Genomic DNA, 867097 nt, shown 5'->3' with positions numbered 1-867097 from the left:
ACAAAAAAGAGTTGCATCATTAAATATCATGTCAAGCAAATATCTTTTAAGTAAGCCTTTTTGGCGTTCAGGTTCGTCAGTCTCAGGAAACCCTCGAAGGTGAGACACTCACTCCCTACACGTGACGGCCTGAATCAGTCGCACGATCGGACGTTTTATGGGACAAACAACTCACGCTATAAGAAATGACGGTTGCGATAGGTTCAAAAGTTTAAGTTGTTTAATTTAACCAACTATCAACTAATAAAAAATGACGGCCCTTAAAGCACTTTTAATGTTTATCTGGATGATTTGTTTGTCTGGATATTCACATGCCCAAGATTTGTCTCCGAAACGCAAATTTGAGGCTGTCGATAGAAGATCGAGCAAAATAATGGACTTTGAAGAATGGGTTCAGGAAGGCTTGTCTAATGGTCGGGAGAAGCCGTGCGAGCCAACTTTCGGCTATTTCATATTTATAGTGAAGAATTCAGGCGAAGTTGATAGTCTTCAATACTTTGGTACCCTGGAGAAAACAGTTTCTGAGCATATTTTGAATCGAATAAGACAGTCAAAGGGCGGCTGGATAACCAAAGGTAAAGCTGACCAGTCAAAATACGAATGGTTTTTATATCCTTTCTTTGATTTTGGAAATGAACGGTATACTACTTCAAATTGCTCACCGGAAGAGAAGGCAAAGCAGAAATTGTTACTTGAAGTGGAAGCTAACCTATCAATGGTCTGGGTAATGACAATGGGGAAAAATATTAGTTTGATAAATACCTCAAAAAATGGAGGTGGATATATCAAGCTTTGACCACAACCTGGCGCAGTTTCTACTCCAGAACGAAATAGAAAAATGCATCCTCCTTGTACAAAACCAAGAACATCGCATAAACCGCTTCTAGGATTCTTGTTCTGTGTTTCGTTCGTTAACAAAAAATGGGCTGCTTGAACAAAATAAGCCAAGTTTAAACTTGCGCGTTTATTGTAATCGTTAGCATCTAAGTGTGTCGCAAATATTCCTTGAAAAAAAATGAACAAATTTGCTCGGTATTCTTTTATCGCATTGGCTGCATTTCAAACGATATTTTACGCGTGCAAATCCGACTTCCCGTCTGCTCCGACAACAATATCTGGGATCCTAACCGACTCTAATAATATTCCCGTCCAAGGGATTGAAGTTCGCTTCGCAGGAATTAGGAACAAAGGGCTGTCTGGTATAACTGTCTTCGAAGAATTTGTCTTAACTGACAATGAGGGGAAGTATCGGTTAACGAAGACCGTTCCCAACGCTACTGATTTTGCGTCATGCCAGCCTACCTCAGACAACATTAACGCATTTTTCTTAATAAGAAATGGTCGACTGCATCATATCACCGCTCCCTTGGTGATTGAGCCAAAGGATTACGGAACAGCCATTACCCGCAATTTTATTCTTAAACGATTACCATAGTCAACCAATCCTCTGTGTTATGAATTTGCAATAATCAGAATGGAAGAAACAAATTTATCGCGAATGAGTGAAGTCCTTCAAAGCATTCTGCTTACGCGCAAATCACCTAAAATCTGATTTTACGCTCACTTTATCAATCCCTTTACTAAGGATTTCGACAAAATACGTTCCAGCGGTGCCCGTCTAAATCAGCAAAAACCAAATTATAACCCTCGGGTATTTGCTTTGGCTCAGTAACTATCACACCCCAGCCTGTTTTACTTTATCGTACCATTCGTCCACTGCAGCCTTGTTATCTGCCGCGATTGTAAACATTATTTCAGAAGTTTTGGAAGTATCTGGGCTTTCATTTCTTGCAATTTGTATAAACTTATCTTCCTTAAAAAAGTGGATAACAAAGTGATCGTCGCTGAAAATGAAACTAGCGATATCGGCGCTTTCATGAGGACCATTTACTTTAAATCCCATTTTTTTGAAAAAATCGCGTGTTCTTTCAACATCTTTAACGGGCATGTTTGCCCAAACTTCTAATTTGGCCACGTCTCTCTAGATTGGTTTAAGGAATTTATATAAAAAACATGCCGTCAACCAATCTCACAAAACCCTCCAATCGAGATACTGGGTTGGATATGTCAATTTTAGGTATCCAAATGCATCAGATTTCGGACGTGGGTGTTGCACAACTCGACTACGACATAATTCAGCATCCGTAGTATTTAGACTTCGATTACAATATTAGGCGCGAGGCGATCCGTCGTAATTGTAATCTTCTAAGGCCCAACCAATCAAAACTTCTTGTAACCAATCGCTGAAACTATTGTTGCAGGTTTCTACCTGATCTTCGTTTTCATATTCCAAATCGTGTTGCCAAAAAACAATTTTACATATGCCATTTGCCAATGTCGATAGGTCCAGACAATAGTGATTCCCTGCCCCGTCTGGGGAGAATGGAAGGTAAGTATCTGGCATTTTCGAGCCAGCATGTTTGTGCTCAAATTCATAAATTTCATCCATCGAGGATCCGCGTAAGGCCTTGTCGAGACCAAATACTTCAATCCCACCAAGTGAGATACCATTGTGTCGACTGACAATAAATCGGAAATCCTCGGGAAAAGAAAAGCCAATTTTAGCTTCAAAGTGAAGTAAACGGTCATCTTCAATCGGAGGGCCTAGATATATAATTTCATCTGAGAATCGGTTAAGCTCTTCCAATATACCGTTAGAAACTGCTTGTAATTTGTTATGCATGCTTCGTGAAAGATTATTAACTAATTGGCTCTTTACCAGTCGAGTAAATTTTTGTAACTTCAGGAATGCAAGGAAAGAAAAATTACTCGGAAAAGCTCTTCGTCAGCTTCCAACTTTCAGATCGCGTTCCTAAAGAAAATTTCTATCGAAGGCTTAGCGAAACGCTCGATTTACAGTTTCTATACAAAGACACCCGCGAGCTGTATGGCAAAACTGGCAATCCATCAATCGATCCGGTTGTGTTCTTTAAGTTGATGCTAACAGGATATCTGGAAAACATCACATCTGATCGCCGTTTGATGGAGCACTGCTCTATGCGGATGGATGTTCTTTATTTTATCGGTTATGATATTGACGAACCGCTGCCATGGCATTCCACTGTTAGCAGGACCAGGCAACTATATCCCGCCACACTCTTCGAGTCGTTGTTTGACAAGGTATTTACCAAGTGTGTTGAAAATGGAATGGTTGCAGGTCACACTCATGCCATCGATTCGGCTCCGATAAAAGCAAATGCTTCAATAGAAAACCTTGAATTAAAGGTTCCGGCACAGTCGATTAAGGCGCATTTTACAGGAGTTGATGACGACAATCCGGATGTGAGAGCAAACTACCAAGATGGCAAAACCGTGATGACTGCCAGTACAAGTCAACTCAAACGCCTGGCAAAATACCAGGACAACTTAAATGCTGACAGGCCAAACCGACCGAAAGCCAGTAATGAGAAAGCCCAATTGCTAAGTAATAAAACGCACTACAACCCGCATGATCCGGATGCCAGGATCTCAATTAAACCAGGCAAAGCCAGAAAACTCAATTATCATTGTTCAATGTCTGTTGATGCTGCCATTGGGGTAATAAGTCATATCCAAGCCGACTTTGCTGACGGTCGTGACAGCCAGTATTTACCTAGAATCGCAAGTGTTTTGCAGGATAGACTCAAAAGAAATTATCTGAGATTAACAGACCTGATGGCTGATACAGGTTATTCCAACGGATACAATTATCAATTCCTGGAAAAACGGAAAATCACGGGATGGATTCCAGTCTTTGGAAAGTTCAGACCGCAGTTGGATGGCTTTGATTACAATAAGGAAACAGATTCCTACACTTGTCCTAATGGAAAGAAGTTACCGTTTCGGTCACTCGAGTACAGCACAGAAGGCAAGCCCTTAAAGGCATATTGGACTACCAGGACTGACTGCGCGACATGCCCATTAAAACAGAAATGTATTCCGAAGGCTGGCACGAAGAGAATTGTAAAGACGATCTATGAGGAAGAATACCAGCGCGCTTATCTCCGCCAACAAACGACAGCCGGGAAACGCATGAAAGGTTTAAGGCAGGGAACAGTCGAACCGGTCTTTGGAAGCCTGACGCAATATTATGGGCTTAACAAGATTTCAGTACTTGGAATCGATGGTGCACATAAGACGATGGTGATGGCGGCGATTGCCTTTAACATAAAGAAGTACTTGAAGTTCTTTAGCAGAAAAACAGCCCAAGAGGCCATGTTTAAAGGCCAAAACAACCTTATTGTGGTGTTGAAACGCTCATTGGTCTTCTAGCAGCGAAATTCCATTTCTTCGTTAAGATAAATACGATCCATCACTGTCATAAACCTCCAAGCAGACAGTTGTGCAACAGCCACAGACGTTATTTGAGACTAGATAGAACAGCCGTAGGATGAGGAGATTTGTATCCGTCCGATGAAAATTCAGTTTATACAACAACGCCCTTTTTGTTGATAATTGCCAAATATACCAGGACGCTAATCAGTAGTACATTGAACTCCACGCCATTTCTGCCAGCGCCTACCACAAACCACCCTTCAGCCGCATGAATCATAATAATACCTGCCACCAAAATCGGAATGGTGGTGAGTGCAGCGACTCGCACGTAACGATTTAAAATAAGGAGTACCGCGTATGCCACATGCGATAACTTAATCACCCACGCCAACGGCATACCAATCGGAGCGAATCCCACTTCGTTAAGATAAAGATTACCAAAGTTGTTTATGGCTCCTGTGAAAATGCTACTGCCATGCATAAAAAAAACAGCAGCCAGGGTAATGCGCAGAACGAGTGTGGGTGTGATGATTCTATCCATGATGCGGTAAGTTTAAGTTTAACGCAATTTAAGTAGAACCTGACTTATCAGAATTGTAAAAAAACGACAGCTACTCAATCGGTATGTATAGAAAGGATGAGCTCTCCCCGCCTACACTTTTGTTGCACACAAAATTGTAAGGTGGCATCTCGGCAAATTCCTGAAACTCTCTAATGAAATTGATCCGTGTAGTCGAGTTCGAAGGCAATGGAAGTCAATTCTCCATAGTCGACTCTAGTGAGTCGTTTAAGCGCCAGCATACTGCATGGGTCTGCTCGTTTATTTCATTGATTTTCGCTTCCAACTTGGTGAGCACAGTTTCTATAGCTATATATCTCAAGCTATATATTTCATTGCCAAATTGTTTTTTAATCACGACTCACATTCATCAGAAAAAGTTGTTTGCGTCTCAATATATAACCGGTTTCTTATATTTTTCCGGAAATGAGATCACGAGTGTTGAGTGTTATCAATCTCATTAAACCCTCCGATTGTGAGATTGCCCCATAAGGCGCTGCGCCACTGTGCTGGTTCATCAAATAATGGGCATTTCATGAAACGGATAATCTACAAGTAGTTAGTTCGACGTTTCGAACTTTGGCTAACACATTCAAGATTATACAACAGATTACTCTATTTAATGGCCAAGTGACTGAGTACAGCGTGACCGGAGTTGGGAACTATCCATAAATACGAATTGGGAATCGACTCGGTAATAAGTAAGCTGTGTTAGGCGATAGTACATCATAATCGCCGCCAATGACCAGGATGGGACAATTGATCTTCTTCAATTGTTCAGCTTTTATGTGTGGCTCATTGATTATTAAGCGAGCTAGCTTTAGACTTTTTGACCATTGCCCCCAGATTTTGGAGCGGATAGGCAACGTTGAGGCTCCAGACGCGGTTCATAACTTTATCGTAAGGTCCGCCATTGGGAACGAGATTCACTAAGCCGAGTTCGTAGGCCAGACTTACGCGCAGACTTTGTGGAAGTTGATACCCTGTCGTAAGCAGGAGTCCCGCATCGAAGTGTTTATAGCCGCTGTTTTTGTCGAATGCCGATACCGACCCCGGGAAAGCCGAATCGCTAATGTTTCCCCATAATCCGTAAGCCAGGTAAAAGCCCAGGCCACCGAACACCTGCCCTTTCCCATTGGGCAGGTCGTGATTGTAGAGTATGTAGGCTGGAACTTCGAGGTAAGTCATCCGGGTTGTGGACGTACCCATCTTGCCGCCCTTGCCAATCAGTTGAAGGCCGTAGGCCAGATCAAGATGATTCAGGAACGAATCCTTGTCAGCGGGTGCTACGGGTTCCCATACTCCATCGGTAGAGGCCATCAGCGTAGCAGGGTTGGATGGAGTGGGGCTTCGGTACGTATGTGGCGAATTCAGAAAGTCGCGCCAGTTATTGATTATTTGTTTGACCCCAGTCAGTAATAAAATAGCCGCATTGTATCTAAGGCTGGTACCTACTGCGTCACGATTTGCATAGGGCGTACCGGCGGCGGAAGAGTTTAACAGTTCCTGTTTGGCGAGGTCGACGGACACGTTAAACAATATTTTCAGGGCCCTGTCCCCTTGTGGGTCCGATAGCGGATTTTGCGGTGGTGGCGGCACTTCGGGGCCAATCAGCGGAGGATTCTGACCCCAGCCTATGGCGGGCCACAGCGCGGCCATTAGGATCAGCACATACCTAAAGGTTTTCATAATCATAAAACTTTTTGGGGTTTGACAGGCCAAAAGTCGGTTACAGCAGGGGATGGGGAAATAGTTAATGCTAACTAATTTGAAGAGCGGCAGCGGTGCCTGAGCCGTCTATCTCTTCTTAACCAGTCCGGCCAGTTTTTTGAGCGGATAGCCAAAGTGCGAAACTTCAGGCTAACTGCTTATCGATTAGGTATATCTTTAAAGACTCGTTCGGAACGAGGACTAATGCTCTGTTTGTCATGTTTTTTACTATATGAACGTTCCTTCATTGATTTTTGCGGCGACTCAATATTTATGCACCTCACGCGAAAATCGGTACCGTTTACATCGGCTTCTTTTTCTCATAGCGGCGTGGTCGTTAGGTTTAGGCTATCAATCAGCAAAAACATGATTAATAGACCTTATGAAAAGATTTGTCCGCTTATTCAGCATTTTCGTGTTTGCCCTCGGCCAGCTAATCCACGACACGAAGGCCAATCCTTTTTCGGGATGGCATCCCAAAGCCGAACTCGCTAATACCGGAAGTATTGATCAAAATCCCCGGCTGACCAGAAAGGATACTGCGAACACATGGATTGTCAGAGCGTATCTTGAGGAACTGATCCACGGCGATTTTAAGGCTGCCAGGGATAAATTAGCCAATGATTTCAAGGCCTATGGCCCAGGGTTTTCGGACTTTCTTGGAACGGATGACTTGCTCGAGCAATGGCGCAGAAACTTTCTTCTTTTTACGGATCAAAAACTGATTTACGAAAACACAAGGTTGGCTAAGCCTGATAAAGGGCAAAACAGAGGGCAATGGGTTTATTTAAAAGCAGTCTGGTCAGCAAAAGACCAAAGGGATCAGGGTAAGCCGATTCAGATTGTTTTCCATCAACTGGCGCTTATCGTGGACAATAAAATCCAACAGACTTACACCAGCTACGGCAACGATCAGCTTTTTTTCGATCTGGGCTTTGCTATCTACGGCGAAAAAAACCAACCACTAAAAATTCGTGACGAACCTTAGGAAATAAGAAAATGAGACGAAAAACCATATTTCACCTCATCGCATTGTTGCTTTTTATGATGCTTAAAAAGGATGCATTTGCGCAGCAAGCAGATTTTATCATTACTAATGGAAAAATTTTTACAATGCCAGCTGAACAACTACCAGCAACAAAGTGCGTACTGACGATGATTGACGGAAAGATTGTATATGAGCAATCCAAATGATTGACTCATATACAATCTATTTCAGTAAATTACTTATCTAACTCTGGTATTATGCGGTTGGTCATTTTGATTGTGCTTGGCTTAATTGCGCTCGTCGATAGATCAAGAAGTCAGTCAAGCACTTTTTACGGTCAGCCTTCCGGGTCATCCGGGATAGATATTCGAGAGCAAACTTGGGTTTATGAAAATCTGCTCAATGATACGCTTGCAGACATTGCGGCTGTGAGTAGAAAATCATTTACTCCATTGGTATCGATTCCAGAAAATCTTACTTACAATGATTTTGATAATGCCACAAAAATTGTCTGGAAAAGGTTTGATATTAAAAACCTGCATCCGAAGGACACCCTACAACTATGGTATAATGCGGGAGCTCACGCAATACTTTCTGTCTACAACAACAAGGGTAATTTAATAGCGAAAGGTGGATTGTTCGCCGGGGGAGGCGCTGGTGCGGGCACAATGCCGTTGACTGTCTTGCCCAATTCAGAAAGCCGGTTTTATGTTCGTGCCATCGATTATGTTCGAGTATTCAGTTACCCATCTGATATTCTCTATACACCAGAAGGCTATTCCACCTTTCTGGCACAGGAAGTAATTCAAGTGAAATGGATTTCAATTGCAATTTCGATGATTGCCGGATGCCTGTTATTGATGGGATTATTTACGTTATTTCAGTATTATCTGAATCGGGACCTTACCTATCTATACTATGCGATTTACACATTTGTGTCACTCGCCTGGATCGTAAAAATGGTAGATTACCGTCTTTTCCTTGGTCTGGCCCCTGCCACTTTCCCCCAGCTCACCCATCCTTGCCTTGCGTCTTTATCATTTTCAGTCAGTTTTTTCTATGGCTTGTTTTTATCAAAATTGCTGGATTTGCGTATTCGACAACCCAGGATCTGGCGACTGGTCATAGCAGTCATGACCCTTTTGTTATTGCAGCAATTAATGTCTTTGATCGAGATTTTTACCGGACTTTGGCTAACAGACAATGCATATTATTTGCTGTGTGATCTTTCAGGGGTTGTGACAGGTTTGATTTTGATGCTGTCGATTTACAAAAGCAATTCTTCTCTGAGATCCTACCTGTTGGCTGGGTCAATAAGCCTTTTCATTGTTTCAATAGCCCCCATTCACTCTCTATTTCTGTTTCCCGATGCGTCCGAATTGGAAAAGACATTTATTAGTTACCCACCGTTTTTCATGGCATTAGGGCTACTGATCGAATTGTTTTTCTTCTCTCTTGCGCTAGCGTATCGCAACCGGCTGACCGAACTGGAAAACAAAACCATGCACGCAAGCTATACCCGACAGCTGGAAACAGATTTAATGAAACAAACGCAGGAAATTCAAACGCAGAACCTTCTTTTGGAGCAACAACATATCAGGCAGCTGGAAACCGAATTTGAACAAAAACTTGCCAGTACGGAGATGACAGCATTACGGGCTCAAATGAATCCGCATTTTATTTTCAACTGCCTTAATTCTATCAAATTATATACACTTCAAAATGATGCGGAAAAAGCGTCAGATTATCTGAATAAGTTTTCGAAACTAATACGCCTGGTGCTGGAAAACTCGCGCTCTGAGCTGGTTACGTTACAGAATGAGCTGGATGCCTTAAGATTGTACATCGAGCTTGAAGCAATGCGTTTTAAAGAAAAGGTCCGGTTTAACATCATTGCTAATGAGATTGATCAGAGGTACCTGTGTATCCCACCATTACTTCTACAGCCATATGTGGAAAATGCTATATGGCATGGCCTTATGCACAAGCCAGAAGGCGGCCTGATCGAAATAGAGGTCACACAAACCGATGAAAATCTGCTAACAATCGCCATTGAAGATAGCGGAATAGGCCGGGCTCGCTCAGCGGAGCTTGAAAGCAGGTCGACAGAGAAACACAAATCATTCGGAATGCAGGTTACTGCCGACAGAATTAGGATGATCAACCAACTTTACAACATCAGAACCGACGTTCAAATCGTCGACCTTGTGGACAGTTTCGGCGAGCCATGCGGAACCAGAGTGATTTTAAAAATTCCTGTTTAACCATGCGAACAATCATTATTGACGACGAACCAGATAATGTCGAGCTTCTCGCGTTTCAACTTGCACGAAATTGCCAGCAAGTCGAGATCGTCGGAAGGTACACGGAAAGCACGGAAGGCTTAGAGGGTATACGTTCCTTAAAACCGACGTTGGTATTTCTTGATATTGAAATGCCGGTAATGAACGGTTTTCAACTTCTAAAAAAGACCGCAGATTTGAATTTTAGCGTAATATTTGTCACAGCATATGATCAATATGCTGTGCAAGCGTTCCGCTTCAGTGCGCTGGACTATCTACTTAAACCCATCGATTCAGATGACCTTATCGCTGCAGTCCGGCGGGCAGAAAATCTTACTAAGATAAATCCGCACCAATTAGATATGCTTAGAAGCTATCACCCTAGTACAGGTGTTAGTCTTCCCGATCGTGTTGCAATGCCGCATAAGGGCGGGCTGACATTTATTGAGCTGCGTCAAATTATTTACTGTGAAGCTGACAGCAATTATACCCGCTTTCATCTTTCAAATGGTGAACAGTATATCATCTCAAAGACATTAGGTGACGTACAGGAAGTTTTGGAAGTAAGGGAGTTTATACGCGTCCACAGACAATTCATGGTTAACATACACCACATTATCAGGCTTATTAAAGGAGAAGGAACGTATTTGCAACTAACCAATGGGATCACTGTACCGGTAGCACGCCAACAAAAAGAGCGTTTACTGGAACGTTTTGGCCGACTTTAGTCAGTACGCAGTGTGTATTTTGCGTTGAACTTTCCATCTCCCTAGTGCTGATCAAACGCTGCTAATTAGTCAAAATGGAAATATGGGCTGGGTCCACTGAAACTGTCTGAACAAGCCCGTATAAAGGGTTCTGAATGGGTGTTGACAAATGCTGTAACCTTTCAATTCACAGAGCTCCACTGGAAATTCAATGGGATAGTTCTTAATTAAATCATAAAGAGCTTAATGTTATAACTTCTAAGTTTGTTCAAAAAATATGCTCATTGGCTACGCACGGTTTTCAACGGCAGCGGCCGACCGCCCAGGACCAAAATTTAGCACTGCAATTGGATGCCCTTAAAATGTTGGGTTGTCAGAAAATCTTTCAAGAAAAGTGTCCTCAGCAAAATTGAGACCGCAACTACAAAAGATGCTGGACGCCGTTCGTGAGGGGGACACCATTGTGGTTTGGAAATTGGATCGACTAGGTAGGTCTCTTAAAGAATTATTCACATTGATAAATGACTTTCAGAACAACGGAATTGGATTTCGAAGTCTGAATGATGCTATAAGCATACCAATTTGAAAATACCGGATTATTCACTCAACGGAATACCTATGTCTCTTGCCCTGGGTTTTTGACCGACCGCAAATTGACATGTTAAATTTAGAATTAACAAGGTTACTAAATGGGCGGCATAAGAAGACATTTTCATTGTTTTAGAGGGTTCGAATTATTTTGACTGAGTATTAAGTGAAAATAATTTAACGATACAATTCCTGGTAAAGAATCTTTTTGTAGTGCTCCGAAATGTAGCACAGATTAAATTTTAAATTTAGTTGCTTGAACAATTTATTAAGCAATAAATTATAGTATCCACCTTCTCGAACAGACATGATTTTGAAAGTCTGTCTATATGCCGTCCTTCAATTGAACAGCCAGGGAAAAATTGCGTTGGATAGTCCTTTGGTCGAGTATGTTCCGAAATTCTATTTAGAAAGCAAGTTTCTAAAGGGCCTCTTGCCGATGAAAGGATCAGCTTAATTACGGCCCGAATGGCGTTGAATCATAACCGATCAGTTTTTTTAAGGATCTCGGCAGGCCTCCTAGAATTGAATCGGGGGTACTTATTAAAGTAGCTCTTGCACCAGTTTCAAGTTGATGGTTTTTGTCATAGCAAGTCAATCATTTCTTTAATTCAATTTTCCAATATAAAAAGTAAACATTTGGCAGTGAATGAAAAAGGCTGATCAGATTGTGACCAGCTATGGTGCTAGCCTTGAGAATGTGTCGGAATGCAGTCCCTTATTGATCGTCCGCTTCCACATGGACATGGATCAATATCTCGTAATATCCTTTCTTAATGGTGAAGACCCTTTAACTGGGATCTATAACCTGATGTATGGACTTCTGAAAAACGGCTTCCGGGTTTCAACGCTGTATTTACAAGCTGAACCTGAGCTAATAAATTCATAATATTCGAAATATAGACTATGAGCGTCATCTGCTCTAACTTTGCCCCATGGATGATCTTACAAGCCACAGCGATTTTAATTTATTAGTAGCTGTACGTGCGGGTGACAGACAATCGTTTATCATACTTTTTGAGCGTTATTGGAAAGCTTTGTATATCCGCGCCTGCAAAAGTGTCGACGAGGATGAGGCAAAAGATATGGTGCAGGAAGTGATGGTATCACTTTGGAACAGACGGGACCAGATCGAGATCAATGTCGATGATGACTTGGGAAAATACCTTTTTACTGCGCTTAAATACCGGGTGATCCGCTTTTATGCCTACACCGAAACACAGATAAAAAAAGCGGCTCTTCTGGAGAAGCTAACCGAAGAAAATCCGGAGAGCCTGTTTGAAGACAAGGAATTGGAAACAATGCTCCATGCTGCGATTGAAGCATTGCCAGAGCGAATGAGGCTGATTTTCAGGATGAGCCGAGACGAAAACTTCTCTTTATCCGAAATTGCTGTCAAGCTGGGCATATCTGAACAGACCGTCAAAAACCAGACAACAGAAGCTTTGAAAAGGCTGAGATCAGCATTGCTTGATCACTCGGAAGGTTAGCCAGGTACTAGCCCTATACAATCCTACCTGCGCCCGACTTAACAATATCTTAACATACCTGGTATAGTACCAAAAGTTGTTTGCTTAGATAATAGATCAAAAGCAATAACAATGGACAGCGCTAAGCTCAAAGAATTATTAAGGAATTACCTGAAAGGAAAAAGCTCCGTTTCCGAAAATAAAGCCGTCGACGACTGGTATGAAATTCTGGAAGGTGATGATCCGGTGTCCCTGGATGACGCAAAAGCAGAAAAGATCAGAGCGGAGATGTGGCTTGCGATATCAACGGAACTCTCTCCAAAAGCTGTCCCAATCAAAAAGCTTCATTACAACTGGTTAAGGGTCGCCGCCTCGTTCTTGCTTTTTGGAGCCATCGGTTTTCTGATATGGACTAAAAGCAATCCTGTTCCATTGCCCGGAAATATTTCTTCAGCGGAAATAACCTACACTTACATTACTTCCAAATCCGGTGAACGGAAATTGATTACGCTTCCGGACGGCTCCCGGTTAACGCTAAACAGCGCCTCTTCCATTCGTTTCCAGAATAATTTCACAAAAGCCAGAAATGTTCAAATCATTGACGGTGAGGTGTTTTTTGATGTAAAACATGATAAATCCCATCCGTTTATTATTAAAAGTGGGGCATTGACGACACAGGTTCTCGGTACTGCATTCAACATCAGGGCTTACGACGCGCTTGACAAAATGTCCGTTGGGGTTACCAGGGGGAAAGTGAGCGTAGCGGTTGAGGGCAAGCCCGCGCATTTTCTGACAAAAGGCCGGCAACTGGTATTTCAAAAACGCGGTTCGCATATCAGCTTATCTCCGTTCAATGCGAACACTTTATCCTGGCAACAAGGCTACCTGCTGCTGAATGACGCTTCATTTGAAGAAATGGCCGTGTTAATGAATAAAAATTACGGTGTCCAAATATCGGCACCTGAACGATCTGTAAAATCCAAACACTTTACAGCATCAATAAATACATCCATGCCTTATATGCAAGCATTGGAGGTAATTACTGCAATCCATCATTTAAAAATTAAAGAAAGGAGGGAAACAATAGAAATCCGCAAATAAACAAAAAGAGACGGTTGCTGTAACAACCGTCCCCTGGACATGCCGCTGTAACGGCAAAGCTTCAAATCATTTCACAATAAAAAGCTTTACAATTTATGAAATTAATTTTTAACAGAACAATCCACAGAAGGAGGAATTTTACTTTTGTGTTGATAGCCATTCTCTCGGCACTGACGTACGCCCATGGATCTTATGCTTCCAATGATGGCAAAGTATTGGAAAAAAGGGTTTCTATCACCTTAAAAAACAAAAGCCTGGAGGATGCAATCCTTACAATTCAGGAGGAAGGCAAAGTTGGTTTCGCTTACGACAAAGCCGCGCTAAGCGGATACAATGCAGCAGATTATATCTTCAAAAATGAGAAGATCGAAACGGTCCTGAAAAAGTTATTTGAACTAACCCCGCTAGGATTTCAGGAAGTTAATGGCATTATCGTGATCAACGCGCAAAAAAAGGACGCCCCGAAACAGGTGCAGCCTGGCAAACTGACCGGAAAGGTTGTCGATGCAGATGGTGCAGCGTTGCCTGGGGCAACGATCAGGGTCGCGGAGATTAACATGGGTGCACAAAGTGATGACGCCGGAAACTTTCAGCTCGAAATCCCTGCCGGAAATTACAGCGTGGAAGTAAGTTACATCTCGTATCAGAATCAACGTCTGGAGGCGGTCCGGATAAAGGATGGAGAAATAACAAACCTGGACATCAAGCTGATTCCGGGCCTTAATGGTCTGAACGAAGTGGTGGTTATCGGTTATGGCACGCAGAAAAAGGTCAATCTCACCGGCGCCGTTACCCAGGTTGATTCGAGGGTTTTCGATGACAGGCCCGTTGCTGGCATCGCCCAGGCTTTGCAGGGTGCCGTTCCGAACCTGAACATCACGTTCGGGGACGGACATCCGGGCAGTAAAGGCAAGTATAATGTACGCGGATATGCTTCGGTCAATAATGTCAGCGGCTCGCCCCTGGTACTGATTGATGGAGTACCCGGGGACATTAATATGCTCAACCCGCATGACGTCGAAACGGTGTCCGTACTGAAAGACGCCGCTTCCTCAGCCATTTACGGCGCAAGGGCTGCGTTTGGGGTGATTCTGGTTACGACCAAAAAAGCGAAAGACGGTAAAATATCGATTAACTTTGGAAGCAATTTCAGTACACAGCAGGTCTCGACCAAAACTGACTTTATAACAGACGGGTACACCCATATCAGGTTGGTTGACGAGGCTTTTTCCCGCAATGTCGGTAATAGTTACAGCGGGTATAATGCGGAAGACTATGCGCAGCTGAAATTAAGACAAACCGACAAATCGTTGCCAACGGTAGTGGTACAAAACCGAAATGGTCAGGACCAATATGTGTATTACGGCAGCACCGACTGGTGGAAATTCCTCTTCAAGAAAAATACCCCTTCTACGGAGCATCATTTGAACATCACCGGCGGGAACGACAAAATTGATTTCCTGGTTTCGGGCAGATATTACCAGCAAAAGGGGATATACCAGTCCAATCTGCGTGAAGATGTGTACAATGCCTACAATTTCAGGGCCAAGGTGAACGCCCACCTCGCCAAATGGTTTACTTTATATACCAATACGCAGTTTGCCGCAAACAGCTATGTGTGGCCTGCCAAAGGGTATAACACCAACAATCCGGGGCTTTACAACCATGCAATGGCGGCGTACGTACCGCAAAACCCTGACGGCACATTCACGTACCGCACCAACCTTAATAACTACGGCGCAAATGAATATGCGGACCTGCAAAATGGCAAAACCTTTGGCGGCACAAAAAACTATGATTTTACCAACACAGTAGGGTTCAATGCAAATGTGCTTCCGGGCTTGGTTTTAAATGGTAACTACGCATTTCAATTGAGCCCGTATTCTGATTTTCAGCGTATGACCCGTATTCCCTGGTCGATTAATCCGGGAGTGGTGAACTACGAAGGAAATGACCAGCTCAGTGAAAGCACCCGTCTGGACCAGCATCATTCGGTTAATCTGTATGCCACTTATGAGAAAAAGATCGGGGCGCACACTTTCAAAGGAACAGGCGGATATAACTACGAATTGCAGCGTTACAAGACCAACACCGCCATGCGCCAAAACCTGCTTTCGGAAGAGCTGAACCAGATTGACCTGGGAACCGGGACACAGCAAGCCGGCGGAAATGCAAGCGAATGGGCGCTTCTGGGTTATTTCGGGCGGGTTAACTATGATTATGCGGACAAGTACCTGCTGGAAGTCAATGGTCGATACGACGGAACATCCCGCTTTCCAAGCGATAGCCGCTTCGGATTTTTCCCATCCGTTTCAGCCGGATGGAGGATTAGCGAAGAAGACTTTTTTTCAGTTCTGAAACCAGCCGTATCCGAATTTAAGTTCCGGGCCTCTTACGGAACATTAGGAAACCAGGATGTTGGTGTAGGGAACAGCAACCTGTATCCTTACATCCCTGTCATTAACTCCACCCTGTCCAAGTGGATCGTCGACGGCAATCAAACGCAGACATTAAGCTCCCCTGCCCCCGTGGTACCGGACTTTACCTGGGAAAAGTCAACTTCGCTAAACCTGGGAGTGGATATGGCTTTCCTTCGCAACAGGCTGCAAACGTCCTTTGACTGGTATAGCCGCAAAACGACCGATATGCTGATCAGCGGGAAGACGTTGCCTTCCGTTTATGGAGCAGCGTCACCCAAGCAAAACGCAGGTGACCTGCTGACCAAAGGCTGGGATATTGCCGTAAACTGGAGAGATAACATTACACTGGCGGGAAAACCATTTGGCTACAATGTGGGTATTGTTCTTTCTGACTATACCGCAAAAATCACGAGGTTCGATAACCCGAATAATCTGTTGAACAACTTTTACAAAGGCCAGCAGCTCGGTGAAATCTGGGGATACAGTATTGACGGTTTCTTTAACTCAGAAGAAGAAGCGCAAGGCTGGAAAATCAACCAGGATTATGTGGATGAGCAGCGGACAGGCTCTCCGGGTGAATGGAGCAAGTTACATGCAGGTGATCTGAAGTTTAAAGATACCAATGGTGACGGAGTGGTCAATAATGGAAAAAATACCCTGGATGACCACGGGGATTTACGTAAGATCGGTAATTCTCTGCCTCGATATTCCTTTGGTGTCAATGCCGGGTTCAACTGGAATAACTTCGATGTTGCTGTATTCTTCCAGGGGATTGGCAAGCAAAACTGGTATCCTAACACCGAGGCTGGCATGTTCTGGGGAACGTTTGGCAGGCCCTACTCTTCTTTCATTCCTGAGGATTTTGAGAGCAAATTATGGACTCCGGAAAATCAGAGTGCTTACTTCCCGATCAACAGGGGATACTCGGCCTATTCCGGTGGTGCACTTTATTATAACAATGACAAGTATTTGCAAAATTTGGCTTACGTCAGGCTAAAGAATGCAACTGTTGGTTATAATGTCCCTTCGTCCATCATCAAGAAATGGAAAATGGAGCGGTTACGGGTTTTCTTCACCGGACAAAATCTGTTCACTTTGACCAAATTGAAATCAAAATACATCGATCCGGAGCAAATTACACCCGATGGGTCCGATGTTGGCGGAAGGGCTTATCCTTTCATGAAAACCTACACCGTAGGACTGGATATCACATTTTAATGATCTTAACTCCAATGAAAAAGATACTATATTCTGTAATGACCGGGATGATGCTGTTGTCGGCGTGTACCAATTCACTTAATCTGGAACCGCTTTCACAGATTTCACCAAATAAAAGCTTTGCGACAGAAAATGAATTAAGACTATTTGTACTATCATTTTACGATAGCATGCTTCCTAATTCGGACAACGAAGAGAAGGCTTTTACAAGCCTTTATACTGAAAACAGCGACAACATTGTCCTCACTGGCCTGGACAATAGACTTACCGGCAATCGCACCGTTCCGGTTTCGGGCGGCGGATGGAGCTGGGAAAGCCTGCGTAATGTCAATTACTTCTTGCAAAATTATCAGCGCGGCGGGATCAGTCCGGCTGTCGCTGAAAAATATGTGGCGACCGCCCGGTTTTTCAGAGCCTACTTTTATGCTAATATGGTGGCGCGTTACGGCGATGTGCCGTGGTATTCCAAGCCGGTAGAAGCCACAGATAATGAGGGGCTGACCAAAGGGCGCGACTCTCGTACCGTGGTGATGGATTCTGTATTGCTGGATATTGATTTCGCAATCGCCCATTTACCCACAAACCAGTCGTCTGCCGAGGTGAACAAATGGACTGCATTGGCGCTGAAATCGAGAATGTGTTTGTTTGAAGGAACATTCAGGAAATACCATACCGAATTCAATCTGCCGGATGCTGAACGCTTTTTAACGCAGGCGGCGGATGCAGCGGGACAGCTTATTGACAATGGTCCGTATCGCGTTTATGTCAGCACGCCCGACAAGGCCTATGCGGATTTGTTTCACGCCCTGGCGGTGAACCCTACCGAAGTAATACTTGCCAGACAATACAGTTCAAGTCTTCAAATTTTCCATAATGTAAATTATTACACGGTTTCTCCTTCCTTCGGTAAGCCGGGGCTGGAAAAGAAACTGGTGGACAGTTACTTAATGAAGGATGGCACCCGCTTTACGGATAAGCCGGGATATGATAAACTGGGATTCTTTGACGAGACCAAGGACAGGGACCCGCGCTTGTCGCAAACGATACGTACCCCCGGCTATAAACGGGTGGACGGCGCTAACGTGTTGCCCCCCTCGTATAGCGGGACGGTAACGGGTTACCAGCTAACCAAGTTTGTCACGGCTGCTCCCAACGATGCCAACGGAAAGTCACCCAATCCATTGCCTATTTTCAGATATGGCGAAGTACTGTTGAATTATGCCGAAGCCAAAGCCGAGCTGGGAAGTCTTACCCAGGCTGACCTGAACAAATCCATCAAACGTTTGCGAGACCGCGCGGGAATGCCAGGGTTGAATTTGACCGCAGCGAACGCAAAACCCGACGCCTTTCTTGCCGCGCAATACAAGCAGGTTAAAGGCGCGAATACCGGTGTGATTCTGGAAATCCGCAGGGAACGCCGTATAGAACTGATTATGGAAGGGTTTCGCTGGAACGACCTGATGCGCTGGAAAGAAGGCCATTTACTGGCTCAGCAGTTTAAAGGCGCGTATTTCCCCGGGGCAGGCAATTATGACCTGGATAATGATGGGAAAACGGACCTGGTACTTTATACGGGCACCCAGCCCAGCCTTCCGGGTGCGCAGTTTCTGAAAATTGGGACAGATGTGAGCCTGGAAAACGGGGTAGCAGGCGGCAGCATTACCATTAATCCGAATACGCCCAAGAAATTCAATGAGGAGCGGGATTATCTTTTTCCGTTACCGACACAAGATCTATTGTTGAATCCTAATTTAAAACAGAATCCAAACTGGTAAACCATTTTAGCAGCTATACGGACCATCTGTATAGCTGCTGATTTAATTAAAACAAAAATGGAAAGAAGATCAGCGCTTAAAAATATCGGAGGCTTATTGTTAGCCCCATCCCTGACGTTCGGTGAAGCTGCAAAACAGGTTGCACCTGTGCTGCGAATTGCCCATTTAACCGATGTTCACCTGAAAAACGAGTTCGAAGCACCTGCGAAATTTATCAAATGTCTGCATCATGTGCAGCAGCAAACGCCAAAGGTGGATCTGATACTGAATGGCGGTGATATTGTGTTTGATATGAACAAAGAAAATATCTCCACCATCAATGATCAGTGGAAGCTTTTTAATAACACCATGAAGTCTGAATGCAGCGTTCCGGCCAAATACTGTCTTGGCAATCATGACATTTGGTGGAATGAAAACAACAAAGGGCAGGCCGTATATGGTAAGCAGTACACCCTGGATCAGCTAGGTCTTTCAAAACCCTATCACAGCTGGACACAAAACGGCTGGAAATTTATCGTGCTGGACAGCGTACATTTAGATATTGACGACACCTGGTACATAGGCAAACTGGGCGAAGAACAGTTTGCATGGCTGGAAAATGAATTAAAAACAACAGATTCAGGAACGAACGTCCTGATACTATCACACATCCCGATTTTGACGGCAACGCTGATGGTAGAGGACAATGTAGTCAACAAATGGCAGATGCTGGGTGGTGAAATGCACACGGACACTTCCCGCATTATCAACCTGTTCTACCAGCATCCAAATGTCAAACTTTGCCTGAGCGGCCACATTCATTTACGTGACAAGGTGCTTTATAACAACGTAAATTACATCTGTAATGGTGCGGTCAGCGGAGCCTGGTGGAGAGGCAACAACAGGCAAACCGCGCCTGGTTATGGTTTAATTGATCTGTACGCGGATGGAAGCTTTAAAGAGGATTACATCAACTATTAATGCCTTTTCGTACCTGATCAGCGGATGCAATGGCGCAGCCAGATTTAAGAACCAGTGAAATTCACTTATAACCTCAGTGAAAAAGATGAAACAATTGATAAGATCCTTTATCGCAGCAGCCATAAGGTACAACTTACGCCTCTATCGTATGTTTACGAAAACCAATCATTTAAGGACGCTAATGGGAAGCCATTATCTGATCACCATCCTGTAAGTGTCCAATTTGGATGGATTATATTGCCCTGTTTAACAAAACATACAACATATTGAAATGATAATACCTCACGCCTACCATACATTCCCAAATGTGAAACTTTGCGTAAGCGGGCATCTGCATATGCGCGACAAAGTGGCCAACAACTGAGGCGTTGAAAATCCTCCACCCATAGGGCCAAGCAGGATAGGATATTTAATCCCTAATAGTCTGGTTGTTTTCGATTCGTTCCACCTAGCTCAGGCGGTTACATTTGTCATTAATTTGTTTACGATAACCCATTCTCCATTGATCTTGTTCAATGAAAGGAGATCATAATAATTAAAATCAAACATAGGCACATGTACCCTGGCAATTGCTATTGAGTTGATGATTTCTATTGCCAGTATTTCCATCCTGAATTCCTCGTTCAACTCAAACGGGCTTTTGCGGTTTTTAACGCCGTTAAGATATTCGTCAAGTTTTTTGAAATAAGATGTGCCATTTACATCGCCGGCTACAAGGGCCTGTGGGTGAAATACCTGTTTAAGCAATTCAATATCTCCTTTAAAAACGCCGTTAAAGTAATTTGATAATACGGCTGATACCGCCGCTGAATTATCTGTGTAATTTTCCATTTGTTTTCTATTTTTTTGGTGGAAAGGCATGCGTTGGTGCATAACGCATCTCCGCACACCTTTTAACTTTTACTGAATATCAAGCCATTACGAAATATGATGACCAGCAACGTGGCCTCCATCCAGATTGATAATCTCACCGGTTATAAAGTTGCTGCCTGCCAGATACAGCGCAAGTTCGGCAACGTCATTCTTTTCGCCGATTCGGTCGACCAGGTGAAGACCAGCAAGGCTGTCTGCGTTATTGATACCGATTTTTGCCTGCAGGGGACTCCGTATTATCCCTGGCGCAATTCCATTGACCCGAATATTGTTTTTACCAAATTCAGTTGCCAACTGGCGCGTCAGAGCGTGAATGCCGCCTTTGCTTGAAATAGGCGCAGTTGCCGGAAAACCGCCGATTGCGTGGTCGACCAATACGGTTCCGATATTAATAATCGAGCCTTCGCCTTGTTTGAGCATCTGCCTGATCGCAGCCTGACTAGTAAAAAAGGTACCTTTTAAATTGACGTTTAAAAACTTGTCGAGATAGGCTTCATTGACGTCCAGAAATGGTTTTGGTTCGAATATGCCAGCGTTGTTTATTAGTACATTTACAGCGCCAAACCGTGTTATTGCCATATTTACCAGTGCTTCGCCGGTATTTGTATTACTGATGTCACCAGCGACCTGAGCTAGCCGGTCGTGATGACCAAGTTCCTCAAAGGCTGCTTGTAAATTATTTTCATTGGCCGCGTTGATGACCACATTATACCCGTATTTCAGGAATAAACCTGCTATCGCCTTACCAATACCTGTCGATGCGCCGGTTACGATGATGGTTTGTGTTTTCATGATTGTTTGAATATTTGATGCTGTTATTATCTGTTGGCAGTGATTCCCTTTTCCCGAAGTACAGATACCTGCTCACCTGCGTAGCCCCAGTCATCCAGGTCAATTTCCTGTATCACTACATGTGTGAGCTTCGGATCTTTATCCAATACTTCCGTGATCAAATTAGTCACTCCTGCAATAAGCGCCTGTTTTTTAGCCCGGGTAACGCCTTCTCGTGTCAGCTCAATTTTTATGTATGGCATGGCTTTTAAATTAAAGGGTAGCTGAAGCAGTTAATTTCACGTCCAATTCAAATTCATTGTAGATCAATGTGTCGCCAATGGTACCATGATGCGCGCCGGTTACTTTTTTCCCGGTCCAGTCGATGTTGCTTTGTACGCTTGCGACTTCAAATGTTCTAGTTTTCATGTTCTTTGTTTTATCAATTGTTGTTTAATTTGATAAAACAAAGGACATCAGGAAATTTCAGCGCGTTACGTGATGTAGATCACATTTGTAAATGACGTTATCTATGGGTATTGTAAAGTCTGCTGAGTGTCTCACGCGATACACCGAGGTAGGAGGCAATGAGGTGTTTGGGGACCAGGTTGTAAAGCTGTGGGTATAACGCGAGCAATTCTTCATAGCGTGCTTTTGTGTCGTTGTTCATAAACGACAACAGCCTTTTTTGGGAAGCAAGATATCCTTTGTTAGTACGCCAGCGGAAAAAATGTTCAACTTGGTGCAATTGGGAACAGAGTTTTTCGCGATCCTGATTGGAAAGGCAAAGCACTTCCGCGTCGGTAATGCTGTCGACACCGATCGTGGCCTTACTTTGATTGTATAAAGCGCCGTAATCAGAAGTCCACCAGGTTGTCATAGCAAACTGCAGAATATACATTTTAATCTGATCGTTGATAAAAAAAGCCTTCAGACATCCGGATATCACAAAGTATTCATGATCTACCTTTTCCCCTTCACTGATTAAAACCTGCCCCTTTTTTAAAGATTTTGGTTTAAAGTGAGAAAAAAAATGTTCGAATTGCTCATCAGTCAGCATTGCTGTTTTACTAACATGTTGTTTCAATATTTCCTTTGCTTCCATAATTAGGGTGGGCTGATGCTAATTTCTATATTAACCCTTTTTTTGTTGAAACCCTCAAAATAAGGATTGGTACCGAACTCATGTTAAGTAGAAAGGCAATGAGGTACCTTCTGTTCCTATTGGTGGATCAAAAAAACAGGTTGATCAACGTCGGTGCCGTCGACGGTCTCTTTCAAGAAAATGTACCTTCGTTTTACGATAGTATAAAAACAAAATCTTAAAAGTAAAGTAAAATTTCATTATTTATCTCAACCACCGTATTTTCAAACCAATAAACATATGATCCAACCTAATGGCTCTCGTTTGTGGTCCCTGGGAGTATCTGATGACGGTGCCATTTGCTGGTGCTTGACTTTTTTAAATCATATTGGCTTCTATCCTGATAAAATCATCACAATTCACGCTAAATAGACGCTGGTTAATATACGACAATCCGCCTTACAATTCCTCAATTTTCCTGATCAGCCTCGTCATCATATCAATCAATAAAGTTTTGTCGCGTTCCTCAACGGTGTAGCTTTTTATTACCTTTTTTGGACGAAACTTCATTCAGCGCACTTAAAGCAGGGCTAGCCTTTTTAGACAGAAAATCAATTTCCTGAATAAACCAGCTATTAATGGCCAAGCTCATATCGTCGTAGCGATCGCTGAAAATAATGTCTTTCATGACAGGCACCTGATTAAATGTTTTCTGTAGAAAGCCCAGGCGTTCCATCACCGAGGACGAATCGCCTACATTATCAAGTTCAATCAAAAATTTCGATGTCAAATATTTGATAAACCATGGCGAATTGAAATTCCTCTCTATCATGATCAATTCCAAACGTTTGAATGTCTCGCTGACCACAACGGGATTCGATTAACCTTCATCACCTCTTGGTTCGCTAGTTTGCGAAGATCGTGGGCGCCAGGATCGACGAGGACCATATTTAAAGAGAGATCCCGATCTACAGAACTTCGATAACGGTAAGCTATAAACGCTGTTACCCCTCGAAGACATCTGGCGAGCTTTCCATTTTTGGAACGCAATCTGTCTGAACAAAACGATAAGTCGCTTTTCTTCTTGCTCGGCTTTGTCGATAATAGAAATTGATTGATAGTTGTCCAGACTTTCAGGTTCTGTTCTTAGCGGATCCAGATCATTGACCATCTGGTCTAACCAATCCAATGCATACTCGTGTCCCATGCGATTTCTGTTTAGTTACCAAACTTCCAGTATCATCAACGCCAACTGTCAGGTACAAAACTCAGGGATTTTGATCAGCAAGGAAATACGAGAAAACAACTATTCACACATTTAGCTACGCAAAAGGACGTAATAACCTATACGCGAAACTACGTGTATCTTGTTTTTGACCTTGCCTACCCACTTTCCCAGATATCCAATCGATTTAGCAACTCTACTCGGTTTGACACCCAAGCTTCTCAGAAACATTCTGAATACCGAATAAGTGCCCGGAGGGCCGGCGGCGTATCGTACCAAGGCCTATGCAACAAAAAAAGCCGCCATTATGCCGTAAGCTTTTGGCGGCTTTAAAAAATTCTCACGCAATAGGGACACTTATTTAGCTGCCCTTTTGCCGAGTTTGTTTGTCAAACAACTATCTATGGAGTACCTAATACCTCTTTTAACCTTCTCATATCGTCCCCAATTTTGTTATCGACGATCTTCGCATAAAGCTGAGTCGTTTTAATATTTCGGCGCCCCAACATTTTTGAAACGCTCTCGATTGGCACTCCATTCGTCAAGGTTACGGTTGTCGCAAAAGTATGCCTGGCCAAGTGAAAAGTGATTGCCTTGGTAATCCGGCATAGATCAGCGATTTCTTTCAGGTAAGAATTCATTTTCTGGTTTGACAACACCGGTAGCAGTCTATCCTGATTTATACATTGCGGATGATCATCATATTCGGCGATTATTGACAGCGCTTGGGGTAAAAGTGGAATGCGTGAGGGCGAGTCGTTCTTTTGTCTTTTTATCACTACCCACTTTTCACCATCACTGCCATAAACTTTGGACTGAAGGGTATCCAAATAGGCATTGAGAAGCTTTACATCTTCTTTGGCACCATTCTTCCTGCCGGCTGACGAGTTCCATTTTTCAGGCTCGCACTCCCTTTTTGTGCTTATTTCAATCCGTTAACCGTCAACTGTCAAATCTCATGTAGATTGGCAATTCACCTTTGACGTTATTGTTGCGCTTTTTGAGATAAAAGAGCAATGTGAAGCTTTTTGTTAACATAGCAATCAGTTGAGTCATTTTAAATATCCCGAAATTTGAGGATAGAGAATCATGAAATATCGGTATTTCGATATCTTGCATAATGTGTGAATTTTGAAATGTCAAAATCTATCGAACGTCAATAATTTCATGCGCATACTAGTAGCGGAAGATCATAGAATTTTACTGGATAGCCTGGCCCTACTTCTGCAAAGTATCGATGGTATTGAGGTTGTTTCGAAGCACGTCAATGGACAGCAGGTTTTGAATGCCTTGGAATTGGACGACAATATTGCGCTTGTTGTTTCTGATCTTCAAATGCCGGTCATGGGCGGCATTGATTTGACTTTACAATTGCGACAGCGGTTTCCGCAGATTAAGATCTGTTTATTGACAGTCGCCGATCAGCCCGATACAATTAAAGAAGCCATTCGTGCGGGAGCTGATGGATATGTGTTGAAAAGTGCGGAACGTAGTGAACTCGAAAATGCATTGAACACAATTGCCCGCGGAAGTAAATATTACAGCGAACAGGTTTTAATGTTATTAGCAAATGATACAAAACTAGAATTTGTCCCGGATATTGACAATCCTCAAAAAATTGCGATCACAAAACGGGAGCTGGAAGTATTACAGCTGATCGCGCAAGAATACTCAGGAACAGAGATAGCCAAAAAATTATTTATCGAAGCATCCACAGTTGAAACGCACCGGAAGCATCTCATCCAGAAATTAGGTGTTCAGACAACGATTGGACTAGTAAAATATGCCATAAAATTTAAGATCGTTTAACTATTTTTTTCACTTAACCCCCCAAACTAAGATTATGCCTACCGAAGCAGAAGTATTAACAGATTGGAGATATTGCGATTTAAAAGGACCCGCGACTGTATCGAAATTAGGAGATATTGTTCTGGTTTTACTTGAAGACTCAAATGTAAATCCGGAAAATGATGTCCTAAAATTTAAAGATGATCAGGATAGTGGTGATTTTATGAGAATATTTAAAAGAGACCCCTCGATAATATTGACATCAGGTGATGTAGTTAAACTTGACAAAATCGAGGAAGTTATCGCCGGATTCGACGAAGCATGGTTCAATTTTACATTTGCCAACGGATTTCGATTCAAAAATGACGCTGGCGCAACAGTGATGAAATTCACAGAGCTGGAATTGCCTACACCCGCTACTGTAAAAAAAATGAATCCAATTGTGCCGTAAATTTCAAACGTCAAAATTGAAAATTAGAAGTTAAATAATCACGTAAACCCCTAAACGCCGGCAATATTTTGTCGGCGTTTATAGCATACCGACATTCCTGTTAATCCCCACCGTTTCAATGGGAACGCTTATTATAATCTGAGTGCCGCGCTCATCTGGATTTAAGACATTGAAATCCCCTCCCAGCGATTCCAGTCTTGCCTGGACATTTTGAATACCCACACCCCGCTTTTTCTGATTAGGGTTAAAACCAATACCATCGTCCGTTACAGATAAATTGATACCCAATTCATCCCTGATAACGCTAATAGATGTAGTTGTGGCCTGTGCATGCTTAATAACATTGTTGAGCAATTCCAGCACAATACTGTACATATTGTATTCGATCTCAACCGGCAGCCTTTCCTGCAGACCCAGTATTACAATCGAGAATTTTATCGGCAAACTTTCATTCAATCTTTCAACCAGCTTCGTCAGGGTTATCGACAATCCTTCCTGTTCCAATTCGGCTGGAAGAATGTTGTGAGAAATGTTCCGTACCTCGGCATAAGCATTTTGAATAAGGTGCTTCACATTCAGGTATACCGACTGTTCAGACTCCGACAAATGCTGCGTATTGATGGATTGTACACTCATATTAACTGCGCTCAACAAACTACTGAGGTTATCATGTAATTCAAGAGCGACCCGCTTCCTCTCAATTGCCTGACCTTTGAAATGTGCCTCCTTGATTTCCTTGTTTTTCCTTATCAGCTCCTTGTTTTTTTCCCGGAGTCGCCGGTTGTACCGGACAAGCAGAAGGGAAACAAGCAGAACTCCAGAAGCTCCCATGATCAACCAATCCCTTATCTGGGCCAGTCTTTGATTTTCATTTTCCTTTTTGAGTAGTTGCACACTTTGCTGTAAATTATGAGCTTTCTGCTCGGTATTGTACTGCTCTTGTATTGCCGCGATACGCTGCCGGCTTTTCTCCGCCTGCAGGCTATCTCTGATTGATGAAAATTTCTCATAGGCTTCTAGTGCCTGCGCCTGTTTGCCAGTATTTTTGAAAATCCTGTACAAATTCTGCTGCACCTCCATGATGATACTGGCATTGTTTAATTGTAAAGCCATGCGCTCAGCCCTAGCCGACCAGTTCAATGCTTTGATCCATTTTTTTTGAAGGATCAGTATATCAGCCATATTGATCACAATATTCGCCTCCAAGAATGTACTACCTATTTTATTGGCTAATGCAAGCGCATTTTCGTGGTATTTAATAGCCTCTGTTAATTTCCCTTGCTCCTTGTAAACCAATCCGATGGCGTGCAATCCATGCGCCTCGTACCATTTGTAAAAAGGCCTGGTCCGCGCCAGCGTATACATACCCTGGTTAGCTTTTAAGGCTTCATCCAATTTGCCCGTTTCACGAAAAATAACGCCCTCTGTATTCAGCAGGGCCAACTCTTCATTATAGGCTCCCGAACCCGGGTGCGCGTGCAGAATACGAAGCCCACGCCGGCATAATGCAAGTGCCTCAACGTATTGCAAAAGGCTTGCATGTGAATGCGCCAGAACGCCTAAGATGGAAGCTATTAATACATATTGTTTTTGGTTTTCTGCCAGTTTGAGCGTTTTATAATTGCTTCTGATACTTTCATGATGCTTTCCCTGCATTTCATAAATAACCCCGGTGTAGTATTGGGCATAGGTCATTTGATTTTGCAAACCCCTATCCTTACAAAACCTGATCAAATATGAATTGTAGTAAATAGACGAATCGATGGACACATCTCCGTACGCCCTCATCAAAGATTTCAATATATTGAAGCGAAGCGTATCCTGTGTATAGCCTATTGGAATCTGTGCCAAATTTTTCAATTCCATTTTCAGGCTATCGATGCGATTGGTCTCGCAAAATCCCGAATGTGCCAGGAAGCACAAAAAAATAAGAAGCTTATTCATTTATGAAAAGGGTTGATAAGTAAACTTAGGTAGTTTGCTATTCTTTTCAAAGCGGCGATATCCATAAATTACAGGATGCAAAGTCATCATATTCAAGGATTTATTACACAGTTTATTTCGACCAATTTTGTCGACTCCGACGGACAAGTTTCCGTTAAGAGCTGCACTAACGGCGCGAAGTAGAGCATCTTCTATTTATTGGCTAATTAATTAAAATTCAACCTTAATCATTTTTTTTATGCTACAAGTAGACCAGTTTGAGAGCATTCCATTTCTTGACGGGATTCAAGGCAACATTCTTAAATCCCACGGACGTCACCACACGGCCAACCTTTTCATTATCGGAGATGATGGCAAACAGGATTTGGTAAAAGCCTGGATTCACAGTTTGGTTGTCGGCACGAACCCAATCATCAGGTCGGGTTCGGAGCAGATACACAACAACCTCCGATGGAAAGCAGAGAAGGTAGACAGTGGCGTTTTTGCCTGTCTGCACATTAGTGCTGCCGGATACAAATATCTTTTTGGAGACCAAAAGGTAGAAGACTTCGAGGATGAAGCATTTAAACTTGGGATGGCTCATGCTCCGTTAAACGATCCTCCAGCTGATTTTTGGGAAGAGGGTCTTCAGCAGCCACATTTTATGTTGTTGCTAGCACATGCTTCGGACGACAAGGTAAGGGCACTTGTCGTTGAAATTCAGAAGTCTATCATGTTCTTTACAAAAATTGCCAGCGTGGAGAAAGGGCATGCTATATTCAACAATATGGGAGCTGGCATTGAGCACTTCGGCTATGTAGACGGCATATCACAACCCTTGTTCTTTGATGATGAATGGGAACGTTACAGAGCGGATAATGAGATCACGTCTGATGATGACATCAAATTTGACCCGCGCGCCAACCACGACCTGGTATTGGTTCCTGACCCGTTTTTCCAGGATGAAAATGCCAAAGGCAGCTATTTTGTTTTTCGTAAGCTCGAACAAAATGTAAAAGGATTTAAACAGGCAGAGGAAGCTCTGGCATTTCAGATTGGATTGGAGGGAGAAGACGAGGAACGCGCTGGCGCAATGCTGGTAGGTCGATTTGAAGGCGGCACGCCGGTCCAGGAAAGTCCGACGGACTCCATGGTCAATCAATCTGTGTTCAACAATTTTGATTTCACACGCGGGGACGCGTCCAAATGTCCTTTTCATTCACACATACGAAAAACCAATCCAAGGTCCGACTTGCCAGCCGGTGAAGCGGCAAAGCGACGAATGGCGCGAAGAGGCATCCCTTTCGGACATAGGAACGACGATCCGGATGATGGCATGATCGATAACAAGCCAGAAGGAGGCGTTGGTCTGCTTTTTATGAGTTATCAAGCGAGTATTGTCAATCAATTCCAGTTTATTCAGCAGAGTTGGGCCAACAACCCTACTTTTCCCAATTTCAATGATGCCGACCCTGATGGACTTGATCTGATTATTGGACAGGGAGGACCCAAATATCCAGTTACCTGGGGCGAACCAAATTTCAGGCCGGCTACATTTGGCCAATTTGTTCATATGAAAGGTGGCGAATATTTCTTTTCGCCCAGCATGCGCTTTTTACGAGAGATTCAGGAGATCTGAACAGACCACAATCAGCCTTTTATGCGTCACACCAGCATGAAACCAAACCCAATCAGTGGGGAGTTTCATGCTGGTGTGACCATGCTTTGGATTCAATTGGCCGTGTTTCTTTTATTGCCGTAAAACCGGATCTGCTGCTGATCTCATTGAACCAACATGGTGAACAGATTATTGAGCAAGCTGGCTAAAAACGGGGACACTACAACCAGCAAATTTTTTAAGCTTTCCATCTGAAAGTTCAAGAGGCTCGACCATTTGGACTTCGGAGTGGTCTCTGCTGTCTCCTCTCCGGCAGCGACTTGATTGAAAAGCCCTTCCAGCTCATCAAAGCGCAGCTTGGCAGGTAAATAAACGATCAATACAATGGTCGTGTGTAAAGCACCATATAGATAAACAAACTCGGACCGGGCCGGGCTGTATCCCCAATCATTAGCGATCAGTTTCACAAAATCCAATGAGTTCACCGCAGAAAACAAAGTGCCGGTACAAAGCACCATTAGGGATAGCACAATCGATATTAAAATAAAATAAGTGTTGAATATCTCCAGTACTTTCAGGAACACCACTTTAGTTTCCGGATCGTAACCTTTGGCAAAAGCGAGCATCTTTTTTCCATTTTGAAGCTTTTGCAATTCGGAATCGGCTTGCACGAAGTTGGTTTTGAACTGCGTGGCAAAGGACGCCAGCAGCCCGGATGTTAAGAGAAATCCGGCAATGCAAAGGGAACCAGTGATATAGCCCAGGATAATTGTCAGATTCATGGAGGTGCGAAGCGTGTCCATGAAAAAAATGTTTTTGATAATATCAGAGTCGATAAACGTGTGCTCCCAGATCTGCGATAAGCATAAAATGATCACCAGTGAAAGAGTTGCGTACAAATAGTATCGATATTTTTCAAGTTGTGAAACCGACTCCTTCTCGAAAAGCTCATATATTTTTGTCTTGAGGTCGTAGGACGTTCCTATTGTAATAAAGCAAAACCCATAAAACACCACAATGCAAAATATCCATACACCAACAGCCGGATGCCTGGCGATAAAATTGATGTTGTGATTATTTGAAGTGTCGATTGCAAATTCACCTTTTGCATTGGTGCTGTCAACCGGAAGCGAAGCATCCTTGATGAAATACGAGAAGGAAAAAGTTTTACGGCCCGGATAATTTTCACTCCATGTCTCGACTGAGTCCGAGGTTATATTAAAAAATAGATTTCTGTTTAATTTATCGAAAGCAGCTGTATCAGCCTGGCTGCTGTAAATATATCTGGATTGATATATCTGATATAAATTGTACATTTTATACAATGAATCCTTAAGGGTAGTTTTTGAGGTATCCTGAGAAGGTGGAGATCCCTTAGTTCCGTTGCTCTTGTCTAAGCCCATAGCTACATCCCTTGCTTTTCCAGCTAATTCCTCAGGTGTTAGAGCTGAACGTTTCTTTACTCCATCAGGGGCTTTTTTCGCTAGATCTGCACCGGTACGAACAGATGTGCCCATTTCCCCCACCTCGATCTTTCTATATTTGTCCTGAAAAATCTTGATGCGTGCGGATACAACCTCGTCTGCCAGCTTTCGCGGATCGTAAGAAATTTCATGGAATACGGAACCTCCCTGGTTGCAGAGCATCGGATAAAATATGCTCAGGCAACCGATAACGGTACCTAATATACCGACTAGTGATATTTTGGCATTCTTGTAGTCTAAATCGAATTTGGGTTGCATCTGAGTAATTGATTTAGATGGGAGAGTGAACTTGAACGTTGAGCTGTTTATTTTTCTAGGGGCGCCTTTTCTCCACCTGAATTTATTCCCCAATTGACTCCAAATAGAGATATCAGGTTATTCTTGGAATCGAAATTTTTACCGAATGAGCCGGTAACATAGAAGTTGTTTGTGATTTTGTATTTGATTAGTCCCGTCGACCGACTGGTGTTGCCGGTTTGCGTCAGTATATTTTTATCATCATTCTGTTTGTTTCTCGCGATCGCTTCAAAACTCAAAATCAACTTATCGAACTCCAATTCGATCTTACCTCCTAAATCCAGATATCTGACATTTCGTTGCGCATTGTCATTGGCAAGTGTGCCGTCCGAGAGATGACGAAGGAATCCATAGATGTTGAGATACCTGTTCTCTACTGGTTTGTTGTCCTTCATGAACCTTGGCGTGAATCCTACAACCAGCCATTGACCAAAGCGACCTGTGCTTCCGCTCGAATATTGCTGATCGGTAAAAAAGCGGCTGTAACCAATTGCGCCATCGACTGTCAGAAGTGGCCTTCGATTGAGAATTTCGAAGATGTTTATTTGGCGATCCTTCTTATAGTTTTTCAGCAAAGAATTGGCTATCGAATCCCTTTGCGATGGGCTAGCTGTTATAAAATTTGGATCCAGCGCTAGCTTTTTCGTAATCTTTTTAAGTGAATCAAGTATATCCTTATACGCTTGAAGTATAAGCTTCTGGTCTTCAGCAGTACGCAATCTGAATAGCGTCGTTTTTGCACCGATTGCAATGTTAGATACATTCTTTGCGGCGCTGTCACCGCTTGTGTTCACAAATGCCCCGGAAACCGATACCATTCTCATCGCTGAAAATGGAAGTTGCTTTCCCTTTGCAGCATTATACCCCATGTATTTCAGTGCCGTCATATTTTTGGATTTAAGAAACCAAAACGGGGTGAATTCGAGCGCGTAGTTTTTGGGTATGCCATTGGCTTCTTCGACTGAATTCAGGATGCTTACCGCAAATGCTTTTGGATTGGCGGGTCTGCTGATAATGGTTGGGGCCTGATCCATTAAAACAAAAGCAGGAGAGGTCGGGATTTCCATGTCCTTCAAGGATAGGGTATCACCTTGTGCAAACGATGAGGCGTAAGCAAGAGTGAAGCAAAACGAAAGTATAATTTGAGCTCTCATAGCAGGATAATTACTTTGGTTACAATAATTAATTGACCGTCAAGGAACACTGTAACATCGTCTGTATCATGGTTGTAAACCTGAGCCCCGGAGAGTCCGCCCGACATGCCGTATCTGGTAAAAAGGTTTTGCCTCGCACTTTCCCAATTAGCCGGGTCAATGTCAGAGAAATCAATTGCCGTGACCACAATGATCTTGCAGTTTTCAAGATCCGGAGCCGTCCCAAAAGCTGTTTTGGGTATGTTTCCGCTATCTATGCCGGATTCTGCAATGATCAATTTCTGGCCGGTTCCACGGTGAAGCGCCACGGATGTGTGCGCTATCCCTGGTGTGCCGATGGTTGCTGCAATGGAAATTTCGTTTGCCGAATTTCCGCGGGTGTAATTTCTTGTAGCCATTGTTTTGCGATTTGATGGTAATGTTTGAACTGCCTGGTAATTGCCTGACCCTCGCATGATATCGAACGGTTCGGCATTACAAAGCTCCGCAGAAAGAATAGCCATCTAAATCCTGAAATAGCATGATATTTTATCCCTTGATTTAAGGATATTCAGGTAATGTAGGGCAGTTACGTTATCGAACACATCGGTTACAATAGACAGAGCAGTAACGCTTGCGTTTTCAATGCGGTGTGATTGGATGCCCACCCGGTAATCCAGCATGAGATTGCGATACGAAACCCCCTGGTCCACGACACTGTAAAACAAAAAAGGACTGTCGCCAACAGTCCTCCAATTCCTAAACTTTCGCCCCCATCTTCTCGAAGCCTTCCCAAAGCACCTTCAAATCAAATAGCGCCGACTTCTCAGCCATATCAAACGGAATATCCGAATGATAAAGCGCCAGATCGTGGACCATTTTGAGCGAGTGTGCCAGCTCCTTACAGCCCTGACATTCTACAAGATACCAAAACTCGGCTTGGGACTCTGTCAGCGGGTCGCCGACATTTGATGCGTGACGTGCATCATTCGTTGGGTTGACTGAATTTGCATTTGAGTCAACACCGTTTCCATTTGACGTTTGCATTGTTTAATGGATTTGGATGAAAAGAAAGGAGAAGTCACTGCAAACGTCAACAAAGCGAACTTTGGCAGGTCCCGGGACTTTCACCCGTCTGCTTCTCCAGTGCCATTTCTGGCCTGCGTTTTGGTTGTATGTTCATAGAAATTTTGTTAATCGTTTGCGTGGCAAATATAGGGGAAAGTTTTGATGGGTGGTGAACGGATAAACTAACGGTAAGTGAAGGTGTTTGAAGTAATGACGTAATTGAAGACAACCTGCATCCAGAGTGCCGCAATGCTTGGCTAGTCCTTCTGGCACTCAACCGGGAAATGGCATTACAAAATAAGGACTAGATCAATTCTAGATATTTTGGTAAGTTCGTATGGTGCGAATCAATACAATCTAGATTAAAATGGATATTACCAGGTATCATGCAAAATATTACGCCTACGAACTTACAAACAGAAAGCCATCGGATGATATCAATAAATTTACCGCTTCTCTACAGAACGCTCAAGTAGACCTGAACCCTCATCAAGTTGAGGCGGCTCTATTCGCCTTTAAGTCACCTCTTTCAAAAGGGGCTGTACTCGCAGATGAAGTGGGACTGGGTAAAACCATCGAAGCCGGAATTATCCTCTCTCAGCTCTGGGCTGAAAGAAAAAAGAGGTTGCTTATTATTGCGCCGACAAGCCTTAGAAAGCAGTGGAATCAAGAATTGCTGGATAAGTTCTACTTGCCTTCTGTGATTTTAGAAGCAAAATCATTCAATCAGGATATCAAAGATGGAAACCCAAACCCTTTCAATCGCGAAGAGGGAATAGTTATCTGTTCCTACCATTTTGCCAGAAATAAAGCAGAGTATCTATCTCGAACAAACTGGGATCTTGTCATCATTGATGAAGCTCATAGGCTCAGAAATGTCTACAAGCCATCCAACAAGATTGGTAACACAATAAAATCTGCCCTGGAAAAAAGTAAAAAAATTTTATTGACGGCAACGCCATTACAGAACTCAATACTTGAATTGTATGGGCTTGTCAGCATCATTGATGAATACACCTTTGGAGATTTAAAAAGCTTCAAGAGTCAATTTTCGAGAATGACCGATGAGAACAATTTTATAGAGCTTCGAGAAAGACTTCAACCCATTTGCAAACGCACATTGCGTAGGCAGGTTGTTGAGTATATAAGTTATACGAAACGAAATGCTATTGTTGAGCCATTCTATCCAACCCAGGAGGAGCATCATCTTTATCAGGTGGTATCAGAATATCTTCAAAGGGAAAAGCTGTACGCACTACCGGTTGGACAAAGACAATTAATGACGCTCCTTTTGCGAAAGCTACTTGCCTCATCTTCCCACGCTATACATGGGACATTGGATTCTTTGGTTCAAAGACTGGAAGGGAAGCTGAATGACAGCACTTTAAATGAAAGTGTGTCCAGTGATTACGAGGTATTTGACGAAACAGAAGATGAGTGGACTGATGATGATTCAGTCGAGAATGAAAATCAGGATCCAAATACTATCAATGAGGACGAAAGGCAAAAAATATCAGCAGAATTAGAGGACCTGCGAAGATTTCGGCAATTGGCTGAGTCTATTAAGCGAAATACCAAAGCTGATAAATTGCTGACAGCTCTCAAATTGGGCCTCATGAGGATGCAGCAAAATGGTGCAAATGAAAAAGCATTGTTATTTACAGAATCTCGGCGTACACAAGATTTCCTTTTTAAATTTTTAGAAAAAAATGGCTATTCAGATAAAATCGTCTTATTCAATGGCTCAAACAATGACACTAAATCAGCGGACATCTATACAGCTTGGCTTAAAAGACATAAAGGAACAGACCGCATAACGGGCTCCCCGACTGCTGATAAAAGAGCCGCCTTGGTTGAGTATTTCAGGGAAACGGCGACATTGATGATAGCGACGGAAGCAGCTGCTGAGGGAATTAACTTGCAATTTTGCTCACTGGTGGTCAACTATGACCTACCTTGGAATCCGCAACGCATTGAACAGAGAATTGGTCGCTGCCATCGATATGGACAGAAACATGATGTAGTGGTCATAAACTTCCTGAACAAAAGAAACGAAGCAGATCAACGAGTTTACGAACTTTTAGATCAAAAATTCCAGCTTTTCGACGGCGTATTTGGAGCGAGCGATGAAGTGTTGGGTGCTATTGGCAGTGGAGTCGATTTCGAAAAACGCATAGCCGCCATATATAATACATGCCGAGACTCTGATAGCATTCAAAGGGCCTTCAATGCATTGCAAGAAGAGCTAAAAACCAGCATTTCTCAACGCATAGATGACTCAAGAAAATCTCTGCTGGAAAACTTCGATGAAGAAGTTAGGGAAAAGTTGAGGATGAATCTTACGAGAAGCAAGAAATATCTAAATCGCTACGAAGAAAGACTCTGGTGGACTTCACAATATTTTCTAAAAGATTTCGCAGAATTTAGTCACACAGATTATTCTTTCACATTAAAACGCAATCCATTTGCCGAGGAAAGGATACATCCAGGACCTTATATGGTTTTGAAACCAAAAGAAGGTCAAAAGAAATCTGACATTTTCATTCCGGATGATACAAACATTTATAGAGCTGGACATCCATTGGCTAGGCGCATTCTTGAATCTATAAAGGAAGCCGAAACGCCAATCAACGAACTAACGTTTGACTATGAAAATACGCCAACGCAAATTACCCTGTTGGAAAAATATAAAGGCCAATCGGGATGGATGAAGGTATCTGTGTTTACCATTTCGTCTTTTGAAAATGAGGATTGGATCATTATTGCCAATCAAACTGAAAGTAAAGAGGTTATTGATAGTAAACTATCGCATCGATTTTTCTCGGTAAAGGCAATAGAAAATAATATTCCGCTCGATATCTCAGCAGAATTCCAAAATAGCTTGCTTGACATCGAAAAGTTGGAATTGGGAAAGGTCTTTGAGGATAATTTATCCAGAAACAGAAAGTTTTTTGATACCGAAATGGATAAGCTGGATCAATGGGCCGAGGATATGAAAATAAGTCTCACACGCGAGATTGATGATTTGGATGCAGAAATAAAACTTCGCAAAGCTGAGGCTAGAAAAATGATCGATTTAGAGCAAAAAGTAAAGGCGCAACGACAGATCAAGGATCTTGAAAAAAAACGAAGTGAAAAGCGTATGATTCTTTACGAGGCGCAAGATGATATTGACAACAAAAAGGATGACCTGCTCACGGACGTAGAAAGGCGTTTGAAACAAAAGACGGAAATAAAAGAGCTATTTACCATTAAATGGACAATGATATAAGCATGGCCAAATTACCCTTACAAAAATTAGAACTTACCTGGATAGGAAAAGGCGAAGAGCCAAAGCTTGAACCACGCATACTTATAGAGAATCCTGAATATAGCTATGGTGACCCGGATATTGGAAATATGCTGATCCATGGTGATAATTTGCTGGCTTTGAAGGCCTTGGAGCAGGATTATACCGGAAAGGTAAAATGCATTTATATTGATCCGCCGTACAACGTTGGAGCCGCCTTTGAGCATTACGACGATAATTTGGAGCATTCCACTTGGCTAAACCTAATTGCTCCGAGGATTAGACTTCTATGGGCTTTGCTCCACAAGGATCATGGTTCGATGTGGGTTTCGATCGACGATAAAGAAATGCCGTATTTGCGCATTTTGATGGATGAAATTTGTGGACGGAAAAACTTCATAGCTTGTAATGTTTGGCAAAAGAGATATTCAAGAGAGAATAGAGAAGCTATTGGTGATGTACATGAGTACATTCTCGTTTATTCTAAAAACCCCCAAGTTTTTAAAGAAATGCGGAATAAAATTATTCCCACTGGAAAACAGACGGCTGTTTATCGTAATCCTAATAACGACCCAAGAGGCCCTTGGAGACCTATTCCTCTGACAGCCCAGGAGGGTCATGCGACTGCTTCGCAGTACTACGAGATTGTGACTCCTTCCGGGAAAATACATCGCCCTCCACAAGGCAGGTGCTGGGGCGTAAGTGAAGATACATATAAGAGATTACTAACAGAGGATCGAATATACTTCGGTAAAAAAGGTGATGCACAGCCTAATCTAATCCGATACCTGTCAGAAGTTGAAGGATTTGCCCCGTGGACTTGGTGGCCAAATGAAGAGGTTGGACATACAGATGAGGCAAAGAAGGAAATTCATCAGTTATTTGGAAAGGAGAAGGCGTTTGATACTCCTAAGCCTGAAAGACTTATTGAAAGGATACTGCATATTGCTAGCAACGAAGGAGATCTAGTTTTGGATAGTTTTTTGGGGACAGGGACCACTCTCGCGGTTGCTCATAAAATGAAAAGAAAGTGGATCGGAATTGAATTTGGGGAACATGCCAAAACTCTATGTTATCCAAGGTTAAAACTTGTCGTAGATGGAGAACAAGGTGGCATCAGTGAAAATGTTGAATGGAAAGGCGGTGGTGGTTTCAAGTTTTATTCACTTGCTCCCACCCTCTTAAACAAAGATAAATTTGATCAGTGGGTTATTAGTAAAGAATATAACGTCAATATGCTGGCTGCTGCTATGGCTAAGCATGAGGGATTCCGTTTCAGTCCTAATGAAACTGTTTATTGGAAACAGGGAACAAGTAGTGAGCAAGATTTTATTTTTACTACAACGCAATTTATCACTATTGAGGCACTAGATCAGATTAAACAAGAAATGCAGGGAGACGAGAATCTGCTAATATGTTGCAAATCTTTCCAGCCGGAATGCATGTATAGGTATCCCAATATTTCTCTCAAAAAAATCCCTCAAATGCTGCTTGGTAAATGTGAATTCGGAAAGGATGACTATCGTCTGAACATAATAGATACCCCCTCCGACGATAAAAAATGTGAGTTACAAAACGAGGAGGATTTCTTGGTTGATGTTCCACAACCGAAAAAAGAGAAAGGCAAATCCGACCAAACAACATTATTTGATTAAGTTATTACAAAATGAATAGTACCTCCACGTATTTAAAACAACGGCTTTCCCTCCGTGAGCCGTTGCAACAGTCATTAGATATCCTGGCCTCGCTGGCCGACGAACTTGAATTACAAAAAGATGTAAGTCTGCCCAGCGAACTTCAAAAAGTTAAAGCACTTTATCCAACTTGTACGGATTTTGAACGAGAGTTCCCCTCACTTGCCTTCTCCATAGCTACTGGTGTAGGTAAAACCAGATTGATGGGTGCATTCATCGCATATCTCTATCTGCAGAAAGGTATTCGCAACTTTTTTGTATTGGCTCCGAATCTCACGATTTACAATAAACTGATTGAAGACTTTGGAAATCCGGCTTTTCATAAATATGTGTTTGCCGGAATATCTGAATTTGTGCACAATAAGCCCGTGATTATTACGGGTGATAATTATGCGCAACAAGGCGCATTATTTGGAGATCAGGAGATCAGGATTAATATTTTTAACATCTCGAAGTTCAATTCAGAAACCAGAGGAAATAACAAAGGTGGCGAAAGTCTTGCTCCAAGAATAAAAAGGCTTTCCGAGTACTTGGGGCAATCCTACTGGTCATATCTGTCAGGGTTAGATAATCTTGTGATCCTGATGGACGAGGCACATCGATACCATGCCGATTCTTCGGCGAAAGCAATTAATGAACTCAAACCAGTCTTAGGTCTTGAACTAACAGCCACTCCGATTGATGAAAAGGGAAAGCCGTTTAAAAATGTGGTTTATGAATACTCACTTGCGCAGGCGCTGACAGATGGAAAATATGTCAAGAATCCGTCCATAGCCAGACGTAAGAACTTCGATCATAAAGGCATTGATGAAAAACAGTTGGAAATTATAAAGCTTGAAGATGCGATTAGCGTTCATCAAGATACCAAAACTGAACTGGAAGCTTATTCCTTAAACGAGGGCGTCAAAAGTGTTAAACCTTTCATATTAGTAGTTTGTAAGGACACTACTCATGCAAGAGAAATATTCGAATTGCTAAATTCTGATGATTTTTTTGATGGAAAGTATACAGGCAAGGTTTTACAGATAGATTCAACAACGAAAAAAGACGGAGGTATTGAAGAGCAATTTTTAACACTGGAAAGCCCTGATAACGAGATTGAAATTGTGATCCACGTTAACATGCTGAAAGAAGGATGGGACGTAACCAATTTGTACACGATTGTACCGCTACGTGCGGCAAATGCCGATATTTTGGTAGAGCAAACCATAGGAAGAGGATTACGACTGCCATTTGAGGGAAAGCGTACAGGCGTAGAGAAGTTAGATAAACTTACTGTTATTGCGCACGAAAATTTCGATGCCATTATTAGCGCTGCCAAGAATCCAAATTCGATATTAAACAAAGTAAACTTTGTCGAGATACCAGAAGAAGACCTTCTGACAAAAACGGAGGTGGTCTCTTCTAAACCTGTAACAGAAGTTCGGTTTGAATTAGAGCAGGCTAAGGTAAATCAACTGACCGATCTGCATCGAAAGCAGGCTTTGCAGAACAATCTAGATGCAAAGCGAGCCATTATCAATGTTCTTCCCGACTTCAATTCTATTCCCGGAGTAGCCAAAGTCGCTGATCTAAATAATGAAGAGGTCAAGCAAAGAGTACTTCGTAAGATTCATGAGAACCTTAATCAAGGTCAGACGAATATTTTTGCCGCTCAAATCTTTGCGGAGGCCGAAACCACCTATAATGCGATGGTAACGGAATATCAAAATAATATTATTGAAATTCCCAGAATGGTACTTACCCAAAGTGATGCTGAAATATCATTCGCAGACTTTGGACTTGATACGAAAGAGTTTACCTATCAAGCTTTGGATCAAGAGATTATCCGCATGGGATTGAAAGACAATTTGGTAGACGTTGTAGCTGCTCAATCAAGTGGGCACTACGGTGACCCAATTGAGCTTATCATATCCGAATTGCTCAACTATTCAGATATTGACTACGACGAAAATTCTGAGTTGTTGCGTAAACTAGCTGCGGAAGCTTACGAGGCATTAAAGGCAAATTTGACCGAAGTCAATAAAATCAACAATGTCGTTTTCCAATTTAAACGAGCCATCGCGGAGAAGATTTACAAGCAAATGAAACAGAATTACACTGTTTCTCAGCCAGATTACATTGCGCCTAATGTGCTCTCATTTACCAAAATTGAGTCGTGGAATTTCTCAGCTTTAATTAATGCAGGCACCAGGGATTACCGTGAAATCATCAAACCGATTAATCTCATTCCCAAGTTCGTGTATCGCGGGTTTGAAAAGGCGGGTCATTTAGAGTACAAATTTGATTCGAAAACCGAGCAGGATCTTGCTTATGTACTTGAAAATGACAAAGATGTATTGAAGTGGCTGCGTCCGGCGCCTAACCAGTTCAGAATATATTGGGATAACAACTCTAAAAAATATGAACCCGATTTCGTAGTTGAGACAGCTGATCATATTTTTCTGTTAGAAACCAAAATGTCCTCACAACTTGAAGACAGGGATGTTCTGGCCAAGCGACAAGCTGCTGAAAAATATTGCGGCTATGCCACTGAGTACGCATTAATACATGGAAAAAAACCCTGGAAGTACGTTATCATTCCTCACAATCATGTAATGAGAACTACTGGCTTCAACTTTTTAACTGCTCAATTCTCGTAAGAATGATTGTAACTGCCTACCAGACATTAGAAGATAAGGACAACCTTGACGAGATAGAAACAGAAGGGCCATTCAAGTGCACAAGAAGTGACGCATGGCTTGGATATGGATTTTACTTTTGGGACACTAATATGAAATGGGCGATTGCGTGGGGAGAAAATTCTTACACAAGGAGAGGAAAAGGTTATGTTGTCGGGCGCTGCGAAGTAGATTTGAGCAATAGGTGTTTCGATCTGCATGGTAATGTTGCGCATCAGTTGGAATTAAAGGAGATCATCGAAGTCTTAAAGAGAAGTGGTAAGTTCAGAACAGGTAATCGATTGATACTATCTAGTATTCTCGAATTCTTAAAAAATGAAGGCCTTTTTGAATATAAATCGATTCGCATCGGTGATAATAACGATCCTCTAAAAATACATTTTACTGAGCGCAGAGGGGAATTCATGGTTATAAACCAAAGAGTACATATTTGCGTTATAGAACGGAAGGATGTAATTTTGCATCCTTTCAGTATAGTCTATCCTGAAAGAAGTAGTTTAGCAATATGAAATCAGAAATGGCAAAAAAACTGAAAGAACTTCTGGACAATATGTCTCAAGACGAATTTGACCAGAAATGGGCTGCCGTGGACGCCTTGGACCAAAAAGGGCCATCTGCGGATGAAGTTTTAGAATACCTTTCTCTTTCGTATGATACGACGGTTCAATACGATCTTTCAGTCGTTGAGAGAAATACATCGGGCTATTCGTTAGAATTTAACTTCTCACTTGCAGCGTGAAAGAAGAAAATGTTGAGGCAAAAATTCAGTTTGTAAATTTCGTGGTAAACGAAAGTCACATTGTTTTTAATGAACCTGGCAAGCACAAAATCACCATTAAGTTTACTCCCAAAGGGTTGGTTTTAAAAGAGTTAAGTCAGTTCCAACTAAACCTTGGTGTTAATATCTTAGACGAAGGCCATAAGTTTAATATAAACTTAGAGACAACATCAATCTTCAAATATCCAGAAGATGCCAATCTACAAGAATACATCGATGGTTACTTTATTTTGAATGCTCCTGCGATTGTATTCCCCTACCTAAGAGCCTACATATCAAGCCTTACTGTTTTATCAGGAATGCCAGCTCTGATCTTGCCTACTTTAAATCTATCTAGTTTAGGAGAAGAGCTAAGGGATGCGATTCAGGTTGTTGATTAATACTCAAACTTTTTACGACGCTATTCCGCCCGCTCCTGATACTCATCCAGCACCTTATCATTCATATATTCAAGCCTTTTCTCCAAATACAGTTCTGTAACCGCCTCATAGGAAATAAAAGTACAAGACTCTTTCAAAGGCCCTTTCTCTAAAAGCGCGAAAACAGGCCGGGAGATTTCTTGCAGCACCTTTTCGCGCCGCTCGGCTGGGGCTACGATGTGGGCTTTGATGTCGAGATTGGGCTGCAAGGCCATCAGATCGGCCATTCGGAGGATGCCGGAGTAAATTGAAGTCGTATGTTCCACTTCAAAAGCACGGACGATCGACCGGCCTTTGATCCAGAGAACATCATATTTTTCAATGGTTCGAAGCGTGATGGTATCATAATTCAATGGCAGCGTGGTAAGGAGTGAGTCGGTTTCTGGTTTCCAAACCGCCAGGACTCTTTGCCTGTCGCTTTTCGGCAGCCAGATTTTCAACTTCATTCTTTCGCCAATTCTGGATAGCATTGCCTGAACCCGGATCGACTCGCGAACATCATCTTTTCAGACTTCGGAGAAAATTCCTGCTCTTCCTTCGTCGGTACCGACACTTCGACTTCCTTACTTTCCTGCGTTTTGACGGTCAACGTGACCAGCTTCCGATTATCACTTTCACTGAGCGGAAAACGCTTTGGGAGTTGATAGTTGTCTTTTTAAATAGGATTCGATCCAATTCCCATCCTCCTCTTCAAAACGGCGTAAGTTTCCCCGCACCATATTGGTCCATGCAGTGCTCTTTTTGGGTAAGTTTTTGGTAAAAGAAAGGCTGGTCCAACATTCCTCATCATCTACCGGAAGCGCCTGATCGAGCGAGAGCCATACGATTTCTTTAACCGGGAACCGCAGTGTATAAATGTCCTCTGAGCTATAAACCGGCGTGTTGCTGATGAAGTAGTCGCCCGTAACTTCCAGGATGCCAACCCAGCGAGACAATTTGGTCACATAAGCAATGAGCTTATCACCTTTTTTGATGGCATTTGCCTGCGTTTTTTGCGACTCAAGAAATCCGGAAATCGATCGCTCGGTTTCGGTGAATGTCTGGTAGGTGTCGGGAGAGAAGAGGGTGATGTAGTAGGCCATTTGCGTTTTCAAAAGAACAAGATAGCAGCAAATGGAGGATTTGGCAACTACCCATGCTGCCGATGAGCAATCCGGAAAATGGGCTTTGTAAGAAACGAAATCAACTAGAAGCGGTTATGGGAATTTTTAGTTGTCTTGGTGAAGCCTAAAAATCAAAAAAGCCCCGTTTAAACGGGGCTTTTTTGATCAGACATCATTTGCAGAGAGAGAGGGATTCGAACGGCATCTATAAGAATCTGACCGCCAACACTTTAATCTTTTCTCTATTCTTGCTCCATGATTTCCGCAATCGGAAAAACCCTGAAAAGCGCGATAAAATTAACTTACTGATTATCAATATAATCAATTCTTTGCCAAGGTAAAGTTAATTCATAGGTTTTTGAATTCAAACGTCCGCGTATGGTTTATAGAAATCTCCACCAAATTGGCCAAAATAAAATAGTTTCCAATCCTAAAACAGTATTCTTGATCCTTGATCACTTTTTATTTGTGCCTACAAACAGAGCAATTGAAGGCCTAAGCAAATTAATATTTATAGCGAATCCGCATCTCAAACGCTTGAATGATTTTTGCCAATGACTCTTCTCCTGTTTCAATTCCTGTATCTACTTGGATATCAAACTGTTTGGGGGGCTCATATGGCGCTGTTATTCCTCTGAAATGTTGTATACTGCCATTTCTTGCCTTTTTATAGAGTCCTTTGACATCTCGCTTTTCACAGACTAGTAAATCGCAATAAACATATACTAAAAAAAATCGATCACTGCCAACTACAGCTTGGACCGCAAGTCTATCATCCCCGTAGGGTGAAATAGTTGCACAAATTACAATAAGACCAGCGTTCAACATAAGGCTAGCAACTTCACCTAGGCGCCTAATATTCTCTTTCCGATCATCCGGCGTAAATCCTAAATCACTACACAATCCATTTCTCAAATTGTCACCGTCCAATACAACTGTCTTGAATCCCTCGTGAAACAGATAATGTTCTAAACCATAAGCCAATGTACTTTTGCCAGAACCTGACAACCCAGTTAGCCATAGTAATATAGGCTCCTGCATCATCACTTCCTTTTTTTCTTGAAAAGATACCAAAGATCTATTTTCTAAATTGCCGCCATTCATGAGAACACAAAAGTCAATTCAATATTGAGTTCAGACAGTTTAAAATACGCAAAAACACAGATGTGATAGATATAAAGGCCACAATAAATATGTCTGAACAGGTGTATCATAAAAGATTAATGATCGGTACTTTCGAATATTACAAAACAACTAATACTTAACCAACATACCATGTGATAGCACTGACATAATTTTTAAGTTGAAAATCTAGATCCCTGGTGATTGCTCGTCCAGTGCTGCCTGAATTGATCAAAAATAAGTCCACTTCGATATTTGGGGAAAGTGATGCCATAATTTTTGGCATCGGGTAGCTCAATCCCTTACCAAGATATTTAAGCACTGATTCCTTGCGTGACCAAATTCTGTAAAAGGCTTTATTCTGGTCGTGAAGAGGCAATTTAGAGAATTCTGACATTTCTTGTTTATCCAAAATATTGTGTAACATTCTGTAAAATAAGATATTGCCACCAGTAAATTGTATGTCGATCCCAAGTTCGACCTCGCCAATAGCAAGAATAAAGTAATCCCCTGAGTGAGAAAGATTAAATTTTTTGGATTCCGCGCTTGGTGATGTTAAACAGCTAAACCGAGGTTTTCCATCACTTGAATAAGAAAAATCAAGAGAATTATTATCTAGTTGGAAATTGCAACATATGATTTTTCGTAGCAAACCTCTCGAAGCGATATACGCATATTTTGCTTCTTTGCTTTTAATCAGATCTAGCCTCAGTAGTTCATCTTCTGATAGTAGTTTATGAAAATCTACGAGATTACTACTCTTTATTTCTGAAAATCTAGTAAGATAAATATCGATTTCAGCCAACGAAAGTATGGGGGACAAAATCATCGGCATGGCATCTGTAATTCGGTATAAGTTTCAATCTGGCCGAGTATCTTATGAAAATTATTCAAAAAGCAAGGTATTGATTCAACTTCTACATAAGCTTTTTTCGCATGTGTTACTTTTAGATAATTGGAAGTTAGCCTATTTCTGATGAGCACTATGGGAATTCCAACACTATGACATAGATGAGAGACTCCACTATCAATTCCGATGAAGAAGTCGCTTGATGCTGCAATTTTAATATTCTCTTCTAAGGACATATGATCACCTAGACGAATAGCTTCAAACTTTAGGTAGGTCAACTTTTCCACAAGCAATTCGGCCTCGCCGGGTTGACAAGATGTCGGACCAAATGTACTTGGAGATAGGTGATAAACGATTCTCTTTCTACATTGTTGCTGCCGCCACGTAACCCTGGTGGGAAGATACGGCCGAGCAAACATCGTTCTCCATGGAACAATAAATTTAGGTTGATAGCCCCGTTGAGAAAAGAAATACGTTGAATCGCTAGGTGACATTATGGCGACATCCGCAGGCTGCCGAGTATAGATAATTTGCGGTATGGATGTATCAAATTGAGCGATAATCTTTAATATGCGAGGATCGACCGTCTCTAAAAAAACTTCTTTGGTCTTTCCCTCCGTTGCAAAGAAACTAGCGGTCGCCCAACAATCGCCAAACCCGCCACCAAATGTTGTAAAAACAGAAGTTTTATTACCCATTGTAATCACCGAATTTGGTAGTACTCCCAAAGTTCTCCAATAGTGAAACCGCAGAAGTAACCACTGAATCTAGATTAAAATTATCTCTACAGTCCAAACATTCAATGCACTGCCGTAAATAGCAACATTTACACTTCAAAAGGGTTTCAATTTTTATGCCTCTATCATAGCAATCTATCTCGCTACTAGAAGTCGGACCAAACAAAGCTATAAATGGTTTAGCCTGGGTATTGGCCAAATGCAATGGCAAGCTGTCTGTTGTTATCAACAAATCAGATATAGATATAATCGTGGCTAGCTCAGAGATCGAGCTAGCACCCAAACAACATGATTCACTGGACATTTTCGCTTGTATGTCCAATAACATCACCTCTTCATTAATACCACCTAAAACTATAATATTACATAGAATTCTTTGTTTAATATAGTCAACCAGCGTTAACACCTGTTCCGGAGTGAACGGCTTTCTTGCCCATTTATTACTTCCACCCATAAATATGCATATAACTGGAACGGTCGTGTTGCTAAAACAGCTTTCCAACCTTCTTTCAATAGCGGATTTTTCAAAGGCTCCGACGTTAAAAACAGGTCGATATATAGGATAAGATACAGCTAAGCATTCATATAAGATCTCCAGATACGACCTTTTATTAGCCCGCTTGATCAAATTTATTTCTTCCAACGAGTGACCCTTGAAAAGAGCAACCAAACTCATTGAAAACCAATCAGTCATATCCGTCGTGTAGTTTAGCTGACCATTCAAATCGATGTAAACACCCGAGAATTTTTTGGTATCTAGTTTGGTAGCGAGGCTGGCGGTAATTGTGTCCTCCTCTAGCGAGATAACCCAATCGTATTTCTCCGAAAGTATTGCGTCAGGATATAGATCTATGGAATAAACACTTTTAATTGAGATGTTATGCTCTAATAGTAACACAGAGTCACCCCTCGCAATCCAAATTATCTCACAGTTAGGATATTGCTGGAATAAACTTGTGGCTAACGGCGTGGTTCTCAACACGTCACCAAGTGCCTCACATTTTAGAATTACAATTCTCATATTTTCCAAATGTTTCGACAAAAAGACCCGTTAGTTCTAAGAAAGTGTTTAAATCCAATAATTGCAGTTGGTAAAGATCTGTACCGGGCAATTCAACTTCGTGAACAACTTCCCAACTATCCAGAGATACGACAATTAGTCTAGCATTCATATATTTGTTAAACTCTCTTGTGGGCGTGACTCCGATGTAAACCAAAGTTTTAGATACCTGCAATCCTCTTGTCCATCCATCTAGAAACAATGATCTTAGAACTATACCATCTTTGGATATTTCCATCAAAGTCCCGTCGCCTGAATTGCAAATCAACCAAGTGTTATTTGCAGTTAACAGGGGCGAGTGCGGGCAATGTAAATTAGTAATAACTGGACGCTCTTCCAAAATTGAATATACGACTCCTGTACCAACACAACTATTCTCCCACCCTCTAAAATGCGAGGAAGTAGTAAATGCTGAGACATATAAATTTTCGCCTGACGAATATAGACAATTAAGATGCCAGGAATCGGGATCTCCCGAAGGTGCCCAAAATACTTCAAAATTACCCAAACTATCTATCTTGAATACAGAGTTATTTCGAGTACCAACCAACAATACTTGATCCCCGGTGACCAAAATATCGTGCGGACCATTTATTTCTTCAAATATCTTTACAGTGTGACGCCTTTCCTCAAAAAAATGCACTTTTGGATAAAATACATCATTTTTTCGTGCTACTTCGCAAACCACCCACTTGTCCCGCACTATAGAAATCCCCCGCACCGATCTAGTAAATAATTGTAACATTGTACGATCCCTAATAGAATAGATAAAAATGCCTGATGGATTAGATGGCTCATAAAACGTCATCAATAAATGGGTATCTTCTAAAAAATCTTCCATTCGTATTAACTAATTAATGTCGACTAGCAATTCAAAATTTCCAATTCTCCCAAATGTCATTAAAAAAGTAGCTTATATTTAAAACTTATCGATTTTTATTACACATTTACATCCGATTTTGGTTGTGCAAATTGTTTCGAGAACGACCATTGCGGCGCGTGTGACGTCCGGCAAATTCATAATACCACCGATAAACGCTGTTCTATCTGAGGAATAAATTGGCAATCTCAAAATTACCAACCCTGCATTTGGCAAATTGCTTAGGTAGTCCATTAGAATATTTTCGCAGCGCAACTTTAAATTCGTATATCGAATATTCCAAGAAGAGTTTGAATTGATCAATGCTGTTGAGACGTAAATGATGTTACCGCGCCATTCTTCATAAATATTGTGAAGTGCCTTAAGTGGCGCGAGTGACATTTTTATTGCCTGCTCTTCCGACTCAAGGCTATCATCTAATAATGAAAATTCAGGAAATGCTGTTAAGACTATGTTTGTCGTTCTTGAAAATTGCTCTTTGAGTAGATATATCTCGGTTTCTAGACTTTCTTGATTTGAGCAATCTACTTGCCTCATAGTGATATTTAGCTTGTTTACTCTACCGACATGCCGTATCATATCTGCGGACTTTGAGCTGGTTTTATAAAACCCAATTGTTGTTGCACCTGACTTTGCGGCAATTATGGTTAAGCTAGCTCCTAAGCCTCGACTGGCTCCTAAAACTATAAATTCTCCATTCAACTGCTTATTAAGAAAGGGATAGTTTTCATAAAGTACATGACGTCGTACCGGTGCTGATATTGCTTTGTAGTGGCCAGAGGCGATTATATTACTATCACATAGAGAAACGAAGGCTACCTTTTGATAGGCTCCGATTCCATTATTATCAAATAGACTAATTTTTAATTGCTTAGTTGATGTTAAGGCCTTTATATGTAGTCTAAAATCTCGCAATATGCTGCTTTTACCAGGATAAATCATTCCCGAAAGGTAACTTATCAGACATATCATCTCTAGCCATACCGTAAGACCCGCAGATGGCGTTTGAATAAGAAAGGGTGTCAGTTGACTTATTATATTTGGCGGAAATTTTATATTTCGATAAGTATGATTATTATCCGCCATTTGAGTTGTGGAAGAAATATGTGTATTGAGGAATAGGCAAATTTCTCTTTGAGATCGAACAGTAACTTGCTTCTTTTGCGGCAACCATTCAACAGTATACCATAGGCAAGGGAAAATAGGGTGTAAGAACTCGACTTCAACAACTTCAAATGCAACGTTGCTTATTCTTGAAACCCACTGCATTATAATAAGACTTACAAGTCCACCTGGTACTATTGTATCATGAAAGCCCAACTTTTTGGCCGATTCGATGTCTAGATGTATCGGGTTTTCATCACCGCTTATACTTGCAAATATGTCTAAATCCTCCTGATTAAACAAAATTGCACCTGTCGTTTCAGAGACATACTTGAGGTTCATGTTCTATCAATCTTTTAAGCTATACAAACAGGACTTTAAAGCCTAAATCTTTATAATATTCTGAATATTTTCTAGGGTGCATGAATTGTGATATTGCCGAGCAAGAAGTTTTGATTCTTCAGCAATTTCTAAATATTGATGCTCGTCAGATGCTAAAAGGGTAATGGCTTTTGTCCAGGGCTCAACGTCTTGTTTAGGAACAATCGGTATCGGAATGCCTCTTTCGTCTAAGGCTCGTTCATAATGAAATATTTCATTTACTTCGAAAAGAAATCGAGAGCCGCATTTTGCTTCAACCAAACCACCAACCGAACTCGCCAATACGGGCCGACCAGCAAGCATAGATTCAACTGCAATACATCCAAATGCTTCATCCCAAAGAGAAGGAACTAATAGTATATCTATATCCTCAAAGAAATCACATGGATTAGCAAAGGACTCGGCTAACTCAATGTTATGCAAGAATGCAATTTTGTTTAGGTCAGTGGTGGTTGTAGCCCAACCAGGAACGACTTTAAATAGCACATTTGGTAAAGATCGGGCCAATTCTAATAAAATATCGACTCCTTTTATGAGGCTTGGATTTACCATCCCACACACAAGAGTAGAGCACCTTTTAGCCCTAATTGGCAATTTTAGAAGTTGATCGGCGTATGGCAAAGGAACATTAAGTTTTATTGCATTAACAGTAAACCAATTTTTTAAATAGTTTCGCATATAATCGCTATGAACGTATACTTTGAAACATCGCCTTACTAAACTAACACTACCAATATGACTATATGGTAAACGTTCCCCCCAACATAGATCCCAAGTACATCTAGGCATATAGATGATCGGAATTTGGAAACTTAGCACAGTCTTTAAAATTATATGTCCATGATCCGTTCCTGAAACAACAATGGTATCAGGTCGCCAAGTCTGAATTTGTTTAACACACTCAGCGCGGAACAATCGACCCTGTTTTTCACAACCGTTGCTAACCCGAATCAAATCGTAAGATGCCTGCCCTTTCTCTTCATTACATTTACTTGCTGCAAATGCCTCATCTCTATCATCCCCGAAATTTGGAATTACCACAATACATTTATGTCCATCTTTTGCAATAATCTCCATTATTTGGCGATCACATTTACTTCCGCCACCCCTAGCGAGGACAAATGGCCCATAGTGAACAAACAATATCTTTTTCATTTTATAACTTGCTCAAACCATTGTGAAGCCGCAATTTATACTTAGATAATAATATTTTTCTTTGGGTCGGTGTCAAAGTTCTCAATCTGTCCAGCATTAACAGCTGGTCAAAATTGTCTTCGTAGGACGACGGGGCTTGATTGGAGTGTGCGCGAACGTGGTGGCTCTCCAACAATTCAATGATTCGACTTATCGGATCATTGGAAATTACATCCGAAGCATAAAATTCGTGTTCCTTCGTAATCTCACGTGAATCCATTAGTTTGTCTATTGCCGATGAAATTCTATCTTGTAACCAGTCTGATTTATCCAACGCGATACCAAGTTTAAGATCCTGCACAATCTTCCCATTTTGGGGTCTGTCACCACCATCTGCTAAAATTAACTGTGGTATTGCCTGAGCAATGCACTGGCCAATGGTTCCCATACCGCCATGATGTATAACTAAGCTGCTCCTGGCAATGTTATTAAAAAGACTATCAACCTCACTAATGTGACAACCGAACTCCTTGATAGGGAAAGATTCCCATATTTGTTTTTTAGCAATAACTTTAAAGTGTTTTCTGGCAGTTAAGCATGCCCGAATTGCAGTTTCGAAAAAATGTTTTCCAGCAAAAGTAGCAGACCCACCAGTTATCAAAATTTCATTTTTAACCTCTGAATCATTTTTTAATGCTATTGACCTATTCTCAGGAAGTATAAATCCAACATGGTAGGTGATAGACATAGCTGCATGCGCTTGTGAAAACCAATTTGGCCACGTGGCAATGAAGCAATTTACTTTATGCCACCACAGTCCATAGTCCCCAATTTCCGGTAAATTAAATTCTTGTCGGATTCCCGTAATCGCAGAATGAAGCTGAGATGAAAGCAACATCTCAAGGTAGGAAAATGCAGTAAAGTGATTAGGATACGTAACTATTGAAAAAATTGGAAGGTTAAGGTATTCTGCAGCAATTCGTGCGGATATACCAGGAGCATCATTCATTATAATCACACTTTGACATTTTTCTGACAACCGAATAATTAAATTTATTTCCTCAGATACCATTGGCAAGTAAAAATCTCGATAGATATTTGCTATTGTGCGCGGATGATTTAGCTCGTCTACCCTAGACAAATAGTTTTCATATTCTATTTCTGTGTCTATCGGATAAGAGACGATGTTTAGCTTATCAAAATGCTTACAATGTGATGCGTTTGTAATCGCCACGACATTATATCCCTTGCTATGCAGTTCACAACCTAGTCTCAAAAAAGGAACAATGTTTCCGTAACTTCCAATTGCTGTCAATATATATTTGATAGTCATAAAGTAGAAATTGTATCATTCAATTCTTCGAGTGGTATTTGCAATAATGTCAAACATTCAATTAAAACGGCTATTTCTGTAATTGAAAAAGTCGATTCAAATACTGAATAGGCAGGAATCGATATCTTGAATTCATCTTCGATTATGGATATAAAAGCCATAGCAAATAAGGAATCGCGTACTTCGTTGAAAAGGTCACTATCTGGCTGAATAGTGTTAGGGCCTCCATTTGTGACCCACAAATTAAAGACTATCTTTTCTAGCTTACTCCAACTTACAGGTATGTTTGATTCCGCAAAGATGCTAGCCATCCTGAGCGAACTTTTATATACCTTATCAAAAGAAGATAGATCCGAGAGTTGACGTGCAACCCATAATGCTTTATTATCAATCCTGCCAAAATTGGTACCATCAACTCTATGCATTTTACCTTTGCGATCGGAATCTAACGACGTTTCTAGATCATTTATAGTGCGCAATTCAAAGTTTCTTATATCCATGGGCTTAAAAAGTTCCTTCGAACAGCGAAAATCAACAGCGTCAATTAGTTCAAAGGTATTAGTTAGCCATGCACCCATTTTTGTATTTCGCTCCGTAGGCTTAAACCTCACTACAATTTGTCTAAAGTCTAATTCACCTTCATCCTCAATCACGTGAGATAAGAAAACATGCTCAAGACCTTTATAAAGCATTCGGCAACTCATTGCCATTTTTTCAACGATGAAATAATGATCTTTGATAGAATAAAAAATGTACCCAACTAATCCATAATCTCCGAATTTATCGGTTGCAGTCAATACCCTGACAGCGTTGTTTTCTTGCTGTATCCATCTGAGTACAAAGTCATCGGTTATTGAAGAAAATCCATTATTCCACTGTCTGGCTCGATGCGACAATTCGACAACCCTAGGAATATCCTCGAGTTCTAGTTTTGAAACATTCCATTTTAGCCCGAGAATCTTATGGAGATCTTCTTTAGGGTGCATTTCAATAAATGCATTGCGACTAATTTGCTCACTATGATTCAAACTTCTTTGGTAACTATCATTATAAGAACTATGGCTGTTATCGAACCCCCATACCCAATCCGTCTCCAACAGATCTAACACCTTAGAAGAGTCTTCAGGAATGCAGATACACGTTACCTGAGGCAGATTCTGCTGAATGTCATAACACTCTCGAATGTCATTATCAATAACCATAACGTTTCCTAAATCAATAGCGAGTCGAGTAGCCTGATTCTGTATGGCTTCCGGCTTTGAAACCACATTAAAGGATGATGCTAGAAAATCATCGAAATCAACCGGTAACTTCAGTGTGGAAAAGGACTCTACAACATCGGATTTTCGAGACTTTGTACAAATGGACAGGATAACTCCATCCGATTGTCTCCGTTTCAAATACTGAAGGATTCTCCGACTTGAATCTGTGGTACAGAGCACATCACCTTCAATAGCGTTACCCATCCAAAGAGTGTCATCACAATCTGTAATAATTAGTTTGTATGGACTTTTCTGTTGGTGCCAGATATACCTCACGAAATCTAACGATGCTAATGCCAATAATTCAGGCGAAAATGGACAACCCAAAGCATGCAATCCTAACAAAAATTTATTATTGACTGAACAGTACCCAGATATTTGATCTATGGCTTTATATCTGATCCAACTTAGCATAAGCATGGTTTCCACAGAATTTTTCAAAAGAATTGTTTCTGTATTTTCTTCCGGTACAGGGAAAGAATAGATACTAAAACTTGCATAATTTACTTCTGCTTTTAGGTTTTCAGCAAAAGCAGCTATGGCTCCACATTCAATTTCACATTCTCGCAAAGAATCAAAAGATGACCAATCGATTAAAATACACACGTGAGAGTCGTCAACTATATTAAAATAACTCATCTCGAAAAAGGAACGGCAATAGACGTCATCAACAGGTCCTGCACCAATATAGCTACTATCGATTAGCCATTGCACCGCAGTCTTAAAAGAACTAGCTTGGAAATTAGTGAAAATGAATACGTTTTGTGCTGGACTTATCATATTAATCAAGGTTTATATGGCCCTTGTGATTGATGATTTTGAGGAATGCTATTGTATAGAACAATTTGACTTGGGTTGAGAAATATTCGATCGCATCCAAAGTTTCGAAGATTATTATGTAATTCTACATGCTCGCAATCTGGTCCCGAGTAATTCATAAACGGTAAACAGGTACTGTTATAAATAGCCAAGCCACCAAAGCATGACCATAATGGTATGAGCGCCGATCCCTTTGCCCACATTAACCGATTAATTATTGCATTTTCATGAGACTCTACTCTACCTTTTTCCCTGAATGCCCACGCGTCGAAATGTACTATTTCACTCACCTTAGATTTCCTAAAAAATAATCCTTGCGAACCTATAACATCCCAATTACTATGACTAAATGAATGGCATATACCCTGTATACTCCAGCCAATCTCAATATCGGTATCTAATACAATTAATACATCGAAGTCGTGACATTCACCCGATACTGCCTTCAGATACATATTTCTGTGAAAAGCAAGCATAGACGCACGTGTGTTGTCTTTTATTTGCTTGAATCTTGGGTGCCCAAAAGTATTGCAAATTACTTTCACTCTTTGGTTTTCACTCGCCCATGCTTTGAGAATACTAGGAGTTTGGTCTATTGAGTCATTCTCGACGATATAAACTCTGTAATCAAGAAACAAACTACCAAGAGTTTCAATAAACAGTTTTGTTCCGGGTAACATATCTTGTACATCACGAGCTAGTCCACATATGGCTACTCTAAGTTGACTCATTTTTGAACTTCCAACTTCTATCCGCTTGCAATAGGTACTTTCGCTACTTCCTAAAACTGGAAAGATCGATTCTGGAAACATGTACGAGATCATCTGAAAATGGGCGGTAAATTTGAGATATGAACGTCAAATTAGAGTTTGTTACAAATTATAATCTCGTGTCCAACAATCCAACGATCAAACTGTATTCGAGAAAAATAATCAGGCAATATATTTTCTAAAAATCTTTGAGTAAATATCCAAATATGTTCTGGTGCAATGAAGTCTCTTTCCCTGAATAACCCATCAGACATTATGATTGGGCTCATAAGGATGAGTTTTCCTCCATACTTAAGGAGTCTTTTGCAAGTTGAAAGGAATGATGAATGATCCTCAATATGTTCGAAGACATCCATTGCAATTATGTGGTCAAAATAGTTATCTTGAAAGCTTTCCATGCATTCTGGAAAATACCCGTTCATTACAATTCCAGCATTTTCTGATATTCTTTTTATATCCTCATTATACATTTTGTCTGGTTCGATACCTATCATCTTGTGACCTCTATCACGTAATTGACCCATTAATATGCCTGGGGCACACCCTATCTCCAAAATGTTTCCTTTATTATTAACTAATCCAAGAACCTTGTCGATTTTGGAGATAGTATTATTTTCTGAGTAACTCGTTAAATTGATTATTTGCTCATCTATTGTACTTCGGCCATTTTTATGACTCCAGTAGTTGTTTTCATAGAGATGTTCAGCAGATAGCGGATCTTTACTATGGTAGGTTCCGCACAAAATACATATTTCATAACCCGCCTTCTCGGATTCTTGAAACTGATGAAAATGCTCCATTTTAGTAACTTTTAATAGTTCTCAATTTCGGACTACACGCTAACTACTTGGTAAGTTATGTATCAAAAAAATATCTTGTGAATAGCTAGCACTCGTAGTGCCTATGCCCACTCCTATCATCTGTCGATTGCGCTTATAAATAAAAGAAACCCACCAATCACACTGAAATTATTCGGTTCGACATACCATTTCCAGATGGTATCTTATTACGAAATAATACTCAGATTAGAGATTGGAAATCAGAACATTCCTTATTGTAAAGTATTGCACTTATACGTCTGTACACGAGCAACCCCACATAACAGAAAGCACTTAGCAATATTCCATAATAAAGCATATCACTAGGCAAAATATACTAATGATTGATCTTAGATTTTATTAACCGGTAATTTTATACCCTTCGATAGAGATTATACTTCGTTGCATACCAATAATAGCAGATTTCAACACTCGGATGATCTCTGCGCGTAAGAAGTTTTTCACTACAGTTTTGCGAACTCAGTTACATACGAAAAAAATTCAGTGTTGAGCGAGGGATTAGAACGGAAAGGGCAATCGCCTATCAACCAACTAGTTTAGGCGCCAAACTGCTCACTAATCCATGAATTACGCCTCAGCTTGATTTTGACTTATTACCTGCCAACACAATTAGCTATTTACCAAGGAGATAACCGACTTTTAGCCGGTTATCTCCTTGGTAAAATTTAGTAATCAGCAAACACATGCCCATCTAGTTCTGAATACCCTTCCAAAAACAAATCCCGAGCGAAAGCCTCATAATCAAAATATCGTTCAAGTACCGAAGGTGCATCAGCGAACATTCCAGTTTCATCAATGTACTTACAAGCATACTCTATCTTCGCATCCTTCATCGATCCTCCAAAGTACCCGCGGTAGCCCTCCTGAAAACTCTCGAGTTGTTCGCCTAGTGCTTTACCATTCCGGGGCCAGCTGCTGATCTGTTCGCAGTAAATTTTGAAAGCTTCCGCTGTATCATCATCCATCTCGTCCGATGCCTGAAAGTATTGAAATACGCTATCATCCAAACTGCATTCCGAAATCAAAAAGTCCGGAATGTTTTCCCAGTCCTGAAACATAAGCTCTGGATCAAATTCATTCCTATGTTATTCATAACAATCCTGGTAAAACTCTTTTGTCTCAGCGTAGTCAGTCAAATCAAACCATTTCCCAAAGAGTGAACCGCTGTTGTACGTTCCGTAAGTGCCTACATAGATTTTTGGAGCATTTTCTGATTGTTTCATGATTGAAAGTCTTTAAAGTGGCAAGCGCCCCAGCTCTGTGCTCAGGGCAATCGCCTTCTCCACTCGAAGAAAAAGTGACGGGGCTTCGCCCCTTGGGTGCAAAGTCGGGAGGCGGTTTAAGAAGCGGCGATAGCCGTGGTAAATAGCCGGAGACTTTGCAGCCGTCACTTTTTACTTCGTAACTTTCGTTGCACTGACTGACAAGTGTGCGCGTGATTTTGAACTCAGGAAAACATATTGTCGTCTGTTTCCGTATTTGACGTTCGTTAGATACTCAGTCCTTGTCGTTTCCGCCGAGACTTCTTCTTCCGTTTTATAGGCACAAAAGCTTGCGACATCTCCATACCCATTCGCTGTTCAAGATTCTGCAATGAGTAGTCTTTCCCCAAATCAGAACCTTTCACTTTCATCCGATTTTGCATATTGAAAAAAGTTACACCTCTTCCTATATACGTCTTGAATCCGTGCGTTTGCATTTGCCTTCCGAACTCATCGATTGAAGATGCTTTTGCTAATACTTGGTCAACCAAAGTCTGGAGGTTGATGATTGCTGTATCCTGCCTTGGTGCTTGCTGCTTTCCTTTTTGATTCAAGCTCATGTCAGAAGTTATAGTTAGTCCAAGTTCCAATTCCATTCGTCTTGAGAATTCGCCCGTCCGCGCATAGTTCTTAAAATGATCGGCGGTGTTTTTGCCGTTGTAGTTGATCCGGTTTGCGACAATATGAATGTGCTTATGCTTCGTGTCGTTATGCTTGAAGGCAAGCATTTGATTCTCCGCAAAACCAAATTCCTTTGCAAACTCTACGACCAAGTTGGTGAGCTTCTCTGTGGACGGATCTTCCCCTGGGGGAAAGCTGAACGATTGATGCCAAACATATTTATTGAGATTTCTGTTTTTGTCCCTGTTATCCAGCATTTGCTTGGCTAGATAATCCAAGTCCAGCCTTCCGTCCTGCATTGTATTTATGCCAAGATGCTGAATGTAAATAAGCTCTCCCCGAACGTCGTCAATCGTAACTTCTTTCAATTGTTTTGCTGTCAACTCCTTTTCGTAATAACAGTAGCTCAATATTCCCTTCGCGAAGTTTCCCAAACCCACTTTCCCTATCATAAGTCTAAACGTTTAAGCATTGCCGTGACCTTCTCTTCAATGATCCTATGCACTTGATCGGGATGATCCGACACATCCGACTTCCATACCCGAACCTGTCCGGTCAGCTCACTGGGCTGATAGTAGCTCTCATACTTTGCCAGTAGCTCTTGTGCATTACGAAAGATGTTTTCAGTTGTTTTAAGAATGCTTGTCTTGTTTTGAGATTCTGGCAGGATCCTCTGAATGTATAGCGTCAGCTGGTGCATCCACTCCTGCACATTGTTGAGCGTCTTATGAAATGTCCTGATCTCAAAATCTTCAAATATCCAGAGCGTGATGATCTGCGAAAGTAAGCGCAGGTGCTGACTACTCTGCATCCATTGCCGACTTTGCATCTGATGGTCTTTCGTTTTCAAAACCGCAAGCGACAGAATGCCGCTGAGCTGTTCGAGCGTCCGGATCATCTCCGCCGTTCGGGCGGGCAACGTTTTCTTTTGTGGCCGTTTGATTGGCGTGTCAAGTACCAATGTCAAAAAGAATTGGCTTGCTGAAAGTCCGCTCTTTTCAATTAGCTGGTTGATCTTGATTTTTTCGTCTTTGGTAACCCATACAGAAAAGTGATCCCTTCGCACAACCTTCTCCTCTTTCGGTGGTCTTCCTTTCATTTTGCTTTCCATAATGTCTGCGATTTAAGCTATGAGCCGCGAGGCGAATAGCAGGGGTCCAGGGGTTTTCCCATGGCCAGCCGCCGGGGAGTCGCTTTTTGCGACGTACCGGCGATAGCTGGCTGTGGAAAAACCACCGTGGTTCCCGAAAATGTTTGAGTTTGTTTGTCTTTGTTTGAAAATATCCGAAACCTGTTCTCAGACTTGCAAGGCGTTACTTCCGTCCCAGTGGAATACGCATCTCCTTGCTCTTTTTGTCAAAAATATACTCTCGACCGATCAACACATCCCCCTTTTTTGCCTGAAGTCGAAGCTTTAAATAGTTGTTGCCATCTTCCTGCACAATTTCTCCATTCTCCATTAAGAGACGGTACTGCGGCGCATTCTCATAGGCGTTTACAATCCTGCGACGCTCTTGGTACTCCTCGCCGGTTGATATCAACCAGGAAAACAAACACAATGAAACAATAGCAACAACAGACCACGGAAGACTCACCGCCAAACCATAATAGAAAGCTTGCTTTTTGTCGGAAAAATGAATTGGTCGCTGGCTGCTTTTAATTGCAGCTGCCGCTTTGTCGATTGTGTCTACGGATTGGTCAACAGCTACCTTCATGCGGTCAAAATTTTCCTCAACCTCTGCAAGCAACATAGCAGACCAGTCATCAATTTCCTGAGCATACTTCTGCCCGTACTTTCCTTTGAAATAATTTAATTCGGCTCTATCAGTCATGGCAAAAGTTTTCGCGGATTTCCTTTTTCAACCTCAACCTTGCTCCAGGCCCGTAACTTTCCAACGCAAACCCTTTTCTAATGCCATCTAAAATCTGGCTACCGAGCAAAGAGTTAGCTTCGAAATCGCCGAACCGTACATGCTCTAATCCCAGCGTCGCGCAATTGGCAGCTAATTCATCAGAGAGCCTTGGGAATTGACGGAAACTAAAAACGTTCTCCCATACAAGGATTCGAAACTTGCCACCCAGCACCTCGATCATCCTTTGCAAATATTCGACACTTGGCCGATATGCACCACCGCCGCCAATTACGATATGGAATATGGCTTCGGCGTTAACTTCCTCGCACCATTCCTCGAAATCTAAGTCACGTGAAATAAGCGCTGGAAATTGTTCACTCTCTGGTGCTCCAAAATCAAAGTAGATTTCATTGTACGGTGCCTCCATTAAGCTCTCAATATACCCGACAAAAATATCCCGAACGAGCATATCGCGATTGTCAATCAACGAAACGGTTTCTAGCCGGTCCTCGCCCAGAAAGGCGAGCTGACGCGTTGATGTTTGTGTAGAACTGTCGAGATCGACAAAAAGTGAAGTTTTGTCTTTTTCAGACAAGGCTCGCAAATAGGTGTGCAGGCTTTTACCGACACCACCTTTGGCTTGGAGTATTAAATTGAATTTACGTCTCATTTTTCTTACCTAGTTTGGTTCCCCTAAAAAAATTGTCTTGCATATCCATCGTCTCCCCATCCGACCATACCGTCTTGGATAAGTCTTTAACTTTTTCCTGAGTAACCAGCCGTTCTCGTTTTGGAGCTGGTGAAGAAAGAGGCCGCTCTTCTCCCACTGGAAGACTTGAAAGCGGCTTTGGCTTTTTGCGGAAATAGAATCGACAATAACGCACGTCATCAGCATCGACCAGCTCTGGCCTTCCCAAATCTGAACAGATCATCTCGGCGACGTAGTAAGCTGAAAGTGAGCTCTGCACCATCTCTGAATAGAGCTCGTATAGAATCTTTCGCCGCTTTTTATCCTTCCGTTCGAAAAGGTCAATCAGGATTTCCTTATTGATCCTCATAACGCAGAATCCATTCATACGATTGGAAGATTCGCTTAACAGCGATGGTGAAGGGACAATTGACGGTAATGGGCGTGTAATTTGTTCTCGCGTCATCTACAAATTTGACGCGTGGGATCTTTAAGTAAAAGATCAACTCGAATTTGTTTCCTAGCATAACCTTGTTGTTTAGAGGAACAAAAATCGAATTGATATTATTGAAAATCAAGATGTTTACCTGGTGAACAGGTTATGATTTAATCGGTTGAAATAATAAAATCATGGGAAATTGACCTCGGAGCTAGTCGCTCTGGGCAAAGGACTTCTATTCTTATTTTCAAAAAGCTTTAAGAGTTGTCAAATAGATGGACGGTTGTCAATCGTTAATGCCAACAAATCATGAAAGATTCTCCAACCCTAAATCCGCTGATTTAACCACTATAATCATTCAAGGCTGTTTAAGGTCCTGGATAATGTCCTGACGCTCACTGTTCTATTTAAGATAACCTTCATTTTTTGTAAGGGCTACAAATCCAAGCTAACAATTAAGTTTGTTGAATAGCCGATCGAGTCCTCGTTTACTTCTATTTCTGCCAATCATTCTCCTGTAATTTCAACGAAATGAACTTATCTGTATCTTCCTCAGTGAGGATCAAAACAGAAGTTATGTCTAATCAATGTGACCTTGGGATCGTTCTTAGATGCTTTGTTTCAATCAATAAAAATTGTAATTACATTGTTAAGGATTTTAAAATATAGCATAAACAACAGAATGTTGCCTAGCCAATGATAGAGGAGAACAATTCAGAAATATCTCATTCACGTATAGATACGGCCGATGATTATGAGCGTCAGTCGGAGCAAAACGACATGAGACAACATGCTAACAAGATTATCCAGGGCATTAAAAAGCTAGATAGCAACGATGCGAGTCGGGCTATATGGGAATTGTTTCAGAACGCTGTCGACTTAAGTAGTGAGTGTCATGTTCGAATAACACTCACTGACCATTCATTTGAGTTCAGGCACAATGGCGAGCCATTTACACCCATGACGCTAGACTGTTTATTTAAACAGGTGAGCTCAAAGACACTAGAAGAGAAAAAGGACTTTTACGATGAAAGTGACCCTGTCGGTCAATATGGAACAGGTTTCATAACCACGCACGTCTATGGAAAGGAACTAAGGATAGATGGTGGTCTTGCTAAAGGAGAAGGTTACGTTCCGTTGGAGCAATTTGTAATTAACCGATCGACAGACAACTGGCGAGAACTTGCTGACCGGATTAGTCAACTGAAAAAACGAGTATCCTCTCTCCTCAAAACGGACCAACTCCTTAGACCACCATATCCTGATACTTCGTTTATTTATCGCACTTCCACTGACCACAATAAGGAATTAGCGAAAAAAACACTAACATCTTTAAGGCTCATTCTTCCATATGTGATGGCCTTAAACCCAAAACTGAGTTCAGTGACCGTCACCGATATAGATGGCAGTCAGACATTTTATGAAAAGAAGAATGCCTATTCGGACGGTTCGTTCACAGTAAGGCCGATAAGTATCAATGACATTGTTCAAGAGATTTGCTATATAGAGGATGAAAACGAGAAGATAGTTATTATACTACCGCTTACACGTAAGTTTGAAGCCTTTGATCTTGACGAACAACTACCGCGTTTATTTTTATATTATCCCCTAATCAGTAGCCAAACTTTTGGCTTCAATTTTATCATCCATTCACGACAATTTCGGCCTACTGAACCCAGGGATGGCCTCTACTTAAGTTCGGATTATGATTCAAATCGTGACGAGGAAGCAGGCAATAGATTGTTAATTCAACGAGCATCTGGTTTGATATTTGACTTCATCAGCTCAAAAGCTGATTTCATAAATAACCCTATAAAGTTAGCAACAATTAATTTTAACGTTAACAGTGATGACCTTTTACTAAATGAGTATTTTATCGAATTGAAATCTACGTGGGTTAATCAGTTTATGACATATCGTTTGGTTGAAACAAAAGATGGAAATCGCCGTCCGTCGGAAATTTTGTTTTTTCATGAGGAGCTATTGCTTGATGAAAATAGTTTTGACGCTATTTTTACTCTTGCTGAACAATTCTGGAGCAATATACCTAAACGTCACCTTATTAGGGAGTGGACCAAAAAGATGGGCGACTGGTTTTTTACCGAGACAACATATATACGCATCATTGATATCGTGAACAAGATTCAGGAGTTCGAAAATTTAGACTTTTTCAAAGAGCCAAATGACCTAAAATGTTTTTACACCTACCTCATTGAACATGGGCATGCCGATTTGTTTAATACTAATAAACTGCTTCCTAACATCCAAGGTGAATTCAGGCAGTTGTCAGGCAATGGTGGTCTAAATAATAAACTGAATCTACCTGACGAATTTATTGAGATAGCTAATGTAATAATGCCTCATGTTCCGAAACGACATGTACATGCCGATTTTAAGTTTACTCTTGAGTTTCCCGACTATAACAGAAAGAATTATTCTACTGAGATCAACGAACATATTGCGGCTGTCTTGACTGAAAAAGCAATCAGTAGCAAAATTCCAAAAGAGTTTATCGAACAGTTGATCAACTATTGCAAAGTGACAATGACAGTTGATTCTTTCAGTGTGCCTAGTAGAATGCTGAAATTGATTTGCCGGTATTACAGTTATAGCGAGGATATTCTAGTTATTCCAACAGTGAAAGAAGATGACCTTGACCTAAGGCCGCCACAAAGAAGATTGGTAAGGTTATTCTTAAATGATATTAGTATGGAAGGAAACGATTGGGTAGTTGAAAATATCGACTTTCTTAAAGACGTTATTGCAACCGGCGCGAACTACGAGGCCTATGAAGAGATGTTCCTGACATTGCCGGTTTTCCCCAACCAGTTGAGAGAGCTGAGCGAACAAAGTAGACTAATTGTGGACGACAATATTCTTGAAGAGATTAAAAATCTATACGACTTGGTTATCAAGCCAAATTTGCCGATTAGGGCTAGCTTAGTAGATGGGGATTTTAGCCAATTCCTCAAAAACAAACAGAAAAGAACCGCCCGGGACCTAACTGAAAGAATTGAAAGTGCATTTTTTACTGAACAAACAAACGATTCGATCAACGAGCATCCCTTTAAAAAGGAAATTCTTAATATAATAGAACAGACAAAAACATCGTCCGAAATAGGAAAACTGTTTCCATTAATTTTTAGTAGACGCTCTTCAATACTTGTTGAGCTCGCGGATGGTGAAGATAGTTTTTCTATTCTTAGCTTGGATCCATCGCGAATCAGGAAATTGGCCGAGCTAGGAAACAGCGTCCTGTTTGAAACGATAATAAAGCTTGGGGAAGAAGCGGTACAAAAGCAGCAACAAGAAACTGCGAATTTTCAACATAAGTATGCTATTGGAACCCATATTGAAAATGTTCTGAGAGAACGTTTGGTAAGTATCATTTCTAGTGAAATCAGAGCCGAAATTGAGAATGAGCAAGATGGACAAGATATCATCGTCAGGGTCAAGGGAAATGAGGCTTATTTTATTGAAGTAAAGTCAAGATGGGATGTTAGTACTCCTATCCGCATGTCAAAAAATCAAACTCTCAAAGCTGATGAGCAGAGAAACAACTACGCCTTGTGCTTTGTTGATATGACAAAATATATGGGAGACAATAGATACAGTATTCAAAATATTACGGAGATCGAACACTGCATAAGATTTAATAAGGATATAGGTTATGAAGTAACTCATCTGGTCGACGTTTTAAACCAAACGAAAGAACCTGACACAATCCGTTTAGATGGTGACTATCGAACATTAGTGCCCATAAAATTTATGGAGAACGGACTAAGTATAACAGATTTTGAAGATTTTCTGAGCGAGTTCGTTGAAAGGATTATAAATTAAACTTCGTTCTTCAAAACAAATGCCATCGGTACTTAGCAATTCGCTATTTTGAACATTATTATGATAAGTTCGCAAAATTGCTCCCTTATTGATATCAAAATGTATGTCACTTTTAGTTTTTGTTTTGGACAATCTCTTAACTGCTAAGTTTACCAAATCAGCATACCTTGAGACAATAGAAACTCTCAGTGAATTTTGAACTCAGGATAATCGAAGTTTACAAATATGCAGATTGTATTATCCTAAAAAAACTTGCAGATTTGAGATCAAAATATCTCTAATTGGTTAGCCGGAGGTTGAGAAACTTCGATTAGACCATCTGATATCAGCGTAATTTGTTTGAAGATAACCTCGGCAAGTAACGGTGGGACAGCATTGCCAATTTGTTGTTGAATACGCATTAGTGAACCTTCAAATTTGAAATGATCGGGAAAACTTTGGAGCCGTGCAGCTTCGCGAACTGATAGCCCCCGATCTTGGTAAGGGTGGATTAACATATTTTTTCGGTAGTTAGATATAACAACTGATGGTGCTTGAGCGCTAAGACGCTTATAAATTCCACTATGACAGTTGTTTCTATCAGTATAATTAGACATCAAATCAATTGGGATCGCCCTCCAATTTTGACCTTGACCGATGTGCTTGTACCGTTCGAGAACGTAGTCTTCATTTCTCGATACAAAATTTTGAAGTGAAGAGCTGGAGTTTGCTCTCATCATCTTAGCATAGTCGCTAGCTTCGCCCAACGTTTTTTTGTAAGGGAGTTCATTGTTTATATCTCCGTTTTGAAGATCAGGCAAATCAGAAATTGCTTCTGCCACAGTAACGCGTTGGTCAATTTTGTCCGGAAATGCAAAACTTTTTCCAATTCGATTCCCAACCATAAAAAAACGATTGCGATGCTGCGGCACTCCATAATCGGAAGCATACAGTACGTCTTCAACAGTTTCATAGCCAATTGCCGCAAAGCATTTTTTAATCAGTCGTACTGTCTCACCTCGTTTAAAAGACTTGATACCCTCAACATTCTCAAAAAGAAACCAAGCAGGCTGAAGGGCCTCTACAAACCGTACAAATTCATTAAATAGCAAATTGTTTTGATTGTCTACTGTCCGAGTTTTGGTGTTTGAAATACTGAAACCTTGGCAAGGAGGTCCACCAAAGACGATAAAAGGACGCTGATCAACATACGCCATAGGATCAATACTTGTAATATCCTGACATAAAACTGTGACACCAGGATGGTTCGTCGAGAAAGTCTTCGCGGCAGAGGCATCCTTTTCGACCGCAAGGCGGATTTTGATACCAGCATTTTCTGCTCCCCAGCTGAGGCCGCCCGCGCCACTAAATATATCTATTCCAATTTTTTGCTCCACTTTACACTAAATAGCTTGTTTACAGGATATTATGACCTGCTTTGAAACTGGCGTTCAAACACCAAGACTGTCTTAAAACAAAGATAACAAATCCGGTTAAAAGTTACGAAGGATCAAATCCGTCACTTTGAGCATCGCGGAAGATCTCATATAAAATTTTTGATTGTTTTTCAGAAGGAGTTGTGATATAACCTGAAGCCATTTTTTCTAGCATGTCGAGTTGCATGCCGCTCAGTATTCGTCTACCATTTCGTGCTGTGTAAAAGTTGAAAAGCTTTCGCCAGTCCTCTCGCGATCGCTGAATCACAAATATCTGTTTATCAATCCCTTGGTCGATTGATTTGATATTCTTGCTCTCCTTTTGCTTATACTTGCTAGTCTGTCGGTCAATAAACAATGATGAGTCCAATTCAGGTAAGTCTACATTCATAAGCTTGACACTTTCCCAGCAATTGGAATTCTTTGTCCACTGCGCAATATTTGCGTAACCTGACGCTGGATGCGTTATTGTAGCATACACCCTCTCAGCGATGATGCCAAGTACACTTTCGAGCTCGGCGGGAACCGCTTGCAGCTCCCATATAAGATCAAAATTCAGAAATACGTTGGATGCTTGAACAACTGCCGAAAGATAAGAAATCGAATACGCCACAGTTTGTGCTCGGAAACCGCCGTCATACCAAGGAGCCTTGCTAACAATTCGTTCCATTGTGCGGAACAAAATAATCCGTGCAATGGCTTCATTGTAAAAGGACTCGGTGATAGCCAAATCGTCCTTTTCCAGTAAGTCACCAATGTATTCCGCAAATTTTTTAAAACTTTCTTGTGCACCTTTGGACACGATATCTGGTCTTTGCAGCCACAAATTTTCTGTCTTCGATAGTAGCGTTTTATCAAATACCTGATTTTTAGGATTCTCTATCAAGAATCGTCGTTTTACATCTGCTTTTAAATAAGCTTGACTGTTAAGGTATTCGCCACGAACTCGCTCGTAGAACCAATGTGTTCGGCGTTGTGCTCCCCCGACTGCAGGTGCAAAAATTCTAGTCGAATACTCTTTAATGTCCTTATGAAATGGGCTGTTTGAGAAGAAATCAGAATTGTTGATTTTATTCTGTGTGTTTGCATACTCGGCTACACGCGAAATAAACTCGTCCTGGAGCCTTGCATCTTTCACAACAGATAGTTTCATCTGAACGGATACATCATCAACACTGAGCCCTGAATTCTTAAATGCCGCGTAAATTGCGGACGTAGTTTGTCCGCCGTTCACAATCTGGAAATTTGCTATTTTCCTTATATTTCCGGTCTTTTCATCCAGTTCTACATCAGATGCGGTCGCCGTTATACCATTGTTATACGCGAAAAACATCTCTGGCTTGTATTCAATTGTATTTCGTAGACCTTTATTTACATTGCCTTTAAATTGGAGAAATGTTCTAACGTTTTGCTCAAAGAGTTTCTGACCGAACTCCTCATACACTTGGACTAGTGTTTTCCCATTTACAACCGTCAGATAAGAAAAATAGTCATGACGATTGTCATTCACCCTCAGGCAAGGCAAATTAACTTCTACTTCAAAACCAGCGCTACCCGATGCAGTTTCGTATATTTTATAGAGGTATTCAAGGTCAATCACTCTACTTTCGTAGTCGATACCACCTTTTTGTTCTATGGGGATATCTAGTAAGTTTCGAGATATCTTGCCGTCAGTCAAAACAATAAATCTTACTCTCCGGACTTGATCTCGTTGAGCGTATCGATAGATGTTGTATGCCATGCCATAGGCTTCAGAGGTTTCTTCAATATTCTTGAACAATCCGTCTACGGCACTTGTGTAGAATTTTCGAAGCCTAGCAAGCTTGTTTTCAAGTACACTTTTTGTCAATGTCTGCAGCTCGTCATCTTGAAAAAATTGGTGATTTAAGATTGTTAGTACTTTCCTTTCTTCATCATAATCAAAGCCCGAAACTTCCATACCTTTTTTTGAGTAGTCTGCTGTGGTATAGTTTCCAGTAAGATCACCGGTGCTTACTAAGTCCTCGCATGCAATCTCAAAAAAGGATTGTGATTTAAGAACGCCCCTACTCTCGGAATCGGAAAGTATCGATTGTAAAAAATCTTGATGAAATTCTTCTAAGCTTGGCATGTTATAAAGTTATTTTCGCAAAATCCGTTTCGAAATCTCGACAATTTGATAAATCAATACGATATATCACATCCGAAATTTGGTAGGCGATATTTTTAGCTAAAATTTTAGGAAATGAATCAACCACTGAATAAAACGATACGCGATCAACAAGCCATTGAAATAAAGGAATCTCCGGTGGACCAAATAGATATCCATAATCAGATAGTTTGTCTAAAAGCAGACGTTCCGATTGACTATCGTCTCCTATTTTCTCAAGCAGGGTACTGGCAACATCGGAGATGGATTCTCCAATGCTATTCTCACTTATATAGTAGACTGCAAGCCATAAAGGTTTAACTTCGGCATCAAGTTGGGTTAGTGAGGAAATCATAATGTTCGACCCCTTGCTAGATATTAATGATTTGACTTCAATAAAAGACCTATGGGTAGAAAAGTCTTTTTTGTCGAAATCGGGCCCTGTCCAGCATTCCAATGCGGCTCGTATGCCAATAGACGGAATTAGGTAGTCGCGCAGGATCATGAGCTCCGAGAATAGCCCCATCTGGCGTTCTTTGCTAAGAATTAAAGCGGAGTTTTTGGCGAGGAACCTTTGCCACCTATGTAGTCGGCCAAAAACCTTATGCAGTAAATTGGATTCACTCTTGCATTGTGATATTGTTTCAATTATGTCGATGCATAGAATGGAAAATATGTCCAAATTGCCAATGCTATTGAGCAAAATGTGCAACTCCGTCTTATTATCAGAACGTTTCGTAACAACTGTTATGCCCTGGATCTTAATTATACTTCGATCGAAAGCATTTGTGTTAGGATAGCAAATCTTTATTCCATACCGTGACTGAGTGTCTTTAATGCAAAATATCTCATGTAGTGTATTATTTAAGCGTCTTTGAGAATCCGGGTGCATCAGCTGCCAAAGATCAGTTAAATTCTTAGTCGTCAAATCCTTCATTTTGCTCAATATCTTTCAAAATATTTTGATAGTAGACAGTATTTATTCTTAAAGTAATCGACTCGCCTTTTTTAGCGGCATTTCCAGGAAAACTTACTCCAAAAGCGGCAATCTCTTTGATAGGAATGTTTAAATCATTCACAGTATTTGCCTCTTCTTTGGCATCGCTTTCTTCTAAAATATGGAGCATAAGAAGTGGCCTTGAAAGCAATATTCTTGTCTTGCCTCGGCTGTTCGCAACTGATTTACGCAGTTCTGGATCTTCGATTCCAATTGCTTCTGCTGATCCTGATGAAACTTGCCGATTTTGAAGTTCCAAATGGCCTGAATGTCTATTGAAGCGTCTTTTTTGTTTCTTAACCTTATGTGCACCAATGTGGAATTCGTCACCTTCTCCGCTGTGAAGCGAGATATCCCAATCAGTATTCCTTTCAAGGGCATATTTTTCAATAAACGCTATGGGCATTCGTGATGTTAACCCAAGTCGGTCATTGCCATATGTACGATAAGTTCCTAAAAACTCTAAAATACGCCCTTTATCGATTTGTCGCCAGATTAAGCTTTTTTCTACCTCTTCCGGAGTACCGAGTTTCATAATAAGCTTCTTTATTGCATCGACGTTATGTTTAATATCGGTCTTTGTCCAAAGAAGGTAACTGGTTTCCTTTAAACGCCCATCAAGCTGCATGGAATGGTTAAGTACCTTGACATTCTTTAGTTTATTTCTTGCGGTTACTTGAAGGAAGCTGTTTGGGTTTTCTCGCACCGCTAGTCCAAAATCACTGGGAGTCATTTTTGCTTCCGACATAACCTTAAAATCATCGAATAGCTCCTCAGTACTACTGATGACCTCGGCAAAATCGTCCATTCTAGTTTTTGGCATAAAGACTCGGCATAAATCCTCGAAGCCTGGTCGATATCCAAACCATCTTGCCATTTGCATTAGAGTGTCATAAAAAATAGTACTCCTGAGAAAATAGCTTACTGATAAATCGACTAATGTAAATCCTCTGGAAAGACTTGTGCCGCCTATCACGATCGCATTAGTTGGTGTGTCTTTGCGATATTCCAGTGGCACAGATGTTTTTTGATGTACCTCACGAACTACGATAGTTTCCGCTATCTCCGCAAGCTTCCCCAACACTTGGTGGAAACTGAGCTCAATATATTTATAATGTGTATCAAATGTTTTTTGAAGGTCTTGCAGTAGGGCATTTTGCGCCACTGCGTTAGGAAGCTTTCCGTAGACTGTCACCGCCTCTTTTATTGATGTGAGATAGTCTTCAACGCGTTTACTTAGCCTTATGTGTACATCCGTAAATCGAGTCGCATGTATCAGCATGCTGTTATGTTTCTCATCTTGCCCCCTGAGGTGTCTGATTGAAATGACCAATGTAAATGCCCGAATCGCATCTAACATACTTTCAGGTAAAGAAACGACTTCGAAATCACTTTTGTGCTTTAGAGGTAGTACTTCGGCCCAATCGGATATCTTTACTAAGTTACTTCGCTTCGGATCTAGAAAGAACCTCCTAGCTCCAAAATAATTAGATGGTGCATCTAGAGCATATATAAAATCTTTTGGGAATAGATCTCTTCCGTATGCTGCCGTTTCCACTTCATGGTCAATGAAGATGTTAGCGTAGGGTGTAGCCGTGTAAGCTACGTAAGCGCTTTTATGAAATAAACTGATTAGTGTTCGCAGTTTTCTGTTTATTGCGGTAGGATCTTCATTATCTTTTGTATTTATCGAAGCGTAATCGGACTCATCGTCCACGACAAGCATCGCATGATCAATAACGTTGTTCCGATATTGCTTTTGAAGCCACTCTATAACACTGTTTAACGTGCTCGTGTTTTTCTTAATCACTATAAGAATTGGAACACTAACGTTGTCAAAATTTAGTCCTTGCGCAGATTTGTCTGCGTCACGTTTATTGAAATCTCGTTCAATAGTCGTTAGGCTAATGGGTAAGAGCTCTTTGCTTGCGTTACCTTTTCCAGCGCCGACTTGAATGCCTTCTGTTTGCCCGACAAATGTCTCGTTAAGTCGCTCCTGTGTCTGAGTCCTTAAGATATTCTTATCGCCGGATATTACTACGATAAACTTGTAACCAGAGTCTGCCGCCTTGCAAATCAGGGCTGAAAAGTTGCCTGTCTTTCCTGACTGAACGTGACCTACAACCATTCCATAACGAGAAAAATCCGAAACGCTTGGACTTTCCAAATTGTTCATAACCATATCGGTATCTACATCAAGTGTTCTGATAACATCTGGCGGCAGACTGGTCTCTAAGTATTTCTGTAAACGATTCCAATAGTAATTTTTTGATCTTTGCTTTGATATACTTGTCCACCATGTTGTATCCCTTTCACGCTGTTCCTCCCCTTGTATAAGGAAACCACTATCCATCTTAACGTCAAAATGTGTTTCAAGCTCTCTCGAAAGTTTAAGCAAATCGTCTGTTCCAGGAACGGTGAAATTTGACAATGAAAGTAGTATAGCAAAATTTTCGGAACCAATGGCATCGATTAACACCCTGGTATTCATGATCTCCTCGGCTATCTTGCCTTTTGGCAAGACACCGTCAATTTTACGTAGTTTAGCAGATATAAATTCAAGCAATACTTGGTAACTCTTGGTTTCCATTAGATTAGGAGATCTCGTCGATTAGTGAATATGTCAGTTTTAAGCAGCTCCTCCATGTAGTTAAGGGGGAGTCCCGCAGAAAGTATCCTCGTTGCTAGTTCTTGAATGTCTGCTTCCGTCAAAGACGCTTCTTGCTTTACAGAATAGGGACTTACCTGAAGATGATATTGAATGGCATCGATTGGAAGGTATGCCTCGATGCTTTTTAGATACGTTTCCAAGGCAGCAGAAGCAGTAAGGGATTCTAAAAGTGACTTGTACAAGGGATGCGACCGATTTAAGACAAATCGAATTTCATTGTTACTGGCAATAAGATCCCACGTTTGTATTACATCTTTACTTTCAATTCTTTTAGCACGTGTGACAAAAGGTTTAGATCCTCGTTGAGTAGCTAAGTCAATGATTCTCTTCAGGTCATTTCTAATTTCATCGCACGGTCTAGCAATAGATTTTTTGACATCAATACCCCACAGGTGATCGATGTCGTTTTCGATATCAATTTTAATTCGTACAAGTTTGTGTGCATCGAGTGCTTTATGCAAGCCCCACCATGTCCCGTGAATGAGAATACGATTTCGTCGATACAAATAGAATCCCTGAGATTTGAGATACCCTTCCTCGGTCGCGTAAAGATTGTATTCCTGAAGGGATAACTTGGAATGGTGTGGGAGAATATACGGTTGCACCTTGATTAGTGACCGCTGTAGCCATATTTTCTCTACTGGTAGCTCCTGAGTGTAGTCATTTGCGGAATTAAATGGGTTAAACGGAACAACCGGATTATTGTTTACTAGTATTTTCAGTGCCTTGATGCCCTGGCCGCCTTCGAGATATCTATGGAAAACGAGGGCAAGATGTTTCCTGAGTTTATCTATCACATAGGCATGTTCGTTTTTACCGAGACGGTCTAATGTTTCCCAGCAGACCAGTGTTCCGGATTGTTGCTTCGAGATAACGTCATAGTAGGGTAGCGTTGAGCAGTTGGATGGATTTATCAGAAGCCACTCATTTTTCTCAGAGATAAAGTCAAGATCCCACTGACGTGCCGAAATCACCCCACCTTTTTTTGATATTACGGTCAACTTTTTACATTGTGAGAAAGATGCGGTCTTCAGTCCCAGCCCAAATCTGCCAAGGTCACTTTTATCACGACTGCCCAATGGACTTTTAGACGAAAGTCTCATAGCTTCAACGAGTTCCTCCTCGCTCATGCCAAAACCATCATCTATCATACAAAAAATTGGTGCGGGATGTACTATCGAGTGAATTTGGATTGTCGAAGCTCGCGCAGATACGCTATTGTCAATGAGGTCGGCTACCGCAACCTCGAATGAATAGCCGATATCCCTTAAAGACAATATGAAGTTGGCAAGGTTAGGGTTTACAGTTTCGGTATTTAACATCAATAATATAAAGAAGAGGGGATGCAATATAACTTTTTTTTAATGCTACGGACTACCCCTATCGAGAAACTTTACGATGTCATTTACAGTATCAACCAAGAACAAAACTTTTGTTCGACATTCCCACACGACGAATACTCGCCATCCCAGCGTTTCTAATTCGTGATAGTGGCGTTGGTCGCGAAGAGTATTGTTGGTTATTTTCGGGATCCAGTAGTCAATATTGGATTTAGGTATTGTTGCCCTTTTGCAGCCTGGATGTGAATGCCAGAAGCATCCATGGACAAAAATGACGGTTTTCTGTTTTGAAAACACGATATCTGGCTTGCCTGGGAGATTGCGGACATGCAATCGAAATCTCAAACCTTGTTTGAACAAAGCTTTTCTTATCGCAATTTCAGGTGAGGTGTTTTTCGCTCGAATGCGGGACATATTGTAACTTCTAGCAGCACTTGTTTGCTGAATTGGCATGCAGTCAATCTTAAAAAGTGTTTTTGGGTAAAATAGCGAACCTTTTGTTCAAACTGGTATTCTCAAATAATATAAAATTATAATTCATGCTGGAACAAGTCTATAAACACGTAAGTAAAGATTTGCTGTAAAGGCGTCACGGTCGACAGATAGATGGCATCGCCGGTGGCAGTTCGGGCATAAGGCAACCACGTTCTCTACAACGTCCGGCCCTCCTTCGGCAAGCGGCTTGACGTGATGCACCTCCAAGTAGGGTTGACCGTTAGTTAAGTTGAACGGTGCAGGTGTGTCGCATCCTTCGCATATACCTGACGCTGCCTGTAAGATCCAGGCCTTTACAAGTACGGACCTGTAAAATGAACTTTGACCCGTCATTTCACACCTAGCCGGTTTCAAAACACCAATTGGTTTCTTTATGACGCCTGACTGGAGTAATATTCCAACATTATTCTCTAGCTCTGCTTCATTCGATGTCGGAGCGACAATGGTACTATCTAACCCAAGTCTTGTGCTCAAAATCGATTTGATTATTTCTGCGTTTCGACCAATGTTTGACGCTGGAAGATATCCGGTAACTGGCAAAAGTCCGAAATCGGCGATTACAGCCGATATGTTTTGCATTCGATATTCGAATGAGGCCGACGAACGATTTTTTAGACCGCCCTCTAATGTCTTTCTACGTATCTCGGCCTTCGAATAGGTTTGCTTGCTTTTTTGAAACGCCATCATAAGCAAATACGCATCCACAGCAACTTCAAGTTCATGATAGGTCCATCCTATACGTAAGGTTTCTCCCATAAACAGCAATGTTAGGTGTTGGTACCTCAATGTTAAATCAAAAATCTCTAACGTCTAGTTTATCAGTATTAAAACTGGATCTAGTTGATAAACTCCTGGATACAGTAACTTAGGTGCTCGAGCTTATGCGGCTCATTGGCTTGTATTCGTAGACCAGCTATTATAGTAATTAGATAAAACGGCACTGTCAGAGAGGGGACGGCCTTTTTTAACTTGTGCTAATCCCCGCTTTCTACACGATAAGTTTCCAAAAATTCAATTGTATTAGTAAGTAACTCTTGCACTCTGGGAGAGTTCACAGGCTTATTATCCGCAGAGAACCGTGCCTGTATCCGATTCCTAAAATTATCGAAGCTGTCTCCGTTCAGTTCCCTATTAACGATATTCAGTACATATTCTGGGATGCCGAGCTCATGTCCGGCTTTGTAAGGAGTATGATATGGTTTGGCGAATGGACTTAGCAGTTCTCTGGCGCCTATATTCGCTTCCAAACTATTTATTACAGATTCATCGATTACACATCCGGCAAAATTTAGTGACTCAGCTTTCTCATGGGCTTTTAGCAATCCTTGTCCATATATCAAATTGTTGCTGTAGATAGCACCGTGTGCATTCACTTCGTGGCCTCTGAGCATTTCCATTTCCCCGGCAATGACCACTCCTCTTAATGGAATGCCAAAATAAATCTGAAACCAGTTAAAGTAATGAGCTACGGCGAGTAGTTCTTTTAAACTCCTAACACTATCATCAAGAGTCCAAAATATTATGGTGTCAGATATATTCAAGCAATTTATCACCACATCTTCCAAATCGGCAATGACTAACCCTGGCCTTAATTCCCTGTATTTTTCCTGTGATAAGGCCATTTCAATATCACGTAAAATATGACGGGCTCGTTGTCTTAGATATTCACTTGTATTGTTTAAAATGAACTGTTTGTATCCTAGAAAATCGAAATAGGCTATGTATCGATTCATGACATTGGGTGTTTCAAAACATTCAAAATGAGGTTCCTGAATTTATTTGTTTAACAGTGACTTCTAAACACAAATTCACACTTTCATACTGCAAAAACCTGATTACTTAACGATTAGCGCTCGAAGTGGGGAGCTACATAGGCCAGATCAAAAGTATTTACCGCCCTTTCATCTCGACGCCAAGATCTGGTTGCCGTAGCAGTCAAAATAAAAGAACACTTAGGTTGTAAGCTAAGTGTTCCGCTTTGCAGCAATGGTATGCAAGCGATTAAACCAGGTACCTAACTATTGTAAGTTGCCAAGGAAGATTTAGCAACTAACTTAGTTAAATCTATTGTTTTTCCATAAGGATCTCTTTCAACCTCGCCATATCATCACTAATCTTCCTATCAACAATCTTAGCATACTGCTGAGTAGTCTTAATATTCCGATGCCCCAACATCTTGGAAACACTTTCAATCGGTACTCCGTTGGTCAGAGTCACTGTGGTGGCGAAAGTATGGCGAGCCAAGTGAAACGTAATATTCTTCTTAATCCCACACAAATCTGCAATTTCCTTCAAATATGCATTCATCTTTTGATTCGAAAGCACAGGTAGCACTCGATTCTCATTCTCGCATTGAGGATGATCTTCGTACTTCTCCAAAATTTCCAACGCCATTGGTAAAATAGGTATGCGGGATGGAGTGTCAGTCTTTTGTCGCTTAGTCGTTATCCACTTTCCTCCGTCAATCCCTTCGGTAATCTCGGTTCGCTTCAATTTATATATGTCCGCATATGCCAGTCCCGTATAGCAACAGAACAAAAAAATGTCCTTGACAAGAGCAAGCCGGCCGTCACCCATATCTTTCTCCCATACTTTCTTCAACTCGCCTTCGGTCAATGCCTGTCGGTCTACCTCTCGCTTCGAAAATTTGAAAGCATAGAACGGATCACGTTGCAGCCATCCTCTCTTAACACACAGAAGCACGATCTTCTTAAAGTTAGCCAAATACTTCATCGTAGTATTATGGCTGATTTTCTTGACCGCTTTTAGCCAGAACTCGTATTGTGATATGAACTCGTAGTCTAGCTTCTTGATTTCAAAATCGTCCGCTTGGTACTTCCATTTGATGAAATCACTTGTGTGTTTCAAACATGTCTCGTATCGCTCCAAGGTACCTGGCGCAAAATCGGCTCCGATTAAAGCGGCGATCTGATCATTGTGCTCACGGAAGATGGGCAGGATAGTTTTCCCACCTTCCGTTCTGCCGAGAAGAATATTCTTGATAGCTTCCGAGGTTACCTCTTTGTTTGTCTCAATCAATGACCGCTTTGCCTCGTAAATCTTCGAAGTCAACGTATCAAGGTACGCATTCAATGTTTTAGTATCCTCCTTGTTTCCGGTCGCCCGACCAGCACCCACGCTCCACTTGGACGGATGCCAAATGCGTTTGGTAGAGATGTCCTTGGGAACGCCATTGACGGTAACGCGGCAATATACATAGCGCATTCCGTCCGCTAATTCTGGATTGGGTCTTTTCAAAAAGAAAATCAACCCGAAGCTTGTTTCTAACATAGTACATAATGTTTAAGATGAACAAAAATCGAATTGTTACCATTGAAACGCAAGATGTTTACGGGGTGAACATCTTGCTAACCAGCTAGTTAAGTACCTAATCGTGGAAGTATTTTGGAGTTGTCTTACTTCCACGAATCGCTACATTTTTATTGGGAATTTTTGAATATTTTGGTGTAGACCAAAAACGCAAAAACCCCGTTTAAAGCGTTTAAACGGGGTTTTTGAATGTTTTGACATCATGTCCTGCAGAGAGAGAGGGACATGAAACTCGTCTATATCTAACTGAAAATCAGAATCTTACGACAACACCAAAAAGTCTGCTCACCGAATTGCTCACCGAGATTTTGGGGGGCTGCAACTATGTACAAATTTAGAGAGAAATCCCGCAGAGAGCAAGGGCATAGTCGCTAATCTGTACAGTTCTGGAACGATGACCATCCGTGGCAAAATGAACACCGGCCCCAATTCCCTTGTTTTCCTTTAACTCTCTATGAACAAATGTGGTATTCCGGTCATTGAAACCGATCATTGATTGTCAGCTCAAAGCGAATTATGTTGCTCCTAATTCCAAGAAAATAGATATTCATCAGAAGCAATAGTTATCACAAAAAATTTACTCAACTCTGCGTCCGCCAATAGAATTGCTTTAACAGGAAAATAGCTGAGAAAAAGAAAAAATCAGCAAGTTTACCTTAAACCGGTAAAAATGAAGCTTGTATATTGCGGCTCAAAATAACGTTGAAACATAGCATTCTAAAAAACTCTATCAGCGGCTCTTGTAAGCCCAGTTATAAATCTTTGCCTTGCCCTCATTTTCGATAACTAGCCTGTCCACTGTGAGCAGGTCGGTATAGACAGCAGTTTCGTTCAACACGATCTTCCCATCAATAACAATTGTCATTCTATACTCATTTTTAATCCCATTTAGAACCGGGACAAATATGAAATCTATTTTATGCTTTCTGTTGTCAAACAAATCAACGGAAGGAAAACTGGTATCGGCAATTCGATAAAAAATGGGCAACTTGCTTTCTATCGGGGATATAATAATGGAGTTCAGATACTGCTCCTTCGTGGCTGACATGTGCAGCGTCATCTCAAATCCGGAAGTAATGGGAACATTATTTTTTGTTAGTAATTTGCTGGATCCGTACCCACCTTCTAATAATGCGTAGTCCTCTACAAAGCCAACATTCTCACTCCAGTTGTACAAGCTCCGGTCCGGATTTCCCAAATTGATGTTAAATGCCTTTAATACCCTTTCATCCTGCAAATCCTTACTCCTGTCGGCGTACTTGTTATCACCTGTGGCCACGACGTCATTGATACAACCCTCTAAAAACGGTGCAACCACCCCTGCGCTTTTACAAGCCTGCTCAGCGCGTGCCCGCTGAACATTTGAGATCTCCAGAGCCGACCGGGGAAACTTTCTGTCGGTATAGCTTTCCGTGTTTTTACCTGCATCGTATACGAATAGCGACTGGTTCTGGGGTATGCGGTAACTGTCGGCAAATTCGGGATACAGCGTATTATAAGATCCGCTGATCTGCGCCCCGTTCCTGATCTGCAGATCATTGTCCTGCCGGTTATCATAATTCCCAAAAATTCCGGTCATTTTAGCTTTCCGTTTGGCGTCGGGAATAATGGAATAGTCAAATGCGTCACCGTGGTTGAATACTTTGATAAGATCACCGTTTCCTGTACTGATAACAATCGTCTGTTGATCTCCCTGGATACTGCCACCGTTTTGCAAGGGAACATCCAGAATAGACGGATACCTATATACGTCTTGATTAACATAGTATTTGCCGGGGTAGAAACATAATTTATCGGCGCCGGTATGTATGGCCAGGCCTGTATTCCAGGACACACTTCCGGAGTTGTTTCTGTCGACCAGCTCCTCCTGCCTTACCTGGATCTCGAAATTGTCGGTCAGGGATTTGGCAGCCATAAATTCCCCCACCCCATTAAATCCATAACTTTTACCGTCAAATGTGATGATGTTAGGATCACCGAAGCTTTTACCGCCGTAGTAGGTGTCGGCGGTATTTGGCGAATCTGTGCAATACAGTACATTTTTAGGGTCAACCCGGATGCAAAATTCATAGTAGGGCTTGTCAGAAGCGATGCTGTTGAGCTTTATCATAATGTTCCAAACACTACCAATCTTGGATGCAACGTCGACTAATTTGAAGAATGTCTTAAGCAATCCGGTGGTATAACCTCCATACGAAACGATTCCTGCTTCCAGTACACAATCATTTAAGCCTTTTAGGGTGTTATTGGTAAACTGTACCAGTTTAAAAGAGAGCTGATCATTTGAATAGGACGGGTTATCTTTCATGCTTTTAGCTTCAATCTTAAAGAAAGATTTTAATTCTTTACCCAAAGCCTTTTTGCATTTGGGCCCTATTTTGTCATATGTATTTTTAACGACGCTAGCTTTGACCAGCACAGAAATCAATTGAATAACTAAATCTTCGGAATTCTCCTCCAGTGCCAGCTCGTCTATCTCACTCCGGCCGTCCAACCTGAATCCATTGCTAATTTTGACAGTATAATCACCATTTTGTTTGAATACATAGAAATTAGGTTCGGGCATTTTTAAGCTAAAAAATTGTCCCGGTCCATCACACAACTTATTTTCAGCCAGTCCTCCGCGGATCCGCCTCTTTGCATCCTCATAGCAGGCTTCCATCCGATCCGGATCTTCCGCAAAATAAACGGCGGCATCCACAACGGATGTGTTTCCGAGGGTTGCAGCAGGAAGTGTAAAACTGGCCACGTTTTCACCTTTCTGCTGGTCATAAATCTCTACCTGATAATACAGTGCTGACCCCAAATTCGTGACTTTAATTGCCCGTGGTTGTTCAAGTGACAGGTCGATCCTTTCCTCATTCTGTAAAAAATCAGTTGTTCCCGTTTCCCGGTTGCCAATTTTTACCGGAGTACGATGAATTTGGTTTATAAGCCTAAATAATTCCGAATTGGATTCGTCAGAAATATCTGTTCGTTTTTTGACCAGCTCCTCTATGCTTTTCACAAGCGCCGGAAATTCGGGTTGTATTTTGTAAAAATCAATCAGCTTTACCCTAGCGCTATCCGTTAACATCATCGCCACAGGACTTATCATCAGCAATGTCACAGCCGTAGAGGTGGCACTCATTTCCACCTGCGTCTGTCCGCCCACCATGGAAGCGGCCATTGCCAGTTTTCCGTCTGGATGTACCGCATAGATCGTATTGTAACCCGAAAGATCAAACTGGGACAAACGAAATGCACTATTCCGCACATTCTCTTTCGCATCTATACTGACTATGCCCAGCTCATCCGCCGCCCAGGATGTGCCTGCCGGCAATATCACAACCCCATTAACCTCTCCACGCGGAGTCAGTTCTGACAGCTCCTCAATGATTTCACGTTTACATGAACCGGAAACGGTCACCAGAAATCCGGCCGCCATTGCCCGCCATATAAATTTTTTGAATTGGCTTTTCATAATCCGGTTTCGTCTGAATTTATTTTTTTAATCCAATTCCAATCCTGCCGCCCACATAATGTATCGGGTCATTCACCTTCGTGTAGGACTGGAGACCAGCGAAATTCCGGGCGACAATCCCATAGAGAAGTTCAATGCTGTACTGACGCGCCCTGGAGGTAATTTCATAGCCCATACGGCCTCCATATCCAAAACAGAAAGCACTTTGTGTCTCACCGGGAGATACCGCCAATAAAACATAAGGATGAGAATCACTGTACCTTCCTTTTAGCACAATCTGCTGTATACCCACATAAGGCGACAGGTAAAGTCCGTCCAGCAAATACAGGTTAGGTGCTATTTGACAGAACATTTGCTGCAATTTCTGGGAAGCACTATAAACCGTCGTGCCGTTTTCCCTGGATATTTTTTCAGTTTCCCACTGAAGATAACCTACTCTCAGGCTAGCCCCCAAACGCCTGCTGAACCGCTTTGATAGCTGGAGAGATGCTCCAAAACCCATCTTCAATCCAAGCCCCCTGGTGTCATCGGCCCAAAGTGCACTTTTACCAGCCACTATCTGTGCCATATCCAGGCCAAAATTCAATGCATAGTATGAATAATTTGTGCCAGAAGGTTGATTTTTTGGAAGTACATTATCCGCAGTACTGGTCCGCTCCACCCTTAAAATTTCCTTCCGTCTGATACTCCGGACCCGTCGTGAGTTGTCAGTAGCTACCACATACTTTACTTCTTCCATTCCATTCTCAATGATATTGCATTCGATAACCCGTCCATCTTTCAAATAAATGCGATCAGGACGCGGACCCTGATGTCCGATGGATGAGAAAGATTTTTTGAGTGACCCATTGGACAATAATGGGGGCGCGGGCAGCAATTTGATCGTTACAAATTCCTCTTTTCCATTACTGTATCTGATCCGGCTGATCTCACTTTTTGGTACACGAATGGTTTTTGATTTAACCGAAGGAATTAAATGATAGGTAACCTGGCTGCCCTGCAATTTTATTCCATATACTTTTAACTGCGTTGAATCGACACGGAAAACCATCGCCGGTGCAAGCTTTTGTGCAAAACAGATGTGCAGCAGCACAAAATGGAGTGCAATGGATAATAAAATTGTTTTCATGGCTATTGAAAGGGTTCCTTTTATTTTTGAAACTTCACTTTCGCTTTCCAGATATTGTAGTTATTTTCTGCATTGGAACTGAAAAACAACATATAGTCATCGCCCCAGGTGGGGTCACTTTCATCGGTTTCGCCCTGGGTGATCTGGATGAGTTCGGAACCATCGGCTTTCATGACGTAAATGTGTTTGTTTTGTTTTTTAGGGTTTTCCCGGTTGCTGGCAAATGCGATATATTTTCCATCCCTTGAAAATGCGCCGTCGCGGTTATTGTATTCACCAGTGGTCAGCTGGTTTTTTTCACCGGTCTTAATGTCCATTGTAAATACCTGGAATGTTTTCCCAACCTTGATATTGTATATGATCTTGTTATTATTCAAAGGGTTCAGACTGAGGTGCGCGCCTTCGGTGATGACCGAATAATTCCCTCCCTTCATATCCATTGAACAGATCATCCGACTATTGCTCATCCGCGTTGTAAAAAGGATTTTAGAATTGTCTTTCAGCACAATAGGTTCCGCATCATCCTCCCCCATCGCCCCGGCCGAAATGTAGTTCAGTCCTACACCGTTGATGTCCGACCGTACGATCACCGACCTTTCGGGTTTGATATAGCTGAAAATAACCCCTGAACTATTGGGCAGCCAGGTTGGATAGGCAGCATTATTTACCAATGGGTTGGTAATGGGTTTGCCAATTTCTTTGCGAACGATCCGGTAACTTTTGTTGGTCTTCACCTCCATTTGCCCATTGGTCAGGTTCAGGGAATATCCTATATCGATGGCATTGTATAAAAGGAACTTACCATCTGGGCTAACCCTTGCGAAAAACTCCTGGGAAGGATCGGAGGTTTCGCGGGTCAGGTTTTCAGCATTTCCTGTGACCCCGGGGACACTTGGGATCTGGGCCATTGAAACGTTTGGCAGCGTGAAAATTGCGGCTGCCAGCACGCATTTGTTGAGTAACTTAATTGGGTTCATGAAATTGGAAGTAAATGGTAATGGCATACGATTGATTGCTTATTGGCGCTTGAAGTCTTGAGTAAAAGGATCCGGATCTCTCCTTTGCATTCTGTGTGAACCACCATGTGGAGCATGTCACCCGAAAGTTTACCCTCCCCTTTAATTCCGCAAAAGTCGGCACCCACTGCTGCAAGGTTGGTTTCAACAACCAGCGTGTTCTTGTCCGACATCCAGGCCGTATTCATTGCTGCCTCAGGATAGGTATCGCTTCTGTCATTGTTATTCAGGTCCGGCCAGATCGTCCGGGAAACTTTAATTAATACCGTTTTATCGCCGGTCTTTTCGATTTCCCAGGTACCCTGGGTCCTGTACGTTCCGACTGTTAGTATTTCGGTTTTCCAGGTACCTTCAATACGTTCAGCCCAATCAGGGCCAATGCCGTCTCCTGAGCAGGAGGATACGATGATGGCGATAAGTAAAAGATACCTTTTCAAAGGAGGTAGAGTTGTGATTTGTCCCATTTGATGTTTTGTTTTTAGATTACTACCTTGTACGAAGTCCATTTATGACTGCGCTCAACTGCTTTCTTCCTCTGTATCGTAACCGAGTTTTTAAATGTTACCCTCGTCAGGATCTTTTTTATCAAATTTTCTTTGCTCCATTTCATCAGTGCTCCGTCTGCTGGTGGTTACTCTTTTCTGCTTGTCGTTGTCCGGCACCAGCGCCGATGCGCAGCCAGCTGAATTCTGGCAATTCGTAGATAGCAGTATGTATTACAGTTCAGTCAAATACGACTTGCCGAAGTCATTAAATTTTGCGGAACAGGCCCGGCAGCTTACCCATAAGGTGTATGGGGAGAATAGCATCTGGTACGGCAGTACTTACATCTTGTTCTCCCAGGCGTATTACAGTGCACGTGATTTTGAGCACGCTGCCAGGTTTGCGGTGGAGCATAATGACAGAATGAAGGCATTGTTAAAAAATGGCGGAGATTCCGCAGTGATTGACCAATACTCCATTGGCCTGATGACTGCCGCAACGATTTACAGCCATTTGAAAAGGACCAGTGATTCTGAACAGGCCTGCCTCGAATGTATGGAGATCAATCGTCCTCCTGAGCATCCTTCTACCAATCCATACCTGGGCACGATCGGCAAGTATATCGAATGCGAGCGGAAATTAGCGGACGTTTATTATCTGAATGGGAAAAAGGCGGAGAGTATTCCGTATTATGAAGAAACCTTCAGATTATTAAAGCAGGAATATGCCAAAAACCCCATCCGCCAGAAAGAAATAGCCGTTGAAATATGCATAACATTAAATAACCTTGGCTATGTGCATGGCGATATGAACAATTATCATTTCGCTGAGCTGGCATTAAAAGAAGCCTGTGATTATGGAGAAAAAGCTTTGCCCACAGGTGCCGGATATTACAATGATGCGCTCGTGAACCTGGCTACCGCACTTGCTACCATGAACCAGCATACCGAGGCTGAGATCTATTTCAAAAAGGCCGAAAAAATCACGCGCGAGCTGAATGAGGATTTTAAGCTGGGTCTTTTAAAGGCTAATATGGCTTCGCAATTAACCAATATGGCCACCACAGACCGGATCCAAATGCGTTTGCAGGCGATCGACCTGTTTACTAAGGTGAATGGAATTGAAAAGCTGCCCATCATCCAGGAGGCACTGGCACAGGACCTTATTATTTTAGGTGATTTATCAAAAGCAGAAAAATACCTCCACGAGTCCAGTCAGCTTTATTTTAAGATCAACAAAACACAGCGCACCGGCAATATTACCGCACTGTGGAGCACGCTGGCAGCCGCCCGGCATAAACCCGAGGAAGCACTTCGGCTGAATGCAAAGGCATTGACAGAATATTCAAGTCAAAATCCTGAATATCCCAAATTGTTTCGTAACAGATCCATCCTCCTTACGCGATATGGCAGGATAACTGAGGCCCGGTCTGCCTGGCTGACGACTTTGGCACGCATGAACGAAGACGTAAAGTCCAGCTTTTCCTATCTGAGCGAATTCCAGCGCGAACAGTATCTGGACAATTATGATACTTACCGGGAACAATTCCTGTCGTTCAGTGCTGCAAACAAACCAAATGCAGCCACAAATGGGGACATATATGATTTGTTATTAAAGTCAAAAGGCATGCTGCTCGAAAGGGTTCAGCAAATCAAACAGAATATGGCGGGTAGCAGCGACACCATACTCCTCGATAAGCAGAAACGCTATGTCGATATGAAGACAACGCTTGCCAGGTACTACCAGTCGGATCAGAATAAGGACAGGTTACATATCGACAGTCTCGAAAAAGAAGCTGAAATACTCGAAAAAGAAATCTCCCGGACCTCTGCCCGTACCCAGCATCCCGAGCGCAAATGGCAGCAAATCCGGGCGGCTTTAAAGCCCGATGAAGCTGCGGTGGAAATTGTTCGTTTCAGGATCTGGGATACCAGGGTGAACCGGGAGAAATTCTGGGGAACATGGGACGATTCTGTTAATTATGCTGCGTTGATCTTACGGCATTCCTCGAAAACACCTCAAATGATACTGTTACCTAATGGTAAAGCATTGGAAGGCAAACATTTAGAAGCTTACCGAACCGACATCGATCGCCGCACTTACGATGCCGATAGTTACCGCAGCTTCTGGGCCCCACTCAGCGGCGCGTTGACAGGCGCCAAAACCGTTTATTTTTCACCCGATGGCGTCTATCATCAGATCAGTCTGGGCACCTTGCGAAACAAAACCTCGGGCCGCTTCCTCAGTGAAGAAATGGATATACAACTCGTTGGCAGCACGCGGACCCTAGCCGACACTCTAAAAATTCAGACGCAGGCCAATACCATTGCTTTATTCGGATATCCGGATTATCAGAAAGCGGACCATACGCAAAAGAAAGATGCATTGACGGAACTCAGTTATCATAATAGCCCTGACCTGGATCGCGGGGCATTTGATTTTCAACCGCTGCCCGCAACGAAGGAAGAAGTGGAAGCAATTGGGAAAATTGCAGCTAAACAGGGCTGGACTTCTCAATTGTACACGGATGGCAACGCCTCGGAAGAGAATCTGAAACGAGTATCAAGCCCCACAGTCCTGCATATTGCCACGCATGGCTATTTTTTGAAGGATACCTCCAAAGTCACCCTGAGCAGGAAGGCATTGCTTAATGCCGGACTGGTATTGGCTGGGGCACTGGATAGCACCGGCAGGGACAATTCACAGAGAGATGATGGTTTGCTCACAGCTTATGAAGTAGGGCAACTACCATTGAAAAACACAAAATTGGTAACATTGAGTGCTTGTGAAACAGGATTGGGACTGATCCGGAATGGCAATGGCGTTTTTGGTTTACAGCGGGCGTTTATGACTGCCGGTTCAGAATCGGTACTGATGAGTTTATGGCGTGTGAACGACCGGGTTACGAAGGAGTTGATGGAAAAATTCTATGGCTACTGGATGGGCGGTGCAACCCGTCATGAGGCCCTGCGCAAGGCACAGGAAGATATCCGTAACACCTCAGAACAATTAAGTCACCCTCATTATTGGGGAGGTTTTGTATTGACCGAAAGATGATTAAATCCCTATATTTTTGCTTCCTGTTCCTCATCGCAAGCGTCGTGCCCCTGGCCGCGCAGGAGTTGCCGGTTGCGCATTACAAATACCAGGTGACTTCCGGCGTGATCAGGCAGGTATCGCTGGGCTTTGACGACCTGCGACAGGTACCTAAACTGGTGATGCCCATGGGTAAGTCAAACCGGATCGCGCGGTTCAGCCCGGAACCCGAAGCACAATTGATCATTGATGAAAAGCTTTATGATGTATGCCGCCAAATGGGTAGAGATTCCTTATCGGCTCTGGCGTTTATCATCAGCCATGAACTAACCCATTTTTTTGTCAATCATCGTCATCCTTTTGGCTTTGCCACACCTGGAAATGAATTAAGTGAACGCAATAAGGAAATGGAAAAAGAAGCCGATCTGTATGGGCTCATCCAGGCGTTCGCAACCGGATACCAAACGTTCAAAGTGGCCAGGCCCCTTTTGAAAAAAATATACACGGCCTACCAGCTTCCCGACTCTTTGAAGGGCTACCCGACCAGGGAGGAAAGGCTCGTATCCATCGATCTGTACGCGCAGCAGGCACAGCAATTGGCATCCACATTTGAAGTAGGGAAATTTTTATATCTGAAAGGCGAATATGCCGCAGCAGAACACTGTTTTTCAGACCTTTCGAGCCGTATCCCTGCAAAGGAGTTTTTGAATAACCTTGGCCTTTCTCAATTGCAGCAGGTGTTGACCGGCGCCTGGATCAAGACGAGATCAATGCCATTTAAACTGCCCGCAGAGCTCGATACGGAAAATCGTTTGTTGGGTAAGAACAGGCAGGGTAACGAAGAGGAAGGCAATGAATTTGAAGCTTTACTAGAGGGCGCCATCAGGAATTTTGAAAAAGCAGTTGCACTGGACAAAACTTATATGGCAGCCCATATCAACTTGGCAACATCCATGCTGTTGCTTAACCGCAATGGAACTGTCCGCGAAATGATCGACCAGCTTCAGCAAACCCGGACCACCATTTCTCCGGATGCTTTTTTGCTGAGGGGAATCGCATTGGTGCGCTTAAAAGAATATGAGGCGGCACAAATTGATCTGGCCAACGCGGACGGCGCTTTTGAGATTGAGTTCAATAGAAAAATAGCAGCTCTTCTACAAAAGCGGGCCAAAGAAAATGAGATCATTGACTGGATAGAAAGACAAACACTGGCAGGCTCCCGAAGTATTCAACGATCCGCTCCTGTCGGCATTGAGCAAAGCATGAACGGGTTATCATTGCCCCTGCCCGATAACCTCCCTGTCGACCAACGGAAAAATTTACCTAAACCCAATCTGGTGCATTTTCAATACAATGCATTTAACGGGCTGCATGTCTATAAAATCCTGCTAAAAAAAGGCGCTTTTCAGGTTATTCAGGGGCATTCGACCGTCAACGGCCTGGCTACGGCCCAGGGTATCCGCCACGGCGACCCGATCCGGAAAATGAAAGAGAAATACGGCAACCCTTCGAGACTGGTCCCCGTTTCAGGCGGTCATTTTTATTGTTATGATAAGGTCCAGATTTATTTTAGGACGCGTGACAATATCGTGGAAGACTGGCTGATCTATCAAAAAAACACTAATTCTGAATAGGCTTATTGAGAGACCTTAGTCCCTCCAAACCCTTGATAACCGAAAACTTTTCCTTCCGGTCGCCCAGCCAATACTGGTCTTCGGATTGGTTATAAATTAGTATCCACTGCCGACCCCATTCGGTTTTCGGAATGTAAATTTTAAGCGTGTCCTCAAATTCATATTGCCATTGTTTCCCTGGAAAAAACAGCACAGGCACAACATTAGCCGACTTTTCATTTTTCCCAAAACCCAGACTTACATCATTGGTTTCATATAAGGAAAGCTCCTTCATTTGGAAACGATGGTCAGGTTTCGGCACATCTGGCTTTTTTGAATCAGAAGCGATGTGCATCTTATGAGCTTTGAGCCGGAGAGAATCTTTGGGCACAATAGTGGTATCTGCGGCTGAGATGGATGCTCGATGATCGGGCGTAAACGAATTCCTGAACACTACGAAAACACCAAGTAAAAGCACAACAGATGCTGCAGCAACCACCCATCCCCGTTTCCAAAGCGGAATCACACGCAGATCATCCTGCAACGACTCCCCCCTGTCCATCTCCTGCCTGATCTGTTCGAAAGTCAGTTTAAGTTCATCCCGTTTTTTCAGTCGCAACTGTCCTCCCAGATGCTTCCGAAATTCAAAAGTTTCTTTAAACTCTGAGTCCGTAGTCATCCATAAATCAAAAAGCGTCTGGTCTTCTGTTGTGGCCGTTCCAAACAGGACCCGGTGGATCACGTCATCCTTTTCCTGGCTTGTCATAGCTCCCTGCTTCTCAAAATTTCAACAGTTTCTTTTAACTTCCTTTCACATTCCTTCACCTTTCTTCGAATATAACTTTCGTTCATCTGCAGGTTTTCCGCGACGTCTTTTAGTTTAAGTCTTCCCCAATATTGAAGATTGAAGATATTTCCGCAAATAGACCCATCCATTATATGGAGCGCTTGCCGTAAAATCTTATCAGCCTCCTCTGTGTCGAATGCAAAAGTAGTATGGTCAAAAGTTTGCGAACTCCAATCGTTGATCTCAGCCTCCGCATCATCCAGATCAATCGAATTTTTTAACATTTTGACCTGCCCCTTTCTCAATTCATCAATACTCTTGTTTTTTGCGATTTTATATAGAAATGTGGAAAGCAAACCTTCCAAGATAAACGTCCTCTTTTTTTCATTTAAAACAATCATTGCCTCATCGAACATCTCTTCGGCCATTTCAGCAGATATGCCCAGGTTCTGAACCAACGCCCCTTTAACCTTCACATAATTCTGTTTGTAGATTTCTGCAAATGCCCGCTCATTACCATTCTGCCAGGCGTTGATAAGCTGCAAGTCCTTTTGCCAATGCTCCTTAGCCATATAATCCTTCCTATTTTCTATCTAAGAAAATACTAAAGATCGACTGTACCCATCACTATCGTTTCTTTTTTCGGAATGTTACCTTCAAGCAGTTTAGATCTTTTACTACTTTCTTTTGATTTAGCACGTCACTATTACCTGATGATCGAATCGGAACAAGTGGGATTTCGTTGAATTGACATTTACTGTAAATTCACTTGTTATCAAACCACGCTACAATAACTGGAAGAAAAGATTTACTTCACTTCTGTTATGATTGGAGGTGGAGCAACTGCACTAGGCGGACTGCCGAAATCATCGCTTCGGGTACTTCCAATAAAAAATGACTTTTTACTGGATCGTAATTGATGCTACGGTCTGCGCTTGCTATTCACAGCATAATAATATCCGCCGTCGCAAGCCATTACAAGACCACTGAATTTACACTCTGTCTCTTCATGACTATCCACTTTTCACCATCGCTACCATCGATAATTTCCGAACGTTTCAGCTTGAAAACATCAGTATACGCCAAACCAGTATAGCAGCAGAACAGAAATATGTCGCATACCTGCGCCAATCGGCCTTGCCTGAAATCGCGAGTTGTTATTGCTTGCAGTTCAGGACCGGTCAGCGCTTGCCTATCTACCTCGTGCTTCGTCAATGACTGTTTTGCCTGCTTCAACTGTTGCCAGATTTGGACAGAAGTAGCTAATCATTGGGTTCAATATAGATTGGTTTAAAAATCAGAATGTGTTAAGGCCGTGTTCCCAACCAAAGAATATCTTGCAAGTCACACGATAGCCAAAGAAATCAAAAGTCATCAGCTCGCAACGATCTCATACAAAAATCTGAAATCAGTCATTTAAAATCCCCGATACGCTCCATTATCAGACAACATTTGCTCAAAGTGGGATAAAACATAAAGCGCAAGGTTCATTCCTCGGTTCAAAATGAGTGGAACAGTAATTGTTGTTTCGGTAAAATCAGCTACGAATTGTTCAATTGGGTATTCAAATAATTTTATCATTTTTCAACTAAATTCCATAACTATGAGGCGCGCACTTTTTCTTCTTTTGTTTTCTGTCGTACTCTTTTCCTGCACGGACCACGAGAACCCAACTGTTGGTACTGACATTCTTTATATACAAACCAATAACTTCGAAGACAACCAAAATGCTGTACTTGCCTATAAGGTCAAGAGCGATGGGTCATTGGAACCTTTGATGGGCAGTCCTTTTCTTACCAAAGGATCAGGCGTTGGTAACCCCATGCAAATATTGGGACCACTTGATTCTGATTATGAGTTAAGGGTATCCACAGATGGGAAATTCCTTATGGCTGTAAATTCGGGCAGCAATACGATTGCGGTATTTAGCATAAAAGTCGATGGGGCACTTGAGCATGTTCCCGGATCACCCTTCCCATCCAATGGGCAAACCCCTGTGGTAATAGACGTTTCCGGCAATTTTGTATTTGTACTCAACAAGAGTCAAGACCCCTTGCATGCTACTCCGCAGCTTCCAAACTATTCTACATTTACAATTGATGGTGTGGGAAAATTGACGCCTATTCCAGGGGCGAAATTTGAAACGACAGCAGGTACTTCTCCTTCCAACGCACTGGTATCCCGCGACGGCAAATTTTTGTTCGGCACCGACTTCCTTGGTTTTATGTTAATGCCCCCGGCTGGCACCCTACGCACTTTTACGATCAGCGGATCGGGTAATTTAACCCCGGTAGCAGGTTCGCCTTATGTAGTACCAGGCATGAACGGCACAGCATTGGGATTATGGCAGCATCCGTCAGGATCCGTATTATATGTGGGTAACCCGCTACAAGGAATGGTGAATGTGTATGCAATCAATGGTATTACTGGCGCTCTGACCCTTCAAACATCCGTAGCTGCTGGAAAAGCGGCTTGCTGGATCCGCACGAATAAAGCAGGAGATCGCATGTACGTTCTTAATTCAGCCGATAATACCGTACAAGTATACAACACTTCAAACCCCATGGCTCCTTCGTCCATACAAACGTTCGAGCTTAAAAATTCAGGGCCTATCTATCCGGGACCCGGAGGTGTAGCGTTTAAAACAAGTCAGGATTTCTCCATTGTTTTTTCTTCCGCAGAGGACAAGTTGTTCATAGTTAATCAGCATACCAATGTGGACTTCAGCATTGGCAACTTCAACTTTTTGCATTCTTTGAAAATTGCCGCTGACGGAATGGTAACCGAAGAAATGGAGCCGGTTCAAATTCCTGTTCCTAATACCGTCAGGCCAAAAGGGTCTGTCATTGTAAGCAGATGATTTAGCAATATCTGTCCCGCATTTGGCCTGCCTTCGGAAATGGTTATCGAATCATTCGGTACGATTACGTCGGCAGGGCAAATGTGATATTCTTTGCGTATAATTATAAGCGTTAAAACAATCTTAATGCTGCGATACACAGGAAAGAATTTTTTCCGTGGTCCAATATCCTAAAGATCTACTTGATCCGTCTATGGATATGGTGAATTCAGTTTTTGACCACATTTAGTCATTCCGCTTTTAATGATTGGACCGGATTGGCCAGCGCTGCGGTTATGCTTCGAAAGCTGACCGTAATTAGAGCGACAGTAAGGGAAATAAGCCCGGCCAACAGGCATCCCCACCAGCTTATCTCAATGTGATATGCAAACTTGCAGAGCCACAGGTTCATCGCATAAAAAGCAAGCGGACTTGCAAGTAAAATTGCCAGCACGACGATATACAGATATTCTTTGATTAATAATGCTACGAGCCCTAAGACTGACGCGCCAAGCACTTTTCTAACGCCTATTTCTTTTATTCTCAGGCCGGTCGAAAATGTAACCAGGCTTAGCAAACCCAAGCAGGATACAAAAACGGTCAGGAATGCAAATATGTTAAACAGCGTCATCATGACGTCGTCCCTTCTGAATTGAGTTTCAAAAACGCTGTCCAAAAACCTATATTCGAATGGGAAATCAGGATAGTGATTCTTCCAGGCGCCTTCAATTAAAGAAAGGTTTTCAGGGTTCGTTTTTATCATAAGGGAAGCAACAGGAGAGGTGTTATAAACCATAACCAAAGGTTCTATCGGGCTGTGCACCGACTCGTAATTAAAGTCTTTGACCACACCAATAACCTCTCCCTTATGACGAAAACCTTCGATCGCTTGTCCAACAGGGTTTTTCCACCCTGACATTTTTACAAAGGCTTCGTTTACAATGAATGCGCCATTTTTATCCCAAACATGGCCTGAGGATATGTTCCTGCCTTGCAATAATTTAATGTCCAATAGGGGAATAAAATATTCATCAATAAAAAAATAGCTGCTGATGACCTCTTTTCTCTTACCATTGGATTTGAAGATCGTTGTAGCCGCCGGATATGTTGCGTCCATCTGCATCACATCTGTGCCAGCTGTGACCCGCCGCACACTGCTTTGTTGGCGAAGCATTGTCGCAAAAGCATTCATTTTGGAGCGTGCAACAGAATCGTCAGGGGCCTGAACTGCCACTACTTGGTCTTTGTCGAAACCGGGATTGTGATTCCGTAAAAATTTCATTTGCTGACGAATGACCAAAACTCCAAACACCATTGCCACCATTAGGGAAAATTGAAAAAGCGTGATGCCTTTTCTAAGCCAAATAGAATGCCCATTCGTGGTTAACGTCCCCTTTAAGGCCTGAACCGGCTTAAAAGCCGACAACATCAATGATGGGTAAACACCAGCAAAAATGGTAATCACCAACAGACTTAGCGCAGCAACAAGAAGCATGTTACTCCATTCCACTATAATGCTTATTTGAAGCAGGCTGTTCAAGAACGGTATTGAGATTTTCAGGATCAGCGCACCAAGTATCACTGACAGTGTGGTAATGATAAAAGACTCGAAAAGAAACTGGAAAATTAGCTGACCGCGCCTGGCACCATTTGCCTTTCTAATACCTACTTCTCGTGTTCTTTCCACAGCAGTGGATGTCGTCAGATTGATGTAGTTCAAAACGGCGATGATGAGCACGAACAAGGCCAGCAATGAGAAAAGATAGCCATATTGCTTATTTCCTTTTGGCGTATCGCCCATTTTGCCGACATTATAGTGGACATCCTTTAATGCCTCAGTCTCGAAAATGAGCTTATATCCGTCCGCTCCCTGCGCTTTAAGTTCCGGTTGAATATATCGCTGGCTAAGGGCGAATAGCTTTCTATCGAAGGACTTTAAATTAGGGGCTTTTGTGAAAAGTGCGAAGGTGTAAACTGGAAAATCATCCGTTAGCCAATCCTTGGTATCTAAAAAGTTGCGCGACAACATAACCGATATCTTTAAGTCCGAATTTGAAGGTAAATCGGCGATCACCCCGGTAATTTCATAATGCGTTTTATTAATCTGAATAGTTCGTCCCAATGCATGAGCCGTGCCAAAATATTTTTCCGCAAATTTCTGGGTTATGACTGTGGTATTAGGTCTTAGTAACGCATCCGCCATACTTCCTTCTAGAAAGACAAAAGAAAATATCTCAAAGACCGATTGCTCACAAAAATAAACATTCGGCTCATTCTGTAACCACTGGTTGTGTTTCACAGCTGCCTCTGTTATTTGTAGGCGCGCCGTTTTTTCTATTTCACTGTAGTCCTTCTTGAGATAAGCGGCCAGCAAAACAGGAGTACTTGCAATTAACATTGGTTTGTCAGGCGTTTCGAACTTCGATGTAATCCTAACAATCCTATCCGATTTATCATTATGATAATCGTATGTAAATTCATGTTTTACATAAAACACAATAGTCAGGGAAACCGCCAGTCCGATTGCCAGTCCGCCCACATTAACTGCGGCATAAAACTTTCTGCGCCGAATGTTCCTGAATGCAATTTTTAAATAGTCTTTTAGCATCGTCAACGCACTTTGGTTAGTAGAAAGATTGCCGTGTAGACCAATACGCCTTTACAATCAAAAGTGTTGATACAAGTATTGCAGATGCTACTAAAGTCAGCCCAAGTCAGCCAGATCACGTTTCCCCATAATGCTCGCTTATGTGCCAATGCACCTATGAAGAGTGTGACCTAAGTCTATTATAATGGCCACTTCATCAAAAGAGCACGCAAACCTGAGCTTGGTCAGCGGCAGTAGCTGGTTAATGGAAGGTTGTACGGGTAAGGAATTTAATGTTCCAAAAGTCTTTGAAGACCAACTTTCCTTTTCGTTTGAAGGACGCTTTGAACCTAATTTTGACAATACGGCTTTGGTAATATCATTTGCGTCTTGATCTAAATGTTGGTTTAATTAAAAGTTAGAACGGCAGCGGCCACCGCTAAATGTACCGTCAAAATGGACAATTCGAATTAAAGGCTATTTTCCAGAGAACATGATAATAACGTCAGCCAAGGTAGCTGGTTGGATTGTGAATGTGTTTGATTTCGATTAGGAAGAAATGGCCTATCCTGTAGTTTAGTTTAACACCCTACCATCAGCCAGATGGATCACATGGTCAGATTTCCCTGCAAAATCATCATCATGGGTCACGATGATCATAGTCTGTCCGTTTTCTGCGGCGAGTTTCCTGAAAAGATCGAAAACGATAGCGGTATTTTTGCTATCTAGGTTTCCGGTCGGTTCATCACCCATCACAATCAGCGGATCGTTGATCAGTGCCCTGGCAATAGCTACCCGCTGCTGCTGTCCGCCGGAAAGCAAGGCTGCACGCTTATTGGCCTGATCTTCAACGCCCAATAATTTCAGAAGTGTATAAGCTTTATGCTCAACTTCTCCCGGGGAATATTCCGCCCTTTTCAGGCCGGGAAGCATTACATTTCTAAGTACAGTGAATTCAGGAAGCAAGAAATGGAATTGAAAAACAAATCCAATGTGATGGTTCCTGAATTCGGCCAGCCATTTATTGCTCTTGCCCTGCATTTCTTCACCCTTAATTTTTATACTGCCTTCAAATTGGGTGTCCATCGTGGAAAGCAGGTACAGCAGTGTCGATTTCCCGCTTCCGGATTTCCCTGTAATGGATGTAAACTGACCTTTCCGGATAGCGAAACTCATGTCTTTGAGCACATGAAACTTTGCTGGGTCATGGAAGTACTTATTGATATGGCTTGCTTCAAGTACATTCATAGCTTTTATCCTCGTAAAATGGCAATGGGGTCCATCATGGCTGCTTTTCTGGAGGGCAAATATCCTGACAGAGACGTTGTCAATATTCCAAAAGTGAATCCTGTAATGTAATAAATGGTCTTGAAGCTGACCGGAAGATGATCCAGCGTAATCATCACATCACTGTGAAAAGGCACCTTTGAAACGGCATATGAAAGCAAGAATCCGAAGAATAATCCCATGATCGCTCCCACAGTCCCGATCACAAATGCCTGTGTGAGAAACACCCAACGAACATCCGTATCAGAAAACCCAGTCGCTTTTAGAATGGCGATATCCTCCATTTTTTCATAGATCATCATCGTCAGGATATTAAAAATACCAAAGCCGGCTACAAGCAAAATCGTACCTGCAACCCCGTAAACGATCATTTTTCGCAATACATCACCTTCTAGGAGTGAAGAATTGTCCTTTTTCCAATCAGATCCGTAACAGGCATATTTCCTTTGAAATTCTTGTGAAATCTTTGGTGCCAACTCTTTGTCGTGGAGCTTTACTTTGATCTCCGTCAGATATGAAGATGGTACTTTTAAAAAACGCTGAACTGTTTTCAGGCTCGCATAGCTTTGCTGCTTGTCAATATCAGTCAGACCAGTTTTAAACAATCCTACTACCGTGATAATGAAACTGTCGCCCCGTTCGGTTGTGATCCGAAGCTGATCGCCTGTTTTGACATTTAACTTTTGGGCCAGACCAACGCCCATCAGCATACTGTTAGGTTTGGTTGAAAGCTCTTCAAATCCACCATCGACGATCTTATTACTGAGGTTAAACAAGATGTTCTCACTTTCGAAATTTATCCCATTTACCTTTCCGTTCAACGAACATGATCCAAGCCGGTAAAAAACCTGGGCGCTGAGTGATCCTGAAGCTGCAAGAACCCTGGAATCATTTTTGAGCTCATCCAATACATGGTTTGCATCTTTCAGATTAAGCAGGATATCTTTAGGCTTTTGATGATGTATTACATTGACCATACCGGGGTATGCTCGGTCCAGTCCATTTTTTTTGTTCAATTGTACTTCGTTATAAAGTCTCAAATGAGGTGATTGTTCAAATACAATATCCTGTGTGTACTCATTGGTACCTTGTATGAAGCTCACCATGAAAATAAAAACCGTGATACCAAAAGTGACCCCTGCCGTGGCGATGATGGTTTGTTTTAACTTCGCCCGCATATAGGTAAAGGCAATAGAAGATGCCAGCCCAATCTCCGACAATCTTTTTTTCATGATGATAAAACATTAAGGTTTTACGATAATGACTCCTTTTTTAAGGCCAGCAGTCACCTCGGTCCATGCCTGGCTTCGTATGCCGGTCGAAATGCCAACACGATTGTTTTCTTTTCCGGATTTCACAAAGACACTATCGCCTGCGGTGAGGTAATCGTTTGGAATCACTAGAACATGACTGTTTTCCCGGATCATGATACTGGCTTCCACAGAAGACTGCGGAAAAAAACCAGTTGAATCAGTGACGCTTGCTTCTACCTTGAAACTCCGGTTTTCCTTTTGAAGGACCGGGATGATCTTGCTAACGGCTGCTAAAAATTGTTTTCCGCCAAACGCGTCGGTCTCAAACAGTACTTTCTGTCCAAGTTTCACTTTACTGATATCCCTTTCATCGACTAGCAGTTCGAGCTTGAACTTATTCGCTGTCCCTGTCAGCAAGACGGCTTCACCAGGGCGGGCCAAAGACCCTTCCTGCTGATTCACACTGTAAACTTTTCCGGTAAGGTTACTATGCAATTGCTTGCCTTCACGAACCTGACTGAACTGTGCCATTTGGTTAGTCGTACTAAGTACTTTTCCTGATAACTCCTTTTGCCGGGCGAAAAATTGCTGTTTCAGGTTTTTGTATTCGGACAGGCTTGTCTCTGCATTCAACGCAGCATCATCCGCATCCTTTTGAGAAACAGCCTTATCGATAGCCAGCTCCTTATAGCGCTGCGCGTTCTGGGCTTCATGCTCGTATTTCTGTTTGGCCAGCCTAATCTTTTCCTGAATTTCTGCGAGTGGGGCAGAAGTCTGGGCAGCATTCCCCCGAGCCAACGTTATTTCGTCGGTCAATATACGCTGCTGGGTTGCTTGACTGGGCGTACCCAAAACTACCAGGAGATCTCCCTTTTTTACCAGGTCACCTTCTGCTACCAAAATCTTCATGATCCGCTCCGAATTGTTTGTTTGGATGTACTCATACTCCTCAGGGAATATTTCCCCCGACGCGTACACTGCCTCGTTAAGCGGCCTTTCAGTAACTGTGTAGGTTTCGCTCTCCTTGTTACAAGCAGAAAGGACCATAGCCCCGGTCAAAAGTAAATATGTCGCTCTCATTGTTGGTTGTTCTGCAAATGATGTAGCTCTATGTAGTGTTTCAAATATTCCAGTTTAGCGCTGTTTAGTTTACCCTGCACCTGGCTTAGCTCGTCCTGTAGCTGTTTGAGTTCAATAACACTGATGATCCCATTTTTAAGTTTTTTTTCAGATAGCTGCTGGTTTTCACGGGCAGAATCCAGGTTTTCTTCTTGTACTGCAACCGAATTGATCGCTTCTTTTAATAAAATTTCTTCCCTTAACCACACTCTTCGTTGCTCCTGCTGGTACTGCAACCGCTCCAGCTGGGTAGTCTTCATCATCATCTTTTGTCTTTTAGGCTCAAAGACCATTTTGTTCAAATCCAGAATAGGTATATTTAGTTTGAGTCCCACAAATCCTGAGGAAAACCAGCCGGAGTTACTGATAAAATCAAACTTTTGTCCAAAACCTAAACGGCTGTATCCGCTTATTAACGAAAGCTTTGGATACCATTCGGATCGGGCCAGGCTATACTGCCTGCCTACAATTTCGGTTTTTAGTAAATAGGCCTCGTCGTCTGGTAGTAGTTTGGGGTCAAATGGGCCTGAAACAGTATCCCCGAATGAAAAGCTTTCACTGCGATCAATTAAAATAGAATCCGACATCGGGTAACGCATCCAGAATTTGAGATCCAGTAATGCCAGCCGGAAGTCTGATTCAGCCTTATTAACTGTCTCATTTAAGTTTCGCATAATATTGGCCGACTGATTCACCGTTATTTTATCAGTAACCCCTTTTTCGAACTGGGCAGAAATCAGTCTATGGCTTTCCTGGTAGTCCAGATATTGCTGCGTTGTGCTGGCCACATTCATTCGGCTCAACTGCGCCGTCCAAAAAGCCATCTGTACGTTTTTAAATAATTCCCCTTTTAAGGAACTCCATTCGCTCCCCACAAGCTGTTTCTGCAATGCTTTCAACCTGAGCTGCTGCCATGAGGAAGCATCAAGCAGATCAAAGGTCGCGTCCACACCATAACTCCCTGTCCAAGGGGTTCCCAGCCTTACCGGTACATAGCTACCTTCCGGCTGGCCTAATAACTGTCCCGGGAAAACCTGGACAGGAATTTGCCAGTAATGATACAAAGCAGCACTGCCTTCTAGCTTTGGCAGAAAGCGTGATTTAACAGCTTTACTTTCCAGCTCAGCTGTTGAAAGCCTGCTTCCCTGAAGCAGCAGCTCAGGATTGTGTAACTCTGCATATTCCAGGCACTGCTTCATGCTGAATTGCTGTGCCTGGCCTATTGTCGATAAACAAATGGCGATCAGATTTAGAACGAGCGTGACAGGTCTGTACATGGCAAATGAGTTTTTTAAGTTCCTTACTAAAAGAACTAAAATGACAAATGTTATACTTTGACAGAATTCAGTTCAATTGTTCTTCTCCAGCGGTCCAGAATGATGGGAAATTCAATTAAAAGCATTTTGTAGAGCACAGAAACATCGTCCAGGTCTTTGTCAAATTTATCCTCAATATTTCTGGCCCGCCGTACGTCATCGAGAATGTTGAAAAACTGCCTGTATTTTTCAGTCATTTCGTTTTCATTGAAAAGGCTTCGCATGTTTACATAGAAAAAACGCCTTCTTTGCCCGCCAATCGTCTTTGAACTCACCATCCCGGATGCCGTAAGTACCTTCAAAGCATTGGAAACGGCACTTTTGCTTACACCGAAAAACGCAATCATATCATCAAATATAGCCCCTTCACCACCACACAACATTAAATATACAAATATTCGGGATGCAACTGGCGTCATCCCCATATGCTCCATCACCACGCCGTGCGTTTCAATTCTGCTTCGATGTTCTTCCAATGTATTTCACATTTATGGCAGCAAAGTTACCTCTAAATTTTAGTTCTCCAATCGGAGAACTAAAATTTATTCTATCGCTTCCCAATTCTGATCACCGGGCAAATTTTTGAGAGAAATATTAGTCTCTATCTTACTGATTTTTAGTTTTTTATGATTATTCTCCGTCCTGCTCAGCCACAAGTAGCCTAGTATGCCTGAGATAATAGATGCAGTAAGGATTGCAAATTTGGCTTCTGAAAGGATTAATTGTTTTCCTGAGAATGACAGCAGAGCAATAAAGATGGACATAGTAAATCCAATTCCTCCTAACATGCCGACCCCTGCTATGTGCATCCAGCTGGCATGCTTTGGCATTTTGCCAACACGGGTTTTTACTGCCAGCCATGAAAACAGGGTGATACCAAAAGGTTTTCCCAGTACCAGGCCTGCGATGATTCCTAGCCCCAGAACGGTCGTTAAACCGGAAACCATACCAGCTTCTAATCGAATATTAGTATTGGCCAGCGCAAAAATGGGCATAATGACAAAATTGACCGGGTTTACCAGAATATGTTCCAGTTTTTCAAGTGGAGATTCGATCGAATCAGGTGTGGTCGGGATCGCAAAAGCTGTCAGAACCCCCGCAATGGTGGCGTGTACACCTGAATGATGGACGAAATACCAGATGAAGATCCCGGGGATCAAATAGGCAGACAAGTTTTTTACTCCCAATTTATTGAGCAACAAAAGGAAAATGAAGATACCAACGGCATACATAAGATACGTATAATGTATATCGTTGGAGTAAAATATCGCAATGACCAGAATAGCCATAAGATCATCAACTATAGCGAGCGCGGACAGAAATATTTTAAGTGAAGAAGGCACTTTTTTACCAAGCATGGATATGATTGCAATCGCAAATGCAATATCAGTAGCCATCGGTATCCCCCAACCACCGGCTGTTTCAGTACCTTGATTGAAGGCAAAATAAATGGCGGCAGGTGCAAGCACCCCGCCTAAGGCAGCTATGATTGGAAGGGATGCTTTCTTAAATGAAGACAGCTCCCCTTCAACCATCTCCCGTTTAATTTCAAGGCCCACTAATAAAAAGAAAATGGCCATCAGCGCGTCGTTGATCCAAAGAAGGATAGGATAGCGTAGGCGAACATTTCCGATGTGGCCACCAATTTCTTTGGCAAGTAAGGATTCAAATCCGTTCCCTGCACCAGTGTTTGCAATAATTAAGGAGGCTATAACACAAATAATCAGAATAATCCCGCCTGTTGAGCTGGACTGAAAAAATTCCTTGAACGTTTTTAGGTTTATCAGTTTGCTCATGTGAGTAACGCTAAGTAAAAATTAAAATGAGGTTCCATAGGCAATAATGCGCACATACTGTGACGTATCATTCTGATTTACCGATGAAACGAAGATTCCAGAAGTACTGATAATTTTAATCAGCACCTTTTTGAAGGCCTGTTTCACTATGAGATTCAGATTGTAGATCTGTTTTTGTATTCAGGATTTTATAAACGGTTGCTGTCGAAGGAATAGAAAATGCCTGCATAATATTCCGAATTGAATTACCCTCCTTACAAGCATTTAATACCAAGGGCGCAATTTTTTCGTTAAGGACTTTCAATCCCTTTTTCCTTCCTCCGATCCGGCTTCTCGATCTGGCTGCTTCAAGACCTGCATTTGTTCTACGAATCAACCGTTATCGCTCATGTTGAGAAAGAATTGCAAACAACTGAAATATAAATTCACCATGTGGTGTAGTCGTATCGATCAGTGGCTGATTGGCACTTTTGAACAGGATACCATTCTGATTCCAGGTCTTTATTAGTACAATAAGCTCCAGCGTAGTACGCCCCCAGCCTGTCCATATCCCAAACGATCACTTCATCAGTTGGTCGTAACTGTTCAAGCATTTTATCATATTCATGCACAGGCTTGGTCGCCATCCGCTCAACATCCTCCCGCACCTCAGCACTAACTTCGTCCAGAAGATATAACTCCGGCATTCCAGACTCAATCATTTTTTTGGATGCGCTCATGGTCATTGTTTACATTCTATTTACCTAGCAAAAACACAGTAAATCTATAAAGATTTCTGCTTGACTTGATTGAACACCTTCTCGCAAAGCTGTGACCAAACATATTTTAATTTAGCCTAATCAAAACAGGTATGGTAAACTTAGCAATACTGGTAAGGCTTGAAGCCAAGCCCGGTAAGGAACAAATCGTCGCGGATTTTATTACAGGCGCGTTGCCTTTGGCGATGGAGGAAACAGGGACAATTAACTGGTTTGCCTTGCAAATAGGCCCCTCCACTTTCGGGATCTTCGATACGTTCGAAACCTCAGAAGCCCGGGCAGCACATTTGGGTGGCGAGATCGCCAAAGCACTGATGGCAAATGCACCGGACCTGCTTGCAGTAGATCCAGTCATTGAAATGGTCGATTTACTGGCCGTCAAGTAAAACATGGCAATACTACCCTCCACAATATTTAGTTTTCGTTTCTTCAAATCCCCACCATGCTGCCCACAGATCAAATCGGAGCGAGTAAGATGTATAAATACCTGAATATTTTGATGCTCTTCTGATGGATTTTGACCTTAATTTCAAGGATGATAGACATTATAAATTTGGGTTGGTTGAAGGTTCGGGCACGAGTAGGTGCTGCAAATTTAATTAGTTTAAAATAAAAGATTACACCGCAGTACCGCCAGAAAAAGTGCCACCCTTTAAATGCACATTTACTGGCGGCTGATTATCTATGGGTCACCCCACCCCTTTGATCCTGGATATCAGTCTTTGCCTGGCTTGAAAGCCTGTCAACGCTGCTCTTTCAAAGCCTGGCACACGTTTTGATTAGAAAGTTGGGAAATAGCATCTTCTTAAACACCGCCGCGGGGTAATTCGCCTATGAAACTAAAAGTTTTACTCTTTCCCCTACTTTTTTGCACATCAGTATCCGCCTTTTGTCAGGCCCTTATATTCGAGGGGTTGAAGAGGACCAAAGCGGAGTATCTGCAAAAGATCATTGGTGTACGTATGTATAACCAAACAGATAGCACCGGCATTGAGAAAACCATCCAAAGCTTGCGCAATACACAGCTGTTCAGCGAAATTACCTATCGGAAAGCAATGCGAGCGGGCGATACGGTCACCATCATAACTTTTGCCGAAGTCCGCTCGCTTCTTCCCGTCGCAGAACTAGGCGTTACTAAAGGCAATCAATGGTTCAGACTGGGTATCAAGGACGAAAACGGAGTTGGACGGGGTATTAAGACAGTAGCCTATTATCAGTACAATGACAAACATTCTTTTTATCTCAGGCAAAACTTTCCTTTTATGTTTAGATCCTGGGGTGTAGGTTATTCACTTCGCAAATGGTCGTTTTTAGAACCTTTCAGGATACAAGGGCGACACCAGTTTTACGTTTATGACAACCACAGCGCGGAAGTGAATTTCAATTATCCATTTGCGGTCAACAAACACGACCTGGAATTTGGATTTGGCGTCATGAAGGAAAAATTCATGCATACCATGCGTGCACGATACATGGATGGGCCGGGGCTTATCACCCAAACCAAACTATCCCTTAAGGTCGTCCATAATGTACGGCGTATGGATTACAAACTTTTTTATCAGAACGGCTGGGCTAACACTTTTAACGCCATGGCAACCTACGAGGTGAATCTGAAACAACCCTTTATATCGCTGTTCAATGACTTTAAGTTTTTCAAAATGCTGCCTTACAGAAGCAACCTTGCCATTAGAAACCGTCTGGGCATATCCACAAACAGCACTGTGTTTTTTGCACCTTTTGTGCTGGACAGTTATTATAATGTACGGGGAGTCGGCAACAGGATCGATCGCGGAACGGCCTCAGTGGTGCTTAACGCTGAACTGAGAACAACGGTGTGGGAAAACGAGGCCTGGGGCGTGCAGGCGGTAGGTTTCTGTGACTCGGGTACTTGGCGCAAACCCGGAGGCATGCTGATCGACGTATCCAGAAGAGAGAATGTGCTGGTATTTGCCGGTCTGGGCTCGCGTTTAATCTATAAAAAGGCCTATGATGTCATTTTCCGGCTCGATTATGGCTGGAAAATTCATGGCCTGGGACGTGGGTTTGTTTTCGGTATCGGGCAGTATTTCTGATCCATTACCTGTTTTCTTCCACGAACTTATTGACCTCTGCATAAAAAGCCTCAGGTTCGTTACTCATGCAGATGTGGCCGCTATGCGGCAGGATCACCAGCCTCTTTTGGGTTGATGCAACCCTTAACATCACCTCATCGGCCAATCCTTTCGGACAAGTAAAATCATATTCTCCTGTAATACAGATCAACGGAAGCTTGATTAAATAGAGTTTGCTGGAATATTCTGCAAACATAATCTTGTCATTCAATGCTGAAAAATACGTAGCACCCGCGTTAGACAACATCCACGTCAATGAGAATGCCTTTTTTTTCTGGAACAAAAGACTTGATAAGCCCTCTCCCGATGCATGGATATCACTGATGAGGTTTTCGGCATCACCGGCACAGGCGTTCAATCCGATGGAAGTTTCATAGGTATAGTCGGGCACATGCACCTGGGCATAATCAACGATCTTCTGCCAGTCTGCCTTCCGGTTTTCTTTCAATATTTGCTCTCTGCCATAACTCAGCAGATAGTCCCTGGTCAGGGAATCATTTTTGATGTAATTGTGCGCGCCGGCCACGTTAATCCACCCGGCGATCATGTCCTGGTTATTTCCTTCGGTTAAGAAAGCGGGCGCGATAAGTCCTCCCCAGCTATGGGAGAGCAGGAAAATTTTTTGATTGGCGCCGTAGCGGGATTTAAGAACCAGCACCACTTTTTTCAGGTCTTCAACATACTGGCTCAGATCGAGTTTTGGGCTGCCGCTTCCCTGCGAGCCTCCCGCCGCACGCTGGTCCCAATACGCAACGGCATACTTTGGCTCCACCTGGGCTGATATGAATTCGTCATTCTGAAAACCAATCGCTGTACCGCCGGGGCCACCATGAACCCACAATAAAATTACCCCTGAATCTATATTCCCTTCCATCAGCACCGGCATTTTGGCGCCTTGGTTTTCAACATAAAACAGATCCTGAATAGCCGTACCGGAGCCAACATCTTCCTTTTGGCAAGCAATGATCGAAGCTGCCAGGATGCAAAGAAGCAGCAGCAGTAAAATCTTATTTTTTTCCATTGCTGTATTTTAGTTTGATTCGTTTATTTACGTGCGTTTGCATCTTGCTTAGTTGCCAGGCAGTATTCAATTCCAAATGCGGTTTGAATGCGATAAAGCGAAAATTTGGATAAAATACCTGGGTAATCAGTTTAAGGGAGATTGTTTTTAGAGGTCCGCTATTAGTAAAATATTTTCCCGCACCCAATCCAAATCCCCCTGTTAATGTCCAATTTCCCGCGAGCTTGAGAATGCTTACATTTCCTGCATCATCCACTTTGTAGGTTGTTCCTGGTAAAAATGTCCTGCTAACGCCTAAAAGTGGGGTAAATTCAGTGTAAAATCCTTTTTTATTAAAACGGTACATATCGTATTGTGCCGTCAGCATCCAGTTCCGATGCAAACCGGGGTGATCATAATACACCATGTTTCCGTACAGAACCGTCTGTTTACTGGTAATCTTCTGCTTTCCTGAATGCTTGGAAATGTGTTTTTCTTTCCATGACAGCATCCTGCCCAACCCCACCTGACCGCCAATAAGCCTATTGGAAAACAACAAAGACCCTTTCAAGAGTAGGGGTGACCGCTGCGCAACGATCGTGTCCGGTCCTGGACCGTTACATCCGTACAAAAACGCAGGTAAGCCTGTAATCAAAAGCAAGACAATAACGGCCTCTTTCATTTCAATTCAATTCACGAGTTTGGACATTGCCCGGTTCCCCCTGGCATTGTGTTTGGGTTTTCTGTCCCATCTGAATTACCTATCAAATATCTGCCCAGTTAAATAACGTTCTATTTCTACCATGAAAAAACCTCACCGTCCTCCGAATTTAAATTTGTCTACCTGCCCCGGATTGGCGTCAACTTGCCTGTCCTACGGTATTTCGAAAATATCCCGAAATATCGTAAGTTAGGCTCGGCTATCACCGGGGCATCAATAAACAAATTCTAAATTTTAAACACCATGAAAAATGATTTACCCGGCGTAGTAGTGAACACGGTCCTGATCGTGGACGACACGCCCAACAACATCAGCATTCTCTTTGATGTACTAACCAAATCCGGCTATAAAGTATTGGTAGCGACTGAGGGCAAAAGTGCCCTGGAACAAGCCGCCTATGCCCTACCCGATCTGATCCTGCTGGACGTGATGATGCCAGGCATGAGTGGTTTTGAAACCTGTCGCTTATTGAAGGGCAAAACGGAAACACAAGGTATCCCGGTCATTTTTATGACAGCATTGACCGAGACAGTTAACAAGGTAAATGGCTTCAACATGGGCGCAGTCGATTACATTACCAAACCCTTTGAAATCCACGAAGTGCTGTCGCGCATTGGTACACACCTCGCGCTTGCCACGCTCAGACAAAAATTGGAACAACTGGTTACAGAACGCACGACCGACCTGAACAAAGCCCTGGTGGAAGTGGAGGGGCTTAAAGACCAGTTACAGGCCGAAAATCTATACCTGAAAGAAGAGATCAAACAGTCCAAAAACCCGGATGATATCATCAGCCAGAGCAAAATATTTGAAAAAGTCCTGAACAAAATCCGGCAAGTAGCGCCCACCAATAGTACCGTGCTGATCAACGGCGAATCGGGTACAGGAAAAGAGTTGCTGGCGCGAGCCGTACACAACCTCAGCAACCGCAAAAACCTGCCGCTTATCAAGCTCAATTGTGCAGCATTACCGGCGAGTCTGATCGAAAGCGAATTATTTGGGCACGAAAAAGGGGCATTTACCGGTGCTACTGCCCAGAAAAACGGCCGGTTTGAGCTGGCCGACGGCGGTACCCTATTCCTGGACGAAATCGGGGAAATGCCGATTGAACTGCAGCCCAAGTTGCTGCGCGTATTGCAGGAAGGGGAATTTGAACGCGTAGGCAGCACCAAAACATTGAAAGTAAATGTCCGTATCATCGCCGCCACCAACCGTGATCTGGAAAAAGAAATTACAGAAGGGCGTTTTCGGGAAGACCTATACTACCGGCTCAATGTATTTCCGGTACTGAGCATTCCATTGCGGGAGCGAAAAGAAGATATACCCCTGCTGGTCAAGCACTTTTGCCAGAAACACGGTGTAGACCAAGGCAAAGTTATTGACCAGGTACCTCAAAAAGTGATAGACGCACTGGTTGCCTATCATTGGCCGGGCAATATCCGCGAGCTTGAAAATGTCGTGGAAAGATCCATCATTATGTCGCCGGGGAGAACGTTGACGCTCGACGACTGGTCTCCCAGGAAACCGGCCATTGCTTCGAAAGGCAACCTGATGACCATGGAAGAATGTGAGCGCGAGCATATCATTTATGTTTTGAATAAAACCAACTGGAAAGTGAGCGGCAGCAATGGCGCTGCCCATATCCTGGATATGGTACCAACGACACTGGATTCCCGGATGCGTAAACTGGGCATCAAGCGGCCGGAACAATTTCCATTTTAAAAGAGATTTCACGAAATATCGGAAAATTTCTTGTTAGAAAATCTGGCGAAACCGATCATATTAATTTGATTTACAGTTAGTTAATCACAAAATCCGTCTTGGAACAGCTTTTTGATACCCTTTGTAAAAAAGGAAATCAAAATGTGCACAGTAAGTTATCTTCCAGGCCAAAGCGGTTTTATCCTCACGTCCAGCCGGGACGAAAAAATAACGCGCCCAATCGCCCGACTTTCTGATCCGGTCATGATCCACGATCATGAGGTAACATTTCCGCAAGATCCGCTCGGTCAGGGAACCTGGATAGCCAGCTCCAATACCCGCACGGTATGTCTGCTCAATGGTGCATTTAAGTCCCATAAGCCCAGGCCTCCTTACAAACATAGTCGCGGCCTGGTTGTGCTCCACGCTTTTGACTATTTCTCCCTGCAAAGCTTCGCCGAGAATTACAATTTCAACGGTCTTGAACCATTTACGCTGCTCTTGATCGAGGTTGGTGAATTGCTCGTCCTTCGCTGGGACGGAAGCCAGCTTTTTGTAACAGAAAAAAATCCCTCTCAAAAGCATATCTGGTCGTCCGCGACGCTTTACAAACCCGAGATCATCAAAAAAAGGCAGGACTGGTTCGATCGCTGGATATCTTCTACCGAAGAACTTTCATTGGACAGCATCCGAAAATTTCATCTGACTGCCGGCGACGGCGACCCTGAGAATGCCATCCGGATGCGGCGGGACAATCTCTACGAGACCGTGAGCCTAACGAGCGTGGTACGCTCCGGGACCGAAATGGACATGATCTACGAAGACCTAATTCACTCTGAAACAACATATAAAACGATGTCGCAAAGCTATGTATCCAATTAACCAAGTCGAAACCGAAGTTGAAATACCAGTTGATTTGATACCCGAAAAATCTGCGACATTTAACCCTTCTAAAAGCGCAAGGCTGATCCGTTTGAAAAGCTGGGAGTACTGGCCTTTTTCGGTGGTTTATATGCCTGTATTTGCGTACTGGCTTTGGCTATCGCTTAAAGCAAGGTCCTTCTTTTTCTTCTCCGCTTCTAATCCCTCCATTGAATCAGGAGGAATGCTGGGCGAGTCGAAAATTGATATTCTGGATTTGATTGACGATGACTACAAGCCGGTAACGGCGATTGTTAAACGAGGCCTCAGCGAAGCACTTTTAATCAGCAAGTTTTTTAATGCAAACCTGAATTTCCCTGTGATTGCAAAACCCAATGCGGGGGAACGCGGCTGGGGCGTGGAAAAGATCGGAAATATGGCTGCATTATATGCCTACCATCGGAAAAGCCCGGTCGATTACCTGATCCAGGAATATATTGACTATCCTTTGGAGTTTGGTGTATTCTATTACCGCATGCCCGATCAACGGCACGGAACAATATCTTCCATTGTGCAAAAGGAATTTTTGAGTGTTACTGGGAACGGCCATGATACTCTTGCAGAGCTGATCCTGGCCAACGACCGTGCAGTATTGCAATGGGATTTGCTGAAAATAAAATATGCAAACTCATTGCGTCAGGTCCTAGCAAAAGGTAAAAAGATGACCCTCGTCACGATAGGTAACCATTGCCTTGGCACGAAGTTCCTCAATGCCAACCATTTGATCACGCCGGAACTCACGGCAGTTTTTGATAAAATAAGCATTGGAATTGATGGGTTTTACTATGGCCGGTATGATCTGAGATGCAGCAATCTCGATGATTTTTATCAGGGTAAAAACATCAAAATCATGGAACTGAACGGTGCAGGTGCCGAACCCGCCCACATTTACGATCCCGCATTTTCGATTTGGGAAGGGTGGAAAGTATTGCTGCATCACTGGAAAGTACTTTATGAAATCAGTATTCTTAACCACAAAAACGGCATGCCCTATATGCGGCTTTCAGAGGCACGCGAAATCTTGAAACGCATTAAAACAGACAAACTTCAAAACCCATAACCCATGATCTCACTGCCATTGAATTTTATCACGGGGTTGATCGTGAGCTTCTTAGGAACTTTGCCATTGGGTGTACTCAACATTACAATTATGAACGTTTCCCTGAAAAAAGGGATGAGCTCGGCGCTCAGGTTTGCATTAGCCTGCGCACTGGTGGAACTGGTTTATAGCTACGTTTCCGTGCAGCTTACCAAAACGATCATCAACTTCCCCGCCCTGAGGCCTGTTACCGAAGGGGTTGCAACAATCACTTTGCTGGGAATGGGCATTTACTATATCCTCAAACAAGGCCAGTTCTCTGCCGACAAGCAAAAAACGGTTTCTTCATTTTACCTGGGCACCATGCTCAGCATCCTGAACGTAGTTGCTTTTCCTTTCTGGATCTTGTATACCACGCTTTTGCAGGGAAAAGGCATCGTCGGGATATCGCAACATTCGCTCATTATCATTTATGTGATCGGCATTTCCATTGGTACTATCGCCGGATTGTTACCATTCGCCTACGCGAGCCGTTTTCTGGTCAGGATCGTAGCACGGCATAGGCACCGGATGGATCGGATAATCGGCATGCTTTTTATTTTCCTCTCCGTTTGCCAGTTTGTTTCGCTGATCATTTAAACTAAAATCAATGAAAACCTTATGACCAATATCAACCTCTTTACCGGCATAAAAGTGATGATCACGGCGGGGCCGACACGGGAAGCCATTGATCCTGTGCGCTTTATTAGCAATCATTCGACAGGCAAAATGGGCTATGCTATTGCAGAAGAATTTTGCTCCCGCGGTGCGGATGTAACATTGATCAGCGGCCCTGTTAATATTACGACTCAGAATGCGCGGATCCGCAGCGTGCAGGTGACTACCACAGCCGAAATGTATGAAGCCTGCTGCCTGCATTTCCCCGAAAGCAACATCGCCGTGCTCTCGGCAGCCGTGGCAGATTATACGCCTAAGTTTGTCGCGTCTCAAAAAATCAAGAAAAAGGATAATGAATTCAGCATTGAACTTGTCAAGACGGTGGATATAGCAGCTGAATTGGGCAAACGAAAACAGCCAGGACAGATGACGATAGGATTTGCGCTGGAAACTGAAAATGAGCTGGAAAACGCCCGAAAAAAGCTGCGCTCCAAAAATCTGGATATGATCGTTCTGAACTCGCTCCAAAATCCAGGCGCCGGGTTTGGTCATGAAACCAATCAGGTAACCATTCTCAACCGGGACGCGACGGAGAAAAGTTTTGCGTTGAAAAGTAAAAAGGAAGTTGCCAAAGACATTGTTCAATGCATTATGCACGACGTTTTCAGTCATTTCGACCACGGACTTGTTTTGTGCTAAATCATAACGTCAGCATTCAGCAAGGTCAAAAGAATATTATCGGGTGCAGTGATTTTCCCTTTCCTGCTCCTATCCTTAAAAAGTTGGTCTCAATTGCTCAAACGTACAATTTTCCCCGCGACTCGCGTAAAATCACTTTGATGTAGAGTTGTTGGCAAATAACCAATTCTCAGCCCGTAAAAAGATTCAAAATTGCTTCCATGTCAAATGCACGTGTGGTTTGTAGCTCGCTGAAATCAAATTCACGATGTAAATTAATATGATGCCAGGTATGTGTAGATGTCCGGGAAATTACCTTTATTAATTCTTCCTTTTGTTCGGCTGTTTTACAATTACATATTTGTTGAGAGAGCAATAGTAAATTACGATAGTTAATCGCATTGATGATCAGTCGTTTACATCCTTCTGCAGTAGGCTGATCATAATGCGTACTCCAGTTAAACTCCTGTGGGTTTCCAACCATCACTGCTTTGGCAAAATGATTCGCGTTCTCTACTTTGGATAACACCGACTCAACAGATTTACGAAGGTCTTCCTCACTGATGTACCGTAGTATATAAATGGTTCTGTAGATTTTACCCAATTCTTTCAGCGCTTTGTACAAGGGATTCTGGCGGGAATAGGACCGGGTCGCCGGTGCGATTTAATCGTCTCAGCAAAACGGACGCTTTTTCATAGCCAAGTTTAATCGTTGTAACCAGCCTCAAAATATCGTCCCAGTACTCAATAATCAGTTCATAATCTACTTTCTGGTTTGGCAGTACCTGATAACTGAGTTCTTTAAAATTGGATATTGCATCAATAGAATAAAGCTGTAATTTATGGATGGTTGCCTATCTGGGACGGGATATATTCCCCAAAGGCCAATTATACTACCGATTGCTTCGATAAACCCGTGTGTCGGTGGAGTGCGCATCATCAATAATTATTTCGTCATGTGCCAAAGCATCAAGCACGTATGGCGCTTCCCGTTCTTCGGCACTGAAAACCGTCGAATATATAAGTTGCCCGCACCGGCGGCCCGGCGGCTTCGTCCAGATGGGAATAGATTGTAATCCCCTTTCCATCTCCGCACGGGCCGCCCCGCAAAATTTTAAAAGAAGCAGAAGCCCTCAGTGAAGAAACGGAGACATCAAATTTTTGCCCGTCGCTTCGGCTTGAATAAATTCGGATTGGTAACGGAACAAGTCAATGATGGGCAACTGATTGCTTTGTTTCAAAATCAAGGCATTGGCTTACAGTGTCAATTCCGGTGAGAAATAATGAGTAACTACCGATTCAAGCGAATCGACAGTAATGTCTTTATACTGGACAGCTGATAAGAAACCTGTAAGCTCATTGACCTGGCGGAGAACTTCCAGGACCGAAATTACTTTTCGTTGTGGACCTAAAGTAATCTGGCTAACTTCCTTTTTCTCCTTTGCCTGGTAACGGTGTAAATGCCACCGTCCATCTTTATCAAAATAAACAGAAGAATTTGTTTTGATTTCCGCATTAACGTAATCAAATAATCCTGTAAAAATTACCTACACATCGCAATTTGCGACCCTTCATCAAGCTTGGTTTTTGCCAGGGCGCGTACCGAATCGGTGTAAAGAATTAGCCAGTTATCGGCCTTTTCGAGCCGACCAGATAGCTGAACTGGTCGGCCTACATCCTTCAAAATACTCGCGTTGAGGGGTTGGCCGTCTGGTTCGACAATGAGGTAATAGTTAGCATGATCCGTACCATTACGTACAGACAACAGTGGTGGTATTCCACCTGCAATGCAGCGTACCGCACATGAACGGTGCGGCCGACCCTCACCCGGTTTCATCACGCCAAGCATACATTTCGGGTCAGTAATTTCGCCAGAAAGTGTTACCATGCCAAGATTGACTGGGCTTGCCGAGGGCGAGAGCTGAAATCGGGCCATATTATGCGTTGGTACATCAGATTCTTTTAAGGCTGACACACGTAGCAACGCGTCGTTTTCTTCAGTCAATTCGAGCGCTGCTTTGCCGTCGTGGTAAATAAGCGTTCCTCGTACAGTCAGCGTTTTATTTGCCAATGTGCCACGTTTTGCTTCCCATTGATTCAGGGTTGAATCAGCCCCGCGTTTGTTGTAGCCAATGAGCAGTATTCGCTCGAAAAGAGGGACATTTCCAACGGTCTGCTTAACCGGAATTCGAAGAAATGGTACCGGTGTCCGGATCAACTCACCTTCGAGAATAGTCAATTTGCCGTACTCGAATACGCCCCCCGAAAAGCCGCGTTGTTTCCATACGAGCAACCCTGCCAGTATAGGCACAGTCACAGCCATCGTAATTATGGCTCGTCGAACCGCTCTTCGGAACGGGAGTGGGGCTTTGGCTTGCCAGCCGATATAAAAATCAATTTCTGTTTTCATCTAAACTAAAGAGCGAATGATCTGACTGTCTTATCCATTAAAAAAACGCAGTTGTCTGGGGTGTTCCGGGGAGACTGGGCGTTGGATTAACCCAAATGGTTGTGCCAATACATTTCACCGCATAGGTCTCTACTTTTTCGGTAAATGGCGGGGGCGACTGTCCATTTTGCGGTTGATACTGATAGCCATGCCACGGGCAGGTGATACAGCCATCAATGATTTTCCCTTCACCCAATGGGCCGTTCTGGTGCCTACACTGATTGTTCACCGCCGACACCTTGCCATCGTATCGAAAAATGGCAATGTTCTGGCCGTTAATCAGCATTGTTTTGGCCCGATTTTCATGGATATCATTTACGTCACAAACCGACACAAAGCCATCAGTTCCGGTTTTTGGTGCAGGTTGATTGGGTTGATGGCTGACAAACGCGGCTGCCAGATGCAAGCCTACTATCGTCACTACGCCACACGCAAGTAGAATAACATACAGTGATGAGGTTTCCTGTTGTAACACACCCAAAAGTACATGCATGACAATAAGGCCGTAAACCACATAGACGCCCATATGCAGCGTTTTCCAGAGACGGGGTGTCAGGTTTTTTAGCCAGAAATCGTGGCTCGTAGCCGCCATCACCAGCAGAATGAGCAGGGCAAAAAAGCCCAGTGTCTGAAACGGAAATTGAGAGAAGTGACGATAATCGGGTTCCGATGTGAACAGCGACTTTAGCATGCCAACGTTCCCCCGCGAATGAAACTGAAGGAGGCTGAACACGCTATGCACCGCCGATATCAAAAACATAGATACGCCCAAATGCCGACGGTTATAGAGCAGAGGCAGAAATCGCGGATTGAGCCGACAGAGTGGCCCGATCATCAGGATGACGTGTAGCATCAGAAAGGCCAGCGTACTCGTCGCTCGAATGATGACCGTTTCGGCAGTAACGTCGGGGAATAGGATTGCCTGTAAGCCGCAGAAAATGAGTAGATAAAGGCCTACGAAACCCGCAATAGCCCAGTCGTACAGAGTTTTCTGGCGATTCCAGGAAACAGCTTGGTAGTGCAGCGCCATAATTGTTTAAAAATGAATGGTTTGAAGAACAACATGGTTCACCTCATCCACAAGGATTATAGTTGGGTGATCGGTCGAATCAGGTAACATAAAGTGGTATACGCCTGCAACATCAAGCGTACCAATTGCCAGCTCGTTTGTTCTACTAACAACCCGAACGACCACTGAAGGGACTTCCAGTGATTGTCGAACAATGATTTCGAGTTGCCGATCGGTCGATTGTCCTTCCCGGCGCAGATTGGCCTGCAAGCCAGTATTTTCAACCGACTTCACCAGCACAGGAAGCGGAGCCGCCAAAGGCAGGCTAATCGGTTGTTCCCATACGATTGAGTCGGGTTTCAACTGTAGTGCCGCTACGAAACCCATTGGCAGGATTATGGCGAGTAATAGCCAGGCGACGCGGTGTGTCTGGCGAAGTGTTGGGGTCATGGCAATAAAGGTTTAGAATCAGTTCGGGATGGAGAATGAGGTTGCACTAACTTCCACACGAGTAAAGGCCAGAGCGTTATCGAACCGGGTAGCAGCAATAGCCGAACAGCCGGGGTCATCGTTTTCGCTTCTTCGTCAAGTCGGGCGGCTCCCCAGCCCACGAAGTACAGTCCAAACACGGCTCCCAGGAGCCAGTAGCCGTAAAACATTTTGATCAAAGTATCAATCATCAGTTAGGCCCGGTTATAGAGTTTTACGACGGTTTCGCGGGTCATGCGGCCCGTATCGCTCACTAAAAACGAAATTAAATCCGCTATTTTTTCGGTCGGCACCCAATGCTCCGGGTTCGCATCGGGCATGGCCGACCGGTTAGCAGGCGTATCAATCGTACTTGGGACAACCACCGTTGCCGTAGTGTGGTGCGACTTGCCTTCGGCATTGATGAGTTTGGCAAGTTCAAAAATTAGTGCCTTGCTGAGGGCATAGGCAAATACGCCCCTGCCTTCGGTGGCGTTCAACGTGGGTCGCGCACCAATCAAAATAAATTGTCCATCGCCCTGCTGCTCGAATCGAGTCATTAGCGGCTTGACCAGATTGAAGGCCGACATAAAATTAAGGTCAATCATTTTTTGCAACAACTGAGTATCGGTTTTCTGCATCGTCCCTATCGCAAACGAGCCGACAAGCAACACAGCCGCCCGCAAATCTGTATGGGCAATATCAGCCATAAAAACCGTTACACTGGTTTCATCCAACACATTCACCACAAACGACCAAACGTTCGGCAGATGGTTAAAAAGCTTGATGTCGCGGTCGGAGCTAAATGTAGCCAGTACGTGGTATCCCTGCTGATGAAGGTGTTCAACAACGTCTTTGCCGAGATTGCCCGAAGCGCCGGTAACGAGAATTGTTTTCATAAGATTTTGATTAATAGTTAACTAACAGGTTGTTTGGTTGGGGTATCATCTGTGCTCAGTTGACGAGAGTTGCCACAGCGACCAGTTTTTGCGAAATGTTTCGAGCATAGTGCTATTCATTTACTGCGCCGGATAATCTGCTAGCAGTTTGATAATGGCCCCGACCGACCAGGCTTGATTTGCGGTTCCCCGACCTTGTTTCGGGTGTAAGCCGTCGAAAATCTCGGAGATACCGAATAGGCAGTCGTGCTCGTAAAAATGCTGTTTGAGCGTAGCCAAGTCGGTATACATCCGTTTCCGGGTTTTTGCCGAGTCGCCATGAACGCGGAAATACGCAGGCCAGTAATCGCCCAGCAAAAACGGCCAGACCGTTCCCTGGTGGTAAGCCGTATCCCGCAGCCACTGATCTCCGCCATATACAGCCGCGAAGGCTGGATCGCTCGGGGCAATTGTACGAAGGCCGTATGGCGTGTATAGATGCTCATCAACCGTTGCCAGAATTTGCTGTTGGTCGGCTTTATTCAGTAACGGGAATGGCAAACTGAGCGCGTAAATCTGATTGGGTCGAATGCTGCTGTCTGGCGATCCACCGGGAATCACTACGTCGTTCAGGTACCCTTTTTCGTTCCAGAAGGCAGGCCGGAAACTCTCCTCAAACCGCCGGAGCATGAGGGCATATAAATCGGGTTTACGACCTAGTTGTTTCGCGAAATAAATCGTGATTTTCAGGGCGTTATACCAAAGGGCATTGATCTCGACCGGACAACCGTGGCGGGGCGTTACAACATAATCGCCCACACGGGCATCCATCCACGTCAGTTGAGCGGTGCCTTTGCCACCGTAAAGCAGTCCTTCATCGGTAACGTGGATACCGTAGCGAGTGCCGCCTTTGTGCGCGTCCAGAATGGTTATCAACTTCTCGAAATGCTGTTCGACAAACGCCAGATCATTGAACCGTTGATGGTATTCATAGAGTGCGACAAACAGCCAGAGGGTCGCGTCGATTGTATTGTATTCGATCGGGTCGTGGCGGTTATCGGGGAATCGATTGGGCAGCATACCGTCGTCCAGGTACCGAAAAAAAGTTGCAAGAATCCGTTGCGTCGTTTGCTGATGGCCCAGCGAAATACACAGACCACGTAGCGCGATCATGGTGTCGCGCCCCCAATCGGTAAACCAGTGATAGCCCGCAATAATCGTCTCACTTGGCGCAGTCGGCGTTCCGGTGGATTGTCGCCGTACGATGAACTGATTGGCTGCAATGACCAAATCCTTCATAAATGGGTCAGTCTGGCTTTTGCGTAGCTCTTCGGTTCGCTTGATTTCTGAGGTTCGTAGGTCGGCGGGGTCCGGGATCAGGAGTTTCTCGTCAGTTGAAAAGGTCAGAAAACACTCCTCGCCCGGCTCTAAGCAGGTCTCTAAATGGCCAATTGCGTAGGCATCTTCGATAAAATCCAGCCCGCGCTCTTGTTCCTGCCGGTACGTCAACCGATTATACCAGGCCCGATTTTCGGTAAATGCTCCTGATGAAAACGCCCAATACAGAGGCTCTGCACCATAATGCGCATAGATTTTCAGATAGGGGATAGTCTGAGCAATGTAGAAATTAGCGTAATCACTCTGGTGAAACAGGCTATGGTAATCGCGATGAACGAACAAGGGCATCAACTGAAGCGTAACGGCTTTTTTGCCAAGGTTACGATAAACCACTATCGTTGTATTGGCTGTTTGTACCATAAACACGGTTTTGGCAATGCTATACTCACCTGCCTGATATACCCAGGTCGGCAATGGCAACCGCTCGAAGGAAACCAGATACTGCCAGCCCTGCGGATGAACAAATTCGCCATAGCGATTGCTCGACAAAGCAACTGCGCCCTGCTCTGTCAACAGCGTTTCTTCTACTTTGGAGACCAGCACCTGCCGGTCGGTGGGCGGATTTTGGGCGGCAACCAGTAACCCATGATACCGCCGGGAATTAGCCCCCGATAATGTACTGCTGGAGTAGCCCCCCAGTCCATTGGTAATTAGCCACTCGCGCTGGGCAAGGTCATCAAAAGTACTGGTTATGAAGGATTGCATGAGCAAGGGGGTTTTTGGTGTAAAGGCTATGAACCAATCAAATCCGCTACTACGCCTGTCCAGCCGGTTTGATGGCTGGCACCCACACCTTGCGAATTATCGCCGTGAAAATATTCGTAGAATAACACGAGGTCTTTGAAATGCGGATCGGTAGCGTAGCGGCTCTCCTGGCCATTGACGGGCCGATGACCATTGGCATCGGGTTGAAAAATTCCGACTAATCGTTGGGCCAGCATCGAAGCCGCTTCGCCCAGTGTGATGGGGTGGCCCGATCCAGTTGGAAACTCAACCTTTACCTGATCGCCGTAGTAGCTGTTGTAAGTGCGGAGGGCGCAAATCAGCAGGTAATTCATTGGCATCCAGATGGGCCCTCTCCAGTTGGAGTTGCCGCCAAAAAGGCCGCTCGACGATTCGCCGGGTTCGTAACGAAGGCCAAATTCCTGCCCGGCAATATCAACCGAGTAACCGTGTTCGTGGATTTTTGAGATGGACCGAATGCCACCCGGAGCCAGGAACTCCCGTTCGTCGAGCATGGCATGAAGCAGTCGCTCCAACCGAGCTGGCGGAATCAGCGATAGCAGTAGATCTTCGTTTTCGGTAATGTCATCCACCACTGCATACATTTTACCCTGCTTCTGGTACTGTTGAAACCAGCGCATTCGTTTGGTGAAATCGGGCAGTTTGGCATAAATGCTTTTCGGGATCTTCAACACGGCAAACAGCGTCGATAGGCCCACCAATGACCTGATTTTTAGTGGGATGTACTGCCCGCCTGGCAATTCCAGAATATCGTAGAAGAAACCTTCGTTTTCGTCCCAGGAGCCGTCCCAGTCTTCGCCCATGCGGTTCAGCGATTCGGCGATATACACAAAATGCTCAAAAAACTTCGTCGCTACGTCTTCGTACGTTAAGTCAGTTTTGGCGATTTCGAGTGCCATTTCCAGCATATTCAGACAGTACATGGCCATCCAGCTTGTGCCGTCGGCCTGTTCGAGTAGTCCCCCACCGGGGATCTGGTTGCTGCGGTCAAATACACCGATGTTGTCCAGTCCTAGAAATCCCCCTGCGAATACGTTGTTACCTTTCGCATCCTTGCGGTTGACCCACCATGTAAAATTGAGTAGCAGCTTCTGAAATACGCGCTTCAGAAAATCGACGTCCCCAACGCCTGTCCGTTCGGCATCGAGCTTGTAAACTGCCAGACATGACCATGCATGAACTGGCGGATTTACATCGCCAAAAGCCCATTCGTAGGCGGGTAGTTGGCCGTTGGGATGCATGTACCACTCGCGCAAAAACAATATCAGTTGATTTTTAGCGAATTGCGGATCAAGTCTTGCCAGCGGTACGCAATGGAAGGCCAAATCCCAGGCTGCATACCAGGGGTACTCCCATTTGTCGGGCATCGAAATGATGTCTTCGTTATTGAGCGTTCGCCACTGGTGATTGCGCCCGTTTTTGCGTTCGGCAGGAAGGGCTGGCTGGCCAGGATCGCCGTCGAGCCACTGTGGCATATCGATATGATAAAACTGCTTCGACCAGAGCAAGCCCGCAAATGCCTGTCGCTGAATCTGTTTCGTTTCAGCATCGGCTGCCGGCGACTGAATGTCGGCATAAAACTGTTCGGCTTCGGCAATACGTTGAGCAAAAAGGTTATCAAACCCACTACCAAACGGCTGACTGTTCGTACCCCGCATCAGTCGTAACTTTATCGTCATTGATTCACCAGCAGGAATGGTAACCTGATAGAGCGGGGCTACTTTCGACCCTTCGGCTCGCTGGGTTACGTCATCAAAATTTCCACTAATAACAGTCCGATGGAACGCATCTTTTGCGAATGGCTGCTCTTCTCCTTCCGAACCATCGGACCGCCCAAATACCTCTTGCGTATTGGTCTCATTTTCGGTAAACAGCACCCTGTCTGGTGTCTCGAAGTAAAGTGTATAATCGCCTTGTTCGGGATGCTCGGTGGTTACGCTACCGAAATCTTGGCCATCTGTGCCGCGCCGGATGCGGGGCTTTCTGTCGAGCCGCCCAAATGACCAGCCGTTTCGAAACCAGAGCGTGGGCAACAAGTATAATGGAGCTGCGTCGAGGCCGCGATTATGGGCCGTAACGCGAATCAGGATGTCACAGTCGGAGGCTTTGCCGTATTCGGTAAACACGTCGAAATACCGGTTTTCGTCGAAAATACCCGTGTCCAGTAGCTCGTATTCGGGCTGATTGCGGTCGCGAGAACTATTCGTCTCAACAAGGTCGGCATACGGAAAAGCCCGTTGTGGATACTTGTAGAGGTGTTTCATGTACGAGTGCGTGGGTGTGCTGTCCAGATAATAGTACAGTTCCTTCACATCTTCGCCATGATTGCCCTCATTACCCGTTAGCCCAAAGAGTCGCTCTTTCAGGATCGGATCTTGACCATTCCAGAACGCCAGTGCAAAGCATAGCCGTTGTTTGTCGTCCGAAATACCGGCAATGCCGTCTTCGCCCCAGCGATAGGCCCGCGACCGGGAATGATCGTGTGAGAAATACTCCCAGGCGTTTCCATTCGGACTGTAATCTTCTCGGACGGTTCCCCACTGCCGTTCGGACAGATAAGGGCCCCAGTGGAGCCAGTCGCGTTGACAAGCGTATTGTTCCTGCAACCGAAGCTGTTCGGGCGATGGAAGCGGTTGTTTTTTTTGCGTTTTCATCAGGTTTTGGGTTTAGTTTAACACAGAAGAAGTGAGATGAACAAAGATCATAGCGACATATTGACGAGCCTCCGTTTCCTCTCTACGGCTCTCTGTCTACTTTGTGTTTGAAGAATTTTTCCGTTACCCGTTATCTTCAAAACCGGGTTTGTCCTGACCGAGTCGGACCGCCATCGGGATTAGGAATGGTTTCAGTCCCGTCCGCCGAACGTTTTCGTACAGTTCTTCCGCAAACGGTTCGGGGCGAAATCGGGCAAAACGGATAGGATTCGTTAGCTGGCGGCTCGGTGGGGTCGCTTCCTTGTACACCATGAACGCTGAATAATTCTTCGGCTTCAGCATAATATTGCGCAAAGTCGGCGTAGGTCAGAGGCCAGGCTGGTGAGATACCTGTTTGATGTTGCGTTTCCTGAAAATCAGACTCGCGGAGTCGGAAACTGGCCGTTCCATGCATCTTGCTGTTGCCGCCAACAACGTAGTGGGTGAACGGCTTAAATGGCTGGTTACCTTTGTCGTACCAAACCTCATCGGTGCGATAACGCCCATTGACAACCACCTCCGTAACGTCCCAGTTTTCTTTTTCTTTCGGGATAAAGTCGACCCGTTCGAGAATTAATATTTGCTTACCAGACGGGGCAACTCGCTGAGCAATTGTTCCTCCACCAGAACCAGTTCCGATGATAATGATATCGTAGGTATGCCTTGTCATGCTTGGGTGTTTCGGGCTTTTAAAAGTTCGCTTTTTAGTCATCCCGAAAGCCAATGTGTATCAGCAATCGGTTGACTATTTATTGACAACTACCATACTAGCCAGAAAAAACCAGATAAAACGGCCTCAGTTTGGCAGGAAAGACCGTTTGCCGTCAATGGCTTACTGTGCAAGTCAATAGGCTTGTCCTGATATTTCGGGAGCATTCTGAAATGTCAGGAAGAATGACGATTGTCATTGACCAGTTGTTCCGGGCGAAATTGACCACCCGAATTCGGAGCAAAACTGACCACTCAGAAGAGCAAAAAGTGCTTTGGAATCAACATTACATCGAAACTAGTCCAAATCCCTTGGAATGTACAGTATCGAGGTAGCATTACCTGTACAGGGTCATTTGGGACAGATGATATTAGTTTCAATAAATAATAAATTTAACTTTTTAAACTTTCAGGCAGAATCTTGAAAAAAAGTAATGTTTCGTCTGAACCATTTTATACCGTGGCGGTGGCCTGATTTGATCCGGGGTGCGATTTTGGAGCAATTGCGGTAATATGACCCTAGGAAAATCAGGTAGGTCTGCTTTTTCGGGCCTTTATTAATTTCAGAAAGATGCTATCGAACCACTCATGGCCTACGACATTAATTTGGCAACCCGCATCCGCGAACGGCTTTCAGAACTTCCGAACATCGAAGAAAAAGCCATGATGGGCGGATTGACATTCATGTACAACGACAAAATGTGCGTCGGGATCATCAAAGATGAACTGATGTGCCGTATCGATCCTGCCTTTCACGAAGCAGCCGTCGAAAAACCGGGATGCCGCACGATGGATTTCACAAACCGGCCTATGATCGGATATGTGCTCATTGAACAGGATGTCCTGAAAACAAAAGCCGAATTTGACTATTGGATTGAGCTTTCTTTGGCTTTTAATAGTAAGGCAAAGTCTTCGAAGAAGAAGAAAAAATAGTGTGCTAATCGATCAACATCTTTCGCATCACATCTTTCAATGCTGTGATTTCCTGTTTTGACAAAGCGCTGATTTTCGATCCTATACGAACCTTGTCAATGACTTTCATCTTATCCGTGGCAATAGCACCTTTGCGGCCACCAACCATGCACTCGACACGCCATGGGTAGCTTTTTATCGTAGATGTTATCGGTGCTATAATTATTGTTGGTAAAAACTGGTTGAGTTCATTTGGGCTAACAACCACGCAGGGACGGGTTTTCGCAATTTCACTTCCCAAAGTCGAGTCCTGGGATATCCAATAGACTTCATATTGCAGGATTTCACTCACCATGTCCACTCTTCATTTTCAAATTCATTCGGCGAATCACCCAATATCAATTTATCATCTCCTTCGGCCCGCACCTCCTGCGCTGCCTCGGTCCAACCGCACCTTGTATAACCCAGATAAGAACTGGTTTCAAAGTCATTCAATTCCACACCGCTTCATTCCTTCAATGCATTCACTTGATCCAGATGGCCCTGGATCATAGGGATGTAGGCATCGCCAAACTGCTTTACGCTTTTATCATTTAATGTTGTGGCTTCTTTGAATTTTTTCAGGTCTCTCTCATGGTCAATCCGCATCATCTTAATGAATTTTGAATCAAAATCTTTCCCTTCTTTTTTGGCCAGATCTTGAAAACCATCCTGCTTGTCCGCACTGATTGTTTGGGGTAACGTGACATGTCGGGATTTGGCCAGCTTTTTGATCGCATCCATCATTTTTCCCTGGTCTTTTTCCATCAGCTTTCCATAAGCCCTGATTTCGGGCGTAGTCCCGTTCGCGACAGCCAATGTACCCTCCTTGATACCCATCATCCGCGCATCTGCCGCGTCCACCAGAAACGCCGCCACTTTCTCATCCAGCAGTCCCCGACTTGCTTTTGCTTCGTTCTCCTCAGCTGTCTTTTTTTCGGATGCATTTGGTTTCGTCCCCGAACACCCCAGATTAAGGCCGTAAACGGCTAAAAAAATACATAATATCCCTGCTTTCATGATGGTTTATAGTTAAGTTGATTTTCCTTTATCCTTTACAGGTTGCAGTCCTAGCTGGTCAGAGTATCACTATTTGTTTTGACAATCCCCTCCAAATACCGCCGAATCCTCCTTATATCAAATTCCACCGCCCACTTACGCACCTGTTTTACAAAAGCAAAACTCTCGGAATTCTCCGATTCTATTTGGCCCAACGAATCCAAAATCCCCTGAATGTCGCCTCTCATGGCAAAGTCCCTAAGGATTTCCAATGCTGCATTCGGCGGCAGTTGCATGGCTGATTCCTGAAAATCCTCCGTTTGCGTCGCGGAAACGGGCGTGTGCAGGTTCGCATAAGCCCAATCCAGGTTCAGCAGCTTTCCGATCGAGCAAAGCAATGCAGCTACATCGATGGGTTTGGACACAAAATCGTCGAAACCCTCATTCAGGCTGCGTTTTTGGTTAGGTTCGAAAACATTGGCCGAAAATGCGATCATCTTTGTATTGGCCAATGCCTGGTTTTGCCTCATTTGGGAAACTGCCTCAAAACCATTCAGGCGCGGCATGACCAAGTCCATGATCACCAGATCGGGGACCGAAGTAACCGCAAGTTCCACCGCGTCCTTCCCGTCAGAAGCTTCCAGCACGAGGAACCCAAGCGATGCCAGCAATTCATGCACGACCATCCGGTTCTCGGCATGATCATCCACAATCAGGACTGTCTTTCTGGCCCCGGCGTATCCCATAATGTCCCGTTCCGACAATGCTGTTTCGGACTCTCCCGCTACCTGTCTGAACACCAGCCCCAAAGTGAAGACACTGCCCTGCCCTACCTTGCTTGTCACATCCAGCGTTCCGTTCATTAAGCCCACCAGATTATTCGCGATCGCCAGCCCGAGACCCGTTCCTTCCGAAAACAGCCGCCGGTCCCTTACCTGGTGGAAAGGAAGAAATATTTCACCCAAATATTCCTCAGAAATGCCGATGCCCGTATCCTCCACTTCGAATTTCGTCTTATTAAAATCAGCATTCAGTTTTTCGCCGGTAACCCGAAAGATAACCCCTCCTTTTTCTGTGAATTTGACCGCATTCCCGAGCAGGTTGTTCAATACCTGGGTAACACGTTTTTCGTCGCCCGCTACCATTTCGGGCAGGTCTCCGGCCATGATCATTTGAAAAGAAAGCCCTTTTTCTTCCGCCCTGGATTGGAACAGACTGGTCGTATCATGGAGCAAGCCTGTAAGACTGAATGTATTGCTTTGAATTTCAAGCCGTTGCGCTTCTATTTTTGAAATATCCAGGACCTCGTTGATCAGGTTCAGCAAATGTTCACCGCTTTTCCGGATAATGGTAAGCCCCTTTTCCTGGCTTGGATTTAATGTTGGCTCACGCTGAAGTACCTGCGCAAACCCCAGGATACCGTTCAGCGGTGTCCTTAATTCATGGCTCATATTCGCCAGAAACTCACTTTTGGCATGATTTGCCTTTTCTGCGGTTTCCTTCGCCAGTTGAAGGCGTGCAGCCTGCTCCACCAGCTCTTCTTTTTGCATGACCACCTCGGCTGTCCGGCTATCGACCAGGTTTTCGAGTTTGGCTTTTTCGTTGCTTAAACGCCTGGTATACCACCAGATCAGTATGTAAACCATTATAGTCGCTCCAATTACGTACAACAGATACGCCCACCAGGTCCGAAACCAGGGGTCCAGAATGTCGAATGCAAAGCTGCTTTCCTGGCTTAGTTCGCGGTACGGATTTCGGGCCATCACATGGAAAACGTAATGTCCCGGAGGCAGATTGGTGTAGTCCTTCCAGCTTTCCTTAGACCACCGCGACCATACAAGGTCCGTGGGCATAACACCGTCTCCGATAAGCTTGTAGCGAAACTCGTTACCGGTTTCACCCACATAACTGGTGGCGGCAAACCGAAAAGAAATGTCGCGCAAATTATAAGGCAGTGGTGTTCTCAGCACATTCGCCTGATTCACTTTTTGATCCGAAATATTTAGTAATGAATCGTTTAAGAGCAAACGAACTTCCCTGATTAAGACCGGATAAGAGGGGTGCATCGCCATTTGGATACCGTCATACCTGTACAGGCCTTCGTCATTTCCAACCCATACAATGCCTGTTTTTTCAGGATAAATGCAGTAGCCTGTCCGCTGGATCGGCATCAGGCTCAGGCTGTCCCACTCTGTTTTTCCATCGGGCATCTGCCTCAAAACGCCCAGCGGGCTTGCAAACCACCAGTTTCGCGCGCTATCTTCCACAAAGTAAGGTGCACTGTTCACCGAATCACGGAGCAGGTTTTGAAAACTGGCTATTTCCACAAACTTTTTGCTTTCGCGACTGAATTCGTAGAGATGATTTTTAGAAGTAAACCGGGGCGCTCCGGCGGTCGGGAAAACGTAGTTCCATGAAAGGTCATTCAGCCCTTCACCGATGCGGATATGGGATAAATCCGCTTTCGGGGCATTTTTTAAATCAATCCTAAAAAAGCCGTTCTTGTTTGTACCTGCCCAGATCGTACCATCCGGATCTTCCGCCAACGACCTGCAGTCAGCAGCCAGTCCTTTAATGCTGCCTACTTCCTGCCAGGAACCGTTTTTCATTCGATATAAGAATACCCCATTAGAAAGCGCGGCAAAAAGCATGTCACTTTGAGATTTTGGCCTTAATAACGCATAAACAGACTCGCCGCCGGTTGAAAGTACCTGAACTACTTTGCTGTCGCGTATCCTGAAAATACGCTCCGAAGTACCTGCATAAAGGTCTGTGCCATCCGAAAGCAAAGTCCGGCATGCAGAACTAATGGCGGCCACGGGCTCGAAAGAATCCTTCGAATCGTTCCAGCCAAGCAATCCGATCCCGGTACCGACATATAAGCGACCTTCATGGCGGGTAATGCCCCATACCGTCGAATTAATATTCTTGCTGTACCCAAACTTACTGACCGGCAGGTTATATCCGATCTGGCAGATCCCGCTGCCAGTCATCGCCCAAAGGGAAAGCTGCTTGTCCAGGTACAGGGAGGCGATGCTGTTCTGGTTAAACCCTGTCGACGCGTCCAGCTGCATTTGTACTGCCCCATGTTCATTCAGGATACGGATGCCGCCAAACTGGCTTGCAATGAAAAACAGGTACGATTTCGACTTGGCATTGTAGGAGCAAATGGCACTGGTTATACCCGAATTTTTGAGCCATTCGTCCGATGCCGTTTCTAATGGCTGCAGCCTGGAAGCTGGTTCTTTGGGTGAATAAATAAACAGACCGTTTTTCTCCATTAAAGCCAGCAGTCGGCCCCCAGGATATTCAAGCACTGCCTGAATTCTGAGATTTACAAACTGCTCACTACCGGGTGCCGGTTTGAGCTCATCGGAAACCAGTTGCATGAGCTTGCCTCCTGACTCCTGCACATACAAGGTATTTCGGATAAAATTCGCTGTCAGAAACCGGTCTTTGGCCGTCCAGATCCTGAAATCATTTTTCCCTTTGTAACGGTATATTTTTTGGGATGTACAAAAATAAATGCCTGTTGAATCGCTGAATAAACGGCTGACAGGCAAAATGCTGCGTTCCGCCACGGACAATTTCTGACTAAGCGATATGTATTGGATTTGTCCTCCAGGCCTGGTCTGTAAGTAACCGAAGTCTGTGGAGGTTCCCACATATACGACTCCCTCCTTACTGACACCGATTGCTTTAACTGCCGTCCCCGGCACTTCGATCAGCTTCCATTTGCTTCCATCATATTCCAATACGCCACTTTGGTTGCCCACATAAAGGATACCTCGCTTATCCTGTACGATCGCCCAATTCTCGGGATGTCCGTTATACTGTTTCGGGCTAAAATGCTGGATTATTGGTGTTCCAACACCCTGCGCAACAACGGCCTTACAAAAGACCGGCGCAATGAAGAGTAATACTAAAAACAACCTTTTAAAAATTTCCATAAAATACCAGAGTCCTGGTGGATCACTCATCTTAATATACGATAACTAACTCAATATCTGTTCCTAACCTCTTTCCGCAGTGGCTTCTCGCGAATATCGCTGATTAAGGCGCACATTGCTGCAATTTCAAATTCTCAGCGACCTCTGCATCCCCAGAAGTATTGCTGCTTTGTTACGAAACAGCAGGAAGGTTACGAAATATCGTAAACCTGCTTTCCTGGCACAGCACCAGAAAATCTGTAAATATTGCGAATTCAGCTTCCAAAGGCCTTTTTCAATCGCCTGGACTTTACAGGCATATCCTTTGAAGTAAAGGATTCAAAGAACGCAAGTCAAAACATATTTTGAAGCTATGAAATTACAAGATGTTTCCATCGGGATTTTGAGTCAGCTCATTGAGGTGACGGAACAATTTTCGCGGGATGAATACACTAGAAACCTGGATTTGCTGTCAACCAATTCGGTTGGACGCCATTTGAGGCATATCCTCGAATTTTATGATCTGGCCGTGCGGGCAGGTAACACCGGCAAACTGAATTACGACAAACGGGAACGCAATCTGCTGCTTGAAAACGATCCGCGTGAAGCGATTTCCAAAATGAAAGAGCTTATCGTGCTCATGAGGATGATGAAAGAAGACCTGGTGCTCAAACTGGAAGCATCTTACTCATCCGATGCCAGAAACGATGTGAAGATCACGACAACTTTCTACCGCGAGCTGCTTTATAATGTGGAGCACGCGGTGCACCACATGGCGATTATGGCGATTGCAGTGAAAGTCGAGTTCCGGCATATCCGGTTATCCGAAAATTTCGGGATCGCGTATTCCACGGTACAGCATAAGCAAACAGCATAAACAAATTAACCTAACCTATGATAAAGTACTTGTTGCTTACCGCCTGCATCGTCGCCCCAATCCTGCTGAAGGCGCAAACATGGAATGTGCAAACCGCCAGTACGGCGTTTCAGGCCAGCATGTTTGGGGCCGATGTGGACGGAACCTTTAAAGGATTTAAAGGAACCATCGTTTTTGACCCCACCCATCCGGAAGCGGCCAGCATTTCGGGAAGTGTGGACGCGGCTACCCTGTCGACCAATAACAGCCTGAGGGACCGGCATTTAAAAGAGAAAGACCAGTTTTTCGAGGTAGCCAAATATCCCCGAATTGCGATGAAGTCTACTAAAATTGAGAAAACGGCTGCGGGATATACCGGAACATTTGATCTGACGCTCAAAATGGTCACCAAAAAAGTTACAATCCCTTTCACATTTACGAAAACGGGGCCTAATGGCGTCATCAAAGGAACGGTCGAAATCAACCGGAAGGACTGGAAATTCGGCGGAAATACGCTTGGAATGTCCGACAAAGTGAAGCTAGACTTTGAGCTCAACCTATCGGCCCCGGTCTCTGAAAATAAATAACCAACAAGACCCAATACCATGCAAAAGTTCATTATTATTCTATTTCTGGCGATCATCACAACGCCCGTTTTCGCGCAGGAGGATACCAAAAAACAAGGTAACATCTCCAAATCGGGACTTGCTATCGAAGGCTATGATCCGGTAGCGTATTTCACGGCAGGGAAAGCGACCGAAGGCAAAAAAGATTTTACAGCTTCCGACGCTGGTGTTACCTACTATTTTGCGTCGGCCAAAAACCGGGATCTATTCAAAGAGGATCCTGCGAAATACACGCCGCAATATGGCGGTTGGTGTGCCTATGCCATGGGAGCAAGTGGCGAGAAGGTTGAAGTTGACCCGGAAACCTTCAAGGTGCTCAACGGAAAACTCTATCTCTTTTACAACAAATACTTCAACAACACGCTCAAAACCTGGAACAAAGACGAGCCCGGCCTGAAAAAGAAAGCAGACGCCAACTGGGTCAAAATATCCAAATAGCCATTCCACTCTTTCCAAAAAACATTCTTATGAAAAATTCAATTTTATTAGCACTGTTCTTCTTTTTTACAGCCGCAACAGCATTCGCCCAAAAATCAGAAATTTTTGAAAAAGACGGCATGGCGATCAAAGGATACGACGTCGTCGCATTTCATACCGAGGCAAAGGCCATGAAAGGCAGTGAAAAATTTACCTACAACTGGAAAGACACCAATTGGCTTTTCGAAAACCAGGCCAACCTGGACATGTTCAAAAGCGATCCTGAAAAATACGCCCCCCAATACGGCGGCTACTGCGCCTACGGAACTGCAGACGGCCACAAAGCACCCACCGAAACCGATACCTGGACGGTAAAAGACAACAAGCTTTATTTCAATTACAACAAGAAGGTACAGGAGATGTGGAGCAAGGATATGCCGGGGTATATTGAGAAAGCGGATAAAAATTGGGTAGATATCAAAAACAAACCATAAGCTGAAATGTCAAATAAACCGAACAAAATCGTATTCTGGATGCTGCGTATAGTAGCGGCGGTTATCTTACTTCAAACACTGTTTTTCAAATTTACGGCGGCCGAAGAGTCTGTTTATATTTTTTCAAAACTGGGGATAGAGCCCTGGGGACGGATCGGCTCCGGGGTTGCGGAATTGATCGCGGCCGTACTTATTCTCATTCCCGCCACTACCGGCATTGGCGCTTTTATTGCATTGGGAGTAATCTCGGGCGCATTGGTTTCGCACCTGACCGTATTGGGGATAGAAGTAAAGGGCGACGGTGGCCAGTTGTTTATTTACGCGCTCATTGTCTTTGTCAGCTGTGCCCTGCTTGTATTTTTTGAAAAAGACAACCTGTTGTTTTTATTAAAGGGCCAAAGGGCCGGGATACTCAAAACTGAATCAATCATCACTTCATCAATAGTATGAAAACAAGTATCGCATGCCTTTTTTGTTTACTTGCCGGCCCAATGACTTTGCGCGCCCAGCAAATTGAGCCTGCCAAAACAAACCAGTTTATCGACCTCGCCGGAACGATTGGCAGCTCCCAGGGTTCCGGGGCATTGTCCTATGTTTACAACTGGCGCATTGGTAAAAAGAGAAAAATCGAGGCTGGCCTGGGCCTGCGGTTGACGAGCGTCGCAGGCACAAAGCTCACTTACACTACCGCTGGGCCAGCCAGGCTTACCCGCTCATTTACAACACCATTTGTGATTTTCTTTGCCGGGCAAAAAACCGAAAACTGGGATACCCTGACCGTCCAGCGCCCGTTCGTCAATGCACTGAATGTAACCATTAACCTGGGCTACCGATTCAGCCCGAAGTTGAGTGCTGGGTTTAATATTGATCTGATCGGGGCGACATTCGGGCAGAAGTCTTCCTCCGTTTTTCAAAGCAATGGCCGGACCAGCACCGATGCGGCCTCAAAACCAACTGCATTCAATCTTTTGCTGACGGGCGACCATGACCAGGGATCATTGAATTCCGAGTTTTTCCTCAAATACCAGATCAATAACAAATGGGGAGTAAGGGCGGTTTATCAATTTTTGTTCACCGAATACACAGCCGGAAGTGTGAGGCAAACTGCTGCCGACGGCACTGTAATTGACCGTTTTAGAAACAAAGCCAATAATTTTGGTGTCGGCGTTTCCTATTCTTTTTAATTTTCAAACTAAAAAATCTGAAAGCATGAAAAATATTATTTTCGTTTTTATACTCGGGCTCATTTTTGTCAGTTGCAAAAGAGAAGAGAACACGCCGGTCGAGCCTTTAATGGAAACGGTGGACAGTATGGCGGTCGTCAATGTAAAAGGAAGTTTTACGGGAATAGGCGGAGAAACTGTGTCAGGTACGGCCCGGATCATTACTGCTGACGGAAAATATAGCCTGGTCCTCGACCAATTCAGCACTAATAATGGCCCTGACCTGCACGTGTATTTGTCGAAGCAGGCGACGCCAAAAGACTTTATCGATCTGGGCCCATTAAAATCGACGCGCGGAACGCAGGTTTACGAAATAAACGGAGCGCCTGATTTCGTCGAATATAAATATGCATTGATCCATTGTCAGCAGTTTAATCATTTATTCGGATCAGCGCTTTTGAGTAAACCAAATTGAATAAATTACTATCCATCTCGGATACTAGTCTGGCCACATGATCATTTCGTTTAATTATTACTAAAACTTCATAACAATGAAAACATTGGCAGTTTCATTTTTCATATTGGGCCTCGGTCTTTTCTTTGCAGCCTTTAACCCACACAGCGGCACACCTAAAGTCGCAAATAGCAGTGAAGGTTATCCTGGCTTTGCCGTCGTAGAATTGTTCACCTCGGAAGGTTGTTCTAGCTGCCCGTCCGCTGACAAACTGGCTGCCCGGATTCAGAAAGAATACGCGGACAAACCAGTATATATCCTCGCTTTTCATGTCGATTACTGGAACCGACTGGGCTGGAAAGATGTATTCAGCGATCCCGCATTCACCAAAAGACAACGCCAATATGCAAGTTTGCTGAAACTTTCTAGCGTTTATACCCCGCAGGCCGTCGTGGATGGACGGACTGAATTTGTTGGGTCCCAGGAAGCGACAATGCGCAAGGCCATAGCCGAAGCATTAGCCCGAAAAGTCTACTCAACAATCCTTTTGGAAAACGTGAAATCAACCGGCGAGCTGGTTTCTGTTAATTATAAAATTAACGGGCCTATAACCAATTCATCGCTGATACTTACGCTTGTGCAGAAGACGGCGGAAAGCAAAGTGAGAAGCGGCGAAAATGCCGGACGGACATTATCGCACGTGCAAATTACCCGGGCGATCCAAACTGTTAATCTCAATGGAAAAGCCAGCGGAACCGGACAAATATCCATTCCTGCCGGAGTAAAAACGGCAGGTCTTGAAGTGATTGCGCTCCTGCAGAATAATGAGAGTGGCGAGATCATTGCAGCAGACAAAAGTGTATTGGAACCGCGTATTTAAAAAGGCAGGTTATGAAAGTCATCAAAGAGAAACATGCTTTTGCGATGCGGTTGACGCATTGGGTCAACTTTCCGGTCCTGGCGATCATGATATGGAGCGGCCTGCTCATTTACTGGGCAAGCGGTGTTTACACGATCAGCATTTTCGGGTACACTTTGATCAAGTTCTTTCCTCCTAAATTTTACGAATTCTTCAATCTGCGCAGGCGGCTGGCGGAAGGAATGGCTTTCCACTTTCTTTTTATGTGGTTCTTCGCCGTCAATGGTTTTCTGTATATCCTTTACACGATCATATCAGGGGCATGGCGCGAGCTTGTTCCTAAAAAATCGTCTTTCAAAGAAGCCTGGCTGGTCGTTCTGCACGATTTGCATATCAGGAAAACTACGCCGCCGCAAAACAAATACAATGCTGCGCAACGAATTGCGTATACTTCAATCATCATCATGGGGTTTGGGTCGCTTTTTACCGGTCTTGCGATTTACAAACCCGCGCAGTTTTACTGGATAACCTGGCTTTGCGGCGGGTATCATTTTGCGAGAATCTTACACTTCGCGCTGACGATGGGCTACCTGCTGTTTTTTGTCGTGCATGTGGTACAGGTGATCCTGGCCGGATGGAACAACTTCCGATCGGTCATTGCCGGATTTGAGGTTTTAGAAGTGTCAGCCGTGCCGGAGTTCCAACAACTGCCGGAAGAACCCCATCTTAAAGTTGATCCCAATGAACCAGAAAAATAGCACCGTCGAGCAAAAGATAAAAAGACGAAATTTCATCTCCTTTGGCACTTTTGCCCTCCTGTCTGCAGCTGCGTTCGGAGGGTGGAAATGGCTGTACAAATCCGAAAATGAGGAAATGGGCATTACTGCTCGTGCACGCCTGCCTCTGCGCAAAGCAATGAATAAAACCGAGGTGTTTTTCAGGAATTTTTTCAGCGATAACAACCTGGTCAAAACCTATCCCAAATCGCGGGCTGCGAAAAATGTGCGGGTCAACAGCCGGATTGGCCTGGAAACGGATGGCTTCAATCCGGAAGAATGGGAGCTTTCAGTCGTAAAAGGCGACAAGGATATGCTCAAACTGAAAATGGCGGATCTCAAAGCGCTGCCTAAAACCGAAATCATTTTCGATTTCAAATGTGTCGAAGGCTGGGACCAGATACAACATTGGGCCGGTGTGCGTTTTATTGATTTTGTGTCTCACTACCATCTCGAAAACCAGACGAAAATGCAGTATATCGGCATGAAAACGCCCAATTCGAAATATTATGTAGGACTGGATATGCCCAGTGCAATGCATCCTCAAACCATCCTGGCCTACGAAATGAACGGCGAGCCACTGACGCTCGACCACGGCGCTCCGCTCCGCCTGATCATTCCCGTCAAGTATGGCATCAAGAACCTGAAACGGATCGGGACCATTTCGTTCAGCGACAAGCGCCCCGGGGATTATTGGGCCAGACATGGATACGATTACTATTCAGGGCTATAAATGCGATTTCCAAACAGATTTAAAACAAACACTTTAATCAGCAGAATTATGAAAGTCTTACCGATTATTTTTTCACTTACCGTATTGTTCGCAAATATTGCCTGCAGCCAGAACCAGCAAAAAAAGGCAGTTGAAAACACAAAGTACCCTGTCTCAAAAACAGACGAAGAATGGCAGAAACGGCTATCCAAGGAAGCCTATGCCATCATGGTTAAAAAGGGGACCGAGCGGCCTTACCAAAACCCCTATTGGGATAATCACAAAAAAGGATATTACGTAAGCGCAGCAACGGGAGATACTTTGTTTACTTCAGACACCAAGTTTGAGTCGGGAACAGGCTGGCCAAGCTTTTTCAAACCTTACAATGAAAAAGCGGTGAAAGTGGTAACCGACAATACGTTGGGAATGATCCGCGATGAGGTGGTGGAAAGCAAAACAGGCTTGCACCTGGGACACGTTTTCGACGACGGCCCCAAGCCCACCGGCAAACGTTATTGCATGAATTCCTATGCACTGAAATTTGTGCCTGCGAAATAACGGGCTTTCCAAGTCTTAAATTCCTGACACTTATTTTGGCGGAATTATGACAACCTGGCCTCCACCCGGAGACAGGTTGATTTCTAACAAATCTCCCTTTTTGACACCCAGCACTTTTTTGTCAGATGGTTTGGATGCTCACCTGCATCGGGCGCATCCGAAAAAGTCTGTTCCTACTCGAATAGCCTCAGCGGCACGGCCAGCGCCCCGTCACGTTTCCTGACTTTGATGACCCAGATATTGCTGGTTTGCAAATGTTTCAAAATCAATAGCGAAAACCCGGTGAGGAATCGGCCGCTCTGTGGATGGGGTTTCCCAAGAATACCCTATAACTGAGTTAATCAGCCAGCCATTTTTCCACAAGTAGAAATCGAGGTAGTCCAGGTACACGAAATCAATTTCAAGCACAAGTCTTTTTGCTGACCCAACAACTTTTGAAGATGCTGGAAATGCTCCGGGAAGGCCAGCATACACCCCAGCAGAATGCTGCAGTCGCCCCCCAGCACCACCGGAAACCGCCCGCTGGCCAGCACCGGCAGCAGGGCAGCGGCCAATTGGCGGGCGTATCCGGCTATGCGTTCGGCATTTAACACATCGTGCCGGGTGGCGCGTTGCGGGGAAAAGTCCGTTACATCAACCGGAACTGAAACTTTATCGTTGGCCTGTAGCAAAAAACCGCTTCGCTGTACCGCATATGGCATTAATTCAACGCCGGCGGGCTTTAAACCCAGAAATGGTGGGCGTTTCGATGAGTTGATAGTGGGGTTTCATGGGCGAAGGTTGGCTATTCGTTGCGTGGCTATTCGTTTTTCGTCGGCCCGCCACGCATACCAGCCCCGGACATTGAGGGCCAAATAAATCAGGCTGCCAATCAGGGTAGCCGTGCTTTGGGTAAGATACGCCATCGCCAGGCCTGTCAGATCGGAGACAATCATGCTCACAAAACCAAGCTTGTTTTTATTGCCCAGCAGATACACCGCCAGAATGGACGTGCCAAACCACAGCCAGTCGAGGCAATAGTATCGGAATAAGTCAGTTGTCATAATAATGCATATCGTTGAGTTGATTTACTGATGAGTTAGTGAGCGGATAATGCTGAACTGGAAAACGCGGGTTGGTCGGCCCCAGCGGTCAACCCGCCCAGGGCCTATACCGTAAACTTGGCGGGCAGGCGAAAACTGGCACCCATGCCAAAACGGAACACCCGGAACTCGCCCGAGTCGGTTCGGTTGCGCGGCAATCGGACGTTTTCAAGTTGGGCGTAGACCAGGCCGATTCTGATTTTTTTGGACAGAATCCGGCCAGCCTGAAGGCTGTAAAAGGCGAATCGTAGGTATCGGCGGTCTTTCGTTTCAACGCACCATAATACCCGCCGTATCCTTCCACAAACCAGTTCGACTGCTCGTATTGAGCCGCCAGCGAACCCGTGTACCCCTCGGCAACGGCAAACGAACGGCCCTCGACAAACACACTGCCACTAACCAGCCCCACGCCCGGCACTACCGACCAGTTTTTAAGGGGCGGGGCAACACTAAATCGCAGGCCGGTTTCGGCCCCGAAAAAGGCGGGATCAGTGTAGAAAAATGCCATAGCCCATCATGGTATGTACCGAATCCAGTTACGTGCTGACGGTGATCGACGGGTAAAAGCCAAAGAACGTGTCGTAGTCTAACCGGCCCTCCACCGTAACCGGGCGATGGTAGCGGGTGGCCTGCGCTTGGGCTGGCGGGATACGGATACTAAACCAGCCTAAGAGTCCAAAAAGCAAAAAACGGTTCATAGGCTTTTCAGGTAGTTTCCGCAACCGGCTGGTTTTGTGACCGTGGATTGTTAGCCAGCTTACTGCTTGCTAATGCCGCTGCCCCGTTGTACAGACAGAAGCCCAACAGTACGATGTCTTTGGCTAGAAATCCGTCCGGCACCCATAGCCCGTCGTGGAGTTGAAACATACCCGGCGTGGTGAACAGGAACGTAAGCGTGGAGGCGAAGATACTGCTGCCCAGTACACTACCCGCCAGCGAAAGCATCGGTTGCCAGATACCGGCGATGAGCAGCACGGCCGTAAGCAATTCAAACGTGCCAATAAAATTCGAGGCTCCCCGTTCGCCAAAAACGGGCAGCATCCAGCTTAGAAACGGGCTGAACTGGAGTAAGGGTTTGATCGCAGCAGCTTCGGTCGGGGTGAATTTAAACAGGCCAAACCAGGCCAGAAGCAGAGCTAAACCGACGCGCATCAGACCGTAGCCAATTGACGAAATATTCAGGTTATTCATGTGTTATTATATTGTTAATCAGTGTTTTAATCTCCGCACTTATGGCACGATTGCCGAACTTACTGCTGAATGTTTTCCGGTAGATGTCTTTGACCGGATAAACCAACTGGATCATCGGGCCGGCATTCGATTCGAGAATCATGGTCTGAATCAAAAACCCGAACGACTGGATAATGAACCCGGCCTTCAGTTTCGGAATCAGTACGGCGTTGTTGTCGGCGTGGTGAATACTGGTGATGAACTGAAACCCGGTATTCACTGCCCGCCCGATGATGTATTTCAGGAAGGCCGAATAGATTTTCCGGTTCTGGTACTCAGGCAAAATCCCAGTGTTGGCCATGAAGTATTCGAGGTCGCTTTTCTGAAAGCCGAAGTGCCAGCCGATGGGCGTTTCTGATTCATAGATCAGGAAATACCACTGCAACCCGCCCGCCAGATTTGCCCGCAACGCGGCCAGTTTTGTCTGCTCGGCCCCGCTGAAAATCGGGTCGAAGGGAATAGAAGCTTCATCGGGAAAAACAGCGGCCTGATGCTGGCCAAAGAAGTCTTCCCATGTCTCCGCGCTCACGTCTTCGACGGAATAACGGGCGAATAAACTTACCTTACTCATAGCAATTTATCGATTAACTATTTATGAATCAGCAATCTGTCCGATGCCAACAACTCTCGCCCTACCCGTTCGCGCTGACGATAGAGCGCGTAGGAACCGACAATGAGCATCAGCGCGAGAATGGGTGGAATCCATGCGGCAGGTGCGTCGCCAACCGCGATACTGGAATACAAAGCTCCCGTGACATCGAAGACCAGACCGTCGTAGACCCATTCCCGGAGCAGGGGCGGGGTCATCGGCAACAGGATGACAACCACACCGAGCAGTTTCAAGACGCCGATAAACGGCAGGAAATAAACCGGGTAGCCGAGGTGTTTGATGAGTGCGACGGCCTCGGGCATCAGCATTACATCAGGGATGGAGAATAAGCCCAACATGGCTCCCATCAGGCCTGTCACAATCCAGTATAGGGGGGTTAGACGCTTCATTGAAATGGCAGTTTAAGTAATTCAGATAGATTGTCTTCATGCCATGCTGACCTACCCCCCTGAAATAGGCTTATTTTTGGTCAGCAGCCTGTTTCAGGAGACAATGTCGAGCGATGATCACGGATGGATGACGTAGTGCTTACTGAACGACAGGTGAATAGGGCGGCATGGCCCCAAATTGATTCCGTATCACTTGCTTTCCGGTTGTCAGTAATAGTTGATCCCGTTTTCCAATGAACCGAAGTACTGTTGGGCACCCGGAAGTATCTCCGTTTTATAGGCTTCGGCTTGTTGAGTCGCCGTTGATCCGTCTGGATATTTAGCCCGTTCAGTGATGGTAAGTTCACTTTGGGTTTTTCCAAGTGCTTTTACACGAAACGACACCTGAGCTATCTCTGCCCGGTTCGTTAATTCATATTCGACCAAGTCATATCCCTTGCCAGGCAACCACGCCAGAATCTTCCGTTCGACGGATATACCTCCGTAATAATCAAGCATATCCATCGAGCCTTTTCCCGACCAGCCGGTGGTCGTATTGCCTTTGGCGAAGGCATGAAGGTTGGCCAAGTGGCCAGGGGTTGCCAGCAACGCCCAGACTTGCTTTGCCGACGCGTCAATGACGCGGGTCACAGCAACAGGACGGGAATACTTAGCAGGAGCTTTTGACTGGGCGGAAACACCCGGTACGAGCGCGACGGCCGATAGTAATACAGCGACAAGGCTCACGGGGCATGTCCGGGTAAAAAATTGATTGCAAAACATGGTTGAACTTGCTTAAAAATGAACTGATTAGTCAATGGGTACTGAAAGCATCGTCCTGAGTATGCATCGGGCAGTCGGCACGAGAGCATAAATCAATGTCGCAATAGCGGCAGATGCGCCCGTCGTTTTCGTGTCCGTCGGGAAAGTTGGTAAGCATTTTGTTTACTAATGCGGCCAGCGTTCGCTGCTCATCGCCGGTCAGCACGTTCAAAACAGTCTGCATCTGGGTATCGCGCTGACGGTAAAAATCGGTCAGGATGTTTTCGCCCGCCGGGGCGATAAACAGGGCGTTGGAACGGCTATCTTTGCCCCGTTTTTTCTCCAGCAGGGCCATTTGCCGCAACTGCTCTACTACCCGTACCAGATTGGAATGCGACAAATCAAGGGCCTGACTCATATCCTCGACCGTTGCGCCGGGAAACGAATGCAGAATCACTAGTACCGACAGTTGCGAATTACCGACCGTCTGCGTCGGGATCAGATCGCGCTGCAGACGGTCAGAGATGGCGTTGGCTAAGGCACCCAGTCGGTTGCCGAGTAAAAGTTGAGTATCAGTCATACGATGTGCAGTCAGACTATAAAGGTTGGCGTAAAGGCAATCGTGGAAAGGACCATTCACAAGTTTATTATATGCATAACACATACATATAATTTTTTGTTCCAATGACGTGTGATTTTAGGGTCATTTTACTTCATATCCATCCTGGGGTACATTTAGCAACGGATTTTAATCGATTTCATCGCCTTCCATAGCATATCAACAAAAAAATTACAGCACCCTGAACTTTTTAACCGAACGTTCGGTTAAAAAATCATAAATCTACTATTGGCATGGCTTCGGTAAAGGTGACAAACGATGTGGTAATTGAGCAACTCCTATCCGTTTTCAGAACGGTGGGGTACGACGGGGCCTCGATGGCTCAACTCGCCGAGGCTACGGGCTTGCAGAAGTCCAGTCTCTACCACCGGTTTCCCGATGGCAAACAGGCCATGGCCGGCGCCGTGCTGGATTATATCGACGAGTCGAGCAAAACCGACGTGGTGGCCGTGTTACTGAACACCACATTGCCCCCAGCTCAACGGCTAAAAACGGTACTGACGGCGATCAATAACCTGTATAATGGCGGACAGTTGAGTTGCGTGTTGCGGGCCTTGTCGCTGGGATCGGCGGCTGAGGTGTTCAGGAGCCAGATTGCGGGAATCTTTACCGGCTGGATCACCGGCTTTACCCGCTTAGCCCTTGATCTGGGCAAGTCCCAACCGGAAGCCAGCCAACTGGCTCAGGGTGTGGTTATCGGGGTGCAGGGTGCCCTGATTCTGGCCCAAACCCTGCAACAGCCTACCGTATTCGGGCAGACGCTGGCCCGGATCGAAGCTGATTTTTTAGCCCAACTATAACCCGAATTTTTCTGTAAAGGGATTTTTGCGGCCAGAATATTTACCGAATGTTCGGTAAAGTTTAGTTATACTTTTCACCAAAACCACTGATACGCCATGAAAACGGCTTTAGTTATTCTCTCCGCTCCCAAAGCGGGAACCGATGATGCCAACGGCAAACTTTTTAATGCCCTGGCAGCCGCCTACGATTTTAAACAAGCGGGCGAGGACGTTTCGATCCTCTTCCAGGGAGCCGGAACGCGCTGGCCGGAGCAACTCAAGAATCCCGAAAACCCGTTCCACGCGCTGTTCAATGCCGTTGAAGACAAGATTCAAGGTGTTTCCTGTGGCTGTGCCGATGCGTTTGGAGCTAATCCATCGGGCTACGATCTAGTGACGACCAACGCCGTGCCGGGCACAACGGGCCTGCCCAGTTTTGTGAAACTGCAACAGGACGGCTACCAAATTATCACGTTCTGAACCCGCCTGCCCGACAGCCTTCAAAGAACCCCTTACTCACTTTCAGTCATGAACACAACCAATCCTTTTCATCCCGGCGAACGAGCGGTGCAGGCCCGAACCGGCGAAGAACAGAAAGCGCGACGAAACGGGCTGATCATCGCCGACCGGATTCCCAACGGCGCGCTCAACTTCGTCAATAAACAGCCGATGGTTGTGGCCAGTAGCGTCGATGGCGACGGGCAAATCTGGACCTCGTTGCTGGCGGGTAGGCCCGGCTTTATCGTTGCCGAAACGCCGTTGCTGGTCAACCTTGATACGAACCGGCTGGTATCGGCCCGCGACGATATTTTCTGGGCTAATGTCGCCAATAAACCTGCTGTGGGTCTGCTGTTTATCGAACTCCGGTCGCGCCGACGCTTACGGGTCAACGGCCGGCTGGTGATGAAGGGAAGCCAGTGGCGGCTGACGGTAGGCGAGGCTTTTGCCAATTGTCCGCAGTACATCCAACGGCGCGAGATGGAAATAACGGCCCCGGTTAGTTTGCTCGATGCGCCAACCGCCACCGGCCCCGAACTGACCGATGAGCTGACCCGCTGGATCGAACGGGCCGACACGTTTTTTGTTGGATCGGCCCACGATGCCGAGCACATTGATACGTCGCACCGGGGCGGTAATCCGGGGTTTGTGCGGGTCGAAAACGCCCGGACGTTACTCGTTCCCGACTACCGTGGCAACAGTATGTTCAACACGCTGGGCAATCTGGCCGTGAACCCTGTTGCCGGGCTGCTCTTTGTCAACTTCGACACGGGCGAAACCCTGCAACTCACAGGCCGGGCCGAACTGCTGTTTGGCCAACCGGGACAGGCCGACGATACCGGCGGCACGGGCCGGCACTGGCGGTTCCAAATCAGGAGCTGGCGACAACAGGCCAGTCTGCGGAGCATCGAATGGACGTTTGGCGACTACTCGCCGTATAACGTTTAAAATCAGCACTATGCCATTCCGGAAATTCATTGGTTTGGCTTAGTTCAGTGCGCATTACCTGTTCATTTTTTGCTCATATAAAACCAGTGTCAAATCAAATCAAAACCATGACAACATTCACCGTTCCAACCCGCGACCAGGTATCGCCCGCATCGCAAACCGCCTTCGACGGACTGCAAAAAGCCATCGGCTTCGTGCCGAATCTGTACGCCACCATTGCCTATTCAGACCATGGCCTGCCGAAATACTTAGCCTTTCAGGGGGCCAAAACATCGCTCTCGAACCGGGAGAAAGAGGTGGTAAATCTCATCGTGAGCGAAGTCAACGGCTGCCGCTATTGTCAGAGTGCCCACACCACCCTCGGGAAAATGAATGGCTTCTCGGACGATGAAATCCTGGCGTTCCGGCGTGGCCACAGTGCCGATGCTAAACTGAACGCGTTGGTGACGCTGACCAAAGACATCACCGAAAATAAGGGCCGGGTGTCGTCCGAAAACCTCGATGCGTTTTACGCGGCTGGCTACACCAATGGTAACCTGGTGGACGTGATTTTGCAGGTAAGTGATAAAATTGCCATGAACTACCTGCACAACCTGACCGAGGTGGCGATTGATTTCCCGATGGCATCAGTTTTGGAGACCGAAGCTGCATAACTGTCAATACCGATTGCGGTACACCATCCAGTATAGTGTACCGCAATCAATCTATATAAGAATCAAATGGAGCCAACCGATGGATTTGATGATGTCCCTTTCGTAAACGAAGAATGTGGCGACACGATGTGGGACGAGACTTTACTAAACCAACTCACTAACCCAATGGAACAACGACCACCCTTGCCGCCGTTTACACTTGAAACGGCCCGCGAGAAAGTACAAAAGGCCGAAGATGCCTGGAATACCAAAGACCCCGAACGGGTCAGTCTGGCCTACACGCCAGACACGGAATGGCGCAATCGCACCGAGTTTATTAACGGGCGCGACGAAGTCAAAGCCTTTTTGGCCCGTAAGTGGGAAAAAGAACTCGGCTACCGGCTCAAAAAAGAACTTTGGGGATTCCGCGAAAACCGGATGGCGGTGCGCTTCGAGTACGAATGGCACGATGCCGACGGGCAGTGGTTCCGTTCCTACGGCAATGAACTCTGGGAGTTTGACGAAAACGGCCTGATGGCCAAACGTTTCGCCAGCATCAATGACGCGCCGATACTGGAAACCGAACGGCGCATTGGGTAGCACCAGTTTTGGCATCTGATACCAGTTGAGAGTAGGAATAGTTTTTTGTACAGCACGCGCATCTTCCCTTGCCATCAGACCGAACGCCCCATGACAGACCCCAAAAACTTATTTGGCAACCGGCTGGGTGCGTTGGCTAACGCCATTTCGGACCGGCTTAAGCGCGAATTGATCCCCACCGTGGCCGTGGCTAACTCACAGGTGTCGATACTGGTTATTCTGCACCCATTTCCCGGTTTGAGTATCGAAGACCTTAGCCAGGCACTCGATTTATCGCATTCCAACTTGGTGCGGGCGGTGGGGGATGGGTAGGTGCGCGTGCTGGACAAAAAACCGGGACGCGATGCGCGCTCAAACGCGCTATTCATCACCCTGAGCGGGAAGCCATATTGACCGATTTCTACCGGCAGCGCGACGCGCAGATGCTGACCGTGCTGGCCCCACTCACGAGCAGGAAACGCTGGCCAACAAGATGCTTACCAACTTCCACGATGGCCCGGAAAACGACGGGCTCGTCTGCCGCTAGTGCGGCATTGATTTCTGTTCCCGAGCCAACTGCCAGATGCACACCCAGGACGATCTTTCCAGTACCCATTAATTTATCCGTTTATTTTTAAATCAACGTCAACCATGTTCCGTTATCAATCGCTTACCCAAGTAGGCATTAAAGTGCCTTGAAGTATCAGGTCGTTTGTCCTTTGATGATTTTCCGGATGGAAACTAAGTGCCCAAATAGAGCAAGGGGCACAATGAATGTGGGGAGCCAACTGAACGGGAAGTAAGAAATGGCTACATTAGGTTGATCGAACGCAAATCGCTGAAAAGGCGTAGGGGCGGACAACAGCCCATTAATGACAATGTTCTGCAATAGGGCTAAGCATATGAGATTCCAGATTAACAACAGGCCCCTACCCTGCTTGCTCTTTACCCTTGCCAAACCAAAATAAGCTACAAATGGAGCTGTAATGCCAGAAAAGATATCGGGGTTCCTGCCCTCAAATGTCATTAGTTCTGGGATTGCTTTGTGCCAGGAAAGCCATAGTAAAACTAGTTCCACGGGAATTCTAATCACAGTTAGATAGGTAAGGTTTACTAAGGGCAAACTGTCCATAAACTGGCGTCCGGCCGAGATAACCATGATGGAGAATATCACCAACATGGCGGGCAAGATCACGGTGAGTCAGCAACACTTATCAGAACTGCTCGCGCTGGATGGGGCCAGCCGTGCGCAGTGGGCCTTGCTGACTGGTGGCAAAGCCTTTGTGCTCTACGAACGCCTAACGCCGGAAATGAGCAGTATAATCACATTCCTGGTGCAGCTTGATACTGAGGCTCCCCTGGCGCTCTTGGTATGTAAGACCAAAGCCCAGGAATTATTTTACCTCTTGTTGCGTAGTAGTAGGAATACGTGACTTTTTTCGACTTTTTTATAACGCAAAGTATCCTATGAAAGTGCTTGTAGTAGGTGCCACGGGCCACTATGCTCATCTAATAGTGCCCGCCCTGGTAGCCCAGGGAGTAGAAGTACGCGCTCTGGTGCGCAAGCCCGACCAAGCTACGGGTGCCCGGCAGTTGGGAGCCGCCGAAATTGCAGTGGGCGACTTGCGCGACACGGCTAGCCTGGCAGCCGCCGTCCGGGGCGTGGACGGGGTGTTTCACCTCGGACCAGTCTTCGCACCCGACGAGGCGGCTATGGGAGAGCGAATGGTAGCGGCGGCCCAGGCGGCGGGTGTGCGCAAGCTGGTGTTTTCCAGTGTTATGCATCCCTCGCTGCCGCTAAGCAATCATGCCGCCAAGCGCCCGGTTGAGGCAGCGCTTTATGAATCGGGGTTGGAATTTACGGTGCTCCAGCCGGCCATGTTTATGCAAAACCTGGCCGACAGCGTGCATCAGGCGCGCACCAGCGTGCAATTGGTGATGCCTTATTCGAGCCAGGCCAAGATGTGCTACGTCGACTACCGCGACGTGGCCGAAGTAGCTGCCCTGGCCTTTACCACCGACCGGTTGCGCTACGGCACGTTCGAGCTAAGTGCGCCCGGCTTACTCGACCGACCGCAACTGGCTACCCTGCTCAGTGAGGTGCTCGGGCAGCCGGTGGCGGCCGGCGAAGTGTCGCCCGAGCAGGGGGTAGCGCAAATGGGCCTGCCGCCCGGTCCCCAGCACGAGGGGATGCTGGCCATGTTCACGCATTACAACCAGTACGGTTTTGCGGGCGGCAATGCGCTCGTTCTGGAAGCCATCTTAGGCCGGCCGCCGCGCTCCCTCCGCCAGTACTTGCAGGAACTGGCTGGACAAGCTGCTTGACCTAAGCGGATTTTTATCGCTGTTCCTGCCGCCGGGCGACAAGCGCTTGCAGGCTAACCGCCCATCACCCGATTTCTTACCAATTCCCCTCACCCTATGACTACCCCTGCTTCCATCACTGCCTTGCAAGCTGCCCTCACCGGGGCGCTGCTACAGCCGAGCGATGCTGGCTACGACGAGGGCAGAGCGCCGTGGCTGCGCATCATCGACCAGCACCCGGCCCTGATTGTGGAGGCCGCTACTACCGATGATGTAATGCTGGCCATTACCTACGCCCGCACTCACTCCCTGCCACTTTAGAAATAAATATGGAATAGATAGTTTAAGCCGTTTCAGAAATTTTGGTCAAACGTCTTTCAATGAGGTAATTACTTTTATAAATGCCGTTGAAAGTTTATAAATTTAACGCAAAAACAAAAAATAGCCTGAACAAAATAGCGATCTATTTTTCATAATTGACACTTCACATAAACTCTTGCAATCCAAAGGGTTACAAATTAATGTTAACCAATTTTTGCACAATCTGCGTTGTCAGATAACTTTTCTTATGTTAAATAGAAGTTTCGGAGAGCTGAATCTTTTCCTACCCTGGCTGATAGATGTACACGCATTTAAATTGGTCTTGGAGCAGCAGATCTGAATCATAGCCAGCTACTTAAACCATAATGAGCATTCAGCAAGTGAGTGAAAATTTTAAAGAAATGTTGCTCTGTTACTTCTTTGAGCCCGCTTATCGAGGACAGTTCAAGGGCTGACGCGGTGCGCTGGATCACATTGAGCAATTCCTCATTTACCTCAAAACTTCCATCAAGCAGCTCGATCCTAACCATGGCATCTTCGTTGAAAATAATCGGTTCTGTTTGTGCTTCCATTTTGAGTGGTTAATATAGGTGTAAGTTAAGAAACCAAATCAATTTCTGGTTTACCCCGTGTTTCGTTACGCTGTTGTTCCGAATTAGATCACGCTTTCCTCACGGTCAGGCCTTAAAATCTAACAACTGATCAAACAGCGCAGTTTAGTTATCATCAAACATTTAACCGTCCAAACCCGCACAAATCTGTCCGAAAGCGAACACATCCAGAATCCTTAAAATTAAAAAAGGGGCCTAACGGCTCTCAATTGACGTTTATTAAAGGTGGCATGTATTTAATATACAGAAATAGATAATATAAAAACTAAAACGCTGCCGTATGAGACGAAGCGATCTGGGAGAATTTGAGGAAATCGTATTGCTGGCTGTCGCGGCGATGTCGCCAAAAGCTTATGCTGTGGTGATTGCAGAAGAATTGGAAAAGGAGACAAAATATCCTGTCAGCACGGGGGCCGTTCACGCGGCTTTGCAACGATTGGAAGATAAGGGCTATTTGAGTTCATCATTTGGTGAAGCAACCCCTGAACGTGGCGGACGAAGAAAACGTCTTTTTACCGTCACAGGATATGGTGTGCGCATTCTAACTGAGGCAAGGGCGGTACGCGATAATTTATGGGACCGTATACTGCCTGAGGTTTTGTCAAAAATAGGGCTTGATCTTTCCTGAACCCACTTTAAACCCGCTGGACATGTCATCTAAAAGTTATATAGGATCTGAAATGCCGCAGCCACCCAAATGGCTGGACCGGCTTGCCCGATGGATTTGTGCACCGCATCTTCGCGAAACGCACATTGGAGATCTCCAGGAACGATATGCTTTACGCGTGAGTCGATTTGGCATAAAAAAGGCTAGCTCTTGGTACAGAAGAGAAGTGCTTGGCCTCATCAGGCCATCCATCATGAAGAGGCAAAAACCATCTCATTCTTCGCAAACTTTTTTCAACTTTGATATGCTGGCAAATTACTTTAAGATCGGTTCCCGTGTTTTGATCAAAAATAGGGGCTATTCATTTATACATCTGGTTGGGCTGTCTATTGGCTTATGGGCTTGCATGATGGTGGCAACAGTAGTGATCGACAGCCTCTCTTATGACAGACAATGGACGAGAAGTAAGGATCTTTACCGGATCGTGACCGTCAATAAACGAGGAGAAGGTCTATACGAGCGTGCATCCAGCTCCATGCTCAGTTTGGCTCCTGAACTGATGAAGAACTACCCGGAGGTGGAGAGTTATTCGCAACTCTATGTAGGGCCGGTGCATTTGAAGTTCACGGAAGACGAGGACAATGGCATTAAAACCAACGTGCTGCACATGGACACCACCGCGTGGAAAATGCTGGATGTAAAGATTTTATCTGGTAATCCAGGCCGATATCAATCGGGCAACAACAATATCGTTATTTCAGAAACTTTTCGCGATAAGTTTTTTAAAGGGCTGGACCCTGTCGGGAAAATCGTAGAAGACATTCCGGATTACGGAGATAAGGCAAATCCCTATTTGATAACCGGTGTGATAAAGGACCTTCCCTATAACTCACACCTGCGGGCCGATATTATTTTGCTTCACAAGAACGCGGCCGAGTCATTTACCACGGGTGGCGCTTACACACTTACACAGAATTACCTGCTGATGAAGACAGGTACGGATATGGGCGAATTTCAAACAAAAATGAATGCATGGTATAAGGGTCTTAAGGTAAACGACCGCGATGATACCTATGAGTTTCAGCCCATGGAAGACATTTATCTGCATTCGGATTTTGCCCAGAGACAAAGTGTAAAGGGAAGTGCGAGAACGATATATATTTTTGCAGGAGTGGCATTGTTACTGTTGTTTATTGCTTGTGTCAACTTTGTAAACCTGAGTACGGCACGAGCATTTTCCAGATTAAAGGAAACGGGTGTGCGGCGGATTCTGAGCGGCTCGCGTTACCAATTGATGATGCAGATTCTAACAGAAACATTCCTTCTTTTTGGTGTATCGGTTTTGATGGCGGCTCCCGCTTACTATCTTTCTCTACGGTCCGTGGAGTCTTTTATGGGACATAAGCTGGTGCAGACCTTCACGTCCAATCCGTCACTGGCGGCGATTGCCTTCGGTATTATACTTTTTACTTGCCTGTTTACAGGTCTTTATCCCGCATGGATGATTTCAGGATTAAAGCCGTCGGACACCATACGCGGAGTATTTTCTTCATCCACATTAAGGCAAAACTGGCTTCGGAAAGGACTGGTTGTCTCACAGTTTTCAATTTCAATTGTGGTGTTAATTGCTACGATTGTGGTGAGGCAGCAACTCAGTTATATGAAAAATAAAGACCTGGGTTATAATAAAAATAACCTTTTAGCAATCAGGAGTGTATCTTGGGAAGGTAAAAGCGACACATTTAAAAGTGAGGTAAACCGGATTCCCGGCGTGACCAGTTCCAGCATAAGTCAATGGTTGCCAACCGAAGGAGGCGGATTCATGACCACCGAGGTGGAAGATCCGACGAATCCGGAAAATAAAGTAAAAATATTTTACATTGCCGGAGATCTGGATTTGCCGCAGACGCTCGGTCTACGTTTGATAAAGGGAAGATTGTTGAATTCAAGATTTGGTTCTGATGCCATCAACGCAGATTCGCTGCAGAGTGTAAATTGGAAAAAATATATAGAGGCCGAGTCGCAACAAAACTCTCTGATGACGGAATCCGCAGCGAAAGTTTTGCAAATAAGCGAACTCGGAGAACAGATTAACAATGCAAGCACGGTTCCGGTTGGTGTTGTTGGGAACTTTAATAATGAATCCCTATACGAAGCCATCAAGCCGACTATTATTGTAGCGCAGCGCTCCGCCCGGCACGGCGGCATGCTCATTAGAACTGAGCCGGGCATGGAAGCGAAGGTCACTAATTCTCTACAAAAGCTTTGGAAGCAATTTCACACAGTCAAACTTTTGGAAATCAATTGGGTGAAAGATTTATTAACCAAACAGTACGAAACTGAAAGCAAACTTCACCAACTGTTTGTGTTTTTTAGCAGTCTGACGATGTTTCTTTCTGCTTTGGGAATTTTCGGATTAGTGGTTCAAGCAGCAGAACAGCGAGCGAAGGAGGTTGGCATTCGTAAAGTACTCGGCGCATCCATTGCCGGAATTGTGGCATTGCTGTCAAAAGATTTTGTTAAGCTCGTAGGAATGTCCATTGTGATTGCATCACCGATCGCATGGTACGGTATCAACAAGTGGTTACAAAATTATCCTTACCGGATCGGCATAAACTGGTGGATATTTGCAGTGGCTGGTTTTGGTGCTATTTTCATTACAATGATCACAGTGGGCTTTCATGCAGTTAAAGCTGCTATGAAGGACCCTGTGAGGAGTTTGAGGAATGAGTAGGGCGGACTGACAGCCCTCTTAGATATAAATAGGCATTGCCGCTGGTTAAAACGGATTTACGCTGATCCGAGGATTTTAGCCTTAAATTTTCAGTCATGAATCTCACGAATTTACCTGAGGGTCCGCCGTCAAGCGAATTCGTGAAAGTTAGTGTAATTCATGGCAAAAAATACCTTTAAGTCTACGATTCTAGGGGCAATAATTTGGCAACCTGTGAATCAGAGTTCCCAGTCAGCGTCATTTACTAATCCTTTTTACCCGTACTTTCTAACGCCCACCACACAAGGACAGGCTGAAAGAATAACCGCAAAAATCGCTTGCTATCTGTGTCTAGGCCAAACCCGTCTCGGTGGTTGAAAAGCTGGGGAGGCCTTTGGCGGGAAAGCGGATCTGCCCATGTTGAAAATCAGTGATCAGCGTAATGAGATCCTTGAGTGAACGACCAAGCCTATCCAATTCCGAGTATTGTATCGCCTGCTCGCGTCAATTCAAGTAACTCCCTGAGCTCACGCCTCTCTTTAGCAGAATAAACTTTTTCTTGAGAGATTCTATCATACCCTGCCTTTCTCAGACCTTCAAGTTGAAGATCTAAGTTCTGATCATGAGCGCTCGGCCGCTGCCGTCGAAACCCTGGCGTACCGAATATCATTTTCACTATCTCAAAAATTCAACTCAAGATCATAAATTGAGACGTTGATTTTTGAGATAACATTTTAAGACTGATATACATGAAGTTCGGGAATTCGCATTGAATTCATTGCATTTCTCTAAAATCCGACGTTTCGTGAGACAAAATTCTTCGGCAGTATCTTTCATTTGTACCTATTTAAAACAGGATGGTCGTTGCTCAGATTTGAACTGGCAAGCTAGCGTTTATGAAGATATTCAGAAAATCAGTTGTAATTTGTCCAAACACTCATATGAACATAATCTAATATATTGGCATGGGCAAATATATGAACCGGATTCAAATTGGAGCACATTATACACGAAGTCAGCATCCAAACATCCGGGAGTTTCGTTCAGCTTCAGGTCTTGTCAACAATCTACTTTGGCACATGCAACCTAGAAAATTGACCTATGAGAACATCAGTGTCCTAGGTATCACTGTAAGCGACCAGGGTGTAGAAAATTCCCGGGAAGACCCTCACATATATCGGTGGTTGAACGGGGTAGTGGAATGTCAATATCACAATTTTGACTTTGTTGCCTTTTCAGACCTCTCCGTCTTCGACCGCAACACTGCAGTATTGAATTTGGTACGCAAGTCATTAAGCGCGGTATATACAACGGATAGCGATCAATTACACACCCTGATATTGATGACCAACAAAATTGAGGAATCTAATTTCAACTATGAAGCAGAATCAAAAAAACTATCAAAAAGCAACAAAGCCTTAAAATTGAGCTGTATTTTAGTAGCTCGTGTAGATCACAATGGACAAAACGCATTTCTTAGAGTTAAAAATGATTCTGGCGAGATAATATCAGAAGTTCATCTATTAACAAACAATATAAACGAATTTCGCTACAATCTGCATAAAACAAAGTGGGTTGGTAGTCAATTTCATATATACCAAAAGACTGGTCAACTCTTTAAAAGCTTTTCCTTTTAACAAGTTTGAGGAGCTTTGCAATATTAGTTTTCATAATTAGCCTATAACGTAATAATTTTTTAGGCGAGACGATCAGAGAAGACGGTCCAACGTGAGACAATACACGCTCTCATGCCTAAAAGGATATTACCGCAATTTTCGAAATTTTTTGAGACAGCAGGAACAAATGACCCATCCTGAAAATTTGGCAATTTGTTGATAATCCTGCTTATTTTACAAGCGAAGTATTAATTTTTGGGTCTTCAAATAGCCTTCCTATGCTTTTCGTGGCCGATTGGTATTCTGATAAAATGTGCCCAGGCTGTTCAATATTCGCGAAATCTTAGTGCTCAACTCGGCGACCTTAAATATCTAACTAAAATGGGTAGAAGACTTGACCATAAATTACTGATTGATCCAACGTGTACACAGGAAATATTATCTATATCTTGAAGTGTTGCACGTTTGAAAGGATCAGGCGATGTTTCATCGTCCAAATGCCCAACGAAAGTATGACAAACTTACCCATTTCAATTTTGTAGAAAAGATGCCTTGTAATTGGTTTCAGTTGTATCTCCCAGTCACCAATCAGAGAGAGGTCAGGATCCAATGTGAAACAGTACGTGGAACGGTAGAGTTTTCAATCAGTCTCAAAAAACGAACTTTTGGCTTTTAAAGTGAAATAAAGCCCTTAAACCAATTTTTCTAAAATAAATTTGCCATCTCACCCAACCTAGCTCCTGCTGGTTGTAGTTTATTTTATTGACAACAGTAGCTTGTCTTTGTTCTCTAAAACTTCAATACCAATAGTCATGACACAAAGAAAAATCGTAATTGGAATTATTTTGCTGGCATTTTTCCAACTGGTAGCTTGTGAAAGAAATGATGTTGATTCGACAAATTCGACAGATAAAATCGACACTTCTCAACAGGAAGGAATATTCGTGGCTGGCCTTACAATCGTACAAGAAGGAGAACCTGTTCTTTTTGCATTAGAAAACTATTTATCCCCACTCGATTTTCAATGGAAAATTTCTCCAAAACAAAATGTCCGGGTAGAAAAAACTAACACCGTCGCTGAAGTTTATTTCCCACAATCAGGTAAATACACCGTTACTGCACTCGACAGTATTTCACAGGATTCCGTTTCGTTAATAGTAGATGTCGTCATTTATGAACCGGGATACAATAATATACAAATACTTCACCATTTTGATGCAGACGATATTTTAAGTTTGACTCCCATCACATTTGCCGATTCCACATTTCACTTGGAAATTTTGGCAGAAACAAAAAACAGTTATAAATGCAATAACAATTACCTGCTCTTTTCCAGCAATAAAGTTCACGATACGTTTGTATACAATTTCCTCAGAGTGATTAGTCCGGCAGGTTGTACAACGGAAAATGCAAAATCAAAACGATACATTTATACCAATGAACCGATAGTAGATGGCAAGATTTACAATCTCGAAATCACTTTTAACAAAAAAAATTATAAAGGATCTTTTACAAGAAATGGAGGAAAATACCAGTTCACATGGCCTTATGATGATGGAGTAATTTTTACTACGAAGACATTATAACGTCAACCTAACAAAATCTAACGCCGGCACGCACTCACCTTTGCCGGCGTTTAGAGCATAAGCTTGGACGATTTAAAGGAAATATTAGCCGGTTGCCGACGAAAAGAACGTCAGAGTCAGGAGAAATTGTACCGACAATTTTATCCCGTCCTCTTTGCTTTATGCAAAAATTTTTTTGAGGATAAACATGAAATCGTAACGGCAATCAATAACGGAATGATGAAAGTTTTTAAAAATCTGGATCAATATGATGCTGCACAAGGCGAATTTTTTAATTGGATGTATACAACGGTTAGAAATGCCGCGCTGACATTACTCCGGGATAAAAAAACACAGCATTTTGATTATGATGAAATTGATGAAAACATGTTTTTTGAAGCCAGAGAAAATCCGTTTCAGCAACTGGATTATGATGATATTGAAATTTACATGAGCCAGCTACCAATGGCGACGCGCCGCGTTTCAAGTCTTTATTATCTGGATGGGTTTTTAGTGAAAGAGATTGCAGAAGCACTAAATATAAGTGAAGGGACGGTAAAATGGCATTTGAGTGAAAGTCGCAGCAGACTGAAAATTATATTTGAAAAGTCAATTTAACAACTTTTGAGCAAGAAAAACCTACATATTAAAAAGTACCTCAAGGGTAAATTTCCTGAACCGGAAGTTCGGGCAGATGACGGGTGGGCGAACATGAATGATATGTTAGGCCGAAATCTTGTTCCAGATACACAAATCTCATCTGTCGATAAATTAAAATTTCTTCTTAAAGGCGGATTGGGAAGTATAGCTGTAATTGGAATTGCGACATCAATTTGGCTTTCGGTGCCCGAAGAAAAGAAGAAAAGTATAGAGCACAGAGTTAATATAATCGGTTTGGACAGTTCTAATTCTGTTCAAAGTGTATCTGGCGTCACACAGAAAAAACTAACTTCAGCCAAAATAGACCTGAAAATAGATAGTCCACAACAATCCATAATCATAAAAGAACATGAGGAAGGAAAATCGGGTCCACAACATTCTGAAAGACTTACCTTAACAAATAGTGCTGCTAGCATTTCGCAAGAACCGGTCAGGTCAAAAACGGAATCAAGCGGTTATAACCATAGTCAAAAACTACATAACGGGGGGAACGATCCCTCAAAAAGAGAATTTACCAAGTCATCTTCTTTTGAACATACGAAAGCGGATTTCAACGTAAATCATGGCCAACCAAAAAAAATAGGCGAATATTCCGGTATAGCGGAAAGAGTTGAAAATATGGATTCAAACAGACAACAAAACATAAAAACTCTCACCAATTTGCCTAACAACCTGACCCGATATAAGCCTTTTAGTTCGGGAGAAACGGAAGAAAACAAATCAGAAACAATTATTGCTATTTCAGAAAACAGGCTGCTATTTTTCGCTAAAAACTTAATTCCTAAATCTGTTCGTTTCCATAATGCTGCAATAAAACAGATTCGGCCAGTTTCTTATAATCAGCCTGTTTCGACTCTTGATCAAAAATCTAACGAAAGTATAAAGTCATTATCTCAAACATTGCACGTTGGTTTGGAATGGAATGCCTCGTCATCCTTTCACAGTACCAAATATATTTTGAAAGGAACGGATAGTTTAAGCAAGCCGTATTTGTTATTTATCCCAGGAATATGGATAAGTAAGGACATCACTGAAAAACACCTACTTAGATTTAGTTTTTATGCCAGCCAGCCTTTTTACGGAGGATTTAAAAGAGTTCAGCGTACTGGTTCTGATTCCTTATTGTTTCACAATAATATTGATTTGATTAAAGCAACAGGAATCAATTTGGCATTACAGTATGAGTATTGCGTTTTCCAAAATATAATGGCATCTGCCGGCTTCTCTTACAGTCCACTCCGAAAAGCCCTTGCGCAGAATAATTACGAAAATTATCAGGGAGAAGAACGTCCATTGCAAAAACTTGTCTTGAACAAACAGAACATAAATCAATACATGCGTACAAATTTGATTAGTTTTAAAACAGGTTTAATGTTTTCTCCTGGCCGGTATCAGATCGGGATCAATATGCTCATACCAATTTCAAATCTATCCCTGACGCCAACTTCTTCGCTAAAAACCATAAATGGCCAATTCTTTTTAAGGTTTACAGTCAGATAATATTGTTTTAATAATCAAATTATTTTTGAAATAGCATTCTCACAATATGATGGTGGGTTGTCTGGAATACTACATGTAAGATTACTCCTTCTTGCAAGCACAGACCTTCGAAGAAGGAAACGAAAAGGTATTTTCAAAGCTTGACCAACTGCTTTACAATTCTTTGGAATCGCAGATGGTAAAGAACGGGGAATCTTGGGTGCTGTATCCTTTTAGCTATCAAATTCCGTCAAGATTTGGTTGGTAAAAGTTTTGAATCATAATTTATTGATCTAATGAAATATCTTGCGCTGTTACTTCTGTTTTTTTCCTGTAATTCGACTGAAAAGCAGAAAGAAGACTTCCCAACAGAAGAAGGATACTTTGGAGTTCATCGAATATAGGGATTTTGAAGTAGCTTTCAAATCCGGTAAAGACGTCAAGCAATTAAGGAACAGTTTCGATTTTGAGTCAATTCTGGTGCTAGACTCAACCCGGGCAAAAGTACTTTTTGAATTTGACCCGCAACTAAGGGAGAACTTAAACTACGCTTCGGCCGCGGCCAAATTGCGCGAGTCAACAGTTGGGTTTGTGACTGACTTTGAGAGTTTAAGAGATGTGTTGCAATGAGAGAAATCAAGGCGTATAATCTTCAACTGTATATATGGGGAAGAAGCCTTAGAATCCAAAAGATATAAGGTAAATAATCCTATCTATATCAAAGGAAATGTGGCCATTGTCCAAATTGTCGATATAAGTTCGTTTTCTATTTCTTATATCAGCTTGGTTAATGGAGTGGTACAGATAAACTTGTTGGAAAGTGTGATAGAGGACTAATTCGTACCAGATTTGCGTTTAGTATCAGCAATTAACTACATCGGAGGAGCGTATCCAGCCTTAACAGTAGTAATGGTAAGCATGTTCCTATGGGATATGTCTCAGAAAACCCTCGAACGTGAGACAAAACACCCTTTGACCTGCCTGTTCAGATCCATCGCAATTTTCGGACCTTTTGTGAGTTTGTCAAATAGGCCCTACGAGTATATTCTCCAACATACTTACTCTACAACAATACAAAATACGTAATGCGCATTTTGTATTGAAACTGCGTCAATCGGCGAGTTAGAGGTGACTGTGCTGACCCTGCCCTACAAGTACGACACATACCATGAAGAATTTAAAAAATTGGAAAGGACTTATTTATGGTATTGCCTACGGACTTGTTTCAAGAGCAATATTTGCATTAGAGGACTTTCGTGGCGGCAATCCAATATTTCCAACATTTGGGCTTATGACAATGTCGTTTATGTTTGTAGTTCCGTTTGTTGTTGGACTTATTACAGCTTACCATCAAGACAGTATTACAAGTTCAAGAAAAATTGCAGCGATAACAATGCCTGTTTTTGCTATTGTTGGACTTATAGGCATTTCAGTTCTTTCAGGACACGAGGGAATTATTTGTGCGTTGATGGCTTTGCCAGTCTTTTTGTTTATGGTATTGATTGGCGGACTTTTCGGAGTAAGAATCTTTAAAAGAAACCGAAAAAAATTATATGTTTCTGCATTTGCCTTACTACCTTTTCTATTTGCACCATTAGAAAATCAGTTGGGATTAACAGATAAAATATTTACAGAACACACAACTGTTGAAATCGACGCAACCAATCAACAAGTTTGGAATAACATTACAAGGGTTACAAAAATATCAGAAGAAGAAAATAATCATTCCCTCTTTCAATTTATGGGTTTTCCAAGACCTATTGAAGCAGAACTTGACACCATCGCTGTTGGAGGAATCAGAAAAGCAATTTTCGCAAGAGGCTTGTTTTTTACCGAGACCGTAACAAAAGTAGAACGCTTAAAAATATTAGCGTTTGACATTAAAGCTGATCCAAACTCAATTCCACCAAAAGCATTAGATGAACACGTTTTAGTTGGTGGAAAATATTTTGATGTTTTAGAAGGAAAATACGAAATTGAAAAAATAAACGACAGCAAAATCATTTTACATTTAACATCACAATTTAGACTTTCGACAAGGTTTAATTTTTATAGCGGACTTTGGAGCAAACTAATAATGAAAGACATACAAGAAAACATTTTAGACATCATAAAACAAAGAAGTGAGGCAGGCCAAAACAGCAGCCGCTAACAGGGGTTTTGCAATAGTGGGGCTGACAAACAAAGGCTCAACTATTGTAGCTTTTGTGCAAGGGGTGGGCTGACAGAATTCTATTGCATCGCAAAGTGCTAATCTGTTACCTGCAAGCGTAGCGAACCACACAACCACGACTGAGAAATTGCTCCTTAGAGCAGTCTTCACTACACTTGTACTATCCCAAGAGTTTCTCCAAAACTGCTTTCCCCCCTCTTGTTCTGTGTTTTCTCACTTAACATACAAAGGGTTATCCGAACGTAAATTCTGACAATCTCAGAAAACCCTCGTTTCGGGAGTCAACGGCGTATAAACCAACGTGACGCAGAATCGAAATATGGAATTTCACATTTTTGGTGAGATGTTTTCGTCAATGCACCCGTTTACACCTGCCAAGGATTTGTTTAAGCTTATGTAATGTTGCGATAATAATACAGCTGCTTCTATGGCGTATCTTTGGAAAGCGATAGCATCTGGCACGACAAACAATTAACCTAAAAATTACTTTTTCGCTGTGAGCCTTTTTCTGGACTATCTGGACACCCTAGCCCCGCTGGATCAAAGGACGAAGGCGTTGGTCGAATCTGCCGTTAAAGTTTCCGTTGTAAAGAAGAAAGAATTCCTGCATAAGGCAGGCACGGTATGCCGCAAGTTTCATTTTGTCGAAAGCGGGATATTAAGGGTCTATTATTACAAGGACGGAAAAGAAGTCACAGCGTGGTTCGCTTTCGAAGGAATGACCGCCAGTTGTATCGACAGCCTTTTCACCGGGGCTGAAACATCTTATTACATTGATGTAGTAGAGGACGCGAAAATCCATACTGTTCATTATGACATCATCGAAAGGTCGTTTGTTGACTACCCGCTCCTAGAACGGCTTGGCAGGCTGATGGTAACCGAAAACTACCTGCTGCTTGACCAGCGTATGAAAATGATGGTGTTTCACTCCGCCGAAGAACGCTACAAAAACCTGTTGGGCGATGAGCCGCTCGCTTTGCAAAAGATTCCACTCAACTACCTGGCCTCTTACCTTAACGTAACACAGGAAACGCTGAGCCGTATCAGGGGTAAAAAGTAAATTTCATGATGCAAGGCGCTTTTTGATTTTTGTCAAATGAATTTTCATGGTATGTTAGCAGCTTTGGATTCAAATCTGTAAGCCGTCTAATGAGAAGTCTCATACTACTGTTTATCGTATTCATCATTGTGGATCGGATCGGACTTATGGCCAATGTCGCCATCATGAACCCGGCAACGGCTAACATCCCGTACAGTGTGGGCGGAATGCTAGAAGCTTTTGGTTTTATGCTAATGTTGGCCTTCTGGTACTGGATAGCAATCTATTCCGGCTGGATAATCGCGAACTTAATGCTAGTCTTTTTCTTCGAACATTCTATTGTCAGGTCGATCAGTGCAGGGTTATCCCTCCCAATTGCATACCTATTTTTCGGTACAACATGGTTTTTAACTGTTTGGCACTTGTTAATGGGAGCAGTATTCGGTTTCCTGTTTCACAAATTTGTCAACAACGGTCAGTGAGCGAACTTATCATTTACCAAACATTCAGATGCTAAATACTTTGATTCTGGTACATGGGTTCATGGACACAGGGAGAAGAATGGCTTGGATGTCAAGGCGTTTGCGGGCGTTAGGATGGAAAGTTTTAGTCCCCTCCTTGCAGCGTAGTAACGGAACTGAGACCATCGAGAAGCTTGCCGAACATCTCCGTCTTTACATTATCGAAAATACACTAGAAAGCGAACGAACTGATCTTGTTGCTTTCAGCATGGGAGGCCTTGTGTGCAGATACTATCTCCAGCGCCTGGGTGGATTGGCTAGAACGGACAGGTTCATTACCATCGCGACCCCACATAACGGCACCTTAGCTGCCTATTTTCTTCCAATCGTTGGGGTTAAGCAAATGCGGCCCCAGAGCGCTTTTTTGGACAACTTAAATTCTGATATCAATCAACTACAGCGACTTGTTTTTGTTTCATATTAGCCCACTCGACCTCATCGTTTTCCCGGCGAAATCTTCGGAAGTACAGATCGCCCGGAATTTAAAAATATTTGCATTATTGCACCCTTGGATGATTTTTGATAGCAAATTATTAAGTAAGATTGTCTTGGTTTTGCATAATCCGGTTAATAGCATGGTGATTGAATAGTGGGAGGATAACTACATACTAGGAGAGAGAAATTATAGGTTTAGATTTTTATTGTAACTCTCCTTTTGTCAGACTTAGGCGTACAAACCTCCGCCAGTCTGAAATCGGTGTGAATATTGAACGGGGTTTGCGGCTATGAATTTATTCGCAAGACGGCCTATACATTGGATATATGGACAAATCGTAAGAGGTACAATGCGTCGCAAAACCCTCGAACGTGATACTGTGTGTCGCCTGGCCGTGTTAGCAATCGCAATGAAGCAAATTTCGGACGTGGCTGTTGCACAACTCTGATTGTTAAATATGCTGGCATTTTCTTCACTTGAAAGCCCATGACATTTTCATAGATGGGTATGCAAACTTTCGCTCTGCCATATGAAGCATCCTGGTTACGATCTTCGGTGATCGAACTACCGAAGGTCTTGTACAAATGAGTTGTGCAACAGCTACGGACGTCATTTGAGACGAATAACTCAGTTCATAAGAAATAACAATTGCAGTAGGTTCAAAAGTTTAAGTTGTTTAATTTAACCAACTATCAACTAATGAAAATGACAACCCTTAAAGCACTTGTAATGTTTATCTGGATGATTTGTTTGTCTAGATTTTTGCATGCCCAAGATTTGTCTCCGAAACGCAAATTTGAGGCAGTTGATAAGAGATCGAGCAAAAGAATGGACTTTGAAGAATGGGTTCAGGAAGGCTTATCTAATGGCCGGGCTAAGCCGTGCGAGCCAACTTTTGGCTATTTCATATTTAAAGTAAAGAATTCAGGCGAAGTTGATAGTCTTCAATACTTTGGTACCCTAGAGAAAACAGTCTCTAAGCATATTTTGAATCGAATAAGACAGTCAAAGGGCGGCTGGATAACCAAAGGTAAAGCTGACCAGTCAAAATACGAATGGTTTTTGTATCCTTTCTTTGATTTTGGAAATGAACGGTATACTACTTCAAATTGCTCACCGGAAGAGAAGGCAAAGCAGAAATTGTTACTTGAAGTGGAAGCTAACCTAGCAATGGTCTGGGTAATGACAATGGGGAAAAATATTAGTTTGATAAATACCTCAAAAAATGGAGGTGGGTATATTAAGCTTTGACCACTACCCGGCGAAGCCGCTTCTCCAGAACGAAATGAAAAAAAGTGTCTTCTCCTTGTACTTTCCGAAGAACTTTCACAAACCAACATCAGGCCCTCGTTCGGTATTCTGTCATTTAACATAAAAAGGGTTATCCGACCTTCAAGTTAGTCAGTCTCAGGAAACGCTCGAACGTGAGACGCCACCTCGCCAACCTGTTCAGATGCGATGCAATTTTCGGAAATTAATTGCGACTAAGTCGATCAGTCTGACTTACAACAAGGTTGACACCCTAGTTCTTTGGCTTTACCTGATAATCAATCTCAACCTCGCGCTCCCCTTTTGGTCCGATTGCTCCGATGGCCACACGTTCAATTTTGACGGATCGCTCGTCTAGTTCTTTTTTGGCTTCCTTTTGCTTTTAACCTGTCTGCCATTAAGATAGTACACTGTGCTATCTGCTGGATAGTTGAATGCATTCCAATATCTGTCTAATATCCTTGTCTCGGTAATCACCTGCTGATAGTCACTACTCGATTTACGCGGTGCCACATAGTCAATGATTTCACTTTTATTCCCTCGAATTTCTTCATATCTAGGGAAATGAGAACTATCCTTTTTATTCTGTGCAATACAATTTGTCAGTATTGCTAAAACCATCAAAAGAGCATTCGAAATGATGCTTGATATTGATTTCATATCAAATTGAAGATGTTTTTAAACAAAAACGGTTCAGCTTCATCAAACAATGTAAAACTTGCAGGCTTCTCTGATCCGTAGCTTCTCCGGAACGCAATAGGAAAAGTGCTCTCTCCTTGTACCTTGGTAAGAACTTTCACAAATCGGGACTTAGGGTCTTGTTCTGTGTTTTCTTTATAATGGGTTAAATTAAAAGATTGTACAAAAAGTACCGCGATTGAACTGTACGTCTAACCTTCTGATTAGGAAATAATTAGCTAAATGGGGTGAAGAAGGACGTACATTAGCAAACTGATATTTCTCCAAGCAGACGGCTATGAAACTATACTTTTTAATGGGGTTGCTTACCCCTTTCCTATCATATGGCCAAGTCGATCAGAAGGCACAATAGATATTCCTGCGAAAGTACTCCGGTGTTCCTGGGCAAAAGACGCCATTAATTCCTGAGCAAAGTACGCCACTGGTTTGCTGAAAAGTGTCGGATTTTTTGACAGGATATATACATGGGTCCACGGCTGAAAAACCCGTAAAAGCATGTATTCCTGCGCAAAGTACGCCACTTATTCCTTGGCAAAGTACGCCACTGAGCAGAGAGTTTAACCGCCCATTACCATATTGTTTAGGTGTTACCTAACCCCTTATGGAATGGCCAATAGACTCCTGAGCATGCATAAATTACGACAGATACTTATTTTTCTGGAACGAAGGGTATCGATTCGCAACATCGAAAAAGAAGTAAAGATATCAAGGAAGACCATTGGCCTTTACCAACAGAAATTCCTGCAAACTGGCCTTGGGTTCCAGCAGCTTCTGCTCGTCAAAGATCAAGAACTGGAACGTCTGATCAACGTTGAGCGGGCTAGCATACCAGAGGATACTGACCCCAGGAAAGCCCAGTTTTATGGTCAGATCGACTATTTTACCCATGAATTGAAAGATACCGGTGTTACCCGGTTACTTCTGTGGGAGGAATATATCAGGGAAAATCCGGGGGGCCTTCAGTACTCTAGGTTCTGCAAACTTTTACAGGAACATCTCAAAATTGCCCAAGCCTCCATGCATTTTGAGCACCATCCGGCAAAGATGATGCAGGTGGATTTTGCTGGCGACCCTCTATATTTTGTGGATACTTCAAGCGGTGAGCTTATCGCATGCCCTGTCTTCGTGGCTGTATTGCCTTTTAGCGGATACGGATATGTAGAAGCCTTGCCGAACATGAAACTGGCCCAGGTCGTCAAGGCATTGAACAACGCATTGGCCTATTTTGGAGGCGTGCCCTTGGGGGCCAAATCCGACAATATGAAACAGTGGGTATCGCGTAGCTCGCGTTATGAGCCCGCGTTTACTGACATGCTGGAACAATGGGCAAGCCATAACCATATTGCCCTTTACGCTGCCCGCCCACATAAACCCAAGGACAAGGCAGCTGTGGAGAACTTTGTTAAAATCACTTACCGTCGCATTTACGCTCACTTACGTAACGACACCTTCCATAACTTGGCCAGCCTCAATGCAGCCATTAAAGAAAAGCTGGCATTGCATCACCAGATGAACTTCCAGAAAAAGACATTCAGCCGCCTGGAATTATTTATGGCCCAGGAAGCCCCGCAGCTTCAACCTTTACCGGAATCACCCTACCAAGTCAGGCACTATACCAAAGCCAAAGTCCAAAAGAACTACCATGTGGTCATTGGCGAAGACTGGCACTTTTATAGCGTCCCGTTCCGCTACATCGGCAAAGAGGTGCGGATAGCCTACTGTGAAGACACCGTCGAGATTTATCATGACAATCAGCGCATAGCCCTGCACAGCAGGAATTATCGGAGCCATGGATATACCACCTTGAAAGAACATATGCCGCAGTCTCATCAGGAAGTGTCAAGGCAACAAGGCTGGGACCCGGAATACTACCTGAGAAAAGCCAGTGAAAACGGACCCTGCACTTTTGAGTTCTTTAAAAAAGTCATGGACAGCAAACTGATCATTGACCAGTCCTATACTTCGTGTCTGGGCCTGTTGAGACTGATCAAATCCTATGGGGCCGTCCGGATGGAGAAAGCCTGCAAGCGGGCTTTAACGGGTTATAAGTTCAGTTATATCGCTGTGAAAAACATCCTGGACCATAACATGGACCTGATCGAGGACTTGGAAAGCAAAGAATACCGTATTCCTGAGCACCCTAATCTAAGAGGGCCCGAATCCTATCAAGAATAATTATTATCACTATAACCTGTTCAAAATGAATACACAAAACACTCTGGACCTGTTAAGGTCCCTTAAACTGGCCGGGATGGCCAAACGCTATGAGGCGGTTCTCTCATTACCTGTCCACGAACTGGTCGATGTCCATTCCCTGGTTGGCGTCATCACGCAAGCAGAAGTCGAATATCGGCAACATGCAAAAACCTCAAAGTACTTGAAGGCCAGCAAACTCCGCTACAATGCCCTGCCGGAAGACATCCTGTGCACACCCGACAGAGGGATTACAAGGGAACAAGTTCTGAGGTTATCCGACGGAATGTTCATCGAAAAGGGAGAGAATATCTTGATAACGGGTGCTACCGGATGTGGCAAGAGCTTTTTGGCCTGCGCCTTGGGCCGTAGTGCTTGTCTGCTGGGATTACGGACCCAGTACTTCGGGATGAACAAATTCCTGGACGCCCTGGCGCAAGCCCGGCTTGACGGCACCTATCTGAGATGGATCAGGGCGATATCAGCAAACAAACTGTTGATCCTGGACGACTTTGGGTTAAAGCAACTGACCAACGATGCTAGGATCGCCCTGCTGGATATACTGGAAGACCGCTACGGCAATGGTTCTACAATCATAACCTCGCAACTTCCAGTGGACAACTGGTACAACTTCATAGACGAGCCAACGCTCGCTGATGCGATCATGGACCGGCTCTCAGCATCCGCTCATAGAATTGCTTTAACTGGAAAATCGCTGAGAAAAAGAAAAAATCAGTAAGTTTAAATCATCACTCTCGCTCAGTGCCATTAAGCCACTTTTGGGTGGCGTACTTTGCTCAGGAATTAATGGCGTCTTTTGCCCAGGAACACCGGAGTACTTTCGCAGGAATATCTACTTGACTACTCGTTGGAAGATGAAGCAGGATAAATTATCGCCGCGATACAGCACTCGTATGCAAGAGATCATCACTATTCACGCTAAATAAAGGCTCACACACTGATTCTTCTAAAACCGCTGCAAAGGCGAATAAAAAGGCTAGGAAAATTCCTAGCCTTACGATAGTTGCATCCGACATTCTTCAAGCAGTGAAAAAGCTAATCGCCTTTTTTATGCTTGTGCGGTTTTAAGGAAGGCGTATTGCCCGGAGATTCTTTATTATCCCTTTGACGTTTGTCTGGCTCTTCCGTTGACTTAGCAACTTTTTTAGGTCCTGTCTTTATTCCCATTTCGATAATAGCTTTATGTACAATTAGATAATTGTTTAAGACAAAAAAGCTATGCCATCGATTGCCATAGTCAATGGCATTACCTTAGTTGTTCAATCACCCAAAAGGAATGGCTGCCTAAGATCATAAATCCCTAATTTGCTCTGTCAATCTGGTCATAATGTCAATCAGCAACGATTTATCCCGTTCCTCAACCGAATAGCTTTTCACCCTCAGGCTGCTATGGGAAATGTCTGTGCGGTGTGGGGTAGAAAGGTAAGGAGCCACAGATTGGAAAATTGCTGATAGTGATCGCGCCGAAATAATGTTCGATAAGTCAGCGGCTTTAAAAAAGATTGAAAGTTGATCAACAGTAAGATTGCATAAGACTTTATCGGAAGTCTTTCTTTCATACTTCTTACTAGCCTTTTGGGTCTGCTCGCCAAGGTCTGAGAAAACAGTGCCGCTTCTTTCAGAATGGAAATTAATCTCCTGAATGAACCAGCTATTGATGGTCAAGGTCAAATCCTCGAATTGATTATTAAAAATAATATCCTTCATGACAGGAATTTGATTGAATGTCTTTTGCAAAAAGGTAAGGGCTTGCACTCTTGATGAGGGATCTTCAGAATTGGCGATTCCCTCAGAAAATTTGGAAACTAAATACTTCACGAACAATGGAGAATTGAAATTTCGCTCTATCATAATTAGTTCTAGCTGTTCGAATGGTGTAGTCATTTCCAATAAACCGTTAGGGTAAGTGACTGCATGACTTACACTGACCCAATAATCAAGCTTACGCATTGTAATTTCGCCGCCTCGATGATCAGAAAATATGTCGCTGAATGCTTCGGTTACTAGCTTCGATAATTTCAGGTTACTTTTCATGGCATCACGATTCCCTAGCGTGCGGAGATCGTGGGCATCGGGAGTGATGTTGACCAAGTTTAGCGAAATGTCCCGATCGACGTGACTTCTATAACGGTTTACAATAAACGCAGACACTTCGCTAAGGCATGAAAAGACGCTTTCCAGCGCGAGACGAAAGTTATTCGCTTTGGTGGGAATTTGATTTAAGTTGTTGTTAGCAATTTTCATCAAACTCACTGCCGCAGATAGATAATGGTTAACTGAATTTCTGATCTGCCGCGTTTTCTGTTCTCGAAAGACAAACTGTTTGAACAATAAGATAAGCCGCTTCTTTTCACTAGCAGCTTTTTCCACAATCGCAATGGATTGATAATTATCCAAACGTTCTGGTTCTGTTCTTTGGGGATCTAGCTCATGAACCATTTGGTCAAGCCAGTCAAAGGCATACTCGTGTCCCATACCATATAAGTTAATATCACAATAGCACTGAATACTGTGACAAAACTCAAAGATTTAGGGCACTAAGTAAATACGAGAAAACAACTATTTGAATGCTTAACACCTACGCAAAAAGACGCAAATCATATACGCATAAACACGTATTTCCAGCTGAAACCCTGTTTTACCCACTTTCCCAAATATCTAAGCGATTGAGTAGCTCAACACGATTCGATACTCCCAGCTTCTCAAAAACATTCTGAATGTGTTTACTCACAGTCCGCTCAGATATAAACAATTCCTCTGCTATCATCCGATATGTCTTACCCACCCGAACCAAACGTACAATTTCCTTTTCCCGGGAAGTGAACCCGACAGTCCCCAGGTTTATCTCAAACCGCTGTGCAGGCGAAATGTCGGTTGCTTGCAACTGGCTGATCATGTGCTCTATTAAATCCAGTTTTGAAAGCGACGCTTGCCCATCTGCGCTAGTCAGCTTTATTAATCGTTCGTACTCTTCTCTACTTTCCCGAATTGACCGTCTGATGAAAAGTATGGTAATGACGACGAAACCAATGTTTGTCAATAATGCTTCGGGCACCTGGTGGATTCGAAAGAAGGCGAAAAATGGAAGAGATGCCCAGGGTATCACGGCCATATAGACCGCCGTGACCTCGAAGAAACGGCGATCTTGAATTTCTTTCTTGTATTTTGCCTGAATTGATTGCTGAATGATATAGAGTAGCAAAAGAGCATAACCAGCAGGAATAACCATTCCATAATTGATGGCCTTGTCTATGTCGCCGTCAAAGATAAATTTGCTGGGAAATATGACTGCGAATGGCAGTAGAATGAATAAAGGAACACCATACAAAGCATGCCATCGTAAACGCGCCAGTTCAAATGCCTTATAAAAATAGTAAGGAAAATAGGCCCCCATCAGAAATCCCATGCCGTATGCTATGGCATATTGAACAACCAGCGACGGGCTTTTGAGGTTGGGATCAGGAAAAAACCCGCTGGCCACATTCTTCAATATCAAAAATAGCAGCAAACCCACATAGTACTTCCTATGCTTATCCTGAGGATGTGCTAAATAATAAAATACCTGATACACGAACATAATGAGTTCGAGTATGATAAACAAAAATGTAACAACGTGCATGTCCGTCCCCCCAACCCGCATACTTACCGATCATTTCTAATGAGAAAAAGATTGTATCCAAAGTCCAGCTGATTGTATACATCAAGGCCGAACTTCTTATACCACGGGATGTTTTTCATCGTGGATGTCTCCAGATAAATCGGTCGTTTCATTCGCTCTGACTCTTTAATTATCTCAGCCATGAGCTTCTGACCTACTCCGTTGTTCTGGCTATCCGGGCGGACCCCGATAAACCACAAGTAAAAAATCTTACTTTTGGGATAGTTCTTTGAGATCTCTTTTTCACGCTTTATCGCCTTAGAGACATTACTAAACCCAATACCATTCAGGATAAGTTTCACCTCCAACCATAGCGATTTAAGGGTCATTTTCTTTCGCTCGGGAAATGAAATCAGAGCGCATCCACTCTTATCATCCGATACGTACACCTTCCCAAAAAGCTTACAAGTTTCGTACGAGTAATCCATCAAGGCTCGAATTCGTTTGAGTCTCCGGTTGTCGGCTGGAATAAGATAATTTACGCTTTGGTTGTCTTTAAATGACTCTGTCAGGATGTCTACGATCAACCCTTTGTCGTCTGATGCTGCCTCTTTCATAATAAGAATTTTGGTGTAACAAAGTGCCATTATTCAAGAGGAGGTGCTGCGAACATAATAAAAATCGTCCAAAATAATTCTGTAATATTTACGAATTTATTGGAATCAGATAAGAAAATTTGACACATAAAATGCCATCTCATTCATTTTCAATGGAGTACATTTTAATATTTTTAGATGAATCTGTATCAACTCTTGTTAGTCCGATGATTTATTTATAAGCAAATATCTCAGCGATGAATCCTCCATGATCCTCTCCATTTCCGACTGAACAATGCCTTCCACATCGCGCTTTATTTGCAGATAATTTTGCTGAATAATTCCTGAATCGACCTTTCGGACTATCGGCAAGTCGATCTTTTCATATGTCTTTTTTGAGTTGCGCTCATTGGCGATAAACCGTGCATGGAAGCCCTTTAGATCAATCTGCTCATTGGGATTATCAGCAACAAAGCCAACAAATTCTCCGGAACTCAATGAGGAAATTGTTGATTGCGGAATTGCTGCATCCAACTGATGAGATTTGCTTACTGAGGTGTCCATGCGGTTGATCGACAAACTGGTTCGGCGCTGCATTATCTTCCCAAAACGATCAGACAACTGCTTGGCGGTTTCACCACTTACTTGTCCACTAATGATATTTCCCGTAATGTTCATGATTACCTCCGCATAGTCTTTCCCATAATCCTTTTTCAACTGGCTAAAATCCTGTATACCAATCGTCGTTGCTACTTTATTAGACCTTGCAGTAGCAATTAAAGTGTCCATATTATTGAGGTAAACGGTTGGAAACTCATCAAACACCAGACTGCTTTTCAACCGGCCGGGTTGATTCACAAGCTTGACCAGGCGGGTAATGTATAGGGAAAGAACGGCACCGTATACCTGGATTTTTTGTGGATTATTCCCCATACAGACGATCTTCGGATCATCCGGCGTGTTGATATCTAGTGTAAAATCATTGCCTGATAATACATAGTATAGTTGTGGAGAAGCGAGCCTGGCAAGCGCAATTTTCGTCGACCCAACTTGACCTTCCAACTGCTGCATAGCGTCGTTTAAATATGCAGTAACAAACGGGTTAATCAGGACTTCAATCTCTTTTTCTGCTCGAAGGATTGTAAAAAGTCGGTCGTAATCCGTCTGCATTAATTCAATCACATGCGGCAAAGAACAGAATTCTCCCTCTTGGTATCGACGCAAAAACCAGATGATTGCAGTCATGAAGTTGATTGAAGATTCCACAAAGAAATCACCTTGCCGCTTGATCCATTCTCTGTTCAATCCCATAAGTATAGTGCGGGCAGACTCCACAGCATCGGTGATGTCGACCATCCCTGAACTATCCAATGGATTACAGCGATGACTACGCGATAAGTCGTCAAAGTTGATCGTATAGAATTTCGGTTCAACAGCATAATTTGTCTTATTTTCCAGCCATGCTGTGTAGGCAAGGGAGGACAAATCGCTGTACTTAAAATCATAAACAAACATTGAAAACCCCTTTTCAATGTGCTGTAAAATGATGTGCCGAAAGACAAAATACGTCTTTCCAGATCCTGGCGATCCGCTAACAAGTAGCCCTCTGAAAGGATTAATGACGTTGATCCAACTTTGTCTCCATCTGTTTTTGAATCGATATTCTGCGGGGAGATTGATCGAATATTCATTCTCCAAACATTGCTCGAATTGAGGAAATGTCTCGTTCTCCTTGTTAAAAATATCTTGGCTAAGACGGGCCGTAATCAGCCTTGAAAATTTGCTTCCGCCAGATAAAACTAACAAGAAGCCAGCCGACGAAACTACGATATATAATGTCGCTGCTACGTTTTGCGGGACTACCATTTTCAGAACAAAGACGCTCAAAAAATAAAGCAAAAGCCCAATAGATATATTTATTAATCCATGCTTTAACCTGACCTCCTCCCCTTTCTTTCCCTTGACACCGACCAACGAAACAGTCAGGAAGATGAGGGCAATGATCTTGGTTCTATTGAGTGTAGAGAATAGGCCTGTTTTTGAAATTTTATCCAAAATCCGGTCTGACATTACTGATGTTAGATGCCAGTTCTGAAACACTTCATAGCAAAAGTAATAGAAGTGAATTGCTAAAATCAGCAGGCTTATCAGCCGGGTCATATCCGTAATTTTGCGAAGACTTACGTCATTTTCGCCAGTGTTAGATGCCATAATACTTTAATTTTTATAGTGATTGAGACAATGATTTTTTCTTTTTACGTCTGCTTGAACGTAACCTGCCAGGCGTGAAGCCATCCTGTTTTACCGGATCAAACAGGGCATCCGGCCCATCTGAAATCCCATTTTCATTGTGCTGGCCTAGCGGATGCATAGAATAGTTTTCAGATTTTGGAGCATTCAGATTACCTAATCCAGTTTGTGACTGGCCTAATATTAGATTATGCAAAAGGACATTTTCTGTCTCCGGGTTTACAGGAAGGCACCGCTCTTGAATCGCCTTCGCGCTATAATTCTTTCCAAGCGAACTACCGTTAAAAACCGCCTTTGTCCGGTGATCCACATAGGTTATTCCGTAAATTAAGCCCGTCTCGTTTTTCCTCAATACAGTGTCAATACCATCCCGTCCCAACGTGCTCATTAGCCGATCAATGGTAACATTCGCCTTTCCATACAGTGTAAAATCGATGGCATTCTTGACTCTTGTCTTGTCTGATTGGCGCTGTTGCTCGTTTATTTCGAACCGGTTTTGCAGGTATTTTAACGTTGGCTTTTGGTGAAAATCACTGGCCTTGATAGGCACCCCCACCCGCTCGCCTTTGGCATTTAAAAGACGGTAGTGGAGACCTCCTTTCTTGAAAGTCCGTGAGTCCTCGCTACCTCGATCCGCCGCCACATTATACTGGTTGAGCACTGCATTTAACTCCGGAATGGACGTAAATTTGTACTTGTCGATCACTCCCGCCAGCACATTCGCAATCGCTCGTTTGGTTTCCACTTTCCCGTAATTGGCGCTAACCATCGCCGGTTTGAGGTGTTCGTTTTGCTGTTTTCGTCCGTCTGCTTTCACGAGATTGAAGTCAATTTCGATTTCTTTTCGCGCCTTCTCTGATTGATTTCTGCCTAGGTTATGCAGCGGTACCCTACTCCCATCAGTTCTGATATTGGTTGTCAGAAGGTGGATATGCGGATGTCCAGCATCCCGGTGTTCGTACACCAGGTACGGCTGCTCTGCAAAACCGATCTTCTCCATATAACTTCCAGCAATTGCCCTCAATTTCTCCGGGTCGTACTGCTCGGAAGGATCGAAATTCAACGAAACATGTACGCTATTGATCTTTGTTCGAAGGTTCAGAGAAGCTTGCTTTTCGAGCAAATTTAGTTTCTGATTGAAGGTCAAATCGACAGCCTCTTTTGGGTAATTTTCCGCAGCCAAACACACTGCTTGCTCCTCGGCAACCTTCCTCTCATTGTAGGTCAAAACAGCCCTTAGGCTGCTGCTTGTATGGATCACCGCAACCATTGATCAGCCAGTTTATTGATGACCGATTTGACCTGCTCCAACACTGCAAGAATCTCCTCGTTTTGTGAATTCTGTTGCTCTAAATGGCTCCGAAATTCCGAGATTTGACTGAGTGTATGAAGCCTTTTCGTTGCCTGATTGGAGTTGTTGCCGAGGCGGCTAACCTCCACGCGGACCCTGGTAACTTCACGCATTAAGTCGTCTGCAGATTGGTCACGCGTAACCACAGACACAGGCTTGTTTAACAGCACCAGGCGCATGTACTCGCTGAGCTTTTTACATGTTGAAGATTTGCACTTTTTTTCGATCCGTGCTAACTCGCCAGGTGATAGGCGTATAGTTACTCTTTTCGTCTTGTTTGATTCTTTTCCTTCCATCACATACCTTTTTCACGTTTTACATATCTCACACAAACCGGCCCCGACTTCGGAGGGGGACGGCCAGATCGGTTCACAGAACCGACAATTGTCCGACAATTGTACATCTGGCCGATTGCGGGTAAGAGGCAATCCAGCCAGATTTTTCACAAGTCAGATTCGGCAAGTCTTCCATTAGACTCTTAGAGTTCTCAAGTCTTAAAAACTGCTGATAAGCCATTCGTTGAGATCCTTAAAGCCTTCATACAAGCCACTGGCGTCATTGTATTTTTCGCTGATGGCCATAGCGGATGAAGTACACCGAAAACCTGCTAGGTCTCTATCGAAATAGAGATTGATGTGGTCATGGCGTTCCAGGAAAGGCCGCGCGCGCTCAAACATGGAAACTGAGTTTAGTATCACATGATTCTCCGGCGCTTCTACCGTTTGCGTCATGATGGTTTTGTATGACAGGAAATCAAACATCCCTTCGAACACAGAGACAGTCGATGCATCTGTATCAATTGTGGTTATATCTTTCGGACTGCTTCCAACCTTTGAAAACGAATTGCGCAGCTCGTAACCTCCCGAATCATTTTGCAAACCCAAAGCGAAATAACGATGGTCTCCGATCCGGTAATTAGCCTGCTTGCAATAACGCATTGCGACTTCCGTAAAAACGCATCTCGACGATACGTACCTGATCAGTGATTTACTACTTAATTCCGCTGTCGATAAAATCTCGATTGGCCTTTGGGTAACATTCCAGATTCTGGGGATGGGTCGCGGTCGGGGTTTGTAAAAGGAAAGATAGTCCGAAAATATATCGATTACCTGGCGGACGGTACATTGGTAAAACATGACTGCAAAATCCACAAGGTTGCCGCCTCTTCCCACACCATGATCATACCATCGATTGAGATTTCGATTGACTTTGAATGACGCGGTTCGCTCATTCCTAAATGGAGACAGATACCAATGGTCAACGTTTCTGATTTTGTTGGGCTGAAATCCCAGCTCCAAAAGATAGTCAACAATGTCCAATTCCTTGATTTGGGCTAATGTAATCAGTCCTTCATTACCCCTCGTTCTCTCGCTCATCTCCTTAATGTTTTGGTACGCGACGGCGAAATTAAAGAACCTGATTGTCAGACACCTATCCTAGGTAAATTCTCCTTAGGATCGTTTCAAGGGCAATTGGTAGCTTTGTACAGTTCCAATTCTAAAACAAAAAGACATGATGAACGTGAAAGATTTGACCAGTGTGTATGATACCATCATGAGTATCCCAGGAATGAATGACCAAATCAAAATTGATTTGAAAATCAGCAGACGAAATGTTTTGCTGCTGACCCAGGCAATCAGAAGGGCACTTAGAATTCCTGGTGATGAAAGCAATCCCGACTTGATCGACATAGCTTCAAATGAGTCGAAGGATGAACTATTGGCATTTTCAGCCGATTGTTTGCAAAAGTCTGGTCTGGTGGACTTGAATGACCGGCTAGCGAAGTTGTAAGAAATTTTGGGTCGTAATGGCTACTCAGTCAGAGGATAACATCTCAAACTAATATTTAGATCTACATAATTTCTCGCAGCCACTTGATTTTAAGACGCCATTTGGATATTTTTGAAATCATTAGTTTGATACTTAAAATATCTCAACTGTTCATTCATCAACAAACTGACTTTTCGCCATGACTACCAAATTCCCAATGACTACGCGAGAACTTTATCATAGCGTGGGACTTTCAACTTCTGACATTACTAAGATTGACGATCCAACATTTATATGGGTGATTGCCGCATTCGCTAAAAGGTTAGACGAACCAGCAGCTGCATTTTCTGATTTCGGTTGTGCTCTGAATTTGGTCAAACGAGTGAATGCATTTGTTGAGGGTGGTGTTGGCCTCAGGCCAATTTTGAGATCCTCAAACAAGCTCAAAACGGACAAGTATAAACGTTTAGTTGACGTAGGCCTAACACCTTACATGATTAACTTTAACATGAATCGAAACGGCATTGAACTGGTAGATGATCTTGGTGCGGACCTTGATGAACTAAGTGTCGACAAGTTGATGCATAATTTGAATAGGATTGGCGAGATAGCGCCAGTTAATCTGGACGATAATCTTCACGGAACATTTTGGGCACCAAATGGACACCTTGCAATCAAAAAGGCCAGAGTATTTAAAGCTGTATTAGATTCTTTAAAAGACAAACGACTAGCCGACCTCGTTTAAGACCGGGAATACCCATAGTGACCAAGTTGTAATCTCTAAATTTCTAAATCTCATTATGAGCGCAGACATCAAACTGAACATTACACCGTTCCTAGTAGTCACCGATGCTTCGGGCGCATCCGCTTTCTACGCAGCGGCATTTGATGCTGCTTTATTGGAAAAGTATACCAACAATGGCAGAACAAATGCGAGAATTAGAATGGGCAATGCAGATTTCTGGATTGGGGATGAAGAATCGGAATTTGACAATCTTAGTCCGACAACAATAGGAGGAAACCCAGTTCGCATGATTTTGACAACTTCGGATCCCGACACAATATTCGTTAATGCATTGAAGGCCGGAGCTACCCAAATTTGTCCAGTCACGGTTCAAGAAGATTGGAAGATTGGGAAGCTCAAAGATCCGTTTGGGCACATTTGGGAAATTGGGTGTCCGTTACAAGGATGAGAATTGAGAAATTACTAACCTGGATTACTCCGCTGATGCTGGGAGCATTAGTGGGTTTTTACGAAATTTTGCATGGACTGTTTTATGTGGTTTATGGAACGCTGGACCAAAAGAGAGACTATCCACTTGAAATTGTTCTGGGGCTGCTCATTGTGGCTTTATGCCTTGGGGGGCACTGGCTGATTCGACGAATCTCTCATTCAATAATCGCACCATCTGGATCACGGAATTGATACTGGTAGGCTTTATTATATACGGTTTTTATCGTTCGTAACAAAAGCTGCTCGAAAATCTATCGTTGCCGTTTCAATTTGCCCCTATTATCTCGCACTAGCATTCGCTAAGATACATCCTTCTGGCAAAGTATTTGAAATGCAGTTCGCATGAAAACACTATTCGGAATAATGATTATCAGACTCATCACAACTGAGTCTCCGAGACAGATACTGGTTTTCTATACAAACAGCGGTTTAGTAAAACAAAAATCGCAGATGGCGATCCTGGATGCGCATCAAAAAGAGATGATCGAGCGCGATATTAATGTGCAACGCTTTCCTTCTTCAGGGAAGGATTTGTCTGCTTGGAAGAAGTGGGACATCGATAGCTCCAGTTCATTCACCTTGATATTAGTTGGCCGCGATGGTGGTGAAAAGTTAAGATGCACCGGGGTAGTGAGTGCCGAGAAGTTGTTTGGCTTGATTGACGCTATGCCGATGCGAAAAGATGAGATCAAGCGCAGTCGAAGTAACAAGCCAAAGTAGCAACAAATGGGTAAGCGACTACCAAAGGAAACTCCATCTTACTTAAACTTTGACGAGGAAGCCTATTCCTGGAAGCCGGATGTTGACTACAAAAAGCATCCGGAGGTCTACCGCGTCGGCAAAGGTGAGCAGGGTGTTTTGATCTGCGAACCCTACAAATCAGAGGTCGGCCAGTTCTGGCGATTTAAGACCGAGGCTGTTGCTGAGGAAAGCAGCAATAAGATTTATGAACTGTTCCTTAGCTATTTGGAAAGACAAGACTTTGTAGGTGCAGATATGGCGCGTAAATATCTGCAAATGGGTTTTACCAGGGCACGCCGCTATGCTAATTATAAGGGCGGAAAGAAGTACGATAAGGAAAATGATTATCAGCCTTTACAGAAAGGAACTGGTCAGCAGGAAAAAGCAGATGCTGCCGCAGTGTAGTGGCGACAGGCTGAGGGCAATGCTCTTTATGCTCAGATGAAAACGGATTGGAAATACAAGTTTGGTTGAATTTGCCCAACGCTAGCTGTTGAAGGGGAAAGTCCTGATAAACTGCCCACGGCCCGCCAAGGTATCTCCACAAATGGATGCCTTCGGCCGTAAAGCAAAATGGCTCGAAGGTCGATCTAAGCTCGGCTTGCAAGTCCTTCGCATTAGAGCCCTCCACCTTGTTTTGAACAGTTATATGAAAATTCCTTTTCTGTTTATCCTGATTGGTAAGAGACTCCTGAAAATGTGTTTGCAAATTCCGATGCAGCACACTCAGTTCTGGTGAAATAACCTTGAAGGCCGTCCCGCCCCCAAGTGAAACAATCTGATCGACCTTTACATCAAATACAGCCTGACCTGTGGTTAACATTTGCATCTTATCAAAGATCCACGGCTCGTCGGGCAATGCATTAAATAAAGTCAGATGTGCATTCAGGTAATTCCTTTCCTTTGGAAAATTCTCCCTTCGCAAATCATCGAAATACGCTTGTGCAGCCGAAGCGATGGCTAACGTAGCGACTAGTGGCTGGTTCATCAAATAGGGCTGGTATTGGAAAGGTGTTTAGACTTGTTGTCATCAATTTCACCAGAAAACCTGATCAGCAAAATCTTCAACTTGGGATCAATGAACGTCTTGCAGAAAGGCTTGTCAGGATTTTTCGAATAATAGTCCAGATACCTTTCATCATTCAGCCTGAACTTTCCGAATGGGATCACCTCAGTAATAATCCTCTCATCAAAGTCCGCCTGCAATTTCTCAATCGCCTGGTTTGCCCAGTAAAACTGTTCGTCGGAGAATGTATAAATCGCAGATCGATACTTGGATCGCTTGGAGTGGTCGGACGTACAGCTATGTGTATGAAGGTGAATTTCGATCAGTGTTGGCAGGAAAATTTGCGCCGGGTAGGATTCGACAACGACAGCCTCGGAAAATCGGGCCGGATTGTCATCAGACGCGATCCACCCCTGGCTGACATGGAGTACGCCTTTCAATGATTGAAATATGGCTTCGGTACACCAGTGACAGCTTCCACCCAATCCAATTTTTTCAAATGCTGTCATGAGATCGTTACAATTAACAGATATGCTGCTAACTAAATTGGTAGAATTTACGCAAGAAACGGGTTTTCACCGAGCATAATAATGAAGTGTTTTGTAAAAAAACACAAACGTATGCATCAAGTAAGCAATCCTTCCATATTATATTTTGGTACCCCCGTAGTTTTGGTCGGCACCACTAATAGCGACAACACCTTTAATTTAGCGCCCATTTCATCTGCTTTTTGGCTCGGTTACCGTTGCATGATCGGGATTGCGGCGCATTCCAAAACGACAGAAAATATCCTTAGGACACGTGAGTGTGTATTGAACCTGCCGTCGGTCGATCAGGTCGAAGCCGTTGACAAACTCGCACTTTTAACCGGGAGCAATCCAGTTCCTGCCGGGAAAGTTGCGAAAGGATATGTACATGAACCGGACAAATTTTCCAGGGCTAATTTGACGCCAGGCAAGTCTGATATAGTAAAGGCACCACGCGTTCTCGAATGCCCTGTCCATCTCGAAGCCCAATTTGTTGCAATCCATCCTTTTGCAGCTGAAACAGGAATTGAAAACATCCGAAGCGTAACATTGGAATTGAAAATCGTTCGCGTCCATTTAGACGACTCCATCCTTTCTGAACGAAATGGCGATCATGTTGATCCTGAAAAGTGGAAGCCGCTGATTATGAGTTTTTAGCAATTTTACGGGCTTGGCTCTCGGATACACCCTTCAAAACTCGCATCTGTCCCTGAGAAATTGTACAGAACGCCGGATACTGAGACCGCGGATAATTTTATCAATATTCATGGTTGATGTTCTGGAGGATCACGTCGTTTGATCCAACTCAGCTGCAAGATCAAATCCGGATTTTGTTAGGGCGAAGCTCTTACTACTGTCATACCTGATCAAACCCTGACTTTCAAGTTCATCTACGACCGCCTGCCAATGTGCTGCTATTTTTCCTGTTGGATTCGGCATATAGTTGTGGCCGTTCACAACCAAAATAGGCTTTCGCCCCGTCGTACGGTATAGTATTTCTCCTTTATCATTACTGGCCGCCCTGATTAACAGTTCAGCAGCATCGTCGGTCAGTTCTGGAATTTCCTTTGTTATATTCGTAAGCTCACTTGCCAACTGATCACAAACCTCAAACCCCAAATCGGTTACCTTATAAATTGATCCGTTTTTTGTCACAACCATATTCATGGTTTCCAATTCTGACAGCGCTGACTTCCATTTAGCCTTCATACGAGCTGACTGCATTTCAACAAAATTTTGACTCCCCGCTATAATATTGAGACCGTCACGAGTTTCACTATGGAGGATTTCTCCATGATCTGAATTCGCTGCGGCCAATAATAATTCCTTTGCTCCGACCGATAACGCCGGGTCTTCCTGTTGCTGATTAGTTTCGCTGCTTCCCATTAAAAAAAATTGAGAAAATTGCGAATTGTTTAAAGTCAATGCCAAATGAGTTCGAAATGAGTTTTCAAACTCATACTGGGTGGCGAAGGAATGAAGTATGCCCTCATTTTGGTACTGATTCCTTAGATCTTGAACTGCCTTGTATTGATCGTGATTAACCCGTTGAGGTTCGACAAGTTCATTTGAAAAGTATAGAAGTGTGGGCAGCCCCTTGCTTACATGCAATTCAATTTCTTCAACAGTCCCACTTGAATGCGTTCCTGTTGGGGTACCTAGTCGTGTCCAAAATATTCCAACGAGAATGTCTGCGTTTGCCAAGACCTGTTGGTTAATTAAGCTTTGCGGTCGTGCTCCCATATTAGGGGAAGAAGTATGCTTCCAATCAATCGGTAATAATACTATCGCGCGATTTTTTGAATGAACAATATTCCACTCGTAAATCAATCTTCTAGCAATTTCTTTGACTTCATCTACATCACTAGGTGAGGCGATCATCACATTATAAACTTGGGCAGTATATGACATATCCTGAGATTTGGGTTTCAACGTCTAGCAATTTTTTAAAATAAAAAAATCCAAGCAAATAGAAATAGCGAGAATATACATTGAACTACGGGAATAGTAAGCGATATAAGTGGCCTTGCGCCTCAGATAGCCTGAACATCGAGCTGGACGCTTTACATATGCTTACCGTTTAATCAATTCTCTTGCGCAAGAAGTTAGGATGATTACTCCCGATACTTATCCCAAAAGTAAACCCAACTCAACCTCCCATGCTCGACACCTCTTATTTCAACACTTACGACAGCGGCTCATTCCGCCAATTCTGCGGGCCGGCTCAGGTTCACAAAGATTTGAACACCCTTTACGGGCTAATCGCTGGCATTCAAGCGGACGGCCATATTAATGACAACGAGATTGAAATGCTCCGCGCGTGGATCAGCTCTGTTTCCAGCTTGCAGGCCAAGGCTCCTTACAACAAGTTTGTCACCAAGATCAATGCCGTTATCAGCGATGGCGTTGTCACAGAGGAGGAGGCTGAGGATTTGATCTGGCTTTGCAAGAATTATCTGGATTACAACCGGAATCCATATTATGATGTGATCACATCTTCTACGCAACAGCTTGGCGGGTTTCTGGCTGGGATCTCCTCGGACCAAACGATCAACATTGAGGAGCTTACCGCTTTGGGCAATTGGACTTCCAACAATGCGCCCATGTTTAAGACCTGGCCATTTGATACCCTGCTGCCAGCCATTGAGCGCATTCAAGCAGAGCGACAGTTATCGGCTGACGATCACAGCGAGCTGCTTACATTCTGCCAATCCATTACTTCCATCAGACCAGCCGAACAAGAGAAGGTCACCATTCCTGTCAAGCTTGCTGAGCAGCAGGTTTCAATCCTTATTCAGGAATGCACAGCGCCGGCTGCCAGCTTTTGCTTTACCGGAGAGTCTTCGAGGTATTCACGGAAGGAACTGGCGCAGATTGTCGAAATGTACGGAGGACTTGCCGCCGACTCAGTAACCGCAAAGCTTCACTATCTGGTCATTTGCGACGTGCGGAACCCTGCATGGGCATTTGAAATGTACGGCCGAAAGGTGGAGAAGGCCATGAATATGAAGAAGAAAGGTGCCGGGCCGGAAGTGATATTTGAGGAGGATCTTTTTAATTGTCTAGTTGACTTTGGCTTCACTCACAGGTAACTGGGTCCTGCTGCTATTTCCATTCATTAACTATTTCTCAAAATTATGGCCGAAGTCACAACCATCGAACTGGATAACTATACAGTCGATAAACGCCCGAGCATAAAGGAACCCGATAAAGTCAAACTGTGGGTAAGATCCGGAGGAAGGTGCGCATACTGTAATAAATATCTACTTGATTTAGAATATGATGTAAACATTGGAGAGATGGCCCACATTGTTGGCTGGACAACTAGCAAGAAGTCCCCGCGAGGAGAATCTGAGATGCCATTGAATGAAAGAAATCTAGTTGAAAACATGGTTCTGTTATGCGCCGAGCATCACAAGATAGCGGACTCAAAAGAAACATTGGAAGTCTTTACTATTGAGCGTTTGATTCAATTGAAGACAAGTCATGAAGCTCGAATTTTTCATCTAACTAATCTCGAGAATGATTCAGAGTCGGTAGTTATACGGCTATTAGGAAAGATTCGCGGGACGACTGTTGAGTTGTCTCAACAAAGAGCTAGGCTCGACTTGCTGGATTCTGAGAACAAATTTGCGCGGTTTTTAGATAGCTTTGATAAACAAGGTATTGAAATTGATTTGACTGGTCTGTCGGAGCCGGAAGATAGTTGGGACGCTTACTGGTCAATGGGAAAATCAATAATCGATAGTTCTATTCGAATAATCGAAGAGGGGGTGCGAAAAGGTGCAATTCGCCATCTCGCGATCTTTGCATTTTCACGAATTCCTCTGCTAACCTATTTCGGTTATCGGCTAGATGACAAAATCCCGACATCATTGTTCCAGAAACATCGAGGTAACTCAGAAAGTTGGGTTTGGCCAGAAGATGGCGATGATATTGAATTCGAAGCTATTCAAACGCGAAATTCGACCAGCTCTAATGTCAGCCTAGTTCTGAACATAAGCGGTACAATAGATTTATCCACAATTCCGGATTCGCAAGACCAAAATATTTATGTTCTTCGTCCCAAAGATGTGTTACCAACTCGGGATATAGTGAGAAAGCGTAAATCTCTCGAGAATTTCACTAAGACCTACCATGATTTTCTAAGCCAGATTGAAGTAGATCATAAATCCTGCTCAGAAATCAGGCTATTTTTGGCTGTGCCTCTCACCGTCGCAATTGTGTGTGGAAGAGGCATAATGCGTAATGTGCATCCCCCTCTCACAATTTGGGATTATACCGGCCAAACTTATGCACCAGCACTAACCATCAACACTCGTGAAACTAACTAACTACTTCAAACATTTTCTTGAAAATGAGGTCAATCTTAATTCTACCAGGATCGACACCTTAGACGATCGAACTGAGGCGATCACTAATTTTCTAAAAAACTCGCAACAATTCAAGGATAAGTTCTTGGATATAATCCCCCAGGGATCATACGCTCATAAGACAATAATCAAGCCCTTAAAGGTGACAGATGAGTATGACGCGGACGTTTTACTTTATATCAAAGAGTTTGAAGATTGGGAAGCTTGCGATTATGTTAATAATCTCTTCAAAACATTCAAAGGAAGTATCTACGAAGACAAGGCAAGTCGCAAGACACGCTGTGTGACCATAAAGTATGCAAATGATTTTCACCTTGATATCGTTCCTTACTTAGAAAGGCATGGTGAGAAATATGTGACTAATCGCCACGAAGATCTGTTTGAACTAACTGATCCTGAAAAATTCACAGAATGGCTTGATGATAAAAACCGAATTACAAAACACCACTTTGTCAAAGTTGTCCGTCTGATTAAATTCTTGCGAGATTACAAGCGAACATTCAGCATTAAATCGATCATTCTAAGCACGTTACTTGGTGAGCAGGTTAACGACATTGCTCTTCTGGAGGATCCAAAATGTTATGAAGATGTCCCAACAGCTTTGTATACAATACTAGGAAAATTACGCTCCTACATGCAAAACAATTACTATATGCCGACAATTTCTGATCCCGGAGAAACAGGTGAAAACTTCGGAGATCGATGGGATCAAGACGGATGGTTAGTGTTTCGAAACAAGATCATCGATTACTCTGAAAAAGTGACTGATGCCTACGAGGAAACTGATTTACAAAAAAGCCTTTCAAAATGGCAAAAAATCTTTGGTGAAGACTTCAAAAAACCTGATGAGAAACGAAGTATGGAGCGAAGGCTGCCCGATGGCACCTTGATTCAATTCGATAATACCGAGCAATATCTATCTGATGTCGGTTTGAGAGAACAAATAAATGTGTCTTATACTGTCCAGATATTAGGTAGAGTTGCAAAGAAGGACGGTTACATGGATTACAAACTAGCTAATAGAGGAAGCAGGGTGAAAGTTGGGCGTTCACTATCTTTCGGGATTAAATGCAATGTACCGTGGCCTTATGAGGTCTATTGGAAAACCTTAAATCGTGGACAAGAAGCACTGCGGCACAATTCAATACGAGGGCAAATTGTAAAAGGTAGCATTACGCATTCTGAGGTAACAAAATTCCGAGGTAATCACTTTGTAGAGGTATATATTGTAAAAAACGGCGTTTGTGTCGCAAAGGACAGACAATCAGTTATGATAGTCTAAGAATAGGTCATAGCAGCAAGGGGTCAACTCGCGCGTAGCGAGCTGCGACCATAGGCGCGGTAGAGCTGGTCTGCCAAGCAAAGCCTTCGGAATCATTGTCTGAGTGTGGATGTGTGTTCATTTCGTTGATTTTTAAGTGTGTAGAAATTCTTGCATTTACGTTTTCTGCAAAGCACGGACTGCCGCGGCCTGATCCCAACACATTCGCCCGGTAATATACATTGCAATGCCTTTAAGATATCCGAGCACTTCCCGGCAGATTTATATAAATTGCTTTTTTTAACCAAACACCCTTTCCACATGGCACATACTACCTCCAATCCGAAGATCCACGAAGGCCGTAACTTAAAAAGATTCAGGGAGATGCTCCAAATAAAGCAGGATTATTTGGCGTTTGAGCTCGGCGAAGACTGGAACCAACAAAAAATCTCACTCCTCGAACAAAAAGAAAAGATTGACTCCGACATTTTGGAGCAAGTTGCGGCAATTCTTAAAATCCCGGCTGAGGCGATTCAGAATTTTGATGAGGCAAAGGCGATTAATATTATTACGAATACTTACCACGATCATTCCAATGATAACTCCTTTAACCAGGGCACCATTTATTTAAATCCTGTCGAAAAGATAATTCAGCTTCATGAGGAGAAGATTGCTTCGTATGAGCGGATGTTGAAGTAGAAGGATGAGATGATGGGGCGGTTGGACCGGTTGATAGCAAGTAAATAACATTTGCGCCAAAGATTTAATGAATCAACCTAAAAGCAAAAGGTACGTATGGAAATATTAATAATTGTATTGTTCATTCTAGGGATATTCGCAATTTTATTCTTAATCGACTTTGTAAAGAAAATTATTGATGTCACTAGAAGTAGTGAGGAAATACTTGAACTGTTTAACAAGGCGGAAAACTTTCATGTTGAGAAATTTATTCTTCATTCGAGGCCACCAAATTTTCAGTTAGAGAAAATCAACTTATTTAAGGTTGATAGTCTTAGTAAGGCATCTCAACTCGCCTGCAAAGTTCAAAAAGATAACGAGCATTTAAAAAAAAAGCATATTCACAGAGCTATCACTGAAACAGAAATTTCAATAAAAACGTATAAAGAGATGTCCGACATTTTTAGAATTAAATAAATATGTTCTACTCATCCCTATTCAAAAATCTTGAAAAAAAAATCTCACTGTTATTTAATTATAAAAGTGAAATTCACTCAACTATCAGTGCTAGTACTGCCGAAGCTCAAAAACTCTTATTAGAAAACAAGGGAATATGTGAAGAAAACAAAACAGTTCTGGCAACAATATTAGATCGAGAAAAATCCATCCAACGGATTGTCTCGGAAAAATCTATTGGCTTTCCCTGGTTAGCTGATGCTATAAGTGAGTTTCATAAATATCAAGATTTTGAAATCGCCCACTACTTAGAAACCAAGAAACATCCGGCTCGTAAACAAGCGGAAGATATTAGAAATTTAGCGATAGAAAATAAAGTTTTACGAAAGCAGAAGAAAATTGCGGAGAACTTTGTGAAATACTATGAATCTCTATTCCCATGGATTCGAGAATATGTTGGCGAAGATTTGGAACATCTTCTATCGCTTGTCGGACAGACCAAGGAGATTAGTGAAGAAACAACCGATCCAGTCCAAAAATTTATCACTAATGAGCAATATAAGAATCTTCCTTCAAGTGAAAAAAATCAGTTGGCACTTGATAGATATCTAGTTTCACGAAAACAATCCCAGCAGATCGGCCGAGATTACGAACGATATGTTGGATATCAATATGAAATGAAGGGATATGCGGTTGAGTACATCGGGATCGAAATGGGGCTGGAAGACCTAGGGCGTGATCTTATTTGCAGAAAGGATGGGAAAGTTGAGATTGTTCAATGTAAGCATTGGGCACAATATAAAGATATTCACGAAAAACACGTAAATCAACTTTACGGGACTGCTGTTAAATTTTACATTGAACAGTTCCAGAACTCTGGTAAAGAGAATCAATTATTTCTATTTCCTGAGGTGTTTGCCAAAGGAAATATTTCCGCAGCTATATATACTTCAACGACATTATCTGAGACTGCTAGAAAATTCGCGGCTGCCTTGGGAATCAAGATCCATGAAAAGAAACCATTGGAACGATATCCAATGATTAAATGTAATGTTAGCCCGAAATTTGAAAAAATATACCATCTTCCATTTGATCAGCAATATGATCGAACAACGGTTAAGAACAAAGGTGAATTCTACGCTATGACAGTGAAGGAAGCCGAAGAAAAAGGTTTTAGAAGAGCATTTAAGTGGAAAGGAGACAAAGTGTAAGAAGAGCAGATAAATTCACTAACATTATAAATCATGATGGAGTTGAATTCTCGTGAAATTGCCAGTTTAATTTTGATTGGGCTGGCATTCATATTTTGTGTTCAATATGCCGGATCATCACTTTTTGAGGTTTTAAAAAGACTCACTGCGAAACCAATAATTGTCGTCTTACTTCTATCAACTCTATGGACAGCAGGTATTGTGACGCTATTGGAGAAGGTAGGCATTTGGAATCCATCATTACTAAAAGCGACTGTGATTTGGTTTATTACAACCGCGCTTGTCACCCCGTTCAAAGCGGTCATAAATGAGTATTCCGTTTTCGATAGAAGAGTTATAAGTACGACACTTCTCGATAGCATAAAATTAACTGAGCTTATTATTCTTGCTATATCAGCATACACATTAAATGTATTTTATGAAGTAATTCTGGGAGCTGCACTCACCCTAACTGTTCTCTTATCTGAGACTGCGAAACTGCAAGGAAATAAATCTGTCACTACTTTTTTTTCTGTTATACAAATTATTCTAGGTTCTATTTTAGTAATCAACTCAGTATTTGGATTGATTAATAACTTCGACGGATTTTGGAACACAACAACGCTTTACGAATTTGCAATACCAATTGTACTAACTTTCTTGTATTTGCCTTTTATTTATTCGGTAATTGCATATGTTACTCTTGAATTTATCTTGATTAGGGTGCCAAACCATATCCCTAGAGAAATTTTGCGTTACTCAAAGTTCAAGGCTATCATGGCATTTGGATTTGATAAAACTCAGTATAAAAGGTGGATTCATAATTTGATTGTAAATCCGGTATCAACTAAACAAGATGTAAATAAATCTATTGCAGACTTATTAAAATACAAGCTAGAAGAACGTAATCCGACGCATATAGATGCCAGATTTGGATGGTCCCCTTTTGTCGCCAAGAAATTCATGGAGGAAGTTCATCTTGGAACAGGTGACTATTTGAACAATTATCAGGATGTTTATGGCGCAACCTCAAATCCTATGCAGGTAACGAATACTGTACAAAGTAAGATTCACTACTATATTGAAGGGACATCAGAAGTAGTACAGATGATTCAGCTGACTCTAAATTGTAATTATGTAAAAGACAAGAGTCAGTCTTTACAAACCTTTGCAGATTATTCAAAACGCTTAGTGATTAATTCATTAAACATTGGCCTAGATGAAAACATCGAACAGGCAATTTACAAAATGAGGAAGCATAGCATATCTCATGAAGGAAAGTCCATCACTTTGACAGTTACCAGATATGATCCCGGAAAGCAAAATGAAATATTTGATATGAGAATAACGATTAAGACATTATCAGTAAACAATTAACAGATCGATCAGGCGATCCTTTGCTGATATAAACATTGATCTCGTTAACCATCTCGATCAGGCGATTTTTATCAACATCCTAAGCTTCCAACCAGCTTAGGAAATCGGCAATTTGCGAGAGCACATGCTGTCTTTTGACAGCTCTTTGAACTTTAATCTGCACAATCTGATTTTCATAGTACTCTCGAAGTACTTCACAGTAAGATTTGAATAACCTTTATATGCATCCATCATTCGAGAAGGAATAGAACCCTTCCGCCGTTACGATCAAATGATCCAAAACCCGGATATTAAGCACCTCACCTGCCTTTCTCATATTCTCAGTAATATACTTATCTGCATCACTCGGCACGAGCTGCCCGGAAGGATGATTGTGTGCCAGGATAATCCCTGTTGCATTGGCTTTCAAAGCTGCTGCAAAAACGATCCTTACATCAGCACTTGCACCCGAAATCCCACCTTTGGAAACTTCAAAAATACCTAGCACGCGGCTGGCATTGTTCAATAGCAGTATCTTGAACTCTTCAATAAATTCAAGTCTATCGGGGTTCCAGCTTTGCATCAGCACATTGTATGCATCTTTGGACGATGCTATTTTAGGACGCTGACTTGCTTGTACATTGGTTTTGTAGATCAGCTGAATTTCTGCCACCTGATACAAGTTTGAGACATTTGCGAAGCTTTCCATAATTACCTTGATTTTGAAGTGATTGAATGAATTATGGCGCTTCATTCTGGCACTGGGCAAGCAAGTAGTGGAAGCAACGGAATAAAGGAAAGCATGTGCGCAGGTAGGCATTTATGCCCGTGTTTATGCCGGAATTTCCACTACGCCCCGCAGCCCTGTGCCTACCTTGGTGGCATCATTGATACAAGAAACTCTTCAGGGCATTTCAGCGGTCTTCATAAAATTTTGGGCGAGGCTTTTCATAATATCAGTTTCTATTCCATTGATAATCAACGGGGTACAATGGTCGTGGCGTGGGTACAAGAAAAACTTGTACTTGAAGCGCCTTGATTTTGAGTGTTGTTTTGTCAGGTAATCAATGCAGCAGCAACCTTAAAACAACATGAGTTATGGCAACGCATTTATCATGGACAGGCTACTTTCTGGCAGTGGGTGCCGCGGTAGCGATCTACTATGTGATTATCGGAATCCGGTACTATCGGCAGGACATCAGGGCACTGCTCAATTCAAAATCCTGGTTCTGGGATCGGCCAGAAAAGCCGCCGCCGATAACCAAACCGCAGGCAAGTCAGCAGGAAGAAACCGCTGAACCTGTTGATGTAAAAAAGCAGCCCTGGCAAAGTGAAGCCTTGTTTGCCAAGGTCGAGGAGCTCAGCTCACAGCTCCGGAACAGTATCCGGGAAGCATACCAAAAAGGCTACGAAAAGCGGGATCTGATTTTCCTGATCCAAATGTCGATCAAAGATTTTTCTGCCGTCAAAGGCACGCCGTTCCGTGAGGCGATCAACAACGTGATCACTTCGGAATCTGCAAAATATGGCTTCATCAACCTCAGTGCTGTAGAGCTAGAGGAGTTATGGAAGGAGGTTTAATGATGAGCCCGCTCTCCTGCGCTCCCGGGCCTTCGGGCTTTGGGAGCCGCAAGGAGACAAACCGAGTAGACAAGTTCAAAACAATAACCAACGAGGCGTATGAAATGTGGAAAAACAGCCCCTTCAATCAGGGCAAAACAAGTATGGGCAGCAGCGCTGCTGTCAGTAATGACAACCATCACCAAAGCGCAAGACGGCGCGGCGGGCATCTCCGAAGCCGACAGCCAGGTGCGCAGTTACTTCGAGCCAGGTACGCAGCTGATGTATGCCATCGGTGCGGTGCTCGGGCTTGTAGGTGCAGTGAAGGTTTTCCAGAAATGGAATGCCGGGGACAATGATACCGGAAAGGTCGCTGCGGCGTGGTTCGGTAGCTGTATTTTCCTAGTGGTAGTCGCTACCGTGCTGCAATCTTTCTTTGGCCTATAAGGGTAAGCGTTATGGCAAGCACGAGCATTTACCAAATCAACAAGGGCATCAACACTTCTATTGAGTTCAAGGGGCTCAAAGCGCAGTACATCTGGTACATGGGCGGCGCGGCGATCGTTTTATTTGCGATTTACACACTGCTGTACATCTGCGGCATCCGCTCTTATATCTGCGTGGGCATTGTGGTTTGCCTGGGTATCCCGATGATCATGGGCATTTATCACCTGAGCTCAGCCTATGGCGAGCACGGAGTCACCAAAATGCTCGCCAGGCGAAGTGTGCCAAAATACGTGAAGTCCAATTCAAGGCGCATTTTTAAAACCAGCACCAGCAATGGAAAAGTTACTCGATGATTTGATCCCGATCATGGATGTGGAGCACGATTGCATCCTATCTAAGCAGGGGGACATCACGGTGGTATTTCAGGCAGATTTGCCTGAAATATTCACCCTCTCCGACAACGACTACGAGGCTTTTCACCAAACCTGGGTAAAAGCACTCCGCGTGCTGCCAGCACATTCGGTCTTTCACAAGCAGGATTGGTTTGTCGACAGCCGTTATGAGCCCGACTTTTCCCCTCAAGACAAAAGCTTTCTGTCCATGCAAAGCGAGCGGCATTTCAACGAACGGCCGTTCCTAGATCACACCTGCTACATCTACATTACCAAGAAGCCAGCAAACCGGAAAGTTTCCAGCTCACTGGTTTCAAACCTGGTGAGGCCGACGCTCATGCCGGAGGAAACGATGGATGAAAAAGTGTTGCAGGACCTGCTCAGCTGCGTCGGTCAATTTCGGCACATTATGGAAGACAGCGGATTTGTGAAGCTGCGCAGATTAAAGGACGATGAGCTTTGGAGCCACAATGCAAAGTCGGGTATTATCGAGCAGTACTGTTACCTGTCCCAGGGCGACGAGCCGCTGATTAAGGATATGCAGTTTGAAGAAAATATCCGGATCGGCAGCCAGCACTGTCAGCTCTATACGCTGGCCGACACCGAGGACTTGCCAGGCACGTGCGGCTCACAAATAAACTTCGGTCGCTACTCGACGGACAAGACCAAATTCAGCATTGGATATTCGTCTTCACTCGGCCAGCTATTGAGCTGCAACCACATTTACAACCAATACATTTTCATTGACGACGGGCAGAAGACGCTCCGAAAGATGGAAACCAAAAGGTTGCGCCTCCAATCCCTGGCAGCATACTCGCGAAAGAATGCAATTGCGCTCGATGCGACAAACGCGTTTTTGAATGAGGCAATTTCTGGCCAGCGGATGCCGGTGAGGGCTCATTTCAATCTGCTGGTGTGGACAGAGAAAAAGGAAGAGCTCAATGAGCTAAACAACAAAGTCTCAGCTGCACTCGCTCAAATGGAAGCTGTCGCAAAAAAGGAGACAACTGGCGCACCACAGATTTTCTGGGCGGGCATTCCGGGCAATGCGGCGGACTTCCCGATAAATGAGACTTTCGATTGCTTCGCCGAACAGGCTTCGTGTTTTCTAAACCTGGAAACAGGTTACCGCTCTTCGATTAGCCCGGTCGGCTTGCGACTTGGGGACAGGCTTACTGGCAAACCGGTTCATGTAGATATCAGCGATGAGCCGATCAAAAAAGGGATTTGCACCAACCGGAACAAATTCATTCTTGGGCCGTCGGGCAGTGGTAAGTCGTTTTTCACCAACCACATGGTTAGGAGCTATTATGAGCAGGGTTCGCACATTGTACTTGTCGATGTTGGGCACTCTTATAAAGGATTATGTGATTTGGTCGGCGGATACTATTTCACCTACCAGGAAACAAATCCAATCAAGTTCAACCCGTTTCACATCGCCGAGGGGGACGGGCTCGATACAGAGAAGAAGGAGAGCATAAAGACACTGATCCTCGCACTTTGGAAAAAGGATAATGAGGTTTTCAAGCGAAGTGAATATGTAGCTCTATCCAATGCGCTGACGCTTTTCTATGCTCATATAGCTGAAACAGGGAAGTTCGCGTGCTTCAATTCCTTTTACGAGTTTCTGCGTGACAAGTTCGTTGCGATCCTTGATGAGGACAAGGTGAAAGACCGAGATTTCGATGTGGCTAATCTGCTTTACGTATTGCGGCCTTACTATCAAGGTGGAGAGTTTGATTATCTGCTCAATGCAACCGAGAACATTGACCTATTGAACGAGCGGTTCATTGTCTTCGAGCTGGACAACATCAAAGACCATCCAATCCTTTTTCCGGTAGTAACGATCATCATTATGGAAGTCTTCATCTCCAAAATGAGAAAGCTGAAAGGGATCCGCAAGATGATATTGATTGAAGAAGCCTGGAAGGCGATTGCCAAGGAAGGTATGGCAGACTACATAAAGTACCTTTTCAAGACAGTCCGTAAATATCTGGGAGAAGCGATTGTGGTAACGCAGGAAGTGGAAGACATTATCAGCTCACCAGTTGTTAAGCAAGCGATTATTAATAATTCAGATTGTAAGATCCTTCTTGATCAGAGCAAATACCAGAACAAGTTTGACCAGATACAGGAACTGCTCGGACTGACCGAAAAGGAAAAGACGCTGATTCTTTCGGTCAATAAAGCCAATGATCCACTTCGTAAGTATAAGGAAGTCTTCATTAGCCTGGGCGGAACTTTATCAAGGGTCTACCGGACAGAAGTCAGCTTGGAAGAGTATCTGTGCTACACCACCGAAGAAACCGAGAAGATCAGGGTAATCGAATACGCGAGCCGGTTTGGAAGTATGCAAAAGGGAATCGCGGCCCTGGCCAGTGAAATGAAATCAACGGCGGGAATATGAGAAAGCACATCCTATTTTTCACATTGATATTTGCACTGGTGGCAACGCCCATTCAGGAAGCCCAAGCTGCAAATCCATGGGCCGCAGTCATCAAGGCAGCGATCAAGAAAGTGGTGAAGGCGGTGGATCTAATGATCCAGCGGCGGCAGAACAAGGTGATCAGGCTTCAAAACGCACAAAAAGCGATCGAAAACACAATGGCAAAATTGCAGCTCGACGAAATCACCGACTGGGTCAAGAAGCAGCGTGATCTTTATAAAAAGTATTACGATGAGCTCAAAAAGGTCAAAGCGGTGATTGCCTATTATTTCAAGATCAAGCAGATCGCTGACAAAAACTCCCGGCTCGTTGATGAATACAAAAGGTTTTGGGGAATGATCTCTGGCGACAAGCATTTCACAGCTCAGGAGCGCAACTACATTTTTCAGGTCTACGTGGGTATTCTTGAAAATTCAGCAAAGAATGTGGACTTGCTAAAAATGGTTGTCGAATCCCTAACGATGCAAATGACGGATGCGAAGCGGATGGAACTGATCGAAAACGCTGCCGACAAAACGGATCAATTGTACACGGACCTGACCCGGTTCAATCAGGAAAACGCAATGTTGAGCATCAGCCGGGCGAAAAATCAACAGGAAGTGGATGTTGTGAAAAAGCTTTATGGAATCAACTAGCAAGTTTATGAGAGTAATTTATATCGTACTCGCCATGATTTTCATCAATACGACTTTGCAGGCGCAAACATTCAAGGAATGGTTTCGGCAGAAAAAGACGCAAAAGAAGTACCTGATCGAGCAGATCGCCCAATTAAAAATCTATTTGGAGCTGACGGAAAAAGGCTACAAAATCGCTAAGCAGGGATTGACCGCCATCGGAGATTTAAAGCCGGGTGAATTCAAATTTCACAAAAATTACTTCGATTCACTCAAAATTGTCAATCCGAAAATTGCCAGCCTCCCAAAGATCAAATGGATCGGCGCGTACAACGGTGAAGTTAGAAACATTTGCTCGACATGTCTTTCCAAAAATGGCCTGACTGAATATCTCAATGGCGACGAACTAGCTTACCTCCGGGCTGTGTTTGACCGGCTCGATGCTGATTGCGACAAGATACAGGTCACACTCAAAGAAGTGACCACCGACGGCAATCTGGCAATGACCGACGATGAGAGAGTGAAAAGGATTGAGGCGCTTTACCAGCAAACACTGTTTAATCTGACATTCTCAAAAGCTTTTTGTAGCGAGTCGGCGGTGCTGGCAGCAGCCAGGATGAAGGAGAAAGAGGATGTGATAACCGGCCGGGCACTACGCGGCATAAACTGAAAACAATGAGAAATGTATTGATACTATTTCTATTAGGCGCAATGCTTATTCCCCCAAAACAAGCCTCAGCACAGACACCGGAAGTCACTCAGCTGATCCTTAATATTCAAAAGCTGAACCAACTTCGAAAGATCCTGAAAGAGTTAAAAGCAGGGTACGATATTCTCTTCAAAGGATATACTACCATTAAGGATATTTCGAAAGGGAATTTCAAGCTTCATGAAGCCTTCCTGGACGGTTTGTTGGAAGTAAGCCCAGCTGTAAAACGCTACAAGCGGATCGCCGAGATCATCGACTTTCAGCTAAGGTTGGTCTCCGAATATAGAACAGCGTTCGGGCAGTTTCAGTCCGGAAAATATTTCGACAAGGATGAGCTTGATTATATGGAGCGAGTCTATGCCAGGTTAATTAATCAAAGTCTGAAAAATCTGGATGCATTGACCATGGTGGTAACTGCTAAGAAAATGAGAATGTCGGACGATGAACGATTGTCAGCAATCGACAAAATCCATGAAGAAATGCAGGATAAGCTTGTCTTCCTGCGTCACTTCAATTCAACAGCTGCAACACTTGGCTTGCAACGTGCCAAAGTTTCTGTTGAAGTTGAAACCAGCGCAGACTTAAACGGCATCCAGCTCTAATCTCAAAATTATGAACGCATTTACAAGAGCCGCTATAATAGCGGTCTTAGCTACCGCTTTGCCACAAATTTCTTTCGCGCAGGGCTTTCCCGAGCAGATCAGTGGCCTGCATAGTGTGCTGGACGAGCTTTACGATGAAATGATGCCGATGTGTGCAAAGTTGATCAGTGTGGGACGCGGAATTGCTGGCTTTGCTGCGATCTGGTATATCGCTTCGCGGATTTGGCGGCACCTGGCAAACGCAGAGCCGATCGATTTCTATCCTCTTTTCAGACCGTTTGTGATAGGTTTTGCTATCCTTATTTTCCCATCAGTTCTAGCCATGATTAATGGCGTGATGTCACCAGTTGTTCGCGCTACTTCTGCCATGGTCGAAGGCTCCAACGAGGCGATCACCTTGCTGTTGAAGAAAAAGGAAGAGGCGATCATGAAAACCAATGCCTGGCAAATGTATATCGGTGCAACGGGGAATGGGGACAGGGACAAATGGTATAAGTACACGCATGGGAATGAGGATCCGTCGGGCGAAGGCATTATGGCCAGCGTCGGCAACGACATCAAATTTTCGATGGCAAAGGCATCCTACAACTTTCGCAATTCCATCAAGGAATGGATGAGCGAAATACTCAGGCTGCTTTTTGAAGCCGCAGCACTTTGTATCAATACACTTCGGACATTTCAGCTCATTGTCCTTGCCATTGTTGGCCCCATTGCATTTGGCATCTCGGTTTTTGACGGTTTTCAGCATACGCTTACCGGCTGGATTGCCCGCTATATCAACATCTTTCTATGGCTGCCGGTCGCCAACATTTTTGGCGCAATCATCGGCAAGATCCAGGAAATGATGCTCACACTGGACATCAGCCAGGTGGAAGGGGCTGGCGAAACGTTTTTTAGCTCGACAGATATGGCTTACCTTATTTTCCTGATTATCGGGATTGTGGGATACTTTGCTGTTCCAGCAACTGCAAACTTCATCATCCAGGCAGGGGGCGGCAATCCATTCCTTTACAAAGTCACCACACTGTTTTCGCAGACTGCGACAGGCTTTGGAAATAGGGCGTTTCCTCCCGGCGGTGGCTTTGGTTCGCTGCCAAGAAGTACCGCAATGCCAAAATCTTAAAACTGATAACTACCAACAATCATGTTCACCAAGGCAAAAAATCTTGAAACCGCATTCCGGCATGTCCGCAGTTTCACCATGTTAGTTATAGTCGGCTGTATGGGCTTTTGCTGCTTTGCTGTCTACAAAAGCTATCAGCTGGTCGATGAAACGCAGGACAAAGTTTACATCCTGGCAAGTGGCAAAGTGCTTGAAGCGTATGCTTCGGAACGAAAAGAAAACATCCCGGTCGAAGCCCGCGATCACATTGCATCTTTCCACCGCTTCTTCTTTACACTCGATCCTGATGACAAGGTGATCCAGTCCAATCTGGTCAAAGCACTGTATCTGGCCGATGGATCAGCGAAAGCACAGTATGAAAACCTGAAAGAATCAGGGTTCTATTCAAGCATCATTTCCGGGAACATAAGCCAGCAGATCAGCGTCGACACAGTAGAAGTTGCAACGGACGATTATCCATACCGCTTTCACTGCGTGGCTTCCCAGCGGATCATCCGCTCAACCAGCGTCGTAACCCGCAGGCTAGTCACCGAAGGATTTCTTAGAACCGTATCCCGCAGCGATAATAACCCGCACGGATTTCTGATCGAACGCTGGACAACACTTGAAAACAAAGACATCAATGTACAAAACAGATAAGCTATGTTTTATGATTTTAATAAGCACAAACGCCAAATCACCGCGCCACTACCTCCCACAGACGACGACGTCATAACAAGATTTCGTCAGTACCATAAGGCAGCTCGGCAAAAGCTTGCTGATCAAGCTAGCGCGAGGGTTTACCGTCTTCCTTTGGGATTGCAACGAGGGATATTTATTATAGCAATAGGTATTGGGATTATTTACTGCATCTATTTGATCCTCCCAAATTCGGTTTTGACTTCTGCAAATCCCCTACTCTCAGGTATCATACAATCTCACCAAACCATTCAGGCCGCAACACCAAGCCCCAAACAAGAAGCCTTCGAGCGATACCTGGACAGTTTGGAAAGAGCTTTCGAAGCCGACAGTATTTTTCAGTCACAACAAACAATTGACAACCATGCAAAAAATAGCATACACCCGTAAATTTTTGCAGCAACGCAAATTCTACACCTTCCTGCCACTCTTAGTTTTGCCGTTCCTTACCCTATTTTTCTGGGTGCTCATTGGCAGGAACAAAGGCAGCGTTACATCTGATAAAGATCATAAAGGACTTATCTTAAGCTTGCCCGAGGCGTTCTTCAAGGATGATAAGGATTTTGATAAGCTTAGCTATTATCAGAAAGCAGCAGCCGACTCAGCCCGGCTTCGTGATCTGATCGAAAAGGACCCTTATTATCAAGATACGCTACTCGCGTCCAAATCTGGTCCATTAGGTGTTCCGTTGAAAGATCTAAACGGTCCGGGGAAAAATCGGAGGACTTTCGGAAATACTTCCGACGCGAACAGTATTAAATACCCGGACCAAGAAGTTCATAATAAGCTAAAAGAGCTTGAGAAAGTGCTCGCGCAAACCAGTCAGCCAAAATTTGACAACGAAAAGGCAGTCAGAGATGATGATACGCAAAAAGCGGTGAGCCCAGAAATGGCCCGGCTGGAACAAATGATGTCAGGCATTGATTTACAAGAACCAGTCGAGGAGGAAGATCCGGAAATGACCGAGCTCAATGGGTTGATTGATAAAATCATGCAAATCCAGAACCCCCAACTCGTAGAAGAGAAAGTTAGAGAACAATCATTAGCGAATGGAAAGCAGGTTTTCCCTGTAATGCCAGCAGGTGACCAGATAAATTACACCTTACTGACCAGCAGCACACAAGATTCCCTGCATTCTGCTCAAAGCAACGCTACAAACACTTCTGGGTTTTACGCACTTGACGATCATAGACAGGCTGGCGTCAATCAAAATGCAATTGAGGCTGTAATTGACCAAAACCAGACCTTGGTAACAGGTGGGACAATCAAGCTTCGGCTGACCACCGACATATTTATCTCAGGCAGTCGGATACCAGCAGGTAGCTTTCTTTTTGGAAAAGCGAGCCTTAATCAGGAAAGGTTAAGGGTAAACATAGAGTCTTTACGGTCGGGAAATTCCCTTTTTCCGGTGAATCTAACGGTTCATGATATGGATGGGATAGAAGGCATTTACATTCCAGGTGCGCTTTCAAGGGATGTCGGCAAACAATCCTCAGATCGGGCGATCCAAGGCATTAACATTCCAATGATAGACCCGTCCATCGGTGCTCAGGCGGCCAGCGCTGGTATAGAAGCGGCGAAAACCTTTCTAGGCCGAAAGACGAAACTCATCCAGGTCACTGTGAAAGCCGGTTACCGCGTGCTGCTCAAAGACGCTAACACCAAGACTATTTAATCCCATCATTTATTTAAGCATCCATCATCATGAGAACTTTTCTTTTGTGCCAGCTATTGCTATGTCTATTTTTTCGTTCAACAGGTATTTGCCAGGGAGTTGAAAGCAGTGTTATCGCACCGTTTCCACTTGAAATTACTACAGGTAAAACCACCCATCTGATCTTTCCATTCAGCATTAAAACAGTCGATCGGGGAAGCCCGGATGTCCTAGCACAGAAGGCTACCGGGATTGAAAATATCCTGCAGGTAAAAGCCGCAAGACCTGATTTTGACACAACAAATTTGACGGTTATCACTGCCGATGGTAAACTGTTTTCATTTCTCGTCGCTTATGCCGACCAGCCGCTTTCGCTGAATATTCAGCTAACTAATTCTGCTTCTCAGTTTGCGCAAATGAGATCAACCGATGTAAATGAGGCGAAGGTTATCGATGCAGCGAACCGGGCAAATGCGATTCCTCCCGGAGGTGTCTCGCTTAATGACAAATCATCAAAAGCAGAATTTTCGCTAGCTGGTCTGTATGTCGATGAAAATTTGCTCCTGTATAAAATAGACCTGGCAAATCACTCCGCTATCAAATACGACATTGAAAATCTCCGATTTTTTGTCAGGGACAAAAAGCACCCTAGACGGACTGCTATCCAGGAAACAGAAATAAAGCCGCTCCAAATACTTGGCGATACAAATGCTGTTGCTCCTCACACCTTGCATTCGTTCGTTTATGTGCTTCCGAAAATGACAATTCCTGACAAAAAGTACCTGGCGGTTCAGGTTCAGGAAAAGAATGGCGGCAGGCATCTCACGCTAAAAGTCCGCAACAGGCACATTTTAAAAGCACTCACATTAAACCATTGATTATTCATCATTAACATAGGAAATCATGAACGAGAAAAACTTTGAATATCTCCGCGACCAGGTAAAGTATTCAGGCTTCGGCGAAGGCCTCGAAAGCCAGCTGAAAGAAAATATTAACCGTCAACCACCTGAATTTTCACTTCAGCACCAGGCAACTTTCGGCAAAGACGAATTAAATAGCTCATTGCATTTCAAACGGTCTGCAACAACTGACATGTACTTTTTCAACAGCTACATGGCCTCCATGAAACAAGAGCAGGCGACAGAAAAAATGAACCAGACATTTTACGTCGGCAAGGATAACAATATCACTTTGAAAGAAGGATATAATTTGATGAGCGGCCGGGCTGTCAACAAGGATTTGACCAATAAGGAGGGGAAAATTTACAATGCCTGGCTTCAAATGGATTTCAAGCAAACCGATAGTGCTGGTAATTTTAAGCTCAAACAGTTCCATGAAAATTACGGTTTTAAACTCGAAAATGAGCTCGCAAAGCATCCAATCAAGGAACTGCAGAACGATCAGGACAAGACCAAATTGATGGATTCGCTTCAAAAAGGAAACCGGCAGGCTGTGACATTTGTGGAAAATGGCAGCGAGCAGCGTAGGTACATCGAAGCTAATCCACAATTCAAATCGGTGACGGTCTTTGACTCAAACATGCATCGCCTCGGCAATAGGCAATCGCAAGAGGCTTCCCAGTCAAAAAGTAAGCAACAGGGACAAAAAGCTGACCAGAGTTTGGGAGGCGATGATGGCAAAGATCATCATTCTGGAAAGAAGGCAAAGAAAGAAAAAGGGATGGTAATCGGCCAATAAGCCATGGACGTTGCATCTCTCCTTGACCGCTTTTTCAAGGAAATCAGTGTAGACGCCCGTGTAACAATGACTCACATTAGTGTCTATGCTGCTATCCTTCAAAGCCTTCGTAAAGCAGGTACAAATGACCTCTCAATGTTCAGTTTCGAATTGATGCAGGTCGCTAAAATTTCCAGCGGAAAAACCTATTACAAAGCCGTTAGGGAGCTCAACGAATTTGGCTACATCCATTACGAGCCATCATTTAAGAAAAACCAGCCCAGCAGGATTTCGCTTTCCAAGCCAGACTAAAATAAATTCAAATTTCAGGAGATGAATATAGAGGTAATAACAAAGGAGGACTTGCAAGTCCTGCGGCGTGAACTGCTTGAAGATTTAAAGCAGCTCATGTCGGGTTCGAAACACGAGCCAAAGAAATGGCTCAGGAGCGCGGACGTACGAAAGATGCTGAACATCTCAGCTGGTACGCTTCAAAATCTCAGGATTAACGGACAACTGCGGCCCAGTAAGATTGGGGGATCATTCTTCTATGCATTCCAGGATATACAATCGCTTATGCAAGCTGACACAAAACGTAGGAAATAATGGAAAGATCAATAGGAAAATTCATACACCGTATTCTGATTGATCAGAGGGTTAGGATTTGGCATGTGGGGACATATCTGGCATTAGTTTTGCTTTGGGAGAAAAACCGTCAATCGAGCCCTTTCCAAGTGACACGGCGAATGATTATGCAGATGTCTAGGACAAAAAGCACTAGGACATACCATAAATATTTAAAAGAACTGGAAGTGCTGGGTTATATCAAATACTTGCCTTCGTACCATCCTAAGGAGGGCAGCACAGTCTGGCTTATTGAATGAATGTAAAATCTGTGTAGGCTTGTATATAACCTTGAAAGTGTTGCTGCTCCTGCCTAGCTTTCGAAAAAGTCATCACTAAAAACTACAACTATGGCTCTATTAATCAGCATTACACCGGTGATATCTTACGGAATAATACTGCTTCTAATTGGTGTTGGAACCCGGATTTTTGTGGGATTGCGGCGATTCAATAGGCGCGGGTACGGCGGGGCGCAGCTATATACTAGCTATTGGTCGTCAGTTCTGGTATCAAATATTGAGGGTGTCTTGATGATTATCTCAGCATTATCCATCGTGGGTGGTGCGCTGTTGGTGTTAGTAGAATTATTCAATCAGCATTAAAACTATTATTTTAATATCCTTGTAACATACCGCCTGCGGTTCGAAGCTGATGAAAGCTTCGAGCCGCAGGCGAATTTTTAAAAGTCAACCCGTCGACAAGAATTGCCGACGGGAATATGCGACACTTAATTAAGGGATGCTTGACCGCGCAGGGCAAAGTCAGTGCATAAGTTAAAAGCTGTTTGTGATCTTATCTGAGCAGTCCCGCCAAGAATGATAGACTTCAATTTAGCTTCTTCGTCCTGGAATTTGCGAACGTTTTGAAAATAACCGGTCACCGCATTGTACGCCCCATACACGGTGCCCATTGTCGTTGACATCTGCTGGGTTGGATTTGATAAGGCATATTCATAAACATCTTCAACAATGTTGATAAACTGCGTGGATAGAGCATTGACTTTGCCATCTTTCAGATTTCCCAATACTTCCTTGTTTGGTGCCATTGCGATTTCGATCAACCTTCTGAGTTGTGGGTCGGTGATAGGCTTCATTGCCCATTGATTGAATATTTGTCCAACCTCATCACTAAACCGGCTTGCGATGCCCATAACCTTGTGAGCTGTCCTCAGCCTTTCGGTTGCATTACTAGTGTGCCGGATCTTAACCACGTTTGTCATGTTTTTCAATGCGGCGTTGAGTGTGTTTGCGCAAACAATGCGAACGGGCGTAAACGCGGCAGTAATACTTCCACTTCCATCGTGCGAAGTAGTGAGGAAGAGATACTTTTCAATCAAATCGTTATTTCCGACCTTGATGTACCCAGGTAACTTGGCAGTAATGAAGATCCGCTCACCTTTGCCAAGTGCGCCAGCTGTTTCGTACATAATGCCGTCTCCACCTACAATGCTATCGAAAAATGTAAATGCATCCCGGTTTTGAACTATCTGGTAATCCTTGCCGACGACTCCCAGGACTGCCCCATTATCGGTGCGCATAGTTGCATAGAAATTTGGTACAGGGACATTCTCATTGGCATTTGGGCTGCTCAGATCTGCGGCAGATAACCCGGCTTTTTGAACCCGATAATTAAGCCCTGCATGCTCAATCGCTTCGCCGCTTGTTGGGTACTGATCAACTATTTGACCAAGCCCATGCCATGCTTTTTCTTTTACCGAAAAAAAACTGTCTTTTTGAGTGTTTTCATTAAAATTGATGTTGTGAGCCATGATTACTGCTGTTAGAAGTTAGAAAATGTTTTCTTTCTCCTTCCTCTCGCTCTTTTTGAAATGAATGTTTGACAAAGAAAAAACGAGAAAAAAGAAAGCCCTTCTAACAGTGGCCCTCTATTAGCCAAAAGGAAGCGGAATAAGTGCCCGGAGGGCTGGCGGCTGTATTGGGGAAAAGCTAGGATATAGAAAAGCCGCTATTATGCCGAACGCTTTTGGCGGCTTCTCACCATCCTCAGGTGATAGGGCCACTTATTTAGCTGGCCTTTTGCCGAGTTTGTTTGTCAAGCAATTATTATGAATTACCTAATACCTCTTTCAGTCTTCTCATATCGTCCCCAATTTTCTTGTCGACGATCTTCGCATAAAGCTGAGTCGTTTTAATGTTTCGATGCCCCAACATTTTTGAAACGCTCTCGATTGGCACTCCATTCGTCAGGGTTACGGTTGTCGCGAAGGTATGTCTGGCCAAGTGAAAAGTGATCGGCTTGGTAATCCCGCATAGATCAGAAATTTCTTTTAGGTAAGAATTCATCTTCTGGTTTGACAATACTGGTAGCAGCCTATCTTGGGCTAAACACTGCGGATGCCCATCATATTCAGCAATTATTGACAGCGCTTGGGGCAATAGTGGAATTCGCGAGGGCGAGTCAGTTTTTTGTCTTTTAATCACTAACCACTTCTCACCATCACTACCATCGATAATTTCCGAGCGTTTCAGCTTGAAAACATCAGCATACGCCAAACCAGTGTAGCAGCAAAACAGAAATATGTCGCGTACCTGTGCCAATCGGCCTTGCCCGAAATCACGAGTGGTTATTGCATGTAATTCAGGACCTGTCAGCGCTTGTCTGTCTACCTCATGCTTTGTCATTTTGTAAGCATGAAAAGGGTCACGTGCAAGCCATCCACGCTTGATACACAGAAGAGAGATCTTTTTGAAGTTTGACAAATACTTCATCGTCGTGTTATGACTGCATTTCCGGACAGCTTTCATCCAAAATTCATAGTCGGCAATGAAGTCATAATCCAGCTTTTCAATTTCAAGGTCGGCAGTTCGGTATTTATACCTTATAAACTCTTTGGTATGCTCAAAGGAGGTCTTATACCGTTCCAATGTTCCGGGAGCAAAGTCCGTACCTACCAGTTTCGACATCTTATCATTATGCTCGTGGAAGATCTCCAAGATCATCTTAGGTTTTACCGAACTTCCGACGAGAACATTTTTTACCGATTCGGCTGTTATAGGCCGACCTGCTTCAATTAGCTGCCTATGCACATCGTAAACTTTGGTCTGAAGGGTATCCAGATATGCATTGAGAAGCTTTACATCTTCTTTAACACCATTCTTTCTTCCAGCCGATGAATTCCATTTTTCCCGCTCGCATTCTCTCTTGGTGCTGATTTCAATCCTTTGACCGTCGACTGTCAATCTCATGTAAATTGGCAATTCACCTTTGACATAATTGTTGCGCTTTTTAAGATAAAAGAGCAACGTGAAGCTTTTTGTTAACATAGCAATCAGATTTTAAAGTGATTAAAATTATGATTGCAGCCTATCTAAATCAAGATGTTTACGCCGTAAACAGCTTCATAAACAAAACGTTACGTCTAATTCGGTGAGCACATTTTTCTTCTTCCAACTGCTCACCTAACTGCTCACCAACATATTGGGATTTTTTGAACATTTTGGCATAGCGAGGAAAGAAAAAAAGCCTGCAAATCGTTGATTTGCAGGCTTTTGATGTGTTTTGATATTGATTTCCGCAGAGAGAGAGGGATTCGAACCCCCGGACCTGTAACAGTCAACGGTTTTCAAGACCGTCGCAATCGACCACTCTGCCATCTCTCTATTTGTCTCGCCGTACGCGAAACATGGTGCAAAAATAGGAACAAAATCTTTAAGCGCAACAAGTAGCCCTAAATTTTGTCGAGATCGGATCGACTATATATTGAGAAAGTAATGAAATTTTTGGTTTGCTCATCGACCTTGTATCTTTCATCGGGTCTAATGCCGATTACCCAAATAATGTCTCCATTACCATTTACGAGCAATCTAATTTTCTGCTTTTGAAATAGATCCAGCTTCAAATCAGTGAAGAGATCGCTCAATTTTTTACTTTTCCCAAGCATTCCAAGTGGGCAAAACCTATCGCCTTTCTGCCAGCCTCTAATTTTTAATGGAAAAATCAATTTTTCTTCATTAACGACAAGAATCTCGCCGTCCTGTAATGTTTCAAAACGCGGAGCCGCGTCGAGTTTCTCCAATGAAAGCGGCTGATTTTCAAAGTTCACCGGATTATCATGAGTCTCAATTATCCACTCAAAACCTTTTTCGTGGTTGGTTCTCGCCTCTAAAATAATTTCCGACCGATCAACCAAAAGCATGTGTGTAGGAGAGAAGAAAGTCTTACCAGGGATTCCGGACAAGCTCTCAATTATTTGCGCCACTTGGCGATACGCAAATCCGTATTCTTCCAAAACGTACCAAAGCCTATAACCCGGCTCACTACTCGAAAGCAGGCTTGGAATATTTAACTTGATTGTATCTCTCTCAATCCTGAGTACCGTAGCTTTCCAGGTTTGCAAAAATTCATTAAGCAAAGTGTTTGCAGAGCTTAATTTTTCGGATGTAATCTTAAATGTTGCTTCAAGTGCGGGATTTAACCTCTGGAAAACCGGTATGGCTTCGTGCCTGATCATATTTCGCTTATACTCGTCTGTATTATTGGAGCGGTCCTCACGCCATTCAAGATTATGGTTTTTTGCGTAAGCCAAAACCTCTGCCTTTGTTACGTATAGCATCGGACGGATGAGTGTATTATGTTTAGCTGCAATGCCATTTAGGCCAGATAAGCCGGTTCCACGTGTCAGGTTAAGTAGTACGGTTTCAAAAGAATCATTTGCGTGATGGGCAGTTGCGATCCATTTATACCCATTAGCCACCCTAATCTCTTCAAACCATTTATAACGCAGTTCCCGAGCGGCCATTTGGATAGAAATCGAATGCTTCTTCGCGTAGAATTTGACATCAAATTTTTTTAAATAAAAATTGAGATTGTAGTCCTGCGCCAACTTTCGCACAAATTCCGCATCACCCTCAGATTCATCATCCCTTAACCCAAAGTTACAATGTGCGATCCCAGCTCTGAATCCCATTCTATGGAACAAATGAACCATGGTGACAGAATCTACGCCTCCGCTTACTGCCAGTAAAGTCGGCTCCCGTTTTAACTCAAGCCCCAGTTGGTTAATTAAAGTTAAAAACGAATCCAAAATGAACGTGAAAAACGTATTTGATGTAGTTTTGGCATATAACGGACCAGATTGAATTTTAGCCAGGCCTGCTGGGACACCTTTTCAAAGGTAAATGAAAGACAGCAACATGAACATAAAAAAATATTCTAAAAACTGCAACCCTTTTAAACTTTTGCGCGTCATCCATATCAAACACAATATTTTTAAACTTACGTTCTTTTCTTTACTGATTTTTACACCTTACCTGTTCGCACAGAAGGTTTTACCAAAAACGCAGGGTGGTCAGACCGACGATTTAGTTGAAATTCTGAAGTCTGATGAGCTTGAAATAATCAATGAAAACGGGGTTGATTCCAGAAGGGTTACCAATGGTATTTTCAAGCATAAAGGAGCGCTTTTGTATAGCAGACTTGCCATCCAAAATATCAATACTAATGTGATCGAAGCCTTTGGTAATGTCAAAATCGTACAGGGCGATACAATTATAGTAACCGGAGATACGCTTTTTTACTATGGTAATACCCGGCTCGCAATTGTAAGCGGACGCAAAACGGTTCTTAAAGATCGAAAGCGGACTCTTACCACCAGGAAAATTGAATATGACATGGCCAATGGAATTGCCAATTACAAAGTCCCCGGAAAAACGGTTGATGAAGAAAACGTCCTGACCAGCAAGGAAGGGATTTATAATACGACAACCAAGGAGTTTACCTACTATAAAAGCGTAAAACTTGTTAACAAAAAGTACACATTAACCACCGACACGCTACTTTATAATTCTATTACAAAATGGTCTTACTTCAACGGAGCTACTAAAATTGTAAATAAAGATGGGGTTGTAGTGGGAACCAAAGGGCAGTATAATACGGAATCTGCCGAGTCATCATTTCATAGAAGAACAACGGTTGATAATGAAACGTATACTCTTACCGCAGATTCCTTGGTGGTTGACGGAAAGAGCAATAATGGCCAGGGAAAAGGCAATGTTGTAATAGTCGCCAAAAAAGATAAAACGGTATTGAATGGTGACGAAGGCTTTTATTGGAAGTCGGAGGGATATTCCAAAATCTATGGGCATGCCTTCGTTAGAAACGTGGTTTCGGAAGACACTCTTTACATTCGGGCAGACACATTATATTCTTACGAAAACGCAAAGGACAGCACGCGGAAGCTGATAGGTAATAAAAATGTCTATATCTATAAGTCTGATTTTCAGGGAAAATGTGACTCAATTAGCTATAATACAGCCGATTCCATTATCAGGTTTTTTCGTCAGCCCATCCTTTGGAGTGACCAACATTATCAGATGGAGGCAGATTCAATTACTGCATTCCTTGTCAACAATGAGATCAACAGAATGCTGTTAAAGGGCAAATCCTTCGTGATCACTGAGGATACATTGGTGAAGCAGTTTAATCAGGTCAAAGGCAGGACGATCAATGCCTATTTTGAAACAGGGAATAAGCTAAAACAGGTCTTGGTCGATGGAAATGGTGAAAGTGCTTACTATGCAATAGATGATAAAAACAAGAGCATTGGGTTGAACCGTGTAGAGTGTGGAAGGATGAATTTACTTTTTGTAGATAACCGTGTACAAAAAATCTCATTTGTGGGAAAACCTGATGGTAAGCTCATTCCTCCATCAAAAATAAAACCCGCCGAGAGGCAACTAGATGGTTTCAATTGGAGAATAACAGAGAAACCGACGAAGAATAAAACAATTTGGGCTGAACTATAAGTTTTTCGCGAAATTTTGGTAAAAAGTTTTTTAGCGGCATGATTATTTAAGTTCCAAAATAAACATGACCGTTCGCACAATATATTTTGAATATACAATTATTTCTCTATATTTTTGCTGTGTACTTTTTCACTAAATCATCTAAAAATTAGTCAGAAGTATCTCATTGACGCTATGAAAAGAACTATACTTTGCTTGTTTGTATTAACTGCGCTTTTCCTGGGAAATTACAGGACAAGTGCCCAATCGGTTCCTGGCGGTAGCCGGCTGAACATGGTTGGCAAGAAGAAGCCAGCGACTGCTGAAAGTCTCAAATTTGTTGCGCTTACCTCAGGTATTAAATACAAACCATTGTCTTTGCAAAATCCAAAAGCACTAAATAGTTTTTATACATCATTTTTGTTTTCAGGTGTAAGTTCATCGGATAACAGTAATGTGCTTGCGTCTGAAATAGTTGAGAAGAGTATTGACAGAAGGTCTCCTGGCCTGGAAGCTCAGATTAGAGCGGAAGAGCTTTTATTTGTAAGTGACAAAATTTCAGTATCGAATATTTATCCAAACCCTGCCAGTGAGTATGCAGAATTGGATTTTAACATTACCTCAGGTTTACGGGATGCCAAGCTGATTATTTACAATGTGCTTGGTTCTCAAATGGCTGAATTTACAATGAATAAGAATGACAAGAAGCTCCGGGTCAATACGAAAGATATGCCGACAGGACTTTATTTCTACCAATTATCACTTGATGGCAAAAAAGTGGCAACCAAAAAGATGCTTGTTCGTCATCAGCAATAGCCTGGTTTTCGACACTATAACAGCTACGCATTCGTTATGGATGATGTAGCTTTTTTTATTACCTTTGCAGCCAATATGCGAAAAAACAGTCGAGCAAGCTATTTCTTGCTATTTATTGCAGTTATCGTTATCACATCCTGCAGTAAATTTTCCAAATTACAGAAAACAGGTACGGATCAGGAGAAGTATGATGCCGCCATGTCCTATTACAAAAAGGGTGATTTTTATCGGTCAGGTTTACTGTTTGAGGAATTGATCCCTTTATTGAAAGGTAGTACGGAATCTGAGTTAGCTCAATTCTATTATGCCTACACACAGTACCATCAAAGCCAGTACAATACCAGTCAGTTCCTGTTCAAAAAGTTTTTCGATACCTATGCTCGCAGTGATTATGCTCAGGAAGCATTTTATATGCATGCATTTTCACTTTACAAGGACTCATCGCCTTTCAACCTGGATCAGACCAGTACTTTCACTGCGATTTCAGCAATGCAGGATTTTATCAATACTTATCCTGAGAGCCCGTTTCGGGAGGAATGTACCAAGTATATCCTTGAATTGAGATCGAAGCTGGAAAAGAAGGCTTATGAACGGGCCAGATTGTATCATAAGATTAGCGACTTCAACCCATCTTCGATGAAATCTGCGGTTATATCCATTGAGAATTTCCGGAAAGATTTCCCTGACTCCAAATACAATGAAGAACTCGCCTTTTTGAAAGTTGAATCGCAATACAATCTGGCATCGAACAGTTTCAGCGACAAGCAAAAAGACCGGTTCCAGGATGTTGTAAAGTTTTATAAAGAGCTGATTGATAAGTACCCTACTGGTAGATTCAATAGGGATGCGGAGAAGATGTTTGATGACAGCCAAAAACAAATCGAGGTGATAGCAAAACTCGAACAGGACAGGCAAAAGCTTAAAGAATTGCAACCTGAACCGTCAAACAAGCCGACGAAGGTTACAACTCCTGCAATTGCAGAACCGAAAGGTCAGTAAGATCTGCTGATGCAGTATTTCAAAATTTTAAACAATATAAAAATAGGTATGGCAACGAATCCATCGATTATTACCCGGGACACTGACAAGATAGCGGACGTAACCGGCAATTTATATGAGTCTGTATCGGTCATTTCCAAAAGAGCTCGCCAGATTTCAAGTAAAATGAAAGAGGAGCTTAATAATAAGCTTGCTGAATTCGCATCAGGAGTAGACAATTTGGAAGAGGTTTTCGAAAACCGGGAGCAAATTGAAATTTCCAAATTTTACGAACGCATGCCTAAGGCAGGGAGCATTTCAATTGATGAATTTATTGAAGGAAAAACGTATCACGCGTACCGGGAAACAGACGAAGAATAGCATTCAATTCAAAGAGCCAGCCACAAGTCTTCATTTGTGGCTGGTTTTTCATTTCCAACGCCCAAACTATTTTTGATCAAAGTTATCTCCGTAACTTTATAATCAAATTAAGCTCCCATCCTAAATTGAATCTCAGGAATAAGAAGATACTAGTTGGCGTATCAGGAAGCATTGCTGCTTATAAATCGGCTTTACTGGTAAGATTGCTTGTTAAAGCAGGCGCGTCAGTAAAAGTGATCATGACGGAAGCTGCCACAGAATTCATTACGCCCCTTACACTTTCCGTACTTTCTCAGAATCCCGTTCTTAGCTCATTTAGCGGTCACGAAAACGGTAATTGGAACAACCACGTCGAACTTGGGCTGTGGGCGGACTTGCTCGTCATTGCGCCTGCAACAGCCAAAACACTTTCAAAATGTGCAACGGGCTATTGTGATGATCTGCTAACCGGCGTGTACCTATCTGCAAGGTGCCCGGTCTTCTTTGCACCTGCCATGGATGTGGACATGTTTCATCATCCTTCAACAAAATTAAATAGGGCAGCACTTACTAGTTTCGGAAACTATATCATCGAACCGGAGTTTGGTGAATTGGCAAGCGGACTTGTTGGGGACGGTCGTCTGGCAGAGCCGGAAAACATCATGAATGAATTGGATCATTATTTTGCCAAAACACCAGTGGCCCAATCAAAGAAAGTCCTCATTACAGCTGGACCCACCATAGAAGCTATTGATCCTGTGCGTTTTATCAGTAACCGATCGTCAGGTAAAATGGGATATGCTTTGGCAGAAGCATTTGCGGCAGCAGGTGCATCGGTTACTCTCGTCAGCGGTCCGACAAACTTAAAGCCCATTCACAATAACATTAATCTTGTGAAGGTGGAGAGTGCCAAAGCAATGCTTGAAGCGACTGAACAGAATTTTGAGAACGCCGACCTGGTCATTTTCGCTGCTGCAGTGGCTGATTATACCCCAAGGGAGATGGCTACGCAAAAGATCAAAAAGCAGGGACAGAACATGTCTTTAGAACTCACAAAGACCATTGATATTGCCAAAACAATTGGTCAGTTTAAACGAGAAGGGCAGTTGCTGATCGGTTTTGCACTGGAAACAGAAAATGAATTGGCATATGCGACAGATAAACTCGTTAGCAAAAACCTTGATTACATTGTATTAAATTCACTGAATGATCCAGGTGCCGGATTTGCACACGATACGAATAAAATAACCGTTATTGACAGGGACAAGAATATTTTGCATTTTGATTTAAAATCCAAAACAGAAGCCGCTGCGGATATTCTCCAAATTGTTTTAACCAAATGGAAGCAAGCATGAAAATGAAATTGGTTATAATGGCTTTTCTGATGGTTTTAAGCTTTACCGGAAAATTAACTGCCCAGGAATTCCAATTTACTGTCAACCTGAATTACGAGCAACTTGTAGCTCAGCAAAAGACAGATCCGCAGTCAATGAATCAGCTTCAGACTTACATGAATGATTTTCTGAACAATACGCGGTGGACCAATGATCAGTTCAACAAGGAAGAAAAGATCAAATGCAAGTTGAATGTCAACCTAACTCGTTCTGTCAGCCAGGGTAATTATGAAGGAAATGCCCAACTGGTCGTATCGAGACCGGTTTTCAACTCCAATTATGAGACAGTTTTGTTTACTTATGTGGACAAAAACTTTACTTTCACGTATTTGCCAAGTACCCAATTGTACTTTAATGAAAATAGCTACACAGAGGAGTTACCCTACATTCTGGCCTACTACGCCAACGTTGCATTGATTTTTGACTATGATTCTTTTAGTAAAATGGGGGGCGCGCCTTACGTCCAAAAGGCATTTAATCTGGTAAACCAGGCTCGAAATTCTTCTCCAAACAAAAGAGGCTGGGATTCTAACGGTGACTCGCGCAACCGCTATTGGCTGATCGAAAACCTGATGAGCCAGCAGTTTACTCCTTTCAGAGAAGGATTGTATAAATACTATCGCGAGGGATTGGATGTTGCTACACAAAATCCTACTGAAACACGGGCTAAGGTTCTGGAATTTTTAACGACATTAAAAGAAGTCAATCAGTTAAGGCCTGCCAGCGTCGTAATCAATTCATTTTTTGATGCTAAGTCCGACGAACTTTACCGGATTTTGATTGAAGCACAACCCGAAGAACGTACGCAAGCTTACTCACTGCTCGTCAGTCTCGATCCAACGAAAACCCAATTGTACCAGCGACTGTCATTATAGAAAATGCAACGGCTGTAATTCTTCGCAATGAGTAAAAGACTAATTCGCCTTGGTTCCGAAAAAATTCATGCTGCATTGAACGGGCTCTTGACACACGAAATAAATGCCGTTCTTCAAAATGGAAACACCTATTTTGGTAAGTTAGTATCGTTTACAAGCGATTATTTGATCTTGAATGATAAGCGCAGTCACCCCCATCATCTCGCACTTGCGGATCTTTACGAAATTATCTACGACGCTACTCAGCAACGAAGAATTAAATAATCTGCGTCGTCCTCTTATATTTCCTATTTGTTGATATCATAACTATATTCGTATCGGAGACCGAACAAGATTTTCTTCTTACCAGCCGGTTGCATGGCCTCCTGTAATCTGCTCTTAAATTAGATATGCTTTCTAATTTATTAATCAAAAACTACGCTTTAATAAAGCAACTGGAAATGTCTCCCAATCCAGGGCTGAATATCATAACTGGCGAGACGGGCGCAGGAAAATCTATCATGCTTGGGGCAATTGGTCTGCTTTTAGGTAATCGTGCCGATGTTAAAACGTTGTACGATTCCTCAGAAAAATGCATCATCGAAGGTAGCTTTGACCTTACCGGTTACGACCTAAGAGACAATTTCGAAAACGAAAATCTGGATTTTCTGGAAGAATGCATTATTCGGCGAGAAATTTCAGTAGCGGGAAAATCTCGTGCGTTTATTAATGATAGCCCCGTCAACCTGGAAACACTCAGAAAAATTGGTAGCCAGCTGCTTGACATACATTCCCAACATGACTCCATTCTGCTGGGGAGCAATGATTTTCAGTTGCAGGTTGTCGACTCTTTTGCGGATAATGACAATATCTTAAAAGCCTACACGCTCGATTATCGCGCATTTCGAGACGCAATCAGGACATTAGAGGAGCTGAAAAGAAACGCACTCCAATTGCGCAAGGAGTTCGACTATGACCAATTTTTATTTCAGGAGCTTGAAAACGCAAGTTTTAAGATCGGTGAACAGGAAGAACTTGAACAAGAACTCACAATTCTCGAAAATGCAGTTGAAATAAAGGAGAGATTGCAGCTCGCATCGGCATATCTTGACAATCCTGAAAATTCAATTCTCGACCAACTTAAAAACACAGTCAGTGCGCTGGCTCAGGCTTCGCGGCTAGTAACTGGGTATGGACCATTGCGCCAAAGAGCACAAAGCGCTTTTCTTGAACTTAGGGATTTAGCTGACGAAATTGAACAGGTAAACGGTCACGTCGAGGTGGATAGCAGCAGAAGCGAAATAGTTCAGGAACGGCTTGATCTGATTTATACATTATTCAAAAAACATCAGTCAACATCCTTGGAGCAACTGCTTGAAATAGAGAAGGGATTGCAAAAGAAACTGACTGTTGTCCTTAACCTGGATGAAGATTTGATTGTTGCGGAAAAAAACGCCTCAAAAGCCAGGGATCAAATGCTTAAATCGGCAAGTACTCTTTCGCAAAGACGCAAATCGGTTGTTAAGCACATTGAATCCCTCATTTTGGAACGACTGATCGAACTAGGTATTCCAAATGCCTCATTCTCAGTACACATAACCGAAATCGCTCCGTCTGACAAAGGAATTGATTCCGTTCTGTTTCTATTCAGTGCAAATAAGGGAATTGCCCCGCAGGAATTAAAACAGGTGGCATCTGGTGGTGAGTTTTCCAGATTAATGATGGTTATCAAATACATTCTCGCGGACAAGCGGAAACTTCCTACCATTATCTTTGACGAGATAGACACAGGCGTCTCCGGTGAAATCGCTCGGAAAATGGGGAAGATGATGCAAAGAATGGCAGGCAATCATCAGATCATCGCCATAACTCATCTGCACCAGATCGCAAGCAGCGGCGACGCGCATTATTTTGTCTATAAAGATGACTCGTCCGATAAAACCGTGAGCCGTATAAAGAAGTTGACCGTCGACGAGCGCGTACAGGAAATTGCTCAGATGATCGGTGGTCATAATCCGTCAGAGGCTGTTATCACTAATGCAAGAGAAATGATTCTAAAAGATTAGCTCTCAATAAGATCTAACATAACCCATCCAGAACATTATGAAATCTTTAATACAGTTGCTGGTAATAGTAGCCATTTTACCAGGGTGCGGGCAGGATGCAAAAAAAGATAAGGCGACTGACCTGGAAGCCGAAGTGATGACCATTCACGATGCAGTTATGCCGCAAATGGATGATATCATGAGTTTGAAATCAAAGCTCTCCAAGGAAATCCAGCATATTGACAGCTTGCAGAATATAGGCATCAGCAGTAACACCATGGCGGAACAAAGAATCAAAGCTGTTGATCTCAATCAAAAGTTGAATGATTCGGACAAGCTGATGATGAACTGGATGCACGAATACCGGGGCGACTCGGCAAAGAAATTGAAATCGGAGGAAGCAATTGCCTATTTTGAAAAGGAAAGAGAGAAAATTTTGTTAGTTAAACAAACAACCGCAAAGTCCATCCAGGAAGCCAAGACATTTTTAGAATAACATGAAATTAAATACTCTTTTATTTAATATTTTGTACCTAACCCTACTAGCCTTAGGGATCTTGAATTGCAATAATTCAGATAACAAACTACCCATACTGGGTGAACGGGATTGGACGAAAAAAACCGTTGATGGCAAGGAAGTTGTTGATACCATTTATAATACAATCCCCTCCTTTTCTTTTGTCGACCAAAATGGGGATACGATTTCAGAAGCATTCGTAAAGGACAAAATCTACGTTACAGATTTTTTCTTCACAACCTGCCCAACAATTTGCCCCGTTATGAAGCGGCAGATGATTAAAGTATATCATGCATACGAGGGAAATCCTGAACTCAAAATACTCTCACATTCCATTGATCCAGAGCATGATACGCCGAAGGTATTGAAGCAATATGCCACGGACTTAGGGATTCAGGGGAATCAATGGTTGTTCCTGACCGGACAAAAGGAAAAGATTTATGAGATAGGCCAGAAAAGTTACATGGTTACTGCAAAGAAAGAACAGTCTGCCGAAGGAGGTTACATCCATAGCGGCGCGTTCATTTTAGTTGATAAAGAAAGGCATGTAAGAGGAATGTACGATGGAACGACAGAGGAGGGCACACAAAAGTTGATAGCGGATATCCAGACTTTACTCAGTGAATACAAGAAATAAGGTTAGGGTGTTTGTTTTTGTGAAAAGCATTGCAATGTCTCTCCTAATGCTAGCCGTTTGCTGTCAGAGTGCAGAAGAATTGAAAAGTGAGCAATACTTTGTTGAGGGATACCAATTGTATACCACGAATTGTTCCAATTGTCACCAGGTGGATGGAAAGGGAATGCTAAATCTGTATCCGCCTATTTCAGGCTCTCAAACGCTGTCTGATAAAGCACTATTAGCCTGCATTATTAAGAATGGGATGAGAGACACAATTCTTGTCAATGGCAGGAAATTCAGTCGTCCAATGCCCCCGAATGCTAAACTAAGCGATATCGAGGTGGCTGAAATTGTAACTTACGTAACAGTGAAATGGGGGAAAGACAGTATTTATACCAAGATTGAAGCGGTTCGATCGTCCCTGGCAAACTGCAAAAAGTATTAGGGCCCGGTAAATTTATAAATGCCCGTTGCTTTCCTGAATTTAATCCTCGTGAAATCTTGCTCCGCATCCATACCAATCGCATTGGTAATTTCAGCTGTTCGCTTATTAATCACTGCAAGTGGCTTTTCTGTAAATACCTTTCGCGTGCGCGGACTCCAGTTCAGCTCAGAAGTTGTCAATATTTCATTGGTTTCTGATTTCACCACACGCACATTCCCTTTCACAATATAAACGTCTGCATTTTTATCATATCTCCCCGAATCAGATCGCAACCGCGTAACGACAGTTCCAAGCGTGTCGAAAAAACTAATATTGACGGTATCCGGAAAAACCTGTGTCTCATTTTGAAAACGTCGTGATTTTGGCGTTCTCATAATTACTTTCATTTTTCCTTGTTCGCTGTATTTCAGCTCAACGTTGTTCACGATTTCAACGGGTCCGGTGTAAAGCGCCCCTTCTTTGGTTTTCTTTCCTTCACAAGCGAGAAAAAATACCAAAATGCCTATCATACAAAAAGGAGATAAAAATTTATCTCCCCTTTTTAAATATCTCAAAGACAATCGGATTAACATTGTTTTAGTCAATTTTCTGCTTCACAAACCACCTCTCAAGCAATGTAATGCCAAGAACTGCACGGCCATATCGCTCACGAATTAAACCAGCACCCGCATTACCACGCTGACCCGCAACCAGCGCCAATGAAATGAAGTTTTGATAACCTCTCCCCATCGGGAATGTAAAACCCAAACTAACATTCGTGTCGTTCACGTCATTACCGTTAATGCTATAAGGTGTTTTACCATGGCTGAATCCGACACGGTAGCGAACAAGGTCAAAATAATTTAGGGAGGTAAAACGAGGTAAATACTCGACGCCGACGTGAATGCGGCCAACGTCGTTTAAGTTGTCGGAACTGTTAGCAAAGCTTCTGTATTTGGACCACGACTGATGGCTGTAGTCTGCGGAGACAACCAGCTTAAAAGGCCATTCAAGGCTAGCTCCCACCTGGTATTGCTCGGGAACCGTAAGTCCGCCGGATAGATTATTCTCCAAAGTATCCGGAGCAATGACAGGAAATGAAAGCTGGGTGAGTTCGAATGATGTCGTCTGAATCGAGTTAAGGGTTGTGCTGAAACTATATGCACCTCCCAGGTTCAGGTTGAGTTTATTCTGCTTTTTAATAGGGATCCTGGCAGCTACTCCAGCGCGAAATGCAATATCAGAATAAGTGGTCCTTTCATTAAGGCTTACCAGATAATCGTCGCCATTGTTCGATATCGGGAGCATAACTTCGGATGCCTTCCGAACATTACCAAAGAAATAACTGCTCTCCAGCCCAAGGCTGACATACCTTCCGATCTGAACCGAATTGGTTATCGAAGCTTTATTAATTCCACCTTTACCAGACGTGACATATTGAGCCTGAAAAGGAGTTCCCGGAACGGTTCGTGATGATACATTTTGATAATCAATGAAGCTGTAAGGCTTTAAATTGACGCCAATCGCCCATTTCGGGCCAACTGGAAATGACAGCGAAACATAAGCAAGGTTCCCACCCGCATTGCGCTGCGACTGATTTCCTGAAACAATATTTTTGTATTGACCAATTAGCCCAACATCCAATGTAGTAAACCGGTTGCGGACCCACAGCGCGGGATTCAAATTATTAACCTGGAAGCCACTGCCGTAACTCACACCGGACTGCCCCATTCCTGTATTGTCAGAAAATGACTCTCCGTAAAACTCACCCATGCCTAATGAAGAATAAGGGGAATTACCTAAGCCTTGTGCTTTTAGTTTCGTTGTGAGATGCGTACAACTCCAGCTCAGTGTAATTGCAAGTGTAAGAATTAAGATTCTACTGTAAAGAGACATTATATGTTAAAATTCTGTTCAATCCTATTAAAACCAGTTCCGGCACCGCAAAGATGGGTGGTTTCAGGCTACTTTCAAAAAAAGCTGCATCGCCACCACATATTAGTACGCGTAATGAAGGGGATTTGTGCCGGTATCTTTGAATAATTCCTTCAATTTCTGCCAGCACCCCGTTCATCACGCCGCTTTGCATGGATTGCTTTGTACTTTTTCCTATTAAGGCGGGATTTTGTTCCGGATCAACAAGTGGAAGCCTTTTAGTGAACGAATGCATCGAATTGAATCGCATTTTCACTCCTGGAGAAATTATACCTCCCTGAAAAGTGGCTGTATGATCAATAAGGTCATAGGTTATGCAGGTTCCCATATCAATGACGACCAAATCCTCGTTGGGAAACAGAAAATTGGCCCCTATACAGGCGGCGACTCGATCCGCCCCAAGTGTAGCCGGGGTATCATAACTTTTGCTAATCGGGATCGGCGTTTCGGAAGACAGATTGAAAATGTTCAGCTGCAAGTTTAAAGCTTCCCGAAATTCCTCTGCGCTAATGCTAACCGAGGAAAACATGATATTTTCAGGAATATCCAACCAGATCGCTGCAAGCAACTCGTCGAAACTCAGACGCGTCGTATAGCGTATAAGTTTCTCTTTTTCGAACCAACCAATTTTCGAATACGTGTTCCCGGCATCAATGACAATGTTCATATATTTTGCAAAAATCTCATCCTTAGGATTTCAAAACTAGCTATTTTAAATATGCCAAATTGCTATAAAATCCTGTAAATGTGTGTCTTCAAGATTTAACGGATCAGGATTATTGCTATTTATGACCAGGCATTTGTTAAAATCAATAAATGTTTGGAATTTAAAACCCTTATCATTACCTTCGCTCACCTAAGTCATGTATCGGCTTTAAAATCCAAATCCATCTCGCGGTAACTCCCTATCCCAACGTTATCGGGTCGTAAAAAATCTTTCAGATTTATTGTCATTACTCCTAGTGTGTCAAATTGCAAACTTTTCACAGTTGATCCAACAAAGTTTTTCAGTTAGCAGGGTCATATTCTCAGGCTTCTATAATCAATTCTTATTTTAATAACCGTCTTATGACTTCGGGACATACTTTCCTGATTTTGTATCCAATTACATTCACAAACTTATTATCCAATTGGTAAAACGTTACTTTACCTTCCATTCTCTTTATGCCTACAATTGATGAATTAAATCTTAAGCTTCTATCCGAGCTTAAAGAAATAGCGGGGACTCTTGGGATACCCGATCATACAAAACTCCCAAAAAAAGAACTCATTAACAGAATCCTTTCGCAGCAGGAATCCTCTTCCCAGGTCATAGAAGCGCCCGTTTTAGAAACATCCATTGATGATGCTGACGGCAGCAAAAAGAAACGGGCCCGCAGACCGGCGGAGTCAACGCCTGTCCCTGCAAAGGCGAATAATAACCGCCCAAAAAACAAGAAGGAAAATGCCAAGGCGACAACTCCATTTTCTCCGTTGTTCGATACCTCAGCACGCAATGAGCCGCCCCAACGGAATGAAGAATTAATGAAAAATCTGGGCATAAACGAAGAGCACGATTCCGATAACGATACTTTAAACGATTTGGGGCTAGAAGAAGTCGCTTCTGCTCCGGAACCTGAAAATGCGCCTGTTGTAACAGCGGAAACAACCGAAGAAAAATCTGAGTCTAATGGTCAGGAGTCGGATTACGCTTCAAAAGAGGACAAGTCTTTCAAGCAGAATAACGAAAATTCCGAGCGGCAGGCCCAGCCACAACCACAACGGGAGGATCCTTCGACCAAAATCAAACGTAATTACAATAATTATGTAAGGGAGTTTGATGGATTGATTGTCAATGAAGGGGTTTTGGAGATTATGCAGGATGGCGGATATGGCTTTCTTCGCTCCGCAGATTATAATTACCTGGCAAGCCCGGATGATATTTATGTATCTCCCTCACAAATCAAACTTTTTGGTCTTAAAACCGGAGATACGGTAAAAGGTCAGATCCGTCCACCGAAAGAAGGTGAAAAATATTTCGCATTGCTAAGGGTTGAGACCGTTAACGGCAAAACAACTGAGGAAATCAGGGACCGTATTCCATTTGAATACCTTACCCCTCTTTTTCCTGATGAATGCCTGAGACTAAGCTCACGTCCAGATCAGTATTCAACCAGGATTCTGGATTTATTCGCACCTATTGGAAAAGGTCAGCGTGGTATGATTGTAGCGCAGCCAAAGACAGGTAAAACTGTTTTGTTGAAGGAAATAGCCAATGCGATCACCCGCAATCATCCCGAAGTATTCCTTCTTATATTATTGATTGATGAACGTCCGGAAGAGGTAACAGATATGCAGCGCAGTGTTCGCGCGGAAGTTATTGCTTCCACGTTCGATGAACAGGCCGATCGCCATGTTAAGGTAGCCAGTATTGTTCTCGAGAAAGCGAAAAGAATGGTTGAATGCGGGCACGACGTTGTGATTTTGCTCGATTCCATTACCCGTCTTGCACGTGCATATAATACAGTTGTACCTTCCTCCGGTAAAATTCTTTCAGGTGGTGTGGATGCGAATGCTTTACATAAACCAAAACGCTTTTTTGGTGCTGCCAGAAATGTGGAACACGGCGGATCGCTGACGATCATCGCTACGGCATTGATAGATACAGGTTCCAAGATGGACGAGGTGATTTTTGAGGAATTTAAAGGTACTGGTAATATGGAATTGCAGCTTGATCGCAAGCTTTCCAACAAACGTGTATTCCCAGCCATCGATGTAATGGCATCTGGTACCCGTCGCGAAGACCTTCTGTTAGACAAGGAAACATTGAAAAAAGTGTGGATCCTTCGGAAGCATATGTCCGATATGAATGCAATGGAGTCCATGGATTTTCTGCTTGAACACATGAAAGGGACCCGAAATAATGAAGAGTTCCTGATTTCAATGAACCGATAGATAAAAAGGGCCTGGGTAGTCACTCAGGCTCTTTTTTCATTCAGCCCCTCCTATTGCATCTTGTTTTCCGAAAAGGTACATTTAAACGAATATCTGACTTTCCGGAAACAGAAAATTAAGGCTTAAACATGTTCAACGTCAAGGCACTCTGGTGGACCATTCTAACCGTCTGGATCCTTGGTTCAACTTACTGGCATGTTTGCAAAATACAGCAGCTCTGCGATGTACTTTACGACTCTCCGCTTTTTCTCACCGAAGTCGTTCCGGTGGCCGAAAATGTGGACATTTCCGAAAATCTCCGTTTAATTTCCAATTATCCCATTGATATTGCGGAGGCATGGCAACATGCAATAATGGTAAGTATCACATTGTTGCTTGGCTTTTTTACCGGAAATAGTTATGAAAGCAGGAAAACCAGAGAGCTCAGGTACAAGCTCAACAGGATTAATCGGGAGCTCATATACTACCAATCGAAAAGATGAACCTGCCAGCCTTTCCATTTAATTCTCAAAGTGTGCCGATTGCAATAACAGAGATATTTTTACTGCTCTGCTTTGCTTCCACTTTGGGCTGGCTGTTGGCGAAAATAATTATCAAACGACGAATGCATATCTTGCAGGCGTTAATCGAAGAAAAGAAATTTGAACTTGCTGAACTCCGAATGTCAATGCACAACCATAATGATCAACCTGTTGCAACCAATGCTTCCAAAACGGTATACCCAATTACAAGCCCGGACCATGCTCCCGACGACCTGAAAATAATAGAAGGGATCGGGCCGAAAATTGAAGAACTGCTTAATAAAGAAGGCATTCACACATTCGAGCAACTTGCGGAAACTTCTGCGATAAGAATAGTGGGTATCCTCAAAAAAGCTGGCCCAAGGTTTCAAATCCATGATCCTTCATCCTGGCCGAAACAAGCCGGGCTGGCAAAGGATTACAAATGGGAGGAATTGAATCAGCTCAAAGTGCTCCTCATCTCAGGCCAAAAATAAATAAGTTGCTTATAAACGATAAAACCCGCAAATGCGGGTTTTATCGTTTATAAGCAACTCTGTACTTACAGGTTTGTAACAGTCCTTTGAATAAATTGGGTCAAATCACTTCCTGACAACAATCCTTGCGAAAGCAGCGCCAGATCATAAACCTGTTTAGCCAAAACTTTCTGATCAGATTCGTCCTCAGATTGAAGTATGCGGCTGATAACGGGATGATTTGAATTCAATGAAACCGTATACATCAACGGCATATCACCAAACATGGAACGTTGTCCGGATGACGCCTGCATATCGGTCATACGGCGCATGAATTCCGGAAATGTAATCACTACCGGCAATTCATCCACTGGCATTGCTTCCACCTGAACATTGGCGCTCTTATTCCCTGCGATTTCTTCAAAGATTTTCTTCGCCTTTTCCTGGTCGTCAGAAGAAAGAATGCTTTCTAATTTCACATCCTTTTCAACCAATTTATCCAGCGTATCAGCATCAACTCTTTTGATGTTGACTTTTTCAAGCTTTTGCTCCAATGCATTAATAAAGTGAGAGTCAATTACAGTCGTAAGAGACAAAACATCATAGCTCCTTTTCTTAGCTGATTGAATAAATGCATCCTGTTTTTTCTCGTCCGTGGTATACAGCCATACCTGCGTATCATTGATGTCGGTTTGATTGTCTTTAACGGCTTCACGGTATTCATCAAATGTGAAGAATTTCCCGTCGGTGTTTTTCAGCAAACAGAAATCTTTCGCTTTATCGTAAAACTTATCATCGCTGATAATGCCATATTTGATAAACAAACCGATGTCATCAAATTTCTTTTCGAAGCCTTCACGGTCATTTTTGAAGATCTCAGAGAGCTTGTCTGCCACTTTACGGGTAATGTATCCATTGATTTTCTTCACATTTCCATCCGCCTGCAAATAGCTTCTGGATACATTCAATGGAATATCCGGAGAGTCAATCACACCGTGAAGCAATTGGAGAAAATCGGGAACAATGTCCTTTACCTCGTCTGTAATAAACACCTGGCGGCTGTAAAGCTGGATCTTTTCACGCTGTCCCTGAAAATCATTACGGAGTTTTGGAAAATACAGAACTCCGGTCAGATTGAAGGGATAATCCACATTCAGATGGATCCAGAACAATGGATCTTCGCTAAAAGGATATAATTCTTTATAAAATGACAGATAGTCTTCGTCTTTCAGGTCCGCCGGACTTTTAGTCCATATAGGATTAGGGTTGTTGATAATCTTGTCTTCAAATTCGATTTGAACAGGAAGAAATTTACCATATTTTTCAAGAATACCTCTTAGACGGTGTTCGTCAAGAAACTCTTCGGAATCAGGCGCAATGTGAAGGATGATCTCCGATCCCCGATCTGCCTTTTCTGCAGGAGATAACTCAAATTCAGTGGAACCGTCACATTGCCAGCGAACTGCCTCAGCGTCTTCTCTGTAAGACTTCGTAAGGATTTCCACATTCTCTGCCACCATATAGGCGGAGTAGAAACCCAGACCAAAATGTCCGATAATGCCCTTATCGCCCTTTCCATCTTCCCCTTTGTCTTTGTATTTTTCAACAAATTCGGTCGCACCCGAGAAGGCAATCTGGTTAATGTATTTTTTAATCTCATCGGCTGTCATACCAATACCATTGTCACTGATCGTGATCGTTTTGGCATCTTTGTCGAGCTTGACAACAACCTTTAAATCTCCAAGTTCGCCATTGAATTCGCCATAAGATGCCAATTTTTTGATTTTCTGCGAGGCATCTACGGCATTGGAAACCAATTCTCTTAAAAAGATTTCGTGGTCCGAGTAAAGGAATTTTTTAATAATCGGAAAGATATTCTCGGTATGTATGCTGAGATTTCCTTTTTCCTGAATCACTGACTCCATAGTTATGATGTTTTGGTTTTATATTTTAGAATTGTTTTCTGCTTTGCAATACACGATAGAAATATGCGTTCCAACTACAATCAAAACGGTTTTGGCTGACACATTGTCAGTTTAAGTAAAGTTATTAAACTGGGCAAATCAATTGGCTGGTGAAACTGAAAGGCTTTTTTGTTAATATTGCGATTGGTAAACTACCCAACTAAAATCATCCACTCATTCGTACGAGAACACCAAATCAAGACATGAATCTTATTAAAAAAATTTTTGCAGTAGTGCTTTTTCTTAGCGTAGCATCTGCTTGCACCACAATGAATTCCGTTCCCCTTTCCAATTACACCGTCTTTACAGAAGATCTTCGGCGGGACCTGGAAACCGCCAATATTCCGCTTGGCAAAGTGCAGTTTTTCAATGATAAGGGCATTAACATTCGCAGAGAAGTGTCTGACCCTAATGACATTAAGGTGAATCCTGAAGGTCAGATCACCATGAGCAACGGTAAAAGTATTCAAACAATCAATGTGCTTCCATTTACACCAGGCGTTTCGCTGGGCTCTGATAATGGAAGTATCTTTGTTTCCTGGGACGACACGCAGCAGGATACAAAAGGAATGAAATTCAACCTGAGCGGGCAAAATTACTTTCTGGATATCCTGCCAAACAATAAGTTTGAATATAAGGACAGAACATTTGATCTGCAGGGCGGAAATGGCTCTCGCCTTTTCGTTAAGAAAGATCTTTTGAAACAGGTTAAAAATTCACGTGAGACATTGAAGGGGAGAAAAGTAAATCAATAGCTACGTCTTTCATCTTACAGCATTATAAAGCGCTTCAAAACACAAGGTTTTGAAGCGCTTTCTTTAATTAGCACAAAATTCCTCGATATACAGGTAATCTGAGACACATTGAGGCTCTCTGGTATAATTTTATTAAAGTGTGTTGTTACAACAATATTGTTACTTAATTGCTGATTAATACGCCTCTATTCATGAATGAAGTTGCCATAGATTTCAGTAAAGTGCACCAGGTCCAAGTTTTTGGGATCACTATTATGGAGCCTTCGACGGTCCTTTCAAGCCTGATGTTGACAGTGATATGCATTTATGCATTTTTTCATTTAAACAGACTGGGACGCGCTCACAGGATGTACAAACAAATCCAGTACTTTTTTTTATTTATGGCGATCGCCACTGCCATAGGCGGTGTCTTGGGACATGGATTTTTATATTTGACAGGTATGCGGGGGAAAATTCCTGGATGGTTTGCCAGTATGATTGCCGTTGCATTATTTGAACGTGCAGCGATTTGGCACATTAAGCCATTGCTACCGAAGCGCAACGGACTGATCCTCGGATGGTTGAACTATGTGGAGCTTACGATATTTTTTGTACTGACCTTTATCACATTGAATTTCCTGATCGTGGAAATTCATGCGTTCTACGGACTCTTTCTGATGCTTTTCTTCATCGAGATTTATGTTTACAAAAGGCGAAAAGATCCGGGCAGTAAGAATATTTTCATAGCAACTTTTATGGGTGCATTAGCGGCTGGTCTTCACGCATTGAAGTATAGTGTTGGCCCCTGGTTCAATTACAATGATATCAGCCACATTGCCATGGCAGCGTCTATCTGGTTCTACTACCAGGGCGCGCGCCACATGATTTATTATGGAGAGGAAATGATTATACCCGAAGAGCTTATCGACAGTGAAACTTAATGGTTTAGGTCAAAAAAATAGGGCTCCTGTTCGGAAGCCCTATTTTTTTGACCTAAAAGATGATTACTTATTCGGCTGCGGAGTGTAGCGCAAATATGGCTTAACAATATTCAGCCCTTTTGTAAATTTCTTCTGGGCATCTTCTGTACTCACAGCAGGAACTACAATTACATCTTCACCGTCTTTCCAATCCGCAGGGGTTGCAACCGAGTAATTGGCGGTAAGCTGTAAAGAATCCACAACCCTTAGGATTTCATTGAAATTACGTCCTGTTGAAGCAGGGTAAGTAAGTGTCAGTTTGATTTTCTTGTCAGGCCCAATGATAAACACCGAACGAACCGTTGCTTTTTCGCTCGCATTAGGGTGAAGCATATCATACAGCAATGCCACTTTGCGGCTCTCGTCCGCTATTAGTGGAAAATTCACTTGTGTATTACTTAATTCATTGATATCAGGAATCCAGCGATTATGGGAATCTAAATCATCCACGCTGATTGCCAGCACTTTTACATTACGCTTTTCAAATTCGCCTTGCAAAAGTGCAGTTTTACCTAATTCAGTGGTACACACCGGAGTAAAATCAGATGGATGTGAAAAAAGCATCCCCCAGCTGTCGCCTAACCATTCGTGAAAATTAATCGTACCCTGTGTTGTATTTGCCTCGAAATCTGGGGCAATATCTCCTAGTCGAAGTGACATAATTTATAGAATTTTGATGTGGAACATTTAATCTACTAACATTGTAGAGTTAACACAAAAATAGCTAATTAGTTTCAATTAACCGTGAAGTATGTCCCGTATCCTACCCCCAAATCTTCCGGAGAAATGGCTTACTGATCCTTGTATTTTAGTTAACCTGTTCGTTTAAGTTGCCGAACCACCTCTTGCTTATAATGAGGTGGTTTTTTGTTTAATTTGAACTATCAGGGAGATTTTTGTTTTCTTGATTAAAGACGAAATTAATGCTTCTGAAACTCCCCGTTTATCTGGATTACAATGCAACTACGCCCATGGATCCGAGGGTGGTGCAGGAAATGCTGCCTTACTTTTCAGAAAAATTTGGCAATGCAGCGAGCCGCACGCATTCCTATGGCTGGGAGGCAGAAGAAGCCGTGGATATAGCGAGGGAGCAAATTGCCGGGTTAACTGGTGCGCATCCTCAGGAAATTATTTTCACTTCCGGCGCGACAGAAGCCGTTAACCTCGCTATCAAGGGCGTATTGGAAAATCATGCAAACGATGAAAAGCACATCATTACGGTCACAACGGAGCACAAAGCTGTTTTAGACACATGCAGAAATCTTGAATATAAAAAGGCAAACGTCACTTATCTTTCAGTTTTTCCGAACGGTTTGATTGACCTGGACGAGTTGGAGAAAGCAATCACCGGCCACACAGTTCTGATCTCCGTCATGTATGCCAATAACGAAACTGGATTTATAATGCCAATTAAAGACATTTCGGAGATTGCCAAGAAATACAACGTCCTTTTTATGACAGATGCTTCACAGGCTGTCGGTAAAATCCCGGTCAATGTCCAGCAGGATGGGATCGACCTGATGACTTTCAGTGCGCACAAAATGTACGGACCCAAAGGTGTTGGTGCATTATATGTCCGGAAAAAGAACCCGACTGTTTCAATTACCTCTCAAATTGATGGTGGCGGCCATGAAAGGAATATGCGAAGCGGCACCTTAAATGTGCCTGGAATTGTCGCTTTTGGAAAAGCATGCGAAATTTGCGCTGATGAAATGATGTTGGAAAGTAAAAGGCTGAGTATGCTTCGGGATGATTTCGAAGCTAAATTGCTGTCGCTAAAAGATATTATTGTGAACGCGGGAGACACTGGTCAAAGACTTCCCCATACTACTAACGTTTCTTTCAACGGCATTGACGGGGAAAAAATGATTTTTGAAACAAGCAGCGACCTGGCGTTTTCCAGAAGTTCTGCCTGCACCTCGGCCACATTGGAACCAAGCTATGTGTTGAAAGCAATGGGCCTGTCCGATGAAACAATCCATAATACTTTCCGCTTCAGTTTTGGCAGGTTTTCGACCCAGGAAGATGTGGAACATGCCGTTCAGGTGATTTCTAAAATTGTGAAGGAGCATCGTCATGAAAGAAATTAATGACATTATAAAGTCCTATGAGCTCGCAATAATTGCCGGCAAAAAGATGGCGCTGGCCACGGTTGTACACGTGGAAGGTTCATCTTACCGACGTCCCGGTGCGCGTATGCTGGTTACAGATGATGGTCATTTGACGGGTGCCATAAGTGGAGGATGCCTGGAAGGCGATGCATTGCGTAAAGCATTACTTGCAATTTCTCAACAAAAAAACAAACTGGTAACCTACGATACCACGGATGAAAATGATACTACTTTGGGTGTACAGCTTGGCTGCAATGGAATCGTGCATATTCTTTTTGAACCCATTCATACAGACCAAAATAACAATCCTATTGAGTTATTGAAGCAGGTTTTGGTCAGGCGACAAAATGCTGTTTTGGTCACATTGTTTTCACTCAATTCGCGGACAGGTTTGCAGCCGGGCACATGCTTTCTGCATTTGGAAAAAGATGAGTCCGTAATTCATCACAACACCGAACCCCACATTATTCAAGAGTTATTGGCAGAATCACAAGTTGCATACGCGAAGGCTGACTCATTCTTCAAAACCTTCGGTTTCAGCAGTCAAAATCTGACTGGTTTAATTGAATACCTGAATACGCCGCCGTCGCTGGTCATTGCGGGCGCTGGTAACGATATCATTCCGCTGGTGGAAATGGCAGACATCCTGGGCTGGAAGACAACGGTGGTCGATGGTCGCGTTGCGCATGCTACCCGCCAACGCTTTCCAAAAGCAACCAAGGTGATCGTTACAAAAGCCGAAGATGTACTCAATCATGTCCAAACCGATGACCGGACATTCTTTTTGCTCATGACCCACAATTACAACTACGATTTGGCCCTTTTGAAACAGTTGATTACCCTTGAAGATTGTAGATACACAGGCGCATTAGGACCGAAGAAGAAACTAGAGAGAATGTTCTCAGAGCTGAAAATTGACGGTATTGAAATAACAAATCTTCAAAAATCAAAAATTTACGGTCCTGTTGGCCTGGACATTGGCGCAGAAACTTCCGAAGAAATTGCATTGTCGATACTCGCCGAAATAAAAGCCATTTTAAGCGACCGGAAAGGATCTTCACTCAGGGAGAAGCCAGAGCCCATCCATAATCGCAAGGATCAGCAAGTGGATTACACCAAATCGGAAAAGGAAGATTTCCTTTGCGCCGTATCTACAATCGTTTCGGAAGATGAATCGGTATAATGCTTACGGTATCATCATTCTCGCTGCCGGCAACTCCTCCCGACTTGGTGAGCCCAAGCAACTCTTGAGATACCAGCATAAGACATTGATCCGCCACATTACCGAAGCCGCATTGGCAACTGACGTTTCAGATGTAGTTGTTGTAACCGGTTCAAATGCTCCGCTTATTGAATCTGAATTATTCGGATTATCTCATCATTTGGCTCATAATGGCGGTTGGCAACAGGGAATGGGTTCTTCAATTCAAACTGGCCTTTCCAAATTGAAATCGCTTCATCCTGCATTGGATGGTGCCATCATTGCAGTAAGTGACCAACCATTTGTGACTGCTCCCCTATTTCAATCCCTTATCGAACAAATAAATGCTTCGAAGACAGGAATCGCGGCTTCTTCTTACGCCGACACATTAGGTACCCCAGTTTTATTTAATAAAAAATATTTCAATGCGCTTCTCCAACTTAGCGGTAACGAAGGAGCTAAAAAGCTGCTGCTCAAATATTCCCAGGATGTCACTTCAGTCCCATTTCCACTCGGAAATATTGATATCGACACAAAAGAAGACTATAAAAATTTTCTTCTCAATCAATTGCCGTCGGCCTAAGCCGACGGCAACTAATAAATAGTTTCAACTACAATTGCTTTATTCAAATGCTTCACATATGTTTGTAGTGTACTATTTAACTAGAACACTAATCTCTCTCAGTCTATGATCCATTTTGACCAGGTATCCTTTGGATATAGTAAGCACAAAATGCTCTTTGAAAACCTAACATTGCATCTTGAACCGGGCCACATTTATGGTTTGCTCGGAAAGAACGGCGCGGGCAAATCCAGCTTACTTAGAAATATGGTCGGCTTACTTTTCCCCCTCGACGGCCAGATCCGTGTCGCTGGTTTTGAGCCGGCAAAACGTCTGCCTGCATTTCTGCAGGACGTATTTTTTATTCCCGAAGAAATATATCTACCATCGGTAACTGTGGACAAGTACCTGGATATGCTTGCTCCTTTCTACCCGAAATTTGACGAGAAGCAGTTCAGGGGATACATTGCTGAATTGGATATTCCTGAAAAAAACAAGCTTACAGGAATGTCTTATGGTCAAAAGAAAAAAGTACTGATTGCCTTCGCGCTTGCCACGAACACCCGGGTGCTCATCATGGACGAGCCGACAAATGGTTTGGATATACCCTCCAAAAGTCAATTCCGGAAACTGGTTTCGTCTGTTTTAGATAAAGACAAGCTCATCCTGATCTCAACCCACCAGGTTCGCGACCTGGACAATCTGATCGACTCAATTATTATTCTGGAAGACAGTAAGATTCTCCTGCAACATAGCCTCGACATTGTGACCGAGCGACTTTGTTTCGGAACGCTAAGTAATGTTGAATTTGACAACCGGGTTCTTTACTCAGAACCTTCTTTACGCGGTTACAGGGCTGTTTTCGAAAATTCTGAGCAAGTAGATAGTCGGGTCGATCTGGAACAATTATTCAATGCGGTCATGGAAAATCCGGGGCGTATTCAGAAAATATTTAACTATTAGCCATGAAAATAAACTAATCTTATGAACCAGACATTTAACATTCACCGGTTTGCATTGATGTTGCGATTCGATGTGGCCGAAAGGGGAAAAACCTTTTTCTTCACAGCTGCCCTTTTGCTTTTCCTGCTCATCCTGCTCATGATGCCCGTCGGACTGGCAACATCTTACAGCAACATGAAGGAAATGATTCAGATACTAGGGCTTTTCATGATTGTACTTTTCGGAAGCAGTCTTTACAGCAGCAGCGCTTTTACGCAATATTCCTCACCACCCACCGGTATTGCTGCAATCATGATCCCTGCCTCCCGAACTGAAAAATTCCTTTCTTCCCTATTATTGAATCTCGTTTTTGTCATTCCATTTATAATTATTTTTTGGGAATTGCATTTTAGCACGGTGGCCTACGCCAATGCTCGGATACCGGCCAGCGGACAAAAATTCAATACGCTACCCGTGTTTGTTCTTGAATACGCCATTCAATATTACTTTCTCATTCACGGATTCGTTTTTTTTGGATCGCTATATTTTACCAAAGCTTCTTATCTGAAAACGGCATCCGTCGTCATCGTAAGCTTTTTGGCAATTGGCTTATTGCATCTTGGCCTGGGCTATTATTTCACTTCATTCCCGTCAAAACTGGTGACATTCCCGATCACAGGATGGAGTATCTGGTATTGGCCCGATGGCACCGAAACCGGACCTAAAGTGACGGAATTTTACCAGGTAAAATTGCCAAATAGCATATACACGTTCATCCGATTTTTCCCTGCGATGATCGTAATGATATTATGGTCAGTCACTTACCTAAGGCTGAGAGAAAAGGAACTTTAACCCGATTGAGAAATGGAATTTAAAGATAAACAGTCTATATACCTGCAAATAGCCGATTATATATGTGAGCGGATCTTGCTTGGCAAGTGGCCGTCTGGTGAGCGCATTCCCTCAGTAAGAGACCTGGCGGCAATGTTGGAAGTAAATCCTAATACCGTGATGAGAACTTATGATTTTCTTCAAAACAAGGAGATCATATTCAACAAACGGGGAATCGGCTATTCTGCGGATGACAATGCTGCCAACAAAATCCTTCGCTATCGCAAAGAGCGATTTCTTGAAACCGAACTGCCCGACGTTTTCCGCACACTTTATCTATTAAATATCACCATGGATGAGCTTAATTCCAGATATACCAAATTTATTACAGATACATTTCCAGTCACCACATAAACTTTTTTCCTAATGAAACGCAGCAACATTGTCCTCATCGGGCTATTTGCCCTGATACTTATTGTCACAGTAGGTTCCAATCTAATCCTCAAAGCAGAATACGAGAAGATGGACAAAACAAATCCATTGGCTAGTTATACAAAGGTGACTTTGCCAGCATTTCGCTACTTGAAACTGGACGGGAAAGCTTTCGCTGTTACCCAGATACAACCCGGAAAAAATCATGAATTGCGGGTGATCGCGGAACCGCAATACCTGAAATGGAAACTGGAAGGAGATACTTTACACTTTACTTACCTGCGAGATTGGCAGAAAAATGATATGCCGAAGGAATTTGAGTTGCGGGCAACGCCGACCTTTTATATTATGGCGCCGTCATTAGACGGTATTGTATCTGATGGGGTGGTTTTGAAAGTCAATAACTGGGATATTAAAAAGATGTCCGTTCAGCTAAATGGAGGCGCTATTCAGTTTTCAGAAAACAAGATTGAAGATTTAAAGCTAAATCTGAATGGGGATGTATTGAGCAAAATAGATGAAAAAAACTCTTTCGGCAATGCCAGTTTCTACGTTTATGACCACAGCACATTGAATATAGATAATGATGTGTTTCAATCTTTTGAAATGCAAGTCGATAGTTCAGCGCATATAAGCCTACCCGGAAGTCTTTTAAAGAAATTTCCTTAAGATTCAATTGCCCCGGGGCTGTCCAAATAAAAAAGCGCATCCGGCGTGCGCTTTTGAACCAATAGGTAAAGCTGAATTACTTTGTTAATAAACTTGCAGCAGCTTCGTCTACAAACCAATGCAACTCCCCTTTTTCTGGCTTGATGATTTGAGAAGGATAAAGATCAACATTTGATTCTCCTTCCAAAACTTCTTTGAGGACCTTGGCTTTATTTTCTCCTACTGCCATAAATGCGACACAAGCTGCTTTGTTCACTACGGGAGCTGTGAGCGTGATCCGATACATATCCTGAATGCTTAGAAAAAAAGAAGTAACCCACTTTTCAGTTTCGTGAATAACTGCTGTACCCGGAAACAAAGACAAAGTATGTCCATCATCTCCCATGCCATTCAAAACAAAGTCAAAAGTGGTTTCTGCATCTCCGAAGTAGCTTCTCAAGATGGCCTCGTATTCCTCCGTAGATTCTTCTGGCGAAATATCAGTGCGCATGATGTGGATATGTTCAGCTTTTACCGGAACTTTATTTAGTAACTCCTCGAAACACATCCTGGCATTGTTCCTGAGATCTTCATAAGGTACATAGCGTTCGTCGCCCCAGAAAAAATGAATTTTCTCCCACTTGATTGCCTCCTTATACGGTGATTTTGCAAGTTCAGCAAACAGTATTTTGGGTGTATTACCGCCCGATAAAACAAATGTAAACCGATCCTGATTTGCCAAAACCTCCTGAATGTAATCGGTAATCCAGCCGGCAAACTTTACGCTCATTTGTTGAGCATCCCTCTCAATATGTAATTTCATCAGTTAAAGAGCTGGGGGTAAGTTGATCCAAGTGTGACCGTCGCGGGCTAGCAATGCATCTGCCCCATCAGGTCCCCAGGAGTCTGGCGCATAGTTAGGAAAATCCTGGGGACTCCGGCCTTCCCAGGTTTCCAAAATCGGCGTAATTACCTTCCATGCTGCATCTACCTGGTCATTACGCATGAAAAGCGTAGCATTGCCTTCCATAACGTCTAACAGCAGCGTCTCATACGCCTCGGGTGCGTGCTCGCCAGCAACTTCGTCGTAATCGAAAGTCATATCAACCGGATCAAGCTCCATAGTCTGCCCCGGACGTTTTGCCTGGAAGCGAATACTGATGTCCATACCAGGTTGAATGCTGATAGTCAGACGATTAGAATGCCAGGATTCTGCGGACTCTGTCGGAAATGCATAATGTGGGGCCGACTTGAACTGCAGCGTGATATTAGTTGCTTTTTGATTGAGATACTTTCCCGTACGAACATAGATTGGAACTCCCTGCCAGCGCCAGTTATCAATATAGAATTTGACAGCGGCGAACGTGTCAATGTGCGAATGCGGATCAACGCCTTCTTCCTGTCGGTAACCAACCACTTTCTCCCCTTTTTTCCAACCACCTGAATATTGGCCCCGTACCGCGAAATCGTGTACCTGTTCCTTTGTAATTCGGCGGATCGCATTTAGCACGTCAACTTTTTTGTTACGTATTTCATTGGCGTCAAATGACACAGGCGGTTCCATTGCAATCATGCAAAGGATTTGCAGAATGTGGTTTTGAACCATATCCCTCAATGCTCCCGCATGTTCAAAATACCCGCCTCTTCCTTCGAGACCTACACTTTCTGCCGCGGTGATCTGGATATGATCAATGTAGTTGCGGTTCCATAATGGTTCAAACAAGGCATTGGCAAAACGCAATGCAAGAATATTCTGCACGGTTTCTTTGCCTAGATAATGGTCAATCCTGAATATTTGCTCTTCCGCAAACATGCTCGATAACAATACATTCAGATCATGCGCACTTTCAAGGTTGTGGCCAAATGGTTTTTCAACTACAATCCGCGTTGTACTTTTCTCGGAACATATCTTCAATGCACCCAATTTTGTGGCAATGGAAGGAACCAGCTGAGGCGCCACGGCCAGATAAAAGATGACATTGGGGTGAATTCCCCACTCCTCTTCCTTTTGTTTGACAAGATCTGTAATCTTATGATATGCCGCTGCGTCGTCACCGTCCATTTGGAGGTAGGAAACGTGTTGGCTGAATTCTGCCCAATGTCCATTCTGCTTTCCTTTGCGCCGCGAGAATTTTGTTACCCCTTCCAGAAGATGTCCATGGTATGCGTCATCGGTGTAAGCACTTCTTCCAATGCCTGCAATTGCAAACTGTTCAGGCATCCAGCTGTCTAAGAACAGGTTGTAAAGAGCTGGCGTTAATTTTCTGTAATTCAAATCGCCGCTTCCTCCGAAAATAAAAAGTACGGAGGCTGGTGGGCGTTTATTGGTTTGCATAAATTTCTGATTTATGGTTGGCCCCACTCTGTATGAAAGGTACCGGGGGTATCAATACGTTGATAAGTGTGCGCTCCGAAATAATCGCGTTGTGCCTGGATCAGGTTGGTAGGCATCCGTTCAGATTTGTAGGCGTCGAAGTATGCAAGTGACGACATTAAACCCGCAGCTGCAACACCTGATTTGGCCGCAAAAGCGATCAGAGAACGCGTGTTATCCTCTGCTGATTTAACGAGTGCAGCGACTTCCTGGTTCAACAAAATGTTGGACAATTCGGGGTTTTGCTTGTAGGCATTGGTAAATACTTCCAGTAACGACGACCTGATAATGCATCCGCCACGCCACACACTAACCACTTGCGGCAACGGGATGTCCATCTTCAAATCCTGCGAAGCCTGGAAAAGCATCGCCAAACCTTGTGCATAACTCAGGATCGTAGCAAAATACAATGCGTCGTAAACCTGATCGGTCAATTCCTGTGACGCGGTATCTCCCACTGCATTCTTACCATATATTTCTGAGGCTTTTATACGCTCATCTTTGTAACCCGAGAGCGTGCGCATGGCCACGGCTGTATCAATAACCGGCACAGCCACAGGCAATTCCATTGAATCCTGCGAAGTCCATTTTCCAGTCCCTTTTGAACCTGCCTTATCAGAAATCACGTCGACCAGATCGCCTTCGCCCTTATCATCTTTTTGAAGAAAAATTTCGGCAGTGATTTCCACCAGGAATGATTGAAGCTTGCCTTCATTCCAGGTTTTAAAAACTTCATGAAGCTGTTTGTTGCTCAATCCGCCATGTTTCAGGATTGCATATGATTCACTGATAAGCTGCATAATCGCGTATTCAATGCCATTGTGCACCATTTTCACATAATGTCCAGCTCCCTCTTTGCCAAGGTAAGCAACGCACGGAGTATCGCCGACTTTCGCCGCAATTGCTTCCAGCATTGGCCTGACGTGCTCATAGGCCGTTTGGTTACCACCCGGCATAATACTTGGCCCGGAGCGAGCGCCTTGTTCACCGCCCGAAACACCAATACCCATGAAGTGAATGTTTTTTTCATGCAGGTATTTTACCCGGCGGAGCGTATCGGTATAGTGTGAATTTCCGCCGTCGATTACCACATCCCCTTCTTCCAAAAGTGGTAGTAACGAAGCGATTACATCGTCAACAGGCTGTCCGGCCGGAACCAGCATCATTACCTTACGGGGCCGTTGCAGCAGATGGATCATTTGCGCAAGTTCTGGTACACCTTTGACGGTCGTCCCCGGAGTTGCTGCAGCTTCCAATGCAACATTTTTTGCTTCGTCTTTATCAAAACCGATAACAGAGAAGCCGTGATCGGCCATATTGAGCAAAAGGTTCCTACCCATTACCCCAAGCCCGATCATTCCAAAATCGAATAAGCTATTTGACATGATATTTCAATCGTCTTAATAAGAGATTGCAATATTAGGACTTTTGCCAAAGCAATGTACTCCCCCTGGGAAGCTTTTATTGCTAAATCATCGATTCGTATGGCCTTAATTCAAATTGCCGAAATGTTTCACTCAAATGGTAAAATAAATTTACATCACGCATAAATGACAAGCCCCCTGGGAGGGACCGTAAGCCGGACCGCTTTTCCATTCCGGTCTTCAACATTTAATTCTTGGGGACTTGCAGCTGATGCATATAAGCAGTTCATTTTGGAACCGCTAAGATGCATACTGTCATCCAACGTAACGTAAACGGCCGTATGGTCTTGGGTATGCAGGTTGATTGCACATAATACTTCCCGTTCATTTGAAATACGGGAGAATGCAATTAAGTTACCAATACTGCCATCGTTATCCGACGGTAGGTTAAAATCAATGCCGTTTTGCGAAATAGTCCGCCAGTAATGATCGCCAAGTAACAGGTCAGGCTGCTGTTCTATCAGTGATTGCAACTCTCGCATTGAGGCAGGAGTATGCATGAAGGCTTTTAAAAAATCCTGCAAAGCAGTTTCTTTTTGCTGTAAGCCGGAACTGGGTGGCGATATCTCGGTATTCATTGATTCCCTGTTTATAAGGTTTGATGCTTTTATCCATCATACTGTCATATATGAGATGCAAGGAAACGTTAAAATATAGTGCCATCAATGTACTGTTAACGATTCTGAGCTTCCACCGAAGCGTTTCTGGCATGCTTTTATATCCCGCCCAGAAAGGTCATAGGACCGAACATAACTCATCAATTGAAAATCAAATATTATGAACAAGCCAATTATTTTTTTCTTAGCCGTCATGTTGGGAGCAGCAACAATGTCGTACTCGCAAAGTACCACCAATTCTACCAATCCGGCTGCCAGTCAGAATAAGCAGGGCAAGGGTACAACTGCTGCTGACGCGAACAAAGGAAACCAAAGCTCCCCTGCTGTCGATCAGAAGCATAACCCAAGCACGAATTCGACAAATCAAAACAGCGAAAATAAAACCCAGTCCACTGACAAGACGGGGAATACAGGTACGCAGACAACTGGTCAGAATAGCAGCACGCAATCAACGGGTCAAAATAGCAGCTCGCAATCGACAGATCAGAATAAAGGAAACCAAACTCAATCCGCCGGGCAAACAGGAAGTACAGGCGCCCAACCCGCTAACCCGAGTACACAAGGCCAAAGCAGTACTCCGCCTGCAAGCCCATCCAACCCAACACCTTCCCCTTCCGGACAAAGCGGAGCAAATAGCGATAGTGAAAAGTCTAGCAACCGTCCCGGAGGCGCTACAAATGATAATGCAAACGACGTTGGCAAGTATTCTGAAAGTGGAGATTCCAAATCGCTTTTGAATTCGAAAAAGGCGATTGAGCAACGCAGGAAAAACCTAACCGAATCGGACACGACGCTTAAAGAAGGTAGTGGCTCTGCGCCAAAAAATATGAAAAATAATACAGGGAAGACCGGTAATTATAAAAATGAAGACACGAAGCATACCGGCGTTCGTCCCTGACCAGCGTACGGGATCAGTCGTTTCTAAGCTTATACTCATCAATAAACATTGAAGATTATGAAAACCAATAAAATTGCAAGTGCCTTTTTATCATTGTTAATTTCCTTGACAATACTATCATGTGGGACAGAGCGAAATGATACGGAAGGAAGTGAAGGCTCCGGAAGTGCCACACAAACAACCCCTAACGACAGCAGCGGTGCGTCGAGCAGGGCGGCCACTGGAGTTGGCGATGATAATCAGGATGACAGCCTCGGTTACCCTTCCAATCAGTCAAACCTGAATGCCGATTAGACTAGTAAGAAGCACGACGATAAGTTGCCAAAATAGAAAAGAAACCATGCCTAAAGAGACCGTCTTCACTAGATCGACGGTCTCTTTTTTATTTGAAGCCTTCGATCCGCATCATTGGCTGGTAGCATTAAGGACAAAGAATATAGAAAACTTTGTTTTGGCACAATTTTTAACGGAAAGATGCACTTTTTCTGCCCCCTTCGGACGTTACTGTTACTAGTAGGATTATTCATATTCATCAACCCATCAGCTATGCTCAAATCTTTTACCCTGTTTCAAATCCTGATTCTCTTTCTTTTTTATGTAGACACTGCCTTTGCCCAAGGCAGGGATGTAACCGGCGTCGTGCAAACTACCACAGGCGAGACGCTGCCGGGAGCAACGGTGCTCCTTGCCGGTACCAACACTGCTACGATCGCCGATGCGGACGGAAAATTTTCTATTTCCGCGCAAACCGGACAAACATTGCGGGTTTCTTTTATCGGCTACCTGGCCGCCGAAGTACCCGTAACTGAGCAGACGACTTACACCATCCAGCTGGCAGAAGACGCGCAGAACTTGCAAGAGTTTGTCGTGATCGGCTACCAGTCGGTGAGGCGATCGGACCTGACGGGTGCGACCGGCATTATTAATGCACAAAATACAAATAAGCGTATTGCGCGATCGCTGCCCGAGGCATTGCAAGGAATGACTCCCGGAGTTGCGGTGCGTAATGGCGGTGCGCCCGGCCAGGAAGCGGTAGTGAACATACGCGGGCTGAGTACGTTGTTCGGGAATGCAAGTCCATTATATGTGATCGACGGCATGCTCGCCGATGCAAATACAACCGTTAACCCCAATGATGTTGAAACGATACAGGTTTTGAAAGACGCTTCAGCAGCGGCCATTTACGGCTCCCGGGCTGCTAATGGAGTGATTATTATTACAACCAAAAAAGGGAAAGAGGGCCCGCTCAAAGTGGACGCCACAGCCCGTTTTGGTCTTTCATCACTTCCAAAACGTTGGGATATGATGAACGCCCAGGAATATGTGGCGACCAATACCCGCGCATACCAGGCAGCGGGTTACGCATTGCAACCTTCGGTTGCCAATTACAATGGCACAATAAACACCAATTGGGCTGACCAGCTGTTGCAAACAGGTAGCATTCAGGATTATAATGTCAGCTTGTCGGGTGGAGGAAAAGAAAGTAAGTTTCTTATCTCGGGCGCCTATTTTGCTGACGAAGGTGTGCTGAAAGCCCGCAATTTTCAGCGGGCGTCTGTGCGGATCAACACCGAAGCGACGCGTAATAAATTCACTTTCGGCGAGAACATGATGATTTCCAGCACCGAGCGCAATACACCATTTCAGGGTGGCTTTGCAGAAGGAAACGCATGGTATGATATATGGACCAGCTTGCCGATCATTCCTGTGCAGAGCACGGATCTAATAAGTAATTCCAATCCGGGTGGCTGGGGTTATGGCTCTTTCAATGCACGCTCATTTGCCAGAAACCAGGTGGCGATCAATGATAATACCAGGACCACCTTCAACTTCTTCAAGGTTTTGGGAAACGCTTATCTCGATTATAAGATTCTGGATGGTCTCAGTTATCGTTTTAATGTGGGGCTGGAAACCAGTTTTGATAAAACCAATGATGTGCGGAAAGATGGGCTGTGGTACTGGAACCAGTCCCCTGATTTCAGCAGCGTAGGACAAAACCGGTCTCAATTCCTGAGCTACCTGTTTGAACATACACTCAATTTCGCCCGCACTTTTGGTAAACATAATTTCAATGGCGTCGTTGGTTACACCCAGCAAACGATTAAAACCGATGGCCTCGGCGGGCGTCGGTTGCAGCTTGGCGTGTATGGCGGCGACTATTTTACGACCATTAACTCGGCCAGCGGCGGAATGACTGCTTCCGGAACCCGCTCACAAACCTTGATCAACTCCGCACTGGGCAGGCTAAACTACAATTACGCAGAAAAATACTACCTGACATTCACATTCCGGGCCGATAAGGATTCCCGCTTCTCACCTGCTCACCGCACCGGATACTTCCCATCCGCCGCAGCGTCCTGGAAAATAAGCAATGAGGAATTTTTTAAATCAGACATTATAACCGAACTGAAACTTAGAGGATCTTACGGCATATTGGGCTCCGCTAACCTCAGTAATTATCAATTCACAGGCTTTCTCAACCAGGCGCCACGTGCGGTTTTCGGGTCGGGACAAACAGAGTTTCCCGGTGCGACGCAAGCAAGGCTGGTGTATGAAGATATTAAATGGGAACAAAAAGCGACGACCAACATTGGTGCAGACCTAGTGGTTTTCAATAACAAGCTGGCGATTACAATTGATGCCTTCCGCTCGGTAGCGAAAGATGTGTTGTTATCACTACCACTTCCGCTCTACATTGGAAACTTGCAGGGCGACCCGCTCGTGAACATTGGCTCCATTGAAAACAAAGGTATTGAGCTTGATTTTACGTATCGCCACTCTTCAGGGCCGTTCACATGGAGTGTTGCGCCCAATTTCAGCTTGATCCGGAATAAGGTACTTGCCCTTGGGAACCTGGGTGTGGACGAGGAAACCGGGGAGCCAAGAAATTACATCCAGTCTGGTAATACCCGCTCGCAGGTTGGACGCTCGATTGGCGAATATTATCTGATCAAAACCGACGGGCTTTTTCAAAGTGATGAAGAAGTACAATCCCACAAAGCGCAGGCAGCTTATGCTAAACCCGGGGATGTCCGTTATGTAAACAGGGTCGACCAGGGAGGCAATGACGATATCAACGACCGCGACCGGACTTTTACCGGGAGTCCATGGCCGAAGCTAACCTCCGGGCTGATCCTGAACGGAACTTGGTCGGGTTTGTCGCTTAATGTTCAATTTTACGGCGCATTTGGTCAGAAATTATATAATGATGTAAGAAGGGATATTGACGGGATGGGCTATTCCAATTACCGCCGCGATATCAACCCCTGGACACCCGAGAATACCGATACTGATTTTCCCCGACTTGGGGTTTCATACTCGACGGGAGCGGCTGGCGACCCTGCCAGTGCCGACCGTGGTATTGTTTCCAACGTCCGCGGCAATACCGATCGCTGGCTGGAAAATGGTTCTTATCTAAGGGTAAGGAATGTCGAGCTATCCTATTCGATCCCTCAAGCGGTAACCGGAAAACTCTCTTTAAGCAATGCACGGGTATATGTAAGTGCGCAAAACCTGGCGACATTTTCCAAATACACGGGACTTGATCCGGATGTGGTTGGAGCGAACTTCAACCTCGAACCCGGTGTGGACCTGGGAGGTTATCCTTCTTCACGCATTATTTCTTTCGGCCTGAACCTGGGCTTCTGATTTATCTCAAAAGACATCAACATGAAAAAGATATTTTTGCTTACGTCAATGATTTTATTGGTTGCCAGCGCCTGTAACCGCGATTTTGACCAGCCCAATCCGAATAGTCCCACGATCGCATCTTTCTGGAAAAGTGATACGGATGCAATTAAAGGCATCAATGCAGTGTATAGTACTTTTCACCGGACGGCTACGCTCTATTCCAGGTTTTTGTTTTATCACGGAATGCTTCGCTCAGACGAAGGTTATGGTTCTGGTGGTGACATTACGCTGAACAACATTATGAGCTTTAACCAAACTAACTACAATGAAGGTCTCACTGCCGGAACCTGGCAAAACCTGTTCATTGGCGTTTTCAGGGCTAATCAGGTAATCGCTTATGTGCCGACAATCGACATGAATGAAGCTTTAAAGAATCGCATTATCGGCGAAGCAAAATTTTTGAGAGGGTTATTTTATTTTAATCTGACATTGTATTTCGGCAGACCCCCGTTGATCCTGGAACCTTCCGAGCCAACTGACCGGCCATCGAGTGCATCAAACGCCGAAGCTTGGGCACAGGTTGAGAAGGATTTGTCCGAAGCAGCAGCAGCATTGCCGCTCAGCTATACCGGCGACGATCTCGGTCGGGCAACGCGCGGTGCGGCCATGGGCTTGTTGGGCAAAGCCTATTTGCAGCAAAATAAAAACCAGGAAGCTATAACTGCGCTTGCCTTTTTCATTACTGGTGAAGGAAAAGGGTTATATACTTTAACAGCCAACTATCAGGATAATTTCAAAGCTGCGACAGAGAATAACAGCGAATCTGTCTATGAAGTACAATTCCGTTTCAATCCCAATGAAAGTACCGACGACGATGTGGACGAAACGCGGATTAATAACACCGGAACATCCATTGCGCAGTTTTATGCGCCACGGGGTGTAGGTTTTTCTGATGGCGGGGCACGGCGATGGCTGATTGGTGAATTTAAAAAAGAAAATACCGCGGCAGGTACCCGCGACCCAAGACTTGCCGCAACATTATTATTCGATTCTACGGACGTTCGTGGTCCGCAATCGAGTCTGGTTTACGGGCAAACCTTTGCCAGCCGGTATGGTACCAATACCGGCGAAAGCAGCGCGGTTTGGTTTAGAAAACAGTTAAATGACAATGAGGCCGGACGGACTGAGGAAGGTTTCAGATCACCGAATAATCTCCGTTTGATAAGATATGCTGATATTTTGCTCATGTACGCTGAGGCGCTGAATGGCATCGGGCAAACGAGTCATGCTTATCCTTTTGTAGATATGGTACGTGTGCGTGCAGGGCTCAGGCCGATAAATCAAGCGGCTGGGTGGAACCAGGCTCAATTTTTAGGTCAGATCAAACATGAACGCATTACCGAGCTCACCGGCGAGGGCTGGCGGTTTGCCGATTTGCAGCGCTGGGGTGATCTGGGACCTGAATTGTCTGTGCGGGATCCCGAATTTACCAATTTCGTAAAAGGTAGAAACGAATACTATCCAATACCACAATCGGATATTGATCTAAATCCAAACCTTACCCAGAATCCAGGGTATTAAGCTTTCAATGATGGAAAATATTTTATTTGAATTAACCGCTCATGATGCGATATAAAACTTTCTATAAACCTGTCATTCTCTGGTGCGTTTCAATGACGCTCATCAGCGCATCCTGTAAAAAGGAGTCGCAGGCTCCAAAACCGGGTGAGCAGCAGGCAACCACATTCACAAATCCATTGCTGAATGCTGCACCTGATCCATTTGTTTTTCAAAAAGACACAACTTATTACTATCTGCATACCATTGGCAACCGGATCCAGATATGGAAAACAAATAAAATGAGCCGGTTGAAGGATGTAGCGCCAATCACTGTTTTCACTCCCCCGGCTTCCGGGGGCAATTCCCGCGATATCTGGGCTCCGGAGTTGTTTTTTCTGGATGGTAAATGGTATATCTATTATACGGGTACCGACGGAAACGATCGCGAGCACCGGATGTGGGTATTGGAAAATGCAAGCGCAGATCCGACACAAGGCACCTGGACCGACAAGGGTAAGCTTATCACCCAGCCAGCCGATTTATGGTCAATTGATGCCACTGTATTTCAGCGGGATAGTAGCCTTTTTTTAATCTGGTCGGGTAGGCCGTTTGCTAGCGGCGCAACAGATTTAACCCAAAACTTGTACATATCCCGCATGACCAATCCCTTTACGCTTACCGGCCCGACAGTTCTGATTTCTTCGCCGCAATATGATTGGGAAAAACGCGGGTTTGCTGTAAATGAAGGGCCGGAAATTTTGCGTAATGCGGCAGGCCAGGAGTTTTTGGTATTTTCCGGAAGCTATTGCGGCGATGACCGATATTCACTCGGGATTATAAGTTTGAAAGCTGCAAGTGACCCGTTGGATATAAGAAGCTGGACGAAAGCGCCTGCGCCTATTTTTACAGGCCTTGCATCAGCCAATGCATTCGGGGCAGGTCACAATGGGTTTTTCAAATCACGGGATGGAAAGGAGGATTGGATCATTTATCACGCGAATTCAGCTGCCGGGGAAGGCTGTGACGATTCAAGAAATGCGAGAATGCAAAAATTCACCTGGACTGCGGACGGTTTGCCCAACTTTGGGGAGCCGGTTGCAACGGGACAAGCGATTAAAGTCCCCTCCGGCGAATAGCTTCATTAAGTTTTAGGGCAACAGCCAGTTAGTCAATCCTTCCAAGATCCTTTTTCATTTCGGACCAAACATCGATGTTGCTCTCATCAGCATCGGTGTAATTGGTTTTAAGGTAATTTATAAACGAAAACTTAGTTTCGTCTGAATCAAGATGAAGGCTATCTTCCATTCCTTCCGCCTTGACCAGGTACTCGTAACCGTCATTAGTAACCTCTTTGGAAGTGTAAAATTTACCTGACTTCTCAAAATTGCTCACAGAGTTATATAAGTCGTATATGTCTTCGTTGCCTTCCAGAGTAACGCCGGACAGCCAGGTTTCAAAATTTTCTGTTTTTCCCATTTTGGTTTTTTGTTGATTAAAATTCAATTCAAAATTGAACTGCCTTTTGGTTTGGGGTACCGATTTTGGTACAATCTATCGGAATGGGTTCAACCAAAACCATTCCAGATATGATTACCCCGATATGGGACATTGCGGTGTTGGCACACATCTCATGGAAATAACGTATAGTAATGATCGTTTAAGCCGTATAGTTAATTGCCATGCAAGATTCATGAATTGTACACCGCCGTGCCTACATAAAGCTGCGTGGCATGATTTTTAGAACCGGCTGATGTTTCTGAAAACCAATATGTTACTCTAAACCAATATGATATGGAATTTATCACAACTGTTGACACGTTCACTTATCCCATGAATAGGCTACCGCATTTCAGGGATCAGATTGATAAGATGAGAGAATTGGCAGAAGTTTACAATTTTGATAACCTGCCGGTGAAGTTATTTTTCCTGGGGGATGAGCGGTCAGGATTACGTTACCGCGTCGATTGCACCGATCCGAACACAAAGGATAGGATAGAATATGTGCTGCGCCAGTATAAACAACAAAATAGTGTATTGGTCTAACTTCAAAATTTGACCCCCTACCGCCTCTCTTTTTGGGAATGGTTTTTTACTAAGCGCGCATCAAAGGCGAAACAAATCATCAACAAGCTAGAAAGGAGAAAGTATGTTAGCAATGAATTACCGCGGGCCTTACCGCGTTAGGGCAGACCGCAATAAGGCTATGCCCGAAATTGAGCATTCCGGCGATGCAATTGTGCGGGTAACCCGCTCTTGTATTTGCGGATCGGATCTGCATTTATACCATGGATTGGTGCCCGATACCAGGATTGGCACCACTTTCGGACACGAATTTATTGGTGTTGTTGAAGAGATTGGAGAATCGGTACAGAACCTGAAAGTGGGTGACAATGTGCTGGTACCATTTAATATTGCCTGTGACAAATGTATTTTCTGCCAACAGGGACTATTTGGTAACTGCCATGAATACAATCCGCAGGCTACTGCGGTGGGCGTATTCGCATAAAGCAGGCGGTTTCGACGGCGGTACTCTTTCTCAAGAAAACGACTGATTGGATGGGCGCTGACGTCTGCATTGACGCAGTGGGATGTGAGGCGGCAGGAGATGCATTGCAAACCGTCACCGGTCGAAAACTGATGTGCAGGCGGGGCCCAACCGGAAATTTGATCCCCATCGGTAATGTGGTGAACAAGGGAATTACGATCCGGGCCAATCAAGCTTCTGTGAAACGTTTGCTCCCAAGGCTTATCGAACATATTCAGGCAGGCCGGTTAGATCCGAAGGCAATCATTACGCACAGAATTCCATTGGAAGAAGTGGGCGACGCTTATCATATTTTTTCAGCCAAACTCGACAATTGTATCAAAACGGTCCTCATTCCACCTTCAGCTAGAAAATAATTAACATTATGAAAAAGACACTAGAAGATTACAGCCACATTAACGGATGGGGAATCGATGCTGACCCGCTGGATTTGCCCAATTACCCTATAAAAGAAAGAACGGAAAACGACAACAAAGGAATGATCTGGGAGCGGCCAGCCCAGCAACCGGCATTGGTTGAAGTGCTGCACTCCAATGAGCGCCCCGGACTTACAGCGGTATTTGGCTCACCCAATCCGCCGTCAGGTTTGAGTGGGCGGCTTCGGCGTTTTGCATTTAAATACAGCGAATCAACATGGACGCATTGGTTGGCGCTTTTAGTTGCGGACCGGATCAATATGATGGAAGGATTGGGCGACGACTTGAATAACGGGCATATTCCGAACCTGTTTGCAGAGCATGGCGCAAAGGCAGAATTGCAGTTTAATAAAGCAGGGCTTGCTAAAAAGGTGTTCACAATAGGTGCCATCATTATGCTGGTTGTCACTTTTAGCAAGGCGCGTTCCCGAAATAATAGCTAGTAATAGCGTTCAATTGTGCCAGATCATTTTCGCGCCTAGTGCCTCGAAAATGGTCTGGCACAATTCTTATCGAGGGGGAGTTTTTTTAACATTCGACACCTATTTCTTATGACCACAAGCTTTCATAAAAATTTGCTTTGTTTTTCCCACCTCAGGTGGGACTTTGTATTTCAGCGTCCACAACATTTAATGACACGTTTTGCCCAAAATGGGAATGTGTATTTTCTGGAAGAGCCGCTATTTGACAATCCTGATGGACCCTATCTCAAGGTTGAGAAGAAGCTTCCGGGACTCTGGGTTTGTGTGCCGCATCTCCCAGCTGGCGGCACTCAGGAACAGATCAACGACCAGATCAAGTCGCTTTTAGAATTATTTTTTGAGGACCGCGAGAGTGCCGATTTTATATTTTGGTATTACACGCCTGTTGCCTTTGAGTTTTCAAGGACATTCACGCCGGGCTTGATCGTGTATGATTGTATGGACGAACTTTCAGCGTTCAAATTTGCACCGCCACGCCTCAAATTCGTCGAGCAGCAGCTTCTGGCCAAAGCGGACATTGTATTTACCGGCGGGGTCAGTCTGTATGAAGCTAAAAAGGCCAGTCATCACAACATTCACCCATTCCCCAGCAGCATTGACAAGGCGCACTTCCAGGCTGCCAGGACAACCGTAGCCGAGCCATTGGACCAGGCCTCCATCAACGGCATAAAGCTGGGCTTCTACGGTGTAATCGATGAGCGGTTCGATCAGCAATTAATCAAAAGAATAGCTAAAAAAAGACCTGAATGGCACATGATGCTGATTGGGCCAGTTGTGAAAATTAATCCTGCTGAACTTCCCGTTGCCGATAACATTCATTATCTCGGGGCAAAAACCTACCAGGAACTGCCTGCCTACCTAGCGGGATGGGATGCGGCTTTAATTCCATTTTTGCTCAATGAGTCTACGCGCTACATTAGTCCAACCAAGACGCCGGAATACCTGGCTGCAGGAAAACCTGTGGTGTCCAGCGCTATCAGGGATGTTGTATTTCCTTATGCAAAACTTGGCCTGGTAAGTATTGGGCACGACATTGATTCATTTATTTCCGCTATTGAGCACGAGTTAACGAATTTAGGAAACCGGAAATGGCTAAAAGCAGTAGACAAGTACCTTGCTGATAAGTCGTGGGAAAATACATTTAACTCAATGCAACGGCTTATGCTGTCTGCTAAAAAGCAGGATACACCAGTTGTTCTGACCAGAGCGCTCAAAAGTGCCAGTTAGCCACTATATTGCAACTGTTGGTACAGAAAAAATGATCAGTAATGCCAAAACATATTAATTACGGTTCTTCCAAAAGCAGGGAAGCGGATTTTGAAGAACTGGCTGTTCGGGACGATCTTCCCCGGGCTGTTCTCAGGCCCAATGAATATGTACTGCTTGATGGCGAATGGAAGTTTGCAGTTGACCCTGAGGATCGCGGAATTGTAGAAAACTGGTTTATTCAGCACACATTTTCCCAGACTGCGCATTGGCCCGGAAGTGTTGAGCAGCACTTGGCAGCATACCAGGTTGACGGTTCATCGTGGAAAGACAAGATCGTAGTTTGGTATGAGCGTGATTTCCATTCACCGGATTATGCATCAGCAGTCCACGAAAGCGAAACGATCCTGCAACTCACATTTGGCGCTTGCGGATACGAGACGCAGGTTTGGCTGAACGGACATCCATTATCGACCATTGAAGGCGAACGTGTGCATATTGGCGAGTATACATCCTTTTCGTATGAATTGGAAGTGCTACGGCCGGTTAACAGGCTTACCGTTCGAGTTGCGAGCAGTATGGATGCGGATATCCCGCGTGGTAAACAGGAGTCGCATGTTTACAAACGCGGTGGCATTTGGTATCAAACCTTTACCGGTGCAGTCCGCAGCATCTGGCTTGAAAAAGTCGAGCGAAACCGGTTGCGTTCCAGAGTTGGCGTTGTGAGTATTATTGAGGATAATCTGGTGCGGTTCACACTAACTACCCGCATTCACGACCCAGGGCCTTACAAAATTAAGTTGTCCGTATTTGAGGCGGGGTCGGGAAAATATGATAATCTGGTAGCGGAAGATGAATTCCCACTGGTACTGGTAGCGGGGCAAAAGGCACAGCGTTTGGTGCTTGATATTCCCGATGCGCTGTTATGGTCGCCTGATTCCCCGAACCAATACCGTTTGGTAGCTCGACTTATTAATGAAAAAGGTGCAATTTCAGAAATCGAGACGAAATTCGGGCTTAGGAAATTTGAAGCCAGGGGCAGCCATCTCTATTTGAACAACGAGCCGGTATATCTGGATGGAATTCTTTACCAGCCTGGTAACGCCACTTATGATCAGATCAGGAAGCATTTGTTGGCTATGAAGGAGCTGGGATGCAACCTGGTGAGAATTCACATCGCTGGCGTCGACCCGCGTATTTACAAACTCGCCGACAAAATTGGAATGTTATTGTGGGTAGAAGTCCCCAGCCCGCACCAGTCAACGAAAAAAAGTCGTGAAAACCACCAGGCTGAACTTATGCGCATGCTCGCGCTGATCGGAACGCATCCTTCTGTTATCATCTGGAGTTTGTATAATGAAGATTGGGGTGCCCAGGACATTGCACATAACATAGAAACCCGCCAGTACATTATCAACATGTACGATTTCATGCATCTTGCCTATCCTCAATTTTTGGTAGTCGATAATGATGGTTGGCAGCATATTTCATTTGAAGGAAGGCTCAAATCTGATCTTCTCACAGCGCATTTATACACACCCGACCTAAGTCACTGGCAATGGATGCTCGATGAACTGACATCCGGAAACCTGGATACCGTTGCCGCATTCCCGCTTGTGGTAGGTGACCCTTTCTTTTACCGAAAACAAGTGCCCCTGATCGTCAGCGAATGGGGAGGTTTTGGATTTGAAAATTACGGCGGACCAACCAGTGACTCTGCACGCGCAAATCAAATTGCGCTCTTTAAAAAAGAACTCAGAAAACGGTCCGTTTCCGGAGACGTTTATACCCAGGCAACTAACATTGAGGATGAACGCAACGGGCTGATCGATTTTGAAACTGGTGTGCTGACTGTCCCACCAGGATTACTTAATTCAAAGCCGGATCTTCGGTAAGACACACTAATGGAGTTAGCTATGGATCACAGAATACAAAATGAAATCCTTGAAGCACCCGACTCACTCCAAATCAACGTTCGACCGGGAATGCCTTATCCGCTGGGTGCGACCTGGGATGGCGAGGGTGTCAACTTTGCAATTTTTTCGGAGAATGCGACAAAAGCTGTGTTGTGCCTTTTTGGAAGTCAGGAAGACAGTCAGGAGAATGTAAAAATTGAAATTGAAGAGGTAACCCATCATATCTGGCACGTGTATGTGCAAGGTATTGGCCCCGGTCAACTGTATGGTTACCGTTTTGAGGGGCCGTATGACCCAAAGGCCGGGCATCGCTTCAATCACAACAAATTGGTAATTGATCCTTACGCAAAAGCGCTATCGGGATCGATAGACTGGGACGATTCTCTGTTCAGCTATCAGACTGGCAGTAAAGAAGAGGATTTATCTTTTAGTGAAACGGATAGTGCGCCGCACCTGCCCAAATCCATTGTCATCGATCAAAACTTTGATTGGGAAAATGACCGGCACCCCAAAATACCTTACCATGATACGATTATTTATGAAGCCCATGTAAAAGGTTTGACCATACTTCATCCCGGAATTCCGGAGGAAATCCGAGGAACCTATGCCGGGATCGCGCATCCCGAAATGATCCGCTATTTGCAGCAGCTGGGCATTACAGCTATTGAGTTAATGCCTGTTCATCACTTCGTTGCAGACAGGCACTTAATCGAAAAGGGACTTACCAATTATTGGGGATACAATACGCTAGGTTTCTTTGCACCGGAAATTACTTATGCAAGTGATCGTGAAAACGGAAACCACGTGATCGAGTTTAAACACATGGTGAAACAATTGCATGCGGCTGGTATTGAAGTGATTCTGGATGTTGTGTATAACCATACCGCCGAGGGAAACCATCTGGGGCCGACTTTTTCATTTAAGGGAACAGATAATGTTTCCTATTATCGGTTAACCGAAGGCGATCCGCATCATTACATGGATTACACCGGTACTGGAAACACCCTGAACACACGATTGCCCTATGTTCTCGCTATGATCATGGACAGTCTGCGGTATTGGATCACCGATATGCACGTGGATGGTTTCCGTTTTGACCTGGCATCTACATTGGCCCGAACGTTGAATGACACAGACACATTGGGATCGTTTTTCAACATTATTCACCAGGATCCTATCATCTCACAAGTCAAACTGATTGCCGAACCGTGGGATATCAATGATGATGGATACATGGTCGGCAAGTTTCCACCTGGGTGGGCGGAGTGGAACGATAAGTACCGCGATTGCGTGCGTGATTTCTGGCGGGGAGCAGAAAGTAAGCTAGCTGAATTTTCAGAGCGTTTTACGGGCAGTCCTGACTTATATCAGGGTGACTACCGCAGTCCAACAGCGAGTGTCAATTTGGTGACAGCCCATGATGGTTTTACGCTTCATGACCTCGTAAGCTATAATAAGAAGCATAATGAGGCCAATGGCGAGGACAATAAAGACGGGTCGAATAATAATAATTCCTGGAACTGCGGGGTAGAGGGCCCTACTGACGATCCTGAAATCACTGCATTGCGTAAGAAGCAGAAGCGCAACATGTTAACAACCTTATTTCTTTCTCAGGGAGTGCCAATGCTTGTTGCGGGGGACGAATTGGGCCGCACTCAGGGTGGCAATAACAATGCTTATTGTCAGGATAATGAAATTTCATGGATCAACTGGGAGCAAGCCGATCAGAAACTTCTTGAATTTACAAAAGGGTTGATCTGGTTTTCCAAAAAGCACCCCTCATTCCGTCGCCGGCGCTGGTTTCAGGGGTTGCCAGTGAAGGGTTCCGAGTTGGATGATATCCGCTGGTATTTGCCGGAAGGTACTGTTATGTCTGATGAAAACTGGGAGTATGACTTTGCGAAGTCCATGGGTATCTATTTGAATGGCAATGGGATCCGGTGCGTCAACTACGATGGACAGAAAATTACCGACGATAGTTTTTACATTATTTTTAATGCGCATGAACAGTCGCTGGAATATAAATTACCAGCGGATAAATGCGGCCTATCGTGGCGAAAAGCAATCGACACCAGCGATGGTTTCATTGGAGAAGGAAGTGAAGGATTTTCAAAAGACAACACCGTCATAGTGCAGGGCCGTTCTGTGCTTGTCATGAAATATCATTTGAATTAATCGTGATGTGTTGGCACGTTTTTCGCTTATGGCGTTATTCAAACCAAAACAATAATACGATGAGCTCAAATTATGAAGATGACGAAAGAGAAGATTCTAACGGCGGCGGTTTTGCGCTAGGTCTTTTGATTGGCGCTACGGTTGGTGCCCTGGCTGCAATGTTATTTGCGCCAAAGTCAGGATACGAAACCCGCCAGCAGCTGAAAGATATGGCGGATCAGCAAAAGGACAATCTCAAAAATCAATGGGAACAGACCAAAGTAAAGGCTGCTGAAGCCGTGGATATGGCGAAAGAAAAACTGAATACGGTTGCCGAGCAAACAAAAGGTACCGTTGACGCTGTTGCGGAGAAAGCAAAGGGGACAGTTGACCACCTTGCTGACGAGACAAAAGCCACTGTTGACAAATTCCAAAAACGTTATTGATGTCAATCGGGGAACTTGATTCAGAAGCGATCAATGATGGATTAAATGCTGGCGAGACGCTTAAAATTCCTGTCATCGCTGAAAAGCTGGTAGTTACTTCTGAGCGCATTGAAACTGGCCGCGTTCTGGTTTCAAAGCAAGTTTTTGAAGAAGAAGCTCTTTTCGAAGGTTTCGTCAAAACTGAGGAAGTGACTGTGGAGAGGAAAGAAATTAACCAATATGTAGAAACGGCCCCGGCAGCTGTGAGGCAGGAAGGGGACGTAACAATTATTTCGGTAATTAAGGAGGTGTTGGTGGTTGAAAAGCGCCTGATGCTGGTAGAGGAAATTCACCTTACAAAGCGTCAGTATCAAGATCCGAAGACATTTTCTGAAATGCTGAGAAAAGAAGAAGTTACCATTGATAGAAACACTTCAGGCACGGAAATTTATAAATCGGCCGAAAACCAACAAAGTTAACAACCTTTTAAATTAACAATCATGTCAAATACAGTAGTAGGAATCTTCGAATATGAAAGCGATGCGCAGGAAGCGCAGAATTATTTATTGGCGAATGGATTTGCTGATGGGGATGTGGACATTAAAACGGCATCTTACAAATCGGAAACTGATACTGCGCCAGTGAAAGATGATAATGATGATGTAATGGACCGCATTGGAAACTTTTTCAAGGACCTTTTTGACGGTGATGAAGAAGAGACAAAGCGTTATTCAGAAGCTGGAAAGCGTGGCACGATCGTAACGGTACATGCGGCCACAGCAGCCGAGGCAGAGGCCGCAGCAGCAATTCTAGACGAATATGGCGCAGTTGATGTGAATGAAAGTGCCGCTAATTATTCTTCGAACCAAGGTTACTCTGGAACAGTTACTGGTAGTTCAGTTGATTCTTATGTGGAGAATACCTCAGACACATATGAGGACAAGACATTGGATAACTATGGAGAAAAGACATTGGATACATATGAGGATAAAACATCAGATACTTATGGAGATAAGTCACTGGGCACATATGAGGATAAAAACCTTGAAACTGTTACAGACCGTTCATTTGTTTCCGATGATTCCGATGATGATTCCAGGTCACTGCCAGTGATCGAAGAAGAACTTCAGGTTGGAAAACAAGAAGTTGAAACGGGCGGTGTGCGTCTCAGAAGTCGCATCATCGAACGTCCTGTCCAGGAAAGCATTCGTTTGCGTCAAGAGCAAGTAACCGTCAACAGGACCCCTGTTGACCGCGCTGCTTCTGACTCGGATTTTGCTACTTTCAAGGAAGGTACAATAGAAATGAAGGAATATGCCGAAGTACCGGTGGTAAGCAAGGAAGCGCGTATCATTGAAGAGGTGAGTTTGAACAAAACCGTGGATGAACGCGATGAGATCATCAACGAAACCGTGCGGAATACAGAAGTGGAGGTTGAAGACCTTACTGATGAGGAAAGAGTACGACGGACTGGTTTGGATTTGTAACCAGTGATGATAAAAAAATGGTTGCAGATATCGTAAAGATACCTGCAACCATTTTTTATTGTTAGACCATATCTGCAATCAAATCTCCGCTGTCCATTAGGTCGACCTAGTAGCCACCTTTCTGTAAATAAATAAAAGGATCACCGCTCCCAAGATGGCTACAAATAGGCTGCCGATGTTGAAACCATCAACAGTTCCATAACCAAGCATGGACGAAATCCAGCCACCAATCACAGCTCCGACGATACCAATAATAATAGTAACGATGAAACCGCCCGGGTCTTTACCAGGGTGAATTGCTTTCGCGATCGCACCAGCGATAAGTCCGATAATAATCCAAGTGATAATTCCCATAAGTCTGATAAGTTTGTTAGTTCTTCATTGAAGCATAAAAAACTATGCCGTCTCAGTACAGACTTGCTATTGGGATAGGTGTTTTTATTAAGATTTGTGTTGAAGAGTTATCTGATTTTGGCTTACAAAAAAAGGCCTTCCGATTGGAAGACCTTTAAGATTATACTTAGCAGTGTGTGGAGAATATCGGATTCGAACCGACGACCTCTTGCATGCCATGCAAGCGCTCTAGCCAACTGAGCTAATCCCCCGTGTTCAAACAGAGCTCCTTTTGAGGAGTGCAAAGATGAACCAGAGAATTTTTAGAAGCAAGCATCGCGATAATTTTAGTTTCAGGTATTAAGTGTGCTTATTTATATCACCGTCGTCCACCACCAAAGGCTTTGGACAGCGCCCAGATCACCACGGCAACAATTCCTACAACCAGGATCACCCCGGTCCAAACCCCTGTTTGGAAGATAGAACCAATTGCTTCACAACTTGTAAGCGTAAGTGTTACGAGAAGGATTACCAGGTAATTAATAAATGGTTTCATCGGAAGGAAAGTTTAGAATGGAAAATTTATTCCAAAATCATAAAAAATCATTCCAAGTAAAAATGTGGAAAGCGTTTACTGATAAAAATCGGTTGGGATGTGTTTTTGCCGATCATTTAGCAGAAGCATTTCGAAAAGCCGAACCGTAGCTTTCGCGTCGCCATGGGCTCGGTGACGATCTTCAATGCCTATCTCGAGGCTCTCACAAAGATTTCCAAGGCTGTATGACCGAAGTCCTGGAAAGATTTTTCTGCTCAATTGCACGGTGCATAAGAGGTCTCTCTGAAAATATTCATCCAAAGCGCCGAATTCTCTCTTGATGAATCCATAATCAAACCTGGCATTGTGGGCTACAAACCAGGCATCCTTGGTCAAAGCTCGAACAGAATCCTGGACATCGTAAAAGGTAGGGGAATCGGCCACCATTGCATTGTCTATTCCGGTAAGACGGGTAATAAACGGTGGGATATATATTTCGGGATTGACGAGGGAATGAAATACATCAACGATCTTCACCCCGTCATGCCTGAAAACCGCTATTTCGGTAATGCGTGCCGCTCCGCCCCCTCCCGTAGTTTCTATATCAACAATAGCGTACATGCAAACAAGCAACTGTCTTTGATTGTAATACAAAAAAACGAAAAAATCCCCGCCGAAGCGAGGATTTCCTTCAAATAACGGGAGGCATTTACGCAATACCGGAAATCTAATTGAGCTGAAAAGCGATAGGTAAAGTAAACCGAACACGAACTGGTACACCTGCCTGACGGCCCGGTAACCAACTTTGCATCAGCTTTACAACCCGCACCGCTTCTTCATCGCAGCCAAATCCAATTCTTTTCAATGCTGTTGCATTCTCCACTTTTCCATCAGAACCTACTGTAAATTGTACGAAAACCCTTCCCTGAATTCCGGCCCTTAACGCCTGGGACGGGTATCTAAGATTTTTTTGCAGAAATGCGGTCATCGCTTCTACCCCACCCTGGTATTGGGGCGCCTGCTCAACATTTAAAAATGTTTCCTCTTTTTTGACCTCCACTTCCGCGATTGCCGATTTTGCAGAGCCGGTTTCAGGAGCAGGTGGCACTATGATTGTGATATCTTCAATACCGTCTAATGTTCTTGCCGCTGGCTGGGCCTTTTCCAACTCCTCCATCAAAGGCGGAAGATTTTCAATTTCAACCTGATCGTCCGGCAGTACTTCTGGTGGCAGGGACCGGATCGTTTTTGGCGCTGGTGATGGCTCTACCTCCTGGACCGGAAGTTTTGGAAGCATCTCACGAATATTGATCGGGTTTGCCTCAACAATGTATGCAATGTCATCGGGCTTGGGATCCGGGACGAGACGCGCATATAAGTTGGGAAACATAACAATCATCAGGAACAAGGCAACCCCCATCATTACAGACCTTTGGATAGTCTGACCGTAACCTCTCCTCAAATCATAAGCCCCGTAAAGCTTATTACGATTTTCAAAAACGATGTCATTCAAAGATTTTTCCATGGCTAACAGATTTTTATGATCAACACTTAAGTCGAGCAGGATCTGACCATCGGCAGCTTCTTTTATATTGGTAAAGATCTGCTCAAAAGGTTTACCATCCCACAGACGCTCTTCTGCCTCACAAGCCAGATGATCCAGGATTTCCGGAAGCAACTCCGAATCCAGCTTGTTTGATTTTAAATATTCATTTATCAAATCAATGCGATCTTTCTGAAGGCGTTTCATAGTTGATCTGTTTAAATATTTGCCATTTAACTGATGCTATTCGGTTGCAAGATTCCTTGGTGCCAGCAGTAATCTTACTGCTTCCATAAAACGTTCAAGATCATTGGTTTTATTACGCGCAGCCTCGTTACCAGGGGTCGTAAGCGAATAATATTTTCTTAACCTTCCGTCCACTTCCACTGACTCGGTAATCAGCATGCCTTCTTGTTCTAATTTATGAAGGACTGGGTAAAGCGCCCCAAATGTGAGGGCAATTGCGCCCCCTGTCCTTTCTTTTACTTCCTGTGTTATTTCATATCCATACATCCGTTCGTGTTCAGCCAGCAAATTCAGTACAATGGTTTTTAATGTACCCCGGACATATTCGTTGCTCGTCGTGTTATTCTCCATGAGTTAAAATTTGATTGACCAAATATATATAAGTTTTTTATATATACAACACAAAGATAAGTTTTTTCTGGCCCTGTCGTCTGGAATTTTCAGCTTTCAGCCAAGGGAATGGAGCGGTTAATTCTTTCCTCCAAGGAAATGAAGGTTTCGGTACGTTGTATCCCGTTGACCTTCTGTATTTTATCGTGCAAAATTTCACGTAGGTGACCAGTGTCACGACATACGATTTTCAGAAATATGCTATATATACCCGTCGTATAGTGAATGTTTACTACTTCGGGAATTCCCTCCAATGCGGTCGCTACCTGTTCATATAATGAACTTTTATCCAGATAAATTCCGAGAAATGCGCTGATATCCCAACCAAGTTTGGCTGGATCAATAACAAGCTGGGAGCCTTTTACAATTCCCATTTGTTCCAGCTTCTTCATTCTGACATGAACCGTACCTCCCGAGACAAAAACCCTTTTCCCAATCTCTGTGTACGGTAACGCAGCATTTTCAATGAGCAAGGAGAGAATGCGCAAATCCGTACTATCGATATCTGAATATTTTTGCATTTAGTACATTATGTTTGAATATTTCATAACAAAACAATTCAATTTATGTAATGTTTGTAAATTTTGACAATTTTTAATGAAAAAATTTTATATTTATATTCAGAATTTTTAGTTTTGCACAACCAATTGTGGAACTAGTTGCATTTACTACGTTTATAATTTGGAAATCACATTGTAGGGTGATGAAATTGGCAGCCATGCCCTCCTGTCTCGGGGGTGGTGAATAAGGGATAAACGCGGCATAATGCCGACTTACGTCGACTGGGGTGGACCACCAACAGTATTTGTACCGTAGCTAACCGCACCGTGGGTGGTTCGAATCCCCCTCCTACAGCAAAAAAAAACTTGACAAGCGAATATTTTCGTATTAGATTTATTTGGTTTTTAGTTTGTTGATGAAGTGTAATTTGACACGCGGGTTCATCTTGAAACCTGCGTGTTTTTTTGTGGGCAGCTCACGAATAGGCCATCTTATTTTTGACGATCTTTTTGCTACATTCGGCTCATATACAATCCAATATTGTCCAGATGAACCGAAAACAAATACCTAGACCGAGGTTGGCATTTTTTAAAAATTGCGGACTGCTATCCCTGATTCTCTTATTGTCGTTTACAATATCCTATGATAATTCCAAGGGCAAACTGCTTTATAACACGAGTAAAAAATCCTTCGACCTCAACCTGAACTTTGTGCACTTCATCGTGGGTCCCGATTCTTTTGACCCCAATAAGAAAATCAGAAGGTTAATTTTCACGGAGAAAAGTCTGGATGCCAAGATAAAATCCTGTGACGTTATGAATTGTACAGATCCGGAAATTGAGGGGATACAGGTGGATCTGGATGCGGCGCACCGTATTTTGTACTGGGTAAATCTGAATGGACAGCTCGTCCAGTACTCAGGAACTGCACCTTATGAGGAACTTACCTTAACCACCGATTCAAAGGAACAACTGGCCGGTACACTGAAATTTGATCACTCGGTGGCAGGTGGACCGATGGTAGATGTTACATTTAATGCAAAAATATTGAAGACATTTGCCAAGGTAAGGTAGAATTCCTGGGCTGGGTTACAATGAAAAAAGCCCGGACAAATCCGGGCTTTTTTGCGGTCTGGACGGGACTCGAACCCGCGACCCCATGCGTGACAGGCATGTATTCTAACCAACTGAACTACCAAACCAGCTTATTCTACGGCACTTTTTCGTAAAACGTGATGCAAAACTACCATTATATTTTTCCGTTGCAATACTTGGCTCATCAAATTAGTTATTTTCTTTGCAAAATCAGATAGGCCAAAAAGCAAATATTCTGAAAATGAAATAGTTGTAGATAATACGAAATGACATATATAAAGGACATCACGAATGAACTTGAAAAACTTGCCCCGCTTGCGTATCAGGAGGGGTACGATAACGCTGGTTTGCTGGTAGGTTCTTCCGAAACAGAGGTTCAGGGGATCTTATTCACACTGGACGTTACCGAAAAAATAGTCGACGAGGCAATTGAAAAACAATGTAACCTCATTGTCGCTCATCATCCGATCATCTTCAAAGGGCTTAAAAAGCTAAACGGGAAAAATTATGTAGAGCGCACAGTAATCAAGGCCATTAAACATGACATTGCCATTTACGCAACCCATACCAATCTCGATCACGTTACAAACGGTGTTAACTGGAAAATCGCAGAACAGCTCGGTCTTACCAATGTGAAGGTCTTAGCACCAAAAAAGCAGTGGTTGACCAAACTCACTTTTTTTGCCCCAATTGAAAACACGAATTCGATCCTGAATGCACTTTTTCATATAGGGGCGGGGAAAATTGGGCAGTATGAGCAATGCAGCTTCCGGACCAAAGGTACTGGCACCTTTTTGCCAGGCGAGTTTGCCAATCCAACGATTGGCACGCAGGGAAAGCTGGAAGAAGTGACGGAGGAACGTATCGAAGTTATGTTTCCCTCCTACCTTGAATCAAGAATTCTCTCTGTTCTTCGCTCGGCACACCCTTATGAGGAGGCAGCTTATTACCTTTCTTCGCTGGAAAATGAGAACCAGGAAGTGGGAGCCGGCGCAGTGGGTGAATTGCCTGCTGAAATGACAGCCCAAGATTTTCTTAAACATCTGAAAAAAGAAATGCAGGTTAATGTTATTAAACATACCAAAGCCGTTTCTGGCACCGTAAAACGCGTTGCGATTTGTGGTGGAGCGGGAAGTTCTTTATTATCAAATGCGATCGAGGCTAAGGCGGACGTCTTTGTTACTGCCGACTATAAATATCATGAGTTCTTCGATGCCGAAAACCGGATTATGATCTGCGATATCGGACATTATGAGAGCGAAGTCTTCACGAAAAATTTACTGCATCACTATTTATCAGGAAAATTTAGTAATTTTGCACTCTGTTTGTCAGAGGTCAATACCAATCCGGTTCAGTATTTTGTATAGAAAGCAATTTCATCAACTTATTTGTCTGATTATCTGTTGAAAATCCTGCAAGCGACCTTCACTTATTACGCATTGAAACACGTCCATTAAAGACATACATGGAAAACACAATCGCACAAAAATTAGATGCTCTCCTGAAATTGCAGGAAATAGACTCAAGCCTTGATGAAATACTAAAAACCCGCGGCGACCTTCCAGAAGAAGTTCGTGACCTGGAAGACGAAATTATCGGTTTTGAAACCCGTCTTAGTAAATTTAAGAGTGAAATTGCCAATCTGAATACTGAAATTGACAACTTCAAAAATGCTCAGAAAGACGGCGAAAAATTGATTAAAAAATACAAGGATCAGCAAATGAATGTTCGCAATAACCGCGAATATGATGCGATCACCAAGGAAGTAGAGTTGCAAGAATTGGATATGCAGCTTGCAGACAAGAAAATTAATGAAGCAAAAGCCCGCATTCGCCTGATCGAAGAAGATGCTAACCGGGCAGAATCGGTTTTGAACGAAAGAAATGAAGATCTGAAAGCCAAAAAAGGCGAGCTGAACGTCATCACCAGCGAAAGCGAATCGGAAGAAAAAGGGTTAATCGCGGAAAGAGAAAAGCATATCAAGAAGATTGAAGATCGCTTATTGAAATCCTATCAAAAAATCCGGGATAACTCGATGAACGGACTTGCCGTTGTGCATGTTTCCCGAGGTGCTTGCGGTGGTTGTTTTAGCATCGTCCCGCCGCAACGCCAGGCTGATATTCGTGAGCGTAAAAAATTGATCGTTTGCGAACATTGCGGTCGTATTCTGGCTGACGTGGAAAGTGTTGAACCAGTTCATCAGCGTAGATAATATTGTTTTAGTTAGATAAAAAGGTTGTCTTACCCGGACAACCTTTTTTTATGTCCCGCTCATATGATTTGGAAAAATGTACGAAAAACCAGTTATCATTTATATTTCGGCATAGTTTCGATTCTCCTGCTTATCTTATTTAAGGCAGACATTCGGGCACAACATTCGGCCGTAGAATTCTCTCCAAAACTTCAAAAGGCATATTTTGAAATTCAAAGGCTAAGAATCAATACTGCGCGACAACTCATTGACGCTGAAAGGTCTGCTCAAAATAGCAATGCATTTATTCCCTACCTGGACAATTACGCTGATTTACACTATCTTCTAATCTCCGAGGATGTCAATGCGTACAGGCAGCTTTCCAGCCAGCAAGACAAAAGACTCGAGTTAATTGGGAAATTGCCGGATAGTTCTCCTTATAAGCGCTTTTTCCAGGCTGAAATACGAATGCACTGGGCGTTTGCCAAATTGAAATTTGGAAACGAAATAAGTGGCTCATGGGAGATTATCAAAGCCTATCGACTGCTTGAAGACAATCGAAAAAGGTTTCCCCAATTTCTTCCAACATTGAAATCCCTGGGCCTCCTCCATGTCCTTATCGGTTCAATACCTGATCATTACAATTGGGTAACCAAAGTCCTTGGATTGAAGGGAAATATAAAATTGGGTATTAAAGAAATTCAGGCGGTTGCAAACACACAATCTCTTTTCCAACAGGAAGCCGAACTAATTGACCTTCTATTACATGCCTATACTTTAAAGTTATCAGCTGCTCAGCAAAGCAAAATACGCGCTTGGCCCCGTGAGCAACCCGATAATCTGCTGATTCATTTTTTTGCAACGACGGTTTTGATGAAAGAAGGAAATGGTGAAGAAGCAGCCCATTACTTAGCGGATGCGCCGTCGGGCCCTGCTTATATCCTCTTTCCTTTCCTGCATTATTTGCAGGGAGAAATTGAGTTACAAAAGGGTGAATATGAAAATGCGTCCGCGGAATATATCCTATTTCAGAAACAGTACAGAGGATTCAATTACTTGAAGGACAGCAATTTAAAGCTATTCATGTGTAAATGGCTCGCTGGAAAGGATAGTGACGCGAATGTATTTATAAATAGAATTAGAACATCCGGCAAGACCATTGTGGAGGGCGATCAGTTCGCGGCGGCATTTGCGGACGACTTTTTAAATGGAAAAATTAACAATCAGCAAAAGATCCTTTTCAAAGCCCGTTATGCAACAGACGGGGGTTTCTTAACCAAAGCCGCAGACTTAACCGAAACCGTTTCTGAAAAGTCCTTCAACTCATTAAAAGAGAAGGCTGAATATAATTATCGCAAGGGTAGAATTTTGCAAAAATCAGGGCGCACTGAACAGGCAATCTCTTATTATGAACGTGTTATGGAATTTACCGATAATAGCGCTTCGGGCTTCTCTGCTTCGGCTGCGCTCCAGTTGGGATATATTTATTTTGAAAAAAGTGAAAACCCAAAAGCTAAAACCTACTTCAAAAAGGCCATTTCTTTCAAAAACCACGAATACAAAAATAGTATTGATAACAAAGCCAGGGCGGCACTTACAGATTTGGGGGAATAAGTGACGTGACTTTTCGGCAGGTAATACGTCTAAGGATTATATCCGATCTGAAACTACCGAGTATGTCCAAACCTAAGAGTGAAAACGCAAGGAATATCCTTAATTGGGCCGAAGACGACAGGCCCAGGGAAAAATTAGAGTTAAAGGGCAAATCGGCCTTATCAGATGCGGAACTTATTGCGTTGCTAATTGGCTCAGGTACTTTCGACATGTCGGCAGTCGACGTCGGCAAAGTGATTATGGGCCTGGGTTACAACAACATTAATGAGTTGGCAAAGCTGGATGTAAAGGATCTGACCAAAATTAAAGGTATAGGCGTAGCCAAAGCGACCACAATTGTAGCTGCCCTTGAACTTGGACGCCGCCGAAGTGATACAATCCCGGACCAAAAGAGAAAGATTACAAGCTCAGAGGCTGTTTATCGGGAAATGAAACAATATCTTTTGGATAAGCCAAATGAGGAATTCTGGATATTGCTTTTAAACCGTGCGAATTTCGTGATCCGTGCTTTGCAGGTCAGTGTGGGTGGTATCGCTGGGACAGCTGTGGATATTAAGCTAATTTTCAAGTTGGCGATTGATCATTTGGCCAGTTCGCTGATCCTAGTCCATAATCACCCTTCCGGCCAGCTGGAACCCAGTCACGCGGACGTACTGCTTACCACACAAATAAAACAGGCAGGTCATTTGCTTGACATGCCTGTTTTGGACCATATGATTTTTACCGATGAAGGATTTTACAGCTTTACAGATTCAGGTGAAATGTAATCCGCCATGCAATTTGTTGTTTATCAAAGACTCATCAATTCTTTGAAACGGATGGCCTGACGTCGGGAAATCTCAATTTTATCTCCTCCTTGTAGGGTTACCAGTAGTCCGCCGCTAAACCAGGGTTCTATTTTTTCAATCCAATGTAGATTAATAATATGCTTGCGGTTTGCGCGAAAGTAAGTATTGGGGTCCAGGCGCTCTTCCAGGTTATTAAGTGATTTCAGTACCAATGGTTTCTGGTCGTCGAAATGCAGGCGAACGTAATTTCCCATGGATTCAAAGAGACGGATTTTGCCGAGTTTAACGAACCAGCATTTTTCACCATCTTTTACAAAAACCTGATCTGTCGCACCTAAAACCTTTTCAACCCGTTCATGTGGATGCGCGGGTGTTTCCGGCTGGGCCTGGTTTTCTTCAATGCGGTGAATGGTATCCTTTAACCTTTCCGTATCAATTGGTTTAAGCAGGTAGTCCAATGCATTGTATTCAAATGCTTTGATCGCATATTCATCATAAGCTGTGGTAAAGATTACCTCAGGGCTTTTTCCTTCAATAGACGACAACAATTCAAATCCATTTTTCCCAGGCATTTGGATGTCCAGGAATAGCAATTCGGGCTGTAATTCTTCGATCAGCACCAATGCTTCTTCTGCATTGGCCGCTTCTCCCACTATTTCAATCTTAGTGTACGGTTCGAGCAATCTTTTCAACTCATTTCTGGCTAAACGCTCGTCGTCAACAATTAAAGTTCTCATGGCAGATCAGTTAGGAATATATGTAGATTAATTAATATGCACTTCAATTACCTGTCCCCGACTCCTCTCCCACCAGCAAAACTCCTTCCGACAACATTGGTATCTTCACCTCCGAGCAAACCACACCTTCCTTCATCTGGAAAATCCTGAAAGTGGCGCCCTTCCCGTATAGGATCGATAAACGCTCGGCAGTATTCTTCAATCCCACACCACCGGATTCAGTAGCGCCCAGATTTCCGGAATTCAGTATGTTAATGACCAGCAAATCATTGATAATTGCTGACTTAACTTCAATAAATCCGCCACCCATTTCTTTGGAAACACCATGCTTAATGCCGTTTTCAACCAATGTCTGAAGCATCATGGGCGGAACCTGCCAATAAATCGCTTGCGGATTTGTAATAATCGTGTACCGCAATCGATCTTCATAGCGCACTTTTTCCAGTTCAAGATAATCTTCTACCGTCCTCAACTCTTCCTGAAGATCGACCGTTTTACGTCGGTCGGCAAGTAATGAATTTCTTAAAATATTGGACAGTTGGGTAATGCTCAACTGTGCTTTGGAAGGATCTTCAAAAACCAGCGCCCGGATGCTATTCAATGCATTGAAGGTAAAATGCGGGTTTAGCTGAGATCGCAGCACTTTCGCTTCCGCTTCCCGCATCGACATTTTCAACATAATTTTTTCATAACTCGCCAGTCGCGTCTGTTCCACGTAATGGTAAACCGTGTAGGATAAAATCCAGGCAAGCAGGTTTTTGCACCAGTTTGCATAATAGCTCCAGAAAACAAGCGGTTGATTTAGAAGATTATGTTCTAACATTTCTCGGTCCATGGGCTGATTGATCATTGCCATAATCAATCCTAACAATAAAACGGATCCAATTACCCGCAATGCAAGCCGTGGAAGCGGAAGGGAAGACCAATTCCATTTACGGATTACCAGCCTGTAAACGTGTGTTAAACAAATACCTAACAGAATATTGGCAAGCGCAGTGTAAAATTCGCTTATCTGAAACCCGTATTCGAGCACGTAAGGAACATACTCGAACATGATCAGCAATGTCCAACCCAGGATTTGTAAAATCCAATAAGTACGTTTCTTGGACATGAAATTAATTATTGTGCTGAGTGGATTTGAAGAAATCGCAAATGTATCGATGCGTCAAAAACCCCGGTGTTTTACTACACCAAAGGAGACGAATCTACACAAGCGGCTCTTACAAAGTTTGCGGAATTTCTAAGGAAAGCAAATGCGTGATGTCGTTCGAAACTTCAAGATCAAATTGCTGGGTGTCATATGAATAATTGATCTTATAGAGGCACAAGTTACTGTGCTCGTAATCATCCATTTTGACAAGAGGTTGCCCAAAAAGTGTCGTAAGGAGCACCCTCATTGCACGGCCGTGCATGGCAATCAGAATATTTCTTTCGTGAGGACGTGATATGATCGTTTCAATCACGGGAATCTGACGTTCCCTAACCTGTACCGGACTTTCGCCTTCTTCTGCGGAAAGCTCCACCTGGCCGGAGCGCCATGCTGTTACAAGATCTCTGTAATAATTATTGTCACCCGTATTGGGTTCGCGCCCTTCGCGGATGCCCCAGGAGATTTCATTCAGGCCTGAATAACTTTCATGCGGGATGCCCTGGCGGATGAACCCACGAACTGTTTGATGTGTTCGCTTTAAGTCGGAAGTATATATTTTGTCAAAGGGAACATGTTGGTAAGCATTGAAAAAAGCAGCTGCCTGGGCTTCACCCCATTCGTTAAGCACGGAATCAACACCACTTCCCTGAACAACTCCTCTTCGATTAAAATCTGTTTCACCGTGGCGAATGATATATATAGATTTTCTTTTCAAGATAAATAGTACTATTTAAATATTATTTTTGTAAATACCTTGTTTCCGCTCAATAAAGCCAACACAAATTTATATATTTTTTAGATATGTTTACCAAAACCGCCTCAATAGATCAACTACATACTTTTAGCCAAAATACCATCGCACACCATCTGGGAATAGAATTCTTAGAAATTGGCAGTGACTATGTTACGGGACGAATGCCGGTGGATAAGCGGACCCACCAACCCTTCGGTATCCTTCATGGAGGAGCATCCGTTGTACTGGCCGAAACCCTGGGGAGCATTGCTTCTTTTTTGTGTATAACAGATGAAGAGCAGCAAGCGGTCGGGCTTGAAATTAATGCGAACCATTTAAGACCGGTAAAGGAAGGCTTTGTTTATGGTACTGTAAAACCGATTCACATTGGCAGGACAACCCATATTTGGGACATCAGGATTACCAATGAACAAAACAAACTGGTGTGCATAAGTAGACTAACGGTTGCTATTGTTAATTCGAGCCGTCAAGGCTAATTTGCAGGCAAATCGAGCGAGGATCATTATAACTTTAATAAATGCTCTCATTACAAACCGATCATCAAATTTCCATCTTTGACGGTCTCAAAGTTCAAGACTTGTGGGCCGCATCCAAACAATTGGGGTTTCCCTCTGCGCTATGGCGACTTCCTCATACCAATGAAATAAACCTTCTCATATCTGTACGTGAGGGAATACGAAAATGTCAGCCTGAGCTCGAAAAACTTTCTCCCGGATTTATTATTAGCAAATTCCTTTGGGAAGATGAACAGGAGGTACTTTTCCTTGAAGGTGACATTATCCTCACGTTTGCCGAAGGAGGGCTGCTAGATAATGTTCGCAACAATTTGGGCGAAGAACATTCCGAGGTTAAGAGACTGGTTCAGCTTACCGAAGATCTTGCTTTGGAAAGCGTAAGTCCTTCCAGAAATGAATTGTATGAAACGCCTAATGCAGACAGCATCGATCCAAAAACGCGATTCAAGAGAACGGTGGAATTGGCAGTGGCAGCGATCCGACAAAATCAGTTTAAGAAAGTCGTTCTTTCCAGGACCAGGGAGCTTTCCTATTCGGACGATTTTCAGCCTGTAAAAGCATTTCAAAAACTTGCCAAAGCATATCCACATGCTTTTGTTTCGCTGGTAAATCTGCCTGAACAAAAGGAACAATGGCTTGGCGCAAGCCCTGAACTACTCACCCGCCAGAACTCAGGTGGTGCATTCACTACTATGTCCCTGGCCGGTACCCAAAGTTCGCACGACAAATCGGGTCACCTGATCCCCAAATATGACATTCGCTGGGGCGAGAAAGAAATTGAGGAGCATGCCCTTGTAAGCCGTTATATTGTAGAATGCTTTAAAAAAATACGGCTCAGGGAATACATAGAAACCGGCCCCAGAACAGTTTTAGCAGGAAATTTGTACCACCTCAGAACTGATTTTGAAGTTGACACCAACGCATTGAATTTTCCCGAGCTGGGATCAGTAATGCTGAAATTGCTTCATCCTACTTCCGCAGTTTGTGGAGTTCCCAAGATACCTAGCATGAAATTTATTGCTGAAATTGAAAGCTATGACCGGTCATTTTACAGCGGGTTTTTGGGCCCTGCGCAGATCGGGGGCAATACAAGTCTTTTTGTAAATCTAAGAACGGTAAGGTTTAAGGACGGACTGGCTACTTTGTTTGCAGGTGCAGGAATTACGGAAGATTCAGTTCCGGAAAAAGAATGGGAAGAAACCGAGCTAAAATGTGAAACACTCCTCCAAGTCATCGCTGCGACATTTTAAAATATTTTTCAATATTAAACTTTTATAGTACAAAAAAGTCTAATCCGTCTAAGATTAATATATAATTTTGAAAATTACTCTTCGGAGAAAATAAGTTGTTTTTTTAGAGCCTAAACCTTCAGTTTGGAATATTGCCAACCCTATGAATTCGATCACAAAGTCCTCTGCGGACAGATTACCAGTCGTTAAAAAATCATTCTCCTATATTTTCCTGGCGGGTACATTCTTCCTCACGCTTTCATGCGGTGAGAAAAAAGATACTTTCCAGCAAAAGGCTGGTGGTGGCCCAACGACTGTTGACGTCATTGTTCTCAAAGAAGAGCGGATCAGTGAGAAGGTTGAGGTGAATGGAACAATCGTCGCTAACGAGTTTGCAGAGTTAAGACCCGAAGTAAGTGGTTTACTTACGTTTCTGAATGTTCCAGAGGGGCGTACAGTTCAAAAAGGAACGGTTATTGCAAGAATCAATAGCGCGGATCTTGTAGCGCAGCTGGACAAATCAAAAATTCAATTGGATCTTGCGGAAACAACTGAGAAAAGGTTAAAACAATTGGTTGCTATCAATGGAATCAATCAGGCTGATTATGATTTGGCAGCCAACCAGGTGAATACTTTAAAGGCTGATATGGTTTATACACAAGCACTTATTAATAAAACGATTGTGAAGGCACCGTTTACAGGTGTGATTGGGTTGAGAAAAGTGAGTGCAGGATCTGTTGTATCACCAAATAGCGTAATCGCTACCATGCAACAGCTTGCCAATTTGAGAATTGATTTTACAATTCCTGAAAATTACCAGAAGTACATTACAAAAGGGGGGAATGTGGAAGTTTTGCTGGATCAAAATGCCGGGAAAAGAGAGACGGCCCGGATCATTGCGCTGGAACCTCAGGTTAACCAAACGACCAGGAACATAACCGTACGAGCAATCCTGAATTCAGGTTCGACTAGTCCGGGATCATTTGCAAAGGTTTATCTGAATGCAAGTTCCAATAAAAACAGTATCATGATTCCAACCAACTGCATCATTCCCGAAGCGATGGGAAAAAAGGCAGTGACTGTGAAAGGTGGTAAGGCCGTGTTTGTCAGTATTGAAACCGGAGATCGGAAGGAAGACGTGGTTGAGGTAACAAAAGGCCTTTCTGTGGGTGACACGGTGGTCGTTTCCGGTGTGCTTTTTACCCGTCCCGATGCGCCAGTAAAAGTGAGAAGTGTAAGAGCCTTAAATGTCGCAAGTAAGTAACGGAGTTGCAATGACTATTCCCTTGAAACCTGTCTTATGAATATTTCCGAACTATCCCTTAAACGGCCTGTATTGGCCGTCGTCATGAACCTTCTCATCATATTATTTGGTGTAGTTGGTTATAACTTCCTGTCGTTGCGTGACTATCCAGCCATTGACCCTCCTATCGTAAATGTACGGACCAGTTACACGGGTGCCAATGCTGATATCATTGAAAGTCAGATCACCGAGCCGCTTGAAAAAAGTATTAATGGTATTCCCGGGATTAAAAGCATCAGCTCTTCCAGCCAGATCGGTTCCAGTAACATTACCGTTGAATTCAACCTGGAAGCAGATCTGGAAGGTGCTGCCAATGATGTACGTGATAAGGTAAGTCAGGCACAACGAAACCTTCCGCAAGATGTGGATGCGCCTCCGGTTGTCAGCAAAGCCGATGCAAATAGCGATTTCATCTTGCTGCTAGCTGTACAAAGCCCTTCAAAAGGTTTATTGGAGCTCAGTGAATATGCAGAGAATGTTCTTCAGCAAAGCCTGCAAACGATCGATGGGGTAAGTGCTATCAATATTTTTGGACAGAAACGTTATGCAATGCGCATCTGGCTGGATCCGGATAAAATGAGCGCGTACAGCATCTCTTTTAATGATATTACCAGTACGCTCAGTGCCGAAAACGTTGAACTCCCCGCTGGAAAAATATATGGCGACAATACTGAGCTCACGATACGGACGATGGGCCGTCTTACAACCGAAAAGGAATTCAGTGATCTTGTAATTCGTAATGATAGCGCCGGAATAATACGCCTGGCAAATGTTGCAAAAGTTGAGCTTGGACCTGAAAACGAGGAACAAAGTTGGAAATACAATGGCATGTATGCGGTTGGGCTAGCAGTTATTCCACAACCAGGCGCCAATTATGTCGAAATTTCGGATGAGTTCAACAAGCGCCTTGCAGAAATTCAGAAGTCAAACAAATCAGACATTACTTTCAATGTCCTCATTGATAATACCAGGCTGGTACGTCAATCCATCGAAGAAGTAGAGGAAACGCTTTTCATTGCATTTTCTCTGGTTGTCATTGTTATCCTGTTCTTTTTCAGAAGTTTCGTAGTGGCAATACGGCCGCTTATCGATATCCCGATTTCATTGGTCGCGACATTCTTCGTCATGTACCTGTTCGGTTTTTCAATTAATATCCTTACACTTTTAGGGATTGTACTGGCCACAGGACTGGTGGTGGATGATGGTATTGTGGTCACGGAGAACATATTTCGAAAGCTTGAAAGTGGCCTTCCAATCAGGCAGGCCGCGTTGGAGGGTAGCCGGGAGATCTTCTTTGCGGTTATCTCCACATCACTTACCCTTGCCGTTGTGTTTCTTCCTGTTATTTTTCTAGAAGGGTTTGTGGGAAGTTTGTTCAGAGAATTTGGGATAGTTGTTGCCTCTGCGGTTTTGATCTCTGCATTTGTTTCATTGACGATCACACCAGTTTTAAATGTTTTTTTAAATCGTAAAAGTGCAGGCCATGGGTGGTTTTACAATAAAACTGAGCCCTTTTTTACCGGCATGGAAGACGGGTACAACAGAAGCCTTCGTGGATTTATGAAGGTACGCTGGATCGCCTGGGTGATTGTATCGGCATGCGGTGTTATCATTTGGTTCACCTACACCAACTTGCAGAGCGAACTGGCACCCATGGAGGACAGGAATAGCATTCGCTTCAACTTATCGGCTCCCGAAGGTACCAGCTTCGACGAAATGCAACAGGTTTCAGATCAGCTGTCTAATTTCTTAAATGATTCTGTGCCTGAACGAGCATTCACTTTTTCCGCGACACCCGGCTTTGGAGGCGGTGGTGTCAATAGCGGTACAGCCCGTATTGGACTGGTCCCCGCAGGTGAGAGGAAGAAAAGTCAGAATGATCTTGCACAAGAAATCAATAAAAAGCTTTCCAGGTTCAATGATGCAAGGATTTTCGCTACGCAGGAACAGACCATTGCTGTGGGCCAAGGATCAAGAGGCGGCTTGCCGGTTCAGTTTGTTCTTCAGAATCTTGACTTTGGTAAGTTGTCTGAGGTGTTGCCCCAATTTTTAGAAGCTGCGCGGCAAGATCCCACATTCCAGAATGTTGACGTTAATCTTAAATTCAATAAACCAGAGATAAGACTTACTATTGACCGTCTGAAAGCACGTGACTTAGGGTTATCTACGTCTGATGTGGCAGCAGCAATACAATCTGCATTCAGTGGCAGAAGACTCGCCTATTTTATCATGAATGGTCAGCAGTATCAGGTGATTGGTCAGGTGGAGCGCGCCGAGCGAAACAAGCCAGCGGATATTGAAAAACTATATGTACGAAATACCAGAGGCGAAAATATTCCGCTTACTGCTGTAGTTCAAATGAAGGAAGAAAGTGGCCCTCCAACCATTTATCACTTCAACAGGTATAAAAGCGCAACCGTCTCTGCCTCACTCGTCGAGGGAAAAACCATCGGCGATGGCGTAGCTTCAATGAGACGCATAGCCACAAAGCTGCTTGACGAATCATTCCAAACTTCCCTTGTTGGTTCTTCGCGCGATTTCGAGGAGAGTTCGTCTAACACAAGCTTTGCGTTTGGGCTCGCGCTGATCCTGGTTTACCTGGTACTAGCAGGACAGTTTGAAAGTTTTACAGATCCGTTCATTATTATGATTACGGTACCACTAGCGCTGGCAGGTGCATTGCTCAGCTTATATCTGTTTGGACTCACTATCAATATCTTCTCGCAGATCGGAATGATTATGCTGATTGGGCTTGTGACAAAAAATGGTATCCTGATTGTGGAATTCGCAAACCAAAAAAGGGAACAGGGAATGAGCCGAATGGCCGCCGCGGTAGAATCTGCGACCCAACGTCTAAGACCAATATTAATGACCAGCCTCGCGACTGCATTTGGAGCATTGCCGATTGCCATGAGCCTTGGGGCCGCGGCAACCAGCCGGGTTCCATTGGGCGTAGTTATCGTTGGTGGGTTAATGTTCTCCCTCATTCTGACGCTATTTGTTATTCCAGCAGTCTATACCTTTATTTCGCCAAAAAAACACAAGAAAACCCAGGAGCAGAAAATGGCGGAAGAACTTGCTGCTTAACTTTGGATTTCGCTGCTCACTAATTCATATCAATCCTCATTGTCTTTGCATGAACCCGCTAGCAATCTTTAAGAATACAAAAAAACTAACCCTATTTCTTTTGCTTTGCGGTAGCAATGCTTATTGTTATCAGGCATCAGACAGCCTGACCCTAACATTGGATGAAGCGATTGCAACTGCTTTAAAAAGTAGTTATGAAATAGAAATTGCTAAGAATAATGTTGAAATCAATACACTTCTAAACAACTATGGCGTGGCCGGCGGCCTGCCAGTTGTTGCTGCAAACGCTTCCAATACCGAGCAGATTACTCAGGTAAACCAGAAATTGAATGATGGGACGTCCATTAACCGTAATGCCGCAGCGGGTAATAACACACAAATCAATGTATCGGCAGGGATACTTCTTTATAATGGGAAAAGGGTCGTCTCCACGAAAAAGCGGCTTGCAGAATTACAATATCAAAGCGCTGAGTTGCTCAATTCCCAAGTTCAGAATACCATTGCATTGGTAATGACAAGCTATTATGATGTAGTCCGTCAGCTTAGCTATCTCAATACCGTCCGAACTTCGATACAAGCATCGGAAAAAAGACTTGAAATTCTTCAGGTGCGTAAGGAAGCGGGAATGGCTAATAATGCGGATCTATTTCAGGCGCAAATTGATTTGAATACCCTAAATCAAACTTTCCAGGACCAGTTAATGGTAGCGCAGGTTGCGAAGACGGAGCTTTTGAGAATACTTACTCTGGATCCCAAAGCTGCGCTGACAATCCGGGACACGATCACAGTGGACAATGATTTAAAACTGGATACAATTCTCGACCGGCTTACATTAAATGCGGATGTGAAAGCGGCGGATCATCAGATCCGTATCAACGAACTCATTGTGAGAGAAACAGCTGCATTGCGGTACCCGACTGTCCGGTTTAATACCGCTTACAATTACTCCCGCAACCAGGCTGCTGCTGGTTTTACGCTTCTTAACAGGTCTTTGGGACCAAATGCAGGTTTGACATTGTCTATTCCCATTTACAATGGTTCCGCTTTTAAGAGACAACAGCAAGCTGCAGAAATAAACACTTCAAGCGCCGAATTACAAAGAAGTTCAATTCTTCGGGATTACAATGCTGGTGTGGTGAAGATGTACCAAACCTACCTCAGCTCGCTGCAACAGCTTGAAACCCAAAAGCAAAATTATGCATTGAGCAAGCAACTACTCGATCTTACCTTGCAACGCTTTCAACTGATACAGGCAACGATTATCGATGTACGTGAAGCTCAACGAAGCTTTGAAGATGCTGGCTACCGAATGATCAACCTGAACTATGCAGCGAAAGCTGCCGAGATTGAATTGAAAAGACTTAGCAATACGCTGCAATAACAATCCCTCGCCAATAAAGCATTCACCTTAAAAGGTATCGCAGCAGGCAAAACCTGTTTTCTACCCGAAAACATTACCTTTGCAAACAACCTTTGTTTAGTCCAGAATGCTTTTTATAGGAAAATACAATCACCTGACGATTGAGCGGGTAACCAGTGTAGGCATGTTTTTAAGTGATGTGGAAGGCGAAGAAGTTCTGTTGCCCAACCAATATCTGACCGACGAAATGCAGGTCGGGGATAACATCAAAGTTTTCGTCTACCTCGACTCCGAAGACCGTCCGGTCGCAACTACCGAAACTCCCAAGATCATCCGTAATGAATTCGCATTCCTTGAAGTAAAGGATGTATCCGAATATGGCGCATTCATGGATTGGGGTTTGATAAAAGACCTTTTCGTCCCATTCCGCGAACAAAGCAAGCCCATGGAAATCGGTGAATGGTATGTGGTTTTTCTTTATATGGATCAAAAAACTTCGCGTTTACTGGCTTCGACCCGGATAGATAAGTTTGTTGATAACGAACGGTTAACCGTAAAAGAAGGCGACGAAGTAGACCTCTTGATCTGGCAGAAAACTGACTTAGGTTATAATGCTGTTGTAAATCAATATCACAAAGGCCTCATTTACGGAAATGAAGTTTTTCGAGAATTGAAAGCTGGAGATTCTCTGAAAGGCTATGTTAAAAAAATTCGGGAGGATAACAGGCTTGATATCAGCCTCCAAAAAGCGGGGATTGAAGTAATAGAGCCCTCTGCAAATCAAATACTGGAAGAGGTCAAAAAAGGCAACGGCTTTCTCAACCTTTCTGACAGCAGCTCGCCTGAAGAAATTTACAAGCGATTACAGATCAGCAAAAAAGTATTCAAAAAGGCCATCGGCGCACTTTACAAACAAGGGCTGATCAAGTTGGCGAACGATGGGATTTATTTGGTTGGAGAGGATTAAGCCACCCTATTTTTTCCCTTCGGCAAACGCTAAGATTTCAATGAAAGAGCGTGAGGTATTTATTTTGCATCTTTTGACTCGTTTTTTTGCACGTTCCTTCATTCATTTTAAAGCTTATGACCTACGAACAATTTGAAGAATCCCTATCCATGGCATCACCTCCCGATAGCCTTACAGTTCTCCTAAAAGCCCTTTGGCATGACGCAAACGGCAATTGGGAGGCTGCCCACAACATTGCACAAAGCAGCGAAGGAACACCATTATTCGACCATCTACATGCATATCTCCACAGGGTCGAAGGAGACACCTGGAATGCAGGGTACTGGTACAAAAGAGCTGGTAAAGAGGTATTTAAAGGCTCTTTAAAGGAAGAATGGGAGGCATTGGTTAAAATACTGCTTCAAAAAGTATAAGGCTTTTACCTTATATTCGCTAAATATAAGGCTTTTTGCTTATAATCTTATGATATAAGCTTTTTACCTTATATTTGTTAATTATAAGGTAAAAGCCTTATGTCAACGTATGAAAAAGTATCCGGCGGTAGTTACAGCTGACATGGTTAATTCTACTCTTTTTTCAAGAGACGAAACTACTCAATGGCTTGAAAGCATGCTCATTATGCTACGCCAGCACCAATCCCTACACTGGGCATTAAAGCCGGAAATTTATCGGGGAGACAGCTTTCAGGGCGTTTTAAAGAATGCCTCCGAAGCTATGAAAGTAGCAATACTTGCGAGGGCAATCATGCGCCGGCATTCGCCAAACACCGACTTGCGTATTGCGATAGGAATTGGTAAAATAGAGCCGCTTACCGATCGGGCCGGAACCTCGGACGGAGAGGCATTCCGCTTATCCGGCCATCTAGCGGATAATATCCGTAAACAAAAAGCCAGGATCGGTATTGCTTTACCAATCTCATCGGAACCATTAAACGCCACGTTGGATCTGCTGGAAACCCTGATCGAAAGCTGGACACCTGCACAAAGTGAAGTAATTGTAGCATTAATGCATGGTCATAATGTGACACAGATAGCCGAAAAACTTTCAATAAGCCAGCCTGCCGCAAGCCAACGAATAGCGGCTTCAAAATGGTGGGCAATTGAAAATTTTCTTACTACCTTTCCAAAGCATTTAGCACTATACACAAAATGATTATCACTATGACGGAATTTCTGCTCCTGCTTCTGGCCCATGTTCTCGTAGATTTTTACTGGCAGCCCACCTCCTGGGTCATTGACAAAAAACAAAAGTCATTCAAGTCCAAATACCTGTATTTCCATGTAATCCTGGTCATTTTCGTATCCTACCTCCTGCTCGGCCAATGGAATAATCCGTGGCCCGCGCTTGCCCTTGGCCTTGTCCATGGTATTATTGATATCCTCAAAACAAGATTTGATAAAAAAGGCACACTTACCTGGTTTGTGGCAGATCAGACTGCCCATTTAATAAGCATTATCATCACCGCACTGATTATCAACGACAATTTACCCGCTGGATTTGATACATTCAAAACCTGGCTTTACACACCCAAAACATTGGCCGTACTAGCGGGCGCACTGGTATCCCTCTCGCCTGTATCGTTTTTGGTTGGCATTCTTACCAAACCATGGCGCGAAGAATTAACCAGACTTGCGCCGGACGCTAACGACAATCTCGCCAATGCAGGGCGCTGGATCGGGATGTCCGAACGACTGCTCATTTTTGTATTCGTATTAGTCAGCCAATTCGCAGCCATCGGTTTCCTTATTGCTGCAAAATCTCTGCTGAGGTATAATGATAAGGCAGCGGCGGGTGATATTTCACCTGCCTACATCAGCAAGAAGTCAGAATATGTGCTGGTGGGAACACTTATGAGTTACACTTGCGCCATCGCAGTCGCGCTTGCAGTTAAAATGTTTTATTAAAAGTAGCGGGTACGTTTAAACCTGCGCACGATTTTATACTCTAACCCTGGTATCTAAACTTTATAACCATGAGGAAAGGATTGTTTGCCATCATATTGGCATTTATAAGTGTTACTGCTTTCGCACAACGTCAGGATTCGAATATGACTCCGGAAGCGCGGGCTGAAAACCAGACCAAAACTTTGACCGAAAACTTGAAACTTTCGGATGATCAGCAAAAACAGGTTTATGCATTGAGCCTGGCCCGTGCGCAGAAAATGAAAGAGGCGCGGGATACACAAAGTCAGGACAGAACTCAGATGAGGGCATCCATGGAAACTTTCAATACGGAGCTGGCGAAAATCCTCACCGTTGAGCAGCAAGACAAATACAAAACAATGCTGGAAGATCGTCGCGCTAACCGTGGCGAAAGAAAGGCCGAAAATTAGGCCGGATATCTGAAAGCTATTAACATAAAAGGCGCTGAGGTGACAAACCCAGCGCCTTTTTGTATTTGTACCCAAATCCTAAATTGCCATCTCCGTTTTAAATTCGGATGTGAAATGGAAATGAATGGCCGGGTTATTTTCGCGATTCATACGGATCATCCATTCTGAATCGGCTAGAAAAACAGGGTTGCGATCTTTATCGTATGCGATTTGGTTACCTTTTAAACGGATAAATTGATCCATGGCGGGCTTTTCGTCCGATGTAAGCCAGCAGGCGCGTGAAGTACTCATCGGGACCCAACGACATTTCGCGCCGTATTCATGTTCCAGACGATATTGGATCACATCAAACTGAAGTTCACCAACTGTACCTACTATTTTCCGGTTTCCAAGATCCAATGTAAAAAGCTGCGCAACTCCTTCATCTGTAAGCTGCTGAATGCCTTTCTCCAATTGTTTGGATTTCATCGGATCCATATTGATCAGCTCTTTAAAGATCTCTGGCGAAAAGCTGGGAATCCCCGAAAATTGAAGAATTTCACCTTCAGTCAACGTATCTCCGATTTTGAAGCTACCCGTATCATAAAGACCAACCACATCACCAGGGAAGCCCTCGTCCATCACGCTTTTGTCGGAAGCCATAAATGTAAATGGGCTGGAAAAGCGCACTTCCTTATTTAGCCTAACATGCTTATAAAACTTACCTCTTTCAAACTTACCTGAACATATCCTCAAAAACGCGATTCTGTCCCGGTGTCTCGGGTCAAGGTTTGCATGAATTTTAAATACAAAGCCGGTGAACTTTGGCTCAGTGGGTTCAACCTCCCGCACATCCGTTGGCCTAGGCTGAGGAATGGGTGAAATTTCACAAAAGGTATCCAGAAGCTCCTTAATACCGAAGTTATTGATGGCGCTTCCAAAAAACACTGGTGCTAACTGGCCTTTCTGATATGCTTCTTCGGAGAAAATATCGTATACGCCTTCTACTAATTCCACATCTTCAATGAGTTGCTCCGCATCCTTCTCACCTACCAGATCGATCAGCTTTTCATCATCCAAACTTACCTTTGCAACATTACTCTCAATCTTAGTTTTATTGATTTTAAAGAAATACAGCATTTGTTCATATAGACTGTAAACTCCTTTAAAATTCGCACCCATATTAATCGGCCAGGTAAGCGGACGAACACGGATACTCAGCTTATTTTCAAGCTCATCCAATAATTCAAATGGATTTTGGCCTTCCCGGTCCAGTTTGTTGATAAAAATGATAACGGGTGTATTTCTCATCCGGCACACCTCCATCAACCTTTCGGTCTGCTCTTCCACGCCTTTTACACAGTCCACAACCAGGATTACGCTATCAACAGCGGTTAATGTCCTATAAGTATCTTCTGCGAAGTCTTTGTGACCTGGTGTATCCAAGATATTGATCAGCAGATCCTTATATTCGAAAGTCATCACCGAAGTGGCAACGGATATACCCCTCTGCTTTTCAATTTCCATGAAATCAGAGGTAGCAGTTTTTTTTATTTTATTGGATTTAACCGCTCCCGCAGTCTGGATCGCCCCTCCAAAAAGCAATAGCTTCTCAGTTAAAGTCGTTTTTCCGGCATCCGGGTGACTGATGATCGCGAAGGTGCGGCGTTTCCTAATCTCTTGTATATTACTCATGAAGAACTGGTGTAAACTATCAATAATAGGAATGCTTGTAATCCTCCACGGATGTAAGGATTACTTCGTGCGCTTCCTCTTTACCATATACATTGGTGATTTCAATTTTGGCTTTTTCACCCGGGAGGTTCTTGTAAGTAAGAAAGTAATGTTTCAGACGCTCTACAATCCCTTCTGGAAGTTCAGTAATATCTGAATAACTCCCATAAACCTCATCTCCTTTCAAAACGGCGATAATTTTATCATCCGCTTCGCCGCCATCAAGCAAACGAATCCCACCGATCGGCTTGGCTTCGCAAAGGATATTACCATGTGAAATGATTTTTTCACAAAGAACAATGATATCGAGCGGGTCACCGTCGCCCTCTGTTACATCGCGTCCGGAACGTTCTCTCGCTAGTTTTGCGATTTTCTCCGAACAATAAGTCTTTGGAATAAATCCGTACAGTGCAGGGACAATGTTTGAATATTTCTGTGGACGGTCAATTTTAAGATAACCAGTCACTTTGTCAATTTCGTATTTAACAGTATCAGTAGGAACAATCTCGATAAAGGCGGTAACCAGGTCTGGTGCATTATCACCCATTGGAATCCCATGCCATGGATGTGCTTTGTGTACGTTTGCGATCATTATTTATGAAATGGATAATAACTTAATATACTAATTTTTGTCATGTTTTCACTCATCCTCCCACCTGATCCGAAACATTATAGTCACCTGTTTTGGAAACAGATTGCTTCACCAAAAGTTCTCCTAAAAACCCGGCAAGAAATAATTGTGACCCAACCATAATTGCAACCAGAGCGAGAAAAAACAAAGGATTTTCGGTGACGTTCCGGTAGGGCTGCAAATTGTAAATATTGTAGATTTTTTTCCCTAAAAGCCAAAAGGCGATAACACTTCCCAGGAAAAACATAAGGGTTCCCAAGCTGCCGAACAAATGCATTGGGCGACGTCCAAACTTATTTACAAAGGCGATTGAAAGCAAGTCCAGAAAGCCAAAAATGAACCGTTCCAAGCCGAATTTCGTGTAACCGTACTTCCTGGGCCTGTGCTGGACGACCTTCTCTCCTATCCTTGCAAAACCATTCCATTTAGCAATAACCGGAATGTAGCGATGCATTTCACCATAAATTGTAATGTTTTTTACCACTTCTTTTCGATAGGCCTTCAAACCGCAATTAAAGTCGTGGAGCGCCACTCCCGAGATACTCCTGGTAGCCGAATTGAATATTTTGGTCGGGATTGTCTTTGTGACCGGATCATACCGCTTTTTCTTCCACCCTGATACCAGATCAAATTGATCCTCCCTGATCATTTTGTAAAGTTCAGGAATTTCGTCGGGGCTATCCTGCATGTCGGCATCCATTGTAATGATCACCTCTCCTCTCGCCGCCTGAAAACCGGTTTGTAATGCAGCGGTCTTGCCATAATTTCTTACAAAACGAAAACCGCGGATATAAGGATTTTCGAGTGAAAGTCCGCTAATGACATTCCAGGAATTATCCCGGCTGCCGTCATCAATAAACAGTATCTCGTACGAGAAATCATGATCATTCATTACTCTTACTATCCATTCGCTGAGTTCCGGCAATGACTCATCTTCATTAAAAAGCGGAATTACAACAGAAATCTGAAGAGCTGAATTGGTCATGAATGTTTAAAGCGATGTCTTTGGATCAAGGCGCAAAGGTCGTGGTTTTCCCTTTCAAAATTTCAAATAAAAGTCTTTCAATAAATCTTTGAAGCCCGCATGATACGTTTTTCCATCCGGTTCATAGATATATAAGACTTCCTCATCAACTGGATTGTGAACAGGTTCCTCTCGACTAAAAGTCATTAATTGCCGAAAAGCCCTTTTTCCCTCATAGTGGTACAATGTCAATTTTCTTACGAGGAACCAGCCTGATAATTGGGCTTTTTCATAAAACTCATTTCCCTCACTGACCGGAAAAAGAATATTAAATATCCCGTCCGGCTTCAATAACTTGTCTATGGACCCTAATAATTCAGCAAAATCCAGTGCGCTGGCATGATGGGCAATGTTTATTTTTTGAATGGGCGACAATAGGTCGGATTGAAAAAAGGGCGGATTGGTAATGATCACATCATATTGATGCTCCGACTCAAACTCCTGAACGGCGGAATGGAACAAGGATATGCGCTGATGAAACGGACTTTTTTCGACATTTTCACCAGCCTGGTAAAAGGCCTCCGCATCAATTTCCACAGCATCGATCATGCCATATGAATTCCGCTGCGCTACCATTAGCGAAAGCAACCCGGTTCCAGTTCCTATATCCAAAATCCGGTCGGCATCATGCACATCTGCCCAGGCACCCAATACGCAGGCGTCCGTGCATACTTTCATCGCACATTGATCCTGCTGAATGGTAAATTGCTTGAACTTAAACGTTGTATTTCGTGCCATATGCATTATTTCCTTCCAAAATCGGCTGGATTTTCACCCCAGTATTCCGTTTCCCACTTCAAGATTTTATTATTAAAGCTATTACTTGCCAGCCAGCGTTCGGCGCGTTGAAGCATTTCAAAAACAGGCTTATTTCGCGGTGTTAACACCAATTTTGTATTCGCATGCTTCTTTTTAATCCAACCAATCGCAGTTCGGGAGTCACTATAAATAGGTAATTCGCTTTCTTTTTTCTGAAGATAAGCCAATGCATGAACGATGGCCAGAAATTCTCCAATGTTATTTGTCCCATCTTTAAAAGGCCCTTGCAGAAAAATACGTTCACCTGTGGCATAATAAACGCCTTGGTACTCCATATCTCCGGATGATGTATTCCAGGCGGCGTCAACCGCAATGCTGTTTTTGATTGGCTTGCCAATGTTTACAGGAATATCTTTAATTGCAGGTTTACTTTCTTTTTTTGATACAAAATCCCAATAATCCCGCTGGATAGCCGTCTCCGCTTCCTGGATCGATTCAAAAGATTTGTACCGTGCGTCTTCAAAACCCTTGATCTGGGCCTCACACTCTTTCCAATCGGTAAATATCCCCGTTTTTCGTCCTTGCCAGACTACGTAGAATTTGGCTTTTTTCGCCATGGAGGTGATGAGTGAATGTTATACTTTTTCTTCCCAAACTTGGCAGAGGTTGACGATTACTTCTACGGCTTTTTTCCATATCCTGGACTGAAACCCATTCTAATTTGGAATGAAAAGCATGTTCTCCAGCGAAAATGTTGGGACAGGGTAAACCCATAAATGACAGCCGCGAGCCGTCAGTACCTCCGCGAATGCTTCTTTGGATTGGGTTAAGTCCGGCCCGTTCCATTGCTGTAAGTGCGTTTTCAATTACAGAAGGATGCTGATCGAGAATCACTTTCATATTTCGATACTGCTCATGCACATCAAATTCTGCCGTTGAATGTGGATAATTTGCAAGAACCTCGTCTGTTATTTTTCTAAGCAAATCTTCCTTTTCAACGAGTCCGGCAGTTGTAAAATCACGAATGATGAACCCTAAGACGACTTTTTCCTGAATCCCTTCAATTTGGACAGGATGGATAAATCCTTGCTTACCTTCTGTCGTCTCGGGTGAAAGCGAACCTTTTGGCAAGCGTGCAATAATATCAGATCCAATTTTCACCGCATTTTCGAGCTTTCCGATGGCATATCCTGGATGGGTACTGACACCGTAAATGGTTATTTTTACTGCATCTGCCGAGAACGTCTCGTCTTCCAATGTCCCAATCGCCTCGCCATCTATGGTATACCCAAAATCTGCCCCTAGCTTCACCAAATCCACTTTTTCGGTACCACGACCCACTTCTTCGTCAGGTGTGAAAAGAATTTTAATTACTCCATGCTTAACCTCAGCATGTTGCATCAAATACGCTGCGGCGGCCATTATTTCTGCTACACCTGCCTTGTTATCTGCTCCCAATAAGGTAGTGCCGCTGGCTGTAATGATATCATTACCAACTTGTTGATCCAGATCATTCATTTCGCTCATGCGAAGTACCTGCTTGGAATCATCAGGTAAAACAATGTCCGATCCGTCCCATTTATAATGTATGATAGGCTGCACATTGGCCCCTGTAACGTCCGGTGAAGTGTCCACGTGGGAACAGAAACAAATTACGGGAACATTGATCTTCTCTGAAGTGGATGGTATCGTCGCATACACATATCCATGTTCATCTACATGCGCATCCTTGATCCCCAATTCCTGCAATTCAACAGCCAACTGGTTACTCAGATGTCTTTGTTTTGAAGTACTCGGAAAACTGACAGAGTTAGGGTCGGACCGGGTATCGATTTGCACGTACGTCAGGAAACGTTCAAGAACAGATGTCATATTCAGTTTGATCCAATGATGGAGCTCAAATCGGCGGGTGAATAATTTATATTTTTAAGGGTTTTGTCATCAGATGTTCTGTAAACCAGATACTTGCCATTGTCTTCCTTAAAATAGCATTCTGTTCCTTTTGCCTGGTAATGTGCTACGGTTGCTTCTGCCTCGGCAATGCTAAGGCAGGCTTTGGACATATTGGACCGCTGTACTTCGTCAAAAAGATCCCTGAATTTTTCCCCCAACCCAAATTCAAGCACGGCACCAGATAGTACATATTGTAAATCGCAAAGCGCATCGGCCACCTCTACAATGTCCTTTTCCAAAATAGCAACTTCCAGCTCTTTCAACTCCTCAGCGAGCAAAGCTACGCGCAACCTGCTGCGGTCCTCAGAAGGAATAGTTGGGATTGGCAGTATGGGATGTTTAAATGTCCGATGAAATTCGGCGACCTGATTAAGGCTGTCCAATTGTTGCATTTTTTATTGGGTTAAATGAATATCGTGTAAATCAGGTAGCAATCGAGCAATGATTTTAGGAAGTGCTGCCGGGAAGGAAGTTAAGGAAATTGTTAAAGTGCTTCTTATACTTTTCTTCGTCGATTCTATAAAAGTAAGCGCCTTTTTTAGAGTAACCCTTCTGCTTTTCGGCGAGCTTTATCAATAGATTGGTGGAAAGCAGCTTACGGCTGAAATTGCGTTTATCAAGCTCAGTCCCAAAAATCGCCTCATAGAGCTTTTGCAATTGTGGAATCGTGAACTTTTCGGGAAGTAGCTCAAATCCGATCGGATGCTGGGAAGCTTTATACCGCAGATTTTCTATCGCCATCTCAACCATGGATCCATGGTCAAACAATAGTTTGGGAAGTTCCTGCATAGAAAACCAATGCGCCTCAAAGTTTTTGGATATCTTATGATCGTAATCTTCTACATTGATCAATGCAAAATAAGCGACCGAAACCGTTCTCTCGACCGGGTCACGGTGAGGACTTCCAAAAGTGTGAAGTTGTTCCAGGTAAATGTCCGTAAGGCTTGTCAGCTCGTACAGAATACGTGAAGAAGCACTTTCCAGGCTTTCCTCTGGTTGTACCCAGCCGCCCATGAGGGACCAGGTATGAGTTTCATCCTCAATCCCTCTTTTAACCAGTAACAATTTTAATTCCTCACCATCGAAACCGAAAATAATCGAATCCAGGGCGACAAGACATCTGGTTTGGGCCTGGTATTGTTCTAAAATATCTATGCGCACAATGTAATGAATGCGGTGTTAAGAAATTGTTTATTTATTAAATACAAACCTTAACGTTTACTACTCATTCACGGTTTTTAAAGCCATTCGGGCCAGGAATTCCCTTAAAGTGGCAATTTCATTATCGTTGATTGCAGGGAAATTGGCAATGCGGAAACTGGTATCTTTTTCTTTGCCATACCCATTACCGAGAATAATGCCTTCCTGTTTCGCAGCTTTTTTCAAAACCGCTATCCGTTCCTTTGCATCGCGAACGGCTATCACTGTATCCGAGCGGACCGCTTCGTTTTCCACCATCAGCTGGTAACCATTATGTTCAAGAAATGAGTACCAGCTTTTCGCTCTTTCCTTTGTCCGAAAATCCACTTCGGCAATAGCAGGTACTTGTTGCATTACCTTGCTTATCAGATAAATCCCCAGCGTATTGGGCGTGTAGGGTGTCTGAAATTTGAGGAAGTTATCGCGCGTAAAAAGGAGGCTATTGTAATGTTTCCTTTCGCCGACCATAACAGCTTGCTGAATTGCCCTTGGAGAAACAATCATAACGGCCATTCCTGCCGGAAGTCCAAAGCATTTCTGGACGGAAGCATACCAGACATCCGCATTTTCCCAGGGAAGTATCACGCCTGCCATGGAGGATGTAGCATCTACGGCGATAACATTGGGAAGCCTCTTACGAATATTTGCGAAGAAATCATCAGAAACCTTGGTACCATTGGAAGTCTCATTATGTGTGATGCAAACCACCTCATTTTTCCGCACCACGGATTCATGTAAAACCAGAACCTCATTCAATTCAAAAGGACTTTCCGCTGTATTACGTGATATTTTATTTGTATAATCCATCCACTTTTCACCGAAAGCACCATTGTAAATGTGCAGACTGGACTCAACGATCAGTGACTGGGCGATAATTTCCCAGCATTCCGTAGCGGATGACACGAAATAAACTTCATAATCATCCGGAACGGCAAGCTTAATTTTCAGATCATGGATGGTTTTTTCCAGCATCTGCATGAATTCCTGGCTCCTGTGATTCGCACTGATCACGCCACTTTCAAATGCTTCCTGAAGATATTGGCCCACTTCGTCATACACCTTCGACGGGCCGGGATAAAAAGTGATCATTATAGAAATCCTTCACGGATCATTGCCTTTTCAAGTTTCTCGCCCAATTCTTTTGAAGCCTTCAAAAGGGGCAACCTCACATCTGAACCACATATCCCTTTTATTTCCAGACATTTCTTTATTCCTACGGGATTCGATTCGATATAAAGTAAAGTATCAAATTCGAGAAAGGCCAGTTGCAATTTCGCAGCTTCTTTAAACCTGCCTTCCAATGCATGCCAGGTCAATTCTACAAATTCCTTTGGAAAAGCATTGGCAATTACGGAAATCACGCCGTGCCAGCCCACACTTACCATAGTCGTAACAAGGTTATCATCACCGGAAAGCAGCAGGAAATCATCAGGTACGCGAGCCGCCAGTTCCATACTTTGTTCCAAACTCCCTCCGGCGTCTTTAATACCAATAATATTCGGATGAGCCGACAAATGGACGATGGTATCTGGCTTCATGTTGATCACAGTCCGTCCCGGAACATTGTACAACAACATTGGAACAGGTGAAGCATCTGCAATGGCTGTAAAATGTGCGATAATCCCCTCCTGCGTAGGCTTATTGTAGTAAGGGCAAACCGAAAGTATTGCGTCAACACCCGTGAGGTTAGTTTCCATGATATTTTCCAAAACTGACAGGGTATCATTGCCGCCCATGCCATAGACAATAGGTAGCGACTTGTAATTATTCTTTATTGTAAATGCCAGAATGTCAAACTTTTCCCTTGAAGAAACGGTAGGTGACTCGCCGGTTGTTCCTTGTACAACAAGGTAATTGCTACCACCTTCAGTAACCAGGTCGATCAGTCTTTTGAGACCGGGATAATCAATTTTATTTTGTTCATCAAAAGGTGTAATCAGCGCGGCGCCTACCCCTTTGAAACGTTGGTCCAATGGCATTATTTACTTATATAACGGTTAGATCTTGAATCGCAAAGTTAGCTTTCTGTGCCGTTTTTCTTTAAGAATCGCCAAGCATTGCCAAAAATTCTTCTTCTGACAAAATCGTCACACCCAATTTTCTGGCTTTTTCCAATTTCGAAGGCCCCATATTGGCACCGGCCAACAGATAATTAAGCTTTCCCGATACGCCGCTAAGTATCCTGCCCCCGTTTACCTCAATCTTATCCTTCAAATCGTCGCGTTCAAAATTTTCAAAAACGCCGGAAATCACAAATGTTTTTCCTTCCAGCAAATTGCTTTCAATCACGACAGGCTTCTCATTACTTTCCATTTGCAGGCCTGCCTGTTCCAATCGTGCGACCAGCTGCTGATTTTCAGGAACGCTGAAATAGGATTCAATGCTTAATGCGATCCTGCCGCCAATCTCAGGAACAGCAGTCAGTCGCTCATACGTGGCAGTTCTCAGGTTTTCGATCGATTTGAAATAAATCGCCAGCTTTTCAGCCACGGTAGCACCTACAAAGCGGATTCCCAATGCAAAAAGCACATTTTTAAAAGGGACTGTTTTTGATAATTCAATTCCATTGAGAATATTTTCGACCGTTTTTTCACGAAAACTTATCTTTTTAACCTTCCCTGTTTCTTCATTGGTAATGTTCTTTTCCAGGCCCAACAACCTTTCATAGGTCAGATCATATAAATCGGCAGGTGTGCGAACGAGGTCCAGGTCAAAAAGCAACTCAATTTTACCTTCACCCAAACTTTCAATGTTCATTGCCTTGCGATGAATAAAATGCTCAATCCGCCCTTTCAATTGCGGCGGACAATGGCTGTCGTTAGGACAGAAAAATGCTACCTCACCATCGTTCCGCTGCAATTCCGAATTACATTCAGGACAGTGCGTCGGAAAAATGATGGGTTTAGTAGGGAAAAGTTCACGCTGGGTAATGTCCACGCCCGTGATTTTAGGAATGATCTCACCGCTTTTTTCAACAAAAACAGTATCTCCAAGCTGCAAACCCAATCTTTCAAGCTCATTGGCATTATGTAAGGTAGCCCTCTTCACCCGTGTACCCGAAAGATGAACACCTACTATTTTGTTGAAAGGCAGTGCGCGCTCCGTCAGGTCGCAAAGATTAGCAACCGGCGTGATCGCACCAGTCCGGCCCACCTGGTAAGTTACGAGACGCAGAATTGCCGGTTTGTTTTCCGCTTTATATTTGAATGAAATGGCCCAGCGGGGACTTTTCGCCGTGAAACCAAGCTCCCGCTGCTGTTCAAATGAATTAACCTTTATAACTATACCGTCCGTCGCCAGCGGCAGGGTTATCCTTTTTTCTTCCCACTCATGAATGTATTCAATGACTTCGTCGATGTTGACAACCTTTTTCCAGCCGGGAGAAACATTGAAACCCCAGGATTTCAGCCCCAAAAGACTATCCTCATGACTTTTGAAAAAATCCTGATCGGACAGAAAAGAATAAATGTAGCAATCGAGCGCGCGACGTGCAGTTTCCCCAGAATCCTGCAATTTAAATGAGCCCGAAGCGGCATTGCGAGGATTGGCGTATTGATTTTCACCCAATGTTTCCATTTCCTCATTCAATTTTTGAAATGAGCTGAGTGGCATAAAACCTTCTCCGCGTATCTCAAACATAGGCGGCACATTTTGGGATTTTACTCGCAATGGAAGCGTTCGGATCGTTTTAATGTTGGTGGTAATCTCGTCGCCACGCGTTCCATCCCCTCTTGTCACACCTCGTACCAAAACACCGTTTTCGTAGGTAAAACTCAATGATATCCCGTCAAATTTCAGCTCGCAGATGTACTCATAAGCCTCTCCATCCAATCCTTTTCGAACCCGTTCGTCGAAATTCCTAAGCTCTTGTTCATTATAAGTGTTGTCGAGCGACAACATGGGGTAACGGTGGTATACTGCATTAAATGACTTGGTAATGGTCCCACCCACCCGTTGTGTCGGGGAATCTGGCTGCCTGAATTCCGGATTTGCATCTTCCAGCGCCTTCAATTCCTTTAATAAAAGGTCAAACTCATAATCCGATATTTCTGACACGCTATCCTGATAATAACGGTCATTATAATGATCTAGTTTTTCGGTCAACTCCTGGATTTGCTGTTCGGGACTCATGGATTTGGCGGCTGCTTTTAGTGATTATGTCCAAATTTAAGATTTATTCGAAATTTTGAGAATCTAAAATAATTATGTGACTTTTTGAGGAAAGTGACGTCTAAGTAATGTATCTCCCCTAAATTCTGCAAGATGATTGTTTTACCCAATTTATTTATATTCGTAAAAAACGGAGGCACCTATGGAAATCATCGAAGGAACAATCTTCTACAATCCAGAACGGATTCAAATTATAAACGGGGAGGAAATTATGGCTCCTAGCCCGTTTTTGCCACATCAGCGAATTTCTGGTGAATTGTTTGCAATTCTCAGAGCTTATGTGAAGAAAAATAAGCTGGGAGAGGTTTTTGTGGCCCCGCTGGACGTTATCTTGGAAGATGGACTCAATTCACTTCAGCCAGATGTATTTTTCGTATCGAAGGAAAAATACAGCATTTTGAAGGAATGGGTAAGAGGTGTTCCGGACCTCGTCATTGAGATTGTTTCCAAAAACAGCGTCAAGTTGGACACTGTGATTAAAAAAGAAGTCTATGAGCATTATGGTGTACAAGAATGCTGGATCGCATTCCCCGGAAAAGCCTTAATAGAAGTTTTTGAACTAATCGATGGAAGGTATCAGCTTTCGGGAACATACCAGGGCGACCAAGAAGTTTGCTCCCCCTTGCTGAAAGGACTTCATTTCAAGGCTTCGGCCATTTTTTAGCATTCAACAAGTATTTCACTAATTTCGCCGGGATTAACTTACTATTAAGATTTCCATGGCTGAAATTGCCCCTTCCATTCTTGCCGCTGACTTTGCAAACCTTCAACGCGATGTTGAAATGCTCAATGCCAGTTCGGCGGATTACATTCACGTGGATGTCATGGATGGTATGTTCGTTCCCAACATATCTTTTGGAATACCTGTTTGCAAAGCGGTTTACAAGCACGCTAAAAAACCGCTGGATGTTCATTTAATGATAGAACAACCTGACCGCTATCTCGCAGATTTCAAAAAAGCAGGTGCCGCCGGCCTTACAGTTCACTTCGAAGCCTGCCCCAATCTTCACCGTACCATTCAGTATATCAAAGAACTAGGGGCCGCGCCGGGTGTCGCTCTAAATCCGCACACATCCGTGGAAAGCTTGTTTGACATTTTAAGTGACCTTTCCCTCGTGCTCATCATGTCCGTTAATCCGGGTTTCGGCGGACAGGAATTCATCGAAAACACCTATCAGAAAGTTGCCAGGCTTAATCGACTGAGGGAAAAATTTGGCTATTCGTTCAAGATTGAGGTGGACGGCGGCGTTAACCTCGACAATGCTCAGCTGCTCATCCGCGAAGGAGTTGACATTTTGGTAGCAGGCAGTTCCGTTTTCAATTCACCCGATCCTGTTCAAGCCATTGAGCTGCTAAAAAACAGCTAGCGTGCATTTAGGACCTATCATTTCCATCCGGACTCAATTATGAAGCTGGTCAAATACCTTTTCTTCACATTCTTTATCATTTTCTGCACTTCCAGGAGCATTGCTTCTTCTGGCGCACAGGTTGATGCCAAATTTCCTTTAAAGATCAGCCCAAACGGGCGGCACATTACGGATAGCAACGGTGTACCCTTTCTAATGGTAGCCGATGTCGCCTGGCAAATGCTGCGAAAGCTTAATTATATTGAAGCAGTACAGTACATGGACATTCGTAAATCGCAATCCTTCAATACTTTCCTCGTTCAAGTCCTGCCTGCATTGCCCAATCAGAGAAGCTATTCAAAAATTTCTCCCTTTTCGGAAAACAACGACCTTACCAAACCCAACACAGCTTACTTTGATCAATTGGAGAAAATAATTACAGCCGCCCGTGAGCGCCATCTTGTTGTTGGAGTTGTGGTATCCCGAAAAAGCTGGAATACAGTATTCGACTCCCAGGATGAATTTGCGTGGAAAAGTTATGGGACTTATATCGGAAAACGTCTTTCAAAGTTTTCCAACATCATTTGGATAGTCAGTGAAGAAGAATACCAGAATACTTCCCAATTCAAAGCCATTGCGGAAGGGATACGATCAGAGTCAGATGACCAGATCCTGGCGTCCCTGAATACTTGTTCGCCAACAAACAGCAACGATAAGTCGCCGAACCGGTCGGATCTAAAATTCATTATCCCCGACTCCACTGTGACGCCATCTGAATATGCAGCACTGGCAAACTGGCAAAAAAACTCCGCTGAGGCTGCATTAAGGCCATTTTTGATAGCTAATTCCGAATTCCCAAAAGAAATAACCGACCAGTCTGCGCTAATCCGGAACCAGGCTTACCAATCCATCATGAGTTCAGCGGCAGGGTTTTGTCACATGAGCACAATCAAAAATTTCAACCCGACCTGGAAAGTGAACATTACCAAGGACGGAGCGGAATACATTCACGAGCTGGTAAAAATCCTGAAAGGCATTCCCTGGGAATATATGCAGCCCGACAATCCGGAAATGCTGTCCGATTCATTGGATAAGGCCGAAATCGGCGTAGTATCCTTGTCCAACAAACGGTTGTCCATGTTGTATCTGCCTTCCTCACGGCCCATAAAACTGAATTTATCTTACCTGAACGGAACCGCATTTGGAGCGGTTTGGTATAGTCCACGCACCGGAAGGCGGTGGGACGGCGGATTGTATAAGGTTTCTGAGGAACCCGTTGTACAGCCACCCGATTCTCAGCCTGGCTGGGACTGGATTCTCTTAATCGGCACCAAACAGTAGGTTTGACTTTCAGCCGTATTCTTAATAATATTACTCTGTACAGCATTGCCGGGCGAGAAACGGCCACGATTGGAGCACCCCATGATTTCTTTCATTAAACGTATTGCGTTTTGCCTGTTTTCTGCATGTGTGTGGGGCAATGGTTACGGCCAGGAAATATTGTGGGCAAGCAAGGTCCTTGGTTACTCCTCCGAATACAGGCCCGGGCAATTTGGTCAAGCTTTTCGCTCCAAACAGATCCTCGGGCGACCCAGTAAACTTCCAGATTTCGGGAACAGCCCCTGCGCCTGGTCGCCTGCCGAAGCAGACGGCAGAAATGAAGAATGGATCAAGGTAGGCTTCGAAAAAACGATCCCGCTTAGACAAATCGCTATTGCTGAAAACTTCAATCCGGGCGCGATTGCCAGGGTATATGCCTACGATGAATCGGGAAAGGAATATTTGGTACTGGAAGCACCGGCGGGCCAGCAAATGGTCAAAGGAAGAATGCTGCAGGTTTTCCCAAAACAGCAAAGCCTGCTTGCAAATGCTATCAAAGTCGTTTTACAGCCAGGGAAAGTTTCAGGGTTTAATCAGATCGACGCAATTGGAATCTCAGAGCAGACTGCGCCAATCGAGGCCGCGATCAACTTTGCGCCTGATATGAAGTTAAAAGCCGAGAAGGAGAATATGGGTAAGGCCATCAATACAAAAGGGCAGGAGGTAGCTCCAATCATATCTCCCGACGGAAAAACAATTTATTTTACGCGAAGCAATTTCGAGGGAAATATTGGCTATCCGGCCAAACAGGATGTGTGGTTTTCGACATTAAATGATAAAGGACAATGGACGGACGCATTGAATATTGGTGCGCCAATCAACAATTCTGGCGATAATGCCATTACCAGCATTTCTGCGGATGGAAAAACAATATACTTGATCAATATCTACCGCCCCGATGGCAGTATGTATTTTGGTTTTTCCAAATCATTCAAAACTAAAACAGGCTGGGGTTTTCCAAAAGAATCGAAGATCATCAACCTTCTGGGAAATGCTACTACCATTGAAATTACGGTTTCGCCTTTTGAAAATGTGTTGATTATGTCGGTTCAACGCGCCGACACAGAGGGCGGGAAGGATTTATACATTTCATTTTTGCAAAAAGACAATACCTGGTCTGAGCCACGCAACCTGGGCGGCGTTGTGAACACAGCTGATTACGAAGGAACGCCGTTTCTGGCGCTTGACAACAAGACTTTATATTTTTCTTCCCAGGGACATAGCGGATACGGAGAAGGCGACATTTTCCTGACGCGGCGGCTTGATGATACCTGGCTCAACTGGTCAAAACCGGAGAATCTGGGGCCTAACATCAATTCTCCACTTTGGGATGCATTCATTAATATTCCTGCAACGGGTGATTATGCGTATTTCAGCGCGAGTGAAAAGGTATTGGGACAAGAGGATATTTTCAGGATTAGAATGTCGCCGGAAATCAAGCCAGAACCTGTGGCGGTGGTGACTGGCAATGTATATGAAGCGGAAACCAACAAATTAGTGAAGTCGGATATTGCTGCGGACCTTAAAAAGGACAACAGTTCCTTTGCCAATGTTAGTTTTGATCCTGAAACTGGCGAATATCGGCTAATACTTCCTTTAAACGAGATTTATCGGATTTCTGCTTCTGGTGAAGGGTACTTCCCATTTTCCGAAGACATTGACTTAACCTCTGAAACCGGTTTCCGTACCATCAAAAAGAATATTTACCTGCAACCCATCAAATCGGGACAGCAGATCAGGCTGTCCAATACCATGTTTGCACAAAGCAGTGCTGATGTGGTTCCATCCTCCTATTCCGAGCTTGACAGGATCGTTTCTGCGATGACTGCCTACCCTACCATGGAAATCCTTTTGGAAGGCCATACGGATAATCAGGGCGAGGTTCAAAAGAATGTACAGTTGTCCAAAGATCGGGTTGAGCAAGTTAAGAAGTACCTTTTATCAAAAGGTATCGAGTCTAAAAGAATCCAAACCAAGGCCTGGGGCCCAGCTCGTCCGATCGCAAGCAATCAAACAGAACAGACTCGCCAAAGGAACCGCAGGGTGGAATTTACAATTCTTAAAATCTGAAAAATATCCTATAAGACGAAATTTGCTTAATTTCGCGATTCCATGATCTGTTGATCTGATTCAGTGATTTGCTGAACCTACTCCAGAATCACCCGCGAATAAATTTGATAATGTCCTCAAACCTCACACAAAAAAGTCTGCAATCCTGGTTGATTTTATCAGTTATATTGGTCGGAGCACTTGCATTAAGGCTTTATCATCTGGACCGGTACAGTATTTTCTTTGATGAAAAAAGTACACTGGTAATTAGCCAGGGAATCGTTCTGGAAGGGGCTAATCAAAAAAATGTTTTCTCTACATTAAAATTATCCAATTCCGAATTCTGGAAAACGCCTGTACTGGATTACAAGCCTCCCGTTGTTTCGAGGTCTTTTACCTATACAGAAAATTATAGTCCCCGCGCATTTACCCCGGCGGAATTCTGGTCACCCAAGACCCTGGCCGATTACTTTGAAGCTAATAATCGCAGCGACATCGGAAACAGTCCTTTTTACTACCTGCTCCTACATTACTGGACGGTGCTTTTTGGCGTCGCTGATTTTTCCGTCCGCTTCTTTTCGGTGATTTTCAGTCTGGCCATCATTGTGCTTACCTATCTTTTTGGCAACAGGTTTTTTGATAACAAAACAGGATTGATATCAGCGGCAATTGTAGCCATTGAACCGTTTTTTGTTGCTTATAGCCAGCAGGCCAGGAATTACTCACTTACCTTTTTTCTCACACTGCTTGCTACCTATTTTTTTCTTCAAATCATTGAAAATAAGGCTGATAAGCGACATACTTTCTGGTTATATGTGGGATATATTCTTACCGCAGGGTTGGGTTTGCTCTCCCATTTTCTTGTGATTACCGTTTTGATGGCCCATTCGATTTACGCTGTCATGTTTTTGAGGTCAGTTAAAGGTTGGATCAGAATGGCTATTTCGGCGGTGCTGGCATTGTCTGGCGTGACGTTATGGATGGTTTTTGGGGGCGGACAGTACACCTTATCCACATTAAGCTACCAAGCCGACCTTTATAAAAGAATGGCAGAAACCAGGCCGTTCAACAATCCATTCGGCACCATTCTTCCAGCGACTTTTAAGAATGTATTTCATGAATCCCTGCCCATTTTCACCGATCTGGTGATTTTTACCCATGGGTTAACGGACGCCCTCGACGGGAATAAATATGTGCTGCTTGCCATTTCTGTGGGTATTCTGCTCATCATTTGGTCGAGATTTAAGAAACGGGTGAGCATGCCCCGATGGCTGACCAAATATTTTCCATACATCATTACAGTACTTAGTCTGGCTGTATATAATAACCATCGGATTCAGTTCGGCATTTTGTCAATCGGCATTTTAGCGCTTTCCTATATCCCTGATATTTATTTAAATGCAAGCGATACACAGCGCAAAAGATTCTGGATGCTGTACATGATGGGGCTGTTTCCGACTTGCTTTTTGGTTGTTATGGCATTCAAAGGAGGTCATACACATGGGTTAACGCAACGTTACTCCGGATTTTCTTTTCCATACATTATCATACTGCTCAGCCTGCTTTTGCAATATTTCAGCACATTGAAGACCGAATTCAAGGTTTTGCTTTATGTCTTTTTGTCCTTTCAATTATACTTTGTGGCATTAAAGTTGAACGAGCTTTATGAGGATAAGTCCAAATATGCCTATTATATCCCGGCGCGTTTGCCCAACCCCTATGCTGCGGCTGCCAAAAAAATTGAAGCATTGTACCAAAAAGGAGATACCATTTTCTATCCGGCCCCGCGCTATGAGATTATATCAGAAATGGACCGTACATTTTTGCCTTATTCCATTCAGGACGCGCAGTTGACCAACCTTTATTTACCTAAGGATGCGCAATATGTCCAGGCTATGGATGTCAGTCAAACGGAAAGGATCTGGCTCAAAAAACCGAATAATGCCAAGCCTATTCAGATCGTGAACCTTAACGGGTTGCGGTACGGATCTGAATAACCAGCGACTATCTTTCAAAAGCCGTGAAATAAGATTTCGTATATTGCGTGCTTAAAACCGAAGTTTTGACCGTTATTTTGTGAGCAAATTTTCACATTGACATACACAATTGGCATGACCGCAGAAGATATATTAAATGATCCCCGACAGATTAGCGGAACGCTCCGTCTGAAAATTCTGGGCTTATACAACAAGGCAAATGCCGGACATATAGGCTGTTCGTTAAGCTGCATTGATTTAATCATTGCGGTTTTATTTCTTCACAAGTCTGAGGAAGATACATTCATTTTATCAAAAGGTCACGCTGCGGCAGCCCTTTACGCCTGTCTTAATACATTGGGTGAAATTACAGATGAAGAACTCGATACATTCTATCTGGACGGTACAACACTACCGGCTCACCCGGCTCCCCGACAATATAAAGGTATCCCGTTTGCAACCGGCTCATTGGGCCACGGCTTACCAATAGCGACTGGAATTGCCCATGCTGCCAAGATTGGCGGTGAAGAAAGTTTCTCGTTTGCACTTCTTTCTGACGGCGAAACAAATGAAGGAACGACCTGGGAAGCAGCACATTATGCCATTCAAAACCAATTGGATAATCTGTTCATGATTATTGATAAGAATGGTTTGCAAGGTTTTGGTTTCACGGATAAAGTACTTGGCGAAACCGCTTCTGTAGAGAAATGGAATGCAATTGGTTTTGAAACCATCGAAATAGATGGGCATGACATTATCGCCATCAGTTTGGCAGTTGATGAACTCAAAACCCATAAAAACGGATTACCCAAAGCGATTATCGCCAATACAGTGAAAGGTAAAGGAGTTTCTTATATGGAGAATAAGCTGGAGTGGCACTACTTGCCAATGAATAAGGATCAATATGAGCAAGCTACCCAGGAAATTAAGGAACGTTACTATAAAGAATTGACGAATGCTTGACCATTTACCGGTTTACCGCGATAAAATTGAAAGTTTAAAAGGACCAGTTTTTGTTTTTGGTGCAAGTGGCTTCATCGGTGCCAATCTTTTCAATGATATTTTCAAAATCCGCAAGGATTGCTACGCGCTGACCCACGACGCTACAAAAGCATGGAGGCTCAAATTGCTCAATGTCCCTTTCGAGAACATTATACATTGCGACATACTTTCCAATAACTCCGTACTCGAAGTTTTTGAAAAGTATAAACCCCAGACGATCTTCAACTTAGCTGCTTATGGAGCTTACAGCAAGCAAAGCAATGTGAATCTGACGTATGAGACCAATGTACTTGGTACGGTCAACATTCTTCAAAGCTGTACACGCGAAATGGTTTACATCCACGCCGGCAGCAGTTCAGAATATGGGTTTAATTGCACCACTCCAAAGGAAACAGACCGTGTTGAGCCAAATAGTCATTATGCCGTTTCAAAGGTTTCCGCTGCCTATTTACTAGAATACTACGCCAAGGTTTTTGACCTGAAAACCCTTAATCTCAGGTTATATTCTATTTATGGCTATTGGGAAGAACCTGACAGACTAATCCCAAAACTAATTGAGAATGCCCGTAAAAAGCGGCTTCCTTCATTGGTTTCACCGGAAATAAGTCGTGATTTCGTTTTTATTGAAGACTGTGTAGAAGCGTTCCTGGATGCCGCATTGAATATTACCAGCGCTACCGCAGGCAGATCATACAACATTGCGACGGGCAGGAAAACAACGATGGGTGACCTGGTGGAAACTACCCGTAAAACTTTTGATATTACATTGGAACCGCAGTGGGGAAGTATGTCAAATCGCAAATGGGACCTTGCGGAATGGTATGGCGACCCTGCGGCGTTTGAAGATGATTTCAAATGGAAAGCGCGGACTTCGTTGGAAACCGGACTTTCCAAATATAGTAGGTGGCAGGAAAAGGAACGTTACGAAAGCCGGGTTATTCCCGCTTTTGAAAATCCAAAGTTAAACCCAATCATCACTGCTATCATTGCCTGTTATAGAGATGCGCAGGCAATTCCCTTCATGTACGAAAGGCTGGTCAAGACCTTTAATGAGTTAAAAGTCCGCTACGAAATTATTTTTGTAAACGACAATTCTCCGGATAATCAGGAAGAAGTGATCAATGCCATTTGCGACAAAGACCCAAATGTGGTTGGCATCAGCCATTCCCGGAATTTCGGTTCACAGTCTGCATTTTTGAGTGGAATGGAAATCGCCACCGGCGATTGCGTGGTGTTAATGGATGGCGATTTGCAGGATCCGCCCGAAATTATTCCTGCATTTTACGAAAAGTGGATGGAAGGAAATGATGTGGTTTACGGGGTCCGTGTTCAGCGCGAGATGAAAACCCACATTCATTTTTTCTATAAAACTTTTTACAAAATTTTCCAGAGCCTTAGTTACATTCCAATCCCCCGCGACGCAGGGGATTTCTCGATGATCGACAGAAAAGTAGTAAAGGAATTGGTGGATTTGCCTGAAACCGAGCAGTTTTTGCGTGGATTACGTGCCTGGGTCGGTTTCAAACAAACGGGCGTACCTTATATTCGTCCGGAAAGAATGTTTGGCGTTTCTACAAATAATTGGACAAAGAATATCTGGTGGGCTAAGAAAGCGATTTTTTCATTCAGCTTTGCGCCGCTTGAAATCATGAGTTATGCGGGTTTTGTGCTGACGGGCTTATCCATTCTAGGGATACTCTGGCAGATTTTCTCCAAATTGTTCTTGTTCCCGGAAACACCGCAAGGTATCAGCACAGTCATCGTTTTGATTGTATTTTTTGGCGGCTTAACGATTCTCGGCATTTCATTTCTAGGAGAATACATTACCAAGATCTTTGAAGAAACCAAAAAACGGCCCAAATACATCCGTACCCGAATTCGTCGTGGTTCCAAGGCTTATAAAACCGCAGATGAGATCAGGACTTTGGTGAAGCAATTGCGGAAGTAATATTTTATTAACTCAACATTTGAAGATTTCAAATTTAATTGGAGAAATTCAAATTAATGTTGTAGTTTAATGGTCATCATCAAACAGAAGACACTTAATAATTATTCTGCTAGCTACCCGGTTGCCAAGGCTGCGATTTACGAATGGGCCACTAAAACCGAGGATTCTGACTGGAAAAACTTCTTGGAAGTTAAATCAACCTTCGGTAGTGTTGATTACGTTGGAGACAACCGCTATGTTTTTAATATAAAGGGAAATCAATATAGGCTGGTGGCAATGATCTTTTTTGGTGTCCGAACAGTTTATATCAGGTGGTTTGGTACACATCAGGAATATCATAAAATCAATGTGGCAGAAATTTAAAGACTTGTTATGGAGATTTCAACAGAAAACCAATACAACGAGGCTTTTAGAAAAATAGACAGTCTAATCGCCGATAATTTCGAAAGCAGCCAAGCTAAGCAAAAGGAATTTTTGGAAGTGGCAAAGGCTATTCAGGAATATGAGAAAAAATACTATCCAATTCTCAAACCTGAGACTGTTGTGGAAATGGTTGAGCTGAAAATGTATGAACGTAAAATTACTCAGAAGCAACTATCAGTACTTTTAGATATCACAGCCGATAAATTGTCTCAGATTTTGAATGGAAAAAGGGAACCTGATGTAACCTTTTTAAAAGCCGTATATCTGAAACTGGGAGTGGATCCCGGTTTTTTATTGAGGAATGCCTGACAATTTATAATTAATAATCATTTGAGGGTATCTGATAAAAGAATTTCAAAATGAGAAAAGAATTTTCGAACGCGATGGAAAAGTTGGCAATGGAGGATGATTCCATTGTTTTCATTACGGGTGATTTGGGATATAATGCGTTGGAAAATCTGCAGGCAAAGCTTGGTAAGCGATTTATCAATGCGGGCGTCGCCGAGCAAAATATGATTGGCGTTGCCGCTGGATTTGCGCATAAAGGATATAAGGTTTTTTGTTACAGCATTGCGCCATTTATCGTTTATCGCTGCCTGGAGCAATTTCGCAATGATGTTTGCTTTAATAACCTCCCGGTATTTCTGGTTGGGAATGGTGGTGGTTACGGATACGGGATCATGGGAAGCAGTCATCATACCATCGAAGACCTCGCATGCCTGAGTGGACAGCAGAATGCAAATGTGTGGGTTCCAGCCTTTTCGGATGAAGTTGAACCGATCGTTGCGCAAATCGTAAAAGATGCAAGGCCAGCCTATCTTCGCCTCGGCGCTGGGAAAACCACTCCTGATCATAGTTATACAACTGGCTCATTTAAAGTCATTAATCATTCGGATACCGCGGAAATTACCGTTTTTGCATTAGGTCCAATCGCCAATAATGTAATGACCGCCTTATCCCTTTCACCAGATCTGGAAAGCAAGGTAAATGTGATCACCGCAATGCATTTTCCCTTGCAAATCCCCGATGACCTGATCAATCTGATCAAAAAGGCGCCGTCTATTCTTGTGGCGGAGGAACATATCAGCATTGGCGGCTTAGCGCAGCAGCTTTCAGTTCAACTTCTAGAAAAAGGGATTGCACCTGCCGGTTTTAAAAGTTTGCGGGCCGAAGGATATCCAAACGGTCTCTACGGAAGTCAGGGTTACCATCAGAAAATTTCTGGTCTCGACCCGGATTCTATTCTATCGTACATCAGCCAATTAATAATTCCGGCATGACGAAAAAGGCTTTAACCATCATTCTGAGCCTGATCCTGTTTTTACCGGTCCTGATTTACTTTACTGTCTGGAATTATTATGCCATTAACATTCCTAAATGGGATGACCATGCATTGAAGACTTTCATTGAAGAATTTGCAAAAGCTACTGATTGGCAGCATAAAGCAAAGGCGCTGTTCAAACAACACAACGAGCACCGGATTGCAACGACCCGTTTTTTTGCCTGGCTGGATTATTCAATATTCGGCCACCTCAATTTCCGGCATCTGATGACGGTTGGCAATTTACTGTTGCTCTGTATCATACCGCTCTGGTATGACCTCTTGAAAAAGAACAAGAAACCACTTTTTGCACTGGTACCAGTCCCTTTCCTTTTACTGACGCTCGCCTTTTGGGAAAATATGTATTGGGGAATGTCTGCTATTCAGAATTTAGGAGTCGTAACGCTGACTTTATGGACACTATACCTATGTATTAACCCAAAAGTATTCCCTTTCGCACTGTCTCTGTTTCTCACTGGAATTACAGTTTTGACGAGTGGAAACGGGCTCCTGGTATTGCCATTGGGAGCCTTATTGTTGTTTTTAGGCCAAAACCGAAAACGTTTTGCCTTGTGGATGATCGTTAGTGCCGGCGAGATTTTCTGCTATTTTTATTGGTATACCAAACCCGAATCGAACCCGGTTTCCAAGGCGTCCTTTTTCCAGTTGGTAAAAGGTTACATGGCTTTTCTGGGTTCATTTGCAGAATCTATTCCCATCGCAAATAATTTCAGGGCTTGTTTTCTATTGGGAATTGTGCTGTTTTTGGTTGCGATTTCCACTGGATTTGCCACGCTATTCGGGATTCTCAAAAATAAGTATAGTAATAAATTTGAGCGTACCACGGATTTATTTTGTCTCGGAGCTATCCTCTTCATCCTCGGCACAGCGTTGATCGTCGTTTACAGCCGGGCCGGATTTGGGTTGGACGGACTGTTGCACAGCCGCTACAAAATCTACTCCGTTCTCCTTTTGATCGTTGCCTATCTATATATCGTGATCCCGATACGCGGCAGTTTTCTCTCGCCTTATATCACTGCCATTGTTTTTTTGGCTGTCACTTTCAATGTGTTCAGCTATCATTATCACCTGGTTGAAGCTTACAATCTGCGAAAAGATTTGACAACCTCTCAATTCAACTGGACATTTAATGACAAGTCCCTGAAATATCCGCCAGATACATCATTCGCGGCTAACATTGTTGAGAAAACTCCAGTTTTTTACGACAGCCTGCTCTCGCTGATCTCCATTGCCGATAAACAAACCTATGCGGGCGATTCGCAGGGAATGACAGACTTGTTTGATAACACAACTTTTAGTGCCGAAGAAGGCTCTTTGACAGTCACTAACAACTCGTTTACCAGCCAACGGTTGCAGGATAGCGGTGTTTACATTTTACTGAGCTCAAAAAACCGTTACTATCTTTTTCCCGCATCCCGTACCCGCAACAAGAGCAGGAAAGAGCTTTTTTTGAAACAATATTATTTCGCGCCCGGATTTCAAGCCGACATCCCGTATACTGATCCATTGGAAAAAGGAGTTTATGACATTGCCCTAGTCAGAAAATTGGGAGGTAAAACGGGTATCCTCTTCAAAAATCAGAAGATCACGGTAAGTCAAATCAAGAGTAACAAAGTGAAGGTGAATTGGTAACCATGCGTACTACATCAGAGGGACATATCATACAATTGGACGGGGTCCGCTTCATTGCAGTTGGATTGGTGCTGGTCGATCACTTGTTTGTGACAGTCAATAACATTCCTTATGGTGCATTAGGGGTGACCATTTTCTTTGTATTAAGTGGATTTCTTATTTCAAGGATACTTTTAAAAAGCAAGGAAAAGACTCAGGGAACACCGGGCGGTTTTAAAAAATATTTACGCAAGTTCCTGATCAGGAGGACAATACGAATTTTTCCTGTCTATTACCTGATTATCGCATTACTACTTGTATTTGATGTCCCTCCTGTACGGGAAAAATTGGCCTGGCTGGCACTTTACGGAACGAACATTTACATGGCGATTCATAAAACCTGGATGGGATCCGTGGATCATTTGTGGTCGCTTGCGGTCGAGGAGCAGGTTTATCTGGTCTTTCCATTTTTGATTTTCTTTATTCCAAAAGACAGGCTGATCCCGGTCTTGGGCGTTATGGGCGTTTTAAGCCTTGCATTTCGTTTCTTCTATTTTTTCTCTATGAAAGATTTTGGGGCCGAAGACTGGATTGTAACCTATGTGAGTACCCCCGCGTGCCTGGATTCATTCGCGCTCGGCGGCTTAATGGCGTGGCTTCAGCTTTATAAGGGTGATTTGTTCACAAAACTATTCAATAAGTCCTGGCCTGTGGTACTTGCTTTGCTGGCCTGGATTCTGATACAATTCTGGGCAAAATCCGTAGATCAAAAGTACAATATAGCATTTGTGGTGTTCGATAGAACCATCGCTTCCATCCTGGGTTTCTTTCTGATCGGCAGGGCCGTTATTGGCTTTCATGGATTGATGGCCTACTTTTTGGAAAATCCTGTCAGCATTTACCTGGGAAAGATTAGCTATGGCCTTTATCTATACCATAACTTCGTTTACAATCACTTCCACAGCGGTCCAATGCACCTGACCGTGCGTCTTTTCAGGAAAATTTATCAATATATTCCCGAGCTGCGGGGTTCAGTTGCTTTCGAGGCGCTGATTGTTGCGGCACTGACAATTCTTGTTGCATCCTTGTCCTGGCTTTTCTTCGAAAAACCCATCAACGCGCTTAAAGACAAGTATGCTTACTAAATTATCATTGCTGATAGCCCGGTTACAGGCTTTATTTATTAATTTTGCGCATTCATACCAAATAAGATTTTGATGTACCTTCTTAGTATAGTAATGCCCGCATACAACGAACAGGATTGTATAGAAAAAGTAGTACATAATTGGACCAGCATCCTAAAACATAAATTTCCGAACGACAATACAACACTTATTGTAATCAACGACGGCTCCAAAGACAATACAAAAGTTCTCTTAGATCAATTACAAAAAGAAGTCACCAATCTTACCGTAGTTAATCAGAAAAACGGCGGACACGGTAATGCAGTCGTAAATGGCTATCGCAAAGCACTTGAACTTGGCTCGGAATATGTGTTCCAAACTGACAGCGACGACCAGTTTGTATCCGAAGATTTTGACAAATTATGGGACAAGCGTAACCAATCCCAATTTATCCTCGGTTATCGCGAAGTGCGGCATGACGCAGGCGTAAGATTGTTTATTACCAAGTTTCTTCGCGGCACCATTTCCATGATTTACGGCACTTTCATCATGGACAGCAACATTCCTTTCCGTTTGATCAAAGGTACTTTCCTGAAAAAATTAATGGATCAATTGCCTGATCCTGAGCCGTTTGCTCCAAATATTTTTCTTTCTGTCATGGCAAAAAAATCAGGGCAGGAACTGTTTGATATCCCTATTACCCACAAAGACCGCGAAACCGGCACTGTCTCTATTGTGAAATGGAATTTGTGGAAAGTTTGCATACGAAGCTTTAAAGAACTGCTGCGTTTCCGCCTTGAACTCAACAAACACGTTAAGGCGATACGTGCTTAATAAATAGGCTTGTGTCGAAAAAAAATATTTTTATTATTCTGCTGGTCATTCTGGTTGGATCCGCAGGATATTTCCTTTTCAGATGGTCGCGAGGATCTACTGCGGCCTGGAAATTTATTCCTTCCAATGCAATCGTTGTTATTACCAGCGAACACCTGCAGGATTCTGCTTATCTAGCCACTGATGCAAACCTGGATATCAAGCGGTTACCTTTACTCGACATTGCCAGTGATAATCTTACCCTGCTCAACCTTCTTACAACCGACCAGAAACGGCTTAGTAAATTCCTGACAGGAAAATCACTCTCTTACTCGTACCATCCGCGAACCAGCACTGAATGGGGGGTTTTGATGTATATTCCAATAAATGAAGAGGAATCAAAATGGTTGGCCAGTCCACAAAATGCGAACATCCGCGCCCTTCACCATAACTTTCAAAATCACCGCATTACAGACATTATCGATAACAATTCCAGACCACTTTTCTCGTATCTGGTAAAGGATAACTTTCTGATTTTAAGTTACTACGGCGACCTCATTGAGGACGCTGTGAGAGCATCTTCCCTGAATATCGAATTGTTCAAACTAAGGTCGCAATTCGCAAATATTGACGACGCCGACTTTGGCACTAGCATTTACATGCGGATCGATGCCTGGAAATCAGTTGTTTCTGCTGAAAGTGCAAGTGGTGTTTTTGGGCAGTTTGCCAGAAATTTTCCCGCTTACCAAGACTTCCACATTGACAATGCAAAGCAAAAAGGAAACCTGATATTGAAATCGTCGGGAACAGACGCGCCGGATTTTTACCTGGCTAATATTCTAAAAGCTATTCCGGGTGTTCCCTTCGCAGGCCACAAGCACATATCTCAACAAACGTCATTTCTTTACCGATCGGCTGTGGTGGACAAAGCCGCGTTTCAAAAAGAATTTTCGGCATGGCACAAAAAATATAAGTCCGCAGCCTGGGACAAGCTTAAATATTACATTGGAAATGAAAGCAATCTGCTGATCGATAATCTTGGCTCCGAGCTGATCCTCTGCCAGTTAGAAGAAAATAATAGCATTAGCGACGGCAAAATATTGCTTGCTGAATTTTCAAATTATGATAAATTGAGGCCGGTTCTTCAAAAACTGGCGCGTCTGTCCAACCAGGAAACCAATGCTTCCGTCGATCAGTACCAGGGATATGACATTTATTCTGTTCCCATTGCAGAATTACCTTCCGGCCTTTATGGGCCTGTTTTCTCGGGCTTTCCACGAAGTTATCTGACCTACATTGCCCCCTATCTGGTAATTAGCAACAACTCTCAGGTTCTGCAGAATTACATTGTTGATTACGAAAACCAGATTACCTGGAAGCAATCGCCGGAATATGATAGTGTTTTGACCAATGTGAATTCGGAGGCGCAGCTTTCCATGATTGTAAATCTTCGCAAGGCGCAGTCTCGCTCCAATGAAGGCATTATGAAGTATGTTGATTTAGTTTCCAAAATGGAATCCATCACTTTTCAATGCCGGTATGAGGGAAATGATGCCTTTCCGGAAATAACCCTTCATCCTAAAAAACGGCAGACTGCCAGCAAGGTACTCAACCGCACATTTCTAAATATAGACATTGAATGGCCAGACATTTATGATTCGGAACTGGCGGCTTTACAAAACCCAATCGATGGAAGTTCGGAGATACTATTAACAGACGAAGAACACAACCTACTCAGGACTAACAATTTACGAGAAGGAAAAACGGAAGTGATTGCCAGGCTCGACGGTCCGATCAGTACCGCGGCCTATAAAGTGGATTTCCTGAACATCGGCAGGCAGCAAAGGATTTTTGCTACGAAAAGAACCGTTTACGCTCTTGATGAAGATGATTCGACCACGGTAACGACATTTAAAGGCACACTGCCATCTTCGGAAGAAATATCGGCATTATATACAATTGATGGTGGGGACGATGGCAGTAACCGGTTCATCATTAAAAATACGGCAGAGGAATTGTTTCTTTGGGAAAGCGCGACAAAACCAGTGCGACGGTTAAGTCATTCGGCAAGGTATGAAAATATTCAGAGCCCGGTTGTGGCACTTAACCAGATTGGAAACCGCGGTTTTATTGTCACCCAAAAGAATGGTAAGATTTATGTTTTAAAAGAAAATGGAACAGTGAGGCCAGGCTTTCCAGTCGACATTCTCACCCGTGCGGAAAGCGCTTTCACGTGGGCACAAGACCCAATGACGGGCCAGCCTGAGATTGTTGGTGCTAGCGTTTCAGGGGAGTTGGTCCGCATTAACCTGGATGGTAAAGTGACTTCCCGCAAGCAGCTGCTGCGCCCCGAGCCGGGTTCCCAATTCCGCGTACTTTTCGATCGAAATTCATTGGATTGGATCTTGATCCGCTCGGTGAATTCAAAAATAGCCATCATTACCAAAGACGGTAAAGATCTTTTCGAGATCAAAGACATTTTGCCCAATGCTGCTATCCAGTACCATTTCTTTGGCGTAGATAACCGCTTTATCAGTATTAATTCCGGCAATTACACCACGTTATTTGATATGACAGGCAAACGGCTCGGGGACAAAGCCATACCTTCTGAAATGCCGGTTCAGCTGACTTATCAGCCGGGATATTCTAAGTTGCTGATATTCAGCCGTTCGGAAAAGAAAATACAAGTTTGGTCGGTTAAGTTGCGCTAACAGATATGAAAGTTTCGAAATATCTATTTCTGATTTTAGCCTGTATCATCTGGATCATCGGGCTCAGTCCGTCTTTGTATTCGAAGATCGTCAGCCTTGGTTTCATAGAGGACGGATATCAGTATGGAGATCTTTATCGACTTTCCAACCTCTCAGCTTTCAGGGATCCGAGAGAGCAATGCACGGATTATGTCCCGCCAACAAAGGCCAGTGCTGGCAAAAAGGTACATTTATATACCATTGGCGACAGCTTCACGGAAAAACAACGCATAGGAAAACAGGATTTTGTGGTGGATAGTTATACCTACGTCAAGTGGGACAATTTCCTTCATATTAAACTGGATACAACAGAAACCAATATTCTTTTACTCGAATCAGTAGAAAGGCATTTTAGGCAGAAAATGGCCACGCCAATACGTACACTCATTGCCGACACTGCAACATTTGAGGCCAAATACGAGGAAGCCAGAGTGATGCAAAAGCTTGATAATGCGTTCAAAGCAAGTCTTACTCACGATCGTCTGGATGGATTGTTATTTCAAAATGAAATTTTCCTGACCTTAAAACAATGGAAAGCAGACTTTAATCGTGCCGTTTTTGGCAGGGTAAATAATTCTGTCACGGCGGTTAACGGCGGCCGTGACTTAGTTTATTACATGGATACCGACACGACAATTACTTCTTCTTTTTATGAATTGTCCCAATCAGAGGTTGATACAATAGTTACCAATGTGAATAAGAGTGCAGATTTCGCTGATTCACTGGGATTTAATCAGGTAATTCTCTCCATCATTCCAAATAAAGTTTCGGTTTTAGACCCTGAATATCAGCATTACAATGGCTTGATTGAGCGGGTTTATCATCATCCCCGTCTACAAGTTCCACACATTGACGTGCTCGCCGATTATCGGAAAATGGGCAGAGCGGCATACCTTAGAGGAGATTCTCACTGGACCTGTGACGGGCGAGCTTTGTGGCTTAATAGAGTTAATACTCTGATAAATATGCTGGTTGCCCCTGATTAGTGATCCAATCAAAAGCCATATCCGGATAGTTTCCTATTTTTAGGAAATGGTATTTCTATCCAATTCACCAATATTCCAAGTTAGTATGAAATATATAAGTACTAATTTTCAAAGCTTTGCAGCTAGGCTGACCGGCCTGCTTTTTCTAATTGCCCTTTTATTGGATACTGGTTCTTTAAAAGCCCAAAAAACCAAGTTGAAACCTGGGTTTGATAAAGCTGAATACCTCGAATTGATGTATATGCATGTTCTCCTATACGATTCTAGCATGACGGATTCGACGAAACCCAAATTTGTCGCTCCAATGCCTACCCATTTTAAATCTGCTTACAAATCTCCGGTCATGGGCCTTAATAATCGCTGGGGATTGTGGACAAATGGCGAATCTGTGGCTGCTATTAATGTAAGGGGAACCACCAAAGATCCGGTTGGCTGGCTAGAAAATTTCTATGCTGCGATGGTACCAGCGAAAGGAGAGCTCAAATTGAGCAATTCGTTCACTTTTAAATACGATCTGGCTAATCACCCTAAGGCAGGCGTACACATTGGCTGGTTGATCGGCACCGCTTATCTCGCCAGAGATATTCTCCCGAAAATCGATTCCTGTTATAAAGCAGGTATTAAGGAATTCCTGATCATGGGCCACAGCCAGGGAGGCGGGATTGTGTTTTTGCTCACATCTTATCTCCATTCTCTTCAAAAGCAAAATTTATTGCCCAAAGATATACGGCTGAAGACGTACGCAAGCGCAGGGCCAAAAGCTGGCAATACTTACTATGCCTACGAATATGAACATAGTACAGACGGAGGTTGGGGCTATAATGTTGTTAATTCGGCTGATTGGGTACCTGAAGTTCCTTTTACCGTGCAAACATTGGATGACTTCAATGAAACCAATCCCTTTAAGAATATCGATAAGGTTATAAGCAAACAGAAACTGCTGGCCCGGGTTGCATTGAAACATGCCTACAAAAAAATGAAAAACCCGAGTGTAAAAGCCCAGAACAATTACGAAAAATATCTGGGTGGATATGCTTCAAAGGCGGTTATGAAGGCGTTACCAGAGTTTCAAGCTCCCACTTATATGAAAAGCAGCAATTTCGTGCGCATTGGACCAACGGTCATGCTTTTTGCAGATGACGAGTATTTCAAGCTATTTCCCGAAAAGGATAAAAATCCCTTTGCGCATCATTTGCCTCAGCAATACCTTTTTTTAATGAATAAATATCAACATTAGCATTCCCTTACCGATCGACTAATGAGAATTACTACACTCCTGCTCCTATCACTTTGCACATTTTCCGTTCAGGCTCAATACAAAACACGCTTTGAGATAAGTGGCGGGAAACAAACACCGACTTACGAAGAGGGAATCGCATTTTATAAATTGCTGGCCAAAAATTTCCCTCAGATTCAAATGCAGGAAAAAGGTTTAACGGATAGCGGATTACCACTTCATCTTGTTTTGTTTTCCAAAAACAAGCAGTTCGATATCAAAAAATTAAAGGCCCAGGGGAAAGCCATCCTGCTGATCAACAATGCCATTCATCCGGGGGAGTCGGATGGTGTAGATGCATCCATGATGTTGTTAAGAGATATTGCTGCTAATCCGTCCAAATATCCCGAACTGGACAGTGTGGTTGTCGCTATCATTCCCTTTTATAATATTGGGGGAGTTTTGAACCGAAACAGCACCACCAGAACCAATCAGGAAGGCCCGGAAGAATATGGTTTCAGAGGAAATGCCCGTAATTATGATTTAAATCGTGATTTTATTAAAAATGACACCCGTAATGCAAGGAGTTTTGCGGCGATTTTCCATGAACTGGACCCCGATCTTTTTGCTGATACCCACGTAAGCAATGGCGCGGATTACCAGTACGTCATGACGTTGGATTACGCTCAAAAGGACAAATTGGGCGGAACATTGGGAACATTCAACGACCAGGTTTTTCTCCCTTATATGCACAAGCATTTAAAAGCAGCAGGCTTTGAGGCAACTCCCTATGTGAATGCCTGGGGACAAACTCCTGATAAAGGCTTTGTGCAATTTCCGGATTGGCCCCGTTACTCGACCGGTTATGCCGCATTGTTTCACACGATTGGCGTCATGACCGAGACGCATATGTTAAAGCCTTACGACCAGCGGGTTAAATCCACTTATGCATATTTGCACGGGAACATTAAATTTCTGGCGAGTTATCGCATCGGGTTGTTGAAACTGAGAAAAGACACCAAAGAATCGGTTAAATCCCAGGCAAAATTTGCCATTAGCTGGCAGGTTAACAAAGAGAAGAATACGCAGATCCAATTTAAAGGATACGAACCCGAATACATCCTAAGCGAAGTAAGTGGCTTAAATAGATTGCATTACGACAGATCCAAACCATTTACCAAAACAATTCCTTTTTACGATACCTATGTTCCGCTGGACGAGGTAACAAAGCCGGTCGCCTACATTATCCCACAAGGCTGGCATAATATCATTGAACTTTTAAAATTGAATCAGGTTGAAGTGAAGCAATTGGAAATAGATTCGGAAATGGAAGTTGAAACCTATTACATTGAAAATTACGACTCACCGAAACAGCCATTTGAAGGACATTACTGGCATAATTCCGTGACATTAAGAACTGAGAAAAAGAAAGTCAGCTTTAAAAAGGGTGATTGGTATGTTCCTGTTAATCAGTGGACAAACAGATACATTATTGAAACGCTGGAACCGAAAGCGGTAGATTCTTTTTTCAAATGGAATTTCTTCGATACCATACTTCAAGCCAAAGAACATTATTCAGGCTACGTATTTGAGGACCTGGCCAAAAAGCTATTAGAAAAATCACCTGAGCTAAAAACGCAATTAGAACAAAAACGACAGGCCGATCCTGAATTTGCAAAAAATGCTAATGCACAGCTGGATTTCATTTACGACCATTCTCCTTATCGCGAAAAAGAATATCTGAGATATCCGGTATTCAGATTGATGAAATAATAGGATTAAAAACGCAATCCAAAACTGAAATTGAATTCACCGGTAATGTTAATTCCTCCCCGGTTCGTAACATTGGACGGAGTAGTTTCCCTATCTACATAGCGCGAACCTAGTCCAGCGTTTAATCCGAGCTGGAATCTTGGGGTAATCTGGAAATTGATATAATTATTAACCATTACGCCCAATCTAAAATTGGTAACTCTTCCCTGTACGGTTTTATATATCCCTGTAACAGGATCATAAATAGAAGAGTTTGTGTAGCCTCTCCCAAAACCTGTAAAAACATGCGGCCCTACTGCATAAGTGACTTTCCGCTGTCCAAACGGGTATATTTTCAATCCGGGAGAAAAATAGTACATCTCCGAGCGATTGCCGGCCGAATCAAAAAGATAGTTATAACGATCAGGAAATGTCATAGTAAATGGCAGGATAACGCCGATGTACTTGCGTTTGTCAACCAGAAACTCATAGCTCAGTCCAATACCTGGTCCACTGTCCAATGCCTTAAATGGTGAAAAGCTGACCATACTTCTGCCATAATCCTCGGTATCGACTACCTCCGCCCGTTTGCCGCCTGATTCAATACGGTCATTGAGAAAAACTGTCTGCCCGTTTTGAAATTCAATCCGGTTTAACTCACTCTTTCTGATTACAAAAACAGCGCTGTTCGCATCATTGCTAATTTTATAAGAAACCCGGTCAATGCCGACTTCGGTGACTTTTCCATCAATTGTTTTGCCATTTCTTTTTACGAGGATATCCTGTGCTTTGGCAGAAAAAATAAGCAGGGATAATATAACGGATAGGGTAATTGCTCTTAACATATTTAAATAAAGTTGATGAATGAAGATCAAATTTAATCATTCCCTCAAAATCGTGCGAAGTATATTGACTGAACGTTTAAAAACTTAGTTCTGTTATGAAACCGGTCATAAGACCGTTTTATATATTCAGACTGTTTGGATTCGATCTTGAACAGTCATCAAAAATCAAATGATATTTCAAGATTTAAGACTCATTGAGCCTATTATTAAGGCTCTGAAAGAAGAAGGTTATACAACACCTACGCCAATTCAGGCAAAAGCCATCCCCATTATTTTAGATCAAAAAGACTTACTGGGCTGCGCACAAACGGGCACCGGCAAGACTGCTGCTTTCGCAATTCCAATGCTTCAGTTACTTTATAATAACGCGGAGAGAACGTCGGAAAAAAGCAGGATTCGGGCATTGATTTTAACGCCAACCCGTGAGCTGGCTATTCAGATTGGTGAAAGTTTTGCAGCTTACGGCCGTCATACTGGTATTAGACATACTGTCGTTTTCGGTGGTGTTGGGCAAAAACCGCAAACCGATGCATTGCATAGAGGTGTTGATATTTTGATTGCAACTCCCGGTCGCTTGCTGGATTTGATCAACCAGGGTTTTATCAAGCTCAATCAACTGGAATTCTTTGTCCTTGACGAAGCAGACCGCATGCTGGACATGGGATTTGTGCATGATGTAAAAAAAATAATAAAACTTTTACCTGCGAAAAGACAGTCATTGTTCTTTTCCGCAACCATGCCTCCTGCCATCGTCACATTAGCTGATACGATCCTCAGAAGCCCCGTAAAAGTGGAAGTAACTCCTGTTTCTTCCACTGCTGAAACGATTCGTCAATCATTATTTTACGTTGATAAATCGGACAAAAATTCATTGCTGCTTCACATTCTGGAAGATCAGTCCATTGCTACTGCCCTGGTTTTCACCAGAACAAAGCATGGTGCTGATAAAGTGGTAAAGGTTTTACGGAAAGCAGGTGTGAGTTCCGAAGCGATTCACGGCAACAAATCCCAAAATGCGCGTCAGAATGCATTGAAGAATTTCAAAAGCCAGGCAACCCGGGTTTTGGTAGCGACAGATATTGCGGCACGCGGAATTGATGTGGATGATCTGACGCACGTGATTAACTACGAAATTCCCAATATCCCTGAAACTTACGTTCACCGAATTGGCCGTACAGGACGGGCGGGAGCAAAGGGTACCGCATTCTCATTTTGTGACAGGGAAGAAAAGGTATTTTTGAAAGACATTCACAAATTAATCGCGAAAAATATCCCGGTCGTGAACGATCACCCATACAGCATTCGCTAAAAAGGGCGACAATTTCGACTTTTCATTGCCGGCCATTTTTAAAAAATGGCCGGTAATATTTTTATATCACGTTCCTGATGAGAAATACCTATTCTGATATTGACTTGAAGACTGCAATTGAGTTGAGCCAGAAACCAGATTCAATGCTGATAGACGTACGGGAAATCTGGGAATTTGAAGAATTTAATGAAGGTGGGATTAACATTCCTTTGGCTGAAATCAGGGAGAAGAGAAGCTTATTGGACTCTTATCAAAACCTCATTGTAATTTGTACCAATGGCGTGCGAAGTAAAGTTGCCGCGATGGACTATTGCCGAGTTCCGGAGTGGATGAGCAAGAAAATTTTTCACGTAAAAGGCGGCATTATAGAATCGGAGTAGAAGGAATATCCAGGCTCCCTTCAAAAACTCTTACCGCTGGACCTTTTAGGATAATGTCGCCGAATTCACCTTCTGCCGTTTGAGCGAACGCTACTTCTAATGTTCCCCCAATTGTTTCGACGGTGATCGGGCTGCTCCAACCGTTTCTTATGCTGGCCGATAAAGCGCAAGCCGTAACACCCGTCCCACAACTGAAAGTTTCATCCTCGACACCACGCTCATAAGTTCTGACGCTCAGGTGATTTTCTTCGATCACTTCCACAAAATTCGCATTCGTGCCTCCCTGCGGGCCATAAACTGACCCATAACGTATTTCGCTGCCAATGTTTACAACATCTACATCCTCAACCTGGTCTACATAAGTAATGTAATGAGGCGAGCCGGTGTTTATAAAGTCATAATCCTCATACTGCTGAACATCTGTTACACCAGTCATTTTTAATTCGATCACTTCATTGGAAACGGTAGCTTCATGTTCACCATCGACCGCAATAAATTTTGCCATTCCGGAAAACAGGCCAAGATCGCTTGCAAATCGGGCAACGCAACGTCCGCCATTGCCGCACATGCTGCCTTCTCCTCCGTCCGCATTGAAGTATACCATTTTGAAATCATAACCTTCTGCATTTTGCAAAAGAATGAGTCCATCGGAGCCTATCCCAAACCTGCGATGGCAAATAGAAGCAATCAATGATTTCGAAACTGGAAAAGTCTGCGAACGATCATCGATCATCACAAAATCATTCCCCGTTCCCTGATACTTATAAAATGTAATTTCCATAAGAAATAAGCGCATAAATAAAACCGATAGTACTAGAGCTAAAAGCTAACAGCTAATAGCTTCTTTTACCTGGCTACAAAACAACAAAACCCTGCAAGAAAAAATCGCCTGCAGGGTTTTAAATTTTTGTCCGAAGAAAACAATCTTACTTCGAAACTTTAAGCTCTTTAATACGAGCGGCTTTACCTTGACGTCCACGAAGATAGAAAAGGCGTGAACGGCGTACTCTACCGCGACGAATCATTTCGATTTTAGCGATACTTGGCGAAAGGATTGGGAAAACACGTTCCACCGCGATGCCATTTGAAATTTTCCGTACTGTGAAAGTCTCGCCGCTTCCGCTAAGATTACGACGTTGCATGACAGTACCTTGAAATTGCTGAACACGTTCTTTGTTACCCTCACGGATCTTCACGTGTACGTTAATCGTGTCGCCTGACCCGAAGTCAGGATACTCGGATTTACGATTTTCAATCGTAGCTTCTACGAGTTTAATAAGTTCGCTCATGACGAATGCTTTTATGGATTAAAATGATAGCTTGCTTCCAGCGGACGGGGTGACGCCCCTTCATTCAAAACAGCCTTGCAAAAAACGAGTGCAAAGCTAAGATTTTTTCCCCTTATCTGAAAGTTTAAAAGGCTTTAATTGTAAAAATCCCGGACTACTATTATGAAAATTCTGAATGTCAGCCAAATTCGTGAGCTGGATGCATATACCATTAAACATGAGCCGGTTTCATCCCTTGATTTGATGGAACGTGCTTCCAATGCTTTTGCAGGATGGTTTACTAATCAATTTGTCAACACCAGACCGGTTCATATTTTTTGCGGAAAAGGCAACAATGGTGGTGACGGACTGGCAATTGCGAGAATATTGAGCATCAAAAGTTATGACGTAAGGGTTACCATCATTGATTATACTTCCAACGCTTCTGAAGATTTTCAGAGCAATTTGCTGAGATTAAAGGATCATTTGCAGCCGATTCATTTGCAGTCAATGGAGGATTTTCCTGGTATTCCAGCAAATGTTGTTTGCATTGATGCCTTATTGGGATCGGGATTATCCAGACCGGTGGAAGGGATACTGGCTGAGGTAATTATTAAATTGAACGGCCTGCCCAACAAACTGGTTTCGATCGATATCGCAAGCGGCCTTTATGCCGATCAGCCCAACCAAAAAGAAGATATCATCATTGAACCCGATTTTACCGTGGCTTTCCAAGTCCCAAAACTGGCTTTTATGCTTCCGCAAAATGCGAAATTTACAGGCGATTGGCATTTGGTGAACATTGGTTTAAGTCAGGAATATATTGAGAAGACCGAAACACCTTATCATTATACCGAGAAAAGTGATGCGGAAACCATCATCCGGCCACGCGATAAATTTTCCCACAAAGGAACCTTTGGGCATGCCTTGCTCATTGCAGGAAGTTATGGCAAAATGGGCGCTGCTGTGTTGTCAGGAAAAGCATGTCTGAGATCAGGCGTTGGTTTGTTAACCATGCATTTGCCATCGTGCGGCAATGATATTATCCAAATCTCTATCCCGGAAGCCATGGCTTTGACAGATAGCGATGCTAAATTCATTACAGAACTGCCTGATTTGGAGACGTATTCGGCAATTGGTATCGGCCCTGGCATTGGCCAGAATATAATGACTGCCAAAATGCTTGAAACATTGCTGGAAACTGCAAAAGTATCTGTAATCCTTGACGCCGACGCCCTTAACCTTTTATCGCAGAATAGAGCTTTGTATGATAAATTACCTGAAAACACGATTTTAACACCGCATCCAAAAGAATTTCAGCGACTGGCGGGAGATAGCATAAATGAATATGATAGATTGGAGATAGGAAGAGATTTTGCGCTAAAATACAAGGTTATCATTTGCTTAAAAGGTGCTAACACTGCGGTAATTCTGCCAAATGGCGACGTACATTTCAATTCCACAGGCAATCCCGGAATGGCAACAGGCGGAACAGGGGATGTTCTGACCGGAATCATCACCAGCCTTCTTGCCCAAAAATACAGTCCCGCAGAAGCCGCAATCCTGGGCGTCTACCAGCATGGCTCGGCAGGCGACCGGGCCGCAGAAAAAAAAGGACAAAGCGCACTGATTGCATCGGATGTGGTTGATTATTTGGGGTGGTGATGAGTTTTGAATTTCGGTAAACCTTACAGAATCTTTAAAAGCAACTCTTTTGGGTTGCTTTTTTTCATGCTCCTACGTCATAACTATTTACATCCTTAGCATACCGTCTGCTAATTGCTGTGACCGCTGGATAATTGCGATCTCTCCTCACTTATTTTGTAACCAATAGTCAAATAACTTACACAAAAAGTCCCACCCCTGGATTGGTCTCGAGAGGGTGGGAATACACAATTTAAATAATTGAAAATCATTTAAACATTAACAATTTATGCATTTTAACTTTAAAATCGCAGTCCTTTCATCTGCAATCGCCTTCATCATCTTCTCTTGTAAAGAACAGGAAGTAGCAAAAACTTCAATCCAGCCCGAAATTGTAAAAACCGAAATCATTGATTTCATGGGCGAAAAGGCAATCGTCACAACTGACTTTCCAAAAGAGCTTTTTAATCAGTCAGAGGAAGAATTTGCAGATTACTATAATTCCTTAAAAGAGAATGGCAATGCCCGTGAAACCGGGGAAGAAGGTGGACTTTCCTACGAAGAATTAAACGCCATTATTATTCCGCACTTAAAAAAATATCCTGACCTGAGTTGGGAGACAGATATTTCAGAAAAGGATTTAAGGAGGATATTCAAGGACTTCCCGGAAATAACAACGACTGAACAAGTGCGGGAAAAGTCTGAGATCATTTCCGCATTTTATGAGACATTTCTGAACGTGATATCGTTCCCAAAGTAGCAGAATATATAAGGAAGAAAAAGAAACAAGGCGAAAAAACAACTGGAGCCGATGTCACCTATACCAGCACACCTGAGATGGAATACCTCCTACTGCATCCTGCAAGGGCCAGTTTCTACTCGGCAGCTGCTATCATGGCAAAAGTATCCTTCAACGGCCCGGACGGAACCAAAACCAATGCGAAATTACATGCCGTATGGACCTGCTTTGCAATCCGTCAGATCATCCTTGGCGCAGCCGTCGGAGAAGACAATGCCCTGGCCTTCGTGCGAACAGCAACTTCGAAGCATGAGTTAACGAATCAGGGCGTTCAAAATAAATTTGATAACGCTGCCATGGACCTGCACAATAATATGTCAGCCAGAGAATGGATGAAAAATGAGACAAAATGGGGGATCGGTCCGTTGAGAAAAATGCCTACTGATGGACAGATCATTGACAATATGAATGGCAAAGGTAATTCCTGCGCGATGCATCCCGTTAATGATATCCTTTCCTGGCATGGTAGCATCAACACACAACAAGAAGTTATCGATGTTTGGAACAGATTATACAATGATTTATCAAGTCCCAATCAACACCTAGTTCATATTAATAATTAGCTAAGAATATGGAGATCGACAAAATAAAAGCCTTCCTTACTACTCTACTTTTCGGGCTGGCTTTTTTATCGTGTGACTTTCATCCCTTTTATAAGGAAAATGAAACGGTACTTTTCCAAATCAACAATGTGGGTAACAGCGCCTACGCACTTATCCTAGTCTACGCCAAAGACAGTTTGAACAATTATGTTGATTCAACGCCATCACAAGGCAACTTACCAAGCTCAGACGGAGTTTCGCTCGGGATCACTTTATCAAAGCTTAAAGATGTCAAAGACGGGGTATTTGAAGCACAGGTTACTATGCTAAGTGGCAAATTCCTAAGTAAAGAATTTGGTGTGATTGATGGCCTGAAAACACGACAGAAATTTAAAGTGGATTTGAAAGATTCCACGATTGTAATCAGGTAAGAAAATGGGGATGCTCTGAGACCAGCGTCCCCACTTTTTTACCTGATTAATAATTGATCTACCATGAAACGAAAAAATTTATGAAAAAGACTCTTTTAGCTATTTTAATAAATCTGGCATTTTTATCGTGTGACTTCCATCCCTTGTACAAAGAAAATGAAACGGTCTACTTCCTAATGCATAATGCTGGTCAGAGTAAATATTCAAGAATAATTGTCTACGCGAAAGACAGTTCACGAATCTATATTGACTCAACATCTCCAACAGGATATTCACCTAACTCATCGCTTAACACCGCATCCGCACCAAATTCCAAAGATGTGAGCATGGGAATCACACTCTCAAATCTAAAAGATGTAAAGAATGGAGTGTTCGAAGTCCAGGCGACAATACTAAACGGAAAAGTGCTCAGCCATGAATTTGGTGTGATTGATGGCCTGAAAACACGACAGAAATTTAAAGTGGATTTGAAAGACTCCACGATTTTTATCAGGTAAAGTTACGGGTAGGCTCGTCAAATAACATTCCCTAATTTTCCCTGAATCTTAGTTTTGATTGAAACCCATTTTTACCTCAACTCAACAGCTGATAAGCCGCAAAAGCCGAAGCATAAGCCAGCGCCATCAGATACGCCAGTTGGATCAAAGGCCATTTCCAGCCGTGGGTTTCGCGATATACAACGGCAATCGTACTCATGCACATCATTGCGAAGACGTAGAACATGAGGAGCGAATAGCATACTGCGGTTGTGAACATTTGTCCGCCGGTATCGGGATTTTTTTCCTGACTTAGACGCTGTTTTACTGTAGGCACATCTTCCGAATCTCCGCTGATGCTGTAAATAGTCGCCATTGTGCCGACGAAAACCTCTCTGGCTGCAAATGATGCGAGTAATGCAATCCCTATCTTCCAATCATAACCCAATGGCTTAATTACCGGCTCGATGAAATGGCCAAATTGTCCTGCGTAGGAATTTTCAAGACGGGCTGAACCCACTGCGGCATCAATTTGCTCCTGGGAAGCAGCTCCCATTTCCGTTAAGACCTTATTTTCAGCATCCTGCATCCTATCTCCGGGACCATATGACGCCAGAACCCAAAGGATGATAGATATAGCCATAATGACTTTCCCGGCTTCTAGTACAAAAGATTTAACACTTTCATACATTGCAAATCCTACATGTCCCAGACGTGGCAACTTATACGAAGGCATTTCCAGCATAAAATAGCTTCGCTCCTTTCTGGGAATGAAAAGGGATAGCAACCAGGCAGATCCCAGCGCTCCAATCAGCCCAAGAAAATACAATCCAAACAATACCAGGCCCTGCACACTGAAAACGCCCAGCACCTGTGTCGAAGGCACAACCAATGCAATCAGTATGGTGTAAATGGGCAGACGGGCGGAGCAGCTCATCAAGGGTGTCACCAAAATCGTAAGCAAACGTTCATATCTGCTGCTAATGCTCCGCGTAGTCATGATAGCAGGCACTGCGCAGGCGACGCCGGATATCAGCGGAACAACACTCCGGCCATTCAAGCCAAAACGCCGCATTAGTTTGTCCATAATAACCATTACCCTCGCCATATAACCCGATTCCTCCAAAATTGAAACCAGCGCAAAAAGGATCGCAATCTGAGGCACAAATACAATGATACCCGCAATACCAGTCAATATCCCATCCGTAATCAGGTCATTCAGAACGCCTTCGGGTAGAACTGACTTTACCCACTCAATACCCTGAGCGGCGGATGCATCCAAAAAGTCGCTGAGAAACGTTGCCCATGCGAAGATGGCTTGAAATATAAGAAGCAAAACCATCGCAAAAATGATATATCCCCAAACGCGATGCAATAGAATGCTATCCAGTTTCCTCGTCCAATAAGGCGGCTCGGTAACGCCTGCCGATTTCACAGCTTTGGATACAATCGGTTTGATTTTGTCGTACCTCGCTATCGTTTCAGAAACGAGAAAATGATGTTCGTCAAATGAATACTTTTCAATTAATTCATCCAGCTTAGTCCTGGCTGGCTGTTGCAGGAAGGAGAAATTGTCGTGCTGACAAACGTATTGGAGCGCAACATAGTCGTTGTCGAGATTATATATGTGCTTGACCTCGTTAATCAGCTCAATTTCAACACCTTTTGGTTGATAAAAATACTGGATAGCAGGCCTCTCTTTAATTGCAAAAACCTGCTTTATAGCTTCCTGTAAATGATTAATGCCTTCCCCTGTCCTCGCATTGATCCTGGCCACGGGCACACCTAGTTGCATAGCAAGCTGAACGGCGCTGACAGTCAGATTCATACTAAGCGCCACATCGAGCATATTCAGCGCGATGACGGTTGGGATACCCAAATCATTGATTTCTGTAAAAAGAAGCAGGTTTCGCTGCAGATTGGAAGCGTCCACCACCACAACAATTACATCGGGGAAATCGGGATGTGCGGGGTTGGCCAGAATATCCATGACCACCGTTTCATCCCTGGATTTGGGATAAATACTGTATGTTCCTGGCAGATCCACAAGCGTAACCTGCGTTTCCAGCCCTGAAATCCGAAATGTACCTGATTTTTTTTCAACCGTAACGCCCGGGAAGTTTCCCGTTTTTTGACGCAATCCGGTCAATGCATTGAATAATGTAGATTTGCCGGCATTTGGATTACCTACCAGCGCAACTTTAATATTTCCTTGTTTCAATGGAGAGACCTGTAAACGGAATATACTGTTACTCTAACTCAATGACGGAGGCCTCATTCAGGCGAAGGGATAAACTATAACATCCTCCCACGTTGATACAAATTGGGTCCCCGAAAGGAGCGACCGCATCAAGTCTCACTTCACATCCGGGCAAGCAGCCCATTTCCAGTAATTTGAGGGACATAACCCGATCGTTAAACGATTTGATCACGCCTTTCTCACCTTTCCGAAGCTGGGATACTGTACGAGCAGACATACGCCCTTATTTAGATTCAGTTTATTTAAAGTACAAATAAAGCATTCTCAAACCGGAAATCAAATATTCCATTTGCATTAAAAGCCTCACGGGTTATCTTTAAGTCGAATTCATTAGGCTTTTATTATTTCCCTCAGCCTTTATACCGTATTTTTGCAGCTTGAAAGGAGTGCGGTTTAGGATTGACAATGTTTCCTCCCGCGAAATGCTGACAGCGATCACCTATTATTTTGAACGAGATCAAAACCCTTATCTGGAAAGAAGTCACTCTCGAATGGCGTCAAAAATATGCGTTGAGCGGAATGCTGCTTTATGTCGTCAGCACGATCTTCGTCTGCTATCTCAGCTTTAATCTTCGAAGAAATCAGCTCACTCCGATCGTCTGGAACACCCTTTTCTGGATAATTTTGCTCTTTACAGCCGTAAATGCCATTGCGAAAAGCTTTTCTCAGGAAAGGCACGGACGCCTGTTGTACTATTATAACCTTTGCAGCCCTCAGGCAATCATTATCTCCAAAATTATTTACAACTCACTCATTATGTTGATGTTGTCAGGTATGGGATTTATTTTCTATGCTTTTGTAATGGGAAATCCTGTGGGGGATATGTTGCTTTTTGCGGTTTGCGGTTTGCTTTCTTCCATTGGTTTTGCCTCGGTGCTTACGCTGGTGGCGGGCATTGCCTCCAAAGCCGATAATAGCGCCACATTGATGGCGGTACTCAGCTTTCCTATCATACTACCCATGCTTTTAATGACCATTAAACTGGCAAAAAATGCATTAGACGGTCTCGACTGGTCGGTTAGTACCGACGAAATCAGCACACTATTATCTATTGATCTCATAGTAATTACACTCAGTTATCTGCTTTTTCCTTATCTGTGGAGAAGCTGAATTTTAAAGTACAAATGATTTAAAATGAGAAAGATCTGGTGGAAAATCCTGTGCATTGTAATCATATTTTATGTGATCATTATAGGTTTGACAGGACCGGTCCCGCGTCTGGCAATTATCAACGAAAGTATCCGGAACACCTACTTTCACGTAGCGCTCTGGCTGGCTATGACATTCCTGTTGTTTGTATCGATGATTTTCTCAATCCGATATCTGAACAAAGGAAGGATCAATGATGATGACATTGCCAGTGAACTGACGAAATCAGCAATATTTTTTGGAATTCTGGGTTGCCTGACCGGCTCGGTTTGGGCGAACTATACCTGGGGCGATCCCTGGCCAAATGATCCAAAACTAAATGGTGCCGCGGTAGGCATTCTGATGTATCTGGCTTATTTGTTGCTCAGATCGTCGTTTGAGGACGATCAGCGTCGAGCCAGAATTTCCTCAGTCTACAATATCTTCGCATTCGCGGTTTTTATCCCTATCATTTACATTCTTCCGCGCCTTACCGATTCCCTGCATCCGGGTAGCGGCGGTAACAGCACGTTCGGATCTTATGACTTTGATAATAACATTAGAAAAGTATTTTATCCCGCAGTGATTGGATACATTTTGCTTGGGCTCTGGCTCGCAGAATTAAGAATAAGGATAAAACGGATCAATAGAGTCAGGGAAGAAACAATGATTACGGAGCATCAATCCCTAAAATGAGCGGGTGCTATTTTATGCGTTGCTAAACATTTCAATCTAAAATTTCGTTACAATTTAGTCTGCAAGAATAAAATGAAAAGGATTTCTATCATTCTCTTATCAATGCTTTCGCTGTCCGGAAACCTGATCGCCCAGGCGTCAGAAAATTCCGTGGAAATGGCTGATAAGCTTCGCGCAGACGGTAAGATCTGGGTAGTTGTTGCTGTGATTGCTGTTGTTTTTGCAGGAATTGCGATCAACATGTTAAGGATAGATTCCAAGCTTAAAAAAATCGAAAAAGACTTAAATATCAAGTAATTCCCATGAAGAAAATTCACATATTCGGTTTGGTAATCATTGCAGTGGCTATTGGGATCATCGTTTCAACAGCAGGGGACGCAAGTACCTATGTTGATTTTACCAAAGCAAAGGAAATGGCGCAGGAAGGCGACAATGAAAGCATTCATGTGGTCGGGAAATTGAAAAAAGGCGCTGGCGGACAGATCGTTGAAATGCAGTACCAGCCCGAAGTCGACCCCAATTATTTTGTCTTTACATTGATCGATAATCAAAATGTAGAACAAAAGGTCATTTACAAAAACTCCAAGCCACAGGATTTTGATAAATCCGAACAGGTTGTAGTTGTGGGAAAAATGAAAGACGGCACTTTTTCGGCTGAAAAAATATTGATGAAATGCCCCTCGAAATACGAGAATGGCAAAATGGAAACTACGGAACATACTGCGGCGAAATCATGATTCACAGTACCATTGGAAGTGCAGGCCACCTACTGGTCATTATTGCGTTTGTTACAGCCCTGGTGGCCACTTTTGCATATTTTAAATCCGGCATGGCAGGCGGGTCTGTTGAAGATACCCTAACCTGGAAACGGTTCGCGCGAATCGTATTTTATACTCATGTTGCGGCTGTGCTCGGGGTGGTATTTTCATTGTACTGGATCATTGGAAACCATTATTTTGAATACCATTATGCCTGGAAAAACTCCTCCTTATCACTTCCGACAGGCTACACCATTTCAAGTTTCTGGCAAGACCAGGAAGGCAGCTTTCTGCTTTGGATATTCTGGAATGTCGTTTTAGGGTGCGTTCTTATTTTCACAAACCGTTCGTGGGAAGCACCTGTCATGACGGTTTTTGCGCTGGTTCAAGCATTTTTAACATCCATGATCCTGGGTGTTGTGATTCCCGGACTAGCTATTAAAATTGGTTCAACACCTTTTTTATTGTTAAAAGAAGTAATGCCGGATCTGCCTGTTTACAAGATGGATCCGAACTTCATTCCCAAAGACGGAAACGGGCTGAACCCACTTTTACAGAACTATTGGATGGTAATCCACCCTCCTACCCTTTTTCTCGGGTTCGCCACGACGCTAATTCCTTTTTCATTTGCGATTGCAGGTCTTTGGACCAAGAAAATTCAGGATTGGATTCGTCCTGCGCTTCCTTGGGCACTATTTTCTGCTATGATATTAGGGGTAGGAATATTAATGGGCGCTTATTGGGCCTACGAAACGCTCAACTTCGGCAGTTACTGGAACTGGGATCCCGTTGAAAATTCCTCCATTGTACCCTGGCTGATACTCGTTGCGGCAGTTCACACCATGATCATAGGACGTAGAAATGCCACCGCGCTGAAAACGGCATTTATCTTAACTATTGCCACATTTATCCTGATCCTCTACTCCACATTCATGACCAGGAGTGGTGTGTTAGGAAATGCCTCTGTCCATTCTTTTACAGATTTGGGTCTTTCCGGGCAGTTGCTTATTTACCTACTGACTTTCACCATTGTATCGGTTGGTTTGCTCATTTATCGTTGGAAAACATTGCCGAGCGATGAAGAAGAAGTCTCGACTTACTCACAGGAATTCTGGATTTTTATTGGCGCGACATTGCTTTGCTTGTCGGGTTTCCAAATTCTGGCTACTACCTCGATCCCGGTTTACAACAAGATTGCGGAAGCATTCGGGACAGTCCTTAATATGGCTTTACCTGCTGATCAGATTGGTCATTATAACAAATTCCAACTCTGGTTTTTCTCGCTGATCATTGCTTTAACTGGCATTGGTCAATATTTCTGGTGGAAACGAGTTGGCAAAGGCAATTTGCAATCGCTCTACAATCCATTACTGATCGCTTTGTTAATTAGTGCTGCCGTGATCACCCTTAAAGGCGTGAAGGACATTCAATACATTGTGCTTTTGACGACGGGTATTTTTGCAATTGTAGCAAATGGTACCATTCTGCTCAATATTATTCGCGGGAATTACAACCTGTCGGGAGGTGCTATTACCCACATTGGCGTAGCGCTAATGCTGATTGGGATCCTGTTTTCGTCTGCTTACACGAAAGTTGTTTCAATCAATAATTCAGGGTTAATGATCTCCCGAAGCGAAGAATTCACCAGCAACGACAATAAGGAGAATAAAGAAAACATTACGCTCTGGCTGAACAAGGCCGAAAAAATGGGCGATTATATGCTTACCTGGCGTGACGTGCGGGTTGAGCCGCGTCACATTCCCGGATATATTCCTAAAAGCTGGGTTGATATTGTGGAAAATGACTTCCATGCGGTTGCCTTACGCGACATTATTGTCGATGACAAAAAGTACAATTCCAAAGGAGATACCATCGAGATTTTCCCAGAAAACTTTTATTACGAGATCGAATACCGCGAGCCATCTGGTAAAATATTTACATTATTCCCAAGGGTTCAGATTAATCCGAGAATGGGTGGCATTGTCTCCTCGCCGGACATTCAAAGGAAGATTGATAAGGATTTATACACTTATGTCGGAATGGTAACCAACCCAACCGCTGAGCCTGTGTGGAGCAAGACGGAGAATTTCACCATCAATTTGCGCGATACATTTTTTGTAAATGACTATGTTGCCATTTTGGATAATGTTGTGAGAACGGATAGCGTGGAAGGGGTTACGTTAGGTGCGGGAGATGCTGCGGTAAAAGCGATTATCCGGGTTTTGGATAAAGACAAAGAATTTGTAATCACTCCGTCATTTGTGATCCGGGATCGGATGGTTGCGAGAAAACCTGAGGTGAGTAATGATTTGGGAATGCGTATCCAATTTCAGGAAATCAATCCGCAGACCGGCAAGTTCACATTTGCGATTAATACTACCCAACGTGATTTTATTGTAATGAAGGCGACTGAAAAGCCACTGATCAACATTCTGTGGCTGGGTACCTTCGTGCTGGTCATCGGTTTTATAATGGCCACCGTCCGGCGATTCAAGGATTTTATCAAAATGAGAAATAAAGAGGCGCTGCCCGCAGGTCAGGCTAAGCCGAAAGCCAAGGTACAGGTGGTTTAGATTTTATTAAGTATATAAAAAATGTCAGCCCGGAAAGCTGTCATTTTTTTGCAGCATGGATTACGTTCCCAATAAAATCAAAACCGGAAACCAAGTCTGGTAAAAAAGAAAGCCCCATTGTAACCCATCTGCACAGGATCCCAGCTTCCGCCCGACTCTGTCAATGCAGGAGACGATTTATCCGGATAAACATTCAAAATATTACTTCCGCCCACCGACAGTGAGAATTGCTTGGTAAGCCGGTAATTCAAGGTAACATCACTCTGAACCCTGGACTTGTAGGTATCAACCTCATAATCCCAATTGGTCAGCCTAACCTCTCCAAAACGGATTATCCGCAGCATGACGCTGAACTTATCCACCGTATAGTCAAAGGTGAGATTGACTTTGGATGGCGGTGCGGATGCAAGTACAAACCGACGTTCGCGGTCATCAAAATAAATATCCTCTTTACCTGCTAATTTAGGGCTGGTATTGACAGGCCCAAGATCCATCCAGTTGAAATTTGCAGCGAATGTTGTGCTCAATCGGCCCATGCCAACCGGTGCCGAATGCGCTACAATGATGTCAACACCCTTGGTTGTCGTATAAGAAAGTGCATTGGTAAAAAACTGCGCTTTGCCGACCCGCAATGTTTTTAACAAATCGCCAATCTCGTCATCGTCGTCACTAAACTGACCGGTCAGAACCACACGATTTTTAACTTTTACATAATATCCGTCCACGGTGATCGAAAGCCTGGAAGCGGGCGTGAATGTAAATCCGAGGCTGGCATTTTGAGAAGTTTCCTGCTTCAATTTCGGAATTCCCAATGCTTTGGTCACCGCGCTGTTGTTGTTGGCGAGTAAAACCTCCACTGCCTCACCGTTCACAAAGTTGGTGAATGTCGAATTAAAATATTTTTGAGCAAGAGATGGCGCCCTGAAACCGGTACTTACTGCACCACGGATTGCAAGTGCGTCAGTTACCTTGTACCGCAATCCCACCTTACCATTTAATGTACTTCCAAAATCGCTGTAACTCTCAAAACGCACCGCCGCGTCAATTAAAAATTGCTTGGTAAGATCTGCCTCTACGTCCGCATAAGCGCCCACATTGGACCGTGACTTACTGGTGGCGTCTGTTGGACTATATCCTGGAAAACCTTGTGAACCACCCGGAAACTCAGGATTATAATTGTAATACGAAGGCCGTTCACCCGCGAAGATTTTATAACGCTCTGTTCTCAATTCGCCTCCAAATGCGACATTAAGCCCTTCCATAATGCCTTTGTAGAAACGGGTAACATTCAGGTTTGAAACATTTTGCGCAAGCTGAAAGCCACCTGCATCAAAACTGGTCTGCGATAGCTCGCCAAGTGATCTGTTCAATGAATTTTCTACCCCAAAATGAAATTTGTTAAATCCGTAAGTATTGCTCAAATCGATATCCCAGGATTTCCAAACACCTCTTATCCCCGCAGTAACTGCCCGGTCGCTGATTTTACTCGTGATAAGCGGGTCAAAGCCATCGGGATAAACGGATGGAATGTTCCTGTCGTCATCGGGAAAGCGCGTCCAGGCATATGCATCCCCCTTCCGTTCATTGAAGCCCCCGAAACTGTAAACCTGAATTCTCCTGCCAATCGGAATCTTAGCATTGTAGTACACCGCCGCATTGTTGATTTTCGGGTCACCAAACCGGCGTCGCGCGAGGTCTGATTCGCTGGCAACTGAATTGGCCCGATTGGTGTGATCCCTGAAATTATAGTCAGCCGTAACATTGATAAACCCTTTTTTAGCAATAGCGAGACCGTAATTCAGGTTTACATTGTAATTTAGTCCATCATATTTCTTGTCGTCAAAACGATACTTAGCTTTGAAAATCCCCGCATTCACATTGGCGGTCAATTGATTTACTGATTCTTTCAAAACAATGTTAATCACCCCTGCAATCGCATCCGAGCCATATTGTGCAGCCGCTCCATCTCGAAGGATTTCTATCCGTTCAATCGCAGCAGCAGGGATCGCATTCAGGTCGGTTCCGGTATTTCCCCTTCCCCTGGTTCCGAAAAGATTGACCAGTGAAGATTGATGTCTTCTTTTACCATTAATCAAAACCAATGTCTGGTCAGGTCCTAACCCTCGCAGCGACGCCGGATCCACGTGATCCGCGCCATCAGAGCCGGTTTGCCTGTTTGAATTGAAAGAAGGTGCTGCAAATTGGAGTAACTGGTTCACGTCCAGCTGGCCTTGCTTGGTCGTAATCTCACGGATATCAATCACGTCCACAGGTACTGGCGTATCCGTCGACGAGCGGTTCAGGTTTCGCGAGCCGACAACAGTTACCTGACTCAGTATCGTAGCATCTGACAAAGCAAAATTCAGGGTTGACGCTCCATTAATTTCCTTTTCGATTTTATTGTAACCCACATAAGTTACAATCAATGTCGCATTGGAATAGGTAACCGACAAGCTGTATGCTCCATTACCGTTTGCTGTGGTACCGTTATTTGTGCCCTTTTCAATTACCGAGGCCCCAATTAAAGGGTCGCCTTTTTCATCGGTAATCTTACCCGAAACTTGGAGGCTTTGAGCGAAGGCAAAGGAAGAGATAAAGAATAAAACTAAGATAATGTAGATTTTTGGCATGTAATGAAAGTTGAGTTTTGCTGGCAAATTATGTAATATTAAATGATCTATTCTAACCTGCTGTCGTTTTCCATGATTTCCGAACTTATCAAATCTACCCTGGGCCGCTTTCGAATTGTGGCTTTTCTTGAAGGTGTTTCTTTTCTCATACTTCTGGGAGTAGCAATGCCCCTCAAATATCTTGCCGGGATTCCTCAGGCCGTTCGGGTAGTTGGCATGGCACATGGGGTTCTTTTCGTGCTTTTTGTTATTCTTTTGATTCAGGTCGCGACGGAAAAGAGCTGGTCTTTCAAAAAATCATTCTTTTCATTTTTCTCTTCCCTGATACCTTTCGGCACTTTCTATGCAGATGCCAGGTGGTTTAGAAGCGAACGTCCCTGACCCGATTATCCATCTCTTCCTATTCCCGATCCTGTGCTCCGAATTTTTACCCTAACCCACCTTTTTTTCTGTTTAATAGTTTTAAAAAGTATTGCGCAGAAACCCAATGAAAATTATCAGTACCACATTCATTCGGCAGTATCCCCGCTGAATGTTGATGGCATTGCCGACGATCCAGCCTGGGCAGCCACTGAAACTGCGAAGGATTTCTTCATGATTACCCCAATGGACACGAGTTTCTCGCGTTCGCTGACGGACGTAAAGCTTTGTTATGATAAGGATAACCTCTATATTCTTGTGGTCAATCACAAAGTCATAAAAGGCTCAATCATCGTTGAATCGCTGAAAAGGGACTTTTCTTTTGGAAAAAACGACAACTTCCTGTTGTTTATGGATACGTTCGATGATAAGACGAACGGCTTCTCTTTTGGTGCCAATGCAGCGGGCGCACCCTGGGATGGCCAGCAGGGCGACGGCGGTACGGTGGATTTGAGCTGGGACAACAAATGGGTAAGCGAGGTCAAAAACGATGATGATAAATGGGTTTGGGAAGCGGCCATTCCATTCAAAAGCATCCGATATAAGCCAGGTATTACACGGTGGGGAATCAATTTCAGCCGCCAGGACCTTACTATTTCTGAAAAATCCTCCTGGGCACCGGTGCCACGGCAATTTCCATCTGCTTCTTTGGCATACACCGGCGTACTTGTCTGGGACACTCCGCCACCTAATCCCGGTCCGAATATTTCAATTATCCCTTTTGCGGCAACCCGCATGACCAAAGATCATCAACGGGATACCCCTACCAAATACAAACCGACCATTGGAGGCGACGTCAAAATTGGTCTGACGCCTTCTTTAAACCTTGATTTAACGGTTAACCCCGATTTTTCACAAGTTGAGGTCGATGTGCAGCAAACCAATCTCGACCGTTTCGAGCTTTTTTTCCCGGAGCGTCGGCAGTTTTTTCTGGAAAATGCGGATCTTTTTGCCAATTTCGGGTACGCTACCATAAGACCATTCTTTTCAAGGCGCATTGGTTTGGGAGTACCGATCCAATTTGGCGCACGGATGAGCGGGAAGATTAATAAGAACTGGCGAATTGGTGTTTTAGATGTGCAAACCGGTTCTTCCGATACACTTACTCCAAGAAACAATTATGCTGTTTTCGCATTGCAGCGACAGTTGCTGGCCCGGTCGAATGTGCGTTTTATTTTTGTAAATAAAGATGCAACCAATTATTCCCTGGAAAGACATTCGGCCAACAATCGTTATAACCGGAACATTGGGGCGGAATTTAACCTGGCCAGCTCAAAAAATCTCTGGACAGGCAAGGTTATGTTCCTCAAATCCTTCACCCCGGGAAAGTCTTCCGACGACGTTACGCATGCTGCAGATTTGAAATTCAATCAAGCCAATTTCTTCTGGCAGTGGCAGCATGAGTATGTAGGTAAGAATTACAATGCAGAGGTGGGTTATGTGCCCAACGCGGTTCGGATGGGTTATTACAAGATCAGTCCGAATGTGGGTTATCTGTTTTTTATCAAATCCCCTAAAATCATCAGCCACGGCCCAAAGCTGGTTAACAATACGTATTGGGACAAAAAACGTGACCTGAGCGACCGGGAATTCATTTTATCCTATAACCTTAATTTCATAAACCGCGCGACGGTAGCGATTTTTGGAGCGAGCAATTATGTGCGGTTATTGCGTCCATTTGATCCAACCAACCTGGGAGCCAGCACCTTACCAACCGGAAGCGAGCACAACTGGAAATCGGTCGGTTTTGATATTGTTTCAGGTCCTCAAAATCGCCTGACATTTCTTACTTCCGGTATTTTTGGGGGCTATTATCAAAATGGTCACCGAAACAACCTGCGCGTAGAGCTGGGTTATCGCGTGCAGCCTTATGTGGCGATCACGATGGCTGGGAATTACAACGATATCCGCCTGCCCGAGCCCTGGAAACGCACACAGCTTTGGCTGGTCGGGCCGCGGGTCGATGTGACATTTACAAATAAGCTTTTCTTCACCACTTTTATGCAATACAATAATCAGGCTGACAATATTAATCTGAATGCGCGTTTGCAATGGCGATATAAACCGGCTTCTGATTTATTTATCGTGTATACAGACAACTATCTACCCGAGAATTTTCGTGTGAAAAACAGGGCGATTGTTTTGAAATTTACTTATTGGTGGAATTTGTAGACATTAATAGAATACTTCTATACTCTTGCTTTTCAACAAGCCAAGCTGCTGACCATATTTAATTTCCGTATTTTCCTTTAAAAATGGATTGCCCCGCAGATAAAGCTTGTCCAACTGCCTGATTTTCAAAAGCTGTTGGGGGAATTCGGAGAAGTTATTGGAAGAAAGGTCCAGCTCACTCAAATTGGTAAACGACGTCAGCTCAGAAGGGAAATTAGTAAACCAGTTGTAACCCAGATCGAGGATTTTGAGATTTTGCATTTTGACGATCTGCTCAGGTAACCAGCTCAGGTGATTGTGATGCGCATATAAGGTATGTACGTTTTTCAGTCTATTAATCTTTGCTGGCAATGCTGCGATCTGATTGTGGGAAACAGCCAGATGCGTGAGCTGTTTCAACCTGGTGATCGATTTGGGTAATGTTTCAAGCTTATTATAGTAAAGATCTATCACTTCCAGTTTGCGAACTTTTTTGATCCCTTTTGGCAAAACAGCCAGATCGGAGCGATAGAAATTCAGATCACGCAGTTGTTTCAGCCCTTTAAAACTTTTGGAAGATAAATCGGTAAGCGGATTTCCGCCAAGCCACAGACTGGTCATTTTCTTGCAATTCTTTGCAGCGTCAGGAATGTTAGTGAATTTGTTTTCTTTCAAATTCAAAATATTCACGGACGAATTCTCCGTTAGAGTCAATGCTATATTGGTAAGCTGATTACCCTGCAAATGCAATTGTCTGAGCTTAGGCAATCTCTTTAAATCAATGTTTACCGATTTCAATTCATTTCCCCCGAGGTACAGTTGTTCCAGGTTCCTGAACCTATAAATTACCTTAGGTACCTCTTTTAGTTCCAGTTGATTGAGATAAAGGTATTTTACTTTCAATGTATCAATGGTCGCAATAGCCGATTTCAAGTCCACGATTGAACTATCTAATCTCCGCACCTCGCGCCGGACGATAGGTTTGCTGACATTTTCAGCTTGGTCGTTTTTTTGCTGAGTAGCCTGGGTTTGCGCACCGGCAAAATGTAATGATAGGCTTAACAGAAGCATCACAAAAAGTCTCATAGCAAAACAGGATAAGTTGATAATTATGCAACTAAGAACTTAGTCATATTATTATACTTACTTATATAAAAAAGAATTTGCTATGTATAGTTTAAAACTACTTGCTGCGGTCGATTGTATATTGGACAAGCTGTTCCAAAGAAGTGCGATGGGGTGAAGCAGCAAATCCAGCCAAAAGGCTCCGGGCTTCCTCCACATATCTTTGCATTACTTCCTGCGCATAGCGTAGCCCACCCGACTCTTTTACAAAAGCAATTACCTCATTGACTTTGTTTGGCTTATGACTTTCGTTGCGGATAATATTGATGATTCTTCTCTTTTCAAGCCAGGGAGCGTGATTTAAAGCATAAATCAATGGAAGGGTCATTTTTTTTTCTTTAATATCAATCCCCAGCGGTTTACCGATCTCATCCTCCCCATAATCAAACAAATCATCTTTGATCTGGAACGCCATGCCTACTTTCTCGCCGAATGCATGCATCCGTTTCACCATATCTTCGCCCGCTCCGACCGAACTCGCGCCGACCGCACAGCAGGAGGCAATGAGGGAAGCGGTCTTTTGCCTGATGATTTGATAATATACTTCCTCGTTGATATCCAGTCGGCGTGCTTTCTCAATCTGAAGTAATTCTCCTTCGCTCAATTCCCTTACCGCAGTGGAGACGATTCTCAGAATGTCAAATTCCTGATAATCGACGGATAACAGTAATCCTCTTGACAAAAGGTAATCGCCCACTAAAACAGCAATTTTATTTTTCCACAAAGCATTAACTGAAAAAAAACCCCGGCGGTAATTGGAATCGTCTACCACGTCGTCGTGGACCAGCGTAGCCGTATGAAGAAGCTCGATCAAAGCGCCTCCTCTATATGTTGATTCGGTGATCGCGCCACAAACTCCCGCTGAGAGAAATACGAACATGGGGCGAAGTTGCTTGCCTTTCCGACGTACAATGTAGTTCATGATCTGATCCAGGAGCATTACATCGCTTTTCATAAATTGGCGAAACTTATGCTCAAAGGCTTTCATTTCATCCGCAATAGGAGCCTGGATATCCTTTATTGAAAGGGTCATATTCATGTGCAGGGGCAAGTGTCCCCTCCTGAAATTAAAAGGTAGTTCAGGGCAGCGAAGGTATACAATGAGGTTGCAAAACGCATCTGAACTCGAATTCTCAAATTTGGAATAAAATCTTCTGTTTATACCAATTTTATTTTGAAAATGTTTAGAATTGAAAAAAATGGAATAACGGATTATGAAAGCACTTGTCCTTGGTGGAGGATCCATGAAAGGCGCTTTTCAGGTGGGTGTGATCCAGGCGGTTCTGGAAAACGGTTTTGAGCCTGAAATGATCTACGGAATTTCGGTAGGCGCATTAAATGCAACATTTCTGGCCAATGACGCCGGGAGGCAAACAGAGGAAACGGGGGAGCTCAAATGGCCAGTTGCCAGCCGAAGGCTGCTTGAATTTTGGATCAAAAATATAACCCAACCCCAGGACATATCCATGCTGCGATCCCGAGTAATGTTGGGAGTAAGCACCCTCATGAGCCGCTTCGATGGCATTGTGGATCCGCTGCCGCTTCATATGCTGATCAGAAAGCATTTAAATGAGAACCATCTGACAAAAACACCCGTAAAAGTCAAAGTAGGCGCAGTAAACATCGCCAGCGGTGAAATCAAATATGTGGGGCCGAAGGACCCGCATTATATAGAATATGTTTTTGCCAGTTCCTCTATACCCATGTTGATGCCAGCCGTGGAAATTGACGAACAGCTTTACCTCGACGGCGGGATCAGGGAAGTAGCACCCATCAGACAAGCCATTGAAGACGGGGCGACTGAGATTGTGCTGATTGCCTGCCATTCCCCTCTGCTTTATCAACCGGAAGATCTGAATACCCAAAATTTGATCACATTGATTGAGCGGGTAAGGGATATCACCGTCAACCAGATCGCAAACAGCAACATTGTCTGGGCGGAATCTTACATTGATCGCTCGATTTTGCGCGGTAAAGCCATGAAATTGACCGTCATCCGTCCTGCCGCTCCCCTATTCCTTGATCTTCAGCATTTCAATTCTGCTGATATTTCCAGACTAATCATTGAAGGTTACCGCGCTGGAACGGAGTCGGTTTTGAAGAAAGAAAAAATTTCGGAATAGGTTGTATACTAAAACGGGCCGGGTATTGCTACCCTGCCCGTTTCCATTTTATGCATTAAGTTGTTTTAATTAAAGATATAACGCACACCAACTTGCGCCTGCCAAACACTGTTGACATTGACGTTGGGGATAAATGAATCTCTTAATAAAATCGTTCTGTTGACATTACCATCTCTAACAACCTGAGTAGCAATCCGATAAGAAGGAACACCTTCCGAGGAAACGCTCGCCAAAGCAACAGGGTTAAATGTAGTTGACTGGTTGCCCAATCCCCATTTATCGTTGATCAGGTTACCAATGTTAAGCATATCACCTCGAAGCTGAATGATATTTTTCTTATTGTTTTTACCAACTGCCACGTAAAATTCCTGGATCACCGTCAGGTCAAAACGGGTTAACCATGGAAAAGCGCCGCCGTTACGCTCCGCAAATTGGCCGCGACGCGTTTTCAGGTATTCATTGCCTTCAATGTAAGTGTTGAAAGCGGCTTGTTGTTGTTCCGGAGAATAAACGACCGCATTCGCACCAGTTCCTACGGTAAGCGGAGCAAAAGTCAGTTCAGAAGCGTTTCTTGGCACATAAATCAAATCATTAGTAGTCTGACCGTCTCCGTTCAGGTCCTGATTCAATGTATACGATATCTTACCACCGCTGGCTGAAACTGCACCCAGTGTGAATGTGGTAGAACCTCCGATTTTGCCGCCGTAGTTGATCCGGTAGTTGATAAGACCGACGATACGATGACGCAAATCATTATCAGAATAGGCAAGCGGAAGGTAATTCTGGCCCAATGTACTAGGAACGTTTGCCTGAACAGTGCTACCTACAAAAGCGATGTCTTTTGCCTCACCGTAAGTGTAAGAAACAAAACCTCCGAACCCGCGGGCAGCAGGTTTTTCAAGCTTCACTGTGGCGATATAAGAATTTCCTTTTTTCGTGTTTTTCAACACAAATACGTTAGAAACATTTTTCGGATTGTAATAACGGGCAGCCGCAACTTCCGCAGTCGGTACGCCTGAGGCAGGGAAACGGGGACGACCATCAGACAATGTACGATCAGGAGCTTTCAGGTTGGCGTCGATGTACCGCAAACCATTCAATGTTTTGTTGTAGATAAATTCAGCCGTTCCAATTAAACCCAATGGCAATCTCTGGTCAATCGCAATATTCGATTTCCAGATCTGCGGATATTTCAGGTTTTCGTCGGACGCGTTGATTACGTACGGAGGAAGCTTATCAATTGCGGTAGATTGCGGAACGAAACGGCTTGGATCTAATGTAAAAGGAAAAGCTGTCGAGTTTGTAGCACTAAGCACAGCCGTATTTACCCCATTGTTACCCAGCTGATTGGAAACCAAAACTTCCGGAATTCTCGAAACAAAGATCCCGGAACCACCGCGGATCTGTGTGGTTTTATCTCCCTTAACATCAAGGTTAAAACCGACACGGGGAGAAAGTAACAATCTCGCATTCGGAAAAGTACCTGTGCTCACTTTGTAAGGCTGTCCTTCTTCATCCCTGAATGTTAGGGCCGCTACAATCGGGTTATCAAAATCTGTCGCTGTGGCGTTGTCATAGACAAACACATCTCCGCGAACACCAGCGGTAATTTTGAAGTTAGGGCTTACCTGAAATTCATCCTGGATGTATCCGCTGTAAAGGTCCCTTTTCAATGTTTGCAAAGGTTCACCACCGCCTGGCAGCAAAGAGTAGCGCAGGTTATAACGCGCAACGCTCACGGGAGATACTGCATTGGTCGGGTCATTCTTCGAAGCTAATGCTGCGGTTTTGAAGTCTTCTATGGAGTTATAAACATAAACTCCGTTTGAAGACGGGAAGAACACATTATTTGATGTAAAATGCTCATAAACAACCCCAAATGTAAATGTGTGCTTTCCTGCGAAATAGCTCAGGTTGTTGGTAACATTGAAAGTCGAATAGTTCAGCTTGTTATTAGGAGTAAATGGGTCAAATCCCACAGATGTGTAGGTACTTCCGTCCTTCAGGATATCCACGGTTGGAAAAATACTCGTTTTGTAAGTACGATCTTCAACTTGCTTATTGTAGGTGACGATCAGGTCATTGGCGAATTTACCTCCGAAATTAGAAGTAAGTTCCGCAGCAATGGAACGGGTGTTGTCAGCGATAAGGTAACCCGTGTTTTCGCCCGATATGGCCAAACTACTGTTGTTCCGGTTACCATTACCAGCCGTGTTACTACTGTTACTATTGCTGATCACCTGTCCTGATTCTGAATCATGGTGCGAGTAACGAACCGACAGCTTGTTCCGGTCATTGATGTTATAGTCCAGGCGAATAAGACCCTTAGTACTTTTTACATCATTATTATAGCCATCCAGTGCACCCAGCGAATAATTGAAATTTGTTGTCAGAAACTGATCCAGATCCTGCAAATCAGATGCGAGAACGCGGGAAACATTGCTTCCGCCTGCGCCACGGTCCAGTGACCAGGTCAGTGCGGGTGTGCTGCTCTTGAATTGTTCTGCATTGATGAAAAAGAAAAGTTTATTCTTGATAATTGGTCCACCCAGGCGGAAACCATATGTGTTTTCTTTGACATTTGGTTTAGGCGTAATGTCAATCCCGTTTCCTGTTTTACCAACCATATCTGAATTACGGAAGAGCGTGTAAGCGGATCCCGATAATTCATTGGTTCCCGAGCGCGTTACCGCGTTGATACCCGCGCCTGTGAAGCCCGACTGACGAACGTCAAATGGTGCAACATTCACCTGCACCTGGTCAAAAGCGTCCAATGATACTGCTGAGGTTCCCGTACGCCCTCCTGCCTGGGCCGAGTTTCCTAACCCAAAACCATTGTTGAATACCGATCCGTCAATGGTAATATTGTTAAAACGTGCATCCTGGCCCGCAAACGACTGGCCATTGCTGTAAGGATTATACTTGGTAATGTCGTTGAGCGTACGACCAATCGTAGGAGTTGTATTGATAGTCTCGCGTCCAAAAGAAGAGGATGCCCCATTCCTGTCAGAACTAAAAATGTCGCTTCTTGCTGCTGATACGACGATCTCTTTCAGATCAGTCCCACCGTCAAGCATTTTGAAAGAAACATCGGCGCTATTACCTAATTCCGCGAAAATGTTGTCGCGAACCTGCTCCTGAAAACCTACAAATGATACGGTAACCGAATACGGCCCGCCTACCCGAACTGCTGGAATCGTGTAAAGTCCTCTTTCATTTGTGATAGAGCCATACTTTGTTCCGGACGGGACGTGAATTGCAGTGATGGTTGCGCCCGGAAGCACCTCGCCTTTGCTATCGGCAACGCTACCCGTAATGGCTGATGAAGTAACCTGGGCCTGCGCGTCTGGCCCCAAAAAAGTCAATAGAAGTGTAACCAGCGCAAGAAACGCTGCTTTGAAAAGTAAACTTTTCCCGTTCATAAAATTTGGTGATTTGGTTTGTAAATATTGGTAGGATCATCGATACCGATGAGTAAATATTTGTTGCAAAATAATACGTTTTTTCCTTTAGAAACAAAATTGCAATTCCCATTAAAATGCAATACCAATAAACGTAACTACCTGATCTAATGGAATAATAAAAAAAATTAAACCAATACTTCAATATTTTTAAAGTTAAGAATTTATTAAAATTTGTTAATAACCCGTCCACGCATTTTAAACCTATTTTTAGGCAAAAATTCTGCTATTCTCGAAATTTCCTGCCCTCTTATATACCGTATAATATAGGGTAAGTTATGTTATTGTTAATTTTTCGAAAGGGCGTTTGTTTATTTGTACAAAATACCAATCCTGTCATGCAACTCAATTACAAACAAATCGGAGAAGTAGGTAAGCCAATGATCATCCTGCACGGCGTTTTTGGCCTGCTGGACAATTGGCTGGGCATCAGTAAAACGCTTTCGGAACATGGCTTCCGGGTGTACCTGGTAGATCAGCGAAACCATGGCCGCTCCCCGCACGAAGGCCCGTTGGACTTCCCCACATTCGCGACCGACCTCAGAGAATTTATGGAAGAACACCACCTCGAAAACCCGATCCTGATCGGCCACTCCATGGGCGGAAAAACGATTATGGAGTACGCAGTAACCTATCCAGGCACTTTTGCCGCATTGGTAGTCGTAGACATTGGCCCAAAAGCCTATCCCATTCACCACACCAAAATCTTAAAAGGGTTGAATGCGATTCCAATAGACAAAATAGATAATAGAAACCAGGCCGATGAAATTCTGGCCGAGTACGAACCGATCCTGAGCGTGCGCCAGTTTTTGTTGAAAAATCTTTACAGGAAAGATGAAGGTGGGTTTGGCTGGCGTTTCAATTTGCCGCTGCTTACTTCGGATATGGCCAGTGTAGGGGCTGAGATAAAATCTGATGAGCGTCTTGAAACGCCAACGTTATTTATCCGCGGAGCCAAGTCAAACTACATTCTTGATGAAGATATGGAAGGAATTCAGGACCTTTTCCCAAATGCCAGGCTTGAAACCATCGCGGATGCGGGACACTGGGTCCAGGCCGAGCAGCCAAAAGAATTCGTATCTAAGCTATTAAACTTCCTGGACGAGGTTATCTGACGTATTTGGTTTTGGAACCCAGGCAGGAAGATACGATCAGTACGTCGTCGTTCCAGGACAGTTCCCAAGTGGGGCAGTAAACACAATTTACCAAAGCACAGATAGGATTTGCCGGAATTGCAAACTGAGGTTTGATATCCATCAGCTCACCGTTGATGATTAACGATTTTGGTGCGCAGCATCTTGGGGTCCCGTCGGGATTAAGGATAACGCCATCGGCACGGAAAACCAGTGTATCGGCCTGGGCAGCGGGAACGGGCTCCCAAACACTTGCATTACTAAGAGAAAGCCTTTCCACTTCGATCAGCTTCCATGAACCTGCTATTGAAGTTAAATCATTAGCGTGCATGGCATCCATACTGTCTTTTTTACAGGCAAGTAGTAGTGTGGCAACAAGGGAAAAATATAAAAGCCTTTTCATTGTATTAATTTTGTACAATGGCAGGAGTAAGATTCTCTCGATTTGGTTGGAAGAAATTGAATAATTCAGAAAACATATGAATGAATCCGGAATAGTGCTGTACATGATCCCGACCATTGTAGCGGAAGGGACTGACCAGGACGTGATAAGTCCTCAGATCAAAGACATTATAAGCAATCTTAATGTATTTTTTGTTGAAAATATCCGCACCTCCCGTCGCTTTATCAGCAGTCTCAAGCTAGGAAGAATAATCGACGAGATGATTTTCATTGAGCTAAACAAGGATACACCGGAGTCTGTTACGGCAGAGGAATTGAAAAAGCTGAGACAGAATGCAGGTGTTATTTCAGAAGCTGGCTGTCCGGGGGTTGCCGACCCCGGCGCGGTTGCTGTTAACATTGCGCATCAGCTGGGTATTAGGGTCGTGCCCCTGGTTGGCCCATCTTCCTTATTGCTCGCGTTGATGGCATCGGGAATGAGCGGACAATCTTTTGCGTTTCATGGATATTTACCAATCGACAAAGCGCAAAGGAAAACGAAGATCCAGATGCTGGAGCGGGAAGCGAGGCAACGGCAGCAGACACAGCTTTTTATGGAAACACCATTCAGGAACAATCAGCTGCTGGAAGCATTACTCGAAAACTGTATGCAGGACACGCTCCTGTGTGTTGCATGCAATGTAACTGCGGAAGATGAGTTTATAAAAACAAAAACCATAAAAAGTTGGAAAGCCGAACTGCCTGATTTACACAAGAAACCAACTATTTTTTTAATTGGTTGAGTTTTAGCTTCCAACTTTATCTTAAAAAATGCGCTCTGACCGGTAATAACTAATCTAAAATCACTCAACTTTTAATGCCATGAGAAAATGGATCAACTTCGCCGGTTTAATGCTAGCAATTGGAATAACTTCCTGCAATGATGATGGCCTGGATGCCATTACCACCGTCGATTCCAATTTCGAAACGGGATTGGACGGATGGAGCGCTGAATTTGCGGACTACTCTACTGAAACCGACACGGCCATTCTCGATTTCGCTTCCGGCCAGGCTTTGCTGCCAACCGGGCTGGATACAACCCAGCATGCTTACGCTATCCAAAGCATGAACCGATCGGACGATGTTTTTATGTTCCTTAAAAAACGCATTAAGGGCTTGGTACCGAATGGCACTTACAGCGTCGTATTCGACCTAACCCTTGGCACCAACTATCCCGAAAACAGTTTTGGGATTGGCGGCTCGCCGGGCAGTTCCGTTTATTTGAAAGCTGGTGCCTCAGGAATCGAGCCCGGCGTGAAGCTTGTCAACAAGTTTTACGAATTTACGCTTGATAAAGGCCAGCAATCTGAGCAGGGAGAAGATGCCCTTGTGTTAGGGAATGTGGCAAACGAACGGGAAGATGCGAAATATGCTTTGGTTAAGAGAACTAATGCTGATAAGCCTTTCACGGTGAAGGCAAATGCGCAGGGTGAAGTTTGGCTGTTCGTGGGGACAGATTCCGGTTATGAAGGGCTTACCTTGCTTTATTACGACAGGATTGTGGCCACAATTAAGGAAGTCCAGGTTAATTAAATCTTTGCATTGATATCCATAGCCGCCTTGTTTGCAAAAGCATGGCGGCTTTGTTTGGCGCTTAATACCATTTGTGGACAGAACGATTGCAAAGTGTTTTGTAACTTCGCCTAACATTGCAAACAGGAGTTAACAATCCATTAAATGGTCCAAGTAAAGAGTTTTGCCTTCAATCCTTTTTCAGAAAATACTTATGTAATTTATGACGAAACAGGCGAAGCGGTTATTATAGATCCGGGTTGCTACGACAAAGCGGAAATAAAAGAGCTAACCGATTTTGTTGACGCGAATGTGCTGAAACCGGTTAAGGTCCTCAACACCCACGCGCACATTGACCATGTTCTGGGCATTGCTGCTTTGAAAAGAAAATACAACATTCCTTTTCTGCTGCACATTTTGGATGAGCCTTTGCTTAAAGCCGTGAAAACGTATGCCTCGAATTACGGCTTTTCGTTTTTCGAAGAACCTGAGATTGAAGGTTACTTGAAGGACGGCGAAACGGTAACATTTGGGAATACAACATTGAAAATCATATTTGTCCCTGGCCACGCGCCCGGGCATGTTGCCTTTGTAAATGAGGAAGATAAATTCGTGATTGGCGGCGACGTACTCTTCAGATTAAGCATTGGGCGTACGGATTTGCCGGGCGGAAACCATAGTACATTGTTGAACAGCATCCGTACTCAATTATTTACCTTACCTGAAGATTACAAAGTTTACGCGGGACATATGGAACCTACCACTATCGGATTTGAGAAAAAGAACAATCCATTTTTCAAATAATCCGCGATAATTAATTACAAACCTGACATGATCCGTAGAAACATCCCGAATGCCCTTACCTGCGGAAACCTGCTCTGCGGCTGTGTAGGAGTTGTAGAAGCCTTTCATAACAATCTGCTCCTTTCCTGTGCATTGATCGGCGTCGCACTCATTTTCGATTTTCTGGACGGTTTTTTGGCGAGAACGCTGAAGGTAAGCTCCGCGATCGGCAAGGATTTGGACTCATTGGCCGACATGGTCACTTTCGGCTTGCTGCCCGCTATCATCGTCTACCAGCTGCTCATGCAAAGCATTCCCGATCTATTTGGGATTTGGAAAGCCTATCCCGCATTTATCATCGCTATTTTTTCCGCATTAAGATTGGCAAAATTCAATAATGATCCCCGCCAGTCCGATTCATTTATTGGTGTACCTACACCCGCCAATGCAATGCTCATTGCTTCCCTCCCGCTGATTGTACATACCCAGGATGAATTTTGGAAAGATTTGATCATTAATACCAATAACTTGCTAATCCTGAGCGCGGTAATGTCTTTTTTATTGGTGATGGAAATGCCAATGATCGCACTGAAGTTTAAGAATTTTGCATGGCGCGGAAATGAGGCAAGGTTTTTACTAATTATACTGACAGTTGTTTTACTATTTACATTAAAAATCCTGGCGGTACCCGCGATCCTGATCCTTTATATCCTTTTATCAGCTGCGGAGAACCTCAGAAAAAAAAGAGCCTGAATTGGAACGCATGTTTTTTAGTGCAAATTTGTAGTTTAACATGGATCATATTGGATTTTTAGTACATCTTCTAGTTAGTTAGTATATGGCATTGTCGCGCATTACCGGCCTGGGCTTTTATGTTCCGGATCAAATTATAACCAATAATGACCTGACCCAGTGGATGGATACTTCCGACGAATGGATACAGGAAAGGACCGGAATTAAGGAGAGAAGGTATTTCGAATTCGGGAAGGATACGAATTACAGCATGGCGGCAGCCGCGTCGCGCCAGGCGTTGGAACGGGCTGACCTAACGCCCAATGACATTGATGTCATCATCTACGCCACAATCACACCTGATTATTTCTTCCCTGGCTCCGCATTTCTGATGCAGCGCGAGCTGGGTATGGACGGCAAGCCCGTTATCGACATCAGGGAACAGTGTTCGGGCTTTGTTTATGCGCTTTCCATTGCCGATCAGTTCATCAAGTCTGGTATGTACAAAACCGCACTGGTGGTTGGCTCCGAAATACAATCTTCTTGGATTGACAGGACAACTGCCGGCCGGAACACGGCTGTCATATTTGGCGACGGTGCAGGTGCGGCCGTTTTGTGCGCCACCGAAGATCCCCAACACTGTATATTATCTACACACCTGCACGCGGACGGGCGTTTTGCCGAAGAACTTTTCGTGCGTGAGCCCGGCAGCAGCCGTCACGGACGGGCAGCAACCAAAGAAATGCTTGATGAAGGAGGATTTAATGTTTTCATGAACGGGAATGCCGTTTTCAAACACGCCATCGTGCGTTTCGGAGAAGTAATTGGTGAGGCGTTGAATGCAAATGGCTTCGGACCGGGCGACCTTGACTTACTGATCCCGCACCAGGCCAATATGCGCATCAGCGACTATGTCAGACAGCAACTCGGGTTATCTGAATCTCAGGTAGTTAACAATATTCAGCGTTTTGGAAATACAACCGCTGCATCCATTCCGATTGCATTGTCCCAAGCATGGGAAGAGGGAAGATTGAAAGATGGAGATCTGATTTGTCTCGCAGCCTTCGGAAGCGGATTTACGTGGGCGTCGGCACTAATTAAATGGTAATCAGATACTAGTATTGGCCAATCGAGAGCATTACTAGCGTACAGGCTTCTATTGGTATGATATTTTTATTAAGTAGGATGTTTCTAAAATCAGAGTTTTCAGTACCGGGATTAAAAATCACGCGTTTAGGATTTAAAGAGATTATATAGTCGTAATATTCGGGTTGGTGGCTGGGGTTAATATATAATGTGACCGTATCAACATCTTTCCAATCTGCTTTATCAAGATGAATTTCCTCTCCCAGCGCAATTCCTTTTCGGCGGCCAACTAGTATTATTGGATGTCCGTAACTCTTGAGTTTCTGAGCTGCCAGATAAGCGTATCTGGATGGATTTGATGAAGCCCCGATGATTAAGGTACGTTTCATAAACTTTGGTTTTCTTGAATTTAGTAGGCAAGGTTAGCTAATTAGGTAGCTAACAATAGGTGAATATAAAATTGTTTCCCAGAAAATGTTTCCCAGAAAATGTTTCCCAGATTATTATCCTTATCAAAATGAATGAGTTAAACGTAAGTCGGAGTTACTGGAACGAGAGGTGGGCTAAGATCAAATTCGACGAAATCGAGAATGCTCCTCATTATGAAGTATCCAGTTATGGCAGGTTAAAGAGTTTTCAAAATAATCCGAAAGACGGTGTAGTGATCAAGGGGTCCGTAATACAGGGTTACAGGTCTTTAAATATTCGGGTTGCAGGGGGAAAAACAATTAATCGTTATGTTCACAAGCTCGTAGCCGAGTACTTTGCAGAACGGATTGATGTCGAGCATAATTTCGTAATCCACATTGATTTTGAGAAGCAAAACAATCACTTCGAAAATCTCAAATGGGTTACAAAGGCTGAAATGATTGAACATAACCGCGAGAATCCGGCATTTATTAACCGCGTAATCCCTCGACGGACTAAAAATTATAAGTTAACCGAAAGTAAGGTCCGTATTATCAAAAAACTATTAAAGAATGATAACAACCGCCTTAAAATGATCGCAAAGCAGTTTGGGATCACACACACGCAACTCAACCGCATTCGTTCCGGAGAAAACTGGAAACATGTAACCATCGAAGACTAGTTCTATGGCCTACCTTTCTCTGTCAGCAGTGGAAACCGTATAACCGTTTCCGTTCGCTCCTTCTTCGTAATCCACTGATACGCCAATTACATACATCAGGTGGCGCTTATCAATCAAAACTTTGATCCCTTCGATCTGATAAGTTTGGTCATGTTCGGTAACAGTATCAAATCCTAATAAGAACGTCCCGCTACACGCCCCACCTCGCAGGCCTACCCGAAGTCCGTATGTCTCCGGAATTTTATTGGCTTGCAGGGTTGTTCTGATTTCCAGTTTGGCCTTCTCAGTAAGTTGAATTGGACACGCTATCATTGTATGGCATTCACTTTTTTTGCTAACTAGCCTAACGCATTTTGCCTTACTTGCATTCGCTAATTTTGACAAATATCGCGTTAATGACCGCAATCCCTTAATTTTGTAGTTAGTTTCTAAAAAATTACAATTGCTTAAAATGGAATACTACTTCATACTCACGGTACTGCTGCTCGGCGCTCTGGTCACTTTCGGGGTGTATCTTACGATTACAACAGTCGCTGACAAAATTTTTCAAAAGCAGAAATGGGACATCAGGAGTAAGAATATAGAAATCACATTGCCACTACGTTTGCAGGCTTATGAGCGCATGTGCCTGTTTTTGGAAAGGATAACCCCGAGTAACCTGCTGCTCCGCCTTGTACCGTCTGCGATGAGCTCTTTGGAATTGCAACAGATCCTTTTGCAGGAAATTCGTGATGAATACAACCACAATGTGGCCCAGCAATTATACATCAGCAGTCAGGCCTGGGAACAAATCACCAATGCGATGAATGAGACCGTCGCAGTGATCAATCAATCCGCATCAGAAGTAGCACCAGAAACGCCTCCCTCCGATCTGGCAAAAAAAATATTTTCGCACGTCATAGAAAAAGAAGTACAGCCAGTGGCACATGCATTAAAGGTTTTGAAAGAAGAAATCAGAGAATTATTTTGAAATGTTATACCCTGAATCCATAGAACAAAAATTAGGTTTTGATAAATTAAGGGAAAGGTTAAAACAAGCCTGTATCAGTCCTTTGGGGCAAGGTTTTGTGGAAAAGATAAAGTTTTCAGAAAACTTTGGACTGGTTGAGAAACTCGTCAGCCAGACTGCCGAAATGCAGCGAATCCTGGAAATAGGTGAAAATTTCCCTTCCCAGAATTACATTGATGCCACTTCCTATTTGAAGAGAGCTGCCATCGAAGGCATGCTATTGACGCAGCCTGAGTTTTCCGACATCAAGGTGTCGTTACAAACCATAAGGCTTATTCTGCGATTTTTCGAAAACCAGGAACCGGAGTCTTTTCCGATCCTTACTGATTATGCCAAAAATATCAGGGTCGAAAAAAGCATTACCGATTCCATTGACCGGATTATAGACGACAGAGGGCAAATTCGCGATTCCGCATCCTCCGAACTTTCCCGCATCAGAAAGCGGTTGATTTCCGAGCAAACGGGTATCCGTAAAAAACTGGATACAATCCTTAAATCTGCAAAAAGCAATGGCTGGATCGGCGACGATACCTCGCTGACGGTTCGCAATGGCCGGATGGTGATTCCGGTTGCGGCTGAACATAAAAGAAAGCTGCGGGGATTTATCCATGACGAATCGGCCACGGGACAGACGGTATTCATTGAGCCAACCGACGTCTTCGAATCCAACAACGAGATCCGCGAGCTTGAATATGAAGAGAGGCGCGAAATTAATAGGATACTTCTTGAACTGACTGCCCAGCTCAGACCTTTTGTACCAGATCTTCAAAAAGCGTATCAATTTTTAGGATTGATGGATTTCCTGAGGGCCAAAGCCAAGCTAGCAGCTGAAATGGGTGCAATCAATCCGCCTTTTTCCAATCAGCAATTTATCAGCTGGCGGGATGCCCGACACCCACTTTTACATTTATCATTTCAAAAGCAAGGCAAAAAGGTTATCCCTCTCAACATTGAACTGAAAGAAAAGCAGCGCATCCTGATCGTCTCCGGCCCCAATGCAGGTGGTAAGTCGGTTTCGTTGAAAACGGTTGGACTAATCCAATATATGTTCCAGTGCGGCCTGCTCGTGCCGGTTGCAGAAGGTTCCTCCATGGGTTTTTTCCAAAACATATTTATTGATATTGGCGATGAGCAATCGCTTGAAAATGATCTCAGTACATATAGTTCACACCTAACCAATATGCGGCATTTCCTGACCTTGTCCAATAGGCGCACTTTGTTTCTGATCGATGAATTTGGTACCGGCACAGAACCTGGTTTGGGCGGGGCAATAGCCGAAGCAATCCTAGAAAACCTAACCAGATCGGGTGCATTTGGCGTAATCAATACACATTATACCAATCTCAAAATCCTGGCCGACAAAACCGACGGCCTTGTAAATGGTGCCATGCGATTTGATGGCGAGCATTTGGAACCACTTTATCAACTCGAAATCGGAAGGCCCGGAAGTTCATTTGCATTTGAGATAGCTTCCAAGATCGGTTTACCTGAGGCTGTTATTAGCCGTGCGAAAGAAAAGCTTGGAACCCAGCAGGTGAGTTTTGAGAAGCTTTTGAAAGAACTGGACATTGAGAGACGGGTTTTTTCTGAGAAAAATATTGAAGTAGGAATCAAGGAACGAAAGCTGGCCAGGCAGCTGGCTGACTATACTTCTTTAAAGGAAAATCTGGAAAACAATGAAAAAAAGATCGTTAATGAGGCCAAGCAGAAAGCGAAAAATCTGATCTCGGATGCCAATCAGCTCATTGAAAACACCATCAGGGAAATCAAGGAGAATAAAGCTGAAAAGGAAAAGACAAAAACGGTAAGGAAGGAAATTGAAACTTTTGGAAAGAAGAACCTGGAATTGGAAGTTGTGGTTGAGCCAGTCCCGGCGGAAGACGTCTATGAGCCGGAGAGTGGCGACATTGTACCCGGAAGTTATGTAAAAATCATTGGGCAGACTGCCATTGGCGAAGTATTGTCATTAAAAGGTAAAGATGTTGAAATCAGGATCGGAGATTTGAAATCGAATGTGAAGCTCAACCGGCTTGAAAAAGTCTCCAATAAAACTTACCGTGCTGCTACCGGCGAGAAAAAGGTGAAAATCGCTGCCAAAGGTGTGGACCTGAATGAAAGGATGATGAATTTCAGCTTCAACCTGGACATGCGCGGCAAGCGGGGCGAAGAAGCATTGGGAATGGTCGATCAATTTATGGACAATGCCATTATGCTTGGGTACGACGAGCTCCGCATTGTTCACGGAAAAGGGGATGGAATTCTACGGACATTGGTCAGAAATCATTTGAGAGGTTATTCGCATGTGAAAGAAATGCAGGATGAACATCCCGATCGCGGCGGGGCCGGGGTAACCATTGTAAAATTAAAATAAATAACTGGTACTTGTAATAGAAGAGGCCGTCTCAATTGAATTGAAACGGCCTCTTTATATGATAATGTGAAGTTTTACAGCAACGGTTGTTCTGCCATTCTTGCCTCAGCAACCTGACCGGGTTTCGGGTTACCAGCCCAGAACCATAAAACGGCAAATGCTACGATTAAGATGATTGGGAATGTAAGCATGGTCGACAGTGTAGCCTGGCCAGCTGCCAGTTCCAATGCAGGTCCTGAGACACCTTTTGCTGCGTATTCGGCATGGGCATCATCAATCCATTTACCAATAAATGGCTGGAAGATAGCAGTTGACAACATACCTACCCCACCAATGATGGACATACCCAATGCTCCACTTAGCGGAACCCGCTGCGCAACAAAACCAATAACGGTAGGCCAGTTAAAGCATACACCAAGACCAAAAATGACAGCTGCCAGATAGGCGATCGGACCAGTTAATGTGCTGAACATATAAATACCAATAGCAGCCAAAACAGCTCCAAACAACAAGATCCCCGTTTGACCGACTACATCTACAACAGGACCAGTGAAAAGTCTTCCAACTGTCATCACACCGAAAGTCAATGCCAGAACTAACATTGGATCAGCACCGCTACTGCTCAAAACAACATTTACCCATTGGTTAGGGCCAAATTCGGTAATGGCGGTTAACGCCATGCAGACGAATATGAAAATGTATAGCGGGTTTAGCATAGCCTGGAAATTCTTAGCCAGCGAGGTAACGCCCTCCACTTTGGGTCGTGGAAACGCTTGACCAAAAAACAGGAATGCGTAAACCACTGTTGGAAGCATAAGGACCCAGATCTGTGTCTGCCAGGATGATCCGGCATCGGTCATGAACTTGGATATCAAACTACCAATCACGATTCCGCCGGGAAACCACATGTGAAACCTGCCCAGCATTTTGTTCAGCTTGCTGCTTGGGTACATATCTGCGATCATCGGGTTGCAAGCGGCCTCAGTACAGCCATTTCCAAAACCGATTAACAATGTCGAAATCAGCAGCCCCATATAACCGCCCGCATAGATCGTTAACAGAATCCCCAGCGTGTGGGCAAGCAAGGCAACCTGCATGATGATTTTTGGCCCTATTGTATGGTAAACAATACCTCCAATGATCATGGAAATCGGAAATCCGAGAAAGAACATTGAATTGATAAAGCCCAACTGCGCGGCGGTTAGTCCAAATTCGGTTCCCAATTGAGGAAGAATTCCGGCTCTGATGCTAAAAGAAAAGGCTGTAGTGATAATGGCAAGACAGCTGGCAATAAATAACCTGTTGCTGTTAACGGTTTGAGTCATAAGACTAAAAGGGTTTAATATTGAATTAGATGATTGAAATAGTGGGCAATGTTTTGTTAAAGATTTTCTCAGAAAAAACAAATTGCACAACATTCTACTGCTTTTACTTCTGTCCGAACAGCGTATTTGAACCGTTAAATTTATATTTGTAAGAAGTAAGAGTGATGTATACTACTCTTTATAACTGTAAAATCTTTTCAAACTTAAACCAACTCGAATGTCAAGAAAGATCAGAATGGGTATGGTTGGTGGCTCACTGGATGCATTTATTGGTGGGGTCCATCGCCGTGCAGCGATCATGGATGGAGAAATTGAACTTGTTTGCGGAGCATTCAGCTCTGATCCGGCAAAGTCAAAGGAAACAGGAAAGGCATTGTATTTACCGGAAGACCGGGTTTACAATGATTTTGAGGAGATGATTTTGAAAGAAAAGCAATTGCCGGATGGCGAAAGAATGGATTTCGTAGCCATTGTTACACCTAATCACGTCCATCACGCTCCAACCAAGCTCGCGCTGGAAAATGGGTTTCACGTGGTATGCGACAAACCAATTACTTTAAATACCGAAGAGGCAGAGGAAATAACAGCACTGGTGAAGGAAACAGGCCTTATTTTCTGTCTGACGCATAATTATACGGGTTACCCCATGGTGAAAGAGGCGCGCGCGATGATTGCTTCCGGTGCCATTGGGAAGATCAGAAAAGTGATTGTAGAATACCCTCAGGGCTGGCTCGCTACATTGGTGGAGGTAACTGGCAATAAACAAGCTGTCTGGCGTACAGATCCAAAAAGATCAGGTGCAGCAGGCGGACTGGGAGACATTGGAACACACGCGGAAAATCTGGCAGAATACATCACAGGCCTGAAAATAACCCAGATATGTGCAGACCTTACGATTTTTGTGGAAGGTCGGTTGCTGGACGATGATGCCAATGTTTTACTCCGGTTTGACAATGGCGCAAAGGGTATCCTCCAAAACAGCCAAATTGCCAATGGGGAGGAAAATGATCTTAATATCCGAGTTTATGGTGAAACGGGTGGCTTGCAATGGAAGCAAATGGAGCCTAATACGCTGATCCACAAAACCAATCAGGGTGCACGCATGATCCGTACGGGTGTGGGCAATTTGTCCAAAGCTGCGCAGGTTCATACCAGAATCCCTGCTGGACATCCCGAAGGCTATTTTGAAGCTTTTGCCAACATTTACCGGAATTTTGCGATCCATGTCAGGGCTTATTGGGAAGGCCGGAATGCTGATCCTGTTTATGATTTCCCTGGCGCAGAAGAAGGATTACGCGGCATGAAATTCATCGACGCCGTGATTGCTTCCAATGCTACGAACACCAAGTGGACCGATTTCTAATTAAGTTTTCTCACCTATCTCCAATACCCATTTATGAACAAAATTAAAGTTGGCGTCGTCGGTACAGGTTTCATTGGGCCCGCGCACATTGAAGCTCTGAGACGTCTTCCTAACGTCGAAGTGACTGCGCTTTGTGAAGTAACTGCCGAGCTGGCAAAGCAAAAGGCCGACGGTCTGGGAATTTCCAGGTCCTACACTTTTGACGAATTGCTGAAACAGGAGGATATCCAGGCGATTCACATTTGTACCCCGAACTTCCTGCATTATTCACAGTCAAAGGCTGCTTTGCTTGCAGGTAAGCATGTCATTTGTGAAAAACCGCTGGCTAAGGACCTGGTGGAAGCCGAAGAACTGGTAGCGCTGGCCGCCCAAACGGGTTTAGTGAATGCAGTCCACTTTAATTTGAGATATTATCCATTGGCACGCCAGATGAAATCCATGCGTGAAAAAGGTGAATTGGGAGAAATATATTCTTTCATTGGCTCCTATCTCCAGGACTGGCTTTTTTATGAGACAGATTACAACTGGCGTCTTGAACCAGACAAATCCGGTGATTCCCGCGCTATTGCAGACATTGGATCCCACTTAATGGATATTCTGGAATACATTACAGGTTTGAAAACAGTAGCTGTAATGGCTGATTTCAACACCATCCATAAAACGCGCAAAAAACCACTCAAAGCAGTTGAAACCTACTCCGGCAAAATGCTGGCGCCGGAAGATTATGCCGATGTACCCATTACAACCGAAGATCACGCCAATGTTTTGCTTCGTTTCGACAATGGAAGCAAAGGAGTGATCACCGTTTCACAAGTTTCTGCCGGACGTAAAAACCGCATGTCGCTTGAAATATCCGGTTCGAAAAAGACCTTCACCTGGTGCTCTGAGTCACCAAATGAAATGTGGATCGGTAACCGCGACAAAAGCAACGAAATCCTGATGCGTGATCCGTCACTCGTTAATGAGGACGTCCGCTCGACCATCACATTCCCAGGCGGACACAACGAAGGCTTCCCGGACACTTCAAAGCAAATGTTCAAAGAAGTGTACGCCGCAATCACAGAAGGCAAGCAACCCGAGAACCCTACGTTTCCGACTTTTGCCGATGGGTATCGAGAATTGCTAATCTGTGAGAAGATACTTGAAAGTAACAAGGCGCAGGCTTGGGTAACTATTTAATTTTGAATGAGTGAATGAGTGAATTTTGAATGAGCGAATGAATTTTGAATGAGTGAATATTTTTGGCTTTTAATTGCACACACGGCTTGGAAAATGTAAATACGAAGGGAGACTTTGCATCTGCCATGCGTCAGAAAACGAAGCAGTTTGTTTTGCGAAGTATCAAATTGTTCCAGGCTTTGCCAAAAAATGAGCAGGCCAGGGTAATAGGAAACCAATTCCTTAGATCTTCGTCATCTGTGGGAGCTAACTATCGGGCAGTTTGCCGATCTAGAAGTCAAAAAGAATTTTATGCCAAAATTAGTATCACAATTGAGGAAGCAGATGAATCCTTATTCTGGCTCGAAATCATTTCCGAATCGGGACTTTTGCCAACTGACAAATTGAAAGGTCTGATGCTTGAAGCCGAAGAAATTGTCAGAATCTTATCAAAGGCAAGAAAAACAATAAGCTGAAATTCATTCACTAAATTAAAATTCACTCATTCGGAACATTCACTCATTCACTCATTCAACATTAAAAACATTCACTCATTCTCTCATTCACTCATTAAAAACATATGAAAACAATAAAAGGCCCTGGAATATTTTTGGCGCAATTTCTGGGAGACGAAGCACCTTTTAACACTTTGGATTCCATTGCGGATTATATGGCCGATCTTGGATACAAAGGCTTGCAGCTTCCAACCTGGGATCCTCGGGTAATTGATGTGAAACAGGCAGCGGAATCGCAGACTTATGCGGACGAATTGAAAGGAAAACTTGCCGATAAAGGGTTAGAAATTACGGAATTGGCATCCCATATTATTGGACAGCTGGTCGCTTCACATCCGGTTTATGACGAAATGTATGATGGTTTCGCAGCACCAGAAGTTCGGAACAATCCAAAAGCAAGAGCCGAATGGGCTATGCAGCATTTAAAATATGTTGCCCAAGCCAGCCGCAGGCTAGGTTTAACTGCCAGTGCAACATTTTCAGGCGCATTGGCGTGGCCATTCCTATATCCATGGCCGCAGCGCCCGGCCGGGTTGGTGGAAACTGCATTCAAAGAACTTGCTGCGAGATGGAAACCAATTTTGGATGTTTATGACGAAAACGGCGTCGACGTTGCTTACGAGCTGCATCCCGGCGAAGACCTTTTTGATGGTTCCACATTCGAAATGTTTGTGGATTATCTGGATGGGCATACCCGCGCAAATATCAATTACGACCCGAGTCATTTCGTATTGCAGCAGCTCGATTATCTGCAATTCATTGATCTGTACCACGACCGCATCAAAGCTTTTCACGTAAAAGATGCTGAGTTCAACCCTACTGGCAAGCAGGGTGTTTACAGCGGATTTGCAGGCTGGGCCGATCGTGCCGGACGTTTCCGTTCATTGGGAGATGGTCAGGTTGATTTCAGCAGCATTTTTTCTAAATTATCCCAGCACAATTACGGTAGCTGGGCGGTTTTGGAGTGGGAATGCTGCATTAAATCTCCTGTGCAGGGAGCTGCGGAAGGCGCTCCTTTCATTGAAGGCCACATTATCGAAGTCACCACAAAAGCCTTTGACGATTTTGCTGGTACGGGCGCCGACGAGGCATTTAACCGTAAAGTTTTAGGCCTGTAATCGCCCATTTACCAGTATAATAAAAACCTGTCTTTCTTATGGAAGATAGGTTTTTTAGTTAACCAAATTCACCAACACTAATAATGCGTCAATTCTCTTTTCTTAAAATAACATGCAGCATTTTGTTGCTTGCTGTCACTTTCCTGACCTTACTCAGCTTCTCTGTATTGGCTCAAACCAACACACCCCCTGAGGAAAATCGTTTTACAAAAAAAACACTGGCTACCAAGCTCGACGAGCCAACTGAACTGGTCGTATTGGATGATCAGCGCGTTTTGTTTACAGAACGCAAAGGGAAACTCAAACTTTACAATCCAAAAACCGGCAAGACAAAGGTAGTTGGGGAAGTTCCTGTTTATACCAAACAGGAATACGGTTTAATGGGATTGAACATTGATCCGAATTTCAAGACTAACAAGCTCATTTATCTGTATTATTCTCCTCCTTCGTCAGAGGCTGATACAGCACAACATTTGTCTAGATTTAAGTATGACGATGTGAAGGACACATTAATGCTGGGTACCGAGGAACTTCTCCTAACTGTTCCGGTAAAACGCACCGATTGCTGCCATACCGGTGGATCAATCGCCTGGGATAGTAAAGGGAATTTATACCTTTCCACTGGCGATGATGTAAATCCGTTTCAGTCAAACGGTTACGGCCCAATCGATGAACGTCCGGGACGCCAGGGTTGGGATGGGCAGCATTCTTCATCCAATACTAATTCGTTAAGGGGAAAAGTTCTGCGCATTAAACCGCGATACGGTGACAGGAGAGCCAATATGCCTGGCGGAACCAATTTGTACGATATTCCTGAAGGTAATCTTTTTCCTGCCGGTAATCCAAAGGCCAGACCCGAGATCTACGTCATGGGAACTCGAAACCCGTATCGCATTTCGGTGGACCAGCATACCGGCTACTTATATTGGGGTGATGTAGGACCTGATGCCTCTGTTGATAGTCCGAAACGTGGGCCAAGAGGTTATGATGAGGTTAACCAGGCGCGAAAGGCGGGATACTTTGGCTATCCGTTGTTTATTGCTGATAACAAGCCTTACATTGATTTCAACTTTGCAGATAGCACTTCCGGCAAGCCGTTTGATGCTGCGAAACCAATTAATAATTCTCCACACAACACCGGTTTAGAAGACCTTCCTCCTGCACAGCCAGCATTCATTTTCTATCCTTATGCCGATTCTCCCGAATTCGGTCCGATTGTTGGTAAAGGTGGCCGTAATGCTATGGCGGGGCCGGTTTATTATGCTGCTGATTTTAAGGATAGTAAGGTTAAATTTCCTCAATACTATGATAAAAAATTCTTCGCTTATGACTGGATACGTGACTATATCAACATTGTAACCATGAATGAACAAGGCGATTTAACGAACATTGAGCGCTTTCTGCCGGGCACGAAATTCAGCCACCCGATCGATATGCAGTTCGCCAATAATGGATCACTATATACATTGGAATACGGACCAATCTGGTTTGCCCAAAATGATGAAGCCAGCTTATCTCACATTACCTACAATGCCGGTAACCGGGTTCCTGTTGCGGCAGCTACTGCCAGCAACACCATTGGCGCCAGTCCTTTGAAGGTGGCGTTTTCGTCAAAGGGTTCAATGGATTACGATGGCGACCCGATTAAGTACGAATGGTCATTTGGCAAAGGCTTGCCAAAAAGCACATCACCGAATCCGGGCTTTACTTATGCAAAACCGGGAGAATATACCGCGGTATTGAAAGTGACGGACAATGCTGGCAATTCCAATACCTCCGAGGTTGTCATCAAGGTTGGAAATGCCGTACCACAGGTTGATGTTGCAATTAAAGGTAATAAGACCTTTTATTGGAATGATAAACCAGTAAACTACGAGGTATCTGTGTCCGATAAGGAAGATGGTAGTCTGGCCAGCAAAAAGATCCCGGATGAAGAGGTAACCCTTACTATCAACTATCTGGAAGGATTTGACAAAACCCAGCTGGCGCAAGGTCACCAGGCCAATACCGGTTTCGAAACCGGAAAACGGCTGATTGAATTGAGCGACTGCAAAGCATGTCATTCCAATGACAAAAAATCAATCGGTCCAGCGTATAGGGAGGTGGCTAAGAAATATAAAAGCGAAAGAAATTCCCTTAAAACGTTGACTGACAAGGTACTTAAAGGAGGCAGCGGCGTTTGGGGCGAACAGGCTATGCCAGGTCACCCGCAGCATAAACCGGAAGAAGTAGAAGAAATGGTGAAGTACATTCTAGCTCTTGCAAACGAAAAAGCGGTGGACAAAAAACCGTTGAAAAGTACTTATGTAACCGAGGCCAAAAAGAAAGATGGATCCTACATTTTTACCGCAAGCTATACGGATAAAGGAAACGGCAATATGGGCCCGCTGACCGGTTCAAAGACAATTGCATTAAGGCCTGCGAAAATCAGTGCCAATACTTATGATGACGGTAAGGACGTAGCAAAATTTAAGCTGCCCGAAGGAACTGAGGTCGTTCTTGGGTCAAAAAACGGGAGCTATATCGCTTTTGATGATATCGATCTGTCGGGAATCAGCAATATCGAATTGGCAACCGGATTTAGTGAAGGCGTGAATTCCGGAGGAATCCTGGAAGCGCATTTGGATACGCCAACTGGCGCCAAAATCGGTGAAGTAAAAGTTGCATCGGCAGGAACTGTAAGTATTCCCGTGAAAGCCGCGGATACTCGTCTGCACAAGCTTGTTCTGGTTTTTAGGAATCCGGAAGCAAATGCTAAACCTTTATTTTCTATTGACTGGATTCAGTTTAATAGCGCTTTGCAATAAAAGAGAAAGCTAAAAACGCAAGAAGGAGGCTTCGTGATGTAGCCTCCTTTTTGCTTTATAATGTGTGTTAATGTTATTTCACGACCATTTTCTTGGCACCATTGCTTTTGCCGTCGGTAATCAGATCATAAACAAAAACGCCGCTGCGGAATTCGGTTGCTGAGATTTCCAATGCACCTTCACCACGCTGGCTAACCGGGTAAGAATTCACCTTCACCCCATCCACGGAATAAATATTGACCAACGCCTCTTTCACAGATTGCGGAATGAAGTATTTGATGGATGTCTTTTGTGAAAAGCCATTCGGCGCATTTTGCAAAAGGATCACACCATTCTCATTCGGTTCGCCATCCTGGCGTGCAGCCGCGTTTCCATTTAACGATTTCGGGGAACCAGTAGCAACAATGCGCTCTAATTGGGCCAGGCGCTTGGTCAGTTCATTAACCTGCGCACTCACTTCCTGGATTTTGGCTTCTTTTTGCTCAATGATCACCTGCTGTTCTTTGACGGAGTTGATCAACAAATAAGTAACCGCGTTAGCGTCATAGTCGAGGTATTCGGTTTTATTGCCAAGAGAATCCTGATAAACAGCAGAACCAACGGTATAAGGAGCAATTTTCTGCATATCCTGCGCAATCACACCTACAAATTTCTTATCAGTTTTGATCCCTGCTTCTCCGTTATAACTAAACCAAACTGGTTTGATTTGCTGCAAAAGGTCCAGACCGTCTGTGAAATCTGAGATATCCTTTTTTAGTCGCTGATCGGACCATATAGTCCAGGTAGATGAACCTAGTTTAGCCGCGTCAGAATAATCTAATTGTAAATGATAGCTAGGTGCGGAAATTCCAATTCCCACGTATGCACTAGAAGAACCTAACACCAAACAATTATCCTTAGTTACTTTAGCAAATGCACCTATTGCTGTCGCATTTTCCAAGATTGGACTACCATCCGCCCAAGCACCTAAGTAGGTATTAAATCTGCCACTCGTATTACTTGCTCCTGCACTAAATCCAAGTGAACTGTTTTGATCCCCTTTTATGTTGGATTTACCAGCCCAAGTACCTATAAACGTATTTTGCGATCCCGTACTTGAGTATCCGGACTCGTAACCAACGAATGTGTTAGCACCGGAATTATCGCTATTAAAACCTGCCTTTGATCCCAAAAAAACGTTCCATAGCCCAAATTTACTGTTCCTCCCAGACTGCGATCCAAAATAAGCATTTTCCTTTCCATCATCATTGTTCGCACCTGCCTCAAAGCCCACAAAACTGTTGAACGAGCCTTGGGCATTCCTTATCCCAGCACTGGCGCCCATAAAAGTATTTTGCACACCTGAAACATTTCTGAAACCCGCTAAGGCACCCGTAAAGGTATTTTCGCTACCGTTGTCATTAGACGATCCAGCATATGATCCGTTAAATGTATTGTTGTTACCCGCAACATTTTTAAGCCCTGCGGCTGATCCGACAAACGTGTTGGATGCACCAGCTGAATTGGCTAATCCTGTTTGATGGCCAATGAATGTGTTATCTTTTGCTGTATTTACCTTTCCTGCGTCTATGCCAAAAAAAGCGCGATATTGCCCGCCAACCCCGGCACCAGTTCCATATTGCGTCCCCTGTGCATTCATCTGCTCAACCGAGCAAGCAATCATCATCAGCACCAGCGCTGTTTTGTGCCATTTTTTCATTTTGTAAATGTTTTGTTTTAAAATTTGTTATCTGCTATTGTAGCAGCTACAAATCTGACGTCTGGGGAGAGGAATAATGCAAAGGAATGAACAATCGGTTAGGCGAATTATCCACCGGGAAGTACTTATAACTTATTGTTAATTAGAATATTACGAATAAAATTGCCGTATCTGTAATGGCTTTGAAGAGATATAAGCGTATTAGTTCGAATGCTATCTCTCAGCCAGGTCAAACAAAAAAAGGGTCTCCGAAGAAACCCTTTTATCATTCGTAATAGAATCACATTCTCTATTTAACCAACATCTTTTTAGTCCCGGAACTTTGTCCATCTGTAACGAGCTCATAAATGTGAATACCACCTTTGAACTCGGTTGCAGAAAGGGTTAATTCTCCTTCCCCACGTTCCTGAATGTTGTAGCTTTCTGCTTTAACGCCATTTGCGGAGTAGATATTAATCACTGCCGTTTTCACAGATTGCGGAATGAAGTATTTGATGGAAGTCTTTTGTGAAAAACCATTCGGAGCATTTTGTTCGATTCTTGCAGCTACATTTTCACCATTGCCATTGTTCAAATTTGGCCCTGAGGATGTAGTTAACCTTTCCAGTTTTTCCAGACGGGTTAGCAGCTCCTGTTGAAGTTTATCGGATTTGGATAGCCTTTCAGACAATGACTGGATTTCTTCTTCCTTCTGGTCAATGATGACCTGCTGTTCTTTGACGGAGTTGATCAACATATAAGTAACCGCGCCAGCGTCGTAATCTAGGTAGTCGGTTTTATTGCCAAGCGAATCCTGGTAGGTAAAAGTACCAATCATATAAGGCGCGATCTTCTGCATATCCTGCGCAATGATCCCTACGAATTTTTTGGTGGTTTTAATGCCCGCTTGTCCGTTATAAGTAAACCAGACCGGTTTGATTTGTTTGAGAAGCGACAAGCCGTCGGTGTAATCTGATATATCTTTTTTCAGTCTTTTATCAGAAAATATGGTCCAGACGGAATTGCCCGGCTTCGCCGCAGTCGGTGAACTAAGATGCAGCTGATAATTCGGTGCGGATATTCCAATGCCAACGTTATCAATCTGCCTTCCTATTACAATGCTATTGGATTGAGTTACAAGAGCTCCCACACCGATTGCAGTGGAATTGGTGACATTGGCGGTCCCATCCGCATAAGCTCCTAAAAAAGTATTGTATTTGCCGTTCGCGTTGTTCATTCCGCTTGAGTAACCGAAAAAAGCGTTGTATTCACCTGTCAGGCTATTAGCGCCCGAATAAGATCCGAAATAAGCGTTATAACTTCCCGTTTCATTGCGCTCGCCTGCTTCATACCCGAAAAAGGCGTTTTCCTTCGTGTTCTTGTTATAATTTCCTGCTTGGGTCCCGACGAACACATTATTCTTGGATATGCTGGTATTTACCGAGGCAGTATTTAATCCAATAAAAACGTTTCCATCTCCGCTGGTTAGGCGACCGGCAGATGTACCCATCACAACATTACCATTTCCGGTACCCTTCCAGGCGACATCCTTCCCTATCAATACATTACTGCTGCCTTTGTACTCCATCCCGCTATTGGTGCCCACAAATACATTTTGATCACCCCCTTTTGTTCTGCCAGCCTGAAATCCGAGATAAACATTGTTAGATCCGGCATCGTTGGCATAACCGCTGTAATATCCCAGGAAGGTATTTGCGCTTCCTGCTACGCTTGTTTGTCCTGAACTTTTGCCAATAAATGTATTGAAAGCCCCACTATTCATGTTTCCAGCCAAACCGCCAACAAAGACACGGTCCTGTCCCGTAGTTCCCGACGAAGTTCCGTAATTGAGTTGTGCTTTTACCTCGCTGATCATGCATACTACAGCCAAGATTGCTGCTGCTGTTTTGTACTGTTGTCTCATATCTACATTGATTTAATAAGGTAAGTACCTTGTTTACAATGTTTCAAATATGAGATTTGATAGGCTCAAAAGGTAAGAAGAATGACTCAACGGTAGGCTGAATTGAATAACCGGCTAAGCGATTTATTTGATTATAAATAGTTCTATATCAACAAAATATACTATTTGGCAAACCCTTCAATCCCCAGCCCAAATAGTGCGAAGTCGTATTTCACGGGGTCGTTCGGATTAATTAGCCGCAGAGAGGCGGTTAGTTCTTTTGCAGTTTGCCAGTCGGTAACAGGTCTTTTGATCAGACCTAAAAGTCTGGCGACCCGGTCGACATGTACGTCGCAGGGACAAACAAGTTGAGAGGGTTTGATTTTGTTCCAGATGCCGAAGTCGACGCCTTTGTTGTCTTTCCGTACCATCCATCTGAGAAACATATTCAGCCGTTTGCAAGACGATTTCCGCATTGGGCTAGCAATGTGCTTGCGTGTTCGGGTGGGGAAATGTTCGGAATCAGAGAATAAATCGTGAAAGCCGATCAAGGCATTTTCAATCGTCTCATCATCCGGTTCCAAGTGCGCGCTAAACGCGTGTTCAAGCGAGTCGTGTTTACGGTAGTATTGTTGAAAAAAATGGATGAAGTATAAGGTGTCAGTGGTATTGAATGTTCTGTGCTTGAAATGCAGCAGGCGTTTTAAATCATTTTCCTGGTGATTTAAAACAAAATCGTGAGGGGCATTGTCCATCAATGCGGACAATTCGAGACATTTGTTGATAATGGTTTTTCTCTGTCCCCAGGCCAGAATAGCTGCCCAGAAACCCATGATCTCAATGTCCTGCTTTCTTGAAAAACGGTGAGGAATCCCGATTGGATCGAAAGGAATAAATTCTGGCTTGTTGTATTGTTCCGCCTTTTCTTCCAGTAAATCAATGGTATAAGAGGAAACAGAAGTGATTTCTTTTTCAGTGCTTGGCATGGCTACCTCCAAACAGGTAAGCCAGCACGCGTGAGATACCTGAAAAAAACATGACTATTCCCGAAAATAGAAAGGTGAAAATTGCAATGAAAGGATACAGGATGGTAAACAGGACACTCCATAATTTGTAGCCGGTAGTGTTTTTAAGTGCTGCTCTCTCCTCTTCCCGTTTAGAACGGAACTCTGGTGCGTGTTTCATATTTTTGTGTTCGTCCATTTACTCGAGATAACTGACTACCGCACGGAAACGTTTGCTATTGGGCGAAACTTTTTCGAAAGCGCGGGATGATAATTTGATGACGATATCATCATTGATGCTGGTGTCCGGTATACGTCCAATGATCCGCACAATGATCTTTTCCTGATTATATTCATTCAGTACCTCTACCAACGCGCCTATTGGTGCTGTACGGTGAAGGCCAAGAAATTTGCTGGTACTCTCGTCAGTTTCAATAACCTCTGCAAGTCCGGATTCTGATTTCTTCTTTCCCCTTACCACTTTCGGGGGTGCAACTTCCTCAACCGGTTTTAAAACTTTCTCAGGTACGACAGCTTTGGCTTTCACAGAGTCCTTCACAACCACCGTTGAAGTAACTTTTGGAGCTGGTGGTGTGACAACTGCAACTGGTTTTTCAATGCCTTTTTCACTCACGATCAGATCCTGGCCATCCGTTAAATTATCATCAGTCAGATTATTCCATTTTCTGAGATCGGCCATTAAAACGCCATATTTAACAGCTACACGATATAGCGTTTGTCCGGGTTCGACTTTGTGGATTCCGCTTGCTGGGATTGAAACCGCAGATCCTGCAATAGGTGCGGAAGTAGTGGGCGTTGGGGTTGGGGCGACTGTAACTTGGGTATCTACCGGAGGCTTAACGTCCTTTACTTCCGCTTTTTGAAGTTCCCTCTTCTCTTCCTTTTTTTCCTCTTTTTTAGAGTCTTTCTTGGATTCTTTCTTAGAAATTTTGGCGGTATATGGGACTCTGATTGTTTGTCCGAACTGAATTTGATCGCTCATTCCTGGGTTGGCATCCCGAAGAGCCTGAATTGTTGTGCCGTACCGACGGACAACCGCAAACATGGTTTGTCCCTGATTTACCTGATGCAAGACAAATATTTTGTCTCCCACTCTTTCGACTCCCACTGAGTCTGCAGCATTCAATTCCCCGCCCCGGACACGCTCCATTCCTGACAACAATCCTGCCATGAGGGCCAGGCAAAAAATATATTTCATTTATTATGAAAGCGTTAGACTCGAAAACTCATTATTATTTTTCAGATAAACCAGCGTCGACGCCTTCAGTAACATCGTTGAACGACCTATACCTTCACGTCCTTCCGACAGTTTTTCATGAAGAACCGTTTCCATTTGATCGGTCACAATGAGGAGGTATTGCACTGATTTATCTTGCTGGTAAATATAGTAAGAAAAGATCACATAGGGTTTGCACTCCAGATAATCGATACTGGTGGCGACATGCCCCAAAGTTTTATTTTGAATAAACGTCTGTAATCTTTCAAAGTAAGCATTTCCCTGCTTGTAACGAATGGGTTCTTTTAAAATTATTTGATTTTCAACATCACCAAAATTTCCCGATAACACGGTTATCTCGTCCGTATCGACGTTATATTCTTTATGTACGAATCCTTCCCCCTGCTTTGTTGCAACTTCGAGGATATTGTGATTCAATGTTCTAACTAAAATATAATTGGGAACCACCCTGATCATTTCACCAGTACTTGCAGCTAAAATGAGCAGATCCGTCGGTTCAGGTATTTCAGGATTTCGATAGCCATGCAAGTAGACGTGCCCTGCTGAAAAAGCGGTTAGTGAAGACCACCATTCTGCTCCTTCGGGATTTTCCTGCCAGAGAAGTTGTCGGCTTTGTGTATCGATCATTGCAAATGAGACCTGCTTTTCGGTAACGTCACGTAACTCAATGACCCACAGATTACTATCAGGAGCAGCGTCCGGAAGTATCCGCCAGATATTTTGTGAAAACCCGTGAGAAATAAGTTTTTGCAAGTTTTTAGTTCTATTTTGAGAGTTAATTACAAAGATCAAACCATCTACGACCTCGTGCGAATATTAGGAATAATTCCTGCCAGATATGCTTCTACACGTTTCCCCGCAAAAGCTTTGGTAGATATTGGTGGTAAAAGTATGATCCAGAGGGTCTATGAACAATCCTCCAAGACAAAACATCTCGATCAGGTTATTGTTGCCACAGATGACGAGCGGATTATGCATCATGTCCTGGGTTTTGGAGGAAAAGCCGTTATGACATCGCAAGACCACCACAGCGGAACAGACCGGTGTTTTGAAGCATTGACAAAAACTGAGGGCACATACGAATATGTCATTAACATTCAGGGTGACGAACCTTTCATTAGTCCTGAACCGATTGATCATCTGGCGGCGGTATTGGATGGGGAAACCAAATTGGCAACTTTGGTAAAAGTGATTGATAATGCGGAGATACTATTTAGTCCTAATGTTCCCAAGGCCATCCTGAACAGCAAAAATGAAGTAATGTATTTTAGTCGGCAGACTATCCCCTACCTAAGGAATTTAGAAAAGGCAGATTGGCTCAAATCGCATACTTTTTACAAACACATTGGAATTTACGCATATAGGGCAGATGTTCTCGCTGAAATCACCAAACTATCTGTTTCGTCCCTTGAAAAGGCAGAAGCATTAGAACAATTGCGCTGGCTTGAAAACGGATATGCTATAAAAGCTGTGATCACATCAGACGATTCCCACGGGGTAGATACGCCAGATGACCTGGACAGAGTCACCAAAAAGTTTCTTCAATAGCAACCTGACTTGGTACACATTTTTAGCCTTTATATAAACGTATATTTAATATTTTACAACTCTCTTAAAAAACGTTAAAAGAGCCATTTTTATACAAGGCTTTCTGATTACCTCGTTACCCTTATACGCATTTTAAGTTAACATTGAAAAATCAATCCTATGCAATACAACATTCTTTGGGCCGATGATGAAATAGATCTTCTCAAACCACATATCATGTTTCTGACAAATAAGGGTTATAATGTCACCCCTGTAAACAGCGGAGCAGATGCCTTGGATCGGATAGAAAATGACAGATTTGACATTGTATTCCTCGACGAAATGATGCCTGGGATGACTGGATTGGAAACACTGGCACAGATCAAGCAGCAACAGCCTAACCTTCCTGTTGTCATGATCACCAAGAGTGAGGAAGAACATATTATGGAAGATGCCATTGGATCGAAGATTGATGATTACCTTATTAAACCTCTGAATCCCAATCAGATATTACTTTCAGTAAAAAAGATTTTAGATAATAAAAGGCTTGTTACTGAAAAAACCACGCTTAGTTACCAGCAGGAATTCCGTAATCTGGCCATGCAATACCAGGACCGGATCGGTCATGAAGAATGGGCTGACATTTATAAAAAACTGATATACTGGGAGCTTGAACTGGAAAGTTCAGAAGATCAGGGAATGGCAGAAGTATTCAGTATGCAGAAAAGCGAGGCGAATGCCAATTTTTGTAAGTTCATTGAAGACGAGTACGAAGATTGGCTGAATGATCCCCGTTCTGACAAGCCCATTCTCTCACATCAATTAATGAAACAAAAGGTTTTCCCACATCTGAAAGGGGCTGATGGGCCAATCTTTTTCCTGTTAATAGATAATTTCCGCTATGACCAGTGGAAGATGATCCAGCCGATCTTACAAGAGTATTTTAATATTGAGGAAGAATCGTCATATTATTCTATCCTGCCTACAACAACGGGTTACGCCAGAAATGCAATTTTCTCAGGCATGATGCCGAGCGAAATGGAGCGTAAGCATCCACAGTGGTGGGTGAGTGACGAAAACACGCCGGATGGAGAGGAAGGTCTCAACAATCACGAGCATGACTTTCTTCAAAAGCAACTTGAAACGAACCACTTTAACATTAAGTCGTCCTATCATAAAATCTTGAATACGAACCAGGGAAAGGCGCTTATCGACAATTTCAACAACATGCTAAACAACCAGTTGAATGTGATTGTCTATAATTTTGTAGATATGCTATCCCATGCACGTACTGATGTTCAGATGATTAAAGAATTGGCACCAGATGAAGCGGCGTATCGCTCGATTACCAAATCATGGTTTCAACATTCACCGTTGCTTGACTTTATTAAAAAGATAGCTGAGAAAAAATGCCGCCTGATCCTAACCACCGACCATGGAATGATCCGTGTTCAAAAGCCTGTGAAGATTATTGGGTATCGAGAGACAAACACCAATCTTCGCTACAAGCATGGCAAGAATCTTGGATTCGATGATAACCACCTGATGGTTTGCAGAAAACCTGAACGTATATTCCTACCGAAACCACATGTATCTACTTCTTACGTCTTCACAAAAGAGGATTATTTTTTCGCTTATCCAAATAACTATAATCAGTATGTGAACCTATATCGGGACACTTTTCAGCATGGTGGAGTTTCACTGGAAGAAATGATTATCCCTTTTATAGATCTCAAAGCCAAATAATTGGAAAGACTTATAAACACGGAAAGCGGCACAAAAATGTGCCGCTTTCCGTGTTTATAAGTTAAAATCTAAATGATCGTTACCCCCCCATTTTCACATTTCAAGACACGAGCCGGAAAGCGTTTGAGGAAGTCATGATTGTGAGTTGCCATCAAAATAGCGGTTCCGGCATTGTTAATGGTCCTAAAAACCTGCATAATCTGATCACCTACTTCCGGATCAAGGTTACCTGTTGGCTCATCAGCGAGGAGTATGGCGGGCTCATTCAGCATTGCCCTGGCGATAACGACACGCTGCTGCTCACCGCCGGATAATTGATGGGGCATTCGCTTTTGTGCGGTACCCAATCCGACCTGCATTAAAACCTCGGCAATTCGCTTCGATATTTTCGCCTGCTGTTCCCAGCCTGTTGCGCGGAGTACAAATGATAGGTTATCCTCTACTGAACGGTCTGAAAGCAATTGAAAATCTTGAAAAACGATACCGATCCTCCTGCGCAGGAATGGAACGTCAATCCTTTTAATGTTATGCAACTCATAACCAGCCACTTTCGCAGAGCCTGTGTGCAACCACAAATCAGCGTAGAGCGTTTTTAAAAGAGAACTCTTTCCACTGCCGGTACGACCGATCAGATAAACGAATTCGCCTTTGCTGATATCAAAATGCACATCGTTCAGAACAGGCCGGTCACCCTGATAAATATCTGCCCTTTCCAGTATGATTATTGGCTCCGTCGACTCGGTCATAAGCATTTAATAAGACTACCGGGTGAATTAAGAATTTCCTTTGTTGTAATCGGCAAGGAATTTCTCAAGACCAAGATCTGTTAGCGGATGTTTCAGCAATGCTTCCATCACGTTCAAAGGTCCGGTCATCACATCTGCACCAACTTCGGCACATTGGATAATATGCATTGGGTGACGGACAGAAGCTGCAAGTACCTGTGTATCAAATCCGTAATTTCTATAAATTAATAGTATTTGCTCAATCAGCGCGATACCGTCTGTGGAAATATCATCAAGTCTGCCGATAAAGGGAGATACGTAAGTTGCGCCTGCCTTTGCAGCCAAAAGAGCCTGACCGGCGGAGAATATCAATGTGCAATTTGTGCGGATGCCTTTTCCAGAAAAATATTTGAGTGCTTTTACACCCTCTTTTGTCATGGGGATCTTTACAACAATCTTGTCATCAATTTCAACCAGTTCTTCACCTTCACGAATCATGCCTTCCAAATCAATAGATATCACTTCGGCACTTACGTCGCCATCCACAATATCACAAATAGCTTTATAATGCCGCATTATATTATCCTTACCAGTAATCCCTTCCTTAGCCATTAATGATGGATTTGTAGTAACACCATCTAAAACGCCAAGTGCTTGTGCTTCCCGAATATCATTCAGGTTAGCTGTATCAATAAAAAATTTCATATTGGGAATGTATTGGTTAGAATATTCCACAAAAGTAGAAAACCCTGGTCAAAAGCAAAAAGAATGAGAAGAATACAGCAGGAAGGAAATAAAAAAAGGCAAACCGAGAATCTCACCGCATCGACCACCTACCCTTGCTTCCGTCAGGACCTGGGGGATTCGGAAGGAGCTGGTAGTTCCGATTTGCCGGGTGCAAAGATATGGACATTTTATTCACAAAAAGAAAACATTCATTTAACGTTTCAACTTACTTTTGTGCGAATCAACTAGCAGTGAAGCGATATGCCCCGATTTATTTTTTTATTTTTCCTGTTTCTCATCGTTTCGTGCTCCCAATCTTCGGATGCTTTTTTGAAGAAAGGCAAGCAATTAATGCAGGAAGGAAAATCGCGTGAAGCCATAGAATTCATCAATCAGGCCATTGAAAAAAAGACCGAAAATGCCGAGGCCTTTAACTTGAGAGGCGTTGCTTATTATGAGTTAAAAGAATTTCCCAATGCGCTTCTTGATTTTGCCCAAGCGATCAGGTTGCAGCCATCCTCATATCGTCCCTACTTTAACCGCGCATTATTGTATAAAGACGAAAATCGGTTGGATTCTGCATTTTCGGACTATAACAAATCTGCTTCTCTGGCTCCCGATACTGCCGATATATTCTTGAACAGAGGCCAGTTGCTGGTGCTCATGGAAAAGCTCCCTGATGCGATTACAGACTTTGAAAGGGCCACAAAATTGGACGTGGACAATAAATTGGCCTGGTATAACCTGGGTTTCACCTATTACAAGTTGAAAGAATATGATAAGTCGGCGCTGGCTTTCAGACAAACAGTCCGGCTGGACGGCCAGTATGGTAAGGCCTTTTATGGTCTTGGGCTGGCGCAATGGTATAATGGAGAAAAGGATCTTGGATGCTCGAATTTGAAGCAGGCGCTTAGTCTAGGATATCAGGATGCAGGATCTGCGCTGGCTCAGTTTTGCCAATAATTTTCGAAGAATCACATCGTTCAAAGTAAATAACAATCCTATCAAGACTTATTATCCAATACATTCTAATATTAAATGACCCTGACATCATGAAACTTTTCAAAATCGCTTTCGGAATCATTTTTGTCATATTCGCATATTTCCAATTGAATGATCCGGATTCAGGAATTTGGATTGGTGTTTACAGTTTTGCTGCTCTTGCTTGCTTTATGAGCATCAGAGGGTTATGGCCGAGTTGGGTATTTTATGTACTTGCAGCAGGCTACATTATTGCGGGTGTCCTGCAATGGCCACCGGAATTTGAGGGAATCTTTTTTGGCGAAGCTGCCATGAGGAGTTTGAACATTGAACTTGCCCGGGAATCGCTAGGCTTAGGAATTTGTGCGATCGTCATGATCATACTGGGAAAATGGGGGCAGGCACCATTAGTTGATTAACCATTGAATTTGTTTCAATCCCAGCTCTAATACTTCATCCTGGTCTGATAAATTGAGGCCAAGTAGGCCCTCACTGCTTACATAAGCAATAGTCCCTCGCCTGGCTTTATTTTCATATATGAATTCTAATTCCTTCCCGTAACCGTGAAGCTGGCTTAGATATTCTGCTCTAATGGCTTGGTTAAAGGACTTTTGGCGTAAGCGAACGTAATATTTATCTAAAAAGCCTAATAGCTTTTGAAACTCATCCGGCAGTGCGAACGGTACGCCGGTTTCCAATGATAATGATGTAGCCCTATCTTCTTTAAAATCTAATTGGTTAACATTGAGACCAATTCCGATTACAGAACTTTTTAGTTTCATCCCCTGAATACCATTTTCAATCAGGATACCGCATATTTTTTTTTTATTGGCTAGAATGTCATTTGGCCATTTAACTCTTACATTCTCTATATAATTATGCACATAGGACCTGATAGCCAATGCCGTTATCTGACTAATTAAAAATTGATCTGAAACAGGTAAAAATTCAGGTGTAAGTATGATTGAAAAGGTCAGATTTTCTCCCGGATTTGCGACCCAGGTAGTACCTCTTTGCCCTCTTCCTTTTAGCTGATTATCGGTTATGACAACAGTACCTTCGGTGAATAAACCCGCGTGCACTATTTCAGCCGCTATGTCGTTTGTTGAGTGACAAGATGGCAGATAGATAACTTTTTTACCGATTATTAGCGTATCTTGTATAGAGTTGTACAATTTTTTTACTTTACTTTAGGGTTTAGAAAGGAATTAACTACGCATGAAAGAACGCAAAAATAAAGAACTATCCTCAAAAGATCTCTCCGAGCTGGTCGCAAAAGGAATGACAGAAAAGAAAGGCTTGGACATTGCAATTCTCGACCTCCGAAAAGTAAAAAATTCAATAACCGATTTTTTCGTAATCTGTTCGGGTAACTCCGACACTCAGATCGATGCTTTGGCCAATTCGGTCGAAGATGAAGTATATAAAATGTCCAAAACCGAGCCTTGGCAAAAAGAAGGAAAGGCAAACGGGGAATGGATTTTAATTGATTATGTGGACGTTGTAGCTCACATATTTAATAAAGAGCGCCGCAAGCATTACGATCTGGAAGAACTTTGGGGAGATGCGGTGGTAACATACCTGGAAGATTCCGTGGTATAAGGGCCGGCGGGTGAACATTCACCGTACCGGAAATGTTGTTTATTATATTTCCTCTTAATTTAAAACAAAGAATGTCCGAAAACGATAACAAAAGAGGGCCGCTCAGTCCAAAAAGTCCTCAAAAGGGATATCAAGGCTGGATAATAGCTGCTTTGATCGCCACTATACTTGGAATAACCTATTTAAACAGAACATCAACGATTCGCGAAACAACTCAAAAACGTTTCGAAAAGATGATGGTTGAGAAAGAGGTGGAGAGAGTAACCATTGTAAATGATAAGTCTGTTGAAATAACCCTGAAACCTGAGGCACTTACCCAGGATAAACATAAAGTCGTTGCCAAAGAAAACAATTATTTTGGCGGTGAAAATGCTTCTCACTATCAATTCCAGGTAACCTCAGCAGAAACATTCAAAAAGGATTTTGACAAGATGCAGGAGAAAATTCCTGATGATGACAAAGTTCCCTTCGTAGTAGATACCCGCAATGACTGGACCAGCTTCCTCGGAACCTGGGGCTTTTTCATTGTAATGATACTGGTTATGTATTTTATTCTCGGCAGAATGTCCGGAGGAGTTGGCCCAGGTGGCCAGATATTCAACATTGGCCGTTCAAGGGCAACGTTGTTTGATGCTGAAAATAAGGTTAAGATTACATTCAATGATGTTGCAGGCTTAGATGAGGCAAAAGAGGAGATCAAGGAAATTGTTGAATATCTGCAAAGCCCTGATAAGTTTAAGAAATTAGGTGCGAAAATTCCGAAAGGTGCATTGCTGGTTGGCCCTCCCGGGACAGGTAAAACATTGCTCGCCAAGGCTGTTGCAGGGGAAGCAGGTGTTCCGTTCTTTTCACTTTCAGGTTCCGATTTTGTCGAAATGTTTGTTGGTGTAGGTGCTGCACGTGTTCGGGATTTGTTTAAGCAAGCCAAAGAAAAAGCACCTTGTATCATTTTTATCGATGAGATCGATGCAGTAGGACGTTCACGTGGACGTGGTGCAATGCCCGGATCGAATGATGAGCGTGAAAATACATTGAACTCATTATTGGTTGAAATGGATGGTTTCGCGACAGATTCAGGAATTATCATTGTTGCTGCTACAAACCGTCCAGATGTACTTGACCCAGCGTTGCTTCGTCCAGGCCGTTTCGACAGACAAATTTCAGTTGATAAACCGGATGTAATTGGTCGTGAGGCAATTTTCAAAGTGCATTTGAAACCTCTGAAATTGTCAACGGATGTTAACATTCAAAAGTTGTCATCACAAACTCCTGGTTTTGCAGGAGCTGAAATAGCAAATGTTTGTAATGAGGCTGCGCTCATTGCCGCCCGTCGTAACCGCGACGAGGTGACCATGCAGGATTTCCAGGATGCAATGGACCGTGTAATCGGTGGTTTGGAAAAGAAAAACAAGCTCATTTCACCTGAGGAAAAACAAATTGTTGCATACCACGAGGCTGGTCATGCAGTGGCTGGATGGTTTCTGGAACATGCGGATCCGTTGGTTAAAGTATCCATTGTTCCCCGAGGTGTCGCTGCATTAGGCTACGCGCAGTACTTGCCAAGAGAACAGTATCTGTATCGTACGGAACAACTTTTTGATGAAATGTGCATGACCCTGGGTGGCCGTGCAGCTGAGGATGTTGTTTTTGGAAAAATTTCAACCGGTGCGCTAAGTGACCTTGAACGCGTCACCAAAGTGGCTTACAGCATGGTTACCATGTACGGTATGAACGATCGAATCGGGAATATCTCCTTTTACGATTCCAAGCAAAGCGACTACGCATTCACAAAACCATATTCCGAATCGACTTCGCAAGCGATTGACGAAGAGGTTAGAAAACTGGTTGATCAGGCCTATCAATTTGTAAAGAATTTGCTGATTGAAAAACGTGAGGCACTGGAAGTACTAGCAAAGGAATTGCTTGAAAAAGAAATTCTGTTCCAAAGTGATCTTGAAAAATTGATTGGCAAACGTCCTTATGAAAAGGAAACCAGCTATCAGGCTTATATAAACCGTCGCTCTAATGAGGAAGCTGCCATTCACGAAGAAGTGGTGAAGCAAACTTTGGAGAAAGAAAAAAAGGAGGAAGAATTGGCTGAGGCGGAAAAAGGAGCTTCTAACGAATAGACATTTGTAATTGGAATATAATATTGAGGGTAGCCGGACAGTAATCATTGTCCGGCTATTATTTTTACAATCCTATCAAAACCTAACTGCACAATCATGCCATTTGAAATTTTCAAACAACAATTTGGAGATCTAACCGAATACGTTATCCACGAAAGTACCACCGAAAACAGATGCGTTATCATTCCAGAACTAGGCGGGATCGTCCGTCAACTTTCCCTGCGCAAAAACCTGACACTATTTTCCATCTTAAAAAGCCCTCCTACCCCCCAATCCCTGGTTGACGACACGCAAAGTGCAAATGAATTACTATTCCCATTTGCCAGCCGCATTCCCAATGGAAAGTATAAGTTCCTGGGCAAAGAGTATCAATTGGAAAATAATGAAACCGGCGGCCTGAATGCGATCCACGGTCTTGTCAGGAAAAAACCGTTTGTGATTGGTGAACAATCGATTGAGCCAGACCATGCCTCAATAACGCTTTCATATAACATTGAGAAGTCCGCCGGCTACCCATTTTCGGTGTGGTTCTCGGTAAAATATAGCCTTCATTCAGATGGTAGGTTTACATTAGAATATCACGCGAAGAATATTGGCTCAGAACTTTGTCCTGTTATGTTTGGATGGCATCCCTATTTCGTCCTTGGCGATGAACAGACCGACGCCTGGAAAATTAGTATCCCGTCCAGCCAGATTGTGGCCTTTGATTCCAATCAGATCCCAATTGGCAAAGAACCTTTTTTCCTGGAAAGGCCGACGCTGCTTTACCGCAAGGCCTTTGATAATTGCTTTATCGTTGATAACGGAAGCAGCAACGCAGTTACAGAATTAATTTCCGAAAACCAGCATGTCACATTGAGGATTGACCAAGAGGCTGGTGAGGGTAAGTTCAATTATCTGGTTTTATACACACCTCCTGCGAGAGACTGCGTTGCCATTGAACCTCTGACCGCCAATGTCGACTCTTTTAATTCGGGTGATGGACTCAACATTCTTGGAACCGGAGATGTCATTGAGGGGAAAATTACGGTTACGCTCGTTTAACGGTTTCTTCGATACCAGAAAAATTTATTCAGGATGAGTTTCCAATGCGCGAAGTAATTTAAGTGTGCGAACGCTATTAAAAATTTAAATTTCCAACCATCCCGATAAATCATATTGTATCGAAAAATCCGCCAGGTCTTCGTCTCCGGCAGTTCACGTGTGTTTTCCCAATGATCGGTAATAGCTTTTAAAAATGAATTGGAAGGGTAATGCTGGTTTCTACTATCCCGTATGTTCACGAAATAATCGGAATCTGTTAACGCCTTAACCATACCGAGGGATTCCAATAATAATCGATGAAAACCTTTGGCTTTGGTTACATCACTGATATAATCCCAATCTAGTGAATGACCATATTTCAGAAGTAATCGGGTAAAATCGGCGACGTATTTCAGTTTATCCCATTGCTCAACGCCGCCGTGGTGAATCAACATCATCAGAAGTTGATTTTCCATCCCGGGCACTTTGATATGCGTATTGGCTATTTTAAATTCCAACATTCCTTTCGAAAGTTCCGCCCAGGTAAAATCGTAACAATAGCGGGGATAGCTCGAATTCCACTGAATTTCCAAAGAGCGCAGAGAACTTTCGCTGGTAGGCAGCATTGGAAGCTGGTAATCGGTTTCCAGGTATTGCTGAGAAATGTTCGACTCTTCCATCAAATGCTTCCGATACGGGTCCGGTTCAAAACCGCAGCCCGCCAGAATGCTCAAACTTTTCGTAATGTCCTTTTTATCAACGAAATAATCTACATCCCCAAACTCCCTGGAACCAGGCTTATCATAGAGCATCCACGCCCAGAGCGCGCCTTTCATCAGGAAAACATTGACTCCACGATCCATTAACTGCTTATATAAATCAATCGAAACTTTGAGAAAGGACATATTGGTCACGGCCTGACCCAATGTAAAATTTTTAAGCAGTTGAAAATGTGGCTTAGGAACATGAGAGAGATCAGCTCCTTCAATGTAGTCAAATAGCAAAGGCCTGATCTGATGGTATCGGGAAAGTGAAGTAACCCTATCCCAATTGAGGTTTTCTAATTGAGGTGGAGATTGCGTAGCACGCTGATTTTCAAGAGCTGCCTGAATTAATAACGCTAGTTCGGGTGATACTTTCAAATTGAGCATCTTACCCGGCAATTAATTGTCTTGCAATGCTTTCCTCAACCCATTTCTCCAGCATTCCAAACCCCTCGGGTCGTCTTTTATTCCACATTCGTGCAGCTTTGGCACATTTAAAACTTTGTAGAAAATGTTTTTTTAATTCGTCACCTGTTAATAAAGGAACTGGAAGCGGAAAATTTTGTAGTGTCTTCGTCGGGACCTCTGAACTGGTCAATAGCTCCATTGCCTTCCGATTTCTTGCCTTATGTAAAAAGAAAATTTCGCGCAACTTTACCGGCGCATCCGGAAATTCAGATTCAGGCTTGTACGAATATTTATTAACCCCCTCACTGACAGGCTCCAACAATGCTTTATCATAACCAAGGCCATTCACTGTATTGACCCAAATTTTTAGCTGTGGGTAAGCGGGGATTACATACGCAATGCCTTTGGCGTCGAACATAATAGCAGTTAAGTCATCGCTCAGCAATTTGCACCCGGCCTTAATAAATGCGGCGGCAGTAGTAGACTTACCTGCGCCTGGATTACCCATAAAACACCAGGATTCATCGCCAACCTGGACTGCGCTTGCGTGAAGCAAAAAATATCCTCTTTGAAATAATATTAACCCCAATGCTTCACTAACTGTAAATAAGCTGATCAAATCACGGTCTTCTGTAAAAGTTGATACGATTAGCTCAGTACCCCCAATTGCCTTGAATGAGGCAACCCCGTTCCAGTTCAAATACAGGTGATTGTGATGATCCTGCCCAAAGTCAGCCCGGATAGCCCTTCTGTAAATATTTGTCTTTTTGGTAATTGGCAGGTTAATTGCCCCTTTTCTGATTTGAAGATCGACAGCTGCTTGCTCGTCGCCCTTAATAAGCTCAGGCAACTCAATTTCTGAGCTGATATTTAAGCCGAATGCTTTATAAAAGTGTGTTTCTGATTTCATTCCCAAACCCAAAGTCTTTGATACGAAACTGTTTTGGGCCAATCGCCAATGATGATATTCCCATTGCTTTCGACCCAGGCATGAGCCTCGAACTGTTTGGGTGGGTTAATCTCCACGCCAATTTCGAGGGTCAGGGCTGGCGTCCTTCTCAATAAATATTTGGTAGCAAGGGCCCGTGGTAGGCAAAGCAGTTCCATAGGCAGCAAATTGGCGGCTGTGTCGACAGCCCAGACAGTCAGGTCTATATCAGGTTTGGGAGTTTCCCTATATGTACCTGTAGAGATAAACCTGGCGAACAATCTTCGGAATTTATGAAAAGGCAGATAGCTCAACCCTAATTTTATAATTACAAGGCATACCACCGATTTGAGTAAAAGCATTTTTCCTTTACCGGACAATTTTCTCCATGTGCCTATGAATCTGCGAATCTTGCCCAAATTATTAGTCGGTTATTTCTACCAATTTTTCCGAGACCAGGTCTTTGAGAAGGACATCAATGTCGGTTTTGCAAGTATCAATATCCACATCATATTCATTTACAACAGCTGCACAAAGCGAATCAAGGGTTTGCGGCCCGGTTTCGAGCGTGTCCCATATCAGAACTCCTACCTCGTCCAATCCGTAATAAGCGCCTTTGCTGTGATTCAGAATAACGGTCTCACCCGCTACTTTGGAAGAGATTTGATCGGTGGTTAATTGATATTTCATACTTTAACTTTTCAGTGGATTTATAATGTGCTGCTTCCACAAAGTTAAAAATTATAATCAGTCGAACTCAAACTTTATTCCCTGGGCAAGCGGTAATGCAGATCCGTAATTAATCGTATTCGTCTGGCGCCGCATATATGCCTTCCAAGAGTCCGAACCCGATTCCCGTCCACCACCAGTTTCCTTTTCACCGCCGAAAGCGCCGCCTATTTCGGCACCTGATGTTCCTATGTTTACATTGGCAATGCCACAGTCTGAGCCGACTTGTGACAAGAATTGCTCTGATTCACGGACATTATTGGTGAAGATTGCCGACGATAACCCTTGCGGAACATCATTCTGGATTGCTATAGCTTCTTCGATGTCCGTATATTTAATCAGGTAAAGAAGGGGTGCAAAAGTTTCGTGCTGGACAATTGCATAGCCGTTTTCAACTTCGGCAATGCTTGGTGATACATAGCAACCGGATTCATATTCCTCTCCTGAAAGCACATTGGGCGCTACGATAAAATGACCTCCTGCCTCTTTGACCTTTTCCACGGAAGCTTGATATTGCTCCACCGCCATCTTATCAATCAAAGGGCCGACATGATTTTGCGTTTCAAGGGGATTTCCAATTTTCAACTGAGAATAGGCCTTAACAAGTCGGTTTTTAACTTCTTCGTAAATATCTTCCTGCACAATAATTCTCCGGGTTGACGTACATCGCTGACCAGCAGTACCTACCGCACCGAAAACGATTCCGGGAATTGCGATGTTCAAATCCGCCGATCGGGTAACAATGATTGCATTGTTACCTCCCAATTCCAGCAAACTCCGCCCGAGCCTCCGGGCTACGGCTTCTCCAACAGCTCTCCCCATTGGTATGCTCCCCGTTGCCGATATCAATGCAATGCGAGGATCATCCGCCAGCCATATCCCTACTTCCCGACCACCGGTTACTACGGAGGAAACGCCCTCGGGAACATCATTCTCCTTCAATACGGTTTTAATGATTTGCTGACATGCAATTGCAGTCAAAGGAGTTTTTTCGGAAGGTTTCCAGATACAGACATCACCGCAAACCCAGGCAAGCATTGCATTCCAGGACCATACGGCTACCGGGAAATTGAAAGCCGAAATGACCCCAACTAATCCAATTGGATGCCATTGTTCATACATGCGGTGCATTGGCCGCTCGCTATGCATGGTCAATCCGTACAATTGCCGGGATATGCCGACGGCAAAATCGCAGATATCGATCATTTCCTGCACCTCGCCAAGACCTTCCTGCAAACTTTTGCCCATTTCATAACTCACGAGGGTGCCCAGATCCTGCTTCATTTTGCGAAGCTGGTCACCCATTTGCCGCACAATATCCCCACGTTTGGGTGCAGGGATAAGCCTCCAAACCTTATATGCTTCAACAGATCTGGCAATTACCTGATCGTAATCATACTTTCCCGCCTGACCTATCTCCGCTATTTTCTTCCCATCGACAGGAGAGAATGATGTTAATATTTCACCATTGCCTGGCCAGCTAACTTGCCCGGTCGTTACACCATGATTCACAGGCTCGATCCCCAACTTATCCAGAATGTTCTTTATATCAATCATTTGAAAAACTTTAAGAACCGATGACTAGTTGAAGTATTGACCATTCTGGGTCTTCAAAAAATCAGCCAGGATAATGTCTTCCTGTCGGATAAAACCCTTTTGCGGCAAAACGCCATCCGCAACCATTTCAACAACGGATGCAATGGATGCCGCAGTTGTCCATGAAATAGCCCGCCAATTCAATCCATCAATTTCAATCGGGTGATATGCTCTGTAAAATTCCTCTCGTTCCAGCCGGTTTTCTTTCCATCCTTCCACCACCGCATATACATACACGACGTCCTGCTGCACCGGCGGCTTTGCTTCCGTCAGGATCTGTTCCACCAGTTCTCTTTTGTCCTTAAGGCAAAGTTCATACAACATAAAGCGCATCAGGCTGCAATGCCCCGGGTACCTGATGGTTTTATAATTCAATGTATCTAGTTTCCCCTCCAATGTTTCGCACATGGTTCCCAGCCCGCCGGAGGTGATAAATGCTTCAAATTCCTGGCCTTCAATGTTGATCATTTCAGCGCCTTCCAGCGATGGTACCATTTTCCGGACGCCGTTATGGATGACCTCAGCATCGTTAATGTACTCATTCACAACACCTGCGGGAGACCATGTAAAGGAATACCCCATCAGTCCGTTTGGGTAGCGCGGCAAAGCGCCAACCCTTAATTCAATATCCCTTAATTTGGTAAACCGTTTTGCGAGATCCATGCCGACAATACCAATAAAGCCGGGAGCCAGGCCACATTGGGGAGCGAGGACACTCCTGCTATCTTCTGCCATTTTCCTTATTGCGGAGGTTGTGCCAACATCTTCGGTAAGATCAAAATAATGGATGCCTTTTTCACAGGCTTTCTGTGCAATAGGAAGGTTCAAATTATAGGGCATGCAGGATACAACCGCGTCGAATCCAAAAAGTGCCTGATCCAGAAAGCTAGGATCGCTGATATCACCGGCCAAAACGGGAAATGGCAACAAAACGGCGGGTTGTGATTTATCGACTCCGGTAACTTCGAAATGCTTGTTAAGCAATGTCCCGACCAAAGAGCCAACTTTGCCTAAGCCGATAACGAGGATTTTTTGCATGTATAGTTATGTGAGGTTTTGTTTAAATTTTTTTAAGCGATTTTGAAAGATATGAAAAGATTTTGCAGTTTTTAAAACTAACATTTCAATTTTGTGTGATTTAAAAAGGTTGATATGCGGATTGTAATTGTAGGTGGAGGGGCTTCCGGATTCATGGCAGCCATTACTGCGGCGGAGTATTTCCCGGATGCACAGATCCTGATTTTGGAGAAAAGCAGAACGGTACTGAATAAGGTGCGTATTTCAGGAGGAGGCCGCTGCAATGTTACGCATGACCCGTCTGATATGCGTTTTTTTATAAAAAATTATCCTAGAGGCGAAAAGTTACTTCGTAAGCAATTACCTCTTTTCGACGCATTTTCAACGGTTGAATGGTTTGAAAAAAAAGGGGTTAAGTTGAAAACTGAGCCTGATGGACGTATGTTCCCAATATCTGATTCATCCCATACCATCATTGAATGCCTGCTGAGAACTGCAAAGCAGCATAACGTTGAAGTACGTACGAGCACCAGCATCAATTCATTTGTAAAAACGGATAACGCATTTTCCCTTAATCTAAATGACGACGAAACGTTATTCGCCGATCGGCTGCTGATTGCGACCGGCGGATATCCCCGGCTAAGCAGTTTTGACTGGCTGCACGAACACCATCATCAAATCGTGAATCCGCTTCCCTCCCTCTTTACCTTTAATACGCCCGAAAACTACCTGCTGCCGCTGGCCGGTGTTTCGGTTCAGGATACGGTTGTGAAAATTATGGGGACAAAACATGAATGGCGCGGGCCGCTGCTCATTACGCATTGGGGTTTCAGCGGGCCAGCAATTCTCAAATTATCGGCATGGGCTGCCCGCGACCTGGCGGAGAAAGAGTATCAGTTTACTTGCAGGATTAACTGGCTTCCGGAAATGAATGAGCAGCAGGTGAGGGAATTTCTGGTTCAGGAAAAGGTAAAAACACCCAAGCAGCAGATCGCTTCCCATGCCCGTTTTGGAATTCCTTTGCGCCTTTGGAAAGCATTTACCGAAAAAGAAGAAGTTCCTGAAACATTACGTTGGTCGGATGCCAGCCATAAAATACTTAACCGGTTGACTGAACTGCTTATCAACAGCCAGTTTGAGGTAAAAGGGAAAACTACTTTTAAAGAGGAATTTGTGACTTGTGGGGGAATTGCATTAACTGATGTTGATCCCCAAACATTAGAGAGCCGCTCGGTTCCGGGCCTCTTTTTCGCGGGAGAAGTACTTGATGTCGATGGCATAACGGGCGGCTTTAATTTCCAGAATGCCTGGACCACGGGTTTTATTGCCGGAAAGAATATCGGCACTATACCTGGTTAATCGCCATGGTATCGAAGTAAGACCTGACCTTTTTCGCGCGGTCTATTCCAACCAGGTCAATTAATTCTTCAAGTGTACTTTCCCGGATCCCCCTCACCGATCCGAAGTGTTTCAACAATTTAGCCGCCGTGACTTTACCAACACCATTCACGCCCTCTAACTCGCTGATAAGGCTACCCTTGCTGCGCTTATCCCGGTGAAATGTAATGGCAAATCTGTGGGCTTCATCCCGGATTTGTTGTATTAATTTTAATGATTCTGACTTTTTATCAATATATAGAGGCAAGGAGTCTTCCGGGAAATAAATTTCTTCCAAGCGTTTTGCAATGCCAATAACAGGCACCTGACCATAAATTCCAAGACTTTTCAATGCGTCGCAGGCTGCACCAAGCTGTCCCTTGCCCCCATCGATGACGATCAGGTCTGGTAGCGGTTGCTCCTCAGCAATCATTCGAAGGTAACGTCGGCCAACGACTTCGTTCATAGAAGCAAAGTCGTTCGGGCCGATGACGGTTTTGATATTGAAATGGCGATAATCCTTTCTCGAAGGCCTTCCTTCCTTAAAACAAACCATTGCCGCAACCGGGTTGGTACCCTGAATATTAGAGTTATCAAAACATTCAATATGACGTGGCAAAGATTTCAGCTGAAGATCCGATTTAAGTCTGATCAATATCCGGTCTTTTCTCGAAGATGTTGCCGATGCCTCCACTTCCCGGCGCTCCGCCTTTTCTCTCCGGAAATACATAACATTCCTCATCGACATATCCAGCAGCTTTTTCTTGTCGCCAAGCTGAGGTACGGTCAATGTTAGGCGCATTTCAAGATCAGGTTTAATGTTGGATATCAGCTCTTTGGCTTCGCTTCCATATGTGGTGCGCATCTCAATGATCATCAAAGTCAAAATTTCCATGTCACTTTCATCCAGCTTCTTTTTGACTTCCAAAGTCTGGGTGGCAACCATGTATCCCTGTTTTATTTTCATAAAATTCAGGTAGGCTGCCTCTTCGTCTGATACAATGGTCAGTACGTCAATATTCCCAATTTTGGGATTGATAACCGTTGCTTTACTTTGAAAATTGGAAAGATGTTCAATTTTTGTTTTCCATGAATGTGCCCGCTCAAATGCCATTTGTTCTGCGGCTTCCAGCATCTTCTCCTTAAAATATTGCTGCGGCGATGACAGATCACCTTTTAAGATATTATGCACCTGCTGGATTTCTGCATTGTATTCCTTCTGATCCTGAAACCCTTCGCAGGGGCCTTTGCAATTACCAATGTGAAATTCCAGACATACCTTCCATTTTTTGGCAGCAATGTTGTCGTCATTCAATGGAAGCTGGCACGACCTGATCTGATATAATGATTTGAACATATCCAGCAGCGTATGCATGGACCTGAGATTGGCGAAAGGACCGTAATAAGTCCCTCTGGTCTTGTCCATGTTCCTGGTTGGATAAACCCTTGGATAGGGCTCATCAGTCACACAAATAAAAGGGTAAGTTTTGTCGTCTTTGAGAAGGATATTGAACTTGGGCTGCAATTGTTTGATCAATTGATTTTCAAGCAGTAATGCATCCCACTCGCTCAAAACAATAGTGTATTCTATCCTACAAACCTGGCTCACCAACCTCCGCGTCTTACGGTCGTGCTGGTTATTTTTCAGAAAATAACTTGAAACCCGATTTTTTAAGTTTTTGGCCTTACCCACATATATAACTTCCCCCGTTTCGCCAAAATACCGATATACCCCCGGATCATGCGGAATTTTAGAAAGCTCGTCTTTGTAATTGAATTCAGGCATCGGGTAATTAAATTCTTTGGGCAGTTAGCTTTACTTGTTTGAAAAAAACAAGCGCACTAAATGAAAAGTTGCGTTTGTCACCAGGGTAAAAGCTTCTTTCTGCGCGGTGTCGAGATCCATCGGCCTGTCTAGCACAGAAACCACATAAGTTATGCCGGCTTCATGAGTTTGCTCGGGCGTAATTTGCAATGTGCCACAAACCACCGCGAGTGGCACATTATACTTTTTGCAAAAATCCGCCAATCCCTTTACTAACTTGCCATTTAGGGTCTGCTCATCCACTTTTCCTTCACCCGTGATAACCAGATCAGAATCCTGGATTAATGCGGACATATTACTTTGCTCCATTACAATGCTGACACCATCTTTCAGGACGGCATTTAAAAACCACATGCAGCCCGCTCCAAGTCCGCCCGCAGCGCCAGCGCCGGGTTGGGAACTTACATCTCTCTTGAATGTGACAGTTGCAACTTGTGCCAGATTTCTTAATCCTGCATCTAATATCCGTACCATTTCAAGACCTGCACCTTTTTGAGGCCCGTAAATGTAGGCTGCACCCTGGTCTCCAAATAAAGGGTTAGTCACGTCACAGGCAACAAGTATGGACACTGTTTTCAATCTCCTGTCACTTTGAGAAATATCAATGCGGCTTAAAGATGTGAGCGCCTCGCCATTTGGATTTAATTCCCGATCATTTTTGTCATAAAATCGAATCCCTAATGCAGCAGCCATTCCAATTCCGCCTTCGGTAGTAGCGCTTCCTCCGATCCCAAGAATTATCTTTCTGACATTCCTGTCCAATGCATCTTTGATGAGCTCGCCGGTTCCAAAGGTGCTTGTAAGCAATGGGTCACGCTCACCGAGAGTTAATAACCTCAGGCCAGACGCAGCCGCCATTTCTATAAAAGCAGTATTCCCGTCCTGGGATAAGCCATAAGTTGCATTGATTTTCCTGCCCAGAGGATCACATACCTCCACAGTTATGAGTTTTCCGCCTGCCTGTTTGGTGAGGATATCCGATGTTCCTTCGCCGCCATCTGCAAGCGGGACTGTGGTAACATTCGCATTGGGAAAAGCTAGCAGGATACCTTCCTTCACTGCCTTACAAACGTCGGCCGCCTCCAGGGAACCACGAAATTTGTCAGGTGCTACAAGAATATTCACTGGCCGGAGGCTTACAAAGTATTGTTAGAATAAAATCCCCTCGTCGTCGGACCGGGATGGCGGAACGTATGTATCTGTGCTATCGCTGGTTACGCCGCCGCATTCACGCACGTAATTTTCGGGCTTGTTGAAGGGACCTTTGCGATATTGTACCAATGTCTGGTCGCTGTAAACTTTTTGCATAAACATCCCCCAGGCGGGCATTGCAACACGACCACCCTGGCCCAAAGCAATGGTTCGGAAGTGAATGCTTCTGTCTTCGCCTCCAACCCAGATTCCGGTAACCAAATGCTGGGTCATTCCCATAAACCAGCCGTCCGAATAATTGGAAGTCGTACCTGTTTTTGCAGCAATCTCATTTCCGTCCGTAATGCCATATTGTCTTAACCGCCCTGCCGTTCCACCCGGGTCTTCCACAGCGCCCCGCATCAGATATAGCATGTTATAAGCCATATTCTCACTGATTTCCTGATTTTGTTTTTGAAAAAATTCCTGCAAAACATTCCCATAACGGTCTTCAATGCGGAGAATGGTCATAGGATCCGTACGATGTCCTCCATTAGCGAAGGAGCAATAAGCGCCAACCATCTCATAAACCGAAACGTCGCTGATACCCAAACAAAGTGACGGTACTGATTGCAAATTGCTGGTAATCCCGAGTTTGTGGGCATATTCAACGACTGTCTTGGGCCTTACCATTTTCATCAGATAAGCACTTACGGTATTAACAGACTTACCTAACGCTTGCCTAAGCGATAATGATTGGTAAGAATATTTATTGTTTGAATTGTGAGGGGACCATCCGCCAGGAACGCCGTCAGACAGACCAAAGTAAACCGGCTGGTCTGTTACGTGGTCGCAGGGTGTCAGGAAATTTTTATCCAATGCCGACACGTATACGAATGGCTTAAAGGTAGAGCCAGGCTGCCTTGAACCTTGTTTTACGTGATCATATTTGAAATATTTGAAATTAATCCCTCCTACCCAAGCCTTAACATGGCCGTTACGGGGATCCATTGACATCATTCCAGCTCTTAAAAAACGCTTATAATAAGCCAGGGAATCCATGGGGCTCATGGTCACTTCCTTTTCTCCATCCCAGGTAAAGATCTTCATCTTATAGGGTCGTCGCATAACTTTCCACGCTTCGTCTTCGCCAAGATCTCTCTTTAAAGAAATAAAATGAGGTGTTTTCTTGCCAGCAGAAATCAGGAAGCCAGGAATTTCTTTGCCATTATCAAAACTCCACGGATTGCGACTCTTCCAATGATCATTAAACAACTTTTGCTGTTGTTTCATATGTTCTTTCAGCGCATCCTCCTGATAGCGCTGCATGCGCGAATCAATGGTGGTATAGATCCTTAACCCACTCGTATTTAGGTCAAAATTGGTATCATGCTCTTCATTGTAGATCTTGACCCAGCTCTTTAGATAGCCTCGCATAGATTCCCGGAAGTAGGGCGCCAAACCGGTATTGTGACTGTCTATGGTGAATTTCATTCCCAGCGGCCTTTCCTTAAATCTTAAAAAATCCTCTTCCGGAATGTACTCATACTTCGTCATTTGGGCCAAAACCGTATTCCTGCGATTTAATGCGTTAATTGGAAAGCGAAGCGGGTTGAATAATGTTGGATTTTGCAGCATTCCTACCAGCAGCGCCGCTTCAGTCACATTCAGGTCCCAGGCTTCCTTATCAAAATAGGTTTTAGATGCGACCTTGATTCCATAAGTGTTATTACCAAAAGAAACCGTGTTGAGATACATTTGCATGATCTCCTGCTTGGTATACTTCGTTTCCAGAACAACTGAAAGCACCCATTCCTTCGTTTTTGCGATTATAATCCTGACCAGTGGTATCTTTCCTAATAAGCCTTCAAATTCTTCAGAACGTGTATTGAAAAGGTTTTTAGCAACCTGTTGTGTAAGAGTACTACCGCCACCCGAGCTGGCATTACCGGAAACTACACCTTTGAATACACGCAACAAACTCCTAGGATCAATTCCCGAGTGGTTTACAAAACGGGCATCCTCAGTGGCTACGAGCGCGTCGATAAGATTCGGCGAAATTTGAGAAATTTCGATGGGTGTCCTGTTTTCAATAAAGTATTTACCCAATGACTTCCCATCTTCGCTGATTACCTCAGAGGCGAGTTCACTTTTGGGATTTTCCAGCGTTTTCAGATCAGGCATTCCCCCGAACAGCCAGAGAAAGTTGAAACTTACTGCAACAATGTACAATATAATCAGACCCAGCCCCAGTCCAACATACCGCCAGAGACGGATAATAGTGCGTCGGTACTTTCCGGGTTGTAACTCAATCATATATGCGGGGTTATTTGGTGCGAAACGAACAAAGATACAATTTCGGGCAATTATCTCTTGCCCATTGAAAGTGCATTCAATTCCTGCATTTCTTTGAGACGGGGCAGGTATATGCTTGAAGGATATAATCTCATAAACTCGGTAATGGCCTGTGCATAGGCCTCTTTACCTCGTACTTTACCAATTAAAAAAACGCGTAACAGAGCAAACTTATCTTCCATCATACCACCTTTATAAGCCGGTAAGTTGCTTTCAATATTTTCCAGCGCCTGTGTATGATTGCCATCTGTATATAATTGATAAACAGACTCATACTCCTTAACCGCGTTGCCTGAATTACCACTATCATCGGTACTTTTGCTAACCAGCCTTGCATAAGTAGAATTGGGATATTCACCCGTCAACCGATCCCTCCAAACCGTTTTATTAGCATTATTATCCTCATAGCTCAAATAAAGAAGATAATAAATTTCATCCTTGTGCTGTGTTTTGGGGAATTCGACAAGCATACGCTCGAAAGTGGTGATGCCCCGCTGCGATTCTTTGAGATCAAAGCGGTATATCTTTCCTAAATTATAAAGCGCCTCTTCCTTTTTCTTCTGGGATTCGGTGAATTGTGGTTCGGTCAACGGGACATCCGATTTAAGTTTATCGTGGATTTGCTGCCATTCAGGAGTACCCTTTTTGAGGGTGTTATTGGCAACAAATTCGGGAGCCAACCCTGAGCTGTCCGAACTCGCAACATTACCATTGCCTGCAAGCGTGCGCAGCGGCCGGCTGCTTCTTCTCCAGTCATCTTCCAGCGGACGATTCCCCCAGGCTCTTTTAAAGTCAATTTTACCCTGATTAATCAATGCGGGATCGTACAATTCCCACCTCCGCTCATTTCCATTCATCATTTGGTTGGGAATGTTGGCCACACTTGTAATCTGAGAAGCGATCAATGCTTTTTTTGCCCTTTCTGCCTCGTCTTCAAGACGTTTTTGTTCCCTGGCTTCTATAATTGCATCAATCTTATTGTCCAATGCAGCCGGGTTCATTTTAGATAATTTTTGAAGACTGTCCTCAGTTGTAACGATTGTATATTCCGTCACAAAGTTATCCAGCGCTCTTTTCCTGTCGGCAACGAGCGTATATTCAGGAGCTTCACGGGGAAGGATCACCAGCGCACTATCATAGTAAGCTTTTGAAAGCTCGAAGTTTTCCAAAGATTCGTAATTGATCCGGGCTAATTGAAGATAGGTATATGCCTTTTGCTGTAAATTTCCTTTTGAAGCGGCGGCGGCTTTTTGGAGATACCCAACTGCCTCCGGAATTTGCCTGCGATGTTCGGCCAAAAGTCCCATCGTAAAATAAACCCTGTCACGCAGATCATCATTTTTACGGTCGCGCAACATTTTGTCAAAGCCTATATCGCTTAAATCCTTCTTAGGATTAAGTACCACTTCGTTTTGCAACGAATTCATGGAAGAATAAAAACCCAAGTCATAATTGGGCCGGTTCTTTTTCACACTCCGGTAATGCTTGTTGGCCAATGCGTATTGTCCGAGCCGGTCATACATTTGGGCAGCAGCGAAATGGATCCTGGCGGTTTCAATCGACTTTTTTAGAACCGGGAAAGTTTCCTCCAGAATGGCGACAGACGTAAGATATTCTCCGTTTTGCTGATGCAAATAAGCTTTTGTAAGATAAAAATCCCTAGCAGAAGATTTGCTGAGTGGCTGCTGGCTCAAATGTTCTGCCACACCCAAAGCATTTGAATAGTCTTTCCTGACAATATAAGCGCGCATTAATAGAATGAGCGCGTTGTCTTTATCATTATCATCGCGGCCATTGGCATACACATAGCGCAGTGCTTCCAGGCCATCAGCCCATTCGCCCAGGTATAAGCGAGACTTACCTAGGATAACGTAGCTATTGTCAAGCCATTTGCTGTTTTGGTGTTTTTCCGCAACGATTGAAGCTTTTTTAATTGCGTCGTCCAACTTCGGTTTGAATGGAAGTGACAATACCGAATCGATCGGCAATAATATCGGGAGCAGTTGATTGTAATCTTCTTTGTAAGCCTTTTTCATTTCAAACTCTGCCTCAAGCATATCCTGCTCGGCCATGAAGTAGGCATTGTATCTCGCCGAAATATTGTGAAAGTTTACGGCACTTGGTCTGGAACTGAACTGCGAACAGCCAGCAAGAAGATAGATTAAAAAAAGGTAAAGCGCTGGTCTTATAATATGGGGGGCAAAACTTTCGATCACAAAAATGACGTTAGGGATGGTCTTTATCTTCTGTAAGCAAAACTAAAACGGTAATTCGAATAAATCCGTATCGAAGATAATGTCATTTGTAAAATTTGGAGCAATTTTACCTTACTATTATACCCCGATTAGATGAAACAAGACAATTACGAACCGGCAGACGAAAACAAGTCTTTTCGTGGCAGCAATGCTCCATCCGGATTTCTTAAATATTCCGGGTTAGCGATGCAAATGCTGGGTACCATCCTGATCTTTACGTATTTCGGGTACAGGCTGGACGGATGGCAGCAAAACAAAGTTCCGGTGTGGACGCTTGTCCTTTCCATGGCATCTATCGGTGCTTCTCTTTACCTGCTCATCAAAAGTTTCACCAAACAATAGAAGATTCCAACCCTCTTATATGTTACGTACTCTGGCTGCTACGATAATCTTAGGAATTGCATTTTTCCTTGTTGAGCAATTCTATCCCAGCACCTTACTTCATCCCTATATCTGGTACATTCTTGGCTTCTTTTTCGGACTCTCGTTCTTTGCTCACAGGCTAATGGAATTTGGATTAAGAAACAACCGTGAGAAATTTGTCACTTTTTACATTTCAACCATCGTTGTACGGATCATTTTAAGCCTCGTTTTCATCGCACTATTTTTATTCAATGGGCTAACTGATTCACTGCTATTTGTGATCAACTTTTTTGTACTCTATTTATTTTATACATGTTTTGAAATATATGGTTTGTATCGTAACTTGCGCCGCGATTGACAAAGCAAAGCATTTCAAGCATTTATGTATACCCATTTGAGACGGTTTTTTACGATTGCCCTGGTGGCTTCAGCCTGCGTTTTTAATGTTCCCGCTACGGCGGATGAGCCTGTTCAGCACGAGGCTGAAAAGGCGGTTCAGGACATTAATGAGAAGGAGCATAAAATTGAACATAAGCTTGAAGAATCGGAAGCGAAGTTCGACATTGGTGAGATGATCATGCACCACATTGCCGACTCTCATGAGTGGGAAATGACACACGGCGTTGTAATTCCTTTGCCTGTGATTCTGTACTCTGCCGACCGCGGCATCGAAGTTTTCTCTTCCTCTAATTTCCACAACGATCATCACGAATACAACGGCTATCACCTGGTTCACGGTGACTCGGAGCAAGTTGTTCCTGTTGATGAATCCAGAAAAATTTACGACTTCTCGATTACCAAAAATGTAGCTTCTATGTTATTGAGCGCGGTGATCCTTATCCTGGTATTTACCAGCATTGCCGGTTTTTATAAAAATAGTAAGGGTAAAGCACCAAAGGGATTTCAGTCGGCGATGGAGGTTATTATTTTATTCATACGCGATGATGTGGTGAAACCTAATGTTGGCCCGAAGTACGAGAAATATCTGCCATACCTGCTTACACTTTTCTTCTTCATCCTGGTTAACAACATCTTAGGTCTTTTACCCGGATCGGCCAACCTTACCGGAAATATCGCTGTAACATTGACGCTGGCAGTTTTGACATTCATCATTGTCCATCTGAATGCAAACGGAAATTATTACAAACACTTGGTTAGGCCAACTGGTGTTCCGGTTCCATTGTTACTGATCATGATCCCCGTTGAGATTGTAGGTGTATTTATGAAGCCTTTCTCATTGATGGTCCGGCTTTTTGCCAACATTACCGCAGGCCACATCATCTTGCTTAGTCTTTTCGGCTTGATTTTTATTTTCCAAAGTTTCATGATCGCTCCTGTTATTTCACTGTTCGCCCTGTTTCTGAACTTCATTGAAATCATGGTAGCCTTTATTCAGGCTTTTATCTTTACCCTTTTATCGTCCATGTATATTGGTAGCGCTATTGAAGAGCATAGCCACGCGGATCACGGACATTGATTTGAATCTCTTTTTTTATTAACTATATATTTTAAAACAAACACAATTATGTTGCTTCAAATTTTGCTTCAGGCTGCTGATCAGAGCGGTGCAGGTCTTGCGGTTTTCGGTGCTGCTATCGGCGCAGGTCTTGCTGCTATTGGTGCAGGTCTAGGTATTGGTAAAATCGGTGGAAGCGCTGTGGAAGGTATCGCCCGTCAGCCAGAAGCTGCTGGTGCTATCCAGACTGCAATGCTTATTATCGCGGCTCTTATTGAAGCGGTAGCGTTATTTGCAGCAGTAATCTGTCTGCTGATCTCGTTTAAGCTTTAACAAAACCATTGGACAAAAGTCCTTACTTCTAAGGCAATAGGCCGGGAGGTGACAAGAAAATTTTCGTGGAAGCATTAGGCTTCCACGATACTACACTCAAACTCATTTAACTATGTCATTGCTTACTCCAAACCCAGGTCTTATTTTCTGGATGCTTGTAGTATTTCTATTGGTTGTTTTCATTTTGGCAAAGTTCGCCTGGAAACCAATCATTAAAGGTCTTAAAGACCGTGAGAACGAAATTCAGGGAGCTTTGGATCTGGCCGAAAGAACGCGGGCAGAAATGATCCAGCTAAAATCTGATAATGAAAAATTGATTGCTGAGGCAAATGCTATTCGCGATCAGATCTTGCGCGACGCCAAAGACGCAGCAGATCGGACGATTCATGAATCAAAGGATAAGGCTGTGATCGAAGCGCAGAAAATCATGGAAAACGCCCGTGAAGCAATTCGCAATGAACAAGAACTTGCCGTTTCCAAAATCAGAAAAGAGGTTGCAACCCTTTCGCTTGAAATAGCTGAAAAGGTTTTGAAACGCGAATTGAAAGACAAGGAAGCCCAGGAAACATTGATAGCAGAACTTGCTTCATCTGCACGTCTTAATTAAATATCTAATTTCGGATGTCAGTAAGTATAGTAGCTTCCAGATACGCAAAGTCATTGATCGAACTCGCCAAAGAGAAAGATGTTCTCGAAGCGGTGTATCAGGATATGATTTTATTTAAAGATACAGCCGATAAGAACAGGGGATTGATGCTCGCATTGAAAAGCCCTGTTGTTCGGCACGAAAAGAAATCAGGGATTTTGAAAGCACTTTTCGAAAGTCGCGTCAACCCTGTTTCATACGCCATTTTCAATATCATTACGAAAAAGAACAGGGAGTCGATTCTCGACGAGATCGCAGCGGAATTTATTAAAGCTTATAATCTGTTTCAGGGAATCCAAAGAGCGACCGTTATTACGACCACTCCTTTGACAGAAGAATTGCGGAAGCAATTTACTGATATCGTTACCGAAGCTACCGGCAGAACAGTGGAGCTCGCCGAAAAAGTAGATGAGAATTTGATTGGAGGGTATGTTCTCCGGATTGATGACCGTCAGATTGATGCTTCTCTGCGCAGCCGCTTGAATGAACTTAAATTACAGTTAGTAAACTGATATTTTTATCTGTATAATTTGGAAGACCTGGCTGCTATGCGGCCAGGTCTTTTTTTGTGTCTATACTTTCATCTTAGTTACATTTTTGAAGCTAATGTCGATTGCCTCAATTGCTGGCCGTTTTGCAACATCTTGTTCCACGAAAAAGTGGGTAAGTCCTGCGAGTTTACGTGCCTCAAAGATTTTTGCAAAATCAATTGAACCGGTACCAACCTCAGCAAAAGATTGATCGGTCTTATCCATATCCTTCACGTGCCACAACGGGAAACGTCCCGGATATTTCTTGAACAATGCGACCGGATCCAATCCTGCCTTCACGATCCAATACAGGTCCAATTCCAGCTTAACAAGTTTTGGATCTGTTTGTCCGGCAATGATATCATAAGGAATCTGGCCGTCTATTTGCTTAAATTCGAAGTCGTGGTTATGATAACCAAACTGCAAGCCCGCTTTCTTAGCCACCTCTCCTGACTTGTTAAACAGGTCCACATAGCTCTTATACTTATCCAATGTATCTCTCTCTTTTTCCGTCAGATATGCACAGTTCACGTACTTCTGACCAATTTCAGCGGCGTCATCCACTGCACGTTGCCATTCGTTACTCAAGGTTCCTTTCGATGTTTTATTGTCTACGCCAGCCCCGTAATGTCCGCTTACCGGATCAAGCCCAAGATCACCCAAAATAGCCTTAAATTCCTTTGGCGTTTTTCCAAAGAATTTGCCATCATTATATCCGAAGAGTTCCACTTCCTTATATCCAATGGCGGCTACCTTCTTCAACGTTCCAAGCAAGTCTTTGGAGATGTCGTTTCTGAGCGTGTAAAGCTGCAACCCTATTTTAGAGGCTGCTTTTGTTTCCAGACTTAATTTGGAGAACACGGGAATTGTCAAAGCAAACGCGCCAGCTTTGATAAATGACTTCCGGGAAATCTTTTCGTTGTAATTCATTTTCTAGGTCAAAAAAGTAAGAGTAATGGTTATTTGGTAATGCTGATAACTCCTGATGATGTGAGTTTATTTTTAGTATCCTCACTTAACTGCCAGTTTTCGGTAAACGATGTATCGGTAATAAGGTTTGTCGAAGAATCTTTAAAAAACACCAGATCTTTGAATTCTGAAAGTTTCCGATGCATTACAGGCACAAATGGATAACCCTGATCCGGCGCGCCCGTCCACCAGGGCAAGCCTGAACTGACAGCGACATAATGTTTTTCTATCGGAAACACATAAAAAAGACCATGTGACTTATCCGACGGGCTTAAATGAACCGGAAGCTTATTAGCGTATTTTGCTATAAGTGAATTACTTTCCTTCGTACCAAACAAAATCAGGTTACAGCTTTCCAGGTCACTTGGCCGTACTTCCTTATCCGACATTACACGTGGGAAAAACATAACCCTGCCCAAAAACGGCCCGCGGTATTGCGACCATTCAGCCGCCTTGTTGGCTATGTCCAATCTATTTCTAAGTTCATCTCCGGCTGGATTATCTGCCGTGCCGTAAACGTAAATATGCCGGGTAGAGAATGCATCAAAAATAGGCCCCTCCGCTCCCTTCATTTTCGTAAGGGTTGATGATGGCGCAGCGGGCGTGGTCGCTACCAATGACCATCCTGTGGCATTTTTTGAAAAAGATAGTGTGCTGTCAGTTTTGGCAGAAACAGCTTTTCCATCGATGGTGAAAGCAATATTGGAGCCTGGCTTAAATTTTGGATGTCCCTTAAGATTGACTGTAAACGCCTGCAAATTTTTGGTAGTGATTTCGGCAGTGTTCACTTTTGACATTTTCGCATCTATTTCCGCAAGTGATCCATAGTTGATCTTATCAAAAGTCACCCAAAATGCTTTGTTGTATTTGTATTGCTTACTCACAAAATTTACCCGATCCGGATGTGGGTTTCTTTCAGCATGGCTAAACCATTCAAATATAAATTCATTGTCGTAAGCGCTCACCCAACTATCATGTTTCACATCGACAAATTCTTTGTAACTCACTTCTACGCCAATATCCTGAAAATGTGAGACCCATTTTTGAGTTCCTGCAACCGGGACGACAGGATCGGCGTCGCCGTGGAAAAGATGAATAGGAAAATTCAGTGCATTGGATGCGAGATCAAAAGTTTCGGCGGGAGGGGCTGGACATACCGCTGCAATTGCCGCCCAAATGTCTGGCCGGGTAAGTCCAATCCACAATGTTCCGCCTCCACCCATAGACAAGCCGGTGAGATAAGTCTTATTTTCGTCAATATTGAACCTCTTTTTAACGTCTGCAAGCACATCATAAACATCTTCCTCTGGTATTCCCTGATAACCCGCCGTACCTCTTGCATAAGGCGACGCAACTATAAATTCCACATCCTCCCATTCCGGGAAATAACGACTGGCTTCTACATCCGTTTCTCCTTCTGCGTTACTTTTTCCAAATACTCGACGCAAAGCAAGCCGATGATTAGAGCCAGCCCCATGAAGCATGATTACCAATGGATACTTTTTATTTGGATCATAACCCTTTGGCAGATATAGTCCGTAAGGTTGTTCGGTATCGTCCGCATCCGAGAAAAAATTCAATACCTGCGGGCCGGGAGAAAGTTTTTGAGCAACCAAACTTGCAGAGCATATGAGCAGGCCAAAAATGAGCATGCAAAGCGATTTCCAAAAATATTTGGTCATTATGTTATTTCAATTTTCAATGTCTAAATATAAACTAATTCATAACGCGATCTATAAAACGGCCTTTCCTTTTGCATAGTGTTGACAAGAATTGAAAACAAAAAAGGCAGATCTTGCGATCTGCCTTTAAGCATCATTATCACTTTCTTTCGGAGTTACCGATTAATTGGCAAGTTCCTCTTCCTTTTTACGAACACTAATAACAAGCTGTTCACTGTTTTCTTCATGATTAGCAACCAAAACATCGCCCTCACGCAGATCACCTTTCAATATTTCTTCCGCAACTGGATCTTCAAGATATTTTTGAATCGCACGGTTCAAAGGACGAGCACCGTATTGCGGATCATATCCTTTCTCGGAAAGAAAATCTTTGGCTGGAATGGTCAATTCAATTTCATATCCCAGACCTTTTACCCTATTGAACAACTTGCCCAATGAGATATCGATGATCCTATGCAAATCTTCACGTTGAAGTGAGTTAAACACAATTACATCGTCAAGTCTGTTCAGGAATTCCGGCGAGAAAGCTTTCCGAAGCGCACTTTGAATGGTACTCTTCATAATATCATCCTGATTTTCAGATTTGGCTTTGGTAGAGAAACCAATTCCTGAACCGAAATCCTTCAAATCGCGCGCTCCAATGTTTGAAGTCATGATGATGATCGTGTTTCTGAAATCGACTCTGCGACCTAACCCATCCGTCAGAATTCCATCGTCCAATACTTGCAAAAGGATATTGAATACATCCGGATGCGCTTTTTCAATCTCATCAAGCAATACGACGCTGTAAGGCTTACGACGGATTTTCTCAGTCAACTGACCGCCTTCTTCATAACCCACATATCCCGGAGGTGCTCCAACTAAGCGCGATACACTGAATTTCTCCATGTACTCACTCATATCAATGCGCACCAGTGAATCTTCTTTATCAAACAGATAGGAAGAAAGTACTTTGGCTAATTCCGTTTTGCCTACCCCGGTTGGGCCAAGGAAAATGAAAGAACCAATTGGTTTCTTAGGATCTTTCAATCCTACCCTCGTACGTTGAATTGCTTTAGTAAGTTTTTCAATCGGAGGATCCTGGCCTATCACTTTTGCTTTCAGCTCCTCACCCATGTTAAGCAATTTCTTGCCTTCATCCATTGAAACATTGGTAACCGGAATTCCTGTCATCATTGCTACGACTTCCGCAACATTGTGTTCAGTTACTGTATAGCGCTTTTGCTTTGTCTCCTCCTCCCAGGCCAGTTTAGCGCGGTCTAGCTGATCAATCAATTTCTTTTCACGATCTCTAAGCTGCGCTGCCTCTTCGTATTTCTGGCTTTTTACAACCCTGTTTTTCTCCTGCTTGATGTTCTCAATTTGCTCCTCCAGGACAAGAATATCCTCTGGAACAGTGATATTACTAATGTGAACTCTGGCGCCCACCTCATCCATCACGTCAATTGCCTTATCCGGCAAAAACCTGTCGGTAATGTATCTTTCAGACAACTTTACAGCAGTACTGATCGACTCCGGCGTGTAATTAACGTGGTGATGATCTTCGTATTTGTCTTTGATATTTTCCAGGATCTGAATTGTTTCCTCAATAGAAGTTGCATCCACCATGACCATTTGGAAACGACGTGCAAGTGCACCGTCTTTCTCAATATACTGGCGATATTCATCTAATGTGGTAGCTCCGATACACTGTATTTCTCCGCGGGAAAGTGCTGGCTTGAACATGTTGGAAGCATCCAGCGAACCTGATGCACCACCTGCGCCAACAATGGTATGAAGCTCATCAATGAACAGGATCACGTCGGGCGACTTTTCAAGTTCATTCATTACAGCTTTCATTCTTTCCTCAAATTGCCCGCGGTATTTAGTACCAGCAACCAATGAGGCAAGATCCAGGGTAACAACGCGTTTCCCAAAAAGAACCCGGGATACTTTCTTCTGTACGATCCGAAGTGCGAGGCCTTCTGCTATGGCAGTTTTACCTACACCTGGCTCACCGATCAGAATAGGATTATTCTTTTTACGGCGGCTGAGTATCTGTGCAACGCGTTCAATTTCTTTCTCACGCCCCACGATCGGATCAAGCTTGCCGACTTCGGCCATTTTCGTTAAATCGCGTCCAAAGTTATCCAATACTGGTGTACGTGATTTTTCTGCGCCTTTTGATTCTTTTCCGGATGCTGAGCCTCCACTTCCAAACATTCCACCTCTTGCCTCATCATCACCGTCTTCGGTCTCCGGCCCCATATGAGGTCTGGATCCAGATGATTGATATTCTAACATTTCCTTAATGACTTCGTAGTTAACATTAAATTTATGTAATATCTGGGTGCCTACATTATCTTCATCCCTCAAAATGGAAAGCAGTAAATGCTCCGTTCCAATCAGGGTGCTTTTAAATATCTTGGCTTCCAGATAAGTAATTTTTAAAACTTTCTCCGACTGCCTGGTGAGCGGGATATTTTGAAGATTTTTAACATTATTGGTTGCAGCACCCTTGGTTGCCTGCTCAATGGTCTGCCTCACATCATCGAGTGAAACACCGAGCTTTTTAAGTAAGCCAATCGCCACACCATCGCCCTCACGAATCATTCCCAACAATAAATGTTCTGCACCGATGTAATCATGTCCGAGACGGAGGGCCTCTTCCCGGCTCATTGAAATTACTTCTTTCACTCTATTCGAAAATTTTGCTTCCATTGTGTAGCAATAAAAAAGTGTTTAATAGTCTAAACGCTACTTGATCCTTGTTTGTTCAAAATAGCCTGATCAGTATTTACAGGATCTTAACAAAACACTTTTTGCTTCCGGCCCCATGTTAAAAAGTAAGTCTACTATGCTCAGGTTGCTGATAAAATCATTCCCAAAGGTCTGATAGTAGGGCACTGGTTGATAATATTTAGGCGATTTGTGGCTTTTCTGATTGTTTATGACCGAAACAGCGTCGACAAGCCTTTTTACACCTTTTTCATCACCTGACAAATTGTACTTAACCTCCTTTTTTATACCTACCAATCTAAGACAAATTGTCAATAATTCATAATTCAAATCGACAAGAAATGGCAACCTCTTATGATAGATATCAATTAATTCGGGGGCGTAGAATTCGTAAAACGGGGATTTTCCGTACGCCGATTTAAAACAACCCAAGTGACGCCTGATCCAGTCCTGGTTGTAATCAATTAAAATGTCTTTTGTGGGGCTGGCTGCGTCGTATCCTCTTACCGGAACAGTTAATACGTCTATCTTATTAGTGGTGAGCACGTTGCACCGGTTTCGATAGGTCTGCTTCACATACCTTTCATCCACATCAATGAAAATCCGGTCGTGCTGAAGTATGCAAGTAAAATATTCCAGGCAAGGCAGGTACTGTAATTCGATCCGAACCTCGTTGAACTGATCATCTAAACTCAAAAATTCCGGCACTATCAAATATGGTAAAGCCTTATGATATTATCAAAAAATTTATAATAATTATTTTCTCTGGCTAGCAATGTTCAATACTGACTTAAATCATTACAATTTTGCTCAGAGGAAAACGCTCGTATCCCCAAGGCCTTCCCGTACTATCTCGAAGGTATCGTTGTCAGCCCTTACAATCGTTGATGGAATATTTCCGCCATACCCACCATCAATTACCATATCTACCAAATGCTCAAACTTCTCATAAATCAACTCTGGATCAGTTGAGTACTCGATAATTTCATCGTCATCTTTGATGGAAGTGGTAACTATTGGATTCCCCAATTCTTTAACCATCAGCCTCGGGATCATATGATCCGGAACACGAATACCGACCGTCTTCTTATTGGTATTTAAAAGCTTGGGAACATTGCTGTTAGCATCCAGAATAAATGTATAAGGGCCAGGCAAGACCCTTTTCATCAATTTAAAAGCAGTATTTCCGACTCTCGCAAAATCAGCGATATGACTTAAATCGAAGCAAATAAATGAAAAGTCGTTCTTCTGTGGTTTAATTCCTTTGATCCGGGCGATCCGTTCAACGGCGCGGGTATTGTAAATGTCACATCCCAAGCCGTAGACGGTATCTGTTGGATAAATGACCAAACCTCCATTGCGAAGGCAATCAACTACCTGACGAATACGCCTTTCATCAGGGTTTTGGGGGTAAATTTTAATAAACTCAGCGGGCATAAAAAAAATACAGCTTTCAGGGTTAACAACATCAAAAGCCAAATCCTTCCTGGGCAGGTGCTTTTTTTAAGTTTTTAATGTAAAACCTGTAAGCAAAATTAACAGGAAGATGCAGCCTGCACAATAAGACAATGAACTCGGTCTGCCAGCCCGGATTTTCGATGTAATTCAGCAAACTCCTAAAACGGATAGCTAAATCGAACTCCTGCGCGTACAAACATTTCCGAATGAATGTACGTATCCGTGCAGCCAAAAGATCAAATTCCTGCTGGTCCCTGTTGAGATCGTAAGCCTTGTTGCAAACTGCGTAATAGGAAGCAAGCATTCCGCTGCCCTTGCGATAAACCATAGAAGATAGTGATGCGGGAACGACTCTCTTTAATGTCAGAATTTCATCCAGATAATAATAGCTGAAACGCACCGAGGACCTGATCCAAAAGTCAAAATCTTCAAATAACAAAGCTTCATCATAGCCACCCAGCTGGTTAAGAATGTCTGTCCTCATCATCATTGTCGGCGTGCATATGAAATATCTTTCAAGGACATTTTTATAGACATCACCGGAGGGGATGTGCGCCACAGACCTGCCGTTTTCATCCACCCGGTAATGATTATTTAGCCGTCTGCCCAAGTTATCAATGTAGCATCCATTTGTAAAAATTACACCGTAGTCTTCAGAAAGGTTTTCAAAACACTCAACCTGCCTTTCGACCCGATCGGCGATCATAATATCATCTCCGGAAAGGTCAATCACATACTTACCCTTTGCAAGCGCGAGACCTTGATTGAATGCCTTGCATAAACCTGCATTGATATCATTCCTGATAATTTGAAATGCCGGGGCAGTACTTCTGAGGCAATCAATTATAGCCATTGTGCCGTCGGTGCTGGCATTGTCAATGACGATTAATTGAATGAAGGGATATGTTTGATAAAATACTGAAGTAAGGGTTTCCTCAATGTATTTTTCCTGATTATAGGTAGTCAATATTACCGTGACCAAGGGTTTTTCATGTTCTTTCATTTCAACCCATAATGCTGATCCAGTCAGTTTGATGATGTTTTTTTCATGCCTAAGAGCACAAAATTAGCAAGTATCAAAATATGCAGGGAAGAATGTTATTTTACGGTATGTCAGGATTTCACGTAATTTTTCCTGCCCGAAGCGGCCGCAATGCTGGCATTGATTTCAAAGCCGAGGATGATTACAAAAGCCAGTAAATAGAGCCAGATCATCAGCGCGATCATTGTTCCAATCGAACCGTAAAGCTTATTGTAGGAGCTGAACCGGGAAAGGTAAAAAGAGAAGCCATAAGTGGCGGCCAAAATCAGTACGGAAGCCACAATAGAGCCCACATTCACAAAATTATTCTGCCTGCCGTGGGAAGGTGCAAAACGATATATGATCGAAATAGTCAGCATTAATGCTCCAAGGCTGATCAGATACCGCGTTACATTCAGAACAGGGATCAGCGATGAGTCCTTCACCACATGCCAATCACCAAGCAAATTCATCACTGCATCTCCAACAATAAGCAGAATCACAGAAAGAAAAAGTACCGCAATCAGCAGCAAAGTAAGCAGGATAGCAATCCCTCTTACTTTGAGAAACCCACGTGTTTCAGAATCATCATAGACCATGTCGAAGGAGCGCATCAGGGACATCATTCCATTCGTGGAGGCGATCATCGCAAATATAAACCCAAAAGACAATACACCTTTCCGCGGCCGGCTGAGAATATCCATGATCGTCTGGTCCGCGTCGTCGAAAAGTCCACGGGGAAGGTTTTCCCGCAGTAATCCCATGATCTGCTGATCCAGGTGTTCAATAGGAATGTAGGGAATGAGGGTAAATAAGAATATGATGGCCGGAAATAATGCCAGGGTAAGGCTGAAAGCGACGGCTGACGCGCGTTGGTCAATGTCATACTTTCGGTTGCTGCGTACCAGATTCACCAGTATATCATAGAAAGAAGCCTTACTTCTTAACATAGTAGTCTTCTGCAGCCAAATGATAATTCGCTTGATATGGCGGTTTTTCAACAGTTTTTCAAGCATAACTTTCCGATTGGTTATTCCTTAATGTCAAAATAAGGTTTAAGCTTATTCAAAAGCTTATCAGGTGCAAGGCATAGTTTTCCATTATCACGCCTTTGAAACACTAATGTGGTGTCGCCCGTATTCAACAGCACATTTTGCTGATTCCGTATCTCGTATTGAAAGAAAATACGAATGCCCGGCATGTCCTTTATGGTTACCTGAATGTTCAGCTCATCATCATAGCGGCCTGGTTTCAGATAGCGAAAATGACTTTCGTAAACCGGCATCATCACACCTTCGTCTTCCATCACTTTATAATGAAAATCCAGGCTGCGCAATGCTTCCACCCTTCCAATCTCATAGTATCGGGCATAATTTCCGTAGTACACATAACCCATCTGGTCTGTGTCCGCATAGCGCACCCTTATACCTTTAACCTCGTAAACAAACATGCCTATTTCATGATTTTGAGCCTGTTCAACTCCGCCTGGTATAACCGCGCATTATTGAGATGGTCGGTATAATTTGTTGCAAATGCGTGATAACCGGACAAATCCGCTTTGGCACACATATAAATGTAATCGTGCTTATCATAATTTAAAACGGCATCCAGTGAATTGAAATCTGCCACGCGGATCGGCCCGGGAGGAAGTCCGGTGTTCATGTAAGTGTTATAGGGAGATTTGATCAGCAGCTGACCGTTAAGAATCCGTTTGATCGCAAAATCCTGTAATGCAAATTTAATGGTGGGATCAGCCTGCAACGGCATTTGCGCCCTTAAACGATTGACATACAGGCCTGCCACGCGAGGACGCTCATCCACTTTACGCGCTTGCTCTTCTTCTACAATGGATGCCAGGATCGAAACCTGTACGGGCGTTAGATTAATTTCCTTCGCTTTTGCCAATTTTTCGTCTGTCCAGTATTTTTTGTACTCACTGTGCATTCTATCCAGAAATTTTTCCGTACCGGTTGTCCAGTAAATGTCATAAGTATTGGGCAGGAACATGGAAACAATGGTGAGCGTGTCCAAGCCATATTTATCGCAGACGGCCGGATCATTCAGCGCTTTCCGAAACTGGTCTTCTCCAAATTCAAAACGGCTCCCAATTCTTTTGATCAGATCTTCTTTTAGCCTAATGTTGTTAAAAGTCAGCTTCACCGCATCCTGATCACCAGAAACCAGTTTCTTAATGGCTGCATAATTGTTGGTGCCTGGTTTGATCACATACCGTCCAGGTTTTACTTTTTCAGGATATTTCAAAAATTTGGCTAAAAATTGAAACGAGATATGATCGTTGATAACGTCATGCTTATTCAATGTATCGAGGACGGATTTATAAGTGGCCCCCTCGGGGATCAGCAAAGCAAAACTGGATTGTTTATCGGCCTGAAGATTCGGGGTTTTAAAGATTTGCCAGAAGTAAAATGAGAAAGTGGTGAACAGGATTGCGATGGTGACGAATAATCCAACTTTAAAATTACGGGACATAGTGATTTGGGCTTTGATGGCTTATTGGCTTTTAGCTTTTTAGCTGTTAGCGTTTGGCTGTTAGCTTTCTTTTTTTATAGTTAAATATTTAAATATTCTTTTCAAATGGGATATTAAATCGGGTTGCGAGTTCGGAGAGGGAATGAATGACCGGTTCTAATAGTGAAATACCATTTACTGCTCTTTCTGCTTCCATTTCACGCTCGGGATCTCCCGGGATGATTACTTTCTGGCCTTCAACTGCCCTTGCGCCACGGAATGCCCGGATCCATTTGTCCATATCTTTTTTGAAATCTTCGGCGGGACGGAACCCGTCGACGCGCATTGCGCCCAGAAAATGTCCGGTCCCCAACCCTACGCCTTCCTGCGCCGTCATGAATCCTGCGGTTGCAAATGGCGGAACCCAGGGGCCAAAATTAGCGCCCGATAATACGCCCGAAAAAATATCGACGATCGCGCCCAATCCATAACCCTTATGACTTCCATGCTCCCGGTCCGAACCTAATGGGAGCAAACCTCCGCCGCTTTTCACAGCATTGGAATCGGTGGTAGCATTACCTTCCGCATCCTGCGCCCAGCCCAACGGCGCGGAAAGACCTTTGCGCTGCAATATCTCAAACTTACCATATGCCACGGCAGTAGATGCGAAATCTGCCACAAATGCTGGCTCCTCAAAAGCGGGTACTGCCACAGCAATTGGATTGGTTCCCAATAACTTATCCAGTGAAAATGTTGGGGTGACAAGCGGCGCTGCATTGGTCATTGTCCAGCCGATCATATCCTTTTCCAAAGCCAACATGGCATGATATCCTGCAATTCCGAAATGATTCGAATTCCTAACCGAAACCCACCCCGAACCAACCTTTTCGGCCTTTTCCATTGCAATTTCCATCGCTTTTGGGGCGACTACCAACCCTAACCCACGATCTCCGTCTACGACAGCCGTACTGGGAGTTTCGTAAACAACTTTTACTTCCGGATTCGGGTTAAGCCTCCCATGGTCGTACAGACGCACATAACCCGCCAGACGCGCAATTCCGTGGGAATCTACGCCGCGCAAATCGGCGCTCACGAGCACTTCCGAAGCCAGTCGTGCCTCCTCGGTCGAACATCCTATCGCTAGAAAAACTTCCTCCGCGAAATGTTTCAAATAACTGGCCTGATACATATACGTCAAATGAATGAGCTTCTTTATAATTTTACCAAAGGGCATATTTAGATTGCCGGGCGCCGCAAATATCCTAATTCAATTGGCATCGTCCAATACTTCTCTTAATAAAGCCATCCGCCTGCCAGTAAGCCCGATGCTCAACAGCCTAATATAATTAAAATCAAAAACCCAGCATTAAAACGGTTAATCCGCTACCTCGTCCGCGGGTTGGTGCCGGTCGCGAACAGGATTAATTCATCGCCTTTAAAATGAGCAACATTGCAACACTTTCACCCGTTTAAAAGAATGATTCCCTATATTTGAACCATTCTTTTTACATTATGAGACAACTCGTTCCAATTGTCGTTTTGCTTCTTTTAGGGAATCTTTCAGCATGGTCGCAAGATCATTATGACCCTAAGAAAGCCCTCACCAGCGAAGAGCTTTTTATAAAACAAGGCAATACAAACAGGATTATCGCAACGCCCGGACAAAAATACCTTGTATTGGACGCCTCGCCTGTAATTGGCGGATTTCACAGATATCGCTTTTTTCCCGGAGATAACATTAAATTCAGGATGCATGATGAGACCATCCGTTTCAACGAGTCCATTGCAAGCGTTACCGATTCTTCTTTTAGCATTGCGATTATCAACGAAGCCGTTGGCCGGATGGATTACCAGGAAATTTTGCTAAAAGATGTTCGCCTGATGAAAGTATCCAGAAGGATCCCATTTATATCACAGCTCGCTCCGCTGCTTCCCTTAGCAGGCCTTATTTACATTGGCGCAGATTTTTTCAACAAAGGCGTTGATAACAAACGATTTACAACCGATACTTCATCATTTATCGTGGGAGGTTCATTGATGGCCGCAGGTTTTGTTTGTTATAAACTTACATTCGCCTCCCTCAAAATCAATGGCCGCAACAAACTGAAAGTGCTGGAAACATACTGAGTTATTATCTGATTTTTTCAAAGTGAAATCCATTTTAGTCAATCCCCCAAAACAACCTATACGGGCAGAAATACAACTGGCTGCTTCCAAAAGTGAGTGCAACAGAGCTTTGATCATCAATGCATTGACTGGCTTCCAATGCGAACTTTCCAATATCTCAGAAGCACGCGACTCCCAAACCATGCTGCGCCTGCTCAATTCCGACGATGAAATTGCAGATGTAATTGATGCCGGAACAACCATGCGTTTCTTGACCGCATATTTTGCGGTTACCAATCAAACCAAAACCATGACCGGCACTGCCCGAATGTGTGAAAGACCTATAGGGATTTTGGTCGATGCATTGCGTTTCTTGGGAGCAGATATTAGCTATGAAAAAGAAGAGGGTTATCCACCATTGAAATTGAATGGATTTTCTTATTCAGGAAACAGGGAAATCAGCATGCGGGGCGACGTCAGCAGCCAATATATTTCTGCTTTATTAATGATTGCGCCGGAGTTGCCCAGCGGTCTCACCATTAAGCTCCAAGGCGAAGTTGGCTCGCGGCCTTATATTGAAATGACGCTTAATCAAATGGCGCATTTCGGCATCGATTACAAAGCCGACTGGCAAACCAATACCCTGACAATTCCTCCCATGAAATACCAGCCGCATCCTTATGCAATCGAATCCGATTGGTCTGGGGCGAGTTACTGGTATAGCATTGTCGCGCTGGCCGAAGACGCGAAGGTTGAATTACTGGGTTTAAAAAAGGATTCTTTGCAGGGAGATAGTGCCATTGTGCAGATTATGAAGCATTTAGGTGTCGATAGTGTTTTTACAGAACGTGGCGTACTGCTTACCAAAATTCCGCCGGCTGCATCCATTGGCTGGGATTTTACCGATTGTCCCGATCTCGCACAAACCGTTGCCGTTTGCTGCGCCGTGAAAGGGATCCGTCTTTCGCTTACAGGTATTGAAAGTTTAAAAATCAAGGAAACAGACCGGATTTTTGCATTGCAGCAGGAACTCCAAAAGCTTGGTGCTGAATTAATGGAAATCGAAAAAGACCATTTGTACGAAGTTCACGGCATAAAAGATCCTGGCCCAATCCTATCCCCTTCGATCCATACTTACGATGATCACCGCATGGCAATGGCATTTGCGCCTGTTGGAATGGTTTTCCCCGTGATTATTGAAGAGCCTGGCGTTGTCGTAAAATCTTATCCGGGGTATTGGAAAGACCTGGCGAAAGTCACCGCCTGGGAGGAAGTATAACAAACATTGCTGCTTTTTATGGACACCACTATGGCTTTTCTGGCATCCGTTCCCTTTTGGGTTTACATTATCATTGTGTTGGTAATCATTGCATTGCGGGATATTTTGCAGCGAAAGCATACCATTCAGCATAATTTTCCCATTGTAGGCCACATTCGTTACTGGCTCGAAACCATTGGCCCTGAATTACGGCAGTACATTGTCGCCAATAACCGCGAAGAACTTCCCTTCAACCGCCGCCAGCGTTCCTGGATTTATGCTTCATCGAAAAAAGAAAACAATTATCAGGGCTTTGGTACGGACCAGAATATGCAGGAGCCGGGTTATGTTTTTGTAAAACCGGCTATGCTGCCTTTAAAGCTGGATTCTACCCATAACCATCATGTCAAAAACGGCAATGATCCGCATCATTATACCATTCCTTCCGTTAAAGTTATTGGGGCATATCACAATAGAAAACGTCCATATCGCCCCCGCTCGGTCGTAAATGTAAGCGCGATGAGCTTTGGTTCCCTTTCTTCACGGGCCATTGAGTCCCTCAACAAAGGATCTTTCCAATTCGGCAATTATCATAATACAGGCGAAGGAGGTTTATCCCCTTATCACAAATATGGTGCAGACGTTGTGTTCAACATGGGTACTTCATACTTTGGCGTCCGTGATGCGGAGGGAAATTTTTCGATGGAAAAGCTCATCAAACTGACGGAAAGCAATCCTTTTGTCCGAATGATCGAGCTGAAACTTTCTCAGGGTGCCAAACCGGGAAAAGGAGGTGTGCTTCCCGCAAGCAAAATAACTGCTGAAATTGCCGAAATCAGGCACGTTCCAATGGGTGTTGACGTGGTATCCCCACCCTATCACAGTGCTTTTTCCAATATCCCAGAAATGATCGATTTCATCGAGCTCATGGCTGAAAAAACCGGCTTACCTGTCGGGATCAAATCTGCGGTGGGTAAAACGGATATGTGGGAACAGCTGGCAGATCTCATGGTTGAAACCGGAAAAGGGCCAGATTTTATTACCATTGACGGCGGTGAAGGTGGTACAGGAGCCGCTCCGCCTTCTTTCGCGGATCACGTCTCCCTTCCTCTGGTATTTGCATTCAGTACGGTTTATAAAATTTTCCAGAAACGGAGCCTGACGGAAAAAGTTACTTTCATCGCATCCGGCAAGCTGGGACTTCCGGCACAAGCAGTGATGGCATTCTCCATGGGTGCCGACGTAATCAATGTTGCGAGGGAAGCCATGATGTCCATTGGCTGCATCCAAGCACAGATCTGTCATACCAATCGCTGCCCGACCGGCATTACCACCAATAACAAATGGCTGGAAGCAGGCATTGATCCAGTATTAAAAACGCAGCGGTTTAACAATTATATGACGACGCTGGCCAAGGAAATCATTGAAATAACCCATGCAGCTGGCTACGAGCATCCCTGTCAGTTTGGAATGAACGATGTTGATATTTCAATGGGTGACCACAACAGCATTATCTCGCTGGCAAACAATTACCACTATTTGAAAACCATCGTACCTTATCCCGGGATAAAAGCACTTCTTGAATGTCCGCATTTGGGTGGCAGGGCCATTTCTGGTGAAAAGTTTGCCTGATTATCAAACACTAACACATGCTTGGAAGAAATTTCACCTTATTGTTTTTCATATTCCTCCTTTTCTCCTGTTCTTCTGAAAATCCTGAAAAACTAGACGATCAGGAATATTTTCCATTGGAATCAGGTCGATATTCAGACTTTGAAGTTGGACTAGCGCAGTACCGCATTGACGAACCGGATCAAATAGCCCGCTACCACTACAAAAAAACGATTGCAGATTCATTTTACAGGGCCGACGGGCAAAAGGTTTTTCCATTTCAATATTCTTCCCAAACTGATGGGACTTTTTGGAAAACCGATTCAATTACTGCTGGCTGGCGCGCTTCTAACCGTTTCTTTGAACAGGAAAATGGAAAGCCCGTAATCAAAATCAGCCTCCCGGTTTTCGAGGGTTCGCATTGGAATGCCAATACTTTTAATGTCAATAATAAGCGCGAATGCAATGCCGTGCAAGTAGACAAATCTTACCAAATCCGCTCATTATTTTTCCCCAATACCATCACGATAGTAATTCAGGATGACTCAACACTTTTGTCGAGAAAGAAGTATATAGAAATATATGCTAGAAACGTTGGTCTGATAAGGCGTGAGCGGCTTTACCTGCAATATTGTTACACAGCAGATTGTATTGGAAAAGGGGTTATCAATTCAGGCTGGAAAGAAATCACAACTATTCAAAATTTTAGTAAAAAATGATCAAAAATCTATTACTCACACTGCTTGCAACTTTTTTGACCGGACAAAGCTTTGCACAAAGTAATCCGAGATATCTTGTGCTTTTCAAAGACAAAACCGGCTCCCCTTATACAGTTGAAAAACCTTCCACCTATCTTTCTGAAAGGTCTATTGCAAGGAGAGCAAAACAAAATATCTCAATTACAACCAGGGATTTCCCGGTTAATCCTACCTATGTCGCTGCCGTGAAGCAAACCGGCGCAGCTGTTATTTATTCATCCCGCTGGTTCAATGCCTCATTGGTCGAAGCTTCTGATGCCCAATTGGCGGCCATTAAAAAGCTGGCTTTTTACAAAGGAATTGAACTCGATCTGCCTGTTGCGAACCTTACTTCCAAATCCGCTGGTATTGAACGGATAGAGGGGGTTAAAGAGAAATTTGAGACGGTCGAAGACCTCGATTATGGCAGCATGAATGCTCAGCTGGCATTAATGGAAGTGCCGGAAATGCATAAAAAAGGCTTTCATGGTGAAAATATGCTGATCGCAGTGCTGGATAATGGTTTTGCCCAGGCTGATGTTGTCGGGTATTTCAAACAATTGAGAGACGAAAAACGGATTATTGATACCCATGATTTTGTGGGCAGGGACGGAAACATTTACAATGACGGCTCCCATGGACTGAATGTATTGTCCACGATTACGGCTTACGAGCCTGGGACGATGATCGGTGCTGCATTTAAAGCCTCATTTGCACTTTATTGCACAGAAAACAATTTTGGAGAATCACCTTATGAGGAAATTACCTGGCTTCTGGGTGCCGAACGTGCCGATAGTCTGGGTGCAGATGTGATCAACTCGTCATTGGGCTACTCCGTTTTCGACGGTGAATTCAACAATGCTGCTTACAATCACACTTATGAAGATATGGACGGAAAAACAACCATTGTCAGTCGTGCTGCCCGGTTTGCTACCCGTACCGGAATGATCGTCACCAATTCAGCGGGGAATGATGGGAACAAAGCATGGCATTATATTGCTGCTCCCGCAGATGTGGATTCCGTGCTGACCGTTGGTGCGACTACATATGACAGAAGCTACGCCGCGCTTAGCTCGGTTGGGCCAAATGCGGCTGGCCAGGCAAAGCCGGATGTTGCCGCGGTAGGCTCGGGAACTGCGGTAGGTACTGTGAACGGTACTGTTGCAAATGGCAGCGGGACTTCATTTTCATCCCCACAAATTGCAGGACTGGCAACCATACTCTGGCAGGCGCATCCAAATCTCACTGCCCAGCAGATCATTTATGTATTGAAAAAATCGGGGCACAATGCAGCTACTCCCGACAATATGTTGGGGTATGGTGTTCCAAGCGCCTTAAAAGCAGAAGAAATCATAGCTAATGAATTTTCGCCGCTAGGTACCGAAGAAGAGTTGCTCAGCTCGGTCATTCTTTCACCCAATCCGGCCAATTCACAAATAACGCTTTCCATTCCCGGGGCACTGGTGGGCAAAACTGCTGAATTGAATATTTATGGCATCAATGGGATGTCCCGGCACAATTCAATGGCGCGGTTAGCGAGTGTACAAACCATTGCTACTGATGACCTCCCATCAGGACTTTACCTGGTCAAAATCAAGGTAGATCAGCAGGAGAGGACATTGAAATTTATAAAGCGCTAGTTTTCCGGACCATTCGCATAATCGATTCCGAATCATGGAAATGATGGACTTCGGCGAGCGGAATCCATCTTACATCCCTGGATTCGCTGTTGATCAAAATAGTTTGCTCATCTATCATTTGGAAAACAAACCGGATGTCATAATGGTGATGTGCTGGAATATCGTTGTTTGCCGGGATCAAATGAACATCGATATCGTAAATGCTCCTTTTCAACAACTCCAGATGTTGGATCCCGGTTTCTTCCCAAACTTCTTTTCTGGCAACAGCTTCCACATCCGGGTCACCGTCGCAATGTCCTCCCGGTTGAAACCATCGGTCGAGTTTGCGATGGTGCATTAGCAGCACTTCGTTTTTATTGGCAGACAGTACCCAGCCGGACGCGGTCACATGTCCTATTAACAATGTTCTTTCAAAGCATTCAGGGTTTTCTTTGACAAATGCGATTGTCTCCCGATGCATTTGCTCCTCCTCACCAGTTTCAGGAATATAAGTTTTGAGTAAGGCAATTAAACGGTCCCTTATCATTTAGGCTATCTGATTTTTTCATTCTAATTTCACCACAAGTTTAATACAGAAGCTATAAACCACTTAGTAAAAATGAAAAAGTATATCCTCACAATTGTCCTCGCTACTTTGCTTCTAACCAACTCTATCGCCCAGCGAACTCCCGCAACAAGCCAGGGAGCCACTGTGGTTCAGACTATTGGCATCACGGATTTCACCATCAAATATTCCCGGCCTTCTATTAAAGGCCGCAAAGTTTTTGCCGACAGTTCGCTGTTAGCACCTTATAATCAGCTTTGGCGCACCGGTGCCAATTCTCCAACTACCCTTGAAGCCAGCACAGAATTCACATTCGGTGGCAGAACGGTACCAGCAGGAAAATATGCATTGCTATCCATTCCGTCCGGAGCTGCGTGGACGGTCATTTTGAATAAAAACTATGAACAGGGCACTGAAGCTTACAATGAATCCGACGACGCGGCGCGGGTTATGGTTATGCCAACTTCTTCGGAATTTAATGAGGTTTTCAAAATCGAAGTGGATCCATCAACCGACAGCACGGGTTATCTCTGCCTTGAATGGTCCTCAGTAAAAATTCCAGTACCGATTTCCCTGCATACGGAGTCGCTGACCATGAATGCATTGAACAAAGCCATTGCCGAAAAACCGGAGGACGTTCAGACGCTGGAAAGTGGCGCAGGATATCTCTTATTCAAAGGAAAAGATTTGCAGGTAGCGCTTGCCATGGCGGATAAAGCGATCGGCTTGAAGGAAGGATACTACAATTTATGGTTGAAAGCGTCGATCCTCAGCAAATTGGGCAAATACAATGAAGCGCTTCCGGCAGCCCAAAAAGCATTGACACTGGGAACTGCTTCGGATCAGGCTTTTACCAGTTTTTACAAAGGTCAGATTGAAAAAACAATTGCAGAAATACAGCCAAAGATTACTCCAAAAGCAGCCATAGCCACTGTTTCGAGAAGCAAAAAAAAGAAGAAATAACCTGTGATATTTATCTAAAAAACCGCGGTACGCTCCACTGATAGCGTACTGCCAGGATCCGGATAATGATGATGATCAATGATGCCGAAATGAATGCGACATTCCGTTCCGCTCCCAATTTATTAAGCAATAGATAACTGCATGCTCCTGCAAAGCATGCAGTTGCATATACTTCTTTCCTGTAAATAATCGGGATTTCATTCGTCATCACATCCCGGATCACGCCGCCCATTGTGGCAGTAAAAACACCCATAATCACCGCAATTTCGGGCCTCACGCCCAAATGCAATGCTTTTTCAGTTCCCACAATGGTGAACAAAGCAATTCCGAAAGTGTCGAAAAGAAATAAGGTTTTTCTCAACCTTAACAAAGGCTTGTAGAAAATAAAAGTGGCCAGAATTCCCGCCATGATAGCGTAAATAATATTAATGTCGCTGATCCAGACCAACGGGTAGCTATCGAGCAGAATATCACGGAGCGTTCCACCTCCGATGGAAGAAATAAAGGCGGTGAAGCTAGCGCCAAACCAATCCTGATATTTCTGATCTTTTACGGCCAATGCGCCTGAAATGGCAAAGGCGAACGTGCCGATAATCTCTAAAATATATTGGATGCTCATCCCTAAACAGCAACTGGCGCTTTGATACCAGGCCAGGAATTATAATTCTGCAATTCAAAATCCTCGAATTTAAAATCAAAAATGCTTTTAACATCGGCATTTATAGCCATGGTTGGAAGCGCCCTCGGTTCACGGCTTAATTGCAGCTCGACCTGATCGAGGTGATTGAGGTAAATATGCGTATCGCCACCTGTCCAGACAAAATCTCCTAAATCCAGATCACATTCCTGTGCGATCATCATCGTAAGCAAAGCATAACTCGCAATGTTGAAAGGCACACCCAGAAAAACATCCGCGCTGCGCTGATAAAGCTGACAGGAAAGCTTGCCTTTTGTTTCGCCCATATCCGCATCGGGAGGAGCAACATAGAATTGGAATAACGCGTGACAGGGTTGTAATCTCATTTCAGATAATTCGGCAGGATTCCAGGCGGAAACAATGATGCGCCGCGAATCCGGAGAATTTTTAAGCTGTTTTAGAATCTCCTGCAACTGATCCACCGACTTACCATTTGCCCCTTCCCAACTCCGCCACTGCTTACCATAAACCGGTCCCAGGTCCCCATTTTCGTCCGCCCATTCATCCCAGATCGACACATTATGGTCTTTCAGATATTTAATATTCGTATCGCCTTGCAAAAACCAGAGCAGCTCATAAATGATCGATTTGGTATGCACTTTTTTGGTGGTGACCAAAGGAAAACCTTCTTTCAGGTTGAAGCGCATCTGATAGCCAAACACACTAATGGTACCCGTTCCGGTCCGGTCGGTTTTGCGGACGCCGTTTCGAAGAATGTGACGTAATAAATCCTGGTATTGCTGCATTAAAAGGATCCTTAAAGGGTAAGCAGGTTAAACGCTTGCAATTTCAACACTATAAGTAATTTCCGCCAATGCAGCCATTTGCGCGGTGGCAGAGCAGTATTTATCCATCGACAAACCAATGGCACGGTTGATTTTATTTTCATCCAATTGGTTTCCAGCAAATTTGAAGACCAGGTTGATTTTCCGGAACGGTTTCCGCATTGTACCTTCTTCCTGCTCACGGTCGCCATCAACAGAAATGCGAAAATCGGTGATATCCTGGCGTTGCTTTTTAAGAATAAGCACTACGTCAATGGCGCTGCAACTTGCCAAACCCATTAATAACAATTCCATAGGCCTTACCCCGAGGTTACTGCCGCCAATATCCGGCGAGCCATCGGTATGTACTTTGATTTCTGAGGAGCCACTGCCTTCAAAATGGAAGGCGTCGTTCACGCGGACGAGTTCTACTTTCATAAAATTGGTAAGGAAATCTGCCAAAACAAAGTTCAAATATACTGACCAAAACCGGTTTGGCGGCTCACTTATAAATTTAATCACAACCATAAACCTTGTATATTCGCTAGACAAAGTTGCACCGGCCAATCTGCAAAATATGCCTCCGATTGACCAGAATGTTTAAAATGAACTAAATGAACGAATTATGTGGAACGAGGAAGATAACAAACTGAAACGCAGCTTCACTTTTAAGGATTTCAAGGAAGCTTTCGCATTTATGACCGAAGTTGCTGAAACCGTGGATGAAATGGATCACCACCCGTTTTGGACCAATACCTACAACAAAGTCAATATTGAATTAAATACCCATGATGCCGGTGATATTGTAACGGAAAAAGACAGAAAACTGGCTGCTGCGATTGACGCTATTTTTGAAAAATGAAGCTTTATATCGTACCTACCCCCATCGGCAACCTCGAAGACATCACGCTTCGCGCGATCAATGTCCTGAAAAGCGTGGATGTAGTTTTGGCAGAAGATACCCGCACTTCGGGCACCTTGCTGAAACATCTTGGGATTTCCAAACCGATGCAGAGCTACCATATTCACAATGAACACCAGACAGTTTCCAGGGTCGTGGACCGCATTCAAAAAGGAGAATCCATTGCCTTGATTTCGGATGCGGGTACGCCCGCTGTTTCTGATCCGGGCTTTTTATTGGTAAGAGAATGTATTAAGAGAGATATAGACATTGAATGCCTTCCCGGGCCTACAGCATTCGTCCCCGCATTGGTTAATTCGGGCTTACCCAGCGACCGCTTCACATTCGAAGGTTTTTTACCCCACAAAAAAGGCAGACAAACGCGTTTGCAAAATCTGGTACCGGAAGAAAGGACCATGATATTTTACGAATCGCCGCACAGGCTGATCAAAGCTTTGACGCAATTCACCGAATATTTCGGCCCGGATCGTCAGGTAAGCGTTTCCAGAGAGTTAACTAAGATTTTCGAGGAGAACATAAGAGGTACTTTGCAGGAAGTAATTGCTTATTTTTCCGAGAAAACCATCAAAGGCGAAATTGTAATTGTCCTGGCCGGCCGGGCAGAAGAGAAAAAGAAATCCGACAAATATGAGGACGAGGATCCTGAATAATATGAACCCAAACAACCGCAAGTTTTTTAAGTATTTAGTAATTAGTATTTTACTCATAAGCCAATCTTTTTCTGCATTCGCCCAGTTTGCGACATTAAGCCCGCAAACGAAGGTAAGTCTCGTGACTTTTGGTCCCGGCGAAGAATTATACTCCGGTTTTGGCCACAGCGCGCTCTGGATTTACGACCCTGTATTGGGACTTGATGCCGCCTACAGTTATGGTACTTTCAGTTTCGAATCCGGTAATTTTTATATCAAATTTTTGAGAGGAACATTGCCTTACACGATCTCTGTCGCGCCAATGGGCCCGCAGGTGGCTTTTTACAGATCCGAAAACCGGTCCGTATCCGAGCAGGTATTGAACCTTTCACAAGCCCAGAAACAGAAGCTATACAATTACCTGGAAACCAATTACCTACCGCAAAACCGAAAATATCAATACCAATATTTTTACGACAATTGCGCAACCCGTCTGGTCAATGCATTGAAGGCAGCTACTGCCGATAGTCTCGTTTATACAGGATATACCAAAGAAAAACTCAGTTTCCGACAATGGATCGACCGGTATGCCTACAAGCAAAATCCATGGGCCGATTTTGGAATGGATCTCGCCATTGGCGCACAGTCCGACGAAATTGCTACTGCGGAACAGGCTACTTTTTTACCTGATAACCTCGCCACAGCATTCGGTAATGCAAAATTGAAAACGAGCTCAGGCGTTCAGCCGCTGGTTATGGGCACCAATGATTTTTTTACCGCCGAACCGATCAAGTACAAAGGTACCTTCACGCCAATGGTTACCTTTTGGACAATGGCAGTGCTCGTCCTTGCATTCACTGATTGGCAGACCAGGAAAGGAATGGTGAATTTTGCATTGGATAAAATTCTTTTTTCTATCGTGGGCCTGGCGGGCTGGATATTGGTTACGCTTTGGGTGATCAGGAATGATGATACAACCAGCTGGAATTACGATCTGCTTTGGGCATTCCCGTTGTGGCTGCCGCTGATTTTTTTCATTTCAAAGCACAGGAAACCTTACTGGTTCCAATTTCTGTTGATTTTATATGGATTTCTCTTACTTTGCGCAACGGGCAATGTTTTAAAACACAACTACGTGGTCATACCTATCCTGCTGACGCTGATCGTCAGGGTCTACTACATCAATAACTCACTTTCTAAAATTCCTCAAAGGGCAAAATAGTATGGATCTGGAATTGCTGACACGAAAAACGATAGAAATAGTAAGGCAGGCTTCTACATTTATTCAGCAGGAAGCGGCTCTTTTTTCAAGAGATAAAATTGAATATAAGGATCTAAACAATCTGGTTTCTTATGTAGATAAAGAAGCCGAAAAGCTATTGGTGACCGGCTTAACAGAACTTTTGCCGGAAGCCAGCTATATCACCGAAGAAGGCACAACCGGCATCGAACCAGATCCGACCGCCCTAAATTGGATTATTGATCCGCTGGACGGAACGACCAATTTTATTCACGGCATTCCGGTTTATTGCGTTAGCGTGGGCCTGGCAAGAGGCAAAGAGTTATTGGTCGGCGTTATTCATGAACCAAGCCTGAATGAAATGTTTTACGGCTGGCAGGGCGGCGGGGCCTGGTTGAATGACAAAAAAATCAGCGTGTCCAGTGTTCCACTTTTGCAGGATAGCCTCATTGCGACCGGATTTCCCTATTATAAATTCGAAAAGCAAAAAAGATATATGTACATTCTTGAACTGCTCATGCAAAAAACGCATGGAATCCGCAGAATGGGCGCCGCGGCAGTGGATCTCGCCTATGTTGCTGCTGGACGTTTTGATGGTTTTTACGAATATAATCTCAATTCCTGGGATATGGCCGCAGGCGTGCTGCTCATCAAAGAAGCAGGAGGAAAAGTGACCGATTTTAGTGGCGAGGATAACTACCTTTTCGGAGGCGATATCATTGCAACCGCTGGCAAAGCCCACCACGAATTAGTAGGAGTCATTAAAGAAAACTTTTAAAACTCACTAATTCACTCATTCACCCATTCACTCATTCAAATTGCAATGACCCTCGAACAACTCAAATATCCCATCGGTGAATTTGAATCCCAGGATAGCTATACCGCTGCCGAAGTAAAATCCAACATTCAGATCATCAGCGCATTGCCTTCAAAATTCATCAACCTCCTGTCCAATTGGGAGGACGATAGGCTAAATACGCCTTACCGGCCAGATGGCTGGACCGTCAGGCAGTTGATCCATCACGTAGCCGACAGTCATATCAATGCCTACACCCGTTGCAGGCTAGCTATGACCGAGGACAATCCGACCATCAAGCCGTATGAAGAGCAATTATGGGCCGAATTACCCGATGCAAAGACTGCTCAAATTGAATTGTCACTTCAATTGATGCGGTATGTTCATTTAAGGTGGGTTTTGCTTTTGAATTCAATGGATGAGACGGATCTGGCAAGAACTTACACGCACCCTGCGACTGGGCGTGTTTTCAGGCTGGATGAAGTCATTGCGAATTACGCATGGCACAGCGAACATCATTACCAGCATGCATTCACGCTGGCAGCCAGGAACAATTGGTAACCGCTTCACGTTTTTGAAATGATGGCAGCGCAACAGATTATTGTTTTTATTCTTTTCCTGATGGCAGGTGGCTATATCGGCTGGCGGATCTGGAAAACATTTGATAGCCGCAACAGCGGTGGCTGTGCGAAAGGATGCGGCTGCGCCGCGGACAAGGCCTCATTAAATGCGTAACATTACTTTTTGGCATAAAAAAGGTAGCCTTAAACCAGCTACCTCTTTTATGCATTCCCTATTACAATGCACCCTTTTTAATGTCATCCACAACTGCCGGATCCAGCAATGTTGAGGTATCTCCCAGATTGTTGACGTCCCCTTCCGATATCTTCTTTAAAATCCTTCGCATGATCTTGCCGGAACGTGTTTTAGGTAATCCCGTCACGAACTGGACTTTATCCGGTTTTGCAATCGGGCCGATAATCCTGGAAACGGTGGCGGCAATGTCTTTTTTGAACATCTCGGGGTCATGCACACTTTTTTCCGCGATTACATACGCGTAAATACCCTGACCTTTAATGTCATGCGGATACCCTACCACAGCTGATTCCACCACGCCTAAATGCATATTGATGGCATTTTCAACCTCCGCAGTTCCAATGCGGTGGCCCGATACATTCAATACATCGTCCACGCGTCCTGTAATGCGGTAATAGCCATCTTCATCGCGCAAACATCCGTCACCCGTGAAATACATACCCGGATAAGCGGAAAAATACGTTTGCTTGGCGCGTTCGTGGTCGCCATAGGTTGTGCGGATAATGCCTGGCCATGGAAATTTGATGCAAAGGTTACCGCTTACGCCATTTCCTTCGATTTCATTGCCGCTTTCATCCACTAAAACAGGCTGAATGCCCGGTAACGGTAGAGACGCAAACGTCGGTTTTTCTGGCGTGATCCCCGCAAGCGGAGATATCATAATACCCCCGGTTTCAGTTTGCCACCATGTGTCTACCAATGGACAATCGTCGGCACCAATGTTGGTTTTGTACCAATGCCAGGCTTCCTCGTTGATTGGCTCACCGACTGAACCGAGTTTGGTTAAAGACGATAGATCGTGCCCATTCACATAATCCAGGCCAAAACTCATTAAAGAGCGGATGGCAGTCGGGGCGGTATAGAGGATGTTAACTTTATGTTTTTCAATGATTTTCCAGAAACGGCTTGCGTCCGGATAGGTAGGTACGCCTTCAAAAATGACCGAGGTCGCGCCGCAGCAAAGCGGGCCATACACAATGTAGCTATGCCCGGTAATCCAGCCAATGTCGGCCGTACAAAAATGAATTTCTCCCGGCTCGTATTGAAAAACGTTTGTGAAAGTATAGGCTGCAAAAATCATGTACCCGCCGCAAGTGTGAACAACGCCTTTGGGTTTTCCGGTTGAACCGGAAGTGTATAAAATGAATAGAATGTCCTCAGCATCCATAGGTTCGGCCGCGCAAACCGAATCGACCAGTTTCACTTCATCTTCCCACCACAAATCCCTGCCTTTCAGCATGGAAACCGGCGTACGGGTGCGGGTCATGACAATGACGTGTTTTACCGTATCGCATTGTACAAGCGCTTCATCCACAGTAGCTTTCATTGGAATTACCTTGTTGCCACGGAACGCACCGTCGGATGTGATAACCATTGTGCATTCAGCATCGTTGATCCGGTCGGCAATAGATTTGGCTGAAAAACCCCCAAAAACTACGGAATGAATGGCTCCTATCCTTGCGCAAGCCAGTACGGCAACGGACAACTCGGGAACCATCGGAAGATATATGCAAACCCGGTCGCCTTTCTGGACACCGTGCTTTTTCAAGACATTGGCAAACCGGCAAACCTGATCAAACAATACGCGATAAGTAATGGAAATTGCTTTGTCTTCGGGATCATTGGACTCCCAGATGAGCGCAACCTGATCACCTTTATCAGCCAAATGACGGTCCAGCGCATTTTCGGTGATGTTCATTACACCGCCTTCAAACCATTTTATATTCGCCTCGGTGAAATCCCAGCTCAGTACTTTTTTCCAGGGTTTACGCCACACAAATTGTTGGGCCACTTCCGCCCAGAAACCTTCGGGATCGTCTACGCTTTGCTTGTAGGCAACCTGATACTCTTCAAAGGTCTTAATTCTCATAATAAATAAAGGTTAAAAACTAGGGAAATAGGATATGAGCAGACAAGTTATAATTTTCATCTGGTTACTCCTACCTTGTCCGTTTGTAAGCGCTGATCAGTTGCCAAATTGCATTAATTTCAGCCTCTCAAAACGTCCGAGAAGTATTTACGAATGTCTATTGATAAAATGGAAACAGACGAACCAGGCTTTTCGAGGGATGAAATCAGTTTTATTCAAACGCATCAATATGAAAATGCAGGTCAGCTGATGTTGAAGGCAGGCCAGTTTAAAGGGTTGGATCTTAAAAAACTGGCGGCTCAAATCGTATCCAGACAGAAGGCAGTCAAGAAGCTTCCGGAATGGTACAGCAATGAAAAACTGGTTTTCCCACCCGCATTATCAGTCGAGCAATGTTCGTCGGAAGCTACCGCCCGCTACAAGGCGAAACTGATCTCAGGTGGAAAACTCGTTGACATTACCGGTGGAATGGGCGTCGACAGCTTCTATCTTAGCAAGAGCTTCGAAAAAGTGGATTATTTCGAACAGCAGGAAGTTGTTGCTGAAACAGCCCGTTATAATTTTGAACAGCTTGGGGTATCTAACATTGAGGTTCACGCCGAAGATTCACTAAATGCACTCAAGAATGGACGCATAACTTGCGATTGGATTTATGCAGATCCTGCACGCAGGGACGTAAACCGGCAAAAAGTGGTAAAACTGGCCGATTGTGCCCCTGATATTCCGTCCAAACTGGATACCCTGTTTAATTGCGCTCCAAATATCTTGCTAAAAACCTCCCCGCTCCTGGATATCGCTTTGGCTTGCAGTGAATTGCAATGCGTAAAAGACGTTTATACTATTGGATATGAACAGGAATGTAAGGAATTGCTCTTTGTTTTGGCGAGAGATTTCAAAGGAGACTACAAGATAAATGCTCGAATTCTGGATCAGGATGGTAGCGTGAGGCAATCGCTGGATTTTGACCTGGAAACCGAGCGGAATGCAGCGGTATCCTATTCGGATCCGCTGGCCTATTTGTATGAACCGCATCCAGCCATTTTAAAAGCCGGAGCATTCAAAACCCTTTGTGAAAAGTACGGCGTAAACAAATTAGCTGCTAACAGCCAGCTATACACGTCAGCGCATTTGGTGGAAAATTTCCCTGGCCGATCCATGAAAGTGGTGGCTATTTGCAAGCCCGATATGCGGGAGATAGCGCAGCACATTGGTGGAGACAAGGCCAATCTAACTGTCCGTAACTTCCCTGCAAAAACCGATGAGCTCAGAAAAAAGTGGAAATTAAGGGAAGGAGGCGACTTTTACCTCTTTGCCACCACTCTTGCCGACCAATCAAAAACGGTGATTGTAACCATCAGGGCATTCAACTGAGAAATTTTTCTTCGTACATTTTTTCAGAGAAGCCCAGCGTCACCGCTTTTCCCGAAGCATCTTCAATAACCGGCCTTTTCACCACAGTCGTATGCTGAACGATCAGCTTGGCGGCCGATTTCTCATCCACCACCGCTGCCCGTTCTTCATCCGAAAGCTCTTTCCAGGTAGTCGAGGCTTTATTCACAACCTTATCCCAAGGAAAAACTTTAAACCACTTCTTCACGGTCGCGGCTGGTAATGCTTCTTTTCTGTAATCGTAAAAAGTATATGCAATGCTGTGATTATCAAGCCAGGTACGTGCTTTTTTAATGGTATCGCAATTCGGGATTCCGTAAACGGTTAACATAAAGTTGTTACGCTAAAAACTAAAAAACTAAACTTCTGCCGCAATCGGCTCCTCCTGAATACGGTCGGAATTATGCATTTTTTCATCATCCAGCTCACCTTCCCAACGGGCGATCACAGCGGTAGCGAGGCAATTTCCAGTCACATTGACGGATGTCCGCGCCATATCCATCAATTCATCAATACCCATAATCAGTAGCACCGGCCACTCTGGCATACCAAAATTGGCAATCGCGCCTAACAAAATAACTAGGGTCGCACGGGGAATGCCCGCAACTCCTTTGCTGGTAAGCATCAGCAATAATACCATCGTAAGTTGCTGACCAAAAGACATTTCCGTACCCGTCGCCTGGGCGACGAAAACCGTGGCCAGAGCCAGATAAAGCGTGGAACCATCAAGATTAAAACTGTATCCGGTTGGCATTACGAAGGAAACGATTTGCCGGGGAACGCCAAATTTCTCCATTTTTTCCATCGCCTTGGGCAATGCTGATTCGGAGCTGGTGGTAGCAAATGCAATGGATACCGGTTCGAAAATGGCTTTGGCAAACTTGATCACGGGGATCCTGGCTATCAATGCAATCGGGATAAAAACAATGACGATGAATACAATCAAAGCACAATATAGCGTGGCCAGGAGCAGCGCCAGGTTTCTAAGAACGTCAATACCCATATGTCCCACCGTTTCTGCAATGGCAGCGCCAACGCCAATTGGGGCGAAATACATGATGATCTTGGTAAATTTGAACATTACCTCCGCCAGCAATTCCACGCCATGTACAAATTTTTCCTTTTTTGCAGCAGGCAAAAGCGCAAGACTTATTCCGAACAAAACACTAAAAACGACGATCTGAAGTACTTCTCCGTGATAAATGGATTTAGCAACGTTCTCTGGAAATGAATGTAATACGATATCCTGCCAGGTTTGGTCAGCTACTTTTGGCAAAGTCACATTAAGCGCTTCCGGCGGAATGATACCTACACCGGGTTTGAACCAGTTGGCAAAAAACAGCCCGATCAGCAAGGCAAATGTGGTTACTACTTCAAAGTAAAGCAGTGATTTCCAACCCATTCTCCCCACCTGTTTCAAGTCTGAATGTCCGGCAATACCCGTTACCAATGTCGCGAAAAGCAGCGGTGCTATTACCGTTTTGATCATTTGCAAAAAGATCTGACGCAGGAAATGCAGCTCAGTTCCCATTTTCGGATTATCAAATCCGATCTCCGTCCCTACCAGCATCGAAATCAAAATCGATGTTGTTAAATTCTTTTTTAATATGGCAAATACGATCAGTCCGGCCAGAGCAAGCCATCGAAGCGTAATCAGCACATTGGCAGAAATGGAAACAATATTGTAAGCATTTAAAACTGTGGCGATGGCCGCAATGGTAACCAGCGCAATGTTGATGATGGTAATTTTGCTCTTCATACTGAAAATTGAAGTGGAGAATAGTTTGTGGTGGTAAGGTAATACACAAAATTAATAATATGCTTTAAACCGACCCATTTATTGATTGTATCAAACTGTTTCTGATTTTTGAAATAAAAAACTGTTTAGGTTGGGCTGGCTGTCGGGAGATAAATACAAATTATAGTCCAAATCCTTTGTTTCATTCCCTAAAATGAATAGGTTAGGAAACTGCATTTTCTAATATCGCTAATCCAAAGAACATGAATCAAATCCTCATTCCCATTGACTTTTCTGAAAATGCCGAACGGGCACTTGCCGCCGCCAAGATCATCGCCGAAAAGGACGTCACCGAGTTGCTTATCCTGCACGCTTATCAGCCTTATATTGCAGATGTAAACTTAACGCCGGGCAGCGTTTCGCCTGGTATCGGAGGTTCGGATTTCCTTTCCATGACCAATGAGCTGGAAGATGAATTTAAAAAAAAGCTGGAAAGCTACTCCCAAAATTTAATCGCTGAGGGTTACAAGTCCAAATCAATCTGGACACTCGGTAGCATTCAATCCGGCATTGAAGAGGCCATGGAGGAATATAACCCGGGTTTGATCGTGATGGGACGCACCGGAACAGGTGGATTTTTGGATAAATTAATCGGCAGTTCCGCAACTCAGATCGCATTGCATGCAACCTGTCCGGTTTTGGTAATCCCGCCGCAGAGCCATCCGGGCAAATTCACAAAGGTTGTGTATGCTACCCAGTTTGAATATGACGAGAGTGATATCCTGAAAGAGGTTTTTGTACTCATGAACCATTTGGGGGCAAGCCTTACCTTGTTAAAAATCCATTCTGATTCGCAGCCCGATATCCAGCCCGATAACCAGTACATCGACGAGATAAAAGCTGAATTTGACGTGAAAGACGATCAGATCGTAGTCCGTGAGGCCAGACATGTTTTGGACGGCATAGAAGATTACTGCGACGAGGTAAAGGCGGACTTACTGATCATGTCCTCCCGTGAACGCTCTTTTATTGAAGAATTTCTGATCAATCCAAGCGTTACCAGGAAGCTGATCATTGACACGCATGTTCCATTGCTCGTTTTTCATCTTAAGTAAATATTCAGTTGAATAGTACAGAAACTAACGCTAACCCGGAACGGGATGATTTGAAGCCGGTTCTCAAAAAAACGAAGCGTTATAAAAGGCGCAATTTACTGACCTCCCCAGGCACATTAACCTACATTGGGCCTGATATTCAGTTGAAAACCAAGATCCGTCGTATCCAATATAATGATAAAATTTTCCGTGATGAGCCTGCACATTCGTTAAGCGACTGCGCTCCTGCCGAAAATGACCAATCGATTATAACCTGGCTGGATGTGGATGGGATCCACGAGACTTCAACCATCGAAAAGCTGGGAAACTTATACGACCTGCACCCCCTTTTGCTGGAAGACGTTGTAAATACCGAGCACAAGCCCAAGCTGGAAGTTTATGACGACGGCTATCTGTTTCTCACGTTGAAAATGCTTCACGTCGAATCAGAATCACCCATTTGCATTACCTCCGAGCATGTGAGTTTTGTGGTAGGTAAAAATTATTTATTGTCTTTTCAGGAAGAGTTGAGCAGCGATATTTTCGCTCCCGTTTTAAACAGACTGGAGGCTTCGGTCGGCAAAACCCGCAGGAATGGTCCCGATTATCTCTTATTCGCCCTTTTAGATATAGTTGTAGATAATTATTTCATTGTCCTCGAAAAATTGGGTGACAGCCTGGACATGACGGAAGATCAGGTGATCAGCGGCTCGGAAGAATTATCATTGAAGGAGTTATATGCATTAAAACGCGAGCTGACGATGGCCCGCAGGCAGATTTGGCCGGTTCGGGATATGCTCAACCAGCTGATCAGAGAAGATAACATTCAAATCCAAAAAGATGTAATCCCTTATTATCGGGATCTCTACGATCATGTCATGCAGGTTTTGGATACCATCGATTCATACCGAGAACTCGTCGCCAGCCTTGCCGACGTACATTTATCGACCATCAGCAACCGAATGAATTCTGTCATGAAAACGCTTACAATCTTCTCTGCCGTTTTCATGCCACTGACATTTATCGTCGGTATTTATGGGATGAACTTCGACTATATGCCTGAACTCAAATGGCATTATGGCTACTTTTACGTCTTGGGCCTGATGGTCGTTGTTACCATTGGGATGATTTTTTATTTTAAGTCAAAAAAATGGATGTAGGTTTCAATCCGCAAGCCGCTTACCTTCTCACCGACAGCCGTCAGATCTCTTTTCCTGAACAAAGCATATTCTTCGCCATCAAAGGCGACAGGCACGACGGTCACTTATTTCTTCATGATTTATATCAATCCGGCGTTCGGGAATTTGTTGTAGAAGAAGCCTCCTGGTCCGATTCATTGCGGCAGGGAACAGCCGGTTGGAGTGATGCAAAAATCTGGGTTGTGCCATCCAGCATTAAGGCTTTGCAAGAACTGGTTTCTGAACGAAGGAAGCAATTCAACATTCCGGTTGTGGGCATTGCGGGCAGTAATGGTAAGACGATTGTAAAAGAATGGCTGGTTCAACTGATGGCGCCCGGGCAACGCATTGTGGCAAGTCCAAAAAGCTATAACTCTCAGATTGGCGTCCCTCTTTCCGTTTGGAATCTGAATAAGGAACATACATTGGCCATTTTTGAAGCTGGCATATCTCAGGCACATGAAATGGAGTATCTGCAGCCTGTTATGCAGCCAACAATTGGCATTTTCACCAACATTGGTCCTGCACATGATAACGGCTTCAGGAGCCGCAAGCAAAAGATAACTGAAAAGCTACGTCTCTTTACAAAGGTTAAAAAACTGATCTACCGAAAGGATTACAAAGACATTGATGAGGAAATCGACCTGATCCTGCGGCCGGTAAATCCGTTTTTACAAACCATCAGTTGGGGAAGCTCCAATTCGGGCGCAGATATCCGGGTTACCTATCAATCCAAAAAAGATAACACCGTCATTTCCCTGATCGGTAAATCCGGAGCGTTCAATTTCGAAACCGGATTCCGCGATCAGGCGTCGCTTGAAAACCTGACGCATTGCATTGTTTTCATGCTCGATTTTGGAATTGCCTCGAAGGTTATTCAAGACAGGATTTTGCTATTGAAACCTGTTTCCATGCGGCTGGAATTGAAGGAAGGCATTAATCATTGCTATATCATTGACGACGCGTACAATAATGACCTGAACGGGCTTTCGATGGCGCTTAACTTTTTGTCCCAGCAGGAACAGCGGCAGAAAAAAACCATCATTCTTTCCGACGTTCTCCAATCCGGCCAAACGCCAAACGAGCTTTACGGAATGGTCTCCAAACTTTTGAAAGAAAAAGCGCTCAACCGGCTGATTGGCGTCGGCCCCCAGATAAGCAGTCAGGCTAACCTCTTTGACATTTCGGAGCAGGAATTTTTCTTGGATACCGAGTCGTTCCTAAAAGAATTCCCCTTCAATACATTGTCCGACTGCGTTATCCTGGTGAAAGGTGCCCGACCGTTTTCATTTGAAAAAATCGTTCATCGGATTCAGCAAAAAGCACATGGTACTGTGTTGGAAATTAACCTGGATGCATTGGTACACAACCTGAACTATTACCGCTCTAAGATTGGCCGAAAAACCAAAATCATGGTGATGGTGAAGGCTTTTGCTTACGGAAGCGGAAGTGCGGAGGTGGCCGCATTGCTGCAATACCATCGGGTCGATTACCTGGGTGTGGCCTATGCGGACGAAGGTGTAGCGCTGAGGCAAAGTGGTATCACATTGCCTGTTATGGTTATGAATGCAACTTTGCCAGCATTCGATTTGCTTTGGGAATATAAGCTGGAACCCGAATTATACAGCCGGCGCATGCTTTCAGACTGGCTTTCATACATTCTCAAAAAAAATGATGCCGCTAATGCACCATCAGTGCATTTAAAACTGGATACGGGCATGCATCGGCTGGGGTTTGAGGAAGATGATTATGATTGGCTGATCAGCCAGTTACAACAAAATCCGGCTTTGCGGGTATCCAGTATTTTCTCCCATCTGGTTGGCGCCGACGAAGGTATTCACAACGAATTTTCGAAAAATCAGTACCAGCAGTTTGTAAAGGGTGCAGGATTGCTGGAAAAGGCATTGGGATACAGCACCTTAAAGCACATTCTCAATTCGGCTGGAATCGTTCGCTTTCCTGATTACAGGCTTGATATGGTACGGCTTGGGATCGGACTTTATGGCGTGGAAGCAACCGGGCAGGAGCAATATGCATTGCAATCGGTGGGTAGCCTCAAAACCATTGTTTCGCAAATTAAGTACTTGTCCTCGGGCGAAACGGTTGGTTACAGCAGAAGCGGCCAAATAACCCACGACTCCGCCATTGCAACACTCGCTATTGGTTATGCCGACGGCTACGATCGCGGTTTGGGAAACGGAATTGGTAAAATTTTGGTAAATGGTACCCTTTGTCCGACAATTGGAAATGTTTGCATGGACATGACGATGGTGGATGTCACGGGCGCAAAGGTTGAAGAAGGGGATGAAGTGATCATTTTTGGAAAAGAACTTCCCATTACCGAACTGGCAAAAAGCATTCACACCATCCCCTACGAAATTCTAACGGGTATTGGGGACCGCGTCAAAAGGATTTTTTATAAAGAATAATCAGGAAATTCCGTTTTCGGACTGGATTTCCGCTTCCAATTGCTCGGATTCAGCTGGAACGGGCGCTTCTTTTGGCTTATCTTCTTCCTGAAAAAGGTGGGTTGCCATGACTTCATCAAGCGTCACATTGTAAAATGCTTCATGGACATTTAAACGGGCTACTCCTTCGGGTATCTCACACTTTATGTAATTGCCGTCTTCCTGCAATTCATACGCATTGAAATTGTCCTTTAAACTATAATAAAGTATGTGAATGGCCTCCTGGCGTACACGCTTGTCCACCAGCTTGAAAAGGGACTCAATCCGTCTGTCAAAGCTACGCACCATCGCGTCAGCGCTACCGCCATATACAACGGGATTCCCATTTTGATGAAAATAGAAGATCCTGGAATGCTCCAAAAAGTCACCGACAAGGGACCTTACCGTGATATTTTCACTCAAACCCGGTCGCTTCGGGCGCAGGCAGCACATGCCGCGAACGATCAACCGTATAGGCACACCGGCTTCGGAAGCTTTGTACAATTCGAAAATGGTATCCCTGTCTTCCAATGAATTGATCTTGATACAAATCCCGCTTCTCAATCCCGCTTTGGCGTTTTCTGACTCCTGCTGGATCATCTCAATCAATTTCGCGCGCATATAGCGTGGCGCTGTAATCAGGTTTTGATATTCGGAAGGGATTGAATGCCCGGTAATTACATTGAAAAACTCGGAGATATCGTGGGTATATTCTTCATTGGATGTCAACAGGCCAGTATCTGTGTACAATCGCGATGTGTCTTCATTGTAATTTCCGCTCGATAAATGCGCGTATCGCAATACCCTGTTTCCCTCATTTCTTACAATCAGCAGCAGCTTGGTATGTGTTTTCAGCAAGCCAATTCCGTAAATCACAAAACAGCCTGCTTTTTGCAGGCGCTGTGCCTCTCTGATGTTATTTTCTTCATCAAAACGCGCTTTTACCTCAAACAAAACCGCGACGTGTTTCCCGTTTTCGGCCGCATGCAATAAGGCTTCTGTCACACGTGAATTTTTCGCAAGACGATAAATGGTCAGTTTGATAGACAATACCTTCGGATCTTCAGCCGCTTGTTCTAGAAGCTGCAAAACTGGCTCGAAGTTGTTGTAGGGATGGTGCAAAAGGATATCTCTTTCGCGCATTAATTCAAAGATATCGGGGATACGTTCCCTGTCCATGCCCAATGGAGGTACGGGTGGGTGAATAGTCGGGATCTGGTCTTTGAATTCAGGATGCTTTACGATACCCCAAAGGGCGGTATAATCAATCAGCCCATCAATCGGAAAAACATTGTAATCGTCTATTTCCCAACGCTTTTTTATGAGGTTCATCAAATCTGGATTGGTATCCGGCTCAATGTAAACCTGCACCACACGGCCTAAGCGCCTGTTTTTTATCTTTTGCTTGATTTCATCGATGAAATCAACGTCGATATCATCACTTTCTTCCAGCGTAAAGTCCCCGTTCCGGATGATCCTGAACAAGTTTGTCGAAACGATATCTACATTTCGGTAGAGCTTATTGATGTAAGCACGGACAATGCTCTCTATCGGCAGGAAAAGCAGCTCATCTTCCCTTTCTATCACATAAAACCTTGGCAGGTTAAGTGGCAATTGTACAAAAGACAATTTCCGGTCTTCTTCTGAGGTAGTACCCTTGACCTGCGTAATCACTCCCAATACCAGCGTTTTGGCCAGCAGCACCGGAAATGCATGCGTGTAATCAAAAAGCATTGGAGTAAGCATTGGATAAACCGTCCGCTCAAAATATTCTTCGACCGCCGCTTTTTCGTCGGCTTCGACAGCTTCTAATCCTACGATCCTGAAACCATGGCTACCGAACAATGGAAGTAACTGGTTCTTGTAACATTCGTTTTGGCGACGGACGGAATCGTGCAATTCGCGCATCAGTACTTTGCGGAAAGGGATTTCACGCAAACCGGAATAATCCAGCCGCTCTTTCCCAAAATCGAGATAATTATAAAGGCTCCCTACGCGAATGGAGAAAAATTCGTCCAGATTAGAGGAGTAAATGGCAAGGAATTTCAGCCTGTCGAAAAGATTTCTCTCTGGATTGGTCGCCTGATCCAGCACCCGCTCATTGAATTTGAGCCAGCTCAGGTCCCGGCTGATCAGGTCGCTCTGCTGGGCCTGCGTGATCGCCTTTTCCGTAGAGCTTACGGCCTTATTGTCCTCAGCGGGGACGGGTTGATTAGAGCTTTTGAAAAAGGCTAAGAGATTGGTCAGCTTCCCTTTTTTCTCATTGCTATATGTGTTATCAGACGAGCCAGACATAACTTAAATTCAATTAATGTGCCTTTATAAACCCTATTAAAATTCAACGAATCTAAACAATCTTATGTTTTCAGTTCCGTGAAGTTTCTGTTAAATTTTCACTTCAAAAACAGGAACGGATGACTGCCATTGACAACCATCCGTTTCTAAAATCTTATTGGAGTGCGGCTCCCGGAGTGCGACTCCCGGAACGCGACTCCCGGAACTAATGGCTAGACGTCAACACGTGCATACTTTGCATTTTTTTCGATAAACTCACGCCGGGGAGCAACTTCATCACCCATCAGCATGGAGAAAAGGTGATCTGCCTCTGCCGCAGAATCGATAGAAACTTGTTTCAGGCTTCGCTTGTCCGGATTCATGGTCGTTTCCCATAACTGTTCCGCATTCATCTCACCTAAACCTTTATAACGCTGCACGTTCACGGACTCTTCGCGTCCTGCGGCGATCTCGCGGATTGCTTCTTCGCGTTGCAATTCTGTCCAGCAATATCTCTCTTCTTTTCCTTTTTTTACCAGATACAATGGCGGTTGTGCAATGTAGATATAACCGTGATCGATCAGGATCTTCATGTAACGGAAAAAGAATGTGAGGATCAATGTCCGGATATGGCTGCCATCAATATCCGCATCGGTCATAATCACGATTTTGTGATACCTCAGTTTGTCAATGTTCAAAGCTCTTTCATCGCCGTCTTTTCCGATCTGGACGCCCATTGCAGTGAACATGTTCTTAATCTCTTCATTTTCATAAATGCGGTACTCCTGCGCTTTCTCCACATTCAGGATTTTACCACGTAATGGCAAAATTGCCTGATATGCGCGGTTGCGGCCCTGTTTTGCGGTACCACCCGCCGAATCACCCTCGACAAGATATAATTCGCAAATGTGAGGATCGGTTTCGGAGCAGTCAGACAACTTTCCGGGAAGGCCGGTACCTGTCAATATATTTTTACGCTGCACCATTTCACGGGCTTTTTTCGCCGCAATGCGTGCTTTTGCTGCCAGGATCACTTTATCGATAATGACCCGCGCCTCTTTGGGATGCTCGGCCAAATAAGTATCCAGCATCTCGGAAACAACCTGGCTTACAACACCGGTAACTTCGGAGTTACCCAGCTTGGTTTTTGTCTGACCTTCAAACTGTGGTTCCTGTACTTTAATGGAAATAACGGCGGTAAGTCCCTCGCGAAAATCGTCCCCGCTGATCTCTATTTTTTCTTTTGCAAGAACACCTGACTTTTCCGCGTAATTTTTCAATGTCCTGGTCAACGCCGCCCGGAAGCCGGAAACGTGTGTTCCTCCTTCGACGGTATTGATATTGTTGACGTAGGAAAACACATTTTCACTGTACGAGGTGTTGTACATCATCGCGACCTCAACAGGAACGGTTCCCTTGTTGGTTTCCATGTGAATTGGCTCAGGGATAAGCGCCTGGCGGGTTGCATCCAGATAGGTTACGAATTCATTCAGACCAATTTCTGAATAGAACTCCTCGCCACGAAATTTCCCATCTTCATCCTCTTCGCGCTTGTCTTCCAGCGTAATGCGGATGCGCTTGTTCAAATAGGACAATTCTCTGAGACGGGTAGCAACCGTTTCGTATTTAAATTCAGTTACTGTGAAAATGGTTGCATCGGGCAGGAAATGGATAAAGGTCCCGGTTTTTTCGGATTCTCCGATTACCCTTGCGGAGTACAGCGGCTTACCTTCGCTAAACTCCTGCTCAAATATTTTTCCTTCGCGGTGGATCTCGGCGCGGAGGTGTATGGAAAGCGCATTCACGCAGGAAACACCCACGCCATGCAAACCTCCTGAAACTTTATAAGTGTCTTTATCGAATTTACCACCGGCATGAAGTACGGTCAGAACGACTTCCAGGGCAGATCTTCCCTCCTTTTTGTGCATTCCGGTCGGAATCCCGCGGCCATTGTCCTGAACAGTAATCGAATTATTTTTTTCAATTGTTACATTGATGGTGTCGCAATAACCGGCCATTGCCTCATCAATGGAATTGTCAACCACTTCCCAAATTAAATGGTGAACACCTTTAAAACCCGTGTCACCAATGTACATCGCCGGACGTTTCCGTACAGCTTCTAAACCTTCAAGAACTTGGATATTTTCGGCTGAATAACTATTTACTTCAATTACTGTTTCGTTTGACATATAGTTTGTTTTTCACTTAGATAAAAAGAACCATTTTCAGGCCTTTTAGGAGGGTAAAGTTACGATTTTTTTGTCGTTCAACCTAGTGTTGCGGCGAAGGAAATACGGCATAAACCAGGTATTCCCGAGCAATCAGCGCAGGAGTTAAATCAATGAATCAAATAGGAAAATTTTAATATTGTTGACGGTAAATTACCTGGGGCAGATATCAGTAAGCTTATTCGAAAGCCAATACTTATGAGCCTGGATTCTCGATGGTAATTACCTTCTGGGTCCAGGTAAAAACATTATTTTTCAGCATTCCGACCCGATATTTTCCCGGAGCCATATTTTCTGTGAGAAACTCCAGTTTGAAGCCTTTTTTAAACCATTCGCCCGTGCTCAACAATTGCGCCACGCTATTGCGGCTGTATTTGCAAGGCAGCCAGTAACCTTTGCTGATGTCACCGGATTTTAAATAAATGAAAACATTGCCTTCGGGGATCTGATCATTGGATAGGGTCCCGTAATTCTTTAAGTAAGAACTGCTGGCGTCGCTTTCTTCCTTTTTTACAGATACATAAGTCAGCCCAATGTTCTCGGTACGAGAAGAATCTTTCATTAAAGCAGAGAAACGGTCTGAGGATACGCAGATGCCATCGTTCACTGCCTTTTTATATGTTGCGTTTATATTCTGGTTAAAAGGCGCGCTATAATTGAGGAAATTCTGATGATTAACCCAGTTCGCGTCATCCGCCAGCAGCCAATTCCTTCGGTAAATTAATTCCTCGGTATAGCTGAAATAGCTTAACAAATTGAAACCTAATGCAACCACAATACCTGTAATACCTAATGCTTTCCTGAATTTCTGAGCACAAAGAGAGACCATTACGATGTACACCAGGCAAATGATAAATGGGGAATAATGCTGGTAGCGCGGTGCAATGATTGTTTCTATTCCACCCCAGCTTCGCGAGATGCTTACCAGCGCTGCGGTGATGCCTAAAAAGATGATGATGCCTGCCAGCATTTTGTCAAACCAGGGTAAGGGGAGCCTGCTTTTCTGCGCCTGAAAAAAGCGGATTAGAATGTAGATAGCCAGGGTAAGAAAACAGATTGCGCCAATCAGAACAGCCATCATGGAGTTGGCGAAGTAAACCTTGCTGATCGAGCCGAAAAAAGCAAAAAATGATGCTATCAGCCTTCCCGGATCCGACAGGCTTCTGCCGAAATCCGCATTCTGTCCTTTATTAAAATTCATGAAATACAATACCCCTATTGCAATCCACACCAGGCCCCAAATGCCTGCCCTTCTCCACTGCCGATCATTCAACAGGAACAAGATCCCAATCAAAAAGCTGAATATGCCATTTCCATGTGTAAATGTGGCGATAACGCAAACGATCAATGCCGGTGCATAGCGGCCTTTGGCACATAAGTAACTCAGTAACACGTACCAGAACACGATTACCGACTGCTGAAGAATGCTTATTGACCAGGTGACATTGTCGTAATACTGAGGTTGCAGAAATATCAATGGGACCGGAATGAAAAGCCATAAAGCCAGATTATGACTGCGGAAACCTTTCCAGAGAAACCAAAGGACCGAACACCACATTGCATTTCCCAGCAGGATGAGGAATGGCCAGCTAATGTGCCCGGCAATCAAATAAACGGCATAGGTTATTAGCCTCGGAACAACAATCCTGTGCTCATTGTGCTGCTGTGTGAACAACTGGAACTTACCAGGTAAATCGGACTCATCCTGGACCCAAAGCACTGTTTTGAGCAAATGAAAATCATCGGAAAAAAAGATGGGCACCGAATAGTGCCAACTGTAAGCGAGGTAGAAGCAAATGGGCAATAAAATGAAGAGAACGGAAAGTTGAAGCTTAAACTTGGGGGACATACTGATGCTGATTTCAACAACAATAAACTACTAATTCATAATAATATTCTAATTCAAAAAGAAATTTGTTGTTTAAAGGAATAATAGAAAAAAATGCGGCAGGTAAAAAATAGTATAGTGGCTGCCGCATACTTAATCTATGTTATGAAGGGTATTGTAGGAGCGGCGATTAATTCATCACCGCTACTTTATGCCTGACTTGTTTCAATCCTGACCCGGTGGTAAGAATATATAATCCTGCCGGAAGTTTTGTTTCAGGCTTTACGAGCAGCCCACTCTGACCTATTTGCTCAGTATCTGTTGGTATGAGTTTGCCTGTGACGTCAAAAAGTGAAATCTCCGGCAAAGTACCAGTAAAATTCAATCTAATCATACCTGACACGACCGGATTCGGAAATAAAATAATCTTTTCCATGCCCTCAAATCCCAATGAAACAATTCTGGAATAGGCAAAGGTGCCGTCCTGATCGATCATTTTTAATCTATAAAGATTATCTCCGGAAACGGGGGTTTCGTCTGTAAAGGAATAGCTCGTCAAAACCTTGCTTTCCCTGGATGAGCTAACATTCCCTATTTCTGACCACTGCTTTCCCTCATGGCTGCGCTGAATTTCGAAATGGTCGCTATTGGTCTCATCCGAAGTCTGCCAGGTCAATGCGGTGCTGTTTTCTACTTTCCTGGCGTTGAAATTGACCAATGTCACAGGCAGCGCAGTAGCATTGGCAGCGGTGACGAAAAATGATGAAAATCCGTTGACAGCAAATGTAATTTTCCACAAACCCAATACCGAATCCCATTGGATATTGCTGTCGTCAGGATCAATGGTTGCGTCAGCAGCTCCGGATAGCGGAGTTCCATGCCATTGCCAGATTCTGATATTGTCCTTGGCATTGTCGGAATCCCCGGCATTTTTCGGAAGCTTCACGGAGCTTACCGTATTGAAGGCGGTAAACTCATCCTGGCTGACATAAACGGTCAGCGTGGCCTGGGAAGGGTTTGTTCCGCCCGGAACAAATTCAAAGTGGCGTTGGACATACGGCTGGCTATTGTAACTGGCTACCGTTGGATCAATGTCCACGGAAGCAGTAAATGGGGTAGTTCCATTTGTGAGATCAGCACCCTTAACGGTACCGATGACGCGGCAGTCCGGAGCAGTCAGGTGATAAAATTGATTGTTAGGTATGATCGCACTCGCCTGATCATTATTGTTTGAAGGTTTAAGATTTTTGTAAAAACAGCCCGGCGTTGTGATATCGTCTGTGAGATAAATATTCACTGGATTGTTAGCCGCATTGAAAGCACCGCGCCAGTTTTTGTATGCGTCACAATCGTTGGAATAACTATCCCGGTTGGTCAGACATCCGTTTGCATTGATCATACTCGACAATGTAAAATGATCTGTGTTAGACGCCGAGGGCTTGCTCACTTGCTTATCTTTAACCCAGTTGTCGGTTAAGTTTTTCAAAGCAGTCACAGCAGTTGGTGAATTCAGCGCGTTGTCAAGATGGAACACGGTTACCACATTTGCCCCGTGTCTGAAACTTTCCTCGGCCAGGTTTACTACATTCCCAACTCCTCCTTCATAATACGCGGCTTCATTGACATATAATTTTCCTGGCAAGTTGGTCCGGATCAAGTCCAGAGCAAAACGGTGGTCGTAGTCAATATCATCATTAATCTTTATTCCGTCCAGATCCGCCCCTATTTCATTGAATGGTAACGTACCCCTAATTTTGGAAAGTTTGTCATAAACAGAACCATGGTGGGTAATGACTTTGATATTGGGATCAACACCTTTTACCGCGTTCTTGAAAAGTTGGTTAGCCTCTTTGAGGATATGGGTCCGAAATAGAAACCAGTCTGATCCATCTGCACCCGTAAATGTAGAACCGGAAGGTATTTTTGGATTTACATTGTTAAATGAAGAATAATTGGAACCCCATTTGGAATTTAAATAAGCTATTGTTCCATATTTCCCTGTCAGCCATTGTCTGAAAGCCGAAATCATAGGAACTGAATAGTCTGTTAAAGCATCAGACATATCCAGTTGCTGATCGAAATGGAATTTGGTAGAGCCAATTTCAAACTCACCTTCCCCCGACCTGCTGAAAATCAGGTTGACATATAATAGGTTGTTACCATCCTGAAGGTATTTGTAACGTTGCATGACTTTGGTTGTAAAATCTGTAATGCGGTTACGGGTTGATTGTGCTGCAAGAGATGTCATCACAAACTGAAGATTTAAACCCGGCCTGATCGGTCCGCCCTGCTTTTGAAATACGGCTCCATCCCCGGCGTGGTTGATCACAATCATCCTGTCTTGCTTTAACCAGCCATCACCTGTGTCAATACCATACCGGTCTGAACTGCTGTTGGTTGCATCATCGCCCGAACTTACTGCGATATTAAGCCCTATCTTCATTCCCAGGGAAAGGGCCAGACTGATCTGGTCGTCATACTGTTTCCAGACATTATAAGATTCTCCCTGCTCCTGTTTAAGAATTCTGGAGATCTTCCCTTCAATTGCGCCCCATTGGACAGTCAGGGCGACTGCATTACAACCCACATCCTTGGCTCCCTGTATGGTCTCCAATGCCGGATTGTCATTCTCATTCACCATCGAAATGGCAAAATAACGTTGCTGGGCTGAAAGATTGGTTAAACAAAGAACAAATAAACTGGTCAAACACACGCGCAGATCATTCCACTTAGCCGGTAATTTTTGTTTCATAAAATAAATTTGTGACAACCTAGATCGGTTATCAGCAGTGAGTGATAAAAAAATTCTACAAATGCATGCCTATGATAGAAATATATTCTATAAATATGGCTAAACTAATGCGAAGTTATGTAGTATTTTTTCATTATTTGTAACTTATCGTAACATTTTTTTAAAATAAGAAAGGCTTTATGCGAAACCAGGAATGGTTCAACATAAAGCCTCAGATGCTTTTTAACGGTTTATACCGCAACTTACATTTGTTCCAGCGGGTGCTCTTTTAATAGTTGCTCGGGAGAATAAAAATCTTTCTTGGTTTCCGTAGATGCCCTAACCTGCTTCACCTTCTCCGGAGAAATCGCAGGACCCTTATTGCCAAATGAATTTCTGACATACGTAAGAACAGCCGCTACTTCTTCATCCTTCAATAAGCCGCCAAATGGGGTCATTGGAACCTGCCCCGGATATTTTTGTCCACCGACTTCAATCGGACCAAGCAGCCCTTTAAGCGTGAGCTTAATCAGTCTTTCATCACTTCCTAATATCCATTGATTGGCAACAATAGGCGGAAATCCGGCTGCAGCTAAGCCTTTCCCGTCCGGTTGATGGCAGGTAGAACAATATCCTTCCTTCGCGTAGATTTCTTTGCCTGTGTTAAATAGTGCCAGTTCAGTCCCTTTCAAAGTTGTTTTCGCTACCTCCACTTTCACCTTTTTCACGTTCTCTCCTTTCAGGTGCGCCTCCGAAGCATCGAATGCATAAATCATCCAGTCGTCAAGCGGCATCTTTTTTGCTTCTGCCAAAATGGGCAGTCCTTTTTCCTTGCCAATCCAGGAAGCCGCTACGATCGCGACCAATCTTACCCTGCTGTTTTCGTCTTTCACCGCCTGCATCAGCAAATCAGCCTGATCAGACACCTGATGGCCGGTATAACGAACCACTTCCACCGCAGCTGCCCGCACGTGATAATCTTTTGCATTCAATGTTTGTCTAAGGAGCTTTTGATCTACTTTATTCAGCCCCCAGCTTACCCAGAGTCCTTCCAAAACGTGATGCTCATACCTTGGATCTTTTTTATCCAAACCGGCTGCCCAAGCGGTTAGCTTTGGCAAAACCTGTGCGGCGTCTTTGCCTCTAAGCTCACGTCTGGTACGGTAGCGGGTGCGGTACTCCGGCAATTTCAGGTTATCAAGAAGTTCTTCAATTCTTGCCCCAGCGACTTTGGCCGCTGTTACCAATGGCCTGGATGGGTAAGTAATGCGGTAAACCCGGCCGTGCGAGTGGTCACGCAAAGGATCACGTGCATTGTGCTGCATATGGCCGATCAGGATATTGTGCCAGTCGATTACATAAAGAGACCCGTCCGGTGCGAATTCCATATCTACGGGACGGAAATTCCTGTCTTCGCTTACAACCAGGTCCTGACGATGATGACTTTTATAGCCGGTGCCATCGTCGGTCAGCGTGTGTTCTTTGGTACCCAGGAATCCAATGGTGTTATTAATCAGGAAATCACCTTGCAATTCATCCGGAAAATGGCGGCTTGAAACGAATTCCAGCCCGGAAGTGGGTCTTACCCGATGTTTTTCTTCGATCAACTGTACCGATTTGTGGGTAGCTTCCCCATATCTTGGCAAAACTGACCCAGGAAGCATCCAGCGAACATCCGGACTGGAAGTTTCAGCAAAAAATGGCTGTCCCCAATCATCGAAAGCGATTCCCCAGGGATTAGGGATTGACAATTGCGCGGTACGTTCCAGTTTCCTGCGCTGTGGAGTATATCTGTAAAAGCCTCCGTTTGTTGCGCGGACAGGCCCGTATGAAGTTTCCACATTGGTATGTAAAAACACGCCTTCTCCTGAATAAATCGCGCCCGAAGGATCCACGGTAAATGCATGACTGTTATGGTGCGTGTCATGATCGTCAAATCCGCTTAACAAAATTTCACTTTTATCAGCCTTATCGTCACCATTGGTATCTGTAAAAATTTTCAGATTGGTACCCTGCGAAACATACACACCTTCTGGCGCGATCTCAAATCCAAGTGGTAAGTGCAGCTTATCTACGAAAACAGTTTGTTTGTCCGCCTTACCATCGTTGTTGGTATCTTCCAGAATAATAATTTTATCATTGGGCTTTGTATCTCCCGGCTTGTAATGCGGATAGCTAGGCATGGTAGCGATCCATAACCTGCCTTTATTGTCAAATGACATTTGCATTGGTTTTGCGAGATCCGGAAATTCCTCTTCGGACGCAAAAAGTTCGATTTTATAACCTTCCGGCACTTTGAGCTTTTTGAGCGCATCCTGTCCGTACAGATATTCAAGGCTCCCGTTTTTATCAGGATTGTAATTGGTCTTGACCTCAGGAAGTGGTTTCGTACTCTTATCAGCAACAGCCACGTCCATTTTCTCTCCCTTGGAAGCTGCGAGCCATACCGCTTTGTCTCGGATGTCCGTCATTTCGCGGATTTTTTCGATCTCAGCCGGGTAATTATCCTGGCCAAAAGGGTTGTAGCGACGGCCATAAACGTGTACGCCGTTCGGGATTTTAAAATCGTTGTGCCACATCCAGTTTTTTTCTGCGACGGCATCATGCACCAGCTTGCGGTTGGCTTCAGCTTTTAATGAAGATTTACCAAAAACCTGATCAGCGAGTAAAACGCCCAACTTTTTGTAACCCTCTTCATTCAGTTGTGAACCATCAATCGTTAGCGCCTCTTTGGTGTCAGCATACCATTTTTGAGATGGGGTAAAAGCGTCCACAAAAAGCACTCCTTTATTTTGATCCACCACCTCTCTCATTGCCTTCGAATACAGGGAAAGGTTTTCGTTTTCCTTCCTACCGTTCGGAAGGTCATATTGCGCCGACAAGTCTTCAAAAGCAATGGGAGAAACGATTGCAAGCTGAGGGGCTGTGCTGCCGTTGTATTTCTGACTTAAAGTATATTTGATGAATGCGTCCAATTCGGCTTTGTAATTGGCAAGTCCTTCTTTGCCTTGAAACGATTCGTTATATCCAAAGAATGCAATGATCACATCGGTTTTCAGCCGGGTAAGCCATTGATCAGGGGTTTCAAAATGTCCTTCGCTTTGTGAAGGGTTAGCCAGTTCTGTCTGAAATTTTTCGGCGCCGGGAAACGCCCAGGGGGAATTCCTGCTCGCATGCGGACGGAATCCGGGCGTATCCCCGCCATCGCACATATTGCGGATATATAGATTGTTCTCGGGATAGCGAACATGAAGTTCCGTTTCAAAATTGTCGTAGTTCATCATCCTCGAACCCAGGTTGTTGCCTAGCAAAACAATGTGGGAACCTTTAGTGATCGCAATAGATGCGGTTTGATTGAACTTGAAAGCACTGAACGCGATGATGGCAAGTCCAAATGCAACAAGCGATATGTGGACGCTGATTTTCCTGGGTTTAGACATTTTGATGTTATTCTTAAAGTTTGGATTTAGGAAAAATTTGGGGTCTTATTTTGCTTCACGGTACGGAACCTGAATGTCCATTTTGCCCGTCCAGTTTTTAGGCACTTTCATGCCCAGCTCCCAGTGAATGGCATTGATCACCAATCGCTGAAAAGGTTCAAGCCTGAAATCCTCGGGATGGCCCAATGTGGTCATGAATATTTTTCCGCCAAATGAGTTAGTTCCGGTCCAGGCGACAGGATTTTCTATTGCCTCCTTATCCGGATTCACCGATTTACCCATTAAAAGCCATGTTGATTCCTTCACCGGATAATCAGGCAAAACGCGGTAGAGCCAGGACCGGGCATGAAATGGCCCTGTGACACCAGTAAGGATTGGATTTTTAGCCTGTTCAGGAATTATAGTTACATCTGTGCTGCTATTGTGTCCGTAATGCGTGTGCTTGGCCGCACCGCCCCAGCCGGGAGGAGAATTTAAAGCGAATTCCCCAAATGCATTCCACTTTTCACTTGCGTCTCCTTTGGGGAAATTAAAAGCATGGGTTGTTGTCCTGAAACCCATTACCGGCTTTCCTTTTTTAAGATATTCATCTATTAGAGCAAGCTGATCTGCGGGAAGTTGTCGCCAGCGCAGGTAAAAAACGGCCAGATCAGCATCTTTCAGCGCTTCGAGGCCGGGAATGTTTTTTTCGCTATTGTGGTCGGGAGAAGCTTTCAGAAAAATGGTTTTCATACCATAATTCTTTTCAATCTCGGCGGCTATGATCGGCAATGTCTCTTCTCCGCTATACTCGTGGTCGCCGGTAACAAACACTACAAGTGGTTTTTTGTCCTTTGCTGACTGTGCGACCGCCAGCTGGGAAAATTGATAGGGAATGAGGACGAAAAGAACGGATAAAAAAAGATGCCCTATCTTCATAAGGAAGGATTTAAGATTGTAAGTGGATTAGGAATATAATGCAAAACTCCTGGCAAACTACTGCAAACACCCGGGTTGTCATTGATAATAATATGTCATCCCAATGCAGCTTCAAAAACAAGACTGTTTTGTCCTACTTTTCCCTTACTTTCTTATAAACATTTCGAACGACCGTATCCTCCCTCTCACTAGCTTATGCATGTGAGAGGCAGCGAATTTACCCGTTATAATTTGAGTCAAATTCCACAATCCATTCTATACCATATTTGTCCCTAAACATTCCGGCGTATGTACCCCAGGGACTGTCGCCCATGGGCCCTTCAATAGCTCCGCCTGCCGATAGTCCGTTAAATATATTGTCTGCTTCTTCACGACTTTCAGCACTAATTGATATTTTAGACCTGTTTTCGTTTTCGCTTACTCGTCCCATAAATTCCGGAACATCATTGGCCATTAATACATTGTGTTTTCCAATAGGCAAAGCAATGGTCATTATTTTATTTGCTTCGTTTTCCGGTACCTGAAATTCAGGGCTTGATAGGTCTTTGAAACGAATGATCTTTGCGAAATCTCCGCCAAAAACTGATTTGTAAAAAGTGAATGCCTCTTCAGCATTTCCATTGAAGTTGATCCAGGGATTGATTGTTCTCATAACTTTATTTTAGGTTTTAATTTTCTTCTTGTAATTTCTGCGATAAGGCTGTTAACAGATCTTCCAGGTTTTTTAAAGTCATGGTAAACCCGATTTTAAAGCCCATTTCAATCATCTTCTCCATACGGGCAAGAGATTCATTAAAAATGGTGATGTTCACTTTCGTTATACCATTTTGCTCGCTGAAATTGTAATCCCATTCAGAACCCGGCAATTCACGATTTTCGTCTTTGTCTGCAAAAGAATTATACATTTTAAAATTAGTTTTTGGACTAATGGAAGTATACTCCTGGATCGACCAGCGCTCCTGTCCCTCGGGACTTATCATCGCATAAAATCGCCGCCCCCCAACTTTGAAATCCATATATTTAGTTTTGGCGCGCATTGGTGCAGGTGCTCCCCATTGGTCCAGTAGTTCTGGCTTAGTAAAAGCATCCCATACTAGTGAAAGTCCGGCATTAAATTCCCTGGTTATGAATACCATTTTTGCTGCCTTGTCAACATTAAAATCAAATAGCAAATCGTTGTTCATTTTTACTGTTCTTTAATTGTTGACAATAGTTCGTCAAGTTGATTAAATTGAATTTCCCAGTTCTGCCTGAATTGGGCTAGCCAATTGTCAAATTCCTGCATTTTTTTCGCATTAAAGTGATAATAAATCTCCCTGCCGCTCTGCTCAGGTCTAATCAATTCGCATTCGTGCAATACTTTAATATGTTTTGATACTGCCTGGCGGGTCATATCAAATTTTTCCGCCATTGCATTTGGTGTTAATGCCTGGATAGCGACTAACGTTAAAATAGCCCTGCGTGTCGGGTCTGATATGGCCTGGAATATATCTTGTTTCATTTTCGATGATTTATTACGCAACCCTCAGGTTGCAAATATATGTGCAACTTTTGAGTTGCGCAAATATATTTGCATTTTTTTGTTGCGGTATACGGACAGGAAGTTTGGGGGTAATTGTAAGGCTTGTCGTTTAACTCAGGCCCGCTTCGACCGCATAGCCTTGGTATGCTTCAAATTTTCGTCCTCGGAAAACTTCTTATATTCTTCCGACTCAATCGGATAAATGGCGATTTTGCCATCCTGGTCGCTATGAACGCCCCAGCCGTATCTTTTACCCAATGGAGAACATCGCATACAAGGCTGGCCTTTGGAAAAGAATTTCTCACGTTCGCCCGCGAGCTCGCTGCGGCCTATCTTATTCTTGGAAGCGTAAACCCCGAAAATCACATCGTCAGACGTGTGTTTGTATGGGTGTTCATAAATCAAATCAAATTGAAGACCTGCAACCGTTTTCTCATCCCCTTTTTGCAAGGGAATTTCAGCTTTATCAATCGGGCTGTCCTCTGCCGTTTCGATGAAAGTATTAATGTAATTCGTGGTATGTGTTCTCTCAGCTTTCATTCTCAACTCCGATTTTAGTATAGTTTTGATGATGATAAACAGGTACTAATGTCAACCGTTATTTCAAAAACGCAAACCCCAGGGTAAGTGAAAACCGGGAAAGATCTACGCTATTGTCTTTGGATAAATGCAATGTGGCTGTACTGATGTCGGTTTTTCTCTCCATTCGGTAGATAGCGCCCATCATCGCCGTCCCGGTCAGGTTAAGCCCGAAATTTTGGCCAAGCCGCTGTTCGATACCCACACTTACCCCCCAACCCATTGTCTTTCCGGTGAACGTAAAATGCTCGTCACCCGAGGTAGCTTTATTTTGATAGGGCTGATAACCCATTAGCAGTGAGGTCAGTACGGTAGCATTCCGTTTTCCAACGATGGAGCGATGGGTCAGCAAGCCACTTAAATGCTGGATCGTCACGTCTTCTGTAAGATCAACTGTGGAAGCTTTGCTTTGGTACCTGTCATATCTCAACCCAAACCCAGCTCTACGCCACGGGAAATAAGCCGCATTGCCACCAAACGAAATTCCTGATTTAAAATCATTAAGATACTTTTGATTAGCAGCAGTTGTGATGATCCTACCCGTCCGAAATAACCGGTATCCCATCCCACCATTCAGCCCAAAACTCCATTTTGACAGTACAGACTGAACTTCCGGCTTTTCCTTTTGCACAGATTGCGCATTGGATAGCAGAATATTAAAGACTGAGGATAAAAATAAAAGGGTGAGTTTTCTGATCATTTTTAACATTTTCGGTCCCATTGCTTTCTCAAATAACAGGTTTTATCCCATTACTCTTTAGTTTCTCCACAATAAACTGACCAATTGCTTTCCCCTGGGCCTGGCCATTCTCGATGGCGTCGCGGTAATGTATGCCGCCGTAGAGTCGCGAAATGGCGGCTTCTTCGGCTGCGTGGCGAAATGATTTGAAGTCGCGGGTAGGGAGATCAAAAATGACTTCGGTATCGTCGCGGAAGGAAAAATTGTCGCCTAATAAATAGGTTAACGTCTCCGAAACAGCTGTTGATATTACGCTATGCCCACTGGTATACTCGGGAAATGGCGGCGTCTGCAAAAGCGGTTGCCATTTTTGATCGATGGATCGGGTGATGACTGTTTCAGGCCGTACCCTGCTGCTGCGGTATTTTTCGTCCCAGCAACTGATGAACGCATCCATTAATGTTGCCGCTGCCAATGCATGGACCAGAATACCCTGATCAACGTCCAGGTTCGCCTTTGTGGTGGCAATGCCGGTAATGTTCATCCAATGTCCGCCCGGGCTGATCTTTTTAAAACCGATCGACATATGGCCGGAAGTATTGATCGCGAACGGGTTGCAATCCCAATACGAGGCGATGAACCGTTCTTTTTCCGTCAGGTTTTTTCCCACCAGATACACTTCCTTTGTCATTTTATAAAATTCACTGGAAGTATCCTTACTAAAAGCAACCGGAGGTTTTGGAACAAACTGGCCGCTCGAATCGATCATCATCGGGCGGATCGTTTTCCAATGCGGCTCAATGCCTTCTATATATCCGGGCGGTGTTGGAAACCAGTAAGCATCGCCTTTTTTGGGCCGGTACCTTACCCGGGTGCTCAGTTTCAGATATCCGTCGGTGGCAGCATTGGCGGCAAGTTTCTTTGCAACTTCTTCGGACACTGCGATGGCCAGGTCAATGGTTTTTTGTGAATAGCCTTCCCGCAGCAAAGCAATGATGAGTTTTTTCTGGTCTTCTTCCAGCATAGATCCCGACGGAAGGATCAGCCGACCGGTTTCCAGGATGCAATACAGCGCTGCAATCCGGTAGTCGTATTCGCTGCCCGCTTCAATGGTAATAGGTTTGATGCTGGGAATGAATGTGGTGGGGGAAAGAATTTTCTTATTGTTCTGCGCCACGATTTCGTAGGCGCCCATCATGCAATATGTGTAAAAACGGGAAGCTGCGGGCGGGTTCACAACATCATGGATCATCACCATTGTAACCGAAAAAACAGCCGGCTGCAAATGCGTACGCAACTCGTCCTTCCATACATTTGCAAATGAAAGCTGGCAGCAAAGCAATAAGACGGTCAGTATTTTATGCATTACTTTTTTTCATTTTTATAAAATTGTAGGGTCTGGTTAAAAGCACCAACCACAATATAAGGATGCTTTCCAATGGTCATGTCGATGGCCGACTTAACATCCCCAACTACTGACAAGCCGGATACTGGCTGGCCTTGATAGGTAAATGCCCCTTTTCCGTCCCCGGTAAGCAAGCAGCCGTAATTGGCATCCATGCTTCCCAATTTAAGGCGGTTATCCATTTTATTACCCAACAAAAGCAAGTCTTTTTTGCCATCATTGTTATAATCCTTTACCGATATAGAAGTTACCGGGGCAAATTGCGCTTCAATGGGCAATCCCTGTTTTTCAAAGCCAGCGTCCTTGTTCCGGAACATAACCGTTCTTATTTCTTTGGCTTCGAGCTTGGTTGCATTGTCCAGCTCCGTCTGTGAAAACATTTCTTTGATGGAAGCATTCGCGTAATCTCTGTAAAAGCCGAACTTCTTCCGCATCGGGTAAATCTGATCGTTAAGCTCATCCCGGCTTACAAATGGATAGGATTTCCCCTGAACATAAAAACTAAAAAATGGATCAATAGAGCCATTTTTATCAAAGTCGGCAAAATATAGTTCAGCTGGCTCGTCCTTCGATGCTTTGATTTGGGAGTTCAATCCAAGATTTCCGGCTACCATATCTGGTTTTCCATCCCCATCCAGGTCTTCTATTTTCAACGCGGACCAAAAACCAGTTTCTTCGTCTTTGAAATACTGCGCTGTTTTATCCTCAAAATCTTTTCCATTGAAACTGAATACCTTAACCGGCATCATTTCTCCCACAATAACCAGTTCTACTTTACCGTCCGCATTCAGGTCCGACCATTGTGCATCCGTCACCATACCTACCTTGAAGAACGGCGATTCTTTTATTGTAAAATTGGCTTTCCCATCATTCACAAGCAGGAAAGAAACCGGAGATTCGGGATAACGGCCCGGAATAATGCGTCCTCCGACAAAAAGGTCCAGGTCGCCATCCTTGTCAAAATCAAATGGCCGCACACAGGACTTGCTGCTGGCTTTCATGTTGGGAATGGAGAGCACGGATAAATTCAGCTTGCCTTTTCCATCATTTAGGTAAATTTCATCCTGTAAAGAATAGGTATTGGGTTCAAAAAGCGAGTAACCGCCTTTTGCGACATACAAATCATCAAAACCATCGCCATTAGCGTCAAAAAAAACGGCGCAGGAAGTGGCGGAAACATTCTCGTCGCCTATCGCGAAATCGGGCATTTCTTTGAATGTCCCTTTTTCATTCTGCAACCAGATCTTCGCCTGCTTGTTCTGGTCGCCGCTCACAAAAATATCGTCCAGCCCATCCTTGTTCACATCTCCTTTTGCAATAATCGGCCCGGTTTGCGAATACATGGTCAGCATCAGCGGCTGTCGCTTGAAGTCGTTTTCATTAAAGCCTTCATGCTGGTAGGTAACCAGATTTCCCTCTTTCTGAAACAATGTTGACGACTTAACGGACGCTGTTTTCGCAGGTTTTTTACCATCTTGTTTCTCAATTACCAGCAACTGATTGGCCTTTACCTCTTTCCTGATTTCTACACTTCCATCGGGCCAAATAATCTTCACCGAATCCGCAGCAGTTTCCTTACCCAATCCAAAATGCAGTCGCAATGGTGTGCAGGAAAGGTAACCTCTGTTTGGATTCAGCTCCTGGTATTGCAGTTTCCCTTTATTAAAAACATAAACCCTGGCCCCAATGCTATTCCCGTTCCCGGATTTCTGTTTCAAACTCAATTGCAACCAAGAACCGCCGCCCTGCTCCACGGCCATATTCTGATATACAAAAGCAGGATCATTAATGTTGTTCACAACCAAATCGAGGTCGCCGTCATTGTCCAGATCGGCATATACGGCGCCACTTGAAACGGCGGGCTCCATTAATCCCCATTCCTGTTGTTTTTTAGCGAAAGTAAGATCCTGATTATTCCGGAAAATGTAGCTGGCAAGTTTGGTGGAGGGCATCGCCTTAATCAGGTCCATCAATTGAAACGGAGCCTTATCAACCGCTCTTTTAAATTTGTAATCCCCCCAGTATTTTAAAAAATCCTTATTGGTGTAATCCCTCAGATAGCCATTTGAAACAAAAAGATCCTTGAAGCCATCATTGTCAAAATCAGCAAAAAGCGGACTCCAGCTCCAATCGGTATTGGAAACACCCGAAACCTGCGCGATCTCACTGAATGTGCCGTCGCCGTTGTTCAGCTGCAGCATATTGCGCATATATTGCTTGTGCAGGTTTTGCTGCTGCATCAGCTCAAACGACTCGTAATTTTCCTGCAATTGCAACAACTTCTGCCGCTGATTGTCCTCAGGCAGCATATCCAGCGACATGATATCAGGAAGACCGTCATTGTTGAAATCCGCAATGTCGATACCCATCGAGAATTGGGCGATATGCCTGAAATATTGCTGGGTAACGTCTTTAAATGTCCCGTCCTGGTTATTGATATACAGGTAGTCGGACTCGTTATAGTCGTTGGTAACGTAAATATCTTCCCAGCCGTCCTGATTCACATCTGAGATTGCAATACCCAGCCCGAATGTCAGCGGGTACTGGTGAATGCCCGCCTTTTGCGTAACTTCTACAAAATGGTTTTTCTGGTTTTCAAAGAGCTTGTTCCCGGCCAATGCGTCGGTTTCGGTTTTGAACTTGGCCAACTCCATATTGTCAATCTTCTTAACACTATGGTTCAGCAGCATCATATCCAGGTCGCCATCATTATCATAATCAAAAAATGCGGCTTGCGTGCTGTAACTAATGTTGTCCAGGCCGTACTGCGCTGCCTGTTCAATAAATTTCAGATTTCCCTGGTTGATGAAGAGCTGGTTCTTGCGCTTTTCATCATCCACTTTTCCCGAATAGCAAATATGAATGTCCAATAACCCGTCGCCATTAACATCGGCCATGGTAACCCCGGTTTTCCATCCGCCTTTGCGGCCTTCAAGCCCTTTTGCAGCACTGGAAGTAATGTCTTTGAATTTCAAAGCCTGATCTTTCGTCGCTCCGAGATTCAGGTAGAGCTTATTGGGCCCCATGTTGGAGGTGAAGAAAAGATCGTCGAAACCGTCATTATTAAGGTCCCCAACCGCCACGCCGCCGCCGTTGTAAAAATATTCGTAGGACATGACGTTCTGGCTCTCGTCTTCATTAATGCTATTGATAAACTCAACGCCGGTTTGCTTTGGCGGAAGAAGCCTGAACAAAGGTTGCTGCGCCCAGGCTGCCGACACAGCAAATGCCAGAATAAACGAAAAGAAGAGGTAACGAAGGCGCCCGTTGGTATTCATTCAGTACTTATGCCGATCAGGGGAATTTACTATAAATAAAAAAACTTCAACTTTAGGTTGAAGTTAAAACTTAGCGTAGTCATTTTATTTGAAAGCGGTAAGAAATTTACATTCCTTACCGCTTTCATACCATTTATTTATCCCACCAAACGCGTGATTGCCATTTGTCGCCGCCGGAAAGTCTTCCAACTGCTTCATTGTAATTGGCACCGTTCAATGTTGCTTCACCGGTTGGGTAAAGTTGTCTTCTCGGGATCATACCGCCGGAAAAGTTGCCGACGTAGTTAACCGGGGTAAGGTTAGGAAAACCCGATCTTTTCCAGTTATTCCACGATTCAACAAAGTTGAACAGGATACCAGTTGTTGCCCAGTATTCCGTATTGATCTGTTCCAATGCATTGCCAGCAACCAATGGATGGGCTGTTGCAAATGCATCCGCAACCGCAGGCGTAATCTCAGCTGCTGCGCCAAAGCGGCCCAATGCCTGGATACCCGCAGAAACCGCATTTTTATAGTGAACTGCCGCTGTTGTTGTGCCAACTGCGAAACCACGTGTCGCAGCTTCTGCCAAAAGCAATTCAGTTTCAGCAAAAGTCAGTACGAAAAGTGGACCCCCTCTGGCCCTGTAAATGCCAGTTGGTCGGGAATATTTTCCGATTGGAGTCGCATCACCGCCAGTTCCGTTAGCACCCGGGAACCCCGCGGCTTTCGTAATGTCTGTCGCTCCACCATTCAGATCATAACCATTTGGCAAACCCATTTGTATGGCCACGTCAGAACTTCCTGCTGCTGCATTCTGGTTTCCTGCCAATCCGGCAATGGGTACCTCGGCGATTTTTGAAAGCCTTGGATCACCTTTTGCTTTTAGGAAGTCGATCAGCGTTTTGCTCCATCTCACCTGATAGAGATCCGCTGGCGTAGCCAAAGCAGAAGCATTTCCATTGGTATAACCATTCGCATCGTCACCGATCACGTAAGCATCGTCTGCCATGCTGGCAAATGTTCCGCCTGCTGCTGCTTTTTCTGCATAGGTTTTAGCAGTTGCTGGATCCGTTTTAACCAGGCGCATGGCCATTTTAAGCATCAGTGAATAGCCGTACTTTTTCCACTTGCTGATATCTCCCTTGTAATTTGCAAATGCATCGTTGGTAGGGATTGGCTTTGAAGCATCCAATGCGGCTGTTGCTGTTTCCAGCTTGGCAAGCAATGATTTGTAAATGCTCTCCTGGGCGTCGTAAACCGGCAGTGTTGTTCCGCTTTTAGCCTGAAGTGCCTCAGAATAAGGAATGTCCCCGTAAACATCCGAAATGGTTGCCAGTGACTGTACCTGCATAATGATCGCAATGTTGCCCAGGTTCGCCAATGCTGGCTTGTCCTTGGTAAGCTGCTCCATTTCATAGGCAAAACTTGCCGCGCTATAATCCCCGTTCCAGGTACTTGCCAGGTAGGAATTGGTATTGCTGGATATCACGTACTTATCCGCATTGGAATAATAGTTGGCAGCGCCTGAGGTCGTAGAAGCCAGGATCTGAACCCACATGCTTTGGAAAAGGATTGCACCGCTATATCCCGCAGTAGAACTTACATATTTCCATTGAACACTCGGCAACAACAGGTTAGCATCAAAAGTCGTCGAGGATGACTTCGTCGGGTCTGTGTTCAGCGCATCAAAATCATCGGTACAGGCAACCGGAAGCAGTCCAGCGGCAAGTATTATTGTTATGAATTTCTTTTTCATTGTGTTTTTCATTTAAACTTAAAGTTTACATTGACACCATAGTTACGTGTTGAAGGCAAGCTGGTGCCCTCGATACCTGAGTAGTTCAGGTTGGCACCAAATGTTGCTTCCGGATCAATGTTTGTTGTTTTCTTCATGATGTAAAACAAGTTCCGCGAAACCAGGGAAACGTTTACAGCACGGATCAGCTTCCAATTTTCGATCAGTCTGCTTGGGATACTGTAACCGATCGTGAACTGGCGAAGTTTGATAAAATCACCGTCCACCACACTCAGCTTGGTAATGTTGTTGGCCAAAGCCGTGTAATATCCCTGCGCAGTTGCCTGAACCGTGTTAGCCACCCCGCCTTCGGAAACACCTGTGGTAATCCCATCACGTCCTTCCAATGTAGCCTTATGCAAACCTCTTCTGTAAGCATAGTTTTCGGTAGCTGAAAGGATTTTGTTACCATAGTTATAGTCTATCAGGAATGAAATATTAAGGTCTCCCAGATTGAATTCGTTGTTCAAACCACCATATAATGTAGGCAGAACAGTACCCAGGTCAACGAGGTTACCGCGAACAGGATAACCCGACGGATCTACCACGATTTCGCCATTGCTTGCATACTGATAATCATAAGCGCGGATCTGAGGTCCTGCTTTGCCTACTACGAACGCAGTAACAGCATTACCCAGCGTAGCCCGGTTTGAACCCAATGTGATCGGGCTGTTGTCCGCATCTGTCTGAAGTATCTTGTTTTTAACCGACGTCAGGTTGAAGGAAACATTCCAGTTCACTTTTGAAGTTTTGATAGGCGATCCTGTCACCAGCACTTCCAAACCGCGGTTTTGAACTGAACCCGATCCTACAACACCTCTTACGTAACCTGTTGAGCTACTGTAATTGGCTGGCATGATTTCGTTTTCTGTTTTCTGATTGTAGTAAGCAAGATCAAGACCCAGGCGGTTGCCAAAGAATTTAAGTTCAAGACCTACTTCAACTTCGCTTTTTGTAAATGGTTTCAGGAACAAGTTTGGAAGCTGATCGCTGAAATTACCAGTTGGCACCCCGTTGAATGCATTACCAACGCCATAATAAATCGCGGTTCCGTAAGCACTTGTAGGCTCGCCGCTGGTACGCGCGTAGGATGCACGAACTTTACCAAAGCTCAGGTTTGGAACGTCGAACAAATCATTGAAGATGAAGGAACCGGTTACAGAAGGAGTGAAAATGCTTCTTGCTGCACTTGGCAAAGTGGAGTAAGTATCATAACGTCCCGTAGTGCTTAGGTTCAAAAACCCTTTATAACCTAAATCAACGCTATAATAGGCAGACTGTACCTCGGTGTTGGAAACGCCGTAATCCCTGCTGAAATTGACCACGTTGTTGAAACTGTACAGATAAGGCAATACGAAAGGACCACCGCCGACCTGAATTTTTTCATACTTGTTCCTTCTCAAATTGGCCCCAACGATCGCATCAATCGTGAATTCATCATTGTTCAACGACTTATTGAAACCAATTAGACCGTCCACGTTCAACTCAGTGCGCTGTGTGTTGGACAATTCATCCAAACCACCTTTTCCCTGAGAAGAATATCCTGTTCCCCAAGGTGTTACCCTGAAAGTACGGTCATTGGCGTTGTCATAACCAATTCTTGCCTGTGCATAAAGCCAGCTGGTAAACTGGAATTTGGTAGCCAATGCAGAGATCAGACGTTTACGATCGACATTGTTAACATATTGGTTTGTAACAAAATAAGGGTTCGTCACGTATTCGTCATCGCTGAAAACGATTTCTTTGCCTGTCACAGGATCATATCCAGGTGAAAGTATCCTTTGGTCAATGTTGGTAGCCAGGAACATTCCGTTGTTTGCATTCATCGGACCGTCGCTAAGCTGTGGCTTATTTTTAACGTTCTCGATCACGTAGTTGCCCATCACATTGATGCTCAACTTTTTGGTAATGTTCTGGTCCGCAGTAAGGTTGAAGGTTTTTCTGCCCAAACCGCTGTTTGGAATAATGGATTTGGTATCCAGGTTCGCAACCGAAAGACGGAAAGAACCATTGTCACCTCCTTTGGTTACCGATAAGCTGTTTGTGAAGTTGGTACCTGTCCTGTAAAAATTCTTCACATTGTCTTTTTGCGCCGAGTAGTCATACATTTTACCATCAAACTGGATTACCTGAGAGCCATCTAATTTGGCTCCCCAGCTCATACGTCCCGTTTGTTGTGCCAATGCAGCAGTAGTTGGCTTTACACCGCCAATTCCCTGACCATACTCGTACTGAAAATCAGTCATATCCCTTGGTGCATCGGCCGAGTAGTTCAGGTTGTAATCCACTGAGAAATCCCCTTTTTTACCCGATTTGGTTTTAATAAGGATCACACCATTGGAAGCCCTTGCGCCAAACAAAGCAGAAGCTGCCTGACCTTTCAAGACGGTCATGCTTTCCACATCGTCCGGATTAAGGTTACCAATACCGTCGCCGCCATCTGCGCCACCCCATTCTCCCGCACTACCTCTTTGCGTATTGTCCATTGGAACTCCGTTGATGACGATCAGTGGCGAACCTGCTGAGTTCATACTTGGCATACCGCGCATCAGGATCTTGGCCGTTCCACCCGGACCACCGCTCGTTCCTTTTACATTCAAACCTGCAACCCGTCCTGCAAGCGAATTGGCTACGTTCGTTTCACGCGCCTTCGTCATCAGCTCACCGCCAATAGTCGTCACCGAGTAGCCCAGTTTCCTGGTTTCCTTGGAGATACCCAATGCAGTTACCACTACTTCCTGAAGATTCGCTACATCGGGTTCGAGTTTCAAGTCAACTACACTGCGGCTGCCCACGCCGATTTCTTGTCTGAGATATCCAATTGAACTGATCACAAGGATATCTGAATCATTCACTCCAGGAAGGCTGAAATTTCCTGCTGCATCAGCATTGGAACCTTTGGTCGAGCCTTTGATCGTAATTGTAGCACCAGGCAAACCCTGGTCTTTTTCGTCTGTCACTTTACCGGTAACTGTCCTTTCCTGAGCGAAAGCCGATTGTGATGCAAAAAGCAGAAATAACCCGAGTGGGATAATACCCTTACCCAAGGCTTTAAGTAGCTTTTCTTTCATAGATTGATAAATTAGTAAAATTAGTTATTAGTTAAATTTGGCATCGCCGAATATTACAACGTATAATATCCGTTCCGGCAAATATCTTAAAAAAATTTCTAATTAAATAATTTTAAGAATAACACCATTTTAATTTGTTTTTTTAATTTTTTATTAATTAAAAGGTTGGAGATTTTAGAATTGCGATGCTCTTTATGAAAATCCAAAAAATACTTTAAATTCATTGATAATGAATAATTCTAGTCTCTGACTGTTGTAACCGCCAAACACAAAAAGTCCCGAAGTCATGGATTCAGACTTCGGGACCTTCCAAAATTTTAATTAAAAATTAATTTTTATCTGCTCGCAGTTTATAGCCGATCACATCTGCATTATTTACAGCGCCCAGCAGAAACGTTTGCCCGGCCGATTTGAAAATCATCAGATCACGAACATCTCCGTTGACGTAAAAGCCACTTTTTGCCTGCGGGAGGTAGTCAAACTTCATCGGACCCTTGTTGAGGAACACTTGTAAAAGATTAGCATCATTCTTCCCGATCCTGACACGGGTTTGTTTCAAATTTCCACCCAATACAATGTCGGGCTTGCCATCCGCATTCATATCAACAATCGAAATGGCATATACCGGTGCAAATTGCGCCTCAACAGGTAACGGACGAAAAACGAGCTTGCCCGATTTGTTTTCCAGGATACCGCTCCTGAATTCCTTAGCCGAAAGCTTTTGGGCCGCTTTCAACTTGTCAGCAGGAAGCATTTCGGCCAGGCTCGCTTTAGAATAGGATATATAGTCGGTGTATTTCTTTTTGAGGGATGGGATCTGGTCGAGCAATTCATCCCGGCTTGCATATGGGAACTCCTTTCCATTTTCAATCACGCTGACAATCGGCACGATCCGACCCAGATTATCGAAATCGCCTGCATATAGTGATAACCCTTCCGGCGAAGTGAGGTTCCACTGCCAATTGCTGCCCATATTGCCGATCACAAAATCGGTATCCCCGTCTCCATCCAGATCGGCGGAGCGCAACACATTCCAACAGCCATTTAAACCAGACGTGCCCCAGGCTTTGCTTGCATTAGCTAGCTTCCCATTATTATTATTAAAAACTTGCACAGTATTCCAATCGTTAGTCAAAACCAATTCAGGGTATCCGTCTTTGTTCAAATCCACAAACGCGGCGTCGGTTACCATGCCCGCATTCGTCAGGTGCGAAGCCAGTTCCTTGGTTTTGTCGGTAAATTTGCCCTTTCCATCATTGATCATCAGAACGCCGCCCGGGCTTTCGGGAAAACGGCCGGGCGTAACCCGCGTACCCAGAAAAATGTCCTGGTCACCATCCTTATCCACGTCGGATATTGCCAACGCACCGGCATTAAGCCCGGCAGCGGGTAACGTCGATTTCTTCCAGATTCCCTTTTCATTCATGTACAGACGCGGCGAAAGCAACGGGTCATTTGCATTAAGCTCGTAACCAGCACTGGTCACAAGCAGGTCGTCGTCGCCGTCATTGTCGGCATCAAAAAACGCCATATCTGCATCCTCAAATGCCGCATCCTGCTCAAAAGCGGCCTGTGCGGATTTTTGGAATATACCATTGGAACTGATGAACAAAGCACCTGCCTGCCCTCTGGCACCTCCGATATAAAAGTCATCGGTACCGTCTTTATTCAAATCCTTTTGCGCGAAATGCGGGCCCTGGAAAGAAAGCATGTTAGGCAGCAAAGTCTGAATTCGAAAATCATTGCGGATGTCCTCGGTATGTTTAAAATCGATGACGGTTGTCTGTTCCCAAAGCGCAGTACTCGATGCTACGGCTGCCTCCGGATACTTCTTTGCGTCAGTATATTTCAATGTAACCGTCTTATTGACTTCCAGATTTTTCAAAGTCTGCCGGTTTCCATCAGCCCAGGTAACTACCAGCGAATCAATGTGCTTGTCATTTCCCAAACCAAAATTAATTAAGTCCCATTGGGCAGATTGAAACCCACGCACCGGCATAAACGTCTGGGTTTGAAATAGCGAGTCTGAGTACAAGTCCAGCTTTGATCCTGCGAGGAATGCGTATTTCGGTGAGTCAAGTTTTACTTTAAAATACTTATTGGTAAGCTTGGTTTCGGCATTATTCCTGTAAACAAAAGCCTTTTGATTCACATTACTGGCTACAAGATCCAGGTCGCCATCATTGTCCAGGTCGGCATAGATAGCACCATTGGATTGATTGGTTTCGTTGAAACCCCACTCTTCCATTTTTTTGGCAAAAGTCTGGTTTCTTTGATTTTGGAAAATATAATCCGGCTCGTTAATCGGCGGCATTTGAGCAATTACCTCCATTTGGGTCGGCGTTTTACCACTTTGCCCGGCTTCCAATTGCTTATCGGTCGAGTATTTGAGGAATTCCATATTGGTGTAATCCCGCGCATAACCATTGGAAACGAAAATATCTTTCCAGCCATCATTATCGAAGTCAGCCATCAATGCTGCCCAGCTCCAATCAGTATTGGAAACGCCAGCGAGCTGCCCTATCTCACTAAAAACCGGGACACCATTTGCATTGACCCCATTGTTCATTTGCAGCATGTTGCGCATGGTCTGATCATGGAAACCGGCCTTCAGTAATTGCTGGTATTTATCATAATTATCATCACCGGAAGTCAGCTTGATCCTTTCATTGGAAGCCGGAAGCATATCCAAAGTGAGTATATCAGCCAATCCGTCATTATTCAAATCGGCTGCATCTGTGCCCATGGAATAGAGCGAAACGTGCCCGGTTGCTTCCCGGATCACTTCTCTAAACTTGCCATCTTTTTGATTGAGATACAGGTAATCGTTCTCATTGTAATCATTGGAAATGTAAATGTCCTGCCACCCGTCATTGTTAAAATCATGGATATTGACGCCAAGCCCAAAGCTTAGAATATTGGAAACGATGCCTGATGAGTCTGTCACATTGGTAAATCTGCCGCTATCATTCCGCAAAAGTTTGTTCCCAAAAGCATCATTACGTTGCTGGCGATAATTGGCAATAAGGTTGCTGAAACCGGCATATTGCTGTAAGGAGTGATTGAGTAAAAAACAATCCGTATCGCCGTCGCGGTCGTAATCAAAGAAAACAGCCTGTGTCGTGTAGGACGGATCATTCAGCCCATATTCCGCAGCCTTTTCGGTGAAAGTAGGGATGCCGTCAGCGGTTTTGCCATTGTTGACATATAACAACTTGGTCCTGAGCCTCGGATCCTGGGCGCCTGCCCGGCAAACATAGATATCGATCCAGCCATCGTCGTTGATATCGACCAGCGAAACGCCTGTCTTCCATCCTTCATTCAATGCAGTGCCCGATTTTGCGGAAACGTCTTCAAATTCAAAATCACCTTTATTCAGGTAAAGCTGATTGGCGACCATATTGCCGGTGAAATAAAGATCTACGAGGCCATCGCTGTTGAAATCGGCTGCCGCCACGCCGCCGCCATTGTAAAAATAGCCGTACTGCAGCACATTGTTCTCCGCGTCTTCGTCGACAAAATTATTGAACTGAATATCAGTTTTGCCTGAATCCAGAAGGGTAAAGAGGGTTTCCTTTTCTTTACATCCGACAAAAAGTACCAACAAAAAGAAATAGGAACATTTCATGTATTAAAAATGATGGGTCGGATTTAAAAACTACACATTACGCATGGTTAAAATAGCAAAAAGGCAGACAAAAGTCTGCCTTATGCATTCGTAAAAAGTCGGGACCACCGAATTTCTTCAACTACGTCAAGGCTTATCCCACCAAAGTCTGGTAGCAGAATTATCCGGACCGCCTAGCTTGATAATTGCCTTATCCATTTCTGCCTTGTTCGTCTGTAATTCACTGCTGACGTAAGGTGTGCGGCGAACCACGGCTTCTTTTGGAGAATCTGGATTGTCAGAATTAATCCGGGCATATAGTTTCGGGTAACCTGTCCTGCGGTATTCAGCCCAAGCTTCATGTCCATTCGGATAATTGGCCAGCCATTTCTGGGTAATAATCTGTTCCAATTGCTTGCTTGGATCTGCCGAGAACTTCACAGGGACATTGGTCAAAGCTGGTGTTTTAGAGAAATCAGCCAGTGCAACAGGAGGTGTAGTTCCATTGATGTAAGCTGCAATTGCGGCTGCATCAACAATACCCCACTGCTTCATAGCAGTTTCGATTCCTTTATCATAAAATTCCTTGGCAGTACCAGTGCCCATATTCCATCCTTTCAGCACGCCTTCTGCTTTCAGAAAGTATGCTTCCGAAGCATACATAATCGCAAATGGGTTTTTATCCTGAACAGCTGGGAGAAACGCGTCGGCTACATTTGATGTTGCATTCGCATTGTTCTCGGGAGCACCAAGCTGACCCTGGGTATAGCCATTTCTTATTCCTTTAAAAGTATTCGTTGTTCCCGCTATCGGCGCGTAGTATTTACTGATACGAGGATCTGCATACCCCTTCAAAACGCTTTCCATTGCTGCGCTCATCCGGAATTCATTCCAAGCAGTGGCCTGGTTCATCGGATTGAACGAATTAGCAGTCACTTTGAGGAAAGCGTCATCTGCATTGGTAGCTAATGTTCCACCTGCAACCGCCGATTCCGCCTCCGTTTTTGCCAGCGCTGGCTCAACTTTGGACATACGCATGGCGATACGCAAACGCAAAGTATTAGCGAACAAGATCCATTTGTTCACGTCCCCGGCATAAACCTGGTCAACAGTACCAAAAACTTTTGTGCCTTTAAGCGATTCCAGAGAAGCCGCAGAAGCTTTCAAGGTTGTTAAAAAATCCTTATAAATGAATTCCTGCGAATCATATTCAATCGAAGATTCACCGCTTCCTACTTTGGAGTATGGGATCGGACCCCAGTAATCTGTTCTTGGCAGGTACATATACACTTTCCAGATATTTGCAATTGCAAACTTTCCGGCATTTTCATATTCTCCACCAGGACCTGTATTTTCTAAAACACCTAGCAATGCTGGTATCGCAGTGCCGTAGAAACCTGTCCATGCACCATTGAGCCAGTTACCCACCATTACGTTCCGGTCGGAAGAAAAGTTTTGGGCAATGTTTGCAAAGTACTGACCCTGCAAATCGGCAAAAAGGCTTTGATAAGTCTGCCAGCTGGCCTGGACAGACCGGTACTGTGCTGCAGCAAATGCATTTTCAGTTCCCAACTCGTCCAAAGACGTCAGTTTGGTTTTGTTTGTATTTATCTCCTCAAAATTATCTGTACAGGAATATGTTCCAAATGCAACAGTTGTTAGGAGAGCGAATGATAGTAATTTATAGCTCCTTTTCATGTCTTTCATTTTTACAATTAGAATGTCAAGTTAAGGTTCAAGCCTAGAGAGCGTGTGGAGGGCATCGAGAAGGATTCCAGCCCCACAGTAGTGTTACCAGAACCTGCAACAAGTTCAGGATCAAATCCTTTTGCCTTATTCATCAGGAAAAACAAGTTACGTCCCACAATGGAGAGAGAAGCCCCCTGGAAAGGTGATTTTCCTACAATTTTCTGTGGAAGGCTGTAACCCAATGTAGCCTCTCTCAACCTGATATTGGAAGCGCTGTATGTAAATGCCTCTCCAATTGGTGTATTGCGTCCGCCAACAAATTTCCAGTAAACTTCCGCTGTGGTGGAGACTGTGTTTTTGCTTCCGTCTGCCTGTACACCATCTACTACCATACCTTCACGGCCTGCCAGTGTCTCCTCGGTTACGCCATCTGCGTAAATTACTGCATTGGTGAACGATGTAACCACACCGCCGATCCTTCCGCTTATCAGGAAGCTCAGGTTAACTCCTTTGTAGCTGAAACGGTTGGAAATACCACCTGTCCATGTCGGGCGGGAAGTTCCCAAAGGTACGGTCGTACCCGGAGTTACTAATGGAACTCCATTGGTACCAACTTTAATACGGCCCTGATCGTCTCTTTGGAAACCACGGCTGTAAATTTGACCCAGCGCTTTACCTTCTTCTGCCCGTACAAAGTTCATAAAGTCACTGGTGAGTGGTAATATAGAAAGCCGGTCCGACAACTTGATTAACTTGTTGGCATTTCTTGCATAATTCAGATCAATATTCCAGGAAAAGTCAGAAGTTTTTAACGGAACGAGCGTCAATGTAAGTTCTACACCCTTATTCTCTACATTACCTGCATTGATATACTCAGAACTCCATCCTGATGCATTAGTCAACGGCACCTGAAACAACTGATTTTTTGAATTACTAATGTACATAGTCAGGTCAAATCCAATGCGGTTCTGTAGAAATTTCGCTTCCAGACCAATTTCTTTCGCAGTTGTCAACTCCGGTTTAAGATCCGGAAAAGGCTTGATGGCGTCGCGAACAATGTAACCTGTATTTCCACCTGCTACGTATGAATAAGTCTGGGTCAAAAGGTATGGCGAGGCGTCATTACCTGTCAAAGCATAACTTGCTCTCAACTTAGCAAAAGAAATAGCTTGCGGAAGGTCAAACAAACTTGACAACACCGCGGCAGCTCCCACCGAGGGGAAGAAGTAAGACTGATTGGTTGTCGGCAATGTAGACGACCAGTCATTTCGAGCCGATGCGGAAAGTGTCAACGCGTCTTTCCAGATCAAGTCAGCAGAAGCGAACACACCTTGCTTACGTGTTTGTGTTACCGTTCTATTGGTCACCGAGTTTCTTGCATTGGTTGTCACAAACAAGTTATCACGGTTCAGACCATTGTTAAGGGTTTGATGGTTGAGGTAATCACGCTGCAAAATGTTACCTCCTATTGTTCCGTCCAATTTGAAGTCAGCACCAAACTGTTTGCTCACAAGAGCAAACAAATCCAGGTTTAACTCTGCATTGTCTCTCCAGTTAGTCTGATAATCGCCAAAATCAGCAATGGTGTAGGTATTGGTATGCCATTTGCCTTCAAACTTATCAATGTACTTATCGTATCCTGCACGTCCCATGACAGTTAACCATGGAGCCACCTTATAATTAAGAGAAGTGAATCCGTAAATCCTGTCTCTATTGTCAAGGGCGAGTACTTTATTTTTGATCCAGTAAGGGTTTTGACCACCGTTAGATCCCGGGTTCCAATAGTTTTGCAAGGTTTTACCCGTCGCTGGATCTACATATTCATAACTCTGGGCTTGTTCCAAAGAGATACTTCTTGGCAAACGCAGAATGTGACGCTGCAGGTTGGCAAAAGCTTCACCAGTTTGCTGTCTGTTTTCGATTTTTTCGCTCAGATAAGTCACTTTACCGTCAAAGCTAAGCTTGCTGGTAATCTGGCTCGAAAGGCGAAGGTTGAAATTGTGTCTGCTCAGTTTATTGTTGGATACAACTCCTTTTGCAGCTGTATTGGTGTAAGAAAAATAAGTTTGAACTTTCTCGTTACCTGCTGTCAAAGAAACCGAGTTGGCTATGGATGTTCCGGTTGAGTAGAAATCCTTATAAGAATTGGGATTAGGCGAATATGCGTAGGTTTTGCCTTTATTTGCAGGATCAGGACCCCATGCAGCTACCTGCTGGCCATCCATTTTAGGCCCCCAGCTAAATTCGCTGTTTGGAAAAAATTTGCCTTCAACACCTTGCCCGTATATATTTTGGAAGTTTTGAAGCTCCATTGCCTGCTCCATCTGGAACGTGCTGTTAATGTTTACACCAACCCCTTTTCTTACAGCTCCCTTTTTTGTTGTGATCAATAAGGCGCCGTTCGCAGCGCGGCTTCCGTACAATGCTGTCGCTGACGCTCCTCTCAGTACGTTGATAGACTCTATGTCGTCAGGGTTAATGCTGGAAAGACCGTCACTCGCGTCACGTCCGCCATTTGCATTACCCGGGCTGAAGTTGGAGTTATCAATAGGTACCCCATCCACAACGATCAACGCCTGGTTGTTACCCGTAATGGAACGGTCACCACGCAACACGACACGGCTGGAACCACCCACACCCGAAGAAGAACGAACAATATCGAGACCTGCAACCCTACCTGATAGTGAGTTAGCTACATTAAGCTCCCTCGCTTTGGAAAAGCTTTCGGTATTAATTACCTGGGTGGCATAGCTCAGCGTCTTTTGCTCTTTGGAAATACCGAGCGCTGTTACGACCACTTCTCCCAGATTACGCACATCCGGTTCGAGACCAACTGTGATATTTGAAACGGCCGGAGTGACCTCGATTTCTTTTGTTGCGTAACCAACCGACGAAACAATGATAACCCCACTTCCTCCGATCGAAATGCTAAAATTACCCTCAGCATCCGTGTTTGTTCCTCGCGTAGTACCCTTAATCAGGATGTTTGCTCCCGGTATTCCCGAACCGGTTTCATCATTGACCTTACCGGTAACCTGCCGGTCCTGGGCCTGTGATGTGTACATGAAAAATACTACCTGCACCAACGTCAGTAGCATCAACCGTAAAGTTTTTCTCATAGGTAAAAGATGGGTTTATTGAATTTTTATGAAATTTATATCAAAATCAGAAACATTACAATTTATTTCGTGAAATTTAATTGCACTAAACTAATATTCCGAGATAAGCATCATTTCAGGTAACAAAAGTCCAATTAATCAGCATAAAAGAAATATTATTTGTCCGTTGTACATTTATTGGAACAGAATATATTTAGTGCGTGTTCGAAGACATGAGTTTAGAATATACTGTTGCTGGCAAATTGAAGCCAACAATCGGATTGCCAAACAACCACGAGGACAAACAGGAATAATCTTGTAAACAAGGGTACATTGCCGGGACCGGCAAGCGAGGAACTAGTATTATAATAAGATGAGAATTTGGCGGCGGCTATTCGTATTTGCGCCAAACACCGAGAATACTGCCTGTGATCGCATAGATGATTACGCTTACGCCGCCATCAATCAATGATAGCAACAGGGGTTTCAGGGAAAACATGTCTTTGACAATTATTCCAAAAAGCACAAACACAACACCAAAAAGCAATCCAATAAGAAATCCGGCAAGCAGTGATTTTACATGAATTTTAGTAAACACCCAGCCGAGCGTGTAGGCCATAAAGGAAGAAGAAACAATGCTGGCAAGATAGGGAGCCGGGCTGTTGGCTGATTTGACCTGATCGATTGTAAAGCCATTTAATGCCATCCATTGTTCAGAAAAAGCGCTGTACCACAAAGCAGGAATCACTTGTCCAATTACCACACATACCAATACCGCCCAAAGATTGACAGATTGTTTTCTCATATTTTGAGTGTTTTATTCAGTCATCGAAAGGAACTCCCGAATTTCAAATATAAAAGGTTTAGGAATTAATTGTGCTTTTTATTTAGACGATATAACAAATTCGATATTGCGCTTCAAACCCTCGAATTTGGCCCTTCTGATGGGGGAGCGTCTGAATATTTCGCGAAAAACTTCCTCGGTAATGTCCTGCCAGTCGCTATTTGTGAAGCCTGCCAACGTTTCCGGCAAGTCGAGTTCTTCGGTCACATGCGGTTTTGAAAACCGGTTCCAGGGACATACATCCTGGCAGATATCACAGCCAAAAACCCAGTTATCGAATTTACCGCGCACGTCCTCTGGAATAGCTTCCTTCAATTCAATGGTGTAATAACTAATGCATTTGCTGCCGTCGACCACAAAAGGATCGGTAATGGCATCGGTCGGGCAGGCATCGATGCAGCGGGTGCATGTTCCGCAATAATCACCTACTGCCCCGTCATAAGCCAGGTCAAGGTCACAGATGATCTCACCGATAAAAAAGAAACTGCCCATTTCCCGATTGAGCAGATTGGAATGCTTCCCGATCCAACCCAGCCCACTTTTGGCGGCCCAGGCTTTGTCCATCACCGGAGCTGAATCAACAAATATCCGCCCGTTCACGTCGCCGATCTCTTCCTGGATGGCCAGCAGGAGTGAGCCAAGCTTTTCTTTCAATACAAAATGATAATCTGTGCCGTAGGCATACTTGGAGACTTTGAGGTCATCCGCTTGTTCAGGGAGTTTCTTTTCAGGATAATAATTAAGAAGAACGGAAATTACACTTTTCGCGCCATCAACCAGTTTGCGGGGATCAAGCCTTTTATCGAAATGATTGGCCATATAGCCCATTTCACCATGGTGATGCTTGTTGAGCCAGTTTTCCAGTCTCGGGGCCTCGTTTTCAAGAAAGTCGGCTTTTGAAATACCACAGAAATCGAAACCATTTTCCTGTGCTTTGGCTTTAATAAACTGACTTCTTTCCTGCTTTACGAGATCTTCGGTAGTCATTCTACAAAGTTACGAATTGATTGTAAAATGCCATCTTGTCAGTATTTTAGCTGTGGCAAAATAATTTAGGGGTAAAGTGGTCGCTACAAAAACCAATTTTTGATAACGAGTTATGGCGGAAAATACAGAATTCAACATTGATCAAGACAAAAAATACGATATGAACGAGGAAAATGCGCCATTGGAAGCTGACAGTTTGGAAACTGAGGAGATTTTAGATTCCCTGCCTGTTGATAATGCTGGCCAAGAGATTACCGGTGAGGCGCCCTCACGAGAAGTTCCATCGGCAGACCCGCTGGATTTGGCGAAAAAAGAAATTACAGAGCTAAAAGACAAATACCTGCGTCTTTACGCTGATTTTGAGAATTTTAGAAGAAGAACAGCGAAGGAAAAACTGGAAATGATTTCCGGAGCCAGTGCTGATACAGTTAAATTAATCCTTCCTATTGTCGATGATTTCGAGCGTGCCAAAGTCTCTTTTGATTCATCCACAGAAATAGACGCGTTGAAAGAAGGCGTTGACCTTATTTATACAAAGCTTTTCAAAACACTTGAATCAAAAGGTTTGAGGCCGATGGTTTCCAAAGGTGAAACTTTTGATGTTGAAATACATGAGTCGATCGCACAATTTCCCGCACCTTCGGAAGAATTGAAAGGAAAAGTGATCGATGAGATTGAAAAAGGGTATTATCTTAATGATAAAGTCATACGCTACGCCAAAGTGATCGTAGGCTCATAATATAACGTTAACCTCTGATAGGATTCACTCGCAATATAAAATGGCAAAGAAAAGAGATTTTTACGAGGTTCTTGGCGTAGACCGTGGGGCAGCAGCCGATGACATTAAAAAGGCTTACCGTAAGCTGGCAATCAAATTTCATCCGGATAAGAACCCGGATGACCCAACCGCAGAAGATAAATTTAAAGAAGCAGCAGAGGCTTACAGCGTTCTGAGTGACGATAACAAACGCGCCCGATATGATCAGTATGGTCACGCAGGTGTGGGCGGAGCCGGTGCGGGAGCTGGCGGTTTTAGCGGCGGCGGCTTCTCAATGGATGATATTTTCTCACAATTCGGCGATATTTTCGGAGATAGCAGTCCGTTTGGCGATATTTTCGGGCGCACTGGCGGTGGAAATGGCCGCAGGGTACGAAAAGGTTCTGATCTGAGGATTAAACTGAAATTGAACCTCGAAGAGGTTGCCAATGGTGTTGAAAAGAAAATTAAAGTAAAACGTCACGTGACCTGCAATACCTGTGGTGGCAACGGCGCGAAACACGGAACTTCACTCACCAATTGTAATTCCTGTAACGGGACCGGCCAAGTTCGGAAAGTGGTTAGCACTATGTTGGGCCAAATGGTTTCTACTAGCACTTGTCCAACCTGTAATGGCGACGGCAAGATCATCAGCGAACGCTGCGATTCCTGCGCAGGAGAAGGAAGGTTGCTACAAGATGATCTGATTACGCTTAATATTCCCGGTGGTGTTGCGGAAGGCATGCAGCTTTCAATGTCCGGAAAAGGAAATGTTCCGACCCGGGGTGGGGTTGCCGGCGACTTGTTGATCGTGATCGAAGAAGAAGAAGATGCGTTTTTGAAAAGAGATGGCAATAATGTGATCTTTGATATGCACCTGAGTTTTGTTGATGCTGCATTGGGCACTTCGGTTGAAATCCCTACTATTGATGGAAAAGCCCGAATTACGGTGGAACAGGGAACGCAGGCAGGTAAGATACTTCGATTGAAAGGTAAAGGCGTTAAAGATTTGAACGGTTATGGCAAAGGTGATCAGCTGGTTCACATCAATGTTTGGACGCCACAGCAACTTACTACCGATGAGCGGGAAACGCTTGAATCACTCAGGCATTCCCCAAACTTTCAGCCCAAACCAGGTAAAAACGAAAAGGGCTTTTTTGACAAGATGAAAGACTTTTTCCATTGAAATGAATACTGACACCAATGAATATATGAGTCGCTTTCAAAAGAAGCGGCTCTTTTTATTTGCCTTGCAAACCGCTATTTTTAGTATTTTCAAAAGCATCAACATTGAACAACCATATGATCCGGCTACAACTTTCACTTCTAATGCTTTACACAAGTTCCTTATTTGCCCAAACCACAACCAAATCGGCAGAACTTACATTCGCTACCTATAATGTAAGTATGGAAGCTGAAAATTATGTCCCGCGCGGCACAACGGGTATTTCGGAGCAGGTGCTGGTTAAAGAACTGGCCTCCGGACAAAACCAGCAGATCCGCAATATTGCCAGCATTATCAAGACGGTCAGGCCCGATGTGATCTTGCTAAACGAATTTGATTATATCAAAGATCCCCAGGCTGGTGTCATGCAGTTTGTGAAAGCTTATTTAAAAGAAGATTCGGGTAATTTAAAAGGCATTGATTATCCATACTACTATTACTCCACGGTCAACACCGGGCAGCCAAGTCCTTACGATTTAAATAATGATGGAAAGACCGAGCAATTTGGAAATGATGCCTGGGGTTTTGGAAAGTATCCGGGTCAATATGGAATGGTGTTTATATCCAGATATCCCATTGATACAGAGAACGTAAGAACGTTCCAGCATTTCAAATGGAAAGATATGCCCGGCGCTTTAAAGATCACGAAACCAGATGGTTCCGATTGGTATGTGCCAGAAGCGTGGGCCCAGTTTCCGCTTTCATCCAAGTCACATTGGGATATTCCGGTTAAAGTTGGAAATGAAACAATACATATTCTGGCCAGTCACCCTACCCCTCCTACATTCGACGGCCCGGAAGATCGGAATGGCAAAAGAAATCATGATGAAATACGGTTTTGGAAAGACTACATCAGCGATAAAAACAGCTCCTATATTTACGACGACAAAGGAACCAAAGGCGGCTTGAAAGCAGATTCTCGCTTTGTGATTCTCGGAGATCAGAATGCTTCTCCGGACGAGGGCGATGCCATTTCACAAGGGATCAGGTCGCTGCTCGCAGATCCTAAAATTAACAGCGAGACGCCGCCATCGAGTAAAGGTGGTGCGGAACACAGCAGCACCAATGTATTCGCAAAAAATCATACTGCTTTTTGGAGAATGCGCGCCGATTATGTTCTACCTTCCCGAAAAGGCTTTCAGATCATCGATAGCGGCGTTTTCTGGCCTGGAAAAGGCGAATCGATGGCTGAGTTTGTTGAAAAGCGTGAAGCTAGCTCAGACCACCGGCTGGTTTGGGTAAAAGTTAAAATGGAGTAACGTTGTCATGCTGAGCGGAAGGGGCCGCTCAGCATGACAATTTTATTACTGCCCGCCGTACATGTTCATTGCGGTCATGTGTTTTTGAAACAGCGCTTCGTATTTTTTGGTGGCGGCTTCCTGTTTGGCTTCACGGCATTCCTGCACAATGATCTGTAAAATGTACAGGTAAACATTGCTGTCCCGACGCTTGGTAGTGCCATTGTCTCTCGCCCAGGTCAATACTTCATCCGCACGGTTGGACATCGTTTCTGCAATATCCAATGCTCTTTTGGTTTCTCCCAGATCAAATAATGGTCCAATAAAATTGGCAGAGAACTGATCATACGGAATGCTCTTATCCGGCATGGTCGCCAGCGATTTGTCGATCGCTTTTTTGGCTTCGTCCTTCCGGCCGTCCGCGATAAGCTGGCCAGCTAACCGCAGAAATGCAATGCGCGCCGTAGCTACCGGAGAACCCAGGTAGGTGTTATCATAATAAGTATTTGGATTATCCAAGTCGCGCCAGAACATCTTGGTCATCAGATTATTATACATCACATCTGAGTTCACATAACCATCGCTCGCCCCTGGCACTTTCACCGGCAGCAACCGATAAGCATAACCTTCCAATTGCATATACTCTTTCAAATTCAGATAGCTTGATCCGCCTAATGTCGATGAAAAATAGATCGGGCGTTTCCAATCATTGGTAGCAATGATGTCCAGCATGATCAGGTCGGATTTATATAGATCGCCTTTCCCAATTGTCCAACTGATCGAGTCACTCACAAATGGCATCAGATCGCTTTTGATAATGTTCATTTTCCGGATCGCGTCTGCATTTACAGGAAGGAAAAGTACAGACGATGGAAGTATTGACGTCATATCACCACTGGTAAGCGGCACCTGGATCGCCTTATTTTCCTGCCTCACCAAACCAAGATATTCTTTCAGATTGATACCATTCTTAACACTTGGAATTTCATAGAAAGGAACGATGTCATTTTTACCAAAAGCATAATTGATCTTTTCCAATGAAATCGGAAGTGCCTCAGAGAGATAGGTTTTGCGCTTCATCTGGTCAATATACCAGTCGGTACCCAGTAAGCTTAGGTTACAAACCCGCACGTCGGTCCGAAAACCTTCCACTTCCTGCACATACCATAAAGGGAATGTATCATTATCGCCGCCCGTGAACAGGATTGCATTGGGCGCACAGGAATTGAGCAGGTTTTTAGCAAAATCAACAGAATGATATCTATGGTTACGGTTGTGATTATCCCAACCTTTTACCCCCATAATAACCGGGACGATCAGACTTATGCCAGCTGCAACGCCTGCCCTGGTCGCCGAATTTTTTACAAATTTGCTGATCGCATCTGCAACAGCAATAACCCCATAACCAATCCAGATACAGAAAATGTAAAAGGACCCCACATATATATAATCACGTTCGCGAGGTTCTGTGGGCGGGGAATTGAGGTAAACTACAAGGGCAACGCCGGTAAGGACGAATAACAATCCGAGCACCAGTAAATCACGTTTTTGACGGAAATAAATAACCACCACACCGAATAAACCAAGCAGAAATGGCAGCATAAAGTAGTTGTCATGCGCTTTATTTTCTAGAATTGGCTCCGGATATTTCTTGGCCATATCCCAGGGAAGCATATTTCCTGCACCTTCCTCATCACTTTCCCTGCCTACAAAATTCCAGAGAAAATACCGCCAGTACATATGCCCGATCTGGTAAGAGAACATAAATGATAAGTTGTTCCCCATACTCGGCTTTTGTCCTTCCGCCAGCCCGGTCATCTGCTGATAAAGCTGCGGGTGACCCGATTGGGTGCTGTACATCCTTGGCAATAACATACTGCTGCCTGGTTCATACTCATATTCCGGGCGGTAGTCGTAAATCGCGTACTTGCCATCTTGCTTGCGGTACATGGGTGCGCCGCGTTTCTGACTGATTGGGCGGGAAACAAATGAAGGACCGTAAAGCAAGGGACGACTTCCGTATTGCTCCCGTTTCAAATAAGAAACAAAACTCAGTACATCATTCGGATTGTTCTCATTGATTGGCGGATTGTATTCTGCACGAACAAGCACCATTAAATAACTGGCGTATCCGATCAGGACGAAAGCGAGTGACAATAAACCTGTGTTTAATAACACCTTACCTTTTTGATGCGAATAGCGAATGCCCCAAATGAGCGCACCAATAAAGATGATGATAAAGAAAATAACCCCGGATTTATAAGGCAGTCCAAGGGAGTTCACAAAGAATATTTCAAATTTTCCGGCTACACTCGGCAAGCCCGGAATGATACCCGAATTGATTATTGCCAGAATAACGAGACCGCCGACAAATGCGACCATACCACCAAAAACCGTGTTTTTAGGATATTTCTTAAAATAATAAACAAGCGCAAGGGCGGGAATGGTAACGAGGTTCAATAAGTGGACACCGATTGAAAGACCGACTAGGTAAGCGATCAGGATCAACCAGCGGTTTTCGGTTGCCGGATCTTGCACCCGCTCCCATTTGAAAACAGCCCAAATCACAATGGCGGTAAAGAACGACGACATCCCATAAACTTCGGCCTCCACAGCGGAAAACCAAAATGAATCGGACCAGGTATATGCCAATGCGCCTACGACTCCGGCACCCATCAAAAGAACGATCTCCCCTAAATCCAACTCCCCATCGGTTTTGGAGATCATTTTACGAACAAGCAGCGTGATCGTCCAGAACAGGAACAAAATCGTGAATGCGCTGCTCAGTACAGAAACCATGTTGATCCAGTAAGCTACATTACTAAGATCACCGAGTGCAAAAAGAGAGAAAAGCCGGCCAATTAAAAGAAAAAACGGTGCTCCCGGAGGGTGAGGCACCTGTAATTTGAAAGCGCAAGCTATGAATTCCCCGCAATCCCAAAAACTGGCTGTTCGTTCAACTGTAAGTGCGTAGGTAATGAGTGCTATTGCGAAGACAATCCAACCCGTAAGGTTGTTGGCTCGGTTGAAACGGGTCATTTGAAAGTTGGTAGATTTGAAAAATTTATATGCACAATGCGCAAAGATGGTGACTCTCTGGGAGCAGTTTTTATCAATGATCGGCCAAAATTAGCAAAATTACCACAATGGCAAGATTTTCCGTCTCTTAAAAAGTGTTAAGAACTATTTGTAGAATATCCATTTGGCCAGCTCTTTATAGCTTACTTTTTTGCCGTACATCAGGATGCCGACCCTATAAATCCGGGCTGCAAGCCAGGTGGTGCCCATGAAGCCGAGCACCAAAAGCACCATGGAAAGGGCAATCTCCCATGCTGGTACACCAAACGGGATCCTTACCATCATAATTATCGGTGAAGTGAAGGGAATAATGGATGTCCAGAAAGCCAGGTTACCATCCGGGTCACGTAATACGAACTGCGCGAAAACGAAAGAAAAAATGATTGGCAATGTGATGGGCAGCATAAATTGCTGTGTATCAGCGTCATTGTCAACGGCTGCTCCCACAGCTCCAAACAATGCACTGTAAAGCAGATAACCGCCGAGATAGTAGAATAAAAAGCATCCGATGATTAAAGGAATGTTGAGGCTATTTACGGCGCCCAGCACTTCTGCAATCGGATTTTCAACAGTACCTCCTGGCATTTGGCGGTTGGGCATTCCATCCTGGATTTTTTTCATTTCTTGCTTCATCTGGGGAGAATCCTTTGGCATTTGGCTGCTCAGAGCCGCTGAGGTGGCGCTGGTCAATGCGGCTGTAAGAAAAATCCAGAGAACGAATTGGGTAAGACCTACCAATGCGACGCCAATGATTTTGCCCAGCATCAGATCAAAAGGTTTTACTGATGAAATGATTACTTCAACAATGCGGCTTGTTTTTTCTTCCGTGATACCGCGCATGACCTGAGTTCCGTAAATAAATACGGACATGTAAATAAGAAAAGCGCAAATTCCACCAATTACGGTTGCAGCTCCGGAGCTGCTTGTTTTCTCACCTTCATCGCTGAGGCTTATGGTTTCAGAAGTAACATTAACCCGCGAATCCTCTAAAATCTGATGGGTAATTCCCGCTGCTGATAGTTTGATATCTTCAATTTGCTTTTCAATGACCTTTTCAATGTCCGATTTGAGGTCCATACTCACGTTCTTAGCAGCGTAAATGCGGACGCTTTTCGGTTCATTGATGACATTTTTAGGAATGAATACGAGTGCATTGGCTTCACTTCCCTTAAACCTGGCTTTCGCGGAATCAAGGCTTGCATCCAGATAAACAAATTTCAGCGTTTCTGAATCTTTGAATTCCTTTTTAAACAAGCCGCTTTCATCGAGTACCTGAACCGTTTTGGTATCCACAGAGCCGATTGCAACCCAGATTACCACTGCGTAAAATCCTACAAAAAGCAATGGGGCCAGCAAGGTCATGATCAGAAAAGATTTTTTCTTTACCCTGACCAGATATTCTCTTTTGATTACCAGAAAAATATTACGCATTTTAGAAATGTTTATAATTGGGTAAGTTCAGTCGTCTAACCTTCGGGAACTTCATTAACGGAGCGCATGAAAATGTCGCTCATGCTCGGAATATTTTCGCCGAAAGACCTGATTTCAACTTTGGGCAACAAGCTGGTCAGCAGTTCATTTGGACTTATGTTTTGGCCTAAGTGGATGTTCGTGCGCTTGTAGCCGCTTTCCAATTCTTTCTCATCAAGAATCTCGAAAGTATTTTCCAGCCCATCCAGCTCTCCTTTGTATTCCACAAAATAGGTGTGGGTCTTGAATTGCTCTTTGATTTCCTTTTTCGGGCCGTCTAGGACTTTTTTTGATTTATGGATCAAAGCAATGTTGTCACAAAGCTCTTCCACGGTTTCCATCCTGTGGGTGGAGAAGATGATTGTGCACCCTTTTTGTTTGAGTTCGAGGATCTCATCACGGATCAAATTGGCATTGATCGGGTCGAATCCTGAAAACGGTTCATCGAGAATGATCAGATCGGGTTCGTGCAGAACAGTGGACACAAACTGTACTTTTTGCTGCATTCCCTTAGAAAGGTCGGACACACTTTTGTCCCACCAGGTCTTAATATCAAATTTCACAAACCAGATTTTCAGCTTTTCCATGGCCTGTTTCTGGCTTAAGCCTTTCAATTGGGCAAGATATAGCAGCTGTTCACCGACTTTCATCTTTTTGTAAAGTCCGCGCTCTTCCGGTAAATACCCAATCCTGGAAATATGGCTGGCATTAAGGATTTCGCCGTCGAATAAAATTTGTCCTTTATCAGGCCCCGTAATTTGATTGATTATTCGGATGAGAGAGGTTTTTCCGGCACCATTGGGCCCTAATAAACCAAAAATGCTGCCTTTGGGAATTGAAATACTGACATCGTCGAGCGCGACATGATTGGAATACTCTTTTGTGACATTCCTGACTTCTATAATATTCATATGATCGAATGCAATGAACGTTGGCCAAATATGCGAAATATAAGCAGCAGGAATAAAGTTACAAGTAAGAAAGCACTATTTGGCTGATTAGCGGCAAATAAAAAAGCGAGCGGAAACCGCTCGCTTGCACTCAAATGTGTGTATAAATAACTATAAAATATACTTTTCCCTAATCTGGAACAGCACCCAGAACCCGATGACGCCTCCGATCAAAGCGCCGAGAATACTTAACTGAATCAGATTACTTACCAGTCCGACAAGCAATGCATAGTAAAGTAGATTCCAGCCAGCACGTTTCCGTGCTTTTAATGGTGTAAATGCCATCAAATACATAATAAGAGTGACCGTGCCAAGCACGATGCCGAGATAAAAGTTGAATCCGATACCAGGTGAGACGGCACCAAGTCCAAGCGCAGCGCTGCCAACTCCAAAGGCGGTCAGCAAGCCAAAAATGCCGATTACGGACAATACAAGTAAGAAATACGGACCGTACTTGACCAGAAATTCTTTGACCGTGTCTGAAAATGGGGGGAATTTTTGAAGAAAAATGGGTTCTAACTCTTTTTCGAGGGGTAGTTTCGATTCCATACGGAGAAGTTTAAGCTGATTATCAATAAAATAATTAATAAATCTAGAAGTTTTTCGCTTAAACGTCTTCCAAAAAATAACTTAGCGGGAAAATAGTTTATCTACCGGCGGAGGAGAATGATGTTTCGGTTACAACCATCCTGGAAGCTGGAAAATCAGTCTTCGGGATACGGTACAAATACAAAACCCGAAAACTCACCAATCAAGGCAAACAGACAGCAAAACTCATCCGGGTTTTTGTAATTTTCAGTAAACATGAGTACCGACTCTTCCCCAATCAATTTGCGGTCAACAAATTCCTGCATATAGGACGCACGGTAGGAATAAAGGTTGGTCAGTTCTTTTGCATCGATTAATAAAGCACCCATTTGAAGGTCGTTATTGGTCACGGTAAAGATGGGATATTCAGAAAAACCGCGTTTTCTGATCTGATAGGATGCCTCTTTAAGCTGGTCTGCAACTTTGATGAAATCCTGTGATATGTATCCCATCAGTTTCTGGTTCAACTCCGGGGAGTTGGCATCATCCATCAGGGTATTTTCATTGCTATTGTTGATCATTCGTTTGGGGTTGGGCGTCGTAAGCTGTTAGCTATTAGCTGTTAGCTTTTTTTACTTTAAATGTCAGTTTTTAAGCTTGGTTCCCAGTTGTTAGCAGTTTTAGATAATGTTGCTGCGTGGGAAAATGAAGTTAAAAGCTAACGGCTAATGAGCTAACAGCTCCTCTACATCCTGGCTGCCAGCAACAATGTCAGATCCTTATACCTCATATTGAAGTTTCTGGCGATGTGGGAATTGGTTAATGTTCCTTTGTGGCAGTACACTCCTTTCATAAACCACCGATTTGCATAAATCATTTCTTCGATGCCCCCGATTGTTCCGGTTTGGAGCAAAAATGGGAGAAAAACATTGCTTAAAGCTGTGCTGGCCGTATGTGCGACCCTGGAAGGAATATTGGGAACGCAATAATGGATTACATCATTATATTTAAATATCGGATGCTTATGGCTGGTCATCCTTGACGTTTCGAACGATCCGCCCTGATCAATGCTGACATCTATAATGACGGAACCAGGCTTCATTTGAGATACCATTTCCTTGGTCACTACCAGCGGACTTATGCCATTCTCGGCGCGCATTGTCCCGATCACCACATCTGCGCGGGCAATCGCTTCGCCAAGCGTATCTGAATCAATGATAGAAGTATATAAATTCTGCCCAATCGAATATTTAAGTCTTTGCAAACGATAAATATGTTTGTCAAAAACTTTGATATCAGCGCCAACGCTGATTGCCGCGCGGGTAGCATACTCGGCTACCGTTCCGGCGCCGAGTATAACAATTTTAGTCGGTGGCACGCCTGTAATACCGCCCAGGATAATGCCTCGACCGCCGTTTGGAGTGGACAAATATTCCGCAGCAATTAGTAACACGGTACTTCCTGCGATCTCCCCCATTGCACGTATAATAGGCTTGCCCCCAACCTTATCCTCAATCAGTTCATAACCGATACCTGTTGTTTTGAGCTCATTCAGCTTTTCGAAATAATGTTTTTCCAGCGCAGGCAGGTTGAGGGCAGAGATGAGTGTCGTGCCTGACTTAATATAACGGAATTCGTCTTCGACCAGTGGTTCTATTTTAAGGATCACTTTTGCCTGATAAACCTCCTCAGCACTCTGAACAATTTTTGCGCCTGCTTCGCTGTATTCATGATCCGATAGATTTGCTCCTTTTCCCGCATCATTTTCTACCCAAACCTCGTGTCCGTGCCTGACGAGTATTCCGACGGCGTCAGGTGTAAGCGCGATCCGGTTTTCCTGCAATGAAACTTCTCTTGGCAACCCAATGTGTAAGGAATTCTGATCCTTACGAACTGCCAGCAATTTTTCCTGTGGATACAGCACAGATTGTTTGGCAAGTTCTTCAAAACCGGTAATCTGAGGTTGTGCCATTAATAAGCAAAAAATGAAAGTGAAACCAAGTTTTTAAACCGCTATACCTTTGAAATTTCTAATGTTCTCATGCCACTTTCATCGGCCTGAAGATTTAATCGCAAGTAGGTCAGCGGCCATAGATATTCAATTTTACCGGGCCATTCAACGAAGCAGTAGTTCCCCGAATCAAAATACTCCTCCACACCCATATCCAATGCCTCGGTTTCATCCTTTATGCGGTAAAAATCAAAGTGATAAATCGGCTTTCCGCCCGCATCATATTCATTGACCAGCGAAAAAGTAGGGCTTTGAATGTTGGATTTCACACCTAATTTTATGCAAAGGGCTTTGATAAGTGTTGTTTTACCGGCTCCCATGTGACCTTCAAACAGCCAGACAGGTACCTGCCCGCCGATTTCCAAAAGATCGGCAGCTACTTGTTCCAACTCATCCAATGCTTTGAAGTGTATTACGGCAGGCCCCACGGTCATTTTGTAAAAATACACAATACTGAATGATTGCCTTCTCGGCGGAGCTGTTATAAACGAATTTTAAATCACTACTGCGGTAAAAAACCCATTTTGCTCACTTATGATCCTAACGCATAAAAGCAAAAAGGAAAACACCGTTTTGTGATTTAAATCTATAACCATGTCTGAACATATTTCCAGGCGCAACTTTCTCATTAACAGCGCAATTGCTGGGGCAATTGTCCCAATTATCGGTAGTGAAGTTATTTCGAAGCCTGTGACAATGCTTGCCGAAGTTCCCAAGATTAACATATTCTCCAAGCATCTGCAGTTTCTGAATTACCAGGATATGTCGGAGATCGCGAAGGAGATAGGTTTCGACGGCATTGACCTTACTGTTCGCCCAAAAGGCCATGTACTTCCTGAAAAGGTTGAAGCGGATCTTCCTATGGCAGTGGAAGCAATGAAAAAAGTAGGTTTTACACCATTAATGTTCTGCACAGCCGTTGAAGATGCCTCCAATCCAATTGATAGGAAGGTGCTGGAAACGGCAGCCAAGCTGGGGTTCAAATATTACCGGATGAACTGGTACAAATACAACGACCAGAAATCAATCCCTGAACTCCTGAACGAATACCAGGGCAAAATGGCCGGACTAAGCAAATTAAACGGCTCAATTGGTTTGAATGGTTGTTATCAGAACCATTCGGGCAGGATGGTTGGCGCTTCGATGTTTGAGATTTGGAATATTTTACAAAAGGCGGATGCAAAAACAATGGGTGCACAATATGACATCAGACATGCCACAGTCGAGGGTGGACTGTCCTGGCAAACTGGCTTTAATCTGATACGCCCGCACATCAAAACCATCGTGTTGAAAGATTTTATTTGGGAAAAGAACAATGGAAAATGGGCTGTGAAAAGCGTTCCTATGGGCGAAGGAATGGTCGATTTCAAAACTTACTTCAAGTTATTGAAGGAATTTCAAGTCGATGTACCTGTTTGTCTTCACCTCGAATATCCGCTCGGCGGCGCAGACCAGGGTGCAGATAAGATCACCGTTGATAAAAAAGTTGTTTTTGACGCTATGAGAAAGGATCTGCAAAAAGTAAAAGAACTATGGACCGAAGCTTAGTTCATGTATAAATTTTTGTCCATGAAAAACTTAATACTTATTATTTTAAGCTGCTTATTGATCATTTGCAGCTTTATTTTTATCCCCGCTCATAATTCCAACGACTGGCCCGAATACAACGGTGACGGTGCACGAAGCCATTATTCCGCGCTCAATCAAATCACCAAAGAAAACGTTGGTCAATTGAAGGTAGCCTGGACTTATGCGTCGGGTGGAGCAGACACCCTCAGAAACCGGAGCCAGATCCAATGCAATCCAATCATTATCAATGGCATTTTATACGGCGTTTCTGCTGACATCCAAGCCTTCGCAATTGACGCAGCAACTGGCAAAGAAATCTGGAAAACAAATGTCAGTGAAAACGGCGGTACATTGAGCCGCGGTGTTACCTATTGGACTGACGGGCAAAGCAAAAGAATCTTTTTCGGAGCCGGAAAGTGGCTTTACGGGATTGATGCCCAGACGGGGAAACTGATCGTAACTTTTGGTGAAATCGGAAGGATTAACTTGAAAAATGGCATTGAACGTCCGGGTGCCGATGACTATGTCACATCCAATACGCCCAACACTATCTACAAAAATCTGATCTTGGTCGGTGCACGCGTCGCTGAATCCGAAACTGCATTGTTAGGCGATGTTAGGGCGTTTGATGTGATTTCAGGAAAGTTGGTCTGGACTTTTCACACCATTCCTGCGCCCAATGAATTCGGCTCAAAAACTTGGTTTTCTCAGCCTGCAAGGCAACACTTTGGCGGCGTGAATGCCTGGGCAGGCATGGCGATTGATCGGGAGCGCGGCATTGTGTACATTCCAACCGGCTCAGCTGCCTATGATTTTTACGGAGGTAACCGGCCAGGTGCAAACCTGTTCGCCAACTGCCTTATCGCATTGGATGCGGCTACCGGCAAAAGACTCTGGCATTTTCAATTGGTGCATCACGATATCTGGGACCGGGATCCGCCTACCACTCCGAACCTGATTATGGTAACCCACAAAGGAAAGCGCATTGACGCTGTGGCCCAAATCACCAAGCAAGGTTACACGTTTGTATTTAATCGGGTTACTGGTGAGCCTCTTTTTCCAATCAAGGAAACTGCTTTCAATTATAAGGCGATCAGCGGGGAAAAACCGCACGCTACCCAGCCTATCCCTACTTTACCCGTTCCATTTACCCGCCAAAGCTTTACTTCCAAAGATTTTAACCCGTTTGTCGCAGACAGGGATTCATTGGAAACTTTGTTAAGCAAGGCGAATACGGGCAGCGCATACATTCCCATTACTTCAAAAATGACTGTCTTTTTCCCAGGTACTGATGGTGGTGCACAATGGGGCGGAGCGGCGGCGGATCAGGATGGGATTCTCTACATTCCTGCGAAAGAGATCCCGGTCTATACCTCTTTAATAAAGAAGGAAATGCCAAAAAATCAAAATGGCGTAACCGGGTCCGACATATATAAGCTCAACTGCGCTTCCTGCCACGGTGCGGACAAAGCAGGAAACCACGATGGATCTTATCCTTCTCTGGCCAACATTGGTAGCAAACTATCTGTCTTGCAAATCAGCGCCATCCTAAAAAGCGGAAAAGGAATGATGCCCTCTTTTTCACACATATCCGAAGCCGAAAGAAACGCGGTCATTGAATTTCTCAACAATAAGAATTTAGGTGAAAGTGTAGTAAGCAGCTCCGAAAGTCAGGTTCCTTATCAACATACCGGCTACAACCGTTGGTATGACCGAAATGGTTATCCTGTCAGCACACCGCCCTGGGGAACGCTTACAGCCTTGGATCTCAATACGGGTCAGCGCCGATGGCAGGTTCCGCTGGGAGAATACGAAGAGCTTACAAAAAAGGGCATTGCGCCAACTGGCACGGACAATTACGGCGGCCCTTTGGTAACATCCAGCGGCCTGCTATTTATAGCAGCCAGCCGCGACGAGCAGTTCCGGGCGATGGATAAGGTTACCGGAAAAGTGCTTTGGACTGCACCATTACCTGCAGCCGGCTATGCTTCGCCAAGCACCTATTCAGTGAATGGTAAGCAATATGTCGTCATAGCTTGTGGTGGTGGCAAGCTTAACACCAAATCAGGGGATAAATATGTGGCCTACGCATTGCCTTGAATAAAAATCAAATGCAATTCCTTTCAAAAGTTAACTTTGTGAGCTTCCATATTTACAGATTATTCATTTCAGAAAACTATGTCTTCAAAAATATTAAATGTCGGGCTGATTGGTTTTGGATTGTCCGGACGATACTTTCATGCCCCGTTTCTAAGCACCAATCCAGGCTTTAAAATCAAAACGGTTGTTGAAAGGACAAAAAACGACGCTCAGGAATTTGACCCTGAAATTGGCAATGCCAGGTCCATCGAGGAGCTTTTAAGTGATGAAGAAATAGACCTGGTGTTCATTTGTACGCCCAATGATACCCATTTTCCGTACGCCATGGATGCGCTCGAAAATGGCAAGCATGTCGTTATCGAAAAACCATTCGCTGCAACCGAGCAGGAAGCCCGACAGCTTGTTGATCTTGCAAAAGAAAAAGGGTTGATCCTGACAGCTTACCAGAACCGCCGGTGGGATTCCGATTTTTTAACCTTGAAAAAATTAATCTCAGACAGCAAATTAGGGGATGTCATTGAATATGAAAGCCGCTACGACCGCTATCGCCAGGTTGTACCTACCGAATCCTGGAAAGAAAAAAGCGTTCCGGTCGGCGGTAATGTTTACAATCTTGGCCCTCATTTGATCGACCAGGCGCTGGTGCTATTCGGCGAACCAGAAACTGTAACGGCTGACATTCGTGCCGTAAGGCCGAATAGTGAAATCGACGATTACTTTGATATTCGCCTCGGGTATAAGGATAAGCTCGTGATATTGAAATCAAGTTTGATGGTTTTTGAAAATCAGCTCCGTTACGTTTTACATGGCACCAAGGGATCCTTTATAAAAGGCGGACTTGATCCTCAGGAAGAAACCCTACGCAAGAATATTTTACCAACCGAAAAACCGTGGGGTATCGAACCGGAAAATCGCTGGGGGAAGTTGTATACCGAAGAATTCAGCGGTACTATTGCAAGCGAGGCGGGAGACTATGCCCAGTTTTATCAGAACGTGTATGACGCCATCGTAGACGGAGCCGAGTTGGCAGTAAAGCCCGAAGAAATAATCCGTACCACCAGAGTGATTGACCTGGCATTCCAAAGCAGCAAAGAAAAAAAAGTAATGACTTATTAGTCATTACCTTACAAGATGAAAGGCAGTCCATACGGGCTGCCTTTCATCGCTTCCAGAGATATTTGCAATTATTTAACTACTGCAATTACCTGACGTTTCGTCTCAGTCGAGATAGAAAATGGCTTTGTAGAAACTTCGTTACCATTGCTGATAACGAATGTATAGTTACCATCTGAAAGATTCGAAAGATCAAAAATCTTTGAGTAGTTTTCCGATTTAGGGATTGAAGTGCTGTAAACAACGTCTCCACCAAAATCTTTAATGACAACTGAAGATCTTTCAGTTACATTTCCCAGAGTCAGTTTAAATTTCAATTCACCTGTTGAGACAAGCTCAATGCTACTATTTTCCTTTACTTTATCGCTAGCGACAGAAAGATTTGCAGCTGATACTCCCACCAAAACTGCGATTGTCAAGATTACTTTTTTCATTTTATTTCTAGTGTTTAATGTCCAATTAAAATTACCAATTGTACTTTTTAAATATTTATAAGTATTACATTTTCCGCTATTGAAACCAGCTTGCCAGATGAGGCGTAAAACCGATTTGATGATTCAAATGTAGACAACATATAGAATATAAGTCAATAATGCAGTTTTACAATCATGAAAATTCTTTTTCCAGTTATCTATAAATATAGGAATAGTTATACGTTTATTTTAAAAGTACAACAAGTCGTTTGAAATTTGACACGTAAGTAGGATTAGTACAATTATGCTTCAATTGTACTTTAAAAAGAAATAACAACAACAAAGTTTCTTTAAAGAAAAAGTGAGAGAATTAGTTTATTAGTGAGATTGGCAGTTAACAACAAATTCGTGCCTCATTCGCGGTCCGCCGCTGCGGTGTATTCGTGGCCAAAAAACCACCCCCATTTAAAGTATTTTGCAAAACAATCCGTCTATAACCCTGCATCTATTAGCCATTTCGCTTGTCACAGAAAAAGCCAAATATCATTCAAACCGTCACTTCTTATAGTAAGCAGTTACTGGGATTCATCCGGCAGCGTGTCAATACAGATGAGGATGCGGAAGATATATTGCAGGATGTCTGGTTTCAGCTGAGCAGTTTACCAGAGATTGAAGCGATCGAGCAAATAGGAAGCTGGCTTTACCGCGTAGCACGAAACCGGATCATTGACAAATACAGAAAGCAAAAACCTGATTCTCTTGAAGATTTTGGCTATGAGGACGAAGAAGGCGAGTTTTATTTCAAGGATATTCTTCTCGCAGACGATAATACACCCGAAACAGCTTATATGAAGGAGCTTTTCTGGGAACAATTAACCATTGCTTTGCAGGAACTTCCTGAAAATCAGCGTCAGGTATTTGTCTGGAATGAATTGGAAGATAAGACCTTCCAGGAAATTTCCGACAGGACTGGGGAAAACATCAAGACATTGATTTCCCGTAAACGGTATGCCGTCAAGCATTTACGCGAACGACTGGAAACTATTTATCGGGAATTCGTAAATTACTAAATTTGCTTACCATGAATCAGCACAACAGATATAAAAAACGTTTCGGGCTATTTCCAGTTTTTGCGCTGGCTGCTGCACTTATATTGGGGTTGGTTATCCGCCTGTTATGGAACGCTATATTGCCATATGCCTTAAATGCCAACCCAATATCCTACTGGCAGGCCGTGGGTTTATTTGTGTTATGTAAAATTCTCTTTGGCGGTTTTAGGGGTCCTATGGGAGGCCCCGACCGGTGGAATAAGTGGCAGAATTTTGATAAAGGCGGTATGCCCGGCAAAAGCCCATTTAGCGACTGGCGCAATAAATGGATGGGCATGAGCGACGAAGAGCGTATCAAATTCCGACAGGAAATGCGAAGAAGATGTGGAAAGCCTCCCGAAAATACCTAACCAACAAGCCCGGCCCGAAAGCCGGGTTTTATTTTTTTGTAGCGTTTAAAGTATTTATTTCTCTCGCCCGTCTGAGAATATGTGCACGATATTGTGTGCGAAAAAAAAACAGATTTAAAGCGCCATGATAACACCCATTTTAAAAGTAATCGTAGCAGGCATATTAGGAGGGATACTGCTGTTTGCAATACCATTTCTCCTATTCAAAGCCTTATTCTTTTTCCTTTTCATCGGATTGATATTCCGGCTGATTGCGGGAAGACGAGGATATGGCAGATGGAGAAGGTATCATCCAATTCACGACAACTATGATGTCCACCAGTCGTCTCGCGGCAAAGAAGGACTTCATGATCATTTTAATCAAAATCCTAAAAATATCTAACCATGAGAAGAGGAACAAGAGTGCTGCTTGGGTTCAGCGTTGCGTTGATCACAGCTGCGAGTCTCCACCTGACGGTCGGTGACCGATTTCACAAAAGAATGCACGGAAATTACGCTGGCTTCGGTTGCGGACAGCATTGGAGGAGTCATTACAACGAGGGTAATAGGAGGCAAGCCGAACCATTAGAAAGTCCGGCTGAAAATTTAAACAGTAACCAATAAACAAAACATAAGATGTGTAATAGATATGGAAACCGTGGCTTTGGAATGCGCCACGAACATTTTGGAAGGGGCTTCGGCGGCCCGGGAGAATTCAGGGTACCGGTCAACATTGTGAAAAATGATGGTAGTTACGACTTGTTCATTTTCGCACCGGACCGGGCAAAGGAAGAATTCAAAATTAATGTTAAAGGCCACGAACTGAGCATTTCTTATGCGCTGAAAAGTGACCCGGCTGAACATAAAAATTGGATCCGGCATGAATTCATCAAAACGCCGTTTGAAAGGAGTTTTATGATCGATGAAACCGTAGATGCCGAAAACATTCGGGCTGAATACGTCAACGGGATTTTGCAAATTACCCTTCCGGTTATTCCTGGTTCAGAAAAACCGGCACACGCAATCCCAATCAACTAGGAGCCGGTAAATGAAGAAAGCCTCTGTACTTAACTGTACAGAGGCTTTTCTAATTACAACGCTTAACAAATATTGGTATTAACTAGCCAAAATTATTTATAGGCAGGATCTTGTGTAAGTGTCGCTGCACCTTCCTTGTATGAACGGTCAATTGCTTCCTGCGGAATTGGGAAATATTCATTTTTGCCTTTTGTAAAGACAGCTCCCTTTTTGTAAACGCGCTTGGTTGCTTCAACTGTCACATATTTGTTCAGTGTTTCTGCAGCAATTCCCCATCTCTGCAGGTCGAAGAAACGGTGACCTTCCATAGCAAATTCCAGACGGGATTCAAACCTCACTGCCTTGCGAGCAGTTGCAGCATCCGCCCAGGCCTGATCGTAAGTTTTAATTACATAGTTGGCAGCGGGCTCATTCAGTACCGTATAATCATCTCTTGACTTTGGTCCCTGAACTGCTTTCTTCACAAAGCCGGCAGGATTGGCAGCCCGGGTACGAATCTGATTGACAAGTTTTCTAGCGTTTTCAAGATTGCCGAGTTCAACTTCTACTTCAGCCAGCCAAAGCAGCACCATTCCGTAGCGCATAATCCGGTAATTGTTACTGGAAAGGTTACCCCAACCGTTAACTCCAAATCCCGCTTTCTCAGAAATATGCTTTTTAGGAGAATAAGGACCAGCGTAAGTTGGATCCCGGATAAAATCACTTCCATGAATTTTGAAATCTTTAAAAAGAATGCCACGGCGTCCAACAGTCACGTCCAACCGCGGATCCAAAGTTCCGGTATAAGGTTCGAAGGGATCCGAATACTTGAGCCCTTGGTCATTCTTAACATCCGAATCGTTAAAAGCATCCAATAGAGGTAGGCCGGTGGCGGTGGTCTTGAAAGCATTTACAAGGTTTTGAGACGGCTGGTAAAACCCACAGCATCCCCAGGGATCGATGTAGGGATGTGCCAGACCTACTCCTGCATCTGCGGCATCGCCTGAAGCACTTGAAACAGAATACTGGATTTCAAAAATAGATTCAGCATTATTACGTGTACCTATCAGGAAGTTATCTTCGAATCTCGGAGCAAGTGAAAATTTGCCGGATGCAACAATTTGCTCCAAAACAGGCTTGGCCTTTTGAAGTGCTGGCAGATTTGGAGCCCCTGTTGTTACATTCCAACCTTGGTACATATAAGCCTTTGCAAGGAACGCCAAAGCCGCAGATTTGGTTGGACGCCCAACCTGGCTTTGGGTCACTGGAAGAGCATCTGATGCAGCTTTAAAATCCGCTTCTATCATCGGCCAAATGTCTTTGTCATTTGGTATTTTGGTGCTTTCCAGATCATCGAGTTTATAAGTGTTTTCGTCAATGTAAGGAACGGTCTTCCACATTTTTTTTGCCTCGAAGTGAAACAATCCACGCAAGAATCTGGCCTCCGCTATGATTTGCGCTCTTCTTGCTTCTGACATTCCTTCGACTTCCGCCAAAGTATTGATCACATCATTCGTACGGGCGACTCCTTTATACAGTCCTCTCCATTTGTTTTTAATGTGGTTGTTGGTTGGCTGAAAATCATATTTTTCGATAAACGACTGCTCAGGCTGATCACCCGCATCCGTTCCCTTGTACGAATCATCTGATGCAAGTCCGCCAAACACCCAGCTCTGGATATCATTGTTCCAGGGATCCTGACCGTCAAGACCTTGGCCGTCGATCATGGAGTAAGCTCCAATCAGCAAACCTTCAACCCCACTAGGGGTTTTTAAGGCAGTGGGGCTATATTGTCCTTGTGGGTCTCTTGTAAGGAATTCATCCTTACAAGCAGTCACAATACCTATTGCCAAACCTACTGAAACTAAATATTTTAAAAATTTCCTATTCATATATCTGAAGTTTTAAAGTCAATAAAATTATGGGCTGTCAGAAAGAGAAATTTAACCCAACCAGGAATGTTCTGGACACAGGCATAAAGCCTCCGTCAAAACCCAGCGTATTATCCTGACCTGTCTGGATCTCCGGGTTTAGACCCGTATATTTGGTGACAGTCAGCATGTTCTGACCTTGCAGATAAATCTGTGCATTGCTAAATCCGATTTTTGCAGCCGCAGCCTTTGGAACCGTGAATGTCAACTGAACATTTTTCAGACGGAAGTAAGTACCCTTTTCAACGAAGTAGCTGGATGGCCGGCTGCTGATCTGGTCATCTGCATCCATAATTGGTACAGTACCTTCTTTATGATCTGGCTGCCATGCGTCATACAATGCGCGTTTTGCCCTGTTGCCCTGAAAAGTATTAAAATCAGTGAAATAACGCAGGTAGCTGAAAATCTCATTACCCACAACACCGTTTCCAAATACAGTTAAGTCAAACATTTTATAACCAACATTCACATTGATACCATATACAAAATCAGGGTGGGGATTTCCAATAACGGTACGATCATCATCCGTGATTTTTCCATCATTGTTAATATCGGCAATTTTAAACTTCCCGGCCTTGTTATAAGAACCATAAGGCGCCCACGCTTTAGCTTCTTCGTCCGATTGGAATATGCCTAAAACTTGATATCCATAATAGGTTGACAACGGCAGACCTGCTTGAGTAAGCGTTACAGCAGGAACACGTGATCCCGATCCGAAATACTTGGTAGCGTCACTTTCATCAAGTTTATCAACCGTATTTCTGTACATCGAATAGTTCATGGATACGCCATACCGAAGGTCACCCTTCATCAACGTATTGCGATAACCTATCCCCAAATCAATCCCTTTGTTTGTCATTGCACCAACATTAAAGGACGGTGCACTTGCATCTCCAGCAGTAAAGGTGATTGGCGTTGAAAACAACATGTCAGCTGTCTTACGGTTCCAAAAATCGATTTCAAATGTCAATGCGTCGTTCAGGAATGTTGCGTCCAAACCAAGGTTATTGGAAGTCGTTGTTTCCCATTTCGCCTTTGGATTACCAAATGAGGAAGCATCATAACCGATTGTTGGCTGGCTGCCTGATCCGTCGATTGGATAACCTGCGTGGAAAATATCGGCGCGGTAAGTGGTGAAGGCATTGTAATCCCCGATCTTCTGGTTACCTGTTCTACCCCATCCGTAACGGATTTTCAAGTCATTTATAAATTCAGCTCCTTTCAGGAAGTTTTCTTCTGACAACCTCCATCCCGCACTGAAAGCCGGGAACAAGGCGCTTCTGGAAGCTTGTTGAAAACGGGAAGAAGCATCATTCCGTAGAATAAATTGGAGCAGATATTTATCTGCATAAGAGTAGTTGATTTTGCCGAACTGAGAATAAAGGCTGTAATCCCTATTCACTCCTCCAAAGTTGGTTGCTTTTGTAGCATCTCCCAAATTCAGATAATTAATGATAGAGGGAATTTCAAAAGCATAACCTTGGCGGCTTGCACCAAACTCTTCAGCAAATTCACGAATGGACTCTATCCCAATGTAGGCATCCACCTTGTGGTTTGTCCCAAAATTTTTGGAATAACTTAAAGTATTTGTCCAAACCCATTGGTAAGAATAGTAATCGGTAGAAGTTGAACCATTATTGAAGCTACCTTCAACGTATTCAGGATTGGCGCGTCCAATGTAACGGCCTCTTTGGCTTACACCGTCAATTCCAAGACTTGTCTTAATGGTGAGGTTTGGAATGATATCAAATTCACCGTAAACATTACCGAAGGCACGCAAACGATAGGTAGTATTATCTTTTTCACGAAAAAGCGTAGCATAAGGGTTAGAGTTGTTACCGAGATTGGCACCGCGTGAACCTGCGAAGTTGCCGGCAATGTCATAGACAGGAAGTAACGGATGATGCTTATAGCTACCTGAAACCGCATTCTGTTCCTGATTGTTTCCAAAACCTCCTTTTCTGTTATCAAATGACACAGCAAGGTTCTCTCCTACGCGTAGGCGTTTCCCAAGTGCAGAAAACTCTGTATTCGCGCGAATCGTATACCGGTCATATCCGATGAATTTTACAACTCCATCCTGGCTGAAATACCCAACAGACAGTGCATAGCGGCTATTTTCGGTACCTCCTGAGGCTGATAGCTGGTAGTTCTGAATTGGAGCAGTGGTAGTAAGTTCTTTCCACCAATCCGTATCGGCTGATTTGGTGATCGCGTAGATGTTACCAGGAACTAGTGAATATTTGGCTGGGTCCACGTCAGGGGTACCTTCCTTTCCTTTGCTTGGAAAAACATAGTCAGGAATAGTAACCTCTCCGTTCGGACCAAATGTATATTGGCCGTGCGAAGGCGTCTTTCCTGCATACTTGTCTGCCAGATAAAGATATCTACCCAATTCTTGTGAATTCAAGGCCTCTACATCTTTATAGGTTTTCTGAGTTCCATAGTACGCATTGAATGAAATCACTGGCTTGCCAATCTTTCCTCGCTTTGTCGTGATAATTACAACACCATTCGCTGCACGTGATCCGTAAATAGACGCGGAAGATGCGTCCTTTAAGATTTGAATGGTTTCGATATCATTTGGGTTAAGGTTACCCTGGTTTTCGGTAGGTACACCATCAATGATAAAAAGGGGATCATTATTACCAATGGTACCAAAACCCCTGATACGTACTGTGGCATTACCGCCTGGCGTGGCATCATTAACAATGTTAAGTCCTGAGGCACGCCCCTGCAGCTGCTGTGCGAATGTTGTAGCGGGAACAGACTGAAGATCTTTGGCATTTACTGTCGTTACGGAACCCGTAATGTCGCGTTTTGACTGCGACCCGTATCCTGTCACGATTACCTCTTCCAATGCGCTTACGTCGCTCACCATAGTTACATCAATAACCGTTCTGTTTCCGATCGCAACTTCTTTGGCGGTGTAGCCGATGAACGAAACGACGATTGTTTGTGCACTGGATGGCACTTTGATTGAATAGTTACCGTCAGCATCTGTTGTGACACCAATAGTGGTGGATCCTTTCAAAGTTACCGAGGCACCAGGTAAAGTAGTCCCTGATTGTTCATCCGAAACTTTCCCGGAAATGGAGATATCCTGGGAAAATACATTTTGGCAGATGAGAAATAGAAGCGTAACCAAGAGGAGCCTACTTCCCAAAAGAAGGTAATTTTTTTTCATAATGTTTAGTTAGGTTAATAATATTAAACCGCCCAAAAATACCACTTTTCATCATCAAAAAATCTAATTATCCGATAATATATTCAAATCAATATTTAATTGCATTTTTTTACCTCAACCTAGGTATGATATTTGTACTTTTTGAATATTTGATGCAGCAACAAATCAATTTTTAACCTCATTTTAATCTCAACGTTTTAAAGTGTCAATTGCACATATAACCTTACATTAGCTAATTTTAGTAACTTTGTGGTTACTTAATCGCGTTGTGCCCTGTTTAGACCGTTTGTTTTTAATTAAGAAAAGACGTCTTTAATCATATCAATACCAATAAAAATAAAGTGACATGACATAATAAAATAATTATAAATGTAAAGTTGACAATTTATGAATTTATCGGAATATTCATATAAGCATCTCCCAGATAGCAAATTAAAAAGAGCCTGGAAGCGGATGGTTCCAGGCTCGTTAAATTATAAATTTGAAATCACTTTACTTGTCTTTTCGAGCCATTTGCAGACGTAATTTCCACTCCTTCTACATATTCCGGCAGGAAAAGGGAATGTGAAGATTGGGATAAGAAGGAGGATCCAAAATTGAGTTCTTCTTTTCTGCTCTTTCCATTTTTAAATTTTAGGGTTGCGAAGATTTCACTGCCAGCCAGCGGAATTTTTCTGACCTTTTTAAGATTCAGGTGAAATCTGATAGAGTCGCGATTTTGGGACGTAGCCGTCATCCAGTTATCTTCCCCCATACCTAACCTTACCAGGCCTTTGGCATTCCCATTGGTCATATATCCACTTTTCCCGAGACTTAATGGTTCAAAACCTCCTTTGCCATTGCCTTTGAGAATGAGCCCATAAAAAGCATCATACCGGCCTATTGAAACTTCCGAGCCATAATCATTCCCTGCAAGCATTACGTCAAGATTTCCATCCTGATCAAAATCGTCTGAAATCATTCCAAAGATTGGTGCGAACTGCGCGCGGAGCGGCAACTCGTGCATTACAAACTGACCATTACCTCGATTCTCAATATAACTGCTACGCATATACGTCGCCGTTACATGCAGTGCATCTTTCAATTCCTCTGGTTTAAGAATGTCAGTCAGTGCCGACTCCGCAAACTTTCCATATTCCTGAAAACGTTGCCGGACCTGGATAATCTGCTTTCCCATATCGTCCCTTGTATTGTAAGGAAACTCTTTGAAGGTTTCATCTGAAGCCTTATAAAACACCGTAGGAATGGCATCAAAGAACCCGTCATTATTGAAATCTTTCGCATACATACTCACAGGCTGATGCTCGGAAGCGCGGCTCAATGAGTTTATCCCAAGATTACCCGCTATATAATCCATGTCGCCGTCGTTGTCGAAATCGCCGGTCACCAGACTGCCCCACCAGCCTTTTTTATTTTCCAATCCTGAAATGGCTTTTCTGAGTTTACCCTTATCATTCTTAAAAAAAGTAAGCGGCATCCATTCTCCCGCAACCATAAGATCCACCCACCCGTCATTGTCATAATCTGTCCATAATGCATCGCATATCAATCCAATATTGACCAACCCGGGCGCTATCACGGATGTTACATCTGAAAACTTTACCGAATTGCTTTTAGTATCGTTTCTAAGGACAACGCTTGACACTGGCTTAGGATACGCTCCCGACTCCACTCTTCCCCCAATAAACAAGTCGAGATCGCCATCTTTATCATAATCGGCTGCTTTGACACAAGATCCATTAATCTCAAACTGCGGTAGAGCGGCGGAGGCGATGGTGAATTTTCCCTTGCCGTCATTCAGATACAAGATATTTTTCAAGCCGCCAGAGCCAGCCTTGATTTCATAACTGCCACTTACGATATACAGGTCCAGATCTTGATCATTATCTGCATCAAACAGCATTACGCCCATGTCTTCTGTCCGCTTTTCCAGCCCCTCAGGGCCTGGAAGCAGATCCAGAACTTTAAAACGGCCATTGGGCTGCTGTATCATGAAACGGCCTTTGTGCGCAAATGCTCCTCCCACAAAGAGGTCGTCCCTACCATCTCCATTGACGTCTCCGGCTGCCAGTGCGGGGCCGAATTGGGAAAGTTTATGAGGTATTAATTTTTGCAGATTGAAATCGATGATGTCCATTTCCTGATGCACAAACGGTACCGCCAAATCGGAAGTAATATCACTGAATAGAGCCTCTGGACTCGCGACCCCATCCGGTTTGATTGTTTCCAAAGCATTTTTTTCATAGACATCCAATACCTGATTGGCCCTAACATCTTTCAGAAACTGGCACTTGCCTCCCGGCCAGGTAATTTTTACCTGATCAACGCGCTTAAACTTCCCCAAGCCAAAATGCGTAAACGGCTCAACTGTTGACAGATAGCCTCTATAAGGGGAGTTTTCCGAATATTGCAGCAACTTGCCTTCATATTGAATCTCCGCGATAGCACCTATCCCATTTCGATTGGTTCTTTCGCCATGAAACCTGATCCGAAGATAATTGCTCTCATCCGGTTTGAGCTCAACTGAATTGTTGCGGTATACAAATGCCGAATCATTGATGTTATTAACGACATAATCCAGATCGCCGTCGTTATCCAGGTCGGCATACGCGGCTCCGTTCGAAAAACTTGGTGTTTCAATACCCCAATCTTGCGTGACGTTCTGAAATTGCAAATTACCCAGATTTTTAAATGCGTAGTTCCTGATTTTAACAGAAGGAATGTATTGAAGCATTTCCATTCTGGGGACAAGGTTCGTTACCTCTGCCCGGTAAGCCATGAAATCCAGATCAGTAATATCTTTGGGGAACCCATTGGTTACAATGACGTCCCGAAAGCCATCATTATCAAAATCGGTAACCATCGGTGTCCAACTCCAGTCTGTCTCCGCAATACCACTCAGAAGCCCAATTTCGCTAAAAATAGGGTTTCCTACCTTACTATTAACTTTTCCGGCATTTAGCTGCAAGGTATTTCTCGCTACCTGGTACTGGTATCCATATTTATCATTGTTCTGATAAGTAACGTAGCTGTTTGCCGGTGTCATCATTTTTTTCCTGAGATTCGTTTCAGGCATCATGTCCAGCGCAATTACATCAGGTAGCCCATCATTGTTAATATCCGCTACATCATTTCCCATAGCGGAATAAGACGTATGCTTGAAGTAAGAATCCGCTTTATCGGTAAATGTGCCATTCCCATTGTTGACATAAAGTATATCATTTGTGATATAATCGTTCGTAACATAAATATCTTTCCAGCCGTCCTGATTAATATCTGTTACATTAACCCCCAATCCATACCCCTCAATCAGGATGCCTGCTTCCCTGGACACGTTTGTAAAAACAGGATGACGCAGTATTCCATTCCAATCATTTTTAAAAAGTCGGCTTGTTCTTTTGGATGATCCGTCTTTTATTTTTTCATGAAATTTATTTGGCAGGGTAGAGTCATCCATTTCATTGACAACTAAGAAAAGGTCAAGGTCCCCATCGTTATCATAATCGAAGAAAGCAGCATTTGTGGTGTGTGTGGTGTCAGCGATACCATATTCCTTTCCCATTTCCTTAAATATCGGAACATTGTTGCGATCCTTTCCCTGATTGACATAGAGCAAATTAGCCCGTTCCTCGGCAACCTTTCTTACAGATGCACAAACATAAATGTCTTGCAAGCCATCGTTGTTGATGTCAACAACCGCTACGCCGGTAGACCATTTTTTACTTCCTGATACGCCTGATTTATCGGTAACGTCTTCGAACTTAAAACCGCCCTTATTCAAGTATAATTTGTTAGCAACTGAATTCCCCGTGAAATAGATATCTGGTAAACTGTCATTGTTGAAATCAGCCAACGCCACGCCGCCGCCGTTGTAGACATACTCAAAGCTGAGGATATTCATGGTATCGTTTTCGGCAATACGATTGGAAAACAATACGCCGGTATCGTCACTATCAAGTTGTGTGAAAGTCTTGAGTTTTTTTTGACAAGAGGAAAGCAGTATTGCCAGAGAGCAAATTAAAAATAAGGGCCTTATAAACATTGTTACTAGTATTTTAACACTCGAAAGTACGGAACTTATGCAATAAAAAGAGATGGTAAATGCTACCATCTCTTTCATTAGACTTGCTAGATTTCGATTTAATAGCCTGGATTTTGCTTGATATTTGGTTGACCATCAACTTTACTTTGGTTGACAACAAATTCCGGAATAGGCAAGTATTCATCCTTTCCTTTTCTAAATTGTGAACCTGCCAAATGGGTCCTTATTTTAGATTCTTTTTGAATAAATGAATTTCGCTGCGTATCGGCAACGCCCCAGCGCACGAGGTCGAAGAACCGATGTCCTTCCATCGCCAATTCAATGTAACGTTCGAACCTGACTGCCTTTCGGGCCATTACTTTGTCAGACCATGCCGCGGTATAGTTAACTATTTTGTAATTCGCTACCGGTTTTCCGCCATCCATAACCACTGTTGAGCCGGCGGCTCTTGAACGGATTCTGTTTACGTACTCTTGTGCTTTCGCCAAACTTCCAACCTCTACCTCACATTCGGCGGCCATCAAAAGCAGATCCGCATATCGCATCAAGAGCTGATTTTTGCCTAACTGAGTCTGACCCCAGCTACCCGCAATGTAATAAGTACCGACTTCGTCTTTCCACTGAATATGTTTGTTTGGCAACCAAGGCCCACCATTGGCCAACTGCCTGATCCATGTTTCCTTAGCTAAACCAAAATCCTTATAAGGGACACCAACGCGACCTACTGTATAATCAAGTCTTGGATCAAGCTCACCACGATCCGGGAAATCCTTTGGATTTGACTCCTGATTTTTTACATCAACACTATTATAGGTGTCGAGCAACGGCAATCCACCGCTGGTCCTGTAAGCATTCACCAAACTTTGAGATGGTTGATAGAAACCGCAGCAGCCGCCAGGCCCATCGTTGTGCGGGTTGGTAAGTTCGCCCTCGGTATTACTATTCGCGCCGCCGGTTCCGTCACCCGTTGTGTATTGGATACCAAAAACGACTTCCACACCATTTTCCTCTTCACCTCTGAAAACATTTTTAAATTGCGGCACTAACCCAAACTTATTGCCCTTGTTATTTACTCCACTGGCAATGATCACGTCAAAAACGACCTTTGCCTCTGTGAATTTGCTCTGGTAAAGCAACGCTTTTGCGTAATACGCACCAGCAGCCCATTTATTGACACGTCCGATCTCGGTTTGAGTAACAGGCAAATTATCATAACCAAATTTTAGATCCGCTTCAATCTGCGGCCAGATACTCTGGTCATTCTTGAGAGATTTGTATTGTTCGGTCGTTTCAATCGTCTCATCCACATACGGTACATTATTATATACACGTTTTGCTTCGAAGTGTTGAAATCCTCTCAGGAAGCGGGCCTCCGCAATTATTCTGGCTTTGTTTTGCTCAGTCAGATCCTCTGCCTTTTCCGCAAGTCTTAGTACAGTATTGGCCATTCCAATGCCATCGTAAAGAGCTTTCCATTTGTTAGAAACAGAAGGTCCGCTAGGCAATACTTCGAAACGTTCAACCGGGTTGATTTCCGTTGCCTGGTCAAGTGACTCGGAGCCCTTGTAAGAATCGTCTGAGCGAATTCCGCCCCAGAGCCAGTTATTCGGACTTGTATACCAGGCTCCAATCGATTTGCCGGTTAGCCCTCTGTAAGCCACGATCAAAGCACCATTTACGCCATTGGCGTTTGAGATAGCCGTTTCCGAGATTGAGCCGAGGGGTGGCCTGTCCAGATAACTATCTTTACATGAGAACGTGAGTCCCAGGCAAAGTCCCACCAACACTAAAATTTTCTTTATATGAGTTTTCATAGGTCATTGTATCAAATTATGTAATAATAATTACAGTCCCAGATTCACACCAAAAATAATTGTTCTGGGTGCAGGTGTACGGAACTGATCCACACCCATTTGCAACTCATTACCCAAAATCCCAATATCCGGATCCGGGCCAGAATATTTGGTGATCGTAAATACATTTTGCCCTTGCAAGTAAATTCTTGCCCTGCCAACGCCAATTTTTTTAAGCAAACCCGCTGGCAAAGTATATCCGATCTGCATTTGTCTTGCTCTTAGGAAAGAGCCATCTTCTACGTAGAACGATGTGGATATTGCGCCTGAATAGGTGTCATTGGCATTCAAAATAGGCAATGACGCACCAGTGTTTGTAGGTGTCCATGAGTCTGTGAGGACATCTGTGCTATAACCTCCAACAAAACCTCTTAGATGGGTGGACCATTTTGTGTAGTTATACAAATCGTTTCCGTAGTTCCAAAAAAGGAAAGTCTGGAAATCGAAATCTTTGAATTTCAAAGAAATATCTGTTCCCATTTGAAATTTCGGGATTGGATTTCCAATGTAAGTCTGATCATCTCCATTAATCGTTCCGTCATTGTTAATGTCTCTTAGTTTCCAGGAACCGACTCTTTTATAGCTCATTGCGGCATGCGCATCCACTTCTGCCTGGGTTTGAAAGATCCCGTCAACCTGCCATCCCCAGAATGACGCAAGTGGTCTTCCTCCTTCTACCTTCTGGATATTGCCAAGCCGTCCTGCTCCGAAAAGTAAGGCGGAAGATCCGTCAGCATCAATTTTGATCGCTTCATTCACATAATGTGTGAAGGTCAAGCCAATGTCAAAGCTCAGGTCTTTTGTTATTTTCCCCTTGGTAGAGAGCTGGGCATCAACGCCTTTGTTAGACATAGTACCTACGTTAATCTGAGGCTGACCAACAGTTGGTTCCAAACCATTAGGCTGGCGACCTACAAGCAGATCTTTGGTAGTGTTATTGAAATATTCAACACTAAAATCTAACCGACCGCCCCAAAGGCTACCATCAATCCCCACATTAACCATTTCTGCGGCCTCCCATTTGGTGCTCGGGTTACCAATTACTGTTGGACGGTAACCAATAACAGGCAAGCCATTGGTTCCATTAATATCGTAAGCGGTTCCAGTAAGGGTAGCGCCGTAGAATGAGTACGCATTGGAAGAACCAACATTTCGTTGGCTACCCAACTGTCCCCATCCGGCCCGTATTTTCAAATCGTTGATGGCAGAAATAGATTTCAGGAACCCTTCTTCGGAAATTCTCCACCCGAGTCCGACGGCAGGGAAAATACCTACCCTGCTTTCAGGTCCAAACACTGAGGAAGCATCTCTTCTCAAAGTTCCGCTGAATAGGTAACGATTGTTCAGCTGATATTCCACTTTACCAAAAATAGAGTACAACGTACGCGGCGTAGATGGCGAACCGTTGTTCTGAGGTAAGTTTTTACCGGTATTCAAAGACCAGAAGCTGGGGTCATTGAAGTCATAATCTGTCCGGTTTCCGCTGATACTCCTGAATTGATCAAATATCGACTCTGTGGCAGCGAAAAGTTTTAGGGAGTTATTTTCGTTAATTTCCAGCTTGTACTGCAAGCTGTTGGTCCAAGTCCACGAACCTCCCCTGAAGAAAAATTCTGAAAAAGCATTGTTCCTGATCGGCTCAGCCTTTTCAGGCGTGATAAAATTAAAATTATATCCATTTCCAAATCGCTGGTCGATCCCAAAAGAGGAAGACAAGGTTACATTTTTGATGACTTCGATCTGTGCATAAATATTACCAAGAAGTGTCAGTCCTGAAAACTTATTGTCTTTGTTTCTGGCTAAAACGACCGGAGATGTAAGATTGCTTCCCGCCTCACCAAGTGAAGTACCAGCAAAATTGCCTTGGATGTCCCTAACTGGGATGAATGGAGGGACGCGGTAAGAGTTGTACCATGGCGACCCTTCTCCTGCGAAATCAAGACCACCACCTAAATCGAGCGGATTCCCCGAACTTCCACTTGATCTGGCAAAGGCCACTTGCAGATTTTGACCAACGGTTAACCACTTTTTAGGCTTAAACCGGGTGTTCGCCCGAACAGTTACTCTGTTGAAATTGGTCTCTTTAAAAATTCCGTCCGAGCCAAAATAATTGACTCCAAGCGCATAAGACCCTTTTTCAGAACCGCCTGTGGCTGTCACCTGATGGCTTTGAACAGGAGCATTTCTGGTAATTTCGTGAAACCAATCCGTACCCTGGCTCAATTCGGCTATCTGATATGTCTTATCATAGCTATAAGGGTCATAATTGTATTTATCAAAATTAGGGTTTGTTGCATCCCCGGGGTTCTGGTTAACATTCATATTTGTTACCAGATACTTAGGGATACCGTTTTGAAATACATTGCTTTTGAACGGAATACCAGCACCTTCGGCAGCTTTCTGTAAATACTCATAGTATTGTTGGGTATTAATCATCGAAGGATATGCCCGCTTGGGCAACGCCTGAATACCATAGTAGCCGTCGTAGGAGATTTCAGTCTTTGTACCACCTTGCCGGGTCGTTACTACAATTACACCGTTGGCGGCACGAGAACCATAAATGGAAGCAGATACGGGGTCCTTCAGTACTTGAATCGATTCTACATCCTGCGGATTGAGCGCATTAGCATTATCGGTAGGAACACCGTCGATAATATACAAAGGATCATTGTTACCAAAAGACGTAAATCCTCTGATCCGAACTTTCGCCGCTCCACCAGGAGCTCCTGTACCACTTACGGTAACCCCGGAAGCCCTACCCTGTAACATATTTCCCAGATTGGAACTTGGCTGTTGAAGTGTAGTTTTGGTATTGACAACAGAAACAGATCCGATAATGTCCTTCTTCTTTTCAGAAGTATAGCCCGTTACAATCACTTCCTCCAGTGCATTAACGTCTTCAACGAGCGTCACATTCACGATCGACTGATTTCCGATTGGCACCTCTTGTGTTTGGAAACCTACAAAACTGAAAACCAGAATGCTGCTTTCACTATTTACATTTATAGAATAATTACCGTTTTCGTCGGTATTGGATCCAATCTGGGTTCCCTTTACAAGTATTGTTGCACCAGGAATACCGGAATTGGAACCATCAAGAATACGACCAGTGACTTTTCTTTCCTGGCCAAAAGCTGCGTTAGATAGAATAAAAAGAAGGGAACAGCAGATAAGTGTCCTGCAATAGAACAAGTAAAGTTTTCGCATGTCATTAGTTAGGTTAATATTCAGATCCAATGTATCATTATTCGCTCAAATTTTTACCTTATTCTTTTAAATATTTTTAAAGGGCCAATTTTTAGTATTATAAAATGATAAAATAATGTCAGACCAAATAACCTGAATCAAACCAATCAACTAAACCGGTCTTCTCTTTTAACAAACGCACGCCAATGAATTACCTTGATCCACTCTCATTTTTCTCCAGAATTTTCGCGTCTATCATGATTGTAATCCTGACAATTGCCTGTCAGCCGACCAATAGTGATAAACAGGAGGTTCGCGATGGGGAAAAACTGGCGAAGAAATATTGTCAGAATTGCCACGATGCGGTAGAACCCGGATTGCTGACCAAAGATGTATGGGTGGATTTTGTTCTTCCTGCAATGTCCAAACACTTCGGACTGGAACTTTGGAGCAAGAACAGCTATCAACAAACACCCAAATCTACCATTACCTATGTTGACTGGATGAAAATGGTAAAATACTATGAATCAGCTGCGCCAGACAGTCTTACATATACTCAGCCCACCAAATTAAAACAGGGTTGGTCAGTTTTTGCTTTAAGAAAACCTGTCGAAGATTCATCCAGAATTGCTACCACAGTGATGGTCGCTATAAATTCAAGTGATCGCCTGATCTATACATGCGATGGCGATAGTGCTGACCTGTTCAAATGGGACGATAATTTCAAACTCGTAGGTAATTCCCGTTTGCCATCTCCTGCGACCCATATCCTATTTAATCAAGGCTTAGACCATGTTGACATCCTGACTTGCATTGGCGGGATGAAGGCTTCGGATCAAACAAGAGGAGAGGTACTTGCAATGGATCGGGAAAAGAATATCCGTCTGCATCCAAGCCCGGTCATGTCTGGCCTAATCCGTCCAATTCACACCATACAGACTGACTATAACAAAGATGGCCTGACGGACTATGTTGTTTCGGCATTTGGACATACACAGGGCGGCTTGTACCTGCTGAAACATCTTGCTGATCACTCCTTTCAGAAAATTCCTATTCGTGAAGTGCCCGGGGCAACCCAGAGTATCACGGAGGACTATAATGCGGATGGCTGGCCGGATATTATGACCTTGTTTGCCCACGGAGACGAGGGGATCTGGCTGTTCCTAAATGATCGGAAAGGCGGATTTAGTGCCAAAAATATTCTCCGTTTCCCACCTGTTTATGGATCGAACAGCTTTCAACTTGTGGACATGAACAGGGATGGTAAGCTCGACATTGTTTATGCCGCCGGTGACAATAGTGATTATTCCAAAATTCTGAAGCCTTACCATGGCGTTTACATATTCACCAATTTGGGAGATTTCAACTTCAAGCAATCCTACTTTTTCCCGATCAATGGCTGTACCAAAGCAACTGCCTCAGATTTTGATCTGGATGGTGACATGGATATTGCGACCATTGCTTTTTTCGCCGACCTGAAAAATAAGCCCGCGGAAAAATTCATATATCTGGAACACCAGAACGGCACTACCGGTAAATTTGAACCAATATCCATTCCTGTTCAACAATATGGCAGGTGGATTTGTATGGACGTTAATGATTGGGATGCCGATGGGGATCTAGACATTGTTTTAGGCAATTATTCAAAGGGCCTGATCAATCAGGAAAATGTAAAACCGACCTGGAATACGCACTTACCCTTTATCGTATTGGAAAACAAAACGATACTTACCAAAAACCGCTGATTTAATCATCGCGTTTCCAATCAGCAGGCAATAATGTTGAAAATCGGTCATTTCCAAGATCACCTGCGATTTCAAAACCCATGGGCATTACTACCCAACCTTGCGGTGTAATCACCATATAACCCTGAGGCATTGTGATCTGGGTGTATGCATAAGGCATATCCGAATATGGCGAACGTCCTTTTTTCTTTGTGTTAAAAATTTCCAGTTGGGTCATCGAGACAACTAAACGCTCCGTCACTAATTCACCCGGGCTGACCAGCCGAAAACCTCTCACCGCCTCAATCCGGTTATGCAAATGATTGGATAAAATGTTAAAACCGTTCGGGTTACGTACTTGTTTGAAAAGCCGAAGCGAATCGGGAATGACCTGATAAACTTTAAACCCCTGCTCTTGCAAACTATCCGAAACCATACTCGCCAGTAAATGTTTTAACGAACCCTGATAAGCAATTTTCTGATTGCTTCGCCATTGCTTTTTCTGAAGACTGTCTTTGGGTACTAAAAGCTCAAACCGTGTGCTGCCGCCATAGTATACCTTGCCGCTGAAATAATCAAAATCATCTAAATCCTGGTGGATCCGATAACCGAGCGCAGTATTTTCAATGATCAAAGGACTGGTGGTTTGCGCACCCAAATGACCGTCATCATCTTTCGATATCCGGAGCACTTCCGGATTCATAATTCTGCAATGTTTGCTAAATGGCGTGTTGCCCAGTAACTCACGCGTGATGATCTTGAGATTTTTTTCACGCTTCTTGTTCTTTTTCGCATAGATGGTCACGCCCTGCAATTGCTGGCCTTCCCGCAGTTTGAAAAGAACTGTTTTAACGCCTGGCTGCTCGAAACGCAATGTCTGCTTGTCCGTTTCAAAGCCGAGAAAAGACACGACCATTTCCAGGTTTCCTACGGCCAGATTCCCTAGTTTATAATTTCCATTTTCATCGGCATTGGTGCCAATAGTGGAGTTATTGATAAAAACATTCGCAAAAGGCAGTGGTTTTCCTGTTTTATTATCCGTCACCTTTCCTGTCAGGGTGACTGTGCCAGCCTGCTGGGCGTAAGCGTGGCTGAGGGTAAAGAATACAATACATGCGATTAGCCGGAGTGTAGGAATAAAACAGTTCTTCAAAATCACTTTCGGATGCATGTTGAGTTTAAAAGCTTTTCATATCAAAGATAAATGAGGAGTTGTAAACATTCGGAATATGACCTGGGAATAAACATTAAAAAGCTTTCCGGCTTTGGAAATTGAGTTATTCCAAAACCGGAAAGCACATTAATATTTAGTAATTACTAAGGCTTCGTTTTCAGCGTGACATTTTTTTGCGACGAGGCAATGCTATTATCCGCTATCACTTCGGCAAACAAAACGAGCGTAACATTTTTGCCTTTTGGAGCCGTAACCGGCACTTTCACAACATAATTCCGGAGCTCATTATCATATTTTTGCGTACCCGCCGGAAATTTGGCGAGCAGCGTTTGCACGCCGGTCGTTGTAGCAGCGGAATATATCTTAAACTCCTTGACCGCCACTTCGCTGGTATACTCCATGTTGACATTTACCTTGCTCAGGGAATCGACCGTTACGCCAGGCTGCAAAACGCCTGCTGCTGAAAACACTTTGGTATCTCCCAGCCAAACGACTGAAATCTGAGCTACTTTTCCATTGCTGATCAGCAGATCTCCAAAAAGGTCAGGCTCTTTCTAACAGCCTGTCATGAGGAAGATAGCTGCTATGGATACTATTGTTGTTTTGATATTTTTCATCTCAATTAATATTAAATCTGTGTCTGATCATTAATTTATTTCACCAAAAACCACATTGGAATTTCAGGGTTCTTCTGATTGGCCTGCACTGTTTTCGAATTACGGGTAACTTCCGAATCCGGGTATTTCATCCGCTGGATCCGCTTCCCCTGCAAATCGGGATTAACGTTGGAAGGCATTGGGAAGTCCAGATAATTGTACTTCCGGATGTCCGTCCAGATATCGCCGATCAATAACATTGATTTGAATTTTTCAGTAATGATGTGCTTCAATGTCAATTTACCCAAACCAACATTCACCGGCGCTGCGGCCAGATAAGCTGCAATGTCCGCCTCGGTCACACCTACCTTTTTCATATTGTTTGAAATGATTTCCTGGTAAGCCGTGTAAGCCTGAGCCGTGGTGCCTGCCGATGTTGCCGTGCCACCATTTAAAAGAAAACGCGCCTCCGCCTCAATCGCCTTAACCTCGGAATAAGTCATCATGACCAATGGCGAGTTGACATTGGAGTGCCACGCTTTTGCGGTAAGGTCTACCGTCGAACCGCTTCCCGAACCGGGAATTACACCTGAATAGACGGTCTGATTATTTTTGAGAGAGATAACCTTAGACAATCGCGGATCTACGACTTTTTGGGCCGTTCCGTTCGTAAGGTCAACAAATGTGTTGGTAAAGGTTACCGATAAATTGCTGGTCGTATTTGGGATCGCCACCCGGCTGTACCATGGACTGAGGTTCTTGGAGTTGTATTGAAGCTGAAAATCGTCCGCATTGCTGGCCATTGCATTGGGTAAAGCAGCAATTGCAGCCTGCGCAGCCTGTTGCGGGTTCTTCACTGAAAAATGCATGGCATAACGGGCTTTGAGAGAATACGCCAGTTTTGTCCATTTCGACATATCCCCATTGTAAATCAGATCGTCCGCGGCTGGTTTGGCACCCGTATTTTTTGCAAGTTCCGCGACAGACTCATCCAGTAATTTTGAAATGATTAAGTAAATCTGCTCCTGAGTGTCATAAGCTGGAGAAAAGTTCTTCAGGTCTGCTTGTGAATAGGGTACATTTTCCCAATTGACCGTGGCAATACCGAGGTTATAAGCCATGAGTACCTTCGCAATCCCCACATAAGCGGACGCATTTTCCTCCTGACCTTTGCGAATGATCAAGTTTAATTGGGGAATGACATATAAATACAGATTCGACCAACCAATTGTATTATCGGTTTCGGCATAAGTATCTATCCCATTGGAGCCAATGGCGTTACCAATCTGCTGCGCATACTGACAAGCAACAAATGCCTGCTGGTAACTGGCTTCACCCGTGTAAAATTCTGCGGTCGGCAGCAATTCTTGCATGGAGGCATCTCCTTTCAATGTTTGATCCACGTTCACATCCAGGAAATTTTCACAGCCGGTAAGCGTGGTCAGAAAGAAGATGAATGCCAGGGCTGCTATTTGTTTTATATTTTTCATAAGATCTTAGAAATTAGCATTAATACCGAATTGAAAACTCCTTGTGGCCGGGTTGTTTCGTCCGACAAAACCAATCAGGTTGGTTCCCGAACCGAAAGTCAAAGCCTCGGGATCATAACCTCTGAATGGTGTGTTTAAAAATAAATTCGTAGCAGTGAGACTGAACCTGACGCCGCCCGCAAAAACCGTTTTGGCAATAATGTTTTTTGGCAAAGCATAATTAAGGTTGACCGTCCGCAGCCTGAACCACGAACCGTCCTGAATGTTGAATTGGGCCGAATTACCGAGATACCGAGCCGTGGAAGGATTATAAAATGCATCGTCCAGGACAACTTTCTTAGTATTGGGCACATAGGTAACTTGTCCATCTGCTGATTTTTGTTCAACAACACCTTTAAAAACAACCTGTTCATAACGCTTTTCGGTGATCTTGATAGAGCCGGCGCGGAAAGCATTTCGCTCACCCAAATCTACCACATCGCCTCCCTGCCGCCATTCAAGCAGGAGTGACAGTCCCAAACCTTTGTAATTGAAACTATTTGTCAACCCGGCTGTCCAGTCCGGCAATGCATTACCGTATTGAGTGGTGGTAAGGCTTGTCAATGGATAACCGTTGCCCTGGATCAGCAATTGTCCGTCCGGTGCGCGGAGGTAGTCGAGTCCCCACAAATCGCCAACTTTGCTTCCTTCCCGTACTTTCAAAACGCCTCTACTACCATTGTCGAAGTAGGCGATCTCTTCAAGTTCGTCCGGCATTTCAACTACCCTACCTGACATTTTGGTGAAATTGAGGGACATATCCCAATTGAATTTGGCCGATTGGACGGGTTTGAGCGAAAGCAGCAACTCTAGTCCCTTGTTGCGGATGAGACCAATGTTGGTATAATAAAAAGAGTATCCTGAAACATTGGAAACCGGGGCGCGGACGATCTGATCCTTGCTATCCATCTTGAAATAAGTTGCATCAACCATCAGCCGGTTTTTGAAGAACCTCAATTCGGTACCAAATTCAATGGAAGTTGTTCGTTCGGGTTTGAGATTATCGGCGGCTGTGGTAGGACGACGCACATAACCCGGCACCGAATTCCCGAACGGAAAATTATCCGTCAGTTCGTAATAAGCCCCGATCACATAAGGATCCGTGCCTTTTCCGACCTGCGCCCAGGAAGCGCGCAGCTTGCCGTAAGACAGAATGTTGTTTTTAGGAAGGTTTTCGGTAAAAATGTAACCCGCGCTGAAAGAAGGATAGAAGAATGAGTTATTGGCTACGGGCAATGTCGAAACAATGTCATTTCTGCCCGTGACATTCAAATAAAGCATTTCCTTATAACTCAGCTTGGCATCGCCAAAGAAACTGACAATACGGTATTGCAATGGCGAATACAAGCGTTTTTGCTGATTCCGATAACTGCTGATTTCACCCGTAAAAGGTGGTTTCCAGCCTTCTCCCCTTTCATAATAACTTTCAGGCCTTTTGCTATCCACAATTGAATTCCCTACCATCAGCGAACCTGTCCAGTTTTCGCCGAAATGTTTGGTTGCGGTAACATAAAGGTTAGAATTGATCTCTCGATAATTGATGAATTCCTTAATCAGAAAACCCTTAACCGCCGTCCCGACATCAAATGTACTATCGACCTGCCTGCTTCTACGCTCATTGAAGCCGTCAAAGGTAACCTGGTACTTGGCTGTAAGCCAGTCGGTTATATTGTAATTCAGCGTTACATCCGCTATGTAACGATTGACTTTGTCAACCCGCGGGCTTTTTTCGACCAAATAACGTGGATTGTCTGTGAACCCGGGCAGCAGGTTTTTGTAAGTTCCGTCTGCATTGAGGTAATCGTTCACATCATACGTATTGGGCCAGTAGGACAATGCGCTGAAAATGGATTTATCACCAGCTGGCGGTCTTTTTCCGCCGGATCTGATGTAATTTAATGAGCCCGAAACCGAGAATTTGTCGGTCAGGTTGTAAGTCCCGGCAATCTTACCGGATGTTCTTGCGAAGTCTGTTGTGGGCACAATTCCTTGCTGATAGTTATGGCCAATGGAAAAATAAATGTTCCCTTTTTCACCTCCTTTGGTAATCGAAATATTGTTATTGGTCCGGAAACCAGTCTGGTAAAATCCGCGAAAGTTATCGTAAATTTTATCCGTGGTATTGTCAATAACAGAAGGGCCAAATGATTGATAAGGAGTGCGTTGCCTCACTTCTGTCGGTGAGATAAACTCCCCGAACCTGCCTTGCAGAAAGCGAGTTTGAATATCCGGTGATTTGCCCAAAACATCCACGCCACCGGATGCGGAAACAGAAATGTTCAGCTTCCCTGATTTCCCCCTTTTGGTAGTGATGATAATGGCCCCATTGGATGCCCTCAGCCCATACAATGCGGTTGCTGCCGGCCCCTTCAAAACCGAAATGCTTTCAATATCATCGGGGTTGATATCTGCGGCACGGTTGGTATTTGCGAATTGCTCCGATGCGCCGGGGGAAGCTGTTCCTGCACTTGGAAGCGGATTTCCGGCGGTGGTTGAATTGCTGATAATGATCCCATCGATTACGAAAAGAGGCTGATTATCTGCGCTTCCGCTTAAAGACGTGATCCCGCGAAGGATAATGTTGACGCCTGCGCCCGGTGCACCACCAGAACCCGTGATGATTGCGCCTGCTACTTTGCCCTGCAACGCGCCGACGACATTAGGATCTCCTGAATTTTTGATTTCATCGGACTTGATAGATTGGACCGAATAACCAATCGACCGCTTTTCCTGCGTTTGTCCTAATGCGGTAACGACTACCTCATTAAGTACAGAAACGTCGGGTTCCAGCCTGGTATTAATGACCTTTTTGCTGCCAACCGCCACTTCCATTTTTTTAAATCCAATAAAACTGAAAACCAACGTCCCTGCAGAACCAACGGAAATCGTGTAGTCGCCCTTTTCATTCGTTAACGTGCCTTGCGAGCTGCCCTTGACACTCACGCTAACCCCCGGAATTTCAGTCCCGCCGGGGTCTGTAACCTTCCCGGTGATCGTTGCATTTTGCCCTTTTGCCGCGTTTGCAATGAAAGCTAATGCCAGCAAAAAAGCCCATAACTTGTTGTGAAGTAGTCTGTTCATTATCAATAATTAAGAGGTTGTGGAAAAATAAACTGTTTAAGTTGCAATGAATTCTTAAAAAAGTAACAAATAATCGGAAGTTTACATAAACTGCTAGTAGCAACATATACCTACCGTTATAAAAAATCCGGATTTCTTACTTAGACGTCAGGTCACAAAAAAAGTAACGCTACTAGAAAAATAGTTTGTTAACTATAAAAATAGTTTTTACTATTGCGGTATGGAATTAGAAAAATTGACGAATAAAGAAGAGGAGGTAATGCAGGTGCTTTGGAATTTAAAAAGTGCTTTTGTCAAAGATATGTTGCCCCTTTTTACAGAGCCAAAACTACATTACAACACTTTATCGACCATTATTCGCAACCTGGAAGATAAGGGTTATGTGGATCACAGGCAGTTTGGAAACACCTATGAATATTTTCCGACGGTCGATAAAATGGCTTATCAAAATCATTTTGTGCTTGGTAAAGTAGTCGGAAATTATTTTAACGATTCGTACAAAGATCTTGTCGCCTACTTTGCAAAAAATGAAAAAGTGACACCCGACGAGTTGCGGGAGATTGCCAAAATGATTGAAAAAGGAGAGTAAATATCAATGTTCCACCATTCATATGCTTGACTATGCTGTTCCCCTATCTTTTGAAAGTCAGTCTTTTGCTTGGCGTCCTTACGCTGGGCTACCGCTGGATGGTCCAGTTTGAAACCTACTCTAAATTCAATCGGCTATTGCTTTGGCTTAATGTACTGGCGGCCTGGTCGTTACCTCTTATTCCGCTGCCCAATTGGGGCCCGACCCGCATTCAGGCGGAATTCCATCAATCGATCCCAAAGATTGCACAAGCCGCACCGGCAGTGAAGCATAAAATTGCTGCCTACAATCCGGCGCCGACGGTGGTTAGCCACCAACGCCTTAGCTCGTTGAATCAGAAGTTAAAATCGCTTCATGTAATGCAATGGCTATTGGTCGTATACATTTCGGGCGTTCTGGTGCTGGCATCACATTTTTTTTATCAGGTAGGTGGGCTTGTTTGGGTACTCTTGCGATCTCCGAAAGAGAAATCGGATCGCAGAGTGGTTTTTGTGCGGAATCTGCGGAGCAATTCACCTTATTCATTTTTCCAATGGATCATTGTCAATCCGGAAAAGCACCAGCCCGGCGAGCTGCAACACATCATTGCCCACGAAACTGAACACGCATTGCAGTGGCATAGCCTGGACCTGCTGCTTGCAGAATTGCAGCGCATTGTGCTCTGGTTCAACCCATTTGCTTGGTTTCATCAAAAACTTGTACAAGCTAATCTGGAATATCTTGCTGATCGTGCTGTGCTGGATGGTGGTTTTGAAAGAAAGCAGTATCAATACAGTCTTTTAAATGCAATACTCTGCACAACAGAAGTTCCACTGACGACTTCATTTGCTCAATCTCTTCTTAAAAACCGGATCAAAATGATGAATAAGAAACCGTCGCATTACCTGGCCTGGGGTAAATATGCGCTTTTGCTCGCTGTGTTATATGTTTCATCAGCCTTTGTAGCTCCTTACACATTGACCTTAGTGAAATTGCCACCTTCCATTTTGCGACCTGCATTAAAGACATTGGCGACAAATGATAAGGTGAATTTTAAAGAAGTTTCATCGAAAATTCTTTCGCTTGGGCCGTCCAAAGCAGAGTCTCTTATTGAGGAATTAAAAAAGAAAACACCTGAAACAACTAAGGCAATTCAGCCATCGCGGAGCAAATGGGTTATAAAAAAGAATGATGCGCTCTTCTGGGTAATATCGCCATTGGCCACGTTGGATGATATTAATGAAATACGTAATGAAGTGAAAAGTTTCGATGCGGAATTGAATATCAATAGCATTGAGTACGACCCTTTGCAGAGTTTTATCGCCAGGATTACGGTTCATGTTAATGTAAAATCCGGAAGTAGCAGCACTGCAAAAGAAGGCACGGATAGGTATTCCCCAATGAAAGGAGAGTCGGGATATCTAACCAAATCCGGGTCCCTTGGAACGGGCAGCGTCCCTAACGAATTGGAAAAACAATTGCAAATGGATTATGAGAAGGCGCTGGCACTATCAAAGAAAAATGAGCCATACTATTTCGAAACACGATTGATGGAAAAGATCACTGCCCTGGGAAGTTCGTCTTCACATGCATTCGACAAAAATACTTTGAACGGCGCGGCAGCGGAATCTGCTTTTAGATACGATGGAGTTGGTAAATCGACAGATAATTTCCTGAAACTTGAACCGGAACATCGTAATTCTGAATTGTATCTCAATAGTAAACCTGCCACATTCACCGAACTTAATTCGTTATCCTTTGATCTTGTTAGGAGTATTAAGATCATCCGGGATGCGAGAGGGAAAAAGTATATGATTGTTTATACCAATTAAGCTTGTTTGTCAAACGTTTCGATTAGCCTTACATTTACAACAAACAAATTTGATCATATGGAAACATTGATTTTTCGACCAGATAGTAAAGAAAAATTGGAAGCTCTGAAAGCTTTTGCCAAAGCTTTGAAAATATCGTTTGCTACTGAAAAAAGCACTTATAACCCTGAATTTGTATCAAAAATTAAGGAAAGCAGGAAGCAATTTGAAAATGGCGAGCATAAGGTCATCGAGATCGAAGATCTTTGGAAATGATTAGAAAGCTGGATTTTTCCAAAAAAGCACAAGAAGATTTGCAATACTGGAAAAAGACCGGTAATCAAAAAATCCAGAAGAAAATAGAGGAAATATTAATATCCATGCGTGAAACGCCATTTCATGGTATCGGGAAGCCAGAGGCATTGAAGCACGAACTTTCGGGATCCTGGTCAAGAAGAATAGACCGTGAACATCGGATAGTTTACCAGATATTAGGCGATGTTATAAAAATTGAATCTTTAAAAGGGCATTATTAACAGAAAGAGGTCGACAAAAAATTGTCGACCTCTTTCAATGAATAAACTCTTTATTTCAAACCTAGCTCTTCACCGATCGCCTTCACTTTTTCTTTCAAACTTGCGTAGACATCATCAAAATCTTCATTCTTCTCCAATGCAGCACGAACGCCAACATAAAATTTGATCTTCGGTTCGGTACCGGAAGGGCGGCAGGTAAACTTGGTACCATCTTCGGTAAAAAACTGCAATACATTGGAAGACTCAATGCCCATTTCCCCGGAAGGGATGGAATGTGTTGTGTTACTGGTAAAGTCAACGGTGCTTAATGCTTTATAATCGTCCATTCGGATGACCGGTGATCCGGCCAAAGTTTTCGGAGGATTAGCCCGGAAATCTGCCATCATTTGCTGGATCTCATCCGCGCCGGATTTTCCTTTTCTGGTAAGTGAAATAAGACCTTCGTAATAGAAACCAAACTGCTTGTAGATTTCCATTAACATATCAAAAAGGCTCAGGCCTTTGTCTTTTGCATAAGCCGTAAGTTCCGCGATCATCGCGCAAGAAGCAATCGCATCTTTGTCACGAACTGCATCGCCGATCAGGTAGCCATAGCTTTCCTCCCCGCCTCCAATAAACTGCTCAATACCCTCTTTTTCCCTGATAACCTGGGCAATGTATTTGAAACCGGTCAGCGTGTTATAACATTTCACATCGTAAGATGCAGCCATCTTATCTATCAAATCGGTCGTTACAATGGTTTTGCAGACGAATTGTGAACCGGTCAACTTACCGGCATCTTTCCATGCATTCAGTAAATAATAGATCAGCACGCTGGCAGTCTGGTTACCATTAAGCAACTGGATTTCCCCGTGATGATTTTTAACAGCTATGCCAACACGGTCGGCGTCCGGATCAGTACCTAATACCAGATCGGCGTCAATTTCCTTTGCTTTTTCCACTGCTTTGGACATAGCTTCGCTTTCTTCGGGATTGGGATAAACCACCGTCGGAAACTGACCATTACCACCTGGTTCGGCCTGCTCCTCAATAACTGTAACAGCCTCAAAACCCATTTTGGCAAGAAGCTGCGGCACCAATGTAACTCCGGTTCCGTGCAATGGGGTGTAAACGATTTTTAAGCCTTTCTGACGTTCAATTGCATCTTTCGAAATGGACAGCGACAGAATATGGTCCATATATTTTTCATCGACGTCGGATCCGATTTTGATGATTTTGGAAGGATCACCCTCAAATTTCACATCATCAATAGACTCGATCGCATTTACTTCTCCGATAATGTTGGTATCGTGCGGCGCCACTACCTGCGAACCGTCATCCCAATACGCTTTATAACCATTGTATTCTTTTGGATTATGCGAAGCAGTGACCACTACCCCGCTTTTGCAGCCTAGCAATCGGATCGCAAAAGACAATTCAGGAGTTGGACGAAGCGCTTCAAACAAGTAGACTGTTATGCCATTGGAAGAGAAAATGTCTGCGATAATTTTAGCAAACTCGTCGGACTTAATACGGCTATCATAAGCAATAGCCACTTTTTTCTCTTCGTTAGGAAATGCTTTATTGAGGTAATTGGCCAATCCCTGTGTGGCAGTTCCAACAGTGTAGCGGTTCATGCGATTGGATCCAATGCCTATCAGACCGCGCAACCCACCTGTTCCAAATTCAAGGTCTTTATAGAAAGCATCGTTCAATTCTGTATCATTCCCTTCATCAATCAATTGTTGAATGGATTGTTTTGTATCGATATCGTAGTCGCCGTTGAGCCAACTATTCACTTTGGCCATTACACTCGTGTCCAATTGTGCAGTCATAATAAATGTTAGTAGATTAATTTAGAATTGAAACCTTAAATGTAAATATATACTGGAATTATTTACTTATTTCCAGTTCCTGTTTCTGCGTTTCTTTAACCGTTTCACTGGCAGTTTTGAGGATTAGTTCTGCAACAAGACCTGTCCAGCCAGTTTGGTGGCTCGCTCCGCAGCCTCGACCATTGTCTCCATGAAAATACTCGTAAAAAAGAACGTGGTCGTTGAAGTTGCTATCTCTTTGCATTTTCTCATCATGCCCATACACAGCGCGGTTACCCTCGGTATCTTTTTTGAAAATATCGATTAAGCGGCACGCTATGGCCATTGCTGCGTCCTTGATTGTAGCCAAATTCCCCGAATTCGTGGGATACTCCACCATAAAATCCTCTCCATAATAAGCATGGAATTTCATCAGCGAATCGAAAATCAGGTAGTTCAATGGAAACCAGATCGGGCCGCGCCAGTTGGAGTTTCCGCCCATAATGTCGGTCAATGCCTCGGCAGGAGTATAATCTACCTGCAACACTTCTCCATTGATATAGAATTTGTATGGATTGTCTTCATGATATTTGGACAATGCCCTTACGCCAAAATCGGATAGAAATTCGGTTTCGTCCAGCATCCGCTTCATGATCATTTTCATACGGTGACCACGCAGGATGGATAGTAAACGGTTCTCACCTTTTCCGGATTCAAACCAACGGGAAATTAACCGGGCCAGGTCGGGACGGTTCGCCAAAACCCATTCTACCCGACGTTTGAACATCGGTAATTTATCCAGATTCTGAGGATCAAGGATTTCGACGGCAAACAATGGGATAAGCCCAACGATGGAGCGCACTTTTAACAGGATACTCTGCCCGTTTGGAATATGGATCACATCATAGTAAAATTGATCTTCCTCATCCCAAAGACTGATGGACGAATTTTTACCGCCAATGGATTCCATAGCTCCCGCAATGTGCAGAAAGTGCTCAAAGAACTTGGAAGCCATATCCTGGTAAACTGGATGCACCAATGCAATTTCAACCGAAATCCGGAGCATATTGAGTGTATACATCGCCATCCAGCCGGTAGCATCGGCTTGCTGTAATTTTCCGCCAAATGGCATGGGGGTCGAACGATCGAAAACGCCAATGTTATCTAGGCCAAGAAAGCCTCCGCTGAAAATATTGTTTCCGGTATCGTCCTTTTGATTAACCCACCAGGTGAAGTTCAATAATAACTTGTGGAATATCTTCTCCAGGAATTGGATGTCTCCGATTCCGTTGTTTTGTTCGCGGTCGATCTCATAAACTTTCCAGGTTGCCCAGCCGTGAACAGGAGGATTAACATCCGAAAAATTCCATTCGTAAGCGGGAATTTGGCCGTTTGGATGCATGTAATATTCCCGCAACAGGATTTCAAGCTGTCGTTTCGCAAAATCTGCGTCAACTCTGGCCAACGGCACACAATGGAATGCAAGGTCCCAAGCTGCGAACCACGGATATTCCCACTTATCTGGCATGGAGATAATGTTGGCCGCATAAAGGTGTTTCCAGCCGGAATTACGCCCCCACTTTCTTCCCTGATTGGGCCCTGGTTGTGCGGGATCGCCTTTAAGCCATTCATAGACATTATAATAATAGAATTGCTTGCTCCAAAGCATTCCAGCGTACGCTTGCCGCTGGATCGACCTCAGATCAGAATTAGAAACATCTTTTTGAATATCATCATAGAAGTCATCAGCTTCACGGATCCTCTTTGCAAAAAGATCTTCAAAACCGCCGAACGGCTCTGATATTGAGTGATTTACATAGCGCAAACGAAATACGGCGCTTTCTCCTGCCTTAATGGTTTTGGTAAAACGGGCAGATGCCTTGGTGCCTATGTGGTTCGGATTGACGGTATTGCTTTTTCCTGAACTGACAATGTAATCGTTGATGCCATCTTTCGGGTAAGCCGTGTTATTGGCAGTTCCGTAAAGCTTTTTAAAGTTTGTTTCATTTTCACAAAACAACAACTCATCAGCATTGTCCAGATACATGTTGTACTTGCCGTGCTTGCGATGGGTAACTTCAATCAAACGGTTGGAGATACCGTTCATGATGGGCTTGTAATTGAAAGCCTCATATCCCCACGACCAGGTATTGCGAAACATAATGGTAGGCAAAACCGTAATCGGGGCATCCTCCGGACCGCGGTTGAAAACGGTCACTTTCATGAGTATATCCTCTTCGTCGGCCTTCGCATGTTCGATGAAAATATCAAAATATTCGTCTTTTTCGAAAACCCCGGTATCCATGATTTCATACTCAGGATCCGCCTTGCCTCTACGCCCGTTTTCCTGACGCAACTTCTCATAAGGAAACAATTCCTGCGGATACTTATAAAGCATTTTGGTGTAGGAATGCGTTGGCGTGCTGTCCAGGTAATAATACATTTCCTTCACATCCTCACCATGATTGGACTCGCGGTTGGTGAGTCCGAAAACACGCTCTTTAAGAATCTTATCCTTATGGTTCCAAAATCCGAATGACAGACAAATATGCTGCTTATTATCAGAAAAGCCGCCGATACCATCTTCTCCCCAGCGATAGGCTTTTGAAAGCGCCATTTCGTGCGTAATGTAATTCCAGGCATCCCCATTTCCGCTATAATCTTCACGTACTGTTCCCCATTGGCGTTCGGACAGGTAAGGACCCCATTTTTTCCAGCCCTTATTTTCTTTCTGAAGGCTTAACCTTACTTTTTCAGCGCCGTGTGCCATTAAGATCTCTTTTTTCGATAGGAATGAAATACAAAATACAATCTACAACATTTACGAAGGAAATGCCATCGAAGAAATGTCAGAATAAACGCTTACCTGATACGATACTTCGCCTGCATAAAACGCGGTGAGCGCTTTCGCTTTTTCAGAAGTCTCTACCAGTAGCGGATGTCTTTCAGTAAGTAATAATGCTTCTACATCAGCTACATACTCTTTGAACATCAGCGGATTTGTAAGCTTATAATATTTACCGTCTTCGGCATGCAGGACCGGTATTGGCTGAACTCTCCCAGCTGCATTCAGCTGGCCATATTTAAGCCTGGCTTGCCCATATTCCTGGTCATTTGATTCAAAAACAATGACTTTGGTCGGTTTTGTGACCGAATTGTTTGATATGATACTCGCATCTAATGTCTCTAAAAGGCTTCTGAGCCGCCAAGTGTTTTTCCCTGTCCGGATCCTTTCCCTGATGGATTGTCTCACCAAATACGTAAGTGCGTGGGTAACATTCAATCCAATTTCCGCCATTTGTTTGAAAATAAATGACGTTGGCGACATGCCGGGAATGGTATTGGGGTCGTGCAGCACAATGATGCCTTCCGGCGTCAGGAATCCATCGATACGGACACAAACGTCGATGCCCAATTGCTGGAACACTGCCGCGATTACCTTTTGAATTTCCTGGTTTTTTTCAAGTGAAGTGTCAACAGGAATACGTTTACGACTGGCCCCAGGTTTATATTTTGCATTAAAATCGAAAACCTTTACCATTTTGATCACTTCGCTTGGTGGTAACGCGAGCGGTTTTCCATCGTCAAACTGGATGCATCCACACGAAAATTCCTGCCCATTCACAAATTCCTCGATCAGAACCTGATCCTCTCCATTCAAGCTACTTATAAATGCATGCTCATTGTCATTGGTAAAATAAGTGTCCAGCTCACTAATCAGACTGGAAGGGTGATGGACGATCTTTCCATCTATTACGACCGGAAAACCAATTCCTTCATCCAAATTGGCTATTTTCTGTCCCCAGGCCAGTTTTTCAGCGCTATCCAGTGATTTCCAGGTTGTCTTATCTAATTCAATTTGAAAAAAACATTGGTTAACCGCAGAAATAAACTCTTCCAAAGAATCGTCTTTTACAATGGCGACCCCAATAGAGGATCCTTGATGCGGCGCTTTAATCACCAGTGGAAGACCTAGGTGTTTTTTAAGCACCTGAAAAAGGATCGGATACTCCCGCGGTACCCATTGTTCGTAACGCAAAGTCCAGCTTTTCTTTTGCTGCCCGTTCACGAGCGCGATCATTTCATTTTGAAGGATCTTATCGATCCCCACCGCGGAGCCCATTAAACCAGGCCCGCTATATGGAATCTTATACCATTCAAGCAATCCCTGAATAGCCCCGTCTTCACAATCTGGTCCGTGCATGGCGAGAAACGCAAAATCGAAATGTTCTTTGAACTGCGATGGAGTTAAAATAACCCCGATTTCAGCGGGTATGGGCTGGTCGACGAGTTCAGGAAAAGATTCAATATATGTTCTAAAACCGTCCTTTTGATTGCTTTTGACAGGATAAAACTCCCTTATCTCAGTTGCGTACATCAGCTCATTTTCGAGCAGGATGAAGCGGCCAAAGCTATCTACAAAAACAGGAACCGGTTCAAAAAGAGATTTATCTAAATATTCAAAAGCTGTTTTTCCTCCCGCAAATGAAATTTCCCTTTCACGGGAAGGACCTCCAAAAAAGATTCCGATACGCATATTTTAGATTCCGGATTGATGCATTTTATTCGTTGTTGCAATATAAGCCACTAATCAAGACGAATCAATTTCTGAGGTAAACCCAATGGATTTTTAAGCAAAAAAAGCAGTTACCTGTTCAGGAAACTGCTTTTTGAGTTATTATACGAACTATTCGAAGTTTTAAGCCAACTCAGGAATGTTAATCGATACCACTTTTGTAACATAAGGAACTGCCTTTCTGATTGATTCTTCAAGGCCTGCGCGGAACGTCATTGCGCTCATCGGGCAGCTTTGACAAGATCCCTGCAATTCTAATTTAACAATTAGATCATCCGTCACCTCAATCAATTTCACATCACCACCATCCGCATGCAAATACGGACGTACGGTCTCGAGCGCCTGCTCTATAAGCTCAATCGTTCTCTCTTTTGAATCCATTTTTACGAAAATCTATTTGCTAATATGCATGAATATATTCAAAAAATCAAATACAGCGACAGTCCGCTAAACCTGAATTTCCACTGCCCTTGTTTTCTCGCGGGATGCATTTCTGATAGCTACCTGCTGAGCAAGTGACTCTGCTGCATCACGAAATGCGTCGTTCACAACCGGATTGGTGTCCATTACAGCCGGTCGGCCTTCATCTCCCGCTTCCCGGATTCCCTGTACCAATGGAATCTGGCCCAGTAAAGGAACATCAAATTTGTCAGCAAGAGATTGTCCACCCCCTTTTCCAAAAATAAAATACTGATGATCAGGAAGTTCCTCGGGCGTAAACCAGGCCATGTTTTCAATGATACCTAAAATAGGAACATTGATCTGCGGTTGTTTAAACATTGCTAAACCTTTAATGGCATCTGCCAAAGCGACTTTCTGAGGGGTAGTAACAATTACGGCACCAGTTACGGGCACGGTTTGAACAAGCGTTAAATGGATATCACTCGTGCCGGGAGGAAGGTCGATTAGAAGGTAATCCAATTCACCCCAATCTGTGTCACCAAAAAACTGTTTCAAAGCCTGACTAGCCATGGGTCCCCGCCAAACTACCGCACTATCTGGTGGTGTCAGAAAACCAATGGAAATCATTTTGATCCCGTATTGCCGGATCGGATTAATGTAGTTTTTGCCATCTTTTGGTGTGATCGTTGGCTGCATATCCTGCGCACCGAACATTATAGGAATAGATGGACCTGAAATATCGGCATCAATGATCCCCACTTTTGCCCCTGAACGGTGTAAAGCCATCGCAAGATTAGCGGTCACCGTTGATTTCCCAACACCGCCTTTTCCTGACGATATAGCGATTACATTCTTAACTCCCGGAATCAGCGGCCCCGAATGCCTACTCGTGGTCACATTGGCTGTTAAATTGATAACAACCTCAACATCAGGGCTTAAATGCTCGTGAATAGCAGCTTCACAATTTCTTTTGATCAATTCTTTGAGGGGACAAGCCGGGGTTGTGAGCACAACCGTAAAACGGACCTGGTTAACGCCGACCTCAATATCCTGGATCATTCCAAGCGTCACCAGGTCCTTTTTAAGATCCGGTTCTTCTACGGTGCTTAATGCTTGTAAAACTTTTTCTTTATTGATTGTAAATTCTCCCATTATATTGGTTGAGGACTTCGACTGATACTATGCAACACTAAATCTGGTCAATGAGTTTGATCTTATACGGGAAATTCGGCCACTCTTCTTTCTATCTCTGCCAGCTCTTTGGAAACATTCACATTTCCGGAAATTGAATTCAGCTTGTTCCGGATCGACAACAGCAGATTAAGTTGTCCTGGCGTGGGGCCATGTAGCGGCCTGTGTTCCATTGCGTGAATGATGTGATCCCATTCCTTCATAAAATCAATCGCTTCCGGACTCAGATATGTTTCAGCGAATTTATTGAAAATATAGTCTTCAGCCGTCTTGCTTGGATGAATGAGGTCTTCCTTATAGAAGCGATAGTCACGCAATTCATCGAGCAAGATTTCATAAGAAGGGAAATAGTCATTATGCTTGTATTTTTCAGATAACCTGTGGCAAACCAATCTTAATGTTGATTTACTAACCTGATTTAATGCTAGTGTGTCTTTTGTGTGCCGTACGGGACTCACTGTCAGAATGATCCTGAGTTCGCGCCGGAACGCTTGTAGTTTCTGAAGTATTTGCTCTAATGCAATGCTGATTTGATCGGGATGAAGTAATTCTTTCACAAATTGATCAGCGGCCAGTTTATGGCAGTTTCCGATGATCTGATTGGTTTTTTTATGTCGGTAGGCGTATGCTGTTCCCAGCGTAATGACCATTACATTCGCTTCTTTCAAAAATACCTTAACCGACATCAATTGCTCTGTCAACTTCGATTCAAGGGCTGCTCTATTTGTGCCCCACTGCGATGAATGAAAATCATGGTGGAGCCATATTTGATCTGAACTTTCAACAAATAAATCCGAATTCGGTTTTCTGTCCTCAATTGCAGAATCTAAAATTTTACTGATTGCCAACGGATTGAAGACCGTTCCGAATGGGTTGTTCTGAACATTTAATTTGTAATGTGATAACTGCGCTCCCAATACTTCGGCAAAGCAAGAACCGATGGTCAGAACCTTGGAATGATGGCTGATCTTCCAATCGGATGGCTTTATGTTAACCTCGGTTGTAAACTTAAATTCTTTCATTGGTTGAAACTTGATTACCAGCAAAAGTAACAGGTCGATTCAACCTCCGGACGTATTTCCATTTTTGTCTAAAATGTTCTAAGTTTGGTACAATTGTTACGCACACTTACCTCCAACAGAATGAATGAAAATGGTTATCCTTTTAAGCTATCACGTGAACAGCTTTATTATGAGTTTGTCAGTGTCAGTAAAGAAAAACAAGTTCAAAAGATCGTTTTGATAAGTCGCACAGATGTCGCCGGAATATATAATTTGGCTCTGCTTGATGTTCTGTCTGATGGCAGCTTGTGCGATATTTCGGAAACAAACAACAACGACCTGCGGATAGTTATTGCCACAGTCATTAAAATAATGGGTGATTTTTTAACCAAAAATTCCAATTCCTACGTAATTTTCAGAGGGAGTGATTCCAGGAGACAAAGGCTTTATAGTATTGTAATAGGAAGAGAGTTAGTTGAATTTTCTAAAGTTTACGAAGTATATGGTGTAAAAGACGGCGTTCGGTATCCGTTTTCTGTCAATAATTCCTACGAATTTTACCTAATTAAAAAGAAATTATGAAAGTTTCAAAAAAGAATCTGCCCCTGGAGAAGCGTAAAGGCTATGAGATTGTTCAGAAAAAACTAGATGAGTGTAATGCTATGCTAAGAACCCTGGATCTTTCCTTTCTGGATAACAAGCCTGCACCAAACCAAGATAATGACAAGTCCTAGACATGTATTAGCAGCAATTCCGATAGTTGTAAGCAGCTTTTTAACGTGCTGTTCGCAACCTTCCAGCGCGCCCGAAACTGCGGGAATTATTCAATACCAATTCGCCGCAACCCCTTCCTGGCAGGACGAATTTGACTACACCGGCAAGCCTGATGCTTCCAAATGGAGTTATGATTTGGGCGATCATGGCTGGGGCAACAACGAGCTGGAAGATTATACCAGCAAAATCGAAAATTCCAAAGTCGAAAACGGAAATTTGGTGATTACCGCCATTAAGGAAAAGTCAGGAAAAGCCAATTACAGTTCTGCGCGTCTGGTTTCGAAAGGGAAAGGTGATTTTCTGTACGGAAAATTTGAAATTCGCGCAAAGCTCCCATCGGGACGTGGTACCTGGCCTGCCATTTGGATGCTATTCAGCGAAAACAACTATGGTAACAAAGGTTGGCCAGACAATGGCGAGATTGATATCATGGAACATGTCGGTTTTGATCAGAACCGGGTTCATGGCAATGTTCACACCAAAGCTTTCAACCATTCAATCCATACCAACAAGGGCAATAATCTGATCGTGCCGAATGTATCAGATGACTTTCACATTTATTCCTGCGAGTGGACGCCAGATACTATTTCGATCCTAGTCGATGGTAATTCATACTTTAAATTCGCAAAAGAATCGTCGTATCAATGGCAGGAATGGCCTTTTGATAAACCACTGCATTTAATTTTAAACATTGCCGTTGGCGGCAATTGGGGGGGCCAGAAGGGGGTAGATGACAGCATTTTCCCACGAAAAATGGAAATCGATTACGTCCGTGTATACCCCTTGATCACCAAAAAGTAGCTTTGAAAATCCAGTGCACGGGAGTATCTTGCGGCATGGATCATTTCGTTGTTTCAGCCAGAAAATACCGTCCGGTTACCTTCGACTCCGTTGTTGGGCAGTCACACATCACCACCACTTTAAAAAATGCGATCCGTACCAATCACCTGGCGCAAGCCTTTCTTTTTTGTGGTCCAAGAGGTGTCGGAAAAACAACCTGCGCGCGAATTCTGGCCAAAACCATAAACTGTCAAAACCTTGGAGATGATGTTGAGGCTTGTGGAGAATGTGAATCCTGTGTGAGTTTTCAAAACAATGCATCCTTCAACATTCATGAATTGGATGCAGCTTCCAATAATTCGGTCGAAGACATCAGAAACCTGATCGATCAGGTACGTTATCCTCCTCAAACCGGTAATTATAAAATCTATATTATCGATGAAGTCCATATGCTGTCGCAGGCAGCTTTCAATGCTTTTTTAAAAACACTGGAAGAACCGCCTGGCTATGCGATATTCATCCTCGCAACGACCGAAAAGCATAAAATACTTCCAACCATTCTCTCGCGCTGTCAGATTTTTGACTTTAACCGTATCCAACCCAAGGATATCGCCTATCATTTAGCAGATATCGCGCAAAAAGAAGGAATATCCACAGAAAAGGAAGCACTGGAATTAATTAGTCAGAAAGCGGACGGTGGCCTTCGGGACGCGCTTTCTATGTTCGACCTGAATGTTACTTTTTCAACGGACAACCGCCTGACTTATGAGGCTGTTCTTGAAAACTTGCACATTCTGGATTATGATTATTATTTCAAAATTACAGACGCACTTACTTCGGGAAGCATTGCAAAGTCATTAATCCTTTTTGATGAAATCCTTCGAAAGGGTTTTGACGGACATTTGTTTGTGGTCGGACTTTTAGAGCATTTCCGGAACTTACTGGTTTGCAGGGATCCGTCTACCGTAACGCTTCTGCAGGTCTCAGAATCCGCGGAACGCAAGTATATCGAACAATCTGGGTCGGCTGACATGAGTTTTTTATTGTCGGCTTTAAGTGTCGCTGGTCAATGTGACATTAACTATAAGTCTGCTAAAAACCAGCGACTTCATGCAGAGCTTTGCCTTATAAAGCTCGCCAACTTACCTCATATCCTTCAACTGAATTCTCTTTCAGCCGTTGATGAAACGGCAAAAAAAAAAGTTGAGCCTGAGCATTCACTGAATGTACCGGCTTTGGTTCGGGAAGAAAGTTACCCTGGCAAGCCTCTATCCAATGGTACATCCCACCAATCCAGCCTTCAGGTGTCGCAACCAGTACCGGCTTCATCAAAGTTAAAAAATACCATTTCCCTAAACACGGCCTCGATCTCGGTTACAAAGGAGCATAAGGAGTCGCTTGTTCAACAGGCGGATAAGACTGACAATACTTTTGCAAATGAGATTAGGAAAGAAGAACTATCATTTGAGACGCTGCAAAAGAATTGGACAGAGTTTGCCGAAAAACGAAAACAGTCAGGGAATTCAACTTCGGAGGAAATTTCATTGGGGAGGAAATTCAATCTCGAAGGATACACCATTGAAATTGTATTGGACAATGCGCATCAGCTCGAAGCCATTCAGAACGTCCGCTACGATTTACTTGGTTATTTAAAAAGCCGGATCGATGCACCCAAGCTGGATATCAATGCTCGTGTTGCTCCTGAGGAAGTGAGCCGGATGCCCTACACGCCCGCGGAAAAATTTAATTATATGGCAGAAAAAAACCCTTACCTGCTAGAGTTAAAACAAGCTCTGGGATTAGATGTTGACTTCTAATTTTTCTAAAATCTTTCGCAGGAACAATTGGTGTAGCTCCAAGACCTGTGGTATCAATTCGGAAACTTCATTATTTGCTACAATAAAATCTCCAATCCGTCGTCGGGATTCATCCGATACCTGCCTCTGAATGATCGACTTAACTTCCTCCTCACTGCGCTTATCCCTTTCTAAAATCCTTTCTATACGGAGATCAAACGGAGCTTCGACCACGATCACATAGTCCAACGCATTGCCTTCACCCGCGGCCTTCATAATAGCAGCTTCTTTAATTACATAGGGCGAGGCCGAGTTTTGTATAACCCAATTTTCTGTATCGCGGAGAACAACCGGATGAATAATCGCATTCAGCTGTTTGAGTAATTCCTCATTTTTGAAAACCACAGATGCGACAAAAGACGTGTCATAAAAACCTTGTTCATTATAAGCCCGAGTGCCCAGTAATGTCAAAACCCGTTCTTTAATTTCAGGATCATGATTAGTAAGCCATTTTGCTCGCCTGTCGGCATTGTATACAGGAATATCCAAACATGAAAATAGCTGACAAACCACACTTTTTCCGGACCCAATCCCACCGGTAACACCTATTTGCAGAGGTCGTGACATGAGATCGGGAGAGGGATAATATTGATTAAATAAATTTACAATGGAGGTATAATCAGGTACTGGGCAACTTCAAAACTAATAAAAACGTCTCTGTGACTAACCTCTACCAATGGAGAAACGGGAAGCGGGATCGGTAGGCTTTCGTCGTAATTATTCTGGATTTTGGGAGTAGCTATCGACACGACAATGATATCCGGATACAGCTTTACCAACGATACGGGCCCATCGACCGAAATAAGAGAGGGGGATACATTAATGAAACTGGAAATAACGTATCCCTCCTTCATATTAATCCCGACGCTATCTACCCGGATAGGTATGATTTTCCTGATTTTGGGCTCAAAACTTAATTCGAACGTGTCAGCGACTACGTAATTGACACGCATATTGGGGAAAAGCTCCGTAATCTGGTCTGTCAATGTAGTGGAGTTGATAATGCTGGCCTGATTTGGATTCTGAACCCTATAAACTACTGGATTTGCATTAAAATTCAGCCATGACTTTTGCAACAGGCTCCATCCATCTCCAGTAACATTCACCGAAATCCTTTTAGGCAGCGGCTGCATAGGAACGAAGGCTGACTGATCGTATTCAACCGACAACGGATAATTCAATTTGAGCGAATAATTGTCCTTGTTCAGCACATTCATCAACCAAAAAAAAGAAGCCGCCAAAAAGCATCCGAGAAAAGTTTTGATTTTGTTTTGGTTTGGTGGAACGTAATTCACGACAAAATTGAAATAGATTTAAGCGGTGACCGTACGTGAGACAGCAGATTTGTCTACTGTTAACTTGACACCTTTATCTAATTCCAGCGTGATAGTGGTTTCTTCAACGGTGTAAATTCTAGCGTGGATCCCTCCAATGGTAACAACCTGGTCTCCTTTTTTCAAATTAGTAAGCAGCGTCTTTTGCTCCTTCTGTTTTTTTTGCTGCGGACGGATCATGAAAAAGTAAAACACGCCTATGATGCCAACCCACATGATCACCTGATAGATCATCGCCTGTGAGCTGCCGGCTGCCTGTGCTAAAATAGAAAAATTCATTGTAATAGATGGATTAGTAAAATTTGGAAGAAAGGCTAGTTTTTCATTTCCGGCTTTGGAACAGCATTCACGATTCCCCTGAGCCTCAATTCAGAATAAGCCGGTTCGGTATTAGCGTAAACTGTGATGGTCTTGACCTGCGGTCCTGATTTATTTTTGCTGTCGAAACGAACTTTAATGCTGGATGTCTCTTTGGGACCAATTGGCTCCTTAGGCCATTCGGGCGTCGTACAGCCGCAAGATGATGTAATGTTGTTAAGAATTAACGGATATTCCCCATCATTGCGAAATCTGAAATCATGTTCCACGACTGCTCCCTCCTGAATTGAACCAAAATCATAAGATGAACTGTCGATCAAAGCAAAAACAGGCATTTTTGCATCTGCCTGTTTCGCGTCATCTTTCTTTTCAACTTTCGAGCAGCCCAAAATTATAAGAGCGACTCCAAAAAGGATGAAGATGGATTTTTTTCTCATATAACTATATCAACTAGCCTGACCTTTGATTTGTGCCATCAAACGATCGACATCTTCAAGTAGTTTTTCAGCTTTCTCGCGGGCATCAGTGACGACCCTTTCGCTTTCAGTTCTTGAAAAATTGTCCGGCTGATCTTTCTTATCTACAAGATCCTGAACTACTTCCTGCAATTTTTCGCGGTATTTGGACAATCTGTATGTGAGCTGTGTCCGAAGCACTTCTCCTTTGTTTGGTGCATAAAGAATTCCTAATGCAGCACCCGTGACACAGCCGGTCAGAAATGCAATTAAACTATTACTGGTTTTACTCATGGTTTCTAAAAGGTTTTAGCTCTTGCAATGGCTTTCAGCAAATCGGTTTTTGAGTTGCTTTCAAAAATTATTCCATGATCTTAAACCCGCAAATCCTGGAATTATTACTTATTGTCAATTAATCCTCGGCCGCTTTTTCTTATCACACCTTCTTTTGCAAGTCTAACAGAAAGAACGTCCAGAACGCCATTTACAAACTTACCACTTTTTGGTGTACTGTACCTTTTCGCAATCTCAATAAACTCATTGATTGTAACTTTCACTGGTATTCCTGGGAAATGAATCAATTCGGCAAGTGCAGTTTTAAGGATGATCAAGTCAACCAAAGCGATCCTTTCCAGCTCCCAATTTTTCAATTGATCATCAAGATAAATATCATACTGATCCCCTTCTGCTACCACAATCCTGCAAAGCTCTTCCACAAAAAACCGATCTTCTTCCCAATCTTTTGTGAGCGGGGCCAACTGAAAAGTATGGCTATTATCGGCAGATTTCAAAGTTTTGATTGCAAGACTGCGGATCAGTTCACTATGGTCTACCCAGTAGAGATCCCGCTGTTCAAAATATTCCAGCGGTACCTCGTGCTTTAAAAGAATCTGCCTTAAAATGTGTTGGATAATTGCCTGGTCTTCCTCTGAAGTATGGGAAGATTTTTTACAGTACGCTTCATATTCACTGTCTTTCCTGAGCGCCTCGCGGTAGACTTTACGGAGCAAGTTCATTTCATTGCCCCAACTGACACCGTTTCTAATAATTTCTTCTTCAAGGGATTTGTCTTCAATCAAAACCTTAATCACCTGATTGCTATCAAGACCTGAGTCTTTCGGAAAAGGTGCCTCAGGATCGTCATACTTCCTTTCCCTGTCAAGTTTAGCTTGATGCGATAGCTCGATCAGCATTGACAAAACCCTTATAAAATCGGTATAAATGGATTCCGTTTCATTTAAAACTCTCCGAACCATTTTCTCTCCGTCGGAGATTGTATGTCTGCTATATGCTTCAAAAGCACTTCTTGCAACCCTGATCACCTTTTCAGGCAGATCATTATCTTCCTTTGGTTTGCCATTTTTGATCAGTTCATCCAAAGTCAGACTTGCCAGCTTTTTCATGCCTGACAACTCCTGGCGGTTTTGGGGCTCCATGGAATTCAGATCCGGCGCAAAGGCTTCGTCAATGTTGTCAAGCGCCAGTAGCCGGTTGGCATCTGTTGTCAATTGTCGTGCGTAAAGCGCCTGAACCGCTTTTGTTCGTAATAATCTTCTATTCAGCATAAGCCGGAACACTAAATTGATAAAAGGTACAGTAAATCAAAGAACGAGTCAGTATTGGGCAGGGTCGTTTGTTTGTTACTCCCCTGCATATGTTTAAATTGAGCGCAAAATTAGACTATTTTGTTCAGACTAGGAAAAATGGAATGCCTGCTTTTCATTTTGCAACGTTTTGAAGAAATAGGATGTTGCCTATAAAGTCTCCAATTCCCCTGATCTAAAGTCTCAACTGGTGAAAGCATTAAAGTACCTCAACAAGTACTTATGGAAATACAAGTGGTATCTCATTCTAGGCACCATTTTTACCATTATCTCCAACCTTTTTGGCATTATTCCGGCCCAGCTCGTTCGCTATGCACTCGACCTGGTTATTGAGACTTTGGACATTTATTACCTGTTCAACGGCTCCTCGCTGCAAAGCGAAATGTATGACATTTTTGCGTTCAGCATTTTGCTTTTCGGGTTACTAATCCTGTTAATGGCTTTGCTAAAAGGGATTTTTCTCTTCCTGGTGCGCCAGACAATTATTGTTATGTCGAGGCACATTGAATTTGCTCTCAAAAACGATATTTACCAACATTACCAGACACTTCCTGCGAGCTTTTTCAGAAGGCACAGCACAGGTGATATGATGGCCCGTATTTCAGAGGATGTAAGTAATGTCCGCATTTATGTGGGCCCGGCATTGATGTACGGAATCAACTTAATCGTGCTGTTTTTTCTGGTCATCTCCTACATGGCGTCAGTCAGCACCAAACTTACTTTCTATGTTTTGCTTCCGCTGCCAGTCCTTTCGATCAGCGTGTATGTGGTGAATAGCATGATTATGAAAAGGTCGCAGGAAATCCAGAAACAGTTGTCCGGACTTTCCACCTATGTACAGGAGGCTTTTTCAGGGATTCGGGTTATTAAGTCCTTTGTTCAGGAAAAACATTCATTTTCTAACTTCGAGAAAGAGGCTGAAACATTTAAAGTAAAATCACTGGGGCTTACCAAAGTAGATGCATTCTTCTACCCGGTCATTCTTTTACTGATTGGCCTTAGTAACATATTAATCATATATGTTGGAGGCCAGGAAATTATTAATGGGAACCTGACTCCCGGGAACATAACCGAATTTATCCTTTATGTCAATATGCTGACCTGGCCGGTTATGGCGCTCGGCTGGACCACCAGCCAGATCCAGCGCGCAGCATCTTCACAAACCCGGATCAATGAATTTTTGAACGAAAAGACAACGCTGGTGTCCGAAAAAAATCTGGAAAAATCGCTGGAAGGCAAGATCACATTTAAAAACGTAGATTTTGTTTATCCCGATTCAGGCATAATAGCATTGGAAAATTTTGATCTTGAAATTGAAGCCGGTGAAACGGTTGCAATCCTGGGAACGACTGGCTCTGGAAAAAGCACACTGGCGCATTTAATGTGCCGACTTTATGATCCCACAGGCGGACAAATCCTAATCGATAACATTCCTTTGAAGGATTACGACGTGCATGGTTATCGTCGTCAGATTGGGTATGTACCTCAGGATGTGTTCTTATTTTCAGATACCATTGAAAGCAATGTCCGCTTTGGAACACTGGATATGCCATTTGAAAAAATAGAGCAAGCGGTCAAAGATGCTGATCTCTACAATAATATCATTGATTTCCCCAACGGTTACGAAACGATGCTGGGTGAACGAGGTATTACACTTTCAGGCGGACAAAAACAGAGGCTGTCAATTGCGCGGGCTATTGCCCGTGACCCTAAAATTCTTGTTTTAGATGATTGCCTATCCGCTGTCGATACCAATACTGAAAACATCATTTTGAACAACATGAAGCGCATCATGGACCACCGGACGTCTGTGATCATCTCCCACCGCGTTTCATCAGCCAAGCTAGCCGACCGGATCGTAGTCCTGGACGAAGGTAAAATCATTGAACAAGGAACCCACAGCGAGTTGATGGCAAAAAATGGAGCGTATAAGGAATTGTATGAGAAGCAATTGGTCGCGGAGGAGGCTTAGGCCGGACTAATACCCAAAGCGCTGATCAACATTTTAGAGAAAGGCAAAAATCTATCCATTTTCAAAGCATAGTAATTGAATCCGATATGTATTGATTGGTAATACTCGGTTCTATGTTGTGCATAATACTTCTCTGTTTCAAAATTCCAGGCATTTTTACCAATTTTTTCTACTAAAAACCATTTCTCCAATAACCTGCCTGCCCTCCCGTTTCCGTCCATGAAGGGGTGTATCTTCTCGAATAATAAATGAATCATGGAGGCATAGTATAGAATTTCGGACATGTCCATATCTGTTTCAAGCAGTAAAGAAATATCGCGAAATAGTTTATCCATTTCTCTCTGGACAAACTCTGGTTCTACCGCCAGGTATTCAAGCTTACCGTCGCTGTAAATCCCAACCGGCTGTTTTCTGTACTTTCCCCTTTGAGACTTTAATGCTAAAATTGTTTTGCTTAATATTTGATGTGTTTGTAAAAAGGATTTTTGTGTAAGCGAATTCACGGTTGCATAGTTGTAAGCTTCAAGGAGGTCCTCGATTTCAGCTGTTTCCTTTGGTTTGCTTTTTATTTTAAATGCTTTGTTTTTGAGCCAGGTGTCAAAATCTATCGTATTTCCTTCAATGTTTGAAGAGTAAACAGAAGAGGCCTGCAGGTAATATTCAAAATCCTTTGCAGTGAATTCCTTTTGTAAATTTAACGAAGGTAAAATTAGCGCAGCATTGATCAGTTTGCGGTAGTCTTCAAGATACCGATCTGTTAACAATTCGAGTTGCTTCCTCATACTTAAAATTGGTTTTCCAAAAATCAATTAACATTATCTCACCAACTTCTTCATCTCCTCCTTCATTTCCTTCATTTCCTGATGCAAACTTAGCAAGCTAACTTGTTGTGTATCTGCTTCGAGATCAAAGGTTAACTTGCTATTCACCAACCATACTTCCCGAACTTCATTTCGGTCTATCCTGATGGGTGCATATTCCGGATTGAGGGAGATTAAGTTAATATAATTGGATTGGTTCTCACTTTGCACCTTCTTGACAAGAATACTATCCACAGTTACAATCACATACATTCGTTTATTGCTGAGATTTTCCCAATCCTCTACCGCTTTGCCCACAATCCACTCGCCTGAGTGAAGCGCAGGCGACATACTGTCACCATCCACCTGAAATCCCCTGAATGACGCATTGCGATACTCGGGTAAAGGAATGCTGAATGCCGGTAACTTTTCAAACCATTGCGAATCGCCGATATTATTGGGATAGCCTGCGGCGGCTTTCGCATTGACCAGCACAATATTCTCTTTGCCGGAATTGTCGACGGTGACAACTTTCGGACTGATTGAAACCTTATCCGAATGAAGGTATTTTTGCGAGCTTTCGCCAAAAAGCCACAGCGGATTGATATGAAATTTCTTCAAAAGCTCTTTGACAACCTGCCCGGGAATCCGCGTCCGCCCACGCTCGATATCCGCAGTTGTAGCGCCAATACCAAGCTCATCGGCAAATCCCGACTGCGTTAAGTTTAACTCCTCTCTCACCTGTTTAAAGCGTCTGAATTCTTCCTCGATCTGCATATATATCTTCAAAAAAATGTTGATCTGCTCCTAACTTCCACACTTCCAAATATATAAAATTTTTTGGAAATATTCCTTTTAACACATGGATTTGTTCCATATATTTGGAATTAATCCATTAATTAGTAAATATTCCAAAATGGATCGTACAATATTACATATGGATCTGGATACATTTTTTGTATCTGTTGAACGAAAAAATGATGACAGGCTTCGCAACAAACCCGTGCTCGTTGGTGGCGTCGGTGATCGGGGCGTGGTGGCGGCATGCAGCTATGAAACGAGATCTTTCGGGATACGTTCAGGTATGCCAATGAAAATGGCAAGAAATTTGTGCCCCGAAGCCATTGTGATCAAAGGCGATGCCGGCGTCTACTCCGACCATTCAAAAATAGTATCCGAAATAATTAAGGAGACGGTACCTGTTTTTGAAAAAGCCAGTATCGACGAATTTTATGCCGATCTGTCCGGAATGGATAAGTTCTTCAATAGTTATCAGATGTCGTCAGAGCTCCGGACACGCATTAAAAAAGAAAGCGGTCTGCCGATTTCCTTTGGCCTTTCGACCAGCAAGGTGGTTTCCAAAGTGGCAACGGGCGTTGCAAAGCCCGACAATCAGCGGAAAGTGGACGCAGGCACAGAGAAATCGTTCCTGGCACCGATGCACGTTCAAAAAATCCCAATGGTTGGTGACAAAACCAATAAGATACTTTACGATATGGGTGTGAAATACGTAAAGACCATTCAGGAAATGCCTATTGAAATGATGACACAGATCCTTGGCAAAAATGGCACATTGCTTTGGAACCGGGCCAATGGATTGGACAATTCACCCATTGTTCCATTCCACGAGCGCAAGTCCATTTCCAATGAACGCACATTCGGGAAGGATACGGGCGATGTGAAACGCATGCGGGAAATGCTGCGGGCAATGGGAGAAAACCTCGCTTATCAACTGAGAACCGGGAATAAGTTAACCTCCTGCGTATCCGTCAAAATTCGTTATTCCGATTTTAATACCGTCTCCAAACAGGCTAAAATTCCCTATACATCCGCTGACCACCTGCTCATCCCGCAAATTGAACGGTTATTCGACCAGCTTCATAACCGGCGGATGATGGTGCGGCTGGTAGGGGTGCATTTCAGTGACCTTGTCAATGGTAATTATCAGATCAATATGTTCGATGATACCGAGGAAAGGCTAAACCTCTACATGGCAATGGATTATATCCGGAACAGGTACGGCACGGATAATCGCGGCAATTCGATATTAAGCTGGGGGACAACCATCGGTATTCCCAACATTGCCAGCATGGGTAATCCCTTTAACGGAGAGCCGCCGATTATTCCCGCGCATAGGAATGCATAACATTCTCTTTCCAATACAATGCTACTCAACTGTCACTCATTTTTTAGCCTGCGTTATGGCATGATCAGCGAAGAAGATCTGCTTCGGATCAGTCGTGAGAATGGATATGGCTGTGTCGCACTTACAGACATCAATAACACCTCCGGCTGCCTGAATTTTATAAGGATGGCCGTCAGTTACGACATTAAGCCCATTGTCGGAATTGATTTTCGCAACGGGATTCAACAACAGTTTGTAGGCGTTGCAAAAAATAACGCAGGGTTCCAGGAGTTGAATGCCTATCTATCCAAACATCTGCACCAGAAGCAGGATTTCAGTGATGTGGCGCCAGCGCTTGAATCGGAAAATGCAGTTTTCATTTATCCATTTGAAAAACTCATCAAGAGCAAGAAAGACAGTTTTCTTCCAAATGAATACATCGGTATTTCCACCAAAGACCTGACAAGGATCCCGTTTTCGCCCCTTTTCAAACATCGTGACCGGCTGGTTATCTTGCAGCCGCTCAGTTTTCGGTCTAAAAAGGATTTCAATGCGCACCGCTTGCTGCGTGCGGTTGCCCAAAACACTTTGTTAAGCAAGCTTTCCACTTCTGAAACAGGTGAAGATACCGAGCATATCCTGCCGTCAAAGGTGCTTCGCTACCACTTCAAAGACCTGGACCATGTCATTTATAACACCGAAAAACTGATGGCCGAATGCAATATCGATTTCCTTTTTGGGGATAACAGAGAGCATCAGAACTTACAGCTATTTACAGAAAGCAAAAAAAATGATTATCAGCTTATTTATCAGCTGGCTTGTGACGGGCTGCGGTACCGGTATGGCTCAAATGTGGATGACGTGATCCTGGACCGGTTCAACATGGAACTGGAACTGATTGAAAAACAAAACTATATACCTTTTTTTCTGGTCAATCATGACATTGTAAGTTATGCCCGCCAAAAGGGATACTATTACGTTGGGCGAGGGAGTGGCGCAAATAGTATTATTGCTTACCTGCTCAATATCACCAATGTAGATCCCATTGAGCTGGACTTGTACTTTGAGCGGTTCATGAATTTATACCGCAAGAATCCGCCCGATTTCGATATTGATTTTTCATGGCGCGACCGGGAAGACGTGACGCAGCATATTTTTGACAGATTTGGAAAAAATGGGCAGGCATCACTGCTGGCCACATATAGTACTTTCCAACATAGTGCAGCCGTGCGCGAACTTGGGAAGGTTTTTGGTCTACCCACTTATGAAATCGATGCATTGAGCGATGGCAAATATGACCCGAGAAAACTGGATCATCTATCAACATTGATTTTAAAATACGCGCGTTACTTTCAGGAAAATAACCAGCCAAATCATTTAAGCATCCACGCGGGCGGGATCCTGATTTCGCAGCGTCCCATCAATTATTTCACAGCCACTGACCTCCCACCCAAAGGATTTCCCACCACACAATTTGATATGGTGATTGCGGAAGACGTGGGTTTGAATAAATATGACATTCTCGGGCAACGTGGATTAGCGAAAATCAAGGAAACGCTGGATGTGATCCGCTATAACCGTCCGGACGAGCCGGAAATTGACATTGATAATGTTAAAAAATTCAAGGTAGATCCGAAGATCAATAATTTGATTAAACAGGCGCAATGTATCGGCTGTTTCTATGTGGAATCGCCTGCCATGCGGATGCTTTTGAAAAAGCTCGAAGTGGATAATTACCTCGGATTAGTAGCTGCGAGTTCAATTATCCGTCCGGGGGTTGCTAAAAGCGGTATGATGCGCGAATATATTTTGCGGCACCGCCACGAAGACCGGAGAAGTGAAGCCCATCCTGAATTGCTGAAATTAATGCCTGAAACTTACGGCATTATGGTGTACCAGGAAGATGTGATCAAAGTGGCGCATTATTTTGCCAAACTTACACTGGGCGAGGCGGACGTCATACGCCGGGGGATGAGCGGAAAATTCCGTGGCAGGGATGAATTTGACAGGGTCAAGAAAAAATATTTTAAAAATTGCGATGATCTGGGTTATGATCCAAAGACTACCAAAGATATCTGGGAGCAAATCGCCAGTTTTGCGGGATATGCTTTCGCAAAAGGCCATTCTGCATCCTATGCCGTCGAGAGTTATCAAACACTTTTTCTGAAAGCCTACTATCCCCTTGAATTCATGGTAGCGGTACTGAATAATGGTGGCGGGTTTTATGCACAGGAACTTTATATCCATGAGGCCAGGATGCAGGGCGCGAATATATTGCCGCCCTGTGTCAATCATAGCCTGGCCGAAACAATTATTGAAGGAAAAGACATTTACCTCGGCATGCAGTTCCTGAATGAAATGGAGGAAAAAAGCATTACCCGGATTGTGGAAGCACGCCGTGCAGAAGGGGTATTTACTTCATTAAATAATTTCCTGGACCGTGTGTCCATTTCCATTGAGCAATTAACGATCCTGATCCGCATTGACGCTCTGAGGTTTACAGGAATTGATAAGAAAACCTTACTTTGGAAAGCGCATTTCAGGCTTAGCAAGACACCGGTCAAATTCCCACAGAAGCACTTGTTTCAAACAGAAGTAAAAGATTTCGACCTGCCAGTCTTTCATTCCTCGCCGGTGGATGACGCTTACGATCAGATTGAATTATTGGGTTATCCGCTTTGCAATCCCTTCGATTTGCTAAAATATCCGCTGCCGCCAAGTGTGATGTGCGCCGATCTGCACAATTATGTAGGTTGTGAAATCATACAATACGGATATCTGGTTGCCGTGAAAAATACACGCACATCAAAAGGCGAAACCATGAATTTCGGAACATTTCTGGATCAGCGCGGAGAATTCATCGATACTGTCCATTTTCCTCCGGTAGCCGAAAAATTCAAATTCTCGGTGAAAGGAGTTTACAAGATCTACGGAAAAGTGACCAGCGAATTCGGCTTTCTAACATTAGAAGTCATTGAAATAACCCGGCTGGATTCGGCTGGAAGATAAAAATTGCTACATATTCGTTATTTGCTTATTCCTATTAAAACTGACTCAAACTATGAGACATATTGCCTCTATTTTTCTTGTGGCCGCTTGCATTTCATCTTGTAATAGAGATTCGGGAACCAGCAATTCAAAAGCGAATGACTGCTTTGTTTACAAAATGGACAAAGACTCTGCATTTCTCCAAATTGATATACACAATGACATCGTAAAGGGAGAACTGGCATACCACCTCTTTGAAAAAGATAACAATCAGGGAAGCATTGAAGGCAGGATCGTTGGCGACACAATTTTTGCAAAATACAAATTCATGTCGGAAGGAGTAGAATCAATTCGTGAGGTCGCATTTCTAAAAAAAAGCAGCAACTGGGTCGAGGGATTTGGGGAAGTTGAAGACAAAAATGGCTCAATGGTTTTTAAAGATCACTTGGGTCTAAAATTTGAAAGCGGCTTGCTGTTTAAGGAAGTCCCGTGCCCAAAAGCCGCGGATTAAATTGGATTCTATTTCTGTTCCTGTACTTCGAGCGCATCGAAGATGAAACATTTGCGACATCCGCTTTGGAATCGCGATCTTTAAATATATCTTTCGTTTCTCCGGAAGATCATCAAATTAAAGTCAGAAAAATGAAAAAAGCGTTGGCCGCTCTCTGTTTGGCGGGATTAGGAATTTGCTGCACCGTGCCAGCTTATACGCAAAATCTGAGCACTGAAAAAATCCCACTTGATCCCGGCGTTAAAATGGGAAAACTGAAAAACGGGATAACGTACTATATCCGAAAAAATGCGGAGCCAAAAAACCGGGCAGAACTCCGGTTGGCGGTTAAAGCAGGTTCTGTCCTTGAAACGGATGCGCAGCAAGGCCTGGCCCACTTTATGGAGCATATGAATTTTAATGGGACCACCAATTTCCCCAAAAACGAGCTGGTTAACTTTCTTCAAAAAACAGGCGTACGTTTTGGAGCTGACTTGAATGCTTCTACCAGTTTCGATGAAACGATCTATATGTTGCCAATTCCGACCGACTCGGCGGGATTGATCGATAAAGGACTCCAGGTATTGGAAGATTGGGCGCACGGTGCATTGCTGGAACCTTCGGAAATCGAAAAAGAAAGAGGGGTTGTTTTAGAAGAATCGCGGATGGGCCGCGGTGCACAGCAAAGAATGCGCGACAAATTCCTGAAAGTGATTCTGAATAACTCCCGCTATGCCGAGCGTCTGCCGATTGGTAAGGACAGTATCCTGAAAACATTTAAACCGGAAACCATCAAAGCGTTTTACAAGGATTGGTACCGTCCCGATCTGATGGCAGTTATAGCAGTCGGGGACTTTGATATAGCGAAAGTCGAGGCCACCATTATCCAGAAATTCAGCTCAATAGCCCCACCGGTCAATCCTAAGAAAAGGATCAAGTATGACATTCCACTGGACGGCGCGACGAGGGTTGCGATCGTGACAGATCCGGAATACCCGCAGAATCTTATCCAATTGATCTACAAACAGCCCAATAGCAAGGAAAAAACGTTGCTGGATGTCCGTAACAATTTTTCTCAGGAACTGTATAATGCCATGATGGGCCAGAGGATGCAGGAGTTAACGCAGAAGGCTAATCCGCCTTTCTTATATGGTGGTAGTCAGTATGGCGATTTTCTTGGTAACCTGGATTCTTATACTTCAATTGCGCTCGCCAAAGATGCATCGTCCATGAAAACTGCCTTAACAGCACTTCTGGAAGAGAATGCGCGTGTTCAGAAATTCGGTTTCACGCAGCCTGAGCTGGATCGCGCGAAAAAGGACTTTTTCAACAGCATTGAACAGTATTATAAGGAACGGGACAAAACCAAATCTTCGAACTATGTGCAGGAATACCTTGACCACTTTCTAAACGACGAACCTTATATGTCGGCTGAGACTTACTTCGAGTTTGTAAAAAAACATTTGGAAGGTGTTACGCTGTCGGAGATTAACCTTTTGGCAAAAAAATATATAACCGACAAAAACCGTGCTGTGGTGGTAATGGGCCCTGATAAAAGCAAAGATGCATTGCCGACAGAAGCTGAAATAAGGAAACTCTTGGTTGAAGCAGGCAAAGATGTGACTGCATATGTAGATGATGTGGTCGATTCCCCGCTACTCACGACTGAGCCCAAAGCCGGGAAGGTTACAGCGGAAAAGAAATTGGAAAAGTTGGGCGTGACAGAACTTACGTTGTCCAATGGTGTAAAGGTTTTGCTTAAACCAACGGATTACAAGAATGATGAAATACTGATCAAAGCGACTGCAAAAGGTGGTTACTCGTTGTTTCCTGATGAGCGTGAAACGGGAATATTTGCGAGCTATCTGATCCAATCAGGCGGTGTGGGGCCTTACAACCAGACCCAATTGCAAAAATTTCTTGCGGGAAAAACAGCCAATGCCGGGCCGTACCTGAGTGAGCTAACAGAGGGTATAGGCGGCAGTACCAATCCAAAAGATCTGGAGATTACTTTGCAGCTCATTTACGCCTATTTCACCGAGCCGCGTAAAGATGCAGATGTTGTGACGGGGATCCTTGCCAATCAGAAATCTTACTTAGAGAACATTCAAAAAACTTTGACTCCTGAAAAGGTCTATTCGGATTCACTGAATGCGATTTTAACAAGCTATAACCCAAAAAGGCGGCCATTGAAACCAGAAAGTGTTGATAAGGTCAGTCTTGACCGTGCGGTTACGATTTACAAAGACCGCTTTGCTGATGCCTCGGATTTTGTTTTTACAATCGTAGGTGCATTCAAACCGGACGATATCAAATCGCTTCTCGAAAAATACCTGGGCAGCCTGCCATCAACCGACCGGGACGATACTTTCAAACATCCGAACATTTTCCCTCCCAAGGGAAAGATTGAGAAAACAATCTATAAGGGTCTTGAACCAAAAAGTCGCGTTACATTGATTTCGAGCGGCGAATATGATTATAGTCCGGAGAACAACATTCAGATTGAAGCATTACAGGAGGTATTGCAGATTAAGTTGATCGAGGCATTGAGGGAGGAAGAAAGCGGCGTTTATGGCGTTGGCGTTTCGGAAGGAACGGATAAATTCCCGACCGGACATTATCGATTCAGCATTGGATTTGGATGCGCTCCGGAAAATGTAGATAAATTGGTAAAACGTACCCAGGAAGAGATTGATAAGATCAAACAGAATGGCGCTGACCCGAAAGACATCGAAAAGTTTGTAGCCGAAACCCAGCGCAAAACAGAAACTGCATTGAAAACCAATAACTTCTGGCTCGATTACCTGGATGACAATACATACCTGGGCGATGACCTAGACGAAATTTTCCAGCAGGATAAATTGCTTAAATCAGTTACAGTCGCAAGCAGCAAAGCTACTGCACAGAAATATTTCAGCGACGACAACTTCATCAAAGTTGTGCTGATGCCAGAAAAGAAATAATCAATTTTTCAATCCCCGGGCTGAAGCCCGGGGCAATTGAATTGCTGCCAGTTTAACTAATTAATGAAACTCACTGATCTTTTTCTAACCTTTTACACGTATGTCTTCTAATTCATGCGTTTTTCATTGAACAAATACGACTTTTCATGAATCAGACGATGGAGTCCAGAATGAGATCGGTTGCGATGAATATTAGGAAAATCAGGGAGTACAGAGATTACACTCAAGAATATCTTGCAATGAAGCTGGGTATTTCCCAAAATGCGTATAGCAAGATAGAGCTGGCTTACACCAAGATCACTTTGGAAAGGCTTATTCAAATCGCGCAAATCCTTGAAATTGATTCGGTTGACCTTTTTAAAAGTAATCCAGAAGAGCTCGTCCGCCTGCACACTACTAAATAAGCTAAAACCCAGGTATAAGTAAAAGGGCTTTTTCTCGCGAAAAAGCCCTTTTACTTATCATATCGCGATATCAAATGGCTTCCAGAATCCGCTCCATAGCAACCTGGTAACCAATTTTTTCTTTCAATTCGCTGATATGCACACGCTCCTGCTCCATGGTGTCGCGGTGGCGGATCGTCACCGTATCGTCTTCCATCGTCTGATAATCAATGGCCACGCAAAATGGAGTTCCAATCAGATCCTGACGTGTGTAGCGCTTTCCAATGGCGGCGCCATCGTCATAAGTTGTCCTGAAAGAGGATTTTAGAGAATTGGCAATCGTTTGTGCTTTCTCAGCTAAACCATCCTTTTTAACCAATGGAAGTACAGCTACTTTAAACGGCGCCAATGCCGGATGCAATTTCAGATAAGTCCTTTCCTTTGCATTTTCACCTTCTCCAACGGTTTCAGAGGTATAGGCATTACAAAAAGTCGCCAGGAAAAGCCTGTCTGCTCCTACCGAAGTCTCCACAACATAAGGAATGTAATTGCCGTACGGCTTGCCATTTTCGTCCAGATCGGAGTCGAAATACTGTTGTTTCTTTTTCGAAAGTTCCTGGTGATTGCGCAAATCAAAATCTGTACGCGAGTGGATACCTTCCATTTCGCGAAAGCCGAAAGGAAACTGATATTCAATGTCTACGGCTGCATTGGCGTAATGTGCCAGCTTGTCATGATCATGGAATTTGAGTTTTTCAGCAGGTAACCCGATCGCTTTATGGAATTTCATGCGAGCTTCTTTCCAGGTTTCATACCAGGCCATTTCAGTGCCAGGACGGATAAAAAACTGCATTTCCATTTGTTCAAACTCCCGCATACGGAATGTAAACTGTCGCGCTACGATTTCGTTTCTGAATGCTTTGCCAATTTGCGCGATACCAAAAGGTATCTTCATTCTACCGCTTTTCTGCACATTCAGGAAATTCACAAAAATCCCCTGGGCTGTTTCAGGACGCAGATATATTAAGCTGGACTCTTCCGCAACCGAACCCACCTGCGTGCTGAACATCAGGTTAAACTGCCGCACTTCTGTCCAGTTGGTAGTCCCCGAAACAGGGCATTTAATGTTTTCGGAAATAATCAGTTCACGGACACCATTTAAGTCCTCAGCGCTAAGCAACCGGCCCATTTCGGCCAATAAGTCTTTTGCTTTTTCAGGGTTACCATCCGCTTCATATTGTTCTGCTTTCGCTTCCAGCAGCTGATCGGCGCGATACCGTTTTTTTGAATCTTTATTGTCGATCATCGGATCATTGAAACCATCCACGTGGCCTGATGCCTTCCAGGTTAACGGATGCATGAAAATCGCCGCATCGATCCCAACAATGTTATCATGTAATTGCGTCATGGCTTTCCACCATGCCGACTTGAGGTTGTTTTTAAGCTCTACGCCGTTTTGACCGTAATCATAAACAGCCTGTAATCCATCATAAATTTCGGAAGAAGGGAATACGAAACCGTATTCTTTGGCATGCCCTACAATGTCTTGCAAAGAGGTAGCAGGTGTTGGGTTCATTCTATTCGGTTAAAAATCAATTCGAAAACACGATTTGTACATCCAAATCGCAAATTTGGCAAAATTAGGTAATTTGACCGGACATACAGAAATGCAATGTTCGAAACCGAACATATTATCAGCACAATTTTTCCTAAAAGATTGATTATCAGATCAAACGCTCAATGGCATACGTTTTTATAAAGTGTGTTTAAAAAACCTGACTAGTTATGCTGCTCAATTACATCAAGATCAGTGTCCGCAATTTTAGAAAACAGCGTCTATTCAGCGCCCTTAATATTTTTGGCCTTGCCATCGGTATGGCTGCCGTGTGGTTGATGGTATTGTATGTCGCCGACGAGCTAAGCTACGATCGGTTCCATGCAAAAGCCGATCGGATTTTCAGGGTGGTGCAGTCTGCCAAATGGGATACGGGCGAAATGAACATTGCATTAACCTCCGCGCCTTTCGCTGCTGCATTACAAAACGATTATCCCGAGATCGAGAAAACGGTTCGCGTTAGTATGGAAGGCGGCGGGGTCGTTAGAGTGGGAGAAAAAAAGGTGAAAGCCAATGACATTGCTTTTACCGACGCCACGATATTTGACGTTTTTTCCTATCCCTTTCTTTACGGAGATCCAAAAACGGCATTAAGTCAGCCGGAGAAAATCGTTCTGACGAAAACGCTCGCAGAAAATCTGTTTGGTGACGCATCAAAAGCGATTGGTCAGACTGTTTTTTTTAGCAATAATTATCCTAATACCGTGACGGGCGTCATCGAAGACGTTCCTTCGAATTCTCACTTTACTTTCAGCGCATTACGCTCTCTAAGTCCGAACTATACTGCTGGCTGGCAGCAGTCGGAACTTTACACATACATTCTCCTGAAAAACAGCACAGATTACACAAAACTGGAAAGCAAGCTGGGAGGCTTTTTTCCAAAATATCTAAAAAAAGAAATGGGAGACCTGCAATACAAAATGGATCTGCAGCCCATTACGTCCATCCATTTGCATTCAAATCTGGATTTCGAAATAGGTCCGAATGGCAAGATTAGTACCATTTATGTTTTCTCCGCAATTGCCCTGCTCATTCTGGTTATCGCCTGTATCAATTATGTAAATCTGTACACCGCGCGTTCCATGAAGCGTATACGCGAAGTGGGTGTACGCAAAGCGATCGGGTCGGAGCGTTTTCAGCTCATCGCCCAGTTTTTTATCGAATCTTTCCTGATGACCTTTATTGCAGGAATGGTCGCCTTTCTTTTGGTAGTAATGCTGCTTCCTTTCTTCAATCAACTGGCAGAAAAATCGTTGACCATTGATCATAACAATGTGCTGGTCACCACCATTGCGGCATTATCGTTCATCATTTTAGTAGGAACATTAAGCGGTCTGTATCCCGCGATCCTGTTCTCAGGGTTCCGACCTATTACCGCATTGAAAGGTCAGTTTGGCAGCCAGTCAGGTGGTAATTATATGCGTAAGTCGCTGGTTGTGTTCCAGTTCATGGCTACCGTCGTGATGATCGCCTGCTCCGCCATTGTCTACAAACAAATGCGGTTTGTTAATACCAAAGACCTTGGTTTCAACAAAAGCCAGGTGCTTACCTTTCACGTTGATAAGGATGAGGTCAGAAGCCAGGTGGGGTCGATAAAAGAACGACTTACCCAGAGCCCGTTGATCGAAAGCGCTTCGTCCGCCAGCAATCCGATCGGATCTAACAACATTGGTAATGGCGGGATGATCATTGAAACAGAAACCGGCCAGATGCCCGCGACGACGCAGAATGTCCAAAAATTCTCGGTCGATAACGATTTTATTAAAACAATGGAGATCAAGTTATTAGCAGGGAGAGACTTCAATGCTGAATCTGAGGCCGATCTCAAAAATGCCGTAATCGTGAACGAATCGTTGGTAAAAAAGCAGGGATGGAAAAATCCTGTCAGCAAAAGGATCAGGTATTTTATTGATAACAAAGGCACCACCCAGGAAGCACAGGTTGTAGGTGTTGTGAAGGATTTTCACATTTATTCTTTACAGCATAAAATCGAACCGCTTGTTTTGCAACTACCTGCTCCCGCAGACCGGGATAATATGTACGTCCGCATTCAGGCTGGAAAAACACAGGAAGCGCTGGCATATCTGAGTAATGCTTACAAAAGCTTTGATCCGGAAGCAACGCTGGATTTTCACTTTCTCGACGAGACTTTCGCCCAACAATACCGGTCTGAACAAAAACAAGGGGATATCATGATGACTTTCGCAATACTGGCCGTTATCATTGCCTGCCTGGGGTTATTTGGTCTGGCCGCATTCGCAGCAGAGTCCCGTACGAAAGAGATCGGTGTGCGAAAAGTGTTGGGCGCCAGTGTGCAAAGCGTTGTGTTTCTGTTATCCAAAGACTTCATCAAGCTGGTAATTATCGCCATTATCATTGGCACACCCATAGCAATATACGCAATGACCAAATGGCTCCAAAACTTCGAGTATCGGGAAAATCTATCCTGGTGGGTATTCGCATTATCGGGACTGATCGCAATGGTTATTGCGGTAGCTACTGTGAGTTTGCAGGCATTGAAATCGGCTTTGATGGATCCGGTGAAGTCGCTGCGGACGGAATAGGTGGGGCTTAGGGAGTTCCGTTTGTTTTTACCAAAAAAGTGGGTTGGTTTCTAATAAGCAGTGTATCGGACTGGCCAGTACTCCTCCCCATTGCATCTACTTCTTCAAAAGAAAATCCGTAATCCACCAGTTTTTTGAGTGTTGCTTCATCCACATCCTTAAATTGTGCACTCCAACCACTTCCCGCATCACTACATAATGTGAGCAATTTCAGCGAAGGCGTAAAGTTTAGGATGAATCTTCCAAATTTTGAGATAACCTCATAAACCTCTTTATCTTTTTTACTATTTGTGTAATGTTCATAAAGCTTTGGAACCGCTTCTTGGTTTAAAACTTTCAAATCTTTGCCTTTCAGGTAAAATGTGTCAATCGCAGGGTGACTTATTTCCATGCAAGCCGCTGGAAAAATAGTTAAGATTATAAAGATTGCAATATTTCCTATTTTCATATTAATGACGTTTTTGGCATTCTGAGATGCTGACGGATTGGCTCGCCAGCATCTCAAAATGTGGTTAAATGGAAGGCTCGCCATTGGTCTTTACCTCAATACGGGGCTTATTTCTTACAAGAAGGCTATCAAATTTGCTACCAATCGAACCAATTGATTCAATGTCCTGGAATGAGATCCCGTCTTGAACAAGCTTTTGGAGTACGCTTTCATCAACATCCTTAAATTGCTTACCCCAACCGCTCCCAGGGTCGCCGCATAACGTCAATAACTTAAGAGAAGGCGTAAAATTTAATATAAAATTTCCATTGCCGTTCGAGATAACTTCATATGCCTCTTTGTCCTTTATGCTACTAACATAATGCTCATAAAGCTTCGGAATAGCTTCCAACCTTTCCGACTCCCGATCGCCACCCTCAATGTACAAAGTGCTTACATTGGGATCGATCTTTCCGTAGCAACCTGAGATAAAAAGCATTGTCAGAATCGAAATTACATTTCTAGCTTTCATGTTTCTTTTCTAATTATTTAGCTGATTGATTTTCAATTGAGTGATCGTTTATTTTGATAGTAGCAAAATCACGGATCTACATGCACCAAATGCTGATGTGCGCCATACATATTATTGTATAGATTACCCCATGTAACAGCATTATCGCCTCCATGCCAGCTTAGGATTGTGGACATTGACTCCAAGGCGCTTGAATTCGCTCTCGAAGACATTGTATTCACTATATCACCTATGTTGGGCATATTCCTAAACGGGCCGATCCCCCATTTTGTTTCTTTTTCCATCCATACTCTGGCTGACATGTTGTTATGCAAATCCATGGCTGAATGTTTGTCATATATTTGACCCCCAGCATCATTCTGTTCATGCTTCGAAGTGCCATCCTGGGTAAAATCAATCGCTTGGTTTTCACTGGCTGGAGATCCTTTTAGTATAAAGCGGATGGAAAGTGCATTCCAGGTAGAATGTTTGAATGCATTTGCTTTGTCACCTAGATCTTCATCTATATACAGCCCCTGAGTTAAGGAATTTGCCTCATTAGCAGCCTGTACATACCACTGCGCATAACCCGGATTTGCTAACAAATGATTTTTTTCAGGTGTGGTTAAAGATGCCGGGGATATATCCGCTACACGCCCATTTCTGCCAGCATTTTCCAATGCTATCACATCCTTCACAATATCCCGTTTGGCCAATGTTTGATAAAAATCAAAAATCACCATTCGCCTGTCATCTGCTGCCTGTCTTGTCCGTATCTCAGGAAAATCCTGAAAAATACGGTGGAGGTCTTTTTCAGAAATTTCATCTTCCGAGTTGATCCTCGGGAATTTGGACAAGTGCTTTACCAGGATTGGCAGCAGTTCTTGATAGGTAATGTGGACATCCTCACCGCTCGTCCGAGACTTTGCTACGCCTGCAATAGATTTATAGTAGCGGTCAAATCCCTCCTGCGACTGCTCAAACAGTTCCTTTGGAAAATCGGATTGCACAGCTACTTTTTCTCCTTTGAAGTCAATGATTTCAATTTTGCTCGTTTCGTTCTGATGGATTACAACCTCCATTTCCGGCTCACGGCACGAGAAAAGAGTAAATGCGATTACCAATAACAGTAATGCACTTTTTACTAACTTTTTCATAAATTTAATTGGGTTAAATAGTTAATAAATTATTTAATCTGCTTTTCCATCCCACCCTTCCGACTCCAATCTCGGGGTGGGATTTTATTTTGCTAATAATCCCCGAAAACTATTGAGCGGGGCAAACCAATTATTTATCGGAACAGAGTGAGTTATCAAACGGTATTAGTTCGAAAAAGAGGACCGTATTGGGCTTACGTTATCTACAAATGAGTTAAAGTATGTCAAACCGCCGGCTTTGAAATTCGGTCCCTAAATATTTTCCCAATTTCGAACCATGCTGCACAACTACTTCAAAATCGCCTGGCGTAACCTTATGAAACGCAAATTTTACGCCCTTGTCATGATCTTCGGCTTGGCGGTCGGGATGTGACATTTAGTTCCGCCTGAATCCATCGGATTAAAGCAAATCCATGGGAACCATTGAAAACAAATGGAAGCAATTGATGCGGGACGCACCATTTGAATATGCTTTTCTGATGATACCATTCAAAAACTATATCAATCGGAACTGCAATTGCAGAAAGCGGCACGGATCGCCACTGTGCTTTCTGTCATCATTGTTTTGCTGGGCATTCTTGGATTAGTTTCACTGAATGTGGCGCGACGGACACGCGAAGTAGGAATTCGCAAAGTATTCGGTGCATCAGGAGCGAGTGTGGTAATGCTATTTCTGAAAGAATTCCTGATCGTCATGGTGTTTGCCATCTTCGTCGCATTCCCGCTGATTATTCTAACCATGCAAAAATGGCTGCAAAACTATGCTTATCGGATTTCAATCAATTGGATAACTTTCGCCTGGATCGGACTTGGCCTCGGCTTAATGGTTAACATTTTAGTGTTAGTGCAGACTTACAAAGCAGCGCTGATGAATCCGGTTGAAAGTTTGAAGAGGGAGTGATGAGGCTAAGATCAAATTTGCTTAAAGACCTCATAAAGAAAATAGTTTTCGTCTGCCAAAAAGGCTTGAATTGCATTAGCCTTGGAAATCAATATTTCAGAAAGATAGTGCGTTGAGCAATTGCCTGTTCTAACCCAAATGATCTTATGAGGTGCCGAAAATATATCTAACAGCTTTACAAAATCATCGTCAATTGTAGTTATCGCAGAATAATCATTCTTTCGGGTAAACATAAAAATCTCGTAGTCATCAACATTAATCATACCCAGGTCTTTTACATGACGCAAATCCCTGAATTCTGACCCAAGAAGTAGCATTATGCGATGGGAAATATTCTGATCGATCAGTAGCTTCATGCCGCTACATCAAAAAATATTCGTTTTTGCTGATTAGCGGAAGATTCCAAAGCAACAAAAACATCTTCTTTTGTAAGCTCTGGGAAGTCCAGTAAAATTTCTTCTGTTGACATTCCAGAGGCTAACCACCTGAGAATGTCCTCTACCGTAATTCGCATTTCACGAATGCAAGGCTTGCCGCCTCGTTTCCCGGCTTCTATGCTGATGATATTTTTGTAGATATACATAAATTCGAGCCTGTTTTCAGGCAAAAATAATGAAATGTTGATACTTTCCTGATAATGTGGGATCCTTCAACTCAACCGCACAGAAAACAGATCCTTTGACTTCAAATAAATCCAAAAAACGACAATCAATGTCAAAACCCCTCCCATCATCACGGAGGGCACGGTGCCAAAAGCCTTAGCCATGACGCCGGATTCGAATGCGCCGAGTTCATTGGAAGAACTTACGAACATACCATTAACCGAGGCAACGCGCCCCCTCATTTCGTCGGGGGGATAAATTTGCAAGATCGTTTGTCGAACAATGACGCTCACACTATCAAAAACGCCTGTCGCGAATAGGGCTGAGCACGATAAAAGAAAATTGGTAGATACCGCAAAAACAATCGTAAAAATGCCAAATCCAGCTACTGCAATCAGCATATTTCGCCATGCATTGACAGTCGGAGGATAGTAAGCCATCGCAAACATAGTAAGCAACGAGCCAATAGATGGCGAGGCCCTCAATAAACCCAATCCTTCCGGCCCTACTTTCAAAATATCTTCCGCGAAAACAGGCAGAAGGGCTACTACACCGCCAAAAAGCACAGAAAACAAATCCAGCGAAATCGCGTACAGAACAATCCGTGTTTTGAAAACAAACCGAAAACCCTCTTTTAAACTTTCCAAAAGCGGCGTGACGATTTTCGGGAATTCCGGACGTGTTTTGATCATTCCCAACAAAACCCAGCACACCAGAAAACTTACAATAACGCATAACAATGTGTTGGTAAGCCCGAGATAGGCGTACATAAATCCCGCGATGGCTGGCCCGGTGATTGAACCCGCCTGCCAGAACGAACTACTCCAGGTAGATGAATTATGATAGATTGTCCTCGGCACCAAAAATGGCTTCAAAGAACTGGAAGCCGGGGAATAAAAGCCCTTTGCAAATCCAATTAAGGCAAAAACGCCGTAAATGACGATGAGATGCTGTGTCTGCGTCAACGCATTGTAAATACCCGGCTGGAAGGCAACATACAAAATCACAGATCCCAAAATAATCACCACCAAACTCAGGTGCATGATCGTGATCTTATTCTTTTGATCGGCAATGTGGCCGCCAAAAAGTGAAGTAATAATGAAAGGAATGACCTCCGCAAGTCCCACCAATCCGAGAGCCAGCGGGTCGTGGGTCATTTTGTAAAGCTCGTAGCCGACGATCACTTCCTGAATAAGGATCGTAGCCGAAAAAAGAAAAGTATTGGATATAAAAAACCTGAAATCAGAATAGCGTAGGGCTGCGTAGGGATCTTGTGCGGATAATGTTTTCAAATCGATGTTGCGGTGTTCCTTTTGCTAACACCTTTGCTAGGGAATTATGTTCTGCCCTACTGAAAATTAATGGTAAATATGATCTTTTACATTTCGTTTACAATGTTTTACCGGGCCAAATATTCCTTTCGTTCTGTGATTTCTACATTTGATCACTTTCTGAAACCACCGAGATTTTCAACCCAAGATCATGAAAAATCAATTCGCCCGATTTCTCGCCGTCATCATTGTCCTTTTTACATTGCCTACTTCGGTTGCTTTGCCGCAACATTTGCAGACTCAGTTTTTTTCCAATCCCTTGCTGCTGAATGGCCATGCCGTAAGCTACCAGCAACTTTCCAGCCTCAGCCGCGGGATCATTACATTAGTGAACGGAAATCCTGGATCCAAAACCGCAAAGAAAGTCCCGTTCCTGATTTATCTGATGCGGGCCGGAAAAATTGTCGATGCGGGTTCCCATACCCATGCCGTATCGGAATTTGAACTAAGCAAAATACTGGGTTATGCAAGAGTGGATGACCAAATTGTGATCGATCCGACAGATAAAAACGATCGGATCGGAAAAAGAACTATCACTGTAGGCCGCATGCAGCTTATCCCGCAATTCAATTGGCTTATCGGGTTTGTGAAGAACCAACCAGGTTGTTGAAAATAGTTAAATTTGTGAAAATCAATCTGTACCTGATTGTGATGATTTCATTCAAAGCGTTTTCCCAAAAAATGACGTACCGGATTTATTTGGTTAAAATCACTTTGCTCGCTATCGGGTTATTGCTTTGCTTTCAAATGGCTTTTGCAAAAACTGATGATTTCAGGTTTGCCGAAAAAGTCAACATTGCGCTCAGACGTACCGCTCATCACCTGCTGGTGTTAAACGCAGATTCCACAACTACGATCCAACCAGTTCAACAGAAAGATCCGAACACGTTTTCCATCCGGGTTGAGAATTTGCTGACTTATGAAAAATTGCCGGAGCTTTTGCAGCAATCGCTTCAAATGCAGCACATTGAGCGGGGTTACAATGTCGCAGTTTTAAGGTGTGACAGCCCAATCATTCAGCTAGGTTATAATTTTCTAGATTTAAACCAAGAAGGAGGCGTTCCCTGTCAGAATCGTGCTCAGGAAGGAGGTTGCTATACACTGCAAATCAGTTTTGTTCCTGAAAACTCAGCGGCGGTTGGCGGCTTTTCCTCCTGGTGGATGCTGCCTTTTGGAAGTGCACTGGCCGGATTAGGCTTCATGGCCTGGACCCGTTCGCGGCAGAAAGGACTTGCCAAAACTACATCCGAATCTACCAAACCAACATTAACGCCCGGGTTAAAATTCGGCAATTCAAGCCTTGATCTGCCCGGGCAAATATTGCAATGCGGAAGTACCATACACCAGCTTACTTACCGTGAAGCCAAATTGCTGAGTCTTTTCGTCAGAAACCCCAATCAGGTACTGGAAAGGGATTTTATCCTGAAATCGGTTTGGGAAGATGAAGGCATTATTGTGGGCCGCAGCGTGGATGTGTTTGTATCCCGCCTTCGCAAAATGTTATCCAATGATGCTACGATAAAAATTGCGGCTGTGCATGGCGTAGGCTACAAAATGGAAGTTCTTCTCTAAATTATATGTTCAAAAATTTCCTGAAAATCACCGTTCGCCACTTCTGGCGGACCAGGTTATATGTGTGCATTAATGTAAGCGGACTGGCTATTGGCTCTGCCTGCCTGGTACTTGCGGCATTATACATTTCCGATGAGACCAGTTTTGATAATTTCCATCAAAACAATCCAAATCTCTATCGCATCACCACAAGTTTTACCAATCAGGGAAAAGTAGTTAACGTAGGTGGCACCGGCCAGGTGCAAGGGCCAGCATTTAAGGAACAGGTACCCGAAATTTTAGCATATAACAGGATCATGGGCGGCGACATTCACGGGGATGTCCGATCTGCAAACAATGCCTTTAAGCTCAGAATGCTGTTTACAGACGATAACTTCTTTGCCGTTTTTACTTTTAAAATGCTCCGGGGCGATGCCCGAAGCGCCTTAAAAAACATCAATTCTGTGGTGTTAACTAAGAAAACAGCACTTAAACTTTTCAATCGGCTCAATATTGTAGGGCAGGTTTTGCAAATGGACGCAGATCCTTCCGCTATCAGAATTCGAAAACCGCTGGTAATCAGCGGCGTTGTTGATGATCCGCCCGTCAACTCTTCCATCCAATTTGACATTCTCTTCCCTTTCCGTTTTTTGCAGGTATCATTTGAGGATCAAAACTGGCTGAATGCCTATCTGGGAACGTTCGTAGTCTTACATCCCAGCTCGGATCTCAGGTCCATCATTTCAAAATTTGACCAGATCCATAGTATCAATGCCAAAGATCAGCTGGTAACCGCATCGAAATCCGGAGAACGTGCGCCGAAAATCTATTATGGTTTGCAGCGCATCACCGACATTCATCTCAACCCACAGGAAGTTTCCAACCAGAATAGGGAAGCTGGAATTATCAATGGCAGCAAGCCGCTTTATTCTTATATTTTTTTCGGGATAGCTGTTTTTGTACTGCTCATGGCAAGCATTAACTTCATCAACATCAGCATTGCCAACTCCATGAAACGGGCAAGGGAAGTGGGTATCCGAAAAACAACCGGAAGTAATCAGGCGCAGATCCTGTTTCAATTTCTGGGTGAACCGGCATTTCTGAATATCGTGGCTTTGACGCTGGCAATAATTCTCACAATTCCTGTTTTGCCCGTTTTCAATCAATTATCAGGGAAGCAGATCAACATTTCCGACATTTTCAGCCAGCAATTGCTGATGTTGCTTTTTGCGATCCTTTTGTTTAATACCGTGGTTTCAGGACTTTATCCTGCCTATATGCTTTCTAAACTGAGCCCGGTGGAAGTGCTTTATCAGCGAATTAAGTTATCGGGTTTAGGCGGGTTTGGACGTGGATTGGTAGTATTTCAATTTGTGGTAGCGATTTTGCTGGGTATCGCAACCTTTGTCTTTTATGCACAAATGCGTTTTGTAGAAGACAAAGATCTGGGTTACAGTCCTAGCCAGATTATCAAAATTGGCATTTCGGGCGTTCGGGACGTGGAGAGGATCACGGAAAATTTCAGGAATGAATTGGAAAATGATCCACACAGCAGTGATCTTTCGCTGGTTGGTGAATTTGGTTTCAGGGATGCTAAGATAAATGACCGGAAGATTTTCACTTATTACCGAACAGTTGATGATCATTATCTTAATCTTCTGGATATCAAACTAAAAGAAGGCAGGAACTTCTCTTCCCAATTCCCTTCCGACAAGAAATATGGCGCGCTGGTCAATGAGGCATTTGTAAGAGCAGCCGGGCTAACCGATCCTATTGGAAAACAATTCCTCCCAGACTCTCACTTTGGTAGTGAAGTATTTACCATTGTGGGCGTAGTCAAAAACTTTCATTACAGTTCGCTCAGGGACAAAATTCAGCCCATGATCCTGCTCGCGAGTGAGCAATATGGCGGGGATGCACTTTGGGTCAAAAATGAAAAATCAAACTCGCAGGAATCGCTGGCGCATTTTGAAAATATTTACAAAAAAGTGCTGCCAGCAACGGTTTTTGATTACAGTTTTCTGGATGAGCAAAATGCCCTGGATTATCAGCAGGAACTCAGATTGCAAAAAATGATCACCATTGTCACGGCCCTTTCCGTATTCATTTGCTGCCTGGGATTGTTCGCATTAGCCCATTTATCAACCACGCAACGAGCCCGTGAGACGGGTATCCGCATCGTACTTGGCGCGACGGTTTCCAGTATTCTTGTACTTTTTTCAAAAGATTTCTTAATAATGATCGGCATAGCGATTCTGATCGCCTTTCCGGTCGGTTTTTACGTAATGAATGCCTGGCTAGAAAGTTTTGCCTACCGGATCGAAGTACCTGCGCAGGCATTTATTTTATCCGGAGGTTTTGCGATTCTAATTGCTTTGTTGACCGTTTCCTCCCAAGCATTCAAGGCCGCATTGGTCAATCCTGCACGGTCTTTAAGATCGGAATAGCCTCCTAAAAAACCATTGATTAACTCCGTTCAATACCGTACACATTTTGTACGATTTCGGACGCTCGCCCCTAAACAATAAAACTTAATTAACTATAAATCAAAGCATTATCCTTTTGGCAAGCCTTTTTAAAATAGGACTGGCATAAGAGGTTCAGGAATGCCTATTGTTTTTCAAAGACGTTGTCTGTAACTATACCTGAATCTCAAACCCAAAATTTTTATGATTAAGTTAGAAAAGATATCAAAATATTACCCGGCAGGATTTGGCAAGACGTATGTGTTGCGCCACATTGATTTGAACATTAAAGAAGGCGAGTTTATATCGATTATGGGACCATCGGGTTCAGGTAAATCGACATTGTTACATATTCTTGGATTGCTTGAAGAACCTTCCGAGGGCGAGTATCTTTTTCTGGATGAGCCGGTGCAAAAGTTGACAGAAAAAAAACGGACTGAGCTGCACCGCCATCATATCGGGTTTGTATTCCAGGCTTACCACCTTATTGATGAGCTTACTGTTTATGAAAATATCGAAACGCCGCTTTTATACAAAGGAACACCGTCTTCCGAACGTAAAAGCAGGGTAGCCGAATTGCTAGACCGCTTCAATATGGTTGCAAAAAAAGATCTTTTTCCGCACCAGCTTTCAGGCGGACAACAACAATTAGTAGGTGTAGCGCGTGCGATTGTCCATAATCCAAAAGTAATATTTGCAGATGAACCAACGGGTAACCTGCATTCGGAGCAGTCGATTGAGATTATGGAGTTGTTTCAAAAATTAAACCAAGAAGATAAGGTAACCATTGTTCAGGTAACCCACTCAGAGATCAATGCCGGATACGGAAACCGGGTCGTGCGGTTGAAGGACGGTTGGTTAGCATAAAAAATATCTATTAGCCATGAAATACTTAACTTTACTATTGACCATTTTTGTGTCTTACGCTCAGGCACAGAACACATTAAGTCTCGCGGAATGCGTAGACCTTCTTGCCAAAAACAACCTTATTTACCAGCAGAGTAACCTTCAGGCGGAAGCTGCGCAGGCACAATTGAGGCAAACCAGGTCGCAGATGCTCCCACAGATCGGCTTTGGAGCAAGCCAGAGTGTCAACATTGGCCGGAGTATTGATCAGTATACCAATGCGTATATAGATGAGGTTTACGGCTATAATTCCATGGGCCTCAACTTTCAGACACCCATTTTTCAGGGCTTTAGAGTACAGAATCAGATCAGACAAGGCACTTTGCTTAAAGAATCTGCCCAGGAAAATCGTACCGCAGTCTTGAATGCGCAAACAGTATTGCTCATGCAGGGATACGTGAACGTATTGGCCACAAAAGCACTTTACGAGTCGTGGACCGACCAGGTTGAATCGTCAGTAACGCAAGTAGACCGGGTTTCCAAACAAGTAAATGCCGGAACAGTGGGCGCAAACTTGCTATATGAGATCAAGGCGCAACTGGCCAATGATAAATTCAGCCAGGTAACGGCACTCAACAATTACCGTACAGCAAGACTTGCTCTTTTTCAGAGGATGAATGTTAACCCTGACGACAAGGTCGAATTCGCACCGCTAATGACAAGAGATTCCACATTGAATGCTGAAAATGCCCTGGACATTTATGAGGATGCGCAAAAAAATTTCCCTGAAATACGCAGCGCAGAATTATATCGCCAGAGTTTCATTTATCAGGTGAAATCGATAAAAGCACTTAACTATCCTTCGTTGAGTCTCAGCGGTGGGATCGGAGCTTTTTACGCAACCAGTAATAGGAGCCTAGATTATTTCAACCAATTAAATGCGACACGTAATGGATCGTTACAGATTAATCTGAACATCCCCATTATGGGCCGTTGGCTGACCCGCCCGAGAGTCGAATACGCAAAAGTGCAGGAACGTCTTGCACAGAATTCCTTGGATGTTTCAAACCAGCTTCTAAGACAAAACATTGAACTAGCGGTGTTGAACTTACAGTCAATGGCAGACAGAAATGTGTCCGCACAAGGTCAAGTAGAGTCACTTACAGCAGCATTTGCAGTCATAGAAAGCAAGATGAATGCTGGTATCGCCAACTCATACGAATATTCGCTGGCCAAAGCCAATCTGGCCAAAGCCCAGGGCAACGCAATCCAGGCGAAATACGATTATCTGATGCAACAGAGATTATTACAATATTACCGTCAGGGAAATTGGCAGGGGGTTTTTTAGCGAGCTGTTAGCTATTAGCGGCTAGCTTTTAGCTTTCAAATGATTCAAAATATTCAAACTAGAGAAAAGGCTAATAGCTAATCGCTGACTGCTGAGAGCCATAAAGATTGTTAGGTTAAATTTGGTATCGGTAATACTTAGAGGCGGTCATCAATTGGCTGCTTCTTTTTTGTGCACAATTGCGAATAAATAATTGCTTTATATACATTAAGATCGGGATAGATATGCCTTTTCAGGGCATATCTACTTAATTTGGAATGAAAAAATACCTGCTGGTTTTTGTCATTATTGGACTGAATGCTTGCCAAAAACAACCCAATTCTACCACCCTATCACCGCCCTGGGAACCAGACTATAAGCTAGACAGATCGGAAAATACCATTATCGATTACGAGAAAAAAGACGCTGAGAAAATGCCCGCAACGGGTGGGATTGTTTTCACTGGCAGTTCCTCATTCACCAAATGGCTCACTGCGGCTGAGGACCTTGCACCCCTTCCCATCATCAACCGCGGCTTCGGCGGTTCAACATTGCCGGAAGTAATCTATTATGCCGACCGCACAATTCTGAAATACAATCCAAAAACAGTAGTGATCTATTGTGAAAATGATATGTTCGGCTCGAAAAAGAAGACGCCCGAGCAGGTAAGGGACGCCTATGTCCAACTCTGTAAACTGATCCGCGAGAAGCAACCGGATGTAAGATTATATTGCATTTCCCTTAAACCATCCCCCTCACGCTGGGCCCGGAAAGATGAGACTATTAGGGCAAATCAGCTCATTCAGGAATATATCAAAAAAGATAAGAAACACGGTTATATTGATGTGTGGCCTGTTATGATAAAAGATGGGCGGCCAGACGGAAGCATTTTTGTAAACGACAGCCTTCATATGAACCAGGAAGGTTACCGCCGGTGGGCGCAGGTTTTGAAGCCGGTTCTTGAAAAAACTGCCTAGCTCTAATCCTCCCGGTCAGGCAGCCGACAAACATTTTACAAACAACGAATAAGGGTATAGGTTTTAACGTAAAGTCACTATATTAACCGAAAAATACATTTCCGGATAATAAGTGAAATAGATTTCCACTAATGAAAGTAACAGCGGTTTTTGACATTGGCAGGACCAATAAAAAGTATGTACTTTTTGATGAAAAGTATGAGATAGTTGAAGAGTATTCCGAATATCTTCCGGAGATAACAGATGAAGACGGATTCCCGACAGAAGATTGCGAGTTGCTGACGAATTGGGTGAAGGACCGCTGGGCAACATTGCTAAAAGATCCCAAATACGATATCAAGGCTGTGAATGTTGCAGGTTACGGCGCAAGCATGGTTCACCTGGATGCTGCTAATAAACCACTTACCCCACTTTATTCTTATCTCAAGCCCTTTCCTGAAAATTTATCCCGGCAGTTTTACAGTACCTACGGCGACCCGACACGAATTTCATTGCAAACCGGCTCGCCTTCCATGGGCATGCTTAATTCGGGAATGCAACTGTATTGGCTGAAATATACCCAGCCGGATATTTACAAGCAGATTGTTACCACACTGCACCTGCCGCAATACATTCTTTACTTACTCACCGGCCGTAAGGTAAGTGACTATACCTCATTGGGTTGTCATACTGCGCTTTGGAGTTTTGAAATGTGGGATTACCACGAGTGGGTAAAACAAGAAGGTATTCATAAAAAGCTTGCACCTGTGCTCGCCTCTTCTTCTTTTATATACCGCGATGGGGATCGAGGAATTCAGTCAGGCTTTGGCTTGCACGACAGTTCTTCGGCACTTATACCCTACCGGATGGCTGTTAAAAAACCATTCGTATTGCTTTCCACGGGTACCTGGTGTATTAATTTTAATTCCTTCGCATCCAAGCCGCTTACCTCCTATCAGTTGGAACGGGATTGCATGAACTATCTTACGCCCGAAGGCAGCGGCGTTACTGCGTCGCGTTTGTTTTTGGGTCGTGAGCATGATTTTCAGGTTGCACGCATTGCTGAATACTTCCGTGTGGAAGCTGACTTTTACAAGTGGGTTCCATTTGATGAAGCAATTCTTAAAGCAGACACGCCTCCATTTTATACGGCTTGTATGACTGGCAACGGCCCTTTCCCAGAAGCAAATACCAAGGAATGGCAGATCAGCGCTTTTGCCTCTGCAACTACGGCGTATCATCATTTATTAGAGGGACTTACCGAATTGCTTTTCGTTTCCCTGGATCTGGTAGGGGTTAAGGATGTCCAGGCCATTTATATCGACGGTGGTTTTGCCCGAAACGAAATTTTCACCCGTCTGATCGCCCGTCATTATCCTGATCATAAGGTATATGCGACAGATCTTCCATATGCTACTTCATTAGGTGCGGCATTGCACGTGACACGCCCACAATCATTTGACTTTTCCGGTGAAAATCGTGAAATAATTCCCTGATCATCAGCTAATCCTGCCCCAGTTTGTTTCTTCCGTTCGTAGATTTTGCAAATGTGTGCGAATAGGTTGATTGACAGGCTGGAGTAGGTCAGGATCTTCGGTCAATATTTCTTCCGCACAACTTCGCGCCACTTTCAGTATCTCTCCATCTTGGGCCAGATTGGCAACCAGCAGATCCACCAAACCGCTTTGCTGGGTTCCCGACATATCGCCCGGTCCCCTTAACTGCAGATCCACTTCTGCGATTTCAAAACCATCATTAGTCCGGCATAAGGTTTCAATCCTGAGCTTGGTATCCTTACTAATTTTGTAATCGGTGATCAGAATGCAATAGGACTGCTCCGCACCCCGACCTACCCGGCCGCGTAACTGATGCAATTGCGACAAACCAAAACGTTCAGCATTTTCAATCACCATCACCGATGCATTCGGGACATTTACACCTACTTCAATAACTGTGGTAGCGACCATGATTTTTGTTTCGCCACGAACAAACCGGCCCATTTCATAATCCTTATCCTGCGACTTCATTTTGCCATGTAGAATGCTAAGCGGCACTTCCGGGAATGACCTTGAAACACTCTCATAACCATCCATCAAATCTTTCAAATCCATTTTTTCTGATTCTTCAATCAATGGATAGACAAGGTATATCTGTCTCCCTTTGGCTATTTCCTCTCTCAGAAACCCAAAAACGGATATCCGGTGTGCGTCGTAACGGTGTACCGTCTTGATCGGCTTTCTCCCGACTGGCAACTCATTAATCGCTGATATGTCGAGGTCGCCGTACAATGTCATTGCCAGTGTGCGGGGTATTGGGGTGGCTGTCATAACGAGCATATGCGGATAGATCCGATCGTTTTTTGCCCACAATTTCGCACGTTGTGCTACGCCAAAACGATGTTGTTCGTCGATGATGCAAAGCCCAAGGTTTTTGAACTGAACAATATCCTCAATCAACGCATGTGTCCCCACTAGGATGTGCAGCGATCCGTCCAAAAGTTGTTTATGGATGATTTCCCTATCCTTTTTCTTGGTGGAGCCCGTGAGCTTGGCAATGTGAACGCCCAGCAGATCAGCAAATTTTTTCAATCCCTGGTAATGTTGATCGGCCAAAATTTCGGTGGGCGCCATCAGACAAGCCTGCGCATCATTATCCAATGCAAAAAGCATCGTAATAAACGCCACAATGGTTTTCCCTGAGCCTACATCGCCCTGCAAGAGCCGGTTCATTTGCTTCCCCGTTTTCAGATCTTCATGTATTTCATGTAACACCCTGATCTGCGCATTGGTAAGTTGAAAAGGTAAATGACGGTCGTAGAATGTTTTTACCAAAGCAGCATTGCCGAAAACCATCCCGGGATATTCTGTCTTATGAAGCAGCTTGTTTTTGATCAGGCGAAACTGATTGTAAAACAACTCCTCAAATTTAAGCCTGCGCTGTGCCTGGTGTAGCCATTGCTGGCTTTGCGGCAAATGAAAATTCCAGAGCGCATCCGCTTTGGATATCAGCCGGTATTTGGTCACCAAGTTTTCAGGAAGCGATTCTCGGATGTGAGGTCTCGAAATTTCAAGCAGGTTGCGTACCATCCTGCTGAGGGAACGGCTATCCACAAAACGTTTGCGCAGCTTATCGGTGAGCGGATAAATCGGCTGCCAATAGCCGCCAGATTCGTTTTCAGGCGTTACCAATTCTATCTCAGGATGGGTAATGCTCCACCTTCCGCCAAAATAAAGCGGCTTGCCAAAAACAATGTATTCGGTATTTGCGCGGAGATTTTTTTGGTACCAGGCAATGCTTTGAAACCATACCAGTTCGAGCAAGCCTGTTCCGTCGGTAAAATAGGCGACCAATCGTTTTTTTGAGCCTTCCCCAATGGTAGTCCATTCTTTTAACCTACCTCTGATCTGTGCCGCAGAAAGCTGTTCGTTCAGGCTTCTGATCTGATGAAATACCGTTCGGTCCTCGTGCCGGAAGGGGTAATGCTGAATGAGGTCACCAAAAGTAAAAATGCCCAGTTCCTCGTTAAGCAACGCCGCTTTCTGAGGCCCGACACCTTTAAGTAATTCGATTTTTGTATCGAAGAAACGGGTGCTTACCGATGGGTTTGTTTCCGGGACCATTGTTCAAATATAGTGTGAATTGGCAAAAAACAAGGGTTTGCGGAAGCCTATATGTTAATCAAAGTTAATGTTGTGGGCGAACACCTGATTTGGCAAGTACGCGGCTTGATTAACAACTTTTGAATTACTTATTTCGTTGAAATTTTAGCTTTTTACTACCAAAAACAATTTCTAAATTCTTACTTTTTTATGAAAACAACATTTTTTTCGCTTTTCCTGACCTTGCTTGCATTGACCTGGGCTTCCGCACAAAGTCCGCACGTGAGTGCAGATGGCAAAAATTTAAAGATCGATTATGGTCAGCCTTCGAAAAGAGGCCGGGTCCTTTTTGGAAAAGGAGGCAGCGGAAGCCTGGAACCTTATGGCAAAGTATGGCGGATTGGTGCAGACAGCGCAACCATGATTACATTTAAAAAGGATGGCACATTCGGCGGTAAACCCGTAAAAGCAGGAAGATATACATTCTTTGCATTGCCTACCGAAAAGGATTGGACCATTATCTTGAACAGCGAATTGGGACAATGGGGCGCCTATAAATATGAGGAAATCAAAGGAAAGGACGTTTTGAAAGTTACGGTTCCGAACAAATCATTCCCAACTTCTCAGGAGAAACTAACATTTGATGTAAAAGATACGTCACTGGATTTCCAATGGGATAAAGCTGGATTCTCGGTGCCGGTGAAGTTTTAAAAGAAGGCTTTGAAGAATGCTAAAAGGCTGTTTGACAATCGTCAGATAGCCTTTTTTTTGCGAAAGCCCGTTTACAAATTCTCCCGGATCATGTTTTCCAGTACTTGCAAATGTTCTGTAAAGGCCTTATGCCCCGATTCTGTGGCTTTATAAGTTGTCAGCGGCTTTCGTCCCGCAAATTGCTTTTGAAATGCAATGTATTTAATCTCTTCCAGGGCTTTTAGGTGTGAAGCGAGGTTACCGTCCGTTAATTGTAGCAAATCCTTCAATTCGTTGAAACTGAGGGAGTCGTTTACCACCAGCACGGACATAAGCCCGAGCCTGATTTTACTTTCAAAAACTTTATTAAACTTTTCTAACCATTCCATTTACCAACCTCCTTATCTAACGGAAACTTATTGATTGGCTTCCATAAAAAGCAACGCATCGCGGTTTCGCAGCCAAACCGCCTGATCCCGCATATTATTGGCCTGCATCGTCAAAACCGAAGATACCACGCCGGTTCCTACCGACACCCAAAAAAATTTCTTTAAGTTATCTCGGTTGCCCGACAGCAACGAAATGACCGATCCTGCGGAGCCAGCCAGCGAAATTACCAGCCCTATACTTCTTGTGCGACGCGACCTGAGATACAACCCCATCCCTTCTTGTGAAACTGAAAACTCCTTCAAAAGTGCCTTTTGGCCCGCATACATGACATTGTTTTTTACAAAACTGTTACCACTGCGCATATAGATCGTCTCTTTATCATACCAATTCCTGGTTGCGCTCATTGTGGAATCAGCCTGAATCTGCGAATAGCCTGAGCCTGCTACCAACATGAGCAGAAAAACCATCACGCCTTTCGACCTGATTTTATTGTCGGGCAGCTTTTCTCTATCGTAACGATTATGCATCGTCAGACCATAGACGATGTGCAATACGCCAAATCCCAGCGCCCAAAAAAGCAGCGAATAGCCAGTCAGAAAAAGGGCGACGCAACCGATGGTAATGTTGGATATGCCAAGGTAAAAAACTTCGGGATAGGTGAAACGGCTTGCGTTGACAAGTGCCAGGCCGTAAAATAATAATGTAGCAGGGAAAACCAGCCAGATGAATCCGTAAGAAAGCATCGCCAGACAAAAGATCCCGCCAGTGGCCAGTGGAATTAACATATTTACCAGAAGGCGTTTTGAGCTTCCATTCCACAAGGTCAGTCCTTTCTTTTTGCCTTTTCGCACAGTGAAAATAATCCCTACAGCAAGCGAGAAAAACAGTACAAGCAAACCATCCACCAACAGGAAGGTAATCAGGTCCGCCCTCGAATGTCCGTTAAAAGTTGTAAAAGGCATCAGGATTTCGGACAGCAAACCTGTTTTGAAACGGATGTAAGCTGCTGCAGCACCAATTAGAGCAAAAACACCTGCAAAAACACCGCTTAGACCGCTTAAAGAAAGAAACTTGGAAGACCGCTCCATTAAGTCCCGTATTTCAGCCAATGTGTGCAAAGAATCCTGATTGGGGTTCATAAGTACAATTAAATGTAAAAGTGAAGGTCAGATATGAAAGTTTGCAGTACTAGAAATACAAAAGCACTTTGGGAATAAAAATAATAACGCCGATAATAACAGCAGATATGGCGAGAAGGAGCACCGCCGCGGCCGCGGTATCTTTTACAATTTTGATAACAGGGTGATATTCTGGAGAAACCAGGTCTGCTAGCTTTTCGATGGAGGTATTAATTGCTTCGGCTGCCAAAACGAGCGCGATCTGGATTACAATCAATGCCCATTCAATTGAGGATATCTGAAAGAAAATCCCCGCAATGACCACAAGGATACAAGCCATGAAGTGAATTCGCGCATTGTTCTCGTACCGGAATAAATTATAAATCCCAACGCCTGCATAACGAAAGCTGCGAAGCGCTTTAAGAATATCGATGGGTCGGTTCATTCTGTTTCAATTCGGCGAAAATATGGAACGCAAAGTACAATAACATCAGCACGAACGAAAACGAAAAAGTGTGTTTAATGGCCAGTGGGTCAGTCATACTCTTCAAAATGCCACGCGCCAAAGATCCTGGCTGCGTTACAATGTCCCAGCTGTTCCACCTGCCATACCGACCTAGAAAAACACCAAAACCGCTCATGAACATGGATACTGTTACCACCATCCAGGCAAGCCGTTCGTTCCAGCGACCAGCCACAAGTCTGTGTACAATGCGAATGCTGTAAAGGCCTGTCAGAAAACCCGCTACCGAAAATGTAAAGATCATCAGCGCATCATACCAGATCATATGTTCGGGCACTGCACGGAGGTGTTTCAAATCGGTGATAATATATGGGGCATTGGGAAAAAACAGCAGCCAGACGCACAGGTAGATGGCTAAGAGCCAGAAAGGAAGTTTTTGCCTGGACTCTTGTTCCCATACCCATTTGATAAAAATTAAGGGTATCCATGCCAAAAAGAGGTTCCAGGCAAGGAAAATGAAGCCCCAATTCTCAATCAATACCCGCATTGAAAGGAGGGTCATGGCTGCGGCGGAGACGAATGCAAGCAGGGCCACCTTTTGGTTACTCTGTAAATAGCGCGATAGTTTTTCTAATGTCATAGTTGAAAATATTAAAAGTACTTTGAGTTACAAAGTAAATGAACAAGATGTTAGATTCAAAGTGATCAACCTTTGATCTTCAGATTTTTAGAAATTATTTTTTGTTGTTTGCAGCGAATGCCTTCATCATCGCCCATTCCCTGCCAGCAATTTTGGCATTGAAACTTTCGAGGCAGCCCCGGTCCTGCAGGGTGATGTAGCAGGTTTTTCCATTTTTGCCCCCGAAACAGATATTGGATACCTTTTTTCCGATGGTTTGGATGGTCTGAATTACCTTGCCTTCGGGTGAAAGCACGGCAACTTCGCCTTTACCGTGGCGGGCAATGTATAAATTGCCTTGCACGTCGCAGCGCATTCCGTCCATTCCGCCGTCTTCAAATTGATGTAGAAGCTTTTTATTGGATAGCGTACCGTCAGAAGCAAGGTCAAATACCCATATTTTCCGTTGCACACTTTCATTCACATAAAGTTTCTTCTCATCCGGACTGACATCTATCCCATTGGTCGTACCCATGTTCCCTTCCGCCAGGCTTACTTTACCTTCCGGGGTAATGTGCCAGATCTGTCCCGTTCCCTCCTTCCAATTTGGGTCCGAACAAAAGATGTGGCCTGATGCGGTAATTGCCAAGTCATTCGGCTGGTTCATTTTAGGTTCGTTGGCAAACACCGAGATATCCTTTGTTATCATATTGACTTTAAGGACATTATGGCCTGTAAAATCTGCTACATAAAAAGTATTTTTATCCACGAACCGGATCCCGTTTCCAGTGCTGCCTTTGGGTAATGTCACAAAGAAACTGGCATTCCCTCGTTTATTAATCTGCGCGATCGTACCATCCCGGGCGAAGTTTACGGCATATACATTGCCTTCTTCATCTACAGCCGGGCCTTCACAATTACTCGTGAATTCGCCCTCATTTGAAAATTTCTTGCTTTTGGTTTGCGCTAAACCGATTTGGATAAAAATGAAAAGCGCTGGTATGAGTAGAGTAATAATTTTATTCATAAGGACTTAAAAGTCAATCGATTGTTAATTTTTCCACTTGATGGCGCAACCCACCGGTTTGGTAATGGTGGTTACTACAGGTTTACCTCCGATTAGGTTAGTGACGGCCTCATCCACATAAAGTTTGGTAACCCCCAGCGGATCCTGCGGATTGTCATCAATCATACCAATATACCTGACCGTGAATTTTGCTCCACTTTTTTGAAGTACATAAACCTGAGGCGTACGGCCTACTCCAAACACTTTGGCTACCTGCTGGGAATCATCTACAAGATATGGATATCCGTAACTTTTTGTCAATGCCCTTTCCTTCATTTTTTCAAAAGTATCGTCCTGGTGTGTTCCCGGGTCGCTCGGATTAATGGCAATAACCGGGAAACCTTGTGAGGCAAACTTGCTGTTCAACGCGATAATCCTGTCTTCATAGGCCTTTGCAAAAGGACAATGATTACTTGTAAAGATTACAATGATACCTTTCACATTGCTATAATCGGCGAGGGAAACCATATTGCCATCTGTGTTTTTCAAGCGGAAGTTTGCAGCCGCGTCACCAATTTGATATCCCGACTGATTTTGCTCATAAATGGATGATTTTAAATCAATTGAGCTGGCGTGAACAGAAAGGCAAGCGCAAGAGATCATTAAAATCCACAGACCAATTTTCATTTTTTTGTTTTTGTTAATCATTCTATAGTCAGACTCTTTTTATGAGTAAAAGTAAAAGATGCTGCTGTTAAAGTTTGTTAAGCCGTCAACCCGTCCAACCTCACTAAACGTTTGCGCCGCTGGTTATCACATAAAGGTAAGATTTTGCCGTGATTATTTTCGCCGCGCTTTTATAAGGATAAAACCGGGCAATATTCTTGCTAATCCGTTGTAATTCTGCGTTTAGCTAATTATCTTTGCACCTCGTTTTTGAATCCAGTATACAATCAATTATTAACATGTACGCAATCGTAGAAATCGCAGGTCAGCAATTTAAAGTTGAAAAGGGTCGCGAAATCTTCACGCATAGGCTTGAAGGTGACGTGAACGCTGAGCTTGTATTTGACAAAGTCCTCCTCGTTGACAACGAAGGCACAGTACAGGTAGGTCTCCCAACAGTAGCAGGTGCTTCTGTTAAAGCAACTGTTCTTGAACACCTTAAAGGTGAAAAAGTAATCGTCTTCAAGAAGAAAAGACGTAAAGGTTACAAAGTTAAAAACGGCCATCGCCAGTATCTGACTAAGATCAGTATCGACGAGATCGTCGCCTAACTTTTTCATTTGACCATCCAAACGGGTTGTCTGTTTTAATCAATCAAGAAATTATCATTAATAGTTAAGATATCATGGCACATAAGAAAGGTGTAGGTAGCTCAAGAAACGGACGGGAATCAGAAAGCAAGCGTCTGGGCGTAAAATTATTCGGTGGCCAGCTTGCCAAAGCAGGAAATATCCTGGTTCGTCAGCGTGGAACAAAACACAACCCAGGCAAAAACGTAGGTATCGGTCGCGACCATACGCTCTTTGCATTGGTTGCAGGTAACGTGGTTTTCCGCAAAACCCGCGCTAACAAGTCTTTTGTTCACATCGAGCCGATCGCAGCTCCTGTTGCAGAAGTTGTTGTTGCAGAAGCATAGTCATCAGGTTGGATAACCAACCAAGTAAAAAGCCCGTTGGACTAATCGTCTTGCGGGCTTTTATTTGCCTGACAAATCCGGGTTCCTCAAACCAAAAGTTACTTTAGGTTGTTTGCCCATTACAAGTTTACCTACCATCTTTGAAAAAATAGAAAAAATGCTGACACGCCCAGTTTTCGTATATACCGAATTAAGTCCCAATCCTAATTCTATGAAGTTCGTCCTGAACTTCGAGCTTGTTCCAGACGGTCTTTCATTTGATTATCCTTCCCTGGAGTCTGCTCTTGAAGAAGGAAAAGCGTCTCCACTAGCTTCCGATCTTTTTCAGTTTCCACATGTAAAAAGAGTTTTCATTACAAGTAATTTCATTACCATTACAAAGGATGATACCAATGCATGGGAGGAAGTTTTGCGTGATACAAAGCAGTTTATCAAAATTTACTTCGAAGAAAATCACCCTGTTTTCGAGCAAAAAACAATTGACACGAACACTTTAATCGTAGATTCAAGGGATTCGGATACGGTACAAAAAATAAAGGCAGCATTAGACCAGTATGTTCGTCCGGCCGTAGAATCCGACGGGGGTGCGATCAACTTTCACTCGTTTAATGAAGATTCTGGTGTGGTAAAAGTCTTATTACAAGGATCTTGCAGCGGCTGCCCTTCTTCTACACTGACATTGAAAGCGGGTATAGAAAATCTGCTGACCCGAATGGTACCCAATGTAAAAGAGGTGGTAGCGGAAGGCGTTTGATCATTCAGCAGTCCATGCAGCAGTTTATTGAACGAATTGAAAACTTGCAATCCAAAGGAAATAACTTGTTTCCCCAAGGCATATTCCCTGCTCGAAGAGTTAATCCGCTCATTGGTTACCAAAGGCCCGACACGACCATTTTTTTCTCGTCGATCATTTGTTTTACTCTGCAATCCATTCGAAAAGATGCGACTGCTGAAATTCAGGCGAAGATTGATTCGATTTGTGCGAAAGTCATCCTGAACTATCCGGATTTCAAAAATAAAGACGGGCTCAAAACTTATAATTTTTGGAAAACCAAGCCGTCGAAACATTTCCCAAACGGCTTTGTTTTCCGCCATTTTGATCATTTCAGAATACCGGATGATGTGGACGACACGGCATTTGTATACATGACAACTAATCCTTCACAGGATGAACTTGACTGGCTTAAAGGCAAACTTGCCGTGCACGCTAACGGAAGCAAAAAATGGATCAGCAATACACTTCCTGAATACAAATCATTAAAGGCATATTCAACCTGGTTTGGAAAAAATATGTATGTTGAATTTGATATCAGCGTCCTGAGTAATCTGCTGTACTGCATTATGCATTACAAACTTCCTTTCAATCAACACGATAGCGACAGCTTGGCATACATTCGTTCGGTGATTGAAACGGGTCGCTACTTACAATCCCCTTTCCGTTTTGCACATCAATATCCAAGAGCTCCGCTGATCATTTACCACGTAGCCCGCTTGATTGGCACCTTCGATCCGGAGCATTTGAGAACAGCCCGTGTAAAGTTTGTGAATGATATCATTCGGCTGTCCGCCGTAACAGAAAATAGGATGGACCGAGTGATTTTAGCTTCATCCTTAATCCGGTTGGGTGTAAAAACAGAAAGGATTGAGATAGAAAAATTCAAAACAGCGGATTTCAAGGGTTTCTATTTTTTTATTGCCGGCTTGCTCACGGCATATCAAAATCCTTTGCTATACCGGCTATCAATACACCCGTTATTTCACATGCATTGGATCTGCGAGGCACATTGCTGGACTTTGCTGGCCGAATACCAGACATTATGGAACGGTTTTGAAAACGATCAGTCCATCTCACCATCCAATGCCTTTTAATTCGTATGTCGGAGTCATCGATAACGCTGCATATCAGGCAGATAAGGAATGAGGGAAGTGATACCAAGACTTTTATTTTGGAAAGAAGCGATGGAGCACGTTTGATCTACAAAGCAGGACAGTTCCTCACTTTTTTAATTCATATACACGGACATGAAGTAAGGCGCTCCTATTCTATGAGCTCAGCGCCGGACGTAGACGAATACCCGGCTATCACAATTAAACGCATCCCTAATGGTGAGATTTCGCGCTTTTGGATAGATCATGTTCAGGTTGGAGATTCATTCAGTGTATTGCCACCGTCTGGGCGCTTCGTCTTGGAAGAATCAGAAAACAAAAATAGGGATATCGTTCTCATAGGAGCTGGGAGCGGCATTACACCCCTTTTTTCTATTTTAAAACAAGCATTAGCAACAGAGGATAGCTGCCATATTATTTTAATCTATGCTAGCAGAAATGTGAATAACACATTGTTTTGGCACGAAATTGAAAGTTGGGAGGCACGGTTTCCAAATCGGCTGCAGGTGGTTCATATTCACAGTCAGCCCTCGGACGAATGGAACGGTATACGTGGGCGGATCAATAATACCAGATTGGAACAGCTGATCAACAAATCATTGCGTTACAAGCGTGAGGATGCGCGCTTCTTTATCTGTGGTCCGTTCGATCTAATGCGCTCCGCAGAAATTACGCTGCATTTTCTTGGGTATTCCAATGCGCAGATCAGAAAGGAGAATTTTGTAATTACCTCTCCCCCGCCACCTCCACCCATATCATTCCCGCATAAGATACTGCTTCATTTTCGAGAGCGACTGCAAAATCTGTTAATCCCTGCCCATACCACGGTTTTGGAAGCTGCGCTGGCCGCAGGTATTCAATTGCCGTATAGTTGTAAGGGTGGAAGGTGCTCTACCTGCGCGGGAATCTGCAAAAGTGGGAGAATTCACATGAGCGTAAACGAAGTATTGACGGATCGTGACCTGAACGATGGGTGGATCTTAACCTGCTCGGCTTATGTGGACAGCGACGATGTCATCATCGAAATTCCCTGAAAATGGAAAAGCGCACGAGTAAATGTCGTACGCTTTTCAGGATTTAGGATTAGTGGGATCTAGAAAAGCAAAATTACTTTTAATATTGATATATCCTAGTAAACTTAATAATAGTGTTCGAACACGCACATCAAAAATTATGGCGTGACCGTACACGTTTTGTAACGTAAATGTGTCAAAGAGATAAGTAAAACTAAAAGGTATAATTGATATTCTCAAATAAATTATAAAATTAGTTTGAGAAATATTATTAAGTAGCTCAACAAGAAGCATATTCCAACTTTCTGACATCTTCGTCATTAGTTATTAGCTTTGCAGGCTTTTTAAAAATGTCTCAGAATAAGTTTGAAGTGAAAAAGAAAATCGTAAGAATAAAAGATATAGCAGAAAAGGCCCAAACATCCAAGGGGACTGTCGATAGGGTATTGCATAATAGAGGCAGAGTTGCGGATGATGTACGCGAGCGGATCCTGGGAATTATTAAGGAATTGAATTACGAACCTAACTTCATTGCCCAGTCGCTTAAATCGCAACGCACATTCAATCTGGCTGTTCTGATCCCCGATCCAAGTCTTGACGCTTATTGGGAAGCACCCAAAACGGGGCTTGAAAAAGCTGAAAAAGAGCTGCGTCAATACGGCGTTTATATTACTCAGTTCATTTTTAACTCCCACGATGATGAGTCGTTTATAGCAAAGGCGCGTGAGGTAACCCTAGAGCATCCCGACGGCTTACTGATTGCCCCGATCTTTTACAAAGAAGCACTTCCTTTTTTTAAAGAATGGACCGACCTGGGAATTCCTTTCGTGCTTTTCAACACCCAAATTGAACATGTCAATCCATTGTGTTACATCGGGCAGGATTCATATCGTAGTGGTTCCCTGGCGGCGAAAATCCTGAGTTTTGGGCTACAGTCGGCTGGAAGTATATTGGTGGCGCATATTAATGAGGATATTTCCAATTCAGCGCACTTGATTACCAAGGAAGAGGGGTTCAGGGATTATTTTCACAGCAAGCAAACAGAGCCAAGCTTTAACATCATCAGCCAGGAAATTGACTTTCCTGAAAACGAGTCACATGACAAACCCTGGGATGATATTCTGGCCCAATACCCCGACCTGAGGGCGGTGTATGTCACGAATTCAAAGGCATTTGAATTTGCTGCTTATCTGGAGAGAAAACAGATCACTGATATCAAATTGGTAGGTTATGACTTGGTGGAGCCTAATTTGAAATATCTGAATAAAGAGATCATTAATTTTCTCATCAACCAAAACCCGCTTGGACAGGGTTATTGGGGTATTCATCAATTGGCTAATCACCTGGTCTTTAAAAAGGAGATACAACCTATCAAATTCCTACCCCTGGACATTATCACCCGGGAAAACCTGGATTATTACCTGGATCCGCAGTGAGCAGGCTGAAGTTACAAATTGTTATTATTGTTCGGAGGGGTTCAAGATAGTTCGAGGTGGTACAGGGTAGTTCGAAATAGTCAGTAATGGTCATGAATTGTCATTCTAGATAGTTATTTTAAAATCGCTCAGAACTATACAAACAATCCCGAACTACCTTCGAACAATCCCGAACAACCCCGAACTAAAAATGACAATACTTGACCGCAGATGACCCCTATCCCTGTCTGATTTACAACTCCCCGAACTGGCTGTACATTTCTTTCAGCTTAGGCTCAGTTTCCTTGGCGCGAATATCTTTTCGCAGTGCGGTTACGCCCTGAATATCCGTTAACAGGCCCAATGCCTGAAAAGCACCAAATCTTACGAAATAGGACGGGTTATCCCTTGCCAGACCTTCCAAAACAGGAATGCTGCGCCTTTGAATGTCCTGCTTGGACTTAATGAGGTATTTCCCGAAAACTTGCAGAAAATTATACTTTTCGGTTGGCTTCATTGATTTCATTTTCGTCAGAAACCAGTCAAACCGTTCAGGTTGTGCGAGTCCGGCGTAGTAGTTAGCCACAGAGGTAACAATGGCATCATTGGGCGAATCTTCAAACTGCGCTGCAATTTCATTTGCATCGGTAGGCTGTCCCATCAAATATTTTTCGATCGCAACAGAAACTACCTGGTATGAACTATCACTTAATGCTTCTCTAAAAATCGGATCACTGTTATTGTCCCCGAAAGAGGCTAATGTAATGATAGCCTCCGAACGTACCTGCGGATGCGGGTCCATGCGTGCGCGGGTCTGAATGATCTTTTCAATATCGACAAACCCAACACCGTCATACTCAGCAAAGTTACTAATCGCCATTTGCCTAAACTTCCAAAAAGGGTCACCCATGGCTTTTTCCAGGATATTTTTAACAGTACTATCCGCTATTGATCCTTCGAGCTGAGACAACGCGTCATACTTATGCAGGAATCGGTCTTCGTTCAGATATTGAAATTCCATCTCCGGGAGGCTTTTCTCGTGTTCAATCACTCCCAGCAGCTGCGCTTCCGAGTCAAAAACAACCAGATCGGGTTTCTTTGCGGCAGCAAATTCCAGCGTTTGACTTACCTTGTCAACCAAAACCTCATATTGGTTCTTTTTCCCGCTCACCCAAACATCGACTTTTACAGGCAAACGATAAACGGTCGAAGCCAACGTATCCTGCACTTGCCTGATCTTTAATAAAACCTTCCCACTCGCCGCAACATATTCCTGCTGGATTTTCAAAGATGGATGGCCCGGCCGGTGGAACCATTGATCGAAAAACCAATTAAGGTCCTGCCCGGTAATTTTCTCAAATGAAACCCGAAGATCACCGATTTCGGTAGTCCCGAAAGCGTGGGTTTTCAGGTAATCCTGCAAGGCAGCGAAAAACGCATCATCTCCCACATAAGTCCTGAGCATATGCAGGATACGTCCACCTTTGGAATAAGAGTGGCTGTCAAACATATTTTCCCGATCCTTATAAAAGTAGCGGACCATTGGGACCTGCTTGGTTTCAGATTCGAGCAGGTAGGTTCTCATTTCCTGTAAATTACCCCAGTCGGCCTCATATTTCCCATCATTGTATTCGCTCCACAAATATTCGGCGTAGTTTGCAAATGATTCATTCAAGGGTAGTTGACCCCATTCTTCGCAGGTTACATAATCTCCGAACCAATGATGTGCAAGTTCATGCGCAATCACTGCGTCAGAATTCCCATCTACCAATGAACGGGTATCATTTTGTACGCCTTCTTCATGAACCGTTGCGGTTGTATTCTCCATTGCGCCTGCGACGAAATCCCGCACGACAATCTGGGCGTATTTTTGCCAGGGATACTCGACACCAAAAATGTTGGTAAAAAAGCCCATCATTTCAGGCGTACGTCCGAATATTGCATGCGCATCCTGCCCATATTTTGGCTCAACATAATAACTCAGTTCGAGTCCATTTGGCATCATATCTTTGGCAATTGCATAGTCACCAACCGCCAACATTGCCAGGTACGGCGCATGCGGTAAAGTTTGCCTCCAATGATCCGTCCGCATCCCTTTTTTTAATTTCTGCTGATCGACCAATAATCCATTAGACAATGTCTTATAAGTGCTGTCAACTGTAATATAGAAGTCCTGAGTGAATTTTTGATTTGGCGCGTCTATAGTCGGGAACCAGCATGAGCTACCCTCTGTCTCTCCCTGCGTCCATATCTGGCGTGGCTTTTCTTCATCCATTCCGTCCGCATTGATGAAATACAGCCCTTTGTCAGTGGAACTATCCTCCTGTTTGCCTCTTGGTATATCATTAGGCCGAGCTACATAATCAATTTTGACAAATAGCGTGTCTTTCCTTGAATAGTTCTGGCCGAGTTTGATAACCAGTTTCCGCTTATCATAAGTGAATTCTAATTTTTTGGTAACCTTCGCCGCAATTTCCTCTTTTGTCAGCATTCCATAATCCCCTACGGTATCAAGCAATGCGATACTTTTAATTTCAAACCCTTTTGCATCCAGTTCAAGTGTGTTTTGAGGATAAAAATGGGATTTAAATTTTAAAATTGCGGAAGCCGGAACCTGCTGTTTTGCCCAATCAAACTGAACATCAAGCCTGGTATAAAGAATTTCACTCTTTTTCACGTTCTCAGGCCTGTAAGGTCCTTTTGGGGTTATTGTTCCTGGATTTCTTCGATAGACTGTGTCTGCCGGAGCAGTGAAACCAGATGCAATGTTTGTGAGAAGTAGACTAAGAGATATTGTAAATAATGCAGATATAAATCGGCTCAAAAAAAGTGGCTTATATTCACAGGCCATACCTGATTTCAGATTGATTGCTAGGATTTTGGTCAAAGTATTTCAGTTATAGAGCGTTGTGTATATGAATGATGCTTTTAAACTCGTAAAATCAATCCTGCGTCCGCTGCTCTTCTGGCAGGAATATAGGATACAAGCACGGTTATGATAACGACAATGACGCCAGTGTAGAGTATATCTCCCCATATTAATTTGACCGGATAGGCATCCACCAGTGACGTCGACATTCCCATTGAAACAAATCCGTACTTAATTTGCAGCCAGCATAGCATTACGCCGCCGAAAAGGCCGACAATTGCTCCCGACAATGCGACAATGGCGCCTTCTGCCAGAAAAATTTTCCGTATCAGCGATGGTTCCGCCCCAAGCGAATAGAGCATTGAAACGTCATTTTTCTTTTCAATGGCAAGCATGCTCAATGAAAAAAAGATGTTGATTGCAGCAACTAAAATAATCAGGGAGAGCGTCACTGCCACAAAAAGCTTCTCCATTTTTATAGCACGAAGCAAGTCTGAATTTAATGAATCCCTGTCTTTTACAACATAATTTCCGCCCAGCTTCTGACCAATGCTGTCACTTACACGCTTTTCCTTATAGCCCGGAGCGACAACGATTTCAAGTGCCGATCTTGCCCCTCGATATTGCATAAGCGAATCCGCCAGCGCAACAGGCGCGATCACGTAATCATCATACCTGTTTTCAATAAAAAAGATGCCTCCGGGCCGAAGCGCCAGCTGCTTAAATGCTTCGGGGGATGTCAGATTCAAGACTTTGGTATCCAGTTTCGGGTAAAGTACTTCCAGGGGTGTAATGATATCTTCGAGCGAAATCGACAAAGCATTGCGTATACCTTCGGAAATAATGGCATATGGCGTACCATTCGGTCCATACAATTTTAGCGATCCTTCTATTAGCGCGGTATCAAGCTGTTTTTGAACTTCAAATGTGTTGTCTACCCCTTTGAGACGAATATAAATTTGCTGATTGCCGTATCGTGCTAATGCATTGTCCTCCACGACCTGTGTCACCTGCTTCACACCCTCCACCGACCGGATATCCGCAATAAGCTGATCAGTTACCTTGAATCGTTTCCCCGTGACCGGTGTAATTTTCACGTCGGCATCAAAGGTTTTGAAAATTTTACGGTTCAAATCCTCCATACCATTAAAAACCGAAAGTACCACCACCATCGCCATCGTACCGACAGCAACGCCAGCCATCGCAATGCGGGCTATCAGACTGATAAAGCTTCGTTTATTTTTTGAGAAGAAATAGCGGATGGCAATCCGGTAAGAAAGGTCCATGACGATTTACTTTATATCAATGGGTTTCCTCTTCCTCGTCCGGCTGCAAAGGCGGGATCACAATATCTGAAAAAAGAAGATCCATTTTCGCCGCGTACTCTGCGGTATCATCAATGTAAAATTGCAGATGCGGAACAATCCTGAGTTGGTGACGGACCCGTTCCGCAAGCTTTAGACGGATGAAACGGGTATTTTCCTTGATCGTTTCCAGTAAAAATGTTTTCTTGTTTTCGGGCAGAAAGCTCAAATAGGCTCTTGCAATGCTCAGGTCTGGCGTCACGCGTACTGCAGTAATTGTAACAAAGGATCCATTGGTGAGATGCTGAGCATCCTTTTGAAAAATTTCGCCCAGGTCTTTTTGTATTTGCCTGCCTACTTTCTGTTGTCTTTTTGATTCCATTTCTAAATTCCCCCACTCCTTTTTAATAAGCACAAATATCCGTACTTATTTTGTTTTTGTAGAATGCGGAGTTGTAATTTCGTGAAAGTTATTCCGGTAAGTTACATAATCTGCATACCACTTGCTCAGTTTTTTTCGCGTCAACGCACGGTATCAAACCATCAGTTTAGTAGTTTTTTTTCTACTGCTGCGGCTCCCGTTTTTCCTGGGCGGAGCACCCCTGCTGATACCCGAACTGAGCTGGATGCTGGTAGGAGAACAAATGGGCAGGGGTTTTATGCTTTATCGTGATGTTTGGGATAATGTCAGTCCTTTTTCAGGGTTGACTTACTGGTTGATCGACACGCTTTTCGGCAGGACCCAATGGGCTTATCAGCTTGCGGCGATGACGGTCTCCCTTGTGCAAATCCTATATTTCAACTATGTAATCCATTCCAGGGAAGTTTTCCCGGAACGTACCTTTCTGCCAGGCGCACTGTACGCATTGTTCCTGAACATCTCCTTTGATATGGGCACCTTATCACCGATGTTGATTGCAAACACTTTTCTGCTGTTCGCCTTTGGATCAATTGTCAAAATACTCGTTCGGCGTGAAGTGACTACCCAAGTTTTTGAAATGGGCCTTTACATTGGGATCGCCACCTTATTCTATCTTCCGGCTTCGCTATTCATGATCTGGGCATTCCTGGCATTGTTATTCTATACCGGTTCGAGCGCAAGACATCATTTGCTGGGGTTATTTGGTTCTATTTTCCCGTTGCTGATGGTTGTGCTTTTCTTCTATCTCAACAATGGCGTCGAGAGCCTTAACCGAAACCTTTTGACGTCCGTATTTCAGGTAAAGCAATATAACCTCAATGATTTCTCTTCATTGCTCGCCTCCCTACTGCTGCCTTTGGGTTTTGGGGTAATGGGCTTCATGCGGATTTTCACAACGCTGCGTTTTGTCAACTATCAGACCCGTATTCAGCAGGTGATGGCATTATGGTTTATTTCTGCGGTGTTTACCATTCCGCTGATGCAGTTTTTGGCACCGATGCAATTTGTGATTTTTGTCCCGCCAGCCGCGTTTTTTGCGACGCATTATTTTCAAAGTTTCAAAAAAAATAGCTGGGCTGATGAATTTCAGTTTACATTGATGGGGGCCGTCATCATCCTGATCCAATATCAGGGACTAAGAAGTGTTATTCCAGGAATTGCAATGGGGAAGCTGGAAAATTTGAGGGCTAAACCGGCTGAGTTACCCGACCAAATCCGGGACAAACGGATACTCGTGCTTGGGCAGCATTCGGGAGAGTACATTAATAATTTCACTGCCACGCCCTATCTCAACTGGGAACTAGCCAGCTATGACTTACAAAATCTCGACAACTTTGATAGCGTGATCCATGTCTATGACAATTTCAAAAAGGATCCGCCCGATTTTGTGATCGATAAGGTGAATATCATGCCGAAACTGCTAAAACGCGTTCCTGCGTTAAATAAGCATTACAGTTTGAGTCCGTGGAAAGGAATTTACCAGCGAACCGATTAATAGGAAATTTTGTCAACGCGTGTCTGGTGCCTGCCACCTTCGAATTCGGTACTTAAAAATGCTTCCAAACTTGCCAGTGCCGTTTCAAGTTCAATAAATCTTACCGGAAAACAGATCACATTAGCATCGTTATGCTGACGGGCTAGCGCAGCGAGCGGCAAATCCCACACCAATGCCGCCCGGATTCCCTGGTGCTTATTGGCGGTAATGCAAACCCCCTGCCCGCTTCCGCACAGCAAAACCCCTTTTTCAAATTCTTTGCTTTCTACCACGCTCGCAACCGGATGCGCAAAATCCGCATAGTCTGTCGAATCAGGGCCATATGTGCCGAAATCCTTTACTTCAAATCCATTTGTGGACAACCACTCAATGATGGGTTCTTTGTACGGAAACCCTGCATGGTCTCCTCCGATAGCAATTTTTCGCATTATTTTTCTGTTAATTGTAACCCGCCTCTCCTTAAAAGCCCATGGCAATGTAAGCAGGTATTATAATTTAGCGATAATAACAAAGTTACTATTATCCAATTCAACAACTAAATCAAGTTTTATAAAAAATGAGTGACCAGATAAAACCAACCAATGCAGAATTAGTGGACATTTCCCTCCTCAATCCTGCTGTTCCTGAAGATGAAAAAAGAATAAAAGAAGCATTCGAAGATAGAAACTGGAATGAGATAAAGAGTGCCGATTCCTGGGTCATATTTAAGGTTATGGCCGAATTTGTAGAAGGTTTTGACAAGCTGGCTAAGATCGGCCCTTGTGTTTCCCTCTTCGGATCTGCGCGGACATTGCCCGACAACCCGCACTATAAAACAGCAGAAGAAATTGCAGCCAAACTGGTAAGGCACGGCTACGGCGTCATTACAGGTGGCGGGCCGGGAATCATGGAAGCTGGTAACAAAGGTGCTTTCGAGCAGGGCGGAAAATCTGTCGGGTTAAACATTAAGTTACCATTTGAGCAGCATAGCAACATTTACATTGACCATGACAAGAGCATTAATTTCGATTTTTTCTTTGTTAGGAAAGTGATGTTTGTCAAATACTCTCAGGGCTTCGTGGTAATGCCCGGCGGGTTTGGAACGCTCGATGAAATGTTCGAAGCGATGACGCTTATTCAAACCAAAAAAATTGGCCGCTTTCCTATTGTACTTGTTGGCAGCAGCTATTGGTCAGGATTACTGGAATGGATTAAATCGACGATGCTTACGGAAAGCAATATCAATGCCGAAGACCTGAAATTGATCAGCATAGTGGATACGCCCGATGAAGCCGTGAAAGTCATTGATAAATTTTACTCAAAATATCTCCTGAAACCGAACTTCTAATCTGATTGCCATAAAAAGGGCCTTACCTCAATGTCAGAACGACAGGTAAGGTTCTACTTTTTTGATCCAGCTTTCTTCCAGAACCTTCGTCTTCTTCAAGTCATCACTTCCTTGAAAATAACCATGCTGATCACGATAATTAATAATAACATTGACTATTTTCCTGTCCCTGAAATAGCTATGTTTCCCCAACTCGGCAGCACTTATTGTATTGATATTGACCTTTTTAACCGGGCCAATCACTTTTGCGTAATGATTCAATTCGGATAGCGCCAATGAATCGAGGCCGAAGATCTCGGAATATTGATTGATGGAGTAAAAACCCCCCAATGCATCCCGAAATTTCAGTATCCGTTGGGAAAGTTTTGATCCTATTCCCTTTAACTTGATTAATTGAGTCGTATCGGCTGCATTGATATCAAATGTCTCAATAACCGGCTTTGCAAACCGAGGAGTATTCGATGTTTCAAATGTTCTGGTCGTTGTTTTCGGACTCGCAATCACTGGTTCACGGTCCGACACCTCAGCAGGTAGGACGATGTGTTTTTCCAGACGGAGATATAGATCTTCCGGAAAGTCGTAGATTTTCAAAAGATCATCCTTCCGCCGAAATTTGCCACCCTTCATTCTGAACTTCTCTATTCTATTTGCAAGAAAAGCAGGGATACCCAAATCCGTAAGAATATTAACAGATGCGGTGTTTGGGTTAAAATCAAAAAGCCTAACATCTAATGCAGGTATTTTTTTAAAACTTTTGCTTGGATAGGCAGTCCGGTTTTTGAGTTTTGCCTGATTTGCTCTCTCCAGACCAGCGGCAATGCTATCCAACATTTTCATATCGATTGGAGCAGACATTGGCGGGAAAAGCGGCAGCATCCAGCGGCGAAAAATGAATGGCATCCATAATACAACAAAACATAGGGCAATCAATAGGATAGCGCCACGAGCCTCTTTCCTTGAAATTCCAAAGTAGTCCTGCAGACGGTCAACGATTTTTTTGAACATAAGTCAAAGTGGTTTATTTCTACTTTGACGACTGCATTTGCTTTTGGTAACGGCTTAAAAATGAAAAAGGCATAAATAAAGCGATTGCTTTACCTATGCCTTTAAAATATGGCAATTGAGTTTGTTATTGATTCACATACACGCTGCCGCTGCTTGCAGAAAGTGTTATTGGAATACCGCCGCCATTCATTTTTCCCTGAACGCGATCCTTTTCAACCTGTCCGTCAAAATTTTTCAGCGGAATAGAGACCTTGTTTCCTTTAAGATCAAGATCAACGCCTTTGTCAAGAGGCATCGTCACGCGGACGCTTCCAGCCGAGCTATGCAGCTCAACGAATTTTCCCAATTTCGACAACTCCACTTCTATACTACCTGCGCTGGTGCTGGCCTTCAAACTACCCGAAACATCCGCCAGGCGCACTGAACCTCCCGACGTCCCGGCGTCAAGGTCTCCGCTGATGTGATCTCCCTTAACGCTTCCACCGCTGGTGTGTGCATAAATCACACCATTAATGCTTTGCAAGTCAATGCTCCCTCCGGAAGTTTTCAACTCGATTTTTCCTTTCAAATCTTCTGCCTTAATGCTTCCACCGCTCGTATGCAAATCGATTTCTTTCTCACAATGAGAAACCTCAATGCTTCCACCGGAAGTCTTTCCGCGAATCACTCCGCTCAAATCATTGATTTTTAAGCTTCCGCCGCTGGTCGCGAAATTTTGCTCCCCGGTTAGTGACGCAATGTTGATGCTACCTCCACTGGTTTTCAGATAGGTAGCTACATTCCGGGGTGTAGAAACCTTGAACGCAATGGAGATATTCTTTTTGTCATCCCACCTTCTATTGGCTTTCCTTTTCGCAGTAGCGACTACCCTGCTGCCTTGGGTACCGATCAGAATGTCATAATCTTCCAACCGATCTTCGATTTCTTCTTTTGTAAGGTCTTTCTTGCCGTTCCAGTTATTTTGTCTCACATACATTTCAACTTTGAAGCCGCCGCTTTGCCCACCGGTAACGGCAATTGAACCGCCGGAAGTCTCCACGGAAAGCTCCGTAAGGGATGAACTTGTAAAATTTTTAGTCACGTAAGGCTGATCGTTATATGACTGGGCATTCGCAGCCAGAGACACAAACAGGCCGAGCATTATCAGGAGTAAATTGTGCTTTTTCATGTTTATAGATTTGTTTTCGTAATGATGCCAATTTCTGAGAAGAAGTTGCGTAGTACTTTGCTTAATTCCTTAAAAAACAGAACCAACGTCTATTAGATCTCATAATCAATATGTTACCTGGATTTCATTGTTCAAATTCGGACACGATGAACAGTGTCAGGCCTGATCTTCATGGCAGGTATGGTTTTTGAAATTCTACTTTAAAAAATCAAAAACATGAAAACATTTCAAGTGACCGTTACCAGTTCTTCCGTGGAAAGTGAAATAAAAAGTTTCCTTGACTCAATGGCGCAGAGGGGCGTTATTACCTTCAAAGAATTGTCGGACGACGATAGCCCTGAAGCAGCTACACCTGCTTCGGAAGAGCAGGTGCAGGAAATGATTGATGAAGCGGAATTAAAACCTTATTACTCAGACAGCGAAGCAAAAGACATTCTTAAACTGTAAGTTTCACAAGCTGTTTATTTTTTATGAATATCAATGACCTTGATTTCGTCATAGGTCGCATGTTTGCCCCAGCCGCACAGGATTGTTCCTTTGTTGCCGGTTTTGCTGTATTTTAAGTGCACGTCGGTAAAGCTGTAATAGTCTGTAAGCTTACCAAGTTCTTTATCAATTTTTTGCTGTGAACCTTCGTCAGGAATAAAGGATAAGGTTGAGTCACCTGAAACAACCGAAAAATGCCAGGAACATCCGTCTGCCGCCAGCATATTCACCCAGGTAGCATCCGCCTCAAAAACTTCTTCGTTCAACACTTTGCTTTCGTCATGACAACCAATCCAGGCAAGCAATCCCATTACAACGATTAATATCTTCATTTCCGGAAAATTTATAAGTTGTCAAAAAGATGCATTTACAGATGCAATAGTTGGAACATTACTACGCTTCATTTGCTTTCAATAAGTTTGCAAACCATTTACCCGAATTTTTTATAATCCGCTGCTGGGTTTCAAAATCAACGTATATCAGCCCAAAACGTGCTGCGTAACCTTCTGCCCATTCGAAATTATCCATTAATGTCCAGGCCAGGTAGCCCTTTACATTGACACCTTCTTTTTTTGCTTTCAGGACGGCGGCCAGATAGTCCCTGAAAAATTCTACACGTTTGATATCAGCAATCTGATTTTCCGCTAAGGTATCTTCAAAAGCCGCGCCACTTTCAGATACGATGATTTCCCGGATGCCCTTGTATTTTTCAAATTGCTTTAAAATCAGGTACATACCATCTGCATTCACTTCCCAGCCCATATGCGTAATGGGCACATTTCTTAGTATTGCAGGAACTTCTTTAAGCCATAATACAGGGGCCAGATAGGAGTGCTCCACTACAATGCTGAAGTAATTTTGCAACCCAATGAAGTCAAAATCGAACTTCAGCTTTTCATCGTCTCCGGGCAGCTTATATATGTCTAGCTTTTTCAGAAATGCAAACGCGTCACTCGGGTAACCCAGACCAAGCGCAGGTTCGATAAAAAGCCGGTTCATCAATGCATCGGCCCGTTGAGCCGCCCGCAGATCCGCTGCGCTGGTACTATTTGCATGAACATACGAACAAGAGATGGCTGTACCGATGTAGGATTGTGAAACATGCTGCCTCACGACCCGGCCTCCTTCCGCCTGGCATAATGCCAAATGATGAACCACGGGGAGAAAATTCAAAATACCCTTTTTCCCAGGTGCATGCAGGCCGGTAGTATATCCAAGCCCCGCAGTTGCCATTGGCTCGTTCAGGATGATCCAGGATTTCACGCGGTCGCCAAATGCCTGAGCGCAGACCTTCGCATAGGCGCTGAACCAATCCACAATTTTACGGTTTTTCCAGCCGCCGACTAATTCCAGCGCCTGCGGCAAATCCCAGTGATATAATGTGATCCAGGGTTCTATGTCGAGGGAAATACATGCATCAATGAGCCTGTTGTAAAAGTCAATGCCTTGCTGGTTCACTTCCCCGTGACCATCAGGGATAATGCGTGACCAGGAAATGGAGAAACGGAATTTTTCAAAGCCCAGCGATTTCGCAAGCCGCAGGTCTTCTTCATATCTGTGGTAAAAATCGCAAGTGTGGGTCGCATGGTCTCCGTTCTTTATTTTACCCTTTTTCTGGGCAAAAACATCCCAGATACATTTCCCCCGGCCATCTTCATGAACAGCGCCCTCTATCTGATAAGCTGCCGTAGCAACTCCCCACTGAAAATCAATTCCAAAATCACTCTTGGAAAATCCGTACCGGTCCGAAAACTCCTTGTCTTTAACGTTCAGGGTCTCGATGTCTTTATCGTCTGCCAATGTTCTGATTGCGCTTTTTTTATCTTTCGCAGAAAGTTAGGAACATATAATTAAAGAAAAACCCTCCATCCGCTATAATGCGAACGAAGGGCCTTTACCAAAAAACTAATTAAGCTATTTCAACAATTATCTAACTACCAGGATCTTGCGAACCGAAGCACCATCATTAATTTTCACAAAGTAAGTTCCTTGCGCTAATCTGGTCAAATCCACTTCATTAGCTGAATCCGGCAATGTATTCATTACCAACACACCTCTTTGATCGTAGACCTTAACATTACTTACTTTTTGATTGCTGGTAAGCTTGATACGATCCGAAGTCGGGTTAGGATAAATTTTCATTTCCTCGTCTCCCGAGAAATTCAGGCTTCTAATCGCGCTGTAAGCAAATGTCGCATCCAGATCAACCATTTTCAGTCTGTACAAATTGACTAAGAATGGGCTAGTGTGCGTATAGCCGTAGGAGATAACATTGGTGCTTTCACCCTGAGCCTGAATTGTAGCAAGGTCTGTCCAGTTTTTGCCGTCCTGGCTGTGCTGAACATCGAAGTGGTCGGAGTTCGTTTCCGCAGTGGTAGTCCATCTCAGCAAAGCTGTGCTACCTTCTTTTTTCACATCAAATGTTGCCAGTGTTACAGGAAGTGAAGGTCCGGAAACTGTCATACAAGTTCCGTCAGCCCTAAGTACTCCATCTGTGGATATTCCCTGGATGCGTACCACTTTCGTACCTTCAGGAACAGGACCTGTCAATGTATATTTTTCCAATCCAACGGGCGCATTGCCAAAAATTTTGACAATGTCCTTTTCAATTCTGCCCAACTCTTTATTGGAAGCGTCGTAGAAGAATATCTGGAATTTCTGAGTTCCCGCTCCGTCTTTTGCGGCCCATACATTGAATGTAATGATGCTTCCCCATGCCGGGTCAAACGTCACGTCCTGCCAGAATTTTCCAGCACCAGTTAACTTCGCACCTTTATCCCCACAATTTTTCGCATCTGTCGTAGCGGCAAACGTTCCCTCAGAACTCCAGTTGTTTGTACCATCTTCAAAGCCGGAATTGACGATCCTGTTGTTGTCACAAGGTTCACATTGAGCCGGAGGTGTTACGGTCATACAAGCTGCATCAAAGTACAAGTCGCCACCTTCTGAATAAGCTCCGAATACCACTTTCACCGCACCTGCCGGAGCTGTTCCTGAAAGGCTGTACTGCTCTAAACCAGATAATGCATTGCGATTGACATCCCTTTCAGAATTGTGAGCGCCGCTGATGATATTACCAGAGCCATCAATGAAAACAAGGTAAAACTTGTTGGTTTTGGATGGATCAGAAACCCCTCCGTAAACTGACAAACTTACTGCCGTTCCTGGAACAACCGCAAACTCCTGGTAAGCAATACCAGCGCCGCTTACTTTACCTACTTTGGAACCGCAAGCGAAATTTTTAGCAACTGAGCTGAAATTTGTTCCACTTGTTGCAGACCAATCGGTCGTTCCGTTTTCGAGACTTGGGTTTTTCAACACTGTCTGCGCATCAGCACAAGCAGTACAGGTTGTAGGTGTAGGTGGTGTAAGGCTCATACAAACCACGTCCACTTTGAAAAAGTCGCCGGCAGAATAAATGACGAAACGCACTTTGGTAGCTTCTAACGGAGCCGTTCCACTTATTGTGAACTTTTTAAGCTTGTTATCGGCAAGGACCTTGTAGTCCATTGTGGTTTGTACATCACCGCCCAGCTTGGTATTGCCATTGTAGAATTCCAGCTTGAAAAGGTGCTGCGTAGCAGGTGCGTGTGTTCCACCATAAGCTGAAACATTCACGATGCTTCCTCCGATAATAGCCACATCCTGGTAAACCGAACCCGAACCTGTGATCAAACCGCTCTTTTCACCACACATTTTATAGGTACCCTCAGTTTTGAAGTTAGTACCTCCTGTCACCCAGTTGGTGCTGTTGATTTCAGTCTCAAAACTTCCGTTTTTGATGGAGTTGTCCTCATCCCGGCAGCAATCCACAGCCACTGGCGCCTCTTCTACGGACATACACGCTACGTCCACTTTGAAATAGTTTCCGTTAGAAATCAGTGAGAAGCGCACTTTGGTAGCGCCTGCTGGAACCGTTGCTGACAAATTGTACTGTTGGAGCTTGTGCTTTTGAGTTACCTGATAATTCATGTCGACGGTATTGTTCCCGTTTTCATCAATTGGCACTATTTGGTTAGAGTTATTGTAAAATGTCAGCTTAAATGTGTGTCTGAACGTCTTGTCATGCGTTCCACCATATACGGACAACTTGACAATTTTTCCTGGTACCATTCCGCTTACTGTTTGGTAAACCTGGCCAGCACCATTCATTATGCCATTTTTGCTTCCGCATACACTGTACTCAGTGTCTGTTCCGAAATTGGTATCGGGTGATGACCAATATTCGTCACCCGCTTCAAAGCCTCCATTTCTTAATAAGTTGTCTGCGTCTCTACAACCACAATCAGTGGTAACATCGGCACCTAGGCTGACGCCCAGATTTAGTAATAACAGCGTAAGTAGTAAAGTAAAAGTTTTCATAAGGTAATTGATTTGTAAGTAATTAGCTTGGACGGTTGAGTCAATAAAATGTACTTACAAAAGTATGTTTTAGATTAGTTAAAAATATAACTTTTTTTATATGACAAACGTGGCAAAATTAGATCGCGCCAATTTTTTTAAATACTTTGATTAAAAAAAAGCGAAGTATTTCTAGATTTGGATTCCTGCTATTTTGGGTATATCGGGTTCTTTTTGAAAGATATTTCTAAAAATCTAGTTGAATAGTTATGTAAAAATCCTTAAACTAATAATATAATTATTCGAATATCACCACAAATGTACCTATGGACCAGGGAAGCCATGGAGCTTTCCATCAAATCCATAAAATTCTGAAACTGAAGCAAAAGAAGCAGGAGTTATGTCCTGTGGGGAAGAAATGAAGTCGGATATTTAGTGCTTTTCCAAGAATAAGTAGACAAAAATGCAGTAGTATTCATTTTACATTGGAGTTTTCCAATTTTAAGACAGCCATTACCTATACAGGCTGATACCTACTGAAAATACCTTCTAGCCAATGAAGCGGGATGCGTGGACAAGGCTTAGCCCACACTGAAGAATTTCGACAAAATTTTTTTTCAGAAAAATGGCGCTTCTACAAATGTTATTTTGGTTTTGTAGGCTTTGTAAAAGCGTAGTTAACCATTTACGGTATTCTAGCTACAAAAAATTTGGATTTTAAGGGAAATTGTCGTGCAGATCTTGCGGTATTACTACAATGCACGATTGATCTGTTTGAAACAGAATCTGTATGAGAAGATTTTTTTAGGGAAATTGAGTTACCAATGGCAATTCAACCTATTTCTACAGGAACGAAGAATAACATGGAGGAATGTCAGGCAAATATTACTTCGTTTTGTTGGACTGAGAATACTTCTCTCAATTCCTGCAATGCTTTGCGTATTCTTGACTTCACCGTCCCTAATGGAATACTTAGATTTTGAGATACTTCCTCATGCGTGTAACCCTGAAAATAGACGAGATCAATTAGAATTTTTCGTTCGGGAAGTAATCTTTCAACAATGGATCTTAGATCAATGGTCGCAGGTATCGGGTTAAAAATGCTGGCGCCTATCAGCTGGCCATCCGAGACACTATCCAAATGCAATATTTTGTCGGTTTTAAATTCATACCGTAATCTGTCTATTGCGGTATTGCGGGCAACATTCAATATCCAGGTAAATAAGGTCCCTTTTTCAGCATTATAACTTCCAATATTTTTCCAGATTTTTAGAAACGCATCCTGCATCACGTCCGCAGCAGAATCCTCATCCTTTACGATCTTTAAAATAATCCCGTAAAGCGCGGGAGAATAATGGTCGTATAAATATTCAAAGGCTTCACGGTTGTTGCTTTTGAGCAATGAAATCAGTTCTTGCTCTGTGTAGGTAGATTTAGTACTCATTATGCTATTGACAATTAAGATATGTAGAGGTTTACTGTAGTCTGGTATGCGAGGTTCAGTTACTAATCCTATTCCAATCATTGAACAGATCCTATTGGGTATAATTCTCACAATTTGGGGATCACATCTTCTGATAGCCTACATTTGGAACTAACGGCTCCACAATTTTCAGCTTCTGCCAGAAAATCTTACTTTTAGGATCATATATAATGTGCCGTCTTATGTCCTTGAAAACCATCCTTTTTGCAATGATCCCGTTATTCCTGTTTGCATGCACGTCCGGAGAAAAAGAATCTGAAGAAAGTCAATCCCTTGATCAGATTGCCCGAAAGTATGTCACCCTTGGCCTGAAGATCGGCCAGTATGATAGTGATTTTGTGGACGCATTTTATGGCCCTGATTCGCTGAAACCAGCAGCAATTACCGATTCACTTTTCCTAAAAGATAAGTTTATTCAAGAAGTGGAAGCATTGAAAAAAGCGCTGACTGACCTCAAATCGAAATCTAAAAATGACACCGTCTCAGGACGGGCAGGTTTTCTAATTTCGCAGCTGACAGCCTTTGAAAGAAGAATCAGGATATTTTCAGGGGAAGAGGCAGCATTTGATATTGAATCAAAAGAACTTTTCGATGCCGTAGCGCCGGTTTACACAGAAACACATTTTAAGGAACTGATCTCAAGGCTCGATAGCATTCTGCCTGGCAAAGGCACATTACCTGAACGTTATCAGAGCCTCGCCAGCCATTTCCTAATTCCCAAAGAAAAAATTGACACCATTTTCAGGGCTGCGATTGCCGAAGCACGGAAAAGAACACTGCAGCATTACAAGCTTCCTTCCAACGAAAAATTCACGCTTGAATATGTTACCGATAAGCCTTGGTCGGGCTATAACTGGTACAAAGGAAATTACAATAGCGTCATCCAGATCAATGTCAGCCAACCCATTTTTATAGAACGGGCTATAGACCTGGCTTGTCACGAAGGGTATCCGGGCCACCACGTTTTCAATGCAATGCTGGAACAAAAACTTTTCCGCGAAAAAGGCTGGACTGAAATATCCCTTTATCCATTATTTAGTCCCCAATCACTTATTGCAGAAGGGAGCGCCAATTATGGCATTTCCGTGGCATTTCCCGGTGATGAACAAAAGGAATTTTGCAAAAATGTTCTTCTGCCGCTGGCCGGGCTCGATTCTGACAAAACAGACGCCTATTTTGAAGCCCTTGAAATCAGGTCCAGTTTGAGTTATGCCAGAAATGAAGTAGCCCGAGGCTTGCTCAACAAATCTATGAATGAACCAGACGCAAAACGCTGGCTGACCGATTACTGCCTGCTCACCGAAAAAGGCGCGATCGATTACTTACGATTTATCAAAAAGTACCGCAGTTATGTAATCAACTACAATTATGGTCAGGATCTGGTGAAAAATTACATTGAAAGGCAGGGCGGAACTGCCAACGCGCCAAAACTTCGCTGGGAGCTTTTTGAAAAATTGCTGAGCAATCAGATTAAAGCAAGTGATCTTTTGGATAAAAAATAGTCGCAATCCATGTTTCAGATCATTCAGGCTACAACGGATGCTGATTACCAGGCCGCAGCAGCACTTTTCAGGGAATATGCCAATTCTCTCGATTTCACACTCTCTTTCCAAAGCTTTGAAAATGAACTAACCATTTTGCCGCAAATGTATGGTCCGCCCAGGGGTGCGCTTTTTCTGGCGCAAAATGCCGGCGAATTCGTAGGTGCGGCCGGTTTACGCCAGATAGAAAATGCAAATACCTGTGAGGTGAAGCGAATGTATATCCGGCCAGATTTTCAGGGAAAAGGGATTGGAAAGGCATTGCTTCTTACATTGATAGAAAAAGCAACTCTCCTGAACTACAAACTTGTAAAGCTGGATACACTTGGCCCTAAGATGCCTGCCGCTGTTGCATTATACAAATCATTTGGCTTTGAAGAAACCAAACCGTATAATTACAATCCGCACGAAGGTGCGGTTTACTTTGAAAAAGACCTTTGACTCGATCTGCGCTTATCGGCATTCGATCGACAGTGCCAAAATCGTATTTGCAGGCAGTCTTTCTACGCAACAGCATGTTTCAGTAGGTTCCTGCTTTCCTTTTTTACAAAGGTAATCGGGACGAAATCGTCGGTTGGTGCGCCGATGTAATATACTGTCCACTCCGGGTCATGGTGTGAAAGCATTTCGCTGATGCAATCGGCACGGTGCCCTACCGGATTAGAACAATCCTCCCAGTAAAACAGCTCAACGCGATAAAATAAACTTTGCTTAATTCCATTGATGGTAACTTCAACTTTGATCTCCTGCTTACCTGGAAGCGGCGGGATAGGGATAGCAATGTGACTCATGGGATAGTAAATTTAAAAGTTCATGCTGCTGGGTTTCGACTGATGGCTTTTGGCCTTTTCTTTACAAAAAAACCTAAATTCTGCGGTAACAAAGCAAAATTAACAAAGTTATGCCAGACGATTTAAACTACTGAAAATCAAATCAGTATCCCTCTATTACAGGCTAGAAATGTCCGTTTTCGGACAGCTCTGTTCAGCGTTGGACAATGTGTTAAAAAGGCCTTTTGAGTACTACCAATGCTTGCGAATACCCAGGTAGCCGCCGGTGCTTTTTGTGAAGATATCACCGCGGTCAATGGAAAGTTTGGCTATAATGCTCGTGTTTTTCAAATGTACAAACTGGTATTGGGCCGACAAAAGAGAAGACAATTGGTGCCTTACCGGATTGAAACCAAAACCTGGCGTGCCATAATTCCTGCTGAAAGAACTTCTTAATGTAATCAACCATGATTTGCGCACCGCGCCTTGCACCCCAACATACCACATATTGAGCCGGTTATTCGGAAAAGGCCGTCCAGCAACATCATAAGCTTTGACCATGTCTTGTCCCGGGTAAATAAATGGAGTACCGATCGTCCGTCCATAATACGACCACCCTTCGGTATATTGACTATGATTGAAATAATTGTCCGCCCCTTGGTAAGTACTTCCTGGAATGTAAAATGAAGATCCCGACTGGTCCTTTGTCGTCAGGAATTCCAGCGTGAGCGCAGTTACATGAAAGCCCGACCGAAAAGTGGATGCATTGGGTTTGAAGTTAATGCCATATAATCCGTCCGGTAAATTTTTGAAAAGCATGCTCGAAACATCTTCAAAGGGATGCTGATGATAAACAAAAAGTTTTGAATTTTTCAGCTTCGCTTGAATGGCAAAATCGTAGCTGCCCAAATGATTTCCCAGCCGGTAGCTATCAAATGCACCATACCCGTTTTTTTCAAACCAATTCTTGGAAGTATAAGCGAAAACAACGTTGGGATAAAATTTCCAGGAGGATGGCAATTTCCCGTCTAGTGCAAGTTCAGGATGCTGTTTCAGATCTTCGGAATGCCCCGCCCACATTACATTGTGATTAAGACCGAAAAGGAATTTAACATTCGATTTGGGTTTACCTAACCTGAAATAAAGAAATTTTTGATGCAGCCTGACCCCGTCCAGATTGGACGCGTGAAGCCAGCCATGCGCAAATCCGGCGTGGACTGCAAGAAAGTTGCGGGTAAATTTCAGTGGTGTAAAACCAATAGTACCGATCTGGATTTTAGGAATGGGAAGCGCATTGCCCGATCCCGAATAAAACCCGGACGACAAAGTGGAGTCACCCAGCCCCATCAATTCTTTCCTCCTGCCCACATATAACTCGGTGTTTTTAAAACGGACACTTGCAAAAGCTTCGGGAAGGATGACCTGTAATTTATTGCGCTTATCATAACTACCAACCGGGTTAATGCCAGCGCTCCAATCCAGCTTTCTGGGGCGATTGGAAAGGCTGTCGAAAAAGACGTATCTCTTTTTAATTGCGCCTTGAAGAATTCCTGCAGGTGAATAAAAAGGAACTACTCCAAACTGTCCTGTCCGAAGCCAGAAAGGCGTGTAGGGTGAAGAAGAGTAAATCGCACCTGCCTCTAAGTCAGCTTCCAGCCCTGCTTTTGATAGATTTTGCTGCCCAAATGCTACTTCGAAAGATACAAACGCTAGCGAAATGGCGGTAACAATGAAAACTCTGAACGCAAGCATGTTAAACATTGAGATTACCTTGCAAGTTAAACAGGTTGCAAGTAATTCCTTATACCGGGACAGGTAATTTCAATGCAATCCTCATGGCTTTGTTGGCTTTTTAGCTTCTTAGCTTTTAGCGATTAGCTTTTAGCTTTAATTATATCAAATCATTACTTCGTAACCTGGTTAACAAAATTTTAGCTAACAGCTAATTGCTATTCACTCCTCAACGACTTCACCGGATTCATCAATGCCGCCCTGATAGCCTGGAAGCTTACGGTTAGCAACGTGATTCCCAATGCGCCGAGGGCGGTTGCAGCGAAGATCCACCATGAGATTTCGGTATGATAGGTGTAATTTTTCAGCCAGCCATTCATGAAATACCAGGAGACCGGGCCTGCTATAAAGCATGAAATGATTACCAAAACCACAAAATCTTTTGAAAGCAGCTGCCACAGGTTCGCGACGGTCGCACCTAATACTTTTCGTACACCTATCTCCTTGGTACGTTGTTCTGCCACGAATGATGCCAGGCCGAAAAGCCCGAGACATGAAATGAATATAGCCAAAATCGCGAAGGAGGTGGCCAGCTTGCCGATCCTTTCCTCATCCCCGAATTTCTTTCCAAATTCCTGATCCACAAACTTGTATTCAAACGGACTGGCCGGACTATATGCCTTGAAAATCTTTTCAACTTTCGAGATGGATTCACTGGCGCTTTTCTCCGGCGCAAGCCTGAGTGTTACCACATCCACACCTTTATAGTCAATCACAAAAAAAGATGGGCTGATCTCCGCAAATGGCGACTCTTTGATCATATCCTGCACAATTCCAATCACTCTATATTGCTTCCCAGCCCTTCGAATAAGTGTTTCCAATGGTTTTTTCAGGCCCATGACCTTCACAGCGGTCTGATTCAGAATGATCGCCGCCGAATCCGTAGAGAAGTTACGCGAAAAGTCCCTTCCGGCTACCAATTTCCATCCCACCGTTTTTCCATATTCATGGCTGACTGAATTGGCTTTCATAAGCGGATGTTCGTCGGGCTTTTTGCCCGGCCACGATATATCAGTTGTACCTCCATATTGTATTGTAACCGATCCCGACGATTCGGCCAACTCTTTCACGGAGCCGGTATTCAACAGATCATTTCGCAATGCATCAAAGTGGCCATAAAGATCGTCCGTGCTCATAGAAACCTCGATCAACCCGTTCCGGTTGTAGCCGACCGGCCTGTTTTTAGCGTGATTAATTTGTCGGAAAATAACGATCGTACCAATGATCAGTGTGACGGAGACTGTGAACTGCAATACCACCAGCACTTTTCGCGGAAGCGCTGCAAACCTTCCGAAACTGACCCGGAGTGATGACCCGCCCCCTTTTAATACCCTGATCGGCTGAAATGAAGATAGATAGAACGCAGGATAACTGCCGGCTACAACGCCTGTGATGAAGCTGAAACCGAATCCAGCCAGCCAGAACCAGGCATTAGACCAGGGAATGCTTATTTTTTTAGCTGCTACCTCATTAAAAAATGGCATAATGAGCAATGCCAGCAAAAGCGAAATGCCAAATGCCAGCAATACGACCAGAAAAGATTCACTAAAAAACTGCTTAACCAACTGCGCGCGCATGGAACCGACTGCCTTGCGGATACCTACTTCCTTCGCTCTTTTTTCCGAACGCGCTGTGCTCAAGTTCATAAAATTGATGCAGGCCAGCAGCAAGACAAAAACGCCAATAATCCCAAACAGCCAGACATATGTGACCAATCCGCCGGTATTTACGCCATTTTTAAATTCCGAGCGAAGATGCCATTTGCTCATCGGTTGCAGGAAAAACTCAGGCCGGTAACCAGGCGGATTGTCCTGTTTCATACGGACGTCCTTGATCTTCGCAGAAACCTTTCCAAAATCCGCCCCTTTTTTTAATTGAGCATAAACCTGATACGAGTTTTCATCCCAATCTGTTTGCGCCCGTCTGGCACCGCCATCCGTTGATATCAATAATTCCCACGGCAAAAGGAATGTCAGATCATTGAAACTGCTGTTATCCGGAAAATCTTCGTAGGTGCCGGTTACCCTAACATCGATTTTATTATTGAATTTAATCAGCTTGTTCAATGGATTTTCTGTTCCAAAAAAAGCTTTTGCCATCGATTCAGAAAGCAAAATCGAATTTTGTTCCTCCAAACTATTATGAGAACCCGCTAACATTTTGAGGGTCATCATTTCTAAAAATGCGCGCTCCACATAGAACCCTGACTTCTCAAATTTTTTCTCCCCCAAACCGAGTACGCCCTGTACGCCTTTCAGCAAACTGACCTTTTCAAATTCCGGATATTTGTTTCGCAGTTCCTCGGCCATAGGTATAGGTGTCACATCAAAACTCACCTTTTCCACATCAAAAGTGACAAACTGCATTACTTTGGCAATGCAGTCATAGTTTTTGTGGTGTTTATCAAAAGAAAGCTCATCATGGATCCACAGACCGATAAGGATAGCCACCGACATACCCAAAGCCAACCCGCCAATATTTATGGCCGAGTAACCCTTATTCTTCACAAGCCCCCGCAGGGCAATTTTTAGATAGTTTCTGAACATGGTTCTTTGGCTGATTTAGCTGTTAGCTGTTAGCTGTTTTTAGTTTAAATTGAGACTATATCATTAAAAAAGCGAGTAGGCTAGTCGCAAAAAGCTACCAGCCTACTCGCTTCTCATACTCTTCACCGGATTCATTAACGATGCCCGGATAGTTTGGTAACCTATTGTAATTAAAGACATTAGGATAAGTAGAAAACCTGCTATTGCAAAAGTCTGCCATGTGATTGCCGTTTTGAATGCAAAATTGGAAAGCCACTTATCCATGACCCACCAGGAAAGCGGCGAGGCAACGAGGATTGCAATAAAAACCAGTTTCAGAAAATCACCCGATAGCAATTTGGTAATGCTTAGCACCGAAGCGCCCAATACTTTTCGCACACCAATTTCCTTAGTACGCTGCTCGGCTGTGAAGGTAGCCAACCCGAACAGTCCGAGACAGGCGATGAAAATTCCGACAAATGCGAAATAGCTGATCAGTTGGGAAGTCCGCTCTTCTTTTTCGTAATTTTTCTGAAAATCCTGGTCGAGAAATGAATATTCAAAAGGTGTATTTGGATTGATTTTTTGCCAAAGCTTACTGATTTTTCCAATCATTTTCGAATAGTTACTTGTCTTCACATTGACGATCAAATAGCTGCTTGCTGCGCTGAAAAATGGGGAAATGGTGAGTGCGAGCGGCCTGATCTCTTTTTGCAAACCATCAAAATGGTAGTCTTTCACAACACCAATGACGTTCATGGCGATGCGTTGATTTTGAAAATCATAAAACACCTTTTTTCCAACCGCATTGTCGAGCGTGTAGCCTAGCTTGGTCAACGCAGTTTCATTCAATACTACCGCATTGGAATCGGCCTTGAATTCTTCTGAAAACCCTCTTCCTCTCAGCAACTGAATGCCCAATGTCTTGATGTAATCACTCTCTATGCTTGCCGTACTTAATTCAATATTTTCGACGGCCGATTTCCCTTCTCCGTAGAAAAGCATTCCCTGTATATTCTCAATACCCGGATATGTTGAGCCTTTTGCGGAAGAAACCACTTCCGGATCGTTTGCAAGTTCATTTTTCAGAGCTTTCAGATGGTCGGAAGACTCAATGCTCTGAATGGGAAAAATGAGCTTTTGAGTTTTGTTAAAACCTAAATTCCGGTTGCTGAGATAATCCATTTGGCGGCCAATCAGCAGGGCGCCGAGAATGAGTATCATCGAAATACTAAATTGAAAAACCACCAACCCTTTCCGGATCAATACCGCAGAGATATTAGTTCTTAATCCTTTTAAAACCGATATTGGGGTGAAAGAGGCCAGATAGAACGCCGGATACAAGCCTGATAGCAAACCGGTTAACAACGTGAGGGCTAGTAACCAGGAAAATATCTCAGGTTGGTCATAAAGGGCAAGCGTCTTGCCTGTGATCTGGTTGAAAACGGGCATTAGTGATTGTATAAGCAGAAACGAAATCGTCAGCGCCAGCAGGCTCATTAATAAGGATTCACCCAAAAACTGACCGACCAGGCTGCTTTTCACTGCACCGATTGTCTTCCTTAACCCCACCTCCTTTGCACGCTTTTCGCTTCGCGCGGTACTCAGGTTCATGAAATTAATGCAGGCTATGAAGAGTAAAAAGGCCGCAACCGAGCCGAAGATGTAGAGGTATTTGATATTCCCATTGGGCGCAATCTCAAATTCGTAGTTGGAATGCAGATAGATGTCTTGCAACGGCTGAAGAAATAGCGTTTTAACGAAGCCAGCCGTCTTAAATTCCTCTACGCCATTCCGTTCAAAAAAATCTTTCAGTTTCCTTTCAAATATGGCCGGGTCACTTGTTCTGTTCAGTTTGACGTAAGTGTGAAAAATGCTGTTGTTGGCCCAGCTAGTCTGCCTTTTCACCCATTGACCCGCATCGCTGTTATTCATTGAAAGAAACATATGCGCCGGAATGTGCGATTTGCCGCCGTGAGTTTCAAACACCCCTTTTACGGTATAACTGTTTTCTCCAAAAGGTAGCATTACTTTAATCACTTTGTTGACAGGATCGGCATTCCCAAACAGCTTGGAAGCGATTTCCGTCGAAACCACAATGGTGTTTGGCTCATTAAAAGCAGTTAGCTTGTCACCAAATTTGAAGCTGTAATTAAAAAGCTGGAAGAATGTCGAGTCGACGTAATAACCATTGGTCTCATAAAATTTCTTTTGATTTGGCTCATAGTTGAGAAGGAATTTATCAACTCCCGGCATTCTCAATAGCCGCGTTACCTGTTCTACTTCCGGATAATCCTTTTTCAATCCCTCTGCAACCGGAGCCGCTGCTGCAACCCACTTTTCCCCTTTCACATCCGACGCAACCCTGTAAATACGCTCACCGTCGGCAAATTGTCTATCATAACCTGCCTCGTCAATTACGTAAAGGCTTATAAGCGTGCAGGTAGTAATCCCAATCGCCAACCCAAGAATGTTGATCAGGCTGTAAACTTTATTATTGGCCAAATTCCGCCAGGCGATTTTTAAATAATTTCGAATCATGGGTGGATGGGGGCTAAAATGTTTAATGAAGGAAAGGGAGGAAAGGGAAAAGGTTAGTGGGTTAATGTTTTGCTACTTCTTCTTGGAAATTGAGAATTTTAGTATGCAAGAAGAAAATTCCGACCCTTTCCTCCCTCCTCCCCTTCTTCCCCTTATTCCAATTTTTCATTCACTCCTAAGCGACTTCACCGGGTTCATCAACGCTGCCCGGATTGCCTGGTAACTTACTGTCAAAACCGTGATCAGCGTGGCGCAGAAGGCGGCTGATGGGAATATCCACCATTGAATTACCGTATGGTATTTATAGGTTAATAACCAGTCGTTCAGGAAGTGATAGGCGATCGGGCTGGCGATCAGACAGGAAATGATAACCAGTAACACAAAGTCCTGGGACATCAGCTGCCACAGGTTAAGAATAGAAGCGCCAAGCACTTTTCGTACGCCAATTTCCTTGATCCGCTGCTCGGCAACGAATGAAGCCAGGCCGAAAAGGCCTAAACAGGATATGAAAACGGCCAGTCCGGCGAAAATGGCGGACAGTTTACCAATGCGCTCTTCTGAAGAAAATTTCTTTCCATACTCCTCATTTACAAACTGATATTCAAATGGCGCGGCGGGAACATGCTTTTTCAAAACAGCTTCCACAGCAGCAATGGATTCGGTGGCGCTTTTTGTTGGACTGAGCTTCACGTTCATAAAGCTGCTCGCCTTGCCTGTGAAATAAAATATCTGCTTCACCGGCTCATAAGGCGAGTCCATGATCATATCCTTGATAACCCCGATGATCGTATAATATTCCACCTCTTTTCCGAAACCCCATTGGACTACTTTACCCAGGGGCTCTTTGATCCCCATAAATTTAACTGCCGCTTCATTAACTACCAGCGCGGAAGAATCGGTACTAAATTCCTTTGAGAAATCACGACCTTCTTTGAATTTCCAGCCCACCGTTTTCCCGAAATCGCGGGTAACCCATATCGTTCCAAAGTCTGCCTGCAGATTAGGGTCCTTACCCGGCCAGCTAAATCCCCCGTTGTTGGACCATACGCCGGTCAGCGGACTGGAAGACAATGCCACCTCAGCAATTGCTCCCGAATTTTTCAAGTCAGACAAAATCAGATCTGCCTTTTCAGAAAATTCCGGTGCAGTGACCGAGGTCATGATTAGACCGTTGTGATCATAACCCAGCGGACGGTTTTTAGTATGCTGTATCTGCTGGTAAACAATGACGGTACCGATAATCAATGTGATGGAAACGGTGAATTGAAGAACAACCAATGCTTTCCTGGGAACCGACGCAAACTTGCCAGCCCGAAATGTTCCTTTAAGAACTTTGACAGGTTGAAAAGAAGACAAATACAATGCGGGATAACTTCCAGCAAGAAGGCCTGTGACGAAAATAAAAGTTGCGCTGATAATCCAGAAAACGGGCTGTGCCCAAGGGAATTCGATTTTTTTGAATGCAATTTCATTGAATGATGGTAGCAATGTAGTCGCCAGGATAACGGCGCAGAAAAAGGCGATAACCACGACCAGGTAAGATTCACTGAAAAATTGGTTGACGAGCTGGCCGCGAAGCGATCCGACTGCCTTGCGTATCCCCACTTCTTTGGCGCGTTTTTCAGATCTGGCTGTGCTGAGGTTCATAAAATTAATGCAAGCCAGCATCAGCACAAATACGCCGACAATTGAAAAAAGCCAAACATATTGGATGAAACCGCCACTATTAATCCCCTCAACCCAATTAGAGCGAAGGTGCCAGTTTCTCATTGGATGAAGGAAAATCTCCGGTTTCGATGCGATCTCATCCTTTCTCATTCTGTTGCGTTTGGAGAACTTAATCTTGGCGCTCAGCTTATCCATATTCACATGCTCGCCAACTTCTGCAAAAAGCTGAAACGAATTATTATCCCACTGGTTTTCGTCCCGCGCCCGTTTCACCCAGGGTTGCGAAGAAACAAACAGTTCCCAGGGTATGATGACCGCAAGGTCACGGAATTCTGTATTAAAAGGCAGGTCTTCATAGATACCAGTTACCCTGACATCCATCTTGTTATCTAACCGGAGCGTCTTGCCCATTGGGTCAGCAGTTCCGAAAAGCGCTGAAGCAGTTCTGGCGGATAGCATGATAGAATTTGTCTCTTTAAGCGCTCCATAATCGCCTTTCACCATTTCCAGCGAAAGCATTTCGGGCATCGCCACATCCATGAAGTGTCCGGATTTGGAAATTTTCTTTTCCCCATAAGCCAAAATATGCCCGCCTGCCCAGCTTACCATGGCCAAACGCTTGAAATCCGCTCCATAGCGGTTTTGCAATTCAGAGGCCAAAGGAATGGGGATGGACTTTTCAGTTCCCTTTGTGCCATTAAAAGATTGATGCTGCATCACCTGGGCCAGCCGATCGTAGTTGCGATGGTACCTGTCGTAAGTAAACTCATCATAGACCCAGAGGCCAATCAGCATTGCTATGGCCATACCCACAGCGAGCCCGCCAATGTTAATAGCAGAATAACCCTTGTTTTTCAAAAGGCTGCGGAAGGCGATTTTGAGGTAGTTGGAGAGCATATTAGAAAAGGGGAATAAGGAGTAAGGGGAGGAAAGGGATGAGGGAAAAAGGTTAAATAATTTGATCGACTATAATTAAAGGTTGGGTGATTAAGTGGCTGCCGGATTATAGGTGGCGAAAATTGAGAAAATAACCCTTCCTCTCTCCTCCCTTCCTCCAAATTTCCTATTCACTCCTCAGCGCCCTCACTGGATTCATCAATGCTGCCTTGATACTTTGAAAACTGACAGTCGCTATTGCGATCAGGACTGCTGATATTGCTGCTGCTGCGAACATCCACCATTCAATGTCAATACGGTAGGCAAATCCTTGCAGCCATTGGTTCATCAGCCACCATGCAACCGGCGATGCAATTACGATTGCGATGGCTACCAGTTTTAGAAAATCTTTGGATAACAAGCCGACAATTCCCGCAATGGAGGCCCCCAATACTTTCCTGACGCCGATTTCCTTGGTTCGCTGTTCAGCAGTGAATGTTGCCAGGCCGAATAAGCCCAGGCAAGAAATCAAGATCGCCAGCATTGAGAAATTCAGTACGATCTCTCCGGTACGCTGTTCGGTTTTATATAGCGTTTTCAATTCCTGATCTACAAAACCATAGCTGATCGGGTAATTCGGGTCATATTTTTTATAAACTTTCCCAATTTCCGCTAATGTGTTTTTCAAGGAACCTGGCTTTGTTTTGATTAGCAAACTGAAATAAAAATTGACAGGCCGGTACCTGAAAATAAAAGGTTCAATAGCTACTTGCAGCGGCCTGAAATGGAAGTCCTTAAAAACGCCTACAATCTTCCCCGCCGATCCCCAGAATTTAACGGTCTTGCCCAATGCGGATTCTGAAGTCCAGCCCATCCGTTTTGCAGCAGTTTCGTTTATGATGTAGTTGCCATTGGCGCCAGAGGTATCTGCGCTGATCCGATCAGAAAAATTGCGGCCGGCTGCGAGTGACATACCGGTGGTTTGGAGAAAATCTCCGTCGATGTTCATTTGGGTAATCAAAAACTCATCTTTAGGCGCCTGTCCTTCCCATTCAATTTTGGTGGAATTGGTAACGTCCACCAGATTGCTGGTTGTAGCGGAGGCACGTTCCACACCCGCCAAATGCATCATGTCCTGTTTGAATGCGATCGCCTTGCTTTTTAATTCTCCCTTCAGGCTGACAAACATCAATTGTGACTGATCAAAACCCAGCTTCTTGTTCTGGATAAAATTGAGCTGCTGGTATATCACAAGCGTCCCAATCGCCAATGCAATTGATAATGTGAATTGTCCGACGACCATCGACTGGCGAAAAGATTTTCCTGATTTTATATCAAAAACACCTTTTAAAACGCTCACGGGGCGAAATGCGGAAAGGAAAAAAGCGGGGTACAGTCCTGTCAGAAAACTAACCACCAATGTGATTGCGGTAAGTGCCAGCCAGAAATTTACCGATTCTATTGGCAAGCTTAACTGCTTACCCGACAATGTGTTAAAGGCAGGAAGATACGCCTGGGCTAAAATCAGCGCGACGCCCACCGCCGAAATCGTCATCAAAAAAGATTCGCTTAGAAACTGAATAATCAGGCTCGACTTTTGTGCGCCGACGGTCTTACGCACACCTACTTCCTTTGCCCGTTTGGAAGCACGAGCGGTGGCTAGGTTTACGAAATTCACAACTGCAATGAGCAGGATAATCAGGGCAACCGTCAGAAATATCCGCACATACAAGATTTCGCTGCGCTTCCCCCAATCGGTTTTAAAGTCGAATTTTGATTTGAGGTAAATGTCCGCCAGCGGCTGTAAAAGCAGCGTTACGTCATTTCCGTCCGTATATCGGTTAACCTGTAACTTGATTTTCTCTTCAAAAGATGCCGCATTCGTCTCCGGGCGAAGACGGATGTAGGTATGAAAATTATTGCTGTTCCATTTGTTGCTCCACTCGTCGATGCTCACCAGATAATTGAATGGCAGCAGTACATCGAATTGCAGGTGTGAATTCGCCGGTGGGTTTTTCGCCACACCAACCAATGTCAGCGCCTGATCATTGTTTAAGGAAACGGTTTTACCAATAATGGCTGCGCGCTTCCAGTTCGGACCAAACAAACGTCCGGCCATCACCTCGCTGATAATGACCTCATTGATTCCCCGGAATACCTTATTGACATTACCAGCCACGAGCGGAAACGTGAAAACCTTGAAAAACGAAGGATCAACGATCAGCATATTTTCGGATTCCGAAACCTGCTTTCCATTGGATAGTATCCCACTCCAAAGCCCGACACGCGCTGTTTCCATCACTTCCGGAAAATCCTTTGACATCGTGGGCGCCAGCGGCCCGGGCGTAACCGCTACCGTAGACAACCCGTCCGATTGCTTTTGCTTTTCGATCAGACGGTAAGTGCTATCGAAATGCACATGAAAGCGATCAAAAGAAAGCTCATCAAAAATATATAACCCTATCGCCAAACAGCAAGAAAGCCCAATAGACAACCCAGCAATATTAATCCCGGAATAAACCTTATTGTTCAGAACATTCCGGAGGGAGATTTTTATATAGTTTGTTAGCATGGGGGACAAGTGGCTTTTATACACGACAGCTTTTAGCCATATTATTAATTTTGTACCAAAACATTATATGTCTGATAATCAATTATTTATACTCAATACAAAAAAATTAGCTGTCCGAAATCGGACAGCTAACACATTTATTGGACTAACCTGAAAAGAAAGGCCTTTTCTAGTTATCAAAATAATGCAGAGTATTACCATACACAACAGTATCGTCTACCAAAATCGCATAAGCCCGATAATAGATGTTGTTGACACAAATTTGTGGCCCTTCCTTGTACTTTATCCCAGTTACGAAGGGTAAGTCAAACATTAATTTATAGTCAATATTAAGCTCCGGGACCGCATGCGTGGCGCTAAAACCGTTCCCGCTGACAACAACGCCGTATTCTTTAACCGCCGTAGTTCCAAGACTAACAATATCAACTGAAAAATAAGTACCACATTTTACCCGGGACGGAGGGGCTGTAACTTCAAGTGTTTTTAACTCAGGCAGAACGGATGGCATGTCATGATCCACGCAGGAGTTCGTAATCAGCAACAGTGATGCCAGCGTCATCATGAGAAAGGAGAGACGTTTTACCATTAGAGTAGCGTTTAAGTGAGTAGACAACGTTTTAAAATCCGGCAATTATGCAAAATATTCTTTTAAAGATCAAACATTTAACCCGATTTTAATCCAGTACTCGCGATTCGCTTCGCAATGTTTGTGGAACAAGGCTTTCGAAGTCCTACTCACTCCTCAGCGACTTCACCGGGTTCATCAGTGCTGCTTTGATGCTTTGGAAACTGATGGTTATTATGGCAATAGCGATTGTGCCAATGCTGGCAAAAAGATAAACCCAAACAGAAATCTGTATGCGGTAAGTGAAATCTTGCAACCATTTGTCCATAAAATAACGGGACACGGGAAGCGCAATGATGATTGAAATGCATATCAACTTTACAAAATCTTTGGAAAGCAACGCTACTATCCCAGCCACTGAGGCGCCCAAAACTTTTCTGATACCAATTTCCTTTGTTCTGTTTTCGGCGGTGAATGTTACCAGACCAAAAAGCCCCATGCCGGCAATGAAAATCGCCAAAGCAGTGAAGACAGCGAACATTTTTGACATTCTGATTTCTGTTTTAAAAGTCTTATTAAAAGCATCGTCAAGAAAATAGTACTCGAAAGGCTTTTCAGGATAGTATTTTGCAAATATCTCACCTATGGCCTTTACCTTTTCTTTTGTATCTGTCCTTGGATCTAGGCGTGTGTAAAGTATCCCGTTAGAACCGAATGATTTACCAAAGTTTGTGGTATCGTTCGCAACAATCAGTCCCATAGGCTTGATACCGTCCTGTGGGGAAGTAAAGTGAAAGTTCTTCAAAACTCCGGCAACTTCTTCCATTTCTGGGACAGTCTTACCAATCGGATTTTTTTGAATACCTAATTCCTTCACAGCTACCTCATTAAGAAACATGTGACTGCGACTTTTAAATGTCCCGGGTACTGGGGCAATTTTCCATTCCAATCCCAATGTTTTTACAAAATATTCATCAGTGACATAATTCACTAAACTGACATCCTTCATTGTACCCGGACTTTTGAGAAACCAAATGTTATAGCCTTCAAAAAGTCCGCTGCTTGCAATAGAGGCACTTTGTACACCCACCTGGCCTGCAATTTCATCTCTTAATGTAAACAAGCTTCTTGAAGCATTCTCTGTCAACGGAATGGATAAAACCTGATCCTTTTGCAAGCCGAGCTTCTTGTTTTGCATATAAGTGACCTGATTCTTAACTACAAGGCTGCACACAATAAGTGCTATGGAAACTGTGAATTGAAATACCATAAACATTTTCCTGATCCCTGCTCCCTTTTGACCACCAGCAAAACGTCCTTTGAGAACATCCAAAGGCGCAAAGCCCGAAAGTATCATGGCTGGGTAACTTCCGGCCACAAGCACGGTTATGCAGAAAAGCGTCGCTAGAAACCCAAGAAATGTGGGCGATAGAAGGAACGAGATGTCTATCCGGAGATCGAGTAATTCATAAAATGAATTACGCAAAATTTCAACCAACACAAAAGCAAGTAAGAAAGCAAGAATGCATACCAGTACCGACTCGGCGTAAAATTGCTGTACAAGCCCTTTTCTTCCCGAGCCAATCACTTTCCGTACGCCGACCTCCTTGGCACGCACGGTTGCACGGGCAGTCGTCAAACTCATGTAGTTAAACAGCGCAAGAGACAAAATCAACACCGCGATCCCGGCAAAAATATAGATCAGCTTCGTATTTCCTGGATCCTTGGCATTATTCCCCAGATGTATAGTTGTTAAATTTTCAAGTGAATAAGTGGTCTGCTCAGCTATGCTCCTTTTTTCTTTCTCGACCTTGTTGATTGTGTTCTCGACGCTCGCAACATTTTTTTCAGAATTCAACAACAGGTAAGTATTGAAATTCCCACCCGCGGCCCATTTAGCTTTGTCTACACCATTCAAGAATGGGAACGCATCAATGGGCACCAGAAAGTCAAAATTCAGGGAGGAATTAGAGGGCGTGTTTTCTGCAACACCGGTGACTTGCAGTATTTTCCCTCCGTCGTATATTAATGTCTTGCCGACCGGGTCATCACTTCCAAAGTATTTTTCGGCAATTGTCTCCGAAATGACTACGCTGTTAGGCTTATCTAAAGCCTGATCAGGATTTCCTTCTTTTAATTTAAAGGAAAAGACTTTAAAAATTGAAGAATCCGCATATAGGAAATGCTCTTCAAAGAACATTTCTGTTGGTTTTTCAGGATTCTTGATAACTGCCTTGCCGTGAGCCTGCATTAGCCTAACATAGTCCACCACGCCAGCATTTCCTGCCTTGATGGCCGGTCCAAACGCGGTAGGAAATGCGGCCAGTTTCAAATCATTCTCTCCAATTTTGGCTTGACCGGTAATTCTGAAAATGCGCTGATGATTGCTGTGAAACCGATCATAGCTCAGTTCGTGCATCACAAACAAAAAAATCAACGCCGAAACCGCCATCCCCAAAGCCAGACCAACAATGTTGATCAGGGAGTAAGTTGCATTTTTAGTCAGATTACGAAATGCGATTTTAAAATAATTTAGAAGCATAGTATGTGGTATTTTAAAGGGTGACAAGGTTAATGGAGGAAAGGGAGGAGGAAGGAAAGGGAGGAGGAAGGAAAGGGAGGAGGAAGGAAAGGGAGGAGAGAGGAACTGTTAAAAGAGAAGACCTTAAAAAAAACCTTCATCCCCTTACTCCCCTTCCTCCCCTTCCTCCCCTTCCTCCTTTCCCTCCCCTTATTCCGACCTCAGCGACTTCACCGGGTTCATCAGTGCTGCTTTGATGCTTTGGAAACTTACTGTTGCGAAAGCGATAAAGATGGCCATGGCTGCACCAGAGGCGAACATCCACCAGCTGATGGCAACTTTATACTCAAAATCCTGTAACCATTTATCCATTAAATACCAGGCTACCGGTGATGCCAGCAGGATTGCGATGAATACCAGAATGAGAAAATCTTTGGAAAGGAGTCCTACAATGCCTGCTACGGATGCGCCCAACACTTTTCTTACACCAATCTCTTTCATGCGCTGCTGTGCCATAAATGTTGCCAGGCCGAAAAGTCCGAGACATGCAATGAAAATGGACAGACCTGCGAAAATTTGATATAATAAGGTTATCTGGCGCTCCTGCTTGTAAAAATCCTCGATACTTGTGTCGAAGAATTTACCTTGGATCGCGACTTCCGGAAACACACTTGCATAGGCTTTTTCAATGCTTTCGACTGCTTTTGAAATGTTGCCTGTGCGGATTTTAATACCTCCCTGCCAGTAATACTGCGGCCCAGGAATGATCATAATCGGTGCGATTGCCTCACGGGCAGAATGGTCCTTGAAATCTTTGACGACACCTACAATCGGTTGCCATTTTCCACCCCCAATCTTGACATTCATACCTACCCCCTGCTTCGGATCTTTAATGCCGACTTTCCTGAGGAATGTTTCATTCACCACGCAAGAGCCGGTAGAATCGCCCCTTTCGTAGGCCTTACCTGCGGCAAACTGCAATCCGAAAGTTTCGAAATAGTCCTGGTCGGCGAATTTATTGGAGATCTGAAAATCTTCATCCGTGCCCTTATTCCCAAAAGCGAAGTTGCTCGACCAGTTATTGCTCGAAGATGGCACATCGGAAGAAAAGCTGACGGATTGAATGTCGGGATTTTGTAAAAGCTCATTTTTAAAGGATTGGAACCGGCTAGTATAGGCCTCGTCAAGGTTAACGGAGTAGACGCCTTCTTTGACAAATCCCAGATCGAGCTTGCTCACAAAATCCATCTGGGTTACCGTTACAATGGTACCAACGACTAGTATCTGCGAAACCCCGAATTGCAAGACAATCAATAGCTTTTGCAACGAAACACCTCCAAGCGACCTGTTAGCCACCCTGCTTTTGATCGCTTCGATCGGCTGGAAACCTGACATGACGATGGCTGGATAAAAGCCGGCAACAAAGCTGACCAAAAGTGATAAAGCTAGCACAAACAGCCATATTTCGGGATTACTTATGACCGGCAATTCAGCCGGAACCTCTGAAATAAGACTCAGGAGTGGCATACTTAATATCGCTATGACAATACCAAGTGCCACTGATAACCCCACAATTAAAACTGTTTCACTTAAAAACTGGCTGATGAGCTCGGGACGGCTACTGCCCAAAACCTTTCTGACACCGACTTCTCTGGATCGGCGGGCCGACTGTACGGTTGCGAGATTAATAAAATTGATGCACGCCATGGAAATGATCAGGATGCCGATCACGACCAGTGTCCAAAGTACGCCTCTGCTGATGCTGTGCCCGGTAAAATTGTTGAGCCTGCCATCGTAATGTTGCTCGGATAAAGGAGTTAGGAATTGCGAGACTTTGGAGTTGCTTTTTTCATCTTTATAGTGTTTCGTGATGAAACCCGGGAATTGATTTTCAATGGTTTTTACAGAAACATTTTTTGGCAAAAGAACAAAAAGCTGATCATTACTGCTGGTACTGCCCCAATTATCGAAACCTCCCCAACCGAATGATAGCGGCTGTTTCCGTTTGCTTTCGTAAGACACCACAATATCAACAGGCATATCTGTATTCAGCGGCGGGTTTTCCAAAATGCCACCTACTTTCATGATCGTTTTGTTGTTGATCTTCAAATACTGCCCTACCGCATCCTGCCATTTACCAAAGTATTTCTCAGCTTTTCTTTGAGACAGTACGATCACATTCGGTTCTTTCAAAACTGATTTTGAACCGGTTAACCAAGCGTAATCAAACAGATCGAAAAATTCCGGGACGGTAGCTATTCCTTCATCTTCCTCTTTAAATTTCTTATCCGTTGTCTGGCTGTCCGCATCTTTTCCCAGGACCGTTACCTGTGGATCAAGGGTACCATAAACGGGTACGATGGTACCCATTTGCGGGATATCCACTTTCAAAGCAGCCTCGTATGGGAGTGGATTGCCTGGCGTATAGTCGATCTGCCCGGTTAGAAATTCCGTCTTTCTGGCAATCCGGTAAATCTGGTCGTAGTTTTTATGAAATGTATCAAAACCAGACTCATACGTATAAACGACATACAAAAGCAAACACGCCGCCACGCCCACAGAAAGGCCAAGGACATTCAGGATGGTGTAATTCCGATAGCGAAGCAAAGTTCGGAAAGCGATTTTTAGGTGGTTCTTGAACATGGTAAAAGATTAAAGGTAAATAGGTTTGGAAGGAAAGGGAGGAAGGGAGGAAGGGAGGAAGGGAGGGAGATTAGTAATTCTTTGACTTTCTCCTCTTTCTCCCTTTCCTCCCTCCTCCTTTTTAACCCCTACTCTGATTTCAGCGACCTCACCGGATTCATCAATGCTGCTTTAATACTTTGGAAGCTGATTGTAAACAGGGCGATGGCAATGGAAATGATTCCCGCCAGGCCAAAAACCCACCAATTGATTTCGGTATGATATGCAAAGTCCTGCAACCAGGTGTGCATACCGTACCAGGCAATGGGGGATGCGATCACGATTGCAATAAGTACCAGTTTCAAAAAATCCTGAGATAATAATGTGACAATACTTCCAACAGACGCACCTAAAACTTTTCTAACGCCAATTTCTTTGGTACGAAGCTCAGCCATAAACATTGACAGACCAAGCAACCCCAGGCAAGATATGAAGATGGCTATGCATGCGAAAATTCCGAAAAGCATTTGCTGAGTTTGCTCCGTTGCATACAATTTCCCGAAACGCTGATCCAGGAATTCGTATTGAAAAGGCGTTTGCGGAAACCGCTCGTTCCAGACAGACTCAATGTGGCTGATGGCTTGTTTGAGATTGCCGCCTGCCACATGGACGGAAACCCTTCTCAGGCTTCCGGACTGGTAGTACATAGCAATAGGCGCTACTTTCTGATGTAATGATTCGAAATGATAATCTTTGGTGACACCGATAATCTGTCCACGCGCATCAGCATATCCGAACCTGGCACCAATGGCTTCTCCGGGAGTTTTCCAACCCAAAAGTTTGACTGCTGTTTCGTTCAGGATAAAACCGGAAGTTTTGTCGGTCGTAAAATCTCTGGAAAGATTCCGGCCGGCAGCCATTTTAATTTGATATGCCGGGATGAAATCCTCGTCGATAGCCAGGAATTTGATGATAATGTCAGCTGAGGCGAGGGAATCACCCTTCATGACAAAAGCTTCCTGGGAATCCAGCAGGCGTCCCGAAGGAATACGTGAGGAACGGCCAACCTCCTTAATATTTATATTTTCCTTTAACCGGTCTCTGACGCTTTCAAAATTGGTAGCTGAATCGTCGGCCATGCTAAACACAACGACCTGATCCTTGGAATAACCTAACTTATAATTCCTAATGTAGCGCATTTGATTGTAAACCACCGTGGTACTGATAATGAGCACGACCGCAATGGCAAACTGCGCGACAACCAATATTTGTCTTAATTTTCCATTCTTCAATGCAGAGGCAATTTTGCCTTTCAAGACGGCAATTGGTTGAAAAGATGTCATGAAAAAAGCAGGATAGCTACCTGCGATCACGCCCGTAAAGAGGGTTATCCCAATTAAAACGGATAGAAAAACAGGATCCAGCAACGCGCGGACTGTCAATTCTTTTTGTGTAAAGTTGTTCAATGCGGGTAAGCATAACACGACCAGAACGATCGCGATTACGACGGAAACTAATACCAATAATACCGATTCGCTTAAAAACTGATTGATCAGCTGGGAACGAACTGCGCCAATTACTTTCCGCATCCCGACTTCTTTAGCACGGGTTGCCGATTTTGCGGTCGCCAGGTTCATGTAATTGATACAGGCAATGATCAGGATAAATAAAGCAATGGCCGAAAACAGGTATACATATTGAATATCCCCATTGGCCTCCATTTCAGAATCCAGGTGTGAATAGAGGTGTATATCCGTTAGTTTCATCAAATTCAAAACCGAATATTTGGATGCATCCTTCTCAATGTGCCTGTTTTGGAATGCTGGAAATGCTTTTGTCAGCTTTTGTGGGTCGTATCCTTTGGGCAGAAGCAAAAAAGTAGAAAATGAATTGTTACCCCAATTGCTTCTTAGTCCTTCAGCACCATAAACCCTATCATCATTCAAAGTTGAAAATGAAACCAGAAAGTTAGGGTGAAAGTGAGATTGCGCCGGAAGTGGTTCAAAAACACCTGTAACGGTATAATCAAGTTGATTGTCCAGCCTGACGACCTTACCGATCGGATCTTCTCTCCCAAAATATTTCTCAGCCATAGGCTTTGAAAACATGATCGAGAAAGGGTTTTCCAGCGCTTTATCTGGATTCCCCTGCTCTACTTTGAAAGTGAAGACTTTAAAGATGTTCTTTTCTGCGGCGAACATATTCTCCTCATTGAAAAGTTTGTCGCCATACTTAACCAATGCACTGGCATCCAAAAGCCGCACAACCTGCTCAACCTCAGGAAAATCTTGCTGAATAAGCGGTCCAAATGGCGGGGCCGCGTGCCCCAAACGCAAAGATTCGGTTCCATCCTTGGAAAGGAAGGTCCTCGCCAGACGATAAATGCGATCGGCATTCTGATGATGCCGGTCGTAGCTCAACTCATCTTTCACATAAAGAGCCAACAACAAAAAGCAGGTAAGACCAATGGCAACACCGGCAATATTGATAAAACTGAATGCCTTGTGTTTTAGCAAGGTCCGAAGTGCGATTTTTAGATAGCTTTTTAACATGGCGGTTTTGGCGGTTAGTTTTCTTGGCTTTCTGCTTTTAAGCTTTTAGCTTACTCGCTCCTCAATGACTTCACCGGATCGGCCAGTGCTGCTTTGATGCTTTGGAAGCTGATCGTCAACAATGTGATCATCATGGCGATCAAAGCTGCCAATGCAAAAACCCAGATGTCAATTTGAATTCGGTAGGCGAAGTCTTTAAGCCAATTGCTCATAAAATACCACGCAACAGGCGAGGCCAGGACAATGGCTATCATGATTAGTTTCAGGAAATCCTTTGAAAGCAGCATGACGATGCTGGCGACTGAAGCGCCAAGCACTTTTCTGACGCCAATTTCTTTGGTGCGCTGATGGGCGATAAAAGCAATCAGGGCAAATAATCCGAGGCAGGAAATCAGTACCGTAATGGCCGAAAATATTTTGAGTACCGCAGAAATCTTATTCTCCGCCTTATAAATTTCGTCAAATTCCTGATCCAGAAAGTGGTATTCAAATGGACGCAAAGGATAATTTTCCTTCCAGGTCTTCCTAAGAACTTCGATAGCTTCGGCCGCATCATTGCCCGAAACCTTCACCATTATTTTACCAAAATAATCGTATTCAGGAATAATGGCTATCGCGCCGATCTTCTCGTGCAATGACCTAAAATGAAAATTTTGCGCTACACCTTTTATTTTTCCGCGCCTGCCGTTCATATTCACACCCTTTCCGATGGCTTGGGCGGGAGTCCAGCCCAATGCTTTCACTGCCGATTCGTTCAGAATAAACGCATAAGACCGTAGTTGGAAGCTATCTTTGGTAGCCTGAAGAATATCGGTATCATTGAAGTTCTCTCCTGCAACCAGTTTCATCCCAATAGCAGGTACGAAATCCTTTTCGACTGGAATGGCGGTAATGTTCATGCCTGCATTTTCCGGCTTGTCATTTGCGGCTATGAAGTAACCGCCCTGAACATTCAACGGAGAATCATAAGATGCCGTCACGGACTTGACCTTCGCATTACCCAGCAATTCCGCTTTAATCGTCGCCAGTTTGCCTGCCGCGATTCCCGAGTTGAGGTCCATCACAATGATCTGTGAAGGGTTTAAGCCAAGATTTTTATGCTGGATATAATAAAGCTGCTGGTTCGCTATGATCGTGGCGATGATAAATAGCATGGAGATTGAAAATTGAAGGACTACCAGAAAACTCCGCAATCCTCCCCCACCCGACGCCGACAACATGCTTCCTTTTAAAACCCGGATCGGCTCAAAACGTGAGAGTACCGCGGCCGGGTAAGCTCCGGATAAAAGGGTTACCAAAATCATCAGCAATGTTAACACCCATGTAAACGAGTAGCCAGGCCAAACTGCCAGATCGAGGACATTGCCCGTCAATACGCTTAACGCGGGAAGGCAAATGATGGCGATTAAAACACCTAAAATGGTCGCTGCAACAGTGATAATGGCACTTTCGAAGAGATGTTGCCGGAATAATTGCATTCGCACCGCACCCATTACTTTGCGTACACCAACTTCCCGCGCTCGGATGGCGGACCGCGCGGTTACCAGGTTCACAAAATTGATGCAGGCAATAAGAAGGATCAAAAAAGCAACGCCCGCAAGGACATATATGTATTTGTAATCGCCAGCGGCCTCCAGGCCGCTGCCCGCTTTGGAGTAGAGATGGATATCATGAAAAGCTTCCAGTTCCAGCCTTACTTTGGATGAAGGATTTTGCGGATCATTCAGGTTTTTAGCCGTAAAACCATCAACCTTTGCCTGCAATGCTTTCACAGAAGCGTTGGGCCGAAGCAGGAGATAGGTATAATCGTTGGCAGAATCGAAAGCTTCGGTTTTAGAACGCGGTAAGGTGCTGTAACTGGCCAGCCAATTGAATTTAATGTGAGAGTAAGACGGCACATTTTTCACCACGCCGGTAATCAGCATGGTATATTTCTCGCTCATTCTAATGGATTTGCCCAATGCACTTCCATTACCGAAATATTTTCTGGCAGTAGTTTGATCCACCACAACAGAGTTAGGCTGCGAAAGGGCCGTTAACGGATCTCCTTCGACAAATGGAAAAGTGAATATTTGGAAGAAAGAAGAGTCGGCAAAGATTACCTGCTTCTCGTTGTAAAACTGGTTTTTGTATTGAACCGGCACTGCGCCGTGTACGCTGAGCGCATAGAGCCGGACAGCACTTTTTACTTCCTCAAATTCCCTCGAAAAAACAGGTGCAACCGCGGTAGGCGTGATTGCTAAATATTCCGGCACGCCTTCTCCGGATTGGTAGAATAAATTAACCCGGACTATTTTTTCGCCATTTTCCTGAAAACGATCATATCGTACTTCATGCAGGATATAAGTCGCCAAGAGCAGAAAGCAACCAATGCCAATCGCCAGGCCTGAAATGCTTACAAAAGAATTCGTCTTGTATTTCCAAAGACTGCGAAACGCTATGTTGAGATAGTTTCTAAGCATAGGTCTTTGTTTAACAAATTTATGCCAAAATGTTAACCAACTTAAATTCAGTCAGTTAACAACAAATTACCGTTCAAAATCGGACAGTTTTTGTTCAGAGCAATTTTGTCCATTAGTATCGGACAACGTTGTTGGATACTAATGGACAGGTTTGTGCAAATGAATTATCGTCAGGAATCGTAATTACCTAATTCCCGCTTTGCACGTCGTCATTGCGGATACCTCTTTTGTTCTTTTTAATCGCTTCCTTTAGTTTGCCAAATTTGTAGTTGAGGCTCAGATTGAATGAGCGGAAGTAATCCCGTCTGTAATCAATCTGACTGAAATCAGGACCTGAGGTTAGCCTTTCGAATTTCCTGAACTTGGTGAAGGGATTATTCGCAGCGGCAGAAAAGGTGAGCTTGTCCTTTACAATATCCTTGCTGATGCTAAATGAAGAGCTGATCATAGCGTTAGAGCTTCCCTGTAAGTTGATTCCACGGCCGTTAGCATTCAGGTTTGCATTAACCCGCCAGTCTTTTTCCAATTTATATCCCGTTGACACTGCGATTTGGTGCATGATGCCGCTGTTGGTAACTTCTACCCCGTTCACAATACCCCGCACTTTACCATGCGCAACCCTGGAATTGATGCTAAAATTCCACTTTTTAGTGATCGGGTAATTTACATTCAGGTTGGCCATGATCAAACGCGCCATGCCTGTGTTTCCGAAGGTAGTCCTTGTAATGTTCGTTTCGGGATTGTAAACAGCTACTTGAAAAATGAGGTCCCTGAAATGGGTGAATCCGACACCAAAGTTCACAGAAGCTTTTTTCGATTTGCTAAAACCCAATTGTAGATCATTCACCAGAGCAGGACGTAAGCCAGGGTTACCGGTTCTTTCGAAACTGGGGTTAGAACGGTCGATAAAGGGATTGAGCTGGTAAATCCCCGGGCGCTGAATGCGCTGGGCATATCCAAAATTCAGTCCCGCATCATTTTTCAATTTCCGGTTGACGGATACCGAAGGAATCACGTTAAAGTAATTTTGCTTTACTTTCGAATCGGTTGAGATGAAGTCAGCGTTCACAATCGTTTGCTCAATCCTGGCACCGGCTTTGATACCCCATGTTTTGAAATTGTATTGATACGTATTGTAGGCCCCGAAAACATTCTGCGTATTGTTAAACCGGTTACTCAGACCGGGATTGATCACATATGCACCGGTTTCAGGATCGAGTGAGCTGTATTGAAAATCACTCTTGTTATCCCGCATGATGCCTTTCAAACCCGCTTCGATGTTAAGCTTTTTCATCGGATACACATAATCAACCTGGAAAGTCTGCTCCGAAAAGCTTTGGTCATTGATCTGCCGGTAATCCAGAATGTCGTAATTGATCCGCTCGGAAATGTCCAGCTTATTATTTTGATTATTATTAAAACCAAAATACCGGTAGGAGAATGTCAGCAACCGATTTTTGTCGGCTTTGAAACCCTTTTGATAATTTAGCGCGGCATCCATTCCATTGCCACGGTTACGGTTATTGTTGTTGACAAAATATCTTTCCAGTATTTCACTGGTACCATTCAACTCAGAAGACTGAAAGCCGGAAGTTGTGCCATTGCTTCCGTTGAAGTTGATTTGGGCACTGACCAAATTCAATGTATCCAGCTCATACGTAGCTTCATAACCAATATACCCGCTGATGTTCCGCTCTTTCGCTTCACCCATTTGAAAAATGCTGGTGGGTTGTTCTCCCCTGGTCTGCCTGCTCACATTGTTACGTGTGGACGGGGTTTTATATTGGTTTCCACCAGCCAATACAGTCATTCCAAATTTTCCCAGCTTGGCTGAAAATGATCCGCCCAAGCCAGGCCCGCCGATTGGGAACCGCTCGCTGACATTGATCGTACCATTGTAGCCGTTATCAATGTTCTTATGAGTTATGATGTTAATGATCCCTGCCAATCCCTCCGCATCATACTTGGCGGGAGGCGTCGTGATCACTTCAATACGTTCAATAGAGGACGCAGGCATACTTCTCAAAACTTCGCGGTAATTCCTTTCCATCATACTGGAAGGTTTACCATTAATAAGGATTTTAAAGTCTGCGTTGCCTTTCAAAAAGATATTATCACTTGCGTCAAGTGATATAAAAGGCAGCTTGCGCATCATTTCCAAAACACTGTACACTTTGCTTTCCGGATCGGCCTGCATATCGTAAGAAATACGGTCAATTTCTTGTTTAACAATGGGTTTAAGCGTCGTAACTGTAACCTCTTTTAATCCCAATGTCGCGGAACTGATCGCTATTGTACCTAGATTCAACGCTGTTTTGGTACTATCGCTCAGGTCAATTTCCATCGTTTTTGTATTGTATCCCACGCCAACAAAAACAATTACATATTTCGCAGGTTTGAGGTTACTAAATGCAAATGATCCGTCTGATTTGCTAAAATCCGCTTTCACTGCGGTGGTTTTATTCAACATAAGATTGACTGTGATGAAGTCCATCGGTTTTTTACTGGCAGAGTCCGCAATGATACCCACAACGCGGCTTCCTCCGCCCGCAGACTGTCCAAATGACGTGTTGACACATAACAACCCCGAAATCAGGATTGCTAAAACAATTAGGAGTAAAGATTTCATAGAGAAAATTTTTTGATGGCTAATAGATTTCAAAGGCATAAGGCCTCCAGCAAGAGATTTTGTCTCTTTTAAAACTTGGTGGCAAAACTGAAATTGAATGAGATTGTCTTGTATTGACAGTATTGTTAGGCTACTGAAAAACCCGTAGTACAAATGTATAATAAGGTACTTTGCAACACAAGGTACTATGCGAAATAATTTTTGCTAAGTGATGAACGGCCGATTTTTGATTTAATTGGTAGACGTGCTAAGGCTTGAAGACTTCGCAAGTCTTGCCGGATATTAAAAAACTTGCCAAGTCTTGAAGACCTGGCAAGTTTAATTACAAATTAACCTTTCCAATTATAACGCTTGTTGTTGGTACGCTGAAATGCATATAACCGTTGGCGTTGAGCGGGAGTCAGTACATCAAGGATTTCTTTTTGTTTCTGCCTCTCCAATCGCTGCGCTCCCTGATACGTGTGGTACCTTCTATTTGGGGAGATCAGGCGGTCATATTGGTTTTCAATTTTCTTAATCTTGTTTTCCTGCTTGCGGGTCAATCCTACAATCTGATCCAGTCTATTAATCTGTAATTCCTCCACGGTGTTATCAACGCGGCTATTATTTACGGACGGAATGTCGTGGCGGTTGTTGCGTTGCGCGAAGCCATTTCCTACTGTGAGTGTTATGATTGTTGCGATTGCCAAGATGGTCTTTTTCATGTTTCCTAATGTTAAATTGTTCGTTAATGTAGGTTAGAGGAGGTTTTCGGCCCCAAGTTTAAATCACTTTAAACCCAATCTACCAACTGGAAACATGTGCAGACGATACAGGCAAATTAATCGACGAGTGGTTACTTTGGCTTAATTAATAGGACTGCCATCATTGGTATCTGTGCCGATTATTCGCTTCTCAAGGATTTGACAGGATTCATCAATGCAGCCTTAATTGCCTGAAAACTTACAGTCAGCAAGGTAATGACGATGGCAGTGACGGCCGAAATAGCGAATACCACCCAACTCAATTGAATGTGATACTCGTACTTTTTGAGCCAGTCGCTTAAAAAGTAGAGTGCAATCGGCGACGCGATGGCGCACGACAAAATCACCAGATAAACAAATTCTTTGGATAACATCGCCCACATCTGTCCCACGCTGGCGCCCAGTGCCTTCCGTATCCCAATTTCTTTCGTCCGTTGTTCGGCTGTGTAAGCGGCCAGACCAAAAAGGCCGAGACAAGAAATGAAAATGGCCAGAACGGCAAAGACCCTCGCCAGCTTACCAACCCGCTCCTCGGCCCTGAACTTGGCCTCATACTGTTCATCAGCAAACTTGAATTCAAAAGGAGAATCAGGATCATGCTTCTTCACAACCGCTTCTACCCTTTTCAGGGCCTTATCCACAGGAGAACCAGGCATCAGCTTCACGTTGATTACATTGGCCCACCCATAATTGATCATAAAAACGGTAGGTACCGCAGGTTCATAAGGAGACTGCATCACCATATCCTTGATCACACCTACCACCTGCATCGGCTTGCTGTTATACCGGATGGTTTTACCAATGATATCTTTAATACCTGTCAGTTTCACAGCCGATTCATTCAATACAAAAGCGGCAGTATCGGTCGAAAAGTCTCTCGAAAAATCCCTGCCATTAATAATTTTCCAGCCGATAGACTTGCCAAAATCGTGGCTGCAGGCAATTGTTCCAAACAGAGGCAGAGATCCCGGCTCCATGCCATCCCATTCGAAACCGATTTGGTTGGAGTAAATCCCGGTCGTAGGGCTTGAAGACTGGCTCATTTCATAAACTGCCCCTGACTTTAATAAATCATCCCGGAGCACATCGTATTTACCATAAAGATTGGGAGATACATCAATTTGCAATAACCCTTGTCTGGCATAACCAACGGGCCTGTTTTTGGCGTGCTGGATCTGCTGAAATACGATGATTGTCCCGATGATAAGCGTAATGGACACGGTAAACTGCATTACCACCATTACTTTGCGTGGCACAGCCGACCATTTCCCAACTTTGAATGTGCCTTTTAAAACGGCCAATGGGTTGAAAGAGGATAGATAAAATGCAGGATAGCTCCCAGCGATCAATCCCGTAAACAGGGAGAAGATAACCAGCGCGAGCCAGAATTGGTAAAAGAAGAACGGGAACTTCACATGCTTTCCCGAAAGATCATTAAAAGCCGGAAGTAACACAGCCACAAGCAAAACCGCGAGAATCAGCGCGAAGCTTACCACAAGAAATGACTCACTTAAAAATTGAAAAACAAGCTGACTCCTGAGAGATCCCACTGCTTTCCTGATCCCTACCTCCTTGGCACGTTTTTCGGAACGGGCAGTACTCAGGTTCATGAAATTGATACAGGCGAGCAGCAATACAAATACCCCGATAATGCTGAACAACCACACAAACTGAATTGCACCACCAACATTTTTCCCGTCTTTAAAATCGGAATAAAGATGCCAGCGGCTCATGGGATGCAAAAAATACTGCGGCTTATCCGTTTTTGAAAATGCGTGTGGCATCTCCACATCCTTTATTTTTTTTGAAACTTTCGCGATTTCAGCGTTGTCGGCAACCTGCGCAAAAAACTGAAAAGAATGGTTACCCCATTGGTCCTGCGCGTCTTTTACCCAACTCTCTGCATTAAGGTAATCGCTCCATGGTAGTAGCAGATTCAGCTCATTAAAATTTGAATTAAACGGAATGTCCTCGTAAACGCCGGTTACTTTCACATTTTTCTTGATGTCAAGTTTCACGGTCTTATTCAATGGATCTTCATTTCCAAACAACGATTTGGCGAGCGATTCCGAGATCACAATGGAGCCTGGGCTTTTCAATGCACTGTAATCTCCACGGATCATTTTTAATGATAGCATTTCAGGCATTGAAGGCTGCGCATACATGCCCGATTTATTAATTTTTTTATCTCCGTTTGCAAGCAAATGGCCGAAATTCCAGGATGCCAGTGACGTGAACTTGAAATCCGACGAATACTTGGTCGCCATTTCCGTAACAGCAGGGATAGAAACGGCCGTCCCGCTTCCGGTTTGTTGGTTGAAAGTCTGGCTGATCCATGCCTGCACAACCCGGTCATAGTTTTTATGATACTTGTTGTAAGAAAGTTCGTCCCAAACCCAAAGTCCGATCATCATAGCGACGGCAATACCGACAGCTAATCCGACAATGTTGATGAAAGAGTAAACCTTGTTTTTCAGAAGGTTACGAAGGGCGATTGTTAGATAATTTTTGATCATGGCCGTTAGTAAATTCAATATTCACAAAATGAGAATATTAAACCTATACCAGATCGGATACCCGTTCTATATCAGTTGGTTATGCAGAACATTCAGCATTCAACATGTCCGCTTTCGGACACGTTTGTACGCCTCCGAACAGGAAGTTTCGTAGCAAATGTTAGTGTTCCCCAAGATCAACTTTTTCGTAATGGTTGATTTTTTCAAGCATTAGATTAGTATAATTCCCATCCTCGGACCTTGCATACATCGGCAGAAAGCGCGCACCGTAAACCATCTCATCTTGGGTGTAGGAAGTTCGTTGCTGGACTGTGTTTGAGAAGTGATCGTCAAATGCCTTGATGGTAATCAGCATTTCTATCTTACAATCAATAAAATCCTGTTTGGTATAATCCGCCAACGGACTTTTCTCGTCCAACGGATGAACGATCGTCCAGCTCAATGCCAGTGAATTGATGTGGCTGATTTCGAGGGTTAGCGGATAAAACTTGGTAACCGTTTTTCCATTTTCCTGTACGTGTACAGCCATCGTGACCTGTGCATCTGCGTCGGTAAGATGGTTATTTTTATAAGTCGCAAGCCGGAACATCAATGCTTTTCCACCTTTGAAAGGTGCCACCAAAAAATTGGGACTAAATCGGATGTACGCACTTGGTCTCGAAAACCTGGCGTAGAACATACCAGTTACTAATGCGAATGACATAATCCCAATGAATGATTCCAGCGATGCAATTACATTCGTGACAAAACCGACCGGACTTATGTGACCGTATCCGACGGTGGTTAACGTTTGGGAACTGAAAAAGAAAGCCTGAAGAAAATCATCCAGAAACGATCCGGTCAAAGATGTCCCCCGCAGGTTTTCTATGCCGATGAAATAATAAAGCATTGCAAAGGACAAGTTCAGGCAGGTGTAGATCGCAAAGACCGTCAAAGTGAACGTCAGATGGCCCATATGCAGCAGGGCATGGTAAAGGCTGATGCGTTCGTAAAGCGGGACGCCAGTTTTTCGAAGATTTATCCTGCCATCCTTGTTGGCAAGCCTCCCGCCTTCCGCACTGCTGTTGGGACTGAAGCCGGTATTATTTACTGCATTGCCATTTTGAGCCGGGGAAAGGTTTTCGGACATTTTTTATTGACTTTTGGGGACTTTCAGAAACTTATATCTGTAAGTTCAAAAATACAACAATGATGTTTGATTTTAGAGCGGTCGGCTTTCGGCGATCGACTTTCAGGTCAATTTATTACAGATCTTGAAAAAGCCGGTGGCCGGTAGCTGACAGCCGGAGTTCCTATTCAATTTCTTCCGAGCGCCAGGCCGCGTGGCTAAGTGCCTGTTTCAGCTCATCATTCACTTTTCAAACTCCTGACCGGATCCATTAATGCGGCTTTGACGCTTTGAAAACCGACGGTGCAAAGTGTTAAAACCAATGCGGCAATACCAGCCAGGGCATAGATATACCAATCGATATTCGTATGATAATCATAGCTTTGGAGGTAACTGACTTCAAAACTGTAAGCAACTGGCAAACCGATCACGATCGAAACCAGCACCAAGATCACGAAATCCTTCGCCAGTAAAAATGCGATCTCGCCTACACTCGCACCCAGCACTTTCCTGATTCCCACCTCCTTAGTCCGCTGATTTGCCGCCAGAGTAATCAACCCGAAGATACCGGCCAAGGCAATGATAATGGCCAGGATAGTTACGAAATTGACCATTTTCCAGATGCCGTCCAGATGGTTGTACTGCCTGCTCAGTTCATCTGAAACGTAAAAAGAGTTGAACGGCTTTCTGGCGGGTATCTTCTTCATTTTTGCCTCTAAGCCGGCCAGTACACTTTTTGCCTGGTGAATATCATTCAGTTTAATGCTCAAATATGCATTCAATCCAGTCGGTTCGTACCAATGCAAAAGCGGCTCTATCTTATCCTTCAGTTCCTGATAATGAAAATCCTTCATCACACCAATCACCGTGTACGTCTCGGGATTATTCTTTTGTCTCAGCCGTTTTCCCACAGCCGTTGTCCAGCCCATCGCATTCATTGCAGATTCATTGATCACAACCGGGTGATTCTCGCCTTTTTTATCAATATCATCAGAAAAATCCCTTCCTTCCACCATTTTAATCCCATAAGTCTCGGCATATCTCGCGCCTGCTCCGACATGTTTGAAACGCACTTCCTTATTCGTTTCTCCCTCTGGCAGATACATATTATAATTACTCCAATATTTGGTGGGCACAACTCCCGAAGTTGCAACACTTTTCACCCGGGAATCTCGGTTCAGGTCGTCCAGGATCGGTTTGAACTGGCTCATGGCAGCCTCTTCATTCTTGTATTGCAGGTCAGAAGGTACCACCACAACATCATCTTTTTCAAATCCCATATCGGCGGTACGCATGAAACTGATCTGTTTCCGCACCGTAATTGCCCCAATTACCAAGCCGAAAGCAATTACAAACTGAATGACGATTAGCGTACCTTTTGTCCACTTTCCCGACTGTGTCTTTCCCGACAGCTTTCCTTTGATGGTATCTCTCAGATCCAGGCGATTGAGATGCAGTGCCGGATAAGTCCCAGCGACAACAGCGATCAGGCCGATAATCCCGGCCAATGTCAGAACCGTTACATAATCCTGTTTCCAGCTCAAAACGAGTTGCATTCGCCCCTGCCGGAATTCATTGAATTGGGGTACAAGGTAAAGAATGGCAATGATGATGGCGCAAATGAACGATGCGACCAGCACAATCCCCGACTCGGTCCAGAACTGGATCAGGATCTGTTTCAATGTGGAGCCTGTTACCTTGCGAACGGCCACTTCTTTGGCACGTGTAAAAGCGATGGCCGTGTTCAGGTTAAGCAGATTGATGCTGATAATGAGCAGAATAAATACCGCAATGGCGGTAGCGCCGTAAATCATCCATTTAAAAGCCGGATTCTCCTGGTGGATATATTCCGTCAGCGGCACCACGTGTAGCTTCCTGTTTTTAGCTTCTGAGCCAAAATGTGCTTTCCCGAATTGCGGGAATTGCTTTTCCAGCTTTGCGACGTTTGCGCCCTTAGTTAGTTTCAAATACACCGTCGAAAAGGTATTGTACCAGTCCGCGCCGCTTGCGAAATTTTTATCCGCCTCCAGATTAGCAATGGGTATCAGCACTTCAAATTGTACCGATGAATTCGCCGGAACCTGATCGATGACCCCAGTCACTGTGAAATTAAGGGTATCATTGACCGCTACGGTTTCTCCAACTGGATTCTTGTCCCCGAAAAGCGCCAAAGAAATATCCTGGTTGATCAAAATAGACTCCCTCTTTTTCAAGGCAGTGGCAGCATTGCCATAGCGGAGTTTGAAAGAAAATACATCAAAGAAACTCGAATCGACATATTTGGTATTTCCCTGGATATCCTTCCCCTTGTAATTGATCCAGACATTGTTCCAGCCCTGAAAATGGGTACCCGTCTTAATTTCCGGGTAAGTTTTGACGAGCTGGCCCAGAATCGGGTGAACCGTCTGGTTGTAGCGGCCATCTTTCCCCTCCGTTTGAACAAAGTAGATCTGGTCGTTGTCCTTATGAAAGGTATCCCAGGTCATTCCCCGCTGGATGAAAAGGATCAGCACGCCCGCACTGGCAAGCCCCAGCGAAAGCCCGAGCAAATTGATACCCGTAAAAAGACGATTCTTCCAAAGCGTCCGAAATGCGATTTTGAGGTAGTTACGAAACATGGGAAAAAGGGGAAAGTTGGTAAAAAAGGGAATGAAGGGGAGGAAGGAGGAAGGGGAGGAAGGGGAGGAAAGGGAGGAAGGGGAAGAAAGGGAAAAGGGAGATCTGCGCGAGTTTACTGAACAAAAATCCTCCCTTTCCTCCCTCCTCCCCTTCCTCCTTTTGCTCCATCACTCCGATCTTAATGATTTAACCGGATCTACCATCGCCGTTTTGATACTTTGAAAACCTACTGTCATTAGTGCGATTGAAATGGCAAGGGTTGCTGCGGCAGCGAAGTACCACCAGGACAAATCGATCCGGTATGGGAAATCTTGCAGCCAGATATTCACGGCATAATGGGATATAGGTAACGCCACGATAATTGCAATGATAACAAGTTTGACAAAATCCATAGAAAGCAATGCCGTGATGCTTGCAATGGATGCGCCCATTACCTTCCTGATACCTATTTCTTTGATGCGGCTTTCGGCATTGAAAGTGGCTAGACCGAACAAACCAATGCAGGAAACAAAGATGGATAAAACGGCTGCCAGCGTGATCATTTGTTTCCATTTCGCTTCCGATTCATATCTTTTCAGGTTCTTCTCATCTTCGAATTGATATTCAAACGGCATTAGTTTGATTTGCTTGCGGAAAATTTTCTCAATGGATCTCACTGTTGCTGGAATGTCCTTTGAATTGAGCTTGGCAAAAATCCCACTGAGACTATATCCCGGATCCTGTGTTAGTACCAATGGCTTGATCGTGTCTTTCAGCGAAGCAAAATGATAATCGCGGATCACACCAACGATTTTCAATTTTTGTTTTTTCCAATCAAAATCAACTTCCTTACCCACACCATCTTTCCAGCCTGCCTCCCTTAAAAAAGCCTCATTGACCACAATCGATTGGGTAGGATCCGATGGAAAACTTTTGGAGAAATTACGACCTTTCAAAACCGGAATATCCAGCGTTTTCAGAAAATCGTCGTCCACACCAATGTATCCAAAACTGATCTCCTTTCTATCAACTTTCGCCATTGTCCCGTTGTAATTACCGTTGAATGCACCGACCGATTGAACGCCCGCCAGGTTTTCCATTTCCTGCTTGATTACATCCAGAGCCACACTCCCGCCTCTTCCCACACTGAAAGTCAGAAGATTCTTATCATTGTAACCCAGGTTTTTGTTGGTTAAATATTTGAATTGGGAGTAAATGACAATGGTACCAATGACCAGACAGACTGATAGCGCAAACTGAAAAATGACTAAACCTTTGGTCAGGTAGTTCTTTTGCGTAAGTCTCGTCCGGTTGTAAAGCGTCTGCACTGGACTAAACCTTGAGAGTATCAATGCAGGATAAAAACCTGCAATGAAGCCGGTGAACAAAAACAATAAGAAGTATCCAGCCACCAAATTGGTATCGAGCAAATACGAAAGTGCCAACTGCTTGTTGGAAAGATCGTTGAATGTTGGCAACACAACTTGCGTTAATGCGATTGCCAATGTAAAAGCTATAAAAGCCAGCAGAAAGGATTCTCCCAAAAATTGATAAACCAATTGCTTGCGGAGACTTCCTACTACTTTCCGTACCCCGATTTCTTTCGCACGGCTCAGTGAACGGGCCACTGTTAGATTCACAAAGTTGATACAAGCAATCATCAGAATGAAAATGGCAATACCTGAGAGAATATAGGAATAAATCGGGCTGCTACCGCGATCCAGGCCGTTTCGGAGGTCGCCCAGCTCACTGTCCAGATGGACTTCGCTAAATGGCTGAAGGTCAAAAGCAATGTCATGCTTAAAATCTTTTACACCGGATTCCAGGAGTTTGTCCGCAAAAACGCGGTCCATTTTTGGTGCTACTTTACGATAATCCGCTTTATCATTGAGCAGGACAAATGTATTCATGTAAAACCCAAGCCATTCCTTGTCCACCCAGCCTCTTGCTTCCTGAAATTTGAATGGGAGGACAGCAGTAAATTGGATCGATGAATTTTGAGGGCATTTTTTAGCGACGCCTGATACTACAAAACTCTCAAAAGCATCGCCGATTTTCAATTCAATCGTTTTGCCTACCGCATCTTTTGTATTGAAATATTTTTTAGCCAGTTGTTCGGCCAATACAATCGAGTGAATGTCCGACAACACCGTTTTAGGATCGCCGGAAAGCAGCGGCATCGAGAAAACTGTGAAGAAATTATCATCTGCAAAAACAATGTCTTCATTGAGTAACTCCGCTCCTTTTTTTACGACAAAAGAATTGGTCTGTGCCCTGACAAACGCTTTGATCTCGGGAATTTCCTGTTTGAAACCGGGCCCGTGAACCGCATTTGTACTGCCCATTGTACGCATTTCCTTTTCGTCTGGAACGGTGACCTTAATGCGGTACAGCTGGTCCCGGTTTACCTGAAACCGGTCGAAACTGACTTCATCCTTTGTATATAAAGCAATAAGCATGCAGCAGGTTAGCCCAAGCGACAACCCGGCAATGTTGATCAGCGAGAAAACCTTGTTTCTCGTCAGATTACGAACGGCGATTTTGAGATAGTTTTGGAACATGACTTTTTTGCAGTTAGCTTTTACTTACTCACTCTTCAAACTCTTCACCGGATTCATTAATGCCGCTTTCACTGCCTGGAAACTTACCGTGAAAAGAGCAATGATCAATGCTGCGAATCCTGCGGCGACGAAGTACCACCATTGTAATTCAATGCGGTAGGCATATTTCTCCAGCCATTTTTTCAGGAAATACCAGGCGACGGGGAATGCGATTAATGCTGAAAGGAATACTAACTTTACAAAATCAGCTGATAACATTCCTACCAGATTTGCTACACTCGCCCCAAGCACTTTACGAACGCCAATCTCCTTAGTACGTTGCTCAGCAGTGAATGCCGCAAGGCCAAATAAGCCCAAGCAAGAAATGAAAATAGCCAGAAAAGCAAAGTAATTGGAAAGCTTGCTGACTACATTTTCAGCCTTATACTGATTACCAAATTCCTCATCCGCGAAATGATATTTAAATGGTAACCCTGGGTTATACTGGCGGTAAATCTTCGCGATATTCGCAATAGCCTGTTTAGTTTTCCCTGCCTCGGTGCGAATCAGTGCTGCTCCCCAAACCGCATTTTTAGGTTGAAGCCTAACGATTAAAGGTTCGATCGCCACGTGCAGCGACCCTATGTGAAAGTCTTTCATGAGACCAATGATCTTTCCTTTTGTTCCCCACATCGTCAGTTCTTTTCCGACCGGATCCTTGTAGCCAATTTTCTTCGCAGCAGATTGATTAACAAGATAATTGGAAGTATCCGTCCCGAATTCCGGACTAAAATCGCGGCCGTCTAATAATTGGATACCCATTGTTTTTACAAAATCGTAGCCGACAGGATTGGAATTAAAAAGTAATTGCTGGGTAGTATCTTTTCCCGGCCAGGTGACGCCCATCGTGGAGCTTCCGTAATTTAATGGCGTAGCCTGGGACTGGGTTACAGATTTAATGCCCGGTTCATTTGCCAATGCATTCCTGAAAGACTCGAAGTTTGTCCTCATTCCCTTCTCAATGTCCGGAATGTATAGTAAGTTCTCCTTCGAAAATCCAAGATTCTTTTGCTGTATAAATTCGATCTGCCTATAAATGACGATCATGGACAGAATCAAAAGGATAGACAGTCCAAACTGAAAAACCACCAGTCCCTGACGGAAATAGGTAGCATTGGGCTTAAATTTTAACGCGCCTTTTAAAATGGTTACCGGATTAAGCGAAGACATGAAAATCGCAGGGTAACTTCCTGCAACCGTTCCGGTGATAATGGTGAGGCCCAAAAGCCATGCTATTAAAACGGGATCAAGGAAATCCAGCGCTAATTGCTTTTCCGTCAATGTATTGAATGAGGGAATCAATGCAACGACGATTATTAGAGAGAATAATAGTGCGAGAAACGTAATGAGGATCGACTCACCCATGAACTGCCCGATCAGACTGGACTTGTAAGCACCAACTACTTTCCTGAGACCAACTTCCTTTGCTCTTTTCACGGACCGCGCAGTGGCGAGGTTCATAAAGTTGATACAGGCGATGATCAGAATGAAAATTGCTACGATCGTAAACATCGTCACATATTCAATCCGTCCGCCATTTTGTTTGCCAGAATCCCATTTCGAATAAAGATAGGATTGTCCATAATTGACCAGGAACAACTCCACATTGCTATCTTTATTTTTGGTTTTAATGTAGTTTTTGATTTTAGCATTTACTTTTTCAACCGTCGTATTTTTAGAAAGCAAAACCATACATCTTGGACCGTTGTTTCCCCATTCTTTTGCCCAGTCATTGTTTTTGAGCCATCGATCGTAGCTCATCAGAAAATCAAACTTTAAGGAAGATACAGCAGGTATTTCTTTCAGGATACCAGTCACAATAACATCATCCTTATTATCCATACGAATGGTTTTTCCCATCGGGTCCATTCCTTTGAAATACTTATCGACTATTTTTTGAGAAATCACCACACCATCCGGACGGTTGAGCGCAGTTCTTTTATCGCCCTGAGCCAGATCAAAAGAAAACATATTCAGGAAATCCCCTTGAACATAGCGCCCTTTCTCATTGTCAAATACATTCCCAACCTTGAAAACGGGTGCTTCCTCCCAGAGAAACTGGCTCGCCATTTCAATCTCAGGAATGTCCTTCACAATGTTTTCAGCCAGTATCCCCGGTGTAGACCCATAAGTATTGATGGCGCCTGAGTAAAACTGATTTTCCAGGACAGAATAAAGCCTGGCATCATTTTCATGAAACCGGTCCATCCTGATTTCATCCTGTACCCATAACATGATAAACAGGCTGCAAGCCATCCCAAGTGCAAGCCCGAGGATATTAATAAGGCTAAATGTCTTGTTCTTCAACAAATTACGCCAGGCGATTTTTAGGTAGTTTTTGAACATAATAAAAAGGGGGGAAAGGGAAAAGGGAGGAAAGGGTAGAAGGGAGGAAAGGGTAGATGGAGAAAGGAGGAAAGGTTAAGCAATAATAAATTCCCTCCTCCCTCCTCCCCTTCCTCCCTTTTATTCACTTTTCAACGATTTCACCGGGTTCATCAGTGCTGCTTTGATACTTTGAAAACTAACTGTCAATAATGCGATGACGATGGCTAGTAATCCCGCCAGGGCGAACATCCACCAGGCGATGTCGATGTGATAGGCGAATTCTTTGAGCCAGGTGTTCATGCCGTACCAGGCGATCGGACTGCCAATAACGATGGATAGCAGGACCAGTTTCAGAAAATCCTTTGAAAGAAGCGCCACAATGTTGGAAACACTGGCTCCCAAAACTTTGCGTACCCCTATTTCCTTGGTGCGGCGCTCTGCCGTATAAGCCGACAATCCAAAAAGCCCAAGGCAACCGATTAAGATGGAAATAACGGCAAACGTGATGAAAATCTGCCCGATACGCTGCTCGCTACGGTAAACGTTATCAAAATCTTCATCCATAAACCGGTAATTGAATGGCTGTCCGGGCGCCATTTGCTTCCATAATGCTTGAACCTGGTTAATGGTATTAATGTAATTTCCGCCTTCTAAACTGATGGCTACCAACCCGTAGCTAGGTTGAAGAGTCAGGCTCAACGCCCCGATATTCTTCCTCAGCGACTCAAAATGAAAATTGCTGACCACACCCAATATAGTATACGTCTTGTCTTTTTTATTTGAATTGAATTCAAAGTCGTAGATCTGCTTGCCGATTGGATTCGCATATCCTAGTATTTTGGCAGCAGTCTCATTGATGATAATACCAGAAGAATCAGAAGGAAAATCTTTCTGAAATGCCCTTCCCAATTTCATTTTAAGGTTAAGTGTTTTTATATAATCGTAGTCAACCGCCCACTTTTGCATATTAATCCCTTTGTCCTGTTGCAGTTGTCCTTGCGGAAAGAATGTATTATCTGTCCTGGACGAAGGCGTGGGTAAGAAACTAGATAATGTGCTGCGTTTCACATTAGGCATTTGGGCAACTTCATCTTTGAAAGCCCGCGCCTTTGTATCAAGCGCGTATGCGTTTTTCACGATCAAAACCTGATCTTTTTCAAAACCCAGTTTTTTTGTCTGAATGTAATTCAATTGATTATAAATCACACCGGTACCGATAATCAGCATGACGGAGACCATAAACTGGAAGACAACCAGCGAGTTACGCAGATAACCACCTTTGCCATTGTGTTCAATGGCTCCCCTTAATACCGTTAACGGTTTGAAAGCCGACAAGAAAAATGCAGGATAGCTCCCGGCCAATAAGCCGACGCAAATACCTGTCAATACCGCAATAGCCCAGAATATGCCGCTTCCAAATGGAAAGATGATCTGTTTGCTGGCGAGATTATTAAAAAGCGGTAAAGTAGCGTACGCCAGTATAATTCCAAAAATCAGCGACAAAAAGCTCAGCATAACGGCTTCCGTCAAAAACTGCCCGACCAGATATGAACGTTTCGAGCCCAATGCTTTCCGGACGCCTACTTCTTTGGCACGGTTGGCGGACCGCGCTGTTGCCAGGTTCATAAAATTGACACAGGCGATGCCCAGAAGAAAAATCGCAACGACGCCAAAAATATAGACATACTGAACGTTCCCGTTGGTACTGATCTCTGCGGAACGATCGGAATGAAGATGGATATCTGTCAAAGGAATGAGCGAATATTTGATATAGCTACCCGATTTCCTCATTTCTGCCATGGTAGCGTTCATGATCTGTCGCACCCAAAGACTGGTATATTTTTCAATCACCGTATCAAAATGCTTTTCAAACGACGCCTGGTCAACACCTTCCTTCAAAAGAAAATATGTCAGAAAATTATGGCTCCCCCAATTATTATCCCTGCTATCCGGATTGGTACTCATGGACAGCATCATATGCAGGTCGGACAGATGGGAGTGATCAGGAATGTTCTTCATCACCCCGGTAATCGTGAAAGTCCTCTCATTATCAAGCAGCAACGTCTTCCCCATTGGGTTTTCTGAACCGAAATATTTTTTGGCATCCCGTTCGGAAATGACCATCGTATTCGGATTTGTCAAAGCCGTTCTGGCATCACCCGAAACGAGCGGGACGGAAAAGACTTTGAAAAAGGTTGAATCTGCATAGGCGACCAATTCTTCCTTTAAATTTTCCGTCGAGCCATTACGCCTGACCAGCGCGCTGCCATCTTCCCGCAACCGGGTAGCAGCTTCGACTTGCGGATAATCCTTCATCATCGTGAACGCCAGCGGATCAGGCGCAACGGCCAGTTTCATATCCGCCCCGCCAAACCTGATGTCGGAATTAACGCGGTAAATCCTATCAGCATGATCAAACGAGCGGTCGAAACTTAACTCATCCACCACATAAAGCGTAATGAGCAGACAACTGGCCAATCCCAGTGAAAGGCCGAAAATGTTCAGGAACGAGTAAAATTTCTGTTTACGAATGTTCCGCCAGGCGATTTTTAGGTAGTTTTTTAGCATGGATAAAAAAGGGAAAAAAGGGAGAAAAGGGAGGAGGGAGAAAAGGGAGGAGGGAGGAGTGGGAGGAGGGAGGTTTTTTATTCTTTTTCTTTTATCCCTCCTCCTTTTCCTCCTTTCTTCCCCTTCTTCCCTACTTACATTTTTATTCGCTCCTCAACGACGTCACTGGATTCATCAATGCGGCCCTGATTGCTTTGAAACTGATGGTGAACAATGCGATTCCTATTGTAAGACTTGCCGCAACGGCGAAAATCCACCAGTGCATCGGCGTACGGTATGAAAAATTTTGCAGCCAGCTGTTCATAGCAAAATAACCAGCCGGAATCGCCACGCAGGTAGCCAAAATCACTGGTTTCAATAATTCCCTGGACAGCAGCACAACAATGCCTTGAGTCGAAGATCCCAATACTTTTCTTACGCCGATCTCTTTGGTACGCTTGGTGGCCGTGAATGATGCCAGACCAAATAATCCCAGGCAAGCGATGAAGATGGCCAGTCCGGCAAAAATGCTCAGAATGGTCTGCTGCCGAATATCCGTTTTATAAAGCTCATCGAATTTCTGATCAAGAAATGTGTATTCAAAAGGATAGGAAGCTGAAATTTTGGCAAAAGCGGATTTGACTTCCGCCAGTGCCGCAGTGACATTTCCCGATTTCAGCCGGATCACAACTACCCGATGATCATCATTTGGCGTAATGACAAGCGCATCCATTTTTTCTTTTAATGACAGAAAATTAAAATCTTCTATGACACCTACAATCCGCCTTTTTTTGTCATCGCGGATCGTATTTTGCACCCATTTACCAATGGCTTGTTCAGGCGTGAAACCCAGCGATTTTGCAGCGGTGCGGTTGATCAATGCGGCTTCGGTGGTATCCGTAGAAAATGCTCCTGAAAAATCCCTACCCGCTATTATTTTCAGTCCTAACGTTTTGACATAATCAAAATCTGTAAACTCAGTACGCGTCTTCCAGACCAGATCGTTCCGTCCTTCCGCTTTTAATGTATGCATGTCAAAAAACCCACCGGGTTCTCCCGACATATACGACACCGAGGCTACACTGCCCAGGTTCTCAAGTTCGTTTTTAAACGCCTGCCTGTTATTATACATATCATTATTAACCGGCAGAACGATACTATGTTCCTGGTTATAACCCAGTTCCATATTTTTGACATAGCGCATTTGGCTCATGATAATGATCGTTCCAATGACCAGAAAAACCGAGATGCTAAATTGTACCACCACAAGCGTCTGTCTGAAAAAAGATCCTCCTTTTCCCAGCTTCAGCTTGCCTTTTAAAGCTTGTATGGGGGTAAATCCGGAAAGGAAAACGGCAGGATAGCTACCAGCCAGAAAGCCAACACAAATGATCACCCCGACCAGGAATAAGTAAAGCGGCGCAGCATTCCAGGAAATGGTAAGGCTATAACCTAGTAAGTGATTATAAACAGGCATGAGCACTTTCAAAAGGCCCAATGAAAGCAAGCATGATATCAGCGTGATCAGCACAGATTCTCCAATGAATTGATATACCAAATGGTTCCGTAAGGCACCCATCACTTTTCTCAATCCAACTTCCTTCGACCGTTCAACCGCCCGGATGGTAGATAGGTTGGTGAAATTGATACAGGCGATCAGCAGGATTAGGGCTGCAATGGAAAGGAAAATGTAAACCACTTTCTTGTCGCCGTGTTTGACATTGTCAAAAGCAGAATGTGGTTCGAAATAAATATCAGACATGGGTGTGAGCGAGAGATCCATTTTTGCACCGAAACGCGCCAAGTCTTTCCCCATATACTTATCCATGAATTTTGGAAAGCTTTTTTCCAAAGACGCTTTCTGAACATTGTCGTTCAGCAAGACATAAGTAAAATTGTTGTTATTGATCCAGATCTTGATCCATTCCTCGTTCGCGTAATTTGAAATCGGAACGACCATGTCAAAGTCAAGATGGGAGTTGGACGGGACATCTTTTGCAATACCAGTAACCTTTAATTTCAGCGATTTATCCAGTTCCACTATCTTGCCGATCGGATCCTGGTTACCAAAATATTTCTTTGCTGCTGTCTCCGTCAAAACGACGCTGGCCGGGTCTTTTAAAACCGTAGCGGCGTTGCCGGAAACAAGCGGGAATGTAAAAAATGAAAAGAAGTTAGAGTCAACTACGTATAGTTTCTTTTCATTGAAAGAATTATTCCCCAATGTAACAAGCCCATAATTGTGCATCACCCGGACCGCCTTTTTGATAGACCCTGCATAATCGTTCAGAAGTGCGGGAGCATAGGGGCCGGACAAATAAGGGACTGATAATTTAGTCCCATTCATATCAAAACCGCGCATTACCCGGTAAATGTTCTTTTTATCAGCATGGAATTTGTCGACCCCAAATTCATTCATGATATAAAGAAAAATCATCATACAACAGGTAGTCCCGATGGTCAGGCCGAGAATGTTGATGAAAGAAAAAACCTTGTTTTTGGCAAGGTTCCTCCACGCTATCTTCAAATAGTTTTTCAGCATTTTGTTGTCAGTTACATTTCAATCCCTTTACCAGGCAGCTCTATTTCACTTTCGAAATTATCGACAATGCGCTGGCGCTGAGCCTCTGATTTGCCGGATATATCCGCGGTTTTCTCAAAAATAAATTCCTCATTATTCCTGATAAAACTGTATCGCAGGTACATCTCACCTGCATCCGCATTCACTTTGACCTGCTTAACGAACTCTTTTATTTCCGCAGAAGACTTGCTGGGTTGATACTCCCGTTCGACCGAAACCAACTGAGACTCGTTTTCGTCCGAATAAAAAACAGCCGCCGCTGCTGAACAAGGTTTTGGCGGACAGGGCTGCGCAATCTTACCATTGGTCGTACCCGTAACCCGAATGGATAAAGTCTTCCCGTCGTCGTCAATGCTCCTGCTTGGATTATTTTTCTTTTGGGCAATGGCCAGCGTACCAACGCCAACCAGCAGAATAGTAAGGATTTTTTTCATAGCTGTTTTGAGCTGTTAGCAGTTAGCTGTTTCCGATTACATAATATAAGTTCTATATCAGCAAAAAAAGCTAATAGCTAACAGCTAAAAGCTTGTCACCTCCTAAACATGCACTTTCTCAGTAACGATCTTACCATCAAACAAATTAACAATTCTGTGGGCGAAACCTGCATCGTATGGTGAGTGCGTTACCATTAAAATGGTGGTCCCGGCTGCGTTCAGTTGGCTGAGCAGGTTCATAACTTCTTCCCCGTTTTTAGAGTCAAGGTTACCTGTTGGCTCATCCGCAAGTATTGTTTTTGGTGTAGCTACAACGGCCCGTGCAATGGCAGTACGTTGCTGCTGACCACCTGAAAGTTGCTGTGGAAAGTGGTTGCGGCGGTGCATCATATTCATGCGCGTCAACGCAGCTTCTACTTTTTCTTTTCTTTCAGCCGGAGGGGTTTTCAGATACAGCAATGGAAGTTCCACGTTTTCATAAACTGTCAGCTCGTCGATCAGGTTAAAGCTCTGAAACACAAAACCAATGTTTCCCTTACGGATCTGGGCGCGCTGGCGCTCGGACATTTTAGCAACTTCGGTCCCGTAGAACTCGTACGAACCTTCGCTTGGATTATCCAATAATCCGAGGATGTTCAGCAATGTGGATTTTCCGCAACCGGAAGGACCCATTATCGCTACAAACTCGCCATCTCTGACATCCATGTCAATCCCATTCAAGGCCGTGGTCTCTACTTCTTCCGTAGAAAATACCTTATGCATGTTGGCAATTTTAATCATTGTTTTTTAAAGTTTGGGAGGAAAGGGGGGAAGGAGGAAAGGGATAAATTTTATATCATTACCCTTATTCTATCACCAATCCAATTTGTTATGTCAAAAGTTGAAAAATTTGAAGATTTAAAAGTTTGGCAGGATGGCCTATCATTATCCATCCTTGTATATGACATGCTTAGCGGCTGTAAAGATTTTGGCATCAAAGACCAAATGTGTCGAGCCTCTGTTTCTGTTCCTTCCAATATTGCCGAGGGTTTTGAACGTCATTCCAATAAGGAGTTTATCAGGTTTCTTAGAATTGCAAAAGGATCGTCAGGTGAATTAAGAACTCAAATCTATATTGCCATCGGTATAGGCTTAGTTACTTCTGAAAAAGGGAATGAATTAATATCCAAAAGCCGTCTTTTATCAGCGATGATTCAAAACCTAATCAAACAAGGGAATCAAACTTCTAATATTCTCTCCCAGGAAAGCCAACTCACTCAACGCTCCTCCTTCCCTTTCCTCCCCATCGTCCCTTTCTCCCCCTTTAATCCCTTTTCTCCCTTCATCTAAAATTCAAGCACCTCATTATCCCCAAAGTTCTCATATGAGCTTGTGATGACTTTTTCGCCGGGTTTCAGGCCTTCGAGGACTTCGAAGAATTCTGGGTTTTTGCGGCCGAGGGTGATGGTGCGTTTCGAAGCGCGTTTTCCGTCTTCCGAGAGTACATATACCCAGTTACCGCCTGTTTCAGAGAAGAATCCGCCAACGGGAAGCAATGTTGCCTGCGAAGGTTGTCCAAGCTGCACACGGATCGGTGCCGACTGGCCTCTTTTGATCAATTCTGGCGCTCCTTTGTCGAAATCCATATCAACTTCGAATCTGCCGCTCAGTACCTCAGGATAAATTTTGATGATTTTAAGGGCGTAGTCTTTGCCATTGAATTCCATGGAACCTGTGAGGCCGGAGAATATCCTTGAAATATAGTGTTCATCCACACTGACACGCATTTTGAAACCATTCAAATCATCGATCTGACCAATATTCTGGCCCTGATTGATATTCGATCCTACCTCTACATTCATGGATGACAGTAATCCTGAAACCGGTGCCTTAACCACAAGGTTATCCAATGTTTGTCTCCAAAGCGCAACGTTTTTCTGCGTGCTGAGCAATGTTTTCTCCAATTGCGTGATCTGCATTTTAGCATTCTCCTCCTGATATTTCTGCGATTCGATTTCGATTTCGCGCTGTTTTACCAGTTTCTCGTAATCACGTTTGGTTTTCAGGTAATCCGCATCAGGGATCACTTTATCTTTATAAAGCTTGGTATTACGATCATGCGCATCTTTTGCCTGATCAATCTGAAAATCGAGATCGCTTAATGTCTTTTGCAGCGTAAAACGGGCTATTTTCAGACTTTGACGAGTATTTTGCAAGTCATTAACCAGTCGGCTCGCTTCCGTTTCTGATTGGAGGAAGCTTAATTTCAGATTCTGGTTTTCAAGACGCAGCAGAATGTCGCCTTGTTTAACCATGTTACCACCTTCTATCAATTTCTCGGTAACATATCCACCTACGATCGCATCCAGCTGAATTGTTTTCAAAGGCTGAACTACCCCGGTAACTACAATGAATTCGTCGAATTTGCCCTGTGCCACAGTCGATACCGTTAGCTTGTCCTGCTCTACGTTGAGCTTGCTGCGTTTATCGGCAAAAAAGAATTGATATACTAAAAAAGCGACCAGTAATGTGCTACCAGCAATAATACCAATTCGCTGAGTAGTCCAGAATTTCTTCGGTTTAATTTTGTCCATAGACGAAGAGCCGGGGGTGAACCCGTTGCTGCTTGTTGTGTTAGGTGTCTTGACTTCCATTATATGTTCGTAATTGATTTCGCTTTTATACTTTGCTAATGTTTATCCAATCCTTATGCCAAAGTCATGGTTAGCGTATAAAAGCTTGAAAATCAATTCGTTTACTGAATTTAAAACCGCCTGTAATGTTCGTTATCGGACAATTTTGTTCGGCGGCGGACAGGATTTTTTTATGTCCCGAAGAGGTAAAATAGTCACTTTTTAGCTTGTTATAAAATAAACTTCAAATCATATCTGCTATCTTACCACTTATTCTATAACCGTTGCCTGAAGGCAGCGGCAATTCTAAAACAGCCATGCAACTTTCCGAAGCCAAAATCCTGATCATTGATGATGATGTGGACGTTCTCAGCGCCGCAAAACTCCTTTTAAAGCGTCATGCAAAAGCGGTGGACATTGAGAAAAACCCTCAAAAACTGCCATTTCTGGTCACAAACGGCGACTATAACCTGATTTTGCTGGACATGAACTTTACCCGTGATGTCAACAGCGGCCGGGAGGGTTTTCATTGGCTCGACCGCATTCTGGATATCAACCCGCTGGCAAAAGTGATCATGATCACGGCTTATGGAGATATCGAAATGGCGATCCGTGCGATAAAATCGGGAGCGATTGATTTCGTCTTAAAGCCCTGGGAAAATGACAAGCTGCTGGCGACGATCAGTGTGGCCCTCGAAGGAGGAAAGGATAAGGTGGCCGTGGTGCAGGAAGAAAAGTCCAAAGACGACGGAAAGAAAAGCAAATCCACCTCAGATACCATTGTAGCTTCCAGCGATATCATGCGTCAAGTGCTGGCAACGGCCGAGCGAGTCGCTTCAACTGACGCCAATGTGCTGGTTTTGGGCGAAAATGGAACTGGTAAAACGCAGCTAGCCAAACACTTACACCAACATTCAAAACGCTCTGATAAACCATTTGTCGTTGTCGACTTGGGTGCATTGAGCGAATCACTTTTTGAAAGTGAGCTTTTCGGGCATGTGAAAGGCGCATTCACCGATGCCAAGGAAGACCGCGCGGGCAGATTTGAAGAAGCAAAAGGCGGTACTATATTTTTGGACGAGATTGGAAACCTAACATTATCCCTGCAAGCCAAACTGCTGACAGTTATTCAGGAAAGAAAAGTGACACGCGTTGGATCCAATAAGCCCATTGCGCTGGACGTGCGGCTGATCTGCGCGACCAATATGAACATTGAAAAAATGGTAGCTGAAAAGGTCTTCCGCCAGGATTTACTTTATCGCATTAATACCATCGAACTCGACTTACCTCCTTTACGTGAGCGCCCGGAGGACATTGGCGCATTGGCCGACTTCTATCTAAAACAATACGCAAAAAAGTACAACCGGCCTGTCAACGATATTAGCAGCGCATTGATCAAGAAAATGCAGCAATACAACTGGCCTGGCAATATCCGCGAATTGCAGCATGCCATTGAACGCGCCGTGATCCTTTCGCAGGAAAGGACGCTGCAACCCGACGACCTGTTCCTCAAAAGTTCCGGTGGCCAGCCTACCACTGCAACTGGTTTTGACTTGGAAGACATGGAAAAGACAATGATCTTGAAAGCCATGAAACGTTTCAATGGTAACATTACCGATGCTGCCCGGGAATTGGGGCTAAGTCGCGCGGCGCTTTACAGAAGAATGGAAAAATACGGCTTGTAAATCGAACATTATTCCGGTCAATGCCATCAGACGCTCATTTGGCATATTTTTTGGAAGCGAGTCACTTAAGTAGTTAGCATTTCATTCAATTTCCGCTCCTGATGCGTCCATACCTGATCCTGTTTTTATTCTGCATTCATTCTCAATTTCTTTCTGCACAACAAGACCAGATCACGCCAATTCCGCTTAAAAATGTAAAAACGACACAAGGTTTCTGGCATGACAGGCTGGAAACAGCCCGGACCGTGATGATTCCCCACGTACTTCATCATTGCGAAGAGTCCGGCAGGATAAACAATTTTGCGGTGGCAGGCGGATTGAAGAAAGGCAAATTTGAAGGGGTGCGATTTAATGATTCCGATGTCTTCAAAGTGGTGGAAGGAGCCGCATATGTGCTTCAAAATCAGTACGATCCCAAACTCGATCGTTATCTCGACAGTCTGATCATTTTATTTGCAGCAGCCCAAGAACCGGATGGCTATTTGTACACAATCCGGACTATTAATAAAGACACAACCGGTGCATATGATTGGATTGCAGGCCCCTATCGCTATTCTTTCGAAAACGGCAGCCATGAGCTCTACAATGTGGGGCACCTTTATGAAGCAGCCATTGCCCATTACGAAGCGACCGGCAAAAAGACTTTGCTAGACGTTGCAATCAAGAATGCCGATCATCTTGTTAAAACTTTTGGAACAAAACCCGGCCAATTAGTAGTGGTTCCAGGACATGAAGAAATCGAAACTGCACTGATCCGTTTGCACCGGGTAACAGGCAAGAAAGATTATCTGGATCTCGCCAAATTTTTCATAGATATGCGCGGCCGGTCCGACAAGCGCACTTTATATCTCGATGAACACAAACTTGGACCCTCCTATTTTCAGGATCAGGTACCTTTTGTGTGGCAAAAAGAAGCGGCGGGGCACGCAGTGAGGGCGCAATATCTCTATGCGGCGGTCGCGGATATGTTGCCCTTGCAACATGATCCGCAATACAGTGCCGCCGTTCATCGGATCTGGGAAGATGCTACTTATAAAAAGCAATACATCACAGGCGGCGTGGGTGCCCGTGAGGATGGAGAGGCATTTGATAAAGCCTATGTTTTGCCAAACGATAATGCATATGCCGAAACTTGTGCTGCAGTCGCCAATATGCTTTGGAACCATAAAATGTACCTCTATACGGGCGAATCCAAATATATGGATGTTTTTGAACGGGTACTTTACAATGGGTTTCTGGGAGGAATGTCAGTGAAAGGAAATGAATTCTTTTATGTAAATCCCATGGCATCGAATGGAGTCAATGATTTTGGCCGTGGTTCGGGTGCTGTGAGACATGACTGGTTTGGTACCGCCTGCTGCCCGACCAATGTATCCCGTTTTTTACCATCCATGCCTGCGTATATCTATGCAATAAGGGAAAATGAGTTGTTTATCAACCTGTTTGCCGACAATGAAGCGACATTGAATGTCAATAATGTTCCGGTAAAAATAGATCAGGATACGAATTACCCTTGGGATGGAAATATCAAAATCTCGGTAGTGCCTGAAAAAACGGCCACTTTTCCCATCGCAATCCGCATTCCTGGCTGGGCAACTGGTGAGGCTATTCCCGGAGGACTATATACTTATGCAGACAAGAAAATCAAACCGGTTTTGGTTTCAATCAACGGAAAGAAAACAGAAGCTATATTAGACAAAGGTTACCTGAAATTATCTCGTGCATGGAAAAAAGGAGATGTTATCAGTTTGATTTTAGATATGCCTGTTCACCAGGTACTACCCAATGAAAACATTGCAGCCGACAAAGGTAAAGTCGCTATTGAAAAAGGCCCGGTGCTTTATTGCGCCGAGGGACATGATAATCATGGAAAGGCGCTTGGGATTATCATTAAACCGGCCCAATCATTTACTTCCCAATTTGAAAAAGGAATGTTGGGAGGAATAAATACATTAAAATCGGAAAGTGTAACATTAATCCCCTATTACGCCTGGGCAAACCGTGGCGCATCGGAAATGACGATTTGGTTTGATGTTGGCAATTAGAGTTTGCAAACGTTTGGGAAAATACCGACGCGGTTTTTATTTAGCCAGGTTCTTTTTAACCGTATCCAAATCTTTTAACTCGCCATCCACGACAATGTTTACAACGCTGTTTTTGAACATATCATTCTCCGAAACCAGCTTGCTTTTAAAATAGAGCGTAAATGGAATGGATTTTCCTTTGACAATTACTTGTCCCATTGCCTTTAAAATCTTCCCCATGTCGATAGCAAGCGGAATATCATAAGTTTCACTGCTCTTACCCTTTATCTTTGTGAAACCTTCCACAGCCCCTTCCGCCAACCTTTTTTGCTTACCAAGATCCACTACATAAGATGGATTTTTGAATTGGACAGGAAAGGGATTTTGATTTGAAAATTTCAGTTTCAATACAATCTCCGATTTGCTTAACCGAAACCTGGTCATATCGTAATCGACAATTTCAACCCGAGGTAAGCGATAAAGCGGCAAACGTTTGTCTTTGGAAAGCGTAATTGAATCTTTCCCCAGCAAAGGTTTATTCAGGATAAAATGACCTTCGAAATGGTAGTTAGCACTATCCTCTCCCTCAGCTGCCTCGGCTTCTCCCTCTTTTTTTAGCTTTTTTATTTTGAGTTGCGAAGGCAAACTTACAATTGTGCTGTCTCGTGATTTAATGAGCAGGGGTTCTGTGTATTCATTCTCAATGATCTTAACCCCATTCATTTGAACAAAATAATTAAACCCTTTAATGTCCAATTCGACAGGTAACGGGTTATCTACAAGCAACTTGATGGAAAGATCAATGGTACTGTCAGTGATGTTGGTAATGTGCCCAATCCCCATTTCCACCCGTGGTTTTAAATCGGAAACCGGGTTACTATTCTTCTTTTTATAAGCGTTGAAAAAATAAAACCCCGCACCGGCCAACAGCAATAAAACCAAAATTATCCATACCAGTTTCGACGGTGCCTTGTTCATAGGAAAGTTGATTAGTGTCAGAATATTTCAGTTTTGGGTGAAAAAATCATTCCGTTAGTGAAGCGTGAATTTCCTCACTTATAGCTTGTGGTATTGTCTAGATAATCTCTGATGTGTGGACTTTAATCTTCATATAGTTCAGAAAACCGTGTTTCCCGCGCATTGCTTTTTTGGTATGATTTTTAGAATGACCGTTGCAGAATGATTAATTCTTTCCACTAACCATTACAGTTAATCAATAACGATTATGAAAGCGACTAAAAGTAAATTGACCAATCAAATCACAGAATCAGATAGCGAAAAATTAAGAGAACTTTTCGTAGATGGCTTAAAAGACATTTACTGGGCAGAAAAGCATTTGGCAAAAGCACTGACTAAAATGTCGAAAAACGCAACTTCCCAAGAATTAAAAGCTGCATTTGAACAACACACAACTGAAACCGAAGATCACTCGGCGCGTTTGGAAGAAATTTTTGGTATGATTGGAGAAAAAGCCCAGGCGAAGAAATGTGCAGCTATGGAAGGATTAATTGAGGAAGCAAACGAGATCATCGAAAGTACCGACAAAGGGACGATGGTGCGCGATTGCGGACTGATCATGGCAGCGCAAAAGGTGGAGCATTATGAAATTGCGTCGTATGGTACCTTGCGCAACATTGCCAGAACCTTAGGCCATTCTGATGTAGCTGATATGCTCCAGATCACATTGAATCAGGAAGGTGAAACCGACCACAAATTGACTGAGTTAGCAGAATCTTATGTTAACGAAGAAGCTAGCGCTGAATAATGCACGCTAATACATAGAAAAGCCGACTGGTTAAACCAGTCGGCTTTTTTTCGTCAATACGCTGTAATTAGGCCAGGTTTAACTTTCCATGGTCACCTCCATCCGGCGTTGTACCGGTTAAAACTGCTTTTAACATCGAGAAAAACACAACCATGGTCGACGAAGTGCTATCCCAATATGCAGCCTCTTCTGTCGTCACCTTTAACATAACCAAATTCGGATCATCCTTACCTTTCGGAAACCAAGCCTTGGACATCAGATTCCACAATTCTTCTTTCTTACTTTCGCTGTCTACAATTGCCGCAGTACCCGAGACGCTCATGTAAGAATTATTTTTCGGGTCAGAGTAAATCAATGTTACCGCTTCACCCGAATTTGTGTCACTCCCTATCTCCGTTTCGCGGCTTGTGAAAAACCATGCATTTCCATCTGCATCAATATCAAGTGTAGTCATTGGCCTGGATTCGATCCTGCCGTTTTCATAGGTCGTGTACATACAAAAACGAATGTCTTCTGCCAATGATATCAGTTTATTAATCGCTTCTACGCGCGCCAAGTCCTTTTCCATAATCATTATTTGTTGAATCTTTTGAATAACTATTTCTCAAAAGATCCTAAAACAACCGTTCCAAAAAAGAGGAGATGGATTCTTATTGACGCGTTAACTTCTCATATTCCTTCTGCGTCAGCGAATGCTCATCATAATTTTTGTAAGCCGCAAAATAGTGGGACGTCAACCCGATTCCCCAGCCAAGCATTGGAAATAAGGGCCATGGAAAATTGTCACGACCTAAATCGTTGAAATTGATGATCGCATAAAGCAACCACAATCCTGCAATTACAATTACATAAGTCCGTAAATGCATTTTGAATGCAGCTCTTTTCTTTGCTTTTCTCCAAAGTTGTTCGTTACGGGGAGTTTCCATGATTTCCAGTATTTTATTTAGTTGAGGTTTTTGAATATTTAATCGCTTAACAGCTAATCAGTTATTCAAATATATCAGCTTTGCCCGCACTTTTACGAATCAGCGGCGACGGAGTTTAGAAATAGCAGGATGAAGTATTGAATTGTCCGGATAAAACATTTTATGGCTTCAATCAGAATTCTAAACGATAATTTAAAATGGGCAACAGGCCGGTTTGTGTCGTAATCCTAACCCTGTCACTTCTTGGATCGTAAGCCTGGTTAAATGCATTCAAACGATTGGTAACGTTCTGAATGTCCAGCGAGATGGTGGACGTCGTTCGCTTTTTGTTTTTGGTATAACTCACTCGCAAATCAGTACGGAAATAGTGTGGCAGCTGCTCAGAATAGCTTTTCGTCCAATCGCGAACCGTGTGGCCAGCCTCCCTGGATTTATCCAGATCGATAGGTGTTACCCTGTTTCCACCCGCAGCAAGTACCTTAATGTTTGCTGCAAAAATGTTGGTTTTATTTTTCCCAACCTTCCATTCCTTTCCTGCAAGCACATTCTGTACAAACTTCCCATTGAAACGACTGTCCCTCTCCACACCGTCGCGGGCTGTGTACAAAGATTGATATAAGGATGTGGTGCTCATGAAATAAATGCCATTAGTCAGAGACTTTTCGACGGTCAGTTCCAATCCATAACTGCGGCCTTTTCCATCACTTGTTAATGTATCGCTACCAAAACCTTCTACTTCATTAATTTGAGAATCGTACAGCAAATAAGGCGTAGTCGTGTTTGGAGGTCCGATAGGTACATTATAATGGTGCTGATAATAAGTTTCCGTCATGATGCGCCAGCTCGCAGAAGGCCGTAATTCATAACCGGCTACAAAATGCGCCGATTTCATCAGCTTCAGGTTTTTATTTAAAAGCCCTGTCTTGCCATCGCTGGTGTTGACCCGTGCGAAGTAAGTCGAAATAGATTCCGTTTTACTATGCAGCCCCGCACCAAGACTGATCGTAGATTTCGGTGCCACCGACCATTTCAAACCGGCTCTTGGTTCTATGGAAAACTGATTATTCAATTCTAAAAGCATGCCGTGAAGCCCCACATTCATGGTTACGGTAGGGGTTAAACGCGCCTTCCACTGACCATATGCCTGGAAAAGCTGCGTATTGCCTTCCTGATCCACATTGGTCTTTACCTGCCCTCCATCATTGTTCCGATCGAACAGATTGAAATCGAGGTGGTTGATAATTACGCCTAGCCTTACCGTATTCCTCGCATTCAGTTTATAATTGTACAAAGATGAAAGCCTGAGCGCCTGGTTCAGGAAATTTTGACTCTGGCTGGTATTGTCTTCTTTATCAAAAGACTCATCGCTCTGCAATGTCGCCGAATACGAGACAATGTTTTCCAGGTAGGATTTACTGTTCAAATAGCGCAGGTAGTTCACGCCCACCATACCCCGGTTCGACTTAAATAGCTCTTTTTCATCCTCATCATCGAATTTAGAAGTGCTTAATCCACCCATGCCCCAGACAGAAACCACCGATTTTTCATCATAAGGAAGGTACACTTTGAACGCGCCATCCTGGAAATCCGTCGTGGCGTCGCCTACAATGTTTATCCCAATTTTGTTTAAAACAGAAAGGGTTGAATATCGATAATTGGCCAGGTAAGAGGCGCCGCCTTTTGCTCCTATCGGGCCTTCCGCGGCGAAATCAAGCCCCAAGACACCCGCTTGCAAAGCATATTCCCGCTTTTCATCATTCCCCTTTCTGAGTTTGAGATCAAATACACCTGAGGTAGCGTTGCCATATTCCGCAGGAAATGCGCCTGTCAGGAAATCAGAGTTACTCAACACATTGGCGCTCAATGCACTGATGCCACCCCCGCTGGAACCTTCCGAGGCAAAGTGATTAGGATTTGGAATCTCAACGCCTTCCATTCTCCACAACAGCCCTTTCGGACTGTTTCCGCGGATAATGATCTGGTTGTTACCATCATCATTGGTCGCAACGCCCGCGAAAGACAGCGCCATCCGTGCCGGATCATTTACCGCAGCCGCAAAACGCTTCGTCTGGTCGACCGTAAACGACCTACCGCTCACACTGACCATCTCGTTCAGAGGCGCACCATTTTCGGTTTGCGCCTTAATCACCACTTCGTCCAGCGACTTGAACGATTCTGAGAGTTTGATATTTAATTCCACTTCCTTACCCGAACCTACGGTAATTTCCTGCAAGAATGCGTCGTCGTAACCGATACAGGTGATCTTAAATGAATGCCTGCCGACAGGCACTTTTTCGATCCTGAAATGACCTTGCGCGTCAGTAGCGCCTCCGGCAATCGGGTTCACGGTGGTGGTGATAATGTTTGCACCAATAATGGGCTGCTGCGATTCCGTGTCGATAACCCGTCCTTTCACAAGTTGGGTTGGCTGCTGTGCGTAGGTCAGGGCACTATAAGCCCCGGCCAGTAATGTTAAAATAATCTTTCTCATAGCTAGTTGTTTCATTTCTGACAACTAAGCCATGGGTTACCCTAGTTTTTTGGGGGAAATTATTTTTGTTGGGAGCAATCATTACCAGGTTATGGCCGCATTGTAGCTGCCAAATTTGTCATCCTTCGTTACAATGATCAGGTCTTCTTGAAATGACTGGGCAATAAAAATTCTATCAAAAGGATCGTGATGATGGAACTGGAGAACCAAAGAATAGCGTGTGTGTCAAGAAGTAGGTTCACTATTTATAAATATGAAATTCCGAAAATGGTTCATCAAAATTATCCTTCATTTCGATAAGGCCTTTCGCCTTCCCAGCAACTCTTTTATTAGTTTTACGCTTTTTACCAATCAAATCTGGATTTAACGAATCGATTATACGAACCAATTCCGATTTCTGCTGAGCAGGAAGCATTGATATCTTGGTATATAATTTTAGATCCGTCATATTCTTGTTGTTTAAACAAATTTACTAAATAGATATCAAATTTCTCCCGGGTATCAAACAACCCACTTCCCCAACCGATGAGCACTATCCCAAACACATATTACAATCTTGTCGCGATGAGAGTAAGCATATGAATGTTATTTTCTCGACCCCTTTTAAAAATCCCAAAAGCCTTTTTTAGCTTTGAATGTAGTAGTTTTGGGGTGTTTATTTAGAAAATTTCATTGACTGGAAAATGATTAAGGCTGCGATATTTGACATGGATGGATTGCTGATCGACTCTGAACCGATCTGGACCGACGCCGCCCGTGAAGTGATGCAAAAAGTGAATTTCGAAATTACTGATTCGCTTAAATTGCAGACCACAGGCTTATCAATCAAGCTTTTCCTGGATTTTTGCCATCAGATCCAACCCTGGAACACACCCAGCTTTGAAGAACTGGAAAAGGAGATCCTCGAAATAGCGCATACCAATATTCTTGCCCATGCAGTAGCCTTGCCTGGCGCTATTGCTTTAGTAAAGGAATTAAAATCGCAGGGATTAAAACTTGCTGTTGCCTCGGCATCGCATATGGAGTTGATTGAGGGTGTGTTAAAAAGATTGGACATTATCGACTATTTTGACACCTGGCATTCGGGGGAACTGGAAAAATTCACCAAACCCCATCCGGCCGTTTACCTGACTACTGCTAAAAAACTGGGCATGTTACCAGAAGAGTGTATAGCTTTTGAAGACTCGCACGCGGGGCTGCGTTCCGCACATGCGGCAGGAATGATCACTATTTCGGTGCCGACGATGGAAGTTTTTGATGATCCCAAATTTGACATGGCAGATTATAAGATTGATTCACTGGAAAAATACATTTTGAGCGAAATGTCAGGAGTTCCCCAAAATTTGCTAAATAATGAACGCTAATCCTCTTTTTGAGCAGCCTTCATGGTAGGACTACGACATTTCAGTATTATGATCATGATCAGGATAATTGCCATTATCTTGAGTGTACTTGCGTTGGCCTGGCTGGCCAACAAGCACACCAATGAAATGCTGGTATATATCCTGGGAACGATCTTTATTTTTATCCAGGGCTCTCTGTTGTATCAATATGTTACCAATGTCAACCGTAAACTCACTTACTTTTTAGAATCCGTACGCTATTCCGATTTTACGATCAATTTTCGGTCGGATAATAAGATGGGTCGGACATTTAAGGAGCTTAACCAGCAGTTTAATGAAGTTTTGCATGCATTTCGCCAGGCCAGGGCCGAGAAAGAAGCCAATTTGCAATACCTCAATACCATTGTACAACACATTGGAACAGGGCTTATCACTTTTGACAGCACCGGGCAGGTTAACCTCATAAACAATGCAGCCCTCCGGATGCTGGGCATTTACAGGCTGCATCAACTGAGCGAATTGAAGGACAAACACCCGCGCCTTTTTGAATTACTTTCCGAGTTAAATTCCGGCGTCCGGGAATTGTACCGTACCCCATCCGATCAGCCGCTCGCATTGCAGGGCGCCGCTATTCAGTTGCGGGGAATGTGGGTCAGGATTGTCGTTTTACAAAATATCCAGACAGAATTACAGCAGCAGGAAGTAGAGTCGTGGCAAAACCTTACCCGCGTTTTACGTCACGAGATCATGAATTCGATGACACCGATTGTGTCATTAGTAGGTACCATGCGACTGATCGTCAATGAGGATATTGAAAAATCGACCAGCGACCAGGAAGCGGTAAAGGATCTGAAGGAAGCTTTGGCCACTTTGGAGAAAAGGAGCAAGGGCATGATGCAGTTTGTGAATGCCTACCGCGATTTTACCACATTACCGAAACCTGTTTTTGCAACCCTTAGCGTTGCCGAGCTTTTACAGGAAGTGTTGCAATTACTACAAACCGACTTGACGCAATCGGGTGTACTCTGGAAATTATCGGTAAAACCTGAAACATTGCAAGTGAAAGCAGATGGAAGCCAAATCCAGCAGGTTTTAATTAACCTGGTCAAAAATGCTTCTGAGTCTTTTTCAAACCAAACGAACCGGCTTATTACCATTTCGGCTTATCAGACTGATAGCATAGTAATGATTGAAGTGGAAGACAATGGCGACGGTATTGAGCCTGAGGCTATTGAAAATATCTTTATTCCATTTTATACCACAAAAAAAACAGGATCAGGTATCGGGCTCAGCCTTTCGCGCCAGATTCTGCAACAGCATAATGGCCAATTGAATGTGTCATCACAAGTTGGGAAAGGCACGATTTTTACGCTGATTATCTGATTCAATATATTATTTAAGCATTCTCAATCCTTCGTTTTCCCAGATCCGTATATCTTACAACCATAAGAGGGTCATTACCGTCTTTGGGGAAAATAATCTTAATCAATATGAAAAAATATCTGTTGTTTGGTCTGGTGGCTGTTGGCGCATTGTGTTGCAAGAATTCCGGGGTAGATAAGAAGGAAGAGGGGATCAAATACAAAGAGACAGTTGTACTCAATGATGTTCCAAAGGCTTCTCTGACGTTCTTTGAAGTTGAAGACAGCCGGTGTCCCGAAGGCGGACAATGCATATGGGCAGGCGCTGCAACGGTTGATCTGTTACTATCGGGTGTAACTGTGGAAGGTGGTTTAAACGAGCACGTAAAGATGTGCATCGGGGCGTGCAAGAAAAATTTTGAACCCGATACTTTAATCAAAAAATTTGCAGGAGAGGAATACCGGCTTATTCTTCAGGAAGTAAAACCTTATCCCAAATTATCGGAGCCAAAGACAAAAGAAGATTATACGATCCTCTTGAAAATTGAAAAAAAATAAAAACCGGCCGGAGAGACTTGCCAGGTCTTAAAGACCTTGTAAGTCTGACCCGGCCAAACCCGCCAATTTACTTTTTCGGTAGCCGTAGCTGAAATAGATAACCAGGCCGATTGCCAGCCAGATTACGAAGATGAGCCAGTTGGAGGAGCCTAGTTCGGTCATCAGGTATAGATTCGTTAGGATACCAGCGACTGGAAGAATTGAGAAATTATGTTTGTAAGCCAGGACTGCAAGTATCGCCCAAACAATCCAGAATATAATCGTGAGGAGCTTGTGCTCCACGATTCCCATAAAGCTTAGCTCCTTCCATTCGGCAATTACACTTTGTCCGTAGATTGAAAGTCCTACAATAGCCAGGATAAAAAGTATCCCAATCACATACTTCCCATTGAAATAAGGCACGCGAAATTTAGATTGTGCCGAAATTCCTGTGTGATCGAGATAGAGAACTCCCCCACAAACCAGGATAAAGGCAAAAAACGTCCCTACACTGGTCAGATCCACGAAAAAATCCATTTTGAAGAACAATGCGGGGATACCTACAACAAACCCGGTAACAATGGTAGCGAAAGAAGGTGTCTGGTATTTGGGATGGATTTTAGAAAAGCGTTTCCATAAGAGCCCGTCGCGGCTCATGGTCATCCAGATCCTCGGCTGGCCAAGCTGATACACCAGCAATGCACTGGTGATTGCAATCACGGAACTTACTGAAATCACCCCTGCCATAAAATCAAGGCCATTTTTTTCAAAAACAAAAGCCAGCGGATCGCTGACTTTTAGTTCGGTATAATTCACCATTCCGGTCAATACCAATGTGATAAGCACATATAAAACCGTGCAAATGATCAGACAGTAGATCATCGCCTTGGGCATATCCCGCTGCGGGTTTTTACATTCTTCCGCCGTCGTAGAAATCGAATCAAAACCAATGAATGCGAAGAAAACGGAAGCGACGCCGCCCATAACCCCTTTGATCCCATTAGGTGCAAATGGCGACCAGTTCTCCGGCTTTACATAAAAAGCACCCGCAATGATCACCAGCAACACAACGCCGATTTTCAAAACCACCATAATGTTGCTTGCAGTCCGCGATTCACGGATACCTATATACACCAATGCCGTAATCAGCAGAGTCACTAACCCGGCGGGAAGATTAAGCATAATGTGAAAATCGCCGATGCTTGGCGCCGACCGGTACGCCTCGGCGGCGAAACTTTCATAGGTACCCAGCTTTTCCGCGCCCAATTGCAATTTGGCAAATGCTTCTGATCCTGTTTCCTGATTAACAGTAAGCCAGCCGGGCAGGACTATTCCGAAACCTTTTAACATACCTGTGAAATATTCCGACCAGGAAATGGCAACTACCATATTGGAAACTGCATATTCCAAAATCAGCGACCATCCGATGATCCAGGCGAAGAGCTCCCCGAAGGCAACATATGCATACGTGTACGCACTACCGGATACGGGTACTGTGCTCGCAAACTGCGCGTACGATAAGGCTGTGAATACGCACGCAATCGCTGTAAACATGAAAAGCAATGATACTGCGGGGCCGCCATTGTAACTGGCGACGCCAATTGTGCTAAATATTCCCGCCCCAACAATTGCCGCGATTCCCAGTGAAACAAGATCCCGGACGCCCAGTATTTTGGCCAATCCACTGCCTTCTACCGATTGGGCATCTTTGAGAATTTGTCCGACCGTTTTCTTGCGGAATAAAGAGGAATTTGGTTTCATTAAGCGGGCTGATTTTCAGGGTAACCGTGAAGTTAGTTTGGCTAAAATAGCGATATTCCTAAGTTATCTTCCCATTCAATAAAAATTTGTTCTGCAATTCTCAAAAATGCCATACAAAATTCTTATTTCTGAAATCAAACAGGTCAGAATTGCGTTATCAGGGCGCCTATACGTTACTTTATCCTTACCACAGAATATGAAATACCGCTTTACCATTCTCATTACGCTGTTTTTCGGCGGATATGCCACTGCTCAGAACATCAAGGCATACACAACGGCCCAGGCACATTCTCACAACGATTATGTGAGGCCCCGGGCATTTTTCGATGCATATGACCAACAGTTTGGCTCCATTGAAGCGGATCTGTACCTGGTAAGGGACACGCTTTTTGTGGCGCACGACTTGAAAGATATTACGCCAGCCAAAACTTTCTCGGCCCTTTACCTCAAACCCATCCTCCAACAAGTTGAAAAGAATAGCGGCAACATTTATCCCCAAAAAGATGTCCCGCTGCAATTGTTGATCGATCTTAAAACTTCAGGAGAGGAGACGCTTGCTGCATTGATGAAAGAATTGGAGCCATATCAGGAGGTTTTGGCGCCAAAGGGTCAGGTAACGATTGTGATCAGCGGCAATGTCCCTGATCCGACCTTATTTGAAAAATATCCTCCTTACATTTCCTTTGATGGTCGTCCGGAAAACACGTACACGGCTGACCAGTTGGCCCATATCGGGTTGATTAGCCAGGCGTTTCAGAGATATTCCCGCTGGAATGGTGAAGGGCCTCTGCCTGAAAAAGACAAGAAAAATATTCTTAAAATGATCGAGGAGACTCACAAGCAGGGCAAAAAAGTACGGATATGGGCTACTCCTGACAATATCAATTCCTGGAAAACCATGATGGCATTGGGGGTGGATTACCTTAACACGGACAAAGTGAAGGAAATGGGTGATTACCTAAGAACTGCACCCCGCTAAACGCCAAATTAATTACGGCAAATAATTATTTTTTCATGTCCGCTGAACAATCTGCTGCGCTTAAAAAAGTCTTAAAACCAATCCATCTTTGGGCCATTGCCGTAGGGCTGGTTATTTCAGGCGAATATTTTGGCTGGAATTACGGGTGGGGTGTTTCCGGCACAATTGGTTTCCTGATCGCCACGCTGGTTGTTACGCTGATGTATGTCACATTTATTTTCAGTTTTACAGAATTGACCACATCAATTCCCCAGGCCGGCGGGCCATTCTCTTACGCGCACCGCGCATTTGGCTGGTGGGGAGGGCTGATTGCAGGTTATGCTACGTTAATTGAGTTTTTAGTGACGCCGCCAGCGATTGCATTTGCACTTGGCAGTTACTCTCACTTTTTATATCCTTCTCTCGAAGTGCTCCACGTCGCATTCGCTTGTTACGCCATTTTTATTGTAATTAATTTATTGGGTATCAAGGAGTCTGCCATGTTTTCATTGGTAGTTACCTTACTCGCGGTGGTCGAACTACTCATCTACATTGGAATCGTAGCACCGCATTTTTCTTATCAGACATTCGTGACCGACCCGATGCCTTTTGGCTGGCCGGGTGTATTTGCAGCATTACCGTTTGCCATCTGGTTTTACCTGGCTATTGAAGGCGTGGCTATGGTAGCCGAAGAAGTGGAAGATCCCAAGCGCACCATATCACTCGGATACATTTACGGCATTTTGACATTGGTTGTTTTGGCATTGGCGGTAATGATTTTCACAGGCGGCGTTACGGACTGGAAGGTTTTAAGTACAATAGATTATCCCCTACCAGCAGCATTGGGCATCGTATTGGGACGGGACAGCGGCCTTACCCACCTTTTTGCCAGCCTGGGCCTTTTTGGTTTGATAGCCTCGTTTCACGGAACGGTGATCGGGTATTCGAGGCAGATTTATGGTTTGGCAAGAAACGGGTATCTCCCCTCCTTTCTGGGCCAGGTAAACGCTAAATTTCAGACACCTCATTGGTCGCTTCTGGCTGGCGGGATTGTGGGATGTGCAGCATTGATGCTTGGAACTACCGATCAGGTGATTATTCTCGCTGCATTGGGAGCGGTAGTGATGTATATGATCAGTATGGTAGCTTTATTTGTTTTGAGAAAAAAAGAACCTGAACTGGAACGTCCTTTTTCCGTGCCGCTTTTTCCCTATTTCCCTGCAATCGCATTGATCTTATCGTCCATTTGCCTGATCGCGATCGTTTACTATAACTTTTTGATGAGCGTCTGGTTTTTCGGGGGACTGATCGTTATTACCGTTTTCTTTGTTTCTACCGGTCGCCATAAAACGTTATAAAAAGATCAGAAAAACAATGTGAGGCTTAACTTGGCAAAGAAAGGTGTTCCAGGTGTAAAATGAATTTCTTCAACTGGCTCAATTTCGTTTTTAAGCCGGCTTAATGTGGCAAACTGGGTTTCCTTCCATTTAGTATTCAGCAGATTTTGAAGGGAAAGGCCGACATTATATCTCTTTTTAGCATAATTGATCTGCGCGTCGGCTACTACATATCCTTTGGCAACAATGGAATTATCTTCATTGGCAGGCCGGTTGGCCAGGTACCTATATCGCAGCGATCCGCTCAATCCATTGGACATTTGAAGCGAGAGCCCGCCTGTTGAAGTGAAAAGAGGCGCCAGAGGCAGGTAATTCATTCCTTCCAGCTCACCTATCGCCCTGGGTTTTGCAGAGCTGACGTCCATATCGGCATAAAGTGTTTTTGTAATCTGATATCTTACGGACAAATCCAATCCTTGTCTTTTCGATTTCCCGCTTGGCTCAATCACACCGGCGTCGCCCACATACACAAACTCCTGTTGCATCCAAAGATACCAGGCAGCCACATTGATCAGCATTTTTGGGAAAGGTTTGAAAATCACTCCAAGATCCGAACCATAAGCTCCGGGAAGAATCTGCTTGCCGCCCTGCGGAACCACCACACGGGTGTCATTGGAGTGAAAACCCTTTCCAGTATTGAGGTACAATTGCACCCGGGGATTGAATGTATAATAAAGGTTCAGTTTGGGGGAGAGGATCGCGTCATTGGCACGTCGCGTATTGACAGGATTTGCCAGCAAATCTTCATATTGGTTACGGAAATAATCCAGCCGCAGCCCTGCATTGACGGTAAATCGGTCATTCACCAGGATAAGTTCGTCGGCATAAAAAGATGCATTCAATTCATTCACATTCCCCAACTTGTATGGATCCAATGTTAACGACCGATTTACGGTATGAGACAATTCCGTCCGGTTTGTAAGATCGTGACGATATTGAATGCCCAGCGTTGTGGTCCAGCTTGATTTGCCGAAGTAATGTTGTTTGGAAATGCTTCCGTTGTACCCAAACAAATTACGTTTCTCCTTTTGGCGCATCTGATCCCCGTATAGGGAATCTTCCAGGAAAAAAGTAAAATTCGAATACAGCTCAAAATTATAATTACTGTAATAAAACTGGTTCTTGATCACATAATTGGAAGGCGTAACCGTCACCAGCTGCGCATTGAAATTGGTGCGGCTGGTCTCCCCTCCTTCCGTTGGATCTACTGAACCATAAAAACCGATCATCCCGGATTCAATAGCACGGTCCGGGATTTGGCCCGAGTGATTCCATTTACTCCAAAAAGTCGAGCCCGTTAATGTGAGATTAGTATTCGGTGCAACGTGTCCGTGATACTTACCAACAATGTTTAACCTATTGAAATTCTGTGGGTTATCAAAATAAGAATTGGTAAAGGAATACTCGGAAGCAATGTAAGCCGACTGGCTTTTGTCCCTTCCTTTTTGACCCAATAAATCAACTCCTGCAACTGCCCGGAACGAATCGTATTGTCCGGCTTCAAGTTTTACAAACGATTTGTCCAATGCATCTTTCGTACGAAAATTGGCCCACCCTGCAGTTGTAAAATTGCCTTTATCGGTCGTGTAAGGACCTTTTTTAAAATCAACACCCTGTACGAGCTCTGGAATAACGAAATGCAGATCGGCATAACCTTGTCCGTGCGCATGCGACACCATATTAACCGGCATTCCATCAACGGTAAGCCTGATATCCGTTCCATGGTCCAGGTCGAAACCCCGGAGAAAAATCTGTTCTGCCTTGCCGCCACCGGCATGTTGTCCAATAAAAAGGCCAGGTACCATCCGTAAAATTTCCTGTGAATTATTGATAGGACGGAGTTTAATGTCGACGCCGTTGATCAACTGCTGGTCATGAGCTCTTTGCGCAGAAACCACTACCTCACTCAATTCAACATCCGCATTGGAAAGCAACGTCTTGACAAACTCCGTTTTATCATCCAATACCGACACTTCTAACACCAGCGATTTGAAACCTACATAAGACAATTCAACCTTGTATTTTGAAGCTACCAAGCCCTCAAGTCTGTACTGTCCAAGTTCATTGGTCACCGTCGTCTTTCCTTGCCCGGAAAGCTGAACCGTTACTCCTTTAAGCGGAAGATTCGTTGCCTGGTCTTTGACAACACCTGAAATGCTGCCCAGGTGGGCGTAGGCGCAAAGGTTTGTCAAAACCAGAAAAGATAGTAATAGAAGTGTCTTCATGCTTTTAGCTTACAGCGCAAATTTAGGGTTGGTCTTTTTTGCCTGAGCCAACAACTTGTCCCCTTGGACCTTATTCCCCATTGCCACTTCAATCGCGCTCGCAATTTGCAATACCTCAGGATCTTTGGTACCTGTACCTAAAGCAATTTTCATATGCTGCATCGCCTTTTCATTGTTCTTTTCTTTAAAGTACGCGGATGCCAGGGCATGGTTTACATCAATGTTCTTGGGCCTGTTGCCATATTCCTTCAATCCATAAAATATCGCTGAATCGAGCTGGCCGGTTTTGGTATATAGTTTGCAAAGTTCCAAATCCACTGCGTGTCCTGACTTTGCATCTTCGTCCAGCATGGTTACCACTTCTGCATATTTTTTCATGGCTTTTTCCTGTTGCCCCTGCAAGCTGTATATATCGGCCATTTCCTCATGAAAAGAAAATTCAGGCATAATGGCGGCGGCTTTTTCTAATGTAGCCAAAGCCTTATCATATTGTTTTTGCGTTTTCAATATCTGCGCTTGTCCGCGCAGTGCAAATGCGTAACTCGGGCGCATGGCTAGTATTTGCTGGTATTCGCCCTCGGCTTCTTTAAGTTTGCCGGTTGTTTCATATAAATGTCCGAGTGTGTTTTTACTCCAGCATTGCGGCTCGGAGCCTGGCAAACCAGCCTGCACAGCCAATTGCATTGCGGCAATCGCGCCAGGATAATTTCCATAAATTTCACGCAGATAAGAAGCGCGTGAATACGATTCCAATGAAGGTTTCAACTGTTGCATTTTGTCGGACATGGCCACTGCTTCCTCGTAGTTGCCCAATTCCACATTGGCATCCACCAGAACGCCATACACATAAGCATTGTCCGGATTGATTTTGCGGGCTTTTTCGGCTAGATCCCTGGCTTCCGCAAATTGGTGCTGCGACATTTTTACAGAGGCTTTAAAAGTGGTTGCCTCAAAATTCTGTGGCTCAATAGCCAGTACACCGTCCAGAATATTCAGTACAGCGGGATAATAATAGGGGTGTTCTCCGGTTATCCGGGCTTCTGCCATGTAAATGACGACCAACTGTAAACGTGGCTTCACATCCTTGGGGTCTTTTTTGACTTTAAGTTTAAGCTCTTCAACCTTCTCCTTTGTTTTTTGCCATTCTGTGGCTGTTGCGAGCTCACCATGACGTTCAAAGAGGCCTGGTAAGTCTGTGCTAGCAACATTGTTCTGGGTAGCTTCCGTTTTTTTCTTCTCGTTACAACCCAATTGGGCAAGGAGTAAAAAGGCTAGTGAAAGCGTAATGATGTTTTTCATGATAAATGTTAACCAAGACTTTAATGAAGGGATCTTGTATTTAAAAATAAGGCCGGAGTTGTCATTTAGATAAATCATCATGATCAACTCCGGCCTTTTACTATTTCAAATAGTCAGGCTGCTATGCGCTTATTTACGAAGAATTTTAACAGTGTACTTTTCTCCTGGTGTTACCACCCTCAGATAATAAATACCAGTCTGTCCGCTCAGTTTAATAGCTCTGCGTTCGTTTTCACCTGCTTTTCCAATGATCTGCTGACCAAATACCTGGCCTTTGCTATTCGCAAGGTCAAGCTGCACGCGCTTACCAAATGCACCTCTAATCTCAACGATCACCTCGTCATTTGAACTTGGGTTACCCATCACAACGGCAGAGAGCGGAACATTTTTCCCCTCAGCCTCAGCAACGCCTTGGCGCGCCATTGAATTTTGGATAAAACCGCAACCTATCCGGAAATTATACTTAATGGTTACTTCGGAAGAAGGTTCATTAACATACCTTGCTTTTGCGAAAATATCCCCGGTATTGGTGTTGTCTTTGAAGAACATAGGCTCAATCGTGCGGTTTGTGTTGGTTGACCAATCACCGTCGATTACTCCTGTTACGGAAAACTCAACTTGTTTGGACGCATCACCACCCGTGCGGGTCAGCGAGAAGCCGCCATTGAGACAGTCGAAACCAGTAATCGAGAACGCAAGAGGGTTCGCATCAATCGGATCATTGCCTTCGTAGCTCGGGCCACGGAATCCAGGCCATGGATTTTGCAGATAAGGGAACGTTTTCTTCAATGTCGTGTCATTTTTGGTAACACCAGCATTAAAAGTCAGAACGCTAAGCAGGTTTGGCGTAACAGGGCTTTCACCCATTTTGAAATCGTCGTACCACAAACCAATTGCTGCCAGAACGACACCACCAACTGCTTGTAATTCAATGGTTGTAACATCGTCTTCCAGGCGACGTCCGTTTGGAAAACCGTCCATGTTAGGAATCCATTGCAAGTCTTTGTTGGAAGCATATGCAGGATTTGTCAAACCTAATACAGCCGCTTGAACTAAACCCAGCGAACTGAAATTTTCGTCATCCCTTGGGGTAGCCGGAACAGCCATATTAAGCCTCAACCAGTCACCCAAAGTAGGTAAAAAGTTGTTGATAAAAGGCTTACCTGGTGCCAGTGGGTTCCCTTCTTTGCCAGTTGCAAGCTGATAAGGAGGTAGGTTTGGAACTCCTGTGTAGAATATTGGCAAAATGTCAACAGCTCTCGGGCTTGTAGCGTCCGGTAGCAGTATGGCTCCAAATGCAGCTTCTGATAAAGCCGTTCCATCCAATGCCGGGTTTCCTTTTAGGCCAAAAAGACCTGCTTTTCCGTTCCGGAAATCAAAAGAACCCAGTGATTTGGTTTGAATCCGGAGATCGGCCAGGCCTGGTACGGCTTTACCAAACGCTTCGTCATCCATATACAACGCCAATTCAGGATTAGTAAAATATTTGGCGAATTGAAGGTCGTTTGCAGGCGAAGTTGCATTCCATTTGTCTTTCATACCGATTGGAATGATCGCTTCGTTGGTTAATGGCATTCCAAGACGGGATACCTGTACCCAATCTCCGCTATAACCGATATCACTGCCAGAATTCAAAGTAGTGATTTTTCTGCGGCTTGAAGATGCATACACACCTATTACATAATCCGGATCAAGGATGTTGGACGCCATTGCAACGGACTTGTTTTCTTTTTGCAATGTCGAAACCGGAACTTCGATGACGATGGAATGACAGTTGAATTTAGCAACTGCATCTCTTCCTGCTGATTTGCGAATGTTTCCAAGGTCGAATATACCGCCCAGATCCACAAAGAATGGATCATCAACAGGACCACAGAAAACCCTTTCGCCAGTCCGAGCCAGCATAACCGCATCAGAAACAAGTTGGTTATACGTTTTACCAAGGCCTACTCCGCTCTCAATCGATCTTGGACCAATATTTGGTGGAGGCACAGTTCCATTATTGATTACTACTTCGAAAGTTTTGCCCCCATCCACGCTGCGTTCGCAAACATAGGTTGTTTTCAGGTTTTCTTTTCCAAGACGGATCAGGAAGAAAGTGGTAGGATCCTCATTCTTTTTGCTGAAAGTAAAGCGATAAACGATATCAGAACCAGGGGTCCCTGCATTATTATCCACATGGATCTCGTAGCGGATGTTTTCACCGAAAGTATACCAGTTAGGACCGCCAGCAGGATGCTCAAACGGAATATAGTTTGCGATAAGAACAATGTTCTCTTTATCTGTTGTGCTTTTGAAAGCATAAACGTCGGTATTATCAGCCAACGGATCCGTTGAAATCAGCGGAGCTTCGCGGTGCGAAGACGCTTTCGATTGATAAGGCATGACACAAGTAAGCGCCACTAACCCAATCAGGTATAAAAGATTTTTCATATTATACTATTGTTATAAAGTGATTGGGATCAGAATCTGGCTTTTTCAGGATAATCAAAACCTCTCCATGGATTGGCGACATATGGAAATGTGCCTTTCAAAGAAGTATCGTTTTTAGTAGGCCCTGAGTTGAATGTCAACACCCTCAGCAATTGTGGCGAAACTGGTGCTTCCGGCGTTGCATCATCATAAAACAAGCCTATCGCCGCAAGAACAATGCCTGAAACCGCCTGTAATTCGATGGTAGTCACATCGTCTTCGAGGCGACGTCCGTTCGGGAAACCATCCATATTTGGGATCCATTGCAGATCTTTATTCGCATTGTAAGCAGGATCAGTAATACCCAAAACTGCCGCCTGAACCAGGCCTAGCGAGCTGAATTTGCTATCGTCACGTGGAGTAGCAGGTACTGCCATGTTCAACCGCAACATGTCGCCGAGCGTTGGCAGAAAGTTGTTGATAAAAGGTTTTCCTTTTGCCAGCGGATTGTTGTTTTTGCCAGTCGCAAGTTGGTAAGGAGCCAGGTTAGGTACACCAGTATAAAATATGGGTAACAAATCCACAGCCCTTGGGCTTGCGATATCTGGTAACAGCAGGGTGCCGAATATCGCATCGTCAAGCGCTGTACCCACCAATGCCGAAGAGCCTTTCAATCCGAACAAACCTGATCTGCCGTTACGGAAATCAAACGCCCCTAATGAGTTGGATTGGATACGCAACGCATTCAATGAAGGAACCGCTGCTCCGAACTTTGAATCATCCATGTACAAAGCCAGCTCAGGATTCACAAAATATTTTGCGAATTGCAGATCATGACCTTCATAAGGTGTAAGAGAATTCCAAAGGTCTTTCATGCCTATTGGAATCACTGCTTCATTGGTAAGCGGCATTCCCAAACGTGAAACCTGTACATATTTTCCTTCGTAACCTACTTCTCCGTCTGTGCCCAGTGTTTTGATCATTTGTCTGCTGGCAGATGCCCATACACCGATCACAAAGTCAGCGTCAAGAATGTTTTCTGCCTGACTGACACCCCTACCTTCTTTTTGCAACATACTTACAGGTATCTTAAGAGCAATGGTATGTACATTGAAGCGGTTTAAAGTTCCTTTGGGCGCGTTGGTTGTATTCCCTTCCGGACGAAAGTTTCCAACATCGAAAGCGCCAGCCAGGTCTACGAAAAACGGATCGTCGACAGGGCCGCAAAAAACTTTTTCTCCACTGGTTGCAGTGTTAATGGCACCTTCAACAAGAGAATTATAGTCAGGCGCTTCCAGGCCTACCGTTTTCCCTTCAATAGAGCGCGGGCCAATATTATTTGGAGGCACAATGCCTTCCGCAACAATCGTCGAGAAGGTCATGCCGCCGTCCATGCTTTTTTCGCATTTGTAAGTTGTTTTGAGATTTTGCTTGCCCAAACGAATGTTGAAAAAAGTGGTTGGGTCTTCATTAATGCTGGAAAATGTAAACCGATAAGTGATATCGTCTCCGGCAGTTGTGGTTTTGTTTTTGATGTGAATCTCGTAGCGAACATTCGGGCCGAAATTATAGTAATTGGGACCACCGTCGGGAGATTCAAACGGAATGTAATTGGCAATAATGGTGATTGAATTGGGATCATCCGGGCTTTTGAACGCATACAAATCCGTATTGTCAGCCAGCGGATCATTGGAAATCAGAGGCGCCTCCCTGTGACTGGAGGCATAGCTGGCCAGCGAGCACAGCAGGGTTACGAAGCTCAGGATACAATACCGGAGCCTACACAGGTTCATCATAGAAACTTGCATGGGTAAATTGTTTGAAATAGTGAAAAAATTTTTGCTAAAAACAGATAAAGGAAAATAGTCTTACGCAGTGGATAATTGTATTCATCGGGGTAAATACAAAACGTGGAAATGGCTCGCCGTCAAAAAATAGCTTAGGGATAAGGCAGTAACTGTAACCCTATTCTTCTAATCTTGCTTAATATACGTAAGTATACGCTAATCCGATTACAGGCGTCAAACTTTAGACTCCACCGGAGTTCTATAAAATTATATAATTTTATAGAAACATATTTATATTAATTTGTTTTCACTCCTGATTGGAGTAGACTAGTCGAAGTTCAAGAGGGAGAACAAAATAATTGTAGACAGTTAACTACAAAGTTAGCCAACAATCGGGAATTTATAGAACAATCTCTACCGAAAACACAAGTACTTGTGTTACAAGAGCTTTTACGTTTGGCTTAATTACTTTTTTAGTCACAAACGGTTACGTTATATCCATTTTTGAATAATATTGTAAAGCAATTAGTTCGTATATTTTCATGCATTTATTTACATCAGCGAACACTGATCCTAAGCTTTCGTATATCCCATCCAGTCACTGTTCAACCGCCGGGTTGGATATTTACATTTTAAGATGAACATTCTCATTGTTGAAGACGATTTTATCATTGCAAAACATTTACAATTCCTGCTCAATGGTTTCGGATACGAAGCCCACGACATAGCCACCGACTATCCCACGGCTGTTGAATTGCTTGCCAACAAAGTTTTTCATCTGGCTGTTCTGGACATTAATCTCAACGGTTACCAGACAGGCATCGATCTGGCCGACTACATCCGTGAAAATCTGGGGATTCCGTTTCTTTTTCTGTCTGCTCACGACGACATTGCGGTGGTCAATGCTGCATTGCAATCGGCGCCGCATGCTTTTTTACAGAAACCATTTCAAAAAATTACGGTTTACACAGCCGTAAAGCTGGCTTTGAAAAATTATCGCCTTGCAGCACTTGCGGGAGAAACGGAAATGCAGGAAAAAGAGGATACTACTGTGATCAAGGATGCTTTGTTTATCAAAGAGAAGCATATGTTCACCAAAATAATGTTGTCGGATATCCTTTACATTCGCAGCGATGACAACTACCTAGAATTGCATACCAACAAAAAAAAATATACAATACGGGAGACGCTTAAAAATATGATCCAGCAGCTGCCCGTCAACTTCTTCTTTCGGGTACATAAGTCATTCATAATCAATCTCAACTCAATCACTGCGATCGATTATGTCCATGTAATGATCAATGATATTGAGATCCCCATCACGAATGACAACAGGAATGAACTGTTGAGTCGGATTAAAACATTCTCCTGAGACGTCGGCTCCCAATCTGTCTGACCCACAAAATTCTATCATTCACCCCCAGAATTTTGTACTTCACCCCATTGATTTGCCCAAACCCGGACATCGAACTAATTTCATACCACGTAACATTCCTCCTCTATTTTTTTATTCTGATTAGCACTAGGATCCTGGGTTTTTTGTACTAAGATATTTTTTTAACCCAGGCATCCAATTGTTCTCAAAATTCGTATTTGATATTGTATCTGCATTTTGCAAAGAATTGGCATTATGCACACATTATTTAGCATATAAAACCTAAACTAAGTCCATTATAAGTTTTGAATTAAATATCGTTGAGAATAATTAAACATCCCTGGAAGACTTTTCCAGGGATGTTTTGTGTTTCGGGTTTCTGATAATAAATACCGCCCGAAGGCACAATGCTTCTGTCAGGGATACAGAAGATACTTTTTCCTTGCTTCCTTATAATTTGATAATCCTGGCTCCCAGCTTTTTCTGATCTCCTCCTCGGAAACTCCGGCGACGATCTGCTTTTTTAAGTTTTCTGTACCCACGAGCTTATCGAAATTGCCCATTTGCTTACTCTGCGTCATATCGAAAAACCGTTCTTTCTCGGGATATGCTTTGTACATCTCCATGAGCCAGCCCAGGTTGAGGCGTCCGGATTTCTGAAGACGAGCTACATCGTATTTACGTAAATCCAATCCGTAACATTCCGTATCCATGTGCAGCGGGGTTTCGCTCATTCCCTTAATACTTTTTGGCGTAAAGGTAAAGTCGTACTTTCCTTTTAATTTTGGCGCTCCCAATACCGTAAACGGCATATAAGTCCCCCGTCCCTGACTTAGGATGGTGCCTTCAAACATGCAGATATGCGGATAAAGCATTACAGATTGTTGTGTATTCAGATTGGGGGATGGCATCGCGGGAAGGGTATATGGCATATCATGCGCATAATTTGCGACTTTGATGATTTTAAGTTTACACTGCAGTTTGTTCGGCAGCCAGCCTTCACCATTGATCATCTGAGCGAATTCTGCAATGGTAAGTCCGTGAGAAATGGGTATCCTGTACATGCCGATCCCCGACTGTAAATGATCTTCCAGGATCGGACCGTCGACCAAAAAGCCGTTTGGATTTGGCCTGTCCAGGATCATCATTTCCTTATTACTTTCCGCGCAGGATTCCATAACATGTCCCAGCGTATTAATATATGTGTAAAATCTGGCGCCCACATCCTGTATATCAAATATTATGAGATCCAAATTTGCCATCTGCTCTTTGGTAGGGCGTTTCAGCTTTCCGTATAAAGAAATCGCGGGAATTCCTGTTTTTGGGTCCGCACTGTCACTTACCTTGTCGCCATTGCTTGCAGTTCCTCGAAAACCATGTTCCGGACCGAAAATCGTTACAATGTTTACGCCGAGCGCCACAAGGCTATCCACCATGGGCGTGCTGCCGATAATAGAAGTTTGATTGACAACAATGCCCACCTTTTTCCCTTTTAGATAATCGAGGTAAGCTGGAATTTGGTCGGCGCCAGTCATCAGCTTCTGCGCAGATCCGTTTTTGGACAATGTGCTGATGGAATCATTGCCAGCTAGTTGCGGGCTCTTCTGGGAAGATGACTTTACGCAAGTGATAAGGAGAGAAATAGAAGCAATGATACAGAAAATGGCAGAAAGCAGTTTCATTTGATTTAGGATGATTTAAATAAAAGTAAAGGTTTCATGCCACTAAAATAACTTCATCTGTCCTCCCCGCATAAATTGCGAAGTATCCAGCTCGGGCCATACCCTATCTTTCAGATATTTCCGGCAGGCCATATCGTGCAGCTGGCGAATGTTTTCAGCGAATATTCCTTCTCCCACCATTCTAGTCCCAAACCGCGAATCATTCACCTGTCCACCATGACATTCTTTGATCTGATTCAAGACCTTAGCTGCCCGGTCTGGAAAATGATGCTCGATCCACTCTTCGAAAAGCTTGGCAATAGCACCATTAAGCCTTACCACCGTATAATGCGCCCAAACGGCACCATGCTCAGCAGCAGCTTGCACCAGTGCTGGAATTTCATGGTCATTCAGTCCGGGAATAATCGGCGCGGTCATCACGCCCATGGGAACGCCCGCTTCATGCAAAGTTTTCACGATCTGCAGGCGGCGTTTTCCGGTAACCGTTCTTGGTTCGAGGGCACTTCTCAAATCCTCGTTTAAGGAAGTAATGGATACCGCTCCATGCACCAAATTCAGTTTCGCGAGCTTTTCAAGCACATCAATGTCCCGCAATACCAATGCATTTTTTGTTAAAACGCTGACGGGGTTGCGATATCTGAGGCATATTTCCAGCAGCTGTCGCGTTAGTCTATACTTTTTCTCTCCCGGCTGATAGCAATCTGTATTTCCAGAGATGTGAATAACCGTTGGCTCCCATTTTTTGGAACTAAAAAGCTTTTCAAGAAGCTGCGGGGCATTTTTTTTCACCATAATCTTGGTCTCAAAATCAAGACCGGCCGAAAAGCCCCAATATTCGTGCGAATTTCTTGCATAGCAATAAATGCAACCATGCTCACAACCCCGGTAAGGGTTGATCGAATGAAAATTAGGGAGGTCCGGACTGTCCGAAATGCTCATCAATGTATTGGATTGCTCCTCAATAAATTGCGTTTTGGGATTAACCTCCTGCTCTTCCCATTGTTGCCAGTCTTCCGAAGTATACTCTAATTCATGCTTGGTAAATTTGTTGTGGGGATTGATGGCAGCGCCACGTCCTCTTGCCCTGTTGTCCATTTGTTGATGATTTCATTATTGTTGATGAAGTTGTTTTTAGACTTGCCAGGTTTGGAAAACCTGGCAAGTCTTATTTAATATATCGAAAATCTTCGTCGCCTTTCAAAGAGAGCAACACGTCATACATCAGTTGAATGACATTTTTAACATCTTCTTTATGCACCATTTCAACGGTGGTATGCATGTATTTTAGCGGAAGTGAGATTAGCGCAGAAGCAACTCCTTCTGTTGAGTAGGCAAATGAGTCGGTGTCCGTACCTGTCGAACGGCTCACGGCCTGACGCTGGAAAGGGATTTTTTTCTCGTCGGCAATCCGAATCAGCATGTCGCGTAAATTATTTTGCACTGCCGGACCGTAACAAATCACCGGACCGCTGCCACTTTTCAGGTCGCCCTGCTCTTTTTTATTGTACATCGGCGACTGCGTGTCGTGGGTAACGTCGGTACAAATCGCCAGGTGTGGTTTCAATCTGCGGGATATCATTTCCGCTCCCCGCAAACCAATTTCTTCCTGAACTGCATTCACTATATATAAGGTAAAGGGCAACTGCACATTACTTTCATGCAGCATACGCGCAACTTCTGCAATCATGAATCCGCCCATCCTGTTATCCAGGGCACGACCTACATAATATTTCTCATTCAATTCGTCCAAACCATCCGCAAAAGTGACAACCGTCCCCACATGAATGCCCATTTCAACAACCTCTTCTTTTTTGGCGGCACCTACATCAATAAACAATTCATGGACTTTGGGAACCTGATCTTTGGCAACATCACGAACATGGATAGCTGGCCAGCCGAAAACGCCTTTTACAACACCTTTTGCCGTATGCAGATTCACCCTCATGGACGGAGCGATGGCGGCATCCGATCCGCCGTTTCTGCGAACGTGAATGTAGCCGTCATCGGAAATGTAATTTACAAACCAGGAAATTTCATCGGAATGCGCTTCGATCACCACTTTATAATCCTGGCCAGGACCTATCACGCCCACGACCGTTCCGTAAGTGTCGATGATGTGTTCCTCAATGTAAGGTTTTAGGTAGTCAAGCCATATCTGTTGCCCGGTCGATTCAAATCCGGTCGGAGAGGCATTATTTAAATACTTGTAAAGAAAATCTGTGCTCTGATCTGCCATATTAATTGTTTAATTGCCTGAAATACTGATGCTGAAATTCTTCATCTCAAAACACGATTACCCTTTCAGATATCGCCAGAATGCCCAGAAACTTCTGTTTTGGAGATAGTCGAGATTAAACTGATTTTGGTAGGCTTCCCGTTCAAAGGAAATATGAAGATAGGCTAAATAATGATTTCTGTGCTGGACCAATCTGATAAAATATTCGACCAGATACCAGATGTAAAAGATGATGATACCCATCTCCAATTGCTGTCTGATATGGATGCGTTCGTGATTGATAAGAAATGGACCAGGCGATTCTCGCTTTATAAAAATGAATGGAAACAATGCAATGCCTTCGACCCGAAGAAACGATAAGATGAATAAGAAACCTTTAAATTTCATTGGCTTTCAGCTATCGGCCGTCGGCTGACAGCACTCGTTTCTCACTTAATTTTAAAATAAAAATGTTGGATTGCGAAATGAAAAATCATTCTGCAATCCAACATGATTTTGAAGTATATATGCCTTATTCCAGAAACCTGCTGATATTCAGCACTTCAAACTCCATCATACCGGCCGGCACTTTGATTTCTGTGGTCTCTCCCACTTTTTTACCCAATAAGCCTTTGCCAATGGGTGAGCCAACCGAGATTTTCCCAGTTTTAAGATCTGCCTCTTCTTCCGACACCAATGTATAGGTAACTTCCATTCCATTTTTACGGTTTTTAATCTTCACCTTGGAAAGCACCGAAACCTGAGAATTGTCTATGGAAGACTCGTCGATCACACGGGCAATGGAAAGAATTTCTTCCAGCTTGGCAATTTTCATTTCGTGCATTCCCTGCGCATCCTTTGCCGCATCATATTCCGCATTTTCACTTAAATCCCCTTTATCCCGCGCTTCTGCAATCTGACGTGCAATCTCCGTGCGGCCTTTGGTTTTCATATCATTCAGCTCATTCTTCAGCTTATTGAATCCTTCTTCCGTATAGTATGAAATTTTAGCCATGACGCATTTAGTTTATAATCCATTAAAATTTTGACAATCCAGATAAAAAAAAAGAACGGCTCTAAGACCGCTCTACAAGAGTAATACCACTCGTAGTAGAAGGCTAGAAGACCTTGTCTTTTCGGTTGCTATGTGACTTCATACTGAGCATAATTTTCTGTTAAGAACAGCAAAAATAATAATATTTGTGAATGGTAACACCATTTTTATCCAAAAGCGGCAAGCTGTATGTCAAATCCATTAAGAATCATTTTTATGGGAACACCGGAATTCGCGGTCCCAAGTTTACAAAGCCTGGTCGAAAACAAATCTAATGTTGTCGCCGTAATTACTGTGCCTGATAAGCCTTCCGGTCGGGGTCAGAAGCAAACTGCTTCACCTGTAAAAGTATATGCAGAAGCCCAGGGGATACCCGTTTTGCAACCCGAAAAATTGAAGGACCCTGCGTTTCTGGAACATCTGAGATCCTACGAGGCGGACCTACAGGTGGTAGTTGCCTTCCGCATGCTGCCCGAGGTGGTTTGGGGCATGCCGTCAAGGGGAACATTCAATTTGCATAGCTCGCTTTTGCCTCAATACCGGGGCGCCGCACCGATCAATTGGGCAGTCATCAACGGCGAAACGGAAACGGGCGTTACCACTTTCTTTATAGAAAAAGACATTGATACCGGCAAAATTATTTTCCAGGAAAAAGAGCCTATTTATCCAGATGACAATGCAGGTTCGCTCTATGAACGACTTATGAAAAAAGGCGCGGGACTGGTTGTAAAAACCGTAAAGGCGATTGAGGAAGGAAACTATCCACAGGAACGGCAGCAGGAGCCGGAAGAATTCAAATCAGCACCAAAAATTTTCCGCGAAACCTGTCAAATTGTTTGGAGTAAGCCTGCTGAGCAGATCCATAATTTCGTAAGAGGCCTGTCTCCCTACCCTGCCGCATGGATGATTTTAGACGCACTCTCCTGTAAGATCTTTAAAACTATCCTGATCACCATTGAAGATCCAGGGAATCCGGGGGACATTAAAACCGATAATAAGACTTACCTCTATTTTAAAGCTTCCGAGGGCTGGCTGGCTATCGAGGAATTGCAATTGGAAGGTAAAAAACGCATGAGTACCATCGAATTCCTCCGTGGTTATAAGTTTTAACAGACATCAGATTAACATTATTTCATGCTCATATCAATCATTGTTGCCGTTTCAGAAAATGGCGTTATTGGAAGAGATAATCAACTTTTGTGGAGATTACCTGATGATTTAAAGCGTTTCAAACAACTTACCCTGAATCATCCGATGATCATGGGAAGAAAAACATTTGAATCCATCGGAAAGCCTTTGCCCGGTCGGGTTTCTATTGTTGTTACCAAAAATCCGGCCTTCTCTTTCGAAGGTGTTGTCGTCGCACATTCTCTGGAGGAAGCCATCCGGCTGGCACGCGAATTGCAGACTAATGAAGTGTTTGTAATTGGGGGAGGAGAAATTTACAGATTGGCTCAACCTATCTCCGACCGACTCTACGTAACTGAGGTCAAATTGCAAATCGAAGGCGACACTTACTTTGAAATAGCCGATCCTGATGCCTGGATTGAGACAGAACGCATTGTTCATAAAACAGATGAGCGGCATACAGTCGAATTTGAATTTGTAAAATATTTTAAGAAAGAAGAATAATGAGTACTTTTGATGCCACGTAACTCTCAGTGACTCGAACAAGAATGCAAGTAGTAGTAGAAACCCTTATTATTGAATTAAGCACACCTGCCTTCGATAAACGCCCCGTATACATCACCGGCAATTTTTGCAAATGGCTTCCTGATCTGCAGGAATTTCAGATGATTAATGTTAGCTCAGGCAAATATCAGTTTCAGTTCCCTGAAACAATGGAACTACCTGATCCATTGGAATATAAATATACCAGAGGTGGCTGGGACCAGGTAGAGCTGGACCGATTTGGCAAACCTTATGGCAATCGTGTCGCCGTTAAAGGAGATGGAATCGTTCAAGATACGGTGGCACGCTGGCAGATTGACAATTCAGAAAAAACCGATTTCTCCCCGATCGTCGAACTGGTTTCGGACACTTTTGAAATACCCCAGTTTAATAAAACCCGCCGTATCCAGGTGTTACTGCCGCATGATTATTACGAGAGGCCAGACCTTAGCTTTCCAGTGCTTTACATGAATGATGCGCAGAATCTATTTGGTGAAGGTTCGCCCTATGGCAATTGGGAAATTGATCAAAGTCTGACTAAACTCGCAAAAGAACACAAAACGGGTGTAATTATCGTCGCTATTGATCACGGCGGCGAAGATCGTATCCTGGAATTTTCTCCATACACCAACCCGAAGCTGGGCAAAGGGCAAGGTGAATTGTTTTTGCGGTTTATTGCAACGACGTTAAAGCCACATATTGACAAAAAATACAGAACGAAGCCGGAAAGGCTGAATACAGGTATTGGTGGTAGTTCCGTAGGTGGGTTGCTTAGCCTCTATGCTGCCTTAATGTTCCCGCAGGTGTTCGGAAAGATGATGATCTTTTCACCATCGCTGTGGATTTCACAACGTGTATATTTTGACGTAATCCACTTCTTCGAGCCTTTCGAAAGTCGTATTTATCTGTACGCCGGAGGAAAAGAAGGTGCGAATATGCTGCCCAACTTCAAGAAATTGCAGGAAACGCTGGAAACCCAGGCATTTGGCTATGACCGCGTAAAAATCAAATCTTCCATCGACCCCAAAGGCAAACACGAAGAAAAGCAATGGAGCCAAGAGTTTCCGCTTGCTATGAAATGGTTGTTTTTGGAATGAAAAAAAGGGAGAAAAGGAAAAGGGAGGAAAGGAAAGGAAAAGGGAGGAAAGGGATGAGGGACGAAAGGGAGAAGATTTCTCTCCCCTTTCTCCATTTCTCCCCTTCCTCCCTTTCTCCCCTTCCTCCATTTCTCCCCTTCCTCCATTTCTCCCCTTCCTCCCTTCCTCCCTTTCAAAGAATATACTGGCTCAAATCCCGATTCTTAACCAGATGGGACAGTTTTTCATGAACCATATCAGCTGTTACCTTCAGGTTTGAATCTGGTCCGATCACGTCAGGGATATCGAACATAAAATCGTTGAGAAGTAAACTCATAACCGTTTGCAAACGGCGGGCGCCAATGTTTTCGACCTCGCCGTTGACTTCAAAAGCAATTTTAGCAATTTCCTTGATTGCGCCGTCTTCAAATTCCAGTTTTACGCCCTCCGCTTCCATCATTGCTACGTACTGCTTGGTCAGCGCGTTTTTCGGCGTTTTCAGGATTTGATAAAAATCACTTTCCGTCAGGCTACTCAATTCAACTCGGATCGGGAAACGTCCCTGTAATTCCGGAATAAGGTCCGAAGGCTTTGAAACGTGAAATGCGCCTGCCGCGACAAAAAGAATATGGTCTGTGTTGATTACGCCATGTTTGGTATTCACCGCGCTGCCTTCGACAATTGGAAGCAAATCGCGTTGCACACCTTCCCGGCTCACATCCGGACCGCCGCCGCCACCCGATCTGCTGGATGCAACCTTATCAATCTCATCAATAAATATAATCCCAAGGTTTTCAGCCTTCCTGATCGCCTCCATCTTCACCTCATCCATATCGATCAGCTTCAAAGCTTCTTCATCTAGCAAAATTTTCCTGGCTTCTTCCACAGTCACCTTTCTCTTCTTACCACGTCTCGGCATCATATTACCGATCATTTCCTGGATATTCATCATGGAAACATCGTCCACCGATCCACCAATCATCCCCACACTAGGCGCCTGGTTTTGCTGGATTTCAATTTCAATCTTGCGGTTGTCCAGTTCTCCATTGCGAATTTTTTCCCTAAAACGTTCTCTGGTTCGCTGGTTTAGCTCCGCATCATCCTCGGGCATTTCATCAGAACCATTATCATTTTTTACCTTTGCAACTCCCGCTCCATGAACAGGAGGTATCAACGCATCCAAAATAATATCTTCAACAGCCTGCTCGGCTTTAATCTTCACCTCTTCCTTTTTCTGCGTCCGCACCATTCCCACGGCTTGTTCTACCAGGTCGCGAACCATGCTTTCCACGTCGCGTCCGACGTAACCCACTTCTGTAAATTTTGAGGCTTCCACTTTCACAAAGGGCGCATCTGCTATCTTAGCCAGACGTCTGGCAATTTCGGTTTTACCAACACCTGTCGCCCCTATCATTAATATGTTGTTCGGTATGATTTCTTTCTGAATGTCGGCCGGACTATTCATGCGCCTCCACCTGTTCCTCAAAGCAATTGCAACATTACGTTTCGCGTCATTTTGTCCGATAATGTATTGGTCAAGTTCGAAAACGATCTGGCGGGGGGTCAGGCGATCTAAGTGTTCAGTCATGTGATTTATATCAATACGTAACTTATTATTAAAATTTCAATTGGTGGGTATTCTTATTGTTTCAAGCCCGTAAAGAACTATGCCGGTACAAAATGTCAGGTTGAATGACGCGATTGTAAAACTTTTGACCGATTGGTTTTTGTTATCTGACCTTACATTACATTTGTTCTTTCGCAATTTCATTACTCTACCCAAGATTCGTTCCTAACCATGAAAAAAAGCCTTTACTGCCTTTTATTCCTGTTAATACATACCACTTTACTTTTCGGACAGACATCGGCCCAAACGAACCTCGTTGACCTTGTTAATCCATTGATGGGCACGCAATCCAAATTCAGCCTTTCTGCGGGTAACACTTACCCGGCCATTGCATTACCCTGGGGCATGAACTTCTGGATGCCGCAAACCGGTAAAATGGGTGACGGTTGGAGCTATATGTATGACGCTGAAAAAATCCGTGGCTTCAAGCAAACCCATCAGCCAAGCCCCTGGATTAATGATTATGGTCAATTTTCGATCATGCCCATAACCGGAAAATTGAAAATTGATGAAGATAGCCGCGCAAGCTGGTTTTCGCATAAGGCGGAAACTGTGAAGCCGCATTATTATAAGGTATATCTAGCTGACTACGATGTTACCACCGAAATTGCTCCCACCGAACGCGCTGTGCAGTTCCGGTTTACATTTCCAAAAGCCGACAGCTCCTTTGTATTGGTTGACGCTTTTGATCGTGGGTCTTATATCAAAATTATCCCTGCGGAACGCAAAATCATTGGTTATACCACCAAAAACAGCGGGGGCGTTCCTTCCAATTTCAAAAATTACTTTGTCCTTATTTTTGATAAAGCATTTACTTTTTCTTCAACATTTCGTGGCAAACAGCTTGCAAAAGACACGCTGGAACTGAAAGCTGCGCATGTTGGTGCTGTGATCGGTTTCAAAACAAATAAAGGTGAGCAGGTCGGCGTGAAAGTCGCTTCTTCATTCATCAGTCCGGAGCAGGCAGAACTTAATTTGCAGCGTGAAGTGGGTAAGGATGGTTTTGAGGTTACAAAAGAGAAAGGCAGAACAGCTTGGAACCAGGAACTTTCGCGCATTCAGGTAGAAGGCGATAATGTGGATCAGATCCGTACTTTCTATTCGTGCCTTTACCGGGTGCTGCTGTTTCCCAGGAAGTTTTATGAAATGGATAAAGCCAACAAAGTTGTGCATTACAGTCCTTATAATGGTGAGGTCAAAACCGGCTATATGTTCACCGATAATGGCTTTTGGGATACATTCCGTGCAGTATTTCCGTTTTTTACTTTAATGTACCCGACCCTCAATGCGCACATCATGGAAGGTTTGGCCAATGCATACGATGAAAGCGGCTATCTGCCAGAATGGGCCAGTCCCGGCCATCGCGATTGTATGATCGGTTCCAACTCCGCTTCGCTGATTGCAGATTCCTATGTAAAAGGCATCAGGGGCTATGATATCAACAAACTGTACGATGCCATTATTAAAAACACAGAAAACGCCGGGCCGGTAAGTTCTGTGGGGCGTTTTGGGCATGAATATTATAATGAGTTGGGTTTTGTACCTTATGATGTAAAAGTCAATGAGAATGCGGCCAGGACACTGGAATATGCTTATGCCGATTTTTGCATTTCCCAATTAGGCAAAGAGCTGAAAAAGCCGCAAAAGGAAATTGATCTTTATTTAAAAAGAAGCCAGAACTATAAGAATGTCTTTGATCCTGAAACAAAATGGATGCGTGGTAAAAATAAGGATGGCCAGTTTCAGAAACCCTTTAATCCATTTAAATGGGGAGATGCATTCACCGAAGGTAACAGCATTCACTACACCTGGTCTGTTTTTCAGGATGTAAAAGGATTAATCGGTTTGATGGGTGGACGCGAAGCTTTTGTCCAAAAGTTGGATACGGTTTTTACCTTGCCGCCAATCTTTGACGACAGTTATTATGGTTTCCCAATCCATGAAATCCGTGAAATGCAGATCATGAATATGGGGAATTACGCGCATGGCAACCAGCCGATCCAGCATATGATTTACCTGTACAACTACGCAGGCGCACCGGATAAGGCCCAATATTGGTCCCGCGAAGTAATGCGTAAATTATACCTACCTACTCCGGACGGTTATTGCGGTGATGAAGACAATGGTCAGACCTCTGCCTGGTATGTCTTTTCTTCCCTGGGTTTTTACCCGGTTACCCCAGGTACTACCCAATATGTTATTGGCTCCCCACTGTTTAAAAAGGCCACTTTGACGCTCGAAAATGGCAATAAGTTCACAATTCAGGCGCCCGCCAGCAATGATGCAAACATGTATATCCAAGGAGCAACACTTAATGGAAAACCATACAGCAATACCTTTCTGGAACATGGTGACATTCAGAAAGGCGGTTCAGTGCAGTTCAATATGGCGAGTAAACCGTCGAAAACATGGGGAACGAAGCCGGAAGAAGCGCCGTTTTCGCTGACGAAATAGCTGTTAGCTGTTAGCTGTTAGCTGTTAGCTAGTTCGGATGTAAATGAGAAATTCATAATTTTTAAATAATAAAAGCTAAGAGCTAAAAGCCAATAGCTAAAAGCTAAACCAACATGAAATACCGCAAATTAGGAAACTCCGACCTTGAATTGTCTGTGATCACTTTCGGCGCCTGGGCAGCAGGCGGCTGGATGTGGGGTGGTACAGAAAGAAGTGAAGCCGTGAAAGCAATCCGCGAATCATTTGATGCGGGTGTTACTTCCATAGATACTGCACCGGTTTATGGTCAAGGATTGAGTGAAGAAATTGTTGGGGAAGCCATTAAGGATTTGCCGCGTGATAAAGTGCAAATCCTGACGAAGTATGGAATGCGCTGGGATCTTGCAAAAGGTGACTTTGCCATGCATAGCAAGAATAATGATGGCGAAGAGATTGACATCTATAAATATGCCGCTAAGGACAGCATTATCAAAGAATGCGAGGAAAGCCTGACCCGACTCGGAACTGACTACATTGATCTTTACCAGATTCATTGGCATGACAAAACAACGCCCATCGAAGAAACCATGGAGGCCGTTTCCAGGTTGATAGAACAAGGAAAAGTTCGTTATGCCGGTGTGTGCAATTACAGTGCTGATTTAATGCAGGAGGCAGCTAAGTACATTAGTCTTGTTTCCGATCAGGTTCCTTATAGTATGGTGAAGCGCGACATTGAAAAGGAGCTACTACCATATTGCATTGAAAATAATAAATCAATCCTGGCTTACAGTCCTCTGGAACGCGGATTGCTGACAGGAAAAATGAAACCTGGCCATCAATTCGCTGCTGATGATCACCGTGCCTCACTTTATTTTTACAAAGACGAAAACCTGTCGAGGGTTAGCAACTACCTGGATCAGATCAAGCCTCTGGCAGAAGAAAAAAATGTGAGCATTGGTCAACTCGTCCTGAAATGGACTATTGAACAACCTGGTATCACCATTGCGCTGGCAGGAGCGAGAGACGCTAAACAAGCATTGCAAAATGCTGCTGCTGCGGATGTCGTTTTGAGTCCGGAAGAGATCAGCCTCATCTCGAAACATTTAGAAAAACTTGAATTAGTTAAATAGTCAATTATAAAACCAAGCCTTTATTCACCTTTTATTACTATGAACCAAAACATTCCTTTACTAAAAAAATACCTCCCGATTGCGCTTGGAGGTTTATTGTTTACAGCCTCTATTGGCTTAATGAGTAACAGCAAAACCAATCCGGAGGCGTTTGCGGAAGCAAATTTGCAGGTAGACACCGTTGCCACAGGCCTCACAATGCCATGGGCCTCCGCATTGTTGCCAAACGGCGATCTGCTAGTAACAGAGCGTGGCGGAAAATTGCGTCTGGTAACCGGCGGAAAGCTTGATCCACAAGAAATTTCCGGAATTCCAGCTGTTTATTACAAAGGCCAGGGTGGACTGCTTGACATTGCGCTGCATCCGGATTATAAGACCAATGGCTGGATTTACATCAGTTACTCGTCTCCAAAAGCAGCTGGAGAAGAAGGTGACGACGACGGGGCCAACACCGGATTGATGCGTGCCAAACTCAAAGACCATGCGCTGACTGACATTCAGCAAATATTCAAAGCGCTGCCGAATGTAAAAGCCAATGTACACTTTGGCGGACGCATTGTTTTTGATAAAAAGGGATATGTATTTCTTTCTCTGGGCGAGCGTGGTCAGAAAGAAAATTCACAAAGCTTATCAAGAGATCAAGGAAAAGTAGTGAGACTGCATGAAGACGGCAAAATCCCTACCGATAACCCTTTCGTAAAAACAGAAGGCGCAAAACCGGAAATCTGGTCCTATGGACACCGTAACCCACAAGGAATGATCATCAACCCTGCAACCGGGGTGATTTGGGAAACGGAACATGGCCCACAAGGTGGAGATGAATTGAATATCGTCGAAAAGGGCAAGAATTACGGCTGGCCGAAGATTACCTTTGGAATTGATTATGACAACAGTATTATTTCAAAAGATACCGCGCTTGCCGGTATGGAACAGCCTGTTATTTATTGGAGGCCTTCTATCGCGCCATGCGGAATGACATTCCTGACCGGCGATAAATACAAGGATTGGAAAGGAGATTTGCTGGTAGGGTCGCTGAAATTCATGTACCTGCAACATCTAACCGTAAAAGGCAATAAGGTGACGAAGCGCGAGATCATTTTTGACAAAATTGGTCGGGTTCGCGATGTACGTCAGGGCACTGATGGTAATGTTTATGTTGTTCTTGAAAACTCAGGAAAAGTTGTACGCATCAGCCCAAAAAGTTAATTGGCGCGAATGAAAAGCGTAATCGCAATACTCACAACATTTCTCTTTTGCTCGGCCATTTTACCTCATCAGGACGATGAGCTGGCCAAGAGCATTCAAAGAGGAAAGATGATTTACTCCGAAAACTGCATTACCTGCCATATGGGGACCGGCGAAGGGGTGACGGCAACATTTCCGCCACTTGCGAAAGCTGACTATTTACAAAGCCATGAAAACGCAATCAAAGCCGTCAAATTTGGTTTGATCGGAAAGATTAAAGTAAATGGTGTGGATTATGATAACATGATGCCCAACCCTGGTTTAGCTAATGATGAGATAGCAGATGTGCTCAATTATATCATGAATTCATGGGGTAATTCATCTGATAAAAAGATAGTTACCCCGGAAATGGTTGAAGAAACCAAGGAGAAAAAGTAGTTAATAAGCATTCATTGCAGAGCCGCATGATCCTGGTAGATCATGTGGCTTTTTTAATGTATTGCATTCCGGTTATCCCGAAGACCAATTAACGTGCTACACTATTTGAAATAAATCTAAATAAAAATTAGGATCCGAAAGTTACGGCGTTCATATTTGCGACCTGTTAACACTTTTGTCCTATTTTCTAAAATGAAAAAGATTTATATACTCATTCTCTTTATCGCGTCGTCGCTGGCAGCCTTTGCCCAAAATGGCAGAGTAACAGGTCAGATACTAAGCTCTGACGGCCAACCCGCCGAGCAAGTTTCAATTGGTATCAAAGGCTCTTCGAAAGGCGCAGTCTCCGATACTCAAGGAAAATTCACAATTGAAAGAATTAAGGCTGGAAGCTACGTGCTGCTTGTAAGCTACGTGGGATCAGAAACGCTTGAACGATCCGTCGACATTGTTGCTGGTGAAACTGCTACCATTTCTTTCACACTTTCTGAAAGTGCCACCCAATTTCAGGAAGTAATCGTGCGAGGCGGTAACCTCTATAAGAATGATCAGCTATCACCGAGCCTTAAATTGATGACGCCCATTCTTGAAACTCCGCAGAATGTGCAGGTGGTAACATCAAAAGTATTGTCTGATCAGCAAATCATCAGTATGAGCGATGGTTTGATACGCAATGTAAGTGGCGCAACCCGCCTCGAACATTGGGGTGATATGTATGCCAACATCAGCATGCGCGGTTCGCAGATCCAGGCTTTCAGGAACGGATTCAATGTTGTAAACTCTTTTTGGGGACCATTAACTGAGGATATGAGCTTTGTAGACCACATCGAATTTGTAAAAGGTCCGGCAGGATTTATGCTCGCCAATGGAGACCCAAGCGGGTTATATAATGTAGTTACCAAGAAGCCTACCGGCGAAACAAAGGGTGAAGCTTCATTCACAATGGGCAGCTTCGACCTTTACCGTACCACGCTGGATCTTGACGGTAAACTGACCAAAGACGGCAAATTCCTTTACCGCCTGAACCTTGCGGGACAAAATAAAGGATCGTTCCGCCCTTTTGAATACAACAACCGATATAGCGTTGCTCCCGTCATCACTTATCAGATCGATGAAAAAACGAAACTGACTGCTGAATACACGCTGCAATATGCTAAAATGACAGACGTAGGCTCGTTTTACGTTTTTTCTCCCGGAGGATATGCGACTTTGCCAAGAGATTTCACCTTAATGCCTCCGGGACTTTCTCCCACAAAAATTAAGGATAACAGCCTGTTTGTCAATTTGCAGCACCAGATAAACCCGGACTGGAAACTGACTGCGCAGCTTGCGTACCTGAACTACAAAATGGCAGGAAGCAGCATGTGGCCATGGATGATTAATGCCGACGGGACCATGCAGCGCGGCGTAGGCTTATGGGATGCGAAAAGCGAGATGACACTCGGCCAGGTATTTGTAAATGGCAAAATCACTACCGGAGGCGTAGTTCACCGCCTGCTGGGAGGTATTGATGTAGGTACAAAAGAATATTTTGCCGACTGGTCGCAGTCGCACGCCCTGGATACATTGGGTGGCCTTTTTAATCCAAAAAACCCGGTCTACGGAACGCCAAACAATGGCTACCCCGTTTTTGACCGCTCACTGAACCTAGAAGCGCGGGCTGTGGGCGCCGGTGGTCTGATGGACCAGAAATATACAGGCCTTTACCTGCAGGACGAACTCGGATTTTTGGACAACAAGATCAGGCTGACGATCGCGGGACGCTATACCCATCTGAGTCAGGCACAATGGGGCGCGGCACCCGACAAGGCAGACCACTTCACGCCTCGTCTCGGACTCAGCGTTTCAATTGATAAAAGCACCTCCGTGTACGCCTTGTATGACCAGGCATTCCTGCCACAATCGGGACGCCTGACCAGCGGTAAAAAAGTACGGCCTGTCACAGGAAACAATACTGAATTCGGTTTTAAAAGAGACTGGGCCGAAGGTCGCTGGAACACAACCCTTTCCTTTTACCGCATCCTGAAAAACAACGAGCTTACTGGTGACCCGACCCGTCCCAGCTCAGGTTTCAGTGTAGAATTAGGCCAAAAAAGAGCACAGGGGGTCGAGTTTGATGTTCGTGGTTCCCTTTTGCCGGGCCTGAACCTGACGGCGAACTATGCTTTTACCAAATCCGAAGTGACCAAAGTGACTGAGGGCGTTATCGTTGCGAAGGTAGGAGATCCAATTCCGGGATTTGCGAAACATACTGCCAACGGATGGTTGAGCTATAAAGTCCAGAATGGTGCGCTGAAAGGCACGGGAATTTCAGGAGGCTTCACCTACCTCGGCAACCGCGCCACCTCTACATGGAGCGACACGGACAACACTTACAACTTACCCGATTATTTCAAATTGGATGGTGGCGTATTTTGGGAAAAAGACAAAATCCGTCTGACGCTCAATGTGTTTAACATTCTGGACAAATACCTGTACAGCGGTGGCACTTACGGCTTTAATACCGCCGACGGAGATCCGGTCACGTCCTACTACTGGCAAGCCGAGGCACCAAGGAATTACAGGTTGAGCCTTGCCTATAAATTTTAAGTCTTAGAAGTTGATTCTTTAAGTCCCGGTTTTTACGAGCCGGGACTTTTTTTGTCAGACTTCGTGGGCCATCATAATCTTTGCCCCTCGTATGAATCTCTCGGATAACGTTTCATATACTTTGTGAACGGTATCCTTTGGGTCGAATTCCTGCCCAACTGTCGTGAAAGATTTCAATTCTGAAAAGTCTTTGTTTATTCCCAATGCCTTTAAACCCATCATCGCCGCTCCAACTGCGCCTGTTTCCACGGTTTCATTGAGCCTGACTTTTTTACCAAAAATATCGGAAAGCATTTGCACCCAAACGGGGCTTCTTGCAAACCCTCCATTTGCATAAATTATATTAATATCCTGCTTTTCCATCAGGATCTTGCCAATGCTATACAGGTTTAATAAGATGCCTTCCATCACAGCCCTCGCAAAATGCGCACGGGTATGGCGGATGTCCAGACCCGAAAAACCGCCACGGACGGTAGAACTCCATAAAGGTGCCCGCTCTCCTAACAGGTAGGGATAAAAAAGCAGACCATCCGATCCGGCTTCAATTTTGGAGGCTTCTTCAAACACAGCATCGTATTCTTCTTTTGGAAAAAATGAATCCATAAGCCATTCAAAAATTACCGCTCCATTGTTCGAAGGCCCACCTACGATATAAGTTTTTTCATCCAGCACATAACAAAACGTCTGCATCGACGGATCTGAGTAGGGCCTGTTGGAACAAATTCGTACAGCAGCGCTGGTTCCTATCGTCACGGCCATAGAGCCGGCTGTAATCGCACCGCTACCCAGATTTGCCAGACAGCCGTCGCTGGCTCCCATGATCAGAGGGGTGCCTTCGGGCAGTTTTGCAGGATTACCCGCTGGTGCTTTTTCAATATGATAGGGAGATACTGCCTCAGACAGCTTTTCTGGCCTCAAACCCAGCTTCTTGAGCGTGTAAGCATCCCAGGTCAATTCCCTCATGTTGAACATTCCGGTTGCGGACGCAATGGAATAATCTACCAGAAACTTTCCTGTGAGACGATAAATGATGTACTCCTTTATGCCTACGAAACGGCTGGTTTTCGCATAAATATCCGGCTGATGGAGTTTCAGCCACAATAGCTTACATACCGGTGTCATAGCATGAATCGGCGTGCCATTGTTAACATATATTTTTTTACCAACCCTTGAAGCGCGCAGCTTGAGGGCAATGTCGGAACTGCGGTTATCCGCCCAAATGATCAGAGCAGTGAGTTGCTTTCCTTTTTTATCCAAGGCCAAAACACCATGCATGGCGGCGCTGAAACTGATTCCCAGCAACTTATCTTTGTCTTTTATGGAATCAGTGACATGCGTGATGGTCTTACAGGCGGCTTCAAAAATTTCATCCGGGTCCTGTTCGCTCCAATCGGGATGCGGATGCTGCATGTCGTAACTCTCACTGTGCGACGATAGGATCTCTCCCGAAACAGAATTGAAGGCAACGGATTTAACATTTGTTGTGCCGATATCACAACCAATAATGTAAGGCATTGGAAGTTGTTTTAGTAGCAGTGAGAGACGTTTTACGGCCGGCTGTGCTGCGAAATATACTAAAACAAATGTATGGAATTTGAGATAACGAACAAGGCACATTACAGTGCCCTCGCGACACGCTCGGTTTTGGTTGATACCGTAAACGATTGGACAAATTTCTCATCTCCGTCCGTCAGCTCGAAGGTATATTGACCGTCCTGCATGGTTGAAAGATCAAAATACTTATGGTATTTTTTGTAAACCAATGTTTTCTCCGCAAAGATGATGTTCTGTTCTGCATCCTTAATCCGCACAAGCACCCGGTCAGTTTTTGGGAATTTATAATTGATTTCAAATTGCATAGGTTTCACCTGCATGACGTAAAAGTCTGCGAAGTAGGCACCATGATCAACTTCGGTAATAGTTTGAGCTTTGACGCTGATCAGATTAATAAGTAGGAGGCAAATAATGGTGTACAGGATTTTCATAATGTTGAATTGAGTGATGAACGTTAGTAATAGTTCGGATAGCGGAATACAAAAAATTATATTTCGCTAGTTGACTTATTAAAAATAGATTATCCTGAAATCAATGTCAAGAACCAAATATAGTGCTGATTAAAAGTTATTTAAATAACAATTACGAATCTTCGAATGGTGACATGATTATATTTTGCGCTATGCACATTGTTTAAAAAATCCTATAAGTTGTGCTTTGGACTTAAAGGCTGACGTGATTGAGCAATTCGCGGATTTGGAAGGACCAGCTATTAATGCTGATTATGTTAAAAAAACCGGCTGTATGGAAGAAACTTAACCTGTAATCATTATTTTCGCAGAACAAACGATTACGATCTAATTATCCTGAAAATGTCTCAAACAACACATAGCGAATCCAAAGGCTTGTCAACCTTCGCTTACATTGCAGCATTCCTTATCCTTTTCGCCATTCTGGCTGTTTTTGGAGATATGTTCACATTTGTGGTGGGAGCCATTGGCCTTGTCATCACATTCGCAGCATTTTATAAAGACGACAGTCACGGCGACGAGCACCACTGACTTTCCCAACGCCGTCAGGAACGGCTTACCGAACGGCCAGCTCCGGAATAGCCTGAACGACTTTCCAGATGAGCTGGCCGCTGTTTTTGTCTACTGTCCAGGTTTCTTCATATACACAAGTATCTTCGATATCCCTGTACTCTGCCGTTAGTATATCATTGTTGATAAGCAGGCGTACAAACCCATTATAACCTAATGGATGTTTTTTCAAAATACTCTTTACGCGCCTGTCGTAATAGCTAACCTTACTCAGGTCAACCGGATTGGGCATTTGTATTTCCACAGGCAGGCCTCCGTGTCCAATGCACCTCCCGAAAGCAAGTGGCCCGTTCCCATTTTTGAACTTATCGTAAATAACCAGCCTGTGGTCATGGCCCCAAAACCAGATAACCGGACGATTTGTGTTGCCCAATAATTCCTGAATTTGCTCCCCAGGTTTCACATACTCTTCCCTGAACGCCGATAAATAAGGATGGTGACTCAAAAACACCAGCCCGCGGTGGTCGTTGGGATCCCCCAGTCTGACTGTGTCACGCAACCAGGCTATTTGTTCGTCCTTAAGATGGCAATCGGGTGGAAAAAGGATTTCCAGAAAAGGTTTTCCAACTGAGGTATATCCTGTATCCAATCCAATAATGCGCCAATGACTATTTTCAATGCAGAAAAATCCCGCCTGCTGCGTTTTTTTCACTTCTCCATCCAATGCATACATAGCAGGCAATAAATGTTGAAAAAACGCACCTCCATTGGAATACATCTCGTGATTACCTGAAAGTGCAAGGCTTCCAGACGCCCCGTAATACCAGGATGCATGCGGAGCTGTAAAATTTGATTCAATTTCCTGAGGCGTACCTACAAAATATACATCTCCAAGATGGATTGTGTAATCGGGTGAATATCTGGATACCAGGTTGGCCACCGCATCTGACTCGGCGGTATCGCTTGCCCAATCCGAAAGCAATGCAATGCTTAGTTCTTCCCTTGACGGTATGGAGGATTGCAATGGATAAATGCCATTGTCACCATTCCTGGGATAAGCCTGGTAGGGATGCTTCGCCCCGAAACGGCTTCTCAGATAATGCCGCGCGAAGCCAAGGAGGTTGGTTTTAAAAAACTCGGTAATGATATTAGTAACCGACGAAGTCTGTTTGACCCTTTTCTCGTAAAGTTCCAGCTGGGTTTTGGCATGGTTTTCAGCCTCGCTATGTCCTAAGTCCAGATACTTTTCTGCCCGCTCCCGAGAAGACTCTGCCATAAATTTGACTTCTGCTAATGATATTATAGTTTTTGGTAAATAAAGGGATATCCCATCTAAGCGCAATCAATCCTTTCATTAATATTTTTTTAACGAGGTTGATATTGGATATCATTAGAACTAACTTTCTATAAAAATTCCCAATCACCAAAAACAAAAATCGAATGAAAAAAATTACTATGCTCTGTTTAATGCTGTTTGCAGTTCAATCAGCATTCGCCCAAACCCAACTCGCGAAATTGACAGCCGATTGGGAAAGAGGAAAAGTCTTCACCAAAGAATACCTGGATGCTATGCCGGACGATGGTTATGCATTCAAACCTACTCCCGAGATCCGCACTTTTGCGCAACAAATGGGCCATCTTGCTGATGCAAATTTTGCCTTTATATCTGCTGCAACGGGAAAAGCCAAACCAATGGAAGCCTCTGTAGAAAAAATGGCCGACCAGTCAAAAGCTGCGATTTCCAAAGCTACAATGGATAGTTACGATTACGTAATTACAGCCTTAAAAGGAATGACAGAAGCCGACATGGCGAAAGACGTGAAGGTTTTCGGTATGGATATGAAGGCAGGAGTTGCTTTTGAGAAAGCATTCGAACATCAGACCCACCACCGAGGACAGTCTACGGTTTACATCCGTTTGAAAGGCGCCACGCCTCCCAAAGAAAAATTGTTCTAGAAGTAAGGGATCGGAAACGGTCCCTTTTTTATTTCTATTTTAGGGGTTTCAAAGAATTTAGTATTACAATGGAAACCTTCGTAAAGCTGCCCCCATACCGAATCCCTGACATTTCCACCAGGTTCCCAGAGCTGATTGCAGCAGAAAGCACACGTCATGGAGGTGTAAGCCCTGCGCCATACCATTCATTGAACCTGGGTGGTTCCACACAGGATTCACCTGAAAATGTTCTCGAAAACAGCAAGCGCTTCTTTAATTCTATCCATGTTGAACTGGATCGTGTTGCCAAATCTCACCAGGTTCACGGATCCGAAATCCTGACAGTTACCACGCCCGGACGATTTGAAGGTTATGATGCGCTCATCACCAACCTCCCCAACATTCAGCTGGCGGTAACCATTGCGGATTGCACACCCATGTTGATATATGACCCTGTTCATGGCGCGATGGCCGCGATTCATGCAGGCTGGCGCGGCACCGTAAGCCAAATCACTTTCAAGACTGTGAAAAAGATGGAAATGGTTTACGGAACCAAAGCAGTTGATTGTATAGCTTATGTTGGAACCTGCATTGATAAATATTCATTTGAAGTTGGTGAAGACGTTTCCAAACATTTCCATTCCAGACATAAGCGATGGGATGAGCAAAAGGCCAAATTCTTTGTGGACCTCAAACAAGCAAATGCAGATCAACTATTGGATGCAGGTCTCGAATTTCAAAATATAGAAATCTCCGGCTATTCGACAGTTACGCACAACGAAGATTACTTTTCATATAGGTTGGAAAAAGGATTGACTGGTCGAATGCTGGCAACAATTGGAAGACGTCCGTAAACAAAAAAATCAACTTCCTGAGAAGTTGATTCTAATTTATCCCATTTCTTAAATTCCTAAGCCTCCTCAGAAGTTACTACCTCGCCCGTAGATGCTGGTTGTGTAGTTTTAGTGACTGTTTTTGCCTCTGGTTTTGCAATTGAAGACTTTGCGGTACTTGCAGCTTTACCAACAGTAGGCTTAGCAGGTGGTGCAACCGGTGCCTTTGAAGAAGCGGCGGCTACCAATGCAGCGATTTTCTCCGTTTTTGCAGCCTTTTCTTTTTTACCCTCCTTTTTGTCCTTCGATTTAGGATTTAATTTTTTCAGTGCGTTCTTTTCGTCCTTTTCCTTCTTTTTGAGTGTCTCCTTCTCAAATTTGGCAACCTTTTTTGCCAGTTTCGAAGCAGCCTTCTCAATTGATTTCTTTATTTTTTTTGATCCCGTTGAAATTGCATCTATTTTGACGGCGAGGGTTTCTGCAATTTCTGTTGATAATTTTTTCGTTGTGGATTTCATAATCTGTTCTTGAGAGTACATAAATAAACTGATCGGCAACTCCTTGAACACTTTAAATGCTTAATTTGCCACCTCAGCAATAACCTGCAATTACCGATTAATAAATTACAAAAACCAAATTTTTCGTGTTATATTTATGTTAAACCTTTTTTCACAAAATCCCAGAGAACTATTCCAGCGGATACCGAAACGTTAAATGAATGTTTCGTTCCAAACTGCGGAATTTCCAGACAGCCATCTGATAATTCAATCACTTCGTCCTGAACGCCTTCCACTTCATTCCCAAAAACAAATGCGTGCGGCATACCAGGTTCCGGATTAAAATTCTGCAAATAGATACTTCCTTCCGCCTGTTCTACGCACCAGACCTTAAAACCTTCCGCTTTTAATTCCCTTACTACTTCGATGGTATCAACGTCACTTTGCCAGTCGACAGACAGTTCGGCGCCTAGTGCACTTCTCGTAATTTCCCGATGTGGCGGGCAAGGCGTGTATCCGCATAAAATTATTTTCTTTGCCCTAAATGCATCCGCTGTCCTGAAAAATGAGCCTACATTGTTTAGGCTGCGGATGTTATCCAATACAATAACAAAAGGAAACTTTTCCGATCCTTTAAATTCTTCTACCGTCAGCCGGTTGATTTCTTCAATACCTAACTTTCGCATAGGTGCTTAACCAATTGTTAACAACAGGCAAAATCTCTTGCCGTTAGATTTTTGTGATAATGCTTAATCAACAAAAAGGCTCCTACACATGGTACAGGAGCCTTTTTGTTATTTAAAAATTTGCTATTTAATTTTCGTTATCAGTTCAACGATATTCTTAACGCCCAATTTCTCAAAGATCCGAGCTTTATAAGTACTAACCGTTGAAAGTTGCAGGTTCAGTTTTTCGGCAATTTTTGCTGTTCCGAGTCCCTCTTTCAGTAGGTTCATTACGTCCGTTTCACGAGGCGAAAGACTTACGATTGGATCTGGAAGAAACTCCTTTGGATTGATCAGCCTATTGATATTCATCTGCTGCATATCATCGCTCATGTACTTTTTGTTGTTCAAAACACTCATAACCGCAGTTTTAAACTCTTCCTCAGGAGCATCTTTTGACAAATATCCGTCAGCACCAGCCTGCAGGTACATTAAGCCATAAAGCTGTTCATCGTAGCTAGAAAACATCAGAATTCGGATACCCGGCGATTTATGCCTGATTGTTTCAACCATCTTAGTGGTATTTCCGCCCGGAATGTTGATATCCAGAATCAAAAGATCATAAGCCTTGACTTCAAGCTCTTGCAATATTTTATCGAAGTCATCTACATCCGAGATTGTCGACTCAGGAATCAGTGATTTGAGGAGGTGTTTAGTGCCAATTCTAACAACGGCGTGGTCTTCGGCAATGAGTATGTGTTTCATGGATGGGTTGGGGCCAATTAAATGTAAAAATTCTTGAATAAATTAAATTAAGCAATCCACAAATGTTTCTATTGCCAATTTTCTGAAATCTGATCACCAACCAGAACAAATAGTGTAGCGTTTTGAACTGAACTGGTCAATTAACAAAAATAGCAATCGGCATTGTATTAAACATAAAAAATATCAAATTAGTATAGCATTTATTTAACCAAACATACCAATTAACCGACATTTGTACAGGATTTATAAAATTGATAGCCACCATCAAAAGCATTTTTATACACACTTCCGTATTTGAGTGGAATCAGGCAGATACTGAGGTAAGGGTTTTTAACTTGAAAGACGTGCCGCATTGCCCTTCAGACCCTACTTCCACAATTTATTTCAGGCCGGACCACCTTCGAACGCAATCTACAGGAATCATCTATTCTTTTATTCTTTTTCGGAAAAACCCAAAGGCAGTTATAGCAGAATTTCATTGCACACAACACGCTCCCGGTCAATGGTCATCGCCTCCGAAGGCTCCATTCGGAGGAATTACCGCAGAAAAAGGTTGCAAAGCAAATGAGCTTGAATTTTTTCTGAATTGTATTAAAGAATGGATGGCCAATTTGGGTGGCAAAAAACTAACCGTCTCCACTTCCGCCGCCTGCTACAACCCTACCCTTCATCCTCTTCTGCGTCAATGTTACCTAAGTACCGAATTTATCAGTACTCGTACCCTCATTAACCATCATATTTTAGTAAATGCCTTGAAATTCGAACATTCCATTTATCCTTCGGAACGCCGCAGGTTGAGAAAATCCGAGGATGCTGATTTTCAAGCGTATTTGTGTAAAGAGCATTCCATTGACATGATCTATCCATTTTTGCTTAAATGTGCTGAACGAAATGGTTACGAATTATCTCTTTCAAAATGTCAACTGGGAACACTGCTAACACGTTTCCCGGAGGATTTCCTTGTTTTTAGCGTAAATAATAAGGGCCAATTGATTGCTTTGGCGATTATGGTGAAGGTTACCTCTGATATTTTGTACTATTTTCTTTCAGCATTTGACCCTCAATACCGCAGTTACAGTCCCATGGTACTTTTGCTGAAAAATGTTTACGAATTTTGTCAGCAAAATGACTTTTCTATCCTGGATCTGGGAACATCTCTTGACCGTCATGGAAACAACAAACCATCGCTTGCCCGCTTCAAGAAAAATATAGGTGGTATTGAATGTGAGAAGATTACTTATGAACTGGTTTTCTAATCAGATATCCAGGCAATTTCCGTCACGGTAGAAAACGCTGGTACATGTTTCGATTCCTACGATCGGCGCCATTCCAATGAAATCCAATCTTCGAAATCCCCGTTCTTTTAAGTAATCTTTGGCCTTTTGGTACCATTCGCGTTCGGAGTTATCCAGGATTAGTACGCCGTTCTCAGCTAAAAAGTCAACGGCGAAGTTTGCACATTTGACCCTATTACGTCCATCCACTACAATAATGTTATATAATTGACCAGTGTCCCGAACGGACTGTACGTACGTTTCTCCCAAAGGTCTTTCCAAAACAGTCGCATTGGGAGGCAGCTTTGGGCTGATTTGTTTAATCCATTCGCCGTCATGTTCCACTGCTGTAATATGCTTGATCTGCGCTGCATACCACCGGGTAGAATTGCCTGAACCATACTCAAAAACAATGAATATGGGTTTCAAACGCGGTTTGAGAAATAAAATAAAGGGGTAAGTGTACCAGGGAAGCGGGTTACCATCAATATCAACTGACTGTTTTGAATGAAAGCTTTGAAACCATCCATATTGTTTAAGGGCACCGTCCAGATAAAGCTGAACGCTCCCTCCCAAACCAGCCGTATTCAACAGATTCCAAACGCCATTCTTTATTTTTTTGAGCATTATCTGAGATACCCTTGAGTATTATTTATCACAAACGTACGAATTAAAGTACTTTTCTCTCAAGATTGCTACAATGCGCTCAGCCGTATTTCCATCCCAAAATGCAGGGATCTGACCTTTTTTTAATTTCACAGCATTGATCTCATTTACCTTATTTAATATGGAATGCGTATCAAAATCCGGTAAGAGATAATTAGTACCTTCCTCCACCGTCACAGGCCGCTCGGTGGTTTCACGCAGTGTAATGCATGGAACTCTGAGATAGGAAGTTTCCTCCTGTATACCGCCAGAATCCGTCAGTACAATCCTGGAATTTTTTATCAGGTTGAGAAATTCAAAATATCCCTGGGGTTCCAGCATCTTTAGTCCCTTAACTTCCTCGAAATCCCTTAGCAAACCAAGCATTAGAATGTTTTTACGGGTCCTCGGATGCATTGGAAAGACAATTGTTTGCTCTGCGGAAAGTGCTTTTATGATTTGAAGAATGCGTGTCAAGCCAGCCAGATCATCTACATTGACTGGCCTGTGCATGGTCATCAATATATAATCTCCTGAACACAGTCCTAATTTCCCTATCAAATTCATTTGGTCGATCTGCGGCAGATGGCGAGCAAGCGTGTCGATCATTAAATTGCCCACGAAATGAATTCTTTCGGAAGCAATATTTTCTTTCAGCAGGTTTTCGACCCCTGCCTTTTCAGTCACAAAAAGTTGATCAGAAATTGAATCGGTAATAATGCGGTTTATTTCTTCGGGCATCGTTCGGTCCCCGCTTCTCAGGCCGGCTTCTATATGTGCCACTGGAATGTTCTCTTTGGCACAAACCAATGCACAGGCCAATGTTGAATTCACGTCACCCACCACCATAACCAGATCCGGCTTTTCCGTTTGAATCACTTTTTCAAATTCCACCATAATGGCTGCGGTCTGCTGCGTGTGTGTGCCTGCTCCGACACCTAAAAAATAGTCTGGAGTCGGCAATTCAAGCTGCTCGAAGAAAATACCTGACATTGCAAAATCAAAATGTTGACCGGTGTGGATAATACGCGGGACAACGTTGCTGCACTTTGAAAGTGCGCGATGCAGCGGGGCTACTTTGATGAAATTGGGCCGTGCACCGACAACCATGAATATTTTCAAGAAGAGGGGTTTTTAGTTGTTTAAACAAATCTAGGGTATCTAAACCTTTTTCTCTTATTTCGTCCTGTTAATCAAGAATAGCCTTAATGGGGATCATTGTTCGTCAGGGATTTAAAAGTTCGATTGTTTCGTACATTGGGGTAATCATAGGAATTTTTAACATTCTGATCCTCTACAACCAATTCCTGACCCAGGAGCAGTTGGGATTATATGCTTCTACGCTCTTAACATTTCCCGTCATTTACATGTCATTTGCACTGCTTGGCGTTCCGTCCGTTGCAGTACGTTTTCACAGCCGGTTCCAGGACCATGAATCAAGGAGACAGCTTTTTACATTTATTATCATTACCCCGCTGGTCGGCCTCACGGCTTTTGTCGCCCTCTATTTATTATTCAAACCCTTATACCTTAAATTTTATCTCGACCATTCGCCCCTGCTAGTCAGGTACTACTACGTTTTTATACCACTGACCGTCGGAATGGTATACTTGCTTGCTCTGGAATCCTATTCAAGGATTAACCTGCGCATTGCCGTTCCCTCGCTCATTCGCGAAGTGGGACTTCGCCTGCTGAACAGTTTGCTAGTCATTCTTTTCGGGCTGAAGGTGATTTCCTTTGATACCATGGTGAACCTCACAGTTGTCAGTTACGCTGTGGCCATCATTGCAATGCTGATTTATTTATATTTTCAAAAAAGGTTGTACACGTCCCTGGATTTTGGTTTTATAAAACATCCTGCATTCAAGGAAATGTACCGTTATGGGCTTTGGGTATTACTTGGCGGTGCCAGCGCTGCTTTATTGCCGCACATTGAAAAGGTACTATTACCCGCCTTCAAAGGTGGTTTAGCAAATACCGCAATTTTCGACATTGCATCCCGCATTGCGTTGGTAATATCCATCCCTAGAAATAGCATTGTAATGATCAGCGCGCCCATTATTTCCGAAGCTTATGCAAAAAACGACATTGCCCATATTGACACGATCTACAAAAAATCCTCTTTGAACCTCCTAATTATCGGCACTTTTCTCTTTCTGGGAATCTGGTCAAACATAGATGCGATCTTTGGCATCATCCCAAAATCCGATATTTATTCACAAGGAAAATGGGTGGTGTTAATGGTAGGGATTTCCAGGATCGCCGATATGGTGACGGGGCTGAATTCCGAGATCCTTACGAACTCCCGGTTTTACCGATATGACATTGTATTCATGCTTTTTTTCACCGTTTTGATCTTATTAAGTAGCCAGTATCTCATCCCACTATATGGTTACAACGGCGCGGCAGGTGCAGCGTTGTTCGCAACCGTTACTTATAATGTTGTAAAACTGTTTTTTATAAAAAGTAAGTTAGGGATCCAGCCCTTTACCGTCGACACTTTGAAAGTGTTATTGCTTGCTGGCCTTTGCTATTTCATTATTTCATTTATCCCTGATTCCAAAAGCGAAATTTTACTCGAAACCCTTGCTAATATTCTTATAAGATCACTGATCGTGATTATCGTGTTTGGCGGGGGAATTTTGCTTTGGAAAATCTCTGAGGACATCTCCGCAGGTTTCAGGTCAGGCTGGCAATTATTTAGGATGGGGATTCTGAGGAAGAAGTGAGCAATGGCTATCTTTGGCTTACAAACCGACATCGTATTGGGATGATTGCCCAAAATATTTCAGATAACTAATGTCTTTAAAGCAAAAAATAGTCGCCGGCCTTTTGAAACAGCCTTACAGCCTTTTTCAATTGACTAACTATGACCGGACCAAACCTGTAAACATGGTTGTGGGTTCCATGTATTCTGTATACAAAGGCTGGATCCATTCGGACATTGAAACGCTTAACCTATTGAAAAAAAGCGACTGGAATAAATATTTTGATGAAAATTCCATTGATAAAATTTTAGCGGAGCATGTTTGGGAACATCTCACGCCGGAAGAAGGAAAATTGGCATTCAGAAACTGCTATACCTATTTAAAATCAGGCGGACTATTGAGGGTTGCTGTTCCGGATGGCTACAATCCTTTCAAAGAGTACATTGATTATGTAAAACCCGGCGGGACCGGTAATGGCGCCGATGACCATAAGATACTATATAATTACGAGTTGATGTCCGGATTTTTGCAGGAAATCGGGTTTAAAGTAAGTCCCTTGGAATATTACGATGAGCATGGCAAGTTTCAAAAATTCCCCTGGAAACCGGAAGACGGAATGATACGCCGCTCCGCCGATCATGATGAACGGAATCGCGATGGAAAGCTCGTGTACACATCGCTGATCATCGACGCATTCAAAAATTAGAATGGCTTTAAATGGTAACCTTGCACCTATTGTATTGTTCTGCTTTAACCGTCCATGGCATTTAAAACAGACGGTCGAATCGCTGCAATCCAGTCTGCTCGCCTCCAAAAGTGAATTATTCATTTATTCCGACGGACCGAAAACGGATGCAGATCAGATGCTGGTCAGGGAAGTGCGGGATTATGTCAAGGAGATTAAAGGATTCAAAAATATCACTTTAATTACATCTGCGAAAAACAAAGGCCTCGCTGCTTCGGTTATTGATGGGGTAAGTGAAATTGTGAATCGCTACAAAAAAGTGATCGTTCTGGAAGATGATATGCTCAGTACGCCGGATTTTCTCAATTTCATGAATGATACCTTAAATGCTTACGAATTTCGCCAGGATATCTTTTCCGTATCCGGGTACACACCACCACTAACTATTCCTCCGGATTATCAAGCAGATTTATATCTTGCGCCCCGTGCGAGTTCATGGGGCTGGGGGACCTGGGCGGACAAATGGGAAAAGGCGGATTGGAATGTCAAAAATTTTGATGATATAAAAAAGAAAGCTGCCGCTCAGAGGGAATTAAAAAACGGTGGTAATGATTTGTGGCCAATGCTGGTGAAACAGCAGCGGGGCGTCATCGATTCATGGGCGATCCGATGGACATTTTCTCAGTTCAATCATCAGGCCTACGGCTTGTATCCCGTGCGGTCAAAAATAAAAAATATCGGAACGGATGGAAGTGGCACCAACTTCACATTTACTTCTGCGCAATACGGCAAAGAAATGTCCCAGGGAGAAGTTTTAATGGATCCTGAGTTGAAACCTGATGCAGAAATGATCGCATCTTTTCGCAAATACTATAATTTGCCTTTTGCAATAAAAATCAAGAACTGGGTCAAGTACCGGATCTGACTGAAATTAAATCTATGTATTGGCTTCGCTATTTGCTCAAAGAACCTTTTCATTCCCTCAGCACGCCTGCTAACAGAGAGTTTATGGGTTTGCTATTTAAATATGGAAATAGTCGGCGGCATCAGTTAAAACACGTAAAATTCGGCGCTTTCCGCTTACAGGTTCCTGATACCATGTCGTTTTTATGGCAGCATAAAGAGATTTTTGCGGATGAATTTTATTTTTTTGAAGCAGGTAACTCCACGCCTGTTATCCTGGATTGCGGTGCGAATGTGGGTATGAGTGTCCTTTATTTCAAAAAACTTTATCCGAACGCTCGTGTTGTCGCCTTTGAGGCAGAACAAAACATTGCATTACTACTCAAAAGAAATCTCCATGAAAATGCGATAACGGGAGTGGATATCGTGGACAAAGCAGTATGGACAGACAACAATGGTATCTTATTCGGTAGTGAGTCAGCCGATTCGTCTTCCATTTATTCTGTTTCCGAAAAGAGAAAAGTTCCTTCTGTGAGGCTGAAAGATTATCTGTTAAAGGAAACGCATATTGACTTTCTGAAAATCGACATTGAAGGCGCAGAAAATGCGGTACTGAGCGATTGCCAATATGCGCTTGGACATGTTCAAAACTTGTTTGTCGAATTTCATTCTTATGTTGACCATCCGCAGGAATTAGCAAATGTCGTCAGCATTTTTGAAGAGAGCGGCTTTCGCTATTTTATCGATACCAACCAGCATCGGCTCAGGCCTTTCATTAATCATCGTTATAGGGCAAACGATGTAATGGATCTTCAGTTAAATATTTTTGGTTGGCGAGAATAGACTTTCATAATCTGGAATCCACCAATTCCCTCGGCAAAATTGACTTTAAGTCAAAAACGACCGACTTATCTTTCATAAAACTTTGAAGATCAAGATTTTGAAATAAATCGTGTGCGACGGTAAGCAATATGGCATCGTACTTTCCTGTTGGCTGTTCAAGCATTGAAAGTTTGTACTCTTTTGCCACCTGATCGCGAGATGCCCAGGGATCGTAAACTTCCACCTGCATTCCGAAATCTTTAAGTTCACGGTAGACTTCTGTCACCCTGGTATTTCTAATGTCTGGGCAGTTTTCTTTAAAGGTAATTCCTAAAACCAACACCCGGCTCCCTTCAATTTTAAGCCCTTTACGGATCATTAACTTGACGAGTTTATTAGCTACAAAAATTCCCATGGTATCATTGACCCGTCTTCCCGACAGGATTACTTGCGGATAATAGCCTAATGCCTCAGCTTTGTGTAAGAGGTAGTAGGGATCAACTCCAATGCAATGCCCCCCAACTAAGCCAGGTTTGTATTTCAAAAAATTCCATTTGGTACCAGCTGCTTCGAGCACTTCCGTGGTATCAATATCCATTCGGTCGAAGATCAGCGCAAGCTCATTGACAAACGAAATATTAACATCCCGCTGCGCATTTTCAATCGCTTTGGAGGCTTCCGCTACTTTGATGCTTGATGTCGGATGCGTGCCCGCTTCAATCACAGAGCTATATAAGTTATCTATAAACTTCGCCGCTGCCGGAGTAGATCCGGAGGTTACTTTCCTGATTTTCGTAAGCGTATTGACCTTATCTCCGGGATTAATGCGCTCGGGAGAATACCCGCAGTAAAAGTCCACATTATACTTTAAACCACTTTCTTTGACCAATACAGGAACGCAATCCTCCTCCGTACATCCCGGATAAACGGTTGATTCATAAATCACTACATCATTCTTTTTCAATATTTTTCCGATCATTCTGCTGGCTGTGAGGAGAGGGGCCAGGTTAGGTTTTTTATAAATATCCACGGGTGTTGGAACCGTCACAATGAACACATTGCATGAGATCAAATCCTTTTCACTGTCGGAAAAATCGAGATTAGTAAGATTTTGAAGCACATCGCGGGAAACTTCCTGCGTGCCATCATCATTTTTCCTCAACTCCTCAATCCTTCTTGAATTAATATCAAAGCCCAGAACCGAATATTTTTGGCTCAATGCGACAGCCAAGGGAAGCCCTACATATCCAAGTCCAATCACTGCAATTTTTATTTCCGACTCCCGTGGCATGACGCTTTTCAAATTATGTGGAGCATAAAACTATGCATATTTAACCCTACCAAAAAATTTTCTGAGGGGCTGTGACTTATGGTTAACCTGTACGTATTCATATAAATATGTCACAAAATAAATCCCCCTTTTTTATGGAATTGGCAATTATTCAAAATAAGGTATTCACATTACGAGGTTATAAAATAATGCTGGATTTCGACCTGGCTGAAATGTATGAAGTTGAAACGAAAGTGCTTAAACAGGCCGTGAGAAGAAATTTGGATCGCTTTCCGGATGACTTTATGTTTGAGCTGACTCAAAAAGAAGCTGAGAACTTGAGGTCACAAATTGTGACCTCAAGTCGGGGAGGCGCAAGGTATCTGCCCTTCGCCTTTACCGAACAAGGCGTTGCAATGCTGTCAAGCGTACTGAAAAGTAAGAAAGCCCTGGCGGTAAACATCTCCATTATGCGCGCTTTTGTTATGATACGGCAGCATTATCTGGATTCCGAAGAGTTGAAAATCCGAATTGGCAAACTGGAAGATGAGATGCACCTCAAATTTGATGACATTCATCAGGCTCTGAACTACTTACTCAATCCCCCGACACCGGAAAGAAATTCCATTGGCTTTTGATAGAATAATATTTACTACTTGGCGTATGGATTGAGCGGAAAGATATGTACCTGAAACCCATCTCGCTTCATCGCATCGATAACCGTTTGGGAAGGAAGTTTTTTGAAGATAACTGCACACAAGACCTGCGCAGGCATGAGCGACAACCTCGTCAGAAGATTATGAAATGAAAGTTTTCGGCTGATCTTTCTAAATGCTGCGGAAGAACTGTCCGCTTTCTCCTGGCTGTAAGCCGGATGATAATAATTATTGTTAATCCCTTTAAAAGCAACTGCCGGGAGACCCATGCCGTTGGCCAGCTTGTCCATTTCCCTCTCGGAAAGCTTGAAAACATAGTTGCCGACCTCTTCAAAAGAATATCTATTTTTCCAATACTTCTGCAACAAAGAAGTGTCCCAGCGATCGAATACATTCCTTAAAGCAAGCAAAAATGGCATTCTTGAAATCGGATCGTGCGGTTCAACCAGGATAACCGCTTCCCTGGCTACCCGCAACATTTCATAAACTCCCAGATAGGGCCTTGGAAAATGATGATAGGCTTCTTTACAAAAAATATAGTCAAAGCTATTATCGCCAAAACTTAGTCGTTCAACATTTTCAACCGAATACTTCTCCAAAAAACCTCTTGACTTGGACAGAGGAAGAAAAGTCCCGGAGATATCAGTAGCTGTTACATCAAGCCCTTTTCTGAAAAAATGATTGGCATCGAATCCATAGCCGTCGCCCACGGTAAGCCAGGATTTAGGTTCTTTAACGAATGGGTCCGTCAATTTGAGCATGCGATGGTGGATCCAGTTATTAATGGTCTTATGCTCATGATCATATTCCCATAACTCAATGGCCCTATCTTTTGCCTCCTTGGTTGCATATTGTACCTCATACCATTCAGAATGCGCTTCGTGGCTCCGCTTTTCGTTAGACATCGTCCCTGGATTACTTAATTTCGGATAAAGATAGTTTTAACGAATAAAAATTATTTAACCACAGAACTATTAATTTTAGCCGGATAACTCAGAATCAATTCCAAATTAAAGACATCAATTCCAATTCTACATGGTACTTCATCTAAGTACATTTCATTTGGAAGGAGGGGCCGGCGTGGCAGCAACACGGCTGCATCGCGCCTTGGTGAAAGCGGGAATAGAATCTGAAATGCTGGTCCCTTCGTCACTTTTGGAGGAAGATAACGTCACCTCACTAGCCGAAAACAAGTGGGATTCCCGAGTAGCCTGGGGCCGTTTTGTGGCTGAAAGACTGTATTTCCTGCCACAGGAAAAAGATAAGTCAATCCGGTTCGCCTTCTCACCTGCGGAAGTGGGTGCAGATGTTAGCCAGCATCCGCTGGTCGAGCGGGCCAATATCATTCACTTACATTGGATCAATTTTGGGTTTTTGTCCATTAACAGCCTGAGCAAACTATTTTCCCTTGGGAAACCAGTTGTGTGGACGCTGCATGATATGTGGACGTTTACTGGCGGCTGTCATTACAGTAGAGGCTGTAATCACTATCTTAACCATTGCTGCTACTGTCCTTTCTTGGCAAAACCAGACCAATACGACATTTCATTTTCTCAGTTTGAATTTAAAAAAGACTTGTACGATCAAACCAGGCTCGCTCTCATATCCCCAAGCCTCTGGCTCGACAAAACAGTCAAAACTGCTGCACTTACAAAGCATCTTCATTCTCTGAATATTCCCAATTGCATTGATACGGCAATATTTAAACCTCTGAACACGGCAGAAATCAGAGCAAAGCTTCAATTACCTGCTAATAAAAGATTCATTCTTTTTGTCGGCGCCAATACGCAAGATCCTCGTAAGGGTTTTAATTTCTTCCGCGAAGCTATGGCGCTCTTACGCAAGGATTTTGACGATTTGGAAGTATTAATTTTAGGGAAGGCGAGAGCGATAGCTTTTGATGAATTTCCTGTTCCAGTTCACTATTTGGGCAAAATTACCCGGACGGAAGACCTGATCAATGCGTATAATGCAGTAGATTTGATCGTTGTCCCGTCCCTGGAAGATAACCTGCCTAATACCATTATGGAAGCGATGGCCTGTGCAATCCCGGCAGTTGGTTTTGCGACTGGCGGGATTCCCGAAATGATTGATCATCAGGTTAATGGATATGTTTCGGAAAACAGGTCTGCTGCTTCACTGGCAGAAGGGATAAGCTGGATAATACAAAACAACAGTAACGGCGACCTCTCTTCCAATGCGCGGGAAAAAGTGCTTAATACTTATTCCGAACACATTATCGCTGAGAAATATCGAATATTATATCAGTCGATGCTAAATGAATAACCCGCCGTTCCTTACAATTATCACCGTCACTTTCAATGCAGAGCGGTTCTTACCACGCACTTTGTCAAGCATAGAAAATGCCCTTCGTAACTTGCAAGATCCTTCCGTTGTTGAATACCTGATCATCGATGGTGCTTCTGTGGATGCTACTTGGAAGACAGCAGACCAGTATTCCCATATCATCTCCCAAGTTATCTCAGAAAAAGATCAGGGCTTGTATGATGCTATGAATAAGGGCATTGCAGCTTCTACGGGGAAATATTTGTGGTTTTTGAATGCGGGAGACGAGATATATGATTCGAATGTACTGTCAAACCTTCTAAAAAAGCTCGAAGAAGAAGCCGACATTTACTACAGCGATGCAATGATGGTCCGGGAAAATGGGACTGAAATAGGATTAAGGAGCATCATTACTCCGCATACCCTTCCAAAAAACCTGAAATGGCAGGATTTCTCTTTGGGAATGAAGGTTTGTCATCAGGCATTTGTTGCGAAAAAAGCAATTGTTCCACTTTACGACATACACAATCTCAGTGCCGATATCGATTGGGAAATTACATGTCTCCAATCTGCCAGGCAGGCTAAATATCTGCCCTTCATTCTTTGTAGATATTTGGTTGGAGGTTTCTCGGTGCAAAATCACAGACGCTCGCTCACCGATCGCTTCAAAGTTCTTAGCAAACATTTCGGCATTATACCTACGCTATTTAACCACATCCGGATAATCTGGCGCGGCTTCAAGTTCGGTATGTCAAAAGGGAAGTATTGGTAGAAAAATCCAATTCGTCAAAATTATGCTATTCATCTTCTACATGGTTAATTCCTCGTTTTTTGCTTAAAACAATCGAAAAATTACGTTCTATCTAAAATAGTGTCAAAATTCTATTATGGAGAAAATGAAATAACTCATTATAAAATTTGGTAAATCTACCAGCACACATATATTTGTTCTATATAACTTCGTATTAACCAAACTAGCCGTTATGAACAAATTTTTGCTATTGGCGTTTTTAATTTGTGTGGTTACATGGCTGCCCGCGAGTGGGCAAGACATGCGGATCACCGGAAAAGTGACAACAGATGACGATTCTCCATTGCCGGGAGCTTCAATCCAGGTAAAGGAATCAACAGCGGGAACACAAACCGACGCAGACGGAAATTTCGCGATCAATGTTCCATCCTCGAGTTCAATACTTGTTTTCAGTTTTGTGGGAATGGTTGCACAGGAAATCGCTGTTGGAGGTCAAAGTGTAATCAATGTAAAGCTTTCGAGTGATTCACGCAGTTTATCAGAAGTGGTAATCACTGGTTTTGGATCTCAGATAAAGCGCGACCTGACCGGTAACATCGCCCAGGTAAAAGGCTCCGAAATTCAAAATATGCCCGTAGCGAGTGTGGATGCCGCCTTGCAGGGACGGGCAGCGGGTGTTTATGTGAACAGTGGCTCGGGTAAACTCGGTCAGGCGATTAATGTGCGTATTCGCGGAAATTCATCCATAAGTGCCAGCAGCCAGCCACTATATGTTGTGGACGGAATGCCCATTACCACTTCAGATTTGAGCAATAGTGGCGGAGGCCAAACTAACCCGCTTGCTGATATCAATTCCAATGATATTGAATCTATTGAAATTCTGAAAGATGCGTCGGCAGGTGCTATTTATGGGTCCAGGGCGGCCAATGGTGTGGTGCTAATTACAACCAAACGCGGCAAGTCGGGAAAAACCAATGTGAGTATCAACTATCAGCTTGGATCCTCAGAAGCAACCAGACGCGTCCGGTTCCTGAATGCTGACGAATATGTGAAATTTTATACGATGGCGGCAGGTAACCGCGACCGGATTGCAGGCATAGATCCGGCTGACCCCGATTCGTATACGCAAAGTATTATTGGCCCGGGCGGGTTTTTGGACTATCAGAGCTTAGGAACTTTCAATACGCCCGATCAGAAAGAATATTTATGGCAGGACCAAGCTTTCCAGAAAGCACCCATGCAACAGCTTGATTTTCAGTTGAATGGTGGAAATGATAAAACCAAATTTTTCCTTTCTGGTCAATATCTCAACCAAAAAGGAACATTGATAGGTAACAAACTGGATCGCGTTTCGATGAGGATGAATCTGGATCATCAGGCTTATAAATGGTTACAGATCGGCCTTTCGATGGGATTGGCCCGTACCAGAAACTATCGCCTTCCAGGTGACAACGCATTCTCTAATCCACTGCAAATGTCGGCTTTGACGCCTTTGACGCCGTTCACTGATCCATCAACGGGCCTGCCAACCGGAACACCTCCGGGCGACATTTACGTGCCGGTTTATTTTAACCCGCTCATTTCGATTAATTACGCAAGCTTCGTTGCTACTTCCTTCCGTAACCTGACCAACGCCTATGCCCAGATCAGCTTTACGCCGGAATTGAAATTTCGCAGTGAATTGGGCATTGATCTGCTCAATCAAAACGAAGAGGGTTATTACCAAAGCCAGAACGTCCGCAACATTGGGACGGCCAGCAGTGGATTGGGAAGTAATTATGGCACTTTTGTAACCAATTACAATACCAACAACTTTTTCTCTTATGATAAAGTGTTTGGCTCACATGGAATCGGCGCTACGTTGGGTATGTCTTATCAGCAATCCCAAAATAAGCTGAGCTTTATTGAAGGGACCCAATTCCCGTCAGACTCGTATAAGAAGATCGCCAGCGCAGCGACAAAATCGGATGGCAGTTCCAGCGAAACCAACTATCGTTTTCTATCCTATTTCCTGCGTTTAAATTATAAATTCTCTGACAAATATTTATTATCTGCGAGCGCCAGGATAGACGGTTCATCCCGTTTTGGCGCTAATTCACGATACGGGTTCTTCCCATCGGTTTCAGCAGGCTGGGTCTTGACTGAGGAAAACTTCTTGAAAAACAACAATACCCTTAGTTTTTTGAAAATCAGGGGCAGTTACGGTGCAACGGGTAATTCTGAAATCGGGGATTTTCCTCAATTAGGTCTTTTTTCCGGTGACGCCGGTTATGCCGGTGCCGCAGGACAACGTCCATCGCAGATTGGTAATCCGGACCTGAGATGGGAAACCACCAAACAAGTTGACATTGGCGTGGATTTCGGTCTGTTTAATAACCGCATTAATGGTGAGGTCGATTATTACGAGAAGAAAACAGATGGTTTGCTGCTTGAAGTGAATGTTCCGTCTACATCCGGGTTTTCGATCCAGGTAGACAACGTCGGAAAGCTTGAAAACAAAGGTTTTGAATTTGTACTTAATACGCAAAACGCGGTTGGTGCATTCAAATGGAATACGTCCCTTAATCTTGCAACCAACAAGAACAAGGTGATTGACATTCAGGGGCAGATTATTGAAGGGGGCATCCGAAGCATGAGCCGCGTGATGGAAGGTGAGGCCGTGGGCGTGTTTTATGCGGTTGAATATGCAGGTGTAGATAAGTCGAATGGGGATGCATTATTTTATAAAAACACAAAAACCGCTGACGGATCTGTGGACCGCTCAACAGTTACAAATAGCGGTTTCAACAGCGCCCAGAGAGTGGTGGTAGGAAATCCAAACCCTAAATTGGTAGGCGGTATCACCAATACATTCGCATTCAAAGGTTTAGACCTGAATGTATTCTTTAATGGTGTTTCGGGAAATAAAATCAATTTCTATGGCGTAGGTCAGTATTCTTCGGCAAATGGCATTTATGAAGACAACCAAACGGCCGATCAGCTGAAAGCCTGGACTGCGGAAAACCCTGATACCGATGTTCCCGAGGCGCGTCTGTACCGTGCAAACGGCAACCAGGCTTCTTCACGCTATATCTTCGACGGCTCCTATCTCCGCCTTCGTTCGGTAACATTGGGATACAATCTGCCATCAGCATTGCTCAAACGCATTAAAATGGACCGAATCCGGGTTTACGTCTCAGCATTGAACCTGGCCACATTTACCAATTACAAAGGCTGGGATCCCGAGGTAAATACGGACGACGCAAGTGACAGGGATTTGAAATTCGCCTTAGGCAATGACTTTTACACAGCCCCTCAGCCCCGCACCATCCTTGCTGGTATCAATATCGGTTTCTAACATTAGCCTCATTCATTTTACAGAACTATGAAAAAGAACATATTTATATATTCCCTGGCGTTGTCCGCATCATTGTTCCTGACGAGCAGCTGCGACAGCAAGCTGGACGTTGCGCCGACCCAAAGTATTGATGAAAACGCGGCATTAAGTACTTCAAGAGATGTTGAAGTGACTTTAATTGGCTGTTATGACGGATTGCAGGATGGTGATGTGTACGGCGGTGGTTTTCAATATTCATCCGAGTTGCTTGGGAACAGCGACGAGCTGGGCTTTGGAGGTACTTTTCAAAACCTGCTGGAAATGTTCAATAAGGAAATTACTACGGCCAATGCAACCGCATTGACAACCTGGCGCGACTCTTATGTGACCATCAACCGCTGCAACAACGTATTAACGGCGCTCGACATTCTTGATGAAGACAAAAAGGCGAGAGTGGAAGGTGAAGCGCGTTTTATCCGTGCCTCGCTTTATTTTGACCTGGTGAGGCTCTATGCTAAAACCTGGGGAGACGGCGACAATGCCGTCAATCCGGGTGTGCCGTTGGTATTGACCCCGACACGCGGTGTGACAGATGCTGATAATGTTCCAAGAAATTCTGTCGCAGAAGTTTACGCATTGGTCATAGAGGATCTGACAAAAGCTAAATCTTTATTGCCGGAAGAAAATACCATTTATGCAACCAAATACGCCGCTTCTGCGCAACTGTCACGCGTTTACCTGATGCAGTCCAACTTTGCTGCCGCACGCACCGAGGCGAATGAAATCATTGAGTCTGGCGCGTTTGAGTTGAATGCTACATTCTCATCATTGTTCTTCACATTCCTCACGAACGGAGGTGCTAACCCTGACGAATACATTTTCTCAATGGTAGTAACCCAGCAAGATGGCGTAAACGACATGACGACCTTTTTTGGAGCGGCGATCGATGACATTCCGGGTACATCAGGGCGCGGGGATATACGCGTATTGGCAAAGCATCGTGCATTGTATGAAGTGGGCGACCAGCGCGGCGCATTCTTCATAAGCCCTTCTTATACGCTTACGCAAAAGCATCTTGACACGTTTGGCAACGTTTTGCAATTCAGGCTGGGCGAAATGTACTTGACGCGTGCGGAAACCAATTTCAGACTGGGAACTGCTGTGGGTGCAATGCCGGTGGAAGATATCAATGCAATCCGCACGAGGGCTGGTTTGAAAGCCACCGCAACGGTAACATTGGCATCGATCCTCAGAGAGCGCCACCTGGAACTTGCATTTGAAGGCCATATGCTTCATGACATTAAAAGGAACAAGCTAGCTGTGGGAACGATTCCTTACAATTCTCCAAAACTTATTCTTCCGATCCCGCAACGCGAGATAGATGTCAATCCGGAATTGGTTCAAAATGAAGGTTATAATTAATTAACAACAGTTTATTACAACAAAAAACACTTCCCGAACAGGAAGTGTTTTTTGTTTTTGGGCCAGAATTTCCGCAAAAATTCAGATCAATGCTATTGCCAGCTAATCCAGGCTTTCGCATCTTTTGCACTTACCATATCATAGGTATCGTCTGAGGTCTGGATCAAGTAAAATCCGCTTGTATCATATAACAGATTCGCGGAATTAGCCGCCGGGCCGGTAGTTGGTACAGGCCCAAGTGTTCCCCATCTTGAGAATATTACCCTTCCATCGGAAACAAAATTTGGTACAGCCGGAGCATGACCATATTGAAGACTTAATGCATCTTCTGCCTGTGAATAAAAAACGGGTGCAAAAAGATCATATTTTGCATTAACCCCGGGCTGATAAACATAAAAAGCGTATTCCTCATCTTCAAATTTGAGATCCTTCACACCAAAAGCGTCGTCCACCCCATTAACGTGGAATGCGTCGCTTGTTCTCCATTCCCCGCCCGAATCGATGGGCTTCTGCCACCATCTTTTCGAAGCTCCCAAATCCACCGCAATGGGTTTTATCGCACTCACCACCACACCACTTACACCGCCGCCTGATAGTCCCAGTTGGATTGTATTAGCATTCCAGGTAAAGTTATTAAAACCCGTGATGGTTTGAGAGCCGTTGACAAGCGGCGAATCAAGCACAAGACCAGTTGAGTTGAAATAGTATTTGGTAGTAAATGTTTTGGGCGTTGTACCTGCAAGCCAGGTCAATTTAATAATCCTCTCCAATGAATTAACCGTTATTTCATAGGTCGTTGCACCCAGTGTTATCCGCTTGAAATAAGGCTGATATTTGGAGATGTTATTGAAAAGCAATGCTTTTGCCAACGCCCCGCCTGTAAATGCTGTCGCCTGGGCCTCGGTAGCTTTGGTTAGTACAAGCCGGCTTTGATTTTTCCTGCCTACCAGGGAGATTGATTCTGCTTTAACCGAATCCGGGAAGATACTAAACTCAAAATCCGACTTTAAGCCCTCCCCACGAACCCCACCATTTACTTCCTCGTCGGGATCTGACAAAATATGCAGGTATGAATAAGTATCAAAGATGAGCGAAGGCGTTTGAAGGGCTTTAAGCCGATAACTGCTCTCCTTGGCTGTGGCAGCGGACGCATCTGAAAAATCCGAATACATCACTACCCTGTTCTGATTATTGAACTTGAAATAAAAACCGAAACTGCCTCCGCCCTCCGGATAAATCACCGCATTCCAGCCATATGGAGCTTCTACCAATTGTTTTTCGTAGGAAGCTAAGGCTGCATTGAGACGGGTGTCCGCAGTTTCCTCAAAAAGGGTATCGTCACTATTTTCGCAAGAGAAAAAAGCAACGGACAGAAACAGTAGATATAAAAGGGATTTTTTCATCTAAGATTTAAAAAAGTTTATTCATAGACCCTCTAACACGATTCTGAAGGCTATAAAAGTCTATTTTCCAGGTATTTTTATAATAGGCAACCACCACCGCCTCCTTTTGTCTTAGCGAAGCTTGCGCCTGCGCTTTTGTAACACCCCTTGGACTTGTGCCCTCTGGAATGGAATTCAATATTTTATCAAATCCCGCCTTTCCCTCCGTAAGCATCATAGCGATCATTTCAACAAAATCCTCGTCAAAGTTCAATGAGCTATAAGCAGTTACGAAACCATCCCGACGTGCATCTTCATCCGACCAGTTGATCCAGTTACCCCCCTGATAGAGCGCTTTGGTCACATTCCGGAATTCTACCGGATACAAAACAGTTTGGTGCAGGATATGACCAAATTCGTGATGGATCGTGTGCAAAAACCAGTCTTTCACGAAAGCAGAATCCTTTTCGGCATCATACCCAGCCATTCCCTTTATCTTAAACAAATTCACCCCGTACAAAACAACTTTACGTCCTCCTTCGGCAGTACCGAGCGTTATTGAGCCTTCGGCATTGTATTCATTGCTACCAGAGAGAATAAAAAATTTGGGTGAAAACCGGTTATAAAATACAGAACCAGCTTCCTGAACATACGGCAATGTCCAAGCTTTTTTAATTGTGCTCAACAAAGGGATGACCTGTGCCTCGTCTGGTGGGACAAGCGATTTGGTAATATTGGCAAACTCAAACTGGTCCCATTTGTATTTGGCTGAAATGTTATAGGGCGTTGTAAGGCTGTCCATAATCCATTTATCGACAGGACCAGAAACCCAGGCATCGCCTCCCAGACCGGGAATGTCCTCTATTTCTCCAAGCTTTTCCTCTTTGCAGGAACTGAGCGTAACACCCAATATCAATGCGGCTATAAAAAATTTATACATAAATTTTGATATCTATTTTCAATTTCGAATCACTACCTGCTATTCTGTGCTATGCCTGAAATGGTAGCCGATTGTGGTATTTGCAACACCCTTCTTGGATCATTGGCCGGGACCGTAATGACCGAACCCGTACTTGTAACGTGCTGGACTGGCATTGCATAACGCTGTATATCAAACCACCTCATGCCTTCCTGTACAAACTCAACACGTTTGAATGCCAAAACAGTGCTGATGATTCCATTTTTTAAATTTGAAGTGCCAAAAAAGCGATTGATACTATTAGCGGTAATGATGTGTTTGGATGCATCATAATTGTCTACTCTTTTGCTGGCATATAGATTAAGATCACTTAGCGACGCCGCCGTGTTATTCAGATATGCATTTGCCTCAATTTTATTGAACAAAACTTCCTCCACCGTAAATATCGGCAGCATGACATAAGGAAAGCCTATTTCCGCATTTACAGATTCCCGAACAAAATATTCGTTCAATTTGGGGACCAGGTAATTGTTATCTCCCTGCGTGTACAGAGGGAATGTCCAGCTGGCTGAACCTCCGATGATACCTTCGCCGGCAGAAATTTCCTGCCATTTTCTAAAATTCATTCCATATCTGTAGCTTGCCACATATCGCCCATAAGTAGAAGAGGTTTCAACCAGCATCAGGTTCGCATTCTGGCTCGCCCTTGAATAGGTATTGTAAAGTTCCTGGGGTGATAGGCTTTCGTAAGTTGTATTCCAGGGCCTGAGGTTATCACCCAAACTACTACCCGGAAAAACTTCATTGGCGTATTGCAACACTTTGGCGTAATCTTTTTTAACTAGATAAAAGCGGCTCGCAAATGCATTGGCCGCTGCACGGTTGAAATGATATTTTGGGACAGTGTAAGTGCCGTCACTGATCAAGGGAAGTCCTTCAAGCAGATCTTTCTCAATCATTTCATAAACATAAGCAACCGTTTTTCTTTCATATTTCTTAATCACAATGTCTTCCGGCTCAGTAACGTATGGAATTCCCGGATCAGAATTCGGTTGTGCAGGATCATAAAACTTGCTAAAAAAGTTGACAAGCATGAAATGCGCATAAGCCCTTGCCAGCAATGCTTCTCCTCGCTGTGCATTATACTGCGCCGGGTCCGTTGTTTTACTAATGATACTTAGCGCCTCATTTGCCACTGATACAGCCCTGTAACATTCGGCCCAGTAAGAATCGGGCGAATCCTGTTCGTCCACTGTGGCCTCTACTTCTTCAAACAGGAAAGAAAAACGATTTGTCTTATCATCTGTGCCGGTCCCTTTATCAGCCACATTATCACTCATTCCTTCCGAAAACACGAGATACCCAGCCTGTGGATAAGCCGTGGTAAGCAATTGCGATACTTGCTTGGGCGTGTTGATAGAGGCCCGCGTGCTATCTGGTTCTGTCGAAAGAAATTCTTCACAACCTGCCAATGTCAATAACGGCATGATCAGAACAACTCTCTTCAAAATATTGGCCTTGCCCATAAAATTCTGCTTAAAAAAATCATTTCCTTTATTCGCCCCGATCTTCATCATAATGTAAGTTTTATTGCTACTGTAAACTGCTTTTGTATCGGCTGCGCAACCCCACCAGAATTAAAAAACTCGGGATCCTGGCCTTTCAGCTTAGCGTCGGCGTAAATCAGCCACGGGTTAATGGATGACACCTGAATGCTTGCGCCTTTAAACCCATATTTTGATATCACGGTCAGTGGTATTTTGTAGGCAAGTGAAACCGATTTTAATCTGACAAAATCTCCTTTGGCGACTCGCTCGGTGGAGTAATTGTAAATGTTATAAGGATAAGTACCCACCAGATACTGTTGTTCCAGCTTATCCGCAATGGAAGGAATTGCTGTAATACCTTCATCGCCCGGCATTACCCAACGATCCAGAAACTCTTTTGGCATTGCATCCAGGTCACTGAAAGCTCCTTTATACAAAGGATTAAGGCGAATTTTATTGCCAGCCTGATATGTCAGAAAAACATTCAATGACAAGTCTTTATAGGTCAGGGTATTGTTGAACCCCCCTGTAATTGGAGGATCCACCGGGCCTTCGTATTTCAAATAGCTAACATTCTGATCTTGTAGATACACATCGGAACTGACCTCTCCATTTTCATTTAAAAAAATAGGAACTCCCGTTTTAGGATTCAATGACCTGTAATCGATCGAAAACAAGCTTCTTACGGGTCTCCCTTGCACATTGGCACCTTCCGCCTTGACCAAGTCAAAAATCCCGGGATTATTGTCCACATTGGAAATCAGGGTTTGAGAATAACCGACTGTAATCCTGGAACGAAAATCCCAATTTTTTGTCTTGTAAAGCACCCCGTCAATGGAGAAGTCAACGCCATAAGACTGCATATCCGCATAATTGGCAACCTTATAGATCTGACCTCCGATTCCAGAGGTTTTGATTTCATCGATCAGGTCGAAACTATTCCTGACATAGCCATCGACAGTAAGATTGATCCGGTTTGCGAACAGACCTAAGTCTAGCCCGAGGTTACCACTATAAAGTTTCTCCCAGGTAAGCTCTGTATTCTGAAGAGAGGCAAGCTGAATGGCGGATTCCTTTTCGTCAGCAATCGGCCGGCGCGTGATGATACTTTGGAAAAGCACGGCCGAGTTAGTTGCTGGCCCGGTATCCGCGGAAAGACCATAACTTGCACGAAGCCTTCCCATACTCAGCCATTTAAACCTTTTCATAAAATTTTCCCGATCAAAATTCCATGATCCTGCTATTGTATACGTGGGAAGCCAGCGCGCGATCGCGGATTTTCCAAAGCTATTGGAACCATCGTAGCGGATGTATCCGGTAAAGTTGTATTTATCATCCAATGTATATCCTGCGCTTCCGTAAAATGCTGCGAACCGTTCATAATCCATCCGCATTCCGTAGTATTGGAAGTTGCTCTCAATGGTCTGTTTCAGGATTCTGTAATCCACAAATGGAGTTCCGCCCTGCTCATACTGGAAGCCATAACCGGTGTTATTTGTATTCTGGCGATTGGTATACTTAATTTCCTGGCCAACCAAAAGATCGATAACATGCCTTTCCGCAAATTTTTGGTTGTACCGGAAATTGTTACGAATGTTGTAAAACAGCATCTGATCCTCATTCCTGTTATAAAATCCGCCGCTAGGAAGCACGATAACCGGATAGGCATTGGGAACATCGGGATCTGTATAAAGATATTTGTTCGCCAAAGCGATGGTTGAATTGTCGGCCGCACGATAAGCATTGGCCATATTGCTGTTTTCAGTGATCTGATGTTCACGCGCCGTTTGAATGTATCGCAGCGCCCCAATGAAATCATAGGTAAGGTGATCCGTTATTTTGTAGGACAAGTTTCCTTGTAGCTTAATGTCCGCCAGGGTCAGGTTGATCTTGTTATTAGCAAGCTCCGATACAATGTTAAACGGAGCAAAATTCCTTCTGAAATATTCCAGATCGCCATTTTCATCATAAGCCGTGAGTGTACGGCTGGTATTCAATGCATAACTGAATGGGTTAATGTCAAAATCCCTATCGAATTTCCCTTCCACCGGGTTGCTTCTACGACTTAACGAGCCTGGCGCCTGCTGTCTTCTGACAGATGCCAGAGTAGAGATACCAATGTTGACTTTATCGGAAACCTGATAGGTATTTTTAAAATTCAGTGTGTAACGTTTTACCTTATCAGCAATAGTCCATCCATTATCATCAAGGTAACTCACTGATGCATAGGAATTTGATTTGTCCGTTCCAAATGATACACTAAGAGAATGTTCCTGAATAAAATTCTGCTTGAAAAGCACATCAAACCAATCGGTATTAGCCCTGGCATATCGCATCAGGAAATTTTTCTTGGCATCATTGGTATTGGGCAAAGGAAAATTGCCTTCGCCGTCACCATTCAATGAATTGTAATATTTTCCATAAACCCCAAAATCGGGTCTGGAAAGAATGTCAGAGGTGAGATATCCTTTTCGCTCCAATTCCGCCAGCACAGACATTTGCTGGGCAGAATTCATAATGTTGAAATTGTTATAGGAAGGGGTGAGCTGCGTACTAAAATTGCCTGAATATGCGATGGTTGGCTTACCGTTTTTTCCTTTTTTGGTTGTAATCACGATCACCCCGTTCATCGCCCGGGCACCATACAACGCGGCCGCAGCAGCATCTTTCAAAATGTCAAACGTTTCAATATCATTTGGATTAACACCTGCAACGGCCGAACCCAGTAAGGTTGTTGGGTCACCGCTGGAAAGCTGATCATTGGAAATATTTACAATATCTTCCTGAACAACCCCGTCAATCACCCATAAAGGCTTGTTATCCCCATTCAAAGACGTAGCACCACGGATCCGGATCTTAGGGGCAGCGCCGAACGTTCCTGAAACATTTTGAATTGAGACCCCAGCCGCACGACCTTCCAGCATACGGCTCACATCAGGAAGACCGTCAATTTTGACATCGTCGGTCTTTAACGTAACGGCAGAGCCCGTAAATTTATCTTTGTCGATTTGTTGAAAACCCGTTACCACCACATCCTGCAGCCCGACGGCATCCTCTACCAATTCAATAGAAAGGCTTCGGCCGGCTTTGATCTCCTTTGGAAGAAATCCGATCATGGTCACAATCAAAGTGGCACCGTCGTTCACATCTGCCAAAACAAACTCCCCTTTTTCGTTGGTAACGGTTCCTTTCTGAGTGCCTTTTACACGGACGGTTGACCCTATGAGCGTTTCACCGGTACTGCTTTTAACGACCCCTTTGATATCAATGTCAGCGGCAGACGCAAATGATGTGGAAAAGACTGATGAGAGCAGGATAGCAAGAAGCAATAAAAAGCGCCGACCCTGGCCACTGATCCGATAGAAAAGATTCATATATCTGGGTATAAGTCTAAATCAAAATTAATGGGTTTCCGCCACGGCGGTTTGGAAATTAACGGTTTCAATAATACGCATTATCGAAGTAAAAAACGAAAACATTTTACCATGGATAAATACCGCCATAAAAAGCAGAATTCCGATAATTGCAGGAAATCAACAACTCAGATACGCAAGAATGATGATCGATGTGGAGGGCGCGGATAATTTTTTACGATTATCTTTTATAAAACAATTTACATTCTTTTTTATTGTGACTATAAATCTTGTTTTTGATTGATATTGGAATGCTTACTTCGTTTCTGTCTTCTTTTCTGTAAGTACAGCAGTGATGCGATTGAGTTCATCCACTTTCTGAGCAAAATCTCCTTTTAACATATCCCTAACAGCTTTCAGTTGCTCCATGGCAGTTTCCAAATTATCAGGTAATGCTTCGCCCAACACCTCTTTCAAGCGCTTGGCGAGTGTGGGGGACATGCCGTTGGTAGAAATAGCTACTTTGAGATTACCCTTCCTCACTACCGAGGAAAGATAAAAATCGCAGATATCCGGCGTATCTGCTACGTTGGTCAGGATGTGCTTTTTACGAGCTATCCGCGCAATCCTTTTGTTTTCCTCCTTATCGTTTGTAGCGACAATCATCAGATCCTGCCCGGCGAGATCATCATCTGAGAACTTGCGCTCAATTAGATTTATTCGTGAATTGGCCTCTGCGATTTCTCTGATTTCAAATCTGATTTCGGGAGAAACGAGTGTGATGTTTGCATTGGGCGAATTTTGCAGGACCGCCGTTATTTTCTCCAAACCCACGTAACCACCGCCAACGATAAGCGTTTGCAGGTTTTCAAGTTTTATAAATATCGGAAACAGATCGTTCATATGTCAAATTTACATCAAATCTTAAAAGAACGCTGGGGAATATCCAGCATATTATAACTATTCCAACAATTGCACTTTTACTATCTCCTACTTTCCCTGTACCTTTGTAATTATGATCGCGATTACAAACCTCAGTTATTTTTTGGGCGACCGTGCACTCTATGATAGTGCATCGCTCCATATAAAGCCTAAGCAAAAGATTGGTCTTATTGGTCTTAATGGCACAGGCAAATCTACCCTCCTAAGAATGATCAACGGGGAATTCCAGCCTGATGGCGGGAATATTTCCAAATCCGGAGATTGCACGATCGGTTTCCTAAACCAGGATCTCCTTTCTTACCAGAGTGATGATTCGATCCTTTCCGTTGCTATGCAGGCCTTTGAAAGGCAAAATATTCTTCAGGTACAGATGGATAAGATCCTGTACGACATGGAACATCATTATACTGACGCACTTGTTGACAAACTGGCAAGGATACAGGACGAATTTGAGGCCCTGGACGGATATACCGTTCAATCTAAAGCTGAGGCGATTTTGGAAGGGCTTGGCTTTTCAACTGTCGACCTCCACCAACCTTTACGACAATTTTCGGGAGGATGGAGAATGCGGGTAATGCTGGCAAAATTGTTATTGCAAAAGCCCGCCCTACTCATGCTGGATGAACCCACCAACCACCTTGATTTACCGTCAATCCAATGGGTTGAGAAGTATGTTCAGAGTTATGAAGGTGCGGTAATTGTGGTTTCTCACGATAGGCAATTTCTGGATAACACGATTGATACAACGGTCGAAGTTTCAGCAGGAAAACTGAATTATTACGCAGGTAACTATTCCTACTACATTGAAGAAAAGGAGCAACGCAATGATATTCAGCGTGGTGCTTATGAAAATCAACAAGCGAAGATACGTCAGACCGAACGGTTCATTGAACGATTTAAAGCAAAAGCGACCAAATCCCGTCAGGTCCAGAGCCGCGTAAAGGCTTTGGATAAAATGGATGTCGTAGACCAGGTAATTGATGAAAACGCCAAAGTTCATTTTCGCTTCCAGTTCACTACTCAGCCCGGCAGACATGTCTTTCAATTGGAAGATGCTTCGAAAGCCTATGGTGATAAGGTTATCCTGGATTCAACCAGCATCAGCATGGAACGTGGTGATAAAATCGCTTTAATTGGTGCAAATGGTCGTGGAAAATCAACCGTTCTGCGCGTCGTTGCCGGCACTGAGCCCATAGAAGGAAAACGCAGACTTGGGCACAATGTATCCTTTACATTCTATGCCCAGCACCAACTTGAATCGCTGAATGTTTTGCATAACCTCATTGAAGAGCTCAAATATGCTAATCCAAATAAAACCGAAACTGAATTGAGGACTGTGCTTGGCTGTTTTCTTTTCACCGGAGATGATGTTTTTAAGAAAATTAAAGTTTTGTCGGGAGGAGAAAAATCGCGTGTAGCATTGGCAAAGGTTTTACTTTCACAAGCTAATTTTTTGCTGCTCGATGAGCCTACCAACCACTTGGATATGCAGTCGGTGAACATTCTGATTCAGGCATTGCAACAATATGAAGGAAGTTACATTGTAGTTTCCCACGACAGATATTTTGTTGAAAATATTGCCAATAAAATCTGGTATATCGAGGATCACGAAATCAAGGAATATCCTGGAACATACCAGGAATATGAGGTTTGGATAGAAGAACGCGGATTACAATCTGCGGTGAGTGATAAAGCGGTTGTCAGCAGCGCGCCGCCTCAAAAAAGCAATTCACAGCCTGCGTCGAATACGAATGGTCAAAAAAGCGGTGGAAAAGTACCTTCCGGAGAGGATGCCCAGAAAATAAAAAAGGTACAGAAACAGATTGAGGAGCTGGAATCAACCATTAATAATCTTGAAATAAGAAAAACGGAAACAGAAACAAAGTTGGCTGATCCGAAGATTTACAATGACTCAGCTGCGCTTTCAGAGATCAACCGTTTTTACACCGACATTAAGCAAAAGCTGGAACAAAGCACGGATACCTGGGAAAATCTGATGCTGGAAGTTGAAGAGTTGGATGGGAAATGATTGTAAGAGCGAAAGGGGGAAATCGATTGATTTCCCCCTTTCGCTTTTTTAATTGATAGACTTCAAATTATTGGTTTGCGCAAAAATATCTTTCATCGCGAGGGATAATCCAAGGCTGGGAATCTCAATCGCTCCGTCGAGATCGTATGCCTCCGACATCAACTGCCACATCCCATTTGGAGCTTTGCTATAAACCTCTGCTGCAACCGCCAAGGAATCTATCATCACAAAATCCTTTAATGTTTCAATGCTTCGGTAGAAATGGAATTTTGCTCCTCTGTCGTAACCCGAAGTACTTGGTGAGAGAACTTCGAAAATGGCAGTTGGATTGACTATGGTATCATCCTTATCATCAAGAAATTGATTTTGGCCACAGATTACTAACAGATCGGGATAAGTGTAAAGCCCATTTACAGGAATATGTAGCCGCATATCTCTCGAAAAAGTCCGGCAAGTTTTCCCTTTTAGAAAGGTACCTATTTCAATAGACAAATTCTCCACAATCCTATTGTGATTGTGCCCGGCACCTGCCATCGCGAATATTTCACCGCGATAGTATTCGCTCTTGTAGTCGGCTTCTCTTTCCAGTTCCAGATACTCTTTTTCTGAATACATTTTGATAGTTTGTGCTGTCATTGATACGTGTAAGTTAGAAATAAGTTAATAATGTTCAAAAGACCTTTTATTAACTATACGTACCTTGGGATAGAAAGTAACGTTACTATTTTTAAAAATTTGCAATGCGATTATTACTTCTGATAACTTTCTTTTTAGGCTTGGTACGCGCATATGCGCAGCCGCAAAATCTTCGTCTGGAAGATTTTATATATAATGAAAAAATTAGGACTGTGCTTTTATATCCTGGCCTGGATGATCCCGAAACCCCAACCCGATTACTCACCCCGCCTATAAAGCCGCTCCAAGGTCAATCGCCTTTTGTACTTGAATTCGACGATCTTTCCGGTCAATTTGATGGATACCGGGCCAAAATTGTCCATTGCAATGCGGATTGGACTAAGTCGAATCTGAATGACATTGAATTTACTTTTGAATTCAATGAATATCCGATCAGCAGGTACGACCAATCATTCAGCACCAAAGTCCCCTACTTTCACTATCGTTTTGAAATACCTAAGGTGAAAATTTCGGGCAATTATGTGATTTATGTTTATTCAGACCGTGACCGAAAATTGATCCTGAGCAGAAGATTTATGCTTTACGAATCACGGGTCAGCATTGATGCAAAAGCCCGTTTTTCACAAGGTATCCAGCAACAGTTTTCCGATCAGCAAATTGATTTTTCTATCAGTTACAAAGGATATCCCCTTAATGCTCCCCAGACGGATCTGAAAGTGGTCATGCGTAAAAATTTTCGTTGGGATCAGAGCAAATCCGGTTTCAAACCCACGAATGTAAAACCCTTCGATCAGGTATTGGAATACACATTTTTTGATCTTGAAAACACATTCCCTGGCGGAAATGAATACCGTTATTTCGACAGCAGAACATTATCTGGCCGGGGTTATGGTATCAATGAAATAGAAAGATCAGACGAATTTACGCGCCTCATGTTATTCCCTGATAAGACCCGGGCTGCAGGTGCTTATATACAAATTGACGATTTTAATGGCCAGTACATTGTAGATCAGCGGGAATCCGGCCGTGGAAGCGTTGAGGCAGATTATACACCCATAACATTCACACTAAAAACGGAAGAAAACCCAGACGCTACCTTCTACGTGAATGGAGCATTCAACCTCTGGCAGCTCAATGACCGGAACCGTATGACCTATAACTTGGATACTAAATCATACGAAGTGGAAATCCTGATCAAACAGGGAGTAATTAACTACGATTATCTGGTTGTCTGGGGTGATAAGACGCCGGACGAGGCATTTATTGAAGGAAATTACAGCGCGACTGAAAATGATTATGATATATTGGTATACCACCGCCCGCCGGCAGGGAGGGCTGATCTTTTAGTCGGGTACCGAACGGTGGAATGGAACAGAAGACGTTAATCAGACATTGAATCTGAAATGCATAATATCGCCATCGGCAACCGTGTATTCCTTTCCTTCCACAGCCATTTTCCCTACTTCTTTCACACCGGCCTCAGTCTTATATTGCTCATAATCAGCAATTTTGATTACCTCTGCACGAATAAATCCTTTTTCAAAATCGCTATGGATGACACCTGCGGCCTGGGGAGCCTTCCAGCCTTTTACAATTGTCCATGCTTTTACCTCCTTCACGCCTGCGGTAAAATAGGTGATTAGGTTTAAGAGAGAATAAGACGCTTTGATCAATTTGCTCAACCCTGATTCTTTAAGGCCATATTCGCCTAGAAACATTTCGTGCTCTTCCGGATCTTCAATTTCTGATATCTGGGATTCTATGGCAGCACACAGGATGATTACTTCCGCACCTTCCAGCTTTACGGTATCTCTTAACTTGTTTGAATATTCATTGCCTGTCAGCATCGAATCTTCATCCACATTGGCTACATATAATACAGGTTTCGCAGTCAGTAACTGCAAATCACCAATAACGGATTCCTTGGTTTCCTCATCAATTTCCAGGCTTCTCGCATTCATGCCCGATTCTAATGTCGACTTATATTTTTTGAGCCATTCGAGTTCGGCTTTGGCTTTTGCATCGCCAGCTCTGGCACCTTTCTCAGTTTTCTGGATTTTTTTGTCAACCGATTCAAGGTCTTTCAATTGCAGTTCGGCATCGATGATTTCTTTATCAAAAACAGGATCAACACGTCCTTCAACATGAACGACATTATCATCCTGGAAGCAACGTACCACATGCACGATGGCATCGACTTCGCGAATATTAGCAAGAAACTTGTTACCAAGGCCCGCACCCTGACTCGCACCTTTAACGAGGCCAGCAATATCTACAAATTCAATGATGGTTGGAATTACTTTTTGCGGGTTGACCAGGCCGGTCAGAATGTCGAGACGTTCGTCCGGGACGGTCACAACACCTACATTCGGTTCAATGGTACAAAAAGGGTAATTGGCAGCTTCGGCTTTGCCGGTAGAAATAGCATTAAAGAGAGTGGATTTACCTACGTTTGGCAATCCAACGATCCCACATTGAAGACTCATATATAAGAAGTATGCAGTGAATAGCAGGGCATTCTTCTCTTTCAAACAAAGAACTACTTTCTGCTAAGGATATTTTTTGCAAAATTACCATTTAGCGGACACAAAAACCAAAAGCCCTCGTAATAGATTACAAAGGCTCTTTTATCAGCATCGTATTATTAATCCCATTTCAGGTCCGACTCCCCCACTACCACGTCAACCTCTTCGACCTTGGTTTCAAACTGAGAAAAGTCAACTTCCGGCATCAGTTCTGTTTTCACGTGATCCACAGCCTCCTTCAAAGCATCAACGAATTTATCAAAGTCCTCTTTGTACAAAAACATTTTGTGTTTTTCATACGTAAATCCGTCTCCCTGCGGATGGCGACGGCTTTCTGTAATGGTAAGATAATAGTCGTTGGATCGCGTAGAGCGAACATCGAAGAAGTAAGTCCTTTTTCCTGCCCTGACCCTTTTGGAGTAGATTTGCTCTCTGTCTTCCACTATGTTTAGTTTAAATAGGTTTCCAAACGCTAAAATATAAAGTTTATTGCTGCTATCAAAAAAACCACAGCATATTAGCAATTTGTTCGCATTGACCTCTATGTTTTTATATCTCGTTTCTACTATAACTCAGACTTTTATTCTTTTTTACATTTTTTGTATTACTTTTGAAGTTCCCGGGTTTTCAAATTCCTACGAATCCCGTTAATTGTAGTAGATAAAACAGGGCATTTAATCCCTGTAATGTTCCACCTAAATCCTGAGATATGACTTATCATCGGATTCTGATTCTTATCATATTAGCTTTCGCCGCCGGACCAGACGCATTCGCTCAGGTCAAGTTGGGCAAAACAGAAACCGGAAATGCTTCCTATTATGCAAACCGGTTTAATGGCAGAAAAACTTCCTTTGGTGAAGTGCATAAAAGTTCCGAACTCCTTGCTGCTCACAGAAGTTATCCGCTCAACACGATGCTTGAAATAACGAATCTGCTGAACGATGAAAAGGTAATTGTGAGAGTAAATGATCGTGGCCCTTTCTCTAAAAACAGAATTATAGATTTAAGTAACGAGGCGGCCAGGCTTTTAGGAATCATTGCAAGAGGCGTCGCTAATGTATCTGTGAGAGTGGTAGGCATGGAGGGGATGGTCCTGCTGGAATCCAACGAAGAAATTGACCCAAAATCCGGCAAAGTAATATCAATGCGAAGCAACGAATAGCAAATAACATATTCAATGAGTAACCGTCAACTCGATTTAGCAAAGGTTAGGGAGTTCGGTAATCTTGAATTTCTTGCAAAACAACTTGTTGAAGGTTTTATAACTGGCTTACACAAATCCCCGTTCCACGGTTTTTCAGTGGAATTTGCTGAACATCAGCTCTATAATACTGGGGAATCTACAAGAAATATTGATTGGAAAGTTTTTGCCAAAACGGATCGCCTTTATGTGAAACGTTACGAAGAAGAAACCAATCTTCGCTGCCATATCCTCCTGGATACTTCATCTTCCATGTATTATCCGGAAGAAAATAATGGCAAAATGACTTTCAGTGTTATGGCTGCGGCAAGCATTACCTACCTGCTTCAGAGGCAAAAAGACGCAGTAAGCCTTTGCACCTTTGCCGAAAATATTGAAGTTCAAACTGCAGTTAAGTCAACTCCTTCGCATGTTCACAAGATTATGCTCGAACTGGAAAACCAGTTGGAAAGCAAACGGCCGCTTTCAAAAACCTCCGTTTCGGACGTGCTCCATCAAATAGCTGAGAAAATACATAAGCGATCGCTGGTTGTCATTTTTAGTGATATGTTTGATAATCTTGAAGAAGCCGACAAAATCTTCTCATCCCTGCAACATCTTCGTCACAATCTTCATGAAGTGCTGTTATTCCATGTTACCGACCGAAAAACGGAGGAAGACTTTGCATTTGAAAACCGCCCTTATGAATTCATCGATCTCGAAACCGGCGAGAAAATCAAAGTACAGCCCGATCAAGTGAGGGAATCCTACAAAGAGTTTGTCAGCGATTTTTATCAAAAGCTAAAACTCAAATGCGGTCAGTATAAAATCGATTTTATCGAGGCAGATATTGCAAAAGGTTTTGATCCTATTCTGATGGCCTATTTGGTAAAACATTCAAAAATGAGGTAATTTTTTTAGAAATTTGGTGGCAAGATCCTCTATACGACTCAGCTATCATATGATGAAAGAATTCCTAAAATTCATTTTCTTCTTCTCCGTAATTATTTTATACCTAGCTGGTTGTAAATCAGCAGAAAAATCTCTCAAGAAAGGGGATTTTGACAATTCGGTATTTCGGGCTGTTGATAAGCTTAAAAATAACTCCGGACATTCTTCGTCCATAGAAGCACTCAAGCAAGCCTATCCTCTCGCGCTTTCGCAACATCAGGACGATATCAAAAGGGCCCAGTCATCTGAAGACCTCTTCAAATGGGAGCCACAGCTCGAATCCTACATTCTGATCAATAAACTTTATAATGTTATTGCTCAATGCAACGCCTGTGCAAGAATTGTAACGCCTCAGAATTTTGAAAAAGAAGAGAAAATAGCGAGGCATAATGCTGCCAATGTGCGCTATAAGGAAGCCGAGAATTTGCTGAGCATTGGTGATCGGGAAAACGCCAGAAAATCGTATGAGTACTTCGAGCGAGTAAATACGTTGATACCGCATTTCGAACAGGTGCAAAAGAAAATAGACCTCGCTTATGAAATTGCTTCATTCAAAGTTGTCGTTGAGCAGGTTCTCGTCACTTCCAAGAGGTATCAGCTGAGTAATGAATATTTTCAGGATCGGGTGAATGAATACCTGCAGACGAACAAACGCCTTAATAAGTTTGTCAGATTTTACATGCCCGATGAAGCCGCAAAACTCAAATTACAGCCGGATCATATAATAACCCTCCAATTTGACGATTTTGTGGTAGGGCAGATATTAATTGAAAAAAATACGGAGACAGTAATCAGCAAGGATACCGTAAAAGTTGGCGAAAAATTTGTGGGTAGATCGAAGGTCCCGGTTTATGGAAAAGTGACTGCAAAGCTTACCCAAACCCGGAAAACGGTTCGTTCCGGAGGGTTGTTGGACATGCAGATTTCTGATTTCAAATCAAAGCAGATTGTGAACCGCGAGAAATTCAACGGAGAGTATAATTGGATGTGCGAATGGGCGAATTACAATGGGGATGAACGCGCCCTTACTGCTGCCCAGTTGAGGAAATGCAAAAGCCAGGAATTGCTGCCACCCGATCCTCAACAACTTTTCATCGAATTTAGTAAGCCTATTTATGAGAGACTTACGAGTAAGTTGCAAAATTTTTACGCGAAATATTGAGGGTATTTAGAAAAACGCTTATTGATTCAGGAACAAAGACATAAATAGCTGATCGAGGTGCGCGACGGGAATTACTTCAATTTTTGCTCTTTTCAGATCCAGCCCTTTGCTATTGTACTTGGAAATGTAGATTTGTTTAAATCCAAGTTTCTCAGATTCCGAAATTCGGTTTTCAATCCGGTTGACTGCCCGAACCTCGCCTCCAAGCCCCACTTCTGCCGCAAAACAAGCAGAGGGAGAAATAAATTTATCTTCATAAGAAGATACGATGGATGCAATTACAGCAAGATCAATGGCAGGATCTTCGACTTTCAAACCACCAGCCACATTCAGAAAAACATCCTGGACACCCAATTTAAAACCGCCGCGTTTTTCGAGTACGGCCAGTAACATTTGCAGGCGCTTTGCATCAAAACCAGTACTGCTCCGTTGCGGGGTTCCATAATTAGCTACACTCACCAATGATTGAATTTCGACTAGCAAAGGCCTGTTTCCTTCCATCATGGAACCGATTGCAATACCGCTCACCGGTTCGTCGCGCTGCGAAATCAGGATTTCGGAAGGGTTACTAACCTGCCGAAGCCCTGAGCCAAGCATTTCATAAATTCCCAATTCAGAAGTACTTCCAAATCGGTTCTTCATGGTCCTCAAAATCCTGTACGTATTATGCCTGTCACCTTCAAACTGCAAAACCGTGTCCACCATGTGTTCCAACACTTTGGGGCCAGCAAGTGAGCCATCTTTAGTAATATGACCGATTAAAAAAACAGGAACACCCATTTCTTTTGCATACTTCATAAACTCAGCGGTACATTCCCTAACCTGTGAAACACTGCCAGCACCCGATTCGATATAAGCGGATTGCATGGTCTGAATTGAATCCACAATCAAGATTTCAGGCTTGAAATCTTCGATCTGCCTGAAAATGTTCTGGGTATGGGTTTCTGTCAAAATGTAACAATTGTCGCTTTTGGACGACATCCTCTCCGCTCGCATCTTAATCTGCTGATCCGATTCCTCTCCGGAAACATAAAGCACCCTTTTATTAGAAAGTGTCAATGCGATTTGCAGCATCAGCGTCGACTTTCCAATTCCAGGCTCACCACCAATTAAAATCAGGGATCCTTGCACGATGCCTCCACCCAGCACACGATTCAGTTCCTCGTCGAAGGTCCTGATCCGTGGTTCATTCTGATATTCAATTTCAGCAATGGACCGCGGACGGCTGGCCAGGTTAACCGATTTCCAGGTGACCGCTGTATTCTTATCCTCTTTTTCAATAACTTCCTGAACGAAAGTATTCCATTCCCCGCACGAAGGACATTTTCCCACCCATTTTGGTGAATTGTATCCGCATTCCTGGCAAAAATAAGCGCTCTTGGCTTTGGCCATAAGAAGAAAAATCTAATTTATATATTCCTGGTGTTAACAGGATTAACCCGCTATTTATTCAAAGATTTGTACGTTTCAACCATTGAATCAAAAAAAATATTGGCTAGGTACCGTTTTTTGTGTTTTCGCGTTATTAACCGGTTTTACTAAAAAAATTATATTATCCATGAACATCCTGACAAAAGTAGCCTGTATCTGCTTGTTATGCACATTTGCATTCACAACAGTTCAGGCACAGAAAAAAGGTTTTGCGTTTGGTATCAAAGGCGGGGTTAACTTGTCACGCCTGACAATGGGAGATGTTTTTACGACAAGGTATGATGACGCTGGAAACCCATACCTGGGTTACGATGGAAAGGAAGTAAAGGATAATTTGAGGCAGAGCTTTAATACCAGAACGGGGGCCGTGGGTGGAATTTATGCAAGATTTGGAAGGACATTATTTATTCAGCCCGAAGTACTGGTTTCGACCAAAGGAGGCTCTTTTGAAATTATTCAGACAGATCAGGAGCAACCGGTTACCAAAACGGTAAACATTAAGTACAGCAATATTGATGTGCCTCTTCTCATTGGTTTGAAAGGCGGACCTCTCCGTATCCTTGCCGGTCCTGTTACTTCATTCCGCATTGGAAATAACCAAAGATTACGGGATGCTTTCAAATACTACACATCGGATCTTAATAATGCCATGTCCCAGGCTACTTTCGGTTATCAGCTTGGAGCAGGACTTGATCTTGGAAGTTTTAGTCTAGACGTAAGGAAAGAAGGCTCCTTTACAAATCTGGCATCTTTCGAAACAAGCGGCCCGGGCGATGGCAATGTGAAACAAAAAGTTAGTTCATGGCAGGTGACCTTGGGATTGAAGTTGTTCTGATTTAATGAGTGAATGAGTGAGTTACTGAATGAGTGAATGCAAATCAAATTCACTCATTCACTCATTAAAAATTCACTCATTCACTCATTCAAAATTCACTCATTCAAAATTCACTCATTCAGTCATTCCCGTCCCACGGCGGCCTCATTCAAAATTCCCTTTAAACAAAACGAGCAGCCTTCGATCAAGCGATGGCTGCTGTTTTTATGAATAACCCACTAATTTAATACAATAAAAAATTAAGCGCTGATGCGTAGATTGGAATGATCCAAAAAGCAGGTAATCTCCTTGATTTTCCTGCGGGACACCATTACTTCTTTTCCACACGACAGTTTAAGCATTCTGTCATCTTCCAGGCGTGCTACCACATAATCCGCATTCACAAGATATGATTTATGAACACGCATGAATTTCGCATTCAACTGTTCAGCAAGTGATTTCAACGTTTTCGATACCAGATATTTCTTTCCGGTATTTGTATATATAAATGTATAATTGCCTTCACCTTCGAGGAAAGTGATCGCGTCTGGTGTCAAAAAAATAGTTCGGCCCATTGACTGAACAGAGATTGAAGAACGGCTGTCAGCAAAGGATCTTTCTGACAAATTGGGGCGGGTAAAGCTTGCAAAATTTTTCATGGTTGGAACGACTAATAATGTTTTGTTTTCTTGAATCAAAAATAGCACATAGCGCTACGTTAATAAAATACGTAAAAGTACGTATTAGAGTTTAATCGCTTGAAAATCAGAGATTTAAATTCACTCACGTATATTAAAAAGCGTAAGTGAACTTGGTAGAATGCGTAATTTTACGTGGTCTGAAAAATAGACTGTTTTAATAAAAAACTCAGCCTGACGCCGGTTAACAGACCTAATTGTCAAAAATGACCAGGCACTTTAATTATCTTTGACACCATTTTGGCATTTGTCAACTACATTAAATAGCTTATGATTACCGACCGGGTAAAGGAACTGGTTTCCGAAATTGACAACGCTGTTGTCGAAAACAGGGAGCAATTGGAGTTATTCAGATTAAAATATATCAGTAAGAAAGGTGCCGTCACCGAGCTTTTTGAGGGGCTCAAAAATATTCCTCAGGAAGACAGGCGTGCGGTTGGCCAGGAGCTAAATACATTGAAAAATCTTGCCCAGAGCCGTTTTCAGGAGTTTGCATCTGTTTTGGAAGACGCAACGGATTCCAACGCTGAAATTCTAATCGATCTGACGCTACCGGTTACTCCTAACCTTCAAGGAAGCTTGCACCCGCTTACCATAGTGCGGCGAAGGATTATTGAGATTTTTGAGCGGATGGGATTCAACGTTTCTTATGGCCCGGAAATCGAAAAGGATTGGTATAACTTCAGTGCGCTGAATTTTGCAGACAATCACCCGGCCCGGGAAATGCAGGATACCTTTTTCATTTCCAAAAGTGAAGGTGATGTGAAGGACGACGTTCTTTTGCGTACGCATACGTCCAATGTCCAGGTGCGGCTGATGGAAAGGCAAAAGCCGCCGATCCGGTCAATTATGCCCGGACGGGTATTCAGAAATGAAGCGATCTCCGCCCGCGCGCATTGTGTATTTCACCAGGTCGAAGGGCTATATGTCGACAAAAATGTAAGCTTCAAGGATCTTAAAGACACCTTGTACCATTTTGCAAAGGAAATGTTTGGGAAAGATTCGACGATACGCCTGCGTCCTTCCTATTTCCCATTTACAGAACCAAGTGCGGAAATTGATGTTTCCTGCTTCATTTGTAAAGGAAAAGGATGCAATGTTTGTAAGTACACTGGCTGGGTTGAGATTGCAGGTTCCGGAATGGTTGACCCCAACGTCCTTACCAACTGTGGTATTGACAGCGAAGAATATACAGGATTTGCTTTTGGAATGGGAATAGAAAGGATCACAATGCTTCGATACGGCATTAGTGATCTCCGGCTCTTCACCGAGAACGATGTCCGCTTTTTACGACAGTTTGAAGGAGCATAGTTGAAGTTTTAAAACCTCGTCTCCAGGTAATAGGGTAACATTCGCTTCCAAACCCACCATTCGTGAGGCATATCACTGCCCCAGATATCTAATTCATGCGGGACATTTTTGGAGTTCAAAATGGAAGAGATCTGTCTCGAATAATCCGGAACTTCATAAGCCCCGGAGCCTGCGATGAAGTGAATGTGCCTGCTGTCCCGATACATGGATAAGTGCCACTCGGCTTTCAATTGGGGCAGGTAATGTACCGGCGAATTGAAATATACATTGTCATCATAATAACCATCGGTATAAACGCTGAGGTCAAAACATCCGCTCATAGCGATCACGCCATGAATATAATCCGGATGTTTAAAGAACAAATTGGCCGCATGTAACGCGCCGAAAGATGCACCTCCTGCTATGATTTCGTTATTTGGACTTGTGGTATCCTTAATAAAAGGAATTACCTCTTTAATGATATAATCATTGAAAAGCTGGTGGCGAATCGCCTTATCATATCCATGCATATATGGATTTAGCCAGCTTTCGGAATTGATGCTATTAATGCAATAAACCTTGACTTTACCAGAGTTGATATAGGGACTGATACTTTCGATTAACCCCTGCTGCTCGTACTCTAAATAGTTTGAGGCAGCTGTTGGAATCAATAATAGCGCAAATCCATAGTGCCCGTAAACTGCAATATCCATTTGTTCATTCAGCGCCGGACTATACCAACCGGTTACTTCACGTTGCATTTTTCTATCAATTTAAGTTACTGTATATATTTTTCAGGCATTTCGAACATTGGCTTACAAAAGTGACTGTAAACCTTTATCATCAACAGCCCGACAGCAACTGTTCATGATAAATTAATACAACACCCAGGTATCCTTGCCCCCACCGCCTTGCGACGAATTGACAACGAGCGACCCCTTTCGCAATGCAACCCTGGTCAATCCGCCGGGGATTACGCTGACATCGTCGCCATATAAAATGTAAGGACGCAAATCGACGTGCCGACCTTCCGCATGACCTTCGACCATACACGGAACCCGTGATAATGAAATCGTAGGTTGTGCAATGTAGTTCCGCGGGTTGCCTCTTATTTTTTCCCTGAAAAGTTCGTGTTCTTCCTCAGTAGCCTTCGGCCCAATCAACATGCCGTATCCCCCCGCCTCATTGGCTTCTTTTACAACCAGTTGCGCAATATTCTCGATCACATAATTGAAATCGTCCTCTTCACCGCAAATGTAGGTTTGGACGTTTGGGATAATCGCTTCCTCGTCGAGATAATACTTAATGATCCTTGGCACATACGCATAAACCACTTTGTCATCAGCAACCCCGGTTCCGGGAGCATTCGCCAATGCAACACGACCTTTTTTGTATACTTCAAATATCCCGGGAATGCCAATCAACGAATCCGGATTAAATGCTTCGGGATCCATAAAAGTATCGTCGATGCGCCGATAAATTACGTCCACAATCTGCAACCCGTTTGTTGTGCGCATCTTCACATACCCATCAGAAACAACCAAATCACGGGTGTCAACCAATTCGACTCCCATTTGCTGGGCCAGGTAGGAATGTTCAAAATAAGCAGAATTATAAATGCCGGGCGTAAGTACTGCGACGGTAGGATTAGGTCTGTCTGCCAAATGCTGCAGCATTTGCAATAAACGGGTCGGGTAATCAGAAACCGGCCTTACGCCTGTTCTGGCCAATACATCCGGGAAAATTTGCTTCGAGAGTTCTCTGTTTTCCAGCATATAGGACACGCCTGACGGGCAACGCAGGTTATCCTCCAATACCATAAAGGTACCATCATCCCCTTTAATCAAATCGGTTCCTGTAATGTGGCACCAGATTCCTTTTGGTGGTTTCAAACCCAAACAAGGCTTCAAAAAGCATTTACTGGACTCGATCAGCTCGCGGGGAACTACACCATCATTGAGAATATTTTGATCATTATAAACGTCATCAATAAACATGTTCAGCGCCTTGATACGCTGTTTCAATCCCTTTTCAAGCCACTCCCATTCAGCATTGGAAAGGACACGGGGGATAATGTCAATAGGCATAATCCGCTCGGTACCTTCACCTTCGGAATAGACGTTAAATGTTATCCCCATAGACAACAATGCACGTTCGGTCGCAAGCTGACGGTTGGTGAGATCATCATGTGTAAGGTTCTCAAATTTGCTTTTTAGATGCTCGTACCCTGGACGTATTTGCCCATCGGGCGTAAACATTTCGTCAAAGAAATTTTCGCTTTGATAATCCGAAAATGAAAAATTCATGCTATACAAAATTTGAATAAGTCTATATCATTAATTCACAGAACAATATATGGTCAATGTTTTAATTAACAAAACAATTGATAATAACCCCTGTCAGGAGCCTTCCTATTTGTAATATAAACTATACACTTATTACTTTTTTAATGCAGTATAAAGCATCCTGTAAATACTTGACTGAGAAATCTTACACCTTTTTTCAATCGTATAATTTGCTTTGCGGAACATTAAAATCATGCCGCAAATCAACGCTTAATTATTTTTCCAATCAGTAAACATTCGTTGCAAGTGCAGGGACTTCGCCTTTTCTTTGCAAACTGATATAAAAGTCCTGTATCGTACGTTTTACATTCACTATGCCCAAAAGTTTATCCGTCGCGATCCTGATTATATTACTTGGATTGCCCCTGAGGGGTTTATGCCAGCATTTGCCTGGTATCTCCATGGGTAATTTTGCCGGCACCAATGCATTGTATCACAATCCCGCGTTTGTTGCGGATAGTCGCTACGGTTTGTATGTCAACCTGGTTGGCACTCAGTTTTATACGGCAAACAACCATGTCAAATACAAAGCGCCCTATTCGTTTCTGAGCCTTATTACCAACACCGTTTCTGACGAGTACCGCAATGAAAAAGGCGTATTGATGTTTCCCCGCTCCTATCTGGGGGAAAAATTAAACGGGAATAAAAAATACCTCAATGCAGGCGGAGATACACGTCTTCCCTCCGTCATGTTTAATATTTTGAAAGGTCGGGTTGGCGTAGGAATCTCGACAAGGGTGAGGTATATGCTCAATACGAGCCAGGTAACCGAGCCATTGGCAAGGCTGATCAGTAAAACAACGCAGCAGAAAGAGCTGCAAGGTGTATTATTTGAAAACCAATCCGGGCAGCTGCATTTCAACGGTGTGGGTGAAATTGCCTTTACAGTAGGCGGCACTGTCATTGATAATGAAACCGATTTTATTAAAGTCGGAGTGACCGTGAAGAGATTAATTGGCTTATACAACGCGCATACCATTATCGATAACTCATCATACGACATCAATCCCGATGAATTATACGAAAACAAGCGGCAGTTCATCTTTGTGAATGAAATAAATGTCCGCTACGGAATTACCCGGGACGAGGGTTTCCAGAATATCAGAGCCTCACCGGCCTGGTTGATCGGCGGCGCCCCTCCCGGTAGCGGCTGGGGATTTGACCTTGGCGCTGTTTACGAATACCGGCCTGACATTAATAAATTCTCTTATACAGAAGTCGGCGTAAGAAAAAGGGATGCCTCCAAAAACAAGTATCTATATCGAGTAGCGCTTTCTCTCACGGATATTGGTAAGGTACATTTCAAAAATCCTGCATACGTTCTGCAGCAGGAGACTCATACAAGCAACAAGGAATTCAGATACGATTCTTTCCAAAAACTTAAGGGCTCTGAAGGTATTTTTGAAGCGATCAACACATCACTGGAAGGCGGACAGCCTATTGCCCCTAATTTTAAATCCGTATTACCGACCGCATTTCAGGCAAGTGTTGATTATAATATAAAACCAAATGTTTACGTAAGCGGCTTATGGGTTCAAAACCTGATTTCACAAAGCGCTTTCGGCATGAAGGCTGAGTCTTACCTGGCAGTAACACCTCGTTATGAACACAGATGGTATGAATTTTCCGTGCCTATCTCGCTGATGAACCATTATCGCTCCCCAGCGATCGGCATTGCGGGCCGTGCGGGACCAGTTTGGATTGGCACGGATCATATCACAGGCCTTCTTAATATAGGTAATCCAAAATCATTTAATCTTTATTTCGGAATTTCAGGTGGTTTCTTTCGTCGGCCTCCCGAATCCCGTAACAAATGCTGGCCACCCGAAGACTCCTGGTTAAGACGGATTTTCACTAAACGATAAATGTCTCAGACGTGTTATCAGTGATATGGTATAGTTTTTCTAGTGACGGCCATATCCCAAAAATCAAAAATAAAATGAGAGAAATCGAAAAAACCAAAGAAGAGTGGCAGCAGGAACTGACTGGTCAGCAATGCTTTGTATTGTTTGAAAAGGGTACAGAAAGGCCGTTCTCCCATCCTTACAATGATAATAAGGAAAACGGGACCTACGTTTGTGCCGCTTGTGGGACACCATTGTTTAGCTCGGAAACGAAGTATGAGTCAGGCTCGGGATGGCCCAGCTTCTTTCAGCCTATTTCTTCGGGCAATGTAGAGGAAATTAAGGATAGCAGCCACGGAATGACCCGCACCGAGGTAGTTTGCAGAAAGTGCGGCGGTCACCTGGGCCATGTATTCAATGACGGACCGAAACCGACAGGCCTGAGGTATTGTATGAATGGCGCTGCATTAAAATTTGACAAAGCTGAGTAATGAAATCGTGTAAAAGCCGGGCCCGGTCAGATGTGTCCGGCTTTTCTTATCTTTGAGTGCTTACGAACCTTAACGTTTGATGGAAGTTATCCGATCGTTTTTTATTAAAATAAAAGCCATATTCCAATTCATTGGAAAACTGCTTTCAACATTCATCAACCGAACTCTTTATAAGCTGACTTCACTGTTCACCGGCCGGAAACGCGCCGATGACATGTTTCACTCCTACCGAAAAAACAAACGATCCATCCGCGGCTGGTGGGAGGAAAATGTAGATGTCAATTCGAAATTCTACCGCCCGATCATCATCATTTGGAAAACTGCGGCATATGGTGTTTTAGCGGCTGGGATCTATATTTTTTGTGTTGAGACCAATTTCCTATGGCTTATGGGTAGTATGCCAAGCGTAGAAGATCTTCAAAACCCCAAGGTTGCCCAATCTTCCGAAATATACACTTCTGATGGCGTGATGATCGGCAAGTTCTATACTGAAAACCGCACGCCGGTCACAGCCAAAATGATCTCCCCAAATCTGGTCCAAGCATTGATTGCGACCGAAGACGTTCGATTTTACAAGCATTCAGGGATTGATTATAAAGCCATGGCCAGCGTTGCAATTGGTATCGTCTCCGGCGCAACCGACCGTGGAGGTGGCAGTACCATAACCCAACAATTGGCGAAAAAACTTTTCAAAACCCGTAAATCCGGCGCGCGTGGCGTATTGGGTTTCGTTCCGGGATTTAGTACGCTGATTTATAAAACAAAGGAGTGGCTTACTGCTATCAAACTCGAAAGGAATTTTACCAAAGAAGAAATCCTGACCATGTATTTCAATACGGTTGACTACGGAAATAATACTTATGGTATCAATACTGCCGCGCAATCGTATTTCAGCAAATCCCCTGACAGTCTTAATGTTCAGGAATCTGCCGTCTTGGTAGGGCTTCAAAAAGCAACGACCACTTACAATCCGATCCGCAACATGAAACGTTCTTTGGAGCGTCGCAATGTGGTGATCAATCAAATGCAGAAGTATGGCTATTTGTCTTCAAAACAAGCAGATTCAATCAGTGCTTTACCAATTGAGCTCAAAACGAAATTTGAAACACCATACGACGGCAATGCTAATTATTTCAAAAATGCGGTCGTTGATTTTGTTAAAAAATGGGGTGATGAGAATGGATACGACCTTTACACCGATGGTTTAAAAATTTACACAACCATTGATTCACGCATGCAGGAAGATGCCGAAGAGGCTATGACGCAGAAAATGAAGCAATTGCAGCGCGTTTTTGAAGACCATTGGCGCAATCAGAATCCCTGGGTCGATGAGCAGGGAAAAGAGATCGCAGACTTCCTGCCAAATGTTGTGAGACGCACCAGCAAATACAAATCACTTGCGGCAAAGTTTCCAAATAGTCCTGATAGTGTCACTTTTTATCTGAATAAAAAAGATACGATGACGGTGTATGACTGGAAAAATAGTGGTGAAATGACTAAGTATTGGAGTTCAATGGATTCGCTGGATTATTACAAAAGAATTCTTAGAGCAGGTATGATGGCTATGAACCCGCAAACTGGTCAAATCAAAGCCTGGGTTGGAGGACTAGACTATAATTACTTTAAGTATGATGCTGTAAAACAGGGCAAAAGACAGCCCGGCTCAACCTTCAAATCATTTGTTTATACAACCGCAATTGATGATTCGACCTTCAATATGAACCCTTGCGATGAAATTGTGGACAAGCCTTTTGAAAAAATATACATGGAGGACGGTGAACAAAAAGAATGGAAACCACGAAATGCAACCGGCGTCTTCTCCTACGCCAACATGAGCCTCCGCCGTGCCTTGGCACAATCTATTAATTCTGTAACTGCCCAGTTGACCGATCAGGTTGGTGCTGACAATGTTGCCAGATATGCCAAGAAAATGGGTATCACTACACCACTAAAAGGCGTTCCATCCATTGGACTGGGCCCTTTTGATGTGTCCCTATATGATATGGTCGCCGCTTACAGCGTTTTCGTGAACAACGGGACGTATACCCAGCCCATTCTGGTTACAAAAATTGAAGATAGTAACGGCAAAATCATAGAAGAATTTCAACCGGAACACCGTCAGGCTATTAAGCCGGAATCTGCCTTTTTGATGGTACAGATGCTCAAAGCAGGTGTAGAGGAAGCGGGCGGAACGTCGGGAAGCATTCGATGGAAATTTGATGTAACCAAAAATGGCAATGAGCTTGGCGGAAAAACCGGCACAACCTCCAACAATTCCGACGGTTGGTTCATGTGTATCACCCGCGACCTTGTGGTGGGTGCCTGGGTAGGCGGCGACGATCGCAGCATACATTTTAGAACAACAAATCTGGGAGAAGGCGCAAAAACTGCACTACCCATAGTCGGAAGCTTTCTGGAAAAAATTTACAGGGACAAATCCATTGAACCGGGACCATTCCCAAAACCCAGTTTCAAGGTTTCTAAAACGTATAATTGCCCAACGTACTATGCCCCGAGTGAAAGCGACTCATTGGGCGTTGATGGTGATAGTACTCCTGTCAAAAGAAACGAAGAAGACGATTTCTTGATCGGACCGCCGCCGATTCCGCTAGATACGGGAAAACGGAATTAGACTTGCAAGGTTTTTTAAACCTGGCAAGTCTTACCTACCCGCCGATTTTTAGAACTTCCTTATACTGCATCCGATACAAATTCGCATAAAATCCATCTTTTTCAAGCAGTTGTTCGTGGTTCCCCTCCTCCACGATCTGACCCTTGTCAACCACTATAATCTTGTTAGCCTCCTGAATCGTGGAAAGTCTGTGTGCAATAACCATGGCTGTTCTACCCTGCATTAATGTCTCGATCGCATGCTGGATCAATTCCTCCGTCTCACTATCAACAGATGAAGTAGCTTCATCCAGCACAATGATTTTCGGTTCGTGAACCATCGCCCTTACAAATGAAATAAGCTGACGCTGTCCCACCGAAAGCGTTGCGCCCCTTTCCATTACATTATAGGTATATCCGCCCGGAAGCCTTTCTATAAAATCATGAACGCCTACCAACTTAGCCGCCTCCACAATTTTTTCGTGCGTGATCGAAGTATCGCCTAACCTGATGTTATTTTCAATTGTATCTGAAAACAGAAAAACATCCTGCAAAACGACGCCGATGTGTTTGCGCAGTGCATTCAATTCATAATCGTGAACTTCGACACCGTCTACATATATATTGCCTTTATTGATATCGTAAAATCTGGTCAGCAGATTAATGATAGACGATTTACCTGCGCCGGTTGCTCCTACGAAAGCAATAGTTTCACCTTCATTCACTTTAAAATTGATGTCTTTCAACACATATTCTTCGTCATTATATGCAAACCAGACGTTTCTGAATTCAACGTTACCCTTAATAGTCTCCGGCGAAAATGTGCCTTCATTGGAAGTAAACTCATCACTATCAAGCAATTTCAGGATCCTGTCAGTACTTACAATACCCATTTGCAATGTATTAAAACGATCTGCAAGTTGCCGGATCGGCCTGAAAAACAGGTTGATGAACATCACAAATGCTGTGACCGTACCGAAAGTGACATCTGCATTCAAAATTTGTTTTGACCCATACCAAACCACGAGCCCGGTTCCCGCAGCAGCAATAACGTCCGCAACCGGATAGTAAATCGAATAGTATAAAATCGACCTAATGTTAGCGTCGCGGTGCACTTTATTGATCTCCCTGAACTTGTTGTATTCAATATCCTCGCTGCTGAAAATCTGAACAATGCCCATCCCGGTTAAATGTTCCTGCACAAATGAATTCAGGTTAGATACCGCTGCCCTGACTTCATTAAACGAGTCCTTAATTTTTTCTTTAAAAATATAAGTACAGAAAAGCATTAACGGGATCATAGACAAACTGATCACAGACAACTTCCAGTCTGTATAAAACATGACTGCAATGATTAAAACCAATTGCAGAATATCTCCGGCAATTGCTGCCATACCATCACTAAATACATTGGAAAGCGTTTCAACATCCGATATAGTGCGCGTTACCAAACGGCCTATTGGCGTGTTATCGAAAAATTTTAACCTTAAACCAATGATTTTTTGATAAAGTGAAACGCGGATATCCCTGATGATAAATTGACCCAGCCAGCCAGACATATAGGTGTTCCAAAACTGTGCGATCCCTTGAAAAATCGTAACCACGATCATAACGATCAGCATGATGGTCAACTGCTTGAAATCACCGTTTGCAATCGGTGTATCAATGGTGTATTTAATCAGCAGAGGTGTAAGCGGAGCGAGCAATGCATTCAGCAAAATGATCCCAATCAGCAAGTAAAATTGGCTTTGGTAGGGTCGAACGAATGCGTATAAACGTCGTAGTGTGGGAAGATCAAAAATCTGGCCGCTCTTGGTTTCCTGCTTCACCTGATAAAATTTGATGGATAATGCATATTGATCTGCTTTGAATTGACCAACAATGTAAATTTAAGAAATGTCACCAATAGATTAAAAAAACTGGTCAGTACCGCATATATCTTTCGAATACCTTACCTTACATATTCCAAACTCTATGAATTTAAGATGGAATTTTTCCTCAGTGTTTGTTTAGGGTTAGGTCTAAGCGCGAGCTGCGGATTTCGGGTTTTCCTGCCCATGTTGCTGGCAAACGTCGCTGCAATGAACGGCTGGATTACACCGGGCGAACAATTTGCCTGGCTCACAACCTGGACTGCTTTTGCTGCGTTACTCACCGCAACGGTCCTGGAAATCAGCGGCTACTACATTCCTTTTATTGACAATCTGCTCGATACAATTGCCACTCCCGCGGCGGTGATTGCGGGAACATTACTTACCACATCCGTCATCGAAATTGACAGTCCGATTTTGCACTGGGGACTTGGATTGATCATCGGCGGCGGTACTGCCGGAATGGTGCAGATTGGAACTGGTTTGCTAAGATTACTATCGTCGAAAACCACAGGTGGCATTGGAAATCCGGTGGTTTCGACCGCCGAAAATGTTGCCTCTTTCAGCCTCTCCGGGCTTGCCATTTTTTTACCGGTAATTGCGCTCGTACTGGTAGTTTTCCTCATTTTATGGCTTTTTAAAAGATTAGTGAGCAGGAAAAAGAGTAAATCATGACTTCCGTACCAGATTCAATTCCTATACATTCCCTGCCTAAAACACCTAGCAGGGTTCCGGCCCTAAAAATTTTCCGGTTCAAAAACAGCATTAATATCAATAAGGAATCGCCTATATCTCTGCCTATAACGCCCTTACCAACAGATACCCCACACCGTCATACGTATTACGAGATCCTTTTTATAGAAGAAGGTCAGGGATTTCATGAAATTGATTTTCATTCTTACAACATTCAAGGTTCGGGCCTGCATTTCCTCACACCCGGACAAGTTCACTTACTCACTTTCTCAACCTCTTTTCAAGGTTATATTGTCGCGTTTTCTGAGGACTTTTATACATTCTACAATCCTGTAAATCAGCCACTTTCACAACTACCATTTTTCCAACCAGCCCGAAGACAGCCTATTATTACATTATCCGAAAGTGATAAACATTATTTTCACAACATTCTGGAAAACATGGTCGCGGACCATCTAAATTCAGAAGCTGACCAAACGCTGATTGGTCGCTATCTGGGATTACTGTTACAGAAATGCGGTTTGCTGGCTCAGAGAAATGCTGAATCGCAGGAGTCTGCAATGCTAACGATACCCGAGCTGGTGGGGAGGTTTCAGGAATTGGTAGAGAAGAATTTTTTGATTAAGCATGAAGTCCAGCAATATGCACAGGAACTTTCCGTCTCCCCCGATTATTTGAGTAAAATCACCAAAAAATATCTCGGTACACCGTCCCAGGAATACATCCTCGATAAGCTATTATTGGAAGCTAAAAGACTCCTTGTCTTTACAAACCTGAGCAGCAAAGAAGTCGCCTATCATATCCATCTGGACGACCCTTCCTATTTTAGTCGAATTTTTAAAAGGAAAACCGGTCTTACTCCCAATGAGTACCGCGATCAAGTTCGGAAAAGTGCCATTTAATAACCAAAATGTACCTTGACCTGGCTATCAAGCTTGAATATCTTTGTATTATCCAAAAATACAATGGCTAAATAATACTATCGATATTCGTTATGCAAATCTGCAACGACTTAACCGCCGCATCATTACAATCCAAAATTGACAAACTCTGGCAACTATCTGCTGACAAGATCCATTTGATTTCAAGGGAATACGATAACTCAAAAGGCACGCCGGTTTTTACGGTTAATGGTAAATACACATTGCGAGGCTGGACCGAATGGACGCAGGGCTTTCAATATGGAGCCGAAGTTTTGCAATTTGATGCGACCGGCGAAACTGCATTTCTTGAAAGCGCCAGAAAAAATACTGTCAATTATATGGCCTCGCATGTCGGCCACTTTGGTGTACATGATCATGGTTTCAACAATGTGAGCACCTATGGAAACTTGCTCAGGTTGATGAATGAAGGCCGAATTGCTGAAAATGATTGGGAGCGTAACTTTTATGAGATAGCCTTGAAGATATCCGGTGCTGTTCAGGCCAAACGCTGGACAAATACCAAAGATGGTCAGGGATTTATCCACTCATTTAATGGTCCACATTCACTTTTTGTAGATACCATTCGCTCGGTTCGCGCATTGATGGTTTCACATTTGATGGGACATAGTTTGATGGGTGAGAATGATGTAAAAACAAGCTTACTACTGCGCGGAACATTACATTCGATTGCTACTGCAAAATATTCAGTATACTATGGCGAAGGCCGCGACAGCTACGATCTGTGGGGCCGCACGGCGCACGAAAGTGTTTTTAATACCAATGATGGAAATTATCGCTGTCCCAATTCCCAGCAAGGATTTTCCGGATTTACTACCTGGACACGTGGATTAGCCTGGGCAATGTTGGGATTTGCAGAGCAGTTAGAAACGCTACCGAGCTTTTCAGATGATGAATTGTCCAGATTGGGTGGCCGCAGCGCAATTGAAGAAACATATCTCAAAGCTGCCAAAGCTACCTGCGACTTCTACATTGAAAACACCGCGTCCGACGGAATTCCTTATTGGGATACCGGCGCACCCGAAATCCATAAATTAGGTGATTATCAGTCCAGAACTTCCGACCCATACAACGCATTTGAACCCATCGACAGCTCTGCCGCTGCAATCGGCGCACAGGGGTTATTACGTCTTGGCAAATATTTGAATGATACGGGTCAAAGCGAAGAAGGTAACAAGTATTGGCAGGCTGGCTTGACAGCGGTCGATTCGCTCTTTCAAGAACCATACCTTTCAGTTGATCCAACGCACCAGGGGCTGATCTTACATTCAATCTACCACCGCCCAAATGGTTGGGATAATGTGCCGGCCGGACAGAAGATACCTTGCGGCGAGTCCAGTATGTGGGGAGATTACCATGCCCGGGAAGTTGCGTTGTACCTGCACCGGATTAATAAAGGATTGCCTTATTATTCTTATTTGGGTTGTGTTAAATGATTGTCACTTGATTTGTCACCCTGAGCGGAGTCGAAGGGGCGCGGCCGACAAGCAGTAACGCCTTCGACCGACCGGCGGCCCGGTCCGCTCAGGGTGACAATGGAATATCAGAAATAACGAAAAGTAACATTGGAAAACATAACATTAGACCGCTGCTGCATCCACACCATTACCACCAAACCTTGGGAGCTTTCCGAGGCGGTGGAAAATTATGCGGCGGCTGGTGTAAAAGGAATAAGTGTCTGGCAGAACGCAATTGAGCGGATCGGTCCTCACCATGCCGGAGAGCTGATCCGATCTGCCGGGCTTGAAATTGTCTCTTATGTACGTGGCGGCTTTTTTCCGCATATAAGCAGTGCAGGCCGAGCACAAGCGATTGATCATAATAAGAAGTTGCTCGAAGAAGCCGCAGCTTTGGCGGCTCCAATGATCGTCCTGGTTTGCGGGGCTTCGCCTGACCTGTCCTTGGGAAAGTCAAGGGAGCAGATCAAAGAAGGTATTACTGCAATCCTTCCTTTGGCAGAAAAACTGAATGTGAAACTGGCGATTGAGCCGTTGCACCCGATGTACGCTGCTGATCGATCGGCTATTAACACATTAGCGCAAGCAAATGATATGGCTGAATATTTCAAATCTGCATTTGTGGGCGTGGCGGTGGACGTGTATCACTTGTGGTGGGATGCTGATCTGGAAAAAGAGATCGCAAGATGTGGCGCAAACGGAAATCTGCTGGCTTACCACGTTTGTGATTGGAAAGTAAACACCATTGATCTCCTGAATGATCGTGGTTTAATGGGCGAAGGTTGTATTAACCTCAAAAAGATCAGAAGTTGGGTCGAGGCGACTGGGTTTGACGGCTTTTGTGAAGTTGAGATTTTTTCAAATATCCATTGGGCCAAGGATCAGCATCTATTTTTGGGAGAGATTACGGAAGCATTTATAAAAACAGTTTACTAAAAAAATCGCTAACCGCTAAAAGCTACTAGCTAAATTAACAATGACTACACATAACATTGGCATTATCATGAACGGCGTGACCGGCCGTATGGGCACAAACCAGCATTTGTTAAGGTCCATTAAAGCAATCATCGAACAAGGCGGGGTGAAAATTTCTGCTGACGAAGTGATCATGCCCGATCCGATTCTTGTTGGTCGCAATGAAAGTAAGCTTCAACAGCTTTGTAAACAGTCTGATGTTCAGAAATACACAACGGATTTGGATTCGGTAATGGCGGATCCAAACTATCAGATTTACTTCGACGCACAGGTTACCGGTCGCCGCGCAGCTGCTGTCAAAAAAGCAATTCTTGCCGGAAAACACATTTATTGTGAAAAACCAACGGGCACTACGACTGAGGAGGCATTGGAACTATACGATTTGGCAACCGCCGCCGGACTAAAAAATGGTGTAGTGCAAGACAAACTTTGGCTTCCCGGAATGCTGAAATTGAAGCGATTGATGGAAAGTGGTTTCTTTGGAAAGATCCTTTCTGTTCGTGGAGAATTCGGTTATTGGGTTTTTGAAGGGCATAGCATTCCTGCCCAACGTCCTTCCTGGAACTATCGGAAAGAAGACGACGGCGGTATCATCGTAGATATGCTTTGTCATTGGAGATATGTGCTGGATAACCTTTTTGGACAAGTCAAAGCAGTATCTTGCCTCGGCGCAACGCACATTCCAGAGCGTATTGATGAAAACGGAAAAGCCTACAAGGCCACTGCTGATGATGCCTGTTATGCAACATTTGAATTGGAAGGCGACGTTATCGCGCAATTCAATTCTTCATGGACCGTACGCGTCCGCCGTGACGATTTGCTGACATTGCAGGTGGATGGAACCCACGGTTCTGCGGTTGCCGGGCTTCGCGATTGCTATACTCAACATTACGGAAATACGCCAAAGCCAGTCTGGAATCCTGATATAGCGCAACCGATTCCGTTTTTCGAAGGCTGGGCAAAAGTACCTGAGCAAGAAATTTTTGACAATGCATTCAAAGCGCAATGGGAGCTGTTTTTAAAACATATTGTCAAAGACACGCCATTCCCTTGGGACCTTAAAGCCGGTGCGCGCGGTGTTCAATTGGCGGAAAAGGGGATTGAAAGTTGGGAGAAACGTCAGTGGGTTAACATTGAGGCGTTATGAAAAAAGCTGCTTTAATAACTGGTGGAAGCCGCGGAATCGGTTTTGGTATTGCCAAAGCATTGGCTGGCGAGGGATTCAATCTTGCAATTAACGGTGTGAGGGATGAAGAAGGCGCTTCTGCCGCATTAGATGAATTGCGTGAAATGGGCGCTGAGGTGGTTTATTGTCAGGGAAATATTTCAGTTGCATCAGAACGTGAAGCGGTTATAGAAAAAGCATATTCCGTTTTTGGTCAGATAAATGGTTTGATCAACAATGCTGGAATTGCTCCAAGAGTGAGGCTCGATATTCTTGAAACTACCCTGGAAAATTACCAGGAAGTTATGACCACCAACCTAGAGGGCCCTTTTTTCTTGACACAGTCTATCTCCAAAAGAATGGCGCATACCAAGCAAAATAACCATGCTTTTGAGGCGACAATTATTTTTGTAACATCCATATCGGCCACTGTTGCATCCATCAACCGGGGCGAATATTGCATCTCAAAGGCAGGCCTGGCGATGACCAATTTGCTTTTCGCCGTAAGAATGGCTGAATACAACATTCCTGTTTTCGAAATCCGTCCGGGTATTGTTTCCACCGATATGACTTCTAAGGTGCAGGAGAAATACGATAATTTGTTTCAAAGCGGCATTGCGTTACAACCGCGCTGGGGCACGCCTGAAGACGTTGGAAAAGCAGTTGCATCCCTCACAAGAGGCGATTTCCCCTACTCCACCGGCCAGGTCATTGGCGTGGACGGAGGAATGTTGATTGATAGATTGTGAATGGCTTTTAGCGATTAGCTGTTGGCTATTAGCTTTTTCTGAAAATAAATATATTGTCAAACAAGCTAACGGCTAAGAGCTAATAGCTAAAAGCTTTCAACAATGTCCCCAATTCCTGAATCCCGTCCTCCCCTTCTTCCCCAACTTCTCCAAGTGCCTGTTATCGTGGCTGCTTTGGGATATCTGGTCGATATGTACGACCTGTTTTTGTTCAGCGTCGTGCGGGTCCCGAGTTTGAAAGCGCTCAATGTTCCTACCGATCAATTACTGACCGAAGGTATCCGGTTACTGAACTATCAAATGGCCGGAATGTTGATTGGTGGTGTTTTGTGGGGTGTTATTGGGGATAAAAAAGGCAGGCTTTCCGTGCTTTTCGGTTCTATTATTATGTATTCCATTGCCAACATAGGAAACGGATTTGTGCAATCGCTGGATCAATATGCATTGCTTCGCTTTGTAGCGGGTGTCGGGCTTGCTGGTGAATTAGGTGCGGGAATTACACTTGTAACGGAAGTTCTCCCAAAGGAAATCCGTGGTTATGGCACCACATTGGTTGCTACTTTGGGGGTTATGGGAGCTATCCTGGCTTATTTCGTTGCGGATCTGTTTGCCTGGCGGATCTCTTATTTTGTTGGCGGAGGAATGGGCTTGCTGCTTCTTGTACTTCGTTTCAATGTTTTTGAATCAGGAATGTTCAAGCAAGTTAAGGAAAACACCGTCGACCGGGGTAACATTATGATGATCCTCACCAATGGGAAACGCCTTGGTAAGTATCTGATGGCGATACTTGTGGGGCTGCCGATCTGGTTTGTTGTAGGTATCCTAATAACTTTTTCACCCGAGTTTGGAGCTGCTAAGGGCATTGAAGGTATTAATGCTGGAAAAGCAGTTATGATTGCCTTTTCCGGTCAGGTTGGCGGAGATATTGTGAGTGGTTTATTGAGTCAATATTTAAAAAGTCGCAAGAAGGTCATTCGATTGTTCATCATTTTGTCTTTGGCAATGGTGATCGGCTATCTGATGATCCCAATGCAGGATCTATTCTCCTTCTACTTGTTATGTGCGTTGCTGGGATTCTGCAATGGTTACTGGACACTGTTTATCACAATTGCGGCAGAATTATTTGGAACTAACTTGAGAGCTACCGTCGCTACCACTGTACCAAACTTTGTAAGAGGCGCTACCATTCCGCTGGCTGCATTGTTTGTAAGCTTCAAACCAGGTCTGGGCGTTATTCAAAGTGCGCTCGTAATTGGGGTAGCTACTTCAGTGATCGCACTATTTGCCTTATATTTTCTGGAAGAAACTTTCACCAAGGATATGAATTTTGTCGAAGAAGAATAGTTTCATTTTTTCATAAATCAATTACAAAATGGCTCCTGTGAAACAGTGAGCCATTTTTTTAACACTTCTTAACATTTGACTGAGCAACATTCTCTTCGCGGAACCCATCATTGAGTCAAAATTTAATAACCGCTTAATTGCTCATGAAAGATATAAACCATTCATTCACTTAAAGTTTCCACTCCTGTACTTTGCAATACATAGTACCGGCATTTGCCCCACATTTGTCATGTTCATTTAAGGATAACAATTTTAACAACAGCCATAAAATAAAATAAGCCATGAAAACTTCAATTAAAACTTTCGCATTCGCCTTAGCATTTATTGCTTCCACTTTCGCTGCCAACGCAGAAGACAAAGAAACCAAAGCTTCCAAATTCGGAACTGGTATCTATCCAACCAAAAACGGAAAAATCAATGTCCTGGTCAATAAAGCAGACGCTGCAAGCAGCACCATTCTTTTATTGAGAAATGAAAACGGAGATGTTGTATATCGTGAGACGGTCAGCAAAGACAACCAAAAATTCGGTCGATCTTTGAACATGGATCAAATGGAGGCCGGTCAATATAAATTGGATGTGATCAGCGGAAGCGAAATTCAATCCAAATCTTTCCAGGTTTCGGAGCAAAAAACGGAGAGAGTATTGACTGTTAAATAGTCACTTTTTAAGGTTCGCAAAAGCTCCCGGGGTTCGCCTCGGGGGCTTTTTTGCTTTTGTTGGTTTAATATCCGTTACCAAATGCAGGAGTCTACGTCTGAGGGTTGAGGTGAAAATCTTAAAGTTCTATTTTAAGTGGAACTTTTTAACTAAATTCGATCGGGCGATGCGGCTAGAAGGAAAGGAAATTCTATTCAGACTACTGAATAAAAATCGTGGCAATGCTAAATTATCAAAAGCTATTCATCAGTTAATTCAAGATCTCGAAAACGCAGAAATCAGCTCGATGAATGAGATTAGCCTGATTCGAAGAGATGCAGAAAAAGTGCATAGCTCAGGTTATTATTTCGTAAATATCCATATACACAGGACTCTGATACTGGTAACAATTGAAGATCAAGAGGCGACAATCGCTTGGGTGGGGAACCATCAAGATTACGAACGAATATTTAAAAACAATAAAAAAAGCATTGAGAAATGGCTAAAAAACAACGATCTGCTGTGATGTCAGCGTTTGACGTTAGGGAGATAATCAAAAAAGGCGAATTAACGTCAGAACTGGAAATGGAAAGAGCTGTATGGGCGCAAAGATCCCTAAGGCTGCTTGGAAAGGATCAACCGGGTCTAGAACCGCTAAGAAAACAGATTAGAGATCTTATTATCAGATACGAATCACTTCATTGGTCTGATTTTGACTCAATCCCTAAAAAGCAGTTCACAGAGAGCGATAGGGCGGAAAAGCAGGCCAAAAAAGAGTTTAAGTTTTTTAAGAAAAGAAAGGAATTAATTCTCAAAAAATTAAGGCAAAACGGGTTGAATCAAAATAATCTGGCTGCTATACTAGCTCACAGCAAATCTTACACATCTGAGCTATTGAGCGGAACTCGTTCCTTTTCAATGAATGACTTGGTTATCATTCACAAATTATTCGAGATAACATTGGAAAATTTAATTTACGCAGAGATTCCAGCAGAAGTTGAGAAGAAATTTAGTGATGCGGTCGAAAAGGCTGTCACAAAAAAAATGAAGGATTTTCCGGCCGCAATCCCCTTATCTGGTGTCGTAAAAGTGAGCAAATCGTACTAGGATTGTCGCGAGCATAGAAGGCACCTGGCAGCAAAGTATTCATAGTGCAGTGTTTGATTGCAATAAGGAGATAACCCCTTCAATTCCCTTTTTCAGTTGCTTCCAACACTTTTAACAACTGACTATGAATTCGCGTCGCGACTTTCTCCAAAAGTTTTCACTAGGAATCGGCGCAGCCACATTGGTTGCAACTGCCGAACCTGTTTCCGCTGCAAAAACGTTGATCCCAGACGCTCCCAAAGCCGATAAGCAACTCCGCGTAGCATTGATGGGCCTCGGAGGTTACGCGAACATAGTAGCGCGGGGAATGAAAGAATGCAAAACCGCGAAACTCGTCGGCATTGTAACTGGAACACCTTCCAAAATCCCTGAGTGGAAGCAGAAGTACGGCATCGAGGATAAAAATATTTACAACTACGAAAATCTGAACGAAATCAAGAACAACCCGGACATTGATCTGGTATATGTGATTACTCCTAACTCCCTACATCACAAGCATGTATTGCAAGTTGCAGCCGCTGGAAAACATGTGATTTCTGAAAAACCTGTGGCTGATAATGCTAAGCAAGCCCAAGAAATGATCGCAGCCTGTGAAAAGGCCGGCGTGAAATTTTACATTGGTTACCGATTGCATTTTGAGCCACATACCCGTGAAGTCGTGCGAATGCGGGAAGCAGGGGAATTTGGCAAGATCATGCATGTCAATAATTATATGGGTTTCAAATCCGGCGATCCCAATCAATGGAGGCTTAAAAAAGCATTAGCTGGCGGCGGCGCGATGATGGATGTGGGTGTCTATGCCTTGAATGGCGCGCGTTACTGCACCGGCGAAGAACCGATTTGGGTGACGGCGCAGGAATCCAAAACCGATCCTGTCAAATTCAAAGATGTGGACGAAACGATTACATTTCAATTGGGCTTTCCGAGCGGTATCATTGCTAATTGCGGCTGTACCTATAATTTCAACCATTCCGAAAGGCTGCACGTAATGGGTGACAAAGGCTGGGCGGAACTGAATCCTGCATTTGGCTACGGACCAATCCGGGGTATTACGCACAAAGGTCCTATCGAACAGCCGGATGTAAATCACCAGGCCTATCAAATGGATGGAATTGCCGATGCGATTTTAAATGGAAAACCTGATCCAAATGTGACAGGCGCAGAAGGATTGAAAGATATGGTCGTGGTCGATGCTGTTTATGAATCGATTAAGAAAAATGGAGCAAAGATATTTATCAACAAATAATCACTCATTACTATGGATTCTCGTCGTGATTTTCTTCAAAAACTAACCCTGGGAATTGGTGCTACGGCACTTTCCGATTTGCCTGCAACTGCCCGGGAGTTGTATTCCGGCCCGAAAGCGGATAAGCAATTACATGTCGCAATTATGGGACTCGGCAGTTACGGCACCCGCGTGGCAGAGGCAATGAAAGATTGTAAAATGGCTACGCTCGTCGGAGCAGTTTCAGGTACGCCTGCCAAGCTGGAAGATTGGAAAAAGAAATACAACATTCCGGAGAAGAACACTTACAACTACGACACTGTCAGCGATATTAAGGACAATCCGGATATTGACATTGTGTACATTACCACACCTAATTCGCTGCATCACAAGCATGTATTGCAAATCGCGGCGGCCGGAAAACATGTACTTTGCGAAAAACCGGTTGCCGATAATGCCAAGCAAACCCGTGAAATGATCGCGGCTTGTGAAAAGGCCGGTGTCAAATTTTACATTGGTTACCGTATGCATTTTGAGCCGCATACCCGTGAGCTGATCCGTATGCGAGAGGCTGGCGAGCTGGGTAAGATCATGCACGTGAACAATTATATGGGTTTCAAATCGGGCGATCCCAATCAATGGAGACTAAAAAAAGCATTGGCCGGCGGCGGCGCGATGATGGACGTGGGCATTTATGCCTTGAATGGCGCACGGTATTGTACTGGCGAAGAGCCGATCTGGGTGACAGCCCAGGAAACCAAAACCGATCCGGTGAAATTCAAGGAAGTAGACGAAACGATTATGTTCCAGCTTGGTTTCCCAAGCGGCGTGGTGGCTAGCTGCGGCACTACTTACAATTTCAACAACTACGAAAGACTCTATGTAATCGGCGAAAAAGGTTTTGTCGAACTCAGTCCCGCATTCAGCTATGGCCCGATCAAAGGCCGGACGCACAATGGCCCGATGAACCAACCCGTCATCACGCACCAAACCCTGCAAATGGATGGAATCGCCGACATTATCCTCAACAACAAGCCCGACCCGAATGTAAGCGGAGCCGAAGGATTGAAGGATATGATCGTCGTCGACGCCGTTTACGAATCCATCCGCAAAGGCGGCGCGAAGATTATGTTGGCAGGCAAATAGCATTTCACACCGCAAAAAATCACCATGAAATTCCCGAAGTTGTTCAAGCAATGCATCTCCGTTTTCATGGTGATTCTTGCATTCAATACCAGTTGCAGCAAGAAAAGCGTAACAGTTTTTAAAAATGGCGATACCGATAATCGGTTCAAAGTGATCGGCTATTTGCCAAACCGGACGGATTTACTGGTTTCCGCAAAACAGATTGATTTTGCCAAGATCACACATTTATATATTGCTTTTATAAATCCAGATTCATTGGGTAACCTCACAAGAACCGCAGGTCTGAAAGAAGTCGCAGCGCTGGCATATTCCAAAAATGTGAAGATCATGGCTTCCATTGGCGGTGGCGGCGCTCCTAAATATTATCCTTCTTTTTTGATTGGGGAAAAGAAAACTAAACTGATCAATGACCTTGTAAATCTGGCAGTTGACAATAACCTCGACGGCATTGACGTAGACCTGGAAGGCGAATTGATCGATGCTAATTATGAAAGATTTGTGATCGATTTTGCGGCTGCCTTGAAGCAGAAAAATAAGCTGATCACAGCCGCCATCGCCACGGTTTACAAAAGCCAGTTTACCGACAAAGCATTGGCGCAGTTCGCTTTCGTCAACATCATGTCTTACGACCGCACCGGCCCATGGCGTCCAGACCGTCCCGGCCCGCACGCCCCCTACTCCATGGCCGAAGAAGACCTCCAATACTGGCTCGAAACCCGTAAAATCCCCAAAGAAAAACTAACCCTCGGCGTCCCATTCTACGGCTACGGCTTCGGCGGCACCGCTCCTGAGAGTATCTCTTACAAAAACATTCTTCGGCAATTTCCTGATTCTGTTTATCAGGACCAGATGCATTTGAATAGTGGGATGGTTCATTACAATGGGTTACCGACGATTCGGAAGAAGACTGAGCTGGCGAAGCGGAAGGTTAGCGGGGTTATGATTTGGCAGTTGTTGCAGGATAGTACGGGGGTGAAGTCGTTGTTGGGGGAGATTGATGGGGTGGTGAAGGGCAGGTGAATCTCATCTTTAAATCTTGGTAAATGGATCTAGTAAACGAATTTTTCGCGGAACGAGCGCAGTTATATGATGTAATTGTAGAATTTGATAAGAAACATAAACAGAGCTTAATTAAAAAGCTTACGTCCGAAAAGAAAAAAGGCGATTTTTTGTCACTAATTACTGAAATAAATTTTGGACTCTTCTTTGATCAATTCTGTACAAAGATCGAATATGACAAGAAAATTGGAGGACAAACTCCGGATTGGACTTTGGACGTTAATGGACAAACTGTACTTGCAGAAGTCATGAGATTAAATGCGTCTCAGTCAGATCAAATCCGAATAGAAAAAATGGATGAGCAAATTGATCAGGGCAATCTTCATTCGTCAATTAATCCAATAAATTATAATTACCTGAGATTAAGTGGTGAGAACAGCGCTTTTCTCAAAAAGGCCAAAAAGTATGAGACTCTCATCAGGCGAAATAAGTTACCATACATTATTTGTACTTACATGCACCACGAATCTTGGTTTAAAAAGTCTGATATGACAGACTTTCTGGCCAACTTCCATGTTCTTGAAAGCTCGATGGAGCATCCAGAACCAGTCTATCTTTCGAAAGATACTGTACCTAAAAGGCTGGACTGCGTGTCAGGAGTTTTACTTCGAATAAATGACATGCATACCTATTATCACAACTTTTCCGAAAACAATCTATTGAGTGAGGAAAATCAACACGTTTTGACAAATCAAGCGATGTATTAGGTTGATAGACTCAACAAATCTTTTAGAGAAATTTCAAGAGCTAAGGAAATCTCATACAACGAATAAAGCGAAGGAGAAACCTTTCCATTTTCTATCCTTTCAATAGACTGCCTGTCTTTCTCGCAGGCTCGGGCAAGATCTGACTGACTCCAACCCTTTTCAGTTCGAAGGTGAACAATTCTTTTTCCTACAAGCTTCTGAAGTTCTATTTTATTCACGGCACAAACTGCCGTATTGCCGTGAAATATTTGTCATCATATATGTTGACAAACCATTTAATGCGTTACCTTTACTGTAAATATTAGTGATGACACACAAGCAATATGGCAACACGCAAATTCAAATCACGCCAACTAAAAATCTATCCAAAGTATCAAAGAACTTCCCAATGGAGAACCAAGTTCGTCCCAGAAATCAAGCTCTGCGGCGAGTGGCTGAAAGATTTGGGATTCGATCATGGGGAGCACATTACGGTTCGGTTTGAGGATGACAGGTTGATTATTGAACCTGTGGGAGAATTGAGGAAAAGCCCGCAATTGGAGATTTGGGAAGATTGATGAACCGATGAAACTCATGACTAAAAAGAAAACTAGAAATTTGAACAGGTCTTTAGCGTCAACCGAAGCCAAGCCCACAGTGGTTGAATTTCTGGATATGACAGATTCTGAGATTCGCGAACTTCTTAAAAATGTCCCGAAAACATTCCGAGAGTTTTCAAGTCTCGACGAACATATGAATGCTCGATACGGGCAGCCCGGCTCAGAAATAAGAAAAAGGTTTCTAGGTAAGGCTCAGGTCTTTCTTGCGAACGGAATATTCGAAAGCAGCGCAATTACGGTTGATCCTGAGATTTTAGGAGGTACTCCAGTGTTTTCCGGAACGAGAGTGACTATTCAAAACCTGATCGACCATTTGAAAACGGAGGAACTTGTTGAATCCTTTTTGGAAGATTTTGACGGGGTTACCAAGTTGCAGGTTATGAGAGTAGTAAGAAGGATTATTCTCTTTCCTGATTGAGACATAAACATTATATTTGGGCATGAAAGCAAAAACACACATTCCATTTCAAGAACTGGTGACGATTGTAAAACAACTCTCACCCACCCAGAAGGCGCGGCTTCAAAAAGAGCTTGCCCCAGAAAATACACCGGAACCAAAACGGTCTAGGCTGACACAATTATTGCTGAAGGGCCCTGTGTTTTCTGACGAGCAGATTAAAACCATTGAAGAAACCCGCAAATCGATCAATCAATGGCGGAGAAAATCCTGATGCTCGATACGAGCGTTTTGATTGATTATTTCCGAAAGACAGACAAATCCAAATCCAGGTTCGTTCAGCTATCCAAAGAATTCGATCAAATAGCCATTTCCAGTGTTACCGAATTTGAAATTTATACTGGAGCGACAGCTGCCCAAAGAAGTTTCTGGAATAGTTTGCTCTTTGAAGTAATTGTCATTCCTTTTGACAGCATTGCCGCTCACTGCGCTGCGGAAATTCAACACGGTCTGAGAAAAAATCGCTGTTCAATTGCCCAAGCAGATTTGTTTATTGCAGCCACTGCGATAGCCAACGAAATGTCGTTCGACACATTGAATAAGAAGCATTTTGAAAGGATTGGTCAGCTGGATTTGTTGAAATGATTTTAATATAACAGCCTAACCCAATGCGGCTCATTACCTGGAACTGCAACATGGCTTTTCGAAGGAAAGCCGATCTGATCCTCTCCTACCAGCCGGATATCCTGGTTGTCCCCGAATGTGAATGTCCCGATAAGCTTCTGTTTCCAGCCAATACGCCCAAGCCAACAGATGTTCTATGGTTTGGAAAAAACAACAATAAAGGACTTGCAATCTTTTCGTATAGCGACTACCGCTTCCGGGTTCTGGAAAATCACAATGCAGATTTGCGGATGATTATTCCTATTCATGTCACTAATGGACAGTCTGATTTCAACCTATTTGCGATTTGGGCCAACAATCCGGACGATAAAGACGGGCAATATGTCGAGCAGGTTTGGAAAGCGGTTTTGCATTATGACAGCCTGATTTCCAATACAAAAACAATTCTGATTGGAGATTTCAATAGCAATACGATCTGGGATCGTAAGTCTCGGATCAGCAACCATTCGGATGTAGTTAGGTTATTGGAAAGTAAAGGTGTACACAGCACCTATCATTTACACCACAAGCAAACCCAGGGCGGTGAAGAGCATCCGACATTGTATTTGTACCGGCATCGGAACCGGCCTTATCACCTGGATTATTGCTTTGTTTCCGCAGATATGGCCGAAAAACTGGAATCTGTCGAAGTGGGAGACTTTGATTTCTGGACCAAATATAGCGACCATGTTCCAGTGATTGTGACTTTCCGGGATTGAGATAAGGCTGTAAGCGCTATTAGCATTGTCCTTTTGACCACTCGGTAATTTTCACCAACCGCCAGATAAATCCATTACAATAACTTCACTTCACATATATACATTTTGCCATTTCGAATCAACCCCTCCTAAATGGCGAGTTCATCCAACACCTATGAAGTAAGAGAAGAGCGTTCTTCGGCACAACTTGAGTATGTATTCATAAGTGTTGGTAGACAAATTGTTCCAAAGATTATTCAATATACCCTAACGCATCAATTCGAAGACAGAGACGTCTACAATCTTGGTTTCGGAGATTATAATGACAAGAGTGATCAAATTGAAGATCATATAAAAAGCGGCAATGGAGATGCCTACAAAGTGTTTAATACGGTTCTGTCAACTATCCCGCTATTTTTTGAAAGGTTTGCTGATGCAATTTTGATAGTCCAGGGTAGTGACGGCGGACCAGACTTTATAGAAAAGTGCCAAAGGACATGTATTAGGAAATGCCATCTTTCTTGTCGAAAATTCAATCAGAGAGTGGCCATTTACCGAAATTTCGTAGAGAAGCATTTTTCTGCGCTAAGTTATCATTATTGGTTTTTAGGTGGTTACACCAACGATAGAATGAGCTTGACAACCGAAAAGTACATTCTGGGAAGAGCATATAACGCAATTTTAATGTTCAAAAAATAATTGTAAATTAGAGTATGGAAGATAGAAAAATAAAATTCGACGGACTGCCTGAAATGACAGAGTCGGAACTTTGCAAATACGTCTTTGAGAAGACGAGAGGAAGAGACCTTTTCCCAGAAAAAACTGCCCGCGCCCGACAATTTCTGGAAGGGCTGGAAAAAAGCCAACAAAAATTAATTCCATAAGAATCTAAGGTGTCCTTTCCGACACCTGTTTTTATGAGCTTTTCAACAAACTAACTTTGAGCTTTTCAGCAAAGTTGACCTCTACAATTCCGCCGACCTTTGTTATCGTTAATTCAAAATAAAAACACGATGACAAAGGTTTGGTTTATTACAGGCAGCTCCCGCGGATTGGGAAGAAGCCTGACAGAAGCAGTGCTCAAAAATGGTGATAAAGTCGCTGCAACAGCACGCAATACGCAACAATTAGACGAACTTCTTCAGCAATTTCCGGATCAGATATTACCTATCGAGCTGGATGTGACCAACAAGGAGCAAATTTATGCTGCCGTCGCTCACGCAATTCAGCATTTTGGAAAAATTGATGTTCTAGTGAATAATGCTGGATTTGGAATTACCGGCGCAGCCGAAGCATTTACCGACGAACAGGTTCAAAGTCAATTGAATACAAATTTATATGCGCCGATTGAAATCACCCGTGCGGTGTTGCCGCACATGCGCAAGCAACGCTCCGGTCGCATTCTACAAATCAGCTCCATTGGGGGTAGAGTTGGCAGTGCTGGTTTGACCATGTATCAGGCTGCGAAATTTGGCCTGGGAGGTTTTACTGAGGCACTTTCCAAAGAAATTACGCCGCTAGGGATAAAGGTAACTTCGGTTGAACCGGGTGGATTTCGTACTGATTGGGCTGGTTCTTCCATGAGCTTCGCGCCTGAGGTTGAAGGCTACGAATCTACCGTCGGCGGAATTAAACAATTTTTTTCGGGCGGCACTTTCACGCCCGTGGGCGACCCGGATAAAGCTGCGAATGCAATGATAGAGCTTGTTAACCATCCCGAGCCGCCTTTGCATCTGGTACTCGGTAGTGAGGCGATCGGTATTTTACAGCGGGCAGATGCAAACCGGCAGGCTGAAATGGAAAAATGGATGGACGTAAGCCTGTCAACCGATCATGATGAAGCCGAAAACTTCTTCGACTCGGAGGCGGGGAAATCCTACATGCAGATCAAGGGAATTTGAGATTTTTTAAAAGCAGTCAATCAAAACAGCATTGCAGAACAAAATGGTCTTGCAATGCTGTTACAATCATATAATTTGAAAACCAATGAGCCAGGTTGAAGGTCACAAATTGTCACAAATTGTGTATTCCTGCTACTTTGCCAGAAGCCGGGAAGGAGAACAATTTGCCCCGGACCATGTGTTTAGTTACCAGGTTGCAGGCACACTCACGGTCAATGATGCTGCTCACAATTACGCTTTTCAGGAAGGTGATTTCAGATTTACCAAAAGAAATAGTTTGGTCAAATTCAACAAGCAGCCGCCAGAAAATGGGGAATTTAAAGCGATTTCCATTTATCTGGATCAGCAAACGCTTCGAAAATTCGCCCTGGAATTTGGCTATGAAGCTTCGCCTCATCGGAATGGTAAAGCTGTGATTGAACTAAAATCTGACCCGCTGCTAAAAAGTTATGTCGACTCTCTGATGCCTTACCAGGAATTTCAGCCGCCGGCCAATCAGCATTTAATGTCCTTGAAATTAAAGGAAGCGATTCTTATTTTACTTCAAACTAATCCAGAATTAAAAGACATTTTATTCGATTTCAGCGAACCTGGTAAAATCGACCTTGAAGGATTTATGCAGCAAAACTTCCATTTCAATGTGCAGTTGAAAAGATACGCTTATCTGACCGGCAGAAGTATGGCAACATTTAAACGCGATTTTGAAAAAATATTCCACATTTCGCCAAGCCGCTGGCTCGTGCAAAAAAGATTGGAAACTGCGCATTATCTGATTAAAGAAAAGGGAAAAGCGCCTTCGGACGTGTATCTGGAGACTGGTTTTGAGGATCTATCCCATTTTTCTTTTGCCTTCAAAAAAGCCTACGGCGTGGCCCCGTCCAGAATTCGATAAGTAAGGAAACAACGCTGGCCGACTTTTTGAGATAATGCTGGAACAACTTATCTCGCATTGTTTTGATATATGAAAAGATCCGCAGGTTTTTATTCATTTTTAATGGGACTAATGGCACTCGTCTTCCCGGCTTTACTTTCAGCACAGATCATGGATTCCAAATCAATAGTAGCGCCCGGGGCGCTAGTTGAAAAACTGGGCGATGGTTACAAATTCACAGAAGGACCTGTCGCGGACAAAGACGGAAATGTTTTTTTTACAGACCAACCCAACAACAAAATCATTCGCTGGGACGCAGAAACGGGTAAATTCAGTGTCTTCTCCGACAGTTCTGGTCGCGCCAATGGAATGTATTTCGATAAAAAAGGGAATCTTGTTGCCTGCTCTGATGAAGACAATCAGGTTTGGTCATTTGATAAAAATGGTAAACCCACGGTTTTGGTTAAAGATTTTGAAGGCAAGTTACTTAACGGCCCAAATGATCTTTGGATTGATCCCAAAGGCGGTATATACCTGACCGATCCGCTATACAAACGCGACTACTGGAAGCGTGACCCGAAAATGCAGCAGGACGGAGAATATGTCTATTACCTTGATCCCAAAGGCAAAACCCTGATAAGAGTTGATGCCAATATCAAGAAACCCAATGGCATTATTGGCACCAAAGATGGCAAGACTTTGTATGTGGCTGACATTGGTGACAGCAAAACGTATAAGTATGATATCCAAAAGGATGGAACATTAACCAATCGCACACTTTTTGTTTCCAAAGGTTCTGATGGAATGATCCTGGACGCGGAAGGAAATCTTTATACAACCGGAAAAGGTGTAACTGTTTTCGACAAAACAGGTGAGCAAATCGCCCAATTCCCTATTCACAGCGGCTGGACTGCTAACATTTGTTTTGGAGGAAAAGATAACGATATGCTTTTTATTACGGCGGAGACTGCGGTTTATGGGTTGAAGATGAAGGTAAAGGGCGTGAATTAGCGCTACCTGTTTTGATCCAAGTTGCCGTAATTTAAGTATATATAGGTTAGCCGATTGTTCAGATGCTTGACCCTATGCAATGATCCATACTTTAAATTTGACCAGGTCGTTACAGAAGCGAATCAGCTTCCCCATCATGCGATTAATCTTTACTGCTACATTCCTCTTTATATCAATCATAAGTTTTGCTCAGGAGCGTATAACCATTAGCGGTTTTGTTAAGGAAGAGGGAAGTCAGGAGCAACTACCGGGCGTCAATGTATATCTCGCCGGAACACCGTTTGGCGCTGTTACGAATACTTATGGATTTTATTCCCTTACTGTCCCAGCCTCAGATTCAGCCATTCTGTCTTTTTCGTTTGTAGGTTATGAGAAAACGGATCAGCTCGTCAACATTTCTAAAAATCTCACCGTCAATATTTTTCTGAAAACAGTTAACCAATTGGAAGAAGTGCTTGTTTCAGCGAAGCGGCAGGAAGATTACGTGAGCCGCAATGTACAAATGAGCCAGATTGAAATTCCGATTGCTCAGCTGAAAAAGGTACCCGCATTCTTCGGGGAAAAGGATGTATTACGGATTCTGCAATTAATGCCAGGCGTACAAAAAGGTACTGAGGGACAAACTGGTCTATATGTTCGCGGCGGCGGACCGGATCAAAACCTGATTATTCTTGATGATGCAGTTGTTTACAATGCAAATCACTTATTTGGCTTCTTTTCCATTTTTAACAGCGATGCATTGAAAAGCGTCGAATTGACAAAAGGTGGTTTTCCGGCGCGATATGGCGGAAGGCTTTCGTCTGTTCTGGAAATGAATATGAAGGAAGGCAGCAAAGATAAATTGCATGGAGAAGGCGGGATTGGATTAATATCTTCCAGATTGACATTGGAAGGGCCTATTTCAAAAGGCAAATCTTCTTTTTTAATCTCCGGACGAAGAACTTACATTGATGTACTAGCCTCCCCATTCATAGCTCAATCTCAAAAAGGAGATGACAGCCAGGTTAAGCCAGGCTATTACTTTTATGATTTGAATGCTAAAATGAATTACGATCTCGGTCCGAAAGACAAGCTTTATGTGAGCGGATATTTTGGACGGGATAAATTTCACGCAAGCGAAAAAAGCTCTGATTCAGAAACAAGGGCGGGATTGGACTGGGGCAATGCGACGGCAACCATGCGCTGGAACCATGTTGTAAACCAAAAACTCTTCGTCAACACTTCGTTCATCTTCAGCAATTTCAACTTCGGGGTTTCAAGTTATTCCAAAGACATTAACGGCGACGGCACCACTGAGGATGAATTCAGCCTGGATTACAATTCTAAGATCCGTGACTTTGGAATAAAAACAGATTTTGATTTTTATCCCTCACCTAAACATGCCATAAAATTCGGTGCGCAGGCTACTTTTCACAAATTTGTTCCGTCTGCCCTCGCAATAGAAGGTTCTTTTATAGATAACCCAATTGAACGTTCGGTTAAGCCAGTGAATACGCTTGAAGCCGGGCTCTACATTGAAGATACCTGGCAGGCGCTGGATGCATTGAAAATCAATGGAGGATTAAGGTTCAGTTCTTTTCAGACTGAGACAAAAACGTACATTCGCCCCGAGCCAAGGTTATCGGCTGCCTTAAGATTGGCGCAGGATTTCTCTTTCAAAGCTTCGTATGCAAAAATGAACCAATATGTTCATTTGCTTTCCAACACTGGTCTTGGCCTGCCTACCGACCTCTGGGTTCCTACAACCGACCGCGTTGCTCCGCAGGAATCGCAGCAAATAGCAGCAGGTTTTGCAAAAGATCTGGAACGCCCGGCACTTACGTTGACCCTGGAAGGATATTACAAAAAGATGGACCATATTCTGAATTACAAGGAAGGTTCTTCATTTTTGAGCATTAATGGCGAAAATGCTAATGAACTGAGCTGGGAGGACAATGTTACTGCTGGTAAAGGCTGGTCTTACGGAGCGGAGTTTTTGATACAGAAAAAGACTGGCAGACTTTCCGGCTGGATTGGATACACTTTATCCTGGACCCGCTGGAAATTTCCCGAACTGAACTTTGGTGAAACATTTTATCCGCGATACGACCGCCGTCACGATTTATCCATTGTCGGAATCTATGAAATCAATAAACGCATTACACTTTCATCCACCTGGGTTTATGGGACTGGAAATGCGTTAACGTTGCCCGTATCAACATATCAGGGTGTAAGCGACAATTTGATGACCCGACTTAATCCAAATGGTAAGCCGATCATTGGCTGGAACGGCCCGACGGTGAGTGAATATGGTCAGAAAAACAGTTTCAGCGCGGAACCGTTTCACCGCATGGACATTTCTGTTCAATTTCGTAAAAACAAAAAAAGGCACGAGCGCATCTGGGAATTTGGTATCTATAATGTATACAACCGCCGAAATCCTTTCTTCTACGACCTATCCGATGGAGAAACAGAGAATGGAACAACTGGCAAGAGAACATTGAAAAGGTATTCCCTCTTTCCAATCCTCCCCTATTTCAGTTACAACTTCAAGTTCTAGACCTGGCTGATGATGAGATTTGCTTATATAATTGTAATGGTTTTCACATTAACGCTTTTCGCCTGTGAGTCGCTGATCACGGACATTCCGGCGTCGCGGCTACCACAGGTGGATTCGAAACTGGTTGTGCAGTCATTTATTTCTCCACAGGCGACCCGCATTAATGTGGTTGTGACAGAATCGGTGCCGGTTTTTGGTGAAACAACCGGGAAAGGGGGTGTCGTCAGAAATGCGATTGTGAAAATTTCTGATGGTATGAATGAGGCAATTGTTCCCTGGGATACAGCAAGCCGATTATATAGCCTTGATCAAACTGGTTTTCCGATAGCAGCTTCAAAGACATACTATCTGAACGTCACAGATGGAAGACGCACTGTAACGGCCAGCTGTATGGTACCAGGAAAATTGGTTATTGCCAAAACCTTTGTGATTGACACCTCTTTTTCAAATAATTCATTTAGAAACGATACCGCTATCACGGTGAAAATGACTTGGGATGACATTGCGGTGGACACCAATTTTTATCGTGTAAGAGCTTCCATGGATCTTGAATATAGCATTCCCGAAGGCAGTAGCGTCCAGAATTTCAAGGAGCGAAGGATACGAGAACGCTTTAATTTTAATTGGGATGAAACAATTGGAAGAAATGATTTTCAGAGTGACGGAAACCTGGATGGAGCGTTGTTTACATCACCTATTGGCCGGTCGAACCTGCCCCAAGCCGTGACATACGATTATGGAAGCGGAAATAAATTTACTGTTTTTCCAAAAAGCAAGATCGTGTCAATTACGATGGAAGTTTACAATACGGATGAAAATTACTTCCGGTATCATCGATCCCTTGAAACGCGGGGTAATTCCGATAATCCGTTCATCGAACCGTCCCTTATTTTCACGAATATTAAGAACGGACTTGGCTGCTTTGCGGCATATAACTCGGGACAACTCATTTATCAAGCCAGATAGTCAAAACTGCATTCTACATTTCTAAGACAAACTGAGGTCAAAGCACCTCAAAATGTACGCGCCAATTTTGCTACTTTATCAGGAAATCCCATCATTAATTTAAGAATACCGCATTTGATTTTAGGATTATGACGCCAAAATCACCTCATCAACAGCGTGTCAGGTGGATTATTCAAAGCATTTATCTCATGATAAGTCGCAAATGTCTATATGCATACTAACTAAATGGATGAGACTTAGGAGGCGGCCATTCAAGGCACAATTTTTTCCTGTTGATGAATAATCATTGCTGTCATTCCCGACTGCTTATAATAGAATTATCAGTCACCTTAATGCTGGTGATTTCAAAATATAACAACCCATATACTGGGATGTAGCTATTTATAACTTTTAAACAATTCGTTATGGACTTGCAAGGCACAGATCACGATAAAAATAAAAAACCCAATCCAAGTAACAAAAACATGAGTGAACCGGATACACTGGTTGAAACGCTTGAAAATTTACAGGAACAGGGATATACCTATGATTTCAATTTAACGGCGCATTCACTGGAATTGCACAAAGATGATGGGATTTGTCTGACGCTTTCACCAGAGGATTTCGATATCGTTCAAGTATATCGGTTTGAGGGTATGACGGATCCTTCGGATGCTTCGATTCTCTATGCCATTGAATCTAAAGATGGACTAAAGGGCACATTAGTGAGTAGTTATGGCGTGTATGCAGACGCTATGTCGAGCGAAATGATCACGAAACTGGACACCAGGAGTTCGCTGATCGTTCACCATCGGGAGGACGACGACATGGCGCACTGATTAGTTAAAGAACAGCATTAATAACAGAAGATGTTACGCTGCCATGATGATGGTTTTGTAACATCTTTTTATTTACCTCACCATCACAATCATTTGATTATCAAATAGAAAATGGACAAAATCTTGGAATGGGAACGGGTACTGTTCAATGAGCTTCCCCCAATCTTTCTGATCGAGGTAATATTGCGGTCCATCGTAATGTTTACCTTCCTGCTTATGGCCTTGCGGATCACAGGAAAAAGGGGCGTCAGGCAGTTATCCATATTTGAGATTGTGATCATCATCGCGCTCGGTTCAGCTGCTGGTGATCCAATGTTTTATGAAGATGTGGGAATAGTGCCCGCATTGGTTGTTTTCGGGACAATCATCTTCATGTACAGGTTTGTAACCTGGTTAACGGGTAAATTTGAGTGGTTTGAGACATTGGTGGAAGGGAAAGCGGTTTGTTTGATTCATGAGGGGAAATTTTCCGTTACAGAATTTAAGAAAGAATCACTGGCACAGGATGAGTTTTTTTCCGAATTGCGGGTGAAAAGTATAGAACATCTTGGACAAGTCCGAGGTGCCTATCTTGAATCCTCCGGAGAAGTAAGTCTTTTCTTTTATAAAGATGCCGATGTGAAATATGGGTTGCCTATCTTGCCGGAACTCTATCAAAAAAAAAACAAGACGATTTTTAAGGATGGGTATCATTCCTGCTCATTCTGTGGACATACAGAGCATCAGGAAGCAGGAACTGCATTTTGCAATATCTGCAAACACAATGAATGGGTCGCATCGATGAACACGGAACGTATTGCATAATCAATTGCGGAAAATGCTTGGCATGGCATTTTAACCGAAAAATTTAAAAATATAGCTATGGAACTGATCGAATTAACTGATGAATTGATCAAGTCTGCCGAACAGCGTTCAGCAGGACAGTCGTATCCGCATTTTGTTAAAAACCTGAAAGCGATCGGCGTTGATAACTACGAGATTAAAGTTTATAACCACAAACGTACTTATACCTCCGTTATAGGAGATAAACTTGTAATTCCCGGTGATCTTCCCGAATTCGAATGCGCGGAGACTTTTGAACTGGATTCGGTGAAAGCGGCAATAAAGCGTAATCAGGAAGGATTAACTGATTATCCGACTTTTTTGAGGGAAATTGGGGAAGCCGGAATTCACACTTATGTAGCTGATCTGGCCGGAATGATGGTTATTTACCAAGGTCCTAATTCAGAGTATGAGTACGAGGAAAAAATTCCGGAAGTGTAGAGGCTGGTTGCTATATTAATTGTTTTAAAAGCCTTTGCATCTCTTCCAAATGCGCATCCGTAATGTCAAGATGGGTCACGAAACGGACGAGGCCCTTCCCAAATGTTACACCAAGAATCCCCAGTTCAGTGCATTTGCTGATATAATCTGATTCCGATAGTCCTGCTGCAAGCCGAACGATAACAATGTTGGTATCAACTGGAAATATTTCTTCTATTTCGGGCCTGTTTGCAAACATTTCGCCAATTGCTCTGGCTCTTTGATGATCTTCTCTCAGCCTTTCAACATGATTATCCAATGCATAAATACCAGCGGCCGCAAGATATCCGGCTTGACGCCAGCCCCCTCCCATCGCTTTTCGAAACCGTCTGGCCTTGGTAATGGTCGCCTTGGTTCCAAGTAATAATGAACCAACCGGACAGCCCAATCCCTTTGATAGGCAAATACTAATGCTGTCAAAAACTTCACCGAACTGTTGTGGTGTTTCACCTGTCTCAACCAATGCATTGAAAAGTCTTGCACCATCGAGATGGAGAGGAATATTCTTTTGTTCGCAAACAGCTCTAATTGCCTTTATTTCTTCAAAATCATAATAACACCCGCCACCCTTGTTCATTGTATTTTCAAGCGAAACCAGCCTGGTTACCGTAGAATGAATGTCGTTTTCCGGGCTGATCGCTTCTGACACCTGATTAGCAGATATCCTGCCTCGGTCACCTTCCAAAAGTTTCACCGACGAAAACGAATTGAGCATGATTCCTCCGCCTTCATATAGATAAATGTGTGAATACTTATCGCAAATCACATCACTTCCCGGTTGCGTGTGAACACGTATCGCAAGTTGGTTTGTCATTGTTCCGGACGGGCAGAATAACGCATCCTCCATTCCGAAAAGCCGGGCAGCTTTTTCCTGAAGTACATTTACGGTCGGATCATCACCCAATACATCATCTCCAACTTTTGCGGCCCACATTGCCTCCTGCATTTCCCGGGTCGGGCGGGTCACCGTATCGCTGCGTAAGTCAATCTTCATCCCGGAATGCAAAATTATTTTCCGCTAATAACGGAACAACAAACTATAAGTACCAAATACTTTTTAACTGATATATTGCAACCAAAATCGCTGTAATGGAATTCGACGAATATTTGATACAAAAAAAGATAGACGCCCAAGCGTTCAAAAAAGCTGATGCGCCGCGTTTTTTGGAATGGGAAGGATTGTTTCTAACCATGCATCCGGAAAGCTTCACTGCTCATAAGAAATTCCTGATCAACGAAATCCGCAGGAGATATCACTTGAAAGAGGCGTAGGATTTATCCTTTCATATCCGCCATTAGTTTCATCAAAATTCCAACTGTTTTTTCGGTTTGCTCTTTGCTTGGAGTAGTATCCCAATTTCCGACGATTCCGTTGCTTCCAATGTAAATACCATCTTTGCGGGAAATAAAGTTAGCGCCCTGGGTGTAAAGCTTATAGTTGATGTCACTTTGCGGGATCAGGCAGGATAGCTGACCCGAAACTGGTGTTAGTTCCTGGTCATTGAACACCGGTTTAGCGCCCAGGCCCATGCAGTTAACGATCACTTTTTCGGGCAATGCATCGATATCTTCCAATTTCTTAATTTCCTGAATCTTCACCTTTCCCCCAAACATGGTGAAATCCTGTAAATGATGTCTCAGGTAAGTCGGAATATTGAACATAATGTTCGACCTTCTGGTGACGTGGGCTGCATTGAAAGGATGTTCTTTCGCTTCGAGTTTAATGCGTTCAGGAATCAGGCCTTCTATTTCAAAATCCTCTCCGCCTGCTCCCGGCGTATAAACCGGAGTTTCTTTAAAAACCCCAAATTCTTCTGCCCAGCAGGCAATGTCGTTCATGCCCAGTAGGAATTGAAAACGCCTGAATGAAAACCGCGTCGCTTCCTCCCAAATTGCCTTAAATTCGGGCTTTGCTATTGCTTTGTCGCAAACCCGCGATGCAGGCGACCAGGTACCCGTGGCAAGATTACTGGTAATGTTTGGCGGGACATCTTTTGTATAGATCGTTACTTCGCATCCACTTTCCTGCAATAATCTGGCTGTTGCAATGCCGACGGTTCCACAACCCAACAGAGCGATTTTCTTTTCCCCTGTTTTCAAAACATTATTCCTGGCAATGTTACCGGTTCCCCACGAAAGCGACCAGCCACTTCCACCATGACCATAATTATGCACAATTGTTTTGCTTCCCATTTGCTCCACATCCAGTCTCGGGCCCGAGGCACGGAATGGCCGTAAACCCACCGTTTCTTTGACAATCCGGTCCATCGAAAGCCTTAATTTCGGAATCTGATGATATCCACGACTGATATGGAAATGCTTGTCAGGATATTGCAGCTGGGTTTTAGGTACACATGATGTTGCTATGGCACCCAGGGCAACACTTGCCGGAATTGCTTTTTCGAAGAAATTTCTACGGTTCATTAAGTTGGTTGGAGAAAAGAATGGTTCAATCGAAAATTACTTAGGAAGATTAATGTTTGCAAATTTTATACTGCCTCAATGCAATGTCTCAAAACAATATTTCAAAATTTAGCTATAAATACAATTTTTGCCTTTCATTATACTATTTCATGATATTAAGTTAAAATAGCGCTTTTACTTAAAGGTCAAAAAATATTGCTATGTTAGAATGCAGTAGCCGCCATACTCACCAAATCCTTTTATGCCCTTTCCCCGATGAATATAAATGTAATAGATACTGGTTTTTTCAAACTCGATGGCGGCGCAATGTTCGGCGTTGTACCCAAATCCCTTTGGAACAAACAAAACCCGGCAGACGAGAAAAACCTTTGCAGCTGGGCTATGCGTTGTTTGCTCATTCAAGATGGGGATAAGCTGATTCTCATTGATACGGGGATGGGGAACAAGCAGGATGCCAAATTCTTTGGGCATTATGACCTGCATGGCGACGCCACGTTACTATCTTCAATAAGTCAAAAAGGATTTGAACCTGAGGACATTACGGATGTTATACTCACGCATTTGCACTTCGATCATGTGGGTGGCGCTGTTCAATTTAACCGGGACGGCAGCCAGTTGAACCCCACTTTTCCAAATGCTACCTATTGGTCCAATGAAGCGCATTGGAATTGGGCAGAGAATCCCAATCCAAGAGAAAAAGCTTCTTTCCTCAAAGAAAATATCAATCCGATCCGGGAGTCAGGCCAGTTGAAATTTGTTGCAAAAGGATCTTCTCCATTCGACAACATTGAATTTATTTTCGTCAATGGCCATACAGAGCAAATGATGCTGCCCGTCATCAGCTACAAAGGCAAAAAGATAATATATGCCGCCGATCTGATTCCTTCATCATTTCATATTCCAATTCCCTGGATTATGAGTTATGACATGCGTCCTCTGCAAACTATGGTTGAAAAACAAGAGGTGCTTCAAAATGCCGCAAACGAAGGGCACATTTTGTTTTTTGAACATGATCCGATTTGCGAAGCAGCATTGGTCGAAAACACTGAGAAAGGCGTGAGGATCAAATTACAAGGAGATTTCAATGAAGTTATTTAAGATCACTGAATGAAAATAGGTTTGGTTTTGTCCGGAGGTGGTGCGCGCGGGATTGCACACATTGGCGTGATCCAAGCATTACAGGAACGGGGCGTTGCGATTGATCGGATCAGCGCAACAAGTTCGGGTGCATTTGTCGGCGCAATGGTCGCCTATGGATATACGCCTGAGGAAATTCTCAATAAAATCGTTGAAACGAAATTTTATCCCTATATCAGGCCAGGCTTTGGCGGAAACGGACTTTTACAAATACGGCGCATTGAAGACATTCTTTGCAAATACATTCCAGAAAATACTTTCGAATGTTTAAGGATACCACTGGTAATCAATGCGACTGATATCATCTTAGGAGAAGAAGTTTTGTTCAAAAATGGAGAACTGGCTTTGCCGCTGCTGGCCTCATGCTGCATCCCCGGACTTTTTAGCCCAATCCGGTTACAAGATCGCGACTTGGTTGATGGTGGGGTGTTGAACAACCTTCCGGTCGAAAACATTTCCAATGAAGTCGACTACATTATTGGCAGTCATTGCAATCCATTCAACCTTGATAAACCATTAAAAAAAACCACTGAAATCATATATCGCAGCCTGATCCTGGCAATGCACGGCAAAACAAGGGAAAGATTTAAAAAATGCAACCTTCTGATTGAGCCGCCTGAGCTCAGCCAGTTTAGCATTTTCGACTTTCGGAAGGCCAGACAGCTTTACGAGGTTGGATATAACTATACTACTAATATGCTGGATCATACACTGATTTAACTGTCTTGACTAGGTTAGCTATTTTTTATTCAAAGTCCCAATCACCCAATTCCCAATCTCTATTCCCTGCTTCTGACCATTCTCAATGGCATCCATAAAGTGGATGCCACCATAAAAACGTGACATGCCCGATTCCTGAGCGGCTGCCAGGAACGATTTAAACTTTCGCGGTTTGAGATTGAACCGTTCTTCGACTGTATCAGTATAGACGAAATTATCTCCAAAATAGTGGGTTAAAATAACAGCAGAGGTCGAAGATATTACGGAATGCCCGCTGAGGTATTCGGGAAACGGTGGGGTTTGTAAAAACGGTTTCCAGGTCGGATCAATGTATTTGCGGATAGCCGTTTCCGGGCGAATCCGGTTACTTCGGTATTTTTCGTCCCAGCAAGCCATAAAACTGTCCATTAATCCGATGGCGACAGAGGTGTTTATTAGTAGCGTCCTGGCAAAATCAGTTTTTCCCTGCTTACAGGCAATCGCTGTGATTCCCATCCAATGTGCACCGGGAGATATCTTTTTCATTCCGACCAATAGATGTCCCTTATTCTCCAATGCAAAAGGATTACAATCCCAAAAAGCAGCCATAACGCGATGTTCCGGTTCCTTTTTATCATCATAATTCTGTTTCATCAACTTGAAAAAACCCGAAGTTTTATCTTCCGAAAAAGCAACGGGCGGTGCTACCTGGAACTGAGATGACGAGTCCAACGTAAATGGTCTAACCGTTTTAAAATATGGCTCGACAGGCGGAAAGTAGCCCGGAGGTGTAGGGTACCAAGCTCCCGGCGTGCCTTTTGGCTCGTATCGGGGGAAGTTGCTGATGCGGTTGTACTTATCTGCTTTTGCATATTTCAGAATCTGCTTACTGATCTCCAAAGCATATTCCTGTGAACCTACAATCACCTCATCACTAAACCCGATTGTACGACATGAATCGATCAGCCTATCCTGGTATTTCTGCAAAAGCGAGCCCGAGGGCTGCATTTTCTTCGCGGTTTCCAGCATGGCCAGTGCGGAGGTCAATTGAATGGAGTAATCAGTAATTTCAGGTTTTGAAATCACCGGAAAATCATTCAGGATACCATTCATGCTTTTATAAGCAGAATCATTTTGTGCTATTACCTCATAACCTGCTAAACAAGCATACGCAAAAAAACGGGCACTCAACGGCGGGTTGGTGACATCATGCACCATCACATCCGTCATTTGGAGGGTAACTTGCCCGATCGTTTCAGGACTGACTTTATTATCTTTTGGAGTCTTTTTGCAACCCGTAAACGTAAAAATGACCGCGATTACAAAAAGAACGTTAGCGAACTTTACCAATTTGATATGCTTTAACTTCCTGCTGATTAATTCCAAATAACAGTTTATCACCAATAGGCACAACACTTCTCACATCTCCTTTCAATCCGAATCCTGATGTGTTCTGATTTATATAATTAAACTGCCCTTTTCCATTTCCTTTCAATAAAACCCCATAATTGGCGTCATATTTACCAAATCTTAACCGCGCCTTGCTTACATTTCCACACAAAAGCAAATCCTTATTCCCGTCAGAATCATAATCGAGCGATGTAATCGTATAAACGGGAGATACCTGGGCTTGTAATGGCAATTGCTTTTCGACAAACTTACCGCTGCCACTTCTCTCAAAATAAGCCGTTTTAAGATAGTTTGCTTTCAATTCTTTGGCACCGCTTAATTCTTCTGAGGTAAATATTTCCTTTACGGAAGCATCTGCATAACTTTTATAATCCTGAAACCTGGTACGCATAATGCTCATCTGATCCAGCATTTCGTCACGAGTAACATACGGATAGCTCTTGCCCTGAATGTAGAAACTCATAATCGGATCGATTGAACCATTATCATCAAAGTCCTTGTAAATCATTTCAACAGGCTCATTGTCACTGGCTTTGCATTGGGTATTTAATCCCATATTGCCGATGATCAGATCAGTTTTACCATCTCCATTCAAATCCTCCGCCAGTATTTTGTTCCACCAGCCATTAAAAGGTTTGTCAAAGTAATCGGTCGTTTTATTTTCAAGCTTCCCATTCACATTGATCATTACTGTAATTGGCATCCATTCGCCCACAATGATAAGGTCAGCCTTACTATCCTTGTTCAGATCTGTCCAGGCGGCATCGGTAACCAGACCAATCTCCGCAATTTGCGGAGCCAGCTTTGAAGTCTGATCCGAAAAATTTCCTTTTCCATCATTAATAAGTATGTAGCTTCTGGGCGTTTCCGGATATCTGCCTGGAATAACCCGCCCGCCCACAAATAAATCTGGCTTCTGATCCCCATTTACATCCGAAACCCGCACGCAGCTTGTACTAGTCAACATTTTAGGTAATGCATTGGCACTTTTGATCAAATTGCCCTTCCCGTCATTCAAATAAAGTCGGCTTTGCAAAAGCGGATCCTCCGGCAAAAAATTAGCATATCCGCCGCTGCAAACGAAAAGATCCTGACTGCCATCGCCATTCGCGTCAAAAAATAGGGCGTCTGTATCCTCACATTGCTTATCCGCTTCAAATGCAACAACCGGCTTATTCGAAAAAGAGCCATTCTTTTGCTGGATATAAAGTTTTGCTGCTGCTCCTGAACCTCCGCCGACGAATACATCATCAAGTCCGTCACCATTAATATCCCCTTTTTTGAAACAAGGACCTGAAAAGGAAATGGGATTGATGAGTAGCGGTTGTCGTTTGAAATCATTTGTCCGGATAGCCGGACTATTAAATGCAATGGGTGATTTAATTGCTGTGAACACCGAAGGCGATACATTGACTTTTGCGTTTCCCCGACTTGCGTTTTGCTCGGCTAATAAGATCTGCTGGTTTGATTTGGGACTAATCATTTTTTGCTTTTTACCACTGAGCCATGTAATTGACAAAGAATCGATCACATTTTCCTTCCCCAAGCCAAAATGCAGTATCGGAGAAACGCTTGACTGATATCCGCGTGTCGGCATTTGTTCCAGATATTGTTTCAAACCGTTTCTGTAAATGGTAACCTTCGCTCCAATGCCAAATTTATTATTCCCCTCTCCTTCCAGCTTCACTTTCAGAAAATTGTTCTTTAAAAGCTTTTCCCCATCATTTTGATAGATAAAAGCAGGCTTGTTGATGTTGTTGACAATCAGATCAAGGTCTCCGTCATTATCGAGATCGGCATAGGCTGCGCCACCGCTATTTGAAATTTCTCCCAATCCCCATCCATCCGCTACATTGCTGAATGTAAGGTTTCTTTTGTTTTGAAAAAGATAATTTTTCATGTTGGATGACGGCATCTTATACACCAGTTCCAACACATCTTCCCGCTTTACCTGCCCCTCAATCCGCTTTAAATGATCACCCATGAATTTGACAAAATCCAGGTTGGTATAATCCCGAAGATTGCCGTTGGTAATAAAAAGGTCTTTCCAGCCATCATTATCATAGTCTGCAAAAAGCGTCGCCCAGCTCCAGTCGGTATTGGAAACACCTGCCAGCTGACCAATTTCAGAAAAAACCGGTGTTTTCGAACCTTTGCCGATTCCTTCATTCAATTGCAGCATATTCCTGACATATTGATGGTGAAAACCTATTTTTACATTGAACTCGAACAATTCATAATTGTCCAGTCCTGCCAGCAATTTTTGTCGTCGATTGTCTTCCGGCAACATATCCAGTGTGAAAATGTCAGGCAGACCATCATTATTGAAATCAGCAATGTCATTTCCCATTGAAAAATGGGAGGTATGTCCCATTCCCTTATCCAGGGCGTCCGTAAATGTGCCGTTTTGGTTGTTTATATATAAAAAATCCGGAACGGAATAATCATTGGAGATGTACATATCCTGCCAGCCGTCCTGGTTCACATCCGCTATACCAATTCCCAGCCCATAGGTAAGCGGTGAACTTTGAATGCCTGCTTTTTGCGTAATATCTGTAAAAACAGGATCACCCGAGCCTTTCATTTCATTCTTGAAAAGCCTCACGCCGGTGACAGGGTCATCCTTTGAAAGCAGATCTGCAGTGCTGGCCTCATCCAGGATAGGTAATGCCTTCGGATTGTGGTTAAGAAGAAACATGTCGAGGTCTCCGTCCCTATCAAAATCAAAAAAAGCTGCCTGTGTACTGTTACTTGGATTTGCAAGACCGTATTTTTCGGCTAGCTCTTCAAACTGAGGTACTCCGCCGGCATTATTTCCCTTGTTAATAAATAACTGGTTTTTAAGACTTGCAGCGGACACATTGCCGGAGTAACACACATAAATATCCAATTTTCCATCCCCATTCACATCCGCCATGGTCACACCCGTTTTCCAGGGTTTTTCACGTCCGCCTACTGCTGCAATTGTGGTAATATCCTCAAACAACATCTTTCCCTTGTTCAGGTAAAGCCTATTAGAAACCATATTGCCCGTGAAGTAGATATCATCCAGCCCGTCCCCATTGACGTCACCTGCTGCTACCCCGCCGCCATTATAGAAATATTCGTACATCAGGACATTGGTATTCAACCCTTCCGTAAGCGTATTGGCAAAATCTATATTAGTTTGTTCCGGAGATAATAGCGTAAAAAGCGGTGGCCCCCCGTTACTTTTCTTCTCATCCTCCTTCTTGTCATTTTTATTACAACTGATGAATAACAAAAAAATGACCAAAACTATATTTCCTGTTACCCAGGGTTTCATTCGCTTCATATAAAAGCACGAAAATTAAAATGCGATAGAAAAAAGAAACTATGCCTTCTTAGCGAAGACATAGTTTCAGTAAAATTAACCATTAAATGACAACTATTTGTCGTAGCCTGGGTTTTGAAGCAGCTTCGCGTTCCGGTTGATTTCGTCGCGGCTGAACGGACGGAAGTACATTTTGTCCACCCACGTACGGTTTTCATGTGATTTCTCTTCCACCGGAGTGTAAGTGTAATCGTAGATTGTGGTATCATACCTATACGGCTCCTTCAATGACTTGCCCGGTTTGAATTTACCAATCACATTGATGTATTGTAAAGGCCTTCCAAGGGTTTCCTTAGCCACCATCCAGCGACGAGCATCGTGATAACGTTGTTCCTCGTAAGCCATTTCGATACGCTTTTCATGACGGTAAGCTTCCTTCAAAGCGGCCCCGGTAACTTTCAATGCCGGCATACCTGCCCGAAAGCGGATCTTGTTAAGCCATTCAAGCGCAACTGCTTCCTGACCTAATTCAATGCTCGCCTCAACATAGTTGAACACAACTTCGGTAACCCGAAGGAAAGGCCAAGGAATGTTCTGACGGTCCGTATTATCGTAAAGCGAAGGGTTTGGATCGATGAACTTGCGCATGTAGTAACCAGTACGGCTACCATTCCAGTCTTCAATGGAACTGCTGCGGGTATCAAGTCCTTTGCGGTTGATCAGCGCCCCTTTGTCGTCCAGAAGATCATATGCTCCGGTTTGGATTTGGTTTGCTGGATCCTTCGCATCGGAAGGACGCGGTTTCCATGGAGCCCCGTCATACATAATCGTTGCGTAGAAGCGAGGATCACGGTTTACATACGGATTTGCTTTGTGCACTGGGTTTGTCCATGAAAACGGAGTTCCGTCCATCATTTCGTAATCGTCAACCAATGTTCCGATCGGCGTATTACCGGCCCAGTTATGGTATCCATTAGGGCCATTATTCAAGCCGGTCTGACGTGCACCTTCTCCAAGACTTGCGGTAAAATATTTCGCAAAAATCAGTTCATTTGCTCCGCTCGGATCAAGTGCTTTATCCGCACTTGCACCCGCCATAGCGATCGAAAGGTAATTTGACTGGCCATCAGCTTTGGAAGCAGGGGCGGTCAAATTTAACTTGTAGCCACCGTTACTTGCGTCCAAAGCAGCTTTTGCGGCGGCTTGGGCAGCTGTCCAGCGTGCGGCCCGGTCTCCTGTCAAATAACCCAGGAATTCAGGATTTGCATAACCAGAAATTACCGTAGATTTCGCTTTTGCCGTTGGAATGTCGTGCAGATCACTTGCCGCATAAAGCAGAATACGTGATTTTAGCGCCAATGCAGCTATTTTGGTTGCACGTCCTTTCACAGCTGCCTTTCCTTCCAGTAACAGAGCTGCACTATCAAGGTCACTAACCATTGATTTGATATTCTCATCATACGTATTGCGTGGTATCGAATAGTCTTCGTTCAGCGCATAAACCTTTTTGATCAGGGGCACCGCGCCATAGTAGCGAACCAACTGCTGATAGTAATAGGCCCTCATGTAATATGCTTCCCCTTTCAGGCGGTCTTTCAGCACTGCATCGGCAAATGTGGCCGTACCTAACTTTTCAATAGCAAGGTTTGCTGCACGGATACGCGTAAACATAGGGCCCCAGCCGTAAGTGTCATCAACCCAACCCAGATTGGAAGGGCTCAAACTGCCTTCGTTGATTGTGTTGATATTCCTTCCGGTATGGGTAAATACGGACTCATCAGTAAGTGAGGCAAGCATTTGCTCAGAAAACCCGCCTTGCTGCAATCCAGCGTAGATACCTGTAACAAAACCCTCTGCAAGTGCTCCGTCTGCCCACACCGCATCACCCGGAATTTCGGTAGGCGGCGTGACATCCAGAAATTCAGTATCGCACGACGACAAGCCACCGGCAGTCACCAAAGCAATCAGGATTATACTTTTATATTTCAATTTCATATTTTTTAGTCGTTAAAATGCTACACGTAAACCAGCATTGATGATTCTTGCCTGTGGGTAATACTGCCCGCTTGTGTTAGTAGATTCCGGATCCCAAACTTTGATTTTGTCAAAGGTGAAGAGGTTCAGTCCATTCACATACAGGCGGAATTTGCTCAAACCTATTTTCGATCCAATTTCCGACGGTAGATTATAGCCTAGCTCGATATTCTTAACACGTAGATAGTTATTGCTTTTCAGGAAGTAATCATTAATACCAGCTTGTCCTGTATTGGTGTAATATCTGTTGTTACGGTTTGTCAAACGTGGGTATTTATCAGTAGGGTTGTCGATTGTCCAGCGGTGATCAAAATCATATTTCAGATAGTTACCAATATCGCCGGATTCTGTCAGACCTATTAGCTGAAGTCCGCCCAACGTTCCCTGGAATAAAACAGAGAGGTCAAATGCTTTGTAGCCAAGGTTGATAGACGCACCGCCGGTAAAATATGGGCGTTGTACTTTTTCAGTACGTGTACGGTCATCTGCGCTGATTTTGCTATCATTATTGATATCCTTGAACTTCATATCACCTGGTCTCAGGTTTCCTGTAATCGGCGAGTAATCGATTTTATTGGCATCAATTTCCGCTTGATCTCTGAACACACCGTCGAATTGGTACACAAGGAATGAGTTGAAAGGCATTCCGGTTGATCTCTGGTAAGAAGGAGCTCCCGGCGTTTCATCCCAGAATTTGATCTGGTTCTTAGCATAACCTCCATTCACGCTGACAGAATATCTGAAATCGTCAATGTTCCCATCGTAGCTCACTTTGAATTCCCAACCTTTATTCTGAAGTTTTCCAAGGTTTTGAGGAGGAAGTTTTCCGTCAATACCGGCAGATGAAGGTGTAGAACCCACTTTTGGGATCAGGATGTTTGACCTGTTATTGATAAAATAGTCAAATTCGTATGAAAGTTTGTCGTTCAGCAATGTACCCTCAATACCGAAGTTGGAGTTGTTCGCAACCTCCCAGGTAAATGCCTTATTGGCGACACGCGATTCAAGCAAAGTTTTAGCAACCTGATCATTGATAACGTAGCTACCAAAGCCCATGGTGGACAGGTATTGGTATTCGGCTAATGTTTCAGTGTTCAGGAAGTAAGGCTCAGCACCCATTTGTCCCCATGAAGCACGCACTTTTACGTTGTTCATGAAACGGATATTGTTCTTCCAGAAATCTTCTTCCGATACACGCCATCCCGCAGATACCCCAGGGAAAAACCCAAAACGGCCTTCCTTCGGGAATACATAAGATCCATCTACACGCCACAGGAACTCAGCAAGATATTTTTCTTTGAAGTTGTAGCCTGCACGTCCGAAGTAGCTCAAACGGGCCCTTCTGAACAAATCGAAGTTGTTAATATTTTGTTCTAATGCATTACCTGCAAAAAGTTGGTCAACAACCGGAGAAATGTAATACCTGCGGAAAGCATTGAAACCGTCGCCATCGACTTTTTCACGCTGAACACCAGCCATTACATTGAAATTGTGCGCTCCGATCGATTTTTCGTAAGAAACCTGTCCGGTTAACTGAATTGACAATTCCTGTGAGGCACTTTCAGTCAAACGTGGATCTTTGAATGTTGAACGAACGGTTCCGGTCAACAAAGGGCTAACGCCATCAGCCTCGAAAGTCTTTTTATCCCAGAAAAACAAAGTCCAGGGAGTTTCGAAGTTTTTCTGCCGACGGTGTTGCTTATCCAGGGCGGCCATTACATTGACTTTCAAACCGGGAACGCCTGGAATCTGAATTTCCAAACCTCCATTTGTTTGAATATAGTCTCTCCTGTCTCTTTCATAACCAGTTGTACCTGTCGTGATAACGGCGGGGTTCTGACCATTTTCAATGTCAGGACCCGCTTTTCCGTTTGGCCATATTGCAATTTCAGTAGGTTTACCACGCATCAGCATTCGGAAGATCGGACCCGCATCATTGCCACCACTTGGAAAATTGCGATCTTCTTCACGCAATGTAAGACCCAAGTTTGCGGTAATGTATTTGTTGATCTTTGTATCAAGGTTGATACGCATATCATACTGCTTATAAGCAGTTGCCGTGTTTTTATAGTAGCCTTCCTGATTAATATAACCCAGGGAAGCCAGGTATTTAATGTTTTCACTACCCCCCGTCAGCTGAACATTATGGCGTTGTTGCGGCGCCCATTTACGGATCACTGAACCGTACCAGTCAGTATTAGGGTAAAGCAATGGTGAAGAACCATCCCTGAATTTCTGCAAATCTTCTGGTTTGAAAACTGCATTGATCACGTTTCCGTTGTCCTTTCTGGTGTAGCTGCCAGTGCTATTAAAACCTGCCAATGCGCCGTTCCACTCACCAACAGGAAGGTTGTCGTAGATCTGCAGTTCATTACGGATGGTAGCATATTCAGAGGCATTGGACATTTCAGGCGTACGGGTTGGCTGTGACGCCCCGAAATTCATATCATAGGAAAGTTGTGGTTTTCCTGTTTTTCCACGTTTGGTGGTGATCAGGATTACACCATTACCTGCACGTGAACCATAAATGGCAGCAGCAGCATCTTTCAATACAGAGATACTTTCAATGTCGGCAGGATTGATACGGTCCAAACCACCACTTCTGTTTGGTACGCCATCCACAACGATCAGCGCATTGCTGTTACCCAATGAGTTAGTACCACGAATACGAATCGCCGAACCATCATTTCCAGGTTCCCCACTCGCCTGAACGGCAGAAATACCAGGCAAGCGACCACCCAATGTATTGGAAAGGTTCGCCGCAGGCGCTTTTTCTAGTTCAGTACCTTTAACAGCTGCAACCGAGCCGGTCAAGGTCGCTTTCTTTGCTGTACCATAACCTACAACGATTACCTCACTTAAAGCCTTTGTGTCAGAAACCAGTGCGATGTCGAGGACATTTCTGTTGCCCACTTCCAGTTCCTGGGTTAGGTATCCGATAAATGAAAATACAAGTGTGCTGCTCTTCTCCGCATTTACAGAGTAAACACCTTCATTGTCTGTAACGGTACCCGCTGTGGTACCCTTCACAACGACGCTGACACCTGGCAGCGGTTGTCCTTGCTCATCCTTGATCTTGCCCTTAACAACATTCTGCGCATGTGAAATCATGACAGTTGCCAGGATCAGACTAAGGGAAAAAATACCTCGCGCAGTGACACGGGATATCCATCCAGTAGAAATTCTCATAGATTAAAAATTAAAGTTAAATGAGTAATGGTAAAATTTTTGCTTAACTGTATAAGCACGGAACGTAGAGTCAGACATTGGCTTCATCCGATACAAGCCCGTCAAATAGTCAAAAAGATCTAGTTTGGAAAGTTTTTACATATAGTGTTTTTTAGGGGTTGAGTTACGTATCAATTTAAATCAGAGCGCGAAGGGTGTATATTTTACACAATTGGGTTTATTATGTTCACAAACTTGTAGGATAAGTCCCAAACCTATAGATATACTCACTTGATTGTACAAAAAGATATCAAATATTTTACAAATGAAAGGATTCTCGATTTATGAATATGTATTCTGAAAAAATAACAATAAGTAAGGCAATAAATAGGCTATTTTAGCCATTTAGTTACCTATAAGTTACATTAAATCAATGTTTAATGCATAATTCGTGGTGTAACCATTTCTTGCTTATCTTCGTTATTATTTGTCAAATAACCAGTCTGCGTTCACGGATGAAATTGCGTTTACTTACCTTTCTGCTGATACCAATTCTTTACGGTTGTAAAAAAGATCTTTCGCCGGGAGAATACAATTCCAAAGCTTCAGACCCCAAATTATTTCACGAAACCACTACGCAGTTAACAGACGTAATTATTCATGATATTTTCAAGCCACCGGTTGCCAGCCGGATCTACGGATACTCATTCTTAGCAGCGTATGAGGCCCTCGTACCAGGTTATCCAGAATATCAATCACTTGGAGAACAATTAGTTAAGTTTAAAAAGCCCCTGAAACCAGACTCTTCATTGGCTTACTGTTTTCCACTCGCAAGTATCAAGGCTTTCACCGTAGTAGCCCGCACTTTGACCTTTTCTGGAAACATGTGGGATGATTATGAAAAGGGTTTATTTGCCAAATATCAGGATATGGGAATACCGGAGGACGTGTACTTGCGATCGGTGGCTTATGGTGATTCAGTCGCAAAACATGTTCTCGGTTATGCTTCAAAAGACCATTATAAGGAAATTCGCGGTTATCGCTATACGGTGACAAATTCACCCGGTACCTGGGTGCCTACACCACCTGCTTACGCGGATGCCTGTGAGCCCATGTGGAATACGGTAAGACCCTTCGCGCTCGATTCTGTAACCCAATTCAGATGCCCGCCTCCTGCCAAATACGACCTTGATAAAGCCAGTCTTTTTATGAAACTGGCTATGGAAGTGTTTGATATCGGCAACAACCTCTCAGAAGATCAAAAGGCAACAGCATACTTTTGGGATGATAATGCTTTTGTGACCAATGTGGTGGGCCACGCTATGTTCGCCAATAAGAAAATGACTCCCGCGGGACACTGGCTTGCGATTATCAAAACGGTTACTACGGATAAAAAACTCAATTTAATGCAAGCGACAGAAGCATATACGTTAGGAGCTTTGTCCATATTTGACGCATTTGTGGCTTGCTGGGATGAAAAATACAGAACGGTCAGGATACGTCCTGAAACTGTTATCAACAACAATTGGGCTCCCGACTGGCGTCCTTTTCTGGAAACACCTGCATTTCCCGAATATGTAAGCGGGCACAGCTCAATTTCGGCGGCCTGCGGAACAGTGTTAACGCATTTAATGGGAAACAACATTGCCTTCACCGATACCACTGAAAAGAAATATGGGCATGGTGTGAAATCCTTCAAATCATTTGAAGAAGCCTATTGGGATGCTTCGATCAGCAGGGTTTACGGCGGCATCCATTACAGGGACGGCGTAACGGAAGGAACGCACCTGGGACAAAAAATTGGTAATAATGTATGGAATAAAGCAATTACCCGTAAGAACCGGAATGTGCTCGCCAAAAATTAGAAGTATCAGACGTGGTCGGAATTGTAGTGCAATCCTATATTTTCCCGTCTTGCCATCGCCATCTTAATGATCAGGTAAGAAACGGATATCATATTTCTCAGCTCGCAAATAGCAACCGAAACTTTGGATTCCCGATAAAGATCCTCGTGCTCCTGATGCAATAACTGCAAGCGGTCGTATGCTCTTTTCATCCGTCGGTCAGTGCGAACGATACCTACATAGTTGGACATTATAGCATTGAGTTCCCGGGTCATTTCCGTTACCAGTACTTGCTCTTCGGGATGTGTCGTTCCCGAATCATCCCATTCCGGTATATCATCCGGCGTGTTAGCTTCCTCGAAACTTGAAATCGTACTTTCATAAGCGCGGTGGCCAAATACGACTGCTTCGAGCAATGAATTGGAGGCCAGGCGATTGGAACCATGCAATCCGGTACAGGAACATTCGCCCGCAGAATACAGAAAATTGATATTCGTTTTACCCCATTCATTCACCTTGATCCCTCCGCACATATAATGCTGCGCTGGTACGACCGGAATCATATCCGTGCGAATGTCGACGCCCTGTTTGAGGCAATATTCCGTGATATTTGGAAAATGTTCTAGAAATTTCTCATAATCACAATGCCTCACATCAAGGTAAACATGATCTACCCCGTTTTTCTTCATTTCTGAGTCAATAGCGCGAGCTACAATGTCACGGGGAGCAAGCGACAGCCGGTCATCATAGTTTTCCATGAACGTGCTTCCATCCGCACGTTTCAGGATGCCGCCAAATCCCCTTACTGCTTCTGAAATCAGGAACGAAGGCTTTTGCCCGGGCTGATAAAAACTGGTAGGGTGGAATTGGATGAATTCCATGTTATCGCAGATGCCCTTTGCACGGTACGCCATCGCAATACCATCGCCTGTGGCGATGGTTGGATTGGTTGTACTTTGATAAATATTGCCAATGCCGCCGGTTGCCAGCATGGTCGTTTTCGCAATGAATTTCTCTACTTCGCCCGTCTGCCTGTTCAAAACATATGCCCCAAAACACTTAATATCTTCCCGATAACGATAAACGGTTTCACCCAAATGATGCTGCGTAATAAGTTCAACCGCGTAATAATGTGTAAAAACCTGAATGCTCTTGTGCAAGTTAACTTCTTCCAGCAGCGCCCGCTCGATCTCGGCTCCGGTAATGTCCTTGAAATGCAGGATCCGGTGATCCGAATGACCGCCTTCTTTTGCAAGATCGTATTCCCCTCCGCTTTCCTTATCGAAGCGCGTTCCATAATCGATTAATTCCTGGATTCTTTCCGGTGCTTCACGGACCACTATTTCAACAATATTCCTTTTATTGACTTCATCACCTGCATCCATCGTATCCTGGATATGCTTTTCAAACGAATCTGATTCTGCCCAAACCACCGCAATTCCGCCTTGTGCGTATTTCGTATTCGTCTCGTCGGCCTGAACTTTTGTGATGACGGCAATAGAAACCGCTTGTTTCAGACCGTCAAAATGCCGGGCTAACTTGGCAGCGTAACTAAGTCCGGCGATCCCGGAGCCTATAATCAGGAAATCAAATTGGGGCATAAAGTCAGAAAATTATAATTGATGTCAGATCAGATCCCTTTGCTTAATTCAAGCATTCGTGCAACGGATTCATAAGCTTTAAGCCGGATATCTTCTGGCACAAATATCTCCGGCTGTTCGAAATAAAGGGCTTTATATACCTTTTCTAATGTATTCATTTTCATATACGGACATTCGGAACATGCGCAGGTATTGTTGTCAGAGCCAGGAGCAGGGATCAGCTTCTTGTCCGGAACAGATTGCTTCATCTTGTGCAGAATGCCTGCTTCTGTCGCGACAATAAACTTTTGGTGATCCGACTCTTTTACAAATCGCAGAAGGCCCGTGGTTGAACTCACAAAATCAGCCTGTTTTAGGATATCCTCTTTACATTCCGGATGCGCAATAAGCAACGCGTCCGGGTTTTCGTCACGAAGCGTTTTCAGTTTCTCGCGGGAAATATCAATGTGCACAATACACGCGCCATCCCACAAAACCATTTCTCTTCCCGTTTTATGCGCAACATATCTGCCCAGATTGGCATCAGGAGCAAAAATGATCTTCTGGTCCTTCGGAAGGCTTTCAACAATATGAAGTGCGTTGGATGATGTGCAAACAATATCTGTCAGTGCCTTAATTTCGGCAGAACAGTTAATATAGCTGATCACAATGTGATCGGGATATTGTGCTTTGAATGCAGCAAATTTATCGGCCGGTGCGGAGTCCGCAAGTGAGCAGCCTGCATTAAGGTCCGGGATGATCACCCTTTTATCGGGGCTTAGAATTTTGGCTGTTTCTCCCATGAAATGGACTCCACAAAAGATGATCATATCCGCTTCCGTGGCAGCAGCCTGCTGAGAAAGCCCCAGACTATCGCCAATGTAATCTGCCAAATCCTGAATTTCAGAATCCACATAATAGTGAGCGAGAATAACTGCGTTTTTCTCCTTTTTCAACCGGTTGATCTCAGCAACCAAATCAATATCTTCTGCAATCGCCTCGGTAACATATCCGTAGCGGTTTACCTGCGCTTCAATCGTTGTCATTATGGTGAATAATTGGCTTTTAATTGACCGTATAAATTTGCGACCCAGTGCCGAAATTACGATATTAAAACCAATGAAATTGAAAGAAAGTGCGGCGATACCGGCTAAAAGAAAGGCCGCCAGTTATATCCTGACGGCCCTTATATCATAGTCTATTTCTGAATTTTAAAAAATCCAGCGGAAGAATACGTAGAGGGTTCCTGACAAAACCATTGTTACAGGCAGGGTTAATACCCAGGCAATCACAATATTGCGGATTGTGCCTCCTTGTAAGTTTTTGATCCCCTTACTGGCAACCATGGATCCTGCAATACCAGACGACAGCACGTGTGTGGTACTCACTGGCAGACCCATATAAGAAGAAACTCCAATGGTGCTCGCTGCAACTAACTCAGCAGAAGCTCCCTGGGCATAAGTAAGGTGCTGTTTACCAATCTTCTCGCCAATTGTGACCACAATGCGCTTCCAACCTACCATCGTACCCAGGCCGAGAGAAAGGGATATCATCAGGATCACCCAGTCAGGCGCATAGTCGGTGTACCTGCGGATACCTGTTTCGCTTCCGGATTGCATTTTCAGGAGTGCTGTGTCGGTCGTATTGAGATTGGCTTGTCCATTATCAAGGATAGTTTTGGTATTTCGGCTGATCAGCAACAGAGAGCGGCGGGCATTCATACGCTGTTCCTGCGGGAGGCGATGGTTTGGCAGCGGATTACTAATCTGTGCATTCAGCGTAACAATTTCGTTTTTGATGGTATGAAGGTGCAAACGATCGGAGACGGATAAACGCGAAGAATCAATTCTGCTGATTGCCTGCTCTATACCGATCAGGTCGGATTTCATTTGAACCGGATCTTTGGTATTATCTATCGCAAAATGGCCGGGTACAATACTGATCAGGATCAACATAACCAACCCTACGCCCTTTTGTCCATCATTGCTACCATGGAAAAAACTGACCAGCGTGCAGGTGGTGATCAAAATAGCGCGAATCCACATAGGAGGCGGCTGATTTTTCTTAGGCTCACTAAATATAACATCACGTATCGGCTTAGCGAGCAGTTTCCGCAAAATGAACATGATGATGATTGCAAGGGCAAACCCAAAGATCGGGGATGATAGCAATGACATGAACAATTCTTCCGCTTTGGCCCAGTTAACCCCTGTACCTTGCGAATTTTCGGGCATGTAGGTGAATGCAAGCCCTACGCCAAGAATGGAACCAATCAATGTATGCGAACTCGAACTTGGCAATCCAAAATACCAGGTACCCAGGTTCCAGATAATCGCACTTAAAAGAAGCGCAAAAACCATTGCGGCGCTATGATAAACATTCTGGTCAATCAGAAGTTCGACGGGCAAAAGGTTTACGATACCCATGGCAACTGCAATACCGCCCAGAAACACACCGCAAAAATTCATAAAACCGGACCATATTACGGCGATATTTGGCTTTAATGAATTGGTATAAATAACCGTCGCAACTGCATTGGCCGTATCGTGAAAACCGTTAACAAACTCAAATGCGCAGGCCGCTAAAATACTAAAAGCGAGGAGGAGAAAAATGTCGGTTTCAAGACCAAACATAAATGAAGAAAGGTTTATTTATTGCGACGCAAAGCTACCTATTCTTGCTCGAAGGTATATTAACAAATTGTTAAGCAGTTAATCAAGCAGTTTCCTTATTCGCCAGCTGCCCGCAAGCTGCATCAATGTCTTTACCCCGGCTGCGGCGTACGTGTACCGAAACGCCTCTGTCTTCCAGAAAAGCTGCAAATTTATTAAGCCGGTCAGCTTCTGTGTTCTTAAAATCTGCTTCCGCAATGGGATTGTACTCAATAATGTTCACCCGGGCCGGAACACGCTTGCAGAACTGCCAGAGTTCTTTGGCGTCCTCCAATGTATCATTGAAATTGTTAAAAACGATGTATTCAAATGTAATCCGGTTGCCTGTTTTCTGATAGAAGTAATTCAATGCTTCGGCCAAGTTATCCAGTGAATTGGATTCATTGATTGGCATGATCTGGTTCCTTTTTGCATCGTTTGCCGCGTGCAGCGAAAGTGCAAGTCGAAAGCGGACTTCATCATCCCCCAGCTTTTTGATCATTTTGGCAATACCCGCCGTGGAGACGGTAATGCGCTTAGGCGACATATTCAGCCCTTCCGGGGAGGTTATGTGTTCTATGGATTTGAGTACATTGGAATAATTAAGCAGAGGTTCGCCCATTCCCATGTACACGATGTTGGTTAGCGGCGCCTTAAAACTTCCTTCTGCCTGACGAGCAATCGCGACCACCTGATCATATATTTCTCCGGCTTCCAGATTGCGTTTGCGGTCCATGTAGCCGGTAGCACAAAATTTACAGGTAAGCGAGCAACCTACCTGGCTGCTCACGCATGCAGTCATTCTGTCGGCTGCGGGTATCAGCACTCCTTCTACCAGGTTTCCGTCAAAAAGACGAAAAGCGGATTTGATAGTACCATCATTGCTTTGCTGCTGCTTGGCAACATCCATGGAGTGAATTACAAAGTGCTCGTCCATCAATTGGCGGGTTCCCAGGGACAAATTGGTCATTTCGGCAAATGAATTCGCCGATTTCTTCCAGATCCATTCATAGATCTGCTTGGCCCTGAAAGACTTCTCCCCATGATCGGCCATCCAGCTTTTGATCTGGCCGATATCCAGCTTCCGGATGTCCTGCTTATTTTGTATTTCGATCATTTTATTTTTTTGCCAAATACAGGTTGTACTTGACCCATTTTTCAGCAAAGGTACTGAAACTCAATAATGAAAGTTTAACCCTGCCTGGATTTTGAAAGTTCAATCATCCAGATATTCGCGCTTCCATTCACGGATCAGGTCTGTTCCTTTGGGCATCAGGGTTAATGCTTTTGTAATCACATTAGGTGCGACTGGAATAACCAGCGGATAAAGAAAGGTATCGTCAGTTCGGTAGGCGGGGATTTTGACACCAATCATATTTACCAGCCAGAAGAAGACACTGATACCAAATACCCAGGTAAAAATTCCCACTACTGCTCCGGCAAAACTATCGAATGTGCCTAAAATGGAGTACCTAAGCGTGCGCCGGATCGCGTAGCCAAATTGATTTAAAAGGAAAATAGTAGGAAAGAAAATGACGGAGAAGCCAATGTAAGGCAAGATCTTTTTGGCCATACCATCACTGAAATAGGGTGTAAGGATTTCCATCCCTAAACCAAGAAATTTGAACCCTAGGATCATGGCTACCACAAGGCCTGCGATTCCGATTATTTCTATCAGCAGTCCTTTGCGGTAGCCATGCAATGCGCCCCAAAGCAAGGGAATAAGGATGAGCACATCCAATAGCTTCATGCCAGCAAGCTCTTAACTAATGTGGAAACTACACGCCCATCTGCCTGCCCCGCCAATTCTTTGGTCGCAACTCCCATCACTTTTCCCATGTCGGAAGGTCCTGCGGCACCAACTCTTGAAATGATCTCCTGTAATTTAGCCTTGATTTCATCTTCGGTTAATTGCTTAGGAAGAAATTGCTCGATAATGGCCAATTCCGCTTCTTCCTTTTCAAGAAGATCAGGGCGGTTTTGTGCTTTATAAATGTCTGCCGATTCACGACGCTGTTTCGCCGCTTTGGTTAAAAGTTTGAGCTCGTCATCAGAAGTTAGCTCCCCGCTGCCTCCGCCTTTGGTCTCATCCAATAAAATAAGCGCTTTTATTGCGCGCAAAGCACGTAACGTATCCTGATCCTTGGCCCGCATGGCGTCCTTAATACCTGATTCGACCTGACTTTTAAGTGACATATGTTAATGTTGAATGACTCAATGAGTGAATGAGAGAATGAGAGAATGAGAGAATGAGAGAATTTTGAACGAGTGAATGTTAATGATTGAATTTTGAGTGCGTGTTAATGAGTGAATGAGTCCGCCGTGGAGCGGGAATATTGGTTCTTAGATGAATGAATTCTGAATGCTAATGTTAAATTTGCTCCTGAGCCTGCAAAGGTAAACGAATCACACAAAATACACACCGCAACACATTCACTCATTCACTCACTCCCGTTCCACGGCGGACTCATTCAATCATTCAATCACTCCCGTTCCACGGCGGACTCATTCAATCATTCAATCATTCACTCATTCACTCATTGAACCATGACCCGTCTAAGCGTCAACATTAATAAGATTGCTACCCTCCGAAATTCTCGGGGAGGCGATAATCCTAATGTCCTGAAAGTTGCGTTGGATTGCGAGCGGTTTGGGGCACAAGGCATAACGGTTCACCCGCGGCCTGATGAAAGGCATATCAGATATCAGGATGTGTTTGATCTGAAAGAAGTGGTAACCACCGAATTCAACATCGAGGGAAATCCGTCTGAGAAGAAATTCGTGGAGCTTGTACTTGCCAACAAACCTGATCAGGTAACGCTTGTTCCCGATGCTTTGCATGCGATCACGTCCAATGCTGGTTGGGATACGATTGGAAACAGAATTGAACTGACCGATTTGATCGCCGTATTCAAATCCGCCGGAATCCGGGTTTCAGTTTTCGTCGATCCTGATCCGCGCATGGTGGAGGGAGCAAAAATCTGCGGGGCCGACCGAGTTGAACTCTATACGGAACCTTACGCCGCCGGTTATTTTGAAAATCGCCAAAAAGCCGTGTTACCGTTTATCCATGCCGCCGACAAAGCGAAAGAAGTAGGTTTGGGGTTAAATGCCGGTCATGACCTGAGTCTGGATAACCTGCATTTTTTAAAACAAAGCATTCCCTGGCTGGATGAAGTTTCCATCGGCCACGCATTGATTTCTGATGCATTATATCTTGGATTGGAAAATACGGTCCAGATGTATCTGCGGGAATTGGAATTGTAACTCAGACTTACAAGGTCTTCAAGACCTGGCAAGTCTCGCCCCTTTTTTACCAACCCGTCCGATATTCCCTTTTTACAAATTGGTTGGCCATATCGAAGTTGGTAATCTTCATATTATCACCGTCCCAGATCAGTTTCTGCCTTCCTGGGAAATTAAAGCCTTTTCCGTCAGCTTTGGATTCTCTGTACATATAAGAACGTACCGCCAGGTTACCCATCAAAACAATTTCTGTAAGCGGCCCGGACTGATCGAATGATGAGCTGGTGTACGCACCATAACCTTTCTTACAAGCCTGAACAAATTGCTGCTGGTGGCCTTCCCAGCTTCCCGGTACCAATGCCCGGGGCTTAGCGCCAACACGTACGGTTTCAAATTTCTTTTCTGGCCAGAGCCTTGGTTTTTCCCCAAACATTTCAGCACTTAAAATTCCTTTGGTACCAATAAACAGCATACCGCCATCATTACTACCAAAAACAGTTTTATAATCGCAGCCTTCGGGTAACTGAGGGCGCATACCACCATCATACCATGAAAAATTGATTTCCTTGCCTGGTGTTTTGGATGCAAATTTTAAGTGAATGGTAGCAGATGTAGGGCCTACATCATTGAAAAAAGATTGCTTGAAAAAATCCGAATAAACCGACCCCACACTGCATTCAACGGAAGTAGGATAACCCAGTTTCATCGCCCGAAAAGGGACGTCGATGAAATGGCAGCCCATATCCCCCAATGCGCCTGTGCCAAAATCCCAATACCCTCTCCATCTGAATGGCATGTAGGCTTCGTGATAATCGCGTTTCGGAGCGGTTCCAAGCCACAGATCCCAGTCAACTCCTGCCGGAACCGGCTGCGATTCGCCCTTATCTTTTGGTGATTGTACACCCTGTGGCCAAACCGGTCTGTCTGTCCAAACTTCAATGGTATGCACATCACCCAAAACACCTGACTGGACCAATGCTTCGGTTTGCCGGGTACCGTCGCTGCTACTTCCCTGGTTGCCCATTTGGGTTACTACCTTATATTTCTTAGCTGCCGCTGCCAGATTTCGGGCTTCCCAGATATCCTTGGTAAGCGGTTTTTCAACATATAAATGTTTCCCCAACTCAATAGCTGCAATTGCAATCGGGAAATGCATATGGTCAGGAGTAGTCACCAAAACAGCGTCAATATTTTTGGCTTCCTTTTCAAACATTTTCCTGAAATCCTTATAATAGGGTGCATTGGGAAACTGCTTTCTGTATTTTTCTGATTGTCTGTCGTCTACATCGCAAAGCGCTACAATATTATCTGTACCACCATTATACGCCTGACGCACATTGACATCGCCTTTTCCTCCACAACCAACCGCAGCAATATTCAGCTTATCACTCGGAGGAATGAACCCTTTGCCCAGCACATGCCTGGGAACGATCATAAAACCGCCGGCTGCCAAAACTCCTGCTTTCACGAAATCCCTGCGCTTGATATTACTTTCGATGATTTTTTCGTCATTTTCCATACCTGATAGTAAATTTCTTTTGCGTGAAAGATTAGCGATGAATCAAAAAAAGACGGCCGTCCTTTAAGCCTACTATCGCTTTCCGAAAGTTTCAGCAATTTTCATCGCGACACCCATATCACCTTCGATTTTCAGCTTCCCGGTCATCAGCGCCATCATGGCATTCAGATCTCCATCCAACAATTTGAGGGCATTTTTTATGGAAATTTCAAAAATGCAGTCCGCTTCCAGGTCATCATTGGAAACCGAGTTGGGAATTGATTTACCATCAACAAAGACATTGCCTTCGTCGGTCACAAATTTAGCAGTGGCATCTAATCCGCTATCGGATCCCAGCATATTTTTTACACGGTCGGTCAGGATTTGCAGGCTCATATATGGTATTCTTTGTGTTATTGTGAAATTATTGGACTAAAATAACAAATGTATATCCGCTCATAAGAATATTCAAATGCCTTTGGTGTTTTCAGCTAAAACATCAAATTTTACATTCTTCATCAGAAAAAGCTGCTGATTTATTTTCAACCGAATGAGTGATACTCCCATCAGGCCAACGTTCCTTACTATTTTGTGTTTCCTTACATTTATGAGTTCTGTTTCAGGTCTTTGGACGCAATCCGAAAGATTATGGAGCCCGGGGATCATGGCTGATAAAACCAGGGAAACATTTGAGGAAGTACGGGAGAAGCTGGATAAACAGGCCACTACTGCTGATACTCAGACCATGGACAAGATGTTTGAAGATGTTATTGAACAGACGACCCCAAAGTCAATCGCAACCGGCGCGATCATTATGCTGATCTTCGAATCATTTTCACTTTATGCCGCATATCTGATGTGGAACCTTCAAAAGAAGGGTTTTTATCTATATATGGGAGGTATAGCAGTAGCTTTTTTGGCTCCGTTGTTTCTGATCGGTGGCTGGTTGGGCGTAATCACGTCTGTGGCCGGCATCTTCCTCAGTATCTTTATGTTGATTTTATATGCGTTCAATCTGAAGCATATGCGGTAACCTTCCTGCATATCATTTGGTTACAGTTGGCGTGTTTCCCGCAACCAGCTAGCTGTCAATTATGGAAATTGAAATGTAAGGTCTTGCATTCCACGAAGAAAAGATTTTATTTTGCGGACTAATTTGAATCGAGAAAATGGCTTTAATTAACAAAATCAGAGAAAAATCAGGGATTGCAGTGACGGTAATTGCCGTCAGTTTAATCCTTTTTATGGTAGGTGGCGACCTTATGGGACCGAATTCAATGCTTGGAGGCGGAAACAATCAGGTTGTTGGTGAGATTGCTGGTAATAAAATTGATATCAAGGATTTCCAAACCCGGGTTGATGGTTTTCGTCAGAATTATGAAGCGCAATCGGGCCGCAGTTTGAATGAAAATGAGCTTTCTTCTCTGAGAGATCAGGCTTGGAACCAGTTCGTGGTTGATATTGCTTACAAAAAACAATTCGAAGATCTGGGGCTTTCAGTAACCGATGAAGAACTGTACGACATGGTTCAGGGCAACCACATCAGCCCATCTATCTTACAAGCCTTTTCCGATCCTACTACCCAACGCTTTGATAAAAATGCGGTTGTTAATTATCTTAAAAACCTCAAAACCCTTCCAATCGAACAACAAAAATCCTGGGAGAATTTTGAAAAAAGTCTGAGAGAGGAACGCACCCGCAGCAAATATGAAAACCTGCTGAAACTCTCTACTTACATTCCAAAAGCACAGGCTGAAAAAGAATATGTAGCCCAGAATACCAAAGCCAATCTGCGTTACTTATATGTACCTTATTTCTCGGTGGTTGATACCACCATTAAAGTGACCGATTCACAGCTGGAAAGCTATCTGAGCGCTCACCGCAAGGAATACAAAGGAACAGACACCCGTTCCATAGAATATGTAACATTCCCAATCCAGCCTGCCAAAGACGATAGCGCTGCATTATATACTGAAATTAAAGAATTGGCGCGTGGCCTGGCAACCGCTCAGAACGACTCAGCCTTTGCAAGCATGAATTCGGACATTCCACTTCCTTTGAACCAGACTTTGGGAACTATGACCGAGCAGTTGAAAGAAGCTGTTAAAACATTTGTCCCTGGTGGTGTTTATGGTCCTTATCGTGAAGGTAATACCTATTATATCTACAAATACGGCGGTACCAAATCAGATACCGTTTCCACTGCACGTGCGAGCCACATCCTGATCGGTTCCGACAATCAATCGGATTCGGCTAAAACAGCTGCCCGTGCCAAAGCGGAAGGCATTCTGGCCCAAATCCGTGCTGGTGCTAATTTCGAAGCACTTGCTGCAACTTCCAGCACTGATCAGGGTTCAGCCCAGCGTGGTGGAGATGTTGGCTATTTTCCAAACAATGGAACAATGGTTAAGCCATTCGAAGAGGCTGTTTTCTCAGCAACTGCAACTGGTTTGATCCCAAGATTGATAGAAAGCCAGTTTGGTTTTCACATTATTAAGGTAACCGATACTAAGTCGAATACCGTTTACCGCATTGCTTCGATTGGCAAAACAATTGCTCCAAGTCAGGCTACCCGTGATGAGGCTTATAGAAAAGCGGACGAGTTTGTAAATTCAGTAAAAACGAAAGAACAGTTTGATGAAGCGGTAAAGAAAAATAAAGCATTGGTGGTTGCTACTGCGAATCGGGTTCCTGAATCCGCAACCAATATCAATGCAATTCAAAACGGCCGCGATATTGTCAGGTGGGCGTTCAAAGACGATTCAAAAATCAACTCCGTTTCACAGGTATTTGAAACCGAGGAACAATATATCGTAGCAGTGCTGGTGGCAAAATCGGACGCGAAGGACGTAAAGGTGGACGATTTCCGCGATGAACTGACAACAAAGGTTCGCAATGAGATCAAAGCCGAACAAATTACCGCTAAACTAAAAGGCGCAACAGGCGACCTGGAAACAATTGCTAAAAAATATGGCGCTGGTGCATTGGTTGAATCGGCAAGTGACATTTCCCTTGCTACCGGATTTCTGACCAGTGCTGGTTTTGATCCTATTGCACTTGGTAAAGCATTCGGTTTGAAACCTGGACAAAAAACAGGTGTATTTACTGGTGAAAATGGCGTCTTTGTTGTCGAATTGATAAGCAAAACAGAAGCTCCAAAAATCGCAGACTTTACGCAATACAAAACGCAATTGACCCAATCCCTGGAAGGCCGCATGTCATATCTTGTCAATGAGGCCATTCGTGATAATGCTAAGATCGAAGATCATCGAGCAAAGTTCTTTTGATAAAAAATAAAAAAACGAGATAAGAGGAGCAGAAATCAATTCTGCTCCTCTTTTTAATTACACTACAAATTTTTCAGAAAAAAGTGATAGTATTGCAGTATAAAATGTCAATGTTACACTTAATAAAATGCTGGCTTTGACTTCTTAAATTATTACAAAACGCTTAACATTGATACAATGAGCATTCTACTCGGAGAACAAGAGTACTTTAAAGGAATTGGGAAAATCACTTTCGAAGGACCTGAAACAGACAATCCCCTCGCATATCGCTGGTACGATGAGAACCGCATTGTTGCCGGAAAAAGCATGAAAGAGCATCTCCGTTTTGCAATTGCTTACTGGCATACTTTCTGTGGCGCGGGACTTGACCCTTTTGGAGGCCCTACTCTTTTTTATCCATGGGATGAAAAACCCGAGGCTGTTGACCGTGCAAAAGACAAAGCAGACGCAGCATTTGAACTGATCACGAAATTAGGCGCTCCATATTATTGCTTTCACGACCTGGATGTTGTGGATTATACAGATGGCGTTCGCACCAATGAAAAACGCTTACAGGCACTGACCGAATACCTGGGTCAAAAGCAAAAAGACTCTGGCGTAAAACTGCTTTGGGGAACTGCCAACTTGTTTGGCCACCATCGTTATATGAATGGTGCTTCCACCAATCCTGACTTTGCCGTATTATCCCACGCCGGCGCACAGATAAAAATCGCCCTAGACGCGACGATTGCACTAGGTGGTGAAAATTACGTATTCTGGGGAGGACGTGAGGGTTATATGACGCTCCTGAACACAGACATGAAACGCGAGCAGGAACATTTTGCTCAAATGCTGAAACTTTCGGTGGAATATGCGCGTGCTAATGGCTTTAAAGGCAAATTCTTTATTGAGCCGAAACCATGCGAGCCTACCAAACATCAATATGATTATGATGCCGCAACCGTAATCGGTTTCCTTCGCCAGCACGATCTGTTAGGCGATTTCGCTCTTAATCTCGAAGTGAACCACGCCACATTAGCAGGACATACGTTCGAACATGAATTGCAGGTTGCAGCCGACGCAGGTATTTTAGGATCAATTGATGCCAATCGCGGTGATTATCAAAACGGTTGGGATACCGACCAATTCCCAAATGACATTGCGGAGTGGACGAAAGCATTGCTGGTTATCCTCAAAGCGGGTGGATTAAAAGGAGGAGGCGTCAACTTCGATGCAAAGCGCCGCCGTAACTCTACCGATGTGGAAGACGTTTTCCACGCACACATTGGCGGCATTGATACCGTCGCCAGGGCATTGATCGTCGCTGATAAAATCATCCAGAACGGCGAGTACGACAAGATCCGCACGAACCGTTACGCAAGTTTCGATGCTGGAAAAGGTGCTGAATTTGAAGGAGGATCATTAAAATTGGAAGATCTTTTCGAGCTGGCTGCTGCAAATGGCGAACCCGCAATTACTTCCGGAAAACAAGAATACCTTGAAAATCTGATCAATCGGTTTATTTGATTTGTTGTTCAGTTAGCATTCATTGGAAAAGCCGTTGACTCGTTAGCGGCTTTTTTATTTGGCCAACAGCAAAAAATAAGCCGCCGACAATCATCAGCGACTTATTTCAATTTTTAATTAAACCAGCAAGTTTAATTATTAACCTAAATGCACTTTCTTTATTGACATTTAATACCCGGCGTTTTGTTTCAAATTGGTGTTATTCCTCATTTCGGAAGTAGGGAGTGGGAAATAAAGTTCTCTCTCAGTCAAAGTTGGGCCGTATGAGAACTTGTGACCGACATAGTTATCAAACTTTTTGGTACTCACATTGAATGCTTTCCGCAAACGTACCATATCAAACCAGGTAACGTTTTCGAAACAAAGCTCATACCAGCGCTCACGCCAGATTACTTCCCGCAACGCATCTTTTGATAACCCTGCCAATGCAGGTAGCTGCGCCCTGGTGCGAATTGCATTGACTGATTCCAGCACTTTCACGGATGGCCCTGCCACTTCATTCGCTGCCTCAGCATAAGTGAGCAGCAAATCTGCATACCGGATCACCGGCCAGTTCAGATCACTATTGGCCGAACTCGTCTGCGCAGTTATGTCGAAATGCTTGTAGATGAAATAGCCTCCAAGATCCACTTCCAGGTTACGATTGGCCTCATTGGTGAATTTTGTAAAGAAGAATTGCTTTTCCTTCGCACGTAAATCAGCCGGATCGTACGACTTCACAAAATCCCCGGTTGAATAAATCCCGCCGGTTTCATCGGAATATTGGGAGATGTTTTTGTTGTAAGGAATGATAGATACCTGCCAGCTGGACGGAAGAAGCTGTGTCCTGAACTGGATCATGAATATGTTCTCCTCAATATTCTTTTTGGAAGGATCATGAAAGTCATTGTAAGAAGCAAATAATTTAAATTGCTTTGAATCAATCACTTCCGCGGATTTCTTAGCTGCCAGGTCGTAGTAAGCCGCTCCTTTTTGCAAAGGAAACCCTGCCATAGTGAGATAAACCTGTGAAAGCAATGATTTAATGGCCCCCAAACTAACCTTTCCCGTAGCATCCACCCACGGCAATCCCGATTCTTCTGCCAATTTCAAATCTGCCACAATCAGATTATAAACTTCCTCCGGATTAGCCTGTGAAGGTCTCAGCTGTTCGGATTGCAGATTGATTGGTTCAGTAACCAATGGAATATTGCCAAACATCCGCACTAGGTTATAATAGTACCAGGCCCTAAGAAAATAGGCTTCCCCAAGTAACTTCTTCACTTCCACCGGATCAATAGCTGGAATAGTCGGCACTTTGGCGATCGAAAGATTAGCATTTGCGATACCTCTGTAATAGGAAGTCCAATACGTCTGTCCATAGCCATTATCTGAGGTATTTCTTAAATCCTTGATAAAATAGCTGTTAACAGCCTGACCTAAATCCGTTGCTGCAAGACCTGTTGCAAACTCAGTCATCATCCAAGGGCCGCCACCAAATCCACTTCCCAGCGGATCGCGAAGTGGTGCATATATCGCATTGACAGAACTCCTGCCATGGGCAGGCTGCGTAAAATAGTTTTCAACAGTGAAATTACTAGGATCCGATTCATCGAGGAAGTCGTTGCATCCCGTTGCCCAGAATATGCTCAAAAGCGCTGTAAGCAGGCCGATTCTTTTTGATAACTTATTCATATTATTTCAAGTAAGAGTCAGTGTTGATTTTATAAACCTATATTCAAACCCACCATAAATACCCTTGGTTTTGGGTAATCATACAATCCAAATCCCTGGTCGAATGGAGAACCGGAATTAGACACTTCAGGATCGTAGCCTTTGTACTTTGTCGTTACAAAGAAGTTCTGGACCGATCCGTACACCCTTAACCGTTCTAATTTCATTTTCGAAACAATTGTTGAAGGGAACACGTATGCAAGCAACAGGTTACGACCTCTGATAAACGATGCGTCAGTTACCTTGTGACTATCATTATTGGTCGTATAGTAGGCGTTAATTGGGCGGATCTGAGCAACGGTTGTATTCTGATTAGTTTCCGTCCACGCATTCAATACAGTTTTGTAGCTGTTTGCAATGCCTTGTCTGTCTTCTGCAGAGTGTATACTTCTGTCAAGCACGTCGTTGCCGTACATATATTGTAAATCAATGGTAAGTGACAACGCCTTATACTGGAAGGTATTGAGGAATGTTCCAAATCCGTCTGGGATACCTTTACCAATGATGGCCCGGTCATTATCATTGATCGTTCCATCATTATTAAGATCCTGGTATTTGACGTCACCTGGTAACATATTATACCGTTTCGCCTCTTCCGCTTCCGCAGTTGACCAAATTCCCTGATGCACGCGTCCGAAGAAAGAACCTACTGGCTCACCAACCCGGACGATCGTATTTCCGGAGAAAATATCGCTGCCGCCCGAAAGTGCGAGTACTTTATTTCTATTTACAGAAATATTAAAAGTAGTGCTCCATGAAAAATCACCCGCTTTAAGGTTGGTAGAATTCACGGCAAACTCCACTCCTTTGTTTTCCATACTTCCAACATTTGTAAAAATGCTGGCATAACCACTGCTCAATGGAAGCGGTGCATCCAATAGCATTTCATTCACTTTTCTTCTGTACAAGTCAAGTTCAAAACTTACTCTGTTCGAAAACAAACCTAACTCGACACCGAAATCAACTTGCTGTGTTTTCTCCCATTGCAGGTTCGAATTGGACATACGCCCAACGCCTGTACCAATATTACGCGTGCCGCCAAATATGACGTCCGTGCTTGACATACCCGCAAGCGCCCGATAGGCTGGAATCTCAGAGTTACCTGTTGCACCATAACTCGCCCTGATTTTCAGATTCGAAATGGTGGGGACGTTTTTCAGAAATTCTTCTTCACTAACTCTCCATGCAACTGCCGCAGAAGGGAAAAACGCATATCTGTTGGCTTCCCCGAATTTGGATGACCCATCGATACGACCTGTGAGGGTTACCAGATACTTATCCAGCAAGCCGTAATTCACCCGGGCAAAATAAGAGTTAAGCCCATAAGCCGAGGCGCTCGAAGTAGGTGCAAGGGCAGTGGCGCCAGCACCAAGGTTGTTGAACTGGAAATAGGTATCCGTAAAATTCTGGCTTCTGGCAAGATTATCGAAGCGATCCACATGCTGCCACGACAAACCCAGGATCGCATTAATGGAATGTATTTTGCCAAATTCCTTGAAGTAAGTCAGGTAATTTTCAAACTGCCAGGAATTGAAGCGCCTGCTGGTAACCGACGCGTCACCATTGTTTGAAATATATTGCAAACCCGCTGCCGCGAAATAGTCTTCACGTTGATTGATCACATTCGTTCCCACTGTCGACCTCAAATCCAGGCCGTCGGCCAGGCGGATCGTTGCAAACATATTGCCCAGCATGGTTTGTGTCCTCAGGTAAAACAACCTTTCAGCTGCAACCCTCAGCGGGCTGTCCCCACCTTCCATACCCGGATAATCTCTGTTGCTAGCCCATCTTCCGTCAGGATATTTCACCGGGATAATTGGCAAAGCTTCCAAAACCTGGCGCATGGCCGTAATACCGCCACCACCCAACTGGTCAATTTGCTTTTCGTTTTGATCGGTATAACCCAATGTACCTCCAACTTTCAGCCAGCTTTTGATCTGACTATCAAATACAAAACGCCCTGCAAACCTTTTCTGCCAGGAATCTTTAACGATCCCATTTTCATTGCGGTAATTTAAAAATGCACCATAACTTCCTTTGTCACTTCCGCCGGTAAGCCCCAATTGGTGATTTTGTGTAAAAGCTTTTTGGAAAGTTTCGTCCTGCCAATCAGTATCATAAAGTGGATTGCCACTTGAATCAAAAAGCAAGGGATTGGTACGTTTCAATTTGGGATCTGTGTATTTGGTTCCGGTGGCCCATCCCACAGGATCATATTTTTTTGCATTGGCATAAATGGTTTCTTCTACCGCCAAAAACTCCTTTGAATTCAAAACAGGCAATTTTTTCGGAGCGACGCCAATGCTAAAATCAGTATCATATGTAACTTTTCCTCCGCCGGATGTTCCGCGTTTGGTAGTAACCAGAATAACGCCATTGGCGCCACGTGCTCCATAAATAGCGGTGGATGAGGCGTCTTTAAGTACTTCGATGGAGGCAATATCATTGGGATTCAGATAATCGATTGGCGTACTACCATTTCCGAGATCTACTGCATTAAGGATCACACCATCAATGACATACAAAGGATTATTGGAAACGCTGATAGAACTGGCACCCCGGATCCGAATATTAGCCCGCCCTCCCGGACGTCCCGAGTTCGAAGAAACATTCACCCCGGCGATACGGCCCGAAAGTCCCTGGTTCAATGATGACGCTGGACGTTCCTGCAACACTTCCCCTTTAATTGTACCGACAGCACCTGTCAGATCCGATTTTTTTACCGTACCATAACCCACAACCACGATTTCATCCAGCGCATTTTCATCAGGCATCATACTCACGTCAACGCTGGACTGATTGCCAATGCTTACTTCCTGCGATTTATACCCCACAAAACTAAGGACAAGCACATTCTGATTTCCCTCCGGAACATCCAGTGAAAATGCCCCGTCGGCACCGCTGGACGTTCCACGTTGGCTACCCTTTAAAATGACGCTCACACCTGGCAACGCACTTCCGGCTTCATCAGAAATTTTACCTTTAATAGTCCGATCGACTACTATCTGCTGGCCATTCACCGGGGTTGCAAAGTTTTCGGGCATTACTATCTGGTCCGTTAAAGCGGCAGATTCTTTCCGATCCTCTTTTGGCGAAGCTGTTTCCTTTATTTTATCTTCAGTGATTACATAAGTATTTTTTCTTGTCTTTTTGTATTTGAGACCATTCTGGCCCAGGATCAGGTTCAGGTTCTTCTCGATAGGCTGGGTCAGATCCAGCGCTGCCGATGTAACATTGACGGAACCCACGAGGCGATCTTCAAATACAATCTCGACCCCGTAATGTCTTTGCAAATCCAGCAGGACGTTCTTCAATTTCATTTCCTGCATGACCATATTGTGCTGCTTGGCGGGCATGGAGGCAAATGCAATTGCCTGCGACCGGACATCGTTGGGAACCTGTGTTGCCAGCACAATCCCGATTCCAATCCATTGTTTGGCTGATAGCGTTATATTCATAGTTAAGTGGTTAAGGATAATCAGTTATTCGTTAAAAGGACCATATTTCCATTATGCTCGATTTTCATATCGAGTACTTCCGAGACGGTTTTCAATAATTCATCTGCATTTTTTGTTTTAAAATTTCCCGTGATAGTGCGCTCAGCAATGTTTGAGTCAGAGAGCGTTACCTTCTGACCAAAATTTTCTTCGATCATCGCAATGATCTCTTTCACAGATGTTGCATTAAATACATATCGCTGTTCCTTCCAGGCGGCGAAGGTTTTTACATCCTGTTTCCTTTCCAGCTGGACTTCTCCCGCCTGATTCAGAAAGGCCAGATCGCCCGGCTCCAACATGACATTTTTGAGCTGTTTGTTTTGAGAATAATCAATGCGAACACTCCCGCTTTTCAAGGAAACCTTCGTCCCTCTTGGTCTGGCATACACCGAAAAGGTAGTCCCCAGCACCTCAACCTGGAAATCTTTCGACGTCTTCACGACGAAACGTTTATTGTCTACCGTGTGGCTTACCGAAAACTCCGCTTCGCCTGCCAATGCCACTTCACGCACTTCTCCAACGAATCCAAACCGCGGTATTTTTAAACAAGAATTTGAGTTCAGTGATACCATGCTACCGTCTTCCAGGTATACGTCGGTTGTTTGCCCGAAGGCAGTTTGATAAGATTTGTATTGCAAAGAATCGCGAAACCACCAGCCACAGCTTACCAGCAGGATTACGGATGCCGCGATAAGCCAGAAACGATATTTCTGATGCAAAAAAATGGAATAACCGTAAGTTTCTCCAATGCTTTTCTGACTGTCTTCCACTGGCACAATGTCAGAATCAAGCCTTTGCAGTAACGAAATGATGGCTTTATCCTGGTCCGGAATGTATTGCGGGCTTATCATTTCATATTCCAGCAACCACTGATGAAAGGTTTCGGCATTGTCCTTTTCAGCAATCCAGTCTTCGATAAGCTGCCGTTCCAGCGGATTGGTCCGCCCTGCCAGATATTCAAACAGGGTATATTTTGATATAATTTTTTTCATCTTCTTTCAATTCGGGTATCACAGGTCTTTACAGGAGTTTTTCTTATTCAAATGATGCTCAAAACGGTAAGTCCGATCGAGATCATCCATTCGCCATGAAGTGCGGAGCGCAAATGTTTCAGTGCCTTTGAAATATGCACTTCGACAGTTTTGGGGGAGATATGCAGCTCATCTGCTATTTCATGGTATTTTTTATTCTCAAACCTGCTCAACAGAAATACCTTCTGGCATTGCATGGGAAGCCGGGCAATCACCTCATTAATTTTGAGGAATAAATTGTTATAATGTATCTCAGCGTCAGGCTGTTGGTGGTAGGTAGAGAGCGTACTTTCTTCGGTAACTTCCAGGGTATCCATTTTCCCAAACTCCCTGCGCATATAGGTATAGCATTCATTTCTTACCGATCTGAACAAATAGCTTGTGTAGGACGAAGTAATATTTTCGTAGGCCTTGGTGCGGTAAAACTGGAAAAACACTTCGCTCACCAGATCTTCGGCAATTTGTTTGGAGTAAACAAACCTGACTGCATGGCTGCAAAGCGGATTATAAAAGCGCCTGAACAGCAATTCAAGACCTTTGGACGGATTTTGTTCAAAGGTTATTTTCAAAAAAATCGCAGAATCAATCTCACTGACGGCATTTTTTCCTTCGTGTAAAGGTGACACGAACGGATTTAAGCGCTTTGTTTCCTGGTTAAGCAAAGGATCGTGCATTGAGTCTTTATTTATGTAACAATTAAAAGACTTTTTTGTATTTGAATCCCCTTACTCTTGATTAAAAAAAAATAAAACTTTTTTTAGTGATAATATATACGGTTGGATTACTCATTGCCGCCATTTGGTAACCCATACGCCCGAATAAATTTAGTTTATGTTACCACGACTATATTTGTCTGATTAGTTTTCACCTCAATGTCCGAGCAACATGAAAGATTTCCGCCTCTATGTCTCAATTCTAAACCAAAGCAAATGCCTGATTTTACGGAATCTGAAGAAAATGCATCATTGTCCGATTCGCCTGTTACAGAACTGACTTTTCGCGAATGGGAAGTTTTGCTCCTTATATCGGAAGATAGAGGGAACAAGGATATTGCAGTTATTACAAGCCTGAAAATTGAAAGCATCAGGTCCATGCGCAACCGCATTGGCGACAAACTCATGCTAAAAGGACACAACACACTTGCCCAATTTGCCCGGCAGCATCGCCGGGCACTTAGACAATTATTCCAGGTGCTATTCCTTCCAAGGCGATGTCAGTAATAAAAAAAACCAACCGTGCAAGTCACTTAAGTAATCAAATTTCGATCACTTAAGTGACTTTTTACACACGTTCATTCGACTGAATTTTGATCTGTTGTTCAACTAATCAGAATTAGCAATGAAAAAACATGTATTGATCTTTTTGATGGGAATTCCCTCGTGCCTGTTTGCGCAACAGGTAGCTGAAAATCAAAGTAATGCGCTATTAATAAATGCGTTAAGCCAGGACTCGGTCCGCTACGAAGTCAGGCGTAACGAGGTCCTGGCAATCAAACTGGCGATCCGGCAAAAGCCTTCAAACAGAAAATGGTTGAAAGCATTGCCACTGGCAGGAGTTCCGTCTCTTATACCAAACAAAACATCCGGATTGGGCGAGCAGGGGAAGAACAAGAGAAACCCAAACGTAAACCTGGGCGTTCTGGGTTCTATTTCAGCATTGAATGTCTTTGGCCGCAAATCAGCCCGGGCCTTCATTGAGATAAAGCATTACGCATCTGACGGAACATTATTGCGGGTGGAGCGACCGTCTGCCTCTGGAAAGAGAGGCAACTACAAGATTACAAAACCAATCGATCAGGACGGTTACCTGATTGTGGCGATCCGAAATCTTGAAAAAAATAACATTACAATAACGAGTTCAATCACCAATACGGGGCCGCACCCACCTAAGGGTGGCATTCCCGGCGAAGGAGGCGGCGAGCCCGGCCCGGAGCCTGAAAGTGACGCACCTATTGCTTGGGAAAATTATCTGGACGGCGTTACGATCGTCGGAACTGGTACTTTTGCTGAAAATAATTTCATGGCCACCTACGAAGCCGCTTTTGGCCCGTCGGAAACCTGGATTGCAGTTGGAACCGGCACTGGTGATGGCAGCGGAAGCGGTGGAGGTGAAGGAGGCTATGAACCGCCTTCGGCTGAGGCGAAACAAATGGCACGAGAGTTGAAGAAAATCGATGCCAATATGTGCGAGGCCAGATATGTTCTTTATCACATAACAGATGTTCCGCAAATGGGCCCAATACTTTCTTACACTAAATACAAAGCCGAAGAGTATATGGATGAACTTAATATGTCAGTAGCAAATAATGTTGGATACTCGAAAGAAAACGCTTTTAAACATGCTTATGTAAGTGCTATAAATTATTGTGCTTTGGGAGCCCAGCATTCCAAAGCCATATCCGATCTTCATGAAACTTGTGACGGCGTCAATATGAACCCAACAGTAGCTGAAAGAACTATGGATATGTACAATAATAACGAAGGCTTCAAGATAGCGGCAGCGGTGGGATGCAGCCCCGATTTTCATGAAATCAAATCAGCTTTGAATACAGCATATCACAACGGAACTCTCCATGACATCAATGGTAATAAAATCTATTAGTTTTCAAAGAATAGTTAAAACCCTTTGCACCGTCTTTTGCTTGCAAAGCTGCAATTGGTCACCTAATTGCGATCAGCTCAGAGTTTCCTATGCAAACAAGAACTGGATATTCCCATCCACGATTGGAGAAGCCGAGGAGAAACATGGTTTGGCATTCAAACAGCCCGCGTATTACTATACAACGGATAGCACAAATCTGGAAGTTGTAGTATGTTTTCACAACAAATCTGGTGATTATGACGACGATCGTCAGCAGAAAGAAACACTTTATCCCAGAGATGTTCACACTTACTTATTTCAATTCAAGGCTGGCCAAAACACCTATGATTCCTTGAAACTTGATTTAGAAAAAAAGTATCAAAAGCGGTTTGTACTTACAAAAGGATTGAAAACCTGGAATATTTTCATTGAAGAAAAGAACCGCCCGTTTGAACAAAACTTACTGATAGTTAACGAATGTTTGGCGTTTGGAATCAGCAATGGTAAATCTGAAAGATTTGGAAAAGTGGTTAATGTTCACATGATGTATGGCTTATCCCTTGGAGACATTGGCGTTCAAGCAGGCGGCTGGTAACCAGGTTTCCTTAAAAAAGAGGCGGCCAAAAAAAATTTGGCCGCCTCCAATAAGTCATTAAGAAAAATCTTACAATTCTTAGCCTTAATCTGCTTCATCATATAAACCATGGCTTTACTGAAAGCGCTATCTCTTAAGTTAATGGAGTTTTACACGATATAAACTGACAACCTAAGAAAAAGTAATGAAAATCATAACACTAGCTTTATTGATGGTAAATGCAATTTCCACGTATGCACAAAAGCGGCCGTGCAAATTGGTTGAATTTAGTTTTGCCAAAAAAGACTGGGCTTTCCCATCAGATGTAGAGGGTATATTTAAAAAACACGAGATTCAATACAAGCCTCCTGGCTATTACTATAACATTGACGAAAACGATGTAGAGGTCATATTGGGCTACCATTCAGAAGACTGGGACTTTGACGATGAATATCAGCCAAAAGAAGTCTTGTTCCCAAGAATTATGCATTCCTATATTTTCCAAATACCTGAAAAAAATGAGACCTACGACTCACTGAAGAATGTGTTGGAAAAGAGCTTTAAGAAAAAATTCATATTTACAAAAGGGTTGAAAGAAGGTGACACTTTGCTTGAAAGTGAAAGACCTTTTGAATTTAATTTTCTTGAAATTAATTCCTGTCTCACAGTCGGGATAAAAAGAAGTCACGCAGAAAATAGGGGTAAAGTGGTGACAGTCAGATTTATGTATGGTCTTTCCCTGGGCTACATGGGAACTATAATGGGAAGCTACTAACAAGTGCATGATAACAGCCTGAGATTTAATCTGGCTGTTGTCATTTGCTCTCACTTCAACATCTTTCAAATGTTCTTTAACACGATATAACCGGACAACCAACGAAAAAGTAATGAAAATCATAACACTAGCTTTATTGATGGTAAATGCAATTTCTACGTATGCACAAAAGCGGCCATGCAAATTGGTTGAATTTAGTTTTGCAAAAAAAGACTGGGCTTTTCGATCGAATGTAGAAGGTAGATTTAAAAAACACGAGCTTCAATATAAACCACCTGGCTATTACTATAAAATTGATGAAAACAATGTGGAGGTAATATTGGGCTACCATTCAGAAGACTGGGACTTTGACGATGAATATCAGCCAAAAGAAGTCTTGTTCCCAAGAATTCTGCATTCCTATATTTTCCAAATACCTGAAAAAAATGAGACCTATGACTCACTGAAGAATGTGTTGGAAAAGAGCTTTAAGAAAAAATTCATATTTACAAAAGGGTTGAAAGAAGGTGACACTTTGCTTGAAAGTGAAAGACCTTTTGAATTTAATTTTCTTGAAATTAATTCCTGTCTCACAGTCGGGATAAAAAGAAGTCACGCAGAAAATAGGGGTGAAGTGGTGACAGTCAGATTTATGTATGGTCTTTCCCTGGGCTACATGGGAACTATAATGGGAAGCTACTAACAAGTGCAAGATAACAGCCTGATGGATCAATCTGGCTGTTATCATTTGCTTTCACTTCAACATCTTTCAAATGTCAATTAAAAAATATCTGATTTGCGCTATGGTTGTTGTTGCGGGATTTTGGTTTTGGTCAAAATTCAATCATTGCGACGCTGTAACGATACGCTTTGCAAATGAAGACTGGACATTCCCATCTACAATTGGCGAAGCTGTTAACAACCATGATCTGGATTTCAAGCCACCCGGCTACTATTACAAGACCGACTCAATAAATCAACAGATCCTGCTGGCCTACCACGACGAATTCGGAGATTACGATGATGATAGGCAGGCAAAAGAAACCCTATATCCCAGAGATGTGCACACTTATGTATTCCAGTTCAAAAAAAGGCCGAACACCTACGATTCGCTGAAAAGGCATTTCGAGACCCAATTCAAGCAAAAATTCGTGCTGACAAAGGGGATAAAAACCCGTTCGTTCTGGTTTGATTACGGAAAAATGCCTTTTGAGCATCATCTGTTGAAAGTTGATGATTGCCTCACAATTGGAATAAAAAACAGTAAATCGGATGGCTTAGGGGAAATTGTAACTGTTCAGCTGCTGTACGGTCTCCCATTAGGAGATATAGGCATATGGATGGGTAACTGGTGACATAAAAAATGACTGCCAACAATGCTGGCAGTCATTTCAAAATAGTTATTTAGCTGGAAGACTCTTACAAATTCTTAGCCTTAATCTGCTTCACGGCATAATCTACGGCTCTGGCTGAAAGTGCCATGTAGGTCAATGATGGATTTTGGGTTGAGGTGGAAGTCATGCAGGCACCGTCCGTTACGAACACATTTTTGCAGGCGTGCAGCTGGTTCCATTGGTTTAGCAATGAGGTTTTAGGATCCTTACCCATCCGGACACCCCCCATTTCATGGATATCGTTACCAGGATTGCGATGTCCGTCGTGGGATTTCACATTTTTGAAACCAGCATTCGTAAACATCTCACTGACCTGCTCCACATAATCCTTGATCATTTTCTCATCATTATCGTCGTAACCAACAGAGATTTTGAGAAGCGGGATACCCCAGGCATCTTTTTGCTCTTTATCCAATGCAACAAAATTACTTTCCTTCGGAATCGTCTCTCCCATCATGTGAGAACCGACACTCCAGTTCCCATATTTGGTTTCCAGCAGACCTGCTTTCAACGACTCTCCCAGACCATTGCGATCCGAGTAAGTATTCCGATTTGCCGAGAAACCGGCTGCATATCCCCTCAAAAAGTCTGTTTCCTGCTTATAAACGTTCCGGAACCTCGGAATGTAACCACTGTTCGGGCGACGTCCGTCTGTTGTAGAATCAAGAAAACCTTCATACTCTCCTGAAACACTTGCTCGGTAGTTGTGAAAAGCTACATACTTGCCCAAAAGCCCGCTGTCATTGCCCAAACCATTTGGAAAACGGCTCGAAGTGGAGTTCAGCAGAACCAGATTAGAATTCAGCGCCGCGGCATTTAAGAAGATAATGTCGGCGTAAAACTCAATAACCTCTTTGGTGGTAGCATCGATCACACGAACACCACTGGCTTTTTGTTTTTTATCGTCATAAATAATGGAATGCACCACCGAATGTGGACGGAGCGTCAGATTCCCGGTTTTCATCGCCCAGGGAATGGTTGAAGCATTGCTGCTGAAATACCCGCCAAATGGACAACCTCTCTCGCACATTGTCCGGCTCTGGCACTGTGCCCTCCCCTGATCCAGGTGAATTTGCTGTGGATCAGTAATGTGTGCGGCACGTCCGATAATTATATGACGGTCTTTGTATTGTTTTGAAACCTGCTCTTTGAAATATTTCTCAACGCAGTTTAATTCGTGAGGCTTTAAGAACTCCCCATCAGGAAGCGCATCCAGACCATCTTTATTCCCGGTTATCCCTGCAAACTTTTCAACATGACTGTACCAGGGTGCAATGTCGTCGTAGCCGATCGGCCATTCGACTGCAAACTTGTCCCTAGCCGGACCTTCAAAATCATATTTACTCCATCGTTGCGTTTGCCTTGCCCATAACAATGATTTTCCTCCTACCTGATATCCGCGAAGCCAGTCAAATGGCTTGTCAGCATCCTGGACATAAGGGTGCTCGTTATCTTTTACAAAAAAATGCGCGGACGATTCCTTAAAATTGTAGCACCTGCTGGCAATCGGATTGGCATCAGTTACTTCCTTTGGTAACCGCTCACGGTGCGGAAATTCCCAGGGCATCATATTGGTGGTAGGATAATCCTTAATGTGCTGAACATCGCGCCCACGTTCCAATACAAGTGTTTTAAGCCCCTTTTCAGTCAGCTCTTTTGCGGACCAACCTCCGCTAATTCCCGACCCGATGACGATGGCATCATAAGTCCGGGCCTTTTTACTGTCAATATTAAAATTAGCCATGTTAATTTCCTAAGGAGAATGGAGTAAGGGGGAGAGAGGGTGAACGGGGAAGAGAGGGAGGAAGGGGAAGAAAGGGAGAATAAAAAAAACCTCCTCCCTCCTCCCCTTTTTCCCTTTTCTCCTTTTAACCCTTTTTAACCGGTACACAGCCGTGGTAACGTGCTGGTACCATTTCATAATGCGTAATGTTGGTCATCACGTATTCGGATGACATATAACCCTGGATCGTCAGATTTTTGACCATACCGAAAAAAGCTTTTTGCTCTGCATCAGTGCTCTTTTCAAGTTCTTGCAGAAGTTGCAGTTTCTGATCTTTGGATGCATCGGCATACGACTTCCCAAATTTCTTATTGCTTTGCGCATCAAGATTAGAAATACCGTTTGAAAGAGTGGCCTGCGCCTTCTTATCGTAGCAATCCTTCACCATTTTCTGTACAAAATCACCTACCCCGAGCTCGCCGGCACCAGGTGTATCGGTTTTGGGAATAATGGCCTCAACCATTGCGGACAGATTTTTTGCCTGATCTGCCGCAAGCAGTGTACCTTTTGGAAAAGATCCCTTGCTCCAACCCGATGCCCATGAAGGCAAATTCGCCATTGCGCCAACGGCTAGTGCCATGCTTCTAAGCGCTACGCGTCTTTCCATTTTATTTTATATTGATGTGAATATTAGCAACTTCATTAAAGAGTAATTAAAGAGTCATTTATGGTCAAGCTCCTGCGTCGCGTCATTGATTGTCATTTTGTAGTTTTCACAAACGAATATCCGCAAACAACAAATGACTTAATGACCTAATGACTTAATGACTTAATGACAACATAAAAGCACCACTAAGGCATTCATTCTTCCAGAAAATCCAAATCGCGGCCATGTGTTTCGGGTATGGTGAGAATGCAATAAATACCGATCGCAAAACAGATAACACCGACCAATGCAGCCGAATTAATAACGGAAAAGGACATTTTAAAATTAGCAAATAAAGTTGTCATTAACACAACGGTTCCCCTGACCATATTCGGTACAGTTGTCGCTGCGGTAGCCCTCAAATTGGTCCCGAATTGTTCGGCCCCAATCGTAACGAACATTGCCCAATAACCGATGCCAAATCCCAGCAAACTAGCAACTATATATAAGTTTGAAGCAGTGTTTATACCAGCAAAAAGGTAGATACAACTGGCTGCAAGCGTGAAAAGCATCAGATATAAGACCGCCTTTTTTCTGGATTCAAGCCAGTGACTTAAAAAACCGCTGGCAAGGTCTCCCATGGATAATCCAACATAACACCACATGATCGATAACCCCGGCTTGATAGGTTCGGCAATATTCAAAGCTTTTCCAAACTCATTGCTAAATGTGGCCAGTATACCGATTACAAACCAGGTCGGCAAGCCAATACCAATGCATTTCAGATATCGGGAAAGCCTGTCTTTGTTATTAAATAATGCAAAGAAATTACCTTTCTCCACTTGTTTGCGATCCTTGATATCCTTGAAAATTCCGGATTCAAAAACACCAATACGGAGTAATAAAAGGGAAACCCCTAGTCCTCCACCGATGAAATAGGCATATCTCCAATCGAAAAATTCTACCGTGAAATATGCAACTACTGCACCTAACAGGCCAATTCCAGCAACAAGGGAAGTACCGATTGCCCTGAGATGCTTGGGAAGAATTTCGGAGACCAATGTAATTCCTGCACCAAGTTCCCCCGCCAGACCAACGCCTGCTACGAAACGGAAAAATTTATAAACGGTTACATCCTGTACAAAACCACATGCAATGTTGGCAAGTGAATAGGTAATGATTGATCCAAAAAGAACTGATAATCGACCTTTTTTATCGCCCAAAACTCCCCAAAGGATACCTCCTAATAGAAGTCCTGTCATTTGCCAGTTCAGGATACTTGCGCCTGTTAAGGAGATTTCGGCATCCGACAATCCAAGAGACGCCAAGCTGGGCAGCCTTACGATGCCAAAAAGCAGTAAATCATATATATCTACAAAATAACCAAGCGCGGCAACGATAACCGGGGCACTAAAAAGGTGGGAAGCATCTGAACGAGGTGCTGTAAGGGTTGTCATTTGTTTATCGGGTTTCAGGAATTACTGCAATATTATGCAAATAAGACAAATCACAATTTGATCACAGTTCAAGTTTTTGTTTATCCTTCAAAAGCTGCTCCTTCAACTGACCATAATCAACGTCCTGAACTGGAATTTTTTTGTCAATTGCCATCACAGCAGCCGTTGCTGCACTTTGGCCGAGAATCATAAAAACCGGCTCCATGCGGATTGAGCCGTATGCAATGTGCGAACTGGAAAGACAAACAGGGACAAACAGGTTCTGACATTCCGCTTTTTTAGGAACAATTGATTCATAAGAAATACTGTAAGGCTGCTTGGGATGCACCCCGATGTCCCCCTCGTTTTGTACAAAGCCATCCGCTTTTACATAGAGTTGCGCATTGTGCGCGTCCAATGAATAGGAACCCATTCCTATCGGCTGGGAAACTGGTTTTTTACCTAATGTTTCGTTCTCCGTCATAATTCCCATCCCGATCATGCGACGGGCTTCCCGAACATATATTTGATGTGGCCAACCACCATTATCCTTGAACTCATCCCTGGCAAGTCCCCACACATTCATTTTTTCCCGCACATCCGCAGGAACATTGGTATCATTGGACAAATAGTACATTAACCCTTTCTGGTAGCTTTCGTGTTCTTTGATAATCTCCTTTCGCCTCTCGTAAGTAGCGTCGGGATAGTCGTAATTCATTCCAATATAGTCTGTGCTGAATGGGCCGTGATTGTTGGTATCTGTTTTTTTATTGGGAATGTCATCGTACTTATCGAATGTTTCCGTCCAGCCGGCTTTGTAAACCCTGGCCAGCAACTCGTATTTCTTGGGATCATAGCCGGCAGGTTTTGCGAATGGAATGCGGTTGTCGGGACTGGATGACAGGCACATCCGAAAACAATAAGCCTGAATTTTGTTATCTCCATCACCTTTCTTACCGATCTGCTCGGGAGATATGTAGGGTAACAATCCACTTTTTGGATCTCCTTCGATCTTATATGGGCTCACATTCTTTTTGAAATAATGCCCGTGCTGGAAAACCTCCGGCTGAATGCCATTCCATTCTTCGTTGTATACCCTATTGGCCTCTCGGCCTATATGGTATTTTACGCTTGCTGCGGCCATCAGATCGCCTTCGTAAGTAGCATCAATGAACATTTTCCCTTTGAATGTCTTTCCGCTCAATGTCTTGAATGCGATGATAATACCATTTTCTTTCTCAACGCCATTTTTCCTGTCCAGCCACTCGTCACGGTATAAAGTAATGTTGTTTTCTTTTACAAAATCCTCAAAAACTTTTTCTGCAACATGCGGCTCGAAAATCCACATGGTCCTTTCTGTCCCATCCATCGCTGGCGTTCCCTGACCTTTGTTGCCATATTCATTCTTTTTTTGCCAAACCCAGGCTTCATCGGTTTGGTAATGATTGTAAACACGATGGTAAAATTCTCTGGCAAGTCCACCAATCACCGACTTATTGCCCGTATCTGTAAATCCTAGCCCGCCTGCCGACAATCCACCAAGATGTTTATCCGGAGATACGACAATGACTTTTTTGCCGGACCTAACAACCTGAACCGCCGCTGTGACGGCCCCGGAAGTACCTCCGTAGATGATCACATCCGCCTCATATGCAGTTCCGATTTGCTGACCAGCAACCGTGTAGCCGAGCAGGATAAATCCTAAAAAAATGCCAGAGGAAATCGATCTGGCAAAATTCACTTGGTACATATTAGTTGAATTATTTTAGAAGTCGGGATATGGGAGTAGTTCGCTTTAATAGAAAGATATCCCCTATTCGATCTACTGATCGATAAAGCAAAATGAGCCGATCGCCACTACTCTACTACGAACCGGATGAATCTATCTTTTTTATCTAAATCGAGAAAATGGAGAACGTACATTCCTGCATTCAATGACCTGCCCAACCGGATCTCCGTGCGCCCTGCAGAAAGCACCTCTTTCTCGAAAGGCAATTCTTGGCCATTTAACCTCGTAATGTTCAGGGTAGCGAGATTCATATTTTTGGCATTGATTATAAATGAATGACCTGAAACCGGATTTGGCATGATTACATTTTCCTCAGGCTCTTTTACTGAATTTCCTTCGCGAATCAGGATGTCGTGGATGCGGATCTGGCCCAGGCCATTCCTATATCGAATTTCAAAATTTGAAAGTTTAGTTGGCGAGAAAGGCGAGTTTCCGGGGTAGGCTTCGGTTCCTTTATGGATCGCTTCAACGTCTACCCATAAGTCGTAATTTCCGGGAGAAACGGTTTCCTTGTCGCCGTGTGCAGACAATTGGTATTTTAAATCCTCGGATGAATTATTCAGTACCCAAGACAAAGTAACCATTTTTTTGACATCAATGGGTTTGCTGGCGACTTGCGTTTCGGGATCTTTGATGATAAATGAATTTCCGGTGAAGTTGATTGCACATCGGCCAAACATAAGCCCATTGCCAGGAAACGAATTGTTGACCGGATTGAAATCTTCTCCAACATAAAAATAAATCGCATTAACCGCTTTCGACTGGATCGATTCTGCACTGAGGGTAATCTGAATCAAAAGTGTTTTTGGACTGGGCAAAAAGGGTGTGGCGCGCATAACCCGGATGATTCCTCCCGTAGCGGAATCCTGCTGGGTACGGGTGAGCTCGATGTATCCTTTATGGAATTTGTGATACGAAAGCGCTGGTGCCGTGAGGATAACATGGCTAAACTGCGTGCTATCCGGCAAAGGATTGATCAGGCCACTGGTTTTGTCGAAACTTTGCCGCAAATAAGTCGTTTGCCCATCGCTTTGAAAAGCGGTAAAAAGAGTCAGGCAAATAATAGAGGCTCTTACGAGATGAAATAAGGAGAATGTCCGCATAAACAAGTCAAGGTTTATGCTTTAGACGTTAAGTATTTGTAATGGTCACTTAGTAGAAGTAAATATTTTTTGGTAGTAAAAACTACCGACTCCGACCCGCTTCCCTAATTCTCTCCAATTCAGCACTCATCGCTTTCACTTTTGCCGGATACTTATCTGCCAGGTTATCTTTCTCACCAATATCCTTACTCAAATCATATAATTGCGGTTTAACATTATTTCCAGTCTCCGTATTAGTCAGTTCCTGCACTGCTTTCCCTTCTCTTGGCTCGATATATTTCCAGGTTCCCTGCGTGATAGACAATGCCCCACCCTGTTTGATAAGAAATGTTCTGCCCGTTTGCGATTTTCCAATAAGCGCGTCCATTACATTATAACTGTCAACAGCATCCTCACTCTCGACTTTTTGGTGAAAAAATTGTGCAAATGATGCGATCAGGTCTATCTGACAAATCAATGCATCGGAAGTGACGCCCGGCTTGATCGCTTGTGGCCAGCGGGCAAGCCAGGGAACCCTGCTTCCACCCTCGAAAGCACTGTATTTGCCTCCACGAAGGACGCCAGCAGCATGATGTCCTTTTGATAATTCCACAGCCTTATCCGCATACCCATCGTCGAGGACCGGACCATTGTCACTTGAAAAAATGATCAGCGTTTGATCTGCGATGTTCAGTTCATCCAGTTTTTTCAGGATTTCACCCACCGTCCAATCCATCTGCAGGATCACATCACCCCTCAAACCCATCTGACTTTTACCTTTAAACGGTGTGCTGGGCATGCGGGGTACGTGAATATCGTTTAGGGAAAAATACAGGAAAAATGGATTTGCGCGATTCTCCTCCATAAACTGCTCAGCTTTTGACAGGAATACATGTGCTATTTCTTCATCGGTCCAGCGTGCCTGCTTACCGCCGGTCATCCACCCAATGCGACCAATGCCGTTCACAATCGTATTATTGTGACCATGATCGGGAGACGCTGGCAGCTTCAATAATTCAGGATTTTCCTTTCCAGTCGGCTCATTTCCAATCTGTTTCGAATAATCCACTTCGATAGGATCATTTATATCCAAACCTTGCACATCGTGATTTTCTATAAAAACAGTAGGCACTCGGTCGGAGGTAGCAGGGAAGAAAAACGCATAATCAAAGCCCACTTCATTCGGCCCTTTTGTGATGGGTTTATTCCAGTCGATTTGCTTATTCGTTTCTCCCAATCCAAGATGCCATTTACCTACAGATGCGGTTTTGTATCCTGCATTTTGAAAAACGGCGGGTAGCGTAAGTTGGTTTGTAGGGATGATTAGGGAGGCATCACCGGGTAAAACGCCCGTGCCTTTCTGACGCCAGGGATATTTGCCGGTAATGAGTGCAAATCGCGACGGCGTACAAGTGGCCGACGTCGCATGTGCATTTGTAAAACGTATGCCTTCCTTCGCCAGGCGGTCGATATTTGGCGTTTTTATTTTAGCAGCGCCATAAGAGCTCAAATCCCCATAGCCCACATCATCCGCGTAAATGAAGATTACATTTGGTTTTTGTTGTTTTTTCTGCCCAAAAACAAGGAACGGAAAGATAGTCAATACGAATAATAGGCGCAAAAGCATGCTAAATTGGTGTAGGTAAGTTAAAAGTTAAATACCTATTATTTCGCCGCCGTCAAACTCTTAATCAAATCAGTTTCCTCCTTCTTATACGGCGTTCCGTCTTTTCTGAAAATGTCGTGAAACCATAAGTCTGGCTCTTTGGTATAGGTTTTCTTCCAGCTATCCCATGGATAAATAGTCTGCGATTTTCCATCGACTAATCCCCAGTTGATGGCCCCCACATTGTATTTCTTCGCAATGGGTAGGGAGCCTTTGAAAAAACTTCCATTTCCGCGCGACATGTATTCGGTGCAGATCAATGGACGATCGTATTGTTGTAATTGCTTGATACGCTTCTCAAAATCTGCTGCATCCTCATAGTTATGGAAAGTGATGATGTCCGATTCGTCGATCATCACTTTTTCAATCGGTTTCAATGTTTCGTGTGAAGTCCAGTCACCCGCCCAAACGCCGGATGTCAATGGTTGCGAAGGATTTACCGAACGTGCCCAGGCAAATGATTTTGTCAAAAGCGGAATCACATAATCGACCTTATTTGGTAACTCTACTTTTCCATAAGAACTCGTATTGGGGTTGTCAGGCTCATTCCAGACATCCCAGGCCAGCACCCGATCATCATTGGCAAATGCGGTAACAGTACCTTTTACATATCTCTCCAAACGGGGATATTGCGTACTATCCTTCAATGCTTCAAATCCGGGGCTCTGTACCCAGCCAGAATTATGCACACCTGGTTTGGGCGCGCGTTGCGTTCCCAGTTTTGGGAAAGGGTCCCAGCACGAATCGAACAATACCAATACTGGTTTGATTTTATGTTTCTGGGCAATGTCCAGAAATACACCAAGCCGTTTTACGAAACCTGCCGAATCCTGCTGAAACAATAAATCGTGCAGATATACCCGCATTGTATTCATGCCAATGTCTTCTGCCCAGCCAAGCTCACGATTGATGGTGGCAGTATCAAAAGAAGTCTCCTGGAACATTTCCAGCTGATTAATAGCGGTGCTTGGCAGGAAATCCGCCCCTACCAGCCATCCCTGTTTGGCATACCATTCCTTCGCCTGCTCTTTGGTCCAGATTTCACGACTAGCCGCAGATTCCTCCCCAGCAGTTGTATCTTCTTTGTTTTTCTCCGCTTTTTTAGCGCAACTTTGGAACGAAAGGCAGATTGTGACTGCCCAAATCGTTGCTTTTAATAATTTCATTCAAACTAAGGATTTAATAGTTTTACTTAAAAAGAGGTGCCTTTTTGCTTTCTATACTTGGCTCGGCATTAACTATTTCCAACCGCTCATTATTCCAGGTAAGTTTATGCGACCTATTCGAGCCAGATAATCTGCGTAAATGCGCCATTTGCCGCAACATCCCAGACTTCCAACCTTACCCATTTTCTATTTTTCAGATTTTGGGTAAAATGAAATGTTTTTTGTCCAAAAGCCTCAGTACCATTCAAATTCACAATATCGTGAAATACCTCTTTCCCATCTCCGGAAATGATTTCCGCCCGGTTCAAAGGAAAAGTCCATTTAATATTCAGATTGACCTCAACATTACCTTTTGAGTCTGCCTTCGTCGTTTCACCAGCCTGTACATTGTTCACCGTAAATGAAGGTAGCAATACCTCGCCTGTCGAGACAAAGAATTTGCCTTTTTCCATCACGTCCAGCACCGGCTGCCAGCCATCCTCAAAACGCGGAAGTTGCTCCAATTGTAGGTAATTGACATTCAAATGCCCGTAAAGCTCATAATTAGGTTCAATGCGAAACAGGTCGGCCTCGGCGATTACATATTTCTTCTGACCCCAATTGGCCATGTCGTCCATCAGGTCCAGCACCCGTTTTCCTAATTTAGGCTGGGATAAATCCGCTGGCATTGCTTTCCAGGCAGCGCCAAGAAAACGGTCCGATTTATAGAAGGCCTCTTCCTTGTATTTATCAGGAAAACTTGTCGATCCTTTCGTTCGGGCATGAGCAGTCCAAGCGAGACCATTCTCTATTTCAAGCAGTTTAAGCATTTCTTCCTTGTTCCCGATTCGGTAAAGCTTGCCGTATTCTTTACTTTCCTCTACAAATGGCTGATCTTTTTCCCTCGACATAAGCCAGTAAATGGGTTTGGGGAAAATATTCATCCAATGTCCGCCGTAAAAATTGTTAGGTTCTTCACCAGGCAAAAGCAGAAAATTCCCTCCCGAAAGCCTGGCACATTCACTGAACATGCTTTTCATTTCGGGCCATCGTTTCGCTTCGGGGCCGCGCGGACTTCCTGGCCCATGAAATTCGCCCAAATGCACAATGTTAACACCCGTATTCCTGAATGCCTTAACAAAACCCGGCATATCCGGTAGAGGTTTCTTTGTAAAAACATCGTCCACATGCTCCTGGTGAAAATGGCTCGACATGGTATAATAGCCTGGAAGTGGCTCATAAGTATCGCTGTGGGTGAATGCTTTTACCTTTTCCAATACCTTACCATCTTTTTCGCCGCTGAGCAAACAAAAGAAGTTAAACCGTTGCTGCGTATTCGGCGGTGCATTGAACCAGGGAACCCATCGCCGATCCCCCAACAAATCGTGGCGAATGCCGATAGCAAAACCGGGAACCAAGTTCCTGTAATTTTGACCATACCAGACATGTTCAAAATTGTAACAATTATCAAGAGGATAAAAATATTGGTGCGGGGCCGGAAAAACAGCGAGGCTACCCTCTTTGCTTTCGCCGATGATCGTACGGTATTTGACAGGCTTCGTTTCCGAACTATCCATTTTAGCAATGCTGGTGCTCCGGATGAAATTTTCAGTATCAGACCAGCATAACTTTTCCCAGGGAGTTTGCTTGCTTACCAAACCAGCGTCATAAATCACCGCCAGAGAATCGAAAGTAGTTGTCATCACCGCCGCAACATTCATTAACGGACTTCCATTGAAAAGCGTAATGTTAATTGAACCTGTAAACGGACCAGCAGTCGCTCCGGCAACTATTACTTCCGTTTGCGAACCGGACGTCACCACTTTTGCAGCAGTTTTATCCAAGGTAACCGCATAGGTTTTGTAGGGTAAGTAGGCAGTTTTATCAAAGAAAATATTCCAGCCATTTTGTGAAACCAGGTCCCGTTTGCCAACTGTGAGGATGATTGCAGGATCAAGCTTACTGGTAATGGTTTTGAATTTCTCTTTTGTCCCAATCTGCAAACTGCTGATCAGAGGCTGATTTTTGCTTAAATCAATTAAAATTTTCCCAAATTCTGCATTTCCAACTGGCCACTCCACCTGCAATGTTTCGCCGCTAACTGTCGCCTGAGCGCCTTTTTTCTTGTCAAACCCTTTCAAATCGACAGGTATCTGAGCATTTAGTAAAATACCATTAAAAACAAAAAAGAGAACAAATAGAATGCGCATATGGAAATTTTAAATGTCAGGAAAAGAGCCTTTTGTAAAATTCCAGTCCCTCGCTAGCCAGTTCATCTGCACTATTAGCCAGCGGGCGCCAGATACAGGCCGCCGCTGCCAGTTCTTTCGACGGCTGGCCGAATGTCTCGATCACCACTGCACCATCATATCCAATCTCGACCAATGCATTCCGGATCCCTTCCCATTCCAAATGTCCGGTTCCCGGCGTTCCGCGGTCGCTCTCGTTCCCTTGCACATGGCAAAGCAAATCCTTCCCGATTTTGCGTATGGAAACAGGGATATCTTTTTCCTCAATGTTGGAATGAAAAGTATCCAGCACGATTTTCAAATTAGGGCTCGATATTTCACTCACAATCGACAACGCCTGATCAACGGTATTGATCATATCTGTTTCAAACCGGTTCAATGGTTCCAAACCAACCACTACGCCATGATCTTCTGCAATTTTTCCTATTTCAATCAAAGTATTTACGCACCATGCACGTTCCTGCTTCTTTTGTTCCTCCGAAACAATACGCGTTTTGCCAACAGCGGAATAAACAGGTCCGCCGAAAATGGGACTACCCACATTTTCGGCGATTTTAATGCAATCGATTATGTATTGTTTACCAAGTTCGCGGTAATGTGGCTCGGTGCTGGAAATGTCCCGCTCTACGCCAAATGCACCGCTCACAGTGATTTTCAGGTCAAGGTCTGAGGCTACGCTTTTGATTAAATCCCAGTCAATAATGGTGGTATCCTCTACCGCTATTTCAATAATATCGTAGCCCATATGCTTCACTTTGGTAAGCAAGTCAATGTTCTGCGTTGAAAATGGGGATACCCAGATAAAAGTGCTCGCTCCGAATAGCATAGGCGGGTTTATTTCTATTCGAAATTAGGAATAGCTACGCGTATGCCACCTTTCATCGCGGACTCATGCGCGCAAATTCCCGCGCAGGTGTAGTTGGCTGCCAAAGCTGCATCTACCGCCGAATCTCTTCCTTCGACAATGGCCGCCATAAATTCCTGCACCAAATGCGGGTGTGAACCTCCGTGTCCGGCGCCTTGCAGGAACGAAACGTGATTCGGATCGTCGATTTTTTCGCGTTTCGTGAAATGCTTGATCGGCTCAATCAAAAGCTCATCGGTATCGGGCACATCAATGCGTTTTGCATTTTCGCCTCCATCAAAAACAATGTGGCTTTCGTCTTGCAACTGCTCCCATTCGAACGACATTTTGGTGCCATATACATCATAACTCTCTCGATATTGGCGTACCACATCGAATAAGGAACGTGTGGCTTCCGCAATCACATCCGAATTTCTCAATGTGAAAGTCGCTGTCTCAACAGCAAACGGGGAACCATATCTGCTGGCCAAATCTTCTCCCAGGCGGCCGGAGCCATGACAAACTACTGTTTCTGCAATGGTATTATTGATTTTCAAAAGGGGCGAAATGGCATGCGTTCCATTCAACATAGGCGGATAGCCTTTCCAATATTCGCCCCATCCTTCCATGCTCATATCCTGAATGTGCGATCCCCGGACAAACTGAATACGCCCGAGTTCACCACTTTCTGCCAATTTCAATCCATATAAAAACTCTCGGGTATATAATGCAGTTTCCATCATCATATATACCTTCCCCGAACGCCGTTTTGCTTCCACAATGGCAGTACAGTCCTCCACCGTCATGGCCATGGGAATGGTACAGGCTGTATGCTTCCCCGCATTCAGCGACGCCAAGGTCATTTTTGCATGCTCAGGAACCGGGGTTACTACATGGATTGCATCTACATCATCTCTTTTGGGAACGTCCTCGAAATGCTCGAAAACCAGATTGGGATCCAGATTAAATTTTGCCGTCAGCTCATCACGAGTTTCTTTACTACGCGTACAAATTCCGACAGCTTTGATATTTGGGTGACTTTGATAAATGGGAATAAATTCTTTTCCAAACCCCATTCCTACAATAACAACTGTAATTTGACTCATATTTTTCTCTTTAATCCGTTGGCCGAAGCCGACGGCAATTGATTATTTGATTGATTTTTTCTTCACTTTCTGCTTCTTCTAGATATCCGTTGGCTGAAGCCGACGGCAATTGATTTTTTATTAATTTTCAATTACCGTCGGCTTTTGCCAACGGTTCTGCAAACTATTGCCCCGCCGCCCACTTCACTGCATTCCGCAGAATGGTCTGATACGGCGCGATCGTATGTGACGCGGCATCGTGGCCCAATGCGATTCCCACAATCCTACCTTTTGGATATTTTACGATGAATAAGCTTGGGAAAACTTTGTCTGAATCGGCTGCTTTTGCAGTTGCCAGTACTTCGATCGGCGTTCCGGAAGTATCTGCGATATAGTAGTAAAGTTCATCGTTCAAATCGAATTGCTTGGGTACGTCCTTTGTTACAGGGTGGTTTGTATTGGTGATTGTTACATCAAAAGGACCATATTTGTTGTGACCATTTGAGCCGCCGCCTACCAGTTTTTGGTTGTATTCCGGCCAGTCTTTCCAGTTGTACCAAAGCGCTGGGTGCGCCAATACCAGCCCTTTTCCGGCATCTGCAAATGCAAAAATCGCTTTTCGCGTTGCTTCATCTGCAATAGGCTGATTGTTGCTGAGATACAGCACATCTACATCTTTCAGTTTGGATAAAATTGTAGTTGGGTCGCTGGTGTATTCTACAGTTGCCAGGCCGTCTTTTTGCAAAGTCTGCACATCTTCCCCTTTATACCATTTGTCGAAATCATGTGAAGAGCCGCCACCGACCAGTAAAACGCGTATCGCTTTTTTAACTGATTTGTCTGTCGGTTTTGCGGCAAATGTCACAAAAGCCGCGAGAACGAGCAGGATAGTAAGTAAGTATCTGGAAATCGAGTAAGTCATTTTTGAAGAGTTAACAAATGATGGTTTGAAATCTAAAAGCCTTTACCTGCTATTTTACTACCCGCAGGATTCCATTCATGCCTCGCCAGTGACCTGGAAATGTGCATACATATTGGTAATCACCAGGTTCTGTGGGCACCGTAAATTCGAGTGTGATTGTTTCGCCGGAATTCACAAGTTTTGTTGAATAAAGTACTTCCGGAATTTTGGGAACATATTGTTTTTCTGCTGCTTTTGGGTCGCTGAGCATTTCATCGGCCGCCTTTCCCACTTTCTGCAAAGTGCCGGGCTTAATGATCAACAAATTATGCTGCATTCCGTCCGGGTTTTCGAGGTTGATAACCGCTTTCTGACCGGCTTTTACTGTAATCAGCTTTTTATCAAACTGCATAATTTCCTTCTCCACTTTCAACTCAATCACTAATGCATTGGAAGATTTCACGGAAGAACTTTCCATATTTTTAGGGTCGCTGCTGTCAGGTTTATCATTGTCCGATGGCCGGTTTAATTCCAATACCGCTTTTTGAAAATTACCCACAAAACCAAATCTACCTTCGTAAGTCCCCATTTTATCATCGCCTTCCACATCTTCACCAGTCCTGACACTGTTGCTTAATGGGGCTGCAAACAACATATGCGCCTTCCCTTTCGCCACCTGTTTTCCGTCAATGTCAATGCTGATATCTCCGGATTTTTTAAGGCGTGCTACCACATCAAATTTCTCAGGAAGCGGCTCACTTGTTGCTGCCTGAATAACTACACCATGTTGCTTTACAGCCATAATAAGTTTGCCATCCTGGATATACAATGCATATCCATCATCTTTCCCGCCCTGCCCGGCAATAAATCCCTGCAATGGTTTGTCTTTGGCTTTGATCACACTGGCTTTAATCGCAATCTCTTTGCCCGTAACATCCGGAGGAAATTGAAGGCTATTTCTTCTCCCCAATGGATAAATTTCCTTTTGCAGTGCAGAAGTGATTTGTTCGCTGAATGTAGATTTCAATGATTGTTTTTGAGCAGCAGCCAAAAATCCTTTTTCATGCTGGATTGCCGCTGCCAGAAGCGCTTTCGATAACCAGGGATCTTTTGCATTCTGCTCCTCCAATGCTGCCTTATACACTGCTTCCCCCACTTTTTCCGAGGCAGGCAATTCCATCAATGCGATAAAAACACTTAATCTCGCATTGAGACTTGGGTCTTTGATCGCTTTCTGAAGCATCTCAAAGCTTTGTTCATTTTTTGGCAGAACACTCGCCGCTGCTTTGCGGACGCCCGCCGCGGGGTGGCTAAGTGCCTTGTTTACAACTTGCAAAGCCTCCACATTGGAACCATCCAAAACGCCAAGACCATGTAAAGTCCATAACGCATGCACCGCGGGACTATTCAATCCAATCTCATCCACTTTTTGATTATTAATGATTTTGTAGAGATCAGGAACGACGGACAGTTTTTTGGATTCCACCATAAGTCGCTGGGCGGTCATACGCCAAAACATATTGTCATTTTCCAATGCAGCTACTAGTCCCGGCAGATCATTTTTCGAGAGTTTTAATGCATTTGTTTTCTTCGCATTCTTATAAATAACCCTATAAATCCGTCCATGACTCAGATCCCGCATTGGGCTGCTGAATGCATTTCCAGGTCCGTGAGGCTGCTCTTTGAACGGCATTATAAATTCCGCTGGAGATTGGGCTGGAACAAATACATTGTGCTGAATGATGAAATTGTACCAGTCAGAAATCCAGACTGCGCCATCCGGGCCAGTTTCTGCCTGTACCGGGCCAAACCATTCATCCGAACTGGCCATAAAATTCCAGCCGTCTTTTTCTTTAAAACCTGCCCCATCCGGTTCCAGAATAGCATTATGTACCAATCTGATCGTTGGTTCCGATACAAATGCAATGCGGTTCCAGTATTCTTTTGGGAAATTTCGGGCAGTATAAAAATGATGTCCCGCCGCAGAAGTGAAACCTCCTACCACGTCGACCTGGCGCAAATTGGGCGTCATCGAATGCGCATCATAGTGCCCATCGATTTTTTGAACAGCCAAAACAGGTGGTTGGTCATCTCCGAGCGTCCGCTGCATGTACTTGCCCGACATTGAATAGAATGCGCTGTGGGTATTATTGGCAGTTGACAGAAACACATTATTATCTTCTGTCACCCCCAATCCCCAGGTATTGTTGCTGCTATTTCCAAGGAATGCGAATTCCTTCCCATCCGGTTTGAAATGATAAACTCCTTGCGGGAAAGTCATTTTTTTGCCATCAATTGTCCCATTGAAGCCTGAGTAGCCATTTACACCCCATATTTTGTTATCAAAACCATACTGCAAATTGGAAGGACCAGCGTGTGTATCGTTCTTGCCCCAGCCGGTCATGATTACTTCTCGCACATCCGCCACATCATCCCCATTGGTATCTTTCAAAAAAACGAAATCCGGCGCCATGGAGACGATTATCCCGTCATTTGAAAAAACCATACTGGTCGGGATATTCAGCTTGTCGGCAAAAACGGTGAATTTATCGGCTTTTCCATCGCTATTGGTATCCTCGCAAATCTTGATCCGATCATTGGCGGCGCCATCTGTTTCCTTGAAAGTATTGGGATAATCCACGGACTCGACCACCCAAAGTCGGCCGCGTTCATCCCAGGCCATGGCAATCGGATTGGTAATGTCGGGTTCGGATGCGAAAAGCTGTATATCAAAACCAGCAGGTATCTGGGTTAGTTTGTTGGATTCTGCTGGTGAAAGCGATTCCTGCATTTTTTGCACTACATGCCTTTTGGTATAATGTGAAATGGTGTCTGAATCGTAAATATCCACATTAGGAAGATTTAGTGCTGCAATTCCCGCTTTCACTTCGTCGCCAACCGCCCATAGTACGCCGTTTCTTACCAAATCCAGAAACCCTTTGTTTGTCCAGGTGCTGTCCTCGTGACCATATGCGGTGTAAAAAACGCGTCCCTTACCTTCATTCCGCACCCAGGTGTAAGGTTCATGCACATTTCCCTCCACGCGTTCGCCGATGACGGTTTTATCGGCATTCAGGTTTTTGTGCACATAACTTTCGTCCCAGGTTTCGAAGTTGGTTATGCCTTTCATCACCGGATGATCGGGTTTCAGGATTGTATTTTTGAACGAACCAACCCCATGAGAAGCAAACTGGCCGCCAATTGTTTTGATATACCAGGCTGAATTCCGGAAACAACCGGAAGCTGAATGCAATGGAATTAACCCCTTACCGCCCTCTACAAAAGCTTTCATCGCAGCTTCCTGCGAAGGTGATAAGGAATCGTGATTCGCGTAAATGATCAGTCCATCATATTTTCTGAGGTTTTCAGGGTTGAGATCGTTGGGATCAGCTGTGTAGGACATGTTAATCCCGCTTTTGAACAATTTCACTGAAAGCCAGGGCGCGTACTTTCCCGAATCGTGGTGCTTACTGTTGTGACCGAGAAATAGAACTTCTGCTCTCCTGCCCTTTGCAGTACTGGCTTTGGATGCAGATGAACCCATTTTACTTTTGGCACACCCCAATGCCAGTAATCCTAGAATGAATATAATGTTGTACTTACTCATTTAAAGTGATTGTTAACGATGGATTTTTTGAGTTGGAAATCTTGTCAAAACTTCGTAGTGCACTTTTTGAACCGGTGACACAAAGTTGGCCTTAACTAATGTAAAGCGAAACACGCGCAAAATCTTTGGCGCTCACGACGGTTATTATTTTTTTTTGCTTCAATGAACCCGACATTTAATATTCGTTCCAATGTCGATTTCCAGATAACGTTGTTTCTTTTTACAAAAAATAAAGGATGTCTTAACACTATTCGTGTCGACATCCTTCTGGTCACGCTACTCCTGAAATAAATTCTATTAAAATTTTCCCAATTCGTAAATCAGGCTTTCAACTTCTTCGATTGAAGTTGCGGGAAAATTTGCTATCCTGAGTTGCGAGCTTTTGTATTGACCATATCCACTACCAACTACCATTCCTTTTTCTTTGAGCTTTTTGATGATATCGGCTGATGGAGAAATTGTATCTGCAACGACAACAGTTTGAGATTGGCTGGCTTTTTCTTTCACGAAGGATGAAAATCCATCAGCATTCTTGATGAACTCATAGATCAGTGCAGCTTTTTGCTCTGTTTCCCTTCGCATAACCCCAACCCCAATTCGGTTGAAGTCTTCTGCAATTTTTCCCAATAAATAAATCCCCATGACATTGGGCGTAGCCGGCGTTTCATTGCTTTGTGCATTCTTCCATAGCGTTGGAAGGTCATTGTGTGCCCCAATGGAATATTGATTCCTAATATATTCGGCTTTCTGAAGACATTTTTCACTAACGATCCAAACTCCTAGTCCAGCGGGCAATCCGAAAGATTTCTGCACGGAGAAAAAAGCCGTATCAATAATGCGAAAATCCAGCTCGGGATACGGCGCGGAAGAAACCATATCCACTGCAATAAATTTATTCGGATTCTTTTCTTTCAATTTATGAATCTCAGAAACAGGCATTTGTACTCCTGAACTGGTTTCATTATGCGTTACACAAATCAGCTCAGCGTATTGCGGCACCTCTATTTCTTCTGCGGTAAATCCCTGACCCATAGGCTTTTCAAGCTTGTGGGCATATTTGTTCAGTGCGTTGGAGTAGTCATAAAACTTTTTTGAAAATGAACCATTCACCAAATGAAAGCTTTCCAATTCAACGCAACTCAGTAATACACGTTCCCAGACCTCAGAAGCCGATCCTAAGAAGAGAATTGCGTGTGTTTGCGGCACCCTCAGCAGCATGCGAAGCTGGTCAACGGTAAATTTGTGCAAATCCCGGTATTGCTGACTGCGATGCGAAATTGAACCAAGCTGTCCGCTCACAAAAGTCTGTAAATGATTTTCGAAAGTCGGGTAAAGCTGCGCAGGGCCCGGTGTAAAATAAGTTAATGACATTGTATTGAATCTAATAAAGCATTCTGAAGCGGATGGTACCTTCAATTTCTTTCACTTCCTGTATAAATTCTTCAGTATAACCTTTTTCGATATCCACGATTACATAGCCGATATGTTCGTTGGTTTTGAGATACTGACCTGTGATGTTGATGTTGTTCTTCCCAAAAATATGGTTCAACTTAGCGAGTACCCCGGGCACATTGGCATGGATATGCAAAAGACGATGCGAATCTTTCAATTTCGGCAATTGTACTTCAGGGAAGTTTACGCTTCCATATGAGCTGCCATTATTCATAAATTCCAGCAATTTGGAAGGAACGAAATGCCCGATATTTTCCTGAGCTTCTTCCGTGCTGCCGCCAATGTGCGGCGTCAGGATCACATTAGGCAAGCCAAGCAACTCACTTTCAAACATTTCGTTATTGGTTTTGGGCTCCTTTGGAAAAACATCTACGCCAGCGCCCGCTACCTTTCCACTTTTAACGGCGTCGGCTAATGCGTGAATATCCACCACATGTCCGCGCGAAAGGTTCATGAAAATAACGCCGTCCTTCATCAGGTCGAACTCACGTTTGCCAATCAGATTTGTATTTTCCTTGCGACCATCCACATGCATGCTAATCACATCAGAAATCGCGAGCAGATCTTCCAGAGAATTTAACTTTCTCGCGTTTCCAATGGATAGCTTCTCAACCTCATCATAGAAGTAGACTTCCATCCCAAGCGCTTCGGCCACGACAGAAAACTGAGTTCCAATGCTGCCATATCCTACCATACCCAATTTCTTCCCTCTGATCTCGAAGCTTCCGCTGGCAGATTTATCCCAGATACCCTGATGAAGCAAGTTACTCTTACCTACAATATTCCGGATTAACAAAATCATTTCTCCCACAGCCAGTTCCACGACTGAACGGGTGTTACTATATGGTGCATTAAAAACAGCGATTCCACGTTTAGCCGCTTCGTCCAAGTCAATTTGATTAGTACCAATGCAAAAAGCACCGATTGACATCAAACGATTCGCATGATCCAGCACACGCTTCGTTATCATTGTTTTGGAACGGATACCGATGATAGAAACGTCCTTAATGCGCTCGCAAAGCTCATCCTCATCCAATGCGCCTTTTACGAATTCAACATTAAACCCTTCCCGCTGAAATGCCTTTTGGGCAGCTGGGTGTACGTTTTCAAGCAACAACACCTTAATACGGCTCTTGGGATAAGATTGGCTTCTGCTCAATTTGTTGTCGTATAAAAAATCATCGAACGAAGTAGCAACATGTTCTGCTACCGCCATGACGCGCGGACGCTCAATGTTTTCTGTAAATGCATAGAAACGGTTCGCCAATCCGGAAGCTTTCAGTTCATAATCCGTGTAGCCATCACCGATCGCATAAACGTCGCCAGGAAGATTTAAGGCAGACAGGATTTGCATCTTGCCTCCATCCATTGAAAGCACATTATCTTCGTCAATCCCAATAATATTGTCGTCCTCGTCAAACACGAATTCATTGGCATAAACATGATCTGCCAGAATGCCTAACTGCGTTGCCACAGGCACAATAAACTCCTTAAATCCACTCGAAACGATATAAATCTGATCCGCATTCTCGGTAAGGAACTGCCTGTTCCGAAGAAACGAATCCGAAATTTTCGTTTTTAAAAAGGAAATAAGGCTTTCAATGTGCGAACGATTGGCTTTAAGTAACGCGATACGCTGGCGCAGACCGTCGGCAAACGACATTTCGCCATTCATACCTTTATTGGTCAGGTCAGAAATCTTTTGCACAATCTGATCTTGTTCCGGATGACCTTTCAGCGCAATTATTGCGAGTTCATCCAGCCCTTCCACCTTGGTAAAAGTGCTGTCAAAATCAATGATAATGTATGGAGCTGGATTGAGTGTTAATATGGACATGAAGTTGAAAGTAACTGAATAATAATCGGGTAAATGTGATTAAGTGTCGTAGGTCCAGGTGTATTTGAGGTTAAACAATCGGATTACGCCAATCCAATTTTGGTGCAAAATTACAAATCTGTTTCAGATATGACGCTAACAAAATAATCTTTGGATTGATTTAATTGTCGCTCAAAAACTCCAATGCTCTTCTTTCAGACCAATAACAACCGTCAATTAACGTAGCTGGCCGAAATCCGCAATGTCCACCGTCAGGGGTGATAACAAGACTAACGTCCTCGTGATTACGAATAATCTCAAGCGGCAGACTTTCAACCGGAACGATTGGGTCATTCTTCGCGTGGATAATCAGAGTTGGAATGGATATATTCTCAACAAAATGCATGGAGCTGCATTGTTCGTAATAATCGTCAGCACTTTGGAACCCATGAATAGGCGCAGTGTAGTGATGGTCAAAATCGTAGAGTGTTCGAACGACTCCCTTATCAGCCATTTTGATGATATCGGGGAAGATGGCAGACTTTGATCTTACTTTTGGATGAAGGGACCTTAAAAACCGGTGCATATAAACACTATTCTTAGGTAGGATAATGGCAAGACTGCATGCTTTTAGGTCCATAGGTACGCTAAATACCATTGCTTTGGTTATTCTTGTGTCAATTTCACGATCTGTTTCACCCAGATATTTTAATGTAAGGTTTCCGCCCAGGCTGAATCCAATCAATTGAATTTGCAGATATCCTTTGGTCAGAGCATGCTGAATCACTAGTTCAAGATCGTCCGTCGCCCCGCTATGATAAAACCGGGCAGTGCTGTTCATTTCTCCTCCGCACCCTCGGAAGTTCCAGGCAAGGCAATCGTTTCCAGCCTGATTCATTACGCTAACCATTCCCAAAATATACTGCCTGGTACTGTTGCCTTCTAACCCGTGCGACAGGATAATCAGAGTTTCCGAAGGAGTGGATTTTGCGTAAGACCAGTCCAAATCCAGAAAATCGTCATCAGAAGTTTCAATTTTTTCGCGGTAATATTTAATACCATTGACCCTTCGGAAAAGAGCAGGATAAATGCTTTGAAAATGCCCATTTGGCAACCATTTAGGCGAAATAAGGGCTTCAGTGTGGATAATGGGCATGCCCGTGATTTTTAGAAATTATTAAGAATAAGGCTAAGGGAAGTAATTTTAATCTTGTTTTTATCTTTTTTCTACATACATTTGATTTTTAAAAAATATAAGATCAATTATAATGGCAGAAGGTACAGTTAAGTTTTTCAATGATTCCAAAGGGTTTGGATTCATTCAACCAGCAAGTGGTGAAAAAGACATTTTCGTTCACGTTTCAGGTCTTCAAGACGACATTCGTGAAAATGACAAAGTGACTTACGACGTAGAAAATGGAAGAAAAGGTCTGAATGCAGTTAACGTTCGCGTTATCTAAGTTTAGTCATAAGAAGACATTTCGAAAGCATCCTGCCCAAGCAGGATGCTTTTTTTGTGCCGTTTATTTTGCTTCTGCATTTTTTCATAAGCCTTGTAAGATTCCAGATTTGATTACTCAATCATAAAGATCTTCGGAGCGTTCCAACATTAGAATAGATGCCTGCGGAACGATCACATATTGCTGCCCATCATATTCAAGGTCAATGGCGTTGCGTTGCAGGTAAATGGCGAGATCGCCTTCTTTGGATTGCAGCGGCATGTATTTCACTTTTTCTTCCGTTTCTTTCCAGGGCTCCTCTTCCACAGCCACCGGAATGGGATATCCAGGCCCAACCTTAATTACATAACCACTTTGTACCTGTTCTCTTTCTGTAACTGTTGGAGGAAGGTATAGACCGCTATTCGTACGATCGTTTGGGCTTTTGGGACGGATTAAAACCCGGTCACCAACGACAATTAGACTTTTTAACCGGTTGTCAGATGTTACTTCGTACATTTTTATTGAAAACTTAATCTGATAAAAGAACGTGAGTTGTTCCTAAATTCTGGTAACAAAAATAAAGTGCAAATATGCACCATACTACCCCTAAAATTGAAAGTAGATAAACTGATTTTCGGTCATTACACCCAGGAAATAGGTTAGGAAAGCAGTTATTGGAAACAAAATGAAGAACAATGTTGTGTTATGGGTTGGTATTTTCTCGTAATAATGTTCCTTAATCAAAAGAAAAAAAATCAGAAAAACACAAAACCCCATCTCAATAGCATTGAATGGGGTCAGGATCTGATCTGAAAAGGAAAGGTTTGCAATACCTCTTAGAATGACAACGGAACGGCTGATGGAATTGCGAAAAAATACCCAGGCAAGTGTAACTAACGTGAAGGTTATCAATAAATTAATCGTTCTGAAAAGGACATTATCAGGAATAGAAACGTTCGCTTTTTTCAACCATTTATCTTTGAGCGCTGCTGAGATCTGATAAAGACCATGAAGCCCGCCCCAGATGACAAAACTCCAGCTTGTTCCATGCCATAATCCGCTTACCATAAACACAATCAATTGGTTACGGTATTTCATGAGCTCCCCTTTTCGGTTACCACCCAACGGAATGTACAGATAGTCCCTAAACCACGTTGATAGCGATATATGCCATCTTCCCCAAAATTCCGGGATCGATCGGGCTTCATAAGGTGAGCGAAAATTGTCCATTAATGTAAAACCCATCACCCGTGCGGCCCCGATAGCAATGTCGGAGTAGCCGGAAAAGTCGCAATAAATCTGAAAGGAATAAAAAACGGTAGCGGTCAGCAATGTTAAACCATTGTGGTCTGCTGCGGGATCATATGCATAATCCACCATCATAGAAAGCCTGTCCGCAATGACCATTTTCTTAAAAAAACCGAATGCCATTTGCATTAAACCCTGCTTCACCTGTTCAAAGTCATACTTGAAATAAGAATGAAACTGGTGAAGCATATTCTGCGGACGTTCGATCGGGCCAGCCACCAATTGGGGGTAAAACATTACATACAATGCGTAGATACCGAAGTGCCCCTCTGCTTTCTGATTGCCACGATAAACCTCAATGGTGTAACTCATGGCCTGAAATGTGTGAAATGATAAGCCAATTGGCAATAATACTTTACCCACGTCAGTCGTGATCCATTCAGCAATAAAGCCCGGGATCAGTCGGGTTAATGGAGGTACAAGCGGATGCAGATGTACGCTTGCCAGAATGCTGTTAACCGAATCCTGAAAAAAATCGTAGTATTTAAAAAAGGCAAGGATACCTATGTTTGAAATCAGGCTGACGATCAGAAGCAGCTTTTTCTGTTTCTGATCCTGTGATTTTTCGATCCAAAGCCCTGCATAATAGTCGATAATGATGGTTCCAAACAGGATCAGGATAAAGATCGGTTTGAAAACCATGTAAAAGTAACAGCTGGTTGCCAGAAGCAGTATCCAACGGCCTTTCCACGACAAGCTGAAATACGCAAGCGTGACAACGATGAAGAAAATAATGAATTGGATCGAGTTGAAAAGCATCAGATCAAATGTACTCGCGGTTGACTATTTCCTCTTTAATGATGAAAAGGGGGCGATTTTTAGATTGGAAAAATATCCGGAGCACGTATTCTCCAATAATTCCAAGAGCCAGCAATTGCACGCCGCTGAATAATATGATCACAAAAAGCAGGGAGGTAAAACCTTCGATAACCTGCGCAAAAAACATTTTTTTGACAACAACAATAATGAAATAGATCAGAGAAATCAGAATAGCCACCACGCCAATTCTGCTCATGAATTTGATCGGAAATTCACTGAAATTGAAGATGCCGTTATAGGCCAGACTAAACAATTGCTTGAAAGAATACTTGGACTCTCCTGCTACACGCGCATCACGTTCATACTCAAACCCGACTTGCTTAAACCCAATCCACGAACGCATTCCCCGCAAATAGCGGCTTTCCTCAGGCATTTTATTTAAAACATCGACGACTCTGCGGCTGATCAATGCGAAATCGCCACTGTCTAACGGTATCTCAACATACGATATGGAGCGCAGGATGCGATAAAATAAATGGTAACCCGTTCGTTTAATGACCCCCTCTTTGCGCTTTTTACGAACCGCGTACACAACGTCATTTCCATCCTTCAATAGCTTGTAAAATTCGGGTAATAGCTCGGGAGGATCCTGCAAATCGCCGTCGATCACAAATAATGCTTCCGAGCCCCGGGCGGCAGATATCCCTGCGGTTAATGCTAATTGATGGCCATGATTTCTCGACAAAAATACACCATGATAGCGTTCGTCCGTTAATGCTAATTGCCTTATCCTAAGTGCGGTATCATCTTTGCTGCCATCGTCAACGAGCACTACTTCAATCGTCAGCGGACTTGATTCCATTAAAGCATTGATGCGCTGAACCAATAAAGGAAACGACTCGGATTCATTATAAAGTGGTGCGACAATTGATATCTGAGGGGTTTTCAATATACTACGGTTTTCGATTGTACCTGTGGCGGCAAAAATACACCTTTCGGTTCATTATAGAAACACTCAATTATCCATAGGTACGGTGACTTTCCTGAGAATTCCACCTTCTACTTTACCATCCAATGCATTCATAACCCCAAGATCATATGTCCCCGGCAATAAGGATAAATAGGGTATCAACACATCAGAACCTTTGTCGTACTGGCGAAAAATATTTCTCCCGGAATATTTGAAAGGTTCCAATTTGAAGAGATAAAGCCGTTCCTGGTTTCTCACAAACACGCATTGAATGTTGTCTTTTGCATAAGACAAACTTCTATTGTCGGCTTTGACATAATAAACGGAGTCACGGTCTTCTACCCTAAATTCCTTTGAGCCAGAAATGTCTGTTTGTAACAATGCAGCCATACTTGCGAGTTGTTCGCCTATGGGAGGATATCGATAAATACCTCGCCTGACCATATCTTTCATCAGGATGTCGACATAAGCAGCGCTTTCAGAATAGGGAACATGGCCTAATCCATAACCATTGAATTCCTGGTTATAGCCGTTGACAGTGTAGTATTTCTGCCGTTCGGAAATAACCGGCAAGTAGCTGTACATGGAGATACCCCAAATTAATATACTTGTTACTACCGATATTCTGAATCCAAGTTTGCGTACATTATCCCGGGTTGCCGAACTGATGAAAGCGAGATATGCGATGGTTAGAAAAAGTGCAGGATAAATTTTGTAATTGCTTACAATCATCACAAAAAACCCAAATCTTGTTCTTAAAAGACCGATAACAAGCGCGTCAACAAGCAAGAACGTAAGAATGCCTACCAAAAAAACCCTGAACGTTTTGACTTCCAAAGAGCCTTCCGATTGCTGCTGAGACCACTTTGGAGATTGTTTGGGCCAATTTAATGTGTATTTTAACCAAGGCATAATTTGTCGCACAAGCCAAATTACAACCCATATCATCACCAGAAATCCCATGATTACTGGCAGGACAGATCTTACCAAAATCGGTTTTTCAGGGAAGAAATCGAACAGACCTCCCAGAAAAGCAAAAAAGCCGAGCACGGGCAAATGTGGATTTTGGATAAGGAATGTCACACTGGATTCATTTCCCTGTGCGGACAATCCGTAAAAGTAGAAGCCAACCGCAAAAACTGCGGCCACACACCAGACTATCAATTGCTTATAATGCGAGCCAATTAAAAGTACAACAATCCCAGCCGGCCAGACGAAAATACCGCTGCTCATGGCATAAGTCGCACAAACACCGGCTAAAGCTGCCCACCCAAAGCGGTTTCTTGCTAATAAAAACATAGAAAGGGTAGCAAAAAACACTACCGGCGGATGTTGCAAACCGCATATCGCCCAAAGAAAAGCCAAATGAAATTGCAATTGAAACAGCAGGAACGGCACAGGCAAAAAATACCACCAGCTTAACCTGCTCTTTTCGAAAGCCCGCCAGAATAAAATCAATGTCCCCAGCGTAAAAATGCCTCCCGCGATATGCAGGAAAGTGAAATTAAGTTGTCCGGTAGTCCAATAGTAAATCAGCGTAACCAGCTTTCCGACAACCATGCGATGCTCGTTATTAGGCTGAAATAACAGATGCATCCGATTCGAAAGATCCGTATCTATCATCCATTTGTGCAGAAAATCAGGAAAGGGATCGAAATCGTCGTACCAGGGAAGGTTGACGGAATAATAAAAAATGACAAATACCCAGATCAGAATGGGCATGAACATGAAGAGAATGGGTAAAACCTTGCTATTTCTGTTCACCTTCCGTCTTTTTCATATAAATGGCCTTCTTACCATAATAACCGGCCAGGCATCTATTCCACCAGTGATTAGGGTTAGCCTTGATGTCGTCATCTACAAAAATCGACAACGGCTTGGATTGAATCAGAGGCAGGTATACGATGTCCTCTTTGGAATTACGAAGCATTGCGTAGCGCTCAAACATTTCCTTATCAAATGCAGCTGCTTTACCTCTCAATAAGTCCGAAAATATCAGCCGGATGTTAGGGCTTCTCCAAAATGAGAGCACGATAGATACCACCAGGATGGCATATAACGCGCCGTAACGCACCACCGTAAAATGGAAATAATCGATTTTTCTTTTTTTCAAATAATGAAAAACAACTCCGATTACATAAAACCAGCCAATCAGGAAGAAAAAATAAACACAATTTATGATTCGGGGCGACGGGTCAATGCCAACGCCATAATAGTTTGGAAATAATTGAGCGGCCAGTATGCCGATAAATAACAGCACTGCATACCAAACAGGTATTGAAAAGTAATTTCTGGCACCATTGGACAACCTGGAAAGAACCACCAGCCATGCCACTGAAAAGAAAATTAGTGGTGTCCTGAAAACCCAGTCATATACCAGGTACGCCAATTTCTTGAAAGATGAAATAACCGAAAATGGTATGTTACCACCCAGCGGATTGCCGCCAATGCGGGCGCTATTTCCAGGTGCACTGAAATAGAAATAGCAGGAAACCAGGGATACCAATAACATGGCAATCATAAAACCGTCTACGGTTCTGAAATAAATCAGCCGATAAACCCACCAGGCAGCGATCAATAACATGATCGTCAAAAGCGTAGCTTCACCGCTTCCGATCACCGCAAAAACCAGAAATCCTGATAACGAACCCAGCAGGATTTTAGCAGGCTGCGTGTCTTGCCGGTACCAGCGCAAGACCAGTACAATCCAGAACAGGGTAAAAATACTGGGGATGGTGAAGGTGACGAATGAAGCCATCCAATAGAATGCTTCCGCCATACTCGGCATTTTCAATACATATAAAAAGAAAACAACCCCGGCGAAGCCAATATGCGCCATTCGCGACAAGGTGGGCGTTAAATGCCGAAATAGACTGTAAAGCGAAAATATGACTGCAAGCAATAATAAGACTGGCAGCACCTTAAATCCAGTAATGGAGTGGAACAACAGCGGGTTGCTGTGATTCAGAAATATACCGAAATACCTGCCTGTCCACCCTGAGTAATAATAATTCATCGCTTCGAGCCACCCAAATCTGAACACCGTATCAATGTAGCAGTAATCGTCGGCCGGAGATGGATGATTGTAATAAGAAAGCGCAAGCATTGGGAGCAGCACGGTGATCATAAGAAATATGTTGATCCAGTTGCCGACAGCCCTGTATTTTCTATAAAATCTATTCATTGACAATTTTTTCAATTATGTATCGGGGCCGTCCTTTTACTTCTTCATAGATTTTACCAATGTATTCCCCGATCAGGCCCAGTGCCATCATGTTGGAGCCACTGAAAAACGTGAGCGGCAGCATAGTAGATGTCCAGCCGGGAACGGTAAATCCAACCAGATAAGAAAATAGGATATAAACCACGATGGCCATGGCGATAATAAAATTGATAAGACCGAAGTAAAGTACCAGGCGCATTGGAAAGGTTGAAAATGAGGTGATCCCGTTCCATGCGAAAAGCAGCATTTTGTTAAGGGGATATTTGGTTTCACCCGCCTCGCGCTCTAATCTGTTGTAAAAGACCTTATCATTTCGAAAACCAACAAGAGGGACAATACCCCTCAGAAACATATTGACCTCTCTAAAATTCCCCAATTCCTGCAAAACCCTGCGATCCATTAACCTGAAATCGGCATGGTTGAACACCACCGGTACGCCCATTTTTTGCATCAAAATATAGAATTTCTCTGCTGTAAAGCGCTTAAACCAGCTATCAGAACTTCTGTCGCTCCGGACGCCGTAAACTACCATTGCGCCTTCCCTGTGTTTTTCAATCATTCCTGTGATCGCATTGATATCGTCCTGCAAATCGGCATCGATGGTGATAAAGCAATCAAACTGGTCAACATGCTTTTCCAATCCCGCAATGATAGCGCTTTGGTGGCCGAAGTTTCTGGAAAGGCCAATACCGATGACGTTCGGGTCTTGTTCGCAAAGGTCTTCAATGATATTCCAGGTGCGGTCCCGACTTCCATCATTCACAAAACAAATACGGCTGTCTTCTGAAATAAGGCCTAGTTGTTTGATGTCAGTGAAGTAAATGTTTAGTTTAGAATACGTCAGATACAATATTGCTTCTTCATTGTAGCAGGGTATTACTAAAAGTAAACGTGCTGGATTCATATACCTCCTGTTGATTGAATCGACAAAAATAGCAGTAATAAGTTAATATGCGCCCTCCTCACATTTTGGCTTTGCACAATATGACCAAATTCTCTCAATCAGCTACTTCCGGTTTTTTACCATTCAAAACAGTGTTCACCAAGATCGGATACAAGAGCACAGCCAGCAAAATGAGCAATGTTCCCAGGTAAAACTCCTCCGTCATGCGTTCCTTTTCACCCAGAAAGAAAAATGCCAATGCGATTCCGTAAACAGGTTCGAGATTGATTGTGAGGTTGATAAGGTAAGCTGAAAACTGCTTCATAAGCTGTGTAGCCATGGTACTGGCATAAACGGTACAGATCAGTGCAAGAAACAGTATCCATATCCAATCATTACCTGACGGAATAAATGGAGCCCCGCCTGCCTGTGCGGTGCCAGTCCAATTCTGCCATTTGGAAATGGCCAGAAAAACAAGGGAAAAGAATGTGGCACCGATCATTTCATAAAAAGTAATGACATAAGCATCGATCCGCTGGACCAGCCTGCTGTTCGCAACGGTAAAGCATGCAGCCAGAAGAGCAGAAAATAAAGCCAGCATCAGCCCTAATGCATGATCAAATTCAAATCGGAAAACGACATATAGCCCTGCAAAAGCCAGAATACCCAGCCCGACCTCCAAGGGTCTCACCTTTCTTTTGTTGACAATAGGTTCAATCAAACTAGTCCATAATGAAGTAGTAGCCATTCCCGCCAGACAAACCGAGGCGGTAGAAACCCTTGCTGAAGCAAAAAATAACATCCAATGTGCGGAAAGGATAAACCCAACCACCAGCATCCTGAAAAGATCGGTAGGGTTAGTTTTGAAAGATTTTTGTCTGACTGCAATGATCGCACCCAGCCCAATGGCGGCAAATAAGGTACGGTACAAAACCAATGAAACCGGTGATATGGAAACGAGGAGCCCTACGATGGCTGTAAAACCCCAAATTAATACCAGAAAATGCAAATGCAGGTAAGATCGCAGTGCTTTGGATGAAAACATATTTTATCGGGGCAATGTTTTATACAAGACCACGCCGATCAGCGAAAAGACGATGTTAGGCAGCCAAACCGCAAATAATGTGTTAATTGTTCCGGCTTCTGCGACGCCTTTTGATAAAAGAAAAAAGAGGATGTAAATGAATGCGAGCATAAATCCCAGCGCAATCTGCCAGCCCACACCTCTCCTGCTTTTCCGCGCCGAAACGATCACTCCGATGGCTGTTAAGATCAAAATCGCAAAAGGTTGTGTAAAACGGATATATTTCTCGATCAGATAAACTTCCAGCCCGTCCGCGCCACGACTTTTCAGCAGGTCAATGTATGCGTTGAGTTCCGGCAGGGTAAAGGTTTCAAAAAGATTGTAGTCGCTTTCAAAATCTTTGGGGGATAAATTAATGGTCGTGTCAATTTCGGCACCGTGGCTCAACCTTTCGCCCAGGCTATCCAACGTCCGGATCTGGTAATTTTGTAAAGTCCATTTGCCTTTTGCAGGTTTCCAAATGATTTTGTCCGCATAAAATTTTTGCAGAAGCCGCGTTCCCTTAATCGTTTCCATCGTAAACTTATTGCCCGTTTTGGAAGTGGTGTTATAGCTTTCAAGGTAGGCGTACACATTGGGTGCAATGGTAATGTGCACATTATGCCCGCTGAAGTAGAACTCCTGCTTGACATACGTTTTTTCGAAGTTGTTTCTGATTTTATTGGCCTTTGGCAAAACCCACCCTACCTGCACAAAAGTGACCGCTCCCAGAATTGCAGCTCCTACCATATAAGGAAGCAGCATCCTCCCAAAACTGATCCCGCTGCTCAGGATGGCAATGATTTCTGTACGCGCAGCAATTCGTGATGTGAAAAATACGGTAGCGATGAAAACCATCAGCGGACTGATGTAATTGATCCAATAAGGAATCAGATTAAGGTAATAGTCAATGAGGATTTCGTTGATCGGTGCTTTTTTATCCAAAAAGTCATCCACTTTTTCAGTGTAATCAATCATGCAGATAATCAGCACAATCACAAAAGCAACGAAGACGTAAGTAATGAGGAAATTTTTGATCAGATAACGATCGAGTATTTTAAGTCTCATAGCTGGTTTTATCTCATCTACGCTGTACTAATAAATTTTTAGATACCTCGAGACTGATAAACAACGTCTGCCCGCCATTTATTTGTACAGAAGCGGATTTGTCATATTCATTAATTTCTACCACCTCGATCAGCGACCCCAGCGTAATCCCGGATCGATCGAGATGCTGCAAAAATGAAGGCGCGTGATCCAAAACACCCATCATTCTAACCTTTTCGCCGAGCTGAACATCTGTCAGTACCAAGTAGTCAGGCTCCGTAAGATTGCCTTTTGCATCCGGGATCGGGTCACCATGCGGGTCGAAACGGGGATGTCCCAGGAAGGTATCCAGCTTTTCAACCAGAATTTCAGATGGGATATGTTCCAATTCTTCCGCAATGTCGTGTACTTCATCCCAGCCAAAACCCAGCTTTTCAACCAAAAACACTTCCCATAACCTGTGTTTGCGAATTACTTTAATCGCTACTTTTTCGCCAAGCTCAGTTAATGTTACCCCCTGGTATTTTTTATAGTTAATCAAACCCTTATCTGCCAACTTCCGCAGCATATCAGTAACAGAGGCTGCACGTGTAGCGGTGCCCTCTGCCAGTGCATTGGTACTTACTTCCGCTCCGTCACGGCCGGACAGGGAATGAATTATTTTGAGATAATTTTCTTCTGTGAAGGAATTCTGCATTTATGGAGCAGCGTTGGCATGATATCTGAACAGAAGCAAAAGTACAATTTGAAAACGGTAATAATAAAATTTAGGCGAGTCTAAAATTTATTTAAGAATTTCCTTATCTTTGATTTCAGTAGGTAAAATTGTTTATTTCGAATCATATTACAATGTTGGAAGGGTTAAAATTAAAAGGGTCATCTGATAAAAAAATCCCAGATCAAACTGATCGTCTCGCTTCACTTTCCGAAGTTCATTCCTCCATTTCAGTCCCTGAAGGCGCAGGTTTTTGGAAAAAATTAATGGCATTTGCCGGCCCCGGGCTCATGGTTTCGGTGGGTTATATTGACCCAGGCAACTGGGCAACGGATATCGAAGGTGGCTCCCGTTTCGGCTATACATTGCTTTCAGTAATTCTGATATCGAATCTTTTCGCCATGTTACTCCAGCACCTTTCGCTGAAACTGGGCATTGCATCTGGCAGGGACCTGGCGCAAGCCTGCCGCGATTACTATTCCAGGCCGGTATCTTTTGTTCTTTGGGTACTTTCGGAAATCGCCATTGCTGCAACTGATCTCGCAGAAGTGATTGGCTCGGCCATCGCACTTAATCTATTATTTGGTATACCACTGCCTATTGGCGTTTTGTTTACTGCTTTTGATGTACTGATCGTCCTATATTTTCAACAAAAAGGTTTCCGTATAATTGAAAGCATTGTCGCCGGGCTGATGGGCATCATTTTGCTCAGCTTTATTTACGAAATGATCGTTTCGCAGCCGTCTGTTTCTGGAATGATAGGCGGATTACTCCCAAAAACCGAAATCATTACCAATCCAGGCATGCTTTACATTGCCATCGGGATTTTAGGCGCGACTGTGATGCCGCATAACCTGTACCTACATTCCAGTATCGTTCAGACAAGGGCCTTCAAACGCGATAATGAAGGGAAAAAATCAGCCATCAAGTTTGCCACGATCGACTCCACTTTTTCGCTGGCCTTGGCTTTTTTTATTAATGCGTCCATATTAATATTAGCAGCTACCGCTTTTCATGCCAACGGGCATTTCGAAATCGCCGACATTACCGATGCTTATCATTTATTGGATCCGGTATTAGGAGTAAGTTTTGCAGGGGTTTTCTTCGCGCTGGCTTTACTGGCATCCGGCCAGAGTTCGACGCTCACAGGCACATTGGCCGGCCAGATCGTCATGGAAGGTTTTCTCAACATCCGCCTGAAACCCTGGCTGCGGCGTTTGATCACACGGAGCATTGCGATTATTCCTGCGCTGATCGTATCCTCTCTTTATGGAGAAAAAGGCACTGCTGATCTACTGGTTTTCAGCCAGGTAATTCTCTCTTTGCAGCTAAGCTTCGCGGTGGTCCCATTGGTACTGTTTACTTCAAATAGCAAAATCATGGGTAGCTTTGCCAATACAAAATGGGTAACTGCATTGAGCTGGATCATTACCCTAACCATCATCAGCCTCAACGGATATCTGCTTTTCAACACTTTTACAGGTTAGACGCCACTTATCCAAATTAAATTTTCCTGCGACCGGCGCTACTTTGCAAGCGGTTTCCTAACTTTCGCCGTTTTTTAAAAGGGTGAATGGAATCGAAGCATAAAATTGATAAGGTAACAGCCGCTGGGGTCCTGGTTGCTTTTGGTATAATATATGGGGATATCGGTACGTCCCCCCTGTATGTAATGCAGGCGATTATCCTGAATGAAAGGATTACAGAGGAAATTATCTACGGGTCCATATCCTGCATTTTCTGGACGCTCACGCTTCAAACCACAGTTAAATACGTAATCCTGATCCTCAGGGCTGACAACCGCGGCGAGGGTGGGATTTTTGCTCTTTATGCGCTCGTGAGAAAGCACGCCAAATGGCTTACCGTTCCTGCGATCATAGGGGGCAGTACCCTTTTGGCGGACGTAATCATCACCCCACCGATTTCTGTATCCTCCGCGGTTGAAGGTTTACAGCTCCTTTACCCGAACATTCAGACGATTCCCATTGTCCTAGGTATCCTCACGCTCATCTTTATCATTCAGGCTTTCGGTACTAAAGTGGTAGGCCGGGCCTTTGGGCCGCTTATGGTAACCTGGTTCGTCATGTTGGGCGTTCTTGGTTTATATCAGATCATGGAACATCCGGAAATCCTGAAAGCGATTAATCCCATGTATGGCTATGACCTGATTACCAAACACCCTGGTGGATTCTGGATATTGGGTGCGGTCTTCCTGTGTACGACGGGTGCCGAAGCTTTATATTCTGACCTTGGCCATTGTGGCCGGGAGAATATTCGTGTCAGCTGGGTTTTTGTCAAAACATGTTTACTGCTTAACTATTTTGGGCAGGGTGCCTGGCTGATCACAGAAATGGGAAACCTGCTGTCTGCGCGTAAACCATTTTACGAAATTATGCCGGAATGGTGGCTTCTACCCGGAATTGTCATTGCGACCTTAGCTGCCATTATTGCCAGCCAGGCAGTGATAAGTGGCTCATTTACTTTAATTTCCGAGGCAATCCGATTGAACTTCTGGCCAAAAGTGCGGCTGGTTTACCCTAGCGACCAGAAAGGGCAGTTATACGTCCCCAGCGTCAATTGGCTTTTATGGATGGGATGTTCGGCCGTCGTTCTTTATTTTGGCAAATCTTCTAATATGGAAGCGGCTTATGGGCTGGCTATTACGCTAACCATGATCATGACCACGATTTTGTTTTCATATTATCTCTATGTCAAAAGGGTCAATTTATGGATTGTGATTGTCTTCATGCTGCTTTACCTGTTCATAGAGGGTTTGTTTCTCGGGGCCAATCTTCTGAAATTTACGCATGGAGGCTGGGTTACTATGGTGATAGGCTCATTAATGGCAGGATTAATGACGGTCTGGCTCAAAGCATTTTACATCAAACTTAGGCTGACGGAATATACCAAACTCGAAAAATACCTTCCTGCATTGCACGAATTGAGCCGGGATATCAGTATCCCAAAATACACGACGCACCTGGTTTTTATGACCAATGCTTCGCGGGCTTCCGAAATTGAAACAAAAGTTATATACTCCATTTTCCAGAAGCGTCCCAAACGTGCGGATGTATATTGGTTTGTCCATGTGGACATTACCGACGATCCGTACACGATGGAATACAAGGTGTTGTCGGACGATGATAATGACGATAATGTAATTAAAATCAACTTTCGCCTGGGTTTCAGGGTGGACCAGCGGATCAATATGTTTTTCAGAAAAGTGGTGGAGGATATGGTCTTGAATAAGGAAGTGGACATTACCAGCCGCTATGAGTCACTTAGTAAGCAAAATATCACCGGCGACTTCCGTTTTGTGGTTTTGGAACGGTTCCTTTCTTTTGAAAATGACCTGCCACTCATAGAGCAGCTGGTTATGAAAACTTACTTTTTCGTAAAAGATTTCACTACGCCAGAAGATAAATGGTTTGGTCTGGACAGTAGTTCCGTCAAAGTCGAAAAAGTACCATTGATCATCCGCCCGGTTGAGAATATTAAGCTGCGTCGGGTTTTCACCTAGGTATCAGCGGCAATTTAAATATTACGATTAAAAAGGATCAGGAATACTAAGTAACATTAGCTGTTTTTGATCCTTTTCCATTTCCAAAACTTACGTTAATTAGCTCTGTCCAATGAAATCAGCGTTTCGCATTTCCTTTCTTCTTGCCGTACTAATATTTTCAAATGATTTTCTTTTTGCCCAAAATGCTGTGATCATTCCAATAGAAACGAAGGACAATGCACTCATCCTGCAAGCAGATAAGGAGGGACATTTGGGCATTACCTATTTTGGCAAGAAACTCGGGTCTCAGTCTGAATATCAACTGATTGCTTCCCAGAGCAGGCAGCGGGATGGGAATGCGGGCATTTATAACTCTGCCTACACGCCGGCAGGTTCGTGGAATGTTTCAGAACCCGCATTGCAGATTACGCATCACGATGGAAACAAGTCGCTGGATCTCATTTATGTAAGCCACAAAACCGCAAAGGAAAACGATCATGTTTCCCTCACCAGCATTGTCCTCAAAGATCCTGTTTATGCGGTTGAAGTGACTTTGAATTACAAAACATACTTTAAAGAAAACGTAACGGAGCAATGGAGCGTCATTAAAAGCGCTGAGAAAGCCGGGATAATGCTTGAAAAATACGCAAGTGCCAATCTCTATTTCATTGCAAAGGATTATTTCCTTACCCATTACAATGGTACCTGGGCCAAAGAAATGAACCCGGAGCAGGAACAACTTACCGCCGGGATCCGAGTGCTGGACTCCAAACTTGGCACCAGGGCAAATCTCTTCCAGCCACCGAGTTTTATGCTCTCCTTTGACAAACCCGCCACTGAAACAGAAGGCAAAGTTTTGCTGGGCACGTTAGCCTGGTCGGGGAATTTCAGGATGGATTTTGAAGTGGATTCTTATCATAATCTACGTCTTATCGCGGGGATCAACAATTATGCTTCCGAGTATCCATTGGCCTCCAATCAGGAATTCAAGACACCTTCATTCATTTATACATTTTCCGAAAATGGAAAGGGAGAAGCCAGTCGCAACCTGCATAACTGGGCCCGCAAGTACCGAATCCTGGACGGTGAAGGTTCGCGGCTTACATTGCTGAATAACTGGGAAGCCACTTATTTTGATTTTAATGAAGAAAAACTTTCGGGATTATTTAAAGATGGCAAGAAGCTAGGGGTAGATCTGTTCCTGTTGGACGATGGCTGGTTTGCCAATAAATATCCAAGAAACAATGACCGCGCAGGACTAGGTGACTGGAAGGAAAATGTAAAAAAACTGCCAAACGGCATTGGTTATCTGGTGAAAGAGGCGAAGGCTGCTGGTATTAAATTCGGGATTTGGGTGGAGCCAGAAATGGTAAATCCAAAAAGTGAATTATACGAGAAGCATCCGGATTGGGTGATCAAGCAGCCGCAAAGGCCGGAGCATTATATGCGGAACCAGTTGCCGCTGGATCTTTCCAATCCCGAAGTCCAAAACTTTGTTTATGGAATTCTGGACAAGCTTTTTACGGAAAATCCCGAAATCGCTTACATCAAATGGGACTGCAATGCGATCACATTCAATGCATATTCTGCATATCTCGAAAAAAGCAAACAAAAGCAATCGCAGCTTTATTTAGATTATGTGAAAGGCTTGTATAAAGTTCTGGAAAAGCTGCGGGCCAAATATCCAAAAGTGCCCATGATGCTATGCTCCGGAGGCGGCGGTCGTGTGGATTACGAAGCGTTAAAATACTTCACCGAGTTCTGGCCCAGCGATAACACGGATCCCCTCGAACGCATTTTCATGCAATGGGAATATTCCTATTTCTATCCAGCCATCACCCACAGCGCACATGTTACCGATTGGGGCAAGCAGCCATTAAAGTTCAGGACTGACGTGGCGATGATGGGGAAGCTTGGTTACGACATTGTGGTAAGCCACTTGAATGAAAAGGACCTCCAATTCAGTCAGCAGGCGGTTGCTACCTATGATGCGATTAAAGATGTGGTCTGGCACGGAGATCTTTACCGGCTAGTAGATCCGAAAGAAAATGATTTCGCATCGCTCCTATTTTCCACTAAAAATAAGGATAGGGCCATCCTTTTCTCCTATATGACGGGAAATCGCAATGGAGCAGGTTCGGACACGCCATTCAGATTACAAGGCCTGGATCCTGCCAAAAAATACAAGGTGAAAGAGCTGAATTTGTATCCGGAAACTAAAACCAGCATTAAAGAGGACCAGGTTTATTCAGGCGAATTCCTGATGACTGTTGGCTTTAATCCCGCAGTGAGCGCAAGAAGGGCTAGTGTGATTGTAGAGATTTCCGATGCACATTAATGCAATGGGAGATATTATGCTTGTTTGGTTTTACCTGAGATAAACCCCCTCCTCATCCGCGTTACTTAGGATTACTTCAACATGTTCCGTAAGCGTGGTGCTCAATGAGTAACCTACATAGTCCGCATGAATCGGAAAGAGGTGATGGCCGCGGTCTACGACCACCGCTACCTGGACTTTCTTCATCGTGACTTTCAGAAAAGGCTCCAATGCAAAAGCAAGCGTCCGTCCGGTGTTCAGCACATCGTCGGCCACAATAACAACCTTGTTTTCAACATTAATTTCCCTGTCAAAAATGATAGGGCATTGAAAATGGATGTGTTTATCAAATCGCAGCTCTACAACCTGAACGTCCAGTGGAGAAATCGCAAGCAATTCAGTACTAAGCCTTTTTGCAAAAGCATATCCTTCTCCCGCAATACCGGCAATAATGATCCCGGTTTCTTCGAAATTATGTTCGTATATCTCAAAAGCAATCCTGCGTATCTTCTGGCCAGTCTGGTGTGAACTGAGGATTTGTCGACTGGAAGCAATGTTGCTGTCACTCATTGGGGTGTTAATTTGTTTAACAAGGAGTAGTAAAATTAAGAATACAAATCACTTCTTCATCAACTGGGCAAAGTTCTTCATCCATTCCGCCATGATGTTTTCGTATACCGGTAACTCGAGACTTGCAATGCCCTCATCCACTTTTTGCTGGCCGATCCGCTCCACTCTTAACTCCATCAACGCCTTATCATATGTTTTGGAAAACTCGGGATGCGCTTGCACCCCCAGCATATTTGTTCCAATTCGGAACATGGCGACAGGACAATCGGGCTCAGTTGCCAGTACTGTACTATTCGGCGGCAGCTTGATTATCTGATCCTGGCACATCATCAGCAAATTTAATGATGGCATCGAAGGGTTCATCCAATCCTCATTTTCCATCATATCAAAAGTATGCACACCCACGCACCAGCCTTTCGGGGATTTCTCAACCTTACCTCCCAAGGCTTCCGCCAGCATCTGATGACCGAAACAAACGCCCAGGTATACTTTTCCGGATTGATAAATTTCTTTTACAAATTGCTTCAAGCGAATAATCCAGTCCTCGTTGTCATAAACTGAAAACCTTGAACCTGTGCAGATATAAACTTCACATTCGTCCGCCGAAGAAGGAAAATGACCATTGCAAACATCGTAGAAAGTAAAATGCCAATCCATGGCAACACTTGTGAATAGGGATGGAAACATTTGTCGGTAGTCCCCATCAATATGCAGCAATTCCTCTCTAACATGGTCGCATTCGAGCAATCCAACTTTCATAAATAGCTAGGAGTTAATTTTCAAATGAAAAGATTTCGGCCGGGTTAATGCTTCATAACCCACCGTCGAAAGTGTACAACCCCTACCCGAATTTTTCACGCCCGTCCAGGCTAAGGCTGGATCGAGATAATCACAGCGGTTCATAAACCAAGTACCAGTTTCAACCTGCTCTCCGATTGCAATGGCAGCATCGATATCATTGGTCCAGATTGATGCTGTCAGACCGTATTGGCTATCATTCATCAACCGGATCGCCTCTTCGTCGCTGCTTACCGGCATTATGCCGACTACCGGAGCGAATGTTTCCTCGGACATTACTTCCATCAAATGATTGACATTAATTAAAACCTGGGGGGCAAGATATGGAGTTCCAGTTTTGTGCGAAGGGAATAAATTAGTATCAATCAACGCGGTAGCACCCTGCGCTATCGCGTCATCAATCTGCTTTTGCGCAAATGCAGCTGCGGATGTCCGCACCATTGGCCCCAATGTCGTCTCAGCGTTCAGTGGATCGCCCAATGTGTAGGTTTTTGTCAGTTCAGCGAAATCTTTTATAAACTGGTCATATATGTCCTTATGAACATAAATCCGCTCAATACCGCAGCAAGACTGGCCAGAATTAAAAAACGAACCATCTACCAGATTTTCAACTGCTTCGGCCAGATTGGCGTCTGCACGGACGTAGGCGGGGTCTTTTCCCCCCAATTCCAACCCACCAATGATAAACCGCTCATTAATGGCTTTTTGAACCGCATGTCCGCCTTCAACGGAACCTGTAAATGCCACATAATCAATCCGTTCATCGCCAATTACCTGCGCTACCTGATCGTGCCTGAGGTGCAGATACTGAAAAACGCCGTTGGGTAAACCTGCATATTCAAATGCAGCAGCATATCTTTCTGCACAAAGCGGCGTCTGCTGCGCATGTTTCAAAATCACAGCATTACCAGCCATAATCGCCGGAATGACCGAATTGACAGACGTTAAGTAGGGATAATTCCAGGGAGCGACCACGAACACCACACCCAACGGATCGCGACGGATAAATCTTTTGAAGCCGGAGATTTCATCTACCTCCACATCCGCAAGCGCCTTTCCTGCAACTGAAATCATATAATTAGCGCGCTCCTGAAACCCCTTTCTGATCTCATTCGCAGTGTAACGAATTGGACGACCCATTTGCCAGGTTAGTTCCAGCCCAATCTCATCCGCATTGTTCAGGAAATATTCGACAGCCTTGCGGCAAATTGTCTCGCGCTCCTCAATAGTCGTTTTCCGCCACGCCTTTTGAGCAGCAATCGCATCATTTAATGCTTTTTCGACAGCATTCGCATCTGCTAATTCACGCTCCACATACACAGAGCCATCAATCGGGCTTATTGTTTTTTGAGTTGACATTTTTTTCGAAGGGAGAAAAGGGGAAAGGGAAGAGAGGGAGGAAGGGGAATGAAAAAAAGTAAATATTTGCCCTTTTCCCTCATCCCCTTCCTCCCTTCTCCCCTTCTTCCCTTTCCACCCTATTTTTAAATCGGAGTTACATATGCCGAGGTGATTCCGCCGTCGACTAAAAAGTCGGTGCCGGTTACGAAGGATGATTCGTCGGAGGCCAGGAAAAGAGCGGCGTAGGCCATTTCTTTTGCTTCTCCAAAACGTCCCATTGGAATGTGGACCAGCCGCCTTTGTTTCTTCTCTTCTGTATTCAAAAATTTCATTAGCAATTCTGTGCGCAATGGTCCCGGACATAAGGCGTTCACCCGGATGTTCTCACGTGCATGGATAATCGCAAGCTCACGGGTTAGTGCCAGAACGGCTCCTTTGCTGGCCGTATATGCGACTTGCGGGGTAGCAGCGCCAAGAATGGCAACAAATGAGGCCGTATTAATGATGGACCCGCCGCCAGCTCTTTGTAATGCAGGTATCCCAAACTTACAGCCCAGGAAAACGCCCTTGGCATTGATATTCATCGTCAGGTCCCAGATCGCCTCCTCGGTTGTCATAGCATTATCGTCATCGCTATGCATGATCCCCGCATTGTTGAAAATGATATTAAGCTTGCCAAATTTTTCCTCAGTGAAAGCCACTGCCGCTTCACAATCAGCTGCTTTTGAAACATCTGAATGCAGAAAGAATGCCTCTCCTCCATTTTTGACTATTTCGTCTGCGGTTTCCTGTCCTGCAACATCATTCACATCGGTAACCACGATCTTGGCTCCTTCTTTTGAAAACAAAATAGCAGTTTCACGACCAATTCCGCCGCTACCACCTGTTATGAGGGCAACTTTATTTTCTAAACGCATTGATTTGATTGTTAACGGATTATAGTAATTGAGTTGTCTTGACCTATATCTGCTCGAAATAACGCTTCCTTTCCCAATCCGTCACCGAGGTATCATACGCCCTTTGTTCGGTTTTGAAAAAATGGGTGTAATGTTTCACGACTTCCGATCCGAATGTATTTTTGGCAAATTCACTGCCTTCGAATAATGTGACTGCTTCCGCTAATGTGTACGGCACTCTGGGTAAATGCGCTGCCGCGTAAATATCTCCCACAAAACATTCCGGCGGCTCAATTTTATTTTTAATTCCATCCAATCCCGATGCAAGCGACGCGGCAAAAGCCAGGTATGGATTACAATCTGCGCCCGGGATCCTGCATTCGATCCGGAGACCGGCGCCACTTCCGACTACGCGAAATCCTGCGGTGCGGTTATCATAGCTCCAAGCCAGGCGCGTTGGGGCCCATGAGCCATCCACAAAACGTTTATAGGAATTGATCGTTGGAGCGTACAATGGCATGACATCCGGAACATGTTTGATCCAGCCACCCAAAAACCACCGGAATAGGTCGGAACCTTTAACCGGACCAAATTCCTGATCGCCTGCGAAAGCATTTTCACCATCTTTCCACAAACTCATATGGATATGGCTGCTGGAACCTGCCTGGTCCGAAGCGAATTTCGCCATGAACGTAACCGAAACGCCCATCGCATCCGCGACCTCTTTCATGCATTGCTTATACACTACGTGGTTATCAGACATAGACAACACATCCGAATATTTCACATTCAATTCGTGCTGTCCGAGGCCCCACTCGCCTTTGGAAGTTTCTACCTGAATACCTGAATTTTTGAGATGCCTGCGGACAACGGAGGTGTATTTTTCATTGCGGGTACCCTGCATGATGTGGTAATCTTCAAGGTAATATCCGGCGGGCGTAAGGTTCTGGTAATTTTGCTGAAAAGCTTGTTTATAGCTGTTTTCAAGCAGATAATATTCCAGTTCCGATGCCGCGAAACATTGCATATGATCCGCTTCCAATGCGCTTAGCTGCTTTTTAAGGATAGATCTGGGCGCAATGGATTCCAACAGATGTGATTTTTCATTATGAACGTCACAAATAACGAGGGCTGTTTTTTCCAGCCAATCAGCGACACGTAATGTGTTTAGGTCCGGCACAAGATGGAAATCGCCATAACCCAATTCCCAATTAGCATATTGATATCCGGGTACCGGATCCATGGCCATGTTGGTAGTTAGCAGATAATTACAGCCGTGTGTCCCCGATGTCAAAACCGATTCCAGAAAATACTCCGCGTCGACCCGTTTTCCCATTAACCGCCCATAATGATCTGTAAAGCCGACTACCACGGTTTCAATCAACCCTTCTCCAATCTTGTCTTCAAGTTCCTCCTGTGTCAGAAATCCTTTTTTGTTCATCGAAAAGGGAAAGGTTAGCAATTACTTAGCGCAACTTGTCAATTTTTACATTCATTGGAAATTTTAGCAAAACTTTTTTCCCGGATGCTTTTTCCAATAAAGGTGTCAATATTTTACTCGCATTTTCCTGCGTCTGATCCAATATCCCCATATCCAGGGCTGATTTCTGGATTTGCTTTTCGGCTTGCTTGTATGCTTCCTGAACCAGCTTGCCTTCTTCGGCGAAGGCGTATTCGGTATTATAAACTTTTGATTTACTGTGATCTACCTTAAAAACACAAAGCTCAGGCTCGGGCATATTCACAACCAATGTCTCGTCGTCTGAGGTAATGTCTGCAATTTCGATTTGTGTCAGGTCAACGCACCCAATGGCTTCTCCCTGGACGATCAGAATGGCTTTGGCATTTGGCAGCCACACTTTCACAATTTCCTGCTCGACTACATCCTTAAAATTGTACTTAACCAATTCCAGCTTCCCCATTGCTGTGATTTCTTCCAAAACCAGCGCATGTACGGTCTCCGTTTTATCCTTTCCTCCCAGCCATTCCGGGAACCAGGTATCGGAACGAAGGTTCCCCCACAGCGATTGGATTCCTGACAATAAGAGTATCAGCACCAGCAACCGCACCAACCAAGATATCCATCGCATAAGTCAACATCAGATTAAATTTTTTCGGCTGTATTAATTTCCCTGGACATACGCTGGGCGATAATACTGGCCGCAATAAGCTGCAAGGAATGATAAAGCATAATCGGCAGTAGCATAAACCCAGCTTGCGCACCGCTGAAAAGCACTTTTGACATCACAGCACCCTGCACCAACGATTTTTTTGAACCACAAAAAACTGCCGTAATCTCGTCCTCCCGACTAAATTTCAACAGATTTCCAATGAAAGTGAGCAGAAAATAAATGGCAAAGAACAACGCGAACATTCCCAATCCTAAAAATACAATTTCTTTTATTCCGAGCGAATTAAACAAATGCTCCCCAAATGATTCGCAAAAGGATGTGTAAACAATCAGGAGGATCGAAGATTGATCAAAATAGCGAATGTACTTCTTATTATGCTCCGCAAAGTGTCCCCATCTTTTGTTAAGAAAAATACCCGCGAATACTGGTAATAACACTTGCAAAGCCAATTTTCCGACTACCGAAAGTAAATTGAAATGCTCCGGGCCGGCGTCCATCACCACCCCCATCCACAGCGGCGTAATCAAAACGCCGATCAGACTTGAAATACTGGCGTTAAAAATGGCAGCTGGTATGTTGCCGCGCGCAATGGAAACCATTACAACTGAGGAAGATACCGTTGAAGGGAGCGCTGTCAGGAAAAATATGGCCAGCCAGATGGTCTGACTTTCCTCCGTCTTGAATAACGGCCTGAACGCCAGCGCAACCAAAGGAAACAATACAAATGTAGACAAGTGTACCATCAAATGTAGTTTCCAATTGACCAGTCCAGCGCGTAACTTCTCAGGGCTGAGCCGAAGTCCGTAAAAAAAGAAAATGATGGAAACCGCATAACTTGAAATCTCCGAAAGGTGCAAAGGACTTTCCTTCATTCCCGGATAAGGCCAAAGCCAGGCAAGAACGATCATACTAAGTAATGCCAGCATAAATCCGTCCAATCCAGCCTTCCTTGCAGTCTCAAATATTTTGCTCATATCCCCGAATTTTGGCTAACAGCTAACCGCTAATAGCCATCAGCTTAAAAGTGTGTGGCGCAAAAAAAGGCGAAAAGAATGTTAAATAAAATTCGGCAGGCTTATTTAAAATGATACGTTAGAACCCCGGTTCTATCTGTCAGGTAGAATAGATTGTGAGTAGACTTTTCAATTTGCACCGTTCGGCACATTTTTGATTTAAATAACTACCAAATGTCACTGTCTTTTAGGACGTTACTACTCTCTGTTTTACTAATGAATCAAATCAGCACTTCCCAGGCTCAGTGGAAACTGTTCTGGTCGGATGAATTTAACACGGATGGGCCGCCAAAGACCATCGGAAAATGGCCGGATAGCGGCGAGATCGACATCATGGAATTTTATCGGGGAATGTTGCTCGCTAATCTTGCATGGGGCTCGAATGAGGAATATAAGCCGGTCTGGAATTCGGTTAAAACTCCTTTGGCTAAGTTCAATGATCCCGAATGGTCAAAGAAATTCCATGTCTGGCGAATGGACTGGGATGAAAAATCTGTGAAGCTATATGTAGATGATACCTTGCTGGCTTCACAGGAAATAGATCCAAAAATGAATCTCAAAAATAAGGATACCGCGCCTTTCAATCAGCCACATTATATGCTTCTGACGCTCGCTATCGCAGGTGACAACGGTGGCGACCCGTCGCAAACCGAATTTCCTGCCCGGTTTGAAATTGACTATGTAAAGGTATTTCAGAAGGAATAATTTCAACGGCCGATCAAATCCGGTTTCATACTTTTAAGGCTCTTTCTGGTCTTCTTGGAAGATTTCTTTCTGCGTCCCCACCAGATAATGGTTCCTGTAACAGGCAAACTCGCGCATATCAGGCTGGCAAAAAACATTAACATTTTTCCTGGCAGCCCTAGAATTGCCCCTGTGTGAATGTCATAATTCATCCTGCGCAGTTTTTGGGCGAAATTGGCTTCACTATATTTCCCGCTATATGGGCCTGTCGCCTTTATTTTTTTTAATGTATGCTGATCAAAATAATTGTAATCCACCTGGTAGTAAGTCCCTTCCCTGAAATTCACGTAGGAGTATATTGATTCTGACCGCAAGTGTGGAAAGGAGATATTGAGGCTTGCATATTGCGGATATTCTCTTTGCAAAGTGTGCCAGGCGTGGTCAACCGCCTGCATAGGCTTGGAATTGGCAACAACCGTTGTATCGGAAGCTGGGTTGTAATATACAGCAGAACCTTCGCCGCCCGTCAAAGTATACAACCCCTGCGAAAACCATTGAAAGCCCCAGACAAGTCCTGTTAACGCAAGAATAATCCCGATCGACATCGCGTAAAAGCCCATCACATTATGTAAATCATAGTTTTTACGTCTCCACTGCGCATTCCATTTGATAGAAAATCTTTGTTTTGCCGCAGATTTGTTTTTCGGCCACCATAATACCAGTCCGCTGATCATCATCACAAAAAATACGAGTGTAGCGGAAGCTACCACTACCTGACCGATGGTCTCGGGTAGCCACAGATAGTAATGTCCGTGAAGGATGAAATGGAAAAAATCGCCGTTTTCGTCCCAAACTTTGGCCACCTTGCCATCGTAGGGATTGAGGTAAACAACATAGTAATATTCAGGATTGAGATTATAGAACCCAACCTGCGCATTTTTGCCCGGGACGTCATAAAGCATACCCTTTGCCTTTTTGCCCGGCAATTCCTTTTCGGCAATGGCTGCTAATGTGGAAGGTGGCAGGATCGTCCCCTGCTGGGGCTGCTCATAAAACATATAAGGCTGGGTAATTGCCTTTATCTCCTGCTCAAATGCCAGGATGCAGCCGGTAATTGAAATCACAAACACAATTATTCCCGAAGCCAGGCCCAGGTAAAGATGAATTTTGCCAACCAGTTTTTTCATCCGCGTTCAGTGCTTGATTCTTATTTAGACTTATTCCAACTACGAAGATAGGATTATCAGGCATTTGAATGCCATGAAATGCAAGAAATACACCTTTTTTGATTTAAATAATAGGAAAAGTGAAACCCTACTTAATCAAAATCATATTTATATACAATAGGCTACATATCCGTTGACAGCGCGACATCCCGTTTAGGAAAAAAAATCTGTAATTTTGCACCTTTAAAAATCTGAAAGGGTTTTAAAATTAATGCCACTTACATTACAGCTAGCAGTCAGCCGCTGATAGCTACCAGCTAACATGAAATACAACGAATATAAAAATCTGAGTTACCCGCAAATCGGGGACGAAGTGCTGCAATTCTGGAAAGACAAAAAGATTTTTGAAGCTTCGGTTGAAACCCGTGAAGGAGCTCCGACATTCACATTTTATGAAGGGCCTCCATCCGCGAACGGAACACCAGGGATTCACCATGTGATGGCGCGTTCTATCAAAGATATTTTTTGCCGTTACAAAACACTTCAGGGTTTTCAGGTGAAACGTAAAGGCGGCTGGGATACGCACGGGCTCCCTGTGGAGTTACAAGTTGAAAAAGAGCTTGGTATCACAAAAGAGGACATTGGTAAAACAATTTCCGTAGCAGAGTATAATGAAAAGTGCCGACAGACGGTCATGAAATTCACGGATCAGTGGAATGACCTGACCGAAAAAATGGGATACTGGGTTGACCTTGACGATCCTTATATTACGTATAAAAGCGAGTACATTGAGAGCCTTTGGAGCCTGCTTAAAAAGTTGTACGACAAAGGTCTGCTTTATAAAGGTTATACCATCCAACCCTATTCTCCTGCTGCTGGCACCGGACTTTCTTCGCATGAATTGAACATGCCAGGAACGTATAAGGATGTGAAGGATACGACGATTGTAGCGATGTTCCGGGTTATCGCTCCTGAGACTTCCCAAGTCTTTGGAGACTTCGGAAGTCTGGATATCCGGATACTGGCATGGACGACAACGCCTTGGACGCTTCCTGCAAACTCTGCTTTGACCGTTGGCGCTAATATCATTTACGTATTGGTAAAAACTTTCAATCCTTATACGCACGAGCCAGTGGCCGTAGTGCTTGCGAAAGATTTACTTGGCAAATATTTCTCTGAAAATAGCCTTGACGGCGATTTTGAAGGGTATCCAGCCAGCGATAAGAAGTTACTTCCCTGGTCAGTTCTGTCTGAGTTTAAAGGAAGAGATTTGGAAGGCGTTGAATATGAACAATTGCTTCCTTATGTGCAGCCAATCCTTGGACCATCCGATAAACCTGCATTCCGGGTTATATTAGGCGATTTCGTGACCACTGAGGATGGTACTGGCGTGGTCCATACTTCACCGACATTTGGTGCGGACGATTTTCGGGTTGCACAGGCCAATGGAATTCCGCCTATCATGGTGAAAGATGAAAATGGCAAAGACGTACCGATCGTTGATCGCCAGGGCCGTTTTGTAAAAGAAATAACTGATTATGCAGGACGCTATGTGAAGCCTGAATATTATTCCGAGGAAGAACAAAATGATCCGGAATTCAGGCCAACAGACGTTTTGATCGCTATCAGACTCAAAGAAGAAGGAAAAGCTTTTAAAGTAGAAAAATACGAGCACCCTTACCCACATTGCTGGCGTACCGATAAGCCGGTTTTATATTATCCCCTCGATAGCTGGTTTATCAAAACCACAGCAATGAAAGATCGTTTGGTGGAACTGAATAAAACCATTAACTGGAAACCTGAGAGTACTGGGACGGGCCGTTTTGGCAACTGGCTTGAAAATCTGGTCGACTGGAATTTATCGCGTTCGCGGTACTGGGGAACGCCCCTGCCGATCTGGCGTAATACTTACGGGGACGAGGTTTGCGTAGGGTCGATTGAAGAACTTAAAGACCTGTTGGAAGAAGCCATTATTTCGGAACATCTTAGCAAAGAACAGGCTGCAAACAACTCGGATTACTTGCTGAAACTACAACATGGTGACTTTGATCTGCACCGTCCCTATGTTGATAACATTGTACTTGTATCGAAAAAAGGCAATGTAATGCACCGCGAGCCAGATTTGATCGACGTATGGTTCGATTCGGGAGCGATGCCGTATGCGCAATGGCATTACCCTTTCGAGAATCAGGAGATATTTAAGCAAAGCTATCCGGCCGATTTTATTTCAGAGGGGGTGGATCAAACGCGCGGCTGGTTCTTTACGCTGCACGCGATTGCCGGTATGTTGTTTGATTCCGTTGCATTCAAGAATGTCGTTTCAACCGGTTTGGTTTTGGACAAAAATGGCAACAAAATGTCCAAGCGTATTGGAAATGCCGCTGACCCATTCAAGACGCTTGCTCAATATGGACCTGATGCAACCCGCTGGTATATGATCACCAATGCTGAACCATGGGATAACCTGAAATTCAACAGTGAGGGGATTGGGGAAGTACAACGTAAGTTTTTTGGGACTTTGGTAAATACTTATAATTTCTTTGCGCTTTACGCCAACCTGGATGGATATGAGTTCGGGCGGCGATCCGCACATGAAACAAATTCAGTACCGATTGAAGAACGCACGGAACTGGATCGTTGGATTTTGTCAAAATTGAACACGTTGGTTAAGGACGTAGAAGAGCAATTTGACGAATATAATCCAACCAAAGCGGGTCGCCTTGTTCAGGATTTTGTGACGGATCAACTGTCCAATTGGTATATCCGCCTGAACCGCCGTCGGTTTTGGAACCCGTCGCAGGAATCGGGTACGGGACTTACGGAAGACAAAAAAGCTGCTTACGAAACATTGCAGCATAGCCTGGTTACTGTTTCCCAATTAATGTCGCCAATCGCTCCGTTTTTTGCAGAATGGCTGTACAAAAGTCTGACGGATGGTGATAGAGCGGCATCCATTGCCAATAATACTGGACATAAATATGAGTCGGTACACCTTACCTACTGGCCAAAAATTGAGGATGAGTTTGTAGACCTGGACTTGGAAGAATCGATGGCATTAGCGCAGACTATCAGTTCATTGGTTCATTCAATACGAAAAAGCCATAAGCTTAAGGTGCGGCAGCCGCTGTCTAAAATACTGATACCCGTTTTAAGTGATAAAACTAAACAACAGATTGAACAAGTTAAGTCAATTATTCTTACTGAGGTAAATGTTAAAACCGTGGAGTTTGTCCATGATGACAGCGGAATCCTGAAAAAGAAAATCAAGCCGAATTTCAAAACATTGGGCCCTAAATTTGGCCCGAGAATGAAAGAAGTGGCGGCAGCGATTTCTGCGATGGTTGAAACTGAAATCAAGGAAATTGAAAAAAATGGTTTAATAACCCTTAAAAGTGCCGGTTCTCAAATCGATATTGCCATTAACGATGTAGAAATTATCGCGGAGGATGTTCCGGGATGGCTGGTCGCAAGCGAAGGCGGATTGACCGTGGCGTTGGACATAACTGTGAGCAATGAACTCAGATTGGAGGGCATTGCGCGGGATTTTGTAAACCGTGTTCAAAATCTGCGCAAGGATAGTGGATTTGAGGTTACCGATAAAATCAGGATCACATTACAGAATAATGATAGTTTGCTGGCTAGTGCTGTGACAGCCAATAAAGAATACATCTGCCAGGAAGTGCAGGCCCTTGATTTGAATTTGGTTGGAGTCTTAAATGGTGAAGCGAAGGAAATTGAAATGGATGAATTTCTTTTGAGAGTTAAGATTGAAGTGGTTTCGTAATGAAATAATTTTAAGCAAAACGATGCAACTGAAAAATGCTACGGCGATTATAACAGGCGGTGCTTCCGGGTTAGGGGAAGCTACCGCTCGTTTGTTTATGGAGCATGGTGCAAATGTTGTGGCACTTGATCTTAATGATGTTGCGGGTCAAAAGCTGGAAAGTCAATTTCCCGGCAATCTTAAATTCGTAAAAACCGACGTTTCCAGTGAAAACGAGGTGCAATTTGCTATAAACTTCGCATTAGAAACATTCGGCTCATTTCAGATTGTTGTCAATTGTGCGGGAATTGCCCCAGCCCGAAAAATTGTGGGGAAAACCGACGGAATATACGGCCCGCATTCATTGGAAGTTTTTGAAAAAACGATCCGCATCAATCTCATTGGAACATTCAATGTTATGCGTCTTACTGCTGTCGCAATGGAGAAGAGTGTTCCAAATGAAGAAGGTGAACGTGGCGTGATCATTAATACCGCATCAGTAGCAGCGTTTGACGGGCAAATGGGCCAGGTTGCTTACGCAGCAAGTAAAGGTGGGATTGTAAGTATGACATTACCTGTAGCCCGTGATTTAGCCAAATCAGGAATCCGTGTAATGGCGATTGCACCTGGCTTATTCGAAACACCGTTAATGCTGGGTTTACCCGAAGAAGCCCGAATTTCGTTAGGTCAGCAAATCCCTTTTCCTTCCCGTTTAGGCCGGCCTTCGGAATACGCAATGCTTGCGAAGTCAATTGTTGAAAATCCAATGCTAAACGGCGAAGTAATACGCCTTGACGGCGCCATTAGAATGAGCCCGAGATGATGAATGCAATGCTGCGATATCTGTTTTTAGTCATTCTTTCAACAGGAATAACCCTGTTTGAAGAAAATAACGACATCTCATCGTTCCGGATTGAACAAACCAGTTCAAATGAATTTGATTATAGTCGTCATATTGCTAGCATATTTGACGCTTATCCAGCCGTTGTTTCGTCGTTATCGATATTTAACAATAGCAAAAATTTACAATCAGCTTGGCTCAAACAGCTTTCTGGTCAATCTGGAGCACTCGCTCCGGAATTTTCACCAGACATAAATATTCATATAGCCCAGGTCACAGTTGTCCGCTTTCAACATCGCAAAAGCCGGACATTATCTTCTGAAAAGCCTTTCATTTCACTTTCCTAAGCAGCGTCTCTACTCTGCAATTCCGGCCAAATTCACATCCGGCCAAAATCTTCTTATAACTCTGCGCTCGTCCTCCTCTGGGATTGATACGCATTTAATGGAAATTGAAATGGATATCAAAAAGGTATGGCTATTCACAAAAAGGTGGCTTAGAAAGCTTATAATGGCATTTATGTTAGGCTTCGCCAACGTCATTAACCAGGAAACAAAGACAATAGATGATACTTCCTTTAAAACGGAACAGCCTGAAAAATGAAACAAGAGTGATGGTTAAACCATGCGTATGCCCATGTCAGTGTAGACTTTGAACTGCTCCTGCACGGCCGACTGATCAGTAATAATAACCGATAACCGTTCAGTCGGGCAAACGTAATGTGCTTCGGCTGTGCCTAACTTCTCAATTGTCGCCAATGCAATTACCTCTTTTGAGGTTTCAATCATTGTGCGCTTGACTTCACTTTCTTCATAATCCGGCCCCGTTACACCCAAATCTGCATGGATACTGCAAATGCCCAGCAGGCAAATATCAGGTCTGAATTTTTTCAAAAACTGAATAGTATCGCTGCCGATTGTGACAAAGGAGTTTTTTAATAAACGCCCTCCTGCAAACAATACCTCCACATACTCATGCTCTTCCAACAATGAGGCTATTGGAAAACTATTGGTGACGACGGTCAGTCGCAAATTCTTTGGCAAAAGCTGGGCAATCAACATGGCGGAAGTTCCACCGTCAAAGACAACGACCTGACCATCTCTCAGGAAATCCATGGCTTTTTTTGCAATCATTTGCTTTCTTTCCTGGTCATGCGAAACCCGATCTCTAAAATGATGTGGCCCTGGCGAGTGTGGTACCGCTCCCCCGCGAACAGATTTCAGCAAACCGTGATCCGCAAGCTCCCTAATATCTCGCCTGATTGTATCCTCAGACACCTTCAAGAGATTGCTGAGTCCTCCAAGATAAACTTTCTGCTCCTGCACTAATCTTTCAAGTATGATCTGAAAACGTTCTTCTTTTAACATAGCAATCCGCTTTCTTGCAAACTTAATAAATAGTTAAAGGCAAATATTGCAAAATATTGCAGTATTACACGTAGTTTTGAAGCAAAATGTTGCAAATATAAATTTCGAACAGAATGAATAGGAAGTCAGTTGCTGTCGACATGGACAATGTCATAGCTGATATCGAAACCAATTGGATTGCCAGCTACAATGCCGAGTTTGGCGCAAATGTTACCAGCGAAGATTTGATCGGGAAACCAGAAAATGATGCATTTCCGGACCCGATTGCGGCAAAAACCCTGATATATAAACCGGGATTTTTTCGTAACGCACCAGTTATTGAGGGTGCGCAGGAAGCGTTGCGGAAACTCCAGGAGCATTTTGACATTTACATTGTCTCCGCAGCTATGGAATTCCCAAACTCTCTGGCTGAAAAGTACGATTGGCTAGCGGAACATTTCCCTTTTATTCACTGGAAAAATATCGTTTTCTGCGGAGATAAAAGCGTTATCGCAACGGATTATCTAATTGACGATCACTTAAAAAACCTTGATTTTTGCAAAGGAATGCCCATTCTTTTTACAGCTGGACATAATGTTAACGTCAAGAAATATCGGAGAGTTAATAGCTGGAGTGAGGTATTGGAGTTGTTCGAAGGGGAGCTAGCTAATTCTTAGCGGATTCATTTAAGGAGATCGATAATTTTCTTGGTAACATTATCTATCACCTTGTCCCTAACCAATCCAGCTTTGCGAATAATAATCCCTTTGTCAGCGGTGAAGATTCTGGCTGGACGAATAAAGCTATCAATTGGCAACGACCCACTTTCAAAATCACTGGAAATTAAAGACACAGCTCGAAAATCTTTGCCACTCTGAGATGTTATTTGACATAATAAAATGTCATCTCCTTCTAAATCAGCTAAGACCAAAGCTGGCCGTTTCTTTGAACCTGATAGATCTGAGAATGGGAACGGGATAACAACAATTTCTCCTTTTATAAATTTTCCCACGCCTGATCTTCTTCTGAGGTGGACCAATCTTTGGAGAGTACCTGCTGGCTTGCATAGTGGATCATCGGCTTATTTAAAGCATGAGATCCTGCTAGCGTTTCGTTAATGGTAAATGCAATAACCTCTACTTGCTTTCCTACAAAAGATTTTGGCAGTTGAAGAGAAATATCCTGATTGTCTGGCACTAACAATGTCCTGATCATAGTATGTAAATTTAAACTCTGCAATAAAGATATGAGATATTTTCAAATCATAAGTTAAACCTTCTCCTTGGCCCGATCCTTCAATTGCAGCAATTCATCCCGCAAACGCGCGGCTTCTAAAAAGTCCAGCTCTCTTGCAGCGAATTCCATTTTTCGCTGGGTTTCAGCGATGAGTTTTTGCAGATCATTTTTACCCATATACTGAACAACCGGGTCGGCGGCAATTCTGATTTCGTCCGGTTCAACATATACTTTACGTATTTTGGAATCGGCGACGGATGTCTGTCCCATAATGGCTTCCCTGGATTTCAGAATTGTTTTTGGCGTAATCCCATTCTCAATATTGTATTCAATCTGAATGCTCCGGCGGCGGTTTGTTTCGTCGATCGCCAATTGCATGGAGCCTGTCATTACGTCAGCATACATAATCACTTTTCCGCGATCGTTACGGGCGGCGCGACCAATGGTCTGGATCATGGAGCGGGTATCTCTCAAAAATCCTTCCTTATCTGCATCCATAATCGCAACGAGCGAAACCTCAGGCAAATCCAACCCTTCTCTCAATAAATTAACTCCTACCAATACATCAAAAACTCCTAAACGCAATTCACGAAGAATTTCCACGCGGTCTAGTGTTTTTACTTCGGAGTGAATATATCGGCATTTTACCCCTACCCTATCCAGGTATTTGCTTAATTCTTCCGCCATCCTTTTTGTCAGGGTCGTGATCAGCACCCTGTCACCCATTTTAATGCGCTTATGAATCTCTTCCAGAAGGTCGTCGATCTGGTTCAAACTTGGCCTTACCTCGATCTCGGGATCCAGCAAACCAGTTGGACGGATAATTTGCTCTACGACAACACCTTCCGATTTACGCAATTCATAATCCGCAGGCGTCGCACTGACAAAAATGGTTTGCGGGGTCATATCTTCGAATTCCTGAAAAGTAAGCGGACGATTGTCCAATGCCGACGGCAACCGAAAACCATATTCAACCAATTGCTCTTTCCTGGAACGGTCCCCTCCCCACATGGCGCGGATCTGTGGCATGGTAACATGACTTTCATCGACTACCATTAAAAAATCGTCCGGGAAATAGTCCAGGAGGCAGAATGGGCGTTGCCCGGGCATGCGTCGGTCAAAGTAGCGGGAGTAGTTTTCAATGCCCGAACAGTAACCTAGCTCACGCATCATTTCCATGTCAAACTCCGTCCGTTCCTTTACCCTTTCCGCCTCCGCTAACCTTCCCTCCTTGGTGAAAAAGCTAATCTGCATGGCCAGGTCGTCCTGAATTTCCTTAATGGATTGCATGAGAACATCCCTGCCAGTCACAAATAGATTGGCTGGGAAAATGGCGATAGCACGATCAGAACTAATTTTTTTACCCGTTTCTGGTTCAATCCGCTGGATTTCTTCGATTTCATCACCGAAAAAGATAAAGCGATAGGCAAAATCTGCGTAACCCGGAAATACATCCACCGTATCGCCTTTTACTCTGAAAGTACCGCGGTTAAATTCCACTTCTGTCCTGCTATATAAAATTTCTACCAGCCTGAACAAAAATTGGTTTCGGCTGACGATGTCGCCCACCTTGGCACTTACAATGCTTTTTTTGTATTCGTTTGGGTTACCAGCGCCATAAATGCAAGAAACAGAAGCGACCACAATCACATCACGCCGTCCGCTCATCAGCGAAGAAACCGTATGCAGCCTAAGCTTTTCAATTTCCTGGTTGATCTGCAGGTCCTTCTCGATATAAGTATTGGTACTGGAAATAAATGCTTCCGGCTGGTAATAGTCGTAATAACTGATGAAATATTCTACAGCGTTGTTAGGAAAGAACTGCTTGAATTCACCATACAATTGCGCCGCCAAGGTTTTGTTGTGACTTAGTACAAGTGTCGGTTTTTTTACCTGGGCAACCACGTTGGCTACTGTGAAAGTTTTCCCTGAGCCCGTTACGCCAAGTAGCGTTTGAGCAGGTTCTCCGGCGTCAATTCCCTGAACAAGTTGGTCAATAGCTTCGGGCTGATCGCCTGTTGGTGAGTAAATGGAAGTGAGTTCGAAGTCCATAGAAAAGTATTAGCCATAACGGAGTTGCCCTAACGCAAACAACGCATTTCAAAGACATATTAGTTCTTCGAAATGCGTTATCTCAATTGTGATAGGCCTGTAAATGCCCTATCATTCATGCTTGTTGTCACAATATCGTTTCTGCATTCTCAACGGCCTTTTTCTCCTTCCAATGCTGCCAGTCGAGGCCCAGTAGTTTAGTCATGCTCCTGTCTACAAATGTGTGACGTACCAGGTTCATCCCGCCACGAACAGCGGTAAAAATAGAATTATTTGCCCTTAATGCCAGACTAAAACCGCCATCGATATACCGGATGTAATGCCACCAAAGTGATGGAATAAAAATTGTCTCGCCATGTAGAAGTGTAGTTTCGTGGCCTACTGCGCCTTTGAGTGCAGGAAAACGCTCATAGTCAGGTTTCAACGGATCGACCTTACTCATAACCGTAAACGGGTGATGATACAGTCTGCGGCTTTCCTCAGGAGAAAATAAAATGACCTGCTTTCGCGTATGAAATTGGGTCAGAAAAACGTTGGAGCAATCCATATCGTAATGTAAGCTGGTAATCGAGCCCTCACCTCCGAAGAATACAAATTTATACGATTTCAAAAATCCGTCCATGATGGTCGGAAAGCGGATATCGTCCGCCAATTCAGGGATTTTTTTAAAAATATCGAAAAGAAATATCCGAAGATCGGTAGGGCCATTTTCAATTAAGGTAAGGTAGTCTCCAAACTTCATGGTCTTTGCGATCTGAAAATACTTATCGGCGTCGTGGATGTGATTGTCGACAAGCGGTACATCCAGATTCCCATGATTTTCCCTGAGCCAATCAAAAGTCCATTTTTCAATCGCAGGCCAATCTTTTACGAGATCAGTAAAAACAACTGGCTTACTTGGTTTAAGGTAATTTTCAATAAATTCTTCACGGGTAAGGCCGCTTCGCTTCTCTATGGGCACTAATTTCATAATAGAAACAGAGTAAATAAGTAATTGACTATATTATTATATTGTCAAATTATATACGAACGAAGAAACACGGTATGCGTTTTCAACCCTCATATACGTCGTCAAATGTATTAACAAGATTTCAAAAATATAAATTTAAGAAAATATATAAGAATTAGCCTTTTTAACATATAGAGTTAATAGAATATAGGTTAAACCAGCGTGTTATGAAATACTTCACTTTTAAGCCACCGCCGGTTTTAGCCAGCTTCGTCAGATACTATTGGGCGCTGGAACATGACGTTTCAGCAGAATTGCCGTACGTGCACCGTACCATGGCTGATGGCTGCGCCGAAATGATATTCCATTATAAAGGGCGTTTTGATGAGGTGATTGAGGATGGTACGACCGAATTGTCTTTTACATCTGGCGTAAGCGGCCCTTCCCGGCGTTTCAGAAGATTCAGGATAGCCGAGGATTTCGGGATCTTTGGAGTATATCTTTACCCATTCGCAATACCTGCGCTTTTTGGTATCCCCTCCAGAGAAGTTAGTGATCAAATGCCTGATATTGTAAACATTTTCGGGAACCAGGGCGCCGAATTGGAAGAGAAAATAATGTTGGCGGCAGATAATGTAGCCCGGGTAGAGATTATATCAGGATTTCTGAAGGCCTGCCTTGTTCGCCAGCAACCGCATGAACCAGCGGTTTTTTCCGTTATCAATCGCATTATCAATGATAACGGATTAACTAATGTACCTGATCTCGCTGCGCAAAGTTTCCTCTCAACCCGCCAGTTCGAAAGAAAGTTTAAAGCATTTTCTGGTTTCAGCCCCAAATTGTTCACCAGGATTATCCGGTTTCACGCCGCATTGAACGCTTATGGTGATAATGGAAGGAGTCTCACCGAAATCGCTTATGATTGTGGTTATTATGACCAGTCCCATTTTATTCATGAGTTCAAAACCTTCTCAGGTCAGCATCCCAAAGAATACTTTTCAGGGAAATCTGAGAGTACCGGCTATCGGGACGTCTGATGTCGCATTTTTCCAATTATGAGCTTCAATGCTCATTTACATTTGCTTAAACTTTAAACAAAAAAATTATGAGCACTGTAAAAGTCCCGAATGGTCATCAAACAGTAATGCCTTACTTAATGCTTGATGGGGCCGAAAAATTTAAAGAGTTTACAATTAATGTCTTGGACGGCGAGATAACCTCCACGCATTATCAGGAGGATTACCCCGATAAGATTAAACATTCGGAAGTGAAAATCGGGGCCAGTACGATTATGTTTTGTGATAGCCGCCCGGAATGGTCCGCACATCCTGCAAACATGTTTTTATATGTAGAGAATGCTGACGATACCTATCAGAAAGCGTTAAAAGCCGGAGCGGAAAGTATGATGGAACCCGCCGATCAGGATTATGGCCGCAGTTGCGGTGTGACAGATCCCTGCGGCAATGTATGGTGGATCACCTCGGTGCTTTGATCGATTATGTCTTATTTATACTTTTATAAAAAGACATCAAAATCACGTTAGTCGAAGGCCATGATCAACTATAATAACAAAGTTTTTATTCCAGTCTCCAATTCAGAGAATGGGGAGGTTGATCTTGAAATGCAGTTTTTATATCATCAAGCCGGCAATGTAGTTACCTCGACCTATCATGGCGATAAGATCCTTTATGGGCATCTTATCGCCATTGTTGATGAAACGGGAAATTTGGATATGCGATATCATCAGATCAATATAAAAGGTGAAATCATGACGGGTATTTGCAAATCGACCGCAGAAGTTTTGCCTACCGGAAAACTCCGGCTTCATGAGAAATGGAATTGGACTTCGGGCGATTTGTCAGAAGGAGAATCGCTTTTGGAAGAAAAATAATATCCCAAAGTAAAACCCAACTTTTTATGAGACCTATATTCAACATCACCCTGCCCCTGCTGTTTTCGCTGGTGACAATATTAACGTTTGCCCAGACCTCCAATATCGTTTCAGGATCTACCAAATTCAGCGTAAAATTTGTCATGGGTACTTGTGAGGGTACTTTCGACGCGCCGAGAGGGGCTGCTAATTTTGATGAAAAGAATATTTCCGCAGCTTCTTTTGACATTAAAATATCTGCAGCCAGCTTCAATACCAACAGCAATGCCCGCGACAAGGACCTTAAAAGTGAGAAGTACTTTTATGTGGAAAAGTATCCGGACATTCATTTCAAATCTTCCAAAGTTGAAGAGAATAGCGATGGATTCCAGGCCATTGGGACGCTTACCATGCGCGATGTTACCAAAACGGTCACACTGCCTTTTCAAGCAAAAAAGAATGCCGACGGTACCTATCAATTGTCCAGCACTTTCGATGTCAACCGGCTCGATTATAAGATCGGGGAGAAGAATTGGAAGATGAAAGACATTGTGACAGTCAAGATGCAAGCCATTGCAAAATAACTTCAGGGCATTTCTCTCTTAAAGTGAGCTCTGAATTCCTGCAATCACTTCTCCAAAATTCCCTTCAGATTGCTTAACCCATCCTGGAAATCCTTACCGACGGATTTTTCTATACCCATGAAGGGAAGCATGACGTTCATGGGTATAGGCATAGAGCCGGTGAAGCCCCATTTGACTTTTGTTGAATTCGAATCAATGGGTTCAGCGATCATATACGCATTACTTTTACTTTCAAACGGTTCAATAAATCTTAATTCAGTGTCGATGCGGCTCCCTTCTTCGATTTTTGTGATCTCCTGCTCTCCTTTACCTACATCGTCGTTCCCATCCCACATGGATGTAAAGCCGACTGTTCCATCAGTACCGGTGAAATTTTTTTTAATATTTGGATCCTTGCTGTACCATACACTCCAGTTATCTTGATTTTTCAGTGATTTCAGGTAGTTAAAAACCTGCTCTTTGGGCCTATTGATTGTTACTTCTTTCTCGACAGCATAATCTTTCGGCATAATCAAAGCGGCGATCAGGACCAGCGCAACCAGCCCGAGAACAATGTAGAGTACCTTTTTCATAGAGGGATTGTTTATAGGGTTATAACTAAACTTGTACTTGACTTCATCAATATCTTCTATGGTCTGAATATTGACCATTCCGGATTTTTCCAGAACCCGTATGGATGCCGCATTATTCACATTTACATAAGCAATGATGCTTTGTGTCTGTAAAGCTGTTTTAATAAATTTGATAAGTCCTGTTGCAATTTCTGTTGCTACCCCCTTACCCCATTGCTCTTCCAATATCCGATAACCTATTTCAATTTCAGTACCGACTTTATCTAATTTTGCAGCGCCAATCAGTTCTCCCGATTCAATATCTTCAACCAGATAACGGCCCAGGTAACTATTACTCTTATTCTCTTCTAAAAATGCTTTGAGCATTTCATCGGACTCCTGCCGGTTGAGCGAATAGCCTGTAACATACTTCATTACATTGTCATTATTGCTCAATCTGAAATATTTGTCACCATCCCCTTCGGTCATTTTTGTAAGAATGAACCGCTCAGTCTTTATCGTTTTAATGTCCACGGAACAAATTTTGCGGGGCAAATATCATTCACGAAAAGTTGATGATTTTTCTGGAAAAAACCAGGAAAGCCTTCATTTTTCTTTGTTAAATTCTAAAGTGATTTGATACAAAAAAAGAGCACGAACGCTGGGTCCGTGCTCCTTATCATAGGTCTTCTGAATTATTTCTTCTTAGCACCAGCCAAACTTGGCTCTTTCGATATCACGATCAAATCTGCCAACATGCGACCAGTTTCGGTGAGATATATGTCTTTTTTCTTTTTAACATCCTTTGGAGCTTCCGCGACTTTGGAGTCTACTTCGTCCTCATCGTCACCATCCGTGTTATCTTCTCCCAGCTGCTTCATTGCCGCCCTTTTCTTTTCCGCGTCATCGCGTTCTATTTTGCGTTTTGATTCCTGAAGTGATACAACTTTGTTTTCACGGGCTTCTTTAAATTCATCCAACGTTTTCACCAATGTCTTCAATTCTTCATCAGACTTCAGCCGTTGTGTGTACTTTTCCCGAAGCTGGTCCACGATTTTAGGATTGATATTGTTCGCTAATTCATATTTGGAAGATGGGATCTGGTCCCAGGGAAGCGCGCTTGGCTGAGAACCTTCTCCATATTCATTTACTTTAAAGGCAGTCGGCAATTCCAAGTCAGGCATTACACCCTTAAGCTGGGTGCTGCTGCCATTGATCCGATAGAATTTAGCAACTGTCAATTTTACCTGACCAAGCTGATCTGTCTCCTTTGGAACCCACTGGTTCAGGTCAATCAGAGTCTGAACGGTCCCTTTACCATAAGTTTGTTCTCCAACAATAATTCCGCGTTTGTAATCCTGAATGGCAGCTGCAAAGATTTCAGAAGCAGATGCGCTGAATCTGTTTACCATTACTGCCATCGGTCCGTCATATGCAATGGCTGGGTCATTGTCCGATTGCACTTCAATTTCCCCCTGTCCTTCTTTAACCTGAACCACTGGGCCACGGTTGATAAACAAGCCAGTTAATGAAACAGCTTCTGTCAATGATCCACCACCATTGTTTCTCAAATCGATTACAATACCATCTACATTTGCGGTCTGTAACTCAGTAATCAACTTTTGAACGTCGCGTGTCGTGCTCGAAAATTCCTTTTCTTTATGTTGCGCACCTTCAAAATCCCGGTAAAAAAGTGGAATATCAATTACACCAATTTTAAAATCCTTATTGGCAGAATTAATTGATACAATTTCACTTTTCGCACGTTGCTCCTCCAATTTGATCTTTTCACGAACTAAACGGTACTCTTTTGGAGGTGTACCTGAAAGCGCATCAGCAGAAATTACCTGCAATCTCACTACTGTTGATTTTGGCCCTTTGATAAGCTTAACCGCATCGTCAACAAACCAACCAATGATATCAACCATTTTTCCTTCATCACCCTGGGCAACAGCTATGATCTTGTCTTCCTTTTTAAGTTGTTTTCCTTTAAATGCAGGCCCGCCTGGTATCACATCTTTTATCATGATGTAATTGTTTTCTTCACCCAGCAACGCTCCAATTCCTTCCAGAGACTGGCTCATTTCTTGTTTGAAACGGTCAGCCGATGTAGGTGCCATGTAACTTGTATGAGGATCCATAGATTCAGCATACGCATTCATATACATTTGAAAAACCTGCTCCGTACGAATACGTCCCAATGCCCGGTCACGGTTTTTGTAACGGTCTCTCAACATTGATACGACGGCGGTATCGGCTTTCCCCGAAAGTTTAAGATCCAGCGCCTCGCTCTTAAGATATTTGCGCCAGGTATCATTTAACTCATCGGTACTCTTTGCCCAGGTTGCTTTCTCGCGATCAGTGTTCATCGACTCGTCCGCAGCATAGTCAAATGGCTTTGCTTCCTTTAAAAGCGTTTGAATGTAATCGCTTCTTTCCTTGTATCGCCTTCTAAAAACATTATAAATCTCAAAAGGGACATCCAATTCTCTCTTTTGAAGATAATCATCAAATGAATTTTTGTACTTCCCGAATTCAGCAATATCAGCAGCAAGGTAATAAAGCTTGCCATGATCAATGGACTCAATGTATTTATCAAAAATCGCCTCTGAAAGCGAGTCATTCAATTTTGTCTTCCGGTAATGATAGCTTGATAATATACGTGTAGTCAGCTCCTCAGCCTTGTATTGAGCGGGAATTGGCTTGATATCATCTTCCATCGAGGTTTCAACAGCAGGCGTGACATCCACTTTCTGCTGTTCGGGGCCGCGCTGCCATCCAAGCAAAACAACCGGTATAAGAGTGATTAAGTACTTTTTCATTGTTGAACGTTTGCTATTTAACAATTTCTAATAATTCAACCTCAAATACCAAAGCCGAATATGCCGGTATCTGAGGGCCTGCCGCCTGCTCGCCGTAAGCCAGTTGGTAAGGAATAAATAACTTCCATTTAGAACCAACGGGCATGAGTTGAAGCGCCTCCGTCCATCCTTTAATGACGCCATTAACCGGAAATTCGACTGATTCTCCTCGATCTACCGAACTGTCAAAAACCGTTCCATTAATTAATGTACCGTGATAATGAGTCTTAACCTTATCAGTGGCAGTCGGTTTCGCACCTTCGCCGGTTTTTAGCACCTGGTATTGTAAGCCGCTTTCAGTTGTCGTAACACCCGTTTTCTTTTTATTATCTTCCAAAAACTTCTCTCCTTCTATTCTCACTATTGCTCCTTTTTCTGATGATATTTTTTGAAAATACGCTGATATAAATTCGTGGGCCGCCTGTGGGGTAAAAGTCGTTTTATCTCCCTTCAGCGTTGCATTGATCGTTTTATTGAGTATCTCAGTATTAATGTCTGTGATTCCCTGCGACGTTAATGAGCTCGAAAAACTTACTCCAATGGCGGCTGATAAAGAATCTAGCTGATTTTTAAGTACGGTTGTCGACGAAACTGCTTTTACGGGAGTAGCGGGTTTCTTTTTAACGGTGGCAGCTGGTTTAGCTGGTTTTTTGATAGTTTGTGCGTTGCCTTCTGATGTGAATAAAACTCCGATTACTAAGGCTGCTAAAATGGTTTTTTCTAATTTGTACATTCTACTGATGGATGGTCGATTTACGATAAATTTTAAAAGTGTAAGTTTTCTTAACGAATTCAATTACAACAAAAACACAATTAGTACCTAAAAAAGTTTTAAAAATGTTCGTAATCGGGGATAAATGGTAAACCCGCACTCATGGGGTAGTTTTCATGTAATACCTTGGAAAAATCTAATTTTTCGCTCGGGTTTTTAATCAAACAAATGCTGTTTTTACTAAAATAAACCGCTACCTTTGCGGCAGTTTTCAAAAACTTACTACTATATTTTATTTAAGTTAACTATACTATGGTATCTGTTAGACCGGATGAAGTTTCGGCCATCCTGCGCGAACAACTTGCAGGCGCTCGATCAGAAGCAGAACTCGAAGAAGTAGGCACAGTTCTTCAGATTGGTGACGGTGTCGCCCGTATTTATGGCCTTTCCCAGGTGCAGGCGGGTGAGCTGCTTGTTTTCGAAACAGGCCTTAAAGCCCTTGCTCTTAACCTCGAGGAAGACAATGTTGGAGCCGTTTTGCTCGGCGATTTCAGCGATATTAAAGAAGGTGCGACCGTGAAGCGCACAAAAGAAATTGCCTCTGTAAAAGTGGGCGATGGAATTATCGGCCGGGTTGTCAATACATTGGCAGAACCAATCGACGGAAACGGACCTATTTCCGGCACCTTATATGAAATGCCAATCGAGCGTAAAGCTCCTGGTGTCATCTACCGTCAACCTGTAACAGAGCCTCTTCAAACCGGAATCAAAGCAATCGACGCGATGATCCCAATCGGGCGCGGACAGCGTGAACTGATCATTGGTGACCGTCAGACTGGAAAGACAGCGGTTGCAATCGATACGATTATCAATCAAAGGGAATACTTCGAAAAAGGAGAGCCCGTATATTGTATTTATGTTGCTTGCGGCCAGAAGGCTTCTACTATTAAATCGATTGAAGCGACGCTTCGCAAATATGGCGCAATGGATTATACTGTAATCGTTGCAGCTGGTGCTTCGGACCCCTCGCCTATGCAATTCTATGCTCCTTTTACAGGTGCTGCAATTGGTGAATATTTTAGGGATACCGGCCGTCCTGCATTGGTTATATATGATGACCTTTCAAAGCAGGCGGTGTCTTATCGCGAAGTTTCCCTTCTTCTTCGTCGCCCTCCGGGACGCGAGGCTTATCCGGGAGACGTTTTTTATCTGCATAGTCGTCTTTTGGAACGTGCCGCAAAAATCATTGCGGATGATTCAATTGCGAGAAATATGAATGACCTTCCTCCTTCGCTGCAGGGAATCGTAAAAGGTGGTGGTTCATTAACAGCCCTTCCAATTATAGAAACACAAGCTGGCGACGTTTCAGCTTATATCCCTACCAACGTAATTTCAATTACCGACGGTCAGATCTTCCTTGAATCCAATCTTTTCAACTCCGGTATCCGTCCTGCGATCAATGTGGGTATTTCGGTGTCACGCGTTGGTGGTAACGCTCAGATTAAGTCCATGAAGAAAGTATCAGGAACTTTGAAATTGGATCAGGCGCAATTCCGTGAATTGGAAGCTTTTGCCAAATTCGGATCAGACCTTGATGCAGCTACAAAGCTTGCGATTGACAGGGGACGCCGTAACCAGGAAGTTTTGAAACAACCTCAGTATGCACCTGTTCCGGTTGAACAGCAGGTTGCAACGGTTTATGCTTCTACCAAAGGTTTATTGGACAAGGTGGACGTCACAAAAGTGAAGGAGTTTGAGAAAGATTTCCTTACTGTTCTGGGCGGTCAATATAAAGAGACGCTTGTTGCTTTGCGTGCAGGAAAATTGGACAACAGTGTGACAGATGTAATCGAGAAGGTTGCAAGAGAAATAGCAGCGAAGTATCACTGAGATTACGGGTCAAAATAAACTTTTGCTTTGACCCTTAGATATATCAATCAATTAGCGTCGGATCGCTTTAAACTTCCAAATAATGGCAAGCTTAAAAGAAGTACGTAGCCGGATTGTTTCGGTTAACAGCACCCAGCAAATAACAAAAGCCATGAAAATGGTGGCGGCTGCTAAATTGCGACGGGCGCAAGATGGTATCACCCAATTACGTCCTTATGCGCAAAAGTTGGGAGAAATGCTTTCTACAGTATCAGCAGCAGCCGAAAGTGCTGTTGATAGTCCTTTAAAAACTGTTCGCGCTGTAAATAAAGTTTTGATTATAGTAGTTACCTCTGACCGTGGATTGTGCGGCGCCTTCAATACAAATATCATTAAGGCCACCTTACAGCTTATCGAGCAGAAGTATGCATTTCAGGCGCGCAATGGCAATGTTGAAATTTTTGCTATTGGAAAAAAGGGTGCTGAGGCATTTTCTCGCCGTGGTTTTGTCGTACATACTGGATACACGGACATTTTCACCAGGCTAAGTTTTGTCTCTGTCAAACAGGCCGCAGAAGAGATCATGAAAGATTTCTCGGATGGACGTTATGATGCCGTCGATCTGGTTTACAATGAATTCAAAAACGTTGCTACGCAGATCATCCACGCTGACCAATATTTGCCTATCCCGACTGATTATAAAGTTGGCAAGACCAAAAAGTTAGAAGTTAACTACATTTTTGAACCAAGTGAAGTAGAAATTCTTGCTGAGTTGATTCCAAAATCGCTAAAAATAAAGCTGTACCGTTCGGTTTTAGAGTCAAATGCTTCTGAACAAGGCGCTCGTATGACCGCAATGGAAAAAGCAACTGAAAACGCCCAGGAACTTCTGAAAGAGCTCCGATTGATTTACAACCGCACCCGTCAGGCGGCTATCACGAAAGAAATTCTCGAAATTGTCGGCGGAGCAGAAGCTTTGAAAAACTAAAATTTGAAAATACAAATCAGATCAAGCGAGCGGGTTTCAATAATCCGCTCGCTTTTTTGTTGCTATATTTGTAAAATCTAGCTGCATTCTAGGTAAGAATCAGCCAATTTCTAAGAACAGAGCACTATGGTAAATTTAATTGAGAGAATTACCCTTGAACCTGACTTATGCAATGGCAAGCCAACAATCAGGGGGAAACGGATTACGGTACAAACCATTTTGGAACATTTAGCGGCCGGAGACAGCAGGGACACTATACTATATGAATTTCCATCACTAGAACAACAGGATATAGACGCTTGCTTAAATTTTGCTGCCCAAATGGCTGGAAGAAATTTTATAAGTTATCCAGTGGCCGCGTAAAATGCCCAAGTATCTCATTGATGTGAATCTGCCTTACCATTGTTCCTTATGGAATTCGGATCAATTTATTCATCAAAAAGATCTAAATGATGAATGGCTCGATTCCCAAATCTGGAACTACGCACTGATAAACAATCTAACAATACTTACCAGAGATTCGGATTTTTCAATCCGTATCAGCACAAGCTCCCCTCCTCCACGCGTAGTCCATTTTCAGTTAGGAAATATTAAAGCGGCAGACCTTTTCAAATTACTTTATAAAAATTGGGCACGATCGCCGAATTAAGTAATCACTACAAATTGGTAACTGTTCTTTCGGATCAACTAGTGGTCATCAATTAATAAAAAACGATAAATCATTTAGATATGTACATCAAGTTGTTCAACAAAACTTTGCTCTTATTTTTCCTGACTGGTATGCTTCATACGCTTTCAGCCCAAACTCTTGATGAAATCATTGCAAAGCACATTCAGGCAATGGGAGGCGCAGACAAACTCTCAAAATTGAAAAGCCTGAAAATTACGGCTGAAATGGATGTGATGAAAATGAAAGTACCTATTACTACTACCATCATCCAGGATCAAGGATTCAGAAGCGAAACGACGGTGCAGGGAATGACGGTCGTACAGGCAATCAATGGAAATACCGGCTGGGCCATTAATCCAATGACCGGACAGACCAAAGCAACTGCCTTGCCGGAAGAAGCCGTAAAATCGATGACAGCTGAAACGGATCTTACTGGACTATACAACTACAAGGAAAAAGGTTATGTCCTGACTCTTGAAGGAGAGGAAGACCTGGCAGGGGCCAAAGTATATAAGGTTTCAATGACATTGAAAAATGGGATCAAAAGGATTAATTACATCTCCAAAGACACATTTTACATTCTCAAAATCATCGTTCACGCCACCATGAATGGCCAGGATATCAAATCGGAAAATTTGCAATCTAATTTTAAACAGGTCGACGGAGTTACTTACCCGTTCACATCCGAGGTGACTACGTCGGCAATGCCAGGAACAACGATGACACTAGTGATCACCACGCTTGAAGTCAATCCTAAAATAGACCCTAATATTTTTACAATGCCGACGAATTAAGGCTTTTGCCTTTGAGAAAAAATCCTGGTCAATAAAAACCAGGATTTTTTTATGCTCCGGAAACTATTATCAATTATTACATGTATATACATTAAATGTAATAACATATATAAAACATAAATTGAAATGGCTACTTCAAAATGGGTAATTGACCCAACGCATTCAGAAATCCAGTTTAAAGTAAAACACCTGGTAATTTCCACAGTAACAGGTGCATTCAAAGCTTTCGAAGGTAATGTTGAAACTGAAACCGAAGATTTTGACGGTGCTACCGTAGAATTTTCAGCAGATGTAAATAGTATTGATACTAATCAGGTGCAGCGTGATGAGCATTTGAAATCAGCAGATTTCTTTGACGCAGCTAACCATCCTAAATTTTCATACACAGGTAAACTGAGTAAAAAAGGTGATGATAGCTATACTTTGAACGGGGAATTGACTATAAAGAGCGCAACAAAACCTTTCGGCTTTGCAGTTGAATATGGTGGAAATATGACCGATTTCTATGGTAATAATAAGTCTGGTTTCGAAATTTCTGGAAAAATAAACCGGAAAGAATTCGGCCTTGAATGGAGCGCGGTGACAGAGGCGGGCGGTGTGGTAGTTGGTGACGAGGTGAGACTGATCGCCAATGTTCAGATTGTGAAGCAATAACAAGCAAATATCTTTTCTTGAAAGCGCGATACAGATGTATTGCGCTTTTTTTGTTTCCTGATTGCCGATTCACCAACTGCTCCTTCAAACGCGGGGAATCTCTCCAATTATTTCCCACAGATAAGGGCAAAACGATTTTGCATCGTCATTAAGTTATTATTTTTGGCCAAAAAAGACTTTAACATTGATCATTGAAACACGCGCCTATGCACGGGCAGGATTGTTAGGCAACCCATCTGACGGCTTCTTTGGAAAAACAATTGCAATTTCCGTCAGGAATTTTGGTGCTTCCGTTTCTCTTTACGAATCTCCCGAGTTACACATTGAGGCACAGCCTCAGGATGTTAGTACATTTAGAAGCATTTTCCATTTGCGCGATTCGGTTACCATGCTAGGCTATAATGGAGGGATTCCACTGATTAAGGCCGGGATAAAAAAATTTGGGGATTTTTGTGAGGAAAATGGCATTCGTTTGCCAAACAGGAATTTTACGGTTCGCTATCGATCCTCCATTCCAAGGCAAGTTGGAATGTCGGGTTCCAGCGCGATCGTTGTTGCATTGTTCCGCGCGTTGATCCAATTTTATAAGGTTGAAATCCCCATTGAGATACTTCCTCAACTGGTGATGGTAACCGAAACGGAGGAGCTGGGAATCACTGCGGGCTTGCAGGACCGGGTGATCCAATGCTATGAAGGTTGTGTTTACATGGATTTTGATAAAGATATGATCCAGGAAAAAGGCCATGGTAAATATGAGCGCCTTAATCCGGAGCTGCTGCCAAAATTGTATGTGGCCTATAATACAAATTTGAGTAAGGTTTCGGGAAAGGTGCACAGCGATGTGAGAACGCGTTTCGACCGTGGTGAAGAACTAGTGATTGATGTGCTCAGTCAAATTGCTCAAAAAGCGGAGCATGGCCGACAGGCTTTGCTCGAAGGAAGGTCGGACGATCTGCACCAATTAATGAATGAAAATTTCGATCTCCGCTGTAAAATTTACAATGTACCCGAATCCAATAAAAAACTGGTTAACGCGGCAAGAGCATGCGGAGCATCTGCCAAGTTCGCAGGTTCTGGCGGTACTATCATCGGAATTTATCGGGACGACGATATGCTGAACCAGCTATTTGTCGAACTGAAAAAATACAACGCAAGGGTAATTAAGCCGTTTGTGGTTTGAGGAGTTATGAGCTATTAGCGGTTAGCTTTTAGCTTTTAGCTTTTTTGACATAAAATTATTTCTAATTAATCGTTAAAACAAAGCTAACAGCTAATAGCTAAAAGCTAAAAGCCAAAGGCTCAGCCAACTATGATTCGCAAAGCCGTAATTCCTGCTGCCGGACTGGGAACCCGTTTTTTACCAGCGACCAAATCGATGCCCAAAGAAATGCTTCCAATTATTGACACTCCTACCATTCAATATGTGGTCCAGGAAGCGGTCGACTCGGGTATTGAAGATATTCTCATCATTTCAGGGAAGGGTAAGCGCGCCATTGAAGACCATTTTGACCGCAACGTGGAACTGGAAAGTCGCCTGGAAGAAAAGGAAGACTTAATGTGGTTTAATGAAATGCGGCGGCTGGCGGATATGGCCAATGTACATTTTGTCCGGCAAAAAGAAGCGAATGGATTGGGTGACGCAATTTACTATGCCCGTCACCATGTTGGTAATGAACCATTTGCAGTTTTGCTTGGGGATACAATTATGGATTCAGTGATTCCTGTCACACAACAATTGATGGACACTTATGAGCAGTTTGGCGGCTCGGTAATTGCAGTAGAAGAAGTTCCAGCTAATAAGGTAAACCGATATGGGATCGTAGGCGGAAAAACATTAAGTGATACCATTCTCGAACTGACCACATTAATTGAAAAACCGGCCATCGATCTGGCCCCGTCCAATCTGGCCATTGCCGGACGATACATTCTTACCCCGGAAATTTTCAATACCATTGAGCAAACGCCAAAAGGGAAAAACAATGAGATCCAGCTTACCGACTCACTGTTACTACTTTTAAAACGCGAGAATATTTACGCCCACCATATTGAAGGTAAACGCCACGACATTGGAGATAAGCTCGATTATCTGAAAACCACCGTCGAATTTGCCCTTAAAAGGAAAGAATTTGCTGAGCCATTCAGACAATTCCTGATCGATATTTTGAATAAATAGTATGAAAAATCAGGTCTTGATCAGCGGCGCTACGGGTAATCTGGGAAAGGATGTAGTTAAGAAACTCAATGAGCTTGGTTATGGCATGCATATCAATGTTCGTGAAAGCAAAAGCGCTGCTTATTCGGATGTCGAAAATGTGACAAGTTATGTTGCGGATCTAGCTGACGCGAACCAATCAAATGAATTTGTCAAAAAGGCAATTGAGAATGCCGGTTCCATTGGTGCCGGCATTTTTTTAGCAGGTGGTTTTGCCCCCGGAAAGCTGGCAGATACCAGTAATAGTGACATTGAAAAAATGATAACCAAGAATTTTTTCACCGCCTTTAATCTGGTAAAACCATTAAAAGCACATTTCGAAGCACAAGGTGGCGGGCAATTTATATTTATCGGCGCGAGACCAGCATTGATTGCGGAGCAGGGCGCAGGAAGTTTTGCCTATGCACTTTCCAAATCCCTGATATTCCAATTGGCTGAAATGATCAATGCGGAGGGTAAGTCTAAAAATATCACAGCTTATGTGATTGTACCCAGCATTATCGACACTCCCGATAACCGAGAGGCTATGCCTGACGCGGATTTTTCAAAATGGATCCCCGGCTCCGATATGGCTGAGGGTATTGCGTTTGTGTTAAGTGACACTGGCAAAAAAATGCGGCAAACGGTCATTAAACTTTACAACAACGCCTGATTAGTCTTCCTAGGTTTTTCATCGCCAGTATTTTGTTGAGATAAAAATAAAGACACCTTCCAAACTTTTTAATGATATTTCAAAGACTCTCAATCTTTACTATCCTTACCCTGGTATTAATCTGGTCGGTAGCGGGTCAGACTTTGTATGTTTCGCCAAAGGGTAGTGATTCGAATCCGGGCACATTACAATTGCCTTTGAAAACGCCGGAAATGGCCTGTGTGAAAGCTGCCGGAGCAGCGCAAGCTATCTCGAAGATCATTCTGAGAGAAGGTATCTATTATCTCAAAAACCCGCTAATCATCACTTCAAAAGGGTTTGGAAATAAGCAAATTGACTTACAATCTTATGCGAATGAGAAGGTTACGCTGAGCGCTGGCCGAAAATTGGATTTGGCTTGGGAAACTCATAAAGACAATATCCTGAAAGCCAAAATAGACGGGCCAGCTTTCGAAATGCTTTTTATAAATGGCAAACAACAGCCTATCGCCCGCTATCCCAATTATGACTCCACCGCAAGGGTTTTCAATGGTACAGCCGAAGATGCGATCAGTCCAGCCCGGATTTCACATTGGAAAAACCCGGCCGGAGGCTATGTCCATGCATTGCATCAAGGCGAATGGGGAAGCTTTCATTATAAAATCAAAGGAGTGAAAAACGGAGAATTGGAATTGGAAGGCGGCTGGCAAAACAACCGACCATCACCTTTACATCCAAAACAAAGGTTTGTTGAGAATATTTTTGAAGAACTGGATGCTCCCGGAGAATGGTTTTACGACAAAGCATCCCATACCCTCTATTTCTATCCACCAAAAGGATTGGATCCGAAGTCTGCCAATGTAGAAGTTTCGAACCTCAAACATATCATTGAATTAAGAGGGACATACGAAAATCCACTGCGGAATGTAACCATCAAAAACATCAAATTCGAGCACACCGAGCGCTCGATCATGGAACATTACGAACCGTTGCTGCGAAGTGACTGGATGATTTACCGCGGCGGCGCGGTGGTGATGGAAAATACGGAAAACTGCGTTATTACCGATTCTGAATTTACCAATCTCGGCGGAAATGCGGTTATGATTACGGGTCGAAATGTTAAGTCGGGCGTCAGCGGTTCGCATATTTACAACATTGGGTCCAGCGCCATCTGTTTTGTCGGGGATAGTTCAGCTATTCGGTCCGCTGCTTTCGGTTATGAAAATTTTGTCCCGTATGCTAAAATGGACAAAACGCCCGGGCCTAAGAACAATCACTATCCGTCCCAATGCTTCGCCGAGGATAATCTGATTCATGATATTGGAAAAACTGAAAAGCAATGCACAGGTGTACAGATAGAGATGGCCTCCGAAATCCAAGTTAACCATAACACCATATATAAGGTACCTCGCGCTGGAATCAACATTGGCGATGGGGCCTGGGGAGGGCATTTCATTGAAAATAATGATGTTTTTGAAACAGTGATGGAAACGGGGGATCACGGGGCATTTAATTCCTGGGGACGTGACCGCTTCTGGCATCCAAACCGGAAAACGATGGACAGTCTGGCGGCAGCACATCCGGAATTAATCTTGCTGGATGCGCAGAAAACGGTGATTATCCGCAACAATCGTTTCAAATGTGACCATGGATGGGACGTTGATCTGGACGATGGCAGCAGCAATTACCACATCTACAATAACGTTTTGCTCAGCGGCGGGCTTAAATTCCGCGAAGGCTTTTATCGGATCGCCGAAAACAATATCATGATCAATAACTCCTTTCACCCGCATGTTTGGTTCAAAAATAGCGGTGATGTGTTCACAAAAAATATCGTTATGCGACCTTACTTTCCAATTCTGGTAAAAGATTGGGGAAAAGAAGTGGATTACAATCTGTTTGCCAGTGCAGCGGATTTAAAAGGTGCGCAGGCAGCCAAAACCGACATTCATAGCAAATTCGGCGATGCTCAATTTATCGACGGAAAGCACGGGAACTACCAGGTCAAAAATTCCAGCACTGCAATTATCCTGGGTTTCAAAAATTTTCCGATGAATGATTTCGGTACCAGAAAGGACAACTTGAAAAAACTCGCTCAGAAAGTATCTTTCCCTTTGCTCTTGAATGCTGATTTGGAAAAAACAGTAAAGGAAATGACCTGGCTCGGGATTAAAATCCGTAATGTGCAGGGCCTCGGCGACCGCTCGGCTTTTGGGCTGTCCGACGAAAAAGGGGTTATCGTGGTGGATGTACCCGCTTCAAGTATTCTTATAAAAAGCGGCTTGCAATCCAATGATGTTATTATCTCAGCAAATAAGGAAATGACAGAAAACGTCGTACGGTTGGAAGCAATCCGTCAGCAAGTGAACTGGACAGGGCAAATGGACGTGGAGGTATTAAGAAACCAGCAAACCGTGAAATTGAAGCTGAACCTGAAATAGGCTAAAATATATTCTGGGTATCCAATTGGGTAATCTTCACCTGAGAAATAGTGCTGCGCTGTTTTTTGAGCACTGTAAATTCGTAATGTTTGGTTTTGAGTTTTTCCCCTACTGCCGGTATTTTGCCAAATTTCCATATCAGGTAGCCAGCCAATGTTTCGTACTCACCCTCTTTGTAGATATCATGCGGAAGCTTGTCGTTGATATCAGTGATTGAAGCCGAACCCTGCACCGTGTAGGTATTATCGCTTTCATTCTTGACAATGGGTATCTCATTGTCATACTCATCCTGAATTTCACCCACAAGCTCTTCCAGAATATCTTCCATCGTCACAATGCCTTCTACGCCTCCATATTCATCGATAATTACCGCCATTTGTTGACGTTTTAACTGAAAGTCACGAAGTAAAGCACCAATTGGCTTCGATTCGTGAACGGTAGATATTTCTCTGATCAATTCCTTCAACACGATCTCCTTACCCTGACGCATTTTTAAAAGCAGGTCTTTCAAATGCAACACGCCAATGATCTGGTCCAATGTATCCTCGTAAACGGGGATTCTTGAATAGCCTTCTTCAATGATTTTTTCAAGCTTAGCTTCGTTAAAATCATTGATATCAACACCAACCACCTGCGGCCGGGGTATCATAATCTGTCTGGCTATTCTTTCCGAAAAGTTGAATGCATTTTTAATCAGGTCATAATCAGCCGCTTCGATCATGCCACTATCCTTCTGCTGCTGGACCAGGTAACGCAATTCATCGCTGCTATGGACTTCGCTGCCATGGGACGGCGAAATCCCCACTCCTTTTAAAATGAAATTGGCGATGCCATTCAGTATCCAAACGATTGGCCTGAAAACTAGGAAAAACCCGTGCAAAGGATAGGATAAGAATAATGTAGTGGCCTCGGGCCGCTGGATCGCGATTGATTTGGGCGCCAGTTCACCGAAAACGATGTGTAAAACAGTAATGATAGCAAAAGCAGCAGGTAATGCGATCTGGTGGGCAAGTTCCGGTTCAAGAGAGATACCTACCAGCTCCATACCCCCTATCAATACTTTGGATACAACTGGCTCACCGATCCAGCCCAATCCGAGACTAGCCAATGTAATTCCAAACTGCGTTGCGGCAAGGTAACCGTCCAGATTAGCCACTATTTGCTTAGACAAAATCGCCATCTTATTGCCTTCCTGTGCTTTTTGTTCAAGCTGAGAAGCCCTGATTTTCACGATTGCGAATTCAGCGGCAACAAAAAACCCATTCAGCAATACGAGCACTAATGTTATTAAAACCTGGATAGCCATTTATCGGGGGCAAGGTGATTTCTGGAAAGCGTTATGAAGATGAATGTTAACCAAAAATTGTACCATTGAGAAATGGGAAACAGTTATTCCCAGTTCGCATATTTCTGCTTTTTCCGAAATTTTACGGGCGAATCGCCATACCATTTTTTAAAAGAATGAATAAACGACGCAGGCTCTGAATAGCCAAGTATATAGGAAATCCCAGAGATAGAATACGGCTCATGCCACATTAAAAATTGGCAGATTTGCTTTTTCATTTCGTCCACTATCTCCCTGAATGCCCGGTTTTCCTTGGCTAACCTTCTCTGCAATGTCCTTGGCGTCATATGCAGCGAATCTGCAATAGCCTGAATATCCGGCAACTTGGGATCGGACATGCAAAGCATTGTTAATTTCACTTTGTCCGCAAAGCCGCTTCCACCGTTCAACTGCTCTACCATTTTGAGATATTCCGGAATCAGGATATCCAGATGAAGTTGCTGAGTGTCTTTCAAATTTGCTTTGAGAATGGAGGGAGAAAAGGAGACTGTAAAATTTGAATCCATATACCAGCCAGCCGGATAACCGGAATGGTGGTAAGGTGTCCCAAGTTCCACGATGAGCGAATCAACCGTCATCATTTTCAATTCTTTTGAAATAACCGTCAGGCAATTTTCAAGAATAATACGATTACAATCATCTTCTGAATTGTTAATTGTGAATCGAACAATCGCGCGCTCAATTGAGATATTACTCTCTATTGTGATAATAGGTATGGTTGTATTGAGATAGGAACCGAGATAATGAAAGGCTTCTTCCACGGTCGTTACCTGCATGGAGATTTGATAGATCAACCCCAGCAATTTTAGTGAAATAAACTGTCCGCAACGAATGCCCAAAAATTCGTCTCGCGTTTCATGTATGAGCATTTTTAATGCTTTGTAAAAATCTTCTTCGCTTAATGCTGCATTTTCCTTGGTCCACCCCACCGGCAGGCCTGCCAGGGTAATGGCTAGTCTCTCCGGAGCTAAACCCCTTACTTGGGTATAGTCAATAAAGTGCTGAAGATGTTGGGCCAGAATTTTCATTTTGTCGCAAAATATCAATTTAATGGCAAGATGCGAATTTAATTTTGTCAGGTAATCAAAACAACATAACTATGTTAACATTAAAAAATGTCCTGATCATTAATGCCCTTACATCGGGCGCAACCGGATTATTGCTTGCGATTTTCCCATCCTACATTGCTGAACTCTTCGGTTCTTCTCAAAACATTGCATTCATTGCAGTGGGTCTCTTTCTTGCGGTTTTTGCTGTGATTGTGTTTTCTCAAAGCCGGAGAAATCCATTGAGCAAAAGCTGGATCAAATTCATTATTGCGCTCGATATTCTTTGGGTACTTGAAAGCGTGATGATCATTGCCACACAAATGTTTGGCTTGACTTCATTGGGTTATCTTTTGATTGGAGCTGTTGCATTTTGGGTTGCATTAATGGCCTTTCTTCAAATTAGGGGTTTGAAAGAATTTAGTCTGATAAGATGAATAAGGCAGGCAAATCCCGTGACTTTCCTATTTTTTGTAACTTACATTAGATATGAAAAGTGGTCACGCGGATTTGCCTTTGCACTACGGAAAAGTGCCGGTTTGGTTAGCCCAGAGAATGAGCAGCCTGGGAGGAGCCATTGTGGAATCGATTGTAATAGAATATGGAAGAGCTGCATTACTCCAAAAAATGAGCGATCCGTTCTGGTTTCAATCATTAGGTTGTGTCTTGGGCATGGACTGGCATTCGTCGGGCATTACTACCTCCGTCATGGGCGCTTTGAAAAAATCGGTGAACCGGCAATCGCAGGAGTTGGGCATTTATATTTGCGGCGGACGCGGAAAACATTCGAGGGCGACGCCAACTGAATTAATGGCAATTGCGGAGAAAACCGGCTTAGACGGAAATTTGCTTGTTCATAACAGCCGGTTGTCTGCCAAGGTGGATAACACGGCAATTCAGGATGGCTTTCAATTATACCTGCACTCCTTTGTATTGTCAGTGGAAGGAAATTGGGCGGTCATCCAGCAAGGCATGAATACCAATGAGCGGCTTGCACGCCGGTATCACTGGCATTCACCCGATATCAAATCTTTTGTAGAAGAGCCACATACCTTCATTTATGGCCAAAATCAGGGCAACATTTTAAACCTGACTGATAAAGCCGCCGCCCCTACCAGATCTGGGATTTTGGATCTGACTAAGGAAAATCCCGGAAGAATTATGCGGGAAGTGACAAAACTGATTATGCCGAGCCACCACGATGTTCGGGCGGAAGATGTTAACCTGAAACGGTTGGGCGCAGTTTTGGCCTTGGCGCACGACAATCCGGTGAACGATATGGAATCATTGCTGTTACTCGAAGGCGTTGGTCCCAGGACCATTCAATCTTTAACACTGGTCAGTGAAATTATCCATGGTACCCCATCCAGATTTTCAGATCCGGCGCGATTTTCCTTTGCGCATGGCGGAAAAGACGGCCATCCATTTCCCGTTCCGATCACCGTTTACGACGAATCCATTTTGACATTGGATAAGGCAATTCAAAAGGCGAAAATGGGTGAAAGAGATAAAGCCGATGCACTGAAAAACCTATCAAAAGTCTCTGCCAAGCTTGAAAAGGACTTTCAGCCTAATAATCGTTTCGACGACATTGTACAGCAGGAACGGGATAATTCGTGGAAATATGAAGGAAGGACTGTCAAAGGCAAGGCTAAAAAGGCGAGAGGGAATAGCGGGCAATTGGAATTGTTTTGAGAAACTATGTCATTTGTCTAAACAATAAATAATAAGTTATTTTCAGATTTTAGTAAGTTTACGGATCACTCGTAGCTCGGTTATGATACTTCGTTCCCCATCATCAGTTTTACCACGTACTCTTGAAGAATTTCTTCAATGGGAGTCTGTTGATGGCTATAAATATGAATGGAACGATGGAAAAATAATCAGGTTCGAAAAGATGAAGAAAAAGCATTTGTTCATTATAAGGAAGCTTCAACAACTGTTTTTTCGCACTTATTCCTTCTCAAAAGGCGCTGCTCTGATCATGGAACAGGACGTAATGCTGAGTGGCATTCAAATGCGTCGCCCCGATCTTGCCTACTTCAACGGATCTCAGATTGATTCCTCCATTGTTTCGGAAAAGGAACCGATACCAGAGTTTCTGATCGAAGTCATCTCCCAGCACGATGATGCTGAAAAAGTCGAAGAGAAACTGGCTGATTACTTCAATGCAATGGTAAAGGTTGTATGGCATATTTATCCTGAAAACGAGGTAGTTTATGTGTATACCTCACGAAAAAACGTTACAATCTGCACGGAAACAGACATTTGTTCCGCAATGCCGGTTTTATCAGATTTTGACATTACTGCCGCGGAGCTGTTTTCGGTTGATCCTTCTAATTAAGTTTACCAGTTGATTCTCCCTTTCAGACAGTAAAAACCATTTCATTTTAACTCTTCCGATTTTAAGAATGCTCTTAATTCGAAGTTCCCTAATTCTGCCTTAAAATATTAACTCAATGATTTCCAAGAAACTTTTACAAAAACCCCTGATCCTTGCCGCAACCGTCACCGTCATTGTGGTGTCGTGCATGAAAATGGCGCCGACAGGTTCGACATCCAAGACCAACAGTACCGCGCTGGTTGTTAAAGAAGATCCCGCAACGGGCAAAACCAGGGCAAAAGAAATTCGCGACAAAGCATCGGTAAAATTGGCCGATGGCCTGAAACTGGACTTATGGGCATCCGATTCCCTCGCGCCAGACCCGGTTGCGATCGCCACGGATGACATGGGCAATGTGTATCTCAACAGGACCAATCGTCAGAAAAACTCTGAATTTGATATCAGGGGCTACCGAAATTGGATGACCGCTTCCATTGGTCTGCAAACCGTTGAAGACCGTCGCGCTTTTTTGCATAAAACATTTGCACCTGAAAAAAGTAAAGAAAATAACTGGTTAAAAGATTTGAACAAAGACGGATCTCATGACTGGAAAGACCTGGCGGTTGAAAAAGATGAGGTTTGGAAAATCGAGGATACTGATAATGATGGCATTGCAGATAAATCAACAAGGATATTGAATGATTTCTTCAACGAGGTAACTGACGTTGCAGGTGGTTTGCTGATAAGGGCAAAAGATGTTTTTGTTACGATTGCACCGGATGTCTGGAGGCTAAAAGATACCAATGGGGACGGTGTTTTGGATGAAAAAACGTCGATTAGCCATGGTTATGGTGTACATATTGGTTTTAGCGGACACGGTATGTCCAACCCAATTGAAGGGCCGGATGGAAAAATTTACTGGAACATTGGCGACATCGGCGCGAACATTACCACGGCCGAAGGCGTAAAACATGAACACCCAAATTCAGGCATCATTGCCCGTTCCAATCCGGATGGCAGCGATTTCGAAGTTTACGCGCACGGGTTACGCAATACGCATGAGTTTGTTTTTGATGAATATGGTAATCTGATCAGTTCTGATAACGATGGAGATCATCCTGGCGAAAGCGAGAGATTGGTGCACGTGGTGGAAGGCTCTGACGCTGGCTGGCGGTCTAACTGGCAATATGGTAAATACACTGATCCTAAGAATAATAGCTATAAAGTATGGATGGACGAGCAGCTTTTCAAACCCCGCTGGAACGGACAGGCAGCCTATATTATCCCACCAATCCAAAATTTCCACAATGGTCCGACGGGAATGCAATACAATCCTGGAACGGCATTGGGATCGGAATGGAAAAACAAGTTTTTCCTGGTTGAATTCGTAGGTAACCCTGCCCGCTCACCGATCTGGTCATTTGGCTTGAAACCAAAAGGAGCCTCATTCGTATTAAATGGTGAAAAAAATATCCTAACCGGGATCTTGCCAACTGGTATCCGTTTTGGCCCGGATGGCGCATTATATGTTGCCGACTGGATTAATGGCTGGGATACCAAAAACTCAGGCCGTGTCTGGAAACTGGATGTTACGGATAGCAAAAACGATCTGAAAGCAATCCGCATCGAAACGAAGCGGTTGATCCAATTGGATTATACCAAACAGACGGACGATATGTTGCTAACCCTCCTTTCCAATCAGGATATGCGGATTCGGCAGAAATCCCAGTTTGAGCTTGTGTCGAGAGGAGCCAAAGGTGGAGTTGTTTTAAACAAAGCCATTGCGCAAACGGGTAATCAATTCGGCCGAATACATGGTGTTTGGGGAATGGGACAATTGGCACGAACCGATAAGGCTTATGCCAATGTGCTCATGACCCTATTAAAAGATTCGGACGAGGAAATTACTGTTCAGGCTGCTAAGGTTTTGGGTGACGAACGAATTGCAGAAGCCGGCCCAATGCTTATTCCGATGCTTTCGAGCAAAAATCCGCGCGTGGAGTTTTTTGCTGCCCAGGCACTTGGTCGAATTGCTTACAAGGATGCGGTGGCGCCTCTTATTAACATGATCAAGGCTAATAATGACGAAGACGTTTACCTCAGACATGCAGCGGTTTTAGCACTAACCCGCATTGGCGTTGCTGAGCCTATCGTAGCCTTAGCGAATAGCCCTGAAAAATCGCTTCGCATTGCGGCAGTACTGGTTTTGCGTAGAATGAAAAATGAAAAAATCAGCCTGTTTTTGCAGGATAAAGACGAATACATTGTAGCAGAAGCAGCCCGCGGCATCAATGATGACCTTTCGATCTCCGCAGCGTTACCGGCTTTGGCTTCGCTTTTGAATGAGAAAAGGTTCACGTCGGAGCCTTTGCTTCGCCGCGCAATTAATGCAGCATTGAGAGTTGGCGGAGAAGCCGAGCTTAATGATCTGATCGCTTTTGCAAAAAGAAAGGATATTGATAAAAATATAAGGGCAGAAGCATTGGCGACGCTCGGAACCTGGGCAAGTCCATCCGTTATGGACCGGGTTGATGGCAGATATCGCGGGCCAGCGGAGAAAAATCCAGCAACAATAAAAGCCAAATTGCAACCCATTATCGCAGATCTTCTGGCAGATAATGATCCTGCAATATTAATTGCTGCTGCTCAAATGCTGACCAATCTGGGTGTATCTGACAATAATGCAGCCTTAGCCAAAATACTGGACGACAGCAAGGATCCGAAAGTACGGACCGCCATGCTGGTCGCATTGAACGAGCTGAAATATGCTGATATGGAAACGGTCATGAAAAAAGGAATGACTGATTCCGACGCCGATGTTCGCACAGCTGCTTTGGGAATGGTGGGCAGCGTAAATATGTCAAAGGAAACATTGAGCGACATTTCTAAAACGATTTTTGAAAAAGGTAGTATCCGGGAACAGCAGCAAATGATGCGGGTTTTGGGAAGTCTTCCTGTTGCCAAAACCGAAAGTATCTTCACTGACCTGATCGGTAAAATGTCGGATAAAAAATTGCAGCCAAGTCTTGCACTAGATCTTGGAGAAGCGGTGGATTCAACAAAATCTGCCGGTTTGATTGCTAAATTGGCTCCTCTACGAACAAACGGCATGACTGTCGCAGATTTTCAGGATGCCCTTTTTGGTGGGAATGCACAACTTGGACGTCGTTATTTCCTGACCAACTCGGCAGCTGAATGTGTGCGTTGCCATTCAATTGGTGGTCAGGGCGGTGAAGTCGGTCCATCTCTTTCCAACATTGGCAATGTCCTGACCAGGGAACAAATTTTACAGGCTCTAGTTGAACCAAGTGCCAGGTTATCTCCGGGATTTGGTATGGTAATGCTCACATTAAAGGATGGTACCAATGCTGCCGGAATCCTTGCAGAGGAAAATGATCATGAATTGGTTTTAAAAACATCAGAAGCTGAGCCGCTGAAAGTTGCGGTTTCCAGGATTGCAAAGCGAGAAAATGTGCCGTCGAGTATGCCGCCAATGGGTACGGTTATGTCCAAAAGGGAAATCAGGGATGTGGTAGAATTCCTATCCGGATTGAAGAAGTAATTTTTGAAGTGAAAAGAAGCCCGGATCGAAAATATCCGGGCTTTTGCAATTTGAATCTCACACTAAAAACACTTAAATGGAATTAGACAAGAAAGGGGCGGAGATTGTTGGTAAAGCCATTCAGTTTTGGGAAGACAAAAAAATGATTTCTGAAGAATTGGCTGGCGAGTTGAGAGGTAGCTATCAATTGCGAAATTCCAATGCTGATGCAATTGCTATTTATGCATTGATATCGGCTATTTCCTGCGGCCTACTTGCTTTTGGGGCATTGGTTATTGACGAAAAATGGATTGAGCTGCTCAGAAAACAATGGGGTATTTCTGAAAATATAGTAGGTATCGGATTTACCATGATATCTGCTGTGTTTGTTTTCCTCGCCAAAAGAAGGCAAACACATTCCCCAAAAGCCCGAACCAGCAACGAGGTTTACAACATTACCATTATTCTTACCGTCGCAATTGCGATTACTTATTGGACAAGGAGCTTTTCCGATGCCAATAGCAATTATGCAATTCCTCTACTGATAGCGACAATCGCTTATGGGAGCATCGCGATTTTATTGCGTTCCACACTACTTTGGACTGTCGCCATCATTTCGTTGGCTGGATGGTGGGGAGCACAGACCTATTATTGGTCTGGTGGAAGCTTTCGTTTTCTGGGGATGAATTATCCGCTACGGATGACTTTGCTAGGTTTGGTAATCTGGGGTTTTTCTATTGTAACACAGCGCATTAAACCTTTGCAATTTCTCACTGAAGTTACTTACTCTGTCGGCCTTTTCCTCTTTCTTCTTGCCGCCTGGACATTATCGATGTTTGGAAATTATGATGATTATACCGGTTGGAAACAGCTCAAGCAGAGCTATTTCTGGTATTGGGCGCTGGGCTTCACCATTGTCCTGATCGGTTTGATTTATTATGCATTTCAAAAAAAACTGGATACGTTACGCGACCTCTGCCTGGTATTCTTCCTTCTCAATATCTACACCCGCTATTTCGAATACTTCTGGGACCGAACAAATAAAGGCATCTTCTTCGCGCTGCTTGCCCTTTCGTTTTGGTTTGTTGGGAGGAAGGCCGAGCAGTGGCGGAATAAGGTGGCTTCCTGAACTGATCAAAAATATCGTATCGGATAATATGCACAAAATCTGTGCATATTATCCGATAATTTGCATTATTTTCGTGCACAATATCCGATAAAATGCACAAAAGAAAATTATTTGACGAGTTAGAGCTGCATTT

General features: G+C 43.6%; 758 protein-coding genes, 3 tRNA genes and 6 pseudogenes (1 of these 767 only partly in view). 385 read left to right on the top strand and 382 right to left on the bottom strand.

All coding sequences use genetic code 11. The features are described 5' to 3' along the window. The first annotated feature begins 250 nt into the window (after positions 1 to 250). Positions 251 to 796: a hypothetical protein gene (locus FHS68_RS07535; protein ID WP_167268623.1), complete on the top strand. Its 546-nt coding sequence runs from the start codon at positions 251 to 253 to the stop codon at positions 794 to 796. Positions 797 to 1015: 219 nt separating this feature from the next. Beyond that, positions 1016 to 1435 carry a carboxypeptidase regulatory-like domain-containing protein gene (locus FHS68_RS07530; protein WP_167268621.1) on the top strand — a complete coding sequence of 140 codons (420 nt, stop codon included), beginning with the start codon at positions 1016 to 1018 and terminating at the stop codon, positions 1433 to 1435. Positions 1436 to 1675: 240 nt separating this feature from the next. Here the strand turns inward: FHS68_RS07530 and FHS68_RS07525 are convergent, their stop codons facing one another. Together FHS68_RS07525 and FHS68_RS07520 are read right to left on the bottom strand one after the other, a co-directional pair. Beyond that, positions 1676 to 1975, bottom strand: coding sequence for a VOC family protein (locus FHS68_RS07525; RefSeq protein ID WP_167268619.1), 300 nt, complete (start codon positions 1973 to 1975; stop codon positions 1676 to 1678). 195 nt (positions 1976 to 2170) lie between these two features. Then, on the bottom strand, positions 2171 to 2683 hold the full coding sequence (locus FHS68_RS07520; protein ID WP_167268617.1) for an SMI1/KNR4 family protein: 513 nt from the start codon (positions 2681 to 2683) through the stop codon (positions 2171 to 2173). 65 nt (positions 2684 to 2748) lie between these two features. Here FHS68_RS07520 and FHS68_RS07515 point away from each other — a divergent pair, with 65 nt between their 5' ends. After that, on the top strand, positions 2749 to 4251 hold the full coding sequence (locus FHS68_RS07515; protein ID WP_167268614.1) for an IS1182 family transposase: 1503 nt from the start codon (positions 2749 to 2751) through the stop codon (positions 4249 to 4251). Between the two features lie 154 nt (positions 4252 to 4405). On the opposite strand, the gene FHS68_RS07510 is transcribed toward FHS68_RS07515, so the two are convergent. Then, the gene (locus FHS68_RS07510) at positions 4406 to 4795 is read right to left on the bottom strand and encodes a DoxX family protein (RefSeq protein WP_167268613.1); all 390 of its coding nucleotides are present in this window, start codon (positions 4793 to 4795) and stop codon (positions 4406 to 4408) included. Between the two features lie 813 nt (positions 4796 to 5608). Then, positions 5609 to 6508 carry an outer membrane beta-barrel protein gene (locus FHS68_RS07505; RefSeq protein ID WP_229211796.1) on the bottom strand — a complete coding sequence of 300 codons (900 nt, stop codon included), beginning with the start codon at positions 6506 to 6508 and terminating at the stop codon, positions 5609 to 5611. A 397-nt stretch (positions 6509 to 6905) separates the two neighbouring features. Here FHS68_RS07505 and FHS68_RS07500 point away from each other — a divergent pair, with 397 nt between their 5' ends. The 11 genes from FHS68_RS07500 to FHS68_RS07450 all read left to right on the top strand — a co-directional run bounded on the left by FHS68_RS07500 (position 6906) and on the right by FHS68_RS07450 (position 20031). After that, positions 6906 to 7511: a nuclear transport factor 2 family protein gene (locus tag FHS68_RS07500; protein ID WP_167268611.1), complete on the top strand. Its 606-nt coding sequence runs from the start codon at positions 6906 to 6908 to the stop codon at positions 7509 to 7511. A gap of 11 nt (positions 7512 to 7522) precedes the next feature. After that, entirely contained in the window at positions 7523 to 7717 is a 195-nt protein-coding gene (locus FHS68_RS07495) for a hypothetical protein (protein ID WP_167268609.1), read from the top strand. Positions 7718 to 7768: 51 nt separating this feature from the next. Next, positions 7769 to 9775, top strand: a complete 2007-nt coding sequence (locus FHS68_RS07490; protein ID WP_167268607.1) for a sensor histidine kinase — start codon at positions 7769 to 7771, stop codon at positions 9773 to 9775. Between the two features lie 2 nt (positions 9776 to 9777). Next, positions 9778 to 10521 (top strand): LytR/AlgR family response regulator transcription factor, encoded by a 744-nt coding sequence (locus tag FHS68_RS07485; RefSeq protein ID WP_167268605.1) that lies wholly within the window; start codon positions 9778 to 9780, stop codon positions 10519 to 10521. A 409-nt stretch (positions 10522 to 10930) separates the two neighbouring features. Further along, positions 10931 to 11086 carry a recombinase family protein gene (locus FHS68_RS26745; protein WP_229211815.1) on the top strand — a complete coding sequence of 52 codons (156 nt, stop codon included), beginning with the start codon at positions 10931 to 10933 and terminating at the stop codon, positions 11084 to 11086. 651 nt (positions 11087 to 11737) lie between these two features. Then, entirely contained in the window at positions 11738 to 11977 is a 240-nt protein-coding gene (locus tag FHS68_RS07475; protein WP_167268603.1) for a hypothetical protein, read from the top strand. 46 nt (positions 11978 to 12023) lie between these two features. After that, positions 12024 to 12578: a sigma-70 family RNA polymerase sigma factor gene (locus FHS68_RS07470; RefSeq protein ID WP_167268601.1), complete on the top strand. Its 555-nt coding sequence runs from the start codon at positions 12024 to 12026 to the stop codon at positions 12576 to 12578. A 111-nt stretch (positions 12579 to 12689) separates the two neighbouring features. Further along, positions 12690 to 13658 (top strand): FecR family protein, encoded by a 969-nt coding sequence (locus FHS68_RS07465; RefSeq protein WP_167268599.1) that lies wholly within the window; start codon positions 12690 to 12692, stop codon positions 13656 to 13658. A 95-nt stretch (positions 13659 to 13753) separates the two neighbouring features. Next, positions 13754 to 17296 (top strand): SusC/RagA family TonB-linked outer membrane protein, encoded by a 3543-nt coding sequence (locus FHS68_RS07460; RefSeq protein ID WP_167268597.1) that lies wholly within the window; start codon positions 13754 to 13756, stop codon positions 17294 to 17296. Positions 17297 to 17310: 14 nt separating this feature from the next. Continuing rightward, positions 17311 to 19071: a RagB/SusD family nutrient uptake outer membrane protein gene (locus FHS68_RS07455; protein WP_167268595.1), complete on the top strand. Its 1761-nt coding sequence runs from the start codon at positions 17311 to 17313 to the stop codon at positions 19069 to 19071. A 57-nt stretch (positions 19072 to 19128) separates the two neighbouring features. Continuing rightward, positions 19129 to 20031 (top strand): metallophosphoesterase family protein, encoded by a 903-nt coding sequence (locus FHS68_RS07450; RefSeq protein ID WP_167268593.1) that lies wholly within the window; start codon positions 19129 to 19131, stop codon positions 20029 to 20031. A gap of 453 nt (positions 20032 to 20484) precedes the next feature. On the opposite strand, the gene FHS68_RS07445 is transcribed toward FHS68_RS07450, so the two are convergent. The 7 genes and pseudogenes from FHS68_RS07445 to FHS68_RS07415 form a co-directional block, all read right to left on the bottom strand. Further along, positions 20485 to 20862: a nuclear transport factor 2 family protein gene (locus tag FHS68_RS07445; protein WP_167268591.1), complete on the bottom strand. Its 378-nt coding sequence runs from the start codon at positions 20860 to 20862 to the stop codon at positions 20485 to 20487. 87 nt (positions 20863 to 20949) lie between these two features. Next, positions 20950 to 21696 carry an SDR family NAD(P)-dependent oxidoreductase gene (locus FHS68_RS07440; RefSeq protein WP_167268589.1) on the bottom strand — a complete coding sequence of 249 codons (747 nt, stop codon included), beginning with the start codon at positions 21694 to 21696 and terminating at the stop codon, positions 20950 to 20952. A gap of 26 nt (positions 21697 to 21722) precedes the next feature. Continuing rightward, the gene (locus tag FHS68_RS07435; protein ID WP_167268587.1) at positions 21723 to 21938 is read right to left on the bottom strand and encodes a tautomerase family protein; all 216 of its coding nucleotides are present in this window, start codon (positions 21936 to 21938) and stop codon (positions 21723 to 21725) included. A gap of 10 nt (positions 21939 to 21948) precedes the next feature. Continuing rightward, complete coding sequence (locus FHS68_RS26235; RefSeq protein WP_208408202.1) at positions 21949 to 22104, bottom strand: hypothetical protein; 156 nt, start codon at positions 22102 to 22104, stop codon at positions 21949 to 21951. A 97-nt stretch (positions 22105 to 22201) separates the two neighbouring features. Next, positions 22202 to 22780, bottom strand: coding sequence for a Crp/Fnr family transcriptional regulator (locus FHS68_RS07425; RefSeq protein WP_167268585.1), 579 nt, complete (start codon positions 22778 to 22780; stop codon positions 22202 to 22204). Between the two features lie 505 nt (positions 22781 to 23285). Further along, positions 23286 to 23591, bottom strand: coding sequence for a hypothetical protein (locus FHS68_RS07420; protein ID WP_167268583.1), 306 nt, complete (start codon positions 23589 to 23591; stop codon positions 23286 to 23288). A gap of 794 nt (positions 23592 to 24385) precedes the next feature. Next, positions 24386 to 24787 (bottom strand): annotated as a pseudogene (locus FHS68_RS07415) (site-specific integrase); the annotation flags it as partial. Between the two features lie 364 nt (positions 24788 to 25151). On the opposite strand from FHS68_RS07415, the gene FHS68_RS07410 reads away from it, so the two are divergent. Both FHS68_RS07410 and FHS68_RS07405 read left to right on the top strand, forming a co-directional pair. Next, on the top strand, positions 25152 to 25793 hold the full coding sequence (locus FHS68_RS07410; protein WP_167268581.1) for a response regulator: 642 nt from the start codon (positions 25152 to 25154) through the stop codon (positions 25791 to 25793). A gap of 34 nt (positions 25794 to 25827) precedes the next feature. Then, positions 25828 to 26223 carry a hypothetical protein gene (locus FHS68_RS07405; protein ID WP_167268579.1) on the top strand — a complete coding sequence of 132 codons (396 nt, stop codon included), beginning with the start codon at positions 25828 to 25830 and terminating at the stop codon, positions 26221 to 26223. Positions 26224 to 26301: 78 nt separating this feature from the next. On the opposite strand, the gene FHS68_RS07400 is transcribed toward FHS68_RS07405, so the two are convergent. Next, on the bottom strand, positions 26302 to 28167 hold the full coding sequence (locus FHS68_RS07400; protein ID WP_167268577.1) for a tetratricopeptide repeat-containing sensor histidine kinase: 1866 nt from the start codon (positions 28165 to 28167) through the stop codon (positions 26302 to 26304). A gap of 238 nt (positions 28168 to 28405) precedes the next feature. Between FHS68_RS07400 and FHS68_RS07395 the strand changes: the two genes are divergently transcribed. Beyond that, complete coding sequence (locus tag FHS68_RS07395) at positions 28406 to 29785, top strand: Dyp-type peroxidase (protein WP_167268575.1); 1380 nt, start codon at positions 28406 to 28408, stop codon at positions 29783 to 29785. Between the two features lie 143 nt (positions 29786 to 29928). Here FHS68_RS07395 and FHS68_RS07390 read toward each other — a convergent pair whose 3' ends face one another. The 4 genes from FHS68_RS07390 to FHS68_RS07375 all read right to left on the bottom strand — a co-directional run bounded on the left by FHS68_RS07390 (position 29929) and on the right by FHS68_RS07375 (position 33725). Continuing rightward, positions 29929 to 31506: a hypothetical protein gene (locus FHS68_RS07390; protein ID WP_167268573.1), complete on the bottom strand. Its 1578-nt coding sequence runs from the start codon at positions 31504 to 31506 to the stop codon at positions 29929 to 29931. Between the two features lie 47 nt (positions 31507 to 31553). Further along, positions 31554 to 32699 (bottom strand): hypothetical protein, encoded by a 1146-nt coding sequence (locus tag FHS68_RS07385; RefSeq protein WP_208408198.1) that lies wholly within the window; start codon positions 32697 to 32699, stop codon positions 31554 to 31556. Next, positions 32696 to 33097 carry a hypothetical protein gene (locus FHS68_RS07380; RefSeq protein WP_167268569.1) on the bottom strand — a complete coding sequence of 134 codons (402 nt, stop codon included), beginning with the start codon at positions 33095 to 33097 and terminating at the stop codon, positions 32696 to 32698. The genes FHS68_RS07385 and FHS68_RS07380 overlap by 4 nt, the downstream gene beginning before the upstream one ends. 340 nt (positions 33098 to 33437) lie before the next feature. Next, a complete protein-coding gene (locus tag FHS68_RS07375) occupies positions 33438 to 33725 on the bottom strand; it encodes a hypothetical protein (RefSeq protein WP_167268567.1) in 288 nt (95 codons plus the stop codon). A 388-nt stretch (positions 33726 to 34113) separates the two neighbouring features. Between FHS68_RS07375 and FHS68_RS07370 the strand changes: the two genes are divergently transcribed. From FHS68_RS07370 to FHS68_RS07345, 6 genes are read left to right on the top strand one after another with little or no spacing between them, the layout of a single operon-like run. After that, positions 34114 to 37017 carry an SNF2-related protein gene (locus FHS68_RS07370; RefSeq protein ID WP_167268564.1) on the top strand — a complete coding sequence of 968 codons (2904 nt, stop codon included), beginning with the start codon at positions 34114 to 34116 and terminating at the stop codon, positions 37015 to 37017. Between the two features lie 2 nt (positions 37018 to 37019). After that, complete coding sequence (locus FHS68_RS07365) at positions 37020 to 38690, top strand: site-specific DNA-methyltransferase (protein WP_167268562.1); 1671 nt, start codon at positions 37020 to 37022, stop codon at positions 38688 to 38690. A gap of 11 nt (positions 38691 to 38701) precedes the next feature. After that, complete coding sequence (locus FHS68_RS07360) at positions 38702 to 41371, top strand: DEAD/DEAH box helicase (RefSeq protein ID WP_167268559.1); 2670 nt, start codon at positions 38702 to 38704, stop codon at positions 41369 to 41371. A 2-nt stretch (positions 41372 to 41373) separates the two neighbouring features. Further along, entirely contained in the window at positions 41374 to 41919 is a 546-nt protein-coding gene (locus tag FHS68_RS07355) for a hypothetical protein (RefSeq protein ID WP_167268557.1), read from the top strand. A 41-nt stretch (positions 41920 to 41960) separates the two neighbouring features. After that, a complete protein-coding gene (locus tag FHS68_RS07350) occupies positions 41961 to 42149 on the top strand; it encodes a hypothetical protein (protein ID WP_167268555.1) in 189 nt (62 codons plus the stop codon). After that, entirely contained in the window at positions 42146 to 42568 is a 423-nt protein-coding gene (locus FHS68_RS07345; protein ID WP_167268553.1) for a protein-export chaperone SecB, read from the top strand. The genes FHS68_RS07350 and FHS68_RS07345 overlap by 4 nt, the downstream gene beginning before the upstream one ends. 20 nt (positions 42569 to 42588) lie before the next feature. Here the strand turns inward: FHS68_RS07345 and FHS68_RS07340 are convergent. The 19 genes and pseudogenes from FHS68_RS07340 to FHS68_RS07250 form a co-directional block, all read right to left on the bottom strand. Beyond that, positions 42589 to 43095: pseudogene (locus FHS68_RS07340) on the bottom strand (type II restriction enzyme NmeDI-related protein); the annotation flags it as partial. 126 nt (positions 43096 to 43221) lie between these two features. Next, the gene (locus FHS68_RS07335; protein WP_167268549.1) at positions 43222 to 43689 is read right to left on the bottom strand and encodes an EVE domain-containing protein; all 468 of its coding nucleotides are present in this window, start codon (positions 43687 to 43689) and stop codon (positions 43222 to 43224) included. 525 nt (positions 43690 to 44214) lie between these two features. Then, the gene (gene cysC / locus FHS68_RS07330; protein WP_167268547.1) at positions 44215 to 44814 is read right to left on the bottom strand and encodes an adenylyl-sulfate kinase; all 600 of its coding nucleotides are present in this window, start codon (positions 44812 to 44814) and stop codon (positions 44215 to 44217) included. 157 nt (positions 44815 to 44971) lie between these two features. After that, complete coding sequence (locus FHS68_RS07325) at positions 44972 to 45667, bottom strand: 4'-phosphopantetheinyl transferase family protein (RefSeq protein WP_167268544.1); 696 nt, start codon at positions 45665 to 45667, stop codon at positions 44972 to 44974. Then, positions 45658 to 46380 carry a glycosyltransferase family 9 protein gene (locus FHS68_RS07320; protein ID WP_167268542.1) on the bottom strand — a complete coding sequence of 241 codons (723 nt, stop codon included), beginning with the start codon at positions 46378 to 46380 and terminating at the stop codon, positions 45658 to 45660. Before FHS68_RS07320 ends, FHS68_RS07325 begins: the two co-directional genes overlap by 10 nt. Beyond that, positions 46373 to 47440 carry a glycosyltransferase family 9 protein gene (locus tag FHS68_RS07315; RefSeq protein ID WP_167268540.1) on the bottom strand — a complete coding sequence of 356 codons (1068 nt, stop codon included), beginning with the start codon at positions 47438 to 47440 and terminating at the stop codon, positions 46373 to 46375. The genes FHS68_RS07320 and FHS68_RS07315 overlap by 8 nt, the downstream gene beginning before the upstream one ends. Beyond that, complete coding sequence (locus tag FHS68_RS07310; protein WP_167268538.1) at positions 47415 to 48320, bottom strand: DUF4915 domain-containing protein; 906 nt, start codon at positions 48318 to 48320, stop codon at positions 47415 to 47417. The genes FHS68_RS07315 and FHS68_RS07310 overlap by 26 nt, the downstream gene beginning before the upstream one ends. A gap of 78 nt (positions 48321 to 48398) precedes the next feature. Then, the gene (locus FHS68_RS07305) at positions 48399 to 49805 is read right to left on the bottom strand and encodes a MaoC/PaaZ C-terminal domain-containing protein (protein WP_167268536.1); all 1407 of its coding nucleotides are present in this window, start codon (positions 49803 to 49805) and stop codon (positions 48399 to 48401) included. 42 nt (positions 49806 to 49847) lie between these two features. Further along, entirely contained in the window at positions 49848 to 50999 is a 1152-nt protein-coding gene (locus tag FHS68_RS07300; RefSeq protein WP_167268535.1) for a glycosyltransferase family 4 protein, read from the bottom strand. A 1-nt stretch (position 51000) separates the two neighbouring features. Further along, a complete protein-coding gene (locus FHS68_RS07295; protein ID WP_167268533.1) occupies positions 51001 to 52311 on the bottom strand; it encodes a nucleotide disphospho-sugar-binding domain-containing protein in 1311 nt (436 codons plus the stop codon). Beyond that, on the bottom strand, positions 52308 to 54353 hold the full coding sequence (locus FHS68_RS07290; RefSeq protein WP_167268531.1) for a hypothetical protein: 2046 nt from the start codon (positions 54351 to 54353) through the stop codon (positions 52308 to 52310). The genes FHS68_RS07295 and FHS68_RS07290 overlap by 4 nt, the downstream gene beginning before the upstream one ends. Positions 54354 to 54358: 5 nt before the next feature. Continuing rightward, the gene (locus FHS68_RS07285; RefSeq protein WP_167268529.1) at positions 54359 to 55123 is read right to left on the bottom strand and encodes a glycosyltransferase family A protein; all 765 of its coding nucleotides are present in this window, start codon (positions 55121 to 55123) and stop codon (positions 54359 to 54361) included. 131 nt (positions 55124 to 55254) lie between these two features. Continuing rightward, positions 55255 to 55962, bottom strand: coding sequence for a class I SAM-dependent methyltransferase (locus FHS68_RS07280; protein ID WP_167268527.1), 708 nt, complete (start codon positions 55960 to 55962; stop codon positions 55255 to 55257). Between the two features lie 704 nt (positions 55963 to 56666). After that, positions 56667 to 57224, bottom strand: a pseudogene (locus FHS68_RS07275) (antirestriction protein ArdA). Positions 57225 to 57490: 266 nt separating this feature from the next. Next, the gene (locus FHS68_RS07270) at positions 57491 to 58336 is read right to left on the bottom strand and encodes a relaxase/mobilization nuclease domain-containing protein (protein ID WP_167268525.1); all 846 of its coding nucleotides are present in this window, start codon (positions 58334 to 58336) and stop codon (positions 57491 to 57493) included. Further along, on the bottom strand, positions 58333 to 58995 hold the full coding sequence (locus FHS68_RS07265; protein ID WP_167268523.1) for a plasmid mobilization protein: 663 nt from the start codon (positions 58993 to 58995) through the stop codon (positions 58333 to 58335). Before FHS68_RS07265 ends, FHS68_RS07270 begins: the two co-directional genes overlap by 4 nt. Before the next feature lie 202 nt (positions 58996 to 59197). Beyond that, on the bottom strand, positions 59198 to 59716 hold the full coding sequence (locus tag FHS68_RS07260; RefSeq protein ID WP_167268521.1) for a hypothetical protein: 519 nt from the start codon (positions 59714 to 59716) through the stop codon (positions 59198 to 59200). After that, complete coding sequence (locus FHS68_RS07255) at positions 59709 to 60407, bottom strand: P-loop NTPase family protein (RefSeq protein ID WP_167268519.1); 699 nt, start codon at positions 60405 to 60407, stop codon at positions 59709 to 59711. Before FHS68_RS07255 ends, FHS68_RS07260 begins: the two co-directional genes overlap by 8 nt. Beyond that, positions 60397 to 60891: a hypothetical protein gene (locus FHS68_RS07250; protein WP_208408194.1), complete on the bottom strand. Its 495-nt coding sequence runs from the start codon at positions 60889 to 60891 to the stop codon at positions 60397 to 60399. Before FHS68_RS07250 ends, FHS68_RS07255 begins: the two co-directional genes overlap by 11 nt. Positions 60892 to 61560: 669 nt before the next feature. On the opposite strand from FHS68_RS07250, the gene FHS68_RS07245 reads away from it, so the two are divergent. Next, complete coding sequence (locus tag FHS68_RS07245; protein ID WP_167268516.1) at positions 61561 to 64704, top strand: protein NO VEIN domain-containing protein; 3144 nt, start codon at positions 61561 to 61563, stop codon at positions 64702 to 64704. 266 nt (positions 64705 to 64970) lie between these two features. On the opposite strand, the gene FHS68_RS07240 is transcribed toward FHS68_RS07245, so the two are convergent. The 13 genes from FHS68_RS07240 to FHS68_RS07180 all read right to left on the bottom strand — a co-directional run bounded on the left by FHS68_RS07240 (position 64971) and on the right by FHS68_RS07180 (position 83152). Then, a complete protein-coding gene (locus FHS68_RS07240; protein WP_167268514.1) occupies positions 64971 to 66080 on the bottom strand; it encodes a DNA cytosine methyltransferase in 1110 nt (369 codons plus the stop codon). A 103-nt stretch (positions 66081 to 66183) separates the two neighbouring features. Continuing rightward, positions 66184 to 68229, bottom strand: a complete 2046-nt coding sequence (locus tag FHS68_RS07235; RefSeq protein WP_167268512.1) for an AIPR family protein — start codon at positions 68227 to 68229, stop codon at positions 66184 to 66186. A gap of 1 nt (position 68230) precedes the next feature. Beyond that, positions 68231 to 69139 carry a PD-(D/E)XK motif protein gene (locus FHS68_RS07230; RefSeq protein WP_229211813.1) on the bottom strand — a complete coding sequence of 303 codons (909 nt, stop codon included), beginning with the start codon at positions 69137 to 69139 and terminating at the stop codon, positions 68231 to 68233. Between the two features lie 25 nt (positions 69140 to 69164). Continuing rightward, the gene (locus tag FHS68_RS07225) at positions 69165 to 71834 is read right to left on the bottom strand and encodes a Z1 domain-containing protein (protein ID WP_167268508.1); all 2670 of its coding nucleotides are present in this window, start codon (positions 71832 to 71834) and stop codon (positions 69165 to 69167) included. Then, positions 71834 to 73237, bottom strand: coding sequence for an ATP-binding protein (locus FHS68_RS07220; RefSeq protein WP_167268506.1), 1404 nt, complete (start codon positions 73235 to 73237; stop codon positions 71834 to 71836). Before FHS68_RS07220 ends, FHS68_RS07225 begins: the two co-directional genes overlap by 1 nt. 45 nt (positions 73238 to 73282) lie before the next feature. After that, entirely contained in the window at positions 73283 to 73708 is a 426-nt protein-coding gene (locus FHS68_RS26740) for a very short patch repair endonuclease (protein WP_167268504.1), read from the bottom strand. A gap of 84 nt (positions 73709 to 73792) precedes the next feature. Continuing rightward, entirely contained in the window at positions 73793 to 74536 is a 744-nt protein-coding gene (locus tag FHS68_RS26645) for an HNH endonuclease (protein WP_310588516.1), read from the bottom strand. Positions 74537 to 74724: 188 nt separating this feature from the next. After that, positions 74725 to 75483 (bottom strand): hypothetical protein, encoded by a 759-nt coding sequence (locus FHS68_RS07205; RefSeq protein WP_167268502.1) that lies wholly within the window; start codon positions 75481 to 75483, stop codon positions 74725 to 74727. Between the two features lie 331 nt (positions 75484 to 75814). Further along, complete coding sequence (locus FHS68_RS07200; protein WP_167268500.1) at positions 75815 to 77041, bottom strand: site-specific integrase; 1227 nt, start codon at positions 77039 to 77041, stop codon at positions 75815 to 75817. 769 nt (positions 77042 to 77810) lie between these two features. Then, on the bottom strand, positions 77811 to 80543 hold the full coding sequence (locus tag FHS68_RS07195) for a VWD domain-containing protein (protein ID WP_167268498.1): 2733 nt from the start codon (positions 80541 to 80543) through the stop codon (positions 77811 to 77813). Between the two features lie 19 nt (positions 80544 to 80562). Further along, positions 80563 to 81672, bottom strand: a complete 1110-nt coding sequence (locus FHS68_RS07190; protein WP_167268496.1) for a hypothetical protein — start codon at positions 81670 to 81672, stop codon at positions 80563 to 80565. 20 nt (positions 81673 to 81692) lie between these two features. After that, positions 81693 to 82676 carry a TolB family protein gene (locus tag FHS68_RS07185; protein ID WP_229211795.1) on the bottom strand — a complete coding sequence of 328 codons (984 nt, stop codon included), beginning with the start codon at positions 82674 to 82676 and terminating at the stop codon, positions 81693 to 81695. Next, positions 82646 to 83152 carry a hypothetical protein gene (locus FHS68_RS07180; RefSeq protein ID WP_167268494.1) on the bottom strand — a complete coding sequence of 169 codons (507 nt, stop codon included), beginning with the start codon at positions 83150 to 83152 and terminating at the stop codon, positions 82646 to 82648. The genes FHS68_RS07185 and FHS68_RS07180 overlap by 31 nt, the downstream gene beginning before the upstream one ends. A 148-nt stretch (positions 83153 to 83300) precedes the next feature. On the opposite strand from FHS68_RS07180, the gene FHS68_RS07175 reads away from it, so the two are divergent. Both FHS68_RS07175 and FHS68_RS07170 read left to right on the top strand, forming a co-directional pair. After that, complete coding sequence (locus tag FHS68_RS07175; RefSeq protein WP_208408192.1) at positions 83301 to 86228, top strand: CHAT domain-containing tetratricopeptide repeat protein; 2928 nt, start codon at positions 83301 to 83303, stop codon at positions 86226 to 86228. Beyond that, entirely contained in the window at positions 86225 to 87841 is a 1617-nt protein-coding gene (locus FHS68_RS07170) for a hypothetical protein (protein ID WP_167268490.1), read from the top strand. Before FHS68_RS07175 ends, FHS68_RS07170 begins: the two co-directional genes overlap by 4 nt. Here the strand turns inward: FHS68_RS07170 and FHS68_RS07165 are convergent. From FHS68_RS07165 to FHS68_RS07155, 3 genes are all read right to left on the bottom strand, one after another. Beyond that, positions 87828 to 88586, bottom strand: coding sequence for a hypothetical protein (locus tag FHS68_RS07165; protein WP_167268488.1), 759 nt, complete (start codon positions 88584 to 88586; stop codon positions 87828 to 87830). The genes FHS68_RS07170 and FHS68_RS07165 overlap by 14 nt on opposite strands. Continuing rightward, complete coding sequence (locus FHS68_RS07160; protein WP_167268486.1) at positions 88583 to 89179, bottom strand: RNA polymerase sigma factor; 597 nt, start codon at positions 89177 to 89179, stop codon at positions 88583 to 88585. Before FHS68_RS07160 ends, FHS68_RS07165 begins: the two co-directional genes overlap by 4 nt. Positions 89180 to 89582: 403 nt before the next feature. After that, positions 89583 to 89843, bottom strand: coding sequence for a site-specific integrase (locus FHS68_RS07155; protein WP_208408190.1), 261 nt, complete (start codon positions 89841 to 89843; stop codon positions 89583 to 89585). A gap of 367 nt (positions 89844 to 90210) precedes the next feature. On the opposite strand from FHS68_RS07155, the gene FHS68_RS07150 reads away from it, so the two are divergent. Beyond that, positions 90211 to 91467 carry a beta-propeller fold lactonase family protein gene (locus FHS68_RS07150; protein WP_167268484.1) on the top strand — a complete coding sequence of 419 codons (1257 nt, stop codon included), beginning with the start codon at positions 90211 to 90213 and terminating at the stop codon, positions 91465 to 91467. 229 nt (positions 91468 to 91696) lie between these two features. Here the strand turns inward: FHS68_RS07150 and FHS68_RS07145 are convergent, their stop codons facing one another. Next, positions 91697 to 94054 carry an ABC transporter permease gene (locus FHS68_RS07145; protein WP_167268482.1) on the bottom strand — a complete coding sequence of 786 codons (2358 nt, stop codon included), beginning with the start codon at positions 94052 to 94054 and terminating at the stop codon, positions 91697 to 91699. A 184-nt stretch (positions 94055 to 94238) separates the two neighbouring features. Here FHS68_RS07145 and FHS68_RS07140 point away from each other — a divergent pair, with 184 nt between their 5' ends. Further along, complete coding sequence (locus FHS68_RS07140) at positions 94239 to 94427, top strand: hypothetical protein (RefSeq protein WP_167268480.1); 189 nt, start codon at positions 94239 to 94241, stop codon at positions 94425 to 94427. A gap of 182 nt (positions 94428 to 94609) precedes the next feature. Here FHS68_RS07140 and FHS68_RS07135 read toward each other — a convergent pair whose 3' ends face one another. The 8 genes from FHS68_RS07135 to FHS68_RS26735 form a co-directional block, all read right to left on the bottom strand. Beyond that, positions 94610 to 95281 carry an ABC transporter ATP-binding protein gene (locus FHS68_RS07135; protein WP_167268478.1) on the bottom strand — a complete coding sequence of 224 codons (672 nt, stop codon included), beginning with the start codon at positions 95279 to 95281 and terminating at the stop codon, positions 94610 to 94612. A gap of 5 nt (positions 95282 to 95286) precedes the next feature. Continuing rightward, on the bottom strand, positions 95287 to 96552 hold the full coding sequence (locus FHS68_RS07130) for an ABC transporter permease (RefSeq protein WP_229211794.1): 1266 nt from the start codon (positions 96550 to 96552) through the stop codon (positions 95287 to 95289). A gap of 12 nt (positions 96553 to 96564) precedes the next feature. Continuing rightward, positions 96565 to 97653 (bottom strand): efflux RND transporter periplasmic adaptor subunit, encoded by a 1089-nt coding sequence (locus tag FHS68_RS07125; RefSeq protein ID WP_167268476.1) that lies wholly within the window; start codon positions 97651 to 97653, stop codon positions 96565 to 96567. Next, positions 97650 to 98969: a TolC family protein gene (locus tag FHS68_RS07120; protein ID WP_167268475.1), complete on the bottom strand. Its 1320-nt coding sequence runs from the start codon at positions 98967 to 98969 to the stop codon at positions 97650 to 97652. The genes FHS68_RS07125 and FHS68_RS07120 overlap by 4 nt, the downstream gene beginning before the upstream one ends. Before the next feature lie 50 nt (positions 98970 to 99019). After that, the gene (locus tag FHS68_RS07115; RefSeq protein ID WP_167268474.1) at positions 99020 to 99484 is read right to left on the bottom strand and encodes a GbsR/MarR family transcriptional regulator; all 465 of its coding nucleotides are present in this window, start codon (positions 99482 to 99484) and stop codon (positions 99020 to 99022) included. A 66-nt stretch (positions 99485 to 99550) separates the two neighbouring features. Further along, entirely contained in the window at positions 99551 to 100804 is a 1254-nt protein-coding gene (gene nhaA, locus FHS68_RS07110; RefSeq protein WP_167268472.1) for a Na+/H+ antiporter NhaA, read from the bottom strand. A gap of 115 nt (positions 100805 to 100919) precedes the next feature. Continuing rightward, positions 100920 to 101180 (bottom strand): hypothetical protein, encoded by a 261-nt coding sequence (locus tag FHS68_RS07105; RefSeq protein ID WP_167268470.1) that lies wholly within the window; start codon positions 101178 to 101180, stop codon positions 100920 to 100922. 3 nt (positions 101181 to 101183) lie between these two features. After that, the gene (locus FHS68_RS26735; RefSeq protein WP_374757501.1) at positions 101184 to 101282 is read right to left on the bottom strand and encodes a hypothetical protein; all 99 of its coding nucleotides are present in this window, start codon (positions 101280 to 101282) and stop codon (positions 101184 to 101186) included. Positions 101283 to 101654: 372 nt separating this feature from the next. Here FHS68_RS26735 and FHS68_RS07095 point away from each other — a divergent pair, with 372 nt between their 5' ends. Both FHS68_RS07095 and FHS68_RS07090 read left to right on the top strand, forming a co-directional pair. Further along, positions 101655 to 101948, top strand: coding sequence for a putative quinol monooxygenase (locus FHS68_RS07095; protein WP_167268469.1), 294 nt, complete (start codon positions 101655 to 101657; stop codon positions 101946 to 101948). Positions 101949 to 102476: 528 nt separating this feature from the next. Further along, a complete protein-coding gene (locus FHS68_RS07090) occupies positions 102477 to 103634 on the top strand; it encodes a BamA/TamA family outer membrane protein (RefSeq protein ID WP_167268467.1) in 1158 nt (385 codons plus the stop codon). Between the two features lie 4 nt (positions 103635 to 103638). On the opposite strand, the gene FHS68_RS07085 is transcribed toward FHS68_RS07090, so the two are convergent. Together FHS68_RS07085 and FHS68_RS07080 are read right to left on the bottom strand one after the other, a co-directional pair. Beyond that, positions 103639 to 104694, bottom strand: a complete 1056-nt coding sequence (locus tag FHS68_RS07085; protein ID WP_167268466.1) for an alpha/beta fold hydrolase — start codon at positions 104692 to 104694, stop codon at positions 103639 to 103641. Next, entirely contained in the window at positions 104681 to 105355 is a 675-nt protein-coding gene (locus FHS68_RS07080; protein WP_167268464.1) for a hypothetical protein, read from the bottom strand. Before FHS68_RS07080 ends, FHS68_RS07085 begins: the two co-directional genes overlap by 14 nt. Positions 105356 to 105637: 282 nt before the next feature. Between FHS68_RS07080 and FHS68_RS07075 the strand changes: the two genes are divergently transcribed. The 5 genes from FHS68_RS07075 (at position 105638) to coaBC (FHS68_RS07055) (ending at position 110411) form a co-directional block, all read left to right on the top strand. After that, the gene (locus FHS68_RS07075; protein WP_167268463.1) at positions 105638 to 107116 is read left to right on the top strand and encodes a sigma-54-dependent transcriptional regulator; all 1479 of its coding nucleotides are present in this window, start codon (positions 105638 to 105640) and stop codon (positions 107114 to 107116) included. A 141-nt stretch (positions 107117 to 107257) separates the two neighbouring features. Then, complete coding sequence (locus FHS68_RS07070) at positions 107258 to 107977, top strand: NRDE family protein (RefSeq protein ID WP_229211792.1); 720 nt, start codon at positions 107258 to 107260, stop codon at positions 107975 to 107977. Then, positions 107964 to 109076: an ATP-grasp domain-containing protein gene (locus FHS68_RS07065; protein ID WP_167268460.1), complete on the top strand. Its 1113-nt coding sequence runs from the start codon at positions 107964 to 107966 to the stop codon at positions 109074 to 109076. The genes FHS68_RS07070 and FHS68_RS07065 overlap by 14 nt, the downstream gene beginning before the upstream one ends. A gap of 3 nt (positions 109077 to 109079) precedes the next feature. Then, entirely contained in the window at positions 109080 to 109694 is a 615-nt protein-coding gene (locus FHS68_RS07060; RefSeq protein WP_229211791.1) for a LysE family transporter, read from the top strand. A 21-nt stretch (positions 109695 to 109715) separates the two neighbouring features. Next, on the top strand, positions 109716 to 110411 hold the full coding sequence (gene coaBC, locus FHS68_RS07055) for a bifunctional phosphopantothenoylcysteine decarboxylase/phosphopantothenate--cysteine ligase CoaBC (protein WP_167268458.1): 696 nt from the start codon (positions 109716 to 109718) through the stop codon (positions 110409 to 110411). A 169-nt stretch (positions 110412 to 110580) separates the two neighbouring features. Here coaBC (FHS68_RS07055) and FHS68_RS07050 read toward each other — a convergent pair whose 3' ends face one another. From FHS68_RS07050 to FHS68_RS07010, 9 genes are all read right to left on the bottom strand, one after another. Further along, positions 110581 to 111054: a Tn3 family transposase gene (locus tag FHS68_RS07050; protein WP_310588518.1), complete on the bottom strand. Its 474-nt coding sequence runs from the start codon at positions 111052 to 111054 to the stop codon at positions 110581 to 110583. Next, positions 110987 to 111238 (bottom strand): Tn3 family transposase, encoded by a 252-nt coding sequence (locus FHS68_RS26730; protein WP_167268788.1) that lies wholly within the window; start codon positions 111236 to 111238, stop codon positions 110987 to 110989. The genes FHS68_RS07050 and FHS68_RS26730 overlap by 68 nt, the downstream gene beginning before the upstream one ends. Before the next feature lie 695 nt (positions 111239 to 111933). Then, entirely contained in the window at positions 111934 to 112713 is a 780-nt protein-coding gene (locus FHS68_RS07040) for a hypothetical protein (RefSeq protein ID WP_229211790.1), read from the bottom strand. Positions 112714 to 112837: 124 nt separating this feature from the next. Beyond that, the gene (locus FHS68_RS07035; protein WP_167268453.1) at positions 112838 to 113869 is read right to left on the bottom strand and encodes a Rieske 2Fe-2S domain-containing protein; all 1032 of its coding nucleotides are present in this window, start codon (positions 113867 to 113869) and stop codon (positions 112838 to 112840) included. Between the two features lie 6 nt (positions 113870 to 113875). Beyond that, on the bottom strand, positions 113876 to 114298 hold the full coding sequence (locus FHS68_RS07030; protein WP_167268451.1) for a hypothetical protein: 423 nt from the start codon (positions 114296 to 114298) through the stop codon (positions 113876 to 113878). A 233-nt stretch (positions 114299 to 114531) separates the two neighbouring features. Beyond that, positions 114532 to 115215: an SDR family NAD(P)-dependent oxidoreductase gene (locus FHS68_RS07025; protein ID WP_167268450.1), complete on the bottom strand. Its 684-nt coding sequence runs from the start codon at positions 115213 to 115215 to the stop codon at positions 114532 to 114534. Positions 115216 to 115335: 120 nt separating this feature from the next. After that, a complete protein-coding gene (locus tag FHS68_RS07020) occupies positions 115336 to 117297 on the bottom strand; it encodes an amylo-alpha-1,6-glucosidase (RefSeq protein ID WP_167268448.1) in 1962 nt (653 codons plus the stop codon). A 26-nt stretch (positions 117298 to 117323) separates the two neighbouring features. Next, entirely contained in the window at positions 117324 to 119990 is a 2667-nt protein-coding gene (locus FHS68_RS07015) for an MGH1-like glycoside hydrolase domain-containing protein (RefSeq protein ID WP_167268447.1), read from the bottom strand. A 136-nt stretch (positions 119991 to 120126) separates the two neighbouring features. After that, positions 120127 to 120699 carry a hypothetical protein gene (locus tag FHS68_RS07010; RefSeq protein WP_229211789.1) on the bottom strand — a complete coding sequence of 191 codons (573 nt, stop codon included), beginning with the start codon at positions 120697 to 120699 and terminating at the stop codon, positions 120127 to 120129. A gap of 626 nt (positions 120700 to 121325) precedes the next feature. On the opposite strand from FHS68_RS07010, the gene FHS68_RS07005 reads away from it, so the two are divergent. Beyond that, positions 121326 to 121670, top strand: coding sequence for a TfoX/Sxy family protein (locus tag FHS68_RS07005; protein ID WP_167268445.1), 345 nt, complete (start codon positions 121326 to 121328; stop codon positions 121668 to 121670). Between the two features lie 4 nt (positions 121671 to 121674). Here FHS68_RS07005 and FHS68_RS07000 read toward each other — a convergent pair whose 3' ends face one another. Genes FHS68_RS07000 through FHS68_RS06985 form a run of 4 tightly spaced genes read right to left on the bottom strand, consistent with a single transcriptional unit; the run spans position 121675 to position 126667 of the window. Further along, complete coding sequence (locus tag FHS68_RS07000) at positions 121675 to 122004, bottom strand: type II toxin-antitoxin system PemK/MazF family toxin (protein WP_167268444.1); 330 nt, start codon at positions 122002 to 122004, stop codon at positions 121675 to 121677. Continuing rightward, complete coding sequence (locus tag FHS68_RS06995; protein WP_167268442.1) at positions 121998 to 122144, bottom strand: hypothetical protein; 147 nt, start codon at positions 122142 to 122144, stop codon at positions 121998 to 122000. Before FHS68_RS06995 ends, FHS68_RS07000 begins: the two co-directional genes overlap by 7 nt. Before the next feature lie 12 nt (positions 122145 to 122156). Beyond that, positions 122157 to 122708, bottom strand: a complete 552-nt coding sequence (locus FHS68_RS06990) for a DUF4142 domain-containing protein (RefSeq protein ID WP_167268440.1) — start codon at positions 122706 to 122708, stop codon at positions 122157 to 122159. Positions 122709 to 122758: 50 nt separating this feature from the next. Continuing rightward, positions 122759 to 126667: a hybrid sensor histidine kinase/response regulator gene (locus tag FHS68_RS06985; RefSeq protein WP_167268438.1), complete on the bottom strand. Its 3909-nt coding sequence runs from the start codon at positions 126665 to 126667 to the stop codon at positions 122759 to 122761. A gap of 322 nt (positions 126668 to 126989) precedes the next feature. Here FHS68_RS06985 and FHS68_RS06980 point away from each other — a divergent pair, with 322 nt between their 5' ends. The 11 genes from FHS68_RS06980 to msrB (FHS68_RS06930) all read left to right on the top strand — a co-directional run bounded on the left by FHS68_RS06980 (position 126990) and on the right by msrB (FHS68_RS06930) (position 133531). Continuing rightward, complete coding sequence (locus FHS68_RS06980) at positions 126990 to 127493, top strand: hypothetical protein (protein WP_167268437.1); 504 nt, start codon at positions 126990 to 126992, stop codon at positions 127491 to 127493. A gap of 17 nt (positions 127494 to 127510) precedes the next feature. Further along, complete coding sequence (locus tag FHS68_RS06975; protein WP_167268435.1) at positions 127511 to 128059, top strand: YceI family protein; 549 nt, start codon at positions 127511 to 127513, stop codon at positions 128057 to 128059. A gap of 18 nt (positions 128060 to 128077) precedes the next feature. After that, positions 128078 to 128536, top strand: coding sequence for a YHS domain-containing (seleno)protein (locus FHS68_RS06970; RefSeq protein ID WP_167268434.1), 459 nt, complete (start codon positions 128078 to 128080; stop codon positions 128534 to 128536). Positions 128537 to 128565: 29 nt separating this feature from the next. Next, the gene (locus FHS68_RS06965; RefSeq protein ID WP_167268432.1) at positions 128566 to 129009 is read left to right on the top strand and encodes a YHS domain-containing (seleno)protein; all 444 of its coding nucleotides are present in this window, start codon (positions 128566 to 128568) and stop codon (positions 129007 to 129009) included. 6 nt (positions 129010 to 129015) lie between these two features. Then, a complete protein-coding gene (locus tag FHS68_RS06960; RefSeq protein WP_167268430.1) occupies positions 129016 to 129459 on the top strand; it encodes a DoxX family protein in 444 nt (147 codons plus the stop codon). Then, positions 129456 to 130193: a hypothetical protein gene (locus FHS68_RS06955; RefSeq protein WP_208408188.1), complete on the top strand. Its 738-nt coding sequence runs from the start codon at positions 129456 to 129458 to the stop codon at positions 130191 to 130193. The genes FHS68_RS06960 and FHS68_RS06955 overlap by 4 nt, the downstream gene beginning before the upstream one ends. A 25-nt stretch (positions 130194 to 130218) precedes the next feature. Continuing rightward, positions 130219 to 130647 (top strand): DM13 domain-containing protein, encoded by a 429-nt coding sequence (locus FHS68_RS06950; RefSeq protein WP_167268427.1) that lies wholly within the window; start codon positions 130219 to 130221, stop codon positions 130645 to 130647. Positions 130648 to 130723: 76 nt separating this feature from the next. After that, positions 130724 to 131506 carry a DUF1223 domain-containing protein gene (locus tag FHS68_RS06945; protein WP_167268426.1) on the top strand — a complete coding sequence of 261 codons (783 nt, stop codon included), beginning with the start codon at positions 130724 to 130726 and terminating at the stop codon, positions 131504 to 131506. Positions 131507 to 131517: 11 nt separating this feature from the next. Beyond that, positions 131518 to 132243: a cytochrome b/b6 domain-containing protein gene (locus FHS68_RS06940; RefSeq protein ID WP_167268424.1), complete on the top strand. Its 726-nt coding sequence runs from the start codon at positions 131518 to 131520 to the stop codon at positions 132241 to 132243. Next, positions 132227 to 132994, top strand: a complete 768-nt coding sequence (locus FHS68_RS06935; protein ID WP_167268422.1) for a molybdopterin-dependent oxidoreductase — start codon at positions 132227 to 132229, stop codon at positions 132992 to 132994. The genes FHS68_RS06940 and FHS68_RS06935 overlap by 17 nt, the downstream gene beginning before the upstream one ends. Before the next feature lie 48 nt (positions 132995 to 133042). Next, on the top strand, positions 133043 to 133531 hold the full coding sequence (msrB, locus tag FHS68_RS06930) for a peptide-methionine (R)-S-oxide reductase MsrB (protein ID WP_167268421.1): 489 nt from the start codon (positions 133043 to 133045) through the stop codon (positions 133529 to 133531). A 210-nt stretch (positions 133532 to 133741) separates the two neighbouring features. Here msrB (FHS68_RS06930) and FHS68_RS26725 read toward each other — a convergent pair whose 3' ends face one another. The 10 genes from FHS68_RS26725 to FHS68_RS06880 form a co-directional block, all read right to left on the bottom strand. Next, positions 133742 to 133921 carry a hypothetical protein gene (locus FHS68_RS26725; protein WP_167268419.1) on the bottom strand — a complete coding sequence of 60 codons (180 nt, stop codon included), beginning with the start codon at positions 133919 to 133921 and terminating at the stop codon, positions 133742 to 133744. Further along, positions 133873 to 134232, bottom strand: a complete 360-nt coding sequence (locus tag FHS68_RS06920; protein ID WP_167268418.1) for an arginase family protein — start codon at positions 134230 to 134232, stop codon at positions 133873 to 133875. Before FHS68_RS06920 ends, FHS68_RS26725 begins: the two co-directional genes overlap by 49 nt. 66 nt (positions 134233 to 134298) lie before the next feature. Beyond that, positions 134299 to 134574, bottom strand: a complete 276-nt coding sequence (locus tag FHS68_RS06915; RefSeq protein WP_167268416.1) for a nicotinamide mononucleotide transporter — start codon at positions 134572 to 134574, stop codon at positions 134299 to 134301. Positions 134575 to 134662: 88 nt separating this feature from the next. Further along, on the bottom strand, positions 134663 to 135031 hold the full coding sequence (locus FHS68_RS06910) for a hypothetical protein (protein WP_167268415.1): 369 nt from the start codon (positions 135029 to 135031) through the stop codon (positions 134663 to 134665). A gap of 118 nt (positions 135032 to 135149) precedes the next feature. Continuing rightward, a complete protein-coding gene (locus FHS68_RS06905) occupies positions 135150 to 135335 on the bottom strand; it encodes a hypothetical protein (protein ID WP_167268413.1) in 186 nt (61 codons plus the stop codon). Next, positions 135319 to 135804, bottom strand: coding sequence for a DUF417 family protein (locus FHS68_RS06900; RefSeq protein ID WP_167268411.1), 486 nt, complete (start codon positions 135802 to 135804; stop codon positions 135319 to 135321). Before FHS68_RS06900 ends, FHS68_RS06905 begins: the two co-directional genes overlap by 17 nt. Then, on the bottom strand, positions 135797 to 136414 hold the full coding sequence (locus FHS68_RS06895) for a GNAT family N-acetyltransferase (RefSeq protein ID WP_167268410.1): 618 nt from the start codon (positions 136412 to 136414) through the stop codon (positions 135797 to 135799). The genes FHS68_RS06900 and FHS68_RS06895 overlap by 8 nt, the downstream gene beginning before the upstream one ends. A 17-nt stretch (positions 136415 to 136431) precedes the next feature. After that, a complete protein-coding gene (locus tag FHS68_RS06890; protein WP_167268408.1) occupies positions 136432 to 136842 on the bottom strand; it encodes a DoxX family protein in 411 nt (136 codons plus the stop codon). A 207-nt stretch (positions 136843 to 137049) separates the two neighbouring features. After that, positions 137050 to 137604, bottom strand: a complete 555-nt coding sequence (locus FHS68_RS06885; protein ID WP_208408186.1) for an SRPBCC family protein — start codon at positions 137602 to 137604, stop codon at positions 137050 to 137052. Positions 137605 to 137635: 31 nt separating this feature from the next. Continuing rightward, positions 137636 to 138163: a MarR family winged helix-turn-helix transcriptional regulator gene (locus FHS68_RS06880; RefSeq protein WP_167268404.1), complete on the bottom strand. Its 528-nt coding sequence runs from the start codon at positions 138161 to 138163 to the stop codon at positions 137636 to 137638. Between the two features lie 272 nt (positions 138164 to 138435). Between FHS68_RS06880 and FHS68_RS06875 the strand changes: the two genes are divergently transcribed. The 6 genes from FHS68_RS06875 to FHS68_RS06850 all read left to right on the top strand — a co-directional run bounded on the left by FHS68_RS06875 (position 138436) and on the right by FHS68_RS06850 (position 142276). Beyond that, positions 138436 to 139002: a TetR/AcrR family transcriptional regulator gene (locus tag FHS68_RS06875; RefSeq protein WP_167268402.1), complete on the top strand. Its 567-nt coding sequence runs from the start codon at positions 138436 to 138438 to the stop codon at positions 139000 to 139002. 96 nt (positions 139003 to 139098) lie between these two features. Beyond that, positions 139099 to 139461 (top strand): DsrE family protein, encoded by a 363-nt coding sequence (locus tag FHS68_RS06870; protein ID WP_167268401.1) that lies wholly within the window; start codon positions 139099 to 139101, stop codon positions 139459 to 139461. A 48-nt stretch (positions 139462 to 139509) separates the two neighbouring features. Beyond that, positions 139510 to 140427 carry a pyridoxamine 5'-phosphate oxidase family protein gene (locus FHS68_RS06865; protein WP_167268399.1) on the top strand — a complete coding sequence of 306 codons (918 nt, stop codon included), beginning with the start codon at positions 139510 to 139512 and terminating at the stop codon, positions 140425 to 140427. A gap of 107 nt (positions 140428 to 140534) precedes the next feature. After that, positions 140535 to 141080 (top strand): carboxymuconolactone decarboxylase family protein, encoded by a 546-nt coding sequence (locus FHS68_RS06860; protein ID WP_167268397.1) that lies wholly within the window; start codon positions 140535 to 140537, stop codon positions 141078 to 141080. A gap of 165 nt (positions 141081 to 141245) precedes the next feature. Then, positions 141246 to 141659, top strand: coding sequence for a nuclear transport factor 2 family protein (locus FHS68_RS06855; protein ID WP_167268786.1), 414 nt, complete (start codon positions 141246 to 141248; stop codon positions 141657 to 141659). Between the two features lie 389 nt (positions 141660 to 142048). After that, complete coding sequence (locus FHS68_RS06850) at positions 142049 to 142276, top strand: hypothetical protein (RefSeq protein WP_167268396.1); 228 nt, start codon at positions 142049 to 142051, stop codon at positions 142274 to 142276. Between the two features lie 65 nt (positions 142277 to 142341). Here FHS68_RS06850 and FHS68_RS06845 read toward each other — a convergent pair whose 3' ends face one another. Beyond that, complete coding sequence (locus tag FHS68_RS06845) at positions 142342 to 142797, bottom strand: DUF8737 domain-containing protein (RefSeq protein ID WP_510185964.1); 456 nt, start codon at positions 142795 to 142797, stop codon at positions 142342 to 142344. Between FHS68_RS06845 and FHS68_RS06840 the strand changes: the two genes are divergently transcribed. Beyond that, positions 142796 to 143071 carry a hypothetical protein gene (locus tag FHS68_RS06840; protein ID WP_167268392.1) on the top strand — a complete coding sequence of 92 codons (276 nt, stop codon included), beginning with the start codon at positions 142796 to 142798 and terminating at the stop codon, positions 143069 to 143071. The genes FHS68_RS06845 and FHS68_RS06840 overlap by 2 nt on opposite strands. A 34-nt stretch (positions 143072 to 143105) precedes the next feature. Beyond that, on the top strand, positions 143106 to 143963 hold the full coding sequence (locus tag FHS68_RS06835; protein WP_167268390.1) for an SDR family oxidoreductase: 858 nt from the start codon (positions 143106 to 143108) through the stop codon (positions 143961 to 143963). Positions 143964 to 144604: 641 nt separating this feature from the next. Here the strand turns inward: FHS68_RS06835 and FHS68_RS06830 are convergent. Next, positions 144605 to 144835 (bottom strand): hypothetical protein, encoded by a 231-nt coding sequence (locus FHS68_RS06830; protein WP_167268388.1) that lies wholly within the window; start codon positions 144833 to 144835, stop codon positions 144605 to 144607. Positions 144836 to 145154: 319 nt separating this feature from the next. Here FHS68_RS06830 and FHS68_RS06825 point away from each other — a divergent pair, with 319 nt between their 5' ends. Both FHS68_RS06825 and FHS68_RS06820 read left to right on the top strand, forming a co-directional pair. Continuing rightward, on the top strand, positions 145155 to 145502 hold the full coding sequence (locus tag FHS68_RS06825; RefSeq protein WP_167268386.1) for a PadR family transcriptional regulator: 348 nt from the start codon (positions 145155 to 145157) through the stop codon (positions 145500 to 145502). A 22-nt stretch (positions 145503 to 145524) separates the two neighbouring features. Further along, entirely contained in the window at positions 145525 to 148215 is a 2691-nt protein-coding gene (locus FHS68_RS06820; RefSeq protein WP_229211788.1) for an ABC transporter permease, read from the top strand. A 448-nt stretch (positions 148216 to 148663) separates the two neighbouring features. Here FHS68_RS06820 and FHS68_RS26720 read toward each other — a convergent pair whose 3' ends face one another. After that, a complete protein-coding gene (locus FHS68_RS26720) occupies positions 148664 to 148864 on the bottom strand; it encodes a recombinase family protein (RefSeq protein WP_374757500.1) in 201 nt (66 codons plus the stop codon). Positions 148865 to 149159: 295 nt separating this feature from the next. Here FHS68_RS26720 and FHS68_RS06810 point away from each other — a divergent pair, with 295 nt between their 5' ends. The 12 genes from FHS68_RS06810 (at position 149160) to FHS68_RS26715 (ending at position 162791) form a co-directional block, all read left to right on the top strand. Beyond that, positions 149160 to 149831, top strand: a complete 672-nt coding sequence (locus FHS68_RS06810; RefSeq protein WP_167268382.1) for a hypothetical protein — start codon at positions 149160 to 149162, stop codon at positions 149829 to 149831. A gap of 791 nt (positions 149832 to 150622) precedes the next feature. After that, positions 150623 to 151396, top strand: a complete 774-nt coding sequence (locus tag FHS68_RS06805) for a hypothetical protein (RefSeq protein ID WP_167268380.1) — start codon at positions 150623 to 150625, stop codon at positions 151394 to 151396. 63 nt (positions 151397 to 151459) lie between these two features. Continuing rightward, positions 151460 to 151993, top strand: a complete 534-nt coding sequence (locus FHS68_RS06800) for an RNA polymerase sigma factor (protein ID WP_167268378.1) — start codon at positions 151460 to 151462, stop codon at positions 151991 to 151993. Positions 151994 to 151999: 6 nt separating this feature from the next. Beyond that, positions 152000 to 153535, top strand: a complete 1536-nt coding sequence (locus FHS68_RS06795) for a hypothetical protein (RefSeq protein ID WP_167268376.1) — start codon at positions 152000 to 152002, stop codon at positions 153533 to 153535. A 1147-nt stretch (positions 153536 to 154682) separates the two neighbouring features. Beyond that, positions 154683 to 155666, top strand: coding sequence for a hypothetical protein (locus FHS68_RS06790; RefSeq protein WP_167268374.1), 984 nt, complete (start codon positions 154683 to 154685; stop codon positions 155664 to 155666). A 517-nt stretch (positions 155667 to 156183) separates the two neighbouring features. Continuing rightward, on the top strand, positions 156184 to 156747 hold the full coding sequence (locus FHS68_RS06785) for a Crp/Fnr family transcriptional regulator (RefSeq protein WP_167268372.1): 564 nt from the start codon (positions 156184 to 156186) through the stop codon (positions 156745 to 156747). 89 nt (positions 156748 to 156836) lie between these two features. Beyond that, complete coding sequence (locus tag FHS68_RS06780; RefSeq protein WP_167268371.1) at positions 156837 to 157208, top strand: hypothetical protein; 372 nt, start codon at positions 156837 to 156839, stop codon at positions 157206 to 157208. A 28-nt stretch (positions 157209 to 157236) separates the two neighbouring features. After that, positions 157237 to 157671 carry an esterase/lipase family protein gene (locus tag FHS68_RS06775; protein ID WP_167268369.1) on the top strand — a complete coding sequence of 145 codons (435 nt, stop codon included), beginning with the start codon at positions 157237 to 157239 and terminating at the stop codon, positions 157669 to 157671. A gap of 711 nt (positions 157672 to 158382) precedes the next feature. Beyond that, a complete protein-coding gene (locus FHS68_RS06770; RefSeq protein ID WP_167268367.1) occupies positions 158383 to 158934 on the top strand; it encodes a hypothetical protein in 552 nt (183 codons plus the stop codon). Positions 158935 to 160257: 1323 nt separating this feature from the next. Then, positions 160258 to 161826, top strand: a complete 1569-nt coding sequence (gene istA / locus FHS68_RS06765) for an IS21 family transposase (protein WP_208408184.1) — start codon at positions 160258 to 160260, stop codon at positions 161824 to 161826. Between the two features lie 25 nt (positions 161827 to 161851). Then, positions 161852 to 162583: an IS21-like element helper ATPase IstB gene (gene istB / locus FHS68_RS06760; protein WP_167268365.1), complete on the top strand. Its 732-nt coding sequence runs from the start codon at positions 161852 to 161854 to the stop codon at positions 162581 to 162583. 40 nt (positions 162584 to 162623) lie between these two features. Beyond that, entirely contained in the window at positions 162624 to 162791 is a 168-nt protein-coding gene (locus FHS68_RS26715; protein WP_208408182.1) for a DUF4113 domain-containing protein, read from the top strand. 364 nt (positions 162792 to 163155) lie between these two features. Here the strand turns inward: FHS68_RS26715 and FHS68_RS06750 are convergent, their stop codons facing one another. The 7 genes from FHS68_RS06750 to FHS68_RS06720 all read right to left on the bottom strand — a co-directional run bounded on the left by FHS68_RS06750 (position 163156) and on the right by FHS68_RS06720 (position 171036). Continuing rightward, positions 163156 to 164340: a hypothetical protein gene (locus FHS68_RS06750; protein ID WP_167268363.1), complete on the bottom strand. Its 1185-nt coding sequence runs from the start codon at positions 164338 to 164340 to the stop codon at positions 163156 to 163158. Between the two features lie 163 nt (positions 164341 to 164503). Further along, positions 164504 to 165442, bottom strand: a complete 939-nt coding sequence (locus tag FHS68_RS26640) for a helix-turn-helix transcriptional regulator (protein ID WP_310588515.1) — start codon at positions 165440 to 165442, stop codon at positions 164504 to 164506. 65 nt (positions 165443 to 165507) lie between these two features. Then, positions 165508 to 166080: a GNAT family N-acetyltransferase gene (locus FHS68_RS06740; protein WP_167268361.1), complete on the bottom strand. Its 573-nt coding sequence runs from the start codon at positions 166078 to 166080 to the stop codon at positions 165508 to 165510. A gap of 198 nt (positions 166081 to 166278) precedes the next feature. Beyond that, complete coding sequence (mobC, locus tag FHS68_RS06735) at positions 166279 to 168270, bottom strand: conjugal transfer protein MobC (RefSeq protein WP_167268359.1); 1992 nt, start codon at positions 168268 to 168270, stop codon at positions 166279 to 166281. A gap of 13 nt (positions 168271 to 168283) precedes the next feature. Beyond that, positions 168284 to 169579 (bottom strand): relaxase/mobilization nuclease domain-containing protein, encoded by a 1296-nt coding sequence (locus FHS68_RS06730; RefSeq protein ID WP_167268357.1) that lies wholly within the window; start codon positions 169577 to 169579, stop codon positions 168284 to 168286. Then, positions 169567 to 169956 carry a plasmid mobilization protein gene (locus FHS68_RS06725; RefSeq protein WP_229211787.1) on the bottom strand — a complete coding sequence of 130 codons (390 nt, stop codon included), beginning with the start codon at positions 169954 to 169956 and terminating at the stop codon, positions 169567 to 169569. Before FHS68_RS06725 ends, FHS68_RS06730 begins: the two co-directional genes overlap by 13 nt. A gap of 198 nt (positions 169957 to 170154) precedes the next feature. After that, positions 170155 to 171036 carry a DUF8464 domain-containing protein gene (locus tag FHS68_RS06720; protein WP_167268353.1) on the bottom strand — a complete coding sequence of 294 codons (882 nt, stop codon included), beginning with the start codon at positions 171034 to 171036 and terminating at the stop codon, positions 170155 to 170157. A 136-nt stretch (positions 171037 to 171172) separates the two neighbouring features. Between FHS68_RS06720 and FHS68_RS06715 the strand changes: the two genes are divergently transcribed. The 5 genes and pseudogenes from FHS68_RS06715 to FHS68_RS06695 all read left to right on the top strand — a co-directional run. Then, positions 171173 to 171451 (top strand): hypothetical protein, encoded by a 279-nt coding sequence (locus tag FHS68_RS06715; RefSeq protein WP_167268351.1) that lies wholly within the window; start codon positions 171173 to 171175, stop codon positions 171449 to 171451. A gap of 196 nt (positions 171452 to 171647) precedes the next feature. Next, positions 171648 to 172175, top strand: a complete 528-nt coding sequence (locus FHS68_RS06710; RefSeq protein WP_167268349.1) for a hypothetical protein — start codon at positions 171648 to 171650, stop codon at positions 172173 to 172175. 55 nt (positions 172176 to 172230) lie between these two features. Continuing rightward, the gene (locus FHS68_RS06705) at positions 172231 to 172623 is read left to right on the top strand and encodes a VOC family protein (RefSeq protein WP_167268347.1); all 393 of its coding nucleotides are present in this window, start codon (positions 172231 to 172233) and stop codon (positions 172621 to 172623) included. Between the two features lie 383 nt (positions 172624 to 173006). Beyond that, positions 173007 to 173384, top strand: a complete 378-nt coding sequence (locus tag FHS68_RS06700) for a DUF4174 domain-containing protein (RefSeq protein ID WP_167268345.1) — start codon at positions 173007 to 173009, stop codon at positions 173382 to 173384. 6 nt (positions 173385 to 173390) lie between these two features. Then, positions 173391 to 173807 (top strand): annotated as a pseudogene (locus FHS68_RS06695) (DUF4385 family protein); the annotation flags it as partial. On the opposite strand, the gene FHS68_RS06690 reads toward FHS68_RS06695, so the two are convergent. After that, complete coding sequence (locus FHS68_RS06690) at positions 173710 to 174393, bottom strand: 2'-5' RNA ligase family protein (RefSeq protein ID WP_310588513.1); 684 nt, start codon at positions 174391 to 174393, stop codon at positions 173710 to 173712. The pseudogene FHS68_RS06695 and the gene FHS68_RS06690 overlap by 98 nt on opposite strands. Continuing rightward, positions 174393 to 174920 (bottom strand): peptide-methionine (S)-S-oxide reductase, encoded by a 528-nt coding sequence (locus FHS68_RS06685; protein ID WP_167268343.1) that lies wholly within the window; start codon positions 174918 to 174920, stop codon positions 174393 to 174395. Before FHS68_RS06685 ends, FHS68_RS06690 begins: the two co-directional genes overlap by 1 nt. 111 nt (positions 174921 to 175031) lie before the next feature. On the opposite strand from FHS68_RS06685, the gene FHS68_RS06680 reads away from it, so the two are divergent. Next, positions 175032 to 175595, top strand: coding sequence for a flavin reductase family protein (locus FHS68_RS06680; RefSeq protein ID WP_208408180.1), 564 nt, complete (start codon positions 175032 to 175034; stop codon positions 175593 to 175595). 129 nt (positions 175596 to 175724) lie between these two features. On the opposite strand, the gene FHS68_RS06675 is transcribed toward FHS68_RS06680, so the two are convergent. Continuing rightward, positions 175725 to 176849 carry a DUF4062 domain-containing protein gene (locus tag FHS68_RS06675; RefSeq protein ID WP_167268341.1) on the bottom strand — a complete coding sequence of 375 codons (1125 nt, stop codon included), beginning with the start codon at positions 176847 to 176849 and terminating at the stop codon, positions 175725 to 175727. A 248-nt stretch (positions 176850 to 177097) separates the two neighbouring features. Here FHS68_RS06675 and FHS68_RS06670 point away from each other — a divergent pair, with 248 nt between their 5' ends. The 7 genes from FHS68_RS06670 (at position 177098) to FHS68_RS06640 (ending at position 184273) form a co-directional block, all read left to right on the top strand. After that, positions 177098 to 178030 (top strand): BRCT domain-containing protein, encoded by a 933-nt coding sequence (locus tag FHS68_RS06670; protein WP_167268339.1) that lies wholly within the window; start codon positions 177098 to 177100, stop codon positions 178028 to 178030. Between the two features lie 45 nt (positions 178031 to 178075). After that, positions 178076 to 179272: an SAVED domain-containing protein gene (locus FHS68_RS06665; protein ID WP_167268337.1), complete on the top strand. Its 1197-nt coding sequence runs from the start codon at positions 178076 to 178078 to the stop codon at positions 179270 to 179272. Beyond that, on the top strand, positions 179259 to 180593 hold the full coding sequence (locus FHS68_RS26635; RefSeq protein WP_167268335.1) for an SMODS domain-containing nucleotidyltransferase: 1335 nt from the start codon (positions 179259 to 179261) through the stop codon (positions 180591 to 180593). Before FHS68_RS06665 ends, FHS68_RS26635 begins: the two co-directional genes overlap by 14 nt. Positions 180594 to 180893: 300 nt before the next feature. Beyond that, on the top strand, positions 180894 to 181271 hold the full coding sequence (locus tag FHS68_RS06655; protein ID WP_167268333.1) for a helix-turn-helix domain-containing protein: 378 nt from the start codon (positions 180894 to 180896) through the stop codon (positions 181269 to 181271). A 96-nt stretch (positions 181272 to 181367) separates the two neighbouring features. Next, a complete protein-coding gene (locus FHS68_RS06650) occupies positions 181368 to 181727 on the top strand; it encodes a hypothetical protein (RefSeq protein WP_167268331.1) in 360 nt (119 codons plus the stop codon). Between the two features lie 2 nt (positions 181728 to 181729). Continuing rightward, positions 181730 to 182917, top strand: a complete 1188-nt coding sequence (locus FHS68_RS06645; RefSeq protein WP_167268329.1) for a PDDEXK family nuclease — start codon at positions 181730 to 181732, stop codon at positions 182915 to 182917. 33 nt (positions 182918 to 182950) lie between these two features. Continuing rightward, positions 182951 to 184273, top strand: coding sequence for a hypothetical protein (locus FHS68_RS06640; protein WP_167268327.1), 1323 nt, complete (start codon positions 182951 to 182953; stop codon positions 184271 to 184273). A gap of 217 nt (positions 184274 to 184490) precedes the next feature. On the opposite strand, the gene FHS68_RS06635 is transcribed toward FHS68_RS06640, so the two are convergent. Continuing rightward, positions 184491 to 184961 carry a JAB domain-containing protein gene (locus FHS68_RS06635; protein ID WP_167268325.1) on the bottom strand — a complete coding sequence of 157 codons (471 nt, stop codon included), beginning with the start codon at positions 184959 to 184961 and terminating at the stop codon, positions 184491 to 184493. Between the two features lie 389 nt (positions 184962 to 185350). Here FHS68_RS06635 and FHS68_RS06630 point away from each other — a divergent pair, with 389 nt between their 5' ends. The 15 genes from FHS68_RS06630 to FHS68_RS06560 all read left to right on the top strand — a co-directional run bounded on the left by FHS68_RS06630 (position 185351) and on the right by FHS68_RS06560 (position 197380). Next, entirely contained in the window at positions 185351 to 185833 is a 483-nt protein-coding gene (locus tag FHS68_RS06630) for a hypothetical protein (protein ID WP_167268323.1), read from the top strand. A 99-nt stretch (positions 185834 to 185932) separates the two neighbouring features. After that, on the top strand, positions 185933 to 186259 hold the full coding sequence (locus FHS68_RS06625) for a DUF4134 domain-containing protein (protein ID WP_167268321.1): 327 nt from the start codon (positions 185933 to 185935) through the stop codon (positions 186257 to 186259). An 11-nt stretch (positions 186260 to 186270) separates the two neighbouring features. After that, positions 186271 to 186612, top strand: a complete 342-nt coding sequence (locus tag FHS68_RS06620; RefSeq protein ID WP_167268319.1) for a DUF4133 domain-containing protein — start codon at positions 186271 to 186273, stop codon at positions 186610 to 186612. Further along, complete coding sequence (locus FHS68_RS06615; protein WP_167268316.1) at positions 186593 to 189058, top strand: TraG family conjugative transposon ATPase; 2466 nt, start codon at positions 186593 to 186595, stop codon at positions 189056 to 189058. Before FHS68_RS06620 ends, FHS68_RS06615 begins: the two co-directional genes overlap by 20 nt. Continuing rightward, positions 189055 to 189732: a conjugal transfer protein TraI gene (locus FHS68_RS06610; protein ID WP_167268314.1), complete on the top strand. Its 678-nt coding sequence runs from the start codon at positions 189055 to 189057 to the stop codon at positions 189730 to 189732. The genes FHS68_RS06615 and FHS68_RS06610 overlap by 4 nt, the downstream gene beginning before the upstream one ends. A gap of 7 nt (positions 189733 to 189739) precedes the next feature. Then, entirely contained in the window at positions 189740 to 190381 is a 642-nt protein-coding gene (locus FHS68_RS06605; RefSeq protein ID WP_167268312.1) for a hypothetical protein, read from the top strand. Between the two features lie 5 nt (positions 190382 to 190386). Next, positions 190387 to 191022 carry a TerB family tellurite resistance protein gene (locus tag FHS68_RS06600; protein ID WP_167268310.1) on the top strand — a complete coding sequence of 212 codons (636 nt, stop codon included), beginning with the start codon at positions 190387 to 190389 and terminating at the stop codon, positions 191020 to 191022. Positions 191023 to 191032: 10 nt separating this feature from the next. Beyond that, positions 191033 to 192145, top strand: a complete 1113-nt coding sequence (gene traJ, locus FHS68_RS06595) for a conjugative transposon protein TraJ (RefSeq protein WP_167268308.1) — start codon at positions 191033 to 191035, stop codon at positions 192143 to 192145. Between the two features lie 21 nt (positions 192146 to 192166). Continuing rightward, entirely contained in the window at positions 192167 to 192784 is a 618-nt protein-coding gene (gene traK / locus FHS68_RS06590) for a conjugative transposon protein TraK (protein ID WP_167268307.1), read from the top strand. 403 nt (positions 192785 to 193187) lie between these two features. Further along, positions 193188 to 194498: a conjugative transposon protein TraM gene (traM, locus tag FHS68_RS06585; RefSeq protein ID WP_167268305.1), complete on the top strand. Its 1311-nt coding sequence runs from the start codon at positions 193188 to 193190 to the stop codon at positions 194496 to 194498. Between the two features lie 29 nt (positions 194499 to 194527). Then, the gene (gene traN / locus FHS68_RS06580; RefSeq protein WP_167268303.1) at positions 194528 to 195355 is read left to right on the top strand and encodes a conjugative transposon protein TraN; all 828 of its coding nucleotides are present in this window, start codon (positions 194528 to 194530) and stop codon (positions 195353 to 195355) included. Positions 195356 to 195380: 25 nt separating this feature from the next. Next, positions 195381 to 196175 (top strand): hypothetical protein, encoded by a 795-nt coding sequence (locus tag FHS68_RS06575; RefSeq protein WP_167268301.1) that lies wholly within the window; start codon positions 195381 to 195383, stop codon positions 196173 to 196175. 3 nt (positions 196176 to 196178) lie between these two features. Continuing rightward, a complete protein-coding gene (locus tag FHS68_RS06570) occupies positions 196179 to 196466 on the top strand; it encodes a hypothetical protein (RefSeq protein WP_167268299.1) in 288 nt (95 codons plus the stop codon). A 21-nt stretch (positions 196467 to 196487) separates the two neighbouring features. Beyond that, a complete protein-coding gene (locus tag FHS68_RS06565; RefSeq protein ID WP_167268297.1) occupies positions 196488 to 196760 on the top strand; it encodes a helix-turn-helix domain-containing protein in 273 nt (90 codons plus the stop codon). A gap of 368 nt (positions 196761 to 197128) precedes the next feature. Continuing rightward, complete coding sequence (locus FHS68_RS06560) at positions 197129 to 197380, top strand: hypothetical protein (protein ID WP_167268295.1); 252 nt, start codon at positions 197129 to 197131, stop codon at positions 197378 to 197380. 125 nt (positions 197381 to 197505) lie between these two features. Here FHS68_RS06560 and FHS68_RS06555 read toward each other — a convergent pair whose 3' ends face one another. The 4 genes from FHS68_RS06555 to tilS all read right to left on the bottom strand — a co-directional run bounded on the left by FHS68_RS06555 (position 197506) and on the right by tilS (position 201822). Continuing rightward, positions 197506 to 198546 (bottom strand): DUF932 domain-containing protein, encoded by a 1041-nt coding sequence (locus FHS68_RS06555; protein ID WP_167268293.1) that lies wholly within the window; start codon positions 198544 to 198546, stop codon positions 197506 to 197508. A 295-nt stretch (positions 198547 to 198841) separates the two neighbouring features. After that, entirely contained in the window at positions 198842 to 200062 is a 1221-nt protein-coding gene (locus FHS68_RS06550) for a site-specific integrase (protein ID WP_167268291.1), read from the bottom strand. 251 nt (positions 200063 to 200313) lie between these two features. Then, a tRNA-Ser gene (locus FHS68_RS06545) sits at positions 200314 to 200398 on the bottom strand. Between the two features lie 68 nt (positions 200399 to 200466). Continuing rightward, positions 200467 to 201822 carry a tRNA lysidine(34) synthetase TilS gene (tilS, locus tag FHS68_RS06540; RefSeq protein WP_262889576.1) on the bottom strand — a complete coding sequence of 452 codons (1356 nt, stop codon included), beginning with the start codon at positions 201820 to 201822 and terminating at the stop codon, positions 200467 to 200469. A 109-nt stretch (positions 201823 to 201931) separates the two neighbouring features. Between tilS and FHS68_RS06535 the strand changes: the two genes are divergently transcribed. From FHS68_RS06535 to FHS68_RS06485, 11 genes are all read left to right on the top strand, one after another. After that, on the top strand, positions 201932 to 203542 hold the full coding sequence (locus tag FHS68_RS06535) for an OstA-like protein (RefSeq protein WP_229211785.1): 1611 nt from the start codon (positions 201932 to 201934) through the stop codon (positions 203540 to 203542). 174 nt (positions 203543 to 203716) lie between these two features. After that, entirely contained in the window at positions 203717 to 204337 is a 621-nt protein-coding gene (locus tag FHS68_RS06530) for a T9SS type A sorting domain-containing protein (RefSeq protein WP_167268287.1), read from the top strand. Between the two features lie 75 nt (positions 204338 to 204412). Further along, positions 204413 to 205336 carry an outer membrane protein assembly factor BamD gene (locus FHS68_RS06525; protein ID WP_167268285.1) on the top strand — a complete coding sequence of 308 codons (924 nt, stop codon included), beginning with the start codon at positions 204413 to 204415 and terminating at the stop codon, positions 205334 to 205336. A 48-nt stretch (positions 205337 to 205384) separates the two neighbouring features. Further along, a complete protein-coding gene (locus FHS68_RS06520) occupies positions 205385 to 205696 on the top strand; it encodes a DNA-directed RNA polymerase subunit omega (protein ID WP_167268283.1) in 312 nt (103 codons plus the stop codon). 125 nt (positions 205697 to 205821) lie between these two features. Then, positions 205822 to 207030 (top strand): bifunctional phosphopantothenoylcysteine decarboxylase/phosphopantothenate--cysteine ligase CoaBC, encoded by a 1209-nt coding sequence (gene coaBC, locus FHS68_RS06515; protein ID WP_167268281.1) that lies wholly within the window; start codon positions 205822 to 205824, stop codon positions 207028 to 207030. Continuing rightward, entirely contained in the window at positions 207027 to 207944 is a 918-nt protein-coding gene (porD, locus tag FHS68_RS06510) for a type IX secretion system protein PorD (RefSeq protein ID WP_229211784.1), read from the top strand. The genes coaBC (FHS68_RS06515) and porD overlap by 4 nt, the downstream gene beginning before the upstream one ends. Before the next feature lie 27 nt (positions 207945 to 207971). After that, positions 207972 to 208208 (top strand): LSm family protein, encoded by a 237-nt coding sequence (locus FHS68_RS06505; RefSeq protein WP_167268277.1) that lies wholly within the window; start codon positions 207972 to 207974, stop codon positions 208206 to 208208. 125 nt (positions 208209 to 208333) lie between these two features. After that, positions 208334 to 209989, top strand: coding sequence for a DNA repair protein RecN (recN, locus tag FHS68_RS06500; RefSeq protein WP_167268276.1), 1656 nt, complete (start codon positions 208334 to 208336; stop codon positions 209987 to 209989). 37 nt (positions 209990 to 210026) lie between these two features. Further along, the gene (locus tag FHS68_RS06495; RefSeq protein ID WP_167268274.1) at positions 210027 to 210464 is read left to right on the top strand and encodes a viral A-type inclusion protein; all 438 of its coding nucleotides are present in this window, start codon (positions 210027 to 210029) and stop codon (positions 210462 to 210464) included. Between the two features lie 58 nt (positions 210465 to 210522). Next, positions 210523 to 211122, top strand: a complete 600-nt coding sequence (locus FHS68_RS06490; protein ID WP_374757499.1) for an SCO family protein — start codon at positions 210523 to 210525, stop codon at positions 211120 to 211122. Continuing rightward, positions 211106 to 211549 carry a c-type cytochrome gene (locus FHS68_RS06485; protein ID WP_310588511.1) on the top strand — a complete coding sequence of 148 codons (444 nt, stop codon included), beginning with the start codon at positions 211106 to 211108 and terminating at the stop codon, positions 211547 to 211549. The genes FHS68_RS06490 and FHS68_RS06485 overlap by 17 nt, the downstream gene beginning before the upstream one ends. Here the strand turns inward: FHS68_RS06485 and lptC are convergent. The 3 genes from lptC to FHS68_RS06470 all read right to left on the bottom strand — a co-directional run bounded on the left by lptC (position 211546) and on the right by FHS68_RS06470 (position 214130). Continuing rightward, entirely contained in the window at positions 211546 to 212058 is a 513-nt protein-coding gene (gene lptC, locus FHS68_RS06480) for an LPS export ABC transporter periplasmic protein LptC (RefSeq protein ID WP_167268270.1), read from the bottom strand. The genes FHS68_RS06485 and lptC overlap by 4 nt on opposite strands. Before the next feature lie 67 nt (positions 212059 to 212125). Continuing rightward, positions 212126 to 213424, bottom strand: a complete 1299-nt coding sequence (bamG, locus tag FHS68_RS06475) for a BamG family beta-barrel-assembly machinery protein (RefSeq protein ID WP_510185963.1) — start codon at positions 213422 to 213424, stop codon at positions 212126 to 212128. After that, entirely contained in the window at positions 213408 to 214130 is a 723-nt protein-coding gene (locus FHS68_RS06470; RefSeq protein ID WP_167268268.1) for a type III pantothenate kinase, read from the bottom strand. The genes bamG and FHS68_RS06470 overlap by 17 nt, the downstream gene beginning before the upstream one ends. Before the next feature lie 497 nt (positions 214131 to 214627). Here FHS68_RS06470 and rho point away from each other — a divergent pair, with 497 nt between their 5' ends. From rho to FHS68_RS06455, 3 genes are all read left to right on the top strand, one after another. Further along, positions 214628 to 216397, top strand: a complete 1770-nt coding sequence (rho, locus tag FHS68_RS06465) for a transcription termination factor Rho (RefSeq protein WP_167268266.1) — start codon at positions 214628 to 214630, stop codon at positions 216395 to 216397. 128 nt (positions 216398 to 216525) lie between these two features. Then, positions 216526 to 216879, top strand: a complete 354-nt coding sequence (locus tag FHS68_RS06460; RefSeq protein ID WP_167268264.1) for a hypothetical protein — start codon at positions 216526 to 216528, stop codon at positions 216877 to 216879. Further along, entirely contained in the window at positions 216876 to 217394 is a 519-nt protein-coding gene (locus FHS68_RS06455) for a helix-hairpin-helix domain-containing protein (RefSeq protein WP_167268263.1), read from the top strand. Before FHS68_RS06460 ends, FHS68_RS06455 begins: the two co-directional genes overlap by 4 nt. Positions 217395 to 217459: 65 nt before the next feature. On the opposite strand, the gene htpG is transcribed toward FHS68_RS06455, so the two are convergent. Next, positions 217460 to 219298, bottom strand: coding sequence for a molecular chaperone HtpG (gene htpG / locus FHS68_RS06450; RefSeq protein WP_167268261.1), 1839 nt, complete (start codon positions 219296 to 219298; stop codon positions 217460 to 217462). A 242-nt stretch (positions 219299 to 219540) separates the two neighbouring features. Here htpG and FHS68_RS06445 point away from each other — a divergent pair, with 242 nt between their 5' ends. After that, the gene (locus FHS68_RS06445) at positions 219541 to 220092 is read left to right on the top strand and encodes a hypothetical protein (RefSeq protein ID WP_167268260.1); all 552 of its coding nucleotides are present in this window, start codon (positions 219541 to 219543) and stop codon (positions 220090 to 220092) included. 191 nt (positions 220093 to 220283) lie between these two features. Continuing rightward, entirely contained in the window at positions 220284 to 221012 is a 729-nt protein-coding gene (locus FHS68_RS06440) for a DUF6962 family protein (protein ID WP_167268258.1), read from the top strand. A gap of 63 nt (positions 221013 to 221075) precedes the next feature. On the opposite strand, the gene FHS68_RS06435 is transcribed toward FHS68_RS06440, so the two are convergent. Continuing rightward, positions 221076 to 221711, bottom strand: coding sequence for a peroxiredoxin (locus tag FHS68_RS06435; protein WP_167268256.1), 636 nt, complete (start codon positions 221709 to 221711; stop codon positions 221076 to 221078). A gap of 269 nt (positions 221712 to 221980) precedes the next feature. Here FHS68_RS06435 and FHS68_RS06430 point away from each other — a divergent pair, with 269 nt between their 5' ends. From FHS68_RS06430 to FHS68_RS06400, 7 genes are all read left to right on the top strand, one after another. After that, entirely contained in the window at positions 221981 to 223141 is a 1161-nt protein-coding gene (locus FHS68_RS06430) for a cysteine desulfurase family protein (RefSeq protein ID WP_167268776.1), read from the top strand. After that, positions 223128 to 224345 (top strand): XdhC family protein, encoded by a 1218-nt coding sequence (locus tag FHS68_RS06425; RefSeq protein ID WP_167268255.1) that lies wholly within the window; start codon positions 223128 to 223130, stop codon positions 224343 to 224345. Before FHS68_RS06430 ends, FHS68_RS06425 begins: the two co-directional genes overlap by 14 nt. Further along, positions 224332 to 224946: a nucleotidyltransferase family protein gene (locus tag FHS68_RS06420; protein ID WP_167268253.1), complete on the top strand. Its 615-nt coding sequence runs from the start codon at positions 224332 to 224334 to the stop codon at positions 224944 to 224946. Before FHS68_RS06425 ends, FHS68_RS06420 begins: the two co-directional genes overlap by 14 nt. A gap of 105 nt (positions 224947 to 225051) precedes the next feature. Continuing rightward, positions 225052 to 225888: an ABC transporter ATP-binding protein gene (locus tag FHS68_RS06415; protein ID WP_167268252.1), complete on the top strand. Its 837-nt coding sequence runs from the start codon at positions 225052 to 225054 to the stop codon at positions 225886 to 225888. Positions 225889 to 225909: 21 nt separating this feature from the next. Continuing rightward, positions 225910 to 226719, top strand: a complete 810-nt coding sequence (locus FHS68_RS06410) for a hypothetical protein (RefSeq protein WP_167268250.1) — start codon at positions 225910 to 225912, stop codon at positions 226717 to 226719. Between the two features lie 12 nt (positions 226720 to 226731). Next, entirely contained in the window at positions 226732 to 227112 is a 381-nt protein-coding gene (locus FHS68_RS06405; RefSeq protein WP_167268249.1) for a GntR family transcriptional regulator, read from the top strand. Between the two features lie 12 nt (positions 227113 to 227124). Further along, positions 227125 to 227799 (top strand): hypothetical protein, encoded by a 675-nt coding sequence (locus tag FHS68_RS06400; protein WP_167268247.1) that lies wholly within the window; start codon positions 227125 to 227127, stop codon positions 227797 to 227799. Positions 227800 to 227875: 76 nt separating this feature from the next. Here FHS68_RS06400 and pgl read toward each other — a convergent pair whose 3' ends face one another. The 4 genes from pgl to FHS68_RS06380 form a co-directional block, all read right to left on the bottom strand. Further along, the gene (gene pgl / locus FHS68_RS06395) at positions 227876 to 228601 is read right to left on the bottom strand and encodes a 6-phosphogluconolactonase (protein WP_167268245.1); all 726 of its coding nucleotides are present in this window, start codon (positions 228599 to 228601) and stop codon (positions 227876 to 227878) included. A 3-nt stretch (positions 228602 to 228604) separates the two neighbouring features. Beyond that, positions 228605 to 230113 (bottom strand): glucose-6-phosphate dehydrogenase, encoded by a 1509-nt coding sequence (zwf, locus tag FHS68_RS06390; protein WP_167268244.1) that lies wholly within the window; start codon positions 230111 to 230113, stop codon positions 228605 to 228607. A gap of 11 nt (positions 230114 to 230124) precedes the next feature. Then, entirely contained in the window at positions 230125 to 231537 is a 1413-nt protein-coding gene (gnd, locus tag FHS68_RS06385; protein ID WP_167268242.1) for an NADP-dependent phosphogluconate dehydrogenase, read from the bottom strand. A 155-nt stretch (positions 231538 to 231692) separates the two neighbouring features. Further along, positions 231693 to 232154 carry an alpha amylase C-terminal domain-containing protein gene (locus FHS68_RS06380; protein ID WP_167268240.1) on the bottom strand — a complete coding sequence of 154 codons (462 nt, stop codon included), beginning with the start codon at positions 232152 to 232154 and terminating at the stop codon, positions 231693 to 231695. Between the two features lie 199 nt (positions 232155 to 232353). On the opposite strand from FHS68_RS06380, the gene FHS68_RS06375 reads away from it, so the two are divergent. The 5 genes from FHS68_RS06375 (at position 232354) to FHS68_RS06355 (ending at position 239417) form a co-directional block, all read left to right on the top strand. Next, positions 232354 to 233091 carry a hypothetical protein gene (locus FHS68_RS06375; RefSeq protein ID WP_167268239.1) on the top strand — a complete coding sequence of 246 codons (738 nt, stop codon included), beginning with the start codon at positions 232354 to 232356 and terminating at the stop codon, positions 233089 to 233091. Positions 233092 to 233148: 57 nt separating this feature from the next. Continuing rightward, positions 233149 to 233385 carry a hypothetical protein gene (locus FHS68_RS06370; RefSeq protein ID WP_167268237.1) on the top strand — a complete coding sequence of 79 codons (237 nt, stop codon included), beginning with the start codon at positions 233149 to 233151 and terminating at the stop codon, positions 233383 to 233385. Positions 233386 to 233637: 252 nt separating this feature from the next. Beyond that, positions 233638 to 236739, top strand: coding sequence for a SusC/RagA family TonB-linked outer membrane protein (locus FHS68_RS06365; protein ID WP_208408179.1), 3102 nt, complete (start codon positions 233638 to 233640; stop codon positions 236737 to 236739). A gap of 21 nt (positions 236740 to 236760) precedes the next feature. Further along, positions 236761 to 238302 (top strand): RagB/SusD family nutrient uptake outer membrane protein, encoded by a 1542-nt coding sequence (locus tag FHS68_RS06360; RefSeq protein ID WP_167268234.1) that lies wholly within the window; start codon positions 236761 to 236763, stop codon positions 238300 to 238302. 41 nt (positions 238303 to 238343) lie between these two features. Next, a complete protein-coding gene (locus FHS68_RS06355; RefSeq protein ID WP_167268233.1) occupies positions 238344 to 239417 on the top strand; it encodes a glycoside hydrolase family 43 protein in 1074 nt (357 codons plus the stop codon). Positions 239418 to 239445: 28 nt separating this feature from the next. Here FHS68_RS06355 and FHS68_RS06350 read toward each other — a convergent pair whose 3' ends face one another. Next, a complete protein-coding gene (locus FHS68_RS06350; protein WP_167268231.1) occupies positions 239446 to 239757 on the bottom strand; it encodes a hypothetical protein in 312 nt (103 codons plus the stop codon). A gap of 315 nt (positions 239758 to 240072) precedes the next feature. Here FHS68_RS06350 and FHS68_RS06345 point away from each other — a divergent pair, with 315 nt between their 5' ends. The 9 genes and pseudogenes from FHS68_RS06345 (at position 240073) to FHS68_RS06305 (ending at position 248912) form a co-directional block, all read left to right on the top strand. Next, positions 240073 to 240324, top strand: coding sequence for a hypothetical protein (locus FHS68_RS06345; protein ID WP_167268229.1), 252 nt, complete (start codon positions 240073 to 240075; stop codon positions 240322 to 240324). Between the two features lie 103 nt (positions 240325 to 240427). Continuing rightward, positions 240428 to 241182: pseudogene (locus FHS68_RS06340) on the top strand (alcohol dehydrogenase catalytic domain-containing protein). A gap of 8 nt (positions 241183 to 241190) precedes the next feature. After that, on the top strand, positions 241191 to 241685 hold the full coding sequence (locus FHS68_RS06335; RefSeq protein ID WP_167268228.1) for a hypothetical protein: 495 nt from the start codon (positions 241191 to 241193) through the stop codon (positions 241683 to 241685). A gap of 189 nt (positions 241686 to 241874) precedes the next feature. Beyond that, a complete protein-coding gene (locus FHS68_RS06330) occupies positions 241875 to 242951 on the top strand; it encodes a glycosyltransferase (RefSeq protein WP_229211783.1) in 1077 nt (358 codons plus the stop codon). A gap of 41 nt (positions 242952 to 242992) precedes the next feature. Then, complete coding sequence (locus FHS68_RS06325; protein WP_167268225.1) at positions 242993 to 244825, top strand: glycoside hydrolase family 2 protein; 1833 nt, start codon at positions 242993 to 242995, stop codon at positions 244823 to 244825. A 21-nt stretch (positions 244826 to 244846) separates the two neighbouring features. Continuing rightward, on the top strand, positions 244847 to 247021 hold the full coding sequence (gene glgX / locus FHS68_RS06320) for a glycogen debranching protein GlgX (protein ID WP_167268223.1): 2175 nt from the start codon (positions 244847 to 244849) through the stop codon (positions 247019 to 247021). Positions 247022 to 247080: 59 nt separating this feature from the next. Then, positions 247081 to 247446 (top strand): YtxH domain-containing protein, encoded by a 366-nt coding sequence (locus tag FHS68_RS06315; RefSeq protein WP_167268221.1) that lies wholly within the window; start codon positions 247081 to 247083, stop codon positions 247444 to 247446. Next, complete coding sequence (locus FHS68_RS06310; protein ID WP_167268220.1) at positions 247446 to 247904, top strand: YsnF/AvaK domain-containing protein; 459 nt, start codon at positions 247446 to 247448, stop codon at positions 247902 to 247904. Before FHS68_RS06315 ends, FHS68_RS06310 begins: the two co-directional genes overlap by 1 nt. A gap of 21 nt (positions 247905 to 247925) precedes the next feature. Next, the gene (locus FHS68_RS06305; protein WP_167268218.1) at positions 247926 to 248912 is read left to right on the top strand and encodes a YsnF/AvaK domain-containing protein; all 987 of its coding nucleotides are present in this window, start codon (positions 247926 to 247928) and stop codon (positions 248910 to 248912) included. Positions 248913 to 249008: 96 nt separating this feature from the next. On the opposite strand, the gene FHS68_RS06300 is transcribed toward FHS68_RS06305, so the two are convergent. From FHS68_RS06300 to FHS68_RS06270, 7 genes are all read right to left on the bottom strand, one after another. Beyond that, positions 249009 to 249266, bottom strand: a complete 258-nt coding sequence (locus FHS68_RS06300; RefSeq protein WP_167268216.1) for a GlsB/YeaQ/YmgE family stress response membrane protein — start codon at positions 249264 to 249266, stop codon at positions 249009 to 249011. A gap of 177 nt (positions 249267 to 249443) precedes the next feature. Beyond that, a tRNA-Ala gene (locus FHS68_RS06295) sits at positions 249444 to 249517 on the bottom strand. 107 nt (positions 249518 to 249624) lie between these two features. Continuing rightward, on the bottom strand, positions 249625 to 249801 hold the full coding sequence (locus tag FHS68_RS06290) for a hypothetical protein (RefSeq protein ID WP_167268215.1): 177 nt from the start codon (positions 249799 to 249801) through the stop codon (positions 249625 to 249627). A 75-nt stretch (positions 249802 to 249876) separates the two neighbouring features. Further along, a complete protein-coding gene (locus FHS68_RS06285) occupies positions 249877 to 250413 on the bottom strand; it encodes a 3'-5' exonuclease (RefSeq protein ID WP_262889575.1) in 537 nt (178 codons plus the stop codon). 94 nt (positions 250414 to 250507) lie between these two features. After that, positions 250508 to 251530, bottom strand: coding sequence for an energy transducer TonB (locus FHS68_RS06280; protein WP_167268212.1), 1023 nt, complete (start codon positions 251528 to 251530; stop codon positions 250508 to 250510). A 36-nt stretch (positions 251531 to 251566) separates the two neighbouring features. After that, the gene (locus FHS68_RS06275; RefSeq protein WP_167268210.1) at positions 251567 to 251920 is read right to left on the bottom strand and encodes a PadR family transcriptional regulator; all 354 of its coding nucleotides are present in this window, start codon (positions 251918 to 251920) and stop codon (positions 251567 to 251569) included. An 89-nt stretch (positions 251921 to 252009) separates the two neighbouring features. Then, positions 252010 to 252480, bottom strand: a complete 471-nt coding sequence (locus FHS68_RS06270) for an Lrp/AsnC ligand binding domain-containing protein (protein WP_167268209.1) — start codon at positions 252478 to 252480, stop codon at positions 252010 to 252012. A gap of 528 nt (positions 252481 to 253008) precedes the next feature. On the opposite strand from FHS68_RS06270, the gene FHS68_RS06265 reads away from it, so the two are divergent. Then, a complete protein-coding gene (locus FHS68_RS06265; RefSeq protein WP_167268207.1) occupies positions 253009 to 253533 on the top strand; it encodes a hypothetical protein in 525 nt (174 codons plus the stop codon). A gap of 54 nt (positions 253534 to 253587) precedes the next feature. Here the strand turns inward: FHS68_RS06265 and FHS68_RS06260 are convergent. Continuing rightward, positions 253588 to 253661, bottom strand: a tRNA-Asp gene (locus FHS68_RS06260). 159 nt (positions 253662 to 253820) lie between these two features. On the opposite strand from FHS68_RS06260, the gene FHS68_RS06255 reads away from it, so the two are divergent. The 4 genes from FHS68_RS06255 to radC all read left to right on the top strand — a co-directional run bounded on the left by FHS68_RS06255 (position 253821) and on the right by radC (position 258126). Beyond that, a complete protein-coding gene (locus FHS68_RS06255; RefSeq protein WP_167268205.1) occupies positions 253821 to 254921 on the top strand; it encodes a Nif3-like dinuclear metal center hexameric protein in 1101 nt (366 codons plus the stop codon). A 98-nt stretch (positions 254922 to 255019) separates the two neighbouring features. Then, positions 255020 to 255766, top strand: coding sequence for a zinc ribbon domain-containing protein (locus tag FHS68_RS06250; RefSeq protein ID WP_167268197.1), 747 nt, complete (start codon positions 255020 to 255022; stop codon positions 255764 to 255766). A 63-nt stretch (positions 255767 to 255829) separates the two neighbouring features. Then, positions 255830 to 257359 (top strand): tetratricopeptide repeat protein, encoded by a 1530-nt coding sequence (locus FHS68_RS06245; RefSeq protein WP_208408178.1) that lies wholly within the window; start codon positions 255830 to 255832, stop codon positions 257357 to 257359. A 62-nt stretch (positions 257360 to 257421) separates the two neighbouring features. Further along, complete coding sequence (gene radC, locus FHS68_RS06240) at positions 257422 to 258126, top strand: RadC family protein (RefSeq protein WP_167268195.1); 705 nt, start codon at positions 257422 to 257424, stop codon at positions 258124 to 258126. A gap of 23 nt (positions 258127 to 258149) precedes the next feature. On the opposite strand, the gene FHS68_RS06235 is transcribed toward radC, so the two are convergent. The 3 genes from FHS68_RS06235 to FHS68_RS06225 all read right to left on the bottom strand — a co-directional run bounded on the left by FHS68_RS06235 (position 258150) and on the right by FHS68_RS06225 (position 260749). Beyond that, entirely contained in the window at positions 258150 to 258884 is a 735-nt protein-coding gene (locus FHS68_RS06235; protein WP_167268193.1) for a LytR/AlgR family response regulator transcription factor, read from the bottom strand. Between the two features lie 43 nt (positions 258885 to 258927). Next, positions 258928 to 259995: a sensor histidine kinase gene (locus tag FHS68_RS06230; protein WP_167268191.1), complete on the bottom strand. Its 1068-nt coding sequence runs from the start codon at positions 259993 to 259995 to the stop codon at positions 258928 to 258930. 109 nt (positions 259996 to 260104) lie between these two features. Next, entirely contained in the window at positions 260105 to 260749 is a 645-nt protein-coding gene (locus FHS68_RS06225; RefSeq protein ID WP_167268189.1) for a histidine phosphatase family protein, read from the bottom strand. An 86-nt stretch (positions 260750 to 260835) separates the two neighbouring features. Here FHS68_RS06225 and FHS68_RS06220 point away from each other — a divergent pair, with 86 nt between their 5' ends. The 10 genes from FHS68_RS06220 to FHS68_RS06175 all read left to right on the top strand — a co-directional run bounded on the left by FHS68_RS06220 (position 260836) and on the right by FHS68_RS06175 (position 271581). Beyond that, positions 260836 to 261264 carry a hotdog fold thioesterase gene (locus FHS68_RS06220; protein WP_167268187.1) on the top strand — a complete coding sequence of 143 codons (429 nt, stop codon included), beginning with the start codon at positions 260836 to 260838 and terminating at the stop codon, positions 261262 to 261264. 41 nt (positions 261265 to 261305) lie between these two features. Further along, on the top strand, positions 261306 to 262553 hold the full coding sequence (locus tag FHS68_RS06215) for a chorismate-binding protein (RefSeq protein ID WP_167268185.1): 1248 nt from the start codon (positions 261306 to 261308) through the stop codon (positions 262551 to 262553). A 142-nt stretch (positions 262554 to 262695) separates the two neighbouring features. Then, on the top strand, positions 262696 to 263796 hold the full coding sequence (locus tag FHS68_RS06210) for an efflux RND transporter periplasmic adaptor subunit (protein WP_167268183.1): 1101 nt from the start codon (positions 262696 to 262698) through the stop codon (positions 263794 to 263796). A gap of 36 nt (positions 263797 to 263832) precedes the next feature. Further along, positions 263833 to 266922: an efflux RND transporter permease subunit gene (locus FHS68_RS06205; RefSeq protein ID WP_167268181.1), complete on the top strand. Its 3090-nt coding sequence runs from the start codon at positions 263833 to 263835 to the stop codon at positions 266920 to 266922. 49 nt (positions 266923 to 266971) lie between these two features. Beyond that, entirely contained in the window at positions 266972 to 268303 is a 1332-nt protein-coding gene (locus FHS68_RS06200) for a TolC family protein (protein ID WP_167268179.1), read from the top strand. Positions 268304 to 268409: 106 nt separating this feature from the next. Continuing rightward, positions 268410 to 269249, top strand: a complete 840-nt coding sequence (locus tag FHS68_RS06195) for a CvfB family protein (RefSeq protein WP_167268177.1) — start codon at positions 268410 to 268412, stop codon at positions 269247 to 269249. A 116-nt stretch (positions 269250 to 269365) separates the two neighbouring features. Further along, a complete protein-coding gene (locus tag FHS68_RS06190) occupies positions 269366 to 269662 on the top strand; it encodes a hypothetical protein (protein WP_167268175.1) in 297 nt (98 codons plus the stop codon). A gap of 109 nt (positions 269663 to 269771) precedes the next feature. Further along, a complete protein-coding gene (locus FHS68_RS06185) occupies positions 269772 to 270401 on the top strand; it encodes a hypothetical protein (protein ID WP_167268173.1) in 630 nt (209 codons plus the stop codon). An 8-nt stretch (positions 270402 to 270409) separates the two neighbouring features. Next, positions 270410 to 271153, top strand: coding sequence for a DUF3307 domain-containing protein (locus FHS68_RS06180; RefSeq protein WP_167268171.1), 744 nt, complete (start codon positions 270410 to 270412; stop codon positions 271151 to 271153). 68 nt (positions 271154 to 271221) lie between these two features. Then, positions 271222 to 271581 (top strand): DUF4890 domain-containing protein, encoded by a 360-nt coding sequence (locus tag FHS68_RS06175; RefSeq protein ID WP_167268169.1) that lies wholly within the window; start codon positions 271222 to 271224, stop codon positions 271579 to 271581. A 78-nt stretch (positions 271582 to 271659) separates the two neighbouring features. Here the strand turns inward: FHS68_RS06175 and FHS68_RS06170 are convergent, their stop codons facing one another. The 11 genes and pseudogenes from FHS68_RS06170 to ligA form a co-directional block, all read right to left on the bottom strand. Further along, positions 271660 to 273255 (bottom strand): peptide chain release factor 3, encoded by a 1596-nt coding sequence (locus FHS68_RS06170; RefSeq protein WP_167268167.1) that lies wholly within the window; start codon positions 273253 to 273255, stop codon positions 271660 to 271662. A 19-nt stretch (positions 273256 to 273274) separates the two neighbouring features. Further along, positions 273275 to 273886: an inorganic pyrophosphatase gene (locus tag FHS68_RS06165; protein ID WP_208408176.1), complete on the bottom strand. Its 612-nt coding sequence runs from the start codon at positions 273884 to 273886 to the stop codon at positions 273275 to 273277. A gap of 52 nt (positions 273887 to 273938) precedes the next feature. Continuing rightward, positions 273939 to 274910, bottom strand: coding sequence for a glycosyltransferase family 2 protein (locus tag FHS68_RS06160; RefSeq protein ID WP_167268165.1), 972 nt, complete (start codon positions 274908 to 274910; stop codon positions 273939 to 273941). 54 nt (positions 274911 to 274964) lie between these two features. Further along, positions 274965 to 275687: a tRNA1(Val) (adenine(37)-N6)-methyltransferase gene (locus FHS68_RS06155; protein WP_167268163.1), complete on the bottom strand. Its 723-nt coding sequence runs from the start codon at positions 275685 to 275687 to the stop codon at positions 274965 to 274967. 5 nt (positions 275688 to 275692) lie between these two features. Continuing rightward, positions 275693 to 276325, bottom strand: coding sequence for a ribonuclease H1 domain-containing protein (locus FHS68_RS06150; RefSeq protein WP_167268161.1), 633 nt, complete (start codon positions 276323 to 276325; stop codon positions 275693 to 275695). An 18-nt stretch (positions 276326 to 276343) separates the two neighbouring features. Beyond that, positions 276344 to 277580, bottom strand: a pseudogene (gene pepT, locus FHS68_RS06145) (peptidase T). A gap of 2 nt (positions 277581 to 277582) precedes the next feature. Next, positions 277583 to 278053 carry a pyrophosphohydrolase domain-containing protein gene (locus FHS68_RS06140; RefSeq protein WP_167268160.1) on the bottom strand — a complete coding sequence of 157 codons (471 nt, stop codon included), beginning with the start codon at positions 278051 to 278053 and terminating at the stop codon, positions 277583 to 277585. A gap of 55 nt (positions 278054 to 278108) precedes the next feature. Further along, complete coding sequence (locus FHS68_RS06135; RefSeq protein ID WP_167268158.1) at positions 278109 to 278822, bottom strand: NUDIX hydrolase; 714 nt, start codon at positions 278820 to 278822, stop codon at positions 278109 to 278111. 60 nt (positions 278823 to 278882) lie between these two features. Then, positions 278883 to 279950, bottom strand: a complete 1068-nt coding sequence (locus FHS68_RS06130) for an aminotransferase class V-fold PLP-dependent enzyme (RefSeq protein WP_167268156.1) — start codon at positions 279948 to 279950, stop codon at positions 278883 to 278885. Beyond that, positions 279950 to 280840 (bottom strand): 4-hydroxy-tetrahydrodipicolinate synthase, encoded by an 891-nt coding sequence (gene dapA, locus FHS68_RS06125; protein ID WP_167268154.1) that lies wholly within the window; start codon positions 280838 to 280840, stop codon positions 279950 to 279952. Before dapA ends, FHS68_RS06130 begins: the two co-directional genes overlap by 1 nt. A gap of 61 nt (positions 280841 to 280901) precedes the next feature. Further along, positions 280902 to 282992, bottom strand: coding sequence for an NAD-dependent DNA ligase LigA (gene ligA / locus FHS68_RS06120; protein ID WP_167268152.1), 2091 nt, complete (start codon positions 282990 to 282992; stop codon positions 280902 to 280904). A 181-nt stretch (positions 282993 to 283173) separates the two neighbouring features. On the opposite strand from ligA, the gene FHS68_RS06115 reads away from it, so the two are divergent. From FHS68_RS06115 to FHS68_RS06035, 17 genes are all read left to right on the top strand, one after another. Beyond that, entirely contained in the window at positions 283174 to 283695 is a 522-nt protein-coding gene (locus FHS68_RS06115; RefSeq protein ID WP_167268150.1) for a Uma2 family endonuclease, read from the top strand. Between the two features lie 55 nt (positions 283696 to 283750). Then, entirely contained in the window at positions 283751 to 284398 is a 648-nt protein-coding gene (gene rpe, locus FHS68_RS06110) for a ribulose-phosphate 3-epimerase (RefSeq protein WP_167268148.1), read from the top strand. A gap of 39 nt (positions 284399 to 284437) precedes the next feature. Beyond that, positions 284438 to 285718 carry an apiosidase-like domain-containing protein gene (locus FHS68_RS06105; protein ID WP_167268146.1) on the top strand — a complete coding sequence of 427 codons (1281 nt, stop codon included), beginning with the start codon at positions 284438 to 284440 and terminating at the stop codon, positions 285716 to 285718. 81 nt (positions 285719 to 285799) lie between these two features. Continuing rightward, positions 285800 to 287827, top strand: coding sequence for an OmpA family protein (locus FHS68_RS06100; RefSeq protein ID WP_167268144.1), 2028 nt, complete (start codon positions 285800 to 285802; stop codon positions 287825 to 287827). 110 nt (positions 287828 to 287937) lie between these two features. Continuing rightward, entirely contained in the window at positions 287938 to 289803 is a 1866-nt protein-coding gene (locus FHS68_RS06095; protein WP_167268142.1) for a glycosyltransferase family 39 protein, read from the top strand. Positions 289804 to 289917: 114 nt separating this feature from the next. Then, positions 289918 to 290745: a transketolase gene (locus FHS68_RS06090; protein WP_167268140.1), complete on the top strand. Its 828-nt coding sequence runs from the start codon at positions 289918 to 289920 to the stop codon at positions 290743 to 290745. Beyond that, entirely contained in the window at positions 290738 to 292732 is a 1995-nt protein-coding gene (locus tag FHS68_RS06085; protein WP_167268138.1) for an NAD-dependent epimerase/dehydratase family protein, read from the top strand. The genes FHS68_RS06090 and FHS68_RS06085 overlap by 8 nt, the downstream gene beginning before the upstream one ends. Positions 292733 to 292801: 69 nt before the next feature. Continuing rightward, positions 292802 to 293095, top strand: coding sequence for a type II toxin-antitoxin system HigB family toxin (locus FHS68_RS06080; RefSeq protein ID WP_167268136.1), 294 nt, complete (start codon positions 292802 to 292804; stop codon positions 293093 to 293095). 9 nt (positions 293096 to 293104) lie between these two features. Beyond that, the gene (locus FHS68_RS06075) at positions 293105 to 293464 is read left to right on the top strand and encodes a helix-turn-helix domain-containing protein (RefSeq protein ID WP_167268133.1); all 360 of its coding nucleotides are present in this window, start codon (positions 293105 to 293107) and stop codon (positions 293462 to 293464) included. A gap of 50 nt (positions 293465 to 293514) precedes the next feature. Then, a complete protein-coding gene (locus FHS68_RS06070; RefSeq protein ID WP_167268131.1) occupies positions 293515 to 294435 on the top strand; it encodes a transketolase family protein in 921 nt (306 codons plus the stop codon). Beyond that, a complete protein-coding gene (locus FHS68_RS06065) occupies positions 294432 to 296129 on the top strand; it encodes a hypothetical protein (RefSeq protein ID WP_167268129.1) in 1698 nt (565 codons plus the stop codon). Before FHS68_RS06070 ends, FHS68_RS06065 begins: the two co-directional genes overlap by 4 nt. Before the next feature lie 2 nt (positions 296130 to 296131). Continuing rightward, the gene (locus FHS68_RS06060) at positions 296132 to 297253 is read left to right on the top strand and encodes an acyltransferase family protein (RefSeq protein ID WP_167268127.1); all 1122 of its coding nucleotides are present in this window, start codon (positions 296132 to 296134) and stop codon (positions 297251 to 297253) included. 69 nt (positions 297254 to 297322) lie between these two features. Further along, positions 297323 to 298066, top strand: a complete 744-nt coding sequence (locus FHS68_RS06055) for a glycosyltransferase family 2 protein (protein WP_167268125.1) — start codon at positions 297323 to 297325, stop codon at positions 298064 to 298066. Between the two features lie 11 nt (positions 298067 to 298077). Then, positions 298078 to 300756: a DUF3352 domain-containing protein gene (locus FHS68_RS06050; RefSeq protein ID WP_167268123.1), complete on the top strand. Its 2679-nt coding sequence runs from the start codon at positions 298078 to 298080 to the stop codon at positions 300754 to 300756. A 5-nt stretch (positions 300757 to 300761) separates the two neighbouring features. Beyond that, the gene (locus tag FHS68_RS06045; protein ID WP_167268120.1) at positions 300762 to 301781 is read left to right on the top strand and encodes an alginate O-acetyltransferase AlgX-related protein; all 1020 of its coding nucleotides are present in this window, start codon (positions 300762 to 300764) and stop codon (positions 301779 to 301781) included. 85 nt (positions 301782 to 301866) lie between these two features. Continuing rightward, the gene (locus tag FHS68_RS06040; RefSeq protein ID WP_167268119.1) at positions 301867 to 303018 is read left to right on the top strand and encodes a lipase family protein; all 1152 of its coding nucleotides are present in this window, start codon (positions 301867 to 301869) and stop codon (positions 303016 to 303018) included. Positions 303019 to 303039: 21 nt separating this feature from the next. Next, positions 303040 to 304770: a M14 family metallopeptidase gene (locus FHS68_RS06035; RefSeq protein WP_167268117.1), complete on the top strand. Its 1731-nt coding sequence runs from the start codon at positions 303040 to 303042 to the stop codon at positions 304768 to 304770. A 5-nt stretch (positions 304771 to 304775) separates the two neighbouring features. On the opposite strand, the gene FHS68_RS06030 is transcribed toward FHS68_RS06035, so the two are convergent. Further along, complete coding sequence (locus tag FHS68_RS06030) at positions 304776 to 305594, bottom strand: hypothetical protein (protein WP_167268115.1); 819 nt, start codon at positions 305592 to 305594, stop codon at positions 304776 to 304778. Positions 305595 to 305763: 169 nt separating this feature from the next. Here FHS68_RS06030 and FHS68_RS06025 point away from each other — a divergent pair, with 169 nt between their 5' ends. Beyond that, on the top strand, positions 305764 to 306903 hold the full coding sequence (locus tag FHS68_RS06025; RefSeq protein ID WP_167268114.1) for a DEAD/DEAH box helicase: 1140 nt from the start codon (positions 305764 to 305766) through the stop codon (positions 306901 to 306903). A gap of 77 nt (positions 306904 to 306980) precedes the next feature. Next, complete coding sequence (locus tag FHS68_RS06020) at positions 306981 to 307283, top strand: rhodanese-like domain-containing protein (protein WP_310588510.1); 303 nt, start codon at positions 306981 to 306983, stop codon at positions 307281 to 307283. Here FHS68_RS06020 and dapF read toward each other — a convergent pair. Together dapF and rplS are read right to left on the bottom strand one after the other, a co-directional pair. Continuing rightward, positions 307267 to 308064, bottom strand: coding sequence for a diaminopimelate epimerase (dapF, locus tag FHS68_RS06015; protein WP_167268112.1), 798 nt, complete (start codon positions 308062 to 308064; stop codon positions 307267 to 307269). The two genes, FHS68_RS06020 and dapF, sit on opposite strands and share 17 nt — an antisense overlap. A 145-nt stretch (positions 308065 to 308209) precedes the next feature. Then, positions 308210 to 308572, bottom strand: a complete 363-nt coding sequence (rplS, locus tag FHS68_RS06010) for a 50S ribosomal protein L19 (RefSeq protein ID WP_167268110.1) — start codon at positions 308570 to 308572, stop codon at positions 308210 to 308212. A 162-nt stretch (positions 308573 to 308734) separates the two neighbouring features. On the opposite strand from rplS, the gene FHS68_RS06005 reads away from it, so the two are divergent. From FHS68_RS06005 to FHS68_RS05985, 5 genes are all read left to right on the top strand, one after another. Continuing rightward, positions 308735 to 310216: an NAD(P)H-hydrate dehydratase gene (locus tag FHS68_RS06005; RefSeq protein ID WP_167268108.1), complete on the top strand. Its 1482-nt coding sequence runs from the start codon at positions 308735 to 308737 to the stop codon at positions 310214 to 310216. A gap of 268 nt (positions 310217 to 310484) precedes the next feature. After that, positions 310485 to 310955: a hypothetical protein gene (locus tag FHS68_RS06000; protein WP_167268106.1), complete on the top strand. Its 471-nt coding sequence runs from the start codon at positions 310485 to 310487 to the stop codon at positions 310953 to 310955. A gap of 77 nt (positions 310956 to 311032) precedes the next feature. Then, positions 311033 to 311557: a DUF6973 domain-containing protein gene (locus FHS68_RS05995; RefSeq protein ID WP_167268104.1), complete on the top strand. Its 525-nt coding sequence runs from the start codon at positions 311033 to 311035 to the stop codon at positions 311555 to 311557. Between the two features lie 8 nt (positions 311558 to 311565). Next, the gene (locus FHS68_RS05990; protein WP_167268102.1) at positions 311566 to 311967 is read left to right on the top strand and encodes a hypothetical protein; all 402 of its coding nucleotides are present in this window, start codon (positions 311566 to 311568) and stop codon (positions 311965 to 311967) included. An 80-nt stretch (positions 311968 to 312047) separates the two neighbouring features. Next, complete coding sequence (locus FHS68_RS05985) at positions 312048 to 312464, top strand: hypothetical protein (protein ID WP_167268101.1); 417 nt, start codon at positions 312048 to 312050, stop codon at positions 312462 to 312464. A gap of 76 nt (positions 312465 to 312540) precedes the next feature. Here FHS68_RS05985 and feoB read toward each other — a convergent pair whose 3' ends face one another. Further along, positions 312541 to 314664, bottom strand: coding sequence for a ferrous iron transport protein B (gene feoB, locus FHS68_RS05980; RefSeq protein WP_167268099.1), 2124 nt, complete (start codon positions 314662 to 314664; stop codon positions 312541 to 312543). Positions 314665 to 314692: 28 nt separating this feature from the next. After that, entirely contained in the window at positions 314693 to 314920 is a 228-nt protein-coding gene (locus FHS68_RS05975; RefSeq protein WP_167268097.1) for a FeoA family protein, read from the bottom strand. A 230-nt stretch (positions 314921 to 315150) separates the two neighbouring features. Between FHS68_RS05975 and FHS68_RS05970 the strand changes: the two genes are divergently transcribed. From FHS68_RS05970 to ccsA (FHS68_RS05950), 5 genes are all read left to right on the top strand, one after another. Beyond that, positions 315151 to 315813, top strand: coding sequence for a heme exporter protein CcmB (locus tag FHS68_RS05970; protein ID WP_167268095.1), 663 nt, complete (start codon positions 315151 to 315153; stop codon positions 315811 to 315813). A gap of 24 nt (positions 315814 to 315837) precedes the next feature. After that, positions 315838 to 316527 (top strand): cytochrome c biogenesis protein CcsA, encoded by a 690-nt coding sequence (ccsA, locus tag FHS68_RS05965; protein WP_167268093.1) that lies wholly within the window; start codon positions 315838 to 315840, stop codon positions 316525 to 316527. Positions 316528 to 316599: 72 nt separating this feature from the next. Continuing rightward, positions 316600 to 316824, top strand: coding sequence for a CcmD family protein (locus tag FHS68_RS05960; RefSeq protein ID WP_167268082.1), 225 nt, complete (start codon positions 316600 to 316602; stop codon positions 316822 to 316824). 5 nt (positions 316825 to 316829) lie between these two features. After that, positions 316830 to 317264 (top strand): cytochrome c maturation protein CcmE domain-containing protein, encoded by a 435-nt coding sequence (locus FHS68_RS05955; protein WP_167268080.1) that lies wholly within the window; start codon positions 316830 to 316832, stop codon positions 317262 to 317264. Continuing rightward, entirely contained in the window at positions 317261 to 319858 is a 2598-nt protein-coding gene (gene ccsA / locus FHS68_RS05950; protein ID WP_167268770.1) for a cytochrome c biogenesis protein CcsA, read from the top strand. The genes FHS68_RS05955 and ccsA (FHS68_RS05950) overlap by 4 nt, the downstream gene beginning before the upstream one ends. Positions 319859 to 319935: 77 nt before the next feature. On the opposite strand, the gene FHS68_RS05945 is transcribed toward ccsA (FHS68_RS05950), so the two are convergent. Then, entirely contained in the window at positions 319936 to 322488 is a 2553-nt protein-coding gene (locus FHS68_RS05945; protein WP_167268078.1) for a TonB-dependent receptor, read from the bottom strand. 72 nt (positions 322489 to 322560) lie between these two features. Here FHS68_RS05945 and FHS68_RS05940 point away from each other — a divergent pair, with 72 nt between their 5' ends. Next, positions 322561 to 322869 carry a DUF3817 domain-containing protein gene (locus FHS68_RS05940; protein WP_167268076.1) on the top strand — a complete coding sequence of 103 codons (309 nt, stop codon included), beginning with the start codon at positions 322561 to 322563 and terminating at the stop codon, positions 322867 to 322869. A 33-nt stretch (positions 322870 to 322902) separates the two neighbouring features. Next, positions 322903 to 325080, top strand: coding sequence for a DUF5916 domain-containing protein (locus FHS68_RS05935; RefSeq protein WP_167268074.1), 2178 nt, complete (start codon positions 322903 to 322905; stop codon positions 325078 to 325080). Between the two features lie 3 nt (positions 325081 to 325083). Here FHS68_RS05935 and FHS68_RS05930 read toward each other — a convergent pair whose 3' ends face one another. Continuing rightward, on the bottom strand, positions 325084 to 326145 hold the full coding sequence (locus tag FHS68_RS05930) for a leucine-rich repeat domain-containing protein (RefSeq protein ID WP_167268072.1): 1062 nt from the start codon (positions 326143 to 326145) through the stop codon (positions 325084 to 325086). Positions 326146 to 326242: 97 nt separating this feature from the next. Then, on the bottom strand, positions 326243 to 327217 hold the full coding sequence (locus FHS68_RS05925; protein WP_167268070.1) for a polyprenyl synthetase family protein: 975 nt from the start codon (positions 327215 to 327217) through the stop codon (positions 326243 to 326245). Positions 327218 to 327398: 181 nt separating this feature from the next. On the opposite strand from FHS68_RS05925, the gene FHS68_RS05920 reads away from it, so the two are divergent. Next, the gene (locus tag FHS68_RS05920) at positions 327399 to 328307 is read left to right on the top strand and encodes a patatin-like phospholipase family protein (protein ID WP_167268068.1); all 909 of its coding nucleotides are present in this window, start codon (positions 327399 to 327401) and stop codon (positions 328305 to 328307) included. Positions 328308 to 328372: 65 nt separating this feature from the next. Here the strand turns inward: FHS68_RS05920 and FHS68_RS05915 are convergent, their stop codons facing one another. Next, positions 328373 to 331729 (bottom strand): TonB-dependent receptor, encoded by a 3357-nt coding sequence (locus FHS68_RS05915; RefSeq protein WP_167268066.1) that lies wholly within the window; start codon positions 331727 to 331729, stop codon positions 328373 to 328375. A 377-nt stretch (positions 331730 to 332106) separates the two neighbouring features. Here FHS68_RS05915 and FHS68_RS05910 point away from each other — a divergent pair, with 377 nt between their 5' ends. After that, positions 332107 to 332883 (top strand): alpha/beta fold hydrolase, encoded by a 777-nt coding sequence (locus FHS68_RS05910; protein WP_167268064.1) that lies wholly within the window; start codon positions 332107 to 332109, stop codon positions 332881 to 332883. Here the strand turns inward: FHS68_RS05910 and FHS68_RS05905 are convergent. After that, complete coding sequence (locus FHS68_RS05905) at positions 332876 to 333304, bottom strand: hypothetical protein (RefSeq protein ID WP_167268062.1); 429 nt, start codon at positions 333302 to 333304, stop codon at positions 332876 to 332878. The two genes, FHS68_RS05910 and FHS68_RS05905, sit on opposite strands and share 8 nt — an antisense overlap. Positions 333305 to 333380: 76 nt before the next feature. On the opposite strand from FHS68_RS05905, the gene FHS68_RS05900 reads away from it, so the two are divergent. From FHS68_RS05900 to FHS68_RS05880, 5 genes are all read left to right on the top strand, one after another. Further along, the gene (locus FHS68_RS05900) at positions 333381 to 334085 is read left to right on the top strand and encodes an SAM-dependent methyltransferase (protein WP_167268060.1); all 705 of its coding nucleotides are present in this window, start codon (positions 333381 to 333383) and stop codon (positions 334083 to 334085) included. A 79-nt stretch (positions 334086 to 334164) separates the two neighbouring features. Then, entirely contained in the window at positions 334165 to 334875 is a 711-nt protein-coding gene (locus tag FHS68_RS05895) for a hypothetical protein (protein WP_167268058.1), read from the top strand. Positions 334876 to 335019: 144 nt separating this feature from the next. Next, positions 335020 to 335658: an MBL fold metallo-hydrolase gene (locus tag FHS68_RS05890; protein WP_167268056.1), complete on the top strand. Its 639-nt coding sequence runs from the start codon at positions 335020 to 335022 to the stop codon at positions 335656 to 335658. Positions 335659 to 335685: 27 nt separating this feature from the next. Next, positions 335686 to 336390: a CDP-diacylglycerol--serine O-phosphatidyltransferase gene (pssA, locus tag FHS68_RS05885; RefSeq protein ID WP_167268054.1), complete on the top strand. Its 705-nt coding sequence runs from the start codon at positions 335686 to 335688 to the stop codon at positions 336388 to 336390. Positions 336391 to 336475: 85 nt separating this feature from the next. Beyond that, positions 336476 to 337477: a 3-oxoacyl-ACP synthase III family protein gene (locus FHS68_RS05880; RefSeq protein WP_167268052.1), complete on the top strand. Its 1002-nt coding sequence runs from the start codon at positions 336476 to 336478 to the stop codon at positions 337475 to 337477. A gap of 7 nt (positions 337478 to 337484) precedes the next feature. Here FHS68_RS05880 and FHS68_RS05875 read toward each other — a convergent pair whose 3' ends face one another. Continuing rightward, positions 337485 to 337844, bottom strand: a complete 360-nt coding sequence (locus FHS68_RS05875) for a CoA-binding protein (protein WP_167268050.1) — start codon at positions 337842 to 337844, stop codon at positions 337485 to 337487. Positions 337845 to 337972: 128 nt separating this feature from the next. On the opposite strand from FHS68_RS05875, the gene FHS68_RS05870 reads away from it, so the two are divergent. Then, entirely contained in the window at positions 337973 to 338545 is a 573-nt protein-coding gene (locus tag FHS68_RS05870) for an HNH endonuclease (protein ID WP_167268048.1), read from the top strand. A gap of 9 nt (positions 338546 to 338554) precedes the next feature. Here the strand turns inward: FHS68_RS05870 and FHS68_RS05865 are convergent, their stop codons facing one another. After that, complete coding sequence (locus FHS68_RS05865; protein WP_208408174.1) at positions 338555 to 338857, bottom strand: HesB/IscA family protein; 303 nt, start codon at positions 338855 to 338857, stop codon at positions 338555 to 338557. A 139-nt stretch (positions 338858 to 338996) separates the two neighbouring features. Between FHS68_RS05865 and FHS68_RS05860 the strand changes: the two genes are divergently transcribed. Together FHS68_RS05860 and FHS68_RS05855 are read left to right on the top strand one after the other, a co-directional pair. Then, entirely contained in the window at positions 338997 to 339515 is a 519-nt protein-coding gene (locus FHS68_RS05860) for a DUF7935 family protein (protein WP_167268047.1), read from the top strand. Position 339516: 1 nt separating this feature from the next. Further along, entirely contained in the window at positions 339517 to 341925 is a 2409-nt protein-coding gene (locus tag FHS68_RS05855; protein WP_167268045.1) for an endonuclease MutS2, read from the top strand. 74 nt (positions 341926 to 341999) lie between these two features. On the opposite strand, the gene FHS68_RS05850 is transcribed toward FHS68_RS05855, so the two are convergent. Then, positions 342000 to 343250: an MFS transporter gene (locus FHS68_RS05850; RefSeq protein ID WP_167268044.1), complete on the bottom strand. Its 1251-nt coding sequence runs from the start codon at positions 343248 to 343250 to the stop codon at positions 342000 to 342002. A gap of 235 nt (positions 343251 to 343485) precedes the next feature. On the opposite strand from FHS68_RS05850, the gene FHS68_RS05845 reads away from it, so the two are divergent. From FHS68_RS05845 to FHS68_RS05825, 5 genes are all read left to right on the top strand, one after another. Continuing rightward, positions 343486 to 344613 carry a Gfo/Idh/MocA family protein gene (locus tag FHS68_RS05845; protein ID WP_167268766.1) on the top strand — a complete coding sequence of 376 codons (1128 nt, stop codon included), beginning with the start codon at positions 343486 to 343488 and terminating at the stop codon, positions 344611 to 344613. A gap of 33 nt (positions 344614 to 344646) precedes the next feature. Further along, positions 344647 to 345792, top strand: coding sequence for a Gfo/Idh/MocA family protein (locus tag FHS68_RS05840; protein WP_167268041.1), 1146 nt, complete (start codon positions 344647 to 344649; stop codon positions 345790 to 345792). 86 nt (positions 345793 to 345878) lie between these two features. Next, positions 345879 to 346247: a four helix bundle protein gene (locus FHS68_RS05835; protein ID WP_229211782.1), complete on the top strand. Its 369-nt coding sequence runs from the start codon at positions 345879 to 345881 to the stop codon at positions 346245 to 346247. A 104-nt stretch (positions 346248 to 346351) separates the two neighbouring features. Continuing rightward, positions 346352 to 347404 carry a sugar phosphate isomerase/epimerase family protein gene (locus FHS68_RS05830; RefSeq protein ID WP_167268039.1) on the top strand — a complete coding sequence of 351 codons (1053 nt, stop codon included), beginning with the start codon at positions 346352 to 346354 and terminating at the stop codon, positions 347402 to 347404. 83 nt (positions 347405 to 347487) lie between these two features. Next, positions 347488 to 350211 (top strand): PQQ-dependent sugar dehydrogenase, encoded by a 2724-nt coding sequence (locus FHS68_RS05825; RefSeq protein ID WP_167268037.1) that lies wholly within the window; start codon positions 347488 to 347490, stop codon positions 350209 to 350211. A gap of 73 nt (positions 350212 to 350284) precedes the next feature. Here FHS68_RS05825 and FHS68_RS05820 read toward each other — a convergent pair whose 3' ends face one another. The 6 genes from FHS68_RS05820 to FHS68_RS05795 form a co-directional block, all read right to left on the bottom strand. Next, on the bottom strand, positions 350285 to 351910 hold the full coding sequence (locus FHS68_RS05820) for a tail fiber domain-containing protein (protein WP_167268035.1): 1626 nt from the start codon (positions 351908 to 351910) through the stop codon (positions 350285 to 350287). Between the two features lie 289 nt (positions 351911 to 352199). Further along, complete coding sequence (locus FHS68_RS05815; RefSeq protein ID WP_167268033.1) at positions 352200 to 353813, bottom strand: tail fiber domain-containing protein; 1614 nt, start codon at positions 353811 to 353813, stop codon at positions 352200 to 352202. 161 nt (positions 353814 to 353974) lie between these two features. Continuing rightward, positions 353975 to 354778 carry a TIGR02757 family protein gene (locus FHS68_RS05810; protein ID WP_167268031.1) on the bottom strand — a complete coding sequence of 268 codons (804 nt, stop codon included), beginning with the start codon at positions 354776 to 354778 and terminating at the stop codon, positions 353975 to 353977. Next, complete coding sequence (locus FHS68_RS05805) at positions 354765 to 354977, bottom strand: hypothetical protein (RefSeq protein WP_167268029.1); 213 nt, start codon at positions 354975 to 354977, stop codon at positions 354765 to 354767. Before FHS68_RS05805 ends, FHS68_RS05810 begins: the two co-directional genes overlap by 14 nt. 18 nt (positions 354978 to 354995) lie before the next feature. Next, on the bottom strand, positions 354996 to 356015 hold the full coding sequence (locus FHS68_RS05800) for a LysM peptidoglycan-binding domain-containing protein (RefSeq protein WP_167268027.1): 1020 nt from the start codon (positions 356013 to 356015) through the stop codon (positions 354996 to 354998). Positions 356016 to 356018: 3 nt separating this feature from the next. After that, a complete protein-coding gene (locus tag FHS68_RS05795) occupies positions 356019 to 356807 on the bottom strand; it encodes a DUF4905 domain-containing protein (protein WP_167268025.1) in 789 nt (262 codons plus the stop codon). A gap of 54 nt (positions 356808 to 356861) precedes the next feature. Between FHS68_RS05795 and kdsB the strand changes: the two genes are divergently transcribed. Both kdsB and porX read left to right on the top strand, forming a co-directional pair. Beyond that, positions 356862 to 357602, top strand: coding sequence for a 3-deoxy-manno-octulosonate cytidylyltransferase (kdsB, locus tag FHS68_RS05790; RefSeq protein ID WP_167268023.1), 741 nt, complete (start codon positions 356862 to 356864; stop codon positions 357600 to 357602). 159 nt (positions 357603 to 357761) lie between these two features. Beyond that, entirely contained in the window at positions 357762 to 359327 is a 1566-nt protein-coding gene (gene porX / locus FHS68_RS05785) for a T9SS response regulator signal transducer PorX (protein WP_167268021.1), read from the top strand. A 68-nt stretch (positions 359328 to 359395) separates the two neighbouring features. On the opposite strand, the gene FHS68_RS05780 is transcribed toward porX, so the two are convergent. Continuing rightward, positions 359396 to 360073 (bottom strand): cell division ATP-binding protein FtsE, encoded by a 678-nt coding sequence (locus FHS68_RS05780; RefSeq protein ID WP_167268019.1) that lies wholly within the window; start codon positions 360071 to 360073, stop codon positions 359396 to 359398. Between the two features lie 27 nt (positions 360074 to 360100). Beyond that, positions 360101 to 360757, bottom strand: coding sequence for a fructose-6-phosphate aldolase (fsa, locus tag FHS68_RS05775; protein WP_167268017.1), 657 nt, complete (start codon positions 360755 to 360757; stop codon positions 360101 to 360103). A gap of 63 nt (positions 360758 to 360820) precedes the next feature. On the opposite strand from fsa, the gene FHS68_RS05770 reads away from it, so the two are divergent. From FHS68_RS05770 to FHS68_RS05760, 3 genes are all read left to right on the top strand, one after another. After that, positions 360821 to 361027, top strand: a complete 207-nt coding sequence (locus FHS68_RS05770; RefSeq protein WP_167268016.1) for a hypothetical protein — start codon at positions 360821 to 360823, stop codon at positions 361025 to 361027. 12 nt (positions 361028 to 361039) lie between these two features. Further along, entirely contained in the window at positions 361040 to 361741 is a 702-nt protein-coding gene (locus FHS68_RS05765) for a tetratricopeptide repeat protein (protein WP_167268014.1), read from the top strand. A gap of 89 nt (positions 361742 to 361830) precedes the next feature. After that, entirely contained in the window at positions 361831 to 362178 is a 348-nt protein-coding gene (locus FHS68_RS05760; RefSeq protein WP_167268012.1) for a transmembrane 220 family protein, read from the top strand. Here FHS68_RS05760 and FHS68_RS05755 read toward each other — a convergent pair. After that, positions 362167 to 362934, bottom strand: coding sequence for a biotin--[acetyl-CoA-carboxylase] ligase (locus FHS68_RS05755; protein ID WP_167268010.1), 768 nt, complete (start codon positions 362932 to 362934; stop codon positions 362167 to 362169). The genes FHS68_RS05760 and FHS68_RS05755 overlap by 12 nt on opposite strands. A 43-nt stretch (positions 362935 to 362977) precedes the next feature. On the opposite strand from FHS68_RS05755, the gene rsfS reads away from it, so the two are divergent. The 3 genes from rsfS (at position 362978) to FHS68_RS05740 (ending at position 366534) form a co-directional block, all read left to right on the top strand. Continuing rightward, the gene (gene rsfS, locus FHS68_RS05750) at positions 362978 to 363361 is read left to right on the top strand and encodes a ribosome silencing factor (protein WP_167268008.1); all 384 of its coding nucleotides are present in this window, start codon (positions 362978 to 362980) and stop codon (positions 363359 to 363361) included. Positions 363362 to 363432: 71 nt separating this feature from the next. Then, complete coding sequence (gene ftsH / locus FHS68_RS05745) at positions 363433 to 365490, top strand: ATP-dependent zinc metalloprotease FtsH (protein ID WP_167268006.1); 2058 nt, start codon at positions 363433 to 363435, stop codon at positions 365488 to 365490. A 96-nt stretch (positions 365491 to 365586) separates the two neighbouring features. Further along, complete coding sequence (locus FHS68_RS05740; protein WP_167268005.1) at positions 365587 to 366534, top strand: aldose 1-epimerase; 948 nt, start codon at positions 365587 to 365589, stop codon at positions 366532 to 366534. On the opposite strand, the gene FHS68_RS05735 is transcribed toward FHS68_RS05740, so the two are convergent. The 6 genes from FHS68_RS05735 to FHS68_RS05710 form a co-directional block, all read right to left on the bottom strand. Beyond that, positions 366531 to 367664, bottom strand: a complete 1134-nt coding sequence (locus FHS68_RS05735; RefSeq protein WP_167268003.1) for a nucleotidyltransferase family protein — start codon at positions 367662 to 367664, stop codon at positions 366531 to 366533. The two genes, FHS68_RS05740 and FHS68_RS05735, sit on opposite strands and share 4 nt — an antisense overlap. Before the next feature lies 1 nt (position 367665). After that, on the bottom strand, positions 367666 to 368595 hold the full coding sequence (locus tag FHS68_RS05730; protein WP_167268001.1) for a phosphoenolpyruvate carboxykinase (ATP): 930 nt from the start codon (positions 368593 to 368595) through the stop codon (positions 367666 to 367668). Continuing rightward, a complete protein-coding gene (locus FHS68_RS05725; protein WP_229211781.1) occupies positions 368592 to 368975 on the bottom strand; it encodes a lasso peptide biosynthesis B2 protein in 384 nt (127 codons plus the stop codon). The genes FHS68_RS05730 and FHS68_RS05725 overlap by 4 nt, the downstream gene beginning before the upstream one ends. A 61-nt stretch (positions 368976 to 369036) precedes the next feature. Continuing rightward, on the bottom strand, positions 369037 to 369303 hold the full coding sequence (locus tag FHS68_RS05720; RefSeq protein ID WP_167267997.1) for a PqqD family protein: 267 nt from the start codon (positions 369301 to 369303) through the stop codon (positions 369037 to 369039). A gap of 57 nt (positions 369304 to 369360) precedes the next feature. Next, positions 369361 to 370899: an L-piperidine-6-carboxylate dehydrogenase gene (amaB, locus tag FHS68_RS05715; protein WP_208408172.1), complete on the bottom strand. Its 1539-nt coding sequence runs from the start codon at positions 370897 to 370899 to the stop codon at positions 369361 to 369363. A 24-nt stretch (positions 370900 to 370923) separates the two neighbouring features. Further along, positions 370924 to 371976: a saccharopine dehydrogenase family protein gene (locus FHS68_RS05710; RefSeq protein ID WP_167267996.1), complete on the bottom strand. Its 1053-nt coding sequence runs from the start codon at positions 371974 to 371976 to the stop codon at positions 370924 to 370926. A 114-nt stretch (positions 371977 to 372090) separates the two neighbouring features. Here FHS68_RS05710 and FHS68_RS05705 point away from each other — a divergent pair, with 114 nt between their 5' ends. After that, positions 372091 to 373314, top strand: coding sequence for a BaiN/RdsA family NAD(P)/FAD-dependent oxidoreductase (locus FHS68_RS05705; RefSeq protein ID WP_167267994.1), 1224 nt, complete (start codon positions 372091 to 372093; stop codon positions 373312 to 373314). Here FHS68_RS05705 and uvrC read toward each other — a convergent pair. From uvrC to porW, 4 genes are read right to left on the bottom strand one after another with little or no spacing between them, the layout of a single operon-like run. Next, complete coding sequence (uvrC, locus tag FHS68_RS05700; protein ID WP_167267992.1) at positions 373301 to 375118, bottom strand: excinuclease ABC subunit UvrC; 1818 nt, start codon at positions 375116 to 375118, stop codon at positions 373301 to 373303. The two genes, FHS68_RS05705 and uvrC, sit on opposite strands and share 14 nt — an antisense overlap. 30 nt (positions 375119 to 375148) lie before the next feature. Next, complete coding sequence (locus FHS68_RS05695; protein ID WP_167267991.1) at positions 375149 to 376282, bottom strand: glycerate kinase; 1134 nt, start codon at positions 376280 to 376282, stop codon at positions 375149 to 375151. Between the two features lie 24 nt (positions 376283 to 376306). Next, positions 376307 to 378604, bottom strand: a complete 2298-nt coding sequence (locus FHS68_RS05690; protein ID WP_167267989.1) for a transglycosylase domain-containing protein — start codon at positions 378602 to 378604, stop codon at positions 376307 to 376309. A gap of 50 nt (positions 378605 to 378654) precedes the next feature. Next, positions 378655 to 380859, bottom strand: a complete 2205-nt coding sequence (gene porW, locus FHS68_RS26630; RefSeq protein WP_310588508.1) for a type IX secretion system periplasmic lipoprotein PorW/SprE — start codon at positions 380857 to 380859, stop codon at positions 378655 to 378657. A gap of 132 nt (positions 380860 to 380991) precedes the next feature. On the opposite strand from porW, the gene FHS68_RS05680 reads away from it, so the two are divergent. From FHS68_RS05680 to atpH, 6 genes are all read left to right on the top strand, one after another. Then, positions 380992 to 381240, top strand: a complete 249-nt coding sequence (locus FHS68_RS05680) for an AtpZ/AtpI family protein (protein ID WP_167267987.1) — start codon at positions 380992 to 380994, stop codon at positions 381238 to 381240. Between the two features lie 19 nt (positions 381241 to 381259). Beyond that, positions 381260 to 381619 (top strand): hypothetical protein, encoded by a 360-nt coding sequence (locus FHS68_RS05675; RefSeq protein ID WP_167267985.1) that lies wholly within the window; start codon positions 381260 to 381262, stop codon positions 381617 to 381619. A 24-nt stretch (positions 381620 to 381643) separates the two neighbouring features. Further along, positions 381644 to 382738 carry a F0F1 ATP synthase subunit A gene (gene atpB / locus FHS68_RS05670; RefSeq protein ID WP_167267983.1) on the top strand — a complete coding sequence of 365 codons (1095 nt, stop codon included), beginning with the start codon at positions 381644 to 381646 and terminating at the stop codon, positions 382736 to 382738. A gap of 48 nt (positions 382739 to 382786) precedes the next feature. After that, positions 382787 to 383050, top strand: a complete 264-nt coding sequence (gene atpE / locus FHS68_RS05665; RefSeq protein ID WP_167267981.1) for an ATP synthase F0 subunit C — start codon at positions 382787 to 382789, stop codon at positions 383048 to 383050. Positions 383051 to 383162: 112 nt separating this feature from the next. Continuing rightward, positions 383163 to 383657: a F0F1 ATP synthase subunit B gene (atpF, locus tag FHS68_RS05660; RefSeq protein ID WP_229211780.1), complete on the top strand. Its 495-nt coding sequence runs from the start codon at positions 383163 to 383165 to the stop codon at positions 383655 to 383657. Positions 383658 to 383671: 14 nt separating this feature from the next. Then, positions 383672 to 384208 carry an ATP synthase F1 subunit delta gene (atpH, locus tag FHS68_RS05655; protein ID WP_167267979.1) on the top strand — a complete coding sequence of 179 codons (537 nt, stop codon included), beginning with the start codon at positions 383672 to 383674 and terminating at the stop codon, positions 384206 to 384208. 60 nt (positions 384209 to 384268) lie between these two features. Here atpH and FHS68_RS05650 read toward each other — a convergent pair whose 3' ends face one another. From FHS68_RS05650 to FHS68_RS05605, 10 genes are all read right to left on the bottom strand, one after another. Further along, positions 384269 to 385156 carry a sugar phosphate isomerase/epimerase family protein gene (locus FHS68_RS05650; protein WP_167267977.1) on the bottom strand — a complete coding sequence of 296 codons (888 nt, stop codon included), beginning with the start codon at positions 385154 to 385156 and terminating at the stop codon, positions 384269 to 384271. Between the two features lie 29 nt (positions 385157 to 385185). Then, positions 385186 to 386877, bottom strand: a complete 1692-nt coding sequence (locus tag FHS68_RS05645) for a carboxylesterase family protein (RefSeq protein ID WP_167267975.1) — start codon at positions 386875 to 386877, stop codon at positions 385186 to 385188. A gap of 162 nt (positions 386878 to 387039) precedes the next feature. After that, entirely contained in the window at positions 387040 to 389577 is a 2538-nt protein-coding gene (locus FHS68_RS05640) for an ATP-dependent Clp protease ATP-binding subunit (RefSeq protein ID WP_167267973.1), read from the bottom strand. Between the two features lie 69 nt (positions 389578 to 389646). After that, positions 389647 to 390303, bottom strand: a complete 657-nt coding sequence (locus FHS68_RS05635; protein ID WP_310588507.1) for a WbqC family protein — start codon at positions 390301 to 390303, stop codon at positions 389647 to 389649. A 102-nt stretch (positions 390304 to 390405) separates the two neighbouring features. Beyond that, positions 390406 to 391032, bottom strand: a complete 627-nt coding sequence (locus FHS68_RS05630; protein ID WP_167267968.1) for an L-threonylcarbamoyladenylate synthase — start codon at positions 391030 to 391032, stop codon at positions 390406 to 390408. Positions 391033 to 391063: 31 nt separating this feature from the next. Continuing rightward, entirely contained in the window at positions 391064 to 392056 is a 993-nt protein-coding gene (locus FHS68_RS05625) for a glycosyltransferase (protein WP_167267966.1), read from the bottom strand. Between the two features lie 110 nt (positions 392057 to 392166). Continuing rightward, positions 392167 to 393090: a YihY/virulence factor BrkB family protein gene (locus FHS68_RS05620; RefSeq protein WP_167267965.1), complete on the bottom strand. Its 924-nt coding sequence runs from the start codon at positions 393088 to 393090 to the stop codon at positions 392167 to 392169. Positions 393091 to 393104: 14 nt separating this feature from the next. Further along, a complete protein-coding gene (locus FHS68_RS05615) occupies positions 393105 to 393524 on the bottom strand; it encodes an acyl-CoA thioesterase (RefSeq protein WP_167267963.1) in 420 nt (139 codons plus the stop codon). A 2-nt stretch (positions 393525 to 393526) separates the two neighbouring features. Next, positions 393527 to 394564, bottom strand: coding sequence for an endolytic transglycosylase MltG (mltG, locus tag FHS68_RS05610; RefSeq protein WP_167267961.1), 1038 nt, complete (start codon positions 394562 to 394564; stop codon positions 393527 to 393529). A gap of 88 nt (positions 394565 to 394652) precedes the next feature. Then, the gene (locus FHS68_RS05605; protein WP_167268761.1) at positions 394653 to 395732 is read right to left on the bottom strand and encodes an Ldh family oxidoreductase; all 1080 of its coding nucleotides are present in this window, start codon (positions 395730 to 395732) and stop codon (positions 394653 to 394655) included. Between the two features lie 323 nt (positions 395733 to 396055). Between FHS68_RS05605 and FHS68_RS05600 the strand changes: the two genes are divergently transcribed. The 5 genes from FHS68_RS05600 to FHS68_RS05580 are packed head-to-tail and all read left to right on the top strand — an operon-like array spanning position 396056 to position 401895. Further along, positions 396056 to 396670 (top strand): hypothetical protein, encoded by a 615-nt coding sequence (locus FHS68_RS05600; protein ID WP_167267959.1) that lies wholly within the window; start codon positions 396056 to 396058, stop codon positions 396668 to 396670. A gap of 22 nt (positions 396671 to 396692) precedes the next feature. After that, positions 396693 to 397928, top strand: a complete 1236-nt coding sequence (locus FHS68_RS05595; protein WP_167267958.1) for a 3-phosphoshikimate 1-carboxyvinyltransferase — start codon at positions 396693 to 396695, stop codon at positions 397926 to 397928. 18 nt (positions 397929 to 397946) lie between these two features. Continuing rightward, positions 397947 to 399539, top strand: a complete 1593-nt coding sequence (locus FHS68_RS05590; RefSeq protein ID WP_167267956.1) for an FMN-binding glutamate synthase family protein — start codon at positions 397947 to 397949, stop codon at positions 399537 to 399539. A gap of 17 nt (positions 399540 to 399556) precedes the next feature. Continuing rightward, positions 399557 to 400237: a hypothetical protein gene (locus FHS68_RS05585; protein ID WP_167267955.1), complete on the top strand. Its 681-nt coding sequence runs from the start codon at positions 399557 to 399559 to the stop codon at positions 400235 to 400237. Then, positions 400234 to 401895 carry a S8 family peptidase gene (locus FHS68_RS05580; protein WP_167267953.1) on the top strand — a complete coding sequence of 554 codons (1662 nt, stop codon included), beginning with the start codon at positions 400234 to 400236 and terminating at the stop codon, positions 401893 to 401895. Before FHS68_RS05585 ends, FHS68_RS05580 begins: the two co-directional genes overlap by 4 nt. On the opposite strand, the gene FHS68_RS05575 is transcribed toward FHS68_RS05580, so the two are convergent. Continuing rightward, positions 401882 to 402421 carry an NUDIX hydrolase gene (locus tag FHS68_RS05575; RefSeq protein ID WP_167267952.1) on the bottom strand — a complete coding sequence of 180 codons (540 nt, stop codon included), beginning with the start codon at positions 402419 to 402421 and terminating at the stop codon, positions 401882 to 401884. The two genes, FHS68_RS05580 and FHS68_RS05575, sit on opposite strands and share 14 nt — an antisense overlap. A 72-nt stretch (positions 402422 to 402493) precedes the next feature. Between FHS68_RS05575 and FHS68_RS05570 the strand changes: the two genes are divergently transcribed. Further along, entirely contained in the window at positions 402494 to 403402 is a 909-nt protein-coding gene (locus FHS68_RS05570; RefSeq protein WP_167267950.1) for a DUF2911 domain-containing protein, read from the top strand. A 10-nt stretch (positions 403403 to 403412) separates the two neighbouring features. Here FHS68_RS05570 and FHS68_RS05565 read toward each other — a convergent pair whose 3' ends face one another. Genes FHS68_RS05565 through FHS68_RS05555 form a run of 3 tightly spaced genes read right to left on the bottom strand, consistent with a single transcriptional unit; the run spans position 403413 to position 405301 of the window. Beyond that, a complete protein-coding gene (locus FHS68_RS05565) occupies positions 403413 to 404021 on the bottom strand; it encodes a trimeric intracellular cation channel family protein (RefSeq protein ID WP_167267949.1) in 609 nt (202 codons plus the stop codon). Positions 404022 to 404023: 2 nt separating this feature from the next. Next, complete coding sequence (locus FHS68_RS05560; RefSeq protein WP_167267947.1) at positions 404024 to 404845, bottom strand: thymidylate synthase; 822 nt, start codon at positions 404843 to 404845, stop codon at positions 404024 to 404026. 27 nt (positions 404846 to 404872) lie between these two features. Next, a complete protein-coding gene (locus tag FHS68_RS05555; RefSeq protein ID WP_167267945.1) occupies positions 404873 to 405301 on the bottom strand; it encodes an OsmC family protein in 429 nt (142 codons plus the stop codon). A gap of 187 nt (positions 405302 to 405488) precedes the next feature. On the opposite strand from FHS68_RS05555, the gene FHS68_RS05550 reads away from it, so the two are divergent. From FHS68_RS05550 to FHS68_RS05525, 6 genes are read left to right on the top strand one after another with little or no spacing between them, the layout of a single operon-like run. Then, a complete protein-coding gene (locus tag FHS68_RS05550) occupies positions 405489 to 405725 on the top strand; it encodes a 4a-hydroxytetrahydrobiopterin dehydratase (protein ID WP_167267944.1) in 237 nt (78 codons plus the stop codon). Further along, on the top strand, positions 405722 to 406435 hold the full coding sequence (gene rsmI / locus FHS68_RS05545; RefSeq protein ID WP_167267942.1) for a 16S rRNA (cytidine(1402)-2'-O)-methyltransferase: 714 nt from the start codon (positions 405722 to 405724) through the stop codon (positions 406433 to 406435). Before FHS68_RS05550 ends, rsmI begins: the two co-directional genes overlap by 4 nt. Beyond that, entirely contained in the window at positions 406413 to 407636 is a 1224-nt protein-coding gene (locus FHS68_RS05540; protein WP_229211779.1) for a lipoprotein N-acyltransferase Lnb domain-containing protein, read from the top strand. Before rsmI ends, FHS68_RS05540 begins: the two co-directional genes overlap by 23 nt. A 1-nt stretch (position 407637) precedes the next feature. Beyond that, positions 407638 to 408432: an inositol monophosphatase family protein gene (locus FHS68_RS05535; RefSeq protein WP_167267940.1), complete on the top strand. Its 795-nt coding sequence runs from the start codon at positions 407638 to 407640 to the stop codon at positions 408430 to 408432. Positions 408433 to 408477: 45 nt separating this feature from the next. Beyond that, positions 408478 to 409011 (top strand): YfiT family bacillithiol transferase, encoded by a 534-nt coding sequence (locus FHS68_RS05530; RefSeq protein ID WP_167267938.1) that lies wholly within the window; start codon positions 408478 to 408480, stop codon positions 409009 to 409011. Between the two features lie 18 nt (positions 409012 to 409029). Then, positions 409030 to 409185: a FeoB-associated Cys-rich membrane protein gene (locus tag FHS68_RS05525; RefSeq protein ID WP_229211778.1), complete on the top strand. Its 156-nt coding sequence runs from the start codon at positions 409030 to 409032 to the stop codon at positions 409183 to 409185. A 61-nt stretch (positions 409186 to 409246) separates the two neighbouring features. On the opposite strand, the gene acs is transcribed toward FHS68_RS05525, so the two are convergent. Next, positions 409247 to 411136 carry an acetate--CoA ligase gene (gene acs / locus FHS68_RS05520; protein ID WP_167267937.1) on the bottom strand — a complete coding sequence of 630 codons (1890 nt, stop codon included), beginning with the start codon at positions 411134 to 411136 and terminating at the stop codon, positions 409247 to 409249. 153 nt (positions 411137 to 411289) lie between these two features. Between acs and FHS68_RS05515 the strand changes: the two genes are divergently transcribed. Beyond that, on the top strand, positions 411290 to 412507 hold the full coding sequence (locus FHS68_RS05515) for a THUMP-like domain-containing protein (protein ID WP_167267935.1): 1218 nt from the start codon (positions 411290 to 411292) through the stop codon (positions 412505 to 412507). Here the strand turns inward: FHS68_RS05515 and FHS68_RS05510 are convergent. Together FHS68_RS05510 and FHS68_RS05505 are read right to left on the bottom strand one after the other, a co-directional pair. Continuing rightward, complete coding sequence (locus FHS68_RS05510) at positions 412500 to 412856, bottom strand: arsenate reductase (RefSeq protein WP_167267933.1); 357 nt, start codon at positions 412854 to 412856, stop codon at positions 412500 to 412502. The two genes, FHS68_RS05515 and FHS68_RS05510, sit on opposite strands and share 8 nt — an antisense overlap. Before the next feature lie 27 nt (positions 412857 to 412883). Continuing rightward, on the bottom strand, positions 412884 to 414284 hold the full coding sequence (locus FHS68_RS05505) for a dicarboxylate/amino acid:cation symporter (RefSeq protein ID WP_167267932.1): 1401 nt from the start codon (positions 414282 to 414284) through the stop codon (positions 412884 to 412886). 242 nt (positions 414285 to 414526) lie between these two features. On the opposite strand from FHS68_RS05505, the gene FHS68_RS05500 reads away from it, so the two are divergent. From FHS68_RS05500 to FHS68_RS05490, 3 genes are read left to right on the top strand one after another with little or no spacing between them, the layout of a single operon-like run. Then, on the top strand, positions 414527 to 415378 hold the full coding sequence (locus tag FHS68_RS05500) for a universal stress protein (RefSeq protein ID WP_167267930.1): 852 nt from the start codon (positions 414527 to 414529) through the stop codon (positions 415376 to 415378). An 8-nt stretch (positions 415379 to 415386) separates the two neighbouring features. Beyond that, on the top strand, positions 415387 to 416517 hold the full coding sequence (gene corA / locus FHS68_RS05495) for a magnesium/cobalt transporter CorA (RefSeq protein WP_208408170.1): 1131 nt from the start codon (positions 415387 to 415389) through the stop codon (positions 416515 to 416517). Continuing rightward, on the top strand, positions 416508 to 418964 hold the full coding sequence (locus FHS68_RS05490; RefSeq protein WP_167267928.1) for a bifunctional UDP-N-acetylmuramoyl-tripeptide:D-alanyl-D-alanine ligase/alanine racemase: 2457 nt from the start codon (positions 416508 to 416510) through the stop codon (positions 418962 to 418964). Before corA ends, FHS68_RS05490 begins: the two co-directional genes overlap by 10 nt. On the opposite strand, the gene ppk1 is transcribed toward FHS68_RS05490, so the two are convergent. From ppk1 to queG, 20 genes are all read right to left on the bottom strand, one after another. After that, positions 418965 to 421277, bottom strand: coding sequence for a polyphosphate kinase 1 (ppk1, locus tag FHS68_RS05485; protein ID WP_167267926.1), 2313 nt, complete (start codon positions 421275 to 421277; stop codon positions 418965 to 418967). A 212-nt stretch (positions 421278 to 421489) separates the two neighbouring features. Further along, complete coding sequence (gyrB, locus tag FHS68_RS05480; RefSeq protein WP_167267924.1) at positions 421490 to 423445, bottom strand: DNA topoisomerase (ATP-hydrolyzing) subunit B; 1956 nt, start codon at positions 423443 to 423445, stop codon at positions 421490 to 421492. A gap of 235 nt (positions 423446 to 423680) precedes the next feature. Then, positions 423681 to 425333 (bottom strand): hypothetical protein, encoded by a 1653-nt coding sequence (locus tag FHS68_RS05475; protein WP_167267921.1) that lies wholly within the window; start codon positions 425331 to 425333, stop codon positions 423681 to 423683. 169 nt (positions 425334 to 425502) lie between these two features. Beyond that, positions 425503 to 428064 carry a T9SS type A sorting domain-containing protein gene (locus FHS68_RS05470; protein WP_167267919.1) on the bottom strand — a complete coding sequence of 854 codons (2562 nt, stop codon included), beginning with the start codon at positions 428062 to 428064 and terminating at the stop codon, positions 425503 to 425505. 242 nt (positions 428065 to 428306) lie between these two features. Then, the gene (locus tag FHS68_RS05465; protein WP_167267917.1) at positions 428307 to 431483 is read right to left on the bottom strand and encodes a PVC-type heme-binding CxxCH protein; all 3177 of its coding nucleotides are present in this window, start codon (positions 431481 to 431483) and stop codon (positions 428307 to 428309) included. Between the two features lie 45 nt (positions 431484 to 431528). Then, positions 431529 to 432401, bottom strand: a complete 873-nt coding sequence (locus FHS68_RS05460) for a ThuA domain-containing protein (protein ID WP_167267915.1) — start codon at positions 432399 to 432401, stop codon at positions 431529 to 431531. 217 nt (positions 432402 to 432618) lie between these two features. After that, complete coding sequence (locus FHS68_RS05455) at positions 432619 to 433053, bottom strand: VOC family protein (protein WP_167267913.1); 435 nt, start codon at positions 433051 to 433053, stop codon at positions 432619 to 432621. A gap of 16 nt (positions 433054 to 433069) precedes the next feature. Next, positions 433070 to 433585, bottom strand: coding sequence for an SRPBCC family protein (locus FHS68_RS05450; protein WP_167267912.1), 516 nt, complete (start codon positions 433583 to 433585; stop codon positions 433070 to 433072). A 2-nt stretch (positions 433586 to 433587) separates the two neighbouring features. Further along, entirely contained in the window at positions 433588 to 433902 is a 315-nt protein-coding gene (locus FHS68_RS05445; RefSeq protein WP_167267910.1) for an ArsR/SmtB family transcription factor, read from the bottom strand. Between the two features lie 135 nt (positions 433903 to 434037). Continuing rightward, positions 434038 to 434463, bottom strand: a complete 426-nt coding sequence (locus FHS68_RS05440; RefSeq protein ID WP_167267908.1) for a DUF6157 family protein — start codon at positions 434461 to 434463, stop codon at positions 434038 to 434040. A gap of 58 nt (positions 434464 to 434521) precedes the next feature. Then, positions 434522 to 435202: a porin family protein gene (locus tag FHS68_RS05435; RefSeq protein WP_167267907.1), complete on the bottom strand. Its 681-nt coding sequence runs from the start codon at positions 435200 to 435202 to the stop codon at positions 434522 to 434524. Between the two features lie 28 nt (positions 435203 to 435230). Further along, positions 435231 to 436547 (bottom strand): vanadium-dependent haloperoxidase, encoded by a 1317-nt coding sequence (locus tag FHS68_RS05430; RefSeq protein WP_167267905.1) that lies wholly within the window; start codon positions 436545 to 436547, stop codon positions 435231 to 435233. Beyond that, on the bottom strand, positions 436547 to 439864 hold the full coding sequence (locus FHS68_RS05425) for a VCBS repeat-containing protein (protein WP_167267903.1): 3318 nt from the start codon (positions 439862 to 439864) through the stop codon (positions 436547 to 436549). The genes FHS68_RS05430 and FHS68_RS05425 overlap by 1 nt, the downstream gene beginning before the upstream one ends. Before the next feature lie 133 nt (positions 439865 to 439997). Beyond that, positions 439998 to 441602 (bottom strand): SusD/RagB family nutrient-binding outer membrane lipoprotein, encoded by a 1605-nt coding sequence (locus FHS68_RS05420; RefSeq protein WP_229211777.1) that lies wholly within the window; start codon positions 441600 to 441602, stop codon positions 439998 to 440000. A gap of 8 nt (positions 441603 to 441610) precedes the next feature. Further along, the gene (locus FHS68_RS05415; protein ID WP_167267900.1) at positions 441611 to 444712 is read right to left on the bottom strand and encodes a SusC/RagA family TonB-linked outer membrane protein; all 3102 of its coding nucleotides are present in this window, start codon (positions 444710 to 444712) and stop codon (positions 441611 to 441613) included. A 328-nt stretch (positions 444713 to 445040) separates the two neighbouring features. After that, positions 445041 to 448340, bottom strand: coding sequence for a VCBS repeat-containing protein (locus tag FHS68_RS05410; protein ID WP_167267899.1), 3300 nt, complete (start codon positions 448338 to 448340; stop codon positions 445041 to 445043). A 126-nt stretch (positions 448341 to 448466) separates the two neighbouring features. After that, the gene (locus tag FHS68_RS05405) at positions 448467 to 450017 is read right to left on the bottom strand and encodes a SusD/RagB family nutrient-binding outer membrane lipoprotein (RefSeq protein ID WP_167267897.1); all 1551 of its coding nucleotides are present in this window, start codon (positions 450015 to 450017) and stop codon (positions 448467 to 448469) included. 17 nt (positions 450018 to 450034) lie between these two features. After that, positions 450035 to 453127 carry a SusC/RagA family TonB-linked outer membrane protein gene (locus FHS68_RS05400; protein ID WP_167267896.1) on the bottom strand — a complete coding sequence of 1031 codons (3093 nt, stop codon included), beginning with the start codon at positions 453125 to 453127 and terminating at the stop codon, positions 450035 to 450037. 370 nt (positions 453128 to 453497) lie between these two features. Beyond that, complete coding sequence (locus tag FHS68_RS05395) at positions 453498 to 453911, bottom strand: DUF1761 domain-containing protein (RefSeq protein WP_167267894.1); 414 nt, start codon at positions 453909 to 453911, stop codon at positions 453498 to 453500. 78 nt (positions 453912 to 453989) lie between these two features. Next, positions 453990 to 454937, bottom strand: coding sequence for a tRNA epoxyqueuosine(34) reductase QueG (gene queG, locus FHS68_RS05390; RefSeq protein ID WP_167267893.1), 948 nt, complete (start codon positions 454935 to 454937; stop codon positions 453990 to 453992). A gap of 112 nt (positions 454938 to 455049) precedes the next feature. Between queG and FHS68_RS05385 the strand changes: the two genes are divergently transcribed. The 3 genes from FHS68_RS05385 to FHS68_RS05375 all read left to right on the top strand — a co-directional run bounded on the left by FHS68_RS05385 (position 455050) and on the right by FHS68_RS05375 (position 458178). After that, the gene (locus FHS68_RS05385; RefSeq protein WP_229211776.1) at positions 455050 to 455676 is read left to right on the top strand and encodes a nucleotide exchange factor GrpE; all 627 of its coding nucleotides are present in this window, start codon (positions 455050 to 455052) and stop codon (positions 455674 to 455676) included. Positions 455677 to 455716: 40 nt separating this feature from the next. After that, positions 455717 to 456880, top strand: a complete 1164-nt coding sequence (dnaJ, locus tag FHS68_RS05380; RefSeq protein WP_167267891.1) for a molecular chaperone DnaJ — start codon at positions 455717 to 455719, stop codon at positions 456878 to 456880. Between the two features lie 143 nt (positions 456881 to 457023). Then, on the top strand, positions 457024 to 458178 hold the full coding sequence (locus tag FHS68_RS05375; RefSeq protein WP_229211775.1) for an endonuclease/exonuclease/phosphatase family protein: 1155 nt from the start codon (positions 457024 to 457026) through the stop codon (positions 458176 to 458178). Between the two features lie 45 nt (positions 458179 to 458223). Here FHS68_RS05375 and FHS68_RS05370 read toward each other — a convergent pair whose 3' ends face one another. The 7 genes from FHS68_RS05370 to tsaE form a co-directional block, all read right to left on the bottom strand. Next, positions 458224 to 461196 carry a glycosyltransferase family 117 protein gene (locus FHS68_RS05370; protein ID WP_167267888.1) on the bottom strand — a complete coding sequence of 991 codons (2973 nt, stop codon included), beginning with the start codon at positions 461194 to 461196 and terminating at the stop codon, positions 458224 to 458226. A gap of 144 nt (positions 461197 to 461340) precedes the next feature. Beyond that, the gene (locus FHS68_RS05365; RefSeq protein WP_167267887.1) at positions 461341 to 462666 is read right to left on the bottom strand and encodes an ABC transporter permease; all 1326 of its coding nucleotides are present in this window, start codon (positions 462664 to 462666) and stop codon (positions 461341 to 461343) included. 35 nt (positions 462667 to 462701) lie between these two features. Next, complete coding sequence (locus tag FHS68_RS05360) at positions 462702 to 463616, bottom strand: ABC transporter ATP-binding protein (RefSeq protein ID WP_167267885.1); 915 nt, start codon at positions 463614 to 463616, stop codon at positions 462702 to 462704. A gap of 150 nt (positions 463617 to 463766) precedes the next feature. Continuing rightward, on the bottom strand, positions 463767 to 464204 hold the full coding sequence (locus FHS68_RS05355) for a hypothetical protein (RefSeq protein ID WP_167267883.1): 438 nt from the start codon (positions 464202 to 464204) through the stop codon (positions 463767 to 463769). A 155-nt stretch (positions 464205 to 464359) separates the two neighbouring features. Further along, positions 464360 to 464764, bottom strand: coding sequence for a hypothetical protein (locus FHS68_RS05350; protein WP_167267881.1), 405 nt, complete (start codon positions 464762 to 464764; stop codon positions 464360 to 464362). A gap of 164 nt (positions 464765 to 464928) precedes the next feature. After that, the gene (locus tag FHS68_RS05345; protein WP_208408168.1) at positions 464929 to 466155 is read right to left on the bottom strand and encodes an alanine dehydrogenase; all 1227 of its coding nucleotides are present in this window, start codon (positions 466153 to 466155) and stop codon (positions 464929 to 464931) included. A 41-nt stretch (positions 466156 to 466196) separates the two neighbouring features. Beyond that, complete coding sequence (tsaE, locus tag FHS68_RS05340) at positions 466197 to 466628, bottom strand: tRNA (adenosine(37)-N6)-threonylcarbamoyltransferase complex ATPase subunit type 1 TsaE (RefSeq protein WP_167268751.1); 432 nt, start codon at positions 466626 to 466628, stop codon at positions 466197 to 466199. Between the two features lie 160 nt (positions 466629 to 466788). Between tsaE and FHS68_RS05335 the strand changes: the two genes are divergently transcribed. The 3 genes from FHS68_RS05335 to FHS68_RS05325 all read left to right on the top strand — a co-directional run bounded on the left by FHS68_RS05335 (position 466789) and on the right by FHS68_RS05325 (position 470979). Continuing rightward, the gene (locus FHS68_RS05335) at positions 466789 to 467742 is read left to right on the top strand and encodes a sugar phosphate isomerase/epimerase family protein (protein WP_167267879.1); all 954 of its coding nucleotides are present in this window, start codon (positions 466789 to 466791) and stop codon (positions 467740 to 467742) included. 21 nt (positions 467743 to 467763) lie between these two features. Next, a complete protein-coding gene (locus FHS68_RS05330) occupies positions 467764 to 469863 on the top strand; it encodes an outer membrane protein assembly factor BamB family protein (RefSeq protein WP_167267878.1) in 2100 nt (699 codons plus the stop codon). Positions 469864 to 469941: 78 nt separating this feature from the next. Further along, entirely contained in the window at positions 469942 to 470979 is a 1038-nt protein-coding gene (locus FHS68_RS05325) for a Gfo/Idh/MocA family oxidoreductase (RefSeq protein ID WP_167267876.1), read from the top strand. A gap of 68 nt (positions 470980 to 471047) precedes the next feature. Here the strand turns inward: FHS68_RS05325 and FHS68_RS05320 are convergent, their stop codons facing one another. After that, on the bottom strand, positions 471048 to 471410 hold the full coding sequence (locus FHS68_RS05320; protein WP_167267874.1) for a T9SS type A sorting domain-containing protein: 363 nt from the start codon (positions 471408 to 471410) through the stop codon (positions 471048 to 471050). Positions 471411 to 471910: 500 nt separating this feature from the next. Here FHS68_RS05320 and FHS68_RS05315 point away from each other — a divergent pair, with 500 nt between their 5' ends. From FHS68_RS05315 to FHS68_RS05295, 5 genes are all read left to right on the top strand, one after another. Further along, positions 471911 to 472459, top strand: a complete 549-nt coding sequence (locus FHS68_RS05315; RefSeq protein WP_167267872.1) for an RNA polymerase sigma factor — start codon at positions 471911 to 471913, stop codon at positions 472457 to 472459. An 11-nt stretch (positions 472460 to 472470) separates the two neighbouring features. Beyond that, on the top strand, positions 472471 to 472848 hold the full coding sequence (locus tag FHS68_RS05310) for a hypothetical protein (RefSeq protein ID WP_167267870.1): 378 nt from the start codon (positions 472471 to 472473) through the stop codon (positions 472846 to 472848). 124 nt (positions 472849 to 472972) lie between these two features. After that, positions 472973 to 473230: a hypothetical protein gene (locus tag FHS68_RS05305; protein WP_167267869.1), complete on the top strand. Its 258-nt coding sequence runs from the start codon at positions 472973 to 472975 to the stop codon at positions 473228 to 473230. A 2-nt stretch (positions 473231 to 473232) separates the two neighbouring features. Then, complete coding sequence (locus tag FHS68_RS05300) at positions 473233 to 473451, top strand: hypothetical protein (RefSeq protein ID WP_167267867.1); 219 nt, start codon at positions 473233 to 473235, stop codon at positions 473449 to 473451. A 45-nt stretch (positions 473452 to 473496) separates the two neighbouring features. Further along, positions 473497 to 473865, top strand: a complete 369-nt coding sequence (locus FHS68_RS05295) for an Hsp20/alpha crystallin family protein (RefSeq protein ID WP_229211774.1) — start codon at positions 473497 to 473499, stop codon at positions 473863 to 473865. 92 nt (positions 473866 to 473957) lie between these two features. Here the strand turns inward: FHS68_RS05295 and FHS68_RS05290 are convergent, their stop codons facing one another. The 5 genes from FHS68_RS05290 to FHS68_RS05270 all read right to left on the bottom strand — a co-directional run bounded on the left by FHS68_RS05290 (position 473958) and on the right by FHS68_RS05270 (position 488064). Further along, a complete protein-coding gene (locus FHS68_RS05290) occupies positions 473958 to 475736 on the bottom strand; it encodes a RagB/SusD family nutrient uptake outer membrane protein (RefSeq protein ID WP_167267864.1) in 1779 nt (592 codons plus the stop codon). Between the two features lie 37 nt (positions 475737 to 475773). Then, the gene (locus FHS68_RS05285) at positions 475774 to 478962 is read right to left on the bottom strand and encodes a SusC/RagA family TonB-linked outer membrane protein (RefSeq protein ID WP_167267862.1); all 3189 of its coding nucleotides are present in this window, start codon (positions 478960 to 478962) and stop codon (positions 475774 to 475776) included. Positions 478963 to 479449: 487 nt separating this feature from the next. After that, complete coding sequence (locus FHS68_RS05280; RefSeq protein ID WP_310588506.1) at positions 479450 to 482863, bottom strand: VCBS repeat-containing protein; 3414 nt, start codon at positions 482861 to 482863, stop codon at positions 479450 to 479452. Positions 482864 to 483102: 239 nt separating this feature from the next. Next, positions 483103 to 484818, bottom strand: coding sequence for a RagB/SusD family nutrient uptake outer membrane protein (locus FHS68_RS05275; protein ID WP_167267859.1), 1716 nt, complete (start codon positions 484816 to 484818; stop codon positions 483103 to 483105). 30 nt (positions 484819 to 484848) lie between these two features. Next, positions 484849 to 488064 (bottom strand): SusC/RagA family TonB-linked outer membrane protein, encoded by a 3216-nt coding sequence (locus FHS68_RS05270; RefSeq protein ID WP_167267857.1) that lies wholly within the window; start codon positions 488062 to 488064, stop codon positions 484849 to 484851. Between the two features lie 185 nt (positions 488065 to 488249). Here FHS68_RS05270 and FHS68_RS05265 point away from each other — a divergent pair, with 185 nt between their 5' ends. Next, positions 488250 to 489788: an FG-GAP repeat domain-containing protein gene (locus tag FHS68_RS05265; protein ID WP_167267856.1), complete on the top strand. Its 1539-nt coding sequence runs from the start codon at positions 488250 to 488252 to the stop codon at positions 489786 to 489788. A 1-nt stretch (position 489789) separates the two neighbouring features. Here FHS68_RS05265 and FHS68_RS05260 read toward each other — a convergent pair whose 3' ends face one another. The 4 genes from FHS68_RS05260 to FHS68_RS05245 all read right to left on the bottom strand — a co-directional run bounded on the left by FHS68_RS05260 (position 489790) and on the right by FHS68_RS05245 (position 496147). Further along, the gene (locus tag FHS68_RS05260) at positions 489790 to 490920 is read right to left on the bottom strand and encodes a carboxypeptidase-like regulatory domain-containing protein (RefSeq protein WP_229211773.1); all 1131 of its coding nucleotides are present in this window, start codon (positions 490918 to 490920) and stop codon (positions 489790 to 489792) included. 164 nt (positions 490921 to 491084) lie between these two features. Next, complete coding sequence (locus tag FHS68_RS05255; RefSeq protein ID WP_229211772.1) at positions 491085 to 491411, bottom strand: hypothetical protein; 327 nt, start codon at positions 491409 to 491411, stop codon at positions 491085 to 491087. 182 nt (positions 491412 to 491593) lie between these two features. Continuing rightward, a complete protein-coding gene (locus FHS68_RS05250; RefSeq protein WP_167267852.1) occupies positions 491594 to 493027 on the bottom strand; it encodes a SusD/RagB family nutrient-binding outer membrane lipoprotein in 1434 nt (477 codons plus the stop codon). 6 nt (positions 493028 to 493033) lie between these two features. After that, positions 493034 to 496147 (bottom strand): SusC/RagA family TonB-linked outer membrane protein, encoded by a 3114-nt coding sequence (locus tag FHS68_RS05245; protein WP_208408166.1) that lies wholly within the window; start codon positions 496145 to 496147, stop codon positions 493034 to 493036. A 220-nt stretch (positions 496148 to 496367) separates the two neighbouring features. Between FHS68_RS05245 and FHS68_RS05240 the strand changes: the two genes are divergently transcribed. From FHS68_RS05240 to FHS68_RS05225, 4 genes are read left to right on the top strand one after another with little or no spacing between them, the layout of a single operon-like run. Further along, complete coding sequence (locus FHS68_RS05240) at positions 496368 to 496736, top strand: BlaI/MecI/CopY family transcriptional regulator (protein WP_167267851.1); 369 nt, start codon at positions 496368 to 496370, stop codon at positions 496734 to 496736. A 32-nt stretch (positions 496737 to 496768) separates the two neighbouring features. Continuing rightward, complete coding sequence (locus tag FHS68_RS05235) at positions 496769 to 498547, top strand: M56 family metallopeptidase (protein WP_167267849.1); 1779 nt, start codon at positions 496769 to 496771, stop codon at positions 498545 to 498547. Positions 498548 to 498604: 57 nt separating this feature from the next. Further along, entirely contained in the window at positions 498605 to 498802 is a 198-nt protein-coding gene (locus FHS68_RS05230) for a DUF2683 family protein (RefSeq protein ID WP_167267848.1), read from the top strand. Then, positions 498799 to 499062, top strand: a complete 264-nt coding sequence (locus FHS68_RS05225) for a Txe/YoeB family addiction module toxin (RefSeq protein ID WP_167267846.1) — start codon at positions 498799 to 498801, stop codon at positions 499060 to 499062. The genes FHS68_RS05230 and FHS68_RS05225 overlap by 4 nt, the downstream gene beginning before the upstream one ends. Positions 499063 to 499112: 50 nt before the next feature. On the opposite strand, the gene FHS68_RS05220 is transcribed toward FHS68_RS05225, so the two are convergent. The 6 genes from FHS68_RS05220 to FHS68_RS05195 form a co-directional block, all read right to left on the bottom strand. Continuing rightward, a complete protein-coding gene (locus tag FHS68_RS05220) occupies positions 499113 to 500876 on the bottom strand; it encodes a phospho-sugar mutase (RefSeq protein ID WP_167267844.1) in 1764 nt (587 codons plus the stop codon). Positions 500877 to 500934: 58 nt separating this feature from the next. Next, complete coding sequence (locus FHS68_RS05215; RefSeq protein ID WP_167267843.1) at positions 500935 to 503625, bottom strand: MGH1-like glycoside hydrolase domain-containing protein; 2691 nt, start codon at positions 503623 to 503625, stop codon at positions 500935 to 500937. 51 nt (positions 503626 to 503676) lie between these two features. After that, on the bottom strand, positions 503677 to 505392 hold the full coding sequence (locus tag FHS68_RS05210; RefSeq protein ID WP_167267841.1) for a D-alanine--D-alanine ligase family protein: 1716 nt from the start codon (positions 505390 to 505392) through the stop codon (positions 503677 to 503679). 162 nt (positions 505393 to 505554) lie between these two features. Next, on the bottom strand, positions 505555 to 505812 hold the full coding sequence (locus tag FHS68_RS05205) for a NifU family protein (RefSeq protein WP_167267840.1): 258 nt from the start codon (positions 505810 to 505812) through the stop codon (positions 505555 to 505557). A gap of 66 nt (positions 505813 to 505878) precedes the next feature. Next, a complete protein-coding gene (locus tag FHS68_RS05200; RefSeq protein ID WP_167267838.1) occupies positions 505879 to 506985 on the bottom strand; it encodes an Mrp/NBP35 family ATP-binding protein in 1107 nt (368 codons plus the stop codon). A gap of 62 nt (positions 506986 to 507047) precedes the next feature. Next, the gene (locus tag FHS68_RS05195; protein ID WP_167267837.1) at positions 507048 to 508046 is read right to left on the bottom strand and encodes a GSCFA domain-containing protein; all 999 of its coding nucleotides are present in this window, start codon (positions 508044 to 508046) and stop codon (positions 507048 to 507050) included. 120 nt (positions 508047 to 508166) lie between these two features. Here FHS68_RS05195 and FHS68_RS05190 point away from each other — a divergent pair, with 120 nt between their 5' ends. The 3 genes from FHS68_RS05190 to FHS68_RS05175 all read left to right on the top strand — a co-directional run bounded on the left by FHS68_RS05190 (position 508167) and on the right by FHS68_RS05175 (position 511396). Continuing rightward, complete coding sequence (locus FHS68_RS05190) at positions 508167 to 508607, top strand: DUF6934 family protein (protein ID WP_167267835.1); 441 nt, start codon at positions 508167 to 508169, stop codon at positions 508605 to 508607. A 138-nt stretch (positions 508608 to 508745) separates the two neighbouring features. Then, positions 508746 to 509600 carry a glycoside hydrolase family 16 protein gene (locus FHS68_RS05180; protein WP_167267832.1) on the top strand — a complete coding sequence of 285 codons (855 nt, stop codon included), beginning with the start codon at positions 508746 to 508748 and terminating at the stop codon, positions 509598 to 509600. A 35-nt stretch (positions 509601 to 509635) separates the two neighbouring features. Continuing rightward, positions 509636 to 511396, top strand: coding sequence for a DNA polymerase III subunit gamma/tau (locus FHS68_RS05175; RefSeq protein ID WP_167267831.1), 1761 nt, complete (start codon positions 509636 to 509638; stop codon positions 511394 to 511396). On the opposite strand, the gene coaE is transcribed toward FHS68_RS05175, so the two are convergent. The 6 genes from coaE to nusB all read right to left on the bottom strand — a co-directional run bounded on the left by coaE (position 511379) and on the right by nusB (position 515107). Next, the gene (gene coaE, locus FHS68_RS05170; protein ID WP_167267829.1) at positions 511379 to 512002 is read right to left on the bottom strand and encodes a dephospho-CoA kinase; all 624 of its coding nucleotides are present in this window, start codon (positions 512000 to 512002) and stop codon (positions 511379 to 511381) included. The genes FHS68_RS05175 and coaE overlap by 18 nt on opposite strands. 35 nt (positions 512003 to 512037) lie before the next feature. Beyond that, on the bottom strand, positions 512038 to 512730 hold the full coding sequence (locus tag FHS68_RS05165) for a YbbR-like domain-containing protein (protein WP_310588505.1): 693 nt from the start codon (positions 512728 to 512730) through the stop codon (positions 512038 to 512040). An 18-nt stretch (positions 512731 to 512748) separates the two neighbouring features. Beyond that, positions 512749 to 513048, bottom strand: coding sequence for a preprotein translocase subunit YajC (gene yajC / locus FHS68_RS05160; RefSeq protein WP_167267828.1), 300 nt, complete (start codon positions 513046 to 513048; stop codon positions 512749 to 512751). A gap of 35 nt (positions 513049 to 513083) precedes the next feature. Continuing rightward, positions 513084 to 513524, bottom strand: a complete 441-nt coding sequence (locus FHS68_RS05155) for a DUF1573 domain-containing protein (RefSeq protein WP_167267826.1) — start codon at positions 513522 to 513524, stop codon at positions 513084 to 513086. Between the two features lie 9 nt (positions 513525 to 513533). Further along, positions 513534 to 513836, bottom strand: a complete 303-nt coding sequence (locus tag FHS68_RS05150; protein ID WP_167267825.1) for a YtxH domain-containing protein — start codon at positions 513834 to 513836, stop codon at positions 513534 to 513536. 104 nt (positions 513837 to 513940) lie between these two features. Beyond that, positions 513941 to 515107, bottom strand: coding sequence for a transcription antitermination factor NusB (gene nusB / locus FHS68_RS05145; RefSeq protein WP_167267823.1), 1167 nt, complete (start codon positions 515105 to 515107; stop codon positions 513941 to 513943). Between the two features lie 229 nt (positions 515108 to 515336). Between nusB and FHS68_RS05140 the strand changes: the two genes are divergently transcribed. After that, positions 515337 to 517118: an ABC transporter ATP-binding protein gene (locus tag FHS68_RS05140; protein ID WP_167267822.1), complete on the top strand. Its 1782-nt coding sequence runs from the start codon at positions 515337 to 515339 to the stop codon at positions 517116 to 517118. On the opposite strand, the gene FHS68_RS05135 is transcribed toward FHS68_RS05140, so the two are convergent. Beyond that, complete coding sequence (locus tag FHS68_RS05135) at positions 517115 to 517900, bottom strand: Fic family protein (RefSeq protein WP_167267820.1); 786 nt, start codon at positions 517898 to 517900, stop codon at positions 517115 to 517117. The two genes, FHS68_RS05140 and FHS68_RS05135, sit on opposite strands and share 4 nt — an antisense overlap. A gap of 33 nt (positions 517901 to 517933) precedes the next feature. Continuing rightward, positions 517934 to 518707 (bottom strand): XRE family transcriptional regulator, encoded by a 774-nt coding sequence (locus FHS68_RS05130; RefSeq protein WP_229211771.1) that lies wholly within the window; start codon positions 518705 to 518707, stop codon positions 517934 to 517936. Positions 518708 to 518834: 127 nt separating this feature from the next. Here FHS68_RS05130 and dinB point away from each other — a divergent pair, with 127 nt between their 5' ends. The 5 genes from dinB to FHS68_RS05105 all read left to right on the top strand — a co-directional run bounded on the left by dinB (position 518835) and on the right by FHS68_RS05105 (position 526888). Then, positions 518835 to 520064: a DNA polymerase IV gene (gene dinB / locus FHS68_RS05125; protein ID WP_167267818.1), complete on the top strand. Its 1230-nt coding sequence runs from the start codon at positions 518835 to 518837 to the stop codon at positions 520062 to 520064. 18 nt (positions 520065 to 520082) lie between these two features. Continuing rightward, on the top strand, positions 520083 to 523052 hold the full coding sequence (locus FHS68_RS05120) for a DNA polymerase III subunit alpha (protein ID WP_167267817.1): 2970 nt from the start codon (positions 520083 to 520085) through the stop codon (positions 523050 to 523052). Between the two features lie 52 nt (positions 523053 to 523104). After that, positions 523105 to 523542 (top strand): hypothetical protein, encoded by a 438-nt coding sequence (locus FHS68_RS05115; protein ID WP_167267815.1) that lies wholly within the window; start codon positions 523105 to 523107, stop codon positions 523540 to 523542. Positions 523543 to 523673: 131 nt separating this feature from the next. After that, positions 523674 to 526484: a M16 family metallopeptidase gene (locus FHS68_RS05110; RefSeq protein WP_167267814.1), complete on the top strand. Its 2811-nt coding sequence runs from the start codon at positions 523674 to 523676 to the stop codon at positions 526482 to 526484. A gap of 146 nt (positions 526485 to 526630) precedes the next feature. Beyond that, the gene (locus FHS68_RS05105) at positions 526631 to 526888 is read left to right on the top strand and encodes a helix-turn-helix domain-containing protein (protein WP_167267812.1); all 258 of its coding nucleotides are present in this window, start codon (positions 526631 to 526633) and stop codon (positions 526886 to 526888) included. Between the two features lie 70 nt (positions 526889 to 526958). Here FHS68_RS05105 and FHS68_RS05100 read toward each other — a convergent pair whose 3' ends face one another. After that, complete coding sequence (locus FHS68_RS05100; protein WP_167267810.1) at positions 526959 to 528443, bottom strand: glycine--tRNA ligase; 1485 nt, start codon at positions 528441 to 528443, stop codon at positions 526959 to 526961. Positions 528444 to 528652: 209 nt separating this feature from the next. On the opposite strand from FHS68_RS05100, the gene FHS68_RS05095 reads away from it, so the two are divergent. Beyond that, complete coding sequence (locus FHS68_RS05095) at positions 528653 to 531046, top strand: ABC transporter permease (RefSeq protein WP_167267809.1); 2394 nt, start codon at positions 528653 to 528655, stop codon at positions 531044 to 531046. A gap of 7 nt (positions 531047 to 531053) precedes the next feature. On the opposite strand, the gene FHS68_RS05090 is transcribed toward FHS68_RS05095, so the two are convergent. The 3 genes from FHS68_RS05090 to FHS68_RS05080 all read right to left on the bottom strand — a co-directional run bounded on the left by FHS68_RS05090 (position 531054) and on the right by FHS68_RS05080 (position 533141). Continuing rightward, the gene (locus FHS68_RS05090) at positions 531054 to 531494 is read right to left on the bottom strand and encodes a hypothetical protein (RefSeq protein ID WP_167267807.1); all 441 of its coding nucleotides are present in this window, start codon (positions 531492 to 531494) and stop codon (positions 531054 to 531056) included. A gap of 64 nt (positions 531495 to 531558) precedes the next feature. Beyond that, positions 531559 to 532005 carry a hypothetical protein gene (locus tag FHS68_RS05085; protein ID WP_167267805.1) on the bottom strand — a complete coding sequence of 149 codons (447 nt, stop codon included), beginning with the start codon at positions 532003 to 532005 and terminating at the stop codon, positions 531559 to 531561. Between the two features lie 68 nt (positions 532006 to 532073). Beyond that, on the bottom strand, positions 532074 to 533141 hold the full coding sequence (locus FHS68_RS05080) for a DUF6973 domain-containing protein (protein ID WP_167267803.1): 1068 nt from the start codon (positions 533139 to 533141) through the stop codon (positions 532074 to 532076). 517 nt (positions 533142 to 533658) lie between these two features. Here FHS68_RS05080 and FHS68_RS05075 point away from each other — a divergent pair. Then, complete coding sequence (locus FHS68_RS05075) at positions 533659 to 534042, top strand: ABC transporter permease (protein ID WP_167267801.1); 384 nt, start codon at positions 533659 to 533661, stop codon at positions 534040 to 534042. Between the two features lie 11 nt (positions 534043 to 534053). On the opposite strand, the gene FHS68_RS05070 is transcribed toward FHS68_RS05075, so the two are convergent. The 3 genes from FHS68_RS05070 to FHS68_RS05060 all read right to left on the bottom strand — a co-directional run bounded on the left by FHS68_RS05070 (position 534054) and on the right by FHS68_RS05060 (position 535936). Continuing rightward, positions 534054 to 534398 (bottom strand): DUF5615 family PIN-like protein, encoded by a 345-nt coding sequence (locus tag FHS68_RS05070; protein ID WP_167267799.1) that lies wholly within the window; start codon positions 534396 to 534398, stop codon positions 534054 to 534056. Continuing rightward, complete coding sequence (locus FHS68_RS05065; RefSeq protein ID WP_167267797.1) at positions 534395 to 534625, bottom strand: DUF433 domain-containing protein; 231 nt, start codon at positions 534623 to 534625, stop codon at positions 534395 to 534397. Before FHS68_RS05065 ends, FHS68_RS05070 begins: the two co-directional genes overlap by 4 nt. Positions 534626 to 534691: 66 nt before the next feature. Further along, entirely contained in the window at positions 534692 to 535936 is a 1245-nt protein-coding gene (locus FHS68_RS05060) for an MFS transporter (protein ID WP_167267795.1), read from the bottom strand. Positions 535937 to 536126: 190 nt separating this feature from the next. Between FHS68_RS05060 and FHS68_RS05055 the strand changes: the two genes are divergently transcribed. From FHS68_RS05055 to FHS68_RS05025, 7 genes are all read left to right on the top strand, one after another. Next, positions 536127 to 536585, top strand: a complete 459-nt coding sequence (locus FHS68_RS05055; RefSeq protein ID WP_167267793.1) for a hypothetical protein — start codon at positions 536127 to 536129, stop codon at positions 536583 to 536585. A gap of 14 nt (positions 536586 to 536599) precedes the next feature. Continuing rightward, positions 536600 to 537547, top strand: a complete 948-nt coding sequence (locus FHS68_RS05050; protein WP_310588504.1) for a winged helix-turn-helix domain-containing protein — start codon at positions 536600 to 536602, stop codon at positions 537545 to 537547. Positions 537548 to 537552: 5 nt separating this feature from the next. After that, positions 537553 to 539973 (top strand): ABC transporter permease, encoded by a 2421-nt coding sequence (locus FHS68_RS05045; protein WP_167267791.1) that lies wholly within the window; start codon positions 537553 to 537555, stop codon positions 539971 to 539973. A gap of 222 nt (positions 539974 to 540195) precedes the next feature. Beyond that, the gene (locus tag FHS68_RS05040; RefSeq protein ID WP_167267790.1) at positions 540196 to 540858 is read left to right on the top strand and encodes an ABC transporter ATP-binding protein; all 663 of its coding nucleotides are present in this window, start codon (positions 540196 to 540198) and stop codon (positions 540856 to 540858) included. A 16-nt stretch (positions 540859 to 540874) separates the two neighbouring features. Further along, positions 540875 to 542185 carry a TolC family protein gene (locus tag FHS68_RS05035; RefSeq protein WP_167267788.1) on the top strand — a complete coding sequence of 437 codons (1311 nt, stop codon included), beginning with the start codon at positions 540875 to 540877 and terminating at the stop codon, positions 542183 to 542185. Between the two features lie 257 nt (positions 542186 to 542442). Further along, positions 542443 to 543141, top strand: a complete 699-nt coding sequence (locus FHS68_RS05030; RefSeq protein ID WP_167267786.1) for a GDSL-type esterase/lipase family protein — start codon at positions 542443 to 542445, stop codon at positions 543139 to 543141. A gap of 131 nt (positions 543142 to 543272) precedes the next feature. Continuing rightward, positions 543273 to 544616, top strand: a complete 1344-nt coding sequence (locus FHS68_RS05025; RefSeq protein WP_167267784.1) for an FGGY-family carbohydrate kinase — start codon at positions 543273 to 543275, stop codon at positions 544614 to 544616. 3 nt (positions 544617 to 544619) lie between these two features. Here FHS68_RS05025 and recG read toward each other — a convergent pair whose 3' ends face one another. Next, positions 544620 to 546740 (bottom strand): ATP-dependent DNA helicase RecG, encoded by a 2121-nt coding sequence (gene recG, locus FHS68_RS05020; RefSeq protein WP_167267783.1) that lies wholly within the window; start codon positions 546738 to 546740, stop codon positions 544620 to 544622. A gap of 189 nt (positions 546741 to 546929) precedes the next feature. Between recG and FHS68_RS05015 the strand changes: the two genes are divergently transcribed. Beyond that, positions 546930 to 547430 (top strand): DUF2911 domain-containing protein, encoded by a 501-nt coding sequence (locus FHS68_RS05015; RefSeq protein WP_167267780.1) that lies wholly within the window; start codon positions 546930 to 546932, stop codon positions 547428 to 547430. A 71-nt stretch (positions 547431 to 547501) separates the two neighbouring features. On the opposite strand, the gene FHS68_RS05010 is transcribed toward FHS68_RS05015, so the two are convergent. The 6 genes from FHS68_RS05010 to FHS68_RS04985 all read right to left on the bottom strand — a co-directional run bounded on the left by FHS68_RS05010 (position 547502) and on the right by FHS68_RS04985 (position 551692). Beyond that, positions 547502 to 547798, bottom strand: coding sequence for a winged helix-turn-helix domain-containing protein (locus tag FHS68_RS05010; protein ID WP_167267778.1), 297 nt, complete (start codon positions 547796 to 547798; stop codon positions 547502 to 547504). A gap of 27 nt (positions 547799 to 547825) precedes the next feature. Further along, positions 547826 to 548938: a hypothetical protein gene (locus FHS68_RS26625; protein WP_167267777.1), complete on the bottom strand. Its 1113-nt coding sequence runs from the start codon at positions 548936 to 548938 to the stop codon at positions 547826 to 547828. 49 nt (positions 548939 to 548987) lie between these two features. Next, positions 548988 to 549362, bottom strand: coding sequence for a diacylglycerol kinase family protein (locus FHS68_RS05000; RefSeq protein ID WP_167267775.1), 375 nt, complete (start codon positions 549360 to 549362; stop codon positions 548988 to 548990). After that, entirely contained in the window at positions 549337 to 550020 is a 684-nt protein-coding gene (locus tag FHS68_RS04995; RefSeq protein ID WP_167267773.1) for a DUF1361 domain-containing protein, read from the bottom strand. The genes FHS68_RS05000 and FHS68_RS04995 overlap by 26 nt, the downstream gene beginning before the upstream one ends. A gap of 94 nt (positions 550021 to 550114) precedes the next feature. After that, a complete protein-coding gene (locus FHS68_RS04990) occupies positions 550115 to 551026 on the bottom strand; it encodes an SMP-30/gluconolactonase/LRE family protein (protein ID WP_167267771.1) in 912 nt (303 codons plus the stop codon). A gap of 24 nt (positions 551027 to 551050) precedes the next feature. Then, positions 551051 to 551692 (bottom strand): thioredoxin family protein, encoded by a 642-nt coding sequence (locus tag FHS68_RS04985; RefSeq protein WP_229211769.1) that lies wholly within the window; start codon positions 551690 to 551692, stop codon positions 551051 to 551053. Between the two features lie 278 nt (positions 551693 to 551970). Here FHS68_RS04985 and rplU point away from each other — a divergent pair, with 278 nt between their 5' ends. The 6 genes from rplU to FHS68_RS04955 all read left to right on the top strand — a co-directional run bounded on the left by rplU (position 551971) and on the right by FHS68_RS04955 (position 556983). Continuing rightward, positions 551971 to 552282: a 50S ribosomal protein L21 gene (gene rplU / locus FHS68_RS04980; RefSeq protein ID WP_167267769.1), complete on the top strand. Its 312-nt coding sequence runs from the start codon at positions 551971 to 551973 to the stop codon at positions 552280 to 552282. A 74-nt stretch (positions 552283 to 552356) separates the two neighbouring features. After that, positions 552357 to 552647, top strand: a complete 291-nt coding sequence (gene rpmA / locus FHS68_RS04975) for a 50S ribosomal protein L27 (protein WP_167267767.1) — start codon at positions 552357 to 552359, stop codon at positions 552645 to 552647. 157 nt (positions 552648 to 552804) lie between these two features. Next, entirely contained in the window at positions 552805 to 553401 is a 597-nt protein-coding gene (locus FHS68_RS04970; RefSeq protein ID WP_208408162.1) for a NifU family protein, read from the top strand. A gap of 14 nt (positions 553402 to 553415) precedes the next feature. After that, positions 553416 to 554516: a hypothetical protein gene (locus tag FHS68_RS04965; RefSeq protein WP_167267765.1), complete on the top strand. Its 1101-nt coding sequence runs from the start codon at positions 553416 to 553418 to the stop codon at positions 554514 to 554516. Between the two features lie 5 nt (positions 554517 to 554521). After that, positions 554522 to 555568, top strand: coding sequence for a ferredoxin--NADP reductase (locus FHS68_RS04960; RefSeq protein ID WP_167267763.1), 1047 nt, complete (start codon positions 554522 to 554524; stop codon positions 555566 to 555568). A gap of 329 nt (positions 555569 to 555897) precedes the next feature. Beyond that, a complete protein-coding gene (locus FHS68_RS04955; RefSeq protein WP_208408160.1) occupies positions 555898 to 556983 on the top strand; it encodes a substrate-binding domain-containing protein in 1086 nt (361 codons plus the stop codon). 232 nt (positions 556984 to 557215) lie between these two features. Here the strand turns inward: FHS68_RS04955 and FHS68_RS04950 are convergent, their stop codons facing one another. Genes FHS68_RS04950 through rbfA form a run of 3 tightly spaced genes read right to left on the bottom strand, consistent with a single transcriptional unit; the run spans position 557216 to position 561517 of the window. Next, the gene (locus tag FHS68_RS04950; protein ID WP_229211768.1) at positions 557216 to 559849 is read right to left on the bottom strand and encodes a M1 family metallopeptidase; all 2634 of its coding nucleotides are present in this window, start codon (positions 559847 to 559849) and stop codon (positions 557216 to 557218) included. Between the two features lie 41 nt (positions 559850 to 559890). Continuing rightward, positions 559891 to 561117 carry an ABC transporter permease gene (locus FHS68_RS04945; RefSeq protein WP_167267761.1) on the bottom strand — a complete coding sequence of 409 codons (1227 nt, stop codon included), beginning with the start codon at positions 561115 to 561117 and terminating at the stop codon, positions 559891 to 559893. 16 nt (positions 561118 to 561133) lie between these two features. Next, positions 561134 to 561517: a 30S ribosome-binding factor RbfA gene (rbfA, locus tag FHS68_RS04940; RefSeq protein ID WP_167267759.1), complete on the bottom strand. Its 384-nt coding sequence runs from the start codon at positions 561515 to 561517 to the stop codon at positions 561134 to 561136. Positions 561518 to 561638: 121 nt separating this feature from the next. Here rbfA and FHS68_RS04935 point away from each other — a divergent pair, with 121 nt between their 5' ends. Next, the gene (locus FHS68_RS04935; RefSeq protein WP_167267757.1) at positions 561639 to 563051 is read left to right on the top strand and encodes a hypothetical protein; all 1413 of its coding nucleotides are present in this window, start codon (positions 561639 to 561641) and stop codon (positions 563049 to 563051) included. Here FHS68_RS04935 and rpiB read toward each other — a convergent pair. Next, positions 563048 to 563479, bottom strand: coding sequence for a ribose 5-phosphate isomerase B (rpiB, locus tag FHS68_RS04930; RefSeq protein WP_167267755.1), 432 nt, complete (start codon positions 563477 to 563479; stop codon positions 563048 to 563050). The genes FHS68_RS04935 and rpiB overlap by 4 nt on opposite strands. Before the next feature lie 128 nt (positions 563480 to 563607). Here rpiB and FHS68_RS04925 point away from each other — a divergent pair, with 128 nt between their 5' ends. After that, entirely contained in the window at positions 563608 to 564378 is a 771-nt protein-coding gene (locus tag FHS68_RS04925; RefSeq protein ID WP_167267753.1) for an LOG family protein, read from the top strand. Between the two features lie 33 nt (positions 564379 to 564411). Here FHS68_RS04925 and FHS68_RS04920 read toward each other — a convergent pair whose 3' ends face one another. Further along, positions 564412 to 565383 (bottom strand): ComEA family DNA-binding protein, encoded by a 972-nt coding sequence (locus FHS68_RS04920; RefSeq protein WP_167267751.1) that lies wholly within the window; start codon positions 565381 to 565383, stop codon positions 564412 to 564414. A gap of 124 nt (positions 565384 to 565507) precedes the next feature. Further along, positions 565508 to 566551 carry a DUF4097 family beta strand repeat-containing protein gene (locus tag FHS68_RS04915; RefSeq protein ID WP_167267749.1) on the bottom strand — a complete coding sequence of 348 codons (1044 nt, stop codon included), beginning with the start codon at positions 566549 to 566551 and terminating at the stop codon, positions 565508 to 565510. A 216-nt stretch (positions 566552 to 566767) separates the two neighbouring features. Here FHS68_RS04915 and FHS68_RS04910 point away from each other — a divergent pair, with 216 nt between their 5' ends. Beyond that, positions 566768 to 566998 carry a hypothetical protein gene (locus FHS68_RS04910; RefSeq protein WP_167267747.1) on the top strand — a complete coding sequence of 77 codons (231 nt, stop codon included), beginning with the start codon at positions 566768 to 566770 and terminating at the stop codon, positions 566996 to 566998. A gap of 14 nt (positions 566999 to 567012) precedes the next feature. Here the strand turns inward: FHS68_RS04910 and FHS68_RS04905 are convergent, their stop codons facing one another. The 4 genes from FHS68_RS04905 to FHS68_RS04890 form a co-directional block, all read right to left on the bottom strand. Then, a complete protein-coding gene (locus tag FHS68_RS04905; RefSeq protein ID WP_167267745.1) occupies positions 567013 to 567369 on the bottom strand; it encodes a hypothetical protein in 357 nt (118 codons plus the stop codon). Between the two features lie 61 nt (positions 567370 to 567430). Next, positions 567431 to 568837, bottom strand: a complete 1407-nt coding sequence (locus FHS68_RS04900; RefSeq protein ID WP_374757493.1) for a GH1 family beta-glucosidase — start codon at positions 568835 to 568837, stop codon at positions 567431 to 567433. A 126-nt stretch (positions 568838 to 568963) separates the two neighbouring features. Continuing rightward, on the bottom strand, positions 568964 to 571399 hold the full coding sequence (locus FHS68_RS04895; RefSeq protein WP_167267743.1) for a T9SS type A sorting domain-containing protein: 2436 nt from the start codon (positions 571397 to 571399) through the stop codon (positions 568964 to 568966). An 853-nt stretch (positions 571400 to 572252) separates the two neighbouring features. Then, the gene (locus tag FHS68_RS04890) at positions 572253 to 572822 is read right to left on the bottom strand and encodes an RNA polymerase sigma factor (RefSeq protein ID WP_167267741.1); all 570 of its coding nucleotides are present in this window, start codon (positions 572820 to 572822) and stop codon (positions 572253 to 572255) included. Between the two features lie 221 nt (positions 572823 to 573043). On the opposite strand from FHS68_RS04890, the gene FHS68_RS04885 reads away from it, so the two are divergent. Next, on the top strand, positions 573044 to 574363 hold the full coding sequence (locus FHS68_RS04885; RefSeq protein WP_229211767.1) for a hypothetical protein: 1320 nt from the start codon (positions 573044 to 573046) through the stop codon (positions 574361 to 574363). A gap of 9 nt (positions 574364 to 574372) precedes the next feature. Next, complete coding sequence (locus FHS68_RS04880) at positions 574373 to 574843, top strand: GNAT family N-acetyltransferase (RefSeq protein ID WP_167267739.1); 471 nt, start codon at positions 574373 to 574375, stop codon at positions 574841 to 574843. 62 nt (positions 574844 to 574905) lie between these two features. Here the strand turns inward: FHS68_RS04880 and FHS68_RS04875 are convergent, their stop codons facing one another. The 22 genes from FHS68_RS04875 to FHS68_RS04770 form a co-directional block, all read right to left on the bottom strand. Next, positions 574906 to 575193: a hypothetical protein gene (locus FHS68_RS04875; RefSeq protein ID WP_167267737.1), complete on the bottom strand. Its 288-nt coding sequence runs from the start codon at positions 575191 to 575193 to the stop codon at positions 574906 to 574908. Positions 575194 to 575424: 231 nt separating this feature from the next. Next, complete coding sequence (locus FHS68_RS04870; RefSeq protein WP_167267735.1) at positions 575425 to 576924, bottom strand: capsule assembly Wzi family protein; 1500 nt, start codon at positions 576922 to 576924, stop codon at positions 575425 to 575427. A gap of 197 nt (positions 576925 to 577121) precedes the next feature. Next, complete coding sequence (locus tag FHS68_RS04865; RefSeq protein WP_167267733.1) at positions 577122 to 579509, bottom strand: ABC transporter permease; 2388 nt, start codon at positions 579507 to 579509, stop codon at positions 577122 to 577124. 102 nt (positions 579510 to 579611) lie between these two features. Then, positions 579612 to 582029, bottom strand: coding sequence for an ABC transporter permease (locus FHS68_RS04860; protein WP_167267731.1), 2418 nt, complete (start codon positions 582027 to 582029; stop codon positions 579612 to 579614). A 165-nt stretch (positions 582030 to 582194) separates the two neighbouring features. Beyond that, entirely contained in the window at positions 582195 to 584594 is a 2400-nt protein-coding gene (locus tag FHS68_RS04855; RefSeq protein ID WP_167267729.1) for an ABC transporter permease, read from the bottom strand. A 166-nt stretch (positions 584595 to 584760) separates the two neighbouring features. Then, complete coding sequence (locus FHS68_RS04850; RefSeq protein WP_167267727.1) at positions 584761 to 587145, bottom strand: ABC transporter permease; 2385 nt, start codon at positions 587143 to 587145, stop codon at positions 584761 to 584763. 169 nt (positions 587146 to 587314) lie between these two features. Further along, entirely contained in the window at positions 587315 to 587731 is a 417-nt protein-coding gene (locus FHS68_RS04845) for a hypothetical protein (RefSeq protein WP_167267725.1), read from the bottom strand. 145 nt (positions 587732 to 587876) lie between these two features. Continuing rightward, positions 587877 to 590252, bottom strand: coding sequence for an ABC transporter permease (locus FHS68_RS04840; RefSeq protein WP_167267723.1), 2376 nt, complete (start codon positions 590250 to 590252; stop codon positions 587877 to 587879). 189 nt (positions 590253 to 590441) lie between these two features. Beyond that, positions 590442 to 592874 carry an ABC transporter permease gene (locus FHS68_RS04835; protein ID WP_167267721.1) on the bottom strand — a complete coding sequence of 811 codons (2433 nt, stop codon included), beginning with the start codon at positions 592872 to 592874 and terminating at the stop codon, positions 590442 to 590444. A gap of 128 nt (positions 592875 to 593002) precedes the next feature. Continuing rightward, positions 593003 to 595405, bottom strand: a complete 2403-nt coding sequence (locus tag FHS68_RS04830; RefSeq protein WP_167267719.1) for an ABC transporter permease — start codon at positions 595403 to 595405, stop codon at positions 593003 to 593005. A gap of 50 nt (positions 595406 to 595455) precedes the next feature. Next, positions 595456 to 597867 (bottom strand): ABC transporter permease, encoded by a 2412-nt coding sequence (locus tag FHS68_RS04825; RefSeq protein ID WP_167267717.1) that lies wholly within the window; start codon positions 597865 to 597867, stop codon positions 595456 to 595458. 187 nt (positions 597868 to 598054) lie between these two features. Next, positions 598055 to 600496 (bottom strand): outer membrane beta-barrel protein, encoded by a 2442-nt coding sequence (locus FHS68_RS04820; protein ID WP_167267715.1) that lies wholly within the window; start codon positions 600494 to 600496, stop codon positions 598055 to 598057. Positions 600497 to 600825: 329 nt separating this feature from the next. After that, complete coding sequence (locus FHS68_RS04815) at positions 600826 to 601200, bottom strand: hypothetical protein (protein ID WP_167267713.1); 375 nt, start codon at positions 601198 to 601200, stop codon at positions 600826 to 600828. A 179-nt stretch (positions 601201 to 601379) separates the two neighbouring features. Beyond that, entirely contained in the window at positions 601380 to 603755 is a 2376-nt protein-coding gene (locus FHS68_RS04810; RefSeq protein ID WP_167267711.1) for an ABC transporter permease, read from the bottom strand. A gap of 160 nt (positions 603756 to 603915) precedes the next feature. Beyond that, positions 603916 to 604884, bottom strand: a complete 969-nt coding sequence (locus FHS68_RS04805; RefSeq protein ID WP_167267709.1) for an ion channel — start codon at positions 604882 to 604884, stop codon at positions 603916 to 603918. Positions 604885 to 605102: 218 nt separating this feature from the next. Then, positions 605103 to 607481: an ABC transporter permease gene (locus FHS68_RS04800; RefSeq protein WP_167267707.1), complete on the bottom strand. Its 2379-nt coding sequence runs from the start codon at positions 607479 to 607481 to the stop codon at positions 605103 to 605105. Positions 607482 to 607649: 168 nt separating this feature from the next. Beyond that, positions 607650 to 610022 carry an ABC transporter permease gene (locus FHS68_RS04795; RefSeq protein ID WP_167267705.1) on the bottom strand — a complete coding sequence of 791 codons (2373 nt, stop codon included), beginning with the start codon at positions 610020 to 610022 and terminating at the stop codon, positions 607650 to 607652. A gap of 24 nt (positions 610023 to 610046) precedes the next feature. Then, positions 610047 to 612407, bottom strand: coding sequence for an ABC transporter permease (locus tag FHS68_RS04790; RefSeq protein ID WP_167267703.1), 2361 nt, complete (start codon positions 612405 to 612407; stop codon positions 610047 to 610049). A 120-nt stretch (positions 612408 to 612527) separates the two neighbouring features. Beyond that, positions 612528 to 614957, bottom strand: a complete 2430-nt coding sequence (locus FHS68_RS04785) for an ABC transporter permease (RefSeq protein ID WP_167267701.1) — start codon at positions 614955 to 614957, stop codon at positions 612528 to 612530. Positions 614958 to 615099: 142 nt separating this feature from the next. Beyond that, on the bottom strand, positions 615100 to 617478 hold the full coding sequence (locus tag FHS68_RS04780; RefSeq protein WP_167267699.1) for an ABC transporter permease: 2379 nt from the start codon (positions 617476 to 617478) through the stop codon (positions 615100 to 615102). Between the two features lie 11 nt (positions 617479 to 617489). Further along, a complete protein-coding gene (locus tag FHS68_RS04775) occupies positions 617490 to 617951 on the bottom strand; it encodes a hypothetical protein (RefSeq protein ID WP_167267697.1) in 462 nt (153 codons plus the stop codon). A 102-nt stretch (positions 617952 to 618053) separates the two neighbouring features. Next, complete coding sequence (locus FHS68_RS04770) at positions 618054 to 618731, bottom strand: ABC transporter ATP-binding protein (protein ID WP_167267695.1); 678 nt, start codon at positions 618729 to 618731, stop codon at positions 618054 to 618056. A 90-nt stretch (positions 618732 to 618821) separates the two neighbouring features. On the opposite strand from FHS68_RS04770, the gene FHS68_RS04765 reads away from it, so the two are divergent. Then, a complete protein-coding gene (locus tag FHS68_RS04765) occupies positions 618822 to 619280 on the top strand; it encodes a four helix bundle protein (protein WP_167267693.1) in 459 nt (152 codons plus the stop codon). On the opposite strand, the gene FHS68_RS04760 is transcribed toward FHS68_RS04765, so the two are convergent. Next, on the bottom strand, positions 619277 to 620524 hold the full coding sequence (locus tag FHS68_RS04760; RefSeq protein ID WP_167267691.1) for an efflux RND transporter periplasmic adaptor subunit: 1248 nt from the start codon (positions 620522 to 620524) through the stop codon (positions 619277 to 619279). The two genes, FHS68_RS04765 and FHS68_RS04760, sit on opposite strands and share 4 nt — an antisense overlap. Before the next feature lie 356 nt (positions 620525 to 620880). Between FHS68_RS04760 and FHS68_RS04755 the strand changes: the two genes are divergently transcribed. Together FHS68_RS04755 and FHS68_RS04750 are read left to right on the top strand one after the other, a co-directional pair. After that, on the top strand, positions 620881 to 622248 hold the full coding sequence (locus FHS68_RS04755) for a sigma-54-dependent transcriptional regulator (protein ID WP_167267689.1): 1368 nt from the start codon (positions 620881 to 620883) through the stop codon (positions 622246 to 622248). Between the two features lie 101 nt (positions 622249 to 622349). Continuing rightward, entirely contained in the window at positions 622350 to 624293 is a 1944-nt protein-coding gene (locus FHS68_RS04750) for a glycoside hydrolase family 127 protein (RefSeq protein WP_167267688.1), read from the top strand. A gap of 36 nt (positions 624294 to 624329) precedes the next feature. Here FHS68_RS04750 and FHS68_RS04745 read toward each other — a convergent pair whose 3' ends face one another. Continuing rightward, entirely contained in the window at positions 624330 to 625250 is a 921-nt protein-coding gene (locus FHS68_RS04745; RefSeq protein WP_167267686.1) for an LEA type 2 family protein, read from the bottom strand. 247 nt (positions 625251 to 625497) lie between these two features. Here FHS68_RS04745 and FHS68_RS04740 point away from each other — a divergent pair, with 247 nt between their 5' ends. After that, the gene (locus tag FHS68_RS04740) at positions 625498 to 626037 is read left to right on the top strand and encodes a YciE/YciF ferroxidase family protein (RefSeq protein ID WP_167267684.1); all 540 of its coding nucleotides are present in this window, start codon (positions 625498 to 625500) and stop codon (positions 626035 to 626037) included. A 67-nt stretch (positions 626038 to 626104) separates the two neighbouring features. Here the strand turns inward: FHS68_RS04740 and FHS68_RS04735 are convergent, their stop codons facing one another. The 4 genes from FHS68_RS04735 to FHS68_RS04720 all read right to left on the bottom strand — a co-directional run bounded on the left by FHS68_RS04735 (position 626105) and on the right by FHS68_RS04720 (position 629902). Beyond that, positions 626105 to 626605 (bottom strand): pyridoxamine 5'-phosphate oxidase family protein, encoded by a 501-nt coding sequence (locus FHS68_RS04735; RefSeq protein WP_167267682.1) that lies wholly within the window; start codon positions 626603 to 626605, stop codon positions 626105 to 626107. 82 nt (positions 626606 to 626687) lie between these two features. Continuing rightward, positions 626688 to 626963 carry a 2TM domain-containing protein gene (locus FHS68_RS04730; RefSeq protein ID WP_167267680.1) on the bottom strand — a complete coding sequence of 92 codons (276 nt, stop codon included), beginning with the start codon at positions 626961 to 626963 and terminating at the stop codon, positions 626688 to 626690. A 172-nt stretch (positions 626964 to 627135) separates the two neighbouring features. Next, complete coding sequence (locus FHS68_RS04725; RefSeq protein ID WP_167267678.1) at positions 627136 to 629454, bottom strand: TonB-dependent receptor; 2319 nt, start codon at positions 629452 to 629454, stop codon at positions 627136 to 627138. A 241-nt stretch (positions 629455 to 629695) separates the two neighbouring features. Then, positions 629696 to 629902, bottom strand: a complete 207-nt coding sequence (locus FHS68_RS04720; protein ID WP_167267676.1) for a DUF2281 domain-containing protein — start codon at positions 629900 to 629902, stop codon at positions 629696 to 629698. Between the two features lie 235 nt (positions 629903 to 630137). On the opposite strand from FHS68_RS04720, the gene hxpB reads away from it, so the two are divergent. The 3 genes from hxpB to FHS68_RS04705 all read left to right on the top strand — a co-directional run bounded on the left by hxpB (position 630138) and on the right by FHS68_RS04705 (position 632716). Further along, positions 630138 to 630818, top strand: a complete 681-nt coding sequence (hxpB, locus tag FHS68_RS04715) for a hexitol phosphatase HxpB (protein WP_167267674.1) — start codon at positions 630138 to 630140, stop codon at positions 630816 to 630818. 48 nt (positions 630819 to 630866) lie between these two features. Beyond that, the gene (locus FHS68_RS04710; protein ID WP_229211804.1) at positions 630867 to 632180 is read left to right on the top strand and encodes a sensor histidine kinase; all 1314 of its coding nucleotides are present in this window, start codon (positions 630867 to 630869) and stop codon (positions 632178 to 632180) included. A gap of 107 nt (positions 632181 to 632287) precedes the next feature. Next, positions 632288 to 632716 carry a hypothetical protein gene (locus FHS68_RS04705; RefSeq protein WP_167267670.1) on the top strand — a complete coding sequence of 143 codons (429 nt, stop codon included), beginning with the start codon at positions 632288 to 632290 and terminating at the stop codon, positions 632714 to 632716. A 27-nt stretch (positions 632717 to 632743) separates the two neighbouring features. Here the strand turns inward: FHS68_RS04705 and FHS68_RS04700 are convergent, their stop codons facing one another. Continuing rightward, positions 632744 to 634456: an amino acid permease gene (locus FHS68_RS04700; protein ID WP_167267668.1), complete on the bottom strand. Its 1713-nt coding sequence runs from the start codon at positions 634454 to 634456 to the stop codon at positions 632744 to 632746. Between the two features lie 196 nt (positions 634457 to 634652). Here FHS68_RS04700 and FHS68_RS04695 point away from each other — a divergent pair, with 196 nt between their 5' ends. Further along, entirely contained in the window at positions 634653 to 635435 is a 783-nt protein-coding gene (locus tag FHS68_RS04695) for a phosphatidylinositol-specific phospholipase C/glycerophosphodiester phosphodiesterase family protein (RefSeq protein WP_167267666.1), read from the top strand. Positions 635436 to 635470: 35 nt separating this feature from the next. Then, positions 635471 to 636772 (top strand): ethanolamine permease, encoded by a 1302-nt coding sequence (eat, locus tag FHS68_RS04690; protein ID WP_167267664.1) that lies wholly within the window; start codon positions 635471 to 635473, stop codon positions 636770 to 636772. 5 nt (positions 636773 to 636777) lie between these two features. Here the strand turns inward: eat and FHS68_RS04685 are convergent, their stop codons facing one another. From FHS68_RS04685 to FHS68_RS04670, 4 genes are all read right to left on the bottom strand, one after another. Next, positions 636778 to 639036 (bottom strand): TonB-dependent receptor, encoded by a 2259-nt coding sequence (locus FHS68_RS04685; RefSeq protein WP_167267662.1) that lies wholly within the window; start codon positions 639034 to 639036, stop codon positions 636778 to 636780. 9 nt (positions 639037 to 639045) lie between these two features. Further along, positions 639046 to 640335, bottom strand: a complete 1290-nt coding sequence (locus FHS68_RS04680; protein ID WP_167267660.1) for a tetratricopeptide repeat protein — start codon at positions 640333 to 640335, stop codon at positions 639046 to 639048. A gap of 129 nt (positions 640336 to 640464) precedes the next feature. After that, the gene (locus FHS68_RS04675) at positions 640465 to 642768 is read right to left on the bottom strand and encodes a DUF4331 family protein (RefSeq protein ID WP_167267658.1); all 2304 of its coding nucleotides are present in this window, start codon (positions 642766 to 642768) and stop codon (positions 640465 to 640467) included. Positions 642769 to 642797: 29 nt separating this feature from the next. After that, positions 642798 to 644543, bottom strand: a complete 1746-nt coding sequence (locus FHS68_RS04670; protein ID WP_374757498.1) for a DUF4331 domain-containing protein — start codon at positions 644541 to 644543, stop codon at positions 642798 to 642800. A 628-nt stretch (positions 644544 to 645171) separates the two neighbouring features. Here FHS68_RS04670 and FHS68_RS04665 point away from each other — a divergent pair. Next, positions 645172 to 645906, top strand: a complete 735-nt coding sequence (locus FHS68_RS04665; protein WP_167267656.1) for a LytR/AlgR family response regulator transcription factor — start codon at positions 645172 to 645174, stop codon at positions 645904 to 645906. 419 nt (positions 645907 to 646325) lie between these two features. On the opposite strand, the gene FHS68_RS04660 is transcribed toward FHS68_RS04665, so the two are convergent. From FHS68_RS04660 to greA, 5 genes are all read right to left on the bottom strand, one after another. Further along, positions 646326 to 647591 (bottom strand): exo-beta-N-acetylmuramidase NamZ family protein, encoded by a 1266-nt coding sequence (locus FHS68_RS04660; RefSeq protein ID WP_167267654.1) that lies wholly within the window; start codon positions 647589 to 647591, stop codon positions 646326 to 646328. Between the two features lie 42 nt (positions 647592 to 647633). Further along, entirely contained in the window at positions 647634 to 648686 is a 1053-nt protein-coding gene (locus FHS68_RS04655) for a PA0069 family radical SAM protein (RefSeq protein ID WP_167267652.1), read from the bottom strand. Between the two features lie 70 nt (positions 648687 to 648756). Beyond that, positions 648757 to 649827: a M42 family metallopeptidase gene (locus FHS68_RS04650; protein WP_167267651.1), complete on the bottom strand. Its 1071-nt coding sequence runs from the start codon at positions 649825 to 649827 to the stop codon at positions 648757 to 648759. A gap of 57 nt (positions 649828 to 649884) precedes the next feature. Next, a complete protein-coding gene (locus tag FHS68_RS04645; RefSeq protein WP_167267649.1) occupies positions 649885 to 650214 on the bottom strand; it encodes a hypothetical protein in 330 nt (109 codons plus the stop codon). 124 nt (positions 650215 to 650338) lie between these two features. Beyond that, positions 650339 to 650821 carry a transcription elongation factor GreA gene (gene greA / locus FHS68_RS04640; RefSeq protein ID WP_167267648.1) on the bottom strand — a complete coding sequence of 161 codons (483 nt, stop codon included), beginning with the start codon at positions 650819 to 650821 and terminating at the stop codon, positions 650339 to 650341. 228 nt (positions 650822 to 651049) lie between these two features. Between greA and fmt the strand changes: the two genes are divergently transcribed. The 3 genes from fmt to FHS68_RS04625 are packed head-to-tail and all read left to right on the top strand — an operon-like array spanning position 651050 to position 653628. After that, the gene (gene fmt, locus FHS68_RS04635) at positions 651050 to 651970 is read left to right on the top strand and encodes a methionyl-tRNA formyltransferase (RefSeq protein ID WP_229211765.1); all 921 of its coding nucleotides are present in this window, start codon (positions 651050 to 651052) and stop codon (positions 651968 to 651970) included. 24 nt (positions 651971 to 651994) lie between these two features. Beyond that, on the top strand, positions 651995 to 652492 hold the full coding sequence (locus FHS68_RS04630) for a dihydrofolate reductase (protein WP_167267646.1): 498 nt from the start codon (positions 651995 to 651997) through the stop codon (positions 652490 to 652492). 44 nt (positions 652493 to 652536) lie between these two features. Next, on the top strand, positions 652537 to 653628 hold the full coding sequence (locus FHS68_RS04625; protein ID WP_167267644.1) for an alpha/beta hydrolase: 1092 nt from the start codon (positions 652537 to 652539) through the stop codon (positions 653626 to 653628). A 172-nt stretch (positions 653629 to 653800) separates the two neighbouring features. On the opposite strand, the gene hslU is transcribed toward FHS68_RS04625, so the two are convergent. Beyond that, a complete protein-coding gene (gene hslU / locus FHS68_RS04620) occupies positions 653801 to 655195 on the bottom strand; it encodes an ATP-dependent protease ATPase subunit HslU (RefSeq protein WP_167267643.1) in 1395 nt (464 codons plus the stop codon). Positions 655196 to 655405: 210 nt separating this feature from the next. Between hslU and FHS68_RS04615 the strand changes: the two genes are divergently transcribed. The 5 genes from FHS68_RS04615 (at position 655406) to FHS68_RS04595 (ending at position 663009) form a co-directional block, all read left to right on the top strand. Continuing rightward, positions 655406 to 657688, top strand: a complete 2283-nt coding sequence (locus FHS68_RS04615; RefSeq protein WP_167267641.1) for a GH92 family glycosyl hydrolase — start codon at positions 655406 to 655408, stop codon at positions 657686 to 657688. Positions 657689 to 657801: 113 nt separating this feature from the next. Next, positions 657802 to 658797: an aldo/keto reductase gene (locus FHS68_RS04610; RefSeq protein ID WP_167267639.1), complete on the top strand. Its 996-nt coding sequence runs from the start codon at positions 657802 to 657804 to the stop codon at positions 658795 to 658797. 39 nt (positions 658798 to 658836) lie between these two features. After that, positions 658837 to 660003: a PQQ-dependent sugar dehydrogenase gene (locus FHS68_RS04605; protein WP_167267637.1), complete on the top strand. Its 1167-nt coding sequence runs from the start codon at positions 658837 to 658839 to the stop codon at positions 660001 to 660003. Between the two features lie 9 nt (positions 660004 to 660012). Beyond that, entirely contained in the window at positions 660013 to 660420 is a 408-nt protein-coding gene (locus FHS68_RS04600) for a c-type cytochrome (protein WP_167267636.1), read from the top strand. Positions 660421 to 660612: 192 nt separating this feature from the next. Further along, entirely contained in the window at positions 660613 to 663009 is a 2397-nt protein-coding gene (locus FHS68_RS04595; protein WP_167267634.1) for a TonB-dependent receptor, read from the top strand. A gap of 54 nt (positions 663010 to 663063) precedes the next feature. On the opposite strand, the gene FHS68_RS04590 is transcribed toward FHS68_RS04595, so the two are convergent. Then, positions 663064 to 664524 carry a gluconokinase gene (locus FHS68_RS04590; protein WP_167267632.1) on the bottom strand — a complete coding sequence of 487 codons (1461 nt, stop codon included), beginning with the start codon at positions 664522 to 664524 and terminating at the stop codon, positions 663064 to 663066. 101 nt (positions 664525 to 664625) lie between these two features. Continuing rightward, complete coding sequence (locus tag FHS68_RS04585; protein ID WP_167267630.1) at positions 664626 to 664994, bottom strand: hypothetical protein; 369 nt, start codon at positions 664992 to 664994, stop codon at positions 664626 to 664628. A gap of 381 nt (positions 664995 to 665375) precedes the next feature. On the opposite strand from FHS68_RS04585, the gene FHS68_RS04580 reads away from it, so the two are divergent. Beyond that, the gene (locus FHS68_RS04580) at positions 665376 to 665564 is read left to right on the top strand and encodes a hypothetical protein (protein WP_167267628.1); all 189 of its coding nucleotides are present in this window, start codon (positions 665376 to 665378) and stop codon (positions 665562 to 665564) included. Between the two features lie 25 nt (positions 665565 to 665589). On the opposite strand, the gene FHS68_RS04575 is transcribed toward FHS68_RS04580, so the two are convergent. After that, complete coding sequence (locus FHS68_RS04575; protein ID WP_167267626.1) at positions 665590 to 666819, bottom strand: metallophosphoesterase family protein; 1230 nt, start codon at positions 666817 to 666819, stop codon at positions 665590 to 665592. 164 nt (positions 666820 to 666983) lie between these two features. Here FHS68_RS04575 and FHS68_RS04570 point away from each other — a divergent pair, with 164 nt between their 5' ends. Further along, positions 666984 to 667499 carry a DinB family protein gene (locus tag FHS68_RS04570; protein ID WP_167267624.1) on the top strand — a complete coding sequence of 172 codons (516 nt, stop codon included), beginning with the start codon at positions 666984 to 666986 and terminating at the stop codon, positions 667497 to 667499. A 68-nt stretch (positions 667500 to 667567) separates the two neighbouring features. Next, positions 667568 to 668332 (top strand): peptidoglycan editing factor PgeF, encoded by a 765-nt coding sequence (gene pgeF, locus FHS68_RS04565; RefSeq protein WP_167267622.1) that lies wholly within the window; start codon positions 667568 to 667570, stop codon positions 668330 to 668332. A gap of 56 nt (positions 668333 to 668388) precedes the next feature. Here pgeF and FHS68_RS04560 read toward each other — a convergent pair whose 3' ends face one another. The 3 genes from FHS68_RS04560 to FHS68_RS04550 all read right to left on the bottom strand — a co-directional run bounded on the left by FHS68_RS04560 (position 668389) and on the right by FHS68_RS04550 (position 670238). Next, positions 668389 to 668880: a histone H1/H5 family protein, HCT subfamily gene (locus tag FHS68_RS04560; RefSeq protein ID WP_310588501.1), complete on the bottom strand. Its 492-nt coding sequence runs from the start codon at positions 668878 to 668880 to the stop codon at positions 668389 to 668391. 83 nt (positions 668881 to 668963) lie between these two features. Beyond that, on the bottom strand, positions 668964 to 669494 hold the full coding sequence (locus tag FHS68_RS04555) for an RNA methyltransferase (protein WP_167267620.1): 531 nt from the start codon (positions 669492 to 669494) through the stop codon (positions 668964 to 668966). 123 nt (positions 669495 to 669617) lie between these two features. Continuing rightward, a complete protein-coding gene (locus FHS68_RS04550; protein ID WP_167267618.1) occupies positions 669618 to 670238 on the bottom strand; it encodes a response regulator in 621 nt (206 codons plus the stop codon). A 251-nt stretch (positions 670239 to 670489) separates the two neighbouring features. Between FHS68_RS04550 and FHS68_RS04545 the strand changes: the two genes are divergently transcribed. After that, positions 670490 to 671494 (top strand): GNAT family N-acetyltransferase, encoded by a 1005-nt coding sequence (locus FHS68_RS04545; protein WP_167267616.1) that lies wholly within the window; start codon positions 670490 to 670492, stop codon positions 671492 to 671494. On the opposite strand, the gene FHS68_RS04540 is transcribed toward FHS68_RS04545, so the two are convergent. Further along, positions 671495 to 672139 carry an FkbM family methyltransferase gene (locus FHS68_RS04540; protein WP_167267614.1) on the bottom strand — a complete coding sequence of 215 codons (645 nt, stop codon included), beginning with the start codon at positions 672137 to 672139 and terminating at the stop codon, positions 671495 to 671497. 21 nt (positions 672140 to 672160) lie between these two features. Then, positions 672161 to 673279 carry a non-hydrolyzing UDP-N-acetylglucosamine 2-epimerase gene (gene wecB / locus FHS68_RS04535; RefSeq protein WP_167267612.1) on the bottom strand — a complete coding sequence of 373 codons (1119 nt, stop codon included), beginning with the start codon at positions 673277 to 673279 and terminating at the stop codon, positions 672161 to 672163. An 86-nt stretch (positions 673280 to 673365) separates the two neighbouring features. On the opposite strand from wecB, the gene FHS68_RS04530 reads away from it, so the two are divergent. From FHS68_RS04530 to FHS68_RS04515, 4 genes are all read left to right on the top strand, one after another. Then, complete coding sequence (locus FHS68_RS04530) at positions 673366 to 674886, top strand: lipopolysaccharide biosynthesis protein (RefSeq protein WP_167267610.1); 1521 nt, start codon at positions 673366 to 673368, stop codon at positions 674884 to 674886. 70 nt (positions 674887 to 674956) lie between these two features. Continuing rightward, positions 674957 to 675571 carry a class I SAM-dependent methyltransferase gene (locus FHS68_RS04525; RefSeq protein ID WP_167267608.1) on the top strand — a complete coding sequence of 205 codons (615 nt, stop codon included), beginning with the start codon at positions 674957 to 674959 and terminating at the stop codon, positions 675569 to 675571. A gap of 1 nt (position 675572) precedes the next feature. Further along, a complete protein-coding gene (locus tag FHS68_RS04520) occupies positions 675573 to 676475 on the top strand; it encodes a glycosyltransferase (protein ID WP_167267606.1) in 903 nt (300 codons plus the stop codon). A gap of 14 nt (positions 676476 to 676489) precedes the next feature. Beyond that, positions 676490 to 677296 carry an FkbM family methyltransferase gene (locus tag FHS68_RS04515; RefSeq protein WP_167267605.1) on the top strand — a complete coding sequence of 269 codons (807 nt, stop codon included), beginning with the start codon at positions 676490 to 676492 and terminating at the stop codon, positions 677294 to 677296. A gap of 4 nt (positions 677297 to 677300) precedes the next feature. Here FHS68_RS04515 and FHS68_RS04510 read toward each other — a convergent pair whose 3' ends face one another. After that, entirely contained in the window at positions 677301 to 678566 is a 1266-nt protein-coding gene (locus FHS68_RS04510; protein ID WP_167267603.1) for a nucleotide sugar dehydrogenase, read from the bottom strand. A 134-nt stretch (positions 678567 to 678700) separates the two neighbouring features. Here FHS68_RS04510 and FHS68_RS04505 point away from each other — a divergent pair, with 134 nt between their 5' ends. Further along, entirely contained in the window at positions 678701 to 679183 is a 483-nt protein-coding gene (locus FHS68_RS04505; protein ID WP_167267601.1) for an ORF6N domain-containing protein, read from the top strand. Between the two features lie 14 nt (positions 679184 to 679197). On the opposite strand, the gene FHS68_RS04500 is transcribed toward FHS68_RS04505, so the two are convergent. After that, a complete protein-coding gene (locus FHS68_RS04500; protein WP_167267600.1) occupies positions 679198 to 680106 on the bottom strand; it encodes a class I SAM-dependent methyltransferase in 909 nt (302 codons plus the stop codon). Positions 680107 to 680236: 130 nt separating this feature from the next. On the opposite strand from FHS68_RS04500, the gene FHS68_RS04495 reads away from it, so the two are divergent. The 4 genes from FHS68_RS04495 to FHS68_RS04480 all read left to right on the top strand — a co-directional run bounded on the left by FHS68_RS04495 (position 680237) and on the right by FHS68_RS04480 (position 686976). After that, positions 680237 to 681487, top strand: coding sequence for a glycosyltransferase family 4 protein (locus FHS68_RS04495; protein ID WP_167267598.1), 1251 nt, complete (start codon positions 680237 to 680239; stop codon positions 681485 to 681487). Then, on the top strand, positions 681480 to 682259 hold the full coding sequence (locus tag FHS68_RS04490; protein WP_167267597.1) for a glycosyltransferase family 2 protein: 780 nt from the start codon (positions 681480 to 681482) through the stop codon (positions 682257 to 682259). The genes FHS68_RS04495 and FHS68_RS04490 overlap by 8 nt, the downstream gene beginning before the upstream one ends. Positions 682260 to 682470: 211 nt before the next feature. Further along, positions 682471 to 685575, top strand: coding sequence for a SusC/RagA family TonB-linked outer membrane protein (locus tag FHS68_RS04485; protein ID WP_167267595.1), 3105 nt, complete (start codon positions 682471 to 682473; stop codon positions 685573 to 685575). Between the two features lie 27 nt (positions 685576 to 685602). Then, a complete protein-coding gene (locus tag FHS68_RS04480; protein ID WP_167267593.1) occupies positions 685603 to 686976 on the top strand; it encodes a RagB/SusD family nutrient uptake outer membrane protein in 1374 nt (457 codons plus the stop codon). Positions 686977 to 687068: 92 nt separating this feature from the next. Here FHS68_RS04480 and FHS68_RS04475 read toward each other — a convergent pair whose 3' ends face one another. From FHS68_RS04475 to FHS68_RS04455, 5 genes are all read right to left on the bottom strand, one after another. Next, positions 687069 to 688379: a DUF4302 domain-containing protein gene (locus FHS68_RS04475; protein ID WP_167267591.1), complete on the bottom strand. Its 1311-nt coding sequence runs from the start codon at positions 688377 to 688379 to the stop codon at positions 687069 to 687071. Positions 688380 to 688386: 7 nt separating this feature from the next. Next, positions 688387 to 689298, bottom strand: coding sequence for a zinc-binding metallopeptidase (locus tag FHS68_RS04470; RefSeq protein ID WP_167267590.1), 912 nt, complete (start codon positions 689296 to 689298; stop codon positions 688387 to 688389). A gap of 32 nt (positions 689299 to 689330) precedes the next feature. Beyond that, on the bottom strand, positions 689331 to 690854 hold the full coding sequence (locus FHS68_RS04465) for a RagB/SusD family nutrient uptake outer membrane protein (RefSeq protein WP_229211764.1): 1524 nt from the start codon (positions 690852 to 690854) through the stop codon (positions 689331 to 689333). Further along, positions 690851 to 694198, bottom strand: a complete 3348-nt coding sequence (locus tag FHS68_RS04460) for a SusC/RagA family TonB-linked outer membrane protein (RefSeq protein ID WP_167267588.1) — start codon at positions 694196 to 694198, stop codon at positions 690851 to 690853. The genes FHS68_RS04465 and FHS68_RS04460 overlap by 4 nt, the downstream gene beginning before the upstream one ends. A 294-nt stretch (positions 694199 to 694492) precedes the next feature. Continuing rightward, positions 694493 to 695080 (bottom strand): precorrin-2 dehydrogenase/sirohydrochlorin ferrochelatase family protein, encoded by a 588-nt coding sequence (locus FHS68_RS04455; protein WP_167267586.1) that lies wholly within the window; start codon positions 695078 to 695080, stop codon positions 694493 to 694495. A 112-nt stretch (positions 695081 to 695192) separates the two neighbouring features. Here FHS68_RS04455 and FHS68_RS04450 point away from each other — a divergent pair, with 112 nt between their 5' ends. Beyond that, positions 695193 to 697148 carry an ABC-F family ATP-binding cassette domain-containing protein gene (locus tag FHS68_RS04450; protein ID WP_167267585.1) on the top strand — a complete coding sequence of 652 codons (1956 nt, stop codon included), beginning with the start codon at positions 695193 to 695195 and terminating at the stop codon, positions 697146 to 697148. Between the two features lie 48 nt (positions 697149 to 697196). Here the strand turns inward: FHS68_RS04450 and FHS68_RS04445 are convergent, their stop codons facing one another. Then, positions 697197 to 697784 carry a Uma2 family endonuclease gene (locus FHS68_RS04445; protein ID WP_167267583.1) on the bottom strand — a complete coding sequence of 196 codons (588 nt, stop codon included), beginning with the start codon at positions 697782 to 697784 and terminating at the stop codon, positions 697197 to 697199. A 104-nt stretch (positions 697785 to 697888) separates the two neighbouring features. Here FHS68_RS04445 and FHS68_RS04440 point away from each other — a divergent pair, with 104 nt between their 5' ends. Next, complete coding sequence (locus tag FHS68_RS04440; RefSeq protein WP_167267581.1) at positions 697889 to 699169, top strand: type IX secretion system plug protein; 1281 nt, start codon at positions 697889 to 697891, stop codon at positions 699167 to 699169. On the opposite strand, the gene ychF is transcribed toward FHS68_RS04440, so the two are convergent. Both ychF and FHS68_RS04430 read right to left on the bottom strand, forming a co-directional pair. Then, a complete protein-coding gene (gene ychF / locus FHS68_RS04435) occupies positions 699170 to 700270 on the bottom strand; it encodes a redox-regulated ATPase YchF (RefSeq protein WP_167267580.1) in 1101 nt (366 codons plus the stop codon). 158 nt (positions 700271 to 700428) lie between these two features. Next, positions 700429 to 700752: a DUF3276 family protein gene (locus FHS68_RS04430; RefSeq protein WP_310588500.1), complete on the bottom strand. Its 324-nt coding sequence runs from the start codon at positions 700750 to 700752 to the stop codon at positions 700429 to 700431. A 266-nt stretch (positions 700753 to 701018) separates the two neighbouring features. Here FHS68_RS04430 and FHS68_RS04425 point away from each other — a divergent pair, with 266 nt between their 5' ends. Genes FHS68_RS04425 through FHS68_RS04415 form a run of 3 tightly spaced genes read left to right on the top strand, consistent with a single transcriptional unit; the run spans position 701019 to position 703602 of the window. Continuing rightward, on the top strand, positions 701019 to 701471 hold the full coding sequence (locus FHS68_RS04425; protein ID WP_167267578.1) for a septal ring lytic transglycosylase RlpA family protein: 453 nt from the start codon (positions 701019 to 701021) through the stop codon (positions 701469 to 701471). A gap of 15 nt (positions 701472 to 701486) precedes the next feature. After that, entirely contained in the window at positions 701487 to 702401 is a 915-nt protein-coding gene (locus tag FHS68_RS04420) for a DUF58 domain-containing protein (protein WP_167267576.1), read from the top strand. Positions 702402 to 702450: 49 nt separating this feature from the next. After that, positions 702451 to 703602 carry a hypothetical protein gene (locus tag FHS68_RS04415; protein ID WP_167267575.1) on the top strand — a complete coding sequence of 384 codons (1152 nt, stop codon included), beginning with the start codon at positions 702451 to 702453 and terminating at the stop codon, positions 703600 to 703602. 18 nt (positions 703603 to 703620) lie between these two features. On the opposite strand, the gene radA is transcribed toward FHS68_RS04415, so the two are convergent. After that, positions 703621 to 704994: a DNA repair protein RadA gene (gene radA, locus FHS68_RS04410; RefSeq protein WP_167267573.1), complete on the bottom strand. Its 1374-nt coding sequence runs from the start codon at positions 704992 to 704994 to the stop codon at positions 703621 to 703623. Positions 704995 to 705160: 166 nt separating this feature from the next. On the opposite strand from radA, the gene FHS68_RS04405 reads away from it, so the two are divergent. After that, positions 705161 to 705868, top strand: a complete 708-nt coding sequence (locus FHS68_RS04405; protein WP_167267571.1) for a porin family protein — start codon at positions 705161 to 705163, stop codon at positions 705866 to 705868. A 239-nt stretch (positions 705869 to 706107) separates the two neighbouring features. Here FHS68_RS04405 and FHS68_RS04400 read toward each other — a convergent pair whose 3' ends face one another. After that, positions 706108 to 706506 (bottom strand): LytR/AlgR family response regulator transcription factor, encoded by a 399-nt coding sequence (locus FHS68_RS04400; protein ID WP_229211763.1) that lies wholly within the window; start codon positions 706504 to 706506, stop codon positions 706108 to 706110. 309 nt (positions 706507 to 706815) lie between these two features. Between FHS68_RS04400 and pheS the strand changes: the two genes are divergently transcribed. Further along, positions 706816 to 707856 carry a phenylalanine--tRNA ligase subunit alpha gene (gene pheS / locus FHS68_RS04395; protein WP_167267569.1) on the top strand — a complete coding sequence of 347 codons (1041 nt, stop codon included), beginning with the start codon at positions 706816 to 706818 and terminating at the stop codon, positions 707854 to 707856. Positions 707857 to 707864: 8 nt separating this feature from the next. Here pheS and FHS68_RS04390 read toward each other — a convergent pair whose 3' ends face one another. Both FHS68_RS04390 and FHS68_RS04385 read right to left on the bottom strand, forming a co-directional pair. Further along, positions 707865 to 708596, bottom strand: coding sequence for an esterase family protein (locus tag FHS68_RS04390; RefSeq protein WP_167267568.1), 732 nt, complete (start codon positions 708594 to 708596; stop codon positions 707865 to 707867). A 114-nt stretch (positions 708597 to 708710) separates the two neighbouring features. Continuing rightward, positions 708711 to 710141, bottom strand: a complete 1431-nt coding sequence (locus tag FHS68_RS04385) for a circularly permuted type 2 ATP-grasp protein (RefSeq protein ID WP_167267566.1) — start codon at positions 710139 to 710141, stop codon at positions 708711 to 708713. A 353-nt stretch (positions 710142 to 710494) separates the two neighbouring features. On the opposite strand from FHS68_RS04385, the gene FHS68_RS04380 reads away from it, so the two are divergent. The 3 genes from FHS68_RS04380 to FHS68_RS04370 all read left to right on the top strand — a co-directional run bounded on the left by FHS68_RS04380 (position 710495) and on the right by FHS68_RS04370 (position 715147). Beyond that, entirely contained in the window at positions 710495 to 712045 is a 1551-nt protein-coding gene (locus FHS68_RS04380) for a DUF5723 family protein (RefSeq protein WP_167267564.1), read from the top strand. Positions 712046 to 712119: 74 nt separating this feature from the next. Continuing rightward, positions 712120 to 712515, top strand: coding sequence for a peptide-methionine (R)-S-oxide reductase MsrB (gene msrB / locus FHS68_RS04375; protein ID WP_167267563.1), 396 nt, complete (start codon positions 712120 to 712122; stop codon positions 712513 to 712515). A 79-nt stretch (positions 712516 to 712594) separates the two neighbouring features. After that, the gene (locus FHS68_RS04370; protein WP_167267561.1) at positions 712595 to 715147 is read left to right on the top strand and encodes a penicillin-binding protein 1A; all 2553 of its coding nucleotides are present in this window, start codon (positions 712595 to 712597) and stop codon (positions 715145 to 715147) included. A gap of 34 nt (positions 715148 to 715181) precedes the next feature. Here the strand turns inward: FHS68_RS04370 and FHS68_RS04365 are convergent, their stop codons facing one another. Further along, on the bottom strand, positions 715182 to 716954 hold the full coding sequence (locus tag FHS68_RS04365) for an ABC transporter ATP-binding protein (RefSeq protein WP_167267559.1): 1773 nt from the start codon (positions 716952 to 716954) through the stop codon (positions 715182 to 715184). A gap of 156 nt (positions 716955 to 717110) precedes the next feature. Here FHS68_RS04365 and FHS68_RS04360 point away from each other — a divergent pair, with 156 nt between their 5' ends. From FHS68_RS04360 to FHS68_RS04295, 14 genes are all read left to right on the top strand, one after another. Further along, positions 717111 to 717671, top strand: coding sequence for a DUF4126 domain-containing protein (locus FHS68_RS04360; RefSeq protein ID WP_167267558.1), 561 nt, complete (start codon positions 717111 to 717113; stop codon positions 717669 to 717671). Beyond that, positions 717668 to 718591: a helix-turn-helix domain-containing protein gene (locus FHS68_RS04355; protein ID WP_167267556.1), complete on the top strand. Its 924-nt coding sequence runs from the start codon at positions 717668 to 717670 to the stop codon at positions 718589 to 718591. Before FHS68_RS04360 ends, FHS68_RS04355 begins: the two co-directional genes overlap by 4 nt. 92 nt (positions 718592 to 718683) lie before the next feature. Beyond that, positions 718684 to 720066 carry a glycoside hydrolase family 88 protein gene (locus FHS68_RS04350; protein WP_167267554.1) on the top strand — a complete coding sequence of 461 codons (1383 nt, stop codon included), beginning with the start codon at positions 718684 to 718686 and terminating at the stop codon, positions 720064 to 720066. A gap of 129 nt (positions 720067 to 720195) precedes the next feature. Further along, the gene (locus FHS68_RS04345) at positions 720196 to 721023 is read left to right on the top strand and encodes a sugar phosphate isomerase/epimerase family protein (protein WP_167267552.1); all 828 of its coding nucleotides are present in this window, start codon (positions 720196 to 720198) and stop codon (positions 721021 to 721023) included. 40 nt (positions 721024 to 721063) lie between these two features. Further along, entirely contained in the window at positions 721064 to 722209 is a 1146-nt protein-coding gene (locus tag FHS68_RS04340) for a Gfo/Idh/MocA family protein (RefSeq protein WP_167267551.1), read from the top strand. Further along, the gene (locus FHS68_RS04335) at positions 722206 to 722976 is read left to right on the top strand and encodes a 3-ketoacyl-ACP reductase (RefSeq protein WP_167267549.1); all 771 of its coding nucleotides are present in this window, start codon (positions 722206 to 722208) and stop codon (positions 722974 to 722976) included. The genes FHS68_RS04340 and FHS68_RS04335 overlap by 4 nt, the downstream gene beginning before the upstream one ends. A 102-nt stretch (positions 722977 to 723078) precedes the next feature. After that, positions 723079 to 724320, top strand: coding sequence for an MFS transporter (locus FHS68_RS04330; protein WP_167267547.1), 1242 nt, complete (start codon positions 723079 to 723081; stop codon positions 724318 to 724320). A gap of 281 nt (positions 724321 to 724601) precedes the next feature. Next, positions 724602 to 724979 carry a hypothetical protein gene (locus FHS68_RS04325; RefSeq protein WP_167267545.1) on the top strand — a complete coding sequence of 126 codons (378 nt, stop codon included), beginning with the start codon at positions 724602 to 724604 and terminating at the stop codon, positions 724977 to 724979. Positions 724980 to 725145: 166 nt separating this feature from the next. Further along, positions 725146 to 725484 carry a type II toxin-antitoxin system HigB family toxin gene (locus FHS68_RS04320; RefSeq protein ID WP_167267544.1) on the top strand — a complete coding sequence of 113 codons (339 nt, stop codon included), beginning with the start codon at positions 725146 to 725148 and terminating at the stop codon, positions 725482 to 725484. After that, positions 725457 to 726065 (top strand): helix-turn-helix transcriptional regulator, encoded by a 609-nt coding sequence (locus tag FHS68_RS04315; protein ID WP_167267542.1) that lies wholly within the window; start codon positions 725457 to 725459, stop codon positions 726063 to 726065. The genes FHS68_RS04320 and FHS68_RS04315 overlap by 28 nt, the downstream gene beginning before the upstream one ends. Before the next feature lie 124 nt (positions 726066 to 726189). Next, a complete protein-coding gene (locus FHS68_RS04310; protein ID WP_167267540.1) occupies positions 726190 to 727311 on the top strand; it encodes a Gfo/Idh/MocA family protein in 1122 nt (373 codons plus the stop codon). 12 nt (positions 727312 to 727323) lie between these two features. Then, positions 727324 to 728436 (top strand): Gfo/Idh/MocA family protein, encoded by a 1113-nt coding sequence (locus FHS68_RS04305; protein WP_167267538.1) that lies wholly within the window; start codon positions 727324 to 727326, stop codon positions 728434 to 728436. A 24-nt stretch (positions 728437 to 728460) separates the two neighbouring features. Next, positions 728461 to 729456 (top strand): glycosyl hydrolase family 18 protein, encoded by a 996-nt coding sequence (locus FHS68_RS04300; RefSeq protein ID WP_167267536.1) that lies wholly within the window; start codon positions 728461 to 728463, stop codon positions 729454 to 729456. Between the two features lie 23 nt (positions 729457 to 729479). Then, entirely contained in the window at positions 729480 to 730202 is a 723-nt protein-coding gene (locus FHS68_RS04295) for a hypothetical protein (RefSeq protein WP_167267534.1), read from the top strand. On the opposite strand, the gene FHS68_RS26325 is transcribed toward FHS68_RS04295, so the two are convergent. Next, a complete protein-coding gene (locus FHS68_RS26325) occupies positions 730199 to 730420 on the bottom strand; it encodes a helix-turn-helix domain-containing protein (protein WP_167267532.1) in 222 nt (73 codons plus the stop codon). The two genes, FHS68_RS04295 and FHS68_RS26325, sit on opposite strands and share 4 nt — an antisense overlap. A gap of 105 nt (positions 730421 to 730525) precedes the next feature. Between FHS68_RS26325 and FHS68_RS04285 the strand changes: the two genes are divergently transcribed. The 15 genes from FHS68_RS04285 (at position 730526) to FHS68_RS04215 (ending at position 741928) form a co-directional block, all read left to right on the top strand. Continuing rightward, entirely contained in the window at positions 730526 to 730759 is a 234-nt protein-coding gene (locus tag FHS68_RS04285; RefSeq protein ID WP_167267531.1) for a SymE family type I addiction module toxin, read from the top strand. A 40-nt stretch (positions 730760 to 730799) separates the two neighbouring features. Continuing rightward, the gene (locus FHS68_RS04280; RefSeq protein ID WP_229211762.1) at positions 730800 to 731219 is read left to right on the top strand and encodes a DUF433 domain-containing protein; all 420 of its coding nucleotides are present in this window, start codon (positions 730800 to 730802) and stop codon (positions 731217 to 731219) included. A 22-nt stretch (positions 731220 to 731241) separates the two neighbouring features. Continuing rightward, positions 731242 to 731472 (top strand): hypothetical protein, encoded by a 231-nt coding sequence (locus FHS68_RS04275; protein WP_167267529.1) that lies wholly within the window; start codon positions 731242 to 731244, stop codon positions 731470 to 731472. Next, positions 731454 to 731843 carry a type II toxin-antitoxin system VapC family toxin gene (locus FHS68_RS04270; RefSeq protein WP_167267527.1) on the top strand — a complete coding sequence of 130 codons (390 nt, stop codon included), beginning with the start codon at positions 731454 to 731456 and terminating at the stop codon, positions 731841 to 731843. Before FHS68_RS04275 ends, FHS68_RS04270 begins: the two co-directional genes overlap by 19 nt. A gap of 23 nt (positions 731844 to 731866) precedes the next feature. Beyond that, positions 731867 to 732580 (top strand): endonuclease/exonuclease/phosphatase family protein, encoded by a 714-nt coding sequence (locus FHS68_RS04265; RefSeq protein ID WP_167267525.1) that lies wholly within the window; start codon positions 731867 to 731869, stop codon positions 732578 to 732580. Positions 732581 to 732712: 132 nt separating this feature from the next. Continuing rightward, positions 732713 to 733258, top strand: a complete 546-nt coding sequence (locus FHS68_RS04260; protein ID WP_167267523.1) for a DUF6934 family protein — start codon at positions 732713 to 732715, stop codon at positions 733256 to 733258. 14 nt (positions 733259 to 733272) lie between these two features. Then, positions 733273 to 733443, top strand: coding sequence for a hypothetical protein (locus tag FHS68_RS04255; RefSeq protein ID WP_167267521.1), 171 nt, complete (start codon positions 733273 to 733275; stop codon positions 733441 to 733443). A gap of 129 nt (positions 733444 to 733572) precedes the next feature. Continuing rightward, positions 733573 to 734460 (top strand): oxidoreductase, encoded by an 888-nt coding sequence (locus FHS68_RS04250; protein ID WP_167267512.1) that lies wholly within the window; start codon positions 733573 to 733575, stop codon positions 734458 to 734460. Between the two features lie 85 nt (positions 734461 to 734545). Continuing rightward, positions 734546 to 735352, top strand: coding sequence for a helix-turn-helix domain-containing protein (locus FHS68_RS04245; protein ID WP_167267511.1), 807 nt, complete (start codon positions 734546 to 734548; stop codon positions 735350 to 735352). 69 nt (positions 735353 to 735421) lie between these two features. After that, complete coding sequence (locus tag FHS68_RS04240) at positions 735422 to 736342, top strand: SMP-30/gluconolactonase/LRE family protein (protein ID WP_310588499.1); 921 nt, start codon at positions 735422 to 735424, stop codon at positions 736340 to 736342. A 136-nt stretch (positions 736343 to 736478) separates the two neighbouring features. Next, positions 736479 to 738881, top strand: coding sequence for a TonB-dependent receptor (locus FHS68_RS04235; RefSeq protein WP_167267509.1), 2403 nt, complete (start codon positions 736479 to 736481; stop codon positions 738879 to 738881). 9 nt (positions 738882 to 738890) lie between these two features. After that, entirely contained in the window at positions 738891 to 739847 is a 957-nt protein-coding gene (locus FHS68_RS04230) for a DUF4249 domain-containing protein (protein WP_229211761.1), read from the top strand. A 404-nt stretch (positions 739848 to 740251) separates the two neighbouring features. Beyond that, the gene (locus FHS68_RS04225; RefSeq protein WP_167267507.1) at positions 740252 to 740665 is read left to right on the top strand and encodes a hypothetical protein; all 414 of its coding nucleotides are present in this window, start codon (positions 740252 to 740254) and stop codon (positions 740663 to 740665) included. Between the two features lie 111 nt (positions 740666 to 740776). Then, positions 740777 to 741469, top strand: a complete 693-nt coding sequence (locus FHS68_RS04220) for a DUF421 domain-containing protein (RefSeq protein WP_167267506.1) — start codon at positions 740777 to 740779, stop codon at positions 741467 to 741469. Between the two features lie 57 nt (positions 741470 to 741526). Next, positions 741527 to 741928: a DUF1398 domain-containing protein gene (locus tag FHS68_RS04215; protein ID WP_167267504.1), complete on the top strand. Its 402-nt coding sequence runs from the start codon at positions 741527 to 741529 to the stop codon at positions 741926 to 741928. 10 nt (positions 741929 to 741938) lie between these two features. Here the strand turns inward: FHS68_RS04215 and FHS68_RS04210 are convergent, their stop codons facing one another. Next, the gene (locus FHS68_RS04210; RefSeq protein WP_167267502.1) at positions 741939 to 742961 is read right to left on the bottom strand and encodes a threonine aldolase family protein; all 1023 of its coding nucleotides are present in this window, start codon (positions 742959 to 742961) and stop codon (positions 741939 to 741941) included. Between the two features lie 95 nt (positions 742962 to 743056). On the opposite strand from FHS68_RS04210, the gene FHS68_RS04205 reads away from it, so the two are divergent. Next, positions 743057 to 743239, top strand: a complete 183-nt coding sequence (locus tag FHS68_RS04205) for a hypothetical protein (protein WP_167267500.1) — start codon at positions 743057 to 743059, stop codon at positions 743237 to 743239. 3 nt (positions 743240 to 743242) lie between these two features. On the opposite strand, the gene FHS68_RS04200 is transcribed toward FHS68_RS04205, so the two are convergent. Further along, complete coding sequence (locus tag FHS68_RS04200; protein WP_167267498.1) at positions 743243 to 744391, bottom strand: FAD-dependent oxidoreductase; 1149 nt, start codon at positions 744389 to 744391, stop codon at positions 743243 to 743245. A gap of 255 nt (positions 744392 to 744646) precedes the next feature. Here FHS68_RS04200 and FHS68_RS04195 point away from each other — a divergent pair, with 255 nt between their 5' ends. Further along, positions 744647 to 745489: an MBL fold metallo-hydrolase gene (locus FHS68_RS04195; protein ID WP_167267496.1), complete on the top strand. Its 843-nt coding sequence runs from the start codon at positions 744647 to 744649 to the stop codon at positions 745487 to 745489. 9 nt (positions 745490 to 745498) lie between these two features. Beyond that, positions 745499 to 746248: a patatin-like phospholipase family protein gene (locus FHS68_RS04190; RefSeq protein WP_167267494.1), complete on the top strand. Its 750-nt coding sequence runs from the start codon at positions 745499 to 745501 to the stop codon at positions 746246 to 746248. 18 nt (positions 746249 to 746266) lie between these two features. On the opposite strand, the gene FHS68_RS04185 is transcribed toward FHS68_RS04190, so the two are convergent. The 4 genes from FHS68_RS04185 to FHS68_RS04170 all read right to left on the bottom strand — a co-directional run bounded on the left by FHS68_RS04185 (position 746267) and on the right by FHS68_RS04170 (position 756074). Continuing rightward, positions 746267 to 747577 (bottom strand): vanadium-dependent haloperoxidase, encoded by a 1311-nt coding sequence (locus FHS68_RS04185; protein ID WP_229211760.1) that lies wholly within the window; start codon positions 747575 to 747577, stop codon positions 746267 to 746269. Then, complete coding sequence (locus tag FHS68_RS04180) at positions 747561 to 750950, bottom strand: VCBS repeat-containing protein (protein WP_167267492.1); 3390 nt, start codon at positions 750948 to 750950, stop codon at positions 747561 to 747563. The genes FHS68_RS04185 and FHS68_RS04180 overlap by 17 nt, the downstream gene beginning before the upstream one ends. 93 nt (positions 750951 to 751043) lie before the next feature. Beyond that, positions 751044 to 752924, bottom strand: a complete 1881-nt coding sequence (locus tag FHS68_RS04175) for a RagB/SusD family nutrient uptake outer membrane protein (protein ID WP_167267490.1) — start codon at positions 752922 to 752924, stop codon at positions 751044 to 751046. Positions 752925 to 752936: 12 nt separating this feature from the next. After that, positions 752937 to 756074, bottom strand: a complete 3138-nt coding sequence (locus FHS68_RS04170) for a SusC/RagA family TonB-linked outer membrane protein (RefSeq protein WP_167268717.1) — start codon at positions 756072 to 756074, stop codon at positions 752937 to 752939. Positions 756075 to 756646: 572 nt separating this feature from the next. On the opposite strand from FHS68_RS04170, the gene FHS68_RS04165 reads away from it, so the two are divergent. Beyond that, positions 756647 to 757996, top strand: coding sequence for a vanadium-dependent haloperoxidase (locus FHS68_RS04165; RefSeq protein WP_167267488.1), 1350 nt, complete (start codon positions 756647 to 756649; stop codon positions 757994 to 757996). A gap of 5 nt (positions 757997 to 758001) precedes the next feature. Here the strand turns inward: FHS68_RS04165 and nadB are convergent, their stop codons facing one another. From nadB to FHS68_RS04135, 6 genes are all read right to left on the bottom strand, one after another. Beyond that, on the bottom strand, positions 758002 to 759576 hold the full coding sequence (gene nadB, locus FHS68_RS04160; protein ID WP_167267486.1) for an L-aspartate oxidase: 1575 nt from the start codon (positions 759574 to 759576) through the stop codon (positions 758002 to 758004). A gap of 29 nt (positions 759577 to 759605) precedes the next feature. Next, entirely contained in the window at positions 759606 to 760601 is a 996-nt protein-coding gene (nadA, locus tag FHS68_RS04155) for a quinolinate synthase NadA (RefSeq protein ID WP_167267483.1), read from the bottom strand. Positions 760602 to 760766: 165 nt separating this feature from the next. Continuing rightward, positions 760767 to 762188, bottom strand: a complete 1422-nt coding sequence (locus tag FHS68_RS04150) for an inorganic phosphate transporter (protein ID WP_167267482.1) — start codon at positions 762186 to 762188, stop codon at positions 760767 to 760769. An 82-nt stretch (positions 762189 to 762270) separates the two neighbouring features. Next, positions 762271 to 763323 (bottom strand): dual-specificity RNA methyltransferase RlmN, encoded by a 1053-nt coding sequence (rlmN, locus tag FHS68_RS04145; protein ID WP_167267480.1) that lies wholly within the window; start codon positions 763321 to 763323, stop codon positions 762271 to 762273. Positions 763324 to 763422: 99 nt separating this feature from the next. Beyond that, positions 763423 to 763956 carry a CvpA family protein gene (locus FHS68_RS04140; protein WP_167267478.1) on the bottom strand — a complete coding sequence of 178 codons (534 nt, stop codon included), beginning with the start codon at positions 763954 to 763956 and terminating at the stop codon, positions 763423 to 763425. Further along, on the bottom strand, positions 763953 to 764402 hold the full coding sequence (locus FHS68_RS04135; RefSeq protein ID WP_167267476.1) for a GatB/YqeY domain-containing protein: 450 nt from the start codon (positions 764400 to 764402) through the stop codon (positions 763953 to 763955). Before FHS68_RS04135 ends, FHS68_RS04140 begins: the two co-directional genes overlap by 4 nt. Positions 764403 to 764753: 351 nt before the next feature. On the opposite strand from FHS68_RS04135, the gene FHS68_RS04130 reads away from it, so the two are divergent. Beyond that, positions 764754 to 765473, top strand: a complete 720-nt coding sequence (locus tag FHS68_RS04130) for a pyridoxine 5'-phosphate synthase (protein WP_167267474.1) — start codon at positions 764754 to 764756, stop codon at positions 765471 to 765473. Between the two features lie 46 nt (positions 765474 to 765519). Here the strand turns inward: FHS68_RS04130 and FHS68_RS04125 are convergent, their stop codons facing one another. After that, the gene (locus FHS68_RS04125) at positions 765520 to 766971 is read right to left on the bottom strand and encodes a Gfo/Idh/MocA family protein (RefSeq protein ID WP_167267472.1); all 1452 of its coding nucleotides are present in this window, start codon (positions 766969 to 766971) and stop codon (positions 765520 to 765522) included. Positions 766972 to 767043: 72 nt separating this feature from the next. Further along, complete coding sequence (locus FHS68_RS04120; protein WP_167267470.1) at positions 767044 to 767346, bottom strand: SCP2 sterol-binding domain-containing protein; 303 nt, start codon at positions 767344 to 767346, stop codon at positions 767044 to 767046. Between the two features lie 154 nt (positions 767347 to 767500). Here FHS68_RS04120 and FHS68_RS04115 point away from each other — a divergent pair, with 154 nt between their 5' ends. The 3 genes from FHS68_RS04115 to xylA all read left to right on the top strand — a co-directional run bounded on the left by FHS68_RS04115 (position 767501) and on the right by xylA (position 771743). Then, positions 767501 to 767983, top strand: coding sequence for a hypothetical protein (locus tag FHS68_RS04115; protein ID WP_229211759.1), 483 nt, complete (start codon positions 767501 to 767503; stop codon positions 767981 to 767983). 136 nt (positions 767984 to 768119) lie between these two features. Further along, positions 768120 to 770237 (top strand): peptidylprolyl isomerase, encoded by a 2118-nt coding sequence (locus FHS68_RS04110; RefSeq protein ID WP_167267468.1) that lies wholly within the window; start codon positions 768120 to 768122, stop codon positions 770235 to 770237. A 177-nt stretch (positions 770238 to 770414) separates the two neighbouring features. Continuing rightward, the gene (gene xylA / locus FHS68_RS04105; RefSeq protein WP_167267466.1) at positions 770415 to 771743 is read left to right on the top strand and encodes a xylose isomerase; all 1329 of its coding nucleotides are present in this window, start codon (positions 770415 to 770417) and stop codon (positions 771741 to 771743) included. Positions 771744 to 771911: 168 nt separating this feature from the next. Here the strand turns inward: xylA and FHS68_RS04100 are convergent, their stop codons facing one another. From FHS68_RS04100 to FHS68_RS04085, 4 genes are read right to left on the bottom strand one after another with little or no spacing between them, the layout of a single operon-like run. Further along, positions 771912 to 773417: a RagB/SusD family nutrient uptake outer membrane protein gene (locus FHS68_RS04100; protein WP_167267464.1), complete on the bottom strand. Its 1506-nt coding sequence runs from the start codon at positions 773415 to 773417 to the stop codon at positions 771912 to 771914. 29 nt (positions 773418 to 773446) lie between these two features. Next, positions 773447 to 776914, bottom strand: coding sequence for a SusC/RagA family TonB-linked outer membrane protein (locus FHS68_RS04095; RefSeq protein ID WP_167267462.1), 3468 nt, complete (start codon positions 776912 to 776914; stop codon positions 773447 to 773449). 20 nt (positions 776915 to 776934) lie between these two features. Beyond that, positions 776935 to 777945, bottom strand: a complete 1011-nt coding sequence (locus FHS68_RS04090) for a FecR family protein (protein ID WP_167267460.1) — start codon at positions 777943 to 777945, stop codon at positions 776935 to 776937. 47 nt (positions 777946 to 777992) lie between these two features. Continuing rightward, positions 777993 to 778658 carry an RNA polymerase sigma-70 factor gene (locus FHS68_RS04085; protein ID WP_167267458.1) on the bottom strand — a complete coding sequence of 222 codons (666 nt, stop codon included), beginning with the start codon at positions 778656 to 778658 and terminating at the stop codon, positions 777993 to 777995. Between the two features lie 255 nt (positions 778659 to 778913). On the opposite strand from FHS68_RS04085, the gene FHS68_RS04080 reads away from it, so the two are divergent. From FHS68_RS04080 to FHS68_RS04055, 6 genes are all read left to right on the top strand, one after another. Further along, complete coding sequence (locus tag FHS68_RS04080) at positions 778914 to 779204, top strand: LuxR C-terminal-related transcriptional regulator (RefSeq protein ID WP_167267456.1); 291 nt, start codon at positions 778914 to 778916, stop codon at positions 779202 to 779204. 118 nt (positions 779205 to 779322) lie between these two features. Then, on the top strand, positions 779323 to 780585 hold the full coding sequence (locus tag FHS68_RS04075; RefSeq protein WP_167267454.1) for a DUF6973 domain-containing protein: 1263 nt from the start codon (positions 779323 to 779325) through the stop codon (positions 780583 to 780585). A 40-nt stretch (positions 780586 to 780625) separates the two neighbouring features. Beyond that, positions 780626 to 781159 (top strand): hypothetical protein, encoded by a 534-nt coding sequence (locus FHS68_RS04070; protein ID WP_167267453.1) that lies wholly within the window; start codon positions 780626 to 780628, stop codon positions 781157 to 781159. 184 nt (positions 781160 to 781343) lie between these two features. Further along, the gene (locus FHS68_RS04065) at positions 781344 to 781913 is read left to right on the top strand and encodes a hypothetical protein (protein ID WP_167267451.1); all 570 of its coding nucleotides are present in this window, start codon (positions 781344 to 781346) and stop codon (positions 781911 to 781913) included. 112 nt (positions 781914 to 782025) lie between these two features. After that, positions 782026 to 782595: a hypothetical protein gene (locus FHS68_RS04060; protein WP_167267448.1), complete on the top strand. Its 570-nt coding sequence runs from the start codon at positions 782026 to 782028 to the stop codon at positions 782593 to 782595. A 70-nt stretch (positions 782596 to 782665) separates the two neighbouring features. Next, complete coding sequence (locus tag FHS68_RS04055) at positions 782666 to 783247, top strand: hypothetical protein (protein ID WP_167267446.1); 582 nt, start codon at positions 782666 to 782668, stop codon at positions 783245 to 783247. A 64-nt stretch (positions 783248 to 783311) separates the two neighbouring features. Here the strand turns inward: FHS68_RS04055 and FHS68_RS04050 are convergent, their stop codons facing one another. From FHS68_RS04050 to FHS68_RS03980, 15 genes are all read right to left on the bottom strand, one after another. Further along, entirely contained in the window at positions 783312 to 785030 is a 1719-nt protein-coding gene (locus FHS68_RS04050; RefSeq protein ID WP_167267444.1) for a GMC oxidoreductase, read from the bottom strand. A 124-nt stretch (positions 785031 to 785154) separates the two neighbouring features. Then, positions 785155 to 785676, bottom strand: a complete 522-nt coding sequence (locus FHS68_RS04045; protein WP_229211758.1) for a gluconate 2-dehydrogenase subunit 3 family protein — start codon at positions 785674 to 785676, stop codon at positions 785155 to 785157. A gap of 194 nt (positions 785677 to 785870) precedes the next feature. Further along, on the bottom strand, positions 785871 to 787112 hold the full coding sequence (locus FHS68_RS04040) for an MFS transporter (protein ID WP_167267442.1): 1242 nt from the start codon (positions 787110 to 787112) through the stop codon (positions 785871 to 785873). A 61-nt stretch (positions 787113 to 787173) separates the two neighbouring features. Next, a complete protein-coding gene (locus FHS68_RS04035) occupies positions 787174 to 788841 on the bottom strand; it encodes an FAD-dependent oxidoreductase (RefSeq protein WP_167267440.1) in 1668 nt (555 codons plus the stop codon). A 107-nt stretch (positions 788842 to 788948) separates the two neighbouring features. Further along, positions 788949 to 789983, bottom strand: a complete 1035-nt coding sequence (locus FHS68_RS04030; protein WP_167267438.1) for a T9SS type A sorting domain-containing protein — start codon at positions 789981 to 789983, stop codon at positions 788949 to 788951. A gap of 82 nt (positions 789984 to 790065) precedes the next feature. Then, the gene (locus FHS68_RS04025) at positions 790066 to 791589 is read right to left on the bottom strand and encodes a sulfatase family protein (protein WP_167267436.1); all 1524 of its coding nucleotides are present in this window, start codon (positions 791587 to 791589) and stop codon (positions 790066 to 790068) included. A gap of 38 nt (positions 791590 to 791627) precedes the next feature. Beyond that, on the bottom strand, positions 791628 to 792794 hold the full coding sequence (locus FHS68_RS04020) for a cellulase family glycosylhydrolase (protein ID WP_167267434.1): 1167 nt from the start codon (positions 792792 to 792794) through the stop codon (positions 791628 to 791630). Between the two features lie 113 nt (positions 792795 to 792907). Further along, positions 792908 to 794983, bottom strand: coding sequence for a CehA/McbA family metallohydrolase domain-containing protein (locus FHS68_RS04015; RefSeq protein ID WP_167267432.1), 2076 nt, complete (start codon positions 794981 to 794983; stop codon positions 792908 to 792910). Between the two features lie 16 nt (positions 794984 to 794999). After that, positions 795000 to 795848, bottom strand: a complete 849-nt coding sequence (locus FHS68_RS04010) for a sugar phosphate isomerase/epimerase family protein (RefSeq protein ID WP_167267430.1) — start codon at positions 795846 to 795848, stop codon at positions 795000 to 795002. A gap of 14 nt (positions 795849 to 795862) precedes the next feature. Then, a complete protein-coding gene (locus FHS68_RS04005) occupies positions 795863 to 796972 on the bottom strand; it encodes a Gfo/Idh/MocA family protein (protein WP_167267428.1) in 1110 nt (369 codons plus the stop codon). 163 nt (positions 796973 to 797135) lie between these two features. Then, a complete protein-coding gene (locus tag FHS68_RS04000) occupies positions 797136 to 797873 on the bottom strand; it encodes a ThuA domain-containing protein (RefSeq protein WP_167267426.1) in 738 nt (245 codons plus the stop codon). 49 nt (positions 797874 to 797922) lie between these two features. Beyond that, the gene (locus FHS68_RS03995) at positions 797923 to 801459 is read right to left on the bottom strand and encodes a PVC-type heme-binding CxxCH protein (RefSeq protein WP_167267424.1); all 3537 of its coding nucleotides are present in this window, start codon (positions 801457 to 801459) and stop codon (positions 797923 to 797925) included. Between the two features lie 297 nt (positions 801460 to 801756). Continuing rightward, entirely contained in the window at positions 801757 to 802830 is a 1074-nt protein-coding gene (locus tag FHS68_RS03990; RefSeq protein WP_167267422.1) for an aminotransferase class V-fold PLP-dependent enzyme, read from the bottom strand. Between the two features lie 10 nt (positions 802831 to 802840). Then, entirely contained in the window at positions 802841 to 804748 is a 1908-nt protein-coding gene (gene serA, locus FHS68_RS03985) for a phosphoglycerate dehydrogenase (protein ID WP_167267420.1), read from the bottom strand. 160 nt (positions 804749 to 804908) lie between these two features. Further along, a complete protein-coding gene (locus FHS68_RS03980) occupies positions 804909 to 805883 on the bottom strand; it encodes a YheT family hydrolase (protein ID WP_167267418.1) in 975 nt (324 codons plus the stop codon). A 112-nt stretch (positions 805884 to 805995) separates the two neighbouring features. On the opposite strand from FHS68_RS03980, the gene FHS68_RS03975 reads away from it, so the two are divergent. Then, positions 805996 to 806187, top strand: coding sequence for a cold-shock protein (locus tag FHS68_RS03975; protein WP_167267416.1), 192 nt, complete (start codon positions 805996 to 805998; stop codon positions 806185 to 806187). A 117-nt stretch (positions 806188 to 806304) separates the two neighbouring features. Here the strand turns inward: FHS68_RS03975 and FHS68_RS03970 are convergent, their stop codons facing one another. The 9 genes from FHS68_RS03970 to FHS68_RS03930 form a co-directional block, all read right to left on the bottom strand. Then, the gene (locus tag FHS68_RS03970) at positions 806305 to 806685 is read right to left on the bottom strand and encodes a co-chaperone GroES (RefSeq protein WP_167267414.1); all 381 of its coding nucleotides are present in this window, start codon (positions 806683 to 806685) and stop codon (positions 806305 to 806307) included. 90 nt (positions 806686 to 806775) lie between these two features. Continuing rightward, positions 806776 to 808236: an MBOAT family O-acyltransferase gene (locus FHS68_RS03965; protein WP_167267412.1), complete on the bottom strand. Its 1461-nt coding sequence runs from the start codon at positions 808234 to 808236 to the stop codon at positions 806776 to 806778. A 4-nt stretch (positions 808237 to 808240) separates the two neighbouring features. Beyond that, positions 808241 to 809185: a glycosyltransferase family 2 protein gene (locus FHS68_RS03960; RefSeq protein ID WP_167267410.1), complete on the bottom strand. Its 945-nt coding sequence runs from the start codon at positions 809183 to 809185 to the stop codon at positions 808241 to 808243. Positions 809186 to 809251: 66 nt separating this feature from the next. Next, a complete protein-coding gene (locus FHS68_RS03955) occupies positions 809252 to 810934 on the bottom strand; it encodes a hypothetical protein (RefSeq protein ID WP_167267408.1) in 1683 nt (560 codons plus the stop codon). A gap of 22 nt (positions 810935 to 810956) precedes the next feature. Next, entirely contained in the window at positions 810957 to 812390 is a 1434-nt protein-coding gene (locus tag FHS68_RS03950; protein WP_167267406.1) for a DUF6056 family protein, read from the bottom strand. Next, positions 812383 to 813333 (bottom strand): glycosyltransferase family 2 protein, encoded by a 951-nt coding sequence (locus FHS68_RS03945; RefSeq protein WP_167267404.1) that lies wholly within the window; start codon positions 813331 to 813333, stop codon positions 812383 to 812385. The genes FHS68_RS03950 and FHS68_RS03945 overlap by 8 nt, the downstream gene beginning before the upstream one ends. 94 nt (positions 813334 to 813427) lie before the next feature. Continuing rightward, positions 813428 to 814357, bottom strand: coding sequence for a DMT family transporter (locus tag FHS68_RS03940; protein WP_167267402.1), 930 nt, complete (start codon positions 814355 to 814357; stop codon positions 813428 to 813430). A gap of 3 nt (positions 814358 to 814360) precedes the next feature. Continuing rightward, on the bottom strand, positions 814361 to 815443 hold the full coding sequence (locus tag FHS68_RS03935; RefSeq protein WP_167267400.1) for an LptF/LptG family permease: 1083 nt from the start codon (positions 815441 to 815443) through the stop codon (positions 814361 to 814363). A 13-nt stretch (positions 815444 to 815456) separates the two neighbouring features. Further along, positions 815457 to 816119: a metal-dependent transcriptional regulator gene (locus FHS68_RS03930; protein ID WP_167267398.1), complete on the bottom strand. Its 663-nt coding sequence runs from the start codon at positions 816117 to 816119 to the stop codon at positions 815457 to 815459. A 152-nt stretch (positions 816120 to 816271) separates the two neighbouring features. Between FHS68_RS03930 and FHS68_RS03925 the strand changes: the two genes are divergently transcribed. From FHS68_RS03925 to FHS68_RS03915, 3 genes are all read left to right on the top strand, one after another. Continuing rightward, positions 816272 to 817624, top strand: coding sequence for an Nramp family divalent metal transporter (locus FHS68_RS03925; protein WP_167267396.1), 1353 nt, complete (start codon positions 816272 to 816274; stop codon positions 817622 to 817624). Positions 817625 to 817710: 86 nt separating this feature from the next. Next, entirely contained in the window at positions 817711 to 819657 is a 1947-nt protein-coding gene (locus FHS68_RS03920) for a KUP/HAK/KT family potassium transporter (protein WP_167267394.1), read from the top strand. Positions 819658 to 819769: 112 nt separating this feature from the next. After that, on the top strand, positions 819770 to 821977 hold the full coding sequence (locus tag FHS68_RS03915; protein ID WP_167267392.1) for an alpha-galactosidase: 2208 nt from the start codon (positions 819770 to 819772) through the stop codon (positions 821975 to 821977). Between the two features lie 30 nt (positions 821978 to 822007). On the opposite strand, the gene FHS68_RS03910 is transcribed toward FHS68_RS03915, so the two are convergent. From FHS68_RS03910 to FHS68_RS03880, 7 genes are all read right to left on the bottom strand, one after another. Then, entirely contained in the window at positions 822008 to 822526 is a 519-nt protein-coding gene (locus tag FHS68_RS03910; RefSeq protein WP_167267390.1) for a phosphoribosyltransferase family protein, read from the bottom strand. Between the two features lie 48 nt (positions 822527 to 822574). After that, positions 822575 to 823285, bottom strand: a complete 711-nt coding sequence (locus FHS68_RS03905; RefSeq protein WP_167267388.1) for a glutamine amidotransferase-related protein — start codon at positions 823283 to 823285, stop codon at positions 822575 to 822577. Between the two features lie 6 nt (positions 823286 to 823291). Beyond that, positions 823292 to 824683 (bottom strand): aldehyde dehydrogenase family protein, encoded by a 1392-nt coding sequence (locus tag FHS68_RS03900; protein ID WP_167267386.1) that lies wholly within the window; start codon positions 824681 to 824683, stop codon positions 823292 to 823294. Positions 824684 to 824808: 125 nt separating this feature from the next. Then, the gene (locus FHS68_RS03895; protein ID WP_167267384.1) at positions 824809 to 825582 is read right to left on the bottom strand and encodes a glucose 1-dehydrogenase; all 774 of its coding nucleotides are present in this window, start codon (positions 825580 to 825582) and stop codon (positions 824809 to 824811) included. Between the two features lie 43 nt (positions 825583 to 825625). Then, positions 825626 to 827002 carry a glutamine synthetase family protein gene (locus FHS68_RS03890; protein ID WP_167267382.1) on the bottom strand — a complete coding sequence of 459 codons (1377 nt, stop codon included), beginning with the start codon at positions 827000 to 827002 and terminating at the stop codon, positions 825626 to 825628. Positions 827003 to 827027: 25 nt separating this feature from the next. Next, positions 827028 to 827651, bottom strand: a complete 624-nt coding sequence (locus FHS68_RS03885) for a DUF4230 domain-containing protein (protein WP_167267380.1) — start codon at positions 827649 to 827651, stop codon at positions 827028 to 827030. A gap of 14 nt (positions 827652 to 827665) precedes the next feature. Continuing rightward, the gene (locus FHS68_RS03880) at positions 827666 to 828667 is read right to left on the bottom strand and encodes a bile acid:sodium symporter family protein (RefSeq protein WP_167267379.1); all 1002 of its coding nucleotides are present in this window, start codon (positions 828665 to 828667) and stop codon (positions 827666 to 827668) included. Between the two features lie 213 nt (positions 828668 to 828880). Between FHS68_RS03880 and FHS68_RS03875 the strand changes: the two genes are divergently transcribed. Further along, positions 828881 to 829411 carry a glycoside hydrolase family 16 protein gene (locus tag FHS68_RS03875; protein ID WP_167267377.1) on the top strand — a complete coding sequence of 177 codons (531 nt, stop codon included), beginning with the start codon at positions 828881 to 828883 and terminating at the stop codon, positions 829409 to 829411. Positions 829412 to 829413: 2 nt separating this feature from the next. On the opposite strand, the gene FHS68_RS03870 is transcribed toward FHS68_RS03875, so the two are convergent. Beyond that, positions 829414 to 830577, bottom strand: coding sequence for a PepSY-associated TM helix domain-containing protein (locus FHS68_RS03870; RefSeq protein ID WP_167267375.1), 1164 nt, complete (start codon positions 830575 to 830577; stop codon positions 829414 to 829416). A gap of 301 nt (positions 830578 to 830878) precedes the next feature. On the opposite strand from FHS68_RS03870, the gene ileS reads away from it, so the two are divergent. The 3 genes from ileS to FHS68_RS03855 are packed head-to-tail and all read left to right on the top strand — an operon-like array spanning position 830879 to position 835507. After that, positions 830879 to 834340, top strand: a complete 3462-nt coding sequence (ileS, locus tag FHS68_RS03865; protein ID WP_167267373.1) for an isoleucine--tRNA ligase — start codon at positions 830879 to 830881, stop codon at positions 834338 to 834340. A gap of 22 nt (positions 834341 to 834362) precedes the next feature. Continuing rightward, a complete protein-coding gene (locus FHS68_RS03860; RefSeq protein WP_167267371.1) occupies positions 834363 to 835142 on the top strand; it encodes a 3-hydroxyacyl-CoA dehydrogenase in 780 nt (259 codons plus the stop codon). Continuing rightward, entirely contained in the window at positions 835139 to 835507 is a 369-nt protein-coding gene (locus FHS68_RS03855) for a hypothetical protein (protein ID WP_167267368.1), read from the top strand. Before FHS68_RS03860 ends, FHS68_RS03855 begins: the two co-directional genes overlap by 4 nt. 270 nt (positions 835508 to 835777) lie before the next feature. On the opposite strand, the gene FHS68_RS03850 is transcribed toward FHS68_RS03855, so the two are convergent. Further along, positions 835778 to 836527 carry a DeoR/GlpR family DNA-binding transcription regulator gene (locus FHS68_RS03850; RefSeq protein WP_167267366.1) on the bottom strand — a complete coding sequence of 250 codons (750 nt, stop codon included), beginning with the start codon at positions 836525 to 836527 and terminating at the stop codon, positions 835778 to 835780. A 113-nt stretch (positions 836528 to 836640) separates the two neighbouring features. Between FHS68_RS03850 and FHS68_RS03845 the strand changes: the two genes are divergently transcribed. Further along, complete coding sequence (locus tag FHS68_RS03845; RefSeq protein WP_167267364.1) at positions 836641 to 837183, top strand: 5' nucleotidase, NT5C type; 543 nt, start codon at positions 836641 to 836643, stop codon at positions 837181 to 837183. A gap of 5 nt (positions 837184 to 837188) precedes the next feature. Here the strand turns inward: FHS68_RS03845 and FHS68_RS03840 are convergent, their stop codons facing one another. The 4 genes from FHS68_RS03840 to FHS68_RS03825 all read right to left on the bottom strand — a co-directional run bounded on the left by FHS68_RS03840 (position 837189) and on the right by FHS68_RS03825 (position 840764). Beyond that, positions 837189 to 837518, bottom strand: coding sequence for a type II toxin-antitoxin system PemK/MazF family toxin (locus FHS68_RS03840; RefSeq protein ID WP_167267362.1), 330 nt, complete (start codon positions 837516 to 837518; stop codon positions 837189 to 837191). Next, on the bottom strand, positions 837503 to 837721 hold the full coding sequence (locus FHS68_RS03835; RefSeq protein WP_167267360.1) for a hypothetical protein: 219 nt from the start codon (positions 837719 to 837721) through the stop codon (positions 837503 to 837505). Before FHS68_RS03835 ends, FHS68_RS03840 begins: the two co-directional genes overlap by 16 nt. Before the next feature lie 54 nt (positions 837722 to 837775). Continuing rightward, complete coding sequence (gene uvrB / locus FHS68_RS03830) at positions 837776 to 839794, bottom strand: excinuclease ABC subunit UvrB (protein ID WP_167267358.1); 2019 nt, start codon at positions 839792 to 839794, stop codon at positions 837776 to 837778. Between the two features lie 127 nt (positions 839795 to 839921). Next, positions 839922 to 840764, bottom strand: coding sequence for a cupin-like domain-containing protein (locus tag FHS68_RS03825; protein ID WP_167267356.1), 843 nt, complete (start codon positions 840762 to 840764; stop codon positions 839922 to 839924). Positions 840765 to 840970: 206 nt separating this feature from the next. Between FHS68_RS03825 and FHS68_RS03820 the strand changes: the two genes are divergently transcribed. The 4 genes from FHS68_RS03820 (at position 840971) to FHS68_RS03805 (ending at position 843197) form a co-directional block, all read left to right on the top strand. Beyond that, positions 840971 to 841780 carry a helix-turn-helix domain-containing protein gene (locus FHS68_RS03820; RefSeq protein WP_167267354.1) on the top strand — a complete coding sequence of 270 codons (810 nt, stop codon included), beginning with the start codon at positions 840971 to 840973 and terminating at the stop codon, positions 841778 to 841780. A 68-nt stretch (positions 841781 to 841848) separates the two neighbouring features. Beyond that, positions 841849 to 842235 (top strand): VOC family protein, encoded by a 387-nt coding sequence (locus FHS68_RS03815; RefSeq protein WP_167267352.1) that lies wholly within the window; start codon positions 841849 to 841851, stop codon positions 842233 to 842235. 60 nt (positions 842236 to 842295) lie between these two features. Beyond that, positions 842296 to 842634: an avidin-fold protein gene (locus FHS68_RS03810; RefSeq protein ID WP_167267350.1), complete on the top strand. Its 339-nt coding sequence runs from the start codon at positions 842296 to 842298 to the stop codon at positions 842632 to 842634. 26 nt (positions 842635 to 842660) lie between these two features. Continuing rightward, entirely contained in the window at positions 842661 to 843197 is a 537-nt protein-coding gene (locus tag FHS68_RS03805) for a YceI family protein (RefSeq protein WP_167267348.1), read from the top strand. A 44-nt stretch (positions 843198 to 843241) separates the two neighbouring features. Here the strand turns inward: FHS68_RS03805 and FHS68_RS03800 are convergent, their stop codons facing one another. The 3 genes from FHS68_RS03800 to bamJ form a co-directional block, all read right to left on the bottom strand. Next, complete coding sequence (locus FHS68_RS03800; protein ID WP_167267346.1) at positions 843242 to 844282, bottom strand: GNAT family N-acetyltransferase; 1041 nt, start codon at positions 844280 to 844282, stop codon at positions 843242 to 843244. A 161-nt stretch (positions 844283 to 844443) separates the two neighbouring features. After that, positions 844444 to 846570: a carboxy terminal-processing peptidase gene (locus FHS68_RS03795; protein WP_167267344.1), complete on the bottom strand. Its 2127-nt coding sequence runs from the start codon at positions 846568 to 846570 to the stop codon at positions 844444 to 844446. A gap of 13 nt (positions 846571 to 846583) precedes the next feature. Continuing rightward, positions 846584 to 847342, bottom strand: a complete 759-nt coding sequence (gene bamJ, locus FHS68_RS03790) for a BamJ family beta-barrel-assembly machinery protein (protein WP_167267342.1) — start codon at positions 847340 to 847342, stop codon at positions 846584 to 846586. Positions 847343 to 847633: 291 nt separating this feature from the next. On the opposite strand from bamJ, the gene atpA reads away from it, so the two are divergent. The 10 genes from atpA (at position 847634) to FHS68_RS03740 (ending at position 857580) form a co-directional block, all read left to right on the top strand. Then, complete coding sequence (atpA, locus tag FHS68_RS03785; RefSeq protein ID WP_167267341.1) at positions 847634 to 849211, top strand: F0F1 ATP synthase subunit alpha; 1578 nt, start codon at positions 847634 to 847636, stop codon at positions 849209 to 849211. Positions 849212 to 849293: 82 nt separating this feature from the next. Further along, positions 849294 to 850178 carry an ATP synthase F1 subunit gamma gene (atpG, locus tag FHS68_RS03780; protein WP_167267339.1) on the top strand — a complete coding sequence of 295 codons (885 nt, stop codon included), beginning with the start codon at positions 849294 to 849296 and terminating at the stop codon, positions 850176 to 850178. A gap of 126 nt (positions 850179 to 850304) precedes the next feature. Next, positions 850305 to 850541, top strand: coding sequence for a DUF433 domain-containing protein (locus tag FHS68_RS03775; RefSeq protein ID WP_167267337.1), 237 nt, complete (start codon positions 850305 to 850307; stop codon positions 850539 to 850541). 1 nt (position 850542) lies between these two features. Beyond that, on the top strand, positions 850543 to 850827 hold the full coding sequence (locus FHS68_RS03770; RefSeq protein ID WP_167267335.1) for a DUF5615 family PIN-like protein: 285 nt from the start codon (positions 850543 to 850545) through the stop codon (positions 850825 to 850827). 80 nt (positions 850828 to 850907) lie between these two features. Then, on the top strand, positions 850908 to 851642 hold the full coding sequence (locus FHS68_RS03765) for an outer membrane lipoprotein-sorting protein (protein WP_167267333.1): 735 nt from the start codon (positions 850908 to 850910) through the stop codon (positions 851640 to 851642). 126 nt (positions 851643 to 851768) lie between these two features. Continuing rightward, a complete protein-coding gene (locus FHS68_RS03760) occupies positions 851769 to 852296 on the top strand; it encodes a YceI family protein (protein WP_167267331.1) in 528 nt (175 codons plus the stop codon). A gap of 184 nt (positions 852297 to 852480) precedes the next feature. Beyond that, positions 852481 to 853476 (top strand): mevalonate kinase family protein, encoded by a 996-nt coding sequence (locus FHS68_RS03755; RefSeq protein ID WP_167267329.1) that lies wholly within the window; start codon positions 852481 to 852483, stop codon positions 853474 to 853476. A gap of 129 nt (positions 853477 to 853605) precedes the next feature. Continuing rightward, positions 853606 to 854469 carry a UTP--glucose-1-phosphate uridylyltransferase GalU gene (galU, locus tag FHS68_RS03750; protein ID WP_167267327.1) on the top strand — a complete coding sequence of 288 codons (864 nt, stop codon included), beginning with the start codon at positions 853606 to 853608 and terminating at the stop codon, positions 854467 to 854469. 1 nt (position 854470) lies between these two features. Beyond that, a complete protein-coding gene (locus FHS68_RS03745) occupies positions 854471 to 855160 on the top strand; it encodes an SDR family NAD(P)-dependent oxidoreductase (protein WP_167267325.1) in 690 nt (229 codons plus the stop codon). A gap of 71 nt (positions 855161 to 855231) precedes the next feature. Further along, positions 855232 to 857580, top strand: coding sequence for a PDZ domain-containing protein (locus FHS68_RS03740; protein ID WP_167267323.1), 2349 nt, complete (start codon positions 855232 to 855234; stop codon positions 857578 to 857580). 1 nt (position 857581) lies between these two features. Here FHS68_RS03740 and FHS68_RS03735 read toward each other — a convergent pair whose 3' ends face one another. Together FHS68_RS03735 and FHS68_RS03730 are read right to left on the bottom strand one after the other, a co-directional pair. After that, complete coding sequence (locus FHS68_RS03735; RefSeq protein WP_167267321.1) at positions 857582 to 858886, bottom strand: hemolysin family protein; 1305 nt, start codon at positions 858884 to 858886, stop codon at positions 857582 to 857584. An 83-nt stretch (positions 858887 to 858969) separates the two neighbouring features. Further along, positions 858970 to 859953, bottom strand: coding sequence for an AraC family transcriptional regulator (locus tag FHS68_RS03730; protein ID WP_167267319.1), 984 nt, complete (start codon positions 859951 to 859953; stop codon positions 858970 to 858972). 71 nt (positions 859954 to 860024) lie between these two features. Here FHS68_RS03730 and FHS68_RS03725 point away from each other — a divergent pair, with 71 nt between their 5' ends. The 6 genes from FHS68_RS03725 to FHS68_RS03700 all read left to right on the top strand — a co-directional run. Next, on the top strand, positions 860025 to 860408 hold the full coding sequence (locus tag FHS68_RS03725; protein WP_167267317.1) for a hypothetical protein: 384 nt from the start codon (positions 860025 to 860027) through the stop codon (positions 860406 to 860408). Positions 860409 to 860460: 52 nt separating this feature from the next. Next, positions 860461 to 861666 (top strand): DUF763 domain-containing protein, encoded by a 1206-nt coding sequence (locus FHS68_RS03720; protein ID WP_167267316.1) that lies wholly within the window; start codon positions 860461 to 860463, stop codon positions 861664 to 861666. A gap of 82 nt (positions 861667 to 861748) precedes the next feature. Continuing rightward, complete coding sequence (locus FHS68_RS03715) at positions 861749 to 862315, top strand: Uma2 family endonuclease (RefSeq protein WP_167267314.1); 567 nt, start codon at positions 861749 to 861751, stop codon at positions 862313 to 862315. 115 nt (positions 862316 to 862430) lie between these two features. Next, complete coding sequence (locus FHS68_RS03710) at positions 862431 to 865856, top strand: PVC-type heme-binding CxxCH protein (protein WP_167267312.1); 3426 nt, start codon at positions 862431 to 862433, stop codon at positions 865854 to 865856. 76 nt (positions 865857 to 865932) lie between these two features. Further along, entirely contained in the window at positions 865933 to 866964 is a 1032-nt protein-coding gene (locus FHS68_RS03705; protein ID WP_167267310.1) for a hypothetical protein, read from the top strand. A 92-nt stretch (positions 866965 to 867056) separates the two neighbouring features. Beyond that, positions 867057 to 867097: the beginning of an ATP-binding protein gene (locus tag FHS68_RS03700; protein ID WP_167267308.1), read on the top strand. 1141 nt of this gene lie beyond the right edge of the window; the window shows 41 of its 1182 coding nt (coding positions 1–41); its start codon is at positions 867057 to 867059; its stop codon lies beyond the right edge, outside the window.

Source organism: Dyadobacter arcticus (assembly GCF_011762185.1).
Lineage (GTDB): Bacteria > Bacteroidota > Bacteroidia > Cytophagales > Spirosomataceae > Dyadobacter > Dyadobacter arcticus.
Note: the sequence above shows the minus strand (reverse complement) of the source record. Positions and strands in the feature narration are given on the sequence as shown.

What these genes read in the sequence shown, in the direction of transcription:
- FHS68_RS07535 (WP_167268623.1), top strand. Translation starts at nt 251, where the DNA reads ATGACGGCCCTTAAAGCACTTTTAATGTTTATCTGGATGATTTGTTTG.
- FHS68_RS07530 (WP_167268621.1), top strand. Translation starts at nt 1,016, where the DNA reads ATGAACAAATTTGCTCGGTATTCTTTTATCGCATTGGCTGCATTTCAA.
- FHS68_RS07520 (WP_167268617.1), bottom strand. Translation starts at nt 2,683, where the DNA reads ATGCATAACAAATTACAAGCAGTTTCTAACGGTATATTGGAAGAGCTT.
- FHS68_RS07515 (WP_167268614.1), top strand. Translation starts at nt 2,749, where the DNA reads ATGCAAGGAAAGAAAAATTACTCGGAAAAGCTCTTCGTCAGCTTCCAA.
- FHS68_RS07510 (WP_167268613.1), bottom strand. Translation starts at nt 4,795, where the DNA reads ATGGATAGAATCATCACACCCACACTCGTTCTGCGCATTACCCTGGCT.
- FHS68_RS07505 (WP_229211796.1), bottom strand. Translation starts at nt 6,508, where the DNA reads ATGATTATGAAAACCTTTAGGTATGTGCTGATCCTAATGGCCGCGCTG.
- FHS68_RS07500 (WP_167268611.1), top strand. Translation starts at nt 6,906, where the DNA reads ATGAAAAGATTTGTCCGCTTATTCAGCATTTTCGTGTTTGCCCTCGGC.
- FHS68_RS07495 (WP_167268609.1), top strand. Translation starts at nt 7,523, where the DNA reads ATGAGACGAAAAACCATATTTCACCTCATCGCATTGTTGCTTTTTATG.
- FHS68_RS07490 (WP_167268607.1), top strand. Translation starts at nt 7,769, where the DNA reads ATGCGGTTGGTCATTTTGATTGTGCTTGGCTTAATTGCGCTCGTCGAT.
- FHS68_RS07485 (WP_167268605.1), top strand. Translation starts at nt 9,778, where the DNA reads ATGCGAACAATCATTATTGACGACGAACCAGATAATGTCGAGCTTCTC.
- FHS68_RS26745 (WP_229211815.1), top strand. Translation starts at nt 10,931, where the DNA reads ATGCTGGACGCCGTTCGTGAGGGGGACACCATTGTGGTTTGGAAATTG.
- FHS68_RS07475 (WP_167268603.1), top strand. Translation starts at nt 11,738, where the DNA reads ATGAAAAAGGCTGATCAGATTGTGACCAGCTATGGTGCTAGCCTTGAG.
- FHS68_RS07470 (WP_167268601.1), top strand. Translation starts at nt 12,024, where the DNA reads ATGGATGATCTTACAAGCCACAGCGATTTTAATTTATTAGTAGCTGTA.
- FHS68_RS07465 (WP_167268599.1), top strand. Translation starts at nt 12,690, where the DNA reads ATGGACAGCGCTAAGCTCAAAGAATTATTAAGGAATTACCTGAAAGGA.
- FHS68_RS07460 (WP_167268597.1), top strand. Translation starts at nt 13,754, where the DNA reads ATGAAATTAATTTTTAACAGAACAATCCACAGAAGGAGGAATTTTACT.
- FHS68_RS07455 (WP_167268595.1), top strand. Translation starts at nt 17,311, where the DNA reads ATGAAAAAGATACTATATTCTGTAATGACCGGGATGATGCTGTTGTCG.
- FHS68_RS07450 (WP_167268593.1), top strand. Translation starts at nt 19,129, where the DNA reads ATGGAAAGAAGATCAGCGCTTAAAAATATCGGAGGCTTATTGTTAGCC.
- FHS68_RS07445 (WP_167268591.1), bottom strand. Translation starts at nt 20,862, where the DNA reads ATGGAAAATTACACAGATAATTCAGCGGCGGTATCAGCCGTATTATCA.
- FHS68_RS07440 (WP_167268589.1), bottom strand. Translation starts at nt 21,696, where the DNA reads ATGAAAACACAAACCATCATCGTAACCGGCGCATCGACAGGTATTGGT.
- FHS68_RS07435 (WP_167268587.1), bottom strand. Translation starts at nt 21,938, where the DNA reads ATGCCATACATAAAAATTGAGCTGACACGAGAAGGCGTTACCCGGGCT.
- FHS68_RS26235 (WP_208408202.1), bottom strand. Translation starts at nt 22,104, where the DNA reads ATGAAAACTAGAACATTTGAAGTCGCAAGCGTACAAAGCAACATCGAC.
- FHS68_RS07425 (WP_167268585.1), bottom strand. Translation starts at nt 22,780, where the DNA reads ATGGAAGCAAAGGAAATATTGAAACAACATGTTAGTAAAACAGCAATG.
- FHS68_RS07420 (WP_167268583.1), bottom strand. Translation starts at nt 23,591, where the DNA reads ATGATAGAGAGGAATTTCAATTCGCCATGGTTTATCAAATATTTGACA.
- FHS68_RS07410 (WP_167268581.1), top strand. Translation starts at nt 25,152, where the DNA reads ATGCGCATACTAGTAGCGGAAGATCATAGAATTTTACTGGATAGCCTG.
- FHS68_RS07405 (WP_167268579.1), top strand. Translation starts at nt 25,828, where the DNA reads ATGCCTACCGAAGCAGAAGTATTAACAGATTGGAGATATTGCGATTTA.
- FHS68_RS07400 (WP_167268577.1), bottom strand. Translation starts at nt 28,167, where the DNA reads ATGAATAAGCTTCTTATTTTTTTGTGCTTCCTGGCACATTCGGGATTT.
- FHS68_RS07395 (WP_167268575.1), top strand. Translation starts at nt 28,406, where the DNA reads ATGCTACAAGTAGACCAGTTTGAGAGCATTCCATTTCTTGACGGGATT.
- FHS68_RS07390 (WP_167268573.1), bottom strand. Translation starts at nt 31,506, where the DNA reads ATGCAACCCAAATTCGATTTAGACTACAAGAATGCCAAAATATCACTA.
- FHS68_RS07385 (WP_208408198.1), bottom strand. Translation starts at nt 32,699, where the DNA reads ATGAGAGCTCAAATTATACTTTCGTTTTGCTTCACTCTTGCTTACGCC.
- FHS68_RS07380 (WP_167268569.1), bottom strand. Translation starts at nt 33,097, where the DNA reads ATGGCTACAAGAAATTACACCCGCGGAAATTCGGCAAACGAAATTTCC.
- FHS68_RS07375 (WP_167268567.1), bottom strand. Translation starts at nt 33,725, where the DNA reads ATGCAAACGTCAAATGGAAACGGTGTTGACTCAAATGCAAATTCAGTC.
- FHS68_RS07370 (WP_167268564.1), top strand. Translation starts at nt 34,114, where the DNA reads ATGGATATTACCAGGTATCATGCAAAATATTACGCCTACGAACTTACA.
- FHS68_RS07365 (WP_167268562.1), top strand. Translation starts at nt 37,020, where the DNA reads ATGGCCAAATTACCCTTACAAAAATTAGAACTTACCTGGATAGGAAAA.
- FHS68_RS07360 (WP_167268559.1), top strand. Translation starts at nt 38,702, where the DNA reads ATGAATAGTACCTCCACGTATTTAAAACAACGGCTTTCCCTCCGTGAG.
- FHS68_RS07355 (WP_167268557.1), top strand. Translation starts at nt 41,374, where the DNA reads ATGATTGTAACTGCCTACCAGACATTAGAAGATAAGGACAACCTTGAC.
- FHS68_RS07350 (WP_167268555.1), top strand. Translation starts at nt 41,961, where the DNA reads ATGTCTCAAGACGAATTTGACCAGAAATGGGCTGCCGTGGACGCCTTG.
- FHS68_RS07335 (WP_167268549.1), bottom strand. Translation starts at nt 43,689, where the DNA reads ATGGCCTACTACATCACCCTCTTCTCTCCCGACACCTACCAGACATTC.
- cysC (WP_167268547.1), bottom strand. Translation starts at nt 44,814, where the DNA reads ATGAATGGCGGCAATTTAGAAAATAGATCTTTGGTATCTTTTCAAGAA.
- FHS68_RS07325 (WP_167268544.1), bottom strand. Translation starts at nt 45,667, where the DNA reads ATGCCGATGATTTTGTCCCCCATACTTTCGTTGGCTGAAATCGATATT.
- FHS68_RS07320 (WP_167268542.1), bottom strand. Translation starts at nt 46,380, where the DNA reads ATGGGTAATAAAACTTCTGTTTTTACAACATTTGGTGGCGGGTTTGGC.
- FHS68_RS07315 (WP_167268540.1), bottom strand. Translation starts at nt 47,440, where the DNA reads ATGAGAATTGTAATTCTAAAATGTGAGGCACTTGGTGACGTGTTGAGA.
- FHS68_RS07310 (WP_167268538.1), bottom strand. Translation starts at nt 48,320, where the DNA reads ATGGAAGATTTTTTAGAAGATACCCATTTATTGATGACGTTTTATGAG.
- FHS68_RS07305 (WP_167268536.1), bottom strand. Translation starts at nt 49,805, where the DNA reads ATGAACCTCAAGTATGTCTCTGAAACGACAGGTGCAATTTTGTTTAAT.
- FHS68_RS07300 (WP_167268535.1), bottom strand. Translation starts at nt 50,999, where the DNA reads ATGAAAAAGATATTGTTTGTTCACTATGGGCCATTTGTCCTCGCTAGG.
- FHS68_RS07295 (WP_167268533.1), bottom strand. Translation starts at nt 52,311, where the DNA reads ATGACTATCAAATATATATTGACAGCAATTGGAAGTTACGGAAACATT.
- FHS68_RS07290 (WP_167268531.1), bottom strand. Translation starts at nt 54,353, where the DNA reads ATGATAAGTCCAGCACAAAACGTATTCATTTTCACTAATTTCCAAGCT.
- FHS68_RS07285 (WP_167268529.1), bottom strand. Translation starts at nt 55,123, where the DNA reads ATGAGTCAACTTAGAGTAGCCATATGTGGACTAGCTCGTGATGTACAA.
- FHS68_RS07280 (WP_167268527.1), bottom strand. Translation starts at nt 55,962, where the DNA reads ATGGAGCATTTTCATCAGTTTCAAGAATCCGAGAAGGCGGGTTATGAA.
- FHS68_RS07270 (WP_167268525.1), bottom strand. Translation starts at nt 58,336, where the DNA reads ATGATAGGGAAAGTGGGTTTGGGAAACTTCGCGAAGGGAATATTGAGC.
- FHS68_RS07265 (WP_167268523.1), bottom strand. Translation starts at nt 58,995, where the DNA reads ATGGAAAGCAAAATGAAAGGAAGACCACCGAAAGAGGAGAAGGTTGTG.
- FHS68_RS07260 (WP_167268521.1), bottom strand. Translation starts at nt 59,716, where the DNA reads ATGACTGATAGAGCCGAATTAAATTATTTCAAAGGAAAGTACGGGCAG.
- FHS68_RS07255 (WP_167268519.1), bottom strand. Translation starts at nt 60,407, where the DNA reads ATGAGACGTAAATTCAATTTAATACTCCAAGCCAAAGGTGGTGTCGGT.
- FHS68_RS07250 (WP_208408194.1), bottom strand. Translation starts at nt 60,891, where the DNA reads ATGACGCGAGAACAAATTACACGCCCATTACCGTCAATTGTCCCTTCA.
- FHS68_RS07245 (WP_167268516.1), top strand. Translation starts at nt 61,561, where the DNA reads ATGATAGAGGAGAACAATTCAGAAATATCTCATTCACGTATAGATACG.
- FHS68_RS07235 (WP_167268512.1), bottom strand. Translation starts at nt 68,229, where the DNA reads ATGCCAAGCTTAGAAGAATTTCATCAAGATTTTTTACAATCGATACTT.
- FHS68_RS07230 (WP_229211813.1), bottom strand. Translation starts at nt 69,139, where the DNA reads ATGCACCCGGATTCTCAAAGACGCTTAAATAATACACTACATGAGATA.
- FHS68_RS07225 (WP_167268508.1), bottom strand. Translation starts at nt 71,834, where the DNA reads ATGGAAACCAAGAGTTACCAAGTATTGCTTGAATTTATATCTGCTAAA.
- FHS68_RS07220 (WP_167268506.1), bottom strand. Translation starts at nt 73,237, where the DNA reads ATGTTAAATACCGAAACTGTAAACCCTAACCTTGCCAACTTCATATTG.
- FHS68_RS26740 (WP_167268504.1), bottom strand. Translation starts at nt 73,708, where the DNA reads ATGCCAATTCAGCAAACAAGTGCTGCTAGAAGTTACAATATGTCCCGC.
- FHS68_RS07205 (WP_167268502.1), bottom strand. Translation starts at nt 75,483, where the DNA reads ATGAATCGATACATAGCCTATTTCGATTTTCTAGGATACAAACAGTTC.
- FHS68_RS07200 (WP_167268500.1), bottom strand. Translation starts at nt 77,041, where the DNA reads ATGTTAGAAACAAGCTTCGGGTTGATTTTCTTTTTGAAAAGACCCAAT.
- FHS68_RS07195 (WP_167268498.1), bottom strand. Translation starts at nt 80,543, where the DNA reads ATGAAAAGCCAATTCAAAAAATTTATATGGCGGGCAATGGCGGCCGGA.
- FHS68_RS07190 (WP_167268496.1), bottom strand. Translation starts at nt 81,672, where the DNA reads ATGAAAACAATTTTATTATCCATTGCACTCCATTTTGTGCTGCTGCAC.
- FHS68_RS07185 (WP_229211795.1), bottom strand. Translation starts at nt 82,676, where the DNA reads ATGCCATTACCATTTACTTCCAATTTCATGAACCCAATTAAGTTACTC.
- FHS68_RS07180 (WP_167268494.1), bottom strand. Translation starts at nt 83,152, where the DNA reads ATGGGACAAATCACAACTCTACCTCCTTTGAAAAGGTATCTTTTACTT.
- FHS68_RS07170 (WP_167268490.1), top strand. Translation starts at nt 86,225, where the DNA reads ATGATTAAATCCCTATATTTTTGCTTCCTGTTCCTCATCGCAAGCGTC.
- FHS68_RS07165 (WP_167268488.1), bottom strand. Translation starts at nt 88,586, where the DNA reads ATGACAAGCCAGGAAAAGGATGACGTGATCCACCGGGTCCTGTTTGGA.
- FHS68_RS07160 (WP_167268486.1), bottom strand. Translation starts at nt 89,179, where the DNA reads ATGGCTAAGGAGCATTGGCAAAAGGACTTGCAGCTTATCAACGCCTGG.
- FHS68_RS07150 (WP_167268484.1), top strand. Translation starts at nt 90,211, where the DNA reads ATGAGGCGCGCACTTTTTCTTCTTTTGTTTTCTGTCGTACTCTTTTCC.
- FHS68_RS07145 (WP_167268482.1), bottom strand. Translation starts at nt 94,054, where the DNA reads ATGCTAAAAGACTATTTAAAAATTGCATTCAGGAACATTCGGCGCAGA.
- FHS68_RS07140 (WP_167268480.1), top strand. Translation starts at nt 94,239, where the DNA reads ATGGCCACTTCATCAAAAGAGCACGCAAACCTGAGCTTGGTCAGCGGC.
- FHS68_RS07135 (WP_167268478.1), bottom strand. Translation starts at nt 95,281, where the DNA reads ATGAATGTACTTGAAGCAAGCCATATCAATAAGTACTTCCATGACCCA.
- FHS68_RS07130 (WP_229211794.1), bottom strand. Translation starts at nt 96,552, where the DNA reads ATGAAAAAAAGATTGTCGGAGATTGGGCTGGCATCTTCTATTGCCTTT.
- FHS68_RS07125 (WP_167268476.1), bottom strand. Translation starts at nt 97,653, where the DNA reads ATGAGAGCGACATATTTACTTTTGACCGGGGCTATGGTCCTTTCTGCT.
- FHS68_RS07120 (WP_167268475.1), bottom strand. Translation starts at nt 98,969, where the DNA reads ATGTACAGACCTGTCACGCTCGTTCTAAATCTGATCGCCATTTGTTTA.
- nhaA (WP_167268472.1), bottom strand. Translation starts at nt 100,804, where the DNA reads ATGAGCAAACTGATAAACCTAAAAACGTTCAAGGAATTTTTTCAGTCC.
- FHS68_RS07095 (WP_167268469.1), top strand. Translation starts at nt 101,655, where the DNA reads ATGGTAAACTTAGCAATACTGGTAAGGCTTGAAGCCAAGCCCGGTAAG.
- FHS68_RS07085 (WP_167268466.1), bottom strand. Translation starts at nt 104,694, where the DNA reads ATGGAAAAAAATAAGATTTTACTGCTGCTGCTTCTTTGCATCCTGGCA.
- FHS68_RS07080 (WP_167268464.1), bottom strand. Translation starts at nt 105,355, where the DNA reads ATGAAAGAGGCCGTTATTGTCTTGCTTTTGATTACAGGCTTACCTGCG.
- FHS68_RS07075 (WP_167268463.1), top strand. Translation starts at nt 105,638, where the DNA reads ATGAAAAATGATTTACCCGGCGTAGTAGTGAACACGGTCCTGATCGTG.
- FHS68_RS07070 (WP_229211792.1), top strand. Translation starts at nt 107,258, where the DNA reads ATGTGCACAGTAAGTTATCTTCCAGGCCAAAGCGGTTTTATCCTCACG.
- FHS68_RS07065 (WP_167268460.1), top strand. Translation starts at nt 107,964, where the DNA reads ATGTATCCAATTAACCAAGTCGAAACCGAAGTTGAAATACCAGTTGAT.
- FHS68_RS07060 (WP_229211791.1), top strand. Translation starts at nt 109,080, where the DNA reads ATGATCTCACTGCCATTGAATTTTATCACGGGGTTGATCGTGAGCTTC.
- coaBC (WP_167268458.1), top strand. Translation starts at nt 109,716, where the DNA reads ATGACCAATATCAACCTCTTTACCGGCATAAAAGTGATGATCACGGCG.
- FHS68_RS07040 (WP_229211790.1), bottom strand. Translation starts at nt 112,713, where the DNA reads ATGGCTGTGACTGTGCCTATACTGGCAGGGTTGCTCGTATGGAAACAA.
- FHS68_RS07035 (WP_167268453.1), bottom strand. Translation starts at nt 113,869, where the DNA reads ATGGCGCTGCACTACCAAGCTGTTTCCTGGAATCGCCAGAAAACTCTG.
- FHS68_RS07030 (WP_167268451.1), bottom strand. Translation starts at nt 114,298, where the DNA reads ATGACCCCAACACTTCGCCAGACACACCGCGTCGCCTGGCTATTACTC.
- FHS68_RS07025 (WP_167268450.1), bottom strand. Translation starts at nt 115,215, where the DNA reads ATGAAAACAATTCTCGTTACCGGCGCTTCGGGCAATCTCGGCAAAGAC.
- FHS68_RS07020 (WP_167268448.1), bottom strand. Translation starts at nt 117,297, where the DNA reads ATGCAATCCTTCATAACCAGTACTTTTGATGACCTTGCCCAGCGCGAG.
- FHS68_RS07015 (WP_167268447.1), bottom strand. Translation starts at nt 119,990, where the DNA reads ATGAAAACGCAAAAAAAACAACCGCTTCCATCGCCCGAACAGCTTCGG.
- FHS68_RS07010 (WP_229211789.1), bottom strand. Translation starts at nt 120,699, where the DNA reads ATGACAAGGCATACCTACGATATCATTATCATCGGAACTGGTTCTGGT.
- FHS68_RS07005 (WP_167268445.1), top strand. Translation starts at nt 121,326, where the DNA reads ATGGCCTACGACATTAATTTGGCAACCCGCATCCGCGAACGGCTTTCA.
- FHS68_RS07000 (WP_167268444.1), bottom strand. Translation starts at nt 122,004, where the DNA reads ATGGTGAGTGAAATCCTGCAATATGAAGTCTATTGGATATCCCAGGAC.
- FHS68_RS06990 (WP_167268440.1), bottom strand. Translation starts at nt 122,708, where the DNA reads ATGAAAGCAGGGATATTATGTATTTTTTTAGCCGTTTACGGCCTTAAT.
- FHS68_RS06985 (WP_167268438.1), bottom strand. Translation starts at nt 126,667, where the DNA reads ATGAGTGATCCACCAGGACTCTGGTATTTTATGGAAATTTTTAAAAGG.
- FHS68_RS06980 (WP_167268437.1), top strand. Translation starts at nt 126,990, where the DNA reads ATGAAATTACAAGATGTTTCCATCGGGATTTTGAGTCAGCTCATTGAG.
- FHS68_RS06975 (WP_167268435.1), top strand. Translation starts at nt 127,511, where the DNA reads ATGATAAAGTACTTGTTGCTTACCGCCTGCATCGTCGCCCCAATCCTG.
- FHS68_RS06970 (WP_167268434.1), top strand. Translation starts at nt 128,078, where the DNA reads ATGCAAAAGTTCATTATTATTCTATTTCTGGCGATCATCACAACGCCC.
- FHS68_RS06965 (WP_167268432.1), top strand. Translation starts at nt 128,566, where the DNA reads ATGAAAAATTCAATTTTATTAGCACTGTTCTTCTTTTTTACAGCCGCA.
- FHS68_RS06960 (WP_167268430.1), top strand. Translation starts at nt 129,016, where the DNA reads ATGTCAAATAAACCGAACAAAATCGTATTCTGGATGCTGCGTATAGTA.
- FHS68_RS06955 (WP_208408188.1), top strand. Translation starts at nt 129,456, where the DNA reads ATGAAAACAAGTATCGCATGCCTTTTTTGTTTACTTGCCGGCCCAATG.
- FHS68_RS06950 (WP_167268427.1), top strand. Translation starts at nt 130,219, where the DNA reads ATGAAAAATATTATTTTCGTTTTTATACTCGGGCTCATTTTTGTCAGT.
- FHS68_RS06945 (WP_167268426.1), top strand. Translation starts at nt 130,724, where the DNA reads ATGAAAACATTGGCAGTTTCATTTTTCATATTGGGCCTCGGTCTTTTC.
- FHS68_RS06940 (WP_167268424.1), top strand. Translation starts at nt 131,518, where the DNA reads ATGAAAGTCATCAAAGAGAAACATGCTTTTGCGATGCGGTTGACGCAT.
- FHS68_RS06935 (WP_167268422.1), top strand. Translation starts at nt 132,227, where the DNA reads ATGAACCAGAAAAATAGCACCGTCGAGCAAAAGATAAAAAGACGAAAT.
- msrB (WP_167268421.1), top strand. Translation starts at nt 133,043, where the DNA reads ATGAAAGTCTTACCGATTATTTTTTCACTTACCGTATTGTTCGCAAAT.
- FHS68_RS06920 (WP_167268418.1), bottom strand. Translation starts at nt 134,232, where the DNA reads ATGCCATATGCGGTACAGCGAAGCGGTTTTTTGCTACAGGCCAACGAT.
- FHS68_RS06915 (WP_167268416.1), bottom strand. Translation starts at nt 134,574, where the DNA reads ATGACAACTGACTTATTCCGATACTATTGCCTCGACTGGCTGTGGTTT.
- FHS68_RS06900 (WP_167268411.1), bottom strand. Translation starts at nt 135,804, where the DNA reads ATGAATAACCTGAATATTTCGTCAATTGGCTACGGTCTGATGCGCGTC.
- FHS68_RS06895 (WP_167268410.1), bottom strand. Translation starts at nt 136,414, where the DNA reads ATGAGTAAGGTAAGTTTATTCGCCCGTTATTCCGTCGAAGACGTGAGC.
- FHS68_RS06890 (WP_167268408.1), bottom strand. Translation starts at nt 136,842, where the DNA reads ATGAAGCGTCTAACCCCCCTATACTGGATTGTGACAGGCCTGATGGGA.
- FHS68_RS06885 (WP_208408186.1), bottom strand. Translation starts at nt 137,604, where the DNA reads ATGTTTTGCAATCAATTTTTTACCCGGACATGCCCCGTGAGCCTTGTC.
- FHS68_RS06880 (WP_167268404.1), bottom strand. Translation starts at nt 138,163, where the DNA reads ATGACTGATACTCAACTTTTACTCGGCAACCGACTGGGTGCCTTAGCC.
- FHS68_RS06875 (WP_167268402.1), top strand. Translation starts at nt 138,436, where the DNA reads ATGGCTTCGGTAAAGGTGACAAACGATGTGGTAATTGAGCAACTCCTA.
- FHS68_RS06870 (WP_167268401.1), top strand. Translation starts at nt 139,099, where the DNA reads ATGAAAACGGCTTTAGTTATTCTCTCCGCTCCCAAAGCGGGAACCGAT.
- FHS68_RS06865 (WP_167268399.1), top strand. Translation starts at nt 139,510, where the DNA reads ATGAACACAACCAATCCTTTTCATCCCGGCGAACGAGCGGTGCAGGCC.
- FHS68_RS06860 (WP_167268397.1), top strand. Translation starts at nt 140,535, where the DNA reads ATGACAACATTCACCGTTCCAACCCGCGACCAGGTATCGCCCGCATCG.
- FHS68_RS06855 (WP_167268786.1), top strand. Translation starts at nt 141,246, where the DNA reads ATGGAACAACGACCACCCTTGCCGCCGTTTACACTTGAAACGGCCCGC.
- FHS68_RS06840 (WP_167268392.1), top strand. Translation starts at nt 142,796, where the DNA reads ATGATGGAGAATATCACCAACATGGCGGGCAAGATCACGGTGAGTCAG.
- FHS68_RS06845 (WP_510185964.1), bottom strand. Translation starts at nt 142,797, where the DNA reads ATGGTTATCTCGGCCGGACGCCAGTTTATGGACAGTTTGCCCTTAGTA.
- FHS68_RS06835 (WP_167268390.1), top strand. Translation starts at nt 143,106, where the DNA reads ATGAAAGTGCTTGTAGTAGGTGCCACGGGCCACTATGCTCATCTAATA.
- FHS68_RS06830 (WP_167268388.1), bottom strand. Translation starts at nt 144,835, where the DNA reads ATGGAAGCACAAACAGAACCGATTATTTTCAACGAAGATGCCATGGTT.
- FHS68_RS06825 (WP_167268386.1), top strand. Translation starts at nt 145,155, where the DNA reads ATGAGACGAAGCGATCTGGGAGAATTTGAGGAAATCGTATTGCTGGCT.
- FHS68_RS06820 (WP_229211788.1), top strand. Translation starts at nt 145,525, where the DNA reads ATGTCATCTAAAAGTTATATAGGATCTGAAATGCCGCAGCCACCCAAA.
- FHS68_RS26720 (WP_374757500.1), bottom strand. Translation starts at nt 148,864, where the DNA reads ATGATATTCGGTACGCCAGGGTTTCGACGGCAGCGGCCGAGCGCTCAT.
- FHS68_RS06810 (WP_167268382.1), top strand. Translation starts at nt 149,160, where the DNA reads ATGGGCAAATATATGAACCGGATTCAAATTGGAGCACATTATACACGA.
- FHS68_RS06805 (WP_167268380.1), top strand. Translation starts at nt 150,623, where the DNA reads ATGACACAAAGAAAAATCGTAATTGGAATTATTTTGCTGGCATTTTTC.
- FHS68_RS06790 (WP_167268374.1), top strand. Translation starts at nt 154,683, where the DNA reads ATGAAGAATTTAAAAAATTGGAAAGGACTTATTTATGGTATTGCCTAC.
- FHS68_RS06780 (WP_167268371.1), top strand. Translation starts at nt 156,837, where the DNA reads ATGAGAAGTCTCATACTACTGTTTATCGTATTCATCATTGTGGATCGG.
- FHS68_RS06775 (WP_167268369.1), top strand. Translation starts at nt 157,237, where the DNA reads ATGCTAAATACTTTGATTCTGGTACATGGGTTCATGGACACAGGGAGA.
- FHS68_RS06770 (WP_167268367.1), top strand. Translation starts at nt 158,383, where the DNA reads ATGAAAATGACAACCCTTAAAGCACTTGTAATGTTTATCTGGATGATT.
- istA (WP_208408184.1), top strand. Translation starts at nt 160,258, where the DNA reads ATGGCCAATAGACTCCTGAGCATGCATAAATTACGACAGATACTTATT.
- istB (WP_167268365.1), top strand. Translation starts at nt 161,852, where the DNA reads ATGAATACACAAAACACTCTGGACCTGTTAAGGTCCCTTAAACTGGCC.
- FHS68_RS06750 (WP_167268363.1), bottom strand. Translation starts at nt 164,340, where the DNA reads ATGGGACACGAGTATGCCTTTGACTGGCTTGACCAAATGGTTCATGAG.
- FHS68_RS26640 (WP_310588515.1), bottom strand. Translation starts at nt 165,442, where the DNA reads ATGTTCGTGTATCAGGTATTTTATTATTTAGCACATCCTCAGGATAAG.
- FHS68_RS06740 (WP_167268361.1), bottom strand. Translation starts at nt 166,080, where the DNA reads ATGAAAGAGGCAGCATCAGACGACAAAGGGTTGATCGTAGACATCCTG.
- mobC (WP_167268359.1), bottom strand. Translation starts at nt 168,270, where the DNA reads ATGGCATCTAACACTGGCGAAAATGACGTAAGTCTTCGCAAAATTACG.
- FHS68_RS06730 (WP_167268357.1), bottom strand. Translation starts at nt 169,579, where the DNA reads ATGGTTGCGGTGATCCATACAAGCAGCAGCCTAAGGGCTGTTTTGACC.
- FHS68_RS06725 (WP_229211787.1), bottom strand. Translation starts at nt 169,956, where the DNA reads ATGGAAGGAAAAGAATCAAACAAGACGAAAAGAGTAACTATACGCCTA.
- FHS68_RS06720 (WP_167268353.1), bottom strand. Translation starts at nt 171,036, where the DNA reads ATGAGCGAGAGAACGAGGGGTAATGAAGGACTGATTACATTAGCCCAA.
- FHS68_RS06715 (WP_167268351.1), top strand. Translation starts at nt 171,173, where the DNA reads ATGATGAACGTGAAAGATTTGACCAGTGTGTATGATACCATCATGAGT.
- FHS68_RS06710 (WP_167268349.1), top strand. Translation starts at nt 171,648, where the DNA reads ATGACTACGCGAGAACTTTATCATAGCGTGGGACTTTCAACTTCTGAC.
- FHS68_RS06705 (WP_167268347.1), top strand. Translation starts at nt 172,231, where the DNA reads ATGAGCGCAGACATCAAACTGAACATTACACCGTTCCTAGTAGTCACC.
- FHS68_RS06700 (WP_167268345.1), top strand. Translation starts at nt 173,007, where the DNA reads ATGAAAACACTATTCGGAATAATGATTATCAGACTCATCACAACTGAG.
- FHS68_RS06690 (WP_310588513.1), bottom strand. Translation starts at nt 174,393, where the DNA reads ATGAACCAGCCACTAGTCGCTACGTTAGCCATCGCTTCGGCTGCACAA.
- FHS68_RS06685 (WP_167268343.1), bottom strand. Translation starts at nt 174,920, where the DNA reads ATGACAGCATTTGAAAAAATTGGATTGGGTGGAAGCTGTCACTGGTGT.
- FHS68_RS06680 (WP_208408180.1), top strand. Translation starts at nt 175,032, where the DNA reads ATGCATCAAGTAAGCAATCCTTCCATATTATATTTTGGTACCCCCGTA.
- FHS68_RS06675 (WP_167268341.1), bottom strand. Translation starts at nt 176,849, where the DNA reads ATGTCATATACTGCCCAAGTTTATAATGTGATGATCGCCTCACCTAGT.
- FHS68_RS06670 (WP_167268339.1), top strand. Translation starts at nt 177,098, where the DNA reads ATGCTCGACACCTCTTATTTCAACACTTACGACAGCGGCTCATTCCGC.
- FHS68_RS06665 (WP_167268337.1), top strand. Translation starts at nt 178,076, where the DNA reads ATGGCCGAAGTCACAACCATCGAACTGGATAACTATACAGTCGATAAA.
- FHS68_RS06655 (WP_167268333.1), top strand. Translation starts at nt 180,894, where the DNA reads ATGGCACATACTACCTCCAATCCGAAGATCCACGAAGGCCGTAACTTA.
- FHS68_RS06650 (WP_167268331.1), top strand. Translation starts at nt 181,368, where the DNA reads ATGGAAATATTAATAATTGTATTGTTCATTCTAGGGATATTCGCAATT.
- FHS68_RS06645 (WP_167268329.1), top strand. Translation starts at nt 181,730, where the DNA reads ATGTTCTACTCATCCCTATTCAAAAATCTTGAAAAAAAAATCTCACTG.
- FHS68_RS06640 (WP_167268327.1), top strand. Translation starts at nt 182,951, where the DNA reads ATGATGGAGTTGAATTCTCGTGAAATTGCCAGTTTAATTTTGATTGGG.
- FHS68_RS06635 (WP_167268325.1), bottom strand. Translation starts at nt 184,961, where the DNA reads ATGGAAAGCTTCGCAAATGTCTCAAACTTGTATCAGGTGGCAGAAATT.
- FHS68_RS06630 (WP_167268323.1), top strand. Translation starts at nt 185,351, where the DNA reads ATGGCAACGCATTTATCATGGACAGGCTACTTTCTGGCAGTGGGTGCC.
- FHS68_RS06625 (WP_167268321.1), top strand. Translation starts at nt 185,933, where the DNA reads ATGAAATGTGGAAAAACAGCCCCTTCAATCAGGGCAAAACAAGTATGG.
- FHS68_RS06620 (WP_167268319.1), top strand. Translation starts at nt 186,271, where the DNA reads ATGGCAAGCACGAGCATTTACCAAATCAACAAGGGCATCAACACTTCT.
- FHS68_RS06615 (WP_167268316.1), top strand. Translation starts at nt 186,593, where the DNA reads ATGGAAAAGTTACTCGATGATTTGATCCCGATCATGGATGTGGAGCAC.
- FHS68_RS06610 (WP_167268314.1), top strand. Translation starts at nt 189,055, where the DNA reads ATGAGAAAGCACATCCTATTTTTCACATTGATATTTGCACTGGTGGCA.
- FHS68_RS06605 (WP_167268312.1), top strand. Translation starts at nt 189,740, where the DNA reads ATGAGAGTAATTTATATCGTACTCGCCATGATTTTCATCAATACGACT.
- FHS68_RS06600 (WP_167268310.1), top strand. Translation starts at nt 190,387, where the DNA reads ATGAGAAATGTATTGATACTATTTCTATTAGGCGCAATGCTTATTCCC.
- traJ (WP_167268308.1), top strand. Translation starts at nt 191,033, where the DNA reads ATGAACGCATTTACAAGAGCCGCTATAATAGCGGTCTTAGCTACCGCT.
- traK (WP_167268307.1), top strand. Translation starts at nt 192,167, where the DNA reads ATGTTCACCAAGGCAAAAAATCTTGAAACCGCATTCCGGCATGTCCGC.
- traM (WP_167268305.1), top strand. Translation starts at nt 193,188, where the DNA reads ATGCAAAAAATAGCATACACCCGTAAATTTTTGCAGCAACGCAAATTC.
- traN (WP_167268303.1), top strand. Translation starts at nt 194,528, where the DNA reads ATGAGAACTTTTCTTTTGTGCCAGCTATTGCTATGTCTATTTTTTCGT.
- FHS68_RS06575 (WP_167268301.1), top strand. Translation starts at nt 195,381, where the DNA reads ATGAACGAGAAAAACTTTGAATATCTCCGCGACCAGGTAAAGTATTCA.
- FHS68_RS06570 (WP_167268299.1), top strand. Translation starts at nt 196,179, where the DNA reads ATGGACGTTGCATCTCTCCTTGACCGCTTTTTCAAGGAAATCAGTGTA.
- FHS68_RS06565 (WP_167268297.1), top strand. Translation starts at nt 196,488, where the DNA reads ATGAATATAGAGGTAATAACAAAGGAGGACTTGCAAGTCCTGCGGCGT.
- FHS68_RS06560 (WP_167268295.1), top strand. Translation starts at nt 197,129, where the DNA reads ATGGCTCTATTAATCAGCATTACACCGGTGATATCTTACGGAATAATA.
- FHS68_RS06555 (WP_167268293.1), bottom strand. Translation starts at nt 198,546, where the DNA reads ATGGCTCACAACATCAATTTTAATGAAAACACTCAAAAAGACAGTTTT.
- FHS68_RS06550 (WP_167268291.1), bottom strand. Translation starts at nt 200,062, where the DNA reads ATGTTAACAAAAAGCTTCACGTTGCTCTTTTATCTTAAAAAGCGCAAC.
- FHS68_RS06535 (WP_229211785.1), top strand. Translation starts at nt 201,932, where the DNA reads ATGAACATAAAAAAATATTCTAAAAACTGCAACCCTTTTAAACTTTTG.
- FHS68_RS06530 (WP_167268287.1), top strand. Translation starts at nt 203,717, where the DNA reads ATGAAAAGAACTATACTTTGCTTGTTTGTATTAACTGCGCTTTTCCTG.
- FHS68_RS06525 (WP_167268285.1), top strand. Translation starts at nt 204,413, where the DNA reads ATGCGAAAAAACAGTCGAGCAAGCTATTTCTTGCTATTTATTGCAGTT.
- FHS68_RS06520 (WP_167268283.1), top strand. Translation starts at nt 205,385, where the DNA reads ATGGCAACGAATCCATCGATTATTACCCGGGACACTGACAAGATAGCG.
- porD (WP_229211784.1), top strand. Translation starts at nt 207,027, where the DNA reads ATGAAAATGAAATTGGTTATAATGGCTTTTCTGATGGTTTTAAGCTTT.
- FHS68_RS06505 (WP_167268277.1), top strand. Translation starts at nt 207,972, where the DNA reads ATGAGTAAAAGACTAATTCGCCTTGGTTCCGAAAAAATTCATGCTGCA.
- recN (WP_167268276.1), top strand. Translation starts at nt 208,334, where the DNA reads ATGCTTTCTAATTTATTAATCAAAAACTACGCTTTAATAAAGCAACTG.
- FHS68_RS06495 (WP_167268274.1), top strand. Translation starts at nt 210,027, where the DNA reads ATGAAATCTTTAATACAGTTGCTGGTAATAGTAGCCATTTTACCAGGG.
- lptC (WP_167268270.1), bottom strand. Translation starts at nt 212,058, where the DNA reads ATGATAGGCATTTTGGTATTTTTTCTCGCTTGTGAAGGAAAGAAAACC.
- bamG (WP_510185963.1), bottom strand. Translation starts at nt 213,424, where the DNA reads ATGTCTCTTTACAGTAGAATCTTAATTCTTACACTTGCAATTACACTG.
- FHS68_RS06470 (WP_167268268.1), bottom strand. Translation starts at nt 214,130, where the DNA reads ATGAACATTGTCATTGATGCCGGGAACACGTATTCGAAAATTGGTTGG.
- rho (WP_167268266.1), top strand. Translation starts at nt 214,628, where the DNA reads ATGCCTACAATTGATGAATTAAATCTTAAGCTTCTATCCGAGCTTAAA.
- FHS68_RS06460 (WP_167268264.1), top strand. Translation starts at nt 216,526, where the DNA reads ATGTTCAACGTCAAGGCACTCTGGTGGACCATTCTAACCGTCTGGATC.
- FHS68_RS06455 (WP_167268263.1), top strand. Translation starts at nt 216,876, where the DNA reads ATGAACCTGCCAGCCTTTCCATTTAATTCTCAAAGTGTGCCGATTGCA.
- htpG (WP_167268261.1), bottom strand. Translation starts at nt 219,298, where the DNA reads ATGGAGTCAGTGATTCAGGAAAAAGGAAATCTCAGCATACATACCGAG.
- FHS68_RS06445 (WP_167268260.1), top strand. Translation starts at nt 219,541, where the DNA reads ATGAATCTTATTAAAAAAATTTTTGCAGTAGTGCTTTTTCTTAGCGTA.
- FHS68_RS06440 (WP_167268258.1), top strand. Translation starts at nt 220,284, where the DNA reads ATGAATGAAGTTGCCATAGATTTCAGTAAAGTGCACCAGGTCCAAGTT.
- FHS68_RS06435 (WP_167268256.1), bottom strand. Translation starts at nt 221,711, where the DNA reads ATGTCACTTCGACTAGGAGATATTGCCCCAGATTTCGAGGCAAATACA.
- FHS68_RS06425 (WP_167268255.1), top strand. Translation starts at nt 223,128, where the DNA reads ATGAAAGAAATTAATGACATTATAAAGTCCTATGAGCTCGCAATAATT.
- FHS68_RS06420 (WP_167268253.1), top strand. Translation starts at nt 224,332, where the DNA reads ATGAATCGGTATAATGCTTACGGTATCATCATTCTCGCTGCCGGCAAC.
- FHS68_RS06415 (WP_167268252.1), top strand. Translation starts at nt 225,052, where the DNA reads ATGATCCATTTTGACCAGGTATCCTTTGGATATAGTAAGCACAAAATG.
- FHS68_RS06410 (WP_167268250.1), top strand. Translation starts at nt 225,910, where the DNA reads ATGAACCAGACATTTAACATTCACCGGTTTGCATTGATGTTGCGATTC.
- FHS68_RS06405 (WP_167268249.1), top strand. Translation starts at nt 226,732, where the DNA reads ATGGAATTTAAAGATAAACAGTCTATATACCTGCAAATAGCCGATTAT.
- FHS68_RS06400 (WP_167268247.1), top strand. Translation starts at nt 227,125, where the DNA reads ATGAAACGCAGCAACATTGTCCTCATCGGGCTATTTGCCCTGATACTT.
- pgl (WP_167268245.1), bottom strand. Translation starts at nt 228,601, where the DNA reads ATGAAATTACATATTGAGAGGGATGCTCAACAAATGAGCGTAAAGTTT.
- zwf (WP_167268244.1), bottom strand. Translation starts at nt 230,113, where the DNA reads ATGCAAACCAATAAACGCCCACCAGCCTCCGTACTTTTTATTTTCGGA.
- gnd (WP_167268242.1), bottom strand. Translation starts at nt 231,537, where the DNA reads ATGTCAAATAGCTTATTCGATTTTGGAATGATCGGGCTTGGGGTAATG.
- FHS68_RS06380 (WP_167268240.1), bottom strand. Translation starts at nt 232,154, where the DNA reads ATGAATACCGAGATATCGCCACCCAGTTCCGGCTTACAGCAAAAAGAA.
- FHS68_RS06375 (WP_167268239.1), top strand. Translation starts at nt 232,354, where the DNA reads ATGAACAAGCCAATTATTTTTTTCTTAGCCGTCATGTTGGGAGCAGCA.
- FHS68_RS06370 (WP_167268237.1), top strand. Translation starts at nt 233,149, where the DNA reads ATGAAAACCAATAAAATTGCAAGTGCCTTTTTATCATTGTTAATTTCC.
- FHS68_RS06365 (WP_208408179.1), top strand. Translation starts at nt 233,638, where the DNA reads ATGCTCAAATCTTTTACCCTGTTTCAAATCCTGATTCTCTTTCTTTTT.
- FHS68_RS06360 (WP_167268234.1), top strand. Translation starts at nt 236,761, where the DNA reads ATGAAAAAGATATTTTTGCTTACGTCAATGATTTTATTGGTTGCCAGC.
- FHS68_RS06355 (WP_167268233.1), top strand. Translation starts at nt 238,344, where the DNA reads ATGATGCGATATAAAACTTTCTATAAACCTGTCATTCTCTGGTGCGTT.
- FHS68_RS06350 (WP_167268231.1), bottom strand. Translation starts at nt 239,757, where the DNA reads ATGGGAAAAACAGAAAATTTTGAAACCTGGCTGTCCGGCGTTACTCTG.
- FHS68_RS06345 (WP_167268229.1), top strand. Translation starts at nt 240,073, where the DNA reads ATGGAATTTATCACAACTGTTGACACGTTCACTTATCCCATGAATAGG.
- FHS68_RS06335 (WP_167268228.1), top strand. Translation starts at nt 241,191, where the DNA reads ATGAAAAAGACACTAGAAGATTACAGCCACATTAACGGATGGGGAATC.
- FHS68_RS06330 (WP_229211783.1), top strand. Translation starts at nt 241,875, where the DNA reads ATGACACGTTTTGCCCAAAATGGGAATGTGTATTTTCTGGAAGAGCCG.
- FHS68_RS06325 (WP_167268225.1), top strand. Translation starts at nt 242,993, where the DNA reads ATGCCAAAACATATTAATTACGGTTCTTCCAAAAGCAGGGAAGCGGAT.
- glgX (WP_167268223.1), top strand. Translation starts at nt 244,847, where the DNA reads ATGGATCACAGAATACAAAATGAAATCCTTGAAGCACCCGACTCACTC.
- FHS68_RS06315 (WP_167268221.1), top strand. Translation starts at nt 247,081, where the DNA reads ATGAGCTCAAATTATGAAGATGACGAAAGAGAAGATTCTAACGGCGGC.
- FHS68_RS06310 (WP_167268220.1), top strand. Translation starts at nt 247,446, where the DNA reads ATGTCAATCGGGGAACTTGATTCAGAAGCGATCAATGATGGATTAAAT.
- FHS68_RS06305 (WP_167268218.1), top strand. Translation starts at nt 247,926, where the DNA reads ATGTCAAATACAGTAGTAGGAATCTTCGAATATGAAAGCGATGCGCAG.
- FHS68_RS06300 (WP_167268216.1), bottom strand. Translation starts at nt 249,266, where the DNA reads ATGGGAATTATCACTTGGATTATTATCGGACTTATCGCTGGTGCGATC.
- FHS68_RS06290 (WP_167268215.1), bottom strand. Translation starts at nt 249,801, where the DNA reads ATGAAACCATTTATTAATTACCTGGTAATCCTTCTCGTAACACTTACG.
- FHS68_RS06280 (WP_167268212.1), bottom strand. Translation starts at nt 251,530, where the DNA reads ATGAAACGCCTTCAGAAAGATCGCATTGATTTGATAAATGAATATTTA.
- FHS68_RS06275 (WP_167268210.1), bottom strand. Translation starts at nt 251,920, where the DNA reads ATGGAGAATAACACGACGAGCAACGAATATGTCCGGGGTACATTAAAA.
- FHS68_RS06270 (WP_167268209.1), bottom strand. Translation starts at nt 252,480, where the DNA reads ATGCAAAAATATTCAGATATCGATAGTACGGATTTGCGCATTCTCTCC.
- FHS68_RS06265 (WP_167268207.1), top strand. Translation starts at nt 253,009, where the DNA reads ATGAACCGAAAACAAATACCTAGACCGAGGTTGGCATTTTTTAAAAAT.
- FHS68_RS06255 (WP_167268205.1), top strand. Translation starts at nt 253,821, where the DNA reads ATGACATATATAAAGGACATCACGAATGAACTTGAAAAACTTGCCCCG.
- FHS68_RS06250 (WP_167268197.1), top strand. Translation starts at nt 255,020, where the DNA reads ATGGAAAACACAATCGCACAAAAATTAGATGCTCTCCTGAAATTGCAG.
- FHS68_RS06245 (WP_208408178.1), top strand. Translation starts at nt 255,830, where the DNA reads ATGATTTGGAAAAATGTACGAAAAACCAGTTATCATTTATATTTCGGC.
- radC (WP_167268195.1), top strand. Translation starts at nt 257,422, where the DNA reads ATGTCCAAACCTAAGAGTGAAAACGCAAGGAATATCCTTAATTGGGCC.
- FHS68_RS06235 (WP_167268193.1), bottom strand. Translation starts at nt 258,884, where the DNA reads ATGAGAACTTTAATTGTTGACGACGAGCGTTTAGCCAGAAATGAGTTG.
- FHS68_RS06230 (WP_167268191.1), bottom strand. Translation starts at nt 259,995, where the DNA reads ATGTCCAAGAAACGTACTTATTGGATTTTACAAATCCTGGGTTGGACA.
- FHS68_RS06220 (WP_167268187.1), top strand. Translation starts at nt 260,836, where the DNA reads ATGTTTACCAAAACCGCCTCAATAGATCAACTACATACTTTTAGCCAA.
- FHS68_RS06215 (WP_167268185.1), top strand. Translation starts at nt 261,306, where the DNA reads ATGCTCTCATTACAAACCGATCATCAAATTTCCATCTTTGACGGTCTC.
- FHS68_RS06210 (WP_167268183.1), top strand. Translation starts at nt 262,696, where the DNA reads ATGAATTCGATCACAAAGTCCTCTGCGGACAGATTACCAGTCGTTAAA.
- FHS68_RS06205 (WP_167268181.1), top strand. Translation starts at nt 263,833, where the DNA reads ATGAATATTTCCGAACTATCCCTTAAACGGCCTGTATTGGCCGTCGTC.
- FHS68_RS06200 (WP_167268179.1), top strand. Translation starts at nt 266,972, where the DNA reads ATGAACCCGCTAGCAATCTTTAAGAATACAAAAAAACTAACCCTATTT.
- FHS68_RS06195 (WP_167268177.1), top strand. Translation starts at nt 268,410, where the DNA reads ATGCTTTTTATAGGAAAATACAATCACCTGACGATTGAGCGGGTAACC.
- FHS68_RS06190 (WP_167268175.1), top strand. Translation starts at nt 269,366, where the DNA reads ATGACCTACGAACAATTTGAAGAATCCCTATCCATGGCATCACCTCCC.
- FHS68_RS06185 (WP_167268173.1), top strand. Translation starts at nt 269,772, where the DNA reads ATGAAAAAGTATCCGGCGGTAGTTACAGCTGACATGGTTAATTCTACT.
- FHS68_RS06180 (WP_167268171.1), top strand. Translation starts at nt 270,410, where the DNA reads ATGACGGAATTTCTGCTCCTGCTTCTGGCCCATGTTCTCGTAGATTTT.
- FHS68_RS06175 (WP_167268169.1), top strand. Translation starts at nt 271,222, where the DNA reads ATGAGGAAAGGATTGTTTGCCATCATATTGGCATTTATAAGTGTTACT.
- FHS68_RS06170 (WP_167268167.1), bottom strand. Translation starts at nt 273,255, where the DNA reads ATGAGTAATATACAAGAGATTAGGAAACGCCGCACCTTCGCGATCATC.
- FHS68_RS06165 (WP_208408176.1), bottom strand. Translation starts at nt 273,886, where the DNA reads ATGATCGCAAACGTACACAAAGCACATCCATGGCATGGGATTCCAATG.
- FHS68_RS06160 (WP_167268165.1), bottom strand. Translation starts at nt 274,910, where the DNA reads ATGACCAATTCAGCTCTTCAGATTTCTGTTGTAATTCCGCTTTTTAAT.
- FHS68_RS06155 (WP_167268163.1), bottom strand. Translation starts at nt 275,687, where the DNA reads ATGGCACGAAATACAACGTTTAAGTTCAAGCAATTTACCATTCAGCAG.
- FHS68_RS06150 (WP_167268161.1), bottom strand. Translation starts at nt 276,325, where the DNA reads ATGGCGAAAAAAGCCAAATTCTACGTAGTCTGGCAAGGACGAAAAACG.
- FHS68_RS06140 (WP_167268160.1), bottom strand. Translation starts at nt 278,053, where the DNA reads ATGCAACAATTGGACAGCCTTAATCAGGTCGCCGAATTTCATCGGACA.
- FHS68_RS06130 (WP_167268156.1), bottom strand. Translation starts at nt 279,950, where the DNA reads ATGATCACTTTTTATCCCGGCCCGTCGAAGGTGTATGACGAAGTGGGC.
- dapA (WP_167268154.1), bottom strand. Translation starts at nt 280,840, where the DNA reads ATGCCATTGGACCAACGTTTCAAAGGGGTAGGCGCCGCGCTGATTACA.
- ligA (WP_167268152.1), bottom strand. Translation starts at nt 282,992, where the DNA reads ATGAGTCCCGAACAGCAAATCCAGGAGTTGACCGAAAAACTAGATCAT.
- FHS68_RS06115 (WP_167268150.1), top strand. Translation starts at nt 283,174, where the DNA reads ATGGAAATCATCGAAGGAACAATCTTCTACAATCCAGAACGGATTCAA.
- rpe (WP_167268148.1), top strand. Translation starts at nt 283,751, where the DNA reads ATGGCTGAAATTGCCCCTTCCATTCTTGCCGCTGACTTTGCAAACCTT.
- FHS68_RS06105 (WP_167268146.1), top strand. Translation starts at nt 284,438, where the DNA reads ATGAAGCTGGTCAAATACCTTTTCTTCACATTCTTTATCATTTTCTGC.
- FHS68_RS06100 (WP_167268144.1), top strand. Translation starts at nt 285,800, where the DNA reads ATGATTTCTTTCATTAAACGTATTGCGTTTTGCCTGTTTTCTGCATGT.
- FHS68_RS06095 (WP_167268142.1), top strand. Translation starts at nt 287,938, where the DNA reads ATGTCCTCAAACCTCACACAAAAAAGTCTGCAATCCTGGTTGATTTTA.
- FHS68_RS06090 (WP_167268140.1), top strand. Translation starts at nt 289,918, where the DNA reads ATGACCGCAGAAGATATATTAAATGATCCCCGACAGATTAGCGGAACG.
- FHS68_RS06085 (WP_167268138.1), top strand. Translation starts at nt 290,738, where the DNA reads ATGCTTGACCATTTACCGGTTTACCGCGATAAAATTGAAAGTTTAAAA.
- FHS68_RS06080 (WP_167268136.1), top strand. Translation starts at nt 292,802, where the DNA reads ATGGTCATCATCAAACAGAAGACACTTAATAATTATTCTGCTAGCTAC.
- FHS68_RS06075 (WP_167268133.1), top strand. Translation starts at nt 293,105, where the DNA reads ATGGAGATTTCAACAGAAAACCAATACAACGAGGCTTTTAGAAAAATA.
- FHS68_RS06070 (WP_167268131.1), top strand. Translation starts at nt 293,515, where the DNA reads ATGAGAAAAGAATTTTCGAACGCGATGGAAAAGTTGGCAATGGAGGAT.
- FHS68_RS06065 (WP_167268129.1), top strand. Translation starts at nt 294,432, where the DNA reads ATGACGAAAAAGGCTTTAACCATCATTCTGAGCCTGATCCTGTTTTTA.
- FHS68_RS06060 (WP_167268127.1), top strand. Translation starts at nt 296,132, where the DNA reads ATGCGTACTACATCAGAGGGACATATCATACAATTGGACGGGGTCCGC.
- FHS68_RS06045 (WP_167268120.1), top strand. Translation starts at nt 300,762, where the DNA reads ATGAAAGTTTCGAAATATCTATTTCTGATTTTAGCCTGTATCATCTGG.
- FHS68_RS06040 (WP_167268119.1), top strand. Translation starts at nt 301,867, where the DNA reads ATGAAATATATAAGTACTAATTTTCAAAGCTTTGCAGCTAGGCTGACC.
- FHS68_RS06035 (WP_167268117.1), top strand. Translation starts at nt 303,040, where the DNA reads ATGAGAATTACTACACTCCTGCTCCTATCACTTTGCACATTTTCCGTT.
- FHS68_RS06030 (WP_167268115.1), bottom strand. Translation starts at nt 305,594, where the DNA reads ATGTTAAGAGCAATTACCCTATCCGTTATATTATCCCTGCTTATTTTT.
- FHS68_RS06025 (WP_167268114.1), top strand. Translation starts at nt 305,764, where the DNA reads ATGATATTTCAAGATTTAAGACTCATTGAGCCTATTATTAAGGCTCTG.
- FHS68_RS06020 (WP_310588510.1), top strand. Translation starts at nt 306,981, where the DNA reads ATGAGAAATACCTATTCTGATATTGACTTGAAGACTGCAATTGAGTTG.
- dapF (WP_167268112.1), bottom strand. Translation starts at nt 308,064, where the DNA reads ATGGAAATTACATTTTATAAGTATCAGGGAACGGGGAATGATTTTGTG.
- rplS (WP_167268110.1), bottom strand. Translation starts at nt 308,572, where the DNA reads ATGAGCGAACTTATTAAACTCGTAGAAGCTACGATTGAAAATCGTAAA.
- FHS68_RS06005 (WP_167268108.1), top strand. Translation starts at nt 308,735, where the DNA reads ATGAAAATTCTGAATGTCAGCCAAATTCGTGAGCTGGATGCATATACC.
- FHS68_RS06000 (WP_167268106.1), top strand. Translation starts at nt 310,485, where the DNA reads ATGCATTTTAACTTTAAAATCGCAGTCCTTTCATCTGCAATCGCCTTC.
- FHS68_RS05995 (WP_167268104.1), top strand. Translation starts at nt 311,033, where the DNA reads ATGGAATACCTCCTACTGCATCCTGCAAGGGCCAGTTTCTACTCGGCA.
- FHS68_RS05990 (WP_167268102.1), top strand. Translation starts at nt 311,566, where the DNA reads ATGGAGATCGACAAAATAAAAGCCTTCCTTACTACTCTACTTTTCGGG.
- FHS68_RS05985 (WP_167268101.1), top strand. Translation starts at nt 312,048, where the DNA reads ATGAAAAAGACTCTTTTAGCTATTTTAATAAATCTGGCATTTTTATCG.
- FHS68_RS05975 (WP_167268097.1), bottom strand. Translation starts at nt 314,920, where the DNA reads ATGTCTGCTCGTACAGTATCCCAGCTTCGGAAAGGTGAGAAAGGCGTG.
- ccsA (WP_167268093.1), top strand. Translation starts at nt 315,838, where the DNA reads ATGAGAAAGATCTGGTGGAAAATCCTGTGCATTGTAATCATATTTTAT.
- FHS68_RS05960 (WP_167268082.1), top strand. Translation starts at nt 316,600, where the DNA reads ATGAAAAGGATTTCTATCATTCTCTTATCAATGCTTTCGCTGTCCGGA.
- FHS68_RS05955 (WP_167268080.1), top strand. Translation starts at nt 316,830, where the DNA reads ATGAAGAAAATTCACATATTCGGTTTGGTAATCATTGCAGTGGCTATT.
- ccsA (WP_167268770.1), top strand. Translation starts at nt 317,261, where the DNA reads ATGATTCACAGTACCATTGGAAGTGCAGGCCACCTACTGGTCATTATT.
- FHS68_RS05945 (WP_167268078.1), bottom strand. Translation starts at nt 322,488, where the DNA reads ATGCCAAAAATCTACATTATCTTAGTTTTATTCTTTATCTCTTCCTTT.
- FHS68_RS05940 (WP_167268076.1), top strand. Translation starts at nt 322,561, where the DNA reads ATGATTTCCGAACTTATCAAATCTACCCTGGGCCGCTTTCGAATTGTG.
- FHS68_RS05930 (WP_167268072.1), bottom strand. Translation starts at nt 326,145, where the DNA reads ATGAGACTTTTTGTGATGCTTCTGTTAAGCCTATCATTACATTTTGCC.
- FHS68_RS05925 (WP_167268070.1), bottom strand. Translation starts at nt 327,217, where the DNA reads ATGACCCTTTCAATAAAGGATATCCAGGCTCCTATTGCGGATGAAATG.
- FHS68_RS05920 (WP_167268068.1), top strand. Translation starts at nt 327,399, where the DNA reads ATGAAAGCACTTGTCCTTGGTGGAGGATCCATGAAAGGCGCTTTTCAG.
- FHS68_RS05915 (WP_167268066.1), bottom strand. Translation starts at nt 331,729, where the DNA reads ATGAACGGGAAAAGTTTACTTTTCAAAGCAGCGTTTCTTGCGCTGGTT.
- FHS68_RS05910 (WP_167268064.1), top strand. Translation starts at nt 332,107, where the DNA reads ATGCAACTCAATTACAAACAAATCGGAGAAGTAGGTAAGCCAATGATC.
- FHS68_RS05905 (WP_167268062.1), bottom strand. Translation starts at nt 333,304, where the DNA reads ATGAAAAGGCTTTTATATTTTTCCCTTGTTGCCACACTACTACTTGCC.
- FHS68_RS05900 (WP_167268060.1), top strand. Translation starts at nt 333,381, where the DNA reads ATGAATGAATCCGGAATAGTGCTGTACATGATCCCGACCATTGTAGCG.
- FHS68_RS05895 (WP_167268058.1), top strand. Translation starts at nt 334,165, where the DNA reads ATGAGAAAATGGATCAACTTCGCCGGTTTAATGCTAGCAATTGGAATA.
- FHS68_RS05890 (WP_167268056.1), top strand. Translation starts at nt 335,020, where the DNA reads ATGGTCCAAGTAAAGAGTTTTGCCTTCAATCCTTTTTCAGAAAATACT.
- pssA (WP_167268054.1), top strand. Translation starts at nt 335,686, where the DNA reads ATGATCCGTAGAAACATCCCGAATGCCCTTACCTGCGGAAACCTGCTC.
- FHS68_RS05880 (WP_167268052.1), top strand. Translation starts at nt 336,476, where the DNA reads ATGGCATTGTCGCGCATTACCGGCCTGGGCTTTTATGTTCCGGATCAA.
- FHS68_RS05875 (WP_167268050.1), bottom strand. Translation starts at nt 337,844, where the DNA reads ATGAAACGTACCTTAATCATCGGGGCTTCATCAAATCCATCCAGATAC.
- FHS68_RS05870 (WP_167268048.1), top strand. Translation starts at nt 337,973, where the DNA reads ATGAATGAGTTAAACGTAAGTCGGAGTTACTGGAACGAGAGGTGGGCT.
- FHS68_RS05865 (WP_208408174.1), bottom strand. Translation starts at nt 338,857, where the DNA reads ATGATAGCGTGTCCAATTCAACTTACTGAGAAGGCCAAACTGGAAATC.
- FHS68_RS05860 (WP_167268047.1), top strand. Translation starts at nt 338,997, where the DNA reads ATGGAATACTACTTCATACTCACGGTACTGCTGCTCGGCGCTCTGGTC.
- FHS68_RS05855 (WP_167268045.1), top strand. Translation starts at nt 339,517, where the DNA reads ATGTTATACCCTGAATCCATAGAACAAAAATTAGGTTTTGATAAATTA.
- FHS68_RS05850 (WP_167268044.1), bottom strand. Translation starts at nt 343,250, where the DNA reads ATGACTCAAACCGTTAACAGCAACAGGTTATTTATTGCCAGCTGTCTT.
- FHS68_RS05845 (WP_167268766.1), top strand. Translation starts at nt 343,486, where the DNA reads ATGGGTATGGTTGGTGGCTCACTGGATGCATTTATTGGTGGGGTCCAT.
- FHS68_RS05840 (WP_167268041.1), top strand. Translation starts at nt 344,647, where the DNA reads ATGAACAAAATTAAAGTTGGCGTCGTCGGTACAGGTTTCATTGGGCCC.
- FHS68_RS05830 (WP_167268039.1), top strand. Translation starts at nt 346,352, where the DNA reads ATGAAAACAATAAAAGGCCCTGGAATATTTTTGGCGCAATTTCTGGGA.
- FHS68_RS05825 (WP_167268037.1), top strand. Translation starts at nt 347,488, where the DNA reads ATGCGTCAATTCTCTTTTCTTAAAATAACATGCAGCATTTTGTTGCTT.
- FHS68_RS05820 (WP_167268035.1), bottom strand. Translation starts at nt 351,910, where the DNA reads ATGAAAAAATGGCACAAAACAGCGCTGGTGCTGATGATGATTGCTTGC.
- FHS68_RS05815 (WP_167268033.1), bottom strand. Translation starts at nt 353,813, where the DNA reads ATGAGACAACAGTACAAAACAGCAGCAGCAATCTTGGCTGTAGTATGC.
- FHS68_RS05810 (WP_167268031.1), bottom strand. Translation starts at nt 354,778, where the DNA reads ATGCCAAGCACTGAAAAAGAAATCACTTCTGTTTCCTCTTATACCATT.
- FHS68_RS05805 (WP_167268029.1), bottom strand. Translation starts at nt 354,977, where the DNA reads ATGAAACACGCACCAGAGTTCCGTTCTAAACGGGAAGAGGAGAGAGCA.
- FHS68_RS05800 (WP_167268027.1), bottom strand. Translation starts at nt 356,015, where the DNA reads ATGAAATATATTTTTTGCCTGGCCCTCATGGCAGGATTGTTGTCAGGA.
- porX (WP_167268021.1), top strand. Translation starts at nt 357,762, where the DNA reads ATGCAATACAACATTCTTTGGGCCGATGATGAAATAGATCTTCTCAAA.
- FHS68_RS05780 (WP_167268019.1), bottom strand. Translation starts at nt 360,073, where the DNA reads ATGACCGAGTCGACGGAGCCAATAATCATACTGGAAAGGGCAGATATT.
- fsa (WP_167268017.1), bottom strand. Translation starts at nt 360,757, where the DNA reads ATGAAATTTTTTATTGATACAGCTAACCTGAATGATATTCGGGAAGCA.
- FHS68_RS05770 (WP_167268016.1), top strand. Translation starts at nt 360,821, where the DNA reads ATGAGAAGAATACAGCAGGAAGGAAATAAAAAAAGGCAAACCGAGAAT.
- FHS68_RS05765 (WP_167268014.1), top strand. Translation starts at nt 361,040, where the DNA reads ATGCCCCGATTTATTTTTTTATTTTTCCTGTTTCTCATCGTTTCGTGC.
- FHS68_RS05760 (WP_167268012.1), top strand. Translation starts at nt 361,831, where the DNA reads ATGAAACTTTTCAAAATCGCTTTCGGAATCATTTTTGTCATATTCGCA.
- rsfS (WP_167268008.1), top strand. Translation starts at nt 362,978, where the DNA reads ATGAAAGAACGCAAAAATAAAGAACTATCCTCAAAAGATCTCTCCGAG.
- ftsH (WP_167268006.1), top strand. Translation starts at nt 363,433, where the DNA reads ATGTCCGAAAACGATAACAAAAGAGGGCCGCTCAGTCCAAAAAGTCCT.
- FHS68_RS05740 (WP_167268005.1), top strand. Translation starts at nt 365,587, where the DNA reads ATGCCATTTGAAATTTTCAAACAACAATTTGGAGATCTAACCGAATAC.
- FHS68_RS05735 (WP_167268003.1), bottom strand. Translation starts at nt 367,664, where the DNA reads ATGCTCAATTTGAAAGTATCACCCGAACTAGCGTTATTAATTCAGGCA.
- FHS68_RS05730 (WP_167268001.1), bottom strand. Translation starts at nt 368,595, where the DNA reads ATGAAATCAGAAACACACTTTTATAAAGCATTCGGCTTAAATATCAGC.
- FHS68_RS05725 (WP_229211781.1), bottom strand. Translation starts at nt 368,975, where the DNA reads ATGCTTTTACTCAAATCGGTGGTATGCCTTGTAATTATAAAATTAGGG.
- FHS68_RS05720 (WP_167267997.1), bottom strand. Translation starts at nt 369,303, where the DNA reads ATGAAATATCAATTAACCACCGATCAAATCTCTTCCAAAGTAGCGGGT.
- amaB (WP_208408172.1), bottom strand. Translation starts at nt 370,899, where the DNA reads ATGATTGATATAAAGAACATTCTGGATAAGTTGGGGATCGAGCCTGTG.
- FHS68_RS05710 (WP_167267996.1), bottom strand. Translation starts at nt 371,976, where the DNA reads ATGCAAAAAATCCTCGTTATCGGCTTAGGCAAAGTTGGCTCTTTGGTC.
- FHS68_RS05705 (WP_167267994.1), top strand. Translation starts at nt 372,091, where the DNA reads ATGCGGATTGTAATTGTAGGTGGAGGGGCTTCCGGATTCATGGCAGCC.
- uvrC (WP_167267992.1), bottom strand. Translation starts at nt 375,118, where the DNA reads ATGCCTGAATTCAATTACAAAGACGAGCTTTCTAAAATTCCGCATGAT.
- FHS68_RS05690 (WP_167267989.1), bottom strand. Translation starts at nt 378,604, where the DNA reads ATGATTGAGTTACAACCCGGAAAGTACCGACGCACTATTATCCGTCTC.
- FHS68_RS05680 (WP_167267987.1), top strand. Translation starts at nt 380,992, where the DNA reads ATGAAACAAGACAATTACGAACCGGCAGACGAAAACAAGTCTTTTCGT.
- FHS68_RS05675 (WP_167267985.1), top strand. Translation starts at nt 381,260, where the DNA reads ATGTTACGTACTCTGGCTGCTACGATAATCTTAGGAATTGCATTTTTC.
- atpB (WP_167267983.1), top strand. Translation starts at nt 381,644, where the DNA reads ATGTATACCCATTTGAGACGGTTTTTTACGATTGCCCTGGTGGCTTCA.
- atpE (WP_167267981.1), top strand. Translation starts at nt 382,787, where the DNA reads ATGTTGCTTCAAATTTTGCTTCAGGCTGCTGATCAGAGCGGTGCAGGT.
- atpF (WP_229211780.1), top strand. Translation starts at nt 383,163, where the DNA reads ATGTCATTGCTTACTCCAAACCCAGGTCTTATTTTCTGGATGCTTGTA.
- atpH (WP_167267979.1), top strand. Translation starts at nt 383,672, where the DNA reads ATGTCAGTAAGTATAGTAGCTTCCAGATACGCAAAGTCATTGATCGAA.
- FHS68_RS05650 (WP_167267977.1), bottom strand. Translation starts at nt 385,156, where the DNA reads ATGAATTACAACGAAAAGATTTCCCGGAAGTCATTTATCAAAGCTGGC.
- FHS68_RS05645 (WP_167267975.1), bottom strand. Translation starts at nt 386,877, where the DNA reads ATGACCAAATATTTTTGGAAATCGCTTTGCATGCTCATTTTTGGCCTG.
- FHS68_RS05640 (WP_167267973.1), bottom strand. Translation starts at nt 389,577, where the DNA reads ATGGAAGCAAAATTTTCGAATAGAGTGAAAGAAGTAATTTCAATGAGC.
- FHS68_RS05630 (WP_167267968.1), bottom strand. Translation starts at nt 391,032, where the DNA reads ATGCCCGCTGAGTTTATTAAAATTTACCCCCAAAACCCTGATGAAAGG.
- FHS68_RS05625 (WP_167267966.1), bottom strand. Translation starts at nt 392,056, where the DNA reads ATGAAAGAACATGAAAAACCCTTGGTCACGGTAATATTGACTACCTAT.
- FHS68_RS05620 (WP_167267965.1), bottom strand. Translation starts at nt 393,090, where the DNA reads ATGCTTGAAAAACTGTTGAAAAACCGCCATATCAAGCGAATTATCATT.
- FHS68_RS05615 (WP_167267963.1), bottom strand. Translation starts at nt 393,524, where the DNA reads ATGTTTGTTTACGAGGTTAAAGGTATAAGGGTGCGCTATGCGGACACA.
- mltG (WP_167267961.1), bottom strand. Translation starts at nt 394,564, where the DNA reads ATGTCCCGTAATTTTAAAGTTGGATTATTCGTCACCATCGCAATCCTG.
- FHS68_RS05605 (WP_167268761.1), bottom strand. Translation starts at nt 395,732, where the DNA reads ATGTATCAGGCCAGTTATTTGAAACATTTCGCGGAGGAAGTTTTTCTA.
- FHS68_RS05600 (WP_167267959.1), top strand. Translation starts at nt 396,056, where the DNA reads ATGAGACAACTCGTTCCAATTGTCGTTTTGCTTCTTTTAGGGAATCTT.
- FHS68_RS05590 (WP_167267956.1), top strand. Translation starts at nt 397,947, where the DNA reads ATGGACACCACTATGGCTTTTCTGGCATCCGTTCCCTTTTGGGTTTAC.
- FHS68_RS05585 (WP_167267955.1), top strand. Translation starts at nt 399,557, where the DNA reads ATGCTTGGAAGAAATTTCACCTTATTGTTTTTCATATTCCTCCTTTTC.
- FHS68_RS05580 (WP_167267953.1), top strand. Translation starts at nt 400,234, where the DNA reads ATGATCAAAAATCTATTACTCACACTGCTTGCAACTTTTTTGACCGGA.
- FHS68_RS05575 (WP_167267952.1), bottom strand. Translation starts at nt 402,421, where the DNA reads ATGATAAGGGACCGTTTAATTGCCTTACTCAAAACTTATATTCCTGAA.
- FHS68_RS05570 (WP_167267950.1), top strand. Translation starts at nt 402,494, where the DNA reads ATGAAAAAGTATATCCTCACAATTGTCCTCGCTACTTTGCTTCTAACC.
- FHS68_RS05565 (WP_167267949.1), bottom strand. Translation starts at nt 404,021, where the DNA reads ATGAGCATCCAATATATTTTAGAGATTATCGGCACGTTCGCCTTTGCC.
- FHS68_RS05560 (WP_167267947.1), bottom strand. Translation starts at nt 404,845, where the DNA reads ATGCAGCAATACCAGGATTTATTACGTCACATTCTTCGAAACGGCGTC.
- FHS68_RS05555 (WP_167267945.1), bottom strand. Translation starts at nt 405,301, where the DNA reads ATGAAAGTAGAACTCGTCCGCGTGAACGACGCCTTCCATTTTGAAGGC.
- FHS68_RS05550 (WP_167267944.1), top strand. Translation starts at nt 405,489, where the DNA reads ATGTGGAACGAGGAAGATAACAAACTGAAACGCAGCTTCACTTTTAAG.
- rsmI (WP_167267942.1), top strand. Translation starts at nt 405,722, where the DNA reads ATGAAGCTTTATATCGTACCTACCCCCATCGGCAACCTCGAAGACATC.
- FHS68_RS05540 (WP_229211779.1), top strand. Translation starts at nt 406,413, where the DNA reads ATGAGGACGAGGATCCTGAATAATATGAACCCAAACAACCGCAAGTTT.
- FHS68_RS05535 (WP_167267940.1), top strand. Translation starts at nt 407,638, where the DNA reads ATGGATCTGGAATTGCTGACACGAAAAACGATAGAAATAGTAAGGCAG.
- FHS68_RS05530 (WP_167267938.1), top strand. Translation starts at nt 408,478, where the DNA reads ATGACCCTCGAACAACTCAAATATCCCATCGGTGAATTTGAATCCCAG.
- FHS68_RS05525 (WP_229211778.1), top strand. Translation starts at nt 409,030, where the DNA reads ATGATGGCAGCGCAACAGATTATTGTTTTTATTCTTTTCCTGATGGCA.
- acs (WP_167267937.1), bottom strand. Translation starts at nt 411,136, where the DNA reads ATGAGAATTAAGACCTTTGAAGAGTATCAGGTTGCCTACAAGCAAAGC.
- FHS68_RS05515 (WP_167267935.1), top strand. Translation starts at nt 411,290, where the DNA reads ATGTCTATTGATAAAATGGAAACAGACGAACCAGGCTTTTCGAGGGAT.
- FHS68_RS05510 (WP_167267933.1), bottom strand. Translation starts at nt 412,856, where the DNA reads ATGTTAACCGTTTACGGAATCCCGAATTGCGATACCATTAAAAAAGCA.
- FHS68_RS05505 (WP_167267932.1), bottom strand. Translation starts at nt 414,284, where the DNA reads ATGAAGAGCAAAATTACCATCATCAACATTGCGCTGGTTACCATTGCG.
- FHS68_RS05500 (WP_167267930.1), top strand. Translation starts at nt 414,527, where the DNA reads ATGAATCAAATCCTCATTCCCATTGACTTTTCTGAAAATGCCGAACGG.
- FHS68_RS05490 (WP_167267928.1), top strand. Translation starts at nt 416,508, where the DNA reads ATGGATGTAGGTTTCAATCCGCAAGCCGCTTACCTTCTCACCGACAGC.
- ppk1 (WP_167267926.1), bottom strand. Translation starts at nt 421,277, where the DNA reads ATGTCTGGCTCGTCTGATAACACATATAGCAATGAGAAAAAAGGGAAG.
- gyrB (WP_167267924.1), bottom strand. Translation starts at nt 423,445, where the DNA reads ATGTCAAACGAAACAGTAATTGAAGTAAATAGTTATTCAGCCGAAAAT.
- FHS68_RS05475 (WP_167267921.1), bottom strand. Translation starts at nt 425,333, where the DNA reads ATGTCCCCCAAGTTTAAGCTTCAACTTTCCGTTCTCTTCATTTTATTG.
- FHS68_RS05470 (WP_167267919.1), bottom strand. Translation starts at nt 428,064, where the DNA reads ATGAAACAAAAATTACCGGCTAAGTGGAATGATCTGCGCGTGTGTTTG.
- FHS68_RS05465 (WP_167267917.1), bottom strand. Translation starts at nt 431,483, where the DNA reads ATGTCTAAACCCAGGAAAATCAGCGTCCACATATCGCTTGTTGCATTT.
- FHS68_RS05460 (WP_167267915.1), bottom strand. Translation starts at nt 432,401, where the DNA reads ATGAAGATAGGGCATCTTTTTTTATCCGTTCTTTTCGTCCTCATTCCC.
- FHS68_RS05455 (WP_167267913.1), bottom strand. Translation starts at nt 433,053, where the DNA reads ATGAGAACAATCAATCCCTGGATCAACTTCAATGGAAATGCTGAAGAG.
- FHS68_RS05450 (WP_167267912.1), bottom strand. Translation starts at nt 433,585, where the DNA reads ATGAACAACGATTTGCTATTTGATTTTAATGTTGACAAGGCAGCAAAA.
- FHS68_RS05445 (WP_167267910.1), bottom strand. Translation starts at nt 433,902, where the DNA reads ATGAAACAAGATATATTCCAGGCCATATCAGACCCGACACGCAGGGCT.
- FHS68_RS05440 (WP_167267908.1), bottom strand. Translation starts at nt 434,463, where the DNA reads ATGAAAGCTGAGAGAACACATACCACGAATTACATTAATACTTTCATC.
- FHS68_RS05435 (WP_167267907.1), bottom strand. Translation starts at nt 435,202, where the DNA reads ATGATCAGAAAACTCACCCTTTTATTTTTATCCTCAGTCTTTAATATT.
- FHS68_RS05430 (WP_167267905.1), bottom strand. Translation starts at nt 436,547, where the DNA reads ATGCATAAAATACTGACCGTCTTATTGCTTTGCTGCCAGCTTTCATTT.
- FHS68_RS05425 (WP_167267903.1), bottom strand. Translation starts at nt 439,864, where the DNA reads ATGAATACCAACGGGCGCCTTCGTTACCTCTTCTTTTCGTTTATTCTG.
- FHS68_RS05420 (WP_229211777.1), bottom strand. Translation starts at nt 441,602, where the DNA reads ATGAAAAAGAAATTCATAACAATAATACTTGCCGCTGGACTGCTTCCG.
- FHS68_RS05415 (WP_167267900.1), bottom strand. Translation starts at nt 444,712, where the DNA reads ATGAAAGAAAAGCTACTTAAAGCCTTGGGTAAGGGTATTATCCCACTC.
- FHS68_RS05410 (WP_167267899.1), bottom strand. Translation starts at nt 448,340, where the DNA reads ATGAAATGTTCCTATTTCTTTTTGTTGGTACTTTTTGTCGGATGTAAA.
- FHS68_RS05405 (WP_167267897.1), bottom strand. Translation starts at nt 450,017, where the DNA reads ATGAAAAGGAGCTATAAATTACTATCATTCGCTCTCCTAACAACTGTT.
- FHS68_RS05400 (WP_167267896.1), bottom strand. Translation starts at nt 453,127, where the DNA reads ATGAGAAAAACTTTACGGTTGATGCTACTGACGTTGGTGCAGGTAGTA.
- FHS68_RS05395 (WP_167267894.1), bottom strand. Translation starts at nt 453,911, where the DNA reads ATGAGAAAACAATCTGTCAATCTTTGGGCGGTATTGGTATGTGTGGTA.
- queG (WP_167267893.1), bottom strand. Translation starts at nt 454,937, where the DNA reads ATGACTACCGAAGATCTCGTAAAGCAGGAAAGAAGTCAGTTTATTAAA.
- FHS68_RS05385 (WP_229211776.1), top strand. Translation starts at nt 455,050, where the DNA reads ATGGCGGAAAATACAGAATTCAACATTGATCAAGACAAAAAATACGAT.
- dnaJ (WP_167267891.1), top strand. Translation starts at nt 455,717, where the DNA reads ATGGCAAAGAAAAGAGATTTTTACGAGGTTCTTGGCGTAGACCGTGGG.
- FHS68_RS05375 (WP_229211775.1), top strand. Translation starts at nt 457,024, where the DNA reads ATGCTTTACACAAGTTCCTTATTTGCCCAAACCACAACCAAATCGGCA.
- FHS68_RS05370 (WP_167267888.1), bottom strand. Translation starts at nt 461,196, where the DNA reads ATGACCCGTTTCAACCGAGCCAACAACCTTACGGGTTGGATTGTCTTC.
- FHS68_RS05365 (WP_167267887.1), bottom strand. Translation starts at nt 462,666, where the DNA reads ATGCGTAATATTTTTCTGGTAATCAAAAGAGAATATCTGGTCAGGGTA.
- FHS68_RS05360 (WP_167267885.1), bottom strand. Translation starts at nt 463,616, where the DNA reads ATGAATATTATAGAAGTCAGGAATGTCACAAAAGAGTATTCCAATCAT.
- FHS68_RS05355 (WP_167267883.1), bottom strand. Translation starts at nt 464,204, where the DNA reads ATGGAATCGAAACTACCCCTCGAAAAAGAGTTAGAACCCATTTTTCTT.
- FHS68_RS05350 (WP_167267881.1), bottom strand. Translation starts at nt 464,764, where the DNA reads ATGATCAACAATAGCAATGAAAATACCCTGATGGATGATGCCAACTCC.
- FHS68_RS05345 (WP_208408168.1), bottom strand. Translation starts at nt 466,155, where the DNA reads ATGGCACAACCTCAGATTACCGGTTTTGAAGAACTTGCCAAACAATCT.
- tsaE (WP_167268751.1), bottom strand. Translation starts at nt 466,628, where the DNA reads ATGACCGTGGGGCCTGCCGTAATACACTTCAAAGCATTGGATGAGTTG.
- FHS68_RS05335 (WP_167267879.1), top strand. Translation starts at nt 466,789, where the DNA reads ATGTCTGAACATATTTCCAGGCGCAACTTTCTCATTAACAGCGCAATT.
- FHS68_RS05330 (WP_167267878.1), top strand. Translation starts at nt 467,764, where the DNA reads ATGAAAAACTTAATACTTATTATTTTAAGCTGCTTATTGATCATTTGC.
- FHS68_RS05325 (WP_167267876.1), top strand. Translation starts at nt 469,942, where the DNA reads ATGTCTTCAAAAATATTAAATGTCGGGCTGATTGGTTTTGGATTGTCC.
- FHS68_RS05320 (WP_167267874.1), bottom strand. Translation starts at nt 471,410, where the DNA reads ATGAAAAAAGTAATCTTGACAATCGCAGTTTTGGTGGGAGTATCAGCT.
- FHS68_RS05310 (WP_167267870.1), top strand. Translation starts at nt 472,471, where the DNA reads ATGAATCAGCACAACAGATATAAAAAACGTTTCGGGCTATTTCCAGTT.
- FHS68_RS05305 (WP_167267869.1), top strand. Translation starts at nt 472,973, where the DNA reads ATGATAACACCCATTTTAAAAGTAATCGTAGCAGGCATATTAGGAGGG.
- FHS68_RS05300 (WP_167267867.1), top strand. Translation starts at nt 473,233, where the DNA reads ATGAGAAGAGGAACAAGAGTGCTGCTTGGGTTCAGCGTTGCGTTGATC.
- FHS68_RS05295 (WP_229211774.1), top strand. Translation starts at nt 473,497, where the DNA reads ATGCGCCACGAACATTTTGGAAGGGGCTTCGGCGGCCCGGGAGAATTC.
- FHS68_RS05290 (WP_167267864.1), bottom strand. Translation starts at nt 475,736, where the DNA reads ATGAATAGGAAATTTTTAAAATATTTAGTTTCAGTAGGTTTGGCAATA.
- FHS68_RS05285 (WP_167267862.1), bottom strand. Translation starts at nt 478,962, where the DNA reads ATGAAAAAAAATTACCTTCTTTTGGGAAGTAGGCTCCTCTTGGTTACG.
- FHS68_RS05280 (WP_310588506.1), bottom strand. Translation starts at nt 482,863, where the DNA reads ATGAATATCCTCAGCTTTGAGTATGTCTACAACGGCGGCGGCGTGGCG.
- FHS68_RS05275 (WP_167267859.1), bottom strand. Translation starts at nt 484,818, where the DNA reads ATGAAAACTCATATAAAGAAAATTTTAGTGTTGGTGGGACTTTGCCTG.
- FHS68_RS05270 (WP_167267857.1), bottom strand. Translation starts at nt 488,064, where the DNA reads ATGCGAAAACTTTACTTGTTCTATTGCAGGACACTTATCTGCTGTTCC.
- FHS68_RS05265 (WP_167267856.1), top strand. Translation starts at nt 488,250, where the DNA reads ATGAATTACCTTGATCCACTCTCATTTTTCTCCAGAATTTTCGCGTCT.
- FHS68_RS05250 (WP_167267852.1), bottom strand. Translation starts at nt 493,027, where the DNA reads ATGAAAAATATAAAACAAATAGCAGCCCTGGCATTCATCTTCTTTCTG.
- FHS68_RS05245 (WP_208408166.1), bottom strand. Translation starts at nt 496,147, where the DNA reads ATGAACAGACTACTTCACAACAAGTTATGGGCTTTTTTGCTGGCATTA.
- FHS68_RS05240 (WP_167267851.1), top strand. Translation starts at nt 496,368, where the DNA reads ATGGAATTAGAAAAATTGACGAATAAAGAAGAGGAGGTAATGCAGGTG.
- FHS68_RS05235 (WP_167267849.1), top strand. Translation starts at nt 496,769, where the DNA reads ATGCTGTTCCCCTATCTTTTGAAAGTCAGTCTTTTGCTTGGCGTCCTT.
- FHS68_RS05230 (WP_167267848.1), top strand. Translation starts at nt 498,605, where the DNA reads ATGGAAACATTGATTTTTCGACCAGATAGTAAAGAAAAATTGGAAGCT.
- FHS68_RS05225 (WP_167267846.1), top strand. Translation starts at nt 498,799, where the DNA reads ATGATTAGAAAGCTGGATTTTTCCAAAAAAGCACAAGAAGATTTGCAA.
- FHS68_RS05220 (WP_167267844.1), bottom strand. Translation starts at nt 500,876, where the DNA reads ATGACTGCACAATTGGACACGAGTGTAATGGCCAAAGTGAATAGTTGG.
- FHS68_RS05215 (WP_167267843.1), bottom strand. Translation starts at nt 503,625, where the DNA reads ATGGCACACGGCGCTGAAAAAGTAAGGTTAAGCCTTCAGAAAGAAAAT.
- FHS68_RS05210 (WP_167267841.1), bottom strand. Translation starts at nt 505,392, where the DNA reads ATGCGTATCGGAATCTTTTTTGGAGGTCCTTCCCGTGAAAGGGAAATT.
- FHS68_RS05205 (WP_167267840.1), bottom strand. Translation starts at nt 505,812, where the DNA reads ATGGATTCAAAAGAGAGAACGATTGAGCTTATAGAGCAGGCGCTCGAG.
- FHS68_RS05200 (WP_167267838.1), bottom strand. Translation starts at nt 506,985, where the DNA reads ATGGGAGAATTTACAATCAATAAAGAAAAAGTTTTACAAGCATTAAGC.
- FHS68_RS05195 (WP_167267837.1), bottom strand. Translation starts at nt 508,046, where the DNA reads ATGAAAGAATTTAAGTTTACAACCGAGGTTAACATAAAGCCATCCGAT.
- FHS68_RS05190 (WP_167267835.1), top strand. Translation starts at nt 508,167, where the DNA reads ATGAATGAAAATGGTTATCCTTTTAAGCTATCACGTGAACAGCTTTAT.
- FHS68_RS05180 (WP_167267832.1), top strand. Translation starts at nt 508,746, where the DNA reads ATGACAAGTCCTAGACATGTATTAGCAGCAATTCCGATAGTTGTAAGC.
- FHS68_RS05175 (WP_167267831.1), top strand. Translation starts at nt 509,636, where the DNA reads ATGGATCATTTCGTTGTTTCAGCCAGAAAATACCGTCCGGTTACCTTC.
- coaE (WP_167267829.1), bottom strand. Translation starts at nt 512,002, where the DNA reads ATGTCACGACCTCTGCAAATAGGTGTTACCGGTGGGATTGGGTCCGGA.
- yajC (WP_167267828.1), bottom strand. Translation starts at nt 513,048, where the DNA reads ATGAATTTTTCTATTTTAGCACAGGCAGCCGGCAGCTCACAGGCGATG.
- FHS68_RS05155 (WP_167267826.1), bottom strand. Translation starts at nt 513,524, where the DNA reads ATGAGAAAAAAATCCATCTTCATCCTTTTTGGAGTCGCTCTTATAATT.
- FHS68_RS05150 (WP_167267825.1), bottom strand. Translation starts at nt 513,836, where the DNA reads ATGAGTAAAACCAGTAATAGTTTAATTGCATTTCTGACCGGCTGTGTC.
- nusB (WP_167267823.1), bottom strand. Translation starts at nt 515,107, where the DNA reads ATGCTGAATAGAAGATTATTACGAACAAAAGCGGTTCAGGCGCTTTAC.
- FHS68_RS05135 (WP_167267820.1), bottom strand. Translation starts at nt 517,900, where the DNA reads ATGAGGAAGCAACTCGAATTGTTAACAGATCGGTATCTTGAAGACTAC.
- dinB (WP_167267818.1), top strand. Translation starts at nt 518,835, where the DNA reads ATGGATCGTACAATATTACATATGGATCTGGATACATTTTTTGTATCT.
- FHS68_RS05120 (WP_167267817.1), top strand. Translation starts at nt 520,083, where the DNA reads ATGCTACTCAACTGTCACTCATTTTTTAGCCTGCGTTATGGCATGATC.
- FHS68_RS05115 (WP_167267815.1), top strand. Translation starts at nt 523,105, where the DNA reads ATGAGACATATTGCCTCTATTTTTCTTGTGGCCGCTTGCATTTCATCT.
- FHS68_RS05110 (WP_167267814.1), top strand. Translation starts at nt 523,674, where the DNA reads ATGAAAAAAGCGTTGGCCGCTCTCTGTTTGGCGGGATTAGGAATTTGC.
- FHS68_RS05105 (WP_167267812.1), top strand. Translation starts at nt 526,631, where the DNA reads ATGAATCAGACGATGGAGTCCAGAATGAGATCGGTTGCGATGAATATT.
- FHS68_RS05100 (WP_167267810.1), bottom strand. Translation starts at nt 528,443, where the DNA reads ATGAACCCAACACCTGCTACCTCTTTGCAAGACATTGTAGGGCATGCC.
- FHS68_RS05095 (WP_167267809.1), top strand. Translation starts at nt 528,653, where the DNA reads ATGCTGCTCAATTACATCAAGATCAGTGTCCGCAATTTTAGAAAACAG.
- FHS68_RS05090 (WP_167267807.1), bottom strand. Translation starts at nt 531,494, where the DNA reads ATGAAAATAGGAAATATTGCAATCTTTATAATCTTAACTATTTTTCCA.
- FHS68_RS05085 (WP_167267805.1), bottom strand. Translation starts at nt 532,005, where the DNA reads ATGAAAGCTAGAAATGTAATTTCGATTCTGACAATGCTTTTTATCTCA.
- FHS68_RS05080 (WP_167267803.1), bottom strand. Translation starts at nt 533,141, where the DNA reads ATGAAAAAGTTAGTAAAAAGTGCATTACTGTTATTGGTAATCGCATTT.
- FHS68_RS05070 (WP_167267799.1), bottom strand. Translation starts at nt 534,398, where the DNA reads ATGAAGCTACTGATCGATCAGAATATTTCCCATCGCATAATGCTACTT.
- FHS68_RS05065 (WP_167267797.1), bottom strand. Translation starts at nt 534,625, where the DNA reads ATGTATATCTACAAAAATATCATCAGCATAGAAGCCGGGAAACGAGGC.
- FHS68_RS05055 (WP_167267793.1), top strand. Translation starts at nt 536,127, where the DNA reads ATGAAAAATCAATTCGCCCGATTTCTCGCCGTCATCATTGTCCTTTTT.
- FHS68_RS05045 (WP_167267791.1), top strand. Translation starts at nt 537,553, where the DNA reads ATGTTCAAAAATTTCCTGAAAATCACCGTTCGCCACTTCTGGCGGACC.
- FHS68_RS05040 (WP_167267790.1), top strand. Translation starts at nt 540,196, where the DNA reads ATGATTAAGTTAGAAAAGATATCAAAATATTACCCGGCAGGATTTGGC.
- FHS68_RS05035 (WP_167267788.1), top strand. Translation starts at nt 540,875, where the DNA reads ATGAAATACTTAACTTTACTATTGACCATTTTTGTGTCTTACGCTCAG.
- FHS68_RS05030 (WP_167267786.1), top strand. Translation starts at nt 542,443, where the DNA reads ATGAAAAAATACCTGCTGGTTTTTGTCATTATTGGACTGAATGCTTGC.
- FHS68_RS05025 (WP_167267784.1), top strand. Translation starts at nt 543,273, where the DNA reads ATGAAAGTAACAGCGGTTTTTGACATTGGCAGGACCAATAAAAAGTAT.
- recG (WP_167267783.1), bottom strand. Translation starts at nt 546,740, where the DNA reads ATGGTCCCGGAAACAAACCCATCGGTAAGCACCCGTTTCTTCGATACA.
- FHS68_RS05015 (WP_167267780.1), top strand. Translation starts at nt 546,930, where the DNA reads ATGAAAACAACATTTTTTTCGCTTTTCCTGACCTTGCTTGCATTGACC.
- FHS68_RS05010 (WP_167267778.1), bottom strand. Translation starts at nt 547,798, where the DNA reads ATGGAATGGTTAGAAAAGTTTAATAAAGTTTTTGAAAGTAAAATCAGG.
- FHS68_RS26625 (WP_167267777.1), bottom strand. Translation starts at nt 548,938, where the DNA reads ATGAACCCCAATCAGGATTCTTTGCACACATTGGCTGAAATACGGGAC.
- FHS68_RS05000 (WP_167267775.1), bottom strand. Translation starts at nt 549,362, where the DNA reads ATGAACCGACCCATCGATATTCTTAAAGCGCTTCGCAGCTTTCGTTAT.
- FHS68_RS04995 (WP_167267773.1), bottom strand. Translation starts at nt 550,020, where the DNA reads ATGACATTAGAAAAACTATCGCGCTATTTACAGAGTAACCAAAAGGTG.
- FHS68_RS04990 (WP_167267771.1), bottom strand. Translation starts at nt 551,026, where the DNA reads ATGAATAAAATTATTACTCTACTCATACCAGCGCTTTTCATTTTTATC.
- FHS68_RS04985 (WP_229211769.1), bottom strand. Translation starts at nt 551,692, where the DNA reads ATGAAAATTGGTCTGTGGATTTTAATGATCTCTTGCGCTTGCCTTTCT.
- rplU (WP_167267769.1), top strand. Translation starts at nt 551,971, where the DNA reads ATGTACGCAATCGTAGAAATCGCAGGTCAGCAATTTAAAGTTGAAAAG.
- rpmA (WP_167267767.1), top strand. Translation starts at nt 552,357, where the DNA reads ATGGCACATAAGAAAGGTGTAGGTAGCTCAAGAAACGGACGGGAATCA.
- FHS68_RS04970 (WP_208408162.1), top strand. Translation starts at nt 552,805, where the DNA reads ATGCTGACACGCCCAGTTTTCGTATATACCGAATTAAGTCCCAATCCT.
- FHS68_RS04965 (WP_167267765.1), top strand. Translation starts at nt 553,416, where the DNA reads ATGCAGCAGTTTATTGAACGAATTGAAAACTTGCAATCCAAAGGAAAT.
- FHS68_RS04960 (WP_167267763.1), top strand. Translation starts at nt 554,522, where the DNA reads ATGTCGGAGTCATCGATAACGCTGCATATCAGGCAGATAAGGAATGAG.
- FHS68_RS04955 (WP_208408160.1), top strand. Translation starts at nt 555,898, where the DNA reads ATGTCTCAGAATAAGTTTGAAGTGAAAAAGAAAATCGTAAGAATAAAA.
- FHS68_RS04945 (WP_167267761.1), bottom strand. Translation starts at nt 561,117, where the DNA reads ATGGACCTTTCTTACCGGATTGCCATCCGCTATTTCTTCTCAAAAAAT.
- rbfA (WP_167267759.1), bottom strand. Translation starts at nt 561,517, where the DNA reads ATGGAATCAAAAAGACAACAGAAAGTAGGCAGGCAAATACAAAAAGAC.
- rpiB (WP_167267755.1), bottom strand. Translation starts at nt 563,479, where the DNA reads ATGCGAAAAATTGCTATCGGAGGAGACCATGCAGGGTTTCCGTACAAA.
- FHS68_RS04925 (WP_167267753.1), top strand. Translation starts at nt 563,608, where the DNA reads ATGAGTGACCAGATAAAACCAACCAATGCAGAATTAGTGGACATTTCC.
- FHS68_RS04920 (WP_167267751.1), bottom strand. Translation starts at nt 565,383, where the DNA reads ATGTTCAAAAAAATCGTTGACCGTCTGCAGGACTACTTTGGAATTTCA.
- FHS68_RS04915 (WP_167267749.1), bottom strand. Translation starts at nt 566,551, where the DNA reads ATGAAAAAGCACAATTTACTCCTGATAATGCTCGGCCTGTTTGTGTCT.
- FHS68_RS04910 (WP_167267747.1), top strand. Translation starts at nt 566,768, where the DNA reads ATGAAAACATTTCAAGTGACCGTTACCAGTTCTTCCGTGGAAAGTGAA.
- FHS68_RS04905 (WP_167267745.1), bottom strand. Translation starts at nt 567,369, where the DNA reads ATGAAGATATTAATCGTTGTAATGGGATTGCTTGCCTGGATTGGTTGT.
- FHS68_RS04895 (WP_167267743.1), bottom strand. Translation starts at nt 571,399, where the DNA reads ATGAAAACTTTTACTTTACTACTTACGCTGTTATTACTAAATCTGGGC.
- FHS68_RS04890 (WP_167267741.1), bottom strand. Translation starts at nt 572,822, where the DNA reads ATGAGTACTAAATCTACCTACACAGAGCAAGAACTGATTTCATTGCTC.
- FHS68_RS04885 (WP_229211767.1), top strand. Translation starts at nt 573,044, where the DNA reads ATGTCCTTGAAAACCATCCTTTTTGCAATGATCCCGTTATTCCTGTTT.
- FHS68_RS04880 (WP_167267739.1), top strand. Translation starts at nt 574,373, where the DNA reads ATGTTTCAGATCATTCAGGCTACAACGGATGCTGATTACCAGGCCGCA.
- FHS68_RS04875 (WP_167267737.1), bottom strand. Translation starts at nt 575,193, where the DNA reads ATGAGTCACATTGCTATCCCTATCCCGCCGCTTCCAGGTAAGCAGGAG.
- FHS68_RS04870 (WP_167267735.1), bottom strand. Translation starts at nt 576,924, where the DNA reads ATGCTTGCGTTCAGAGTTTTCATTGTTACCGCCATTTCGCTAGCGTTT.
- FHS68_RS04865 (WP_167267733.1), bottom strand. Translation starts at nt 579,509, where the DNA reads ATGTTCAGAAACTATCTAAAAATTGCCCTGCGGGGGCTTGTGAAGAAT.
- FHS68_RS04860 (WP_167267731.1), bottom strand. Translation starts at nt 582,029, where the DNA reads ATGATTCGAAATTATTTAAAAATCGCCTGGCGGAATTTGGCCAATAAT.
- FHS68_RS04855 (WP_167267729.1), bottom strand. Translation starts at nt 584,594, where the DNA reads ATGCTCTCCAACTACCTCAAAATCGCCTTCCGCAGCCTTTTGAAAAAC.
- FHS68_RS04850 (WP_167267727.1), bottom strand. Translation starts at nt 587,145, where the DNA reads ATGCTAACAAACTATATAAAAATCTCCCTCCGGAATGTTCTGAACAAT.
- FHS68_RS04845 (WP_167267725.1), bottom strand. Translation starts at nt 587,731, where the DNA reads ATGGTAAAACGTCTCTCCTTTCTCATGATGACGCTGGCATCACTGTTG.
- FHS68_RS04840 (WP_167267723.1), bottom strand. Translation starts at nt 590,252, where the DNA reads ATGCTTCTAAATTATTTTAAAATCGCATTTCGTAATCTGACTAAAAAT.
- FHS68_RS04835 (WP_167267721.1), bottom strand. Translation starts at nt 592,874, where the DNA reads ATGTTCAAGAACCACCTAAAAATCGCTTTCCGAACTTTGCTTCGCTAT.
- FHS68_RS04830 (WP_167267719.1), bottom strand. Translation starts at nt 595,405, where the DNA reads ATGTTAAAAAGCTATCTAAAAATCGCACTTCGGACCTTGCTAAAACAC.
- FHS68_RS04825 (WP_167267717.1), bottom strand. Translation starts at nt 597,867, where the DNA reads ATGCTTAGAAACTATCTCAACATAGCGTTTCGCAGTCTTTGGAAATAC.
- FHS68_RS04820 (WP_167267715.1), bottom strand. Translation starts at nt 600,496, where the DNA reads ATGAAATCTTTACTCCTAATTGTTTTAGCAATCCTGATTTCGGGGTTG.
- FHS68_RS04815 (WP_167267713.1), bottom strand. Translation starts at nt 601,200, where the DNA reads ATGAAAAAGACCATCTTGGCAATCGCAACAATCATAACACTCACAGTA.
- FHS68_RS04810 (WP_167267711.1), bottom strand. Translation starts at nt 603,755, where the DNA reads ATGATCAAAAATTATCTAACAATCGCCCTTCGTAACCTTCTGAAAAAC.
- FHS68_RS04805 (WP_167267709.1), bottom strand. Translation starts at nt 604,884, where the DNA reads ATGTCCGAAAACCTTTCCCCGGCTCAAAATGGCAATGCAGTAAATAAT.
- FHS68_RS04800 (WP_167267707.1), bottom strand. Translation starts at nt 607,481, where the DNA reads ATGTTTCGTAACTACCTCAAAATCGCATTTCGGACGCTTTGGAAGAAT.
- FHS68_RS04795 (WP_167267705.1), bottom strand. Translation starts at nt 610,022, where the DNA reads ATGTTCCAAAACTATCTCAAAATCGCCGTTCGTAATCTGACGAGAAAC.
- FHS68_RS04790 (WP_167267703.1), bottom strand. Translation starts at nt 612,407, where the DNA reads ATGTTCAAAAACTACCTAAAAATCGCCTGGCGTAATTTGTTGAAGAAC.
- FHS68_RS04785 (WP_167267701.1), bottom strand. Translation starts at nt 614,957, where the DNA reads ATGCTAAAAAACTACCTAAAAATCGCCTGGCGGAACATTCGTAAACAG.
- FHS68_RS04780 (WP_167267699.1), bottom strand. Translation starts at nt 617,478, where the DNA reads ATGCTGAAAAACTATTTGAAGATAGCGTGGAGGAACCTTGCCAAAAAC.
- FHS68_RS04775 (WP_167267697.1), bottom strand. Translation starts at nt 617,951, where the DNA reads ATGAAAAAAATCCTTACTATTCTGCTGGTTGGCGTTGGTACGCTGGCC.
- FHS68_RS04770 (WP_167267695.1), bottom strand. Translation starts at nt 618,731, where the DNA reads ATGATTAAAATTGCCAACATGCATAAGGTATTTTCTACGGAAGAAGTA.
- FHS68_RS04765 (WP_167267693.1), top strand. Translation starts at nt 618,822, where the DNA reads ATGTCAAAAGTTGAAAAATTTGAAGATTTAAAAGTTTGGCAGGATGGC.
- FHS68_RS04760 (WP_167267691.1), bottom strand. Translation starts at nt 620,524, where the DNA reads ATGGACAAAATTAAACCGAAGAAATTCTGGACTACTCAGCGAATTGGT.
- FHS68_RS04755 (WP_167267689.1), top strand. Translation starts at nt 620,881, where the DNA reads ATGCAACTTTCCGAAGCCAAAATCCTGATCATTGATGATGATGTGGAC.
- FHS68_RS04750 (WP_167267688.1), top strand. Translation starts at nt 622,350, where the DNA reads ATGCGTCCATACCTGATCCTGTTTTTATTCTGCATTCATTCTCAATTT.
- FHS68_RS04745 (WP_167267686.1), bottom strand. Translation starts at nt 625,250, where the DNA reads ATGAACAAGGCACCGTCGAAACTGGTATGGATAATTTTGGTTTTATTG.
- FHS68_RS04740 (WP_167267684.1), top strand. Translation starts at nt 625,498, where the DNA reads ATGAAAGCGACTAAAAGTAAATTGACCAATCAAATCACAGAATCAGAT.
- FHS68_RS04735 (WP_167267682.1), bottom strand. Translation starts at nt 626,605, where the DNA reads ATGGAAAAGGACTTGGCGCGCGTAGAAGCGATTAATAAACTGATATCA.
- FHS68_RS04730 (WP_167267680.1), bottom strand. Translation starts at nt 626,963, where the DNA reads ATGGAAACTCCCCGTAACGAACAACTTTGGAGAAAAGCAAAGAAAAGA.
- FHS68_RS04725 (WP_167267678.1), bottom strand. Translation starts at nt 629,454, where the DNA reads ATGAGAAAGATTATTTTAACATTACTGGCCGGGGCTTATAGTGCCCTG.
- FHS68_RS04720 (WP_167267676.1), bottom strand. Translation starts at nt 629,902, where the DNA reads ATGACGGATCTAAAATTATATACCAAGATATCAATGCTTCCTGCTCAG.
- hxpB (WP_167267674.1), top strand. Translation starts at nt 630,138, where the DNA reads ATGATTAAGGCTGCGATATTTGACATGGATGGATTGCTGATCGACTCT.
- FHS68_RS04710 (WP_229211804.1), top strand. Translation starts at nt 630,867, where the DNA reads ATGATCATGATCAGGATAATTGCCATTATCTTGAGTGTACTTGCGTTG.
- FHS68_RS04705 (WP_167267670.1), top strand. Translation starts at nt 632,288, where the DNA reads ATGAAAAAATATCTGTTGTTTGGTCTGGTGGCTGTTGGCGCATTGTGT.
- FHS68_RS04700 (WP_167267668.1), bottom strand. Translation starts at nt 634,456, where the DNA reads ATGAAACCAAATTCCTCTTTATTCCGCAAGAAAACGGTCGGACAAATT.
- FHS68_RS04695 (WP_167267666.1), top strand. Translation starts at nt 634,653, where the DNA reads ATGAAATACCGCTTTACCATTCTCATTACGCTGTTTTTCGGCGGATAT.
- eat (WP_167267664.1), top strand. Translation starts at nt 635,471, where the DNA reads ATGTCCGCTGAACAATCTGCTGCGCTTAAAAAAGTCTTAAAACCAATC.
- FHS68_RS04685 (WP_167267662.1), bottom strand. Translation starts at nt 639,036, where the DNA reads ATGAAGACACTTCTATTACTATCTTTTCTGGTTTTGACAAACCTTTGC.
- FHS68_RS04680 (WP_167267660.1), bottom strand. Translation starts at nt 640,335, where the DNA reads ATGAAAAACATCATTACGCTTTCACTAGCCTTTTTACTCCTTGCCCAA.
- FHS68_RS04675 (WP_167267658.1), bottom strand. Translation starts at nt 642,768, where the DNA reads ATGAAAAATCTTTTATACCTGATTGGGTTAGTGGCGCTTACTTGTGTC.
- FHS68_RS04670 (WP_374757498.1), bottom strand. Translation starts at nt 644,543, where the DNA reads ATGATGAACCTGTGTAGGCTCCGGTATTGTATCCTGAGCTTCGTAACC.
- FHS68_RS04665 (WP_167267656.1), top strand. Translation starts at nt 645,172, where the DNA reads ATGAACATTCTCATTGTTGAAGACGATTTTATCATTGCAAAACATTTA.
- FHS68_RS04660 (WP_167267654.1), bottom strand. Translation starts at nt 647,591, where the DNA reads ATGAAACTGCTTTCTGCCATTTTCTGTATCATTGCTTCTATTTCTCTC.
- FHS68_RS04655 (WP_167267652.1), bottom strand. Translation starts at nt 648,686, where the DNA reads ATGGACAACAGGGCAAGAGGACGTGGCGCTGCCATCAATCCCCACAAC.
- FHS68_RS04650 (WP_167267651.1), bottom strand. Translation starts at nt 649,827, where the DNA reads ATGGCAGATCAGAGCACAGATTTTCTTTACAAGTATTTAAATAATGCC.
- FHS68_RS04645 (WP_167267649.1), bottom strand. Translation starts at nt 650,214, where the DNA reads ATGAAATTTAAAGGTTTCTTATTCATCTTATCGTTTCTTCGGGTCGAA.
- greA (WP_167267648.1), bottom strand. Translation starts at nt 650,821, where the DNA reads ATGGCTAAAATTTCATACTATACGGAAGAAGGATTCAATAAGCTGAAG.
- fmt (WP_229211765.1), top strand. Translation starts at nt 651,050, where the DNA reads ATGTCAAATCCATTAAGAATCATTTTTATGGGAACACCGGAATTCGCG.
- FHS68_RS04630 (WP_167267646.1), top strand. Translation starts at nt 651,995, where the DNA reads ATGCTCATATCAATCATTGTTGCCGTTTCAGAAAATGGCGTTATTGGA.
- FHS68_RS04625 (WP_167267644.1), top strand. Translation starts at nt 652,537, where the DNA reads ATGCAAGTAGTAGTAGAAACCCTTATTATTGAATTAAGCACACCTGCC.
- hslU (WP_167267643.1), bottom strand. Translation starts at nt 655,195, where the DNA reads ATGACTGAACACTTAGATCGCCTGACCCCCCGCCAGATCGTTTTCGAA.
- FHS68_RS04615 (WP_167267641.1), top strand. Translation starts at nt 655,406, where the DNA reads ATGAAAAAAAGCCTTTACTGCCTTTTATTCCTGTTAATACATACCACT.
- FHS68_RS04610 (WP_167267639.1), top strand. Translation starts at nt 657,802, where the DNA reads ATGAAATACCGCAAATTAGGAAACTCCGACCTTGAATTGTCTGTGATC.
- FHS68_RS04605 (WP_167267637.1), top strand. Translation starts at nt 658,837, where the DNA reads ATGAACCAAAACATTCCTTTACTAAAAAAATACCTCCCGATTGCGCTT.
- FHS68_RS04600 (WP_167267636.1), top strand. Translation starts at nt 660,013, where the DNA reads ATGAAAAGCGTAATCGCAATACTCACAACATTTCTCTTTTGCTCGGCC.
- FHS68_RS04595 (WP_167267634.1), top strand. Translation starts at nt 660,613, where the DNA reads ATGAAAAAGATTTATATACTCATTCTCTTTATCGCGTCGTCGCTGGCA.
- FHS68_RS04590 (WP_167267632.1), bottom strand. Translation starts at nt 664,524, where the DNA reads ATGCCTTACATTATTGGTTGTGATATCGGCACAACAAATGTTAAATCC.
- FHS68_RS04585 (WP_167267630.1), bottom strand. Translation starts at nt 664,994, where the DNA reads ATGAAAATCCTGTACACCATTATTTGCCTCCTACTTATTAATCTGATC.
- FHS68_RS04580 (WP_167267628.1), top strand. Translation starts at nt 665,376, where the DNA reads ATGTCTCAAACAACACATAGCGAATCCAAAGGCTTGTCAACCTTCGCT.
- FHS68_RS04575 (WP_167267626.1), bottom strand. Translation starts at nt 666,819, where the DNA reads ATGGCAGAGTCTTCTCGGGAGCGGGCAGAAAAGTATCTGGACTTAGGA.
- FHS68_RS04570 (WP_167267624.1), top strand. Translation starts at nt 666,984, where the DNA reads ATGAAAAAAATTACTATGCTCTGTTTAATGCTGTTTGCAGTTCAATCA.
- pgeF (WP_167267622.1), top strand. Translation starts at nt 667,568, where the DNA reads ATGGAAACCTTCGTAAAGCTGCCCCCATACCGAATCCCTGACATTTCC.
- FHS68_RS04555 (WP_167267620.1), bottom strand. Translation starts at nt 669,494, where the DNA reads ATGCGAAAGTTAGGTATTGAAGAAATCAACCGGCTGACGGTAGAAGAA.
- FHS68_RS04550 (WP_167267618.1), bottom strand. Translation starts at nt 670,238, where the DNA reads ATGAAACACATACTCATTGCCGAAGACCACGCCGTTGTTAGAATTGGC.
- FHS68_RS04540 (WP_167267614.1), bottom strand. Translation starts at nt 672,139, where the DNA reads ATGCTCAAAAAAATAAAGAATGGCGTTTGGAATCTGTTGAATACGGCT.
- FHS68_RS04530 (WP_167267610.1), top strand. Translation starts at nt 673,366, where the DNA reads ATGGGGATCATTGTTCGTCAGGGATTTAAAAGTTCGATTGTTTCGTAC.
- FHS68_RS04525 (WP_167267608.1), top strand. Translation starts at nt 674,957, where the DNA reads ATGTCTTTAAAGCAAAAAATAGTCGCCGGCCTTTTGAAACAGCCTTAC.
- FHS68_RS04520 (WP_167267606.1), top strand. Translation starts at nt 675,573, where the DNA reads ATGGCTTTAAATGGTAACCTTGCACCTATTGTATTGTTCTGCTTTAAC.
- FHS68_RS04515 (WP_167267605.1), top strand. Translation starts at nt 676,490, where the DNA reads ATGTATTGGCTTCGCTATTTGCTCAAAGAACCTTTTCATTCCCTCAGC.
- FHS68_RS04510 (WP_167267603.1), bottom strand. Translation starts at nt 678,566, where the DNA reads ATGCCACGGGAGTCGGAAATAAAAATTGCAGTGATTGGACTTGGATAT.
- FHS68_RS04505 (WP_167267601.1), top strand. Translation starts at nt 678,701, where the DNA reads ATGGAATTGGCAATTATTCAAAATAAGGTATTCACATTACGAGGTTAT.
- FHS68_RS04500 (WP_167267600.1), bottom strand. Translation starts at nt 680,106, where the DNA reads ATGTCTAACGAAAAGCGGAGCCACGAAGCGCATTCTGAATGGTATGAG.
- FHS68_RS04495 (WP_167267598.1), top strand. Translation starts at nt 680,237, where the DNA reads ATGGTACTTCATCTAAGTACATTTCATTTGGAAGGAGGGGCCGGCGTG.
- FHS68_RS04490 (WP_167267597.1), top strand. Translation starts at nt 681,480, where the DNA reads ATGAATAACCCGCCGTTCCTTACAATTATCACCGTCACTTTCAATGCA.
- FHS68_RS04485 (WP_167267595.1), top strand. Translation starts at nt 682,471, where the DNA reads ATGAACAAATTTTTGCTATTGGCGTTTTTAATTTGTGTGGTTACATGG.
- FHS68_RS04480 (WP_167267593.1), top strand. Translation starts at nt 685,603, where the DNA reads ATGAAAAAGAACATATTTATATATTCCCTGGCGTTGTCCGCATCATTG.
- FHS68_RS04475 (WP_167267591.1), bottom strand. Translation starts at nt 688,379, where the DNA reads ATGAAAAAATCCCTTTTATATCTACTGTTTCTGTCCGTTGCTTTTTTC.
- FHS68_RS04470 (WP_167267590.1), bottom strand. Translation starts at nt 689,298, where the DNA reads ATGTATAAATTTTTTATAGCCGCATTGATATTGGGTGTTACGCTCAGT.
- FHS68_RS04465 (WP_229211764.1), bottom strand. Translation starts at nt 690,854, where the DNA reads ATGATGAAGATCGGGGCGAATAAAGGAAATGATTTTTTTAAGCAGAAT.
- FHS68_RS04460 (WP_167267588.1), bottom strand. Translation starts at nt 694,198, where the DNA reads ATGAATCTTTTCTATCGGATCAGTGGCCAGGGTCGGCGCTTTTTATTG.
- FHS68_RS04455 (WP_167267586.1), bottom strand. Translation starts at nt 695,080, where the DNA reads ATGAACGATCTGTTTCCGATATTTATAAAACTTGAAAACCTGCAAACG.
- FHS68_RS04450 (WP_167267585.1), top strand. Translation starts at nt 695,193, where the DNA reads ATGATCGCGATTACAAACCTCAGTTATTTTTTGGGCGACCGTGCACTC.
- FHS68_RS04445 (WP_167267583.1), bottom strand. Translation starts at nt 697,784, where the DNA reads ATGACAGCACAAACTATCAAAATGTATTCAGAAAAAGAGTATCTGGAA.
- FHS68_RS04440 (WP_167267581.1), top strand. Translation starts at nt 697,889, where the DNA reads ATGCGATTATTACTTCTGATAACTTTCTTTTTAGGCTTGGTACGCGCA.
- ychF (WP_167267580.1), bottom strand. Translation starts at nt 700,270, where the DNA reads ATGAGTCTTCAATGTGGGATCGTTGGATTGCCAAACGTAGGTAAATCC.
- FHS68_RS04425 (WP_167267578.1), top strand. Translation starts at nt 701,019, where the DNA reads ATGACTTATCATCGGATTCTGATTCTTATCATATTAGCTTTCGCCGCC.
- FHS68_RS04420 (WP_167267576.1), top strand. Translation starts at nt 701,487, where the DNA reads ATGAGTAACCGTCAACTCGATTTAGCAAAGGTTAGGGAGTTCGGTAAT.
- FHS68_RS04415 (WP_167267575.1), top strand. Translation starts at nt 702,451, where the DNA reads ATGATGAAAGAATTCCTAAAATTCATTTTCTTCTTCTCCGTAATTATT.
- radA (WP_167267573.1), bottom strand. Translation starts at nt 704,994, where the DNA reads ATGGCCAAAGCCAAGAGCGCTTATTTTTGCCAGGAATGCGGATACAAT.
- FHS68_RS04405 (WP_167267571.1), top strand. Translation starts at nt 705,161, where the DNA reads ATGAACATCCTGACAAAAGTAGCCTGTATCTGCTTGTTATGCACATTT.
- FHS68_RS04400 (WP_229211763.1), bottom strand. Translation starts at nt 706,506, where the DNA reads ATGAAAAATTTTGCAAGCTTTACCCGCCCCAATTTGTCAGAAAGATCC.
- pheS (WP_167267569.1), top strand. Translation starts at nt 706,816, where the DNA reads ATGATTACCGACCGGGTAAAGGAACTGGTTTCCGAAATTGACAACGCT.
- FHS68_RS04390 (WP_167267568.1), bottom strand. Translation starts at nt 708,596, where the DNA reads ATGCAACGTGAAGTAACCGGTTGGTATAGTCCGGCGCTGAATGAACAA.
- FHS68_RS04385 (WP_167267566.1), bottom strand. Translation starts at nt 710,141, where the DNA reads ATGAATTTTTCATTTTCGGATTATCAAAGCGAAAATTTCTTTGACGAA.
- FHS68_RS04380 (WP_167267564.1), top strand. Translation starts at nt 710,495, where the DNA reads ATGCCCAAAAGTTTATCCGTCGCGATCCTGATTATATTACTTGGATTG.
- msrB (WP_167267563.1), top strand. Translation starts at nt 712,120, where the DNA reads ATGAGAGAAATCGAAAAAACCAAAGAAGAGTGGCAGCAGGAACTGACT.
- FHS68_RS04370 (WP_167267561.1), top strand. Translation starts at nt 712,595, where the DNA reads ATGGAAGTTATCCGATCGTTTTTTATTAAAATAAAAGCCATATTCCAA.
- FHS68_RS04360 (WP_167267558.1), top strand. Translation starts at nt 717,111, where the DNA reads ATGGAATTTTTCCTCAGTGTTTGTTTAGGGTTAGGTCTAAGCGCGAGC.
- FHS68_RS04355 (WP_167267556.1), top strand. Translation starts at nt 717,668, where the DNA reads ATGACTTCCGTACCAGATTCAATTCCTATACATTCCCTGCCTAAAACA.
- FHS68_RS04350 (WP_167267554.1), top strand. Translation starts at nt 718,684, where the DNA reads ATGCAAATCTGCAACGACTTAACCGCCGCATCATTACAATCCAAAATT.
- FHS68_RS04340 (WP_167267551.1), top strand. Translation starts at nt 721,064, where the DNA reads ATGACTACACATAACATTGGCATTATCATGAACGGCGTGACCGGCCGT.
- FHS68_RS04335 (WP_167267549.1), top strand. Translation starts at nt 722,206, where the DNA reads ATGAAAAAAGCTGCTTTAATAACTGGTGGAAGCCGCGGAATCGGTTTT.
- FHS68_RS04330 (WP_167267547.1), top strand. Translation starts at nt 723,079, where the DNA reads ATGTCCCCAATTCCTGAATCCCGTCCTCCCCTTCTTCCCCAACTTCTC.
- FHS68_RS04325 (WP_167267545.1), top strand. Translation starts at nt 724,602, where the DNA reads ATGAAAACTTCAATTAAAACTTTCGCATTCGCCTTAGCATTTATTGCT.
- FHS68_RS04320 (WP_167267544.1), top strand. Translation starts at nt 725,146, where the DNA reads ATGCGGCTAGAAGGAAAGGAAATTCTATTCAGACTACTGAATAAAAAT.
- FHS68_RS04315 (WP_167267542.1), top strand. Translation starts at nt 725,457, where the DNA reads ATGGCTAAAAAACAACGATCTGCTGTGATGTCAGCGTTTGACGTTAGG.
- FHS68_RS04310 (WP_167267540.1), top strand. Translation starts at nt 726,190, where the DNA reads ATGAATTCGCGTCGCGACTTTCTCCAAAAGTTTTCACTAGGAATCGGC.
- FHS68_RS04305 (WP_167267538.1), top strand. Translation starts at nt 727,324, where the DNA reads ATGGATTCTCGTCGTGATTTTCTTCAAAAACTAACCCTGGGAATTGGT.
- FHS68_RS04300 (WP_167267536.1), top strand. Translation starts at nt 728,461, where the DNA reads ATGAAATTCCCGAAGTTGTTCAAGCAATGCATCTCCGTTTTCATGGTG.
- FHS68_RS04295 (WP_167267534.1), top strand. Translation starts at nt 729,480, where the DNA reads ATGGATCTAGTAAACGAATTTTTCGCGGAACGAGCGCAGTTATATGAT.
- FHS68_RS04285 (WP_167267531.1), top strand. Translation starts at nt 730,526, where the DNA reads ATGGCAACACGCAAATTCAAATCACGCCAACTAAAAATCTATCCAAAG.
- FHS68_RS04275 (WP_167267529.1), top strand. Translation starts at nt 731,242, where the DNA reads ATGAAAGCAAAAACACACATTCCATTTCAAGAACTGGTGACGATTGTA.
- FHS68_RS04270 (WP_167267527.1), top strand. Translation starts at nt 731,454, where the DNA reads ATGGCGGAGAAAATCCTGATGCTCGATACGAGCGTTTTGATTGATTAT.
- FHS68_RS04265 (WP_167267525.1), top strand. Translation starts at nt 731,867, where the DNA reads ATGCGGCTCATTACCTGGAACTGCAACATGGCTTTTCGAAGGAAAGCC.
- FHS68_RS04260 (WP_167267523.1), top strand. Translation starts at nt 732,713, where the DNA reads ATGGCGAGTTCATCCAACACCTATGAAGTAAGAGAAGAGCGTTCTTCG.
- FHS68_RS04255 (WP_167267521.1), top strand. Translation starts at nt 733,273, where the DNA reads ATGGAAGATAGAAAAATAAAATTCGACGGACTGCCTGAAATGACAGAG.
- FHS68_RS04250 (WP_167267512.1), top strand. Translation starts at nt 733,573, where the DNA reads ATGACAAAGGTTTGGTTTATTACAGGCAGCTCCCGCGGATTGGGAAGA.
- FHS68_RS04245 (WP_167267511.1), top strand. Translation starts at nt 734,546, where the DNA reads ATGAGCCAGGTTGAAGGTCACAAATTGTCACAAATTGTGTATTCCTGC.
- FHS68_RS04240 (WP_310588499.1), top strand. Translation starts at nt 735,422, where the DNA reads ATGAAAAGATCCGCAGGTTTTTATTCATTTTTAATGGGACTAATGGCA.
- FHS68_RS04235 (WP_167267509.1), top strand. Translation starts at nt 736,479, where the DNA reads ATGCGATTAATCTTTACTGCTACATTCCTCTTTATATCAATCATAAGT.
- FHS68_RS04230 (WP_229211761.1), top strand. Translation starts at nt 738,891, where the DNA reads ATGATGAGATTTGCTTATATAATTGTAATGGTTTTCACATTAACGCTT.
- FHS68_RS04225 (WP_167267507.1), top strand. Translation starts at nt 740,252, where the DNA reads ATGGACTTGCAAGGCACAGATCACGATAAAAATAAAAAACCCAATCCA.
- FHS68_RS04220 (WP_167267506.1), top strand. Translation starts at nt 740,777, where the DNA reads ATGGACAAAATCTTGGAATGGGAACGGGTACTGTTCAATGAGCTTCCC.
- FHS68_RS04215 (WP_167267504.1), top strand. Translation starts at nt 741,527, where the DNA reads ATGGAACTGATCGAATTAACTGATGAATTGATCAAGTCTGCCGAACAG.
- FHS68_RS04210 (WP_167267502.1), bottom strand. Translation starts at nt 742,961, where the DNA reads ATGAAGATTGACTTACGCAGCGATACGGTGACCCGCCCGACCCGGGAA.
- FHS68_RS04205 (WP_167267500.1), top strand. Translation starts at nt 743,057, where the DNA reads ATGGAATTCGACGAATATTTGATACAAAAAAAGATAGACGCCCAAGCG.
- FHS68_RS04200 (WP_167267498.1), bottom strand. Translation starts at nt 744,391, where the DNA reads ATGAACCGTAGAAATTTCTTCGAAAAAGCAATTCCGGCAAGTGTTGCC.
- FHS68_RS04195 (WP_167267496.1), top strand. Translation starts at nt 744,647, where the DNA reads ATGAATATAAATGTAATAGATACTGGTTTTTTCAAACTCGATGGCGGC.
- FHS68_RS04190 (WP_167267494.1), top strand. Translation starts at nt 745,499, where the DNA reads ATGAAAATAGGTTTGGTTTTGTCCGGAGGTGGTGCGCGCGGGATTGCA.
- FHS68_RS04180 (WP_167267492.1), bottom strand. Translation starts at nt 750,950, where the DNA reads ATGAAGCGAATGAAACCCTGGGTAACAGGAAATATAGTTTTGGTCATT.
- FHS68_RS04175 (WP_167267490.1), bottom strand. Translation starts at nt 752,924, where the DNA reads ATGAAATTGAAATATAAAAGTATAATCCTGATTGCTTTGGTGACTGCC.
- FHS68_RS04170 (WP_167268717.1), bottom strand. Translation starts at nt 756,074, where the DNA reads ATGATTTCACATGCGCAGAATGTTGTTAAGGGCAAGATCAAGGATGAG.
- FHS68_RS04165 (WP_167267488.1), top strand. Translation starts at nt 756,647, where the DNA reads ATGAAATTGCGTTTACTTACCTTTCTGCTGATACCAATTCTTTACGGT.
- nadB (WP_167267486.1), bottom strand. Translation starts at nt 759,576, where the DNA reads ATGCCCCAATTTGATTTCCTGATTATAGGCTCCGGGATCGCCGGACTT.
- nadA (WP_167267483.1), bottom strand. Translation starts at nt 760,601, where the DNA reads ATGACAACGATTGAAGCGCAGGTAAACCGCTACGGATATGTTACCGAG.
- FHS68_RS04150 (WP_167267482.1), bottom strand. Translation starts at nt 762,188, where the DNA reads ATGTTTGGTCTTGAAACCGACATTTTTCTCCTCCTCGCTTTTAGTATT.
- rlmN (WP_167267480.1), bottom strand. Translation starts at nt 763,323, where the DNA reads ATGATCGAAATACAAAATAAGCAGGACATCCGGAAGCTGGATATCGGC.
- FHS68_RS04140 (WP_167267478.1), bottom strand. Translation starts at nt 763,956, where the DNA reads ATGAAGCTATTGGATGTGCTCATCCTTATTCCCTTGCTTTGGGGCGCA.
- FHS68_RS04135 (WP_167267476.1), bottom strand. Translation starts at nt 764,402, where the DNA reads ATGTCACTTAAAAGTCAGGTCGAATCAGGTATTAAGGACGCCATGCGG.
- FHS68_RS04130 (WP_167267474.1), top strand. Translation starts at nt 764,754, where the DNA reads ATGACCCGTCTAAGCGTCAACATTAATAAGATTGCTACCCTCCGAAAT.
- FHS68_RS04125 (WP_167267472.1), bottom strand. Translation starts at nt 766,971, where the DNA reads ATGGAAAATGACGAAAAAATCATCGAAAGTAATATCAAGCGCAGGGAT.
- FHS68_RS04120 (WP_167267470.1), bottom strand. Translation starts at nt 767,346, where the DNA reads ATGAGCCTGCAAATCCTGACCGACCGTGTAAAAAATATGCTGGGATCC.
- FHS68_RS04115 (WP_229211759.1), top strand. Translation starts at nt 767,501, where the DNA reads ATGAGTGATACTCCCATCAGGCCAACGTTCCTTACTATTTTGTGTTTC.
- FHS68_RS04110 (WP_167267468.1), top strand. Translation starts at nt 768,120, where the DNA reads ATGGCTTTAATTAACAAAATCAGAGAAAAATCAGGGATTGCAGTGACG.
- xylA (WP_167267466.1), top strand. Translation starts at nt 770,415, where the DNA reads ATGAGCATTCTACTCGGAGAACAAGAGTACTTTAAAGGAATTGGGAAA.
- FHS68_RS04100 (WP_167267464.1), bottom strand. Translation starts at nt 773,417, where the DNA reads ATGAATAAGTTATCAAAAAGAATCGGCCTGCTTACAGCGCTTTTGAGC.
- FHS68_RS04095 (WP_167267462.1), bottom strand. Translation starts at nt 776,914, where the DNA reads ATGAATATAACGCTATCAGCCAAACAATGGATTGGAATCGGGATTGTG.
- FHS68_RS04090 (WP_167267460.1), bottom strand. Translation starts at nt 777,945, where the DNA reads ATGAAAAAAATTATATCAAAATATACCCTGTTTGAATATCTGGCAGGG.
- FHS68_RS04085 (WP_167267458.1), bottom strand. Translation starts at nt 778,658, where the DNA reads ATGCACGATCCTTTGCTTAACCAGGAAACAAAGCGCTTAAATCCGTTC.
- FHS68_RS04080 (WP_167267456.1), top strand. Translation starts at nt 778,914, where the DNA reads ATGCCTGATTTTACGGAATCTGAAGAAAATGCATCATTGTCCGATTCG.
- FHS68_RS04075 (WP_167267454.1), top strand. Translation starts at nt 779,323, where the DNA reads ATGAAAAAACATGTATTGATCTTTTTGATGGGAATTCCCTCGTGCCTG.
- FHS68_RS04065 (WP_167267451.1), top strand. Translation starts at nt 781,344, where the DNA reads ATGAAAATCATAACACTAGCTTTATTGATGGTAAATGCAATTTCCACG.
- FHS68_RS04060 (WP_167267448.1), top strand. Translation starts at nt 782,026, where the DNA reads ATGAAAATCATAACACTAGCTTTATTGATGGTAAATGCAATTTCTACG.
- FHS68_RS04055 (WP_167267446.1), top strand. Translation starts at nt 782,666, where the DNA reads ATGTCAATTAAAAAATATCTGATTTGCGCTATGGTTGTTGTTGCGGGA.
- FHS68_RS04050 (WP_167267444.1), bottom strand. Translation starts at nt 785,030, where the DNA reads ATGGCTAATTTTAATATTGACAGTAAAAAGGCCCGGACTTATGATGCC.
- FHS68_RS04045 (WP_229211758.1), bottom strand. Translation starts at nt 785,676, where the DNA reads ATGGAAAGACGCGTAGCGCTTAGAAGCATGGCACTAGCCGTTGGCGCA.
- FHS68_RS04040 (WP_167267442.1), bottom strand. Translation starts at nt 787,112, where the DNA reads ATGACAACCCTTACAGCACCTCGTTCAGATGCTTCCCACCTTTTTAGT.
- FHS68_RS04035 (WP_167267440.1), bottom strand. Translation starts at nt 788,841, where the DNA reads ATGTACCAAGTGAATTTTGCCAGATCGATTTCCTCTGGCATTTTTTTA.
- FHS68_RS04030 (WP_167267438.1), bottom strand. Translation starts at nt 789,983, where the DNA reads ATGCGGACATTCTCCTTATTTCATCTCGTAAGAGCCTCTATTATTTGC.
- FHS68_RS04025 (WP_167267436.1), bottom strand. Translation starts at nt 791,589, where the DNA reads ATGCTTTTGCGCCTATTATTCGTATTGACTATCTTTCCGTTCCTTGTT.
- FHS68_RS04020 (WP_167267434.1), bottom strand. Translation starts at nt 792,794, where the DNA reads ATGAAATTATTAAAAGCAACGATTTGGGCAGTCACAATCTGCCTTTCG.
- FHS68_RS04015 (WP_167267432.1), bottom strand. Translation starts at nt 794,983, where the DNA reads ATGCGCATTCTATTTGTTCTCTTTTTTGTTTTTAATGGTATTTTACTA.
- FHS68_RS04010 (WP_167267430.1), bottom strand. Translation starts at nt 795,848, where the DNA reads ATGCTATTCGGAGCGAGCACTTTTATCTGGGTATCCCCATTTTCAACG.
- FHS68_RS04005 (WP_167267428.1), bottom strand. Translation starts at nt 796,972, where the DNA reads ATGAGTCAAATTACAGTTGTTATTGTAGGAATGGGGTTTGGAAAAGAA.
- FHS68_RS04000 (WP_167267426.1), bottom strand. Translation starts at nt 797,873, where the DNA reads ATGACTTACTCGATTTCCAGATACTTACTTACTATCCTGCTCGTTCTC.
- FHS68_RS03995 (WP_167267424.1), bottom strand. Translation starts at nt 801,459, where the DNA reads ATGAGTAAGTACAACATTATATTCATTCTAGGATTACTGGCATTGGGG.
- FHS68_RS03990 (WP_167267422.1), bottom strand. Translation starts at nt 802,830, where the DNA reads ATGTCATTAACTTATTTTACACCGGGCCCTGCGCAGCTTTACCCGACT.
- serA (WP_167267420.1), bottom strand. Translation starts at nt 804,748, where the DNA reads ATGTCCATATTAACACTCAATCCAGCTCCATACATTATCATTGATTTT.
- FHS68_RS03980 (WP_167267418.1), bottom strand. Translation starts at nt 805,883, where the DNA reads ATGCCCATTATCCACACTGAAGCCCTTATTTCGCCTAAATGGTTGCCA.
- FHS68_RS03975 (WP_167267416.1), top strand. Translation starts at nt 805,996, where the DNA reads ATGGCAGAAGGTACAGTTAAGTTTTTCAATGATTCCAAAGGGTTTGGA.
- FHS68_RS03970 (WP_167267414.1), bottom strand. Translation starts at nt 806,685, where the DNA reads ATGTACGAAGTAACATCTGACAACCGGTTAAAAAGTCTAATTGTCGTT.
- FHS68_RS03965 (WP_167267412.1), bottom strand. Translation starts at nt 808,236, where the DNA reads ATGCTTTTCAACTCGATCCAATTCATTATTTTCTTCATCGTTGTCACG.
- FHS68_RS03955 (WP_167267408.1), bottom strand. Translation starts at nt 810,934, where the DNA reads ATGTTCATGCCCATTCTGATCTGGGTATTTGTCATTTTTTATTATTCC.
- FHS68_RS03950 (WP_167267406.1), bottom strand. Translation starts at nt 812,390, where the DNA reads ATGAATAGATTTTATAGAAAATACAGGGCTGTCGGCAACTGGATCAAC.
- FHS68_RS03945 (WP_167267404.1), bottom strand. Translation starts at nt 813,333, where the DNA reads ATGAATCCAGCACGTTTACTTTTAGTAATACCCTGCTACAATGAAGAA.
- FHS68_RS03940 (WP_167267402.1), bottom strand. Translation starts at nt 814,357, where the DNA reads ATGTTTTCATCCAAAGCACTGCGATCTTACCTGCATTTGCATTTTCTG.
- FHS68_RS03935 (WP_167267400.1), bottom strand. Translation starts at nt 815,443, where the DNA reads ATGAGACTTAAAATACTCGATCGTTATCTGATCAAAAATTTCCTCATT.
- FHS68_RS03930 (WP_167267398.1), bottom strand. Translation starts at nt 816,119, where the DNA reads ATGCAGAATTCCTTCACAGAAGAAAATTATCTCAAAATAATTCATTCC.
- FHS68_RS03925 (WP_167267396.1), top strand. Translation starts at nt 816,272, where the DNA reads ATGTTGGAAGGGTTAAAATTAAAAGGGTCATCTGATAAAAAAATCCCA.
- FHS68_RS03920 (WP_167267394.1), top strand. Translation starts at nt 817,711, where the DNA reads ATGGAATCGAAGCATAAAATTGATAAGGTAACAGCCGCTGGGGTCCTG.
- FHS68_RS03915 (WP_167267392.1), top strand. Translation starts at nt 819,770, where the DNA reads ATGAAATCAGCGTTTCGCATTTCCTTTCTTCTTGCCGTACTAATATTT.
- FHS68_RS03910 (WP_167267390.1), bottom strand. Translation starts at nt 822,526, where the DNA reads ATGAGTGACAGCAACATTGCTTCCAGTCGACAAATCCTCAGTTCACAC.
- FHS68_RS03905 (WP_167267388.1), bottom strand. Translation starts at nt 823,285, where the DNA reads ATGAAAGTTGGATTGCTCGAATGCGACCATGTTAGAGAGGAATTGCTG.
- FHS68_RS03900 (WP_167267386.1), bottom strand. Translation starts at nt 824,683, where the DNA reads ATGTCAACTCAAAAAACAATAAGCCCGATTGATGGCTCTGTGTATGTG.
- FHS68_RS03895 (WP_167267384.1), bottom strand. Translation starts at nt 825,582, where the DNA reads ATGCGTTTAGAAAATAAAGTTGCCCTCATAACAGGTGGTAGCGGCGGA.
- FHS68_RS03890 (WP_167267382.1), bottom strand. Translation starts at nt 827,002, where the DNA reads ATGAACAAAAAAGGATTTCTGACACAGGAGGAACTTGAAGACAAGATT.
- FHS68_RS03885 (WP_167267380.1), bottom strand. Translation starts at nt 827,651, where the DNA reads ATGCGATGGATATCTTGGTTGGTGCGGTTGCTGGTGCTGATACTCTTA.
- FHS68_RS03880 (WP_167267379.1), bottom strand. Translation starts at nt 828,667, where the DNA reads ATGAGCAAAATATTTGAGACTGCAAGGAAGGCTGGATTGGACGGATTT.
- FHS68_RS03875 (WP_167267377.1), top strand. Translation starts at nt 828,881, where the DNA reads ATGTCACTGTCTTTTAGGACGTTACTACTCTCTGTTTTACTAATGAAT.
- FHS68_RS03870 (WP_167267375.1), bottom strand. Translation starts at nt 830,577, where the DNA reads ATGAAAAAACTGGTTGGCAAAATTCATCTTTACCTGGGCCTGGCTTCG.
- ileS (WP_167267373.1), top strand. Translation starts at nt 830,879, where the DNA reads ATGAAATACAACGAATATAAAAATCTGAGTTACCCGCAAATCGGGGAC.
- FHS68_RS03860 (WP_167267371.1), top strand. Translation starts at nt 834,363, where the DNA reads ATGCAACTGAAAAATGCTACGGCGATTATAACAGGCGGTGCTTCCGGG.
- FHS68_RS03855 (WP_167267368.1), top strand. Translation starts at nt 835,139, where the DNA reads ATGATGAATGCAATGCTGCGATATCTGTTTTTAGTCATTCTTTCAACA.
- FHS68_RS03850 (WP_167267366.1), bottom strand. Translation starts at nt 836,527, where the DNA reads ATGTTAAAAGAAGAACGTTTTCAGATCATACTTGAAAGATTAGTGCAG.
- FHS68_RS03845 (WP_167267364.1), top strand. Translation starts at nt 836,641, where the DNA reads ATGAATAGGAAGTCAGTTGCTGTCGACATGGACAATGTCATAGCTGAT.
- FHS68_RS03835 (WP_167267360.1), bottom strand. Translation starts at nt 837,721, where the DNA reads ATGATCAGGACATTGTTAGTGCCAGACAATCAGGATATTTCTCTTCAA.
- uvrB (WP_167267358.1), bottom strand. Translation starts at nt 839,794, where the DNA reads ATGGACTTCGAACTCACTTCCATTTACTCACCAACAGGCGATCAGCCC.
- FHS68_RS03825 (WP_167267356.1), bottom strand. Translation starts at nt 840,764, where the DNA reads ATGAAATTAGTGCCCATAGAGAAGCGAAGCGGCCTTACCCGTGAAGAA.
- FHS68_RS03820 (WP_167267354.1), top strand. Translation starts at nt 840,971, where the DNA reads ATGAAATACTTCACTTTTAAGCCACCGCCGGTTTTAGCCAGCTTCGTC.
- FHS68_RS03815 (WP_167267352.1), top strand. Translation starts at nt 841,849, where the DNA reads ATGAGCACTGTAAAAGTCCCGAATGGTCATCAAACAGTAATGCCTTAC.
- FHS68_RS03810 (WP_167267350.1), top strand. Translation starts at nt 842,296, where the DNA reads ATGATCAACTATAATAACAAAGTTTTTATTCCAGTCTCCAATTCAGAG.
- FHS68_RS03805 (WP_167267348.1), top strand. Translation starts at nt 842,661, where the DNA reads ATGAGACCTATATTCAACATCACCCTGCCCCTGCTGTTTTCGCTGGTG.
- FHS68_RS03795 (WP_167267344.1), bottom strand. Translation starts at nt 846,570, where the DNA reads ATGAAAAAGTACTTAATCACTCTTATACCGGTTGTTTTGCTTGGATGG.
- bamJ (WP_167267342.1), bottom strand. Translation starts at nt 847,342, where the DNA reads ATGTACAAATTAGAAAAAACCATTTTAGCAGCCTTAGTAATCGGAGTT.
- atpA (WP_167267341.1), top strand. Translation starts at nt 847,634, where the DNA reads ATGGTATCTGTTAGACCGGATGAAGTTTCGGCCATCCTGCGCGAACAA.
- atpG (WP_167267339.1), top strand. Translation starts at nt 849,294, where the DNA reads ATGGCAAGCTTAAAAGAAGTACGTAGCCGGATTGTTTCGGTTAACAGC.
- FHS68_RS03775 (WP_167267337.1), top strand. Translation starts at nt 850,305, where the DNA reads ATGGTAAATTTAATTGAGAGAATTACCCTTGAACCTGACTTATGCAAT.
- FHS68_RS03770 (WP_167267335.1), top strand. Translation starts at nt 850,543, where the DNA reads ATGCCCAAGTATCTCATTGATGTGAATCTGCCTTACCATTGTTCCTTA.
- FHS68_RS03765 (WP_167267333.1), top strand. Translation starts at nt 850,908, where the DNA reads ATGTACATCAAGTTGTTCAACAAAACTTTGCTCTTATTTTTCCTGACT.
- FHS68_RS03760 (WP_167267331.1), top strand. Translation starts at nt 851,769, where the DNA reads ATGGCTACTTCAAAATGGGTAATTGACCCAACGCATTCAGAAATCCAG.
- galU (WP_167267327.1), top strand. Translation starts at nt 853,606, where the DNA reads ATGATTCGCAAAGCCGTAATTCCTGCTGCCGGACTGGGAACCCGTTTT.
- FHS68_RS03745 (WP_167267325.1), top strand. Translation starts at nt 854,471, where the DNA reads ATGAAAAATCAGGTCTTGATCAGCGGCGCTACGGGTAATCTGGGAAAG.
- FHS68_RS03740 (WP_167267323.1), top strand. Translation starts at nt 855,232, where the DNA reads ATGATATTTCAAAGACTCTCAATCTTTACTATCCTTACCCTGGTATTA.
- FHS68_RS03735 (WP_167267321.1), bottom strand. Translation starts at nt 858,886, where the DNA reads ATGGCTATCCAGGTTTTAATAACATTAGTGCTCGTATTGCTGAATGGG.
- FHS68_RS03730 (WP_167267319.1), bottom strand. Translation starts at nt 859,953, where the DNA reads ATGAAAATTCTGGCCCAACATCTTCAGCACTTTATTGACTATACCCAA.
- FHS68_RS03725 (WP_167267317.1), top strand. Translation starts at nt 860,025, where the DNA reads ATGTTAACATTAAAAAATGTCCTGATCATTAATGCCCTTACATCGGGC.
- FHS68_RS03720 (WP_167267316.1), top strand. Translation starts at nt 860,461, where the DNA reads ATGAAAAGTGGTCACGCGGATTTGCCTTTGCACTACGGAAAAGTGCCG.
- FHS68_RS03715 (WP_167267314.1), top strand. Translation starts at nt 861,749, where the DNA reads ATGATACTTCGTTCCCCATCATCAGTTTTACCACGTACTCTTGAAGAA.
- FHS68_RS03710 (WP_167267312.1), top strand. Translation starts at nt 862,431, where the DNA reads ATGATTTCCAAGAAACTTTTACAAAAACCCCTGATCCTTGCCGCAACC.
- FHS68_RS03705 (WP_167267310.1), top strand. Translation starts at nt 865,933, where the DNA reads ATGGAATTAGACAAGAAAGGGGCGGAGATTGTTGGTAAAGCCATTCAG.